832 protein-coding genes, 8 tRNA genes, 10 pseudogenes and 5 riboswitches (1 of these 855 cut by a window edge) are annotated in these 922,746 nt (G+C 66.4%); of the genes and pseudogenes, 394 read left to right on the top strand and 456 right to left on the bottom strand.

The window, feature by feature from the left end; genetic code table 11:
- Positions 1-9 precede the first annotated feature (9 nt).
- On the bottom strand, positions 10-501 hold the full coding sequence (locus FB548_RS06900) for a DUF2938 domain-containing protein (protein WP_142123962.1): 492 nt from the start codon (positions 499-501) through the stop codon (positions 10-12).
- 42 nt (positions 502-543) lie between these two features.
- On the opposite strand from FB548_RS06900, the gene FB548_RS06895 reads away from it, so the two are divergent.
- The 5 genes from FB548_RS06895 (at position 544) to FB548_RS06875 (ending at position 3,555) form a co-directional block, all read left to right on the top strand.
- The gene (locus tag FB548_RS06895; protein WP_255470341.1) at positions 544-1,014 is read left to right on the top strand and encodes a helix-turn-helix domain-containing protein; all 471 of its coding nucleotides are present in this window, start codon (positions 544-546) and stop codon (positions 1,012-1,014) included.
- A 94-nt stretch (positions 1,015-1,108) separates the two neighbouring features.
- The gene (locus FB548_RS06890; protein ID WP_142123961.1) at positions 1,109-2,254 is read left to right on the top strand and encodes a glycosyltransferase family 1 protein; all 1,146 of its coding nucleotides are present in this window, start codon (positions 1,109-1,111) and stop codon (positions 2,252-2,254) included.
- A complete protein-coding gene (locus FB548_RS06885) occupies positions 2,232-2,783 on the top strand; it encodes a phosphatase PAP2 family protein (RefSeq protein ID WP_142123960.1) in 552 nt (183 codons plus the stop codon). Before FB548_RS06890 ends, FB548_RS06885 begins: the two co-directional genes overlap by 23 nt.
- 135 nt (positions 2,784-2,918) lie before the next feature.
- Positions 2,919-3,350, top strand: a complete 432-nt coding sequence (locus FB548_RS06880) for a hypothetical protein (RefSeq protein ID WP_142123959.1) — start codon at positions 2,919-2,921, stop codon at positions 3,348-3,350.
- Positions 3,343-3,555, top strand: coding sequence for a helix-turn-helix transcriptional regulator (locus tag FB548_RS06875; protein WP_142123958.1), 213 nt, complete (start codon positions 3,343-3,345; stop codon positions 3,553-3,555). Before FB548_RS06880 ends, FB548_RS06875 begins: the two co-directional genes overlap by 8 nt.
- A gap of 34 nt (positions 3,556-3,589) precedes the next feature.
- Here the strand turns inward: FB548_RS06875 and FB548_RS06870 are convergent, their stop codons facing one another.
- The 6 genes from FB548_RS06870 to creB form a co-directional block, all read right to left on the bottom strand.
- On the bottom strand, positions 3,590-4,480 hold the full coding sequence (locus tag FB548_RS06870) for a carbon-nitrogen hydrolase family protein (RefSeq protein WP_142123957.1): 891 nt from the start codon (positions 4,478-4,480) through the stop codon (positions 3,590-3,592).
- The gene (locus tag FB548_RS06865) at positions 4,477-5,082 is read right to left on the bottom strand and encodes a GNAT family N-acetyltransferase (RefSeq protein ID WP_142123956.1); all 606 of its coding nucleotides are present in this window, start codon (positions 5,080-5,082) and stop codon (positions 4,477-4,479) included. Before FB548_RS06865 ends, FB548_RS06870 begins: the two co-directional genes overlap by 4 nt.
- Positions 5,083-5,140: 58 nt before the next feature.
- Complete coding sequence (locus FB548_RS06860; protein WP_142123955.1) at positions 5,141-5,566, bottom strand: hypothetical protein; 426 nt, start codon at positions 5,564-5,566, stop codon at positions 5,141-5,143.
- A gap of 7 nt (positions 5,567-5,573) precedes the next feature.
- Positions 5,574-6,947: a cell envelope integrity protein CreD gene (gene creD / locus FB548_RS06855; protein WP_142123954.1), complete on the bottom strand. Its 1,374-nt coding sequence runs from the start codon at positions 6,945-6,947 to the stop codon at positions 5,574-5,576.
- An 89-nt stretch (positions 6,948-7,036) separates the two neighbouring features.
- A complete protein-coding gene (gene creC / locus FB548_RS06850) occupies positions 7,037-8,476 on the bottom strand; it encodes a two-component system sensor histidine kinase CreC (RefSeq protein WP_142123953.1) in 1,440 nt (479 codons plus the stop codon).
- Between the two features lies 1 nt (position 8,477).
- Positions 8,478-9,188: a two-component system response regulator CreB gene (gene creB / locus FB548_RS06845; protein ID WP_185742001.1), complete on the bottom strand. Its 711-nt coding sequence runs from the start codon at positions 9,186-9,188 to the stop codon at positions 8,478-8,480.
- On the opposite strand from creB, the gene rlmJ reads away from it, so the two are divergent.
- The 7 genes and pseudogenes from rlmJ to mfd form a co-directional block, all read left to right on the top strand.
- A complete protein-coding gene (gene rlmJ, locus FB548_RS06840; RefSeq protein ID WP_142124131.1) occupies positions 9,187-10,044 on the top strand; it encodes a 23S rRNA (adenine(2030)-N(6))-methyltransferase RlmJ in 858 nt (285 codons plus the stop codon). The genes creB and rlmJ overlap by 2 nt on opposite strands.
- Positions 10,045-10,123: 79 nt before the next feature.
- Positions 10,124-11,077, top strand: a complete 954-nt coding sequence (locus FB548_RS06835; RefSeq protein WP_142123951.1) for a DUF808 domain-containing protein — start codon at positions 10,124-10,126, stop codon at positions 11,075-11,077.
- Positions 11,078-11,132: 55 nt separating this feature from the next.
- The gene (locus tag FB548_RS06830) at positions 11,133-11,681 is read left to right on the top strand and encodes a GNAT family N-acetyltransferase (protein ID WP_142123950.1); all 549 of its coding nucleotides are present in this window, start codon (positions 11,133-11,135) and stop codon (positions 11,679-11,681) included.
- Between the two features lie 114 nt (positions 11,682-11,795).
- On the top strand, positions 11,796-12,845 hold the full coding sequence (locus FB548_RS06825) for a class I SAM-dependent methyltransferase (RefSeq protein ID WP_142123949.1): 1,050 nt from the start codon (positions 11,796-11,798) through the stop codon (positions 12,843-12,845).
- Positions 12,846-12,864: 19 nt separating this feature from the next.
- On the top strand, positions 12,865-13,137 hold the full coding sequence (locus FB548_RS06820) for a DUF4242 domain-containing protein (RefSeq protein WP_142123948.1): 273 nt from the start codon (positions 12,865-12,867) through the stop codon (positions 13,135-13,137).
- A gap of 104 nt (positions 13,138-13,241) precedes the next feature.
- Positions 13,242-14,525 (top strand): annotated as a pseudogene (locus FB548_RS19125) (transcription-repair coupling factor); the annotation flags it as partial.
- A 198-nt stretch (positions 14,526-14,723) separates the two neighbouring features.
- A pseudogene (mfd, locus tag FB548_RS19120) lies at positions 14,724-16,907 on the top strand (transcription-repair coupling factor); the annotation flags it as partial.
- Positions 16,908-16,991: 84 nt separating this feature from the next.
- Here the strand turns inward: mfd and FB548_RS06810 are convergent.
- On the bottom strand, positions 16,992-18,542 hold the full coding sequence (locus tag FB548_RS06810) for a phospholipase D family protein (RefSeq protein ID WP_142123946.1): 1,551 nt from the start codon (positions 18,540-18,542) through the stop codon (positions 16,992-16,994).
- A 102-nt stretch (positions 18,543-18,644) separates the two neighbouring features.
- Between FB548_RS06810 and FB548_RS06805 the strand changes: the two genes are divergently transcribed.
- The 5 genes from FB548_RS06805 to FB548_RS06785 all read left to right on the top strand — a co-directional run bounded on the left by FB548_RS06805 (position 18,645) and on the right by FB548_RS06785 (position 22,431).
- Positions 18,645-19,208, top strand: a complete 564-nt coding sequence (locus tag FB548_RS06805) for a phosphoglycerate mutase family protein (RefSeq protein WP_142123945.1) — start codon at positions 18,645-18,647, stop codon at positions 19,206-19,208.
- A complete protein-coding gene (nfi, locus tag FB548_RS06800; protein WP_142123944.1) occupies positions 19,205-19,870 on the top strand; it encodes a deoxyribonuclease V in 666 nt (221 codons plus the stop codon). Before FB548_RS06805 ends, nfi begins: the two co-directional genes overlap by 4 nt.
- A 123-nt stretch (positions 19,871-19,993) precedes the next feature.
- Positions 19,994-20,857, top strand: coding sequence for a pirin family protein (locus FB548_RS06795; RefSeq protein ID WP_142123943.1), 864 nt, complete (start codon positions 19,994-19,996; stop codon positions 20,855-20,857).
- Between the two features lie 148 nt (positions 20,858-21,005).
- A complete protein-coding gene (gene aqpZ / locus FB548_RS06790; RefSeq protein ID WP_142123942.1) occupies positions 21,006-21,728 on the top strand; it encodes an aquaporin Z in 723 nt (240 codons plus the stop codon).
- A 244-nt stretch (positions 21,729-21,972) separates the two neighbouring features.
- Positions 21,973-22,431, top strand: coding sequence for a hypothetical protein (locus FB548_RS06785; protein ID WP_142123941.1), 459 nt, complete (start codon positions 21,973-21,975; stop codon positions 22,429-22,431).
- Positions 22,432-22,480: 49 nt separating this feature from the next.
- On the opposite strand, the gene FB548_RS06780 is transcribed toward FB548_RS06785, so the two are convergent.
- The 10 genes from FB548_RS06780 to FB548_RS06735 form a co-directional block, all read right to left on the bottom strand.
- A complete protein-coding gene (locus FB548_RS06780) occupies positions 22,481-23,341 on the bottom strand; it encodes a pirin family protein (RefSeq protein ID WP_142123940.1) in 861 nt (286 codons plus the stop codon).
- 188 nt (positions 23,342-23,529) lie between these two features.
- Positions 23,530-24,891 carry an NAD-dependent succinate-semialdehyde dehydrogenase gene (locus FB548_RS06775; RefSeq protein ID WP_142123939.1) on the bottom strand — a complete coding sequence of 454 codons (1,362 nt, stop codon included), beginning with the start codon at positions 24,889-24,891 and terminating at the stop codon, positions 23,530-23,532.
- 251 nt (positions 24,892-25,142) lie between these two features.
- Positions 25,143-25,985: an ABC transporter permease subunit gene (locus FB548_RS06770; RefSeq protein ID WP_142123938.1), complete on the bottom strand. Its 843-nt coding sequence runs from the start codon at positions 25,983-25,985 to the stop codon at positions 25,143-25,145.
- Positions 25,982-26,896 carry an ABC transporter permease subunit gene (locus FB548_RS06765; protein ID WP_185742000.1) on the bottom strand — a complete coding sequence of 305 codons (915 nt, stop codon included), beginning with the start codon at positions 26,894-26,896 and terminating at the stop codon, positions 25,982-25,984. Before FB548_RS06765 ends, FB548_RS06770 begins: the two co-directional genes overlap by 4 nt.
- The gene (potA, locus tag FB548_RS06760; RefSeq protein ID WP_142123937.1) at positions 26,893-28,038 is read right to left on the bottom strand and encodes a polyamine ABC transporter ATP-binding protein; all 1,146 of its coding nucleotides are present in this window, start codon (positions 28,036-28,038) and stop codon (positions 26,893-26,895) included. Before potA ends, FB548_RS06765 begins: the two co-directional genes overlap by 4 nt.
- A 101-nt stretch (positions 28,039-28,139) precedes the next feature.
- Positions 28,140-29,261: a polyamine ABC transporter substrate-binding protein gene (locus FB548_RS06755; RefSeq protein WP_142123936.1), complete on the bottom strand. Its 1,122-nt coding sequence runs from the start codon at positions 29,259-29,261 to the stop codon at positions 28,140-28,142.
- A 204-nt stretch (positions 29,262-29,465) separates the two neighbouring features.
- Entirely contained in the window at positions 29,466-30,581 is a 1,116-nt protein-coding gene (locus tag FB548_RS06750) for a polyamine ABC transporter substrate-binding protein (protein WP_142123935.1), read from the bottom strand.
- 91 nt (positions 30,582-30,672) lie between these two features.
- Positions 30,673-32,037 (bottom strand): aspartate aminotransferase family protein, encoded by a 1,365-nt coding sequence (locus FB548_RS06745; protein WP_142123934.1) that lies wholly within the window; start codon positions 32,035-32,037, stop codon positions 30,673-30,675.
- Positions 32,038-32,187: 150 nt separating this feature from the next.
- The gene (locus tag FB548_RS06740) at positions 32,188-33,579 is read right to left on the bottom strand and encodes a glutamine synthetase family protein (RefSeq protein ID WP_142123933.1); all 1,392 of its coding nucleotides are present in this window, start codon (positions 33,577-33,579) and stop codon (positions 32,188-32,190) included.
- 102 nt (positions 33,580-33,681) lie between these two features.
- Complete coding sequence (locus FB548_RS06735; protein WP_142123932.1) at positions 33,682-34,443, bottom strand: gamma-glutamyl-gamma-aminobutyrate hydrolase family protein; 762 nt, start codon at positions 34,441-34,443, stop codon at positions 33,682-33,684.
- A gap of 208 nt (positions 34,444-34,651) precedes the next feature.
- Here FB548_RS06735 and FB548_RS06730 point away from each other — a divergent pair, with 208 nt between their 5' ends.
- The 4 genes from FB548_RS06730 (at position 34,652) to FB548_RS06715 (ending at position 39,620) form a co-directional block, all read left to right on the top strand.
- Entirely contained in the window at positions 34,652-36,031 is a 1,380-nt protein-coding gene (locus FB548_RS06730) for a glutamine synthetase family protein (protein WP_142123931.1), read from the top strand.
- Between the two features lie 154 nt (positions 36,032-36,185).
- Positions 36,186-37,475 (top strand): FAD-binding oxidoreductase, encoded by a 1,290-nt coding sequence (locus tag FB548_RS06725; RefSeq protein WP_142123930.1) that lies wholly within the window; start codon positions 36,186-36,188, stop codon positions 37,473-37,475.
- Between the two features lie 96 nt (positions 37,476-37,571).
- The gene (locus FB548_RS06720) at positions 37,572-38,876 is read left to right on the top strand and encodes a diguanylate cyclase (protein ID WP_142123929.1); all 1,305 of its coding nucleotides are present in this window, start codon (positions 37,572-37,574) and stop codon (positions 38,874-38,876) included.
- A gap of 282 nt (positions 38,877-39,158) precedes the next feature.
- On the top strand, positions 39,159-39,620 hold the full coding sequence (locus FB548_RS06715) for a bacteriohemerythrin (protein WP_142123928.1): 462 nt from the start codon (positions 39,159-39,161) through the stop codon (positions 39,618-39,620).
- Here FB548_RS06715 and FB548_RS06710 read toward each other — a convergent pair.
- The 3 genes from FB548_RS06710 to FB548_RS06700 all read right to left on the bottom strand — a co-directional run bounded on the left by FB548_RS06710 (position 39,617) and on the right by FB548_RS06700 (position 43,368).
- The gene (locus FB548_RS06710; RefSeq protein WP_142123927.1) at positions 39,617-40,903 is read right to left on the bottom strand and encodes an MFS transporter; all 1,287 of its coding nucleotides are present in this window, start codon (positions 40,901-40,903) and stop codon (positions 39,617-39,619) included. The genes FB548_RS06715 and FB548_RS06710 overlap by 4 nt on opposite strands.
- A 210-nt stretch (positions 40,904-41,113) precedes the next feature.
- Positions 41,114-42,616: an aldehyde dehydrogenase gene (locus FB548_RS06705; protein ID WP_142123926.1), complete on the bottom strand. Its 1,503-nt coding sequence runs from the start codon at positions 42,614-42,616 to the stop codon at positions 41,114-41,116.
- 203 nt (positions 42,617-42,819) lie between these two features.
- Positions 42,820-43,368, bottom strand: coding sequence for a cupin domain-containing protein (locus FB548_RS06700; RefSeq protein ID WP_142123925.1), 549 nt, complete (start codon positions 43,366-43,368; stop codon positions 42,820-42,822).
- 235 nt (positions 43,369-43,603) lie between these two features.
- Between FB548_RS06700 and FB548_RS06695 the strand changes: the two genes are divergently transcribed.
- The 6 genes from FB548_RS06695 to FB548_RS06670 all read left to right on the top strand — a co-directional run bounded on the left by FB548_RS06695 (position 43,604) and on the right by FB548_RS06670 (position 50,480).
- Positions 43,604-44,974, top strand: a complete 1,371-nt coding sequence (locus tag FB548_RS06695) for an aspartate aminotransferase family protein (RefSeq protein WP_142123924.1) — start codon at positions 43,604-43,606, stop codon at positions 44,972-44,974.
- Between the two features lie 66 nt (positions 44,975-45,040).
- Positions 45,041-46,156 carry an alanine dehydrogenase gene (ald, locus tag FB548_RS06690; protein ID WP_142123923.1) on the top strand — a complete coding sequence of 372 codons (1,116 nt, stop codon included), beginning with the start codon at positions 45,041-45,043 and terminating at the stop codon, positions 46,154-46,156.
- 228 nt (positions 46,157-46,384) lie between these two features.
- On the top strand, positions 46,385-47,875 hold the full coding sequence (locus FB548_RS06685; protein ID WP_142123922.1) for a CoA-acylating methylmalonate-semialdehyde dehydrogenase: 1,491 nt from the start codon (positions 46,385-46,387) through the stop codon (positions 47,873-47,875).
- A 32-nt stretch (positions 47,876-47,907) separates the two neighbouring features.
- On the top strand, positions 47,908-49,119 hold the full coding sequence (locus tag FB548_RS06680; protein ID WP_142123921.1) for a serine hydrolase domain-containing protein: 1,212 nt from the start codon (positions 47,908-47,910) through the stop codon (positions 49,117-49,119).
- Between the two features lie 103 nt (positions 49,120-49,222).
- Positions 49,223-49,591 (top strand): response regulator, encoded by a 369-nt coding sequence (locus FB548_RS06675; RefSeq protein ID WP_142123920.1) that lies wholly within the window; start codon positions 49,223-49,225, stop codon positions 49,589-49,591.
- A gap of 43 nt (positions 49,592-49,634) precedes the next feature.
- Positions 49,635-50,480: a chemotaxis protein CheX gene (locus FB548_RS06670; protein ID WP_142123919.1), complete on the top strand. Its 846-nt coding sequence runs from the start codon at positions 49,635-49,637 to the stop codon at positions 50,478-50,480.
- Positions 50,481-50,486: 6 nt separating this feature from the next.
- Here the strand turns inward: FB548_RS06670 and rlmKL are convergent, their stop codons facing one another.
- The 3 genes from rlmKL to FB548_RS06655 all read right to left on the bottom strand — a co-directional run bounded on the left by rlmKL (position 50,487) and on the right by FB548_RS06655 (position 53,795).
- On the bottom strand, positions 50,487-52,622 hold the full coding sequence (gene rlmKL / locus FB548_RS06665) for a bifunctional 23S rRNA (guanine(2069)-N(7))-methyltransferase RlmK/23S rRNA (guanine(2445)-N(2))-methyltransferase RlmL (protein ID WP_142123918.1): 2,136 nt from the start codon (positions 52,620-52,622) through the stop codon (positions 50,487-50,489).
- 157 nt (positions 52,623-52,779) lie between these two features.
- Positions 52,780-53,307, bottom strand: coding sequence for a hypothetical protein (locus FB548_RS06660; RefSeq protein WP_142123917.1), 528 nt, complete (start codon positions 53,305-53,307; stop codon positions 52,780-52,782).
- Complete coding sequence (locus tag FB548_RS06655; protein ID WP_142123916.1) at positions 53,304-53,795, bottom strand: MOSC domain-containing protein; 492 nt, start codon at positions 53,793-53,795, stop codon at positions 53,304-53,306. The genes FB548_RS06660 and FB548_RS06655 overlap by 4 nt, the downstream gene beginning before the upstream one ends.
- A 76-nt stretch (positions 53,796-53,871) precedes the next feature.
- On the opposite strand from FB548_RS06655, the gene FB548_RS06650 reads away from it, so the two are divergent.
- The 5 genes from FB548_RS06650 (at position 53,872) to FB548_RS18755 (ending at position 58,030) form a co-directional block, all read left to right on the top strand.
- Positions 53,872-54,462 (top strand): N-acetylmuramoyl-L-alanine amidase, encoded by a 591-nt coding sequence (locus FB548_RS06650; protein WP_142123915.1) that lies wholly within the window; start codon positions 53,872-53,874, stop codon positions 54,460-54,462.
- Positions 54,463-54,684: 222 nt separating this feature from the next.
- Entirely contained in the window at positions 54,685-55,599 is a 915-nt protein-coding gene (gene tesB, locus FB548_RS06645) for an acyl-CoA thioesterase II (RefSeq protein ID WP_255470333.1), read from the top strand.
- A gap of 10 nt (positions 55,600-55,609) precedes the next feature.
- A complete protein-coding gene (locus FB548_RS06640; protein ID WP_142123913.1) occupies positions 55,610-56,107 on the top strand; it encodes a DUF2007 domain-containing protein in 498 nt (165 codons plus the stop codon).
- Between the two features lie 84 nt (positions 56,108-56,191).
- The gene (locus tag FB548_RS06635) at positions 56,192-57,406 is read left to right on the top strand and encodes a sigma-70 family RNA polymerase sigma factor (RefSeq protein WP_142123912.1); all 1,215 of its coding nucleotides are present in this window, start codon (positions 56,192-56,194) and stop codon (positions 57,404-57,406) included.
- Positions 57,407-57,820: 414 nt separating this feature from the next.
- Positions 57,821-58,030, top strand: a complete 210-nt coding sequence (locus tag FB548_RS18755; RefSeq protein WP_185741999.1) for a hypothetical protein — start codon at positions 57,821-57,823, stop codon at positions 58,028-58,030.
- Positions 58,031-58,076: 46 nt separating this feature from the next.
- Here the strand turns inward: FB548_RS18755 and FB548_RS19115 are convergent.
- Positions 58,077-58,236, bottom strand: a pseudogene (locus FB548_RS19115) (hypothetical protein); the annotation flags it as partial.
- Positions 58,237-58,289: 53 nt separating this feature from the next.
- Positions 58,290-58,802: pseudogene (locus FB548_RS06620) on the bottom strand (calcium-binding protein); the annotation flags it as partial.
- 140 nt (positions 58,803-58,942) lie between these two features.
- Here FB548_RS06620 and FB548_RS06615 point away from each other — a divergent pair.
- Genes FB548_RS06615 through FB548_RS06605 form a run of 3 tightly spaced genes read left to right on the top strand, consistent with a single transcriptional unit; the run spans position 58,943 to position 61,506 of the window.
- A complete protein-coding gene (locus tag FB548_RS06615; RefSeq protein WP_142123910.1) occupies positions 58,943-59,527 on the top strand; it encodes a hypothetical protein in 585 nt (194 codons plus the stop codon).
- Between the two features lies 1 nt (position 59,528).
- Positions 59,529-60,251 (top strand): arginyltransferase, encoded by a 723-nt coding sequence (locus tag FB548_RS06610; protein WP_142123909.1) that lies wholly within the window; start codon positions 59,529-59,531, stop codon positions 60,249-60,251.
- 49 nt (positions 60,252-60,300) lie between these two features.
- A complete protein-coding gene (locus tag FB548_RS06605) occupies positions 60,301-61,506 on the top strand; it encodes an endonuclease/exonuclease/phosphatase family protein (protein WP_142123908.1) in 1,206 nt (401 codons plus the stop codon).
- Here the strand turns inward: FB548_RS06605 and FB548_RS06600 are convergent.
- Both FB548_RS06600 and purT read right to left on the bottom strand, forming a co-directional pair.
- Positions 61,496-61,801 (bottom strand): hypothetical protein, encoded by a 306-nt coding sequence (locus tag FB548_RS06600; protein ID WP_142123907.1) that lies wholly within the window; start codon positions 61,799-61,801, stop codon positions 61,496-61,498. The genes FB548_RS06605 and FB548_RS06600 overlap by 11 nt on opposite strands.
- Before the next feature lie 10 nt (positions 61,802-61,811).
- Positions 61,812-62,996: a formate-dependent phosphoribosylglycinamide formyltransferase gene (gene purT / locus FB548_RS06595; protein WP_142123906.1), complete on the bottom strand. Its 1,185-nt coding sequence runs from the start codon at positions 62,994-62,996 to the stop codon at positions 61,812-61,814.
- 120 nt (positions 62,997-63,116) lie between these two features.
- On the opposite strand from purT, the gene FB548_RS06590 reads away from it, so the two are divergent.
- Genes FB548_RS06590 through FB548_RS06560 form a run of 8 tightly spaced genes read left to right on the top strand, consistent with a single transcriptional unit; the run spans position 63,117 to position 67,685 of the window.
- The gene (locus tag FB548_RS06590) at positions 63,117-63,980 is read left to right on the top strand and encodes an SPFH domain-containing protein (RefSeq protein WP_142123905.1); all 864 of its coding nucleotides are present in this window, start codon (positions 63,117-63,119) and stop codon (positions 63,978-63,980) included.
- A 15-nt stretch (positions 63,981-63,995) separates the two neighbouring features.
- Positions 63,996-64,271 (top strand): hypothetical protein, encoded by a 276-nt coding sequence (locus FB548_RS06585; protein WP_142123904.1) that lies wholly within the window; start codon positions 63,996-63,998, stop codon positions 64,269-64,271.
- Positions 64,268-64,465: an Arc family DNA binding domain-containing protein gene (locus FB548_RS06580; RefSeq protein ID WP_142123903.1), complete on the top strand. Its 198-nt coding sequence runs from the start codon at positions 64,268-64,270 to the stop codon at positions 64,463-64,465. Before FB548_RS06585 ends, FB548_RS06580 begins: the two co-directional genes overlap by 4 nt.
- Complete coding sequence (locus FB548_RS06575) at positions 64,462-64,641, top strand: DUF4177 domain-containing protein (RefSeq protein ID WP_142123902.1); 180 nt, start codon at positions 64,462-64,464, stop codon at positions 64,639-64,641. Before FB548_RS06580 ends, FB548_RS06575 begins: the two co-directional genes overlap by 4 nt.
- 11 nt (positions 64,642-64,652) lie before the next feature.
- The gene (locus tag FB548_RS18750) at positions 64,653-64,835 is read left to right on the top strand and encodes a hypothetical protein (RefSeq protein WP_185741997.1); all 183 of its coding nucleotides are present in this window, start codon (positions 64,653-64,655) and stop codon (positions 64,833-64,835) included.
- 52 nt (positions 64,836-64,887) lie between these two features.
- Positions 64,888-65,433, top strand: a complete 546-nt coding sequence (locus tag FB548_RS06570) for a PH domain-containing protein (protein ID WP_185741996.1) — start codon at positions 64,888-64,890, stop codon at positions 65,431-65,433.
- Positions 65,434-65,442: 9 nt separating this feature from the next.
- Positions 65,443-66,264, top strand: a complete 822-nt coding sequence (locus tag FB548_RS06565) for a M15 family metallopeptidase (protein WP_142123900.1) — start codon at positions 65,443-65,445, stop codon at positions 66,262-66,264.
- Positions 66,265-66,269: 5 nt separating this feature from the next.
- Positions 66,270-67,685: an FAD-binding oxidoreductase gene (locus FB548_RS06560; protein WP_142123899.1), complete on the top strand. Its 1,416-nt coding sequence runs from the start codon at positions 66,270-66,272 to the stop codon at positions 67,683-67,685.
- A 7-nt stretch (positions 67,686-67,692) separates the two neighbouring features.
- Here the strand turns inward: FB548_RS06560 and FB548_RS06555 are convergent, their stop codons facing one another.
- The 5 genes from FB548_RS06555 to FB548_RS06535 all read right to left on the bottom strand — a co-directional run bounded on the left by FB548_RS06555 (position 67,693) and on the right by FB548_RS06535 (position 72,109).
- Complete coding sequence (locus tag FB548_RS06555; protein WP_142123898.1) at positions 67,693-68,367, bottom strand: DNA-3-methyladenine glycosylase; 675 nt, start codon at positions 68,365-68,367, stop codon at positions 67,693-67,695.
- Between the two features lie 4 nt (positions 68,368-68,371).
- Entirely contained in the window at positions 68,372-68,740 is a 369-nt protein-coding gene (locus FB548_RS06550) for a DUF423 domain-containing protein (protein WP_142123897.1), read from the bottom strand.
- 145 nt (positions 68,741-68,885) lie between these two features.
- Positions 68,886-70,046, bottom strand: coding sequence for a polyketide cyclase (locus FB548_RS06545; RefSeq protein WP_142123896.1), 1,161 nt, complete (start codon positions 70,044-70,046; stop codon positions 68,886-68,888).
- A gap of 183 nt (positions 70,047-70,229) precedes the next feature.
- Positions 70,230-70,871: a response regulator transcription factor gene (locus FB548_RS06540; protein ID WP_142123895.1), complete on the bottom strand. Its 642-nt coding sequence runs from the start codon at positions 70,869-70,871 to the stop codon at positions 70,230-70,232.
- The gene (locus tag FB548_RS06535; RefSeq protein ID WP_142123894.1) at positions 70,868-72,109 is read right to left on the bottom strand and encodes a sensor histidine kinase; all 1,242 of its coding nucleotides are present in this window, start codon (positions 72,107-72,109) and stop codon (positions 70,868-70,870) included. The genes FB548_RS06540 and FB548_RS06535 overlap by 4 nt, the downstream gene beginning before the upstream one ends.
- Positions 72,110-72,289: 180 nt before the next feature.
- On the opposite strand from FB548_RS06535, the gene FB548_RS06530 reads away from it, so the two are divergent.
- The 8 genes from FB548_RS06530 to FB548_RS06495 all read left to right on the top strand — a co-directional run bounded on the left by FB548_RS06530 (position 72,290) and on the right by FB548_RS06495 (position 79,854).
- Positions 72,290-72,886, top strand: coding sequence for a GNAT family N-acetyltransferase (locus FB548_RS06530; RefSeq protein WP_142123893.1), 597 nt, complete (start codon positions 72,290-72,292; stop codon positions 72,884-72,886).
- A complete protein-coding gene (gene minC / locus FB548_RS06525; protein ID WP_255470329.1) occupies positions 72,883-73,671 on the top strand; it encodes a septum site-determining protein MinC in 789 nt (262 codons plus the stop codon). Before FB548_RS06530 ends, minC begins: the two co-directional genes overlap by 4 nt.
- A 45-nt stretch (positions 73,672-73,716) precedes the next feature.
- The gene (gene minD, locus FB548_RS06520) at positions 73,717-74,526 is read left to right on the top strand and encodes a septum site-determining protein MinD (protein WP_142123892.1); all 810 of its coding nucleotides are present in this window, start codon (positions 73,717-73,719) and stop codon (positions 74,524-74,526) included.
- A 2-nt stretch (positions 74,527-74,528) separates the two neighbouring features.
- Positions 74,529-74,783, top strand: coding sequence for a cell division topological specificity factor MinE (minE, locus tag FB548_RS06515; protein ID WP_142123891.1), 255 nt, complete (start codon positions 74,529-74,531; stop codon positions 74,781-74,783).
- 92 nt (positions 74,784-74,875) lie between these two features.
- Complete coding sequence (locus FB548_RS06510; RefSeq protein WP_142123890.1) at positions 74,876-75,370, top strand: hypothetical protein; 495 nt, start codon at positions 74,876-74,878, stop codon at positions 75,368-75,370.
- 217 nt (positions 75,371-75,587) lie between these two features.
- Positions 75,588-77,570: a M2 family metallopeptidase gene (locus FB548_RS06505; RefSeq protein ID WP_142123889.1), complete on the top strand. Its 1,983-nt coding sequence runs from the start codon at positions 75,588-75,590 to the stop codon at positions 77,568-77,570.
- Positions 77,571-77,642: 72 nt separating this feature from the next.
- On the top strand, positions 77,643-79,193 hold the full coding sequence (locus FB548_RS06500) for a trypsin-like peptidase domain-containing protein (protein WP_185741995.1): 1,551 nt from the start codon (positions 77,643-77,645) through the stop codon (positions 79,191-79,193).
- 130 nt (positions 79,194-79,323) lie between these two features.
- A complete protein-coding gene (locus FB548_RS06495) occupies positions 79,324-79,854 on the top strand; it encodes a metal-dependent hydrolase (protein ID WP_142123887.1) in 531 nt (176 codons plus the stop codon).
- 158 nt (positions 79,855-80,012) lie between these two features.
- Here FB548_RS06495 and FB548_RS06490 read toward each other — a convergent pair whose 3' ends face one another.
- Both FB548_RS06490 and FB548_RS06485 read right to left on the bottom strand, forming a co-directional pair.
- On the bottom strand, positions 80,013-80,423 hold the full coding sequence (locus FB548_RS06490; protein WP_142123886.1) for a hypothetical protein: 411 nt from the start codon (positions 80,421-80,423) through the stop codon (positions 80,013-80,015).
- 18 nt (positions 80,424-80,441) lie between these two features.
- Positions 80,442-81,695 carry a multidrug effflux MFS transporter gene (locus tag FB548_RS06485; protein ID WP_142123885.1) on the bottom strand — a complete coding sequence of 418 codons (1,254 nt, stop codon included), beginning with the start codon at positions 81,693-81,695 and terminating at the stop codon, positions 80,442-80,444.
- A gap of 202 nt (positions 81,696-81,897) precedes the next feature.
- Positions 81,898-82,019: riboswitch (glycine riboswitch) on the top strand.
- Positions 82,020-82,059: 40 nt separating this feature from the next.
- Between FB548_RS06485 and gcvP the strand changes: the two genes are divergently transcribed.
- Both gcvP and FB548_RS06475 read left to right on the top strand, forming a co-directional pair.
- Positions 82,060-84,963: an aminomethyl-transferring glycine dehydrogenase gene (gene gcvP, locus FB548_RS06480; RefSeq protein WP_185741994.1), complete on the top strand. Its 2,904-nt coding sequence runs from the start codon at positions 82,060-82,062 to the stop codon at positions 84,961-84,963.
- A 220-nt stretch (positions 84,964-85,183) separates the two neighbouring features.
- Positions 85,184-86,428, top strand: coding sequence for a cation:proton antiporter (locus tag FB548_RS06475; RefSeq protein WP_142123883.1), 1,245 nt, complete (start codon positions 85,184-85,186; stop codon positions 86,426-86,428).
- 27 nt (positions 86,429-86,455) lie between these two features.
- Here the strand turns inward: FB548_RS06475 and FB548_RS06470 are convergent, their stop codons facing one another.
- On the bottom strand, positions 86,456-87,358 hold the full coding sequence (locus tag FB548_RS06470) for a LysR family transcriptional regulator (protein WP_142123882.1): 903 nt from the start codon (positions 87,356-87,358) through the stop codon (positions 86,456-86,458).
- A 127-nt stretch (positions 87,359-87,485) separates the two neighbouring features.
- On the opposite strand from FB548_RS06470, the gene FB548_RS06465 reads away from it, so the two are divergent.
- Positions 87,486-88,259, top strand: a complete 774-nt coding sequence (locus FB548_RS06465; RefSeq protein WP_142123881.1) for an SDR family oxidoreductase — start codon at positions 87,486-87,488, stop codon at positions 88,257-88,259.
- Between the two features lie 176 nt (positions 88,260-88,435).
- On the opposite strand, the gene FB548_RS06460 is transcribed toward FB548_RS06465, so the two are convergent.
- Positions 88,436-88,864, bottom strand: a complete 429-nt coding sequence (locus FB548_RS06460; RefSeq protein ID WP_142123880.1) for a VOC family protein — start codon at positions 88,862-88,864, stop codon at positions 88,436-88,438.
- Between the two features lie 179 nt (positions 88,865-89,043).
- On the opposite strand from FB548_RS06460, the gene FB548_RS06455 reads away from it, so the two are divergent.
- From FB548_RS06455 to FB548_RS06395, 13 genes are all read left to right on the top strand, one after another.
- On the top strand, positions 89,044-91,137 hold the full coding sequence (locus FB548_RS06455) for a catalase (protein WP_142123879.1): 2,094 nt from the start codon (positions 89,044-89,046) through the stop codon (positions 91,135-91,137).
- 38 nt (positions 91,138-91,175) lie between these two features.
- Complete coding sequence (locus tag FB548_RS06450) at positions 91,176-91,634, top strand: hemerythrin domain-containing protein (protein ID WP_142123878.1); 459 nt, start codon at positions 91,176-91,178, stop codon at positions 91,632-91,634.
- Positions 91,635-91,673: 39 nt separating this feature from the next.
- Positions 91,674-92,894: a helix-turn-helix domain-containing protein gene (locus tag FB548_RS06445; RefSeq protein WP_142123877.1), complete on the top strand. Its 1,221-nt coding sequence runs from the start codon at positions 91,674-91,676 to the stop codon at positions 92,892-92,894.
- A 34-nt stretch (positions 92,895-92,928) separates the two neighbouring features.
- Positions 92,929-93,603, top strand: a complete 675-nt coding sequence (locus FB548_RS06440) for a PQQ-binding-like beta-propeller repeat protein (protein ID WP_142123876.1) — start codon at positions 92,929-92,931, stop codon at positions 93,601-93,603.
- A 119-nt stretch (positions 93,604-93,722) separates the two neighbouring features.
- Positions 93,723-94,487 (top strand): thioredoxin family protein, encoded by a 765-nt coding sequence (locus tag FB548_RS06435; RefSeq protein ID WP_255470325.1) that lies wholly within the window; start codon positions 93,723-93,725, stop codon positions 94,485-94,487.
- A gap of 12 nt (positions 94,488-94,499) precedes the next feature.
- Positions 94,500-95,135 carry a hypothetical protein gene (locus FB548_RS06430; protein WP_142123875.1) on the top strand — a complete coding sequence of 212 codons (636 nt, stop codon included), beginning with the start codon at positions 94,500-94,502 and terminating at the stop codon, positions 95,133-95,135.
- Positions 95,136-95,241: 106 nt separating this feature from the next.
- Positions 95,242-95,682, top strand: coding sequence for a hypothetical protein (locus FB548_RS06425; RefSeq protein ID WP_142123874.1), 441 nt, complete (start codon positions 95,242-95,244; stop codon positions 95,680-95,682).
- A gap of 13 nt (positions 95,683-95,695) precedes the next feature.
- Positions 95,696-96,136: a 3-dehydroquinate dehydratase gene (locus FB548_RS06420; RefSeq protein ID WP_142123873.1), complete on the top strand. Its 441-nt coding sequence runs from the start codon at positions 95,696-95,698 to the stop codon at positions 96,134-96,136.
- Complete coding sequence (locus FB548_RS06415) at positions 96,117-96,335, top strand: hypothetical protein (RefSeq protein WP_142123872.1); 219 nt, start codon at positions 96,117-96,119, stop codon at positions 96,333-96,335. Before FB548_RS06420 ends, FB548_RS06415 begins: the two co-directional genes overlap by 20 nt.
- A gap of 75 nt (positions 96,336-96,410) precedes the next feature.
- Entirely contained in the window at positions 96,411-96,923 is a 513-nt protein-coding gene (locus FB548_RS06410) for a sigma-70 family RNA polymerase sigma factor (RefSeq protein WP_142123871.1), read from the top strand.
- Positions 96,923-97,954, top strand: coding sequence for a FecR domain-containing protein (locus tag FB548_RS06405; protein ID WP_142123870.1), 1,032 nt, complete (start codon positions 96,923-96,925; stop codon positions 97,952-97,954). The genes FB548_RS06410 and FB548_RS06405 overlap by 1 nt, the downstream gene beginning before the upstream one ends.
- Before the next feature lie 121 nt (positions 97,955-98,075).
- Positions 98,076-101,120 carry a TonB-dependent receptor gene (locus FB548_RS06400; RefSeq protein WP_142123869.1) on the top strand — a complete coding sequence of 1,015 codons (3,045 nt, stop codon included), beginning with the start codon at positions 98,076-98,078 and terminating at the stop codon, positions 101,118-101,120.
- Positions 101,121-101,215: 95 nt separating this feature from the next.
- Entirely contained in the window at positions 101,216-102,616 is a 1,401-nt protein-coding gene (locus FB548_RS06395) for a hypothetical protein (RefSeq protein ID WP_142123868.1), read from the top strand.
- 804 nt (positions 102,617-103,420) lie between these two features.
- On the opposite strand, the gene FB548_RS06390 is transcribed toward FB548_RS06395, so the two are convergent.
- Positions 103,421-103,726, bottom strand: a complete 306-nt coding sequence (locus tag FB548_RS06390; protein WP_221625915.1) for a hypothetical protein — start codon at positions 103,724-103,726, stop codon at positions 103,421-103,423.
- Between the two features lie 163 nt (positions 103,727-103,889).
- A complete protein-coding gene (locus FB548_RS06385) occupies positions 103,890-104,390 on the bottom strand; it encodes a pyridoxamine 5'-phosphate oxidase family protein (protein ID WP_142123866.1) in 501 nt (166 codons plus the stop codon).
- Between the two features lie 213 nt (positions 104,391-104,603).
- Between FB548_RS06385 and FB548_RS06380 the strand changes: the two genes are divergently transcribed.
- Entirely contained in the window at positions 104,604-104,963 is a 360-nt protein-coding gene (locus tag FB548_RS06380; RefSeq protein ID WP_142123865.1) for a glycine zipper 2TM domain-containing protein, read from the top strand.
- A 181-nt stretch (positions 104,964-105,144) separates the two neighbouring features.
- On the opposite strand, the gene ispH is transcribed toward FB548_RS06380, so the two are convergent.
- The 5 genes from ispH to murJ form a co-directional block, all read right to left on the bottom strand.
- Entirely contained in the window at positions 105,145-106,095 is a 951-nt protein-coding gene (gene ispH / locus FB548_RS06375) for a 4-hydroxy-3-methylbut-2-enyl diphosphate reductase (RefSeq protein WP_142123864.1), read from the bottom strand.
- 195 nt (positions 106,096-106,290) lie between these two features.
- Positions 106,291-106,788, bottom strand: coding sequence for a signal peptidase II (lspA, locus tag FB548_RS06370; protein WP_142123863.1), 498 nt, complete (start codon positions 106,786-106,788; stop codon positions 106,291-106,293).
- On the bottom strand, positions 106,788-109,619 hold the full coding sequence (gene ileS / locus FB548_RS06365) for an isoleucine--tRNA ligase (protein ID WP_142123862.1): 2,832 nt from the start codon (positions 109,617-109,619) through the stop codon (positions 106,788-106,790). Before ileS ends, lspA begins: the two co-directional genes overlap by 1 nt.
- Entirely contained in the window at positions 109,616-110,566 is a 951-nt protein-coding gene (locus FB548_RS06360; protein ID WP_142123861.1) for a bifunctional riboflavin kinase/FAD synthetase, read from the bottom strand. The genes ileS and FB548_RS06360 overlap by 4 nt, the downstream gene beginning before the upstream one ends.
- Before the next feature lie 80 nt (positions 110,567-110,646).
- On the bottom strand, positions 110,647-112,266 hold the full coding sequence (murJ, locus tag FB548_RS06355) for a murein biosynthesis integral membrane protein MurJ (protein ID WP_142123860.1): 1,620 nt from the start codon (positions 112,264-112,266) through the stop codon (positions 110,647-110,649).
- A gap of 127 nt (positions 112,267-112,393) precedes the next feature.
- Here murJ and rpsT point away from each other — a divergent pair, with 127 nt between their 5' ends.
- Complete coding sequence (gene rpsT / locus FB548_RS06350; RefSeq protein WP_062355047.1) at positions 112,394-112,663, top strand: 30S ribosomal protein S20; 270 nt, start codon at positions 112,394-112,396, stop codon at positions 112,661-112,663.
- A 142-nt stretch (positions 112,664-112,805) separates the two neighbouring features.
- On the opposite strand, the gene cgtA is transcribed toward rpsT, so the two are convergent.
- The 3 genes from cgtA to rplU form a co-directional block, all read right to left on the bottom strand.
- Positions 112,806-113,858 (bottom strand): Obg family GTPase CgtA, encoded by a 1,053-nt coding sequence (gene cgtA, locus FB548_RS06345; protein ID WP_142123859.1) that lies wholly within the window; start codon positions 113,856-113,858, stop codon positions 112,806-112,808.
- 202 nt (positions 113,859-114,060) lie between these two features.
- Positions 114,061-114,321 carry a 50S ribosomal protein L27 gene (gene rpmA, locus FB548_RS06340; RefSeq protein ID WP_142123858.1) on the bottom strand — a complete coding sequence of 87 codons (261 nt, stop codon included), beginning with the start codon at positions 114,319-114,321 and terminating at the stop codon, positions 114,061-114,063.
- A gap of 12 nt (positions 114,322-114,333) precedes the next feature.
- Positions 114,334-114,642, bottom strand: a complete 309-nt coding sequence (gene rplU, locus FB548_RS06335) for a 50S ribosomal protein L21 (protein ID WP_055935657.1) — start codon at positions 114,640-114,642, stop codon at positions 114,334-114,336.
- A 440-nt stretch (positions 114,643-115,082) separates the two neighbouring features.
- Here rplU and uvrA point away from each other — a divergent pair, with 440 nt between their 5' ends.
- Together uvrA and FB548_RS06325 are read left to right on the top strand one after the other, a co-directional pair.
- Complete coding sequence (gene uvrA, locus FB548_RS06330) at positions 115,083-118,028, top strand: excinuclease ABC subunit UvrA (protein WP_142123857.1); 2,946 nt, start codon at positions 115,083-115,085, stop codon at positions 118,026-118,028.
- On the top strand, positions 118,025-118,453 hold the full coding sequence (locus tag FB548_RS06325; RefSeq protein ID WP_142123856.1) for a thioesterase family protein: 429 nt from the start codon (positions 118,025-118,027) through the stop codon (positions 118,451-118,453). Before uvrA ends, FB548_RS06325 begins: the two co-directional genes overlap by 4 nt.
- A gap of 176 nt (positions 118,454-118,629) precedes the next feature.
- On the opposite strand, the gene FB548_RS06320 is transcribed toward FB548_RS06325, so the two are convergent.
- Complete coding sequence (locus FB548_RS06320; protein ID WP_142123855.1) at positions 118,630-119,073, bottom strand: copper chaperone PCu(A)C; 444 nt, start codon at positions 119,071-119,073, stop codon at positions 118,630-118,632.
- 38 nt (positions 119,074-119,111) lie between these two features.
- Between FB548_RS06320 and FB548_RS06315 the strand changes: the two genes are divergently transcribed.
- Entirely contained in the window at positions 119,112-119,888 is a 777-nt protein-coding gene (locus tag FB548_RS06315; protein WP_142123854.1) for an enoyl-CoA hydratase/isomerase family protein, read from the top strand.
- Positions 119,889-119,900: 12 nt separating this feature from the next.
- Here the strand turns inward: FB548_RS06315 and FB548_RS06310 are convergent, their stop codons facing one another.
- The 3 genes from FB548_RS06310 to FB548_RS06300 all read right to left on the bottom strand — a co-directional run bounded on the left by FB548_RS06310 (position 119,901) and on the right by FB548_RS06300 (position 122,440).
- Positions 119,901-120,764 carry a sulfurtransferase gene (locus FB548_RS06310; RefSeq protein ID WP_142123853.1) on the bottom strand — a complete coding sequence of 288 codons (864 nt, stop codon included), beginning with the start codon at positions 120,762-120,764 and terminating at the stop codon, positions 119,901-119,903.
- On the bottom strand, positions 120,761-121,564 hold the full coding sequence (locus tag FB548_RS06305) for a CoA pyrophosphatase (RefSeq protein ID WP_142123852.1): 804 nt from the start codon (positions 121,562-121,564) through the stop codon (positions 120,761-120,763). Before FB548_RS06305 ends, FB548_RS06310 begins: the two co-directional genes overlap by 4 nt.
- A gap of 174 nt (positions 121,565-121,738) precedes the next feature.
- Positions 121,739-122,440, bottom strand: a complete 702-nt coding sequence (locus FB548_RS06300) for an FKBP-type peptidyl-prolyl cis-trans isomerase N-terminal domain-containing protein (protein ID WP_142123851.1) — start codon at positions 122,438-122,440, stop codon at positions 121,739-121,741.
- Between the two features lie 162 nt (positions 122,441-122,602).
- Between FB548_RS06300 and FB548_RS06295 the strand changes: the two genes are divergently transcribed.
- From FB548_RS06295 to nth, 3 genes are read left to right on the top strand one after another with little or no spacing between them, the layout of a single operon-like run.
- Positions 122,603-123,385, top strand: coding sequence for an enoyl-CoA hydratase-related protein (locus tag FB548_RS06295; RefSeq protein ID WP_142123850.1), 783 nt, complete (start codon positions 122,603-122,605; stop codon positions 123,383-123,385).
- Between the two features lie 16 nt (positions 123,386-123,401).
- The gene (locus FB548_RS06290) at positions 123,402-123,785 is read left to right on the top strand and encodes a hypothetical protein (RefSeq protein ID WP_142124126.1); all 384 of its coding nucleotides are present in this window, start codon (positions 123,402-123,404) and stop codon (positions 123,783-123,785) included.
- Positions 123,782-124,444 (top strand): endonuclease III, encoded by a 663-nt coding sequence (gene nth, locus FB548_RS06285; protein ID WP_142123849.1) that lies wholly within the window; start codon positions 123,782-123,784, stop codon positions 124,442-124,444. The genes FB548_RS06290 and nth overlap by 4 nt, the downstream gene beginning before the upstream one ends.
- Before the next feature lie 239 nt (positions 124,445-124,683).
- Here the strand turns inward: nth and FB548_RS06280 are convergent, their stop codons facing one another.
- Positions 124,684-125,982, bottom strand: coding sequence for a porin (locus FB548_RS06280; RefSeq protein WP_142123848.1), 1,299 nt, complete (start codon positions 125,980-125,982; stop codon positions 124,684-124,686).
- 448 nt (positions 125,983-126,430) lie between these two features.
- Between FB548_RS06280 and pstS (FB548_RS06275) the strand changes: the two genes are divergently transcribed.
- From pstS (FB548_RS06275) to FB548_RS06225, 11 genes are all read left to right on the top strand, one after another.
- Positions 126,431-127,438, top strand: a complete 1,008-nt coding sequence (gene pstS, locus FB548_RS06275; RefSeq protein WP_255470404.1) for a phosphate ABC transporter substrate-binding protein PstS — start codon at positions 126,431-126,433, stop codon at positions 127,436-127,438.
- Positions 127,439-127,651: 213 nt separating this feature from the next.
- Positions 127,652-128,746: a phosphate ABC transporter substrate-binding protein PstS gene (gene pstS / locus FB548_RS06270; protein WP_142123846.1), complete on the top strand. Its 1,095-nt coding sequence runs from the start codon at positions 127,652-127,654 to the stop codon at positions 128,744-128,746.
- A gap of 82 nt (positions 128,747-128,828) precedes the next feature.
- Positions 128,829-129,800 (top strand): phosphate ABC transporter permease subunit PstC, encoded by a 972-nt coding sequence (pstC, locus tag FB548_RS06265; protein ID WP_142123845.1) that lies wholly within the window; start codon positions 128,829-128,831, stop codon positions 129,798-129,800.
- A complete protein-coding gene (gene pstA / locus FB548_RS06260; RefSeq protein ID WP_142123844.1) occupies positions 129,800-130,654 on the top strand; it encodes a phosphate ABC transporter permease PstA in 855 nt (284 codons plus the stop codon). Before pstC ends, pstA begins: the two co-directional genes overlap by 1 nt.
- Before the next feature lie 61 nt (positions 130,655-130,715).
- Entirely contained in the window at positions 130,716-131,501 is a 786-nt protein-coding gene (pstB, locus tag FB548_RS06255) for a phosphate ABC transporter ATP-binding protein PstB (RefSeq protein WP_255470403.1), read from the top strand.
- Positions 131,502-131,509: 8 nt separating this feature from the next.
- The gene (phoU, locus tag FB548_RS06250) at positions 131,510-132,220 is read left to right on the top strand and encodes a phosphate signaling complex protein PhoU (protein WP_142123842.1); all 711 of its coding nucleotides are present in this window, start codon (positions 131,510-131,512) and stop codon (positions 132,218-132,220) included.
- 149 nt (positions 132,221-132,369) lie between these two features.
- Positions 132,370-132,780 carry an EF-hand domain-containing protein gene (locus FB548_RS06245; RefSeq protein WP_142123841.1) on the top strand — a complete coding sequence of 137 codons (411 nt, stop codon included), beginning with the start codon at positions 132,370-132,372 and terminating at the stop codon, positions 132,778-132,780.
- 60 nt (positions 132,781-132,840) lie between these two features.
- Entirely contained in the window at positions 132,841-133,692 is an 852-nt protein-coding gene (locus FB548_RS06240) for a DUF692 domain-containing protein (protein WP_142123840.1), read from the top strand.
- Positions 133,685-134,434: a putative DNA-binding domain-containing protein gene (locus tag FB548_RS06235; protein WP_142123839.1), complete on the top strand. Its 750-nt coding sequence runs from the start codon at positions 133,685-133,687 to the stop codon at positions 134,432-134,434. The genes FB548_RS06240 and FB548_RS06235 overlap by 8 nt, the downstream gene beginning before the upstream one ends.
- Before the next feature lie 212 nt (positions 134,435-134,646).
- Positions 134,647-135,276 carry a ribonuclease T gene (rnt, locus tag FB548_RS06230; protein WP_142123838.1) on the top strand — a complete coding sequence of 210 codons (630 nt, stop codon included), beginning with the start codon at positions 134,647-134,649 and terminating at the stop codon, positions 135,274-135,276.
- A gap of 23 nt (positions 135,277-135,299) precedes the next feature.
- A complete protein-coding gene (locus FB548_RS06225) occupies positions 135,300-135,800 on the top strand; it encodes an O-acetyl-ADP-ribose deacetylase (protein ID WP_142123837.1) in 501 nt (166 codons plus the stop codon).
- 1 nt (position 135,801) lies between these two features.
- On the opposite strand, the gene rhtA is transcribed toward FB548_RS06225, so the two are convergent.
- Positions 135,802-136,686 (bottom strand): threonine/homoserine exporter RhtA, encoded by an 885-nt coding sequence (rhtA, locus tag FB548_RS06220; protein WP_142123836.1) that lies wholly within the window; start codon positions 136,684-136,686, stop codon positions 135,802-135,804.
- A gap of 115 nt (positions 136,687-136,801) precedes the next feature.
- On the opposite strand from rhtA, the gene FB548_RS06215 reads away from it, so the two are divergent.
- Entirely contained in the window at positions 136,802-137,341 is a 540-nt protein-coding gene (locus FB548_RS06215; protein WP_142123835.1) for an XRE family transcriptional regulator, read from the top strand.
- A gap of 12 nt (positions 137,342-137,353) precedes the next feature.
- Here the strand turns inward: FB548_RS06215 and FB548_RS06210 are convergent, their stop codons facing one another.
- The 4 genes from FB548_RS06210 to rnr form a co-directional block, all read right to left on the bottom strand.
- A complete protein-coding gene (locus FB548_RS06210) occupies positions 137,354-138,544 on the bottom strand; it encodes a P1 family peptidase (RefSeq protein ID WP_142123834.1) in 1,191 nt (396 codons plus the stop codon).
- 10 nt (positions 138,545-138,554) lie between these two features.
- Entirely contained in the window at positions 138,555-139,298 is a 744-nt protein-coding gene (gene rlmB / locus FB548_RS06205; protein WP_142123833.1) for a 23S rRNA (guanosine(2251)-2'-O)-methyltransferase RlmB, read from the bottom strand.
- A 51-nt stretch (positions 139,299-139,349) separates the two neighbouring features.
- Positions 139,350-139,823 carry a GFA family protein gene (locus tag FB548_RS06200; protein WP_142123832.1) on the bottom strand — a complete coding sequence of 158 codons (474 nt, stop codon included), beginning with the start codon at positions 139,821-139,823 and terminating at the stop codon, positions 139,350-139,352.
- Between the two features lie 166 nt (positions 139,824-139,989).
- On the bottom strand, positions 139,990-142,485 hold the full coding sequence (gene rnr / locus FB548_RS06195) for a ribonuclease R (RefSeq protein ID WP_142123831.1): 2,496 nt from the start codon (positions 142,483-142,485) through the stop codon (positions 139,990-139,992).
- Positions 142,486-142,578: 93 nt separating this feature from the next.
- Here rnr and FB548_RS06190 point away from each other — a divergent pair.
- The 4 genes from FB548_RS06190 (at position 142,579) to FB548_RS06175 (ending at position 147,724) form a co-directional block, all read left to right on the top strand.
- Positions 142,579-142,663: transfer RNA gene (locus FB548_RS06190), tRNA-Leu, on the top strand.
- A gap of 161 nt (positions 142,664-142,824) precedes the next feature.
- Positions 142,825-144,645 carry an SLC13 family permease gene (locus FB548_RS06185; protein ID WP_142123830.1) on the top strand — a complete coding sequence of 607 codons (1,821 nt, stop codon included), beginning with the start codon at positions 142,825-142,827 and terminating at the stop codon, positions 144,643-144,645.
- A 58-nt stretch (positions 144,646-144,703) separates the two neighbouring features.
- Complete coding sequence (gene parC, locus FB548_RS06180) at positions 144,704-146,947, top strand: DNA topoisomerase IV subunit A (RefSeq protein ID WP_142123829.1); 2,244 nt, start codon at positions 144,704-144,706, stop codon at positions 146,945-146,947.
- Between the two features lie 120 nt (positions 146,948-147,067).
- Positions 147,068-147,724 carry a thiopurine S-methyltransferase gene (locus FB548_RS06175; RefSeq protein WP_142123828.1) on the top strand — a complete coding sequence of 219 codons (657 nt, stop codon included), beginning with the start codon at positions 147,068-147,070 and terminating at the stop codon, positions 147,722-147,724.
- 81 nt (positions 147,725-147,805) lie between these two features.
- Here the strand turns inward: FB548_RS06175 and bfr are convergent, their stop codons facing one another.
- Positions 147,806-148,291 carry a bacterioferritin gene (gene bfr, locus FB548_RS06170; RefSeq protein ID WP_142123827.1) on the bottom strand — a complete coding sequence of 162 codons (486 nt, stop codon included), beginning with the start codon at positions 148,289-148,291 and terminating at the stop codon, positions 147,806-147,808.
- A 162-nt stretch (positions 148,292-148,453) separates the two neighbouring features.
- On the opposite strand from bfr, the gene FB548_RS06165 reads away from it, so the two are divergent.
- Positions 148,454-150,868 (top strand): penicillin acylase family protein, encoded by a 2,415-nt coding sequence (locus tag FB548_RS06165; protein ID WP_142123826.1) that lies wholly within the window; start codon positions 148,454-148,456, stop codon positions 150,866-150,868.
- Here the strand turns inward: FB548_RS06165 and FB548_RS06160 are convergent.
- From FB548_RS06160 to map, 7 genes are all read right to left on the bottom strand, one after another.
- A complete protein-coding gene (locus tag FB548_RS06160) occupies positions 150,856-151,224 on the bottom strand; it encodes a nuclear transport factor 2 family protein (RefSeq protein ID WP_142123825.1) in 369 nt (122 codons plus the stop codon). The genes FB548_RS06165 and FB548_RS06160 overlap by 13 nt on opposite strands.
- Positions 151,225-151,226: 2 nt before the next feature.
- Entirely contained in the window at positions 151,227-152,924 is a 1,698-nt protein-coding gene (asnB, locus tag FB548_RS06155) for an asparagine synthase B (protein WP_142123824.1), read from the bottom strand.
- A gap of 255 nt (positions 152,925-153,179) precedes the next feature.
- Entirely contained in the window at positions 153,180-154,322 is a 1,143-nt protein-coding gene (gene dapE, locus FB548_RS06150; RefSeq protein ID WP_142123823.1) for a succinyl-diaminopimelate desuccinylase, read from the bottom strand.
- A complete protein-coding gene (locus tag FB548_RS06145; RefSeq protein ID WP_142123822.1) occupies positions 154,319-154,678 on the bottom strand; it encodes an arsenate reductase in 360 nt (119 codons plus the stop codon). Before FB548_RS06145 ends, dapE begins: the two co-directional genes overlap by 4 nt.
- Positions 154,679-154,685: 7 nt before the next feature.
- The gene (gene dapD, locus FB548_RS06140; protein ID WP_142123821.1) at positions 154,686-155,537 is read right to left on the bottom strand and encodes a 2,3,4,5-tetrahydropyridine-2,6-dicarboxylate N-succinyltransferase; all 852 of its coding nucleotides are present in this window, start codon (positions 155,535-155,537) and stop codon (positions 154,686-154,688) included.
- Positions 155,538-155,563: 26 nt separating this feature from the next.
- On the bottom strand, positions 155,564-158,206 hold the full coding sequence (gene glnD / locus FB548_RS06135) for a [protein-PII] uridylyltransferase (protein ID WP_142123820.1): 2,643 nt from the start codon (positions 158,204-158,206) through the stop codon (positions 155,564-155,566).
- Entirely contained in the window at positions 158,203-158,979 is a 777-nt protein-coding gene (gene map / locus FB548_RS06130) for a type I methionyl aminopeptidase (RefSeq protein ID WP_142123819.1), read from the bottom strand. Before map ends, glnD begins: the two co-directional genes overlap by 4 nt.
- Positions 158,980-159,299: 320 nt before the next feature.
- On the opposite strand from map, the gene rpsB reads away from it, so the two are divergent.
- From rpsB to FB548_RS06115, 3 genes are all read left to right on the top strand, one after another.
- A complete protein-coding gene (gene rpsB, locus FB548_RS06125; protein ID WP_142123818.1) occupies positions 159,300-160,103 on the top strand; it encodes a 30S ribosomal protein S2 in 804 nt (267 codons plus the stop codon).
- Between the two features lie 129 nt (positions 160,104-160,232).
- On the top strand, positions 160,233-161,111 hold the full coding sequence (gene tsf, locus FB548_RS06120; protein ID WP_142123817.1) for a translation elongation factor Ts: 879 nt from the start codon (positions 160,233-160,235) through the stop codon (positions 161,109-161,111).
- A 218-nt stretch (positions 161,112-161,329) separates the two neighbouring features.
- Positions 161,330-162,823, top strand: a complete 1,494-nt coding sequence (locus FB548_RS06115) for a GGDEF domain-containing protein (protein ID WP_142123816.1) — start codon at positions 161,330-161,332, stop codon at positions 162,821-162,823.
- Between the two features lie 12 nt (positions 162,824-162,835).
- On the opposite strand, the gene FB548_RS06110 is transcribed toward FB548_RS06115, so the two are convergent.
- On the bottom strand, positions 162,836-163,531 hold the full coding sequence (locus FB548_RS06110; protein WP_142123815.1) for an AIM24 family protein: 696 nt from the start codon (positions 163,529-163,531) through the stop codon (positions 162,836-162,838).
- Between the two features lie 65 nt (positions 163,532-163,596).
- On the opposite strand from FB548_RS06110, the gene FB548_RS06105 reads away from it, so the two are divergent.
- The 17 genes and pseudogenes from FB548_RS06105 (at position 163,597) to FB548_RS06025 (ending at position 182,990) form a co-directional block, all read left to right on the top strand.
- The gene (locus FB548_RS06105; RefSeq protein ID WP_142123814.1) at positions 163,597-163,953 is read left to right on the top strand and encodes a cupin domain-containing protein; all 357 of its coding nucleotides are present in this window, start codon (positions 163,597-163,599) and stop codon (positions 163,951-163,953) included.
- Positions 163,954-164,006: 53 nt separating this feature from the next.
- A complete protein-coding gene (gene pyrH / locus FB548_RS06100) occupies positions 164,007-164,732 on the top strand; it encodes a UMP kinase (RefSeq protein WP_142123813.1) in 726 nt (241 codons plus the stop codon).
- 230 nt (positions 164,733-164,962) lie between these two features.
- Positions 164,963-165,892: a cation diffusion facilitator family transporter gene (locus FB548_RS06095; RefSeq protein WP_142123812.1), complete on the top strand. Its 930-nt coding sequence runs from the start codon at positions 164,963-164,965 to the stop codon at positions 165,890-165,892.
- Between the two features lie 77 nt (positions 165,893-165,969).
- Positions 165,970-166,527 (top strand): ribosome recycling factor, encoded by a 558-nt coding sequence (frr, locus tag FB548_RS06090; protein WP_142123811.1) that lies wholly within the window; start codon positions 165,970-165,972, stop codon positions 166,525-166,527.
- Between the two features lie 8 nt (positions 166,528-166,535).
- A complete protein-coding gene (gene uppS, locus FB548_RS06085) occupies positions 166,536-167,294 on the top strand; it encodes a polyprenyl diphosphate synthase (protein ID WP_142123810.1) in 759 nt (252 codons plus the stop codon).
- Positions 167,291-168,151, top strand: a complete 861-nt coding sequence (locus FB548_RS06080; protein ID WP_142123809.1) for a phosphatidate cytidylyltransferase — start codon at positions 167,291-167,293, stop codon at positions 168,149-168,151. Before uppS ends, FB548_RS06080 begins: the two co-directional genes overlap by 4 nt.
- 2 nt (positions 168,152-168,153) lie before the next feature.
- Positions 168,154-169,341, top strand: a complete 1,188-nt coding sequence (locus FB548_RS06075; protein ID WP_142123808.1) for a 1-deoxy-D-xylulose-5-phosphate reductoisomerase — start codon at positions 168,154-168,156, stop codon at positions 169,339-169,341.
- Between the two features lie 13 nt (positions 169,342-169,354).
- A complete protein-coding gene (gene rseP / locus FB548_RS06070) occupies positions 169,355-170,719 on the top strand; it encodes an RIP metalloprotease RseP (RefSeq protein WP_142123807.1) in 1,365 nt (454 codons plus the stop codon).
- A gap of 122 nt (positions 170,720-170,841) precedes the next feature.
- A complete protein-coding gene (gene bamA / locus FB548_RS06065; protein WP_142123806.1) occupies positions 170,842-173,322 on the top strand; it encodes an outer membrane protein assembly factor BamA in 2,481 nt (826 codons plus the stop codon).
- Between the two features lie 112 nt (positions 173,323-173,434).
- Complete coding sequence (gene lpxD / locus FB548_RS06060) at positions 173,435-174,454, top strand: UDP-3-O-(3-hydroxymyristoyl)glucosamine N-acyltransferase (RefSeq protein WP_142123805.1); 1,020 nt, start codon at positions 173,435-173,437, stop codon at positions 174,452-174,454.
- Positions 174,454-174,909, top strand: coding sequence for a 3-hydroxyacyl-ACP dehydratase FabZ (fabZ, locus tag FB548_RS06055; RefSeq protein ID WP_142123804.1), 456 nt, complete (start codon positions 174,454-174,456; stop codon positions 174,907-174,909). Before lpxD ends, fabZ begins: the two co-directional genes overlap by 1 nt.
- 1 nt (position 174,910) lies before the next feature.
- Positions 174,911-175,699 (top strand): acyl-ACP--UDP-N-acetylglucosamine O-acyltransferase, encoded by a 789-nt coding sequence (gene lpxA, locus FB548_RS06050; RefSeq protein WP_142123803.1) that lies wholly within the window; start codon positions 174,911-174,913, stop codon positions 175,697-175,699.
- A gap of 17 nt (positions 175,700-175,716) precedes the next feature.
- Positions 175,717-176,880: pseudogene (gene lpxB / locus FB548_RS06045) on the top strand (lipid-A-disaccharide synthase); the annotation flags it as partial.
- Positions 176,881-177,027: 147 nt separating this feature from the next.
- Entirely contained in the window at positions 177,028-177,633 is a 606-nt protein-coding gene (gene rnhB / locus FB548_RS06040) for a ribonuclease HII (protein WP_142123801.1), read from the top strand.
- 142 nt (positions 177,634-177,775) lie between these two features.
- Positions 177,776-178,192 carry a hypothetical protein gene (locus tag FB548_RS06035; protein ID WP_142123800.1) on the top strand — a complete coding sequence of 139 codons (417 nt, stop codon included), beginning with the start codon at positions 177,776-177,778 and terminating at the stop codon, positions 178,190-178,192.
- A gap of 184 nt (positions 178,193-178,376) precedes the next feature.
- On the top strand, positions 178,377-181,934 hold the full coding sequence (gene dnaE / locus FB548_RS06030) for a DNA polymerase III subunit alpha (RefSeq protein WP_142123799.1): 3,558 nt from the start codon (positions 178,377-178,379) through the stop codon (positions 181,932-181,934).
- A gap of 96 nt (positions 181,935-182,030) precedes the next feature.
- Positions 182,031-182,990, top strand: coding sequence for an acetyl-CoA carboxylase carboxyltransferase subunit alpha (locus tag FB548_RS06025; protein ID WP_142123798.1), 960 nt, complete (start codon positions 182,031-182,033; stop codon positions 182,988-182,990).
- A gap of 67 nt (positions 182,991-183,057) precedes the next feature.
- On the opposite strand, the gene FB548_RS06020 is transcribed toward FB548_RS06025, so the two are convergent.
- Positions 183,058-185,721 (bottom strand): di-heme oxidoredictase family protein, encoded by a 2,664-nt coding sequence (locus FB548_RS06020; RefSeq protein ID WP_185741992.1) that lies wholly within the window; start codon positions 185,719-185,721, stop codon positions 183,058-183,060.
- A gap of 429 nt (positions 185,722-186,150) precedes the next feature.
- On the opposite strand from FB548_RS06020, the gene FB548_RS06015 reads away from it, so the two are divergent.
- Together FB548_RS06015 and FB548_RS06010 are read left to right on the top strand one after the other, a co-directional pair.
- Positions 186,151-186,900 carry a tetratricopeptide repeat protein gene (locus FB548_RS06015; RefSeq protein WP_142123796.1) on the top strand — a complete coding sequence of 250 codons (750 nt, stop codon included), beginning with the start codon at positions 186,151-186,153 and terminating at the stop codon, positions 186,898-186,900.
- A gap of 115 nt (positions 186,901-187,015) precedes the next feature.
- A complete protein-coding gene (locus FB548_RS06010) occupies positions 187,016-187,204 on the top strand; it encodes a hypothetical protein (protein WP_142123795.1) in 189 nt (62 codons plus the stop codon).
- Positions 187,205-187,219: 15 nt separating this feature from the next.
- Here the strand turns inward: FB548_RS06010 and FB548_RS06005 are convergent, their stop codons facing one another.
- Positions 187,220-188,164: a GAF domain-containing protein gene (locus tag FB548_RS06005; RefSeq protein ID WP_255470318.1), complete on the bottom strand. Its 945-nt coding sequence runs from the start codon at positions 188,162-188,164 to the stop codon at positions 187,220-187,222.
- Between the two features lie 129 nt (positions 188,165-188,293).
- On the opposite strand from FB548_RS06005, the gene tilS reads away from it, so the two are divergent.
- Genes tilS through FB548_RS05990 form a run of 3 tightly spaced genes read left to right on the top strand, consistent with a single transcriptional unit; the run spans position 188,294 to position 190,768 of the window.
- Positions 188,294-189,592, top strand: coding sequence for a tRNA lysidine(34) synthetase TilS (tilS, locus tag FB548_RS06000; protein ID WP_142123793.1), 1,299 nt, complete (start codon positions 188,294-188,296; stop codon positions 189,590-189,592).
- Positions 189,593-189,639: 47 nt separating this feature from the next.
- A complete protein-coding gene (locus FB548_RS05995; RefSeq protein WP_142123792.1) occupies positions 189,640-189,900 on the top strand; it encodes an exodeoxyribonuclease VII small subunit in 261 nt (86 codons plus the stop codon).
- Positions 189,890-190,768 (top strand): farnesyl diphosphate synthase, encoded by an 879-nt coding sequence (locus FB548_RS05990; RefSeq protein ID WP_142123791.1) that lies wholly within the window; start codon positions 189,890-189,892, stop codon positions 190,766-190,768. Before FB548_RS05995 ends, FB548_RS05990 begins: the two co-directional genes overlap by 11 nt.
- Positions 190,769-190,841: 73 nt before the next feature.
- On the opposite strand, the gene FB548_RS05985 is transcribed toward FB548_RS05990, so the two are convergent.
- Both FB548_RS05985 and pmbA read right to left on the bottom strand, forming a co-directional pair.
- A complete protein-coding gene (locus FB548_RS05985; protein ID WP_142123790.1) occupies positions 190,842-191,222 on the bottom strand; it encodes a DUF4870 domain-containing protein in 381 nt (126 codons plus the stop codon).
- Between the two features lie 119 nt (positions 191,223-191,341).
- On the bottom strand, positions 191,342-192,715 hold the full coding sequence (gene pmbA / locus FB548_RS05980) for a metalloprotease PmbA (RefSeq protein ID WP_142123789.1): 1,374 nt from the start codon (positions 192,713-192,715) through the stop codon (positions 191,342-191,344).
- A 98-nt stretch (positions 192,716-192,813) separates the two neighbouring features.
- Here pmbA and yjgA point away from each other — a divergent pair, with 98 nt between their 5' ends.
- Positions 192,814-193,371 carry a ribosome biogenesis factor YjgA gene (yjgA, locus tag FB548_RS05975; protein WP_142123788.1) on the top strand — a complete coding sequence of 186 codons (558 nt, stop codon included), beginning with the start codon at positions 192,814-192,816 and terminating at the stop codon, positions 193,369-193,371.
- Between the two features lie 138 nt (positions 193,372-193,509).
- Here yjgA and tldD read toward each other — a convergent pair whose 3' ends face one another.
- The 4 genes from tldD to FB548_RS05955 form a co-directional block, all read right to left on the bottom strand.
- On the bottom strand, positions 193,510-194,958 hold the full coding sequence (tldD, locus tag FB548_RS05970; protein WP_142123787.1) for a metalloprotease TldD: 1,449 nt from the start codon (positions 194,956-194,958) through the stop codon (positions 193,510-193,512).
- Positions 194,959-195,012: 54 nt separating this feature from the next.
- Complete coding sequence (locus FB548_RS05965; RefSeq protein ID WP_142123786.1) at positions 195,013-198,846, bottom strand: YhdP family protein; 3,834 nt, start codon at positions 198,844-198,846, stop codon at positions 195,013-195,015.
- Positions 198,847-198,954: 108 nt separating this feature from the next.
- Positions 198,955-200,442 carry a ribonuclease G gene (gene rng / locus FB548_RS05960; protein ID WP_142123785.1) on the bottom strand — a complete coding sequence of 496 codons (1,488 nt, stop codon included), beginning with the start codon at positions 200,440-200,442 and terminating at the stop codon, positions 198,955-198,957.
- Between the two features lie 12 nt (positions 200,443-200,454).
- A complete protein-coding gene (locus FB548_RS05955) occupies positions 200,455-201,051 on the bottom strand; it encodes a Maf family protein (protein ID WP_142123784.1) in 597 nt (198 codons plus the stop codon).
- A gap of 161 nt (positions 201,052-201,212) precedes the next feature.
- Between FB548_RS05955 and FB548_RS05950 the strand changes: the two genes are divergently transcribed.
- Both FB548_RS05950 and FB548_RS05945 read left to right on the top strand, forming a co-directional pair.
- On the top strand, positions 201,213-201,959 hold the full coding sequence (locus FB548_RS05950) for an SIMPL domain-containing protein (protein WP_142123783.1): 747 nt from the start codon (positions 201,213-201,215) through the stop codon (positions 201,957-201,959).
- A gap of 209 nt (positions 201,960-202,168) precedes the next feature.
- On the top strand, positions 202,169-202,834 hold the full coding sequence (locus tag FB548_RS05945) for an energy transducer TonB (RefSeq protein ID WP_185741991.1): 666 nt from the start codon (positions 202,169-202,171) through the stop codon (positions 202,832-202,834).
- A 196-nt stretch (positions 202,835-203,030) separates the two neighbouring features.
- Here FB548_RS05945 and rlmH read toward each other — a convergent pair whose 3' ends face one another.
- The 7 genes from rlmH to leuS all read right to left on the bottom strand — a co-directional run bounded on the left by rlmH (position 203,031) and on the right by leuS (position 209,790).
- A complete protein-coding gene (gene rlmH / locus FB548_RS05940) occupies positions 203,031-203,501 on the bottom strand; it encodes a 23S rRNA (pseudouridine(1915)-N(3))-methyltransferase RlmH (protein WP_142123781.1) in 471 nt (156 codons plus the stop codon).
- 55 nt (positions 203,502-203,556) lie between these two features.
- Positions 203,557-204,318: a DUF695 domain-containing protein gene (locus tag FB548_RS05935; RefSeq protein ID WP_185741990.1), complete on the bottom strand. Its 762-nt coding sequence runs from the start codon at positions 204,316-204,318 to the stop codon at positions 203,557-203,559.
- A gap of 10 nt (positions 204,319-204,328) precedes the next feature.
- Positions 204,329-204,745, bottom strand: coding sequence for a ribosome silencing factor (gene rsfS / locus FB548_RS05930; protein WP_056878289.1), 417 nt, complete (start codon positions 204,743-204,745; stop codon positions 204,329-204,331).
- Positions 204,746-204,776: 31 nt separating this feature from the next.
- Positions 204,777-205,454, bottom strand: coding sequence for a nicotinate-nucleotide adenylyltransferase (gene nadD, locus FB548_RS05925; protein ID WP_142123779.1), 678 nt, complete (start codon positions 205,452-205,454; stop codon positions 204,777-204,779).
- Between the two features lie 7 nt (positions 205,455-205,461).
- Positions 205,462-206,496, bottom strand: a complete 1,035-nt coding sequence (gene holA, locus FB548_RS05920; protein WP_142123778.1) for a DNA polymerase III subunit delta — start codon at positions 206,494-206,496, stop codon at positions 205,462-205,464.
- Positions 206,496-207,041: an LPS assembly lipoprotein LptE gene (gene lptE, locus FB548_RS05915; protein ID WP_142123777.1), complete on the bottom strand. Its 546-nt coding sequence runs from the start codon at positions 207,039-207,041 to the stop codon at positions 206,496-206,498. The genes holA and lptE overlap by 1 nt, the downstream gene beginning before the upstream one ends.
- A 112-nt stretch (positions 207,042-207,153) precedes the next feature.
- Positions 207,154-209,790, bottom strand: a complete 2,637-nt coding sequence (gene leuS, locus FB548_RS05910; protein WP_142123776.1) for a leucine--tRNA ligase — start codon at positions 209,788-209,790, stop codon at positions 207,154-207,156.
- A gap of 106 nt (positions 209,791-209,896) precedes the next feature.
- Between leuS and FB548_RS05905 the strand changes: the two genes are divergently transcribed.
- On the top strand, positions 209,897-211,195 hold the full coding sequence (locus FB548_RS05905; RefSeq protein ID WP_142123775.1) for an amidohydrolase family protein: 1,299 nt from the start codon (positions 209,897-209,899) through the stop codon (positions 211,193-211,195).
- A 24-nt stretch (positions 211,196-211,219) separates the two neighbouring features.
- Here the strand turns inward: FB548_RS05905 and FB548_RS05900 are convergent, their stop codons facing one another.
- From FB548_RS05900 to FB548_RS05885, 4 genes are all read right to left on the bottom strand, one after another.
- Positions 211,220-211,816, bottom strand: coding sequence for a DUF998 domain-containing protein (locus FB548_RS05900; RefSeq protein WP_142123774.1), 597 nt, complete (start codon positions 211,814-211,816; stop codon positions 211,220-211,222).
- An 80-nt stretch (positions 211,817-211,896) separates the two neighbouring features.
- Positions 211,897-212,487, bottom strand: coding sequence for a DUF4410 domain-containing protein (locus FB548_RS05895; RefSeq protein ID WP_142123773.1), 591 nt, complete (start codon positions 212,485-212,487; stop codon positions 211,897-211,899).
- Between the two features lie 73 nt (positions 212,488-212,560).
- On the bottom strand, positions 212,561-212,779 hold the full coding sequence (locus FB548_RS05890; RefSeq protein WP_142123772.1) for a helix-turn-helix transcriptional regulator: 219 nt from the start codon (positions 212,777-212,779) through the stop codon (positions 212,561-212,563).
- Between the two features lie 52 nt (positions 212,780-212,831).
- Complete coding sequence (locus FB548_RS05885; RefSeq protein WP_142123771.1) at positions 212,832-213,473, bottom strand: hypothetical protein; 642 nt, start codon at positions 213,471-213,473, stop codon at positions 212,832-212,834.
- 141 nt (positions 213,474-213,614) lie between these two features.
- Between FB548_RS05885 and trxA the strand changes: the two genes are divergently transcribed.
- The 7 genes from trxA (at position 213,615) to FB548_RS05850 (ending at position 221,106) form a co-directional block, all read left to right on the top strand.
- Positions 213,615-214,469 (top strand): thioredoxin, encoded by an 855-nt coding sequence (trxA, locus tag FB548_RS05880; protein WP_142123770.1) that lies wholly within the window; start codon positions 213,615-213,617, stop codon positions 214,467-214,469.
- 45 nt (positions 214,470-214,514) lie between these two features.
- Positions 214,515-214,979, top strand: coding sequence for a DUF4442 domain-containing protein (locus tag FB548_RS05875; protein ID WP_142123769.1), 465 nt, complete (start codon positions 214,515-214,517; stop codon positions 214,977-214,979).
- A 72-nt stretch (positions 214,980-215,051) separates the two neighbouring features.
- Entirely contained in the window at positions 215,052-215,723 is a 672-nt protein-coding gene (locus FB548_RS05870; protein ID WP_142123768.1) for a DUF502 domain-containing protein, read from the top strand.
- Between the two features lie 3 nt (positions 215,724-215,726).
- A complete protein-coding gene (locus tag FB548_RS05865) occupies positions 215,727-216,503 on the top strand; it encodes a queuosine precursor transporter (RefSeq protein ID WP_142123767.1) in 777 nt (258 codons plus the stop codon).
- Positions 216,504-216,586: 83 nt separating this feature from the next.
- Positions 216,587-217,603 carry a serine hydrolase domain-containing protein gene (locus FB548_RS05860; protein WP_255470402.1) on the top strand — a complete coding sequence of 339 codons (1,017 nt, stop codon included), beginning with the start codon at positions 216,587-216,589 and terminating at the stop codon, positions 217,601-217,603.
- Positions 217,604-217,741: 138 nt separating this feature from the next.
- Positions 217,742-219,400, top strand: coding sequence for a FecR domain-containing protein (locus FB548_RS05855; RefSeq protein WP_142123765.1), 1,659 nt, complete (start codon positions 217,742-217,744; stop codon positions 219,398-219,400).
- Complete coding sequence (locus FB548_RS05850) at positions 219,397-221,106, top strand: CHASE2 domain-containing protein (protein ID WP_185741989.1); 1,710 nt, start codon at positions 219,397-219,399, stop codon at positions 221,104-221,106. The genes FB548_RS05855 and FB548_RS05850 overlap by 4 nt, the downstream gene beginning before the upstream one ends.
- Positions 221,107-221,146: 40 nt before the next feature.
- Here FB548_RS05850 and FB548_RS05845 read toward each other — a convergent pair whose 3' ends face one another.
- Positions 221,147-222,520, bottom strand: a complete 1,374-nt coding sequence (locus tag FB548_RS05845) for an MBL fold metallo-hydrolase (RefSeq protein ID WP_142123763.1) — start codon at positions 222,518-222,520, stop codon at positions 221,147-221,149.
- 185 nt (positions 222,521-222,705) lie between these two features.
- Between FB548_RS05845 and FB548_RS05840 the strand changes: the two genes are divergently transcribed.
- The 3 genes from FB548_RS05840 to FB548_RS05830 all read left to right on the top strand — a co-directional run bounded on the left by FB548_RS05840 (position 222,706) and on the right by FB548_RS05830 (position 228,417).
- On the top strand, positions 222,706-224,787 hold the full coding sequence (locus tag FB548_RS05840) for a M13-type metalloendopeptidase (RefSeq protein WP_185742019.1): 2,082 nt from the start codon (positions 222,706-222,708) through the stop codon (positions 224,785-224,787).
- A gap of 185 nt (positions 224,788-224,972) precedes the next feature.
- Positions 224,973-226,229, top strand: coding sequence for an aminopeptidase (locus FB548_RS05835; RefSeq protein WP_142123762.1), 1,257 nt, complete (start codon positions 224,973-224,975; stop codon positions 226,227-226,229).
- 169 nt (positions 226,230-226,398) lie between these two features.
- A complete protein-coding gene (locus FB548_RS05830) occupies positions 226,399-228,417 on the top strand; it encodes a M13 family metallopeptidase (RefSeq protein ID WP_142123761.1) in 2,019 nt (672 codons plus the stop codon).
- Between the two features lie 73 nt (positions 228,418-228,490).
- On the opposite strand, the gene FB548_RS05825 is transcribed toward FB548_RS05830, so the two are convergent.
- Together FB548_RS05825 and FB548_RS05820 are read right to left on the bottom strand one after the other, a co-directional pair.
- On the bottom strand, positions 228,491-229,141 hold the full coding sequence (locus FB548_RS05825) for a rhomboid family intramembrane serine protease (RefSeq protein WP_142123760.1): 651 nt from the start codon (positions 229,139-229,141) through the stop codon (positions 228,491-228,493).
- Between the two features lie 44 nt (positions 229,142-229,185).
- Complete coding sequence (locus FB548_RS05820; protein ID WP_142123759.1) at positions 229,186-229,524, bottom strand: MGMT family protein; 339 nt, start codon at positions 229,522-229,524, stop codon at positions 229,186-229,188.
- A gap of 41 nt (positions 229,525-229,565) precedes the next feature.
- Here FB548_RS05820 and FB548_RS05815 point away from each other — a divergent pair, with 41 nt between their 5' ends.
- Complete coding sequence (locus FB548_RS05815; protein ID WP_142123758.1) at positions 229,566-229,976, top strand: hypothetical protein; 411 nt, start codon at positions 229,566-229,568, stop codon at positions 229,974-229,976.
- A 158-nt stretch (positions 229,977-230,134) separates the two neighbouring features.
- On the opposite strand, the gene FB548_RS05810 is transcribed toward FB548_RS05815, so the two are convergent.
- Both FB548_RS05810 and FB548_RS05805 read right to left on the bottom strand, forming a co-directional pair.
- Positions 230,135-231,256 carry an inorganic phosphate transporter gene (locus tag FB548_RS05810; RefSeq protein ID WP_142123757.1) on the bottom strand — a complete coding sequence of 374 codons (1,122 nt, stop codon included), beginning with the start codon at positions 231,254-231,256 and terminating at the stop codon, positions 230,135-230,137.
- Positions 231,257-231,268: 12 nt separating this feature from the next.
- The gene (locus FB548_RS05805) at positions 231,269-231,895 is read right to left on the bottom strand and encodes a DUF47 family protein (protein ID WP_142123756.1); all 627 of its coding nucleotides are present in this window, start codon (positions 231,893-231,895) and stop codon (positions 231,269-231,271) included.
- 279 nt (positions 231,896-232,174) lie between these two features.
- Between FB548_RS05805 and FB548_RS05800 the strand changes: the two genes are divergently transcribed.
- On the top strand, positions 232,175-233,512 hold the full coding sequence (locus FB548_RS05800; protein WP_142123755.1) for a hemolysin family protein: 1,338 nt from the start codon (positions 232,175-232,177) through the stop codon (positions 233,510-233,512).
- Position 233,513: 1 nt separating this feature from the next.
- Positions 233,514-234,137, top strand: a complete 624-nt coding sequence (locus FB548_RS05795) for an exopolysaccharide biosynthesis protein (protein ID WP_142123754.1) — start codon at positions 233,514-233,516, stop codon at positions 234,135-234,137.
- Positions 234,138-234,292: 155 nt separating this feature from the next.
- On the opposite strand, the gene FB548_RS05790 is transcribed toward FB548_RS05795, so the two are convergent.
- The 3 genes from FB548_RS05790 to FB548_RS05780 all read right to left on the bottom strand — a co-directional run bounded on the left by FB548_RS05790 (position 234,293) and on the right by FB548_RS05780 (position 238,196).
- A complete protein-coding gene (locus FB548_RS05790; RefSeq protein WP_142123753.1) occupies positions 234,293-236,413 on the bottom strand; it encodes a GGDEF domain-containing phosphodiesterase in 2,121 nt (706 codons plus the stop codon).
- Positions 236,410-237,303, bottom strand: coding sequence for a phosphate/phosphite/phosphonate ABC transporter substrate-binding protein (locus FB548_RS05785; protein ID WP_255470401.1), 894 nt, complete (start codon positions 237,301-237,303; stop codon positions 236,410-236,412). Before FB548_RS05785 ends, FB548_RS05790 begins: the two co-directional genes overlap by 4 nt.
- 86 nt (positions 237,304-237,389) lie before the next feature.
- A complete protein-coding gene (locus tag FB548_RS05780) occupies positions 237,390-238,196 on the bottom strand; it encodes an RNA methyltransferase (protein WP_142123752.1) in 807 nt (268 codons plus the stop codon).
- Positions 238,197-238,291: 95 nt separating this feature from the next.
- Between FB548_RS05780 and FB548_RS05775 the strand changes: the two genes are divergently transcribed.
- On the top strand, positions 238,292-239,113 hold the full coding sequence (locus FB548_RS05775; RefSeq protein ID WP_142123751.1) for an inositol monophosphatase family protein: 822 nt from the start codon (positions 238,292-238,294) through the stop codon (positions 239,111-239,113).
- Between the two features lie 217 nt (positions 239,114-239,330).
- Here FB548_RS05775 and secF read toward each other — a convergent pair whose 3' ends face one another.
- The 6 genes from secF to FB548_RS05745 all read right to left on the bottom strand — a co-directional run bounded on the left by secF (position 239,331) and on the right by FB548_RS05745 (position 245,710).
- Positions 239,331-240,305: a protein translocase subunit SecF gene (gene secF, locus FB548_RS05770; RefSeq protein WP_142123750.1), complete on the bottom strand. Its 975-nt coding sequence runs from the start codon at positions 240,303-240,305 to the stop codon at positions 239,331-239,333.
- 13 nt (positions 240,306-240,318) lie between these two features.
- The gene (gene secD, locus FB548_RS05765; protein ID WP_142123749.1) at positions 240,319-242,202 is read right to left on the bottom strand and encodes a protein translocase subunit SecD; all 1,884 of its coding nucleotides are present in this window, start codon (positions 242,200-242,202) and stop codon (positions 240,319-240,321) included.
- Between the two features lie 102 nt (positions 242,203-242,304).
- The gene (gene yajC / locus FB548_RS05760) at positions 242,305-242,643 is read right to left on the bottom strand and encodes a preprotein translocase subunit YajC (RefSeq protein WP_142123748.1); all 339 of its coding nucleotides are present in this window, start codon (positions 242,641-242,643) and stop codon (positions 242,305-242,307) included.
- A 247-nt stretch (positions 242,644-242,890) separates the two neighbouring features.
- On the bottom strand, positions 242,891-244,030 hold the full coding sequence (tgt, locus tag FB548_RS05755; protein ID WP_142123747.1) for a tRNA guanosine(34) transglycosylase Tgt: 1,140 nt from the start codon (positions 244,028-244,030) through the stop codon (positions 242,891-242,893).
- 142 nt (positions 244,031-244,172) lie between these two features.
- The gene (queA, locus tag FB548_RS05750) at positions 244,173-245,222 is read right to left on the bottom strand and encodes a tRNA preQ1(34) S-adenosylmethionine ribosyltransferase-isomerase QueA (RefSeq protein ID WP_142123746.1); all 1,050 of its coding nucleotides are present in this window, start codon (positions 245,220-245,222) and stop codon (positions 244,173-244,175) included.
- Positions 245,223-245,278: 56 nt separating this feature from the next.
- Complete coding sequence (locus FB548_RS05745; protein WP_142123745.1) at positions 245,279-245,710, bottom strand: Lrp/AsnC family transcriptional regulator; 432 nt, start codon at positions 245,708-245,710, stop codon at positions 245,279-245,281.
- 119 nt (positions 245,711-245,829) lie between these two features.
- Here FB548_RS05745 and FB548_RS05740 point away from each other — a divergent pair, with 119 nt between their 5' ends.
- Entirely contained in the window at positions 245,830-247,326 is a 1,497-nt protein-coding gene (locus FB548_RS05740; RefSeq protein WP_142123744.1) for an aminotransferase class III-fold pyridoxal phosphate-dependent enzyme, read from the top strand.
- Between the two features lie 102 nt (positions 247,327-247,428).
- On the opposite strand, the gene FB548_RS05735 is transcribed toward FB548_RS05740, so the two are convergent.
- The 3 genes from FB548_RS05735 to FB548_RS05725 form a co-directional block, all read right to left on the bottom strand.
- Positions 247,429-248,013, bottom strand: a complete 585-nt coding sequence (locus FB548_RS05735; RefSeq protein WP_255470400.1) for an inorganic diphosphatase — start codon at positions 248,011-248,013, stop codon at positions 247,429-247,431.
- A 135-nt stretch (positions 248,014-248,148) separates the two neighbouring features.
- Positions 248,149-249,537: a metallophosphoesterase family protein gene (locus tag FB548_RS05730; protein ID WP_345775913.1), complete on the bottom strand. Its 1,389-nt coding sequence runs from the start codon at positions 249,535-249,537 to the stop codon at positions 248,149-248,151.
- Positions 249,534-250,667: a phytase gene (locus FB548_RS05725; RefSeq protein ID WP_255470316.1), complete on the bottom strand. Its 1,134-nt coding sequence runs from the start codon at positions 250,665-250,667 to the stop codon at positions 249,534-249,536. The genes FB548_RS05730 and FB548_RS05725 overlap by 4 nt, the downstream gene beginning before the upstream one ends.
- Before the next feature lie 199 nt (positions 250,668-250,866).
- Here FB548_RS05725 and FB548_RS05720 point away from each other — a divergent pair, with 199 nt between their 5' ends.
- A complete protein-coding gene (locus tag FB548_RS05720; RefSeq protein WP_142123742.1) occupies positions 250,867-253,242 on the top strand; it encodes a TonB-dependent receptor in 2,376 nt (791 codons plus the stop codon).
- A gap of 112 nt (positions 253,243-253,354) precedes the next feature.
- Positions 253,355-253,987, top strand: a complete 633-nt coding sequence (upp, locus tag FB548_RS05715) for a uracil phosphoribosyltransferase (RefSeq protein WP_142123741.1) — start codon at positions 253,355-253,357, stop codon at positions 253,985-253,987.
- Between the two features lie 85 nt (positions 253,988-254,072).
- Here the strand turns inward: upp and FB548_RS05710 are convergent, their stop codons facing one another.
- From FB548_RS05710 to rsmD, 6 genes are all read right to left on the bottom strand, one after another.
- Positions 254,073-254,963, bottom strand: coding sequence for an MBL fold metallo-hydrolase (locus tag FB548_RS05710; RefSeq protein ID WP_142123740.1), 891 nt, complete (start codon positions 254,961-254,963; stop codon positions 254,073-254,075).
- A gap of 177 nt (positions 254,964-255,140) precedes the next feature.
- A complete protein-coding gene (gene ggt / locus FB548_RS05705; RefSeq protein WP_255470315.1) occupies positions 255,141-256,883 on the bottom strand; it encodes a gamma-glutamyltransferase in 1,743 nt (580 codons plus the stop codon).
- Between the two features lie 49 nt (positions 256,884-256,932).
- Positions 256,933-257,181 carry a YfhL family 4Fe-4S dicluster ferredoxin gene (locus FB548_RS05700; protein ID WP_055940809.1) on the bottom strand — a complete coding sequence of 83 codons (249 nt, stop codon included), beginning with the start codon at positions 257,179-257,181 and terminating at the stop codon, positions 256,933-256,935.
- Positions 257,182-257,373: 192 nt separating this feature from the next.
- Positions 257,374-257,868 carry a hypothetical protein gene (locus FB548_RS05695; protein WP_142123738.1) on the bottom strand — a complete coding sequence of 165 codons (495 nt, stop codon included), beginning with the start codon at positions 257,866-257,868 and terminating at the stop codon, positions 257,374-257,376.
- Between the two features lie 44 nt (positions 257,869-257,912).
- Positions 257,913-258,419: a pantetheine-phosphate adenylyltransferase gene (coaD, locus tag FB548_RS05690; RefSeq protein ID WP_142123737.1), complete on the bottom strand. Its 507-nt coding sequence runs from the start codon at positions 258,417-258,419 to the stop codon at positions 257,913-257,915.
- The gene (gene rsmD, locus FB548_RS05685; RefSeq protein ID WP_142123736.1) at positions 258,416-259,060 is read right to left on the bottom strand and encodes a 16S rRNA (guanine(966)-N(2))-methyltransferase RsmD; all 645 of its coding nucleotides are present in this window, start codon (positions 259,058-259,060) and stop codon (positions 258,416-258,418) included. The genes coaD and rsmD overlap by 4 nt, the downstream gene beginning before the upstream one ends.
- A 144-nt stretch (positions 259,061-259,204) precedes the next feature.
- Between rsmD and htpG the strand changes: the two genes are divergently transcribed.
- Positions 259,205-261,103: a molecular chaperone HtpG gene (htpG, locus tag FB548_RS05680; RefSeq protein WP_142123735.1), complete on the top strand. Its 1,899-nt coding sequence runs from the start codon at positions 259,205-259,207 to the stop codon at positions 261,101-261,103.
- A 211-nt stretch (positions 261,104-261,314) separates the two neighbouring features.
- On the opposite strand, the gene FB548_RS05675 is transcribed toward htpG, so the two are convergent.
- Complete coding sequence (locus FB548_RS05675) at positions 261,315-261,614, bottom strand: hypothetical protein (protein ID WP_142123734.1); 300 nt, start codon at positions 261,612-261,614, stop codon at positions 261,315-261,317.
- 16 nt (positions 261,615-261,630) lie between these two features.
- On the opposite strand from FB548_RS05675, the pseudogene ftsY reads away from it, so the two are divergent.
- The 3 genes and pseudogenes from ftsY to FB548_RS05660 form a co-directional block, all read left to right on the top strand.
- Positions 261,631-262,929 (top strand): annotated as a pseudogene (gene ftsY / locus FB548_RS05670) (signal recognition particle-docking protein FtsY); the annotation flags it as partial.
- 96 nt (positions 262,930-263,025) lie between these two features.
- The gene (gene mutY, locus FB548_RS05665; protein ID WP_142123732.1) at positions 263,026-264,081 is read left to right on the top strand and encodes an A/G-specific adenine glycosylase; all 1,056 of its coding nucleotides are present in this window, start codon (positions 263,026-263,028) and stop codon (positions 264,079-264,081) included.
- Between the two features lie 3 nt (positions 264,082-264,084).
- Positions 264,085-264,354: an oxidative damage protection protein gene (locus FB548_RS05660; RefSeq protein ID WP_142123731.1), complete on the top strand. Its 270-nt coding sequence runs from the start codon at positions 264,085-264,087 to the stop codon at positions 264,352-264,354.
- 90 nt (positions 264,355-264,444) lie between these two features.
- On the opposite strand, the gene FB548_RS05655 is transcribed toward FB548_RS05660, so the two are convergent.
- Positions 264,445-264,900: a DUF6491 family protein gene (locus FB548_RS05655; RefSeq protein ID WP_142123730.1), complete on the bottom strand. Its 456-nt coding sequence runs from the start codon at positions 264,898-264,900 to the stop codon at positions 264,445-264,447.
- 180 nt (positions 264,901-265,080) lie between these two features.
- On the opposite strand from FB548_RS05655, the gene FB548_RS05650 reads away from it, so the two are divergent.
- A tRNA-Phe gene (locus tag FB548_RS05650) sits at positions 265,081-265,156 on the top strand.
- 91 nt (positions 265,157-265,247) lie between these two features.
- Here the strand turns inward: FB548_RS05650 and FB548_RS05645 are convergent.
- Entirely contained in the window at positions 265,248-266,102 is an 855-nt protein-coding gene (locus FB548_RS05645; RefSeq protein WP_142123729.1) for a PA4780 family RIO1-like protein kinase, read from the bottom strand.
- 96 nt (positions 266,103-266,198) lie between these two features.
- Between FB548_RS05645 and FB548_RS05640 the strand changes: the two genes are divergently transcribed.
- Both FB548_RS05640 and FB548_RS05635 read left to right on the top strand, forming a co-directional pair.
- On the top strand, positions 266,199-266,909 hold the full coding sequence (locus FB548_RS05640; RefSeq protein ID WP_142123728.1) for an rRNA pseudouridine synthase: 711 nt from the start codon (positions 266,199-266,201) through the stop codon (positions 266,907-266,909).
- Between the two features lie 608 nt (positions 266,910-267,517).
- Complete coding sequence (locus FB548_RS05635; RefSeq protein ID WP_142123727.1) at positions 267,518-267,928, top strand: hypothetical protein; 411 nt, start codon at positions 267,518-267,520, stop codon at positions 267,926-267,928.
- Between the two features lie 13 nt (positions 267,929-267,941).
- Here the strand turns inward: FB548_RS05635 and FB548_RS05630 are convergent, their stop codons facing one another.
- The 4 genes from FB548_RS05630 to FB548_RS05615 all read right to left on the bottom strand — a co-directional run bounded on the left by FB548_RS05630 (position 267,942) and on the right by FB548_RS05615 (position 275,803).
- Positions 267,942-268,457: a Rid family hydrolase gene (locus tag FB548_RS05630; RefSeq protein WP_185741988.1), complete on the bottom strand. Its 516-nt coding sequence runs from the start codon at positions 268,455-268,457 to the stop codon at positions 267,942-267,944.
- A 323-nt stretch (positions 268,458-268,780) separates the two neighbouring features.
- Positions 268,781-270,235 carry an MFS transporter gene (locus FB548_RS05625; RefSeq protein ID WP_142123725.1) on the bottom strand — a complete coding sequence of 485 codons (1,455 nt, stop codon included), beginning with the start codon at positions 270,233-270,235 and terminating at the stop codon, positions 268,781-268,783.
- Between the two features lie 118 nt (positions 270,236-270,353).
- Positions 270,354-272,897 (bottom strand): glycoside hydrolase family 3 protein, encoded by a 2,544-nt coding sequence (locus FB548_RS05620; RefSeq protein ID WP_255470314.1) that lies wholly within the window; start codon positions 272,895-272,897, stop codon positions 270,354-270,356.
- A gap of 131 nt (positions 272,898-273,028) precedes the next feature.
- The gene (locus FB548_RS05615) at positions 273,029-275,803 is read right to left on the bottom strand and encodes a TonB-dependent receptor (RefSeq protein ID WP_142123724.1); all 2,775 of its coding nucleotides are present in this window, start codon (positions 275,801-275,803) and stop codon (positions 273,029-273,031) included.
- 212 nt (positions 275,804-276,015) lie between these two features.
- Between FB548_RS05615 and FB548_RS05610 the strand changes: the two genes are divergently transcribed.
- The 5 genes from FB548_RS05610 (at position 276,016) to dxs (ending at position 282,644) form a co-directional block, all read left to right on the top strand.
- Positions 276,016-277,467 (top strand): glycoside hydrolase family 30 beta sandwich domain-containing protein, encoded by a 1,452-nt coding sequence (locus FB548_RS05610; RefSeq protein ID WP_142123723.1) that lies wholly within the window; start codon positions 276,016-276,018, stop codon positions 277,465-277,467.
- A gap of 82 nt (positions 277,468-277,549) precedes the next feature.
- The gene (locus tag FB548_RS05605) at positions 277,550-278,023 is read left to right on the top strand and encodes an LEA type 2 family protein (protein WP_142124120.1); all 474 of its coding nucleotides are present in this window, start codon (positions 277,550-277,552) and stop codon (positions 278,021-278,023) included.
- A gap of 42 nt (positions 278,024-278,065) precedes the next feature.
- On the top strand, positions 278,066-279,862 hold the full coding sequence (locus FB548_RS05600) for an acyl-CoA dehydrogenase C-terminal domain-containing protein (RefSeq protein WP_142123722.1): 1,797 nt from the start codon (positions 278,066-278,068) through the stop codon (positions 279,860-279,862).
- A gap of 94 nt (positions 279,863-279,956) precedes the next feature.
- Positions 279,957-280,610: an HNH endonuclease gene (locus FB548_RS05595; protein ID WP_142123721.1), complete on the top strand. Its 654-nt coding sequence runs from the start codon at positions 279,957-279,959 to the stop codon at positions 280,608-280,610.
- Positions 280,611-280,736: 126 nt separating this feature from the next.
- On the top strand, positions 280,737-282,644 hold the full coding sequence (dxs, locus tag FB548_RS05590) for a 1-deoxy-D-xylulose-5-phosphate synthase (protein ID WP_142123720.1): 1,908 nt from the start codon (positions 280,737-280,739) through the stop codon (positions 282,642-282,644).
- Positions 282,645-282,665: 21 nt separating this feature from the next.
- Here the strand turns inward: dxs and FB548_RS05585 are convergent, their stop codons facing one another.
- From FB548_RS05585 to uvrB, 13 genes are all read right to left on the bottom strand, one after another.
- The gene (locus FB548_RS05585) at positions 282,666-283,688 is read right to left on the bottom strand and encodes a TraB/GumN family protein (protein WP_142123719.1); all 1,023 of its coding nucleotides are present in this window, start codon (positions 283,686-283,688) and stop codon (positions 282,666-282,668) included.
- Between the two features lie 89 nt (positions 283,689-283,777).
- Positions 283,778-284,248 (bottom strand): cupin domain-containing protein, encoded by a 471-nt coding sequence (locus FB548_RS05580; RefSeq protein ID WP_142123718.1) that lies wholly within the window; start codon positions 284,246-284,248, stop codon positions 283,778-283,780.
- Between the two features lie 102 nt (positions 284,249-284,350).
- Positions 284,351-284,427, bottom strand: a tRNA-Pro gene (locus FB548_RS05575).
- Positions 284,428-284,513: 86 nt separating this feature from the next.
- On the bottom strand, positions 284,514-284,870 hold the full coding sequence (locus tag FB548_RS05570) for a MerR family transcriptional regulator (protein ID WP_055936060.1): 357 nt from the start codon (positions 284,868-284,870) through the stop codon (positions 284,514-284,516).
- Entirely contained in the window at positions 284,851-285,150 is a 300-nt protein-coding gene (locus FB548_RS05565; protein WP_055936063.1) for an integration host factor subunit alpha, read from the bottom strand. Before FB548_RS05565 ends, FB548_RS05570 begins: the two co-directional genes overlap by 20 nt.
- 58 nt (positions 285,151-285,208) lie before the next feature.
- Entirely contained in the window at positions 285,209-287,602 is a 2,394-nt protein-coding gene (pheT, locus tag FB548_RS05560) for a phenylalanine--tRNA ligase subunit beta (protein ID WP_142123717.1), read from the bottom strand.
- 128 nt (positions 287,603-287,730) lie between these two features.
- Positions 287,731-288,726 (bottom strand): phenylalanine--tRNA ligase subunit alpha, encoded by a 996-nt coding sequence (gene pheS, locus FB548_RS05555; RefSeq protein ID WP_142123716.1) that lies wholly within the window; start codon positions 288,724-288,726, stop codon positions 287,731-287,733.
- A gap of 189 nt (positions 288,727-288,915) precedes the next feature.
- Positions 288,916-289,275, bottom strand: a complete 360-nt coding sequence (gene rplT / locus FB548_RS05550; protein ID WP_142123715.1) for a 50S ribosomal protein L20 — start codon at positions 289,273-289,275, stop codon at positions 288,916-288,918.
- Between the two features lie 10 nt (positions 289,276-289,285).
- On the bottom strand, positions 289,286-289,483 hold the full coding sequence (rpmI, locus tag FB548_RS05545) for a 50S ribosomal protein L35 (RefSeq protein WP_014160066.1): 198 nt from the start codon (positions 289,481-289,483) through the stop codon (positions 289,286-289,288).
- A gap of 340 nt (positions 289,484-289,823) precedes the next feature.
- The gene (gene infC / locus FB548_RS05540) at positions 289,824-290,348 is read right to left on the bottom strand and encodes a translation initiation factor IF-3 (protein WP_255470399.1); all 525 of its coding nucleotides are present in this window, start codon (positions 290,346-290,348) and stop codon (positions 289,824-289,826) included.
- Between the two features lie 48 nt (positions 290,349-290,396).
- Positions 290,397-292,304 carry a threonine--tRNA ligase gene (thrS, locus tag FB548_RS05535; RefSeq protein WP_142123714.1) on the bottom strand — a complete coding sequence of 636 codons (1,908 nt, stop codon included), beginning with the start codon at positions 292,302-292,304 and terminating at the stop codon, positions 290,397-290,399.
- A 225-nt stretch (positions 292,305-292,529) separates the two neighbouring features.
- A tRNA-Val gene (locus FB548_RS05530) sits at positions 292,530-292,604 on the bottom strand.
- A 75-nt stretch (positions 292,605-292,679) separates the two neighbouring features.
- A complete protein-coding gene (gene uvrB, locus FB548_RS05525; protein ID WP_142123713.1) occupies positions 292,680-294,701 on the bottom strand; it encodes an excinuclease ABC subunit UvrB in 2,022 nt (673 codons plus the stop codon).
- 153 nt (positions 294,702-294,854) lie between these two features.
- Here uvrB and FB548_RS05520 point away from each other — a divergent pair, with 153 nt between their 5' ends.
- Positions 294,855-295,421 (top strand): GspH/FimT family pseudopilin, encoded by a 567-nt coding sequence (locus tag FB548_RS05520; protein ID WP_185741987.1) that lies wholly within the window; start codon positions 294,855-294,857, stop codon positions 295,419-295,421.
- 81 nt (positions 295,422-295,502) lie between these two features.
- Positions 295,503-295,579: transfer RNA gene (locus FB548_RS05515), tRNA-Asn, on the top strand.
- A 161-nt stretch (positions 295,580-295,740) separates the two neighbouring features.
- On the opposite strand, the gene FB548_RS05510 is transcribed toward FB548_RS05515, so the two are convergent.
- The 6 genes from FB548_RS05510 to FB548_RS05485 are packed head-to-tail and all read right to left on the bottom strand — an operon-like array spanning position 295,741 to position 302,188.
- On the bottom strand, positions 295,741-296,154 hold the full coding sequence (locus FB548_RS05510; protein ID WP_142123711.1) for a type IV pilin protein: 414 nt from the start codon (positions 296,152-296,154) through the stop codon (positions 295,741-295,743).
- Between the two features lie 4 nt (positions 296,155-296,158).
- Positions 296,159-299,800: a PilC/PilY family type IV pilus protein gene (locus tag FB548_RS18965; protein ID WP_142123710.1), complete on the bottom strand. Its 3,642-nt coding sequence runs from the start codon at positions 299,798-299,800 to the stop codon at positions 296,159-296,161.
- Positions 299,801-299,803: 3 nt separating this feature from the next.
- Positions 299,804-300,340 (bottom strand): PilX N-terminal domain-containing pilus assembly protein, encoded by a 537-nt coding sequence (locus FB548_RS18745; protein WP_255470313.1) that lies wholly within the window; start codon positions 300,338-300,340, stop codon positions 299,804-299,806.
- 5 nt (positions 300,341-300,345) lie between these two features.
- Positions 300,346-301,212 carry a prepilin-type N-terminal cleavage/methylation domain-containing protein gene (locus tag FB548_RS05495; RefSeq protein ID WP_142123709.1) on the bottom strand — a complete coding sequence of 289 codons (867 nt, stop codon included), beginning with the start codon at positions 301,210-301,212 and terminating at the stop codon, positions 300,346-300,348.
- The gene (gene pilV / locus FB548_RS05490) at positions 301,209-301,703 is read right to left on the bottom strand and encodes a type IV pilus modification protein PilV (RefSeq protein ID WP_255470312.1); all 495 of its coding nucleotides are present in this window, start codon (positions 301,701-301,703) and stop codon (positions 301,209-301,211) included. Before pilV ends, FB548_RS05495 begins: the two co-directional genes overlap by 4 nt.
- Positions 301,694-302,188 (bottom strand): GspH/FimT family pseudopilin, encoded by a 495-nt coding sequence (locus FB548_RS05485; RefSeq protein WP_255470311.1) that lies wholly within the window; start codon positions 302,186-302,188, stop codon positions 301,694-301,696. The genes pilV and FB548_RS05485 overlap by 10 nt, the downstream gene beginning before the upstream one ends.
- A gap of 220 nt (positions 302,189-302,408) precedes the next feature.
- Here FB548_RS05485 and FB548_RS05480 point away from each other — a divergent pair, with 220 nt between their 5' ends.
- The gene (locus tag FB548_RS05480) at positions 302,409-303,476 is read left to right on the top strand and encodes a histidine kinase (protein WP_142123707.1); all 1,068 of its coding nucleotides are present in this window, start codon (positions 302,409-302,411) and stop codon (positions 303,474-303,476) included.
- Here the strand turns inward: FB548_RS05480 and ppnN are convergent.
- From ppnN to grxD, 5 genes are all read right to left on the bottom strand, one after another.
- Positions 303,458-304,840 (bottom strand): nucleotide 5'-monophosphate nucleosidase PpnN, encoded by a 1,383-nt coding sequence (ppnN, locus tag FB548_RS05475; protein ID WP_142123706.1) that lies wholly within the window; start codon positions 304,838-304,840, stop codon positions 303,458-303,460. The genes FB548_RS05480 and ppnN overlap by 19 nt on opposite strands.
- Positions 304,841-304,964: 124 nt before the next feature.
- Complete coding sequence (locus FB548_RS05470; RefSeq protein ID WP_142123705.1) at positions 304,965-308,237, bottom strand: carboxypeptidase regulatory-like domain-containing protein; 3,273 nt, start codon at positions 308,235-308,237, stop codon at positions 304,965-304,967.
- 260 nt (positions 308,238-308,497) lie between these two features.
- Positions 308,498-309,100: a YhgN family NAAT transporter gene (locus tag FB548_RS05465; RefSeq protein ID WP_142123704.1), complete on the bottom strand. Its 603-nt coding sequence runs from the start codon at positions 309,098-309,100 to the stop codon at positions 308,498-308,500.
- Positions 309,097-309,843 (bottom strand): SDR family NAD(P)-dependent oxidoreductase, encoded by a 747-nt coding sequence (locus FB548_RS05460; protein WP_142123703.1) that lies wholly within the window; start codon positions 309,841-309,843, stop codon positions 309,097-309,099. Before FB548_RS05460 ends, FB548_RS05465 begins: the two co-directional genes overlap by 4 nt.
- Positions 309,840-310,160, bottom strand: a complete 321-nt coding sequence (grxD, locus tag FB548_RS05455; RefSeq protein ID WP_142123702.1) for a Grx4 family monothiol glutaredoxin — start codon at positions 310,158-310,160, stop codon at positions 309,840-309,842. Before grxD ends, FB548_RS05460 begins: the two co-directional genes overlap by 4 nt.
- A 157-nt stretch (positions 310,161-310,317) precedes the next feature.
- Here grxD and sodB point away from each other — a divergent pair, with 157 nt between their 5' ends.
- A complete protein-coding gene (sodB, locus tag FB548_RS05450; RefSeq protein ID WP_142123701.1) occupies positions 310,318-310,896 on the top strand; it encodes a superoxide dismutase [Fe] in 579 nt (192 codons plus the stop codon).
- A 74-nt stretch (positions 310,897-310,970) separates the two neighbouring features.
- On the opposite strand, the gene FB548_RS05445 is transcribed toward sodB, so the two are convergent.
- Together FB548_RS05445 and purE are read right to left on the bottom strand one after the other, a co-directional pair.
- Complete coding sequence (locus FB548_RS05445; protein WP_142123700.1) at positions 310,971-312,113, bottom strand: 5-(carboxyamino)imidazole ribonucleotide synthase; 1,143 nt, start codon at positions 312,111-312,113, stop codon at positions 310,971-310,973.
- Complete coding sequence (purE, locus tag FB548_RS05440; RefSeq protein ID WP_142123699.1) at positions 312,110-312,619, bottom strand: 5-(carboxyamino)imidazole ribonucleotide mutase; 510 nt, start codon at positions 312,617-312,619, stop codon at positions 312,110-312,112. The genes FB548_RS05445 and purE overlap by 4 nt, the downstream gene beginning before the upstream one ends.
- A gap of 62 nt (positions 312,620-312,681) precedes the next feature.
- Here purE and FB548_RS05435 point away from each other — a divergent pair, with 62 nt between their 5' ends.
- From FB548_RS05435 to FB548_RS05425, 3 genes are read left to right on the top strand one after another with little or no spacing between them, the layout of a single operon-like run.
- Positions 312,682-312,951, top strand: a complete 270-nt coding sequence (locus FB548_RS05435; RefSeq protein ID WP_142123698.1) for a Trm112 family protein — start codon at positions 312,682-312,684, stop codon at positions 312,949-312,951.
- Positions 312,948-313,814 (top strand): carboxylating nicotinate-nucleotide diphosphorylase, encoded by an 867-nt coding sequence (gene nadC / locus FB548_RS05430; RefSeq protein WP_142123697.1) that lies wholly within the window; start codon positions 312,948-312,950, stop codon positions 313,812-313,814. Before FB548_RS05435 ends, nadC begins: the two co-directional genes overlap by 4 nt.
- Positions 313,815-313,821: 7 nt before the next feature.
- On the top strand, positions 313,822-314,157 hold the full coding sequence (locus tag FB548_RS05425) for a DUF3301 domain-containing protein (RefSeq protein WP_142123696.1): 336 nt from the start codon (positions 313,822-313,824) through the stop codon (positions 314,155-314,157).
- A gap of 43 nt (positions 314,158-314,200) precedes the next feature.
- Here the strand turns inward: FB548_RS05425 and FB548_RS05420 are convergent, their stop codons facing one another.
- From FB548_RS05420 to FB548_RS05395, 6 genes are all read right to left on the bottom strand, one after another.
- The gene (locus FB548_RS05420) at positions 314,201-314,653 is read right to left on the bottom strand and encodes a ClpXP protease specificity-enhancing factor (RefSeq protein ID WP_142123695.1); all 453 of its coding nucleotides are present in this window, start codon (positions 314,651-314,653) and stop codon (positions 314,201-314,203) included.
- A gap of 70 nt (positions 314,654-314,723) precedes the next feature.
- A complete protein-coding gene (locus tag FB548_RS05415; RefSeq protein ID WP_142123694.1) occupies positions 314,724-315,359 on the bottom strand; it encodes a glutathione S-transferase N-terminal domain-containing protein in 636 nt (211 codons plus the stop codon).
- A gap of 185 nt (positions 315,360-315,544) precedes the next feature.
- The gene (locus FB548_RS05410; RefSeq protein WP_142123693.1) at positions 315,545-316,291 is read right to left on the bottom strand and encodes a cytochrome c1; all 747 of its coding nucleotides are present in this window, start codon (positions 316,289-316,291) and stop codon (positions 315,545-315,547) included.
- Positions 316,284-317,543 (bottom strand): cytochrome bc complex cytochrome b subunit, encoded by a 1,260-nt coding sequence (locus FB548_RS05405; protein ID WP_142123692.1) that lies wholly within the window; start codon positions 317,541-317,543, stop codon positions 316,284-316,286. Before FB548_RS05405 ends, FB548_RS05410 begins: the two co-directional genes overlap by 8 nt.
- A gap of 3 nt (positions 317,544-317,546) precedes the next feature.
- Positions 317,547-318,158 (bottom strand): ubiquinol-cytochrome c reductase iron-sulfur subunit, encoded by a 612-nt coding sequence (gene petA / locus FB548_RS05400; protein WP_142123691.1) that lies wholly within the window; start codon positions 318,156-318,158, stop codon positions 317,547-317,549.
- A 167-nt stretch (positions 318,159-318,325) separates the two neighbouring features.
- Positions 318,326-319,237, bottom strand: coding sequence for a lytic transglycosylase domain-containing protein (locus tag FB548_RS05395; protein WP_142123690.1), 912 nt, complete (start codon positions 319,235-319,237; stop codon positions 318,326-318,328).
- Positions 319,238-319,454: 217 nt separating this feature from the next.
- Here FB548_RS05395 and miaB point away from each other — a divergent pair, with 217 nt between their 5' ends.
- Positions 319,455-320,891, top strand: coding sequence for a tRNA (N6-isopentenyl adenosine(37)-C2)-methylthiotransferase MiaB (gene miaB / locus FB548_RS05390; protein ID WP_142123689.1), 1,437 nt, complete (start codon positions 319,455-319,457; stop codon positions 320,889-320,891).
- A gap of 6 nt (positions 320,892-320,897) precedes the next feature.
- Here the strand turns inward: miaB and FB548_RS05385 are convergent, their stop codons facing one another.
- The 5 genes from FB548_RS05385 to FB548_RS05365 all read right to left on the bottom strand — a co-directional run bounded on the left by FB548_RS05385 (position 320,898) and on the right by FB548_RS05365 (position 325,164).
- Positions 320,898-321,329 (bottom strand): hypothetical protein, encoded by a 432-nt coding sequence (locus tag FB548_RS05385; protein WP_142123688.1) that lies wholly within the window; start codon positions 321,327-321,329, stop codon positions 320,898-320,900.
- 36 nt (positions 321,330-321,365) lie between these two features.
- The gene (locus FB548_RS05380) at positions 321,366-322,451 is read right to left on the bottom strand and encodes an ABC transporter permease (RefSeq protein ID WP_142123687.1); all 1,086 of its coding nucleotides are present in this window, start codon (positions 322,449-322,451) and stop codon (positions 321,366-321,368) included.
- Entirely contained in the window at positions 322,448-323,374 is a 927-nt protein-coding gene (locus tag FB548_RS05375) for an ABC transporter ATP-binding protein (protein WP_142124117.1), read from the bottom strand. The genes FB548_RS05380 and FB548_RS05375 overlap by 4 nt, the downstream gene beginning before the upstream one ends.
- Positions 323,375-323,480: 106 nt before the next feature.
- Positions 323,481-324,446: an HlyD family efflux transporter periplasmic adaptor subunit gene (locus tag FB548_RS05370; protein WP_185741984.1), complete on the bottom strand. Its 966-nt coding sequence runs from the start codon at positions 324,444-324,446 to the stop codon at positions 323,481-323,483.
- Complete coding sequence (locus FB548_RS05365) at positions 324,430-325,164, bottom strand: TetR/AcrR family transcriptional regulator (protein ID WP_142123686.1); 735 nt, start codon at positions 325,162-325,164, stop codon at positions 324,430-324,432. Before FB548_RS05365 ends, FB548_RS05370 begins: the two co-directional genes overlap by 17 nt.
- Positions 325,165-325,267: 103 nt before the next feature.
- On the opposite strand from FB548_RS05365, the gene FB548_RS05360 reads away from it, so the two are divergent.
- The 10 genes from FB548_RS05360 to FB548_RS05315 all read left to right on the top strand — a co-directional run bounded on the left by FB548_RS05360 (position 325,268) and on the right by FB548_RS05315 (position 335,679).
- Positions 325,268-325,609 (top strand): hypothetical protein, encoded by a 342-nt coding sequence (locus tag FB548_RS05360; protein WP_142123685.1) that lies wholly within the window; start codon positions 325,268-325,270, stop codon positions 325,607-325,609.
- A 30-nt stretch (positions 325,610-325,639) separates the two neighbouring features.
- A complete protein-coding gene (locus FB548_RS05355) occupies positions 325,640-326,626 on the top strand; it encodes a PhoH family protein (RefSeq protein ID WP_142123684.1) in 987 nt (328 codons plus the stop codon).
- A 150-nt stretch (positions 326,627-326,776) separates the two neighbouring features.
- Positions 326,777-327,265 carry an rRNA maturation RNase YbeY gene (gene ybeY, locus FB548_RS05350; protein WP_142123683.1) on the top strand — a complete coding sequence of 163 codons (489 nt, stop codon included), beginning with the start codon at positions 326,777-326,779 and terminating at the stop codon, positions 327,263-327,265.
- Positions 327,266-327,269: 4 nt separating this feature from the next.
- Positions 327,270-327,860, top strand: a complete 591-nt coding sequence (locus tag FB548_RS05345; RefSeq protein WP_142123682.1) for a hypothetical protein — start codon at positions 327,270-327,272, stop codon at positions 327,858-327,860.
- A gap of 39 nt (positions 327,861-327,899) precedes the next feature.
- Positions 327,900-328,775, top strand: a complete 876-nt coding sequence (locus tag FB548_RS05340) for a transporter associated domain-containing protein (RefSeq protein ID WP_142123681.1) — start codon at positions 327,900-327,902, stop codon at positions 328,773-328,775.
- The gene (locus FB548_RS05335; RefSeq protein WP_142123680.1) at positions 328,768-329,946 is read left to right on the top strand and encodes a DUF4105 domain-containing protein; all 1,179 of its coding nucleotides are present in this window, start codon (positions 328,768-328,770) and stop codon (positions 329,944-329,946) included. The genes FB548_RS05340 and FB548_RS05335 overlap by 8 nt, the downstream gene beginning before the upstream one ends.
- Positions 329,947-329,991: 45 nt before the next feature.
- The gene (locus FB548_RS05330; RefSeq protein WP_142123679.1) at positions 329,992-332,019 is read left to right on the top strand and encodes a glycoside hydrolase family 97 protein; all 2,028 of its coding nucleotides are present in this window, start codon (positions 329,992-329,994) and stop codon (positions 332,017-332,019) included.
- 218 nt (positions 332,020-332,237) lie between these two features.
- The gene (locus FB548_RS05325) at positions 332,238-333,251 is read left to right on the top strand and encodes a magnesium and cobalt transport protein CorA (RefSeq protein WP_142123678.1); all 1,014 of its coding nucleotides are present in this window, start codon (positions 332,238-332,240) and stop codon (positions 333,249-333,251) included.
- A gap of 112 nt (positions 333,252-333,363) precedes the next feature.
- Complete coding sequence (locus FB548_RS05320) at positions 333,364-335,451, top strand: carbon starvation CstA family protein (protein ID WP_142123677.1); 2,088 nt, start codon at positions 333,364-333,366, stop codon at positions 335,449-335,451.
- 3 nt (positions 335,452-335,454) lie between these two features.
- Complete coding sequence (locus FB548_RS05315) at positions 335,455-335,679, top strand: CstA-like transporter-associated (seleno)protein (RefSeq protein WP_142123676.1); 225 nt, start codon at positions 335,455-335,457, stop codon at positions 335,677-335,679.
- A 156-nt stretch (positions 335,680-335,835) separates the two neighbouring features.
- Here the strand turns inward: FB548_RS05315 and FB548_RS05310 are convergent, their stop codons facing one another.
- The 3 genes from FB548_RS05310 to FB548_RS05300 form a co-directional block, all read right to left on the bottom strand.
- On the bottom strand, positions 335,836-337,095 hold the full coding sequence (locus FB548_RS05310) for a DUF819 family protein (protein ID WP_142123675.1): 1,260 nt from the start codon (positions 337,093-337,095) through the stop codon (positions 335,836-335,838).
- A 68-nt stretch (positions 337,096-337,163) separates the two neighbouring features.
- Positions 337,164-339,230, bottom strand: a complete 2,067-nt coding sequence (locus FB548_RS05305; RefSeq protein ID WP_142123674.1) for a S9 family peptidase — start codon at positions 339,228-339,230, stop codon at positions 337,164-337,166.
- Positions 339,231-339,323: 93 nt separating this feature from the next.
- A complete protein-coding gene (locus FB548_RS05300; RefSeq protein ID WP_142123673.1) occupies positions 339,324-341,312 on the bottom strand; it encodes an oligopeptide transporter, OPT family in 1,989 nt (662 codons plus the stop codon).
- A gap of 117 nt (positions 341,313-341,429) precedes the next feature.
- On the opposite strand from FB548_RS05300, the gene FB548_RS05295 reads away from it, so the two are divergent.
- The gene (locus FB548_RS05295; RefSeq protein WP_255470310.1) at positions 341,430-343,238 is read left to right on the top strand and encodes a peptide MFS transporter; all 1,809 of its coding nucleotides are present in this window, start codon (positions 341,430-341,432) and stop codon (positions 343,236-343,238) included.
- A 49-nt stretch (positions 343,239-343,287) separates the two neighbouring features.
- On the opposite strand, the gene FB548_RS05290 is transcribed toward FB548_RS05295, so the two are convergent.
- The 6 genes from FB548_RS05290 to FB548_RS05265 all read right to left on the bottom strand — a co-directional run bounded on the left by FB548_RS05290 (position 343,288) and on the right by FB548_RS05265 (position 349,334).
- The gene (locus tag FB548_RS05290; RefSeq protein ID WP_142123671.1) at positions 343,288-345,291 is read right to left on the bottom strand and encodes a S9 family peptidase; all 2,004 of its coding nucleotides are present in this window, start codon (positions 345,289-345,291) and stop codon (positions 343,288-343,290) included.
- A 102-nt stretch (positions 345,292-345,393) separates the two neighbouring features.
- Entirely contained in the window at positions 345,394-346,281 is an 888-nt protein-coding gene (gene rfbD, locus FB548_RS05285; protein ID WP_142123670.1) for a dTDP-4-dehydrorhamnose reductase, read from the bottom strand.
- Positions 346,278-346,835: a dTDP-4-dehydrorhamnose 3,5-epimerase gene (gene rfbC, locus FB548_RS05280; protein ID WP_142123669.1), complete on the bottom strand. Its 558-nt coding sequence runs from the start codon at positions 346,833-346,835 to the stop codon at positions 346,278-346,280. The genes rfbD and rfbC overlap by 4 nt, the downstream gene beginning before the upstream one ends.
- Entirely contained in the window at positions 346,832-347,719 is an 888-nt protein-coding gene (gene rfbA / locus FB548_RS05275) for a glucose-1-phosphate thymidylyltransferase RfbA (protein ID WP_142123668.1), read from the bottom strand. The genes rfbC and rfbA overlap by 4 nt, the downstream gene beginning before the upstream one ends.
- Positions 347,720-347,733: 14 nt before the next feature.
- Positions 347,734-348,789, bottom strand: coding sequence for a dTDP-glucose 4,6-dehydratase (gene rfbB, locus FB548_RS05270; protein WP_142123667.1), 1,056 nt, complete (start codon positions 348,787-348,789; stop codon positions 347,734-347,736).
- A gap of 53 nt (positions 348,790-348,842) precedes the next feature.
- Positions 348,843-349,334, bottom strand: a complete 492-nt coding sequence (locus FB548_RS05265) for a single-stranded DNA-binding protein (RefSeq protein WP_142123666.1) — start codon at positions 349,332-349,334, stop codon at positions 348,843-348,845.
- A 153-nt stretch (positions 349,335-349,487) separates the two neighbouring features.
- Here FB548_RS05265 and FB548_RS05260 point away from each other — a divergent pair, with 153 nt between their 5' ends.
- Positions 349,488-350,486 (top strand): polyprenyl synthetase family protein, encoded by a 999-nt coding sequence (locus FB548_RS05260; protein ID WP_142123665.1) that lies wholly within the window; start codon positions 349,488-349,490, stop codon positions 350,484-350,486.
- A 13-nt stretch (positions 350,487-350,499) separates the two neighbouring features.
- Here the strand turns inward: FB548_RS05260 and FB548_RS05255 are convergent, their stop codons facing one another.
- The 5 genes from FB548_RS05255 to FB548_RS05235 form a co-directional block, all read right to left on the bottom strand.
- Positions 350,500-351,282, bottom strand: coding sequence for a dienelactone hydrolase family protein (locus tag FB548_RS05255; RefSeq protein ID WP_142123664.1), 783 nt, complete (start codon positions 351,280-351,282; stop codon positions 350,500-350,502).
- 74 nt (positions 351,283-351,356) lie between these two features.
- Positions 351,357-352,760 (bottom strand): UDP-N-acetylmuramoyl-L-alanine--D-glutamate ligase, encoded by a 1,404-nt coding sequence (gene murD, locus FB548_RS05250; RefSeq protein ID WP_142123663.1) that lies wholly within the window; start codon positions 352,758-352,760, stop codon positions 351,357-351,359.
- Entirely contained in the window at positions 352,741-354,096 is a 1,356-nt protein-coding gene (murL, locus tag FB548_RS05245; RefSeq protein WP_142123662.1) for a UDP-N-acetyl-alpha-D-muramoyl-L-alanyl-L-glutamate epimerase, read from the bottom strand. Before murL ends, murD begins: the two co-directional genes overlap by 20 nt.
- The gene (locus FB548_RS05240) at positions 354,093-354,575 is read right to left on the bottom strand and encodes a hypothetical protein (protein ID WP_142123661.1); all 483 of its coding nucleotides are present in this window, start codon (positions 354,573-354,575) and stop codon (positions 354,093-354,095) included. The genes murL and FB548_RS05240 overlap by 4 nt, the downstream gene beginning before the upstream one ends.
- Entirely contained in the window at positions 354,559-357,189 is a 2,631-nt protein-coding gene (locus FB548_RS05235; RefSeq protein ID WP_142123660.1) for a bifunctional aspartate kinase/diaminopimelate decarboxylase, read from the bottom strand. Before FB548_RS05235 ends, FB548_RS05240 begins: the two co-directional genes overlap by 17 nt.
- A gap of 87 nt (positions 357,190-357,276) precedes the next feature.
- On the opposite strand from FB548_RS05235, the gene FB548_RS05230 reads away from it, so the two are divergent.
- Together FB548_RS05230 and FB548_RS05225 are read left to right on the top strand one after the other, a co-directional pair.
- On the top strand, positions 357,277-358,152 hold the full coding sequence (locus FB548_RS05230; protein WP_142123659.1) for a PhzF family phenazine biosynthesis protein: 876 nt from the start codon (positions 357,277-357,279) through the stop codon (positions 358,150-358,152).
- A gap of 29 nt (positions 358,153-358,181) precedes the next feature.
- A complete protein-coding gene (locus FB548_RS05225) occupies positions 358,182-359,060 on the top strand; it encodes a PhzF family phenazine biosynthesis protein (RefSeq protein WP_142123658.1) in 879 nt (292 codons plus the stop codon).
- Positions 359,061-359,214: 154 nt separating this feature from the next.
- Here FB548_RS05225 and FB548_RS05220 read toward each other — a convergent pair whose 3' ends face one another.
- From FB548_RS05220 to FB548_RS05205, 4 genes are all read right to left on the bottom strand, one after another.
- Positions 359,215-360,879 carry an amidohydrolase gene (locus FB548_RS05220; RefSeq protein WP_142123657.1) on the bottom strand — a complete coding sequence of 555 codons (1,665 nt, stop codon included), beginning with the start codon at positions 360,877-360,879 and terminating at the stop codon, positions 359,215-359,217.
- A gap of 152 nt (positions 360,880-361,031) precedes the next feature.
- Positions 361,032-361,715 (bottom strand): glycine zipper 2TM domain-containing protein, encoded by a 684-nt coding sequence (locus FB548_RS05215; RefSeq protein ID WP_142123656.1) that lies wholly within the window; start codon positions 361,713-361,715, stop codon positions 361,032-361,034.
- A gap of 70 nt (positions 361,716-361,785) precedes the next feature.
- Entirely contained in the window at positions 361,786-362,472 is a 687-nt protein-coding gene (locus FB548_RS05210; RefSeq protein ID WP_255470398.1) for an alpha/beta fold hydrolase, read from the bottom strand.
- Positions 362,473-362,477: 5 nt separating this feature from the next.
- Positions 362,478-362,912 carry an OsmC family protein gene (locus FB548_RS05205; protein ID WP_185741982.1) on the bottom strand — a complete coding sequence of 145 codons (435 nt, stop codon included), beginning with the start codon at positions 362,910-362,912 and terminating at the stop codon, positions 362,478-362,480.
- A 205-nt stretch (positions 362,913-363,117) separates the two neighbouring features.
- Here FB548_RS05205 and fusA point away from each other — a divergent pair, with 205 nt between their 5' ends.
- From fusA to FB548_RS05165, 8 genes are all read left to right on the top strand, one after another.
- Positions 363,118-365,163 (top strand): elongation factor G, encoded by a 2,046-nt coding sequence (gene fusA, locus FB548_RS05200; protein ID WP_142123654.1) that lies wholly within the window; start codon positions 363,118-363,120, stop codon positions 365,161-365,163.
- Positions 365,164-365,425: 262 nt separating this feature from the next.
- Positions 365,426-365,824, top strand: a complete 399-nt coding sequence (locus FB548_RS05195; RefSeq protein WP_142123653.1) for an HU family DNA-binding protein — start codon at positions 365,426-365,428, stop codon at positions 365,822-365,824.
- Positions 365,825-366,040: 216 nt separating this feature from the next.
- Complete coding sequence (locus tag FB548_RS05190) at positions 366,041-366,682, top strand: tellurite resistance TerB family protein (protein WP_142123652.1); 642 nt, start codon at positions 366,041-366,043, stop codon at positions 366,680-366,682.
- An 8-nt stretch (positions 366,683-366,690) separates the two neighbouring features.
- Positions 366,691-367,260: a M23 family metallopeptidase gene (locus FB548_RS05185; RefSeq protein ID WP_142123651.1), complete on the top strand. Its 570-nt coding sequence runs from the start codon at positions 366,691-366,693 to the stop codon at positions 367,258-367,260.
- A gap of 106 nt (positions 367,261-367,366) precedes the next feature.
- Positions 367,367-367,678, top strand: a complete 312-nt coding sequence (locus FB548_RS05180; RefSeq protein WP_142123650.1) for a DUF3861 domain-containing protein — start codon at positions 367,367-367,369, stop codon at positions 367,676-367,678.
- A gap of 1 nt (position 367,679) precedes the next feature.
- A complete protein-coding gene (locus FB548_RS05175) occupies positions 367,680-368,009 on the top strand; it encodes a helix-hairpin-helix domain-containing protein (protein ID WP_142123649.1) in 330 nt (109 codons plus the stop codon).
- A 53-nt stretch (positions 368,010-368,062) separates the two neighbouring features.
- Positions 368,063-368,632, top strand: a complete 570-nt coding sequence (locus FB548_RS05170) for a DUF1439 domain-containing protein (RefSeq protein ID WP_142123648.1) — start codon at positions 368,063-368,065, stop codon at positions 368,630-368,632.
- Between the two features lie 9 nt (positions 368,633-368,641).
- On the top strand, positions 368,642-369,199 hold the full coding sequence (locus tag FB548_RS05165) for a DUF1439 domain-containing protein (protein WP_142123647.1): 558 nt from the start codon (positions 368,642-368,644) through the stop codon (positions 369,197-369,199).
- A 273-nt stretch (positions 369,200-369,472) separates the two neighbouring features.
- Here FB548_RS05165 and FB548_RS05160 read toward each other — a convergent pair whose 3' ends face one another.
- Positions 369,473-371,683, bottom strand: coding sequence for a DUF5916 domain-containing protein (locus FB548_RS05160; protein WP_142123646.1), 2,211 nt, complete (start codon positions 371,681-371,683; stop codon positions 369,473-369,475).
- 113 nt (positions 371,684-371,796) lie between these two features.
- Positions 371,797-372,270: an SET domain-containing protein-lysine N-methyltransferase gene (locus tag FB548_RS05155; protein ID WP_142123645.1), complete on the bottom strand. Its 474-nt coding sequence runs from the start codon at positions 372,268-372,270 to the stop codon at positions 371,797-371,799.
- Positions 372,271-372,427: 157 nt separating this feature from the next.
- Between FB548_RS05155 and FB548_RS05150 the strand changes: the two genes are divergently transcribed.
- Complete coding sequence (locus FB548_RS05150) at positions 372,428-372,970, top strand: cytochrome C (RefSeq protein WP_142123644.1); 543 nt, start codon at positions 372,428-372,430, stop codon at positions 372,968-372,970.
- A 45-nt stretch (positions 372,971-373,015) separates the two neighbouring features.
- Here FB548_RS05150 and FB548_RS05145 read toward each other — a convergent pair whose 3' ends face one another.
- On the bottom strand, positions 373,016-373,219 hold the full coding sequence (locus tag FB548_RS05145; protein WP_142123643.1) for a hypothetical protein: 204 nt from the start codon (positions 373,217-373,219) through the stop codon (positions 373,016-373,018).
- A gap of 208 nt (positions 373,220-373,427) precedes the next feature.
- On the opposite strand from FB548_RS05145, the gene FB548_RS05140 reads away from it, so the two are divergent.
- The 17 genes from FB548_RS05140 to FB548_RS05060 all read left to right on the top strand — a co-directional run bounded on the left by FB548_RS05140 (position 373,428) and on the right by FB548_RS05060 (position 391,218).
- Positions 373,428-373,889 (top strand): SUF system Fe-S cluster assembly regulator, encoded by a 462-nt coding sequence (locus FB548_RS05140; protein ID WP_142123642.1) that lies wholly within the window; start codon positions 373,428-373,430, stop codon positions 373,887-373,889.
- A 15-nt stretch (positions 373,890-373,904) separates the two neighbouring features.
- Positions 373,905-375,344, top strand: a complete 1,440-nt coding sequence (gene sufB, locus FB548_RS05135) for a Fe-S cluster assembly protein SufB (protein ID WP_142123641.1) — start codon at positions 373,905-373,907, stop codon at positions 375,342-375,344.
- Positions 375,345-375,498: 154 nt separating this feature from the next.
- Positions 375,499-376,263, top strand: coding sequence for a Fe-S cluster assembly ATPase SufC (sufC, locus tag FB548_RS05130; RefSeq protein ID WP_142123640.1), 765 nt, complete (start codon positions 375,499-375,501; stop codon positions 376,261-376,263).
- Positions 376,263-377,525 carry a Fe-S cluster assembly protein SufD gene (gene sufD, locus FB548_RS05125; RefSeq protein ID WP_142123639.1) on the top strand — a complete coding sequence of 421 codons (1,263 nt, stop codon included), beginning with the start codon at positions 376,263-376,265 and terminating at the stop codon, positions 377,523-377,525. The genes sufC and sufD overlap by 1 nt, the downstream gene beginning before the upstream one ends.
- Positions 377,522-378,775 (top strand): cysteine desulfurase, encoded by a 1,254-nt coding sequence (locus tag FB548_RS05120; RefSeq protein WP_142123638.1) that lies wholly within the window; start codon positions 377,522-377,524, stop codon positions 378,773-378,775. The genes sufD and FB548_RS05120 overlap by 4 nt, the downstream gene beginning before the upstream one ends.
- A gap of 133 nt (positions 378,776-378,908) precedes the next feature.
- Positions 378,909-379,448: a GNAT family N-acetyltransferase gene (locus FB548_RS05115; protein WP_142123637.1), complete on the top strand. Its 540-nt coding sequence runs from the start codon at positions 378,909-378,911 to the stop codon at positions 379,446-379,448.
- Complete coding sequence (locus tag FB548_RS05110; RefSeq protein WP_142123636.1) at positions 379,445-379,777, top strand: non-heme iron oxygenase ferredoxin subunit; 333 nt, start codon at positions 379,445-379,447, stop codon at positions 379,775-379,777. The genes FB548_RS05115 and FB548_RS05110 overlap by 4 nt, the downstream gene beginning before the upstream one ends.
- Positions 379,778-379,875: 98 nt before the next feature.
- A complete protein-coding gene (locus tag FB548_RS05105) occupies positions 379,876-380,247 on the top strand; it encodes a hypothetical protein (protein ID WP_142123635.1) in 372 nt (123 codons plus the stop codon).
- 134 nt (positions 380,248-380,381) lie between these two features.
- A complete protein-coding gene (locus FB548_RS05100) occupies positions 380,382-382,613 on the top strand; it encodes a TonB-dependent siderophore receptor (RefSeq protein WP_142123634.1) in 2,232 nt (743 codons plus the stop codon).
- A gap of 76 nt (positions 382,614-382,689) precedes the next feature.
- The gene (locus FB548_RS05095) at positions 382,690-383,376 is read left to right on the top strand and encodes a Fe2+-dependent dioxygenase (RefSeq protein ID WP_142123633.1); all 687 of its coding nucleotides are present in this window, start codon (positions 382,690-382,692) and stop codon (positions 383,374-383,376) included.
- Between the two features lie 150 nt (positions 383,377-383,526).
- On the top strand, positions 383,527-383,943 hold the full coding sequence (locus FB548_RS05090) for a hypothetical protein (RefSeq protein ID WP_142123632.1): 417 nt from the start codon (positions 383,527-383,529) through the stop codon (positions 383,941-383,943).
- 89 nt (positions 383,944-384,032) lie between these two features.
- Positions 384,033-386,396 (top strand): TonB-dependent receptor, encoded by a 2,364-nt coding sequence (locus FB548_RS05085; RefSeq protein ID WP_221625913.1) that lies wholly within the window; start codon positions 384,033-384,035, stop codon positions 386,394-386,396.
- Positions 386,397-386,504: 108 nt separating this feature from the next.
- The gene (locus tag FB548_RS05080; protein ID WP_142123631.1) at positions 386,505-387,140 is read left to right on the top strand and encodes a PepSY-associated TM helix domain-containing protein; all 636 of its coding nucleotides are present in this window, start codon (positions 386,505-386,507) and stop codon (positions 387,138-387,140) included.
- Between the two features lie 25 nt (positions 387,141-387,165).
- Positions 387,166-387,696 (top strand): DUF2271 domain-containing protein, encoded by a 531-nt coding sequence (locus FB548_RS05075; protein WP_142123630.1) that lies wholly within the window; start codon positions 387,166-387,168, stop codon positions 387,694-387,696.
- 31 nt (positions 387,697-387,727) lie between these two features.
- Positions 387,728-388,540, top strand: a complete 813-nt coding sequence (locus tag FB548_RS05070) for a DUF4198 domain-containing protein (RefSeq protein ID WP_142123629.1) — start codon at positions 387,728-387,730, stop codon at positions 388,538-388,540.
- 45 nt (positions 388,541-388,585) lie between these two features.
- Positions 388,586-389,578 carry an FAD:protein FMN transferase gene (locus FB548_RS05065; RefSeq protein ID WP_142123628.1) on the top strand — a complete coding sequence of 331 codons (993 nt, stop codon included), beginning with the start codon at positions 388,586-388,588 and terminating at the stop codon, positions 389,576-389,578.
- Complete coding sequence (locus FB548_RS05060; protein ID WP_142123627.1) at positions 389,575-391,218, top strand: sulfite reductase flavoprotein subunit alpha; 1,644 nt, start codon at positions 389,575-389,577, stop codon at positions 391,216-391,218. The genes FB548_RS05065 and FB548_RS05060 overlap by 4 nt, the downstream gene beginning before the upstream one ends.
- Before the next feature lie 10 nt (positions 391,219-391,228).
- On the opposite strand, the gene FB548_RS05055 is transcribed toward FB548_RS05060, so the two are convergent.
- Both FB548_RS05055 and FB548_RS05050 read right to left on the bottom strand, forming a co-directional pair.
- Entirely contained in the window at positions 391,229-391,831 is a 603-nt protein-coding gene (locus tag FB548_RS05055; RefSeq protein ID WP_142123626.1) for a HutD family protein, read from the bottom strand.
- Positions 391,832-392,118: 287 nt separating this feature from the next.
- Positions 392,119-392,457, bottom strand: coding sequence for a helix-hairpin-helix domain-containing protein (locus tag FB548_RS05050; protein ID WP_142123625.1), 339 nt, complete (start codon positions 392,455-392,457; stop codon positions 392,119-392,121).
- A gap of 241 nt (positions 392,458-392,698) precedes the next feature.
- Between FB548_RS05050 and FB548_RS05045 the strand changes: the two genes are divergently transcribed.
- The 3 genes from FB548_RS05045 to FB548_RS05035 all read left to right on the top strand — a co-directional run bounded on the left by FB548_RS05045 (position 392,699) and on the right by FB548_RS05035 (position 395,929).
- Positions 392,699-394,189, top strand: coding sequence for a M20 family metallopeptidase (locus FB548_RS05045; protein ID WP_142123624.1), 1,491 nt, complete (start codon positions 392,699-392,701; stop codon positions 394,187-394,189).
- Between the two features lie 162 nt (positions 394,190-394,351).
- Entirely contained in the window at positions 394,352-394,618 is a 267-nt protein-coding gene (locus tag FB548_RS05040) for a GlsB/YeaQ/YmgE family stress response membrane protein (protein ID WP_142123623.1), read from the top strand.
- A gap of 168 nt (positions 394,619-394,786) precedes the next feature.
- Positions 394,787-395,929 carry a serine hydrolase gene (locus FB548_RS05035; RefSeq protein ID WP_142123622.1) on the top strand — a complete coding sequence of 381 codons (1,143 nt, stop codon included), beginning with the start codon at positions 394,787-394,789 and terminating at the stop codon, positions 395,927-395,929.
- Here the strand turns inward: FB548_RS05035 and FB548_RS05030 are convergent.
- Both FB548_RS05030 and FB548_RS05025 read right to left on the bottom strand, forming a co-directional pair.
- Positions 395,913-397,502 (bottom strand): winged helix-turn-helix domain-containing protein, encoded by a 1,590-nt coding sequence (locus FB548_RS05030; protein WP_255470309.1) that lies wholly within the window; start codon positions 397,500-397,502, stop codon positions 395,913-395,915. The genes FB548_RS05035 and FB548_RS05030 overlap by 17 nt on opposite strands.
- A 4-nt stretch (positions 397,503-397,506) precedes the next feature.
- Positions 397,507-398,913 carry a mannose-1-phosphate guanylyltransferase/mannose-6-phosphate isomerase gene (locus tag FB548_RS05025; protein ID WP_142123620.1) on the bottom strand — a complete coding sequence of 469 codons (1,407 nt, stop codon included), beginning with the start codon at positions 398,911-398,913 and terminating at the stop codon, positions 397,507-397,509.
- Between the two features lie 71 nt (positions 398,914-398,984).
- Here FB548_RS05025 and FB548_RS05020 point away from each other — a divergent pair, with 71 nt between their 5' ends.
- Together FB548_RS05020 and murU are read left to right on the top strand one after the other, a co-directional pair.
- Positions 398,985-400,001 (top strand): phosphotransferase, encoded by a 1,017-nt coding sequence (locus FB548_RS05020; RefSeq protein ID WP_142123619.1) that lies wholly within the window; start codon positions 398,985-398,987, stop codon positions 399,999-400,001.
- The gene (gene murU / locus FB548_RS05015; RefSeq protein ID WP_142123618.1) at positions 399,998-400,702 is read left to right on the top strand and encodes an N-acetylmuramate alpha-1-phosphate uridylyltransferase MurU; all 705 of its coding nucleotides are present in this window, start codon (positions 399,998-400,000) and stop codon (positions 400,700-400,702) included. Before FB548_RS05020 ends, murU begins: the two co-directional genes overlap by 4 nt.
- A gap of 51 nt (positions 400,703-400,753) precedes the next feature.
- Here murU and hda read toward each other — a convergent pair whose 3' ends face one another.
- From hda to FB548_RS05000, 3 genes are read right to left on the bottom strand one after another with little or no spacing between them, the layout of a single operon-like run.
- On the bottom strand, positions 400,754-401,452 hold the full coding sequence (gene hda / locus FB548_RS05010; RefSeq protein ID WP_142123617.1) for a DnaA regulatory inactivator Hda: 699 nt from the start codon (positions 401,450-401,452) through the stop codon (positions 400,754-400,756).
- Between the two features lie 8 nt (positions 401,453-401,460).
- Entirely contained in the window at positions 401,461-402,624 is a 1,164-nt protein-coding gene (locus FB548_RS05005) for an AI-2E family transporter (RefSeq protein WP_142123616.1), read from the bottom strand.
- Between the two features lie 15 nt (positions 402,625-402,639).
- On the bottom strand, positions 402,640-403,722 hold the full coding sequence (locus FB548_RS05000; protein WP_142123615.1) for a DUF2066 domain-containing protein: 1,083 nt from the start codon (positions 403,720-403,722) through the stop codon (positions 402,640-402,642).
- A gap of 170 nt (positions 403,723-403,892) precedes the next feature.
- On the opposite strand from FB548_RS05000, the gene purM reads away from it, so the two are divergent.
- The 5 genes from purM to FB548_RS04975 are packed head-to-tail and all read left to right on the top strand — an operon-like array spanning position 403,893 to position 407,608.
- Positions 403,893-404,909, top strand: coding sequence for a phosphoribosylformylglycinamidine cyclo-ligase (gene purM, locus FB548_RS04995; RefSeq protein WP_185741981.1), 1,017 nt, complete (start codon positions 403,893-403,895; stop codon positions 404,907-404,909).
- A gap of 7 nt (positions 404,910-404,916) precedes the next feature.
- The gene (locus FB548_RS04990) at positions 404,917-405,537 is read left to right on the top strand and encodes a DUF2238 domain-containing protein (RefSeq protein WP_142123613.1); all 621 of its coding nucleotides are present in this window, start codon (positions 404,917-404,919) and stop codon (positions 405,535-405,537) included.
- Positions 405,534-406,187 (top strand): phosphoribosylglycinamide formyltransferase, encoded by a 654-nt coding sequence (purN, locus tag FB548_RS04985; protein ID WP_142123612.1) that lies wholly within the window; start codon positions 405,534-405,536, stop codon positions 406,185-406,187. The genes FB548_RS04990 and purN overlap by 4 nt, the downstream gene beginning before the upstream one ends.
- 12 nt (positions 406,188-406,199) lie before the next feature.
- Positions 406,200-406,916 carry a DUF3108 domain-containing protein gene (locus FB548_RS04980; protein ID WP_142123611.1) on the top strand — a complete coding sequence of 239 codons (717 nt, stop codon included), beginning with the start codon at positions 406,200-406,202 and terminating at the stop codon, positions 406,914-406,916.
- Between the two features lie 2 nt (positions 406,917-406,918).
- A complete protein-coding gene (locus tag FB548_RS04975) occupies positions 406,919-407,608 on the top strand; it encodes a DUF3108 domain-containing protein (RefSeq protein ID WP_142124113.1) in 690 nt (229 codons plus the stop codon).
- A 51-nt stretch (positions 407,609-407,659) separates the two neighbouring features.
- Here the strand turns inward: FB548_RS04975 and FB548_RS04970 are convergent, their stop codons facing one another.
- The 4 genes from FB548_RS04970 to FB548_RS04955 are packed head-to-tail and all read right to left on the bottom strand — an operon-like array spanning position 407,660 to position 411,156.
- Positions 407,660-407,989 (bottom strand): EF-hand domain-containing protein, encoded by a 330-nt coding sequence (locus FB548_RS04970; protein WP_142123610.1) that lies wholly within the window; start codon positions 407,987-407,989, stop codon positions 407,660-407,662.
- The gene (gene murA, locus FB548_RS04965; RefSeq protein WP_142123609.1) at positions 407,986-409,257 is read right to left on the bottom strand and encodes a UDP-N-acetylglucosamine 1-carboxyvinyltransferase; all 1,272 of its coding nucleotides are present in this window, start codon (positions 409,255-409,257) and stop codon (positions 407,986-407,988) included. Before murA ends, FB548_RS04970 begins: the two co-directional genes overlap by 4 nt.
- A gap of 44 nt (positions 409,258-409,301) precedes the next feature.
- Complete coding sequence (locus tag FB548_RS04960; protein WP_185741980.1) at positions 409,302-410,882, bottom strand: DUF4034 domain-containing protein; 1,581 nt, start codon at positions 410,880-410,882, stop codon at positions 409,302-409,304.
- A gap of 40 nt (positions 410,883-410,922) precedes the next feature.
- Positions 410,923-411,156 (bottom strand): BolA family protein, encoded by a 234-nt coding sequence (locus FB548_RS04955; protein WP_142123607.1) that lies wholly within the window; start codon positions 411,154-411,156, stop codon positions 410,923-410,925.
- Positions 411,157-411,209: 53 nt separating this feature from the next.
- On the opposite strand from FB548_RS04955, the gene FB548_RS04950 reads away from it, so the two are divergent.
- The 19 genes from FB548_RS04950 (at position 411,210) to FB548_RS04860 (ending at position 427,492) form a co-directional block, all read left to right on the top strand.
- On the top strand, positions 411,210-412,214 hold the full coding sequence (locus tag FB548_RS04950; RefSeq protein ID WP_142123606.1) for a KpsF/GutQ family sugar-phosphate isomerase: 1,005 nt from the start codon (positions 411,210-411,212) through the stop codon (positions 412,212-412,214).
- Positions 412,215-412,276: 62 nt separating this feature from the next.
- Positions 412,277-412,822, top strand: a complete 546-nt coding sequence (locus FB548_RS04945) for an HAD hydrolase family protein (RefSeq protein ID WP_142123605.1) — start codon at positions 412,277-412,279, stop codon at positions 412,820-412,822.
- A complete protein-coding gene (lptC, locus tag FB548_RS04940) occupies positions 412,819-413,382 on the top strand; it encodes an LPS export ABC transporter periplasmic protein LptC (protein WP_142123604.1) in 564 nt (187 codons plus the stop codon). Before FB548_RS04945 ends, lptC begins: the two co-directional genes overlap by 4 nt.
- Positions 413,360-413,869, top strand: a complete 510-nt coding sequence (gene lptA, locus FB548_RS04935) for a lipopolysaccharide transport periplasmic protein LptA (RefSeq protein WP_142123603.1) — start codon at positions 413,360-413,362, stop codon at positions 413,867-413,869. Before lptC ends, lptA begins: the two co-directional genes overlap by 23 nt.
- Positions 413,869-414,588 carry an LPS export ABC transporter ATP-binding protein gene (lptB, locus tag FB548_RS04930; protein ID WP_142123602.1) on the top strand — a complete coding sequence of 240 codons (720 nt, stop codon included), beginning with the start codon at positions 413,869-413,871 and terminating at the stop codon, positions 414,586-414,588. The genes lptA and lptB overlap by 1 nt, the downstream gene beginning before the upstream one ends.
- 45 nt (positions 414,589-414,633) lie before the next feature.
- On the top strand, positions 414,634-416,067 hold the full coding sequence (locus tag FB548_RS04925; RefSeq protein WP_142123601.1) for an RNA polymerase factor sigma-54: 1,434 nt from the start codon (positions 414,634-414,636) through the stop codon (positions 416,065-416,067).
- 261 nt (positions 416,068-416,328) lie between these two features.
- Positions 416,329-416,649 carry a ribosome-associated translation inhibitor RaiA gene (gene raiA / locus FB548_RS04920; RefSeq protein ID WP_142123600.1) on the top strand — a complete coding sequence of 107 codons (321 nt, stop codon included), beginning with the start codon at positions 416,329-416,331 and terminating at the stop codon, positions 416,647-416,649.
- Positions 416,650-416,884: 235 nt separating this feature from the next.
- Positions 416,885-417,835 (top strand): HPr(Ser) kinase/phosphatase, encoded by a 951-nt coding sequence (hprK, locus tag FB548_RS04915; RefSeq protein ID WP_142123599.1) that lies wholly within the window; start codon positions 416,885-416,887, stop codon positions 417,833-417,835.
- A complete protein-coding gene (gene rapZ / locus FB548_RS04910) occupies positions 417,832-418,755 on the top strand; it encodes an RNase adapter RapZ (RefSeq protein WP_142123598.1) in 924 nt (307 codons plus the stop codon). The genes hprK and rapZ overlap by 4 nt, the downstream gene beginning before the upstream one ends.
- Before the next feature lie 171 nt (positions 418,756-418,926).
- The gene (locus FB548_RS04905) at positions 418,927-419,319 is read left to right on the top strand and encodes a PTS fructose IIA subunit family protein (protein WP_142123597.1); all 393 of its coding nucleotides are present in this window, start codon (positions 418,927-418,929) and stop codon (positions 419,317-419,319) included.
- Positions 419,312-419,581 carry an HPr family phosphocarrier protein gene (locus tag FB548_RS04900; protein WP_142123596.1) on the top strand — a complete coding sequence of 90 codons (270 nt, stop codon included), beginning with the start codon at positions 419,312-419,314 and terminating at the stop codon, positions 419,579-419,581. Before FB548_RS04905 ends, FB548_RS04900 begins: the two co-directional genes overlap by 8 nt.
- Positions 419,581-421,302, top strand: coding sequence for a phosphoenolpyruvate--protein phosphotransferase (gene ptsP / locus FB548_RS04895; RefSeq protein WP_142123595.1), 1,722 nt, complete (start codon positions 419,581-419,583; stop codon positions 421,300-421,302). Before FB548_RS04900 ends, ptsP begins: the two co-directional genes overlap by 1 nt.
- A gap of 202 nt (positions 421,303-421,504) precedes the next feature.
- Complete coding sequence (gene mgtE, locus FB548_RS04890) at positions 421,505-422,866, top strand: magnesium transporter (RefSeq protein ID WP_142123594.1); 1,362 nt, start codon at positions 421,505-421,507, stop codon at positions 422,864-422,866.
- A gap of 48 nt (positions 422,867-422,914) precedes the next feature.
- Positions 422,915-423,193 (top strand): hypothetical protein, encoded by a 279-nt coding sequence (locus FB548_RS04885; RefSeq protein WP_142123593.1) that lies wholly within the window; start codon positions 422,915-422,917, stop codon positions 423,191-423,193.
- Positions 423,190-423,564, top strand: a complete 375-nt coding sequence (locus FB548_RS04880; RefSeq protein ID WP_221625912.1) for a DUF1294 domain-containing protein — start codon at positions 423,190-423,192, stop codon at positions 423,562-423,564. The genes FB548_RS04885 and FB548_RS04880 overlap by 4 nt, the downstream gene beginning before the upstream one ends.
- Before the next feature lie 174 nt (positions 423,565-423,738).
- The gene (locus FB548_RS04875; protein WP_142123592.1) at positions 423,739-424,590 is read left to right on the top strand and encodes a DNA ligase; all 852 of its coding nucleotides are present in this window, start codon (positions 423,739-423,741) and stop codon (positions 424,588-424,590) included.
- Between the two features lie 108 nt (positions 424,591-424,698).
- Positions 424,699-425,502 carry a prolyl oligopeptidase family serine peptidase gene (locus tag FB548_RS04870; protein ID WP_255470396.1) on the top strand — a complete coding sequence of 268 codons (804 nt, stop codon included), beginning with the start codon at positions 424,699-424,701 and terminating at the stop codon, positions 425,500-425,502.
- Positions 425,503-425,505: 3 nt separating this feature from the next.
- Positions 425,506-425,784 carry a hypothetical protein gene (locus FB548_RS04865; protein ID WP_142123591.1) on the top strand — a complete coding sequence of 93 codons (279 nt, stop codon included), beginning with the start codon at positions 425,506-425,508 and terminating at the stop codon, positions 425,782-425,784.
- A 148-nt stretch (positions 425,785-425,932) separates the two neighbouring features.
- Positions 425,933-427,492, top strand: a complete 1,560-nt coding sequence (locus tag FB548_RS04860) for a GGDEF domain-containing protein (RefSeq protein WP_142123590.1) — start codon at positions 425,933-425,935, stop codon at positions 427,490-427,492.
- A gap of 88 nt (positions 427,493-427,580) precedes the next feature.
- Here the strand turns inward: FB548_RS04860 and FB548_RS04855 are convergent, their stop codons facing one another.
- The 3 genes from FB548_RS04855 to FB548_RS04845 all read right to left on the bottom strand — a co-directional run bounded on the left by FB548_RS04855 (position 427,581) and on the right by FB548_RS04845 (position 429,644).
- Entirely contained in the window at positions 427,581-428,525 is a 945-nt protein-coding gene (locus FB548_RS04855; RefSeq protein WP_142123589.1) for an aspartate carbamoyltransferase catalytic subunit, read from the bottom strand.
- A gap of 20 nt (positions 428,526-428,545) precedes the next feature.
- Positions 428,546-428,995 (bottom strand): Holliday junction resolvase RuvX, encoded by a 450-nt coding sequence (gene ruvX, locus FB548_RS04850; protein ID WP_142123588.1) that lies wholly within the window; start codon positions 428,993-428,995, stop codon positions 428,546-428,548.
- Positions 428,996-429,077: 82 nt separating this feature from the next.
- Positions 429,078-429,644: a YqgE/AlgH family protein gene (locus tag FB548_RS04845; RefSeq protein ID WP_142123587.1), complete on the bottom strand. Its 567-nt coding sequence runs from the start codon at positions 429,642-429,644 to the stop codon at positions 429,078-429,080.
- A gap of 87 nt (positions 429,645-429,731) precedes the next feature.
- Between FB548_RS04845 and FB548_RS04840 the strand changes: the two genes are divergently transcribed.
- A complete protein-coding gene (locus tag FB548_RS04840; protein WP_142123586.1) occupies positions 429,732-430,277 on the top strand; it encodes a DNA-3-methyladenine glycosylase I in 546 nt (181 codons plus the stop codon).
- Positions 430,278-430,358: 81 nt separating this feature from the next.
- The gene (locus FB548_RS04835; RefSeq protein ID WP_142123585.1) at positions 430,359-431,873 is read left to right on the top strand and encodes an acetyl-CoA hydrolase/transferase family protein; all 1,515 of its coding nucleotides are present in this window, start codon (positions 430,359-430,361) and stop codon (positions 431,871-431,873) included.
- Positions 431,874-431,927: 54 nt separating this feature from the next.
- Here the strand turns inward: FB548_RS04835 and FB548_RS18960 are convergent, their stop codons facing one another.
- The 3 genes from FB548_RS18960 to FB548_RS04825 form a co-directional block, all read right to left on the bottom strand.
- Entirely contained in the window at positions 431,928-432,059 is a 132-nt protein-coding gene (locus FB548_RS18960; RefSeq protein ID WP_255470308.1) for a hypothetical protein, read from the bottom strand.
- Positions 432,060-432,172: 113 nt separating this feature from the next.
- Positions 432,173-433,303: a PilT/PilU family type 4a pilus ATPase gene (locus FB548_RS04830; RefSeq protein ID WP_142123584.1), complete on the bottom strand. Its 1,131-nt coding sequence runs from the start codon at positions 433,301-433,303 to the stop codon at positions 432,173-432,175.
- A 142-nt stretch (positions 433,304-433,445) separates the two neighbouring features.
- Complete coding sequence (locus FB548_RS04825; protein ID WP_142123583.1) at positions 433,446-434,483, bottom strand: type IV pilus twitching motility protein PilT; 1,038 nt, start codon at positions 434,481-434,483, stop codon at positions 433,446-433,448.
- A 93-nt stretch (positions 434,484-434,576) separates the two neighbouring features.
- Here FB548_RS04825 and FB548_RS04820 point away from each other — a divergent pair, with 93 nt between their 5' ends.
- From FB548_RS04820 to FB548_RS04810, 3 genes are read left to right on the top strand one after another with little or no spacing between them, the layout of a single operon-like run.
- Positions 434,577-435,260, top strand: a complete 684-nt coding sequence (locus FB548_RS04820) for a YggS family pyridoxal phosphate-dependent enzyme (RefSeq protein WP_142124110.1) — start codon at positions 434,577-434,579, stop codon at positions 435,258-435,260.
- A 40-nt stretch (positions 435,261-435,300) separates the two neighbouring features.
- Positions 435,301-436,146 (top strand): pyrroline-5-carboxylate reductase, encoded by an 846-nt coding sequence (gene proC, locus FB548_RS04815; RefSeq protein ID WP_142123582.1) that lies wholly within the window; start codon positions 435,301-435,303, stop codon positions 436,144-436,146.
- Positions 436,147-436,204: 58 nt separating this feature from the next.
- Complete coding sequence (locus FB548_RS04810; RefSeq protein WP_142123581.1) at positions 436,205-436,657, top strand: DUF4426 domain-containing protein; 453 nt, start codon at positions 436,205-436,207, stop codon at positions 436,655-436,657.
- Positions 436,658-436,816: 159 nt separating this feature from the next.
- On the opposite strand, the gene FB548_RS04805 is transcribed toward FB548_RS04810, so the two are convergent.
- From FB548_RS04805 to pdxH, 3 genes are read right to left on the bottom strand one after another with little or no spacing between them, the layout of a single operon-like run.
- A complete protein-coding gene (locus tag FB548_RS04805) occupies positions 436,817-437,611 on the bottom strand; it encodes a cobalamin-binding protein (RefSeq protein ID WP_142123580.1) in 795 nt (264 codons plus the stop codon).
- 3 nt (positions 437,612-437,614) lie between these two features.
- Positions 437,615-438,067: an aminoglycoside 6'-N-acetyltransferase gene (gene aac(6') / locus FB548_RS04800; RefSeq protein ID WP_255470307.1), complete on the bottom strand. Its 453-nt coding sequence runs from the start codon at positions 438,065-438,067 to the stop codon at positions 437,615-437,617.
- The gene (gene pdxH, locus FB548_RS04795) at positions 438,064-438,666 is read right to left on the bottom strand and encodes a pyridoxamine 5'-phosphate oxidase (RefSeq protein ID WP_142123578.1); all 603 of its coding nucleotides are present in this window, start codon (positions 438,664-438,666) and stop codon (positions 438,064-438,066) included. The genes aac(6') and pdxH overlap by 4 nt, the downstream gene beginning before the upstream one ends.
- Positions 438,667-438,698: 32 nt before the next feature.
- On the opposite strand from pdxH, the gene FB548_RS04790 reads away from it, so the two are divergent.
- Positions 438,699-439,541 carry a kinase gene (locus FB548_RS04790; protein ID WP_255470306.1) on the top strand — a complete coding sequence of 281 codons (843 nt, stop codon included), beginning with the start codon at positions 438,699-438,701 and terminating at the stop codon, positions 439,539-439,541.
- 127 nt (positions 439,542-439,668) lie between these two features.
- Here the strand turns inward: FB548_RS04790 and FB548_RS04785 are convergent, their stop codons facing one another.
- Positions 439,669-439,872 carry a dodecin family protein gene (locus FB548_RS04785; RefSeq protein WP_142123577.1) on the bottom strand — a complete coding sequence of 68 codons (204 nt, stop codon included), beginning with the start codon at positions 439,870-439,872 and terminating at the stop codon, positions 439,669-439,671.
- A 105-nt stretch (positions 439,873-439,977) separates the two neighbouring features.
- Between FB548_RS04785 and FB548_RS04780 the strand changes: the two genes are divergently transcribed.
- The 6 genes from FB548_RS04780 to FB548_RS04755 are packed head-to-tail and all read left to right on the top strand — an operon-like array spanning position 439,978 to position 444,135.
- A complete protein-coding gene (locus FB548_RS04780; protein WP_142123576.1) occupies positions 439,978-440,520 on the top strand; it encodes a shikimate kinase in 543 nt (180 codons plus the stop codon).
- On the top strand, positions 440,517-441,620 hold the full coding sequence (aroB, locus tag FB548_RS04775) for a 3-dehydroquinate synthase (protein WP_142123575.1): 1,104 nt from the start codon (positions 440,517-440,519) through the stop codon (positions 441,618-441,620). The genes FB548_RS04780 and aroB overlap by 4 nt, the downstream gene beginning before the upstream one ends.
- Before the next feature lie 9 nt (positions 441,621-441,629).
- On the top strand, positions 441,630-441,884 hold the full coding sequence (locus tag FB548_RS04770; RefSeq protein ID WP_055936474.1) for a WGR domain-containing protein: 255 nt from the start codon (positions 441,630-441,632) through the stop codon (positions 441,882-441,884).
- 24 nt (positions 441,885-441,908) lie between these two features.
- Positions 441,909-442,979, top strand: coding sequence for a uroporphyrinogen decarboxylase (gene hemE / locus FB548_RS04765; RefSeq protein ID WP_142123574.1), 1,071 nt, complete (start codon positions 441,909-441,911; stop codon positions 442,977-442,979).
- Positions 442,980-443,008: 29 nt separating this feature from the next.
- Positions 443,009-443,644 (top strand): hypothetical protein, encoded by a 636-nt coding sequence (locus FB548_RS04760; RefSeq protein WP_142123573.1) that lies wholly within the window; start codon positions 443,009-443,011, stop codon positions 443,642-443,644.
- Positions 443,645-443,649: 5 nt separating this feature from the next.
- Positions 443,650-444,135, top strand: a complete 486-nt coding sequence (locus FB548_RS04755; protein ID WP_142123572.1) for a hypothetical protein — start codon at positions 443,650-443,652, stop codon at positions 444,133-444,135.
- 10 nt (positions 444,136-444,145) lie between these two features.
- On the opposite strand, the gene FB548_RS04750 is transcribed toward FB548_RS04755, so the two are convergent.
- Positions 444,146-445,114, bottom strand: a complete 969-nt coding sequence (locus FB548_RS04750; protein WP_142123571.1) for a hypothetical protein — start codon at positions 445,112-445,114, stop codon at positions 444,146-444,148.
- Positions 445,111-448,677: a hybrid sensor histidine kinase/response regulator gene (locus FB548_RS04745; protein WP_142123570.1), complete on the bottom strand. Its 3,567-nt coding sequence runs from the start codon at positions 448,675-448,677 to the stop codon at positions 445,111-445,113. Before FB548_RS04745 ends, FB548_RS04750 begins: the two co-directional genes overlap by 4 nt.
- Before the next feature lie 111 nt (positions 448,678-448,788).
- Between FB548_RS04745 and FB548_RS04740 the strand changes: the two genes are divergently transcribed.
- Genes FB548_RS04740 through FB548_RS04730 form a run of 3 tightly spaced genes read left to right on the top strand, consistent with a single transcriptional unit; the run spans position 448,789 to position 450,609 of the window.
- Positions 448,789-449,451: a YceI family protein gene (locus tag FB548_RS04740; protein WP_142123569.1), complete on the top strand. Its 663-nt coding sequence runs from the start codon at positions 448,789-448,791 to the stop codon at positions 449,449-449,451.
- Entirely contained in the window at positions 449,448-450,062 is a 615-nt protein-coding gene (locus FB548_RS04735) for a cytochrome b (RefSeq protein ID WP_142123568.1), read from the top strand. Before FB548_RS04740 ends, FB548_RS04735 begins: the two co-directional genes overlap by 4 nt.
- Positions 450,049-450,609 carry a YceI family protein gene (locus FB548_RS04730; protein ID WP_142123567.1) on the top strand — a complete coding sequence of 187 codons (561 nt, stop codon included), beginning with the start codon at positions 450,049-450,051 and terminating at the stop codon, positions 450,607-450,609. Before FB548_RS04735 ends, FB548_RS04730 begins: the two co-directional genes overlap by 14 nt.
- Positions 450,610-450,758: 149 nt before the next feature.
- Here the strand turns inward: FB548_RS04730 and FB548_RS04725 are convergent, their stop codons facing one another.
- On the bottom strand, positions 450,759-451,094 hold the full coding sequence (locus FB548_RS04725) for a hypothetical protein (protein WP_142123566.1): 336 nt from the start codon (positions 451,092-451,094) through the stop codon (positions 450,759-450,761).
- Complete coding sequence (locus FB548_RS04720) at positions 451,082-451,306, bottom strand: glutaredoxin family protein (protein ID WP_142123565.1); 225 nt, start codon at positions 451,304-451,306, stop codon at positions 451,082-451,084. The genes FB548_RS04725 and FB548_RS04720 overlap by 13 nt, the downstream gene beginning before the upstream one ends.
- A 72-nt stretch (positions 451,307-451,378) precedes the next feature.
- Here FB548_RS04720 and FB548_RS04715 point away from each other — a divergent pair, with 72 nt between their 5' ends.
- The 4 genes from FB548_RS04715 (at position 451,379) to FB548_RS04700 (ending at position 457,761) form a co-directional block, all read left to right on the top strand.
- Positions 451,379-452,761, top strand: a complete 1,383-nt coding sequence (locus tag FB548_RS04715) for an L-serine ammonia-lyase (RefSeq protein ID WP_142123564.1) — start codon at positions 451,379-451,381, stop codon at positions 452,759-452,761.
- Between the two features lie 10 nt (positions 452,762-452,771).
- Entirely contained in the window at positions 452,772-453,113 is a 342-nt protein-coding gene (locus tag FB548_RS04710; RefSeq protein ID WP_142123563.1) for a nucleotide pyrophosphohydrolase, read from the top strand.
- Between the two features lie 477 nt (positions 453,114-453,590).
- On the top strand, positions 453,591-456,698 hold the full coding sequence (locus tag FB548_RS04705; RefSeq protein ID WP_142123562.1) for a ligand-binding sensor domain-containing diguanylate cyclase: 3,108 nt from the start codon (positions 453,591-453,593) through the stop codon (positions 456,696-456,698).
- A gap of 55 nt (positions 456,699-456,753) precedes the next feature.
- The gene (locus FB548_RS04700) at positions 456,754-457,761 is read left to right on the top strand and encodes an alpha/beta hydrolase (protein WP_142123561.1); all 1,008 of its coding nucleotides are present in this window, start codon (positions 456,754-456,756) and stop codon (positions 457,759-457,761) included.
- A gap of 15 nt (positions 457,762-457,776) precedes the next feature.
- On the opposite strand, the gene FB548_RS04695 is transcribed toward FB548_RS04700, so the two are convergent.
- The 3 genes from FB548_RS04695 to FB548_RS04685 are packed head-to-tail and all read right to left on the bottom strand — an operon-like array spanning position 457,777 to position 461,116.
- Positions 457,777-458,853 carry a homoserine dehydrogenase gene (locus FB548_RS04695; RefSeq protein WP_142123560.1) on the bottom strand — a complete coding sequence of 359 codons (1,077 nt, stop codon included), beginning with the start codon at positions 458,851-458,853 and terminating at the stop codon, positions 457,777-457,779.
- Entirely contained in the window at positions 458,850-460,073 is a 1,224-nt protein-coding gene (locus FB548_RS04690) for an O-succinylhomoserine (thiol)-lyase (protein ID WP_142123559.1), read from the bottom strand. Before FB548_RS04690 ends, FB548_RS04695 begins: the two co-directional genes overlap by 4 nt.
- The gene (locus FB548_RS04685; RefSeq protein ID WP_142123558.1) at positions 460,070-461,116 is read right to left on the bottom strand and encodes a homoserine O-succinyltransferase; all 1,047 of its coding nucleotides are present in this window, start codon (positions 461,114-461,116) and stop codon (positions 460,070-460,072) included. Before FB548_RS04685 ends, FB548_RS04690 begins: the two co-directional genes overlap by 4 nt.
- 91 nt (positions 461,117-461,207) lie before the next feature.
- A riboswitch (SAM riboswitch) is annotated at positions 461,208-461,324 on the bottom strand.
- A 113-nt stretch (positions 461,325-461,437) separates the two neighbouring features.
- Between FB548_RS04685 and FB548_RS04680 the strand changes: the two genes are divergently transcribed.
- The 5 genes from FB548_RS04680 to FB548_RS04660 all read left to right on the top strand — a co-directional run bounded on the left by FB548_RS04680 (position 461,438) and on the right by FB548_RS04660 (position 468,017).
- Positions 461,438-462,529, top strand: coding sequence for a phytase (locus FB548_RS04680; protein ID WP_142123557.1), 1,092 nt, complete (start codon positions 461,438-461,440; stop codon positions 462,527-462,529).
- Positions 462,526-463,452, top strand: coding sequence for a M23 family metallopeptidase (locus tag FB548_RS04675; protein ID WP_304654039.1), 927 nt, complete (start codon positions 462,526-462,528; stop codon positions 463,450-463,452). The genes FB548_RS04680 and FB548_RS04675 overlap by 4 nt, the downstream gene beginning before the upstream one ends.
- Before the next feature lie 84 nt (positions 463,453-463,536).
- Positions 463,537-465,153, top strand: a complete 1,617-nt coding sequence (locus FB548_RS04670; RefSeq protein ID WP_142123555.1) for a peptide chain release factor 3 — start codon at positions 463,537-463,539, stop codon at positions 465,151-465,153.
- Positions 465,154-465,284: 131 nt separating this feature from the next.
- Positions 465,285-465,980: a hemolysin III family protein gene (locus FB548_RS04665; RefSeq protein WP_142123554.1), complete on the top strand. Its 696-nt coding sequence runs from the start codon at positions 465,285-465,287 to the stop codon at positions 465,978-465,980.
- 87 nt (positions 465,981-466,067) lie between these two features.
- On the top strand, positions 466,068-468,017 hold the full coding sequence (locus tag FB548_RS04660) for an AsmA family protein (RefSeq protein ID WP_142123553.1): 1,950 nt from the start codon (positions 466,068-466,070) through the stop codon (positions 468,015-468,017).
- 11 nt (positions 468,018-468,028) lie between these two features.
- On the opposite strand, the gene FB548_RS04655 is transcribed toward FB548_RS04660, so the two are convergent.
- From FB548_RS04655 to mtgA, 3 genes are read right to left on the bottom strand one after another with little or no spacing between them, the layout of a single operon-like run.
- Positions 468,029-468,457 (bottom strand): CBS domain-containing protein, encoded by a 429-nt coding sequence (locus tag FB548_RS04655; protein WP_142123552.1) that lies wholly within the window; start codon positions 468,455-468,457, stop codon positions 468,029-468,031.
- Entirely contained in the window at positions 468,417-469,448 is a 1,032-nt protein-coding gene (locus FB548_RS04650) for a glycosyltransferase family 2 protein (RefSeq protein WP_142124108.1), read from the bottom strand. Before FB548_RS04650 ends, FB548_RS04655 begins: the two co-directional genes overlap by 41 nt.
- 5 nt (positions 469,449-469,453) lie before the next feature.
- Positions 469,454-470,227, bottom strand: a complete 774-nt coding sequence (mtgA, locus tag FB548_RS04645; RefSeq protein WP_142123551.1) for a monofunctional biosynthetic peptidoglycan transglycosylase — start codon at positions 470,225-470,227, stop codon at positions 469,454-469,456.
- Positions 470,228-470,336: 109 nt separating this feature from the next.
- On the opposite strand from mtgA, the gene FB548_RS04640 reads away from it, so the two are divergent.
- The 10 genes from FB548_RS04640 to FB548_RS04595 all read left to right on the top strand — a co-directional run bounded on the left by FB548_RS04640 (position 470,337) and on the right by FB548_RS04595 (position 485,987).
- Positions 470,337-471,248 (top strand): Hsp33 family molecular chaperone HslO, encoded by a 912-nt coding sequence (locus FB548_RS04640; protein ID WP_142123550.1) that lies wholly within the window; start codon positions 470,337-470,339, stop codon positions 471,246-471,248.
- A gap of 118 nt (positions 471,249-471,366) precedes the next feature.
- Positions 471,367-472,230, top strand: a complete 864-nt coding sequence (locus FB548_RS04635) for a hypothetical protein (protein WP_142124107.1) — start codon at positions 471,367-471,369, stop codon at positions 472,228-472,230.
- A 293-nt stretch (positions 472,231-472,523) separates the two neighbouring features.
- Positions 472,524-475,196 (top strand): TonB-dependent receptor, encoded by a 2,673-nt coding sequence (locus FB548_RS04630; protein WP_142123549.1) that lies wholly within the window; start codon positions 472,524-472,526, stop codon positions 475,194-475,196.
- A 141-nt stretch (positions 475,197-475,337) separates the two neighbouring features.
- Positions 475,338-476,012: a TIGR02466 family protein gene (locus FB548_RS04625; protein WP_185741979.1), complete on the top strand. Its 675-nt coding sequence runs from the start codon at positions 475,338-475,340 to the stop codon at positions 476,010-476,012.
- Positions 475,982-476,992: a class I SAM-dependent methyltransferase gene (locus FB548_RS04620; RefSeq protein WP_142123547.1), complete on the top strand. Its 1,011-nt coding sequence runs from the start codon at positions 475,982-475,984 to the stop codon at positions 476,990-476,992. Before FB548_RS04625 ends, FB548_RS04620 begins: the two co-directional genes overlap by 31 nt.
- Entirely contained in the window at positions 476,989-478,935 is a 1,947-nt protein-coding gene (locus FB548_RS04615) for a tetratricopeptide repeat protein (protein ID WP_142123546.1), read from the top strand. The genes FB548_RS04620 and FB548_RS04615 overlap by 4 nt, the downstream gene beginning before the upstream one ends.
- Before the next feature lie 45 nt (positions 478,936-478,980).
- Entirely contained in the window at positions 478,981-480,369 is a 1,389-nt protein-coding gene (locus FB548_RS04610) for a putative 2OG-Fe(II) oxygenase (protein ID WP_142123545.1), read from the top strand.
- A 213-nt stretch (positions 480,370-480,582) separates the two neighbouring features.
- Complete coding sequence (locus FB548_RS04605; RefSeq protein WP_142123544.1) at positions 480,583-483,480, top strand: TonB-dependent receptor; 2,898 nt, start codon at positions 480,583-480,585, stop codon at positions 483,478-483,480.
- Between the two features lie 79 nt (positions 483,481-483,559).
- On the top strand, positions 483,560-485,389 hold the full coding sequence (locus FB548_RS04600; RefSeq protein WP_142123543.1) for a tetratricopeptide repeat-containing sulfotransferase family protein: 1,830 nt from the start codon (positions 483,560-483,562) through the stop codon (positions 485,387-485,389).
- A 4-nt stretch (positions 485,390-485,393) separates the two neighbouring features.
- The gene (locus FB548_RS04595) at positions 485,394-485,987 is read left to right on the top strand and encodes a 2OG-Fe(II) oxygenase (protein WP_142123542.1); all 594 of its coding nucleotides are present in this window, start codon (positions 485,394-485,396) and stop codon (positions 485,985-485,987) included.
- An 8-nt stretch (positions 485,988-485,995) separates the two neighbouring features.
- Here FB548_RS04595 and FB548_RS04590 read toward each other — a convergent pair whose 3' ends face one another.
- The 6 genes from FB548_RS04590 to FB548_RS04565 all read right to left on the bottom strand — a co-directional run bounded on the left by FB548_RS04590 (position 485,996) and on the right by FB548_RS04565 (position 492,569).
- Complete coding sequence (locus FB548_RS04590; RefSeq protein WP_142123541.1) at positions 485,996-487,291, bottom strand: aspartyl/asparaginyl beta-hydroxylase domain-containing protein; 1,296 nt, start codon at positions 487,289-487,291, stop codon at positions 485,996-485,998.
- Positions 487,292-487,361: 70 nt separating this feature from the next.
- Positions 487,362-488,261, bottom strand: coding sequence for a DUF4097 family beta strand repeat-containing protein (locus tag FB548_RS04585; protein WP_142123540.1), 900 nt, complete (start codon positions 488,259-488,261; stop codon positions 487,362-487,364).
- A 10-nt stretch (positions 488,262-488,271) separates the two neighbouring features.
- On the bottom strand, positions 488,272-488,751 hold the full coding sequence (locus tag FB548_RS04580; protein ID WP_142123539.1) for a hypothetical protein: 480 nt from the start codon (positions 488,749-488,751) through the stop codon (positions 488,272-488,274).
- Positions 488,748-489,326 (bottom strand): sigma-70 family RNA polymerase sigma factor, encoded by a 579-nt coding sequence (locus FB548_RS04575; RefSeq protein WP_255470305.1) that lies wholly within the window; start codon positions 489,324-489,326, stop codon positions 488,748-488,750. Before FB548_RS04575 ends, FB548_RS04580 begins: the two co-directional genes overlap by 4 nt.
- Positions 489,327-489,556: 230 nt before the next feature.
- On the bottom strand, positions 489,557-491,362 hold the full coding sequence (locus FB548_RS04570; RefSeq protein ID WP_142123537.1) for a phosphoenolpyruvate carboxykinase (GTP): 1,806 nt from the start codon (positions 491,360-491,362) through the stop codon (positions 489,557-489,559).
- Positions 491,363-491,825: 463 nt separating this feature from the next.
- On the bottom strand, positions 491,826-492,569 hold the full coding sequence (locus FB548_RS04565; RefSeq protein WP_185741978.1) for a helix-turn-helix transcriptional regulator: 744 nt from the start codon (positions 492,567-492,569) through the stop codon (positions 491,826-491,828).
- A gap of 109 nt (positions 492,570-492,678) precedes the next feature.
- Here FB548_RS04565 and FB548_RS04560 point away from each other — a divergent pair, with 109 nt between their 5' ends.
- From FB548_RS04560 to FB548_RS04550, 3 genes are read left to right on the top strand one after another with little or no spacing between them, the layout of a single operon-like run.
- A complete protein-coding gene (locus FB548_RS04560) occupies positions 492,679-493,125 on the top strand; it encodes a hypothetical protein (protein WP_185741977.1) in 447 nt (148 codons plus the stop codon).
- A gap of 4 nt (positions 493,126-493,129) precedes the next feature.
- Complete coding sequence (locus FB548_RS04555; RefSeq protein WP_142123534.1) at positions 493,130-493,948, top strand: DUF2145 domain-containing protein; 819 nt, start codon at positions 493,130-493,132, stop codon at positions 493,946-493,948.
- Between the two features lie 22 nt (positions 493,949-493,970).
- A complete protein-coding gene (locus FB548_RS04550; RefSeq protein ID WP_142123533.1) occupies positions 493,971-494,384 on the top strand; it encodes a hypothetical protein in 414 nt (137 codons plus the stop codon).
- A gap of 64 nt (positions 494,385-494,448) precedes the next feature.
- Here the strand turns inward: FB548_RS04550 and FB548_RS04545 are convergent, their stop codons facing one another.
- The gene (locus FB548_RS04545) at positions 494,449-495,048 is read right to left on the bottom strand and encodes a TetR/AcrR family transcriptional regulator (protein ID WP_185741976.1); all 600 of its coding nucleotides are present in this window, start codon (positions 495,046-495,048) and stop codon (positions 494,449-494,451) included.
- A 290-nt stretch (positions 495,049-495,338) separates the two neighbouring features.
- Here FB548_RS04545 and FB548_RS04540 point away from each other — a divergent pair.
- From FB548_RS04540 to FB548_RS04525, 4 genes and pseudogenes are all read left to right on the top strand, one after another.
- A pseudogene (locus FB548_RS04540) lies at positions 495,339-496,154 on the top strand (alpha/beta hydrolase); the annotation flags it as partial.
- Positions 496,151-498,628 carry an acyl-CoA dehydrogenase gene (locus tag FB548_RS04535; protein WP_142123530.1) on the top strand — a complete coding sequence of 826 codons (2,478 nt, stop codon included), beginning with the start codon at positions 496,151-496,153 and terminating at the stop codon, positions 498,626-498,628. The pseudogene FB548_RS04540 and the gene FB548_RS04535, both read left to right, overlap by 4 nt.
- A gap of 64 nt (positions 498,629-498,692) precedes the next feature.
- Positions 498,693-499,172, top strand: a complete 480-nt coding sequence (locus tag FB548_RS04530; protein WP_142123529.1) for a hotdog fold domain-containing protein — start codon at positions 498,693-498,695, stop codon at positions 499,170-499,172.
- Positions 499,173-499,176: 4 nt separating this feature from the next.
- The gene (locus FB548_RS04525; protein WP_221625911.1) at positions 499,177-499,542 is read left to right on the top strand and encodes a hypothetical protein; all 366 of its coding nucleotides are present in this window, start codon (positions 499,177-499,179) and stop codon (positions 499,540-499,542) included.
- An 18-nt stretch (positions 499,543-499,560) separates the two neighbouring features.
- Here FB548_RS04525 and FB548_RS04520 read toward each other — a convergent pair whose 3' ends face one another.
- Both FB548_RS04520 and FB548_RS04515 read right to left on the bottom strand, forming a co-directional pair.
- On the bottom strand, positions 499,561-499,935 hold the full coding sequence (locus FB548_RS04520) for a DUF1304 domain-containing protein (protein ID WP_142123527.1): 375 nt from the start codon (positions 499,933-499,935) through the stop codon (positions 499,561-499,563).
- 65 nt (positions 499,936-500,000) lie between these two features.
- Positions 500,001-501,368: an MFS transporter gene (locus FB548_RS04515; protein WP_142123526.1), complete on the bottom strand. Its 1,368-nt coding sequence runs from the start codon at positions 501,366-501,368 to the stop codon at positions 500,001-500,003.
- A 214-nt stretch (positions 501,369-501,582) separates the two neighbouring features.
- On the opposite strand from FB548_RS04515, the gene FB548_RS04510 reads away from it, so the two are divergent.
- Complete coding sequence (locus tag FB548_RS04510; protein WP_142123525.1) at positions 501,583-503,229, top strand: choline dehydrogenase; 1,647 nt, start codon at positions 501,583-501,585, stop codon at positions 503,227-503,229.
- 435 nt (positions 503,230-503,664) lie between these two features.
- Positions 503,665-505,092 carry a serine hydrolase domain-containing protein gene (locus FB548_RS04505; RefSeq protein ID WP_142123524.1) on the top strand — a complete coding sequence of 476 codons (1,428 nt, stop codon included), beginning with the start codon at positions 503,665-503,667 and terminating at the stop codon, positions 505,090-505,092.
- Between the two features lie 43 nt (positions 505,093-505,135).
- Here FB548_RS04505 and FB548_RS04500 read toward each other — a convergent pair whose 3' ends face one another.
- Together FB548_RS04500 and FB548_RS04495 are read right to left on the bottom strand one after the other, a co-directional pair.
- A complete protein-coding gene (locus FB548_RS04500) occupies positions 505,136-505,669 on the bottom strand; it encodes an SRPBCC family protein (protein WP_185741974.1) in 534 nt (177 codons plus the stop codon).
- A 114-nt stretch (positions 505,670-505,783) separates the two neighbouring features.
- Positions 505,784-506,230: a histone gene (locus FB548_RS04495; protein ID WP_142123522.1), complete on the bottom strand. Its 447-nt coding sequence runs from the start codon at positions 506,228-506,230 to the stop codon at positions 505,784-505,786.
- 385 nt (positions 506,231-506,615) lie between these two features.
- Between FB548_RS04495 and FB548_RS04490 the strand changes: the two genes are divergently transcribed.
- The gene (locus FB548_RS04490; RefSeq protein WP_142123521.1) at positions 506,616-506,801 is read left to right on the top strand and encodes a hypothetical protein; all 186 of its coding nucleotides are present in this window, start codon (positions 506,616-506,618) and stop codon (positions 506,799-506,801) included.
- A 477-nt stretch (positions 506,802-507,278) separates the two neighbouring features.
- Here FB548_RS04490 and gcvH read toward each other — a convergent pair whose 3' ends face one another.
- The 5 genes from gcvH to FB548_RS04465 form a co-directional block, all read right to left on the bottom strand.
- On the bottom strand, positions 507,279-507,674 hold the full coding sequence (gcvH, locus tag FB548_RS04485; protein ID WP_142123520.1) for a glycine cleavage system protein GcvH: 396 nt from the start codon (positions 507,672-507,674) through the stop codon (positions 507,279-507,281).
- Positions 507,675-507,758: 84 nt separating this feature from the next.
- Positions 507,759-508,880: a glycine cleavage system aminomethyltransferase GcvT gene (gene gcvT / locus FB548_RS04480; RefSeq protein ID WP_142123519.1), complete on the bottom strand. Its 1,122-nt coding sequence runs from the start codon at positions 508,878-508,880 to the stop codon at positions 507,759-507,761.
- Between the two features lie 63 nt (positions 508,881-508,943).
- A complete protein-coding gene (locus FB548_RS04475; RefSeq protein ID WP_142123518.1) occupies positions 508,944-509,459 on the bottom strand; it encodes a hypothetical protein in 516 nt (171 codons plus the stop codon).
- Complete coding sequence (locus tag FB548_RS04470; protein WP_142123517.1) at positions 509,460-509,891, bottom strand: NfeD family protein; 432 nt, start codon at positions 509,889-509,891, stop codon at positions 509,460-509,462.
- Between the two features lie 3 nt (positions 509,892-509,894).
- Complete coding sequence (locus tag FB548_RS04465; protein ID WP_142123516.1) at positions 509,895-510,839, bottom strand: SPFH domain-containing protein; 945 nt, start codon at positions 510,837-510,839, stop codon at positions 509,895-509,897.
- Between the two features lie 159 nt (positions 510,840-510,998).
- On the opposite strand from FB548_RS04465, the gene FB548_RS04460 reads away from it, so the two are divergent.
- The 3 genes from FB548_RS04460 to FB548_RS04450 are packed head-to-tail and all read left to right on the top strand — an operon-like array spanning position 510,999 to position 513,503.
- The gene (locus FB548_RS04460; RefSeq protein ID WP_255470304.1) at positions 510,999-511,562 is read left to right on the top strand and encodes a sigma-70 family RNA polymerase sigma factor; all 564 of its coding nucleotides are present in this window, start codon (positions 510,999-511,001) and stop codon (positions 511,560-511,562) included.
- Entirely contained in the window at positions 511,555-512,310 is a 756-nt protein-coding gene (locus FB548_RS04455; RefSeq protein WP_142123514.1) for a hypothetical protein, read from the top strand. Before FB548_RS04460 ends, FB548_RS04455 begins: the two co-directional genes overlap by 8 nt.
- Before the next feature lie 29 nt (positions 512,311-512,339).
- A complete protein-coding gene (locus FB548_RS04450) occupies positions 512,340-513,503 on the top strand; it encodes a PDZ domain-containing protein (RefSeq protein ID WP_185741973.1) in 1,164 nt (387 codons plus the stop codon).
- A 98-nt stretch (positions 513,504-513,601) separates the two neighbouring features.
- Here FB548_RS04450 and FB548_RS04445 read toward each other — a convergent pair whose 3' ends face one another.
- The 5 genes from FB548_RS04445 to FB548_RS04425 all read right to left on the bottom strand — a co-directional run bounded on the left by FB548_RS04445 (position 513,602) and on the right by FB548_RS04425 (position 518,905).
- Positions 513,602-514,558 (bottom strand): DUF6607 family protein, encoded by a 957-nt coding sequence (locus FB548_RS04445; RefSeq protein WP_142123512.1) that lies wholly within the window; start codon positions 514,556-514,558, stop codon positions 513,602-513,604.
- Between the two features lie 11 nt (positions 514,559-514,569).
- Positions 514,570-515,196 carry a Hemin transport protein gene (locus tag FB548_RS04440; protein ID WP_142123511.1) on the bottom strand — a complete coding sequence of 209 codons (627 nt, stop codon included), beginning with the start codon at positions 515,194-515,196 and terminating at the stop codon, positions 514,570-514,572.
- Positions 515,197-515,201: 5 nt separating this feature from the next.
- On the bottom strand, positions 515,202-517,496 hold the full coding sequence (locus tag FB548_RS04435) for a TonB-dependent hemoglobin/transferrin/lactoferrin family receptor (RefSeq protein ID WP_142123510.1): 2,295 nt from the start codon (positions 517,494-517,496) through the stop codon (positions 515,202-515,204).
- 148 nt (positions 517,497-517,644) lie between these two features.
- Positions 517,645-517,851 carry a hemin uptake protein HemP gene (locus FB548_RS04430; protein ID WP_142123509.1) on the bottom strand — a complete coding sequence of 69 codons (207 nt, stop codon included), beginning with the start codon at positions 517,849-517,851 and terminating at the stop codon, positions 517,645-517,647.
- Positions 517,852-517,933: 82 nt separating this feature from the next.
- Positions 517,934-518,905, bottom strand: a complete 972-nt coding sequence (locus FB548_RS04425; protein WP_142123508.1) for an aldo/keto reductase — start codon at positions 518,903-518,905, stop codon at positions 517,934-517,936.
- Positions 518,906-519,220: 315 nt separating this feature from the next.
- Here FB548_RS04425 and FB548_RS04420 point away from each other — a divergent pair, with 315 nt between their 5' ends.
- The 8 genes from FB548_RS04420 to FB548_RS04385 all read left to right on the top strand — a co-directional run bounded on the left by FB548_RS04420 (position 519,221) and on the right by FB548_RS04385 (position 528,010).
- Positions 519,221-519,793 (top strand): TMEM165/GDT1 family protein, encoded by a 573-nt coding sequence (locus tag FB548_RS04420; RefSeq protein WP_221625910.1) that lies wholly within the window; start codon positions 519,221-519,223, stop codon positions 519,791-519,793.
- Positions 519,794-519,862: 69 nt separating this feature from the next.
- Entirely contained in the window at positions 519,863-521,161 is a 1,299-nt protein-coding gene (locus FB548_RS04415; protein WP_142123507.1) for a nucleoside transporter C-terminal domain-containing protein, read from the top strand.
- 97 nt (positions 521,162-521,258) lie between these two features.
- Positions 521,259-522,254, top strand: a complete 996-nt coding sequence (locus FB548_RS04410; RefSeq protein WP_142123506.1) for a ribokinase — start codon at positions 521,259-521,261, stop codon at positions 522,252-522,254.
- 110 nt (positions 522,255-522,364) lie between these two features.
- Entirely contained in the window at positions 522,365-524,518 is a 2,154-nt protein-coding gene (locus tag FB548_RS04405; protein ID WP_185741972.1) for a TonB-dependent receptor, read from the top strand.
- A 39-nt stretch (positions 524,519-524,557) separates the two neighbouring features.
- Positions 524,558-525,640, top strand: a complete 1,083-nt coding sequence (locus FB548_RS04400) for a PepSY-associated TM helix domain-containing protein (protein ID WP_255470303.1) — start codon at positions 524,558-524,560, stop codon at positions 525,638-525,640.
- 29 nt (positions 525,641-525,669) lie between these two features.
- Positions 525,670-526,668 (top strand): tRNA dihydrouridine synthase DusB, encoded by a 999-nt coding sequence (dusB, locus tag FB548_RS04395; protein ID WP_142123503.1) that lies wholly within the window; start codon positions 525,670-525,672, stop codon positions 526,666-526,668.
- A gap of 11 nt (positions 526,669-526,679) precedes the next feature.
- Positions 526,680-527,507, top strand: a complete 828-nt coding sequence (locus FB548_RS04390; RefSeq protein WP_142123502.1) for a class I SAM-dependent methyltransferase — start codon at positions 526,680-526,682, stop codon at positions 527,505-527,507.
- Between the two features lie 155 nt (positions 527,508-527,662).
- Positions 527,663-528,010, top strand: a complete 348-nt coding sequence (locus tag FB548_RS04385; protein WP_142123501.1) for a hypothetical protein — start codon at positions 527,663-527,665, stop codon at positions 528,008-528,010.
- 45 nt (positions 528,011-528,055) lie between these two features.
- Here the strand turns inward: FB548_RS04385 and FB548_RS04380 are convergent, their stop codons facing one another.
- From FB548_RS04380 to FB548_RS04370, 3 genes are read right to left on the bottom strand one after another with little or no spacing between them, the layout of a single operon-like run.
- Positions 528,056-529,108 carry a metal-dependent hydrolase gene (locus FB548_RS04380; RefSeq protein ID WP_142123500.1) on the bottom strand — a complete coding sequence of 351 codons (1,053 nt, stop codon included), beginning with the start codon at positions 529,106-529,108 and terminating at the stop codon, positions 528,056-528,058.
- 32 nt (positions 529,109-529,140) lie between these two features.
- The gene (locus FB548_RS04375; RefSeq protein ID WP_142123499.1) at positions 529,141-529,959 is read right to left on the bottom strand and encodes a UDP-2,3-diacylglucosamine diphosphatase; all 819 of its coding nucleotides are present in this window, start codon (positions 529,957-529,959) and stop codon (positions 529,141-529,143) included.
- Positions 529,956-531,680, bottom strand: coding sequence for a lysophospholipid acyltransferase family protein (locus FB548_RS04370; RefSeq protein WP_142123498.1), 1,725 nt, complete (start codon positions 531,678-531,680; stop codon positions 529,956-529,958). Before FB548_RS04370 ends, FB548_RS04375 begins: the two co-directional genes overlap by 4 nt.
- A 212-nt stretch (positions 531,681-531,892) precedes the next feature.
- Here FB548_RS04370 and metK point away from each other — a divergent pair, with 212 nt between their 5' ends.
- The 3 genes from metK (at position 531,893) to FB548_RS04355 (ending at position 535,700) form a co-directional block, all read left to right on the top strand.
- On the top strand, positions 531,893-533,104 hold the full coding sequence (gene metK / locus FB548_RS04365) for a methionine adenosyltransferase (protein WP_142123497.1): 1,212 nt from the start codon (positions 531,893-531,895) through the stop codon (positions 533,102-533,104).
- Positions 533,105-533,302: 198 nt separating this feature from the next.
- Complete coding sequence (locus FB548_RS04360) at positions 533,303-533,800, top strand: acyl-CoA thioesterase (RefSeq protein ID WP_142123496.1); 498 nt, start codon at positions 533,303-533,305, stop codon at positions 533,798-533,800.
- A gap of 40 nt (positions 533,801-533,840) precedes the next feature.
- A complete protein-coding gene (locus tag FB548_RS04355) occupies positions 533,841-535,700 on the top strand; it encodes an ATP-binding cassette domain-containing protein (protein ID WP_142123495.1) in 1,860 nt (619 codons plus the stop codon).
- A gap of 174 nt (positions 535,701-535,874) precedes the next feature.
- Here FB548_RS04355 and ppc read toward each other — a convergent pair whose 3' ends face one another.
- Positions 535,875-538,598: a phosphoenolpyruvate carboxylase gene (ppc, locus tag FB548_RS04350; protein WP_142123494.1), complete on the bottom strand. Its 2,724-nt coding sequence runs from the start codon at positions 538,596-538,598 to the stop codon at positions 535,875-535,877.
- 152 nt (positions 538,599-538,750) lie between these two features.
- A riboswitch (S-adenosyl-L-homocysteine riboswitch) is annotated at positions 538,751-538,831 on the top strand.
- Positions 538,832-538,865: 34 nt separating this feature from the next.
- Between ppc and ahcY the strand changes: the two genes are divergently transcribed.
- From ahcY to FB548_RS04330, 4 genes are all read left to right on the top strand, one after another.
- A complete protein-coding gene (gene ahcY, locus FB548_RS04345; protein WP_142123493.1) occupies positions 538,866-540,305 on the top strand; it encodes an adenosylhomocysteinase in 1,440 nt (479 codons plus the stop codon).
- A 210-nt stretch (positions 540,306-540,515) separates the two neighbouring features.
- Positions 540,516-541,916, top strand: a complete 1,401-nt coding sequence (locus FB548_RS04340) for an MFS transporter (RefSeq protein WP_142123492.1) — start codon at positions 540,516-540,518, stop codon at positions 541,914-541,916.
- Entirely contained in the window at positions 541,913-544,285 is a 2,373-nt protein-coding gene (locus tag FB548_RS04335; RefSeq protein WP_142123491.1) for an NdvB protein, read from the top strand. Before FB548_RS04340 ends, FB548_RS04335 begins: the two co-directional genes overlap by 4 nt.
- Positions 544,282-544,794, top strand: a complete 513-nt coding sequence (locus FB548_RS04330; RefSeq protein WP_142123490.1) for a gluconokinase, GntK/IdnK-type — start codon at positions 544,282-544,284, stop codon at positions 544,792-544,794. Before FB548_RS04335 ends, FB548_RS04330 begins: the two co-directional genes overlap by 4 nt.
- Before the next feature lie 18 nt (positions 544,795-544,812).
- Here FB548_RS04330 and FB548_RS04325 read toward each other — a convergent pair whose 3' ends face one another.
- Entirely contained in the window at positions 544,813-545,370 is a 558-nt protein-coding gene (locus tag FB548_RS04325; RefSeq protein ID WP_142123489.1) for a DUF3228 family protein, read from the bottom strand.
- A 131-nt stretch (positions 545,371-545,501) separates the two neighbouring features.
- Between FB548_RS04325 and metF the strand changes: the two genes are divergently transcribed.
- Both metF and FB548_RS04315 read left to right on the top strand, forming a co-directional pair.
- Positions 545,502-546,335, top strand: a complete 834-nt coding sequence (gene metF, locus FB548_RS04320) for a methylenetetrahydrofolate reductase [NAD(P)H] (protein WP_142123488.1) — start codon at positions 545,502-545,504, stop codon at positions 546,333-546,335.
- A 99-nt stretch (positions 546,336-546,434) separates the two neighbouring features.
- A complete protein-coding gene (locus tag FB548_RS04315) occupies positions 546,435-547,028 on the top strand; it encodes a hypothetical protein (RefSeq protein ID WP_142123487.1) in 594 nt (197 codons plus the stop codon).
- A 13-nt stretch (positions 547,029-547,041) separates the two neighbouring features.
- Here the strand turns inward: FB548_RS04315 and FB548_RS04310 are convergent, their stop codons facing one another.
- From FB548_RS04310 to FB548_RS04280, 7 genes are all read right to left on the bottom strand, one after another.
- Positions 547,042-548,415, bottom strand: a complete 1,374-nt coding sequence (locus FB548_RS04310; RefSeq protein ID WP_142123486.1) for a HAMP domain-containing sensor histidine kinase — start codon at positions 548,413-548,415, stop codon at positions 547,042-547,044.
- Entirely contained in the window at positions 548,402-549,085 is a 684-nt protein-coding gene (locus tag FB548_RS04305; RefSeq protein WP_055936695.1) for a response regulator transcription factor, read from the bottom strand. The genes FB548_RS04310 and FB548_RS04305 overlap by 14 nt, the downstream gene beginning before the upstream one ends.
- A 12-nt stretch (positions 549,086-549,097) precedes the next feature.
- Entirely contained in the window at positions 549,098-549,580 is a 483-nt protein-coding gene (locus FB548_RS04300; protein WP_142123485.1) for a hypothetical protein, read from the bottom strand.
- 116 nt (positions 549,581-549,696) lie between these two features.
- Positions 549,697-550,173, bottom strand: a complete 477-nt coding sequence (locus FB548_RS04295; RefSeq protein WP_255470302.1) for a hypothetical protein — start codon at positions 550,171-550,173, stop codon at positions 549,697-549,699.
- 289 nt (positions 550,174-550,462) lie between these two features.
- Positions 550,463-551,338 (bottom strand): 30S ribosomal protein S6--L-glutamate ligase, encoded by an 876-nt coding sequence (gene rimK, locus FB548_RS04290; protein WP_142123484.1) that lies wholly within the window; start codon positions 551,336-551,338, stop codon positions 550,463-550,465.
- A gap of 85 nt (positions 551,339-551,423) precedes the next feature.
- Positions 551,424-551,497, bottom strand: a tRNA-Gly gene (locus tag FB548_RS04285).
- Between the two features lie 79 nt (positions 551,498-551,576).
- The gene (locus FB548_RS04280; protein ID WP_185742015.1) at positions 551,577-553,376 is read right to left on the bottom strand and encodes an autotransporter domain-containing protein; all 1,800 of its coding nucleotides are present in this window, start codon (positions 553,374-553,376) and stop codon (positions 551,577-551,579) included.
- Positions 553,377-553,549: 173 nt separating this feature from the next.
- Between FB548_RS04280 and thiS the strand changes: the two genes are divergently transcribed.
- The 5 genes from thiS to FB548_RS04255 are packed head-to-tail and all read left to right on the top strand — an operon-like array spanning position 553,550 to position 557,621.
- On the top strand, positions 553,550-553,750 hold the full coding sequence (thiS, locus tag FB548_RS04275; protein WP_142123482.1) for a sulfur carrier protein ThiS: 201 nt from the start codon (positions 553,550-553,552) through the stop codon (positions 553,748-553,750).
- Between the two features lie 60 nt (positions 553,751-553,810).
- Positions 553,811-554,605: a thiazole synthase gene (locus FB548_RS04270; RefSeq protein WP_142123481.1), complete on the top strand. Its 795-nt coding sequence runs from the start codon at positions 553,811-553,813 to the stop codon at positions 554,603-554,605.
- Positions 554,605-555,339 carry a tRNA (guanosine(46)-N7)-methyltransferase TrmB gene (gene trmB, locus FB548_RS04265; protein ID WP_142123480.1) on the top strand — a complete coding sequence of 245 codons (735 nt, stop codon included), beginning with the start codon at positions 554,605-554,607 and terminating at the stop codon, positions 555,337-555,339. The genes FB548_RS04270 and trmB overlap by 1 nt, the downstream gene beginning before the upstream one ends.
- A gap of 33 nt (positions 555,340-555,372) precedes the next feature.
- A complete protein-coding gene (locus tag FB548_RS04260; protein ID WP_142123479.1) occupies positions 555,373-557,241 on the top strand; it encodes an SLC13 family permease in 1,869 nt (622 codons plus the stop codon).
- Positions 557,238-557,621, top strand: coding sequence for an ACT domain-containing protein (locus FB548_RS04255; RefSeq protein ID WP_142123478.1), 384 nt, complete (start codon positions 557,238-557,240; stop codon positions 557,619-557,621). Before FB548_RS04260 ends, FB548_RS04255 begins: the two co-directional genes overlap by 4 nt.
- 15 nt (positions 557,622-557,636) lie before the next feature.
- On the opposite strand, the gene FB548_RS04250 is transcribed toward FB548_RS04255, so the two are convergent.
- The 13 genes from FB548_RS04250 to FB548_RS04190 form a co-directional block, all read right to left on the bottom strand.
- Positions 557,637-558,494: a glycosyltransferase family 2 protein gene (locus FB548_RS04250; RefSeq protein WP_255470301.1), complete on the bottom strand. Its 858-nt coding sequence runs from the start codon at positions 558,492-558,494 to the stop codon at positions 557,637-557,639.
- The gene (locus FB548_RS04245) at positions 558,478-559,326 is read right to left on the bottom strand and encodes a glycosyltransferase (protein WP_221625909.1); all 849 of its coding nucleotides are present in this window, start codon (positions 559,324-559,326) and stop codon (positions 558,478-558,480) included. The genes FB548_RS04250 and FB548_RS04245 overlap by 17 nt, the downstream gene beginning before the upstream one ends.
- The gene (gene gspD / locus FB548_RS04240; protein ID WP_142123477.1) at positions 559,323-561,536 is read right to left on the bottom strand and encodes a type II secretion system secretin GspD; all 2,214 of its coding nucleotides are present in this window, start codon (positions 561,534-561,536) and stop codon (positions 559,323-559,325) included. The genes FB548_RS04245 and gspD overlap by 4 nt, the downstream gene beginning before the upstream one ends.
- Positions 561,537-561,545: 9 nt before the next feature.
- On the bottom strand, positions 561,546-562,388 hold the full coding sequence (locus FB548_RS04235) for a general secretion pathway protein GspN (RefSeq protein ID WP_142123476.1): 843 nt from the start codon (positions 562,386-562,388) through the stop codon (positions 561,546-561,548).
- The gene (gene gspM, locus FB548_RS04230) at positions 562,378-562,998 is read right to left on the bottom strand and encodes a type II secretion system protein GspM (RefSeq protein WP_142123475.1); all 621 of its coding nucleotides are present in this window, start codon (positions 562,996-562,998) and stop codon (positions 562,378-562,380) included. Before gspM ends, FB548_RS04235 begins: the two co-directional genes overlap by 11 nt.
- Positions 562,979-564,121 (bottom strand): PilN domain-containing protein, encoded by a 1,143-nt coding sequence (locus FB548_RS04225; RefSeq protein WP_142123474.1) that lies wholly within the window; start codon positions 564,119-564,121, stop codon positions 562,979-562,981. The genes gspM and FB548_RS04225 overlap by 20 nt, the downstream gene beginning before the upstream one ends.
- Complete coding sequence (locus FB548_RS04220; protein ID WP_142123473.1) at positions 564,118-564,969, bottom strand: type II secretion system protein GspK; 852 nt, start codon at positions 564,967-564,969, stop codon at positions 564,118-564,120. Before FB548_RS04220 ends, FB548_RS04225 begins: the two co-directional genes overlap by 4 nt.
- Entirely contained in the window at positions 564,966-565,634 is a 669-nt protein-coding gene (locus tag FB548_RS04215; protein ID WP_142123472.1) for a prepilin-type N-terminal cleavage/methylation domain-containing protein, read from the bottom strand. The genes FB548_RS04220 and FB548_RS04215 overlap by 4 nt, the downstream gene beginning before the upstream one ends.
- On the bottom strand, positions 565,631-566,062 hold the full coding sequence (locus tag FB548_RS04210; RefSeq protein ID WP_142123471.1) for a prepilin-type N-terminal cleavage/methylation domain-containing protein: 432 nt from the start codon (positions 566,060-566,062) through the stop codon (positions 565,631-565,633). Before FB548_RS04210 ends, FB548_RS04215 begins: the two co-directional genes overlap by 4 nt.
- The gene (locus FB548_RS04205) at positions 566,059-566,469 is read right to left on the bottom strand and encodes a GspH/FimT family pseudopilin (RefSeq protein WP_142124102.1); all 411 of its coding nucleotides are present in this window, start codon (positions 566,467-566,469) and stop codon (positions 566,059-566,061) included. The genes FB548_RS04210 and FB548_RS04205 overlap by 4 nt, the downstream gene beginning before the upstream one ends.
- A gap of 117 nt (positions 566,470-566,586) precedes the next feature.
- Entirely contained in the window at positions 566,587-567,012 is a 426-nt protein-coding gene (gspG, locus tag FB548_RS04200) for a type II secretion system major pseudopilin GspG (protein ID WP_142123470.1), read from the bottom strand.
- A gap of 31 nt (positions 567,013-567,043) precedes the next feature.
- On the bottom strand, positions 567,044-568,258 hold the full coding sequence (locus FB548_RS04195) for a type II secretion system F family protein (RefSeq protein ID WP_142123469.1): 1,215 nt from the start codon (positions 568,256-568,258) through the stop codon (positions 567,044-567,046).
- 127 nt (positions 568,259-568,385) lie between these two features.
- Entirely contained in the window at positions 568,386-570,185 is a 1,800-nt protein-coding gene (locus FB548_RS04190) for a S8 family peptidase (RefSeq protein ID WP_255470300.1), read from the bottom strand.
- 599 nt (positions 570,186-570,784) lie between these two features.
- Between FB548_RS04190 and FB548_RS04185 the strand changes: the two genes are divergently transcribed.
- Complete coding sequence (locus FB548_RS04185; RefSeq protein ID WP_142123468.1) at positions 570,785-577,561, top strand: ESPR-type extended signal peptide-containing protein; 6,777 nt, start codon at positions 570,785-570,787, stop codon at positions 577,559-577,561.
- Positions 577,562-577,628: 67 nt separating this feature from the next.
- Here FB548_RS04185 and FB548_RS04180 read toward each other — a convergent pair whose 3' ends face one another.
- Both FB548_RS04180 and gspE read right to left on the bottom strand, forming a co-directional pair.
- Positions 577,629-578,078, bottom strand: a complete 450-nt coding sequence (locus tag FB548_RS04180) for a hypothetical protein (RefSeq protein WP_142123467.1) — start codon at positions 578,076-578,078, stop codon at positions 577,629-577,631.
- A 4-nt stretch (positions 578,079-578,082) separates the two neighbouring features.
- Positions 578,083-579,795 carry a type II secretion system ATPase GspE gene (gene gspE, locus FB548_RS04175; RefSeq protein WP_142123466.1) on the bottom strand — a complete coding sequence of 571 codons (1,713 nt, stop codon included), beginning with the start codon at positions 579,793-579,795 and terminating at the stop codon, positions 578,083-578,085.
- A 382-nt stretch (positions 579,796-580,177) separates the two neighbouring features.
- Here gspE and FB548_RS04170 point away from each other — a divergent pair, with 382 nt between their 5' ends.
- Genes FB548_RS04170 through FB548_RS04150 form a run of 5 tightly spaced genes read left to right on the top strand, consistent with a single transcriptional unit; the run spans position 580,178 to position 583,870 of the window.
- Positions 580,178-580,765 (top strand): hypothetical protein, encoded by a 588-nt coding sequence (locus FB548_RS04170; RefSeq protein ID WP_142123465.1) that lies wholly within the window; start codon positions 580,178-580,180, stop codon positions 580,763-580,765.
- A 1-nt stretch (position 580,766) separates the two neighbouring features.
- On the top strand, positions 580,767-581,258 hold the full coding sequence (locus FB548_RS04165) for a hypothetical protein (protein WP_142123464.1): 492 nt from the start codon (positions 580,767-580,769) through the stop codon (positions 581,256-581,258).
- Positions 581,259-581,288: 30 nt separating this feature from the next.
- The gene (locus tag FB548_RS04160) at positions 581,289-581,879 is read left to right on the top strand and encodes a hypothetical protein (protein ID WP_142123463.1); all 591 of its coding nucleotides are present in this window, start codon (positions 581,289-581,291) and stop codon (positions 581,877-581,879) included.
- 1 nt (position 581,880) lies between these two features.
- Entirely contained in the window at positions 581,881-583,272 is a 1,392-nt protein-coding gene (locus tag FB548_RS04155; protein ID WP_142123462.1) for a hypothetical protein, read from the top strand.
- Positions 583,273-583,297: 25 nt separating this feature from the next.
- Positions 583,298-583,870 carry a relaxation protein gene (locus FB548_RS04150; protein WP_142123461.1) on the top strand — a complete coding sequence of 191 codons (573 nt, stop codon included), beginning with the start codon at positions 583,298-583,300 and terminating at the stop codon, positions 583,868-583,870.
- A gap of 30 nt (positions 583,871-583,900) precedes the next feature.
- Here the strand turns inward: FB548_RS04150 and purL are convergent, their stop codons facing one another.
- The 3 genes from purL to xerD all read right to left on the bottom strand — a co-directional run bounded on the left by purL (position 583,901) and on the right by xerD (position 589,874).
- A complete protein-coding gene (gene purL / locus FB548_RS04145) occupies positions 583,901-587,893 on the bottom strand; it encodes a phosphoribosylformylglycinamidine synthase (protein ID WP_142123460.1) in 3,993 nt (1,330 codons plus the stop codon).
- A gap of 79 nt (positions 587,894-587,972) precedes the next feature.
- Positions 587,973-588,812 carry a DsbC family protein gene (locus FB548_RS04140; RefSeq protein WP_142123459.1) on the bottom strand — a complete coding sequence of 280 codons (840 nt, stop codon included), beginning with the start codon at positions 588,810-588,812 and terminating at the stop codon, positions 587,973-587,975.
- Positions 588,813-588,920: 108 nt separating this feature from the next.
- Positions 588,921-589,874 (bottom strand): site-specific tyrosine recombinase XerD, encoded by a 954-nt coding sequence (gene xerD, locus FB548_RS04135; RefSeq protein WP_142123458.1) that lies wholly within the window; start codon positions 589,872-589,874, stop codon positions 588,921-588,923.
- Between the two features lie 335 nt (positions 589,875-590,209).
- On the opposite strand from xerD, the gene FB548_RS04130 reads away from it, so the two are divergent.
- Positions 590,210-590,680, top strand: coding sequence for an RDD family protein (locus FB548_RS04130; protein ID WP_142123457.1), 471 nt, complete (start codon positions 590,210-590,212; stop codon positions 590,678-590,680).
- Between the two features lie 7 nt (positions 590,681-590,687).
- Here FB548_RS04130 and lptG read toward each other — a convergent pair whose 3' ends face one another.
- Together lptG and lptF are read right to left on the bottom strand one after the other, a co-directional pair.
- Complete coding sequence (lptG, locus tag FB548_RS04125; protein ID WP_142123456.1) at positions 590,688-591,791, bottom strand: LPS export ABC transporter permease LptG; 1,104 nt, start codon at positions 591,789-591,791, stop codon at positions 590,688-590,690.
- Positions 591,788-592,867, bottom strand: coding sequence for an LPS export ABC transporter permease LptF (gene lptF / locus FB548_RS04120; protein WP_142123455.1), 1,080 nt, complete (start codon positions 592,865-592,867; stop codon positions 591,788-591,790). Before lptF ends, lptG begins: the two co-directional genes overlap by 4 nt.
- 129 nt (positions 592,868-592,996) lie before the next feature.
- Here lptF and FB548_RS04115 point away from each other — a divergent pair, with 129 nt between their 5' ends.
- The 4 genes from FB548_RS04115 to FB548_RS04100 all read left to right on the top strand — a co-directional run bounded on the left by FB548_RS04115 (position 592,997) and on the right by FB548_RS04100 (position 598,375).
- Positions 592,997-594,472: a leucyl aminopeptidase gene (locus FB548_RS04115; RefSeq protein ID WP_142123454.1), complete on the top strand. Its 1,476-nt coding sequence runs from the start codon at positions 592,997-592,999 to the stop codon at positions 594,470-594,472.
- Between the two features lie 115 nt (positions 594,473-594,587).
- The gene (locus tag FB548_RS04110) at positions 594,588-595,007 is read left to right on the top strand and encodes a DNA polymerase III subunit chi (protein WP_142123453.1); all 420 of its coding nucleotides are present in this window, start codon (positions 594,588-594,590) and stop codon (positions 595,005-595,007) included.
- A gap of 132 nt (positions 595,008-595,139) precedes the next feature.
- Positions 595,140-597,911 carry a valine--tRNA ligase gene (locus FB548_RS04105; RefSeq protein ID WP_142123452.1) on the top strand — a complete coding sequence of 924 codons (2,772 nt, stop codon included), beginning with the start codon at positions 595,140-595,142 and terminating at the stop codon, positions 597,909-597,911.
- 35 nt (positions 597,912-597,946) lie between these two features.
- Positions 597,947-598,375 carry an isoprenylcysteine carboxylmethyltransferase family protein gene (locus FB548_RS04100; RefSeq protein ID WP_185742014.1) on the top strand — a complete coding sequence of 143 codons (429 nt, stop codon included), beginning with the start codon at positions 597,947-597,949 and terminating at the stop codon, positions 598,373-598,375.
- A gap of 152 nt (positions 598,376-598,527) precedes the next feature.
- Here the strand turns inward: FB548_RS04100 and rimI are convergent, their stop codons facing one another.
- From rimI to pssA, 3 genes are read right to left on the bottom strand one after another with little or no spacing between them, the layout of a single operon-like run.
- Positions 598,528-598,983, bottom strand: coding sequence for a ribosomal protein S18-alanine N-acetyltransferase (gene rimI / locus FB548_RS04095; protein ID WP_142124100.1), 456 nt, complete (start codon positions 598,981-598,983; stop codon positions 598,528-598,530).
- A 50-nt stretch (positions 598,984-599,033) separates the two neighbouring features.
- Positions 599,034-599,471, bottom strand: coding sequence for an alanine acetyltransferase (locus tag FB548_RS04090; RefSeq protein WP_142123450.1), 438 nt, complete (start codon positions 599,469-599,471; stop codon positions 599,034-599,036).
- Complete coding sequence (gene pssA / locus FB548_RS04085) at positions 599,468-600,247, bottom strand: CDP-diacylglycerol--serine O-phosphatidyltransferase (protein ID WP_142123449.1); 780 nt, start codon at positions 600,245-600,247, stop codon at positions 599,468-599,470. Before pssA ends, FB548_RS04090 begins: the two co-directional genes overlap by 4 nt.
- Positions 600,248-600,338: 91 nt before the next feature.
- Here pssA and FB548_RS04080 point away from each other — a divergent pair, with 91 nt between their 5' ends.
- The 4 genes and pseudogenes from FB548_RS04080 to FB548_RS04065 form a co-directional block, all read left to right on the top strand.
- Positions 600,339-600,734, top strand: coding sequence for a DUF4124 domain-containing protein (locus tag FB548_RS04080; RefSeq protein ID WP_142123448.1), 396 nt, complete (start codon positions 600,339-600,341; stop codon positions 600,732-600,734).
- Positions 600,735-600,742: 8 nt separating this feature from the next.
- Positions 600,743-601,030 carry a DUF4124 domain-containing protein gene (locus FB548_RS04075; RefSeq protein ID WP_185741971.1) on the top strand — a complete coding sequence of 96 codons (288 nt, stop codon included), beginning with the start codon at positions 600,743-600,745 and terminating at the stop codon, positions 601,028-601,030.
- A 71-nt stretch (positions 601,031-601,101) separates the two neighbouring features.
- Positions 601,102-602,796: a proline--tRNA ligase gene (locus FB548_RS04070; protein ID WP_142124099.1), complete on the top strand. Its 1,695-nt coding sequence runs from the start codon at positions 601,102-601,104 to the stop codon at positions 602,794-602,796.
- A gap of 131 nt (positions 602,797-602,927) precedes the next feature.
- A pseudogene (locus FB548_RS04065) lies at positions 602,928-603,290 on the top strand (H-NS histone family protein); the annotation flags it as partial.
- A 66-nt stretch (positions 603,291-603,356) separates the two neighbouring features.
- Here FB548_RS04065 and FB548_RS04060 read toward each other — a convergent pair.
- Positions 603,357-604,604: a threonine/serine exporter family protein gene (locus FB548_RS04060; RefSeq protein ID WP_255470388.1), complete on the bottom strand. Its 1,248-nt coding sequence runs from the start codon at positions 604,602-604,604 to the stop codon at positions 603,357-603,359.
- Between the two features lie 66 nt (positions 604,605-604,670).
- Between FB548_RS04060 and FB548_RS04055 the strand changes: the two genes are divergently transcribed.
- The 5 genes from FB548_RS04055 to FB548_RS04035 are packed head-to-tail and all read left to right on the top strand — an operon-like array spanning position 604,671 to position 609,063.
- The gene (locus FB548_RS04055) at positions 604,671-605,579 is read left to right on the top strand and encodes a DMT family transporter (RefSeq protein WP_142123444.1); all 909 of its coding nucleotides are present in this window, start codon (positions 604,671-604,673) and stop codon (positions 605,577-605,579) included.
- The gene (locus tag FB548_RS04050) at positions 605,576-606,691 is read left to right on the top strand and encodes an MlaE family lipid ABC transporter permease subunit (RefSeq protein ID WP_142123443.1); all 1,116 of its coding nucleotides are present in this window, start codon (positions 605,576-605,578) and stop codon (positions 606,689-606,691) included. Before FB548_RS04055 ends, FB548_RS04050 begins: the two co-directional genes overlap by 4 nt.
- A gap of 6 nt (positions 606,692-606,697) precedes the next feature.
- Entirely contained in the window at positions 606,698-607,507 is an 810-nt protein-coding gene (locus FB548_RS04045; RefSeq protein WP_142123442.1) for an ABC transporter ATP-binding protein, read from the top strand.
- 3 nt (positions 607,508-607,510) lie between these two features.
- Entirely contained in the window at positions 607,511-608,437 is a 927-nt protein-coding gene (locus tag FB548_RS04040) for an MlaD family protein (RefSeq protein ID WP_142123441.1), read from the top strand.
- Positions 608,434-609,063, top strand: a complete 630-nt coding sequence (locus FB548_RS04035; RefSeq protein WP_142123440.1) for an ABC-type transport auxiliary lipoprotein family protein — start codon at positions 608,434-608,436, stop codon at positions 609,061-609,063. Before FB548_RS04040 ends, FB548_RS04035 begins: the two co-directional genes overlap by 4 nt.
- Before the next feature lie 13 nt (positions 609,064-609,076).
- On the opposite strand, the gene FB548_RS04030 is transcribed toward FB548_RS04035, so the two are convergent.
- On the bottom strand, positions 609,077-609,700 hold the full coding sequence (locus FB548_RS04030) for an alpha-ketoglutarate-dependent dioxygenase AlkB (protein ID WP_142123439.1): 624 nt from the start codon (positions 609,698-609,700) through the stop codon (positions 609,077-609,079).
- Positions 609,701-609,765: 65 nt separating this feature from the next.
- On the opposite strand from FB548_RS04030, the gene FB548_RS04025 reads away from it, so the two are divergent.
- Entirely contained in the window at positions 609,766-611,394 is a 1,629-nt protein-coding gene (locus FB548_RS04025; RefSeq protein ID WP_142123438.1) for an electron transfer flavoprotein-ubiquinone oxidoreductase, read from the top strand.
- Positions 611,395-611,561: 167 nt separating this feature from the next.
- Here the strand turns inward: FB548_RS04025 and FB548_RS04020 are convergent, their stop codons facing one another.
- The 3 genes from FB548_RS04020 to FB548_RS04010 all read right to left on the bottom strand — a co-directional run bounded on the left by FB548_RS04020 (position 611,562) and on the right by FB548_RS04010 (position 615,459).
- On the bottom strand, positions 611,562-613,913 hold the full coding sequence (locus tag FB548_RS04020) for a reprolysin-like metallopeptidase (protein WP_142123437.1): 2,352 nt from the start codon (positions 613,911-613,913) through the stop codon (positions 611,562-611,564).
- Between the two features lie 179 nt (positions 613,914-614,092).
- On the bottom strand, positions 614,093-614,728 hold the full coding sequence (locus FB548_RS04015; RefSeq protein WP_142123436.1) for a CoA transferase subunit B: 636 nt from the start codon (positions 614,726-614,728) through the stop codon (positions 614,093-614,095).
- Positions 614,728-615,459 (bottom strand): CoA transferase subunit A, encoded by a 732-nt coding sequence (locus FB548_RS04010; RefSeq protein WP_142123435.1) that lies wholly within the window; start codon positions 615,457-615,459, stop codon positions 614,728-614,730. The genes FB548_RS04015 and FB548_RS04010 overlap by 1 nt, the downstream gene beginning before the upstream one ends.
- Positions 615,460-615,575: 116 nt before the next feature.
- Between FB548_RS04010 and FB548_RS04005 the strand changes: the two genes are divergently transcribed.
- From FB548_RS04005 to FB548_RS03965, 9 genes are all read left to right on the top strand, one after another.
- Positions 615,576-616,505: a hypothetical protein gene (locus FB548_RS04005; RefSeq protein WP_221625908.1), complete on the top strand. Its 930-nt coding sequence runs from the start codon at positions 615,576-615,578 to the stop codon at positions 616,503-616,505.
- A gap of 76 nt (positions 616,506-616,581) precedes the next feature.
- A complete protein-coding gene (locus tag FB548_RS04000; protein ID WP_093487882.1) occupies positions 616,582-617,328 on the top strand; it encodes an electron transfer flavoprotein subunit beta/FixA family protein in 747 nt (248 codons plus the stop codon).
- Entirely contained in the window at positions 617,328-618,272 is a 945-nt protein-coding gene (locus tag FB548_RS03995; protein ID WP_142123433.1) for an electron transfer flavoprotein subunit alpha/FixB family protein, read from the top strand. The genes FB548_RS04000 and FB548_RS03995 overlap by 1 nt, the downstream gene beginning before the upstream one ends.
- Before the next feature lie 9 nt (positions 618,273-618,281).
- On the top strand, positions 618,282-619,415 hold the full coding sequence (gene wecB / locus FB548_RS03990; RefSeq protein ID WP_142123432.1) for a UDP-N-acetylglucosamine 2-epimerase (non-hydrolyzing): 1,134 nt from the start codon (positions 618,282-618,284) through the stop codon (positions 619,413-619,415).
- Positions 619,399-620,364, top strand: a complete 966-nt coding sequence (locus FB548_RS03985; protein WP_142123431.1) for a glycosyltransferase family 2 protein — start codon at positions 619,399-619,401, stop codon at positions 620,362-620,364. The genes wecB and FB548_RS03985 overlap by 17 nt, the downstream gene beginning before the upstream one ends.
- A complete protein-coding gene (locus FB548_RS03980; RefSeq protein ID WP_142123430.1) occupies positions 620,361-621,104 on the top strand; it encodes a class I SAM-dependent methyltransferase in 744 nt (247 codons plus the stop codon). Before FB548_RS03985 ends, FB548_RS03980 begins: the two co-directional genes overlap by 4 nt.
- A gap of 107 nt (positions 621,105-621,211) precedes the next feature.
- The gene (locus tag FB548_RS03975; RefSeq protein WP_185741970.1) at positions 621,212-621,655 is read left to right on the top strand and encodes an acyltransferase; all 444 of its coding nucleotides are present in this window, start codon (positions 621,212-621,214) and stop codon (positions 621,653-621,655) included.
- Positions 621,639-622,076, top strand: a complete 438-nt coding sequence (locus FB548_RS03970; RefSeq protein ID WP_142123428.1) for a GtrA family protein — start codon at positions 621,639-621,641, stop codon at positions 622,074-622,076. The genes FB548_RS03975 and FB548_RS03970 overlap by 17 nt, the downstream gene beginning before the upstream one ends.
- 77 nt (positions 622,077-622,153) lie before the next feature.
- On the top strand, positions 622,154-623,524 hold the full coding sequence (locus FB548_RS03965) for a hypothetical protein (protein ID WP_142123427.1): 1,371 nt from the start codon (positions 622,154-622,156) through the stop codon (positions 623,522-623,524).
- 31 nt (positions 623,525-623,555) lie between these two features.
- Here the strand turns inward: FB548_RS03965 and FB548_RS03960 are convergent, their stop codons facing one another.
- A complete protein-coding gene (locus tag FB548_RS03960; RefSeq protein ID WP_142123426.1) occupies positions 623,556-624,041 on the bottom strand; it encodes a hypothetical protein in 486 nt (161 codons plus the stop codon).
- A gap of 2 nt (positions 624,042-624,043) precedes the next feature.
- Between FB548_RS03960 and FB548_RS03955 the strand changes: the two genes are divergently transcribed.
- On the top strand, positions 624,044-625,246 hold the full coding sequence (locus tag FB548_RS03955; RefSeq protein WP_221625907.1) for a polysaccharide pyruvyl transferase family protein: 1,203 nt from the start codon (positions 624,044-624,046) through the stop codon (positions 625,244-625,246).
- A gap of 144 nt (positions 625,247-625,390) precedes the next feature.
- Here FB548_RS03955 and FB548_RS03950 read toward each other — a convergent pair whose 3' ends face one another.
- The 16 genes from FB548_RS03950 to FB548_RS03875 all read right to left on the bottom strand — a co-directional run bounded on the left by FB548_RS03950 (position 625,391) and on the right by FB548_RS03875 (position 651,025).
- Entirely contained in the window at positions 625,391-627,223 is a 1,833-nt protein-coding gene (locus FB548_RS03950) for an alginate lyase family protein (protein ID WP_185741969.1), read from the bottom strand.
- 14 nt (positions 627,224-627,237) lie between these two features.
- Positions 627,238-628,224, bottom strand: a complete 987-nt coding sequence (locus tag FB548_RS03945; RefSeq protein ID WP_142123423.1) for a sulfotransferase — start codon at positions 628,222-628,224, stop codon at positions 627,238-627,240.
- Between the two features lie 2 nt (positions 628,225-628,226).
- Positions 628,227-631,361 (bottom strand): glycosyltransferase family 4 protein, encoded by a 3,135-nt coding sequence (locus FB548_RS03940; RefSeq protein WP_142123422.1) that lies wholly within the window; start codon positions 631,359-631,361, stop codon positions 628,227-628,229.
- Complete coding sequence (locus FB548_RS03935) at positions 631,358-632,320, bottom strand: glycosyltransferase (protein ID WP_185741968.1); 963 nt, start codon at positions 632,318-632,320, stop codon at positions 631,358-631,360. Before FB548_RS03935 ends, FB548_RS03940 begins: the two co-directional genes overlap by 4 nt.
- A 299-nt stretch (positions 632,321-632,619) precedes the next feature.
- The gene (locus tag FB548_RS03930) at positions 632,620-635,157 is read right to left on the bottom strand and encodes a heparinase II/III family protein (RefSeq protein ID WP_185741967.1); all 2,538 of its coding nucleotides are present in this window, start codon (positions 635,155-635,157) and stop codon (positions 632,620-632,622) included.
- 67 nt (positions 635,158-635,224) lie between these two features.
- Positions 635,225-635,701 carry a hypothetical protein gene (locus FB548_RS03925; RefSeq protein WP_142123419.1) on the bottom strand — a complete coding sequence of 159 codons (477 nt, stop codon included), beginning with the start codon at positions 635,699-635,701 and terminating at the stop codon, positions 635,225-635,227.
- The gene (locus FB548_RS03920) at positions 635,698-641,997 is read right to left on the bottom strand and encodes a glycosyltransferase (protein ID WP_185741966.1); all 6,300 of its coding nucleotides are present in this window, start codon (positions 641,995-641,997) and stop codon (positions 635,698-635,700) included. Before FB548_RS03920 ends, FB548_RS03925 begins: the two co-directional genes overlap by 4 nt.
- 31 nt (positions 641,998-642,028) lie before the next feature.
- On the bottom strand, positions 642,029-643,303 hold the full coding sequence (gene wecC, locus FB548_RS03915) for a UDP-N-acetyl-D-mannosamine dehydrogenase (protein WP_142123417.1): 1,275 nt from the start codon (positions 643,301-643,303) through the stop codon (positions 642,029-642,031).
- Complete coding sequence (locus FB548_RS03910; protein ID WP_142123416.1) at positions 643,300-644,724, bottom strand: glycosyltransferase; 1,425 nt, start codon at positions 644,722-644,724, stop codon at positions 643,300-643,302. The genes wecC and FB548_RS03910 overlap by 4 nt, the downstream gene beginning before the upstream one ends.
- Entirely contained in the window at positions 644,708-645,565 is an 858-nt protein-coding gene (locus FB548_RS03905) for an ATP-binding cassette domain-containing protein (protein WP_142123415.1), read from the bottom strand. Before FB548_RS03905 ends, FB548_RS03910 begins: the two co-directional genes overlap by 17 nt.
- 3 nt (positions 645,566-645,568) lie before the next feature.
- Entirely contained in the window at positions 645,569-646,384 is an 816-nt protein-coding gene (locus FB548_RS03900; protein WP_142123414.1) for an ABC transporter permease, read from the bottom strand.
- A gap of 4 nt (positions 646,385-646,388) precedes the next feature.
- Entirely contained in the window at positions 646,389-647,573 is a 1,185-nt protein-coding gene (locus FB548_RS03895; RefSeq protein ID WP_142123413.1) for a cystathionine gamma-synthase, read from the bottom strand.
- 99 nt (positions 647,574-647,672) lie between these two features.
- Complete coding sequence (locus FB548_RS03890; protein WP_142123412.1) at positions 647,673-649,043, bottom strand: pyridoxal-phosphate dependent enzyme; 1,371 nt, start codon at positions 649,041-649,043, stop codon at positions 647,673-647,675.
- A gap of 115 nt (positions 649,044-649,158) precedes the next feature.
- The gene (locus tag FB548_RS03885; protein ID WP_142123411.1) at positions 649,159-649,377 is read right to left on the bottom strand and encodes a YdcH family protein; all 219 of its coding nucleotides are present in this window, start codon (positions 649,375-649,377) and stop codon (positions 649,159-649,161) included.
- Positions 649,378-649,733: 356 nt separating this feature from the next.
- Positions 649,734-650,585, bottom strand: coding sequence for an OmpA family protein (locus FB548_RS03880; protein WP_142124098.1), 852 nt, complete (start codon positions 650,583-650,585; stop codon positions 649,734-649,736).
- 44 nt (positions 650,586-650,629) lie between these two features.
- Entirely contained in the window at positions 650,630-651,025 is a 396-nt protein-coding gene (locus FB548_RS03875) for a DUF4398 domain-containing protein (RefSeq protein ID WP_142124097.1), read from the bottom strand.
- Between the two features lie 94 nt (positions 651,026-651,119).
- On the opposite strand from FB548_RS03875, the gene FB548_RS03870 reads away from it, so the two are divergent.
- Positions 651,120-652,259, top strand: a complete 1,140-nt coding sequence (locus FB548_RS03870; protein ID WP_142123410.1) for a PilT/PilU family type 4a pilus ATPase — start codon at positions 651,120-651,122, stop codon at positions 652,257-652,259.
- Between the two features lie 57 nt (positions 652,260-652,316).
- Here FB548_RS03870 and maiA read toward each other — a convergent pair whose 3' ends face one another.
- The 6 genes from maiA to rplM form a co-directional block, all read right to left on the bottom strand.
- Positions 652,317-652,976, bottom strand: a complete 660-nt coding sequence (gene maiA, locus FB548_RS03865; protein WP_142123409.1) for a maleylacetoacetate isomerase — start codon at positions 652,974-652,976, stop codon at positions 652,317-652,319.
- Between the two features lie 98 nt (positions 652,977-653,074).
- Complete coding sequence (locus FB548_RS03860; protein WP_142123408.1) at positions 653,075-654,064, bottom strand: fumarylacetoacetate hydrolase family protein; 990 nt, start codon at positions 654,062-654,064, stop codon at positions 653,075-653,077.
- Between the two features lie 63 nt (positions 654,065-654,127).
- Complete coding sequence (locus FB548_RS03855) at positions 654,128-654,874, bottom strand: 2OG-Fe dioxygenase family protein (RefSeq protein ID WP_221625906.1); 747 nt, start codon at positions 654,872-654,874, stop codon at positions 654,128-654,130.
- 68 nt (positions 654,875-654,942) lie between these two features.
- Positions 654,943-655,017 (bottom strand) — tRNA-Gln (locus FB548_RS03850).
- Positions 655,018-655,050: 33 nt separating this feature from the next.
- The gene (gene rpsI, locus FB548_RS03845; RefSeq protein WP_142123406.1) at positions 655,051-655,443 is read right to left on the bottom strand and encodes a 30S ribosomal protein S9; all 393 of its coding nucleotides are present in this window, start codon (positions 655,441-655,443) and stop codon (positions 655,051-655,053) included.
- A gap of 2 nt (positions 655,444-655,445) precedes the next feature.
- The gene (gene rplM, locus FB548_RS03840) at positions 655,446-655,874 is read right to left on the bottom strand and encodes a 50S ribosomal protein L13 (RefSeq protein ID WP_055936916.1); all 429 of its coding nucleotides are present in this window, start codon (positions 655,872-655,874) and stop codon (positions 655,446-655,448) included.
- A 190-nt stretch (positions 655,875-656,064) separates the two neighbouring features.
- Here rplM and coq7 point away from each other — a divergent pair, with 190 nt between their 5' ends.
- The gene (gene coq7 / locus FB548_RS03835; RefSeq protein WP_142123405.1) at positions 656,065-656,706 is read left to right on the top strand and encodes a 2-polyprenyl-3-methyl-6-methoxy-1,4-benzoquinone monooxygenase; all 642 of its coding nucleotides are present in this window, start codon (positions 656,065-656,067) and stop codon (positions 656,704-656,706) included.
- Between the two features lie 122 nt (positions 656,707-656,828).
- On the opposite strand, the gene sugE is transcribed toward coq7, so the two are convergent.
- Together sugE and speD are read right to left on the bottom strand one after the other, a co-directional pair.
- On the bottom strand, positions 656,829-657,143 hold the full coding sequence (gene sugE / locus FB548_RS03830) for a quaternary ammonium compound efflux SMR transporter SugE (RefSeq protein WP_142123404.1): 315 nt from the start codon (positions 657,141-657,143) through the stop codon (positions 656,829-656,831).
- A 180-nt stretch (positions 657,144-657,323) separates the two neighbouring features.
- Complete coding sequence (speD, locus tag FB548_RS03825) at positions 657,324-658,118, bottom strand: adenosylmethionine decarboxylase (protein WP_055936923.1); 795 nt, start codon at positions 658,116-658,118, stop codon at positions 657,324-657,326.
- A 186-nt stretch (positions 658,119-658,304) separates the two neighbouring features.
- On the opposite strand from speD, the gene crp reads away from it, so the two are divergent.
- Positions 658,305-658,991 (top strand): cAMP-activated global transcriptional regulator CRP, encoded by a 687-nt coding sequence (gene crp / locus FB548_RS03820; protein ID WP_225590783.1) that lies wholly within the window; start codon positions 658,305-658,307, stop codon positions 658,989-658,991.
- Positions 658,992-659,206: 215 nt separating this feature from the next.
- On the top strand, positions 659,207-659,350 hold the full coding sequence (locus FB548_RS18735) for a hypothetical protein (RefSeq protein ID WP_185741964.1): 144 nt from the start codon (positions 659,207-659,209) through the stop codon (positions 659,348-659,350).
- Between the two features lie 243 nt (positions 659,351-659,593).
- Here the strand turns inward: FB548_RS18735 and FB548_RS03815 are convergent, their stop codons facing one another.
- The 19 genes from FB548_RS03815 to FB548_RS03715 all read right to left on the bottom strand — a co-directional run bounded on the left by FB548_RS03815 (position 659,594) and on the right by FB548_RS03715 (position 679,701).
- Positions 659,594-661,435, bottom strand: coding sequence for a peptidoglycan-binding protein (locus FB548_RS03815; protein WP_142123403.1), 1,842 nt, complete (start codon positions 661,433-661,435; stop codon positions 659,594-659,596).
- A 96-nt stretch (positions 661,436-661,531) separates the two neighbouring features.
- Positions 661,532-662,416, bottom strand: a complete 885-nt coding sequence (locus FB548_RS03810; protein WP_142123402.1) for a hypothetical protein — start codon at positions 662,414-662,416, stop codon at positions 661,532-661,534.
- A 49-nt stretch (positions 662,417-662,465) separates the two neighbouring features.
- Positions 662,466-662,822 carry a hypothetical protein gene (locus FB548_RS03805; protein WP_142123401.1) on the bottom strand — a complete coding sequence of 119 codons (357 nt, stop codon included), beginning with the start codon at positions 662,820-662,822 and terminating at the stop codon, positions 662,466-662,468.
- A gap of 50 nt (positions 662,823-662,872) precedes the next feature.
- Positions 662,873-664,105, bottom strand: coding sequence for a hypothetical protein (locus tag FB548_RS03800; protein WP_142123400.1), 1,233 nt, complete (start codon positions 664,103-664,105; stop codon positions 662,873-662,875).
- 1 nt (position 664,106) lies between these two features.
- On the bottom strand, positions 664,107-664,667 hold the full coding sequence (locus tag FB548_RS03795; RefSeq protein WP_142123399.1) for a hypothetical protein: 561 nt from the start codon (positions 664,665-664,667) through the stop codon (positions 664,107-664,109).
- Positions 664,668-664,871: 204 nt separating this feature from the next.
- Complete coding sequence (locus FB548_RS03790; protein ID WP_142123398.1) at positions 664,872-666,083, bottom strand: hypothetical protein; 1,212 nt, start codon at positions 666,081-666,083, stop codon at positions 664,872-664,874.
- A 59-nt stretch (positions 666,084-666,142) separates the two neighbouring features.
- Positions 666,143-666,787 (bottom strand): hypothetical protein, encoded by a 645-nt coding sequence (locus FB548_RS03785; RefSeq protein ID WP_142123397.1) that lies wholly within the window; start codon positions 666,785-666,787, stop codon positions 666,143-666,145.
- A 1,185-nt stretch (positions 666,788-667,972) separates the two neighbouring features.
- The gene (locus FB548_RS03775; protein ID WP_221625905.1) at positions 667,973-668,314 is read right to left on the bottom strand and encodes a hypothetical protein; all 342 of its coding nucleotides are present in this window, start codon (positions 668,312-668,314) and stop codon (positions 667,973-667,975) included.
- Positions 668,315-669,195: 881 nt separating this feature from the next.
- On the bottom strand, positions 669,196-670,206 hold the full coding sequence (locus tag FB548_RS03765) for a type IV secretion system protein (RefSeq protein ID WP_255470299.1): 1,011 nt from the start codon (positions 670,204-670,206) through the stop codon (positions 669,196-669,198).
- A 113-nt stretch (positions 670,207-670,319) separates the two neighbouring features.
- Positions 670,320-671,087, bottom strand: a complete 768-nt coding sequence (locus tag FB548_RS03760; protein WP_142123393.1) for a type IV secretion system protein — start codon at positions 671,085-671,087, stop codon at positions 670,320-670,322.
- An 80-nt stretch (positions 671,088-671,167) separates the two neighbouring features.
- On the bottom strand, positions 671,168-673,621 hold the full coding sequence (locus tag FB548_RS03755; RefSeq protein ID WP_142123392.1) for a VirB4 family type IV secretion/conjugal transfer ATPase: 2,454 nt from the start codon (positions 673,619-673,621) through the stop codon (positions 671,168-671,170).
- A gap of 3 nt (positions 673,622-673,624) precedes the next feature.
- Positions 673,625-673,939 carry a VirB3 family type IV secretion system protein gene (locus FB548_RS03750; RefSeq protein ID WP_142123391.1) on the bottom strand — a complete coding sequence of 105 codons (315 nt, stop codon included), beginning with the start codon at positions 673,937-673,939 and terminating at the stop codon, positions 673,625-673,627.
- A complete protein-coding gene (locus FB548_RS03745; RefSeq protein ID WP_255470298.1) occupies positions 673,932-674,297 on the bottom strand; it encodes a TrbC/VirB2 family protein in 366 nt (121 codons plus the stop codon). The genes FB548_RS03750 and FB548_RS03745 overlap by 8 nt, the downstream gene beginning before the upstream one ends.
- An 83-nt stretch (positions 674,298-674,380) precedes the next feature.
- The gene (locus FB548_RS03740) at positions 674,381-675,160 is read right to left on the bottom strand and encodes a lytic transglycosylase domain-containing protein (RefSeq protein ID WP_142124094.1); all 780 of its coding nucleotides are present in this window, start codon (positions 675,158-675,160) and stop codon (positions 674,381-674,383) included.
- Between the two features lie 166 nt (positions 675,161-675,326).
- The gene (gene virB11, locus FB548_RS03735) at positions 675,327-676,364 is read right to left on the bottom strand and encodes a P-type DNA transfer ATPase VirB11 (protein ID WP_142123389.1); all 1,038 of its coding nucleotides are present in this window, start codon (positions 676,362-676,364) and stop codon (positions 675,327-675,329) included.
- Between the two features lie 11 nt (positions 676,365-676,375).
- Positions 676,376-677,425 (bottom strand): TrbI/VirB10 family protein, encoded by a 1,050-nt coding sequence (locus tag FB548_RS03730; protein ID WP_142123388.1) that lies wholly within the window; start codon positions 677,423-677,425, stop codon positions 676,376-676,378.
- 152 nt (positions 677,426-677,577) lie between these two features.
- Positions 677,578-678,339 carry a TrbG/VirB9 family P-type conjugative transfer protein gene (locus FB548_RS03725; RefSeq protein WP_142123387.1) on the bottom strand — a complete coding sequence of 254 codons (762 nt, stop codon included), beginning with the start codon at positions 678,337-678,339 and terminating at the stop codon, positions 677,578-677,580.
- The gene (locus tag FB548_RS03720) at positions 678,336-679,265 is read right to left on the bottom strand and encodes a type IV secretion system protein (protein ID WP_142123386.1); all 930 of its coding nucleotides are present in this window, start codon (positions 679,263-679,265) and stop codon (positions 678,336-678,338) included. The genes FB548_RS03725 and FB548_RS03720 overlap by 4 nt, the downstream gene beginning before the upstream one ends.
- Positions 679,266-679,281: 16 nt before the next feature.
- Entirely contained in the window at positions 679,282-679,701 is a 420-nt protein-coding gene (locus FB548_RS03715; RefSeq protein WP_142124093.1) for a TcpQ domain-containing protein, read from the bottom strand.
- Between the two features lie 527 nt (positions 679,702-680,228).
- On the opposite strand from FB548_RS03715, the gene FB548_RS03710 reads away from it, so the two are divergent.
- The 3 genes from FB548_RS03710 (at position 680,229) to FB548_RS03700 (ending at position 683,140) form a co-directional block, all read left to right on the top strand.
- Positions 680,229-680,960: a hypothetical protein gene (locus FB548_RS03710; protein ID WP_142123385.1), complete on the top strand. Its 732-nt coding sequence runs from the start codon at positions 680,229-680,231 to the stop codon at positions 680,958-680,960.
- A gap of 79 nt (positions 680,961-681,039) precedes the next feature.
- Positions 681,040-682,692, top strand: a complete 1,653-nt coding sequence (locus FB548_RS03705) for a type IV secretory system conjugative DNA transfer family protein (RefSeq protein WP_255470386.1) — start codon at positions 681,040-681,042, stop codon at positions 682,690-682,692.
- Between the two features lie 64 nt (positions 682,693-682,756).
- Complete coding sequence (locus FB548_RS03700; protein ID WP_345775912.1) at positions 682,757-683,140, top strand: zf-TFIIB domain-containing protein; 384 nt, start codon at positions 682,757-682,759, stop codon at positions 683,138-683,140.
- A gap of 15 nt (positions 683,141-683,155) precedes the next feature.
- Here FB548_RS03700 and FB548_RS03695 read toward each other — a convergent pair whose 3' ends face one another.
- The 10 genes from FB548_RS03695 to FB548_RS03650 form a co-directional block, all read right to left on the bottom strand.
- Positions 683,156-683,878, bottom strand: coding sequence for a haloacid dehalogenase-like hydrolase (locus tag FB548_RS03695; RefSeq protein ID WP_142123383.1), 723 nt, complete (start codon positions 683,876-683,878; stop codon positions 683,156-683,158).
- Positions 683,875-684,669: an indole-3-glycerol phosphate synthase TrpC gene (gene trpC / locus FB548_RS03690; protein ID WP_142123382.1), complete on the bottom strand. Its 795-nt coding sequence runs from the start codon at positions 684,667-684,669 to the stop codon at positions 683,875-683,877. The genes FB548_RS03695 and trpC overlap by 4 nt, the downstream gene beginning before the upstream one ends.
- Before the next feature lie 217 nt (positions 684,670-684,886).
- Entirely contained in the window at positions 684,887-685,237 is a 351-nt protein-coding gene (locus tag FB548_RS03685; RefSeq protein WP_142123381.1) for an antibiotic biosynthesis monooxygenase, read from the bottom strand.
- A 1-nt stretch (position 685,238) separates the two neighbouring features.
- Positions 685,239-686,285 (bottom strand): anthranilate phosphoribosyltransferase, encoded by a 1,047-nt coding sequence (gene trpD, locus FB548_RS03680; RefSeq protein ID WP_142123380.1) that lies wholly within the window; start codon positions 686,283-686,285, stop codon positions 685,239-685,241.
- A 65-nt stretch (positions 686,286-686,350) separates the two neighbouring features.
- Entirely contained in the window at positions 686,351-686,929 is a 579-nt protein-coding gene (locus FB548_RS03675; RefSeq protein WP_142123379.1) for an aminodeoxychorismate/anthranilate synthase component II, read from the bottom strand.
- 3 nt (positions 686,930-686,932) lie between these two features.
- Positions 686,933-687,700, bottom strand: a complete 768-nt coding sequence (locus tag FB548_RS03670) for an SIMPL domain-containing protein (protein ID WP_142123378.1) — start codon at positions 687,698-687,700, stop codon at positions 686,933-686,935.
- Positions 687,701-687,792: 92 nt separating this feature from the next.
- A complete protein-coding gene (gene trpE, locus FB548_RS03665; RefSeq protein WP_142123377.1) occupies positions 687,793-689,265 on the bottom strand; it encodes an anthranilate synthase component I in 1,473 nt (490 codons plus the stop codon).
- Between the two features lie 145 nt (positions 689,266-689,410).
- Positions 689,411-690,349: a lipid kinase YegS gene (yegS, locus tag FB548_RS03660; protein ID WP_142123376.1), complete on the bottom strand. Its 939-nt coding sequence runs from the start codon at positions 690,347-690,349 to the stop codon at positions 689,411-689,413.
- Between the two features lie 366 nt (positions 690,350-690,715).
- Complete coding sequence (gene rpe / locus FB548_RS03655; RefSeq protein ID WP_142123375.1) at positions 690,716-691,390, bottom strand: ribulose-phosphate 3-epimerase; 675 nt, start codon at positions 691,388-691,390, stop codon at positions 690,716-690,718.
- 8 nt (positions 691,391-691,398) lie between these two features.
- Positions 691,399-691,758 carry a DnaJ domain-containing protein gene (locus FB548_RS03650; protein ID WP_255470295.1) on the bottom strand — a complete coding sequence of 120 codons (360 nt, stop codon included), beginning with the start codon at positions 691,756-691,758 and terminating at the stop codon, positions 691,399-691,401.
- 167 nt (positions 691,759-691,925) lie between these two features.
- Here FB548_RS03650 and FB548_RS03645 point away from each other — a divergent pair, with 167 nt between their 5' ends.
- The 3 genes from FB548_RS03645 (at position 691,926) to FB548_RS03635 (ending at position 693,874) form a co-directional block, all read left to right on the top strand.
- Positions 691,926-692,852 carry a phosphoribosylaminoimidazolesuccinocarboxamide synthase gene (locus FB548_RS03645; RefSeq protein ID WP_185741960.1) on the top strand — a complete coding sequence of 309 codons (927 nt, stop codon included), beginning with the start codon at positions 691,926-691,928 and terminating at the stop codon, positions 692,850-692,852.
- A gap of 116 nt (positions 692,853-692,968) precedes the next feature.
- A complete protein-coding gene (locus FB548_RS03640; RefSeq protein WP_142123373.1) occupies positions 692,969-693,304 on the top strand; it encodes a multidrug efflux SMR transporter in 336 nt (111 codons plus the stop codon).
- Between the two features lie 90 nt (positions 693,305-693,394).
- Entirely contained in the window at positions 693,395-693,874 is a 480-nt protein-coding gene (locus FB548_RS03635; RefSeq protein ID WP_142123372.1) for an Mpo1-like protein, read from the top strand.
- Positions 693,875-693,951: 77 nt separating this feature from the next.
- Here the strand turns inward: FB548_RS03635 and FB548_RS03630 are convergent, their stop codons facing one another.
- The 9 genes from FB548_RS03630 to FB548_RS03590 form a co-directional block, all read right to left on the bottom strand.
- Positions 693,952-694,809, bottom strand: coding sequence for an NAD-dependent epimerase/dehydratase family protein (locus tag FB548_RS03630; RefSeq protein ID WP_142123371.1), 858 nt, complete (start codon positions 694,807-694,809; stop codon positions 693,952-693,954).
- Positions 694,810-694,815: 6 nt separating this feature from the next.
- Complete coding sequence (locus FB548_RS03625; RefSeq protein WP_142123370.1) at positions 694,816-695,187, bottom strand: Na+/H+ antiporter subunit G; 372 nt, start codon at positions 695,185-695,187, stop codon at positions 694,816-694,818.
- Complete coding sequence (locus FB548_RS03620; RefSeq protein ID WP_142123369.1) at positions 695,184-695,468, bottom strand: K+/H+ antiporter subunit F; 285 nt, start codon at positions 695,466-695,468, stop codon at positions 695,184-695,186. Before FB548_RS03620 ends, FB548_RS03625 begins: the two co-directional genes overlap by 4 nt.
- Positions 695,465-695,965, bottom strand: coding sequence for a Na+/H+ antiporter subunit E (locus FB548_RS03615; RefSeq protein WP_142123368.1), 501 nt, complete (start codon positions 695,963-695,965; stop codon positions 695,465-695,467). The genes FB548_RS03620 and FB548_RS03615 overlap by 4 nt, the downstream gene beginning before the upstream one ends.
- Positions 695,966-695,967: 2 nt before the next feature.
- Positions 695,968-697,533 carry a monovalent cation/H+ antiporter subunit D gene (locus FB548_RS03610; protein ID WP_142123367.1) on the bottom strand — a complete coding sequence of 522 codons (1,566 nt, stop codon included), beginning with the start codon at positions 697,531-697,533 and terminating at the stop codon, positions 695,968-695,970.
- Positions 697,530-697,952, bottom strand: a complete 423-nt coding sequence (locus FB548_RS03605) for a Na+/H+ antiporter subunit C (RefSeq protein ID WP_142123366.1) — start codon at positions 697,950-697,952, stop codon at positions 697,530-697,532. Before FB548_RS03605 ends, FB548_RS03610 begins: the two co-directional genes overlap by 4 nt.
- 16 nt (positions 697,953-697,968) lie before the next feature.
- Entirely contained in the window at positions 697,969-700,800 is a 2,832-nt protein-coding gene (locus tag FB548_RS03600; protein ID WP_142123365.1) for a monovalent cation/H+ antiporter subunit A, read from the bottom strand.
- Between the two features lie 91 nt (positions 700,801-700,891).
- Positions 700,892-701,842 carry a calcium/sodium antiporter gene (locus FB548_RS03595; protein ID WP_142123364.1) on the bottom strand — a complete coding sequence of 317 codons (951 nt, stop codon included), beginning with the start codon at positions 701,840-701,842 and terminating at the stop codon, positions 700,892-700,894.
- Positions 701,843-701,933: 91 nt separating this feature from the next.
- Complete coding sequence (locus FB548_RS03590; protein WP_255470294.1) at positions 701,934-702,554, bottom strand: lectin; 621 nt, start codon at positions 702,552-702,554, stop codon at positions 701,934-701,936.
- Between the two features lie 125 nt (positions 702,555-702,679).
- Between FB548_RS03590 and FB548_RS03585 the strand changes: the two genes are divergently transcribed.
- Positions 702,680-703,219 carry a hypothetical protein gene (locus FB548_RS03585; RefSeq protein WP_255470293.1) on the top strand — a complete coding sequence of 180 codons (540 nt, stop codon included), beginning with the start codon at positions 702,680-702,682 and terminating at the stop codon, positions 703,217-703,219.
- A gap of 7 nt (positions 703,220-703,226) precedes the next feature.
- On the opposite strand, the gene hmgA is transcribed toward FB548_RS03585, so the two are convergent.
- Genes hmgA through hppD form a run of 3 tightly spaced genes read right to left on the bottom strand, consistent with a single transcriptional unit; the run spans position 703,227 to position 706,097 of the window.
- On the bottom strand, positions 703,227-704,531 hold the full coding sequence (gene hmgA, locus FB548_RS03580; protein WP_142123363.1) for a homogentisate 1,2-dioxygenase: 1,305 nt from the start codon (positions 704,529-704,531) through the stop codon (positions 703,227-703,229).
- A 2-nt stretch (positions 704,532-704,533) separates the two neighbouring features.
- Entirely contained in the window at positions 704,534-704,941 is a 408-nt protein-coding gene (locus FB548_RS03575) for a DUF559 domain-containing protein (RefSeq protein ID WP_142123362.1), read from the bottom strand.
- A gap of 58 nt (positions 704,942-704,999) precedes the next feature.
- Complete coding sequence (hppD, locus tag FB548_RS03570) at positions 705,000-706,097, bottom strand: 4-hydroxyphenylpyruvate dioxygenase (RefSeq protein ID WP_142123361.1); 1,098 nt, start codon at positions 706,095-706,097, stop codon at positions 705,000-705,002.
- 78 nt (positions 706,098-706,175) lie between these two features.
- On the opposite strand from hppD, the gene FB548_RS03565 reads away from it, so the two are divergent.
- Positions 706,176-706,649: a MarR family transcriptional regulator gene (locus FB548_RS03565; RefSeq protein ID WP_142123360.1), complete on the top strand. Its 474-nt coding sequence runs from the start codon at positions 706,176-706,178 to the stop codon at positions 706,647-706,649.
- A 172-nt stretch (positions 706,650-706,821) separates the two neighbouring features.
- On the opposite strand, the gene FB548_RS03560 is transcribed toward FB548_RS03565, so the two are convergent.
- Both FB548_RS03560 and FB548_RS03555 read right to left on the bottom strand, forming a co-directional pair.
- Positions 706,822-708,354, bottom strand: coding sequence for an oligopeptide:H+ symporter (locus tag FB548_RS03560; protein WP_142123359.1), 1,533 nt, complete (start codon positions 708,352-708,354; stop codon positions 706,822-706,824).
- 197 nt (positions 708,355-708,551) lie between these two features.
- Complete coding sequence (locus FB548_RS03555) at positions 708,552-709,412, bottom strand: tryptophan 2,3-dioxygenase family protein (RefSeq protein WP_142123358.1); 861 nt, start codon at positions 709,410-709,412, stop codon at positions 708,552-708,554.
- A 211-nt stretch (positions 709,413-709,623) separates the two neighbouring features.
- Between FB548_RS03555 and FB548_RS03550 the strand changes: the two genes are divergently transcribed.
- From FB548_RS03550 to FB548_RS03520, 7 genes are all read left to right on the top strand, one after another.
- Positions 709,624-712,869: a lamin tail domain-containing protein gene (locus tag FB548_RS03550; protein ID WP_142123357.1), complete on the top strand. Its 3,246-nt coding sequence runs from the start codon at positions 709,624-709,626 to the stop codon at positions 712,867-712,869.
- Positions 712,870-713,142: 273 nt separating this feature from the next.
- Complete coding sequence (pdhA, locus tag FB548_RS03545; RefSeq protein ID WP_142123356.1) at positions 713,143-714,228, top strand: pyruvate dehydrogenase (acetyl-transferring) E1 component subunit alpha; 1,086 nt, start codon at positions 713,143-713,145, stop codon at positions 714,226-714,228.
- A gap of 8 nt (positions 714,229-714,236) precedes the next feature.
- Positions 714,237-715,280: an alpha-ketoacid dehydrogenase subunit beta gene (locus FB548_RS03540; protein ID WP_255470292.1), complete on the top strand. Its 1,044-nt coding sequence runs from the start codon at positions 714,237-714,239 to the stop codon at positions 715,278-715,280.
- A complete protein-coding gene (locus FB548_RS03535; protein ID WP_142123355.1) occupies positions 715,280-715,648 on the top strand; it encodes an SH3 domain-containing protein in 369 nt (122 codons plus the stop codon). Before FB548_RS03540 ends, FB548_RS03535 begins: the two co-directional genes overlap by 1 nt.
- Complete coding sequence (locus FB548_RS03530) at positions 715,645-717,018, top strand: dihydrolipoamide acetyltransferase family protein (protein WP_142123354.1); 1,374 nt, start codon at positions 715,645-715,647, stop codon at positions 717,016-717,018. Before FB548_RS03535 ends, FB548_RS03530 begins: the two co-directional genes overlap by 4 nt.
- A 146-nt stretch (positions 717,019-717,164) precedes the next feature.
- Positions 717,165-717,548 (top strand): VOC family protein, encoded by a 384-nt coding sequence (locus FB548_RS03525; RefSeq protein ID WP_142123353.1) that lies wholly within the window; start codon positions 717,165-717,167, stop codon positions 717,546-717,548.
- A 14-nt stretch (positions 717,549-717,562) separates the two neighbouring features.
- On the top strand, positions 717,563-717,949 hold the full coding sequence (locus FB548_RS03520; protein ID WP_142123352.1) for a VOC family protein: 387 nt from the start codon (positions 717,563-717,565) through the stop codon (positions 717,947-717,949).
- Between the two features lie 10 nt (positions 717,950-717,959).
- Here the strand turns inward: FB548_RS03520 and FB548_RS03515 are convergent, their stop codons facing one another.
- The 5 genes from FB548_RS03515 to FB548_RS03495 form a co-directional block, all read right to left on the bottom strand.
- On the bottom strand, positions 717,960-718,394 hold the full coding sequence (locus tag FB548_RS03515) for a BLUF domain-containing protein (protein ID WP_142123351.1): 435 nt from the start codon (positions 718,392-718,394) through the stop codon (positions 717,960-717,962).
- A gap of 75 nt (positions 718,395-718,469) precedes the next feature.
- Positions 718,470-720,116, bottom strand: a complete 1,647-nt coding sequence (locus FB548_RS03510) for a M28 family metallopeptidase (RefSeq protein ID WP_142123350.1) — start codon at positions 720,114-720,116, stop codon at positions 718,470-718,472.
- Between the two features lie 187 nt (positions 720,117-720,303).
- Positions 720,304-721,233: an MBL fold metallo-hydrolase gene (locus FB548_RS03505; protein WP_142123349.1), complete on the bottom strand. Its 930-nt coding sequence runs from the start codon at positions 721,231-721,233 to the stop codon at positions 720,304-720,306.
- A gap of 94 nt (positions 721,234-721,327) precedes the next feature.
- Positions 721,328-721,627: a hypothetical protein gene (locus FB548_RS03500; RefSeq protein ID WP_142123348.1), complete on the bottom strand. Its 300-nt coding sequence runs from the start codon at positions 721,625-721,627 to the stop codon at positions 721,328-721,330.
- 4 nt (positions 721,628-721,631) lie between these two features.
- The gene (locus tag FB548_RS03495) at positions 721,632-722,927 is read right to left on the bottom strand and encodes a tryptophan--tRNA ligase (protein ID WP_142123347.1); all 1,296 of its coding nucleotides are present in this window, start codon (positions 722,925-722,927) and stop codon (positions 721,632-721,634) included.
- 193 nt (positions 722,928-723,120) lie between these two features.
- On the opposite strand from FB548_RS03495, the gene FB548_RS03490 reads away from it, so the two are divergent.
- A complete protein-coding gene (locus tag FB548_RS03490; protein ID WP_255470291.1) occupies positions 723,121-723,924 on the top strand; it encodes a hypothetical protein in 804 nt (267 codons plus the stop codon).
- A gap of 66 nt (positions 723,925-723,990) precedes the next feature.
- On the opposite strand, the gene FB548_RS03485 is transcribed toward FB548_RS03490, so the two are convergent.
- From FB548_RS03485 to FB548_RS03440, 10 genes are all read right to left on the bottom strand, one after another.
- Positions 723,991-724,212: a CsbD family protein gene (locus tag FB548_RS03485; RefSeq protein ID WP_055937072.1), complete on the bottom strand. Its 222-nt coding sequence runs from the start codon at positions 724,210-724,212 to the stop codon at positions 723,991-723,993.
- 273 nt (positions 724,213-724,485) lie between these two features.
- On the bottom strand, positions 724,486-724,620 hold the full coding sequence (locus FB548_RS03480) for an entericidin A/B family lipoprotein (protein WP_142123346.1): 135 nt from the start codon (positions 724,618-724,620) through the stop codon (positions 724,486-724,488).
- A 201-nt stretch (positions 724,621-724,821) separates the two neighbouring features.
- Positions 724,822-724,974 (bottom strand): entericidin A/B family lipoprotein, encoded by a 153-nt coding sequence (locus FB548_RS03475; protein WP_142123345.1) that lies wholly within the window; start codon positions 724,972-724,974, stop codon positions 724,822-724,824.
- Positions 724,975-725,122: 148 nt separating this feature from the next.
- Positions 725,123-726,046: an arginase gene (gene rocF / locus FB548_RS03470; RefSeq protein WP_142123344.1), complete on the bottom strand. Its 924-nt coding sequence runs from the start codon at positions 726,044-726,046 to the stop codon at positions 725,123-725,125.
- Between the two features lie 98 nt (positions 726,047-726,144).
- Positions 726,145-726,220, bottom strand: a tRNA-Thr gene (locus tag FB548_RS03465).
- A gap of 13 nt (positions 726,221-726,233) precedes the next feature.
- On the bottom strand, positions 726,234-726,896 hold the full coding sequence (locus tag FB548_RS03460) for an SPOR domain-containing protein (protein WP_142123343.1): 663 nt from the start codon (positions 726,894-726,896) through the stop codon (positions 726,234-726,236).
- A gap of 19 nt (positions 726,897-726,915) precedes the next feature.
- Positions 726,916-727,662, bottom strand: coding sequence for a type III pantothenate kinase (locus tag FB548_RS03455; protein ID WP_142123342.1), 747 nt, complete (start codon positions 727,660-727,662; stop codon positions 726,916-726,918).
- Complete coding sequence (gene birA / locus FB548_RS03450; RefSeq protein WP_142123341.1) at positions 727,659-728,627, bottom strand: bifunctional biotin--[acetyl-CoA-carboxylase] ligase/biotin operon repressor BirA; 969 nt, start codon at positions 728,625-728,627, stop codon at positions 727,659-727,661. Before birA ends, FB548_RS03455 begins: the two co-directional genes overlap by 4 nt.
- Positions 728,624-729,250 (bottom strand): glycerol-3-phosphate 1-O-acyltransferase PlsY, encoded by a 627-nt coding sequence (plsY, locus tag FB548_RS03445; RefSeq protein WP_142123340.1) that lies wholly within the window; start codon positions 729,248-729,250, stop codon positions 728,624-728,626. The genes birA and plsY overlap by 4 nt, the downstream gene beginning before the upstream one ends.
- A 32-nt stretch (positions 729,251-729,282) precedes the next feature.
- The gene (locus FB548_RS03440; protein WP_185741958.1) at positions 729,283-731,100 is read right to left on the bottom strand and encodes a DegV family protein; all 1,818 of its coding nucleotides are present in this window, start codon (positions 731,098-731,100) and stop codon (positions 729,283-729,285) included.
- A gap of 192 nt (positions 731,101-731,292) precedes the next feature.
- On the opposite strand from FB548_RS03440, the gene FB548_RS03435 reads away from it, so the two are divergent.
- Positions 731,293-731,610: a hypothetical protein gene (locus tag FB548_RS03435; RefSeq protein WP_142123338.1), complete on the top strand. Its 318-nt coding sequence runs from the start codon at positions 731,293-731,295 to the stop codon at positions 731,608-731,610.
- A pseudogene (locus tag FB548_RS03430) lies at positions 731,577-732,384 on the top strand (M90 family metallopeptidase). Before FB548_RS03435 ends, FB548_RS03430 begins: the two are co-directional and overlap by 34 nt.
- Positions 732,385-732,387: 3 nt before the next feature.
- Here FB548_RS03430 and FB548_RS03425 read toward each other — a convergent pair.
- The 14 genes from FB548_RS03425 to FB548_RS03360 form a co-directional block, all read right to left on the bottom strand.
- Positions 732,388-733,839, bottom strand: a complete 1,452-nt coding sequence (locus tag FB548_RS03425; protein ID WP_142123337.1) for a sensor histidine kinase — start codon at positions 733,837-733,839, stop codon at positions 732,388-732,390.
- Positions 733,840-733,867: 28 nt separating this feature from the next.
- A complete protein-coding gene (locus FB548_RS03420; RefSeq protein ID WP_142123336.1) occupies positions 733,868-734,554 on the bottom strand; it encodes a response regulator transcription factor in 687 nt (228 codons plus the stop codon).
- A gap of 76 nt (positions 734,555-734,630) precedes the next feature.
- Positions 734,631-735,026, bottom strand: a complete 396-nt coding sequence (locus tag FB548_RS03415; RefSeq protein ID WP_142123335.1) for a hypothetical protein — start codon at positions 735,024-735,026, stop codon at positions 734,631-734,633.
- 147 nt (positions 735,027-735,173) lie between these two features.
- On the bottom strand, positions 735,174-736,097 hold the full coding sequence (locus tag FB548_RS03410) for an arginine deiminase-related protein (RefSeq protein ID WP_142123334.1): 924 nt from the start codon (positions 736,095-736,097) through the stop codon (positions 735,174-735,176).
- A gap of 3 nt (positions 736,098-736,100) precedes the next feature.
- Complete coding sequence (dusA, locus tag FB548_RS03405) at positions 736,101-737,093, bottom strand: tRNA dihydrouridine(20/20a) synthase DusA (RefSeq protein WP_142123333.1); 993 nt, start codon at positions 737,091-737,093, stop codon at positions 736,101-736,103.
- A gap of 72 nt (positions 737,094-737,165) precedes the next feature.
- Positions 737,166-738,566 (bottom strand): ATP-binding protein, encoded by a 1,401-nt coding sequence (locus tag FB548_RS03400; RefSeq protein ID WP_142123332.1) that lies wholly within the window; start codon positions 738,564-738,566, stop codon positions 737,166-737,168.
- 86 nt (positions 738,567-738,652) lie between these two features.
- On the bottom strand, positions 738,653-739,672 hold the full coding sequence (locus FB548_RS03395) for an OmpA family protein (protein ID WP_142123331.1): 1,020 nt from the start codon (positions 739,670-739,672) through the stop codon (positions 738,653-738,655).
- Positions 739,673-739,683: 11 nt separating this feature from the next.
- Entirely contained in the window at positions 739,684-743,094 is a 3,411-nt protein-coding gene (locus FB548_RS03390) for an Ig-like domain-containing protein (RefSeq protein WP_142123330.1), read from the bottom strand.
- Positions 743,091-752,507, bottom strand: coding sequence for an SdrD B-like domain-containing protein (locus FB548_RS03385; protein WP_221625903.1), 9,417 nt, complete (start codon positions 752,505-752,507; stop codon positions 743,091-743,093). Before FB548_RS03385 ends, FB548_RS03390 begins: the two co-directional genes overlap by 4 nt.
- Positions 752,508-752,854: 347 nt before the next feature.
- On the bottom strand, positions 752,855-753,586 hold the full coding sequence (locus tag FB548_RS03380; RefSeq protein ID WP_221625902.1) for a response regulator transcription factor: 732 nt from the start codon (positions 753,584-753,586) through the stop codon (positions 752,855-752,857).
- A 411-nt stretch (positions 753,587-753,997) separates the two neighbouring features.
- Positions 753,998-754,768: an SDR family oxidoreductase gene (locus FB548_RS03375; RefSeq protein WP_142123327.1), complete on the bottom strand. Its 771-nt coding sequence runs from the start codon at positions 754,766-754,768 to the stop codon at positions 753,998-754,000.
- 220 nt (positions 754,769-754,988) lie between these two features.
- Entirely contained in the window at positions 754,989-756,614 is a 1,626-nt protein-coding gene (locus FB548_RS03370) for an ABC-F family ATP-binding cassette domain-containing protein (RefSeq protein ID WP_142123326.1), read from the bottom strand.
- Positions 756,615-756,752: 138 nt separating this feature from the next.
- The gene (locus FB548_RS03365; protein WP_142123325.1) at positions 756,753-758,048 is read right to left on the bottom strand and encodes a HAMP domain-containing sensor histidine kinase; all 1,296 of its coding nucleotides are present in this window, start codon (positions 758,046-758,048) and stop codon (positions 756,753-756,755) included.
- A gap of 59 nt (positions 758,049-758,107) precedes the next feature.
- Positions 758,108-758,851, bottom strand: a complete 744-nt coding sequence (locus FB548_RS03360; protein WP_142123324.1) for a response regulator transcription factor — start codon at positions 758,849-758,851, stop codon at positions 758,108-758,110.
- A gap of 246 nt (positions 758,852-759,097) precedes the next feature.
- Between FB548_RS03360 and FB548_RS03355 the strand changes: the two genes are divergently transcribed.
- The 7 genes from FB548_RS03355 (at position 759,098) to FB548_RS03325 (ending at position 764,286) form a co-directional block, all read left to right on the top strand.
- A complete protein-coding gene (locus FB548_RS03355) occupies positions 759,098-759,838 on the top strand; it encodes an SDR family oxidoreductase (protein WP_185741957.1) in 741 nt (246 codons plus the stop codon).
- Positions 759,839-759,916: 78 nt separating this feature from the next.
- On the top strand, positions 759,917-760,957 hold the full coding sequence (locus FB548_RS03350) for an alpha/beta hydrolase (protein ID WP_142123323.1): 1,041 nt from the start codon (positions 759,917-759,919) through the stop codon (positions 760,955-760,957).
- A gap of 18 nt (positions 760,958-760,975) precedes the next feature.
- Positions 760,976-761,485, top strand: a complete 510-nt coding sequence (locus FB548_RS03345; RefSeq protein WP_142123322.1) for a cytochrome P460 family protein — start codon at positions 760,976-760,978, stop codon at positions 761,483-761,485.
- Positions 761,486-761,524: 39 nt separating this feature from the next.
- Positions 761,525-761,941 carry an organic hydroperoxide resistance protein gene (locus tag FB548_RS03340; RefSeq protein WP_142123321.1) on the top strand — a complete coding sequence of 139 codons (417 nt, stop codon included), beginning with the start codon at positions 761,525-761,527 and terminating at the stop codon, positions 761,939-761,941.
- Between the two features lie 129 nt (positions 761,942-762,070).
- Positions 762,071-762,775 carry a cytochrome c biogenesis CcdA family protein gene (locus FB548_RS03335; RefSeq protein ID WP_142123320.1) on the top strand — a complete coding sequence of 235 codons (705 nt, stop codon included), beginning with the start codon at positions 762,071-762,073 and terminating at the stop codon, positions 762,773-762,775.
- 4 nt (positions 762,776-762,779) lie between these two features.
- Positions 762,780-763,355: a thioredoxin family protein gene (locus FB548_RS03330; RefSeq protein WP_142123319.1), complete on the top strand. Its 576-nt coding sequence runs from the start codon at positions 762,780-762,782 to the stop codon at positions 763,353-763,355.
- Between the two features lie 103 nt (positions 763,356-763,458).
- Complete coding sequence (locus FB548_RS03325) at positions 763,459-764,286, top strand: oxidoreductase (RefSeq protein WP_142123318.1); 828 nt, start codon at positions 763,459-763,461, stop codon at positions 764,284-764,286.
- Positions 764,287-764,383: 97 nt separating this feature from the next.
- Here FB548_RS03325 and FB548_RS03320 read toward each other — a convergent pair whose 3' ends face one another.
- From FB548_RS03320 to FB548_RS03245, 17 genes are all read right to left on the bottom strand, one after another.
- Positions 764,384-765,109: a response regulator gene (locus FB548_RS03320; protein WP_142123317.1), complete on the bottom strand. Its 726-nt coding sequence runs from the start codon at positions 765,107-765,109 to the stop codon at positions 764,384-764,386.
- Positions 765,106-767,751, bottom strand: a complete 2,646-nt coding sequence (locus FB548_RS03315) for a sensor histidine kinase KdpD (protein ID WP_142123316.1) — start codon at positions 767,749-767,751, stop codon at positions 765,106-765,108. Before FB548_RS03315 ends, FB548_RS03320 begins: the two co-directional genes overlap by 4 nt.
- A 57-nt stretch (positions 767,752-767,808) precedes the next feature.
- Positions 767,809-767,964 carry a hypothetical protein gene (locus tag FB548_RS18720; protein WP_185741956.1) on the bottom strand — a complete coding sequence of 52 codons (156 nt, stop codon included), beginning with the start codon at positions 767,962-767,964 and terminating at the stop codon, positions 767,809-767,811.
- A 6-nt stretch (positions 767,965-767,970) separates the two neighbouring features.
- Positions 767,971-768,573 (bottom strand): potassium-transporting ATPase subunit KdpC, encoded by a 603-nt coding sequence (gene kdpC, locus FB548_RS03310; protein WP_142123315.1) that lies wholly within the window; start codon positions 768,571-768,573, stop codon positions 767,971-767,973.
- A 9-nt stretch (positions 768,574-768,582) separates the two neighbouring features.
- Complete coding sequence (kdpB, locus tag FB548_RS03305; RefSeq protein WP_142123314.1) at positions 768,583-770,649, bottom strand: potassium-transporting ATPase subunit KdpB; 2,067 nt, start codon at positions 770,647-770,649, stop codon at positions 768,583-768,585.
- Between the two features lie 10 nt (positions 770,650-770,659).
- Positions 770,660-772,360: a potassium-transporting ATPase subunit KdpA gene (kdpA, locus tag FB548_RS03300; RefSeq protein WP_142123313.1), complete on the bottom strand. Its 1,701-nt coding sequence runs from the start codon at positions 772,358-772,360 to the stop codon at positions 770,660-770,662.
- Positions 772,361-772,480: 120 nt separating this feature from the next.
- Complete coding sequence (locus FB548_RS03295) at positions 772,481-773,203, bottom strand: TorF family putative porin (protein WP_142123312.1); 723 nt, start codon at positions 773,201-773,203, stop codon at positions 772,481-772,483.
- A gap of 130 nt (positions 773,204-773,333) precedes the next feature.
- Positions 773,334-774,521, bottom strand: a complete 1,188-nt coding sequence (locus FB548_RS03290; RefSeq protein WP_142123311.1) for a CoA transferase — start codon at positions 774,519-774,521, stop codon at positions 773,334-773,336.
- Positions 774,522-774,642: 121 nt separating this feature from the next.
- On the bottom strand, positions 774,643-776,487 hold the full coding sequence (locus FB548_RS03285) for a beta-L-arabinofuranosidase domain-containing protein (protein WP_142123310.1): 1,845 nt from the start codon (positions 776,485-776,487) through the stop codon (positions 774,643-774,645).
- Entirely contained in the window at positions 776,484-778,676 is a 2,193-nt protein-coding gene (locus FB548_RS03280; RefSeq protein WP_142123309.1) for an SUMF1/EgtB/PvdO family nonheme iron enzyme, read from the bottom strand. Before FB548_RS03280 ends, FB548_RS03285 begins: the two co-directional genes overlap by 4 nt.
- A gap of 12 nt (positions 778,677-778,688) precedes the next feature.
- Positions 778,689-779,633: a ribokinase gene (locus FB548_RS03275; RefSeq protein ID WP_142123308.1), complete on the bottom strand. Its 945-nt coding sequence runs from the start codon at positions 779,631-779,633 to the stop codon at positions 778,689-778,691.
- Entirely contained in the window at positions 779,630-780,934 is a 1,305-nt protein-coding gene (locus tag FB548_RS03270; protein WP_221625900.1) for a serine hydrolase domain-containing protein, read from the bottom strand. Before FB548_RS03270 ends, FB548_RS03275 begins: the two co-directional genes overlap by 4 nt.
- A 2-nt stretch (positions 780,935-780,936) precedes the next feature.
- Positions 780,937-783,180 carry a TonB-dependent receptor gene (locus tag FB548_RS03265; RefSeq protein WP_142123306.1) on the bottom strand — a complete coding sequence of 748 codons (2,244 nt, stop codon included), beginning with the start codon at positions 783,178-783,180 and terminating at the stop codon, positions 780,937-780,939.
- 236 nt (positions 783,181-783,416) lie between these two features.
- Positions 783,417-784,292, bottom strand: a complete 876-nt coding sequence (locus tag FB548_RS03260) for a LysR substrate-binding domain-containing protein (RefSeq protein WP_142123305.1) — start codon at positions 784,290-784,292, stop codon at positions 783,417-783,419.
- A gap of 73 nt (positions 784,293-784,365) precedes the next feature.
- Positions 784,366-786,804, bottom strand: a complete 2,439-nt coding sequence (locus tag FB548_RS03255) for a sodium:solute symporter (protein ID WP_255470290.1) — start codon at positions 786,802-786,804, stop codon at positions 784,366-784,368.
- Between the two features lie 5 nt (positions 786,805-786,809).
- A complete protein-coding gene (locus FB548_RS03250; RefSeq protein ID WP_142123304.1) occupies positions 786,810-787,661 on the bottom strand; it encodes a CoA ester lyase in 852 nt (283 codons plus the stop codon).
- A gap of 133 nt (positions 787,662-787,794) precedes the next feature.
- Complete coding sequence (locus FB548_RS03245; RefSeq protein WP_142123303.1) at positions 787,795-788,811, bottom strand: sugar kinase; 1,017 nt, start codon at positions 788,809-788,811, stop codon at positions 787,795-787,797.
- Between the two features lie 240 nt (positions 788,812-789,051).
- Here FB548_RS03245 and FB548_RS03240 point away from each other — a divergent pair, with 240 nt between their 5' ends.
- Entirely contained in the window at positions 789,052-791,832 is a 2,781-nt protein-coding gene (locus tag FB548_RS03240) for a TonB-dependent receptor (protein WP_185741955.1), read from the top strand.
- Between the two features lie 492 nt (positions 791,833-792,324).
- Here FB548_RS03240 and FB548_RS03235 read toward each other — a convergent pair whose 3' ends face one another.
- Positions 792,325-793,671 (bottom strand): pectate lyase, encoded by a 1,347-nt coding sequence (locus tag FB548_RS03235; protein ID WP_142123302.1) that lies wholly within the window; start codon positions 793,669-793,671, stop codon positions 792,325-792,327.
- 187 nt (positions 793,672-793,858) lie between these two features.
- On the opposite strand from FB548_RS03235, the gene FB548_RS03230 reads away from it, so the two are divergent.
- From FB548_RS03230 to FB548_RS03185, 10 genes are all read left to right on the top strand, one after another.
- Positions 793,859-794,680 carry a 2-keto-4-pentenoate hydratase gene (locus FB548_RS03230; RefSeq protein WP_142124083.1) on the top strand — a complete coding sequence of 274 codons (822 nt, stop codon included), beginning with the start codon at positions 793,859-793,861 and terminating at the stop codon, positions 794,678-794,680.
- Entirely contained in the window at positions 794,677-795,672 is a 996-nt protein-coding gene (locus tag FB548_RS03225) for a TRAP transporter substrate-binding protein (RefSeq protein ID WP_142123301.1), read from the top strand. Before FB548_RS03230 ends, FB548_RS03225 begins: the two co-directional genes overlap by 4 nt.
- Positions 795,673-795,681: 9 nt before the next feature.
- Positions 795,682-796,200, top strand: coding sequence for a TRAP transporter small permease (locus FB548_RS03220; protein ID WP_142123300.1), 519 nt, complete (start codon positions 795,682-795,684; stop codon positions 796,198-796,200).
- A gap of 3 nt (positions 796,201-796,203) precedes the next feature.
- A complete protein-coding gene (locus FB548_RS03215; protein WP_142123299.1) occupies positions 796,204-797,484 on the top strand; it encodes a TRAP transporter large permease in 1,281 nt (426 codons plus the stop codon).
- A complete protein-coding gene (gene pelA / locus FB548_RS03210; protein WP_142123298.1) occupies positions 797,484-798,626 on the top strand; it encodes a pectate lyase in 1,143 nt (380 codons plus the stop codon). The genes FB548_RS03215 and pelA overlap by 1 nt, the downstream gene beginning before the upstream one ends.
- 10 nt (positions 798,627-798,636) lie before the next feature.
- Positions 798,637-800,226, top strand: a complete 1,590-nt coding sequence (locus tag FB548_RS03205) for a family 43 glycosylhydrolase (protein ID WP_142123297.1) — start codon at positions 798,637-798,639, stop codon at positions 800,224-800,226.
- A gap of 51 nt (positions 800,227-800,277) precedes the next feature.
- Positions 800,278-801,333 carry a LacI family DNA-binding transcriptional regulator gene (locus tag FB548_RS03200; protein WP_142123296.1) on the top strand — a complete coding sequence of 352 codons (1,056 nt, stop codon included), beginning with the start codon at positions 800,278-800,280 and terminating at the stop codon, positions 801,331-801,333.
- A gap of 129 nt (positions 801,334-801,462) precedes the next feature.
- The gene (gene kduI, locus FB548_RS03195; RefSeq protein ID WP_142123295.1) at positions 801,463-802,311 is read left to right on the top strand and encodes a 5-dehydro-4-deoxy-D-glucuronate isomerase; all 849 of its coding nucleotides are present in this window, start codon (positions 801,463-801,465) and stop codon (positions 802,309-802,311) included.
- A 116-nt stretch (positions 802,312-802,427) separates the two neighbouring features.
- The gene (kduD, locus tag FB548_RS03190; RefSeq protein ID WP_142123294.1) at positions 802,428-803,186 is read left to right on the top strand and encodes a 2-dehydro-3-deoxy-D-gluconate 5-dehydrogenase KduD; all 759 of its coding nucleotides are present in this window, start codon (positions 802,428-802,430) and stop codon (positions 803,184-803,186) included.
- 234 nt (positions 803,187-803,420) lie between these two features.
- On the top strand, positions 803,421-804,527 hold the full coding sequence (locus FB548_RS03185) for a cupin domain-containing protein (RefSeq protein WP_142124082.1): 1,107 nt from the start codon (positions 803,421-803,423) through the stop codon (positions 804,525-804,527).
- Positions 804,528-804,579: 52 nt separating this feature from the next.
- On the opposite strand, the gene FB548_RS03180 is transcribed toward FB548_RS03185, so the two are convergent.
- The 6 genes from FB548_RS03180 to FB548_RS03155 all read right to left on the bottom strand — a co-directional run bounded on the left by FB548_RS03180 (position 804,580) and on the right by FB548_RS03155 (position 807,693).
- Complete coding sequence (locus FB548_RS03180) at positions 804,580-805,089, bottom strand: hypothetical protein (RefSeq protein WP_221625899.1); 510 nt, start codon at positions 805,087-805,089, stop codon at positions 804,580-804,582.
- The gene (locus FB548_RS03175) at positions 805,090-805,812 is read right to left on the bottom strand and encodes an HAD family hydrolase (RefSeq protein ID WP_142123292.1); all 723 of its coding nucleotides are present in this window, start codon (positions 805,810-805,812) and stop codon (positions 805,090-805,092) included.
- A 127-nt stretch (positions 805,813-805,939) separates the two neighbouring features.
- Entirely contained in the window at positions 805,940-806,230 is a 291-nt protein-coding gene (locus FB548_RS19100; RefSeq protein WP_142123291.1) for a hypothetical protein, read from the bottom strand.
- Positions 806,231-806,279: 49 nt separating this feature from the next.
- Positions 806,280-806,597 carry a hypothetical protein gene (locus tag FB548_RS03165; protein ID WP_142123290.1) on the bottom strand — a complete coding sequence of 106 codons (318 nt, stop codon included), beginning with the start codon at positions 806,595-806,597 and terminating at the stop codon, positions 806,280-806,282.
- A 121-nt stretch (positions 806,598-806,718) separates the two neighbouring features.
- Entirely contained in the window at positions 806,719-807,093 is a 375-nt protein-coding gene (locus tag FB548_RS03160) for an EF-hand domain-containing protein (protein WP_142123289.1), read from the bottom strand.
- A gap of 240 nt (positions 807,094-807,333) precedes the next feature.
- Entirely contained in the window at positions 807,334-807,693 is a 360-nt protein-coding gene (locus FB548_RS03155; protein WP_142123288.1) for a hypothetical protein, read from the bottom strand.
- Between the two features lie 168 nt (positions 807,694-807,861).
- On the opposite strand from FB548_RS03155, the gene FB548_RS03150 reads away from it, so the two are divergent.
- Positions 807,862-808,497 (top strand): NAD-dependent dehydratase, encoded by a 636-nt coding sequence (locus FB548_RS03150; protein WP_142123287.1) that lies wholly within the window; start codon positions 807,862-807,864, stop codon positions 808,495-808,497.
- A 10-nt stretch (positions 808,498-808,507) separates the two neighbouring features.
- Here FB548_RS03150 and FB548_RS03145 read toward each other — a convergent pair whose 3' ends face one another.
- From FB548_RS03145 to FB548_RS03135, 3 genes are all read right to left on the bottom strand, one after another.
- The gene (locus FB548_RS03145) at positions 808,508-808,957 is read right to left on the bottom strand and encodes a DUF4920 domain-containing protein (protein WP_185741953.1); all 450 of its coding nucleotides are present in this window, start codon (positions 808,955-808,957) and stop codon (positions 808,508-808,510) included.
- Between the two features lie 52 nt (positions 808,958-809,009).
- Complete coding sequence (locus FB548_RS03140; RefSeq protein ID WP_142123285.1) at positions 809,010-809,513, bottom strand: hypothetical protein; 504 nt, start codon at positions 809,511-809,513, stop codon at positions 809,010-809,012.
- Positions 809,514-809,638: 125 nt separating this feature from the next.
- Complete coding sequence (locus FB548_RS03135) at positions 809,639-810,424, bottom strand: lytic transglycosylase domain-containing protein (RefSeq protein WP_142123284.1); 786 nt, start codon at positions 810,422-810,424, stop codon at positions 809,639-809,641.
- A gap of 153 nt (positions 810,425-810,577) precedes the next feature.
- Between FB548_RS03135 and ppa the strand changes: the two genes are divergently transcribed.
- A complete protein-coding gene (ppa, locus tag FB548_RS03130) occupies positions 810,578-811,132 on the top strand; it encodes an inorganic diphosphatase (RefSeq protein ID WP_055937232.1) in 555 nt (184 codons plus the stop codon).
- A 61-nt stretch (positions 811,133-811,193) separates the two neighbouring features.
- Here the strand turns inward: ppa and FB548_RS03125 are convergent, their stop codons facing one another.
- The 10 genes from FB548_RS03125 to ilvD form a co-directional block, all read right to left on the bottom strand.
- Entirely contained in the window at positions 811,194-813,044 is a 1,851-nt protein-coding gene (locus FB548_RS03125; RefSeq protein ID WP_142123283.1) for a sulfotransferase, read from the bottom strand.
- A gap of 147 nt (positions 813,045-813,191) precedes the next feature.
- Positions 813,192-816,050: a TonB-dependent receptor gene (locus FB548_RS03120; RefSeq protein ID WP_142123282.1), complete on the bottom strand. Its 2,859-nt coding sequence runs from the start codon at positions 816,048-816,050 to the stop codon at positions 813,192-813,194.
- A 58-nt stretch (positions 816,051-816,108) separates the two neighbouring features.
- A complete protein-coding gene (locus FB548_RS03115; RefSeq protein ID WP_142123281.1) occupies positions 816,109-817,017 on the bottom strand; it encodes a helix-turn-helix domain-containing protein in 909 nt (302 codons plus the stop codon).
- A 147-nt stretch (positions 817,018-817,164) separates the two neighbouring features.
- Complete coding sequence (locus FB548_RS03110; protein ID WP_142123280.1) at positions 817,165-819,510, bottom strand: winged helix-turn-helix domain-containing protein; 2,346 nt, start codon at positions 819,508-819,510, stop codon at positions 817,165-817,167.
- Positions 819,511-819,775: 265 nt separating this feature from the next.
- Positions 819,776-820,462 carry an ion channel gene (locus FB548_RS03105; protein WP_142124081.1) on the bottom strand — a complete coding sequence of 229 codons (687 nt, stop codon included), beginning with the start codon at positions 820,460-820,462 and terminating at the stop codon, positions 819,776-819,778.
- 16 nt (positions 820,463-820,478) lie between these two features.
- Positions 820,479-820,646, bottom strand: coding sequence for a hypothetical protein (locus FB548_RS18715; RefSeq protein ID WP_185741952.1), 168 nt, complete (start codon positions 820,644-820,646; stop codon positions 820,479-820,481).
- Positions 820,643-821,242: a DUF4136 domain-containing protein gene (locus tag FB548_RS03100; RefSeq protein ID WP_142123279.1), complete on the bottom strand. Its 600-nt coding sequence runs from the start codon at positions 821,240-821,242 to the stop codon at positions 820,643-820,645. Before FB548_RS03100 ends, FB548_RS18715 begins: the two co-directional genes overlap by 4 nt.
- 94 nt (positions 821,243-821,336) lie before the next feature.
- On the bottom strand, positions 821,337-823,223 hold the full coding sequence (gene thiC / locus FB548_RS03095) for a phosphomethylpyrimidine synthase ThiC (protein ID WP_142123278.1): 1,887 nt from the start codon (positions 823,221-823,223) through the stop codon (positions 821,337-821,339).
- A gap of 150 nt (positions 823,224-823,373) precedes the next feature.
- Positions 823,374-823,474: riboswitch (TPP riboswitch) on the bottom strand.
- Positions 823,475-823,506: 32 nt separating this feature from the next.
- A complete protein-coding gene (locus FB548_RS03090; RefSeq protein ID WP_185741951.1) occupies positions 823,507-824,349 on the bottom strand; it encodes a PhnD/SsuA/transferrin family substrate-binding protein in 843 nt (280 codons plus the stop codon).
- A 7-nt stretch (positions 824,350-824,356) separates the two neighbouring features.
- The gene (gene ilvD, locus FB548_RS03085; protein WP_142124080.1) at positions 824,357-826,198 is read right to left on the bottom strand and encodes a dihydroxy-acid dehydratase; all 1,842 of its coding nucleotides are present in this window, start codon (positions 826,196-826,198) and stop codon (positions 824,357-824,359) included.
- Between the two features lie 367 nt (positions 826,199-826,565).
- Between ilvD and ilvC the strand changes: the two genes are divergently transcribed.
- The 8 genes from ilvC (at position 826,566) to leuB (ending at position 835,511) form a co-directional block, all read left to right on the top strand.
- Positions 826,566-827,573 carry a ketol-acid reductoisomerase gene (gene ilvC, locus FB548_RS03080; RefSeq protein ID WP_142123276.1) on the top strand — a complete coding sequence of 336 codons (1,008 nt, stop codon included), beginning with the start codon at positions 826,566-826,568 and terminating at the stop codon, positions 827,571-827,573.
- Entirely contained in the window at positions 827,570-829,318 is a 1,749-nt protein-coding gene (gene ilvG, locus FB548_RS03075; protein ID WP_142123275.1) for an acetolactate synthase 2 catalytic subunit, read from the top strand. The genes ilvC and ilvG overlap by 4 nt, the downstream gene beginning before the upstream one ends.
- On the top strand, positions 829,302-829,574 hold the full coding sequence (locus tag FB548_RS03070; RefSeq protein WP_142123274.1) for an ACT domain-containing protein: 273 nt from the start codon (positions 829,302-829,304) through the stop codon (positions 829,572-829,574). The genes ilvG and FB548_RS03070 overlap by 17 nt, the downstream gene beginning before the upstream one ends.
- A 72-nt stretch (positions 829,575-829,646) precedes the next feature.
- A complete protein-coding gene (locus tag FB548_RS03065) occupies positions 829,647-830,783 on the top strand; it encodes a threonine dehydratase (protein ID WP_142123273.1) in 1,137 nt (378 codons plus the stop codon).
- Positions 830,780-832,330 (top strand): 2-isopropylmalate synthase, encoded by a 1,551-nt coding sequence (locus FB548_RS03060; RefSeq protein WP_142123272.1) that lies wholly within the window; start codon positions 830,780-830,782, stop codon positions 832,328-832,330. Before FB548_RS03065 ends, FB548_RS03060 begins: the two co-directional genes overlap by 4 nt.
- Positions 832,331-832,430: 100 nt before the next feature.
- Entirely contained in the window at positions 832,431-833,852 is a 1,422-nt protein-coding gene (leuC, locus tag FB548_RS03055) for a 3-isopropylmalate dehydratase large subunit (RefSeq protein ID WP_142123271.1), read from the top strand.
- Positions 833,852-834,433 (top strand): 3-isopropylmalate dehydratase small subunit, encoded by a 582-nt coding sequence (gene leuD, locus FB548_RS03050; RefSeq protein ID WP_142123270.1) that lies wholly within the window; start codon positions 833,852-833,854, stop codon positions 834,431-834,433. Before leuC ends, leuD begins: the two co-directional genes overlap by 1 nt.
- Positions 834,423-835,511 carry a 3-isopropylmalate dehydrogenase gene (leuB, locus tag FB548_RS03045; protein WP_142123269.1) on the top strand — a complete coding sequence of 363 codons (1,089 nt, stop codon included), beginning with the start codon at positions 834,423-834,425 and terminating at the stop codon, positions 835,509-835,511. Before leuD ends, leuB begins: the two co-directional genes overlap by 11 nt.
- Before the next feature lie 20 nt (positions 835,512-835,531).
- Here leuB and FB548_RS03040 read toward each other — a convergent pair whose 3' ends face one another.
- The 3 genes from FB548_RS03040 to FB548_RS03030 all read right to left on the bottom strand — a co-directional run bounded on the left by FB548_RS03040 (position 835,532) and on the right by FB548_RS03030 (position 842,894).
- Positions 835,532-838,498 (bottom strand): ligand-binding sensor domain-containing diguanylate cyclase, encoded by a 2,967-nt coding sequence (locus FB548_RS03040; protein ID WP_142123268.1) that lies wholly within the window; start codon positions 838,496-838,498, stop codon positions 835,532-835,534.
- An 81-nt stretch (positions 838,499-838,579) separates the two neighbouring features.
- The gene (locus FB548_RS03035) at positions 838,580-841,750 is read right to left on the bottom strand and encodes an efflux RND transporter permease subunit (protein ID WP_142123267.1); all 3,171 of its coding nucleotides are present in this window, start codon (positions 841,748-841,750) and stop codon (positions 838,580-838,582) included.
- A gap of 4 nt (positions 841,751-841,754) precedes the next feature.
- Positions 841,755-842,894 carry an efflux RND transporter periplasmic adaptor subunit gene (locus FB548_RS03030; RefSeq protein ID WP_142123266.1) on the bottom strand — a complete coding sequence of 380 codons (1,140 nt, stop codon included), beginning with the start codon at positions 842,892-842,894 and terminating at the stop codon, positions 841,755-841,757.
- A 79-nt stretch (positions 842,895-842,973) separates the two neighbouring features.
- Between FB548_RS03030 and FB548_RS03025 the strand changes: the two genes are divergently transcribed.
- The 3 genes from FB548_RS03025 to FB548_RS03015 all read left to right on the top strand — a co-directional run bounded on the left by FB548_RS03025 (position 842,974) and on the right by FB548_RS03015 (position 845,816).
- Positions 842,974-843,645 (top strand): TetR/AcrR family transcriptional regulator, encoded by a 672-nt coding sequence (locus tag FB548_RS03025; RefSeq protein WP_142123265.1) that lies wholly within the window; start codon positions 842,974-842,976, stop codon positions 843,643-843,645.
- Positions 843,646-843,792: 147 nt separating this feature from the next.
- On the top strand, positions 843,793-844,449 hold the full coding sequence (locus FB548_RS03020) for a protein-L-isoaspartate O-methyltransferase (RefSeq protein WP_142124079.1): 657 nt from the start codon (positions 843,793-843,795) through the stop codon (positions 844,447-844,449).
- A 20-nt stretch (positions 844,450-844,469) separates the two neighbouring features.
- Complete coding sequence (locus FB548_RS03015) at positions 844,470-845,816, top strand: TolC family outer membrane protein (protein ID WP_142123264.1); 1,347 nt, start codon at positions 844,470-844,472, stop codon at positions 845,814-845,816.
- Between the two features lie 176 nt (positions 845,817-845,992).
- On the opposite strand, the gene FB548_RS03010 is transcribed toward FB548_RS03015, so the two are convergent.
- Both FB548_RS03010 and waaA read right to left on the bottom strand, forming a co-directional pair.
- On the bottom strand, positions 845,993-847,213 hold the full coding sequence (locus FB548_RS03010) for a CaiB/BaiF CoA-transferase family protein (RefSeq protein ID WP_142123263.1): 1,221 nt from the start codon (positions 847,211-847,213) through the stop codon (positions 845,993-845,995).
- Positions 847,210-848,511, bottom strand: a complete 1,302-nt coding sequence (gene waaA, locus FB548_RS03005; RefSeq protein WP_142123262.1) for a lipid IV(A) 3-deoxy-D-manno-octulosonic acid transferase — start codon at positions 848,509-848,511, stop codon at positions 847,210-847,212. Before waaA ends, FB548_RS03010 begins: the two co-directional genes overlap by 4 nt.
- A gap of 87 nt (positions 848,512-848,598) precedes the next feature.
- On the opposite strand from waaA, the gene lpxL reads away from it, so the two are divergent.
- The gene (gene lpxL, locus FB548_RS03000; RefSeq protein WP_185742009.1) at positions 848,599-849,483 is read left to right on the top strand and encodes an LpxL/LpxP family Kdo(2)-lipid IV(A) lauroyl/palmitoleoyl acyltransferase; all 885 of its coding nucleotides are present in this window, start codon (positions 848,599-848,601) and stop codon (positions 849,481-849,483) included.
- Here lpxL and FB548_RS02995 read toward each other — a convergent pair.
- From FB548_RS02995 to FB548_RS02970, 6 genes are all read right to left on the bottom strand, one after another.
- Complete coding sequence (locus FB548_RS02995; protein ID WP_185741950.1) at positions 849,474-850,379, bottom strand: lysophospholipid acyltransferase family protein; 906 nt, start codon at positions 850,377-850,379, stop codon at positions 849,474-849,476. The two genes, lpxL and FB548_RS02995, sit on opposite strands and share 10 nt — an antisense overlap.
- Positions 850,369-851,691, bottom strand: coding sequence for an O-antigen ligase (locus FB548_RS02990; protein WP_142123259.1), 1,323 nt, complete (start codon positions 851,689-851,691; stop codon positions 850,369-850,371). The genes FB548_RS02995 and FB548_RS02990 overlap by 11 nt, the downstream gene beginning before the upstream one ends.
- Entirely contained in the window at positions 851,663-852,802 is a 1,140-nt protein-coding gene (locus FB548_RS02985) for a glycosyltransferase (protein ID WP_142123258.1), read from the bottom strand. The genes FB548_RS02990 and FB548_RS02985 overlap by 29 nt, the downstream gene beginning before the upstream one ends.
- 36 nt (positions 852,803-852,838) lie before the next feature.
- Positions 852,839-853,036: a zinc-finger domain-containing protein gene (locus FB548_RS02980; RefSeq protein WP_142123257.1), complete on the bottom strand. Its 198-nt coding sequence runs from the start codon at positions 853,034-853,036 to the stop codon at positions 852,839-852,841.
- A 158-nt stretch (positions 853,037-853,194) separates the two neighbouring features.
- Positions 853,195-853,773 carry a YceI family protein gene (locus tag FB548_RS02975; RefSeq protein WP_142123256.1) on the bottom strand — a complete coding sequence of 193 codons (579 nt, stop codon included), beginning with the start codon at positions 853,771-853,773 and terminating at the stop codon, positions 853,195-853,197.
- Positions 853,774-853,798: 25 nt separating this feature from the next.
- Positions 853,799-854,386: a malonic semialdehyde reductase gene (locus FB548_RS02970; RefSeq protein WP_142123255.1), complete on the bottom strand. Its 588-nt coding sequence runs from the start codon at positions 854,384-854,386 to the stop codon at positions 853,799-853,801.
- 128 nt (positions 854,387-854,514) lie between these two features.
- Between FB548_RS02970 and FB548_RS02965 the strand changes: the two genes are divergently transcribed.
- Positions 854,515-855,489, top strand: coding sequence for a mitochondrial fission ELM1 family protein (locus FB548_RS02965; RefSeq protein WP_255470289.1), 975 nt, complete (start codon positions 854,515-854,517; stop codon positions 855,487-855,489).
- A gap of 2 nt (positions 855,490-855,491) precedes the next feature.
- Here the strand turns inward: FB548_RS02965 and FB548_RS02960 are convergent, their stop codons facing one another.
- From FB548_RS02960 to FB548_RS02940, 5 genes are all read right to left on the bottom strand, one after another.
- A complete protein-coding gene (locus FB548_RS02960; protein WP_142123253.1) occupies positions 855,492-856,124 on the bottom strand; it encodes a LysE family translocator in 633 nt (210 codons plus the stop codon).
- Positions 856,125-856,144: 20 nt separating this feature from the next.
- Positions 856,145-856,223, bottom strand: a riboswitch (ZMP/ZTP riboswitch).
- 37 nt (positions 856,224-856,260) lie between these two features.
- Positions 856,261-859,071, bottom strand: coding sequence for a bifunctional [glutamate--ammonia ligase]-adenylyl-L-tyrosine phosphorylase/[glutamate--ammonia-ligase] adenylyltransferase (glnE, locus tag FB548_RS02955; RefSeq protein ID WP_255470288.1), 2,811 nt, complete (start codon positions 859,069-859,071; stop codon positions 856,261-856,263).
- 188 nt (positions 859,072-859,259) lie between these two features.
- Entirely contained in the window at positions 859,260-859,919 is a 660-nt protein-coding gene (gene lipB / locus FB548_RS02950; RefSeq protein WP_255470287.1) for a lipoyl(octanoyl) transferase LipB, read from the bottom strand.
- The gene (locus FB548_RS02945; protein ID WP_142123250.1) at positions 859,916-860,194 is read right to left on the bottom strand and encodes a DUF493 family protein; all 279 of its coding nucleotides are present in this window, start codon (positions 860,192-860,194) and stop codon (positions 859,916-859,918) included. Before FB548_RS02945 ends, lipB begins: the two co-directional genes overlap by 4 nt.
- 101 nt (positions 860,195-860,295) lie before the next feature.
- Positions 860,296-861,219, bottom strand: a complete 924-nt coding sequence (locus FB548_RS02940; protein WP_255470384.1) for a CsgG/HfaB family protein — start codon at positions 861,217-861,219, stop codon at positions 860,296-860,298.
- 250 nt (positions 861,220-861,469) lie between these two features.
- Between FB548_RS02940 and FB548_RS02935 the strand changes: the two genes are divergently transcribed.
- Complete coding sequence (locus FB548_RS02935) at positions 861,470-862,342, top strand: DMT family transporter (protein WP_142123248.1); 873 nt, start codon at positions 861,470-861,472, stop codon at positions 862,340-862,342.
- Positions 862,343-862,397: 55 nt separating this feature from the next.
- On the opposite strand, the gene FB548_RS02930 is transcribed toward FB548_RS02935, so the two are convergent.
- The 8 genes and pseudogenes from FB548_RS02930 to FB548_RS02895 form a co-directional block, all read right to left on the bottom strand.
- Positions 862,398-863,600, bottom strand: a complete 1,203-nt coding sequence (locus tag FB548_RS02930; protein WP_142123247.1) for a D-alanyl-D-alanine carboxypeptidase family protein — start codon at positions 863,598-863,600, stop codon at positions 862,398-862,400.
- A 113-nt stretch (positions 863,601-863,713) separates the two neighbouring features.
- Positions 863,714-864,907: a septal ring lytic transglycosylase RlpA family protein gene (locus FB548_RS02925; RefSeq protein ID WP_142123246.1), complete on the bottom strand. Its 1,194-nt coding sequence runs from the start codon at positions 864,905-864,907 to the stop codon at positions 863,714-863,716.
- Positions 864,904-866,043 (bottom strand): lytic murein transglycosylase B, encoded by a 1,140-nt coding sequence (gene mltB / locus FB548_RS02920; RefSeq protein WP_142123245.1) that lies wholly within the window; start codon positions 866,041-866,043, stop codon positions 864,904-864,906. The genes FB548_RS02925 and mltB overlap by 4 nt, the downstream gene beginning before the upstream one ends.
- A gap of 61 nt (positions 866,044-866,104) precedes the next feature.
- The gene (gene rodA / locus FB548_RS02915; protein ID WP_142123244.1) at positions 866,105-867,241 is read right to left on the bottom strand and encodes a rod shape-determining protein RodA; all 1,137 of its coding nucleotides are present in this window, start codon (positions 867,239-867,241) and stop codon (positions 866,105-866,107) included.
- Positions 867,238-869,406, bottom strand: coding sequence for a penicillin-binding protein 2 (gene mrdA, locus FB548_RS02910; protein WP_142123243.1), 2,169 nt, complete (start codon positions 869,404-869,406; stop codon positions 867,238-867,240). The genes rodA and mrdA overlap by 4 nt, the downstream gene beginning before the upstream one ends.
- A 3-nt stretch (positions 869,407-869,409) precedes the next feature.
- Positions 869,410-869,895: a rod shape-determining protein MreD gene (mreD, locus tag FB548_RS02905; RefSeq protein ID WP_142123242.1), complete on the bottom strand. Its 486-nt coding sequence runs from the start codon at positions 869,893-869,895 to the stop codon at positions 869,410-869,412.
- Positions 869,896-870,005: 110 nt separating this feature from the next.
- Positions 870,006-871,058 (bottom strand): annotated as a pseudogene (mreC, locus tag FB548_RS02900) (rod shape-determining protein MreC); the annotation flags it as partial.
- A 124-nt stretch (positions 871,059-871,182) separates the two neighbouring features.
- Positions 871,183-872,229, bottom strand: a complete 1,047-nt coding sequence (locus FB548_RS02895; RefSeq protein ID WP_055937350.1) for a rod shape-determining protein — start codon at positions 872,227-872,229, stop codon at positions 871,183-871,185.
- Between the two features lie 315 nt (positions 872,230-872,544).
- On the opposite strand from FB548_RS02895, the gene FB548_RS02890 reads away from it, so the two are divergent.
- Together FB548_RS02890 and FB548_RS02885 are read left to right on the top strand one after the other, a co-directional pair.
- Positions 872,545-873,477, top strand: coding sequence for a carbohydrate kinase family protein (locus FB548_RS02890; RefSeq protein ID WP_142123240.1), 933 nt, complete (start codon positions 872,545-872,547; stop codon positions 873,475-873,477).
- A 241-nt stretch (positions 873,478-873,718) separates the two neighbouring features.
- A complete protein-coding gene (locus FB548_RS02885; RefSeq protein ID WP_221625898.1) occupies positions 873,719-875,080 on the top strand; it encodes a GGDEF domain-containing protein in 1,362 nt (453 codons plus the stop codon).
- Positions 875,081-875,091: 11 nt separating this feature from the next.
- Here FB548_RS02885 and FB548_RS02880 read toward each other — a convergent pair whose 3' ends face one another.
- The 6 genes from FB548_RS02880 to FB548_RS02855 form a co-directional block, all read right to left on the bottom strand.
- Positions 875,092-875,814: a hypothetical protein gene (locus tag FB548_RS02880; RefSeq protein ID WP_142123238.1), complete on the bottom strand. Its 723-nt coding sequence runs from the start codon at positions 875,812-875,814 to the stop codon at positions 875,092-875,094.
- An 11-nt stretch (positions 875,815-875,825) separates the two neighbouring features.
- On the bottom strand, positions 875,826-876,803 hold the full coding sequence (locus tag FB548_RS02875; protein WP_142123237.1) for an alpha/beta hydrolase: 978 nt from the start codon (positions 876,801-876,803) through the stop codon (positions 875,826-875,828).
- Between the two features lie 3 nt (positions 876,804-876,806).
- Positions 876,807-878,720, bottom strand: coding sequence for a M1 family metallopeptidase (locus FB548_RS02870; RefSeq protein WP_142123236.1), 1,914 nt, complete (start codon positions 878,718-878,720; stop codon positions 876,807-876,809).
- Positions 878,721-878,808: 88 nt separating this feature from the next.
- Entirely contained in the window at positions 878,809-879,570 is a 762-nt protein-coding gene (ubiE, locus tag FB548_RS02865; protein ID WP_142123235.1) for a bifunctional demethylmenaquinone methyltransferase/2-methoxy-6-polyprenyl-1,4-benzoquinol methylase UbiE, read from the bottom strand.
- A gap of 91 nt (positions 879,571-879,661) precedes the next feature.
- The gene (locus tag FB548_RS02860) at positions 879,662-881,209 is read right to left on the bottom strand and encodes a hypothetical protein (protein ID WP_185741948.1); all 1,548 of its coding nucleotides are present in this window, start codon (positions 881,207-881,209) and stop codon (positions 879,662-879,664) included.
- A 351-nt stretch (positions 881,210-881,560) separates the two neighbouring features.
- Positions 881,561-883,273 (bottom strand): hypothetical protein, encoded by a 1,713-nt coding sequence (locus FB548_RS02855; protein ID WP_142123233.1) that lies wholly within the window; start codon positions 883,271-883,273, stop codon positions 881,561-881,563.
- Positions 883,274-883,341: 68 nt separating this feature from the next.
- Here FB548_RS02855 and FB548_RS02850 point away from each other — a divergent pair, with 68 nt between their 5' ends.
- The gene (locus FB548_RS02850) at positions 883,342-883,797 is read left to right on the top strand and encodes a nucleoside deaminase (protein WP_142124078.1); all 456 of its coding nucleotides are present in this window, start codon (positions 883,342-883,344) and stop codon (positions 883,795-883,797) included.
- Between the two features lie 15 nt (positions 883,798-883,812).
- Here the strand turns inward: FB548_RS02850 and FB548_RS02845 are convergent, their stop codons facing one another.
- The 13 genes from FB548_RS02845 to FB548_RS02785 form a co-directional block, all read right to left on the bottom strand.
- Complete coding sequence (locus tag FB548_RS02845; RefSeq protein WP_142123232.1) at positions 883,813-884,277, bottom strand: DUF2269 domain-containing protein; 465 nt, start codon at positions 884,275-884,277, stop codon at positions 883,813-883,815.
- Between the two features lies 1 nt (position 884,278).
- Positions 884,279-885,595 (bottom strand): DoxX-like family protein, encoded by a 1,317-nt coding sequence (locus FB548_RS02840; protein WP_142123231.1) that lies wholly within the window; start codon positions 885,593-885,595, stop codon positions 884,279-884,281.
- A gap of 44 nt (positions 885,596-885,639) precedes the next feature.
- Entirely contained in the window at positions 885,640-885,978 is a 339-nt protein-coding gene (locus FB548_RS02835; protein ID WP_142123230.1) for a zinc ribbon domain-containing protein YjdM, read from the bottom strand.
- Positions 885,979-886,073: 95 nt separating this feature from the next.
- Complete coding sequence (hslU, locus tag FB548_RS02830) at positions 886,074-887,462, bottom strand: ATP-dependent protease ATPase subunit HslU (protein WP_142123229.1); 1,389 nt, start codon at positions 887,460-887,462, stop codon at positions 886,074-886,076.
- Between the two features lie 68 nt (positions 887,463-887,530).
- Positions 887,531-888,082 (bottom strand): ATP-dependent protease subunit HslV, encoded by a 552-nt coding sequence (gene hslV, locus FB548_RS02825; RefSeq protein ID WP_142123228.1) that lies wholly within the window; start codon positions 888,080-888,082, stop codon positions 887,531-887,533.
- 206 nt (positions 888,083-888,288) lie between these two features.
- Entirely contained in the window at positions 888,289-889,164 is an 876-nt protein-coding gene (gene xerC / locus FB548_RS02820) for a tyrosine recombinase XerC (RefSeq protein WP_255470286.1), read from the bottom strand.
- 140 nt (positions 889,165-889,304) lie between these two features.
- Positions 889,305-889,979, bottom strand: coding sequence for a DUF484 family protein (locus FB548_RS02815; RefSeq protein ID WP_185741947.1), 675 nt, complete (start codon positions 889,977-889,979; stop codon positions 889,305-889,307).
- The gene (gene dapF / locus FB548_RS02810) at positions 889,976-890,806 is read right to left on the bottom strand and encodes a diaminopimelate epimerase (RefSeq protein WP_255470285.1); all 831 of its coding nucleotides are present in this window, start codon (positions 890,804-890,806) and stop codon (positions 889,976-889,978) included. Before dapF ends, FB548_RS02815 begins: the two co-directional genes overlap by 4 nt.
- 25 nt (positions 890,807-890,831) lie before the next feature.
- Entirely contained in the window at positions 890,832-891,041 is a 210-nt protein-coding gene (locus FB548_RS02805; protein WP_142123224.1) for a lipoprotein, read from the bottom strand.
- A 40-nt stretch (positions 891,042-891,081) separates the two neighbouring features.
- Positions 891,082-891,513, bottom strand: coding sequence for a YbaN family protein (locus tag FB548_RS02800; RefSeq protein WP_255470383.1), 432 nt, complete (start codon positions 891,511-891,513; stop codon positions 891,082-891,084).
- Positions 891,514-891,729: 216 nt separating this feature from the next.
- The gene (locus FB548_RS02795) at positions 891,730-893,901 is read right to left on the bottom strand and encodes a S9 family peptidase (protein WP_142123222.1); all 2,172 of its coding nucleotides are present in this window, start codon (positions 893,899-893,901) and stop codon (positions 891,730-891,732) included.
- Positions 893,902-893,963: 62 nt separating this feature from the next.
- On the bottom strand, positions 893,964-896,069 hold the full coding sequence (locus tag FB548_RS02790) for a prolyl oligopeptidase family serine peptidase (protein WP_142123221.1): 2,106 nt from the start codon (positions 896,067-896,069) through the stop codon (positions 893,964-893,966).
- Between the two features lie 76 nt (positions 896,070-896,145).
- A complete protein-coding gene (locus FB548_RS02785; protein WP_142124077.1) occupies positions 896,146-896,457 on the bottom strand; it encodes a hypothetical protein in 312 nt (103 codons plus the stop codon).
- A 147-nt stretch (positions 896,458-896,604) separates the two neighbouring features.
- Between FB548_RS02785 and FB548_RS02780 the strand changes: the two genes are divergently transcribed.
- Positions 896,605-897,189, top strand: a complete 585-nt coding sequence (locus FB548_RS02780; protein ID WP_255470284.1) for a lipocalin family protein — start codon at positions 896,605-896,607, stop codon at positions 897,187-897,189.
- Positions 897,190-897,375: 186 nt separating this feature from the next.
- Here the strand turns inward: FB548_RS02780 and FB548_RS02775 are convergent, their stop codons facing one another.
- Positions 897,376-898,347, bottom strand: a complete 972-nt coding sequence (locus FB548_RS02775) for a YafY family protein (protein WP_142123220.1) — start codon at positions 898,345-898,347, stop codon at positions 897,376-897,378.
- Between the two features lie 356 nt (positions 898,348-898,703).
- On the opposite strand from FB548_RS02775, the gene FB548_RS02770 reads away from it, so the two are divergent.
- Complete coding sequence (locus FB548_RS02770; RefSeq protein ID WP_142123219.1) at positions 898,704-899,183, top strand: hypothetical protein; 480 nt, start codon at positions 898,704-898,706, stop codon at positions 899,181-899,183.
- 207 nt (positions 899,184-899,390) lie between these two features.
- Positions 899,391-900,296, top strand: a complete 906-nt coding sequence (locus FB548_RS02765; protein ID WP_255470283.1) for a DUF481 domain-containing protein — start codon at positions 899,391-899,393, stop codon at positions 900,294-900,296.
- A gap of 13 nt (positions 900,297-900,309) precedes the next feature.
- On the opposite strand, the gene hemC is transcribed toward FB548_RS02765, so the two are convergent.
- The 4 genes from hemC to FB548_RS02745 form a co-directional block, all read right to left on the bottom strand.
- On the bottom strand, positions 900,310-901,218 hold the full coding sequence (gene hemC, locus FB548_RS02760) for a hydroxymethylbilane synthase (RefSeq protein ID WP_142123218.1): 909 nt from the start codon (positions 901,216-901,218) through the stop codon (positions 900,310-900,312).
- A 38-nt stretch (positions 901,219-901,256) separates the two neighbouring features.
- On the bottom strand, positions 901,257-901,988 hold the full coding sequence (locus FB548_RS02755; protein WP_142123217.1) for a LytTR family DNA-binding domain-containing protein: 732 nt from the start codon (positions 901,986-901,988) through the stop codon (positions 901,257-901,259).
- A 95-nt stretch (positions 901,989-902,083) separates the two neighbouring features.
- The gene (locus tag FB548_RS02750; protein ID WP_185741946.1) at positions 902,084-902,770 is read right to left on the bottom strand and encodes a carboxylesterase; all 687 of its coding nucleotides are present in this window, start codon (positions 902,768-902,770) and stop codon (positions 902,084-902,086) included.
- 36 nt (positions 902,771-902,806) lie between these two features.
- Positions 902,807-903,562, bottom strand: coding sequence for an energy transducer TonB (locus tag FB548_RS02745; protein ID WP_185741945.1), 756 nt, complete (start codon positions 903,560-903,562; stop codon positions 902,807-902,809).
- A 531-nt stretch (positions 903,563-904,093) separates the two neighbouring features.
- On the opposite strand from FB548_RS02745, the gene FB548_RS02740 reads away from it, so the two are divergent.
- Positions 904,094-906,298: an EAL domain-containing protein gene (locus FB548_RS02740; RefSeq protein ID WP_255470282.1), complete on the top strand. Its 2,205-nt coding sequence runs from the start codon at positions 904,094-904,096 to the stop codon at positions 906,296-906,298.
- Here FB548_RS02740 and FB548_RS02735 read toward each other — a convergent pair.
- The 6 genes from FB548_RS02735 to FB548_RS02710 all read right to left on the bottom strand — a co-directional run bounded on the left by FB548_RS02735 (position 906,273) and on the right by FB548_RS02710 (position 914,867).
- On the bottom strand, positions 906,273-907,124 hold the full coding sequence (locus FB548_RS02735) for an NAD-dependent protein deacetylase (protein WP_142123215.1): 852 nt from the start codon (positions 907,122-907,124) through the stop codon (positions 906,273-906,275). The two genes, FB548_RS02740 and FB548_RS02735, sit on opposite strands and share 26 nt — an antisense overlap.
- Positions 907,125-907,159: 35 nt before the next feature.
- Positions 907,160-908,665 (bottom strand): tryptophan halogenase family protein, encoded by a 1,506-nt coding sequence (locus FB548_RS02730; RefSeq protein ID WP_185741944.1) that lies wholly within the window; start codon positions 908,663-908,665, stop codon positions 907,160-907,162.
- A 10-nt stretch (positions 908,666-908,675) separates the two neighbouring features.
- Positions 908,676-909,698: a cupin-like domain-containing protein gene (locus FB548_RS02725; protein ID WP_142124071.1), complete on the bottom strand. Its 1,023-nt coding sequence runs from the start codon at positions 909,696-909,698 to the stop codon at positions 908,676-908,678.
- On the bottom strand, positions 909,685-910,392 hold the full coding sequence (locus tag FB548_RS02720; protein WP_142123214.1) for a SapC family protein: 708 nt from the start codon (positions 910,390-910,392) through the stop codon (positions 909,685-909,687). The genes FB548_RS02725 and FB548_RS02720 overlap by 14 nt, the downstream gene beginning before the upstream one ends.
- Before the next feature lie 124 nt (positions 910,393-910,516).
- Positions 910,517-913,504 carry a TonB-dependent receptor gene (locus FB548_RS02715; protein ID WP_142123213.1) on the bottom strand — a complete coding sequence of 996 codons (2,988 nt, stop codon included), beginning with the start codon at positions 913,502-913,504 and terminating at the stop codon, positions 910,517-910,519.
- 352 nt (positions 913,505-913,856) lie between these two features.
- Positions 913,857-914,867, bottom strand: coding sequence for a LacI family DNA-binding transcriptional regulator (locus tag FB548_RS02710; RefSeq protein ID WP_142123212.1), 1,011 nt, complete (start codon positions 914,865-914,867; stop codon positions 913,857-913,859).
- A gap of 422 nt (positions 914,868-915,289) precedes the next feature.
- Between FB548_RS02710 and FB548_RS02705 the strand changes: the two genes are divergently transcribed.
- Together FB548_RS02705 and FB548_RS02700 are read left to right on the top strand one after the other, a co-directional pair.
- Complete coding sequence (locus FB548_RS02705) at positions 915,290-916,699, top strand: glycoside hydrolase family 30 protein (protein WP_142124070.1); 1,410 nt, start codon at positions 915,290-915,292, stop codon at positions 916,697-916,699.
- Between the two features lie 24 nt (positions 916,700-916,723).
- Positions 916,724-917,560 carry a polysaccharide deacetylase family protein gene (locus FB548_RS02700; RefSeq protein ID WP_142123211.1) on the top strand — a complete coding sequence of 279 codons (837 nt, stop codon included), beginning with the start codon at positions 916,724-916,726 and terminating at the stop codon, positions 917,558-917,560.
- Positions 917,561-917,598: 38 nt separating this feature from the next.
- On the opposite strand, the gene FB548_RS02695 is transcribed toward FB548_RS02700, so the two are convergent.
- Both FB548_RS02695 and FB548_RS02690 read right to left on the bottom strand, forming a co-directional pair.
- A complete protein-coding gene (locus FB548_RS02695) occupies positions 917,599-918,558 on the bottom strand; it encodes a hypothetical protein (protein WP_221625897.1) in 960 nt (319 codons plus the stop codon).
- Between the two features lie 115 nt (positions 918,559-918,673).
- Positions 918,674-919,024 carry a hypothetical protein gene (locus FB548_RS02690; protein ID WP_142123209.1) on the bottom strand — a complete coding sequence of 117 codons (351 nt, stop codon included), beginning with the start codon at positions 919,022-919,024 and terminating at the stop codon, positions 918,674-918,676.
- Positions 919,025-919,435: 411 nt separating this feature from the next.
- Between FB548_RS02690 and FB548_RS02685 the strand changes: the two genes are divergently transcribed.
- Together FB548_RS02685 and FB548_RS02680 are read left to right on the top strand one after the other, a co-directional pair.
- Positions 919,436-920,155: a response regulator gene (locus FB548_RS02685; protein ID WP_142123208.1), complete on the top strand. Its 720-nt coding sequence runs from the start codon at positions 919,436-919,438 to the stop codon at positions 920,153-920,155.
- Positions 920,152-921,564, top strand: a complete 1,413-nt coding sequence (locus FB548_RS02680) for an ATP-binding protein (protein WP_142123207.1) — start codon at positions 920,152-920,154, stop codon at positions 921,562-921,564. Before FB548_RS02685 ends, FB548_RS02680 begins: the two co-directional genes overlap by 4 nt.
- 24 nt (positions 921,565-921,588) lie before the next feature.
- Here FB548_RS02680 and FB548_RS02675 read toward each other — a convergent pair whose 3' ends face one another.
- A protein-coding gene (locus tag FB548_RS02675; RefSeq protein ID WP_255470281.1) for a TonB-dependent receptor crosses the window boundary here: on the bottom strand, positions 921,589-922,746 show its 3' portion. Its footprint extends 969 nt past the window's final position; only the last 1,158 of its 2,127 coding nucleotides appear in the window; its start codon lies off the right edge, out of view; it ends in the stop codon at positions 921,589-921,591.

Genomic DNA, 922,746 nt, shown 5'->3' with positions numbered 1-922,746 from the left:
AGAACGGGATCAGAAGGAAAAAAACGGACGTACGAGCAGGGCCGACAGATAGAGTCCCGCACCGAACATCAGGTGGTTCAACACGCTGTGCATGCGCGCATTGGCCGGACGCGGCGTCCTGGACGCCGCGACGCCGGCGCCCATGCCCGGCTGCATCAGCAGGAACGGAGCGGCGACAGTGACCAGGCCCACCAGGAGTGCCGGCCCCGGCGCAGGGTCACGCAGCCACGCAACGCCCCAGACAATGGGGAGCACACCGGCAAAGGCGATCCCGGTCAGGTAGTGCGCGCACCACCCCAGCGTCCGTTCGCCGCGGACGGCTGCGCTCCGGGCGATGGAGGCATGGCAGAATCGCCCCGCCGGCATGTGGCCGAGCCAACGTCCCACCAGGGCGTAGTCGGCGGCCGGCACGCCGAAGAGGCCGCGCCGCAACAGGCCCCAGGCATCCATCGTGAGCGTGGCGCCGATGCCGATGAGCAGCGTGCAGGTCAAGTAATCCATGACGATCTCCCAGGCTGAGGGTCCGGCGCACGCTTGCGCCGCATGACCATGGCGCGCACGATGCCACTTCAAGTCAACTTCAAGTCAAGCGGGGTCGTGATGGATATCGGCGAGGTTGCGAAACGATCCGGCCTGCCTGCGTCGACACTGCGCTATTACGAACAGAAAGGGCTGATCGCATCGATCGGACGCCATGGCCTGCGCCGCACTTTCGATCCGGACGTACTGGAACGCCTGGCGCTGATCGCCTTGGGGCAGACGGCTGGGTTTTCGCTCGACGAAATCGCGGCGATGTTCAGCGCCGATGGCCGGCCCGACATCGACCGCCGCAGCCTGCGCGCGAAGGCGCGGGAACTGGACGTGATGATCCTGCGCCTGACCGCGATGCGCGACGGACTGCGCCACGCTGCGGCCTGCTCCGCGCCCAGCCACCTCGAATGCCCGCGGTTCCGGCACCTTCTGCGCGAGGCGGCCACGGGCGGGCGCCGCTCGGACAAACCGAAGATGCGCTGAGTGGCGTTCTTCCTGCCGCGTCATGTAGCGGTAACCGCACTGCAATGCACGCTACATCTCCCACCCCCAGCATGCGCAAAACGTGGAGCTGCGCATGCGCTTTGCCATTGTCACCGAGACCTATCCGCCGGAGGTCAACGGCGTCGCCCTCACCGTGCAGGGACTGGAATCCGGCCTGCGCCAGCGTGGGCACGCAGTGTCGCTGGTCCGCCCACGGCAGGCGACCGATGCCGGTGCGGCCGATGACACGCTGCTCGTGCGCAGCGCCAGCCTGCCGCGCTATCCCGGACTGAGATTCGGCCTGCCCGCCACCCGGCGCCTGTTGGCGCAGTGGAAGCAGTCTCCGCCAGACGCGATCTACGTGGCCACGGAAGGCCCCTTGGGGTGGTCTGCCGTGCGCGCCGCGCGTCGGCTGGGCATTCCGGTGGCCACCGGCTTCCATACGCGTTTCGACGAATACATGCGCGACTACGGCGCGCGCTTCCTCGAACACACTGCGCTGCGCTGGATGCGCCGCTTCCACAATGACGCGGATGCCACGCTGGTCCCGACGCGCGAACTGGCCGACTTCCTGCAGTCGCAGGGCTTCCGGCATGTGGTGCGATTGGCGCGGGCGGTGGACGCGCAGCATTTCAGCCCGGCGCGGCGCGATGACCGCTTGCGTGCGCAGTGGGGCCTGCAGCCGGACGACCTGGCGGTGATCTACGTGGGCCGCATCGCAGCGGAGAAGAACCTGGACCTGTCGATCCGGGCTTTCGATGCGATCCGGCAGCAGCATCCGGCCGCGAAGTTCGTTTGGGTGGGCGATGGCCCGATCCGCGCGCGGCTCGCGCAGGAGCATCCGGACTTCATCTTCTGCGGCGTGCAGCGTGGCGACGCGCTGGCGCGGCACTTCGCCAGCGGCGACCTGTTCCTGTTTTCCAGCCACAGCGAAACCTTTGGCAACGTGACGCTGGAGGCGATGGCCAGCGGCGTGCCCACGGTGGCCTTCAATTATGGGGCCGCGCGCGAGCACCTGATCGACGGCGTGCACGGCGCCGCCGTCGACAGCGACGACGATTTCGTCAGCGCGGCCTTGCGGTTGGCGGGCGATGCCCCTGCGCGCCGCGCCATGGGGGATGCCGCCAGCGACGCGATGCGCGCGCTGCACCCTGACCAGGTGTCGGCCGATTTCGATGCCCTGCTGACCGACCTCGCCCTGACACGGAGAAGCCGCCATGCGTCCGTTGCTGCCGCGTAATCCCCTCATCGGCCGCGACACCGGCTGGTGCCTGCTGGCCAATCGCTGGGGCGAATGGAATGGCGTGCGTCGTTTCTTCGCCCTTGTCAGCCGGCTGGGCGATGGCGTGTTCTGGTACGTGCTGATGGCGGCGCTGGTCGTCGCCGATGGCCTGGACGGGCTGGCGGCTTCGGCGCACCTGGCGGCGACCGGCGTGATCGCACTGACGCTGTACAAGGCGTTGAAGCGCTGGACGAAGCGGCCACGCCCGTTCGCGTCGGATGTGCGCATCCGCGCATGGATCGCGCCGCTGGACGAGTTCAGCTTCCCGTCCGGGCATACGCTGCACGCGGTCGCATTCACCATCGTGGCGCTGGCGCACTACCCGGTGCTGGCCCCTTTGCTGATCCCGTTCGCGGCCTGCGTGGCGGTCTCGCGCGTGGTGCTGGGCCTGCACTACCCCAGCGACGTGCTGGCAGCGACGGTGATCGGCAGTGCACTGGCGACGCTTTCGATCTGGCTGGTACCGGGCGTAAGCCTGCTGGGCTGAGCCGGGCACCGCCCAGAGCGACAAGAAAATCGAACTCCGAGTTACCTTTCGTCAACTCAATGTTAGATTTTATTGATATTGAGTAAACTATTAATTACCTTGCTCCCCGTCCATCCACCAACGGGGAGCACCACCATGCTGTCGAAAGAACGTTTCGCCTGGGTCTGGCTGACGGCGCTGGCCGTCGTGTTCGCGCTGTACTTCACCTATATCTCGGTCAATGCCGACGCTGTCGCCGGCATGCACATGGGGCAGCGGATCGGCCTGCTTGCGATCGCGCTGGGCTCGCTGGGGGTGATTGCCCTGCTGACGACCCTGTTCGGACGCCATCGCGAAGAAGACGGCACGCCCACGCCCATCGACGAGCGCGACCGCCGCATCGAAGCCCGCGCCTCGGTCTACGCCTACTACGTGCTCATGGCCGGCATCATCCTCGTCGGCTGCGTGATGCCCTTCACCACCGGCGGCTGGACCATCGTGCACGCCACCCTGCTTGCGATCGCCGCCGCCGAATGCGTCCACGCCACGCTGGTCATCCATGGCTATCGTCGAGGCGGACATGTCTGAGGCCCGGGTCACCAACCAGATCCGCACGCTGCGCTTCCTGGCCGGCGAAATGACCCAGGCCGACCTTGGCAAGCGCGTGGGCGTGACGCGGCAGACGATTGCCGCGATCGAGGCCGGCAAGTATTCGCCCACGCTGGAATGCGCGTTCCGCATCGCAGAGGTGTTCGACAAGCCGCTGGTCGAAGTGTTCGGCTGGGAGCGCTGAACACCGGAACAAGCAGGAGCGCCAAAGGGTGCGCCTACAAGGGATCGAACCCGACCGCTCTCGCCCGCACCAGCGACGGCTGCCATTGGCCCGACCAGTCGCGGTCGTTGGCAACCTGGGCATTGGCCCGGCTGCGCTCCAGCGCTTCAACGTCGAGATCCGCGATGGCCCACACCTGGTCGTCGCGGGTCTGCACCACCACCCCGTCATCGGGCAGGCCGCGATCCATGGGCGCGAAGATCGCCGCCTCGCCGGTGTTGACGTCGAGGGCGGGACTCCACGCAGCTTCGCCCGCGGTGACCGACTGCGCCACGAACATCCGGTTCTCCAGCGCACGCGCCAGGCAGCCGACACGCACACGCGTAGCGCCGGCATCCGTATCCGTGCAGCTGGGCACCAGCAACAGGCGCGCACCGGCCTCGGCCTGCGCACGCACCGGCAGCGGGAATTCGCAGTCGTAGCAGATGGACACGCCGGCACGCACGCCGTCGATGTCGAAGACCTTCAGCGCATCGCCGCCCTCGATGACGCCCAATGCTTTCTCGAAACCGGTCAGCTGCAGCTTGTCCTGCCATGCGTGCGCGCCCTGCGGCGCGAACACATCGCTGCGGTTGACGTAGCGGCCATCGCCCTGCGCCAGCAGGAAGCTGCCGGCCACGATGTGCAGGTCCAGTTCCACAGCCAGCCGCCGGTACAGTGCCAGCCAATCATCGCGATAGCGCTGGATCGCCGCCAGCGAGGCGTGCAGGTCGGCCCGCGTGGCACTGTCGAAGGTCGCGGCCAATTCCAGCGACAGGTACTCCGGCAGGACGGCGACGCGTGCGCCGAGCGTAGCGGCCTCACCGAGCACAACGGCCTGTCGCTCGGCGAAGTCACCGAAATCCGCGGGCGCCTCGACGACGTACTTGGCGACGGCGACCTTCATCGCAACGGTCCCAGTCCGCGCAACCAGAACGTCAGCGCATGATCCACCTCGCCGCGGCCGATCTCGTTCCACGCCAGCCGCATCGTCATGCCCGGTTGCCGCGTATAGCCGCGTCTGTCCCAGAACGCCTCATGGGTGCGATGCCCGACCGGCCTGCGAGGATCGTCCGCATCACGATCGACGGCGCAGAAAGCCGTCCACCCAAACCGTCCCAGTGCGCGCGCATGCGCTTCGCGGTGATCGAAGAACGCGTGACCAATGCCATGACCGCGGTAGGCCGGCAGCAACACGGATTCGCCGAAGTAGAAGACGTCCTCCGGATCCATCCCGCTATCCAGGAACGGCTGGCGGAAGGCTTCGGTGTCATCCGCCAACGGCACGCCGGTGGAGGCACCGACCACCTCCCCGCCCTGCATCGCCAGCACGAACACACTTTCCGCCGAGCGCGCATATGCGGCCAGGTAGTCGCGCTCGAAGTCCGGATCGCCCTCGTAAAGATAGGGCCAGTCGCGGAACACGGTCACGCGAAGGCGCGCGACGTCATCAAGCCAAGGCGTGATTTCCGGCCCGCGGAAGAGGCCGATGGTGTGCGCAGAGTTCATCCCTGAACTCTAGCGCACGCCACCGGCCGGGGCGAGGCAGCCGCACGGCGTCCCGCCGCTAGCGGCGTGTGGAGAATGCGTCGATGTGTTGCAGTCCGCGATCGTCCCAGATGTACACCGCGCAGGCCGCGGCAGGCAGCAGGCACAACGCCGCGCGGCCGTCGTCGCTGCGCGTGTCGAACCGCTGCGACGCGCCCTGGCCCTGGTCGCGCCACGCGGTGTACGTAAGGGGATGCGTCCAGCGCCCCAGGCCTTCCCTGGCCTGGCGTGCATCCTGCAGATAACCGGCCGCGCGCGATACCAGGGCGGCGATCGTCTGCGACGAAAGCCTGAAAAGCAGGCACCCCCTGCGCCGATGCACGAGCGGGAACAACAGCGTGGCCAGCGTGGCATCGTCCATGGCATCGACGATGACCGCGTCGGTCCCGATCTTCTCTGGGAGTACGCGCCGGGCACGCCGATGCAGGGTGGCGGGATCGATCATGGCCGCCTCAGCGCAGTTCCGTGCCCAGCGCATACCAGTCCACCTTGCGGGTGACCCACATGATCACGGCCAGGATGCCGAACAGCAGCAACGAGCCCATCAGCAGTGCGTTGTTCTCGGACTTCAGCAGGATGTACAGCACGCCGTACAGCGCGGTCAGCATGGTCGCGAAGCCTGCCGCGCGCAGCCAGCTCTGCAGTACGCCCGACAGGTAGAAGAACTGCAGGCCGATGCAGGCCGCGGCGGAGACGAGGTAGGCCTGCCAGAACGCGATGTGCTCGGACAGGCTGAGCAGCAGCAGGAAGAAGATCGCCAGCGCCAGGCCCACCAGCAGGTATTGCAGCGGATGGATCGGCAGGCGCTTGATCAGTTCGAACAGCGCGAAGCCGACGAAGGTCAGTACCACGAACAGGATGCCGTACTTGCTGGCACGGTCGACCTGCGTGTAGACGTCGACGGTATCCGCCAGGCTGACCACCGCGCTGTCGATGGCGGTATCGCTGCTGCTGTCGGCACCGTAGCCGGATGGCGTGGCGCTCACCGATGGTGGCTGGGTCAGCTTGCCCGATGCGGATTCCAGCTGGCTCTGCGCGGCGCTCGCCAGTGAGGAGACCTGCCAGCGCGCGGTGAAGCCCGCATCGCCCAACGTCTTGCTGTTGGGCAGGAAGCGGCCGCCGAACAGCGGCTGGCGCCAGGGCGAACTCATCGCAATGTCGTTGCTGTCCGCGATCGGCGCGATACCGATCGTCTGGGTGCCGGCCAGTGCCATGTCCAGGTGCACCTCGCTCGCCGGCAGCGAGCTGCCCTGCACCTCCAGCAGCGCGTGAATGCCTTCCATCCGCGACGACAGCGCGCCGGTGCCGGCGGCCAGCGTCCGTGGCACGCCATCGACCTTCAGCGACGGCGTGCCGACCAGGCCGCGCACATCGGCCATGCCGACCACCATGTAGGGCTGCCCGTAGATGCGCCCGTCGGTACCCGGCACCTGCAGCGGTGCGAAGCTCGCCTTCATCGCCGCCTTCCATTCGTACACGTTGACCGTGTACAGCCCGATGCGTCGCTCGCCTGGCTGCAGACGGCCGTCCACGGTCAGGGTTGCCGGGGTCTGAAGCAGGTAGCCTTCCTTCACATCCCGGCGCACCTCGGGCTTGCCGTCTTCGTTCAACGCGTTGACGAGGCGCTCTTCGCGCCACGGGACGACGCGCAAGGGGCCGACCACCTGCTGTGGCCCGGCCATACTCTGCGAGACGCGTGTTTCGGCCAGCGTGCGGTAACGCTCGCGGTCCTGGATGACCCCGCGGATCATCACCAGCGGAATGAGCAGCAGCAGGACCAGCCCGCCGACGGTGAGGAAACGCAACAGCAACTTCAATGACTTCATGTCGATGCCCCGGTTGGATACGGGATGCATCGTCCGGTGCCGGTGTGCAACCGGCAGGAAGCGTGTTTGAAGGCTGTGTGAAGTGCGGACTAGAGCCTGGGCAGCGACAGCACCGCTTCGGCACCACCGTCGTGGCGGTTGTCCAGCGTGGCTTCGCCCCCGTGCAGGCGCATCACTTCGCGCACGAACGGCAAGCCCAGGCCGGAACTGCGTTGACCTCCATCGGGCCTGGGCAGCGAGTAGAAGCGTTCGAACACGCGCTCGCGCGCATAGTCGGGCACGCCCGGCCCGCGGTCGCGGACGATGAAGCGCACAAGTCCGTCCGTGGCCTCGACCGCGAGCTCCACCGTGCCGCCCGGCGGCGAAAAGGCGATGGCGTTGTCCAGCAGGTTGCCCAGTGCGCGCCGCAGCAGGAAGGCGTCGCCTTCCACCGCCCAGACCCCCGCCTGCGGCACGCGCACCACCTCCACGCCATGCGGGGTGAGCTTGGCATCCAGGCCCTGCACCACCTCGTCGGCCAGCGCCCCGGTGTCCACGCGCTCCCGGCGCTGCAGCCAGCCGTGCTGTTCCACTTCGGCCAACGCCAGCAGCTTGTCGATGGTCTCGGTGAGCCGGTGTTCCTGGGTCTGGATGTTGCGCACGAAACGCTGGTGGTCGGCTTCGGGCAGGGGTTCCTGCAGCAACTCGGCGGCGCCGCGGATCGCCGCGAGCGGGCTCTTCATCTCGTGCGTGAGCGACTGCACGTACTGCTCCACGTACGCCTTGCCCTGCAGCTTGCGGCGCATGGTTTCCAGTGCGCGGCCAAGGTCGCCGATCTCGTCGGCGCGCGGGCGCGGCGGCGGCACGGGCTCACCGGCGCTGACCGCCTGCGCGTAGCGGTTCAACCCGCCGATGCCGCGAACCAGCCACCACGTCATCAGCACGCCGATCAGGGCGGAGATGCCGATCAGCCAGGCGCCGCGCAACAGGATGCTGCGCTGGCTGGCAACGATGAAGGGCTCGATGCTGCGGTTGGGCTGCGACAGCGTCAGCACGCCCAGCAGCGTGGCGCGATCGGCCGGATCGTAGATCGGCGCGGCCACGTGCATCACCGTATTGGTCTCGTCACCCGGCGATTCTGGACTCGAACGGGCTCCGTACTCGCCTCGCAGGGTGCGGTAGACATCGTTCCAGCGCGAGTTGTCGCGGCCGACATCGCGCCCCTCCGAGTCGAAGACCACCATACCGCGCGCGTCGGTCACGGTTACACGGTAGTCCACGGAGCGCTTCTGGAAGCGCCACACCCAGGCCTTGGGGTCGCGCTGCTGCGCAGCGGCCACGTTGCCGGCGAAGGCACCGTCGGTGATGCGGCCCGCCTTCAGGTCGTCGGCGGCCATTTCGGCCAGCACGTTGGCCGCGTCGACCAGCGTCGATTCCATCGCCTGGCGCACGCCCGGCTTCACTTCGTTGACGAACACCCGCATCACGAAGAATGCGGCGATGCCGACGATCAGGAAGAAGCCGAGGACGAGCTTCAGCCCCAGCCGCATCTCAGGCCTCGATCGCGTAGCCCAGCCCGCGGTGCGTGCGGATCGGGTCGGGGTCGGCGCCAGCCGCGCGCAGCTTGGCGCGCAGCGTCTTGATGTGGGTGTCGACGGTGCGGTCGGCGCTGTCGGCGTCGCTGTCCCATACGCGGTCCATCAGCTGCGCACGGGTGAGGATCGCGCCCGGCCGCTGCAGCAGCGCATCCAGCAGCGCGTACTCGTAGCGGGTCAGGTCCAGCACCTGCTGCCGGTAACGGATGCGGTGGCCGTCGCGGTCGATGGCGAAGTCGCCGCGCGCGGTCCATTCCCCCTCCGTGGCCTTGACGGTACCGCCTGCACGCCGCAGGCGGGCACGCACGCGCGCCACCAGTTCGCGTGGCGAGAACGGCTTGGTGACATAGTCGTCCGCGCCCAGTTCCAGGCCCAGCACCCGGTCGATCTCGTCGTTGCGCGCGGTCAGGAAGATCACCGGCACGTCGCTGAAACCGCGCAGTTCGCGGCAGACATCGAAGCCGCTGGCATCGGGCAGGCCGACATCGAGCACCACCACGTCCACGCCACCGGCGCGCACACGCGGCGCGACCTCGCGCGCCAGCAGGCAGTGGTCGGCTTCGATCCCTTCGCTGCGCAGGGCATACAGCACGGCATCGGCGATGGCGGCTTCGTCTTCGGCAATCAATACACGGGGCATGGCGCAAGCATATATGCTGCGCGCCATGAATTACCGCCATGCCTTCCACGCCGGCAACCATGCAGACGTCCTCAAGCACGTCGTGCTGCTGGCCATGATCGATGCACTGAAACGCAAGGACGCGCCGTTCTTCGTGCTGGACACGCATGCCGGGCGCGGTCGTTACCTGCTCGGCGGCTCGGAAAGCCGCAAGACCTCCGAGGCCGACGAAGGGGTGTTCAAGCTGCTCGACGCGCCTCGCATGCCGGAACTCGTCGAGGCCTATCTTCGCGCGGTGCAGGCGAGCAATCCGGTCGGGGCGCTGATCGCCTACCCCGGTTCGCCGCTGCTGACCGCGCAGGCGCTGCGCGAGCACGACCGGCTGGCGGCCTGCGAACTGCAACCGGACGAGGCGCAGGCGCTGAAGGACCTGTTCGCCGGCGACGACCGCGTCGCCGTCCACGCACGCGACGGCTACGCTGCGATGAAGGCGTTGCTGCCACCCCGCGCGGGTTCGCAGCGCATTGCACGCGGCCTGGTACTGATCGATCCACCCTACGAAGCCCAGGATGCGGAGTACCCGCAGATCATCGCGTCGCTGCGGGACGCGCTGGAGCGTTGGCCGGCCGCGACCTATGCGGTCTGGTACCCCATCAAGCAGCGGCGCACGCTGTCGCCGTTCTTCCGCAAGGCGACCTCGCTGCCCTCCAAGGGGGCGTTCGTCGCCGAGTTGCAGGTCCGGCCGGATGACTCGCCGCTGCGCCTCACCGGCAGCGGCATGCTGGTGCTCAATCCGCCCTGGCAACTGGACAAGGCGCTGGCACCCGTGCTGCCGGCGCTCGCCGCCGCCCTGGGCGAGGCCGGCGCAAGCCACCGGCTGGAGTGGCTGCGCGCACCGGACTGACCCCGGCGTCGGGATCACGCGGCCCGGTCAGGGGGCTGTGCGAGAATCGCCCCTTTCCCTTTCACGACGACCCTCATCCATGGCCGGATCCAGCCTCTTCGCCCTGATCGACGACATCGCCACGTTGCTGGACGATGTGTCCGTGATGACCAAGGTGGCCGCGAAGAAGACGGCTGGCGTGCTGGGCGACGACCTCGCGCTGAATGCCCAGCAGGTCACCGGCGTGAAGGCGGACCGCGAGTTGCCCGTGGTATGGGCGGTGGCGAAGGGATCGGTGGTCAACAAGGCCATCCTGGTGCCGGCCGCACTGGCGATCAGCGCGCTGGAAACCTGGCTGCACGGCAAGGGCTACAACATCCCGCTGGTGACACCGCTGATGATGCTGGGCGGCGCCTTCCTGTGCTTCGAGGGCGTGGAGAAGCTGGCGCACAAGTTCCTGCATGGCAAGGACAAGGACAGCCAGCACCACGCCGAACTGGTCAAGGCGGTGCAGGACACGAACGTGGACATGGTCGCGTTCGAGAAGGACAAGATCCGCGGCGCCATCCGCACCGACTTCATCCTGTCGGCGGAGATCATCGTCATTTCGCTGGGCACGCTGACGGGACGCACCTTCATGGAGCAGGTGCTCACGCTGGTGGCGATCTCCGCGATCATGACCGTGGGCGTCTACGGCCTGGTGGGCGGCATCGTGAAGCTGGACGATGCCGGCCTGGCGTTGACCTCGGATGTCCGCGAGAACGGCTGGGCGCGGTTCAAGCGCGCCTTCGGCCGCGGCATCCTCTACAGCGCGCCCTACCTGATGAAATTCCTTTCGATCGCCGGCACCGCCGCGATGTTCCTCGTCGGTGGCGGCATCCTCGTCCACAGCATCCCGGCGCTGCACCACTTCATCCAGCCTTACGCAGAAGGCAGCGTGGGCTGGTTGTGGGAAGGCCTGTTCAATGCAGGTGTCGGCGTGGTCGCCGGCGCGATCATCGTGGCCGTGGTCACCGCCATCTCGCGCCTGCGCGGCAAACGCCACGGCGCCTGAACCAGCGACGCCACGGCCCTCGCCCCGTCTCCGGATTTCATGCGAGCATCACATCATGACCGCACCGAAACGCCTCCCGCCCTGGCATGAACACTTCCGCCTACCCAATGGGCGCGAATTGTTGATCCGGCCGATCCGGCCTGAAGACGCCGGCCCCATCCAGGGCGCGTTCGGACTGCTGGGTCCGGAGGAAATACGTCACCGCTTCCTCTACGCGCTGAAGGAACTCACGCCCGAGATGGCGCAGCGGCTGGCGCACCCCGACCCCAACACCGAATTCGCGCTGGTCGCCGCCGAAACGCTGCCCCCGGGCGAAGCGCTGGTGGGTGCGGTAGCCCGCGCGGCCATGGTTTCGCGCACGCGCGATGCCGAGTTCGCCATCCTGGTCAGCCACTTCATCGCCGGCCAGGGTCTGGGCCGCCACCTGATGCGCAAGCTCGCCAAGTGGGCGCGTTCCAAGAAGCTCGACCGCCTGTATGGCGATGTGCTGGATTCCAACCAGCCGATGCTCGCGCTGGCGCAGTCGCTGGGGTTCAAGCGCGTGCGCGAGAACGACGGCTCCGGTCTGGTCCGTGTGGTACTGGACCTCAACGAAGAAGCCTGAGCCGCGCAGCGCTGACGTTCCGATCAACGGCCGCCCCGGCATCGGCGCGCAGGCGTAGGCTGCCGTGCAGGGGGCTGGCGGCAAGCCCTGCCGTGTTCGCCCAGGTCACGGCCCATGGCTATCGACAATGATCGCCTGAACACCTTCCTCAGCCGCGCGGTCGGCGATCTCGGTGCAGCGATCAGCGCCACGCTGATGCTGGTCGGCGACCGCCTGGGCTTGTACCGCGCGCTGGCGGTCTCCCCGGCCACGCCTGCCGACCTCGCCCAGCGCACGCACACGCATGAGCGCTACATCCGCGAATGGCTGGCCAACCAGGCCGCCGGCGGGTACGTCACCTACGACGCCGAAAGCGGCCGTTATTCGCTTGACGACGCGCAGGCGCTCTGCCTGGCGAGTCCCGACAGTCCTGTCGATCTGGCCGGCGCCTACTACATCGTCGAAGCCGCCTTCCATGCACTGGAACGCACCACCGAGAACTTCCGCAGCGGCCAGGGCATGGAATGGGGCGAGCACCACGCCTGCCTGTTCCATGGTACCGAGCGTTTCTTCCGCGCCGGCTATCACGCCCACCTGCTGACCGAATGGCTGCCCGCGCTGGACGGCGTGGTGGACAAGCTCACGCACGGTGCGCTGGTAGCGGACGTGGGCTGTGGCCATGGCGCCAGCACGGTACTGATGGCCCGGGCTTTCCCGCATTCGCAGTTCGTCGGCTACGACTACCATGCGGATTCGATCCGCACCGCCAACGAACGCGCGCAGGCAAGCGGCGTGCGCAATGCGCGCTTCGAGGTGGCCGACGCGGTCAGCTACGGCGAAGAGGGCCTGGACCTGGTGACGTTCTTCGACTGCCTGCACGACATGGGCGATCCGATCGGCGCGGCACGACACGCCCACGACGCCCTCAAACCGGATGGCCACTGCCTGCTGGTGGAGCCCTTCGCTGGCGACCACGTGCAAGACAATCTCAATGCGGTGGGGCGCGTGTACTACGGCGCGTCGTCGCAGATCTGTGTGCCGGTATCGCTGGCCCGCCATGGGCCTGCGCTCGGCGCCCAGGCCGGTCAGGCCCGCCTGCACCAGGTCATGGCGGAGGGCGGGTTCCGGCGTTTCCGGCGCGCGGCACAAACGCCGTTCAACCTGGTACTGGAAGCCCGCCCCTGAGCCCGCCGAGGAGATCGCCATGCCCCGTTACCTCATCGAACGCGACATCGAAGGGGCTGGCCTGATGACGCCGGCCGAACTGAAGGCCGTCTCGCAGAAGTCCTGCAGTGTGCTGTCCGAACTCGGCCCGCTGGTGCAGTGGGAACACAGCTACATCACCGACGACAAGGTCTATTGCGTTTACCGCGCACCCAGCGAAGCCCTGGTCCGCGAACACGCGCGCCTTGGTGGCTTCCCGGCCAACCGCATTTCCACGGTAACGCAGGTGATCGATCCCCTTACCGCGGAGTGACCCGTCCCGGGCGTGACGGCCCGTCGGCGCACACTTGGTAAACTCCACCTCCCTTTGCGCTGGGCACCCCATGGTGTCCGGCGCTGCCGCTGTTTTGTGTACCCATGACCGATACCAAGAAACCTGCCCCGCCCGCTCCGCCCCTGCCTCGTGGCGGCCAATCCCGCGCCTGGTGGCGCGCGCCCGCGTCGCCCACCGCGCTGGCCTGGTCCATCGCCTCCGCCGCCCGCGCGCATGACGGGCCATTACTGGTTGTCGCGCGCGACAACCACGAAGCGCACCAGTTGGAAGCGGACCTGCACACCTTGCTGGGCACGGTGGCCGACGTGCCGGTGGTGCCGTTCCCGGATTGGGAGACGCTGCCCTACGACCAGTTCAGCCCGCACCCGGACATCGTGTCGCAACGCCTGGCCGCGCTGCACCGCCTGCCCACGCTGGCGCGCGGCATCGTGATCGTTCCGGTGCAGACACTGATGCAGCGCCTGTCGCCGCTGCGCCACATCGTCGGCGGCAGCTTCGACTATCGCGTCGGCCAGCGCCTGGACTTCGATGCCGAGAAGCGCCGGCTCGAAGCGGCCAGCTACCGGCACGTGCCGCAAGTACTGGACCCGGGCGACTTCGCCGTGCGTGGCGGCCTGCTGGATGTCTATCCGATGGGCGCGGAGGCGCCGCTGCGGATCGAACTGCTCGACGACAGCATCGACTCGCTCCGCCATTTCGATCCGGAAAGCCAGCGCTCGCTCGACCGGACCGATACCGTTCAATTGCTGCCAGGGCGCGAAGTGCCACTGGACGAACGGTCGGTGGAACGCGCGATGACGCTGCTGCGTGACCGCTTCGACGTGGACACGCGCCGTAGTGCGCTCTATCAGGACCTCAAGTCCGGTTTGGCACCGGCCGGCGTGGAGTACTACCTCCCGCTGTTCTTCGACCAGACCTCCACGCTGTTCGACTATCTGCAGGAAAACACGCTGCCCGTGCTCACCGACGGCTTCGGTGAAGCCGCCGAGGCCTTCTGGGCGCAGACACGCAATCGTTACGAGCAGCGCCGCCACGACATCGAACGCCCGCTGTTGCCACCGGAAGAGCTGTACTTGCCACCGGATGGCCTGCGCGAGCAACTCAACCAGCGCGCTCGCATCGAGGTCTGCGGCGCGCAACACAGCCGATACGCCGATGCGCAGCCGCTGGGCGACCAACCGTTGCCGCCGCTCCCGGTCGCGGCGAAGGACGCACCCGCCGGCGAGGCCCTGAAGTCGTTCCTCGGCCACTACCCGGGCCGGGTGCTGATCGCCGCCGATTCGGCAGGTCGTCGCGAGGCACTGCTGGAAGTGCTGCAGGCGGCGGAACTGAAGCCGGAAGTGGTCCCCGATTTCAGCGCCTTTCTCCCTTCTCCCCCCGGGAGAAGGTGGCGCGAAGCGCCGGATGAGGGTGCGGCGGAGACCTCGACAACTGAACCATCGCGCACGTCCCGCACCCTCACCCCAACCCCCGCTGCGCGCCCCGGCCCCCGCGTCGACGCGGGCGCGCTCAGCGATCCGCGAACCGATGGTTCGCAAGCAGATCGCTTCGCCCCGAAGGGAGAGGGGCTCCTACGCTTCGCCATCGCCGTCGCCCCACTGGCCGACGGCTTCGCCCTCGACGATCCGCGCATCGCGGTGCTCACCGAGCGTCAGCTGTTCCCCGAACGCGCCACCCAGGCGCATCGCCGCAAGCGCACCGGCCGCGAGCCCGAAGCGATCATCCGCGACCTTGGCGAACTGACCGAAGGCGCGCCCATCGTCCATGAAGACCACGGCGTGGGCCGCTATCGCGGACTGATCGCGATGGACGTGGGCGGCATGCCGGGCGAGTTCCTCGAGATCGAATACGCCAAGGGCGATCGCCTGTACGTGCCGGTGGCGCAGCTGCACCTGATAAGCCGTTACTCGGGCGCGTCGGTGGAAACGGCGCCGCTGCATTCGCTCGGTGGCGAGGCATGGGCCAAGGCGAAGAAAAAGGCCGCAGAGAAGGTCCGCGACGTCGCCGCAGAACTGCTGGAGATCCAGGCGCGCCGGCAGGCCCGCGCCGGCCTGGCGCTGCACCTGGACCGTGCGATGTACGAGCCGTTCGCGGCAGGCTTCCCGTTCGAGGAGACGCCCGACCAGCACCACGCCATCGAAGCGGTCATCCGCGACCTGGCCAGCAGCCAGCCGATGGACCGCGTGGTCTGCGGCGACGTCGGCTTCGGCAAGACCGAGGTGGCCGTGCGGGCCGCCTTCGCTGCGGCCAGCGCCGGCAAGCAGGTGGCGGTGCTGGTGCCCACCACGCTGCTGGCCGAGCAGCACTACCGCAACTTCCGCGACCGCTTCGCCGACTGGCCGCTGAAGGTGGAGGTGCTGTCGCGCTTCAAGACCACCAAGGAGATCAAGGCCGAGCTCGATCGCCTGGCGGAGGGCAAGCTGGACGTGATCGTCGGCACGCATCGCCTGCTGCAGCCGGACGTGAAGTTCAAGGATCTCGGCCTGGTGATTGTCGACGAAGAACAGCGCTTCGGTGTGCGCCAGAAGGAAGCGCTGAAGGCACTGCGCGCCAACGTGCACCTGCTGACGCTGACCGCCACGCCCATCCCGCGCACGCTCAACATGGCGATGGCCGGCCTGCGCGACCTGTCCATCATCGCTACCCCACCGGCGAACCGCATGGCAGTGCAGACCTTCGTCACGCCGTGGGACGCGGCCATGCTGAAGGAGGCGTTCCAGCGCGAACTCGCGCGTGGTGGTCAGGTGTACTTCCTGCACAACGACGTCGAAAGCATCGGCCGCATGCAGCGCGACCTGCAGGAGCTGGTGCCCGAAGCACGCATCGGCGTCGCGCACGGGCAGATGCCGGAACGCGAGCTTGAACAGGTGATGCTGGATTTCCAGAAGCAGCGCTTCAACGTGCTGCTGTGCACGACCATCATCGAGTCCGGCATCGACATTCCGAACGCCAATACCATCATCATGAACCGCGCCGACAAGTTCGGCCTGGCGCAGCTGCACCAGCTGCGTGGCCGCGTGGGCCGTTCGCACCATCGCAGCTACGCCTACCTGGTGGTGCCGGACAAGCGCAGCATCACCGCCGACGCGCAACGCCGGCTGGAAGCGATCGCATCGATGGACGAGCTGGGCGCCGGCTTCACCCTCGCCACGCACGATCTCGAAATCCGTGGTGCCGGTGAACTGCTGGGCGAGGACCAGAGCGGCCAGATGGCCGAGGTGGGCTTCAGCCTGTACACCGAACTGCTCGAGCGCGCGGTGCGCTCGATCAAGGCCGGGCACCTGCCCGACGTGGACCTGGGCCAGGAACGCCGCGGCGCCGAGGTTGAGTTGAACGTGCCGTCGCTGATCCCGGACGACTACCTGCCCGACGTGCACACGCGCCTGACGCTGTACAAGCGCATCAGCAGTGCGCGCGACAAGGACGAACTGCGCGACCTGCAGGTCGAGATGATCGACCGGTTCGGCCTGCTGCCGGATCCGGCCAAGTACCTGTTCGCCACGGCAGAACTGAAACTCGCCGCGAACGAGATGGGCATACGCAAGCTGGAACTGGGTGAACAGGGTGGACGCATCGTGTTCGAAGCCAAGCCGAAGATCGACCCGATGGCCGTGATCCAGCTGATCCAGAAACAGCCCAAGCTCTACGCGATGGATGGCCCGGACAAGCTGCGCATCAAGGTGCCGCTGCCGGAAGCGCCCGACCGCTTCAATGCAGCCAAGGCATTGCTGACCACGCTGGCGGTGTGATGCAAATTGGCCCCTGCTGGAGGCGCTTCAGCCCCTCCAGGGGTGAGGCGATGCGATCCGTCGCGACCGCGTACGACCCTGGCGCTACAGCTGCGATTCGATCGGCAGCCAGCCGACGGCACGCGCCACCCATCGGCGCCATGCGCTGGCTTCAGGTTCACGTTTCCACACCTTCGGCGGCTGCGCAGAGGCATCTTCCCAGCGCAGCGCGCCATCCTGCAGGTACACGCGATAGCTCATGTCGGGCGCGATCTTGGCCTGGTAGCTGCGCAGCAGCGCGGCGGCGGCACCGCGATCGCGGAACAGCACGCCCATCTCGGTGTTGAGGTTGACTGAACGCGGGTCGAGGTTGAAAGAGCCGATGAAGCCGGCGTTATCGTCCACGGCGAAGGCCTTCGTATGCAGGCTGGCGCCGCTGGAACCGAACAGGCTGCTGTCCTGGTCGCCATGCGGCATCAGCTCGAACAGCGTCACGCCGCCTTCCAGCAAAGGTACCCGGTAGGGTGCGTATCCCCCGTGCACGGCCATGACGTCGTTGGCGGCAAGCGAGTTCGTCAGGACGCTGACATCCACGCCCTGTGCACGCCTGGCCACCAGCCAGCGCGCGCCCTCGTCGCCCGGCACGAAGTACGGCGAGATCACCCGGAGCTGGCGCTTGGCCTCGCCCATCGCCCTGCCCAGCCGATGGACCAGCCACTGGCCCTGCCCTTCCCCCTGGCCCTTGGAGGCGGGATCGGAATACACGCCCACGTCATCCAGCCAGTGCAGCGTATTGCCTCCCACCAGCGCGCGGACACCGGGGGAACGCCGCAACCTCGCCACGTAGTCGCCCGCCTGTGCGGACGCATAACCGGCATCGCCGTTCTCGCGCAACCGTTCCAGCGCGCCCTCCTCCGCGGTCGTCAGCGCTGCAAGTGGAATGACCGAGGCGCTGTTCCAGAAGTCGTCGAAGATCGCCGCTGTCTGGGCGACCGCAGGTCCGATGAGTGCCGCATCCAGATCGAGGAAATTGGTCTGCGCGGCGGCGTCGAAATACTCGTCGCCCACGTTGCGGCCACCCACGACCGCCACGCGCCCATCGGCAATCCAGGCCTTGTTGTGCATGCGGCGGTTCATGCTGACCGGGCGCAGCAACATCTCGCTGGCACGGCCCAGCACGCCGGCACGGCTGCGCGAAGGGTTGAACAGGCGCACCTCGATGTTGGCATGCGCATCCAGCGCGGCGAGCTGGGAATCCTTGCCATGCGCGGTCATGTCGTCCAGCAGCAGGCGCACCCGCACGCCGCGATCGGCCGCGCGCAGTGCCTCATAGCTCAGCAGGTTGCCGGTGAAGTCCTGGTTCCAGATGTAGTACTGCAGGTCCAGGCTGCGGCCTGCCGCGCGCGCCGTGGCGGCACGCACGGTGAAGGCGTCGAGGTTGTCCTGCAACAGGGCCATCCCGCTCCGCCCCGGATGCTCGCGCAGCAAGGGCGCGATGGCGCGGTCGAGCGGCGTGGCATCGGCGGCGATCGGCAGCGACATCGAGGCAGGCCCGCGCGCGGCCTCCGCGAACCTTCCGTAGCTGTACAGCGCCGTGCACGACGCCACCACCAGGATCAGCAGCAGGATACCCAGCCGACGCAACCACTTGCGCATGGTGCCCCCTTTCTTCACGCATGTAACCTTATCGTAGCCGCAGCCGTGTGAGGACACCGCTTGCGCGGTTCCGCCCACCGTTGCACGCTCGATGCCTCCGCCATGTCCGGGATCGCCATGCGCCTGCCGCACCTGCTCCGCTTTTTCGCCCTGTCGCTCATGCTGTCGCTGGTGGCTGCATGCGTGACCACACCGCCGCGTGATGCCGCTTCAGCACCGCTTACTTTCATCGTGGTGCGGCACGCCGAGAAGGCGACCGACGACAAGGAGAATCCGAGCCTCTCCACTGAAGGCCTGGCCCGTGCCGAGGCGCTGGCCCAGCGCCTGCGCGGTGTCCCGCTCGCCGCGGCATTTGCCACCGAGTTCCGCCGCACCCAGCAGACCGCGCAGCCTGCCGCCACCGCCCATGGATTGGTGGTGGAGGCGTATTACGCGCGCGGCCCGGCTGCCGACATCGCCGCGCAATGGAAGCAGAAGCATCGCGCTGGCACCGTGCTGGTGGTGGGCCACAGCAACACCGTGCCCGACCTTGTGGCTGCCTTGTGCGGATGCGTCGCGGCGCCGATGGACGAGACCGAATACGACCGCGTCTCCATCGTCCGTGTGCATGCCGATCGGCCGGCAACCCTCGAGGTGCAGCGCTACGGCGCACCGACCGCGCGATGAAGGCCCTGTTCGGCGAATGGGATGGCAGCATCGCGCACGCGCGCCGGCTGCAGGAGGTGCTGGCGGCGGAGGTCGTGCTGCGCGACGACAGGCCCGAGGTACCGCGCTGGCTGGCAGGATTCGATGTCGGTTTCGAAGACGAAGGCGCCATCACGCGTGCCGCTGCCGTGCTGCTGACTGCCGACACGCTGCAACCCGTCGCATCGGAGGTGGTGCGCGTCCCCACCTCCATGCCCTACGTCCCCGGCCTGCTGAGCTTCCGCGAGTTGCCCGCGCTGGTGGCGGCGCTGGAACGCCTGCCGCACGCGCCGGATCTCGCCTTCATCGATGGCCAGGGCATCGCGCATCCGCGCCGGCTGGGCATCGCCGCACATTTCGGCGTGGTGACCGGACTGCCCAGCATCGGCGTGGCGAAAAACGTGCTGTGCGGCAAACACGATGCGCTCGGCGCCGCACCCGGAGAGCGCACGCCCCTCATCCATCGGGGCGAGCAGATCGGCTGGGCGCTGCGAAGCAAGGTGCGCTGCAATCCGCTGATCGTGTCGCCCGGCCACCGGGTGTCGATGCAGGGTGCACTCGACGGCGTTCTGCGGACCTTGCGGGGCTATCGCCTGCCCGAACCCACTCGGCTGGCCGACCGGTTGGCATCGCGACGGGACTGAAAGCGACACACCTCGGCTCATGCCCTTGATGGGGGATGCGCTGCAACGGATCGTTTCCGTATCGTCTGCCAGCGCCACGGCCCCGCGTGCGATGCTTCCGCCCACCCCGATCAGGACGCCCCCATGACCACGATCATCGCTCCCCGCGTGCACGACCTCGGCGGCGGCTTCAATGTGCGCCGCGCGGTACCCAGCCTGCAGGCCCGCAGCGTGGGGCCGTTCGTATTCGTCGACCACATGGGGCCGGCGGTGTTCGAGCCCGGGCGCGGCATCGATGTCCGCCCGCATCCGCACATCGGCCTGGCCACGGTGACGTTCCTCTGGTCCGGCGCGATCAACCACAAGGACACGCTGGGTTCGGAACAGGTGATCACGCCCGGCGACGTCAACTGGATGACCGCCGGTCGCGGCATCGCCCACTCCGAACGCACGCCGGTGGATGTCCGCACCGGCCAGCACGCGGTGCACGGCATGCAGACCTGGGTGGCGCTGCCGACGTCGTACGAAGAGGTCGCGCCCGAGTTCCACCACCACACGGCGGCCACGTTGCCGGTACTGGAGCGCCCGGGTGTCCGGTTGCGCGTCATCGCCGGCCAGGCATACGGCCAGGAATCGCCGGTGAAAGTATTCAGCGGCACGTTCAACGTCGCCGTCGACCTGCAGCCGGACGCGGAACTGGAGATCGACAACGGACACGCCGAACGCGCGCTCTACATCCTTGAGGGCGACGCCCAGGTGGACGGCGCCGACATCCCGGAGAAGCATCTGGTGGTGTTCGACCGTGGCACCCGACCGGTACTGCGCGCGAAGACGCCGCTCAAGGGCCTGCTGATGGGCGGCGAGCCGCTCGACGCGCCGCGTCATATCTGGTGGAACTTCGTTTCCAGTTCGAAGGAGCGCATCGAACAGGCCAAGCAGGACTGGCTGGACGGTCGCTTCGGCCATGTACCGGGCGAAACCGAGTTCATTCCCCTGCCCGAACGCTGAAGGACCCCCGCGTCCGCGCAAATGTGACACTTCCTTCATTGCCGTTTGAATGCGCGCGGCATAACGCAAAGCAAACACTTGCGGCGAGCGGCTTCCGCTATCGTGCGCGCACCGTCATGTGACGGGACGCACACCGATGGGGGTTGGCATGAGTCTGGCAAAGAAGCTCGCGGCGGAGTTCCTGGGGACATTCTGGTTGGTGCTGGGCGGCTGCGGCAGCGCGGTGTTGGCAGCCCATTTCGGCGGTGACGGCAACCCGCTCGGCATCGGTTTTCTCGGCGTGGCACTGGCTTTCGGCCTGACCGTGCTTACGGGTGCGTACGCGTTCGGCCACATTTCGGGCGGGCACTTCAATCCGGCGGTGAGTTTCGGCCTGTGGGCGGGCGGCCGGTTCCCCGTCAAGGACCTGGTGCCGTACATCGTGGCGCAGGTGCTGGGCGGCCTCGCGGCCGGCTTCATCCTGTGGCAGATCGCCAGCGGCAACCCGGCCTTCGCGGTCGATCCGAACGCGGCGGGGGCCTTCGCCAGCAATGGCTATGGCGCGATGTCGCCCGGCGGGTACTCGGTGGCGGCGGCATTCCTGACCGAAGTGGTGCTCACGGCGTTCTTCCTGATCGTCATCATGGGTTCGACCCATGGACGCGCACCCGCCGGGTTCGCACCGATCGCGATCGGTCTGGCGCTGACCCTGATCCACCTGATCAGCATCCCGGTCACCAATACGTCGGTGAACCCCGCACGCTCCACCGCAGTGGCGTTGTTCGCCGGCCCGGCGGCCATCGGGCAGCTGTGGCTGTTCTGGCTGGCTCCGATCCTGGGCGGCCTGATCGGCGGCATGCTCTACGGCTGGATGGGACGGGATCGCGACTGAGCCCCGCAACCTGTGCCCGGAAACACCGGGCACAGGCCCGACCCGTGGCGTGACGGATGTCGCCCTTCGGCCGCCCCTTGCGTTGTTTTGCGACGCAGCATGGGCTATGGTCGGGTCAACTGCCGGGGGAAAACGGCAGCCGACGTCGTGGAATGCCAGTGGACTACGCAGCGGCCGCACGCGGCCTGCCACGACGCGGACGAATTGGCTCCGCCTGCCGGGGCGATCCACCCAGGGGATTTCCATGAAGACCGTGATTGCTGCTTGCCTTTGCCTCTTTTCCGCCTCCGCGTGGGCACAGGCTGCCCCAGCGTGCCCCACCCTGCCCGCCAACGCCGGCCTGCAATGGGAACAGCGCGCCGATGCCAGCTTCATCGCCTGCAAGGCGGTCACCGCCGATGGGCGCCAGGTGCTGAACGTGATGCTGACCTCGCGCGACCCGAAGATCCGCCTGGAACGGCGCCTGCGCGAAGAAGAAAGCACGTTCTCCGGCGAGGAGATCTACTGGTACAAGCTGGACCTGGGCGGACGCGACATGCCTGGCATGGAGTCCCGTCGCATCACCGTGGTCGAACTCGACGACGACCAGTACGCGCAGGTCTGGATCAACGCGGACTCGGCGGAAGAACTGGGCTCGATGATCTCGTTGGCCCAGCAACTCGATGTGCGCGCCGCCAGCGCGCAGCTGTCCGCCGGCAACTGACGACGCCAGCGGACGCATCACCGGCGGGAATGTGTCCCGCCTCTCCGGGTCAGAACCGGCCTTCCTGGAAATCGACGAAGGCCTGCATCAGTTCCTGCCGCGTGTTCATCACGAAGGGGCCATGCCGCATGACCGGTTCGCGCAGCGGACGGCCCGCCACCAGGATCAACCGCGCAGCCTGACTGCCTGCACGCACCTGCAACGTGTCGCCACCGCCCAGCACCCCCATCTCGTGAGTGTCCAGCGGGCGGGCTTCGTCGCCTTCGCCCACCGTCACCGCACCCTCGAACACATAGGCGAACGCGTTGTGGCCGACCGGCAGCGTGTACTCCCATGCATGTCCAGGCTGCAGCGCGATGTCGAGGTAGACAGGGTCGGTGGCCGGTTGCGAGATCGGTCCCTGCGTGTCACCGACGTTGCCGGCGATCACCTTCACCGCGATGCCCTTGGCCGGGTGCGCAACCGGGATCTTCTCGGGCGCGAATTCCTGGTATTTCGGCGCCGTCATCTTGTCGCGCGCCGGCAGGTTCACCCACAACTGGAAGCCGCGCATGCGCCCGGATTCCTGTTCGGGCATCTCCGAATGCACGAGGCCGCGCCCGGCGGTCATCCACTGCACCGCGCCCGGTGTCAGCAGGCCTTCGTTGCCATGGTTGTCGCGATGGCGCATGCGGCCGTCCAGCATGTAAGTGACGGTCTCGAAGCCACGGTGCGGATGCTCGGGGAAACCGGCGAGGTAGTCCTCGGCCTTGTCCGTGCCGAACTCGTCCAGCAGCAGGAACGGATCGAGGTCCGGCAGATCGGGGCCGCCGATCACGCGCGTCAGCTTGACGCCCGCGCCATCGGACGTTGGTCGGCCGCGGATCGTGCGGATCACCCGGGCGGGCGTGGTATCGGTCAGGGTGCTCATGGTGCCTCCAGTTCAACTGCCGACAAGATGGCACCGGCATGACCGCTTAGGAACGGCAACCTACGTAACCATCCGTTCCACGCATGGATCATCACGCGACGTGGGAGCGACGTCAGTCGCGAAACCAGGATGCCGCCAAAACCTCGCGACTGACGTCGCTCCCACATTCCCCACATCGCCGACGAACCTCAGGCCACGTAGACCGACTTGATGTTCATGAACTCGTGGATGCCATGCCCGGCCAACTCGCGGCCGAAACCGGAGCGCTTGGTGCCGCCGAATGGCAGCCGCACGTCGCTGCGGACGATGGCGTTGACGAAGGCAGCACCCACCTGCAGCTGCCGCGCAATGCGGTCGCCCCGCTCCACGCCCTTCGTCCACACGCTGCCACCCAGGCCGAACGTGGTGTCGTTGGCCACGCGGACGGCTTCGGCATCGTCCTTCACCCGCAGGATGCTGGCCACCGGGCCGAAGAGTTCTTCCTCGTAGGCCGGCATGCCGGGCACGACCGCGTCGAGGATCGACGCCGGATAACCGGCATGGGATGCATCGGGCTGGCCGCCCAACAGCACCTTCGCGCCCTTCGACACGCTGGCCTGCACCTGCTTGTGCAGTTCATCGCGCAGGTCCTGGCGCGCCATCGGTGCGAGCGTGGTGGCCTCGTCCTGGGGATCGCCGAGTTGCAGCTTCGATGCCGCCTCGACGAAGCGCCTCACGAACTCGTCCGCAATCGCGTCCTGCACGATGAAGCGCTTGGCCGCAATGCAGGTCTGGCCCGCGTTGCCAAAGCGCGACGCGACAGCGCCGGCCACCGTTTTCTCCAGGTCGGCATCGTCCAGCACGATGAAGGCATCACTGCCACCCAGTTCCATCACGCTCTTTTTCAACTGGCTGCCGGCATTCGCGGCGACGGAACGCCCCGCACGCTCGCTGCCGGTCAGCGTCACGGCGACGACACGCGCATCGCGGATCACCTCGGCCGCCTGGTCGTTGTCGATATGCAGCACGCCGAACACCCCGTCCGGCAAGCCGGCGGCCGACAGCACCTCGCCGATGATGTCGGCGCAGCGCGGCACGTTGCTCGCGTGCTTGAGCACGGCCACGTTGCCGGCCATCAAGGCAGGCGCGAGGAAGCGGAAGACCTGCCAGATCGGGAAATTCCACGGCATCACCGCCAGTACGCAGCCGAGGGGCTCGTAGCGCACGTAACTGCGCTGGCCATCGGTGGCGACAGACTGATCCTGCAGGTAATCGGCCGCGTGGTCGGCGTAGTAGTCGCAGGCCCCGGCACACTTGTCGACTTCGGCCAGGGCTTCCTTGCGCAGCTTGCCCATCTCCGCGGTCATGATGCGCTGGATGTCGTCGCGGCGACGGCGCAGTTCGGCGCCGACGGCGCGCAGGACCTTGCCGCGCTCGGCCAGCGACAGCGCCGCCCACGCGGGAAATGCCTGCTGCGCGGCCGCGAGCGTGGCATCGACCTGCGCGGCCGTCATCAGTTCGTGACGATACTCGACCTTGCCGGTCGCGGGATTGATGGTTTCGACGGTCATGGGTATTCGAGTCTTCGTGCGTCGGAAAGTGAAGGGAATTCTGGAGGCTGCAACGTGATGGCGCCGTGGCGACCCGGATCATGTCGTTGCGCAGGATGCGGGCGTCATCCCAGCGGGAACGGGGATCCATTTTGCTCTTCGCTCATCCGTCGGGTAATCGAAAGGCAAGATCAAGATGGATCCCGGCTTTCGCCGGGATGACGGACGAGTGCGACGACGGCTTCATACCGGGTGCGCCGCACGCCGTCGCTCTACCCGTTCTCCTGCAACGCCAGTTGCACGTCGCGCTGGCGACGCTTTTCCTCGCGATACATGAACCACCAGCCCAGAAATGCGGCCGCACTGACCACCAGGATCATCAGCGTGGCCAGCGCATTGATCTTCGGGCTCAGGCCTCGTCGCACCGACGAGAACACCTCGATCGGCAACGTGGTGGAACTGGGGCCGGCGACGAAGCTGGCGATCACCACATCGTCCAGCGACAGCGTGAAGGCAAGCAGCCAGCCCGACACCAGCGCCGGCGCGATGATGGGCAGCGTGATCAGGAAGAACACCTTGATGCGGTTGGCACCCAGGTCCATCGCCGCTTCCTCCAGCGATTTGTCCAGTTCGGACAGGCGTGAGGACACGACCACCGTGACGAACGCCAGGGTGAAGGTGACGTGTGCGATCCAGATGGACAGGATGCCGCCCGGCTTGAAACCTATGAACTGCCCCAGCGACACGAACATCAGCAGGATCGACAGGCCGATGATCACCTCCGGCATCACCAGCGGCGCGGTGATCAGCGCACCGAACAGCGTCTTGCCGGGGAAGCGGCGCATGCGGGTCATCACCAGCGCCGCCATGGTGCCCAGTACCACCGCGGCGCTGGCAGTCCAGAACGCGACCTTGATGCTGATCCATGCTGCACGCAGCATCTTTTCGTCGCGGAACAGCTCGCCGTACCACTTGAACGAGAAACCCGACCACACTGTGGCGAGGCGCGATTCGTTGAAGGAGTACACCATCAGGATGAAGACCGGCACGTACAGGAAAGCGAAACCCAGTCCGAGCACCATCCAGTTGACCGTGCGTTGTCCGACGCGGCTCATGTCAGTCTCCCTTCCAGCTCGCGTTGCTGTACGCGGTTGAAGATCAGGATCGGGATCAGCAGCAGGATCAGCATGACGATGGCCACGGCGGATGCGGCGGGCCAGTCGCGGTTGTTGAAGAACTCGCCCCACAGCACACGGCCGATCATCAGCGTATCCGGCCCGCCGAGCAGTTCGGGAATGACGAACTCACCCACCGCCGGGATCATCACCAGCATGCAGCCGGCGATGATGCCGGCCTTGGACAGCGGCAGGGTGATGGTGAAGAACGCTTTCCACGGCTTGGCACCCAGGTCGTAGGCCGCTTCCAGCAACCGGTTGTCGTGCTTCACCAGGTTGGTGTACAGCGGCAGCACCATGAACGGCAGATAGCAGTAGACGATGCCGATGTACGCGGCCATCGGCGTGTACAGGATCTGCAGCGGCTCGTCGATGATGCCGATCTTCATCAGCAGGTTGTTGAGCAGGCCGTTGTTCTTGAGGATGCCGATCCACGCGTAGACCCGGATCAGGAACGATGTCCACGACGGCAGGACCACCAGCATCATCGCGATGTTGCGCGACGAAGGCGGCAGGCGTGCGATGACGTAGGCGATGGGGTACGCCACCAGCAAGGCCAGGAACGTTGAAATGGCCGCGATCTTGATCGAGCTGAGATACGCCTGGATGTACTGCGAGTCGGTGAAGAGCGCGGTGTAGTTGCCCAGGTTCAGCTTGAGCGTCAATGCCTCGTCGATGTACTCGAGGATGGGCGTGTACGGCGGCATCGCGATCGCCAGCTTGGCGAATGAGATCTTCAGCACGATCAGGAACGGGATGGCGAAGAACAGCAGCAGCCACACGTAGGGCACCGAGATCACGCCCCAGCGTGGCCCCGGCAGGCGCTTGCCCAGGGAGCGGAGGATGTTCATGAGGTCAGCACCACGCCGTCGTTGTCGCCCCACCACACCCACACTTCGTCATTCCATGTGAGTCCCTCGCTGGCCCAGCGCTGCACGTTGGCGAAGTTGGCCATGAACTTGTAACCGCTCGGCAGGCGCACGTGGTAGACCGAGTGGCTGCCGAAGTAGGCGATGTCCTCGATCACGCCCTTCGCCTTGTTGTGTGGCTGTTCGGGTTCCTGCTTGCCGATGCCCAGCTTTTCCGGCCGCACCGCGAAGCCGACCTCCTGCCCTTCGAAGCCCGAGATGCCATGACCGATGTAGATCGGGTCCGGAAGCTGCGGCGATCGGATGGTGACGTAGTCGGCTTCGTCTTCCTCCACCACGCCCTCGATCAGGTTGACCGAGCCGATGAACTCGGCAGCGAAGCGGCTGGTGGGTTGTTCGTAGATTTCGTCGGGCGTACCGACCTGGCGGATCCAGCCCTGATCCATCAGCGCGATGCGCGTGGCCATGGTCATGGCCTCTTCCTGGTCGTGGGTGACCATCACGCAGGTCACGCCGGACTTCTCGATGATGCTCACCAGTTCCAGCTGCATCTGCGAGCGCAGCTTCTTGTCCAGCGCGCCCATCGGCTCATCGAGCAGCAACAGCTTCGGGCCCTTGGCCAGGGAGCGCGCCAGCGCCACGCGCTGCTGCTGCCCACCGGAAAGCTGGTGCGGCTTGCGCTTGGCCAGCTTGCCCAGCTGCACCAGCGCCAGCATCTCTTCCACGCGCTTCCTGATCGCGTCCTTCGACAGGCCATCCTGCTTCAGGCCGAAGGCGATGTTCTGCTCGACCGTCATGTGCGGGAACAGCGCGTAGGACTGGAACATCATGTTGAGCGGCCGTTCGTACGGCGGCAGGTCGTTGAGCAGCTGACCGTCCAGATAGATCTTGCCGGACGAAGGCTTCTCGAAACCGGCCAGGCATCGCAGCAGCGTCGACTTGCCACTGCCCGATCCACCCAGCAGGGCGAAGATCTCGCCCTTGCGGATGGTCAGGTTGGTGTCGTCCACGGCGACGAAGCCGTCGAACTCCTTGCGCACATCGACGATGCGCAGGTACTCCTGCGGGTTCGCCTTGCCGCCCTGTCCCGCGTCCTTGCTACCGTTGCCCTGTTCTGCCGCCATGGAATTCCCCTGGTCGCCGGACCGCGTGGGCGCCGGCCATCGATATATCGCGTGGGTCCGCCGGACACCGGCACGGGCATCGCCCGTACCGGTCGCGGCGCTTACTTGCCGGTCTTCAGTTCCGTCCAGATACGGGTGTACTGGCGGTCCACTTCCGGCGGGATGATGGCGAAGGTGAACAGCTTGGCTTCCACCTCGGGCGTGGGATAGATCGTCGGATCCTCGGTGATCGTCTTATCCATCAGATCCTTCGCCTTGGGGATCGCGTTCGGATAGCTGATGAAGTTCGAATTGTTCGCCATCACCTGCGGGTCGAGCAGGTAGTTGATGAAGGCATAGGCCTCATCGACGTGCTTGGCGCCCTTCGGGATGGCCAGCATGTCGAACCATTGCGGCGCGCCTTCCTTCGGGATGGCATAGGCGATGTTGACGCCGTTGCCCGCTTCGGCGGCGCGGTCGCGCGCCTGGATGATGTCGCCCGACCAGCCCACGACCAGGCAGGTATCGCCATTGGCCATCGCATCGATGTACTGCGAGGAATGGAAATTGGTGATGTACGGGCGGATCGTCTTCAGCAGCGCGGCGGCTTTGTCGATCACCGCCGCGTCCTGGCTGTTGGGATCCTCGCCCAGGTAGTTGAGCGCGATCGGGATGATCTCCGAGGGCGTATCCAGGAAGGTCACGCCGCAGTCCTTCAGCTTGGCGATGTTCTCCGGCTTGAACACGATGTCCAGGCTGTTGGCGATGTCGGTGTTGCCGAACGCGGCCTTCACCTTGTCCACGTTGTAGCCGATGCCGGTGGTCCCCCACATGTATGGGATCGCATGCTGGTTGCCGGGGTCCTGGTTCTCCAGCCGCTTCATGATGGCCGGGTCGAGGTTGGCGTAGTTGGGGATCTTGCTCTTGTCCAGCGGCAGGAAAACGCCGGCCTGGATCTGCCGGCCGAGGAAGTTCATCGTCGGCACCACCACGTCGTAACCGCTGCTGCCCGCCAGCAGCTTGGTTTCCAGCACCTCGTTGCTGTCGAACACGTCGTAGGTCACCTTGATGCCGGTGCTCTTCTCGAAGTTCGGGATGGTGTCTTCGGCGATGTAGTCGGACCAGTTGTAGACGTTGACCTGCTTGGCGCCGCCAGTATCGGTGCCGCCTTCTCCGGCGGATTTTCCGCCGCATGCGGTGAGGGTACACAGGGCCAGGGTGGTTGCCAGTACGCGCAGTTTCATCAATCTCTCTCCGTTCGGCCCGCGAGGGCGGCTTGATGTGGTCCCGTGCCGGCCAGTGGCCGCCGCGGGCATGCTGTCATTGCAATGGCCTGTTCCGTGCCGGCGTTGCTCCCCTTCTCCCCTCCCCTGTGCCGCCACCCGCTCCCGTGGGTAACGCCACGATGACGAAGGGCGCGTCCGTCACGGCCCGCGCCCTCGTGTGTTTCAGCGTCCGGTCTTCAGCTCCGTCCAGATGCGTGTGTACTGGCGATCCACTTCCGGCGGCAGTACTGCGAAAGTGAACAATTTCGCGTCCACGTCCGCCGGCGGATAGATGGTCGGATCGTCCGCGATGCTCTTCTCGACCAGTGGCCGGGACGCAGGCACCGGGTTCGGATAGGTGACGTAGTTGGTGTTCGCTGCCGCCACCTTCGGGTCGAGCAGGTAGTTGATGAAGGCGTAGGCGTTGTCGACATTCTTAGCATCCTTCGGGATGGCCAGCATGTCGAACCACTGCGGCGCCCCTTCCTTCGGGATCGAGTACGCCACGTTGACGCCGTTGCCCGCTTCGGCGGCGCGGTCGCGCGCCTGGATGATGTCGCCCGACCAGCCCACCACCAGGCAGACATCGCCGTTGGCGAGGTCATTGATGTAAGAAGACGAGTGGAAGTTGCGGATATACGGCCGGATCGACTTCAGCAGCGCCGCCGCCTTGTCGATGGTGGCCGGATCGAAACTGTGCGGGTCTTCGCCCAGATAGTTGAGCGCGATCGGGATCAGCTCCGACGGCGTGTCCAGCACGGTGATGCCGCAGTCCTTCAGTTTGGCCGCGTTTTCCGGCTTGAACACCACATCCCAGCTGCCGGTCACGGCGGTGTCGCCGAAGATGGCCTTGATCTTGTCGACGTTGTAACCGATGCCGCTGGTGCCCCAGAGATACGGCACGGCGTACTGGTTGCCCGGATCCTGCAGCGCGATGCGCTCGAGCATCTTCGGGTCGAGGTTCTTCAGGTTCGGGAGCTTGCTCTTGTCCAGCGGCAGGAACACGCCGGCCTGGATCTGCCGCCCCAGGAAGCTCAGCGACGGCACCACCACGTCGTAACCACTGCTGCCGGCCAGCAGCTTGGTCTCGACCATCTCGTCGCTGTCGAACACGTCGTAGGTGACCTTGACGCCCGACTGCTGCTCGAAGTTAGGGATCGTGTCCTCGGCGATGTAGTCCGACCAGTTGTAGACGTTGAGGGTCTTCGAGGGCGCGCCTGTGGCGGCCGTCTCGTCCTTGCCGCCACAGGCAGCCAGCACGGCGGCGGCCAGCATGACGGTGAGGGTCTTGAGCTTCATCGGGGTCTCCATGGAATCAGCATCGGGGGAAGGAAACATCATACGCCCGGGCCGCGGCGCTGTGACGCAGCGCACGGACCGTTCGGTGAGGTCACATCCCGAGATCCACCGCCGTGTCGTTGAGAGCCTTCCATGTCTTGTCGAACAGCTCGTCCACCTGCGCGCGCGTGATCACCAGCGGGGGCGAAAGCAGCATCGCATCCCAGGTCGCGCGCAGGATCAGTCCATGCTTCAGCGCGTGGTCGCGGCAGCGAGGACCGACGGTGCCGCGCTCGGGGAAGAACGCGCGTTTGCCCTTGTCCGGCACCAGTTCCAGCGCACCGACCATGCCGGCGATTCGCGCCTGCCCGACCAGGCGGTGCTCGCCCAGCTCGGCCCAGCGCTGCGCCAGGTAAGGCGCAATCTCGGTCTTCGCACGCTCGACGATCTTCTCGTCCTGCAGGATACGGATATTCTCGAGTGCCACCGCCGCACAGACCGGGTGACCGGAATACGTGGCGCCGTGCGCCAGTTCGCCTCCCTGCTCCTTCAGCACCTTGGCCACGCGGTCGTTGAACATCGCCGCGCCCAGCGGGATGTAACCGGACGTGATGCCCTTGGCCACCGGCATAATGTCCGGCTGGAACCCGAAGTATTGTGAGCCGAACCACTCGCCGGTGCGGCCGAAACCGCAGATCACTTCGTCGGCCACCAGCAGCACGTCGTACTTCCGGCAGATGCGCTCGATCTCGGGCCAGTAGGTCTTCGGTGGAATGTAGACACCGATGGCGCCCATGATGGGTTCGCCGATGAAAGCGGCCACGCGATCCGGGCCGAGTTCGAGGATCTTGTCCTCCAGCCGGCGCGCGGCGACCAGGCCGTACTCGTCCTCGTCCATGTCGCCGCCGTCGGCGAACCAGAACGGGGGATCGATGTGGTGGATGTCGGGGATCGGCAGCCCGCCCTGCTTGTGCATGCCCTTCATGCCACCCAGGCTGGCACCGGCCATGGTGGTGCCGTGGTAGCCATCATGGCGACCGATGAAGATGTTCTTCCGAGGCTGGTCCTGCACCGCCCAGAAGTGCCGGACCATGCGCAGGATGGTGTCGTTGGCTTCCGAACCGGAATTGACGAAGAAGGAATGGTTGAGGTCGCCCGGCGCCAGTTCCGCCAGCTTCGCCGCCAACGCGATGGTCGGCTCGGTGGTGCACTGGAAGAAGCTGTTGTAGTAGGCGAGCTGCGTCATCTGCTTCGACGCCACCTCGCCCAGTTCCCTGCGGCCGTAACCGATGTTGACGCACCACAAACCGGCGAAGGCGTCCAGCAACTTGTTGCCGTCGGCATCCCAGACATAGCAGCCCTCCCCTTTGGTGAGGATGCGCGTGCCCTTCTTCGCCAGTGCAGCGTTGTCGTTAAACGGATGCAGGTGGTGCTCGGCATCGAGCTTCTGCAGGGTGCGGGTGTCGAGTTGGTTCATACACGCTCCAATGATTGAGCCCCTCTCCCATTGGGAGAGGGGTTGGGGTGAGGGTCCGGCAGAACCATCGGCGGTGAACCATCCCGATGCAGCCGTACCCTCATCCGGCGCTTCGCGCCACCTTCTCCCGGCGGGAGAAGGGAACAGCATTCAGACGTTCAACAACAGGAACTCCCGCTCCCACGAACTGATCACGCGGAAGAAGGTCTCGTATTCCTTGCGCTTCACCGATACATAGGCACGCACGAAACGCGCGCCCATCAATTCCTGCAGTGGTTTGCAGTCCTCCAGCGCATCCAGCGCCTCGCCCAGCGAGCGGGGCAGCTCGAAGCCGAGATCCTGCGCGCTGCTGGCCAGCGGTTCGGTCGGCTTGAGCTGTTCGCGGATGCCCAGCAGGCCGCACGCCAGCGTGCCTGCCATGGCGAGATAAGGGTTGGCATCGGAACCGGCGAACCGGCTTTCCACCCGCATGTTTTCCGGCGTATCCATCGGCACGCGCAGGCCGCAGGTACGGTTGTCGTAGCCCCACTGCACGTTGATCGGCGCCACCTGCCCCAGCGCCAGCCGGCGATAGGAATTGACGTTGGGACCGAAGAACGCCATCGCCATCGGCACGTATTTCTGCAGGCCACCCAGGTAATGGCCGAACAGCTTGCTGCCCTTGCCTTCGGTCTTGCCGGTGAAGACATTGCGGCCGGTCTTCACGTCGAGCAAGCTCTGGTGGATATGCATGGCGCTGCCGGGTTCGTTCTCCATCGGCTTGGCCAGGAAGGTGGCATACACGCCATGGCGCATCGCCGCCTCGCGCATCGTGCGCTTGAACAAGAACACCTGGTCGGCGCGCGACAGCGCATCGTCGTGGGTGAAGTTGACTTCCAACTGCGCGGCGCCGGATTCGTGGATCAGCGTGTCCACGTCCAGCTCCATCGCATCGCAGTAGTCGTACATCAGGTCGAGGATGGGATCGAATTCGTTGACCGCATCGATGGAGTACGACTGGCGCGCGGTCTCCGGACGGCCGGATCGGCCCGCGGGTGGCAGCAGCGGGAAATCCGGATCGGTGTTCTTCTGCACCAGGAAGAACTCCAGTTCCGGCGCGACCACCGGCCGCAACCCTTCCTTTTCATAGGCCGCCAGCACGCGCCGCAGCACGTTGCGCGGCGCAAGATCATGCGGTTTGCCGTCCTTGGTGTGGCAATCGTGGATGACCTGCGCGGTGGGATCGGTGGCCCACGGCACCATGCGGACGGTGTCCGGGTCGGGCCGCAGGAACATGTCCGAGTCCGACGGCGAAGTAAGCTCGTAGTAGTCATCCGGATAATCGCCGGTGACGGTGGTGGCGAAGATGCCCTCGGGCAGGCGCGTGCCGTAGTCGTGGCTGAACTTGTCGGCGGGAATGATCTTGCCGCGCGCGATGCCGGTGATGTCGGGCACCAGGCATTCGACTTCGGTGATGCTGCGCTCTTTCAGCCACCGGCGCAGTGAACTCTCGGAAGGCTCGGCGGCCGCGACGGTCTTTCGTTGTGTCTGTTTCTGGCTCATGGGGAACACGGTCCTGGGAAGGGAGGTGCCGGCGCGAGGGCCAGCCACATCGGACACGGGCGCTTCAGCGCCCGCCCTCCCATGGCGGTGGATGCCGCCGCTTCATGCCACGGCTCCGCGGTGTGCCGCACGGGCACGGCAGGCTTTGCCGAAAGCCTGGAAAATCGCGAGGTAGAACGGGTTCTCCGCGACCTTCCATTCGGGATGCCACTGCACCGCCAGCATGAACGCTGGTCCGTCGTGGCGGAAGGCCTCGATCAGGCCGTCTGGCGCCTGCGCCTCGACCACCAGTCCTTCGCCCAGTCGGCGCACGCCCTGCCCATGCAGGGAATTGACGGTCGCCTGCGTATCGCCGACCAGCGTCGCCAGCATGCCGCCCGGCACCAGCGCGATGCTGTGCGCCGGCCCGTACTGCACGTCGAGTGGATCGTCCTTGTTCTCGCGGTGATCCATGAAGCCGGGCTGCTCATGGACCTTCTGGTACAGCGTTCCACCGAAGGCGACGTTCACTTCCTGGAAGCCGCGGCAAACGGCGAGTACCGGCACGCCCATCTCGATGGCGAGCGGAATCAACGGCAGGTTGGTGGCGTCACGACGTGGATCCAGCAGGTTGCCCTCGTAACTGGACTCGTCGCTGTAATGGTGCGGCTCGATGTTGCTCACCGCCCCGGTCAGCAGCAGACCATCCAGACCCTCGAGGACCTGCCGCAACGGCAACACCGGATCCAGCGTGGGCACCAGCATTGGCAGGCAGCCCGCCCCGTCGACCACCGCGCGCACGTACTTCTCGCCAACGGCAAGGAAGGGATGCGCACCGATTTGCTTGTGGTCGGTCGGCAGACCGACCCGCGGCAGCGGGGTCATGCAGGAAGCCCGAAGTGGCTTGCAGGCAAGTTAACCCGGCCGTTTTATTTTTACAACACGAGACGCCAGAATGGCGTTTTGGGCGCCTATATGGTGCGCTGCGGCACCAATTTCGGGCATTTCATCGACCTGCCGGATTCTTCGCGTTGAGTATTCTTGACGCACCGACCGCTCTGCTAAGCTGCCTGCAGCCTCCTGGATGACCACCATGCGCCCCGATTCCGCTGCGCCTCTCCTGCCTGCCGACGATGCCGCCACGCTGGCCTCGATCCCCGATTGCGAGCAGATCGACCTGCTGCTGCCGGACATGAACGGCCTGCTGCGCGGCAAGCGCATCACGCGCGATGCACTGGAGAAGGTCTACCGCGACGGCGTGTGCCTGCCGATGTCGTTGATCGCTACCGACATCACCGGCAATACCGTCGAGGAAACCGGCCTGGGCTACGACATCGGCGACGAGGACCGCGTGTGCCGCCCCGTGCCGGGCTCGCTGCGGCCGGTGCCGTGGTCGCCGCGCCCGGCCGCACAACTCCTGCTGAGCATGGAGGACGCACAGGGTGGCATGTTCGAAGCCAATCCGCGCGAAGTCCTCAAGCGTGTGCTGGCGCGTTACGCCGCGCGCGGCTTGAAGCCGGTGGTGGCGGTGGAACTGGAGTTCTACCTGTTCGACCAGCGCATGGACGATGCCGGTCGCCCACGCACGTCGATCAACCCGGCCACCGGCCAGCGCAACACCAGCACGCAGGTCTACTACATGGAAGACCTCAACGACTATCGGGGCTTCACCGATGCGGTGGCCGCCATCTGCCGGGCGCAGCGCATTCCCGCTGACACCGCGGTGGCGGAATACGCGCCGGGCCAGTTCGAGATCAACCTGAAACACCGCGACGACGCCCTGCTCGCCTGCGACGACGCCATCTACCTGAAGCGCGCGATCAAGGCCGCCGCGCAGCAGCAGGGGCTGATGGCCAGCTTCATGGCCAAGCCGTTCGCCGAGCAGGCCGGCAGCGGCATGCACATCCATGCCAGCGTGCTGGATGCCGCAGGCCACAACATCTTCGCCTCGCCGCCTTCCGCACCGGCCGATGCCCTGAAACACGCCATCGGCGGCCTGCAGCGCAGCGACCAGGACTGCCTGCTGCTGTTCGCACCGCATGCCAACAGCTACCGCCGCTTCGTGCTGAATGCCTTCGTGCCGCTCAACGACGTGTGGGGCTACAACAACCGCACCGTCGCCATGCGCATCCCGCACAGCGACGAAGCCAACACGCGAATCGAGCACCGCATCGCCGGTGCCGATGCCAACATCTACCTGGTCACCGCCGCGGTGCTGGCCGGGATGCTGCACGGCATGGAGCAGGGCTTCGATCCCGGCCCGCCGATCACTGGCAACGCCTACGAGCAGACCGAGGTCCGCACGCCGTTCTGGCGCGAGGCGATCGGATCATTCATGGGCAGCGAGTTCATACGCGAGCAGTTCGGCACTTCCTTCCAGCACATCTACGGCCAACAGAAGCTCAAGGAGATGCACAGCTTCTATACCGAGGTGACGGATCTGGAATATGCGTGGTACCTGCGGTCGGTGTGAGACGAATGTCGCGCGCTCTTCCAGTCGTCATTCCGGCGTACGCCGGGCTCTCAACCGCCGAACGGCGGGTCATCCATCTTGCCCTTGCTGCTGCCGGACAGCGAAACAGCAACGTGGATTCCGGTGTACGCCGGAATGACGGCAAGGGAACGTCATGACCGTCTCCCCCGGCACGTCCTATCCCGACAGCTGGTACGCAGCCAGCGCGACGCCTCTGCCCGCACAGCCCACACTGCAGGGCCGGATCGATGCGGATGTCTGCATCCTCGGCGCTGGCTATACCGGCCTGTCGGCGGCACTGGAGTTGACCGAAGCCGGCTACAAGGTGGTCCTGCTGGAAGCCGAACGCATCGGCTGGGGTGCCTCGGGGCGCAATGGTGGCCAAGCGATCGCCGGCTTCAGCTGCGGCGAGGCCAAGCTGGAAGCGCTGGTCGGCTTCGACGATGCGAAGAAGATGTTCGATCTGTCGCTGGATGGCCTGCTCTGGCTACGTGGCCGCATCGAACGGCATGGCATCGACTGCGACTGGCGCGACGGCCACGCCACAGTACCGATCAAGCCGCGCCAGCAGCGCGAGGTCGAACACGCAGTCGAGGACTTCAACACCCGCTACCAGCACCCGGTGCAATGGTGGGGCCGCGAGCGCCTGCGCAGCGAACTGGCCAGCGACCGCTACCTCGGCGCGATGTACGACCCGGTCAGCGGTCACCTTCACCCGCTGGCATACGCACTGGGCCTGGGCCGCGCCGCACTGGATGCCGGCGTGCAGATCTTCGAGGGGTCGCGGGTGACGCAGCTGGTGCGCGGCGCACGCCCCATGCTGAAGACGGCACAGGGCGAAGTCGTCTGCGACACCGCGATCCTCGCCGGCAACGCACTGCTGCGCGGGATCGCGCCGGAACTCGAGTCGCGGATGATGCCGGTCGGCACCTACATCGCCGCCACGCCGCCGCTCGGCGAGGCGCGTGCACGCGACCTGATCCGCAATGACATGGCGGTCGCCGACACCAACTGGGCGCTGGACTACTTCCGCCTCGGCCGCGACCACCGCCTGCTGTTCGGCGGCCGCGCGAGCTACTCGACGATGACGCCACCCAACCTGCGCGGCGTAATGACCCGGCGCATGCATCGCGTGTTCCCGCAACTGCGCGACGTGGGCATCGAGTACCTGTGGGGCGGGATGATCGACATTTCGCTCAACCGCGCACCGCACTGGGGCCGGCTGGCGCCGAACCTGTACTTCGCCCAAGGCTTTTCCGGCCATGGCTTGATTGCCGCGGGACTGGCCGGCACCACGCTGGCCCAGGCCATCCGCGGCCAGTCCGAGCGGCTGGACCTGTTCGCGAAGATCGACCACCGCACGTTCCCGGGCGGACGCGCCCTGCGCACACCCCTGCTGGTGGCGGCGATGGCTTGGTACAAACTGCGCGACGCGCTCTGGTAAACGCCGCGCGAGCGATCCGATTCCGTGACGGCGCTCTCAAGTACGCCCCGGGCCGGTCGATAACGGGTTCATGGATACCCCGTAGCGCCGATGACGATGCCGACACCCCTGCGTGTTCCGCCCACCCCCGCCACGCCTGCCCCCTTGCCCCAGCGGATCATGGTGGTGGAGAACTCGCGCACGCACGCGCGACTCATCGGCGAGGCCATCGAGCAGAAACTCAACCTGCCGGTGGTCTACGCGTCCACGTTGGCCGAAGCGCGCACGATGCTGGAAAAGCATCCGGACTGGTTCATGGTGGTCACCAGCCTGGTGCTCGCCGATGGCAGCCACGACGAAGTCGTGGAGTTCTTCCTGTCCCGCCAACTGCCGACGGTCGTGGTCAGCGGCGTCTACGACGACACCCTGCGCGAGCAGGTGCTGCGTCGGCAGGTGGTGGACTATGTGCTGAAGAACACGCCCGGCAGCATCGACTACCTGGTGTGGCTGGTGCAGCGGCTGGAACGCAACCGCCGCATCGCCGCGCTGATCGTCGATGACTCGCGCTCGGCCCGCCAGCATGCGGCCGCGCTGCTGTCGATGTACGGTTTCCGCGTGGTGGAAGCCGCCGATGGCGAGGCCGGCCTGGCGGTGCTGGACGCCAACCCGGACATCCGCCTGGCCATCGTCGACCAGGAAATGCCCGGCATGAAGGGGCATGAGTTCACCCGCCGCCTGCGCGCACGCCATGCGCGCGACCACCTGGCGATCATCGGCATCTCGGGCACCAGCGATGGCAGCCTGGTGCCGCGCTTCCTCAAGAGCGGCGCCAATGACTTCCTGCACAAGCCGTTCTCGCGCGAAGAATTCTTCTGCCGCGTCTCGCAGAACATCGACCAGCTGGAACTGATCGGCACGCTGCAGGACCTGGCCACGCGCGACTTCCTGACCGGCCTGCCCAACCGGCGCCACTTCCTGGCCGAGTGCCACGCGCTGCTGCCGAACACGCTGGGCAGGCAGCAGGCGGTCACCTCCGCCATCATCGACATCGACCACTTCAAGCACATCAACGACACCCATGGCCACGAGGCCGGCGATGTCGCGCTGAAGGCCGTCGCGCAGGCGATCGCGCGACATGCCGGCACGCAGGACCTGATCGCCCGTTTCGGCGGCGAGGAGTTCTGTGCACTGGTGCCCTACCTGGGTGAAAGCGAAGCGGTGGAGTACTTCGAATCGCTGCGCACCGCGATAGAAGCGCTGGAGGTCGACATCGGCAGCCACAAGCTGCGCATGACGGTCAGCATCGGCGTGTTCCGAACCCGCTTCCCGGGCCAGACACTCAATCATCTGCTCAGCGAAGCCGACCGACGCCTCTACCTGGCAAAGGCAGGTGGGCGGAACCGGGTGGTATCCAACGGCTGAGGGGCGCTGCTTTTGTGTAGGAGCGACGTGAGTCGCGACCGCAAGATCGATACAACCGCGTCGGGTCGACGCTGCAAAAGCCGGCACAACATCGGGAATGGTGTCGGCTGAACCCGAGGCTGCCGAATCCGTTGGGTCTATGGTCGCGACTCACGTCGCTCCTACAACGGCCAACCTCTGCTGCGACCACCTGTCGCGGCATTGATCCCGATCAATGCCGCGACACAGGCGCACACCTAGATTGCCCCTGCATTCCGGCATCCGCCGGCAGGGGACACACTCATGACACTGCTGATCTGGCAGGACGACATGGATACGGGCATCGACATCATCGATGGCCAGCACCGCCGCATCGTGGAGATGATCAACCACCTGCACATCACCCAGAAGTCGATGGAACGCTTCGCCGTGGCCGAGGTGATCGATGAATTGGTCGACTACACGCTGTCGCACTTCGCGTTCGAGGAGGAACTGATGGAGGAAGCCGGCTACCCGTTCAGCGCCGCGCACAAGCGCGTGCACGAGGTGTTCACCAAGCGGGTCTCCGAGTACCGGCTGCGCTTCGAAGCCGGCGAGGACATCGTGGACGAACTGCGCAGCATGCTGTCACGCTGGCTGTTCAACCATATCCGCAACGACGACAAGGCCTACGCGGACTCGGTGAAGCGCCATCTCAACCAGTTCGTGCGGGACCACCAGCAGGGCGGCTGGCTCAGCCGCACGGTGAAGCGCCTGTTCGGCTAGCGCGCTGGCCTGCCCCGCGGCATCACCAGCAGCGCCAACAATGTCATTACCGCCATCGCGGCCAGATACCAGCCCACCGATGCCAGGCCATAGCGTTCGCCGAGGCGCGTGGCGATGTAGGGCGCGGGCGACGCGCCAAGGATGCCCGCAAGGTTGAATGCCAACGACGCGCCGGTATAGCGCACCGCCGTGGGAAACATCTCTGCCAGAATCGTGCCGCAGGGACCATAGGTCAGCCCCATCGCACCCAGCCCCAGCGCGAGGAACGCGAGCACGCCGAGATCACTGCCGGATTCCAGCAGTGGGGCGAAGATGAACCCGAAACCGATGATCAGCAGCGTGGCCACGGTCATTGCGTTCCGGCGCCCGAAACGGTCCGCATACAGCGCCGACACCGGGATGGTGAGGGCGAAGAACAACACGCCCGCCATCTGCAGCAGCAGGAAATGCTCGCGCGTGTAGCCCAGCTTCGACGTACCCCAGCTCAGCGCGAACACGGTCATCAGATAGAACAGCACGAACGTCGCCACCAGCGCGAACGTGCCGGTCAGCAGCGCGAAGGGATGTTCGCGCACCGTGGTCAGCATCGGCACCTTGACGCGTTCGTCGCGGTCCAGTGCCTTCTGGAAATCCGGCGTCTCGGTGATGCTCAGCCGCACCCACAGGCCGACGAACACCAGCACCGCGCTGGCGACGAACGGGATGCGCCAGCCCCAGGCGAGGAACTGCGCGTCCGTCATCACCTCGGTCAGCAGCAGGAAGATGCCGGTCGAACACAGGAATCCGAGCGGCGCCCCCAACTGCGGAAACATGCCGTACCACGCGCGCTTGCCGGGTGGTGCATTCTCCGTCGCCAGCAGCACCGCACCGCCCCATTCACCGCCCAGGCCGATGCCCTGCCCCAGCCGGCACAGCGCCAACAGCACCGGCGCCACGATGCCGACCTGCGCATAGGTCGGCAGCAGCCCGATCAGCACGGTGGAAATGCCCATCGTCAACAGCGCCGCCACCAGCGTCGCCTTGCGCCCCACGCGGTCGCCGAAATGCCCGAACAACGCCGACCCGACCGGCCGCGCGATGAACGCCAGTGCGAAGGTGGCGAACGATTGCAACGTCGCAGTGGTGGGATCGCCCTGCGGGAAGAACAGATGCGGGAACACCAGCACCGCCGCCGTCGCGTAGATGTAGAAATCAAAGAACTCGATGGTGGTACCGATCAGGCTGGCGAACAGCACGCGGCCGGGCGAGTTGGTGGGCGGGGACGCAACGGCGGTGGCGGTCATGGGCGAGCCGGTCGGTGGGACGGGGCGATTCTGGCAGAAGCCACGGCATGCGCGCTGGATCCCCTCTCTCCCCTTGCGGGGAGAGGGTGCCGAAGGCGGGTGAAGGGCGAACGAAGAAGCGATGCGCGAGCACCGATCCATTGCCGCGCTCGCCCCTCATCCGCCCTCCGGGCACCTTCTCCCCGCCTGGCGGGGAGAAGGAGAGAAGACTCAGCTCCCCAGATTGATCCAGGTCGCCTTGATCTCGGTGTACTTGTCGAAGGCATGCAGCGACTTGTCGCGCCCGTTGCCTGACTGTTTGTAGCCGCCGAACGGCGCGGTCATGTCGCCGCCGTCCCAGTAGTTCACCCAGACGCTGCCCGCACGCAGCTTGCGGGCGACGCGGTGGGCACGGCTGATGTCGCGCGTCCACACGCCGGCCGCCAACCCGTACTCGCTGTCGTTGGCCATCCGCAGCGCTTCTTCCTCGCTGTCGAAGGCGATCACCGACAGCACCGGTCCGAAGATCTCCTCGCGGCTGATCGTGTGCTCGTGCGCCACGTCATCGAAGACGGTCGGCTCGATGTAGCACCCGCCGCTCACCACGTCGGCGCGCTGGCCGCCCAGCGCCAGCCGGGCTCCCTCGGCCTTGCCCTTCCCGATGTAGTCGAGCACGCGCTGCGTCTGGCCTTCATCAACCATCGCGCCCATCGGCGCGCCGGGGTCGAGCGGATGGCGCGGGCGCATGGCCTTGCCGGCCTCGACCACGCGGGCGACGAATTCATCCTTGATCGATCGCTCCACCAGCAGACGCGAGGCCGCGGTGCAGACTTCGCCCTGGTTGTAGAAGATGCCGCCGGCCGCGGCCTTCGCGGCCACGTCCAGGTCGTGCGCGTCGGCAAAGACAATGTTCGGGCTCTTGCCGCCGCATTCCATGTACGCACGCTTCATGTTCGACAGGCCCGCGCACTGCAGCAGGCGCTTGCCGACCGCGGTGGAACCGGTGAACACCAGTCCGTCCACGTCCATGTGCAGCGCCAGCGGCTCGCCCGCCGTCTTGCCGAAACCGGGCACCACGTTCAGCACGCCGGCCGGGATACCGGCTTCGACGGCCAGTTCGGCCAGGCGGATCGCGGTGAGCGGCGATTTCTCGGACGGCTTCAGCACGATGGAGTTGCCCATCGCCAGTGCAGGCGCCAATTTCCACGACGCCATCAGCAGCGGGAAATTCCACGGCACGATCGCACCGACCACGCCCAGCGGCTCGCGCGTCACCAGGCCGAGCTCGTCCTGGCCGGTGGCGGCGACTTCGCCGTAGATCTTGTCCAGCGCCTCGGCAGTCCAGCCCATGCAGCGGATGGTCGCTGCCAGATCGACACTGCGTGCGTCACTGACCGGTTTGCCCATGTCCAGCGATTCCAGCAGCGCCAGTTCGTCGGCATGCTGTTCGATCAACTGGGTGAGCTTCAGCAGCACCTTCTTGCGGTGGGTCGGCCGCGCATTGGACCACGCGCCGGCGTCGAAACTGCGGCGCGCGGCGGCGACCGCGCGGTTGATGTCCTCCTCCTGTCCATCAGCCACCTGGCCAAGCACCCGCCCGTCGATCGGACTGATGCAGTCGAAGGTCTTGCCACTGGCGGCGTCGACGTACTGGCCGTCGATGAAGGCCTGGGTACGGATCGACAGCGCACCGGCCATCGCCTGCCAGTCCTGTTGCGTGCGGGGGTTGCTCATGGGGACTCCTGATGTTCTGCCCCTCCCCCGTTCACGGGGGAGGGTTGGGGTGGGGGCAAGCAGGCGCAAAGAACGCTTGCCCTTCGTAATGGCGCGAGTGCGGCGACAGGTCAGTCGCACTGGAACTTTCGCTTGTTCGGATGGAACGCGGCACCTTCGCCCCCATCCCAACCTTCCCCCGCATGCGGGGGAAGGGGCTTTCCTCAAAACGTCGCCGGCGTGTTCGCGCTGACGATCACCGCATCGACCTCGCCGACGTTGCGGAAGCGATGCGGCGTGCGGCTTTCGAAGTAATAGCCCTCGCCAGCCTTCAGTACGCGCACCTGCTCGCCGACGGTGACCTCCACCTCGCCGGCGATCACCACACCGCCTTCTTCGCCGTCGTGCGCAAGCATGCTGTCGCCGGTATCGCTGCCCGCCGGCATGACTTCGCGCAGGATGCACATCTGGCGCTGCGGGCGGTGCTGGCCGACGAGGAAATAGTGGATGCCGTTGCTGCCCACGTCAGGCAACTCATCGGCGACATAGAACGGGTTGTCGGGCAGCCCCTTTTCGAGGTCGAGAGTGAAGAAGTCGGCCAGCGAAATGGGAATGCCGTCCAGCACCTTCTTGAGCGAACTGACCGACGGGCTGACCTTGTTCTGCTCGATCAGCGAGATAGTGCTGTTGGTGACGCCCACGCGCTTGGCCAGCTCGCGCTGGCTGAGGCCTTTGGATTTGCGGACCAGTTGCAGGCGTGCGCCGATGTCCATCACCACCCTTGCCGGATGACCGAAGCGTTGCGGGATACTTTACACCCCGTGACAGCCCCGTTGGGAACCCCCGGACCGGCTTCTGTACGAGGGGCTTAAGCTCCGACGCCTGGTTGCAGAAAAGCGCCGGGGCTGAAGCCCCTCCTGCAGGGCAGACCGCGCCCTTCGTCAGTTGTAAAGTTTTTTCAACGCGCTAAGCTGCGCCCATCCGCCCCGCCCCCCCCTTGGAGCCGCGATGAGCGCCAACGACACCTCCGCCGCCCTGGCCGACCACTACGCCCGACAGAACCTGGAAGCGCCCGGTTCGCTGGACCACTTCTGGATGCCGTTTACCGCCAACAAGCAGTTCAAGGCCAAGCCGCGCCTGCTCGCCAGTGCCTCCGGCATGTACTACCGCGACGTCGACGGCAACGAGGTGCTGGATGCCACGGCCGGCCTGTGGTGCTGCAACGCCGGCCATTCCCGGCCGCGCATCGTCGAGGCGGTGAAACAGCAGATTGGCACACTCGACTTCGCTCCGAATTTCTCGATGAGCTCGCCACTGCCGTTCAAACTGGCAGAACGCCTGGCTGCGCTGGCGCCGGGCGACCTCAACAAGGTGTTCTTCAGCAACTCCGGTTCCGAAGCGGTGGACAGCGCGCTGAAGATCGCGCTCGCCTATCACCGCGTGCGCGGCGAGGGCCAGCGCACGCGCTTCATCGGCCGTGAGAAGGGCTACCACGGCGTCGGCTTCGGCGGCATGTCGGTAGGCGGGCTGCCGAACAACCGCAAGTGGTTCGGCCCCGGCCTGCCCGCGGTCTCGCACATCCGCCACACGCTGGATGTGTCGCGCAATGCGTTCTCGAAAGGCCTGCCGGCGCACGGCATCGAACTGGCCGAAGACCTGGAGCGGCAGATCGCGCTGTACGACGCCTCCACGATCGCGGCCGTCATCGTCGAGCCGATCTCCGGTTCCGCCGGCGTGGTCATCCCCCCGCAGGGCTACCTGCAGCGGCTGCGCGAGATCTGCGACAAACACGGCATCCTGCTGATCTTCGACGAAGTGATCACCGGTTTCGGCCGCGTAGGCCACGCCTTCGGTGCTCAGCGCTTCGGCGTCACGCCGGACATGATCACCGCCGCCAAGGGCATCACCAACGGCTGCGTGCCGATGGGCGCCACCTTCGTGTCGGACCGCATGTTCGACGCTTTCATGAGCGGGCCGGACCATGCCATCGACATGTTCCATGGTTACACCTACTCCGGCCATCCGCTGGCGTGCGCCGCCGCGCTGGCCACACTGGATACGTACGAAGAGGAAAACCTGTTCGACAAGGCACTCACCCTGGGCGACTACTGGCAGGACGCGCTGCATTCGCTGAAGGGGTTGCCGAACGTGATCGACATCCGCAACGTCGGCCTGGTCGGTGCCATCGAACTGGCCTCGCGTGCGGGCGCGCCCGGCACCCGGGCCTACGACGTGTTCGCCCGTGCCTTCCACGAAGGCCACCTGCTGACCCGGGTGACCGGCGACGTCATCGCCCTGTCGCCGCCACTGATCGTGGAAAAAGACCACATCGACCGGATCGTGAATGTCCTGGCGGACACCATACGGGCAACCGCGTAAAATTACGGACCAACGGCCCCAGCGCTCCCCCGCGCGCGAAGCCCCTTCCCGCTACTGGAGAGCAACATGCTGATTGGCGTCCCCAAGGAAATAAAGAACCACGAATATCGCATCGGCCTTACCCCGGCCGGCGCACGCGAGCTGGTCTCGAATGGCCACCAGGTCCTCGTCCAGCGCGACGGCGGCAAGGCCATCGGCCTGACCGACGAGCAGTACGTCAAGGCCGGCGCGCAGATCGTCGATACCGCGGAGGAGATCTTTTCGCGCGCCGACATGATCATCAAGGTCAAGGAGCCGCAGCCGAACGAGTGCGCCATGCTGCGCCCCGGCCAGGTGCTCTACACCTACCTGCACCTTGCGCCCGATCCGGAGCAGACCAAGGCACTGGTCGCTTCCGGCGCCACCTGCATCGCCTATGAGACCGTCACCGACCGCAAGGGCGGCCTGCCGCTGCTGGCGCCGATGTCGGAAGTGGCTGGCCGCATGTCGATCCAGGCCGGCGCGCACGCGCTGGAGAAGGCGCAGGGCGGTTCCGGCGTGCTGCTCGGCGGCGTGCCGGGCGTGAAGCCGGCCGAAGTGCTGGTGATCGGCGGTGGCGTGGTGGGCATCAACGCCGCGCGCATGGCGATGGGCATGAACGCGCACGTCACCATCCTGGACCGCTCGCTCGACCGCCTGAAGTACCTGGACGAGCTGTACGGCCACCAGCTGACCACGATCTACTCGACCCGCGACGCCATCGAAGAGCGCCTGCCCGACACCGACCTGGTGATCGGCGCGGTGCTGATCCCCGGTGCCGCCGCACCCAAGCTCGTCTCGCGCGACCAGCTGAAGCTCATGCGCCCCGGCTCGGTGCTGGTGGACGTGGCGATCGACCAGGGCGGCTGCTTCGAGACCTCGAAGGCCACCACGCATCAGAACCCGACCTACGAAGTGGACGGCATCATCCACTACTGCGTGGCCAACATGCCGGGCGGCGTCGCCCGCACGTCCACCTTCGCCCTGACCAACGCCACCCTGCCTTTCGCCGTGCAGCTGGCGAACAAGGGCGCGAAGCAGGCGCTGCTGGACGACGAGCACCTGCTCGCCGGCCTGAACGTGCACGCCGGCAAGATCACCTACAAGGCCGTCGCCGACGATCTGGGCTACGCGTACGTGCCGGCACGCGAAGCGCTCGCCTGATCCTGCTGTTCCCTTCTCCCCGCTTGCGGGGAGAAGGTGCCGAAGGCGGATGAGGGGCACGCCGGAGCCATTACCGCCTCGGCGATGACGACCCTATCGAGCGACTGGAAAAAGCAACACTCGAAACACCGCGCCACGACTGAAGACAAGGGCTCCGTCGCCCCTCACCCGCCCTTCGGGCAGCCTCTCCCCGCACGCGGGGCGAGGGATTCCACCAGGTGGTCCGCCATGACTGAATCGCTGCATCATTTCTTCAACGGACAGCAGGTGGAGGGCAGCAGCGGCCGCTTTAGCGACGTCTTCGATCCCGCCACCGGCACCGTCACCGCGCGCGTTCCCCTGGCATCGGCCGATGACGTGAAGCAGGCGGTGGACGCCGCATCCGCCGCCTTCCCCGCCTGGGCCGCCACCACGCCGTTGAACCGCGCGCGCGTGATGTTCCGCTTCAAGGAACTGCTGGAAGCGCATGCCGGCGATCTGGCGAAGATCATCACGTCCGAACACGGCAAGGTGCTGTCCGATGCGCGCGGCGAAGTGACGCGCGGGCTGGAAGTGGTGGAGTTCGCCTGCGGCATCCCGCACCTGCTCAAGGGCGAGCACTCGATGAACGTCGGCCGCGATGTCGATTCGTGGACCGAATACGCACCGCTCGGCGTGGTCGCCGGCATCACGCCGTTCAATTTCCCCGCGATGGTTCCACTGTGGATGTTCCCGGTGGCACTGGCCTGCGGCAATACCTTCGTACTGAAACCCTCGGAGCGCGATCCGTCCGCGGCGCTGTTCATGGCCGACCTGCTGAAGAAGGCCGGCTTGCCCGATGGCGTGTTCAACGTCGTGCACGGCGACAAGGCCGCGGTGGACGCGCTGCTCGACGAGCCGCGCGTGCAGGCGCTGAGCTTCGTCGGCTCCACCCCGATCGCCGAATACATCTATGCGCGCGGCTCCGCCAACGGCAAGCGCGTGCAGGCGCTGGGCGGCGCGAAGAACCACATGGTCGTGCTGCCCGACGCCGACCTGGACGGCGCCGTCTCCGCGCTGCTGGGTGCCGGTTACGGCTCGGCCGGCGAGCGCTGCATGGCCATCTCGGTCGCGGTCTGCGTGGGTGATGCCACCGCGGACGCACTGGTGGCGAAGCTGGCGCCCAAGGTCGCCGCGTTGAAGATCGGCCCCGGCTGCCTCGATCCCGAGATGGGCCCGCTGGTTACCGGCGCGCACCGCGACAAGGTGCGGGCTTATGTCGATACCGGTGTTGCTGAAGGTGCGGTGCTGGTCGTCGATGGCCGCGGCTATGTGGTCGATGGCCACGCCGATGGCTTCTTCCTCGGCGGCTGCCTGTTCGACCGCGTGACGCCCGACATGACGATCTACCGCGAGGAGATCTTCGGCCCGGTGCTGTGCGTCATGCGCGTGCCCGACCTGGATGCCGCGCTGCAACTGGTCAACGAACACGAGTACGGCAACGGCACCGCCATCTTCACCCGCGACGGCGGCGCCGCACGCGAGTTCGCCCATCGCGTGCAGGCCGGCATGGTCGGCATCAACGTGCCCATTCCCGTGCCAATGGCCTTCCACAGTTTCGGCGGCTGGAAGCGCTCCATCTTCGGCCCGCTGCACGTGCACGGCCCCGACGGCGTGCGGTTCTACTCGCGACTGAAGACCATCACCGCCCGCTGGCCGGACACGCATGCGGCCGAGTTCGCGATGCCGACGATGAAGTAAAGTCGGGACCGGTCCCAACACGGTACTGGCCCATGTTGCTACGTCGCCTCACCCTGTCGCTGTCCTGCCTCGGCGCAGCCCTGGCTGCCTCGGCTGCGGAACCCGTCGCGCAGGTCCGCGTCGCCTTCGACCGCGATGGCGTCGTCGCCACCCACGCCGAAGGCAAGGCGGATCTCGCCACGAGCCGCAACGTCACCGCCGACGATCCCGTGCGGGTGGCTTCCATCTCCAAGCTGGTGACCGCGATCGGCGTGATGCGACTGGTCGAGGCCGGCACGCTGGATCTCGACGCCGACATGTCGCGCTACCTCGGCTGGACCTTGCGTCATCCGCGGTACCCCGACACGCCGATCACGCTGCGCCTGCTGCTTTCGCATCGCTCCAGCCTGACCGATGCCGCCGGCTACTACGCCACGCCGTTGGGCGAACCGCTGAAGACGATCCTCGATGACCCCAAGGCCTGGGACGACGCGCACGCCCCGGGCACGCACTTCCGCTACACCAACCTCAACTTCCCGCTGGTGGCGATGGCGATGGAGAACGCCACCGGCGAACGCTTCGACCGGTTGATGCAGCGTCTTGTTCTGGACCCGCTGAAACTCGATGCCTGCTACAACTGGGCGACCTGCGACGACGCCACCGCCGTGCGCGCTGTGGTGCTGTACCGCGAGGGCCAGGTGGTCCGCGACGACAACCATGCAGGCAAGCCCCCCTGCGCCGTTGTCACCGTCGAGGGCGACGACTGCGACCTGGCGCGCTGGAAGCCGGGCGAGAACGGTGCGTTGTTCTCGCCGCAAGGCGGCCTGCGAATCTCCGCGAACGGACTGGCGAAGATCGGCCGCCTGCTGCTGAACCATGGGGAGATCGACGGTGTGCGCCTGCTCGAGCCCGCCAGCGTCGATGCCATGGTGGTGCCGCAATGGACCTTCGACGGCGGCAACGGCGTGACACACGAAGAAGATACCGGCGACGGACGGAACCAAGCGTTCTTCTGCCGCTACGGCCTTGCCGTGCAGACGCTGGCCACCCCCGTGGACGGCTGCGGCGACGATCCATTCGGCGACGAGGTTGCCCGCGTAGGTCATTCCGGCGACGCCTATGGCCTGCGGTCCGGACTGTGGCTGGATCTGCGCGCGGGCACCGGCGTGGTGTACTTCGCGACGGATGCCGGTGCTTCGCCGGCCGGCGCGCATTCCGCGTTCAGCCGCATCGAGGAAACGCTGGCGGCCGGCACGGCGCACTGAGGCCCGCTCGCTCAAGAACTCCCCGGATCGGCCGATATGGCCTACATGTCGCCCCGCGTCGCATCCGCGCGCGGCCTACACGATCCACAGGGGGATCCTTGAAATGACGTCACGTCCGACGGTTCTGCTTTGCGATGATTCGCGCGCACTGCGCATGCTGGCGGCGCGCCAGCTCGACGACTGCGGCTTCCATGTGGTGGGCGAAGCCGGCAACGGCCTTGAAGCCGTCAGCCAGTACCTGGCACTGAAGCCAGACGTGGTGTTGATGGACCTGGTAATGCCCGAATGCGACGGCAAGCAGGCACTGGGCCGGATCCTGGCGCAGGACCCGGGTGCGCGCGTGGTGATCCTCAGCTCGCTCGGCGCACAGAGCGACATCGAGGAATGTCTGATGCTGGGCGCCAAGTCGTACCTGCAGAAGCCCATCGATCCCGAAGTGATGGATCGCGTGTTGCACGAAGCGGTCGCCTGACCGCCACGCACGTCCTTCCTTCACCTCCGCACGAGACGACACCATGGCAGCGAAATTCCTGGGCCAGTTCCTGCTGGAACGCGGCACCATCACCTCCGCACAACTCCTCGCCGCGCTCGATGCGCAGCGTGCCTCCAATCCCCTTCTCGGCGAGCTTGCCGTCCACCATCGCATGCTGGATGCCGCGCAGGCCCGCCGCATCAACGAGCGCCAGCGCGCCGAAGACCGTCGCTTCGGCGACATCGCGCTGGAAATGGGGCTGCTGGATGCCGGGCAGCTCGATGTGCTGCTGACCGCGCAGAAGAAGGGCCGCAAGCTGTTCGGCCAGATCCTGGTCGAACAGGGCGCAGTGAGCGCGGAAGTGCTCGACGCAGAACTGGTCGCGCATCGTCGCGACCTCGACGAGGCCAACCATGCGCTGGCGCTGGGCATTGCCGGCCACACGCTGGCCAACATGGCCACCAGCACGATCCGGGTCTGCAATCGCCTGTTCCCGCGCCTGGCCGGCAGCCAGTGCCAGGCATCGGGCATCGCGGACGATGCCGCGCTGGAGGCCTGCGACGTCACCGCGCACGTGCGCATCGACGCCGGCTCCGAATCCCTGCTCGTGGGCGTGGGCTGCAGTCGCGCAACCGCCCGGGCCATGGCCTGCTCGCTGCTGTCGATCCCGCCGGAGGAATGCGACGAAGAACTCGCCATCGATGCACTCGGCGAACTGGTCAACGTGCTGATGGGCTACGTGGTCCGCGACACCCTCGCCGAGGACGCCAGCTACCGCGCACACCCCCCGAGCACGGCGCTCTCCGCCGCCGACCTGGCCTCCAGCCGGAGCACGCTGGCCATGTCGATGGCGTCCCAGCGCGGCGACTTCGTCCTCATCGTAGGTTGAGGCCGCTTACGCCCGTGTCAGCCGCCACGCGCGATGGATGCGGGCGTTGCGCTCGAAATCCGGCGGGATGGTTTTCGCGCTGATGTCCTCGCAGCGCGCGAACTCGGCCACCGCGTCCTCGTCCAGCTTGAACCGGCGGAAGTTGTTGCTGAAATACAGTACCCCGCCCGGTGCCAGGCGAGCGACTGCCGCACGCAGCAAACGGACGTGCTCCTTCTGCACGTCGAAATCGTCGGCGCGCGCGGAGTTCGAGAACGTCGGCGGATCGCAGAAGACCAGGTCGTACTCGGCCTGCTCGGCTTCCAGCCAGCGCACGGCATCGGCCTGCACCAGGCGGTGCTTCGCGCCACCCAGGCCATTCTCCGCCAGGTTGTCCGCGCACCACTGCAGGTAGGTGGCCGACAGGTCCACGCTGGTCGTACTCGTCGCGCCGGCCACCGCCGCCTGCACGCTGGCCACGCCCGTGTAGCAGAACAGGTTGAGGAAGCGCTTGCCGCGCGCTTCCTGCGCCATGCGCCATCGCAGTGGGCGATGGTCGAGGAACAGGCCGGTGTCGAGGTAATCGAACAGGTTGACCCGCAGCAGCGCACCGGACTCGCGCACGACGATGAACTCGTCCCGCTGCTGCATGCGGCCGTACTTGGCGCCGCCCTTGCCGCGTTCGCGCGACTTCACCGCGATCTGCTCCTGCGGCACGCCGAACACTTCGCGCGTGGCCGCCAGCAACTCGCTGAAGCGGCGGCGCACGTCATGCTCGGGGATGGTGGCAGGTGCGGCGTATTCCTGCACGTGCAGGAAGGTGCGACCCAGTCCTCCTTCCTCCACGTAGACATCGATGGCCGCTGCGTACTCGGGCAGGTCGGCGTCGTAGGCGCGGTAGCAGGTGACATCTTCGCGGGCGCGCCAGCTCTTGAACTTCTTCAGGTTCTTGCGCAGGCGGTTGGCGACCATCTGTGCGCCCTCAGACAGCGGCTTCGCTTCACGCGGCTCGCGCGCGGGCACCGCGACCGGGTCGCAGACGATCAGCGCGCACTCGATGGCGCCGTTGAAAAGTTGGTACTTCTTCGCTGCGCGCAGGCCAGTGGCGTAGCCGAGGTCGGCGTTGCCGCACAGCAGGCTGGCCCGCCACTGTGGTACCGCCCTCTGCAGGGCATCGCCCAGCGCACGGTAAAGGTCGGCATCCGCAGCGAGGCGTTCGTCGTAGGGCGGATTGCAGACCACCAGGCCACGCGGCTCTTCGCTTGCGGGCAGTTGTACTACGTCACGCGCGTCGAAATGCAGCTGCCCCGCCAGACCGGCCAGCACCGCGTTGTCGCGCGCGGCGCGGATTGCGCCACCGTCGATATCGCTGCCGAAGAACACCGGACGCAGCGCCTTGCGTCCTTCCGTTTCGCGCTGTACCGCCTCGGCGAACAATGCTCGCCATGACGCTACGTCGAAGCCGAGCCAGCGCGACGGCAACGCGTTGCCGTGCCGTTGCAGGCCGGGTGCGACGTCGGCGGCCATCAGCGCGCCCTCGATCAGCAGGGTGCCGCTGCCGCACATCGGGTCCAGCAGTGCGCCGCCTTCGTGGTACAGCGCCGGCCAGCCGCCGCGCACCAGTACGGCGGCCGCGAGATTTTCCTTCAACGGCGCCTCGTTCTGCGCCTGCCGCCAGCCGCGACGATGCATCGGCCCACCACCCAGATCGATGGAGATGGTCGCGCGCCCCTTGCGCAGCGACAGGTTGATGCGCACGTCGGGCTGCTCCACGTCCACCGAGGGCCGTTCCAGCCCCTGCTGGCGCAGCCGGTCGACCACGGCATCCTTGACGCGCTGCGCGGCATAGCGCGCATGGGTGATGGCCTCGCCAGAGACATGCGCATCCACCGCCAGCGTCAGCTCAGGCCGCGTGTGCTGCTCCCACGCGATCGCCATCACGCCGTCATACAGCGCCTGCTCGTCGAGGCACTCGAACTCGGCGATCGGCCACAGCACGCGGCTGGCCAGGCGCGACCACAGCACGACGCGCTGCGCATCCACGGGCTCGCCGTCTGCATTGACGCCGGCCACGGTGGCAGTGGCCTTGGGCACGCCGAGTGCAAGCAACTCATCGGTGAGCAGGTATTCCAGGCCCTTGGCGCAGGAGATGAAGAATTTCACAACGGAACCTCGGATATTGAACGTCGTCATCCCCGCGAAAGCGGGGATCCATCTTTATTTTGCTTCTGATCTTGGCAGTGACAGCGCGAAGCAACATGGATGACCCGTCGTTCGGCGGTTGAAATCCCGGCCTGCGCCGGAATGACGGCAAAGGAAGTCAAAGACCCGCGAGCAACTGCCCGAACGCCTCCGCCGCAGCGTCGACATGGTCGGAGAGTCGATGCCCGTCATTGACCAGCAGCAGGCGTGCGCGGCGCGCATGCGCCCAGTCGGTCACGGCTTGCGCGGGAATCAGTTCGTCATCCCATCCGTGGACGATGGAAACCGGCACCACCGCGGCGTCAAGTTCCGGCAGCGGGCCCATGTTGATCGGCGGCGCCATCAGGAACAAGCCGCGCACCGGCACCTCCAACGAGATGCGGCCAGCGATGTAGGCGCCCAGGCTGGAACCGGCCAGCACCACGGGGCCGCGCGCTGCCGCCGCCTGTGCCAAGCCGCGCAGGCGATACAGCCGTGCGACCACATCGCCCAGCGAACTGACATCGCGCCGCGCGTCCAGATCGGTGTAATCGGGACGCTCGTGGCTCCATCCCAGGCGTTCGGCGACATCCGCCAGCGCGGTGACCTTGGTGGCGTCGGGGCCGCTTTCGAACCCGTGCGACAGGATGCAGTGGCCGCGCATCAGAGCGCTTCCACCGCGTCACCGATGCGGAACGTGCCGCCTTCGACGATGCGCGCGCACAGGCCACCATGGGAGCGCATCGCGTTGTAGCCACCGGGACCCAGCGCGTCCTCCATCCGCGAGCACGGATCGCACTCCTCGGTGCCCTCGAACACGGCGGTGCCGATGCGGAAGCGGCGTTCCTTCAATGCGATCAGCGGAATGCCCGACACCACCACGTTGCGGCGAAGCAGCGCCGCCTGCAGGTCCGTACGCTGCGCCAGCGCCGCGATCACCGGCAGGTGCTCGGCCTGGATCAGGGTGATGCCGCGCTTGCCGCTGCCCCCTTTGTAGCGGTCACCGACCAGCCCGCCGCCGGTGACGGCTTCGACGGCCTCGGTGGCGACCATGACCTCATCGCGTGCCGGCCGCAGGCCGATCCATTCCACCTTGCCGGCACGCGGCAGGGTGGCCATCAGTTTGGCCAGCGGGGATTCGGGATTGAGCGGCATGGGGAACCCGCGCGGCGGAAAGGTCGCCAGTTTACCGGACCGGCCTGTTCCCCGCCCCGCCTGATAGCATCGAGGCATGAGCGCCGACCTGCCCGTCTTCGCCCCCCGACTGGACCCGCTGCCGTACGAGGTCAAGCTGGAGGCCCGCCCACTGCAGCAGATCGACCTGGTCGTCATCCACTGCACGGAATTGCCCGACCTGACGATGGCACGGCACTACGGTGAGCGCATCCTGCATGCCTCCGGTACCGGCAACAGCGGCCATTACTACATCGACCGGGACGGCAGCGTGCACGTCTACGTACGGCCGGAACGCGTCGCCCACCATGTGCGCGGCTACAACCCGCGCTCGGTCGGCATCGAGCTGGTGAACACCGGCCGCTACCCGGATTGGCTGACCGTCGGCAGCCAGAAGATGGAAGAGCCCTACACCACCGCACAGATCGATGCGCTGACCATGCTGCTGGACCACCTGCGGCAGGAGTTGCCTTCGCTGCGTTATATCGCCGGCCATGAGGACCTGGACACCGCGCACGAGCCCGCCAGCGACGATCCCACCGTCACCGTGCCGCGCAAGATGGATCCGGGTCCGCTGTTCCCATGGAATGCCGTGCTGCGCGCCACCCCGCTGGAGCGCCTGGTGCCCCAGAGCTCCGGATCCCTGTAGGAGCGACGTCAGTCGCGACCGCGCGTCCGAAGCGTCTGTCAGCCACGGCTTGACGCGGATCAGCGCCGACAAGCGGTTCGATGCGAAAACTCCATCCCCTTCGATCAATGTTCCATGCCGCATTCGAGCGTGCGGTCGCGACTGACGTCGCTCCTACAAGGGGCAGGCCGATCACGGACGGCCCGGTATAATCCGCCGCCACTGCATCGAACAGGCCCTGCCGTGCCCGCCCCCGAACCCGTCGTCTCCGAACTGATCGAACTGCTGTCGCTGGAGCGGCTGGAAGACAACCTGTTCCGCGGCCAGAGCCGCGACATCGGCACCAAGTACGTCTTCGGTGGCCAGGTGCTGGGCCAGGCGCTGTCGGCCGCACAGGCCACTGTGGATGGCAGCAGCGGCGAACGCCGCGCGCATTCGCTGCATGCCTACTTCCTGCGTGCCGGCAACATCGAGGCACCGATCGTCTACGAAGTTGACCGCACGCGCGACGGCGGCAGCTTCTCCGTGCGCCGCGTCACCGCGATCCAGCACGGCCGTGTGATCTTCTTCTGCGCAGCCTCGTTCCAGGCCGAGGAAGACGGCGCGGAACATCAACTGTCGATGCCGGAAGTCCCGCAACCGGAAGACATCGCCACCGCCCCGCCGGTGCCCGCGGAAGTGATGGCCACCCTGCCGCCGAAAGTGCAGCGCTGGATGTCGCGGCGCGGTCCGTTCGAGTTCCGCCACGTCTATCCCCGCGATGAACTGAACCCGCCCAAGCGCCCGCCGTTCCAGCAGGTCTGGTTCCGCCTGAGCGAACCGGTCGGCGACTCGCCCGAGTTGCATCGCGCCCTGCTCGCCTACGCCTCCGATTTCCAGCTGCTGGGTACTGCAACGTATCCGCATGGCATCAGCTACTACCAGCCGAACGTGCAGATGGCGTCGCTGGATCATGCGCTTTGGTTCCACCGCCCGTTCCGCGCCGACGATTGGCTGCTGTATTCCATCGACAGCCCCAGCGCGAGTGGTTCGCGCGGACTCGCGCGCGGGCAGATCTTCGACCGCCAGGGCCGGCTGGTCGCAAGTTCCGCGCAGGAAGGCCTGATCCGCGTGGTGCCGGACGCTGAAGCGGCCTCGGCCGTGCCGGCAAAGGACTGAGGACACCTGCATGCGGCAAGTCTTTTCCAGCCAGCGCATCGAAACCGTCGAAGGCGTGGCCAAGATGCTGGCCGAGGCGGGCATTCCCGTCTTCATCAGCAACGGCCGCTCCTACCACAGCAAGCGCGGCGGACAGTTCAGCTATACCGAACCGGTGAAGGCACAACTTCAACCCGCGCTTTGGGTACGCCACGCCGAGGACCAGCCACGCGCCCGGGCCCTGCTGCGCGAAGCGGGCCTGCTGGAAACCACGCGCCCGGGCCAAGGGCCCACGCTGACGTTCCGCACCGATCAGGAAACGGACGCCGCGCCGCAGCGGTCGTGGGCCTGGCGCATACGTCTGATCCTGCTGGCGCTGATCGCCCTGGCTGCGGCCGTGATGTGGATGCGGCGCCCCGTGCCTGCGTCCGCACCTGTGCCGCAACCGCAGGAGACGCCCGCGCCAGCACCGGCGGATGACGTCCCGGAAGAAGACCGCATCCGCATCCAGCCCGCCTCCGGCGGTTGAGCCTGCCACCTCGAGTGCCGGTTGCGGTCACATCTGCCTCACCGGCCCGTCAGGGTCATCAGGCCCCCAGATGACCCTGACCCGATGAACGCCCTTGCCCTCGACCTGATGCTGCAGACCGAACTGCCCGCCGCCGCGCGCGGCAGCCACGACGCCTATGGCCGTATCGTCAACGCGTGCCAGAACACCGTTACCGCGATTGCCTTGGCGATTACCCGCGACGTGCAGGCGAGTGAAGACATCGCACAGGAAGCCTTCCTCAGGGCCTGGCAGCAGCTCGACAAGCTCAAGAACAGCGCCAGTTTCCTGCCTTGGCTGCGCCAGATCACCCGCAACCTGGCCCGCGACTGGCTGCGTGCGCAGCATGGTCGCCCCATGTCGGGCGAAGTGGCCGAGATCGCGATCGGCATGGCGGCCGATCCCGACCCCACGCCGGCCGAACGGTTGCTGCAGACCGAAGAAGAAGTCGTCGCGACCGACATCATTTCGTCCCTACCCGAAGACAGCCGCGAGGCGCTGCTGCTGTTCTATCGCGAAGGCCAGAGTTCGCAGCAGGTCGCCGAGTTGCTGGGACTCAGCGACGCCGCCGTGCGCAAGCGCCTGTCGCGCGCCCGCGCCTGCGTACGCGAAGAATTGCTGAAGCGCTTCAGCGACTTCGCGCGCACCACGGCGCCCGGCGCAGCCTTCACCATGATCGTGCTGGGCGGCCTGGTCGGCGCAATGCCAGCGGCAAGCGCAGCGACAGTCATCGGCTCCGGCGTGCTCGGCACCGGCCTGGTGGGCAAGCTGGGCACGGGCGGCCTGACCACCGGCGGCGTCACCGGCGGCGTGGCCGGTGGCTCGCTGGGCGTGATCTTCGAACAGATCACCCAGCATCCGGCCGCCCTCGGCGGTGCCCTGGGCGGCGTGATCGGTGGCCTGGTCGGTTACGCCTTCACCTGGTGGTATCTCGCGCGCTTCTGCCAGACCGCGCAGGAACGCCAGCAGGTGCGTCGCTTCATGGCCCTCAATACCGTGACCGGCTCTGCGTGGCTGTTCTGCCTGATGCTGGCGACCGTGTTCTTCACCGGATCACAGGCCATTCTTGCGGTAACGCTGGTCGGCATGTGCGTGATCAACTACCAGTACCTGGTCACGCTGCCCCGGATCATGGACCCGATCCTCGCCCATCCCGCCAACACGCAAAGGCGGCGCGGTTACGACTACGTGATCGGCAGGAAGGCCGTGGCACTGACCAGCGCGCTCGCTATCGGCGCCATCCTGTATGCGCTCACCAACAGCGGGCGACTGACGCTGTAGCATCCAGCCCGGTCAGGGTGGGTCACACTTCGGGACGCCCGTCGTCGTGCCTGCATGGCCCGGAAGAATGGAGACACGATGGACACCCTGGCGATCGAACTTTCCCAGCGTGACGCATTGCCAGCGGCCGCGTGGTGGCGATGTGCCAGAACGCCATCACCGGCATCGCGCTGGCGATCACGCGCGATGTACGGGCCGGCCACGCGTGGCCGCACTGGGAACGCTCATCGGCATCAGTGCGGTGTGATTCGGCATCCGCAAGCCATTGAAGGACCCGCCGGACGCGCGCGAACGGCGTGATCTGGTGCGTTACGGCGTGTTCCGCACCGTACTGATCATCGCGTTCGTCGTGGGCATCGTCGCGCTGATACAGGTGCGCGGATGGATACCGCACCTGGGGCTGGCGCTGGTTGCATGGGCGGCATCTGCTGGGACAGCGCCCTCTGGTTGCCGCGTATCCTGAAGCGACGGCAGGCGCGCGACGCGATGCGCGACCCGGAAGGCATGCGCCGGCAAATGGAACGCCAGCGCTTCTGGCGGGTCTGGGGTCTGGTGCTTGCCGTCGGACTCGCGAGCGCGTGCGTGCTCGCGGGATTGGTGATGTCGGGCCGCCTCTCTTTCTGACGACCCGGTACGCACGCACCCGGAAACCCGGGTGCGTGCGTGTTGCTCAGCGTCGGGAGGGCTTGCCGGCAGCCAGTTCTTCCCGCGACAGGACGCCATCCTTGTTGCTGTCCAGCGCATCGAAGCGGCCGGCCAGGCGACTGTTGTCCTTCACTTCATCGCGCGACAGGCGACCATCCTTGTTCTTGTCCGCAGTGGCGAAACGCTCATCCATGCGGGCTTGCATGCGCTGCTGGAACTCGGCGCGGCGTTGCACGTCCGCCTGGTCGATCTCAACGCGGGTCAGCTTGCCGTCCTTGTCGGCATCGGCCTTGGCGAACCATTCGTCGCGACGTTGCTTGCCGCGCGCCTCACGGTCGGCGCGATCGATCACACCATCCCTGTTCGCATCCATCGTGTCGAACCGTTCGGCGAAACGCGGCTGTGCCGCGGCTTCAGCACGGCTGACCTTCCCGTCGCCATCGGTATCCAGCTTCCTGAAGCCATCGCCGTGACGCGATCCGCCGTGACGACCATGTCCACGCATGCCCTTGTGCTGCGGGCGTTCGTCGGCGGTCAACCTGCCATCGCCGTTCTTGTCCAGATCGGCGAAACGCTCGGCCAGGCGTGGATGCGCTGCCGCTTCAGCCTTGTCGATGGCACCATCGGCATTCTTGTCCAGACTCGCACGCGCCGGCTTCTGCGCGTCGCCGGCCTGTGTGGCGGCCAGCGCGGAGCCGGCGCCAAGGGCGGCCAGCACGGCCACGAAAAGCAGGGTCTTGCGGTTCATCATGTTCTCCTGGAGACGCGGCGCGGTTGCGCCACTGACACCGAAAACGCGCCGATGCCGCCCCCGTTGACGCGCCGACGGCCGTGTTCAGCCGGCGGACGGTCGCGGTCCACGCGACACCGGCACCGCAGTATGCTGGCCGCATGCCTGCCCCACTCGCCCGCGCCCTCTCCATCTTCGGCCACCCGATGCTGGTGTTGCCGATGGCGGTGCTCGCCATCGCGCTGGCGCGGGGAGACCGCCGTACCGCCGTGTGGTCGGCACTGGGCTTCGGCGCATTTGCCGCGCTGGTGATGGGCTTCTCCTGGTGGCAAGTCCGTCGTGGGCGCTGGGGGCACGTGGACGCCAGCGCGCGGCATGAGCGCAGCACCTTGAATCGCTTCCTGCTGGCCGCGCTGACGGCCGGCGCCCTGCTGGTCGCATGGCGCGGCACACTGCCGCTACTTGCGCTCGGGCTGGCGTTGTCGGCCTTCATGATCCTGGGGGCCATGCTCATGGCGCGCTGGTGCAAGCTGTCCCTGCACCTCGCGTTCGTCGTGTTCGCCGCGCTCCTGCTGCACAGGGTGGGAACGCTGTGGATGGTCGTCGCGCTGGTGTTCGCGATCGCTATCGCATGGTCGCGCCTTGCGCTGGAACGCCACACGCATCGCGATCTCCTCGCGGGCGCGCTGGTGGGTGCGGTGGCGGGCTTTGCGTTCTGGCCCATCGCGGCACGCTGGGGAGGATGACGTGGGCGAGAACAACCAGCCTATCGATGACCTGCGCCTGTTCCATACCGGCGAGCATCCCTGCGGCTACTGGCCCGAACGCGTCGCGCGCGACCTGGTGCTGGACCCGCGCGACCCGCGCCTGCCGCAGCTGTACCCCGATGCGCTGGGCTGGGGCTTCCGTCGCTCGGGCGATATCGTCTACCGCCCGCATTGCCGGCAATGCCGTGCATGCGTGGCGGTGCGGATCCCGGTGGACGACTTCGCCCCGGACCGCAGCCAGCGCCGCTGCGCGAGACGCAACGCGCGCGTGGAAACGCGGATCGTCGCCGCACTGCGTGGCGAAGAACACCTGGCGCTCTACCGGCGTTATCTTGCCGCCCGCCATCCCCTGGGTGGCATGGACGACCACGGGGCGACGGAGTTCGACCAGTTCCTGGTGGGCAGTTGGTCGCGTGGCCGCTTCGTGGAGTTGCGCGAGGACGGCCAGTTGCTGGCGGTGGCGGTGACCGATGTCATTCCGGGCGCGCTTTCAGCGGTCTACACCTTCTACGACCCTGCGCTGGAAGACCGCAGCCTGGGCACGCTCGCCATCCTGCGGCAGATCGAATGGGCGCGCCGCGATGGTTACAAGCACCTCTACCTGGGTTACTGGATCGATGGCCATCGCAAGATGGACTACAAGCGGCGTTTCCGGCCACTGGAGCATTTCGACGGTCGCCACTGGCACCGCAGCGCGGAATGACGACACTGTGGTGCATACGGGTGTCATGCCTGCATGGCATCATGCCGGGATGCGAAAATCCACCGTCCTGCTTCCGATGATCCTCGCCCTGGCCGCATGCAGCGGCTTCATCCCGCACAGCGACAACCACGGCACAACGGGGCCGGCGTTGCGCGTGGCGACCTACAACACATCGCTCTTTTCCGACGAAGCGGGCGGCGTCATCCGGCAGCTTGAAGGCAACAGCGCGCATGCGCGCAAGATCGCGGCGGTACTGCAGAAGGTGCGCCCGGACCTGGTGCTGCTCAACGAGTTCGACTACGACGACGCGCATCGCGCCGCCGACCTGTTCCAGCAGCGCTACCTCGAGGTCGCCCAGCCCGGCGGCGGCGAACCGCTTCGATATCCTTACCGATACCTCGCGCCGGTCAATACCGGCGTGCCCAGTGGACTGGACCTGGACCGCAACGGCAGCGTTGGTGGCGCGGGACGCGAGCGCGGCAACGATGCCTGGGGCTACGGACTGCACCCCGGCCAGTACGGCATGCTGGTGCTGTCGCGCTTCCCGATCGACGAATACCAGGTGCGTACGTTCCAGTTGCTGCGCTGGAGCGCGCTGCCTGGCGCCGTCAATCCGGTGGATCCGACCACGGCCACGGCGTTCTATACGGACGCGGCCTGGAAGCAGTTGCGCCTGTCATCGAAATCGCACTGGGACGTGCCGGTGCGCACGCCGGGCGGCGTGATGCATTTCCTCGTCTCCCACCCCACGCCGCCGGTGTTCGACGGACCGGAAAACCGCAACGGCATCCGCAATGCGGACGAGATCCGGCTATGGCGCGAATACCTGACGCCGGGCGATGCGCCCTGGCTCTGCGACGACAAGGGCTACTGCGGCGGTCTGGCGGCCGACGCCCGCTTCGTCATCGCGGGTGACCTCAACAACGATCCGGCCGACGGCGACGGCCAACACGAAGCGATCATCGAGCTTTTGGAACACCCGCGCGTGATGCGCATGGCCACGCCCCGCAGCGAAGGCGGCGAAGAGACAGCGCTCGCCTACGCGGCAAAGGGCTTGCAGCGCCGCGGCGCACCCGCGCATGTCACCGGTGATTTCGGGCGTCGCAACGGCGCGCTGCGTCTGGACTACGTACTGCCGTCCACCGGCTTCGCGCTGACCGGCAGTGGCGTGTTCTGGCCGAAGAAGGACCACCCGGATGCCGCCATCGCCGATGGCAGCGACCATCACCTGGTGTGGGTGGATCTCACGCTGTAGGCGTGGACGACGCGACCGCTGCCGCGCGCGGCCCGAAGCCGAATATCGATTCGTTCTGCGCTGACACGATCATCCGGATCATGCTGCCCGGCACCATCAGTTCCACCTGCACGTCATGGCCTTCGGCGTCCTTGCCCACCAGCGTCATTTCGGTGAAGGCGCCGCCGGTATCGATTTCCCTGCAGAAGATGTGCGGGCCTTCGGGCTGATTGGTCAGATAGGGCTTGATCGCTTCACCCAATGCTTCCAGCGCCTGCGGGAAGAAGAACACGGCGTAGCCGGTATTTCCGTTCATGGCGCGCGCCTCATTCCAGTTCGATAGTGATGGCGGCGGCGGCATCGCGTGCGAAGCTCCGCGCGGCGTCGATGCTGTCCGCACGCGCCAACGTCACGCCCACGCGACGATGCCCTTCCACACGCGGCTTGCCGAACAGGCGAAGTGAGGTATCCGGCGTGGCCAGCGACGCTTCCACGTTGCCGAACACCGGCACGCCGTGGCCATGCGCCAACATCGCACATGATGCGGACGGTCCGCTCTGGCGGATGACCGGAATCGGCAGGCCGAGGATGGCCCGCGCATGCAGCGCGAACTCCGACAGCTCCTGCGACACCAGCGTGACCAGTCCGGTGTCGTGTGGGCGCGGCGAGACCTCGCTGAACCACACCTCATCGCCTTTCACGAACAGCTCCACGCCGAACAAACCCCACCCACCCAGGTCATCCGTCACCGCGCGGGCGATCCGCTGCGCGCGTTCCAACGCTTGCGCCGACATGGGCTGCGGCTGCCAGCTCTCGCGATAATCGCCGTCTTTCTGCCAGTGTCCGATGGGGTCGCAGAACGACGTGCCGCCGGCGTGGCGCACGGTCAGCAGGGTGATCTCGTAGTCGAAGTCGATGAAGCCTTCGACGATGCAGCGACCGGCACCGGCGCGGCCACCGGTCTGGGCATAGTCCCAGGCCGTGTCGATGTCCGCCTCGCTGCGCAGCGTGCTCTGGCCCTTGCCGGAGGACGACATCACCGGCTTCACCACGCACGGCAGGCCGATCGTCTTCACCGCGTCGCGATACTCTTCGCGCGTGTCGACGAACCGGTACGGCGACGTCGGCAAGCCCAGCGTTTCAGCCGCGAGCCGGCGGATGCCTTCGCGGTCCATCGTCAGCCGCGCGGCCCGCGCGGTGGGAATGACGCGTGCAGCCCCGTCGGCTTCCAGGGCCACCAGGGTTTCGGTGTGGATGGCTTCGATCTCCGGGACCACCAGGTGCGGCTTCTCGCGCGCGATGAGCGCGCGGATCGCGGCGGGGTCCAGCATGTCCAGCACGTGCGAGCGGTGGGCCACCTGCATGGCAGGTGCGTCGGCGTAACGGTCGGCGGCGATGACTTCCACGCCCATTCGCTGCAGCTCGATGGCCACTTCCTTGCCCAGTTCGCCGGAACCCAGCAGCAAGACGCGGGTGGCGTGGGGCGTAAGCGGGGTGCCGAGGGTCGTCATGCGCGATGGTCCGTGGAGAGAGGGCGCCAGTTTACCGGGCGCGCCGACGGACGGCGGATGCATCCCGTTGACATTTGATATCAAATTGATATCTTTCAGCCTCTACCAAGGGGATGTGCCATGAGAGAGAACGCCAAGTCGTCGCTGCCCGGAATTCCGGTCCTGTTGGGAGTCCTGCTGCTGGCCCTGGGGGCCGCCGCCATCTTCATCGCGGCCGCCGCCAACAAGCAGCCTGCCGGCCTGCTGCTGGGCGCCCTGCTCGGCGCCACCGCCATCTTCATCATGGCCGGGCTGTACAAGCTGGAACCCAACCAGTCCGCCGTGCTCAGCCTGTTCGGCAAGTACGTGGGCACGGTGAAGGACAACGGCCTGCGCTGGAACAACGTCTTCTTCACCAAGAAGAAGATCTCGTTGCGCATCCGCAATTTCGAAAGCAGCCGCCTGAAGGTCAACGAGCTGGATGGCAGCCCCATCGAGATCGCGGCGGTGATCGTGTGGCAGGTGGTGGATTCGGCCGAAGCCGTGTTCAACGTAGACGACTACGAGAGCTTCGTGCACATCCAGTCCGAATCCGCGCTGCGCGCAATGGCCTCCAGCTATCCCTACGACCAGCACGAAGATGGCCAGATCGCGCTGCGCAGCCATCCGCAGGAGATCTCGCAGCACCTGCAGGAACAGATCGCCGAACGCCTCGGCAAGGCGGGCGTGGACGTGATCGAGGCCCGCATCAGCCACCTCGCCTACGCGCCGGAAATCGCCCAGGCCATGCTGCAGCGTCAGCAGGCCAACGCGGTGATCGCCGCACGCACCCGCATCGTCGCCGGCGCGGTAGGCATGGTGGAGATGGCGCTGGCCGAACTGCAGAAGAATGACGTTGTGAAGCTGGACGAGGAGCGCAAGGCGCAGATGGTCAGCAACCTGCTGGTCGTACTGTGCGGCGAGCGCGGCACTCAGCCCATCGTCAACGCCGGCTCCATCTACTGACGCGGGCGCACGCGTATGCACGCCCTGGTCCCGCTGATCCTCGCCGCCTCCGGACTGCCCGCCCTGCTGATCGGCGCGTGGATGAGCCGCGAACCGGATGCCCGCTCGCGCGGCATGGCCGTGCACTGGGTGCTGGTGGGACTGGCGATCCAGGCCGGCGCCGTGGGCGTGTACTGGGCCGGCGACGACGACGGACGGGTGCACGCCATCGTGATCGCGATGGTCGTGCTGGTGAATGCGCTGATCGTGTCGATGCTGCTGCAGCTGCGCCGCAACAGGAACAACCCGTGAGCGAGAAGCAGGACAAGAAGGCCTATCCGCTGCGCATCAATGCCGAGGTCCTGGCCGCGGCGCAGCGCTGGGCGGACGACGAACTGCGCTCGCTCAATGCCCAGATCGAATACGTACTGCGCGATGCGTTGCGCAAGTCCGGACGGTTGCCGAAGGGCGATGCGTCCGCCAACACTAGGGAGGAATCGCCATGAACCACCGTTGGAGCCACAAGGTCGTCGAAGTGCCCTACAAGATGTTCGCCGGCAAGCTCACCGACCGCATCCAGCAGGAGCTGGACAAGATGAGCACGCAGGGATGGGAACTGGTCAGCACCCTCTTCATCGAACACGAAGTATCGGTGCGCCTGTTCTTCAAGAAGCCGGCCTGAGCGCCGACGCATTGGCCGGGCTCGTTCGACGGATCAAGCGCATCTGGGTCACGCTGGGACTGGCGGCCACAAGCGATGAAGGCGTCTCGATCGTGCATGCCGGTGGTCGCTGGGAGCTCCGGCCGCGCACCGCGGTGGCGCAAGCGACCGGCCTGCTGTTCTCCTGCCGTGCACTGGTCGACCCGCGCGCCTAAGCCGACATCCTCCAGACATGTACTCCTTCCGCCGACGCGCACCAGGAACCCCATGCAACAGAAGCAGGAATTCGACGTCGCCCCACTACCCTCCCACGTCGCCTGGTGGCTGTGGCTGCCGGTGCTTGCCGCGATCGGCGCGATGATCGTGGCGATGACGATGGAATCCCGCACCCCGCCGCCCTCGGCGGCATGGCTGGCGGTGCCGTTCGTGCTGGCCGTCGGCGTGGTGCTCACCTTCGCCCTGCGGCGTCGCCGGATCGTGTTGGACAACCGCGAACTGCAGGTGCTGGCGACGTTCTATACCAGGAGGCTCGCCGTGGAAGCCTTCGACCTCGACAAGGCGCGTGTACTGAGCCTGGAAGAACACACCGACCTGGCACCGATGCTTAAGACGAACGGCTTCAGTCTGCCGGGATTCAAGGCCGGCCATTTCCGCTTGCGCAACCTCACCAAGGCGTTCTGCCTGGTCACTGACCGTACCCGTGTCCTGCTGCTGCCACAACGGGATGGCGGCCTCCTGATGCTCAGCCCGACACGCCCTGCCGAGATGCTGGCGCGCCTGCGCGAACTGGCGGCCCCCACGCCGCGCCGCTAAGCTGCGGGCATGCATCGCCTGCCCGCCCGACCGCTGAAATCCATCCTGCTCAACACGGCCCAGATCGAACTATGGCCTGCCGATCTGCTGCGCGTGCGCAGCAACGCTGACGCGCGTGCTGTCGCGGCCGCGCATACCGTATTGCGCCGCAAGCACGACGGCCGCTACCTGGCCGCGATTTCCCACCGTGCCGTGCAACCGCTGGTGCCATGCCTTCGTCGGGAACCGGGGCTGGACGACGCGTGGGATGCACTGGACAGGCTTGAAGCAGGCACGCGCGGTTTTGATGCCGGCGCGCCGGACGCGTTGCCACTGCATGCCTTGCAGGATCGTCTCGACGCGCTGGGACTGGATGAGGCTTACGGCGAACGAACGGGGTTGCCGCTGGTTGCGGAACCCGCTGCCCTCGCCTTCGCCGGATTCGACCGCTACCGCCGACCGCTGTGGCTGACCGCCGGTGCAGCCCGGGCCTGGCGCGCAATGCAGGCGGCCGCCGCACGCGAGGGCATAGCGCTGGAAGCGATCTCCGGTTATCGCAGCCACGATTACCAACTCGGCATCTTCGCGCGGAAGCGCGTGCGCGGGCAGACGGTGGACCAGATCCTCACCGTGAACGCCGCACCCGGCTACAGCGAACACCACAGCGGCAATGCGCTCGACATCGGCACGCCCGGTGAACCGCCTGCCGAAGAGTCGTTCGAGGGTACGCACGCATTTGCGTGGCTGACCCGTTGCGCGGGCGACTTCGGTTTCACGATGAGCTACCCCCGCAACAACCCACACGGCATCATCTACGAACCGTGGCATTGGCGTCACCGGCAGGACCTCTGAGCGGCATGCATCGTCGCGAGGCGCTAGGACGTGCGCTTGCTGCCGGCACCATCGGGCTGCTCTCCGCGTGCGGCCGCCATGCCGACTCGGCCGCGCGGGCGGCGCGCGATATTTCGGGCCTCGACAGCAGCCGCATCGCCGGCGTGGTCAGGCCGGCAACCACTGCCGGCGTTGCAGCCGCACTGCGTGCCTGGCGCGGTGCCGTGTGCATTGCCGGCGCGCGCTTCAGCATGGGAGGGCAAACACGCGAACCGGACGCGCTCCAGTTCGATCTCTCCGGCATGGACCGGATGCTCCGGCTGGACACGGCCGCACGCACCGTGCGCGTGCAGGCTGGCATGCACTGGCGCCGCCTGCAGGCGTTGCTTGATCCGCATGACCTGGCTATCAAGGTCATGCAGAGCTACAGCAATTTCAGTGTGGGTGGCTCGGTATCGGTGAACTGCCATGGTCGTTACGTCGGCGAAGGCGCCATCGCCGGTACGGTCCGCGCCCTGCAACTCGTTACGGCGGAAGGCCGTGTGCTTGAGCTCTCCCGGGATCGCGACCCCGACCTCTTCGGCGCGGCACTTGGGGGCTACGGTGGCTTGGGCGTGATCACTGAGGTGGAACTCGACCTGGCGCACAACGCGCGCATAGGGCGTCAGGTCGCGGCGGTACCGCTCTCCGAGTATCCGGCCTGGTTTCGAGCAAATGTGTTGGGAGGGCGCGATGTCGTCATGCACAACGCCGACCTGGTTCCCCCGGATTTCGATGCCCCGCTGGCCATCACCTGGTCGCGAACGGATGCGCCTTTGACGGATGCGCGCCGGTTGGTGCCGGAGGGGCTGGACTACAGCCGCGAACAGAACCTCATCTGGTCGGCAACCGAATTACCCGGCGGCGATGCACTTCGCGATCGCTACATGACGCGCCGCCTGCTGACCGAGCCGCGCGTGATCATGCGCAACTGCGAGGCCAGTCTGGACGTCGCCTCGATCGAACCCCGAACGCGCCGGGTTTCGACCTATCTTTTGCAGGAGTACTTCATCCCGATGGCGGCGTTCGACCGCTTCACCGCCAGGATGCGCGCCATCCTCCGTGCTGCGGACGCTGACATCCTCAACGTTTCCATACGGCATGCCATCGCGGATACCACCTCACTCATGCGCTGGGCGGACTGCGATATGTTCTGCTTCGTTCTCTACCATAAACAGCGCACATGGCAGGACGCGCGTGCAGCCAGCTGGACGCGAGCGCTGATCGACGCCGCGCTGGACCATGGTGGCCGCTACTACCTGCCCTACAGGCTGCATGCCACGCGACAGCAGTTCGCGCGCGCCTACCCACAGGCGAACATCTTCGCCGCCATCAAGCGCGAGATCGACCCTGCCAACCGGTTCCGCAACTTGCTCTGGGACCGCTACCTGTCCGTTGCGTAGCGCAGCATCAATCCTGCGAACGCTTCGTCGGCGTCTTCGCCTCGACACCGAAGTCCGCGATGCGCCACAGGTACTGCGCTGCGTAGGTCCGGTAAGGGCCCCATTTCTCACCGCGAGCCAGCAATTCCTTCGGCGTCGGCATGGCGTCGAGCTTGTCGACGAACTGCGCACCCTTGCGTACGCCAAGGTCGTCGATGGGCAGCACGTCGGGCCGTCCCAGGCGGAACATCAGCATCATCTCCACCGTCCAGCGACCGATGCCACGGATCGGCACCAGCGCGGCGACGATGTCGTCCTCATGCATGGTGGACATCTGCCGCAGCGTGGGGATTTCGCCCCGTTGCTCACGCGCTGCGAGATCGCGCAACGCCAGCGCCTTGTTGCCGGAAACCCCGCAGGCCCTCAGCGCGAGGTCGTCGATGCGGCCCAACGTATCGAAGTGCAGGCGGGTGCTGCCGATAGCGGCCTCCACGCGTCCCACGATGGTGGCGGCGGCCTTGCCGCTGAGCTGCTGATAGAGGATCGCTCTTGCCAGCGCATCGACCGGATCGAAACTCTTCTTCCAGGTGGGTTGCGGTTCGATATAGCCGATCCGCTTCATCCACGCACCCAGCCTGCGGTCACGCCGGGTCAGGTGATCCCAGGCATGCTCCGTATCAAAGCCGCGCGCGTGACGGGGCATGCCGTCAGCGCCGGACCGCGTCCAATGCCCACAGCAACCAGCCCAGCATCAGGGTGATGCCCCCGACCGGAGCGAGGCGCGTGCTGAGACCCCCCAGCGCACCGGCCACCAGACTGCCCGAAAAAAGCAGCGTGCCCATCAGCAGCAGGCACAACGCCACTTTGCCCATGCGCCGCGTGGTGCCGGGCGCCAGCGCCGCCAGGGCAAGCCCATGCCCGAAACCGAACAACGCGGCGGTCTGCAGGTGCGACTGCGCGATACCGGTACCCACGCCGTGCGAGGCATACGCCGACAGACCGACAGCCGCAGCGGCGAATACGGCCCCGGAAAACGCGAGGAAAGAAGGCTTGCGCTGGCGACGGTCGTAGTTCATGGGTGCTGGAGACCTCGTGGAGGGGCCGGCATCCTGCCAGGGGCGGAAAGAAACGCGGGGATCCGCATTCCCACAAACGCAACGCGCCGCATGAAGCGGCGCGTTGGCGTGGTACTCGTCATTGCGGACGATGGTTCGGGCAGGTTTACTGCTTGACCGCCCAGTAGATGTCGAACTTGCCGCCGGCATCGAAGGAGCCATCGACACCCGACTTCCAGGACTCGTACGGACGATCGACGACTTCGTGGCCGGCGGTGACGGCCCAGGCGCGCAGCGCATTGCGCTGGTTGTCGAGTTCGGCCATGTAGCCGGTGTAGCTGGCGAACGCCGACTTGCGGGCTTCGGTACGGACGTACTCGACCGGTGCGCCCGAGGGGATGGTGACCTTCAACTCGCCCGCGGAAGCGACCGGCGCAGGCGCATCGACAGGCGCCGCGCCACCTTCGGCGGCGGCATCGGCCTTCGGCGCCGCACTGCCCTTGCGGACCGGCTGCGCCACGTCGAACGCGTACTTCTCGGTGCCGAAGTCGGTGGTGATGATGCGCAGCGGACCGGCGGCGACCAGGCCGTTGGCATCCATCACGCGCTTGATCCACTCCTGGTTCTGCTTGATCGACGCCTTGATGGCGTCGTTGGTGCGGTCGATGTTGCCGGCGTTGACGACCAGCAGATCTTCGGCCGGCACCTCGACGACCTTCAGGTCGGTCAGCGGGCTGCCTTCGGTGCGGTAATCGAAATTCGGCACGGTGGCCAGCATGTTGGTCAGCTTCGACAGGCCGGCCTTGACGGCGTCACCGACGTGGCGGCTCACGTACATGCCGGCGTAGCGGCCAAGCAGGTTGAAGCCGTACTTCACCTCGTAACTCTGGGTGATCTTCACGTTGCGGTTGTTCTTGCCGCTCGGCTCCAGCATGAAGACGCTGCGCTTGTCGCTGCCCATGCGCTTGTCGGTGATCGCGTACACGATCTTGCCGGTGCCACCGCTCGGCGCCGGACGCTCGCTCTCGACGATTTCCCAGCTGCCCTGGCCCCAGCCCGCATTGGCGGAGTTGAAGTCCACCTTCGCGCCGACGCCGGCGTTGTCTTCCCCGCCCGAGTAGCTCAGTTCGTTGGCCGCGCTCGGGATCAGCGGGTTCCAGTCCTTCAGTCGACGCACGTTGTTCAGCGTGTCGAACACGATGGTCATGCGACGGTTGGTCTCGACACTTTCCTGCAACTCGCGCGAGGACGGCAGGACCAGGCCGATCACCAGAAACAGCGCCAGAACCAGCGCCAACGCAATCACGAACTCGATCAAACGGGTCATTCAGGAGTCTCCGGGGGCCGGTGCCTCGGCCGTGAAAAAATGCAACGCGCATCCTAGCAGGGTTGGCAGCCTTCGGGCAGCCCACCTGACACCGGTTGGCCGCCCTATTCCGGGGCGTATGGAAAGGGGCCTCGGCAGCCATGGCGCACCTGTGCGCTGCAGCAACAGACCCTGCCGCGGGCTTCAGACCAACTGCAGTTCGAACGCCTTGAGCACCGCCCGCGTGCGGTCGCGCACACCCAGCTTGGAGAGGATGTTGGAGACATGGTTCTTGATGGTCCCCTCGGCCACGCCCAGCGAGTTGGCGATCTCCTTGTTTGAGAAGCCGCTGGCCATCAGCCGGAGGATCTCGGTCTCGCGGTCCGTCAACGGGTCCGGGCGGTCCAGGCTGACGAACTCGTTGCGCATGTGCTCCAGGCCGGACAGCAGGCGCTGGGTGACGGCCGGCTGCACCAGCGAGCCGCCGCCGGCCACCGTGCGGATGGCGCCGACCAGCTGCTCCAGCGACACATCCTTCAGCAGGTAGCCCTTGGCGCCCGCCTTCAACCCGGCAAGGACGAGCTGGTCGTCGTCGAACGTGGTCAGGATGATGGTGGGGGGAAGCTGGCCCGTCCTGGCCAGTGCCTGCAGCGCCTCCAGGCCCGACATCACCGGCATGCGCATGTCCATCAGCACCACGTCGGGGTTGACCTGCGGGACCAGGTCGACGGCCTGCTTGCCGTCCGCGGCCTCGGCCACCACTTCGATGCCGTCGTCCAGCGCCAGCAGGGAACGGATGCCCTGGCGCACCAGGGTTTGGTCGTCGACCAGACAGACACGGATCACGGGGTTCCTCCGGAGCTGAGCTCGGGTGTGGGTTCGGGTTGGGGAAGTGGGCGGGGCGCGAGGCCGGGAATGGCCTCGTTGACGGGCAACGCGATGTGCAGGCAGAAGCCGCGCCCGGGCTGTGTCTCGATGCGCAGGTCGCCACCGTACTGGGAAAGGCGCTCGCGCATGCCGGTCAGACCGTTGCCGGCGATCACCTGCCCACTGCCGGCACCGTCGTCGCGGGCGTCGATCAGTATCCTGGCCCCATCGCGCCGACAATGCAGCCAAAGGTTGCGGGCGTCGGCGTGGCGCACGGCATTGGTGATGATCTCCTGGGTGCACCGCAGCAATACATGAGCGCGGTGCGGATCTTCGAGGGTCAGTGGCTCTTCGATGTCCATGTGGATGGCCAGTGAAGGGACCTTTTCGGCCAGCGGGACCAGCGCCGCCCCCAGGTCGATGGCGCCACTGTCGCGCAGCTGGCTGACCGCCTCGCGCACATCCGTCAACAGCAGGCGTGCCAGCGTGTGCGCCTGACGCACATGCTCCTGCGCCCGGCCCTCGGTCATGTGGCCGGCCACCTCCAGATTCAGGCTCAGCGCGGTCAGGTGGTGCCCGAGCAGGTCATGCAATTCGCGGGAAATGCGGGTGCGCTCATTCACGCGGGCGCTTTCCGCGAGCAGCACGCGGGTGGCACGCAGCTCCGCGTTGAGTCGACGCTGCTCTTCACGCGCCTGGGCCTGCTGGCGCGCCACGTAGGTGGTGATCAGCACGAAGGCCGAAAACCCCACGTAGAACATCGACTGGAACAGGGCCTCCCAGAAATTGAAGTCGTCGCGGGCCATGAACGACGGCACCAGCAGGACGTGCGCGGCCAGCAGCCAGGCCACCGCGAAGCGCAGTTCCAGCAGCCAGGGCAGCACGCCGGCCATGATCAGCAGCAGCACGGCGCCCAGCCCGGTCTGGGTGTAGAACCCCACCCCGATCGCGGTTGCCGTCAGCACCATGGCCAACGGCACGTTCCATGCCACCGGCACGCCATCCCGGTGGCCATCTAGCGCGCGCGTCGCCAGCCAGTACACGACGCCAAAGGTGAAGTAGCACAACGCGGTCAGCGGCAGGTTCACGCCCTGCTCGTCCGTTCCACTGGACGGAGGCAGCACCCACACATTCAGGATGATGGGGATCCCCACCAGGGCCCACGTGTAGAGCCCGGCGGCGCGCAGCAGGCGGGTATGGCTGAGTCGTCCCAACATCCGGGCATCTTAGGCGGAATCGTATGCGGCCATGTCCCAACTAAAGTCATGCCCGCGTTGGAACGGGGGAAGGCCGGGTTCATCCCCCGCTCACCCACCGCCTCGCCCGTCGCCGCGGCACCATGCGATAATCCCCGCTTGGCCGTGCGCCACCCTGCAAGACCCGTTCGGAGTCAGGTAATGTCGATTGTCATCCGCGACGTGCGTGAGCACGAGCTGGATTCCGTCCTAGCCCTCAACAACAATGCCGGACTGGCGATCCTGCCGCTGGATTCGGCCAAGGTCCGCCGCTTTTACGAACAGGCCGAGTACTTCCGCGTCGCAGAGCGCGACGGCAACCTCGCCGGTTTCCTGGTCGGCTTCGGCTCGGACGCCGGCCATGACAGCAGCAATTTCGCCTGGTTCCGCGAGCGCTACCCGCAGTTCTTCTATATCGACCGCATCGTGGTGGCCAGCCGCCGCCGCGGCGGCGGCGTGGGCCGTGCGTTCTACGCCGACGTGCAGAGCTTCGCCGAGCTGCGCTATCCACAGCTGGCCTGCGAAGTCTTCCTCGACCACGGTGCCGACCCGGCCCTGCTCTTCCACGGCAGCTTCGGTTTCCGCGAAGTGGGCCAGAACGTCATGGCCGAGGCTGACGTTCGCGCCAGCATGCTGATGAAGGAGCTCTGCAGCTACCCGTGGGTGCGCGACACGTACGGCGACGCCCTCCCCGATGTCCCGTGGGCCCGCACCCGCTTGCTGGCCGACGCCAGCGCGCAACGGCCGACGGGTACATGAGCGTGACGCGAGCCTCCATGGACTACGAACAGGCCGGCGAACTGAAGATCGGCCAGGTCGGCATCGCCAACCTCCGCATCCGCACCCTCGATGTCGACCAGTTGATCCGCGAGATGCGCGAGCGGGTGGAGCGCGCACCCAAGCTGTTCGGCCGTGCGGCCGTGATCGTCGACTTCGGCGGGCTGACCCGCCTGCCGGACGAAGCCACCGCGCGCGCATTGATCGACGGCCTGCGCGGCGCCGGCGTGCTCCCGGTCGCGCTGGCCTACGGCACGCGCGAAACCGAAACCCTCTCCGAACAGCTCGGCCTGCCCCTGCTGGCCAAGTTCCGCGCCCAATACGAACCTGTAGCAGGCGCTCCAGCCCCGGCCGCTCCCGCCGCCCGCTCGGCCGCGGTTGAGGCCGCTCCTGCCAGAGCGGCAGCGGCGCCCGCCGCTTCCAAGGCGGTGGACACCAAGCCCGGCCTGGTCCAGAAGACCCCCGTGCGTTCCGGTCAGCAGTTGTATGCCGAGAACCGCGACCTGACCGTGCTCAGCACCGTGGGTGCCGGTGCCGAAGTCATCTCCGACGGCTCCATCCACATCTACGGCGCGCTCCGCGGCCGCGCCCTCGCCGGCGCACGCGGCAATGCCGATGCGCGCATTTTCTGTCGCGAGTTCCATGCCGAACTGGTCGCCGTCGCCGGTCACTACAAAGTGATGGAGGAAGTACCCAAGGAACTGCGCGGCAAGGCCGTGCAGATCTGGCTGGACCAGGACCAACTCAAAATCGTCGCGCAGGAATGATGCGCGGCGTTACCCCGAATAGAAGAACGACCAAGGAGAACACCGTTGGCTGAAATCATCGTAGTCACGTCCGGCAAGGGCGGCGTGGGCAAGACCACCACCAGCGCCAGCATCGCCTGCGGCCTCGCGCGTCGCGGCAAGAAGGTCGCGGTCATCGACTTCGACGTCGGCCTGCGCAACCTCGACCTCATCATGGGCTGCGAACGCCGCGTCGTGTACGACTTCGTCAACGTCACCCAGGGCGAAGCCACCCTGAAGCAGGCCCTCATCAAGGACAAGCGCTTCGACACGCTGTACGTGCTGGCCGCCTCGCAGACCCGCGACAAGGATGCGCTGACCAAGGAAGGCGTGGAGAAGGTGCTGAAGGATCTGTCCGACGATGGCTTCGACTACGTCGTGTGCGACTCGCCGGCCGGCATCGAGAAGGGCGCGTTCCTGGCGATGTATTTCGCCGACCAGGCCATCGTGGTGGTCAACCCGGAAGTGTCCTCCGTGCGCGACTCCGACCGCATCCTCGGCCTGCTGGACTCCAAGACCCGCAAGGCCGAGAACGGCGAGACGCTGAAGGCCAACCTGCTGCTGACACGCTACAACCCGGCGCGCGTGGAAGGCGGCGAGATGCTCAGCATCAAGGACGTGGAAGACGTACTGGGCCTGAAGACCCTGGGCGTGATCCCGGAGTCCGGCGACGTGCTCAACGCCTCCAACAAGGGCGAACCGGTCATCCTCGACCTGGAGTCGCCGGCCGGCCAGGCCTACGACGACACCGTGGGCCGCCTGCTGGGCGAAGACCGCCCGATGCGCTTCATCACCCTTGAAAAGAAGGGTTTCTTCACCAAGTTGTTCGGAGGTTGAACATGGGCCTGTTCGATTTCCTCAAGGCGAAGAAGAACACCGCCGAAACCGCGAAGAACCGCCTGCAGATCATCATCGCGCAGGAACGCAATTCGCGTGGCGCTCCCGACTACCTGCCGCTGCTGCGCCGCGAGTTGCTGGAAGTCATCAAGAAGTACGTCAACGTCGACGTCGATGCGGTGAAGGTCGACCTGATCAAGGACGGCGACCACGACGTGCTGGACATCTCGGTCGCGCTGCCGGAAGGCAATCCCTGACGCAGCCGACCTCGTAGAGCGGAGCTCGCTCCGCTCAAACGGCATCCGGTTGTTACCAAAAAGCAGCGGAGCAAGCTCCGCTCTACCCGTCCATGACGCCTGCCTCCGCTCCCGTCGCCATCGAAGCTGTTGACGTGCTGCGGGTACGCGACCTGCCGGTCGACGCCGCCGATAGACTGCTGTCGTCCTACGGGCTGCGGCTGCACCGCGTGGCCGATGATGCACCGATCCCCGGCAGCTTCTGGGGCGAGCCCGAGGCCGGCGTCATCGCCCACAACGTCTATGCGCGCGGCGACACGCCCGTGCATTCGATGCTGCACGAAGCCTGCCACCTGATCGTGCTTCCGCCCGAGCGGCGGGCGCAGGTGCATACCGATGCCACCGACTCGGTGATCGAGGAAGACGCCACCTGCTGCCTGCAGATCATCCTGGCCGACCAGTTGCCGGGCGTGGGGCGTGGACGGCTGATGGCCGACATGGATGCCTGGGGCTACACCTATAGGCTCGGATCGACACAAGCGTGGTTCGAGCAGGATGCCGAGGATGCCCGGGCGTTCCTGCGAGAACGTGGTCTGCCGCACCGCTGAGGCTGGGTGTCTATGTAGGAGCGACGTAAGTCGCGACCGTCCACCTTCCGGCGACGTGCAAGCCGATGCATCCGGCTACAGAGGGAGATGGGCGCCGACGCCTTGCGGTCGCGACTTACGTCGCTCCTACAGGGGAAATGGGCGCCGCACTTGCACCCCCTCCCCCACCCTCACTACCCTTCCGGTTCCTGCGCCCGCGCACCCTGAAGGACGTCCCGTGAAGCATCGCCACCTCCTGCTCGCCCTCGCCGTCGGCGCGAGCATCGCCACGCTCGCTGCCTGCAAGAAGGATGAGCCTGCCACCGAAACGGCCACGCCCGCTGCGCCGAAAGGCGAGACCGCCGACCAGTTCATCGCGCGGGTCAACGACGAACTCAAGAAGATGTACCCGGAACTGACCGCCGCGCAGTGGCTGTCCAGCACCTACATCAACGACGACAGCCAGCTGCTGGCCGCGAAAGGCAACGAGCGCTACCTGACCCAGCTCAACAGCTGGATCGAACAGGCGAAGAAATTCGAAGGCCAGAAGATGTCGCCCGAGACCGCGCGCGCCATTCAGCTGCTGAAGCTGGCCACCGCGATGCCTGCACCGAAGGACCCGGCCAAGCTGGCCGAGCTGACCCAGATCGCCACCAAGATGGAAGGCACCTACGGTGCCGGCACCTACTGCACCGGCGAAGGCGACGACAAGAAGTGCCGCCAGCTGGGCGAACTCGAGGATGTGCTGCGCAGCAGTCGCGACTATGACGCCCAGCTCGACGCCTGGCAGGGCTGGCACACCATCGCGCAGCCGATGCGCACCGATTACACGCGCTTCGTCGAACTGGTGAACGAGGGCTCGAAGGAAATGGGCTTCGCCGATGCCGGCGAGATGTGGCGCAGCGGGTACGACATGACGCCCGCCGAAATCGCCGCCGAGACCGACCGCCTGTGGGGCCAGGTCAAGCCGCTTTACGAGCAGCTGCACTGCTACACCCGCACCAAGCTGCAGGCCACCTACGGCGTGGAAAAGGGCCAGGTCAACGGCCTGCTGCCCGCGCACCTGATGGGCAACATGTGGCAGCAGGACTGGGGCAACCTCTGGGATGTGCTGGAACCCTACAAGGGCGCAGGCAGCCTGGACATCACCGGCGCACTGGAGAAGCAGTATCAGGCCGACTACCAGGCCGCGCTCGGCAAGGCCGGCCCTGGCCCGGGCACCGACAAGCTGTTCCAGGCCGAGCGTGAGGCGCAACTGCAGGTAGCCAAGCAGATGACAGAGCGCGCGCAGGAGTTCTACACCAGCCTCGGCATGCCCAAGCTGCCGGAGAGCTACTGGACCAAGACCCAGTTCATCAAGCCGATGGACCGCGACGTGGTCTGCCACGCCAGCGCGTGGGACATGAACATGAGCGGCGACGTGCGCACCAAGATGTGCATCAAGCCGAACGAGGAAGACTTCACCACCATCTACCACGAGCTGGGCCACGTCTATTACTACCTGGCCTACAACAAGCTGCCGCCGCTGTTCCAGACCGGCGCGCACGACGGCTTCCACGAAGCGATCGGCGACACCATGGTGCTGGCGATGACGCCGGACTACCTGAAGTCGATCGGCATGGTCGATGCGCCGCAGCAGAGCAACGAGGCGCTGATCAATGCTCAGATGCGCATGGCACTGGCGAAGGTGTCGTTCATGCCGTTCGGTCTGATGATCGACCGCTGGCGCTGGGGCGTGTTCGACGGCAGCATCAAGCCGACCGATTACAACAAGGCGTGGTGGGAACTGAAGGCGAAGTACCAGGGCGTTGCACCCGCCACCGCACGCGGCGAGGATTTCTTCGATCCGGGCGCGAAGTACCACGTGCCGGGCAACACGCCGTACACGCGCTACTTCCTTTCGCACGTGCTGCAGTTCCAGTTCTACAAAGGTCTGTGCGACGCGGCCGGCTACAAGGGTCCGCTGTACAACTGCAGCTTCTACGGCAACAAGGCGGCGGGCCAGAAGTTCTGGGCGATGCTGGAAAAGGGCGCAAGCCAGCCGTGGCAGTCCACGCTGAAGGAACTCACCGGCGGCGAAAAGATGGACGCCGGCGCGGTGCTGGAATACTTCGCCCCGCTGCAGGATTGGCTGAAGCAGCAGAACGAAGGGCAGACCTGCGGCTGGCAGGTGCCTGCGGCGGCAGCAACGCCGGCGCCCTCGACACCCGCGAAGTCGTAAGCTCCGGCAACGGGACGGGCCGGTGACGGCCCGTCTTTCCATTCAGAACACACGGCCATAAGGATGTCATTGATGAAAGCGCGCTACCCCCTCCTGCTGCTTGTCTTGCTGGCCTCGCCTCACTGCGCCGTCGCACAGACCAGTCCGCAGGTCGGCAGCGAAACCAGCCGCACGCCAACATTGGCGCCATCGCAATGGAAGCTCGGCGCCTTCCCGTCACGCAGCGTCACCCCACTGGACTACCGGGAACTACACATCAACCGGTTGCTCGACGTGCAACGGTACAACACGATCCAGCGTATCAAGGCCACCCAGATAGGCGTGGGCCGTGGGCTCGCGGGTGAAGGCGTCGACCGCACGACGCCGGTGCTGCGCTGGATTCCCCTGAAGACGGGCGGCGCGGTCGCACGCTTGCAGGTCACTTCGCCGGATGCCCTCGGCCTGCGCGTGGGACTGAAACTGCAGGGACTGCATCCGCATGTCGAACTGCGCTTCGGCGGCTCCGACGCACCTTCACAGGTGATTGCAGCAGTGAACGCATCCGAGGCACAGCGACTGGTGGATGCGCAAGGCATCTACTGGACACCCGGCACCGACGGCGCCACCCAGATCATCGAGATCTATCGTCCCGCACACGTCAAGGCATTGCAGGCACGCCTGCAGGCACCGAAGCTGTCGCACTTGCTGACCAACAGCCGCAACGATTTCAAGCTACTCAAGTCGCTGGGCGACGCTGGCAGCTGCAACATCGACGTGGTCTGCAAGGTTGCCGAGTACGGCCCTGCCTTCGTGCAGGCGAAGAACGCCGTGGCCCACATGACCTTCGTCGAGAGCGACGGCAAGGGCTATGTCTGCACCGGCACACTGCTCAACGACACCGTCCCCTCGACGCAGGTGCCCTACTTCTATACCGCGGCACATTGCATTTCCAGCCAGTCGGTAGCCAATACGCTCAACACCTATTGGGCATACGAGAACTCCACCTGTGGCGGCGCGGATGGCGCGAGGCGTAACCCGGTCGTCGGCGGCGCGGACCTGCTGTATGCGGACGAAGACCTGGACGCGCTGCTGTTGCGCCTGAAGAATCCTGCTCCCGCCAATGCCACGTTCGCAGGCTGGGATGCCAGCACCCTGGCCAGCAGCGCGGACGTCATCGCCATCCATCATCCCCAAGGCGACGCCAAGAAAGTATCCCGGGGCCAGCATGTCACCGATACCTACGCCGAGCTCTATACCGTGGCCTGGCTCGAAGGCACCACGGAAGGCGGCAGCAGCGGCTCGGGCCTGTTCACGCGCTACCGCGACAACAGCCTGCGCCTGCGGGGTGGCCTGCTGGGTGGCGATGCCCTGTGCTCCAACACCGGTTCCACCGGAAATGCCCTCAACCGCGACCACTACTCGCGGCTCGACCTGGTCTTTCCGCACATCAAACAGTGGATAGCCTCGGAGCCGGTACGCGAGAACAGCTCGCAGCCGCTGGTACGTTCTGCCGGCGCCGTCGCGCAGGGCCAGGGCTCACGCACCCTCACCCCAACGGAAACCATGACAAGGCCGACAGCGCGGCCCGCCATCGAACGTCCCCGCGTGATGACTCCCACGCGACACACGCTGCGCGAGCGCTGATCGCAGCGAGCAGGTGACGAAGAGGCCGGCGTATGCCGGCCTCTTCCTTTGCGGACCCTCACAGGCTTCATCGCCAGCACACATCGCGCACGCAGGCTGGATGCTAACCGACCGAAGAGCATCCACTGACATGCCGACCATCTTCACCCACGCCTTGATTCCCCTGGCCGCCGGCGTTGCCCTGGGGCGGACACGTCTTCCTCCGAAACTGGTCGTCGCCGGCATGGCAGCCGCGATGCTGCCGGATGCCGACGTGGCGATGTTCAAGCTGGGGATCGAATACGCTCATGATTTCGGCCATCGGGGCGCAAGCCACTCGCTCGCATTCGCCGTTTTCTGCGGAGTATTCACGGCGGGCTTCGCGCGATGGTTGAGGGTGCGCGCCGTCACCGCATTCCTGTTCATCGCCCTGTGCGTGGCCTCCCACCCGCTGCTGGACATGCTGACCGATGGTGGCCTGGGCGTCGCGCTGTTCTGGCCGTGGTCCGACGCACGCCACTTCGCTCCATGGCGGGTGATCGAAGTCTCGCCATTCGTGAATCGTTTCTTCAGCGCGCGTGGCGCCGAGGTGCTGGCCTCGGAACTGCGCTGGGTCTGGGTGCCGGTGGGCGTCACGGCGGGTCTGACAGTGTGGCTGCGCCGACCGCATGCGACCTTGTAGGAGCGACGTCAGTCGCGACCGCACGGCTGGAGGAGTCGAGTGCGACCAAGATAAGCACAGAGCGCGGCAGCAGAATCACCGCCGCCTCGTGACTCGTCGATGGCCAATCCCAGGCCGCGGTCGCGACTGACGTCGCTCCTACAGGGATACAACGCGCCTCAGTTCACGTCCGGCGCCGGATCCGGCTTGCCCGTCTTCATCTGTTCGGCGAGCTGCGCTTCGAACTGTTCCAGCGTCAGCCCCTGCGTGGCGGCTTCGATCACGGCGGTGTCGCGCAGTTCGTCGGAATACACCAGGCGCACCACGTTGCCCTGTGCTTCGTGCAGCACCGCCGCCTGCTTGATCATCGCCAGTACTTCGGCGGCGCTGTCGGAAGTGCCCGCGATCCGGCCGTCCATGCCCAGCACCCAGACGCCAGCCTGGCGCACGACGCCGGCCAGCAGCTCGCCTTCGGGATTGCGCAACTCGGCATGCGGCTCGATGGCGGGCGCATTCGCCCGTGCCTGGTTGTGCGCCTTGGTCGCCTTGCGCTTCTTCGCCTCGCGGCGCGCCTTGGACTGGATGGACATGGACGGTCTCGCAGGAAGTCAGAGTTGATCGGTGGGTTCGAGCGCAGCGGGCTCGCGCGGGCACGCGGGCAGGCGCCGGCTGGCGTTCGCTTCCCATTGCCACATCAGCCAGCCTGCCAGGACGAAGCCGGCCATGCCCAGCGCCAGGTGGAGGCCATGCTGGCTCAGCAGCGGCGAAAGCAGGCCGGCGATGATCGCGTTGATCACCAGGTTGCTGAAGGCCTGCAGCGACGACGCGGCGCCACGCTGGCGCGGATACATGTCCAGGATGGCCAAGGTCAGGATCGGGAACACCAGCGCCACGCCCAACGCCGCCAGCATCATGGGCAGCACCGCCCAGGGCACGCGGATGTCGTCGCCCGCCCACGCGTTGTAGGCCACGTTCGCCACCATCGCCACCGCCATGCACGCATAACCGATCTTCACCAGCCGTGCGCCCTCGACACGCCCCGCCGCACGCCCGGACAGGAACGCGCCCAGCACCATGCCGCCGATGGTCGGCAGGAACAGCCACGCGAACTGCTGCTCGTTCAGATGCAGCAGATCCATTACGAACGCCGGCGCAGAAGCGATGTACAGGAACAGGCCGCCGAAACTCAGTGAACCGGCCAGCGCCAGCCGCACGAAGCGCCGGTTGCGCACGATGCCCACGTAATCACGCAGCAGGCGCCGGGGCGAGACTTTCAGGCGCGCTTCCGCAGGATGCGTTTCCGGCAGCCAGCCAACCACCGCCACCAGCAACAGCAGCGAGAAGGCGGCGAGGAACCAGAAGATCATCGGCCACGCACTCCAGCCCAGGATCCAGCCGCCCACGATCGGCGCGATGGCCGGCGCGATGCCGAAGATCATGGAGACTTGGCTCATCAGCCGCTGCGCATCGTCGCCGTTGCGCGCGTCGCGGATCACCGCGCGCCCGACGATGAAGCCCACGCCCGCCGACAGGCCCTGCACGGCGCGAAAGAACAGCAAGGTGGCCATGTCGGTGGACAGTGCGCAGCCCACCGACGCCAGCAGGAACACGATCAGCCCCCCCAGGATCACCCGTTTGCGGCCGAACGTGTCCGACAACGGGCCATGCACCAGGCTCATCAGCGCATACGTCAGCAGGTACACGCTGATCGTCTGCTGCATGGCCACCTTGTCCGCGCCCAGGTGCACGCCCATGGCGGGGAACGCCGGGAAGATCGTATCGATGGAGAACGGACCGAACATCGCCAGCCCACCCAGCAGGAGGGCCAGGCGGCGGTTGGAGATGGCGCGGGGGGCCGTCATTGCGGGGAAAAACTCCAGGCGGGCGCGGCCGGCATGCATGAACAGGCGACGCGGGGCTGCACATGGTACGCCGAAACCGCCGGCGGCCCGCCGCGGCGGGCTATAATCCGCCGGCAAGACCAGGTGGGAGAAGCCCGTCGCCCGCGACGTGCTGCCGAAGGCGCAAACGCCCGTAATCGCTCAGGCCCGATACCACCGCTGCTGCAAACACTCTGGAGAGACCGGCCGCCCATGCGGCAGCGCCGGCGCCGAAGGGGCACGAAGCACGCGACTTCCTCGTCGGCGCGCTTCCAAACTCTCAGGCAAAAGGACAGAGGGGCACCCCACGTGCGGCTTCCGCACGCTGGCCCTATTGCCCTTCCGGATGCCTGCCATGTCGAACACCCCCTCCCTGCGCGAGCTGGAACACCACGGCGCGTTCCTCGAACGCCACATCGGCCCCAACGACGCCGAGATCGCGCACATGCTGCGCGTGGTCGGTCACGACTCGCTGGATGCGATGACCGACGCCATCGTGCCGGGCAGCATCAAGTCGGCGCAGCCGCTGGCCCTGCCCGCACCGATCAACGAGGAAGAGGCGCTGGCCAAGATTCGCGCCGTGGCGGACCGCAACCAGGTGTTCCGCAGCTTCATCGGCCAAGGCTATTACGGCACCCACACGCCCAAGGTCATCCTGCGCAACATCCTCGAGAACCCGGCCTGGTACACCGCCTACACGCCGTACCAGGCGGAGATCTCGCAGGGCCGCATGGAAGCGCTGATCAACTTCCAGACCATGGTCACCGATCTGACCGGCATGGAGATCGCCAGCGCCTCGCTGCTGGACGAAGCCACCGCCGCCGCCGAGGCGATGACGCTGGCCAAGCGCTCGGCCAAGTCGAAGTCCAACACCTTCCTGGTCGCCGGCGACACCCATCCGCAGACGCTGGAAGTGCTCGCCACGCGCGCCGAACCGCTGGGCATCACCGTCGACGTCGTCCGTTCCACCGACGCCTTCCACGAGAAGCTCGCCGCCGGCGACTACTTCGGTGTGCTGGTCCAGTACCCCGCCTCCAGCGGCTGGGTCGAGGAATGGTCGAAGGACGCCGACACCATCCATGCGAACCAGGCGCTGTTCGTCGTCGCCACCGACCTGCTTGCACTGACCTTGCTGAAGCCGCCGGGCGAGATGGGCGCCGACATCGTCATCGGCAACTCGCAGCGCTTCGGCGTGCCGTTCGGCTTCGGCGGTCCGCACGCAGCCTTCATGGCCTGCCGCGACGCCTACAAGCGCAGCATGCCCGGCCGTCTGATCGGCGTGTCGGTCGATGCCGAAGGCAAGCCCGCCTACCGCCTGACGCTGCAGACGCGCGAGCAGCACATCCGCCGCGAGAAGGCCACGTCCAACATCTGCACCGCACAGGTGCTGCTGGCGGTGATGGCCAGCATGTATGCCGTCTACCACGGCCCCGAGGGCCTGGCGCGCATCGCCGGTCGCGTCGCCCGCCTCACCGCCATCCTCGCCGAGGGCCTGCGTACGCTCGGCTACCCGACCGTGCATGCCAGCGCGTTCGACACCCTGTGCGTCGAACCGGGTGATGCGGGTGACGCCATCCTCGCCCGTGCCCGTGCCGCCCGCCTCAACCTGCGCGTGCGCGGCAACGGCTCACTGTGCATCTCGCTGGACGAAACCACCACCCGCGCCGACATCGACGCGCTGTGGGGCGTGTTCGCCGGCGAAGGCGCCGCACTGCCGTCGGTCGACGCGCTGGACGCCAGCGCGCCGTCGCTGATCCCGGCCGCCCTGCGCCGCACCAGCGACTTCCTGACCCACCCGGTGTTCAACACGCACCACAGCGAACACGAACTGCTGCGCTACATGCGCGCGCTTTCCGACAAGGACCTGGCGCTGGACCGCACCATGATCCCGCTGGGCAGCTGCACCATGAAGCTCAACGCCACCGCCGAGATGATCCCGGTGACGTGGCCGGAATTCGGCAACATCCATCCGCTGGCGCCGGCCGAACAGGCCGCCGGCTACACGCAGCTGATCGACGAACTGGAAGCGATGCTGGTGGAGTGCACCGGTTACGACGCGGTCAGCCTGCAGCCGAACTCCGGCGCACAGGGCGAATACGCCGGCCTGCTCGCCATCCGCGCCTACCATCGCGCGCGCGGTGAAGCACACCGCGACATCTGCCTGATCCCCGAGTCCGCGCACGGCACCAACCCGGCCAGCGCACAGATGTGCGGCATGACCGTGGTGGTCACCAAGTGCGATGCCAACGGCAACGTCGACGTGGAGGACATCCGCCGCGCCGCCGAGAAGTACAGCGACCGCCTGGCCGCGATCATGATCACCTACCCGTCCACGCATGGCGTGTTCGAGGAAGACGTGGTCGCCATCTGCGACATCGTCCACCAGCACGGCGGGCAGGTGTATACCGACGGCGCCAACATGAATGCCCTCGTCGGCGTCGCCAAGCCCGGCAAGTGGGGCTCGGACGTCTCGCACCTCAACCTGCACAAGACGTTCTGCATCCCACACGGCGGCGGCGGCCCCGGCGTCGGTCCGTGCGCGGTGAAGGCACACCTGGCGCCGTACCTGCCCAAGAAGCTGGGCGACGAAGGCGATGTCGGCATGGTCAGTGCGGCCAGCTTCGGCAGCGCCAGCATCCTGCCGATCAGCTGGATGTACATCACGCTGATGGGCGCGGCCGGCCTGCGCAAGGCCACCCAGGTTGCGTTGCTCAACGCCAACTACATCGCCAAGCGTCTGGAACCGCACTTCGAGACGCTCTACACCGGCCGCAACGGGCTGGTGGCGCACGAGTGCATCCTCGACCTGCGCCCGATCAAGGACGCCACCGGCATCAGCGCCGAGGACGTCGCCAAGCGCCTGATCGACTTCGGCTTCCATGCGCCCACGCTGAGCTTCCCGGTCGCCGGCACGCTGATGGTCGAGCCGACCGAGAGCGAATCGCAGCACGAACTGGACCGCTTCATCAACGCGATGATCGAGATCCGCGAGGAGATGCGTGCTGTCGAGGACGGCCGACTGGACCGCGAGGACAACCCGCTGAAGAACGCGCCGCACACCGCCACGATGGTGATGGCCAGCGAGTGGACCCACGCCTATCCGCGCGAACTGGCCGCGTTCCCGCTGGCCACGCTGAAGCTGCAGAAGTACTGGCCGCCGGTCGCCCGCGTGGACAACGTCTACGGCGACAAGAACGTCATGTGCGCGTGCATTCCTGTGGATGCGTACAAGGACGACGTGGAGGCGTAATCCGCCAGGGTTCCATCCACGAGAGAAGGCCCCGCAGTGCGGGGCCTTCTACTGTCCGGACCGGATCTTCCAGCTTGCGGGAGCGACGTCTGTCGCGATGCCTTTCAGCGATACCTCGGGCTCTCTTCGCACCTGACGTCGCTCCCACAGGGCAGAGGGACAGCACACCGCTGCCGACAGGCGGCGACGCCATGTGCGCGGCACGGTTAACATCGCCGCCATGACCGGCCTGACTGCGCTCGCCCTCGACGCCCTGATCTTCATCGGCCTCGCCTGGACGGCGTGGCGCTTGCTGGGGCGTTCCATTCCCATCGCCGTCATCCCCATCATCATCGGCTTGCTGCTGGCCGCCACCGGCGTGCTGCCTGCCAGCTGGGGCGTACCGTCGAAGATCGGCGACCAGATAGGCTTCATCGGCGTGCTGCTGCTTGCGTTCACCGCCGGCCTGGAAACGCGCCAGTCCGCGCACCTTCCCACCACCGCCGATGCCAAGCCACTGCCTCCCACGCAAGCGCTGCGCTTCGTCGCCAGCGCGGGAATGGCGCTGCTGCTTCCGTTCACGCTCGGCACGCTTGCAGCGCATGCCTACTTCACCGGTTTGCCGGGTTGGGACGCGCCGGAGGGCGGCGCCTGGATGGGGACGCTTGCGATCGGCCTGTGCATCGCCGTCAGCGCGCTACCGGTGTTGATCGGTATCGTGCGCGAACTCGGCCCACTGCACCGGCCGCTGACCCAGCTCGCGCTGCGCATCGCCGTGATCGACGACGCCGTACTGTGGATCGGCTTGGCACTGCTGTTGTTGGTGGCCGAAGGCGGTTCGCTGCTGGCCGGCGTCTCCGCCCTGCACCTGCTCGCGGTGGGAACGCTCGTCATGCTGGCCGCCACCGGCGCTCTGGCGCAGCGCATGCCCGGACAGCTGCCCCTTTGGCTGGTGTGGCTGTCATTACCGGTGTTCCTCGTGGCCGGCGCCTGGGCGAGTTCGCAGCTGGGCCTGCATGCGTTGCTCGGCGCCTACTTCGGTGGCGCGATGGTGCCGCCGGCATGGTCCAGGCGACTGCCGGTGGAACGCCTGGGCCAGTTCGCCCTGATCGGGCTGGCGCCGCTGTTCTTCGGCCACAGCGGCCTGAAGATCGATGGCGGGGTGCTGGGCTGGGCCTCGCTGCAGGCGTCGCTGGTGCTGCTCGTCCTGGCGGTCGTCGCCAAGCTGGTCGCGGTGCTGCTGTGTCCGCCGGCCCCCTCGCTGTCGCGCCGTGAAGCGCTGGCCGTGGGTGCGCTGCTGCAATGCAAGGGGCTGATGGAAATCGTCGCGGCCACCATCCTGCGTGACCATGGCCTGCTGTCCGAACACGCCTTCGCCGCACTGGTCACCCTGGCCGTGCTGTCGACCCTGCTGACCGGCCCATTCTTCCGCCTCCTCGTGCGACGCCGCGCGCAAGTCGATACCGGCGGACGGCAGACCGCATGAGGTGCGCCGTGCACGCCACGTCGTGGATCAGGCGTCCAGGGAGGGCCGCACCGTCTCTGCCAGCCACGCCATGAATGCCTGCACGCGCTGTGGCAGGTGGCGGCGGTGCGCGTACAGCAGCGTCACCGGCATCGGCTCCGCGGCGTACTGCGGCAGTACTTCCACCAGCAGTCCCTGCTCCAGCAGCGCGCGCAGGCCGGCGACCGGTGCCTGGATCAACCCCAGTCCGGCGATGCAGGCAGCTTCGTAGGCGTCGGAACTGTTCACCGTCAGCGCACCTTCCACCGGCACGCTGGCGTAGCGCGCGCCGTCCCAGTACTCCCAGCCATCGGGTTTGCCGCCGAACTGGCTGGCGTAGTGGATCAGCCGATGCGTGTGCAGCTCATCCGGCGACCGCGGCACCCCATGCCGTTGCAGGTAGTCCGGGCTGGCGCAGGTCACCACGCGCAGCTGGCCCAACGGCCGTGCGATCAGGCTGGTGTCGGCCAGCGTACCCACGCGCAGCACGCAGTCGAAGCCCTCGCGCACCACGTCCACGCGACGGTCGGTGCAGCTCAGTTCCAACGCCAGTTGCGGATGGTCCTGCAGGAACGCCGGCAGGTGCGGCAGCACGAAGTGCCGTGCGAAGCGCGCCGGCATGTCTACGCGCAACCGGCCGCGCAGCGCCTGCGGCGAACGCGCGAACAGATGCTGCACCTCGTCCATGTCCGCCAGCAGGTCCTGGCAGCGCTCGTAGAACGCCTGCCCGTCCTGGGTCAGCTGCACGCGCCGCGTGGTCCGGTGCAGCAGCTGCGTGCCCAGCCAGGCTTCCAGCTGCTGCACGGCGGTGGAGACGCTCGCCTTGGGCATGCCCAGGCTGTCGGCGGCGCGGGTGAAGCTGGCCATCTCCGCGACCCGGACGAAGGCCTGCATGGCGTCGAGACGATTCATGGCAGCCTTGGCGATTGTTCGTACTGGACGAATGATCCAATCATTCTATGCCGATTTATCCGTCGAATCTCACCCAATACAGTGCCTCTACGGTGAATCCACCGCATTCCCCGACTGGAGACCTGCCATGACCGCGACTGCTTCTTCCCCCTCCCCCCTCACCCTGATCTCCGGCGGCAGCCGCGGCCTGGGCCGCAACATGGCCCTGGCCGTGGCTCGCCAGGGTCACGATATCCTCATCACTTACCGCAGCCAGCAGGCCGAAGCGGCGGCGGTCGTCGCCGAGATCGAAGCCTTCGGTCAGCGCGCTGCAGCGCTGCCGCTGGACGTGGGCCAAAGCGACACGTTCGACGCTTTCGTTGACGCGGTGCGCGCCCAGCTCACCACTTGGGGTCACGATCGCTTCGATCACCTCGTCAACAACGCCGGCATGGGCGTGCACGCCGCTTTCACCGAGACCACGCGCGCGCAGTTCGATGCGCTGGTAGACGTGCACCTGAAGGGGCCGTTCTTCCTGACCCAGGCGCTGCTGCCGCTGCTCGCCGATGGCGGTCGCATCATCAACATCTCCTCGGGCCTGACCCGTTTCGCCCTGCCCGGCTACGCCGCGTATGCGGCGATGAAGGGCGCGGTGGAAGTGCTGACCCGCTACCAGGCCAAGGAACTGGGCGCGCGCGGCATCGCCGTCAACATCGTGGCGCCCGGCGCGATCGAAACCGACTTCGGCGGCGGCGCCGTGCGCGACAACGCGCAGCTCAATGCCTTCGTCGCCTCACAGACCGCACTGGGCCGCGTCGGCCTGCCGGACGACATCGGCGGCGTGGTCGCCTCGCTGCTGTCGCCGGCCAACCGCTGGGTGAATGCGCAGCGCATCGAGGCGTCGGGCGGGATGTTTCTGTAAGCCAGCGCGCACAATCGCCGTTCCCTCTCCCTGCGAAGCGGGGAGAGGGTGCCCGAAGGGCGGGTGAGGGGCGAACGGAGCCGAGGCAATCGACGTAACGCGGTGCCTCCACGTTCGGCGCTCGCCCCTCATCCGCCTTCGGCACCTTCTCCCCGCCACGCGGGGAGAAGGATGTTTCAGAACTCCACCTTGACCGACTGCGCACTGCGCTTGGCTTCGCCGTGGTAGACCGCTTCGATGTTGTTGCCATCCGGGTCGAGCACAAACGCGCCGTAGTAGCCGGGATGGTAGTCGCGCAGGCCCGGCGCGCCGTTGTCCTTGCCGCCGTGCGCGAGCGCGACCTCATGGAAACGGTCCACCATCGCGCGGTCCTGCGCCTGGAACGCGAGGTGGTGGCGACCGGTGAGCTCGCCGTGCGCGGCTTCGCTGTCCGCGGTGGAGACGAACAGTTCGTCCGCCCAGAAATACCCCGCGTCTTCGCCGCCCATCGGCACGCCCAGCACGTCGAACACCGCGCTGTAGAAGGCCTTGCTGGCCTGCAGGTCGCGCACGACCAGCTGGATGTGGTCGATCAGGCGGCCGCGATGCAGTTCGTTCGTTTCCATTGCGTCATCTCCAAGGGGAAAGGCGACAGTGATGCCACCGGATGCGGACAGCCAGTGTCCGCGACCGCGCGTCGGCCCGCCGTCAACGCCTCCTAACGCGGTCTCCACGCGGCCACGCCGATGATGAAGCGTGCCAAGGCCCTCCACCACGGAGTGCCCACGCCGTCCAGGAGCCCCCCATGGCAGCGCGCAAATCCCCCGCGAAATCCTCCCCTCGTCCCACCGCCGACAACGCGACGCGCGGCGCGGGCGGCGAACTCCACTTCAGCGCCGGCGGCAAGCATCCACCGCTGACCACCAACCAGGGCATCCCGGTCAGCGACAACCAGAACTCGCTGCGCGCGCACGACCGCGGACCGACGCTGCTGGAAGACTTCATCCTGCGCGAGAAGATCACCCACTTCGACCATGAGCGCATCCCCGAGCGCATCGTGCATGCGCGCGGTTCCGGCGCGCACGGCTACTTCGAGTTGACGAAGTCGCTGAAGAAGTACACCACCGCGTGCGTGTTGAACGAGACCGGCGTGCGTACGCCGGTGTTCTGCCGCTTCTCCACCGTCGCCGGCGGCGCGGGCTCGGTGGACACGCCGCGCGACGTGCGCGGCTTCGCGGTGAAGTTCTACACGCAGGAGGGCAACTGGGACTTGGTGGGCAACAACATCCCGGTGTTCTTCATCCAGGATGCGATGAAGTTCCCGGACCTGGTGCACTCGGTGAAGATGGAACCGGACCGTGCCTATCCGCAGGCCGGCAGCGCGCACGACACGTTCTGGGATTTCATCTCGCTGACGCCGGAAGCCTTCCACATGATCATGTGGGCGATGAGCGACCGCACGATTCCGCGCTCGCTGCGCATGATGGAAGGGTTCGGCGTGCACAGCTTCCGGCTGCTCGACGCCAAGGGCAACAGCACCTTCGTCAAGTTCCACTGGCGGCCGAAGCTCGGCATCCAGTCGACCGTGTGGGACGAAGCCGTGAAACTGCAGGCGGCCGACAACGACTTCCATCGTCGCGACCTGTTCGAGGCCATCCAGAAGGGCGACTTCCCGGAATGGGAGCTGGCCGTGCAACTGTTCACCGAAGAACAGGCCGATGCCTTCCCGTTCGATCATCTGGATCCCACCAAGCTGATCCCCGAAGAGCTCGTGCCGCTGACGGTGATCGGCCGCATGGTGCTGGACCGCTGGCCGGACAACTTCTTCGCCGAAACCGAACAGGTCGCCTACTGCCCCGCCAACATCGTGCCCGGCATCGACTTCAGCAACGATCCACTGCTGCAGGGCCGGCTGTTCTCGTACCTGGACACGCAGCTCTCGCGGCTCGGCGGGCCCAACTTCCACCAGATCCCGGTCAACGCGCCGAAGTGCCCGTTCGCCAACCTGCAACGTGACGGCCACATGCAGGTGCAGGTGCCGAAGGGCCGCGTGAACTACGAGCCCAGCAGCCTGCAGGGGGACACGCCACGCGAGACGCCCGCCGGCTTCCGCAGCCACGCGAGCATGGCCGACGGCCACAAGGGACGCGTGCGGCCGGAGAGCTTCGCCGATCACTACAGCCAGGCACGGCTGTTCTTCCGCAGCCAGACCGCACTCGAGCAGGCGCACATGGCGGGTGCGCTGGTGTTCGAACTGTCGAAAGTGGAAACCCTGCACGTGCGCGAGGCCATCGTCGGGCACCTGCGCCACATCGATGCGGACTTGGCCAAGCGCGTCGCCGATGGCCTGGGCCTGGAGGCGCTGCCGCCCGCACCGCCGACCACGGTGAAGCCCCAGGACATGCCGCCATCGCCCGCGCTGCAGATCATCGGCAAGATGAAGCCGACCCTGCAGGGCCGCTGCGTGGGCATCCTGGTCGACGATGGCTCGGATGCGGCAACGATCGCTGCCCTGCGCAAAGCGGCGGAAGCCGACGGCGCGCAGGTCAAAATCGTCGCGCCGAAGATCGGGGGCGCCAAGCTCGGCAACGGCAAGCGATTGCCGGCGGACGGACAGCTCGCCGGCACGCCATCGATGGTGTTCGATGCCGTGGCACTGGTGCTGTCCGAAGCCGCCGGCAAAGCTATGTCGACGGAGTCCGCCGCGGTCGACTGGGTGCGCGATGCGTTCGGTCACCTGAAGGCGATCGCCCATGACGATGGCGCGTCCGCCGTCATCAAGGCCGCCGGTATCGGCAAGGATGCGGGCGTGGTGAAGGCGTCGGAGACGGCAGCGTTCATCAAGTCCGCGCGTACCCGCCAGTACGCGCGCGAACCCAAGGTACGCACCCTGCCCTGATCGTTTGCCGTTCCACGCCGCTCGCCAGGACATTGCCCATGCCCGAAACCATCTACGACGCCCTGCACGAAAGCCATGAAACGCAGCGCTCGCTGTGCCGCCGCCTGCTGCGTTCGAAGCCCGGCACGCGCGAGCGGCTGGACCTGTTCACCGCGCTGCGCATCGAACTGGCGGCGCACGCAGCCGCCGAAGAGCGGTTCCTCTACGTCCCGATCCTGATGGACGACCGCGGCCTGAATTCCTCGCGCCACGCCCTGCACGAGCACCACGAGATCGATGAACTGGTCGAAGACATCCAGTCGCTGGATCCCCGCTACGCCGCCTGGCTGAAGAAAGTCCGCGAACTGTCGGAGAAGGTGCACCACCATCTGCGCGAGGAGGAGAAGAAGTTCTTCCAGGTCTCCGGCAAGATTCTCAGCGCCACGAAGAAGGCGCAGCTCGCGCGCCAGTACCGCCGCGACCATGCGCGCATGCGACAGGAACTGGCGGCGGACTGAATCCGCGACGGCGGACCGGCGGCGCGGTAGGCTGCCGGCATGGATTCCCTGATCTCCGCCGCCGGGCGCGCCCTCTCGTCCGGCGATGTCCTGGGCGCACTGAACCATGTCGGCTGGCGGGACGATCCGCCCGCCCTGGCCCTGCGCGGCATCGCGATGGCGCAGCTCGGCGACTACCCGCGCGCACGCGATCTGCTGCGGCGTGCCGCACGCGGTTTCGGCATGCGCGAACCGGTGTCGCGCGCACGCTGCGTGGTCGCCGAAGCAGAGGTCGCACTGGCCCTGCGCGACTTCGGCAATGCGCCACGCGCGCTCGATGACGCCGCCCGCACGCTCGCCGCCCGCGGCGACCATGCCAATGCCACGCACGCGAGCCTGATCGCCGTCCGCCGCCACCTGCTGCTGGGCCGTCTCGACGCGGCTGCCACCTCGCTCGCAACACTTGGCGTGGACGTGGGTGCGCCCGCGCACCAGGCGCTGGCTGCGCTTGCGCGTGCGGAGATCGCACTGCGTTCGTTGCGCCTGCGCGACGCCCGCCAAGCGTTGGCGCGGGCAGGCGCCGCCGCCGCGCAGGCCGGCATTCCCGCGCTGGCCGCCGAAATCGCGGGCGTTTCCAACATCCTGCACCGGCCCGCCGCCCGCCTCCTGCAGGGCGGCCACGAGCAACCGGTGACGCTGGACGACGTGGACGCGTTGCTGGCCAGCGGCACGCTGGTCGTCGACGCCGTGCGCCATGGCCTGCGGGAGGCCGATGCGACGCTGCCGCTCGCACGACGCCCTGTGCTGTTCGCCCTGTTGCGCGCGCTCGCGCTCGGCTGGCCTGGCGACGTGGACCGCAATGCACTGATCGCGCGCGTGTTCCGGACACGCGATCCGGACGAGACGCACCGCGTGCGCCTGCGTGTGGAAATCGGACGCCTGCGTCGCCTCATCGCACCGCTGGCCGACATCACCGCCAGCGACCGCGGCTTCCTGCTGGTGCCGCACCGCGCAGGCGCCGTCGCCGTACTGGCGCCTCCGCTGGATGGCGAACAGGCGTCCCTGCAGGGCCTGCTGGCAGACGGCATGGCGTGGTCCACCTCGGCACTGGCGCTCGCCACCGGCATGGGTCAGCGCTCGGTGCAGCGCGCGCTCGTTGCACTGGAAAGCGCCGGCCACGCGCGTTCGGTGGGCCGTGCCCGCGCACAACGCTGGCTGGCGCCGCCGCTGTCTGGATTCACGACCATCTTGTTACTCCCTGCCGTGTTGCCGGCTGCGTAGAGTGGCCACACACCCAGCGCATCCGGAGTTCCGCATGAACGACACTGCATCCACCCCCCACCATGCCGCCCCGGCACGCACGGCGGAAATCGTGCGCGAATACGGACCGTTCGAGGGTGCGCCCAGCATCCATGGCGTGACCCACGACGGCCACCATGTCTGGGCCGCTACCAGCGAACGCATCCTGGCCATCGAACCCGCCAGCGGCGACGTCGTCCGCAGCATCGACCGCCCCGGCGACGCCGGTACCGCCTTCGACGGCACGCACCTCTATCAGCTCGCAGAAGCCCGCATCGACAAGATCGACCCGGCCACCGGCGCCGTGGTGGCGTCGATTCCCGCGCCGGGCGCGGGCCGCGACTCGGGCATGGCCTGGGCCGAAGGCAGCCTGTGGGTGGGCCAGTACCGCGATCGCTGCATCCACCAGATCGATCCGGAGACCGGCACCATCCTTCGCACCCTCGCCTCCGATCGCTTCGTCACCGGCGTTTCCTGGGTCGACGGCGACCTGTGGCACGCCACCTGGGATGGCGACGACAGCGACCTGCGCCGCATCGACCCGCGCGACGGGCGCGTGCTGGAACGCCTCGACATGCCGGCGGGCGCGCACATCAGCGGCCTGGAATCGGACGGCGCCGACCTGTTCTATTGCGGCGGCGGCCCCAGCGGAAAGCTCCGCGCCGTACGCCGACCCTCGCGCACCGCCTGACACACCCGCCGCATCGCGCGGCACCGCCCGCACCCTCTTCCTCGATGCTCCCGCGGCATCGGCAAGGCCGACGCACGCCTGCGCCTCCCACCGCCAGCCGCCACGACCGGAATCCCGCCATGGACATGCTTGCCCACGACACGCCCACCATCGTCACCCGCGACGCATGGCGCACCGCCCGCCTCGCGCTTCTGGCACACGAGAAGGAACTCACCCGCCTGCATGATCAGATCGCACGCGAACGCCGCGCCCTGCCATGGGTGCGCGTTGAAACACCCTACACGTTCGACACGCCGCAAGGCGCGCGCACGCTGGCCGACCTGTTCGATGGCCGCCGCCAGCTGATGGTGCAGCACTTCATGTTCGCCCCCGGCTGGGAACAGGGTTGCAAGAGCTGCTCCTTCATGGCCGACCATCATGCAGGCGCCCTCGTGCACCTCGCCCAGCGCGACCTGACGCTGGTCGCCGTCTCGCGCGCGCCGCTGGCCGATATCGACGCATTCCGCCAGCGCATGGGCTGGAATTTTCCGTGGGTGTCTTCGTACGGCACCTCGTTCAACCACGACTTCGGCGTCAACTTCAGCCACGATGAAATGTCGCGCGGCGCGGTGGACTACAACTACACGCGGCAACCATTTCCGCATGAGGAAGCCCCCGGCATCAGTGTGTTCGTGCGCGACGATGCCGGCCAGGTCTTCCACACCTATTCGCGCTACGGCCGCGGCGTGGAAGCGATGATGCACACCTACGCGCTGCTGGACTTCACTCCGCACGGGCGCAATGAAGACGCCGAGGCCTATCCGATGGCCTGGGTGCGCCATCACGACCGCTACGATGCGGCTCCGGTCGTCGCGGCCGACGGATGCTGCGCGGCGAAGCCCTGAAGCCACGCCATCATGTCGCTGCCCGACGCCTGGTGGCCGTGGCTCGTCGTCGCTGGTCTCGGCGCGCTGCACGGCTTGAGCCCGGCGAACGGCTGGCTGTTTGCTGCGGCACAAGCAACCCGCAGCGGCGATGCGCGCGACGTGCGGCGCGCCTTGTTGCCCATCGGCGCCGGACATGCGCTGTCGGTGGCGCTCGTCGTGGTGCTGGTGATGGAGGGCGTGTGGCTGGCGCCGCAGCGTATGCAGATCGTGGCAGGCGGATGTCTGCTCGCGCTCGCGGCGTGGCGACTGGTACGGCGTGCACGCATCACAACCTCCCCCACATCGCAGGTCGTCCGCCGATCACACGTGGACCTGGCCGTCTGGTCCTGCCTGACGGGCACAGCACACGGCAGCGGCTTCATGCTGGTGCCCGCACTGGTCCCGCTGTGCATGGCGGAAGCGCCTGCGCGCGCGATCACCGCCACCGGGTCGCTGTTGCTGATGTTGGTGGCTGTCAGCCTGCACCTGCTGGCCATGCTCGCGACCATCCAGCTCTTCGCCGCCGGCGTCTGCCGCGGCGCGTGGTGGCATCGCGCATGCGCGTCCGACACGGCGTGGGCCGGGGCCTTGGCACTGACCGGCGCGATAATGATCGCGCAGCGCTGAAACGCTACGCGTTCTTTACGCACCCGGCGCCGAAACGCATGGAGCCGTTACGCGGCACGGACCTATCGTGGTCCCACCGCACGCGATGTGCGCCACGACCCGCTCCATGTCCATCCTGATCCTGCGCGGCCCCCATGCCGCTCGCCCCGATACTTCCTCCCTCGACCGTCCGCTGCGCGAGCGCGCGCACGCGGCTGGCCAGGCACTGCACTGCCGCGTCTTCGCGACCCTGCGTGGCCTCCTCGCCGGCCTGCGCCGCGCGCGCGCCGAGCGTGCCGACATGCTGCTGCTTGATGTCGGCGACCTGACACTGCCGGATGCAGCGCAGACGCGAGCCCTGCGCGATGCGTTGGATACGCTGCCCTCGCCCTATATCGAGTTGCACGACGATGCCGCGCACGCGCTGGAACCGCGCCTACAGCCCCGGCACGCACCGCTGGTCACCGTGATCCTGCGCAACGATCTTCCGCGCGCGTACGCAATGGCGCTGGACATCGCGCTGCGCCGCACTGGCCGCACCTACGTGGCGGGGCCCCTCCATGCCTGAGCCGGAGCCTCTCATGTCCATCCTCGTAATCCGTGGCCCCGAGCGCCACGACAACCTCGCCTTGCCAGCGCGTCCTCTGCCGCCGTCGGTACTCGGCGCGCTGGCGCAGCGGGCCGGCTGTGCCGGCCAGACGCTGGCCGTGCGCAGTTGCGGCTCCATCACGGACGTGCTGACCGCGCTGCGCCTGGCCAACGAATGGAGTGTGCGCGCCACGCTGCTCGACCCCGGTGCGCTCACCGACCATCCGCTGCTGCAGCGTGCCGTGCAGGGCCTCGCCCATCCGTACGTGGAAGTGCATGACGACCTCGACGAAGGCACCCTGCCCGCCGCCACCGGCCGTCGTCTAGCGGTGGTCGACGGCTACGGCGCGCGCAGCTACGCCCTGGCGTTGGAGATCGCGCTGGAACAGCTTGGCTACGCGGAATGCGAGTGCGATGTGCACGTCGGCACCTGACGCGGACGACGCCACGAAGACCAACCATTATTTCGCCGACTACGAGGTCTACGACGCCGGCCAATGCATCGCCTGGGGCCAGGTGACGCTCGCATCCACGACACCGGGCACGGTCGTGCAGGCACTGCGCATGCTTGCGGCTGCACAGCAGGGGGTGGCCGTCGGCGCGATCCGTCTGCGCGGCGTCAGCCGCCTCTGATGGCAGGCGCATGTCACTGAACCGTCATCCTCATCGCGTACCTTGCCGCCCTTTCCGACGGGGCGAAACGGGACCTTGGCCGAACACGCTCTCCGCGCACTCACCCGCGTGTTCACCGACCAGGCACCGGCGCTGCGTGGGTTCTTCGCCCGGCGCGGCGCCAACGACGAAGCCGAAGACCTGGTGCAGGAAACCTACCTGCGCCTGTTGCGTGCGCACCAGGGCCAGGGCGAGCAGATCGCCAACCCCGAGGCCTACCTGTTCACCGTCGCGCTCAACCTGGCGCGCGAACAGGCCGCGCGCCGGCAGCGCACGCCCGTGCCGATGGAAGATGTCGAGCAGGTGGCGGCCCTGGTCACCCACGCGGAAGGCGTGGAAGACGCGACCGAGCGCGCCCAGCGCCGGCAGCACATGCAGGCCCTGCTCGCGACCCTGCCCGCGCGCACGCGCGCCGTCCTCGTCATGCAGTACCGCGACGGTCTGACCTACCGCCAGATCGGTGAGCGTCTGGGCGTGTCGCCGCACATGGTCAAGAAACACGTGGTGCGCGGACTGGCCGTCTGCCGCCGCGCGATGGGGACCACGTGATGGCCACGCCCCTGTTCCCGCCCGGCGCGTCCGCCGCCACCCGCGACGCCGCGCACTGGCACGTGATGCAGCGCGAGGGCGCGCTGAGCCCGGACGACCAGCAGCGTTTCATGGCATGGCTGGTGGCCTCGCCCGTGCACCTGCGCGAGTACCTGGCCATCGCCCGCGTCGCCGCCGAGATCGGCGATGCCGTGCGCGGGCTGCCGGCGGACTCCGCTCTGCCGGACGAGCGCGACAATGTCGTGCCGCTGCCCCTGCGCCCGGCGCGCCCCCTCGTCGCGCGCACACCGCCGCGGCGTCTACCGCGCATCGCGACCGCGGCGGCCCTGCTGCTCGGCATCGGCATCGCAGTGCACGTGGCACTGCCGTCGACGCGCCACTACGTCGCCGGGCAGGGCGCGCCGCGCGTGGTCACGCTGGAAGACGGCACGGTGATGCACCTCAATGCGGAAAGCGACGTCACCGTGACGGTCGGCCTGTTGCGTCGGCGCATCGAACTGGCGCGCGGCCAGGCGAGTTTCGTGGTCGCCGCGGATCGCCGCCCGTTCACCGTGCGGACGGTCGGGCTGGAGGTGCGCGACATCGGCACCACCTTCGACGTGTCGCTGCAGCGCGACCAGGCGCGCTTCGGCGTGGCCGAGGGGCGCATCCACGTGGTCGACCGCGCGGGCAAGGGGCGCCTGCTCGCCGATCTCGCCGCCGGGCAGTCCGCGCGCGTGGCCTATGCCGACCACCACGTCAGTGTGGTGCAGGAAGATGTCGCGGCCATGACGGCATGGTGGCAACGGCGCGTCGTGTTCCGTGACGAACCGCTGCGCGACATCGCCGACCGCTTCAATCGCATGAACACCGTGCGGCTGCACGTGGACGACAGCGAAGCCGGCGCGCTGCGCCTGACCGGCAACCTGCGCGCCGACGATCTCGCCTCGCTGCGCGCCTTCCTCGACGAACAACCCACGCTCGCGGTGAGCGCAGATGCGCGCGAAATCCGCGTGCGTTCGCGCCGCGCGCCCGTGCACGGACCGTGGTGATCCCGGCGCTGTAAGAAAAAATTCACGGAGAAAACGGTGCCCGATCGCCGCCGTGCACCCTCGTAGTGGAGGTGCGTGCGAGGGATCGCGCGCCACCACCCCACTCCACCCGGACACCACGATGCGCCGAATCCTCGCCCTTTCCATCGCCCTTGCCCTGCAGGCTGCGACCGCCAACGTCGCTGCCCAGCAGGCGACCGTCGCGACCGACGCCATTCCGCCGCAATCGCTCGACAGTGCGCTCAATGCGCTCTCGCGCCAGACCGGCCTGCAGTTCGTCTACACCGCGCAGGCTGGCAATCCACGCACGCGCGCCGTTCCCGCCGGCCTGTCTTCGGACCAGGCACTGGCGCAGTTGCTGCAGGGCACCGGCCTGCGCTACCGCTACCTCAACACCAGCACCGTCACCATCGAAGCTGACACCCCCGCGACGCCCGTCCCGTCGTCCACGCCCACGCCATCGCCGGCCGACGCGGCCACCGCGCCGACGCCGCGCGCGCAGACGGTGGATGCGCAGGACCTGGAAAGCGTCACCGTGGTCGGCAGCTACAGCCGAAGCCTGGAACAGGCCGTCGACATCAAGCGTTACAACGTGGGCTTCTCCGATTCCATCGTCGCCACCGACGTGGCGGACTTTCCCGAGCAGAACCTGGCCGAAGCGCTGCAACGCATGCCCGGCGTGACCATCGAGCGCAACAAGGGCATGGGCAGCAAGGTCAACGTGCGCGGCCTGCCTTCCGAATACACCCACGTCTCCATCAACGACCTGGCCACCGCCTCCGGCAGCGGCGGGCGCGATGTCGAATTCGACCTGTTCGCCTCTGAGATCATCCAGCAGGTCACCGTGCAGAAGTCGCCGACCGCCGCCGACGAGGAAGGTGGCATCGCCGGTTCGGTGAAGATCTCCACCGCGCGGCCGTTCGACTACAGCGACCGCAAGCTGGTGTTCTCCGCCGAAGGCGCGCACAACTCGATCTCCGAAGAGACCGATCCCAAGTTCGCCTTCCTGGCCAGCGACACCTGGGGCGACTGGGGCGCGCTGGTCTCCTTCGCGCATGCGCAGCGCACCAACCGCACTGACTCCACTTCGGGCATCAATTTCCGCCCGCTGTCGCGCTTCCTCGGCGCCTCCGGTACCCGTGGTTCGCAGGCCGAAGCCGTGGTCGAGCGCGACACCGGCTGGACCATCGACAACCGCGCCGATACCACAGAAAGCAACCTGATCATCTTCCAGGACAAGGTCGGCGACCGCCTCTACCTCAACGATCAGGAGAAGTGGGGCGCCACCGCCTCGTTGCAGTACCGGCCCAGCAGCACCTTCAGCCTGACGTTCGACGCGATGGTGGGTGGCTACGACACGACCGAAGACGAATACGACGCCGCCGCCTACTCCGCCTCCAGCCGCAGCACACTGGAGACCATCCACGAGTACGACGACACCACCCTGTCCGAGTACGGCATGCTGGTGCTGCGCGACGTGTCCTATACCGCCACCCAGCATGAGTTCCTCAGCAAGGAGCGCATCAACAAGACCGACTACGGCCAGTACAGCCTGGCGCTGGACTGGAACAACGAGCTCTGGGACGTGGAAGCGATGACCGGCTACTCCGGTGCGGAGAAGATGCTGGACTATTCCAACCTGAAGCACGTCGCCTATGCGCCGTCGCGCACGCGCTGGACCGGCCGCGGCGGCGAGACCATCCCCAGCGCCAGTTCCGCCGGCTTCGACATGTACGCCTCGCCCGAGCGCTACCTGTTCGAGGCGTATGAAACCACGCTGGAGAAGATCGACGACGACAAGTACGCCGCCAAGCTCGACGTCACCCGCAAGCTCGACCTGCCGTTCCTGCCTGCGCTGCGCAGCGTGCAGTTCGGCGGCCGCTACACCGACCGCAGCAAGGAGCGCCAGTACGGCGAACTCAAGATCACCGGTCCGGGCCCCGGCGACACGTCGTGGGTCAACACACGCACGCTCGCCGACAGCCCGCTGCAGTGGATCGGCGACATCGTCCCCGGCGGTGCCTACAGCGTGAAGGACCTCGACTGGCAGCAGGTGTCCAACGACTTCGCCCGCGGCTATTTCCGCTACCCCGGTTTCTCTACGCCGTTCGACGACGCACAGTACTACCGCGTGGACGAAGAGGTCGCCGCGCTGTACGCGATGACCAACTTCGACTTCACCCTCGGTCGTGTGCCGGTCACGGTGAACGCGGGCGCGCGCTACGTCGACACCTCGGTGGTGTCGTTCGGCTACCATCCTGTGCAGAATCCGGACGGCAGCACCGGCTATACCGACACGCCGGTGTCGAGCGACGGCGGCTACACCGACGTACTGCCCAGCTTCAACCTGACCGCCGAACTCGCCGACGGCCTGCTGCTGCGCGCCGCCGGCTCCGAGACGCTGATCCGTCCGGCACTGACCGACGTGGCCTACAAACGCACCGCCAGCTGGAGCTCGTTCCGCTTCACCGACGGCAACCCGGACCTGAAGCCCACCTACGCCAAACAGTGGGAAATCGGCCTGGAGAAGTACCTGGACAACGGCGGCCTGCTGGCGGCGTCGTACTTCCGCAAGAAGATCGACGGCGTGGTGGTGAACGCGCTGACCGGCGTGGTCGAGGACGTGGCCGTCTACAACGCCAACGGCACGCTCAACGGCTACTACGACTTCGACGTGTACCAGCCGGTGAACGCCAACGGCTCGTACGACGTGGACGGCATCGAGCTGATCGCCAACCTCCCGCTGTCCGCGCTGCACGCATCCCTCGACGGCTTCGGCATCAACGCGAACTACACGATGCTGGACAGCTCGCTGGCCGGCGAATCCGACCTGGGCATCCGCACGCCGATGCCGGGCCTGGCAGAGAAGACCTGGAACCTGACCGCCTACTACGAGAACCAGCATTTCGATGCGCGCGTGTCGTACAACCACAAGGACGAGTACGTGGAGTCGATCGGCTACAACATGTACCCGATCTGGCGCGACGCCTATGGCCAGCTGGACGTATCGATCGGCTACCGCATCAGCGACCACCTGAAGCTGAGCCTGAAGGGCATCAACCTGACGGACGAAGTAACCAGCGGCTACACCATGGACCCGTCGTTCCCGACGATGTACGAGAAGTCGGGCCGCCGCATCAGCCTGGGCCTGCGCGCGGACTTCTGAGTACCTGCGCGCCGCCGGCGGATGCCCGCGGCGCGCTTCTTCTTCCCGCGATACCGTCGTGCACCGCGGCGGCATCCTGCTTCGCGAGGACTTCGATGCGCTTCCTCTTCCTGCCGGCCTTGTCGGCCCTCCTCCTTTCCGCCTGCGCCACCGATCCCCACGCCGGTCGCAGTTGGCAAGCCGGTGACCACCACGTGCACAGCGAATGGAGCGTGGACTGGGATCGCAGCACCTCCCCACCCACACCCATCCGCGGTGGCGATTCGCCGTACACGCGCAGCCGCAACGCCCGGCAGGGGCAGACGTTCGGCCTCACCTGGATGGTGCACACCGACCATGGCGGCCCCGGCCACTCTGCTGTAACCCGCGACCACGCCTGGCCCGCGCTGGAACAGGCGCGCCGCGACGTGCCCGCGCTGATCCAGTTCAACGGCATGGAGTTCGACGTGCCGGCCGCGGAACACGCCTCGCTGATCATCGCTCCAGGCCCGCGCGAGCGCGATGAACTGGTCGAGATCGAACGCCGCTTCAGCCGCAACGAACCGGTGGACGGCGTGCAGCGCGACGACACGCAGACCATGCTCGATGCGCTGGCGCACATGCGCACCCTGCCCGCACCGCCGCTGCTGTTCGTCAACCACCCTTCGCGCACCGCCACCGGCGTGGGCCAGTGGGGCGAGGTGGAACCGGCCGAACTGCGCGCCTGGCACGACACTGCGCCGCAGGTCCTGGTGGGCATGGAAGGCGCGCCCGGCCACCAGGCCACGCGCACCGAGCGCGGCCTGTACCGCAACGCCGCCGCGCCGACGTTCGGCGGCTTCGACCAGATGACCACGCAGGTGGGCGGCGTGTGGGACACCTTGCTCGCGGAGGGCCGCCGCTTCTGGATCACCGCCACGTCCGATTCGCACCACAACCTGCGCGACGGCGGACGCGATTACGATCCGGGCGAATACAGCAAGACCTACGTATGGGCACGGCGCGATGCCGGCGACATCCTCGACGGCCTGCGCCAGGGCCGTATGTTCGCCGTCACCGGCGACCTGATCGATGCACTGGAACTGACGGTGCGCGGCACCGACGGCACTGCACACGTCGCAACCCTGGGCGACACGCTCGCGCTCCCGGCGGGCACCACGATGCACATCGAGCTGCGCGTGCGGCAACCGGCAGTCCCGAATGCCCATGGCAAACGCCCCCTGCTGGCGCAGATGGAGCTGATCGTCGGCACGCCCGGCGACGACGGCATCCCGGTGATGCAGACGCGTCGTTGGGGCGCGGACACGTGGCGTTGCGACGGCGACTGGCTCATCGTCACCTGGGAGGTGCCGGTGCCTGCTCGCGGCGCATTCCTGCGCGCGCGTGGCAGCAGCACGCACGAGGCGACGCCGCAGGCGGATGTGCCCGGCGAGGATCCATGGCAGGACCTGTGGTTCTATTCCAACCCTGTCTTCATCGACGTCACTGGCACCTCGTCGCAGACAGCCACGCACTGATGCGCAAGACAGCACGCGTTCACGCCGCGGTGTGAACCGGCCCGCACTTCAGGCCGGTTCGGCCCTGCGCGTTGACATGGTCTTTGCGAACCGCGCGCGACACTGCACGCGTGGTCGATGCCGCAGCAGCGGTCTGCCGGATCCGGTGAAACAGCCACGGCGACCACGCGGGTACCGTTGTGCGAAGCCCTAGCTTCGCCCAGCTTGGCTGCAAGTGCGTCCCCGTCAAAGGATCGCTGGCGCGGTGCCCTCTTCCTGATGCAGGACATTCGCACTCACCGCCGAAGTTTCCTTCTCCCCGCAAAGCAGGGAGAAGGTGGCCGAAGGCTGGATGAGGGGCAAGCGCGATGCGTGACTCCTGCCTACTCGCATCTTCGATGTCGGTGGCACCGTGCACAGCTCACTGCTACCGGCTTCGTCGCCCCTCACCCGCCTTCGGCACCCTCTCCCCGCGCTGCAGGGAGAGGGATGCAGGTCGGCAGTGCACGAACGTCCGTTGGTGCTGCGCTTGAGTCGTGCCGTGCCTCAATCGTGCTGTGCTCGGCATACCCGGCAACGCGGAGCCGGCGCAGCCATGCGCACTGCATCGCGAAGTCCCTTCTCCCCCGCATTGCGGGGAGAAGGTGGCCGAAGGCCGGATGAGGGGCGAGCGCGATGCGTCCGGCACAGCCACCGCGCCCATCGCCACCACCGTCACAGCCAGCAGGCCTGCGGCGCGCAGGGGTGTCAGCGCGGGGGCACTGCCTTCGCAATGGCGGCGCGCGCGCAGTACGCGACGGCGGCCGGCATCAGGTGAGGCGCGCCTCATACGTTGGGCGGCAACGGCATGCGCACGCGCGGCGTGACATCGGTGGGCGCGGCCAGCGATTGCAGTTGACAGAACGTGGCGTCGTAGGCAGCCACCTCCTCCTGGTACTGGCACAGCGCACGGAATGGGCTGCGTGCGGACAATGCCTGTGCGGTCGCACGCAGGCGTTCGCCGTCGGGATGGGTCTGTACCAGCGCCGCCACCCACACGGTGAGCGCTTCGAGTTGGCCGGTGGTACGGGCGTCGCTGGTTTCCAGGCGGTCCAGCAGGTTGTGCAGATGGGTTTGCGAATACAACAACATGAGGCATGACATCCGGTGAGTGATCACCGCAGCCTGGCCCCTGTTCCAGCGCGTTGGTTTTCCCTGTTCACGGGCGTCACAACGCGCGCCGGCCAAACCGGTGCGGCCGGAGTCAGGCGCCGTTGGGGAAGGCGTGACTTCCGGCCTATCGATGCCCCCCGGATCAAGCAGGATGGGTACGCAGGTCCACGTCGGCCACCTTGTCCTGGTAGTCCTCTTTCGGGTCCACGCCGAACAGCAGCTTCACGCCAGCCAGCAGGCTCTGCTCGTTGAGCCATATCTCCGCATGCTCGGCATCGAAGCGCAGCAGCGCCAGCTTGGGATCATCCTTGCCGCCCTCGTACCATGCGGCGACGAAGGGATTCCACAAACGATCGATCACCGCTCGATCATCGTCGCGAACCACCATGCCTTGCAGGCTGGCGAACACATCGTGTCCCATCGACGCGAACGTGGCCAATGCCCGCTGCGAGGATCGCGTGCGCTGGGCAAGCTGGTTGTCGGTGGCGGTGAAGATCCACAGCGGACCACGGCCTTCATGTTCCAGCAGCGCGGTCATCGGCCGCGTATGGCCCGCCTCCGCGCCATCGAGCCCCAGCATCAAGGTGCGATCGGATTTGATTGCTTTCCAGAGCTTCTTTTCCAGTTCTTCAGGGGTATGCATGTCGCGACTCCTCTTGTCTCGTTGCCCGCAACGTAAGACCGCCTGTGTGGTGCGCCCGTCAAGATCACACCCCATCCGTCAGCCCGCCGTCATGTTTGTGGCGGGGGCGTCACGCACAGCGCACTGGGGGATGAACGCGCAACCTGGATTTCACATGTCGTTCGCCACGGGCCGCGCAGGCTCGCATGGCGATACCCACCAAGGAGATTCGCCATGAACACCCCTCGCCTCCTGCTGTCGCTGGGCCTGATGTCGGTGATATCGGCCGCTGCGGCGCAGACGTATGGTCCGGAAGACGAAGGCCGCCGTTTCAGCGACGGCAGCAAGGTCGTCTGCAAGAACGTGGAAGTGCAAAAGAACGGCAAAGACCCCAATCGCGTGGCGGGCACCGCCATCGGCGCGGTCGTGGGCGGTCTGCTGGGTAATCAGGTCGGCAGCGGCAGCGGCAAGAAAGTCGCCACTGTCGGCGGCGCAGTGGCCGGCGGCGCCATCGGTCGCAAGGTGCAGGGCAACAGCCAGGAAGACAAGGGCGACCGCATCGTCGAGCGCCGCTGCGAGCGCGTATACCGCTGAGCGCACCTGCTTCCGGAAAGGTGCCGACCGGCGCCCGCGGTGACGAGGCCGCGGGCGCTTTTCTGTCTCTCATCCGGGCACGGGCGTGCGGAGAGTACGTCTCGCCGCATGGTGGGTTTGAAGCAGCTGCTTTCTTCGCGGCGCCATTCCCCGGCCAGTGCGAGGCTGGCGCCAGGAGCCGTCAGGACACCAGTTGCAAGCGCAGTTCCTTGGGCAGGGCGAAGACCATGTTCTCAGGCTCGCCTGCGAGTTCGCTGATGCCGCCCGCGCCCAGGTCGCGCAGGCGCTGGATGACGCCTTCGATCAGCACATCGGGCGCGGACGCACCGGCGGTCACGCCGACGCGCTGCTTGCCCTCGACCCAGCGCGGATCGATCTCATGCGCGCCATCGATCAGGTATGACTCCACGCCATCACGTTCGGCCAACTCGCGCAGGCGGTTGGAGTTGGAGCTGTTGGGCGAACCCACGACCAGCACAAGGTCGCATTCCTTGGCCAAGTCGCGCACGGCGTCCTGGCGGTTCTGGGTGGCGTAGCAGATGTCGTCGTTCTTCGGGCCCTGGATGGCCGGGAACCGCGCCTGCAGCGCCTGGATGATGCCGACCGTGTCGTCCACCGACAGCGTGGTCTGGGTGGTGTAGAACAGGTTTTCAGGTTGGCTCACGTCCAGCGTGGCCACCTGCTCGATGTCTTCAACCAGGTAGATGTGGCCATCGCCGCCCTCGCGGCTCCACTGGCCCATCGTGCCTTCCACCTCGGGGTGGCCGGCGTGGCCGATCAGCACCACGTCGCGACCGCCACGGCAATGACGCGCCACTTCAAGGTGCACCTTGGTGACCAGCGGGCAGGTAGCGTCGAATACCTTCAGGCCACGGTTTTCAGCCTCGTTGCGCACGGCCTTGGACACGCCATGCGCACTGAAGATGACAGTGGCGCCGTCGGGCACTTCGTCGAGCTCTTCCACGAAGATCGCGCCGCGCTGCTTGAGGTCATCGACGACGAAGCGGTTGTGCACCACTTCATGCCGCACGTAGATAGGCGCGCCCAGCGTTTCGATGGCGCGCTTGACGATCTCGATGGCGCGGTCGACACCGGCACAGAAACCACGGGGATTGGCGAGCAGGACGTCCATAAGACCGATATTACCGAGGGCTGGGAAATGAAAAGGTAAATCTGTTGCCGGCACCGATCCCGCATGGCACCTGCGCCCCTCGCCCGCCTGCGGGAGAGGGGAACGAGGTGAGAGCAGACCACCGCGACGCGTTTCGTAGGGTGGGCCTTGGCCCACCGTGTTAATGCATCATCGCGCGGCGGGCCAGGGCCCGCCCTACGCGGTCTTCTTCTTGCCGTCGAACAGGCCGAACAGCGCAATGCCGATGGCCCCGCCCACCACCGCGCAATCGGCGATGTTGAACGCCGGCCAGTAATGCTCACGCCAGTGCCACTGTATGAAGTCGATCACGTGGCCGTGGATCTGGCGGTCGATGACATTGCCCAGCGCGCCACCGATGACCAGCGCGTACGGCAACGCCTGGCGCCAGTCGCCGCGCGCGGTACGCGACAGCCAGAAGCCCAGCAGGCTGCTGATGCCCACCGCCAGCACGGTGAAGAACCACAGCTGCCAGCCGCCGGCATCGGCCAGGAAGCTGAAGGCCGCGCCGGTGTTGTAGGTGCGGTACCAGTTCCAGAACCCATCGATCACCGGGATGGCGGTGTACTCCGGCAGCGAGGCCAGCACCCAGGCCTTGGACCACTGGTCGAGTGCGATGACGATGACCGACAGCAGCAGCCAGATGAGTGCGTTGGGTTTCGGCTTGGCGACCATCAGAACCACACCCTGTTCTCGCCGGCACCGTCGATGTTGTCGACGCAACGGCCACACAGTTCCGGATGCGCGGCGTGCTGGCCCACATCGGCACGGTAGTGCCAGCAGCGCACGCACTTGCTCTTGGTGGTCGGCGTGGCCAGCACGAAGACCTCATCGGCACTGACCTCGGAAATGGTGACGTCGCCGCTGATGAACAGGAAGCGCAGTTCATCGGCCAGCGGCTGCCACTTCGCTGCCTTGATCGCGCTCACCGACACCGTGATCTCGGCTTCCAGCGCGGCGCCGATCAGGCCGTTGGCGCGCATCGGCTCCAGCACCTTGGCGACCTGCTCGCGCAGCGCCAGCAGTTCGTCGAAGTCGACGGCATTCAATGCGGCGTCTTCCGGCAGCGGTACCAGGCCTTCGTACCAGGTGGCGAACAGTACGTTCCCCGTGCGCTCACCAGGCAAATAGCCCCACATCTCATCGGCGGTGAAGCTGAGCACCGGTGCCACCCAGCGCACGAAGGCCTCGGCGATGTGGAACATCGCGCTCTGCGCGCTACGCCGGCCGCGCGAGTCCTCGCGCATGGTGTACAGGCGGTCCTTGGTGACGTCCAGGTACAGCGAGCCCAGGTCGACGCTGCAGAAGTTCAGCAACGCCTGCACGATTTCGGCGAAGTCGTAACGGTCGTAGGCGGCTTTGATCTTCTCCTGCACCTCGAAGGCGCGGTGCACGATCCAGCGATCCAGCGCGACCATGTCGGCCGGGGTCACCAGATCGCGGGCGGGATCGAAGCCATTGAGGTTGCTGAGCAGGAAGCGCGCGGTGTTGCGCAGGCGCCGGTAGGCGTCGGCATTGCGCTTCAGGATCTCCTGCGACAGCGACATCTCATTGCTGTAGTCGGCGCTGGCGATCCACAGGCGCAGGATGTCCGCGCCGAGGGTCTTCATGATGTCCTGCGGCTCGATGCCGTTGCCCAGCGACTTGGACATCTTGCGGCCGTGCTCGTCCACGGTGAAGCCGTGGGTGAGGCACTGCTTGTACGGGGCTGCCTTGTCGATCGCCACGCCTGTGAGCAGCGAGGACTGGAACCAGCCGCGGTGCTGGTCGGAGCCTTCCAGGTAGAGGTCGGCCGGCTTGCCGATGCCGCGCTCCAGCAAGACCGCTTCGTGGGTGACGCCGGAGTCGAACCAGACATCGAGGATGTCGGTGATCCTGTCGTAGTCCTTCGCCTCGTCGCCCAGCAGTTCGGCGGCGTCCAGCGTGTACCAGACATCGACGCCACCCTGTTCGACCCTGTCGGCGACCGCGCGCATCAGCTCGACGCTGCGCGGGTGCGGCTCGCCGGTCTCGCGGTGCACGAACAGCGCGATCGGCACACCCCAGGTGCGCTGGCGCGAGATGGTCCAGTCCGGACGGCCGTCGATCATGCCGGCGATGCGGGCTTCGCCCCACTGCGGGAACCAGCCGACCTGCTTGATCGCCTCCAGCGCATCGGCTCGCAGATGGGCCTGTTCCATCGAGATGAACCACTGCGGCGTGGCACGGAACGCGATGGGCGTCTTGTGGCGCCAGCAGTGCGGATAGCTGTGTTCCATCTTGCTGAAGGCAAGCAGCGTGCCGTCCTGCTTCAGCACGTCGATGATGACGTCGTTGGCCTTCCAGATATGCAGTCCGGCCAGCTCCACGCCATGCGCGGCCGGCGTGGACGGCAGGTACACGCCGCGACCATCGACCGGGTTGAGCTGGGCGGCGGTGTACTTGTCCAGCAGGCCGTACTGCTTGCTGACCACATAGTCTTCCTGGCCGTGGCCAGGGGCGGTATGCACGGCGCCGGTACCGTCTTCGGCCGACACGTGGTCGCCCACCAGCACGGGAATGTCGCGCGTGTCGTAGAACGGGTGCGCGAACAGCAACCCTTCCAGCGCACTGCCTTTCACCCGCGCGTGCACGACCACGTCGTTGACGCCGTAGCGCTGCAGCGCGCGCGCGGCCAGCGCATCGGCCAGCACCAGCCAACGACGCTTGCCGTCGTGTGTGGGGCCTTCGACCAGGGCGTACTCCAGCTCGCCGCCGACGGAGATCGCCAGCGAGGCCGGCAGCGTCCACGGCGTGGTGGTCCAGATCGGCAAAGCGACCTCGACATCGGCCGGCACGTCGGCCCCGAACGCCTGCGCCACCGCCTGCGCATCGCGCGCGGCGTAGGCGACATCGACGGCGGGCGACACCTTGTCGGCGTATTCAATCTCCGCCTCGGCCAGCGCCGAGCCGCAATCGAAGCACCAGTGCACGGGCTTCACGCCGCGGGTCAGGTGGCCGTTGGCGACGATCTTCGCCAGCGCGCGGATCTCGTTGGCTTCGAAGCGAAAATCGAGCGTCTTGTACGGATTGTCCCAGTCGCCGATCACGCCCAGGCGCTTGAAGTCCTTGCGCTGGATGTCGATCTGGGACTCGGCGTATTCGCGGCACTTCTGCCGGAACTCGACCGCATCGAGCTTCACGCCGACCTTGCCGTACTTCTTCTCGATGGCGATCTCGATCGGCAGGCCGTGGCAGTCCCAGCCGGGGATGTACGGCGCATCGAAGCCGGCGAGGTAGCGCGACTTGACGATGATGTCCTTCAGGATCTTGTTGACGGCATGGCCCAGGTGGATCGCGCCGTTGGCGTACGGCGGGCCGTCGTGCAGCACGAACAGCGGGCGGCCCTTGGCGTTGTCGCGCAACTGCGCGTACAGGCCCTGGCTTTCCCAGCGGGCCAGCGTGTCGGGCTCGCGCTTGGGCAGGTCGCCGCGCATCGGGAAATCCGTGGCAGGCAGATGGAGGGTCGCTTTGTAGTCCTGGCTCACGCCGTCGCTCGTCGTTGATGTTCGGAAAGGATCCCGCGCGCGTCGTCCGCATCGCGATGCATCTGCACGGTGAGGCTGGGCAGATCGGGGAATTTGAGTTCGTCGCGCAGCTTGGCGACGAATTCGACTTCGATATGGCGCCCGTAGAGGTCGCCGGTGAAATCGAACAGGTGGGCTTCCAGCAACGGCTCCACGCCGTCCACTGTCGGCCGCGTGCCGAAGCTGGACACCGACGGCCAGGGCTTGTCGCCAACGCCGTGTACCCAGGTGGCGTAAATGCCGGACAAGGCCGGCGTCTTCGGAAAGCGCAGGTTGGCGGTGGGAAACCCGAGCGTGCGGCCTAGCTGCTTGCCGCGCACGACACGGCCGCCGATCGCGTACGCCCGGCCCAGCAAGCGGGTGGCGGTGGTGAAGTCGCCGCTCTTCAGCGCTTCACGGATGCGAGTGCTGGAGACGCGGTCGCCCTGGGCGTGAACGGGCTCGATCTCGCCGGCGCTGAAACCCAGTTCACTACCCATCGCCTGCAGGAGGGCGAGATCGCCACCGCGACGGTGGCCGAAACGGAACTCCGGGCCGATCCATACTTCGCGTGCCGCCAGGCGACCGACCAGCAGCGTGCGGACGAAGTCTTCGGCCGACATGGCCGAGAGTTTCGCGTCGAAACGCAGCAGGCCGACGTGGTCGGCGCCCAGATCCAGCAGGCCCTCCACCTTGGCCCGGGCCAGGGTCAGCCGCGGCGGCGGCGGGTTGTCCCGGGCAAAGAACTCGCGTGGCAGCGGCTCGAAAGTGACCACCACGGCCGGCACACCCAGGGTGCGGGCACGCGCAACGGCATGCCGCACCAGCGCGCGATGGCCCGAGTGCAGGCCATCGAAGGCGCCGATGCAGACCACGCTACCGTGCGGGCACAGAGACCCGCCATCGACGTCACGGAACAGCCTGCTCATGGATTCCTGTCAGAACGGATGCGCCCGATGGCGGATCCGGGATATTGCAAGACCTTGAAGTATAGCCGCCTGCGTCAACCTCAATGCCCACGCAGGTCACGCGGGCGGATGCCCTGCAGCCAAAGCAGGCCGCCGTAAAGTGCGCCGCCTACGCCGACCGTCACCGCCAATCGCCACCCACGCTCCCACCAGGCCCAGGCCGACCAGTCCGGCCAGGCCAGTCGGAAGGCCAACACCACGAGCGTCATGGCGAGCGTCGCCACGCCGATCTGACGCAGGAAGCGCCCCCACCCCGGCTGGCGGCGATAGACACCGGCCTTCCGTAGCAGCCAGGCCAGCTGCAGGGCATTGACCCAGCCGGCGATGGCGATGGCCAGTGCCAGCAGAGCATGGGCACCCGGGATCGTGGCCAGCGCCTGCGTCCAGCTGCCACCTGCCGCCTGCAGCGCGGCCTGGCCCGTCGGCGTGGCGTACAGCAGCCCCGCAAACAGGCCGATCGTGCACAGGGCGTTCGTCAATACGGCCACGACGGCCGCCTTCACCGGCGTGCGGGTGTCCTGGCGTGAGTAGAACGCCGGCGCCAGCACCTTCACCAGCAGGAATGCAGGCACGGCCGTGGACTGCGCGATCAGGCTCCAGCTGCTCATGCGCGCGTCTTCCACGGTAAAGCTGCGGTACTGGAACAAGGTCGACATCAGCGGCTCAGCGCACAGGATCAGGCCCGCGCAAGCCGGCAGACCGATCATCAGGCAGAGTCTGAAACCCCAGTCGAGACCCTTCGAGTAACCGTCGGGGTCGGTGGCGGCGTGCCGGCTGGACAGGTGCGGCAGGATCACGGTGCCGATGGCGACCCCGAACATGCCCAGCGGGAACTCCAGCAGACGGTCGCTGTAGTAAAGCCAGGTGATGCTGCTGCCGATCAGGTACGACGCCGCCATGGTGTTGAAGAGCAGGTTGAACTGCACCACGGACGAGCCGAAGAGCGTGGGCACCATCAGGGTCAGGATCTTGCGGACCCCGGCATGGGCGACATCCAGCCTGGGGCGTGGCAGCAGGCCCAGCTTCGCCAATGCCGGCAACTGGAAACAGAGTTGCAGAATGCCGGCGACGAACACGCCCCACGCCAGCGCCTTGACGGAATTCCCCATCAGCGGTGCCAGTCCCAGCGCCGCGGCGATCATCGCCAGGTTCAGCAGCACCGGAGACAGCGCCGGAATGGCGAACTTCTGGTAGCTGTTGAGGATGCTGCCCACCAGCGAGGCCAGCGAGATGAAGAGGGCATACGGGAAGGTGATGCGCAGCATTTCGATGAACAGCGCATGTTTCTCGCTGCCCACCTCGAAGCCGGGCGCGATGACTCGTGCCAGCCAAGGCGCGGTCAGCAACACCACCGCCGTGACGACCAGCAGGGCCGCCAGCAGGGCGCCGGTCACGCGGTCGACCAGGCCCTTGACCGCGTCCTGCCCGTGTTTTTCCTTGTACTCGGCCAGCACCGGCACGAAGGCCATCGAGAACGAGCCCTCGGCCGACAGGCGCCGCATGAAATTAGGGATGCGGAACGCGGCGATGAACACGTCCATGGCCGGGTTCGCGCCGAAGACAATGGCATAGATCTGGTCCCGGACCAGCCCGGACACCCTGGACAGGAAGGTCATTGAGCTGAAGATGGCGGTGGAACGCAGGAGCCGGTTGCCGCTCATTGCCCCCCCTTTTCCCGGGGACGACCCAGGTTGACGCAACCCATTGAATGCCCCATAATTTCCGGCTCAATTACCCGTCTTCCGTTCACCCCCTGAATTCTCTCAGGTATTCATCAGGAATCCCACCGTGGCCAATATCAAGTCCGCCAAGAAGCGCGCCAAGCAGACCGTCGTGCGCAATGCGCGCAACGCCGGTCAGCGTTCGATGCTGCGCACCGCCGTCAAGAAAGTCCTGAAGGCGCTCGACGCCAACGACGCCGCCGGCGCCCAGGCCGCGTTCGTCTCGGCCCAGCCGATCCTCGACCGCCTGAGCTCGCGCGGCCTGATCCACAAGAACAAGGCTGCCCGCCACAAGAGCCGCCTGAACGCCCGCATCAAGGCCCTGCAAGCGGCCTGATTCACGGCGGTACGCAACGCGAAGACACGGGAACCCGCCGCAAGGCGGGTTTCTTTTTGCCTACGCGTCGATGCCGGGATGCCGGAACCGGACGGTCGCCCGACCACACAGAAAAAGCCCGCCTTCCGGCGGGCTCTTTTTCTCAGCCCTCGCGGGCGGCCTCGTCGGCCTCTTCCTTCTGGCGATCGAAGAACGCCATCACGTCCTTCATGATCGGCCAGGTGCCTTCGCGGGAAATGGCCGAGACCTGATACCACGGCTGCGTCCAGCCCAGGCTGGCGATGATCTCATCGGCGCGCTCCTTGGCCTCGTCCTCGAACATCAGGTCGGCCTTGTTGAGTACCAGCCAGCGCGGCTTCTGCAGCAGCTCGGGATCGTGCTTCTCCAGTTCGCGCTCGATGGCGCGCACCTGCTCGACCGGATCGACACCTTCCACGCCCCCCTCCATCGGCGCCATGTCCACCAGATGCAGCAGGATGCGCGTGCGCTGCAGGTGACGGAGGAACGTCGCACCCAGTCCGGCACCATCTGCCGCGCCTTCGATCAAACCCGGGATGTCCGCGATCACGAAGCTGCGGTGGGCTTCCACGCTGACCACGCCCAGGTTCGGATACAGCGTGGTGAACGGATAGTCGGCCACCTTCGGCGTCGCCGCCGACACCGCGCGGATGAAGGTGCTCTTGCCGGCGTTGGGGAAGCCGAGCAAGCCGACATCGGCCAGCAGCTTCAGTTCCAGCTTCAACAGGCGCTCCTCGCCCTCTTCCCCCGGCGTCGCCTTGCGCGGGGCACGGGTGATCGAGCTCTTGAAATGCATGTTGCCCAGGCCACCCTTGCCGCCCTTGGCCACCAGCAGGCGGTCGCCGTGCTGCGTGAGGTCGCCGATCACTTCATCGGTACTGACATTGGTCACCACTGTGCCGACGGGCACCGTGATGGTCAGGTCTTCGCCGGCCTTGCCGTACATCTGCCGGCCCATGCCGTTCTCGCCACGCTGGGCGCGGAACTGGGTCTGGTGGCGAAAGTCGACCAGGGTATTGAGATTCTCGTCGGCCTGCAGCCAGACGCTGCCGCCGTTGCCGCCATCACCTCCGTCCGGCCCGCCAAGCGGAATGAACTTCTCGCGGCGGAACCCCACGCAACCGTTGCCGCCGTTGCCGGCGCCGACCTGGATTTCTGCTTCGTCTACGAGTTTCATGGGGGTGTGATTCGTGATAGGTGATTCGTGATTGGGAATGCCGTGACGACCATATGGCTGCGTGCTGCGATCGGTGATGCGGCGCCGAAAGGCGAGGAGCCGAACGCGCTCGCGAATCACTCACCACGAATCACCAATCACGGCTCCACCAACGAAAAGCCCCGCACGCGGCGGGGCCCTTCGCTCAGCGTGCGCGAAAGCCTCAGGCTTCCGTCACTACGCTCACGGTACGACGCTTCTTGGCGCCCTTGATCGAGAACTCGACCTTGCCGTCGACCAGCGCGAACAGCGTGTGGTCGCGGCCCAGGCCGACGCCCGGACCCGGATGGAACTGGGTGCCGCGCTGGCGGATGATGATGTTGCCTGCATCGATCGCCTGACCACCAAAGACCTTGACGCCCAGCATCTTCGGGTTGGAGTCGCGGCCGTTGCGCGATGAGCCTACGCCCTTTTTATGTGCCATGACTGCTTCTCCTTACTTGTTGATGCCGGTGATTTCGATTTCGGTGTAATGCTGCCGGTGACCCTGGCGCTTCATGTGGTGCTTGCGGCGGCGGAACTTGATGATGCGCACCTTGTCGGCGCGGCCATGGCCGACGACCTTCGCGGTGACGGTGGCGCCCTTCAGGGCGTCGCCCAGGCTGATGGTCTCGCCATCGCCCAGCATCAGGATGTTGTCGAAGGTGAGTTCGTTGCCGGCTTCGGCTTCGAGCTTCTCGACGCGGAGCGTCTCGCCCTTCATCACGCGGTACTGCTTACCGCCCGTGACTACGACTGCGTACATGTGGATTCCTTGGTTTCTGTAGTTATTTTCTGGAGCCTGCCTGCCATCGAGGGCGGACAGAAGCGGAATTTTAGTGGATTCAGCGAGTTACGGTCAACCCGTTCCCCGCCCCGACCAGCCTCCGGGTCCCCAGGGATCTCCTTCACGGACAGAGAATGTCCGCATTGGCGCGCAGACTGGCGCCTGATGGCGGCAACAGGTCCCGCCGGCCACGGGGCAGACCATTGTAGATCAATGACTTGGATGGATCGCTCCCCGCAGCCCTGCTTGCGGACTGCGGACTGCGGTCGCGGGCACGGCGGTGGCCTGGCCCACCCAACCGGCTGCCCGGCTGACTGAGCGCCCACCCGAACCCGCTGCTTCGCTGGCAATGACGCCATTTGCCCCCACCTAGGCAGATCGCTACGCTTCCTTGTTCGCTTTCCGGATCCCCCCACCCGATGGCCATGGACTTCATCCGCATCCGCGGAGCCCGTACCCACAACCTCAAGAACATCGATCTCGACCTGCCGCGCGACAAGCTGATCGTGATCACCGGCCTGTCCGGTTCCGGCAAGTCGTCGCTGGCGTTCGACACCATCTACGCCGAGGGTCAGCGCCGCTACGTGGAATCGCTGTCCGCGTACGCGCGGCAGTTCCTGTCGGTGATGGAAAAGCCCGACGTCGACCACATCGAGGGCCTGTCGCCGGCGATCTCGATCGAACAAAAGTCGACCAGCCACAACCCGCGCTCGACGGTCGGCACGATCACCGAGATCTACGACTACCTGCGTCTGCTGTACGCGCGCGTCGGACTGCCGCGCTGCCCGGACCACGGCTACCCGCTGGAAGCGCAGACCGTCAGCCAGATGGTCGACCAGGTGCTGGCCCTCGACGGCGAGCAGCGTTACATGCTGCTGGCACCGGTGATCCGCGAGCGCAAGGGCGAACACGCCCAGGTATTCGATCAGCTGCGCGCGCAGGGCTTCGTGCGTGTTCGCGTCGATGGTGAGTTGCACGAGATCGATGCCGTGCCGCCGCTGGCATTGCGCCAGAAGCACACCATCGAAGCGGTGATTGACCGCTTCCGCCCGCGCGAGGACCTCAAGCAGCGCCTGGCGGAAAGTTTCGAGACCGCGCTGAAGCTGGGCGACGGCATGGCGCAGGTGATGTCGCTCGACCAGCCCGATGCGGCCCCGCTGCTGTTCTCGTCGAAGTATTCCTGCCCGGTCTGCGATTACTCGCTACCGGAACTGGAACCGCGCCTGTTCTCGTTCAACTCGCCGGTCGGCGCCTGCCCAACCTGCGACGGCCTGGGCGTGGCGCAGTTCTTCGACCCCTCGCGCGTGGTCGTGCATCCAGAGCTGTCGCTGGCCGCCGGTGCCGTACGCGGCTGGGATCGTCGCAACGCGTATTACTTCCAGCTGATCGCCTCGCTGGCCAAGCACTACCAGTTCGACACCGACGCGCCGTGGCAATCTCTGCCGGAGAAGGTGCAGCAAGCCGTGCTGTACGGCAGTGGCGAAGAAACCATCACCTTCACCTATCTCACCGAATCGGGCGGACGCACGCAGCGCAAGCATCGCTTCGAGGGCATCGTGCCGAACCTGGAGCGCCGCTACCGCGAGACGGAATCGCCCGCGGTACGCGAGGAACTGGCGAAGTACATCAGCGATCGCCCCTGCCCAGATTGCCAAGGCGCACGTCTCAACAAGTCCGCGCGCAACGTGTTCGTCGCCGACCGTCCACTGCCATCGCTGGTGGTACTGCCGGTGGACGAAGCGCTGGCGTTCTTCCGCAGCCTCGATCTGCCCGGCTGGCGCGGTGAGATCGCCACCAAGATCGTCAAGGAAATTGCCGAACGCCTGGGCTTCCTGGTCGACGTGGGCCTGGATTACCTGACGCTGGAGCGCAAGGCCGACACGCTGTCCGGCGGTGAAGCACAGCGCATCCGCCTGGCCTCCCAGATCGGCGCCGGCCTGGTCGGCGTGATGTACGTGCTGGACGAGCCGAGCATCGGCCTGCACCAGCGCGACAACGAGCGTTTGCTGGGCACGCTCACGCGCTTGCGCGATCTCGGCAACACCGTGATCGTAGTGGAACACGATGAGGACGCCATCCGCATGGCCGACTACGTGCTCGACATCGGCCCGGGCGCCGGCGTGCATGGCGGCGAGATCGTCGGCCAGGGCACACTTGACGACCTGCTGAAGTCGCCACGCTCGCTGACCGGACAGTACCTGTCCGGCAAGCGCCAGATCGAAGTGCCGAAAGCGCGCCACAAGGCGAACCCCAAGATGACGCTGCACCTGCGCGGCGCCACCGGCAACAACCTGAAGGACGTGGACCTGGACATCCCGTCAGGACTGTTCACCTGCATCACCGGCGTATCGGGCTCGGGCAAGTCCACGCTGATCAACGACACGCTGTACTCGCTGGCCGCCAACGAGATCAACGGCGCCTCGCACAAGCCGGCACCGTATCGCGAAGTGACCGGGCTGGACCTGTTCGACAAGGTCGTCGACATCGACCAGTCGCCGATCGGCCGCACGCCACGCTCCAATCCGGCCACCTACACCGGGCTGTTCACGCCGCTGCGCGAACTGTATGCGCAGGTGCCCGAGTCGCGCGCGCGCGGCTACTCGCCGGGGCGTTTCAGCTTCAACGTGCGTGGCGGCCGCTGCGAGGCCTGCCAGGGCGACGGCATGATCAAGGTGGAGATGCACTTCCTGCCTGACGTGTACGTGCCCTGCGACGTGTGCCACGGCAAGCGCTACAACCGCGAGACGCTGGAGATCCTCTACAAGGGGTACAACATCAACGACGTGCTGGAGATGACGGTCGAGGATGCGCTGACCCTGTTCGAGCCGGTGCCGTCGATCTCGCGCAAGCTGGAAACGCTGATGGACGTGGGCCTGAGCTACATCAAGCTGGGCCAGAGCGCGACCACGTTGTCCGGCGGCGAAGCGCAACGCGTGAAGCTGTCGAAGGAGCTCTCGCGCCGCGATACCGGCCGCACTCTGTACATCCTGGACGAGCCGACCACCGGCCTGCATTTCCACGACATCGAGCACCTGCTCGCCGTGCTGCACAAGCTGCGCGACGACGGCAACACCATCGTGGTGATCGAGCACAACCTCGACGTCATCAAGACGGCGGACTGGGTGGTGGACCTGGGGCCTGAAGGCGGCCATCGCGGTGGCCGGATCCTCGCCACCGGCACGCCGGAGGACATCGCCGCGCATCCGGATTCGCACACCGGACGTTTCCTCGCCAAGCTGCTGCCGGAATCGAAGACGCCCAAGGCCAGCAAGCCTGCCGCCGTCGCCAAGCCCGACGTGCTGCCCCCGCGCAAGTCCGCCACCAAGAAAACCACCAAGTCCACGACGAAGAAGGCCGCCCGATGAGTTCCACGCACGACGCCAACGCCGCAGGACGCAAGCTGCTGGCGAAGATCCCGATCAGCGTGCGCTGGCGCGACATGGACAGCATGGGCCACGTGAACAACGCCAAGTACATTTCGTACCTGGAAGAGGCGCGCGTGCGCTGGATGCTTACCGTGCCCGAGGTATCGATGACCGACCGCATCGCACCGGTCGTGGCGGCCAACAACATCAACTACAAACGCCCGCTGACCTGGCCGAACGACGTGGTGGTGGAGCTTTATGTCGACCGTCTCGGCACCAGCAGCGTCACCATCGGCCACCGCATCGTGTCGGCAAAGGACGACAGCGTGCTGTATTCGGACGGCAATGTGGTGGTGGTCTGGATGGACACGCAGACCGGCCACAGCGCGCCGCTGCCGGCGGCGATCAGGGCGGTGTCGGAGTAACGGCGCCCTTGGCCCCCTGTAGGAGCGACGTGAGTCGCGACCGGAATCTTCCGGAGACAGTGGATGCAAAAGGCTATCCAATTGCTTCCGTCTACGCTGGTCCATGCTTCCGGTTCTGCCGTGTCGCTTCAGGTCCGCGGTCGCGACTCACGTCGCTCCTACAGGAATCGACGCGTTCAGGGCAGGCTCTTGCGCACCTCGAACTGCACCGGCAACGAGCGGCCGTCGGCGAGCCTCAGCGTGATCACCACTTTCTCACCAGCCGCTATCGGCGCGTAGGGGCCATGCAGCATCAAATGCAGCCCGCCGGGCTTCAGTTCGGCGGCCTTGCCGGGCGCGATGGGCAGCGCGGCCACTTCGCGCATGCGGCTGACGCCGTTCGCTTCGCGCGTTTCGTGCAGGGACACGTCCTCGAAGGCGAGGCTCTCCGCGCCGACGATGCTGACCGGGGTCTTGCATGGATTCTCGATGCGGGCAAAGCCAGCCATCATCGGCATCGCAACCGGTGGCATGCGCACCCACGCCGCCTTGGCGACGGGCAGGCATTCGGCCGCGTGGGCGGTGCCCAGGCCCGACATCAGCAGGGCCGACAGGCCGATCATTCCGGTGCGACGGTTCATGCGCCTATGATACCGGCCTGACTTCAGGGAGCGAATGAATGACCGGACTCATCGACACCATCGACCATGGCGACATCCGCGAGATCCGGCTTGCGCGCCCGCCCGTCAACGCTTTGAACACCGAGCTGTGTCGCGCCCTGATCGACGCGCTCAACGCCGCGCTGGACCAGGGGGTGCGCGGCATCGTGCTGGCCGGCAACCCGAAGATCTTCTCTGCCGGCATGGACGTTCCCTATCTGCTCTCCCTGGGCGACGACCGCAAGGCACTCCTCGACGCCTGGCAGGCATTCTTCGGCGCGGCGCGCACGCTGGCCGAATCACGCGTACCGGTGGTGGCGGCCATTACCGGCCACGCGCCGGCAGGTGGCTGCGTCCTGGCGCTGTGCTGCGATTACCGCGTCATGGCGCGCAGCGCGGATCCCGCCCGTCCCTTCGCTCTGGGCCTCAACGAGACCCAGGTGGGGCTGGTCGTACCGGAGGGCATCCAGCGCCTGATGCGTCGCGTCGTGGGCAATTACCGCGCGGAACGCCTGCTGGTGGCGGGCGAAATGGTGCCCGCCGAACGCGCCCTGGAGATCGGGCTGGTCGATGAACTCGTGGGTCAGGACGATGTCGCCGCACGTGCCGTCGCATGGCTGCAGCAGCTGCTGCGCCTGCCGCACCACCCGATGCTGCAGACACGCGCCCTCGCCCGTCGCGACCTGGTCGAGGCCCTGGATCCTTCCCTGATCCAATTGGAACGCTTCGTCGATGCGTGGCACGCGCCCGACACGCAGCAAGCGTTGCGGGCGCTGGTGGACAAGCTGAAGAAGTGAAGCGTCGCGCCGTCAGTCGCCGCGGGCGACAGGACGCGATGGATCGCTGATCCAGCCGCTCCACGAGCCGGGATACACCCGCGCACCATGCAGGCCGGCGTGTTCGAAGGCGAGCAGCAGGTGGCAAGCCGTCACGCCGGATCCGCACATCAATACAGTGTCGCCGGGAGCGCGCGCGCCCAACAGCGAAGACAGCTCGCGGCCGAGCTCCTCGGCCGGTTTGAAACGGCCCTCGCGCAGGTTCTGTGCGAACGGACGGTTGAGCGCGCCCGGCACATGCCCGGCGACCGGATCGATGGGCTCGACATCGCCACGGAAGCGCTCGGCCGCCCGCGCATCGACAAGCCAACCGCTGTCTTCGTCCAGCCGGTCCAGGACTTCGTCCGCACTGACGAGCTGACGGGCATCCATACGAGATGGATACGCCGCGACGGGTGCCGGTGTAGCAACCTCGGCGGTTTCCTCTCCACCCATGGCACGCCATGCGGCCAATCCTCCATCCAGCACCGCCACGCGCGGATGCCCCATCAGCCACAACAACCACCACAGGCGCGCTGCCGCCATGCTGCCGTCGCCAGCGTCGTAGACCACCACCTGGTGTGCCGGCCCGATCCCCCATTCGCCCAACCTGCGTGCGAGCACGTCGCTGTCGGGCAACGGATGGCGACCCTCACCGACCTTCGACAGATCCGACAAGTCGAGATTCAGGTCGGCGTACACCGCACCGGGCAGGTGCGACTCGGCATAGGCCTGGCGGCCCGCATCCGGTGCCGGGTTGAGCATCACGAAACGCGCATCCACCAGCCGCAACCCCGGATCGCCGAGAGCGGCGGACAACGCAGGTGCATCGACCAGGGTGGTCCAGTTCGTGTTCATGCAAGCTGCTCCAGCCGTTGCCGCAGGTTGAACAGGATGGCGGCCGTCGCACCCCAGATGCGCTGCCCCGGCCACGCGTACTCAAGCACGACGCGCCGGCGTCCGCGATAGTCGACTTCGACGCGGCGGAGGTTGTCCGGCGACAGCAGGTAGTCGAGTGGTACTTCGAACACATCGGCCACTTCATTCGGTTCGGGCACCGGCACGAAGGCCGGATCGACCAACGCGACCACTGGCAACACGCGGAACCCACTGATCGTCGTGAACGGATCGAGGAAGCCCAGTGGCGTCACCTGCGACGCCGGCAACGCGATTTCCTCGTGGCTTTCGCGCAAGGCCGCCGCGACGGCATCGGCATCGGTCGGCTCGATGCGTCCGCCCGGGAAGCTCACCTGCCCGCCGTGGTGGCGCAGGCCATCGGTGCGGCGGGTCAGCAGCACCTGAGTACCTTCTTGGCGGGGAACCAGTCCGGCCAGCACGGCCGCTTCGGCCAATGGTCCCGGCGGCAGCAGGTCGACCAGGTCATTGTGGTTCCAGCCCGCATCGGCCGGCATGGCACCCAGCGGATGCAGTGCACGACGCAGTGCGCCGCCTTCGCGCAAGCGCTGCTCCAGCGGCGAGCGCACGCGTTCGCGCGCAGGCAGCACGTACTCCATCAGACGCAGGCGTTCGTCATCGTTCATCTGCGACCAGCGCGCTATCTCGGAGGTGGTACGGAGGCAGCCTTCACACAACCCGTTGTCGTTCAGCGTACAGACGCCGATGCATGGGCTGAGCACGGCGCGGAATGCGGTATTCATTTCATCTGACACCTGCGGAGGGTAGCGCGGAAACGCTGCCCGACGCTGGAAAGCACTGCGCCGGCACGGGGCCGGCGCAGATGGAACGTTGCTTCTACAGCCCCTGGACCCCCGCCTGCGCGGGGATGACGCAGTGACCCAGGCGCCCGCGCGATGCGCGGACGCGTCATTGCGTCACTTGACGCTGACCAGCTTGATCTCGAAGACCACCGCCACGTTGGGCGGGAAGCCGGTGCGCGGATCGGCGCCATAGGCCTTGTCCGGCGGCAGTGCGACTTCCCACTTGGCGCCTGCGGGCATCTGCAGCAGGGCTTCACGCATGGCCGGCATCTCGACCGCGCTGACCTTCAAGTCCTTCATCTGCTGCGCCGGGCGTGCCTCGGCCGGACGCTGGCCGAACGGATACGGGCCGGATACCAGCAGTTCCACCGTGCTGGCCTGGGTCGGCTTTGCACCGTTGCCGTTCTCCAGCACCTTGTAGGGGACGCCACTGGCCAGCGACTTCACGCCCGGCTGACCCTTGAAGGTACCGATGAACTGGTCGCTCTTGGTCTTGTTCTCGGCCGCCACCTTGTCGTATTCGGCCTTGGCCTGCTGCGCGCGGGTCTGCTCGCGCTTCTGGAAGGCTTCCAGGGCGGGCTTGAGCTGCTCGGACGTCAGCGCCGGCTTCTGCTTGGCGTAGGCGTCCTGCAGGCCCTTCACCACCGAATTGATGTCCAGCTGTTCGCCACGTGCGGTCAGCTCGGCCAGATTGTTGCCATAGTCGTAACCGAAGTAGTAGCTCAACTTGCCCTTCTCGGACGAGACGTCCTGGGCCAGGGCGCTACCGGCCATGGCGAATGCCGCAACTGCGACCACTAACGAACGCACCTTCATCAACACACTCTCCGGATTGGGCGGCGGCATACCGCCTGGAAATGGACGCGCTAGGATAGCCGCCGGGGCGCTTAACCGCCACTGACGACAGGCTGGTCTGACCGGGCCTTCATGGCAGAGTTCCCGCTTCACTCAAATTTTACAATTCACCGCAGAAAACCCATGCCCGACAGTCTCGTCCTTGTTACCGATGCGGAAGGTGTCCGCCGCATCACCGTGAACCGCCCCGACAAGCTGAATGCCCTCAATGCCGCCACGCTCGATGCGCTGCAGGCGGCGTTCGACGCAGCAGCTGCCGATGCGGCCGTCAGAGTCGTCGTGCTGACCGGCGCCGGCCCCAAGGCATTCGTCGCCGGCGCCGACATCGCCGAAATGGCAGACCTGCGCGCCACGGAGGGTCGCGATTTCTCCCTGCGCGGCCAGAAACTGATGCGCAGCATCGAGAAGCTGCCCAAGCCGGTCATCGCGATGGTGAACGGCTTTGCCCTGGGCGGCGGGCTGGAACTGGCCATGGCCTGCCATCTCCGCATTGCGGCGGATACGGCCAAGGTAGGCCAACCCGAGATCAACCTTGGGCTCATCCCGGGCTTCGGCGGAAGCCAGCGGTTGCTGCGCCTGGCCGGGCGTTCGGCCACGCTGGAGCTCTGCCTGCTCGGCGCCCCGGTTACGGCCGAGCGTGCACTGAAGCTGGGTATCGTCACCCGTGTGGTGCCGGTGGCGGAGCTGGAGGTCGAGACGGCGAAGATCGCGGCCCAGCTGGCAGCGTCCGCGCCTCTGGCGTTGCGCGCCACGCTCGACGCCGTGAATGTCGGTGGCGAGTGCAGCATCGAAGAAGGGTTGCAGTACGAGACCGCCCAGTTCGGCCTGATGTTCGCCACCGATGACATGCGCGAAGGCACACGTGCCTTCATCGAACGCCGCAAGCCGGCCTTCACCGGCCGCTGAGTGAAAGGGCATGGCGATGACCCCATGTCGTTGCCCGACGTGCGACCTCGCGCAGTCTCTGCACGCCCTGCTCATGGCAGACGATGTGGATGGCGCCATCGAGGCGGGCCTGATGTCATTCGCTGCCTGCGATTGCACTACTGACGATGTCGTCATCATCACGTCAGTGATGCAGGCACAGGCGCGACTGCGTACCGCCTGGGAGGCCCGCCGCCGCTACCGGTTGCGCCAGGCGCGCCTGGCGCGACGCGCCCAGGAACGCGAAGCCCGACGCCTGGCGGCGGCGCCGGCCACCACGGACACCGCATCTTCCGCACCGGAACGTCCTGCACTGCCCGCCAGCGCCGCAGCGATCCTGGCGCGTGCCAAGGCCAAGGCAGCCGACAGGATGAAGCGATGACGCGTGCACCCCGGCGCAGCGCCACGTTGACGCGCGCGGAAATCGTGGAACTCTTCTCGCGCTTGCGCGAGCTCAACCCGAAGCCCACCACCGAGCTGGAATACAGCACGCCATTTGAATTGCTGGTCGCGGTGACCTTGTCGGCGCAGGCGACCGACGTGGGTGTCAACAAGGCGACCCGGCGCCTGTTTCCCGTGGCCAATACGCCTGCGGCCATCCTGGCGCTGGGCGAGGACGGGCTGAAGCAGTACATCTCGACCATCGGCCTGTTCAACGCGAAAGCGAAGAACGTCATCACCGCCTGCCGCATCCTGCTCGACGAACACGGCGGCGAAGTGCCACGTTCGCGCGAGGCACTCGAAGCCTTGCCCGGCGTGGGCCGCAAGACCGCCAACGTGGTGCTGAATACAGCGTTCGGCGAGCCCACCATGGCGGTGGACACGCACATCTTCCGCGTCGCCAACCGGACCGGGCTTGCACCGGGCAAGGATGTGCGGGCGGTGGAGGACAGACTGGTGAAGGTAGTGCCGGCAGAGTTCATGCAGGATGCGCATCACTGGCTGATCCTGCATGGCCGCTACGTCTGCAAGGCGCGCAAGCCGGATTGTCCGCAATGCGTGATCCGGGACCTCTGCCGGTTCAAGGACAAGACGCCTTGAATGGGATTGGCTTACCAACGAACCCCAGCTCCCATGTAGGAGCGACGCAAGTCGCGACCGTGCATGCGGGCCGCTACAGAACCATGCGATGCATGCAATGTGGCAGCCATCACCGGAACGCTGCCTGTTCCCCTCCGGTCACGGTCGGCGGTCGTGACTGATGTCACTCCTACAGAAAAGCCACATAAAAAAGCCCCGGGACATGCCCGGGGCTCTTTGTTACTGGTGCCGCGTGACGCTTACCAGCTGAACTGCGTGCGCAGTGCGTACTGGGCAGTCTCGTCGCCGGTGACTTCGTTGTCGCCCTGCGTGTAGTTGAACATGAAGCGCAGGTTCGGGTTGACGTAGTAGTTCATGCCGAGGATCCAACTGGTGACTTCGCGGTTCAGCGTTTCGTTCTCCGCGTAGTCGTAGCGACCGGTCAGCTCCCACAGGCCCTTGTCGGCGACCTTGGGCGAACCGAACACGCCGGTACCGCCCTTGTACGGCTTGTGGCCGCCATTGAGCATGAAGCTGCCCTGCACGTAGTACGTCTTCACGTCCTGGTCGGCGCCGAGCGGCTGACCGAAGGAAGCGTCGGCATACTCGGCCTGGAAGAACGCCGGGCCGAACGAGCCCGCGGCTTCGACGGCGTACACGGTGACTTCGTTCCGGCTGGCGCCCGTCGTGGTGGCGATGTTCTGCGACGGACCGCGACGGCCGGCGTAGTTGAAGGAGGCCGACAGGTTGTCCGAACCCTGGTTGGCGTTCTCGTAGCTGTACCACGCGCCCAGGTGCAGGGTGTTGTTGTCGTTGTTGATCGGCGCGAAGGTCACGCGGCCGGAAGCGCCCATGCCTTCGTTACGCGAGTTTGCCGCGCCGCGCAGGTTGAACACGGTGGCGCCGGCGGTGTAGTTGTCGCCGGCACGCAGGTAACCCACGCCCTGCTGGAACTGGCGACCACCGAACAGACCCGTGGCCGAAGCGAACGGACGCTCCATCACAAGCAGTTCGTTGGAGCTGGTCAGTTCTTCCATCGCGCGGTAGGGCTTGAAATGACCGATGGTGAACTTGCCGCCCAGCGCCGACTTGGCGATGTAGGCATCACGCAGGCCGTCCAGGTTGGTGCCGGCGCCGAAGTCCTGCTCCAGCTTGTATTCCCAGCCATAGGCCTTGCCGCCCAGGGTCAGGCGGGCGCGACGGAACTCGGTGGTGCCCGTGGTGCTGGCGAGATCGCGATCGAACGCGTAGGTGTCGAAGTGGATGCGGCCGCCCATCGACGCTTCGAACTTGCCGTCGGCCGACGTCACCTTGATGCCGCCCTTGGTATCGATCTTCGGCGAGCCGGTGTTGAGCTTGTCCAGCTGAGCCGCCGTATCCAGATTCACGTCCGACTGCGCGTCGGTGCGTTCTTCCAGTTCCAGCAGTTTGGTCTGCATGGCTTCCAGCTGCGCCTTCAGTTCGGCGATCTGCTGGTCACGGTTGTCGGCAGCGGCGGCCGAAAAGCTGGTGCTGCCCATGGCAACGGCAAGCGCGGCAGCCAGGAGGGAATAACGCATGGTGACTCTCCGAGTGGAAGTAGAAGTAGGAGCACAAGCTTCGTGGGCGCCCTGCTTCGCTTCCGAGATCACCTTCGGAAATCATTAAGCGCCCGTCAAAGATGCGCTAAAGGATGGGAGTGAAATCTTGCAGTCACATGTGAGTTTCATGACCGTAGTGTTACAGCGAGACTGCCGCCGCGCCCACCAGCGGCTCCTCCTTGGTCAGCCACATGTAGAGAAGGAAGTGGATGGCGGATCGAGTCGAGGGACCGATTCCTCACCGAGCTCTGCTCGCCCTCAGTCACAAGGGGGCATAGGGCGACCGCACATGGGCTGCCCGGATTCCGTCACGCGACTGTCGCAATCACGACACGGCGCTGTCACACAAACGTCGTGGAATGGCCACCAACGGGCACGCCCGTGCCTTCCACCCTGCCAAACCCAGGAGACTTCAGTGCTCAAATCCATCAAAGCCCGCGCGGCGGCCGTGGCGTTCGCCGCCACGCTTTCGACCGGCGTGCTTGCCGCCGATATCACCGGCGCCGGCGCGACGTTCATTTATCCGCTGCTGTCCAAGTGGTCGGCCGACTACAACACCGCTACCGGCACGAAGATCAACTACCAGTCCATCGGTTCGGGTGGAGGTATTGCCCAGATCAAGGCCGCGACGGTGGACTTCGGTTCGTCGGACGCCCCGATGAAGCCGGAAGAACTGGCGAAGTACGGCCTGGGCCAGTTCCCGTCCGCTATCGGCGGCGTGGTGCCGGTGGTCAACGTGGTCGGCGTCAAGGCCGGCGCGATGAAGTTCGACGGTCCACTGCTGGCCGACATTTTCCTGGGCAAGGTCAAGATGTGGAACGATCCGCGCATCGTGGCGCTGAACGGCGGCGTCCAGTTGCCGGAACAGAAGATCACCGTGGTGCACCGCTCGGACGGTTCGGGTACGACCTTCAACTGGGTCAACTACCTGTCCAAGGTCAGCCCGGAGTGGCAGTCCACCGTGGGTGAGGGTACCAGCGTGAAGTGGCCGGCCGGCGTGGGCGGCAAGGGCAACGAAGGCGTCGCCGCCTACGTGAAGCAGATCAAGGGCGGCATCGGCTACGTCGAGCTGTCGTACGCGCTGCAGAACAAGATGGCCTATGCCCGCATGAAGAATGCCGCCGGCAACTTCGTGCTGCCGAGCGACGAAACCTTCCAGGCCGCCGCTGCCAGCGCCGACTGGGCTAAGGCGAAGGATTTCTACCTGATCATGACCAATGCCCCGGGCGAGAACGCCTGGCCGGTGGCGGCGACGAACTTCATCATCATGTACAAGAAGCCGAAGAACGTGGAGCGAGCCAAGGCCACCAAGGAGTTCTTCCGCTGGGCCTACGCCAACGGTGACGCCCAGGCCAAGTCGCTCGACTACGTGCCGCTGCCGGACCCGCTGGTCAAGCAGATCGAGGCGTACTGGGCGCAGAACTACAAGTTCTGATGCTGGCAAGGCCAGTGCTCGCTCCGAGCACTGGCGGGCATGCAGCACCCCTCCCTCAGCTGCATGTGCAAGGCGGGCCTTCGGGCCCGCCTTTTTTTCGCCCATCGAACAGGTTCGACCTGTCGCATGACAGCGCGAGACCAGCATGTCATCACGCTGTAACAAAAACATCATTTCATAGCGTGGATCACAAACGACACGCCCGGAGATCCCATGCACGCCCTTAACGCCCGTTTGGCCACGCTGGCCCTCGCCACCGCCCTGTTCGTCGCCGGTTGCGGCGGCAAGACCGACGCGCCCGCCGCGACGGCAGGCAGCGACTCCGCATCCGCACCCGCCGGAGGCGTGCAGCAGATTTCCGCCGAGATCACCGGTGCCGGCGCAACCTTCATCTACCCGCTGCTGTCCCGCTGGTCCGCCGACTACAACAAAAGCACCGGGGCCAAGATCAACTACCAGTCCATCGGCTCGGGTGGCGGCATCGCCCAGATCAAGGCAGGCACGGTGGACTTCGGATCGTCGGACAAGCCGCTTCCGCCGGAGGAACTCGCACAGGCAGGCCTGGGGCAGTTCCCCTCCGCGATCGGCGGCGTGGTCCCGGTCGTCAACATCGAAGGCATCGAGAGCGGCAAGCTGCGCCTGACCGGCACGACGCTGGCGGACATCTACCTGGGCAAGATCACGACCTGGAACGACCCGGCGGTCGTCGCGCTGAATCCCGGCCTGGCCCTGCCCGCCACCAAGATCAACGTGGTCAAGCGTTCCGATGGCTCGGGCACCACCTTCAATTTCGTCAACTATCTGTCCAAGGTCAGCCCCGAGTGGAAGGACAAGGTCGGTGAAGGCACCTCGGTCAACTGGCCGGTCGGCATCGGCGGCAAGGGCAATGAAGGCGTCGCTGCTTACGTCAAGCAGATCAAGGGCTCCATCGGTTACGTCGAACTGGCCTATGCCACGCAGAACGGCATGGCGTACACCGCCATGCAGAATGCCGCCGGCTCGTTCGTGCAGCCCAGCGCCGCCAGCTTCCAGGCGGCCGCCGCCACCGCCGACTGGACCAATGCCAAGGACTTCAGCCTGGTCATCACCAACGCACCCGGCGCCGATGCCTGGCCGATCGCGGCCACCAACTTCATCCTGATGTACAAGCAGCCCAAGGATGCCAAGCGTTCCAAGGACGCGTTCGACTTCTTCAAGTGGGCGCTCGAGAACGGGCAGCCGCAAGCGGACGAGTTGCACTTCGTCCCGCTGCCGAAGCCGCTGGTGGAGCAGGTGGAAGCCTACTGGGCATCCGAGTTCAAGCTGTAACAGGAACGACATCGTGCACGGGCCACCATGGGGCCCGTGCACGCTTACCCCAGCACACCACTCTTCCGGTTGAACTCCCACGATGAATGCTGCTGCCTTGCCCGCTGCGAAAGTCAGTGACCGCGACGTGAAAGACACCCGTGCCGACCGCGGATTCCGCTGGCTGGTGACGGGTGCCGGTCTTCTCGTCCTGCTGTCCCTGACCTCGGCAGCGCTTTCGATGCTGTGGGGCGGACGCGCCGCCTTCGCCAAATTCGGCCTGGAGTTCTTCTGGCGTGATGCCTGGAACCCGGTTTTGCAGGACTTCGGTGCGCTGGTACCGATCTACGGCACGCTGGTCACCGCGCTCATCGCCATGCTCATCGCCGTGCCGGTAAGTTTCGGCATCGCCATGTTCCTGACCGAAATCGCGCCCAAGTGGCTCCGCACGCCCATCGGTGCGGCCATCGAACTGCTCGCCGGCATTCCCTCCATCATCTACGGCATGTGGGGCCTGTTCGTACTGGTGCCCTTCCTGGCGGAGCACATCTATCCGTGGATGGATGAAAACATGGGTCAGATTCCGTTGATCGGCGCGCTCTTCTCCGGACCGCCGCTCGGTCTGGGCATGGGCACGGCCGGCCTGGTATTGGCCATCATGGTGATCCCCTTCGTCTCATCGGTGATGCGCGAGGTCTTCCTGACCGTGCCCGGTCGCCTGAAGGAATCGGCGTATGCGCTCGGTTCGACACGCTGGGAAGTCGTGTGGGACATCGTGCTTCCGTACACGCGCTCCGCTGTGATCGGTGGTGTGTTCCTTGGGCTGGGCCGCGCATTGGGCGAGACGATGGCTGTGACCTTCGTGCTCGGCAATGCCCACAGCCTGACCCTGTCGCTGCTCGAGCCCGGCAACTCGATCGCCGCCACCATCGCCAACGAGTTCGCCGAAGCCGATTCGCCGATGTACCTGTCCTCGCTGATCGCACTCGGCTTCGTGCTGTTCATGGTGACGTTCGTGGTACTGACCATCGCGCGATTGATGCTGCGCCAACTCAGCAAGCGGGAGGGCAACTGATGAGTGCTTCCCTCTATGGTGTCCGCCGGTTCAAGAACATCGCGGCGCAGACACTCGCCATCGCGGCCACTGTGTTCGGTCTGTTCTGGCTGGTGTGGATCCTGTGGACCACGTTCACCAAGGGCCTGAGCAGCCTGAACATGGACCTGTTCACGCACATGACGCCGCCGCCGGGCGATGAAGGCGGCGGCATGCTCAACGCCTTCTTCGGCAGTGCGGCCATGAGCCTGCTGGGCATCGCGATTGGCGCACCGGTGGGCGTGCTCGCCGGTACCTTCCTGGCCGAATACTCGCAGAAGAGCTGGATCGGCGAATCCGTGCGTTTCGTCAACGACATCCTGCTGTCGGCGCCGTCCATCGTGCTTGGCCTGTTCGTGTACACGCTGGTGGTGGCACAGATGGGCCACTTCTCGGCACTGGCGGGCGGCATCGCGCTGGCCTTCATCGTGCTGCCGGTGGTCGTCCGTACCACCGACGAGATGCTGCGGCTGGTGCCTTCGCAGATGCGCGAAGCCGCGTTGTCACTGGGTGTCCCGCAGTGGAAGGTGATCGTACAGGTGCTCTACCGCTCGTCGCTGCCGGGCATCGTGACCGGCATCCTGCTGGCACTGGCTCGCATCAGTGGCGAAACCGCACCGCTGCTGTTCACCGCGCTCAACAACCAGTACTGGACCACGGACCTCACCTCGCCAATGGCCAATGTGCCTGTGGTGATCTTCCAGTTCGCCATGAGCCCCTACGAGAACTGGCACACGCTGGCCTGGGCGGGCGCGTTCGTCCTGACCATGTTCGTGCTGTTGATCAGCCTGCTGGCCCGCGCCATCGTCCTGCGGAACAAGATCACCCATGAATGACATGACTTCCCCTACCGTTGCCCGGACCCCGGCCATGAACGACGCACGACTCAACCTCGCGATGCCAGACCGCGCCGTCTCCGACGAGCACGCCAGCGTCAAGCTTGCCGCCAAGGACCTGGACTTCTACTACGGCGACTACCACGCGCTGAAGAACATCAACCTGGAAATTCCGGAGAAGCGCGTGACCGCGCTGATCGGCCCGTCCGGTTGCGGCAAGTCCACGCTGCTGCGCGTGTTCAACCGCATCTACTCGCTCTATCCGAAACTGCGCGCGACCGGTGTCGTGTCGCTGGATGGCGAGAACATCCTGGACGCCAAGTACCCGATGAACCGCCTGCGCAGCAAGGTGGGCATGGTGTTCCAGAAGCCCGTTCCGTTCCCGATGACCATCTACGAGAACGTCGCCTACGGCATCCGCCACCACGAGCGCCTGGGCAAGGCCGACATGGACAACCGCGTCGAGCAGGCCCTGCGCCAGGCCGCCCTGTGGGACGAAGCCAAGGACAAGCTGAAGCAGAGTGCACTGGGCCTATCCGGCGGCCAGCAGCAGCGCCTGTGCATCGCGCGAGCGGTGGCGCTGCGCCCGGACGTAATCCTGCTGGACGAACCGACCTCGGCACTGGACCCCATCTCGACCAGCAAGATCGAACAGCTGATCGAGGAACTGAAGCACCAGTACACCATCGCCATCGTCACCCACAACATGCAGCAGGCCGCGCGCGTCTCGGACTACACCGCCTTCATGTACCTGGGCGAGCTGGTGGAGCACGACGTCACCTCGACGATCTTCTCCAACCCCGGCAAGCAGCAGACGGAAGACTACATCACCGGCCGTTTCGGCTGAGGACGCCCATGAACATCCAACCGAACGACCATATCGTGAAGAGCTACGACGAAGAACAGCGCCGCATCGTGGCCGAGATCGTGCGCATGGGCGAGACTGCCGTCGCCCAGCTGGAAGCCGCGCTGGACGTGGTCGAACGCCGCGACGACAAGGCCGCCCAGCGCATCATCGCCAACGATGAGGCCATCGACGCCATCGAGCACCAGGTCAGCCACGACGTGATGCACCTCGCCCTGCGCGGCCCGATGGCGCGCGACCTGCGCGAGATCCTCGCCGGCCTGCGCATCCCGGCCGACATCGAACGCATCGGCGACTACGCGGCCAACGTGGCCAAGCGCTCGATCGCCCTCAACGTGTCGCCGCCGATGCCGCAGATCACCGGCCTGCGCGCGCTCGGCAAGCTGGCGGCCCGCCAGGTGCGCGACGTGATGGTGGCCTACCAGAACGGCGACGCCGAACAGGCCGTCCAGGTGCGCGCACGCGACGCCGAACTGGACGCGCACTACACCGCGCTGTTCCGCGAGCTGCTGACCTACATGATGGAAGACCCGCGCAACATCACCCCATGCACGCACCTGCTGTTCATGGCCAAGAACCTGGAACGGATCGGCGACCATGCCACCAACATCGCCGAGAACGTCTGGTTCCTGGTGCACGGCGAACAGCCCCTGCCGCCACGCGACAAGCGCGACGAGACCAGCACCACCGGCGTCATCTGAGGCTTTCGCCGCACCGCAGCACCTGGAACGCCCCGCCATTGCGGGGCGTTTCCGTTCCAGCCCCCTGCCCACACGAACCGCTAACGTCCCGCGGCTACAATCCCGCCACGTTGGTGCGGATACCCCGCCCATTCCCGGGAGAGACCACGATGTCCAAGAACACCACCAAGCCCGCCGCCGTCGCCGTTGCCCTGGCGGGCGGCATCCTGCTGGCCGGTTCGAGCTTCGCGATGGAACCACTGGCGCAGGGTTACCTGCTGGCCGCACCCGAGGCCGCCAAGGCGGGCGAAGGCAAGTGCGGTGAGGGCAAATGCGGCGAAGGCAAGTGCGGCATGGCCAAGGCCGACACCGACAAGGACGGCAAGGTCTCGCAGGCCGAGTTCGCCGCCGCCCATCCGGACAAGACGACCACGTTCGCCAGCATCGACACCAACAAGGACGGCTTCATCGACGCGACCGAGCACAAGGCTCATGCGGGCACCAAGGGCGCCGAGGGCAAATGCGGTGAAGGCAAGTGTGGCGAAGGCAAGTGCGGGGCCGACAAGAAGAAGGAAGGCTGATCCGGCCTCATTGAACGACCATCCCGCCTTCCTTCGAAGGCGGGACGTCACCGCAACCCGATGACAGCTTCCCTGCTTGCCGCCTCTGCCGGCCTCGGCCTGCGCCGCGCGCTGCTGGATGAACTGCTGGCAGCGCCGGCTGGAGCATTCGACTTCCTCGAATGCGCGCCCGACAACTGGATCGGGGTGGGCGGCCGCTACGGTGAAGCGCTGCAGGCGCTTTCCTCGCGCCATGCACTGACCTGCCACGGCCTGTCGCTGTCGCTCGGCGGCGTGGCGCCGCTGGACGATACCTTCCTCGCCCGCACGCGCCGGTTCCTCGACCAACACGGCGTGGCGCTGTACAGCGAACACCTGAGTTACTGCACCGACGACGGCCACCTCTACGACCTGATGCCGATTCCCTTCACCGAGGAAGCGGTGCGGCATGTCGCGACGCACATCCGCCAGGCGCAGGACGCCCTCGGCCGGCGCATCGCGGTGGAGAACGTCTCCTACTACGCCGCGCCCTACCAGGCGATGGACGAAGCCGACTTCATCATCGCGGTGCTGTCCGAGGCGGACTGCGACCTGCTGCTGGACGTCAACAACATCTACGTCAACGCGATCAACCATGGCTACGACGCGCGTGGTTTCCTGGCCCGCATGCCGTCGGCGCGGATCGCCTCGTACCACATCGCCGGCCATTACGACGAAGCGGACGACCTCAAGGTGGACACGCATGGCGCGCCGGTAAAGGACGATGTGTGGTCGTTGCTGTCGCTGGCCTATGCGACGCATGGCGTGCGCCCCACCCTGCTGGAACGCGATTTCAATTTCCCGCCGTTTGGCGAACTCGCGGCGGAAATCCAGCGCATCCGCGAGCTTCAATCGGCGCACGCGACCTCCGACGGACGCGCGCTGCATGGCTGACGCGCTGCACGACCAGCAGTTCGCCCTGTCGCGCCACCTGCGCGATCCCTCCGTGCATCCGCCACCACCGGGCATCGAGGCACGCCGGCTGGCGGTCTATCGCGACCTGTTCTTCAACAACATCAAAAACCTGCTGGCCGGCAACTTCCCGGTGATCCGCAAGACCTTGGGTGACGATGCCTGGCGCATGCTGGTACGGCAGTTCTATGCCGAACACCGCAGCAGGACGCCCCTGTTCCCGGAAGTGGCGCGCGAGTTCATCCGCTACCTGGAATCACGTGCCGGACGCGACGACTCACTGCCCGCCTGGCTGCGCGAACTAGCGCATTACGAATGGGTCGAACTGGCGCTGCAGATCGCCGACGACACCGTGCCCCCCCACGTGCCGGACGGCGACCTTGTCGCGGGTGAACCGGTGGTATCGCCTTTCGCATGGGCACTCGCCTATCAATGGCCCGTGCACCGCATCGGACCGGACTACCTGCCCGAGGCAGCGCCCTCCGAACCGACCTTCCTGCTCGTCCGACGCGATGCTGGCCACCAGGTGAGATTTGCGGCCATCTCGCCGCTGGTGTACCGGCTGATGGCGCTGCTGGGCGAAGGCGGTCGCAGCGGTGGCGATGCGCTGCGGCAACTCGCGGTCGAAGCGGGCGTGGAAGACCTGCCCGCCTTCGTCGACCAGGGGGGCGCCATGCTTTCCCGTATGCGTGAAGAAGGCACGCTGCTGGGTACGCGTCCCTGACTTCTGTAGGAGCGACGTGAGTCGCGACCGCAGACCCGGGGCGCACGCGTGCCCGTCCGACAGGCGGGTGTCGCATGACCGCTACGCGAAGATCCGGGAGAACCGGAACGCCGATCGCGTGCGGTCGCGACTCACGTCGCTCCTACAACTGCGAGCTCGCGGCTGGGCATCCAGCCGAGGAAGCGCCCTCGCCCTCTGCTACCCTTTCCCACATGGAAAACGCCACCGAACCCACCCGCATCACCCCGATGGCCCAGCGCTTCCGTGGCTACCTGCCGGTGGTGGTGGACGTAGAGACTGGCGGCTTTGACTGGAACCGGCATGCGCTGCTGGAAATGGCTGCGGTGCCGCTGGACCTGGACGAAAACGGATTGCTCGTCTGCGGCGAGACCGCCAGCGTGCACCTGCATCCCGCACCCGGCACCGAAATCGATCCGAAGTCGCTGGAGGTCACCGGCATCGACCTCGACCACCCGTTCCGTTTCGCCAAGCACGAGAAGGACGCGTTGGACCACGTCTTCGCGCCCGTGCGTGCGGCGGTGAAGAAGCATGGGTGCCAGCGCGCGATCCTGGTGGGCCACAACGCCCACTTCGACCTGAACTTCCTCAACGCCGCCGTTACGCGCGTGGCGCACAAGCGCAATCCCTTCCATCCCTTCAGCGTATTCGACACGGTGACGCTCGCCGGCGTGGCCTATGGCCAGACCGTGCTGGCGCGTGCGGTGCAGGCTGCCGGCTTCGACTGGAATGCCGAGGACGCACACTCCGCCGTCTACGATGCCGAGCAGACGGCGCGCCTGTTCTGCAAGATCGCCAACGCCTGGCCTAAGCCGCTGGGCTGACTGCGCAGATCGGGCACTCCGCGATGCCATTGGCAGCGATCCAGGCCAACATCACTACGCTGCAGTTCGACGCCATCGTCAATGCGGCGAACAGTTCGCTGCTCGGCGGTGGTGGCGTGGATGGTGCCATCCACCGCGCAGCCGGTCCGGACCTGGTGGCCGAGTGCCGACTGCTGGGGGGCTGCAAGACCGGCGAAGCGAAGATCACGAAGGGGTATCGCCTGCCGGCACGTCATGTGATCCACACGGTCGGTCCGGTATGGCGCGGCGGCGAACACGGCGAAGCCGGGCTGCTGGCGGCCTGCTACCGCAACAGCCTGGCGCTCGCGGCGAAGCACGACCTGCGCAGCATCGCCTTCCCCTGCATCAGCACCGGCATCTACGGCTATCCCGCTGGCGCCGCCGCACGTGTCGCCGTCGATACCATCCGCGCCGCGCTGGCGTCGTCACCCAGCCCACCCGACGTGATCTTCTGCTGCTTCTCCACCAGCGACCTGGCGTACTACCAGGCGCTGCTGGCCTGACCTAGGCGCTGCTGCCGGCGGTCTCCACCGGTGCACGCGAGCTCAAGGCTGCGCCGGCGGACGCCACGATGATCGCGGCGATCGCCAGCCACTGCAGCAGCGACAGGTGTTCGTGCAGGAACAACAGGCCGCACAGCGCGGCGATGGCCGGCTCCAGGCTCATCAGCATGCCGAAGGTGCGCGTGGGCATCTTCGTCAGCGCGACCATCTCCAGGCTGTAGGGTATCGCGGTGGACAGCAGCGCCACCGCCAGCGCGACGGGCAGCAACGCGGGCGCCAGCAACGCTGCCCCGGCGTGCGCGACACCGAACGGCACCGCGATGGCCGCGGCGATGCAACTGCCGATCGCGACCGTCTGCGGGCCGTGCGCATTGCCGGCCTTCTGGCCGAACACGATGTACATCGCCCAGCACGCCCCCGCGCCAAGCGCATACGCTACGCCCATGAGGTCCACTGCCCGGGCGCCCTGCTCCGGCACCAGCAGCACCAGTCCGACGACGGCCAACGCCACCCAGACGACGTCGCGCAGATGGCGCGAACCGAACAGCGCCACAGCGAGCGGGCCGGTGAATTCCAGCGCGACGGCGATACCCAGCGGCACCGTTTCCAGCGACTTGTAGAACAGCAGGTTCATCAGCCCCAGCGAGGCGCCGTAGAACAGCAGCAGCGGCCATTGCGCCCGCGTGATGCGTGCCCGCCACGGGCGGAACACCATCACCAGGATCAATGTCGCCAACGCCAGCCGCAATGCGGTGGCGCCGGTGGCACCCACCGCCGGGAACAGGCTCTTCGCCATCGACGCACCGGCCTGGATGGACAGCATGGCGATGAGCAGCAACGCGATCGGCTGCCAGTGGACGGGCGCGGGGGAATTCGGGGACGGCATCGCGACACTACCTGCGGACACCGGAAGCGCCGCGCTTGAAGGATGAACGAATTGCGCACTATATTGCGCACATCGAAGCTTACCGGATGCGCAATATAATGCGCAACCCCTGCCCATGAGCGTACTTGAACACGTTGCCGAGAACATCCGCCGCCTGCGGACCGCAGCCGGCCTCAGCCAACAGGCGCTGGCGGATGCCTCGGATGTCAGCCGCCGCATGCTGGTCGGGATCGAATCCGGGGATGCCAATGTCAGCCTCAATACCCTCGACCGGATCGCCGAGACCTTGGAGGTGACGTTCGCCGACCTGGTGAAGGCGCCGGGCAATCCGAGCCGGGACCGCATCGAAGCCCTGGTCTGGAGCGGGCGCACGCCGGGCTCGCAGGGCGTGCTGCTGGCCAGCGCACCGGCAACCCACGACGTGGAGCTGTGGGCTTGGACGTTGATGCCCGGGGACCGTTACACCTCGGCGGCCGACCCGAGCGGATGGCACGAAATGTTCTTCGTCATCGAAGGCACGCTGGTGGTGGAACTGCCCGACGGAGAGCATGCCATCGATGCGGGCGACTTCTTCGTGTTCCCCAGCGACCGCGACTACGCCTATCGCAACGACGGCGACACACCGCTGCGCTTCATCCGCAACGTGGCGCACTGAGCTCGCACTGGACTATCGCGTGGGCGCAATGCCATGGTGGCGCAGCACGTCACGCACGCGGTCCAGCGGAATCGCCTCGACCGTCTCGCCATTGCCAGTGACGGTGGTGGCCATGAACAGCGAGTTGTAGATCGCCTCTTCCACCGCTTCCACGCTGGCCTGGAATACCGCGCTCATCTGCTCGTTGGCGAGTTCGGAGGTCTCCAGCCGTGGCGCATCGAAGGCGCGCCGCACCGATTCCGCGGTCGAAAACGCCAGAACGTAGTCGCCACTGCCGTTGGACGCGGAACTGCCGGTGCGGCCTAGGCCCATCATCGCGCGCGAGGCGACGCGCCGCAGGTTGCGGTCATCCAGCGGTGCATCGGTGGCGATGACGATGATGATCGATCCATCGCCATGGTCGTCCGCGAGGCCGCGGCGCCCATCGGCCTGCACGGCGACGGCGTTCTGGAAGGCGTAACGATCCAGTTCACGTCCCACCGGCGCACCCGAGACCTGCAGCACGCCGCCGAAATTGCTCTGTACCAGCACGCCCACCGTCCAGCCGCCCAGTGATGCGGGCAGCTTGCGCGACGAGGTGCCGATACCCCCCTTCCAGCCGAACGCCACCGTCCCGGTGCCGGCGCCGATGCTGCCTTCCTGCACCGGACCATCGGTCGCCGTATCGAGTGCACGCCGCACCGCGTCCGCCGTGACCGGCCGCGCCCGGATGTCGTTGAGTCCACCATCATTGGTTTCGCCAACGACCACGTTGAGCGAGCGCACCTGCTGCATGTCGGGGCGCTCCAGCATCCACGCCGCCATCGCATCGGCGGCCTTCCACACGCATAGCGTGCAGGTCAGCAGGATCGGCGTTTCCAGCTCGCCCAGTTCGTTGACCTGCGTGCTGCCGATGAACTTGCCGAACCCGTTACCGACATGCACCGCGGCCGGCACGCGCGAGCGATAGACGTTGCCCGCGTGCGGCAGGATCGCAGTGACGCCGGTGCGCACGGTGTCGCCTTCCTTCAACGTCACCTGCCCGACGCGCACGCCGGCGACATCAGTGATCGCGTTGTGCGTGCCGGGGGCGAAGATGCCCGGGGCGACACCGAGGTCCCGGGCCCTTGCGCGCGGCGCTTCCTGCGCGACGGCCGTGAGCGAGGACAGCCCCAGCAGCAGCGCCGCCAGTCGAAGGAACGAAGGATGCGGCGTGCGGGACATGGGGACTCCTTTACTGGCGCTGGCGGACAGCCTCGAACAGGGTGACGCCGGCCGCGACCGACACGTTGAGGCTTTCGATGTCACCGGGCATGGGAATCTTCACCAGCCCGTCGCAATGCTCGCGGGTCAGGCGACGCAGGCCGTCGGCTTCGCCGCCCAGCACCAGTGCCACGTTGCCGCGCAGGTCAATGGAATACAGCGAGGTGTCCGCCTCACCGGCCAGGCCATAGATCCACACCCCGAGTTGCTGCAGATCGCGCAGGCACCGCGACAGATTGGTGACCTGCACGACCGGGATGCGGTCCGCCGCGCCCGCCGATGTCTTGCGCACGGTCGCATTGACCCCGACCGACTTGTCCTTGGGGATGATCACGGCGGTGACGCCTGCCGCTGCCGCGCTGCGCAGGCAGGCGCCAAGATTGTGCGGATCCTGCACACCATCCAGCACCAACAGCAGTGCCTTGCCTTCGGCGGCTTCCACCAGGCCCTGCAGTTCGTTCTCGTCCCAGGTCCTGGCAGCGGCGTAGCGTGCGACCACGCCCTGGTGGCGCAACGCACCCGCCACGCCGTCCAGCGCCTGCCCTGTGACGCGGCGCACATCGATGCCCTTGCGGCGGGCGTTCTCCTCGATCTCGGTCAGGCGCGCGTTCTTGCTGCCTCCTTCGAGCAGGATCTCGCGCACGTTGTCGGCATCGTTCTCGACGGCCGAAGCGACCGCGTTGACGCCGACAATCCACTGGTTCTGCTTGCTCATGCGCTGTACGGTTGCGTTGGAAAGGCGGGCATTATCGCACCGACCGGTCGCTCAGCGCGGCGGCCACGCAGTCGTGTCGTGGTCCGGATGCTGGAACGACACCACCCCGGCCAGGAAGGCCGCAGCCGCCTCGTCCTCTTCGGTGCGCCGCTGTGGCAATGCCGGCAGGGTATCCACGTACGGCAGCTTGGCTTCCACCCCGTACTGGACCCAGGGCGATAATCCCGAGGGGTCATCGAATGCGCCCGCCGCCAGCGCTACGCCATCCGGGGCCTCGTAGGTCAGTGGCGTACCACAGTCGCCGCAGAAACCGCGCCGGACGACGTTGGACGAGTGGAAGCGCTTCGGTTCACCACGCGTCCACTCCAGCGCCGCGCCACGCGTCGACACCAACGGCGCGTAGTAAGCACCGAACGCCTTCTGGCACATGCGGCAATGGCAGATCGACGCGTCACTCAGTTCGCCCGTGATGCGAAAGCGGATGGCGCCACATTGGCAGCCGCCGGTATGGATCTGGGTGGACATAGCGGCTCCTCATCAAACAGGGGAAACGCGAGAACCGACACCGTCATCCCGGCGAAGGCCGGGACCCAGCGACTTTCGTTCGTCGCGGTGATGTCTGGACAAAACTTCGCAGCGCTGCAGGCAAAAGGCACTGGGTCCCGGCTTGCGCCGGGATGACGAGAAGACCTCAGTATTTCTGCTTCTTCCGCTTGGCCGGCTGGCCGCGCGGCGAGGAAGGCGGCGGCCCAGTGTCCTTGCCCTTTTCGTCGACCAGGCGGAAGTCGATCTTGCGCTCTTCCAGGCTGGCCTTCAGCACGATGATGCGGACGCGGTCGCCCAGGCGGAACGACATGCCGCGGCGCTCGCCCGACAAGGTCTTGCGCAGTGGATCGAAGTGGTAATAGTCCTGCGGCAACTGGGTCACATGGACCAGGCCGTTGACCTTGGACTGGTCCAGTTCCACGAACAGGCCGAAGCTGGTCACGCCGCTGATCACGCCGTCGAACTGGCCGCCGACATGCTGCTCCATCCACGCCGCGCGATAGCGTTCGTCGACCTCGCGCTCGGCTTCGTCGGCGCGGCGCGCACGTTCCGAACACTGCAGCGAAAGCGCCGCCATCTCGTGCCCGGAATACTGGAATTTCTCCGGCTTGCCCTTGCTCAGCGCGTACTTGATGGCGCGGTGCACGAGCAGGTCGGGATACCGGCGGATCGGCGAAGTGAAGTGCGCATACGCTTCCAGCGCCAGGCCGAAATGACCCGCATTGTCCGGCGAGTAGACCGCCAGGCTCTGGCTGCGCAGCACCACCGATTCCAGCAGGGCCACGTCGGGACGTTCGCGGATCTTCTTCAGCAACTGGGTGAAATCCCGTGGCTGCACCTTGCCCCAGGCCGGCAGGCTCAACTTGAATTCCTTCAGGAACTCGAGCAGGTCCGCGTACTTGGATTCCGGCGGCCGGTCGTGCACGCGGTACGGCGCGGGAATGCGCGCGCCCAGCAGGAACCGGGCGGCCTCCACGTTGGCCGCGATCATGCATTCCTCGATCAGCTTGTGCGCATCGTTCCGCTGCAGCATGCCGGCCTGGGTGACTTCCCCGCGATTGTCCAGTTCGAAGCGGACTTCGGACGTCTCGAACTCGATCGCCCCACGCTTCTCGCGCGCCTTGGCCAGCAAGCCATACAGTTCGTGCAGGCGCTCGACCTGCGGCAGCAGCGCGCCGATGGACTGGCGCGCCTCGGCGTCGCCCTCGCCCACTGCCTTCCACACCTGGTCGTAGGTCAGGCGTGCGTGCGAACGCATCACCGCCTCGTAGAACTTCGACTGGGTGACTTCGCCCTCGCTGTTGACCTGCATGTCGCAGACGAAGCACATGCGGTCCACTTTCGGATTCAGCGAACAGATGCCGTTGGACAAGGTCTCCGGCAGCATGGGCACCACGAAACCCGGGAAATACACCGACGTCGCGCGCTTCTGCGCTTCGTCATCCAGCGGGGTGCCGGGGCGCACGTAGTGCGAGACATCGGCGATGGCGACGACCAGGCGGTAGCCGCTGCGGTTCTTCATGCGCAGGCCCTGGCGATTGCTTTCGCAATACACCGCATCGTCGAAGTCCTTCGCATCGGCGCCGTCGATGGTCACCAGCGGCATGTCGCGCAGGTCCACGCGGCCACCGATCATCGAGGGCTCGATCACCAGCGGTACGGCGGTGGCTTCGTCCAGCACCTCCTGCGGGAACTCGTGCGGCAGGTTGTGCCCGTGGATCGCGGCTTCCACCACCAGCGATGGCGTCAGGCTGTCGCCGAGCACGGCGATGACCTTGCCGATGGGCGGGCGCCGCGTGTCCGGCGCCTGAGTCAGTTCGACTACGACGAGCTGGCCGTCGCGCGCACCGCCCGTGGCATCCTGCGGGATCTGGACGTTGCGCTGGATGCGCTTGTCGTCCGGCGCCACGTAGGCGATGCCCACTTCGAAACCGAACCGCCCGATCAGGCGGGTGACGCCACGCTCCAGCACGCGCGCGATGCTGCCTTCGCGACGACCGCGGCGATCGATCCCGGTGACATTGGCCAGCGCGCGGTCGCCATGCATGACCTTGCGCATTTCGTAAGGTGGCAGGAACAGATCGTCGCCGCCCGCATCAGGACGCAGGAAACCGAAGCCATCCGGATTGGCGATCACCGTGCCGGAGATGAGGTCGGTCTGCTGCACCGGCGCGAAACCTCCGCGCCGGTTCTGCACGAGTTGGCCATCGCGGACCATCGCGCCCAGCCGCTTGGACAGTGCATCGAAACGCTCGGGTGAGTCCAGGCCCAGCGGACCGGCGATTTCCTCCGCGGTCTGCGGACCTTCGGCGGCCTCCAGGAAACCGAGGATGGCCTCGCGACTGGCGATGGGTTGTTCATAACGTTGCGCTTCGCGTTGCGCATGCGGATCGACGAAACGACCGCCCGTACGTGATCCGGAGCCCGGGTTGCGGCGGGCGGGCGGTGCGCCGGCATGCGTGCGGGAAGGCGCTCGCGCGGGCACATCGGGCATCCAGGGGGGGAGGCTCTTCTTGGCCGGCTTGCCGGACTTGCCAGAGGGGGCCGGCTTGCCGGCGTTGCGGGAACCCGGCGTGCCGCCCGGCTTGCTTCCTTTCCCGGCGGGCGTCTTGCCGCCGCTGCGTGGTGTCTTCTTGGTCATGGGGGGATGGTACACCCCGCCTGAACAACGCCATGCGAAGGGAACCGTTGACAATCCCCTGCACTCCCCACAAAATGCGCGCCTCGCTTACCTGCCCAGGTGGCGGAATTGGTAGACGCACTAGTTTCAGGTACTAGCGGGTAAAACCGTGGAGGTTCGAGTCCTCTCCTGGGCACCATGCATCATGAAACCCTCGCGCAAGCGGGGGTTTCTTGTTTTGCGGCGCTGTACATCCCGCCATGGCGCGAGCGCCGGCCAACGCAACGCCGGGCGCACGCGCCACCACACGCGTTAGGCTGGGCACCTGAGACCCGACCCGACATCGAACAGGGGGCGCGAATGGAGTTCCAGCAGATCCTCTTTCTTGCCATCCTGGCAATCACGTTGGGTCTGTTCGTCAGCGAAAAACTCCGCGTCGACCTGGTTGCGCTGCTCGCGCTGCTCGCGCTCACGCTGACGGGCATCCTCGGCCCGAAAGAAGCGCTGTCGGGCTTCGCGAGCGAACCGGCGATCATCGTGGCTGCCGTGTTCGTACTGTCGGCCGGCTTGTCCGCCACCGGCATCACCGATCGCATCGGAGCCGGCATCGGCAGGGCGGCCGGCGGCAGCGAATGGCGAACCATCGCCGTGGTGATGCCCGCCACTGCCGCGCTGGCGGCGTTCTCGCACCACGTGATGGTCACCGCGATGATGCTGCCCATCCTGATGCGGATTGCCCGCGAGCAGAAACTGGCCGCATCGCGCCTGCTGATGCCGATGTCGCTGGCGGCGTCGCTCGGCACCACGCTGACCTTGTTCAGCGCGCCCGCCTTCCTGCTGTCCAACGACTTGATCAAGCGCGCGGGATTGCCGGGGCTGGACATCTTCGCCATCACGCCCATCGGTGCCGCCCTGGTGGTGCTGGGGACCGCCTACATGCTGCTGGGGCGCTGGCTGGTGCCCAAGCGCGAGGGTGAAACGCCGCAGGGCGACTATCTGAAGCTGGACCGCTACTACACCGAACTGCTGGTGGAAGAAGCCTCGCCGTGGGTGGGCAAGACGCGTGGCGAATTCGCCGAAGCGTTCGACAAGCGGCTCCAGGTGGTGGACTGGCTGCGCCAAGGCATGCGTCGCCGCAACCAGCGGATGGACGGCAAGCTCGATGCCGGTGACGTGCTGCTGGTGCGCGCCTCGCCGGACGAGATCGCCTCCATCCGCAACGAGCCGGGCCTGGCCCTGCACGCAGTGGCCAAGTACGGCGAAAAACCGAGCGAGCAACCGAAGACCGAAGCCTTGGGCGAAGAGCAGCTGGTGCAGGCCGTGGTCGCGCCGCACTCGGAGTTCGTCGGCCGCAGCGTCGCCGACATCGATTTCCTGCGGAACCTCGGCGTGGTGGTGGTCGGCCTGTGGCGCCGCGAGGGCTGGCTGCATGGCGAGCTCTCGGAAATGGTGCTGCAGGAGGGTGACCTGCTCGTGCTGTGGGGCCAGCAGCAGAACCTCGAACCGTTGGCGGCCCATCACGGCTTCCTGATGCTGATGCCGTTCGGTGGCAGGGCGAAGCCGCGTCGTCGTGCGCCCATCGCCCTGCTGATCATGGCGGCGGCGGTGGCGGCCGCGGCCACCGAGGTGCTCGCGCCGCACATCGCCTTCCTTGCCGGCGCGGTCGCCATGGTGCTGACGCGCTGCGTGGACATCGAGCGCGCCTACCAGGAAATCGACGTGCGTATCTTCGTGATGATCGGCGGCGTCATCCCGCTGGGCATCGCCATGGAGAAGACCGGCACTGCGGCGCTGGTGGCGGACCTGCTGCTCAACCACACCGCACACTGGTCGCCACTGGTGCTGTTGCTGGTGATGTTCGGTACCGCCGCGCTGCTCACGCAGATCCTGTCCGACGCCGCGACGACGGTACTGCTCGCCCCCATCGCGCTGGCGCTGGCGGGAGGGCTGGAGCTGAACCCGGTGCCCTTCGTCGTGTGCACGGCGATGGGAGCGGTGGCCTCGTTCCTCACCCCGATCGGCCACCACGGCAACCTGCTGATCCTCAACCCCGGCCGCTACACCTTCGGCGATTTCCTGCGCGTCGGCGTTCCGCTCACGCTGGGCATCGCCTTCACCACGGCGTGGCTGGCGCGCTGGCTGTGGCTGGACGGTCCGCTGCTGCCGGGTAGCATCGGGTGAGACGGGGTGGCGGGTAGAATGGCGGGGTCGACCACGACCCGCAGACTGCAAGCCCGCAATGACCGAAACGATCCGCCCCACCTTCCACGGCTTCGAGCAGATCCCGCTGCGCGAATACGCCGAGCGCGCCTACCTCGATTACTCCATGTACGTGGTACTGGACCGCGCCCTGCCCTTCATCGGCGACGGTCTGAAGCCCGTGCAGCGGCGCATCGTCTATGCGATGAGCGAGCTGGGCCTGAATGCCGGCGCCAAGCCGAAGAAGTCCGCGCGTACCGTCGGCGACGTCATCGGCAAATACCACCCCCACGGCGACAGCGCGTGCTACGAGGCGCTGGTGCTGATGGCGCAGCCGTTCTCCTACCGCTACCCGCTGATCGAAGGCCAGGGCAACTTCGGCTCGCCCGACGATCCCAAGTCGTTCGCGGCCATGCGCTACACGGAATCCAAGCTCACGCCGATCGCCGAAGTGCTGCTGGGCGAGCTGGGCCAGGGTACCGCGGACTGGACGCCCAATTTCGACGGCACGCTGGAGGAGCCCACCTGGTTGCCGGCACGCCTGCCGCACCTGTTGCTCAACGGTACCACCGGCATCGCGGTCGGCATGGCCACCGACGTGCCGCCGCACAACCTCAACGAGATCGTCAGCGCCTGCATCCGGCTGATCGATGACCCGGATGCCACCGTCGCCGACCTGTGCGAGCACGTGCGGGGCCCCGACTATCCCACCCGGGCCGAGATCATCACTGCGCCGTCGGACCTGCGCGCAATGTACGAAAACGGCACCGGCAGCGTCCGCGCGCGCGCCGTCTGGCGCAAGGACAACGCCAACATCGTCATCGATGCCCTGCCCTACCAGGTATCGCCGTCGAAGGTGATCGAACAGATCGCCGCCCAGATGCGTGCGAAAAAGCTGCCCTGGCTGGAAGACATCCGCGACGAATCCGACCACGCCAACCCCGTGCGCGTAGTGCTGATCCCGCGCTCCAACCGCGTGGATGCCGAACAACTGATGGGCCACCTGTTCGCCACCACCGACCTGGAGAAGAGCTACCGGGTCAACCTCAACATCATCGGGCTGGATGGCCGGCCGCAGGTCAAGAACCTGAAGATGCTGCTGACGGAGTGGCTGGCCTTCCGCAGCGACACCGTCACCCGCCGCCTGAAGCACCGGCTGGAAAAGGTGGAGCGTCGCCTGCACCTGCTGGAAGGCCTGCTGGTGGCCTTCCTCAACCTGGATGAAGTCATCCGCATCATCCGCACCGAGGACGAGCCCAGGGCTGCGCTTATCGCACGCTTCGCACTGAGCGAGGAACAGGCGGACTACATCCTCGACACCAGGCTGAAGCAGCTCGCCCGCCTTGAGGAAATGAAGATCCGCGGTGAACAGGACGAACTCGCCCGCGAGCGCGAGAAGCTGATCGCCACGCTGGACTCCAAGAGCAAGCTGAAAAAGCTGATCAAGGATGAACTCACCGCCGATGCGAAGAAGTTCGGCGACGCCCGCATGTCACCGCTGGTGCAGCGCGATGCCGCACAGGCGCTGGATGAAACCGAGCTGGTCGCCAGCGAGCCGATGACGGTCGTGATGTCGGCGAAGGGCTGGATCCGCGCAGCCAAGGGGCACGACATGGACGCGGCTGCGCTTTCCTACCGTGACGGCGACAGCCTGCTCGCAGCGGTGCGTTCGCGCAGTACGCAGCAGGTGGCGTTCCTCGATTCGGAGGGCCGCAGCTATTCCACCGCCGTGCACACGCTGCCATCGGCGCGCGGCAACGGCGAGCCCCTCACGGGCCGGTTCTCTCCTACCGCGGGCGCATCGTTCCAGGCCCTGGCCAGCGGCGACAACGACACGCGCTTCATCGTGGCCTCTTCGCACGGCTACGGCTTCGTGACCCGCTTCGAGAACCTCATCGGTCGCCAGAAGGCGGGCAAGGCCATGCTCAACCTGACCGCCGGCGCCCATGTGTTGCAACCTGCGGCGGTGCCGAACACGGAAGCCGACCGCATCGTCGCGGTCACCAGCGCCGGCCACCTGCTCGCGTTCCCCGTCAACGAACTGCCGGAACTCGACAAAGGCAAGGGCAACAAGATCATCGAGATCCCCAAAGCCAAGCTGGGTACCGAACATGTCGTCGCCATCGCCGCGGTGTCGCCCGGCGGCACGCTGCAGGTGAAAAGCGGCCAGCGCACCATGAGCCTGTCGTTCAAGGACCTGGATGCCTACGTCGGCGCGCGCGCGACGAGGGGTGGGTTGTTGCCGAGAGGTTGGCAGAAGGTCGATGGACTGGATGTCCAGTAATTCACTACGTTGACGCGCTGCGGCGCGTTCGTGATCGCAACGACCTGCATGCAATAGGGCGCCATTGCTGTAGGGGCCGCGCAAGTTCGAATCCAGGGATTTCCAACGAGGGCCGCACGAATGGATGCCGATTTCTGGTTGCAGCGCTGGCAGGAAGGCCAGATCGGTTTCCATCGTAGCGACGTGATGCCGCTGCTGGAAAAACACTGGCCATCGCTGCAGGTGCGCGCGGATGCCCGTGTCCTGGTGCCACTGTGCGGCAAATCGCTGGACATGCACTGGCTGGCCGCGCAGGGATACCGCGTGCTGGGCGTGGAACTGTCGCCCCTGGCCGTGGCGCAGTTCTTCCAGGAGGCGGGCGTGGAGCCGATCAGGACGATCAGCCGGTACGGCGAGCACTTCACTGCCGGCCCCATCGAGATCATCCTGGGTGACGCCTTCGGCCTGGATCCTGCCCTGCTCGCGGACGTGTCCTGCGTCTACGATCGCGCCGCCCTGATCGCATTGCCCCCGGACCTGCGCCTGCACTACCGCGATACGGTCTATGCGTCCTTGCCCGCCGGGTGCCAGGGATTGCTGATCACCCTGGAATATCCGCAGACCGAGAAAGCCGGCCCGCCGTTCTCGGTGGAAGCAGCGGAAGTCGAGACGCTGTTCGCCGCACCGTGGCGGCACGCGCTGCTGGAACGTCGCGACATCCTGGACCAGGAGCCGCGCTTCCGCGAAGAAGGCCTTAGCGCACTGGAGACAGCGGTCTACCGTCTTCAGCGGTCGTAGAGCGGAGCTTGCTCCGCTGCTTTTCCGACGCAGCGTCCGTGTCTCGCCCAGCCGGGCAAGCCCCGGCTCCATGCCGGTCGGTTACGCGGCGCTTGCCTCGCCATCCAGCTTCGAGGTGAGGTACAGCTCGATGCCCAGGCGCTTGATCAGGCCCAACTGCTGCTCCAGCCAGTGCGCGTGGTCTTCCTCGGTGTCCTTCAGCTGGGCCAGCAGGATCTCGCGGCTGACATAGTCGCCATGCTGTTCGCACAGTGCCACGCCCTTGGCAAGATGCGCACGCACGGCGTACTCGACGTCCAGGTCGCGCTGGAGCATCTCTTCGACCGTGGTGCCGGCCACGAAGGGCTCCGGGCGCATGTCCGGGTCGCCTTCCAAGAACAGGATGCGGCGCAGCAGGGCGTCGGCGTGCTGGGTTTCTTCCTGCATCTCATGATCGAGCCGGTGGAACAGGGCCTTCAACCCCTGGTCTTCGTAACGACGGGAATGGATGAAGTACTGGTCACGCGCGGCAAGTTCGCCACGCAGCAGGAACTTGAGGTAATCGACGACGTCGGGATGGCCTTTCATGGCGCTTGGCTCCGGTAGCGAGGCGCACAGGATGCCCGATCGGGCACCATGATGACCGAATCGGAATCACTCTCGTTCGTCGTTGCGCTGCGGCAGTGACGGTCATGGCTTCCGTGGAATAATCGGCCGCGACCCTCACGCCCCTACCGCAAGGATTCCGCAATGCTGAAGTGGACCCGGCGCATCGCGCTGTTGCTGTTGGCCCTCGTTGTCGTGGCATTGCTTGTGGTGTGGTGGTTGATGCGGGGCAGTCTGGCCCGGCTGGAAGGCGAGTCCGGCCTGGCCGGACTGTCGGCACCGGTCTCGATCCAGCGCGATGCGCTGGGCGTGGTGACCATCGACGCCGCCAGCGAGGCCGACGCCACCCGCGCACTGGGATACGTGCACGCCCAGGAGCGCTACTTCGAGATGGACCTGATGCGGCGCAGTTCCGCCGGCGAACTCTCGGAACTGTTCGGCCCCATTGCGGTGGACATGGACAAGGAGCGCCGCACCCACCGCATCCGCGCACGGGTATCCGCGCATCTGGACGAATTCGCGGGCGACCGCATGCCGCAGCTCGAAGCCTATACCGCGGGCGTCAACGCCGGACTTGGCGACCTGCGCGCGCGTCCCTGGCCCTACCTGTTGCTGCGGCAATCGCCACGCGTCTGGGAAGTGACCGACTCGGCGCTGGCCGGATACGCGATGTACTTCGACCTGCAGGATTCCGGGAACCTGCGCGAGCTCGGCCTGTGGAAGATCCGCCAGCACGTGCCGCCGGCCTTGTTCGAGCTGCTGACCCACGATGGCACCGAATGGGACGCACCGCTTTACGGGCAGGCACGAGGCAATGCCGCGCTTCCGACGGCGACGGGCGTCGACCTGCGCACGCTGCCGATGCCGAAGACCGACTCGCACCAGCGCCTGGCCGACAAGGGCACACCCGGCAGCAACAACTGGGCGGTGGCCGGCGCACTGACCGCCGACGGCCGCGCCATCGTTGCCGACGATATGCATCTTGGCCTGCGCGCACCCAACATCTGGTTCCGCGTACGCCTGCGCTATCCAAACCCACGCGCGCCCGGCGGGAGGGTCGATGTGTCCGGCTTCAGCCTGCCCGGCCTGCCCGCCATCATCGTCGGCAGCAACGGGCATGTGGCATGGGGCTTCACCAACAGCTATGCGGACACTGCGGACTGGTATCCGGTGAAGCCATGCAACAAGGGCGATGATCCGGCCACCTGCGATGCGACCGAGCACCATGCCGAAACCATCCGCGTGGCCGGTGCCGATGCCGTCACGCTGGACGTTGTCGACACGCGCTACGGCCCCATCGTGCATCCCGCCACGCCCGGCGAGCCAGCACTGGCCCTGCGCTGGGTCGCACACCAGCCCGGCGCGCTGAACTTCGGCCTGGTGGATTTCGCCACGGCCGGTGATCTTCCCTCCGTGCTGTCGGTCGCGCAGCGCACCGCCACGCCGGCACAGAATCTTGTCATCGCCGACCACAAGGGGCGTGTCGCCTGGCGCATCCTGGGCCCGCTGGCGTCGCGCGCGGGCGCATGCACGCACTCACTGGAATTCACGCGCGGCAGTGCGGAGGCATCCGCAGCCACCCCCGCACCACCGAGCCGTTGCACGCCGTGGCTCATCTCCAGCCAACTCACGCCGATACTGACCTCGCCGCCCAACCATCGTTTGTGGACCGCGAACGCGCGTGTCCTGGAGGGAGACGCGTTGGCACGGGTCGGCGATGGCGGCTATGCGCTGGGCGCGCGTGCCAGGCAGATCCGCGACGGCCTGCTGGCGAAGGAACGCTTCACCGAAAAGGATCTGCTGGCCATCCAGCTCGACGATCGCGCCGTATTCCTGCAGCGCTGGTGGCAACTGCTTCAGGATGAAGCCGGACGATCGCCCGCGGATTCCTCCGTGAAGGCACTCGCGGATGCGGGCAGGACCTGGGAAGGCGTCGCCAGCGTCGACTCCGTCAGCTATCGACTCGTACGCGCCTGGCGCCTCGCCGTGCATGCGCGCATCGCCGATGGCCTGACCGCACCCGCACAGGCAGCCCTGGGCAACGGCTTCATCATGCCCGACCTGCCGCAGTTGGAAGGCGTCGTCTGGCCACTGCTCGAACAGCGCCCCGCGCACCTGCTTTCGCGCCGCTACGAGAGCTGGGACGCGCTGATGGAAGATGCGGCGAAGGAAGTGCGCGACGATCTCGCCGGACAGGGGCCGCTGGCCGAACGCCGCTGGGGCGAACGCAACGTCGCGAAGATCTGCCATCCGCTGGCCAACGCCCTGCCCAGCTTCCTCAAACCCAAGCTGTGCATGCCCGGACAAGCGCTCGCCGGCGATGGCGCCATGCCGCGCGTGCAGGGTCCGGCGTTCGGCGCGTCCGAACGCATGGTGGTGTCGCCGGGGCATGAGGCCGACGGCATCATCCACATGCCGGGCGGCCAGAGCGGTCATCCGATGTCGTCGTTCTGGGGCGCGGGCCATGACGATTGGGTGCACGGCAGGCCGACGCCTTTCCTGCCGGGCGAAGCGACCCACACGCTCACGCTGCGGCCCGCCAACGCTCAACCCAAATAGTGATCCGGCACCGCCAGCCCCTGTTGGCGGAAGAAGCTGAGCTGGTCGAAATAGCCGCGCTGGAACACGATGCGGCCGTCGCGCACCTGGAAAAAGCCGCAGCCGCGCAGTCCGAGCGGGTCGCGCCATTCCATGACGGCCCACTCGCCGTCCTCGAGGATCTGCTCCACCTCGCACACCATCGTCGCGCGCGTGAATTCGGTACGGAACAGGTTCGCGATCGCCTCGCGTCCGTGCAACGGATCGGCCACCACCTGGTGATTCACCGCGTCTTCCGCATACAGCGCGGCCAGGCCGTCCACGTCCGCCGCGTTGAAGCGGCGGACCCATTCGCGCACCACGTCGGCGGGTGACATCGTCAACCCGTCTGCAAGGCCGCCGCGTGCACGCCGGCCACGGCACGACCGGACGGATCGGCCATCTTCGCGAAGCTGGCGTCCCACGCGATGGCGGCCGGCGAGGAGCATGCGATCGACTTGCCGCCGGGCACCGTCTCGGCGCAGGCCTGGCCCGGATAGTGCTGTTCGAACAGCGTGCGGTAGAAGTAGGCTTCCTTGGTCTGCGGCGGGTTCACCGGAAAGCGCTTGTCGGCCGCCGCCAGTTCGCGATCGCTGACGTGCGCTTCGGCATGTGCCTTCAAACCGTCGATCCAGCCGTAGCCGACGCCATCGCTGAACTGCTCCTTCTGCCGCCACAGGATCGATTCCGGCAGGTAGCCCTCGAACGCCTCGCGCAGCACGCCCTTCTCCATCCGCTGCGCACCTGCACTGCCCTTGTCGATCATCTTGTGGAGGGCATCCATCTTCATCGCTACATCGAGAAACTCGACGTCGAGGAACGGCACGCGCGGCTCCACGCCCCAGGCCATCATCGACTTGTTGGCGCGCAGGCAGTCGTAGTTGTGCAGCGCGTCCAGCTTGCGCACCAGTTCTTCGTGGAATTCGCGCGCGTTCGGCGCCTTGTGGAAGTACAGGTAGCCGCCGAAGATCTCGTCGCTGCCCTCGCCCGACAGCACCATCTTCACGCCCATCGCCTTGATGCGACGCGCCAGCAGGTACATCGGCGTGGAGGCGCGGATGGTGGTGACGTCGTAGGTCTCGATGTGGCGGATCACTTCGGGAATCGCATCCAGGCCTTCCTGGAACGTGTAGGTGAAGCCGTGGTGCACTGTGCCCAGTGCCTTTGCCGCCACCTCCGCCGCCGCCAGGTCGGGCGACCCCTCCAGCCCGATGGCGAACGAGTGCAACCGCGGCCACCAGGCTTCCGTCGTATCGTTGTCCTCGATGCGGTGCCGCGCATAACGCGCGGCGACGGCTGCGACCAGCGAGGAATCCAGACCACCGGACAGCAGCACGCCGTAGGGCACGTCGGTCATCAGCTGGCGATGCACGGCGCGCTCGAATGCTTCGCGGAGCTCCTGCCTGGCGACGTCCACATGCTTCACCGCGGCGTAGTCACGCCACGGCTTTTCGTAGTACTTGACCAGCGTCCGCGTCGCCGTCTCGTAGTAGTGGCCCGGCGGAAACTGGGCAACATCCGCACAGATCGGCGACAGCGCCTTCATCTCCGATGCCACGCACAGCCGGCCCTCTCGATCGTGGCCCCAGTACAGTGGGCACACGCCGATGGGGTCGCGCGCGATCAGCGCCCGGCCTGTCGCCTTGTCCCACAGCGCGAACGCGAAGATGCCGTTGAGGCGGTTGAGGAACGACGCCGGTTGATCTTCACGGTAGAGCGCATTGATGACTTCGCAGTCCGACCCGGTCTGGAACGCGTAGTCCTGCGCAAGTTCCGCTTTCAGTTCGCGATGGTTGTAGATCTCTCCGTTGACCGCCAGCACCAGGTCCCCATCGGCCGAACGCAGCGGCTGCGAGCCGCCGGCCGGGTCGACGATGGCCAGCCGCTCGTGCACCAGGATGGCGCCGTCGTCATGGTAGACACCGCTCCAGTCGGGTCCGCGATGGCGCTGCTTCTGCGAAAGTTCCAGCGCCTGTCGCCGGAGGGCCTGGATGTCGTCGCCGGGCTGCAGCCCGAAGATGCCGAAGATGGAACACATGGGAGGAAGCTCCTGGTGGGGTTCGAAGATGAAAGCCGGAAACGAAAAAACCCGCATCTCGCGATGCGGGTTTCTGGTATCCGGCAGGTCTTTCGTTGCCTAGTCGCAGAGCCGCATCGCCCGCGTCCCGTTGTTCGGGCGCAGGTTATTGCGGTTGTTGTTGATGGCGGTGCGGCAGGGCATGGCGCGACCGTAACCGGTCCCGCCGGCGCTTGGCAACTGTTTCATCCGAAAACGAACGGCGACGCGCATACCTCAGGGCACGCGCGTCGGCAGCATCAGCCGCTCGACCAGCGCCTGGTACAGGCCCGGCAGTGCCTCCAGGTCCGGGACGCGCACGTGCTCGTCGACCTTGTGGATGCTGGCGTTGACCGGCCCGACCTCGATGCATTCTGCGCCCAGCGGCGCGATGAAGCGCGCATCGGACGTGCCGCCCGCCGTGCTTTCCTCCGGCGGCGCACCGGCGAACTCGCCCAGCACCGCGCGCGCGGTGGCGCGCAGGTGGCCTTCGGGCGTGTAGAACGGCTCGCCACCGCGATGCCACTGCACGCGGTAGTCGAGGCCGTGCCGCTGGAAGATGGCTTCGATCTCCTGCTCCAGCTTCTCCGCCGTCCAACTGGGATTGAAGCGCAGGTTGAACACCACCTGCAGTTCGCCCGGGATGACATTGCTGGCACCGGTACCGGAATGGATGTTGGAAATCTGCAGGCTGGTCGGCGGGAACGTCTCGTACCCCTCGTCCCACTGCCGCGCGGCCAGCTCGGCCAGCGCCGGCAAGGCCTTGTGGATGGGATTCAGCGCCTTGTGCGGATAGGCCACGTGACCCTGCACGCCCCGCACGCTGAGCGTGCCGGTCAGGGTGCCGCGGCGCCCCACGCGCAGCAGATCGCCCAGCGTCTCCTTCGAGGATGGCTCGCCGGTGATGCACCAGTCGATCTTCTGGCCGCGCTCGCGGAACAGCGCGGCCACTTTCTTCACGCCGTCATGCGCATCGCCTTCCTCATCCGACGTGACCAGCAGCGCCACGGTGCCGGGATGACCGGGATGCGCATCGACGAAACGCTCCAGCGCGATGGTGCATGCCGCCACGCTGCATTTCATGTCGGCGGTCCCACGCCCATACAGCACGCCGTCGCGCACGGTGGGAATGAACGGATCGCTGGTCCATGCATCAAGCGGGCCGGGCGGCACCACGTCGGTGTGTCCCAGCAGCACCAGCACCGGCGACCCCGTGCCATGCGTCGCCCACAGGTTGTCGGTGTCGCCGAAGCGCAGCGACTCGCAGTGGAACCCGGCCTGGGTCAGCCGCGTCGCCAGCACCTGCTGGCATCCCGCGTCATCCGGCGTCACCGAGTGGCGGCGGATCAGTTCACTGGACAGTTCGACCACATCGCTCACGCGCCGACTCCGAAGATCTTCTTGAAGCCATTGTCGCTGAAGCCCTGTGAAAAGCCGCCTTCACCCGTCACCACCACCGGACGGCGGATCAGCTGCGGGTACTCCTTCAGCAGCAGCTTCCACTCCGCGTCCGAGCCCGGCGCCTTGCGGTTCTCCGGCAACTGCCGCCAGGTCGTCGACGACTTGTTGATCAGGGCATCCCATCCGCCCGCTTTCTCTGCCCAGTCCTTCAGCGTTTCAGGTGACTGGCGGTTGTCGCGGTAGTCGACGAAGGTGTAAGCCACGCCGAAGCGGTCCAGCCACTTGGTCGCCTTCCTGCAGGTGTCGCAGTTCTTGAGGCCGTAGATCGTCGTCATCGCGCGCTCAGTCCGCCAGCCCGCGCAGCAGTTCGTTGACGCTGGTCTTGCTGCGCGTCTTCTCGTCGACCTGCTTGACGATCACCGCGCAGTACAGCGAGTGCGAACCGTCCGCGGCCGGCAGCGAGCCGGAGACCACCACGCTGCCTGGGGGCACGTAGCCGTAGGTGATTTCCTTGGTCGCACGGTTGTAGATGCGCGTGGACTGGCCGATGAACACGCCCATGCCGATCACGCTGTGGTGACCGACCACCACGCCTTCCACCACTTCCGAACGCGCGCCGATGAAGCAATGGTCTTCGATGATCGTCGGGCTGGCCTGCAGCGGCTCCAGCACGCCGCCGATGCCGGCACCGCCGGACAGGTGGCAATGCTTGCCGATCTGCGCGCACGAGCCGACCGTGGCCCACGTATCGACCATCGTGCCCTCGCCCACGTACGCGCCGATGTTGACGAAGCTGGGCATCAGCACGACATCCTTGCCGAAGTACGTGCCACGGCGGGCGATGGCGCCCGGTACCACGCGCACGCCCAGCTTGCGAAAATCGTTCTCGTCGAAGGCGCCGAAGCGCGCCTCCACCTTGTCCCAGAACGGCGCGGGATAGGCTTCCACCAGTTCCATCTCGTTGACGCGGAAGTACAGCAGCACCGCTTTCTTCAGCCACTCGTTGACCTTCCAGCCGCCTTTGCCATCGGGCTCGGCAACGCGCAGCTTGCCGGCTTCCAGGCCTTCGATGGCCAGTTCGACGGCGGTGCGGGTGGAGCCTTCGATCTCGGCGGGCGTCAGCTCGGCACGGCGCTCGAACGCGCTCTCGATGGTGGACTTCAGTTCTTCGGTCTTGGTGGCTTTGCGGGTCATCTAAAGGTCTGCCGGATGATCGTGTTTCAGGTGGGGGTGTCCATGCCGGCGCGCAGCGCGTCGCGCAGCGCATCCTGCAAGGAAATGTCGGTAAGTGGCTGGTCGTGCTCGTCGGTGATCTGGAAAACGTCTTCCGCGCGCTCGCCGAACGTGGCGATGCGTGCGTCGTGCACGCGCAGGCCCTGCCGGCGCAGCACCTGGGCCACGTCCGACAGCAGCCCCGGGCGGTCGGGCGCGACCAGACCAAGGATGGTACGGCGCCCGTCGGGCGTGGTGCCGAATTCTATGCGAGGCGCGAAACGGAAGTGCCTGAGCTGGCGCGGTACCGCGCGCCGCGATGTGCGCACGCGGTCGAGCGGTCGCGCCAGCGCCTCACCGAGCGTGCGCTCGATGTCGCCGGGATCGCGTGGCGCATATGCATCGGCGGGCAGCACTTCGAAGGTGTCAAAGACCGCGCCCTGCGGCCCCACCAGCACGCGCGCCTGATGGATGGCGAACCCCATGCGGTCCAGGGTGGCGAGGATGGCGGCAAACAGGCCGTCGCGGTCGGGCGAATGCACGAATACTTCCATCGCATCCGCGTCATCGGCGATGCGGCGTGCGCGCACCCGCGTCTCGCCAGGCATCGCGCCACGGATGGCCTGTGCCTGCCAGGCCAGTTGCTCCGGACGGAAGCGCAGGAAACTCTCTTCAGGCATGGTCGCGAACAGGGCATCCGCCTGGGCGGCCGCCATGCCCCGCACTTCCAGCAGCGCACGCACGCTTCCGCGCGCTTCGTCGAGACGCTCGTCCACGGCGACCGGATTCTCCAGCCCCTCCCGCAACACGCGCCGCGCCGCGAAGTACAGATCGGCGAGCAGGCGGTCCTTCCATGCATTCCAGAGCTTGGGGCTGGTGCCAGCGATGTCCGCGCAGGTCAGCAGGTAGAGATAGTCCAGCCGCTCGCGATCTCCGACCAGCGTGGCGAAGGCATGGATGACGTCCGGGTCGGAAATATCCTGCTTCTGCGCCGTCACCGACATGCGCAGGTGCTGTTCCACCAGCCACTCGACCAGCGCGGTATCCGCCTCGCTGAGCCCGTGCGCCGCGCAGAACTCGCGTGCATCCACGGCGCCCAGCTCCGAATGATCGCCACCGCGACCCTTGGCGATGTCATGGAACAGCCCGGCCAGCAGGAGCAGTTCGGGCTTGCGCAGGCGTGGCCAGACTTCGTGCGCGATGGAGAAGCGATCGTCGGCGCGGCCGGCGGCGAATGCGGCGATGTTCCGCAGCACCATCAAGGTGTGCTGGTCCACCGTGTAGACATGGAACAGGTCGAACTGCATGCGCCCCGACACGCGGGCGAACGCAGGGATCCATTGCCCCAGCACGCCCAGGCGCGCCATGCGTGTCAGCGTTTCCACCGCGCGCGGGCCACGCAACAGGGCCATGAACGCATCGCGCTGCTCTCGCGTCGCAGCGGGATATGCGGACAGCTTCGGCAGCGACTCGGCCAGCGCACGCGCGGTGCGCGAATGCAGCCCGCGCACCTGAGGATGGGCGGCCCAGACCGCGAACAGAGCGAACACCGGGCCAACGTCCTCCGCTGGCCAGTCGCCAGCGCGCGCGGCCAGGTAGCCGCGACGCAGGGCGAAGTGTCCGTCCAGCGGCTCGGGCAGTGCTTCGCCGTCGAACTGCTCTTCGAAGCGTTGCAGCAGGCGGTCGCTGATGCGCCGCACGATGGCCGCGCTGCGATAGAAGCCCTGCATCATCTTCTCGACGCCGAGGCTACCGGCGTCGTCTGCGAAGCCCAGCCGCTGCGCCAGCGTTTTCTGGTAGTCGAAGCGCAGGCGTTCTTCCGGCCGGTTCGCCACGCGATGCAGGCCGTAGCGCAGCCGGCCCAGTGCGCGCCGTTCGCGCGCCAGCGCGGCGGCTTCGTCGGACCCCAGGTGGCCCAGCCCTACCAGTGCCTCCAGGTCCCGCACGCCGAAAGTACGCAGCGCCATCCAGCCCAGCGTGTGCAGGTCGCGCAGGCCGCCAGGGCCCTCTTTGATGTTGGGTTCCAGGTTGTCCGAGGTGTCGCCGAAGCGCGCGTGGCGGATGCGCAGCTCCTCGCGCTTGGCGACGAAGAAGTCGCGCGCGGGCCACACCCGCGCCGGGCCGATGGCATCGATCAGCAAGCCTTCGTCGACCGGCTCGCCGACGATCAGCCGCTCTTCGATCAGGGCGGTCAGCACGCTCTGGTCGGCAGCGGCGGCCACCGTGCACTGCCCCGCCGAACGTACGCTGTGGCTGATCGGCAGGCCAGCGTCCCAAAGCAAGGCGAACAGGCGCGCCACGGCGCCATGGTGGGCCTGCTGCACGTCGGAGGCGGCCAGCACCAGCACGTCGACATCGGAGTGCGGGAACAGTTCGCCACGGCCGTACCCGCCGACCGCGAACAGCGCCATCGGCGCCTCCGCCGGAATGCACCGCAGCCAGGCGTCCTTCAGCAGGTGGTCGACCGCCCGTGCACGCAGCGCGAGGATGCGGTCCATGCCGTCGTCCTGGTCGAAGCGCTTGTCCAGCCGTGCATCGGTGTGGCCCAGCGACGTCCGCGCCGCGGCCGCCCAGGCCGGGTCATCGGCGACGTCCGGGCCGATGTCCGGAAGCCGCGTTGCATGTCCGTTCGCGGCTGGCGGGCTGCTCACAGGTCGTTGTCGTCGCCCGGCACGCGGGTCAGGATCTCGACGCCGTCCTCGGTCACCGCCACGGTGTGCTCCCACTGCGCGGACAGCTTGCGGTCCTTGGTGACCACGGTCCAGCCGTCGGGCAGCACGCGGGTGTGGCGCGCGCCTTCATTGATCATCGGCTCGATGGTGAAGGTCATGCCGGGCTTCAGCACCACGCCCTCGCCCGGGCGGCCGTAGTGCAGTACCTGGGGTTCATCGTGGTAGACCTTGCCGATGCCGTGGCCGCAGTACTCGCGCACCACGCTGAAGCGCTCGCTTTCGGCGTACTGCTGGATCGCGTGGCCGACATCGCCCAGGGTCGCCCCCGGCTTCACCGCGCGGATGCCGCGGAACATGGCCTCGCGGGTGACGTCCACCAGCCGCTTCGCCATCACCGAGGGCGTGCCGACGATGTACATGCGGCTGGTGTCGCCGTGCCAGCCGTCCTTGATGACGGTGACGTCGATGTTGAGGATGTCGCCGTCCTTGAGCACCTTCCCCTCGCTGGGGATGCCATGGCAGATGACGTTGTTGACCGAGGTGCAGACGGTCGCCGGGAAGCCCTTGTAGCCCACGTTGGCCGGAATGGCTTTCTGCACGTTGACGATGTGATCGTGGCAGATGCGGTCCAGTTCGGCGGTGGTGACGCCCGGCTTCACGTGCGGGGCGACCACCTGCAGCACCTCGGCGGCAAGGCGGCCGGCGATGCGCATCTGGGCGAGGTCTTCGGGGGTTTTCAGCTGGATGGCCATTGGCCGATTATCCCCCATTTGGCCGCCGGGCTGAACGTCCAGGCCACCGTGCGCCGGTTCAGGCAGGCCTTGATTTGCCGCGACCCGCCCTGCCCCGCTATACTCCCGCGGCTTCGCGCCCGGGTCTGCCCGGCCGGACCGCCCACGTCGGGCGAAACCGACGAATCCACACCTGCTGCCCCAACCCGTGCCGGGGTGCCCTTCGCTGAAGGGTTCGGACACGGAAGCCGCAGGGAGGCCCAACCCCGGAACCCCGCCCTCACCGGCGCCGTCCTCCCTATGAACCGGACGGTGGGTTCCCCTTCGATGGAGTTACTGCAATGCCCCAAGTCACCATGCGCCAGATGCTGGAAGCCGGCGTCCATTTCGGCCACCAGACCCGCTACTGGAACCCCAAGATGGCGCCGTACATCTTCGGTGCCCGCGGCAAGATCCACATCATCAACCTCGAGAAGACCGTTCCGCTGTTCAACGACGCGATGAACTTCATCTCGGGCGTCGCGCAGAAGCGCGGCACCATCCTGTTCCTGGGCACCAAGCGCAGCGCGCGTGAGGCCGTGAAGGAAGAAGCCGAGCGTTGCGGCATGCCGTTCATGACCCAGCGCTGGCTGGGCGGCACGCTGACCAACTTCGCCACCGTGAAGAAGTCGGTCGCCCGCCTGAAGGAACTGGAAGCCGCCGAAACCGACGGCACGTTCGAGAAGCTGGTCAAGCACGAAGTGCTGGGCCTGCGCCGCGAGCGCGAAAAGCTGCTGGCCTCGCTGGGCGGCATCAAGGAAATGAACCGCCTGCCGGACGCGCTGTTCGTCATCGACATCGGCCATGAAGATATCGCCATCAAGGAAGCCAAGAAGCTCGGCATCCCGGTGATCGCGGTGGTCGACTCCAACTACGACCCGGCCCTGGTCGATTACGCCATCCCCGGCAACGACGACGCCATCCGCGCCGTGCAGCTGTACGCCCGTGCCGCCGCCGACGCCGTGCTGGAAGGCAAGGCCGCCCAGCCGAACGCCGCCAGCGTGCGCGAGGAAGAGTTCGCCGAAGGTGGCGACGACAAGGGTGCCCGTCGCGCCCCGGCCAAGAAGGCCGCCGGCAAGAAGTCCGACGAAGCCGCCGCCGAGTAATCCGGCTGCAACGCCGCCGCGCCATGCTGCGCGGCGGCTCCCTTCCCTACCGCGCGACCGTGTCGCCGGCCGGGAAACGATACGACGGACTCCATTCCGTCCACCGAATTCGCTAACCGAGGTAATCCCGTGGAAATCACCGCTTCCCTGGTCAAGGAACTGCGCGAGCGCACCGGCGCCGGCATGATGGAGTGCAAGAAGGCGCTCACCGAGAACAACGCCGACATCGACGCCGCGGCCGAGTGGCTGCGCAAGTCGGGCCTGGCCAAGGCCGACAAGAAGGCCGACCGCGTCACCGCCGAAGGCCGCGTGGCCGTGGCCCAGGACGGCGGCAAGGCCGTGCTGGTCGAGATCAACTCCGAGACCGACTTCGTTGCCAAGGATGCCAACTTCATCGCCTTCACCGACGCCATCGCGCAGGCCGCGCTGACCTCGGGTGCCGCCGATGTCGAAGCGCTGAAGAGCGCCAAGCTGGCCTCGGGCGAGACCGTCGAGGAAGCCCGCGCCGCCGCCATCGCCAAGCTGGGCGAGAACATGCAGATCCGTCGCCTGGTGGCCATCGACAGCGCCAACAACGTCGCGGCCTACGTGCACGGCGGCAAGATCGGCGTACTGGTCGAGGTCAAGGGCGGCGATGCTGAACTGGCCCGCGGCCTGGCGATGCACATCGCCGCGATGAACCCGCCGCACAACAAGGCCGCCGACGTGCCGGCCGAGTTCGTGGCGAAGGAAAAGGAAATCGAACTGGCGAAGATGTCGGACAAGGACAAGGCCAAGCCGGCCGACATCCTGGAGAAGATCATCTCCGGCAAGATCAACAAGATCGTCAACGAAGTGACCCTGTACGGTCAGCCGTACGTGCTGGACAGCGACAAGTCGGTCGAGCAGGTCGTGAAGGCCGCCGGTGCCGACGTGGTCGGCTTCCAGCGCCTGGTGGTCGGCGAAGGCATCGAGAAGGTGGTGGAAGACTACGCCGCCGAAGTCATGAAGCAGGCCGGGCTGGCGTAAGCCTTTCCCTCAGCTTCGACGGAAAAGCCGCGGGGAACCGCGGCTTTTTTGTTGCCCGCGTGGCTGTCGGGAGCGAATGCCGCTGCGCACGCCGTGACCGTTGGTCGACCACGACTCAAGTTTGCACGTTTCGTGCCGAAACTGGTTTCAAACGCGACACTTCGTCGCGCGTTGCCGGCATCCTGCCGGCAATCCCCACCTGCGTGGCCCGCACCCGGATGCGTCCCGAACTCGAAGCCCTGCTGCTGAATTGCCGCAACCTGCCCAGCCCGCCCGGCGTTGCATTGCGGATCATCGAGCTCGCGCAGGATCCCGACGTGGTGATGGCGACGGCCGCCGATGCGATCGGTCTGGATGCGGCATTGAGCGCGCGCATGCTGCGCATCGCCAACTCCCCGCTCTACGCCAGTCGCCGCAGGGTGGAGAACCTGTCTCAGGCGCTGACGGTGCTGGGCCTCAATGCCACGCTGACCTTGGCATTGGGGTTCTCGCTTGCCCACTGCCGCAGCGGCAACCACCCGGCCGCGCAGGAGCGCGTCTGGCGTCGCAGCGTCATCGCCGCATTGGCCAGCCGGGTGCTGGGCCAGCATTCCGGCATCAGCAAGGTGGAAGAGCTGATGCTGGCCGGGCTGCTGCAGGACATCGGGGTGCTGGCCCTGCTGGAGGTCCTGGGCGATGACTATGCGCGGCTGGCCGAACGCGCCGTGGGCAATGCCGAACTGCTGGCAGCCGAGCGCGACTGGCTGGGGTGCGACCACGCCATGGTGGGCGGCTGGTTGGCACGGCAGTGGAACCTGCCTGCGCTATTGAGGGAAGCGATCATCGAGAGCGAGATGCCCGCGTCGGACACCCCGTTCAATGCGTGCGTGGCCGTGTCCGGCCACATTGCCGACATCTGGCTGGCTGGAATGGATCAAGCGCGAACGGAGGAAGCGCATCGCCACGCGGCGATGCAGGCCGCCACGCGGCTCGGGATCGATTACCCGGGGTTTCTCGCCCTGACCGAGGAGATGCTCGTGGCGCTGCCCGAGATCTACGCATTGTTCGACGTACCCCCCGCCCCACCCGCCCGCATCCAGGCTTTGCTGGACCAGGCACGCGAACTGCTGGTCGTGCGCAACCTGCGCGAAATCCAGGACGCAGCGCGTGCCCGCAAGGAAGCCAACGAGCACGAAGACCGTGCGCGTCGGTTGGCGGAGGAAGTGCGGCGCGACCCGCTGACGGGGGCATACAACCGCAGCCAGCTGGAAGAAGTACTCGAGAAGGAGTTCGACGCCGCCACGCGGCACGGCTGGCCGCTGTCGATCGCCTTCATCGACCTGGACGACTTCAAGCAGGTCAATGATCGCTGGGGGCACCTGGTTGGCGATGAAGTGCTGCGCAATTTCGCCAAGGCGCTGATGCGCCAGGTGCGTAGCAGCGACATCGTCGCCCGCTACGGCGGCGAGGAGTTCCTGGTGGTATTGCCGGGCATCGGCGAAGAGGCCGCCGCCCAGGTCGTGCGGCGCATCCTGTCGGAAGTGGCCGACGTGGCAATGGCCGATGTCGACGGCCAGCCACTGCACATCACCTTCTCGGCGGGGCTGGCCACGCAGGGCGCACTGGAACAGTTCCGCCACGTCGATGACCTGCTTCGCGCGGCGGATGAAGCGCTGTATGGCGCCAAGCGCGAAGGCCGCAACCGGGTATCAGTGGGCGCCATCGGTCCCTGACGGGCGTCGTGGCTACGGCCTCGGCTGCAGCGCCACTTCCTCGTAAGGCTGTACCACCACCCAGCCGTCGCCCGCGAAACGCAACTGGATGCTCTCGCCCGACCCGCGCCCCAGCAGGGTGCCGAGCGAAATATCGGTGATGATTTCCGGCGTCAATCCGCCCGACCATGCCACGGTGGCATTCGGGTCCGTGAACACGGGCCCGGTCTGCGCATTCACCGGCAGCGTGAGGGGCTCGTAGTGCGACGTGATGGCGACGATGCCATGTCCGCTCAGGCGCACGTTGAACAAGCCGCCCGAGAGCATGCCCGCCACCTTGCGCATCATCGTGATGCGGCTTTCGATGCCGGATTCGACCGCCAGCACGTCGTTGCCATTGACGAAGATGGCTTCGCCCGCCAGCCGCAGCAGCGTGATCCGCTTGCCGGCATCGGCCAGGTAGACGCGCCCCTGCCCCTCGATCTTCATCAGCTGCATGCCTTCGCCGCTGACGGCCTTCTTCAGCAGGTTGCCCAGCCCCTGCTCCAGCACGCCCTGCCGGGTGAACTTCACTGCACCCTTGCGCGCGACCATCGCGCCGGCCTTGGCCCAGACCAGGCCGTCCAACCGTACCTCCAGCAGGTGCGGACTCTCCAGTTCGAAGGCTTCCGGACTGGCGTCCTTCTCCCGTGACGAGGCGAGGAATTCCTGCAGAGTGCGCACGCTCATGGTCGTTTCTTGATGGCTGCCGAAAGGGAGGGTCATCATAGCGGCCCCACTCCCAGGTGCCGCCCATGCCCCGCATCGTTGCCGTATCGCACACGCCGGATGACGCCACACGCGCACCGGTCGCCGCCGAACGCCTGGTCGAAGGCACGCCGCTCCAGGCCGTCGCCAATGCGTATTCCACGCAGGACGCGCGGTTCCACTGCGGGGTATGGGAGGGTGGCGTGGGCACTTGGCGCGTGCACTACACCGAGCATGAGTTCTGCCACCTGCTCAGCGGGCGCGTGCGCCTGCGCGGCGACGATGGCAGCGAGGTGCTGCTGGAGGCAGGCCAGAGTTTCGTCGTGCCGGCGGGCTTCACGGGCACGTGGGAAGTGCTGGAAACCGCGCGAAAACTCTACGCCATCTACGAACCCGGCGACTGAGGGATGGCCACTCGGCTAGAATTGCCGCGTTTGCCCCCTCGCCGAGAAACCCCATGCCCGCTCCCCTCGTCTATCGCCGCATCCTGCTCAAACTGTCCGGCGAAGCGCTGATGGGGGCCGAAGACTACGGCATCGACCCGGCGGTCATCACCCGCATCGCCCGCGAGATCATCGAGGCACGCGACGCCGGGGCCGAAGTGGGCCTGGTGATCGGCGGTGGCAACATCTTCCGCGGCGCCGGCCTGGCCGCAGGCGGCATGGACCGCGTCACCGGCGACCAGATGGGCATGCTGGCCACGGTCATCAACGCGCTGGCCATGCAGGACGCACTGGAAAAGCTTGGCGCCAAATGCCGCGTCATGAGCGCCATCAAGATCAACGACGTATGCGAGGACTACATCCGACGCCGCGCCATCCGCCATCTGGAAAAAGGCCGCATCGCGATCTTCGCGGCCGGCACCGGAAACCCGTTCTTCACCACCGACTCCGGCGCCGCGTTGCGTGCGATCGAGATCGGTGCGGACCTGCTGTTGAAGGCCACCAAGGTCGACGGCGTCTACGACAAGGACCCCAGCAAGCACACGGACGCGGTTCGCTACGACCAGCTGACATACGACGAGGTGATCGCACGCGACCTGCAGGTGATGGACACCGCCGCCTTCGCCCTGTGCCGCGACAGCGATGTGCCGCTGCGCATCTACGATCTGTCCGTGCCCGGCAACCTGATGCGCATCCTGCGCGGTGAGCATGTAGGCACGCTGGTGAAAGGCCGCGGCTGAGATTCCGGTGGGAGGGGCTTCTGCCCCGACGACGGAAAGAACGTGTGGCCAGGCTCGAATGGGCATGCGGCGGCGCGTTTCACCCCCCATCCGATCGACGTACCGCGCACCTTTTCGCACATGCTGGATCGCGGGCGAAATAGAGTCTGGGGCTGAAGCCCCTCCTGCAAGCACATCCTCTCTTCCGCTGTAATAGTGTCCGGCCACGCCTGCCGGCACCCTGTGGTCGCATGGGACACGGACACCACCACGGCCACGGGGCGCATGCCCATCCGCAGGCATCGACCACGCGCACCTTCGCGTGGGTCACCCTGATCAACCTTGCCTACACCGCCATCGAGGCAGGCTACGGCTTCCATACGAACTCGCTGGCACTGCTGTCGGACGCACTGCACAACCTCGGCGACGTGCTGGGCCTCGCCTTGGCCTGGGGCGCCGCCGCCCTGGCCGGACGCCCGCCGCGCGGACGCCATACTTATGGCTGGCGACGCGCCACGCTGCTGTCGCCACTGGCCAACGCGGTCCTGCTGGTGGTCTTTTCCGGCGCGCTGGGCTGGGAGGCCGTCCGGCGATTCAGCGCCCCACCCGAAATTCCCGCCACGCCTGTCATCCTGGTCGCCTCGCTGGGCATCCTGGTCAACCTGGGTGCCGCCTGGCTGGTGAAGGATGGCCATGCGCACGACCTCAACAAGCGGGGGGCCTTCCTGCACCTGATGGCCGACGCCGCCGTGTCGCTCGCTGCGGTGCTGGCTGGTGTCGGCATGGCCACGCTGGGTTGGGCCTGGCTGGATCCGGCCACGGCGCTGCTGATCGCGGTCGTGGTGGCGGTCGGGTCGTGGGGACTGCTCCGTGCCAGCTTCGATGCGGCCATGGACGCCGTGCCGGCCAGCGTGGACCCCGATGACGTCCGCCGCTTCCTGCAGGAACAGCCCGGCGTCTCGGCCGTGCACCACCTGCACATCTGGTCGCTGGGCGCCAACGAGATCGCCCTGACCGCGCACTTGGTGCGTGCGCAGGAGGACGACCACGATGCCTTCATCGACGCCACCGTGCACACGCTGGACCATCGCTTCGGCATCAACCACGCCACCCTGCAGATCGAACGCGGTGGGGCATGCGGCCATGACCTGCACGATGCGGCGCCGCATCATTCCCACTGATCCGTGCGCGGCAGGTCGGCAACGGCACCGAATCGCCCTATAATCGGCCGTTTACAGGCTTTGCAACGGAAAGGGCGATGCTCAACGACATCAAGAAAGACGCGCAGGCGCGCATGACCAAGAGCATCGAGGCGCTCCGCCATACGCTGGTGAAGGTCCGCACGGGACGCGCTTCCACGGCCCTGGTCGAGCACTTGAAGGTCAACTACTACGGGTCGGACATGCCGCTGAGCCAGGTCGCCACCGTGACCGTCTCCGACTCCCGCTCGCTCACGATCACGCCGTGGGAAAAGCAGATGGTCAGCGCGGTCGAGAAGGCCATCCTGGCATCCGACTTGGGCCTGACCCCGAATACCGCCGGCACCACCATCCGCCTGAACCTGCCGGCGCTGACCGAAGAACGCCGCAAGGAGCTCTCCAAGGTCGTCCATGGCGAAGGCGAGGACGCGAAGGTGGCGATCCGCAACATCCGCCGCGATGCCAACCAGCAGGTCAAGGACCTGTTGAAGGACAAACAGATCACCGAGGACGAGGAACGTCGTACCGAGGACGAGATCCAGAAGCTGACCGACAAGTCCATCAAGGACGTCGACGACGTGGTCAAGGCCAAGGAACAGGAACTGATGGCGGTCTGAGGACTGCCATGTCCCCTGCCGTCCCCGCGTCCGTGCCCCGCCATCTCGCCGTCATCATGGACGGCAATGGCCGGTGGGCCGAACGCCGCCGCCGCCCGCGCGTGATCGGCCATCGCGCCGGCGCGCGCGCGGTCAATACCTGCATCGATTTCTGCCTGGAACGCGGTATCGGCGCGCTGACCCTGTTCGCGTTCTCCAGCGAAAACTGGGGGCGCCCCGAGGAAGAAGTCGGTGCGCTGATGAAGCTGTTCCTCAATGCGCTGGACCGCGAGGTCGACGAACTGCACCGGCGCGAGGTGCGTGTGCGCTTCATCGGCGACCGCACGCGATTCTCACCCGACATCCGTGCCCGCATGGATGCCGCCGAGGCATTGACCCGCGGCAACACGCGACTGCACCTGATCATCGCGGCCAGCTACGGCGGGCGCCAGGACATCGCCCACGCGGCGCGTGCACTGGCCACCGAAGTCGCGGCCGGACGCCTGAGGCCCGAGGACATCGACGAAGCAACGCTCGGCGCCCACGTCGCACTGGCCGACCTGCCCCCGCCCGACCTGTTCATCCGCACCGGCGGCGACCATCGCATCAGCAATTTCCTGCTGTGGCAGTTGGCCTACACCGAACTCTGGTTCACCGACGTGCTGTGGCCCGACCTGGACGCGACGCTGCTGCAGCGCGCCCTGGACGACTTCGCGCAGCGCGAGCGCCGCTTCGGCCTGACCAGTGCGCAGATCGCCAGCGGCACCCACGAGGACACAACCGCATGAGCACGCCCAGCGCCACCCGCACCCGCGTCATCGCAGCGCTGGTGATGGCGCCCTTCGCCATCGGCGCGATCCTGCTGCTGCCCACGTCGTGGCTGGTGATGCTGGCGGCGCTGGTGTTCCTGGTGGGGCTGTGGGAGTGGTTCAAGCTCGCCGAGATAGACGACACCCTGCAGCGCACCGTGCTGCTGACCGCCAACCTGCTGCTGATGGTGCTGCTGGTGTGGGCATCGCGCGGATCGACCGATCTGGTCCCCTTGCGCCTGATGGCTCTCGTGGGCGCGGTGTGGTGGCTGCTGGCCCTGCTGTGGCTGCGCTTCTTCCATTTCGCGTCCGATCACGAGACATGGGCGCGCGTGTTCAAGCTGGCCGCCGGCACGCTGGCCGTGGTGCCCGCCTGGTGCGCGCTGGGCCTGATCCACTCCTCCGAGCCGAACGGACACATCTGGTTGTTCGTCGCGCTGGCCATCGTCTGGGCGGCCGACAGTGGCGCGTATTTCGCAGGGCGCCATTTCGGCGGCCGCTGGTTCCGCGGCAGGAAGCTCGCTCCGCGCATCAGCCCCAACAAGACGCTGGAAGGGCTGCTCGGTGGCCTGGCAGCGGGCATGCTGGTGGCGGGCGTCGGTGCACTCGTCGCCGGTGTGGGCGTGGCGCAGGTGCCCGGCGTGCTGCTGGTGGCGGTGTTCACCGTGCTGTTCTCGGTGGTCGGCGACCTGTTCGAAAGCCTTCTCAAGCGGCATGTCGGCGCCAAGGATTCGGGCGACGTGATCCCCGGCCATGGCGGCGTGCTGGACCGCATCGACGGGGTGCTGGCGGCACTGCCCATCTTCGTGCTGGGCAAGGAAGTCTTCGGGTTCTGAACATGGCCGCGCACGCACAACGCAACGTGGCGGTCCTCGGCGCGACCGGCTCCATCGGCGCATCGGCGCTGGATGTCGTCGCACGCCACCCCGAGCGTTATCGCGCCAGTGTGCTTGCCGCCGGCAGCAGTGTGGATGCGTTGCTTGCGCTGTGCATCCTGCACCGCCCGGACCATGCCGTCGTCGCCGACGAAAGCCAGTTCGCACGCCTGCGTGACGGCCTGTCCGACGCCGGACTGGCGACTCGCGCACATGCCGGCGCTGCCGCCCTGGATGCCCTGGTGTCCGACCGGGGCTGCGACATCGTCGTGGCTGCCATCGTCGGTGCTGCCGGGCTGTCATCCACCCTGGCAGCGGCCCGCGCAGGAAAACGCCTGCTGCTGGCCAACAAGGAATCGCTCGTCCTCGCCGGCGAGCTGATGACCGCCGCCGCGGACGCCGCTGGTGCCGAGATCATCCCGATCGACAGCGAGCACAACGCGATCTTCCAATGCCTGCGTTCACGACAGGCTCAGGGCGAGGTCGCCCGCATCGTACTGACGGCGTCGGGTGGCCCGTTCCGCGGGTGGAGCCGAGAGGATCTCGCCCACGTCTCGCGAGAACAGGCCGTCGCCCACCCCAAATGGTCGATGGGCCCTAAGATTTCGGTCGACTCGGCGACCCTGATGAACAAGGGGCTGGAACTGATCGAGGCCCATCACCTGTTCGGCGTGGAGCGCGAACGGCTGGACGTACTGGTGCATCCTCAGAGTCTGGTGCACTCCCTTGTGGAATTCGTCGATGGTTCCACGCTGGCGCAGCTCGGGTTGCCCGACATGCGTACGTCGCTGGCCGTGGGATTGGGCTGGCCGGACAGGATCGCATCGGGCGTGCCCGGCCTGGACCTGTTGCGGCATCCACGGCTGGACTTCGAGGCGCCCGACCTGGATGCCTTTCCCTGCCTGCGGCTGGCCTGGCACGCAATGAAGGCCGGCGGCACGGCGCCAGCGGTCCTGAACGCTGCGAACGAAGTCGCAGTTTCAGCCTTTCTTCAGGGCCGGATCGGTTTCCTATCCATTCCTGCGCTGGTCGAGGATGCCCTCGCCGCGTTGCCCGCAACGCCGGCCGATTCGCTGGATGCGCTGCTGGAAGCGGACGCGCAGGCACGCCGACTGACCGAACGCAACCTCGCAGGCCACCTCTCCCCATGAGCGCCGACATCCGATGAGTGACGTGCTGGGCTCAATCTGGTGGATGATCGTGGCCCTGGGCGTGCTGGTCACGTTCCACGAATTCGGCCACTACTGGGTGGCGCGCCGCTGCGGCGTGAAGGTGCTGCGCTTCTCCGTGGGATTCGGCAAGCCGCTGTGGTCGCGGCGCGACCGCCATGGCACCGAGTTCGCCCTTGCCGCCATCCCGCTGGGCGGCTACGTCAAGATGCTGGACGAAGCCGAGGGCGACGTTCCCGCCGCGCAACAGGACCAGGCGTTCAACCGCAAGTCGGTCTGGCAGCGCATCGCCGTGGTCGCCGCCGGCCCGTTGGCGAACGTCCTGCTCTGCGTCGTCCTGCTGTGGGCCATGTTCGTGCTGGGCAAGCAGGACTACTCGGCCACGCTGGGCAGCGTGAGCGGCATCGCTGCCGACGCGGGCTTCATGCGCGGCGACAGGATCGTCCGGATCGGCGACCGCAAGATCGATACCTGGACCGACGCCTCCATCGTGCTCACCAAGGCCGCCATCGATGGCGATGACGTTCCGGTCGAAGTGGAAACCGTCTCCGGCAGCCAGCTGACCCGTACGCTGCCGCTGTCCCGCTTGGCGGTCGGGTTCGACCAGGAGAACGCCATCGGCCTGAGCGGGCTGGTCTGGCGACACTGGATGACGCCGGCGGTCATCGGCAAGGTCACCCCGGGCTCGGCCGCCGATGGCGTGCTGCAGGTCGGCGACGTGGTGACGGCCGTGGATGGCCAGCCGGTACACGGCTTCAACGACATCGCCACCCAGGTCGATGCCTTGGGCAAGCGCGGAGGGGCGGCCATGATCGAAGTCGATCGTGCCGGTGAGCGCCTGGCCTTCGAGCTGGCGCCGCGCCGGACCCGGCATCCCGAGGCAGGCCAGGGCGACTACTGGGCCCTGGGCCTGGCGCCCCCCACGAAGGTGCAGATGCCCGGCTACGACGCCACGCTCCACTACGGCCCGGTCGCCGCCATCCCGGCCGCCCTGCGCGAAACCGGCAAGCTGACCGCGGACTCGCTGGGCATGATCCGCCGGATGCTCACCGGGGACGCCTCGCTGAAGAACGTTTCGGGCCCCATCACCATCGCCCAGGTCGCCAACGTATCCGCCAAACGCGGGCCGGATTGGTTCCTCTGGTTCCTGGCGGCCATGTCCCTGAGCCTGGCTATCATCAACCTGCTGCCGATTCCCGTCTTGGACGGCGGCCACCTGCTGTATTACCTTATTGAATTGGTCAAGGGCAGCCCCTTGAGCGAGCGCCACATGGTGGCTGGACAATATGTGGGCCTGGCCGCGCTGGCGGGCCTGATGGGACTGGCGTTCTACAACGACATCCTGCGTCTGGTGACCTGATGCCCCTGAACTTTTCCGGGCTGGCCCGCTCCAAGTCGGCCTGCCCCTTCCTGGCGACACCCCGGACCGCGGCCCTGCGATCCACCCCTGCCCTGCAGGAATCACCCCAACCGGATGTAATGATGACGCGACTGCCTTCCCGCCGCCTGATTGCCCTCGCCCTGGCTTCGGCCATCGCCATGCCGGCACTGGCCCAGACGACGGAACCCGCCGCCGCACCTGCAATGGCCGAACCGCTGGGCAGCGCGTCCTTCACCGCCACGGACATCCGCATCGATGGCCTTCAGCGCATTTCCACCGGCACCGTCCTGACCTACCTGCCGATCGAGCGGGGCGACCAGGTCACTTCGGCCGGCGTGTCAGAGTCGATCCGCGCGCTGTACAAGACCGGCTTCTTCGAGGACGTGAAGCTGGACCGCCAGGGCGATATCCTGGTGGTGACCGTCACCGAGCGCCCGGCGATCAACAAGCTGACCCTCACCGGCAACAAGGACATCAAGACCGAAGACCTGCTGACGGGCCTGAAGGACATCGGGCTGGCCGAAGGCGAGACCTTCGACCGCCTGAGCCTGGACCGCGTCACCCAGGAACTGGTGCGCCAGTACAACAACCGCGGCAAGTACAACGTCGAGATCACGCCCACGGTCAGCCCGCTCGACCGCAATCGCGTGGACGTGACCATTGCCGTCAAGGAAGGCAAGGCGGCCAAGATCAAGCACGTCAACGTGATCGGTGCCGAGAAGTTCCCCGCCGAGGACCTGCTGGAGAGCTGGGAATCCAAGGAAAGCACCTGGCTGTCCTGGTACCGCCGTGACGACCAGTACTCGAAGGAGAAACTGTCGGGCGACATGGAGCGCCTGAACTCCTGGTACCTGGACCGTGGCTACGTGGACTTCAGCATCGACTCCACCCAGGTTTCGATCAGCCCCGACAAGCGCGACATGTTCATCTCCGCCGGCATCACCGAAGGCGAGCAGTACAAGATCTCCGACGTGAAGGTCACCGGCGACACGGTGCTCCCGAAGGAAGAAATCGAAAAGCTGGTGATCGTGAAGCCGGAGCAGACCTTCTCGCGCATCCTGCTCGAGATGACATCCGACACCATCACATCGACACTGGGCAACATCGGTTATGCGTTCGCGCAGGTGAATCCGATCCCCACCATCGATCGCGAGAACCGTACCGTCGCGATCAACCTGCAGGTGGTGCCCGGGCCGCGCGTCAACGTGCGCCGCATCACCTTCAAGGGCAACACGCGCACGGCGGATGAAGTGCTGCGCCGCGAGATGCGCCAGTTCGAAGGCAGCTGGTTCTCGCAGGTGGCCGTGGACCGCTCACGCGTGCGCCTGCGCCGCCTGGGCTACTTCGAGACCGTGGAAGCGGAAACCACGCCCGTACCGGGCACGACGGACCAGGTCGACGTGGTGTTCAACGTGAAGGAAACCACCTCGGGCAGCTTCGTGTTCGGCCTCGGGTATTCGCAGCTGTCCGGTCTGACCACCTCGATCCAGTTGTCGCAGAACAACTTCCTCGGCGGCGGCAACCGCGTGTCGGTGGAAGCGCAGCGCAGCGACTACCTGCAGCGCTACTCGTTCTCCTACACCAACCCGTTCTTCACCGACGAAGGCATGTCGCTGGGCTACAACCTGTGGTGGCGCGAGTTTGATTACTCGGACTTCAACACCGCCCAGTACTCCACCACCAGCGCTGCGGCACAGGGCATCCTGGGCCTGCCAATCTCCGAAAACGACACCGTCTCGCTGCTGTTCGGCGTCGACAGCAACGAGATCCTGACCTTCGGCGGCTCCACGCCGCAGGCGATCATCGACTACATCGATGCCGTAGGCCAGCGCACCTTCCATGCCTGGCGTGCCGAGCTGGGCTGGGCGCGCGACACGCGCAACGACTACTTCATGCCCACGGGGGGCACCTACCAGCGCATTTCGGCCGAAGTCGCGCTCCCGGGCTCCACCGTCGAGTACTACAAGCTCAACTACGAGTTCTCGAAGTACTGGTCGCTCAGCCCCGCTTTCGTGCTGAACACCCGCGCCGAGATCGGCTACGGCGACAGTTACGGCTCGGACATCTACCGATACATCTGCCGCGTCAACGGTTCCGACCCGCAGATCCCGGGCCAGGGGACCACGACCCCGCCGACGGCGGACGGCACTTGCGCCGATGGCGGCACGCTGGACAGGACGCTGGTGGCGACCGGCCTGCCGTTCTTCGAGAATTTCTACGCGGGCGGCACGCGGTCCGTGCGCGGTTTCCGCGACAACACGCTGGGCCCACGCTCGGAGGTGATTTCCGGCTACCGCGGCCAGCCGTTGGGTGGTTCGCTGAAGACCACCGGCTCGGTCGAATTGATCTTCCCGAAGCTGTTCGACTCTAACGCCGCGCGCGTTGCGGCGTTCTTCGACTTCGGCAACGTGTTCGACGGCGTGGACAACTTCGATGCCGGCGAGCTGCGCGCATCCACCGGTATTTCGCTGCTGTGGCGTGCGCCGGTCGGCCCGATCTCGATCAGCTACGCCTTCCCGATCAAGAAGGAAGACGGCGACGAGCTGGAACGCCTGCAGTTCACCTTCGGCGGCGCGTTCTGATCCCAGCGTCCATGCGGGCGATGCGACGGGGGGCGCAAGCCCCCCGTCTGCTGTCCACCATACGCCACCGTGAAAGCGGTTCGCGGGCCGCAGGGGCTAAACTACGCGCCCTATGACCTCCCCATCCTTTACCGCTGGCGAGCTGGCCGAGCGCTTCGGGCTCGAACTGCGCGGCGATACGGACCTCCGCATCCACGGCGTGGCCACGCTGGCGAGGGCCGACGCCGGACAGCTCGCCTTCCTCGCCAATACCCGCTATCGCGCCCAACTGGCGGACAGCCGGGCCAGCCTGGTCGTATTGCGGGCGGACGATGCCGATGCCGCAACCGGCGCCGTCCTGATCGCCAAGGACCCCTACGCCGCCTTCGCCCGCATGGCCGCGCTGTTCGAGAGCAAACCGGACCGTGCACCGGGGGTGCACACCAGCGCCGTGGTCGATCCGACCGCACGCATCGCACCGGGCGCCCATGTGGGTCCGTTCGTCACGGTGGGCGCGCGCAGCGTCATCGGCGAAGGCAGCGTGCTCGGGCCCGGCTGCATCATCGGTGAGGACTGCGTGGTCGGCGACGGTTGCGAACTGATCGCGCGCGTCACCTTGGTCACGCGCGTACGCCTGGGCCAGCGCGTGCTGATCCATCCCGGCGCGGTGATCGGCGCTGACGGCTTCGGGCTGGCGATGGACGGCGGCCACTGGATCAAGGTGCCGCAGCTCGGCGGCGTGGTGATCGGCGACGACTGCGAGATCGGCGCCAACACCACCATCGACCGTGGCGCGCTGGACGACACGGTGCTGGAAGAGGACGTGCGCCTGGACAACCAGATCCAGATCGGCCACAACGTCCGCATCGGCGCGCATACCGCGATGGCGGGCTGCAGCGCCGCCGCCGGCAGTGCGCGCATCGGCCGCTACTGCCTGATCGGTGGTGCCGCCGGCGTGCTGGGCCATCTGGAGATCTGCGACCGCGTGGTGATCACCGCGATGTCGCTGGTGACCAGTTCGATTACCGAACCCGGCGAGTACTCCAGCGGCACGCCGCTCACCGACAACCGTACCTGGCGCAAGAACGCCGCCCGCTTCAAGCAACTGGACGCCTTGGCACGACGCGTGCTGGCGGCCGACAAGGAAACCTGATGACCCTGGACCTGCAACTGCCCGTCGACGCGGCCACCATCCGCCAACTGCTGCCGCACCGCTACCCGTTCCTGCTGGTGGACCGGGTGGTGGAGTTCGAGAAGGACAAGCGCGTCCTGGCCTACAAGAACATCACCCAGAACGAACCCTTCTTCACCGGCCATTTCCCGGACCGTCCGATCATGCCGGGTGTACTGATCATCGAAGCGCTGGCGCAGGCCGGTGGCTTGCTGACGCAGCTCTCGCACCAGGGCGATACCGCCGGCCGCATGTTCTACATGGTGAAGGTGGAGAACGCGCGCTTCACCCGCATGGTGGTGCCGGGCGACCGCCTGGACCTGGACGTCACCCTGAAGCGACTGATCCGCAACATGGCCTTCTACACCGGCGTGGCCTCGGTCAACGGCGAACAGGTCGCCTGCGCCGACGTGCTGTGCGCCGAGGACACCCGCTGAGATGAGCGCCCCCACGGCCATCCATCCCAGCGCGGTCGTCGACCCCGGCGCGACGCTGGGCGAAGGCGTGCGCGTCGGCCCGTTCGCCTACATCGGCCCGGAAGTCGAGATCGGCGACGGCACGGTGATCGGTCCGCATTGCTCCATCACCGGTCCCACCCGCATCGGCCACGAGAACCATTTCGTCGGCCATGCCGCGATCGGTGGCGACCCGCAGGACAAGAAGTTCAAAGGCGAGCGGGTGGAACTCGTCATGGGCGATCGCAACCAGGTGCGCGAGTTCGTCACCGTGAACCGTGGGACCGGCACCGGCGGCGGGATCACCCGTGTCGGCAGCGACAACATGCTGCTCGCCTATACGCACGTGGCGCACGACTGCATCGTCGGTAACCACTGCGTGTTCTCCAACAACTCCACGCTGGCCGGCCACGTCACCATCGAGGACTGGGTGATCATGAGCGGCTTCGCGGGCGTGCACCAGTTCTGCCGGGTCGGCGCCCACGCATTCATCGGCATGGGCGTGCTGCTGAGCGGCGATGTGCCGCCGTTCACCATGGTCGCCGGCGACGCCGCCGGCCGGCCGCGCGGTATCAACAGCGAGGGCCTCAAGCGGCGCGGCTTCGATGCCGGGCGCATCGCGGCCATCAAGCGCGCCTATCGCACGCTTTACGTCGCCGGCCTGCCGCTGGCAGAGGCCAGGCAGCAATTGGCAGAACAGGCCCAGGCCAGCGATGACGTGAAGGCGCTGCTGCACTTCATCGACAGCGGCGGCCGGCCGTTGCAGCGGTGATGGAAGCGACACCCGCGGCGCAGCCGCTGCGCATCGCGCTGTGCGCGGGCGAGGCGTCCGGCGACGGTCTGGGTGCGGGGCTCGTCGAAGCGCTGAAGCAACGCTTTCCGCATGCCGAGTTCGCGGGCATCGGGGGCGATGCGATGCGCGCCGCCGGCTGCGACACCTGGTTCGACGCGAACGAACTCGCCGTGATGGGCTTGGCCGAGGTGTTGCGCCACCTGCCGCGCCTGCTGCGCCTGCGCAAGGCCTTCCGCCAGCGCGTGCTGAACTGGAAGCCGGACGTCTATATCGGCATCGACGCACCCGACTTCAACCTCGGTATCGAACGCTGGCTCAAGGCCCGTGGCGTGCGCACCGTGCACTACGTCAGTCCCTCGGTATGGGCGTGGCGCGAGAAGCGCGCCGAGAAGATCGGCCGCAGCGCGGACCGCGTGCTCTGCCTGTTCCCGATGGAGCCGCCGATCTATGCGCGTCACGCCGTGGACGCGCGCTTCGTCGGCCATCCGATGGCGGACGAGATCCCGCTGGATCCCGATCGCGTGTCCGCGCGCACCGCACTCGGCCTCGCGCCCGACGCCCTCGTGCTGGCGGTGTTGCCCGGCAGCCGCCTTGGCGAGATCGCAAGGCTTGCGCCGGACTTCTTCGACGCGGCACGCCGGGTGGCCGCGCATATCCCGGACCTGCAGATCGTCGTGCCAGCGGCCAATGCGGCTTGCCGCCAGGCGCTGGAAGCACAGTTCGCCGCGCACGGTGCCGACGCCGCGTGGCACCTGCTCGACGGACGTGCGCGCGAGGCGATGATCGCCAGCGATGTGGTCCTGCTCGCCTCCGGCACGGCGACTCTGGAGGCCATGCTGTGCAAGCGGCCGATGGTGGTGGGCTACCGCATCGCGCCGTTGACCTACCGCATCGTCAAGTGCCTCGGGATGCTGAAGGTGGAGCGGTATGCGCTGCCCAACGTGCTGGCGGGGGAAGACATCGCGCCGGAACTGATGCAGGACGATTGCACGCCGGAGCAGCTGTCGGACGCTGTCCTGCGCTGGTTCCGCGAGCCGAAGGCCGTCGCGGCCCTGCAGCCGACCTACCAGCGGTTGCACGAAAAACTCCGTCAGGATGCATCCGCAAGCGCTGCTGCGGCAGTCGCGGAATTGATCGCCCCCTCTGTAGGAGCGACGTGAGTCGCGACCGCAAACCATGACTGCCCCGACGCCTTCATCGCTCGCCGCAGAAGCCACCGCTTCATTCCTGCTGGCCAGGAGAAGGGTTTGCGTGAATGTCGTTCCCACGGTCGCGACTTACGTCGCTCCTACAGGGGGCGTCGCGCGATGACCGCGGCCTCGCTGTTCCCGATGCCCGACGTCCGCCTTGTCGCAGGCGTCGATGAAGCCGGCCGCGGACCGCTGGCGGGCCCGGTCGCCGTCGCCGCGGTGATCCTGGACGCGTCACGCCCTATTCCCGGCCTCAACGACTCCAAACAACTCAGCGAAGCGAAACGCGAGGCTCTGTTTCCCCTGATCCAGGAGCGCGCGCTGGCGTGGCACGTGACCTTCGTCGAGCCCGCCGAGATCGATCATCTCAATATCCTGCAGGCCACCCTGGAAGGCATGCGCCGTGCCATAGCCGCGCTCCGGCCACTGCCGGAACTGGTCCGCATCGACGGCAACCGCGCCCCGAAGGGTCTCGACTGCATGGCCGAGACACTGGTCGGCGGCGACGCGATCGAACCCGCCATCATGGCAGCGTCGATCCTGGCGAAGGTGTCGCGCGACCGCCTGATGGTGCAGATGCACGCGGACTTCCCGCAGTACGGATTTGCCGTGCACAAGGGCTATCCGACGCCAGCGCACCTGCGCGCGCTGGCGGAATACGGGCCGTGTCCCCACCACCGTCACAGCTTCGCCCCGGTGCGGGCCGTTCTCGCGCCACGATAGTCGCGGGTGCGCCCGGCGGCGCATGACCCACGGCACCCTGTCCATGGTCACGATGGCTTCCTGCAGACGCGCGCGCATGTGCGGGCAGGCAGCATGGTCACGCGGTCCCGCCCCCGCCGGGACCGGCCCCACGAGGCTTGTCATGACCCAGTCCACCACATCCCTGTCTTCCCCTTCCCCGCCTTCCACCGCACATGCCATCGACGACGAACGCCTGCAGCTGCTGCGCTGCATGCTGGCCGACCGCGACTGGACGCATGACCCCGTCCTACGCTCCCGCCTGCAGCAGGCCATCGCCGCGCTGGGCGCGCCCACCGCGATCCCGATGGATGAAGCCACCTGGACCCTGATCGCCGACGAGACCGCCGGCTACCTGGATTTCCGCCGGCTGCGCAATCTCGAAGCCCAACTGCGCGGCTGCCCGCGGGATGCGCTGCATTTCACCCGCGCCGACTGGGAAGTCCTGCGCGTGACCGAAGCAGCGCTGGAGCACCAGCTGCGCCACGTGCGCGACCGCAGCTATGCGCCGGAACCGGTGCCGCTGTTCCGCATCCACTGATCCGGTAGTCGTCCGCGCATCCGTACGCGAGCCATCCCACCCGAGCCCTCGGGTTTTCCCCTGAGCCGTCCCCCCGGACGGCTTCTTTTTTCACTGTCGCGGACATTCCGTCGACCCGGGAAAGTCAAGCCTTGCCCCTCCCCACCGGCGCCGGTACGCTGCCCCGACAGCCTTCCGAGCCGGCATGTCCTCCCGTTTCGTCCACCTGCGCCTGCACACCGAGTTTTCGCTCGCGGATTCGATCATCCGCGTGCCCGAGAAACCGGACCACGCCGATCCGAAGAAAGCCAAGCAGCCCAATCTGCTGAGCCGCGCGGTCGAACTGGGCATGCCCGCGCTGGCGGTCACCGACCGCAACAACCTGTTCGCGCTGGTTAAGTTCTACAAGGCCGCCGAAGGCGTCGGCATCAAGCCCATTGCGGGCGCCGACGTGATGGTGGCCGATGGCAGCGATGCGCCGTGGACGGTGACGCTGCTGTGCCGCGACCGCGAGGGCTACCTCTCGTTGTCGCGCCTGTTGTCCCGCGCATGGATGGAAGGCCACCGCACCGACGGCGTCGCCATCCATCCGGATTGGCTGCGCGCCGACCATGAGGGCCTGTTCGCAATCATGGGCCGGCAGAGCATGGCCGGCCGCTTGGCCCACGGCGGGCGCCATGACCTGGCCGAGCAGCACCTGGCCGACTGGCAGCGCAGCTTCCGCGACGACCTGCATCTGGAACTGACCCGTACGCAGCGCGACGGCGAAGAAGCCTTCAATGCGTTCGCCCTGCATGCCGCCGCTGCACGCGGCCTGCCGGTGATCGCGAGCAATGACGTGCGTTTCCTGTCACCGGACGGGTTCGAGGCGCACGAGGCGCGCGTATGCATTTCCTCCGGCCGCGTGCTGGACGACCCCAAGCGTCCGCGGGACTACAGCGCCGAGCAGTACATGAAGTCGGGCGAGCAGATGGCCGCGCTGTTCGCCGACGTGCCGGACGCCATCGACAACACGCTGGCGCTTGCGCAGCGCTGCAACATCGAGATGCGGCTGGGAACCTACTTCCTCCCGGCCTATCCGGTGCCGGACGACGAGACGCTGGACAGCTGGATCCGCAGCCAGTCGCACGCCGGACTGAAGGCGCGCCTGGAGAAGAGTCCGCTGGCACCCGGCCACACGCGCGCGGACTACGAGCAGCGGCTGGATTTCGAGCTCGACACCATCTGCAAGATGGGGTTCCCCGGCTACTTCCTGATCGTGGCCGACTTCATCCAGTGGGGAAAGAACAACGGCATCCCGATCGGCCCGGGCCGCGGCTCCGGCGCAGGTTCGCTGGTGGCGTGGGCACTGCAGATCACCGATCTTGACCCGTTACCTTACGGCCTGCTGTTCGAGCGTTTCCTCAACCCGGAACGCGTGTCGATGCCCGACTTCGACATCGACTTCTGCATGGACCGGCGCGACGAGGTAATCGACTACGTCGCGCGCAAGTACGGTCGCGACCGCGTCAGCCAGATCATCACCTACGGCACGATGGCGGCCAAGGCGGTGGTGCGCGATGCCGGCCGCGTGCTCGGCTACCCGTACGGCCTGGTCGACGGCGTGGCCAAGCTCATCCCCAACATCCTGGGCGTATCGCTGAAGGACGCGATGGGCGAAGGCAGCAGCGAGATGGCCTCGCAGGAGCTGATCGACCGCTACCGCGACGAGGATGATGTCCGCGACCTGATCGACCTCGCGCGCCAGCTGGAAGACCTCACCCGCAACGCCGGCAAGCACGCCGGCGGCGTGGTGATCGCACCGTCGCCGCTGTCCGACTTCTGCCCGCTGTTCGCCGAACACGACGAAGACGGCCGCGGCAAGAATCCGGTCACGCAGTTCGACAAGGACGACGTGGAAGCGGTCGGCCTGGTGAAGTTCGACTTCCTGGGCCTGCGCACGCTGACGATCATCGATTGGGCGGTGAAGGCGATCAACCAGCGCCACGCACGCGCGGGCCTGCCGCCGGTGGACATCACCACCATCCCGCTGGACGACGCCAGCGTGTATCGCGACGTGTTCGCCAATGGCAACACGGGCTCGGTTTTCCAGTTCGAATCCTCGGGCATGCGGCGCGCGCTGAAGGAAGCCAAGCCCGATCGCTTCGAGGACCTGATCGCGCTGAATGCGCTGTACCGCCCCGGCCCGATGGACATGATCCCGTCGTTCGTCGAGCGCAAGCATGGACGCGAGGAGTTCGATTACCCCGACCCACGCACCAAGACCATGCTGGAAGAGACCTACGGCATCATGGTCTACCAGGAGCAGGTCATGCAGATGGCGCAGATCGTCGGCGGCTACTCGCTGGGTGGCGCCGACCTGCTGCGCCGGGCAATGGGCAAGAAGGTGCCAGCCGAAATGGCCAAGCACCGCGAGATCTTCCGCGAGGGTGCCGCGAAGGGCGGCGTGGACGAGCGCAAGGCCGACGAAATCTTCGACCTGATGGAGAAGTTCGCCGGTTACGGCTTCAACAAGTCGCACGCCGCCGCGTACTCGCTGGTCGCCTACCAGACCGCGTGGCTGAAAAAGCACTATCCCGCCGAATTCATGGCGGCCACGCTGTCGTCCGACATGGACAAGACCGACAAGGTGGTCGGCTTCCTCGACGAGGCGCGCGGACTCCGCCTGACCATGCTGCCGCCGGACGTCAACCATTCCGATTTCATGTTCGTCGCCACCGACGCCCGCACGGTCCGCTACGGCCTGGGCGCGGTGAAGGGCGTCGGACAGGGCGTATGCGAGAGCATTGCCGAGGCGCGCCGCGACGGAGGGACATTCCGCGACCTGCTGGATTTCTGCAAACGCGTCGATTCCTCGAAGCTCAACAAGCGGGCTCTGGAAGCGCTGATCAACGCCGGCGCGCTGGACGCGCTGGGCCGCAATCGCGCGTCGCTGGCGCTGCAGTTGCCGGAAGTCCTGAAGGCCATCGACCAGATCAGCAAGAACCGCAGTGCGGGCATCGTCGACATGTTCGGTTCCAGCAGTGGCGGGGACGATATCCACGTCGATCTGCCCGAAACCGACGAATGGCCCCTCACCCAGCTGCTGCACGGTGAGCGCGAGACGCTGGGACACTACCTCAGCGGCCATCCGATGGATCCTTATCGCGAGGACCTGCGATCGCTGGTCGGCAACGACCTGGGCAATCTGGACGCGATCTGGGCCAACCAGTCGCCCGGCGAGAAAAAAGGCTGGCGGCCCGAAGTGTCCTGCGTGATCGCGGGTCAGGTAGTCGGGGTGCGACGCAAGGGGGACAGCCAAGTCTTCGTGCAGGTGGAGGACGGGTGCGGTCGCATCGAATGCAGCGCGTTCTCCGACGCGCTGGCCGAGTTCGGTCCGCTGTTGACGCGCGATCGCGTGCTGGTCATCAAGGGCGGCCTGCGCGAGGACGAGTTCAGTGGCGGCTACAGCCTGCGCATCCGCCAGGTATGGGACTACACCCAGCTCTGCCAGCAACACGCGCAACGCCTGCAACTTCGCCTGGACCTGCGCGTGCCCGGTCTGTGGCAGCGCGTCGATGCCCTGCTTTCGCGGCACCGGCCCGGCGGTACGCCGTTGCGGCTCGACCTGTTGATGGCTGCGGGCACGACCGCCATCGCCGGCATGCTGGACCTCAATGGGCAGAAGGCCGTGCGCGTGGACACGGAGCTGCTGGACGCGTTGCGCGCCCTGCCCGGCGTACGCACGGCCAAGCCCGCGTTCCATCGGCCCTGGACCCACTGACACAGCGCGTGCGCCGCATCACGGCCCTACACCCCCGTACGTGACCGTCCGGACGCTTCGGCTACACTTTCCCCCTTTCCGGCCCCTGGCCCGCAGATGAATCCGAACTACCTCGATTTCGAACAGCCCATCGCCGACCTGGAAGCCAAGATCCAGGACCTGCGTACCGCCAGCACCGGCCCGGCGGTGAATGTCGATGCCGAGGTGCACGCGCTGCAGGACAAGCTGCGCATCCGCACCGCGCAGATCTTCCGCGACCTGTCTCCGTGGCAGGTCTCGCAGCTGGCCCGCCACCCGGCGCGCCCGTACACGCTGGACTACATCAAGGTGTTCTGCGACGAGTTCCAGGAACTCGCTGGCGATCGTGCCTTCGCCGACGACAGTGCCATCGTCGGCGGCCTGGGCCGCATCGACGGCCGCAGTGTGATGATCATCGGCCACCAGAAGGGCCGCGACACCAAGAGCAAGATCGCCCGCAATTTCGGCATGCCCCGCCCCGAGGGCTACCGCAAGGCGCTGCGGCTGATGAAGATGGCCGAGCGCTTCAAGCTGCCGCTGCTGACCTTCATCGATACGCCCGGCGCCTACCCCGGCGTGGGTGCGGAAGAGCGCGGCCAGTCCGAAGCCATCGCGCGCAACCTGATGGAGATGGCCGAACTGAAGATCCCGATCATCTGCACGGTGATCGGCGAAGGCGGCAGCGGCGGCGCGCTCGCGATCGGCGTCGGCGACCGCACGCTGATGCTGGAGTACGGCACCTATTCGGTGATCTCGCCGGAAGGCTGCGCGTCGATCCTGTGGAAGGACGCCGCCAAGGCCAAGGACGCCGCCGAACAGCTCGGCCTGACCGCCAAGCGCCTGCACGGACTCGGCCTGGTCGACAAGGTCGTGCGCGAGCCCATCGGCGGCGCGCACCGCAATCCCCGCCAGATGGCGGTGCGCCTGAAAGCAGTGCTGCTCAACGAACTGGATGCGCTGGAGCAGTTGCCGGTTGAACAGCTCCTGCAGAAACGTTACGAGCGCCTGCGCGGCTACGGCGCGTACGAAGCCGCCTGAGCGGTCCGCCCTGCGTTCCACTGAAGCGCCGGCAGACCCGGCGCTTTCTTATTTCGTTCGCTCGCGTTCAGAGCGACCTGAGGAAATCCACCAGCGCGCGACGGTCCTCGGCACTCATCGCCTCGAAGCGCTGCTTCGCAGACGTGCCCTGGCCGCCGTGCCAGAGCACCGCTTCCTCGAGCGTGGCGGCGCGACCGTCATGCAGGTAGCGCACGTTCGGATCTATTGCCGCTGCCAGGCCCAGACCCCATAACGGCGCGGTGCGCCATTCGCGAGCGGTGGCGCGGCCTTCGACATAGGTATCGGCCAGGTCGGGTCCCATGTCGTGCAGCAGCAGGTCGGTGTACGGCCGGATGGTCTGGTAGCGCAGTTCGACGAACCGGTGATGGCCCGTGCGCAACTCCGGCGCGTGGCAGGTACTGCAACGGGCGGCTTCGAACAGTTGTGCGCCGCGCTTGACGCGCAGTTGCCGGGCGCGCGCCTGCGCATCCTGCTCCAGCGGGTTCTCGAAGTCCCGTTTCGGCGGCACGCCCAGCAGGCTCAGGTAGAGCGTGGTCTGGTGGATGTCGGCAGCGGTCAGCTTTGCGCTGCCACTGTTGACCTGCGCGCAGGCCGTGCCCTGGCTGCCACGTGCACATTCCAGCGACAACATCAGCGGCGAAGTGACGCCCATGTCGATGTTGAACGCCAGCGAGGTCTGCTGTTCCAGCGTGGCGGCGGCGGCCTTCCAGCCGAAGCGCCCCACGCGACTGATACCGGCGTCGCGCGGATCGGCCACGATCTGCAGCCGGCCGGCCACGCCGTCCGGATCGCCCTGTTGCGCCAGCACAAGGCGTTCGAGCTGTTGTTCGGGCACTGCTTCCAGCAGGCCCAGCCCTGTCAGCGATGGCGCCACGCGTACCGACAAGGCGCTGGGCAACGCCAGCGGCTGGCCGGCACGGTCGCGCAGGGTGTAGTTCGGCCGGCGCAGCACGAAGCCGGTGCCATCGGCGTAGCGACCCGGCAGTTCCGTGTAACCGGTGAGCACCAGCTCGGCTTCACGCCCGTCCACGTTGGCCCCGGCCTCGCGATAGACGCCCTGCTGCAGGCGCAGGCCGAAGCGCGCATCCGGTGCCTGCGTGCCTGCGCCGGCTACGCCGACGAACACGCCCAGCCGGTCCAGGGGCGCACCGACGCCGGGTGAACTGCGTCCATTGCCCGCATGACAGTCCACGCAGCGCGTCTGCGAGAACCGGGGCGCGGTCTTGCCCGCATGCGCGGCGAACACCGTGTTGCTTTCTTCCGAATGGCGGCCGCTCGCGAACGAGGTATGGATCAGCCGGCGCCCTTCCGCCCATGGCTGCATGTTGTAGCCGGCGATGTTGTGCGACGCCTGCTGCAGCATGCGGAACGGCTCGCTGGAGGTGTCCTCGTGCAGCGTCATCCACGGCCCGGCGCTGAGCGCTTCTGCCGGCATGGCCAGCGAGTCCAGCGGACGTTGCACGCCGTAGCCTGGCCCACGGAACCAGGACACGATGCCCTGCGACCCCGCACGGTAGACGAGTGCCTCGGCGTAGTAGTTGAAGCGGCCGATGAGATCCGGATTGCCCGCCAGGAAGATGCCCAGTTCGAACTCCACCAGGTCGCCCTTGCGCAAAGGCCGATGGGCGTCGTTGGCGGCCGTGCGGATCTCCTTCACCAATACGAAGGCATTGCCCGGCGTGCCGGCCGGCGGGGTGTAGTTGGCGTTGGGATCCTGCCCGAGTTGCGCGTAGTTCGCGATCGGCGTCTGCGCCGCGACGCCACCGGGCAACAGCTTCATGCCGCCGTTGTCGGCATACAGCGCGACCGAAGTGGGTTCCAGCGGATCCTCGCTGCGGCGCCCGATGTATCCATGGCGGAAATTGGTGCCGTACCAGTAGTGCTGCGGCTTGACGAGGATGGTCAGGATGCGCTGCTCACCGGACGTGCCGGGCACCGCATCGTCGTGGATCACGATCTCGTGCGTGCGCCGCTCGAAGTACTGGGGCGGAAAAACCTGGTAGCTGTCGTCGACGATGGGCTCGCGCGCGTGACGGTCGCGCACGCGGCCGCCCACATGGGTGACCAGCGTGCCGTCGTCCTGGGTGTACTGGATGGGGTCGGCATCGTCGGACCATAGCAACGGCTGGTAGCTCGCGGAAGGCGGCACCTGTGGAGGCGGCGGAATCAACGGATGCGATCCGTTCTGGTGCACCGGCTGCGGTTCGCCAACGGCCAGGTGGAACTGCTGCGCGGGCACCGCAGCGCACGCGATCTGCTCGATGGAGGCCCCGGCGGTCGTCGAAGCGCCCACGATGCCGATGCACTTGCCGCTGTTGACGTTGACGATCCGGTAGCGGTCGCCGGTGTCGACGCGCTGCAGGCGGAAGCGTTGCGCGCCGCTGCCGTTGTCGTCCCATTGCTGCACGATGACGTGGTCGGCGCCCGAGCCCGCGGGAATGTCGGCCGACTTCTGCGTGTGCAGGTTGCGCAGGCGGTACTGGCCGGCCGCCGTCTCGGCGATGTCGAAGAACTGCCGGTGCAGCGTGCCCTCACAGGCGGCCTGCACCAGCGGCGTGCCGTTGGCGGTGCTGCCGTCGCGGACCTCGATGCACAACCCGCTCAGCACGCTGGCGATGCGGTAGCGGCCCGGCGGTACCGGATCGACGTTGATGTTCTGGGGTGGCGCGGCCTGCGCCTTGGCGGCAACGACCGCAGCTCTCTGGTTCATCGCCTGACTGTACGGGGATCCCGAAGTGGATCGCGCGGTGCTCCAGAAAGGGGTATCACGCGCTTCATCGGGCTGCGCGGAGCAAGCCGCCAGCGACATCGAGGCCAACACAATGAGCGACGCCAGCACTCGGCGATGCAGGAAGACTGCAGGACAGGGGCGATGCATCGGGATACCGATTCCTTGGGGACGCGTGGGGAACGTCGGCGGCGCCACGGCGTCTCTCCCCGAGACGCGGCGGCACGCCATCCAATGGCAGGACGCGGCATCGTCGCAGAGGCATAGCCATGCCGCTGTGACCGATGCCGCACAACCCGCCGGCCCGCACGCGGGTGGCCGCGGTCGTTTCAACGTTCCCTGCCACCGGCTGGCGCAGGCCACGTGGATGACGGATGCTTGGCGTTCCGCCGACGGCGCCGCGCTACCCGCATGAGTCCACTCCTCCTGCTCTCCTTCGCTCTCCAGATCGCCTGCTGCGTGCACGTGGTGCGCACCGGAAGACCGCTCTACTGGGTCTTCATCCTGCTGGTGTTCTCCTTTATCGCGGTGATCGTGTACTTCATCGCCGAGATCCTGCCGGACCTGCGGCACAACCCCTCGGCGCGGCGCACGGTGCGCAACGTGCGGAACCGGATCGATCCCGAGCGCGACCGCCGCGACGCAGCCAAGTTGCTGAAGGCCGCGGATACCCCGGAGAACCGTCGCCGACTGGCGGAAGAAAGCCTGCGCAGCGGCGATTACACGCACGCCGCAGAACTGTACGAGCAGGCGCTCAAAGGCCTGTATGCCACCGATCCGGACCTGATGCTGGGACTGGCGAAGGCGCAGTTCGGCATGGGCGACGCGCATAAGGCGCGCGATACGCTGGATGCACTGATCACCGCCAACCCGGGTTTCCGATCCGCCGACGGCCACCTGCTGTACGCGCGTGCCGTGGAGGACACAGCCGATGCGGCCGCCGCCATCCACGAGTACGAAGCCGTGGTACAGGGCTATCCCGGTGAGGAAGCCCGCGCCCGCTTCGGCCTGCTGCTGAAGCGGCATGGAGATCAGGCGCGCGCACGCGCGGTGTTCCAGGAGATCCTCGATCGGTCCGACGCGGCGCCACGCTACTACCGTCGCGAGCAGCAAGACTGGATCGCCGTGGCGAAGCGCGAACTCGCGACGCTCCAGGATTAGCCTGGCCCGCGCGATGCGACGGACGGTTGATCGCGATCAATGCCGGGGGACGATGGACACGCGATGATGCAGGCAGTGATCGGCGCATCGCCGGTCCGCGCGCAGGAGGGTGGCCATGGACCTGCTTTCGTTGCCCTGGTGGCTGCTGCCCACCGTACTCTTCGTGCTGCCCGTGCTGGTGGCGCTGGCGGTGAACCGCTGGCGCTTCCACCGCACCGGCGTCAGCCAGCATCTCGTGCTGGGCCTGTTCGTGGGTGCCTGCTGGATCGCCGCGCTCATCGTCATCCTGCAGCAACTCCGATGAGCATCCGGCGCCCTCTCATGCCGCCTCGCGACGATCCGCAAGCGCGTCCTTCCGCAGGCTGAGGTCTTCCTCCGCGCGCAGGTAAACGTGCAACAACGCCTCGTCGGCCGGAGAAGCCGACGCCGTGCCCGCCAGCAATTCGATCCCGTGCCGCTGCCGCGCGGCCTGTGCGGCGTTGCGCAGCGCTTCGATCCTCGTCTCCGTGCCGGCCCCCTTCAGCAGGACGACGAACTCGGCGCTGTCGGTGACGCGACTGACATGGTCGCCAAGGTCGTGGCGCACGCAGGCGTCGAAGAGGGATGCAAGTTCCTGCAGGGTCTTTTCCAGCGTGCGTTCGCCCAGCCGGCGAGCCGCCTCGGCCATGCCCTGTGCTTCCACGATCACCACGCACCATGGCTCACTCGGCGCCACGGACGCCTCGCCATGACCCTGCAGCGCCACCACCACCTGGGTTTCGTGATGCATGCGATGGGAGTCCAGCAGCGCGACGGTGATCCGTGCGAGCGCCCGCAACGAAGCCTTCTGCTGGTTGCTCAGGCGGCGCGGGTGGGTGTCCACCACGCATACCGTGCCCAATGCCTCGCCCGTGCCGGCCACCAGCGGCATACCAGCATAGAACCTCGCCTTGACATCGCCTGTGACGATGGGGAAATCGGCGAAGCGCTGGTCTTCGCTCAGGTCGGATATCTCGAGCAGTTCATCCGGTTGCCGGATGGCGTGGTCGCACACCGCAGTGTCGCGGGTGGTTTCATGGTCATCCAGGCCGATGCGCGCCTTGAACCACTGGCGGTCGCGGTCGATCAGCGACACGACAGCGATGGGCGTGCCGCAGATCGCGGCAGCCAGCCCCACCAGATCGTCATAGGCCGTGCCGGGGAGGGTATCGACGGCATGGTAGCGATCCAGCGCATGTTGGCGCCGACGTTCGTTGTCGCGGGTGTCGGTGGAAGATGGATTCACGGCGGGTCCTCGTGTGGATGCGTGGACATGGTCGACGCGCACCGGTTCAGATCCCGTCAACGGCAGCGGAAATCGCAACATCCATCACATTGTGCTGCAAGCCGCACGCATCGTCGCTAGCATGCGTGCATGGATCCCGCGCCATCGCCCCTGCCCCTGTTGCCCGCACGCGCCGAGAGCCGCGTATGGGTCGCATTGAGTGGTGGACTGGATTCGACGGCATTGCTGCACCGGCTGGCCCACGACGCATGGCATCGTCGCCACGGGCTTGCGGCGATCCACGTGCACCATGGCCTGCAGCTCGACGCCGACGCGTGGGCAGCGCATTGTTCGGCGCTGTGCGCCGCGCTGGACGTCCCGCTGCAGGTACGGCATGTTCGGGTGGACACCACGCGCGGCGAGGGAACCGAAGCCGCCGCGCGGCGCGCGCGACAGCAGGTGTTCGCCTCTGTCATGGGTGCCGGCGATATCCTCGCCACGGCGCATCACCGCCAGGACCAGGCGGAAACCTTCCTGTTGCGCGCACTGCGTGCCTCCGGTCCCGATGGACTGGCGGCCATGCGGCCGTGGCGCGCCTTTGGTCCGGGTTGGCAATGGCGTCCGCTGCTGGAAACGCAGCGCGAGGCGCTGCTGGCATACGCCGACAGGTTCGCGCTGGAATGGATCGAGGATCCCAGCAACGCGCACACCGACTTCGACCGCAACTTCCTGCGCCACGAGATCCTTCCTCTGTTGCGGCAGCGCTGGCCGCACGCGGACGCGGCCTTCGCACGCAGCGCGGTGCTCAGCGCTGAAACCGTCGAACTGCTGGAGCCACTGGACGGGCAGCTCCTGGCGGCCGCCGCTACGGCGGATCCCGCCGCCTTGAACGTCGCGCCGCTGCGCGCAGCCGGCCCCACACAGCGTGCACGCGCGCTTCGACGCTGGATCGACAGGCTTTCCCTGCCGCCACTCCCGGCCGAAGGCGTGGCGCAGATCGAGGCGCACCTGCTGGACTCTCGGGCGGACGCGCAGGCGGAGTTCGCCTGGCAAGGCGCGATCGTGCGGCGCTGGCGTGGCCTGCTTCACGCCGAACGACAGCGCCCCACCTTGCCCGTGAACTGGCAGACCCCGTGGGATGGAATGGCACCGATCCTGTTGCCCGATGGCGGCACGCTGTCGCTGGAGGGCACACGCGACGGCTTCGGGGCCCCACTGCGGCTGACGGCCCGCCAGGGCGGCGAACGCATCGCGCTGCCGGGCCGTTCGCACCGGCATGCGCTGAAGGACGTGCTGCAATCGCTCGGCATTCCGCCGTGGGAACGCCGGCAGCTTCCGCTCGCGTGGCTGGGCGACCGCCTGTGGGCGGCAGGCGACGTGGCGCTGTCGGCCGAATGCGATGCCTGGCTGCGTGCGCACAGCGCCCGCCTCGTCTGGCAACGCGGCTGAATCGACGTCGCGTTGACCTGACCGCCACCGATCCCCACACTTGCGACATGGCAAAGAAAACTTCCCCTGACGCCTCGCCCGTCGCCCACTTCGAGCAGTCGCTGGACGAACTCGAACAACTGGTCGAGAAGATGGAACACGGCGACCTGAGCCTGGAAGCATCGCTCGCAGCTTACGAGCGCGGCGTGGGCCTGTACCGGCAATGCCAGGCGGCGCTTGAGCAGGCCGAACTGCGCGTGCGGTTGTTGAGTGATCCGGAACAGCCCGGAGACGGCGAACCATTCGCTCCCGCGCCCGATGGCCGCTGATCCCCGCTTCGCCGCCTGGGCGGCGGGCCTGGAAACCCATCTCGACCACGTACTGCCGGCGGCCGCTGCGGCGCCGCAGCGCCTGCACGCCGCCATGCGCCATGCCGTGCTCGGGGGCGGCAAGCGCATGCGGGCCTTGCTCGTTTACGCCAGCGGCACGCTGCTGCGGGCGGATGAAGCCACGCTGCAGGCGCCCGCCGCCGCGGTCGAACTGATCCACGCCTATTCACTGGTGCATGACGACCTGCCGGCGATGGACGACGACGACCTGCGTCGCGGCAAACCCACCGTGCACATCGCGTTCGACGAAGCCACCGCCATCCTCGCTGGCGATGCCCTGCAGACACTGGCGTTCGAACTCCTGGCATGCGCCGATGCACCCGCCCTGCTGCGCGTGGACTGGCTGGCCACGCTCTCGCGTGCTTCCGGCGCCGCCGGCATGTGCGGTGGGCAGGCGCTGGACATCGACGCCACCGGTACGCAGCAGACGCTGCACGCGCTCCAGCGCATGCACGCACTGAAGACCGGCGCGCTGATCCGCGCTTCAGTGCGGATGGGCGCGCAGGCCGGCGCCGCCGACACGGGAACGCTCGCGCGCCTGGATGATTTCGCCACCGCGCTGGGCCTCGCATTCCAGGTGCGCGACGACATCCTCGACATCGAAGCCAGTTCCGAACAGCTGGGCAAGACCGCCGGCAAGGATGTGGCCCAAGCCAAGTCGACCTATCCCGCACTGCTGGGCATGGACGGTGCGAAAGCCAAGCTGGAGGAACTGGCTGCCGCGATGCGCGATGCGCTGGTGGGCTATGACGCGCGTGCCGATGCGCTGCACGCACTCGGCGAACTGGCGGTCCGTCGCGCGCATTGACCTGCTCGGCCTGCCGGCGCGAAAAGAAAAAGCCCGGCATTGCCGGGCTTTTTCATGCGACGTTGAGCGCGCTTTACTTGATCAGGCGCAGCGCGAACGGGTAGCGATACGCTTCGCCGTTGTTGGCCTTCACGCCAGCGATGATCGACAGCACCAGCGCGGCGATGCCGATCAGCGGCATCAGCAGCAGGCCGATCAGGACGAACGCCAGGATCCACGAGATCACGAACGCGATGAACACCGTGATCTGGAAGTTCAACGCTTCCTTGGACTGGTCGGTGACGAAGCCCTTGGAGGCGTCATCCTTGCTGATCAGCCAGATGATCAGCGCGCCGATCGGCCCGGTGACGATGCCCAGCAGGTGGGACAGCAGCGCCATGGTGCGCTGGTCCTGCGGTGCGTCGCCCGCGGTCGGCGGCGGAGGCGGTGCGGTGACGTTGTCGAATTCGCTCATCTGGTGGATCCCCGAAATGGTGAGGTGGGCGGTCGAGCGCTGCGATCCCCCGCAGCACTCCGCGTGTCAAGCATAACGGGTAACGGCGTCACCGTCGGCCACGTGGTGGCCGATGAGCGTCATTCGCCCGCCACGGTCATCCGGCCGACCAGGATCGACCCGACGCCGACATGGGACCGGCGGTCCACATCGCGACCCACGGCCTCGATGCCGGCGAAGATGGCCTTGAGGTTGCCGGCGATGGTGATGCCGTCGACCGGGTACGCGAGTGCGCCATTTTCCACCCAGAAGCCTGCCGCGCCGCGCGAATAGTCGCCCGTCACAGCGTTCACGCCCTGCCCCATCAGCTCGGTGACCAGCAGGCCGGTGCGCATGCCGGCGAGCAGGTCGTCGAAACCTCCCGCGTTCGCCTTCACCTGCAGGTTGTGCACGCCGCCGGCATTGCCGGTGGTCTGCAGGCCGAGCTTGCGCGCCGAATAGCTGCCCAGCACGTAACGCTCGAGCACGCCATTGCGGATCAGGTGCGAACGCTTCGTCGCCACGCCTTCTGCATCGAAGGCCGAAGAGCGCAGGCCATGCGGCAGCAAGGGAAGCTCCTCGATGTCGAACCAGTCGGGAAAGATCCGCTGGCCCGCATGGTCGAGGAGGAAACTCGCGCGCCGGTACAGCGCACCACCGGAAACGGCACCCAGCAGGTGGCCGATCAGCGAACGCGCCACCTCAGCAGAGAAGAGCACGGGGTGCTCGCCGGTCGCCAGCGAGCGCGGCTGCAGGCGCGCCACCGTCCTCTCAGCGGCCTTGCGGCCGATGGCCGCAGGGTCCTCGAGTTCCAGGTGCGACAGCGCCGTGCTGTACCAGCCATCCCGCTGCATGCCATCGCCCTGCCCCGCGATCAGCGCGCAGCCGATGGTGTGCTGGGTATCGCGCTCGCGGCCGATGAAGCCGTGCGAATTCGCGTAGACGGACAGGCTTTCGCCGCTTCCGATGGATGCGCCGTCAGAGTTCTCGATGCGCGCGTCCGCCTCGCGCCCGGCCGCCTCGCAGGCCAACGCCAGATCCACGGCACGGTCCATGTCGAGCGCCCAGGGATGCCAGACGTCGAGATCGGGGAACGCGCCATCCGCCTGCGGGCGCGCCATCAGCACGGCATCGGCAAGGCCGGCCGCTTCGTCGTCCTCGGTGTAGCGGGCGATGGCGCAGGCCTGCGCGACCGTGGCTTCCAGGCTCTCCTCGCGCAGGTCGGCCGTACTGGCACTGCCCTTGCGCTGTCCGAAGTAGACCGTCACGCCGATGCCGCGGTCGCGGGTGGATTCTACGGTTTCCACATCGCCCAGGCGTACGCTGACGTTGAGTCCGGTTTCTTCGCTGCAGCTCACCTCGGCCTGGGTGGCGCCCAGCGCCTTGGCGCGTTCGAGAAGACGCTGCGACAGCAGCTCCAGGCGTTCCAGTCGGGCCAGGCTGTCGTCGGCGGAAGTCAGGGCGATGGCGTTCAATGCTTTATCCTTGTGTCCTGTGATCCGCGCCCGGGCGCCGGATCGGTATTGGATCAGGCTTCCACGCGATGCGGCGGAAGCGAAAGAGAGGCTCCACGATGCGCGGACGCGACCCCGAAACCGGCGAATTCCTCGGCCCCAGCCGCACCCAGCAACGGGGCGAGGCGCTGGAGATCCGCAGCCTTGCCGAGAAACTGGTGGCGCTGCCGTCCGCGCAACTGGCGCGCCTGCCGATTCCCGAAGACCTGATGCCGCACATCGTCGAGACGCAGCGCATCACCTCGCACATCGCCCACAAGCGCCAGCTGCAGTTCCTGGCCAAGCAGATGCGGCGCGAGGACGACGAGGTACTGGAAGCGATCCGCGACGCGATGGACGAAGGCGGCGATGCCGCGCGCCGCGAAACCGCCCTGCTGCACCGCGCGGAACAGTGGCGCGACCGCCTGCTGGCCGGTGGTGACGAGGCGCTGGCGGACCTGCTGGAAGAGTTCCCCACGGCCGACCGGCAGAAGCTTCGGCAACTTGTGCGCAACGCCGTGGACGAAAAGACCAAGAACAAACCGCCACGCGCGTTCCGCGAACTGTTCCGCGAAGTGCGTGAGCTGCTGGCCGAAGCCGGCAGTGCGCAGGACGACGAGGAAGACGAAGCGACGTAGCCCCTCTCCCATCGGGAGAGGGGTTGGGGTGAGGGGCGACGAAAGTCGAGACGCATCAAACATCGTGACTCCGCTCGCCCCTCATCCGGCGCTTCGCGCCACCTTCTCCCGAAGGGAGAAGGACATGCGCGCACTGACTCACGCCTTCGTCCCACCCACCGTCAATCCTTCGATCAGCAGCGACGGCTGGCCCACGCCCACCGGCACGCTCTGGCCGTCCTTGCCGCAGACGCCGACACCTTGGTCCAGCGCCAGGTCGTGGCCGACCATCTTCACCTTCTGCATGGTTTCCGGGCCGTTGCCGATCAGGGTGGCCCCCTTTACCGGGGCCGTGATGCGGCCGTCCTCGATCAGGTAGGCCTCGGTGGCGGAGAACACGTATTTGCCGCTGGTGATGTCGACCTGGCCGCCGCCGAAGTTGACCGCGTACAGGCCCTTCTTCACCGATCGGATCATGTCCTCCGGGTCGTCCTGCCCGGCCAGCATGTAGGTGTTGGTCATGCGCGGCATCGGCAGGTGCGCGAACGATTCGCGCCGGCCGTTTCCGGTGGGCGCCACGCCCATCAGGCGTGCGTTGTGGGTGTCCTGCATGTAACCCACCAGCACACCGTCCTCGATCAGTGTGGTGCAGTTTGTCGGCGTGCCTTCGTCATCGATGTTCAGCGAGCCGCGACGGCCCGGCAGCGTGCCGTCGTCGACGATGGTGACGCCCTTCGATGCGACCTGCTGGCCGATCCTGCCCGCATAGACGCTGGTGCCCTTGCGGTTGAAGTCGCCTTCCAGTCCATGCCCGACCGCTTCGTGCAGCAGCACGCCCGGCCAGCCGCTCCCCAGCACCACCGGCATCACGCCGGCGGGCGCGTCGATGGCGTCAAGATTCACCAGTGCCTGACGCAATGCCTCGCGCGCGAGATCTTCCGGTTTGCCGTCGGCAAACAGTTCCGCATAACCGTAACGTCCGCCCATGCCGGCATAACCGGACTCGCGGCGGCCGTTATGTTCGACGATCACCTGCACGTTCAAGCGCACCAGCGGACGCACGTCGGACGCCAGCACGCCGTCGCTGCGTGCGACCAGCACGGTGTCGATGCCGCCGGCCAGGCTGACGGTGACCTGTTGCACGCGCGAATCGGCGGCGCGCAGGAAACGGTCCACCGCACGCAATGCCTCGACCTTGGCATCGTTGCCCATCGCATCGATGGGATCATCGCCGGCATACAGCGCGCGGCCGCCACTGCGCACCAGCGTGCGTGGTGAATGCGCGGCGCCGTCGCGGGCGATGGCGCGCGCAGATTTCGACGCATCGAGCAATGCCTGTGCATTGATGTCATCGGAGTAGGCAAAACCGGTCTTTTCGCCCGAGATCGCGCGCACCCCGACACCCTGTTCGATGGAATGCGCGCCGTCCTTGACGATGCCGTCCTCGACCGTCCAGCTCTCGCGGCGGGCATGCTGGAAATACAGGTCGCCGAAATCGATGCCCGGCCCCAGCAAGGTACTGAAGGCGCGATCCAAGCCGGACGGGTCCAGGCCAGCGGGAAGAAGGAGACGGGTTTCGGCGAGCGTGATCGGCAGGGTCATGGTCATCACAATGGGGGCGAAAATCGCTGCCGGCAAGGACGCCCTCGCCGACCGGCGGATTCAGGGGGCGCCGGCGCTGTCGGTGCGATCGTCGCTTCGGACGCGCGACTGCTCGCGCCCCACCACTTCGACCTTGGGCGACTTCCACGGACCGGTGACGCGGTAGGTCTTGGCGCCCATTTCCGCCAGCGGCTTCTTCAGCACGGCGTTGGCCACCGCACCCACTGCGGCGCCGATGGGCCCGCCCGCTACCGCGCCCACGGCGGTGAGGACGTTGGCGGATTTCGGCTTCACGTCCACGGTCTGGTCGAACCGTTCGGCCCGCAGGTCGGTGTCACCGCGGATCAGGATCTCGGCGGCGGGGCCGTCGATCAGCAGGTTGTCGCTGCGCGCCATGCCGCCGGTGAGGCGGATGTCGCCGTCGACGCGGTTGAACGCAAAGCCCTTGGAGAAGAAATCGCTGAAATCGAGCATCAGGCGGCGTCGTACTTCCGCCACGCTCAAAAGGCCCAGCACACGGCCCGCGCCCGGCTCGACTTCAAGCAGGTGCCCGTCGCGCGCGGCAAGCTTCACGCTGCCTTCCAATGCGGCCAATTGGAAGCCCGCGGGACTGCCCGACCAGCCGGCCTCCGCGGTGATCTGCCCGTGACCACCCCGCACACGGTCGCCCAGGCCCAGGTCGTCGAGTAGTTCGCCGAAGTTCTCGCTCTTCACGTCCACGGCAAAGTGCGTCCGCGCCGCGACACCGGAGCCGGTCCACTGGCCACGCACATCGATCTGCTGCCCCGGTGAGCGCAACTGCAACGGGTCGACATGCATGCCGTCCGCCCGTTGCTGCGTCCGCAGCTTGGCGGCCCCCAGTTGCGCATCGCCAAAGCGCAGATCGTCGATATCGAGCGACAGTGGAGGAATGGCGGCAGGATCGATGTCGTCCGTGGCTGCGCGCACGTTCGGATCGGCGCGCGCTGCGCTGCCCGCACCCGCCTTGCGCCAATGGACGCGCGCGAGCTTGCCGGCAATCGGCGCGCCCTTGGCATCCGGCACCAGCAGCGCGCCGGACAAAGCCTCGCCATCCAGCGAAACCGCGAGTGCCTGTTGCGCCGGGGCGAGCTGCAGCCGCGTATCGGGGAAGGAAGCGCCAATCATGAGCAGCTGGTCCGCGGTCACGTCGATATGGCGCAGTGGCAGGCTGTCGCTTCCACCACTGCCGCCACGCGCCACCGTCACCCACTCCATCGCGTCCAGCGTACCGGTATGTCCGGTGGCCACCAGCCCGGACGGCGGAGGCGCATCCTTCACCTCGTTGCTGCCCAGCACCACGCGCACACCGGTCTGGCCATTACTGGCGCGCGCGCGCAGCGCGAGCACCTTGCCGAAGGCCACGTCGATCTGTCCGCTGCCCATCGGCAACGGCGCACGCACGGTTGTCGCCAAGGACGTGGCGGCAGACTTGCGCAGCGGCGCCGGCAGGCTCATCGCGGTACCCACCAGATCCGATGTCAGGTTGAGCTGCGTCGGCGCTGCCGTCTTGCCCGCCGCCACGCGCGGGATGTTCACGCCCACCGTCCATTGCGAACGTCCGTCCATGTAGGGCTTCAGCCACGCCATCTCGGTGGCGCGGTCCAGCAAGCGGTCGGCTTCGACCATCGCGGACAGGTCGGCTTCGAACGCCTGCGTGCGATCGCGCGTGCCACTGCCTGCGCGCAGGCCCAGTATCCCCGCCTGCCCGTCGTGAACGACCTGCAGCGGACCCGAGGCGAACCCGCCATCGTCGTAGCGCGCCTTGCCACGCACATCGTCGAACACGAGGTCCCAGCGTTTCTCGGCCAGCTGCGCACCTTTCAGGTCCACCGTGCCGGCCAGCTTCTTGCGCGCCTGCTCACCCGCGTGCAGCGGTTGGAGCAGATCGAACGTCGCCGCCACCGGACCCTTGGCCTGCAGATGGTCGAGCGTGTCGCCGTAGGTCTTGTGCAGCGGACTCTGCCGCAGCAGCGCGAGCAGCTTGCCCGCATCGGTCTCGGTGCGCGCGATGATCTTCAGGTCGGCATCGCGGAAATCGGCGATGCCGGCCTGGAACGCCGGAATCGTCACGCCCGCCAGCGCCCCTCGTCCCTGCAACTGGAACCCGTTGCCGATGAAGACGATCTCGGCGTCGACCTGATCCAGCTGCGGCCACTCGGGCTGGAACTTGAACTGGCCATCGGCGATGCGGGCGACCGCTTCAAACCTGCCGTTCTGGTGAAGGAACGGCCAGTCGTCGAGGTCGCCGCTGACGATCGCGCGCCCTTCCCGCACGGTGCCGCCCACCAGCGCGGCATTGAGCCAGTCCACTGCGGTCTTGGGCATCTTGTGGTGGATCCAGAATCCCTTCGCCACCGGCACCGGCGCATCGGCCAGGTCCGCCGCGATGTCGATCCACGGTCGCGTGCCATCGCCCTGGAACCACATGCCGCCACGCACGTCGGCAGCGTAGTCGGTTCCCTGCACGTGCAACGCCGATGTCCCCACGCGCCAGCCCGTGCCTTCACGCCAACCCACCACGTCGCCTTCCAGACGCACGTCGTGCACCACTTCGAACCCGCTCGGCCAGTCGAAGCGCATGGTCGCTTCCGGATCCAGTTGCAGACGGAACCCCGCAGCGTCGCCATCGAAATCCCCCGCCAATCCGCGGATGCCGGGGGTATCGCCCACCGGGCGGAACGCGATGTCGCGCAACTGCCCTTCCACCCGCATCGGGCCGTTCATGCGCCCAGCCAGCGCCAGCCGCGCGAGGCGTGCGCCGGGCCGGGCCTGGAACAGCCAACGGCGCATGCCGGGATCGACCTTGTCGCTCAGCCCGAGCACCGCGAACAAGGGCCCCGCATCCACCTGGTCCGCCAGCAATGCATAACGCTCGCCGCCGGCCAGCACCAGGCCATCCAGCGTCTGCACCACGGGCGCCGTGCCCACCCGCAGGCGCGGAGCGTCAAATCGCCAGCCACCGGGCACCAGGCGCCAGCGCATGCGCCCTTCCATCTGTTCGAAATCGATGCGCGTCGGTGCGGCCGATGCAGGCAGCGGCGCGCCACGCAGACCAACCTGGCGCAGGTCGGCGTCCGCCGTCACCATCACCACGCGATGCCGGCGCAGTTCCGTCCAGGCCCGCACGCGACCCTTGCCGCGCTCGGCCACCACGCCGGCGTAACGCAGCAACGGCGACCAGGCGCCGATATCTTCCGCGGCCACATCGAGATAGGCACGGCCATCGCCGGCCTTGCGATCGAAGTCCACCGCCACGTTAAGTGGCGCCGCGTCCTTGCGTATCCAGGCCCGCGTGCCTGCGCGCACGCGATCGCCCTGGACGCGCAGGCGCAGGTCGATCTCGGGCAAGCGGATATCCCACCCCAGCGACGGCGCGATGATCGCAAGCCGTCCGTCGATGACCTGCAGCTCGCCCAGACCTTCAAGGCTGTCCAGCGGGTCCTCGGTGGATTGCTGCTGTCCGGGCAGCCCCTGTACCGACCAACGTCCGTCGTTCTCACGTTGCAGCGTCAGCGCCAGGCCACGCAAGCGCAACTCGGTGAAGGAACGGCCGGGCAACAATCCACCGTACATCGACACCAGCACCTCAGCCTGGCCGATACGCACACCGGCATCGCCTTCACCCAGGCGCAGGCCTTCGAGCTGCAACAGCGGTCCGCGGCGCGTCCATTGGGTCTTCACCGCATCGAAGGCGACGGGCCGGCCAGCGCGCTCGCTGAGCCATGCCGCGATACGATCGGGATGTCGCTCCGCCAGCGGCAGCACTTGGCTGGCGATGCCGAGCACCACGGCCATGCACACCAGCACCACCGCGATGCCATAGACGGCACTGCGACGAGCGAGGCGCAGGCGGCGGCGCAACGGGGTGGGCATCAGCTCGCTGCGCTCGCGGTGATTTGTGATTCGCGATGGGTGATTCGCACAAGCGAAGCGCGACTCGTGCCTTCGCGAATCACCCATTCCGAATCACAAATCACGGCTTCACAGCAACACGACATCGAACTGCTCCTGCAGATACTGCTCGTCCGCCTGGAAACGGATCGACTTGCCGAGGAACTCCTCCAGTTCCGCCACCGCCGACGATTCCTCGTCGGTGATGCGGGCGACGACCTTCGGCGAGGCGATCACCAGCAGGCGTGCGGCCTCGAACTGGCGCACCGCGCGGGTGATCTCGCGGAAGATCTCGTAGGTGACGGTCTCGGCCGTCTTGATGGCGCCACGCCCGCTGCATTCCGGGCAAGGCTCCGACAGCTGGCGCGCCAGACTTTCCACCGTGCGCTTGCGCGTCATCTCAACCAGCCCCAACGGCGAGAATTCGTACACCGTGGTCCTGGCGTGGTCCTTGGCCAGCGACTTCTCGAGCGTGCGCAACACCTGGCGGCGATGCTCGGGATCATCCATGTCGATGAAATCGATGATGATGATGCCGCCCAGGTTGCGCAGGCGCAGTTGGCGCGCGACGGCCTGCGCGGCTTCGAGATTCGTGCGATAGACGGTCTCTTCCAGATTGCGCTGGCCGAGGAACGAACCGGTGTTGACGTCGACCGTGGTCATCGCCTCGGTCTGGTCTATCACCAGGTAGCCGCCGGACTTCAGCGGCACCTGCTTGTCCAGCGCGCGGCCGATTTCATCTTCGACGCCGTACAGGTCGAAGATCGGGCGCTCGCCGGTGTACAGCTCGATGCGCTCCGCCAGCACCGGCATGTACTTGGCGACGAACGCCTGCAGGCGCTCGTAGGTTTCGCGCGAATCCACCTTCACCTTCTCCACGTCCTTGCGGATCAGGTCGCGCACGGCGCGCAGCGGCAGGCTCAGGTCTTCGTACAGGATGCTGCACGGCGGCAGCTCGCGGCCGCGCTTCTCGACGATGTTCCAGACGCGCGACAGGTAGGCCAGGTCCTCGGCCAGGGCTTCCGCCGGCTGGCCTTCGGCATTGGTGCGGATGATGTAGCCGTGTCCGCCATGCTGGGCGGCGAGATCGGTCACCACCTGCTTCAGTCGATGGCGCTCGGCATCGTCCTCGATGCGCGCGGAGACGCCGATCACCTTGGATTGTGGCAGCAGCACCAGGTAACGCGACGGTATGCTGATCTGCGTGGTGAGCCGCGCGCCCTTGCTGCCGATGGGATCCTTCACCACCTGCACGACGATGTCCTGCCCGTCGCGCAGCAGATCCATGATCGGTGCCGGCGGCGGCGCGGGCATCGGGGCGTCCTCGCCATTCACCACTGCGCCAGGCGAGGAGCGCACGATGTCGTTGGCATGCAGGAACGCCGCACGGTCCAGTCCGACCTCGACGAAGGCCGCCTGCATGCCGGGCATCACACGCTGCACTTTGCCTTTGTAGATATTGCCGACCACGCCACGGCGCCAGCCGCGCTCGATGTGCAGCTCCTGCAGCATGCCGTTTTCGATCACCGCGACGCGCGTTTCGCGCGGTGTGACGTTGACCAGGATTTCTTCCGACATGCTTTCCTTCCCTCAGGCTGACGCGGTGGCGACAGGCGCCGATGGATGGATGTCGAACTCGCGCAACAGTCTCGCGGTTTCGTGGAGAGGCAGGCCCATCACCGCCGAGTAGCTGCCGGCCAGGCGGGTGACGAATTGCTCGGCGAGTCCCTGGATCCCGTAGGCACCCGCCTTGCCCATGGCTTCGCCGCTGGCCACGTAGGCCGCGATGTCATCTTCGTCCAGTTCGGCGAAACTCACGTCGGTGACGACGAACGCCTGTGCTTCGCGCGCGGCACTGACCACCGAGACCGCGGACACGGCCTGGTGCGTGCGGCCCGACAACCGGCGCAGCATGGCGGCGGCATCGGCGGCGTCCACGGGCTTGCCGAAGACCTCGTCGTCCAGGATCACCTCGGTGTCGGCGCCCAGGACCACGGCACCGGGCGAGCCGATCACCTTCAGCAAACCGGCACCCGCCTTCTCGCGGGCGACCCGGCGCACGTACTCCGTGGCGGGTTCGCCGGGCTGGCGGTGTTCGGGGATGTCGAGGTCGATGCGGCCGAACGAGAGCCCCAGGCGGGTCAGCAGTTCGGCGCGACGGGGGGATTGGGAAGCCAGGTAGAGCATCCCGGAAGAATAACCCGCGGCGCCTGACTGAATGACCGCTGATGATGGCCGGGACGGCGCAACCCTGCAGCGCATCACGGCCCGTTCATGTCATCGTGAACACCCTTGCGCGTCGACGACGACCGGGTGCTCGCAAGCCCGAACCACGAAAAGGAGATCCCATGCGTCTGCCCCTGCTTCGCCCGCTGCTGCTCGCCATCACCCTGTCTCTGGGAACCACTGCCGCCATGACCACTTCCGCCCAGACTGCGCCGGCCTATGCCATCCCGGCCGACGGCACGTTGCTCAATGTTTCGGCGCAGGCCGAAGCCTCCCGCGTTCCCGATATCGCCACCCTTTCCGCCGGCGTGGTCACCCAGGCCGTCGACGGCAACACCGCCATGCGCCAGAACAGCGAGCAGATGGCCAAGGTCGTGGCCGCGATCAAGGCCGCCGGGATCGCCGACAAGGATGTGCAGACCAGTGGCATCAGCCTCAATCCGCAGTACCGCTACGCCGAGAACGAAGCACCGAAGATCACCGGCTACCAGGCCAACAACACCGTAAGCATCAAGGTCCGCGACATCGCCAAGCTGGGCAAGGTGCTGGACGCCCTGGCCGGCGTGGGCGCGAACCAGATCAACGGTCCCAGCTTCGAGATCGACAATCCGGAGCCGGTCTACGACGAGGCGCGCCTGGCCGCGCTGAAGAAGGCCCAGGCCCGTGCCGAGACCTACGCGAAGTCGCTGGGCCTGAAGGTGCGCCGCATCGTCAGCATCTCGGAGGGCAACGGCGGCTTCCGCCCGATGCCGATGATGGCGATGGCCAAGGCGGAGTCCTTCGATCGCGCCGGCGCAGCGCCCCCGGTCTCGCCGGGCGAAACCACCGTGTCGATTAACCTGGACGTAGTATTCGAGCTGGGCAAGTAAGCCCTGCCTTCACGCTTCCGACGACGGCGCCCTGCGGGGCGCCGTTTTTTTGGATGTGCGGATGGCCGGACTACGCCGAAGGTCGAACCCCCACCCCCTTGCGCACGCCATCCGCCGGAGTACAGTCTGGACGTGCGGCGCCGGGACGTTGCAACCCCACTCCCCGCGACCGAGCGTTGTTCCGTTCACAGCCCTCAAGGAGGTGGATCATGGTTCGCGCACTACCCCACGGTTCCGATACCCGCATCGACATCGGCCGCATCGCCGCCATCGCGGCCGCCATCGCGGTCCACGCCGCCGCCCTGCTCATGCTGCTGATGCCGATGGCGGCGCCGCCCATCGCGGTGGTCATCAAGCCAAAGCCCATTGTCCGCTGGATCGAAAAGGAAGAGACCACGCCCGTGGTCGTCCCGATCGTGGAGGAGAAGCGGATCACGAAGCCGGTTGAACCGCGACCGGTCACTACCCCGAGGCCTGCCACCGTCACTCCGTCGATCGAGACGCCTGTCATCGTCGAAGGCGGCAGTGAAGCCGTGATCGAAGTCTCCGTGCCCGACAGCACCGAGATCACCGGCCCGACGGTCGACCAGGGTCCTCTCGCCTCGGCCACACTGGAGTACGTCCGCGCGTCCTCTCCACGCTATCCGATCAGCGAGCTGCGCAGCGGCGTGCAGGGCACGGTGATCCTGCGCGTGCTGGTGGATATGGATGGCACGCCCCTTGACGTGACCATCGAGAGTAGCAGCGGCAACCGCAATCTGGACAGGTCCGCCCTCCAGCACGTGCTGAAGACCTGGCGCTTCAAGCCCGCTATGCGGAACGGGCAGCCAGTGCAGGCTTACGGCCTGGTGCCGATCGCTTTCAGCCTGCAGTGATCTTCCTGGAAGGAAAGCAGAAGCCCGCCTGCCGGCGGGCTTCTGCTTTCTGTAGGCCCGACGTGAGTCGTGACCGCGCGTCGTGCATGCACGGGAATCGGCATCCGCCACGGAAAGCGAGCCGATGTGGTGACAGATCAAGATCGGACGGTCTGCGGTCGCGACTCACGTCGTTCCTACAGGAAGCGCCAATCGCTCACGCGCGGTGGTAGGGATGGTTCGCCAGCATCGCCGCTGCGCGGTAGACCTGCTCGGCCACCAGCAGTCGCACCAGCATGTGCGGCAACGTCAGCGGGCTGAGCGACCACTTCTCGTGTGCAGCAGCCACGACATCCGGTGCATGGCCTTCAGGCCCCCCGATCAGCAGCGCGATATCGCGGCCCAGCGTCCGCCACTGTTCCAGCCGCTGGGCGAGTTGTTCCGACGAGTACGGCTTGCCGGTCACTTCCAGGGCGACCACATGGGCATTCTTCGGCAAGGCCGCGAGCACGCGCTTGCCCTCGTCCTCGATCGCACGCTGCGGATCGCGGCCCTTGCCACGCATGCCCGGCTCGATCTCGACCAGTTCGAACGGCAACCAGTGCGAGAGGCGCTTCTGGTATTCGGCAAAGCCCTGCGCGACCCAACTGGGCGCACGCTCGCCGGTGGCGATGAGACGGCATTTCATCGCGCCATGATAGCGGCGAGGGACGCCGCGCGGCATGAGAACCCGTTGGAGCGGACTAAGAAGTCCGGGGGACCACTTCGCATTCCCAGCCGCCATAGCGGCCGCCACATTCGCACGCAAGGTCGTACAGCGGCAGGCAGATGTCGTCGATGGCGCCATAGGCAGGCACATCGCGACGGAACACCTGTGCGCCCCACTCTTGCTCCCCGTCATCGTCGCGATTCGGTGTACGGTTTTCGAAGCCCATGACGGCGGCTTGTTGCAAGAACTCGTCACGTGCGCTGGCGCTGGGAAAGTAAGCCCAGTGATCGATGTCGCGCGGCTGTTGCAGCGCATCGCCCCGATCTTCGAGTGCGGCGCAGACATCGCGGTTCTCAATCGACTCCCGCTCGCGCGGGCCGGGATAGAGGAACTCGTGGTATGCGCTCCACGTCGAATCGGGGCGATGTCCTGACTGGTAGCGATATTCGGGCACCGCGCGCATCACCCACCCGACCTGCGCGTCCCAGGAATCGCCCTGCGCCAGGTAGAAATAGAAATCGCGGCAGCCCGACGAGGTGTTGCGGCCGGCATAGACGCCCTGGCCGTCAGGTACCAGCAAAGGGATCACCCGGTCTTCCAGTGCCACCAGCGCATCGAATTCCTGCTGACTGGACAGTCCGTCATCACGGGGTTCGCGCATCTCCACGCGTAACCACGCCATGACCGGATAGTCGTCCGCCGAGACTTCATCCGCCAGGCTCAGGTCGAGGTAGATCGACGCGGGCTGGTCGTCTACCCGGAGTGCATAGAAATTCCAGCGACCTTCCCTGGCCAACGGCGATCTCCTAGAGCCGCGATTCGTCCGCCGTCTCGACATCTTCCGGCGGCTGGTCGCCGACGGTCCACAGACGTTCGAGCGCATAGAACTCCCGCACGCGCGGCAGCATGACGTGGACGATGACATCGCCCAGGTCCACGAGCACCCACTCCGCCTCGCGCTCGCCTTCCACGCCGAGCGGCATCACGTCGAGCTTCTTGGCGAACTTCACCACTTCGTCGGCGATCGACTTCACGTGGCGGGTCGACGTACCGGACGCGATCACGAGATAGTCGGCAACGCTGGACTTGCCGCGCACGTCGATCTCGACGACATCCTTGGCTTTCAGTTCCTGCACGGCGGCATGCACCGTGGCGAGCAGGTCCGGCAGGGCCGGCGGCGGACTGGGGAGACGGGTCTTGATGACGTGGGCTTGGCTGGACAAAGGCTTGGTGGCTCTGGGAATACGGGAACGATTATAGCGAACCGGCGCCGGCAGCCCGTGATGCGTAAAGCCTTTCGTCGGCAATCGCGTCCGCCACCGCCGCAGGCACGAAATGGCGCCAGGCCTCGCCAGCGGCAATGCGGCGGCGGATCTCGGTGGCCGATTCCTGCTGGAGCGGCTGGCTCAGCCGGAATACGCGACCGGCGGGGGCACGATGCAGGTCTTCTGGCCGGTCGGTCCAGCGCCCTTCCAGCCGGGCAGCCAGCACCGGAGCGAGGCCGGCATCGAGCCCGCTGCCAGGGCGATCGGCGACGACGAAGTGCGCCAGGTCGAAGAGCGCGGACCATGTCCGCCAGGTGGGCAGGCCCAGCAGGCTGTCGGCCCCGATCAGCAAGGCGATGGAGGCCGCCTGACCGAGCTCTCCACGCAGCTCATGCAGCGTATCGATCGTGTATGAACGTCCGGCCGGATCGCGTTGTGCACGCTGCAGCTCGCGTCGATCCACGCGAAAACCGGGCACGTCCCGGACCGCGAGATCGAGCAGGTGCGCGCGCTGCGCCGCAGTGGCGCCAGGTGGTGCGCGATGTGGCGGGTCCGCAGCGGGCATCAGATCGATCGGCACGCCGAACTCATCACGCGCGGCACGCGCAATGGCCAAATGTCCGTTGTGGACGGGGTCGAACGTGCCGCCGTAGAAGACTCGCAGCATCGCCCCGTCAGGCCACCAGCAAGCGCACGGCCTTCGCCTCGGCGATCGCCAGCAGCAGGCGCTCCAGACCCACCCAGGCATCGCCATCGCCCCGCCCTTTCGCAGTGCGGTCGATCTTCGAGGCTTCGGCGACGAAACGGTCCCAGCGCGCAGGGGTTGCATGCCGCTGCAGCGCGCGCTTGAACGGCGCCTGCTTGGCTTCCCAGATGCCCTGCGACTTCATTTCGGCAGCGAGGTTGCCGCCGCTGGCCTGCACCCGCGCCAGCGCCGCGGTGCGCAATAATTCCTTGACGATCATCGGCATCAGGCCGGCGACCATGTCGCCTTCTGCGCGCAGGCCGGCGAGGATGCGCGACACCTGTGCGCCCTGCCCGGCCAGCACCGCGTCGGTCAGCCGGAAAACGTCGTAGCGGGCGGCGTTCGCAACCAGCGATTCCATGCGCTCGACATCCAGCACCTCGCCCGCGCTCAGCAACGCAAGCTTGTCGATTTCCTGCGCGGCCGCCAGCAGGTTGCCCTCGACGCGATCGGCCAGCAGTTGCACGGCATCGCGGTCTGCACGCACGCCCTTGCTGCGCAGGCGGCTTTCGATCCAGCCTGGAAGCTCATGCGGCTTGATCGCCCACGCCACTGCGACCACGCCGACGCGCGCGATAGCATCGCTCCATTTGCCTTGATAGGCCTTGCCCCATTCGCCGGCGGTGATCAGCAGCACCACGTCCGGCGGCGGGTTGGCGCAGAACGCGCTGATGATCTCGGCGCCCTCCTTGCCCGGTTTGCCACCCGGCAACCGAACCTCGACCAGGCGACGCGCACTGAACAGGCTGGGCGCATTGAAGCTCGCTTCGAGCCGGTCCCAGTCGAAATCACGCCCGTCAGCATCGAAGACTTCACGCTCGCCGATGCCCTGCGCGCGCGCTTGCGCACGCACCGCATCCGCCGCCTCCAGCACGCGCAGCGTTTCGGGGCCCGCGATCAGGTAGACCGGATGCAGCGTCTCGGACGCGCCGCGCGCGGCCAGCTGTTCCGGCTTGAGTTCCATCAGGGCGCTACGTTCGCCGGGCCGGAGCGCACCACGCCGTCGATGCGGCGGAGGATGGAGGCCGCCATGTCGCGGCGCAGCTCATCCGCGAGCACTTCGCGCTCGGTGGTGGTACCTGTGGCGTTGTCGGGTTGTGAAACATAGTCGCGCGACAGCTCCACCACCTGCTGTGGAACCAGATCGGTCCCGTCGGCCCGCCTGAATGCGAAGACCACCGCGTAGCGAAGACTGAACTCCTGGGATCGACCGAACTGGTCGACCGCGATGGGGAGATCGCCCCAGCGTTCGGACAGAATGCGCAACGTTGCAACCTGGTCTTCGCGCGCGGTTGTTGTGTCTTCGCCTGCGGGCGCGGCCAGCGTCGCACCCGCGCCCTGCAGGCCGCGCGAAAGGCTGGTGACCAGCGCGCTGTAGGACGTGGACGGTCCCATGACCCTGACAGGCCCGAGGTCGGACGGCAACGCAATCCTGTTGCGCAGGTGGAAACCACAACCGGCCAGGAAGACCAGGGCGACGACGAGCAGAGGCAGGCGGAATCGGGTCATGGGCGAAGTCTGGACGAGGCCGTCATGGGCGGCAATAGCGTAGCCGGACCGCAGGTGAACACCGGGGCAAGGCATCCTCCGCCGGTTTCCATCCGCAGCACGGCTTCGCCGCTCAACCCGCCACAATGTTGACGATCTTGCCCGGGACCACGATCACCTTGCGGATCGCCATGCCTTCAAGGAACTTCGCGGTATTCGGCTCCGCCCTGGCCAGCGACTCGACCTGGTCGCGCGGCGCATCGGCGCCCACCTCGATCGTGCCGCGCAGCTTGCCGTTTACCTGGACCGCCAAGGTGACCGAATCGCGCACCAGTGCGTCCTGGTCCACCTGCGGGAACGCCACATCCTCGATCAGCGTCTCGTCGTGGCCCAGCGCCTGCCACAGTGCGTGGCTGGCATGCGGTGTGATCGGGTTGAGCAGCAGCACCGCGGCCTCCAGTGCTTCCTGGCGCACCGCACGGCCCTGCGGACTGTGGTCGTCGAACTTGCCCAGCGTATTGGACAGTTCCATCACTGCGGCGATGGCGGTGTTGAAGCTGTGCCGCTTGCCGTAGTCGTTGCCGACCTTGTCGATGGTCTCGTGGGTCTTGCGCCGCAGCGCCTTCTGATCGGCCGTCAGCGCAGCGACGTCCAGCGCTTCGATGCCGGTGCCGTCCGCGACATGCTTCTGCACCTGCGTCCACAAGCGACGCAGGAAGCGCGCCATGCCTTCCACCCCGGCCTCGTTCCATTCCAGCGACTGCTCCGGCGGCGCGGCGAACATCGAGAACAGGCGCACGGTGTCCGCGCCGAACTTGTCGACCATCGATTGCGGATCGACGCCGTTGTTCTTCGACTTCGACATCTTCTCGACCGGGCCGATCTTCACCGACTGGCCATCCGCCTTCAGCGTGGCGCCGACGACGCGGGCCTTGTCATCGCGCTGGATCTCGACATCGACCGGATTGATCCAGTCCTTCGAGCCATCGGCGTTGTCGCGGTAGAACGTCTCGGCGATCACCATGCCCTGAGTCAGCAGGTTGGTGGCCGGTTCGTCGCTGTCCACCAGGCGCGCGTCGCGTAGCAGCTTGTGATAGAAGCGGAAGTACATCAGGTGCAGGATCGCGTGCTCGATGCCGCCGATGTACTGGTCTACCGACAGCCAGTAGTTGCCGCGCTTGTCGACCATGTCCTTGGCGCCCGGCGAGGTGTAGCGCGCGTAGTACCAGCTCGACTCCATGAAGGTGTCGAAGGTGTCGGTTTCGCGCTCGGCGGCGCCGCCACATTGCGGGCACGTGGTCTTGCGCCATTCGGGATCGGCCTTGATCGGCGATTTCACGCCGTCCAGGGTGACGTTCTCAGGCAGCACGACCGGCAGGTCCGAATCCGGCACCGGCACCGCGCCGCAGCCTTGGCAATAGATGACCGGAATCGGGCAACCCCAGTAGCGCTGGCGGCTGACACCCCAGTCGCGCAGGCGGTAGTTCACCCGGCGCTGTCCCTGGCCCTTGCGCTCGAAGCGTTCGGCCAGCGCCTCGAAGGCGCCGCGGTAATCCAGTCCGTCGAATTCCCCGGAGTTGACCAGTTCCAGGTCGTCGCGGGTCTTGTCGCCGTACCAGTCGCGCCAGGTGGTCGGGTCGTAGGTCTTTTCGTCGTCGTTCTTCGGTGCCTTCAGTGCGATGACCTGCTGGATCGGCAGCGCGTACTTGGTGGCGAACTCGAAGTCGCGCGGGTCGTGGCCCGGCACCGCCATCACCGCGCCGGTGCCGTAGCCCATCAGCACGAAGTTGGCGACCCACACCGGGACCTTGTCCCCGGTGACCGGATGGACGGCCCTCAGCCCGGTGTCCATGCCGCGCTTTTCCTGCGTCTCCAGCTCGGCTTCGGACACGCCGCCGTGCTTCAGTTCTTCCAGAAACGCGGCCAGCGCCGGATTGGACGCGGCCGCCTTCAGCGCCAGGGGATGCTCACCGGCGATCGACACGAAGGTCACGCCCATCAGCGTGTCCGGGCGGGTGGTGAATACCGTCAATGGCTCCTGGCCTTCGACGACGAACTGGATTTCCAGGCCCTCGGAGCGGCCGATCCAGTTGCGCTGCATGGTCTTGACTGCATCAGGCCAGCCGGGCAACTCGTCCAGGCCGTCCAGCAGTTCCTGTGCGTAGTCGGTGATGCGCAGGAACCATTGCGGGATTTCGCGCTTCTCCACCACTGCGCCGCTGCGCCAGCCGCGGCCGTCGATGACCTGCTCGTTGGCCAGCACGGTCTGGTCGACCGGGTCCCAGTTCACCACCGAGTTCTTGCGGTAGGCCAGGCCCTTGCGCAACAGCCGCGTGAACATGCGCTGCTCGTGCACGTAGTACTCGGGGCGGCAGGTGGCGAACTCGCGCGACCAGTCAATCGCGTAACCCAGCGACTTCAGCTGGGTGCGCATGTGCTCGATGTTGGCGTAGGTCCACTTGGCAGGCGCGGTCTTGTTCTTGATCGCGGCGTTCTCTGCCGGCAGGCCGAACGCGTCCCATCCCATCGGCTGCAGCACGTTGTGGCCGGTCATGCGCTTGTAGCGGCTGATCACGTCACCGATGGTGTAGTTGCGCACATGACCCATGTGCAGCGCACCGGACGGATACGGCAGCATCGACAGGCAGTAGTACTTCGGCTTGTCCGACTGCTCGTCGACCTCGAAGGCGCGCCGGGCCTCCCAGAAGGCCTGGGCCTGGGACTCGACGGTTTTCGGATCGTAGGAAGCGGGTTCGGCAACAGTGGACATGGCGGTGTGCGGCTAAGGCGACGGCAAAGCGGCCAAGGGTACCGCAGCGCACCATGGCCCGCCACGCCAACGGTTAGCATGGGCGCGTCGAAACCGGGGATCCAAGATGACCAAGCGCCTGTTTGCCCTAGCCCTGGCAGCCGCCAGCCTGCCCGCTGCGGCCGCCGAGCCCGCCCCTCCCGCCACGCTGGCCCTGCATTGCGGCCGGTTGTTCGATGCCCGCAGCGGCAAGGTGCTGGGCGAACACACGGTACTGGTCCGCGACGGCAGGATCGCCGAAGTCATTCCCGGCCGCGCCAAGCTGGCCGACGCCGAATCGATCGTCCTGAGCGACCACACCTGCACGCCCGGCTGGACCGACCTGCATGTCCATCTCGGCAGCGAATCCAGCCCGCAGAGCTACTCCGAAGGTTTCCGGCTGGACCCGGTGGACTACGCCTTCCGCTCCGTGGGCTTCGCCGAAAAGACCCTGATGGCCGGCTTCACCAGCGTGCGGGACCTGGGCGGCGACGTGGCGCCGCACCTGCGCGACGCCGTCAGCCAGGGCCTGGTGAAGGGTCCGCGCATATTCGCCGCCGGCAAATCCATCGCCACCACCGGCGGCCATGCCGACCCCACCAACGGCTACAACGACCGCCTCTCTCACCTGCTCGGCCCGCCCGGCCCGACCGAAGGCGTGATCAATTCGCCCGACGAGGCGCGCCAGGCGGTGCGCCAGCGCTACAAGGACGGCAGCGATGTCATCAAGATCACCGCGACCGGCGGGGTGCTGAGTTACGCCAAGTCGGGCGATGCGCCGCAGTTCGTGGTGGACGAGATCAAGGCCATCGTGGATACCGCGCGGGATTACGGCTTCCGCGTGGCCGCCCACGCGCACGGCAAGGAGGGCATGAAGCGCGCCATTCTCGGCGGCGTCACCAGCATCGAACATGGCACCTACATGGACGACGAGATCATGCGGCTGATGAAGCAGCATGGCACCTGGTACGTACCGACGATCTACGCGGGCCGCTTCGTGGCCGACAAGGCAAAGATCGACGGCTACTTCCCGCCCGTGGTCCGGCCGAAAGCGCAGCGCATCGGCGCGCTGATCCAGCAGACCGCGAGCAATGCGTACCGCAACGGGGTGAAGATCGCCTTCGGCACCGACATGGGGGTAGGCCCGCACGGCGACAACGCGCGCGAGTTCCTCTACATGGTGGAAGCCGGCATTCCCGCCAACGTCGCCCTGCAGGCCGCCACGATCCGTGCGGCGGAAGTGCTGGGCGTGGACGACCAGGGCGTGATCGAGACCGGCAAGCGTGCCGACATCGTGGCCGTCCCAGGCGATCCAGTGGCCGACATCAATGCGGTACTGAAGGTCGACTTCGTGATGAAGGACGGCAAGGTGTATCGCCAGCCGTGACCCTTGCCGTTCCCTGGCGGCGGACTACCGTCGCCAGGCCACCACGCACAGCCAGAGCAGCCACGCGGCATAGCCGAGTCGCTGCGCCACGCCCGCCGGCATCCATTCGACCGCCAGCAGCGCGCTGAACAGCACGATCGCGGCCGCCGCAACGCTCGCCACCACCGCCGGGCGCCACCCGCCCCGCCCCCGCATGCCGAGGGCGAACAGCGCTGCACCCGGCACGAATGCCACCCACCACAACAGCCATGCCGTCGCGTGCAGGCTGCTCGCGTCATTGTGCAGGTCATCGGGGTCCAGCGGCATCACGCCCAGCCCGGCGAAACCCAGCGCGGACAACAGCAGCAACTGCGCGCCGACGCGGGAGGGCCATCCTGCATCGGCCGGCAACCGGTGCCTCAGGTCCAGCGCAGTGCCTGCGGCCAGTATCCCCGTCAGCATGAAGCCCAGCAGGTTGAAGCCCAGCGCATGCGGAACGCCCTTCGCTCCAAGTACCGCCACCGGATGCCCGATCTGCGAGTACCCCGACAGCGCCAAGCCGAAGCCCAGCACGGCGCAGGTGAAGACAATCGCGGCGGCCACGCCGGTCAGGGGCAACAGGCGGGACGAGGGGATCAGCATGGCGTTCGCGGCGGGAGGAGACGATGTGTGCCGACGAACCAAGCCTGCACGCCGGGGACGCGCATCTTAGCGCCGGGGCCCTATTCCTTTTCCCAGCCGGTGCGGCCGCCCTGCGCGGTAGCCTGGTTTTCCTTGAGGTAATCCAGTGCCAGCGAGGCGCTGCGGACCAGCATGCTGTTGTCGGCGGCACCAAACGTCCAGGCACCCGCCATCCCCTTCGCATGCTGGTAGAACTCGGGCTCGGCGATCAATGCGCCAGTCGCCTGGTCGGTGAGCTTCACCTTCACCAGGATGCGCGAACTGCCCGCAAAGGCGCCCGCCCAGAACCGCGCGCCCCCGCTGATGAAGCGGATCTTCTCGATGCGCGGCTCGATCACCAGCGTCCGCACGGGTGCATGCGTGGCAGGTGCCGCGTTGCGCTCTGCAACCCACGCGCCCACGCGCTCGTCGAGGTTGCGCTGGAACGACGCCAGCGCCTCCTGGTTGGCCTTGTGCCCGGCATAGTCGGAGGCGAGCGTGGCGGGCTTGAGGTCGTAGCGGTCGAACTGTCCGAGTGCCTCGACCGGCGGCGGGTTCAACTCGGCCGACGCCTGGATCTCGTCCTTCGCCAGCACCTGGCCGACGAAAGCCCAACCCAGCAACATGCCCACGACGACGCGACGCACATCCATCACAGCCTCCGAACCGATCATCGACGCGGCCGATGCCGCGGCGGGGACCTTAGCAGAGCGCCGCCGTGAGGCCCTATGCCAAAGGTTGCCAATGGAAAACGTCCTCCACGCCCACCCCGAAGGCCCGTGCGATGCGGAAGGCCAGCTCCAGCGAGGGCGCGTAGCGCCCGGCTTCCAGTGCAATGATGGTCTGCCGCGTCACCCCGCAAGCATCGGCCAGGCCCTGCTGGGTCATCTCGCCACGCTCGAAGCGAAGCCTCCGGATATCGTTGGCGATCGGCGTGCCGGTCATCGGCAGTCGCCCCCATGTGGCGGTGAAACCCGTGCTGACTCTTCACCACCGTTCACGCCTGCGTCCCCCGCCTGTCCTTCCAGTACATCAGCGCGGTGGCCGCGTACTCGCAGAGCCACCCCCACATCAGCGCGAACACCAGCAGGTTGGCGATCATGAAGTGGGTCGCCCACGCCAGCCGATCCGCCGGCGAGAACGCCAGCATCACCGCCAAGCCAACCAGGCAGAACGTCAGCGCACTGCGTCCCAAGCCGGCAGCCTGCTTCTCGATCTCGCGGTCGCGTTCGTCCTCCTGCACCCGCCCCTTCCAGCGTGCGCCCAGCACACTGGTCAGCACGCTCCAGGCCACCAGCAGCAATACCAGGTTGCGCCCGACCGCGCGCGCATCCGGGTTGTCCCAGGCCGGGCCGGCGACGAATACCTGTGACTTGGCGAGGAAATAGCCCGTCGCCACCAGCATGAACGCCGTGCCCACCCAGGCCTTCCACTCGCCCGGTGACAGGCCGCGCTCGGCCTCGCCCATGGGCATGCGCGAAACCGCATACATCGACACCCAGGCCACGGTCACCAGTAGCGCGGTGCCCCATTTGCCCAGGTCGACGCCCAGCAGGATTCCCGGGCCGGCCAGCAGGGCCCAGAACGCCAGCAGGGCCCCGACAAGCAGCAACAGCCAACCACCGCGTCGCATATCCATTGACGTAACTCCTGCCGGACAAAATGTAAGCTGTACTTTACATTCGCATTGAGTAATGTCAAATCCTTTTTACATCACCTTGTATCCTGCCCGCCGCGGCACCATGTGAACGCGACTTCCCCACCCGCCACGAGCGACCCGATGAGCGAGCTGCCCCACGTTTTCGACGCCACCACCGAAACCTTCGAGGCCGACGTCCTGCGCAAGTCGCTGGAAGTCCCGGTGCTGGTCGACTTCTGGGCGACCTGGTGCGGGCCCTGCAAGACGCTGGGACCGATCCTCGAGAAGCTGGCCGGCGAGTACAACGGCGCCTTCCTGCTCGCAAAGGTCGACGTCGACAAGGAGCAGCAGATCGCGGCGGCCTTCCAGATCCGCTCGGTCCCCACCGTGTTCCTGGTCAAGGACGGACAACTGGTGGACGGCTTCCCCGGTGCGCTGCCGGAAGGCCAGCTGCGCGAGTTCCTGGCTTCGCACGGCGTCCAGCCAGCGGAAGCTGCCGCGGAGGTTGCCGACGCCGCGCCGCTCGACCCGCAGTCGCAGGTGGCCGCACTGCGCGAGGCCGTGGCCGCCGAGCCGGACAAGGACGAACTGAAGCTCGATCTGGTCCTCGCTCTGCTGAAGACCGGCGAGGCCACCGAAGCCGAGCGCCTGCTCGACGCGTTGCCTGCCAACCTCGCCACCGACGACCGTGCGGTCAAGGCACGCGCACGGCTGGGCTTCGCGTCGGCACTCAAGGACGCCCCGTCGCCCGACGCGCTGCGCGCTGCCGTGGCGGCGAACGCGGACGACCTGCGTGCGCGCCACCTGCTGGGCGTGCACGCACTGGTCGCCGGCGATTCGGAAGGCGCGCTGGAACAGTTCCTCGAAATGCTCAAGCGCGACCGCGCCTTCGAGGACGGCCTGGCACGCAAGAGCCTGATCGACGCCTTCCGCGTGATCGAAGATGAGGTCCTGGTCAGCCAGTACCGCCGGAAGATGTCCTCCCTGCTGTTCTGATTCCCGAATTGCCACGTACCTGTCCCTTTTGCACGCGCAGTACCCATGAAGCCCACTACCCTGCGACACATCTTCAATGTCTGGCCGCCGTTCCTGTTCAGTGGCGTCCACGTCACCGAGATGGCCGAGGACTGGAGCTTCGCGCGCGTCGAACTGCGCATGCGCCCGTGGAACCGCAACTACGTGGGCACCCATTTCGGCGGCAACCTGTTCGCGATGACCGATCCGTTCTGGATGATCCTGGCCAAGGAGCGGCTGGGCAGCGACTATTACGTCTGGGACAAGGCGGCCGAGATCGAATTCGTGAAGCCCGGCAAGGGCACGCTGCATGCGGAATTCCGCCTGGACCAACGCGTACTGGACGAGATCCACGCCGAGGCCGCCAACGGTCAGAAGCACCTGCGCTGGATGCCCGCTGACGTCTTCAATGCCCAGAACGAAGTCGTCGCCCGCGTGCGCAAGCAGATCTACGTGCGGCTGAAGCCCGAGGCTCGGCAGACCGGCGGCTGATCCACCCGCCGCTGCACAGCGTCCCGGCGATGGCGTTACGGAAAGGCCTGCGCGCCGGCCTACAATATCGCCATGCCCCCCGACCATCCCCCGCACCGCGTTTCGGTGCAGAAGCTCTTCATCACCGGTCTACTGACCCTGTTGCCTATCTGGCTGACGTGGGTGGTCGTCAAATTCGTGTTCGTGCTGCTGTCGGACATCAGCAAGCCGTGGGTCGAGCCGATGTCGCACCAGATCGCGGCAACCTTCCCGCAGTCGCTGGGCTGGTTCAACGGCCTGTGGGTGCAGAACACGATAGCCATGATCGCCACGCTGTTCGTGATCCTCGCCGTGGGCGCTTTGACGCGGCGCGTGGTCGGGCAGCGGCTGCTGCGCTGGTTCGAGGCCCTGATCGCGCGCGTGCCGCTGGCGAACGTCATCTACACCAGCGCGCGCAAGCTGCTGGACATGCTGGAGACCAAGCCGGGCAGCACGCAGCGCGTGGTGCTGATCGATTTCCCGCACCGGGACATGAAGTCGGTCGGCCTGGTGACCCGCGTGATCCGCGAGGAGGGCAGTGGCCGCGAGCTGGCTGCCGTCTACGTGCCGACCACGCCGAATCCGACCTCCGGCTATCTGGAGATCGTGCCAGTCGAGCTGCTGACGCCGACCGACTGGACCGTGGACCAGGCAATGAGCTTCATCATCTCCGGCGGCGCCGTCGCGCCGGAGACCATGCCGTTCACTCGCGCCGGGGACCGCTGAACCATGCACGCGCCGCGCACCCTGGATGATCGTGCGGTCCGCCTTTTCATCGTACTGGCGGCGGTGTTCTGCGCCAACGCGGTGCTGGCCGAATTCATCGGCGTCAAGATTTTCGCACTTGAAGACACGCTGGGCATCGCACCGCTGGAGTGGAACCTGTTCGGCCAGACCGGCTCGCTCAGCTTCACTGCCGGCACCTTGCTGTGGCCGTTCGTGTTCATCCTGACCGACACCATCAACGAGTTCTTCGGCAAGCGCGGCGTGCGCTTCATCTCATGGCTGGCCGTCGCATTGATCGTGTACGGCTTCCTGTTCGCCTTCGCGGCGATCGCACTGGCACCGGCCGGCTGGTGGGTGGAAGCGGCGCAGGCGCAGGGTGTGCCCGACTACCAGAAGGCCTTCGCAGCCATCTTCGGCCAGGGCATGTGGACCATCGCCGGCTCGGTGGTCGCCTTCCTGGTGGGCCAGCTGATCGATGTGTCGGTGTTCCACCGCATCCGCAACGCCACCGGCGAGCGCTGGGTATGGCTGCGCGCGACCGGTTCGACCGCGATCTCGCAGCTGGTGGACAGCTTCGTGGTGATTTACATCGCCTTCGTGCTGGGCCCGCAGAAGTGGCCGACTTCCCTGTTCCTCGCCGTCAGCACGGTCAACTACGCCTACAAGATGCTCGCCGCGATCGCGCTGATCCCGCTGCTGTACGTCATGCGCTACGGTATCCGCCATTACCTGGGGCACGAACGCGAACGACAGCTGCGCGTGGAAGCCGCCACGGACTGACGCCGGGCACATGCGCTAGGCTTGCACCGTTTCATCGAGGGGAGACGGCGATGAAGGCCATCTGGATACTCGGAGTGCTGCTGATGACCGCAGGCGATACCGGCACCTCGACGCGCGATGCCACGATCGACGCGTGGATGCGGGACTACACGGGCACGGTGCCCGGCGCATCCGTCCTCGTGCTCCACGAAGGCGAAGCGGTGTTCCAGCGCAGCTATGGGCTGGCCGATCTCGAGGCCGGTGTCGCCGCGACGCCGCAGACCAACTTCCGGCTGGCGTCGATCAGCAAGCAGTTCACGGCCGCGTGCATCCTGTTGTTGGCGGAAGAAGGCGCGCTGACCCTGGATGACCCCGTGCGCCGCTGGCTGCCGTCGTTGCCCGCGGTGACCGATGCAGTGACGCTCCGCCACCTGCTCAGCCATACCTCCGGCCTGATCGACTACGAAGACCTGGTGCCCGGCGATCAGGCCACCCAGGTGCATGACGCAGACGTGCTGCGACTGCTCGAACGTGAGGAACGCCTCTATTTCGCGCCCGGCGGCGACTATCGCTACAGCAACAGCGGCTACGCCCTGCTGGCGCTGGTGGTGGAACGCGCCTCGCGGCAGCCGTTCGCTGCATTCCTGCATGCACGCATCTTCGCGCCACTGGGCATGGATGGAACAGTCGCCCGCGAAGACGATGGCCCCAGCGTGGCGCACTGCGCATACGGCTACAGCCTGGTGAACGGCACATGGCAACGCACCGACCAGAGCACGACCAGTGCGGTGCTGGGCGATGGCGGCATCTATTCCTCCATCACCGACCTCGCGCACTGGGACGCCGCGTTGTACGACAACCGCCTGCTCAATGCCGCTTCACGCGCGCAGGCGTTCCAGCCAGCTACCGTTACCCGTGAGCCCGATGTGGCGCACTACGGATTCGGCTGGCGCCTGCAGGGTGGGATGCAGTGGCACTCCGGCGAGAGCATCGGCTTCCGCAATGTGCTGGTCCGCTTCCCCAAGCAGCGCTTGACCGTGGTCGTGCTGACCAATCGCGACACACCGGAACCGTATCCCCTGGCACGCCGCATTGCGGGCCTGTGGGGCGCCTCGCCCTGATCCACAGGCAAGCGAATAGGCTGGGCAAACGGAGCTAATGTGACGTGAAAACCGGCGAGAGCCGGCCAGCCGTTCAACTGGAAGCGCCTATAATTGTGACCGATTCAACATTTCGCAGACGCTTACGCGGGAGTGACGATGCACAAGTGGGCGATCCAAGGGAAAGGATGGCTGGGTTGCGGACTGGCGATCCTGTTACTGGTTTCGTGGTCGGCCCAGGCGCAGGAATGGGCCTACCGCGTGCGTCCCGGTGACACGCTCTGGGATGTGACGGGAGCGTACCTCAAACCCACTATTCCCTGGCAGCGGCTGCAGGACCACAACGGCATCGCCAATCCCTATGCGCTCACACCGGGCTCCACCCTTCGCATTCCGCTGCAATGGCTGGACAGCCAACCCGCCCGCGCCAAGGTCGTGGCCGTGCAGGGCAGCGCGGTCACCCGGACCACCGCGGCCGGAGCCGATGCCCCCGTCACCGCCGGCATGTCACTGGGCAGCGGCGCCATGCTGAAGACCTCGCCGGACGCATCGCTCAGCCTACAGTTCGCCGATGGTTCGCGCCTGTTGTTGCTGGGCGGCAGTGAACTGCTGTTGGACCGCCTCACGCGTTTCGGCCGCTCCGGCATGGCCGACACGCGCCTGCGCCTGCAGCGCGGACGCATTGGCAACGAAGTCCGCCGCCTGCGCGGACCTGCAGCGAACTTCATCGTCGACACGCCCAGTGCATCCTCCGCGGTGCGAGGCACCCAGTTCCGCGTCGAAGCGGGTGACGACCACACGCATGCCGAAGTCCTCGAAGGCCGCGTCGCGGTGAGCGCACGCAACCAGCGCGGCGCGCTGCTCCGTCCGGGTTTCGGCACCGTAGTGGCCATGGGCCAGTCCACCGTGACGCCCGTGAAACTGCTGCCGGCACCCGACCTGTCGCGGACTCCATCGCTGTCGCAAAGCGCACGCCCCGAACTGAGTTGGCCCGCGGTGCCGGGCGCGCAACGCTACCGCGTGCAGGTCAGCGAGCGCGCTGCTTTCGACAGCCTGCGGGTGGATGCGGAAAGCGATGCGCCGGCCTTCACTTTGCCCGCGCTCGGTGCCGGTCGCTACTTCGTCCGCGTACGGTCGATCGATGCCGTCGGCCTGGAAGGCCGCGATGCCGTCGTCCAGCTCCGGATCGACGACCAGCCCGTGCCGCCGTATTCCGTCGCCCCGGCTGCCGCAAGCGTCGTGCGCACACCGGAGGTCGCCCTGGCATGGACCGGCGCACCCGGCGCAGTCGCCTATGAGTACGAAGTGGCCGGCACCGCCGGATACGCTCGGCCGGTCGCACGGGCCCGGGTGAACGACACCACCTCCACCCGCCTGCCCGACGCCCTCCCGCCGGGCGAATATGCCTGGCGCATCCGCAGCGTGGACAGCCAGGGGAAAACCGGCCCCTTCGGTGACAGCCTCGCCTTCACGGTGCGCCCCCTGGTCGAAGTGACCGCCATCGATGGCGCCGAAGCCGAAGCCGGCAACACGCGCGAGGTGACCTTCCGCTGGCCCGCCGGCCAGCCCGGCCAGCGCTACCGCTTCCAGATGTCACGCACCCCGGACTTCAGCGAGGCAAAGGTGGACACGCTGGTCGACCAGCCTGAAATCACCCTGCCGCGCCTGCGCAGCGGCACGTGGTACCTGCGCGCCCAAACGATCGATGTCGACGGGTTCGAGGGTCCGTTCCCGGCGCCGCAGGTGATCGACGTACCCTGCCGGCTGTGCCGCATTGGCGTTGGAGCAGGGGCATTGCTCATACTGCTCGCCCTGTGAGTACCGCCGCGCCCGCGCCCAAATGGAAACCCCGCCTGCTGACGGCGGTGGGCGCGGCTGCGCTGGCGATTCTGGTCACCCTGTCCGGCCTGACCCTGGCGCCGGACGCCGCGATCTACGACACGCTGGCGCTCGGCGCGGCTCCGGACGCCGACCCTCGCATCGTGGTGGTCGACATCGACCAGAAGAGCCTGGCCGAACTGGGCCGCTGGCCCTGGTCGCGCCGCACGCATGCCCAACTGGTCGACCGGCTGACGCTGGCCGACGCGAAGGGCATCGCGTTCAACATCCTGTTGTCCGAGCCGGCCCTCTTCGACCCCGAAGGCGATGCGCTGCTTGCGCGTGCGATCAGTCGCAGCGGCCGCGTGGTACTGCCGGTGTTCGCCGAGCCCGTCCAGCTCAACGGCGCGACCGTCGAACTGATGCCGATCCCGGAATTCGCCGCCTCGGCCGCTTCTCTGGGCCACGCCGAGATGGTGCTGGATGAAGATGGCGTGGCACGCAGCGTCTACCTGCGTGCCGGCCTGGGCTCACCCCACTGGCCGGCACTTGCGCTGGCTTTGCTCCAGTTGGAACAGTCAACCGGCGCCAATGCGGAGCTGCCGGGACGCAGGCTGGTGACCACCGACCTGGCGCCGGCATCGCCTTACGAGTGGGTGCGCGACCACGAAGTGCGCGTGCCGTTCGCTTCGCCGCCCAACGCTTTCCGCCACGTGTCGTATACGGACGTCCTCAATCAGCGCATCCCCGCCTCGCTCCTGCGCGGCAACTGGATCATCGTGGGCGTCAGCGCAACCGGCATGGGGCCGATCACCCGTGCGCCCGGCCAGCCGGCAACCGCCAGCATGAGTGGCGCGGACTACCAAGCCAATCTGTTGAACATGCTGATCAAGGACGCCGCCATCACCCCGCTGGGAGAAGGATGGCAGGCAGGCTTGTCCGCGGCGCTGGCCGCACTGCCGTTGTTGCTGTCCCTGCTGCCGGGGCTGCGCCGTATCTGGCTTCCCACGGTACTGACCATGGCAGGCACCGTGGTGATTTCGGTACTGCTGCTGCGCTACGGACACGTCTGGTTTTCTCCTGTGCCGGCATTGCTGGTGCTCGCCCTGGGCGCATCGCTGTGGATCTACCGGCTGCTGCGCAGGACCCACAAGCAGGCGCAGTCGGATGCATTGACGGGGCTCGCCAACCGCACCCGTTTCGATCACGCGCTGGACCAGGAGTTGCGCGTCGCACGTCGCAGTGACCAGCCGCTGTCGCTGCTGGTGATGGACATCGACCACTTCAAGCAATTGAACGACACCCAGGGACACGCCGCAGGCGATGCCGCATTGAAGGCGCTGGGCCGCATCCTGCGCAGCCGCGCGCGGCGACCGCGCGATCTGGTGGCGCGCCTGGGTGGCGATGAGTTCGCACTGCTGCTGCCGGAAACCTCGGCGCAGGCAGCGGCCACCATTGCCACCACCATCCACGTGGATCTGGCCAACCAGGGCCGGAAGCCCCACGGCACCAGCGCGGGCACATCACCGCCGTTCACCGCCAGTATCGGCATCCACACCCACATGAGTGGCGACGACGCCGGGCCGGAAGACGTGTTCGACCGAGCCGACGCCGCGCTCTACCGGGCCAAGCAGGCCGGCCGCAACCGCAGCGTCAGCCATACCGGCGAGCCCGACGCTATCGGAACGTCCGCCACGCGGGTGTGAGGTCCGGTACCGGCTCCGGCACGGGCCATGCGTGCAACCCTCAGACGTCCAACACCATTCCCGGCCTCGCCAGTTCCACCGGCGCGCCGTGGCGCTCCCCGATCTCGCCCGCAAGCGCTTCACGCGCCTTGTCTTCGCCATGCACGAGCACTAGTGGCGGCGACGGCTGGAAGTTGTCGTACCACGCCAGCAGGCCGCGCTGATCGGTATGCGCGGACAGGCCGCCGACCGTGTGGCGCTGGGCGTTCACGCGATAGTCGCGGCCGTGGATGCGGACCCACGAAGCGCCATCCACCAGCCGCCGGCCCAGCGTGCCTTGTGCCTGATAGCCGACGAACACGATGTGGGCGTTGCGGCGCCCCAGGTTGTAGCGCAGGTGATGCTGGATGCGTCCACCATTGGCCATGCCGGAACCGGCGATGATGATGGCGCCGTTCTCGATCTGGTTGATGGCCATCGACTGCTGCGTGGTCTCCGACACGTGCAGGTTGGGCAGGCGGAACGGATTGGGCGCCTGCGACCACACCCGCCGCGCATCCTCATCGAACAGTCCGTGGTGGCGCGCGTAGACATTCACCACCTTGGCCGCCATCGGGCTGTCCAGGAAGATGCGCCAGCGCGACAGCTTCCACGCCTCCCAGTGCCGGGCGAACCAGTACAGCAGTTCCTGCGTGCGCCCGACCGCGAAAGCGGGTATCAGCACGTTGCCGCGGTCGCGCCACGCATGGTCGAAGATCTCGCCGAGTTCGCGGATCGTCTCCGGGCGGTCGCGGTGATTGCGGTCGCCGTAAGTCGATTCCATCAACAGCAGGTCGGCCTGCGTGACCACGGCGGGGTCGCGCAGGATCGGCGTACCCTTCGGTCCCAGGTCGCCGGAGAACACCAGCTTGCGCCCTTCGGCCCACAGCTCGACGATCGCCGAACCGAGGATATGGCCCGCATCTCGCAGGGTGATGTCCACGCCCGGCAGGATGGTCGTGCGTTCGTCGTAGGGCAGCGGCTGAACCTGGCGCAGGGTCGCGTGCACGTCCTGCGCGGAAAACAGAGGCTGTGCTTCCGGCTCGCCACGGCGACGGTCGCGGTTGGCGCGCTCAGCCTCGGATTCGGACAGCGATGCCGTGTCCAGCAGCATGATCGGCAGCAGTTCCGCGCTGGCGCCCTGGGTATGGATGGGGCCCCGGAACCCGCGCTTGACCAGCAGCGGCAACCGGCCGACGTGGTCGATATGGGCGTGGCTCAACACCACCGCGTCCAGCGTGGCCGGGTCGAACGGGAATGGCTCGGCATTGCGCGCCTCGGCCTCGCGACTCCCCTGGATCAGGCCGCAGTCCAGCAGGATGCGCTTGCCGGCCGCCTCGACCAGGTGCATGGAGCCGGTGACTTCGCCGGCGGCGCCGTGGAAATGGACCTGCATGCAAATGCCCTCCTCGAACGTGCACCCAGTATGGGCCCTGCGGGGCGGGGAGGCATGACCTTCGACACACCTGCCCTCCCCGGGACAGGCGTAGAGTCGCGGCACGCCCCCACCCAGGGGGTTCCTTTTTTCCATTGCCCTGCCCGGGGCCGGAGTAGAACGTGATTGCCCGCAAACCCCAGATCCTGATGCTGTCGCTCGCCGTGGCCACCGTGCTGGCCGCCTGCGCCAAGAAGGAAGACGCCGCGCCCGCCGCCGATACCGCCGCCAAGGCGCCGGCCGCGCTGGAGCTGAAGCTGGACGAGAGCACCCTGCCGGGCGTGAACCGTTTCCAGATCGGCGACCTGGATACCACCAAGAACGCCTGCACCGACTTCGCCGGCTACGCGAACGGCACCTGGCTGGCCGCCAATGCGATTCCCAGCGACCGCACCAGCTGGGGCGCGTTCGAGATGCTGGCCGAGCGCTCCACCGCCATCCAGAAGCAACTGGCCGAGCAGGCCGCCGCGCACCCGGGCGCGACCGGCGTGGAGAAGATCGTCGGCGACCTGTGGGCGACCGGCATGGATGAGGCCAAGGTCAACGCCCAAGGCATCGAGCCGATCAAACCCATGCTGACGGCCATCGACGGCCTGCAGGACAAGGACGCCATCGTGGCGTACCTCAACGAGTCTGCCGCCAAGGGCCAGGCCTTCCTGTTCGGTTTCGGTGCCGAAGCCGACTTCAACAAGCCCGACACCAACATCGCCTACGCGTTCCAGGGCGGCCTGGGCCTGCCGGACAAGAATTTCTACTTCGACGCCGACAAGAAGACCATCCGCGACGAATACGTGAAGCACATCGCCAAAGTCCTGGAGCTGTCCGGGGTGGCCGCGACCGATGCGCAGAAGCAGGCCACCGACATCATGGCCTTCGAGACGCGCCTGGCGAAGGTGTCCAAATCGAACGAGGAAATGTCGCGCGACGTGTCGCTGTACTACAACCCGGTGACGTTGGCCGATGCGGACAAGCTGACGCCGAACTTCTCGTGGACGAAGTTCTTCGCTTCGCAGGGCGTGGCGCCGCAGGAGAAGTTCTCGCTGGCCGTGCCCGCCTTCCACCAGGAAGTCAGCACGATGCTGGGCGAAACCGACCCCGCCGCGTGGCGCGCCTACCTGCGCTTCCACACCATCGACGGTGCATCTCCCTACCTGAGCGACGCCTTCGCCAACGAGAACTTCAATTTCTACGCCAAGACGCTGCGCGGCCAGAAGGAGATCGAGCCACGCTGGAAGCGCGTGCTGGGCACCATCGAGAACCAGAGCGGCGAGGCGCTGGGCCAGATGTACGTGAAAGTCGCCTTCTCGCCGGAGTCGAAGGCGAAGATGGAGACGCTGGTGGCCAACTTGGGCACCGCGCTGAAAGCCCGCATCCAGAACCTGGAATGGATGAGCGACGAGACCAAGGCCAAGGCGATGGAAAAGCAGGCCGCGTTCACCACCAAGATCGGCTACCCCGACAAGTGGCGCGACTGGACCGGCCTGTCGACCGGCCGCGACAGCTACATCGGCAACGTGATCTCGGCCATGGAATTCAACTACAAGTGGAACCTGGGCAAGATCGGCAAGCCGGTGGACCGTACCGAATGGGGCATGCCGCCGCAGATGGTCAATGCTTACTACAACCCGCTGCAGAACGAGATCGTGTTCCCGGCCGCCATCCTGCAGCCGCCGTTCTTCGACCCCAACGCGTCGGATGAAATGAACTACGGCGGCATCGGCGCGGTGATCGGCCACGAGATGACCCACGGCTACGACGACCAGGGCAGCCGCTTCGGACCGAGCGGCAAGTTCGAGAACTGGTGGACCCCGGCCGACGCCAAGGGCTTCTCGTCCCGCACCGACAAGCTGATCGCGCAGTTCAATGATTACCGCACCAGCGACGGCCAGAAGATCAACGGCAAGCACACGCTGGGCGAGAACATCGCCGATCTCGGTGGCCTGGCCACGGCCTACGACGCGATGAAGGCGGCAGCCGGCGACACGCCTGACCCGAAGACCGACGGCCTGACGCGCGACCAGCGCTTCTTCCTCAACTGGGCCACCGTGTGGCGCCGCAACTTCACTCCGGAGGAACTCAAGAACCGCATCGCCACCGACGAACACGCCCCGGCGCAGTTCCGCGCGATCGGTGCACCGTCGAACCTGCCGGCGTTCGCGGCGGCGTTCTCCTGCAAGGCGGGTGACGCCATGGTGCGCAGCGGCAACCAGCATGTCGTGATCTGGTAAGTCCCGCGCAAGCGTGCGATGCAGGAAAGGCCCGGCGATGTCCGGGCCTTTCCTTTTGCGCATCCGCGGTTACGGTCCGCCCGACGGTCGGCCGTTCGAGAGTGTTCCGGGCGTCACCCCTGTGCTGGCCACGCATCGAGGGGGCGTTGTACGGCTGTGCTTCCATCCATCGAAGGAGGACTGCCATGACCCGTCTCACCGTGTCGATACTGGGCGCCGCGATCGCCTGCGTCGTGCTGGCCGCGTGCCAGAAACAGGAAACACCGCCCCCTGCGGACGCGCAGGCCACGGCTGAATCCACCGCCGCCGAGCCCTCCGAACCCGCCGCGCCGCCCGTTGACCTGGAGCAGCTTGCCCAGCGTCTGGTTGCCAGCGCAGCGGTCAAGGAGGGTGATGCCGTCATCATCGTCGGCAGGACCCACGATGCCGAACTGCTGGAAGACATCGCGCTGCAGGTGCGACGCGTAGGCGCTTTCCCGATGATCGAATACACCAGCGACCGGCTCGCCAAGCGGATGTTCTTTGATGTACCGGCGCAGTTCGACAGCCAGGCGCCGGCGCTGGACCTGGCGCTGTCGAAGGTCTTCGACGTGGTCATCTCGTTGAGCAACGGCACCTCGGAAAACCTGTTCGAGGGTGCGGACCCGCAGCGCGTGGCGGCGCGCGGCAAGGCCGGGGAAGCCATCGGCCAGGCGTTCATGAAGGAGAACGTGCGCCAGGTGGAGATCGGCAACGGCCTGTATCCCACGCCATGGCGCGCGCAACGACTGGGCATGTCCGAAACCGAGCTGGCCAGGACGTTCTGGGAGGGTGTCAACGTGGATCATGCCGCGCTGCAGACCCGGGGACAGGCGGTGAAAGGCGCGCTGGCCGCCGGCAACGAGCTGCACATCAGCCACCCCAACGGCACCGATTACCGGATGCGGATCCAGGGACGCCCGGTGCTGGTCAGCGACGGTGTCATTTCACCTGAGGACATCCGCAGCGGCGGACCTGCACTGCAGGTCTTCCTGCCTGCCGGCGAGGTCTACACCACGCCCGTCGCAGGCACCGGCGAAGGCCGCATCGTCGCCACCCGCGACTACTTCCGCGGGCAGGCCATCGACGACCTCGCCGTGACCGTCGCCGGCGGCAAGATCACCGCACTCACCGGGACAGGGCCTGGCTTCGCAGCACTGAAAGCCGAATTCGATGCGGTGGGCGATGCCCGCAAGAACGAAGTCTCGTTCTTCGACATGGGCATCAATCCGAACGTCAAATTGCCTTCCGGCAGCCAGGTGAGCAACTGGGTGCCGGCCGGCACGGTGACCCTGGGTCTGGGCAACAACCTGTGGGCAGGCGGCGACAACGCCCTCGCCTACGGCATGAATTTCTTCCTGCCCGGCAGCACGGTGACGCTGGACGGCAAGGTCATCGTGGACAAGGGGCAGTTGGCGTTGTGACGTCCTGGGTGGGCGGGCGCACGGACGCCTGCCCACCACGGCATGTGCGCTCTGTGACACAGCGCATGAATGCGTCGCCAAGACCGCTGGCAGATGTGGGGAAACGTGACCGGGCAGATGGGGCACGCTTGCTAGAATCGCCCGACCCCTGAACCCCTGGATTCTCCTGATGCCCAGCCCGCGCCCCGCTCTCGGCCGCCCCACCCTGATCGCCTTCGCCCTCGTCATCGCACTGGGCGCTCCCCAAGCCGAAGCGCAGCGCAAGAAGCGCGCGACCGCACCTGCCGTGAGCGCGCAGTGCACCGACTTCTATACCGCCACCAATGCGGACTGGCTGAAGAACAACAGCCTGCCTGCCGGTATCGGCAGCGTCAGCGTGCTGGGTGCCTTCCGCGAACGCACCCTGGAGCAGCAGCGCGCCCTGCTGGATGGCGCCATGAAGGCCCCGCAGGGCAACGTCCAGAAGCTGCTCGGGGACTTCTGGGCCAGCGGCCTGGACGAAGCCGCCGTGGAAGCGGATGGTTCCAGACCCATTGCGCCATTGCTGGACCGCATCAACGCCATCAAGAAGCCCAAGGATGTGGCGCCGGCCATCGCCGCGCTGCATCAGGTCGGCGTGCCGGTAACCTTCAACTTCAGTCCTGACGTGGACCTGCAGGCGTTGGACCGCCACATCGGCTACTTCATGCAGGGTGGCCTGGGCCTGCCCGACCCGGCCTACTACACCCGCACCGATGCCGACACCCGCGAACTGCTGGGCCGCTACCGCACCTACGTGAAGCAGGTGCTGGCCCTGACCGGCACGCCGGCCAACAAACTGGATGCCGAATCCGCACTGGTCATCGACCTGGAAACCAAGCTGGCTCAGGTGTCCAAGCCGTTGGTGGACTTGCGCAGCCCGTTCGCCAACTACGCACCCGTGCCCACGAAAGATCTGGGCAAGCAGTACCGCAATCTGCAACTGGATGCCTTCCTCAAGGTGCAGGGCGTCACCGACGACACCGTGTCGATGGCCGACCCTGCACTGTTCACGCGCCTCGATAGCCTCGTCGGCAGCCTGAAGCCGGACCAGTGGAAGGCCTATCTGCGCTGGCGCGTGGGTGACGCCATGGCACCGTACCTGGCAAAGCCCTTCCGCGATGCCGAATTCGAATTCCGCGGCCGCGTGCTGCGTGGCGAAGCGGCCCCGGCACCACGCTGGCGCCAAGTGCTGGATGCCATCAACCTCGCTGCCGGCCCGATGCTCGGCAAGGAGTACGCCGAGCGCTACGTGCCCAGCGAGCACAAGCGCCGGGCCGAGCAGATCGCCGGCCAGGTGCGCGACGCACTGGGTCGCGGCATCGAACGCAACACCTGGCTGAGCGAGGCCGCAAAGGCCGAAGCCAAAGCCAAGCTCGACAAGTTGAAGATCGAGGTCGGCACGCCCAGGCGCGACCTGGACTACAGCGTGCAGCCGATGGGACGCGGGAGCTTCGGCGGCAACATGCTGATCGCCTCCACCTGGCGCCATCGTGAGGAAATGAAGCGTATCGGCAAGGGCAACGCCGATCGCCGCTGGGACGTGCTGCCGCAGCAGCCTGCGCTGGCGTACGACCTGGCCCAGAACCGCTTGATCGTGACCGCCGCAGTGCTGCAGGAAGAGATCTTCGACGCAAAGCAACCGGCTGCCGTGCAGTACGGCGCGTTCGGCGCACTGGTCGGCCACGAGCTGAGTCGTGGTTTCGATGGGAAGGGGCGGATGGTCGATGCCAAGGGCCAGTTGCGCGACTGGTGGAGCGCAGCCGATGTGGCCGCATGGAATACATTGGGCAGCAGGGTGGCGACGCAGTATGGCGCTTACGCCTATCCGGGCCTGAAGAACATCAAGGTCAACGGCACGCTGACCCAGGACGAGAACCTGGCCGACCTGGCCGGTGTGGAACTGGCGTGGGATGCCTTCACCACCGCCGAGCCGCAAGCCAATGCCGCCGCCAGGCAGTCCTTCTACAAGGCATGGGCCACGCTGTGGGCGCAGAACCTGTCGGAAACCGAGGCCGCCCAGCGCGCCGCCGTGGACGTGCATGCACCTGGCCAGTGGCGCGCCAACGGCCCGCTGACCCAGCAGCCGGCCTTCGCCCAGGCCTTCACCTGCAAGGCAGGCCAACCGATGCAGGCGAAGGAAGCGGACCAGGTCCGGATCTGGCGCTGAGCCTCACGCGGGCATGATGGGAAAACGGCGCGGAATTCCGCGCCGTTTTTTCTTCATCCCCTTCCGGTATGGCCTATTTGACGGCGCGCAGGTGCGGCGGCTTGGGCTTGCGCGGTCCTTTGCGGAACGGTGGCTGGCCGCGCCAGTAGCGGATCATCAGCCATCCGAACAGCATGCCGCCGAGATGCGCGAAATGCGCCACGCCAGGCTGCAGGCCGGTGAAGCCGAGCACCAAGGCGAGGACCGCGTAGAAGATCACCAACGTGCGTGCCTTGATCTCCATCGGCAAGGGAAACACGATCATCCGCTGGTTGGGGAACAACATGCCGTAACCCAGCAGCAGGCCGAACACGCCACCGGATGCACCGACCGTGGCGTACGGCAGCGCGCCGGCGGACACCATCCACCATCCCACGATCAGCTGCAGCAGGCCTGCGCCCACGATGCACACCAGGAAGTAGGTCAGGAACCGCTTCGGGCCCCATGTCTGCTCCAGCGACGAGCCGAACATGTACAGCGCCAGCATGTTGAACAGCAGGTGCGTCAGACCACTGGTGTCGTGAAGGAAGCCGTACGTCAGCAATTGCCAGGGCATGAAGCCGTGGCCCACCGGCCACAATGCGAACCATGTCTGGAACGCATTGCCCAGCATGAGCTGCAGGAGGTAGACGCCGACATTGGCGATCAGCAGGTTCCGGGTGACAGGAAGCAAACGGGGAAACATGGGAAACCTCGTGACGGTCAGCTCACATCATAAGGGGCAGCGTGTCACCGCGCGCCTGGCCCCCACAGGGCGGCATCGAGGTCATCTTCCCTGCGCGGGCGTTTCACTCGTCCGTTCTCCACCTTCACGCCTTCCGCACGCAAGCGCTGGCTCTGTTCGCGGAACGCCTTCGAGCCGTCCGGGAACGCGATGCGACCATCCGACCGCAGCACGCGGTGCCACGGCAGCGTGGCGTCGTCGTTCTGGCTGAGGATGCGCGCGGTCAGCCGCGCACGGCCGGGCAATCCGGCGAGGTGCGCCACTTCGCCATAACCCGCCACCTGCCCGCGCGGAATGGCGCGGATGGCGGCCAGGATGCGATCTTCGGGAGACTTGGCGCTCATGGCGGATTAGCATAGCGGCATCGGCAACACGGGAGTACACCATGCAGAACTTCGAACAGGTGCGCGGCCACCTGCATTCCTCCGGCTACAAGGTGGCGATGCACGACGCCTACGTGGCCTGCGTGGAACTGTCGCTGGACAACGGAAAGCGCCACCAGTCCATCTTTCTTTCGGAACTGGGCAACGACGACGAGCGCGGCTACCTGCGCGTGAGCACGGTGATCGCACCGATGACCGGCATCGACGCCAAGCGCGCGCTGAAGTTCAACTGGCAGAGCAGCGTCGGCTATCTGGCCATCGGCGAACTCGACGGCGTGCCCTACCTGCAGCTGTGCGAGAACCGCCCCTACGAAAGCCTCAGCCCCGCGGAAGTGGATCGACTGGTGCTGGAGATCGGCGGCCTGGGCGACAGCATGGAACGCGCACTCTCAGCAGAAGGCGATCTGCTTTGAAGCCGTGATTGGTGATTGGTGATTGGTAATTAGCAAAAGCAAAGGGCGGGTCATTGACCCGCCCTTCTTGCATCTGGAATTGGGATATCTGCGGGTGATGACAGTTCCGCTCGTGCGAATCACCAATCACGAATCACGCATCACGAATCACCGCCCCATCACGCCCAGCCGATCGCTTCCAGCAGGCGCAGCAGGCCGTAGGCGATACCGCCGGCCGCCGGGATAGTCAGCACCCACGCCCACAGGATGCGTTCGATCACGCTGAATTTCAGCGCGCGCGGATTCTTGGCGAAGCCCACGCCCATGATGGCGGTGGAGATGCTGTGCGTGGTGGACACCGGCATGCCGAAGTGCGCGGCCACGGTGAGGATGGTGGCCGAACTGGTTTCCGCAGCGAAGCCGTTGATCGGGTGTAGCTTCACCATCTTGTGACCGAGGGTCTTGATGATCTTCCAGCCGCCCGACGCGGTACCCAATGCCATCACGATGGCGCAGGTGATGACGATCCACATTGCGATGTCCTGCTCGCCCGCCGCACCGGGATGCAGGAAGGCCAGCCAGCCCGGCAAGTCGTCCAGCGCCCCACTGGCCTCGGCACCGAACAGCGTCAACGCAATGATGCCCATGGTCTTCTGTGCATCGTTGTGGCCGTGCGCGTAGCCCATGTAGGCGGCGGACAGGATCTGCGCCTTGCCGAAGAACCTGTTGACGAAGTGCGGACGCGCCAGTCGTCCCAGCCAGCCGCCGGCCCGCGACAGCAGCGCGATCAGTCCCCACAGCGCCACCATCACCAGGATGCCGAGCAGGAAGCCTGCCACCGGCGAAGTGACCATCGGCAGCACCACCTTCCACAAGATGCCCTTGTTCTTGGTCCAGTCGCCCACCGTCTCGGACCAGATCAGCGCCGCCCAGTCATTGTGGGCGGCGGCAAGCGCGGCACCGCACAGGCCACCGATCAGGGCATGCGACGACGACGATGGAAGGCCCTTCCACCACGTGATCAGGTTCCACACGATGCCGCCGAGCAATGCACACAGGATCACCTGCGAGGTCACCTGCACCACGTCGGTGTTCACCAGGCCGGACGCAATCGTCTTGGCCACCGCCGTACCCATCAGCGCACCGACCAGGTTCATGCCCGCCGCCAGCATCACCGCCTGGCCCGGCGACAGCACCTTGGTGGCGACCACGGTGGCGATGGAATTGGCGGTGTCGTGGAAACCGTTGATGAACTCGAAGACGAGCGCGGCGAAGATCACCACCAGCACAAGGGTAAGCATGATGGAGACCCGTCAGCTGTTCTTGAGGACGATCTGGTACGCCACCACGCCGGCCTCGCGGCAGCGGTCGATGGCCTTCTCCAGGATCTCGAAGAACTCCTTCAACAGGAACATCTGCAGATGGTCCAGGCGACCGGAATAGATGTCGCGGTACAACTCCAGCATCAGCCGGTCGGCTTCGTTCTCGATCGCGCGCAGCTTCTCGTTGAGCGAGGTCATGCGATCGATGTTCATCTTCTTGATCTCATGCACCATCTCCACCACCACGCTGGACGCCTGCTCCAGCATTGCCGCGCGCGGCGCGAAGTCGATGCCGTCCAGGTGCTGGATGGCCAGCGAGTAGCGGTCGGCGAACTTCTCGACCTGCTTCGGGATCTTGTACAACGCCGAGCCCAGGGCCTCGATGTCCTCGCGCTCGATCGGCGTGATGAAGCTGTCCACCAGCGCCTTGCCGATCTTGTCCGAGGCCGCACGCTCTCGCAGGCGCGCCAGTTTGAAGGCATCGAGCGCCGGCTGGCGGTCGGTGGCCTTCATCATGATGTGCAGGGCCTGGGTGCTGTCGTGGGCGGCTTGGGCGGCCTCGTCCAACAGCGTGTAGAACTGCTGGCCGGAGCCGAAGATCGTCTGGAGGGAGAACATCGGGCGGTCCCACCGTCACGGGATGGACGGCTTCAAGGGACGGAATTATGACCGTTTCATGACTTTCCGCGACAGCCCGGCGACGCAAAGGCCGGGACACCGGGCCGGCATTGGCCGAATGCCTCGTTCAGGTTCACGTCTCGGCCCCCCGGCCGTTTGCTAAACTCGCCCCGCGCCTCCGGGTGCACCCTATGGACGACGACCCTACTTCCCCCCACTGTCCCCCGCGACAGATCCCGCCCGCCCTGCCGGCCCTCCTCGCCCTGAACGGAGGTTGCCGTGCTTGAGCTGCTTATCGTATTCGCCCTGGTCCTGCTGAACGGCTTCTTCGCCATGTCCGAGATGTCGGTCATGACCTCGCGCAAGAGTCGCCTCAAGCAGATGGCACAGACCAGCCACCGTGCCCAGCGCGCGCTGGACCTGTCAGAAAAGCCCGAGAACTTCCTGTCCACGGTGCAGATCGGCATCACGCTGATCGGTGTGCTGACGGGCCTGTTCGGTGGCGAAGCCATCGGCATGGCCATCGCCGACCGACTGCAGGGCATGTTTCCGTCACTCGCGGCCAGTTTCACCCTTGTGGGTGAGCCACAGCCCTGGTCGGAGCTGATCGGCAAGACGCTTGCCGTCGCCTTGATCACGTTCCTCACGTTGATCTTCGGCGAACTGGTACCCAAGCGTCTTGCGATCACGGCGCCGGAAACGATTGCCGGTGTCGTCGCGGTGCCCATGGGCTGGCTGGCGAAAGCCGCCTTCCCCTTTGTCTGGCTGCTCTCCCACAGCACCCGCCTGGTACTGCGCCTGCTGGGTCTGGGCAAGGACCAGGTCTCCACCATCAGCGAGGAAGAAATCCGCATGCTGGTGTCCGAAGGACACGAGGCCGGCGTGATCGACGTCGACGAGCGCAACATGATGAATCGCGTACTGCGCCTCGGCGACCGCACCGCCGACAGCCTGATGACGCCGCGCAAGAAGATCACCTGGCTGGATGCGTCAGCATCGTACGAGGAGAACCTGCAGACGATGCACGAGTCCGCGTTCTCGCGTTTCCCCGTGTATCGCAGCAACGACCAGGACGTCATCGGCGTACTGGAAGTGAAGTCGCTGCTGGACCGTTTCGGCATCGACAAGCCCGATCTTTTCATCAAGCTGCGCGAGCCGCTGTTCGTCTCCGAATCGACCCATGCGATGAAGCTGCTGGAGATCTTTCGCGAAGAGCAGCAATCGCTGGCGCTGGTCGTGGACGAATACGGCGAGATCCAGGGCCTGGTCACCCAGAGCGACCTGATGGGTGCCGTGGTCGGCCGCCTGCAAGCCAGCGAGAACACCGAGGATGCGCCGCTGGTGGTGGTGCGCGACGATGGTTCGCTGCTGGTGGACGGCTCGCTGCCGAACGATGACCTGCGTGAGTTGCTCGGCGGCGTGGCGCTGCCGGACGATGATGAGTACAACACTCTGGCCGGCATGATGATCGAACGCTTCGGCCGCATCCCGCATGTCGGCGAGCGGCTGGATTGGGCGGGCTGGCGTTTCGAGGTGGTGGACCTGGATGGCGCACGCATCGACAAGCTGCTGCTGCAGAAGCTGCCGGAAACCGACGGCGAAGACCTGGCCGTCTGACATGGCTCCCGATGCGACACCCCATACCAGCACAGTCGCCCTGCTGGACGGCTTCGCCACCGGCGATCCAGACGATGTACTGCGCCTGGGCGACCTGCTGAAGGACTTCGGTCCCGCCGCCTTCGGCATGCTGCTGTTCCTCGGCGTACTCCCCGCCTTCATCCCGGTCCCTGGCGTGGGCGGCGCCATCGGCGGCCCGATGGTGATCCTGGTGGGCGCGCAACTGCTGCTGGGCATGCGCAAGTTGTGGCTGCCGCAGTTCCTGGCCCGCCGTGGTCCTCATCGCAGCGCGATGATGCGCTTCCGTCAGCGCATGGCACCGTGGCTGCGCCGTCTGGAGAAGCTGGTGCGCCCGCGCATGGCCGCGTTCCTGGACAACCGCATCGCGCTCAGCTTCACCGGCCTGCTGCTGATCCTGCTGGGCCTGTTGCTTGCGCTGCCCATTCCGTTCACCAACTACGTGTTCGGCATCCTGCTGCTGTTGTTCGCTTTCGCATTGCTCGAACGCGACGGCGCGCTGCTGCTGGTGGCCTGGGTGGCAGGCGGCATCGCCATCGTGGTCTTCGGCTTCCTCTCCGGCAACCTGGTCGAATCGCTGACACAGCTGTTCGCGCGCTGGTTCTGACGCTTCCTGCTTTTGTAGGAGCGACGTGAGTCGCGACCGGAGCAATCAAACTGTCCTAGAAAAAAGAGCGCGCAGGGAAGGTCGGGCGATGCATCATCGCGTCATGTCGTGGCGCACGGTCGCGAACCACGTCGCTCCTACAACAGCGCCCTCTTTCAAGCCACGAGCTGCGCGAATTCGGCGGCGGTGACGGGATACCCCAGCCAGTAGCCCTGCGCAAGGTCGCAGCCGCGCTCGCGCAGCAGGTTGAACTGGCCTTCCTTCTCCACGCCCTCCGCCACCACGGTGATGCCGAGCGAATGCGCCATCGCGATGATGGCCGTGGTCAGCGCGAGGTCGTCAGGGTCGCGCAACATGTCGGCGATGAAGCTGCGGTCGATCTTCACGCCGTCCACCGGCACGCGGCGCAAATGGCTCAGGCCTGAGAAACCGGTGCCGAAATCGTCCAGCCAGACCTTCACGCCGGTGCGATGCAGCGTGGCCAGCAGCGCGCTGGCGTGCGCCTCGTCGCTGATGACGGCGGTCTCGGTGAGCTCCAGGTGCAGGCGCGACGCCGCCAGACCGGTGTCGCGCAAGCACTCCGCAACCACCTCGGGCAGATCACCGCTACGCAACTGGCGCGGCGACACGTTGACCGAAACGAACAGCGGATCCAGCGCGTCACGATCGGTACCCCAGCGCGCGGCTGCTGTGCAGGCAGCACGCAGCACGCGGGGGCCGATGTTCTCGATCAGTCCGCTCTGTTCGGCCACGTCGATGAAGACGGACGGCGCCACCATGCCCAGCTCCGGATGCTGCCAACGCAGCAGCGCCTCGGCACCCACGATGCGGCTGTCCGCCATACGGAACACCGGCTGGTACATCAGGCTCAGTTCGCCACGTTCCCACGCGCCACGCAGCTCCTGCTCCATGCGCACGCGCCGCTCCACGGCCTGGTCCATCGCACGGCTGTAGAAGCGATAACAGTTCTTGCCGGCCACCTTGGCCTGGTACATCGCGATGTCGCCGTTCTTCATCAGCGCGGTCGCACCGGAGGCGTCTTCCGGGAACAAGGTGATGCCGATGGAGGTCCCCAGGAAGACCTGACGTTCCTGCACCACGATGGGACGGCCCAGCTCGGCGACGAGCTTCTCCGCCAGGCGCGTGGCGCTGCCGCGCACGTCGCCGTCCTGGATCAGGATCACGAACTCGTCACCGCCGAAGCGGGCGAGCAAGGCATCATCGCCCCCCATCTGCTCCACGGCATCGCGGATGCGGTGCGCGAACAGCTGCAGCACTTCATCGCCCGCCTCATGACCCAGGGTGTCGTTGACGCGCTTGAAATCATCGATATCGGCGAACAGCAGGGCCAGCTGCCGCCCCGCGCCACGCAGCATCATTAGTCGGTGATCGAGGCTTTCGCGGAACGCCAGCCGATTGGTCAACCCGGTCAACGAGTCGGTGTAGGCCATGCGGCGCACATCGCGGTCGTGCCGCGCGATGCTGTCGCTCATGGTGCCGAATGCACGTACAAGTTCGCCCACTTCGTCCTGGCGTTCGCTGGTCATGCGCTCGCCGTTGTAGTTGCCTACCTCGATGTCATGCGCTGCGCGCGCGAGTTGCCGGACCGGACGGATCAGCGTGCGCTGCACGTACAGCATGGTCGCCACGCAGGCTGCGACCAGCGCGGCCAGCAGCAAGGCGATCCAGCCGAGGTGGCGCGCGCCGAGTTCGTTGAGGCGCGCCCGCGCGGCCGCGATGGCCTTCTCCTCGTACGCCCGCACGGAGGCCACCGAGTACCCGACGCGTACCCCGCCGATGCGTTCGCTGCCGATCATGATGGGTTCGGACACGTCCACGATCTGCGCCGACCACTGCGTGTGCATGCTGCGCGCGTTGACCGCCTCGTAGGCCAACGGGTCGGTCATCGTCTGTCCATAGACGGCGATGTCCGCCGTGCCGTCATGGATGATCCTGCCCTGGTTGTCGTACACCAGCACGTAACTGACGTCAGGCTCCTTCTGCGCCGAACGCACGATGCTGCCGATGGCGTCCAGATCGAAGTAGTACAGCGGGTTGGCCAGCGCATCCCCCAACTGGTCCACCGTGGCCTCGCCGTGCCGACGCAGGCTGTCCTCGACCATGCCATGCATGGCGTCGCGCCCGAGATCAGCGACCTCCTGCTGCATCATCTTCTGGCGCTGCAGCAGTGTCGCGAGCAGCGCGATGACCACGACCAGCATGATCGCCATCGCCACCAGGAAGCGCGCCTGAAGGCCGAAGCGTAGCGCTCTCACTCGACCTGCTCCCTGACGCGGGCGATGCCACGGCGCAGGTTGTCCAGCGCCTGCTGCGATGCCGGATCCACCGGCAGGAAGCGGGTGGTACGGAAAAAGACGTTGAGCGCGTCGCGGGCAGCCGGGTCGTTTGCGGCTTCCAGCAACACCTCGCGCAGGCGCGCTTCCACCGCGGGGTCGAGGTCGTCGCGCACCATCTCGAGTGCGCGCGGGAAATCCTGGGTTTCGTGGATCACACGGAAGTCGCGCCTGAAGCCCGGCGGCATGCGGCGCACATCGTCCCAGTCGAGGTTGCTGACCACGCCGGCATCGACCAGACGCTTGTGCACCCACGCCGCGATGTTGAGCTCGGACCTCGCGAAGACATAGCCCACCGAATCGGCAGAGGGGCGGTCCATGGGGGAGAGCAGGATCTCCATCCGCTGGCCCGCTTCCATCAAGGCCACGGAGGGCGCGAAATAGGCGCTGGTCGATGCGGTGTTCTGGAAGGCCACCGTGCGGCCCTTGAGATCGGCCAGCCGCTCCAGCCCGCTGTCGCGGCGGACGAAGAACACACCGTGGTAACGGCTCACGCCCCCGCGCTCCGTCAGCAGCATCGGGCGTGCGCCCGCGCGCTCCTGCAGCCGCATGCCGGTGCCCGCCGTCTCGGTGACCCAGTCCACCCGGCCGCGGCGCAGGTAGCTGGTCATCTGCTGGGCATCACGCGCCATGAGGATGCGGCCTTCAGTGATGCCCACGTCGCGCATCCGCGGCACCACGTAATCGAGCAGCGGCTTGAGTTGCTCGTAGTGAGCCTTCGGATCGTCGCTGATGCGCCCCAGGACCAGGACGCGCTCGTCTCCGGCAGCGCTGGCCGGCGCGATGCTTGCGGGTAGCAATGCTGCGCCGATCGCGGCCAGCGCCAGGCTGAACCAGGTTGTACGCAACGATAGACGCCCGCCAGAACGATGGCGGCAGCCTATCGGAAAACGTGAGCTTAAGACAGTGATCCGGATCCGCCAGCGCCCGCCAACCGCGCCATGCGCTGTGCATCGGCGAGGATGCCGCGCAGCAGACGGACCTCCTGTTCGTTAAGGTCGGCCTTGGCGAACAGGCGACGCAGCTTGCGCATCGCGGAGTCGGGCGTGCGCCCTTTGTGGAAGTCGATCGCATCCAGCGTGTCGGCCAACTGGGCGAAGAACCCTTCCATGTGTGCGTGGCTCGCGGGGACATCGTCCGGGTGTGCCGGGGAAGCCGCTGTCGCCGGCGCCCCGTCCAGCAACGCCATCCTCAGCTCGTAGGCCAGCACTTGTACGGCGGCCGCCAGGTTCAATGAGCTGTATTCGGGGTTCGCGGGGATGTGCACGGCGGCATGGCAGAGCTGCAGTTCCTCGTTGCTCAGCCCGGTGCGCTCGCGGCCGAACACCAGCGCCACCTCGCCCCCTGCCGCGGCTCGGCCGACCGCGAGTGCAGCTGCCTGTCGTGGCGCATGTTCTTCCAACTGCACGCGACGGCTGCGGGCGGTACAGCCCAGGACCAGCTGGCAGTCGGCCACGGCCTCGGCCAGCGTGGCGACCACGGCGGCATCAGCCAGCAGGTCGTCGGCCCCGGCCGCGCGCCGGTACGCCTCTTCCGCGGGGTAGTTCTCGGGCGCCACCAGCACCAGCCGCGCCAGACCCATGGTTTTCAGCGCGCGGGCGGCCGCACCGATGTTGCCGGGGTGCTGGGTGCCCACCAGCACCACGCGCAGGCGGGCGGAGGCGGCCAGGGAAACGGGATCGATGAAGGAAACGGGCGTGTTCATGGGGGCAAATGGTAAACTGCGCGGGCCGGTCTACGCGCCGTGCTGCTCTTTTCCACTTGTTCGCCCCACCCCACGCCTGTCCGAGGTTCGTTCGCATGCAGAAGCCCGTCGTCACCGTCATGACCAAGGCAGCCCGCCTGGCAGGCAACGTGCTGTTGCGCAGCATCAACAAGCTGGATGCACTCAACGTGGTGCAGAAGGAGCGGATGGATTACGCGAGCGAAGTGGACGCCGACGCCGAAAAGGTGATCATCAAGGAACTGCGCCGCGCCTATCCGGATTACGGGTTCGTGGGCGAGGAGAGCGGCGCCCAGATCAACGGCCGTTACACCTTCGTCATCGACCCGCTGGACGGTACCAGCAACTACCTGCGCGGCTTCCCGCACTACTGCGTGTCCATCGCCCTGGTGGACAACGGCGAACCGACCGACGCGGTGATCTTCGACCCCCTGCGCAACGACCTGTTCACCGCCAGCCGCGGTGCCGGTGCGCAGCTCAACGAGCGCCGCATCCGCGTGGCCGACCGCAAGGAACTGGCCGGCACCGTCATCACCACCGGCTTCCCGCCGCGCGAACGCGCCCGCGCCGGTGCGCAGCTGGAATGCGTGCGTGAGCTACTGGTGCACGCCGAGGACATCCGTCGCACCGGATCGGCCGCGCTCGACCTGGCCTACGTGGCCTGCGGGCGGGCGGACGCCTACTTCGAAGCTGGCGTGAAGGACTGGGACATCGCCGCAGGCGTGCTGCTGGTACGCGAAGCTGGCGGCAAGGTCTGCGACTTCCGCGGCGCCGCGCTCGGCAAGATCGATGGCCGCACCGCGCTGCCCCGCCAGATCGTGGCCGGCAACCTCAAGGTCGCCGAAGCGCTGCAGAAGACCATCGTCGGCTCGGGTTACGCGGCGGCGTTCAACGCGTGACGCCCGATGGGCGGGCTTTTGTAGGAGCGACGTCAGTCGCGACCGCGCATCCAGCGCGCCAGGGACACCCGCTGCACGCGCCGATCCCAGCCGGTCGTGTCTCGCCGATCCATCCGATGGTCCAGCCGTGCGGTCGCGACTGACGTCGCTCCTACACAAGACAACGCCACGAAAAAGGCCGCGCAATGCGCGGCCTTTTTCTTTCGGAAACCGCTGCTTAGGGACGACGCGCCAGCAGCGCCTCGTCCTTGGCCTTCGGCATCAGGTCCTGCTTGGTGACGGTCAGGAAGCCGATGGTCAGCAGCGGGCAGGCCACGAAGATCGAGGAGATCGTACCCAGCACGATGCCGATCATCTGCGACAGCGCCATGCCTTCCAGCGAACCGCCGCCATACAGATACAGCGCGAACACGGTCAGGAACGCCACGAACGAGGTGATGATCGTGCGCGACAGCGTCTGGTTGATCGAGCGATTCAGGATCTCCATCGGCTCGGCGCGCAGGTTGCGGAAGTTCTCTCGAACGCGGTCGAACACCACGATCTTGTCGTTGATCGAGAAGCCCATCACCGACAGCAGGCCCGCCAGGATGGTCAGGTCGAACTCGATACCGCTGAAGGCGAAGAAGCCAGCCACGATCAGCACGTCCGCCAGGGTGGTGACGATCGCCGAGACCGCGAACTTCCACTCGAAGCGCACGGCGATGTAGATCAGGAAACCCACCACCACGAACAGCAGCGTGTACAGGCCGTTGAGCGCGAGTTCCTTGCCGACCTGCGGGCCGACGAACTCGCTGCGCATCACCGTCGCCGTGTTGCCTTCACTGGACGCCAGGCGCAGCACATCCTGGGCGGTGCGGTCGCTGGCCTCGGCACCGGCCGCCGTACCGGCGTCCTCGCGCGGCTGCAGGCGCACCAGCAGGTCGCTGCCGGTACCGAAGGTCTGTACCTGGGCACTGCCGTAACCGCCGGCTTCCAGGCGCTCACGCACGCTGTCCACCTTCGGCGGGGTCTGGAAGCGCAGTTCGACCACCGTGCCGCCGGTGAAATCCAGTGCGAAGTTGAAGCTCTTGAACGCGATGGCGCCGATCGCGGCGATCGCCAGCAGCGCGGCGATGCCGATGGACACCCAGCGCACGCGCATGAAGTTGAAGTTGGTGGTGTGCGGAATCAGCCGCAACGGGAAAAGGCTCATCTTCTGTCTCCCGTCAGATGGCGATGGACTTGATCTTGCGGCGACCGCCGTAGATCAGGGTGGCGATGCCGCGCGACACGGTGACCGCGGTGAACACAGACGTCAGGATGCCGATGACCATCGTCACCGCGAAGCCCTTCAGCGGGCCGGTGCCGAAGGCGTACAGCGCCACGCCTGCCAGCAGCGCGGTCATGTTGGAGTCGAAGATCGTGCCGGACGCCTTGTCGTAACCGGTCGCGATGGCGGCCTGGGGTGGTACCCCCGCCCGCAACTCCTCGCGTATGCGTTCGTTGATCAGTACGTTGGCGTCCACCGACATGCCGATGGTCAGCGCCAGGCCGGCGAAGCCGGGCAGCGTCATGGTGGCGCCGAACAGCGACATCACCGCCACCACCATCACCAGGTTGAGCAGCAGCGCGATGCAGGTGATCAGGCCGAACATGCGGTAGTACACCAGGAAGAACGCCAGCGCGAACACGAAGGAGAACACCACGGCCTTGGTGCCGCGCGCGACGTTCTCGGCGCCCAGGCTGGGGCCGACCACGCGCTCCTCGATGAAGTCCATCGGCGCGGCCAGCGAGCCGGCGCGCAGCAGCTTGGCCAGGTTGTCGGCCTCGGTCTTCTCCAGACCGGTGGTCTGGAAATTCTTGCCGAACACGCCGGCGATGCGGGTCGGCGCCAGCGCTTCCTCGCGCACGCGCACGCTGCGCACTTCCTTGCCGTCGACCATGGTCACGGTCGGCACGCGTTCGATGTACACCACCGACATCAGCTTGCCCACGTTGGCGCTGGTGTAGTCGAACATGCGCTGGCCGGCGATATTGTTGAGGGTCACGTCTACGGCCGGCAGGCCGTTGTTGTCAACGCCCACGCGGGCGTTGACCATTTCGTCGCCGGACGCCAGCACGCGCTTGTTCAACAGCACCGGACCGGCGTTGTCGCGCAGCTGGTAGACCTTGGCCTCCGGCGGGATGCGGCCGCTGGCCACAGCGTCGGCGGCATTGCCTTCCACCACGGCGCGGAATTCCAGCGTCGCGGTCGCGCCGATCAGGCGCTTGGCCTCGGCCGTATCCTGCACGCCGGGCAGCTGCACGACCACGCGGTCGTTGCCCTGGCGCTGGATGATGGGTTCGGACACCCCGATCTCGTTGATGCGGTTGCGCAGCGTGGTCAGGTTCTGCTCGATCGCTTCGCTGGCGATCTGCTCCAGCTCCGCCTGCGGCAGGCCGATGGTGATCTGGTTGCCCGCCGCCTGGTAGGTCAGGCCCGAACCCGTGGCCAGCGTGCCGCCCGTGTTGCCGCGTGAGCTCAGGGTCTGCGCCAGCGCCTGCTGCGCGGCGGCAACGTCTTCGCCATCTGCCAGCGTCACGACGATGCTGTTGTCGGGGCGACGCTCGACCGCCGTGTAGCGGACGCGCTTGTCGCGCAGGGTGACGCGGGTGTCTTCCAGATAGCCGTCGACGCGCTTGTCCAGCGCCGCCTTCTGGTCGACCTGCAACACGAAGTGCACGCCGCCTTGCAGGTCCAGGCCCTGCACCATCGGACGCGCACCGACATTGCCCAGCCAGTCCGGCACGGTGGAAGCCAGGCTCAGCGCGACCAGGTAATCCTGGCCCAGCGCCTCGCGCAACGCGTCGTTGGCCGTGGTCTGTGCCTCCAGGCTGGGCAGGCGCACGAGCATGCTGGCGGCCTCGGTATCGACCTCCTTGGCCTGCACGCCCGCATCCTTCAACGCGGCATCCACGCGGCTGCGCAGCGCGGCGTCGATGGCGAAACCGCGATTGGCGGTGATCTGCACGGAGGGATCCTGCGGATACAGGTTGGGCAGCGCATACAGTGCGCTCGCCAACACGACGATCAGGATCAGGACGTATTTCCAGCGAGGGAATTCAAGCATCGTGGCGACCCGCGCAGGCCCTTCCCGGGCACGCGCTCAGCAATGGTTCGGAAACAGCGGGAATCCGTCCCGCCGCAGGCGCGGCGGAACGGAAGAAGCGGATCAGGCGGACTTCAGCGTGCCCTTGGGCAGCACGTTGCCCACCGCGGCCTTCTGCACGCGCACGCGCACGTTGTCGGCCACTTCCAGGGTGACGAAGTTGTCGCCGATATCGGTGACGGTACCGGCGATGCCGCCGGAGGTGATGACCTCGTCGCCCTTGGACAGCTTGTCCAGCATCGAGCGATGTTCCTTCGCGCGCTTCATCTGCGGGCGGATCATCAGGAAGTACATGACGGCGATCAGGGCGATCGGCATCAGCAGACCGAAGCCACCCATGCCCTGCGGGGCCGGCGCGGCCTGCGCGATCACGGGGGCGACGAAGAAATCAAACAGATTCATGGACTTGTCCATTGGGTATGAAAAGCAGCCGGGGATTATGCCATGCGGCGGGAGACCCCGCCCGGGCCACCCCGCTGGCCCGGACCGGAAAAGACCGCCCCGGAGCGGTTTTGGTTCCCGCAGCGGGCAAATCGGCACCCAAGCGCAGGAAAAACCTAGAGCGGACCTTGCTCCGCTGCCTTTCAGCCCGCAGCCGGACGTCAGCCGTGCGGAGCCGAGCAAGCTCGACTCTGCGGCATGAAGGAGGTCAGCCGCCCGGCGTGTCCACACCTCGGGCCGCATAGAAGGCGGCCCGGAAATCCGAAAACCGGCCTTCCGCAATGGCTGCGCGCATCTGCGCCATCACCTGCTGGTAGTACCAGAGGTTGTGCAGGGTTCCCAGCATCGGGGCCAGCATCTCGTTGCAGCGGTCCAGGTGGCGCAGGTAACTGCGGGTGAAGCCATTGCGGCAGGCGTAGCAACCGCACCCCGGCTCAATCGGCTGCAGATCGTGCTCGTACTTGGCGTTGCGGATGCGGACCGTGCCGAACGAGGTGAAGTAGTGGCCATTGCGTGCGTTGCGGGTCGGCATGACGCAGTCGAACATGTCCACGCCGCGCGCCACCGCCTCCACCAGGTCTTCGGGACGGCCGACGCCCATCAGGTAGCGCGGCTGGTCCGCCGGCAACTGCGGGCATGTGTGTTCAAGCGTCGTGTTGCGTTCCTGCTCGGTCTCGCCGACCGCCAGACCACCGATCGCGTAACCGCCGAAGCCGATCGCCTTCAGTCCGTCCGCCGAGCGCGAGCGGAGGTCGTGGTGCACGCCGCCCTGCACGATGCCGAACAGTGCCGCGTCATTGCCCTCGTGTGCGCGCTTCGAACGCTCCGCCCAGCGCAGCGACAGCTCCATCGAGCGCTCGATTACGCGCGGATCCACCGGCTTGCCGCCCACGTTCACCGGCGGGCACTCGTCGAAGATCATCACGATGTCCGAACCCAGCACGCGCTGGATGTTCATGCTCTCCTCGGGGCCCAGGAACACCTTGCTGCCATCCACCGGCGAGGCGAACGTCACGCCCTGCTCGGTGATCTTGCGCCGGTGCGCCAGCGAGAACACCTGGAAACCGCCGGAGTCGGTGAGAATCGGCTTATCCCAGCGCGCGAACCCGTGCAGGCCGCCATGCGCGCCGATCACGTCGAGGCCCGGCCGCAGGTACAGATGGAAGGTGTTGCCGAGGATGATCTCGGCGCCCAGATCTTCGACGTGCTCGGGCAGTATGCCCTTCACCGAACCGTAGGTGCCCACCGGCATGAAGGCCGGCGTCTCGATCGTGCCTCGCGGGAAAGTCACGCGGCCGCGGCGGGCGGCGCCATCGGTGGTGAGCAGGTCGAAGGACATGCGGCTCATGCGGACCGCTCCATCTCATCGGAGCCATGCTTTTCCCCGTCATCCCGGCGCAGGCCCGGACCCAGTGCCTCTGGCACGGGAAGAGCGGAAGTCGCTGGGTCCCGGCCTGCGCCGGGATGACAGTAGAAGGGAAGTCGCAACGTCATTGCCCGTGCTCCGGGAACAACAGCATTGCGTCCCCATACGAAAAGAACCGGTACTGTTCGCGCACGGCATGGGCGTAGGCAGCCATGATCCGGTCCTTGCCGGCGAACGCGCTGACCAGCATCAGCAGCGTGCTTTCCGGCAGGTGGAAGTTGGTGACCATCGCATCGACGCTGCGGATGCGGTAGCCGGGGAAGATGAAGATCTGCGTCTCGCCCGCGAACGGCTGCAGTTCGACGTCGCCGGCTTCTGTACGGCGTGTCGCCGACTCCAGCGCGCGCACGACGGTGGTGCCGACCGCGATGACGCGGCCGCCGCGGGCGTGCGTCGCCCGCACCTGCTCGACCAGCGCCGGCCCGACGTTAAGCCACTCGCTGTGCATGTGGTGCTCGTGGATGTTGTCCACGCGCATCGGCTGGAAGGTGCCGGCGCCCACGTGCAGCGTCACGTGGCCGAATTCCACGCCGCGTTCGCGCAATGCCGACAGCAGTACATCATCGAAATGCAGACCGGCGGTGGGCGCGGCGACCGCGCCCAGCTCGCGAGCGAAGACCGTCTGGTAGCGCTCGTCGTCGTCCCTGCCGGGATCGCGCTGGATGTAGGGCGGCAGCGGCAGGCGCCCGGCTGACAGCAGCCAGCTTTCCAGCGAATCCGGCACGTGGAAGCGCAACTGGTAGAACTCGCCGTCACGCCCTATCACTTCAGCCTCGCCGCCGGCGTCCAGCTGGATGCGGCTGCCGGGCCTGGGCGACTTGCTGGCACCGATCTGCGCCCGCGCGGCGTTCTCCGGCAACAGGCGCTCGATCAGGATCTCGACGCGCCCGCCACTTTCCTTCTGGCCGAACAGGCGCGCGGGAATCACGCGGGTGTCGTTGAACACCAGCAGATCACCGGGCTGCACCCATTCCGGCAGGTCGCGTACATGGCGGTCCGCGAACGGCACATCGCCTGGCGGCACCACGAGCAGCCGGCTCGCGGAACGCTCGGGCAGCGGCGCCTGGGCGATCAGAGCCTCGGGCAGGTCGAAATGGAAATCGGACTTCTTCACGGTCGGGGCCTTGCGGGGGCGTGCATTGTACGGGAGCCCGCCGGGACGCCCCGTCGTCAGCGTTCGAACTTGGTCGACAGCACGATCGACGAGGTGGTGCGCTCCACGCCGTCCAGCGCACCGATACGATCGGTCAGCACATCCATGTCGCCAACCGTCGGCACCGCGCCGATGGCGATCAGGTCGTGGCTGCCGCTGACCGAATGCAGTACCCGCAGCTCCGGCATCGCACGCAAGGCAGCGACCACCGAGGTCATCTGCTTGGGATGCACGGCGATCATGATGTGCGCACGCAGGTGGCTGCGGTCATACTCGTCGTGCACCCGCACCGTGTAACCGCTGATCACGCCTTCGCGTTCCAGCCGCTCGATCCGGCTCTGCACCGTGGTCCGGGACAGGTTCAACCGCCGCGCGATCTGGGCCGTGGACGCCCGCGCGTTCTCACGGAGCATTGAGAGCAACTGCTGGTCAGCGTCGGTGAGCTTCATTACGCGGGTCACGATTCGTCGAATCGACGAAATATCCACGAATTTCGCGCAGTTCACAACTGTCAAATGACGAGTTTATCCAGATAATAGGGGTTTGCCCTTCCTGCCGGAGCTGTCCCATGGCCCTGATCGACGCCCTCGCCCCCCTGCGCGCCCACGCGGGCCAGCGCCTGACCCGCGGACTGGACGATGCCACCATCGAACGACTGGCGAAGGGTCATCCGGACCTGGCGGCCGTCATCGAGGCCGCCATTGCAGAACATGCGCGCCTGAAGGACGAGTTCGCCGAACTGTTCGACCTGGACGAAGCCGAGCAGCTGCGCGCCGTGCAGGCCGGCTACGTCAACTTCTACGCCGATGACGCGATCAACCCCTACATCGCACTGGCCGCACGGGGCCCGTGGGTGGTCACGCTCAACGGCGCGGTGCTGTACGACGCTGGCGGCTACGGCATGCTCGGCTTCGGCCACACCCCCGCCGCCGTGCTGGACGCGATGGCGCGGCCGCAGGCGATGGCGAACATCATGACGCCCAGCCTGTCGCAGCTGCGCTTCGACCGCGCCCTGCGCAAGGAAATCGGCCACACCCGCGGCGGTTGTCCGTTCGCGAAGTTCCTGTGCCTGAATTCCGGCTCCGAGTCCGTCGGCCTGGCCGCGCGCATCGCCGACATCAACAGCAAGCTGATGACCGACCCGGACGGCCGCCACGCCGGCCGCACCATCAAGCGCATCGTGGTGAAGGGCAGCTTCCACGGCCGCACCGAACGCCCGGCGCTGTATTCGGATTCCTCGCGCAAGTCTTACCAGCAGCACCTGGCCAGCTACCGCGGCGAAGATTCGGTCATCGCCATCCCGCCGTACGACGTGGATGCACTGAAGCAGGCCTTCGCCGATGCGGAAACCAAGGGCTGGTTCGTCGAAGCCGTGTTCCTGGAACCGGTGATGGGCGAAGGCGACCCGGGCCGCTCGGTGCCGCCGGCGTTCTACGCCGCCGCCCGCGAACTGACCCGTAGCCACGGCAGCCTGTTCCTGGTGGATTCGATACAGGCTGGCCTGCGCGCGCACGGCGTGCTGTCGATCGTCGATTACCCCGGCTTCGAAGGCCTGGATGCGCCGGACATGGAAACCTACTCCAAGGCGCTGAACGCCGCGCAGTACCCGCTGTCGGTGCTCGCCGTGAACGAGCGCGCCGCCGGCCTGTACCGCAAGGGCGTGTACGGCAACACCATGACCACCAACCCGCGTGCGCTGGACGTGGCCTGCGCCACCCTGGCCCAGCTGACCCCGCAGGTGCGCGAGAACATCCGCAAGCGCGGCGTCGAAGCGGTGCAGAAACTGCAGAAACTGCAGGCGGAGCTCGGTGGCCTGATCACCAACGTGCAGGGCACCGGCTTGTTGTTCTCGTGCGAACTGTCGCCGGCCTTCAAGTGCTACGGCGGCGGCTCCACCGAGGAGTGGCTGCGCCAGCAAGGACTGAACGTCATCCACGGCGGCGCCAACTCGCTGCGCTTCACCCCGCATTTCGCCATCGACGGCGAGGAACTCGACCTGCTGGTCGGCATGGTGGGCAAGGCACTGCGCGAAGGCCCGCGCATCAGCCAGGCCGCGGCGGCCTGATCTCCGCGGACGCTTCACGAAAAAGGCGAGCTTCGGCTCGCCTTTTTTGCAGGGCGGGCCTTGGCCCGCCGTCTGGATCCGGCCGGTGGGCCAAGGCCCACCCTACGGTTGTGCGGTGAAGCGCTCCAGCGATTCGCGGATCAGCGCCTTCGCTTCCTTCGCATCGCCGTAGCCGTTGAGCTGCACCGGATTGCGACCCTTCGGCAGGTCTTTGTAGACCCGGAAGAACGCCTCCATGCGATCCCGTTCGATCTGCGGCAGGTCGGCCAGGTCGCGGATGCCCGCGTAGGTCGGATCGACCTTGTCGGTCGGCACGCCGATGATCTTCTCGTCGTGCTTGCCGTCATCGAGCATGCGCAGCACGCCGATCGGCCGGAACTTCACCAGCACGCCGGGATGCAGCGGCTCGCGCGTCAGCACCAGCGCGTCCAGTGGATCGCCGTCGCCGGCCAGCGTGCGCGGCATCGAACCGTAGTTGGCGGGATACGCCACGGGCATCGACTGGAACCGATCGACGAAGACCAGCCCTTCGTCGTTGATCTCGTACTTGGTGAAGCTGCCCGCGGGAATCTCCACGGCCAGCAACACTTCCTCCGGCACGGCCTTGGGCTGCTGGGCGAGGAAAGGGTGGCGGATGTGTGCTTCGCGGGCGAGGGCGTTCCCCGCGCAGAAGACAAGCAGGACCATCAGGCAGACGAAGCGCATGGAAGACCTCATGTAGGAGGGGCTTCAGCCCCGACAGAATAGGTTGGGGAAAACTCGGCAGTCGGGGCTGGCTTTCAACAACCGAACGGCTGGTCAGCCCTTCCTACAGGAACCGGACTATTCCCAGCACCGGTCGGCGCGTCCTTTCAGGGTTTCGGCGCGGGTGCAGGTGCGCTCTTCGATGCGGCCCTCCGCATCCTCGACGAGTTGCTTGCCTGCCACACCGCCATCGACGAGGTCGAATGCATCGTAGAGACGACCGGTCGCCGTGCGTGCTTCGTAGCGCAGGCGCGGACCGTCGAAGCGCAGCACCTGGAACAGCTGGGTATCTTCCGCGACCGGACGCATCGTCTTGCGCGCCTCGTCGGAGAGCCGGTACTGCTTGGCACCGGTGACGGACACGACGAACACCGGCGTCGGCGCTTCGTTCTTCAGGCGACCGTAGACATGGTCGTGCCCCTGCAGCACCAGGTCGACCTTGCGTTTGCGGATCACCGGCAACAGCTGCCGCCGCAACAGCACGTTGTCGCGTCCCTCGCGCGGAGAAAAGAACGGCTGATGGGTCAGCACGATGCTCCAACGCTTCGGATTGTTGGCAAGGACGCCATCCAGCCATGTCGCCTGCGCCTTTGCCGTACCCAGGTCGAGCGCGGACGTACCGTCGATCACCACCACGCGCACGTCCTGATAGTCGAACCAGTACGTCGTGCGCTTCGCCTGCGCCACGCCGTTGCCGGGCAGCGCGAACGTCACCGGCCAGTGTGCGCCGAGCACGCGGCGTTCCTGCGGCGTGTCCTCGAACTCCTCGAAATATTCGTGGTTGCCAGGTGCCGGCGCGACCACCAGCGAGGTCGGCAGCACTTCATTCGCTTCGAACCACTCGCCCCACTCGTTGTCGTCTTCGCCATCGCCACCGCTGACCAGGTCGCCGGCGAACAACGCCAGACGCGCATCCGGCGCGGCCCGCATCGCTTCGCGCACGACGCGCGTGGTCAGGCTGACGTTCTTGTTCTGGGTGTCGCCGAAGTACAGCAGCGCCAGCGGCGCACTTGCCGCGGCCGCCGTTCGGGTGTGGTGCCAAGCGCTCCAGGTGCGGTCGCCCTGCACGCGCCAGGCGTACAGCGTGTCCGGTTGCAGGCCGTCGATATCCGCTCGGTGGTGGTGGGCTTCGCCGTTCTCGGTCTTCAGCGGGGTGCTGATCGCCTTGACGCGACGCGGCTCGCCCATGTCGGGCGAGTCACCCGCGACGACGATCTCGAGCGAAGGCGCGTGGACCCTCGCATCCGTGCGCCACGCGACCGAAAAACCGTTGGCGGCGTCCTGCGCCGGCGAGGCCACGATCCGGTCCGGAAAGCCGCTCGGTGCGTAGCGCGCGACGCCTTTCGGCACCCGCGTGTTCGGTTCGGGCTGGCGCGTCGTCGCTTCCTGCGCGAGCGTCGTCGCACAAGTCCCCAGCAACAGCAGGGCCAGCACCCACTTCATTCCCGCATCCGCTGCACGCTTCATTCGGCTCGACACTCCGGCAACGACAGCGCCTTGGCGATATCGCGCCAGTCGAACGCGGCCACGGCCTGGTCGTCATCCACCGCATAGAAAGCACCCTGCGGGAAGCGCGCGTCCGCGCTCTGGTCCAGCCACACGCCGTCGGTATTCGCGGTCCTGTTGCCGGCGAATGCACCCTTGTACGTCAGCGTGATGCGATCGAAGACATGGAACACGCTGCGGTCCTTGAACTGGTCGGTCGCGATCCAGTAACCGGTACCGCCCGCGCACTGCGCCAGCGCCATGCCCTCGGCCTGCGCATTGAACAGGTCCGCGCCGATGTCGCGGCCGCGATAGGTGCCATCCAGGGCGTATTCGCGCAGACGCGTGCCCACGGCCACGTCCTCTTCGGCCAGCAGCAGGCGGTCGTTCGCCGCGTCGCCGAACACGGACTCCGCAATGCGGATCGCGCCCGCCTCGCCGGTATCGCCGAACGTGCCGGCCAGATTCGCCTTCCAGCCGCCCTCGGCGCGCTGCAGGTGGTAGCGCTTGAAGCGCTGGCCCAGCTCGGCCAGCGGCGGTGGGACGTCTTCGTTCTGCGGCGACATGTAATTGTCGCTGACGATGATCTCGTACGCGTCCTTCTGCGGGCGCACCCACAAGCCGTACGGCTGCTTCAGATCGTCCGCGCCGAACACGATCAGCGGCTTGAAGTCGGGCAACTGGAACACCTGCACGCGCCGGTTGTCTCGCTCGACCACCAGCACCAGGTCGTCGATCACCGTGATCCCGTTCGGCCGCTGCATCTGGCCCAGCTCGCTGCCCGGACCCGAGACCGTGCGCAGTTGCTTGCCGGTGCCGCCGTCGTAGACAACCAGGCGGTGCGTGTCCTTGGCGGTGGCGATCAGCCAGCGCGTGCCGTCGGCCGCGCGCCAGCTTGCGGGCGAATCGACATTCTCCGCGGGCGTCGCCGGTGTGATGAAAGCTTCCGGCACCACGACGTGCGCGATCTTCGCTTCACTCAGCAGGGGATCCTTCTCGACGTTCTCGTCGGGCTCCTTCTCGCGTACCTGCGCACCGGTTTCCGCCACAGGTGCGGCCGGCGGGGCGGGTTTCCCACCGCATGCGGCGATCAGGAGCGGGACTGCAAGCAAGGCAAGGCGTGGTTTCACTGGTTTCCCCATGACATGACGGCGTCAACAAACGGTCATGTTCTACGCAGGCTTCGTGACGCTTTCGTGTCAGCGTACGACACGCGGATACCTGTCATGCGGCGGGAACCTGCCTGTCATGTTGCCGCCATGTGACGTGCTTACAAAGTGCCGTTTACTTTCGTCACGGGGACGACACACGATGAAACGCAATGCCTTGGCCGCCTCGCTCTCGCAGGTGCTGTTCTGCGCTGCACTGCTGCCGGCCAGCTTCGCCGCCACCGCCCAGAACCAGGCGCCGGACGCCGGTGCCGCGGGTGATCCCAAACAACTTGACACCGTGGTGGTGCAAGGCGAGATCGCTTACCGCGACCGCACCGACGACATCGCGCCGACCCTGGTCTACGACCTGGAGTACTTCCAGCGCTTCGAGCCCAACACCGTGGGCGACATGCTCAAGCGCGTGCCGGGCGTGGGCTTCGTCGGCTCGGACATCATGGAATACGACGGCGTGCAGCTGCGCGGCCTGGGCGGCGGCTACACGCAGGTGCTGATCAACGGCAAGAAGGTGCCGGGTGCCGGCGACGACCGTTCGTTCTATGTCGACCGCATCCCCGCGGAGATGGTGGACCACATCGAGATCAAGCGCAGCGCCAGCGCCAACCGCAGCGGCGATGCGATGGCCGGCGCGATCAACATCGTGCTGCGCGACGCGTACGAATTCACCGGCAGCTACATCCGCGTCGGCGTGAATCGCTGGGATGATGGCGAGGTCAACCCGACTTTCGGCGCCGTGACGTCGTTCGAGGCGCTCGGGGGCCGCCTGTTGGCCGGCATCAACGTGCAGGATCGGTACCGCGCCAAGACCAAGCGCTCCGACCGCTTCACCGACAACACCCAGGAAGAGAAAGTCAGCTGGGAAGACCAGACCGAAGTGAAGGACGGCCGCGACTATTCGGCCAACCTGTCCTACACTGCGGACGTGGGCGACACCGGCCGTTTCAGCATCGACGGCTTCTACGTCAAGACCGATCGCGACGTCACCGAAGTGTCGTTCGAAGAAGAACTGGACGACGACGAGACCATCAACCTGCGTGTACCCGGCCGTGACCCGTACGACCAGAAGAACTACGGCATCGGTGCCGAGTACAGGTTCGACATGGCCGGCGGCACCACCGCCGTGAGCGTCGACTACGCCCGTTTCGAGAATTCGCAGGCGACCACCGAAGGCGAACACGTCTACGTGAGCGGCGCGGAGAACTGGGACGATACCTGGAGCATCCCGGCGGACGCGGAGTGGGACGAAACCGTCTACGAAGCCGAATCCGTGACCGCCAAGGATGCCGAAACCGGCTTCCGACTGACGCATGCCCGGCCGGTAGGCAACGCCGAACTGGAGTTCGGCGTGGACTATCGCACCAAGAAGCGGGAAGGCCTGCTCGTGAGCTACGAGTGGGAAGCCGAAGAGGAAGACGAGACACCGGCGTCCCTGGCCGATTACGAGCTGGATGGCAGCGTGGCCTCGGTGATCGAAGAAAAGCGGCTGGATCCGTACATCATGCTCAGCGGCAAGGGCGACGCTTTCTCGTGGGAGGCCGGCCTGCGTTACGAGACTACCAAGTCAGAAGTGGAGTACCTCGAGGACGAAGAGAGCGAAGGTCGCGTCAGCAAGGATTACAACGAGCTGCTGCCGTCGGTGAACCTGCGCTGGAATCTGGGCGAGGCGGACCGCGTCAGCCTGTCGCTGGCCAGGACCATCAAGCGTCCGAACTTCAACGAGCTGCTGCCGGCCCTGCTGGACGGCGAGTTCGGCGACAACGACTACATCGGCAACCCTGAGCTGGATCCGGAGACCGCGAACGGCCTGGACCTCGGTTTCGAACACCGCCTTGGCCGCAAGGGCGTCGTCGGCCTGAATTTCTTCTATCGCGACGTCAAGGACCTCATCGAAGTCGTCAACACCGGCGAGCCCAGCGAAGAGATGCAGGACACCTGGGAAGAGATGATCGAGGACGGCGACGCTGTCGACCTGGCCGACGCAATGGCGCAGGAACCGGCGTCGAGCTGGCTCTACACCTCGTCCAATGTCGGCGACGGCAAGGTCTACGGCTTCGAGTTCGACGTGTCCACGCCGCTCTCCGCCATCGGCCTGGAGAACACCGGCATCTTCGCCAACTACTCATGGGTGAAGTCCAAGGTCGATGACTTCCTGGGCGAACGCCGCTTCAACGACCAGGCCAAGTCGGTCTACAACATCGGTTTCATCCACGACATCCCGACCTGGGGCGCAAGCTTCGGCGCAACTTACCGCAAGCAGGGCGATGCCTACGCGCGCGTGCTGGGCGAGGAAGCCATCATCCGCTACGGCGGCGAACTGGACGTCTTCGTCGAGAAGCGCTTCGGCACGAACGTGTCGGTGCGCCTGAGCGCCAACAACCTGCTGGATGCCAGCAAGGACGAGTTCTTCGACAAGTTCGACACCCTGCAGGACCAGATCGACCGCGACTACGACGAGTACGAACTGGAGACCGAAGAGGCCGGCCCCAGCTACCAGTTGGTCATGCGCTGGGCGTTCTGACCGGCGGCACCGCCACGCTCAAAGCAGAAAGCCGGCGCATGCCGGCTTTCTGCTTTGTGGGAGCACCGGGTTTGATGCAGACTTCCCGCATCTCCTGCTGCCCTGCCCCGCCATGAAGACCGTCGAAGTCCGCCACCCCCTCGTCCAGCACAAGATCGGCCTGCTGCGTAACACCGGTCTCAACACCAAGGATTTCCGCGAGCTGGTGACCGAACTGGGTACGCTGCTGGCCTACGAGGCGACGGCCGATCTGGAATTGACCACCGAGACCATGGCGGGCTGGGCAGGCCCGGTGCAGGTGAAGAAGATCGCCGGCGCCAAGATCACCCTGGTGCCGATCCTGCGCGCCGGCCTGGGCATGCTGCCCGGCGTACTGGCGCTGATCCCCGCCGCGCGCGTCAGCGTGGTCGGCCTGCAGCGCGACGAGGAGACGCTGCAGCCGGTTCCGTACTTCGAAAAGCTTACCGGACGCCTGGAGGAACGCGATGCGCTGATCCTGGACCCCATGCTGGCCACCGGCGGCACCCTCATCGCTACCATCGACATGCTCAAGCGCGCCGGCGCGAAGCGGATCAAGGGCATCTTCCTGGTCGCCGCACCGGAGGGCCTGAAGGCGCTGGAAGCCGTGCATCCCGATGTCGAGGTCTACACTGCGGCCATCGACGAACGCCTCAACGACAAGGGCTACATCCTGCCGGGCTTGGGCGACGCAGGTGACCGCATCTTCGGTACGCGGATCGGTTGAAGCCCTCTGCTGGTGTGGGAGCGACGTCAGTCGCGACGGCAAGCCACCGCGTCGCGACTGACGTCGCTCCCACTTTCCTGCCGCTTCACGCCGCCAGCGTACGCGCGTGCAGCTCAGCGGCCTCGTGGGCGACGCCAAACTTGCCCTTCTCGTCGCGCGTGACCTGCGCCAGCGCGCAGCCGGGATCGTGGGTGAAGAACAGGTGGACGTTGCGCGCCAGCTTGTCTTCCAGGAACGCGCGCTTCTCGTCGATCAGCAGTTCGGCGTTGCGGTCGTAGCCCATGGTGATGGGCACATGAACCCACGAACGGCCCGGGATCAGGTCGGCGCAGAACACCACGCCGCCATGCGGCTGGCCGTCGACGCGTTCGGGCCCAACGATTTCGGCCAGCATCAGACCCGGCGTATGGCCATCGCTGAAGCTGAAGCGCACGGACTGGCCCAGTGCCTGCGAGTGTTCACCGGAAACGAGTTCGAGCCGCCCACTGGCTTCCAGCAACGGCTGCAGTTCCGGGATGAAACTGGCGCGATCACGCGGATGCGGTTTCAGCGCGCGCTGCCAATGATCGGCGCCGACGACGTAGGTCGCATTGGGGAACAACAGTTCCGGCGCCTTGCCCTCCTGCCAAGATGCCAGCAAGCCCCCGGCATGATCGAAATGCAGGTGGCTGAGGACCACGACGTCGATCTCCTGGTGCGAGAAGCCGGCCGCGTGCAGCGAATCGAGCAACACGTGGCGCTCTTCCTGTACACCGAAGCGGGCACGCATCTTGGGATCGAAGAATGCGCCGATGCCGGTTTCGAACAGCACCGTCCTGCCGCTGAGCGGCTGCACCAGCAACGCGCGGCAGGCCAGCTCGATGCGGTTCTCCGCATCGGGCGGCGACCACTTCTCCCACATGGCGCGCGGCGCGTTGCCAAACATCGCGCCCCCATCGAGTTTCTGGGAATTGCCCAGCAGCGACCAGAGTTTCATGGGGCGATTCTACGCCCCGATTTGCTCCCTGTAGGAGCGACGCAAGTCGCGACTGCACGGCCTGCAGACACGTGACGAGTCGCGCGTGCCGTTCAGACAGTCGCCCGACGCGCCGGTGCCGGGGCCGCGAAGTAGCGGTCGCGACTCACGTCGCTCCTACAGAGGGGCCAAGCCCTTTCAGGGCTTCGCGGCGGATTCCACCACCTTCGCCGCGCCCACCGGATTGCGCGGGTCGCTGCCGCCGTGCAGCGTATTGGTCACCTTGTCCCACTCCACCGTTTGCAGGTTGCCCCAGACATGGCTGGAGCCTCGGCCACCCTGGGCACTGTTGCCTGGCACCTTGAACCTGTGACCCATCGCTTCCAGCGCCTGCTGCGACGCGGGACTCAATGCGTCGGTCTCCATCTCGATCAAATCCGGCATCCACTGGTGATGGAAGCGTGGAAGGGCGGCAACTGCCTGCGGATCCAGACCGGCGTCGTAACCCAGGATGCCCAGCAGCACCATGGTGATGATGCGGCTACCCCCCGGCGTGCCCAGCACCGCGACTTTGTCCGGCGACTCCAGGAAGGTCGGCGTCATCGAACTGAGCATGCGCTTGCCGGGCTTGGGCGCATTGGCGTCGTAGCCCATCACACCGAACGCATTCGGCGTCCCGGGCTTCAGCGCGAAGTCGTCCATCTCATTGTTCAGCAGCACGCCCGTGCCCGGCGGCATCAGGCCCGAGCCGTACAGCAGGTTGACGGTCTGCGTACCGGCGACGCGGTTGCCTTCGGCATCGATGATGGAGAAATGCGTGGTTTCCTCGTCTTCCAGCGGCGTCTGCTGGCCCGACAACTGATCGCTGGGCGTCGCTTTCTGCGGGTTGATCGTCGCGCGCAGGCCGGCCGCGTAGTACGGGCTGGTCAGCGTCTTCATCGGGATCTCGACGAAATCGGGATCGCCGAGATAGAAGGTACGATCGCGGAACGCGCGGCGCATCGATTCGACGATCAGGTGCGTGCGCTGCGCCTGGTCCAGCTTCGACAGGTCGTACGCATCGAGGATCTGCAACATCTGCGTCAGCGCCACGCCGCCGGACGACGGTGGCGGCGCGGTCGTCACCTGCCAGTCGTTGTACTTGAACGTGAGCGGCTCCCGCTCGCGTACCGTGTAGCCGGCCAGTTCCTTCTCAGTCCACTCCCCACCTTCGGCCTTCACGCCGGCCAGCAGCAGCTTCGCGGTCTCCCCGCGATAGAAACCGTCGAAGCCCTGCGCGGCGAGACGCTCCAGCGTGCGTGCGAGGTCGGGCTGCCTGAAGAGATCGCCTTCCTTGATCGGCTGACCGCTGGCCAGGAATACCGCGCGCGTGCCTTTGTACCGCTCCATCACGTTACGACGGGCCTGGTAGCCGCGCGCCATGCGTGCATAGACCGGAAACCCCTCGCGCGCCGTGCGGATGGCCGGCGCCAGCGAGGCCTTCAATGGCAGCTTGCCGTAGTTCGCCGCCAGGTGGACGAAGGCGGCAGGCAGGCCGGGAATGCCCGCGGCCCACGGGCCGTTCTCGGCGCGATCGCGGTTGAAGTCGCCATTCGGCAACAGGTACTTGTCCGGCGTAGCCGCTGCGGGTGCGGTCTCGCGCGCATCGATGAAGACGTCCTTGCCGGTCTTGCCATCGTGCAGCAGGAAGAAGCCGCCGCCGCCCAGTCCGGAACTGATCGGCTCGACCACGGACAGCGTCGACGAGACCGCGATGGCGGCGTCGAAGGCGTTGCCGCCCTGAGCGATGACATCAAGACCAGCCTGCGTGGCAAGCGCGTGCGCGCTGGCGATGGCCACGCCCGGGGGATGCGGCGCGGAAGTGCGGGAAGCATCGGCCGCCCACGCGGCAGGCGCGAAGGCGACGACGAACAGCAATGCGAAAAGACGGCGTTGGATCACGATCGCTCCTGTTGCGGAAACCGGCACGAAGCGATGACGCGCGAGCGGATCAGCCGGCCTGCAGCCGCAGCATCTTCGCCAGCAGTGCTTCGTGGGTCTCAGGATACGCCGGATCGGGATCGATGCACTCGACCGGGCACACGACGACACATTGCGGTTCGTCATGATGGCCGACGCATTCGGTGCAGCGCGCCGGATCGATCACATAGATCGTCTCGCCCATCGAGATGGCCTGGTTGGGGCAGGCCGGCTCGCAGACATCACAGTTGACGCAGAGTTCGTTGATCTTGAGGGACATCTTCTTTCGTCATTCCCGCGTCAGCAGGAATCCAGTGACCTTGACCGGACATGCGTCGGATGCGCCGGGACCTTACATCCGGTCGTCGCAGGCTGGCTGCGGACGAAAGGCTGGAAGGCACTGGACCCCCGCCTGCGCGGGGATGGCCTTTCCGCCAAGGCGTGGCCGCCGGAGCGGCCACGCGCGGAAAGGTCACTTGGCTTCAACGAACACGTATTCGGCGCTGCTCGGGGTGACGGCAGCCTTCACGCGCTCGCTGTCTTCCGCCTTGCCGATGAAGAGGATGCGCACGCCCTTGAACGTGTCGGCTTCCACGCCTTCGAACGCAGCCACGGCCAGGTCGGCGATCTTGACGCTGGATGGCGAGCCGAACGCGATCAGGTTGCCACTGGTCACGCCACGCGCCACGGCGCCCTTGGCCTGTTCCAGCTGGCGGCCGTACTTGGCCTCGAACTCCGGATCGGTCTCGGCCGGCAGGTAGTACACGTAAGGCGTGTTGGTGATCGTGCCCATGTTGGCGTCGACCACCTTGCTCAGGTACTCCTTCCACGCGCCATCTTCGGTCGTGGTCGGCGCGACGAGCGCGACTTCGGCCGGTTCGGCCGGGGCTTCGTCCTGCTTCTTGCACGCCGCGAACGGCAGCACGAGGCAGGCGGTGAGCAGCATGCGGGTTGCGATGTTCTTCATGGGTGTTCCCCCTCCTGTTGGATCTGTTGTCGGAATGCGGGCGCTCAAGCGCCCTTCTGTGACTGCCATTGTGCCTTGAGCGCGGCGACCACCGCCGGGGGCACGAAGCCGGACACGTCGCCGCCCAGGCGCGCGATCTCGCGCACCAGCGACGAGGAAATGAAGCCGTACTGCTCGGCCGGCGTCAGGAACAGCGTCTCGACCTCGGGGATCAGATGCCGGTTCATGCTGGCCAGCTGGAACTCGTACTCGAAGTCGGACACCGCGCGCAGGCCACGCAACAGCACGCCGCCGCCCACGTCCTTCACGAAGTGCGCGAGTAGGCCGTCGAAGCCCTGCACTTCCACGTGCGCATGCTTGGCCACGGCCTCGCGGGTCAGCGCGACGCGCTGCGCCAGCGGCAGGGCGGGCCCTTTGCCCGGGCTTTCGGCCACGCCGATGATCACGCGCTCGAACAGCGGCGCGGCGCGGTCGATCAGGTCGATATGGCCATTGGTGATGGGGTCGAACGTGCCGGGGTATACGGCCGTCCGGGTGCGCGCCACAGTCATTCAGTCGTCGCCGGCGGATCGTCGGGGCGCAGTGTAGCAGTGGGCTGCGCGGCCGGGGTCCGGTAAAGCGCGTAGCGGACCTCGCGCGTCCGACCCTCGCGGTGCAGCGCCCAGGCCGGCGGGACCCCCGGCTGGAGGTCCGCCGGCGATTCCACGTAGACCCAGGCCCCGGGCGCCAGCCTCGGCGCCAACCCGTCCAGCGCGCGCGCCCACAGGCCATCGGCGAAGGGCGGGTCCAGGAATACCAAGTCGAAAGCGTCCCCACGGCCGCCCAGCCACGCCAGTGCGTCAGCCGCATGTACCTCGGCGGGCGCGGACAGTTTCGCCGTTGCCTCGCGCAGCGCCTCGGCCAGCCCGGGGTCGCGCTCCACCAACACGGCGTGCGCCGCGCCGCGCGACAGCGCCTCCAGCCCCAGCACACCAGTACCGGCGAACAGGTCCAGCACGCGCGCGCCAGGCAATGCCGGCATCAACCAGTTGAACAGGGTCTCGCGCACGCGGTCGCTGCTGGGCCGCAGGCCGGGACGGTCCGGCACCGCCAGCTTCGTGCCGCGCCATCGCCCGCCGATGATCCGCACCTGGCCGGTGCCGCGCGGCGAAGAGGCAGGTGCTGGGGAGGGACGGCGGGGGCTTCGGGACATCGGGACGACGGCGACGGCAGGCCCCGCATGATACGTCCCCTTGTTGCAGGAGGGGCACGGTTGAGAAAGCCGGACCCGGCCCATACACCGGGATGCATCGGCCGCGCCTGCGGCCCGCACACCGATCCAAGGAGCACGTCCACGATGACCACCGAAACCCGCAAGGAAACACTGGGCTTCCAGGCCGAAGTGAAGCAGCTGCTGCAGCTGATGATCCACTCGCTGTACTCGAACAAGGAGATCTTCCTGCGCGAGCTGGTGTCCAACGCCGCCGACGCCGCCGACAAACTGCGCTTCGAGGCGCTGAAGGAACCCGGCCTGATCGAGGAAGATCCCACCCTGCGCATCCGCATCGGCTTCGATGCCGAAGCACGCACGGTGACCATCGACGACAACGGCATCGGCATGAGTCGCGATGAAGCCGTCGCCCATCTCGGGACGATCGCGAAGTCCGGCACCAGCGACTTCCTCAAGGCGCTGTCCGGCGACCAGAAGAAGGACGCCAACCTCATCGGCCAGTTCGGCGTGGGGTTCTACAGCGCCTTCATCGTGGCCGACCGCGTGGACGTGTTCAGCCGTCGCGCCGGCCTGTCCGCCAGCGAGGGCGTGCACTGGTCAAGCGCCGGTGAAGGCGATTTCGAGGTGGCCACGGTCGACAAACCCGAACGCGGCACCCGCATCGTGCTGCACCTGAAGGAGGGCGAGGAAGGCTTCGCCGACGGCTGGAAGCTGCGCGGCATCGTCAAGAAGTATTCGGACCATGTCGGCCTGCCGATCGAGATGGCAAAGGAACATCACGGCGACGACGCGCCGGCCACGCCCGAATGGGAAGCGGTCAACAAGGCCAGCGCGCTGTGGACGCGCCCCAAGTCCGAGATCAAGGACGAGGAATACACCGAGTTCTACAAGCACATCGCCCACGACTTCACCGATCCGGTGGCGTGGAGCCACAACAAGGTCGAGGGCAAGCTGGAGTACACCTCGCTCCTCTACGTGCCCGGCCGCGCGCCGTTCGACCTGTACCACCGCGACGGCGCCAAGGGCCTGAAGCTGTACGTGCAGCGCGTCTTCATCATGGACCAGGCCGAACAGTTCCTGCCGCTGTACCTGCGTTTCCTGCGCGGCGTGGTGGATTCCTCGGACCTGTCGCTCAACGTCTCGCGCGAGATCCTGCAGTCCGGCCCGGTGGTCGATTCGATGCGCTCGGCGCTGACCAAACGCGCGCTCGACATGCTGGAGAAGCTGGCCAAGGACAAACCCGAGGACTACAAGGCGTTCTGGACCAACTTCGGCCAGGTGCTGAAGGAAGGCCCGGCCGAGGACTACGCCAACCGCGAGAAGATCGCCGGTCTGCTGCGCTTCGCATCCACCCACGACACCTCCGGCGCGCCCAGCGTGTCGTTGGTAGACTACGTGGATCGCCTGCAGGAAGGCCAGGACAAGCTGTACTACCTGACCGGCGAATCGCATGCGCAGATCAAGGACAGCCCGCACCTGGAGATCTTCCGCAAGAAGGGCATCGAGGTACTGCTGCTCACCGACCGCATCGACGAGTGGCTGATGGGCTATCTGACCGAGTTCGACGGCAAGTCTTTCGTCGATGTCGCCCGCGGTGATCTGGACCTGGGTGCGCTGGACAGCGAGGACGAGAAGAAGGCTCAGGAGGAAAGCGCGAAAGCGAAGGAAGCCCTCACCGGCCGCATCAAGACCGTACTTGGCCTGGACGTGGCCGACGTGCGCGTCTCGCACCGCCTGACCGACTCACCCGCCATCCTCGCGATGGGCCAGGGCGACCTGGGTGTGCAGATGCGCCAGTTGCTGGAAGCCAGTGGTCAGCAGGCACCCGAGAGCAAGCCGGTATTCGAGTTCAACCCGGAGCATCCGCTCATCGCAAAACTCGATGCCGAGAACGATGCGAATCGCTTCAACAACCTGACCCGCGTGCTGTTCGACCAGGCCGCGCTGGCCGCGGGCGAGAGCCTCAAGGACCCGGCCGGCTACGTGAAGCGGCTGAATGCATTGCTGTTGGAACTGTCGGCCTGAAAGATCCCTTCTCCCCGCATGCGGGGAGAAGGTGCCCGAAGGGCGGATGAGGAGCGAACGAAGTCATGAGACGTGGACTGAAGAGCGCACTGATATCACTCGACGGGGCGTCGCATCATTGAAGCGCTGCGGCTCCGTCTGCCCCTCACCCACCTTCGGCACCCTCTCCCCGTGAACGGGGAGAGGGGATGGACTGACGAGCTATGAGGCTCTACGCACTGATATCCAGCAGGCCGCCCAGCGCTTGGTCCGCGACCTTCAGCACGAACAGGTTCGCGCCGGCCATCGCCTCGTAGGTCAGCATCGCCGCCACATCCTCCACCGGAGCGGCCGGATCAACGGGCACCTCGACAACCGTCGCCGACACTCCGCCCATCACCTGGGAGGACAGCGCAACGCCCTGTCGCGCAGCATCCGGCGTGGCCAGGTTGGCGATGTTGTGCACTGCGGCCTGCATGCCGAGCGAGGCCGCGCGCAGGCCGGAAGCAGCGATGCCGGCGATGGGGGTCATGCGATGACTCCACAGGGTTCCAGCCTCGATATCGGCCGCCGCCGGCCCCACTTTAGCCCAGCGTCCACGGCCGCCCGACAGCCGGGTGGTAGCATGTCGCCCTCTTCGAGAACCCCCTGCAATGATCGGTTTTTTCCGCCGCAAGAAGCCCCAGGACGGCCCGGACGCCGCCCAGACCCGCCCCAGCACCGAAGAACTCGCCGCCGCCTTCCCGCGCGCGCCGGGCGAGATGCTGCCGACGGACGCAATCCCCGCCGCCGCTTCCGTGGTGGATGAAGCGGGGCCGAAGACGGACGAGCGCCATGATGATGCCGGCGCCCTCTCCGAACCCGCCGCTGCTGCGTCACGAGCAGACGAGCCAGAACCCGCCGATGCCGCGCCCGCCGCGCCGGCCGGCAAGCCCGGCTGGCGTGACCGCCTGCGCCGCACCAGCGCCGCACTGGGCCTGGCCGGCCTGTTCACGCGCAATCCGCGCCTGGACGACGACCTGCTGGATGAGATCGAAACCGCCCTGCTGACCGCCGACGTGGGCGTGCCCGCCACCACCGCCATCATCGACGACCTGCGCAAGCGGATGAAGGAACGCGAGTTCGCAGACGCACAGGCCTTGCTGAAGTCACTGCGTGCCGACCTCATCGCACTGATCGCGCCGGTCGCCAGACCGTTGGTAATCGACGCCAGCCGCAAGCCGTTCGTCGTGCTGACCATTGGCGTCAACGGCGTGGGAAAGACCACCACCATCGGCAAGCTGGCGCGCCGCTTCAAGCAGGACGGCCACAGCCTGATGCTGGCCGCCGGCGACACCTTCCGCGCCGCCGCCGTCGCGCAGCTCCAGACCTGGGGCGAACGCAACGGCGTGCCCGTGGTCGCACAGGGCCAGGATGCGGATCCGGCGTCGGTTGCCTTCGACGCGCTCCAGTCGGCCAGGTCGCGCGGCTTCGACGTGCTGATCGCCGACACTGCAGGCCGCCTGCATACGCAGACCGGCCTGATGAGCGAACTGGGCAAGATACGCCGCGTCCTCGGCAAGATCGACGAGAGCGCGCCACACGAAGTGCTGATGGTCATCGATGGCACCACCGGCCAGAACGCGCTCTCGCAGCTGCGCCAGTTCCATGCCGCCGTCGGCGTTACCGGCCTGGTGGTCACCAAGCTGGATGGCACCGCGAAGGGCGGCGTGGTGTTCGCGCTGGCGCGCGAGTTCGGCATCCCGATCCGCTACGCCGGTATCGGCGAGCGCGTGGAAGACCTGCGCGTGTTCGATGCAGAAGCCTTCGTCGATGCGCTGTTGCCGGAAGCGCTGGGTGCCGGCTGACACAAGCCTCGCTCCTGTGGAGGAAACGACGTCGGTCGCGATGACGCCATCGCGGTGGCCGATCGCGACTAACGTCGCTTCCACAGGCCGTCTTGCATGAGCACCCTTTCCGAAACCTTTGCCCATCGCCTGTTGGCCTGGTTCGACCGGCACGGCCGCCACGACCTGCCGTGGCAACACCCGCGCACGCCGTATCGCGTGTGGTTATCGGAAATCATGTTGCAGCAGACGCAGGTGGCCACGGTCATCCCGTACTTCCTGCGCTTCGTCGATCGCTTTCCCACCCTGCCCGACCTGGCCGCGGCTTCCACCGATGACGTGATGGCGCACTGGGCGGGACTGGGCTACTACGCCCGCGCCCGCAACCTGCATGCGGCGGCGAAAGCGTGTGTCGCGCAGCATGGCGGCGACCTGCCACGCGATTTCGACGTACTGCATGCACTGCCCGGCATCGGGCGCAGCACGGCGGGCGCGATCCTGGCACAGGCGTGGAACGACCGTTTCCCCATCCTCGATGGCAACGTCAAGCGCGTGCTGGCGCGCTTCCACGGCATCTCCGGCTGGCCCGGCCTGCCGGCAGTGGAAAAGCCATTGTGGGCGCTGGCGGAAACGCACCTGCACGACGTGCCCGACGGCCGCCTGGCCGACTACACGCAGGCGCAGATGGATTTCGGTGCCACGCTGTGCACGCGCGCCAGGCCAATCTGCGTGGTGTGCCCGCAGCAGGACGACTGCGTGGCGCGCCGCGATGGCTTGGTCGACGTGCTTCCCACGCCCAAGCCCTCGAAGACGCTGCCGGAGCGGGAAGCCATGGCGTTGTGGCTCGAGAACACCGACGGCGAAATCCTGCTGCAACGGCGTCCGGAAGCCGGCATCTGGGCGTCGCTATGGACGCTGCCGCAGGCGGATACCGACACAGGCATGCGCGACTGGTTCGCGCACGAAGTGCAAGGGCATTACGACAGCGCCGAAGAACTGCCGGTGGTGGTGCACACCTTCAGCCACTACCGCCTGCATCTGCAGCCGCTGCGGGTACGCGGGGTCGCCCTGCGCGGCAGGGTGCGCGACAATGACGATCTGCGATGGGTCGCGCGCGGCGAACTCGCGAAGCTGGGCCTGCCCGCGCCGATCCGCAAACTGTTGGGAAATTGACCGATGTCGCGCACCGTCTTCTGCCAGTACGAACAACGCGAAACGGAAGGGCTCGACTTCGTCCCCTACCCCGGCGACCTGGGCAAGCGCATCTACGCGAACATCGGCAAGCCGGCGTGGGCCGCATGGTTGGCTCACCAGACCATGCTGATCAACGAGAACCGGCTGTCCCCGCGCGATCCCAAGCATCGCGCTTTCCTTGAAGTGGAACTGGAGAAGTTCCTCTTCGGCGGCGGCGCGGACAAACCGACCGGGTACGTGCCGGAGTCCTGAACTGCGCGCCCCCCGCTGCCCTCCCCGGACAGCAGGGTCCAGCATCGGGTCACGGGACGAGGTCAGGAAAGCGACAGCTTTCCTGCGCTATCAACGCTTTCCAGCTTCCCGCTCCACGGCCGCGGCTTCGCGCAACTCTTTCTGGCTGGCGCGCAGGGCCTTCACGTCCAATGGCCTGATGGTCTCGATGCGGCAGGGAATATTGATGCTGGAGGTGCCCGCCCCCAAGGGGATCACGTCATCGAACTTTGCCGACACCCGACCGCCGAACTGGGTCACGGAGATGGCGGTGGCGTAGTCCAGGTCCTGGCAGGGGCCGGACAGCTCCAACAGATACCCTTCGCTGGGCTTGGTCCATACGGCGAGCGCGCCATCGCCCAGCGGCGTCCAGCCATTGAGCGTGCCGAAATACTTGAAGTCCTTGACCGGCTCCCCGGCATGACCGCGGTAGAAGACGAGTTTTTCGGCATCGGTCTGCCGGCCGTCGGTCGCGCAGGCGGCCAGTCCGGTCGCGATCAGCAGGGCGAAGGGAATCATGCGTTTCATGGTCGTCCTCTGTCGGTGCGTTGAGGAACGCACTCCCGAGGATGCATGATGCCCCCGCCCGGTGCAGCCTGCGGCGGCCAAGAGGCCGGCCATTCAGGGGCGGTCCGGCTTGCCATCGCCTCGACCGGTCCGTATCATTGCCGCTCTTCGCGCCGGCACCGCCGTACCGCGACAGATCCTGGCCTGGTAGCTCAGTTGGTAGAGCAGCGGATTGAAAATCCGCGTGTCGGTGGTTCGAATCCGCCCCGGGCCACCATTCATTCCGAAGGGCTTGCCGCAAGGCAGGCCCTTTTGTTTTGCCTGCGCCCAAGGGGCGCCGGTGCGCCCGATCCCGCACCCTCATCGGCTTACTCCGCAGCGGCCGCTTCCCTGCCCTGCTGGCGGATGATCGCTTCCTGTCGCGCGTCCTCGATGGCGTGCCGCACGCTGTCCACATCCACGCGCGACGCGTCGTGGGCGAACAGGCCGGTCAACTCCGTATCCGGGCGCAAAGCGCCAGCTTCGTACAGCGCCCACATCTCCTCGCCATACCAGGTATCCAGCAGCTCCGGTGCGTAGCGCCCCAGGCGTGCCGTCAGGGCATTGACGTCGCGCAACAGCAGGCGCCGACTGGCGTTGTTGCCGGCGGCGCTGACCACCTGCGGGAAATCGATGATCACCGGGCCTTCCCCGCCCACCAGCACGTTGTATTCCGACAGGTCCCCGTGGATCAGGCCAGCACACAGCATCTTGACCACCTCGCGCACCAGGAAACGGTGGAAGTCGCGCGCCTGCTCCGGTGTCAGGTCCACTTCGCCCAGACGGGGCGCGGAGTGGCCGCTGGCATCGGCGACAAGCTCCATCACCAGCACGCCGTGCACATAACCAAACGGTTCTGGCACGCGCACGCCGGCGTCGCGCAACTGGTACAGGGCGTCGACCTCGGCGTTCTTCCACGCCACTTCCTGCTGCTTGCGCCCGTAGCGTGTGGCCTTGCCCATCGCGCGCGCCTCGCGGCTGCCGCGGACCTTGCGCCCTTCCTGGTACAGCGTGCGCTGCTGGAAACTGCGCTGCGCCATGTCCTTGTAGACCTTGGCGCAGCGGACTTCGCCCCCCGCATCCACCACGTAGACGGAGGCTTCCTTGCCGCTTTTCAGCGGCCGCAGCACGCGGTCGATCACACCGTCATCGATCAGCGCTTGCAATCCTGGGGGCGTTTTCATGCGGTCCTGGCGAGAAAATGAAGATTAAGAACGAAGATTCGACGCGGGGCGTCCCCGCTATCTTTACACTAGCCGCCCTGAAACGCCGGTGTTCCCATGCCTGAACCCATCCGCCTGGCCAAGCGTGTCGCTGAACTCACCGGCTGTTCGCGCACGGAGGCCGAGCAGTACATCGAAGGGGGCTGGGTCACCGTGGATGGTGAGACGGTGGAAGCGCCACAACACCCCGTCACCACCGAACGCGTGGAAATCGACCCGGCTGCCGAACTCACGGCCACCGAGCCAGCCACCCTGCTGCTGCACAAGCCCGAAGGCACTGCCTGGCAGGATACGGCGGCCTTGGCCACCCCGACCACGCATCTGCTCGAAGACGACAGCGGCGTGCGTCCACTGAAGCGCCATTTCCATCGATTGACCCCACTGATGCCGCTGGACACCGAGGCCAGCGGACTCATGGTGCTGAGCCAGGATGGCCGCGTGTGGCGCCGCCTGACCGAGGACTACGCGGAGATCGAGCAGGAGTTCGTGGTGGAGATCCGCGGCGACACCGACCCTTACACCCTCAGCAGAATCGGCCACGTGGCCACCTACCAGGACCGTGGACTGGCGCCCTGCAAGGTCAGTTGGCAGAACGAGGTGCGGCTTCGCTTCGCGATCAAGGATGTACAGCCGGGCGAGCTCAGCCATCGCTGCCGCGCAGGCGGGCTCGAGGTCGTGTCGATCCGGCGGCTCAGGATTGGCCGCATCGCGCTGTCGAAGATGCCGGTGGGCCAATGGCGCTATCTGCCGGTGGGTGCGCGCTTCTAGACGTGCATCAAGAGCCCGGCGGCACACCGCGACACCGGGCGCCCTGCCAACTGCCACCCGCACATGCAATGCGCCGTCCCGAGTCGGCGGCTATCCCGCTCGGCGCACCACGTCGGGCCTTATCGCTGGCAAGGGATTACGAGCGCGGAGTAGCGTTGCGCGTGCGCAGCACGTGGCTCGGCGCATCGCAATCCACCCGCAGTGCGTCTGCGTGCGACGCCTCATCGCGCTCGCAGGGGGTGCAGTCGCACAACTGCTGCGCCCGCACCCCGCTCGCCCCGCAATGCGACAGGACCCCGTCCAGATTCCTGCCATTGCCGTGGAACCAGGTCGCCAGCAGGATGACGGCCGCACTGACACGCCGGCGATGAGACGGGAGTTCGCGTCGAGGGGCATGGAGGGAAAGTCCTTGGGAAGTTCGGATGCGCAAGGCGGGTCGTACCCGATCAACACGGCTCAACGCGCCCATCGTGGAGTTCCAGCTCCACCCTCCGATATCGCCCCCACTTTGCCGCATCGGGTCATTCAAGCCTTCATGCCACCGCGCCACGCACAACCCGCCATGCCCTGCTTATCCTGAGCAGCTCCTTCCGCCGTTTCCGATCTCCATGACGACCGCCCTTGCCTCTGCCCCCTATGCCGTCGGCCAACGCTGGCGCTGTCGTGGCCGCGGCACCAGGGAGACGCCGGTACTGACGATCAATCGCATCGATCCGCACCCGCTCGGTGGCGAGATCCTGCACGTCAGCGTGAGCGAAGCGCGCATCCGACATCCGGGGCTGCCTGCAGGCGTCATCACCACCTTCGCCCATCTGCCGATCATCGGCCAGGTACTGGAACGCAGTGGCGCCGAACTGGTCGGCCAGGGCGCCACCGACCCGGCCTACCTGGAGGGCTACGGCGAGTGGAAGCAAGCCTTCGACGCCGGCCAGGCTGGCTCCTACGGCATCAGCGTTGCGGAGATCCTGGATCTGATCGAGGACATGCTGGCCAAGCGCAGCGGCACGGCGGCGCGCTGACGCCAGCGCGTGCTCAGGGCGTAGCCGGGCGCGGCTTCGGCTTCGGAATGTCCGCCTTCGGCGCACGCCCGGATCCGATCATCGCCACCGCGCGCATTTCCACCACCGCGCCGGGTGCGAGCAGCGCGCTCGTGCCGACCGCACTCCACGCGGGGTAGTTCGCGGGGAAGAACTCGTGGTGGATCGGGGCGAAGCGGTCGAACTCGGCCTGGAAGCTCTGTGGATCAGTCGGGCCGGTGTGGAAGGTCGTCAGTTCCACGACGTCGGCATAGGTCGCCCCGGCCTGTGCCAGTTGCTTGCCCAGCCCAACGAACATGCGGCGCACCTTTTCTTCGTAAGTCCCTGGGCCGGCGGCGGGAATGCCGGACACGATCACCATGTCGCCCACTTTCACTACTGGCGTGTAGTGCCAGTCGTGGTACGCCGCTTCGTGGCCGGGAGTGGCGAAGTGTTCGCGCGTCGGGGCTTCCTGCGCCGTGGCGTGGAAGGCAACAAGCGAAAGCAGCAGGCATGACAGGCGCGGCAACATGGGCGTGACTCCGGCGGAAGTTTCGCAGTCTTGCCCCCGCCGGGACCTGCGCCATGTCCCATCCGTCACGCCGCCGCCCCGTCCATCCACGACGGCCGGCGCGCAGCGATCGCACTTCATGGAGCCCCCCACGATCTCCGTCGACGCAGCTGTCTGCGTCCTTCGTTGCCATGCCAGCCCCGGAAGCCAGATCCGGGAGGGCGATGTTGCTCCTCTGCGCGCGAGGGCAAAGGAACGGCAACCCAAAAGAAAAGCCACCGGGCTGGAGAGTGGCCCGGTGGCTTGGGGGATGCGCGCCGGCCTCTCTCCGGCGCGCACCGCACTCAATGGCCGTTGCCGGCGGCCAGCTTGTCCAGGTCGATGCCCTGGTTGCGCAACGTACGGGTGGCAGCGATCGCATAGAAAACAAGGTAAGCGAAGCACGCCACGCCGACGATGAAGCTGAAATGGACGCCGACCTTGTCGGCCAGCGCCCCCTGGGCAAGGCTGACGAAACCGCCACCCATGATCATCATGATCAGCAGGCTGCTGCCCTGGTTGGTGTTGTTGCCCAGCCCGGTGATGGCCAACGCGAAGATGCACGGCCACATGGTGCTGCAGAACAGGCCGACGCTGATGAAGGCCACCACGCTGGTCCAGCCGGTGGTGAACATGCCGATCAGCAGCGCCGCAATGCCGCAGATGGAGAAGTACAGCAGCATGCGTGCCGGATTGCCCTTGCTGGCCAGGGTCGCGAGGATCATCAGCACGATGACGGCGGCGTAGCCCAGGAACTGCGAGACGTCGTGCTTCATGATGGCGTTGACCGCCAGGAACACAGCGAACGCCACGTACGGCAGCAGCAGCGTCAGCCAGCGCTTCGCGCCCGCTCCCACATTGAACGCACCGGCCGCGCCGCCCCAGCGGCCGATCATCAGGCTGGCCCAGTAGAGCGACACGAACGGCGCGATTTGCGACGTATCCAGGCCCAGGCCTTCGGGCGACTCGAGATAGGCCGGCAGGTTGCTGATGGTGGACACCTCCACGCCGACGTAGACGAAGATCGCCAGCATGCCCAGTACCAGCTGCGGGTAACCCAGCGCCGACTTCTTGTGGATCAGCTTGCTGCTGTCCTGGGCTTCGGTCTCGGACAGCTTCTCCAGGTCGATGTGGTTGGGCACCGAGGAGAACTTCAGGAAGATCGCCACCAGGATGAAGGCGACGCCCAGCACCAGGTACGGCGTCTTCACGCTCTCGATGCTGGCTTCGGTGTTGCCGGTCAGCACGCTGCCGAAGATCGCCACACTCACCAGCAGCGGCCCGATGGTGGTGCCGAAGTTGTTGATGCCGCCCGCCAGGGTCAATCGCTGCGCACCGGTCTTGGGATCACCGATGACGATGGCCAGCGGATTGGCCGCGATCTGCTGCAGCGAGAATCCCAGGCCGACGATGAAGAGGCCCGACAGCATCAGGCTGAACGAACCAGTGTTGGCCGCGGGGTAGAACAGCAGCGTGCCCAACGCGGATATCACCAGCCCCAGGCAGATGCCGTTCTTGTAGCCGATCCTGTTGAGCAGGTCGAGCCCGATGACCTTGGAAATCGCCACGTAAATCAGCGAGCCGACGGTATACGCCACGTAGAACGCAACGGCGACGTACTGGCTCTGCGCCTGCGTCAGGTCGAAGGCCTTCTTGAACACCGGGATCAGGATATCGTTGCTCGCCGCAACGAAGCCCCAGAAGAAGAACACGGTGATCAGCACGCCGAACTGCGACCATCGGGTGGTTTGTGTGGTCATGGATTGGTATGCCTGCTGGTATGGGATCCGGACGGAACGGCCAGCCTACGGGGCCGCCGCGCGATTGCAACTTGCACTGCGTCAGCGCCCTGCGGTTTCGCCGCAAGGCGCAGGATACTCACTGCGCGCACTTCACCACATCGGCGCCATCCGCCGCACCGGCGACCACCTGGATATTGGTGAATGCGGCAGCGAACGGAGCATCGGCGGCGATGCTGAAGGGCGTATCCACGCCGGTCAGGTCCGCACCGAGCTTGCCGAAACAGGCCAGCGGCACCTTGACGGTCTGCTTCCTGCCGACTGCATCACCAGAGAACGTCGCCGTCAGGTCGAGGCTGGCACCGCAGTTGGTGCCGCATCCCAGCGTGAACTGCACCGGCTTGACCGGCGCCTGTTTCACCACCACGTCGAACTGCACCACGCCACGCGCGGTGGCCATCGCCGCGAGGTTGTTCTTCGACGGATTGCGGGCGAAGAAGCGAGCCGGTGCCAGCCAGGTCACCTCCTTGGCGTCCTGCTGCGTGTTGACCTGCACCGTTGCAATCTGCAGCGCAGGCTTCGCCTGTGGCCAGCGCTGCGTGGCATTCATGTCGGAACCCACCGCCTTCTCTTCGCTGCCTGCAGCCATCTGCAGGGTGAAGGGTGCGATGTCGGACTGCTTGAAGATGCCCAGCGTGGTCGCATCACCGCAGCTGGCCGCGCTGTCTTCCGGCAGCTTGCCAACCGTGCTGTTGTCGCCATAGCGCAGGCCGGTGTCCAGCGCGAACTGTGGCGTACTGTCGGCCTTCGGACAGGCCACGGCCGGCCAGGGGAACGTCAGCTTGCCGCGGAAATCATGCGCCGGCTTGCCATCCGCACTCGCAACCAGCACATCGGTGACGCCCTTGCCTTCCGTACCCGGCAGCCACGCGGCGACGAAGCTGTTGGACAGGTTGATCAGGTCGTTGGCGTACAACGCGCGGCCGGACAGGAACACGGTGACGACGGGCTTGCCGCTGGCGGCAGCCGCCTTCAGCGCGGCCAAGTCTTCCGGATGGCGACGGCTGTGCGCCATCGTGTCGGAAGGCACGATGTCGCCATTCGTCTCGGCATACGGCGTCTCGCCGATCGCGGCCACAATGACGTCGTAGCTCGCCGGATCCACGCCCTCGACACTGTCGCGCAGCAGCACGTTCGCCTCGCCCAATTGCTCGCGCAGGCCGGCCGCGATGCTGTCCGCATTCGGGAAGTCAGCGTTGGTGTTGTCTGTGCCCTGCCACGTCAGCGACCAGCCACCGGTCTGGTTGGAAATGCTATCGGCGCTCTTGCCGACCAGCAGCACGCGCTGGCCCTTCTTCAACGGCAGCGTGCCGCCGTCGTTCTTCAGCAGCACCAGCGACTCGCGCGCGGCGCGACGGGCCAGGTCGCGGTGCACCAACGCCTCCGGTTTCCCAGCGTACTGGCTGGCCGATGGTTTGTGGTCCCACAGCCCGGCGCGCAGCTTGACGCGCAGGATGCGGGTGACGGCGTCGTCGATGCGCGCCTGCGGGATCTCGCCCGACTTCACCTGCGCGATCGTGTTGGTGATGAAGGACTTCCACTTGTCCGGCACCATCACCATGTCGATGCCGGCATTGATCGCCTGCGGGCAACTGTCGTCGCTGCAGCCGGTGACCTGGCCGATGCCGTTCCAGTCGGAGACGACGAAGCCATCGAAGCCCATCTTCTCCTTCAGCGCCACCGTCAGCAGATCGCGCGTGCCGTGCATCTTGCCGTAGTCCTTGCCCTCTGCGACGTCGTTCCAGCTGTTGAACGACGCCATCACGGTCTGCACGCCCGCTTCAATGGCGCCGTAATAACCCTGGCCGTGGACGTTGATCATCGTGGACCGGGTGACGGTAGCGTTGCCCTGGTCCTTGCCACCGTCGGTGGCACCGTCGCCGATGAAGTGCTTGGCGGTGGCGACGACATTGCCGTCCTTGTCCAGCACGCCCTGCATGCCCTTGACGTAGGCGGCGGCATATTCGCGGATCAGCGCCGGCTGCGATGAGTAGCTTTCGTAGGTGCGCCCCCAGCGGGCGTCCTGCGCCACGGCGACAGTCGGCGCGAACGTCCAAGCTACGCCGGTGGCGCGGGTGGACTGGCCGGTGGCTTCGGCGATGCGCTCGATCAGTTCGACATCGTGCGCGGCGCCCAGGCCGATGTTGTGCGGGAAGATGGTCGCGCCGTGCACGTTGCTGTGGCCATGCACAGCGTCGGTGCCCCAGATCACCGGCACCGGGATCTTCGCATCAGTGGACATCGACGCGTCGTAGTAGGCGTCCGCCAGCTTGACCCAGTCCTCGGCCCTGGCATGCTTGTTCATCGCTGGCCAGGAACCGCCGCCGTTGAGCACCGAGCCGATGTAGTACGTACGCACCTCGGCCGGCGTGATCGATTTGATCTCCGGCTGCACCATCTGGCCGATCTTCTGCTCCAGCGTCATGCTAGCGAGGATTTCCGCCGCACGCGCTTCCACGGCAGGATCCTTGGCGAAGCTGCTCTTCAGCGCCGGCCAGTCCTTCAGTTCCGCGGCATCGCTCACGGTCGCATCGGCGGGCTTCTGTTCTGGCTCCTTCTTGGCCGTACACGACAGGCAGGCCAGCAAACTGGCCCCCAGCAGGGTCATTCGGATCGGATTCACTCGCTTCTCCCTTGGATGAAGGCGCGCACGACATCCCCGACAGGATCCGCGCCTTGACGAAAAGTCCGACGGGACGCAGGGCCAGGCCCCGCATCCCGTCAGGTACTGCGGTTATCGACGGACAGGTGCGGTCACAGCTTGTAGCGGAAGCCCAGCAGATACTGACGACCGTACTCGGTGTACTCCTCCGGGAAGAACAGGTCCGGATGCGTGCCGGAACTTACTTCGGTGCGGAACGGCTCGTTGTTGACGTTGTTCACCTGGAACAGGATCGACAGGCCCGACAGGCGACTGGATTCCGGGAAGTCGTAGCCCAGTTGCAGGTCGATCGTGCGCTCGTTCAACGTGTAGCGATACGTGCGCTGGTTGAAGATCGAGCCGTACTCGCCGCGGTACGGGTCGCGAAAGCGTTGGCTGACACGCGCCGAGAAGCCATGCTTCTCGTAGTACACCGTCGCGTTGGCGACAATCTTGGACAACCCAGGGAACGTGTCGGTGCCCGACCCGATGCCCGGGCCGTCAGGATCGATCGACGACTCCGTGTACGACGCATTGAGCAGCAGGCCGAATCCGTCGAGCGCATCGTGGATCAGCTCGCCGCCCAGTGCGGTGGAGAACTCATAGCCGCGCATGTAGCCGCCGGTGCCATTGGCCGGCGTCGAGAACAGACCCATGTTGGACGCCGGCGGCTCATCACCCTCGTAGTCGTAACCGGAGAAGTCCCATGGGATCTCGCGCGTATAGATGTACGAATCCATGTCCTTGTAGAACGCCGCCAGCGCGACATAACTCGCTTCGCCGAAGTACTTCTCGATCGAAAGGTCGTAGGCGTTGGCGCGGTACGGCTCGAGCGCCGGGTTGCCGCCGCTGCCACGCCATTCGGACGGACCGCCCTGCGACGTCTGCACATAGACACTGGCGCGGGCACCCATGTCGTTGATACGCGCGCGCATCATCTCCCGGGCAGCACCGAAGCGCAGGTTCCATCCGTTGCCGAAGTCGGCCACCAGGTTGAGGCTGGGCAGGATGTCGCCATACGACGCACCCGCCGTGCCGGCCACGAGCGCCTGGCCACTTTCGTTCTGCTGGATGACGACGCCTTCGGACGTCTGCTCGGTGCGGATGTACTGCACGCCGGCATTGCCGCGCAGGCGGACCGTATCGGTCAGGTCCATGTCGAGGTTGGCCTTGAAGTAGAACGTCTTCACGTCCTCTTCGGTGATCGCATCCTTCTGCAGGTCATCGTTGGACTCGCTGAGGTAGACGTCGTAGTAGCGTGACAGCAATGCGCGCGGATCGTAGGTGATGACGCGGCCCATGCCGGCGAATCCGAGATCCGTCGGAGTGGACAGCAACGACGGATCGACCAGTGTCGGCGTGCGACCGGGAAGGTCGGCGAAATAGACCTCGGCACTCTTCTCCTTGGTGCGCTTGCTGTAGTGCACGCCGGCATCCCAGCTGCGCAGGAAGTCGGACGACTCGATGACGTGGTTCACGGCCACGCGGAATGCCTTCATCTCATCCTTCTGGTGGCTGTCCTCCAGGCGGCCGTCATGGCCCCAGTTCTGCGGGTCGCGCAGGTAAACAGCGGCGGGATCCGCCATGTCCGGCAGCGCGTAGTAGCCATAGCCGGGCGAGAGGCGCGCACGGAAGTCGGCAGACACGCCGCCCAAGCGGCCCGCATACGTCTCGAGCTTCGAATCCTCGACCTTGGCGCGCGAGTAGCTGAGGTCGGTGGCCAGCGTCCAGGTCTCATTGAGCTTGAACTCGTTGTTCCAACCCGCCGAGAACAGACGCGACTCACGGGTGTTGTTGTCGTTGCGGATCGCCGGCTGGATGCCGTTCAACGTGCCGCCGGTGACCACCGGCGTGCCGTGGTAGTCCGTCGTGCTCACGTCGCTGTAGCTGACCGCGCCGCCGTTGAACCAGGGGTCGTTGCTCCACATCGCACCGCGCATCCACTCTTCCTGGTCGAAGCGCGACGCGTACATGTCCAACACGCTGTGCCAGCGGTCGTTCGGCTTGAATTCCAGGACGGCCATGACACCATCACGCGTAGTGTCGCGCGACTTCACCCAGGCTTCGGCGCCCTGCAAGGCGATCGCGTCAGCGGGCTTGCCCGGCTGCGGCGCGCCCCACATGTCGGTGTTGGCCCACCACCACGACTTGTAGTGCTTCTCCTGGAACGGCGCATCCATGCGCGCCACGCCAATCGCGAAGCCCACGGTGTCGTTTGCGAACTGGTCGACATACGAGGCCGATACGCGGTAGCCCTTGTTGTTGCCGCCTTCGGTCAGTTCGTCGAACGAGTTCACCTCGCCCTGGCCGGTGAACACGATGCGTTGCTCGCCGAACGACAGCGGGCGGATCGACTGCAGGTCGACCGTGCCGGAAATGCCCTGGCCGATCAGCGATGAATCCGGGGTCTTGTACACCGTGACGCCATTGATCAGCTCGGCGGGATACTGGTCGAGCTCCACACCACGGTTGTCACCGGTGGTGACCTGCTCGCGGCCATTGAGCAGCGTACCGGCGAACTGTTCGGACATGCCACGGATGTGGATCACCTGGCCGCGGCCATCGAGGCGCTGCATGGTCAGGCCGGGCAGGCGCGAGATCGAGTCCGCGATGCTGATGTCGGGCAGCTTGCCGATGTCTTCGGCAGAGATCGCTTCAACGATCGAGGTGGACTCGTTCTTGGTCTCCACCGCGTTGGCGATGGCGGCGCGGATGCCGGTGACCTTCACGGTATCCAGGGTTTCGACGGTCTGTTCGGCAGAGGAAGCTGCCTGCTGCGCGCTCGCGAGACCCGGGAATGCCAGCGCAAGACAGCAAGCAGCGGCCAGATGATGTTGGTGCAGCGTGCGACGCGAGGATGGATATGCGGTGTGTTTCAAGTGCTTCATCTGGTCCCTCTCCGACCAATGTTGACAGCGCTGTCATATAGAAGCTCCAATGCGCTGTCAACAAATTCCTAACGAACGCGACATATGGGCGCATGCAGGATCGGTTTTCCTTGTCGCGCGGCCATACGTCGAGAAAATTGCGCTGCGCTGCAGCACCCGCTTTGCGTGGACTCCGGGAGGGGTTCGCGTATCCCCACCGAGAGGATTCCGCCATGACACGACAACGCATCCGACGACTCCCCCACGCCTGCCTGGCGTCCGCGCTTGCGCTCATGTTCGGCCCGTTGGCCCACGCGCAGGAGGTCTCGGTGTGGATCACGACGGCAGACCACGAGGTCACGTTGTCGCCGTCGACGCCTGCCCGGTTCCGTGACGCCGCTTTGGCGGAAAATTCAGGCATCCTCATCGACGAGGCACAGCGATTCCAGGAGATGGTCGGTTTCGGCGCCTCGCTGACCGATTCATCCGCTTGGCTGATCCAGCACAGGCTGGACCAGCAGCAGCGCGATACTCTGCTGAAGGAACTGTTCGGCCGCGACGGCAACGGCCTGGGCTTGAGCTTCTCCCGGTTGACCATCGGCGCATCGGATTTCTCGCGACACCACTACAGCCTGGCGGATACACCCGACGGAAAACCGGACCCCGGACTCAGGCATTTCAGTATTAACGAGAACCGGCGCGATGTGATCCCGGTGGCGCGCGCGATGCTCGCCATCAACCCGCAGCTGAAGGTCATGGCGTCGCCGTGGAGTGCGCCCGGATGGATGAAGGACACCAACAGCCTGATCCAGGGGAGACTGCTGCCGCAGTACTACGATGCGTTCTCGCGCTACCTGCTGAAATATGTCGATGCTTACGCAGCGGAAGGTATTCCGATCTTCGCACTGACCGTGCAGAACGAACCAGACTACGAACCGAAGGACTATCCCGGTATGCGGCTCAACGCGCCGGCGCGGGCGCGCCTGATCGGCGACCACCTGGGTCCAATGATCGCGACGCGCGGCAAGGGCCCGCTGATCTTCGACTGGGACCACAACTGGGACAAGCCGCAGGAACCGCTGGGCGTGCTGGCCGACGCGAAGGCCAATCCGCATGTCGCGGCCGTGGCATGGCATTGCTATGGCGGCGACGTGGCCGCTCAGTCGCCGGTGCATGACGCGTTCCCCGACAAGGACGCCTACATGACCGAATGCTCCGGCGGCGACTGGGAACCGGTGCGCAGTGGCGGCCTGCCTCTTCAGATGAAGAACATCATCATCCGCAGTGCACGCCATTGGGCACGCGGCGCGCTGTTCTGGAACCTGGCGCTGGACGAGAACAACGGACCCTATGCGGGGGGCTGCCATACCTGCCGCGGCGTGGTCACCATCGACTCACGCACGGGTGCGATCACCCGCACCGACGAGTACTACGCGCTGGCACACGCCAGCCGCTTCGTGCGTCCGGGCGCGCACCGGATCGCCTCCAGCGAGGCGGCCAACGACCTCGACAACGTCGCCTTCCGGAACGCCGACGACGGTTCGCTGGTCTTGCTGGTCGCCAATTCCGCGGAGCAGGCACGCCGATTCAGCGTCGGACAGGAAGAACGGGTGTTCGACTACATCTTGCCCGCACGCAGCGTCGCCACGTTCGTCTGGAAGCCTGACGCAGTGCAGCACGACTGATCCGCCTCCAGCCTGGGGACTGTCATCCCCGCCGCCATACGCCGTAGTATCCTGCCGCATTCCCTCACGGAGCGGCGGCATGATGCGACGTACTTCCCTGCTGGCACTTCTGGCAGCCATGGCCCTGTTGGGCGGTTGCGGCGATGGCATGGTGCGGCGCGTTTCCGATCCCGCGGTCAGCGTGCAGCAGCTCACGGTGAAGGCTGACGGCCAATGGTCTGTCGACCTGCGCCTGCAGAACTACAGCAGTATTCCGATGCGGTTCGACACCGTCGACATGGACGTGCAGGTCGGCGATCAGAACGCAGGCAATCTGCGCGCCACGCCCGGCCTTTCCGTTGGCCCCGAATCGGCCGACGTGGTCACGGTGGCATTCGCACCAAGCAGCGCCGGCCGCATCGTGGTGGCCGACGCCCTCGCCGGTCGTCGCGCCCTGCCCTACACATTGAAGGGCAGCGCCAGCGCGACGCCGGAAGAAGCGAAACCCCGCACGTTCGACATCGAAACCCGCAACACCCTCAACCCGGTCCCCGGCCTGGATGGCGTGCTGCGCTGAGCGCCGCCCCACCCGCCCCTACACGCCTTTTCGAGAACCTGCATGCCTGCGTCCTACACAGCTCCCCTGACCGATCTCCGCTTCGCCCTGTACGACGTGCTGGGCGTGGAGCCGCTGTTCCAGCGGCTTGGCTATACCGAGGCGACCCGCGACATCCTGGATGCCGTCCTCGACGAGGCCGCGCGTTTCACGGAAACCGTCCTTGCGCCGCTGAACAGCGTCGGCGACGAGATCGGCAGCCAGCTCGACAAGGCCACGGGCGAGGTCACTACGCCACCAGGCTTCAAGGCCGCGTACACGCAATTCGTCGAGGGTGGCTGGACCGGCCTCACCTCTTCGCCCGAGTTCGGCGGCCAGGGCCTGCCACACACGATGGGCGTGCCCCTCAACGAACTGGTCAACGCGAGCAACCTGGCCTGGGGCAACTTCCCCCTGCTGTCGCACGGCGCGGTGGAAGCGCTCAAGCATCACGGCGAGGCGTGGCAGCAGGAGGTCTTCCTGAAGCCGCTCGTGGAGGGCCGCTGGACCGGCACCATGTGCCTGACCGAGCCGCATTGCGGCACCGACCTCGGCCTGCTGAAGACCAAGGCCGAACCGAACGCCGATGGCAGCTACGCCATCACCGGCACCAAGATCTTCATCACCGCCGGCGAGCACGACCTGACCGACAACATCGTGCACCTGGTGCTGGCGAAACTGCCGGATGCACCGGCGGGCGCGAAAGGCATCTCCTTGTTCGTCACGCCCAAGTTCAAGGTCGCACGCGATGGCACGGTCGGCGAACGCAACGCGGTGGCCTGCGGCTCGATCGAACACAAGATGGGAATCAAGGCCTCGGTCACCTGCGTGATGAATTTCGACGGCGCGCAAGGCTACCTGGTGGGCCAGCCCCACAAGGGCCTGCAGGCGATGTTCACCATGATGAATACCGCACGCCTCGGCGTGGGCCTGCAAGGCATCGGGCTGAGCGAACGCGCCTACCAGAATGCATTGCGCTACGCGCGCGAACGCTTGCAGACGCGCTCGCTCAGCGGCCCCAAGTCCCCAGACAAACCGGCCGATCCGATCATCGTCCACCCTGACGTTCGCCGCATGCTGTTGACGATCAAGTCGCTGATCGAAGGCAGCCGCCTGCTGGCGCTGCACGCCGGTACGCTGATCGACATCGCCAACCACGCCGAAGACCCTGCCGAACGCGAGCGCGCCGATACGCTGGTGAGTTTCCTCACGCCCATCTCGAAGGCCTGCCAGACCGAATGGGGCATCGAGAACACCTACCACGCGCTGCAGTGCTTCGGTGGCCACGGCTACATCCACGAACACGGCATGGAACAGCTGGCACGCGATGCGCGCATCACCACGCTGTACGAAGGCACCACCGGCATCCAGGCGCTCGACCTGATGGGGCGCAAGACCGCGTCCACGCAGGCCGCCGGCCTGAAGTTGTTCCTGGCGGACGTGCACGCCTTCGTCCAGCAACACAAGGATGATGCGTCGCTCACCGAGTTCATCGACCCCCTGCAGCAGAAGGCCGCCGAATGGGCAGGCCTGACGAAGAACGTCCTGCAGCGAGCCGCCGCGAACCCTGAGGAGATCGGCGCGGCCAGCACCGACTACCTGTTCTATTCCGGCTACGTGGTGCTGGCCTACTGGTGGGCGCGCAGCGTGGCCGCTGCCGATGCCTCGACGCACGGCGATGCGTTCAAACAGGCCAAGCGCGAAACCGCGCGGTTCTACTTCGCCCGCATCCTGCCGCGCACCCTGGCCCACGCCGCCGCCATCGAGTCCGGCGCAGACACGCTGATGGCAATGGACGAGGCTCGTTTCGGCGAGGCGTAATCCTGCACCGGAGGAGCGCGGACAACGCGCTCCTCCGGTGAAAAGCAACACCCGATACACATTTCGTCAACATTTGGGTATAACCTGCTTCTCCATGGAAGCAGACAGAGCTCAGCTTCACCTGGTCAAGACCGGTTCCCTCCCAACACCGGTCCCGTCTCCGTCGTCGCCCCGCCCCCATCCCGCCGCCCTGCGACTGCTGTCGCTGGATGCGCATGGCCGCGTGCTGGACTGGATCAACTGGCAGGATGCGACCTGCCTGTACGCACGCGGCGCGGTTGCATGGACACTGGGCGACCCCTGCCTGCATGTGCATGGCGGCGTCTCGCGGCTGACCGGCGAACAGAGTCTGATCGAATTGCATCCCATCGTGGCCTCGCGCGGCCACGCCCGTGCGCATGCCCTGTCGCCCACGCCAACGCTCACCAACACCGCCCTGTTCGCCCGCGACGCGCACCTGTGCCTGTACTGCGGCCACGAATATTCGCGCCCGCACTTGACCCGTGATCACGTGCTGCCGCTGTCCAAGGGCGGCCGGGACATCTGGGAAAACGTGGTGACCGCCTGCTTCCACTGCAACTCGCGCAAGAGCAACCGCACGCCGCAGCAGGCGCACATGCCGCTGCTCGCCGTGCCTTACCGGCCCAGCTGGATCGAACACCTGATCCTGTCGAACCGCAACATCCTGGCCGACCAGATGGCGTTCCTGAAAGCCCAGTTGCCGAAGAAGTCCAAGCTGTCCGCCTGAGCGGGGCCAAGGCCCGCCTCGACCTTCCTGAACCGCCCCGGCCGGCCCCACGCCTGCTTCACACGCTTGCTTGCCCCACTTCACTTCGGGGGGGGACAATGACGGCTCAGAAGAAGCCTGCTGCCGATGATCGCCCCCGACCGCTACCCCCGCCTGTCACGCATCCATGTCCCGGCCGACCTGCGCCAGTTCGACGAATCCGAACTGCCCGCGATCGCCGAGGAACTGCGCGGTTACCTGATCGAGTCGGTTGGCAAGAGCGGCGGGCATTTCGGGGCGGGCTTGGGTGTGATCGAACTGACGGTCGCCCTGCACTACCTGTTCGATACGCCGCGCGACCGCCTGGTGTGGGACGTCGGCCACCAGACCTATCCGCACAAGATCCTCACCGGCCGCCGCGACACCATCCACACGGTGAAGCAAAAGGACGGCGTGGCGCCGTTCCCGAAGCGCGAGGAAAGCGAGTACGACACCTTCGGCGTGGGCCACTCGTCCACCTCGATCTCGGCCGCGCTCGGCATGGCGATCGCATTGCAGCAGCAGGGCGACGACCGCAAGGTGGTCGCGGTGATCGGCGATGGCGCGATGACGGCAGGGATGGCCTTCGAGGCGCTGAACCATGCCGGTGGCATGGAGCCGGAACCCAACCTACTGGTGATCCTCAACGACAACCAGATGTCGATCTCGGAGAACGTCGGCGGCCTGACCAAGATGCTGGGCCGGCTGAGCAGCAGCCGCACGCTCAACGCGCTCCGTGAAGGCGGCAAGAAGCTGCTCGGCGACAAGAAGAAGCCGCCGGCCCGCTTCATGCGCCGCTGGGAAGAACACTGGAAGGGTATGTTCGTGCCGTCGACGCTGTTCGAGCAGATGGGGTTCCACTACACCGGTCCGATCGACGGCCACGATGTCGAGGCGCTGGTCGGTGCATTGAAGACGCTCCAGACCCTCAAAGGCCCGCAGCTGCTCCACATCCTGACCACCAAGGGCAAGGGCTACGAGCTGGCGGAAGGCGACCAGATCGGTTACCACGCCGTCGGCCCGTTCGATCCGGAGAAAGGCCTGGTCAGCAAGGGGGGGGCGAAGAAGCCGACCTACACCGACATCTTCAGCGACTGGCTGTGCGACATGGCCGCCGCCGAACCGAAGCTGCTGGGCATCACACCGGCGATGCGCGAGGGTTCCGGCCTCGTGCGCTTCAGCAAGGAGTACCCCGACCGCTACTTCGACGTCGCCATCGCCGAACAGCATGCGGTGACGCTGGCCGCCGGCATGGCCTGCGAGGGCAGCAAGCCGGTGGTGGCGATCTATTCGACGTTCCTGCAACGCGGTTACGACCAGTTGGTGCACGACGTGGCGATCCAGCAGCTCGACGTACTGTTCGCCATCGACCGCGGTGGCGTGGTCGGTCCGGATGGCGCCACGCATGCAGGCAATCTGGACCTGAGCTACCTGCGCTGCGTGCCGCACATGGTGGTGATGGCGCCTGCCGACGAGAACGAATGCCGACGGATGCTCAGCACCGGCTATCACTTCAATGGGCCGGCGGCAGTGCGTTATCCACGCGGCACCGGTCCAGGCGTGGCGCTCGAATCGAACCTCGACAAGCTGCCGATCGGCAAGGCCGACCTGCGTGCACGCGGCAGCCGCGTGGCACTGCTCGCCTTCGGCTCCACCGTCGCCGCCGCCGAGCAGGTCGGTCGCGAGCTGGGCCTTACCGTGGTGAACATGCGCTTCGTGAAGCCGCTGGACCGCGAACTGGTGCTCGAACTGGCGAAAACCCACCAGGGGTTCGTCACCATCGAGGACAACGTGGTGATGGGCGGCGCGGGCTCCGGCGTCGCCGAACTGCTCAACGCGGAAGACGTGTCGCTGCCGGTGCTGCACCTCGGCCTGCCGGACGAGTTCCAGCACCATGCCAGCCGCGAAGATCTGCTGGCAGAAGCCGGCATCGATGTCCCCGGCATCCGTGCCGGCGTGCTGAAGCGCTGGCCGGCGCTGGCCGCCACGCAGCCGCCGAAGACCGCCGCGGGCTGACCGCCGCGGCCAGGCGCCGCATCATTCCGGCGCTTCCACCTCGTAACCCTTGGCTTGCAGCGCGGCCAGGTAGCCGTCGGGTTTGACCAGCTGCCAGACGGGCAACGTGGCGAACGTGATCCGGTTCTTCGCCAGTGCGCCTTCGGCCACCTCCATCCAGCGCGCCTGCATGCGGGCCTCGACATCGGAGATGCCGCGCTTGCGCGCCGTTTCGGTGCTGAACCAGGCGGTGGCGCACGCCTGCTGCCAATCCTGGCGCGAACTCGAGCGCAGCGCGGGCCAGTCGCCGACAGCCCACGCATTGGCGCGCGCCGCCACCTGCGGCAGATCGCGCTCGATGACGTCCAGTGTCTTGCCGAAGCAGACCAGATCTTCGGGCTTGAGCGTTTCCTTGCGGAAATCCGCCAGCGCCGCGCGCGGATCATCCAGCTTGAGCTTTAATAAAGTGGGAGTGCGCTTCATCTTGCGCTGTTTCAGCGCCGCGTCGATGACCGGATCAATGACGCCGCCTTCGCGCAGTCCGGAATCCGACAGCGCTTCGCTGTAGAGCTGGTAGGCGGCAATCAATGGGCGCTTCTTCTCAACCCCCCCATCCCGCCCCATGTAGCGCTGCTTGAGCGAACTCCAGCGCGCATAGAGATCCGCAGGCAGGACTTCCTGCAGTTTCCGACCATCCGGATTCCTGGAAGCCTTCATGGCCGATGGCACCAGCGTCAGCCCCCGGAAGAACCCGACATCGGCATCGACGGTGATTCCGGGCGAAGCCAGGACTTCATCGGCGATCTGCAGGACCTGGTCGACCTCGTCCGACCGCCAGGTGATGCGCTTCGGCAGCGGTGACTGCGTGCCCAGCACGTACAACAGATGGTCGCCACGGCGCACCTTCCACAGCCCCGGCCCGGGTTGCACGCCGGCCACGACCACGGCATCCATTTCGATCACGCCATCCTCTGCTGCGGTCGATGCCTCCCCGGCTTCCTGCGCACCTGCGCGCGGCACGAGCAGCAACAACGCGCACAGCACCCCATAAAGCGACAGACGCATCCGAGAGACTCCATGCAGAAGGATCCGCCGGAGTGTGCCCGCTGCAAGCCGGCATGGCGCGCGACGGCACGCAGCCGTGCGGAGTTTGTTCAGGCGACCTTGCCGCCGGCCTCGCGCAGCGTGCGCGCGACATCGCTGCCGCTCTGCATCAGCTCGAACCCTTTCCAGCTGAAGCCCGGCGACACGGAGCAGTCGACCAGGGTGAAATCGCCAAGCGAGCGGGCGCTCTGCCAGACACCGGCGGGCACCACCTGGCTAGCCTGCCCACCCCTGGCCGACGTATCCAGTTGCACGCGGGTCAATGTGCGCTGCTCAGGGTCGAACATCGACAGTTCCATTGCACTCCCTTCATGCCAGTCCCAGACCTCGGTCGCGTCGACGCGGTGCCAGCGTGTCACTACACCGTGCGGCAGCAGGAACTTGATGGCGGTGAGCGTGGGGCGCTCGATCCCGTTCACCTCGGTGCGTTTGGTCGATTCGTAGACACGACGAAAGTGCCCGCCCTCGGGATGCGGCACCAACTGCAACGTACGGATCAGCTCTTCGCTGCGTGGATGCATGGGCTGTCCTGTACAGGGCGTCCGGGAGTTGCCGTCGCCAGCGGCGCTCGACAGGCACAAAAAAGCCCACGCGACAGCGCAGGCTTGATGTCGAACCGCGATTGGTCGGGACGGCCGGATTTGAACCGACGACCCTCTGCCCCCCAGGCAGATGCGCTACCAGGCTGCGCTACGCCCCGAATCTCGCGGATCGGCCCGCCTTGCGACGGGCCACGCATTATAGCCGGAATTCCTCGGCGACTCCCAGCAGGAGCGCCGTGATGCCTCAACGGCGGAGCAACTGGAGGATTTCCTCCAGTTCCATTCGCACCTGGCGCACGATCTGCGCGCTCATCGCGGATTCCTGCTTCGCACCTTCACCCTCAAGACGCAGGCGTGCACCACCGATGGTGTAGCCCTGCTCGTAGAGCAGGCCACGGATCTGGCGCACCATCAGCACGTCATGGCGCTGGTAATAGCGGCGGTTGCCGCGGCGCTTGGCAGGCTCCAGGCTGGGGAACTCGGTCTCCCAGTAGCGCAGCACGTGAGGCTTCACGTCGCACAGTTCGCTCACCTCACCGATGGTGAAGTAGCGCTTGGCCGGGATCGGCGGAAGCTCGCGATTACTGCCCGGATCCAGCATAGGTCTCCACCCGCTCCTTGAGTTTCTGGCCCGGCCGGAAGGTCACCACCGTCCGCGCCGAGATCGGGATCTCTTCGCCGGTCTTCGGGTTCCGCCCCGGGCGCTGGTTCTTGCGGCGCAGGTCGAAATTGCCGAACCCCGACAGCTTCACCTGCCGGCCCTGTTCCAGGGCCTCGCGCAGCACATCGAAGTAGGCGTCGACGAATTCCTTCGCCTCGCGCTTGTTCAGGCCGACCTCGTCGAACAGACGTTCGGCCATCTCCGCCTTCGTCAATGCCATGGATACTGCTTCCCCATTGCGGCCGTCGCCAGCCCCGCCACTGTCTTCTTCATCCGGTTCAACCGCGGATCCTCGCGCCGTGCGCGCTGTCGATAGCGGCCACGACAGTCGCCACTACCTGCGCCACGTCGGCTTCCGTGAGAGTGCGTGAGTTGTCCTGCAAAATCAAGCCCATAGCGAGACTCTTTTGACCTGATTCGACCCCCTGCCCGACGTACCGGTCGAACAGCTGCACATCGCGCAGCAGCGGGCCTGCGGCGCTCCTGACTGTCGCGGCCAGGGCCGCCCATGAGACCTCCTCGGCCACGACGAACGCGAGGTCCCGGCGGACGGACGGATAGCGCGACAACTCCGCCGCGCGCGGCACCGCCCGTGCGGTCAATGACGCCAGATCCAGTTCGAAGGCGACCACGTCGGCATCCAGGTCCAGCTGGCGCTGCAGGCGCGGATGCAGCTGCCCGATCCAGCCGATATGGGCTCCGTCGCGGTAGACGTCAGCCGACCGGCCGGGGTGGCCATGGGCTGCGCGCGAGGGCCGGAAATCGAGGAGCGCGCCCGCCAGCGCCGCGACGCTTTCCAGGTCGCCCTTGAGGTCGTGGAAGTCGGCCCTGCGTGCCGGCACGCCCCACTGCTCCGCCACCGCATCACCGGTGATGGCGGCCGCGATACGCAGCGCCTCGACGGGCGCATCACCGGGCTGCGCGGGCGCATGGAAGACGTTGCCGATCTCGAACAGGCGCACGCGCCCGGCTTGCCGCGCGGCATTGCGCTGCACGGCCGCCACGACGCCAGGCAGCAGCTGCGTGCGCATGATCGCCAGTTCCGCGCTCAGCGGATTGGCCAACGGTACGGCGCCGTCCGCCGCCCCCCAGCATGACAGCCACTGTGCGTCGACAAAGGCGAAGTTGACCGTTTCAAAATAGTCGCGCGCGACCAACTGGCGACGCACCATGCCGGGCTCGACCCGGGTCTCGCTGGGCGCCGCGACACGGGTCGCGCCGCCCGGGAGCGTGGTCGGTATGCGGTCGTAGCCGTGGATGCGCGCCAGTTCCTCGATCAGGTCCTCCTCAATGGCGAGGTCGAAGCGTCGGCTGGGCGGCACCACGCTCCAGCCCTCCGCGACGGCGGCCGCCTGCAGGCCCAGGGCACGCAGGATGCGCTCGATTTCCGCATCGGGAATCTCGACGCCCAGCACGCGCGCCACTCGCGCGCGGCGCAGCAGTATCGCGGTCGGCCGGGGCAGATGCTCAGGCAGCACGGCCTCGGTCGTCGGTCCGGGAACGCCCCCGGCGATGTCGAGGATCAGGCGAGTGGCGTACTCCACCGCGATACGCGGCAGCTCCGGATCGACGCCACGCTCGAAGCGATGGCCGGCGTCGGTGTGCAGGCCCAGCTTGCGGCTGCGGCCGATGATCGCGGACGGAATCCAGTGCGCGGCTTCCAGGAACACGTTGCGCGTGGCGTCGGTGACGCGGGTATCGAGCCCGCCCATGATCCCGCCGAGCGCGACGGCGCGGGCGCCATGGCCACCCCGGCCATCCGACACGACCAGGAAGTCGTCGTCGAGCGACACGGTGCGCCCGTCCAGCAGCGCGACCGTCTCGTCCGCGCGCGCGGCACGCACGACGATGCCGCCTTCCAGCGTGTCCTTGTCGAACGCGTGCATCGGCTGGCCGAGTTCCAGCATCACGTACTGGGTCACGTCGACCAGGAAGCTGATCGGGCGCACACCGCTACGGCGCAGTCGTTCCGCCATCCATACAGGTGAAGGTGCGGTAGCGTCCACACCTTCGATCACGCGGCCGACGAACCGGGGCACGCGCGCGCCGGCCTCCAGTTCGACGCTTAGTTCGGACAGGCTTTGCGCCGGAACGGGGGCGACGTCGAACGGTTTCACTTCGCTGCCCAGCGAGGCTGCGACGTCGTACGCAATGCCGCGCACGCTGAAGCAGTCGGCACGGTTCGGCGTCAGCTTGATCTCGATGCTGGCGTCGGGCAGCTGCAGGTAGTCGGCGATGGGCGTGCCCACCGGTGCGTTGGCCGGCAGTTCCAGCAGGCCGGACGCGTCGGCATCGATGCCCAGCTCCTTCGCCGAGCAGAGCATGCCGTTGGACTCCACGCCGCGCAGCTTTGCCGCCTTGATGGCGATGCCGCCCACATTGGCACCCACCATGGCGAGCGGCGCGATCAGGCCGGGACGCGCATTGGGCGCGCCGCAGACGATCTGCAGCAGCTCACCCTGTCCCGCATCCACCTGGCAAACCTGCAGGCGGTCGGCCTCGGGATGCCTGGCGCACTCGACGATGCGCGCCACCACCACATTGGCCAAGCCATCGCCCAAGGCCGTGACCTCTTCAACCTCCAGGCCGATCGCGGTCAGCGTCGCGGACAGTTCATCGCGGGTGGCCTGGGTGGGGACGTGGCTGCGCAGCCAGTTTTCGGAGAATTTCATGAGAAGCCGTGATTCGTGATGGGTGATGGGTGATTCGATAAAGCAAAATCACACAGCGGCTGGAATCGCGTCAGTGATGAGAGACTCGCTGTTGCGAATCACGAATCACTGATCACGAATCACAGCCGTCAAGCAAACTGCCTGAGGAACCGCACATCGTTCTCGAAGAACGCGCGCAGGTCGTTGACGCCGTAGCGCAGCATCGCGAAGCGCTCCACGCCCAGGCCGAACGCGAAGCCGGTGTAGCGCTCCGGATCGATGCCACAGTTGCGCAACACGTTCGGGTGCACCATGCCGCAACCCAGCACTTCCAGCCAGCGCGTGCTGTCGTCCGGCTGCTGCCAAGCGATGTCGACTTCCGCGCCCGGCTCGACGAACGGGAAGTAGCTCGGGCGGAAACGCATCTCGAAGTCGCGCTCGAAGAACGCGCGCACGAACTCGGCCAGCGTGCCCTTGAGGTCGGCGAACGTGGAATGCTCGTCCACAAGCAAGCCTTCGACCTGGTGGAACATCGGCGAATGCGTCTGGTCGCTGTCACTGCGGTAGACCTTGCCTGCCGCGATCATGCGCAGCGGCGGCGTGTGGGCATCCATGTAGCGCACTTGGACGCCCGAGGTGTGCGTGCGCAGCAGGCGACCATCGCCGAAGTAGAACGTGTCGTGCATGGCGCGCGCCGGGTGGTGCGGCGGGAAGTTCAGCGCCTCGAAGTTGTGCTGGTCGTCCTCGATTTCAGGGCCGTCGGCCAGCTCGTAGCCCAAGCGGCCGAAGATGTCGGCGATGCGCTCGAGGGTTCGACTGATCGGGTGCAGCCCGCCGCGCGTGCCGTTGCGGCCGGGCAGCGTGACATCGACGGTCTCACCGGCCAGACGCGCGTCGAGCGCGGCGTCTTCCAGGACCGCCTTGCGGGCCGACAATGCGTCGCCGATGGCATCGCGTGCACGATTGATCGCTTCGCCGGCCGCCTTGCGCTGGTCGGCGGGCAATGCGCCCAGCTGCTTCAGCTGCGTGGTGATGCTGCCGCTCTTGCCCAGGAGGGCGACGCGCAACTGCTCCACCACGTCGGGCGTCTGCGCGGCGGCGATTTCAGCCAGCGCTTGCGTGGACAGGGATTCGATATCGCTCATTGGAGGTCCATGAGAGGTGCCATCTTGTGGGAGCGACGTCAGTCGCGATGGGGCACCCGGACGCCTTCATCGCGACTGACGTCGCTCCCACAGAACAGAAACCACAAAAAACAATGGGGAAGGACTCGCGCCCTTCCCCACGTGTTCCCGGCGCTGGACTGCCGGAGTGCTGTACGGTGGAGACGCGGCTTACGCCGCGAGTGCGCCCTTCGCCTTTTCCGCCAGGGCCGCAAAACCCACCGCGTCATGCACGGCGATGTCTGCCAGCACCTTGCGGTCCAGGGTGATGCCGGCCTTCAGCAGGCCGTTCATGAAACGGCTGTAGCTGAGGCCATTCATGCGGGCAGCCGCATTGATGCGGGTGATCCACAGCGAACGGAAGTTGCGCTTCTTCTGCTTGCGGCCGATGTAGGCGTACTGACCCGCCTTGATGACCGCCTGCTTGGCGACGCGGAACACCTTGCGACGGGCGTTGTAGTAACCCTTGGCCAGGTGGAGGACCTTCTTGTGACGGCGACGCGCCGTCACGCCACGCTTAACTCGTGCCATGTCTCAATCCTCAGAGGTAGGGAAGCATGCGGTTCAAACGGCCGCTGTCCTCGGCGCGAATGATATTCGTCGCACGCAGGCCGCGCTTACGCTTGGTCGCCTTCTTGGTGAGGATGTGGCTACGGTTGGCGTGGCCAGCCTTGAACTTGCCGGATGCGGTCTTGCGAAAACGCTTCGCCGCCGCCCGGTGGGTCTTGATCTTGGGCATTGCTTATGTCCTTGACGGGTTTATGTCACTGATCCGGGCGCCACCCTTTCGATGCTTTGCGGCGTTGCCGCGAAGGTCGAAAGGCCAGTCTTTCCATCCATGCCCATATCGGCTTGTAAGTCGTTGATTCCAGAACGGAACCCCCGACGGGTCCATCGGCTGCGAGCAGCCTCCCGGCGTACCGGGCCGCGTATTATGCCCGCTGCCGTTTTTTCTTGCAAATCCGGCTACTTAGCGGAAAAGCGAAAGGCGCCTTGCGGCGCCTTCCCCTCACCCTTTGCCCTCTCCCCGCACGCGGGGCGAGGGGGAACGGCAGGCGTCGGCGGCAAGGCCGCTGACGTCATTTTTTCTTGGGGGCGATCATCATGACCATCTGGCGGCCTTCCAGGCGCGGGCGGGACTCGATCACGATCTCGTCGCCCAGCTCGGCCTCGATGCGCGCGGCCATCTCGCGACCCAATTCCTGGTGGCTCATTTCACGGCCACGGAAGCGGATGTTGACCTTGACCTTGTCGCCCTCTTCCAGGAAGCGGCGGATGTTGCGCATCTTGATCTGGTAGTCGCCCTCGTCGGTGACGGGACGGAACTTCAGTTCCTTGATCTCGACCTGCTTGGTCTTCTTCTTGGCCTCGTTGGCCTTCTTCTGCATCTCGAACTTGAACTTGCCGAAGTCCATGATCTTGCAGACGGGCGGCTCGGCGTTGGGCTGGATCTCGACCAGATCCAGGCCCTCGTCTTCCGCCTTGGCCAACGCCTCGTCGCGCGTGAGCACGCCGATCATTTCGCCATCCGAACCGATCACGCGCACGCGCGGCACGCGGATTTCGAGATTCTTGCGGTTTTGCTTGTTGTCAGGGGTGCTGATGTTGCAGTCTCCAGGGAGGGGTGCGCCGGCCCACAGGACCGGAACCAATTATTGCGCGGCGTGCTCGTTCCGCAAACGTTCGGCGAAGGCGTCGACGGACATGCTGCCCAGGTCCTCGCCGGAACGCGTGCGCACGGCGATGGCGCCATTTTCCTTCTCGCGGTCTCCGACCACCAGCAGGTACGGCACCCGCTGCAGCGTGTGCTCGCGAATCTTATAGCCGATCTTCTCGTTCCGCAAATCCGCCGCGACCCGGAAGCCTTGATTTGCAAGGGTTTTCCGAACCTCGTCCACATAACCGGCCTGGGCATCGGTGATATTCATCACCACGGCCTGCCGGGGAGCCAGCCAGGACGGGAATGCACCAGCATGGTGCTCGATCAGGATGCCAATGAACCGCTCCATCGAACCCACGATGGCCCGGTGCAGCATGACCGGGTGCTGGCGCTGGCTGTTTTCGTCCACGTACTCGGCGCCCAGGCGGCCCGGCATCATGAAGTCGACCTGCATCGTGCCCAGCTGCCAGGTCCGGCCGATGGCGTCCTTCAGGTGGTACTCGATCTTGGGGCCGTAGAAGGCGCCCTCGCCCGGCAGCTCCTGCCATTCCACCCCGCAGCTGCGCAGGGCGGCGCGGAGGGCGGCCTCGGCCTTGTCCCAGGTGGCGTCGTCGCCCAGGCGCGACTCGGGGCGCAGGGCGATCTTGATCTGGATGTCCTCGAAACCGAAGTCGGCATAGACCTTCAGCGCCTGCTGGTGGAACGCTGTCACCTCAGCCTCGATCTGGTCTTCCGTGCAGAAGATGTGGCCGTCGTCCTGGGTGAAGCCGCGCACGCGCAGGATGCCGTGCAGCGCGCCCGAGGGCTCGTTGCGGTGGCAGGCGCCGAATTCGCCGTAGCGGATCGGCAGGTCGCGATAGCTGTGCAGGCCCTGGTTGAACACTTGCACGTGGCCCGGGCAATTCATCGGCTTGACCGCGTAGGTGCGGTTCTCCGACTCGCTGAAGAACATGTTTTCCTTGTAGTTGTCCCAGTGGCCGGATTTCTTCCACAGGGCAACATCGAGGATCTGCGGGCAGCGCACTTCCTGGTACCCGCTGTCGCGGTAGACCTTGCGCATGTACTGCTCGACCACCTGCCAGATGGCCCAGCCCTTGGGGTGCCAGAACACCAGGCCCGGCGCCTCTTCCTGCAGGTGGAACAGCTCCTGCTGCTTGCCGATCTTGCGATGGTCGCGCTTCTCGGCTTCCTCGATGCGCTGGATGTAAGCCTCCAACTGCTTCTTGTCGGCCCAGGCCGTGCCGTAGATGCGCTGCAGTTGCTCGTTCTTCGCATCGCCGCGCCAGTAGGCGCCGGAGATGCGCGTCAGCTTGAACGCCTTCAGGAAGCGCGTGTTGGGTACGTGCGGGCCGCGGCACATGTCCACGTATTCCTGGTGGTAGTACAGGCCCATGGCCGTCACTTCCGGGCCCATGTCGTCGATCAGGCGCAGCTTGTAGTCCTCGCCACGGGCCTTGAAGACCTCCACCACTTCGGCGCGGGGCGTCATCTTCTTGATGACGTCATAGTCCTGCGCGATCAGCTCCTGCATGCGCTGCTCGACCGCGGCAAGGTCTTCCGGCGTGAAGGGACGCTCGCTGTAGATGTCGTAGTAGAAGCCTTCGGCGATCACCGGGCCGATGACCATCTTCACGTCCGGGTACAACTGCTTCACAGCGTGGCCGACCAGGTGCGCGCTGGAATGCCGGATGATCTCCACGCCCTCCTCGTCCTTCGGCGTGATGATGCGCAGCGAGGCGTCGCGGTCGATGACATCGCTGGCGTCGACCAGCACGCCATCGACGGCACCGGCCACGGTGGCCTTGGCCAGGCCGGCGCCGATGGACTTCGCCACCTCCATGACAGAGACGGGATTTTCGAACTCGCGGCGGCTGCCGTCGGGGAGCGTGATGGTGATCATCGGGTGCGGACTCGATCTGGAAGGGCGCCGGCGCACGGGGCGGCCTGGCAAGGAAACGGACATGAAAAAAGCGCCACGAGGGCGCCTACGGGATGCAGAGCCTCGGGCAGTACCAGATTCAGGCGGTGGTAGTGCTCATGTCGCACGCTCGGCCGGCGTTTCCGCGGGCCACCTCGTGATGCTGCGGATGGCGTCAAAGGGAAACGATGCCACGCTGTGGAAGCGTGGTGGGCGGTACAGGGTTCGAACCTGTGACCCCTACCATGTCAAGGTAGTGCTCTACCGCTGAGCTAACCGCCCGGTCTGCCCTTTGCAGGGGCGCGAATTCTATCCCGGATGCGGGGTCGCCGACAACCGGGCCACGATTTCCGTTGCTCAGCCGCCCAGGCTGGCTTCCTTCAGCCGCTGGATCTGGTCACGCAGGCGCGCGGCATCCTCGAATTCCAGGTCACGGGCGTGCTGGTACATCTGCTGCTCCAACACCTTGATGCGGGCAACCGCCTTGGCCGGATCCATCACCCCGTATTCGGCGGGCTCTTCGGCCACCCGGCGCGATTTGCCTCGCCCCGCCTTGCCCTCGTTGGCCGCTTCGCTGCGCGCGCCCTCCAGGATGTCCACGATGGGTCGCGCCACCGACTTGGGCGTGATGCCGTGTTCCAGGTTGTACTCCACCTGTTTCTCGCGGCGGCGGCCCGTTTCGTCGATGGCCGCCTGCATCGACCGGGTCATGCGGTCGGCATACAGGATGGCCTTGCCGCGCAGGTTGCGGGCGGCGCGGCCGATGGTCTGGATCAGTGAGCCCGTGGAGCGCAGGAAGCCCTCCTTGTCCGCATCAAGGATCGCTACCAGCGACACCTCGGGCATGTCCAAGCCCTCGCGCAGCAGGTTGATGCCGACCAGCACATCGAACTTGCCCAGGCGCAGGTCGCGGATGATCTCCACCCGCTCCACGGTATCCACGTCCGAGTGCAGGTAGCGCACCTTCACACCGTGCTCGCCCAGGTACTCGGTCAGGTTCTCCGCCATGCGCTTGGTCAGCGTGGTCACCAGCACGCGATCGCCCCAGGACACGCGCTCGTTGATCTGCGACAACAGGTCGTCCACCTGGGTGCCGACCGGACGGATCTCGACCTCAGGATCGATCAGGCCGGTGGGGCGAACCACCAGTTCCACGATCTCGCCGTTGGACTCACGCAGCTCGTAAGGTCCCGGCGTGGCCGACACATAGATGCTGCGGGGCGAACGAGCCTCCCATTCCTCGAAACGCAGCGGCCGGTTGTCCAGCGCCGACGGCAGGCGGAACCCGAACTCCACCAGCGTTTCCTTGCGTGAACGATCGCCCTTGTACATGGCGCCGATCTGCGGAATGGTCACGTGCGACTCGTCGATCACCAGCAGCGCGTCGGCCGGCAGGTAATCGAACAGCGTGGGCGGCGGTTCGCCAGGCGCCTTCCCGGTCAGGTGGCGCGAGTAGTTCTCGATGCCGGAACAGAAGCCGACCTCCGCCATCATCTCCACGTCGAACTGCGTACGCTGGGCAAGCCGCTGCGCTTCGACCAGTTTGTTCTGCGCGTAAAGCTGCTCCAGCCGGTCCTTCAGCTCGACCTTGATGGTGTCGATGGCGGCCAGTACGCGCTCGCGCGTGGTGGCGTAGTGCGTCTTCGGGTAGACCGTATAGCGCTGCAACTTGCGAAGCGATTCACCCGTGAGCGGGTCGAAGAGGCTCAGCCCCTCCACCTCGCCATCGAACAGTTCGATGCGCACCGCCTCGGCATCGCTTTCCGCCGGATGCACGTCGATGATCTCGCCGCGCACGCGGAACGTACCGCGCTGCAGTTCGTACTCGTTGCGGGTGTACTGCAGCTGGGTCAGGTGGCGGATCAACTCGCGCTGGTCGATGCGTTCGCCCAGCGACAGGATCAGGCGCAGCGACAGGTAGTCCTCGGGCGCACCCAGGCCGTAGATCGCGGACACCGTCGCCACCACAAGCGCATCTGGCCGGGAGAGCAGGGTCTTGGTCGCCGCCAACCGCATCTGTTCGATGTGCTCGTTGATCGAGCTGTCCTTCTCGATGAAGGTATCGCTGGACGGCACGTAGGCTTCGGGCTGGTAGTAGTCGTAATAGCTGACGAAATATTCCACCGCGTTGTGCGGGAAAAATGCCTTGAATTCGCCATACAGCTGCGCGGCCAAGGTCTTGTTCGGCGCCATCACCAGGGTCGGCTTCTGCACCTGCTGGACCACGTTTGCGATGGTGTACGTCTTGCCGGACCCCGTCACGCCCAGCAGGGTCTGCTTCGCCAATCCCGCTTCGAAGTTCTGCACGAGCCTCTCGATGGCCCGCGGTTGGTCACCGGCGGGGGAATACGGAGAAACAAGATGGAAACGATCAGTCATTGCACGTTGCCGGGAAGTCGACTGTTGAGTATAGCCGCGCAGGCGTGACGGCCCTTGCGGCGATTTCCTACACGCGGACAGGCACCGCCCTTATAGAGCGTGGCCGCTTGGCGGATGACTGTGGTAGCCGTCAATTGGGACAAGGAGTCGTTGATGGCATGGATGCCCTCTTCTCCCCAATACGGGGTCCGCTCGGGCAAGAGAACCGGCAAGACAGGATTCACCCTGGTCGAGCTGTCGGTCTGCCTCGCAGTTCTCACGATGCTGGTCGCCGTCGGCTTGCCGTCGTTCCAGCGATTCCGGGTGCGCCAGCAGGCGACCGCGACCATGCACCTGCTGACTTCGCATTTCGCATCGGCGCGGATGGCCGCGATTGTCCAAGGGGTGCCGGTCGTGGTCTGCCCCAGTGCCGGCAATGGTCGATGCCGCCAGGACAGCAACTGGAGCGATCACTGGCTGGCCTTTCGCGATCCGGACGGCAACCGCCAACCCGACGAGGAAATCGACATCTACCGGAACGACGCCGCGCCTTCGGACCCGAAAATAAGGATCGTGTCCAGCAACGGCCGCCGATTCCTGCGCTACCAGTCCTCGGGGCTGAGCTACGGCACCAATCTCACCGTCCGCATTTGCCATGACGGCGTAGTGGCCGGGAGCGTGGTCGTGAACAGCACCGGTCGAGCCCGCACGGTCCGCGGGGATATGAGCACCCCATGCTGAAGCCCCGATACAGGCTGGCTCGACCACGCGATTCGCGGGAGGCTTGTTCCCGCCTCGGCGGCTGGCTACAATACGCGCCCCGCCCGAATAGCTCAGCCGGTTAGAGCACTTGACTGTTAATCAGGGGGTCGTTGGTTCGAGTCCAACTTCGGGCGCCAGATTGAAGAAAAAAGCCGCATCAAAAATGCGGCTTTTTTTTACGCTTGATCTGAACAAACATCCCTTCTTTTCGAGCCCCGGGATTACGAGGCCGGCAAGGCCATCAAGCGGTACCTCCTAAGCTCCGCTTGGAATGCTAGCCGTCGCCTCTGCCCACGCGTTACCAGCAGCCAGCGTCTCCCGGCAACCTGTTTCCTGCTTGGTCGATTGTCAGCGTGCCGCATCGGTCACCATCCTGCCTTCCGGTAGGCGTAGCTGACAGGGTGTATGTCTTGGCGCCGAGATCCACCTCTACCGATTCGACGTTATAGAACTCTTCGGTATCGCCGTCGCAATTGAATTCGTCCGGCGCATCCTCGTAGGACAACTCGGTGGTGTAGAGGCGTTCCATCTGCTGCGCAGCCTGCAGCAGGCACGCAGTACCCGCTGCGCGCCGGCTCTTGCGAAGATGTTCGTTGTAGCTTGGCAGCGCGATCGAGGCGATGATCGCCATGATCGCGACCACGATCATCAATTCGATCAGGGAGAAACCCTGGGCGCTGCCACGCGATGCGCCACTCTTGAAAGTAATCATTACGTCAGTCTCTCCTGATTTCTCGCCAAGATGCACGGTCCCAGCGCGGAGTGCTGGTCCGCGGAGACCGCAGATCACCACCACCCGTGCCGCCCACCACAACCAGTCCACGCAACAGGTTGGGCAATGTCGGCATGCCGATGCCCACGTTCACCGAACCCACGGGCAGGTTGTCTCCGCCCACGGCGGCGTCGTCCGTATGGCCGTCTCCGTCCAGGTCGAAGTAGGACCCACCCGCACTGGTGCCAGTGAAGGCGTCCAGTGCATTGATGAAGCCGGTGCCGTCCGCATCGCACGCGTTGCCTGTCGGCACCATGCTGGCGGTGACCAGGAACGTCGAGACCACCTGGGCGTCCTGCACGATGCGCTCGCCTGCCACCGGCAGATCGATGAACCAGCCCTTGGACGTCGCAGGCAAGCCTGTCCTCTCTTCGAACGCGCGTACGGGATAGCCGTTGACGGTGTCGCCCGTCACGGCGATGGTGCGCTGGGTCAGGCTGGATCGGTTGTATGCCGCATCCTCATCCATCACCCCATACATGCTCTGCACAGACGTGCTGGTCGAGTCCGCGTCACTGGCCGTGAGATAACGACCCGTCCCGAAGAATACCCAGCGCTTGTTGGTCCTGGGGTTCGTTGCAATAGCAACGCCAGCGGTGATCGGTTGGGCGTTGCCATCCGGATCCTGGGCACTGAACAGGCGAGTCACGCTCCACGAGCCGGGCGTACTGTCGCTCAGGTTGAACTTCCATACGTTACCGAGCATGTCACCCGCGTAGACATAGGCCAGCGTCCTGCCATCTGCACCGTACACACCGGTGGGCGCGAAGAGGCCATTCGGCGCGAGCGCCGAGCCGACGCCCGTGTCGATCTCCCGAATCACGGCGCCCGTTTCGGCATTGAGCACCACCAGCACCGCACGCTCGTTGGTGCTGTTTATGCCATTGCCGATGATGGCCGCAGTGCTGCCGCCCTGCACCCGGGCAAGAATCGGCTTGCCCAACACCAGCCCCATGTTGGACTCCGGCGTCTCCGCGAGTTCCCACTTGTGGATGCTGGCGGCCGTGGCGTCCGCCGGCGCTGACACGTCGAGTGCGTAAACGCCTTTGCCACCCTTGCCCAGCGTGCCGACCAGGATATTCCTGCCAGGCGTCAATGAGCGGCTGGTGACGCTGATGGGGCCGTCCACGAAGAACTTGTGGGTGTAGTCGCCGCGACTGAGGGTCGACAGGTTGCCCATGTTCACGATGCGCGGCACATAGGCGAACTGCTCGACGCCCGTGCGTGCGTCGAAGGCATGCAGCATGCCGTCGTTGGCGCCCACGTACAGCGTGTTGGTGTCCTTCACGTAGGCTGGCGACGAGCCGACGATGTCGCCAAGGACGGACGTGCGGTTGCGCAACAGCCCGCCATTGCGTTCTTCCCGCGTCGCGTCGCCCTTGATGTAGTTGGCGTTGTCCGCACCGGTCACCGGATAGTTGACCGGGCCACCGGTGCGGGCAAGCAGCGCCGACTGGGTGCCACTGGGGAATGCCGTGCCGGCCGTGCCCGTGCTCGTGAACACCTTGCGCGTGGACCAGGCGGGGATGGAAGAGGTCCAGCTGATCGTGCTGGATACACCGCTGGTGGTCACCGGGCGCGCCGTCAGCTGGCCGGTCCATACGCCGGAGACATAGCTCGCATTGAACACCTGCGAACCGGTATCCAGCGACACCGAGTTGGACGCAACGTTGGAGAAGGAACTCGTGCGCTGGGCGATCGCGGCCAGAGCCTCACCGAGGCCCATGGTGAACTCGGACGGATTCGACGCCGAGACAAACGTGCCCCGCCCGTTCACGGCAGCATGCAACAGATCGTCGATGCGATCGGCATCTTCCGTATCCGTCGGATCATTCCAAGTCGCATTCGCGGGCACTGCGGCCACACTCGACCAGCCCTTGCGTCCACTGAGGCCAATGGAAATGCCGAACGTGACCATGTGCTGCCAGAACGCCGGGTTTGCGGCGGTGGGCGGCACGTTGTTGGTCATGTGCGACTCTGTTCGCAGGTCAGTCTTCCAGTACCTCATCGCCACGTCGGCCAGGGTGTTCGAATAGCCATCCTGGTACGGCGCACCAGGCGAGTACTGGAAGCTCTGATTGTTCGGACCGGTAATTGCAGCGCCGGCATCGTTGTCCTGGTTTCCGGCATCGATGTCGACATTGTTCCAGTAGCCGTCGGTCGTCAGGATGGCGAAGTTCTGGCGGCAGGAATACTGGTTCACGCCGGATTGCGGCCCATAGGGGCCCGACTGCGAGTTGCTGCTGAAGTACTGGCCCGCGCCGTCCAAGGCGCCATGCAGGGGCGTACCGTTGTAGCCGATGACGTTCTGCAAGCGGCTGTACCACGTCGAACGCGAGGTGGTCACCACGTCCCCGGTGCTGTCGACAAACCGACCATCGTTGCCGTCATTGACGGGAATGTCGAAGCGGCTTCCGCTCCGGTCCCAGATGGTCCTGAAGCCGGCGCGCACCTTGCTGTCCAGGGAAGAGAACGCCTCGCTGGCACCCGCCTTCGCAGCCTTCATGCGGCTCCGGTGATAGGAAAACCAGGTGGCGTAGTTGGTGTGCTCAGCCGTGACCGTACGCCCCGTTGGCGTCGTGTTCGACTGGCAGTTGATCCAGCCCGAACCGCTGGTGGCGCCATCGCAACTGTTGGTGGTGTAACGGATCGCGCTGAGCCGGTAGGCCGTGCTGCGGTCGTTGTTACGTTGCACCCGCACGCGGTACTGGCCCGACGCGGTCGGATTGACGGTACACAGCGCATTGTTGCCCTTGCCCACCGTGCCGGTGCATACCTGCACGCCACCGGGACTGTAGACCCAGTAAGTCAGATTCCGCGTGTTGTTGCCCGTTTCCGTGTTCTGGACGGTGACCTCGAGCACCACATTTGCCGTCACCGTGGCCAGCGTATGATCCACCGCAGTGTTGTTGCCCAGCGTAGCGGAATACGGCGTAGCCCCATTGATGGCAACGTTCTGCTGGTTGGACCGGACAACATTGCCGTATTCCGAGCGAATGACGTCTCCGCCCGTAACGTGATACCGATAGTAGTTGATGCCCACATCAAGATAGGCGGCATCCGTGCGCGACGTGTCCTTGGGGGCATAGAACACCTGATCGCCACCGCACACCTGGCTGCCACCGCTACTCAACTCATCCGTGGTGGCATTGCTGTTGTAGTTGTATCGACGGCAACTGGAGGCATCGCCAAGATTGATGGTGCCGCCGCCCACCAGATTGAAACTGCCGTACGCAGCCGTGAAGCTGGTGCCGCCCGTCATGCGCGTGCCGTCCGCCCTCATCCACGGCAGATAGGTCACCGTCGGGTTGTAGTACAGCGTATTCCGTGTGTAAGCGCGACTGGCCACGTTCGGTGTGCCCGTGCTCGGCGGGTTTTCCGGCATGCTCGTGAACGCCATCGACCCCGAGTCGTCGAGGATGAAGAGGACGTTCGGCGCCACACGGCTGGCCGTGGTCAGCGGATCCTCCGGGATCGCGATGCCGGCATTGACCGGCAGCGCCAGAAGGGTTGCGATGAAAGCCGCCGGAGCCGCCCACCATTGGCGCGTGGCGCCGGACGACTTCTTGATTCGAATGTTCTTCATGGCTCAGGTCCCCGGTTCCGGGATGCGGCTTACGATATTGGCTTGGACCACCACATCCGCACGGCCTACACCTCGGCTGCGGGCAGTGACGCGATACATCGGACTTTGACAATCGACCGACGGCGGAAGGGTGTCGCAGGCGCCCTTGTAACCCGGGCCCACACCGAGATACTCGATCCAGTACTCGGGGACCGCACCGGCAAGCCGATCTTCGTCGTACGTCCCGGGAAGCACCTCCACCCAGACCGGATCCGACCCCGTGGGACAGATACCGTCGTTGGCGCAGTCAGCGGGGGTGGGGATCTGTGTATCCCAGTTGCCCGCTCCCAGCACCTGATCCTGCGCAAAGCGGAGCGCCCCTTCGGCCGCCTGGAAACCGAGGCTGCGGTCGCGCAGATTGGCGCTCATCCGTTCCTGCATGGCCGAACTGCGCATGATCACGATGCCCAGGATCGACATCACGATCAGCAGGATCAGCACGACGATCAGGGCGACACCCTGTTGATCCCGCGCCGCGGACACCGTCGGGATTCGGCTCACGGAACTCATAGGGTACGCCCTCTCAGGCTGACGACATTCGACGACTGACGCGTAAGTGCCCTGCCCTCCACGTCCTGCCCCGTGAGCGTCATGGTGACGCGCACGGCCACCACATCCACCCAGTTGCCGGGCGCGTCGGTGTAGGCATTCGCACCGGATTCCAGGTACTCGAAGGCGAGGTCCTGGATGCCTTCGGCCACCTCTTCTGCTGGGCCGTCGGAACGGCTCACGAAAAGAGAGCTGCCTCCGCGGGGATTGGCGGCAACGAACCAGTGGACATCACGCATGCGCGACAGCACCACGGCGGCCGGCGGCGCGAACTCGTCTTCGCTGGGGTTGTAATTGTCGGGCAGGGCCGCGAACCCAACCGTCATTCCCGCCACGCTGTCGGCGCGCACCAGGTGGGTCTTGCGCGCATTGCACAGCAGCAGGATGTCGTCGACATCGAAGGCCTCGTCAGCCGCATCCAGTTCATCCGGATCCAGGCTGACGGAGGTGCTGGTGGACGCCAGCACCCGGTACGCGGTGTCGTCGCCCGACATCACTTCGAGCTCCGTGGCGCTGCCTGCGACCGGCGCGTCGCGGAAGCTGTTCGCTTCGGCGCTGCCGCCTTCGACGACGGAGAAATTCGAGCACGCGGTACCCCCGGCTGCGCGGATGTCGCGCGACATCAGTTCGAAGGCGATGCGGGCGTTCTCCTGGATGCGGTTGAGGCCCTCGTTGGAGCGATAGGTCGTCTGGTTGGACTGCAGGATAGCCAGCGCAGCACCTGCCACCAGCAGACCCAGCACCATGGCCACCATCAGTTCGATGAGACTGAAGCCCGCTTCCCGTTGCCGCACTGCCCCCATCCTGTCGAGAACCGGCTTCATATCGTAGTCCTCGTCACAACCTGCCGCGTATTCTCGCCGCCAGCGCGCGAGTCGTCCCACTGCACGGTGATGACACAGGCCGCAGGGCAACCCGTGATCTGGCCACAGACCGTAGGATCATCGGCGTCCGCACCGATGGTTGTCTTCATCGAGGTGATCCAGTCACCTACATCCTCCTGCGCGAGGCTGCCGCCGCCCGGCGCCGCACAGACCATGCCGGCCGTGTTATAGGCTGCGGCGTTGATCCGGTTGGCCCGCATGGCTTCCAGGATCGCCGAGGTCTGGATAACGGCCTGGCTGCTTTCAAACGAACTCTGGCCACCGCGCAACGCGATGGATTGCATGGCCGCGACGCCCAGCAGCCCGATGCTGAGGACCACCACGGATACCAGCACCTCGATCAGGCTCACGCCGCGCGCGTTACGCCGCGCGCCACGTGGCGCGCGCAGGCGTCGGTCAGCTTTGCAGGAATCACCACGCTTCATGGACATGCACCTCCACCATTGTTCCGTCCTCCCAGCACTGCGCCGCTGACAAGCACCGTGATGACGCGCTGATTGTCTGCAGGCTCGTCGGTGGGGATGCACACCGTCAGGTTCTGCTGCGCGGCGATGAGGCCGGCGGAGTTGAAGCGGATCCCCGCGGCAGGCCCGCTGATCTGCAACCCATTCGGCAGCGTCCCGCTGCGCACGACTTCAATGGCTGCGTCCTGGTTGTTCTGTCCCGCGATGATCCAATTAGCCCAGTTCGCGCCATTGGTGCAGGCAAGGCCGTCGGCGCTGCCACACACGGTCACCGGCGCGCTGCGCCGGACGGCCTCGGCACGCGCGAGTTGCAGCGCGGCCGTCAGCTCTCCCGCCGTACTGCTGAGCCGGTTGGAGTTCATCAGCGTCACCATGGCCGGAGCTGCCACGGCCGCGAGCAGGGCGACCACCGCGATGGTGACCATGAGCTCTATCAGGGTGAAGCCCCGCATGCGCCGGGGCGCGCAAGGCTTGCACCGACTGCGGTCGGATGGACACGGGACAGGCATATCACTCCCCTTGTAGTCGGGCCAAGCTAGCCCGCGCGCCCCTGCCCACACCAGCGTTTCCAGAATGAACGGCGGAATCCGGGTCCCGAAAGGCAAGGGATGCGCGAACCGCACGGTACCTTGCGGCATCATGGGCCGGACACACCGCCGCCCGAGCGAGCCAATGCCGCCCCGTTCCCCCACCCTCCTCAGTCCCCTCGACACCCTGTGGCAGGCCAGGACGCTGATCTGGATTCTGTTGACTGGAGAGACGTTGGCGGCGGTGCTGGCGGTGGCACCGGGGCTGGAGGCGGACCGCCTGACCTATTTCGGCGTGGCGTCGCTCGTCATCCAGTGGGTCGCGCTCGCGTCGTTGGGCCTGCTGTATGTGCTTCGCCACAGACTCGCCGGGATGCGGCCACCCGTGGTGGCCCAGATCGGACTCGGTGCGCTACTGCTGAGTACATGGTTCGTGCTGGGAGCCGGCTGGCTGGCGATGCGAGGGCTCGCGCTGGCGCCAGACGAAGGCTGGATGCGCTTTTCGCTTCAGATCACGGCGATCTCCCTGATCGTCGGTCTGCTTGGCCTGGGCGCCTTCCAGGCCCAGTGGCGGGCAAGGCAACTCGCGGTCAACGCCGAACACGCCAAGCTCCAGGCCCTGCAAGCCCGCATTCGGCCGCATTTCCTGTTCAACACCCTCAACACCGGCATCTCGCTTCTGCACGCAAAGCCAGACACGGCCGAACGGCTGCTGCTGGACCTTTCCGATCTGTTCCGCGCCGCGCTTTCGACACGGGACACCATCCTCCTATCCGAGGAGCTTTCCCTCGCGCGCCGCTATCTGGAGATCGAACATCTCCGGCTGGGTGATCGCCTGCACCTGACCTGGGAGCTGCCCGAGACGCTGCCCGATATCAGAGTTCCGACGCTGTCGATCCAGCCGCTCGCGGAAAACGCCATCCGGCATGGCATCGAGCCTTCCACGGACGGCGGAGAGGTGAGCATCCGGGTCGAGGTAGGGCCAACAGAGCTGCTGGTATCGGTGGCCAACACCCTGCCCTCCGACTCCGTGCGGGTCGCGACGGGCCACCAGGTGGGACTCAGCTCGGTGCGTGCGCGCATCCATGCCCTGACCCAGGGCCTGGGCGGCGTCAGCATCAAGACAGCGGATGGCCGTTACCTGGCGACCATCCGCATGCCTTACGACGCATCAGCCGCGGGTAGTCCCGGGCCTCAGGTCACAACGCGATAGCAGGGCTTGTACTCACCGGCGATCTTCATCCGCCGCTGTTCGACGAACGCCCGCAGCAGCGCATCCAGTGCCTGCATCATCGCCGCGTCGCCGTGGATCTCGAACGGGCCGAATTCTTCGATCCGGCGCATGCCATCTTCCTTCACGTTGCCGGCCACGATGCCGGAGAAGGCGCGGCGGAGGTCGGCGGCCAGGTCGTGCACGGCGCGTCCCGGCCGCAGTTGCAGCGCCGCCATCGCTTCATGCGACGGAACGAACGGCTGCTGGTAGTCCTCGGGAATCTCGATGGCCCAGTTGAAGAAGAACGAATCCTTGTGCTCGATACGGTACTCGCGCACGCGCCGGACGCCCGCGATCATCTTCTTCGCGACGGCCACGGGGTCGCCGATGATGATTTCGTAGCGTTCGGCGGCCTCATCGCCCAACGTCAGGCGGATGAAGCGGTCGATCTGCTCGAAGTACGGCGCGGCGATGGTCGGGCCGGTCAGGATCAGCGGGAACGGCAGGTGCGCGTTGTCCGGGTGCAGCAGGATGCCGAGCAGGTACAGGATCTCTTCGGCCGTACCCACGCCGCCCGGGAACACGATGATGCCGTGGCCGATGCGGACGAACGCCTCCAGGCGCTTCTCGATGTCCGGCATGATGACCAGGTGGTTGACGATCGGGTTGGGCGATTCAGCGGCGATGATGCCCGGCTCGGTCACGCCGATGTAGCGGGTCTTGGCGCGGCGCTGCTTCGCGTGCGCGATCGTCGCGCCCTTCATCGGCCCCTTCATCGCGCCGGGGCCGCAGCCGGTACATATGTCCAGCCCGCGCAGGCCCAGCTCGTAGCCGACCTGCTTGGTGTAGAGGTACTCGTCGCGCGAGATCGAATGGCCACCCCAGCAGACCACCAGGTTGGGGTCGCTTGGCTTCAGGATGCGCGCATTGCGCAGCAGGCCGAATACCGCGTTGGTGATGCCCGCGGAAGACTCCAGGTCGGTCGCGTACTCCGGGCCCAGTTCGATGGCGGTGTACGCCAGATCACGTACCACCGCGAACAGCAGTTCGGCCACGCCGCGGATGATTTCGCCGTCAACGAAGGCCATCGAAGGCGCGTTGATCAGGTCGATGCGCACGCCACGATCCTGCTGCAGTACCTGGATGTCGAAATCCGGATACAGATCGCGCGCAGCGCGCGGATCGTCGGACGCGCTGCCACTGGTCAGCACGGCCAGCGCGCAGCGGCGCAGCAGTTCGTGCATGCCGCCGGAGGAGGCGTCACGCAGGCGCGCCACTTCGGCGCGGGAAAGCACGTCCAGGCCACCGCGCGGGTAGATCCGCGCGTCCTGAACCGGCAGCGCCCTCGATGCCGTTTCACTCATGGGTTGTTCCTGTCTTCGTTCGTCAGAGGCGGGACTTTAGCGCAGTCGCGGAGACAAGAGGAGCCCGCCCAAAAGAAAACGGCCGGGTTGCCCCGGCCGTTTTCGGTACTGCGGTTAAGCACTATCAGAACTTGTAGCGGTAACCCAGCTGCAGCGACCAGCGCGACTCGACATCGGTCAGGAAGCGCTTGTACACGGCGCTCTCATCGAAGTTGTACACGTACTTGCCGGTGGCCTGGTCCAGACCAACGAAGCGGACGGCACGCATGTCGCTGTACGGCGACTGGTACTCGATGTGGCCCCAATCCTTATTGATCAGGTTGCCGACATTCATGATGTCCAGCCAGATCTCGGACTTGTGGCCCTTGAAGAAGCCGGGCAGCTCCTGGCTGATGCGGATGTCGATGTTGTTTACCCACGGATTGCGGCTGCCGTTGCGCTCGGCCACCTGGCCACGGTAGCGGGCCAGGTCCGGGTTGCGCTCCAACCAGTCGAAGAACGCGGTTTCCATCGTCGCGCCGCCGCTGAACAGCACGTCACCCGGGCCGTTCGGCACGTACAGCAGGTCGTTGGTGTAACCGTCGCCATTCATGTCGTTGAGGTAGCGCCACGAGTGCGGCGAGCCCGAACGACCTTCATAGAAAGCCGAGACCGTGGTGTTGTAGTCGCCGAAGAACGCCTTGCGGAACTGCAGCGAGGCGATGATGCGGTCCTTGATCTCGTAGTTCGAGGTGGCGGCTTCATCGGAGTTGGGATCGAACACGCCGATGTTGGACCAGTTCGAGATAGCACGCGAGGACGTCAGCGGATTCACTTCCGTCGCGTCGGTGTAGGTGTAGCCGACCGACCAACCCCACGTATCTTCCAGCGGCTTGCTCAGGCTGACCGTCAACTGGCCGCTGCGACCCTTGTCGGTGTTCTTCATCAGGATCACGCCGTCGCCGTGCCAACCGGTGACGTTCTCGTAGCCCGGGATGGTGTCGGCGATGGCACCGATACCCGTGTTGCCGTTGGAACGCGTGCCGCTGGCGGTACCGTACAGGTTGCGCCAGTACAGGTTGCGGCCGTCCGCGCCGGCGGTGTAGGTCGGCGCGCCAAGATCAAGGCGCTCGAAATAGATCGCATTGTTGACCTTGGTGTACAGCAGTTCGGCCGACGCCACCAGGCCGTGCCAGGGCAGCTCGGTGTCGAACGCCAGGTTGGCCTTCCAGACCGACGGCTGCTCGATGCCGTCTTCCATCAGGTTGACCATCATCGTGTAACCGGACGCCGGCGACGGACGGGTCGGGTTGTCCGGGTCCAGATTGACCGGCAGGCTCGTCCAGATCGCCTCACGCTCGGCATCGCTCAGGCCGGCGATGCCGCTGGGGAATGCGTTGTAACCGATCAGGCCGAAGCCCGAGTTCTGGTAGGAGTTGCCGACCCACACGTTGGCGGCCGCACCCTGGAACAAGCCCACGCCACCGCGCAGCTGGGTGGGACGGTCGCTGTCGAAGGTGTAGTTGAAGCCGAAGCGCGGCTGGATCAGCACGTCATCCAGCTTGTTGCGGTTGTCCAGGCCATAGACCTCCTGCACCAGCAGGTTGTGCACCGGAACGTCGTCCATGCTCGGCAGGTCGGCGCGCAGGCCGAACAGCAAGGTCAGGTTGTAGTTGACCGCCCAGCTGTCCTGCACGAACAGGCCGGTGTTGCGGTGCTTGTAGCGCATCGCCACCGAGTTCAGGTCGTTGCCCGGCACCGGCGCATTCAGACGGTACTCGCCGTACTCGCCGTTGCGGAAGTGCTCCAGGCTGGCGAAGGTGTAGGAGCCCCAGATGTTCTGGGCATACAGGTTGTAGACGTCGTTCTCTTCCAGGTCGAAACCGAACTTCAGCGTGTGGTCGCCCACGTACCAGGTCGCGGCACCGAACGCGGTGTCGGTCGTGGTGTTAATCTGGTTGCCGTGGCGGAACTCGTCAGCACCGAAGTTCAGGTACGGCGAAGCCGCCTGGTCCGGATCGTTGGCGGTGCCGAAGCCGATGCTGATCTGCGGCAGGCGCGAATTGACGCTGCTCAGCGAGTCATAGGTGCGGCGGCCGACCTTGAACTCGGTGGAGAAGTTGTCGGACCAGTCGCTGAACAACTGCACGACCGAGGTCTCGACGTTCTTGGAGATGTCGTACCAGCGGCTGTCCAGGCCGAGCGACGAGCTGCTCGAACCGGCGAGGTTCGGCTCGATCTGCTCCAGCTTGGAGTAACGCGCCGAAAGGCGGTGGTTGTCGCTGATGTTCCAGTCGATCTTGGCCGCGTACTCTTCGACTTCCTGCTTGATGCTGCTGGGCGCATTGAAGCCACCGATATCGACACCGTAACGGGTGCGCGCGATTTCCTGCGCTTCAGCGATCTGCTCCTGCGTGATGTTGACGGTGTTAGTCGCGCCCGAGCCAACTGGACCGAACGAGGCAGCCGCACGGTCGCGCTCGAACTTCTCATAGTTGACGAAGAAGAACAGCTTGTCCTTGACGATCGGGCCGCCGAAGGTCATGCCGTAGGTGCGCTCGTCGTTGAAACCGGTGAACGGAGCGTCATTGGTGGGGTTGTCGCCTACCATGTCCTTGTCGCGGTACACGCCGTAGACCGAGCCATGGAACTCGTTGGTACCCGACTTGGTCACCGCATCGATCACCGCGCCGGTCGCGCCGGTGATGGTGGTGTCGTAGTTGGAGATATCGACGTTGATCGCTTCAATAGCGTCCATGGACACCGGCTGGCGGATCGTCGGGAAGTTGTTGGACTCCAAGCCGAACGTGTCGCTGGTGTTCACACCATCGATGCGGATCGCGTTGTAGCGCGGGTTCTGGCCGCCCACCGTCAGCTCGCCGCGCGCTTTGTCGCTCTGCGAGATGCGGGGATCCATGCGGACGTAGTCCTGGATGTTGCGGTTGATCGACGGCAGGGCCTCGATCTGCTCGCGATTCAGGTTCGTGCCCGCGCCCATCTTACTTGAGCTGAACACTTCAGAGCCACCAGCGAAGCCCACGGCGGTCACCGTTTCCAACGTCGCCACGTCGCCAGTCAAGGCGGCGTTGACGGTGTTCACCTGGTTCAGACCCAGGAACACGTTGTCTTCGGTCTTGGTGCCTTCACCCGACTTGGTGATCGTCACCTGATAAGGACCGCCCACACGCAGGCCGCGCGCGTTGTAGCGACCGCTGGCATCGGTGGTGGCGCGGCTGACCGTACCGGATTCGACGTGGGTGATGGTCACCTCGGCGCCGACGACGGGCTGGCCGCCATTGTCGGTGACCAGGCCGCCCACACCGGCCGAGGTGCTCTGCGCGAAGGCAGGCGCGGCGGCGAGGGCGACGACGAGGCCAAGGCTGAGCTTGGACAGGCGAAGACGACGGGATTGGTTCATCGGATAAACCTCGGTACGGGAGTGATGTGGCGAAGCTGGCTGACGAGACGTGCGGAACCACCCGGTGGGGTCGGTTCTGAAGGGCGTGCTAGGGGTTCCCATGGCCCACGCGGCGTCCGCGGAGGTTAATAACAGGTTAACACGATAGGACCATTTTGTGACCGCGGCATGACAATGTTTCGCACTGCAGCAGAGCGTGCAGCCCACGGGCGGGCGGTCGTCGGCGGGCCCTGCGATGGGCGGGCCGGAACGCCGGAATGTCAGATGTTGGGCGGGGTCAACTTGAGGTAAGTGCCGATGCCATCCAAGACCATTTGCACGGAAATGGCGACCAGAAGCATACCCATTAGCCGCTCGATCGCGGTCAAGACGCTTCTTCCCAGCCACTTGTAAAGCACTGTCGCCGAGAACAGGATCGCCGCGGTGGCACCCCAGGCCAGCAGGAGCGCCAGGCTCCAGTCGCCGAGGCGCGAAGGATCGTTGCTGCCCATCAGCATGACGGCGGCCATGCCGGAGGGTCCGGCGACCAGCGGGATGGCCAGCGGCACGATGAAAGGTTCGCCGCCGGGCAGTTCGCCCATCAGGCCCTCGGGCCGGGGGAAGATCATCCGTACGCCGATCAGGAACAGGACGATGCCGCCGGCAATGGCGACCGACTCCTGGCGCAGGTGCATCATTTCCAGCGCGTACTTGCCACCCCACAGGAACAGCATCAGTACGACCAGCGCAATCAGCAACTCGCGCACCACCACGATACGCTGGCGACGCGGTGGCAACGGCTTGAGCACGCTGAGGAACACCGGAATGTTGCCCAGCGGGTCCAGGATCAGGAACAGCAGCAGGGCCGCCGACAGGACGGTCATGCCCGTACCTTCCATATCTGCCCCCTGTGTGCTGCGCCGGCGGATGACAGCAGGGTGACGCAGGCCGCTGCGTAATCGGTGGCGTCCCGGGCCTGCGCATCGTTGTCGTCGGCATACGCACGCGAGCGCAATGCGGTCCGCATCGGTCCCGGCTGCAGTGCGGCGACACGCACGCTGCTGCTGGCAAGTTCGGCGTGCAGCATGCCCACGAGCGATGTAAGCCCATGCTGGGCCACGCCATACGCACCCCAGTACGCCTGCCCCACCCGCGCAAGATCGTCGACGCTGAAGACCAGCGCCGCGTCGTCCGACTGCTTCAGCAGGGGCAGGCAGGCCTGCGACAACCACCAGGGTGCGGTGAGGTTGACGTGCACGACGCGCGCGAACGCGGCGGGGTCGGTATGTTCCAGCGGCGTCAGCCCCTTGAACTCGGCGGCGCAATGCAGCACGCCGTCCAGACGGCCCAACTCGGCGTGCAAGCGGTCAGCGAGTTCGGCGTAATCGTCGGGCGTCGCGCCTTCCAGATCGAGCGGATACAGCAGGGGTTCCGCGCCCACCTGCGACACGGCGTCGTAGATCCGGTTCAACTTCGGCACTTTGCGGCCCAGCAACACCACCGTGGCGCCCGCTTCGGCACAGGCGACCGCCGCCGCACTGCCCAGCCCACCATGCGCGCCACTGACCAGCACCACTCGCTGGTCCAGCGCGCGCGGCGCACGCTTGGGCAACCCGATCAGGCTCACTGCGACAGCGCCTCGGCCACGATCCGCTGCAGTTCGCCGGACTCATGCAGCTCCAGCGTGATGTCGCAACCGCCGATCAGTTCGCCATTGATGAAGAGCTGGGGGAACGTCGGCCAGTTGGAGAAGCGCGGCAGGTTGGCGCGGATCTCGGGCTCTTCCAGCACGTTGATGGTGTAGACATGCTCCGCGCCCGCTTCGCGCAACGCGTGTACCGCACGGCTGGAGAACCCGCACATCGGGAACTGCGGCGTGCCCTTCATGAAAAGGACGATCGGGTGGCCATCCACTTCGGCCTGGATGCGTTCCATCACCGGCATGCTGATTTCTCCTTCCTTGACGGTTTGGCAACCACCGTCGGGTACACTTTCGGTCCGTTCCGCCGGCTTCGCCCGCGGATTGCATAGTGTAAGCCCTCGCATCGCGCCGACGGTGCCCGCACACCCTTTTTACCCGCCTAGCGTAAGGAACCGAGCCATGGCCATCGAACTCCCCCCCCTGCCCTACGACCGCACCGCGCTGGAACCGCACATCTCCGGCGAGACGATCGACTTCCACTACGGCAAGCACCACAAGACCTATGTGGACAACCTCAACAAGCTGATCGAAGGCACCGAGTTCGCCGACGCATCGCTGGAAGAGATCGTGCGCAAGTCGCAGGGCGGCATGTTCAACAACGCCGCGCAGGTGTGGAACCACACGTTCTACTGGAACTGCCTGAAGCCCAACGGTGGCGGCGAACCGACCGGCAAGCTGGCCGAACTGATCAACAAGGCCTTCGGTGATTTCGCGAAGTTCAAGGAAGAGTTCACCAAGACCGCCATCGGCACCTTCGGTTCAGGCTGGGGCTGGCTGGTGCAGCGTCCGGACGGTTCGCTGGCCTTGGCCAGCACGTCCAACGCCGCCACCCCGCTGACCGGTGAGGACAAGCCGCTGCTGACCATCGATGTGTGGGAGCACGCCTATTACATCGACTACCGCAACGCACGACCGAAGTATGTCGAGTCGTTCTGGGCGCTGGTCAACTGGGATTTCGTGGCCGGCAACCTGCGCTGAGCCCAAGTCCACGCACCAAGGGAAACGGCCTGGGAAACCCGGCCGTTTTCTTTTGCGTACGTGCGCGAGCCGGGTTACGCGGACAGGCGCGCCACGACCGGCGCCACCTGCGCGTCGCGTCCCAGGCCCGCACCTGCGCGCGCCAGCGCCTGGGCCAACGAAGACGCGTCCTCGGCTCTCAGCGTGGCGTGGCCGACCTTGCGACCGGCGCGCGATTCTTTGCCGTAGTCGTGCCAGTGCCCGCCCGCTTCCTGCAGTACGACCCCGGCAGCCGGCATCTCGCCGATCCAGTTGAGCATGCAGGCGTGGCCGAGCACGCGCGTCTCGCCCAGCGGCAGGCCAAGCACCGCGCGCAGGTGGTTCTGGAACTGCGACGTTTCCGCGCCTTCGATCGTCCAGTGGCCGGAATTGTGCACGCGCGGCGCCATCTCGTTGGCGAGCAACTCACCCTCGCGGTAAAACAGCTCCAGCGCGAACACGCCGACGTAGTCCAGCGCCTCGGCCAATCGACGCGCATGCGCGCGCGCCGCCTCGGCCAAGGCGTCGTCGACGCGCGCCGGGGCCAGGCTCGCCGACAGCACGCCATCGACATGCCAGTTCTCGGTCAGCGGCCAGGTGCGGAATTCGCCATCGCGACCCCGCACCGCGATCACCGACAACTCCCGCTCGAACGGAATGAACGCTTCAACGATCAGGCCGACCGTCGCGGCCTGCGCGCCAAGCGCCTGCCAGGCGGCATCGACGTCCGCCGGTGACTTGATACGGAACTGGCCCTTGCCGTCGTAGCCCAGCCTGCGCGTCTTGAGGATGCAGGCACCGCCCAGTTGCGCGACCTCCGCCTGCAACTGCGCGCGCGTTTCGATGTTCGCGAAGGCGCCGACCGGGATCCCGAGTTCGCGGAACAGCGTCTTTTCCACCAGCCGATCCTGCGCGACGGCGAGCGCGCGCGGATTCGGGAACACCGGGACGCGACGTGCGAGCCACTCGGCACTCTCGGCCGGCACGTTCTCGAAATCGAACGTGGCCACGTCGACTTTCGACGCGAACTCGGCCAGCGCGGCTTCATCGCGGTAGTCGCCGACGAGCAGCGGAGCGAACTGGCCGGCGCACGCATCGGCCGCCGTATCCATCACGAGGAAGCGCAAGCCCAACGGCGCACCCGACAGTGCCAACATGCGCGCGAGTTGCCCGCCGCCCAGGATGCCGACCGTGGTCATAGCGGCTGACGGGGATCGTCGTGCGCCATCACATCCTCGGTCTGGCCTGCACGGAAAGCGGCAAGCGCAGCACCGATGGCCGGATACTCGGGCGCCAGCAGGGCGGCAGCGAAGAGGCCTGCATTGGCGGCGCCTGCGTTGCCGATCGCGAATGTCGCCACCGGAATACCTGCCGGCATCTGCACGATGGAAAGCAGTGAATCCATTCCGTTGAGCGCCTTCGACTGCACGGGCACGCCAAGCACCGGCACCGCCGTCTTCGCCGCCAGCATGCCCGGCAGGTGCGCAGCACCACCCGCCCCGGCGATGATCGCGCGCAGCCCGCGTGACGCGGCCGCGTCCGCATACGAGAAGAGGACGTCCGGCGTGCGGTGCGCCGATACCACCTTCACTTCGTAGGGAACGCCCAGCGCATCCAGTTTCTGCGCGGCATGCTGCATGGTCTCCCAGTCCGAGCGGGAGCCCATCACGATACCCACCACGGGGCTGGAAACGCTGGCGGTCATGGCCGTCCTCAGTCGCAAAGACGTATTCTACCCTCCTGACCGAACCGCTGATCGAGTGCCCCATGGATCGCAAACTGCTCGACCTCCTCTGCTGTCCCGCCACCCGCCAGCCATTGGCCATGCTCGACGCCCGCAGCCTGGAGACACTCAACCATGCGATCAGTGCGGGACAGGTCAGGCGTGCCGACGACACCGCCCAGACCGAACCCCTGCGCGAGGCACTGGTCACGCATGACCGCAAGATCGTCTACCGCGTCGAGGACGGCATCCCCGTGCTGCTGGCGGAAGAAGCGATCGCCACCGCACAGGCCAGCGACTTCGCCAGCCGATGAGCATGCGTCCGACGCCACCCGACGCGGGCGTGATTGCCGATGACGTGGCGCGTGCGCTGACCGAGGACATCGGCAGCGGCGATGCCACCGCAGCCCTGCTGCCAGACGTCGCCGACATCGCCTACCTGCTGTGCAAGGAAGAGGCCGTCATCGCCGGCCAGCCCTGGTTCGATGCCTGCCACCGCGCGCTCGATCCGCAGGTACGCATCGACTGGCGCTTCCAGGACGGTGATCGTGTGCCGGCCGGCACGGTGCTGGCCACACTGGAGGGCCGCGCGCGCGCACTGGTCACTGCGGAGCGTTCGGCGCTCAACTTCATGCAGACGCTGACGGGAACGGCCACGATGACGGCCGCTTACGTCGACCTCGTGCGCGGCACCGGCTGCACGATCCTGGATACGCGCAAGACCCTGCCAGGCCTGCGCCTGGCGCAGAAGTACGCGGTCCGCTGCGGAGGCGGGCAGAATCACCGCATGGGTCTGTACGACGCCGTGATGCTGAAGGAGAACCATGTCCGCGCGGCGGGGTCGCTCACCGCTGCGATCCGCGCGGCATGCCATCTGCACCCTTCGTTGCCGCTCATCGTCGAGGTGGAAACACTGCTGCAGCTCGATGAAGCGCTGGCTGAAGGCTGCGACCGCATCCTCATCGATGACTTCGATGCAGGCACGCGGCGCGAAGCGGTTCGTCGCGCCAGATCCGCACCGTATTCGGGCCGCATCCCGCTGGAGGTCTCCGGCGGGGTCGATCTGGGAACGCTGCGGGGCATTGCCGCAGATGGCGTGGATTTCGTTTCCATCGGCGGGCTGACCAAGCATGTGCGCGCCATCGACCTCTCGATGAAACTCGGCCCCGTGCCATGAGGCCCGCATGTCTCCGCTGAGCGCCTTGTTGTGGTTGATCGCCGCAGCGGCGGCGTTCGCCTACTGGAATGCGGCGCGCGCCGCCGCCGAGCGCGCCGGCGCACTCGGCCGGAACGCCTGCCAGGCCGCCGGAGTCATCTGGCTGGACCAGAGCGTCCACGCGAACGGGCTCCGCCTGCGCCGTGGCGAAGATGGCTGGCTTGGATTCGAGCGCAGCTTCCGCTTCGAGTATTCCCACGACGGCGTCGATCGCCACGTGGGCCGCCTGGTGCTGCGCAAGGGCCAGCTGGTCTCGTTCGTCGGGCCGGTGGCGCGCTCGGTCGCGCCACCCGACCTACACTGATTTCGCCGCGCGGGTTTGTCGGCAGATCCGCGCTGACGCCGTACTACTTGACCACGCGCAGGAACGGCGGGCGCTTGCCCGCAGGCGGCGGTGCATCGTCATCGGGCGGCGTGTCCGGAGAGGGCGGCTGATCATCGTCACCCCCACCGGCATCGGGATCGTGCGCTACGTCATCCGGCAACGCCATGCCCTGCCCGGTTTCGCGCGAGTAGATCGCCAGCACGGCACTGACCGGCACGTACACGGCCTGGCTGACCCCACCGAACCGCGCGGTGAAGCTGACGGCCTCGTTGTCGATCAACAGCCGCACCACCGCACGTTCCGCGATGTTCAACACCACCTTGCCTTCCTTCACCGCGCTGACAGGCACCTGGACACCCGCCTGCGTGGCGTCCACCAGCAGATGGGGCGTCATGCCGTTGTCGGCGATCCACTCATTCAGGGCCCGCAACAGGTACGGGCGATGGCTGGTCATGCGGGGCGTGGCGTCAGTCATTTTGCGTCTCGGCTGCCGGTCGCTGGGCTGTCCTGCAATGCCTGCGAACCAAGCCTTGCTCGGATGCCGGCTAGGCCGGGATCTCGCGCAGCTTCCTCTCCGCATCCGTCAGGCTGCGCAGGAAACCGGGGTGGCGGAAGATCCGGTTGCCATAGTCCTCGATCGCTTTGCCGTCCTTCGGCAGCGGCACATCGAGCGAAGGCAGGCGCCAGATGATCGGGGCCATCGCACAGTCGGCCAGGCTCATTTCGGGGTTGAGGAAGAACTTGCTCGCCTTGAACAGCGGCACCGAGGCGGTCAGCAATTCCTTCAGGCGCTTGCGGCCCGCTTCGACCTGCTGCTTGTTGCCCAGTTGGATGGCCTGGACCTGGGGCACCCAGTCGTGCTCGATACGCAGCATGGCCAGCCGCAGGCGTGCGCGTGACAGCGGATCCACCGGCATCAGCGGCGGATGGGGATAGCGTTCGTCGAGGTATTCGCTGACGACGGAGGCGGCGTACAGGACCAGGTCGCGCTCCACCAGGGTGGGCACGGAATGGTAGGGATTCAGATCGATGAGGTCTTCAGGCGGATTCTGCGGATCCACAGGCACGAGGTCGTAACTGACGCCCTTGGCGGCGAGCACCAGCCGCACGCGGTGGCAGAGCACGTCATCGGTGGAAGAAAACAGCGTCAGTGTATTGCGCATACGTGGACTCGCAGCCATTCACGGCTCTCCGACGATCGGAATCCGCCGATCGCACCGACGCCGCCAGCCCCTTGCTGACGGTCGCCACGGTCCCTGAGTGTGCAATCCCTGCCGAAAAAAGCCAAGCAACCCCAGGCCCGGCCAATTTCGCCTTGCGGTGCGGGCATCGACCCTGCACCGCTGCAGTGGATGCGCGACGGTCCTTAGTGGACGTCCTTCCAGTACTCCTGCTTCAGCAGGTAGGCCAGGAACGTCAACGCCGCCAGGAACAGGATCACCCACACGCCGATGCTCTGGCGCTTCAGGGCCGCCGGCTCACCGACATACTCCAGGAAGTTGGTGATGTCGCGCGCGGTCTGGTCGAACTGCTGCGCGTTCTGGCGACCCGCCTGGGCCACCTTGAGACCCTCGACGTGGCGCTCGCCGGTGGCAGGATCGACGGGGCCGAACTCGGCATGCTGCAGGCCCTGCAGTTCCCACAGCGGGTTGGGCATGGAGGCGTTCGGGAACAGCTTGTTGTTCCAGCCCAGCGGGCGGGACTCGTCCAGGTAGAACGACTTGAGGTACGTGTAGATCCAGTCGCTGCCGCGCACACGGGAAATGACGCTCAGGTCAGGCGGCATCTTGCCGAACCACTTCTCGCCACCTGCGGCAGGCATGGACACCTGCACCTGCTCGCCGAACTTGGCGCCGGTGAAGTTGAGGTTCTTCATCACCTCGTCTTCGGTCAGGCCCAGGTCTTCGGCCATGCGCGAGTAGCGCATGTACTTCAGCGAGTGACAGCCTGCGCAGTAGTTCATGTACAGCTGCGCGCCGCGCTGCAGGGAGGCGCGATCGCTCAGGTCGTTGCCGGCCTGGAGCGTGTCGCCGCCGCCGGCAGCGAAGGCAGTGAACGAGATCAGCAACCCGCTGGCGAAGACAGCTAGGCGAGAGGCGAAAGTCTTAGTCATGCGTCGTCACCCGCTCGGGCACTGGCTTGGTCTTGTCGATCTTGGTCCAGATCGGCATGGTCAGGAAGAACAGGAAGTAGAAAGCGGTCAGGAAACGGCCGACGATGGTTTCCACCGGGTCCGTACCCGGGCCGGCACCGATCTTGCCCAGCCACACAAAGCAGATCGCGAACACGCCCAGCAGCACCTTCGACAGCAGGCCGCGGTAGCGGTAGGACTTGACCTTGGCGCGATCCAGCCACGGCACCAGGAACAGGATCGCGATGGCGCCGAACATCACCAGCACGCCGCCGAGCTTGTCCGGCACTACGCGCAACATCGCGTAATACGGGGTGTAGTACCACACCGGCTTGATGTGCGCCGGGGTCACCAGCTTGTTGGCCTCGGAGAAGTTGTCGTGCTCCAGGAACCAGCCGCCCATCGCGGGCGCGAAGAACACGATGAACGCCGCGATGATCAGGAAGCCGCCGACGTAGAAGCCATCCTTCACCGTGTAGTACGGGTGGAACGGCACGCCATCGGCCGGTGCCGTGGGCGACCAGCGGTTGCCCTTCGGGCCCTTCTTGATCTCGACGCCATCGGGGTTGTTCGAGCCGACTTCATGCAGCGCGAAGATGTGCAGCACCACCAGCAGCAGCAGCACCAGCGGCAGCGCGATGACATGCAGCGCGAAGAAGCGGTTCAGTGTGGCGTCGCTGGGCAGGTAGTCGCCCATGATCCACTCGGTCAGGCCGTTGCCGATCACCGGAATCGCGCCGAACAGCGAGATGATGACCTTCGCACCCCAGAACGACATCTGGCCCCACGGCAGCACGTAACCCAGGAAGGCTTCCGCCATCAGCACCAGGTAGATCAGCATGCCGAGGATCCACACCAGTTCGCGCGGCTTCTGGTACGAGCCGTACATCAGGCCGCGGAACATGTGGATGTAGACGACGATGAAGAACAGCGAGGCGCCGGTGCTGTGCATGTAGCGGATCAGCCAGCCCCACTCCACGTCGCGCATGATGTATTCGACCGAGGCGAAGGCTTCCGCCGCGCTCGGCTTGAAGTGCATCGTCAGGAAGATGCCGGTCAGGATCTGGTTGACCAGCACCACGATCGACAGCACGCCGAAGATGTACCAGATGTTGAAGTTCTTGGGCGCGTAGTACTCGCTCATGTGCTTGCGGTACACGGGCATGAAGCCCGGCGCGCGCGCGTTGAACCAGTCCATCACGCCATCGGCGGTACGGGTAATGATGTTCGCCATGGCTTATGCGCCCCCCTGCGGGTCGAGACCGACGACGATGGTCGTGTCGTTCTCGTAGTAATGCGGCGGCACCACCAGGTTGGTGGGGGCCGGCACGCCCTGGAACACGCGGCCCGCCATGTCGAAGCGCGACTTGTGGCAAGGGCAGAAATAGCCGCCCTTCCAGTCAGGGTCGTACGGCTCGGGCTTGATCTCGGCCGCCATTTCCGGCGAGCAGCCCAGATGCGTGCACAGGCCGACCAGCACGGAGATCTCCGGCTTCAGCGAGCGCGTCTCACCCTTGATGTACGACGGCTGCTGGTCGAGGTTCTGCGACTGCGGGTCGCGCAGGTTCGCGTCTAGGGTCGGCAGCGCATCCAGGATCGCCTTGGAGCGCTTGACGATCCAGATCGGCTGGCCGCGCCACTCCAGGATCAGGCGCTGGCCTTCCTGCAGACCGGTCAGGTCGGCGGTCACCGGGGCACCGGCCAGCTTGGCCCGGGCGCTCGGATTCCACGACTTGATAAAAGGTACAGCTGCAATACCGGCACCCACTGCACCCACCACAGCGGTGGTCGCAGTCAGGAACCGGCGTCGGCCCGTATTCACAGGCCCATTGACCCCATCGATGGCCATCCGGCACTCCGCAAAACAATCAGGTAGCTAAAAAGGCTGCCAAGGCCGCACCCGAAACGCCGGTGCGGGCCGCATAAAGACGGCAAAGTGTAACGGATGGCTTAATGAGCCGACAACGGCTGCCGTGGAATCAATGGCTTGCATGCGCCCAAAGCGCCCGCCGCGGCTCAACGCGCGGCGACCGCCTGCCGGTAGCGATCGGCCAGCACGGCCACGCGCTGCACGTAGCGCTGGGTTTCCTTGTACGGCGGAACGCCCCCGTGGCGGTCAACCGCACCCTCACCGGCGTTGTAGCCGGCAGCGGCCAGGGTCAGGTTGCCGTTGAAGCGCTTCAGCAGCCAGGACAGGTACTGTGCGCCGCCACGGATGTTCTGCGCGGCGTTGTAGGAGTCGGTGACGCCGAACCGGCGCGCCGTGGCCGGCATCAGCTGCATCAGGCCTTGCGCGCCGGCATGCGACAGCGCCATCGGGTTGTAGGACGATTCCGCGTGCATGATCGCGCGCAGGATGGATTCCTCCACACCGAATTCGCGCGACGCCGCGGCGATCTCGGCCTGGTAAGCGGAGGTGTTCAATCGCAGTCGCCCGAAGTCGACGCTCGGATTCCCGCAGGCGAAGCAGGTCTCGATGTAGCTGTACTTGATGGTGCGCAGGCTGGCGACCTGGGTGCCGCCGCGCGGCCGCGTACTGGTGTAGTGACGTACGCCGTCCTTGATGTAGGAGTAGACCTGCCCGCTGACCACGCGGCGCGGACCGGTGGCGGGCGCGGGGACGGACGCGGCTGGCACAACTGCCGGGACGATGGCGCTGGCCGAATCGGACAGGGCGGGCGAGCTGGCCGCCCCCACCGCTGGTGTAGCGACGGCAGGCCGTGACACGGCGGAGACCTGCGTCGGCCGGTTGCGGTCGGGCGTGTAGCGGCTGACCACTTCGCAGCTTGCGCCACTGACGCGCTTGCTGACGTAGTTCGGCACACCGTCATTGCCGGTGCACTTGTACAGCGTGCCCGCGCTGGCCGGCAGTGCGGTCAACGCGGCCAGTGCGGCCAGTGCGGCCAGAAGCGTCAGAGTCCCCCTCATGCCGCGCAGTGTCCCGAATTCCCGGGGGATTGCCAAGTCCTTGTCCAACAAAGGTTTCCTCCAATCTGTGCGGCCGGTCGGAGTTCCGACTGCCGGACGCCGGCCCCTTCATGCCGGGCTGTTACCCGCTATCAACGCCAGCGGGGACGGGGACCGGCCGTCGCGCAGCGCGTAAACTAAGCGCCCCCTGCCCGCCCACCCGACTGGATTAAGCGCCATGACCGGGACGCAAGCCCCCGCACTGCCGACCACGGCCGGCCCCGCCGTGACCGACCCCGCCCTCGTTCCGCTGCCGCTGGCCAAGCCGCGCAGCCCGGACATCGTGCGCGGAAAACTCTTCATCAAGACCCACGGGTGCCAGATGAACGAGTACGACTCGGCCAAGATGGCCGACGTGCTCGCCGCGTCCGACGGTCTGGAGCTGACCGACAATCCCGAGGAAGCCGATGTGGTGCTGGTCAACACCTGCTCCATCCGTGAGAAGGCGCAGGAGAAGGTCTTCAGTCAGCTCGGCCGGTGGAAGGCACTGAAGGCCGGCGGCCGCGACGTCATCATCGGCGTCGGGGGCTGCGTGGCTTCCCAGGAAGGCGAAGCCATCGTCAAGCGCGCGCCCTACGTGGACCTGGTGTTCGGCCCGCAGACCCTGCACCGCCTGCCGGAGCTCATCCGCGCGCGCCGCGAGCAGAACAGGCCGCAGGTCGACATCAGCTTCCCCGAGATCGAGAAGTTCGACCGCATGCCCGAGCCGCGCGCGGAGGGGCCCTCAGCGTTCGTGTCGATCATGGAAGGCTGCTCGAAATACTGTTCGTTCTGCGTGGTGCCCTACACCCGTGGTACCGAAGTCAGCCGGCCGTTCGAGGACGTGCTTGTGGAGGTGGCGCAGCTCGCCGCGCAGGGCGTGCGCGAGATCAACCTGCTCGGCCAGAATGTCAACGCCTACCGCGGCCCCTACGGCGACGGCGAAGTCGCCGACCTCGGCCTGCTGATCCGCACCATCGCCGAGATCGACGGCATCGGCCGCATCCGCTTCACCACCTCGCACCCGCTGGAATTCAGCGATTCGCTGGTGGACGCCTACCGCGACGTGCCGCAGCTGGCCAACTTCCTGCACCTGCCGGTGCAGGCCGGCAGCGACCGCGTCCTCTCCGCAATGAAGCGCGGCTACACCGCGCTCGAGTTCAAGCAGAAGATCCGCAAGTTGCGTGCGGTGCGGCCGGACATCTCGGTCAGCTCGGACTTCATCGTCGGCTTCCCCGGCGAGACCGACGCGGACTTCGAGAAAACCATGAAACTGATCGAGGACGTGGGCTTCGACCAGAGTTTCTCCTTCATCTATTCGCGTCGCCCGGGCACGCCGGCCGCCGACCTGGAAGACGACACGCCGGATGCCGTCAAGCATGCGCGGCTGGAACGGCTGCAGGCGCACATCAACGCCCACGCCGCGTCGATCTCGCAGGCGATGGTGGGCTCGGTGCAGTCGGTACTGGTGGAAGGGCCGTCGAAGAAGAATCCGAACGAACTGACGGGCAAGACCGAGAACATGCGCCCGGTGAACTTTCCCGGCCATCCGCGCTTGGTCGGTCAGTTCGTCGACGTGTTGATCACCGAGGCGCTGACCAACTCCCTGCGCGGGCGCGTGGCCGGCACCGACTGACGCCGGTCAGCCGACGGCAGGCAAGGGCACGCCGTCGCGCTCGTTGTCCCAGATCATGTGGATGATCTTCCAGCCATCCTCGCCCTTGTAGAGCTGGATGCTGTTGATGCCACGACGCTCCGGCACGGGATCGTCGGGCGACGTGCGGGCTTCGTACGCGCTCCACACGTGGGCGATGTTGCCGAATACGCGCACTTCCCGCCCGGTCTCGACCTCGAAGAAATCCATCTCCGCCAGCAACGTATCGGCGTTGACACGGTACTCCGCCAGCGAGAAGGACAGCCGCCACGGCGCACCCTGCGCATCGACGCCCGTGCGGATCTGCCGGCAGTCGGGATGGAAGACCTCGTCCTGCGTGGACCAGTCGCGCGGGCCCGCCGGGCCCGAGATCATCGCGTACATGCCATCCACCACCGCACCGATCGCTGCTTCGTCCATCGCTCGCTCCATCCCTGCCGGAAGAGCGCCAGCCTATCAGTCCAGGCGCTTGCGGAACCGCAGGATCGCCGCCGTCATCATCACCGTCGTGAAAGCCAGCAATGCCAGCACATCCGGCCACAGCTCCCACAGGCTGGCGCCACGCAGCATCACGCCACGTATCAGTCGCAGGAAGTGCGTGAGTGGCAGTGCCTCGGCGATCCACTGCACCACCTTCGGCATGCCGGCGAACGGAAACATGAAGCCGGACAACAGGATCGACGGCAGGAAGATGAAGAACGTCATCTGCATGGCCTGGAACTGCGACTGCGCGCGGGTGGAGATCAGCAGGCCCAGCGTCAGGTTGGCCACGATCAGCAGGCAGGCGGCGATGTAGACATGCAGCAGGCTGCCACCCAGCGGAACCTGGAACAGCCACATGCCCAGCGCCAGCACCACTGTAGTCTGCACCAGGCCGATGGCCACGTAGGGCAGCACCTTGCCGATCATCAGCTCGGCGCTGCTTACCGGCGTGGCGATCAGCAGTTCCATGTTGCCGCGCTCGCGCTCGCGCACGATGGCCACGCCGGTGAACAGCACCATGGTCATCGTCAGGATCACGCCGATCAGCCCGGGCACGATGTTCACCGCCGAGCGCCGTTGCGGGTTGTAGAAGCCGACCACGCTGATGGTGCGTGTCGCCAGCGGGCCGCTGCCGCCGTCCAATGGCATCTGCGCGAGCTGGGCGGCTGCGCTCTGCACGGCGTTGTCGCTGCCGTCGACGAAGATCTGCACCGCCTCGCGACCTTCCGCGCGGCGGCGCTCGTAGTCCGGCGGAATGACCACGCCGATGCTGATCTCGCCGCGCCGCATGGCCTGGACGAGCTCCTGCGGGGTGGCGGCTTCCCGCGTCGGCGTGACCACCCCGGTGGCGACGATATCCATCACCAGCGCGCGCGAGGCAGCCGTGCGCGACTGGTCGGCGATACCGGCGGACAGGTCGCGCAGATTGGTATTGATCGCATAGCCGAACAGCAGCAACTGCATCACCGGGATGCCGACGATCATCGCCAGGGTGATGCGGTCGCGCCGCATCTGACGCAGCTCCTTCACCATCACGGCCATCAGGCGGCGGAACTTCATGCGGCCTCCTCACGGGCCGGCTGGCCGCGCGTGGCGGAGACGAAGACGTCCTCCAGGTTGGCCGATGCGGCAGACACGTCCGCGCCGATGCCGGCCGCGCGCAGGCCCTGCGCGATACGGTCCGCGGCTTGTCCGTTCTCCGACAGCAGCACGCGCAGCACGTTGCCGATCTGCGCCACGCTGATGACGCCCGGCATGGCGACCAGCGCCTTCTGCGCCTGCCGCGGCTGCGCGGCTTCGACCACCAGCGTGCGGCCGGCGAGTTCGCCGGTCAGCGCATCGGGCGTACCGTCCGCCACCAGTACGCCGCGGTCGAGGATGGCGATGCGGTGGCAACGCTCGGCTTCGTCCATGTAGTGCGTGGACACCAGCAGCGTGGTGCCCGCGTCTGCGAGTTCGAACAGCTTCTCCCAGAAGTCGCGGCGCGACTCAGGGTCCACCGCACTGGTCGGCTCATCGAGGAACAGCAGTTCCGGTTCGTGGATCACCGCGCCCGCCAGTGCAAGGCGCTGCTTCTGTCCGCCGCTCATCGTGCCTGCGAGCTGCTTCTGCCGGTCCTGGAAGTGGTACTGCTCGACCAGCGCGTCGATCCGCCGCCGCGCCTGCGCGCGCGGGATGTCCTGCACTGCGGCGAGGAACTCGAGGTTCTCGCGCACCGTCAGGTCCTCGAACAGCGAGAACTTCTGGGTCATGTAGCCGATGCGCGTGCGCAGTTGCTCGGCCTGCTCGGGAATGCGCAGGCCCAGCACTTCGATGTCGCCGGCGGCCGGGGTCAGCAGCCCGCACAGCATGCGGATGGTCGTCGACTTGCCCGATCCGTTCGGACCAAGGAAGCCGTAGACGTTGCGTCGCGGCACATCGAGATCGACATCGTTCACCGCCACCAGCGCGCCGAAGCGCTTGGTCAGTCCGCGGACGCGGATCGCAAGATCGTCCCGGCCCTGCAGGAGGGGCTTCTGCCCCGACCGCACGTCATCAGGATCAAGCATCGGGGCTGAAGCCCCTTCTGCAGGGGGCGCCGGCGGCGGCTCACTGCGCTTCATCTGACACCACATGCAGCGGCGCACCCACCGGCAGACCTGCAGCGTCCGTGCCCAGGCTGATCTCCGCCAGATAGCTCAGGCGCTCCGCGTCCTGGCCGGTCAGCGCGAAGTACGGAGTAAAGCTGGGCTCACTGCGGATCATGCGCACGCGCCCTTCGTAGGTCGTGTCCTCGCCATCCAGGCGCACCCTCGCAGTGTCACCGACCTTCAGCCGGTTGCGCATGGCCTGCGGCAGGTAAACGCGCGCATAGGGGGCCTCGCCCACCAGCATCACCGCGAGCGGCGCGCCCACCGGTGCCTGGTCACCTAGCTTGTACGGGAGGCTGTCGATGCGTCCTGCGCGCGGCGCGGTGATGTTGAGCTTCTCCAGCGTCACCGCCTGCACACGCGCCTGTGCGTCCGCCGAGGCGACGGCGGCTTCACCCTGCGCGACCTGTTCGACGCGCGTGCCGTGCTCCAGTTCCAGCAGCGCGGCCTGCGCCTGCCGGACCTGGGCCTGCGCGCTCTGCGACGCGGCGCGTGCGCGATCCACTTCGGAAGCCGCGACCAGCCGCTGCCTACCCAGCGGCTGCAAGCGCGCGTAGTAGGCGTCCGCATCACGGGCCTGCGCTTGCGCGGCGGCCAGGCTGGCGCGGGCCTGCGCGATGGCCTCGCGGCGCGGACCGGCGCGCAGCTCCGCCAGGGCTTCGCGGCTCTGCACGGCCTGCGCCTGTGCGACCGCGAGCTGCGACTGAGTGCGGGTAAGTTCCAGTTGCAGCAGCGGGGCGCCGGCCGGTACCTGCTGTCCTTCGCGCACATCGACCCGCACGATCTTCTCCGCCACCGGCGACGGCAGCGTCACGCGGTCCCATTCCAGCGTGCCCAAGGCTTCGGGCGCATCGGCGGCGCAGCCCGCCAGCATCAGGATGGCGGCCGCGAGGAGGCCGCGTGGCAGTTCATTTCGCACGGTCAAGCTCCAGTCCACGGTCCAGCAGCACCAGCGTGTGCCGGCGCAGGTCGTTGAAATCGATGTCGTCGGCACCGAACAACTGGCGCCAGATCGGCGCACTGGCCATCGGAAACATGGTCAGCCCGATCAGCGACACCATCAGCAGGCGCGGGTCGAGATCCGGATTGAGTTCTCCCGCCTGCTGCGCGGCGGCGAAGCGGCCCGCCATCATCTTGGGCAGCATCGGCCCGACCTGGCTGATCATCATCTCGCGCAACGCGCCGCCTTCGCACAAGATCTCGCGCACCCACAACGTCGGCAGCCAGGGGTGCTGCGCGACCACGCCGCCGATCCCGTGCACGAAGCCGGCGACCAGTCCGGCCACGTCACCCTCGCCCGCTTCCACGACGGGCGCGCGCATCTGCGCCACGACCGGCAGCAGCCGCTCGGCCACCACGGCCTGCTGCAGTTGCGTCTTGTCGCCGAAGTAGTAGTGCACCAGTGCCGGCGTGACGCTGGCTTCCGCCGCAATGTCGCGCAGCGAACTCGCTGCGATGCCCTTCCTGACGAAGCAGGTCAGCGCGGCGTCGAGCAGCGTGGCGCGCAGATCGGCCGATTCGGAGGTCGGGCGCCGTCCGGGAGTGCGCTTGCGTGCAGGCCTCTTCAACGTCACGCCGGACGTGGCGCCGTGCGCGGATCGTGGTGTACGGATGGTTCCGGCGGGTGGTTTGGGGGTCGTCATGCGGCTTATTTAATTTTATGATTAATTAAATCTCAAGGCTAATCCGACGAACGGCATTGGCTGGCCGGTTCCGGGGCGCCGGGTTACGCTGCCGACCCGCCTTGTGTTTGCAGGAACAGCCGCCATTTCCACCGATAACGTCCAGTTGTGGGTGTTCACGCTGGAAGCCCGTCCCCTGCCCGACAGTCCCGACTTCGCGGAGGCCGGTGGTGCTTTCATCACCTGTTACCTGCGCCCCGCTTTTACGCCAGACCCCATGCGCCGCGCGGTGGAATTCGTCCGCGAGCAAGGCTGGGAAGTCATCGCGGTGGAAGACGAGCCTCTGCAGATCGAGCGCCACGACGCACCGGAAGCCGAACACTTCGACCAGGCACTCGTCGATGACGAGGTCTATGTCTTCCACCAATGGCCGGTGGACGACGCGGGCGACGAGACGCGCCACTAACCGCTATTGCCACGAGTATTCCCCCGCCCCATGACTGTCCCCAGCAAACACGAATTCACCCTGGAACCCGAGAACATCGAGCGCCTGGCCAACCTGGCTGGCCCGTTCGACGCCCACCTGCGCCAGATCGAACTGCGCCTGGGCGTGGAAATCGCCAATCGCGGCGCCATCTTCCGCGTCACCGGGCCGGAGAAATCCGTCGCCGCCACGGAAAAGCTACTGCACGCGCTGTACGAAGAAACGGCGGGCGAGACCTTCGACAGCGAAGCGATCCACCTGCGCCTCAACGCGGCCAACGTCGACCGCATCGCCGACGATGACTACCAGCCACAGGACGTAGCCATCAAGGTCAAGCGCGGCACCGTGCGCGGCCGCGGTGCGAACCAGGCCAAGTACCTGCACGCCATCGCCACCCACGATATCAACTTCGGCATCGGGCCGGCCGGCACCGGCAAGACCTTCCTTGCCGTCGCCAGTGCGGTGGAAGCGCTGAACGAATCGCGCGTGCAGCGGCTGATCCTGGTGCGTCCTGCGGTGGAGGCCGGCGAGAAGCTCGGCTTCCTCCCCGGCGACCTGACCCAGAAGGTCGACCCCTACCTGCGCCCGCTGTACGACGCGCTGTACGAGATGCTGGGCGTGGAGAAGGTGGTCAAACTGCTGGAGAAGAACGTCATCGAGATCGCGCCGCTGGCCTACATGCGCGGTCGTACGCTCAACGATGCCTTTGTCATCCTCGACGAGGCGCAGAACACCACCATCGAGCAGATGAAGATGTTCCTGACCCGCATCGGTTACGGCAGCACCGCCGTGGTCACCGGCGACCTGACCCAGATCGACCTGCCCAAGCACCAGAAGTCCGGTCTGAAGGATGCGCTGGACGTCCTGCACGGCGTGGACGGCATTTCGTTCAACTTCTTCACGAGCCGCGACGTGGTGCGTCATCCGCTGGTGGCGAAGATCGTACGGGCCTACGATGCGCGGGACGGCAAGGATGCGGAAACAGGACCGGTCGCGTAGGCTTCCGGTCTGCCGTCGTCCCAGCGCATGCTGGGCTTTCAACCGCCGCACGGCGAGCCAGCCATGTTGATTCTGCCTGCCGTGCGTCACCTCATCATCAAGCAACAGCCACATGGGTTCCGGCGTTCGCCGGAATGACGAGCGAAGAAGATGACCCAAGGCCCCGTCCGTCTCGAAGTCGCCGTCAGCTACGCGCTGCCACGCGCCGGCATTCCGTCCGCGATAAGTTTCCGCAAGTGGGTGGCAGCGGCGTTGAAAGGCCGCATCCGCGAAGCCGACCTCGCCATCCGCATCGTCGACAGCAAGGAAGGCCGCGCGCTCAACCGGCATTACCGGGGACGGGACTACGCGACCAACGTGCTGAGCTTCCCGGCCGAGATGGCCGAGGGCGTCAAACTGCCCAAGGGCGTGAAGATGCCGCTGCTGGGCGACCTGGTGATCTGTGCGCCGGTCGTGGCACGCGAGGCGAAGGAACAGAAGAAACCGTTGGCCGCGCACTACGCGCACATGACCGTGCACGGCGCATTGCACCTGCTGGGCTGGGACCACGAGGACGACCAGGAAGCCGAGTGCATGGAACAGCTGGAACGCGAGATCCTGGCCGAACTTGGCATCGCCGATCCCTACGCGGAAGACTGACGGCATGCTGCGCACCCTGCTGTTCGTACCGACACTGGTATTGATCCTCCCCTTGTCTGCTGCCGCGCAGGATGCGCGACCGGACCTGCCCGCCCTGATCGAGTGCCGGAGCGACATCGCCCGGTTGACCGCGCTTGCACCCGCGTTGGAGGACCCGCTGAAGGCGGTCGCACTGGGCTGGCAGCCGCTGCCGCAGGCGAACATGTTCATGACCGAATACCGGTTGGCCAGACCGATCCGCGTCTTCGGGCACGACACTGACCACATCGCATTCTCCGGCGGCAGCGTGATCGCGCTGCTCGACCTGCCCGATCCCCGGCCGCTGGCGAAGCAGTTGGCGCTCGAAACCGCCATCGACACACCGGCCAAGGCGATGTTCGGCAAGGAGCTGCGCAGCGAGGAAATCCGCGACACCGCGACCGGCAAGCTGCTGATCGAATCGGCCGTATTGAACGTCAGCAACGTCGCCTCGCACCCCGGCAAGACACTGGTGGGCTGCAGTTACAGCCTGGACCTTCCGGAGGAAGCGCCTGCGGACGAAGCGGCACCGCCTGCCGGGACCGCGCCGCCTGCGTCCGGCGCCCAACCGGGTTAGACTGACCGCCACGCCCCGTGGGCGACCACATCCCCCGAGATGTCAGAAGACGACAGTACCTTTGCGCCGGACGGCTCCGACAAACCTGCGGAGAAACGGCGCTCCTGGCTGGACCGCCTCAGTTCGGCGTTCTCCGGCGAACCCAGCACACGCGATGACCTGGTGGCCATCCTGCGCGATGCGCAGTCCGACGGCCTGATCGGCGGCGACACCCTGAAGATGATGGAAGGCGCCATCGCCGTCGCCGACCTCACCGTGGGCGATGTCATGGTGCCGCGCGCGCAGATGGTCTCGCTGCCGGTGGAGGCGCGCTTCCTCGACCTGATGAAGGATGTGGTGGAATCCGGCCACTCGCGCTTCCCTGTGCATGGCGAGAACAAGGACGAGATCCTCGGCATCCTGCTGGCCAAGGACCTGCTGCGCGGCGTGGTGGCCGACAATGGGCCCGGCAGCGTGCGCGAACTGCTGCGCCCCGCCGTGCTGATCCCCGAGTCGAAAAAGCTCAACCTGCTGTTGAAGGAATTCCGGCTATCGCGCAACCACATGGCGATCGTCGTCGACGAGTACGGCGGCGTGGCCGGCCTGGTCACCATCGAGGACGTGCTGGAACAGATCGTCGGCGAGATCGACGACGAACACGACGAAGCCGAGGATGGTGCCGCGCTGATCGCCGCGCAGGCCGACGGCCAGTTCGTGGTCGATGCACTGACGCCTATCTCCGATTTCAACGAGCGTTTTGGCGCCGACTTCCTCGACGACGAGTACGACACCGTCGGCGGACTCATCACCGCCGCGATAGGCCACCTGCCGGAGACCGGCGAAGAACTCACGCTCGGGCGCTTCATGTTCCGTGTCGCCCGTGCCGATGCGCGCCGCGTACACGCCTTCCATGTCGGAGTGCTCGCCGATGCGTAGCGTGGCTGCACGCCTGGCGCTGCTGGGCGTGCTGTGCCTGCTGGCCGCGACGGCATGGGCCGCCCCGCGGATCGGCGTGGCGACGATGCAGCCGGGCGAGGTGTTCTTCGAGCGCTTCGGCCACAACGCGATTGTCGTCGTCGATCCGGCCAGCGGCGACGCGATCTCGTACAACTTCGGCTTCTTCGATCCGGGCGAGTCCGACTTCGTCGGCAATTTCGCCCGCGGCCACATGATGTACTACCTCATGGCGCTGCCGTTCGAGCAGGATCTGCTGCAGTACCGGGACAGCGGCCGCGGCGTCTCGCTGCAATGGCTGGACCTGGCGCCGGCGCAGGCGCAGGCACTGGCGGATGCGCTGGTTGAACGGGCCAGGCCGGAGAATGCGCGCTACCGCTACGACTACTTCACCTCCAATTGCTCGACTCAGGTGCGGGACGCACTCGATGCCGCGCTCGGCGGCACGCTGAAGTCGCAGCTCGCCGGCCGCTCGCGCGGCAACACCTTCCGCAGCGAAGCCGTGCGACTGGCCTCGCCCGCGACATGGATGTGGCTGGGCTTCGACGTGGGGCTGGGACCGTCAGCCGACAAGCCGATGTCGCGCTGGGAAGAGGCTTACGTCCCCATGCGGCTGGCCGACAGCCTGCGCGAAGCGAAGAACAATGAAGGCCGCCCGCTGGTGCAGTCGGAAATGCAGCTGCTGCCGCACCGCATCGCGGCCGAGCCGGCGGAAACGCCGCGTCGATGGCTGCCCTGGCTCGGCGCGGGCGCCGTGGCGGCCCTGCTGATCGGTTTCACAGGTCGCCGCTGGCCGCGTGCCATCGCTACTGCTGCGGTGCCGTTCTGGCTGCTGTGCTTCGCCGCCGGCGGCCTACTGGTCTACCTGTGGGGCTTCACCGACCACTGGGCCGCATGGGCGAACCGCAACCTGTTGCTGCTGAACCCGCTCTGCGTGCTGCTGATTCCCGGCGCAATTTCCGTGCTGCGCCGCCGCACGCCGCCCGCCTGGTTCGGCTGGCTGGTCTGCGCCATCGCGGGCGGCGCGCTGATCGCCTGGTTCCTTCACTGGCTGCCGCTGCGCCTGCAATACAACCAGCCATGGATCGCGTTGCTGCTGCCGGTGCACCTCGCGCTTGCATACGTATTCATGCCGCGACGCTTGTCGCGCTGAGTCCCGCCACGCACGATGCGGCCCTCTGCATACCGCGAGGGTCGCATGCTCCGTTATCTCTTCCCGCTCATCGTCCTGCTCACCGTTGGCGCGGACGTCGCGCATGCAGCCCCGGGACCGCGCGTCGCGTCGCCCGACGGCTCCATCGTGGTGGAACTGTCCACCGACAACGACGGGCGCCCCGCCTACGCCGTGTCGCGCAAGGGCCAGCCGGTCATCGCCTCGTCGCGGCTCGGCTTCCTGCTGCTGGACGCGCCGAAGTTCGAGCGCAATATCGAGATCGTGCAGCCGCGCACGCGCACGTTCGACGAGACCTGGGAACAGCCCTGGGGCGAGCGCCGCTTCGTCCGCAACCACTACAACGAACTGATGGTCACGCTGAAGGAGAAGGCCAAGCCCTTCCGCAGCTTCGACGTGGTGTTCCGCGTGTTCGACGATGGAGTGGGCTTCCGTTACCGCTTCCCGAAGCAACCCGGCCTCGAGCAGGTCAAGATCGGCGAGGAACTGACCGAATTCTCGCTGGCCCGTGATGCGACCGCGTGGTGGATACCCGCCGGCGAATGGAATCGCGAGGAATACCTGTACCACCGCACGCCGGTGCAGCAGGTCGGCGACGCGCAGACGCCGATCACCTTCAAGTTCGACGACGGCTCCCACCTGTCCATCCACGAGGCTGCGCTGGTCGACTACAGCGGCATGAACCTGACCCGGGTGGAAGACCGCAAACTCAAGGCGGACCTGACCCCAGGCATCGGCGAAGGCAAGGTGGTGCGTGCGGCGCCGTTCGACACCCCCTGGCGCGCGCTGCTGCTGAGCGACGATGCCGCCGGGCTGGCGATGTCCAGCCTGACCCTCAACCTCAACGAGCCCAACGCGCTCGGCGATGTGTCGTGGGTGAAGCCGATGAAATACGTCGGCGTGTGGTGGGAAATGCACTTGGATCTGAAGAGCTGGGCCTCCGGGCCAAAGCACGGCGCCACCAACGAGAACGTCCGCAAGCACATCGACTTCGCCGCGAAGCATGGCCTGGGCGGCGTGCTGGTCGAGGGCTGGAACGTGGGCTGGGACGGGGACTGGTTCGGCAACGGCGAGGACTTCAGCTTCACGAAGTCGTATCCGGATTTCGACCTGGAAGCACTGAGCGCCTATGCGCGCTCCAAGAATGTCGTGCTGATCGGCCACCACGAGACCTCCGGCAACGCGGCGCACTACGAGTCGCAGCTCGACGCCGCGTTCGACCTGTACCAGCGCGTCGGCGTGCCAGCGGTGAAGACCGGCTACGTGGCCGATGCCAGCCAGGCCAAGGTCGCCGGCAGCGACGGCAAGCGTCACTACGCTTGGCACGAAGGCCAGGACATGGCCCGCCATCATCTGAAGGTGGTAACCGAAGCGGCCAAGCGCCGCATCTCGGTCAACCCGCACGAGCCGATCAAGGACAGCGGCCTGCGCCGCACGTATCCCAACTGGATCACCCGCGAGGGTGCGCGCGGCATGGAATTCAGCGCGTGGGGCCAACCCGGCAATCCGCCCGAGCACGAAGCCAACCTGGTGTTCACCCGCCTGCTGGCCGGGCCGATGGACTACACGCCCGGCATCTTCGGCATGAAGACGCGCTCCACCGACGGCATCGCCACCACCTGGGCCAAGCAACTCTCGCTGTACGTGGTGATCTACAGCCCGCTGCAGATGGCGGCCGATCTGCTGGAGAACTACGAGAAGAACCCGGCGCCGTTCCAGTTCATCAAGGATGTCCCGGTCGATTGGGACGACACGCGCGTACTGAACGGCGAGGTCGGCGACTACGTGACCATCGCGCGCAAGGAACGCGGCGGCGACAACTGGTACCTGGGTGCGCTGACCGATGAAGACGCCCGCACGCTGAGCGTGCCGCTGTCGTTCCTCGACGATGGCCGCCGCTACACCGCGCAGATCTACCGCGATGGCGACAAGGCGAACTGGAAGACCGCGCCGCAGGACATCGTGATCGAGGAACGCAGCGTGATGCGTGGCGACACGCTGACGCTCGAGCTGGCGCCGGGCGGCGGGCAGGCGATCCGGTTCGTCGCGCAGTAATGCATGCGTCCCTGTAGGAGCGACGTGGGTCGCGACCGCAGAGACAAAACCACCCAGACCTTTCGAAAGACGGATCCTGCGGACGAGACATCACCTCGCGCCGTAGGATCCGTGTCAGCCGCCCGTCCATGGAGCGTCGTCGCGACGGTCGCGACTCGCGTCGCTCCTACAGGGAGCCAGGGTTGCCGCAACCGCGCGCATGGCGCACGATTCCCGCCATGAACGACCTCGCCGCCGTCGACACGAAACCCGCCCTGCCCCAGTGCGTCATCAACTGCGTGGTATACGACCGGGGCGGCAAGCGGCGCGATATCGGCTTGGACGAGATCAGCGACGTGCTCGCGATCGACGACGGCAGCTTCATCTGGGTGGGCCTGTACGAACCGGCCGATGCGATCCTGGAGAAGCTGCAGGAAGAGTTCTGCCTGCACGACCTGGCCGTGGAGGACGCGCAGAACGCGCATCAGCGCCCGAAGCTGGAGGCCTACGGCAACTCGCTGTTCGTGGCCGTGCACACCGCGCAGGTCGTCGACGACCGCATCCGCTTCGGCGAGACGCATGCCTTCCTCGGCCCCCGCTACCTGGTGACTGTGCGCCACGGCGCGTCGCTGTCGTACGCGCCGGTGCGCGAACGCGTGCAGCGCGAAGCCGACCTGCTGGCGCTGGGTCCTTCGTACGGGCTGTACGCGGTACTGGACTATGTCGTCGACAACTACCGCCCCATCATCGACCAGTTCAAGCAGACCCTGGACGCGCTGGAGAAGGACATCTTCGCCGACACCTACCGGCGCGGCACGGTGGTGAAGCTGTACGACCTGAAGCGCGAACTGACCCAGATGCGGCTGGCGGTGGCACCGCTGCAGGACGTGCTGGCACAGCTGACCCGCTCGCAGAGCGCGCTGATCCCGGAAGAAGTGCGCCTCTACTTCCGCGACGTGCAGGACCACGTGCTGCGCGTGAACGAGTACACCGACACGCTGCGCGAGATGCTGACCGCCGCACTGAGCGTCAACCTGTCGCTGGTGACGCTGGCGCAGGGCGAGACGGTCAAGCGCCTCGGTGCATGGGCGGCCCTGCTCGCGGCGCCCACGTTGATCACCAGCTGGTACGGCATGAACTTCGAGCACATGCCCGAACTGGGCGGACGCTTCGCTTATCCGATCCTGATCGCGGGCGTGGCGCTGGCCTGCTTCGGCCTGTACCGGCTGTTCAAGCGCTCACGCTGGCTCTGACGGCAGTACGCCGTCGCACTGCGACCAAAGTCGAAGGCTGAATCCGGGATTACGGATTGACCGGTCTCCCGCATGGGGCGACCCTTGTGCGGACTTGTCGGAGGGTTGCCGAATGAACGGTTTTTCCAAGATCGGCTGGGCGGCGCTCGCGCTGCTCGGCGCGGTGTGCCTGGGTGTGGTGGCGCTGCGCCAGGGTGAGCAGATAAGCGCGCTGTGGATCGTCGTGGCGGCGGTGTCCATCTACCTGGTCGCCTACCGCTACTACAGCCTGTACATCGCGAAGAACGTGATGGGGCTGGACCCGCGCCGGGCGACCCCCGCGCATCTGAACAATGACGGGCTGGACTACGTCCCCACCAACAAACACGTGCTGTTCGGCCACCACTTCGCCGCCATCGCCGGCGCCGGCCCGCTGGTGGGCCCGGTGCTAGCCGCGCAGATGGGCTACCTGCCCGGCATGCTGTGGCTGATCGCGGGCGTGGTGCTGGCCGGCGCGGTGCAGGACTTCATGGTCCTGTTCATCTCCAGCCGCCGCAACGGCCGCTCGCTGGGTGATCTGGTCCGCGAGGAAATGGGTCAGGTGGCCGGCACCATCGCGCTGTTCGGCGCGTTCCTGATCATGATCATCATCCTGGCGGTGCTGGCGATGATCGTGGTGAAGGCGCTGGCCGAGAGCCCGTGGGGCATGTTCACGGTGATCGCCACGATGCCCATCGCGATCCTCATGGGCGTCTACATGCGCTACATCCGGCCCGGCAAGATCGGCGAGATCTCGGTGGTCGGCATCATCCTGCTGCTGCTGGCCATCTGGTTCGGCGGCAAGGTCGGTGCGCACCCCACCTGGGGCCCGGCGTTCACCTTCACCGGCACCCAGATCACCTGGATGCTGATCGGCTACGGCTTCGTGGCCGCGGTGCTGCCGGTGTGGCTGCTGCTGGCGCCGCGCGACTACCTGTCGACCTTCCTGAAGATCGGCGTGATCGTGGCGCTGGCCATCGGCATCGTCATCGCCAGCCCGGAAGTGACCTCGCTGAAGATGCCGGCGTTCACGCAATTCGCCAGCACTGGCGACGGCCCGGTGTGGAAGGGCGGACTGTTCCCGTTCCTGTTCATCACCATCGCCTGCGGCGCGGTCTCCGGCTTCCACGCGCTGATCGCTTCGGGCACCACGCCCAAGCTGCTCGCCAATGAAACGCATGCGCGCTACATCGGTTACGGCGGCATGCTGATGGAATCGTTCGTCGCCATCATGGCGCTGGTCGCAGCCTCCATCATCGAGCCCGGCGTGTACTTCGCCATGAACAGCCCCGCCGCCGCCATCGGCACCACGGCGGTGGACGTGGCCGCGAAGGTCAGCAGCTGGGGCTTCCTGGTGACGCCCGAAATGCTGGAACAGACGGCGCACAATATCGGCGAGGGCACCATCATCTCGCGTGCGGGCGGCGCACCGACGCTGGCGGTCGGCATCGCGGTGATCCTGCACGATGCCCTGCCTGGCGGCGACGCGATGATGGCGTTCTGGTACCACTTCGCCATCCTGTTCGAAGCGTTGTTCATCCTGACCGCGGTGGATGCGGGCACTCGCGCGGGCCGCTTCATGCTGCAGGACCTGCTGGGCAACTTCATCCCGCCGTTGCGCAGGACGGATTCATGGAGTGCCAACGTCATCGGTACGGCCGGCTGCGTCGCACTGTGGGGGTACTTCCTCTACCAGGGCGTGGTGGATCCGCTCGGCGGCATCAACACACTGTGGCCACTGTTCGGCATCGCCAACCAGATGCTGGCCGGCATCGCGCTGATGCTGTGCACGGTGGTGCTGTTCAAGATGAAGCGCGACCGCTATGCGTGGGTGACGGTCATCCCCACCATCTGGCTGCTGATCTGCACCACGTACGCGGGCCTGATCAAGATCTTCGACAGCAATCCGGCGGTCGGCTTCGTGGCGCAGGCCAAGAAGTACCAGGCCGCCATCGCCGACGGCCAACTGCTCGGCGCGGCGAAGAGCATGGGCCAGATGCACCAGGTGGTGGTCAACAGCTACGTCAACACGGGTTTGACCGTGCTGTTCCTGTTCGTGGTGCTCAGCGTGCTGGTATATGCGCTGCGGGCGATTGCCAAGGCCCGTCGCAGCAGCGAGCGCAGCGACCGCGAGACGCCGTTCGTCGCGCTGAGCGAAGAACAGCAGAAGGCCTGGCTGTAAGCCATGGGCACGGAACTCGTTCCGCTCTCGCACTTCGCCACGCACAAACGTGTGTGGCGAAGGCTCGTGCAGACGGCGCGGCTGTGCTGCGGCGTGCCGGATTACGACAACTATGTCCGGCATGTGCTGGAGAAGCATCCGGACCGCGAGCCGATGGACTACAAGACGTTCTTCCGCGAACGGCAGGAAGCGCGGTTCGGCGGCAGGAGTGGGTTTCGCTGCTGCTGATCGGACAGAAATGAGGAAAGAAGAAGGGCGAAGCCAATGGCTTCGCCCTTTTTTGCTTCTGTAGGAGTGGTGCCGGCACGCCGGCACCGGTGAGTCGCAACCGGAAATATCAACGTCGCGACTTACGTCGCTCCTACAGGAGACCCTGATCTTGCCCTACCCCGCCATGCCGCGCAGCACGATGCCGGTGATGTACGCGCAGTACGTACCCAGCGCATAGCCGAACACCGCGAGCAGCACCGCAACGGGAGCGAGAGACGGATGGAATGCGCTGGCCACGACCGGCGCGGACGCCGCCGCGCCGATGTTCGCCTGCGAACCCACGGCAGCGAAAAACAGCGGCGCCTTGATCAGCTTGGCGACGATGAAGAGCAGCAGGCCGTGCGTCAGGATCCAGATCGCGCCCAGCAGGAACAGCCACGGTTTGTCGACCAGCGCCTTCAGGTCCATGTGCATACCGATGGTGGCGATCAGCACGTACAGCATCGCGGTGCCGACTTTCGATGCACCGGCGCCCTCCATCTGGCGGGCGCGCGTGAAACTGAGCAGCAGGCCGACCGTGGTGGCGATCACCACCATCCAGAAGAACGTGGAGGTCAGACTGAAGTCCTCGAGCCTCCATTCTGTCGGCAAGGTCTTGATCCACTCGACCAGGGGGGTGGCAAGGAAGTGCGCCAGGCCCGTCGTGCCCAAGCCGATGCCCAGGATGATCATCAGGTCGGTGAGCGTGGGATTGCGGGCATGCTGCGCGTGGTAACTCTCCATGCGCTCGCGCAGGTCGTCGATCACGCGGGTGTCGGCCCCCATCCAGCGGTCGATCCTGGCGGCGCGCGGAATCAGGAACAGCAGGAACGCCATCCACACGTTGGCGACCAGGATATCGACCGCGACGAACTGCCCGAACAGGGTGGAATCGACGGCGAATACTTCCTTCATCGCGGCCTGGTTGGCACCACCGCCGATCCAGCTGCCGGCGAGCGTGGCCATGCCACTCCAGGTATCACCGCCCACGGTTTCCGGATGGATGATGCCCAGTGCGAGGAACGACACGACGGCACCCAGCATCACGCCCGCTGTGCCGGTCAGGAACATGATGATCGCCTTGGGCCCCAGCCGCAGGATCGCGACGAGGTCGATGGCGATGCAGAACAGCGCCAGTGAGCTGGGCAGCATGTAGTCGCGCGCCATCGCGTACAGGCCCGACGCGCTGCCATCGATCAGCCCGACGCTGTTGTAGATCGCCGGGAGCAAATAGCACATCAACAGCGCGGGTACGACGGCGTAGAACTTCTTCCATGCGCCGGCCGGACGCGAGGCGCCCCAGAAGACGAACGCCAGCGTGGCGGCGAGCAGGCCCATCACGACGGCGTCGTTCTGGATCAGTGCAGTGGATGGTGCGGTGGCTTCGATCGCCATCGATCAGGACTCCCCTACGGACTTCGGAAAAGACGATGGCCGGCACCCGGCCGGCCATCGCATGACGCTCAACGGCCGATGTGCTGCTTCAGCCAGGCATTGACGGTGTCGTGCCACAGGATGCTGTTCTGCGGCTTGAGCACCCAGTGGTTCTCGTCGGGGAAGTAAAGCAGCTTCGAGTCGATGCCCTTGCGCTGCAGCGCTGTGAACGTGGACAGGCCCTGGTCGACCGGCACGCGGTAGTCCTTCTCGCCCTGTACCACCAGCATCGGTACTCGCCACTTGGCGACGTGGTTGACCGGATTGAACTTCTCGACGTTCTTCGGCACGTCGTACGGCGTGCCGCCGTTCTCCCACTCGGTGAACCACAGCTCCTCGGTCACGTAGCCCATCGAACGGATGTCGAACACACCGTCGTGGTTGACCAGGCACTTCCACGGCTCGTTCCAGTTGCCCGCGATCCAGTTGATCATGTAGCCGCCGTAGCTGGCGCCCAGGGCGCACGCGTTCTTCCCATCGAGGAAGGTGTACTTCTCCTGCGCGGCGGCCCAACCCTTCTGCAGGTCCTCCAGCGGACGGTCGCCCCAGTGCTGGCTGATCGCATCGGTGAAGGCCTGGCCGTAACCGGTGGAACCATGGAAGTCGATCATCACCACCGCATAGCCCTGCCCCGCGTACGTCTGCGGATTCCAGCGGTAGCTCCAGCCGTCGCCGAAGCTGCCCTGCGGGCCGCCATGGATCAGGAACGCGACCGGATACGTCCGGCCTTCCACGTAGTCGTGCGGCTTGACCACGTAACCGTGCACGGTCTCGTTGTTCCAGCCCTTGAAGGTGAACTGCTCGTAATCGCCGAACTGGACGTCCTTCAGCATGTCGCCGGCGCTGGGGGTGATGGCGCGCAGTGGTGCGCCGGACAGATCCGTCGTGAACAGCTGATCGCCACTCTTCAGCGTGTTGCGGGTGAGCGCCAGCGTGTCGCCGGCGATGTCGAAGGCCGAGATGCTGCCGTCGCCGATGACCTTCTTCACGTCGCCACTCGAGGCATCCACGGCGAACAGGGGATGCTGGCCCACGTCCTGCGCGGTTGTGTAGATCGTCGCGCCATCCTTCGACAGCACGATGCCATCGGCGGAACGATCCCACGTCGGTGCGATCTCGCGCACCTGCTTCGTGGCGAGGTCCATCGCCATCAGGCCGAAGCGGTCGGCTTCGAAGCCTGCGCGCTTCATGGCGCGGTAGTAGAGGGTCTTGCCGTCGGCACTGAAGACCGGGCCGGTATCCCACGCGGGATTAGCGGCGGTAAGGTTGACGGGCGCTGTGCCGCCATCAGCGGCGAACTGGTACAGGTCGAAGTTGGTGGACCAGGCTTCGCCCTTGCCGGCGACGCGGATAGCGGCGACGACGGCGCTACCGTCGGGTGACCAGGTGTACTCTTCAGCACCGCCAAACGGCTTGGACGGCGCATCGCCATCGATCGCGTCCGTGAGCGAGGTGGCGTTGGCGACCGGCTTGGCCTTGCCTTCCGGCAATGCGGCCACGAACAGGCGGCTGCGACGGCCGTCGACCCAGGTATCCCAGTGGCGGACGAACAGGCCGTCGTAGATCACGCCGGTGCTCTTCTTGGCGGCGGTGTCGTCGAGCTTCTTCTTCGTGCAGGCGAAATCGGCCTTGCACTCGGCGAAGGTGTCGGTGCTGAAGAGCACGCGCGCTCCATCCGGCGAGAGTTTGTAGCCGGCCACGTCGAGTGCGAATGCCGTCAGCTGGCGCGGCGTACCACCGGCAACCGGCAGCGCATACAGCTGCTGCGTGCCGGACTTGGCGCTGAGGAAATAGACCGTCCTGCCGTCTGGTGAGAACGAGGGCGAATTGACGCTCCAGCCTTCCGGTGTCAACCGCTTGGGCGGCGCCATGTCACGGGTCAGCAGGTTGCGGACCCACAGGCTGCTGCTGGCCTTGACCACCTCGGCATCGACAATGCGCTTGGCAAATACGACGGTGCCGCCGTCAGGCGAAAGGACCGGCGAGGACACGCGGTCCAGCTTCTGCAGGTCACGCACGTCCAGGCCACGCGCGTGGGCCAACGACGGCAGCGCCGCCAGCAGGCAGAGGGGCAACAGGGCGGATTTCAGCTTCATCCGGGGCTCCGGCAACAGGGAAACCCCGATGGTAGGCGCTAAGCGCGCCGCGGCGCAAAGGCGTGAGGTCACGCCTTCGCGCCATGTGTCCGGTCAGCGGGGACCAGGCTCCACGTCGCCCAGCGCCTTCGACTTGGCGCCGGTGCGGTACAGCAGCCAGCCGACGATGGCCAGGATCACCAGGCCGACGATCTCACCCTGCTGGAACGCCTCGGGCAGCACCAGCACGTCGCGATCCTTGGTGGCGTAGATGGCCACGCCGACGGCTATGCCCATCAGCGCCTCACCCGTGATCAGGCCCGCCGCGAACAGGGTGCCGGGACGATGCAGGCGGTCGCGCGCCTCCTCGTCCTTCGTGCCGACCATGCCATGGCGCTTCTCGACCAAGTACGCCAACAGGCCACCGAGGAAGATCGGCACCATCAGCTCCAGCGGCAGGTAGATGCCGATGGCCGCCGCCAGCACCGGCACGCGGAAGCTGCTTTTCCGGGCCTTCAGCATCTCGTCGATGGCGATGATGACCGCACCGATGACGGCGCCGATGGCGATGATGCCCCACGGCAGCTCGCCACCGAACAGGCCCTTGGCGACCGACGCCATCAGCGTGGCCTGCGGTGCGGAGAGCGGATTCGGATGTTCGGCCGTCGGCGCGCCGATGCCGTAGGCCTCGGACAGGATGTTAAGCACCGGCGCCATGATCAGCGCGCAGGAGAACGCACCGATGCCCAGCATCAGCTGCTGCTTCCACGGCGTGGCACCGACGATGTAGCCGGCCTTGAGATCCTGCAGGTTGTCGCCGCCCACGGCCGCCGCGCAGCACACCACCGCGCCGATCATGATCGCGGCGACCGCACCCAGCGGCGCGCCGCCGACACCGACCGCCATGCGTCCGCTCTCGCCCAGCAGCAACAGCAGCACGACCGAGGCGAACAGGATGGTGGCGATGGTGATGCCCGACACCGGGTTGTTCGACGAACCCACCAGGCCGGCCAGGTAGGCCGACACCGACACGAACAGGAAGCCCGCCACGATCATGATGATCGCCATCGGGATGCTGACGTGCCACATGCCCACGATGGCCTGGTACAGCAGCAGCAGAGGCAGCACGAACACCACCAGCGCCACCAGCATCCACTTCATCGGCAGGTCGCGCTCGGTCTCCGCGACTTCGGCACCACCCGATCCGGCGCGCGCGGCCGCGATGCCGCTTTTCACGCCCGACAGCAGCGACTTGCGCAGGGAGAACAGCGTCCAGACACCGCCGATCAACATGGCGCCGACACCCAGGTAGCGGATCTTGGCCGACCAGATCGCACCCGCGATGTCCTCCGGCCCCGCTCCCGCGATGCTCTGCGCCAGCGCAGGATCGGTGCCCATGAACGCCATGTGGTACAGCGGAATGGCGATATGCCACGACAGGATGCTGCCGGACAGCACCACGATGCCGATGTTCAGACCGACGATGTAGCCCACGCCCAGCAGCGCCGGCGACAGGTTGGTGCCCATGTAACCGAGGTACTTGCCGAAGAAGCCCGCACCGGCGGCAGTATCCGGGATCAGGCGCATGCCGCTGTGGGCGGCGACTTTCAGCACGGCGCCGATGGCGGCGGAGAAGGCCAGGATCTTCAGGCCGGGGCCCGGGTTCTCGCCAGCCTTGAGCACTTCGGCCGCGGCCTTGCCCTCGGGGAAGGGCAGCGGTTCTTCGACGATCATCGAACGCCGCAGGGGCACTGAGAACAGCACGCCCAGCAGGCCGCCGAGACCGGCGATGGCCAGCACCCAGGAGTACTGGAAGTCCTGCCAGTAGCCCAGGATGATCAGCGCCGGGATGGTGAAGATGACGCCCGCCGCGATCGATGAGCCGGCGGAAGCACCGGTCTGCACGATGTTGTTCTCCAGGATCGTGCCGCCGCCCAGCAGGCGCAGCACGCCCATCGAGACAACGGCCGCCGGGATGGCGGTGGCCACGGTCAGGCCGGCGAACAAGCCCAGGTAGGCGTTGGCGGCCGACAGCACGACGGCCAGCACGATGGCCAGCACGACGGCACGGAAGGTAAGTTGCGGGGTCCCCGGCGAGCTCATGATGCGTTCCCGAATGGCGGAAAGCGGACACGCTAGCGTTCGCTGCGCGGCAAGTCCAGCTGCGTCCTCCTGCGCGCCACCTATACTCGGCTGGTTTTCCCGATGCCGGAGCGATCCTTGAGCCACTCTGCCCCCTGGGTCGCCGGTCGCGACGACTTCCTGGGCCACCCCAAGGGCGTCTATGTCTGCTTCTTCACCGAGATGTGGGAGCGCTTCTCCTTCTACGGCATGAAGGCGTTGCTGCTGCTGTACCTGACCAAGTACCACCTGTTCGCCGACGGTGCCGGCTACGACCTGATCGGCGCGTACGGCGGCCTGGTCTATTGCATCCCCGTGATCGGCGGTCTGCTGGCCGACCGCTGGCTGGGCATGCGCAAGGCGGTGGTCTTCGGCGGGCTGCTGCTGGTCGCCGGGCATGCCGGCATGGCGCTGGAAGGTACGGCCGCAGTCTCGGATAGCGGTGTGGTGACGCGCGACGAAGGGGCGCTGCGCACCATGTACCTGTCGCTGGCGTTGATCGTGATGGGCGCTGGCTTCCTGAAGCCCAACATCACCGGCATCGTCGGACGGTTGTATCCGCCGGGCGATCCGCGCCGCGATGGCGGTTTCAGTCTGTTCTACGCGGGCATCAACCTGGGTGCGCTGCTGGCCTCGCTGGTGTGCGGCTACCTCGGCGAGACGCTCGGATGGAAGTACGGTTTTGGCGCGGCGGGCATCGGGATGCTGCTCGGTCTGGCGATGTTCCTGTGGGGCCAGCGTTACCTGCAGGGCCACGCGGAGCCACCCTCGCCGGGCGCCCTGCGCGTACCCGTGCTCGGCGTTCCGCGCGAGGCGGCGATCTATCTCGGTGCCTTGCTCGGCGTGCTGCCGCTGGCCTGGCTGATGTGGGCGGCGGCGAACGGCGCCTTCGCACTGGGCGGCGAGCTGTCGCTGGCACTGGTCCTGATGCTGGTGGTGCTGATGCTGGTGCTGGGATGGTTCACCTGGTTCGTCACCACGCAATGCACCCCGCCGCAGCGGCGCCAGATGATCGCGCTGATGGCGATGATCTCCATGTGCCTGGCGTTCTTCACCCTGTACGAGCAGACCTACGGCTCATGGGTGATGTTCACCGACCGACTGCTGACCAAGGATCTGTTCCCGTCGCTGGTGCAGGCACGAAGCGTGGTGGTGTGGTCGGACAGCCTGGCCGAGAACCTGGGCTTGTTCGTGGCGACGGTGCCTTGGTCGATGTGGGGCTTGCTGGCGATGCCGGTGGCGTTCGTCATCGCCGCGCGATCCAGTGAACGCGACGCACGCCGCCCACTCCCGCGCGTGCTGTTCCTCGTCGCGGTCGCGACCCTGGTGGTGCTTGTACTGCGCGATTCCGTGGTCCTGCCGCAGACCGCAGGCTCGCTGACGTATCTCGGCGCGCTGTTCCTGGTAGTCCTGGCGCCGGCCTTCGCATGGCTGTGGGCAGCCCTGGGCCGGCGCGGGCGCGACCTTTCCAAGCCAGTGAAGGGTGCGCTGGGTCTGCTGTTCGGCGGGATTTCGTTCGTGCCGCTCGCCATCGCCGCGCAACAGGTCGGCGACACGGGCGTGATGGCCAGCGTGTGGTGGCTGGTGCTCGCCTACCTGCTGCTGGAAGTCGGCGAGATGTGCCTGGCCCCCGTCAGCCTCGCGGCCGTCACCGAGTTGTCCGTGCCACGCGTGGTGGGGCTGATGATGGGCATGTGGCTGCTCGCCACCGCCTTCTCTGAAACCCTGGCGGCACAGTTCGGCAAGCTGGCAGCCGTGGATATCCCGAAGGATCAGACATGGGACATCGCGCAGGCAGCCGCGGGCTACGCGGACCTTTTCTGGCTGATGATGTGGATCGGCCTGGGGTGCGCGGCCCTGGCACTGGTGGCGGCACCCGCATTGAAACGGATGATGCGCAAGGCATGAACGACAACGGCGCCCGCAGGCGCCGTTGTGGCTCGATCGAACAGGCGACCTACTTGGCCTTCGCACCACCGAGATGGCGGTGGAAGAAGTCCAGCAGCTTCGTGTAGTACTCGCGTTGGTTGGCTTCCATGTAAAAGCCATGCCCTTCCGTCTTGTAGTACAGCGACTCGACCGGCACGCCTGCAGCCTTCAGCCGACGCTCCATGATTTCAGTGTGTTGAACCGGGGCGCGTTCGTCCTCGCCACCTGCAGCAAGGAACACGGGCACCTTGATCCTGTCGGCCATGTTGACCGGCGAAACCGCAGCCAGTTCATTGCGCGGCCCGATCCACTGATTCAGATAGGTATCACCCGAGCCCCGTCGCTGGACGTCGCCACGCGTATGCATCATCGGAAGGTCGTAGACACCCACGTATCCCGCGGCACAGCGATAGAGCCCGGGTTCCTTGGCTGCCCCCGTGACAGCCGCATATGCACCATAGCTCGCACCATAAATGCAGATGCGGAGAGGATCGGCGATGCCCTGCTGGATGGCCCACTTGGTCGCATCGGTGACATCGTCCTGCATGGCCAAGCCCCACTGACGGGCACCCGCCTCCCGGAACGTGCGGCCGTAGCCGCCGGATCCGCGGAAGTTCGGCTGGAGGACCGCGTAGCCAGCGCCGGCAAGCATCTGCGCTTCGTCATCGAAGTGCCACATATCGCGCACGCCGAAAGGTCCGCCATGCGGAAGCACGACCAAGGGGAGGTTGCGTGGCTCTACGCCCCTGGGCAAGGTCAGGTAGCCATGCAGTGGCGAGCCATCACGCGCGACCAACTGCACCGGCTTGGACTCGGCCATCGCCTCGGGATCGAACCAGTCCCGACGGCTGAGCAGATAATCCGCCTTCCTCTCGTTGATGCGGAACAGGTAGAAATCGCCCGGGTTGCGGTCACTGGACATCTCGACCAGCGCAGTGCCGCCATCGGCTGTGATGGAGGTGATACCGACAGTGTGCCCGGCGAAGGCCTGCTCGAGCTCACGCTGCAGGATCGCCTCCTTGGCTTCCTTGTCGAAGAACGCCGTGCGGGGACGCCCATCCAAATAGAGCGCGCCCACCGGTACGCGGCCACCAGTTGCGTCGGTGTCCAGACCCACGACACCATCGCTGTAGATGATGGCATGCGGATCGACAGTGGCATCCTGCAGCACGGTCTTGCGCTGACCCGAATCCACGTCGTAAGCAACGATGATGTCGGGACCCTTGCGCTGCTCGCTCAGCAGATAGGCGATTCGGTCATCTGCGGAAAATCCAATCGCATACTCGCCGATCCCGGTCGCGGACTCGTCGTTGATGAGCATCCATTCGGCGCCTTCACCCGGCCGGTAGTAGAGCTTTCGGATATTGTCGGAACCGGCGCCGCTGGCGAACCTCACGGTGCCGGCGTTGTCGGTCACGAAGCTGGCACGCCGGATCGGCGCGCGCGCCACCTGTGTCCGTCGACCGGAGTACACGTCCATGCGCTCCGCACGCGTGTAGGGGTCTTCGCTGAAGGGCCACACCGAAATGATGACGTTCTTGTCGTCACCCGGAAGTGTGTCGACCAGGAACGCGGCCACGTCCTCGACCTTCTTGGGCTGGATGCGAGTCCCTGCGCCGCGACTCTGCACCCGATAGCCGACCAGCATTTCCAGCTTGGTGCCGTCGGCATTGATCCCGTACAACTCACCGGTCGGCTGCGGTTCGTCCAGCGCGCCGTACTTCTCGGAAATGGAAATCAGAACGCGCTCGGGGTTGACCCACCAGAAACCGGATACATGCGTGTTCTTCCCCAGCACGAAATGCGCGGTGAGCTTGTTGCCGCTCCTCAACATGATCGCGAGTGCGGTCCTGTCCTCTAGCCTGACGGTCGCAGCATAGTAGTCGCCACCCGGCGAGAGCTTGATGTCATCGAACTTGTCCTTGCGGACGAACGCACCCACGTCGACGTCATTGGCCGCGTCCGCAGACGCGGCGGCAAAGCACACGCACAACAAGATGGCCTTGACGGCCACATGGATCCACTTCGTCATACTGCCTCCCCAGGCGATGCAGGCGACCATCGTTCCACACCCACGAGCCGGGTTCAACGGTCGCGGATGCATGGATGGCGGGGCGTGGCTGCGTGCCGGCCGTCAGCCGCCGAGCACCTGTTGCAAGCCAGTCCGCCAGTCCGCCAACGGATGCCCCAGTTGTTGCTCGAGCTTGCCTATGTCAAGCGGCGAGTAGGAGGGGCGTTGTGCCCGCGTGGGGTAATCCGCCGTTGTGATGGCCAGAACGCGGGGGGCACGCGCCAGCAAACCCCGCGCGACTGCCTCATCGAAGATGGCTTCCGCGAAGCCATGCCAACTCGTCTCACCGCGCGGCGTCAGGTGGAAGGTGCCGGAAACCGGGACCTGCTTGCGCAACAACTCGGCCGTCACATCCGCGATCAGGCTCGCGGGGGTCGGTGTACCGATCTGGTCGGCCACCATGCGCAGTTCGTCCCGCTCGGCCCCTACCCTCAGCATGGTTCTCAAGAAATTGTGGCCATGCTGGCCATAGACCCACGCGGTTCGCAGGATCAGGTGATGGCCACCGGCCTCGCGCACCGCCTCTTCGCCGGCCAGTTTGCTGGCGCCGTACACACCGAGCGGCGAGGTCGCATCATCCTCGCGGTAAGGACGTATGCCCCATCCGTCGAAGACATAGTCCGTCGAGTAGTGCACGAAGGGAATGCCGCGGTCCTTACATGCCCGTGCCAGCACACCCGGCGCCTCCGCGTTGGCGCGAAACGCGGCCTCGATGTCGTCTTCCGCTTTGTCCACCGCCGTGTAGGCGGCTGCGTTGATGACGACTGTCGGCCGGATGCGCTCGACCAGCTCAACCAGGGTGTCCGGCCGGTCGAAGTCGGCGATCTCACAGCGGCCACCATCGGGCAGCTCACCGCACCGCGTCGTAGGCACGACCTCGCCCATAGCCGCCAGGCTGCGCCTCAACTCATTGCCGACCTGTCCATTGGCCCCCAGCAGCAGGAACGTCACGGCGCGTATACCGGCAGCCGCTCGGGCGCGATGTCGGCCAGCAGCGGTGCGGTTTCATCCTTGGCGGACAGCAACGGCGAGGACACGGGCCAGTCGATGCCAATCGCAGGGTCATTCCAGCGTATGCCTGCATCTGCCGCCTTGTCGTACTGGGCCGTACAGAGATAGCTGAAGATCGCTTGCTCTGACAGCACCGCGAAGCCGTGCGCGAACCCTTCCGGAATCCAGAACTGGCGCTTGTTCTCCGCGCTCAGGATCACCGCCGCCCATTGGCCGAAGGTCGATGATCCGCGACGGATGTCGACGACGACATCATAGACTTCGCCCTCCAGCACACTGACAAGTTTCCCTTGTGGATTCGGCCATTGGTAGTGCAAACCGCGCAGCACCCCACGCGAGGAGAACGACACGTTGCTCTGCACGAACTTCGTTGGAAGACTGTGCTGGCCGTACCGCTCCGCGTTCCAGGTCTCGAAGAAGAAACCGCGGCCGTCGCCGAAGACCGTCGGCTCGACAATCACACAACCGGGCAGACTGGTTTCAACGACCTTCATCTGACGACTCCACGTGCGGCCAGCGAAAGCAGATACTGCCCATACCCATTCTTGGCCAGCGGTACCGCCAACTTCTCCAGCTGATCCGCATCTATCCAGCCATTGCCATAGGCAATCTCTTCGGGGCAGCACACGCGCAGCCCTTGGCGCGCCTCAATGGTCTCGATGAAAGTCGACGCTTCGAGCAGCGACTGATGCGTGCCGGTGTCGAGCCAAGCGTGCCCGCGACCAAGCTGCTCGAGGTGCAGGTTGCCGGCATCGAGATAGCAGCGATTGAGATCCGTGATCTCCAACTCACCACGGGGCGATGGCTTCAGGGATGCCGCATATTCGCTCGCCTGCCCATCGTAGAAATAAAGACCGGTAACGGCGTAGTTGGATCGCGGCGTCAACGGCTTTTCTTCTATACCGATCACGCGTCCGTCCTTGTCGAACTCCGCGACACCGTATCGTTCAGGGTCATTGACCCAATACCCGAAGATCGTCGCACAGTTCTCGCGGGCATCCGCACGACGCAACTGGTCAGTGAACCCATGTCCGTAGAAGATGTTGTCACCCAGAATCAGGCAGCTCGGCTTCCCATCGACGAAATCGCGACCGATGAGGTAAGCCTGCGCCAGGCCATCAGGACTTGGCTGGACCGCGTACTGGATGTTCATGCCCCACTGGGATCCGTCACCGAGCAGAGTCTTGAACAAGACCTGCTCGTGCGGCATGTTGATCACCAGGACGTCACGGATGCCCGCCAGCATCAGCACGCTGAGCGGGTAATAGATCATCGGTTTATCGTAGACCGGTAGCAGCTGCTTGCTGATGGCTTGGGTCAGAGGATAAAGGCGGGTGCCGGAGCCGCCCGCCAGGATGATGCCCTTGCGTGTCGTCATCTGATGCCCTTTTGTCAGACAGTGGTACCCACGCGTTCCAGACGATAGCTGCCGTCCAGTACACGCCGCACCCAATCCTGATTGCAAAGATACCAATCAATGGTCTCCGCAATGCCCTGCTCGAACGTGTACTCCGGACCCCAGCCCAGTTCGTTGCGCAGCTTGGAGGCATCGATGGCATAACGGCGGTCATGTCCCGGTCGATCGGCGACGAAGGTGATCTGGCTGCTGCGCGACCGACCATCGTCCCGGGGCGCACGGGCATCCAGCAACGCGCAGATCGTGTGCACGACTTCGATGTTCTGCTTCTCGGCATTGCCCCCGATATTGTACGTTTCGCCGACCCGCCCCTTCGCGAGCACAGTACGGATGGCGCTGCAATGGTCGCCGACGAACAACCAGTCGCGGACATTCTTGCCGTCGCCGTACACCGGCAAGGGCTCTCCCGCCAAGGCGCGCGCGATGACCAAGGGAATCAGTTTCTCGGGGAAGTGGTACGGTCCGTAATTGTTGGAGCAGTTGGTCGTGAGGACCGGCAGCCCGTACGTGTGATGGAACGCGCGCACCAGGTGGTCGGAGGCCGCCTTGGAAGCCGAATACGGTGAATTCGGCGCATAGGGCGTAGTTTCCGTGAACTTGCCGGTATCGCCCAGCGAGCCGTAGACCTCGTCCGTGGACACATGCAGGAAACGGAAGTGTTCGCGGCGCTCGCCGTCCAGCGCCTTCCAGTAATCGCGCGTCGCTTCCAGCAGGCCCAGCGCGCCCACGACGTTGGTCTGGATGAAGGCGCGCGGGCCATCGATGGAACGATCGACGTGGCTCTCTGCGGCGAAGTTGAGCACCGCGTCGGGCCGGTGCTCGGCCAGCAGGCGTGAAACCAGGTTCCGGTCACCGATATCGCCTTCGGCGAAAACGTGCAGCGGATTGCCCTGCAGGGATGCCAGGGTATCCAGGTTGCCGGCGTAGGTCAGTGCATCGAGATTGATCACCTTGACGCCGCTGGCGACCGCGCGCAGCACGAAATTCCCGCCAATGAACCCGGCACCACCGGTGACCAGCCATGTCGTCACGCCACTACTCCTGAATTCGCACTATCGGACTGGCGGCGAGCGGCACGAGCGCCTCAGAACGGAATGTCGTCATCCGCGAAGTCATCCATCGGCGCCGGTTGCGATGCAGGCGCGGGCGCGGAACGACGCTGGCCACCACCGCCCTGGTTGCCGTACTCCTGGCGCGGCGCACGGGCCGGCCGGTCGCCACCAGCCGCTCCACCACCACCTTCGCGGCCGCCGAGCATCTGCATCTCGTCGGCGATGATGTCGGTGGAATACTTCTCCTGCCCGTCCTGACCGGTGTATTTGTCGTAGCGAATCGAACCTTCGACGTACACCGAGCTGCCCTTGCGCAGGTATTCGCCGGCGATCTCGCCGAGCTTGCCGAAGAACACCACGCGGTGCCATTCGGTGCGCTCCTGCTGGTTGCCGTCCTTGTCCTTGCGCACGCTGGTGGTGGCCAGGCTGATCCGGGTGATCGCCATGCCGCCCTGCGTGTAGCGGGTTTCGGGGTCGTTGCCGAGATTGCCGACCAGGATGACTTTGTTGATGCCGCGGGCCATATCGATATCCGTTCAGGGATGCCCGCCAAGCGCGGGCAAAGACCAGTGGAGTATACCTGCCCGACCCTCACCATCGGCCGCCGACCCACCCGCCTGTAGGGCATTGCCGCACCCAAGACCCTATAATTACGTGACTTTCCGGCCCGTCGCCCCATGTCCGTCGTCGAATCCATCCGCACCGCCCTCGCCCTCCCCGGCATCCAGTCACTGGCCCAGGCCGACATGTCCGCCGTGGATGCCCTGATCCGGGCGCGGCTGGCATCGGACGTGGTCCTGATCAACCAGATCGCCGACCACATCATTTCCGCCGGCGGCAAGCGCCTGCGACCCATGCTGGTGGTCCTGGCGGGCCAGGCCTGCGGCCCGACCACGCCGGACCACCACCAGCTGGCGGCGATCATCGAGTTCATTCATACGTCCACCCTGCTGCACGACGACGTGGTGGACGAATCCGACCTGCGCCGTGGCCGCAGCACGGCCAATGCCCTATGGGGCAACGCGCCCAGCGTGCTGGTGGGCGACTTCCTGTATTCGCGCAGCTTCCAGTTGATGGTGGAACTGGACCACATGGACGTGATGCGCCTGCTGGCCGACACCACCAACCGGATCGCCGAGGGCGAGGTACTGCAGCTGCTGCACGTCCACAACCCGGATACGGACGAAGCCGCCTACCTGCGTGTGATCGAACGCAAGACCGCCGTGCTGTTTGCAGCGGGCACGCAACTGGGCGCAATGGCATCCGGTGCGGAACCGGGCACGCAACGGAAGCTCTACGACTACGGCATGGCGCTGGGTTATGCCTTCCAGATCGCCGATGACGTACTCGACTACACGGCCGATGCCGAAGCCCTCGGCAAGAATCTCGGCGACGACCTGGCCGAAGGCAAGGCCACGCTACCTCTGATCCACGCAATCCGCCATTCCGATGCTGCCAGGGCGGAGCGCCTGCGCACCATCGTGCGGGAGGGAGACGCGGACGCCATGCCCGAAGTCCTGGCCGCCATCCGTGCGACCGGCGGACTGGACTACAGCCGCGGGCTCGCGCACCACTACGCGACGATGGCCGAACAGGCACTCGATGGCCTGCCCGAATCCGATGCCCTGGCGGCCTTGCGGGGTCTGGCGCGCTACGCCGTCGAGCGCGGGCACTGACCCGCGCGGCGCGTTACTTGACGAACGCCTCCGCGAAGAAGTCCGCCATCATCCGGTAGGCGCGCTTTGCCGAGCGCTCGTGATACACGCAACCGGGTGGATTCTGCGCATCCGCCTCAGCGAAGCAGTGCACCGCGCCGCTGAAGTTCACGAACTGCCAGTCGGCGCCGGCCTCGCGCATCTCGTCCTGGAAAGCGGTGATCTCCGCGGCGGACACATAGGTATCGTCGCCGCCGTTGAGCACCAGCACCGGCGACTTCACCGGACCGGTTGCAGGCAGATCGGTGGCGAGTCCGCCGTGCAGGCTGACCACGCCGGCCAACGCATCGCCCGCGCGGACGAGTTCCAGCACCGTGCTTCCGCCGAAGCAATAACCGAACGCGCCGATGCGCGTGGCATCGACCAAGGTGCCGGGTTGCTGCTTCAGCACCTCGACCGCCTTCTGCACGCGGGCGCGCAATTTCGGCCGGTCCGCGCGCATCGCGGTGGCGACCGGTCCGGCCTCGGCATCGGTCTTCGGGCGGATACCCTTGCCGTAGACGTCGGCTATCAGCACCACGTAGTCGTCGCTGGCAACCAGGCGCGCCTTCTCGATCGCGGACTCGTTCACTCCCTTCCAGTTCGGCACCATCACCAGGCCTGGACGCGGCTGCTTCACTGCGTCGTCGTAGACGAGCACGCCGGCGAATGTGTCGCCGCCGATCTTCCATTCCACGGGCTTGGCCACCGGCGCCGCCAACAGCGCGGGCGACCACAACAGCGACAGCAGACAGGGCAAGAGCAGCATGCGGCGCATCACGCGTCCTCCTTGGGGGATGGCCTGCGAGTGTACGCCCGCGGCATGCAGGCAAATTGACCGACCGTGCGAGCTCAGCCCGATCCGAGGCCGGGGATGGCGGTGATGGCGTCCGGATCGAATCCGGCGAGTTCCGCGAAGTGGCGGCCGCGTGCCACGTAGTCCCGGTATTGTCCGAAGCTCGGTGCGCCGGGCGACAGCAGCACCACGCCGTCGTCGCCCAACGCCTCGCGTGCGGCCGACATCGCTTCCGGCAGCGTCTCGACGCCAATCAGCCTGAATCCCGCCTCGCACGCCACAGGAGCGAGCAACGCGTGGATGCGCGGGCCGTTGGCGCCCATCGTGATGATGGTGGCCGGCGCTTCGTGGCGCATGTGCGCCGCGAAATCGGACCAATCCACTCCCCGGTCATGTCCGCCGACCAGTAGCGCGATGTGGCGTCCCGCGAAGCACTCCAGCGCGGCCAGTGTGGCGTGCGGCGTGGTGCTGATGGAATCGTTGACCCAGGTGATGCCGTCGCGCGTTCCCATCGTCTGCAGGCGGTTGGGTAGCGGACGGAACGACTGCGCCTGCGCGGCCAGCGGCAGCGCATCGATGCCCCGCGCCTCCAGCGCCGTCAGCACGGCGCACAGGTTGCTCCGGTTGTGGCGTCCCGGCAGGGGCAGCGGCCGGGTATCCATCACGAACACGTCGTCGCGGTACAGATCGTCCTCGCGCAGGTGCCAGCCATCGGCATGGTTGAACCAGCGCACTTCGCTGCGCGGCAGATCGAGCGCGGCCAGGCGCGGATCGACCGCATTGAGCACGGCGATGCGGGGATGCGCAGCGGTGACGAGCTTCAGCTTGTCCTCGATGTAACGCGCCTCGCTGCCATGCCAGTCCAGGTGCTCGGGGAACAGGTTCAGTACGATCGCCACGTCCGGGCGCGCACCGCTGGCCGCGACATCGCCGGTCTGGTAACTGGACAGTTCGATGGCCCACTCGTCCGGCGCCGGCTGCGGATCCAGCACCTCCAGCATCGGCAGGCCGATGTTGCCCGCCAGCACTGTGCGCCGCCCCGCTGCGCGCAACAGGTGCGCCAGCAACGAGGTGGTTGTGCTCTTGCCCTTGGTACCGGTAACGCAGAACGTATGCGCGACCACGCCGTCGTCGCCAGCGTGTTCGCCGAACCACAGGCCGGTGCCGCCGATGAAGCGCGTCCCCGATGCCGACGCCGACAGCGCCGTGGAGGTGTTGGGGCTGATGCCCGGCGACTTGATGACGACCCCGAAGGCCGACAGCCGCTCCGCCGTCGCCTGCGTTTCGATGGAGAGATACGCATCGCCCAGCGCGGCGGCCTCGACTGCTTCCGCGTCGCTGCAGAACAGCGTCAATGGCAGCGACGGCAGCCGCGACCGTACGGCAAGATGGGCAGCGCGACCTTCGCGCCCCCAGCCCCACAGCGCAACACGTCGACCCTCAAGCTGCGAAATTCGCACGCAGGCGCTCCCACAGCGCAGCCGGGATGCGGTGCTCGCCGCCGATCTCCAGCAACGGCGCCACCGCCAGTTCCCCAGCATCGAGCTGCGGGCGGATTTCATGATTGAAGCGCGCCACGATCGCGTCCTCCCGCCATTCCGGCCGGTCGCCCAGCGCGGCCATCGCCGCGCGCGATTCCTGGCCTTCGCCGACGCATTCGAACGGCTTGTGGTCCTGGTACTCGAGCAGCGCGTCGAAGCCTGCGGTCTGGTTCATGTCGTCGAGCAGGTTGCGGCCGAAGATGCCGACCAGCCGAGGCTTGGGCATGAAGGGCGCCAGCGCGAGGAACACGAAGTGGCACTTCGGGCAGACGCCGCACCAGCGGTTGGTGGGGCGCTCGCCGAGCAGGTGGAAGTTGCGATTGCAGCTGGAAAAGTGCGCGTCGTAGTGGTCGGTACGCGCGAACTGCCGTGCCACCGCCAGTTCCGACATGGGCCGCAGCAGCGAGTAGTAGTGCAGGTCCGCCGCGACATGCGACTGCACATAGGCGCCGAATGCCTGCTCGAACGCCCACCCCTTCGACCACTGGTGGTTCACTTCGCCAGTGCCGGGGATCATGCTGCCGTAGCTGGCGGAGCGCTCGTTGGAGAACACCACCTGGTCCACGCCGTGCAGCAGCGCGGCCAGTACCATGATGGAGGAATTGATCGCCGTGACCGGAATATGTCCGTTCCACGCGCCCTGGCGGTTGTAGTCGAACAGCTCCGGCGCCAGCGCACGCCCGATATTGAGCGTCGGCAGACCGGTGCGTGCGGCGCAGGCCGCGATCAACTGCGAGCCGCCGATCCAGGTGACGGTCTGGCCGATGCCGGCGCCACGCAGCGCCTCGATGCTGACCAGCGAGTCCTTGCCGCCGCCGATGGCGACCAGCGCATGTTCGCGCAGCGCCGCCACCGGCGCAGGTGCCGGCGCTTGCGCCGCAACCGGGAAACGGACCCGCCCATGCAGGCTAAGGCCGTTGCGGTAGGCGAACTCGCCCAGGCCGTGGACATACACCTGCTCCATCAGCACCGCAGTGGCGGCGTCGATGGCATAGCCTTCGATGCGGATCTCGTTCGGCACAGCCGCCTTGTAGTAGCTGACGCCAGTGACCAGGTGCAGCAGCCGAACCGCCTGCTCGACTGCCTGTGCGCGTGTCGCATCCAGCGCGAACGGCGCGCCCGGGATCGTCACCGTCTCGGTCAGCTCCGGGCCTTCGTCGAAGGCGTACACCAGCCGCGCGATGCCGCTCTCCGCCTCGAAGGAACAACGGACGAAACGGAACGTGCGGATGCTGGATTTGTCGAAAGTCGTCATGCGTGACCTGTGATGGCAGCCATGCGTCGCAGATAGCGACGGCAAGCGAAGTATTCAAGAATAAACGTAGGTATCACGCCGGCGGCAGTGGCGAAAAAACCCAAAAAGAAGCCGATCATGAGCACGTAACCAACGTCGTTTATGGATGAGGCATGTGTCTCAGACGTCAGTTGCAGGATCGCCCACCCCATGCCGACAGCGAGCGGATAGATCGCGAGAGTCGCGAGCACGGCATGCATATTTAGACGGGCTGGCGTCCAGCGCATGCGCAACTTCCGGGTATGTGAATGCGACGCCGCGGCATAGAAAGCACCGAGCGCTGCCGACGCGGCCGCCGGCAGGATGAAGCTCAGAGCAAACCGGAAACTCTCCTCCGAAAATCCGGAGCCCGCGTCGCCGGGCGAACACAGGTAACCCAACGTCGCCAGCACGGACGCTAGCAAGCTACTGAGCAAGACGAACTCAATGCGCGGCGACATCGCCTGCCACCCCATCGATTACATCCTCCGCCGGCAAGCCCCGCAGGTTGTAGTGACTCGCCATCACGAACCCGTAAGCGCCCGCATCTGAGAACAGCAGCACGTCGCCTTCGGCCGTCGCCGATGACAGCTTGCGGCGCTTGCCGAAGATGTCGCTCGACTCGCAGATCGGTCCAACCACGTCGAACGGCTCCTGCTCCGGGTCGTCCAGGCGCGACAAGTTGGCCACGTCGTGCCAGGCGTCGTACAGCGCAGGGCGTATCAACGTGTGCATGCCGGCATCACTGCCGACGCGCCGGATACCGAGCTTTTCGACGACCTGCGTCACCTGCGCAAGCAGCACACCCGCCTCGGCCACGAGGTAGCGCCCCGGTTCGATCACCAGCTGGTAGGCCGGATACGCCGCCTTGATCGCCGAGAGACCCTCGCCCCACGCAGCCAGATCGAACGGCTCGTCGCCTTCGGCATAGGGAATCGGCAGGCCACCGCCGATGTCGATGGTCTCGATGGTGCCTATCTGATCCGCCAGGCCTCCGAGTTCGTCGGCGATCTGGTTCCAGTGCTGGGGGCTTTCCACGCCACTGCCGAGGTGCGCATGTAGGCCGGTGATGCGCACATCCAACGTACGCGCTGCCATGAGGAACGCTTCCAGCTTGGCCAGTGGCAGGCCGAACTTGGAGGTCTTGCCGCCGGTCTTCACCTTGTCGTGGTGGCCGTCGCCGCGGCCCAGGTCCACGCGCAACCACAGGCGGCGGCCGCGGAACACCTCCGGCCATTGCTCCAGCGCCTCGACGTTGTCCAAGGTGACGTTGATGCCGCGCTCCAGCGCGAACGCGTACTCGGCTCGCGGCGCGAAGCTCGGGGTGAACAGCACGCGATCCATCGGCAGCGATGGCGCCACATCGAACACGCGTTCCAGTTCGCCGCGCGACACGCACTCCAGGCCGAAGCCTTCCTCCACCAGCGTGCGCAGGATGGCCGGATGCGAGTTCGCCTTGATCGCGAAGAAGCGACGATCGACCGCCGCGATGCCAGCCAGTGCACGGGCGCGGGCGCGCACGATGTCGAGGTTGTAGGCGTAACGCGGCGTGCTGGCCTGCGCCAGCGACAGCAAGTGCTCACGCATGGCCGGCGCGCTCCACCAGCGCACGCCGCGGTGGCGAACGGCACCGTTGATCTCGCGCCAGCTCGGCCCGAATACGCTGGCTTCATCGACGGGCATCGCGCCACTGTCGATCAGCGCCTCGTGCAGTACGGGCAACAGGCCCTCCGCGTCCGCTTCATCGATCACGAACGTCAGGTTGAGATCGTTGGACGATTGCGATATCAGGTGCACGCGCTCGCGGCCGAACATCGCCCACACATCCGACAGCTTGTGCAGCAGCGACCGCATGCCACGGCCCACCAGGGTGATCGCCGTGCAGGGTGCGATCACCTTCACCCGGCAGATCTCGGCCAGGTCGGCGGAAAGCGCGGCCAGCACGTCGGTGTTGACCAGGTTCTCGCTCGGATCCAGCGACACGGTGACGTTGGTTTCCGACGAACCGATCAGGTCCACCGAAAGGCCATGCTTCTTGAAGCGCGCGAACACGTCCGCCAGGAAGCCCACCTGCTGCCACATGCCGATGCCTTCCATCGACACCAGCACGATGCCGTTGCGGCGGCTGACCGCTTTCACACCGGGCACCGTGATCGCGCTTCCGTCGATGGTGGTGCCGGGAAGATCAGGGCGCTCGGTATCCAGGATCGCCATCGCCACGCCAGCATCGCGGCATGGCTTGATGGAGCGTGGATGCAGCACCTTGGCGCCGGTGGTCGCGATTTCCTGCGCTTCGTAGTAGTCCAGCCGCGTCAGCAGGCGCGCATCCGGCACTTCGCGCGGATTGGCACTGAACATGCCCGGCACATCGGTCCAGATCTCAACGCGCTGCGCGCCGAGCAGCGCACCGAAGTACGCCGCCGAAGTATCCGATCCGCCGCGACCGAGGATGGCGGTGCCGCCATCGACATGCCGCGAGATGAAGCCTTGCGTCAGCAGCATGCGGCTGGTCTGGCCCGCGAACGCGCGACGCCAGTCCTGGTCGGGCGCGGTATTGCACGACACCGACAACCGCTGCGCCCACGGGCTCTGGTTGGGCAGGAAGTTCGCCTGCAGCCAGTGCCGCGCATCGACCCAGCCGAAGTCCAGGCCTTGCGCGCGCAGATAGGCCACGCCCAGCGTGGAGGACAGCAGCTCACCCTGGCCCAGTACCTCGGCTTGCCAGTCCAGCGTGCGGCTGGCCGCGCGCGGATCGGCCAGCAGGTTGCGCAACGCCCCGAGGCGCTCACCCAGCACGGCGTCCGCATCGAGTTCCAGTTCGGCGACGAATTCGCGATGACGCTGTTCCAGCTTTGCCACGCGCTCCGCGCTGTCCGTCGCACCATCGGCAATCGCGGTCAGTTCGTTGGTGACGCCGGACAGGGCCGACACCACCACCAGGATGCGGGCATCACTTTCTTCCGCGCGTTTTTTCGCCAGCGTGCCAATCGTGTTCCAACGGTGGCGACGCGACACCGAGGTGCCGCCAAACTTGAGGACAATCCAACGATCAGACGCGGGGGTGGCAGAGGGCATGGATAGAATGGGGACGAATGCCCGAACCCTTCGGGCGTGAGCCCGCGATTCTAGCCGAACCCCACGCGGCCGACCGGACCGTACCGCATGCAACGAACCTCACATCGCTACCTGCAGGTCGACGTGTTCGCCGACCGGCCGGGTGCAGGCAACCCGCTGGGCGTGGTGCTGGATGCGGCCGGCTGGGATACCTCCCGCATGCAGGCGTTCGCGGCCTGGACGAATCTGTCCGAGACCATCTTCTTCCTGCCCCCGACGACGCCCGACGCCAGTTACCGCATCCGCATCTTCACACCCCGGCAGGAACTCCCGTTCGCCGGGCATCCCAGTGTGGGTGCAGCCTGGGTCGCGCTGCAGGCTGGCCTGGTCTCCGCATCCGAGCGTCTGGTGCAGGAATGCGCTGCCGGGCTGTTGCCTGTCCGGATCGACGACAGCGGACCGCAACTCACGATTCAGTTGAGGACGCCGCAGGCGCATCTGGTAGAGATGCCGCCGCTGCCGGCCCTGGATGCCGTCCTTGCATCACTCCCGATTGCGGGCCTCCGCCCCGGGTTGTGGAACAACGGACCTTCCTGGTGGCTCGTGGAGCTGGAGGACGCCGCAGCCGTGCGACACCTGGTGCCCGATCTCGCCACCATCGCTGCGTTGACCACGGCCACGGGCGCGGTGGGCCTGTCCGTGTTCGGCCGGACGCCACGGGGCAGCGACCACCACCTCGCCGTGCGCGCGTTCTGCCCTGCCGACAACATTCCGGAAGACCCGGTGACCGGCAGTGTCAACGCTTGCATCGCCGCCGCGCTGCACGCCGCGGGCGCGTTGCCAGGCGACTCGGGATGCTATCTGGCCAGCCAAGGCCGCGAACTGGGTCGAGACGGCCGCGTCCGGGTGCAGGTGGATGACGGGAGCCAGGTCTGGATCGGTGGTCAGGTGCAGTTGGTCATCGACGGCCGGGTGACTTGGTAAGCTGCGCGGCCCCCACGCGAAACCCCGACATGACTTCTCGCCGTTACGTCCAGCTGGACGTGTTCGCCGACCGCCCTGGCGCCGGCAATCCCTTGGCCGTCGTTCTCGATGCCGCCGGCCTGGACGATGCGGCCATGCAGGCCATCGCCCGCTGGACACGCCTGCCGGAAACAACCTTCGTGTTCGCGCCCACGCAGCCCGGTGCGAGCTACGCCGTACGCATGTTCAGCCCGCGCCGCGAGGTGCCATTCGCCGGCCACCCGAGCGTGGGCACGGCGCATGTCGTGCTCGATGCCGGACTGGCGACGCCCATCGATGGCCTGCTGGTGCAGGAGGGCGTGGCCGGCCTGCTGCCGTTGCGTGTCGAAGACGATGCTGCCGGCCGCACCATCGCCGTACGCACGCCCCGTGCCCACGTGGTGAAGACAGGCGACACGTACAGCGACGAGGTACTGCGCGCGGCCATCGCGAACCTGCCTGCGGGCCGGTTGCCTCCCGCCTTGATCGATGGTGGACGCCGCTGGTGGCTTGCCGAAGTCCGTGACGAGGCGGCGCTGCGTGCCGCCGCACCGGACTGGACGGCGATCAGCGCGCTGGCAACCGCCACCGACAGCATGGGTGTGTGCGCCTATGCGCGCGCGCAGGGCCAGGGCTACGATCTCGCCGTGCGTGCCTTCGTCGGCGCGCCCGCCGCGTTCGAGGATGCGGCCTCGGGCGCCGCCAACGCGACCCTGGCCGCCTGGCTGGCATCATGCGACGCATTGCCGGGTCGCAACGGACAATACATCGTCAGCCAGGGCCGCGAAGTCGGCTACGACGCCCGCCTGCAATTGCGCGTGGATGAGGCCGGTGACGTCTGGTCCGGTGGCCACGTGCGCACCATCGTGACGGGTCGCATCGACTGGTAGCGATCACTGCCTCTGCAGGAGCGACGTCAGTCGCGACCGCGTGGCCTTAGGCATGCAGGAAATCCCGGGAATGGAGTAACGCGCCCGACCCGCGCATCTGTAACCACTCTGGCCGTGCGGTCGCGACTGACGTCGCTCCTACAGGAAAGCCGGCCTACTCCACTTCGTAGACTGGCTTGCCGTCGACCCACGTCGAACGCACATGCAGGTCATCCAGCTGCTCACCCGGCACCGCGAGCGGATCTTCGTCCAGCACCACGAAGTCCGCGCGGAATCCCGGCGCGAGCCGCCCGACGTCGCGCTCGTCATGCGCGGCCCAGGCGGCATCGGCGGTGAAACCCCGCAGCGCTTCCGCAGCACTCAGGCGTTCGGCCGCCCTCCAGCCGCCCGCAGGATGATCGTGCACATCCTGCCGCGTCACCGCCGCGTGCAGGCCGCGCCGCGGGTCGACCGATTCCACCGGAAAATCCGAACCCAGCGCCAGCTTCACGCCGTTGGCCTGCATGCGCTGCCACGCATACGCGCCCTTGATGCGTACCGGACCCAGACGGTCCTGTGCCCATGGCATGTCGGATGTGGCGTGCGTGGGCTGCATCGAAGCGATCACGCCAAGCTCGGCGAAGCGCGGGAACTCCTCCGGCGCAACGACCTGCGCATGCTCGATGCGCCAGCGATGGTCCATCTTCGCCGTGCCACCCAGTACGCGCTGGTAGGCATCCAGCACCAGGCGATTGCCACGATCACCGATCGCATGCGTGGCCACCTGCACGCCACAGCCGTGCGCCTTGCGCATCGCGGCTTCCAGCGCGCCGGGTTCGGTCACCAGCAGGCCCCGATTGCCGGGGTCGTCACTGTAGTCCTCCAGCAACGCAGCGCCGCGGCTGCCCAGCGCGCCATCGGCATACAGTTTCACGCCGCGCATCTGCAGTCGGCCACCCGCATGGCCGTACAGACCGCGCGCGCAAAGGTCTGCAAGCGCGGCACCGTCCCCATCCGCATACGCGTCGATGCGCAGCGGCAGGCGTTGTTCATCGGCGAACTGCACCATCAGCGCCAGGTCCTCGCGCGACACGCCCATATCGTGCACACCGGTCAGGCCATTGCGCACTGCGGCCTGCAACGCCTTCTCCAATGCCTGGCGGCGGTAGGCGGTATCGGGCGCGGGAACGACGGCGTGGACCAGCGACATCGCGGCATCCACGAACACCCCGCTCGGCTTGCCCTCGATGCGCTCGATGCGCCCACCGTCCGGCTGCCAGTCGCCTTCCAGCGGACGCACCGCCTTGGCTGCCGCCGCGCGCAGCGCCGCGCTGTTCGCCCAGCCGGCATGGCCATCCACGCGCTCGAGCCAGACAGGACGCTCGGGGAAGGCCGCATCCAGGTCGGCGGCTGTCGGGAATGCCTTCTCCGGCCAGTCGTTCTGGTCCCAGCCGCTGCCAAGCAGCCATGCGTTGGGTGGAAGCTGTTTCTCGTACGCGCGCAGGCGCACGATCACCTCGGCCTTGTCGCGCGCATCGACCAGATCGACACGCATCAGCGCATAGCCCAGCCCCATCACATGGCCGTGCGCGTCGATCAGGCCGGGGATGACGGTCTTGCCGGTCGCATCGATGCGCTTCGCATCGGGATACCGCGCGAGCAACGCCTTGGCATCGCCCACCGCCAGGACGCGGCCCGTGGCGTCCCATGCCAGCGCCTCAACAACAGGGCGGTCCGGATCGGAGGTATGCACGCGCGTCGCCGTCAATACCCGCACCTGCGCCTGCGCGGCACCTGCCAGCGCCAGGGCACATCCGATTCCCAATGCCAGACGCCGCATGCCCCGCTCCCCGTTTGGTGACCGGCCGGACTATGCGGTCTCGCGCGCACTGCGGCAACCCGGATACGGAAGAGAGGCCTTGCGGCCCCTCCGGTTTTCGACTGATTTGCGTTGCCGGGCGAGACATCCGCTGAGCGGACGCGCCTGCAGGCTCATTCGGGGCGGACATCCACGCGGATGCGGATGCGGTCGCCGGGATGATGGTCCGTGCGCGTCCGGTACGTGCGGTTGGCGTACTCGTAGGTCACGTCGTAACCGTTGACGCGTCCGTCGCCGTAGTAATCGTCACCGTAGCGCCCGTCGCTCACCGGTACGGGATCGCAGACCCGTACCCGGCCGCGCCGCACCTGACGATCGCGCTGGGCGCTGTCGTAGATGGAACGGCCCGCCATGCCACCGACCATCGAACCGACGGCGGTACCGACGTAGCGACCACTGCCGTCCCCCACCTTGCTGCCGAGCACCGCGCCGGCAATGCCGCCGATCACCGTGGCCACGGTGCGGCCCGAGCCGTTGTCGCCGGCAGGGTAGCGACGGTCGTCGCCGTAGCGGTCCTGTCCATAGACGTCACGGTAGTCGCCGTTGTCGTATACATCGTCGCGACGGACATCGCGCGCGTACACGTCATCGGCGTCGCGGTAATAGCATCGCTCACCACCGCCGGTGCTTCGGTACCCGCTGTCGATGACCGGATCCACCCGGACTACGCGGGCATAGTCGTAATAGGGCTGGTCGCCGTCACGATCTTCGGTACCGTAGTAACGCGAGGATTGTGCGGACGCCACGCCCGTGGTCAGCAAGCCGATGGCCAGCACGGCCGCGGATAGACGCTTCATGTCGGGTACTCCCCTACGCCGGGTTGGCGTGCCGGCATGCTCGGGGGCGCCGGGTGAAACATGGCTGAACTCAGGCGGCCGGCAATGCCCGGTTTAGCCATTCGACAGCTTGCGCGGCGATGCCGGCAGCCTCACGCCCGAGCAGCGGCCCGACGTGCGAATCCGAAAGCGTTTGCAATGTTTCCGCGCCCCAGGCATCGGCCATGGCGCGGGTCGTCTCCGGCGGTACGTCTTCGTCATATCGCGACACCACGCACAATGTCGGGCACGCGGGACGCCCCCGTGCGACGCCGCCCTGCGCCTCGCGCAGAACCGCGCCGGATTCGTCGCGCCAATGCCGGAAGGCGAACAGCGCGGTGGCCTCGTCCGTCCCGGGCAACGCCCTGCGCGTGCCGGCAAGCCGGGCATCGCGTCGCCACGACACCACGTGGGGCCAGGCGCGCACAGGCAGTCCGGCGTGCCACGGCGCAGGCGGCAACGGATTGACCAGCACCACGGCATCCGCGTCCGTGGCTGCACCCAGGGCCAGCAGGCCGCCAAGGCTCGCACCCACCAGCACGCGTGGCCGGGGCAGGTCTGCGAGCGCAGCGCAGACCTGGGCCTGGTAGTCCTCGAGGCGCGTCGCCGCCAGTCCGTCGCGCACGGGCTCGAGGTCGGGCGCTTCCACCCGGATGCGCGCGGCCTCGAACACGCCCCGCCATACGTTCCATTCCCAGCCACCGCCACCGGCGCCATGCACCAGCAGCGCGGCACGCACGGCCGTCAAAGCAGCGTGGCCTCCAGCGACACCGGCACCGACAGCGCGCGCGAGATCACGCAGCCCGCTTTCGCCTGCTGGGCGATCTCCTCGAACTGTGCAGCGCTGATGCCCGGCACGCTGGCCGATACGGTCAGCTTGATGCCGGTGACGGTGGGGCCCGGGTCCATGCCCGGCTCCATCGTCGCCTCGGCACGGGTCTGGATCTTGTCCGGCGTGAAGCCCGCCTTTCCCAGCACCGCAGACAACGCCATGCTGAAGCAGCCCGCATGCGCGACCGCCAGCAGTTCCTCCGGGTTGGTGCCCTTCTCGTCGCCGAAGCGTGTCTTGAAGGAGTAGTTCTGCGCTTCGAACAGGCCGCTCTGCGGCGTGCTCAGGCTGCCTTTGCCGGACTGCAGGTCACCGTTCCACACCGCATCCGCATAACGCTTCAAAGCCATGTTCGTACTCCTCGGGTAAGGGACGCGCAGCGTACACCCGCCAATGTTCACGCCGCGTTCCGCAGTGCGACTTGACCCCTCCGGCAGCCGCGCCGATGCTGACCGCCCGCCATGACCGCCCGCCGAGCGACACCGCTCACGGGATGCGCTCAGCCCGGACAGCCATGACGGCCCTTCGACCCCAACCCTCGGGAGGAACGGCCTCATGTCGTACAGCACACAACAGATCCGCAACGTGGCCCTGGCGGGCCACCCCGGCGCCGGCAAAACAACACTGTTCGAAGCCCTGCTGCATGCCGGCGGCGCCCTCCAGGTGGCAGGCACCATCGAGCGCGGCACCACCGTGTCCGACCATGACCCGATCGAGAAGGCGCGCGGGCATTCCATCGACACCGCCATCGCCAGCACCGATCACGGCGGCATGCACGTCAACCTGATCGACACGCCCGGCTACCCGGAGTTCCGCGGGCCCGCCCTGTCGGCATTTTCCGCCGTGGAAACCGTACTGGTCGTGGTGGATGCCGATACCGGCATTGCGCACGGCACGCGCCGGTTGATGGAGCGCGCACGCGAACGCAACCTCTGCCGCGCCATCGTCATCAACAAGATCGACCACGAAGGCGCCGACTGTGCCGGCGTGCTGGCGGCGTTGCGCGAGGAATTCGGCCCCGAACTGCTGCCGCTCAACCTGCCGACGGATGGTGGCAAGACGGTGATCGACTGTTACGGCCAGGCCCAGGGCGACTCCGACCTCGGGCCCGCCGCCGACTGGCACCAGAAGATCATCGACCAGGTGGTGGAGATCAACGAGACGGTGATGGAGCACTACCTGGACCTGGGCGAAAGCGGACTGTCGGGCGAGGAACTGCACGATGCCTTCGAGCAGTGCCTGCGCGAAGGACATCTGGTGCCGGTGTGCTTCGCCTCCGCGCGCACCGGCGTGGGCGTGAGGGAACTGCTGGACGTGGCCGAGCGCCTGTTTCCGAATCCGGCTGAAGCCAACCCGCCCCCGTTCGTGAAGCTCAACGGCAGCGGCCCGCGACCCATCGAGGCCGTGCCCGATGCGCGCGCTCATGTCATCGCCGATGTCTTCAAGATCGTCAACGACCCCTTCGTAGGCAAGCTGGGCGTCTTCCGCGTCTACCAGGGCACACTGAAGAAGGACACCCAGTTGTTCGTCGACGACGGCAAGAAGCCGTTCAAGGTCGGGCACCTGTTCAAGTTGAAGGGCAAGGACCACGTGGAAGTCGACCAGGCCATTCCCGGCGACATCGCCGCAGTGGCGAAAGTGGACGATCTGCACTTCGACGCCGTGCTGCACGACAGCCACGACGAGGACCACATCCACCTGGCGCCGATCGATTTCCCCAGGCCGATGTTCGGCCTGGCCATCGAGGCCGCCAGCAAGGGCCAGGAGCAGAAGCTGTCGGTGGCGCTGCAGAAACTGGCCGAGGAAGATCCCGCGTTCGTTGTCGACCACCAGCCTGAGTTGAACGAGACCGTCATCCGCGGCCTGTCCGACCTGCACCTGCGGGTGATGCTGGAACGCCTGAAGGAACGCCACGGCGTGGAAGTGAAGACACGCCCACCGCGCATCGCCTACCGCGAAACGGTCAGCGCGAAAGCCGAAGGCCACCATCGCCACAAGAAGCAGACCGGCGGCGCCGGGCAGTTCGGCGAAGTCTTCCTGCGCATCGAACCTTTGCCGCGCGGCGGCGGCTTCGAGTTCGTCGACGAGGTCAAGGGCGGCACCATTCCCGGACAGTTCCTGCCGGCCGTGGAGAAAGGCGTGCGCCAGGTGCTGGGCAGCGGCGCGCTGGCCGGCTATCCGCTGCAGGACATCCGCGTGATCGTCCACGACGGCAAGCACCACGCGGTGGACAGCAAGGAGGTCGCCTTCGTGGCCGCCGGCAAGAAAGCCTTCCTCGACGCCATCGCCAAGGCGCGGCCACAGGTCCTCGAGCCGGTCGTCGATCTGGAGGTCGCCGTGCCGGAAGCACAGGTGGGCGACATCACCGGTGGCCTGGCAGGCAAGCGGGCGCGCATCAACGGCACGGATGCGCTGCGCGGCGAGATCGTGGTGAAAGCGCAGGTGCCGCTTGCGGAACTGGAAGGGTACGCGGCCGAACTCAAGTCGATGACCGCAGGCCAGGGCCGCTATAGCCTGGATTTCAGCCACTACGAGCCCGTGCCGCCCAGCGTGCAGCAGAAGCTGGTGGAGGCTTACAGGCCCAGGCACGAGGAAGAGTGAGTGTGCATTGCGGTGCGGCATCCGGTCGCGGCGGCACGCGATGGATGCCGCTTCCGGTGCGCGCAGGCGGTCCGGTTTGCTCGTCATATCCGGCCATTTCCGACGTGCGGCGAGCGTCAGACCAAAGAAAATCGAAAAAAACCGAAGAAAAAGGCGTTTTGGGGCCTTCCTGCCCTTGGCGGCGCGATTCCTTTGCCCTACATTTCGCTTGCCGATGCGATCGGCCCGATTACCCAACCACTCGACAGTAGAGACAGGACACATGGCAAAGAGCACCAAGAAGGCCGCGCCGAAGAAGGCCGCCAAGAAAGCTGCACCGAAGGCCGCCGCCAAGCCGGCCGCGCCGAAGCCGATCAAGGAAGCGCTGAGCAAGTCGGGCCTCGTCGCCCACATCGCCGAAGCGACCGCCATCGCCGCCAAGGACGTCCGCGCCGTGCTGGCCTCGCTGGAAAGCGCCGTGCACGCTTCCGTCAACAAGAAGGGCGCCGGCTCCTTCACCCTGCCGGGCCTGCTGAAGATCAGCGCCGTCAACGTGCCGGCCAAGCCGAAGCGCAAGGGCATCAACCCGTTCACCAAGGAAGAGCAGTGGTTTGCTGCCAAGCCCGCCTCGGTGAAGGTCAAGGTCCGTCCGCTGAAGAAGCTGAAGGACGCCGCAGCCTGATCGCTGCGCACCTCGTGCCACCAGAACGGGACGGCCATGCCGTCCCGTTTTTTTTGCGGCACATCATCTCGCCCGCACAGCATTCCCCCGACGCGCATCAGTGCGATGCCCGCCCGCGCGTGCTTCGCCGAGCGGCGTGCCATCGGTCACCCTTGTGATCGCCCGGCCTCGCCCGCAACTCTGTTGCTGTCCTTCTTCCAACCAGGTACGCAACGCATGAAGATCCAGGGCTTCCTCGACCATCTGCTGAAATCCTCCCAGGGCGGCGGCAGCCTGCTCAACGCCGACTTCGGCAAGGGCGCGGTCACCGGCGGCGCGCTGGGCCTGTTGCTGGGCAAGAACAAGACCACGCGCAAGCTGGCTACCTATGGCGGCCTGGCGGCGATCGGCGTGATGGCGTATCGCGCATACGGCGACTACAAGCAACAGCAGGGTGGATTCGCCGCCGGTGCCGGTCCGCAGACCGTGGATCGCCTGCCCCCGCCGCAGGCCGAACTGCACAGCCAGGCCATCCTGAAAGCGCTGGTGGCCGCGGCGAAGGCGGATGGCCACATCGATGCGCGCGAACGCCAGGTGATCGAGGGGGAGTTCGCCCGCATCAGCAACGATGGCGAACTGCAGCAGTGGCTGCATGCTGAACTGGAGAAGCCACTGGACCCGGTCGAGGTGGCGCGTTCGGCCAGCACGCCGGAAATCGCCTCCGAAATGTATCTCGCCAGCCTGATGGTCGCCGACGATCAGAGCTTCATGGAACGCGCCTATCTGGATGAACTGGCGAAACAGCTGAAGCTCGACCCGTCACTGAAGGCCCAGCTCGAACGCCAGCTCTCGCAGCCGCAGCCGCCCCCGCTGCCCTGACCGGCGCCATGCGACCGACCGCGCGCCGTTTTCGACGCCTCGCATGGTCGCTGCTGTGGCTGGTGGCGCTGGCCGTGCTGCTTGCCTGGGCGTGGGGCCGGCCGTTCATGGCGTCGGCGCGCATGCTGTGGGAGGTCTCGCGTGCAACGCCGCCGAGCGAACTCCCGGTGCCCGTGCAGGGCGTGCGTGCTCGGCAGATAGCGGACACGTTCGGCGCTGCGCGCGGCACCGACCGTACCCACCAGGGCGTGGACATCTTCGCTAAGCGTGGCACGCCCGTCGTCAGCGCCACGCGCGGCGTGGTGGTGTCGGTGCGCGACGGCGGACTCGGCGGAAAGCAGGTGTGGGTGCTCGGCCCCGGCCGCGAACGCCACTACTACGCCCACCTTGACGGCTGGGCCGACGATCTGTCCACCGGGCAAGTCGTCCAGCCCGGCGATGTGCTGGGCTACGTCGGCACCACCGGCAACGCGCAGGGCACGCCGCCGCACCTGCACTATGGCATCTATGGCGAACAGGGGGCCTACGATCCGCTGCCGCTGTTCAAAGCCTCCGTGGACACGCCCCGCATTGACTGAACGACGCCGTCCGGCAGAACAGTCCATCGCGACAGCAGCCCTCGTTCCACTGCACGCACGGGCCTATCTTGGCTTTGGTCCCCACCGCGCTCCTGCGCCTGCCGCCATGCCCAACAACACCCACCGCTATCGCATCACCGTCACGCCCATCGAGGACGATGGCCTGCAATGCAACGGCCGTTGCACCATCGAGTTCGAACACGCCTGCCACGACGACTGGATGCGCATCCTGGAAAAGCTCCAGCGCCAGCGCGGCCTCAGCGGCGACGAGCGCGCCGCGCTGGTCGTCGGCACCAAGCTGCTCAGCGGCCTGATGCTGGATCATCGCAAGGACGCCGACGACCTGTTCGCGCCATTGCGCCCGCACATGGGCGAATTCATCGCATCGCTGAAGGAACGCGGTCGCGACGCAGGCTGACATGCCGCCCATCCCGCGCCAGCCTGCGTCGAGGAAAGCACGCCATGCCGACGACGCGCGGGTACTTGAGGACATCCCCAACATCGGGCCGTCCATCGCCGCCGACCTGCGCGGCATCGGCATCGCCCGACCGCAGGAGCTTGTCGGCCAGGATCCCTTCGCACTCTACCGACGCGTAAACGAAACCACCGGCCAGCGTCACGATCCCTGCCTCTGCGACTGCTTCATCGCCGCCGTGCGATTCATGGAAGGCAGCGGACCGGTGCCGTGGTGGCACTACACGGCCGAACGCAAGCAACGACTCCAGCAGGATCCCGCGCTCGCCGGTTAGCCTTCGGACAGGCGGCGCCGGCTAAGGTGCGGCGACCCGTCACGGAGCTTCCCATGCGTACCCGCCGCCGCTTCCTGGTCGCCGCCCTCGCCGGTACCACCGCGCTTGCCCTCGCCGGCTGCGAGACTCTCAACACGGTCACCGGCCTGTTGGGCAACCAGATCAATTTCACCCAGCCGCAGCTGCAGCGCTACCTCAACCACAGCTTCCCGCGCGAGTTCGACAAGCTGGGCGGGCTGGTATCGGCCACGCTCACCAATCCGCGCCTCAGCATTCCGTCGGGCGATGATCGCCTGCGTCTGGATTTCGACATCGGGGTGAGCGCACTGGGCGCACGCGATGTCAGCCGCGGCCATTTCGCGCTGGCCAGCCGCCTGCGCTACGACCCAGCCACCCAGGGCCTGCATCTGGACAACCCTGAAATCCTGTCGGTCGACGTGCCGGGCTCCGGCTCGCTGATGTCCGGCGGCACGCGCCAGCTGGTCAACACGGTGCTGGCCGAGTACGCCCGCTCCGAACCGGTATACCGGATCGACAGCGACACCTTGCGGCGCCTGCCGGCCAGCAAGCGGATCGGCAGCACGCTGATCGAAGACGGCCGCGTGGTCATCCACCTGCAATAAGGGACTGCAATGAAGAACCTGCTCTTGCGCGTCGCGCCGCTCGCCCTGCTCGCCCTGTTCGCCATCGCCCTGGCCGATACCGGCAATGTGCTGCGCTTCAACGCCGCCCAGCTGCAGACGGCGGCGCGCGCCGGTTTCCCGATGGAACAATCGCTATTGGAGGGCTTTGCATCGCTCACGCTGAGCGATCCGGATGTGCGCATTCCCTCGCCCGGTGAACGGCTGACGCTGCAGATGGACTACGACATCGCGCTGGCCACGGGCGAACGCCTGGAGAACGGCAGCGTGGTGGTCAGCAGCGGACTGCGCTACGACCCAGGCACCCGCGGCCTGCACCTGGTGGATCCGCGGATCGAACACCTGGGCACCGGCGCCGCCGGTCGCGGCCTGCCCGGCGGGTCGCGCGAGGTCCTGCAGGAGCTGATCGGCGAGTACGCCCGCACCCGGCCGCTCTACACGCTCACCGAAGAGGATCTGGCCCAGGCACCCGGCGCGTTGGGCGCTGACTCGCTGCGGATCAACGACGGCCACGTGGAGTTGCGGTTGGTGCTCGCCGCGACGCCGTGACGTCCGCCTGACGTAGGTCCGCAGGGTCCGGAGACTCGCCTGCGAACCCTCGAAGCTTGCGCGCGACCTTCTGAGTCTCATCCGCAAGCAGCAGACACTTGCGTGCAAGGCGCCGATACCGAGCCATGGGTCGCGAAGACGCGCGCGCAAGCTGCCGGGACCGGGGCGCAAGGCCGCGCCTGCCCAAACGCGAGTCGCGGAACCTTGCGCGCAAGGCTCCCGATACTCGCCGCCCGGAATCCAGGCCTTGCGCGTCACCTGAAGACGACGCCTTCAGATCTCGAAGCGGTAACTCAGCTTCACCACCAACTGCTCGTCGTCGCGCAGGCGGAAGCTGTCCTGCAGCAGGTCCTCCACCCCTTCGGTGCCGGTGCGCTGCTCGTAGCCACCGCGGGCATAGACCACGTACAGGTACGACAGCGGCGCCAGCTCGTAGCGGTAGCGCACCTGGAACCCCAGGTTGCGCACGCTGAAATCCTCCACCGTGTCGGTCGCCGCCAGCGCGTAGCCCTGCGGATCGAAACGCCAGGCATCCTGCACGCGCGCGTCCAGCGCGATGGCCTGCATCTTCACCCGCAGTTCGTGGCGGTCGTCGACCACCCAGTCCAGGCCGGCACTGACGTCGAACTGCCGCCGAGTAAAGCCACCCACCAGATCCTCGCGCTGCCACACCAGCCAGTCGGGGGTGTACAGCGCATAGCCGCCGGCGTAGACGCTGAAGGCATCACTGATGAAGTAGGTGGCGGTATATCCGGCGCCCGCTCCCAGCTTCCGGTTGCCCGCCAGGCCGCCGGTGGAGGTTTCCAGTTCCGTCTCATGCGCCCAGTCGCCCTTGCGCGGCCGCTCGAACTCGAAGTAGGTGTTGAAGTTCGCCGGCATGCGCACCACCCCGTTGCCACGCAGCAGCATGTCGCTCAGGCCCGCGCTGTTGACGTTGATCTGGGCGTATTCGTAACTGCCGTTGCGCAGCTGACCCTCGCGGCTCATCCGGAACTGGTCGTTGAGCTTGTCGCCGTGGTTGTTGTGGCTGCTGCTCACGCGCCAGCGCCAGTCCTTGGAGGAATAGCGCGAGGCGTCCGGCAGTCCGGTGAACCGCTTGCGGACTTCCCAGTGCAGGTAGTTGGTGCTGTTGCGCGAGAGATAGCCGAAGTCGTTGATCTGCAGATCGTTGCCGAAGTGCATGGCGATCCATTGCTGGCGCCAGCCATCATCCATTTCGTAGTCGGCCCACACCGTCGCACCCAGGTCCTGCACGCGATCCCCAGCCTGGTCGATGCGGCTGCCCAGCACGCGGCTGCGGATGTTCACGCGCGCCGTCGGCCGCCAGTTGTGGTCCACGCCCAGCACAGTGGCCTCGCGGTCGGTGGCGTCCTGCTCCACGCGGGTCAGCATCGCGCCGAGGTTCTGCTTTTCGAAATCGCGCACCACGCGCAGCGCATGGAAGCTCCTTCCGTACTCACCATCCTCGTCGGCCGAGAACAGGCCGTAGTTCGCCTTGCCCAGGCTGCCGTTCAACTTCAGCGCCGCAGTGATGTCGCCCGTGCTGCCCACGCGACGCGTGTACAGCTGCTGGCTGTCGTCCGACGGCGTGGTCAGCTCGAAGATGCCCTGGTTCTCGGTGAAGAATGGCCGCTTGTCGCTGATGAAGGTCTCGGTGGCGCTGAAATTCACCACCAGGTCGTCCGCCTCCACCTGACCGAAGTCCGGGTTCACCGTGGCGGTGAGCTGGAAGCGACCGTTGGGCTTCCAGAACACGTCCGCACCACCGTTGAAGTCGCTGCGCCTGCCCACGTTGTCGTACAGGCCCGACACATACGGCGTCAGCGCCAGCAGGGACTGGTCGTAACGCGGCACGGTGACGGACGCGAAATCGGACATGAAGCGCGGGCGCTCGAAGCTGGCGCTCGGCCAGGCCATGCGCTCGCCGGTCACGCCGATCACGCGCGCCAGGAACACTTTCAGCGTGCGTTGTCCGTCGGTGCCATCGCGCATCGGCGCGGTATGCCACGGGATCAGCAGTTCGACGCTCCAGCCCTGCTCGTCTTCGCCCACGGCATGCCGCCACTGGCCGTCCCAGTCGCTGTTGAACTGGTTTTCGTTGGTGATGACCTCGTCGGCAATGCCACCGGTGGAGCTGACGGTGAACGCATAGCCGGTGCGCCCATCCCCATCGAAATCGATGAACGCGTTGACGCGGTCGACCTGTTCGTCGAAATCGCGCTGCACTCTCTGCCGCGTGCGTGGCACGCCGGCAGGGTGCGTGTTGCGGAACGCGATGGCCAGGCCGTCCGGCGTGGCCAGTATCCAGGCCTCGGTGGGCAACGAACCCGGTTCGCCGGTCAGCGGCTGGGTCTTGCGGAAGTCGGTGACGTGGCGTGCGCCCTGCCATTCGGCAGGATCGACCCGGCCGTCGATCTCGACGGCATGGACGGAGGCGCAGGGCAGGGCCAGGGCAAGCAGGCCGATCAGTCGTGGCAGGGTCATGGAGGCTGGGTGGTGGTCCGGTGCGCGCACGTTAGCGGCGGGACACGCGCGCGACACCTGCCTTCGGTCATTTCAACCGTTCGGCCTTCCGCGGCATCCGTGCCTGATGGGGATCAGCGACCCTTCTTGGGTTGCAGCATCGTGCCAGTGCACTTCTTGCTGCCGCAACGGCAGGCCCAGATCTTCTTCAGGCGCGCGGTGTGCGGTTCGGACAGGGTGATGCCGTAGTTGTACGTCAGCTCCTCGCCGGGCTTGATCGCGCGGATCGCCTCGATGAAGACCTTGTCCTTCTTGCGGTTCTTGCCGTCGTGCTCTTCGATCACGGCTTCGCAGTTGGGGTCGCAACTGTGGTTGATCCAGCGCGCCTTGTTGCCCTTGTGGTTCGCGTCGATGACGTAGTCGTCGTTGAGCGTGAACAGGAACGTGTGGCCCGAATCCACGTCGCCGGTGTCGTCGGCGTCCACTTCGTCATGCGTGCGGCGCTTGCCCTTGTATTCCACCACGCGCTCGCCCTTCTCGATCGGGGCGATGGCGAACACGCCGTTGCCATGGATGTCGGATTGACGGGCTTCGATCTTGCGGGGCATGCGGTATCCAGGGAGGCAGTGGAGTGCGGAGGGGGGATTCTCGCCCAATGCCGCCGCGTTTCCCACCTTCCATGCCGCTGAACGGCATCGCGCGGCACATGGCCGGTCCCCACGGGGCGGTGCGTTCCTTGCCCGGTCCCCTTCAATTCTCCTCGCCATGCCCCCTGTCCGTGCCCTGCTGATGCCTGCCTCGCTATTGTTCCTGGCCGCGTGCCAGCCCGCCGGGCCACGCGCCGTCGCGAGCCTGCCGCCGGCGTCCACGTCAGCGACGGGAGGCGACCTTCTCGCGCGCGGCGAATACCTGGTCCGCATCGCCGGCTGCAACGATTGCCACACGCCGGGTTATGCCGAATCGGGCGGCAAGGTCGACAAGGCGGGATGGCTGGTGGGTTCGCCGATGGGTTTCCACGGCCCCTGGGGCACGACATACGCCAGCAACCTGCGCCTGCGCATGCAGCAGCTGACCGAGGCGCAATGGCTGGAATACAGCGCCAACCTGCGTACCCGCCCGATCATGCCGGACTTCGCCGTGCGCGACATGAGCGAAGAGGACCGCCGCGCGATCTACCGTTTCGTGCACGCGCTCGGCGCCGCAGGACAGCCGGCGCCGGAGGCGTTGCCGCCGGGCAGGACGCCACCACCGCCCTACTTCGGCATGGTGCTGCCGGCACCGCCCTCGCCGCCCGCCGCCGCCCAGTGAGCGGTGCTGGCGGGCTCCACTATGAAAACTCCACCATGGACACATTCACCAGGGAAACACGCGGCCACTGACCATCCAGAACAGGCCGAACGCCAAGCCGAACAGCGTCCAGAACAGCTGGCCCAGCCCGCGGAACAGCTTCACCGCCAGATAGACGCCGCCGATGGCGAGCAGCACGCGCCACAGGAAGCCCTGGTCCAGGCCGTGACGGGAGGAAGCGGATTCGGGGTGACGGTGGATCGTGTTCATGGCGACTGTCCTTGAAGAGAGGCTGTCCGCGAGTGGACGCTGCCCATCTTCCTGACCGGACCCACCCGGCATCAGTCGCAGCCGTCAGCTATCGCGGGTGACATTCGTCAGCCCGCGTCCGCACGCCTGAACGGGGAATCCGTCGGGATTTGAGCCCCGGGGGACAAAAGCGTACAATTTCGGTACGTTTTTAAGACCCACCTCTCCCATGCTCCGTGTCACCAAGCTCACCGACTACGCCACCGTGGTCCTGACCGTGCTCGCCGCGCGTCCGGGCGAGGTTCTCAGTGCGTCCGACCTGGCGGAACATTCCGGCCTGGAGACGCCCACGGTCAGCAAGGTGCTGAAGCCTCTGGCGCAGGCCGGGCTGGTGGAAGGCCTGCGCGGCGTGCACGGCGGTTACCGCCTGAGCCGCGACGCGGCCGACATCAGCCTGATCCAGATCGTCGAGGCCATGGAAGGGCCCCTGGCGATGACCGAATGCAGCCAGAGCGAAAGCCACTGCGGCATCGCCCACCAGTGCGGGGCGCGCGCCAACTGGCGCCTGATCAACGACGTGGTGGCCGACGCCCTGAGCGGCTTCACCCTGGCCCAGATGATCGCCCCTCCCCTCTCCTCTTCCGACGACGTGCGCAGGCGACCCATCGCCGTGCATGTCGCCACTCGTTGAACCGCAGGCAGCCCCATGGCCACCGAAAACGCTGAAATCCTGGAACAGTTGGGACGTCGCTACGACGCCGGCTTCATCACCGACATCGAATCCGATTCGCTGCCGCCCGGCCTCGGCGAGGACGTGGTGCGCGCACTCTCGGCGAAGAAGGAAGAGCCCGAGTGGATGACCGAGTGGCGCCTGGCCGCCTATCGCCACTGGCTGACCATGCCGGTGCCGCACTGGGCCAAGCTGAAGATCGCGCCGATCGACTTCCAGGCCATCAGCTACTACTCCGCGCCGAAGGCCAAGTACGCCTCGCTGGATGAGGTGCCGCAGGAGCTGCTGGACACCTACGACAAGCTCGGCGTGCCACTGCACGAGCGCGCCAGGCTGGCCGGCGTGGCGGTGGACGCGGTGTTCGACTCCGTCTCCGTCGGCACCACGTTCCGCAAGGAGCTGGCCGAGAAGGGCGTGATCTTCTGCTCGATGAGCGAAGCCATCAAGGAACACCCGGCGCTGGTGAAGCAGTACCTGGGCAGCGTGGTGCCGGTGGGCGACAACTACTTCGCCGCGCTCAACTCAGCGGTGTTCTCCGATGGCAGCTTCGTGTTCATTCCCAGGGGCGTGCGCTGCCCGATGGAGCTCAGCACCTACTTCCGCATCAATGCCGGCCATACCGGCCAGTTCGAACGCACGCTGATCATCTGCGAGGACAAGGCGTCCGTGTCCTACCTGGAAGGCTGCACCGCGCCGATGCGCGACGAGAACCAGCTGCATGCCGCGGTGGTGGAACTGGTGGCGCTGGAAGACGCAGACATCAAGTACAGCACCGTGCAGAACTGGTACCCCGGCGACGAAGAAGGCCGTGGCGGCATCTACAACTTCGTCACCAAGCGCGCCGAATGCCGCGGCGCCCGCAGCAAGGTGGTGTGGACGCAGGTGGAGACCGGTTCGGCGATCACCTGGAAGTACCCCTCCTGCGTGCTGCTGGGCGACGACTCGGTGGGCGAATTCCACTCGGTCGCCCTGACCCACCATCGCCAACAGGCCGATACCGGCACCAAGATGATCCACGTCGGCAAGCGCACCAAGTCGAAGATCGTCAGCAAGGGCATCAGCGCCGGCCGTGGCCAGAACACCTACCGTGGCCTGGTGAAAGTGGACCGCAACGCCGACGGCGCGCGCAACCACACCCAGTGCGACAGCCTGCTGATCGGCAAGAAGTGCGGCGCCCACACCTTCCCCTATATCGAGGTGAAGAACCCGACGGCGACGCTGGAGCACGAGGCCACCACGTCCAAGATCAGCGACGACCAGATGTTCTACTGCCGCGCCCGCGGCATCAGCCAGGAAGACGCGGTGTCGATGATCGTCGACGGTTTCTGCAAGCAGGTCTTCCGCGAACTGCCTATGGAGTTCGCAGTGGAAGCAAAGAAGCTGCTGGAAGTCTCGCTGGAAGGCAGCGTGGGCTGACGGCTTTTCCCTTCTCCCTTGCGGGAGAAGGTGCCCGTAAGGCGGATGAGGGGCAACGAAGTCCGGTGGCATCAAACATATGGACTCCATCGTCCCTCACCCCAACCCCTCTCCCGTTGGGAGAGGGGCTCGAAAGAATCAAACGGAAACAAACATGCTCAAGATCGACAACCTCCACGCCAGCGTCGCCGGCAAGGAAATCCTGAAAGGCCTCTCGCTCGACGTGAAGCCGGGTCAGGTGCACGCCATCATGGGCCCAAACGGCGCCGGCAAGTCCACGCTGGGCAATATCCTGGCCGGCCGCGAGGGCTATGAGGTCACCGCGGGCACGGTGGAATTCGAAGGCAAGCCGCTGCTGGAACTGGAACCGGAAGAGCGCGCCGCCGCCGGCGTATTCCTGGCGTTCCAGTACCCGGTCGAAATCCCGGGCGTGAACAACACCTACTTCCTGCGCGCCGCGCTCAACGCCCAGCGCAAGGCGCGTGGCGAGACGGAACTGGATTCCATGCAGTTCCTCAAGCTGGTTCGCGAGAAGCTGGCCGTGCTGCACCTGAAGGACGAGCTGCTGCATCGCGGCGTCAACGAAGGTTTCAGCGGTGGCGAGAAGAAGCGCAACGAGATCTTCCAGCTCGCCGTGCTGGAACCGAAGCTGGCCATCCTGGACGAAACCGACAGCGGCCTGGACATCGACGCGCTGAAGAACGTCGCCGAGGGCGTCAATGCCTTGCGTTCGCCCGATCGCGCCTTCCTGGTCATCACGCATTACCAGCGCCTGCTCGACTACATCAAGCCGGACGTGGTGCATGTGCTCGCCAATGGCCGCATCGTGGAAACCGGTGGCCCCGAGTTGGCGCTGGAACTCGAACAGCACGGCTACGCGTGGATCAAGGACCGCGTGGCGCCGGAGAAGGTCGCCTGATGAGCGCGCTGCTGGATTCCCTGTCCGCCGGTTTCAATGGCGACGCGGCGCGGCGCGCCCTACTGGATGAAGCCCTGCGCGACGGCCTGCCCGGCCCGCGCACGGAAGCATGGAAATACACCTCGCTGCGCCAACTGGAGCGTCGCAGCTTCGCCGGCGTGGACGCCGCGCCCGCCGTGGACCCGATGGTCTTGGCCCACATCCCGGCACCACGTGCGGTGTTCGTCAACGGCCGCTATTCCGTCGCACTGTCGCTGACGACCGACCTGCCCGACGGGGTCAGCCTGCAGTTGCTGTCCGAAGCCCTTGCCGAGGGCGGCGATGCGGCGCGCTTCCTGCAGCGCCGCTTCGAGCGTGGCGACGAAGTATTCGCCCGCCTCAACGCCGCGCTCGCCACCGAAGGCGTTCTGCTGCGCGCCGGGGAAGGGACGCGCAGCGAACAGCCCTTGCACCTGGTCTTCATCGGCGCCGAAGACGGCATCGACCGTGCCTGGCACCTGCGTAACCTGATCGAACTCCGCGCGGGCGCCGCACTGACCGTGGTGGAGCACCATGTCGCCATCGGCGCGCACGCGCACCTCATCAACGCCCTGAGCCATGTGCACCTGGCGCAGGGCGCCCGCCTGACGCATGCGCGCGTCGAAGCCGACAGCGCACGCGCCACCACGCTGCTGCGCACCGACGCGGTACTGGCCCGTGACACCGTGTACCGTCGCGTGGACCTGGAGCTCGATGGCGGCCTGTCCCGCCATGAACTGAATGTCCGCCTGGAAGGCAATGGCGCGCGCCTGATCGCCAATGGCGTGCTGCTGGCGCACGGTCGCCGCCATGTGGACACGCGCCTGGGTATCGACCACATCGCCCGCGATACCGCCTGCGAGCTGACCTGGCGCGGCCTGGGTGCCGGCCGCGGTCGCGTGGTCTTCCATGGCGGCATCCTGATCCGCGAGGGCGCGGACGGTACCGACGCGGCGCTGTCGAACAAGAACCTGCTGCTCTCCGACAACGCAGAGATCGACACCCAGCCGGTGCTCGAGATCCACGCCGACGAAGTGAAGGCGGCTCATGGCGCCACCGTCGGCCAACTGGAAGCCAACGCGCTGTTCTACCTGCGCTCCCGCGGCCTGTCGGCGCCGGAAGCCCAGCAGCTGCTGACGGCCGCATTCTGCCGCGAACCGCTGTCGGTCATCGAGAATGCGGGGCTGCGCGACCTGCTGGTGGCGCGCGTCGATGCGGCGCTGGCGACCTTGGGCGCGGCATGAACCACGAGACCTATCATGCGCCTGCGGCGGAAACCGGCGTCGACTGGGACCGGGTCCGCGCCGATTTCCCCTTGCTGACGCGCCAGGTCAACGGCAAGCCGCTGATTTATCTTGACAGCGCCAACACCGGCCAGAAGCCGTCATCGGTCATCGAGACCGTCGACGCGTTCTACCGGCAGCACAACGCCAACGTCAGCCGTGCCGTGCACACGCTCGGCACCGAGGCGACCGAGGCCTACGAAGGCGCGCGCAGAAAGCTGGCACGCTTCCTCAATGTGCGCCCGGACGAACTGGTGCTGTGCAGCGGCACCACGTTCGCAATCAATCTGGTCGCCTACTCGTGGGCACTGCCGCGCCTGAAGGCCGGCGACACGATCCTGGTGTCGCGCATGGAGCACCACGCCAACATCGTGCCGTGGCAGCTGGTCGCCCAGCGCACCGGCGCGACGGTGAAGGTCGCGGAGATCCATGCCGACGGCACGCTCGACCTCGATGCGTTGTATGCCGCGATGACCGGCGACGTGAAACTGCTGGCCATCACCCACACCTCCAATGTGCTGGGGACCGTGAACCCGGTGCGCGAAATCTGCCGCGAGGCCCGCAAGCGCGGCATCGTCACTGTCGTCGACGGCTCGCAGGCCGTGCCGCACCGCGCGGTCGACATCGCCGCCATCGGGTGCGACTTCTACGCGTTCACCGGCCACAAGATGTGCGGCCCCACCGGCACCGGCGCGCTGTGGGCACGCAAGGAACACCTGCAGGCCATGCCGCCCTTCATCGGTGGCGGCGAGATGATCAAGGAAGTCAGCTTCGACGGCACCGTCTTCAACGACGCGCCGCACAAGTTCGAAGCCGGCACGCCCAACATCGCCGGCTTCATCGGCCTGGGCGCCGCGGTCGACTACCTGGATGCGCTGGGGATGGAGAAGGTCGAGGCACGCGAAGCGGAACTGCTGGCGCATGCCACCGAGGAACTGGACAGGATCGAGGGGCTGCGCATCTTCGGCCGGGCGCAGGAAAAGGCGGCCGTGATCTCGTTCCTGATCGAAGGCGCCCATGCCCACGACCTGGCCACGCTGCTGGACCTGGAGGGCGTTGCGGTGCGCTCAGGCCAGCATTGCGCCCATCCGCTACTGCAGTTCTACGGCGTGGCGGCCACGCTGCGGGCGTCGTTCGCGTTCTACAACACGCACGAGGAAGTGGAGCGCTTCATTGCCGCACTGAAGAAGGTGCGTACCCTGCTGGCGTAACACGTTCTTCTGCGGGAGCGATGTCAGTCGCGACCGCGACTTCTCTGGCTGCAGGAACTGCCGGGGCCTGGTGGGATCGCGGTCGCGACTGACGTCGCTCCTACAGGTTGTCGGATTTCCGTAGAATCCGGCCATGGACACCCTGATATTCCGCACGGCCACCTTGGCCGACATTCCCGACCTCGTCACCCTGGTAACGTCCGCCTATCGCGGTGACGTAAGCAAGCGGGGCTGGACCACCGAAGCCGACCTTCTGGACGGCCAGCGCATCGATGCCGACGCGCTTCGCCGCGACATCGAACGGCCGCGCAGCAGGATCGTCATCGCCGAACGAGATGGTGCGCTACTCGCTTGTGCACACGTAGCGGACGACGACGGCACCGGCTACTTCGGCATGTTCTCGGTGCGTCCGGACCTGCAGGGTGCTGGCGTTGGGAAAGCCATGCTGGCGGAGGCAGAGCGTATCGCGCGCGCCGAGTGGCGACTGCCTGCCATGCGCATGACCGTGATCGACCTCCGTGATGAATTGATTGCCTTCTATGAGCGGCGCGGCTATGCGCGTACCGGGATCAAGAAGCCGTTCCCCTATGGCGATGCGCGCTACGGCATTCCCAAGCGCGACGACCTGCGTTTCGAGGTCCTGGAGAAGCCGCTATCGGGGGACACGGCATGAGCGGGACATGGACCTTCGTCTGTGCCACCGGCGAGTTGCTGCCCGGGGAAATGAAGACCGTCTTCGACGAAGTCACCGGCACACCGATCGTGGTCGTCAACCAGGACGGGGCGCTGTATGCGCTCGAGGATAAGTGCAGTCATGAGGATTTCGAGCTGTCGTCGGGCAGTTTCGACCCGGCCGAGGGCAGCATCGAGTGCGTGCTGCATGGTGCGCGGTTCGATGTCAGGGACGGGCGCGCCCTCTGCGCACCGGCTTATTCGCCGGTGGTGAAGTTTCCGACCCGGATCGAACACGGTGGCGTCTGGACCCGGGACGACCGGGACTGAGTCCGGAATGTGAAGCTTTTGTTGTAATCGCAAATAATTCTCATTATCCTGTCGCACCGCTGCGACAGGCTGTCGCAGCCGACCCGTCCGAGGCCTTGGTGCTGCGCGAGACCCGCCCTTTCCCGACCATGTTCGCCAGCTTGCTGCTGGCGTGCCTGCTCGTGCTGGCAGGCGGTTCGCCCCGGATCTTCTCTGACATGGTCGCCCAGACCGGAAGCGCATCGGCAGCGTCATCCCAGCACGATGATCTGTCCGATCTACGGGACGACATGCACGCTGCGTCCGCCGCTCTGGTGGACAAGGCAACGGAAAGCCCACCGGTGCCGGCGGAGTGCGAAGGCGATGACGCTGTCGTCTCGCCCCCCTGCGGGCCGGTGTTGTCCCGGACACGCGCTGACGTTGGTGGTCACACCGACATGGCACCGCCGCGCGACATCCGTCACCCGGGCCGCGGACCGCCCTACGCCTGACCGCGTGCGCCGCATCCGTCGGCGCCGCCGGCTGCTGCCTCCCGATCCTTGCGCCGACCGGGGTCGACCCGTCTCCATTACCTTCCCGCCAGCCTTCGCCACCGGGTGTTCCTTCACCGCACCTGAGGATGCTCATGAACCTGCGCCACTCTCCCCTCGCCACTGCCCTGCTGCTGGCCATCACCACGCCTGCCTTCGCCGCTCCGGCCGGCGACGCCCCCGCCGACGCGGCCATGCAGGCCAAGGAACTCGACGCCATCGAAGTGCACGGTGAACGCGTGCAGAAAGCGAGTTCACCGAAGTACACCGAAGAACTGCTCGACACGCCGCAGACCATCACCGTGGTCACCAGCGAAGTGATGGCGCAGCAGAACCTGCTCGGGCTGCGGGACGTGCTCAGCACGCTGCCCGGCATCACCTTCGGCGCCGGTGAAGGCGGCGGCGGCTACGGCGACAGCATCAATCTGCGCGGCTTCAACGCCACCACCGACATCACCGTGGACGGTGTGCGCGACAGTGCCCAGTACACCCGCACGGATAACTTCAATCTCGAATCGATCGAACTGATCAACGGCGCCAATTCGGCCATGTCGGGTGCGGGCTCGGTGGGCGGCAACATCAACCTGGTCAGCAAGATGGCAAGGGAGGGCAGCTTCAATACCTTCACGCTGGGTGCCGGCAAGGACAGCTTCGGTCGGGCAACCGTGGACAGCAATACCGACCTGGGCAAGGGCCAGGCGCTGCGCGTGAATGCGATGATCCATCGCAACGACGTGCCCGATCGCGATGTCGAGGAATACAAGCGCTGGGGCATAGCGCCTTCGTTCGCGATCGGTCTCGGTACGGATACCCGCTTCACACTCAGCTACGTGCACCAGCACGACGAGAACATTCCGGAGTACGGACTGCCTTACTTCGCGGCCTATGGCGGATTGCTGCCCGGCGTCAGCCGTGAAGCCTACTTCGGCTACCGCAACATGGACACGCAGGAGATCGATGTCGACGTACTGACGGGCGTGTTCGAGCATGATCTCAGCGATACAGCCTCGCTGCGCAGCCTGGCCCGCTATCAGAAGGTGGACCAGTACACGGTGGTCAATCCGACCCAGGGCACCTGGTGCCTCGACAGCGGCGTCAACCCCGCCAACGGTCAGTCCTGTGCTGCGCCGGGAACCTACCAGCCCAGCGGCCCGCGTGGAACCACCCGCGACACGACGAACGGCCTGGCCCTCAGCCAGACCGATCTGACCACTCGGTTCAGCACCGGCAGCGTTGAGCATGCACTGGTCGCCGGCGTCTCGTTCATGCACGAAACCTACGAACTGGACAACGGCAACACGCAGCGCAACGCCGACGGAACGTCACCGGTCTATCCAGTGATGGACATCCACAATCCCAATAACGTGTACACGGGGCCGGTCAACTACATTCGCGCAGGGCACACGGACGGCACGCTGGACAACCAGGCGCTCTACGCGTTCGACACGCTGAAGTTCAATCCGAGATGGGAACTCGCGCTGGGCGCGCGATACGAACACAACGAGGGCGACACCCGGACCATCAACTTCAGTACCGGAGCGATCAGCAAGTTCGAGAATGAAGACGACTTGTTCTCGTACCGCGCCGGCCTCCTGTTCAAGCCGGCGGAGAATGGCAGTGTCTACCTGTCCTACGCCAACTCGAAGACGCCATCGAAGGCATCCGTGAACGGAGCCTGCAATGCAGCGACTTGCGAGGTCGATCCGGAAACCGCAGTCAACATCGAACTGGGTACCAAGTGGAATCTGCTGGAGGACAGGCTGGCAGTGACAGCAGCCCTGTTCCGCAACGAACGCCAGAACTACAAGGTGGCCGACCCCAACAACCCGGACAATCCCTCCGGCACGCAGCAGCTGGATGGCAAGGCGCGCGTGGACGGTATCGCACTGGGCATGGCCGGCAACATCACCCGCGCGTGGTCGATCTTCGCCAACTACACCTACCTGGACAGCGAAGTCCTGCAGAGCGTGTCGGACCATGTGCGCGAGACCACCGGCGTCGACGCCCAGGCAGGCAATCCGCTGCCGAATACGCCGGAGCATTCGGCCAGTGTTTGGACCGCCTACGCGCTGCAGGGCTGGACGTTCGGTTACGGCGTCACCTACCAGGGCGATTTCTATACCGCGAGCACGGCGAATGCCCCGCGCGTGAAGAGCTACACCATGCACCGTGCGATGGCGGGTTACCAGTTCAATGCGCGCTTCGGACTGCAGCTGAACATCGACAACCTGTTCGACAAGGCGTATTTCACCCGCGTGCGCAACAACGGCTGGGCGACGCCGGGCGCGGCCCGCTCCGCAGTGCTGACAGCCACCTTCAAGTTCTGATCCGCAGGATGCGCTAGGCCCCACTTGCCCCGCCCATGCAGAATGGGCGGGGTTCTCCGTTCAAAGGCGACCGACGATGCTGCTGCCCATTCCTGATGTGCTGACACCGACCCAGGTCGCTCGGGCCCGCACAGTGCTCGACGCCGCCGACTGGGCCGACGGCCGCATCACCGCCGGCTATCAGTCAGCGAAGGCCAAGGACAACGCGCAACTGCCGGAGGACTCGCCTGCTGCGCGTGATGTCGGCGCCATGGTGCTCGACGCGTTGGCGCGCAACAGCACGTTCTTTTCCGCAGCGCTGCCGAAGCGCATCTATCCGCCCCTGTTCAATCGCTACGGCGGCGGCCAGTCGTTCGGTTACCACGTCGACAACGCCATCCGCTACGACCGCAGCCGCGGTGGCGTGGAGCCGGTTCGGACCGACCTGTCGGCCACGCTCTTCCTCAGCGCGCCGGACGAGTACGACGGCGGCGAACTGATCATCGAAGACACTTTCGGCACCCAGAGCGTGAAGCTGCCGGCCGGACACATGGTGCTGTATCCCGGCACCAGCCTGCACAAGGTCACCCCGGTGACGCGGGGCGCGCGCGTGGCGTCCTTCTTCTGGATGCAGAGCATGGTGCGCGACGATGGGCACCGGCGACTGATGTTCGACTTGGACGTCTCGATCCGCCGCCTGAGCGCCGATGTGCCCGACCATCCCGCACTGGTCCAGTTGACCGGCGTGTATCACAACCTGCTCAGGCAGTGGGCCGAGACCTGATCCCCCGCCCGGGACGCGGCCAAGATTCGTTCTTGTTTGCACTTGATAAGTATTCTCATTTAAAATGACCCTGTTCGACGTGCCGCTCTTGGCACGTCGCCGGGGAGCCGCTTGATCCACGTCCGTCCCACCGCTGTCAGCCCAATCCGCGTGTCCCGTCGACACGCGTCGTCTTGGCATGCGGGCTTGGTGGCCGCCGTGTTGTGGGGCGTGCTGGCCCTGTTGGGCCTCGCCGCTGCCGGTCTGCTGCACCCCGATGCCTCCAGCGTCCATGCCGTCTCCTACACCGGGCATGTGTCGGCGCATGTCCAGGATGGCGACCCACCGTACGACGTTCGACACCGCGCGCATCACCTGAAGAAACCGCGTCTCAGCGCACTGCAGGTCTTCACGCTCGTGTCGCCGGTCACTACGCCGACCGTGTTTTCTTCCCGCGATTCCGACGCCCCAGGAAGTTGCGACCTGCATTCACAGCGCCGTGTCTCCCACGACGCGTTGCCTCCTGGCCGTATCTGTCCCGCCCTCCGACTGCATCCGGGCCAAGCGCCGCCGCCGCACGCAGCCTGACGGCCTCTTCGCCCGTACCGCGGGGGCCTGCATGACCGCACGCCGCCAGGCGCGTGCCTCCCTACCCTGTCCCCACTTCGATGAACCTCATGAAGAACTCTTGCAGCTCCCTGCAGGCGCCGCTGCGCCGCACCCGTCTTGCCATCGCACTTATCGCCGTCGTGTCCGCGCCGGCACTCGCCCAGCCGATGCCGGATGGCGCCACCGATGCCACCGATCTCGACACCGTCGTGGTCACCGCCGCCGGCTTCGAACAGAAGATCACCGATGCGCCGGCCAGCATCAGTGTGATCACGGCGGAAGAGCTGCGCCAGCGCCCCTATATCACGCTGATCGACGCCGTGCGCGACCTGGAAGGCGTGGACGTCGGCGAGACGTCGGACAAGACCGGCCAGAAGACGATCAGCATTCGAGGCATGGGGCCGGACTACACGTTGATCCTCATCGACGGCAAGCGCCAGAACAACCACGGCGACATCTATCCGAACGCGTTCGGCGGAAACCAGTTCAACCACATCCCGCCGCTGGACATGATCCAGCGCATCGAAGTGATCCGGGGCCCGGCCTCCACGCTGTACGGCGCGGATGCGCTGGGCGGCGTCATCAACATCATCACGCGCAAGGTCTCGGACCGCTGGCAGGGCTCGGCCACGCTGGGCCACGGGATCCAGGAGAACAACGATTTCGGCAGCGACAGCACCTTCGACTTCATGCTGATGGGGCCACTGGTGAAGGACCGCCTGGGCATGGGGGTACGCGGCTCCTGGTACGAGCGCAATGCATCCACGCCGGAATATGAAGCCATCACGGCGCCTGACGGCACGGTGTTCGAGCGGGCACTGGGCTTCGGTGGCGGCGGCAAGACGGTGGACAACACCAACAAGAGCGCTGGCGTCACGCTGAGCTGGACGCCGACGGACAACCAGAGCTTCGTCTTCGACTACGACACGTCGAAGCAGGTGTATGACAACACGCCGTACATCAACAATCTCGGTACCGAAACCTACCCGCTGGGCACGGTGGACGGGCTGGCCGGCATCTGGCGCGCGGCGCCCCAGGTGGGATACGCGGCCGACCAGGAATTCACCCGGGACCAGTGGTCGGTCACGCACAACGGCCAGTGGGCGCTCGGCGACAGTTTCATCTCGCTGGCCCACATCGATACCGGCAACCATGGCCGCACCCTGCCGTTCACCGTCGCCGAGCGCCTGCTGCACCGGCAGATCTTCCAGGGCACGGGAGCGTACGCAGGATTGAGCGTCGCCGAGCGCCAGGGCATCGCGGTCTCCACCTTTCTGCCGCGTCCGAAACGCACCATGGACAGCAGCCAGTACACACTGGATGCGAAGCTCGACTTCGCGCTCGGCCAGGCTCACCGCGTCGTGGTCGGCGGACAGCTCATCGATGGCGAACTGGAAGACGGCGTCTTCGGCATGGAAGGCGGCGGCGATGGTGGCGGCACCGTGCAGGAGCACAAGATGTGGTCGCTGTTCGCCGAGGACAACTGGAACCCGCTCGATGCACTGACCATCACGCTGGGTGTGCGCCATGACGACCACAGCGTGTTCGGCAGCCAGCTGAGTCCGCGCGCCTATGCCGTGTGGGATATCAGTGAAGCATGGACACTGAAGGGCGGCGTCAGCACCGGCTTCAAGACGCCCAAGACCACGGACCTGTACGACGGCGTCACCGGCTTCGGCGGCCAGGGCACCACGCCCTTCGTCGGCAACCCGGACCTGCAGCCCGAGACCAGCGTCAACAGCGAGATCGCGCTGTACTGGACATCGCCGGACAACGCGCACAACTTCAACGTCACCGTGTTCCGCAACGACTTCGACGACAAGATCGCGCGCGGCGAGACCAGCCTGAGCTGCGAGCAGACGGGTGGCGTACGCCCGTGCGCCAATCTGGGCGACTACGCGCTGCTGGGTTACACCACCTACGCGCAGAACATCAACATCGACGAAGTCCGCATCCAGGGTGCAGAGATCGCGGGCCGTTGGGGCATCACCGAAACCCTCTCACTGCGCGCCAACTACACCTTCACCGACAGCGAACAGCTCAGTGGTGCGCAGAAGGGCCTTCCGCTGACCAATACAGCCCGGCACATGGCGAACACCAGCCTCAACTGGCAGGCCACCGAGAATTTCAGCCTGCAGCTGCTGGCGGAAGCCCGTTCCAAGCGCTATCGCGACACCATCAATGGCGTGCGCCGCGACTACCAGGACTACACGGTGCTGCACTTGGGCGCGCAATACCGCTTCAACGAGCATGTCTCGGTATCGGGCCGCATCAACAACCTGCTCGACGAGGACTTCACCACCTTCCAGACGGTCTTCAGCGACCTCAACAACGACGGCATCTATACCTCCAACGAAGTGTCGTACCTGGACGACTACAACAACAAGGACAAGTCGCGGAACCTGTGGCTGAGCCTCAACGTCAACTTCTGACGCTGAAGTGCCTTCCCCTCTCCACGTGGGAGGGGCGCACTCTTAATTGAGAGCCATTCTCATCTGTGATGTAATGACTACCCGCCTCAACCTGCGCCGAGACTGCCGTTGTCCCCTCCCGCTTCCCCTGCCCTCCAGCAACAACGCCGTGGCTTCTGGCTGCGCACGTTGCACCAGTGGCACTGGATCAGTTCGGCGGTATGCCTGATCGGCATGCTGCTGTTCGCGATCACGGGGATCACGCTGAACCACGCCGCCAAGATCGAAGCCACGCCCGAGGTCACCCACCTTACCGCCACCCTTCCTGCACCCGTCGTCGCCACGCTGGGCGATCGGCAGGAAGGTAATGCACCCCTGCCTGCGGCCGTTGGCGACTGGCTGGCGCAGGAACTGTCGATATCGATCGGCACGCGACCCGCAGAGTGGTCCGACACGGAGTTGTACCTCTCGATGCCCGGGCCCGGCGCCGATGCGTGGCTGAGCATCGACCGCGAAACCGGCGCCGTCGAGTACGAGCGAACCAGCCGAGGCTGGATCTCCTACTTCAACGACCTGCACAAGGGCCGCAATGCCGGGCCGGCGTGGGGATGGTTCCTGGACATCTTCGCCGTGGCCTGCCTGGTGTTCTGCATCACCGGCCTGTTCCTGCTCTACCTGCACGGCCGGCAGCGCCGCATGACCTGGCCGATGGTGGGCCTGGGCCTGCTGGTACCGCTGCTGATCGCGCTGCTCTTCATCCATTGACCCTTTCCCCTACCCGGAACCTCGCATGTCGAAGATCGCTGTCCACACCACGCTGACCATCGCGCTCAGCGGCCTGCTGGCCGCGCCGGCCTACGCCGCGACGCTCGAGGTCAATGTCGAGATCCCCAAACTCAACGTGGCCGAATACCACCGTCCTTATGTCGCCGTATGGATCGAAGGTGCGGACCAGAAGGTCGCCGCCAACCTCTCCGTCTGGTACCAGCAGACCAGCAACTCCGAAGGCCATGGCACCAAGTGGCTGCCTGACATGCGCCAGTGGTGGCGCAAGTCCGGCCGCGCGCTGAAGGTGCCGGTGGATGGCGTGACGGGGCCCACCAAACCGGTCGGCAAGCACGCGTTGAGCTTCAGCGACAAGCAGCACCTGGCCAAGCTGGCGCCCGGTCAGTACACGCTGGTCGTCGAAGCAGCGCGCGAAGTCGGTGGTCGTGAACTGCTGAAGATCCCTTTCACCTGGCCCGCCAAGGGCGCTCCTCAGTCGGGCAAGGCGCAGGGCGCCACCGAACTGGGCGCCGTCACGCTGACGGTCAAGCCTTGATCCTCATCCACCTGCCCCGCTGGAGATTCCGATGAAGCGTTCCCTCGCCGTTGCCATTGTCCTGGCCTCCACCATCCCCGCCACCGCGCTGGCGCACAAGGCGTGGCTGCAGCCCTCGCAGACCGTCATCGCCGGGACCAATCCGTGGATCACGGTGGATGCTGCGGTGTCCAACGACCTGTTCTACTTCAACCACGTGCCGCTGCGCACCGAAGGCTTAGTCATCACCGCGCCGGATGGCACCTCCGCCGAGGCGCAGAACCTCGCCACGGGCAAGTACCGAACGGTGTTCGATGTCGAGCTGAAACAGCAGGGCACCTACCGCATCGCCACGGTCAACAAGAACCTGATGGTTCGCTGGGAAGGCGCCGACGGCAAGCCGGGTGGCCTGCGGGGCGCGAAGCCTGAAGATCTGGCGACCAAGGTACCGAAGGACGCCAAGAACCTGCAGGTGTCGCAGTCGATCGGCCGCATCGAAACGTTCGTGACCAATGGGGCGCCGAACGACACCGCGCTGAAGAGCACGGGGGAAGGCATCGAACTGGTGCCGGTGACGCACCCGAACGACCTCTTCGCAGGTGAAGCGGCCACCTTCCGGATGCTGGTCGACGGCAAGCCCGCGGCCGGCCTGGAATTCGAGATCACGCGCGGTGGCACGCGCTATCGCAACGCGCAGGAAGAGATCAAGGTCACCACCGACGCAAGCGGCGAGTTCAGCGTGACCTGGCCGGAAGCCGGCATGTACTGGCTTGAAACCGGGACACAGGATGACAAGACGTCGATCCCGCAGGCCAAGCAGCGTCGCTTGAGCTACGTGGCCACGCTCGAAGTGCTGCCGCAGTAATCCCACATGGCGCCGCCGGACAGGCATCCGGCGGCGCCCATTCGAATGAACGTCTCCCTCTCCCCGCCCTCCGCACCTCCATCGCCCGTGCAAGCAATCCACGGGCAGACCATGGGCACTACCTGGTCGGTGCAATGCTCGAGCATGACGCGCCTTGATCTCCACACACTGCATGACGCGGTCCAGGCGCGCCTGGACCAGGTCGTGGCACAGATGAGTACGTGGCATGCGGACACGGACATCATGCGCTTCAGCCGTGGCAGGGCGGGAGAATGGTTCGCGTTGCAGGACGACTTCCTGCACGTGCTGACAGCAGCGCTCGAGATCGCGGCCGCCAGCGAGGGCGCCTTCGATCCGACCGTATCGCCCCTGGTGGCCGCGTGGGGTTTCGGCGCGCATGCGGGCGGGCGCGGACGTCCCACGCCGGCCAATCTCGTCGCGGCGCGCGCGCGCGTTGGCTGGCAGCACCTCTGCTTCGATGCAAACCAACGCCGCGTCAGGCAGCCCGGCGGCCTCATGCTCGATCTGTCGGCCATCGCCAAGGGCTACGGCGTGGATGTCATCGCGACGCTGCTGCGCCATCGTGGCATCGACAGCGCGCTGGTCGAAGTCGGCGGCGAGCTGTACGGCTATGGACACAAGTTCGACGACCAGCCCTGGCGCGTGCTGGTGGAGTCATCGCCGGATGAAGAAGTGGACAGCGAGGGCTTGGAGCCGCGCGTGCTCATCCTCGATGGTGTGGCGGTCGCGACCTCAGGTGATCGCTGGCATGCCTATGCGCATGAAGGTCGTCGCTACTCGCACACCATCGACCCGCGCAGTGGCGAACCGGTGACCGATGCCGCAGCGGCGGTCACCGTGGTGGCGGCCGATGCCATGCGAGCCGATGCGTGGGCGACCGCGTTGACCGTGATGGGGGCAACTGCTGGACAGGCATTCGCAGCGCGCCACGGATTGGCTGCGCGCTTCCTGCAACGCTCTGCACAAGGTCTACAGGAAACGATGACGCCCGCGTTCGAGCGACACCTCGCGGCATGAGGGCGTCCCCGGCTCCCTCGCGCGGAATCGCTCCGCTGCTGGGCAACACGTTCGCAATCCTGCTGCTGGCAGCATGCGCGTGGCTGTTCGCACGCCTGCACGAGGGCGACTGGTGGTTGGCCACTCCATCGGCGGCACGCGGATATGCCGCTGCGGCAGCGCTGCTTGCGTACGCAGGATTGACGGGCTTGTTCCTGCAACGCGCCCGCGTGCGCCAGCGCACCGCCCAGCCCAGCACGCAGGCCGCGCACGATGCAGTGTGGGTAGTGCATGCCAGCCAGACAGGCTTCGCGCTGGAACTGGCCGACCTGACCGCCGCCTCGCTCCGCCACAGCGGCGTGGCCGTGCAACGCGCGGGACTCGAGCACCTGGATGCGGTCAAGCTGAAGAGCATGACCCGCGCAGTCTTCGTGGTCAGTACGACCGGCGAGGGCGATCCCCCGGACCCCGCCCTGGGCTTCGTGCGCCGGGTGATGCCGCAACCGCTTCCGCTGGCGGGATTGCAGTACGCCGTGCTCGCTCTGGGCGACCGCGAGTACGCGCACTTCTGTGCTTTCGGTCATCAGCTTGACGACTGGCTGCGCCGCCACGGTGCGCAACCGCTGTTCGACCTGGTCGAAGTAGACAACGCCGACGACAGCGCGCTGCGCCATTGGCAGCACCACATCGGCCAGCTCGGCAACGGCGCCGACATGCCCGACTGGTCGACGCCACGCTACGAATCCTGGCGGTTGCGCGAACGCATCGAACTGAATCCCGGAAGCCTCGGCGGCCCCGCGTTCCATCTTTCGCTGGAGCCCGTTGAAGGCACGATGCCGGCATGGACTGCCGGCGACATTGCCGAGATCGGTCCACGACACGCCGTGGCCGATGTCGAGGCTCTCCTGCTTGCCTGTGGCCTGCAGGGCGATGCGGTCGTGGACTGGCAGGGCGAACGGGTGGCGCTGGCCGACGCGCTCGCACGCAGTCAGTGGCCCTCCACGACCCGAGGGGCCCTGCTTACGGACGCGCAAGTGCTCATTGACGCCTGCGCGCCGCTGCCTCATCGCGAGTACTCCGTTGCGTCGATACCCGAAGATGGCGCTCTGCACCTGCTGGTCCGCCTGATGCAGCGCGCAGACGGTGCGCCCGGACTCGGTAGCGGATGGTTGTGCCGTCACGCCCGACCTGGAGAAACGATTGCCCTGCGCATCCGGAGCAATCCGAACTTCCACCCCCCTGCTGCCCACGTGCCGATGGTGCTGATCGGCAACGGTACGGGGCTGGCGGGATTGCGCGCGCACTTGAAGGCACGGTTGCAGGCGGGAGCGACCCGAAACTGGCTGCTGTTCGGCGAACGCCAGCGTACCCGCGACTTCTTCCATGCCGACGAACTGATGGCATGGCACTCACAGGGTGCACTCGAATACCTTGACCTGGCGTTCTCCCGCGACGACGGCGAACACCGGTATGTCCAGCACGCCCTGCTGGCGCAAGCCGAGCGTCTTCGCCAGTGGGTCGACGAAGGGGCCGCTCTGTACGTCTGCGGCAGCCTGGCGGGCATGGCGCCGGACGTGGACGCCACGCTGCGCCAGATACTCGGAGATGACAGGGCCGAGCTACTGCGTGGCGACGGGCGCTACCGCCGCGACGTGTACTGACGCCATCCGCTCAGGCGTTCTTGCCAGCGCCCTCGTCCTCGATGCGGATGGCCAACAGTTCGCCACCACCGTGAAGCGCGTAGCGGGTACGCGCCGGCCCGGCGGCCAGAATGGCAGTGTCACCGCTCCAGAGATTCCCGAGCCCGCAATCGGCATCGAACGCCGCCTGCCCTGCAAGCAGGTGAACCACCCAATGCACGCCAGGCTCGGTGAAGAATAGCATCGGTCCAACCAAGGGGCGATGCAGCAGTTCGGTGCGGACGACATCGCGTCGCCACATCAGATTGAAGTCATGCGTGGGGCCGTCTACCAGTTCGCCAGTCACTGCGTCTTCGCCCCCGAAACGATGGCGACCATGCGGGGGTGCAAGTTCCACGACGCGTCCCTCGTTAAAGCGGAGGCGCAAGCCATTGCCGCGCAGCAGGACCAGTTCGCGATCAATGCCGGGAAACCCGGAGAAAGCAGCATCTTGTTCGATCTCGGCGATCGAGAGACGCCAGTCCCATGCCTCGGTGTCGGGCACGCGCAGGATTTCACGGGTCCAGCCCAAGCCATTCCTCCATCGCTCCCGCCGGTACTCGTTGGCAGGAATGATGCGCGACACGTCCGGCATGGTATTTCCCCGTCAGGATGCGGCGCGATTCTAGCCCCTTCGCACTTCTTGGGCAGCCATGCGGCGACCCGAAAACGACATCGCCCGGATGCGCTTCCTGCGCACCCGGGCGATGTCCACATCCATGTCGGCGTCCTGACAGTGACAGGCCAATGCCTGCTCCTGCCCTTGCGCATCCTGCGCGTTGTAGTTACGTCCTTGTCGGCCTCCTGCCTGTTTCCCCCTTGGCATCCAGCCCCTGTGTCCGGCGTTCCACATCCTGTGGAAGTGCCGGACACGGGAATCCATCAGCGTCGCGCTACCGGCTTTGCGGGTGTTGCGGCGGCCGCACCCGGCTTGCGCACCGGGGTCGTACCAGCCCGCAGTTCGATGCGGTCGCGGTTCTGTTCCACGGTGCTCAGGCCGATGCCCTTCACCATCGCCAGTTCCTCAGCGCTCTTGAACGGCCCATTGACCTTGCGGTATTCGACGATGGCGACAGCCTTCGCCGGACCCACGCCCACCAGCACGCGATCAAGTGCGGCCGCATCCGCCGTGTTGATGTTGACCTTCTCTGCGGCCATCGCCTGCATGGCGAGCAGCAGCGAAAGAGCAGCGGCAGATACGATGTGGATGAATGACTTCATGACAACTCTCCTTGTGACGTTGGACTCTCCATGGATGGCGGATGCGTCGACGCATCCGTCATGTCCGTCGGTCGCCTCAGGCCCGCGACGGTAGGGAGAGTGTCCAGCGCCCATGGGTGTCAAGGTATCGCCACTGCGCGTGTGAATCTGCCCGTAAACACCCCGGCCATGCGTAGGAAAAGTCCTACCCCAGGCAAGAGCGTAGAATGGCGCACTACGTCTCAAGTACTCCGGAGTTGCCATGGATACCGCCAAAGTCGACCGCTACGTAGCCGAGAAATGGGATGACGACATCGTCCCGCAGCTGGTCGAGTACATCCGCATCCCCAACAAATCGCCGATGTTCGACAAGGACTGGGTGGCCAACGGGTACATGGAACAGGCGGTCCAGCTGATGGAGCGCTGGGCGAAGGCGCAGTCCGTCCCCGGCATGCAGGTCGAAGTGGTCCGCCTGGAAGGCCGCACGCCGCTGATCTTCATCGAGATTCCCGCCAGCGGCCCGGAAACCGGCGCCGATACCGTGCTGCTGTATGGCCATCTGGACAAGCAGCCGGAAATGACCGGCTGGGACGACGACCTGGGCCCGTGGGTGCCGGTGATCAAGGGCGACAAACTCTACGGTCGCGGCGGCGCCGATGACGGCTATGCGATCTTCGGCTCGCTGGCGGCCATCCAGGCGCTGCAGCAGCAGGGCGTGCCGCACGCGCGCTGCGTCATCCTGATCGAAGCCTGCGAGGAATCCGGCAGCTACGATCTGCCAGCCTACGTCGATCACCTGGCGGGCCGCATCGGCATGCCGTCGCTGGTGGTGTGCCTGGATTCGGGCTGTGGCAACTACGATCAGCTCTGGTGCACCACCTCGCTGCGCGGCCTGGCCGGTGGCAACTTCACCGTCAAGGTGCTTGAGGAAGGCGTGCACTCCGGCGACGCATCCGGCGTGGTGCCGTCCAGCTTCCGCCTGCTGCGCCAGTTGCTGTCGCGGGTGGAAGACGAGCAGACCGGCCGCATCCTGCCGGACGGCCTGCAGGTCGAGATTCCGGCGGACCGCCTCGCGCAGGCGCAGGAAGCTGCGCGCGTACTGGATACGGCCGTGTTCGACAAGTTCCCGTTCCTGCCCGGCATGACCCCGATGACGGACGACCTTGCCCAACTGGTGCTCAACCGCACCTGGCGCCCGGCGCTGTCGGTGACCGGCGTGGACGGCATGCCGCCGCTGTCGTCGGCGGGCAACGTGCTGCGACCACATACCTCGGTGAAGCTGTCGCTGCGCCTGCCGCCCACGCTGGATGGCAAGCACGCCGGACAGTTGCTGAAGAACTTGCTGGAAAAGGATGCGCCCAACGGCGCGCAGGTCAGCCTGGACTTGGAGAAGGCGAGCACCGGGTGGAACGCCCCGGCGATGTCGCCATGGCTGGAGAAAGCCATCGACGCCTCCAGCCGCGAGTTCTTCGGCGCCCCGGCGATGTACATGGGCGAAGGCGGCACCATTCCCTTCATGGGCATGCTGGGCGAGAAGTTCCCCGGTGCGCAGTTCATGATCACCGGTGTGCTGGGCCCGCATTCCAACGCGCACGGTCCGAACGAATTCCTGCACATCCCGATGGGCAAGAAGGTCACCGCCTGCGTGGCGCGCGTGATCGCCGAGCACCATGCGGCCAGCGTGCGTGGCGAAACCACGGGCGTGGGCGTGGCGGCCGGCGGCGAGCAGCACGGCGACCACGGCTGCTGCTGATCGTCCCTCTGCATCGCGGCAGCAGAAGGCCGGGGCAACCCGGCCTTCTGCGTTTTCAAGCCGGGTGGGTTGACCGATCTGCCTTCGAACGCCAATGCCCCCTCTCGGGGCGTCTGGGTTACGCTGCGCATCGCCCCACACCTTCCCAACTGGAGTGACTCGATGGAACAGATCTTTGGCGGCGGCATCCTCTGGACGTTGTTGATCGGCTTCCTCGCCGGCTTGCTGGCACGGGCCCTCAAGCCGGGCAACGACAAGCTGGGCTTCTTCATGACCATCCTGCTGGGCATCGCCGGCGCGTTGCTGGCCCGTTTCATCGGCGGTGCACTGGGTTGGTACGGCCCGGGCGACCCGGCCGGCTTCATCGCCTCGGTGGTTGGCGCCATCGTGCTGCTCTTCATCTACGCCATGGTGAAGAAGAAGGCCTGAGGCCCCGGGAACATCCGGACGGCCCAACGCCATCAAAAGCCCCGCCATGCGGGGCTTTTTCTTGCGCCCGCACGGCGCGGGCGATCGCTTTCATAATTCTTCATTCGGCTGTCAGGCCCTTCATCGAGACCCGCGATGCAATGACGCTCCCTACCAAGGAGTCATGCCATGCGTCGTTCCCTGCTGTTGCTCTTCCTCGCCATGTCCACCGTTGCACACGCGGCGGAGCCATCTGCCAGCGCCCCAGTCCTGCCGGAAGCCTATCGCCCACCCGTGCCGACACAGGATGGCTGGCAGACCGCTGACGCCCGTCGCGGCGGCTGGCAGGTTGATCGTCTGCAGGCGCTGGAGGTGGCCATCGCCAAGGGGGATTACCCGGGGGTCACCAGCATCGTCATCGCCCACCAGGGCAAGCTGGTGTACGAGCGCTACTTCAACGGCGGTGGCCCGGACGTGCTCAACGACACGCGTTCGGCCACCAAGAGCGTCACCGCTCTGCTGCTGGGGGCGGCGATCGATCAAGGGCATATCCCGGATGCGCAGGCGTCCGTGTACACCTACTTCGCCGACCAGCAACCGTGGCAGAACCCCAGTCCGCGCAAGCAGCGGATGACGCTGGAAGACCTGCTCACGATGAGCTCGGCATGGGAGTGCGACGACGAAAACCCGTTCTCCGCCGGCAACGAAGAGCGCATGTACGTGAGCGAGGACTGGACCCGGTTCGCGCTGGACCTGCCGATGCGTGGCTTCGCGCCGTGGATGACGCACCCCGAGGACAGCCCGCATGGTCGGGCCTTTTCGTACTGCACGGCGGGCAGCTTCCTGCTGGGTGCGGTGATTGAACGGGCAACAGGCAAGCCGCTGGCGACCTTTGCTGCCGATGCACTGGAGCGCCCCCTGGGCATCCAACAGGTGCAGTGGAACAGGTCGTCGGAGGGTGTGGGCATGGGCGGGGGTGGCACGCGCTATCGCAGTCGCGACCTGGCCAAGCTCGGGCAACTGGTGGCCGATGGTGGCCGCTGGCAGGGCCGGCAGATCATCTCCACGTCCTGGATCAACGCGGCACTGACGGTACATGCGCAGGCGCGCGAGGACGCGGACTACGGCTACCAGTTCTGGCGGTTCCGTTTCCCGCGTGCGGAAGGAGAGCAGGCAGCGTGGGCGATGTCGGGCAACGGCGGCAACTACGTCTTCATCGTGCCCGAACGGCAGCTGGTAGTGGTGATCACGCGTGCCTCGTTCAACCAGCGCAACGTACACCCGCAGTCGCAGCAGATGTTTGGCGACTACGTGCTCAAGGCGATGCCGTAAGGCTTTCCAGCAACGCGCCGGGCACCTTGCGGTGCTCGAGCGCGACGCGACGGTTCAGCGCATCCACACTACGGGCGAAGGCCGGCTCGGCCGCCATCGTCCGGAACAACGGCGACACCCGCAAGTACGCCGCATCGCTGTAACCCGCATCCACTGCGCGTTGCAGCGATGCGAGCGCCGCCGCGCGATCGCCGGCGGCCTCACGCAGCACCACGACTTCAAGCCAGTCGGAGGGGTAGCCAGCGCCGCCTTCCAACTCGCGGGCAAGGCTGTCGGCACGCGCACTGGCCCACGCCGGGTCGACGGCGCCGGCATGGAGGCGGGCCAGCGTCGTCGGCAGGCTGGCACCGGGACGCAAGGCTTCCGCTTGCCGGTAGGCGGTCAGGGCAGCGGCGTGATCGCCCCGCAGTTGCGCCAGTTCGGCCGCCAGCTGGAACAGGTCGGCATGTTCCGTGCCGCGCCGCATGGCCTGGTCCAGCGCGGCCTGCGCTTCCGTCGTGCGACCGTGGCGGAACAGGAAACGCGGCCAGGCGATGTTGGAGAACACGTTGTCGGGATACAGTGCGAAGCTCTGGCGATAACGCGCTTCCGCCGCCTGCGGATAGCCCAGCAGATCCAGGATGCCGGCGATCTGTACCTGCAGGTAGCGCACACGCGCCGGGTCGCCGCGCAAGGATGTGTTCGCGAGCAGCGCCTGGGCGAGCAGCCCCTTGCGGTCATAGAGGTAGGCCGCGGACGCGCGGCTGTTGTCGGCGGCGGGGTCCAGTGCGACGGCACGTTCGTATCCGGCAAGCGCATCGTCGATACGGCCGCGACAGTCATGCGAATAGCCCAGCGCGGCGTGGGCAGCCGCGCGCCTGGGCTCGGCGCGGATGGCCAGCTCGGCCAGCGCCTGCGCGCGCGCTGCCCATTGCGGGGGAAAATTGAACAGACAGACACGGGCACTGTAGGCGCGGCTCAGTCCGACCAGCGCATCCACGTTGCCGGGCTCTTCCTTGAAGGCCTGGCCAAAGAGTTCGATGGCGCGTTCGTTGTCGTCGCGTTGACCGATGCTGGCGTAGTAGGCGGCACGCTGCAGCAACGAAGGCTGGACCGGTGCGGGGGCCGCAACATGGGGATCGGTGCGGCTGGCATGCTGCGTCCACGCCCACAGCCCCACGCACGCTGCAAGCACCACGACCCCTGCCACGGCCATCATCACGGCGCGAGATCGATGCCGGGGAAGCACCGGCATTCCGGCGGACGCGATGGCAGGCATCGGTTCTGGCGGAACGCACAACTGGTACCCCTGCCCGCGCACCGACCGCAGGTAGCGCGGACGGCGTCCGTCATCCCCCAGCGCTTGGCGCAGCAGTTTTACTCGTTGGGTAACGGTCTCCTCGTTGACGACTGCGGGTGCCCATACGCGCTGTATGAGCTCGTCGAAACCCACGACGCGGTCGCCCTGTTTCAGCAGGTGGCGCAGCAGCTGGAAGCTGAGGCCTGCCACATTGAGGAGTTCGCCGTCGCGCTCGACGCGCTGCCGCTCCAGATCGATCACCAGATCGTCCAGGCGGTAGCGCACGGAGCTCACGCCATTACTCACTGCGACCGTAGACATCCTCGAATCGGACGATGTCGTCTTCACCCAGATAACTGCCGGACTGCACTTCTATCAGCTCCAGCGGCACCTTGCCGGGATTCTCGAGGCGATGCTTCACGCCCAGCGGGATGTAGGTGCTCTCGTTCTCGGACAGCAGCAATGTCTCGTCGCCCCGCGTCACCTTGGCCGTGCCGCTGACCACGATCCAGTGTTCGGCGCGGTGGTGATGCATCTGCAGGCTGAGCGCGGCGCCCGGCTTGACCTTGATCCGCTTCACCTGGTGGCGGTCGCCATTGTCGACGGAATCGTAGCTGCCCCACGGACGATGCACCTCGCGATGCAGGACCGCCTGACTGCGCTGTTCTTTCTTCAGCTGGGCAACGACCAGCTTGACGTCCTGCACACGGTCCTTGCGTGCGACCAGCACCGCGTCGTCCGTTTCGACCACCACGATGTCGTCCACGCCCACCAGCGCGACCAGGCGCTGCGCGTAGGCATAGCTGTTGCGACTGTCAACGGCGATCACGTCGCCGTGGTGCGCGTTGCCATCGGCGTCGCGCTCGGCGACCTCCCACAGCGCGGACCAGCTGCCAACGTCGCTCCAGCCGATATCCACCGGCAGCACCATCGCGTGATCCGTCTTCTCGAACACCGCGTAGTCGATGGAGTCCGACGGGCACGCCGCGAAGGCCTGCTTGTCGAGCCGGACGAAATCGCCGTCGTGGCGCGCGGCTGCATGCGCCGCGCGCGCAGCGTCGACGATGTCAGGACGGAACCGTGCGAGTTCCTCAAGATAGCGGCTGGCGCGGAACAGGAACATGCCGCTGTTCCAGTAGTAGCCGCCGGCATCAAGGTAAGACTGGGCCGTGGCGGCGTCGGGCTTTTCGACGAAGCGCGACACCTTGCGAATCCCGTCGCCGGCTTCGGCCTGGATGTAGCCGAAGCCGGTCTCCGGGGCGGCAGGAACGATCCCGAACGTCACCAGCGCGCCCGCATCCGCGGCAGCCGAGGCTTCGCGCACGGCGCGCTGGAAGCCGGCCACATCGCGGACCACATGGTCAGACGGCAGCACGAGCAGCAGCGGATCGGCACCGCCCGCCATCGCCTGCAGCGCCGCCGCCGCAATCGCAGGAGCCGTATTGCGGCCGACGGGCTCCAGCAGGATCGCCGGCGCGGGCGCGCCAACCTGTCGCAGCTGCTCGGCGACCAGGAAGCGGTGCTCTTCATTCGCAACCACGATGGGCGCAAGTTCGGCGATGGCCTCCACGCGGCGCCATGTCGCCTGCACCATCGTGTCGTCACCCGCCAGCGGCAGGAACTGCTTGGGATAGGCCTCGCGCGATAGCGGCCACAGGCGCGTGCCGGAGCCGCCGGACAGCAGCACGGGTTGGAGGTGGGCCATGCAAGCCTCGCAAGTCGGTGGGGCGCCAGTTTACCCTGTACGCCTTATCGCCTTTGCGTGGCCGCGACTGCATGAACCCAACGATTCAGGACCCTTCCGGACGCGGCGCCCAGCGCCTGGAGTGGGCGCGCGGCGCGCTTGGCGACCCGTACGCACAGCTCGAACGCGCATCGATGGACGCGGGCTACCGCAGCTACTGGCGCAGCCTGGGCGATGGACCGGGACGGATCGTGATGGATTCCCCACCAGGTCTGGAGGATGTGCGGCCCTGGCTGGCGATGCGCGAACTGCTGGCTGGTGGCGACGTACGCGTGCCGGACGTGCTCGCCATCGACACGGAACTGGGCTTCCTGCTGCTGGAGGACCTGGGTGGCCCGACGCTGGCGCACGTGATCAGCGAAGACAATGCCGACACCTGGTTCGACGCCGCCATCGAACAACTGCTGCGCCTGCAGGCCATTGCGCCGCCGGAGGGCATGGGGGAGTTCGGCGAGGCGCTGCTGCAGCGTGATGCCGGCCTGTTCGACGAATGGTTCCTGCGCCGTCACCTGGGCCTGACACTGGACTGCGGCGAGGCCGAGAGTCTGGAGCTGTCCCAGCGCCGGCTGATGGACAACGCGCTGTCGCAGGCGCGCGTACTGACCCATCGCGACTTCATGCCGCGCAACCTGATGCCGGTGACCCCCGGCCCGGCAGTGATCGATTTCCAGGACTGCGTGCGCGGCCCCGTCGCGTACGACGCGATGAGCCTGTTCAAGGATGCGTTCCTGAGCTGGCCGATCGAACGCGTCGACGGCTGGCTGGCGCGCTACCACGCGCGCGCCACCCGTGCCGGGCTGCCGGTGCCGGAGCTGAAGGTCTTCCTGCGCGACGCGGACTGGATGGGCATCCAGCGGCACCTGAAGATCCTCGGCATTTTCTCGCGCCTGCATTACCGCGATGGCAAGACCCGCTATCTGCCCGACGTGCCGCGCTTCATCCGCTACCTCGACGAGGTGCTGCCACGCTACCCCGAACTCGCGGGCCTCCACACCCTGCTCGACAAGCGCATCAAGCCGGTGTTGCATGCGCGCGGTGAGATCGCATGAAGGCACTGATCTTCGCGGCGGGGCTTGGCGAGCGCATGCGCCCGCTGACCGACCACACACCCAAGCCACTGATCGAAGCCGGAGGCAAGCCGCTGATCGTCTGGCATCTCGAAAAGCTGGCAGCGCTCGGCGTGCGCGATGTTGTCATCAACACCAGCTGGCTGGCTGACCGGTTCCCGGAGGCGCTGGGTGATGGCGAACGCTGGGGAATGCGCATCCATTACCTGTACGAAGGCGACACGCCACTCGAAACCGGCGGCGGCATGCTCAACGCGCGCCCGCTGCTGGGCGAAGCGCCCTTCCTGCTGGTCAATGGCGATATCTGGACCGATTTCGATTTCGCGCGGCTGCCGCGCGAACCGCAGGGCCTGGCACACCTGGTGATGGTGGAGCCTCCGGTCTTTGCGCCGCGCGGGGACTTCGCACTCGACGCTGCCGGCCAGCTGCACCGCGAAGGCGAACAGCGACTGACGTACGCTGGCCTGGGGCTTTACCGCCCCACACTGCTGGATCACTGGCAGGAGCACATCACCGGCGAGCTCCGTGTCACGCCCGGTGGCAAGCCGCGTTTCCCGTTGCTGCCCCTCCTGCATGCCGGCATGGCCGCAGGACGCGTGACGGGCGAGCGTCTGCAGGGGCGCTGGACCGATGTCGGCACGCCGCAACGGTTGGACGAACTGGAAGCCACGCTGCGCGCGTAGCCAGTCTTCTTCCCTGCACTGCGCGAACAACATCGCAGGCAGAGCGCGCCCCTACAGCACGCTGCGCAGGAACGGGACCGTGACGCGCCGCTGTGCCGCGAGGGATGCGCGGTCGAGGCGGTCCAGCAGTGCCACCAACGTACCCAGGTCGCGATCGGTCCGCGTAAGCAGCCATTCCAGCGCGGCATCTTCCAGCACCAGACCGCGCCGCTGCGCACGCTCACGCAGCACATCGCGGCGCCCCGCCTCGTCGAGCGGATCGAGCATCACACGCAGGCACTGCTGCAGACGTGAACGCAAGTCGGGGAGCTCAAGGCCGATGTCGTCCGGGATACCGCGCGCGGTGTACAGCACGTTCAATCCGGAGGCGCGCGCGCGGTTGTGGAAATCGAACAGCGCCACTTCATCCTCACGGGTACCTGCGATCACTTCGATGCCGTCCAGCGCGACCACATCGTTGCCCTCCAGTGCGTCGAGTGCATCGCGCAAACGGCCCGCGGCGGCGGCCATCGGCAGGTAGGCCGCGCGACGATGCTGCTGTTCGGTGGCGGCACACAGTGCCAGCGCCAGATGGGTCTTGCCCGTCCTTGACGGGCCGGCCAGATAGACCCAGTCCGCGCCCGGCGTGGTTGCCAGTGCCCCTAACGCCGCCAACGCACCCTGCGGAGGACCGATGAAACTCTCGAAGCGCTGATCCGGCGGATAGCGCAGCGCCAACGGCAATTGCGGACCGAGATCGGTACCCTGCATGCCCCTGCTCACGGCGTATCGATGTCGCGCGCCGGCGCCTGTTCCACGCTGCCCTTGTCGATGTACGAATCCAGCACGATGGACGGCCGGTCGCCGGCATACAGCCGGCTCTGCGTGTAGCGCTCGTGGGCGAAGCGAAGCAGCACGTTCGCAATCGCCGCCACCGGCAGCGCCAGCAGCATGCCGAGGAAGCCGAACAACTGGCCGCCGGCCATGATGGCGAAGATCACCGCCACCGGATGCAGCCCGATGCGATCACCCACGATGCGCGGCGTCAGCACGTAACCTTCCAGCATCTGGCCGACCACGAACACCCCCAGCACCATCGCCACCAGTGACCAGTCGCCACCGGACTGCACCAGCGCGGCGATCACGCCCAGCACGATGCCGGTGGCGGTACCGAGGTAAGGTACGAAACTGATCAGGCCGGCGATGATGCCGATCAGCAGACCCACCTTCAGGCCCACCACCGACAGGCCGGCCGCATAGATCGCGCCCAGTGCCAGCATGACCAGGAACTGGCCGCGCAGGAACGCGCCCAGCACTTCATTCGATTCCAGCGCCAGTCGGGTGACGGTCGCGATGTGGTCGCGTGGCACCAGTGCGGCGATGCGCTCGACCAGCAGATCCCAATCGCGCAGGAAATAGAACGTCAGGATCGGTAACAGCACCAGATTGGCCACCCATGCCATCACCGCGAAGCCGGAGCGCGAGAAATAGCCGAACATCGTGGCAGCCACCCCACCGGCCTGCTGCCAGTGCCCGCGCACCCATTCCGTCAGCCGGTCCGGATCCAGCCAGGCGACCAGTTCGAGCCCGGTGCGACGCTCCACCCACGGCAGCGCCGTCTGAACGAACCAGTCCCGGTACGCCGGTAGCGATTCGATCACCGTGACCACCTGACGTTCGATCATCGGCACCAGGATGACCAATGCCAACACCAGCAGCAGCAGCATCAGCGTGAACACCAGCACCACCGCCACGGTACGCGAGCGTCCTGAGCGTTCGAGCCGGTCGACCCATGGGTCACCGAGCCAGCCCAACAGGGCCGCGCAGACGAACGGCGTCAGCACCGGCGCCAGCAGCCAGATCAGCCAGCCGACGATCACTGCGATCAGCAGCCATTGCCAGCGGCGGGCCAGCGTTCCGACCGGCGTGGGGGAAAGATCCATGGGCATCCTTGTGTATCAGCGCATCTGGTAGGCCGGTGGCTCGCCTTCGCCCCCGGTGAAGGGGGCTTCCTCGCCCATGGTGCGACGGAATCCTGCAAGGCCCGAGACAAGCTCCAGATCGAACTCGACCACGTCGCCACTGGCGCGCACGGGGGTGATGCCCCGGACCACCGCCATCTTCTGCAGATGCCCGGTCAGGCGCAGGTAATCGTCCGTGCTGCGGATGCCCGTGAAGAGCACACGATAAGTGCCCGCGGGGCCCGCACTGCCGCGCTTGCCGTATCGCTTCACCAGCGCATCGGCCGTGCCGTCGGCACCGGATGCCATCGCACGACGCGCATCGGCATCGGTCACCGACCATTTGGCCAGCACCTTGCCGGCGTCGACGAACACCCAGTCGGCTGTCCAACCACCCTTGTTGCGATACAGCTTGCCCACCAGTTGCATCGGCGGGCTGTAACGCGCGGATGCGCGTGCGACCGCAGCCGTATCCTGACGCCAGATCGCACCGACCAGCGCCTGCTCCGCAGCGCCGCCGGCAGGCAGGCCGAGGCCGTAGCCGCGCTCGATGGCGCGATTGAGCAGCGGCCGCGCGGCATTGGCGTGCTGCAAGCCCATCAGGCGCGGACCGCTGCCATCGTTGATCGCCAGCCAGACTACCGGTTTCGGGCGCGGCTGCGGCCACACGGGCAGGCCAAGCGCGCCCGCCAGGCCGTTGACCTGGTCTTCGTCGAAACGCACCACGAGTGTCGTGCGGAAGGTCGGCGCGCCGGTGGGCGACGTACCCTGGTCCTGCCGGTAGTCGTAGCCGTCCACGTAGTCCTTGGCATTGCGCAGCTCGGCGCCGACGCCAGGACGTGACATCGCCGACCGGTCGCCCGACAGTTTTCCCAGCACCGTCCCCAACGCGCGTGCGAAACCGCCCTGTCGCTCTTCCTCGCCCTGCCCGTTGACCGGCACCTCGGCCTGATACAGCCCGCGCGCGGAGACCGCGTCGCCTTCGGTGCGCAAGCCCGATTGGGCGTATGCGACGGGCGTCGTGGTAATGGCCGCCAACAGCACGGCGGTGGCGAGGGCGAAACCTGGGATCCAGCGCATCGAGCGTCCTTGGGCTCAGCAGACCCGGTGAATTGTTGCCCGAATGGCACGCCATCGCCAACGCCACCCGTTCAGGACGGCCGCGAGGCGCGTCGATTCCATTAAAATCACGCCTCTTGCCCCATCGACGACCGCCCGTGACCCAGCCGACGCCTTCCGCCCCCACCCCGATGACCTATCGCGACGCGGGTGTCGATATCGACGCCGGCAATGAACTGGTCGAACGCATCAAGCCGCTGGTCAAGCGCAGCTTCCGGCCAGAGGTGATGGGCGGCCTGGGCGGCTTCGGCGCGCTGTTCGACCTGTCCGGCAAGTATCGCGAGCCGGTGCTGGTCTCCGGCACCGATGGCGTGGGCACCAAGCTGAAACTGGCCCAGCAGCTGGGCCGCCACGACACCATCGGCATCGACCTGGTGGCGATGTGCGTGAACGACGTGCTGGTGCAGGGTGCCGAGCCGCTGTTCTTCCTGGATTACTTCGCCACCGGCAAGCTGGACGTGGACACTACGGTTGCGGTGGTCGGCGGCATCGCCCGTGGTTGCGAGCTGTCCGGCTGCGCGCTGATCGGCGGCGAGACCGCCGAGATGCCGGACATGTACGGTCCGGGCGAATACGATCTGGCCGGCTTCTGCGTGGCGGCGGTGGAGAAGTCGAAGCTGCTCGACGGCGCCAAGATACGCGCGGGCGACGTACTGGTCGGTATCGCCTCCAGCGGCCCGCATTCCAATGGTTACTCGCTGGTCCGCCGCATTTACGACCGGGCCGGCCGGCCGGCGGACGTCGACGTCGGTGGCGTGAAGCTCGCCGACGCATTGATGATGCCGACGACTCTGTACGTGAAGCCGATCCTGGAACTGCTGCAGGCGCACGACCTGCATGGCATGGCGCACATCACCGGCGGAGGACTGACCGAGAACATCATCCGCGTCATCCCCGACGGCCTGGGCCTGCAGATCGATGCCAGCGCGTGGACGCTACCGCCGGTGTTCGACTGGCTGCAGCGCGAAGGCGCCGTGGAAAATACCGAGATGTGGCGCACCTTCAATTGCGGCATCGGCTTCGTGCTGGTGGTCGCGCCGGACCAGCTTGCCGCCGTCCAGTCGGACCTGGCCCGCCTGCATCTGACGCACTGGCAGATCGGTGAAGTCGTCACCGCCCACGGCGGCGAACGCGTCCGCATCGGCTGAGCGCGGCATGCCGCGCAGCAAGGGGGTCGTCTTCGGACTGACGCTGGCGGTGTTCGCCGCCAGCTGGATCGCGCCGCGGTGGCCGGTCGAACAGGCCATGCACAGCAGCCTGACCGTGCTCGGACTTGCGTGGCTGTGGTGGCATGACCGCCGCTGGCCGCTGCGGCCGGTGCATTTCGCCCTGATCTGCGCCTTCATCGTGGCGCACTGCATCGGCGCGCGCTGGCTGTATTCCTATGTGCCGTACGACGCGTGGCTGCAGGCCGCGACGGGCTGGTCGCCGGCGGAAGCATTCGGCTGGCAGCGCAACCACTTCGACCGTTTCATCCACCTGATGTATGGGGTCTGCTTCACGCCCGCCGTCTGGCATTGGCTGCGCCAGCGCTGGCCACGGCTATCGGTGGCCCAGGCGTTCACGCTGGCGGTGATGCTGATCATGTGCACGAGCCTGGTGTACGAATGGCTGGAGTGGGGTATTGCGCTGACCATGTCGCCCGAGGCGGCCGAGTCCTACAACGGCCAGCAGGGTGATGGGTGGGACGCGCATGCCGACATGCTGCTGGCCACGGTCGGTGCGTTGCTGGCCTGGCCACTGGCGCGCGCCGAGCGTCACGGCGTGACGGCATGACCGCGCGCATCGCGGTACTGGCCTCCGGCCGCGGCAGCAACCTGCAGGCCATCCTGCAGGCCATTGCTGACGGCACCCTCGACGCCGAAGTGGTGGGCGTGTTCTCCGACAAGCCGACCGCCCCTGCCCTGCGTCTGGTCCCGGCAGCACTGCGCTGGAGCGCGCGACCCGCGGCATTCCCGGATCGTGCCGCATACGAGGCCGCCCTGGCGGACGCTGTCGCCGCCACCGGTCCGGACTGGGTGGTCTGCGCAGGCTACATGCGCATCCTGGGCGATGCCTTCATCGCCCGCTTCCGCGGCCGGCTGATGAACATCCATCCGTCGCTGCTGCCCAAGTACCGCGGCTTGCACACGCACGCCCGCGCGCTTGAGGCCGGCGACACCGAGCATGGCGCCAGTGTCCACTTCGTCATTCCTGAACTGGATGCCGGCGCTGTGATCGCCCAAGCGAGGGTACCCGTCATGCCCGGCGACACCCCGGAAGCACTGGCCGCACGACTGCTCCCGCGCGAGCACGCCCTGTTGCTGGCCGTGCTGCGCCTGGCCGCCAGCGGCGACCTGGCTGAACAGGGCGACATCACGCTCTGTCACGGTCAGCCGCTATTAAATGCCCTGTCCCTAGATTCAGCCGACCGTCTGCTGCCCTGACCTGCTCCTCCAATGCTTCTCACTCTTCGCTCCCTGCTGCTCGGCCTGTCGCTGGCCGGTGCCACCGCGCCCGCGCTGGCGCTGGAGCCGTTCGTGGCCAGTTACCAGGCTTACAACGAAGGCAAGCTGGCCGGCAGTGCGAGCATGAAGGTCGTGCCGAAGGCGGGCAGCCAGTGGCAGATCGACCTGAACGTGAAGGGCACGCGCGGTTTCGCGCGGCTGGCTGGGCTGAACATCGAGCAGAGCACCGTCTTCGATACCCCCGACGGGCAGTTCCGCCCCCTCAGCCAGGCCACGGTCCGCCGCGCTCTGCTGATGGGCAAGAAGATGGTGGGCACCTACAACTGGACCACCCGCACGGCACAGTGGCAGGGCGACATCAAGAAGAACCGGCGCGCACCCCTGCCCCTTCAGGCGGGTGACATGAGTGCGCTGCTGATGAACCTGGCGGTGATCCGCGATGCCGCCCCCGGGAAACAGCTCGACTACCGGGTGGTGGACAATGGACGTATCCGCGAATATCAGTATCTCGTATCGCCCGAACCGGAAAACGTGACCGTCGAAGACCTGAGCTACAGCGCGCTGCGCGTGAGTCGGGCCAATGGCGGCAACGACGAAACCATCTTCTGGGTCGCCGATGGCGTGCCCACCCCCGTGCGCATCCTGCAGCGGGAAAACGGGCAGGACGGCGTGGACCTCCGCCTGGTCGAATACCAAGGAGCACCATGAACATGATGAAGACCGCATTCCCCATGTCGCGTACGTTGCTGGCTGCCGCGCTGCTCGCCGGCGTCAGTGCGCCCGCCCTGGCCGTCGAGGCCTTCACCGCGCAGTACAGCGCCAGTGCGCTGGGCATGGTGGGCGAAGGCCAGATGTCGGTCTCGCCACAGCCCGGCAACCGCTGGCAGTACTCGCTGAGCGTGCGCAATCAGGCCGTGGACCTCAGCCAGAAGACCGTGTTCGACGTGCAGGATGGCCGCATGCGGCCGCTCAGCAGCAGCGATAGCTCGCGCCTGCTGATCAAGAAGAAGAACGTCAACACGGTCTATGACTGGTCGAAGGCCCAGGCCACCTGGAGCGGCGACGTGAAACCCGACCGCGCCGGCCCGGTGAAGCTGGCCGCAGGCGACATGGATGCCCTGCTGGTCAACCTGGCCATTGTCCGCGACGTGGCAGCGGGCAAGCCGTTGACCTACCGCATGGTGGAGAACGGCCGCGCCAAGCCGATGACCTACCAGGTTGCCGGCAAGGAGCGCATCACCATCGGCGGCAAGCCGCAGGACGCCACCAAGGTGGTACGCACCGACGGAGACAAGCAGACCATCGTCTGGGTCGTGGCCGACGCGCCGGTGCCGGCGCGCATCCTGCAGCGTGAAAACGGACAGGACACCATCGACCTGACGCTCAAGTCCTGGCGCTGACGCGCCACAGGCCTTCCTGCATTGAAAATGCCCGGCAACGCCGGGCTTTTTTTATTCCGCGTCGGGCTGGAATACCGTCTTGCAGTCCATACGGATGGTCCCGCTGCCGTTACGCCACGCATAAGCATTGCACTGCCGGTTTCCGTCTTGCGTCTGCTCGACCACCACCGAGAACACCGCCTGCGCGATCTCGCCCTGGGTCACCGTGCCGTCACCGTTCCAGTCCATGTCGCGGGTGGTGATGCCATGCGTGGCTGCCGAGCCGGTGTAGTGCAGCCACGCGACCAGCGCCAGCAGCGCAATGACGATGCCCAGCAGGATCTTGCGGCGCAACGGGAAGCGCGTGCGGATCCCGGAAAGCGTGGGGGCGCGCTTACTCACGACACACGCCTGATCTTCGCGCCCAGGCCGCCCAGCTTCTCTTCGATGTTCTCGTAGCCGCGGTCCAGGTGGTAGATGCGGTCGATGGTGGTTTCACCGTCGGCGACCAGGCCGGCGAGGATCAGCGATGCCGACGCACGCAGGTCGGTCGCCATCACCGGTGCACCGCCCAGCCGCTCAACGCCGCGCACGATGGCGGTGTGGCCTTCGACGCGGATGTCCGCGCCCAGCCGCAGCAGTTCGTTGACGTGCATGAAGCGGTTTTCGAAGATCGTCTCGTTGATCACGCCCACGCCGTCGGCCACGCAGTTGAGCGCCATGAACTGCGCCTGCATGTCGGTGGGGAACGCGGGGTACGGTGCGGTGGTCAGGCTGACCGCCTTCGGACGCTTGCCCTGCATGTCCAGGGTGATGCTGTCGGCCGTGGTCTCGATCTTCGCGCCGGCTTCGGTGAGCTTGTCGAGCACGGCTTCCAGCGTGTCGGGGCGCGCATTGCGCGCGGTGACCTTGCCGCCGGTCATCGCTGCAGCGACGAGGAAAGTGCCTGTTTCGATGCGGTCAGGCACCACCGAATGGCGACCGCCACCCAGACGCTCGACGCCATGGATGACGATGCGCGAGGTGCCCGCGCCTTCGATCTTCGCGCCCAGCGCGTTGAGGCATTCGGCCAGGTCGGTGACCTCCGGCTCCATCGCGGCGTTTTCCAGCACCGTGGTGCCTTCGGCCAGCGTGGCCGCGGCCATGACGTTCTCGGTACCGGTGACGGTGACCATGTCGAACACGAAACGGGTGCCCTTCAATCGCGCCGCGCGTGCCTTGATGTACCCGTTCTCGACGGTGATCTCGGCGCCCAGCGCCTGCAGGCCCTTGATGTGCTGATCGACCGGACGCGAACCGATCGCACAGCCGCCCGGCAACGACACCACGGCCGCACCGTGGCGTGCGACCAGCGGGCCGAGCACGAGGATCGAGGCACGCATCGTCTTCACCAGTTCGTACGGCGCGACAAAACGGCTCACCGTGGTGGGGTCGACGGTGATGCCGCGCCCTTTCGCCAACGTGCCTTCGTCGATGGTGATTCCCGCGCCCAGCTCGCCCAGCAGCTTCACCGTGGTCACCACGTCGTGCAGGTGCGGCACGTTGGTGATCTCCACCGGCGCATCCGCCAGCAGGGTCGCGCACAGGATGGGGAGCACGGCGTTCTTGGCGCCCGAGATGGTGACTTCGCCGTTGAGCGTGTTGCCACCGGTGACGATGATCTTCTGCATGTGTGGTTCGGTTCTGGGAAAGGGAGGGAGAATTGCAGGCCGCGCTACGGCCGTTTGCCGGGGGCCGTAGGTGACTCGAGCATTCTGTCGAGCCGTTCGGCGTGCTGCGCCTGCCATGGATCGGTCCGATCCAGCTTGGCGAGCAACACCCGGACGTCCGCCTCGTCGATCATCGATTCGGCCATGACGTCGTGGTAGAACAAAAAGACGGGGACGCGCCCGTCACCCGGGTACTCGGCGTTGATCCGGTCGATGTAAGGCTTGGCGCGCTCAGCATTGGCCTTGCGTGCACGGACGCCGGGGTCGCGGAACAGATGGATCTCCGCCAACGCACGCAACGATTGCTGTCTCAGCCCCTGGTCCTTCGCCGAGGCCTCGAACTCGCGCACGGCGTCGTCGTATCGTGCCATGTTCTGGTAAGCGGCACCCGCGTAGAAACGCGCGCTGGCGTTGTCGGGCTCCAGCGCGAGCGACTGCAGCGAATACCTGAGGCTCCATTCGGGTTCCGTCGACAGCAGCAACGAGCTGATGACCCTCGCTGTCCATGCGTCGACCTTGCGGAACCGGCTCACCTGCAGGAAGTAGGCAAGCTGGCGGGCGCCACCCGCCGGTTCGCTCAGCACATTCCGCGCGGCCGTGCCGGCATTCTTCAGGGCATCCTCGTCGCTGCCCATCGCGATCGCTGCTTCCAGCACCTCCAGCGCCGCCTCCGGTACCGGCTCTTCCGCCAACAGCAAATTGCCCTGGTCGGCCAATGGCTGCGCCAGGTGGATCGCAAGGTGCGGGCGTTGCGCTACCAGTTCGGACAGCTTGCCGGCATGGACCAGCATGTCCCGGTAGCTCCCGCCCCACCGCGGCCTCAACGACCGCATGGTCACGTTCGCCAGTTCCGGGCACGCGGGATCCAGCGCCTCGGCGGCACGGCGCGCGCGCGCCTCCAATGCCGGCCGGGAGTCCATCATGCCGATGTCGATCATGCCGGTGTAGGCAGCGATCAGGCGTGGCTTGATGGCGATCGCCTTCTCTAAGTGCGGAATGGCCTGCTCGGCAAACGCACTCATGCGACGCATGTTCTCGCGCGGGGTTTCGGAGGCATACTTGCCGCCCCGCGCCTTCCAGGCGGCGCCGTTGAAATACGCCGCACGCGCAAGGTGCGCGTACGCGCTTTCCGGCGCCTGCTGCAGCCACGCCTCGCTCAGGACGTCGACACGTTCCGAGCTCGACTTGGCCGTCAGCAGGTAGTTGAACGTGTCATGGATGTCGTCGCTGAAGTGCTCGCCCGCGTAATGGCGGCCCAGGCTGGCATCGAACAGAGCCTCCAGCTTCGCCATCTCGCCGCGCTGGACCATGCTCTCGATGTCGTCCAGCGTGGGGCGCTCGATCAAAAAGTGATGTCGGCAATGCGCCGCCGCATGACCTTCCGGCCAATGGTTGACTGGTAGATCGGGGAAAGCCAGGCAACGCTGCAACGGGTCCGCGATGCGCTCCGCCGCACGCACCTGGCCCAGGTAAGCGCGCCAAGGTTCGGGCACGCCCACAAACATCGCGCCGTCGTCCTTGTCCGGAATCGCTGGCAATGCGGCCGCGTCTGCACATGCCAGCCAGACCCACAAGAGGACAAACACCCGCTTCATTCCCATGAACGCGCCCCCGATGACAGAAGAATCAGGCGCCGGTCTCTTCTGGCGTCTGCGTACGCAGCTGCAGCGCATGGATCGCACCGCCCATCAGTTCGCCCAGGGTGGCGTAGACCATGCGGTGCCGGGCCAGCGGCAACTTGCCCCGGAAGGCCTCTGACACCACGGTCGCCTCGAAATGGACGCCATCATCGCCCTGGACGTCGACATGGGCGCCCGGCAGGCCGGATTCGATCAGTTTACGGATGGTTTCGGCGTCCAACGGGCTTTCCTAATAAAATACCCGGCCATTCTACCCGTCGGCGCCCCGTCCGCATGTCCCAGCCGTCCCCCCTGCCCTCCGCCGTCTCGCCCGCCAGTCTGGCGGCCAGCGGCCGTCGGGTCATCGAGATCGAGGCGCGCGCACTGGATGCTCTGGCGGCCCGTATCGACGGTTCGTTCTCGGCGGCCTGCCACGCGATCCTCGCCGGCCCGGGCCGCGTGGTGTGCACCGGCATGGGCAAGTCCGGCCATGTGGCCCGCAAGATCGCGGCGACGCTGGCCTCCACCGGGACGCCGGCGTTCTACGTGCACCCGGGCGAAGCCGGGCACGGCGACCTCGGCATGATCACCGATGCCGACATCGTGCTGGCGCTGTCGTATTCGGGCGAGTCGGATGAAGTCCTGATGCTGCTGCCGGTGCTGAAGCGCCAAGGCAACCTCGTCATCGGCATGACCGGCCGGCCGCAGTCCACGCTGGCGCGCGAGAGCGACCTGCATCTGGACGTCAGCGTTCCCGCCGAAGCCTGCCCACTGGACTTGGCCCCCACCAGCAGCACCACTGCCTCGCTGGCGATGGGTGATGCGCTGGCCGTTGCGCTGCTGGATGCGCGCGGCTTCACCGCCGATGACTTCGCCCGCTCCCACCCCGCCGGCAGCCTCGGTCGCCGCCTGCTGTTGCACATCACCGACGTGATGCATGCCGGTGAGGAAGTGCCGCGCGTGGACGTGGACGCAACTCTGAGCCAAGCGCTGGTGGAAATGAGCCGCAAGCGCCTGGGCATGACCGCGGTCGTCGATGCCGACGGCCGCCTGGCCGGGCTGTTCACCGACGGCGACCTGCGCCGCACGCTCGACAACCCCACGCTGGATGTCCGCAGCGCGCGCATCGCCGAGGTGATGACGCGCGCGCCCAAGACCATCGGCGCGGACCAGTTGGCCGTGGAGGCCGCGCGCCTGATGGAAACCCACAAGATCAGCGGTCTGGTCGTGGTGGACGATGAACAGCGCCCCGTCGGCGCTCTCAACATTCACGACCTGTTGCGCGCCCGCGTGGTGTAACCCGCAGGGTTGTCCGTCTCTGAACCCTTGCGTTGCCACCATCCCCACCCGATCCTGTCCCCATGCCCCTTCACCATCTCCATGACCTGACCGATGACGTGCTGGCCCGTGCCGCGCGCATTCGGCTGGCGTGTTTCGACGTTGACGGGACGCTGACCGACGGCCGCCTGTATCTGGACGGCGAAGGGCGGGAACAGAAGGCGTTCCACGTCCAGGATGGCCAGGGGGTGGTGTTGCTGAAGCGCGCCGGCATCGAAGTGGCCTTCATCACCGCCCGCGGCGGCACGGTTGCCGTCGCCCGGGGCCGCGAGCTGGGCGTGCAGGTCTTCACCGGGATCAAGGACAAGCTGGCCAAGGTGCATGAGCTGTGCCATTCGGCCGGCATCGGCCTGGAGCACGTCGCCTTCATGGGCGATGACCTGCCCGACGTACCGCCGTTCTCCGCCGTAGGCCTGGCCATCGCACCCGCGGACGCGCACCCATGGACAGCCAGACACGCGCATTGGCGGACTCGCCGGACGGGAGGCCAAGGCGCGGCGCGCGAGGCTTGCGACCTGCTGCTGGGCGTACAGGGCCATGCACCCACCTTCGAAGGCGGCACCGCATGAGCTGGCGCACCACGCTGGGCCTGGTCCTGCTGCTGGCCGCCATCGTGAGTGGCTGGTCGGCCTGGAAGAACCGCGACATTCCCGCAGCCAACCGCGTGGTGGTCGACCGATCGGACTACGTGATGCGCGACTTCGAGATGATCGCACTGAACGGCGAGGGCCAGGAGGCTGTGGCGGTGCGTGCCCCCGAGATGGCGCGCAATCCGCACGACCAGACCTACACCATCACCACGCCGCTGTTCCTGCTTCCGGAAGAAGAAGGCCGGTCGTGGGAGTTGCGCTCGAAGACGGGCTGGCTCAGCGCGAAGGGCGAGGAATTGCGCCTGAAGGGCGATGTGCATGGCACGTCACCGAAGGGCGGTACCCGCCAGGCGGAATTCCGCACGGACACGTTGAAGGTGTTCCCGGACCGGGACGTGGCGCAGACCGATGACGTGGTGACGGTTACCCAGCCCGGCTCTAGACTGAGCGGGCGCGGTTTTGAGACCAACCTCAAGACCAAGGACTACACATTCAAATCCGAGGTGAGATCCATCTATGAACCGCGCTCTGCTCGCTAGTGCCGCACTGTTGCTCCTGCTGCCCGTCGCAGGTGCCATGGCCAAGTCCACGGACCGCAACCAGGCCATGACCATCGATTCCGGCAGCCAGTCCGGCAACATGGAAGGCAATGGCAAGACCGTGCTGGGCGGTGGCGTGGTCGTCACCCAGGGGTCGCTGGAAATCCGCTCCAACGCTGCCGAGATCCACATGGCCGACGGCGAAATCTCACGCTCCATCTTCACCGGCAAGCAGGTGAAGATGAAGCAGCAGATGGACGACGGCAGCTGGATGGATGCCCAGGCCGATCGCGTCGAGTACGACATGAAGTCGGAGACCATCACCTTCATCGGCAACTACACCGTGAAGTCCGACCGCGGCTCCAACAGCGGACAGCGCATGGTCTACAACACCAAGTCCGGCAACATGGAAAGCGGCGGCGACGGCACCCGCGTACGGACCGTGATCCAGCCCAAGGCGGCGGCACCCTCACAGGGCAAGAACTGATGTTGACCGCGAAGGGACTGCGCAAGCGCTACAAGCAGCGCGAGGTCGTCGCCGATTTCGGGCTGACCCTGCAGCCGGGCGAAGTGGTGGGCCTGCTGGGTCCGAATGGTGCCGGCAAGACCACCTGCTTCTACATGATCGTCGGCCTGGTGGCTGCGGACGCAGGCACCATCGAACTGGACGGCAAGGACATCACCGCGCAGCCGATGTACCAGCGCGCCAAGCTGGGCGTGGGCTACCTGCCGCAGGAACCTTCGGTGTTCCGCAAGCTCAGCGTCGCCGACAACATCCGCCTGGTGCTGGAACTGCGCGAGGACCTGGACAGCGCGGGCATCGAACGCGAACTGGCCTCGCTGCTGGACGAACTGCAGATCACCCATGTCTCCGACCAGCTGGGCGCCAGCCTGTCCGGCGGTGAGCGCCGGCGCGTGGAAATCGCCCGTGCCCTCGCCGCCCGCCCGCGCCTGATGCTGCTGGACGAACCCTTCGCCGGCGTCGACCCCATCTCGGTCGGCGAGATCCAGCGCATCGTGAAACACCTCAAGGACCGCGGCATCGGCGTGCTGATCACCGACCACAACGTGCGCGAAACCTTGGGAATCTGCGACCGGGCGTATATCCTCAATGCCGGTAGCGTTCTGGCGCAGGGGGCCCCGGACGCATTGCTGGCCAATCCGGACGTACGCAGGGTCTATCTGGGCGAAACCTTCCGCCTGTGATCCCGTCGGCGGCTCTTGGCCGCCTTTCGGGTTCCTGGGTCGGACATGAAGCCACGCCTGCAGACATCGCTGGGACAACACCTGGTCATGACGCCACAGTTGCGTCAGGCGATTCGGCTGTTGCAGATGTCCACCGCCGAACTCGAGATCGAGCTGACCGAGGCCGTGGAGACCAATCCCCTGCTCGACTGGACCGAGGCCGACGAAGAACCCGCGCCCGCGCATGGCACCGAGGATGATCGTCCACCCGAAGAAAGCCCCAGGGAAGCCGAACGCGACGCGCCCGATGATCGCGACGACTGGTCGCCGGATGAAGGCCCATGGACCTCCTCGGGCGGTGGCTCGTTCGACGACGAAGACGGCGGCAGCCCGGCCGAACGCGTGGCCGAAGCCGATACGCTGCACGGGCACCTGCTGTGGCAACTCCACCTGTCCCACCTCTCCCCGCGCGACCGCCGCATCGGCGCCACGCTGATCGATGCCCTGGAAGAAGATGGTTACCTGCGCGAACCACTGTCCGGCATCGTGCAGGCGCTGCGTCCGGATATCGAAGCGGACGAAGAGGACGTCCTCGTCGTCCTGCACCAGGTGCAGCGTTTCGACCCGGTGGGCGTCGCAGCCCGGACGCTGGGCGAATGCCTGCATCTGCAATTGGCCGTGCTGAGCGACGACACGCCGGGCAAGGCGTTGGCCCTGCAGATCGCGGACACGGCCCTGGAGCGCCTGCCGCGCAGCGGCGTGGCCGGCATCGCCCAGGAGATGAAGCGACCGGTCGCCGAGGTGGACGAGGCCGTGCACCTGCTGCGTACGCTCGATCCCAAGCCAGGGGCGCAGATCGGCGACCTCTCGCACGACACCTACGTGGTGCCCGACTGCGTGGTCTGGCGCCAGCGGGGCGTGTGGCGCGCCGCGCTCGCAGGCAGCACGCTGCCGCGGATCGCGATCCATCGCGGTTACGAACAGATGATCCGGCAATGCGGCGACAGCGATGCCGGCTACCTGAAGGCGCAACTGCAGGAAGCCCGCTGGCTGCTGAAAAGCGTCGAAGCGCGCGGCGAGACCCTGCTCAAGGTCATGCGCTGCCTGCTGCACCAGCAAGCCGGCTTCCTGGAATTCGGCGAGCAGGCGCTGCGACCGCTGACACTGCGCGACGTGGCCGAAGAAGTGGGCCTGCATGAATCCACCGTGTCGCGCGCCATCGCCCGCAAGTATGTCCGTACACCGCGCGGCACCCTTCCCATGCGCGCCTTCTTCGCCTCCGGCATCGACACCGAGGGCGGCGGTGAAGCGTCCAGCACCGCCATCCAGGCGATGATCCGCCGGCTGGTCGACGCCGAGAATCCCCGCAAGCCGCTATCCGACGCGAAGCTCGCGGACCTGCTCAAGGCGTCCGGCATTCCGGTGGCACGGCGCACCGTGGCCAAGTACCGCGAAGCACTGAACATCCTCTCTTCGCACGAACGCGTGCGCATCGCCTGAATCCTGCTTGGCGCGCACCGGTTCCGTGACCGCGTTCCAAGGCGGCGCAACGCATTTTTCACACCTGCTCGTAGTGCGCGAAAAAGAACGCGCCAGAGGTTGATAGTTGCCGCCGACGGGTCCATCTTTGATCCTGGAAGCACCGCTTCCCATCACAACTGCCAGAGGAGGATTGCCGGAACCCAGACCCTGTCCGCGTTGTCATTCCATGACACGCCATCCGCGCCCCGCGCGCGGTTCTACCGACCCGAAGGAGGCAACATGCGTATCGAGACTTACGGCCATGAAATCGAAGTCACTCCCGCCTTGCGCGAATACGTCGAAACCAAACTGAAGCGGCTCGAACGCCACTTCGAGCAACCCTTCGAGGTCCGTACGCAGCTGGGAACCCGCAAGCCCGATTACCTGGCCGAGGCCACGATCATCGTGGCGGGTCGCACCCTGCACGCCGACGCCGGTGCGCAGACCATGTACGCCGCCATCGACATCCTGGCCGACAAGCTCGACCGCCTGCTGGTCAAGCACAAGGAAAAGCGCAATGACGTCCATCGCACGGCGGCGCGCGGCGAGCTGATCGGCTGACGCCGGCCGCACGTGATGCCACGCAAGGTCGCTCCGCCCTGCGGAGCGGCCTTCACTGATCGCGGCGCGCACTACACGCACGTAGCGCGCCGCCAAGCGCCCACGCGGTCGCGAACCTGCGGATGGGCCATTACACTGGCAGACGCCGCCTCCCGGCATGCGAACGTGACGACGGTGTCGATGCGCGCGTTGCTGCCCGGGCCCGGCACCCCCTCCTGCCGGCCGCATCCGCATGATGAATACCAGCATCACCGCCCGTGAACTGTTCGATCAGCAGAAGGACAAGCTGGCCCTGCGCTGGCTGGCCGGCCAGAAAGGCGAGAAGCGGATACTCGAATCCGGCGATACCGTGTCGCGGCGCCCCTCGCTCGCCGGTTATCTCAACGCGGTGTATCCCAACAAGGTGCAGATCCTGGGCACCGAGGAACTAACCTGGCTGGATTCGCTGGATTCCCGCCAACGCTGGGAGACCATCGAGAAGATCGTGCAGGCCAAGCCGCTGGCGCTGGTGATCAGCAAGAACCAGTCCTGCCCCGAGGACCTGCGGGAGGCGGCAAACGAGAACGACACGCCGCTGTGGCTCTCCCCCAAGCGCGGCCATGAACTGCTCAATCATCTGTCCTACCATCTGGCACGCACGCTGGCGCCGCGCGTCACGCTGCATGGCGTGTTCATGGAGATCTATTCCATCGGCGTGCTCATTACCGGCGAAGCAGGATCCGGCAAGAGCGAGCTCGCCCTGGAACTGCTGAGCCGCGGCCACCGGCTGGTGGCCGACGACGCACCCGAGTTCACCCAGATCGCACCGGACGTGCTGGACGGCACCTGCCCCGAGCTGCTGCAAGACCTGCTGGAAGTGCGCGGCCTGGGCGTGCTCAACGTCCGCGAGATGTTCGGCGACACCGCCGTGAAGAAGAACAAGTACCTGCGCCTGATCGTGCACCTCACGCGGCCGATGACCGAGCCCAACCCGCATGGCTACGAGCGCCTGACCGGCGATTCCGGCACCCGCCACGTGCTGGACCTGGACGTGCCGCTGATCACCCTGCCGGTGATGCCCGGCCGCAACCTGGCCGTGCTCACCGAAGCGGCGACGCGCCTGCACATCCTGCGCACCAAGGGCATCGACCCTGCCGCAATGTTCATCGCGCGCCACAGCAACCTGCTGGAGCGCAGCACGCCATGACGCAGGCCGGCAACAACCCCGTGGACGCGCACGAAGAGAACGGCACCACACCGCCACTTCCACCGACCGTGGTGATCGTCAGCGGCCTGTCCGGCTCGGGCAAGTCGGTGGCGCTGAAGACCTTCGAGGACCTCGACTACTACTGCATCGACAATCTGCCGGTGGACCTGTTGCCATCTTTCGTCCGCAGCCTGATGCGCGAGGACGAACTGCCGCCCAGAATCGCCATCGGCATCGATGTGCGCAGCCGCCAGAGCGACCTGTCCAAACTGGCCCAGTGGCGCGCCGCACTGGCGCAGTTGGGGCTGGAAGGCAGACTGATCTTCTTCGATGCCGATGACGAGGTGCTGCTGCGGCGTTACTCGGACACCCGCCGCCGCCATCCGCTGGGCCACGGTGGACTGTCCCTGCAGGAAGCCATCCACCAGGAGCGCGCGATCATCCAGCCCCTGCGGGACGAGGCCGACGTCGTCATCGACACCAGCCAACTCAACGTCCACCAGCTGCGCCGCCGGATCATCGCCGAGTTCGCCTTCAACAAGGGCACGCAGCTCTCGCTGCTGTTCGAGTCCTTCGCCTACAAGCGGGGCGTGCCCGCCGACGCCGACTTCGTGTTCGACGCGCGGGTGCTGCCCAATCCGCACTGGAATCCCGAACTGCGCCCGTATGCCGGCCGGGATCCCAAGGTGCGGGCGTTCCTCGACGCCCAACCGGAGGTCGCGGAGTACGTCGGCCAAGTCAGCGGTTTCCTGGATACCTGGCTGCCCCGCCTGCGCGGCGAGACCCGCAGCTACGTGACCATCGCCTTCGGTTGCACCGGCGGCAAGCACCGTTCGGTCTACCTGGCCGAAACCATGGCGCGGCATGCGCGCGAGCAGGGCTGGGAAGAGGTCGCCACCTTCCACCGCGAACTGGATTGATCCCCGGTTTCGTGGAGCCGAGTTTGCCCGGCTGACACCTTCCGGCGCTTCGTACAGCAAAGCAGCGGAGCAAGCCCCGCTCTACGAGGTCAAGGAGCGGACACCCCGGAACCCTTACCGTTCCATCCGCACCGCTTCCAGCCCGTCATGCCCGTCTGTTAACGTTCCGGCATGGCCTGTGGCATTCTTCTTGTAACTCATCCTGGCGTGGGCGCGGCGATCCTGGCGGTCGCCACCGCGCTGCTGCGGCAACTTCCCTTGAAGGCGGAGGCCTTCGAGGTGGCGTTCGACGCCGACCTGGACGCGCTGCTTCCGCAGGCATCCGCGGCGCTGCGGCGCGTGGACAGCGGCGATGGCGTGCTGGTGCTCACCGATCTGTACGGTGCCAGCCCCAGCAACCTGGCCGGCAAGCTCGCGCGCCTGGGCACGCCCGTGCGCCGCGTCTCGGCGCTCAGCCTGCCCATGTTGTTGCGCGTGATGAATTATTCGGAACAGGGACTGGACGAACTGCCGGCCACCGCTGCGGCCGGCGCACGCAATGGAGTCATTCACGACGATGCTTGAACGCGAACTCACAATATCCAACCGCCTCGGGCTGCACGCGCGTGCCACCGCCAAGCTGGTACAGACGCTGTCCGGCTTCCGCTGCAACGCCACGCTGGCGGCCAAGGGCCGCGAAGTGAACGCCAAGAGCATCATGGGCGTCATGCTGCTGGCCGCCGGCCAGGGCACGCCGGTCATCGTCCGCATCGAGGGTGAGGACGAGGCCACCGCCATGCAGGAAGTGGTTTCGCTGTTCGAACGACGGTTCGACGAGGACGCCTGATGCGGGCGCTGCTGCCGGGCCATGGAGCGTCGCGCGGCAGCGCGCTGGGACGCGCCCGGGTCCGGCTGCCGCATGTCCTGGATGTCGCCGAGCAGCACATCCGCCCGGACCAGGTCGATGACGAACTGGCCCGCCTGCACGACGCCGTCGACGCCACCCGCCGCGAGATGCACAGCCTGCGCGCGCGCCTGCATGGCGCGCTGGCGAAGGAGGTGGGCGAGTTCCTCGACCTGCATGCCCTGCTGCTGGACGACCCCGAACTGCTGCATGGCCTGGACGAACTGATCCGCACCGGCCGCTATTCGGCGGACTACGCGCTGCGCCTGCAACGCGACCGCCTGGCCGCCGTCTTCGACGGCATGGACGACGCCTACCTCAAGAGCCGCATGGACGACCTCGATCATGTGATCGGGCGCATCCACGCACACCTGCACCAGCGCGCGGACGATACCCCCGGCGCGGCAGGCGAGATCCTGGTCAGCGACAACGTGGCGCCGTCGGAGCTGGCGGAACTGCAGCAGCAAGGTGTCGTCGCCGTCATCACCGCCGCCGGCAGCACGCTGTCGCACAGCGCCATCCTCGCGCGCAGCCTGCACCTGCCGCTGGTGGTCAACAACGCGCAGGCCCTGCAGAAAATCAACGATGGCGACGTGCTGTTGGTGGACGGCAGCACGGGCGAGGTCGTGGTCAATCCCGATCCGGAGGACCTGCGTCGCTACCGTGAGCGCCTGCGTGATGCGGCACGTGAGGCGCGCGAACTCGGCCGGCTGCGTTCCAAGCCCAGCCGCACGCGCGACGGCGTCGACATCGCCTTGTGGGCCAACGCCGAGTCACTGGAAGATGTGGCGAATGCCCATGCACTGGGTGCATCCGGCGTGGGCCTGTACCGCACCGAATTCCTGTTCCTGCAGCGCCGCGAGTTGCCCGGCGAGGACGAACAGTTCCAGGTCTACCGCGACCTCGTGCTTGGCATGAATGGCCGCCCCGTCACCATCCGCACGCTCGACCTGGGGGCGGACAAGGCCGACCGCACCGGGCTCGTCGTCGGCGACGAAGAAAATCCGGCGCTCGGCTTGCGCGGCGTGCGCCTGTCGCTGGCGCATGCCGGCGTCTTCGACACACAACTGCGCGCCATCCTGCGCGCATCGGGCTACGGGCCGGTGCGCATCCTCGTGCCGATGGTCAGCAGCCGCGAAGAGATGATGGAAGTGCGCCGCCGCGTGCGTCGCTTGACTCTGCAACTACGCAAGCAGGGGCACGAGATCGCCGGGCAGGTCGAGCTCGGCGCGATGATTGAAGTGCCCGCGGCCGCGATCGCGTTCCATGGCTTCGTGGACGTGGTGGATTTCGTCTCGATCGGCACCAACGACCTGGTGCAGTACCTGCTGGCGGCCGACCGCAACAACGAGGCCTTGGGCGAACTCTATTCCCCCCTGCATCCCGGCGTGCTGCGCCTGCTCCGCCATGTCATCAGCATCGGCGCGGAGCACAAGGTGCCGGTGGCGATGTGCGGCGAGATCGCCGGCGACCCCGCGCTCACCCCGATGTTGCTGGCACTGGGCCTGAGGGAGTTCAGCCTGCACCCGGCCACGCTGCTGGAACTGCGCAAGGCGATCCGAGACAGCGACCTGTCGGACCTGCAGGCACGCGCGGCCAAACTGCTGCAGGCGCGCGATCGCGCCGGCATCGAGCGCTGGCTCAAAGCCGCCACTGCGGCCTGAGGTACCTGTTGTGGGAGCGACGTAAGTCGCGATGGGGCATTCCCGGTGGTCCATCGCGACTTACGTCGCTCCCACATCTGGCCCCACTTCTCCTCCTTCTCCAGGGTGTCCATAAATCGCAGCCCGGGCGATAATGGCGGAATGAACGCTTGATGCCCCGGTCGCATCCGCCTGACGGATCGGCCCCATTCCGGAGTACCGAATGGTCGAGACCATCCGCCACGACAAGACCGCACGCCAGTTGCGCCTGCTCTCCGACGCGCTCGACAGCGGTCGGCTGGGGCCCGTGCGCCGGCTGGTCAACACCTTGTCGCCCGCGGAGATCGGCAACCTGCTGGAATCGCTGCCGCCCGGCAAGCGCGAAGTCGTCTGGGGCCTGGTCGATCCCGAGGACGACGGCGAAGTGCTGGTGCACGTCGGCGATGAAGTGCGCGAAAGCCTGCTGGCGGACATGGACACCGACGAGATCGTCGCCGCGGTCGAGGACCTCGACATCGACGACCTCGCCGACCTGGTCGAGGACCTGCCTGACACCGTCATCGACGAAGTGCTCAAGTCGATGGACCGCGAGAACCGCGAGCGCCTGGAGCAGGTGCTGTCGTACCCGGAAGACACCGCCGGCCGCCTGATGAACCCGGACGTGGTCACCGTGCGCGCCGACGTCAACGTCGACGTAGTGCTGCGCTACCTGCGCCTGCGCGGCGAACTGCCCGACCACACCGACCACCTGTACGTGGTCAGCCGCCGTCACCAGTACCTGGGCCGCGTGCCGCTGGCCGCGCTGGTCACGCACGAGGACACCACGCCCATCAACCGGCTGATCGACGACGAGCAGCCGGCCATCGACGTGGGCGAGAGCGCGCAGGAAGTCGCGCGCCAGTTCTCCGACCACGACTGGGTGTCCGCGCCCGTGGTGGACGACAACAACATCCTGCTCGGCCGCATCACCATCGACGACGTGGTGGACATCATCCGCGAGCAGGCCGAGCACCAGGCGCTGGGCGCCGCCGGCCTGGACGAGGACGAGGACCTGTTCTCGCCGGTCAAGCGCGCCGTGCGCGGCCGCGTGGTGTGGCTGGGCATCAACCTGTTCACTGCGTTCATGGCGGCCAGCGTGATCGGCCAGTTCGAGGTGACATTGGAGAAGATCGTCGCGCTCGCCGTACTGATGCCGATCGTGGCGGGCATCGGTGGCAATGCGGCGGTGCAGGTGCTGACACTGATGGTACGCGGCCTGGCGCTGGGCCAGGTGGGTTCCAGCAATGCGCGGATCCTCTTGTGGAAGGAAATCCGCGTCGCCCTCATCAACGGGCTGCTGATAGGCAGCATCGTCGGCGTGATCGCCTTCGTGTGGTTCCGCAGTCCGCTGCTGTCGCTGGTCATCGCACTGGCACTGATCATCAATTTCTGCGCCGCCGCCACCGCTGGCGTGCTGCTGCCGCTGCTGCTCAAGCGCATGAACATCGACCCCGCCGTCGCCGGCACCGTAGTCGTCACCGCGGTGACCGACGTGATGGGCTTCTTCTGCTTCCTGGGTCTGGCGACGCTGATCCTGCTGCACTGACCGCTGCACTTCACCTCTGTCCACCGCGATTCAAGGAAGGCTTCGCCCATGCAACTGAACCTGCACCTGATCCTGATCTGCAGCGCCATCTTCCTGCTGCTCACCGGCTGGGTCTGGCTGCTTCGCAACGCATTCCGTACTCATGTGTTGTGGGGCTTCGCCGGACTTTTCATGCCACCCACCCTGATCCTGTTCGGATTGCTCCATCTGCGGGGAAGCAGGACCGCCCTGCTGACCTATGTGGCCGGGATGATCGTGTTGGGGGTCGGATTGGCGCGACCAATCACGGTCTACCTCCCGACTGAGCCCTACTCACTTTCGTCTTGAAACACGGGCGCGCGCGCAATTTCGCATCTCCAGTGGCGGGCGCAGCGGCGATGATCGCCTATGGGTTGTTCCTCTCCTGGGCCTTCCGCACTGACCGACTCCCGCTGCAAGCGGTGTTCGTGCCGCTGGTCCTGTCGGCGATCACCTTCGTCGCCTACGCCCTCGACAAGCATGCAGCGCAGACCGGCCGCTGGCGCACCCCCGAATCCACCCTGCACCTGCTCGAACTCGCCGGCGGCTGGCCCGGTGCATGGATCGCGCAACAGACGCTGCGGCACAAATCGCGCAAGCCCGGCTACCGCGTAGCGTTCTGGACGATGGCGGTCCTGCATGGCATCGCGCTGGTCGCCTGGTGCTGGACGAGGTCGTGAATCCAGCGCCGCACGCTTCCTCCTTTCCTCGGCATGACCACGCTGATCCTGCTGATCCTGCCGGTCTGAGCGATCACCTCACGGGGCACTTTCCTACACACCACCGCGATGTGCGCTGATCCCGACGATCAACCCTGCGCGCGACGCTGGCCTTGCTCCCCTCGGCCTGCCGCCATGCGCCTGCTCCTCACTGCCCTGCTGTACCTGCTGGTCTGGCCCGCCCTTTCGGCCCCGCCTCCCGAGCCGATGCTGGCGACCCCCTATCGCGAAGGGGTGCCGGTCAGCGCCTTCCTTGTCAGCGAGAAACTGGACGGCGTGCGCGCCCGCTGGGACGGTCGGATGCTGTGGACGCGCGGTGGCATGCGGGTCGCGGCGCCCGCCGTTTTCACGCTCGGCTGGCCGGCCGAGCCTATGGATGGCGAGCTGTGGATTGCGCGCGGCCGCTTCGACGACGTCAGCGCCGTAGTCCGGCGCATCGAGGCCGATCCGCAGGCGTGGCAACACGTGCGCTTCATGGTGTTCGACCTGCCGGCGCACCGGGGGTCGTTCGCCGACCGGGTCGTGCGCATGCACTCCCTGGTCGCGGCTGCCGGCAGCGCGAGCCTGGCGATGATCCCGCAGCGTCGCTTCAACGCTGCCGCCGATCTGGATGCGGAACTGGCCCGTGTGGTCGCCGCCGGGGGCGAGGGGCTGATGCTGCATCGACGCAACGCCCTCTACCGTTCCGGGCGCAGCGAGGACCTGCTCAAGTACAAACCCCACCAGGACGCAGAGGCGCAGGTGGTCGCGCACCTACCCGGCAAGGGCAAGTACGAGGGCATGATGGGGGCGTTGCAGGTACGCACGCCGGAGGGACGCAGCTTCCGGATCGGCACCGGCTTCACCGACGCGCAGCGTGCCGCGCCTCCGCCGCTGGGCGCGTGGCTGACCTACCGCTACACCGGCCTCACCTCGACCGGGTTGCCGCGTTTCGCCCGCTTCGTCCGCCTGCGTGACGACATGCCTCCGCCTGATCCGAAACGCTGACGCGGCCGGGCCAACACTTGCTTGCCGTGTGGACTTCGAAGCCGGCTCGGCTCCGCGCCGTGCCCATCGGGTTATGCTGCCGATCGTTATCCTTTGACCGCCACCGCCATGCGCTTTCTCGCCACCGCCTGCCTGGGCTTGTTGCTCATCCTGATGACCGCCTGCACCACGACGCCCCCGATGAACCCGACCGGCGAATTCGTCTCGCGCGAGGTCTTACTCGAAGGAAAGACCCACCGCTACCAGGTGTTCGTGCCCGCGGCGCGCTTCCGCAGTGGCAAGCCGCCGGTGGTGCTGTTCCTCAATGGCTCAGGCGAACGAGGCAGCGATGGCGTGAAGCAGACGATGGCGGGGCTGGGGCCGTACCTGCGCGAGCACGCCGATACGTTCCCGGCACTGGTGGTGTTCCCGCAGGCACCGGATGGCACGGAGTGGACCGAGGTCGCCGGCCCCATCGCCTTCGCCACGCTGGATGCCGCACTGCGCGAATTCGATGGCGATCCGGACCGCGTTTCGCTGACCGGCATGTCGATGGGCGGCTATGGCACATGGGAACTGGCGCTGCAGCAGCCGACTCGCTTCGCTGCGCTGGTGCCGGTGTGCGGCGGCATCACCGTGGACTGGGGGCGGGACCGTTCAAGCATGAACGTGCACAGCGTCGCGGGTGCCGCCGATCCCTTCGCCGCCGCCGCGCAACGCCTGAAGGACGTGCCGGTGTGGATCTTCCACGGCGGCAAGGACGACGTGGTGCCGCCGTCCCAGTCGCGCCGCATGGACGTCGCGCTGAAAGCGGCCGGAGCACGCGACGCGCGCTACACCGAATTCCCGGACGCCAACCACAACAGCTGGGATGCCACCTACGCTTACGCCCCGATGTGGGAATGGCTGTTCGAACAACGTCGCGGACGTTGAGCCGTGGCCGAACTCGTCACCGATTACTTCAGCGCCGGCTGGCGTGAGCGCGAGCTGCCTTGCCCCTGCAACTGGCAGGGCGACAGCCGTGCGATGGCCATGGAACTGCACGACGCGGTCACCGACTACGCCTGCCCGCAGTGCGGCAACCTGCTGATGATCGTCTCCCACCCGACCCTGGACCAGGTGCGTGCCGCGGCGGCGATGGGCCACGGCGAGGCCATGGCCCAACTGACCATCATCGAGGAAGCCCGGGTCCGCTACCCCCCGGATGCCGGCTGATGCCGCACTGGCGCCTCCTGCGTCACGCTTCGCACCGCCCCGCCTCCTGCGGATACCACCGGCCCTCAACCGCAGCCCATTACAGCCGATAACCCGGCATCCCCTGGTGGCCGACGGGCATCCGCCCATGGCCGTGCGAGCGACTTGAATGGCTGACGTGGCCGACGAAAACTCCGGTATTGCGGGCGGCTTCCGCCGGCTGTGGCCACGCCGCCGCGAGGCAGCCACACCGACGTCGCGTGAACTTGCCACCACCCCGCCGGCCCGTCCGGGGGCCGCCATCAGCAGCGCGCAGTTGCAGGCGCTGTTCGCCCATGCGGAAGAGCCCGGCGCCCTGCTGTCCGCGTTCGCCGACGGCGTCGCCGGTCTGCCGGGCGAACTGCACGGCATGGGCGAGCGCCTGCAATCCGCGCATGCCGACGCTGACTGGCCGCGCTACGGGCGCGCCATGCGGCAACTGATCGACAAGTACATCCGCACGATCCAGGACGAGCCGCTGTCCGGCGAAGCCGAACAGCTTCGCGACCTGCTGCACCACCTGTTGGTGGGCGGCATGGAACACCTGCTGCGTGACGACACCACACTGCTGCCGCAGGCGCACGCCCTGGCCGACCGCGTGCGCCAATGGCAGCCCGCCCAGCCGCTGGCCGAGCTCGGCAACGACATGAAGGAACTCTGCCTCCAGGTCGGCCTGCGCACGCACGAAGTGAACGATGCGCAGGAGCTGATGCGCAGCTTGTTCGACCTGCTGCTGGAGAACGTCGGCGAACTGATCGAGGACGGCAGCTGGCTGCAGGACCAGATCGGCGCGGTACGCCAGTTGCTCTCCGGCCCGCTGGACCGCACCGCGCTGGAACAGACCCGGGCCGGTCTGCGCGAAGTCATCTACAAGCAGGGCCTGCTGAAACAGGGACTGGCCGATTCCAAAGCCTCGATGAAGGACATGATGGTGACCTTCGTCGAGCGGCTGGACGGCATGGCCAGCAGCACCGGCGAGTACCACGACCGCATCAGCTTCCACGCGCAGGCCATCCGCGACAGCCGCAGCATCGCCGAGCTGGGCAAGCGAATGGAGGACATCCTGGAAGACACCGCACAGGTGCAGGCACAGGCCCTGCGCGCGCGCGACAGCCTGATGGAAGCGCGCCGCGAGGTGGAGGAAGCCGAGCGTAGGGTCATGAGCCTTGAACAGGAACTGCAATCGGTCTCCGAACTGGTGCGGGTCGACCAGCTGACCGACGCGCTGAACCGGCGCGGCTTCGACGAACTGTTCAAGCGCGAGTCGGTGCGCGCACTGCGCAGCGGCCAGACGCTGAGTCTGGCACTGCTGGATCTCGACGACTTCCGCCACATCAACGCCGCCCATGGCCACCTCGGTGGCGACGCGGCGCTGTGCCACGTCGTGGCTTTGGCGCGCGCCACCCTTCGCGCGAGTGATGCCGTGGCGCGCTTCGGCGGCGAAGAGTTCGTGCTGCTGTTGCCGGACACCAGCTTCCTGGAAGCGATGGGCACACTGGAACGCCTGCGCGACCGGCTGGCGCACAAGCCGCTGGTCTACGAAGGCCGCGGCATCGTGGCGACGTTCAGCGCCGGCGTCGCGCGCTGGCTGCCTGGCGAATCGCAGGACGAACTGCTCGCCCGCGCGGACCGCGCCATGTACCAGGCCAAGCAGGCAGGCAAGAACCGGGTGGTCGCGGCGACGGAGTAGGCCTTACTACCTGCAGGAGGCCCTTCAGGCCCGAGGCATTCCGGTCGACCCTGAAGGGCCTCCTGTAAAAAGGCGCGGAGGCGCCGCCTTACGCCAGCAGCATTTCCAGCACCGCCATGCGGATGGCGACGCCATTGCTGACCTGGCGCAGCACCAACGACTGCGGGCCGTCGGCGACCTCGTCGGTGATCTCCACGCCGCGGTTGATCGGGCCGGGATGCAGCACCACGGCATCCTTCGCTGCGCGCGCAAGACGCGTCGTGGTCAGGCCGTAACCACGATGGTAGTCCTCAAGCGAGGCCACCAACCCTTCTTCCATGCGTTCGCGTTGCAGGCGCAGCATCATCACCACGTCCACGCCTTCGAGCATGGCGTCGACATCCTGCCCCACCTCGCAGCCCGCCAAGGTGCCATCGTCGGGCAGCAGCGACTGCGGTCCGCACACGCGGATCTCGCCCGCCCCGAGCGTGCGCAACGCATGCAGGTCCGAGCGCGCCACGCGCGAATGCTTCACGTCGCCCACCATCAGCACCTTCAGGCGCGAGAAATCGGCACCTTTGGCCTGGCGGATCGTCAGTACATCCAGCAAGCCCTGGGTGGGGTGCGCGCTGCGGCCATCGCCCGCGTTGATCAACGCAGTGCCCTCGCCCGCCTCGCCGGCCAGCGCGGCAACCGCGCCATCGTCGGCGTGACGGACAATGAAGCCGCGCACCCCCATCGCCTCCAGATTGCGCAGGGTGTCGCGCGCGGTCTCGCCCTTGCGCGTGGACGAGGTGGATGCGTCGAAGTTCAGCACGTCCGCACCCAGTCGCTGCGCGGCGATGTGGAACGAACTGCGCGTGCGGGTGGACGGTTCGAAGAACAGCGTGCAGACCGTCGTGCCGTCCAGGACCTGCCGGCGCGGCGTGCGACCGAGCGCGGCATCGCGGATCTGGCCGGCACGGTCGATCAGGCGGCAGAGGGTCTCGCGGGGCAAGCCCTCGAGGGTCAGCAGGTGCCGCAGGCGTCCATCCGGATCAAGTTGGGAAGTCATGGAGTTTCGTCAGGGAAGAATCAGGTCAACTGGGTCGCATCCTGGGGAGCGGCCAGCCAGCGTTCGATGATCACGGCCGCTGCGACGGCATCCAGCGCCACCGCATCGCGACGGCGCTTGCGGCCTTCGGCGCGGTCCAGCGCGAAGCGTTGCGAGGCTTCGACGGAACTGGTGCGTTCGTCCACCAGCACCACCGGCAGGTTATAGCGCGCACGCAGTTCGCGGGCGAAGGCATGCGCGCGCTTGCGGATCGGCTGGTCGCCGCCGTCCAGCGTCATCGGATCGCCGACCACCAGGCCATCGGGCTTCCACTCCGCATGCAGTTTGTCGATCGCCGGCCAGTCCGGCCCGTGGCCATGCACGTCGATCACCGCCAGCGCACGCGCGCCGGTACCGAACGCGCTGCCGACCGCCACGCCGATGCGGCGGGCGCCCACGTCGAATCCCAGGACGGTGCCATCCAGCTTCATGCCATCTGCCTCCGTTCGATCACGCGTGCACCATCCTGCACTGGCCGCTGTGGAGACGACGTCTGCGGGCGCAGGTACGGGCTCATGCGTGGCCGCTGTAATCCGTCAGGCGCGTCATGTCTACGCCGATCCGCTGGCCTGCCGCCTGCCAACGCTGCTCCAGCGGCAGCGCGAACAGCAGCTCGACATCCGCAGGTGCCGTCAGCCAGCTGTTCTCGCCCAATTCGTATTCCAGCTGGCCCGCCCCCCAGCCGGCACAGCCGAGCGCCATGACGGCATTGGCCGGACCATCCCCCACCGCCATCGCTTCGAGGATGTCGCGCGAGGTGGTCAGGTACAGACCGTCCGCCACTTCCAGCGTGGACTCCCATGCGCGCGCATCGTCATGCAGCACGAAGCCGCGCTCCGGATGCACCGGCCCGCCCGCCAGCACGACCTGGTCGTCCAACTGTGGATCGTGCGAAGCGAGGTTCATCTGCCGCAGCACTTCACCCAGCGTGTACTCCGACGGGCGATTGACGACCACGCCCATGGCGCCTTCGTCATCGTGCTGGCAGATCAGCGTGACGCTGCGCGCGAAATTGGGATCGGCCAGCGCCGGCAGGGCGATCAGCAACTGGTTGGCCAAAGGTGTGGCGACATCGTGCATGGTCGCCATTCTAGCCCGGACGCGCGCGGGCGGTTCCTGTCCGCAAGACCGCCTAGAATCGGGAATCCCCGCTCGACCCCCTTCACCATGTCTGGATACTGCGACATCGCCCCCGGCCACCCGCTGCACGGCCCCTACCACGATCGCGAGTACGGCTTCCCGCAGCGCGACGAAGCGGTCCTGTTCGAGCGCCTGCTGCTGGAAATCAACCAGGCCGGCCTGAGCTGGGAGACGATGCTGAAGAAGCGCGAGGGCTTCCGCGCCGCCTACAGCGGCTTCGACGTGGATACGGTGGCCCTTTATGGCGAGGAGGACCGCGCCCGGCTGATGGCGGACGCCGGCATCATCCGCAACCGGCTGAAGGTCGAGGCCGCGATCCACAACGCACAGGTCATCCGGCGGCTGCGGACGACCCACGGCGGATTCGCCGCGTGGCTGGACGCCCACCATCCTTTGCCGAAAGCCGACTGGATCAAGCTGTTCAAGAAGACCTTCCGCTTCACCGGCGGCGAGATCACCAACGAGTTCCTGATGAGCCTGGGCTATCTGCCCGGTGCGCACCGCGAGGATTGCCCGGCCTTCCGCCGCGCTTCGAAGCAACGGCCGCCATGGATGATCGCGGCGGGACATTGATCCGGCGCAATCCGTGCGTGAGCCGACGCCCGTATCCTGTGGGGCGATAATTCCCATTTCGCCTCGTTGATGCCCATCCCGATGCATGAAGACCGTATCCGCCACGCCGGCCTGCGCGACCGCGTGATCAGCGCCGAACACGCCGCAAGCCTCATCCAGCCTGGAGAGACCGTCGCCATGAGCGGCTTCACCGGCTCCGGCTACCCCAAGGCCGTGCCGCTGGCACTGGCCTCGCGCATCGAACAGGCGCACGCCGCCGGCCTCCCCTTCCAGATCAAGCTGATGACTGGCGCTTCTACCGCGCCGGAACTGGATGGCGCGCTCGCCAAGGCCGATGCCATCGCCCTGCGCATGCCGTTCCAGAGCGATCCGGACGCACGCAAGCGCATCAACGACGGCACGCTGGACTACATCGACATCCACCTGAGCCACGTCGCCCAGCATGTGTGGTTCGGCTTCTACGGCCCCATCGATACGGCGGTGATCGAGGTGTCGTCGATCCGCGAGGACGGAACACTGGTGCCGTCCACCTCGGTCGGCAACAACAAGACCTGGCTGGACCTGGCGAAGAAGGTCATCGTGGAGGTCAACGACTGGCAGCCCGCCGACCTCGAAGGCATGCACGACATCTACTACGGCACGGCGCTGCCGCCGCACCGCAAACCGATTCCGCTGGAACACGTGCGCGACCGCATCGGCGACACCGCGCTGCACTGCGACCCGGCCAAGATCGTTGCGGTGGTGCGCACGAACGGCCCGGACCGCAACAGCCCGTTCACGCCCATCGACACCACCAGCGAGCGCATCGCCGGATACCTGATCGACTTCCTCAAGCACGAGGTCAAGCTCGGCCGCCTGCCGCCGAACCTGCTGCCGTTGCAGTCCGGCGTGGGCAACATCCCCAACGCGGTGCTGGCCGGCCTGGCGAAGAGCGGTTTCCGTGGCCTAACCGCGTTCACCGAGGTCATCCAGGACGGCATGCTCGACCTGTTGCGCGAAGGCGTGCTGGAGGTCGCCTCGTGCACCGGCTTCGCCCTCAGCCCGGAGGCGAACGAGGCGTTCAAGCGCGACATCGCCTTCTACCGCGAGCGCATCATCATGCGCACGCAGGAGATGTCCAACCATCCCGAACTCGTGCGACGCCTGGGTTGTATCGGCATGAACGGCATGATCGAGGCCGACCTCTACGGCAACGTCAATTCCACCCACGTGATGGGCAGCCGCATCCAAAACGGCATCGGTGGCTCGGGCGATTTCGCCCGCAACGGGTTCATGTCGGTGTTCCTCAGCCCGAGCACCGCCAAGGGCGGCAGCATCTCCGCGCTGGTGCCCATGGTCAGCCACGTGGACCACACCGAGCACGACGTCTCCGTCATCGTGACCGAACAGGGCCTTGCCGACCTGCGCGGCCTCACGCCCAAACAACGCGCCCGTCTGCTGATCGACAACTGCGCGCATCCCGACTACCGCGACGCTTTGCAGGATTACTTCGACCGCGCCCTGCACCACAGCTACGGCAAGCACACCCCGCATCTGCTGCCGGAAGCGCTGTCGTGGCACCAGCGGTGGCTGGATACGGGGAGCATGAAGGGCTGAAGCCCTCTGTAGGATGGGTATCGCCTTCGGCTCAACCCATCCTGCGTATTGCCTTCACCATTGCGCGCTCCGGTACTTGACCAGCTGCTCGACGACGGCCGAATCGATCCGCGAGGTCCAGGCGCCGTTCAACAGCATTCGGAACGACGGACTGCGTCGCGCCAGAACATCGACCTCTTCGATCATGACCGGATTCAGCCGTCGTGCAATGAGGTGCCAGAGGTCCTTCGAGGGCAAGCGATCGCCCACGAAAAAGGGGCGGTCGCTCGCCCCTTTCCCTATGACGCGTCGGGCGGAGGTCAGCGGACTTCCGCAATCTCCACGCCATCCAGCCCCTGCGCCAGCGTGCGGGCGTCGCCGCCCTGGGCCAGCTTGATGCGCAGGCGTACTTCGTTCTGCGAATCGGCGAAGCGCAGCGCGTCCTCGTAGCTGATTTCGCCGGCCTGGTACAACTCGAACAGGGCCTGGTCGAAGGTCTTCATGCCGAGGTTGGTGGATTCCTTCATCACTTCCTTCAGCTTGTGCACCTCGCCCTCGCGGATGTAGTCCTGCACCAGCGGCGTGCCGAGCAGGATCTCCATCGCCACGCGGCGCGCCTTGCCGTCGGGGGTGGGAATCAGCTGCTGCGCCACCACGCCCTTCAGGTTCAGCGACAGGTCCATCAGCAACTGGGTGCGACGGTCTTCCGGGAAGAAGTTGATGATGCGGTCCATCGCCTGGTTGGCGTTGTTGGCGTGCAGCGTGCACAGCACCAGGTGGCCGGTTTCGGCGAAGGCGATGGCGTGGTCCATGCCCTCGCGGGTGCGCACTTCGCCGATCATGATCACGTCCGGCGCCTGGCGCAGCGTGTTCTTCAGCGCCGCGTCCCAGCTGTCGGTGTCGATGCCCACTTCGCGCTGCGTGATGATGCAGCCCTCGTGCTTGTGCACGAACTCGATGGGGTCTTCGATGGTGATGATGTGGCCGGTGGAATTCTGGTTGCGGTAGCCGATCATCGCCGCCAGCGAGGTGGACTTACCCGTGCCCGTGGCGCCGACGAAGATGATGATGCCGCGCTTGGTCATGGCCAGCGTCTTGATGACAGGCGGCAGGTTCAGTTCTTCGATGGTCGGGATGCGCGTCTCGATCCGGCGCAGCACCATGCCCACCTGGTTGCGCTGGTAGAAGCAGCTGACACGGAAGCGGCCCACGCCGGCTACGCCGATGGCGAAGTTGCACTCGTGGGTCTTTTCGAACTCCTCGCGCTGCGACGGCGTCATCACGTTCAGCACCAGGTCGCGCGACTGCTGCGATGTCAGCGGCGTCTGCGTGATCGGCGAGATCTTGCCGTTCACCTTGATGGACGGCGGCATGCCGGACGTGATGAACAGGTCCGACGCCTTCTGGTGCGCCATCAGCTTGAGGAACGAGGTGAAATCGATGGTGCTCATGGGTGGCTCCTTTCGGAGCCGTGGTTCGTGAGACGTGAGACGTGATTCGCAAGAGCCATTGCCTTGACGATCCACTGTGCATCACCGCATCAGAACCCCGGCTATTGACGAATCACAAATCACGAATCACGAATTACTGGCCTTACTCGAACAGACGCTTTTCCTTGGCGTATTCCTTGGCCTGCTGCCGGGTGATGAGGCTGCGCTTCACCAGGTCCTGCAGATGCTGGTCCAGGGTCATCATTCCGTAGTTCTGGCCGGTCTGGATGGACGAGTACATCTGCGCCACTTTGTCCTCACGGATCAGGTTGCGGATGGCCGGCGTGCCCACCATGATTTCCCACGCTGCAGTACGGCCGCCGCCGATCTTCTTCAGCAGCGCCTGCGAAATGACCGCACGCAACGATTCGGACAGCATCGAACGCACCATCGGCTTCTCGCCGGCGGGAAACACGTCGATGACGCGGTCGATGGTCTTTGCCGCCGAGCTGGTGTGCAGGGTGGCGAAGACCAGGTGACCCGTTTCCGCGGCGGTCAGCGCCAGGCGGATGGTTTCCAGGTCGCGCAACTCGCCGACCAGGATGTAGTCGGGGTCTTCACGCAGGGCGGAACGCAGCGCCTCGTTGAAGCCATGCGTATCGCGGTGCACTTCGCGCTGGTTGATCAGGCACTTCTGCGAGGTGTGCACGAACTCGATGGGGTCCTCGACGCTGAGGATGTGCCCGTACTCGTTCTTGTTGATGTGGTCGATCATCGCCGCCAGCGTGGTCGACTTGCCCGAGCCGGTCGGGCCGGTGACCAGGATCAGGCCCTGCGGCTGCTGGATCAGCTCGCGGAACAGCGGCGGGCAGCCCAGGTCCTCCAGGGTCAGCACTTCCGACGGAATGGTACGGAAGACGGCGCCGGCGCCGCGGTTCTGGTTGAACGCGTTGACGCGGAAGCGCGCCAGCGACGGGATTTCGAACGAGAAGTCGACTTCCAGGAATTCCTCGAAGTCGCGCCGCTGCTTGTCCGACATGATGTCGTAGACCAGCGCGTGCACCTGCTTGTGGTCGAGTGCCGGGATGTTGATGCGGCGCACGTCGCCATCCACGCGGATCATCGGCGGCAAGCCGGCTGACAGGTGGAGGTCCGATGCCTTGTTCTTTACCGAGAACGCCAAGAGTTCGGCGATATCCATGACGCTGCTTCCCCAAGTTGCTGCGAACTGGAACGTTACTTCCCCGAAGGGCAGTATAGCGCCCTTGCCGTTCCCGCCAATGGTTGGATGAACATGCTCGCCGACGCTCTCAGCGAGACCCTGCAACGTCTTGAAAACGCAGCAGATGCCGCCCATCGGCCAGTCCCCGATCTGTTGGCCGTGTCCAAGCTGCACCCTGCCGCCGCCGTGGCCGCACTGGCCCGTGCCGGGCAGCGCGCCTTCGGCGAGAACTACGTGCAGGAGGCACAGGCGAAGATCGGCGAACTGGCCGGCATGGGGCTGGAATGGCATCTCATCGGCCACCTGCAATCCAACAAGGCGGAGATCGCCGCGCGCATCTTCGACTGGGTGCAAACGGTAGACCGTCACACATTGATCGGCGCCCTGTCACGCTATCGACCCACGGATCGCCCACCGCTGAACGTGCTCATCCAGGTGAACATCGACGACGAAGCGAGCAAGCACGGCTGCCGTCCCGACGACGTTATGGCCCTGGCCGATGCCATTGCCGCCGCGCCTGGCTTGAGACTGCGTGGACTGATGGCGATTCCCGCACCGCATCCGGACCCGACCGCACGCGCCGCTGCATTCAGCCGCATGAAGTCGCTGCAGGACGCGCTGGCATCGCGATACCCCGGCATCGATACCCTGTCGATGGGCATGAGCGACGACTTCGCACAGGCCATCGCGCATGGCGCCACGATGGTCCGCATCGGCACCGCACTGTTCGGCGCGCGACCGGCGCGAACCGCCTGATGCCGCGCCCCAACCCGCCACTTCCACGAGGCTCCACCCCATGACCCGCTCGAACACTTCCCCTCTGCTGACGCATCCGCTCGCCTTCGTCGGCGGCGGCAACATGGCGCGCAGCCTGATCGGCGGCCTGCTCAAGCGTGGCGCGGATCCCTCGCGCATCCGCGTGGCGGAACCCGCGGAACCCCTGCGTGCCGCGCTGGCGGCGGATTTCGGCGTGCAGGTCTTCGCCGAGGCGGCGGAGGCGGCATACGGCGCCGATACCTGGTTGTTCGCGGTGAAGCCGCAGGTGATGCGCGCGGTATGCGAAGGCCTCGCACCGCTGGCTCAGTCGCAGCGCCCGCTCGCCGTGTCCATCGCGGCCGGCATCACGACCACGCAGATGCAACGCTGGCTGGGCGGAGGCCTGCCGGTGGTCCGCAGCATGCCCAACACGCCTGCCCTGCTGGGTGCCGGTGTCACCGGGCTGCATGCCAGCAGCGAAGTCGATGCGGCGGGTCGGCAGCGCGCCGAGCTGCTGCTGTCCGCCGCAGGTCCGACCGTGTGGATCGAGACAGAGGCCACGATGGATGCGGTCACAGGCGTATCGGGCAGCGGACCCGCGTATGTCTTCCTGCTCGCCGAAGCGATGGAAGCGGCGGCGAAGGCGGAAGGCCTGTCCGACGAAGCGGCACGCACGCTGGTACTGCAGACCATGCTGGGCGCGGCGCGCATGCTGACCGAGAGCGGTGAAACACCGGCCGAACTGCGCCGTCGCGTCACCTCGCCCAATGGCACCACGCAGGCGGCCATCGAGACCTTCCAGGCAGGCGGCTTCGAGGCGCTGGTGGCCCAGGCCGTGCACGCCGCCACCGTGCGTGGCGGCGAGTTGTCTGCAGCGAACGACTGAGCCTGCATCCGCCTTCTTTCCGACGTCGTACGCTACCCAGGCCCACATCCCCATGCACATGAAACGATTCGCCGCCCCGCTCGCCCTGGTCCTGCTGTCCGCCTGCTCCGGCGGCGAGGCTCCGCGCACCGCGGAGTTCGTGCAAGCCACGCCGGCCGAGGCCGACTTCGGTTCCCTGCGCGTGCGCTACAACGCGCTGCCGACGCTGGCGTTGAGCGAGGCGGTCGCCAGGCAGTACGGCGTGCCACGCGACGACGGCACGGCGCTGGTGCTGGTCGCGCTGCGCACCGTGGACGGTGGGGAAGAGGTCGATGCGGAGGGCGACGTCAGCGTCACCGCGCACGACCTGTCCGGCGCGCGGCAGGCCATCACGCTACGCAAGGTCGACGCCGGCGGCTACGCGGACCATATAGGCACGGCGCGCATCTCGCCGCGCAATTCCTACCGTTTCGAAATCGTGGTGACGGCCGGCGGGCGAACCGAGACGGTGAAGTTCCAGCGGAATTTCTGACGGCCAGCTTGTCCCCATGCAGGAACGACGTAAGTCGCGACCGTACGCCATCCGTGACATCGACCCATGGCAAGCGTGAGGATCGCGAACGTCCCATTCTGCCTCGCGACGTCCAGTCCGCGGTCGCGACTTACGTCGCTCCTACCACGGACACCAGCCTCACGCCCACCGCGCCGCCCACGCCTGCACGATCGCCGCGATCGCCCGTACACCATCCGTCAGCGCCGCCGGCCCAGGCTGCAGGATAAGCGGCGACTTGATCTCGTGCAGCTCGCCGTCGCGCACGGCGGGAATGGCATCCCAACCCGGCCGTTGCGCGACCTTGTCGGGGCGGAACTTCTTGCCACACCACGAGCCGAGGATGATGTCCGGCGCGCGTCGTACGACCTCGCTTCCATCGGCGAGGATGCGGTGCTTCGCCAGCGACTCCTTGGCCAGTTCCGGAAACACGTCGTCACCGCCTGCGATGCCGATCAGTTCCGACACCCAGCGGATGCCGGTGATCTGCGGTTCGTCCCACTCCTCGAAGTAGACCGCCGGCCGGCGCGGCAGGCGCGCCGCCTGTGCACGCACGTCATCCAGCCCGCGCTGCAGCGCATCGGCGTACTCGTTGGCGCGCGCGGCGGCACCGACCAGTGCGCCGAGCCGCCGCACGTAGTCGACGATGCCGTCCACGCTGCGGTGATTGCTGATCCAGACCTCCACGCCCTGCCGCACGAGTTCGGCGGCGATATCAGCCTGGATGTCGGAGAAACCGATCGCGAGATCCGGCTGCAGCTTCAGGATCTCGCCGATCTTCGCGCTGGTGAACGCGCTGACCTTCGGCTTCTCCTTGCGCGCCTGCGGCGGCCGCACGGTGAACCCGCTGATGCCGACGATGCGATCCTGCTCGACCAGCGCATACAGTGTCTCGGTGGGCTCCTCGGTGAGGCAGACGATGCGTTGCGGGCCCATGGCTCAGTCGACCAGCCGCTTGCGGAAATACACCACGCGCTCGGTCTCCTCGAAACCGCAGGCCGCGTGCGCGGCATGGCTGGCGGTATTGTCGAGCAGCGCATCGGACGCCAGTTCCGCACAGCCCCGTGCCCGCGTCCAGGCTTCGACTTCTGCAGCCAGCGCGCGTCCCACGCCATGGCCGCGCCATGCAGGATCGACATACCAGCCTTCCAGGAAGCCCACCGGCGAGCCGTCGGTGCCATTGACGTAGTCGTGCCGCAGACTGGCTTCGGCCAGGCCGATCGCGCAGCCGCGGGCATCGAACGCCAGCAGGGCGACGGCCGAGGCGGCATCCCAGGCAAGCGCTTCCTCACGCAGTTCCGCAAGGTCGGCATCGGGCCACAGCGCCAGGCGCAGGGCGGCCCATGCCGCGATGTCCTCCGGCGTGGCCGCGGCGATGCGGATAGCGCTCAAGGAAACAACATCCGCTTGCTCCACGCACCGGCGGCATCGCATTCATAACGCCAGCGCTCGTGCAGCCGGAACTGGGCGCCGTACCAGAACTCGATCGCTTCCGGCGCCACGCGGTAACCACTCCATCCGTCCGGGCGCGGCACATCGGTACCGGCGAAGCGTGCTTCCACCTCCGCCATGCGCGTCTCGAAGGCCTCGCGCGAATCCAGCGTCTCGGACTGGATCGACGCCCAGGCACCCAATTGGCTCTGGCGCGGGCGCGAGGCGAAGTAGCCATCGGCTTCCGCATCACTGACGGGCGTCACGGTGCCTTCCACGCGTACCTGGATGCCGGCGTCGCGCAGGCTGCGCCACAGGAACAGCAGGGCGGCCCACGGATTGTCGTGCAACTCGCGCCCCTTCTGGCTATGGGTATGGGTGTAGAAGACGAAGCCGAGTTCGTCGAACGCCTTCAGCAATACGGTGCGTGCGGAAGGACGACCGTCCGGCGTGGCGGTGGCCAGCGTCATCGCGTTGGGCTCGACTTCGGTGCCCGACGACTTGGCCTCGCCGAAGAGCGTGGCGAACGTGGCGAGGGCTTCGGCGTACAGATCGGTCATGGCGTCGTCAGGGCAGCGCCCGCGTGCCGGGCATGCGCTATTGTCGCGCGATGACGCAGGCAACGCACCCCGAGGGCTTTCCCGACGTTCTCGTCGGCGAGGCGCTGGCCGCCGCGCGTGCATTGCCGACCCGTACGCCGGTCTTCGCCATCACCGGCCTGCAGGGAAGTGGCAAATCGACGCTGGCCCATCAGATCGCCATGCAGGCGGAAGCCTCCGGCCTGCGCGTGGCCGTACTGTCGCTGGACGACCTCTATCTGACCCGCGCCCAGCGCATGCGCCTTGCCGCAGAGGTGCATCCCTTGCTCGCCACGCGCGGGCCGCCGGGGACGCACGACGTGGCGCTTGGCTGCCACGTGCTGGATGCGTTGCGTGCCGGTGAGAGCATCGCACTGCCGCGGTTCGACAAGCTGGCCGATGACCGCCTGCCAACGACTGGATGGCCACGCATATCGGAACGCGCGGATCTGGTGCTGTTCGAAGGCTGGTGCCTGAATGCCATGCCCGAGGACGACGTTGCCCTGTCCGCGCCGGTCAATGCGCTCGAACGCGACGAAGATCCCGACGGGGTGTGGCGCCGGCATTGCAATGATGCGCTGCGCCGGGACTATCCCGCGCTGTGGTCGCGCATCGACGCGCTGTGGTTCCTGCAGCCGCCGGGCTTCGAGATCGTGCGGACATGGCGATGGCAGCAGGAACAGGCGATGCTTGCCCGCGATTCCGCCCGCACCGGCATGGATCGCGCGCAGTTGGACCGCTTCATCCAGCACTACGAACGGACCAGCCGACACCTGCTGGCGACGCTGCCGGGAATGGCGGACAGGACGATTCAGCTGGATGAGGCGCGGCGGCCGCTCCTTGTAGGAGCGACGTAAGTCGCGAGCGTACGCCAACCACTCCGACGGCGCATGAAGCGCTGGCATTTGTTCCTGGTCCAGGCGATTTCCGTGCGCATCCTATCCGCGGTCGCGACTTACATCGCTCCTACAACGGCACTGCTCCTTACGCCACCACGAAGCTGATCCGCAGGTTGACGCGCCACTCGGTGACGTTGCCGCCGTCGTCGGTGACGACCTTGATCTCGTTGACCCAGGCGCCCTTGATGTTCTTCACGGTCTCGGACGTCTTCTTCAGGCCGACCTTTACTGCGTCTTCCATGCTGGTCTTCGACGACGCATTGACCTCGATGATCTTGGCGACGGACATGGTGCTTCCCTCTTCGGTTGCCCCGGCACGGCGCCGGACAGCCACCGTAGACCCGTGGGTGTTAAGGCCACGCCATGCGTTCGCAGTGCTAGCATCTGGCGCATCATGAATCCGGCCCCCAACCTGATCCTGGTCGGCCCCACCGGGGCCGGCAAGACCTCCATCGGCAAGCGCGTGGCCGAGCGCTTCGGGCTGGTCTTCGTCGATGCGGACCAGGCCATCGTGGACCGCACCGGCGCCAGCATCGCCACCCTGTTCGAGCATGTCGGCGAAGCGGGATTCCGCGAGCGCGAGAAGGCGGTCCTGCGCGAACTGCTGGCCGGCGGCGGCCGCCTGGTCTCGACCGGCGGCGGCGCCGTGCTGGATGCCGACAATCGGATACAGATGAAACAACGCGGCTACGTGGTCTATCTGCAGGTCAGCGTGGAAGCGCAGCTGAAGCGCCTCGGCCGCTGCACCAACCGTCCGCTGCTGCAGCGCCCGGATCGCGAGCAGGTGCTGCAGGACATGGCCACGCTGCGCGAACCGCTGTACCGCGACGTCGCCGACCTGGCCCTGGATACCGACGGCCTGACGCCGCCGGAAGCGACGGCCCGCCTGACCCAGTTGCTGGCGCACCGCTGGCAGCCCATCGAAGAGAACGCATGAACCACGCACGCACCGTCGATGTCGGCGGCGAGATTCCCTACACCATCGCCATCGGGCCGGGCCTGCTGGGCGACGGTGCCGCGCTGGCGCGGCATGTCCGCGGCCGCCACGTGCTGCTGGTCAGCGACTCGGTCGTCGCGCCGTTGTACGCCGGCACGGTACGCGAAGCGCTGCACACCGCACGTCCGGACCTGGCCATCGGCACGTTCATCCTGCCTGCGGGCGAGGAATCGAAGACGCTGGCCCACTTCGGCCATGCCATCGAGGCCCTGGCCACGCTGGGCGCCACCCGCGACGCCTGTGTGGTCGCACTGGGAGGCGGCGTGGTCGGCGACCTGGCCGGATTCGCGGCCGCGTGCTGGATGCGCGGCGTGGACTGCGTGCAGGTGCCCACCACGCTGCTGTCGATGGTGGACTCGTCGGTGGGCGGCAAGACCGCGGTCGACATCCCGCAGGGCAAGAATCTGGTCGGCGCCTTCCATCCGCCGCGTGCCGTGTTCGCCGACACCGATGCGCTGGCGACGCTCCCCCCGCGCGAACTGCGCGCCGGGCTGGCCGAAGTGATCAAGTACGGCGCCATCCGCGATGCGCGCTTCTTCCAGTGGCTGGAACAGGAACGCGAAGCGCTGCTGGCGATGGATGGCGAAGCGCTGGCGCTGGCCATCGCCGCCAGCTGCGAGCACAAGGCCGAGATCGTGGCCCGCGATCCGCTGGAAAAGGGCGAGCGCGCGCTGCTGAACTTCGGCCACACCTTCGGCCACGCCATCGAGACCGAGCAGGGTTACGGCGGCCTGGGGAACGACAACCTCAACCATGGCGAAGCCGTGGCGGTGGGCATGGTGCTGGCGGCGCGGCTGTCCGCCGACCTGGGCTTGGCGCCGGCAACCGACACCGTCCGCCTGGAAGCCCTGCTCTCGGCCTGTGGGCTTCCGGTCCGGATACCGGCCGGCCTGCCACCCGAGGCACTGCTGGCGCGCATGCGCTTGGACAAGAAGAACCTGGCCGGTCGCCTGCGGCTGGTGCTGTGGCGCGGCCTGGGCCAGGCCGAGGTGGTGCCCGACGTGGACGAAAGCCGCGTGCTGGCCGTGCTCTCCGGCTAAAATGCCGGCATGCGCGTCTTCCTCCAGCAACGCCCCGACGCGGGCGAAGCGCCCCGCTACGTCCAGCTGACCTTGCAGCCCGATCTGTTCGGGGGCTGGGAGCTGTTGCGCGAAACCGGCCAGATCGGCGGTCGTGCCGCGCTCAAGCGTGAGCAATACCTGCTGCAGGACGAGGCCAATGCGGCCTTCGAGAAAGCCCGCGACAGCCACCTCAAACGCGGCTTCCAGCTGATGTTCGCCCGCGGTGCCGACGCGCCCAAGTAACAACCCTTCCCCCCCGGACACCCGATGACTGCCTTGAAGAACGATCGCTTCCTGCGCGCCCTGCGCCGCGAATCCGTGGACCGCACGCCCGTGTGGCTGATGCGCCAGGCCGGCCGTTACCTGCCGGAGTACCGCGCCACCCGCAAGGAGGCCGGCAGCTTCCTCGGCATGGCGAAGAACCCCGATATCGCCTGCGAAGTCACCCTGCAGCCCCTGCGCCGCTTCGACCTGGACGCGGCCATCCTGTTTTCCGACATCCTGACCATTCCCGATGCGATGGGGCTGGGCCTGTACTTCGTCGAAGGGGAAGGCCCGAAGTTCGAGCGCACCGTGCGCAGCGCCGCCGACGCCGCGAAGCTGGGCGTGCCGGACATGGAAACCGAACTGCGCTACGTGATGGACGCGGTGCGGGTGATCCGCCGCGAACTGGACGGCCAGGTGCCGCTGATCGGCTTTTCCGGCAGCCCGTGGACGCTGGCCTGCTACATGGTGGAAGGCGGCGGCAGCAAGGACTTCGCGCGCATCAAGGCGATGGCGCTGAACGAGCCTGCCGCCCTGCACCGGTTGCTGTCGGTCAACACCGATGCCGTGATCGCGTACCTGTCCGCCCAACGTGCAGCCGGCGCGCAGGCGCTGCAGGTGTTCGACACCTGGGGCGGCGTACTGAGTCCGGCGATGTATCGCGAATTCTCCCTGCCCTACCTGCAGCGCATCGCGCAGGAACTGCAACGCGGTGACGGCGCCGAGCGTACCCCGCTGATCCTGTTCGGCAAGGGCACCGCCGCCTATCTCGAAGACCTGGCCGCCACTGGCGCCGAGGGTGTGGGCGTGGACTGGCTGGTCGAACTGGGCGAGGCCGCACGCCGCACCGGCGGTCAGGTCGCGCTGCAGGGCAACCTGGACCCGGCCACGCTGTACGGTTCGCCCGAGGCGATCCGCCGCGAGGTCCGCCGCGCCCTGGACAGCTATCGCGACGGCAATGGCGGTTCGCGCGAGGGCCATGTGTTCAATCTGGGCCACGGCATGTCGCCGGACATGAACCCCGACCATGTGGCCGTGCTGGTGGACGAAGTGCACGCCTACAGCGCACGCTGATCCACGCCGTTTTCCGCCGGAGTGACGCAATGGAATGCCGCCCCCTGCTTGCACCCGCCGCTGCCGGTCTGTTGCTGGTGGCGGGCACACACGCCCACGCAGCGGACAAGGTCGCGTCACCCTTCCTGCATGTCGCGGGGGGTGACTTTCCTGCATTGGTGATGGTGGTGCCGGGCGACCACGCGACGCATGCCTTGGGTGCCGCGCCCGGCTGCGAGCGCATCCGCGCGCGTCGCCTGGATGAACTCGCGCCCGGATGGCGGCAGCGCGTGGCCCGCGTGGAACTGGACTGCGATGACGCCGTGGCCGATGACCAGAGTGAGCCGCTCACGGCGGTGAATGCACGCGCGCTGCTGCATCCGGAACGCGTGTGGTTGGCGGGTCTGCCGGTCATGGAGGTACGCCTGATGGATTCCCAGCGCTGGGGCGACCATCAATACGTGCTGGCGACGCCTTACGTCGCTGCCGCGCCCGCGCTGCGACGGTTCGTCGAAGACGCCTGCCGCGAACAGGCCACAGCGCAGGAAACGGTCAACACGGCGTGCACCATGCTCGAAGCCGAAGACGGCCTTTACCTCCCGGCTGGCGATGCCGGCGGCATCTGGATCCATGCCGACCCGGAGGATGACACCCGTACGCTGTACGTCGAAGCCTGGGCAGACTGATCCCCATGCGCCGCTTCGCCTTGCTGCTCCTGTTCTGCATTCCGTGCCCGTTCGCCGATGCTGGCGAACCACCGGCCTTCGTCGGCAAGTATGGCCACGGCGCGACCGCGCTCCCCGATGACGTGGTGTGGATCGTGCAGCAGGCAGACGACCACTGGCGCGTCGTGCAGGTGGCCGATGGCGCTGCGTCCGACGCGTATCGATTGCAACGGCGTGGCCGCGACGCATTCTGGGCCCGCATGGATTGGCCCGAGGGCACCGACGCCGAAGCGGACTGCCTCAGCTGGGGCGAAAAACCCGGATCGCTCGAAGACCTGCTGTCGGATGTTCCGCCCGCGCCTTCCGCCCCTGGCGAAGACTATGGTCATGCCCTGCTCTGCCACGTGCCGCAGCCGTCACGCGCGCGGATCGCGTGGCTGGCGGACCATGCCAGCGACTGGTTCTACTACGATCCTGTTTTCGGGGTGATCGAAGTGCGCGCATTGCGCTGAGGGCGCAGGATCATCCCACGCCCGTGCGGCGTCCGCGCAACCGTGGCGTGGTACCGTCCGAGCGCTCCGGCGGCAAACGGTATTCGAAGCGGATTTCGCGCATGCCGTCCGGCACGGCGATCTCCATCATCTCGGGCGACACGCACCGGCCGCGCAGCACGTCGCGGATCGATTGGGCCTCGCTTCGCAGCCGCACCACGTCCTGCTCCCGTGCGATCACCGACGGGCGGAGATAAACGGTGTCATCGGCGATCCACATTTCGTCTTCGCGTCCGTCGTTCGTGCTGGCCATCACCGCTTCCGGTTGCACACCGTCCGCCGGCAGCGGACTGACCTGCAGGATCTGCCGGCAGCGCCCGGTGTTCAGCACGCGCACTTGCGTGGCGAAGCCGGCAAGGAAGGCCTCCGCCTGCCCCTGCACATCCTCGTCGGAAGCATTGTCGGCCTCCACGCTGTAGCGGATCTTGATGAAGTACATGTCGCGCACGGTCATCGCGAGCGCGGACCGGTACCGCTTCTCGCGCATCGGGATCTCCATCGCGAACGAACGAGCCTTGACGGCCAAGTCGCCCAGCATGCCCTCGCCTGCCACCGGCTGCGTGGGGAGCGTCCGCGCGCCGCCCAGGCGTACGTCGCCGGCGCCGCGTTCACGCGCGATCTGTACGATTTCGTCGACGCTCTGGTTGAACACGCGCTCGAATGCGGGATCGAACGTCACGCCGGCCGGGTACAGGTACAGGTCCATCCAGCGGTCCGGCTTGCGGGTGTCCTGATAGCGCACCGACACGCCCAGTTCCTGCTGTTCGTAGCGTTTTTCCCCAAGCGCCTCCCAATCCCCCACGCGCAGTGGATACAGCGCACGACTGTCCGTGATGTAGTCGCCCAGCAACGGGGGCTGCGGTGTCTCGGCCGCCGCAGCACCGGCCAGTGCCAGTGCAAGTACCAGCAGCACGCCGATCACGGATTTCAGGGTCTTCAAGACGCTTCTCCCTTCTCCGGACCGTCGCTGCGTTCGAGGAGCAATGCGATCGCCGTGGCCAGCATGTCGCCCGTCACGGGCTTGCGGATGAAGTCGTCGAAACCGGCCTGCCGCGCGAGCGGCTCTGCCTCCGCATCGGTGCGCGCGGTCAGCGCGACCAACGGCATGGTCACACCCCGCAACCGCAACTGCTGCGCCAGTGCCATGCCATCCAGCCCGGGCAAGTCCAGGTCGAGGAACGCCAGGTCGAAGACGGTACCTGCGACCTCGGTCAACGCCGCCAGTCCGTGGGGAGCGTGCAGCACGCGATGGCCGCGTGCGCGCAGCAATCCGGCCACGACGTCCGCCACTGTCGTGTCGTCCTCGACCAGCAGGATGTCCAGCGGCCTCACCTGCGCCTGCGCCCCCACGGGCGGCGCAGGCGCCTGCACGGGTTCGCCCGCGCTTGCATTCAATGCGGGCAGATCGACGAAGAAGCGCGTGCCCTTGCCGGGTGCGCTCTCCAGCTCGATGCGCCCTCCCATCGCCACCGCCAGTTCCTGGCAGATCGCCAGGCCCAGCCCGCTGCCGCCGTAGCGCGATGTGGTCTGCGCACCCTCTGCCTGCTCGAAGCGACGGAAAAGCCGCATCTGCTGCTCGGCGTTGATGCCCGGCCCGGTATCGCCCACTGTCAGGCGCACGCCCTGCGGCGCCAGCGGCAGCGCGTGCAGCGATACATGGCCCGCCTCGGTGAACTTGATGGCGTTCCCCAGCAGGTTCAACAGGATCTGCCGCAATCGCAGCGGATCCCCGCGCACCACGCGCGGGACACCCGCTGCGATGCCGTGATGGAAGGCGAGTCCGCGCTTGCCCGCCACCGGGCCCATCAGCGCACCGACGTCGCCGATCAGTGCATGCAGGTCGAATTCGATCTGTTGCAGCTCCAGCTTGCCTGCCTCGATCTTGGCCAGGTCCAGTGCATCGTTGACCAGCCGCAGGAGATGCGTGCCCGCACGCTGGATCGCATTCGTGTAGCCCTGCTGGCGCTCATCCAGTGGTGTGGCCTGCAACAGCTCGGTCATGCCCAGTACGCCGGTCATGGGCGTGCGGATCTCGTGACCCAGCGTGGCCAGGAAACGCGTCTTCGCCAGCGAGGCCTGCTCGGCCACTTCGCGCTTGTGCTCGGCCAGCTGCCACGCGCTCCGGCGGCGCACCCGCCTGCGATATGCCGCGCCGGCCGCCAGCAGCAACAGCAGGCCGATGATGGCGAACAGCACCAGCCCCCAGGTACTGCGCCACCACGGTGGCAGCACATGCACCGGCAGCACGAGTTCCTCCGATGCATTGCCCGCGGCGTCGAACGCCTGCACCCGCAGGCGGTAACGGCCCGGCGTCAGCGTCGAGAACACGCGCTCCCCGCTGGAGCCCTGGTCCGTCCAGCCGCTGTCGAATCCCTCCAGCAGGGAGCGATATCGGTTACCCAGCGGATTCTCGTAGCTCAGCAGGCGGGTGCCTACCAGCAGTTCGTGGTCCTCCGGGCGCAGTTCCAGCGATGCCATCGGTGGCAAATGCAATACCGTGTCGCCTCGACTCACCTGCAGGCTGTCCAGCACCAGGTTGGGCGTTATCGGCCGCGGGTCGGGCAGATGCGTGTCGAGCAATGCCACCGAGCCATCCGCGGCGGTCGTGGCGAGCAGACCGTCGGTGGTCATCAATATGCCGCGGTCGTTCAACTCCTGGCTCAACAGACCTTCGCGCACACCGAAGTTGCGCAGCAATGCGCGTGAACCACGCAGGTTGGGGTCGATACGGAACAGGCCACGACGCGTCCCCAACCACACGCGACGCTGCGGATCCACGGCGAGGCCCGTGGACTCGACGGCCGGCAGCCCTTCCGCCGCGCCGATCCGCCGTTCGCGCACCCAGCCATCCGCATCGCGACGCCATGCCTCCACCCCCGACATGCGATGCAGCCAGAGACGGTCACCGTGCTCGAACGCGAAGGCGTACACGCGCTCGCTGCCCAGCGCAGGCACGGCGACGAAACGGGCAGCGGCGGCATCCCAGTGGAGCATGCCTTCCGCACCTCCCAGCCACACACGGCCACTCGGAGCGACCGCGATACCCTCGATGTCGGGAAGACTGCCACTGCCACCATCTTCCTTGCGTATCGTCCTCAGTACCCGCCCGCTGGCGGCGTCGCGCTGCTGCACGCTGCCCATCTGCGTGACCAGCCACACCGTGTCGTCCTTTGCCTCGACCAGCCAGTCGATGGACGTCTTGTCAGGTACGGCGTCGATACCTTCGTGCGCCCACTGCATCATCACGCCGGTATGCGGATCGGTACGGATCAGGCCATTGCGGTGGCCGATCCACACCTGCCCACGCCGGTCCTCCAACACCGAGGTAAGTCGCAGTTCGGCCAGCAGAGCTGCATGGTGCGGCATCGGCGTGACATGACCACGACGCGTATCCAGACGTTCCAGCTTGCCCGTGCTGCTGGCGATCCAGAGGCCGTCGGCGCCCGCCTGCGACAAGCCGCGATAAAGCCCGCCGCCGAGCCCCTGCGCCGGAGAGAACGCGGCGATGCGCCTCCAGTCCGAACGGAGGTAGGCCAGGCCGCGTGTCGGTACCGGCACCCACAGGCCGCCGTCCGGCAACGCGATCACCGCCTGCAGCACGCGACCGATGCCCACGCTCTGCGCGTCATAGTTCACCGGTGCCGGCGCGCGGTCGCCCTCGGTCCGCCACAGGCCGCCCTGGCTGGCCAGCCAGTATTCGCCCTGACCATCACTGGCCATCGCAATCAGCGCATTGGGGCGCGCGAACATCGGCGACCAAGGCGGCGACACCCAGCGGCCCTCCGGCAACCAGCGATGCACGCCATCGGACGCGCCCACCCATACCGAGCCCGCGTCGGCGCTCACCGAATAGATGATCAGCGCGTCGCCGCCGGGCAGTGCCAGCCGCTGCACACGCTGGCCGTCATAACGTGCCAGGCCACCCATGGTGCCGATCCACAACACGCCCTTGGCGTCGAAGGCCAGCGACAGCACGCTGTCCGATGGCAGGCCGTCGGCACCTCCCGCTTCCGCGGTGAACCGGGTGATGCCACCGTCGGCCGACAGCCTGTGCAGTCCTCCGCCGAATGTGCCGAACCAGATGTCGCTGCCACGGCTGGTGATCGCGAACACATCGTCGCTGCCCATCTGCCGATGGGTGGCCCGTCGATAGTGCCGGAAACCCTTGCGGTCGTTCCCCATCACGCTCAGGCCGCCGTTCTCCGTCGCCACCCAGACCCGGTCGGCGCCATCTATATGCAGCGCCTGCACTACGTTGCCGGGCAGCGACGCCGGGTCGGCAGGATCGTGGCGCCACACCTTGAACCCGACGCCGTCGTAGCGGGCCAGGCCATCCCACGTAGCCACCCACAGATAACCGGCACCATCACGCGCGAGCGCAGGAATGGTCGTGGAAGGCAGGCCGTCACCCGCCCCGAGCAGGCGGAAGCGCGGAATCTCGGGCACGGTCGCCGGCGCGGATGCGCACAACAGAGACAGCAGCAACAGCCACCACGCACGCATCACCATTCCTGCCCGCCCTCGTTCCCTGATTGCTCCTCGGGCATCGTCGCAACGGACCGTTGCACGCGCAAGCGGGTTATCTTCATGGGCCGGCCCCTAGAATCCGTTCCCATGCCCGGATCGTCCTACCGCTGCCTGCTGTTGCGCGCCCTCTGCCTGGCCGCCTTGTTGCCCGCGACCGCGTCCGCCCGGGACGCACTGGCCGAATACCGGTTGGACCCGGTGCACACGCGAGTGATGTTCGCCATCAGCCACGCGGGTTTCTCCAATGCCATCGGGACCGTCTCGGGCAGCACCGGCACGCTCGCTTTCGATCCCGATGACTGGACCCGCGCGCGCGTCGACGTACGCGTGCCGCTGGCGCGCGTGGACCTGGGCGACGCGGACTGGAACAAGGCCACGCTGGCGAAATCACTGCTGGATGCCGAAGGCCATCCCGAAGCGCACTTCGTGTCGACGCGCGTGGAACCCATCGATGCGACACATGCGCGGGCGCACGGGGAGCTGACCTTGCGCGGCATCACGCGCGACATCGTCCTCGATGTCGTGCTGAACGCCGCCAAGCGTCATCCGATGCCACCGTTCCGCCGTACGGTGGGATTTTCGGCCACCACGACGATCAGCCGCGCCGATTTCGGCATCACGGCCTGGAAGTCGGTGATCGGCGACCAGGTGGACCTTCGCATCGAAGCCGAAGCCATGCATGACGGCAAGGCTGACGACCGCAACCCCGCTACCCTGCCTCCCCCGCCACCGCCGGAGCCGACGCCATGACCCTCAAGAACACCGACGAGCGCTGGGGCGCGATCAGCCAACTGCTCCACTGGCTCATCGTGCTGCTGATCCTGGTGATGGCCTACCTCGGCCTGACCATGGGCGACCTGCCCAACGGGCCGCGCAAGATCGACATCTACGCACTGCACAAGTCCGTCGGACTGACCATCCTCGCCCTGGTCGCACTGCGCGTGCTGTGGCGGCTCTACGCGGGCGCGCCCGCACCGGTGGCGGGCACGCCCACATGGCAGCAGCGCATCGCCTCCATCACCCACGTCCTGCTGTATGCGTTGCTGTTCGCGATTCCCCTGTCGGGCTGGGTGCTGAACTCGTCCGCCGGCTATCCGCTGCAGTGGTTCAAGCTGTTCAACCTGCCGGCCATCACCGGCCGCGATGATGGCGTGCACGAGGCCGCTGAAGGCGCACACGAACTGCTGTTCTGGGTGCTCGTGGTACTGGTGCTCGCACATGCCGCCGCCGCGCTCTACCACCACCTGTTCCAGGGCGATGCCACGCTGACGCGCATGCTGCCGGGACGCCGCAAGGCCGTTGCTTCCGCTTCCGCTTCCCCCTCCCCCACACCGCAGGATTCTCCCGATGAAACCGTCTGACCGCGCGCGCCTGGCGCTCGCTTCCCTGTTGCTGGCCACTGCGCCGGCCATGGCCGCCGATTACGTGCAGGCTCCCGGCTCCACGCTGGTCTTCGCCAGCAACTACCAGGGCGAAACCTTCACCGGCAAGTTCGGCGGCTTCACCACCACGATGAGTTTCGATCCTGCGCAGCTCGCGGCCAGCAAGCTCGATGTCGCCATCCAGCTTGCCGGCACGCAGACCGGCAACAAGGACCGCGACGACACGCTGGTGTCATCCGACTTCTTCAATGTGGGCAAGTTCGCGCAGGCGCGCTACACGGCGACCAGGTTCCGTTCACTGGGCGGCAACCAGTACGCCGCCGACGGCACGCTGTCGCTGCGTGGCGTCAGCAAACCGGTCACGCTGACCTTCAGCTGGACGCCCGGCGCACAGCCGGTGCTGACCGGCAGGGCCAGCGTGAAGCGCCTGGACTTCGGCATCGGCGGCGGCGAATGGGCAGATACCTCGACCATCCCGAACGACGTGGCCATCAGCACGAAGGTGGTGTTGAAACCCAAGCCCTGAGGCCCGGCATCGTCAGCCGGCCGGTACCGGAGGAATCCCGAAACACCCGCGCCTGCCCGCTTCGTCCGTGAGGCAGGCGCGTTGCGCACCCTCCCCGGCCGCGTCAGCGCCGGGACGGATGACGAGACCGAATACGTCGCCTGCCCGCGTCAGCAGGACGGCTTCCCAGATGGTGTCGTTGCCACCCAGTTGCAGAAACGCGCGCTCGTCATCGTTGGCCGCCTGCAAGGAAGCGCCGGCAGCATGCGGCGCAGATTGCGCAGGTCGAGGTCCGCGGGCGCGCTGGTCACTGCCTTCAGCAGCACGATGCGGTCGATGGCATCCACCGGCAGCACTTGCGAGAGCGTCCGGCCTTGCCACGCAACAGCCTCGGCACGGCCCGGGCCCGTCTTTGCCAGGTCTACATCCGTCGCCGCGGCGCTGCCGGACGCGATGCCCAGCAAGGCAAGCCAACGCGACCAGATGCGCATGTTCACGGCAGCCATGCCTTGACGCGGTCCGCATTGAACGGCCAATCCAGCTCCGCGCCGGTCGCGTCATCGCGCAACACCGGCACTCGTGCGCCGTAACGCGCTTCCAGCACATCGTCATGATCGATGAACACGCTTTCGAATGCCGGCGCCCGTGAAGCGGCCAACACGTCCAGCGCCAGATCGCAAAGGTGGCAATCGTCACGCTGGTAAAGGATCAGGGGCATCGGCGTCCTCGTTCCGGCAATCTGTTGCGACGCGGGAAGGGTTGTCCGCGCCGGCGGCATAGAATACGCGGCATGGCAGTCAGCACGTTCGACCTCTTCAAGATCGGCATCGGTCCCAGCTCCTCCCACACGGTCGGCCCCATGCGGGCCGCCGCGCGGTTTGTCGCCCGCTGGCTGGAAGACCCCGGCCGCCTGCACGACGTGGCACGGATACGTGCGGAAGTGTACGGCTCACTGGCCCTGACCGGCCGTGGCCACGGCACCGACAAGGCCGTGCTGATGGGGCTGGAAGGCCACTATCCGAACGAGATCGACCCGGACATCATCCCGCCGGCCCTGGAGCGCATCCGCAAGGAAAAGCGCTTGCTGCTGGGCGGCACCCACGCGGTCGCCTTCGACGAGAAACGCGACCTGCTGATGAATAAGCGGCAGAAGCTGCCCTACCACACCAACGGCATGCGCTTTACCGCCTATGACACGCAGGACGAGGTGATCGCCACGCGCGACTACTACTCCGTAGGTGGCGGGTTCGTCGTCAATCAGGATGACGCCGCAGTGGACCGCATCGTCGCTGACGAGACCCCGCTGCCGTACCCGTTCAAGAGCGGCGACGAGCTGCTGGCGCAGTGCCAGCGCAGCGGATTGAGCATCGCCGCAATGATGTTCGAGAACGAGAAGGCGTGGCGCAGCGAAGACGAGATCCGCGACGGCCTGCGCGCGATCTGGAACGCCATGCAGTCGTGCATGGCGCGCGGTATCCGCGAGGAAGGTACCCTGCCCGGCGGCCTGCACGTCTCGCGGCGCGCACCCGCGCTGCACCGCGAACTGTCCAGCAAGCCCGAAGCCGCCATGCGCGATCCACTGACCGTGCTGGACTGGGTCAACCTGTACGCGCTGGCGGTGAACGAGGAGAACGCCGCCGGTGGCCGCGTGGTCACCGCGCCCACGAACGGCGCGGCCGGCATCATTCCGGCGGTGCTGCACTACTTCGACCGCTTCTGCCCGGGGAACAGCGAGCAACGCGTGTTCGATTTCATGCTCACTGCCGCGGCCATCGGCATCCTCTATAAGGAAAACGCCAGCATCAGCGGCGCCGAGGTCGGCTGCCAGGGTGAGGTGGGCGTGGCGTGCTCGATGGCGGCCGGCGGGCTGGTTGCGGCGCTGGGCGGCACGCCGAGCCAGATCGAGAATGCGGCCGAGATCGGCATGGAACACAACCTGGGCCTCACCTGCGACCCGATCGGCGGACTGGTGCAGATCCCGTGCATCGAGCGCAACGCGATGGGCGCGGTGAAGGCCATCAACGCCAGCCGCATGGCCATGCGCGGCGACGGCAAGCATAAGGTCAGCCTGGACAAGGTCATCAAGACCATGCGCGACACCGGCCGCGACATGCAGGACAAGTACAAGGAAACCAGCCGCGGTGGGTTGGCGGTTAACGTGATCGAGTGTTAGGCGGCATAACGTGAATCTTCACGACCTTGAAAAACTGGCATTGCGTCTGAACGAGCTTTACGAGCAGCTCGAGATCAAACGTTATGGCCGCGTCTGGACCACTGAGGAACTCGCACTCGGGTTCGTCGGAGATGTAGGGGATCTGGCCAAGCTGATCCAGGCAAATGCCGGCATCAGGCATATCGATGACTGCAAAGCCAAGCTTGGCCATGAACTGTCTGACTGCCTGTGGTCAATCATTGTTCTGGCGCACAAGTGCGGCATCGACTTGCAGGCCGAGTTCGTCAGGAACACCACCGGACTAATCGAGCATGTCTCCAGCGAGTTGGGCGCAAATGCAGATGCCACCTGACAATGTGAACCAGCCTGATCCGCTTTGTCGGCAGGCTTGATTCTGGTTTGGACCTCGATGATCGCCAAACCCGAGTAATGGATTGACATCGTCTCTCATGGCAACGGCTACCTGATCCCCAGCCTGCGTGCGCGGGATAGGCGACGCCCATCCAACTGCAGCGCCGACACACTGCGCGGATAGGGCCCTGGGCCATGGAAGCCATCTGGTACGGTTCCTGGACTGACTCCAGACGCCAAAGCTGCGCAGCCTGGGTACGCGAAGCGCACCCGGGTTCCGGCCTGCCGATATCTCCCGAGTCCTGACATCCGCCTTGCCCGGGCGATGCTGGCCATCGCACATCTTCACCTGCGTTCTTTTCATGGGCGGACGATGGCCTACCGGTTCAGCCTGCCGCCCTTTAGACGCGCGGAACCGCGCCGATAGGATGGAGGTAAATAGACTTACCGGAGACGTGTCCTGTCCAGTCCCACGGACATGGCCCGCCGCGTCCGTCCTTCCTGGCGGTGCCGGCTGGCCGCCTGGTGCCTGCCCCTGCTCGGCGGGATGGCGGCGTTTTGTCCGCCGGCACAGGCGCTCGACCCGTCCAAGTCGTTCCACCACTACGTGCGCAATCACTGGGCGCTGGAACAGGGCCTGCCCCAGCTGAGCGTCCTGGCCATCGCCCAGGACCGGCCGGGCTACCTCTGGTTCGGCACCCAGGCCGGGCTCAGCCGCTTCGATGGGGTGCGTTTCACCAACTTCGACCTGGACAACACGCCCGGCCTGCCCAGCACATGGATCGAGGCGTTGCACACCGATGACGAAGGACGCCTGTGGATCGGCACGCCACAGGGGTTGGCGGTACGCGAAGGCAACCAGGTTACGTCGCTGTCCCTGGCCGATGGCGAAGCTCCGGGCGTGCTGGACGTGAACGCGCTGGCGCGCGATGTCCGCGGCAGGCTGCTGGTGGCGTCGAACCGGGGCGTGATGGTGGTCGTTGGTCACCGCCTGCAGACCCTCCACCGGATCGAGGACGGCGGTGCGCTGGCCCTCCATGTCGATGCTGACGGGACGCTATGGGCCGGTAGCCGCGGGCGGGTGCATGTCTTCGACGATGCAGGCGAACGCACGCTGACGCTCCCCGGCAACGTCTCGGCGGACGCGGTCACCTCGCTGGCGCGCCACGACGGGCGGCTCTGGGCCGGATGCGGTACTGGCCTGTTCGTGTTCGATGGCCGTCACTGGCAGCGGCACGGCGAAGTCGCGCCGGTGAGCGGGGGCGTGCAGGCGCTGCACGAAGACCGCGACGGCATCCTGTGGGCGAGTACGCGCGACACGCTCTATCGCTTTCGCCAGGGCCGACGCCTGGAACGGATCCGCGCCGAAGGTCCGCTGGCGGAGATCCGCGCGCTGTACGAAGACCGTGAATCGAACCTGTGGCTGGGCAGCAACAACGAAGGCGTCAGCCGCGCCTGGAATGGCTGGACACGCCGATACAGCCGCTCTGAAGGGCTCGTCCAGCCACTGCTGTGGTCGGCCGCACGCGCACCTGATGGCCGGACATGGGTCGGCAGCGACGATGGCGTGAGCGTGCTGGAAGAGGGCCGCTTCCGCACGCTGATACCGGGACGCGCACTGCCGCATCCCGCCGCCTACAGTCTGTTGCCCGAGAACGGGCAGACGTGGATCGGCACGCGCAACGGGGCCGCGCTCTATCGCGACGGACGCGTGCAGCGCCCGCGCATGCTGGCGGCGATGGATACCGCGCAGGTGAATGGCATCGTGCGGGACCGGAGCGGACGGTTGTGGTTTGCCACCAGCACCGGGCTGTACCGCTGGGATGGCGGAGACCGCCTGCGTCGCTACGCCGAACAGGCCGGCCTGCGCGACATCCGCGTCCGCGTATTGCTGGAAACCCGTGATGGCCGCCTGCTGGTCGGCACGCAGAGTGGCCTGTACGAATTCGTCGACGAACATCTCGTCGCGATTCCGTTCGGCGGCACCGGCCTGGATGCGCCGCACGTCGTCGCGCTGCACGAACTCGCCGGCGGCCAATGGCTGGCGGGCACGCTGTCGGAGGAAATGCTGCTGCTGTTCGACGGCCAGCGCTGGACGCGCCTGGACAAGCAGCGTGGCATCCCGGCGAATGCCCCGTTCTTCTTTGGCGAAGATGCCAGCGGATTCCTCTGGGTCGGTGGCCTGCGCGGGATCTACCGGGTCGCCGTCGCCGACCTGCTGGCCGCCACCGAAGATCCCGGCGTGCGCCTCAACGCCAGGACGCTGCTCAACGAGCGCGGCGACCGCCACGGCGGCCAGAAGGGCGACTGCTGCAATGGCGCCGGCAACAGCCGCGGGTTCCTGGTCGACAACGCACTGTGGCTGCCCACGCGCGACGGCGTGGTGGTGATGGCGACGGACCAGGACCTGGCCAACGCCTACGTGCCCGAATCGGTGGTCGAACGCGTGCAGGTCCAGGGCAAGTGGCGCCCGGCGGATCCCGCCGCCGACTGGTCGCTGCCCAGCGCGGCGCGCGATCTGCGCTTCGAGTTCACCACCCTGAGCTTCCAGGCCTCGGACCACATCGACATCCGTTATCGCCTGAGAGGTTATGACGAAGACTGGCGACTGCTGGAAGATACGCACCAGCGCAGCGCCACCTACACCAACCTGCCTGCAGGCCGATACGTGTTCGAGGTCATCGGCACCAACAACAGCGGCGTCTCCGGTCGTGCTGCGGCCACGCAGTCGTTCTCCATCGCCCCGTACTTCTACGAAAGCGCGTGGTTCTATCTGCTGGCCATCATCGGCCTGGCGATCCTGGTGGTACTGTCCAACCGCTGGGTGCTGCGACGCCACCACAACAAGCGCGTCGCGCTTGAGCGGCTGGTGCAGCAGCGCACACGCGACCTTCAGCAGGCCAACCGGCAACTGGAAGCCATCAGCCTCACCGATCCGCTGACCGGCCTGCACAACCGCCGCTACCTGACCAGGCAACTGCCCGCCGACATCGCCTACTACCAGCGCATGCCCGGATTCGCCGCCGGTGTCGACGTGCTCGCTTTCGCACTGCTGGACATCGACCACTTCAAGTCGATCAACGACGGCCATGGCCACCAGGCCGGTGACCACGTGCTGCAGACCGTCGCGCATCGGCTGCGCACGCTGTCACGCGACGGCGACTACGTGATCCGTTGGGGCGGCGAGGAATTCCTGATGGTATTCAGGCCGATGCCTCGCCACGAGCTGCACGCGCTGGGTCGTCGCATCTGCACCGCCATCGCCGCACAACCGATGGAAGTGGCCGACACGCGACTGCAGGTGACGGCCTCGTTGGGTCTGATTGGCTATCCGCCGTTCGCGGCCGTGCCCGACCTGCTGGGCTGGGAACAGCTTGTATCGCTGGCGGATCGCGCGCTGTACGAGGTCAAGGGGAACGGCCGCAACGGCTGGGCACTCTACGAAGCCACGGCGCTACCGTTGCCACCGCTCGATCCCGACCTGCTGCGCCGCGATCCCGGCGAACTGGTCCGTTGCGGCAACCTGGCATTGCGCGGTCCGCATCATCCGATCACGACGCCTCCTGCGCCTGCGCCCGACGATTGACGTCGTCCGGAGGGCATCCGCGATACGCTGTCACGCCACGTTGCGGAACCCTTGCATGAAGACTGCTCGCTGGAAGCTGGCCACGCTGGCGATGGCCCTCGCCTCGCTCTCGTCCGCGCATGCCGGAACACTGCCCCACCACGGCGCACGGCTTGAGGGGTTCGACTACCCGCATCCGGTGCGGACCTTCGCACTCGTGTCGCAGGCACAGTCGCTTGAGATGGCCTATCTCGATGTCGCGCCCGCCACGCCGAATGGCCACACCGTCGTGTTGATGCACGGCAAGAACTTCTGCGCCGCCACGTGGGAGTCGGCGATCACCGCACTGGCGCAAGCGGGCTATCGCGTCGTCGCGCCGGACCAGATCGGTTTCTGCAAGTCGGACAAGCCGCAACGCTACCAGTACTCGTTCGACCAGTTGGCTGCCAACACGCATGCGCTGCTGGAGCATCTCGGCATCGACCGTGCGGTGATCGTGGGCCATTCGATGGGCGGCATGCTGGCCACCCGCTATGCGCTGCAGTATCCGCAGGCCACGCAGCAGCTGGTGCTGATCAATCCGATCGGGCTGGAAGACTGGAAGGCCAATGGCGTGCCATGGCGGAGCATCGACGCCTGGTACGCGCGCGAGCTGAAGACCTCGTTCGACAGCATCCGCGACTACCAGCGCACCGTGTATTACGGCGACAAGTGGAAGCCTGAGTATGAGCGCTGGGTACAGATGCTCGGCGGCATGTACGCGGGCGAAGGCAAGGCGGCAGTGGCCTGGAGCCAGGCGCTGACCTCTGACATGGTGTTCAACCAGCCTGTCGTCCACGAATTTCCGCGGATCGCCGTACCCACAACTCTCTTCATCGGTCAGAAGGACCGCACCGCCATCGGCAAGGATCTGGCCTCGCCCGAACTGGCGAAACGGCTGGGTGACTATCCAGCGCTAGGCAAGCGGGCAGCCGCTGCGATCCCCGGCGCGAAGCTGGTCGAGTTCGACGACCTGGGGCACTCACCCCAGGTGGAAGCCCCAGCGCGCTTCAACGCCGCGTTACTGGCCGCTTTGAAACCCTGACGCGCCCCGAAGCGACTACGCCGCCTGCGAGATCGCCAGCACGTCATCCAGCAACGCCGCCGCGGTGACGTCCGCGCCAGCGCCCGGACCCTGCACCACCAGCGGTTGCTCGGCGTAGCGGTCGCTATAGATCGCCACGCGGTTGTCGGTGCCGCCACCGCCGCACAGCGGATGATCGACCGGCAGGGCCTGCAGGCCGACGCTGGCACGCTCGGCATCGAAGCGACCCAGGAAGCGCAAGCGCGCGCCATTCCGGTAGGCGTCCTTGAAACGCGTCGCCAGCGACGCATCCAGCTGGACCAGTGCGGCGTCCAGGTCGGCCAGCGGCAACGCCGCGAGCTCTGCCGGCACCAGCGAATCCACCCGCACGTCTTCGGCGTGCAGCGGGAACCCCGCCGCACGCGCCAGGATCAGTAGCTTGCGGCGCACGTCCTCGCCGGACAGGTCCAGGCGCGGATCGGGCTCGGTGAAGCCGGCCTGTCGCGCCTGGCGGACGAAGCCGGAGAATGCGCGCATGCCGTCGTACTGGTTGAACAGCCACGCCAGCGAACCGGACAACACGCCTTCGACGCGATGGATGCGGTCGCCACCGGCCACCAGTGCGCGCAGGCTGCGCAGCAGCGGCAGTCCCGCGCCGACGGTGGCGGCATCGCCGTACTGCGCGCCGGAATCCGCTCGTGCACGTGCGATGGCCTGCGCGCGCGGCAGCGAGCTGCCGCTTCCCAGCTTGTTGGCCGTCACCACGTGCACTCCGCGCGACAGCCATTCCGCATGCCAGTCGGCGACCGTTTCGCTGGCGGTGGCATCCACCACGATATCGCCGGCACGCAACGCTTCACCTTCGGCCCAGGGAGGCAGCTCGTTCGTGCGGGCGACGGCCTGGTTGGCGTCGTCCAGCGCCTGACGTGCAGACACGTCGCAGGGCTGCAGGGCACGCGAATTGGCCAGCCACGCCAATGTCGGCACCGGCAATGCATGCGCCTGCAGGCGCTGGTAGCGCGCGACGAACGCACTGCCCACCACGCCCGTGCCCAGCAGCGCCAGTTTCGGTGCGGCACGCGGCGCGGTCGCCAGCCGGACGACGGTGCTCATGCGTCGGCGAGCTTGCGTTTGGACTCGGCGACCACGGCTTCGGCCCGCGCCAGGGCGGCACCGATGTCGGCCAGCAGGTCGTCGGTGGATTCGATGCCCACCGACAGGCGCAGCAGGCCGTCGGAGATGCCCGCCTTGGCGCGCGCTTCCGGCGTCATCGCCGCGTGCGTCATCGTCGCCGGATGCGCGACCAGGCTTTCCACACCGCCCAGCGATTCGGCCAGGGTGAAGTAGCGCAGGCCTTCGACGAACGCGCGCACGGCTTCTTCGCCGCCCTCGAGCTCGACGCTCAGCATGGCGCCGAAACCCTTCTGCTGCCGCGCGGCGACCGCATGCCCCGGATGCGTCGCCAAGCCCGGGAAGTACACCTTCGACACCACCGAATGCCCATCCAGCAGGGCGGCGATGGCATCGGCATTCTCCTGGTGCACGCGCAGGCGGGCATCCAGCGTGCGCAGGCCGCGCAGGGTCAGGAAGCTGTCGAACGGCGAGCCGGTCAGGCCCAGCGCATTCGCCCACCACACCAGTTGCTGGTGGGTGTCCGCATCGCGCGCCACCACCGCGCCACCGACCACGTCGCTGTGACCGTTGATGTACTTGGTGGTGGAATGCAGCACGACGTCGGCGCCGAACGCGATCGGCGTCTGCAGCGCCGGCGACAGGAAGGTGTTGTCCACCACCGTGCGCGCGCCGGCCTTGTGCGCGGCGTCGATGACGAAGCGCAGATCGGTGATGCGCAACAGCGGGTTGGACGGCGTCTCGATCAGCACCAGCTTTGGCGACTGCGCCAACGCATCGGCCAGCGAGCGCGGATCGGTCAGGTCCGCGGTGATCAGCTCGAAGTGGCCCTTCTTCGCCAGCGCGTTGAACAGGCGCCAGCTGCCACCGTAGGCATCATGCGGCACCACCAGGCGATCGCCCGGCTCCAGCAGCGCATTCAGCACCAGCGTGATCGCACCCATGCCGGTCGCGGTGATCACGGCGCCCGCGCCACCCTCGAGTTCAGCAAGCGCTTCGGCCAGCAGGTCGCGGGTTGGATTGCCGCTGCGGGTGTAGTCGTACTCGCGCTTCTGGGCGAAGCCGGCAAAGCTGAAGTTGGACGACAGCACGATGGGCGGCGTGACGGCGCCGTAGGCGGTATCTCGGTCGATGCCGGCGCGCACGGCGGCGGTGGCGGGACGACAGGTGGCGTCGGCGTCGGTGGGGATGAAGCTGCTCATGCGAGGTCTCCGGCGGCGCGCAGGGCCGAGGTGAGGATGGAATCGATGCGATCGGTTTCTTTCAGGAAGGCGTCGTGGCCATAAGGCGAGCGCAGCACGCGCAGCTGGCCCAGCGTGCCGAGCCCTTCCACCAGCGCCACGGAATCGGACAGCGGCACCAGGCGGTCGCCTTCCACCGCGACCACCAGTGTGGGCACGCGCACGTCGGCGGGATCGACGCGGTGCAGGTCGATGGATTCGGACAGGCGCACGTAAGCGGTCACCGGCGTGCGCGCGACGTATTGCGCGCCGGCGGCATCCAGATAGTCCTCGGCGGCCACGCGCACGCGGCCGTTGACGATCTCGGGCGCGCTGTCGAAGCGCTCGCCGAATTCCTCCGGCGTGCGGTAGCTGAGCATGGCGAACTGGCGTGCCAGCGACAGGCCCTGCGCGTCGGCGCATTGCAGCTGCCCCAGCGTGACGGCCCGCCGCTGCAGGGCGCGCCAGGCGGCCGCATACGGATGCGCGCGATGGGCACCACTGACGGCGACCAGCTTATTCAAGCGTTCGGGATGGCGGGTGGCGAACTGCAGGCCGACCAGTGCGCCGTATGAGTAACCGACCAAGGCTTCCAGGCGCGCGATGCCGAGCGCCGCCAGCAGCTTGGCGATGGCGTCGGCCTGGTCAGCGGTATCGATGGGGGCGTCGAGGCGGCCATCGGCACCGACGAAATCGAAAGCAAGCAACTGACGCTGCGCCGGATCCAGCGCTCGGCCGGCGCCGACCAGGTCGTTCAACCAGCCGCTTTCGGGGAACACGTGGCTGGCGGTCAGGTGCCGGTGCGCGGAAATACCGCCGGCGACGAACACCACCGGTGCGCCCACCGTTCCCTGCAGTTCGTAGCGCAGCGTCACCGCGCGCGTGCCGGCGTGGCGCATGGCCAGTTCCACCACCACTTCGCCGCGAACGGCGCGAGGCACGTCATCCTGCGTGGACGACAGCGGGAGGCCATCGATCGACGAAGGTTCGGCAAGACGATGAAGTGAAGGACTGACGAAACTCATGGCGGCATCCGGTGGGCGTGATCCCTTGCGGGACGGGACTGCACCACCGAGCTTCGCGGAGCTCGCGTTCGCCGTGCTGAGGACACGGTACGAACCATCTTCCGGCAGACGCTGAGGTCCCCGCAGGATTTGGCACCTACACGGCGCTTGCGCGTCGCTGGCTGCCCCGGCTTCTTCGGGCCTGTCCCTCTGCCGGTCTCGATGGTGGCGCCACTCTGCCGCCGGTTTCCGTCGATGTCAATCGCTTTATTCGGATGAAGCGATGAAATTTGACGCTCGTCTCTCTGCCAGCCGTCACAGCGATAACGCATAATTCACAACATGACCCGGAATTGCCTCCTGGGCGGTCTCTGTGCGGTGCTGCTGGCCGCCTGCTCCACCGCCCCCCTGCACACCTCCACCCCACCTGCACCGCCGCCCAAGACCGCCGCGGACGCCATCATTCCCGAGGCCTGGGTGTCCGAGCCCGTGGCCGGCAACGAGTTGGATTCGCTCGTGGCGTGGCCGACCGAGGACGGCCAGGTCTGGCTGATCGCCACGGCCAAGGCCACCCACCACCTCGCCATCTACGACGCGGACACCGGCCAGCGCCTGCGTACGGTCGGCGCGTCCGGCGACGCGGTGGGCCAGTTCAACCGTCCCAACGGCATCGCGGTGTTCGGCGACCTGCTGTTCGTGGCCGAACGCGACAACCACCGCGTGCAGGCGTTCCGGCTGCCCGAATTCGCACCGCTGGGCGCCTTCGGTGCTGATGTGCTGCGTGCACCGTACGGTCTATGGGTGCACGAAACCGCACCGGGCGAACTGGAGCTGTTCGTCACCGACAGTTTCATGGCCGATTTCCGCACCATGAAACTGCCTCCGATGGAGGAACTGGTGGGTCGCGTGAAGCGATTCCAGGTGCGCGTCGAGGAAGGGGGCAAGCTGGAGACCCGGCTGCTGGGCCAGTTCGGTGATACGGGCGCAGCGGGCGCGCTGCGCATGGTCGAATCGATCGCCGGCGACCCGGCACACGGGCGCCTGCTGATCGCCGAGGAAGACCGGCGTGTCGGCTCCACGCTGCGCGACTACACGCTGGCCGGCCACTACAACGGCCGCAGCCTGGCCACCTTCGACGCCGATGCCGAAGGCATCACGCTGTGGGCATGCAGCGCGGACGCCGGTTACTGGGTGGCGGTGGACCAGCTGACCCCGACCCGCTTCCGCGTGTTCGACCGCGCCACGCTGGCCCCCGCCGGCGTGTTCTCCGGCAAGGTCACGTCCAACACCGATGGCGAGACCGTGTACGCGATGCCCACGGCGCGTTTCCCGGCCGGCGCCCTGTTCGCCTTGCATAACGACGTGTCGCTGGCCGCGTTCGACCTGCGCGACATCGCCCGCGCACTCGACCTGCAGGGCGACTGCCCACGGTGAGCGCACGCCTACTGGCCCTGGCCTGCGGCGTCGCCGTGCTGGTTGCCAGCGCCGGCGACGTCCACGCGGCCCGCCTGTACCGCTGGAAGGACAAGCAGGGCTATACGCAGTACGGCGACCAGCCCCCGCCGCCCGACCAGTTGGCGGACAGCAGCCTGGACGTCATGCGGTTCCGGAATCCGCCCAGTGCACTGGTGCGCCTGCGGCTGGAAAAGCAGGGCCTGCGCTACCAGGCCTGGGCCGACAACCTGATGCATGGGCCGGTGGAAGTGCAGCTCGGCTTCCGTCGCCAGCGTGACGTACGCAGCGTGCCGGCGTTGCCCGCCCGCGCCGTGGTCCCGGCGCGCAGCAGCGTGCTGGTGGCCGACATCGGGGTGACGGACCCGCTGCGGGGCGGCGATTTCGAACTGACCCTCGACGGCATGCCCGGCGACCCGACCAGCCTTCCGCAGGACTACGAGTACCGCCTGCCGTTCGACTACGGACGCGTGCGCGTGGACCAGGGGCCCGGTGGCCGGTTCAGCCACAGCGACGTACAGAACCTGCACGCGGTGGATTTCGCCGTTCCCGAGGGCACGCGGATCGTGGCGGCCCGCGAAGGGCTGGTGATGCAGGTGGAATCCGACTTCAACAAGGCCGGGCTGAACCGCGAGAAATACGGCGGGCGCGCCAATTTCATCCGCATCCTGCACTCGGACGGCAGCATGGCGCTGTACGCACACCTCAAGGCGGAGGGCGCACAGGTGCGCGTGGGCCAGTACGTGCGCAAGGGCCAGTACATCGGACTGTCGGGCAATACGGGGTTCTCCACCGCACCGCACCTGCATTTCGTGGTGCAGGCCAACCGCGGCATGCGGCTGGAATCGGTGCCGTTCCGGATGTTCGGCCCCTTGGGTCGGTTGCAGTTCCCGGTCAGCCGTTGAGCCGGCGCCGACGATCCATCCCCCGCGCCCCGCTATAATCGCGCCCCTCCCCGCTTCCTCCGTGCCCGTCCGGGCACCCGCCCCATGTCCGATCCGAAAAGCGCAGTGGCCCCCGAAGCGGCGCGCCGCCGCACCTTCGCCATCATCTCCCACCCCGACGCCGGCAAGACCACGCTGACCGAAAAGTTGCTGCTGTTCGGCGGCGCGATCCAGATGGCAGGCTCGGTCAAGGGTCGCAAGGCCGCGCGCCATGCGACGTCCGACTGGATGGCGCTGGAGAAGGAGCGCGGCATCTCGGTGACTTCGTCGGTGATGCAGTTCCCGTACGACGGCAAGATCGTCAACCTGCTCGATACGCCCGGCCACGCCGACTTCGGCGAGGACACCTATCGCGTGCTCACCGCGGTGGACAGCGCGCTGATGGTCATCGACGTGGCCAAGGGCGTGGAGGAACGGACGATCAAGCTTATGGAAGTCTGCCGCCTGCGCGACACGCCCATCATGACCTTCATCAACAAGCTGGACCGCGAGGGCAAGGACCCGATCGACCTGCTGGATGAAGTGGAAAGCGTGCTGGGCATCCAGTGCGCACCGGTGACCTGGCCGATCGGCATGGGCCAGCGCCTGAAGGGCGTGGTGCACCTGCTGACCGGCGAAGTGCACCTGTACGAACCGGGCCGCAATTTCACCCGCCAGGATTCCACCATCTTCGCCTCGCTGGACGACCCGCAGCTGGAAGCGCGTATCGGCAGCGAGATGCTGGCCTCGCTGCGCGATGAACTGGAACTGGTGCAGGGTGCCAGCCATCCGTTCGACAAGCAGGCCTACCTGGACGGCAAGCAGACGCCGGTGTTCTTCGGCTCGGGCGTCAACAACTTCGGTGTGCAGCCGCTGCTGGATTTCTTCGTCGAGCATGCGCCGTCGCCGCAGCCGCGCGAAACCACGGGGCGCGAAGTGCAGCCGGACGAGAACAAGCTGACCGGGTTCGTGTTCAAGATCCAGGCCAACATGGACCCGCAGCACCGCGATCGCGTGGCGTTCATGCGCGTGTGTTCGGGACGCTTCGAGGCCGGCATGAAGACCTTCCACGTGCGCAGCGGCAAGGAGATGAAACTGGCGAACGCGCTGACCTTAATGGCCAGCGACCGCGAGATTGCCGCCGAGGCATACCCTGGCGACGTGATCGGCATCCACAACCACGGCACCATCTCCATCGGCGATACCTTCACCGAAGGCGAGGCGCTGTCGTTCACCGGCATCCCGAACTTCGCGCCGGAACTGTTCCGCCGCGCGCGCCTGCGCGACCCGCTCAAGCTCAAGCAGCTGCAGAAGGGCCTGGCGCAGCTGTCGGAGGAAGGCGCCACCCAGTTCTTCCGCCCGCTGATGAGCAACGACCTGATCCTGGGCGCGGTGGGCGTGCTGCAGTTCGACGTGGTCGCCTACCGCCTGAAGGACGAGTACGGCGTGGACGCGTCATTCGAGAACGTCAGCGTGGCCACGGCCCGCTGGATCCGCTGCGACAACGCGAAGAAGCTGGAAGAGTTCCGCGACAAGAACGCCATGAACCTGTCGCTGGATGCCGCGGGCCAGCTGGTCTACCTGGCGCCGACGCGGGTGAACCTGCAATTGGCGCAGGAGCGCGCGCCGGACGTGCAGTTCCTCGCCACCCGCGAGCATGCGCACAGCGTGGACCTGGGATGATCGACGTCGATGGACGTGCAGGTTCATCGATGTCGCCCGCATTGCCCACCCCACCCCCGGAAGCCTTTCCCTGCGCTGACCGCCCGCGGCAACGCCATGCACCGCGTGCTGCGTTGCGGTAACGTTGCATCATGTCCGATTCCTCCCCCCTCAAGTCCCTGCGCGCCCGCAAGCGGGCGGATCACCTGATCGACATCCGCGATGAGATCGCGAGCGCGCTGACGCACGGCCTGGGTGCCGTCGCCGCACTCGCGGGCGGCGCGGTGCTGATCACGCTGGCGGCCATCCATGGCGACGGCTGGCAGCTGGGCGCCTCCATCGTGTTCGGCGTGACACTGCTCCTGCTCTACACGGCCTCCACGCTGTATCACGCCATACAGCACCCGGTAGCGAAGGGACGGCTGAAGGTCTTCGACCACTGCGCGATCTACCTGCTGATCGCAGGCACCTACACCCCATTCACCCTGATCGGACTGCGCGGCCCATGGGGCTGGGGACTGTTCACGGCCATCTGGACGCTCGCCCTTGCCGGGGTGATCTTCAAGCTCTTCTACACCGGCCGCTTCAAGCTGCTCTCCACCATCATCTACATCGCGATGGGCTGGCTGGTGGTCGTGGCGGTCAAGCCGCTGCTGACCTCCGTCGACCCATGGACGCTGGGATGGATGCTGGCCGGTGGCCTGTTCTATACCTTGGGCACTTTCTTCTATCACCGCGAATCGATCCGCTATTCGCATGCCATCTGGCATCTTTTCGTGATCGCGGGCAGCGTCTGCCACTTCGTGGCGGTCACCCAGCAGGTGCTGCAGCCGCGCCTGGCGCCCTGAACCGGATCTCGACGTTCGTGTCCCGCACATGAACCGGCGGGCACGCACTTCGCAACACATGAACACGCGGCGCGGGACGATGGGGCCATGGACGAAGCGCCATCCCCACGCAGCCGTTTCGCTCTACGCACGTTGACGCGCACCCGCACGCTGGTGCTGGGCACGCTGGCTGCGTGTTTGGTGGTGCTGGTGCTGCTCTTCCAGTGGAACTGGCTTCGCGGCCCCATCGAACGCATCGTCACGTGGCAGACCGGGCGCAGTTTCGAGATTGCGGGCGATCTGGACGTCGACCTCGGGCGCGTGACGACGCTCCGCGCGGACACCCTGAGCTTCGGCAATGCACCCTGGTCGAAGGTCCCAGTGATGGCCTCCGCAGAGCGCGCAGAACTGAGCGTGGAAATCTGGCCGCTCCTGTTCAAGCGGGAAACACGCATCACGAACATCCGGCTGACGAAGCCGCACCTCCGGCTCGAAACCGGGCCCGACCGCGAGGGCAACTGGGTGTTCGGTGACCGCGATGGCGAAAGCCGCATCATCTATCGGGCGCTCTGGATCGACGACGGACGCCTGCTGTTCCTCGACCCGGCACGCAGGACGGACGTGGATATCCGGCTGGCAAGCACTACGGGGGCGACGCCTTCGGATTCGCCCCCTGTCGATATCGAAGGCAAGGGCCGATGGTCCGGAAACCGGTTCACTCTCTCCGGCCAAGTGGCCTCGCCTCTGGCACTGCGGGAGACCGACAATCCTTACCGTATCGATCTCCGCGCCACTGCCGGCGCTACCCGGGCGCACGCACGCGGGACACTGCTGGATCCGTTCCGCCTGCGCGACTTCGACCTCAAGCTCATGCTCGCGGGGCAGAACCTGGAAGACCTGTTCCCGCTGATCGGCGTGGCCACGCCACCCACACCACCCTACCGCCTTGATGGCCGCTTCACCCGCGACGGCAACACCTGGAACTACGATGGATTCACCGGCGTCGTCGGCGACAGCGACCTGGGTGGCTCCGCCAGCGTGACGGTCGGCCGCGAACGTCCTTTCCTGAAGGCAAACCTCGCATCGAAGCGGCTCGACTTCGACGATCTGGCGGGTTTCGTGGGTGCACCACCACAGACCGGGGGCAGCGAAGCCGCCAACGCCCAACAACGTGCCGCGGCCACCGCACTGGCCGCCGACGCCCGGATGCTCCCCGACACGCCCTACAACCTCGCGAAGCTGCGCGCGATGGACGCCGACGTGCGCTGGAAGGCCCACCGCATCAATGCCCCGGGCCTGCCCCTCGATGACATGGATGCACATCTGCTGCTCGAAGGCGGTCTGTTGCGCCTGGAGCCGCTGAACTTCGGTGTCGCGCAGGGCGACATCCGCTCGCAGATCCGCATGGATGCGCGCAGAAGCCCGATTCGCACCCAGGCCCGCATCGCGGCGCGCGGACTCGACCTGGGAGAACTTTTCCCCCGGGCCGAACTGACAAAGTCCGCCATCGGGCGCATTGGCGGCGATATCTCGCTGACAGGCTCCGGCAATTCCATCGCCGCCATCCTGGGCAGCTCCAGCGGCGACGTCGCCATCGGCATGGGCCGTGGCCAGATCAGCAACCTGCTGATGGAATTGGCGGGCCTCGATATCGCCGAGGCATTGAAGTTCCTGTTGACGAAAGACCGCACCGTGCCCGTCCGCTGCGCATTCGGCGACTTCGCCGTCAAGGGCGGCGTGATGCAGACACGTGCACTCGCGTTCGACACCACCGATACGCTCATCGTCGGCAAAGGCGAGATCAGCCTGAAAGACGAGACGTTGGACCTGGAGCTGCGTCCAAGACCGAAGGACCGCAGCATCCTGGCGCTTCGCTCACCCCTGGTGGTGGGTGGCACGTTCAAGGACCCGTCGTTCCGTCCCGACTTCAAGCGACTCGGGCTGCGCGGCGCCACCGCGCTCGCATTGGGCAGCATCGCACCGCCCGCCGCGCTGCTGGCGACGATCGAAGTGGGTCCCGGTGAAGACAGTGGCTGTGGCGGGCAGTACGCGAAGTAGTGATGTCAGGCTCAGCTGGCGATGTAGCGCTGCAACTGGTCCAGCTCGACCTGCTGGTCCTCGATCACGGCCTTGACCAGATCGCCGATGGAAATCACGCCGACGATCGCCTCGCCTTCCACCACCGGCAGATGACGGATGCGATGTTCGGTGACGATCTGCATGCAGTGGTCGACACTGTCGTCCGGACGTACCGTCACCACCTTGGCCGTCATGATGTCGCGCACCGGCGTGTTGGATGAAGACCGTCCCTGTAGCACCACCTTGCGCGCATAGTCGCGCTCGGACACGATGCCGCAGAGTCGCTCGCCCTGCATGGCGAGCACCGCGCCCACGCCCTTCTCCGCCATCAGCTTGATGGCATCGAGGACGGAGGCATCGGGAGAAACCGAAAAGACCTCAGGGGTCTTCGACCCCAGCAACTGACGAACCGTGCGCATGGCGATCTCCGGAATGGGGAGCGGGTCGATCTGGCACGGGCAAGGATACTCCTGCCGCCGCCGGTTGCCACGCGTCGACGAGGTATAGCGGACGCTGCTTGGATTCCTCGTACAGACGGCCCAGGTATTCGCCGATCAGTCCCAGCGCTACCAGCTGCGTGCCGCCGAGGAACAGGATGACCACCATCATGGTCGGCCAGCCCGCGACCGGATCCCCGAACAGGAACGCCTTGGTCACGATGTAGATGGCGAATGCGAACGCCAACAGTGCCGTGAGCACGCCGATGTAGGTCGCGACCCTCAACGGCGCGGTGGTGAAACTGGTGATGCCCTCCAGCGCGAAGTTCCACAGCTTCCAGAAACCGAAGCTGCTGCTGCCTGCCACCCGTGCTTCGCGATGGTAGGGCACTGCCACCTGGTTGAATCCGACCCAGCCGAACAACCCCTTCATGAAACGGTGCCGCTCCCGCAGTTCGCGCAATGCGGCAAGCGCACGCGGCGAGAGCAGCCGGAAGTCGCCGGTGTCGGCGGGGATGGGTGTCTTCGACAAACGGCCGATCACGCGGTAGAACGCATGCGCAGTGGCGCGCTTCAGCCAGCCCTCGCCGTCGCGCGCGATCCGCGTGCCGTGCACGTTGTCGTAACCGGCCTGCCACTGGCGCACGAATTCCCCAATCAGCTCCGGAGGGTCCTGGCCATCGGCATCCAGGATCAGGGCCGCACCGGTTTCCACCCGATCCAGTCCCGCCGTCAGCGCCGCTTCCTTGCCGAAGTTGCGTGAAAGCCGCAGCACCGAGACCCGGGAATCCGCTGCGGCCAGGGCGCGCAGCACCGGCCACGTGTCATCCCGGCTGCCATCATCCACATACAGGACGCGACCCTGCACCTCCGGGATCGCGTCCAGTGCAGCCATGATGCGCGGATGCAGCAGTGGCAGCGATTGCGCTTCGTTGTAAGCGGCCACCACCACGGTGACCTGCCACATGCCCACAGCGCTCATCGCAACGTCTCCAGATAGGCCGTACCGCCGATCTGGCCGACCTGCCGCTGGATGCGTCGTGCCTGGCGCTGCACATAGGGACCGGGCTTCTGCGCGCTGTAGCGGCGCGGTGCTGGCAGCACCGCGGCCAGACGTGCGCTTTCGGCCGGCGTCAGGCGCGCCGCATCCTTGCCCCAGTAACGCCGTGCCGCCGCCTGGCCTCCGTATACCCCGTCACCGAATTCCGCGACGTTGGCGTACACCTCCAGGATGCGATGTTTCGGCCACAGGATTTCAATCAACACCGTGTACCAAGCCTCCAGCCCCTTCCGCGCCCAGCGCGTGACGGCATGGCGGCCTTGCCACAGGAACACGTTCTTGGCGACCTGCTGGCTGATGGTGCTGGCGCCACGCAGCCGCGTTACCGGCCGGCCGCGCTTTTCGGCACGCTCGACCATCTTGCGGTTATGCACGCGGGCCTTCTCGATGGCAGCCAGGTCGAACCCGTGGTGGCTTGCGAAGTTCTGGTCTTCCGCCGCCACCATCGATACGGGCAGGCTGGGGGCGATGCGTTCCATGTCACGCCAGTCGTAGGCAATGCGGAAGCCCCATTCCCCCTGCCCCCAGGCTTCGAACATCCGGGCCGCCATGAACGCGGTGAACGGCGGATCGACGAACCTCAGCACGGCGACCTGCAGGATGCTGGCGGCCGCGAACAGCAACGGTAACGCGAGCAGCCAGCGGAACCAGCGACGCGGTCGCCGCGCCTTGGCGGCCGTCGGAACATTCATCGGGCCATCCCGAGCTTGAGGATGGTCATGGTTGCCCCCATCGTGGCGTTTCCCTTGGCGGATTCGTACGGCGCATTATGCCGAGACGCTCCGCCCGACCGCACTTCCCATGTATGGATCTCCCGTGACCGCCGACGCCACCGCCGATACCCTGACCCGATTCCTGCTCCCCGCTGCCGGCGTCCGTGGCGTGGCCGTGCGCCTGGACGATACATGGCAGGCCGTGGCCGGACAGGACGCATATCCGCCGGCCGCCCGCGAACTGCTGGGTGAAGCCAGCGCTGCAGCGGTGCTGTTCACCGGTCACACCAAGGTGGATGGGCGATTGTCCATCCAGCTCCGCAGCAGCGGCGCCCTGCGTACCCTGTTCGCGGAGTGCACGGCGGCTGGCACCGTACGCGGCATCGTCCAGATGCCGGAAGAACAGGATGCCCCCCGCGATCTGCGCGATCTGGGCGACGACGCCTTGCTCGCCATCACCATCGAAAATCCCGGACTGGACCCCCGCGAGCCCCAGCGCTACCAGAGCCTGGTCGGACTTCGAGCCAGCCGTCTGGCCGAGGCCTTCGAGGACTACTTCCGCCAGTCCGAACAGTTGCCCACACGACTGCTGCTGGCCGCTGACGGCGACCGGGCCTGCGGCCTGATGCTGCAGAAGCTGCCTGGCGACGAAGGCGACGTCGACGGCTGGAACCGGGCGGGCGCCCTGTTCGACACTCTGGGCGAAACCGAACTGCTGGGGGTGCCCACCCGGGACCTGCTGCATCGCTTGTTCCACGAGGAAGCACCGCAAATACTGACCGAACGCCCAGTTCGGTTCGGATGCTCTTGTTCGCGCGAGCGGGTTGAGAGCATGCTGCAGTCGTTGGGGGAGGAAGAGGCGACGGCCGCACTGGCCGACGGGGTGGCTGAAGTCCGTTGCGAGTTCTGTGGGCAGCAGTATCGGTTCACGCCTTCGGAGATCGCGGAACTTTTCAGCCCGCACCCGGTCGAAGCCGAAGCGCCGCACCGCCTGCAGTAGTCCGGTCATCAGCCGGACGCCCCGGGGACTTGTTAAAGAAACATAAAAGGCATAGCATCGGTTCCCCTTCGGGAGGGGAACTCCAGGTTGTCTTAGGAGTCTCAAGCGAGCCATGAATCTGCGTAGCCTGTCACTGTCGCTTGCCCTGCTGCTCGCCTCCGGCGTGGCGGTGGATGCGCATGCGCAGAAGAGCACGCGCAAGCCGGCCGCCGATACCCAGGCCACCGCCCTGCCCATCTGGAACAACGATGGCAAGGTCGAGGCCGTCCTGTTGCTGGAACCGACCGGACAGGCCGAGGCCGGCGCCCGCTGGCGCATGGGCCGCAATTCACTGACCACGGCATTCGGCCTGGAAAGTGGTGATGCGCTGGGGCTGGTCTGCAACCGCAAGGCCGGTGTGGTCGGCAACATCGGCAATCTCGCGAGCCACTGCATGCTGGCGACGCTGGATGACGAGGACGAAGCGACCTCCAGCCAGCGTATCAGCGCGTCCGCAGTTCTCAGCCGCCCGGGCGGCAAGCTCGGCCTCTCGGCCGGCACTGGCCGTGACACGCTGCCGGCATGGCTGTCGTCCGGCCGCAGCACGGGCCGCGTCGAACAGAACGATCTGGCCGTGTTCGGACAGAAGAACATCGGTCGCGAGGGCTTCGTATCCATCGGCGGCGCAGTCGCCAAGGCCACGCTGGTACCTGCCTCCGACGTGCCCGCGTTCGCCGAACGGTGGAACAGCCGCAGCCTCACCGTTGGCGGCGGCTACGGTCCCTTCAGCGCAAACATCATCGGCCGCGTCATCGACGTGCCTGGCCAACCCGGCAAGTTCGAGGGCTTGGGACTGGGACTGACCTGGCGTACTCCGTGGAGCGGGCAGCTCACCGTAGGCGCCGAAAACGTCATCACCCGCGGCAAGAATCCGTTCTCGCTGACCAACGACAACGCCGACGAAGGCACCGTGCCTTACGTCCGGTACGAGCAGGATCTCTAAGCCGTCACCGCCTTCCGTGGCTCGCCTCAAGCCGAGGCGGAATAGCCGTGCTCCCGTGAATGGACCACCCTGACTTGCCTCTCCCGCCCCCATCCGGGCACGCGTGGAAGCTGAATTGTGTGCGTCATCTCACAAATACGTAACAAAACTTACGTCTCCCCCTACTCAATCTTCACGCGGGTTTAATTCCCGTTAAAAGCCGACTAGTATCCGGTCACCCCCTCGTTTCGTGGTCACCCTTTTGACCGCCTCGAGGGACACCTTGGGATACCCCTTACGGGAGAGAGAGACAAATGAACTGCAAAACCACGAAGCTTCGTGACGCGATTTCGTTCGCGCTCGCGGTCGGTACTGTGTCGGCCACGGGCGTGGGCGCTGCCTTCGCTCAGGAAGCCAGCAGCGATCAAACCACCACCCTCAATCGCATCGAAGTGACGGGTTCGCGCATCAAGCGCACCGATATCGAGACAGCGGCCCCGATCACCACGATCACCCGTGCGGACATCGAAGCGGCGGGCGAACTGTCGGTCTCCGACTTCCTGCGCAACAACGTCTACAACTCGTTCGGCTCCACGCGCGAATCTTCGGGCTCGGCCACGGGTTCGCAGGCCACCATCAACCTGCGCGGCCTGGGCTCGGCCTACACGCTGGTCCTGATCGACGGCCGTCGCATGACCAACTCCGGCGCCCTGGCCGGCGGTGCGGCCAACATCAACATGATCCCGACCTCGGCGGTCGAGCGCATCGAGATCCTGCGCGAAGGCGCCGGCGCCGTGTACGGTTCCGACGCGATCGGCGGCGTGGTCAACATCATCCTGCGCAAGGATTATGAGGGCATGAACGTCACCGCCAGCTACGAGACCTCGTCCGAAGCCGGCCCCGATGGCAATACCCTCAGCGTCTCGGGTGGCATCTCGTCCGACCGCGGCAACGTCACCTTCGTGCTGGACCACCAGCAGCGCGACATGATGTTCAACCGGGACGTCCGCGACAAGATTCCCGCCGCGCTGTGGACCGCGGGCCTGAGCCCGTACAACTCCTCGGCCACCTTCCTGGGCGGCGCCGGCCTGCAGAGCGTTGCCAACTGCGACCAGTTTGAGAACAGCATCCGCATCAGCGCGACCCGCTGCGCCTTCGACCACGGTGCCACCTCTGCGAACGAATCCTCGCTGCGTCGCAATGCCCTGTTCGTCAACGGCAACTACAACCTGACCGAGTCCACGCAGTTCTTCTTCCGCGCATTGAACTCGGAAACCCGAAGCCTCGGTGTCTACGCCTCGGCGCCGGTCGACAATGGCGGCCGCGGTCCCGGCCTGCTGCCCACCATCTCGGCCACCAACCCGTTCAACCCATTCGGCGAAGCCGGCACCCTGTACTACCGCTTCACCCCGCTGGGTACGCGCGACTCGATCCGCCAGGACAAGCAGCGCGAGTACATGGTCGGCCTGAATGGCAGCAATGAGTGGTTCGGCGGCGCCGACTGGGAAGTCAGCCTGGGCCACGGCCTCAACTCGCAGAACAGTGTCAACTACAACTACGGCATCGGCAGCACACTGCAGCAGTTGATCGACTCGGGTTCCTTCAACCCCTTCGATCCGACCCATGCAAGCGTGGCCGCCAACGCCGGCCGTATCGGCCACACCGTGTTCGTGGAATCGCAGATGCGCTCGGTCACGGGCGATGGCCATATCAGCTTCGACCTGTTCGAGATGCCGGCCGGTGCGGTGGGCTTCGTGACCGGCTTCGAGTACCGCGATGACCGCTTCACCCAGACCTACGATGCCCAGAGCGCCGCACGCAACGTGTTCGGCTCCGCGGGCGCTGGCGGCGAAGGCGAGCGTTCCTACTACGCGGCCTATTTCGAAGCGCTGTTCCCGATCTTCGAGTCCCTGGACGTGACCCTGGCCGGCCGTTACGACAGCTACAACGACCTGGGCAGCAAGTTCTCGCCGCGTGTGTCGCTGGAGTTCCGTCCGCTGGATGAACTGCTGTTCCGTGGCACCTGGGGCAAGGGCTTCCGTGCACCGACCCTGGTCGACATGTACGGTGACAGCTCCAGCACCAACCTGAACAGCCCGCCGGTCAACACGCTCAGCCCGCCGCATGCCGGTGGTGACGAACTGGCGTGCGCGGCGCTGACGGCCGTCCGTACCGCGACCGGCGATGCCGCGTACCAGCCTTACCCGGTGAATCCCTGCACCTCGTCGGGTCAGTACACTTGGCTGGTTTCGTCCAACCCGAACCTGACCCCTGAAGAATCCACCAACTGGGGTCTGGGCGTAGTGTGGAGCCCCACCGCCGACCTGTCGTTCGCGCTGGACTACTACGACGTCGAACTGGAGAACGTGATCGGCACCGTGCCGCGCGCACTGGCCTTCCGCAACGGCGATGCCGGTGTGCCGGGCTACGGCGTCACCCGTGGCGCTCCGATCACTGCCCCCAATGGCACCGTATTGCCGGGCGCTCCGAACCTGATCCTGCTGCCGACCGACAATGGTGCGTTGCAGACGGCACGGGGTCTGGACTTCGAGGCCAGCTGGCGCTTCCAGACCGACAGCCTGGGTACGTTCAATACCAAGCTGGCGTGGTCGCATCAGCTCGAGTACGACTTCACCCCGATCGCGGCTGGCACCATCGAACGCGCCGGCACGGCAACGTTCCCGGAAGATCGTGGACAACTGGCCCTCAACTGGACCGGCGGCATCTACAACTTCGGCGTGATCACCAACTACATCGGATCGAGCTCCAACGGCACCGCAGCAACGACGCTGCCGTCGTGGACCACGTTCGATGTCCAGGCAGGTGTGAGCCTGCCGTGGAAGGCGAAGATCTCGGTCGGTGCGCGTAACGTCACCAACAAGGATGCGCCCATCAACAATGCGTTGTTCGGCTTCCCGTTCTACAGCAACACCCTGTACAACATGTACGGCCGCATGATGTACATGAAGTACGAGCAGAACTTCTGATCTGATCAGAGACTGTGCACCGGACCCGGTCCATCGGGCCCACACGATGCCCCCGGAAGGGGGCATCGTGCTTTCAGGGCCACGCCTTCCGACATGATGGTGGCGTGGCATCATTCGCGGATCGCACGATGGGATGCCCGCATGGCAAGCAACGAGATTCAGGCGCAGGTCTTCCCGCTTTACGCAGTGCCGATGCTGCAATGCCAGATCGCCGACGCTTCACGGCTCAACGCTGAACTGGCGTCGTTGTTCCTGCGACTGGAAAGCCAGGGCGACAAACATCGCGACCCGATACGCCGGGACACCCAGTACGGCATCTTCGAGAGCCACTTTTTCCTGCATCAACGCCCGGAGAGACCCATCCGGGAACTTTTCGGTTTCCTGCGTGCGTCACTGCAGACCTTCATCCAGGGCATCAACCAGCTGTCTGACGAAGACATGGCCAACATCAACCTGGACATGCACTCCTGGTTCCATGTCACCAGGAAGGGCGGGTTCCAGAGCCTGCACAACCATCCCAACGCCAGCTGGTCCGCCATCTACTGCGTCGACCCTGGCGATGCGGATGCACCGGAAAGCGGTGCCGTGCGATTCCATGATCCCCGGACCGGTTGCGACATGTATCGCGACCCGTCCATCGAACGCATGCAGACCCCCTATCGGATCGGCCCGTGGCAGCTGAACCACAAGCCCGGCCAGATGATCGCCTTCCCTTCCTACCTGCTGCACGAAGTGTTCCCCTACACCGGTGAGCGTCCCCGGATCGTCGTTGCACTGAATTCCTGGTGCCGCTGGAAGAACGTGCCCGCACCGTGAACCACGAACAGGCCATGCCCACTGGACCCGCACCTCTTGAAAGCGATGCATGGAGCAGGCTCTGGCGCGCCGGCGTGCTGCACTCCTGTTCCACCGCCATCGAAGGCAACTACGATGGCGAAATCGCGGCATTCTGGAATGCCCGCTTCAACGGCCTCCAAGCAGGGCAGCGGGTGGTGGACATCGGCACCGGCAACGGCGCGTTGGCCCTTCTCGCCAAGGGGCATGCCGCGCAGCGTGGCATCGACTTCGACATCCATGGCGTGGATGCGGCGGATATCGACCCTCCGCACTGGGCATCCGGCGCGACGTCATTCGACGGGATCACCTTCCATGCCCGTACGCGCATGGAGGAGCTGCCTTTCGAAGCAGGCAGTGTCGCGCTCGTCACGTCCCAATACGCCTTTGAATATTCGCGCACGCGAGAACCTGCGCTGCAGGAGATTTTCCGGATCATCGGGCACGCGGGCACGGCGGCGTTCCTGCTGCACAGCTCGGATTCGCTGATTTCCATGACGCTGCGCCAGCAGCATGAAGCGTGCGCGCTCTTGTTCGACGAAACCAAGATCCTCGACCTGGCGCACCAGTGGGTGTCGAGCTTGGCTGGGTCGCCGGCTTCTAGCCAAGGCACTGCGCACATCCAGCACGCCTTCCAATCGGGGTCCACCCGGCTTGTAGCCGCCGCTTCGGCGCTTCCCGAGGCGGCGATCCTGCGCAAGGCATTCCATTACCTGCACGCCACGCTGGAACAGGCGCAAGGTTCGCCATGGCAGGCGCTGCAGTATCTTGCGAATGCACGCGACGACCTGGAAAACGAACGCACGCGACTGCAACACCTGGCCGGCGCCATCATGGACCTGCGGGAACTCGAGGTCCTGCACCAACATTGCATTGAGGCAGGTTACGCATCATCCATCCTGCGTCCCCTCGACCAGGTCGCTGGCAGCCGCATGGGCTGGACCCTCGTCGTCTCGCCATGACGGACGCCGAGCAAGCGCGCCGTTCGCTCGCGGCCGGGGATACCGTCACCGCAGGCATCCATTACGAACGCGCCCTCGCGGCGGATCCGGCAAATGCCGCGCTCATGTTCGACTACGCGCTCCTGCTCATGCATACGGGGCATGCCCGGGATGCGGCGAAGATGCTGACGGATGTCCGTCGCCTCGCGCCCGGCGACGCCCAGGTGCTGCTCGCGCTGGCCGCATGCCTGCGAGCGGGCGGCGCCATCGAAGACGCGTTACAGGCGGCGGACGAAGCCACCCGTCGTTTACCGCATGACGCGATGGCCTGGATGCTGAAGGGGAGCATCGACGTCCGGGCGGGCGAGTATCCGCGTGCGGAGACGTCGCTGCGGCGCGCGCTTTCGCTTGCGCCGGGATTCGGTGAAGCCTGGCATTACCTGGGCGAAAGCCTTCATCAGCAGCAACGCTGGGAAGAGGCTATACACGCCTACACGAGGGCCTCGGCGGAACAGCCGGGAGAGATCTACAACATCGCGATGTGCGCCGAGCAGGCAGGGAACCTGGAACTCGCACGCAGTGGCTACAAGCAGGCATGCCACATCTATCCCGACCGTCCGGACATCCTTCTTCGCCTGGCGCAGACCGAAGCACGACTCTGCGAGTTCTCGAGCGAACATGAAACGCTTGAGCGGTTCCGGCGCGTGGTCGCCGATGGCATTCCACGCGAGCCCGTTCTTGAGGCGTTCCCGCTCACTTATCTCCCGCTGGAGAGCGCGTTGGTCCGGGCCGCCCTGGACCACTACATGGAGGCTGTTTCCGCGCGCACGACTGCAGTGGTCCGACTCGCGCCTGCAACCCCGCAACCCATTCCAGCCGGCGGCAGGATCCGGATCGGCTATCTCTCCGCGGACCTGGGCATGCACGCCGTGGGGCAGCTGGTAGGCGATGTGTTCCGCTTCCATGAGCGGGAACGATTCGAGGTCTTCGTCTATTCCCTCCGCCGGCACGATGATGCAGTGGCGTCGCGGATCCGCGAGAGCAGCGATGTGTACGTGGAGTGCGAGGATCTGGGTGTCGCCGGCGTCGTCGAGCGCATCCGGCAGGACGGCATCCATGTACTGATCGATCTGAACGGACCTACCACGGGCGCACGCCTGGAAATCCTGGCGTCCCGGCCCGCAGCGCTGCAACTCGGCTGGCTTGGCTTTCTTCATGCTCAGCAGGCGCCTTGGCTGGACGCCATCCTGCTCGATGAGCATGTGCAACCGTCAACGCACGCTTGGCCCTTCGATGACCGTGTCGTCCACCTTCCGGTAAGCGTCTTCCCTCCTCCCCCGCGGGTTGGCGGTCGCAGACAGCGTGAGCGTTTCGGCATGCCGGCGGAGGGAAGCGCGGTTCTTGCGAGCTTCAACAACAGCTACAAGCTGGACGCAGCGCTGGCGGCGGCATGGGTCGAGATCCTCCGGCTCGCGCCCCGGGCCACACTGATGGTGTATCTGCCTCCTGCGGCCCGCCCGGGCTTTCTCACGCATTGGAGCTCCATCGGTGGTGATCCATCCCGGCTCATGTTGGTCGACGCACTGGCGCCGGAAGACCAGGCCGATCGCGCGGCGAGCTGCGACCTGATGCTCGACGCCTTCCGCTATCAAGGTGGCGCCACCACACTCGATGCGGTTGTCAATGGACTGCCGGTGCTCTGCCGCGCCGGGCAGACCCCTCCGTCACGCCTTGGTGTCAGTATCAACCGGGCCCTTGGGCTGGAAGAACTCGTGGTGGCGGATACCACCGAATATGTGGAGCGGGCCGCGTGGCTCGCGAACCATCCCGGCGAACTGGAAGCGCTGCGCGATCGCGTCGCGACCATCGTGCGGGAAGGCGTCTTGTTCGACGCGAAGCGTTCGGCAGCAGGAATAGAAGCGACCTGCGAGCAGATGCTCCGGGAGAAAGGCATTCTCTCCTGACGGACCATTCCCTCCGTACGGCAGGGTCCAACCGGTGTCCACGAGATGACGAACGAACATTCCTCCATCGCAGAACTGATTTCCCAAGCGCGCGCAGCATTGCAACAGGGCCAGACCGGTGACGCGATCCGGCTTTACCGCGTATGCCTGGAAGCGGGGGCTCCCGTCGCCAGCGAACTGGCCGGCGTGCATTACCAGGCGGGCAACCTTGCCGCCGCGCGGGAGGTGCTGGATCGCGCCATCGCGCAAGCACCGGGACACGATGACTGGTACTTCCAGCGCGGTCTGGTCCTCATGGGATTGACCGAGCCGGCACTGGCGTGTGCGGATTTCGACTACTTCATTTCGGCTTCGCCCGGCTTCGCACCGGCCTACTTCCAGCGCGCGCTGGCCCACCTCAGCCTGCACCGGCTCGGCGAGGCCCTGGACGATTTCCGGCACGCCACGCAGCTGCAACCCGATATGGTGGACGCCTGGGTCAACATGGGCATCCTGCTGCTGCGGAAGGGCGATGCGACCGGCGCCGTCCACGCATTGCGCGCTGCGGAACTGCGTTCGCCCGCGCAGCCTGCGATCCTGCATGCGCTGGCGAGCGCCTACGATGGCGCGGGAGATGTTCCATCTGCGCTGCAGCTTTATTCCCGGCTCGAACCCGCAACGTCGTCCAATCCCGAGTTCCTGACCAACCACGCCCTGTGTCTTCTGCGGGGACGTCAGCCCGACGCTGCCTACCGGCGATTCGAGCGCGCGCTCGCACTGGCGCCGGGAGACCAGACCGCCCTGGCAGGCCTGTACATCGCAGCCAACGAGCTTGGCCGCCACGACGAGGTGGATGCGCTGATGGACTTCGCCGCATTGCTCGGCGTGACGACACTCGACTTCCTTCCGAAGACCGCTCTGGACGGATTGCGCGTGGCCGTCGAATCCCATCCCGAGCTCAACTGGGAGCCGGCCGGCCGTTCAACGGTACGCGGCCAGCAGAGCATCATGCTGGACCTCACGGAAGGGTCCCCCTTCCATGCGCTTGGCGATGCGGTGTCCGAAGGGGTTACCCGCCAGATGGCGGCACTGGCCGCCAATCCCGGGCTGGCAACGCATCCCTGGCGGCTTGCCATGCCCCGGCGCTGGCGATTGCAGATGTGGGCCACCGTCCTGCATGAAGGAGGCCACCAGACGCCCCACATCCATCCGGCGGGCTGGTTGAGCGGCGTCTTCTATCTGGACGCCGGCCAACCTACGACTGCGGACAGCGGGGCCATCGTGTTCGGGCAGCCGCAGCCCGAGTTTGCCCAGAGCGCCCCCCCCCGCCGCCTGCAGCATCTGCCCCGCAGTGGTGAAGTGCTGCTTTTCCCTTCGTATTTCTTTCACCACACCATCCCGTACAGCGGCGCTAGCGCCCGCATCAGCCTGGCGTTCGACGTGATCCCTGCCTGATCCCGTCCGGATGTACTGCCTTCATCTATTCATCACAAATATGAATAGAGAGAAATGGCAATTTCCCATGCCCGCGGCCCCCAAAGCATCTTAACGACTCTTTAATTCTCGCCACGGCGCGTCTATGATCGGGTCACCCCAGCATTTTGGTAGCCGTATTTGGCTTGCCAGCCGGGTATCCCTAGGGCGTAACAGACCTCATCTGGAGAGAGAATGAACTTCAAGACCACCAAGCTGCGCGAAGCCATCGGCTTCGTCCTCGCAGTGGGTGCGACCAGCGCTGCCGGCACCGGCCTCGCGTTCGCGCAGGAATCCACCACCGAAGGCGCCAAGACCCTGGACGCCATCCAGGTCACCGGTTCGCGCGTTGCCCGCGTTGAAACCGAGACCGCCAGCCCGGTCGTTGTCATCGATCGCGCCGCCATCGAACAGACCGGCAAGCTGACCCTGGGCGATCTGATCCAGGAAATGCCGGCCATGTCGGGCGCCCCGACCAATCCCCAGGTCAACAACGGTGGCGGTGACGGTTCGTCCACCATCGACCTGCGCGGCCTGGGTTCGGCCCGCACGCTGCTTCTGGTCAATGGCCGTCGCGTAGTCAACAGCGACGTCAACTCGATCCCGGCCTCGGCCGTGGAGCGCATCGAAATCCTGACCAGCGGCGCGTCCGCCGTGTACGGTTCCGATGCCGTTGCCGGCGTCGTGAACTTCATCCTGCGCCGCGACTTCGACGGCCTGACCGCGTCGATCGACTTCGGCATCACGCCCAGCCACCAGGACGGACAGCGCAGCGGCGGTTCGATCACCTTTGGCCAGGTGGGCGACAAGGGCAACATCATCGCCGGCCTGAACTACAACAAGTTCGACGGCATCTCGTCCAACGATCGCGACTATTCGAAGGACGCCACGTACCTGTACAGCGGTTACGTCACCGTCTTCGGCTCCAGCCGCAACCCGAATGGCCGCATCTTCTTCCCGGAAGGCAGCCCCCTGGTTGACCAGTATGGTTGCGGTTCGGTCACCCTGACCCCCGGCACCAGCGGCACATCGCAGGGCGACTTCCGTTGCTACAACGGCGCACGCGACTCCTACAACTACCAGGCGACCAACCTGATCATGACGCCGCAGGAACGCACCAATGCGTTCTTCCTGGCCAACTACCAGATCACGGACAACCTGAACGCGTTCGCCGAGGTCTACCACAACAAGACCTCGTCCAACTTCGCGATCGCCGCGCTGCCGTTCGATGCCAACAGCGACGGCGTCGTCATCTCGGCCGACAACTACTACAACCCGTTCGACCAGAACTTCGGTCCGGCGGCCGACGGCAGCCAGAACCAGTTTATGACCCGCTGGACCTCGCTGGGCCAGCGCCGCTCGTACTACGACACCACCACCTCGCAGGTCGTCGCCGGCCTGGAAGGCTTCGTGGGCGAGACCTGGAAGTGGGATGCCGCGTTCAACTACGGCCACTACTTCAGCGAGAACACCAGCTACGGCTACGTGGACTACGCCAGCCTGACCGATGCGCTGGGTCCGTCGTTCATGGATACCGACGGCGTGGTCAAGTGCGGTGCACCGGGCGCCATCATCGCCGGCTGCACGCCGCTGAACATCTTCAACATCTTCGACCCGCAGTCGGTCGCCACGATGCAGGCGGCGGAAGCGCGTCCGGTCTACTCGACCATGTACCAGACCCGCAGCTTCGAGGCCAACGCCTCGGGCGAACTGTTCAGCCTGCCGGCCGGTGCCGTGCAGCTGGCGTTCGGCGGCGCATGGCGTGAAGAGTACCAGCGCAGCGAAGTCGACTACATCGCGATCGCCGATGAAACCGGCCGCTGCATGATCTCTCAGGAAGCCTGCTCGTCGCCGGTGGGCGGCAAGTACGACGTGACCGAGGTCTACGGCGAACTGTACGTGCCGATCCTGTCCGACATGCCGTTCGCGCACCTGCTGTCGGTCACGCTGGGCAGCCGCTACTCCGACTACAGCACCTTCGGTGACACCACCAACAGCAAGCTGCAGGTGGAATGGCGTCCGATCGAGAACCTGCTGTTCCGCGGCACGGTGGCGGAAGTCTTCCGCGCCCCGACCATCGGCAACCTGTACGACGGCCCGCAGGGCAATGCTCCGCAGCTGAACGACAAGTGCGAAGGCTATGGCGCCACCGGCGCACCGCGTGACCACGAGAACGCGTGCGGTGCGGGCGCAGGCGCCACCAACATCCCGACGACCGGCATCGGCCCGGCGCCGACCAGCCAGTCCAACGGCGTATGGTCGGGTGCCGTCGCCGCAGGCTTCGACCTGCAGCCGGAAGAAGGCAAGTCGTTCTCCTACGGCGTGGTCTATGACCCGCAGTGGGCCCCCGGCCTGTCGGTCAGCCTCGACTACTGGCGCCTGTACCTGAACGACACGATCACCCGCGCCGACGCACAGATCGTGGTCGACACCTGCTACGCCGATGACAGCCACCCGTTCTGCGAATTCATCAACCGTCGTGCCGACGGCCAAGTGGACTTCATCCGCGAGCCGATCGTCAACCTGGGCCGCCTGGACACCAACGGCTGGGATCTGGCCGTGCGTTACCGTCTCCCCGACACCGCGTGGGGCAGCTGGCTGTTCGGTCTGGACGCTACGTACATCGACCGCTACGACAACGACACCAACCCCCTCAGCGAAGACGATGCCGTCAAGCACATCGCCGGCACGTACAACAGCTCGTACGGCATGTACGCCCGTACCCGCGGCCGCCTGTTCGTCAACTGGAACAAGGGCGACCTGGGCCTGAGCTGGCGCGCCCGTTATGTCAGCGGCTTCGACATCGGCAGCAACGACCTGCGTCAGAGCGTCAGCGCGGATGCCGGCTGCAACCCGCAGTTCGCTCCCGAGTACTGCTATGCACGCCGCTTCGACGACTACCTGGTGCACAGCTTCAGCGCCGCGTACTCGCTGCCGTGGTTCAACTCGAAGATCGAGGTGGGCCTGGACAACGCGTTCGACAAGCAGCCGCAGACCATGTTCCAGAACAACGTGCTCAACTCCAACACGGACGTGCAGACCTTTGATACGGTCGGCCGTTACCTGTGGGCTCGCTACACGATGAACTTCTAAGCAGCACGCGGTAAACGTTGCACCCTGGCCGCGCGGCGCAAGCCGCGCGGCCTTTTTGTTGCCACGCTAGAATCCGACCATGAATCAACCGCTCATCCAGCAAGCCGTCGCGCTGTTCCAGAACGGCCGTTTCCAGGACGCCGCGCAGTTCTGCCAGCAGGCCCTGGCGCGCGTGCCCGGGGACGAGAGCCTCGCCACGCTGTGGGCGATGAGCCTGCAGAACCTCGGGCGTGACCAGGACGCCGCGCCTGTGTACCGGCAGTTGGCCCAGGGCCGCCCGGAGATTCCGGCGTACTGGGCGAACCTCGGGCTGGTACTGCGACGCCTGGGCGAATACGCCGAAGCCGAGGCTGCCTACCGGCATGCGCTCGAACGTGATCCCCGCAACACCGGCTTCCTGGTCGACTATGGGCTGCTGCTCTTGGACATGGGTCGCATCGCCGATGCGCGGCATCGCTTCCTCGATGCCGTCGACCTGCACCCCGGCCTCGCCGAAGCGCACATCTATGCCTCTCTCGCCTGCTTCGAATGCGGTGATGCCCAACGTGCCGCCGCGCTAATCCCGCCCCCCGAACAATGGCGCGGCCTGCCCGACCACCTGCGCGAAGAACTCGCGACCGCGTTGATGCAGGTCGGCCGCACCAGCGAAGCCGAATCCCTGCTGATGGCCCCGGGCATGCGGCAGTCGCTGTCGGGCATCATCCGCCTCGCGCAGCTCAACGAGCGCACCAACCAGATCCCCCAGGCCCGCGCACTGATGGATCAGGCGCGCGCGCAGGCCGCTACGGCAGGACGCCAGGAGCAGATCGACCTGCTGCATCTGGAAGCCTCACTGGCCATGCGCGACAAGGACCATGCCAAGGCACGCGCTGCGGCGGAATCGATCATCGCGCTGCGACCCCACGTGCAGGCGGAAGCCAACGCACACTTCACTCTCGCCAACATCGCCGACAAGCAGAAAGACCCGGCAACGGCGATGTCGCACCTCGAACACGCGCATGCCATCCACTTCCAGCTGGCCGCCGATGTCGTGCCCGAAATCGCCCATTCCGACGCCGAGCCGCTGAAGGTCTCAGGCAAATGGTTGACTACGGACGAAGGCGCGTTCCGCCACGACCCCCGCGCGCCGTCAGCGGCTGATTCCCCCGTCTTCATCGTCGGCTTTCCCCGCTCCGGCACCACCATGCTGGAACAGATGCTGGACGCCCACCCGCATTACGCCTCGATGGACGAACGCGCCACGCTGCAGCGCTGCATCGAACGGATGGAAGCGCGCGGCTTCGAGTATCCGCATGCCCTGGACATGCTTGATGGCACGGCCGCCGACGAGCTGCGCGCCGTGTACTGGTCCGAAGTAGCCAAGGTCATCACGCTCCAGCCCGGGGAGCAGTTGGTCGACAAGAACCCGCTCAACATGCTCCGCCTGCCGATGATCCTGCGCCTGTTCCCCAATGCGAAGATCATCCTGGCGCTGCGACACCCCTGCGACGTGCTGCTCAGCTGCTACATGCAGAATTTCAGGTCGCCCGCCTTCATGGTGTTGTGCTCCAGCCTTGAGCGGCTGGCGAAAAGCTACGTCAATGCGATGAAGTTCTGGATCCATCACCAGGCATTGCTGGCGCCCGACACGCTGGTGCTGCGCTACGAGGACACCGTCGGCGATTTCCCCGCACAGGTGGAACGCATCGGCAGCTTCCTGGGTATCCAGGACCGCGACTTCCTCGCGCAGTTCAGCCAGCATGCCGCGCGCAAAGGTTACATCAGCACGCCCAGCTATTCGCAGGTGGTCGAGCCTGTGAACGCGCGTGCCGTCGGCCGCTGGCAGCCATATTCGCGCTGGCTGCTCCCCGCGCTGCCCATCCTGCAACCCGTGGCAGACCACTGGGGCTACGACCTCACCGTACGATGACCCCATGAAAGCGCTGGCCGACTACATCCGCATCTACGACGACGCACTGCCGGCGGCGTTCTGCCAGCAGCTGATCGACGGCTTCGAGTCTTCGGCGCAATTCCAGGCGCCCAACGGGCGTGGCTACCGGCCGGCGTTGGACGACAGCCGCTGGACTGAATTGAATCTCACCCGCCTGGCCGATCCCGCCTTCGTGGGGTTCTTCATGACCCGCATCGAAGAAGCGCTGGCACGCTACAACGCAGACCTGTCGCTGACCCTGCCCGTGCCGCTGCGCCCGCGCATCGACCGCCTGACGATGAAGAAGTACCGCGCCAATGCAGGCGAAGGCTTCCAGCCGCATTTCGATTCTGTCGACGAGGTCGCGGGGCGCTACATGGTGTTCCTGTGGTACCTCAACGACGTGCAGGAAGGCGGCAGCACCCGCTTCATGGACCTGGAGGTCGACGTGCAGCCACGCGCGGGGCGGCTACTGGTGTTCCCGCCGTACTGGATGTTCCAGCACGTGGGCAACGCACCGGTTTCGAACGACAAGTACATCCTTTCGACCTACCTGCTGTTCGACAAGCCGGGCAGTCCCGAGCACACGCACGAGTAAGGCAGCGATCAGTTCAGGCCCGCCTGCCTGTTGAATCCGCCTATGACCTCCACCAGCTGTTTCAGCGCTTGGGTTTCCTCGGGCCTGAGGCGCGGATGCCAGGTGTCCAGGATCATCACCACGCGCAATTGGCTGCTGTGGTTCCAGGCCTGGTGCAGGTAGGAGTCGTCGAAGGTCACGCAGCGTCCTTCCTGCCAGTCGTGTTGCACCCCGCCCACCTCCAGCGCGCAGTCCACAGGCACGATCAGCGGCAGGTGGGTGACCACGCGGCTGTTGGTCACCCCATGGTGTGACTTGATAAGGGTCCCCGGTGACAACAGTGAGAACAGCACCTCTGGCGCGTGCGCGTCGATGCGCGTCAGCGGCACCTGCGCCAGCGCCCGGGCGGTGGCGGGACACGCAGCCAGGTGTTCGGGGTAGGCCTGCCCATGGCGATGGAAGAAGTACGCATCCCACGCGGCCGCGTCGATGTCCTGCCGACTCGCCAGGAAATCGTCCTTGCGCGCAGGGCCACTGAAATCGAGGAAGGGCTGCAATCCGTCACGCGCCTGCAACACCCGCTGCAGTTCGGCACGGATCGCATCCGTTGCCTGCTCCAGCGCTTCGTACCACGGGAACAATGCGCGCTCGAAGTACGGCTCGGGCTGCAGGTCGGGGATGTACAGGAACGTGGGGCGTTGGCGCGGGTCCGGGCTGCCGCCCGGTGCGATGCCCAGATAGGCCTCCAGCGCGCGCGTGACCCGCGACAGCGCCTGTGCGCCGTGCTGTTGCTGCAGAGGCGCAATGGCCGAGAAGAACAGGCGGTGCCGGCCTTCATCGATCAGCCGCATGGCAGTCTTCACCCGCTCCCGCAGCTCCGGCGCGGTGGTCGCATCATTCAGCCATCGCCCCTGTGCCTGCGCCGTGGTCACGGCCCGGAAGTACTCCACCAGCGCCGCATCCGGGTCGCCCGGCAGCAGGCATTCAGCCAGTTGCAGCCGTGCTGGCGCCGCCTCCGGCATGAGCGCCAGGCCCCGCCGCAACGCCGCTGCGGCGGCCAGCGGATCGTCCAGCCGTTTCAGGCAGGCTCCCAGCTTCAGCCAGGCATCGCCATGGTCGGGTTGGGCGTGCACCAGCGCTTCAAGTTGGCGGGCTGCAGCGGCAGGTTGCTGCAGTGCCACCAGGCTGAGCGCGGCCACCCATTGCAAGTCCGGGTCATGCGGATGTACTTCCAGCCCCTGCCCGGCCGCGGACAACGCGTGCGCGGCATTGCCGGTTGCCAGGTGGCGTCGCGCCTGCTGGACGTGGAATGCCGCACTCGTCATGCCTGCCTCTGTATCACCGGAAACCCGCCCCGATGATACGGGAGATGCGGCGCGCGCCCGTGCGGCCGACTTACTCCACGCGGACTTCCGCGCTACCCGAGAACGTCTCCACCGTGACGCGCGCACTGCCGCTGCCGTAGCGCGTGGAGAAACTGGAACCCGGGCCGCGGCGCTTCTCGATCTCCACGCCTGTCGCCTTCAGGCCGCCGCTGAAGCTCTCGCCGCTGACCTGCGCAGACACATCCTTCGGCAGGCGCAGCAGCAGGTCGCCACTGACCGATTCCATGCTTATCTCGCCGCCGGGCGCCAGGGCCGTGGTGACATGCGCCGTGCCACTGACGGTGCTCGTGTTGAGATCACGGATCTGTTCGCCGGTGACGGCGACTTCGATACGGCCGGATACCGTCTCGGTGCTGATGTCGCCGTTCAAGCGACCGCGCAACACGATGTTGCCGCTGACGGTCTGCACGTCCACGTCTGCGCTGTTGAGGGTCAGGTGGGCGCTGCCACTGACGGTTTCAATGTCCGCTTTCTGCGGCGCGGCGGCGGCCGCCACACTGCCGCTCACGCTGCTGATGGAAAGTTCGCCTGATGCAACGCCGGTGACGTGGACGTCGGCCGCCACGGACTCGATGTCCAGGTCGGCGCGCAACGGCACCATCAGCACCAGCTCGGTCGGGCCGGTCTGGTTGCCACCCCAGCCGCTGTTCTTCGGGTAGCGGACTTCCACGCTTAGGTGCGGGCCGCCGCCGTCCACCTCCAGGCGCTCCACGCCCTTGCCCAGCGTGCCGGTGATCTTCACCTCGTCGCGCTCCCAGCCGCGCACTTCGATGCGGCCCTTGAGGTTGCTGATGTCCACCCGGCCGCGCGCATCCAATGGCCGTGTTTCGTTGATGGCGGTCTGCGCCAGCGCCGCGGGCGCCAGCAGTGCGCTGCCCAGCAGCAGCGAGAAAGCAAGGGTCGTACGCATGGAAAACTCCTCAGGTCATGGCCGCGCGCTGGGTCAGCGCGAGGCGTCGTGCATAGGTGCGGCGCAGCTGGTTCAACAGGAAGTGCGCGTTGGGTTCGGTGGCGATGGCGTGGCGGATCTGGGCGGCGCTTTCGTCCAGCGCATGCAGCGCCGGGGCGATCTCGGGTGCGGTCTGCACCTGCGTGTCCAGTTGCGCCAGCGCACCGGTGTAGTCGCGGGTCAGCGCGGCGGCTTCGCGCTGGATCAGCGCATCGCCTTCCGGCGCCTTCTGCAGTTGCCAGGTCACGGTGACCGCGAGCAGCACGGAGGCGGCCAGGGCGAAGGGCGTCACGCGGCGGCGTGGCGGTGCCATGGCCTGCTGCGGCGTGACGGCCAGGCGCGCAGCTAGGTCCGGCCACAAGTCGCGCGACGGCGGCGTGTCCTGCCGCAGCGCGCGCAACTGCCAGCGCAGCACGTCGTCGGAAAGCGGGGCGGGATCATGGGGGGTCATGCGTGTCCTCCTAAACGCTCGCGCAGCAGGTGCCGCGCGCGGTGCAACTGTGCTTTTGAACTTCCGACCGCCATGCCCAGCTCGGTGGCGATCTCCTCGTGCTTCCAGCCTTCCACGTCGTACAGCACCAGCACGGCGCGCGCGCGCGGCGGCAGGGTGGCGACGGCGCGCTCCAGGTCCAGCGACAGCGCCGTGCCATGGCCGGCGCTGTCCGCCATGCCCAGGTCGTCCAGCGCGTCCTCGTCGTCGTCGAAGCGGGGACCGTTGCGGCGGCTGCGCAGCTCCATCAGCGCGGTGGTCACCGCCAGGCGGTGCAGCCAAGTGGAGAAGGCGCTCTCGAAGCGGAACGCCGGCAACGCCTGCCAGGCCCGTACGAACGCCTCCTGCGTCAGGTCTTCCGCCCGCACGCCCTGCGCGCCCACCAATCGCTGGATGACGCCATGCACACGGCCCGCATGGCGGCGGTACAGCGCTTCGAAAGCCCGCATGTCGCCCCCCGCAGCCGAACGGGCCAGTGCGGTGTCCTGGGCGGCGGTGGCCTCCGGGGAGAGGCTGTCAGCGAAAGGTTCGATCACGGCATTCAGCATACTGACTGGGATGCAGCAAGGAACGCAGGGGTTTAGAGGTGCGCGGCATTTTTTGCCAGCGATTGTTCAGCCGGAAACGCGTTGCTCTCTCCCCGTGCGCAGATCCCGTCGCCCCGTGGAGCGGGGAGAAGAAAAGCCGATGCAAGAAAAAGCCCCGCGGCGTCCGGTGTGGACGCGCACGGGGCGTGCGCAGGAAACAGGATGCGCGAGGCGGGGAATCAGTGCGCCAGACGGGCGGCGATGCGTTGCTGTTCGTCCTTCAGCGCCTGCGGGGTGCGGGCGCCGAACTCCTCCAGGTACGCGCCGATGCCGGCCAGTTCGGCCTGCCAGCCCGCACGGTCGAAGCCGAACAGCAGCTCATGGGCCTCGTCGCTCAGCGCCACGCCGTCCAGGTTGAGGTCCTCGGCGCGCGGCAGGTGGCCGATGGGCGTTTCCACCGCGTCGGCCTTGCCCTCGACGCGCCGGATCATCCACTCCAGCACGCGCAGGTTCTCGCCGAAGCCCGGCCACAGGAACTTGCCGTCGCCACCCTTGCGGAACCAGTTCACGTGGAAGATCTTGGGAAGCGCCGTCTTCGGCAGCGTCGCATCGGCCTGGCCGAACGACAGCCAGTGGGCGAAGTAGTCGGCGAAGTTGTAGCCGCAGAACGGCTTCATCGCCATCGGGTCGCGGCGCATCACGCCGACCGCGCCGGTCGCGGCCGCGGTGGTTTCGGACCCCATCGCCGCGCCGACCAGCACGCCATGCGTCCAGTCGCGTGCCTCGAACACCAGCGGCACCAGCGAGGCGCGGCGTCCGCCGAAAACAATCGCGCTGATCGGCACGCCCTGCGGATCCTCGGCCTTGGCCGAATAGCTGGGGCACTGCCGCGCGGAGACGGTGAAGCGGGAGTTCGGGTGTGCGGCCGGGCCATTGGCCGGGTCGTACTTGCGACCCTGCCAGTCCAGCGCGGGCGTGCGCGAGTCCAGCCCTTCCCACCACGGCTCCTGGTCGTCGGTGACGGCGACGTTGGTGAAGATGGTGTGGTGGCTGATGGTGGCCAGCGCATTCGGATTGGAACTGTCCGAGGTGCCGGGCGCCACGCCGAAGAAGCCGGCTTCCGGGTTGATCGCATACAGGCGCCCATCGGCGCCGGGACGCATCCAGCAGATGTCGTCGCCGATCGTCCACACCTTCCAGCCAGCCTGGCGGTAGCCCTCCGGCGGGATCAGCATGGCCAGGTTGGTCTTGCCGCAGGCGGACGGGAACGCCGCGGCGATGTAGTGCGTTTCGCCCTGCGGGTTCTCGATGCCGACGATCAGCATGTGTTCGGCCAGCCAGCCTTCCTGCCGCGCCTGGTGCGAGGCGATGCGCAGGGCGTGGCACTTCTTGCCCAGCAGCGCATTGCCGCCGTAGCCAGAGCCGAAGCTCTTGATGGTCAGCTCGTCGGGGAAGTGCATGATGAAGCGGCGGTCCGGGTCCAGCTCGCCGGTGGAGTGCAGACCCTTCACGAAGGTCCCTTCCCGCTCGATGCGCGCCAGCGCGGCCGCGCCCATGCGGGTCATGATGCGCATGTTCGCCACCACGTACGGCGAATCGGTGATCTCCACGCCGCAGCGCGAGAGCGGCGAATTGATCGGCCCCATGCAGTACGGGATCACGTACAGCGTGCGCCCGCGCATGCAGCCGGCGAACAGCGCATCCATCTTCGCGTGCGCCTCGGCCGGGGCCATCCAGTGGTTGTTGGGGCCGGCGTCTTCCTGCTGCGGCGTGCAGACGAAGGTCAGGTGCTCCACCCGCGCCACGTCGCTGGGGCTGGAGCGGTGCAGCCAACTGTGGGGGTGGGTTTCCGGGTTCAGCGGCAGCAGGGTGCCGTCGGCCAGCATCTGCTTCGTCAGCAGCGCGTTCTCGGCATCGCTGCCGTCGCACCAGTGGATATGGTCGGGTTGGGTGAGCGCGGCAACCTCGGCAACCCAGGCATTCAACGCGGCAAGCGAACTGCCTGGAAAATCGTTGCGTTTGAAAACATCGACCGCTGCGTTCATGCCACGCCCTCGAAAAGTGAGACCAAAATGATACCAATGTCTTGTCCTCTAGACGAGGAGAACGACGACGGGCGGTCATCACTGACGCTGGCGCAGGGACGCTTCTTTCTCAGCGCGGCCAGAGAACGACCGCCCTACAAGGCTTTGCGAGGCGTGGACGGGGTTCCGGGCGCGAAGGATGGAGCTCTGAGGGTGATCGCTCAGGCTCGGAGCGCGATCGATGCGGCGCGACGGGCGGTCGATGGAGCACAAAGCGCCATCGATGGGGCGCCGAAAGCCATTGATCGCCCTTGGAGCTCCATCGATCACTGTGGGAGCCCCATTGATCGGGCTCGGAAGGCGATCGATGGAGCTCCCACAGTGATCGATGGGGCTCACCGGGCGATCGCTGGAGCACACAGGGCCATCAATGGCCTTCCGAGCCCGATCCACGGCATTCCGGGCTCGATCTCCGCCACAGCGCTTACCCGTCGCGCGAGCGCCGGTACGGATTGAACAGCTGCAGCAGCCAGGGCTTCTGCGCCAGCACCAGGCTGACGCCGACGCGGTCTTCCGCCGGCAGTGTGGCATCGCGGGCCAGCAGCGCATCGAACTCGCGCGCGACTTCCTCCAGTCGCTGGCGCACCTGCTTCACCCCGTCGATGCTCAGGCTGCCGCTGAGCAGCAGCAGTGCGTCTTGCTCGCCATCGAAGGGATCGGCGAAGTAGTCGGTCAGCAGGGTCAGCCGGAAGTAGCGCTCCATGGGCCCATCGGCGCGCCAGCGGAAATTGCGTGCAGTCAGCGCGCGGCCACGGTTGCCGGGCATGAGTTCGATGATGCCCAGCCGGTCCAGCTTCACCAGCAGGCCGGTCCACTGCGCAGGCGTAAAGCCGAAATGGCCCATCACGTCGTCCTCGCGCCAGCGGTTGAGGGTGAGGAACAGCGCCATCAGCAACGGCGGATCGTCCACCAGCGCCTGTTCCTGCGCTTCGCTCAACTGCGCCATCGCCTTGCGCCCGCGCGAGGCTTCGGCGCTCAGCTCGGCCAGGCCCACGTCCAGCACGTCGCAGACCTGCTCCAGCCGCTGCAGGCTCATCGCGCGGCGGGAGAACATGCGCTTCACCGCCGCCTCGCTCATGCGGATGCGCGCGGCCAGGTCGCGGTAGGTCATGTCCTGCGCGCGCAGGCAACGCTTCAGTGCATCAACCAGGTCCACCGAGACGGCCATGGGTAGCGGATTCCTATACCTGTCGTTCCGCCAGAGCTTACCTTGTCGATGATCCTTGAATCCCTGCGAAGCCTGCGCCCACCCTCCGGCGTCCCTGGAGGAACCCCGCATGCGCCGCCTGATCGCCCGCTCACTGACCCTGGCCCTGGCCACCGCGCTCTCTGGCGGCATCACGCTGCCCACCCGGGCCGCGCCGCAATCCGATGGCGCCAGCCGGATGTCGCAGGCCAGCCTGGAGGCGTCCATCGAAGTGCCGGTGGCGGTGATCCACGCGCTGGGCCACGGCGCGTCCGCGGTGGTCACCGGGGTGGCGGTGGTCGTCGGCAGTGTGGCGGTGACGGTCTCCGTGGCTGCGGCCGGCGTGTTGGCGGGCGCGTCGTTCGTCGTCTATCTGAGTGCGGAGGCAATCCGGCGTCTGGGTATCGCGGTGGGTACGGCGATCAGCGTCACCGTGGTGGCGACCGGTTGGATCCTGAGCGCCGCGGGCGAAGCGCTGTGCTTCATCGCCAACGACGCCGCGCGCCCGCACATCCACAGCCATCGCTACGGCGGGTGAGCGCATGCGCCTGCACGCATTGATGGCCGTGTTCGTGTTCGCCCTCGCGCTGCCAGGGACGGCACGCGCGGGCGATGCCTGCAGGCAACTGGAAATGCCACCGCATAAGGTGGCCGACGCCGCGCGCACCGCCCTGCTGGCCGCGGAACAACTCGACGAGGTGGACGCGCCGGTGGCGATGCTGGCGCGCGTGGGCACTGACCTGTCGAAGCAGGGCCTGGTCTACAGCCACGCAGGCTTCGCGGTGCGCGACCACGCGCAGGGACGCTGGACCGTCGTGCACCTGCTCAACGAATGCGGCAGCGACCGCTCCGGCCTGTACGCGCAGGGACTTGTGAACTTCTTCGCCGACGACCTGGTGAACCAGGACCTGCGCATCGTGTGGTTCGCGCCGGACGTCGCCGACCGGCTGGCCGCGCGTCTGCAGCAGATGCCACGGCACAGCCTGCACCACGCGCGCTACAACCTGATCGCGCGGCCCGGCAGTGAGGACTACCAGAACTCCACCGCGTGGATCGTGGAAGTGATGGCCGCAGCGCTGGCCGACCGTGGCATCTACGACCGCCGTAGCGCGTACGCGTTCGCGCGGGGCGACGGCTTCGTGCCCGACACGGTGCACGTCGCCTATTCCAAGCGCGTGCTGGGCGGGCTGTTCTCCGCCAATACGGATTTCTCCGATCACTCCGTTGCCACGCGCCTGTCCGGCGACTACCCCGTCGTCACGGTGCGTTCGATCTTCCGCTGGCTGGAACGCGCCGGGTATGTGCGCGAGCAACGGGAATGGCGGGGTGGTGTGCGGCAGGCGGCGATGGGGCCGGCGTGAACACTTCCATGAGGAGATCGACATGTTCCTGACCCTGCTCGCCGTCACCCTTCTATTGTCCGCCGCTGTCGCATGGGGCGTGACGTGGATGTTCTCGAAGCCTATCGAGCGCATCCTCACCCGCATCATCGCTGACGACATCAGTCACGCATGGCTGCGCTACATGAAGTTCGCCATCCTCGTCGTCGGCGTGTCGTCCGGCGTACGGATCCATGCCCTGGAACGCTATATCACCGCCCCGCAGTGGATGGAGAAGGACAAGACGGAGATCATCGCCCTGACCGCCGAGCGCTGGGTGCTGGAGGTTTATCGCACCGTGATCGAAACGCTGCAGGGCATCGCCTGGATGCTGCTGGCGTTCTTCGCGGTGGCGTTGCTGGCGTATGTGGTGGTGCGCTTGTCGGAGCTGAAGCGGGCGGCCCCGAGCACGCCGTAGGGCAGGCCTTGGCCCGCCATCGCCACGAGGATCATGCGCGGTGGGCCAGGGCCCACCCTACGTATCAGGTTGGGATCAACGTCGAGATGACGTGTTCGAGATAGGTCTCGAATTCTTCCGAGGTCATGCGCGGCTGCTGCAGCTGCAGCGACAGCTGCAGGAAACCCACGTAGGCCGCATAAGTCAGGCGCGCACGGTGGGTGGCGTCGGTCCGCTGCAGGCCGGCTTGGCGGAACATGGCGACCAGATAGTCCAGGCGACGCTGTGAGATGCGGTCGATCACCGGCTGCACGGCCGGATGATCCAGTGCCTTCAGCAACTCGCTGTAGATGATGTGCGGCTTCACCTCGTGGCCGACCAGTTGGAACAACGTGCGCAGCCGCTCGCGCGGATCGACGACCTTTTCCAGGCTGCCGAAGATGTTCTCCTGCTCACCTGCTTCCCAGCGCTCCAGCGCGGCCTGCAGCAGCGCGTCGCGCGACGGGAAATGCCAATAGAAGCTGCCCTTCGTGACACCCAGCCGGCGCGCAAGCGGCTCCACCGCGACTGCCGAGACGCCCTGCTCCGCGATCAGGTCGAGCGCCGCCTGTGCCCAGTCGTCCGCGCTCAGGCGGGCGTTGCGGGTCGGAGCGCTGGGGGGTGTTTCCGGACTGGGTGTGCTCATGTGCCGCATTTAACCATACGCCGGGGTGTGTAGCGGTACGTTTGCTGCGCCGCACAACAAATAAAGGCAAATCAATCGGTTGCATGTGAAACCCGCAAGACCGAACCGATTGACTGCTCTAAATGCGACAACCCATACTAGGCCGTATGGTAACCCGTGCTTCCCCTGCCTCCATGACTCCCTCCAGCGTCGACCACGCCGGATCGGATCGCGTGGTGAACGGGCAAGGCGATGTCGCCCTCGCGATCCGCCGCTTCCCGTCGCCTCGCGCACTGCAGTCGCACCCCGCGCTCATTTACGCGCATGGCTTCGGCCAGACACGGGGCGCGTGGAGCCGCACCGGCGAACGGATGGCGGCGCAGGGTTATGCCGGCCTCGCTTACGACGCGCGGGGCCATGGCGAATCCGACCGCAATGCCGCCGAGCTTCCCTACGCGGGCGACCAGTTCGCCGACGACCTGATCGTGCTGGCCGGCGAGCAGCCGGAACCGCCGGTGCTGGTCGGCGCCTCGATGGGCGGGCTGTTCGGCCTGATCGCCGAGTCACGCTGGCCTGGCCTGTTCCGCGCGATGGTGCTGGTGGACATCACCCCACGCTGGGAACACGCCGGCCTGCAGCGCATCCTCGCCTTCATGACGGCGTTCCCCGACGGTTTCGCATCGCTCGAGCACGCGGCCGACATCATCGCCGCCTACCAGCCGCAGCGGCGCACGCGTAAATCCGCGGACGACCTGCGCGAGCTGTTGCGCGAGGGCGCCGACGGTCGCTGGCGCTGGCACTGGGATCCGCGCCTGGTGGACGAACTGGCCCGCGACAGCCCACAGCACCAGGACGCCATCGCCGAAGCGGCGCGCCAGGTACAGTGCCCCGTGCTGCTGATCAGCGGCGGCCGCAGCGATCTGGTCTCGGAGCAGACCGTCGAAGAGTTCAAGACACTGGTGCCGCATGCGCGCCACGTGCACCTGCCGCTGGCCACGCACATGGTGGCCGGCGACGACAACGACGCATTTACCGCCACTGTGCTGGAATACCTGGCAAGCCTGTCGGCCGTGCCGGGTAATGCCGAATCCGATGTAACCGAATCCGTGTCCGGAGCAACCCCATGAGCATCGTCATCCCCTTCCTCGCCTTCCTGCTGGCGGGCGCATTCGCCGCCTACCACCGGATCCGGCTCGCCTACTGGGCGGCGATCACGGCCAGCCTGCTGGTCGCGTGCTGGCTGCTGGGCGCCCATCCCACCGCCACCATCGTCGCAGCCCTGGTCGTGGTGGCGATCGCGCTGCCGCTGCTGATCCCGGCGATCCGCAAGCCGCTGATCACCACACCGGCGCTGGGCTTCCTGCGCCGCGCATTGCCGCCGCTGTCGCAGACCGAGCGCATCGCACTGGAGACCGGCTCGGTCGGCTTCGAGGGCGACCTCTTCACCGGCGATCCGGACTGGAACAAGCTGCTGGCGTATCCGAAGCCGCAGCTCACCGCTGAAGAACAGGCCTTCCTCGACGGCCCGGTGGAAGAGCTGTGCAAGATGACCAACGACTGGGAGATCACCCACGTCCATGCCGACCTGCCACCGGAGCTGTGGGACTTCATCAAGAAGAACAAGTTCTTCGGCATGATAATCCCGAAGCAATACGGCGGCCTGGGCTTCTCCGCGCTGGCGCACCACAAGGTGATCCAGAAGATCGCCTCGGTCAGCAGCGTGGTCAGCTCCACCGTCGGCGTGCCGAACTCGCTCGGCCCGGGTGAATTGCTCAACCACTACGGCACGCAGGAACAGAAGGACTACTACCTGCCGCGCCTGGCCATCGGCCAGGAGGTGCCCTGCTTCGGCCTGACCGGTCCGTTCGCCGGTTCCGACGCGACCTCGATTCCCGACTACGGCATCGTCTGCAAGGGCGAGTGGAATGGCGCCAACGTGCTGGGCCTGCGCCTGACCTTCGACAAGCGCTACATCACTCTGGCGCCGGTCGCCACGATCATCGGACTGGCGTTCCGCATGTACGATCCGGACGGCCTGATCGGCGATACACGCGACATCGGCATCACTCTGGCGCTGCTGCCGCGCGATACCCCTGGCGTGGACGTCGGCCGTCGCCACTTCCCGCTGAACTCGCCGTTCCAGAACGGCCCGATCCACGGCAAGGACGTGTTCATTCCGCTGAGCCAGCTGATCGGTGGCGTGGAGATGGCCGGCAAGGGCTGGAACATGCTCAACGAATGCTTGGCCGTGGGCCGTTCGATCACCCTGCCGTCCACCGCCAGCGGCGGTGCGAAGGCCGGCGCGCGCGTCACCGGTGCGTATGCGCGCATCCGCAAGCAGTTCGGCCTGTCGGTCGGCCGCTTCGAAGGCGTGGAAGAAGCCCTCGCCCGCATCGGCGGCAAGGCGTATGCGATCAGCGCGCTGTCGCAGGCCACCGCCGCCGCCGTGGACCGCGGCGACGTGCCGTCGGTGCCGTCGGCCATCGCCAAGTACCACTGCACCAACATGGGCCGCGACGTCGCCAAGGACGTGATGGACATCGTCGGCGGCAAGGGCATCATCCTGGGCCCGCGCAACTTCGCCGGCCGCGCATGGCAGGCCTCGCCGATCGCCATTACGGTGGAAGGCGCGAACATCATGACGCGCAGCCTGCTGATCTTCGGCCAGGGCTCGATCCTGTGCCATCCGTACATCATCAAGGAGATGCGCGCCGCGCAGGACCCGGACACCCGCGCCGGCATCCAGCAACTCGATGCCGTGCTGTACCCGCATATCGGCGGCGCGATCTCCAACGCGGTGCGCTCGTTCTGGTTCGGCATCACCGGCTCGAAGATCGGCAGTGTGCCGGGCGACGCGTACACCAAGAAGTTCTTCCGCAAGCTGGACCGCTACGCGGCCAACCTGGCGCTGCTCACCGACATCTCGCTGGGCGCGCTGGGCGGCAAGCTGAAGTTCAAGGAATCGCTGTCCGGCCGGCTGGGCGACGTGCTGAGCCACCTGTACATGATGGGCGCGGTGCTGAAGCGCCACCATGACGAAGGTGCGCCGGAAGCCGACAAGCCGCTACTGGCCTGGGCCTTCCACAACAGCGCGTACGAGATCGAACTGGCGCTGTCGCAGGCGCTGCGCAACTTCCCGATCAAACCGCTGGGCTGGCTGCTGTGGCCGGTGGTGTTTCCGTTCGGCCGCCGCGCCGTGGCCCCGGGTGACCGCCTGAGCCATCGCGTCGCCATGCTGCTGATGGCGCCGAACGAAGCGCGCGACCGCCTGGGCCAGGGCGTGTTCCTGACCCCGTGCGAGAACAACCCCGGCGGCCGCATCGACAGCTACCTGGCCACGGCCGTCGCCGCCGAGCCGGTCGAGCGCAAGTTCCTGAAGGCGCTGAAGACCAAGGACATCGAGGCACTGGATTACAGTGCGCAGCTGGACGAAGGCGTGCGTGAGGGCTGGATCACGGCCGACGAGCGCAAGCTGCTGGAGGAACTGCGCTCGATCACGCTGGACACGATCACCGTGGACGACTTCGAGACCCACGAACTGCGCGCGGCCAGCTTCTACGACCTGCCGCAGAACAAGCGCCAGCCCCGCGAAGCGGCCTGACGCCCACACCAGCTGACACGACGACGGCGGGCATGTCCCGCCGTCGTCGCGAGAGGAGCCCACGATGAGCGCGGATGTCCTGAAGATCTACCGCAACCTGAGCAAAAAGCCGCTGGGCAACTGGCTGTTCTCGCGCCTGATCTGCTTCAAGGCGCCCTACTTCGGCAGCATCGGCCCGCGCATGACGCGACTGGAACCCGGCCGCGGCGAAGCGACGATCCGGCATCGCCGTTCGGTCACCAATCATCTGGGCACGGTGCACGCCATCGCGCTGTGCAACCTGGCCGAATTCGTCGGCGGTCTGACCACCGACGTCAGCATTCCGCGGTCGATGCGCTGGATTCCCAAGGGCATGACGGTGGAATACCTGAAGAAGGCCGTGGGCACGATGCATGCCGTGGCTACCCCGGCCTTCGGGCCCCGCGAATCGGCGGAAGGTTACGACCTGCCGATGGACGTGGTGGTCAGCGATCCGCAAGGAGAGGCGGTGTTCCGTGCCCGCATCAGCATGTGGGTGTCGCCACGTCCGCAGACGGCCGGCTGAGGTGTTGACCGCCGCGGCCGTGCTGATGATCCTGCTCGGCTTGGCGCATTCGGTGCTCGGCGAGCACTACCTGCTCATTCGCCTATTCCGCCGTCCTGATCTACCCAAGCTGTTCGGCGGCACCGCGTTCACCACGCAGACCCTGCGCTTCGCCTGGCATCTGACCACGGTGATCGCCTGGGGGCTCTCAGCCGTGGTGCTGCAGCTAGACGAGCTGCCGGATGCCGACGGACGCCGCATCGCCACCACCTTGGCCGTCACCCTGGGAATCTCCGGGTTGCTGCCGCTGATCGTCACCCGCGGGCGCCATCTTTCATGGCTGGTGCTGTTTACCTCGGGCGGACTGCTGCTGGCGTGGTCGCTGCGCTGAGCGTCGCGCGCCACCCGTTCAGCGCGAGATGTCGCCCATCATCACCACGAACAGCACCGCCGCCATCGCCGCGATCGCCGGCACACCCTGCACGAAGAAGATGCGCTTGTTGACGCTCCACGCGCCGTAGAGCGCCGCCACGATCACGCACAGCAGGAAGAAGACGACCACGTTCCACTGTGCGGTCACCAGGCCCCACAGCAGGCCGGCCGCGAGGAAACCGTTGTAGAGCCCCTGGTTCGCGGCCAGCACACGGGTGGTCTCCGCCTTCTCGGGCGTATTGCGGAAGGTCTTCAGGCCCAGCGGCCGGGTCCAGAGGAACATCTCCAGCACCAGGAAGTAGACGTGCAACGCCGCCACCAGCACCACCAGCAATGTCGCGATCAGGTCCATCCCCTACCTCCCGTCATGTGAGGGGCAGCATATCGGTTGCGCCGGGCGGCGTCTGCCGCTGGGTTTCAGGCCTTCACCGGATCGGTCGACGCAGTGGACGCGGCACGCTCAGCAGGCAGCTTCGACTCTTCGCGCAGCAGGCGCCAGGCACTGAACGTCATCGCGCCGGCGACCAGCAGCCCGGCGCCGAAAACGACGTTCGACCCGAAGGCGGACAGGAGCTTGTGCAGCCAGACGAAGCTCAGGTCGCCGCCGCGGTAGATCACCGTGTCGATGGCGGCACCCGCCTTGTAGCGCCACTCACGGCCGACGCGCGTGTAGATCGTCTCGCGCGCGGGCTTGGCGAGCGAGAACTCGCTCGCCCGGGTGACCACCTGCACGATGGCGATCATCAGCGGCAACGGCGAGGCGGACAGGATGGAAAAACCGATGATGATCGCGCAGCCGGGGATCAACAGCGCCGGCGCAATGCCGAAGCGCGACAGCAGGACGCGCGTGAGCAGCAATTGCACCACCAGCGTCAGCGAATTGACCGCCAGGTCAAGCGTGGCGAAATAGTCGGCGCGGGCCTCGGCAGAGGAGAACATCGTGCGCGCGATGGCGTTCTGTTCGTTGTAGAGCAGCGTGCCCACGCCGACCCCCATCACGACCATGGCGGCCAGCCAGCGCAACAGCGGCTCGCGCGCGATCAGCTTCAGGCCCGCGAGCACGTCGCCCCCCATCGGGATCTCGCCACTGACCTGCCTGCGTGCCGCCTCGCGCACCACGGCCCAGGTCCTGAGCTTGAAGATACACAGCACGCAGACCGAGAACAGGAAGGCCGACACCAGCATCATGTTCGGGATGCCTACCCGGACGACGAGGGCCTTGGTCAGCGCCGGACCAACGAAGGCGCCGATGGTGCCGGCGGCGCCGATGTAGCCGTAGTACTTGCGCGCTTCGACGTTGCTGAAGACGTCGGCCATGAAGCTCCAGAACACGGCGACCGCGAACAGGTTGAACACCGTGATCCACAGGATGAAGGCCAAGCCCCGACCGGCGATGCCGCTGTCGAACATGGCGTAGAACACCAACAGCGTTGCGATGAAGAAACCATAGATCACCGGCAGGAACACCCGCCGCGGGAAACGGCTCACCAGCCAGCCGTACACCGGCTGCAGCACCAGCATGATCAGGAAGACGGCGCTGAAGATGAACTGCAGCGTGAACTCGCCCAGCGCGATGCCGCGGCCTGCGAAGAACGCGATCAGCGCCGGCGGGAACACCGCCTCGATATCGCTCGATGCCGCCATCGCCTCACGCACCGGTCGCAGCACGTAATAGCCGCTCAACAGGCAAAAGAAGTAGACGAAGGCCCACAGCAGCGGCGGCGATTCGGTCATCGCGGAGCGGAACCGGCCGAACCGGGTGGTCGCTGGGGAGGACGGGTCCATGCTGTGCGGCCTGCCAATCGCATCATCGGGAGCGGACAAGGTCCGCCTGTGGCGCGCAAGGTATCCGATGCACTGCAACATCGCCAGCCTTTCCCGGACTCACCCCCATCGCGAATCCGCGTTTACGCCCACCCGCAGTGGTGACCGTACCGGCCCGAGCATTTGCTCTACCCCTCGCCGCTAGGTTCGGTCGGACTTTGCAGCAGGGCAGCATGTGTACGACTACATCATCGTGGGCGCCGGTTCGGCCGGCTGTGTCCTGGCCCACCGCCTGAGCGAAGACCCTGCCTGTCGCGTACTGCTGTTGGAAGCCGGTCCGCGCGACTGGCATCCCTTCATCCACATGCCCGCCGGCCTGGCCAAGCTGGTAGGGCAGAAGGGCGTGAACTGGAACTACGACACCGCGCCCGAACCGAACCTCGACAACCGCCGGCTGTGGTGGCCGCGCGGCAAGGTGCTTGGCGGTTCCAGTTCGATCAACGCCATGTGCTATATCCGCGGCGTTCCCCAGGACTACGACGATTGGGCGAATGCCGGCGCGGACGGCTGGAACTGGGATAACGCACTGCCCTACTTCCGCCGCTCGGAGCGCAACGCGCGTGGCGCGGACGCACTCCATGGCGGCGACGGCCCCCTGTCCGTGTCCGATCTGCGCTACACCAATCCGCTCTCCGCCGCCTTCATCGAGGCCGGGGCGCAGGCCGGCTACACCCGCAACGACGATTTCAACGGCGCGACGCAGGCGGGCTTCGGGCTTTACCAGGTCACGCAGAAGGACGGCGCGCGCTGCTCGTCGGCGGTGGCGTACCTCGACCCCGCGCGCGACCGGCAGAACCTGGACATCGTCACCGGCGCACTGGTCCGCCGCGTCCTGCTGGAGAAGGGGCGTGCCATCGGCGTGGCCTACGCCCGTGGCGGCCATGAAGTCGTCGTACGTTGCCGGAGCGAAGTCCTGCTGAGCGGCGGCACGATCAACTCGCCGCAACTGCTGATGCTGTCCGGGATCGGGCCGTCGGAGCATCTGGAGGAGACGGGCATCAGCGTGCGCCACGCGCTGCCGGGCGTCGGCCGCAACCTCCAGGACCACCTCGACATCTGCACCCTGCAGCACAGCACTCAGCGCATCACCTACGACCGCGCCAGCGAGCTCAAGACCGCCTTCGACTATTTCCTGCGCGGTCACAGCGGCCCGGGCAGCAGCAACATCGCAGAAGCCGGCGCCTTCGTGCGTTCGTCGCTGGCCCCGGACGACCGCCCCGACATCCAGATGCACTTCGTGCCGGCGATGCTGGACGACCATGGCCGCAATCGGCTGGCGGGCGACGGCTATACCGCACATGCCTGCTTCCTGCGCCCGCGCAGCCGTGGCCGCATCCTGCTCGCCAGCGCGGACCCGCGCGCCGACGCACGCATCGAAGCGAACTACCTGAGCGACCCTGAGGGCTTCGACCTGAAGATGATGGTCGAATGCGCCAAGCTGTCGCGCGACTTGTTCGCGCAGCCGGCCTTCGATGCCTACCGTGGCGCGCCCATCCATCCCGCGCGCAACGACCTGTCGGACGCCGAACTGGTCGCCTTCATCCGCGCCAAGGCCGAAACCGTCTACCACCCCGTGGGCACCTGCCGCATGGGTGAAGACGAAGACGCGGTGGTGGATTCCGAGTTGCGTGTGCATGGCATCGCGGGGCTGCGCGTGATCGACGCCTCGGTGATGCCTTCGCTGATCGGCGGCAACACCAACGCGCCGACGATCATGATCGCGGAGCGCGCATCGGACCTGATCCGCGGACTGCCGGTGTTGTCCGGCCACCATGCGCGCGCGGCGGCCACGGCACCTGCCGAATTCTCCGCCGCCGACTAGGACGGGATGGGCAGCGCGCGCCATTCGCGCATCACGCACCTCCAGGCTGCCACTTGCCACGGTTACGGCCAGACCCCGCATTCAGCCTGGCCGACTCCCGCCGCGGCGCATGGCGCATGCTGAATGCGTCGTCGGAAGCGCTTCGACTGTGGACCTTCGAGCCTCCACGACGATCCACATGCCCCGCACCACAACGGATCTCATCGAAGCGGCGCAGAAGTTGCATGCAAAGGGAGGCAGGCATTCCTGAACGTGTCGCACGTGTTCAGCTGCCTGTTGCAGGCGCCCGCGCCCGACTGAACTGGGACGACCGCCACACCTGTAATCAGCAGCAGGATGAACAACATGGACATGGAATCTCTCCCTGTTTGTGCAATCGAAAAAAGCGGCGTTATGATCCCGGGAGGCAAGGGTCTTACGCAGGCGTCACGCACGATGAAATACAAGACAAGCCGGCGCTCGCTGCACGTCTTCCGTATCGGCCTGATCGGGTTGATGCTTCCGCTGACGCTGTCGTCCACGGCGCAGACGCCGTTGCGCTGGACGTCCACCAACCACGGTGTTGAAACCGCCGCACTCTCCGCCAACACCGCGGCCAGTACGGGCGCCTACAACTCGCCGACTCAACCGCTCCCGTACCGAACGGCGTTGGCGGGACAGAACATCCAGCCCCTCGCGGCGGGCTTCGACGTGCGTGCGTTCGAGGCCATGGCCGAGCACCTGACCGTGGGGCATCGCGTTCCCGGCCTCGCCATGGCCATCGTCCACAACGGCCGCGTGATGAGTGCGCGTGGCTACGGCGTCACCGACGTGGTCAACCCGCAGCAGGTCGACGCGCATACCGTGTTCCGGCTGGCGTCGCTGTCCAAGGCCTTCGCCAGCACGCTGACCGGCCTGATGGTGCAGGACGGTTCGCTGCGCTGGGACAGCAAGGTCAACCAGTACGTGCCGGGCTTCCAGTTGAGCGATGCGAACGCGACCTCCCACGTGACCGTCGCGGACGTCCTGAGCCACAGCGTCGGCCTGCAGGCACACAACGCCTTCGATCGCGACATCGAAGCCAATGCGGAGTACTACGACGTGGCCCGCAAGCTGGCGTACGCGCCATTGAAGTGCGCGCCCGGCGAGTGCTATGCCTATCAGAACGTCGCCTTCAGCCTGATCGGCGATGTGGTGTTCGCCGCCACCGGCACCTTCTACGACCAGGCAGTGGACCGGCGCATCTTCAAGCCGCTGGGCATGAACGATGCAAGCATGGGCCTGGCCGGCATCGAAGGCAGCACGCGCTGGGCGCGACCGCACGTGCGCAGCCGCAACGGCTGGGTCTCGCTGACGCCCAAGCCCACCTACTACCGCCTGCCGCCTGCCGCCGGCGTCAATGCCAGCGCCAGCGACCTGGCACAGTGGCTGATTGCCCAGACAGGCCATCGCCCCGACGTGCTGCCGGCACCCTTGCTGGCGACGCTGCATGCCCCCGTGGTCACCACGCCGGGTGAAATGCGTGGCGGCTGGCGTCGCGAACGCATCCATTCGGCCAGCTATGCGCTGGGCTGGCGCGTGTTCGACTACGCGGGTCAGCAGGTCGTCTTCCATGCGGGCGCCGTCCAGGGATATCGCGGTCTGGTCGCACTGGTTCCCGGCCAGGATCTTGGCGTGGCGATGGTGTGGAACAGCGACAGCTCACTTCCTTCCGGCCTGTTGCCGACCATCCTTGATCGCGCGATGGGCCTGCCCGGTGAACCGTGGGTCGAGACACCGGCGGATTACGACCTGCTGTTGGCCGAGTCGCCCGAGGCGACGCCTGCAGACAACAAGAAGGACAGCGGCACGTCTTCGCACCGCAGCACCGCATCTCCGCGCTGAGATGCCGATGCACGGCGGACTGCCCGCCGCCGTGCCCATCGGGTCAGGCCTGCGTGCCTTCCAGCAGTGACTTGAGCTTGTCCAGTCCCTTCTCGTAGTCCGCGCCAATCATCCGGTCGAACAACAGGCCCAGCCAGCGCTTGAACGGATTCATTCCGTGCTGGGTATCGAACGCCCACGTCAGGCGCGTGCCATTTCCTTCCGGCTCCAGCAGGTAGGCTGCCTGCGCCTGGCTGCCGTCGAAGTCGAGCGCCACCACGACGCGCCGGTGCGGCTCGCTGGCGGTGATCTCCTGGCTACCGCTGCCCACGGAACGATTGCCAGACCATCGCATGCGTGCACCGACGCCGCTGGCCGGTCCCTCGAAGGTGTACTTCGCCTGCGGGTCGTACTCTGCCCATGGCGACCAGGCACTGAAGCGTTCGAAGGAGTTGAGCGTTGCGAACACCTGCTCGGGACTGCGGTCGATCACCACGCTGCGCTCGACGTGGGTCGTCGCCGGCAGCAGCAGGCCTCCCAGCGCCAGTACCAATCCGATGGCGGCAATCGCTGCCAGTACCCACTTGAAGAACCTCATCCGCGCCCTCCTCCATTTCCGAAGGATGCAGCCTAGCCGTTCGCCCATAAAAAAACTCTCCCCCCGCTGGGCACAGGGAGAGAGTCCATGGTGTTACGGCTAATCGGGGTTGGCTTAGATCAGCGGAGCCGGGGTTGCCGGCAGCGCGACCGGGGCCGCTTTCTTCTTGGACTTCTTGGCAGGCTTCTTGGCGGCCTTCTTCGCGGCCTTCTTGGCCGGCTTCTTGGCTACTTTCTTGGCAGCCTTCTTCGCGGTCTTCTTGGCAGCCTTCTTCGCCGTCTTCTTGGCGGGCTTCTTGGCTACTTTCTTGGCCGACTTCTTGGTGGCCTTCTTCGCGGTCTTCTTGGCAGCCTTCTTCGCCGGCTTCTTGGCTACCTTCTTCGCAGCCTTCTTGGCGACCTTCTTCACTGCCTTCTTGGCCTTGGCGACCTTCTTGGCGACCTTCTTGGCAGCCTTCTTCACTGCCTTCTTCACGGTCTTCTTAGCAGCCGCCTTCTTGGTGGCCTTCTTGGCAGCCTTCTTGGCGGCCGGTTTCTTTTTCGCAGCTTTCTTCGTTGCCATGTGATGGCTCCTCGTCAATGAACTATGGATTTTTACGTCTGGTTACAGCACATCTGCCCGGAGGCAGGCCCAGCTGCAAGAAACGCCGCGGGAGTCGGACCCGTCGGCAGCCGTCGTCGCGACACGCGCGACGATGCGGATTCCCCAGGGGGCCAGGCGTGCGAAACCCGGCTCCCTACAAATACGAAAACACCCGTGTCGCCAAGCGACACGGGTGCGATGAAAGAGGTGCTTTGCGTTTTTCCGGGGGAAGCGAGGCCTGCGTCCACCGTGATCCCGGTGCGGACGATGGGCTGTGTTGTCTTTCGCGCTGTCGTGTTGATTCGACTCACTCGCTTCCGCAGGACGCTCTGCTTGGGGCGAAACCTAATCACGGTTTTTCAAGGTGTCAACACCTTCGCTCAACTTTTTTTCTCTGGTCGTCACGGCCGGACGGCGCCGGCAAGCGTGGATGGCGGCAACGACGCGCCGCCGATCGGCGCACCCGATTCGACTGATCGACATGCGCCTGAAAAAAAACATCGGTAAAACGCGCTTTTTTTTCTCCAAGGTCCTGCAACCCAAAGGTTGAAGCGACGATGCGATGCGTCCTCGACAGCTGCGCGCCACTGCCCGGGCGGGTTGAACACCGGCTAAAAAAAACTTTCGTCGAGGGCGGCCGATTTCGCGTCGCACAAGTCGGATTGCGCCGATTTGCGCAAACTTTTTTCCTTCCACCTGCGACTTCGCCGTCATCGCCGGCGCCGGAAAGTCGACGCGCCGAGGCAGCGCATCGCAGCCTCGGCGCGTCACTGCGCGTGCGCGCATCAGGCAGGTGTACCTGTCATTCCGCTTCGCCGCTCGTCGGCAACGACCTTCGGCGCGTGTCGCCCTCCACGCAACGCGACGGCGGACGCGACCCGCCTGGCGGCCGATGATCCGTCCTGGGTGGTGGTGGGGAATCCGTGGCGCCACGCAGGCGCGGGAAACGAAACGGGGAACCGGCAACGGGGAACGAAAGGTCCCATCGTTCCCGGTTCCCCGTCGGGGGACAGCCTGTACGGATGCCTCAGTTGTCGTCGTCTTCGATCAGTTCGGCATAGTCGTCGGGCGACAGCAGGTCATTGAGCTGGTCCGGCTCCTCGGCCTCGATCACGAAGATCCAGCCGTCGCCGTAGGCGTCCTCGTTGATGGTCTCCGGCTTGTCGGCCAGCGCGGCATTGACCTCCACGATCTTGCCGGTGACCGGGCTGTAGACATCGGACGCCGCCTTCACCGATTCGACCACCGCGCTGGCGTTGCCCGCTTCGATGCGGTCGCCGACGTTGGGCAGCTCGACGTAGACCAGGTCGCCGAGCAGGCCTTGCGCGTGGTCGGAGATGCCGACGGTGATGCGACCGTCACCTTCGAGGCGGGCCCATTCATGGGACTTGAGGAATTTCAGATCGCCAGGAATTTCACTCATTGGGGGCTCCGGATTGCTGCTGGGGTCGGGTAGGGAAAGATAGTTTAGCGGAGGAATGCGCGGGTGAAGAATGCCGGGGTGCGATCATTCCAGCACGCCGGGCTGGGCCTGGCCGTCGCGCACGAACGGGAACTTCACCACACGCACTGGCACCTCCTTGCCACGGATGTCCACGCGCACGCCGCCCTCGGTACCGAGCGGGATATCGCCGGCCGGCACGCGCGCGAAGGCGATGGCCTTGCCCAGCGTCGGCGAGAACGTACCGGACAGGATCTCGCCGTCGCCATGCGCGGTGAGCACCTTCTGGCCGTGGCGCAGCACACCCTTCTCGTCCATGACCAGGCCAATCATCTGCCGCGGCGCGCCGCCGGCCTTCTGTGCTTCCAGCGTGGCGCGGCCGGTGAAGGCGCGACCTTCGTCCAGCGCGACCGTCCAAGCCAGCGCCGCCTCGTACGGCGAGACCGTGTCGTCCATGTCCTGCCCGTACAGATTCATGCCCGCCTCCAGCCGCAACGTGTCGCGCGCACCCAGGCCGGCGGGCTTGACGCCCGCCTCGAGCAGCGCGTTCCAGAACGCCACGGCCTGCGCCTGCGGCAGCACGATCTCGTAGCCGTCCTCGCCGGTGTAGCCGGTGCGCGCGACGAACAGCGGCACGCCTGCGGTGCTGGTGGCGTCGGCGGCGGCGAACCGGGCCAGCTTGCCGACCTTCGCGCGATCCTCCTCGCGCAGCAGGCCGTGAACGCGCTCGCGCGCCGTCGGACCCTGCACCGCGACCATGGCGAAATCGGGACGCTCGGTCACCTGCACGTCGAAGGCGGCGGCCTGCGCGGTGATCCATGCCAGGTCTTTCTCGCGTGTTGCGGCATTCACTACCAGGCGGAAGAACGCCTCATCCAGGAAATAGATGATCAGGTCATCGATCACTCCACCTTCATCGTTCAGCATGGCGGTGTACAGCGCCTTGCCCGGCTTCTGCAGCTTGTCCACCGAGTTGGCGACCAGCTGACGCAGGAACTCCCGCGTGCGCTCGCCGCGCAGGTCGACCACGGTCATGTGGCTGACGTCGAACATGCCCGCGTCACGGCGCACCTGGTGGTGCTCTTCGATCTGGGAACCATAGTGGATCGGCATGTCCCAGCCGCCGAAGTCGACCATCTTGGCGCCGAGCGCGCGATGGGTGTCGTTGAGGATGGTCTTCTGGGTCATGGCGGCGTCCGGGCGGGCAAAGAAGCGCATTATCCCAGAACGCACCAGCAGGGTGCGCCGTCGCTACAGCCCGTAGTACGCCTCGTTGATGCAATCGACGGTGCGCGCATCCAGCACCTCGAAACGGGCATCGGGCAGGCGCAGGCGACCCGCCCAGGCGACATCCTTCAACCATTCCGTCGCCGTGTCGTGCTGGCGCACGATGGCCGCGACGCGGGCATCGTCCTGCCCCTTCACGCGACAGGTACCGAACTGTAGGTAATAGCCCGGCCGCCCACCCGCGTAGGGCACGGCATCAGTGATGCGCCATTGCGCGCGAGGCCCGTCGCGTCCCGCCAACCGGCCGGCCACCACGAAGCGCGGCACCGGCTCATCACTCTCGTCGGCGGCGGGCGAGGCCAGCACGCCGACCGAGTACTCGCACACACGGTCAGGATCCCGGGACAGGGAAACGCAACTCCCGCCCAGTTCGTCGAGCCCGTCGGGATACGGCGGCATCACCCGGCCGACGAGGTCCGCCGCCGTGACGGACAGCGTCGCCAGCACGGATATCGATCGCGCCAGCCCCGTCGCACCCATCTAGGCCTCCTGCACCTTAAGCGTCATGCCATTCACCGCGATCACCCTCACGCGCGTGCCGACCGGCAGATCGGGGCCTTCCACTGCCCAGAACGCGTCGTCGATCCTGACCCGGCCGCGTTCTCCCACGATGGCCTGGTCCAGCACGGTCACCGTGCCGACCAGCTGCTCCGCGCGGCGGTTGAGCAGTGGCTTGTCGCTCTGGCGACCCTTGCCACGGAACCACGTGCGGTAGATCTGGATGGATACGAAACTCAGCACGACGAAGGCCGCCACCTGGGCCAGCAGCGGGATGTCCGGCACCACCAGTACGCCGATGAACACCACCACGGCGGCAAAGCCCATCCACAGCATGAAGGCGCCTGGTGCCATGGTCTCAGCGGCGAACAGCAACAGTGCCACCGCCGCCCAACCCGCAACGTCCCAGCGCATGGCTCAGCCCCCCACCCGCGGCGGCGCAGCCTGCTGCTTGCCCAGGGCCTCCTTGGCCAGCTCGGCAATGCCGGCGATGGAGCCGATGATGCCGCTGCTCTCCATCGGCATCAGCACGAACTTCTGGTTGGGCGCCGTGGCCAGCTCCTTGAAGGCTTCCACGTACTTCTGCGCGATGAAGTAGTTGATCGCCTGCACGTCACCCTTCGCGATGGCGTCGCTGACCATCTGGGTGGCCTTGGCTTCCGCTTCGGCCAGGCGCTCGCGTGCCTCGGCGTCGCGGAACGCGGCTTCCTTGCGGCCCTCGGCCTCCAGCACGGCGGCCTGCTTCTCGCCCTCGGCACGCAGGATCTCGGACTGGCGCGAGCCCTCCGCTTCGAGGATCTGGGCACGCTTCTCACGTTCGGCCTTCATCTGCCGCGCCATCGAGTCGATGAGGTCGCGCGGCGGCTGGATGTCGCGGATCTCGATGCGGTTGACCTTGATGCCCCACGGATTGGTGGCCTGGTCGACCACGCTGAGCAACTGCGCGTTGATGGTTTCGCGCTGGCTCAGCGATTCATCCAGGTCCATCGAGCCGATCACCGTGCGGATGTTGGTCTGCACCAGGGCGATGGTTGCGACCTCGAGGTTGGACACCTCGTATGCCGCCTTGGCCGCGTCCAGCACCTGGAAGAACACCACCCCGTCGACCTTCACCACGGCGTTGTCCTTGGTGATCACGTCCTGGCTGGGCACATCGAGCACCTGTTCCATGACGTTCACCTTGCGGCCCACGCCATAGATGATGGGCACCAGGAAGTGCAGGCCCGGATCCAGCGTGTGGGTGTACTTGCCGAAGCGCTCCACCGTCCACTCGTAACCCTGCGGCACCATCCGCACGGTCTTGAACAGGATGATGACGCCGGCCACCAGCAGGATGATGGCCACGAAACTGGTCTCGAACATCGATGTTCCCCTCTTGGTCCCTGATGCGACCCAGTATAGACCCGTGCGCACGGCCGTCCGGGGCAGCGGCATGCCGGTGATCGATGAACTTTCCGCACGCTGCGACGGTATTGCCCTCTGCCGCATCCCTGTATGGGACGACCCGACGAATCCCCCCGCTTGAGCCGATCGCAGTTCGCCATCGACGTCCCCGACAGCCTGGTCGCCCGTGCGCGCACAGGATGCAGGGAGGCGTTCGAACAGATCTATCGACGGTTCGAGCGCCCGGTGTTCACGCTGGCGCTGCGCATCTGCGGCGACCGGGAGCAGGCGGGCGATGTGCTGCAGGACACCATGCTGAAACTGTTCCACCACCTGCCCGACTATCGCGCCGATTGCCCGTTCTGGGGTTGGCTGCGCCAGATCGCGGTGAATGAAGCGCTGCTCCGACTGCGCCGGCAGAAGCGGCTGGTGGCCGAGATCGCGGTCGACGAAGACGACCTGCCCGAAGACCAGGGCCTGCCACCCACTGCGGCAGCCGACGCCTTCCTGTTGCAGCGCGCGCTCGATGCCTTGCCGGCCGCCACCCGCAGCGTGCTGTGGCTGTACCACGCGGAGGGCTACACCCACGACGAGATCGCTGTACTGATGCAGCGCACGCCCAGCTTCTCCAAATCGCAACTTTCGCGCGGCACTCGTCGCCTGCGCGCATTGCTGCAGATCGAGGAACCCGTCCATGCCTGATGTCCGCACCCGCGATGCCGTGCCGCGTGACTGGGGAGACGCCTTTGCAGGCCTGCCGCTGGAAGCAGCACCCGCTGACAGCTGGGCGATGCTGGCTGCCCGCCTGCCTCGGCCGGTGGTGGTACAGCCCCATCGCTGGCCGCGGCGCGCGGCCATGGCCGCCGCGCTTGCGCTCGCCGTGGTGCTGCCCCTGCGATGGACGAACCCAACCACGCCTTCACCCGCGCGCCCAACCACTTCGACACATCAACCCGCCCCGCCGGCGGACAAGGATTCGCCACCTTTATATGCGGAGGCCGCGAAAGGCCTGCCCATCCCTATCGGCACGCGCGCCACGGACGCCGCAACCACGTCGTCCAAGCTCCAGCGCGGCACCCTTCCGGTCGCCCGGCAACGCGCGGCACGTCCCACCGGTGACGTCGACCCTGCGAAGGCCGCCGCGCCCCCCGCCACTGATCCGCTGGATGCGCTGTATGCCGAATCGGCACAACTGGAAGCCGTGCTGGCACGGCTGCCCGAATCGCGCATGGCCAACGCCGCCACGGAAGCGCTGTCCGCCGGACTGCAGGAGCGGGTGGCCAGCATCGACATGGCGCTGTCGCAGGCCGCCTTGCCCAACGACGCGCAGGCGCAACTGTGGCAGGCGCGCGTGGACACGCTCCGGCAGTTGACCGGCGTGGAAACCACCCAGCGCTGGCAGGTGGCACGCGGCGAACCCTATCCGCACCCCGACACCGCAATTTACTGACCCGACACCGACCCATGCCGGAGGCACGCATGAAACCCGCCCTGCTCACCGCTTCGTTGCTGATCATCGCAACGGCATCACCCCTCGACAGCCTCGCCCGCCAGGACGCGGGCTCCATGCAACAGAAGGAACTGGAAGCGGCGCGTGCCGACTTGCAACGGGCGGCCAGGCGCGTGGCCGAACTATCGCGGGGCACCGCGGCACATCCACACGCCATTCCCAGGGACAGTCCGCTGCAGCGCAAGCCACGCCTGGGCGTCCTGCTGACCGGCGATGACGACACCGGCGTGCGTATCACCGGCATCACGCCCGACAGCGGCGCGGCGAAGGCTGGCCTGCAGGCCGGCGATCGGCTGGTCGGCATCGGCGGCAAGCCGATTGCCGGCGCCAATCCTGACGAGCGCCTGGCCAACGCACGCGCGGCCCTTGCGGACTTGAAGATCGACGTGCCCGTTTCGATTTCCTACCAGCGTGACGGTCGGGACCACGAGGCCAAAGCCATTCCCATACCCCTCCGTCCCCAGTTCGCCTTCTCCACCTACCGGATGGCCGGGTCGGACGCGCTCAGTGGTCTGGATGAAGACATCACCATCACGCTCGATGATCTGCCGGTGGGCATCGCACCGGAAGTGCAGCGCGAGCTCCGGCAACTCGGCAGACTCGGGGATTGCAAGGAGCAGGAATGCAGGCTGCCGGTCCTGGCCGAAGCTTTCCGCTGGAGCGACCTGAATCTCGCCCGCGTCGACCCATCGCTGGGGCGCTACTTCGGAACCGATACCGGCGTGTTGGTGCTCTCGGTGGGGGAAGAGCTGAAGGGACTGCAGGCAGGCGACGTCATTCGCAGGATCGAAGGCAAGCCGGTGACCACGCCGCGCGACGTCATGCAGGCACTGCGTGGCAGGCCCGAACAAGCCAAGGTGTCGATCGAATACCTGCGCGACCGCCGGACGCAGACCACGACGCTGACGGTCCCCGAAGCCAGGTCGTTCCGTTTCCCCGCCATGTCGCGGATGGAAGCAAGGCCGCGCGTTGGCGCGACACCTGGCACGGCGCCGAAGGTCCTCGAAAGCCGGCGCGTGATGATCATCGACCAGGACGGCAACGTGCGCCCGTTCGAGGACGGGAAAGCCGCCCCGTTGCCGCCGCCCGCACCCCCTGTTCCACCCGCCGGAAAAACCGGCACTCTGCTCTGACCTGCACTACAACAAGAGACTCGTTGAATCCCCTGCCCTCGCATCTGCGGGGGTCTTTTTTCCAGGAAGAAAGGCACGTCCCTGTGCCGGAGAGAACGTCAGCGGACCGTGTCCGCGGTGCCGGCGTGTTCGGACGGCGCGGACTCCACCCAGTCGGTGAACACCTTGGCGATGTCCGCGTCCGGCACCGGCTTGCCGGCTTGCACATCGCCGGCCTGGGTGAACAGCGGGATGATCATGGCCATGCCATCGACCTTGGTTTTCAGGCGCAGGCCCGGCGCCTTGGACAGGAAACCGTTCCAGTGCGCCCGCACCTTGGCCCAATACCCGGCCGTGGCCTGCCAGTAGTCGCGCGCCGGTTTGAAGTCGACCTCGGTGGTCTTCACGTAGTCGTTGAAACCGAACTCGCGTGCCAACTCCACCTGTGTACCATCCGGCGTGCGCAGCACCTTGGTGTTGAACTGTTCGTGCGTCCAGCCATTCGGTGTCAACGTGTGGCGGTTGACGACCGAAAGCGCGTTGTAATCGCTGCGCTTGGTGTACTCGCGTCGCGGCAGCGGTCGCCAGCTGATATCGCTCGTCCAGGTGGCCACGCCGTGGGCGTAGTCCCAGCGGCCGGTGCCGCAGTACCGCGGCGCATCGCTGACTTCGTAGACGCACTGGGTCCAGGCACCGTGGGTCGCCTCGACCGGGACCGGACGCACGCTCCAGGTCTGGTCGGCACTGAACTCGAAGCGCGTCGGCGCCTGGTAGACCCAGTCCTGGCGCCAGTGCTTGGTGACATGGCCGCTCTTGGCGTCGACCAGGATGTGCTGCAGGACGATCTTGGTCGGCGTGTCCTCGACGACGATCACCGTCTCGTCGCCACCACTGCGCATGGCCGCCTGGCGTTCGTAGCCGGGTTGCAGCAGCACGGTTTCGTCGAAAGCGAAATCAACGATGTAGTCACCCTGCATCGCCAGGATGGACTGGCGGTCACGGGCGGGATCGGCCGCGGCAGAGGCGGCGTGGCACAGGGCAGCAATCGACAGGATGACGGCGACCGGCTTCTTCATGGTGGCTTCTCTCATTTCAATCTGACCAGCGGAACGACGTTGTCGTCCGCCTCCTTTTCATTCCGTGGATATGCGCCCACAGCGCGCACGGCTGGCGCGCAACAGCCATCGTGCAGTCCGCTTTCAAGCTCGGCGCCTTCGGCATGCGCGATGCGGCGTGCGGTGGTCACGCCGAGGGCGGACATCAACGACAGGCTCGCCGCCAGCACCGGCAGCGAGGCAGGCTGCGGCACCGCGTGCAGTTGCAGGGCGCAGGCGCGCCACTGGCCGCCCAGAAGGCGGCCGGCCAGGCGCTGCCACAGGCGATCGGCCAGTCCGGCCGTGTGCTCGTCGCGCCCTTTCGGCAACGAGGCCACCAGACGGTCCCAGGCAACGAAGTCGCTGTCCGGCAGGAGGCAAAGACGCCAGCAGCAACGTCCCTGTGCATCGAAGAACAGCAGCCGCTCATCCAGGCCATCGCTGTCGAGTCCGGCATGCGCCTGAACGCGCACCGCCTGCTGCCAGCCCGCGAGTTCGCTGCCCTGCTGCGTTGGGTACAGGCACAGCACCGGACCCAGCGCCGCCACCTGGACGACGGTAGGGAACGTATCCCGTGACGCTCCGGTGATGGAGCCCTGTAGCGCGCGCAGTGTCGCCATGGCGGCTACCAACTCACCGCCACGCTGGCCGACAGCGAGCGCCCGGACGCGGTGTAGCGGTCCAGCGTGGTGCTGTCGGCTGCGACCAGCGCGATGTCGCCCGCCTCGATGTAGGTGCGATCAGCAAGATTGAAAACACCGACATTGAACTTGGCCCCGGGCGCGAAGTCCCAGTGCGCGTACAGGTCCAGCACGCCATAGCCCGGCTGTCGGTAGTAGCGGGCATCGGACACGCGCTGCTTGCGTTCGACGAACCGGCCCGCCAGCTCCAGGCCCCAGGCATCGGCGTCGTAAGCCAGCCCGAGCGTCGCCGTGAGCGGATCCACGCTGTCCAGGTCACGGGTGACGACCTGTTCGACGGTGTTGCCGTTGCCGAGATCCACAGACTCCGGCCCCCTGCCCTTGCCCCGCGACCATGCCACCGCGCCACGCAGCGACCATCCCTGCCAGCGCTCGGACAGGGCGCCGAAATCCACGCCCGCCTTCATCTCGACGCCATGGATGCGCGCCTCGGCGATGTTCTGCGACTGGTACACGGACAATCCCGCCGGCCCCAATGTCGGGTCGAACCCGATATTGCGCATGGAGGCGATGAAATCTTCGTACTCGTTGTAGTACCCGCTCAGTTCGGCATACATCGCGTCACCCGAGTAACGCACGCCAAGCTCGAGCCCATCGCTGGTTTCCGGCTTCAGATCCGGGTTGGCGATGGCCGTATAGCCGAACTGCACGTTGGTGAAGCCGATGTTGACGTCGTTGTAGGGCGGCGAACGGAAGCCATGCGCATAGCCGCCGAACAGCGACCAGCCCGGCGCGAATTTCCACACCATGCCCAGCTTGGGCGACACGCTGGTCTCGCGGATGTCGGCCAGCGCCACGTCGGGGTTGTCGGCATCGAAGATCGCGTCATGCCGTGGATCCAGGCGGTAGTGGTCCACGCGCAGGCCCGGCACCAGGCGGAGAGCGCCCTCGGCGAAGCCGATTTCGTCCTGCACGTACAGCGCCGCCGTCGTGGTCCTGCTGACCGGGAAATCGCGCACGGGAAACACGTCCGGCGACATCACCGGCGTGCTGGCGCCTGTCAGCGGAAAGGTCCTCAGACCGTCGCGCTTCTGCCGTGTCTCGCCGCGGGCCACGTCCACGCCGTAGACGAGGTCATGCCGCACGGCATCACCGAACGCCTTGCGGAAGTTCGCCTGCAGGCCATACGTCCGCTGGTCGAAATTGAACTCGCGCTCACGGATGTCGCGCAGCGCCGGCGCCGCCAATGTGCGCTCCTCTCGCGTGTACTGGGTGGTCTCACTGTCCTGGCGATACACCTGCCAATCCAGGCTGTCGGCGAAGCCCGCCGACAGGTCGTCCCATTCATGCGCAAATGCCACCCGCGCGCGGGTCTGGTGATCGCGCGCGATGACGCGATCGTTGATGGCGCGCGTCAGCGACTGGTACCCCTGCTGGTTCAGCAGGTCGGTGTCGGCGCTGTCTTCGTTGCCTTCCACCGTCAGCTTGAAACGCTGACCTTCACCAGGCGCGAACACCAGTTTGGCCAGCAGGCTGCGGCCGTCACGCTCCTGCGGGTTCGGCAACGTGCGCGCCGCCCCCGTGCCACCGGCATCGGCCTGGTTCTCGGTCTCCTGGCCCTGGCGATGACTGACGTTGACCAGTCCGCTCCAGCGTTCGCCGCCGAACGCGGCGGTGGCATTGCCGAACAGGCCATTCCAACTGCTGTCATGACCGAGGCGGAAACCGAAGTAGGCGTCCTTGCCTTCATCCAGGTAGTCGGACGGATCCTTGGTGATGAAGGACACCACGCCGCCGAGCGCATCCGAACCGTACAGCGAACTGGACGGGCCGCGCACGATCTCGACCTGCTTCAGCATATCGAGATCCACGAAATCGCGGTTGGCATTCGAGAAGCTGCCGATGGAGAACGCATCGGACACGGCGATGCCGTCGGTCTGGATACGCACGCGATTGCCTTCCAGTCCGCGGATGCGGAAGCCCCCCAAGCCGAAACGGCCGAAGCTCGACGTGACGGTCACGCCGGGTTCGTAGCGCACCAGATCCTTGATGTCGCGGACGAGGTGATCATCCAGTTCCTCGCGATCGATGACGCTGACGGCATTCGGCACATCGGCGACCGCGCGTTCGCTGCGCGTGGCGGTGACCTGGATGCGCTCCAGTTCATGCGTGCCGGCATCGGCGGAAGCGGGCGAGGCCGCGGTGGCGTCGGGTGCGGCGTAGGCGGGCCCGGCAAAGGCCAGCCACACGGCCGCGGTGAGCAGCGTGGGGCGCATCATGGCGTACAGCATTCCTGTGGGTGGTGGAAAACCCGGAAGGCTGGCGGCCGGAGAATCCTTGGCTGGCGCCCGGTGGAGAGAGGGAGGTGATCGCAGGACGACGGCCTACGACGGGCATCGCCTGGAACGGCGACGCCGGATTGCGCAGCTACTTGGTAAGGATCAGCTTGTCGTTGCTGGTGTGGCGCAGGCGATAGAGGCGATCACCATGGCGGATCAGCACTTCGCGCTGGCCTTTGAGCAGTGCATCGCTATCCAGCGCTTCCTCGCCGCGAGGCGCAGCCTGCGGCAGGGACAGGCGCTCGCGCAGCGCCGGCGTGTCGATCGTGGGCAAGGCAGTGACGTTCGAGATCATCGGGAAGCTCCGTGGCGGAACGGAACTTGATGATAATGATTCTTATTACTGAGTCAACGGGTCCGTGCCGACTTTCATGCGTTCAATCGGCCGCCGCGGTCAGCCGGGCCCACACGGCATCGTCGTAGCGCGCCGCCAGTTCGAGCGCCGTGAGGTTTTCGCGCAGTTGCTCCGGGCGGCTGGCGCCCAGGATGACGCTGGAAACGTGCGGGTTGCGCAGGCACCAGGCGATGGCCAGCGGCGCGGGCTTTTCGCCCAGGTCGCCGGCGACCTGGGCGTACCGCCGGGCGCGCTCCCGCCTGCGTGCGCCCGCGGCGCCGAAGACCATGCGCTGGAGTTCCTCGTGCCCGGGCTGGCCGAGTCGCGTGTCCGCGGCTACGCCAGCGTCGTACTTGCCGGTCAGCAGACCGGACGCCAGGGGCGACCAGGTGGTGGTTCCCAGTCCGAGTTCTGCGTACAGCGGCGCATATTCCAGTTCCACCCGCTGCCGATGAAGCAGGTTGTACTGGGGCTGTTCCATGGTCGGCCCGTGCAGATGATGCCGGCGCGCAATCGTGGCGGCCTCGCGGATGCGCGCGGCCGGCCATTCCGACGTGCCCCAGTACAACACCTTGCCCTGTCGCACCAACGTATCCATCGCCCACACCGTTTCCTCGACCGGCGTGTCCGGGTCGGGACGGTGGCAGTAGTACAGGTCCAGGTAGTCGACCTGCAGCCGTCGCAGGGCGGCGTGACAGCCTTCGACCACATGTTTGCGCGACAGTCCGCGCTGGGTCGGGCGCGGATTATCCACGGCACCGAAGCAGACCTTGCTCGATACGCAGTAACCGTCACGTGGCAGGTCCAAGTCGTGCAACACCTCGCCCATGACGCGCTCGGCTTCGCCATGGCCGTACACCTCGGCGTTGTCGAAGAAGTTGATCCCCTGGTCCCAGGCCAGCGCGATCAGTTCGCGCGCCTCTGCGCGTCCGACCTGTTGCCCGAAGGTCAACCAGGCACCAAAGGACAGTGCTGAGATCTGCAGGCCAGAATTGCCCAAGCGTCGGTAGTGCATGGCGTGCTCCGGTGACAACGCCCCATCCTAGCGCCGTTCGGCCGGGTGACCACGCGATGCCCCGGACAAATGAGAATGACTCCGCCGCGGCGGGCGGCGCCTCCGTACAATGCGCGCACTTTCCTCCTCCGGGGAGTAGCCCACCCGTCCTGACGGGGTCCGCGCGTCAACACACTTGGTCGCCGACCATGGTGCGCGGGACGAAGCGATCCGCTTCGCCGGGCAAGACCGAAGGCAGGCGTCGCGCTTACCCGGGCCGGGCAGTGCGTCGTTTGCCTTCGCGCTCGACGCGAATGCCTGGCCCCGGAGTCGTAGATGCTGTCCCTGCATGCCCTGCTGGTCTCCACCGGCACCGTCACCTTGGCCGAAATCGGCGACAAGACCCAGTTGCTCGCCCTGTTGCTGGCAGCGCGTTACCGCAAGCCATGGCCGATAGCGCTGGGCATCCTCGTCGCCACGCTGGTCAACCATGCGATCTCGGCGTGGCTGGGCGCGGAACTGACCGAATGGCTGTCGCCCGAGGTGCTGCGCTGGGTCGTTGCGGCGAGCTTCCTGGCCGTGGCCCTGTGGACGCTCAAACCCGACACGTTGGAAGACGAAGCCGACAACCTCCCGGCCCGCGGCGCCTTCGTGGCAACCACTGTAGCCTTCTTCCTGGCCGAGATCGGCGACAAGACCCAGGTGGCCACCGTCCTGCTGGCCACCCGGTACGACCCGATGTGGCAGGTCATCGCCGGCACCACGATCGGCATGTTGCTGGCCAACCTGCCGGTGGTATGGCTGGGCCACCGCTTTGCTGACCGGCTGCCGCTGAAGCTGGCCCGCAGCCTGGCGGCGGCGGTATTCCTCGCCTTGGCCGTGTGGGTCGCCGTGCGGGGCGTTGGCTGAACAACCGGGGCCGGGCCGGGCGCTGCTAGACTCCGCGGTCAGAACAATATGCAAGGTCTGGGGGAATACATGCTGGAAGTCTTGGGGCGGATCGGCTTCGGCCTGTTCGGTCTGGCGGTGCTGATCGGCATCGTCTGGCTGTTTTCCAACAACCGGAAGGCCATCGACTGGAAACTGGTCGCCACCGGCATCACCCTGCAGATCGCCTTCGCCGCCGTGGTGCTGCTGGTACCGGGTGGGCGCGAAGTGTTCGATGCGCTGGGCCACGGCTTCGTGAAGATCCTGAGCTTCGTCAATGCCGGTTCCAGCTTCATCTTCGGCAGCCTGATGAACACCGAAACCTACGGTTTCATCTTCGCCTTCCAGGTGCTTCCCACCATCATCTTCTTCGCCGCGCTGATGGGCGTGCTGTACCACCTCGGCGTGATGCAGTTCATCGTGCGGATCATGGCGCTGGCGATCACCAAGGTGATGAAGGTGTCGGGCGCGGAAACCACCAGCGTCTGCGCCAGCGTCTTCATCGGCCAGACCGAGGCGCCGCTGACGGTGCGCCCGTATATCCCGAAGATGACCGAGTCCGAGCTGATCACGATGATGATCGGCGGCATGGCCCACATCGCCGGCGGTGTGCTGGCGGCCTACGTGGGGATGCTGGGCGGGGGTGACGCCGAGCAGCAGGCGTTCTACGCCAAGCATCTGCTCGCCGCCAGCATCATGGCCGCCCCGGCCACACTGGTCGTCGCCAAATTGCTGATCCCGGAAACCGGCACGCCGCTGACCCGCGGCACGGTGAAGATGGAAGTGGAGAAGACCTCCAGCAACATCATCGATGCAGCCGCCGCCGGCGCAGGCGATGGCCTGCGGCTGGCGTTGAACATCGGCGCGATGCTGCTCGCCTTCATCGCCCTGATCGCGCTGCTCAACTGGCCGCTGACATGGTTCGGTGAAGCCACCGGCTTGGCTGCGGCGATCGGCAAGCCGACCGACCTGGCCACGATCTTCGGCTACCTGCTGGCCCCCATCGCGTGGGTGATCGGTGTGCCGTGGCAGGATGCGACCACGGTCGCCTCGCTGATCGGCCAGAAGGTCGTCATCAACGAGTTCGTCGCTTACCTGCAGCTGGCCGACATCGTCAACGGCAAGGTCCCGGGCGTGACGCTGTCGGAAGAAGGCAAGCTGATCGCCACCTATGCGCTGTGCGGCTTCGCCAACTTCAGCTCGATCGCCATCCAGATCGGCGGCATCGGCGGGCTTGCACCCGAGCGGCGCTCGGACCTGGCGCGCTTCGGCCTGCGCGCCGTGCTGGGCGGCACCATTGCCACGCTGATGACGGCCACCATCGCCGGCGTGCTTTCGAACTTCGGCTGATCCGGCCCGGGCGGCCGACGGCCGCCCCGCTCCTTCCGTTTACGTTTCCCTCCCGTGACCGTGGCGCTGCTGCGGTCCGGACTGCAGGTACCGCACCATGAACACGCCATCATCCTCCGCTTCCCGCGTCGTCGTCGTGGGCTCCTTCAATGTCGACCACGTATGGCGCTGCGATACCCTGCCGAATGCCGGCGCAACCATCGCCGGGCGCTATGCCAGCGGTCCGGGCGGAAAAGGCTTCAATCAGGCCATGGCGGCGGCCCGCGCGGGCGCCTCCACCACCTTCGTCTGTGCCTTGGGCAACGATGCAGGCGGCACGCTCGCGCGTGAACTGGCGGCACACAACGGTATGGACCTGCGCGCGCAGGCCACCGACGAACCCACCGGTACGGCCGGCATCTATGTGGATGGGCACGGCCGCAACATGATCGTCATCGGTGCCGGCGCCAACGCGGCGCTCGATACCGCATTCGTGGCGCAACAGGATTCAGCGTTTGCGAACTCCGCCGTCGTGCTCGTGCAGCTGGAATCACCCACGGACGCCGTGCTGTCGGCCCTGCAGGCCGCACGCCAACATGGTGCGATGACGGTACTGAATCCCGCGCCCGCGAATGCCGCCACCACGACCGATCTGCTGTCGCATGCGGACATCGTCACGCCCAACGAAACCGAATTCGCCGCCCTGCTGGCGCGCCACCTGGGCGAGCGCATCAGTGCCGACGATGTCGCCACGCTGGATGGCGTGACCCTGCACCAGCATTGCCGCCTGCTGTTGCCGCACGGCATCGTCATCGTCACGCTGGGCGCCACCGGCGTCTACGTATCGCACCCCGACGAGCAACTGCGCGGCGATGCGCGTGCGCACTACCGGGTGGCGGCGGAGAACGCCAATGCCATCGACACCACCGGCGCCGGTGATGCCTTCAACGGCGCGCTCGCCGCATCGCTCGCGGCGGGCGGGTCGCCGGTATTCGCTGACCACGTTCGCTTCGCAAACCGCTACGCGGCCCTTTCGACTGAAAGGAACGGAGCGGCACTGGCCATGCCGTTGTTGAGCGAGATGCAGGCACGCTTCGACACGGTGTCTGGTTGAACAAGGGTTCCGGTCGGGAGTTGCGCCGGATGGCCGCCGTGGACACCCCTAGCTACTGATAACCATTCTCATTTAAAATGGACGGGTCCGATATCCCAGACCTGTCCCCCATGCCCCTTCCGCTTCGTCTGAGCCTGCTTTCGCTCGCCCTCTCATCTGTCCTGAGCCCCATCGCCGTTGCGCAGTCGAATGACGCTGTCAAACTCGACCGCGTGACGGTCTCGGCCAGTACCAGCCGCATTCCGGATTCGGCCGCGGCACTGCCGAATACCATCACCATCATCGATCGCCAGCAGTTGGATCAGCAGCTGGCGCTCACGCAGGACCTGTCCCAGGTCCTCGCCAACTTGATTCCGGCATTCACGCCTTCACGCCAGAAGCTGACCAACGCCGGTGAGAACCTGCGCGGCCGCAAGCCGCTGTATCTGGTCGACGGCGTACCGCAGTCGACGCCATTGCGCGAAGGCGGACGCGACGGTCACACCATCGACCCGGCGATGATCGAGCGGATCGAAGTGATCCACGGCGCCAATGCGTTGCAGGGCCTGGGCGCCTCCGGCGGCATCATCAACATCATCACCAAGCGCGCGCCCCGCAAGGACGGCGAGACGTTCCACGATGTCAGCGTCAGCGCAAGCGTGGCGGTCCCCCGCGAAGACGACAGCGCGGGCTACAAGGCGTCCTACGTCTTCGGCACGCGCAACGGCGACGTCGACTTCGTCGGCGGCGCATCCCTGGCCAGCGAAGGACTCTATTACGACGGCGATGGCCGGGCGATCGCCGTCAACGACGTCCAGGGCGACCTGATGGACGCGCGCAGCCACAACCTGTTCGCCAAGGTCGGCTGGAACCTCGACGACCGGCGCCGGCTGCAGGTCAGCGCCAACCACTACGAACTGCAGGGCAACAACGACTACCGCACCGTGCCGGGCAACATCGCCACCGGCCAGCTGGCCACGTCCGCGCCCGGCGGCAGCGAAGGCGAAGGCGCCCGCAACCGCTCGACATCGGTGGTGCTGGATTACACCGATCATGACCTGGCCGGCGGCTTCCTGCAGACGCAGCTGTACTGGGTGGATTTCAAGGCCCTCTACGGCGGCAGCTACTGGGGCGACTTCTGGGGCGACGGGCGCGACCCGGACTGGTACGACCAGTCGCAGAATGCGTCGGAGAAACTCGGCGGCAAGTTCAGCTGGTCGCGCGGCGACCTGTTCGGAATGGACCTGCGGGCCACGTTCGGGCTCGACCTGGCCCGCGACAGCACCTACCAGGAGCTGGTCTACGCGCAGATCGACTGGGTGCCTGAAACGACCTACGAATTAGTCTCGCCCTTCGTGCAGGCGGAATGGCGGTTCGCCGACGCCTGGCTGCTGACGGGCGGCCTTCGGCATGAGCGCGGCGAACTGCAAGTGGACGACTACCTGACCATCCCCGACCAGCGCACCGTGCCGGCCGGCGTGAAGGGCACGCGCTATCTGGTCACCGGCGGCACCACCAAAACCACCGAGACCCTGCCGAACCTGGGTCTGGTGTGGGAAGCCACCGACGCGCTCAAGCTGTACGCGTCCTACGCCGAAGGCTACACCGTGGCCGACATCGGTCGCGTGCTGCGTGGCATCACCGCGGCCGGCCAGCGGGTGGACAACCTGGTCGACCTGCAGCCGGTCATCGCCGACAACCAGGAGATCGGCCTGGATTACGACGACGGCCGCTGGCTGGTGCACCTGGCCCTGTACCGCTCCGACTCCGACCTGGGCTCGCGCCTGGCCTTCGATACCGCGACGCAGACGTATGCGGTGGTCCGCGAACGGACCGAGATCAAGGGCTTCGATGGCAGCCTGTCGTATCGCTTCAGCGACGGCATGCGCGCGGGCCTGGCCTACGCGCGCAGCGAAGGGCGCTACGACAGCAATGCCGATGGCCGCGTCGACAGCGATCTCCCGGGCATCAATATCAGTCCGGACCGGGTCACCGCGTTCTGGGAGGCATCGTTCACGCCCTCGGTGGACGTACGCCTGCAGGCGAGCAAGGCGCTGGATCGCGAATTCGACCTGCGCGGCACCCCGGTGGCCGACTTCGACGGTTACACCACGGTGGATCTGCTCACCCGCATCAAGCTGCCCGTCGGCACGCTGAGCGTGGGCGTGGAGAACCTCTTCTCGGAGCAGTACGTCACCTACTACTCGCAGAGCACGCCACGCAACGACACCTACACCGCCGGACGCGGGCGCGTGCTCACGGTGGGCTGGTCCCACCGCTTCTGACGCGCCTCGCCAACGCCCCGCATGCTCCGCCGCCAGGCCATGTCCACCTCCTCCGCATGGCGCTTCCGCCCCGTGCTGAAGTGGCTGCACCTGTGGCTGGGACTGTCCGTGGGCCTGGTGTTCGCTATTGTGTCGTTGACCGGCACGGTACTGGCGTTCCAATCCGAACTGCTGCTGGCTGCGCATCCCGAACTGGATCGCGAACGGCTCCCGCCGCTCGCGCTCCAGGGTCACGCGTTGGCGCGGATCGTGGCAGGGGCGGAGGACAGCGGCATCCGTTCCGTCGATCTGCCCTCGCCGCGGCTGCCTGCCTGGCAGGCGTTCGCCGCCAAGGGTGAACGCCACTACTTCGATCCCGCCAATGGCGAGCCGTTGCTGGTGCGCAACACCGGCAACGACGCGGTGATGTGGCTGCGCGACCTACACACGCACCTGCTCGCCGGCGAGGCTGGCGAGCAGGTGCTGGGCGCGTCCGGCGTCGTGGCGCTGTTCCTGCTGTTGTCCGGACTTTACCTGTGGTGGCCGCGCCTGGCCGCGCTGGCGGCGAGCCTGCGCTGGCATGCGGCGCCGCCTGCCCGGCGCTGGCTCAGCTGGCACCGCAGCCTGGGGGTTTTGCTGCTGCCATTGCTGTTGGTGGTGACCTTCACCGGCGTGGCGATGGTGTACAGCCAGCCGTTGCGAAGTGCGCTTCGCTGGACGTTCGGCGACGGGCCCGAGGTCGTGCCGCCATTGCCGATCGAACGGGAGACCACCTCCATCGATTGGCAGGCCGTGCTGCTCACCGCAGCGGATGCGGCCCCGCGTGGCAGCGAACTCCGCCGCATCAGCCTACCCAAGGGCGATGACGCCATGGTGTCGATCCGTTTCCGCGCTCCCGGCGAGTGGCATCCCAACGGCCGCAGCGTTGTCTGGATGGATCCATACCGCGCAAGCGCGGTGCAGGTGCACGATGCGACAGCGCAGGACGCCGGTGCCCGCATCAGCGAGGCGATGTATCCGTTGCATGGCGGCTTCGTGGGCGGGCGTGCATGGCAATGGGCCATCGCCGCCGCAGGCCTGTTGCCCGCGTTCCTCCTGGCGACCGGCTTCCTGTTCTGGCGCGCGCGAAGCCGCAGGCGCTGACCCTCCGGGGCCGGCGGTACAATGCCGCCATGCAAATCGGCCCTTACCGCATCGACCCGCCGGTGATGCTGGCCCCCATGGCCGGCGTCACCGACAAGCCGTTCCGGCTGCTGTGCAAACGGCTGGGTGCGGGCCTGGCGGTGTCGGAAATGACCATCAGCGACCCGCGCTTCTGGAACACGAACAAGTCGCTGCGCCGGATGGACCACGAGGGAGAACCCAGCCCCGTCAGCGTCCAGATCGCCGGCACCGAGCCGCAACAACTGGCCCATGCCGCGCGCTACAACGCCGACCACGGCGCGCAGATCATCGACATCAACATGGGCTGTCCGGCCAAGAAGGTGTGCCATGCCTGGGCAGGCTCGGCGCTGATGCGCGACGAGGCGCTGGTAGGCCGCATCCTGGAGGCCGTGGTGAAAGCCGTGGACGTGCCGGTCACGCTGAAGATCCGCACGGGCTGGGACTGCGACCACCGCAACGGGCCGACCATCGCGCGCATCGCACAGGAGAGCGGCATCGCCTCGCTGGCCGTGCACGGCCGCACGCGCGACCAGCACTACACCGGCATGGCCGAGTACGAGACCATCGCCGCGATCAAGGCCGCGCTGCGTATTCCCGTCGTCGCCAACGGCGACATCGATTCGCCGGCCAAGGCCGCGCAGGTGTTGGCGAAGACCGGCGCCGACGCGGTGATGGTCGGCCGCGCCGCGCAGGGGCGTCCGTGGATCTTCCGCGAGATCGCGCACTTCCTCGCCACCGGCGAACACCTTCCCCCACCGACGCTGCATGAAGTGCGCGACATCCTGCTGGGCCACCTGCAGGCATTGCACGGGTTCTACGGCGAACCACAGGGCGTGCGCATCGCGCGCAAGCACCTGGGCTGGTACGCCAGGGACCGCCCCGAGAACCTCGCATTCCGCGCGGTGGTCAATCGCGCCGAGAGCGCGGACGAGCAGGTTCGGCTGACACGCGACTACTTCGATGCCCTGATCGCCGGCGTCGCGCCGGTGTTGCCTGCCGCCGCCTGAGGAGAGAGTCCATGTCCGAGAACGATGAACGTCCTGCCTACCTTCATGGATTCTCGTCGGTTGAACAGGCGCGCCTGATGAAGCAGGCGCGCCTGCTGGAAAGCACGCTGTTCAACCATGTCGACTACACCGGGGCACGCCGGTTGTTGGAGGTCGGCAGCGGCGTGGGGGCTCAGACCGAGATCCTGTTGCGTCGCTTCCCCGACGTGCACGTGACCTGCGTCGACCTAAACGACGTGCAACTGCAGGCCGCGCGACAGAACCTGGCCACCATGCCCTGGTGTCGCGACCGCTATACCCTGCTGCAGGCGGATGCCAGCCGGCTGCCTTACGGCGCGCGTGAATTCGACGCCGCCTTCCTGTGCTGGATCCTGGAGCACGTGCCGAATCCCGCGCGCGTGCTGAGCGAAGTCCGCCGCGTACTGGCGCCCGGCTCGCCGATCTACATCACCGAAGTGATGAACTCGTCGTTCCTGCTGCATCCGTATTCGCCGAACACGTGGCGCTACTGGATGGCGTTCAACGATTTCCAGTACGACAGCGGCGGCGATCCGTTCATCGGTGCGAAGCTGGGCAACCTGCTGCTCGCCGGCGGCTACCGCGACGTCGCCACCGAGATCAAGACGGTGCACTTCGACAACCGCGAGCCCGCACGGCGCAAGGACATGATCGCGTTCTGGGAAGAACTGCTGTTGTCTGCCGCTGATTCCCTGGTGCAGGCCGACCGGGTGACACAGGATGTGGTGGACGGCATGCGGCGCGAGATGCACGACGTGCAAAATGACCCGGACGCCGTCTTTTTCTATGCCTTCGTGCAGGCGCGCGCAACGGTTTACTGATGAAGATATACGTGCGCTAAACATGACCTGAGTCACGGTGCTTTCCGGCACTGGGGCGCACGGCCACGCAGCGTGAGGATGGGCATGCCGGTTCCCCCGCCGGCCTGCGGAGTACCGCAGCCAACAAGCGGTAATCACCTCCCCTGGAGGCTGTCATGAACGCAAGAACCCCGCTCCTCGTCGCCTTGCTCGCCCTGCCCTTCTCCGTGCAGGCCGGCGACAGCATCAAACAACTTGCCGAGTACACCGGCATGAGCGAACGCAAGGTACAGATGGTGATCGGTCCGCGCACCGCTTTCCCGGAGTATCGCGCCTCCTACCAACGCGCCGCCACCCAGTTCCGCGCAGCCGTGGGCGAAGACAATTTCCGGCGTGCGTTGAACGGCGAGTCATTCGTCCTGGAACGCCGCACCGAAGCCGGCGAACAGCAACGCGTCGCCGTGGACGCGGCGGCGGCGCAACCCGCAGACCCCGTCCGCAAGGAAAGGCACACCGGCTCCTGACAATCTCCTGCCGCAAGGGGCTGACGCGCCGGCTTCCGCGACGCGTCAGCCGATGGCGGACCGCAATGGCTCCGTTGATGGGTGACGGATGCGATGCCACATGGCGGAGACCAACTTCAGCAGCCCTTCCGTGCCCGAGACCGGCGCGGCCCAGGGCTGCTGCACCGGCGTCACCGGAGACCACGCTCCGTCGCGTCGTTCGGCCACTTCGAAGCTGAAGCTGTAGTCCGGCTCCAACCCCATCCGCAGATCCGACAGCACCAAGCGATCCTGCTGCACTCGCGCACGCATGAAGCCGCGGTTGAACCAGGACAGCCGCTGGACCGCCGGAACAGCGTGCGCCTCCGCCAGCGCCTGCACGTTGGACGGATAGCCGCGGAACTGCAGCGGACCATCATCGGCCAGGACGGATCGCTCCGCCTCCACGTAACCCGACGGCGTCATCGCCACCACGCGCCAGAGCAGCGTATTGAACGGCATCGGCACCGAGAAATACGGCGCCCCACCCAGCCCCATGGAAGCGAGCGTCCGCTCAGCCTCGCGATCCACCATGGTCTTGGCCAGCAGCGACCATCCCAGGTACGCACTGCTCAACATCAGGCCGACGGCGAGCGCGCGTTGCGCCGCAGCGCGTTCGCGCAGGAACCACGCCGCGATGCAGGCCACCAGCAACCACACCGTATACAGCGGATCGATGATGAACATGCTGGACCACATCGTCGGCGGCGGCATCAGCGGCCACCACAGTTGCGTGCCGTAGACGGTGAAGGCATCCAGCAACGGATGCGTGATCAGTGCCAGCTGGATCGCCCAGAACCAGCTCACGGGCGCCGCCGCAACGCGTCCGTTGCCGAACCGCTTGAACAGCCACCAGACCAGCCAGCCGAGCAGAGGCAACACGAACAACGAATGGCTGAAGCTGCGATGCACGGTCATCAGCGAAACCGGGTTGTCCGAGAACAACGCGATGGGCAGGCTGTCGAGGTCCGGCAGCGTGCCGAGGGCGGCACCGGCGAGAAGTGCGGCACGGCGTTGGCTGGCGGGGGCGATGGCGGCGGCTACGGCAGCGCCAAGAACGATCTGACTGAGGGAATCCATGCGGCGATCCTAGCAGCCGCCGAAGGGAGTCCTCACGCCGCGCGCGGCACGTCCTGCGGGACCAGGCGCAGTCGCGGCGCGACCTCGGCCAGGACTTTGCCGGTATGCGAGAGCAGGCACAGGGTGCCGTCGGCTTCCTCGCTGAGCGCGGTAAGGCTTTCGACCCAGTCGCCGTCATTCGCGTACAGCAAGCCATCGCGCTGGAACAACGAAGCCCGGTGGATGTGCCCGCAGACGATGCCGTCCAGGCCGCGCCGGCGCGCATCGTCCAATCCTGCCTGCACGAAGCGGGCGATGTAGCGCTCGGCCGCATCGCTCTGTCGCTTCAGGTATTCCGCCAGCGACCAGTAGCGCAGGCCGAATCGGCGACGCACCTGGTTGATCAGCCGGTTGCCGGTCAGGATGCGGTAGTACAGCCAGTCGCCAAACTTTTCCTGCAGGCCACCGAAGTGGGTAATGCCGTCATAGTCGTCACCGTGCGTGACCAGCAAACGGCGGCCGTCAAGCGTGGTGTGGATGGCGCGTCGACGCACCTGCATGATGGGCAGCATCAGGCCGCAGAAGCGGCGGATCGGGCGATCGTGGTTGCCGGGCACGTAGATGAGCTCCGTGCCGTTGCGTGCCAGCGCGTGCAACGCCTCCACCACCCGGTTGTGCGCGGCATCCCAGGAGGCGCGGCGCTGGGCCATCCACCACAGATCGACGATGTCGCCCACCAGATACAGGCGTTTGCAGCGCAGGCCGGCGAGGAAGTCGGCGAACTCCGCAGCATGGCAATGCTTGGAACCGAGGTGCACGTCGGAAACGAAGACCGCGCGCCGCATCGGCGGTGGCGCGGCCAGCGGGCTCATGCCGCCGTCCCCATGGGACGCCACGCGTCGCCGAGGTAACGCTCCCGCTTCTTCGGCCGGATGCGGTGCAGGTCCACTTCTATCAAGCCGTCGATGGAATCGCTGAAGTCGGGATCCACCCCGAACGCGAGGAAGCGCGCACCACCGGGTTCGCACAGTTCGGTGTACTGCTTGTAGAGCATCGGCACGGTCGCTCCCAGCGTGTCGAGGTTGGTCTTCAGCACGCGGAACGCCGTGTCGGCGTCCAGCGCATCGAAGCGGGGGGGCGTGGCGGTGTAGCGGAACGGATGGCGCGAGCGCGCTTCGCCGTTGGGGTCGCCGTAGTAGTGCGCGTAGTACGCGACAATCTGTTCACGCGCGTGCAAAGGCAGCGCCGCGCTCATCGACACCGCGCCGAACAGGTAGCGCACACGCGGATGCCGGCGCAGGTAGGCGCCGATGCCCTGCCACAGGTAGTCGATGCTGCGGCTGCCCCAATATTCTGGCACCACGAAGCTGCGCCCCAGCTCCATGCCGGCGGCCAGGCGCGGCAGCGCGTCGTCGGCGTAGTCGAACAGCGAGGCCGTGTAGAGGCCCTTCAATCCCTGCGCCGCCAGTACCGGCGCACCGCGCGCAATCCGGTAGGCGCCAGCGATCTTCCGCTGCGCTCCATCCCACAGCACGATGTGCTCGTACCACGCATCGAACGCATCCACGTCCATCCGCTTGCCGGTGCCCTCGCCCACGACCCGGAACGTCAGCTCGCGCAAGCGACCGATCTCCCGCAGCAGCGGTGAGCCGCCGGCCAGGCGCCCTACGCAGATGCGTTTTCCGTCGGTCGTTTCGCCCAGCACGTCGAGCGCATCGATGCAGGCTTCCAGCATGTCGGGCGCCAGCGCCTCCGCCAGTGGCTCCGGTGAGTCGCCGGCTTCCGGCGCAGGCAGTGCCATCCCGCCCAGCGCATAGAGCGCTTTGCGGACCCGCAGGATCTGGGAAGCGGCGTCCTCGTCCGCATCCATGCGCAGGAGGTGCCCCACATGCAATTGCAAGCGTCGCTGGTGGCGACGGAACATCTCGCGTGCGAGCAACGCCGTACCCGCCGGTTTGAACAACGCCGATGCGCCGTAAAACAGCGCAGAATTGCGCGCTTCAACCCGGATGGGCAGTACCGGTGCGGCCGTCGTACGGGCGAAGCGGAGGAAGCCCCGGCGCCAGCGGGTATCGCGCACGCCCCGCGGACCCAGTCGCGACACCTCGCCGGCGGGGAATACAATCACGCACTGTTCGGCCTCCAGCGCCTGCTCGACCGCGCGCACGCTGTCCGCGCCCGGCTTGCCCCCAAGGATGCGGACCGGCAGCAGCAGACTGGCCAGCGGCGCGATACCCGTCAGGAAATCGTTGGCGACGATCTTCACGTCGCGCCGCACGCGGCCGACGAGTTGCAGGAGCGCCAATGCGTCCAGCGCACCGGAAGGATGGTTGGCCACGATCAGCAACCGGCCCTGTGCCGGGATGCGCCGCTCTGCGGCGGGATCGACCGTCGGCCTAAGGTTGAGATGGTCGATGGCGGCATCGACGAAGTCGAGTCCGTGCAGGTGACCGTGGTCGGCCAGGAAGGCATAGGCCTGGTCCAGCCGGGACCAGCGGCCCAGGGTGCGCAGCAGTGGCCGGGTCAGCCCGGCGCGACGGCCGCGGAACCAGTGCGGATAGCGTTCGACGATCTGCTGTTCCAGGGGGCGCATGGTCGTGGGCAAAGCCTGGCGGCGGGGTTTCGCCGCGCAGCCTGCGCCTGGCCGGCGACAGCCCGGTTTCCGTTTTCTGGCAGTCCGGTGACAGCGGAGCCGTGATCCCCGCTTAACCCGCGGCAACCCTGAACGACGCAGAATGCACACACCGCCCCCGGCGTGTATCATGCGCGCCCATCTTTTCATCCGAATCAAAGGATATAAGCCTGATGTCCAGCTACCTGTTCACCTCCGAATCGGTCTCCGAAGGCCATCCGGACAAGATCGCCGACCAGATCTCCGACGCCGTGCTGGACGCGATCCTGGCCCAGGACAAGCGCGCGCGCGTGGCCTGCGAGACCCTGGTGAAGACGGGCGCCGCCATCGTGGCCGGCGAAGTCACCACCACTGCGTGGGTCGACATCGAGTCGCTGGCGCGCAAGGTCATCAACGACATCGGCTACGACAATTCGGACGTCGGCTTCGACGGCCACACCTGCGCCATCATCAACATGCTGGGCAAGCAGTCCCCCGACATCAACCAGGGCGTGGACCGCAAGAAGCCGGAAGAACAGGGCGCAGGCGACCAGGGCCTGATGTTCGGCTATGCCTGCAACGAGGCGCCGGAATTCATGCCCGCCCCGCTGTATTACAGCCACCGCCTGGTGGAACAGCAGGCCAAGGTGCGCAAGAACGGCAAGCTGAAGTGGCTGCGCCCGGACGCCAAGTCGCAGGTCACCCTGCGCTACGACGGCAATAGCATCCTCGGCCTGGACGCCGTCGTGCTCTCCACCCAGCATGACCCGGACATCAAGCAGAAGGACCTGATCGAGGCCGTGCGCGAGAGCATCCTCAAGCCCGTGCTGCCGAAGAAGTGGCTGGACGCGTTGCCGAAGAACAAGGTGCACATCAACCCGACCGGCAAGTTCGTCATCGGTGGCCCGGTGGGCGACTGCGGCCTGACCGGCCGCAAGATCATCGTCGACAGCTACGGCGGCATGGCCCGTCATGGTGGCGGCGCGTTCTCGGGCAAGGATCCGTCGAAGGTCGACCGTTCGGCCGCCTACGCCGCGCGTTACGTGGCCAAGAACATCGTGGCTGCCGGCTTGGCCGACAAGTGCGAAGTGCAGGTCTCCTACGCCATCGGCGTGGCCGAGCCGACCTCCATCTCGGTGACCACCTTCGGCACCGGCAAGGTCGGCGACGACGTCATCGAGAAGCTGATCCGCAAGCACTTCGACCTGCGCCCGTACGGCATCACCCGCATGCTGGACCTGGAGCATCCGATCTACCAGCCGACCGCCAGCTACGGCCACTTCGGCCGCAAGCCTAAGGAAATCAGCTACGTGGACGGCGCCGGCAAGAAGCACACCGCGACCGCCTTCTCCTGGGAGAAGACCGACCGCGCCGACGCGCTGCGCAAGGATGCCAAGCTCAAGTGACGGTCTGGCGCGCCTGCGCACGCAGGCGCCTTTGCCAGACCGTCATCCCCGCGCAGGCGGGGATGCAGTGCCTTGGCTTTTCGCTCTAGTTTCAAGAACGGGCCGCTCATGCGGCCCGTTTTCTTTTCCGGCGACGGGCCCCGCACGCCCTACGCCGGGATCGGTTAGCCTGCGCGCCACACCTTGCGGAGGCCTGCCATGGAATCACTGAAGAGCCACCAGCTCACGATGACCGTGCTGATGACGCCCGACATGGCCAATTTCTCCGGCAAGGTCCACGGCGGCGCGATCCTCAAGCTGCTGGACCAGGTGGCCTACGCTTGCGGCAGCCGGTACGCCGGCAAGTACGTGGTTACCCTGTCGGTCGACCAGGTGATGTTCCGCCAGGCCATCAACGTGGGCGAGCTGGTGACCTTCCTCGCTTCGGTCAACCACACCGGCACCTCGTCGATGGAGATCGGCATCAAGGTGGTAGCCGAGGACATACGCAAGCAGAGCGTGCGCCACGCCAACAGCTGCTTCTTCACCATGGTCGCGGTGGACGAAGAGGGCCGTACCACGCCGGTGCCCCCGCTGGAGCCGACCACGCCGGACGAGATCCGCCGCTTCGCCGCCGCGCGCCTGCGCCGCCAGTTGCGCGAGGAAATGGAACGGCGGCACGCCGAACTGGGCAGCCGGGCGGCGGAAAACGCCTGAACCGCCGTTTCGGCCAGCGCGCGCCGGCTACAATACGCACATGTCCTTGATGCAATTCCAGCGGGTCGACTTCAGTGTCGGCGGGCCGCTTCTCCTCGAACACGTAGACCTTTCCATCGAACCCGGCGAGCGCGTCTGCATCGTCGGCCGCAACGGCATGGGCAAATCCACGCTGATGCGGCTGATGGCCGGCGAACTGAAGCCCGACGATGGTGAGATCCGCGTGCAGAACGGCGTAATCGTCGCGCGCATGGCGCAGGAAGTGCCGCAGGACACGCAGGGCACGGTGTTCGATGTGGTCGCCGAAGGGCTGGGCGACCTGGGCCAGTTGCTGGCGCGCTACCACCATGCGCTCCACGACGGCGACATGGACGCGATGGGCGAGGCGCAGGCACAGATCGAGGCGCAGCACGGGTGGGACCTGGACCTGCGCGTGCAACAGGTGCTGACGCGCCTCGAGTTGCCCGAGGAGACCGACTTTGCCGCCCTTTCCGGCGGCATGAAGCGGCGTGTACTGCTGGCGCAGGCCTTGGTGCGCAACCCCAACATCCTGCTGCTGGACGAACCGACGAACCACCTGGACATCGAGGCGATCGCCTGGCTGGAGGGCTTCCTGAAGTCCTTCGGCGGCAGCATCGTGTTCGTCACCCACGACCGCAGCTTCCTGCGCTCGCTGGCTACCCGCATTATCGAGATCGATCGCGGCCAGCTGACCAGTTGGCCCGGCGACTACGACAACTACCTGCGCCGCCGTGAAGAAAGGCTGCATGCCGAGGCGCAGGAGAACGCACGCTTCGACAAGCTGCTGGCGCAGGAAGAAGTGTGGATCCGGCAGGGCATCAAGGCGCGCCGCACCCGCAACGAAGGCCGCGTCACCGCACTGAAGGCGATGCGCCGCGAGCGCGCGCAACGGCGCGATTTGTCCGGCAACGTCAGGATGGAAGCCGCGGCGGCGCAGTCGTCGGGCAAGAAGGTCATCGAGGCGAAGGGCATCACCCAGGCCTACGACGGACGCGTGCTGCTGGACGACGTGTCGGCGACGATCATGCGCGGCGACCGTGTCGGCATCGTCGGTCCCAATGGCGCCGGCAAGTCGACGCTGTTGAAGATCCTGCTGGGCGAACTCGCGCCGCAGCACGGCGAGGTGAAGCTCGGCACCGGCCTGCAGATCGCCTACTTCGACCAGCACCGCAGCCAGTTGGACGACACGCGCACCACGCTGGAGAACGTGGCCGAGGGCAGCGATTTCGTCGAGATAAACGGCAGCCGCAAGCACGTCATCGGCTACCTGCAGGACTTCCTGTTCTCGCCCGAGCGCGCCCGCGCGCCGATCACCCGGCTGTCCGGCGGCGAGCGCAACCGCCTGCTGCTGGCCAAGCTGTTCGCGCAGCCCTCCAACCTGCTGGTGATGGACGAACCGACCAACGACCTGGACGTGGAAACGCTGGAACTGCTGGAAGAGCTGCTACTGGACTACAAGGGCACGCTGCTGCTGGTAAGCCACGACCGCGACTTCCTCGACAACGTGGTCACCAGCACGCTGGTGCTGGAGGGCGAAGGCCAATTGGGCGACTATGTCGGCGGCTATTCGGATTGGCTGAGACAGCGCCGCACGCCTGCCGCGACCTCCGCCTCGCCCGCCAAACCGACGCTCTCGCATCAACCCGAGCCGGTCGCCGCCAAGCGCAAGCTCGGTTTCAAGGAAGCCCGCGAACTCGAACAGTTGCCCGCGCGCATCGAAATCCTGGAGGCCGAAGTGGCCATGCGCACCCAGGCGATGAACGACCCTGCGTACTACCTGCAATCCCCTGCCGACCTGCAGCGCGCGAACGACGAGCTCGCCGCGAAACAGGCGGACCTGGACCACGCCTACCAGCGCTGGTCGGAGCTGGATGGGTGAGCAGTGGCATCACTGTAGGAGCGACGTCAGTCGCGACCGCATGCGTTGACTGCCGACATACATCAATACACGCGCCGAACCAAGCGCCATAGCTCTTCTGCGCTTCAATCCATTGCAACCGGATAGCGTGCGGTCGCGACTCACGTCGCTCCTACAGAAGACGGCAGCCGCACCTCATCCCGTATTCTGCACACCCTGCGAGACGCCGTTGATGCTGGCCACCAGTGCATGCAGCAGCGCCTCGTCCTCGCGATCACTGGCGCGCCAGCGCTTCAGCAAGTCGGCCTGCATCACGCTGATCGGGTCGATGTAGGGATTGCGCAAGCGGATCGACAGCGCGAGCCGCTGATCGTGCTGCAGCAACCATTCATTGCCGTTGAGCGTCAGCACCCAGTGCAGCACCGATGCGTGCTCGCGCTGTATCTGCGGGAAGAATGCATCGTGCAACTCGCCGGCCATCTTCGAGTACATCTCGGCGATGCTCAGGTCGCCCTTCGCCAGCACCATCGAAACGTCGTCCAGGAAGGTCTTGAAGAACGGCCAGTCGCGCGCCATCTCGCGCAGCGCGTCTTCGCCGTAGGCATCCGCGGCCGCCTGCAGACCGGCGCCCACGCCGTACCATCCGGGGATCACCGCGCGCGCCTGGCTCCAGGCGAACACCCACGGAATCGCGCGCAGGTTACCGAGTGCCGCGTCCTGCCCCAGGCGTCGCGAGGGACGCGAGCCCAGCGTCATCCGCTCGATCACGTCGATCGGCGTGGCGCTGCGGAAATAGTCCATGAAGCGCGGCGACTGCACGAACGCGCGGTAGGCCTGCGTGCTCTCGCTCGCGACCAGCGCCATGATCTCGCGCCAGTGCGCTTCGCGCGGCTCCGGCGGACGCGGGCGCAGGCTGGACAGCAACACGGCGCCGACGGACTGTTCAAGCGAACGCAATGCCAGCGCACGGATGCCGTACTTGCGATGGATCACTTCGCCCTGCTCGGTCACGCGCAGGCGACCATCGACACTGCCGCGCGGCGCCGCTTCCAGCGCGCGCGAGGTCTTGCCGCCCCCGCGGATGATGGAGCCGCCGCGACCATGGAAGAAGGTCAGCTTGATGCCGAGTTCCTGCGCAGCGTCGACAAGGTCCACTTGCGCCCGCTGCAATCCCCAGCGCGAGGCGGCGATGCCGCCGTCCTTGCCGCTGTCGGAGTAGCCCAGCATCACCATCTGCACGTTGTCGCGCGCGGCGAGGTGGGCGCGGTAGACGGGGTCGGCGAGCAGGTCGCGCAGCACGTCGGTGCCGTGCCCGAGGTCGTCGATGGTTTCGAACAACGGCGCGATATCGAGCGGCACCTGACCTGCATCGTCGACCAGCCCGCCCCGTCGCGCCAGCGCCAGCACGGTCAGCACGTCGGCACGGCTGTGCGCCATGCTGATGATGTAGGTGCCTAGCGCGTCGGTGCCATGGCGCGTGCGCGCATCGGCCAGTGCACGAAAAACTGCATCGAGGCGCTCGTTGCCCTCTTCGCTGCTGGCCGGCAGTTCCGCGTCGCCGTTGGCGTAGGGACCCAGCAAGGCCGCGCGATCGACGCTGTCGCGGTTCTCCCAGTCCGCGTCGCCCAGGGCCGCAGCCACGGCACCTGCATGCACGCTGGACTCCTGGCGCACATCCAACCGTGCGAGATGGAAGCCGAACGTGCGCACACGCCACGCCAACCGGCGCACGGCGAACCAGCCGGCATGGATGCCGCGATTGGCCTCCAGGCTGTGCAGGATCAGGTCGATGTCATGCGCCAGCTCCTCAGGCGAGACATAGCCTTCCGGCCGACCTTCCAGCGTCGCCTGCAGGCGCGCGCGCATCAGGTCGTTGAGCAGGCGGTAGGGCATGTCGCCATGGCGCGGGCGCGACTTCTTCACTGCCTCCGGCATCAGCGCGCGATAGGCCTCCACGCGCTCGGTCACATCGCGCGATACTCCGATCACGGAGCTGGACTGGCTGAGCAGCGTGGTGAGCTGACGCAGCTCCTTCAGATAGCGCGTCAGAATGGCGCGTCGTTGCGCATCCAGCGTCGCGGTAATCGTGCTGGCATCGACGTTGGGGTTGCCGTCCATGTCACCGCCGACCCAGGTACCGAAACGCAACACCCGAGGCAGGTGCGCGGTGATCTGCGGCGCAGCGCCGTAGACTTCGGTGATCGCGTTTTCCAGCGTTTCATACAGTACCGGGATGACACGGTAGAGCACTTCGATCAAGTAGAAGCCGACATGCTCGCGCTCGTCCTCGACTCCCGGCCGGACAGGCGAAGAATCAGCTGTCTGCCAGGCCGAGGTCAGCGCCATGCGGAAACGCGCGGTGTCGGTAGCCAGTTCGCCCGGCGTACGCGTACCGTCCAGCCCGTTGATCAGGCTGGCCACCATCAACTGCTCCTTTTCCAGCAGCGCCCGACGCACGGCTTCGGTCGGGTGCGCGGTGAACACCGGCTCCACGTCGATGCGCGGCAGCCAGTCGGCCAGCTCTTCCAGCGTCACCCCCTGCGCCTTCAGCTTGGACAGCGTGTCATGCAGACCATCGGGCTGCGGCCGCGCACTGCCTGCGCGCTGATAGTCACGGCGACGGCGGATGCGATGGACGCGCTCTGCGATGTTCACCACCTGGAAATAGGTGCTGAAGGCGCGGATCAACGATTCCGCCTGCTCGGGCGGCTGGCCATCCAGGAGCCCGGCCAGTGATTGCGGCGGCTCGCCGGCCTGTCGGCGCGCGATGGCGGTGGTGCGCACGCGTTCCACATCGGCCAGGAAATCGGACGACACCTGTTCGGCCAGCATGTCGCCGACCAGCGCGCCCAGTCGGCGCACGTCTTCACGCAAGGGGACATCGGGTGGAGCGAATTCGAGACTGCGGGGGCTGTTCATGCGTGGCGCGTGGATCCCGTCGTTCGTTTGGCTTGTATTGGTATTGCCAGGAAGGGCAATTGGTCTGCTGCAAGGCAACAATCCAAGCCTACCCGATCAGGCAAATCCGTGCGCCATCGTTTCATCCGGAACAAGCGATATAATGGCCGCCCTTCGCCGAGGGGCGCTGCGACCGTGACCAAGGGAGTCCGGCCAGGCTCGGCGGAATGAACCTGCAACGGCGCCCGGATAACCTGCGACCCTGATCGCACAGACCGGAGCAATGCCATGAACGCAGTACGCAAGTTTTCGACCGAGGGCGACTACAAGGTCGCCGACATTTCCCTGGCCGATTGGGGCCGCAAGGAACTCGACATCGCCGAGCACGAGATGCCCGGCCTGATGTCGATCCGCCGCAAGCACGCCGCCACCAAGCCGCTGAACGGCGTGCGCGTGACCGGCTCGCTGCACATGACGATCCAGACCGCCGTGCTGATCGAGACACTGAAGGACATCGGCGCCGACGTGCGTTGGGCCTCGTGCAACATCTTCTCGACGCAGGACCACGCCGCCGCAGCGATCGCCGCCACCGGCACGCCGGTGTTCGCCTGGAAGGGCGAGACGCTGGAGGAATATTGGGACTGCACGCTCGACGCGCTGACCTTCACCCTGCCCGACGGCACCCAGACCGGTCCGGAACTGGTGGTGGACGACGGCGGCGACGTTACCCTGCTGATCCACAAGGGCTATGAACTCGAAAACGGCAGCGACTGGGTCAACACCGCCTCGGGCAACCACGAAGAGCAGGTGATCAAGGACCTGCTGAAGCGCGTCGCCAAGGAGCGTCCGGGTTACTGGACCCGCGTGGTCAAGGACTGGAAGGGCGTTTCCGAAGAGACCACCACCGGCGTGCACCGCCTCTACCAGATCGCCGAACAAGGCAAGCTGCTGGTGCCGGCGATCAACGTCAACGACTCGGTCACCAAGTCCAAGTTCGACAACCTGTACGGCTGCCGCGAGTCGCTGGCCGATGGCCTGAAGCGCGCGATGGACGTGATGCTGGCCGGCAAGCTCGCCGTGGTCTGCGGCTATGGCGACGTGGGCAAGGGCTCGGCGCACTCGCTGCGCGCCTACGGCGCCCGCGTCATCGTCACCGAGATCGACCCGATCTGCGCGCTGCAGGCGGCGATGGAAGGCTTCGAGGTCAACACCGTCGAAGACAGCCTGGGCCTGGCCGACATCTATGTCACCACGACCGGCAACAAGGACATCATCACCCTCGAGCACATGAAGGCGATGAAGGACCAGGCCATCGTCTGCAACATCGGCCACTTCGACAACGAGATCCAGGTCGACGCGCTGTACGCCTCGGACGCCAAGCGCATCAACATCAAGCCGCAGGTGGACAAGTTCGTGTTTCCGAACGGCAACGCGATCTTCCTGCTGGCCGAAGGCCGCCTGGTGAACCTGGGCTGCGCCACCGGCCACCCGAGCTTCGTCATGTCGAACTCCTTCGCCAACCAGACGCTGGCGCAGATCGACCTGTGGGCGAACAAGGACGTGTACGAAAAGACCGTCTATCGCCTGCCGAAGCAGCTCGACGAGGAAGTCGCGCGCCTGCACCTGGAGAAGATCGGCGTGAAGCTGACCACGCTCACCAAGGACCAGGCCGACTACCTCGGCGTGGCGGTCGAAGGCCCGTACAAGCCGGACCACTACCGCTACTGATCGCGGCGGCGGTTTCGCTGCACTACCGGAACGGGCGCCCCAGGGCGCCCGTTCTGCATTGCGTGACGGAATGCGCTTTACCGTCACCGTCACCACATCCCGGCGCTTGCCTCCCCGGCGCGATCATCGCAAGCTTGGCCGCCGTTTCGGTTCGCGCCGGGCACTGTCCTTCGTGACCCGTCGCGCAACGACGTCAATCCGGGAGTGGACATGCAACGCGACCAGGGGAGCGGCGACACCGCGCACCCCACAAGCAAGGCAACACCAGCAACGGAACCCCGCCTGGGCGAAAAGGTCGGCTACGGCGTTGGCGATTTCGGCTTCAACCTCTATTGGGCCAACATCTCGGCGTTCCTGCTCATCTTCTACACAGACGTGATGGGGCTGGCGGCCGCTGCGGTCGGCACGATGATGCTCGTCACCAAGGTGGTGGACGCCGTCACCGATCCGCTGATGGGCGCACTCGCGGATCGCACGCGCAGCCGGTTTGGCCGCTTCAGGCCCTATCTGCTCTATGGGGCATTGCCGATGGCGTTCGCGGGCGTGCTGACCTGGACCGTGCCCGACCTGGGCGAAGGCGGACGGCTCGCGTGGGCCTATGCGACCTTCACCCTGATGATGCTCGCCTATACGGTGCTGAGCATTCCCTACTCCGCGCTCTCCGGGGTGATCACCGCCGACAGCCAGCAGCGCACCCAGCTGATCAGTTTCCGTTTCATCGCCGCCTTCGCCGGCACGATGGCGGTGAACTGGCTCACCCTGGACCTGGTGCGGTGGCTGGGACGTGGCGATGAGGCGCTGGGCTGGCAGCTGACGCTGTCGCTGTACGGCGTGATCGCCACGGCAGCATTCGTCACCGTGTTCCTGACCACGCGCGAGCGTGTCGCACCGCTGCCGCAACAACGCAGCGCCGTGCGCCAGGACGTGACCGACCTGCTGCACAACCGGCCGTGGATGGTGCTGTTCGCGCTGGCGTTGATCATCATGGTGACCATCGTGATGCGGGGCGGCTCGCTGGCGTATTACCTCAAGTACCACCTCGAGCGGCCGGAGTTGAGCGGTCTGTTCCTGGGCACCTATGCGCTGGCCCTGGCCGTGGGTGCCGGACTGACGCCACTGATGACCCGCTACGTGGACAAGCGGCGATTGATGGCCTGGCTGATGGCCGGCGTCGGCGTGGTGAGCTGTGCGATGTTCTTCATCCCCCCTGAAGCGGTCTGGCTCATGTTCACGCTCAACCTGCTGGTCGGCCTGATGCTGGGGCCCAAGTCACCCCTGGCCTTCTCGATGTACGCCGACTGCGCCGACTACACCGAATGGAAAACCGGTCGGCGCGCCACCGCGATGACCTTCGCCGCGGCGACGTTCTCGCAGAAACTCGGCGGCGCGCTGGCGTCGGCGACGATCGCCTGGATCCTGGCCGGGATGGGCTACGTGGCCAACGCAGCGCAGTCGGACGCTTCCCGGCTCGGCATCGTGCTGCTGCTGACCGTGATCCCCGGCGCCGTCGCCCTGGTGGCGGCGTGGGTGATGCGGTTCTACCCGCTCGATGCGACCACTCTGTCGCAGGTGCAGAGCGACCTGCAATCCCGTCGGGAAGCTGCTGCATGACCAAGGTGCCTTACGGTTTCCAAGAGCAGGGGCGCCGCTTCGTCCTGACAAGTCCCACCGCGATGCCCGCGGCATCCACCTTCCTGTGGAACCGGCGGATGCTGCTGCAGCTCAACTGCCGCGGGTTCGCCACGGCGCAGTTCATGCAGCCGGAGCCCGCCAAATACGCGCATGCGCCGACGCTGGAGGCCAAGACCTTCATGCAGCCGGAGCAGCCCTACTACGCGCATCACCCGGGTCGCTTCTGCTACGTCAAGGACGAGGAGGACGGCGGACTTTTCTCCGTGCCGCACGAACCGGTGCGACGGACGCCGGAGGCGTTCGCGTTTTCCGTCGGCCTGGCCGATGTGGCGTGGCGCGTGCGATGCGGGAGCATCGAGGTCGAGATGGGCGTGGTGTTGCCTGTCGACGAGGTGGCGGAGTTGTGGACGGTGCGCGTGCGCAACCGGTCGGGCCGTCGACGACGCCTCAGCCTGTATCCCTACTTCCCGGTCGGCTACATGTCGTGGATGAACCAGTCGGGCAGCCATCGCGCCGATCTGGGCGGCATCGTCTGCGCCAGCGTCACGCCTTACCAGAAGGTCGAGGATTACTTCCGCAACCGCGACTTCAAGGACCGCACCGTCCTGCTCTACGAGCGGACGCCGGATGCATGGGAAGCCCACCAGGCGAACTTCGAGGGCGAAGGCGGATTGCATGCGCCGCAGGCCATCGTCGGCCAGAATCTGCTGAGTGGTGGTGATGCTGCGTACGAAATGCCCACCGCCGTGCTGCAGTACCGGATGGAACTCGCCGAGGATGAAGTACAGGAGTACCGCTTCCTGTTCGCGCCGGCGCGCGATGACGACGAGATCCGGCGCCTGCGCGAAGGACACCTATCGAAGGAAGCGTTCGCGGGAGCGGCAGTAGGCAGCGCGGCCTACGTCGACGCAGGCAAGGGATGCCTGCGCGTCGAGACGCCGGACCCGTGGCTGGATGCGTTCGCCAACCACTGGTTGCCGCGCCAGGTCTACTACCACGGCGACGTCAACCGCCTGACCACGGACCCGCAGACGCGCAACTACCTGCAGGACCACATGGGGATGGGCTTCCTGCGTCCGGAAGCCGCACGGGCGGCGTTCCTGCACGCCCTGTCGCAGCAGGAGCCTTCCGGGGCGATGCCGGACGGCATCCTGCTGGTGGAAGGTGCCGAGCTGAAGTACATCAACCAGATCCCGCACACCGACCACTGCGTGTGGCTGCCGATCTGCCTGCGGGCCTATCTGGACGAGACCGGCGACGACGCCATCCTCGACGCCATGGTGACCGACGGCCACGGACAGGCGGCCAGCGTGTCGGAACGCATCACGCGCGCCATGCGCTGGCTGCTGCAGGCACGCGATGCGCGCGGCCTCAGCTACATCGCACAGGGCGACTGGTGCGACCCGATGAACATGGTCGGCTGGCGCGGACGCGGCGTGTCCGGCTGGCTGACGCTGGCCAGCGCCTATGCATTGAAGCAGTGGGCGGAGATCTGCGCGCGCCGCGGCGACGACACGCTCGCCGATGAGTTCCGCGTGGGCACGGAGGCGTGCAACGCCGCCATGAACGCACACCTGTGGGACGGCGACTGGTACGGGCGCGGCATCACCGACGATGATGTCGCGTTCGGCGTCAGCGGGGATGGCGAAGGCCGCATCTTCCTAAACCCGCAGAGCTGGGCCATCCTCAGTGGCGCGGCCGACGCCGAGAAGCGCGCGCGCATGCTGGCCGCCGTCGACACGTACCTAGTGTCGCCCTACGGCGTGACCATGTATGACCCACCGTACACCCGCATGCGCGAGGATGTCGGACGGGTGACGCAGAAGTTCCCCGGCACCGCCGAGAATGGCGCGGTCTACAACCATGCGGCGGCGTTCTATCTGTACAGCCTGTACCAGGCCGGCGAAGCCGACCGTGGATGGCAGGTACTGCGCGCGATGCTGCCGACGCCGGAAGCTGACGACTGCCTGCAGCGCGGCCAGCTGCCGGTGTTCGTGCCCAACTACTACCGGGGCGCCTGGCGGCTGCACCCGCGCACCGCCGGCCGTTCCAGCCAGCTGTTCAATACGGGCACGGCCGCGTGGCTGTACCGCTGCCTGGTGGAGGAGCTGTTCGGTATGCGCGGCGATGGCGATGCGTTGCGGATTGAACCGCACCTGCCATCGCACTGGCCATTGGCGCGCGCGTCGCGCCGCTTCCGGGGCGCCACGTTCGAGGTCACCATCGAACGCGTCGCCGGGCTCACGCAGGTACGTGTGGCGCTGGATGGCGTGTGGCAGGACGACGACGCCATCCGTGGCTTCGCAGCGGGGCGCACCTACCAGGTGCGGGTGGAAGTGCCGGCATGAGCGAGCGCGTGCGCATCGTCGTAGTGATGGGCGTGTCGGGCAGCGGCAAGACCACCCTGGCGCGCGCCTTGGCCGTTGCCTGGCCGGCAACGTTCCTGGATGCCGATGATTTCCACAGCGCGCCGGCGAAAGCGCGCATGGCCAGTGGTCAACCGCTCACCGACCGCATGCGCGCCCCCTGGGTACGTCGCATCGCCCTGGACCTGCAACAGCGTGTGGCGGCAGGCGAGCGCGTGGTGCTGGCGTTCTCCGGCCTGCGCCGGCGCCACCGTGACCGGCTGCGTGCCACCGGGCTGCCGTTGCGGTTCCTGTTCCTGCAGGGCGACAAGGCACTGGTGGCCGCTCGATTGCACGCACGCCATGATCACTACATGCCGGCCTCGCTGCTGGACAGCCAGTTCGCCGCGCTGGAAGCGCCGCGGGAGGAAGCCGATGTCGCGAGGATCGAGGTCGCCGATCCGCCGGCCGTGCAGCTGCGCGATGCGCTGGCGGCGCTGGCGTTGCCCTGAGCAGTAACGAAGCGTCTTCTACGGGCGCCAGTTGGCGTTGCGTTCCCAGAACGCCACACTCCGCCGGTAGGCCTCGGCATCCAACGGCACGCCCGAGCCACCCTCCTCCACGCCCAGCGCATTGCGCATCATCGTGATGGGCGCCATCGGGATTTCATGCGGCGTGGCGGTGTAGAGGCAGCCCACCACGCCCCAGTCGCCGTCGATCGGCGCCTCCTCCTTCGCCAGCTGCGCGGCGCTGTACAGGATGACGATCAGGTAGTCGGCCACCGGCGGTTCGACCCCTTCGAACCAGCGCACCAGCACGGGCAGTTCCGCCGACGAGCGCGCTTCGTAGCCCGACCGCAGCAGATGCCGGTTGTCGTCGGTGATGGGCACGGTCAGGCAGCGGGTCGCCGTCCAGTTCCGGTGCACGTGCAGGCGACAGAACGGCGCATAGCCCTCGAGTACGTCGAATGGCTTCTCTTCGTTCAGGCGTTGCTCGAATGCCTCCGGGGTGCAGTCCTGGATGGCATTTCGGCGCTTGTCGGTGGGGAACAGGCGGGTACGGGCGAAGGGCGTGAGGACGATGGTCATGCGGCAGCCGGCGGGGGATGGCGACAGGGTAGCCGCGCCACCCGCCGCGGGATACGGCCCGGCGCTATAAGGATGCATCATTCATCCGGATGAAGAGATATACTTCGCCCACGATCCGACGGGCGCCCGCCATGCCATCCATCAGCTTCGAGTTCTATCCTCCCAAGACCGATGAGCAGCGCACGCAGTTGGACCGCACCGCGGACAAGCTGAAGACGCATGCGCCCGACTACGTGTCCTGCACGTTCGGCGCCGGCGGCTCCACGCTCAGCTACACATCGGAAACGGTCCGGCACCTCAACCAGCACCACGGCTTCGACGCCGCGCCGCACCTCTCGTGCGTGGGGGGCAGCCGCGAAGAGATCCGCGAACTGCTGCGCCTGTACCGCGCGCTCGGCTGCAAGCGCATCGTCGCCCTGCGCGGCGACCTGCCTTCCGGCATGGGCCATCCCGGCGACCTGCGGTACGCCTCGGAACTGATCGAATTCATCCGCGCCGAGCACGGCGACACCTTCCATATCGAAGTCGGCGCATATCCCGAGACCCACCCTCAGGCGGCAGATGCGCTGATGGACCTGCGCCACTTCAAGGCCAAGGTCGATGCCGGCGCCGATGGCGCGATCACCCAGTACTTCTACAACCCGGATGCGTATTTCCACTTCGTCGATGCGGTGCGCAGGCTCGGGGTGGAGATTCCGATCATCCCGGGCATCATGCCGATCTCCAACTTCACCCAGCTGCGTCGCTTCTCCGAAGCATGCGGCGCGGAGATCCCGCGCTGGATCGGCAAGCGCATGCAGGCGCTGGGCGACGATGCGGATGCCGTCCGCGACTTCGGCGCCGACGTGGTCGCCGGCCTGTGCGAACGCCTGATCGCAGGCGGCGCGCCGTCGCTTCATTTCTACACGCTCAACTTGGCCAAGCCCACACAGACCGTGCTGGCGCGGCTGGGCTGGACACGCTGAGCAGCGGCGACCCGGTCCATCCTGCCGGCATGTGAATGGCCATCCCATTCCGTGCGTTTGCGCCATGACCTGGACGCAGGCGCGGATTAGGCTGTTCGCATGCGCCCCTTGTCGTGCCTTGCCCTGCTTTGCCTGGCCCCGTGGACCTGCCTGAAGGTGCATGACGCACGCGCCCAGCAGCAGGGCGTGCAGCGCTGCAGCACGATGTCCGGCCAGACCGTCTACACCGACAAGCGCTGCGAGGACATCGGCGCCATGGACCGGCTGCCGTCGGGCGACACGCCCACCGCCGCGACGGGCTCCCTCTACCGCGGAGGTTGCTCCCTCACGCTCAGCGACCTGGTGATGCAGGTCTCTTCCGCCATCCAGGCGAAGGACGTGAACCGCCTGGCCGGCGTTTACCACTGGACCGGCACATCAGACGCCACCGCACTGCGCATCCTCGACCGGCTCGATGCGGTCGCCCAGCGCCCGCTGGTCGACATCGTCCCGGTCCGCCCCACCCCTGCACCGGTGCTGGATGCCGCCGGACAGGTGGTCGACGCCAACCAGGATGGCTATTACCCGCACACCGCGCGGCGGCAGCGTCCCATCGGCCTGCGCGTGGTGCAGACGCTGAAGAACAGCGCCACACCCGCCGACACCACGTTCGGCCTGCGCAGGGCCTACAACTGTTTCTGGATCACGCTGTAAGGAAACCCAGGACTCACGCGCCTTGCGGCGCAGCGCCCGGCGAGTCCGGCGGCGTGTCCCGCGCTGGCGAGAAACGCAACGTGGCCACGACGCCTTTCGAGTCCCCCGGACGCACGCCGACCTGCCAGCCATAGAGCGCGCACAGGCGACTGACAATGGACAGGCCGATGCCGCCGCCTTGCGAATGGCCGGCATGCGTGCCGCGATAACCGCGCTCGAACAGCCGCGCGGCGTCTTCCTTGCTCAGCCCGGGCCCGGAATCGACGACTTCGACGGCGTCCGGCAACAGGCGGACGACCACTTCGCCATCCTTGGTGTACTTGACCGCGTTGCCGATCAGGTTGCCCAACGCCACCGACAGTGCGGCCTCGGGCGAGTCCACGGTGACACCACCTTCGCCTTCGACCCTGAGGATCAGCGGCTTTCCTCCCAGCGTGGCGCGATGGGCATCGAGCAGCTGGTCGACCACGCGCGCGACATCGGTATTGCCATGGCCACGCTCATTGCGCGACAGCAGCAGCAACGCACTGATCAGGTCCGTGCATTGCTGCTCGGCGCGCTGGATGCGCTGGATACGCGTGCGCGTCTTCTCGTCCATATCAGGGCGCGACAGCATCAACTCGACCGAGCCGCGGATGATGGCGAGTGGCGTGCGCAGTTCGTGGCTCACGTCGGCGTTGAACTCGCGGTCGCGCTGGACCACTTCGGTCAGGCGTCCGGAATAGTCGTCCAGTGCCTTGGCGAGTTCACCGACCTCATCCTCGGGAAAGTGTGACGCCAGCGCGCGAGGGTTGCTGCTGCCGCGATAGGAACGGAGACGTGCGGCGAGTTCGGATACAGGGCTCATCACGCGCGAAGCGGACCACCAGCCGATCAACAACGATATGCCAGTAAACACCACCACTACGCCGATCAGTGCACGATTGAACTTGTCCTTGCCTTTGGCGGACTCTGTCATGTCGTAAGCAAGGAAAAACCACGCGTCCGGCGTCTTCTGCACGGCAAGCCAATAGGAAAATGGCGACCCATCTTCGTCCGTGCCGGACAACGCATGTATTCCGTTCGCCAGTTCGTACCAGTCGGGCTGCTCGTTCTTGAGCTGATCGAACTTGTCAGGTGCAAACGCGTAGGCACGCATCGTCTGGACACGCAGGTCGCGCTGGCGTCCTCCGCTCTCGACATAGCGGCGCTGGTACTCGCTGATGTTCTGGCTCATCGCGTCGACCACGAGGTCTTCCTCGACGCGATTCCGCACCCAGTTCGCCGAGAACGCGAGGAGCAGCGTCAGGCAGAAGCCCAACAGCACGAACGACAGGATGATGCGGGTGCGCAGCCGCCGCCGGAAGCGGCGGTGGCGGCGGGGTTTCGACGACTCAGCTGCTGGCATCGGGTGCGGCGATGCGGTATCCGATGCCGTGGCGGGTCTGGATGTACGGGCTGTCGAACGGCTTGTCGACCACCGCACGCAAGCCGTGGATGTGCACGCGCAGGGAATCGGAGTCGGGCAACTCCTCGCCCCAGACGCGCGTTTCCAGCTCCTGGCGCGTCACCACGGCGGGCGACGCCTCCATCAAGGCCTGCAGGATCTTCAGCGCGGTCGGATTGAGCTGCAGCAGCTTGCCCTGGCGGCGCACTTCAAGCGTGTCCAGGTTGTACTCCAGCTCGCCGACTTCAAGTACGCGTGTCTGCACGCCCTTGCCGCGCCGCGAAAGCGCATTCAGACGCACCTCGACTTCCTGCAGCGCGAACGGCTTGATCAGATAGTCGTCGGCACCGGAATCGAAGCCGGCCAGCTTGTTGTCCAGCGAGTCCCGCGCCGTCAGCATCAGCACCGGCGTCTGCTTGCGGGCCTCGTTGCGCAGCTTGCGGCAGACCTCCAGCCCATCCATCCCGGGCAGGTTGAGGTCGAGCACGATCGCATCGAACTCGTGGACTACCGCCAAGTGCAGACCAGTCACACCGTCGGCCGCAAAGTCCACCGTATGACCCCGCTCCTCAAGGTAGTCGCCAAGGTTGGCGGCGATGTCGCTGTTGTCTTCGATAACCAGAATGCGCATGTCAGGCTTCAGTCAATTGATAGGCGAGCGGAAGTTCTTGTCCATCTCGTTCTGCGCCTCGTCACGATGCCGTCGACGCTCCGCGACCGTGATGCAGTGGGTGATGGCACGCCTCGTACCGACGGGGGCCTCCCTCTTGCAGATGAGCCGACTCTCTTCACCTGCATGGGTCAAAATGGCGTTGATCAACTCCTGGTCGTTCAACACTGCAATCTTCTGTTCGGCGGAAAGTCCCTCTACCGAGCCGTTTGCGCGAGCCAACTGGCTGGACATGCGACTCAGCGCTTCCTTCACCTTGGCCGAATCCTGGGGGCTGATCTCGCCATACTTCTTGCCTCCGGCAAGATCATTGAGAATCTGCTGCTGCTGCGTCTCGAAGGGCGACTTGATGTCCAGTGCACTGTCCGAGCCTTCTCGTGAAGACAGGGAATCAATCTTGGCGTGCGCTACGGAGGACGTGGTCAGCAATAAGCCCAGAACAATCGCCTTGTGCATGCTTTGAATCTCCTGTTGTGTGGCTGGGGAGCACGATCAAACAATTCTTGGACAGACCCTCCGGACGACCGACTCGAACAGCGATCATTCGAGCGACCACCCGACTACCAGGCGCTTCAACTACCCTTGTTGTAGGTACCCGATGGGTTACGCCGCATCATGTCCTGCGCCTCCTGAGCATCGCGACGACGCTCTGCAACGGTCTTGCACTGGGTCGTCGTACGCAGCGAACCGATCTGCGCTTCACGGCGGCAGATGAGACGGCTGTCGGCGGCGGCCTGGGACAGGATCTGGTTGATTTCGTTCCGTTCGTTGGCGAGCTGGGTCTTCTGCTCGGGGTTCAATGACCCGCCGCTCTCATTGATGATCGAGGCAAACCTGGCAAGGGATTCCTTGACCTTGGCACGGTCGGCAGCCGCGATCTCGGCATAGGTTTCGCCGTCGTCCAGTTGTTTCTGGATCAGCTCCACCTGCTCGGGCAACGGCTTGTCGAGGTCCAGTGCTTGCGGTTTGGCCGACTTGTCGCGGGAAGCACCGTGGGCGGTCGCTGCAAACAGCAGCAGCATCAATGCCATGAAGGGAGGACGACGCATGCTGCTTCCTTACGTGATGGGGATTACCGAATTTAGCCAACGGGACCCATGCCAGCAAGTATCGAAAGGGCTGGCCGAGAAAAACAAAGGCCCAAGCGGGTGGAAGCCCGCTTGGGCCAAACTGATGCCCCGATTACCGTAAACCTGTGCTTTCCAGATGCAAACACCGGGAGGAACGCAGAGCTGCGGTCCGAACAAGGCTACGCGGGTTTCGATTAAACCACCGTTAAAAGGCGCGTTAACTTCACGTGAAAATTCAATAACCTGCGGCGGAGTGTGTCCTGTCGCCCTATTCAGAATGGGCGGCCAGGTGCTCGACGATCCGTCCGGCGACGTCCACACCGCAGACCGCCTCGATGCCTTCCAGTCCCGGGGTCGAGTTGACCTCCAGGACCAGCGGACCACGCGCGGCGCGGATCAGGTCCACGCCAGCCACGCCCAGCCCCAACACGCGCGCCGCCCGTATGGCGACGGCGCATTCCTCTTCCGTCGCCACCGCGTGCTGGGCCGTGCCGCCCCGGTGCAGGTTGGACCGGAAGTCCCCCTCAGGGGCCTGGCGGCGCATCGATGCCACCACGTGGTCACCGACCACGAAGCAGCGCAGGTCTGCACCCTCCGCCTCCGCGATGAATTCCTGCACCACGAAGCTGGCATACAGGCCGCGCAGGGCCTCGACGACGCTGCGTGATGCAGACGGCTTCTCCGTCAGCATCACGCCGGCCCCCTGAGCACCTTCGTTCAACTTGATGACATGCGGTGGCGGGCCCAGCATCGAAAGCAGGTCGTGGGTGTCGTCCGGGTTGTCGCCGAATACCGTCACCGGCAGATCGATTCCCTGCGCCGCCAGCAACTGGTGCGCGCGCAGCTTGTCGCGTGCACGCAGGATGGCATCCGACGGGTTGGGACTGTACGTCCCCATGAGCTCGAACTGGCGCAACACGGCCGTGCCATAGCGCGTGATGGAGGCGCCAATGCGCGGGATGACCGCGTCGTAGTCGGCCAGCGATCTGCCCTTGTAGTGCAACTGGAAGCCGGTGGATGCGATGCGCATGTAGCACCGCAACGGATCCAGCACCCGCGCCGTATGGCCACGCTGGCGCGCGGCTTCGACGAGACGTCGTGTCGAGTACAGCTTGCCGTTGCGCGACAGGATGGCGAGCTTCATGGATATGCAATCACGGGGGCCAGGCACAGCATGCCACGCACCGGATACCGGGCGATGACAGGACGCGGGAAGGGGAATGCGAAGATGGAGCGGGTGATGGGAATCGAACCCACGCTAGCAGCTTGGGAAGCTGCAGTTCTACCATTGAACTACACCCGCACGATGCGGCGAGTCTATGCCGCAGGACGCGGCAAGGCAATGCGGCGCCGTCACCCGGCGCCGCATCGCGGGTCGTGCATCAGAAGTTGCCGCTCAGGGTCATGAATGCCGTGGTGTTGGTGCCACCGCCCTGGTTGACCGTCGTGTTGACGCCCAGGTTGGCGTCGAACCCGAACAGCCGCGTGCGTGCACCCAGCAGCAGGGTCCCGTAGCTGTCATCGGTATCCAGGCCCGGCACCGCATAGGGCGTCGTGCCCGGCAGCGACAGGACCTGCGCGAAGACTTCCTCCGCCGGGTCTTCGAATTCGCGATCCACCGTCAGCCGGGCATAGGGCGCCAGGTGATCATGGATGGCGTAGCTGACCTGCCAGCCCGCGCTGCCGATCAACGAATCGAAGTCCTGGTCCGGGTAGGCCAGCGCACTGGAATTGAGGTTGCTCTCGCTGTAGCCGTCCATCTCGATGGTCTGCGAAAGCACGCTGGCTACCGGACCATGGCGGAACGCGCCCTCGCCGAACTCGTAACCCACGCTGGCGCCCACGCTGAGGTTGGTGCCGTCCGGCGAGCCGGAATGGCGACGGGTCATGTCGCCCAGCTGCACCTCGCGGTCCACCTCGTAGGAGATCCAACTGTAGCTGATCTGTGCATTCGCCCAGAGATGATCGCCATACCACCCGGCGAAACCGCCCAGGGTGGCGTCGGACTCGTCGAAACTGCCACCACGGCGGCCGAAGTCGTATTGCGCACGACCATAGCCCGCGAAGCCGCCATAGACCCATGAGCCACGCGACCAGTCCACACCGAATGTACCGGTCGGGCCGACGCCGTCGTACACGTCACCGTCTCCGTAACGCAGGAAGTCGCCGCGCAGGTCGCCCCACCAGCGCATGCCATCGGCTTCGGGCTTGCCCGCCACGTGCGAGGCCACGCGGTCCGCGCGCGCGCGGCCATGCACGGACGCGGTATACGGCAGCAGCGCGATCTGGCGCGGCCCCTCCAGCATCGAGACCGCGTACTGCGACAGGATGCCGTGAGCGCGCGAGGTCGGATGCACGCCATCCGCGAACGCGTAGGTGTCGGGTGCATTCGGGGTGACGTACGAGGTGGGGTTGCAGGTCAGCGAGTTCGCGGTGATCTGCGGCTGGCAGGCAGTGCCGGTGACATTGGCGAAGCCGTATGCGGCCGGGCTGGCCACGATCTCCTGCAACAACGTGAACGTATTCAGCGGAATCACGCGCAGGCCAGCCGTGCTGATGGCGCCGTACAGCGCATTGTTGTACGTCGTCGCCAGTTGGGTGCCGCCCGCCATGGCCGCCGGGCCCTGTGCGCGGAAGCCCGGGGTGACGCCGAGGTCGGGCACCGTGGGCACCAGGATGTAGCGGGCGCCTGCGTTCTGCAGCGTGGCGATGATGCCGACCTGCGCGGTTACCGCAGAACCTATCGTCGTTGCAGGGTCCGCGCCGCCATTGGTGATCGCGAACAGGTCGTTGGCTCCGCCCCACACCGTATACAGCGCATCGGGGTCGGCGCGTCCGCCCGTGGAAGCCAGATAGGTGTTCACCTGACTGGCCAGCGACGGGATCGGCCCCAGCGCACCGGTGGTGTTCGTGCCCACGCGCGCGCCGCCGGCCGCGTAGTTGGTACCGACCTGGCCGTTGCCATTGGCGTAGGCGCTGGTGCCGTAGTACTCCGCCAGGTACTGCGACCAGACAAAGCCGGGGTTGGTGGTGAACTGGCCGGTCACCGGCCGCACCGAAGCCGGCAGCAGCGGCCGGAAGTAGCCTGCGTCGGTCAGGCTGTCGCCGAAGAAGATGGTCTGCGAATAGGGGCCGTCCTGCGCAAGGGCGGGGGTCGCCGCCGCAGCCAGCGCCAGGGCCAGCAACGAACGGACGGGCGAGATGGAACGCTTCATGGAATCTCCCGGGGCAATGGATGATGGGCTGCGCGCCGGCTCTGCCGTACGGCTGCGCATGGCGCGCATCGTTCCACCAAGCCCGTCGGCGCACACGCTGCAATGCGGCAAGTATGCGGGCCATCGGCGACAATGGCGGCATGGATATCCAGTTGAACGGGCAGCCTCTGGCGCTGCCGGACCGCAGCACCGTCGCCACCCTCCTCCACCTGCAAGGCTTGGCCGAGCGCCGCGTGGCCATCGAGGTCAATGGAGAGATCATCCCGCGCGGGCAGCACGCACAGCACATGCTGCAGGCGGGTGACCGTGTCGAGATCGTGCACGCACTGGGCGGCGGCTGAAACCGCGGATCGATCCGGATCGGCGGGACGCACCGGCATGACATGGGCGATAATCGCCGCATGTCCAACACCGCCCCCCATGACCCGCTGGTGATCGCGGGCAAGACCTATCGTTCCCGCCTGCTGACCGGCACCGGCAAGTTCAAGGATTTCGAGGAAACCCGCCTGGCCACCGAGGCCGCGGGCGCCGAAATCGTCACCGTCGCCATCCGCCGCACCAACCTGGGCCAGTCGCCCAACGAGCCCAACCTGCTCGACGTGCTGCCGCCGGACCGCTACACCATTCTTCCGAACACCGCCGGCTGCTACACCGCCGACGATGCCGTGCGCACCTGCCGGCTGGCCCGCGAACTGCTCGACGGCCACACCTTGGTGAAGCTGGAGGTCCTCGGCGACCAGAAGACCCTGTACCCCGACGTTGTGCAGACCCTCGCCGCCGCCGAGAAGCTGGTGGCCGATGGCTTTCAAGTGATGGTCTACACCAGCGACGACCCAATCCTCGCGCGACGTCTCGAAGAGATCGGCTGCGTGGCGGTGATGCCCTTGGCCGCCCCGATCGGCTCCGGCCTGGGTGTCCAGAACAAGTACAACCTGTTGGAAATCATCGAGAACGCCAAGGTACCCGTGCTGGTCGATGCCGGCGTCGGCACCGCGTCCGACGCCGCCATCGCCATGGAGCTCGGCTGCGATGGCGTGTTGATGAACACCGCCATCGCCGGTGCGAAGCACCCCGTTTTGATGGCCAGCGCGATGAGGAAGGCCGTGGAAGCCGGTCGTGAGGCCTTCCTCGCCGGCCGCATCCCGCGCAAGCGCAACGCCTCGGCATCGAGTCCGATCGACGGACTGATCGGCTGATGACGGACCCGTTTTCCAGCCCGGGCGCCAAGACACCGCCCAAGCCCTTCACGATCAGCGAAGGCCGGCGCGAAATCCGCAGCTTCGTGTTGCGCCAGGGCCGCTTCACCGAGGCCCAGCAACGCGCGTTCGACACGCAATGGCCGCGCTTCGGGCTGGACTACACGGGCACACGACGCGACTACGACGCGGTGTTCGGCCGCACGGCGCCGCGTGTGCTGGAAATCGGCTTCGGCAATGGCGAAGCACTGCGCTTCGCGGCCGCCCACGACAAGGAACGCGACTACTTGGGCCTGGAAGTGCATGCGCCCGGCGTGGGCCGGCTGTTGAACGCATTGGCCGATGACGGCAGCGACCACGTGCGCGTCTACCATCACGATGCGGTGGAAGTGCTGCAGCATGAGGTCGCGGATGGATCGCTGGACGAAGTCCGCATCTACTTCCCCGATCCGTGGCACAAGAAGCGCCACAACAAGCGCCGGCTGGTGCAGCCCGAGTTCGCTGCGCTCATCGCGCGCAAGCTGCGCCTGGGCGGCCGGTTGCACTGCGCCACCGACTGGGAAGCCTATGCCGAGCACATGTGGGATGTGCTGGATGCGACACCGGGGCTGGTGAACCGCGCCGGCGCGCGCGGCAGCGTGCCCCGCCCGGCATGGCGCCCGCAGACGCATTTCGAGACCCGCGGCCAGAAGCTAGGCCATGGGGTGTGGGACCTTCTGTACGACCGCGAGTAATACCGCAGCACGCACCAGGAAACCGACCGCGACATGGAAAACGCGCTGACGCTGACCAACGACATGAAGCTCGTCCTCGGGCTGGTCGGCTTCACGATGGCGATGTTCCTGTTCGAGCGCATCCGCGCCGATCTGGTGGCGCTGGTCGTGCTGGTGGTGCTGGGGATCACCGGGCTGATCGCGCCCGAGGAGATCTTCGGCGGCTTCTCGGGCAACGCGGTGATGAGCATCATCGCCACCATGATCCTCGGAGCCGGGCTGGACCGCACCGGCGCGCTGAACCGGTTGGCGTCATGGCTGCTGCGACGTGGGCACGGCATCGAGCAGCGGCTGCTGCTGATGACCACCGCCATCGCCAGCCTCAACTCCTCCTTCATGCAGAACCCATCGGTGATGGCGCTGTTCATGCCGGTCGCCTCCCGCCTGTCGTCGCGCACGGGGCTGTCGCTGCAGCGGTTGCTGCTGCCTATCGCGGCCGCGATCGTGATGGGCGGCGCGTTCACCATGGTGGGCAACTCGCCGCTGATCCTGTTGAACGACCTGCTGGTGTCGGCCAACAACAACCTGCCCTCGGGCATGGCCACGCTGGAGCCGCTGCGCATGTTCGCGCCGTTGCCGATCGGACTGGCACTGGTCGCCGCCTCGCTGCTGTACTTCCGCTTCCATGGTGATCGGAAGCTGAAGGAGGAAACCCCTGACGCTGACGGTGCCGTCACCCCGGCACGCACCGAGAGCTATTTCGCCAACACCTACGGCATCGAAGGCGACGTGTTCGAACTGGTGGTCACCGCCGAAAGTCCGCTGGTAGGCATGTCGCTGGGCGAGGCCGAGGCGCTGCACGATGCCCCGCTGATGCTGGCCCTGCAGACCGGCAATGACACGCGGCTGGCGCCGCCGGCCGACATGCGCATCTGGGTGGGCAGCGTGCTGGGCGTGATGGGTACGCGGCAGGAGGTCGGCGACTTCGCCCAGAACCAGTTCCTGCGCATGTCCTCGCGGCTTCGCCACTTCGGTGACCTGTTCAATCCAAGCCGTGCCGGCATTTCGGAAGCCGTGGTGCCGCCCACATCCAAGTTCATCGGCAAGACCGCGCGCGAACTGCGCCTGCGCAAGCAGAACGGCATCAGCCTGCTGGCGATCAACCGCGACAAGAAAGTCATCCGCGACAACGTGCGCGAAGAGAAGCTGCGCGCCGGCGACATGCTGGTGTTCCACAGCATCTGGCAGGACCTGGGCCAGGCGGCGGAGAGCCGGGACTTCGTGGTGGTGACCGACTATCCCAAGGGCGAGCAGCGTCCGCACAAGTTCAAGATCGCGATGACCATCTTCGCCATCACCATCATCATCGCGCTGACATCCAAGCTGCCAGTGGCGCTGACGCTGATGACCGGCGTGGCGGGCATGTTGCTGACCGGCGTGTTGCGCATGGACGAAGCCTACGGCGCGATCAACTGGAAGACCGTGTTCCTCATGGCCGGCCTGATCCCGCTCGGCTGGGCGATGGACAGCAGTGGCGCAGCGGCCTGGGTGGCCGGGCATACGGTGGAACGCTTGCCGGAAGGCATTCCCGTGTGGGCGCTGGAGATCGCCGTCGCGTTGCTGACCACGGCCTTCTCGCTGGTCATCAGCCACGTCGGCGCGACCATCGTGATGGTGCCCATGGCGATCAATCTGGCCCTCGCGGCGGGTGGCAACCCCACCGCATTCGCGCTGATCGTGGCGCTGTCCGCGTCCAACAACCTGATGACGGCCTCGAATCCGGTGATCTCGATGATCGTCGGCCCGGCCAACTACACCTCGCGCCAGCTGTGGCGCGTCGGCGGCCCGCTGTCGCTGATCTACACCATGGTGGTGGTGCTGGCGGTCAACGCGTTGTTCTGGTGGAACGGACGCGCAGGATGACGTCGTTGACGCTGGCCCTGCTGCCGGGTCGCTACGCGGTCGCGCAACTGCCTGCGGGTTCCGCACTGCCCGAGTGGTGGCCCAACACCGGCATGCGACACGCCGGCTGGACCGACGACGAACTGTCGCTGGTTTGCAAGGAAGCGCATGTTCCCCGGGACGTGCGCTGCCAGCGTGACTGGTGCATGTTCAAGCTGCAGGGTCCGTTCGATTTCGCTCTGACCGGCATCCTGAAGGCGGTGCTGGACCCGCTGGCGGCAGCGGGCATCGGGATCTTCGCACTGTCGACCTACGACACGGATTACGTGCTGGTGCAGGCACTTCGGCTGGACGAGGCGCTGTCGGCATTGCGCGACGCGGGTCACCGCATCGGCGCTTGAAAGATTGCGGCTACGTTACCGGCGCCGCAGCAGGATGCGCGCGGCCACGGCGCCGAAGTGCAGCCAGATCGCACCGAACACGCCCGTGCGGGTGACCACCCCGCATCTTGCGGCTTCGAACTTGCGGAAGTAGCGCCACAGGCCACGGTGCTTGTGCCACTCCACGAACATCGGCCGCGCGCGGCTCGATACGCCACGGATATGCAGCACGCGGATGTCGTTGGCGACGGCGATCTTTGCCCCTGCCGCGCGTGCACGACGGCAGAGGTCCATGTCCTCGGCATGCAGGCGATAGCCTTCGTCGAACCCGTCGATTCTGTCGAACAGCGCGCGCGGCATCAGCATCAACGCGCCCGACACGATGTCCACCGGCTGCAGCACCTGCCCGTCGTCGACCGGCACCGCCAGCCTGGACGCCGCACCCGGCGAGCGCAGCATCGCGGCGAACAGAGGATCGCGCCGACGCGCTGCCGCATCGCGCACGCCGCTCTCGTCCACCAGGTCCACGCCGAGCAACACTTCGCCCGCCGCATGGCGTGCGTGCGCGCGCAATCGCGACAGCGTGTCGGCCTCCACCATCAGGTCGGGATTCACGAACGCCAGCAAGGATCCACGCGTATCACGTGCGCCCTGGTTGCAGCCGACTGCGAAGCCGGGATTGTCGGGATTGGCGATGAAGCGCAAGCGCGCATCATGCAGCGCGTGGCGCTGCACGATCTCCATCGTGTCGTCGGTGGAGGCATTGTCCACCACACGGATCTCGTCCACGCCGTGCGCCGTGCGTAGACGCATCAGGCAGTCGTCGATGCTGGTGGCGCTCTCATGCGTGACCACCACCACGGCGATGCCGGCGATCTCAACCGAAGAGGTCACGCTGGCGCTCCGGTGATCCCGCTTCGGCGTACAGCGCACCCAAGCGGTCGCGCGGCTCGTGCAGGGGATCCTCCATCAGGAACGTTGCCAGCCGTGGCGTGAAGGCGGGCCAGCGTGCGTTCAATGCGTCCATGTCGCCATCGGCAGGCCCGCCCTCGCCTCCGCGTGCGACGAAGGCGGTCTCGCACAGGGCGTTGCGCCACCCCAAACCGGCCAGGCGCAGCGACAGGTCGACCAGCGCGGCGTACCACGAGCCGTAGCTCGCGGCATCCAGGCCACCGACGCGCTTGCGGGCGCTGCCACGCAACGCCACCGCGTGCGCGACGGCCGCCGGAAGCTCCGGGTGCAGTGGCGCCATCGCCGCGCAGGCGTGCGCCGTGCGCTCGAAATCAGCGGGGGGCGGGCTCACTTCGCCGAGCCGCGGCCAGGCAGCGGCTTCGCCCGCATTGCACCAGGGCGTGGCGGTGGCGATGGCGGCATCACGGGCGAAACAGGCGGCCAGTTGCTGCAGCCAACCCGGCAAGGGCTGCGCATCCGGTGCCAGCACCACCACGTCGGCATCACCGCAGGCCGCGAGCATCTGGTCCACATGCGCGACTTCGCCCAGCATGCGCGGCCGTCGCGTGTAGTCGGCCTGCAGGCGCGTACGCGTCAGCCAGCGCTCGATGATGGCCAGGCCGCGAGGACCGGCCTGCGCGTCGTCGGCCAGCCACAGGCGCGTGCCGGCCGGAGTCCCGGCCTCCAGTGCACCCAGGCAGGCGTCGAGTGCGTCGTCATCGGTGCCGATGGGCAACAGGACGATGGGCAGGGACGATGCGGCGGATGGCGTCACTTGTCGCGCGGCGTGTTCAAGGGTTCCAGCGCGCGGAAGCGCTTACCGTACTCGTCTGTCAGGTCGTTGGCTTCCTGCGGGTTGCTGACGATGGTCGGCGTCAGCAGCACGATGACTTCGCTGCGTTCGGTGCCGGTGGTCTTCTTGCCGAACAGCCCGCCGATGATCGGCAGGCGGCTCAGGCCCGGAATGCCGGACGATCCCTGGGTCGCCGTGTCGCTGATCAGGCCCGCCAGCATCACCGTATTGCCGGCCTGCACGGCGCCCTCGGTCTTGAAGCGACGCGTGTTGATCCGCACGTTGCCGTTGGCATCCGGCTCGCTGCCGGGCGAGCTGACTTCCTGCACGATATCGAGGAACACCATGCCGTCCCGGGTCACGCGCGGGCGCACCTTGAGGATCACGCCCGTGTCCAGGTACTGCACCTGGCTGTAGGTGTTGTCGGTGCCCAGCCCCGGATTGACGGTGACGGACGATATCGGAATGCGGCTGCCGACATTGAGCGTGGCTTCGGCGTTGTTGCGCACGAAGATGGAGGGCGTCTGCAGCAGGCGCACGTCGGACACCTCGTCCAGCGCGGTGATGACGGCGGCCGCGTCATTCTTGACCAACGTCCACACGGCCCCCGCGCCACCCACGCCGCCTATGCTGCCGGCGAGGGTGCTCCACTTGCTGGGTCCACCTGCAGCCGGCGAAGCGAAGGGCCCCAGGCCGTTGTCGGTCATCGCGCGTTCCAGGTACCAGTTCACGCCGTAGCTCAGGTCCCCGGTCAGCGACACTTCGGCGATCTGCGCTTCGATGTGGACCTGCAACGGCATCACGTCGAGCTTCTCGACCACCTCGCGGATCGATTGCCAGGCGCTGGCGCTTGAACGCACCAGCAGGGTGTTGGTTTCTTCCACGGCGGCGACGCCCACGCGACTGCCATCCACGTCCAACGTGACCGCGCCATTGCCGTTGTCGCGCTGATTGAGCGAGAGCGAGCCGCCGCCCAGTCCGCCGCCGGAGCCGCTGCTGCCCGAGCCACCGAAATCCACCGAGCCGCCGGTACCGCTCATGCCGCCGTCGTTGATCTGCACGGGATCGGTGCCCGGCATCAGCGACACATTGCCGGCGCCACCGGTGGAGCGATCATCGCCGCCGCTACCGCCACCCGACGCGCCGAACACTTCCGCCAGCCGCTGCGCGAGTTCGCGCGCCTTGACGTACTTCAGCTCGTACGAAAACAGCCGGCTGCCTTCGCCCGCACCGTCGATGCGCTCCAGCCACTGCTGGATCTGGTCGAGATAGGCCGGCTGCGGGGTGATCACCAGCACCGCGTTCGCGCCTTCCAGTGGCATGAAGCGGAACATGCCCGCACTGGGCGTCTTGCTGTCGTTGCCGAACACCTTCTCCAGGTCGGCGACCACGCGCGTGGCGCGGCCGGACTGCAGCGGGAACACGCCCACCGACATACCCGACAGCCAGTCGACGTCGAAGATCTCCACGGTGCGGAGGTAGTTCTCCAGCTCGGAGCGGGTGCCGGCGAGCGTGATGACGTTGCGGGTGGCGTCGGTGTTGACGATGGCGTTGGGCCGCGCATAGGGCTCCAGCACCTTTTTCATCTCGCTGGCGGAGATGAAACGCAGCGGCACCACGCGCACCTCGAAGCCACGCGCACTGGCGGGACTGCCGGTACCGGGCGCCACGCTGCCGGCCAAGGCCTGGTCGGCGGGCACGATGTTGTAGCGGCCACCGCTGTAGACCAGCCGGGCGTTGTTCCAGCCCAGCACCATTTCCAGCAGGTTCAACGCCTCGGCAGGCGACACCGGCTTGGGCGTGCCCAGCGTAACGGTGCCCTGCACGCCCGGGGCGATCACGTAGTTCTGCCCCAGCATGTCGCCCAGGATCGCCTTGACCACGGCGTGCACGGATTCGCCTTCGAAATTGAAGGTGGCCGATCCGCTGCTTGCGCTGCCAAGCGACGGCATCGGGGCAGCCGCCGCACTGCGGTTGATCATCTGGCCGCTGCCGCGGCGGATCTGCGCCTGCGGACCCCCGACCGGCGCCTCGGCATCCTTCAATGGCGCGGTCTGCGCGCTGCCGGGCACGACCTCGCCGGGCGGCGTGGGCGGCGTGGGCGACGTACGGCGCACATCCGGCACCGGCGCACTGGCACAGCCGGCCAACAGTCCGAGGCAAAGGGAAAACAGGATCACACGTGGCGTCATGCCGGCACTCTACTGTGTCTTGCCGGGCGTTGCCGGCGGCGTGGTGGGTTGCGCCTGCTGTTGGCGCAGTTGCGCACGGCGCTGCTCGATGCGCTGGCGGATGGCTTCCATCTGCTGGTCGGTGGTCGTGGCCGGTGCGGCCGTCGCGTCGTTGGCGCGTGGCGGCGAGGGGGCAGGCACCGGCGCCGGCCCCTGTGCAGCCGGCGACGGCACGGTCGGCATGACGGCAGGGGCATTGTTGCCGCCGGTCGTGCGGCTGCCCGGCGGCGCGGGCATGGGCACACCGGCCGGCGGGACGGCCGTCAGTGGAGGTCCGCCTGGCGCCCCGCCCACGAAGGGGGTGGGCGGCTGGCCGCCCACGCCGTCGAAGACACGCAGTTCCAGCTCGCGCCGACCGTCCGGGCCATCGAACACGGCCCGGCGCGGTGCCAGTTCGCTCAATCGCCAACCCGGGAAGCCCGCCGGGGATTCGCCCACCTTCACCCGCAGCCCCTCGCCGCCCTGAGCAGGCTGGACGATGGCCAGTTCCAGCGCAGGCGTGATCAGCACGCTGCTCAGCACCAGATCGAAGGCCGGCGCAGCAGCTTCCTCGCCGGACAGGAAGAACGGCTTGGGCCGGCGGTCCTCCGAGAACAACGGCCGTTCGCCGACCTCCGCGTACCGGGTCAACGCACCCAGGCGTTCCGGCGGGCCAGGAGGCAGGCGGGGCAATGCCTGCACGAGGGCCGGATCGGCAGGCAACGGCGTGATGCGGCCGCCCAGGCCGAACAGCGCCAGCAGCGCGACCAGCACCGCCCATCCCGCCGTGACGGCGAGGATCCAGGTGCGCGCGGTCCAGGTCTCAAGGCGCACGGGGCGGCTCCTGCACGGCAGCGGGCGTGGGCTTGAGATAACCGTACAGGTCGAAGTTCACGTCCAGCCCGCCTGCACCGCTTTCGCTGGCCTGGAATGCATACCGCTGCGCGAGGATGTTGAGATTCTCGACGAACAACCGCGGGCTGCCGGACTCGATCTGGTGCAGCACCGACGCGAGTTCCGGCGCACCACAGCGCAGGCGTACCTGCACCACCACGCGCGGATAGACCTCGCGGCCGGCGATCGCCAGCGGCGACTGGTTGGCGATGGCGCAACTGCGATTGCCGGGACTGGCCTGCCTGACGATGGTTTCCAGTCGCTGCACCAGCCCGGCGGTTGCGAGTTCCACCGTCGCCTCAGGCAGGAACCCCGGGCGCTGCGCCTGCTGCGCCAGGGCCGCGGCCAGTTCGCGCTGCACCTGCGGTGCCTGCTGGAGCTGGGTGCGGATGCGCAGTTCGCGGTCGCGCAGTTCCGCCACGCGAGCGTTCACGTCCTGCATCGGCACCGTCCACCAGGGATGGACCAGCACCAGATAGCCGAGCAGCAGCGCCACCAGCAGCAGCGCCAGGGCCAGCCAGCGGTCACGCTCAGTCACGACCAGCGGCATCGGCGCCTCCCTGCGTGCCCGCGTTGGCGGGATCCCGCTTGCCCAGCAATTCGGCGGTGAGGGTGAAGCGGTCCATCCGCGTGCGCGGGTCGGGCTGCAGCGCGCCGCTCAAGGCGGGATTGCGCCACAGCGGCGATTCCTGCAGGCGCGCGACCAACCCGGAGGCCTCCGGGCTGAAACCGATCAGCGTCAGCCGATCACCCTCGATGGCCAGCTTCTCGAGATAGGTGTTGTCAGGCAGACGCCGGGTCACATCGTCCATCACTTCCAGCGCGGTGGGGCGTTGTGCGCTGGTCTGGTTCAACGTGGCCGTACCGGCAACGAGATCGACGAGTTGCTGCCGTCGCGATGCCACCTGGCGCGCTTCGTCGGCACGGCTTTCCACCTGTGCGGCGAAGACGTCTGCGGCCGCGCGCCGATTGTCGAGCACCGCCCAGGCACCGAACACCAGTGCGATCACCGCGACCGCTGCCAGCGTCAGGTGCAACCCCCTCTGCGGTGCCTGGCGGGCGACGCGCGCATCCTCGGGCAACAGGTTCACGCCCAGCGGCGCGCCGTCGGCATCTTCAACGTCGGCCCCCGCCAGTCCGCCCGCCAACGCACCCAGGCGGCCCAGGCCCCCGGCGAATGCGGATTTCGGCACCGCCGCCAGTTCGACATCGAGTTGGCCGTCTTCACGGACGCCCAGCACGCGCGCATCGAAGCAGGCCTCGTTCGCGGTGAAAGGCGTCTGCCGGTCGAGTTCGAACCGCAGTACATCGCGCAGGCGATCCGCTGCTGCCGCCGGCAGCAGCATGCGTCGACGCAGCACCATGCCAGGCGGCACCAACCACCAGCGCGGCAGGTTCGCAAGGCGGCTGCCGAGCAGCGCGCGCAGATCATCGGGCGTGGTCGTGGCAGGCAGGCGCGCCAGCACATGGCGTTGCGTGCCCTCCCCCCATGTCATCTCGAGTTCATCGCCCTGGTGCTGGAAGAACAGCCGGTCGCGGGTCAGGCCGAGCAGCACGCGCCAGCGCGCCGGCAACCAGGTCGCCAGCGCCTGTCCCCACCACGCCAGGAAACTGCGTGGCCCAGGGCCCAGTCGCGCCCGGAACTGCTGCAAGGTGTCGCGTACGCCGCTCATTGTGGTGCCGCTCCCTCCTCCCAGCGCAACAAGGTATAAGCCGAACCCGGTACCGGGCTGGCTCCCGCGCGCACCACTGTCCATAACGACGCCTCGCGGCCATCGGCCAGCCGCGCACGGCTCTCGATACTATACGTGCCGCTGCCGGCACCGACGAGTTGGTTGCTTCCCGTGACACCGGTCGCGTTGCGCTGCGCCAGCCATGCCGTTGCATCCACCCCCATCGCGACCAGCACCGGCCCCTGCGCGTAGGTCGCATCGGGCTGGCCGCGCCCCGAATACAGGGTGAGGAACGGTGCCAACCGTGCGTACAACTCAGGTGTCATGCCCAGGACCTGTTCGACTTCCGCGAGGGTTTCGAACGGCGCGTCCTTGGCGCCGTAGTCGCGCCCCGCCGCTGCATAGTCGCCGTCCTCCGCGCCACCGACGGGCTGGCTGAGGTTGTCGGCATCACGCCAGTCCACGATCGCCGCGGCCATCACGTCGCTCGCATCGGCCGGTTGCCCGAGCGCCTGCATCAGGCGCGACAGCAGCGACATGTCGGCCTGGTTGAGGTCCACCTTGCCCGTCTCGTCGATGATGCGCACCTGCACGTCATGGCCATCGAACCTCCAGGCGTACGCGCGGCCATTGGGTTGCCAGTGCGTCTCCGGGTTGCGGTCCGCCACGCGTACCAGCGCGTATTCCATGCCGGAGCGCGCGATCTCCTGCGCCACCGTGCCGCGACTGCCCACCTTTCCCTGCAACGCCTCCATACGTGCGGTCAATGCGAACGCCCCCACCAGCGCGGTGAGCAGCGCCACCAGCCACAACACGATCAACAACGCGGCGCCGTGCTGATGTCTCATGGCAGTACCGGATTCCCGCCACCGGGAAGCAGCCCGCCACCCGCGCCGCCTTCGCTGCGCACCAGCGTGACCACCAGGTCCGGCCAGCGCCCGCCGCGCACGGCGTCCATTTCGACTTTCACCTGCAAAGGCAGCATTTCCGAGGTTTCCCAGCGGTCCTGCCATGGGCCCAGCCGGTTGTCGGCATCCAGTCCGCGATAACGGAAACGCACCGCGCGTAGACCGTCTGCCAGGCGCTCGGCGCGCAGTCCGCGTGCCCGCAGATCGACATCCTCCAGCGAGGCATCCGGTTGCGCGACGGCGAACAGCACCTGCAAACGACCCGCGTCATCGACCCCCACGTCGTGCAGATAGGGCCCGCCGTATCCCAGGTAGTCCGGCAGGTCGGCCACGAACCGCATGCGTTGCGGCGTGCCGATGAAGCGGGCTTCGCGAAGGGTGCCGCGATCGGTCGCGAACACGATGGGTTGCGCCGACGCCAGCCGTGCGCGCAGGTAACCGTGAACGGCGCGCATGCGCTCGCTGGTCTGCGCCATGTCCTCGCCGCGCGTGACGACCGCGGTGGACGAGCGCAGGGTGGCGAACGCCAGCGCCAGCCCGGCGGCCAGCAACACCAGCGCCACCAGCACTTCGATCAGGGTGAAGCCGCGCTGCGATGATCTCATGGCAGCGTCGCCTGGTTGATGTCGCGCGGCGCCAGCCGCAATGTCCGCCACTGCAGGGACTGGTCGCGCGCATCGCCCCAGCTCACCAGCAGACGCACATCCAGCAATTGCGGTGCGCCTGCGTCGCGTTGCGCACGCGCGGCCAGCGGGTCGGCGAAGGGCGACACCTCCAGTTGCCAGCGGTAGCGGTTGCCATCGAAGCTGCCTTCCTGCCGACCGGGTTGCAGGATTTCGCCGGTGCCCAGCTGGGCGAGCAGCGACTGCGCATGCAGCGTGGCGCGGCTGCTGTCGGCCGATGTCCGCACCTGCCGGCTCGCGCCCGAGAGCGCGCCGAGCAGCAACGTCAACGCCAGCGCCAGCAGCGCGAACGCCACGATGACTTCGAGCAGGGTGAAGCCGCGTTGCTGCCGTCGCGCGGGAATGCTCATCGCGCAGCGACCGCATCGCGCATCAGGCGCACTTCACCGGTCAGCCATGCCACGTCGGCACTCCACGCCGCCTGTCCGGCCACGAGGGTGACGCGTCCCCCGGTCGAGCCACCATCGGGAAAGAACAGGATCGCGCCTTCGCCCGCGCGCTCCTGCGCCTGCCGTGCGCCCGTGAAACGCACCGACAACGAAGTATCGATGTCGCCATGGCGATCACCGGCGGCCTCCCATCGATGCGCGCGCGGATCCACGAGAAAACGCTGCGGCTGTCCCGTGGCGATGGCACGTGCACGCGTGTAGCGCAGCTGCGCCGCGATCTCCTTGGATTCGGAGCGCAGGCGCATGCCCTCCATGCCGCCGGTGAACATCATCGCCGCCAGCAAGGTGGCGGCGGCCATCAAGGTCATGACGAGCAATGTTTCCAGCAGGGTGAAGCCGTCCGTCCGCGCCCTGGAGCCCAAGGGCCTGGTGGCGGTCACCGGTGAAGTGGCGCAGCGGAATGCCACGGTCGCGGGCGCAGGCGCTTATTCGTTCTTGATGTCCGCATTGACGCTGTCGCCGCCCGCCTTGCCATCGGCGCCGAGGCTGATCAGGTCGAAGCGCTGTGTTTCGCCGGGGATGCGGTATTCAATGGGATTCTTCCATGGATCCTGCAGTTCGCTTTCCTTCGCGTACGGGCCCAGCCAGCCGGCCGCGTTGCCCGGCTGTGTCACCAGGTCCGACAGCTGCGTGGGGTAATGGCCGGTATCCAGTTGGAAGGTCTCGACCTTGCCGGACAGCGTCTGCAATTGCGACTGCGCCAGCTTCACCTTGCCGCTGTCGGCGCCGCCCATCACGCGGCTGCCCACCAGCACCAGGATGCCACCGATCAGCACCAGCACGATGATGATTTCCAGCAGGCTGAAGCCCTGCTGCGACCTGGGGGAATGGAACGCGTTCATGGTGCGCATGCGGGACATGGTGGCGGGCTCTCCAGTGTTCTCAATTGATGGCGCCGGTCAGATCGTACAGCGGGACCAGCACGGCGACGATGACGATGCCCACGACGCCCGCCAGGACCAGCGTGATGGCGGGCACCAGGGCGGCCAGCATACGGTCCAGCACCTGAGCGGTTTCCTGCTCGAAGGTTTCGGCCGTCTTCAGCAGCATGCTGTCCAGGGCACCGGACTCCTCGCCCACCTGGATCATCTGCAGGGCGAGCCGCGGAAAGCGCTTGCCCTTGGCCAGCGACGCGGACAGGCCGTGGCCGTTCTTCACATCCTCGGCGGCGGCATCGACATCGGTCGCCAAGGCACGATTGCCCAGTACGTTGCGGGCGATGCCCAGCGCCGTCAGCAGCGGCACCCCGTTTTTCAGCAACGTACCCAGCGTGCGCGCCAGGCGCGCCGTTTCCAGCCGGGCCAGCAACGGTCCCGCCAGCGGCCTGTCCAGCAACCATGCATCCAGCCGGCCACGGAATACGGGATCGCGGCGGCGACGGTCGAACCAGAGCACCGCCAGCAATGGCAACGCGACCAGCACGAACCAGAAATCGCGCACGAAGCTGCCAACCCACAGCACGCCGCGCGTGAACCACGGCAGCGCGACATCCAGGCTTTCGTACATCACCGCGAACTGCGGGACCACGTAACCCAGCAGGAACAACAGCGCCAGGCCGACCACCACCAGCAGGATGGCCGGATAAACCAGCGCATTGACCACGCGCCCCTTCAGCGCGCGGCTGCGCTCGAGGTAATCGCCCAGCCGCTGGAGCGTATCGTGCAGGCTGCCACCCGCTTCGCCCGCGCGCACCATATTGATGTAGAGGCGGGAAAAGAGGCCATGCTGGCGGTCCAGTGCGGTGGACAGCGGCGCACCGCCACGCACGGCGTCGCGAACGTCGCTGATGACCCGCCGCGCCTTGTCGTCTTCGGGCAGGTCCAGCAGGATGCCCAGCGCACGATCCAGCGGCTGGCCTGCGCCCAGCAACGTCGCCAGTTGCTGGGTGAACTGCACCAGCCGGCCACCCGCAAACGCGTTCGGCCGCCACAACTGGCCCCAGCTGCGCCCACCTCCGGCAACGGCCAGCGCGGCCTCGACCGGCAGATGGCCCTGCTCCTGCAGGCGCGCCACCACCTCGGCGTCGCTGGCGGCCTCCATCTGGCCTTCCAGCATCTCGCCGTGTGAATCAAGTGCCTTGTAGCGGAACAGCGGCATGCGGGACGTTGGTCGGAGAATGCGCAAAGTTACCGCATTCCGCCGGGCAACGTCATGCAGGGATACGCGAGTGCGACATGAAACGGCCCCGGCATGCCGAGGCCGTCGCATCGCACCCGCACTTGCCTCACGGCGCGGTGAAGCTTCCCCTCAGACTGACGTTGGCGAACTTCGTCTTGCCCACCAGCGACACGTAATACGTGCCCGCCTGCGGCGCAGCGATGTTGATCACCTCATTGTTGCCGGGGCGTGCCGACCGCAGATCGTAGTTGGTCGCCGTGGCCGCGCTGCCGAACTTCACGTAGACATCGGCATTGCCGCTGCCCCCATAGCTGATGAACGACAGACTGGTGGCGCCGGCAGGCACGACGAGGGCGTACTGGATGACGGCGTCCTTCGCGCCCGTGTTGCCGCCGACGGCCACGTTGTTGGTCAGCAAGGTCGCCGCCGGAGGCTCGCCGCCATTGATGACGGCCTGTACCGCAGCGGCCGCATTGACGATGCCCGCACCGATCGGCCGATTGGCAGGTGGCGCGACCGGGAACGGACGCGCCGTCGACTTCAACGTGGCCAGCACCTGCGCAGGCGTCAGCGGCGTATCGGCGACGCTCTGCATCAACGCGACGACCGCCGCCACGTGCGGCGCGGACATGGAGGTACCACCCAGGCCGAAGTAGGTCTCGGTGGTGGGCACCGTTGCGCCCTCGTTGCCGGTGGACCAGACGTAGCCACCCGGATTGCCGTCCACGCCGCCGCCACCGCCCGGCGCCGAAATGTCGACACGCGTGCCATAGTTGGAATACGAGGCGATGCCGCCGGTGATGCGCGTCGCGGCCACGGTGATGACGCCGGCGCAGTTGCCGGGCGAGTATCCGCTCACGTTGCCGGCATCGTTGCCCGCCGCCACGACGACCGTGCTGCCGTTCGCGATGGCCAGGTTGAACGCATTCTGTTCAACGGTGCTGCAGGCACCCGATCCGCCCAGGCTCAGGTTGATCACTTCCGCGGGATTCGCGTTGGCCGGCACCCCGGCGACGGTGCCGCCGGACGCCCAGATCACCGCATCGGAAATGTCCGAGGTGTAGCCGCCGCACCGGCCCAGCACGCGCGCCGGCACCACCTTCGCATCGAACGCGCCGCCCGCCATGCCCTTGGCGTTGTTGGTCACTTCCGCAACCGTTCCCGCGACATGGGTACCGTGCCAGCTGCTGTCCTGCACCGGCGAGCCGGCATAGCATTCGCCCGCCACCGGATTCCAGTCGCCCTCGTCGCGCGGATCGGCATCGCGGAGGTCGCCATCGCGGGACACGAACGTGTCGCTGATGAAATCGTAGCCGGGCAGGATGTTCGCATCGAGATCGCTGTGCGCGGTGATGCCGGTGTCCAGCACCGCGACCACGACGCCCGCACCGGTCGCGTTGTCCCACGCAGCCGGCAGATTGATGCCGCCGACCGGATCCTTGAAGTGCCACTGATACTGGTTGTAATAGGTGTCGTTGGGGACGAGGCGCGCATAGCGACGCGCGTCCACCTCGGCGAACTCGACGTCCGGGTCGGTTGCCAACTGACGCAACAGGCTCTCCGCCTCAACGCGGTCCAGCCTGCGCGAGGTCTGCACCAGTTCCGCACCGATGCCTAGACGGCGCAACTTCGCGGCGCTTACCGCCTTGCCGTTCGCGGGACCCAGCGCGGCACGCGATACCGCGCCCACCAGTGAGCGCTGCAGCGTCGCGTTGCTGGCGCGTGCGCTGCTGCCATCGCGGTATTTCACGATGAACCGGTCGTAGGTTTCGCCATCGCGGAGACCGGCGGTACTGACATCGCCCGCGGATGCCGCGCCTGCGAAGGCACCGAAGGTGAAGATTGCGGCAAGTGCAGCAACGAGGGGACGACGACGCGAACGGTTGAATGAGGAATATGAATTCACTTGACCTGCTCCATGTCTGCAAGGAAGAACGAACTGGGTAACCCGTTTACTACGTGCTTACTCAACGACTTGCGGTTTCCATTTCAAGCGGATCGTGCAGGTACCCCTGTTTACCTGCCACGACACTCTTCACGCGACGGGAACACGTTGTGCACACCGCCTACACATGGCGTTAACGCCTTGTTTTCAGCCGTTTCGTCGCGTTCCGCCGAACGTAGCAAATCTCTCGCAAATTGCACAACGCAGATGTAGTGTTCGATCACACGGAGTTTTTTTGCATCATCTCGGGATGAGGGGATGGGGAATGCGGGAATCTTTATTCGACGCGACATCTAGCTTCGCAGATTCGCTTGCACGTCTTTTCCGCGACGTGCCCGTTTCGTGTTCGTTGCGCCAACGGCGGCACACCCCGGTGCCGACGTTGGATGTCCGCAGTTCTTTCCTCCTCGTTTCCGCTGCTTCGTGCGACCCGGCCATGCGTCTCCCCTGTCGCGTGCCGCGCTGTCTGTTTCCCTGACGTTATCCGCCTCGAAACCCCGTGCCGCGAGGCCCGGGTGCTGTCGTATTCCCCCGAAAACACAGAATGAAGGACGTGATCCATGAACAGGATTTACAGCAAGGTGTGGAACCCTTCCCTTGGCATGCTGGTGGTGGCCTCGGAGTTCGCGCGGCGCGCGCACGGCGTGATGTCGTCCGGTGCGCGCGTGCGTGCGCGCCTTGGCGTGACGCTGCTGATCTCGGCCCTGCTTGCCGGTGCTCCGTTCGGCGCGGCATTGGCGCATGACAAACAGAAGGGCCAGCCGCAGAACGACAAGCCTCAGATCGGAACGGGACCCGCCTACTGCGTGGATGCACGCGGCAATCCGATCAAGGACGGACGACCCGGCGAGAATGCGGTCTCGTGCGGCGACGGCGTGGATGCGTCCGGTCGCCATGCGGTCGCGGTCGGCTACAAGAGCATTGCCAACAAGGCGGGAGCGACCGCCGTAGGCGGTTACGCCGAAGCCACGGGCGTGAATGCCACCGCCGTCGGTTACGACAGCAGCGCGACCGCGCAAGGCGCGACGGCGCTGGGCAGCCAGAGCAACGCCGCCGGTGCGAATGCGACCGCCGTCGGCACCCAGGCGAACGCGGCGGGCGCGGGTGCCAGCGCGATCGGCACGGGAAGCCAGGCGACCGGTGCCTATGCCGGCGCCTTCGGCAGTTCCTCCACCGCATCGGGCACGCAGGCCTTGGCGGCCGGCCACACCAGCACCGCCACTGGCATTGCGACCGTCGCGATCGGCGGCTTCGCCAACGCATCGGGCGATTTCGACACAGCGGTCGGCTACGGCGCCGATGCCAGCGGCGGCGACAGTACGGCTCTGGGTTCCGGCTCCATCGCGACGGGCTACAACAGCGTGGCGGTCGGCGGTTCGCTGCTGGGCTTCCTGCCGACGGAAGCGTCGGGCGATTTCTCCACTGCGGTCGGTGGCGGCGCGTGGTCACCGGGCACCAATGCCACCGCCATCGGCAACCTCGCATCGGCGACGGCCGACAACAGCGTGGCGCTGGGTGGCGACTCGGTTGCCGATCGCGAAGACACGGTATCCGTCGGCAGCGCAGGTAGCGAGCGTCAGATCACCAACGTCGCCGCCGGTACTGAAGGTACCGACGCGGTGAACGTCGATCAGCTCAACGCCGTCGCCGACGCCGCTGAAAATGCCACGCGTTACTTCAAGGCGAACGGTGCCAACGATGGCACTGATGACGCCACGGCCAGCGGCGACTACGCCACGGCGTCCGGCTCGGCGGCACTGGCCGAAGGCGTCGGTGCGACTGCGACGGGCTCAGGCGCGTTCGCACTGGCCAACGGGGCGACGGCGACCGGCTTCAATGCCACCGCGACCGGCGAGAACAGCATCGCCAGCGGTGCGGGTGCGCAGGCATCGGGATCCGGCGCGGTCGCGGTCGGCGGACAGCGTCAGTTGTTCGACGAGAACGGCGATCCGCTGCTCGATGAAGACGGCAATCCGGTCTACGCAAGCACGGAGGCTACGGCAGACGATGCTACGGCCTTGGGTGCCGGCGCAGTCGCCAGCGACATCGGGGCGACGGCGACGGGCGCAGGCGCGAATGCGTCCGGTGCGTATTCCTCCGCGCTCGGTACTGAGGCCGCTGCATCGGGCATCCAGGCGACGGCCGTCGGCTTCCGCAGCGATGCTTCGGATGATGCCGCCTCTGCCATCGGCAGCTACAGCAGTGCCTCCAACTTCGGCGCCTCGGCGTTCGGCTACGGGGCCGAGGCCAGCGGCAACAGTGCAACTGCGCTGGGCTTCGGGGCGGTCGCCAGCAACTTCGATTCCACCGCACTGGGTTCCAACTCGATCGCCAGCGGCGACAACAGCGTGGCCGTCGGTGGTGCGTTCTTCGGCTTCATCCCGACCGAAGCCTCGGGCGACTACTCCGTCGCGGTCGGCGGCGGCGCATACACGCCCGGTTTCAATTCGGTCGCGCTGGGCAACCTTGCGACTGCCGAAGCGGACAACAGCGTCGCCATCGGTGGCGATTCCGTGGCGGACCGTGAAGACACGGTCTCCGTCGGCAATGCCGGCGGTGAGCGACAGATCACCAACGTGGCGGCCGGCACCGAGGGCACCGATGCCGTCAATCTCGATCAATTGACCGCCGTCGCCGACGCCTCCGAAGACGCCACCCGCTACTTCAAGGCGAACGGTGAAGGCGATGGCACCGACGACGCCACCGCCAACGGCGACTACGCCACGGCGTCCGGCTCGGCGGCTTTCGCCGACGGCATCGGCGCAACGGCGACGGGCTCCGGTGCGTTTGCGCTGGCCGACGGTGCAACGGCCACCGGCTTCAACGCAACGGCGACCGGCAGCAACAGCGTCGCCAACGGCAGCAGCGCCGAAGCCAGCGGCGAATCCAGCATCGCGATCGGCGGACAGGTGGATGCCTTCGATGCCGATGGCAATCCGATCACCGTCAACACGGTGGCCTCTGGCCTGGGCGCCACGGCGGTCGGCTCCGGCAGTCTGGCGTCGGCCCTCGGCAGTTCGTCGTTCGGCGTACTCAGCGAAGCGAGTGGCGAAGCGAGTTCCGCCTTCGGTTACGGCAGCACGGCGACCGGCTCGTATGCGTCCAGCTTCGGTCATGCGAGCGGCGCCACCGGCGACTACAGCGTGGCCGTCGGCGGCCCGGCGGACCTGATCCCCGGCTTCGGTTTGTTCGTCTACACGCAGGCAAGCGGTTTCAGCGCGGCGGCCTTCGGGTCCGGCGCGATCGCGGCGGGCGACTACAGCCTGGCAGCCGGCAGCCTGGCCGAAGCGTCGGGACTGGAGAGCACGGCGGCTGGTTTCTTCTCCTATGCGCCCGGCGATTACGCGACGGCGCTGGGTGCGGAATCGTGGGCCAGCGGCGACAACAGCACAGCGGTCGGCTTCTACAGCACGGCGCTGGGCGACAACAGCGTGGCGCTGGGCGCCAACTCGACGGCGGACCGCGACAACACCGTGTCCGTCGGTGACGTGGGCAGCGAACGCCAGATCACCAACGTCGCCGCCGGTACCGAAGGCACCGATGCGGTGAACGTCGATCAGCTCAACGCCGTCGCCGACGCCTCCGAAAATGCCACGCGTTACTTCAAGGCAAACGGCGCCAATGATGGCACCGACGACGCTACCGCTACCGGCGACTACGCCACGGCCTCCGGCTCGGCGGCATTCGCCGAGGGTGTCGGTGCGACCGCGACGGGCTCCGGCGCGTTTGCACTGGCCAACGGGGCGACGGCGACGGGTTTCAATGCCACCGCGACCGGTGAGAACAGCGTCGCCAGCGGTGCGGGTGCGCAGGCATCGGGATCCGGCGCGGTTGCGCTCGGCGGACAGCGTCAGTTGTTCGACGAGAACGGCGATCCGCTGCTCGATGAAGACGGCAATCCGGTCTATGCCAGCACGGAGGCGACGGCGGACGATGCGACGGCCTTGGGTGCCGGCGCGGTCGCCAGCGACATCGGGGCGACGGCGACGGGCGCGGGCGCGAATGCATCCGGCGCGTATGCCTCCGCGCTCGGCACCGAGGCTTCTGCATCGGGGATCCAGGCAACGGCCGTCGGCTTCCGCAGTGATGCATCCGACGACGCCGCTACCGCCATCGGTGGCTACAGCAGCGCCTCCAACTTCGGCGCCTCGGCCTTCGGCTACGGGGCCGAGGCCAGTGGCAACAGCGCCACGGCGCTGGGCTTCGGGGCGGTCGCCAGCAACTTCGATTCCACCGCGCTGGGTTCCAACTCGATCGCCAGCGGCGACAACAGCGTGGCCGTCGGTGGTGCGTTCTTCGGCTTCATCCCGACCGAAGCCTCGGGCGACTACTCCGTCGCGGTCGGTGGTGGAGCCTACACGCCCGGCTTCAATTCGGTGGCACTGGGCAACCTTGCGACTGCCGAAGCCGACAACAGCGTCGCCATCGGCGGGGATTCCGTCGCGGATCGCGAAGACACCGTCTCGGTCGGCAGCGCAGGCAGAGAGCGCCAGATCACCAACGTCGCTGCAGGCACCGAGGGAACCGATGCGGTGAACCTGGACCAGTTGAACGAAGTTGCCGACGCCTCCGAAAACGCGACGCGCTACTTCAAGGCGAACGGTGCCAACGACGGTACGGACGACGCCGTGGCCAACGGTGACTACGCCACGGCCTCAGGCTCGGCGGCACTCGCCGAGGGCGTCGGTGCGACCGCGACGGGCTCCGGCGCGTTTGCACTGGCCAACGGGGCGACGGCGACGGGTTTCAATGCCACCGCGACCGGTGAGAACAGCGTCGCCAATGGTGCTGGCGCGCAAGCCTCGGGCGCAGGTTCCATTGCCCTGGGCGGACAGCGTCAGCTGTTCGACGAGAACGGCGATCCGCTGCTCGATGAGGACGGCAACCCTGTCTATGCCAGCACCGAAGCGATGGCGGATGACGCCACTGCGGTGGGTGCCGGTGCTGTCGCGGCCGAGAGCGGGGCAAGCGCCGTCGGCGCGGGCGCGAATGCCTCCGGCGCCTACTCCACCGCACTGGGCACGGAAGCTTCCGCGGCGGAGACGCAGTCCACGGCGGTCGGCTTCCGCAGCAGCGCGGATGGACTGGCCTCCACCACGGTCGGCGGCTACAGCAACGCGGGCGGCGACTTCGCCTCGGCGTTCGGCTATGGCGCCGACGCGGCGGGCAGCGGCGCGACCGCGGTGGGCGAAGGCGCGAGTGCCGGGGGCGAGGAGAGCACGGCGGTCGGTGGCACCACGTTCTTCGGCCTGATCAACACGCGTGCAAGCGGCACGGGCGGTTCCGCCTTCGGCAACGGCGCCTGGGCCACCGGCGAGTACAGCACGGCCATCGGCCACAACAGCTACGCCGACGGTGACGACAGCGTGGCGCTGGGCGTGAACTCGGTGGCGGGCGCGACCAACAGCGTGGCGATCGGCGCCAATTCGTGGAACGACCGCGACGATACGGTGTCGGTGGGCGACATCGGCAGCGAACGCCAGATCACCAACGTCGCGGCCGGCACCGAAGGCACCGATGCGGTGAACCTCGATCAGCTCAACGCGCTGGCCGAGGCATCGGAGAACGCCACGCGCTACTTCAAGGCCAATGGCGCGGGGGACGGCAGCGATGATGCGACCGCGACTGGCGACTACGCGACGGCATCCGGTTCGGCCGCGCTGGCCGAGGGCGTCGGTGCGACGGCCACTGGCTCGGGCGCCTTCGCCCTTGCCAATGGCGCAACGGCCAGCGGCTTCAATGCCACCGCAACCGGCGAGAGCAGCGTAGCGAACGGCGCAGGTGCGCAGGCGACCGGCGCGGGATCGGTCGCGATCGGCGGACAGCGGCCGCTGCTCGACGAGAACGGCGATCCGCTGCTCGATGAAGACGGCAATCCGGTCTACGCCAGCACGGAAGCGACGGCGGACGATGCGACGGCCTTGGGCGCGGGTGCCGTGGCCAGCGACACCGGCGCGACCGCGACCGGTGCGGGCGCGACCGCGTCCGGTGCCTACGCCACGGCGTCCGGCACGGAAAGCGCCGCATCGGGCCTGCAGGCCACCGCGAACGGCTTCCGCAGCGATGCCTCGGGGGATGGTTCGGCTGCCATCGGTAGTTACAGCAGCGCCTCCGCTTTCGCCGCATCGGCCTTCGGCTATGGCGCAGAGGCGTCGCAGGAGAGTGCGACCGCGCTGGGCTTCGGCGCAGTGGCAAGCAACTACGACGCCACGGCGCTGGGCTCGAACGCGATCGCCAGCGGCGACAACAGCGTGGCCGTCGGTGGTGCGTTCTTCGGCTTCCTGCCGACCGAAGCCTCCGGCGACTACTCGGTGGCCGTGGGTGGTGGCGCCTACACGCCGGGCGTCAATGCGGTGGCCGTGGGCAACCTGGCCACGGCCGAAGCCGACAACAGCGTTGCCATCGGTGGCGATTCCGTTGCCGATCGCGAGGACACCGTATCGGTCGGCAGCGCCGGCAGCGAGCGGCAGATCACCAACGTCGCGGCCGGCACCCAGGCCACCGATGCCGTGAACCTGTCGCAGCTGAGTTTCGTCGCCAGTGCATTGGGCGGCGGCGCCGGCTTCTCCGGCGGCGTGTTCATCGCGCCGAGCTATACGATCCAGGGCACGTCGTACAACAACGTGGGCGCGGCATTCACCGCCGTCGACGCCAAGCTCAACGAGTTGTACGGGATGTACAGCGGATCGAGTAGCGGCACCACGGCATCCACCAGTGCGGCGCCGCCGACGCAGGCCAGCCAGGGCCATGTCGCCGGCGAAACGGCGTCCGCGCCGAGCACCGGCGGGACCGCGTCGACGCCGACACGCGGCACGGCGACGACCACGGATGCCGCCGGCAGCGGCGCCGTGGCCAGTGGCCAACCTGCGGTCGCGGCACCGACCGACGCCACCGCGGCAGCGGACGTGCCGGCAGCGGCCGCGTCCTACGCCGATGCGGGCGACGCCAACACGCTCAGCAGCGCACAGTCCTATACGGATCAATCCTCGGCGAGCACGCTGGCCAGTGCGAAGGCGTACGCGGACTTCCAGGTCAAGGCGCTGGAGGACGACTTCAATGCCTTCCGCGGTGACGTGGACCGCCGCTTCTCCGAGCAGGACCGCAGGCTCGACAGGATGGGCGCGATGAGTTCGGCGATGTTGAACATGGCGATCAATGCCGCGGGCAGCCGCAGCCCGCGTGGCCGCGTGGCCGTGGGTGCGGGCTGGCAGAACGGCGAGAACGCGCTGTCGGTGGGCTACTCCAAGCCGATCGGCGAGCGCGCGTCGTTCAGCATCGGCGGCGCGTTCAGCGGTGACGAGAAGTCGGCCGGCGTGGGCTTCGGCATCGACCTTTAAGTTCCATCAGTGCGACAGACAAGGGCCCGGCATTGCCGGGCCCTTGTTTTCTGCCGTGAGCCAGGACTCAGTCGCAGGCCATGCGGCCGGCAGGCAGCACACGAGGATTGCCCAGCGCGAAATGCTTCACGGGCTGTTCCCACATCTCGAACGAAGAAATGCCCGGCGTGACGCCGCAGCTGCTCGCGTAGGTGAACTGCTCACCATCCGTCGAGATGTAGAGGTCGAACTTGATCGCCACCGGCAAGGTGCTGCTGACCATCAGGGTGGTCTGTGCAGCGTCGCTACTGCGTGCGGCGCGCAGGTTGCCGGGTTCATCGCTGGCCGGCGCTGACGCCGTAACCTTGCCGTCGACGATCTCGACCTGCAGCGCCAGCGATGGCGATGCCGTGCCGACCGCGAAGCCGGCCGGGAGTTCGCCACGCGCCAGCGTCTTCGGCGCGGCCTTGCCGGCCGACGCGACGGCCGGTATCGCGCACATCGCCACCATCAGGCAGCCCGCAAGCATCCTGTTCATCGCCTCAGCCCTCCTCGGTCACGCGCAGCACTTCCTCGATGGTCGTCTCGCCGGCAAGCGCCTTGACGATCCCGTCCTCGTACATGGTGCGCATGCCCGAGTCGCGCGCGAGCTGTTCCAGTTCGCCCATCCCGGCGTGGCGCATGATGGCGCGGCGGATTTCGTCGTTCATCACCAGGAACTCGATGATGGTCGTGCGTCCAAGGTAACCGGTCGGCGCGATGGCGGAACCGCACGGTCGGTACAGGAATATCTCGCCCTGTGGCTGGAAGCGACGCAGGGCGAACTTCTCGATCTCTTCCGGCGATGCGGGGTATCGCTCCGCATGCGTGGGCTCCAGCCGCCGCACCAGTCGCTGGGCCAGGATACCGTTGACCGTGGAGGTCATCAGGTAGTCCTCCACGCCCATGTCCAGCATACGGGTGATGCCGCCGGCCGCATTGTTGGTATGCAGCGTGCTGAGCACCAGATGGCCGGTCAGCGCGGACTGGATGGCGATGCGCGCGGTTTCCAGGTCGCGCATTTCGCCGATCATGATGATGTCCGGGTCCTGGCGCACGATGCTGCGCAGCGCGTGGGCGAAGTCCAGCCCGATCTGCGGCTTGGCCTGGATCTGGTTGATGCCCTCGATCTGGTATTCGACCGGATCCTCGACGGTGATGATCTTGACGTCCGGCGTGTTGAGCTTGCTCAGCGCGGTGTACAGCGTGGTGGTTTTGCCCGAGCCGGTCGGGCCGGTGACCAGCAGGATGCCGTGCGGCTGCTCAAGCACTTTCTGGAACTGCGGCAGGAACGCATCGGTGAAGCCCAGCTTCTTGAAGTCGAACACCACCGTCTCGCGATCCAGCAGGCGCATCACCACGCTTTCGCCATGCGCGGTGGGCATGGTGCTGACGCGAAGGTCCAGTTCCTTGCCCTGCACGCGCAGCATGATGCGTCCATCCTGCGGCAGGCGGCGCTCCGCGATGTTGAGCTTGGCCATGATCTTGACGCGGCTGATGACCGCCGCGGTCAGGTTGGCGGGCGGACTCTCGCCCTCCTCCAGCACGCCGTCGATGCGGTAGCGCACCTTCAGGCGGTTCTCGAACGGCTCGATGTGGATGTCCGATGCACGCAGTTCGACCGCACGCTGGATCACCAGGTTGACCAGTCGGATGACCGGCGCCTCCGATGCCAGGTCGCGCAAGTGTTCGACATCGTCCAGGTCGGCGGTGGCTTCGCCGTCCGCGTTCTCGACGATGGCGCCCATCGCGCTGCGGCCCTGGCCGTAATATCGCTCGACCAGGTCGCTGATCTCCGAACGCAGCGCCACCCTGACACGCACGTCGCGACCGGTGGCCAGGCGCACGGCTTCCCGCGCGTAGGCGTCCTGCGGGTCCGCCATCAGCAGGTCGACGTGCGTTTCGTCCTCACCGACCGGGCAGACATGGAACTGCTTGAGGAAACGGAGCGAAAGCGCCACCGACTCGGGCGGCACGTCGGGCATGTCCTTCGCCGTCACCAGCGGCAGCCCGAGCACCTCCGCGGCCGTCTCCGCATGGTCGCGCTCGGACACCAGCCCCAAGCGCGACAGCAGCGACAGCAGGTCGCCCCCGGTCTCGTCCTGCAGGCGCCGCGCCCGCCCCAGGTCAGCTTCCTTCAGCCGCCCGCGGGCCAACAGGGCCGCGACGATGCGTTCGTCGTCGGAAAGCGGTGTGTCGAGCGCGGCAGCGTTCACGGGAGCCTCCTTCAGATTTCCGACTTTATCAGGTCGGCGTGCGTCGGCAGCCTGCGAACCGTCGTTCCGGGGAATTTTCCTGCGGCGCCGCAGCGACCGGGCGCTGGCGGCAATGGCCGCCGTCGGCTGTCAACCGGATGCCAACTGATGGGTGGGAGCCGGTGAACCACACCCTCGCGAAGACCCCATGGGGTCACCCCGAGAGAAAGCTTGTCAGTGAGATGGATGGAACCCGCATTATCGACACCGGCCATTTACTTGGCGAACGACAGAGGATCGCCCCTCATCACGACGACCTCGGAACTACTCTCGCTTCAAATGTTAATTGCATGAACTTCCGTGAACCGCTAGAAATCGAAACACGAGGCAGGGATCGAAACACATGAAAGGACGCGTAAATAAATCGCTGTGCTATTGCGCGTTGGCGGCCCTTCTTCTTGGCGCCTGCTCCAAGACCCCCGAGTCACCCGTCGCGAAGACCAACCCGAACCCCACGCAGCGTTACGAGATCACGGTGGGACTGGTCGATCCGCCCGCTGACATCAAGCGTATTTCTGGAGAAGCTCACTTCAGCATTCCGGATGTCGCCTGCATGCCCACGCCCGATCGCATTGCGGGATACACCCCAGGCTCCAGCTACATCAAGAATTTTTCCTTGACCTACGCCGGCGGCAATACCTACAAGGGCCACATTTTCCTCGACTGGCCCGTCGATGAGGATTACTACGGGCTTGGGGTATGCAAGTGGGAAATAAACACTGTCGGAGCAGTCATCGACTTTGGCGGGTACATGCAAAAACCCGTACTTTGGGGCGGAACCGACTTTCCCAGTGCTGGCCGCAAATGGTGGTGTCGCCGTCCCGACAGCCAGCGCATCATCGAAAATTGCACCTCACCCTCGGATCCGGAAAAAATCGAGCTGGAGAGCCGAGACTCCTGGCTTGTGATCCTCTCTGCCCACAGGAAGTGACATGCCCACCTTCACGGAAACCCACGCACGTCAGGCCGACGATGTGTACCGGCTGGACGGCTTCAAGCCACCCCGTCCCTATGAGGTCCGGACAGTCTACGAATCACCTTCCGGTTATCGTGGCGTCGTTTACAGAAACATGGAAAGTGGCGACTACGTGGTCGCCCACACCGGCACCGAGTTCGACACCGACAAGATTCGCGATGGACTGCTCACGGATGCCCAGATGATCCTGGTGGATGTGAACCAGCAACTGGATGATGCGCGCGATCTGGTGGAACTGGCCGTCAAAATGGCCAAGCGTGACGGTACTCGCGTCACCTCGACCGGGCATTCTCTGGGCGGATTCCTCACGCAGGCGACCTCGCATGAGTACGGAATCCCCGGTGAGACTTTCAATTTCCATCCACGACAAAGCACTGAGCATCATCACTGGAGCCACAAGATCATTCCCCTCCAAATGTTAGCTGCATGGCATACGGCGAATCGCTAAAAACGGCACAGGAAGCAGGGACCGAAACGCATGAACGGACGTGAAGGCCAATCGCTGCGCTACCCCACACTGCTAGCCCTTCTTCTCGGCGCCTGCGCGAAGACTCCGGAGTCGCCCGTCGCGAAGACCAACCCTAATCCTACCCAGCGCTACGAGATCACGGTGGAACTGATCGATCCGCCCCGTGACATCCAGAAGATTACCGGTGTTGCGCATTTTGGCGTCGGCACCCGGGCCTGCCTTCCCTACAGAGAGAAGATTGCCCGCGTCACGATTGGCGCCAACTACAAAAAGGAATTCGCCCTCATTCGCACGAGCGAGAGCACCTATAAGGGCCACATCTTCCTCGACTGGCCAATAGATGAGGACTACTACGGGCTTGGTGTGTGCAAGTGGGAGATAACCGGCGTGAATGCGATTCTCGCCCGGGGCAATGAGCTTACACAGACCCCCCGCCTCACCCGGACAGAAGTGACATCCCAATCCCGGAAGATTTCCTATTGCCGGAGAGACATGCGCGACAAATACGATTTCTCGTGCTTCACACCCATTGATGAAGCACTCATCAAGGAACTTGATTCCGTTTCCTACAAGGTAAGGATGTCATCGATAAAGGATTGAAATGACCACATTCACTGAGTCCCATGCCAGGCTATCCTATAAATCCTATGATCCTGGCAACACAGGTATAGATACGGATGCCTTTGAGCTTGTTATCGAGTCCAATCGAGCCTCCGGCTACCGAGGTTTCATCTTCAGAAACAACATAACCAAGGATTATGTAGTAGCCAACACAGGCACCGAATTCGACACCGACAAGATCCGCGATGGACTGCTCACCGATGGCCAGATGGTCTTGGCGGATGTGAACCAGCAACTGGACGACGCCCGAGACCTGGTGGAGCTTGCCATCGAGATGGCCAAACGAGACGGTACCCGCGTCACCGTCACCGGACATTCGTTGGGAGGATTCCATACCCAAGTCACGTGCCACGAGTACGGACTCAAGGGCGAGACGTTCAACGCTTATGGCGCAGCCGGACTCTATGACGTGCCCGTGGGCGGAAGCCAAGTGATCAACCACGTCCGTGCCACTGACATGGTTGGCGCGGCGAACCGACACTTCGGCGAGGTCCGCGTATACGCCACGCAGCAGGATGTAGACACCCTGCTCAGGCATGGCCCCTTGCCCAGCCAGCAGAACCGGTGGGGCCTGATCCAGGATCTGCGCGAACTGGGTCCGGATACGACACACGGTGCGGTCCAGTTCCACAGCGGACAGCGCAAGCCGGAAGAGCTCGCCATCTATGGTCCCAACACGATCATCAACAGTGAGAACCGCGCGCTCTACGAGCAACACAAGCCCGAGTTCGATGCCTACCGGGAGAGCATCCGCTCGGCTGCGGAGGACGTGGCGCTGGCGACGAAGCTCACCGGCGCGGGCATCGCCTACACGTCCGCGATCGGCTCCCAGTACGTGATGCACAAGGTCCGGCACGGCCTGATGGGCAACGAAGTTCACGACGAGCTGAGGGAGCTTCGACTGGCGGCGCAACGCGTGACGGACGAGAGAAATCGCGACTTCGTGCCGCCCGATCGACCACTGATCTATCGGGACGGTGCCGGCAGCCCCCTGGAGCAGATCGACGGGCGGATACAGGATCTTCGCCGCGCACCCACGGGGGAAGACAGCCAGTGCAAGCCGGAGCGCGGAAGTGGCTGGCCCTCGCGGTCCGCCAGCGATTCCACACCGTCGCCGGTCTCGCTACGCGATGACCCCCTCGCCTACATCCACCGCATGGTGGCCGCCTACGACGCCGGCGACCTGGGCGGCTTCCGCCGGATGACTCAGGTTGCAGCCAACGATCCTTATGCGAGGCGGGTAAGTGCGACTGCGGCGGGTCAGGTGGATGCCGAAGAACGACAGCAAGCGCTGCTGGCACAGGTCGCCGAGCAACAAAGTGCGGAGCAGAGGCAGGTCGCGGTGTCGGCCGGCATCGCACGCACGATCTGACGCTAACGTTGCCAAGGAAAGCAGGATGGACACCGACCGGATCACCGACCTCGTCGCCAGTGTGTCAGCCCTCATGGAGCGGTTCGAACGCCGTACGCAGCAGATCGAGGGCAGCTTGCAGGCTGCGCATCGGCAGCTCCACGATCTCTCGCAACAGTTGCCTGAAACGCTCCGTCGGGCGGCCGATACGGAAATGCAGCATCTGCAGGACAGTGTCGTGAGCGCCGTGGATGCAGGCATCGGACAATCCGTCTCGATCTACCAGACACGTCTGGAAACGTCGGGACAGGATGTACGGCAAGCCTCGCATGCACTGGCGGCGCAGATCCACGCCGCGCGCACCCTCCATCGGCATCTGCTATGGAAGGTCGTCGGCGTCTGTCTCGCCAGTCTCGCCCTGATCGTTCTGGGCGGCGGCTGGCTTTCCAGCCACTACTACGACGAGATCCGCCGCCACCAGCTATCGGCGCAACTGCTGAAAGCCTATGACGCCGCCGATGTGACCCTGTGCGATGGCAGGCTGTGCGCCAACATCGACCCGAAAGGCGAAGCGTTTGGCGATGAGGACCAATATCGTCCGGTCCGGGATCGCCCGTGAGCGCCCGGATCGGAAACCCTCAGCGCCTGCTCACCCCACCCACACCCGCGCGTTGCGGAACATGCGCAGCCACGGCGAGTCCTCCGGCCAGCCGGCCGGATGCCAGCTGTGGTTGGCGGTGCGCGGCGTGCGCTCGGGGTGCGGCATCAGGATGGTGGCGCGGCCGTCGTCGCTGGTCAGGCCGGTGATGCCGTCGGGCGAGCCGTTGGGATTGAGCGGATACGCCGTCGCGACCACGCCATCGCCGTCCACGTAGCGCAGTGCGACGCGCGCCGCGGCCTGGTCCACCGCGCTGGCGAACGAGGCGCGGCCTTCGCCGTGCGCCACCGCCACCGGGATGCGCGAGCCGGCCATGCCGCGGAAGAACACCGACGGCGACTCCTGCACTTCCAGCAGCGCCGTGCGCGCTTCGAACTGTTCGCTCTGGTTGCGCAGGAACACCGGCCAGTGCTGCGCGCCCGGGATGATGTCCTTCAGCTGGCTCATCATCTGACAGCCGTTGCAGACACCCAGCGAGAACGTGTCGGTCCGCGCGAAGAACGTCGCGAAGACATCGCGCAGCGCATTGCGCTCCAGGATGGAGGTCGCCCAGCCACGCCCCGCGCCCAGCACGTCGCCGTAGCTGAAACCGCCGCAGGCAGCCAGGCCGCTGAAGTCCGCCAGTGACACACGGCCCGCGATCAGGTCGCTCATGTGCACGTCGAACGCGTCGAAACCGGCGCGGGTGAAGGCCGACGCCATTTCGATCTGGCCATTGACGCCCTGCTCGCGCAGGATCGCGACCTTCGGGCGTTTGCCCGTGGCGATGAACGGCGCAGCGACATCGTCACCCGCATCGAACGACAGCTTCGGTTTCAGCCCGGTGCGGCCGAACTGGCGCGTGGTCTCGCGCTCCTCATCGGCCGTCTCCGGGTTGTCGCGCAGCTTCTGCATCGCATGCGTCACCGACCACCAGGCATCGAACAGCTCTTCCCAGCGCCACTCGGCCAGCACGTCACCCTCCTGCTGCACGCGCACCACGGCGGCGGTCGTCGGGCGCGCGATGCGCTGCGCGCACTCCGTCAGCGCATGGTGTTCGATCAGGTCGGCGAAGGCGGCACGATCCTCGTCGGCCACCTGCACCACCGCGCCCAGTTCCTCGGCGAACAGCGTGCGGAAGGCATCGTCGCCCCAGCCGTCCAGGTTGATGTCCAGGCCCCGATGCGAGGCGAATGCCATCTCGCACAACGCGGCGAACGCGCCGCCGTCGCTGCGGTCGTGGTACGCCAGCAGCAGGCCAGCTTCGCGTGCGTCGGCGATCAGGTGGAAGAAATCGCGCAGACGCTGCGGATCATCGAGATCGGGCACGCTTTCGTCACGACCATCGCCAGCGAACGCCGGCCACGCGCCCTCGCCGCCCGACTGCGGATACACCTGCGCCAGCACGGAACCGCCGAGGCGCTTCTTGCCCGCACCCAGGCCGATCAGCCACAGCTCGCTGTCGTCTTCGCGCGACAGCAGCGGCGTCAGTTGCTGGCGCACGTCGGTGACGGGCGCAAACGCGCTGATGATCAGCGAGACCGGCGAGACGGAGCGGTGATTCGTGATTCGTGATTCGTGATTCGAAGAAGCAGGGGCGCGTGCGACCGCCGGCTCCTGCTGTTCACGAATCACCAATTCCGAATCACCAATTACGCTCCACTGCGCCTGCATCGACAGCGAGTCCTTGCCCACCGGGATGCTGATGTCCAGGTCCGGGCACAGTTCCATGCCCACGGCCTTCACCGCGTCGAACAACAGCGCGTCTTCGCCCGGATGCCCGGCAGCCGCCATCCAGTTGGCGGAAAGCTTCACGCGATGCAGCGATTCCACCGGTGCGGCGCACAGGTTGGTGATCGCCTCGCCGACCGCCATGCGGGCAGCGGCCGCGGTATCGAGCAGCGCCAGTGGCGTGCGCTCGCCGATGGCCATGGCTTCGCCGACGTAGCCTTCATAGCCGCTCAGCGTGATGGCGCAGTCGGCCACCGGCATCTGCCACGGGCCGACCAGCTGGTCGCGTGCGGTGAGTCCGCCGACGCTGCGGTCGCCGATGGTGATCAGGAACTGCTTGGAGGCGACCGTGGGATGCGCGAGCACGCGCAGGCCGGCTTCATGCAGGTCCAGCCCTGCGGTCTGCAGGGCGGGCCATTTCGGTGCATCCGGGTATCCGGTGTCGCGGTGCATCTTCGGCGCCTTGCCGAACAGCACGTCCATCGGCAGGTCGATGGGGGCATCGGCAGGCGTGTTGCCCGGCGTCGCCCCATAGGCCACGACGAGATGCTCTTCCTTCGTCGCCACGCCCACGGCGGCAAACGGACAACGCTCGCGTTCGCACAGTGCCGCGAACTCGGCCAGCCGCGCCTGCGGCACGCCGAGCACGTAACGTTCCTGCGATTCGTTGCACCACAGCTGCATCGGCGACAGCGAGGGATCGTCGCTGGGCACCTTGGCCAGGTCGATCACGCCGCCGACGCCGGAATCGTGCAGGAGTTCGGGGATCGCGTTGGACAGACCGCCCGCGCCGACGTCATGGAACCACAGGATCGGATTGTCCTCGCCCATCGCCACGCAGCGATCGATGACCTCCTGGCAGCGACGCTCCATCTCGGGGTTGTCGCGCTGCACGCTGGCGAAATCCAGCTCTTCGGCGCTCTCGCCGGAGGCCACCGAGCTGGCAGCACCGCCGCCCAGGCCGATCAGCATGGCCGGACCGCCGAGCACGATGACGGCATCACCGGCCGACAGCGTCTTCTTCTCCACCTGGATGCGGTCGATGGCGCCCAGGCCACCGGCCAGCATGATCGGCTTGTCATAGGCACGGGTCAGACCTGCGCCTTCGGGCAGCTCGAAACTGCGGAAGTAGCCCAGCAGGTTCGGGCGGCCGAATTCGTTGTTGAACGCGGCACCGCCCAGCGGGCCGTCCAGCATGATCTCCAGCGCGGGCGCCATGCGCGGGTTCAGCGCGCGGGGCGCCTCCCACGGCTGCGGCAGCGTGGGGATGCGCAGGTGCGAGACCGAGAAGCCGGTCAGGCCGGCCTTCGGCTTGCCGCCGCGGCCGGTCGCGCCCTCGTCGCGGATCTCACCACCGGCACCGGTGCTGGCACCGGGGAACGGCGCGATCGCGGTCGGGTGATTGTGTGTTTCGACCTTGATACAGAAGGCCGAATCCAGCGTCGCCTCGAGGCGGTACTGGCCGCTTCCGTCCGGACGGAAGCGCGCCGCCGGGTAGCCTTCGACCACCGCGGCGTTGTCGCTGTAGGCGCTGAGCGTGTGCTCCGGCGTCTGCGCGTGGGTGTGCTTGATCATCCGGAACAGCGAGCGGTCCTGGTCCTTGCCGTCGATGGTCCAGCTCGCGTTGAAGATCTTGTGGCGGCAATGCTCGGAATTGGCCTGCGCGAACATCATCAGTTCAACGTCGGACGGATCGCGGCCCAGCTCGGCGTAGCGCGTGCGCAGGTACTCGATCTCGTCATCCGCCAGCGCCAGGCCGAGGCGGGCGTTGGCCGCTTCAAGCTGCGCCAGCGGGATGCGCTCCAGTTCGCCGCGGGCGGGTGCGGTGAACAACGCCTGCGCCTGGTCGCGGCCGGCGAGCAGGGACTGCGTCATCGGGTCGTGCAGCGCCTTGGCCAGCGCCGGCTGGCCGTCGTCCCAGCCTTCAAGATCGATGCGCAGGCCGCGCTCGACGCGCTTCACCGGCTGGCCGGCGCCGCGCAGCAGCTCGGTGGCCTTGCTCGCCCACGGTGACAGGGTGCCCAGGCGCGGGGTGACGAAGCGCGAAACTGCCCCATCAGCCAACACCGCATCCGTCTCACCCGCCTGCAGGATGCGGCGCAGTGTGGCCAGGTCCGGAGTCGCACCGGCCTCGGGTTCGATGAAATAGACATGCCAGGCGCCGCGAACACGCACCTTTGGAGCGTGGACATCGGATGCAATCGACTGGAGCTTGGATTCGAGCCGCGCGCGGCGGAAGTGCGACAAGGCCGATTGGCCTTCGAGGACGATCATGTCCGGAACCGTGGGGCGTAGCCGTCAGGACGGGGCCCGCTATTGTAGCGAAGCCGGCGCAGGGCCGGCTTCGTCGGGATCACGGGGCGGCGCCTGCTGCTGCGGCCGGGGCCTTTTTCGCGGCCAGTTCGTCCAGCTTGGCCCTAAGTGCGGCCGGCGGCAGGTAGCCCCCCAGCTGGACGCCCTCGGCCGAATAGATGGCCGGAGTGCCGCTGACGCCGATGCGCTGGCCCACGTCGAACTCCATGGTCACGGGGTTCTTGCAGTCGCGCGGAGGGATCGACTTGCCGGCCTTGGCGTCGGTCAGCGCGCGCTTCCGGTCCGGCGCACACCAGACCGAGATCATGTCCTTGTGGTCCTGGCTGCCCAGGCCCATGCGCGGGAACGCCAGGTATTCCACCGCGATGCCGAGACGGTTGAGCTCGCCCACTTCGCCGTGCAGCTTGCGGCAATAGCCGCATTCGATGTCGGTGAACACGGTGACGGTGTACTTGGCATTCGGGGGCGCGAACACGATGCGTTCGGCATGCGGAATGGTCGCGATCAGCTTGCTGCGGTAGCCGGCAAGCGCCGGGCTGGTCTGCATCAGATCCTGCTGCTGGTCCAGGTCCAGAACGGTGCCCTGCATCAGGTAGCGCCCATCGTCACTGATATAAAGCAGCTGGCCGCCCGCGATCACCTCGCGGAAACCCGGCAACGGTGCGGCGCCGACGTACTCCACCTTCGCCTGCGGATTGAGTTGGGCGATCGCGGAACGGGCACGCTCATCGGGGGTGGCGCCCACGCCGGCCTTGATCTGGCGCACCGCCGCCTGCGGCGTGGCGGCCGCGGCATCGCCCTGGGCGGGCGGCTGGGGGGCCTGCGCGCAGGCGGTCAGGCTCAGGGCACCCAGAAGGGCGGCAGTCATCAGGCGGGGCATCAAGGGCATCCGGGGTACGCCGCAGCGCGGCTGGGTGGCAGGAACAGACGGCGATTCTGGCACAAGGCGCCGCGCAAGCGGCTTAATCGCCTGCAAGCGTGACTCGCGTCATGCGCGCGGGTGGTGCCGGCCGTGCAATTGCTTGAGGTGCTCACGCGCGACCAGGGTGTAGATCTGCGTGGTGGACAGCGAACTGTGGCCCAGCAGCATCTGCAGCGCGCGGAGGTCGGCGCCACGGTTGAGCAGGTGGGTGGCGAAACTGTGCCGCAGCCCGTGGGGACTGATCCGGACCGGATCGATGCCGGCCAGCGCCGCGTAACGCTTCACCAGCACCCAGAACTGCTGTCGGGTCGGCGGTTCGGCGCTCGCGCCCATGAACAGGAACGGAGTGCTGCGCTTGCCCGCCAGAGCCGGGCGCGCCCGAGCCAGATAGGTTTCCAGCCAGTGCTGCGACTCCTCGCCCAGCGGCACCAGCCGGTCCTTGCTGCCCTTGCCGGTAACCCGCAGCACGCCCTGCCGCAGGTTGATCGCGGTCGCCGGCAGCGTGACCAGCTCGCTGACGCGCAGGCCGGCGGCGTACATCAGTTCCAGCATCGCGCGATCACGCAGGCCCAGCGGCGTGGTGGTGTCGGGCGCAGCCAGCAGCGCGTCGATCTCGGTCTCGGCCAGCGCCTTCGGCAACGAGCGCGGCAGGCGGGGCGGATCGAGCAGCGCGGTGGGGTCGTCCGCACGTTCGCCCCGGCGCAGCCGATGCGCATAGAACGCACGCAGGGCCGACAGCAGCCGTGCGTTGCTGCGCGGGGAATAGCCCTCGCGCGTGCGCCAGGCGAGATAGTCGAACAGGGCCGCGCGATCGGCCACCGCCAGCCCGCCGTCACGGCCGTTGCGCCAGCGCGCGAAACCCTCCAGGTCGCGCCGGTAGCTGTCCAGCGACGGCTTCGCCAGGCCGCTCTCGGCCCAGATCACGTCAAGGAATGCTGTGATGGCATCGGCGTCGGCATCGGGGACGGGCGGCAGGGCGTTCGCCTGCTGGCGGCGTTCGGCGGGCGTGCGGGCAGTCATGCGGCAAGCTTAGGCCATGCATATCCCTCTTGTGGGAGCGACGTCAGTCGCGAGAGACCACACGATCAGGAATGAACGAAGACAGCATGTCCCAGCGTAGCCAGGGAGCTCCGTCAAGCAGGCGCCCCCGGATATCGTTCGTGGTGAGCCTGTCGAACCACGCTTTTCACGGGAAAGCAGGCCTGTTGCGATCTGTCATGCAGCGCAAAGTGCATGGTTCGACAGGCTCACCACGAACGGGGTCAGTTGTCCGGAACTGCCTGAAGGAACCTGGCCATCGCGACTCGCTTCGCTCCCACAATGGGCGGCTGGGCCTTAGCCGGTATCCTGTCGCAATGACGAAATCTGCCCCCGCCATCGAAAAGCCCCGCGCCCTGATCGGCTGGCGCCTGCTCGCGCTGCTGTACGACTTCTGGCCCGTGCTGGCGCTGTGGATCGCCGTCGCGGTCCCGTTCGTACTGATCGACGTGGTGGCCAGCGGCAATGTCCGCCACAACATCCAACCCTTCAGCCCGTTGTGGTGGCTGCTCTGGATCTGCTGCTGGGCCGTCACCGGCGTATACGCCACGTGGAGCTGGCAACGCGGCGGGCAGACGCTCGGCATGCGGCCCTGGCGGCTGAAAGTGGTCACGCCCGCAGGGGATGCGCCGACACGCGCGGCATTGTGGCGCCGTTACACGCTGGCGACGGTCTCGACGCTGGCGGCGGGATTGGGGTTCTGGTGGGCGTGGCTGGATCGCGAACACCTGACCTTCCACGACCGCTACAGCGGCACGCGGATGGTGCGGCTGCCGAAGCGCGCCTGACGGCGCGTCAGCGGCTTCTCTGCCGGAACATCAGCCAGGAGATACCGAGCAGGGCGAAGGGTGGAATCGCATAGGCGATGCGGTAATCCAGCCGGAACGCACCGGCCAGTCGCACGAACATCGTCTGCAGCACATAGAAGCCCACGGCGAACACGATGCCGAGGAACAGCCGCTTCCCCATGCCGCCGCTGCGCAGGCTGCCGAAGGCGAAGGGGATGGCCGCCAGGCACAGCGCCAGTACGTTGAGCGGATAGAACCAGCGCGCCCAGTACTGGTCTTCGTAATCGCGCGCATCGAGCCCATTGCGCTTGCGGTAGTCGATGTTCTGGCTCAGCTCGTGGCTAGGCATGTTGCGCGCGCGGACTAGGCTGGACGACAGCACCGAGGCGTCCAGTTCCGATTCCCAGCGTTCGCCCAGCACAGTCACTTGGGTGGCGGAACGCTCGTTGAAGGTCGTACGGCGCACGTTCTTCAGCAGCCAGTAGCCGTCCAGGTGCTCGGCAATGGCCGCATGCGCGATGGAGGCGAGCCGCCCGTCGTCCGCCAGTTCGTACATGCGTACGTCGCGCAGTTGCAGCGACACCTTGCCGCCGCCCTGCTCCTTCTCTTCACCACTCTGCGCGTAGAGGAAGGTATTGCCTTCGCGCGCCCACAGTCCCGAGTAGCGATCCATCGCGACGTTGCCGGTGCGCGCAGCCATCTTCAACACGTCGGCCTGGCGCTGGCCCCATGGGCCCAGCGTTTCGCCACTGAAGATCATCAGCACGGTCAGGATGCCCAATGCCGCGGCGACCGAGACGCTCAGGCGCAGACGCGACAGGCCGACCGCGCGTAGTGCGGTCAGCTCCGAACTGGCCGCCAGCTGCCCCAGTCCCATCAGCGAACCGATCACGGCCGCCGTGGGGAACATCGTGTAGGCCCGCCGCGGCACGGTGTACAGCACCCACGCAACCGCATGGCCGAAGGTGTAGTTGCCGGTGCCCAGGTCGCCGATCTCGCCGGACAGCGCCATCACCACGTCCAGTCCCACCAGCACCGCCCAGGTCAGCAGCACGGTGACCAGGACGACCTGGCCCACGTAGGTGTCATGCAGGCGCGGCAACAGCCTCATGCGCGCCTCCGCGGCCGCGACAACTGACCGTCACGCAGGTAGAACCATAGACCTGCCGCGAGCAGGGGCAGCGTCAACCACCACAGGCCGACGACGCCGGGCAGCTTGCCATCGGCCAGCAGTTGGGTGCCGTTGAACATGAGACTGACGCCGACGAGATAGGCAAGGAAGCCCAGCATCACCCGCCCGTAGCGCGTCTGCCGGGGCGAGCTGCGCGACAGCGGCAGGGTCAGCAAGGCGAACGCCAGCGCCAGCAGCGGCGGCGTCAGGCGTGCGTGGACCTGGGCATTCGCCTGCGGCCGGCCGTCGCCCAGCAGTTGGGGCGTCGGCAGCAGCGCGGGGTCGTCCTTGTCCAGCGTATCGGCCCGGTCCGGCAGCGCGACCTCGTTGGCCTTGTAGCGGATCAGCCGATAATCGAGGCCGGCGCCATCAGGGCCTTCGACCCGGAACCCGTCGTCCAGCCTCAGGTAGCGGTTGCGTTCGCCCTCGAAGAACATCTGCCCGGATTTTGCCGTCACCACGTCGATGCGGCCCTCGTTGGCGCGGTGCATGAACACTTTGCTCAGCCCCGTGCCATCCGGCGACAGCGCACTGACGTAGACCACCGCGCCGCTGGACAGCACGGTGAACTTGCCGGCGTCCAGACCCGATACCACCAGGCTGCGGTTGGCGTGTTCCAGCATGTCCTGCGCGGTGCGCAGCGCCCACGGACCCAGCCACAGCGAGCACAGGCCCACCACCACCACCACCGGGACCACCAGCATCAGCAGCGGTCGCAGCAGGCGGCGCGGACCGATGCCTGTCGCCGTCAGCACCGCCATTTCCGAATCCCGATACAGGCGCGAGAACGCCAGCAGCAGGCCCAGCATCAGCGCCAGCGGGATGATGTAGGGCATGTAGTTGAGGAACTGAAGGCCCAATTGGGACAGCAGCAGGCGCGCCGGCACCTTGCCGTCGGCCACGTCGCCCAGCAGGTCCGCCATCACGCCGCCCACACTGACCATCAACAGGATGATCAGGGTAGCCAGGAAGCTCTGGGTGAATTCCCGGAAGAGATAGCGGTCCAGCTTCGGCATCAGGGGGGCTTGATTTACAATCTCGGGCTTGTGCGCCGCATCGATGGCGGCAGTCTCTGCGGTCCGGGATGGCGTCTGCCACCTTCATCCGGCCTGCGATTGTACGTAACTGAACCGGGAATCTGATCAATGACGCTGGAATTCACCCTGAACCACGAAGCCCCCGCCCAGGCCGGCGTCGATTGCATCGTGGTAGGCGCCTACGCCGACAAAAGCCTGACCGCCGCCGCGCAGGCCGTGGACGCGGCCAGTGGCGGCAAGCTGTCGGCGCTGGTCCAGCGGGGGGACATCGGCGGCAAGACCGGCAAGACCACCTTGCTGCATGACCTGCCCGGCGTGAGCGCACCGCGCGTGCTGGTGGTGGGCCTGGGCGAGACGGCCAAGTTCGGCGTGGCGCAGTACCTGAAGGCCGTCGGCGACGCCGCCCGTGCGCTGAAGACCGGCCCGGTCCGCAGCGCCCTGTTCACCCTGTCCGAGGTGGACGTGAAGGACCGCGATGCCGCGTGGAAGATCCGCCAGGCCGTGATCGCGGCCGACCACGCCTGCTACCGCTACACCGCCACGCTCGGCAAGAAGAAAAACGACGACCCCGGCCTGACCCACTTCGCCGTCAACGGCGAGGATGCGCAGGCACTTGCACAGGGCGTCGCCATCGCCGCCGGCGTGCAAGTCACCCGCGAGCTGGGCAACCTGCCGCCGAACATCTGCAATCCGGCCTACCTGGCCGAGCAGGCGCAGAAGTACGCATCCGAGAACGGCGCCGAGGCTGAAATCCTCGACGAAGCGCAGATGGAAGCGCTCGGCATGGGCTCGCTGCTGGCCGTGGCCCGCGGCTCGGCCAACCGCCCGCACCTGATCGTGCTGAAGTGGAACGGCGCCACCGACGCCGACGCCAAACCCTACGTGCTGGTCGGCAAGGGCATCACCTTCGACACCGGTGGCGTCAACCTGAAGACGCAGGGCGGCATCGAGGAAATGAAGTACGACATGCTGGGCGCAGGCAGCGTGTTGGGCACCTTCGTGGCCGCCGTGAAGATGAAGCTGCCGCTGAACCTGGTGGTGATCGTGCCCGCGGTGGAGAACGCCATCGACGGCAACGCCTATCGTCCGTCCGACGTCATCACCAGCATGTCCGGCAAGACGATCGAAGTCGGCAACACCGACGCCGAGGGTCGCCTGATCCTGTGCGACGCCCTGACCTACGCCGAGCGCTTCAAGCCCGCCGCGCTGGTCGACGTGGCCACGCTGACGGGTGCGTGCATCGTGGCGCTGGGCCGCTACGCCAGCGGCCTGATGAGCAAGCACGACGACCTCAGCAACGAACTGCTGGGTGCCGGCGAAACCGTGTTCGACCGCGCCTGGCGCCTGCCGCTGTGGGACGAGTACCAGACCCAGCTGGAATCCAGCTTCGCCGACGTCTACAACATCGGCGGCCGCTGGGCCGGTGCGATCACCGCCGGCTGCTTCCTGGCCCGCTTCACCGAAGGCCAGCGCTGGGCGCACCTGGACATCGCCGGCGTGTCCAACGACGAAGGCAAGCGCGGCATGGCGACAGGCCGTCCGGTCGGCCTGCTGAGCCAGTGGCTGCTGGATCGCGCTGGATGAGGCGGAAAGCGGGAACGGGGAACCGGGAACGGGAAATGAAGGTTTCCCGTGACCCGATCCTCTCCGCCGCGATCCATCGTCATTCCCCGTTCCCTGCTCCCGGTTCCCTGCTCTCATGCGCGCCGACTTCTACCTGATCGCCAAGCCGCGCTTCCTCGAGGAGCCGCTCAAGCTGGTCTGCGAACTGGTCCGCAAGGCCTACGACAGCAACCAGTGGACGCTGGTGCTGGCGCGTGACGCGGCCCAGGCCGAGGCACTGGACGAGCTGTTGTGGGAGTTCGATCCCGACGCCTACATCCCGCACCAGATCGCCGGTGACGAAGAGGACGAACTGACGCCCGTGCTGATCGCCACGCCGGAGTTCGACGCACCGGCCCGCGCGCTGGTGATCAACCTGCGCGATGCCGCCTACACCGGTGAGTGCGAGCGCGTGCTGGAGGTGGTGCCGGCCGACCCGTCCGCGCGCGAGCCGCTGCGCGAGCGCTGGAAGCAGTACAAGGCGCGCGGCTTTGAAGTGAACAAGCACGACATGTAAGCCCCCGTCATTCCAGCGAACGCTGGAATCCACTTTGCCGATGCTGTGGCCTCACCCCCAGACAACGCAAAGGCAAGATCAAGATGGATCCCGGCGTTCACCGGGATGACGACTCAAACATCCCGGAACCCCATGACCGACCTCGCCTCCAGCTACGACCCGAAATCCTTCGAATCCCGCCTGTACGCGCAGTGGGAAGCCGCCGGCTACTTCAAGCCCAGCGGCACGGGCCAGCCCTACACCGTGCTGCTACCGCCGCCGAACGTCACCGGCACGCTGCACATGGGCCATGCGTTCCAGCACACGCTGATGGACGCACTGGTGCGCTACCACCGCATGCGCGGTTACGACACGCTGTGGCAGATGGGGACCGACCACGCCGGCATCGCCACCGAGATGGTGGTCAGCCGCAACCTGGCGCTGGAAGGCAAGGGCGAGACGCGCGATTCGCTGGGCCGCGACGGCTTCATCGCCAAGGTCTGGGAGTGGAAGGCGCAGTCCGGCGACACCATCGAACGGCAGATGCGGCGCATGGGCGCGTCGGGCGACTGGTCGCGCAGTACCTTCACCATGGACGAGCAGGCCTCGAAGGCAGTCATCGAAGCCTTCGTGCGCTGGCACGAGCAGGGCCTGATCTACCGCGGCCAGCGCCTGGTCAACTGGGACCCGGTGCTGAAGACCGCGATCTCCGACCTGGAAGTGGAGAACGTCGAGGAAGACGGCTTCCTTTGGTCGATCGAATATCCGCTCGCCGACGGCAGCGGCTCGCTAGTGGTCGCGACGACGCGGCCGGAAACCATGCTCGGCGACACCGCGGTGATGGTTCATCCGGAAGACGAGCGCTATGCGCACCTGATCGGCAAGACGGTGAAGCTGCCGCTGACCGACCGCGAGATCCCCGTCATCGCCGACGACTACGTCGACCGCGAGTTCGGCACGGGCGTGGTCAAAGTCACGCCGGCACACGACTTCAACGACTATCAGGTGGGCCTGCGCCACGACCTGCCGCTGATCAACCTGCTGACGCCGACTGCGGCGATCAACGAGAACGCACCGGAAAAATATCGCGGCCTGGACCGCTACGAAGCACGCAAGGTCGTGCTCGCGGATCTGGAAGACCTCGGCCTGCTGGTCGAAACCAAGCCGCACAAGCTGCAGGTACCGCGCGGCGACCGCACCGGCCAGGTCATCGAGCCCTACCTGACCGACCAGTGGTTCGTGAAGATGGACGGCCTGGCCAAGCGTGGCCTGGAACTCGTCGAGTCGGGCGAGGTGAAGTTCGTCCCGCCGAACTGGATCAACACCTACCGCCACTGGATGGAAAATATCCAGGACTGGTGCATCAGCCGCCAGCTCTGGTGGGGTCACCGCATTCCCGCGTGGTTCGATGCCGACGGCACCTGCTACGTCGGTCGCGACGAAGCCGAGGCGCGCGCGAAGGCCGGCCTGTCCGCCGACGTCGAGCTGACGCAGGACGGCGACGTGCTGGAAACCTGGTTCTCATCGCAGCTGTGGCCCTTCAGCACGATGGGCTGGCCTGACGAACAGGCGATGGCCGAACGCGGCTTCGACCGCTACCTGCCGTCGTCGGTGCTGGTCACCGGCTTCGACATCATCTTCTTCTGGGTGGCGCGCATGGTCATGGCCACCGACAGCTTCGTCGGCCAGGTGCCGTTCCGCGACGTCTACATGACCGGCCTGATCCGCGACAAGGACGGCCAGAAGATGTCCAAGTCGAAGGGCAACGTGCTGGACCCGCTGGACATCATCGACGGCATCTCGCTGGAAGACCTGGTGGCCAAGCGCACCGGCGGCCTGATGCAGCCGAAGATGGCCGAGAAGATCGAGAAAGCCACGCGCAAGGAATTCCCGGACGGCATCGTGCCGCACGGCGCCGACGCACTGCGCTTCACCATTGCCGCGCTGGCGACGCACGGCCGCGACATCAAGTTCGACATGGGCCGCGCCGAGGGTTACAAGAATTTCTGCAACAAGCTGTGGAACGCCACGCGCTTCGTGCTGATGAATACCGAAGGCTTCGCCGCCACCGGCGCACCGCAGCCGAAGACTGATGCCGAAAAGTGGATTCTTTCCAGGCTGGCCAAGGTCACCGCCGAAGTCCAAACCCAGTTCGCCGCCTACCGCTTCGACCTGCTGTCGCAGGCGCTGTACGAGTTCGCCTGGAACGAGTTCTGCGATTGGTTCGTCGAACTCGCCAAGCCAGCCCTCAATGGCAATGACAAGGAAGCGGCCGACAGCACGCGCCACACGCTGCTGTACGTGCTGGAATCGCTGCTGCGCCTGTTGCACCCGCTGACCCCGTTCGTTACCGAAGAACTGTGGCAGCAGGTCGCTCCGAAGCTGGGCATCGACGGTGGCACGGTCTCGCTGCGCCCCTACTCGGTCGCAGCCGACTTCGCCGGCCAGGACTATGTGCAGGCCGATGCGGACGTGGAATGGCTGAAGACGATGGTGTCCACGCTGCGCCGCGTGCGCAGCGAACTCAACGTCTCCCCCGCGAAGACCATCCGCCTGCTCTTGCAGGATGGTGGCGACAACGACCGCACGCGCATCGCGCGCTTCGCCTCGTCGTTGTCGTTCCTGCTGAAGCTGGACGACATCGTCTGGCTCGACGTCGGCACCGATGCGCCCGCCTCCGCTGCCGCGATGGTGGGTGAACTGAAACTGCTGGTGCCGCTGGAAGGTCTGGTCGACCTTGACGCCGAGCGTACCCGCCTGGACAAGGAAATCGCCCGCGTCGCGGGCGAGAAGGACAAGAGCGAGGCCAAGCTGGCCAAGTTCACCGACAAGGTGCCGGCGGCAGTGGTCGAGCAGGAGCGTCAGCGCCTGGTGGACTGGAGCAACCAGCTGGCTGCCCTGCACGGACAGCGCGCGAAGCTCTGAGCCGACTGGAGACCCGCGTTCCACCCCCGGTGGTGATGGTGCTGAGTGGCGCCATCGCCTGGGGGATCGCGTACGCGGTGCCTGCGGGGATCATTGCCCTGCCGTCATCGCTGCGCCTGATGCTGGTCTCGTCGCTCGCAGGACTCAGCCTGCTGTTCAACCTGGGGCCGAAGCTCGCTTTCGGCCGGGCCGGCACGACGGTGAATCCACTTCGCCCGGCATCGTCTCGGGTACTCGTAGTCACCGGACTGCATCGCCTCTCGCGCAATCCGATGTACCTGGGACACGCGCTGCTGCTGGTCGCCTGGGCCTGCTGGCTGCGACAACCCGCCGCGTTGGTTGGCGCACCGTTGTACATGGCGTACGTCACCCGATACCAGATTCGGCCGGAGGAGCGCGCGCTTTCAGCGACATTCGGGACCGCGTACGAGGCGTATCGGGCCCGCGTGCGGCGCTGGCTCTAGCGCCCAACAGCCAGAAGCGAGATGGATTTCCGCATTCGCGGGAATGACGGACACAGACTGCGTCCACTGCATTTCATCATCCCGCCGACTTTCGCCGGGATGACGGTCGGGTTGTTTTGCGGTGGCGGCACGGCGGCGGGCCGGGGCCCGCCCTACAGCGGCGGCATCGTGGTGATGTCGCCCGCGACCAACTCGATTGCCATCACCAGGGCATCCTCGCGGCCGTCGCGGGCGGGGTAGTAGCGCGGGCGGCGGCCGATCTCGTTGAAGCCTTCGCTGTGATACAGCGTGATGGCGCCGGGATTGGACGGGCGCACTTCCAGGAACACGCGCTGCACGCGCAGGTCGCGGGCGATCTTCACCAGCGCCCGCAGCAGATGGCGACCCAGGCCGCGGCCCTGCCGCTCCGGCGCGATGCAGATATTCAGTACATGCGCCTCATCGGCGGCGATGCTCAGCAATCCGTAGCCGATCACCATGCCGTGTTCCGTCATCACCCACGAGGGATAACCCGCCTTCAGGCAGTCACGGAAGATGCCGCGCGTCCACGGAAAGGGATAGGCGCGCTGCTCGATCGCCATCACGGCATCAAGGTCGCCCTCGCGCATCGGGCGCAGGCTGGAAGCGGACGCCGGTGGTGCTTCGGCGCCCCGCGCACTCACGCGGATGCCCCGCGTCGCAGCCGCCTCAGCACGGGCCACAGCGCGCGCTTGGCGGCAGGGTTGCCACGCAGCTCCGCGGAACTGGGCCACTGGGCGAACAGCTCGGCAGCGCCGGGCGCATTGGGGTTGCAGCCCGAGGCGCGGATCAGCGCGAAGTGGAGGCGGTCCGGCAGCCGCGATCCGGGCGCTCGCGGCGCTGGTGCCTGGCGCACCGGCGGGGGTGCGTCGACAGCCTCACGCGCAGGCGGACGCGCACGCACGGCAGCGGGCGGAGGAGCATCGGGCGCGACACGGGCACGCGGCGTTTCCACGGCCTGCGCGACAGCGGCACCGGCTTCCGTCGGCCAATCCGCTGGCAGGTACACCGTATGGCCCAGCGCGCGCAGCCACCCTTGCTGTTCGGCCGACCACAGACGGTCAGACGCGAATGTCATGCCACGCCGTCCTTGTTGCGGCGCATCCGCTGCCATAGCCAGAAACCCGGGCCGGACAAGGCGTAGACGACGCCCACGGCCAGCAACGTGCGCGGCAGGTCGATGAACAGGATCGCCAGCACCAGCGGCACCAGCGCCAGCACCACGAACGGAATGCGGTCGGCCTTCGCGCCGCCTTCGCCCGTGCCCTTGAAGCTCCAGAAGCGGATACGGCTGACCATCAACAGCGCGGCAACCAGCGTGACCGCAAGCGCGACATAGCGCAGCTCCTCCCCGGTCCAGCCCAGCTCGCCGTCCGCGAACGCCCACACGAAAGACATCATCAACCCCGCCGCGGCCGGACTGGCCAGGCCGACGAACCAGCGCTTGTCCACAGTACCGACCTGCGTATTGAAGCGGGCCAGCCGCAGCGCCGCGCAAGCCGCATAGAGGAATGCCACCACCCAGCCCACGCGCCCCATCACGCCGCCGTCGAACTTCAGCGCCGACAGCGACCAGTGGTACATCACCAGCGACGGCGCCAGACCGAAGCTGACCAGGTCGGCCAGCGAGTCGTACTGCACGCCGAACTCGCTGCTGGTGCCGGTCAGGCGCGCCACGCGCCCGTCGATGCCGTCCATCAGGCCCGCGACGAACACCGCGATGGCGGCGTTGACGAACTGTCCGTTGGCCGCGGCGATGATCGCGAAGAACCCGGCAAACAGGCCCGCAGTGGTGAACAGGTTGGGCAGCAGGTAAATCCCGCGGGAGCGCGGGGGCGGCGTGATTTCGTTCATGGGTCGCAGTTTAGCCCAGCACCCCGCCAACCGGCTTGCCTGCGCGGCCCGGGGGTGCTGCAATCAGGGTTCCCGTGATCCGGAGCTTCCCATGCGCCTCCTGCCCTGCCTGTCCGTGCTGGCGCTCTGCCTGGCAACCGCCTCCACCGCGCAGGCCCAGCAGGTCTACCAGTGGAAGGACAAGAACGGCGTGACCCACTACGCGGACAGCCCACCGCCGAACCAGACCGTGCAGAACCGGCGCATCAATCAGTACGGCGCCCCGGCGGCAGAGGTGCAGCCCGCCGGCAAGTCGGTCGAGAACCCGCAATGCATCACCGCGCGCATGAACCTGCAGATCCTGGCCACCAACAAGGGCGCCGTGCAGCAGGACACCGATGGCGACGGCAAGCCGGATACCACGCTTGACGACGCCGGGCGTGCCAGCCAGCAGAGCTTGGCCGAAGCCGCCGTGAAGGCGTACTGCAAGCCTGCAGCCGGCGCCTGACCCTTCCCGTGCGCGCCTGGCTGGCCATCGTGGCGGGCGTGGCACTGGGCGCTGGCGTGGCCTGGTGGCTGGCCCGCGAATCACCGGATGCCGGGGCACGCAAGCAGGCCCGCGCGGACCAGGCGGCCGCTGCCCAGGCTCGCGACGCCCGCCCCTCGCTGTATCGCTGGCGCGACGATGCCGGTGTACTGCAGATCACCGAGCAGCCTCCAAAGGACCGTCGCTTCGAGCGCATCGACCGCGAAGCCCCGGCCAGCATCCGCGTAAGTGGGGACGTGGCGACCGACGCGGATTGACCCGTCACCGCCCCGGGGTGCGTCCAACGCTGGCAAAATAGGCGGTTCGTCCCTCCCGGATCCCCATGCCGATGCGCCTGTCGCAGTTCCACCTCCGCACCACCAAGGAAACCCCGGCCGACGCCGAACTGGTCAGCCACCAGCTGATGCTGCGCGCCGGCATGATCCGCAAGCTGGCCGCCGGCCTGTACACCTGGTCGCCGCTGGGCCTGCGCGTGCTGCGCAAGGTGGAGACCGTGGTGCGCGAGGAAATGAACCATGCCGGCGCGATCGAGATGATCATGCCGACCATCCAGCCGCGCGAGCTGTGGGAAGAGACGGGCCGGTGGGAGAAGTTCGGCGGCCAGTTGTTGAAGATCACCGACCGCAAGGAACAGCACTTCTGCTACAGCCCCACGGCCGAGGAAGCCGTCACCGACTTCGCGCGCCAGGAGCTGTCGAGCTACAAGCAGCTGCCGGTCAACTTCTACCAGATCCAGACCAAGTTCCGTGACGAGATCCGCCCGCGTTTCGGCGTGATGCGCGCGCGCGAGTTCGTGATGAAGGATGCCTACTCGTTCCACATCACCGACGAGGACCTGGTGCGCGAATACCGCAACATGCATGCGGCGTACACACGCATCTTCACCCGCCTGGGGCTGGACTTCCGCGCGGTGCAGGCCGACAGCGGCGCCATCGGCGGCGATGCCTCGCAGGAGTTCCACGTGCTGGCGGATTCTGGCGAGGACGCCATCGCGTTCTCCACCGGGTCCGACTACGCCGCGAATGTCGAAGCCGCGCAGGCGGCCGCGCCGGGCCCGCGCGCGGCCGCGTCGGAAGCGATGAACAAGGTCGCCACGCCCACGCAGAAAACCTGCGAGGACGTCGCCGCGCTGCTCGGCATTCCTCTGCAGCGGACGGTGAAGTCCGTGGCCGTCATGACCGACGCCGGCTTCGTGCTGGCGCTGGTGCGTGGCGACCACGCCGTCAACGAGATCAAGCTGGGCAAGGTCGCCGGCATGGCCGACTACCGCCTGGCGACGGAGGCCGAGATCCTCGCCCACCTGGGCAGCGAGCCGGGCTTCCTCGGCCCGATCGGCGCGAAGCAGGCGATCCGCGTAGTGGCCGACCGCGACGTGGCGGCGATGGCGGATTTCGTCGTCGGCGCCAACGAGGCTGGCTTCCACCTCGCCGGCGTCAACTGGGGCCGCGACCTGCCCGAACCGGAGACCGTGGCCGACATCCGCGACGTGGTGGAAGGCGACAGGGCCGCCGATGGTGGCGAAATCCGCATCGTCCGCGGCATCGAGGTGGGCCATGTGTTCCAGCTCGGCCGCAAGTACAGCGAAGCGATGAAGTTCACCGTGCTGGACGAGACCGGCAAGGCCGCCACGCCCGCGATGGGCTGCTATGGCATCGGCGTGTCGCGCATCGTGGCTGCAGCGATCGAACAGAACCACGATGCCAACGGCATCATCTGGCCCGTGCCGATGGCGCCGTGGACGGTGGCCGTGTGCATGATCAATCCGAAGAACGACGCCACAGTGAACAGTGCTGCCGAAGCGCTGCTCGACGAGTTGCAGGCCGCCGGCATCGAAGCGGTGCTGGACGACCGTGGCCTGCGTCCCGGCGCGATGTTCGCCGACATCGAACTGATCGGCATTCCACACCGCGTGGTGGTGTCCGAACGCGGGCTGGCGGCGGGCACGTTCGAATATCGCGCGCGCCGGGCGGCGGAGGCCGAGAACATCGGTCGCGACGAACTGTTGGCGCGCCTGCGGGGTTGATCGTGCGCTGCAAGCGTGGGCGCTGACGAGCGGCGCCCACGCTCGGTGTGATTTGTGCCGCCATTAACTCGTCCATTATCATCGGGACACCGCCAAGGATGGGCTTTCCCCTTCCTGACTGGAGATAGTTGATGTCGATCGACCTGCGTAACCTGTCCGCCAAGGAACTTGGCGCCCTGATCGCCAAGGCCAAGGAACAGCAGACCAAGCTGGCCAAGCGCACACCCATTGCCACCATCCGCAGCAAGATCACCAAGTTCGCCAAGGCCGAGGGCTATACGCTTGAGGAGCTGTTCGGCATGGGGGGCACGCGTCCCGCCAAGGCGGCTGCGAAACCCGGCCCACGCGCAGGCAAGAAGCTGGGCAAGGTCGCGCCGAAGTACCGCAACCCGGCCAACCCGAAGGAAACGTGGACCGGCCGCGGCAAGCACCCGCGCTGGATGGCCGCGCTGATCGCCAAGGGCAAGAAGGCGGACGACTTCCTGATCAAGAAGAAGTAATTGCCATCGTCGCAATCGAGAAAACGGGAGGCAATGGCCTCCCGTTTTCTTTTGCGCGCTTCAGAGATTCTTGCGCGAGGAGATCAGCAGGTTGCCGAACAGCAGGCCGGCGATCAGCGCCATCACCACGTTGGTGACCGCCAGCAAGGCGGACTGGCCCACGCCCACGTCCTGCTGCTGCACCAGCGTCAGCAGCCCGCGCAGGCTGGTGCTGCCCGGCACCAGCATGAGGATGCCGGGTACGCGAATCAGCGCGCCCGGCCGGTTGGCCCAGCGCGCGAAGGCGTTGCCTGCCGCCGTCAGCGTCAGCGCCGAAAGGAAGATGCCGACCGGTACGCCCCACGCCTGGCCCGCGTAACGCGAGATGCTGTAACCGGCAATGGCGGCGGCCATCACCCAGAAATAGTCGCGACGGTGCGCCTTGAACAACACGGCGAAGGCATAGGCGGCCACCACCATCGCGCCCCACTCCACCCATTCCGGTTGCGGTCGCGAGGCGCGCACGTCCGGATACAGGCCCAGCAACTGCGCCAGCGTCACCGCGATCATGCTGCCCACGGTCAGCTTGAGCACCGTCGCCAGTGCGCCCGCGAACCGCGCCACGCCGGATACCAGGTGCTGGCTGGTCAGTTCGTTTACCGCATTGGTCAGCGCCATGCCGGGCAGCAGCACGATCAGCGAGGCGATGATCACCGTGTTGAGGTTCAGCGGCGCGATGAAGTTGGCCACCAGGATCGCCACGAAGCCGGCGACCAGCGCCGAAATCGCATCGCTGGCCTCCTTCATTTGCGGGCGCCGCGCGATCCATTCGCCCAGCAATCCGATGATCAGGCCGATCAGCCCCGCGGTGGCGATATCCAGCCACGGCAGCCGCCACAGGCCGGCCACGGCAGCTGCCGCTAGCCCGGAGGCGAAGATCTGCATCGCCCGCCACCGCACGCTCGGTTTGCGGTCCAGCGCGCGCAGCGCGGTGTGGCCCTGGGCGATGCTCATCTGGCCGGACGACACCGCATCGGCGATGCGGTCGGCTTCGCTGAGCTTGTGCAGGTCTGTTTCACCCGGCGCCAGACGGATGACGCGGGTACTGTCACTGGCCCCCAGTGGGCGCGCGGGATCGCTGAAACTCAGGATCAGGCCCGTCGGATTCGACCACGGCTCGCAATCCAGGCCGAGGCGCTGGGACAAGCCTACTACCGTACCCTCCAGCCGCTGCGCTGTGGTGCCGTAGCTGTGCAGGCGCCCGGCGATCTCGCACACGAAGGCGATGCGTTGGGCGTAGGTGGCAGTAATAAGCATGTCGTCGGCCATCGGCACAGTATCGCCCAAGTCCCATCCGGTGACTTCACGCATCCCTGCTTACACTACGCATCGACGATGTGGCCAGGGGGCAAGGTGGGAATCGGCGAAGCGATGGCGCTGGGCAGTGCCGCCGCGTGGGCGGTGGGCGTGATCCTGGCGAGGCAACTGGGCGCGCACCTGCCTCCGCTCACCCTCAACCTGCTCAAGAACGGACTGGTGCTGTGCCTGCTGGCGCCGGTGGCGCTGCCGCTGTACGCGGGTGCCTGGCCCTCGATGCCGGTGCGCGAGCTGCTCCTCGTCCTGGCGAGCGGCGTGATCGGCATCGCGCTGGCGGACACGCTGTATTTCCGCGCGCTCAACGAACTCGGTGCCGGCCGCATGGGCGTCATCGGCAATCTCTACAGCCCGCTGGTGTTGCTGCTGGGGTTCGTGTTCCTGGACGAACGCCTCGGCGGCTTGCAATGGCTGGGCTTCCTGTTGGTGGCGGGAGGCGTGCTGCTGGTCAGCATGCCGGCACGCATGCGGGCGGTACGCCCCGCACACACGCTTCGCGGCATCCTGCTGGGCGTGCTAGCGATCGCACTGATGGCGATCGCCATCGTGATGGTGAAACGCACTCTGGAGACGCAGCCCTTGTTGTGGGTGACGCTGCTGCGCCTGTGCGGCGCGATGGTCGGACTGCTGTTCCTTGCATCGCTGCCCTCCATGCGCCAGCGCATGCACTTCGTGCCAGGCGATGTCGCCTGGCATCGGCTGGTGCTGGCGGCCCTGGTGGGCCAGGGCCTGTCGATGGTGCTGTGGCTGGGCGGCTACAAGTTCACCTCGGCCTCCGTGGCCGCCATTCTCAATGAATCCGCCTCGGTCTTCCTCGTCGTGCTCGCCGCCCTGTGGCTACGTGAACCCATGGGCCGTCGCGCGTTCGCAGGCGTGCTGCTCACGTTCAGTGGGATAGCCTGTATGCTCCTTGGCCGAGCGACGCCATGACCCCCACCCTTGCCCGCCCGCAGTACGAAGCCGACCCCGGTGACCCCCAGCGCGTGAAGCTGGCGGGTGACTGGACGCTGGCCAGCGCGCTGACGGTGGCGGAACAGCTCAAGACGCTGCCCGACGCCATCAACCGGCTCGATGCGACCGCGATCAACCGCATCGATTCGGCCGGCGTGCTGCAACTGTTGCGCTTCGCCAAGCGTCGCGGCATGGACCCGTCGGATATCGAATTCCGCCAGGATCACCAGGCGCTGGTCAGCACCATCGAAGACGTGGCCGACGACCGGCCGCCCCGCAAGCGCGACTACGGTTTCCTCGCCGCGCTGTCCCGCCTCGGCTACCGCGTGCACGAAAACAAGCAGGAGATCGTCGCCCTGCTCAGTTTCACCGGCGAAAACCTGGTCAAGCTGGTGCGCATGGTGAAGGAACCGCGCCGCTTCCGCCCCACCGCCACCGTGGCGCACATGGAAGCCGTTGGCCTGGATGCGGTGCCGCTGGTGATCCTGTTGTCCTACATGGTGGGCGCGGTGATCGCGTTCCTCGGCTCCACTGTGCTGCGCGATTTCGGCGCGGAGATCTACGTGGTGGAACTGGTCAGCATCGCGTTCCTGCGTGAGTTCGCCGTGCTGATGACTGCCATCGTGCTCGCCGGCCGCACCGCGTCGGCGTTCACCGCGCAGATCGGCGCGATGAAGAGCCGCGAGGAGATCGATGCGATCCGCACGCTCGGCCTGGACCCGATCGACCTGTTGGTGATCCCGCGCCTGATCGCCCTGCTGGTGATGCTGCCGCTGCTGACCTTCATCTCGATGATGGCCGGCTTGGCCGGCGGCGTCACTGTCGGCGCGTTCGACCTCGGCATTCCCCCGCAGATGTACATCGCGCGCATGCACGACACCATCGAGGTGAAGCATTTCCTGGTGGGCCTGTCGAAGGCGCCGGTGTTCGCGCTGGTGATCGGCCTGATCGGCTGTCTGGAGGGCCTGCGCGTGGAAGGCACCGCGCAGTCGGTAGGCGAGCGCACCACGACCAGCGTGGTGCAGACGATCTCGCTGGTCATCATCATCGACGCGCTGGCCGCGTTGTGGTTCATGCACATGGACTGGTGACGGCGCATGACCGACGAATCCCCCATCATCCAGGTGCGCGGGCTGGTCAACCGCTTCGGCGAACAGACCGTGCACGAAGGCCTCGATCTGGAAGTGCGCCGTGGCGAAATCCTTGGCGTGGTCGGCGGTTCCGGCACCGGCAAGTCGGTACTGATGCGCTCGATCCTGGGACTGCGCCAACCCGACGAAGGGCAGATCACCGTGCTCGGTGAGGATGCACGCTCGGAAGATCCCGTCGCGCGCCAGCACATCGAGCGCAACACCGGCGTGCTGTTCCAGGACGGTGCCCTGTTCTCGTCGCTGACCGTGGGCGAGAACGTGCAGGTGCCGCTCAAGGAACATCATCCCGAACTCCCGGACAGCTGGCGCTACGAACTGGCACTGCTGAAGGTCAAGCTGGCCGGCCTGCCTGCGGATGCGCTCAACAAGCTGCCATCACAGCTGTCAGGCGGCATGCGCAAGCGCGCGGGCCTGGCGCGTGCGCTCGCGCTGGATCCGCCGCTGCTTTTCCTCGACGAACCCACCGCCGGCCTGGACCCCATCGGCGCCGCCGCATTCGATCGACTGATCAAGACGCTGCAGGAAGCGCTCGGCCTGACCGTCTTCCTCATCACCCACGACCTGGACACGCTGTACGCGATCTGCGACCGCGTGGCGGTGCTGGCCGACCAGCGGGTGATCACGGTGGCGCCACTGCCAGAGGTCGAGCGCTTCGACCACCCCTGGGTGCAGGAATACTTCCACGGTCCCCGCGCGCGCGCCGCGCGCGACGGACAGCAGGCCTCCGGGCCCCTTCAATCGCAAACGGCGGTCTGATCCATGGAAACACGCGCCAACTACGTCCTCATCGGGGCCTTCACCCTCATCATCGCCGCCGCGCTGCTGCTGTTCGGCCTGTGGGCGGCAAAGTACTCGTCCGAGCGCACCTGGCAGGAATACCAGGTGGTGTTCCGCGAAGCAGTGACCGGCCTCACCGTCGGCAGCCCGGTGCAGTACAACGGCATCGCGGTCGGTTCCATCACCAAACTCTCGCTCGCCCCGAACGATCCGCGGCAGGTGATCGCGCGCATCCGTGTGGAGTCGTACACCCCCGTGAAGACCGACACCCGCGCCAAGCTGGCGATCACCAGCCTGACCGGCCCGACCATCATCCAGCTCAGCGGCGGCACCCCGCAGGCGCCGACGCTGACCAGCGTGGACACGCGCGAAGCCCCAGTGATCCAGACCGCACCTTCGGCGCTGCAGAACATCACCGACACCGCCAACCGCATCGTCGAGCGCCTGGACCAGGCACTGAGCGACAAGAACGTCGCCAGCATCACCACCACGCTGGCCAACCTGGAAACGATGAGCAATTCGCTGGCCAGCCGCGAGGATGGACTGGAGTCGCTGATCACCAGCGCCCGCGATGCGGCTCAGAACCTGGACAAGACGCTCGTCACCACCAATGGCGCCATCGAGCGGCTGGACAAGAACCTGGTGCAGGAATTGCCCGGCATCCTGGACAAGCTGGAAACCACACTGGCCAAGCTCGATTCGGCCGCCGGCAATGCGGACGCGATCCTCGGCGAGAACCGCGCCGCCATCAACAGCTTCGCCAGCGACGGCCTCGGCCAGCTCGGCCCCACCCTCACCGAACTGCGGGGCCTGGTGCGCGACCTGCGTCGCGTCAGCGACCGCCTCGAAGGCAATCCCGCGCGCTACCTGCTCGGCCGCGATGCACCCAAGGAGTTCGACCCGAAATGAAGCCGCTGCGACTCTTCTTCGCCCTTCCTTTCTCCCTCGCCCTCGCGGGCTGCTCGATCCTCGGCAGCGAACAGCGCGACCCGGTCACCATCTACGCGCCGGATGTCAGGGTCGCACCGGACCCCGGCTGGCCGCAGGTGGCCTGGACCCTCATCGTCGCGAAGCCCACGGCCGCGCGCGTGATCGACAGTCCGCGCATCAGCGTGCGGCCCACGCCCGGTGAACTGCAGGTCTATCGCGGCGTGTCTTGGGCATTGCCGGCGACCGATATGCTGCAGGACGCCGTGCAGCGCACGCTGGAGGATTCGGGGAAGATTCCCGCCGTGGCCAGCGCCGACGCCGGCATCCTCGGCGACTACAAGCTGGTGATGGACCTGCGCCGCTTCGAGGCCGACTATGCGGGCGGCGCGTTGCCGTCCGCCGTGGTCGAAGTGAACGCCAAGCTGGTCAACAACCGTGGCCAAAGCGTGGTCGCCTCACGCACGTTCCTGCAGCAGAAGCCCGCAGGAAGCGTGGATGTCGCGCAGGTGACCAGGGCCTTCGAAGACGCGCTGGAAGCCGCCACCGCCGACATCGTCGCGTGGGTACTGGTCTCCGGAAACGGCGACCCGAACGCCAATCGCTGATCCGCGCGGCGTGTCAGCGACGGCGCAACGGATCGATCAGGCGGAACGTCAGGTTGATGCGTTGCGCCACCGGTTTCACCGTGCGAGGCAGGGCGTGCCGGTAGTGGCGCTGCGTCTCGCCCGCCATCACCAGCAGGCTGCCATGGGGCAGTTCGAACGCCGCCCGAAGCGCGGGATCCTGCTTGTGCTTGAGCAGGAACCGGCGCACACCGCCGAGGCTGACGGAGGCGATGACAGGCTGCGGGCCCAGTTCGGGCTCGTCGTCGCTGTGCCATCCCATCGCATCGCGGCCATCGCGGTAGAGATTGGCCAGCACGCTGTTGAACGGCGTGCCCAGTTCGTCCTGCAGACGCTGCCGTAGCCCAATCAAGGCGGGAATCCACGGATGCGGCTCGAAATCGCTGCCGGAATAGCGGTAGACGGCATCCTCATCACCGATCCACGCGCTCAACCTCGGCGAATCGACGCTGCGTCCGAACAGACGGATACGATGCACGCTCCAGGGTAGCAATCGCTGCAAATCATCGAAAAGCGCATCCGCCTCCGCCAGGGGCAGCCAGGCTGGCTGGTAGGCGAGACGCGCGCCCGGCAGCGTCGCTTCGCCTCCATGCGCATTGAGCGGCAGGGGTATGGTCATGCCGACCATGCTCGCGGATTTGCCCCGCCCCTCGCAAACCCCGAAAATACCGGGAGCCTAACGCCATGCTGGAGCCGAGCCCGATGTCCGATGTCGAACGCGATGTGATGGAGTACGACGTCGTCACCGTCGGCGCGGGGCCGTCAGGCCTGGCGTTCGCCATCCGGCTCAAGCAGCTCAACCCCGAGATCTCGGTCTGCGTGATCGAGAAGGCCAGCACCATCGGCGCGCATATCCTGTCCGGCGCAGTGATCGAGCCCCAACCGCTCGATGCGCTGCTGCCAGGTTGGCGCGACAACCCGCCACCGGTGTGCGTGCCTGCCAAGGACGATGAGTTCTGGTTCTTCAGCAAGGACGGTGGCCACAAGTTCCCGATCGTTCCGCCGGGCATGCGCAACCACGGCAACTTCATCGTGTCGCTCGGCGCGATGTGCGCATGGCTCGCACCCCAGGCCGAAGCGCTGGGCGTGGAAATCTATCCGGGTTTCGCCGCCTCCGAGACGCTGCACGATGACGACGGCAAGGTTGTCGGCGTGCGCATCGGCGACATGGGCATTGCGAAGGACGGCAGCCACAAGCCCGGCTACACGCAGGGCATCGACATCCGCGCCAAGGTCACCGTGCTGGCCGAGGGCGCACGCGGCCACCTGACCAAGCGGCTGGTGAAGCGTTTCGCCCTGGACAAGGACAGCGATCCGCAGGCGTACTCGATCGGCATCAAGGAGCTGTGGCAAGTGCCGGAAGGCCGCGTCACGCCGGGCAAGATCGTGCATACCCTCGGCTGGCCCGCCAGCAACGACATCTACGGCGGCAGCTTCCTGTATCACTTGGAAAACAACCAGATCGCGCTGGGCTACGTCAGTGGCCTGGACTACAAGGATCCGGAGTACAAGCCGTGGGAAGCCTTCCAGCAGTGGAAGAACCACCCGCTGATCAAGCCGATCCTCGAAGGCGGCAACATCCTGTCCGCCGGCGCACGCGCCATCGTCACCGGCGGCTGGCAGTCTTTGCCGAAGGTCGAGATGCCCGGCGCGTTGTTGATCGGCGATACCGCCGGCCTGCTAAACGTGCCGAAGATCAAGGGCACGCACCAGGCGATCCGCAGCGGCATGCTGGCGGCCGAGCACCTGGTGTCGTCGCAACTCGCGCCAGAAGGTTTCGACACGAAACTGCGCGCGTCCGACGCGATGGCGGAGCTGAAATCGGTCCGCAACATCAAGCCCGGCTTCAAGAAAGGTCTGTGGTTCGGCATGGCGAACGCTGCGTGGGAAACCGCCGTGGGCGGCCTCTCGCCGTGGACCCTGAAAGTGAAGCCCGACTGGTCGTCGCTCGACAAGGTCGGCGAATACGAAGAGCCCAAGCGCGACTACGTGGACCGCATCCTCGCTCCGCGCGACCGCCTGCAAGGCGTCTACTACGCCGCTACCGAACACGACGAAGACCAGCCCGTGCACCTGCGCGTGCACGACACGTCCGTATGCGTCACCCGCTGCACCGCCGAATACGACAACCCCTGCACCCGCTTCTGCCCGGCCGGGGTCTACGAAATCGTCGACGATGGCGACGGCAAGCGCCTGCAGATCAACGCCGCCAACTGCGTGCACTGCAAGACCTGCGACATCAAGGATCCCTACCAGATCATCGACTGGGTGACGCCGGAAGGCGGCTCGGGGCCGAATTATCAGAATTTGTGATGCAAGCTAGCGGCTGACATTGCTCGCACATGTCTGCCCCCCCCGCCTGATCTTTAGCTCCAACTCCAACACGCCGCAACTTACTTAGGCTGAGCGCAGGACAAGGGAATAAGGGGCCGGCATCTCGGCCGACCCCTCGGTTGTCCAAGGCTACTAAGAAGTCAGTTTTAACGAACGACCACCCAAGCCTGACTAGTCACCGAAACCACCGCCTGCTGGGACGCATTGCTAGCGGCCTTCCAAATCACGTTGGCGCCTGTAACTGTGTTACGCCAAAGTATGTCGTCACGGCCGTCTCCATCAAAGTCAGCGATGCTGGCCACGCGCCAGCGCGTATCAGTGACGTTGGCAATAGCAATGCGCTGGCTGGAGACAGCGCCCTTCCAGATGGTATTCAAGCCCGTGGAACGATTGCGCCAAAGCACGTCATCCACGCTGTCGCCGTCAAAATCCCCCACTCCCACAACCTGCCAAGCTAGACCCGGAACGGAGTCGACCACCTGATAGTCTGAGTATTGACCAGAGCGCCAAATGGCATTGCTGCCATCCGTGTTTCTCCAGAAAATATCATCTTCACCATCACCATCGAAGTCGCCCACGCCCACAATGCTCCAGTTTCCACCGACGGTAGTTACGTATCGCTGTGTGCCGGAGTTACCGGATAGCCAAATCGCATTGGCCCCGCTTGAAACATTGCGCCAAAGAATGTCCGAACGCCCATCCCCGTTAAAGTCTCCGACCCCTCCTGCCTGCCAAGAAAGATTGGAAACGGAAGTAACTGCGGTCTGTGTCGCGTAGTTACCAGCTCGCCAGATCGTATTCGCACCGGTTGTTACATTACGGAACAAGATATCGTACTTCCCATCCCCGTCGAAATCACCGACACCAACCTTCTTCCAATTGAGGTCAGCGACCTGCCTTACCGCCTGCTGGCTACCGTAGTCGCCCGCTTTCCAGATTGCACTCGCGCCCGTGGAGGCATTGTTCCAGAGGATGTCAGATCGGCCATCACCATCAAAATCATTCCGCGCGTTGGTGAACGGGACTACGGTCGCGCGGAATGTCGCCACCACTGGAATCGTCTGGTTCAAACTGCGCGCATTGTCCTCGCTGTTTGCAATGCCACAAGGCAGGTTGCCGCCACTGCCGCAGGTGCTCTTCAACGGGGTGGAGAAGATGCGGTGCGATATCTGTCCGGTATCGCCGTAAGCCATCACGGTATAGAAGTTGCCATTGGCGGCGGAAGTCTTCAAACCGAAGGAGTAATCGAAGCGCCCATACTGCAAATTGTTGCCATCGCGGGAGTTGGCGCGGTCATGCGCCGACCCCATAAGATGCGCGGCTTCATGGACCAGGGTTTCATCAGCACAATAATAGGTCTTGCCATCGGTGCCCTGATCGTAACCGTCACTGATGACGGCATAGCCCCAAGAAGCATCTGCCGCCGTGATAGCCGTACGGTTGGCGCCATTCAACCAGGCAATGCCGCAGCCCTCGTTTTCAGGTGTACTGAATTTGCGCACCAGCACGGCAATATCCGCGCCGTACTGATCTCGTGCTGTGCGCAACGGGGCGAGGCTGGCGGGTACAGTGACGGGCGCCTGACCCGTGCTGCCGGTCAGTTCCTGAAGAGCCGCTTGGTTCGTATTGGTGTTGGTGTAGCTAACCTGCACCGCATTGACGATGCGCAGATAACCGTTCACATCGCTATTTGCAAAGGCTTGGTTGCCGACCTGGATCAGATAGACCAAACGCGTCGCGGCACCTGACGCACCATTATTGGCCGTCGCAAATTCAGGTGTGTAGCCGATGGCCACATCGATCGTATTCGCAGCGGTAGGAGGTGCCCCTTGGGCAACAGCGGTCGCAGTCTGGGTCACCTGGGCTGACTGACTGACCGCAGCGCCCATCGAAGAGCGCAGCGTCGAAGCCTCGGGCACCATGATATCCACATGACCCTTGGTTGCAGACACCACCTTCGACGGATCGGTCTGCACCGCAAACACAGAACCATTGCGCGTCTGCAGACTCAGCGCCGGCTTGCCGTTGGCTTGGGGAATCGAGCCGAACACGGCCTTTTCACCGAACGTGATGATGGCTTCCTGCATCGGATCGCCGCCGACGACGCGACCGATCCATGTCCAGTTGCCGTCGATCTCTTCGACGTGGCGCTCGTAGCGCAGCTTGACCTGGCTGCCATCAGGCGAAGGCACGGTCATTTCACCCGTGGCGATACCCTTGAAGGCATGCGCTTCGCTGATCGCGGTCGGGAACCAGGTGTAGGCACCTTCCTGCTTGGCGGGCGTCGCCTTGTTGGGGAAGGACAGCAACGCGCCGCGATCGGGCGCGTTGGCGATGGACGCGCCGATTGCGCGTGCCAGCGGGAGCGCCGTCGGCAGGCTGCCGGCCGTCTTGCTCGCGGCCACACCACGCATCCCTGCGATGCCCGATTCGGGGCTTTCTCCACTGCACCCGGCCAAGACCAACATCATGGCGCAAGCGCCGACCCGGAGTTTCATACGTACGCCTCTGAGAAAAACGGATAGAGCCCCTGAACCGACACTATAGCCCAGCTCCCGGGCCACAAAACAGCCAACAGGTTCGCCTCTCCGCGTTATCGGCCGGAAAACGTACAGCTGAAAGTCAGGCGTGCGCCATCGCGCACGACAACCGGACTTGCATCACGACTTAAAGTGATTCATGCGGCGGATCGGAAGGGCACGCCGGTCTTCGTCGCCAGTTCCGCTTCGGTAACGCCCTCGGCCTTTTCCACCAGCACCAGTCCCTCGGGCGTCACGTCAAAAACCGCCAGGTCCGTGATGATCCTGTCCACCACGCCCACGCCCGTCAGGGGCAGGTCGCACTGCGGCAGGATCTTGTGGCTCCCGTCCTTCGCCACGTGCTCCATCAGCACGACGATGCGCTTGACCCCGGCCACCAGGTCCATGGCGCCGCCCATACCCTTGACCATCTTGCCAGGGACCATCCAGTTCGCCAGGTCGCCTTTGTCGGTGACCTGCATGGCGCCCAGCACCGCCAGGTCGATGTGGCCGCCACGGATCATCGCGAAGGAGTCGTGGCTGCCGAAGTAGCTGGCGCCCGCACGGGCGGTGACCGTCTGCTTGCCGGCATTGATCAGGTCGGCGTCGACCTCGTCCTCGGTCGGGAACGGGCCGATGCCGAGCAGGCCGTTCTCGGACTGCAGCCAGACGTCCATGCCGGCGGGGATGTGGTTGGCGACCAAGGTCGGCAGGCCGATGCCGAGGTTGACGTAGGCACCGTCCGTCAGTTCGCGGGCGGCGCGCTGTGCCATTTCATCGCGGGTCCAGGGCATCACTTGTCTCCTTGGCGGACGGTGCGCTGCTCGATGCGCTTCTCGGGGGTCGGGTTGTGGACGATGCGATCCACGTAGATGCCCGGCAGGTGGACGTGTTCGGGGTCGATCGCGCCTACCTCGACCACCTCCTCGACCTCGGCAATGCAGACCTTTCCGGCCATGGCGCAGGCCGGGTTGAAATTGCGCGCGGTCTTGCGGAACACGAGGTTGCCCGCCTTGTCGGCCTTCCACGCCTTGACCAGCGCGACGTCGGCCATCAGGGCGGTCTCCATCACGTACCAGTGCTCGCCGAACTGGCGGGTTTCCTTGCCCTCTGCGACGACCGTGCCGTAGCCCGTCCGGGTGAAGAAGGCCGGGATGCCCGCGCCGCCAGCACGCAGGCGCTCGGCCAGCGTGCCCTGCGGGTTGAACTCCAGTTCCAGCTCGCCCGACAGGAATTGCCGTTCGAATTCCTTGTTCTCGCCCACGTAGGACGAAATCATCTTGCTGATCTGGCGGGTCTCAAGCAGCAGGCCTAGGCCGAAGCCGTCCACGCCTGCGTTGTTGGAGATCGCGGTAAGACCCTTCACCCCGCTGTCGCGCAGGGCGCCGATCAGCGCCTCGGGGATGCCGCACAGGCCGAAGCCGCCGACCGCCAGCGTTTGGCCATCAGCCACCACGCCCTTCAGCGCGTCCGCCGCACTGGGATAGACCTTCTGCTTGCCTCCGGAGCCGGGGTTACCCGTCATGGCGTGATCCATTCGATGAGGAAAGCCCGCATTCTACCCAGCCCCCCATCCCGGACACAGGTACTTTCGGGCAATGGGAATCCCGTGCGGGGCGTGCGCGTACACTGGTGTGCATGATGACCCTCGCCCTCGTCACGGCCGTGGCCGCCAGCGGCCACGACGACGATCTGCTGCCATTGCTTGATGCCTGCGCCGACGCCGGCCTGCATGCCCATGCCGTGGCCTGGGACGATCCGACGGTCAGCTGGGCGCGCTTCGACGCAGTGCTGCTGCGTTCGCCCTGGGACTACACCGAGCGCCTGCCCGAATTCCTGGCGTGGTGTATGCATGTCGACGGCGTGAGCGCGTTGCTCAACCCACTCAACGTGGTGCGCTGGAACACCGACAAGCACTACCTGGCGGATCTGGCCACGATCGGCATCCCGGTCGTGCCCACGCGCTTCGTTGAGCCGGATGCCGAGCCGATGGACGCGCTGGCGGCATTCCTGGGCGAGTTCGACGCAGAGGAATTCGTCGTCAAGCCCACGGTCAGCGCCGGGGCTCGCGACACCCAGCGCTACGCCCGCGACCAGCAGTTCGTAGCCGGCAACCATATCGGCCGACTGCTGGAGCAGGAGCGCAGCGTGATGCTGCAGCCCTATCTGGCTTCGGTCGACCAACATGGCGAAACCGCGCTGCTGTACTTCGATGGCCGGTTCAGCCACGCCGCCCGGAAAAGCGCCCAGCTGCCTCCCGGCGAAGCGGCGAGGCAAGCGCCGATGGCTCTCGGCGAGATCGTGGCGACCACCGCCACCCCCGCCGAGCAGGCACTGGCCGAGCGGGTCCTCAGCGCCACCGCGCGCCTGAGGCAGCTCGAGACGCCCCTTCCCTACGCGCGCATCGACCTGTTGACCGGCACCGACGGGCAACCGCAGCTGCTGGAACTGGAGCTCACGGAACCATCTCTGTTTTTCGCCCAAGCCCCCGGTAGCGCGGCACGTTTTGCAGGTGTTCTGGCGGAACAGCTGGCGGATGGCACCGTACGGGCTCGCATGGCCCCCGCCTGACCGCTAAAATCCCACGTCTGCCCTCGGCCAGCCGCCGCGGCCGGGCCTCACCGTCGCATACAGGAATTCTCGCAGGATGAAGATTCTCGTCGCTTACAAGCGCGTGGTGGACTACAACGTCCGCATCCAGGTCAAGCCGGACGGTTCCGGCGTGGTCACCGACGGCGTCAAGCTGTCCCCCAACCCCTTCGACGAAATCGCGCTGGAAGAAGCCCTGCGCTTGCGCGACAAGGGCATCGCCACGGAAGTCGTGGTCGCCACCATCGCCCCCGCCGACGCCCAGGCCCACTTGCGCAACGGCCTGGCCATGGGCGCCAACCGCGCCATCCACGTGGTCACCGACCAGGCCATCCAGCCGCTGACCGCCGCCCGCACCCTGCTGAAGCTGGTCGAGAAGGAATCGCCGGACCTGGTGATCCTCGGCAAGCAGGCCATCGACGACGACGCCAACCAGACCGGCCAGATGCTGGCCACGCTGTGGGGCCGTCCGCAGGCGACGTTCGCCGGCAAGCTCGACATCGCCGACGGCAAGGCCACGGTGGTCCGCGAGGTCGATGCCGGCCTGGAAACGCTCGAGGTCGACCTGCCCGCCGTCGTCACCACCGACCTGCGCCTCAATGAGCCGCGCTTCATCAAGCTGCCGGACATCATGAAGGCCAAGAGCAAGCCGCTGGAAACGCTGCAGCTGACCGATCTGGGCGTCGAATCCGCCGATACGCACAAGACCACGCACTACGCCCCGCCGGCCAAGCGCAGCAAGGGCGTCATGGTGAAGGACGCGGCCGAACTGGTCGCCGCACTCAAGCAGAAGGGGTTGCTGTAATGGCCAAGGTTCTCGTCATCGCCGAACACCTGGACGGCAAGCTCAACGCCTCCACCGCCAAGACCGTCAGCGCCGCCGCCGCGGTGAAGGCCGATGCCATCGACGTGGTCGTGTTGGCCGCCGACCCGACGGCCGTCGCCGCTGAAGCCGCGCAGATCGCCGGCGTCGCCAAGGTGCTGGCCGTCGCCAACGCGGCCCATGCGAACGCCATCGCCCAGGTACTGGCCCCGCAGATCGCCAAGCTCGCGACGGACTACACGCACGTGTTCGCCCCGTCCACTACCTTCGGCAAGGACCTGCTGCCCTGCGTGGCCGCCCTGCTCGGCGTCAACCAGGTCTCCGACCTGATGGCCGTGGAAGGCCCGCACACCTTCAAGCGCCCGATCTACGCCGGCAACGCCATCATCACCGTCGAAACGCCGGCCGACCAGATCGTCGTCGCCACCGTACGCACGGCGTCGTGGCCGGAAGCCGCCAAGGGCGGCAGCGCGACTGTTGAAGCCACCAGCGTAGAAGCCGCCCTGCCGACGCATACGCGTTACCTGGGCCTGGCCGCCGGCAAGTCCGACCGTCCCGACCTGCAGAGCGCCAAGCGCGTCGTTTCCGGTGGCCGCGGCGTGGGTTCGGCCGAGAACTTCAAGGTCATCTACGCCCTGGCCGACAAACTGGGGGCCGCCGTCGGCGCCTCCCGCGCCGCCGTCGACGCCGGCTACGTGCCGAACGAACTTCAGGTCGGCCAGACCGGCAAGATCATCGCCCCCGAGCTTTACGTGGCTGTCGGTATCTCCGGCGCCATCCAGCACCTGACCGGCATCAAGGACGCAGGCACCATCGTGGCGATCAACAAGGACGGCGAAGCGCCGATCTTCGAGATTGCTGATATTGGGTTGGTGGGGGATTTGTTTACGTTGCTGCCTGAACTGGAAGCAGTGATTCAAAGCTAAGGAAGCACGATGAAGAAGGTTATGGTGGTCTTCGGCACGCGGCCGGAAGCGATCAAGATGGCTCCCGTCGTGGCTGCGCTGAAGCAGCATCCCGGGGTGACGACGCTCGTTGCGGTGACCGCGCAGCATCGCCAGATGCTGGACCAAGTGCTGGACCTGTTCGGTATCGTGCCAGATGATGACCTTGACGTAATGCAGCCCGGCCAGAGCTTGGCCGCGCTTACATCACGGATTCTCCAAGGCATGACGGAACTCATTGATTCGAGGAAGCCGGACCTTGTCCTGGTGCATGGCGACACCAGTACGACGCTAGCCACGTCACTAGCCGCCTTCTACAACCGCGTCCCCGTGGGTCACGTCGAAGCCGGGCTCCGCACAGGGGACATGTATTCACCTTGGCCCGAGGAAGCGAACCGCAGGCTGACCGCTCCGTTGGCGAGTCTGCACTTTGCCCCCACCGAGCGCTCACGGCAAAACCTGCTGGCAGAGAATACGCAGGCCGGCGCCGTGCACGTCACTGGCAATACCGTCATCGATGCCCTGCTCGCGATCGTGACGCGAATCGACGCCGACCCGACACTCGAAGCATCACTGGCAAACCGATTTCCTTTCCTGGACCCGTCCAAACGACTCATTCTTATCACAGGCCACCGCCGCGAGAACTTCGGCAAGGGGTTCGAGGACATCTGCACCGCGATCCGCGAAATCGCCCGACGCGGCGACACCCAGGTGATTTATCCCGTCCATCTGAACCCAAATGTCCAGGAACCCGTCAAACGCATCCTTTCGGGCACGGACAACATCCACCTCATCGAGCCGCTGGACTATCTTCCGTTTGTCTACCTGATGTCCCGCTCGCACCTGATCATCACAGACTCGGGTGGTGTGCAGGAGGAAGCCCCTTCCCTTGGCAAGCCCGTACTGGTGATGCGCAATACCACGGAGCGACCGGAAGCCGTGGATGCGGGCACGGTCAAGCTGGTGGGCACCGATCCGGCGCGCATCGTCGCGGAAACCGTCGCACTGCTCGATAACGAAAACGCGTACTTGGCCATGGCGCGCGCGCACAATCCCTATGGCGACGGACTCGCTAGTCGCCGCATCGCCGAGATCGTGGTGACGGGCGATGCATCCCAAGCCTGAGGCGCCTGCGATGACACTCGGTTCCCCTGCCCGGCCTGGGCGCGATCCGCATTTCGAGAACAACGTGAACCTCAAATCCACACCCGCAGTCAGTGTCCTTGTTCCCTGCTACAACGAGGAGAATGCGATCGATGAAACCATCCAGAAGCTGGCTGGAGCGCTTGCGACGCTGGAAAGCTACGAGATCGTCGCGATCGAAGATGGATCGGTGGACCGTACCCTGGCCAGACTGCAAATGCTGAAGGAGGCTTTCCCGCAATTGCGCGTGGTACCGCATGACCGCAATCGCGGGTATGGCGCCGCATTGAAGACGGGCATGCGGCACGCAGAATCGGAGATGATTGCCATCATCGATGCCGACGGCACCTACCCGATCCACGATCTTCCCAGGCTGGTGAAGATGGCGGCCGATTACGACATGGTTGTGGGTGCGCGCACTGGCAACAATGTCACCTACTCCACGCTACGCAAGATCCCCAAGTTCTTCCTGCACCGCTGGATCAACTGGATCGTCAACATGAAGGTGCCGGACATCAACTCCGGGATGCGGGTTTTCCGCAAGAACATGGCGCAGAAGTTCGTTCGCATACTCCCCAATGGCTTCAGCTTCACCATCACCATCACCATATCGTCCCTGCGCAACAACTATCGCGTCCACTTCGAGCCCATCGACTATTATCAGCGCAAGGGGAACTCGAAGATCCACCCGATCAAGGACACATTGCGATTCGTGCAGATCATCGGGCGGACCGGCATGTACTTTGCGCCGCTCCGGATCCTCGCACCGCTGATCGTGGCGCTGCTGCTGGCCAGCGTCGCCAGCCTCGCTTACGACACCTTCATCCTGCGCGACCTTACGGAGAAGTCCTTGGTACTGCTGACGATGAGCCTGAACGTTGGGATCTTCGCGGTACTGGCCGACATGATCGACAAGCGGAGCAACGTATGAGCGGGGCCGGCGGGTTCGACTGGAGAAGCAATCCAGAGCACCACGCCGCGCAATCCATGCTGTCGCACATGACGGCTTACTACGCTTGGACGCTTGCGCTGTTCGGGCACGAATTTCAAGGGCCTGCGGCAGACGCTGGGGCAGGCTCTGGCCATTTTTCGGAACTCCTTTCCCATCGCGTCGAGCCCTTGGTGCTTTTAGAAGGCGGGCAAGAGAATCTCGACTTGCTCCGGCAGCGCTTCGCCGGACGGCCAGGCGTTCTGGTGGAAGATTGCGACCTAGCCCAGTGCGGCGGGACACTGGCTCGCCACGGGGTCAAGAGCATCTTCACCCTCGACGTACTCGAGCATCTTCCCGACGATCTTGCCGTGCTCAAGCAGTTCCATGAAGCGCTCGCCCCGGGCGGAGGGCTTTACATCAAGGTGCCCGCCCTGCAGTTCCTCTACGGCCCCGTGGACGAAGCTTCCGGTCACTACCGGCGCTACAGCCGCTCGCGCCTGCGCAAGGTGGTGGAAGCGGCAGGGTTCTCGGTGGAGAAATGCCACTACATGAACATCGCCGGCGTCGCTCCCTACTTCCTCAAGTCCCGCATCCTGAAGCGGCAGGAGAATTTCTCCCGCACATTCACGGTCTCCCAGATCCGCCGCATCCAACATGCGATGCCTTATCTGAGGGTCCTTGATCGTCTGACGGGACCGTTCATCGGGTTGTCCGTGATCTGCGTGGCCCGTCGCCAGTGAGCACGAAGTACTCGCTCGCCGCTTACGCGCGCGCAGCTGCCTTCTTCACGCTCTACGGGACCGTGAAATATCTTCCGCCTCCACTCGGCGATGCACTCCGGTTCGCCGTGCTCAAGCTGTTCGTCGCGGAGATTCGCAGCTGGAAGATCAAGGATGGCGTCACGATCTGGTTTCCGGAAGGCGTGCGTATCGGTCGCCACGTCACGATCAACGAGGGCGTGTTTCTCGATGGCTTCGGTGGCCTGTCGATCGGAAACCATTGCCGCATCGCCCATGGCTGCTCGTTCATCAGCGAGGACCATGTGTTCGATGACCCTGATACGCCCATCTGGCAGCAGGGCAAACGCGCGTCGCCGATCACGCTGGAGGATGACGTCTGGTGCGGTTGCGGCGTCAAGGTCATGCGCGGCGTCACCATAGGCCGCGGCTCGGTCATCGCGGCGGGGAGCGTGGTCACCCGGAGCATCCCCCCCAATTCCATCGCGATGGGCGTCCCCGCGCGGGTGGTCCGAACGCGCGGTACCGGCGGCGATCGTGGTCCGGCAGCCTGAACCCACCCCTGGCGGGGACGCCGCACGACGCCGACTGGGCGCGCTGGCGGGCGAAGGTTTCCGCATGGGCGTGCTGTCGGTAGTCAGCCTCGTGCTGGGATACGTGCTGACGATCCTGTTCCACAACATCGCCGGAATGGCCGTCGAAGCGGCGTATTCCTGCGCGGTCGTCACCTGCTCGGTACTCAATTTCTTCGGCTGCAGGCACTACGTGTTCCGTGGCGGGAAAGGGCCGTTGCTCGTGGAAGCAGCCAAGTTCTTCCCTTCCATCCTGATGTTCCGGGCAGTGGAGGTCGCGCTGTTCGCGGCAATCAACCGCCTGCTGCAGAACTACCACCTCGCCTACATCGCGACGGCGGTGGTCAGCATGGTGTTCAAGCTGCTGATCTCCCGCCTTTTCATCTTCAAACGCACCCGCTGACCGGCGCCGGCAACGCACACGAACTTTCCATGACCGACACACGCATTGCTCCGCCTGTCCCGCCGCGGCCCCGCACCATGACCTCCTGGGCCTGGCTTGCGGTAGCCGCCTTCATCGTGCTGATGTTCTATCCGGGCATCATGTCGAACGACAGCATCGCGTCGCTGCGGCAGGCCCGTTCGTTCGAGTTCAACGATTGGCACCCGCCGGTGATGGCGATGATATGGAGCGTGTTCGACCGCATCGTCGAAGGCCCCGCCGGCATGTTGTTGGCACAGGCGGCGCTGTATGCGTATGGATGTTCAGCCCTATGTGCGCAGGCGTTTCCGAAGCTGTCCGCCCGATTCCCGCGCTGGCTCGTGGTCGTTGTGTTCAGCCTGTTCCCGCCGGTGATGACGCTCTCCGGGATGATCTGGAAGGACATCTGGATGTCGGCCTTCCTGCTGCTGGCGCTGGTGCACCTGTTCCGCATGCGGGATGCCGGCAGCACCGACCGACGCTACGCGCACGGCGCCGCCGTCGTCCTGTTCTGCCTGGCCGCCACCGCATTCCGGCACAATGCGCTCGCCGCCACTGCGGGACTTCTGGCTGGCGCGGCCTATCTGGCCCTGCCGATGCAAGGCAAGTGGTGGCGACTGTTCATCGCCTCGGCCACGGGCGTCGCGACCGCCGTCGTCCTGTATTTCGGCGTGTCGATGGTCAACCGCCTGATCGCCAAGCCGGCGAATCCCACGACCGCGATCTACCTGTACGACATGGCCGGCATCATCGTGTATTCGGGTGATGCAGAGGCTGCTGCCCAAAGGCTGCTGAGTCATCCGATCGAGTTCACGGACAACAGACCGCAGTTCCTCCGGCGCATCTATCAGCGCTACTCACCCGCGGTGGCCGGCAACGTCATCCGCACCACGACCCGCCCGAATTCGCCGTTCTCGCTCAACGTCTATCGCCATCATGATGCGGAAGGTGTCAAGAAGGCGCACCGGGACATGGTCCGCGCCTATCCGATGGCCTACTTCAAGCATCGGACGACAGCCTTCTCCTGCCTCATGCAGTTGTGCGACAGGCAGGAATGGGTCAATCACAGCTACGTGCTGAATCCGCAATACGCACTGCCGAAGACACTGAATCCGGATTCACTGCAATACACGCTTCGCAGCATCGTGCTGAGCGGCAGTCTGGCGCTGCTTTACCACCCGGGCTTCTGGCTGCTCGTTACCGTGGCCGCCGGAATCATCGGTTTCGTCCGGATTGTCCGCGAGCCGCCGACCGCACCCCCCAGTCTGCTGCTCTTCATGGGGCTGAGTGGCGTCGGTCTTGCGTTCTCGCTCTACTTCACATCACCCATCGAAAGCTTTCGCTACATGCACTGGGTGATGCTGCTTGGCTGGACGACTCTCATGATGGTCGCCGAGCATTTCGTCGCTTCGCGTCGATCCGACCCCTGAGCAGCTGCGCCGCTCAGGGATCGATGCGCCTTCAGGCAGAACGCCACGTCAGATGGATCGTTCCGGTAGCGTTCGGCGCCTTCTTCTTGTTGAGGCGCTCGTCCAACTTCACAATGACCTGGGCCCCGTCCGCGCGGGAGTAGGTGAACTCGGTCACGCCTTTAACCTGCTGCGACACTGGTTCAACGAACCCTTTTCCCTTCAACGCTTGATCCAGTGCATCCCTTGCCTGCTGTGGTGCAGTGCCGAGGATTTCAACGAAGACCCGACGCTCTTTGTCCGCTTCCGCTGTCTTCACATTGTCATTCAACCGGTGATACGAAAAGGGGAACTCAAGTCCCTCGGGCAGCGGCGTGCGCAACGTGGAGGTCTTGAACTCGTCCGAGGGTACGACGGCGGCGGGTTCCGCGCTGACCTCCGGAGCCGGTTCGGGCGTCGTGGTCTGCGCGGGTGCAGAGGCGCCATTGCCACCGCAGGCCGCCAACAGGAACAACGAAACAAACAGCAGGTTACGCATAGGTGGCCTTCAATTGGTTCGAGGGTCTGGGGAAGGATTCGCCACGGCTCACGGCAACGACCGCTCGCATCAGGTGGCCGTGCTTGTGCTCGTGTTCATGGACACGCCGTGCGATTATTTCATACTCGTCCCCCCTGGGGCGCCTAATCCCCCGGCCCTGGAGCAAATCCGGGCAGCACCCCGGCCAAGGCCGGCAGCGAGACATCCATATGACGCAAAAAAAGAGAATCGGACTCATCGGCTTCTTCGGCTGGGGTAACTTCGGCGACGAGCTGTTCGTGGACGTCTACCGGCAGTGGCTGGAGCCGGAATTCGAACTGAAGGTCCTCAATGACCTCACCAAGAAGCCGTACTTCTCGCGCCCGGTGCCAGAGGTCTTGGAGGAGGTCGACGCGCTGGTTATCGGCGGCGGTGATCTGGTCATGCCCTGGACCGTTTCGGACCTGTACTGGAAGAAGGAATACTTGGAGAAGCCGGTCCATATCTGCGGCGTGGGCGTACCGACCTGGAAGGGGACGGCGGCTCCAGCCGTGCAGTACATGCATGAGTTCCTGTCGCACCCCAACATCCGCTACTTCAATGCGCGCGACAAGGAAAGCGCGGCATGGATCAGCAAGCATTTGAAACCGCGCATCGAGCCGACGAATACCGCCGACATCGTGTTCGCGCTCGACCTTCCGCCCGCCCCCAAGCCCAAGGGGGCGCCGATCCTCGGCGTGGTCACTCGTGACAGGGCAGACAAACCCGACGACCTGACCAATGTCATCGCGCTGTGCAACAAGGCGCAAGCGCTGGGATACCGCATCCGGCACATCATCCTCGGCAGCGGTGCCGTGGGCGAACGCGACGTGGCGCGCGCCAAGGATCTCGACATCCCCGGCAAGGAGGTCATCTACAGCGACTCCACGATGGACCTGTGCAAGGCCATCGGCGAATGCACGGCACTGACTAGCATGAAGTTCCATGGCACCGTGGTGGCCGCCGCCTACGGCGTGCCATCCTTCGTCCTTTCCGCCACCGACAAGAGCCGCAACCTGATGCGGATGATGGAGCGACCGGACCTCCTGAGCTCGATCGCGGACAAGCATCTGCCCGACCGGTTCTCCCAATACACTCCCGTCATCCCGTGGGCCACGCGGAACCTACTTCGCAGACGCGCGGAGAGCACCCTCAACTCGCTGATTGACGCCCTTCGCTTAGTGTAAAGCGATATTGGATTCTGACGTCCAGTCGCCCGCTGGAATCGTGCTAATGGCCCTGCCGCGATTCTGGGATAGTGCTGCACCGGTAATCCCCGCAGCAAGCTGCAACTGAAGCTGCATGGGATTCACTGCTTCCTGGCGAGCGCATCAACGCAGAGCGTTCTCGCCCCTTAGCGTGGAGAGCCTTTTGTTCAACTCCTCTGCTGCCCCAGAGGAAAATGTCAGGGCCACCTCAAGGGCGCCGGCTTTCTGGCAAACAAAGCCCAGCGCGTAGTTTGGAACAGCTACCCCTTGCGTGGGACTGTACCAACCCTGCAGCGCCGGGCTCTTGGTGCCGCGGTCCAGGCGCAGAGCGCAACCAGAGATACTTCGAATCGAAAACTCCGCTCCGTTCAAAGAGAACGAAGCAGAATCTCGCGATTGACGAAGAAGAATCACATCCGGGTTGAGGTGGAACCACTGAACCACCTCTCGATCCTGTTTCCCTCCAATCCAGTCCCTGACCAGAAGCCAGTCCCCGGGCCGATAAAGGAGCTGGCGCGTGTGAACGGCCCCCAGCTTTTTGTGTTCTACACGGCCTTGCACCTTTAAGTAGCCATCCGACCATTCCGCCTTCCTCAACGCACTTCCGTAGGCATCGGAATCGGCTCGACTGAAGTCCTTCCCTCCAATTTCCACGGTGTTGTGCGCGCGGGTGGAGAGCATGTAGCGCCGCATCGGGTGTGCCATATATCCATAGTAGCCACTATCCACTACAAGACGATCACCCAGCTCGAAGAGCTCGAATGATTGATCATCGAGGTGTTTGTGTACGCTGGAATGGAAGCCACCTTGGAAAAAAAGGCCGGAAGCGCGCTTCACCGCCACGCTCGGGAGCGTTTTGATCGAAACATACCCCGATTCAAATCTCCGCATGACTACACAAGCTGACGGAACGTGAACATCAGAATCAAGACTGACGGGGCACTCGTTGCTGGGAAGATCCAGATTCTCACGCCCCGGCTGTTCTGAAGGTATGGAATCCCCCACCCCCCAAAATCTACCGGCCGGGTCGATCAGCCAGAACAGATTGGAGCGCGCCTTGCGACTGACGGACACGATACTGGGAAAATCCGCGTACCAGCCCGTCGCCGCGAGCGCCTCTAGCTTGTTCAGCGTAAAACGATGGTACGCCGGCGAATGTTCGAGATGCATTCCCTCCTCATCAAACTGGGCCGCAATGATGCGATCGAGATTGTGCTCTACGAACTTCCCGCTCTCACGACAACCAGGCGCTCGAAGGAACTCTCTACATATCGCCACCACACCATGTATCTGAAAGAGCCCATGATTGGTCATGCGAAGTGGAATGTCGCCCTTAATGACCGGGGTCACATGGGCCTCTGCAAGCCTGGCGAACATCCTCTCTGTCTGAGTATCCAATAGCCTCGGATATTCGGTCCGTAACCGACTGTGCAAGTAGGCGATCTTCGCAGACCTCATGCCCACCGCCATGTTGTACCAAGAATACTTGGCACTACGGCCTTGCGGAACATGGAAAGCATCCCAATCCGAAACAATCCTGAGCGCGCCCCTAATGTAACGCTCATCCTTCTTCCGACTCTCTGCGATCAGCAATGGATCCAGCATATAGAGCGAGTGCAGCAGGAACTGCCAATTGTCCTCCTTATAGGGATCGGCAGACCAGTCAATGGGATACGAGAACTCCCAGTAGTCGACATCACGCCGCGGCTTGAATCTTCCAGCCATCACCTCTTCTGCGTAGCCTACGGTCCTGTCAACCCCCTCATCTGAGCGGAACCACATTCCATAGGACATAACGTCCGAGAGGTTTACACGAGAAGCCTCTGTCTGGCGGGCGACGACAGCGGCGCCCGGAAGCAACAGTGAACAACTCAGGACGAATGCCAAGGTGCGCGACTTCTTCAGCAAGCCTGAAGCTATTCGCACGACGCTTTGAATGCAGCCATCTAAAGTCATATCAGGACTCGAGCTCATGGCCGGACATAAGGCGGCACGTTGATGTCATGTAGCGTGCAGAGAGTTTCAAGTGAAGTGACTTCCGCAAACTGATCATTGGGGAAACAAGAAAGGTAGTTAAGGAAGTTTTCGTCGTCACTCAATGTTGCGCAAGCTCGCATATCAGCCTGGAAGTAGTCGCGCGCCAAGCGAGCAGACTCCTGACCAAGTAGTTCGAGCGTCCAGCGATCACGGGCACGAAGGACCAACTGAAGACGGTCATGATCTCCATCTTCGTATCGTACGTACTCCCCGGGCTGGGAACCAAAAGCATGGAGTACACCCTCTGAGATCAGGTAGTTCGGGACTGGACGCCGCACAAAAACGGCGCCTACCCTTTCGGCAATCGGCGCGACTTCATCAGACACCTGCTGACCTATATGCCGCCGCGACCAGTCTCCTAGCCGCTTCCCATCTTCTTCCAGAAAGAATAGCGCCACGCTCTCCCGCCCCATCACTTCGTAGGCAAGACGCAGCGTCGTCGCGTAATTGACCTGCAGCCTGGACGTGCCCGCCAAGGCTTCCTCGAAGCTAATCCTGCAAGGCTTGCGGAGCAAGTCGGCCCGGGGCGAAAACACGCCCTCTCCATACAGTGCGAATGTGTGCAGGTTATGGATGTAGTGCGAATAGGCCCGCAGGACCGGGTGCCTGAAGCAGATAACGATCCTGGCGTGCGGCAGTGTGCGTTTGATGTTCTCCAGCACTGCACGAAGGATCTCCTCCGGCTGGTGGCTGTACTGCGGCGAGGCTTCGAAGGTGGCCGCGGCGGGACGTTGGCCGTCCGCCGTTACGAACTTTTCCAGATAACGTTCGTGGGCCGCCTCCTGTGGAAAGAAGCGCGGCAGGAAGAACTTGATTTCCTTGGTCTCCGCAGGCGTCCCCATGAGGCGTGACTGACGGAACACGCTGTCCAGCAGCGTGGTGCCGCATTTGGCGTGCCCGATGCAGACGAAATGCTGCATCCTCAGCCCTGTGCCCCGACATCCCGCCGGCGTGCGGCCGCCCGCTGGCGGGCGAACGCATAGACGTTCTCGTAGGTCTTGATGGTACCGGCCCACGAGCGGGAAGTCTCAATCCACTCCCTAGCCGCCTTCACGATGGCCTCGGCGCGCACCGGCTCACAGACGAGTTCCACCAACCTTTGAGCAAGCGCGACGTGATCGCCAGCCGGGAAGATCAGTCCGCGCTCTTCGTTCTCTCCCACGATCTCGATCAGGGCCGGGCGATCGCTCACCACCAGCGGCCGTCGCATGGCCATAGCCTCGAAGGGTTTCATCGGCGTGACGTAGTCGCTGGCGAAGTCGGTGACCCGAGGAACCACGAAGATGTCGATGAGGCTGTAGTAGGCGGAAATCTGCTCGTGAGGGACCTCACCTGTAAAGAAAACGGACGATTGAATGCCCAGTTCCTGGGCCAGGCGACGCAGTTGGACCAGCTCCCGGCCCTTGCCCACAACGAGGCACTGGATGGCAACGCCTTGCGCGTGCGCCTGCGCCACCGCGCGCAGTAGCACATGATGTCCCTCGCGCATGGATACATTGGAGATGTAACCCACAACTGGGCCCTGCCCCAGGCCCAGACTCCCGCGCAGCGCATCCACGGACTCCTGCGCTGGTGTGGCGAAGTGCTCGAGATCGACACTATTGGGCACCACGAAAACCTTTTCCGGCGGAATGCCCCGCTCCACGAGCCCTGCCTTCATGGTCTCGCAGATCGTCACCACGGCATCCGCTTCCCGCATGCAGCGGTTCTCCTGCTCGATACGCCGGCGAGTGTGTGGCGCATCCAGCACCCAATCCGAAAGCGCGCGCCAGGTGTGCTCGTGGTACGACCGGACTTCATAGACGAAGGGCACGCCCAACGCCCTGGATACCGACAGACCGACCAATGCCTGTTCATAGCCGCGGTAGCCGGAACTGGCCTGTATGACGTCGACGCCTTCCTGCACGAGCAGACGCGTGGTCAGCATGGCGGTGAAGTCGAGCTGCACGGGAGTGGGAACCACACGGAGCTCATCGTTCCCGACGCAGTTCAAGCGGAAGTACGGCACCTGATCGATCAGTTCCTTCTCCCAGGGCGTACCGGAACCTCCGCGGGCGGGATAGCCCAGAGGCGTGACCACAAGCGGCAGCATGCCTGCTTTCCGCTGGAAGTTGACGATGTTCAGGCAACGGATGGCCCCACCCGTGTTCTCGACCGGGACCGTGGTCTTGAACAGGTGGGCCACGCGCAGCGCGCCCTCTTGGGGCAGTGCCGACAAGGCATTCCTCGGCGGCGCCATGCCCACCATAGGCAGCCAACCGGTGTCCAGTTCTTGGATGGACCCTAAGGCCACGCGGGCCTTCAGCCGCAGCTTGGCCGTGGCCGTACCGCTGGTGGCGAGTGCCTGGCGCGCCACGCGCTCGATGTCATCGATCTCGCCCAGTCGCCGAAAAGCATCCAGCAAATGAGTTTGGACCCTAAGCTCTTGCGGGTATCGGCCCTGCAGTTGGCGTGCGAGCAAGCGAGCACTCTCGACGGACTGCTCTTCCAGTGGCAGGAGATCGGCCACAGCGTCCGGAGACATGCGGTCTTCGTGCATCGCATCAAAGCCGCGCATCCGCAGGGCGGCGACCAGAACCCGCGACTCCGGGCCGGACATCCTGACCGTCAGCGTCGCCGTGCCCGGCGGTGGCAGCAACCGGAGCGTGGCGTTGGCATGCACAAGTCCAGGGCTGCCCGTAGGGAGATCCGGCAGCGTTACGAAAACGCTGCTGTCCGAGTAAATGACAGTCGTACCGTCGGTATTCGTCATCGTACCCTTGGGATTCAGTGCTTTTCCTGTCGCATCCTGGAAGGCGATCTGCAGCGACAACGCGCGACGCACTGCCTGAACGGACATGAACGCATCCACCGTGACCCCGGCCGACCAGCGCGGGGAAGCATTGCATCGTGCCTCCGTGTGCTCGCCGGGGAGCAGCACGGTATAGCCGGCGTGCAACATCGGTTGGTCGATCACATTGCGCGCGCGCAGATCGTTCCGGACGAGCACATAACGCGTGGTGGCGCCTGCAGTACCCAGCCTGATCGAGACCGCCGCCTCCGGACGCCATAGAAAGGCGTGGCTCCTTCCCTCGTGATCGGGTGCCGACAACGGCAACGTCTGCCGCTCCACGCCGTCCAGATCGTTCAGCAGCACGGGAATCGGAATACCGGCCGCATCGAGGAACTGCGCCGCCATCGCAGGGATGGCTTCGTCGGACGACAGGTTGGCGCCACGCACCAGCGAGAGGTCCATCAGGCCTGCCCCCTCTTCAGGCAGCGGATAGGGTGCGCTCCAACCCGAGGTCGGCAGCATGTCCCACTCCGGCGCGACCATTGTGGCCGGCACGTCGAGTTCGATGATGGGCGGCGCCGTCAGTTCGAGGGCATCGTTCTGGCTGCGCCAGCGCCGTACCGTAAGGCGCAGGGTGGCTGCATCCGCCGGCACGCCCAACAGGATCCTGGTCAGTGCACCCCGCGTATTGGCGCTCAGGTAGCGGTAGTGCCCGAACTGGTCCGATACCAGACAGCCCGGGTACGGACCGGGGACTGCCGCCCCGGCCGCGGTGAGGTACTGCACGATCACGAGCGCGGCACGATCCACCTTGGCTGCATCGCTGAGTACGAGATCCAGCCGGTAGGGCACGCCGCCCCTGACGGGGAACGTGTCAGAGAAGAGCTCGGGCACCGATTCGTGCCTCATCTCGAGCGCGCCGGCAATGACGACCTGGGGAGAGCACTTCCAGTTCCTGACGGTCACGCGCACCTGAACCGATTCCGCTGGCGCGGTCACCCGGTTCTCCGACCACGGAGCCGCATCGTCGCCGGCGTGGGTAGGTAGGTATACCACCGTGCCGTGCCGGTCCGTCCTGATGCTGCCGTCGGCAGGTGCCGCCAGCGTCCTGCCATCGGCCGCCAGGAACTCCAGCTTGCCGACCAGGCCGCGCGCGTTCGCGGCATCCGCCTGGTCAACCGCATCGATGCGGAACCTGTAATGCTCGAACGCCTTTACATCGAAGGTGGCGACGCGCGCATGCGCTCCAGGTGCGGAAACCGCCTCGTTTGCCTGCTGGCTCATCCCTCACCTCCCTCCATGCCCGCGAAGAATCTGTTGCGTACTTCGTCGAAGAACTTCCTTGATATCCGCTCCGGGCGATGCTCCTCCAGGATCCGGTCGAAGACGTCCTGCCTGGGCACGTAGGTCATGGCGCGCTCCATCGCATCCACCAGCCGGTCTCCCTCCCCGCCGCCGTAGAGCAGATGCGGATCGGCGGCGAACAGCTCTGCCAGGCCGCCCGCGCGCGGTGCGACCAGCGGGCAACGGAACGTGCTCGAGAGCAATGCGACACCGGAGTTGAGCGTCCTCCGGTAGGGGGCAACGGAAACATCCGCCCCCCGCATCAATGTCTGGACCTGGCGTTCTTCCATCGCGCTGGCGATCACCCGCGTCCCGGAGACCGGTTCGCACTTGGCGATGATTTCGGCATGGAATTCCTTGTCCACCACCTTGCCCGCGAGGATCAGCTGGAAACGGCGGTGCGGGTGGCGGCACTTGAGTTCCACAAATGCGTCGACCAGATCGTTCAACCCCTTGTAGCGCTGCATCGATCCGAACGCGACGAAGACGAACTCGTCCGCCGCGAGCCCGAGATCCATGCGCGCCGTCATCCTGTCGCCGACGTCGGCATACCATCCTTCATAGGAAGGATGGGGCAGATGGAAGGTCTTCTCGTCCGGCAGGGTGAAATACTGGCGGGCCTCATCGCCGGATGCCTTGGACAGGATATGCACAGCATCGGCCTGCCCCACGATCACTTCCCGCAGCTGGACTTCGGCCTCTGGCATCGCGCAGTCGTGCGGCAGCACGTTGTGCATGCTCCAGACGATGCGATGGCCGGCCGCCCGCCACATCCCCAGACGGGCGCGGAACGCCGCAATGCGATCACGCGCCTCCTCCATGGTCTGCGCCCCGGACAGGACCGAAGCCAGCCAATGCAGGTGCACGACGGAACGACCCGCCCAGCTGACCGGCGCCACCTGATCGAAGCTGGTCGCCGGAACCAGGGCGAATCCCTCGTCCGATGCACGGCAGTACAACAGCCGCTGGAATGGATTCATCTCCGCGACGGGCGCGTAGTTCAACAGGAACGGAAGGTCCGTGGTACGGCTGGCCTGCGCGGTCAACGCCGCGAGCGCGGACTCCGCCGGCGTGATCACGCCGTCAGCGAGTGATCTGATTCGCATCTCTATTCAACTCCTAGATGGGCCGCCGCGCGACGCATCGTGGTGCTTGCCGGGACACGCGGTCGTCGCCTGCGACCGCCGCTTGAAAAAAACTATGCATAGCTGAGCGACGCTGTGACAGTGGCCAGACGTTCGCGCAGCATCTCACGCACGGGAACGCCGTGCAGGGCGGCCAACTCCGCGTCGGACTGCGCTGCCGGACCATGCTGCATCCGGGGAAGCGACGCCAGCTTCCGGAGATCGACCGGCGAGTGGCTCAGTCTCCCGATTTCCTCAAGTACAGGCGCTGGCTCGCTGATGAAGTCCTCGATACGGAATATCAGCGCGAAGTTCTGTTTCGCCGTCCACGCGGCGAATCTCTCCAGCCGCTCGACCTGGCGAACGACTGCCGCCGCGGCGTCCGCATGATCGCGCCAGCCCTCAGCGGGACGGGTGCTCGCCATCGCGCTTAACGCCGCATCCACTGGATCCCGCAACACGAGGAGGCGTATGGCGTTCTCGTCGCCCCGCCAGAATACGTCCTGGAGATGGCCCTGACTGCTGTTGACCAAGCTGTTGAACATGTCGGCTCCCGGTTTCACCCGCGCGTGAAGCAGGTGTACGGCATCGACGAACAGCTGCCGCTCGGTCTCCGACCAGTCTCGGATCACGCGCTGCACCGGCGCTGGCAGGTAGACCTCGCCCGCCGGAAACATGCGCATCGTCGCCCGCAGTCTCGGCTCGATCAAGCCGGCATCCGGATAACCCATGTTGGACAGGTGCAGGGTCGGTTTGTGGCGGCCTTGCCTGACCAGCGCCATGGCAAGCAGTTCCTCCACCAAAGCGGGGCCTGTCACGCCTTCCTTGCCCGCCTGCGCGAACCTTGCACTGATCTTGCGCGCATGATGCGTGCCCTGCGGGGGCCACCAAGCAGCGGGGGCGAGAGCATAGCCACGCAGCAAGCCCCGCGCCCTCGAATGGAGGTTGCCGACGTCGCGATGCTCAGGCCTCTTGTCCCGGAGCTGGAACTCCAGCCGGCTTTCGAATCGCGCGCAGGATCGCTCAAACACGATGAGCTTGCACCGTTCGAACTTGTTGAGCTCCTTAGAGTAGACCGGAGCCTCGTCGTTGGGGAACGCCTCCAGGACATGGATGCGGTCGAAATCGATGCCGAGGTTACGAATATGCAACTCACGCATGAAGGCGGAATCGGAGATCCGCACTGACTGTCCCTCAATGCTGATCGTCTTGCCGGCCGGAACGTGCCACAGGCTGGCGAACTTCCGGACAGCACTGTCGCCTTCCGTTGCGAACAACTGGTCCGTCACCTCGAAGCGCATCCCGTCACTTTCGACGGCGATCTCACGGGAGGCGCTGAGGCCTGGATACGATCGGGTCTCCCCCTTGACGACGGGTCTGGCGGGATTGCGGTCAATCTGGGCAAGACTGCCGGATGCACCTGCGCCCGGTCGTGCCCATGCATAGTCGCCATCGTCGACCACGACGACATTGTGTCCCCATTTCGAGCGCAGGTACCGCCGGACCGGGTGCTCCTCGACATAGGCGTACGCTCCTCCATCCAGGAGCCAGTCGGAGCCCCACCAGAGCGTCACAGAGAGGTCGTCGTCATGCCGGTGGTATCCCGACACCCGGCCGCACCGGAACACCAGGTGACGGGCGTCCGCCGGCAACCCCGCTTCGTCCTGCCAATCGCTGCGAGCGATGAAGTAGCCAGCATCCGGAAACGTCCTGCTCCAGCCTTCCGGCCTGAGCCCCTCACGTCCCCGCGTGCACACCCATTGCACATTCGCGTGCTCGGTGGTGCCTGCAAGGGTGTGATAGACATTGATCGCGGGTTTGCACTCGGTGTCGCCGATCGGCGGCAGCCATCCGTCGGGGCGTACGATCCACGCCATGAAACCGGCCGCTTGGACGAGCTTCGCCTGCATCCGTTCGCGGAATTCGGATTCGAGCGCGTCGCCGAACGTGGCAAGGACGTCGGTGAACAGGTTGCTGACGAACTGGTGGTAGCCAGGGCTGTTCTCGACGTGTCCACCGTCCGCCGCAAACGCGTGGCCCAGTTCGTCCTCGAGCCTCGCAATCGCGACGTCGCGCCAGCGGTCGGCATGCTCCAGCCACGGCGCGCACGTTGCCAAAAGCAACAGGGCACGCGACTGATCAATGCCATGGTTCGTATGCCGGGAATACATCTCCTCCATGCATAACCTGTCGCCATGCGCGCGCAGAAAATCCGGCAGCAGGAAACCGAGGTCGAACGGGGCGGGAAACATTTCCAGATGGCAGAGCAACGACAGCACGCCCATCAGCCGGTTGGCGGTGGCATGGTCATGCCACGCGAACTCGTAGTTGCTATCGACCGCGACGAAGCGCTGATGCCAGGATTCGATGCCGCGCGATGCATGGTCGATCGCCCGCTGGTCTCCGGTGCTCGCGTGCAGCGCAAGCAGCCAGGGCATGAAGTTGAACGAGGCCGAGTGCCACTGCCAGCTCCGGTTCGATACCGGGTTGTCGGTCCAGTTTTCGAACAGATCGATGGCTACCGGAGGGAAAGCACGGAAGCGATACGTGCCCTCCTCGATGAGCTCCCGACCCGCCCGCAACGCCACGTTGCTCGACTGGAACGCCTGCACGCGCAACCGGAAACCTTCCGGCCACCGGAATGCCTGCAGGGAGGCGGCTGGTCCACCAGGCTGCACGTCAGTTGGTTTCCTGTCCTGCGGCGGGCACTCCACGCGGCTCGCTATAGCCGAACTCGATGTTGCCGGTCGATGCATCGTTCTGCAGCGCGACCGCACCGCGCGGCCGCACGAGGATGGTCACGCGTACGCCCGGATCGCCGCGGAAGTTGAACCGTTCGCCGCCGCGGACTTCGGACGTGCCCGTCAGTCGATAGCGCGCCTTGATCATGCTTTCAGTGATCTCGCGCCCGATCGAAGCCGCATCGGCGCGCTCGAACTCGATCACGGTCTTCCGCTTGCGGCTCTCGGCGTCATCGGTCCAGTCGTCGCTGATAACCGCGTAGGGAACGCTGAGCGCGATGCCTTTCGGCAGCGCCGCCCGTTGGCCGGCGGGCTCGGTGGACGCGACCGGATTGGTCACGGCAGCCGGGGGTTCCGGTTGCTTGCACGCCGAGAAGAGGAGCGGCAGTGCCGCGACGAGCAGTAGCTTCTTCATGTTGACATCCTTGAGTCGTGTGGTTGGAAAGCGTCCCCGCTGCCATCCGTTGGAAGGAGGCCTTGGGAACGAAGGAAGTCGCGGACGGATGCGAAATCGAACCGCTTGGATGCGGCAGCGGCCGCTTCGACTGCGATGGCCCGCAGGGCGGGATCCTCGGCAAGCCGTGCGAGAAGCACCACGGCCTCGTGGGGGGTATTGGCGTACAGCGGATATGCCTCGCCAAAAACGGACATATTCACGGCATTGCGCGCCATGATCGGTGGAACGCGCGCACTGGCGTACTCAAGGAGTTTGGTAGACAGCTCGTGCGTGGTGCCCTCGAGCGCGTCGTGACGCCAGGCCCACCCAACGTCCATGCTGGAGAGCTCACCCAGCAGGCGGTTGCGCTCCACGGCACCGTGCCAGATGACGCCGTCGTCACCTGCGAGGCGACGGGCGATCTCCGGCCGGAAATCCGTGTCATCCGCGGGATTGTGGATCTTGTCTCCGTAGACATGCAGCGTGACCACATGGCCGCTGGCGCGGAGCGTCCCGACGGCGTCCAGCATTTCGCGTATTCCCCAAAGCGGCGCGAATTTTCCTGCGTAGACTACGTCGAGTCCGTGGCTTTCGCGTGCCGCCGTCGTGGTCGGTGCGGGTGGAACCATAGGCGGAAGGATGCGCGTCTTTCCCTGTGTCGCGGGAATCCACTCCTCCATGTACTCCTGGAACTGGGGCGTCTGGCACAACACTGCACCCGCGGCATCCGCAATGCGCGACACACGGCCTTCCGCTTCCGGTGTTACCTCTTCCGGCGTCTGCGGTACATCCGTCAGGTAGACCCACAACCTGCCGCGCAATGCGTTTCGTTGCGCCGCGGCATCGCACAGTTCCAGGCCGCGCAGCACGATCGAATCGTATGCCTGCACGTCATCGTCGGCCTGGATGGCATCCAGCGCGGCCGATGGTGTTAGTGCCTTGACCATGGACGGCTCCACGATACGCAACCCACGCAGCGACAGCAGCGGTGCTATCACATGCGTCTGGACGATCTTGGCCTTGAGATACAACGTGACCTCGACCCCATGTGCCCCTGCAAGGACTTCCGCCAGCGAAGCCGCCCATATGGCGGATCCGTCCGTGATGTTGAGATTGACGTCGCCGTAGACCGCGATGCGCATGGAAGGTGCCGGGCTCGATGCATGGAACAGCGCGCGTTGCGGCGCCTTGCCCCGGATCAGCTGAAGCTCCTTCTCGATGGTGGCTTCCCGTCCCGAGATGCGCCGAGCCCGCTCGCTGGCGGCCAGCGACATGCGCCCGAAAAGCTCTGGATCGCGATGAAGCAACGCGATTCCTTCAGCCAGTCCGGCCGCATCCTCGGGCTCCGCCAGAATCGCACAGCTGGCATCGACGAACTCAGGAATGGCAGCCACCCGTGACGTGACGGGCACCAGGCCGGAGGACATCGCCTCGTCGCGGGACACACCCTGGCTGTCCATGCGCGAGGGCACGAGGAAAATGCCGTGCGTGCGATGCAGTTCGGCGATTTGCGTCTGCGACAGAAAGCGGCGTTCGAGCCGGACGTTCGGGTACTCGCGCAAGGGAGCTACGGTCTCATCGAACAAAGGCCCGTCCCCGATGATCGTGAACTCAAGCTCCCCGAAGAAAGGTTCGGATGACAGCCGCTGGATGGCCTTCACCGACAGGTCATTCGCATAGACCGCGGATGCGAAGGGTCTTATCGACAGGATACGGTTACGGAGGGCCGCGGGCTTGGGTTCATGGCGAAAGAGGTTTCCGTCAACGAAGTTGGGAATGACCGACCTCTGCTGCTCCGGAACCCGCACGCCAAGGTCCATCAGCGCCTCTTCTTCCAGGTGCCGGGAAACGAATACCACGCGGAGGTTGGGGTGCGGGCAAGTGAGCACCTCCTTCCACATGGCCGTCCGCTTCTCGCTCGCACGCCGCGCCATCTCGCGCGCGGCCTCTCCGTCGCCCAGGTTGGATATCCGCCTGTACCACGGCTGCATTTCTGCGCCGTGAACCCACACCACCACCCTGCGCGTCTCAAGCAGCGGCTTGATGGCCTGCCACATCAGGGGATCCATGGCGTGCACGAGCACCGATTCGTAACGGTTGCCTTGCAGCAACAGCCGCAGGTGCTCCACCTGGCCCGCGACGACGTCCACACCCTCGAATTCGTCGAACGAGAGTGGCGCGTTGCTGAAACGGAACACGTCCACTTTGTAGCCGCTCTCCGCATACCCGAGCACGCGGCGATGCACGAAACCGTAGCGGTAGAGATCGTCGTAGCGCGGGTAGTCCTTGGACACCAGCAAGGCATGTCCACGCCCCATGAGATGGTCCATCGCCGGCGAGACGGCACCCCTCACCAGCGCTTTCACGGTGGTCTCACCGGAGCCGAGCACGCGCAGGGCGAAGCGGATCCATGTCGTTGCCGGAGGCACCGGTAACGACTGGTTCGTGTCCGACGATACGATCGCATGGGACAGCTTGTTCTTGGCCGCATCCAGGTAGACCACCACCGCATTCACATACAGGCCCGACTCCGTGACCAGATGGAAGTCCACGAACCCGTCTCGCACCAGTTCCGACGCCCGGAACATGCGACTGGCATAGGCATAGGCATGCTGCTTCGGCGGCAGCCGCGACTCAAGCAGGATGCCCCGCAACGAATGCGTCAACTTCAGCATGCCTTCGGCATGCGCGGCAGGCGCGAACAGGGCCTGCAGGGCAGCGCCATGGAAGCCGGGAAGATCTTCCGTCCGCTCCTCCGTGCTTTCACCCGCCGTGGCTTCCGCCACGGCGAGCAGGTCCGGCAGCGGGATTCCTTCATCCAGGGCGAGACTGGAATCCACGTATGTGGCAGAGTCCAGACCCGCTCCGCCCTCGCAATAGTCGAACTCAGCGATCGCCAAGCCAGGCAAGGGCATCGTGCTGAAGCCAGCCCTCGTCACGTCATGCAGCGACATGCCCTCGAGTACCCGGGAGCCAAGAACCGCGCGACGCAGCGGCCACTGTATGTCGTGCTGGCGGTACTGGCTGCCATCGTCCTGCAGCCGCGGCCCATCGCCCGTGGCCACGTAATGCGCCGCCTTCCCAAGGACCGGCCTGTCGGAGTAACGCGCCGCCAGTTGCAGGTCCCGGAGATAGTGCGGACCATAGTGGTCGCGGGCGTCGAAGGTCCCGATCAAGGTGTCCGGCCAGCGTACGGATGGATCGATTTCCCTAGCCTCCTGCTCCGTGATCAACGCGATGTCCGAGCCCGGCGCTAGCGTGGGAAGGAACCCTTGGGCCACCACCAGCAGCAACTTCTTCGAACCCGCGACCTGCACCCCGAAGGCACGGACTGCCGCATCAACATGATCCTGCGAAGCCACCGCACAGACGATCAGTATCGACGCGTCCTGCGTGACGAGCGGCCTGCCGAGAACCTTGTGCGCCATGTAGGCTAGACGGTGTGCATAGGTATGCTCCCCCATGACCTTGCGGAGTCCGATAAGCCTGAAACGCCGCTCGTCATTCTCGGTGGCGATACGCCGCTCGAGCGCGCCACGCAGGCTGCCCGCACTACCGCCTGACACCACTAGGTCCCCCAGCATGAGCTTCTGGCCGCGGGAGAAATTGCTGATGGTCAGCGTGTTGCTGGCCAAAAGCTCGAACGCCCGCCTGGCGAACATGCTCTGGGACTGCTTCACGGTGTTGACCGTGATCGCGTAGCGATAGCCCTTGTAAGCGCGATCGATCTCGGCAACGGGCAGCGTGCCCTGGATGAGCGAGCGGTACCGCTCCGGGAACTGTAGGCCCGGGTCCTGCTTGCCATGGTTGCGATCGTAGATCTCGACCGGCCTCAGGGCCTCGGCCGCTTCGACCAACTGCTCGAAGTCGCGCCGCCGCTCCGGATATTTCTCGTAGTACGAGCCGGCGAAGCAGAAGGCATCCTTGCGCGCATAACGTTCGATGGGATTGTGGACGCGAGGCTGGCATGCGAACGGAAGCAGATAGACCCGGTCATGCCCCAACTCACGCTTGTAGGCCTTGATCCGGTCGATATCGGTCGTGAACACGACATCGAACAACGATGCGGCACGGAGGAACAGGGAGAAGTGGACGGGATCCTCCTTGTTCCAGAACACCGTCCGCACACCCTCCCGACGGCAATGCGCCAGCAGCTTCCTGAGCTCGCTGCCGGCTTGGGCGACGCGCTTCTCCCACTGGCCTTCGAATCCCTGCCAGGCGGATTCGACCAGCAGGAAATCGGGCCTGCTTTCAGCCAACTGGGCCTGCCAATCGTCAATGGTCAGCTGGACGAGATCGCACTCCATGCTGAAGCAGCTGTGGGTGAACTCGTCCATGATGGCCGCCACGCGCAGGCGCTCCCCGTGCACCAGCGCGGCAGACCGTGCCGTGTCCAGCCGCGATCCGACTTCGAACTTCTCGCCTGCGGCCTTGTAGGCGTCGTGAATGCGACGGACATACTCGGGCCAGGCGTGCTCGCGAGCGACCATATCGGCGGCCGCCGCACCCAGTCGGGCAGCCATGGCAGGATCATCGAGGATGTCCGACATGCACCGTGCCAGCGACTCGACGTTGCCCGCCGAGAACACGCGCGCGGTGGTGCCGTCCCGCGCAAGGTCTCCAAAGGCATAGCAGCTAGAGGCGAGGACCGGTACGCCATGGGCCATTGCAAATGGCAAGTAGGCACTGACCTGCAGGTCGGCCTGTGCCGTCGCGCGCCAAGCGAACGCAAGTGCGCTGCAGGCCTGCATGTGCGTCGCGATGGCGACGAGGTCCATGTGCCCTAGCAATTCCACTTGCGACACCGGCAAAACGCTGACCGCCTGTCGGGCATGGTCCGAGATTTCGCCGTCGGATAGGATGATCAGGCGATCGACATGCAGCAGGCCGCGCTCTATCGCAGCAGCGATATCGCTTAGCCCGTCGAACGGACTGCCCGCGTCGACGTGACCGATGATCCGTCCATCCACGGGAAGTCCCAGCGCCATCCTCGCTTCGGCTTGCCCCACGTTCCCGCACGATTCGACAGACGTCGGCAGCTGCTCCACATTGACGGTCTCGCCCGCCATGCGGCGGCGTACTTCATCCACCTGCCTCTGCGTGCCCACCATCACCGTGCTTGCATGCTGGTATGCCAAGGCTTCGAGAGACTGCTCAAGGTGGAACAGCTCGCTCGACCTCCAGTCTGCCACACGGGTCTCGCCAGAGAACTCGGCGAAACCCGTCCTTTCGTAGACAAAGCCAGCGCCCCTGCGCCGCGCCATCGAGACCGCCGGTATGGCCACACGATAGTTGCCTATCGCATGCACGACGCTCGGCCGTTCTGCTTCGGTAAGCGCGATCAACCGCTGCTCGAGGCGCTGCATATAAGCATCGATGGGCGCCGACGCATCGAGCGTGTCCAGACGCACGATCGAGAGCGCGGTAAGATCGCCCCCCTCGCCGGAGGGGTGTTCAAGGAACTCCAGCACCGGGAAGCCTGCGGGCACGGCACAGGTAACGCGCCGCCCTCCTTCGACGATCGTGCGTGCCAACCTGAGGGCACGATGCACCACATTCGGTGCGGTCGCCTCCTCTACGTCGAACACCAGCAATACCCCACCGTCCTCTGGACTGCCCGGGTTCTCCTGTACCAGCTTGGGTATCGAAGGCCGTCGCGACAACAGCCTGGCAAATCCACGAAGCGACGTGATCCTCGCCGTACCCTCCGCGTGGACAGGAAAATCCGCTGGCAGGCGCGATAACACTTCAAGCGCGGGTCCCACTTGGCCGGCGTCGTACTTGAGCATGCCGAGCCAGAGCGTCAGCGAGGGATCATGGTCGAAGGACACCGCAATGTCACCGAAACGACATGCGTCTGTCCCGGACAAAGGAAGGACCCTGTCCGCGAGCTCCACGTAGACCCGTGCCCGCTCCTGCATCGTGAGGAACTGCGCGCTCACGGTGGCATCGGCTTCGACGAAGCCGTGCGACTCGTACTTGGCGAACGCGTCCGCCGCATGCCTTGTGATCTGACCGGTAGTCAACGCCGCGCGCGCATGTCCCCGACGGATCCTCCCTAGGAGACGCCAGAGGCGTCCGGGAAGCGCGAATGCGCCCCGGGCCGAGCGCAGCGCCTCGACCTGCGCGGCTCCTAGCTCGCGGACGATGCTCGTCTCATGCAGGCCAAGATGGAACGCGATCTGCGCCATGCGCGACCGGAACACCGACAGGTCGGCGTCGTGTGCCGCGCTACGGCCACGTTCCTGTGCTTCGTTTTGACGCAGCTCGTCCACGTACTTTCCTTGCCGTTGCTCGACTGCTCGATCAGGCGCCTCGAGACCGCAGGAAGCCGACCGTATCCAGGACGATCTTCTCCGGAGCGATCTGCAGGGCGCGGAACCTTTCGTGTCCGACCAGGACAAGCACGACATCGGCTTGCTCGACCGCATGCTCGGCAGGCACCATGGTCAGCTCGAGATCGCCGTGACCGGCGTGCTGCAGTGCATGTTCGTAGGGATCACTGCACAACACCCTGCCCGGCAGCCGGCGGGTGAGGCGGACCGCGATATCCAGCGCGGGGCTCTCCCGGAAATCATCGACATCCGGCTTGTACGTCAACCCGAGGCATGCCACCTTGGCGCCAGGATGCGTCCGCAGCAGCTGCTCGACCTTGGAGATGACGTGGGCCGGCTTATGGTCGTTGACGACGCGCGCCTGACGGATAAGCCGCGCGTCCTCGGGCGCACTGGCGACGATGAACCAGGGGTCCACGGCAATGCAGTGCCCGCCAACGCCGGGCCCCGGATTCAGGATCGACACCCGGGGGTGGCGGTTCGCGAAGCCGATGACATCCCATGCGTCGATGCCGAACCGGTCACACAGCACCGAGAGCTCATTCGCGAAAGCGATGTTGACGTCGCGATACGCGTTCTCGGTCAGCTTTACCATTTCCGCGGTACGGTCGTTCGTCAACAGGCATTCGCCCTGCACAAAGCGCTTGTACAGCGCTGCGGCAAGTCTCGCGCACGTGGGCGTCATGCCTCCGATGATCCGGTCGTTCTCGACCAGTTCCCGCAGCATCCGTCCCGGGATGATCCGCTCGGGACAATATGCAAGGTGCACGTCCGGGCCCTTTGCGCCATCCCCCGGGAACACTAGGTCAGGTCGCATTTCCTTCAGCACGGCAGCCATCTGTTCCGTGGTTCCCACCGGCGAGGTGGATTCCAGGATGACCAGATTCCCCTTCTTCAGGTGCGGCGCGATGGACCGTGCCGCCGTCATGACGTAGGAAACGTCGGGGCGATGCGTTTCATCATGCGAAACGGGGGTGGGAACGGCAATGATGAAAGCGTCCGCAGGCACGGGCTTCAGGTGGGCACTCAGCATCCCGGCGTCGACACATCGTGCGACGAGGGCATCCAGGTCGCCTTCCTCGATGTGCGCACGGCCCTGGTTGATGGTGTCCACCGCGCGTTCGCTGATATCCACGCCGTGTACGCGCACCCCGGAAGAGGCGAACATCGCCGCCGTCGGCAATCCGATGTAGCCGAGGCCGACCACCGCCAGCGTGCCGAAATTTGAATCATCGTGATGGTTCATGTCGTGTACTTCGTCCTAGTCTCGTTTGCCAGTCTCGTTCCAACGACCGCCCGGATTGCACTATCCAGGCGGGCGCCGATCTCGCGCCAATCGTAGTGGCGCACGGGATCCCTCGAAAGATCCATGGATTGGGTCAGCCCTCCCCTGCGGAACGAGGCCCGAAGGGTGTTGAGGAGGGCCGCCAGCGCGTCCACATCTCCCGCACACACCCAGCCCCTGCCCGTCTTCCCGAGGAGTTCGGCGGCCGCGTCCTGTCCGGAGCCGATGTGCAGTATCGGCCGCCCTGCACCCAGATACTCATAGAACTTGCCCGGAATCTGGCAAGGGTCGTCGTTCGCGATGTTGACCAGCACGTCATGCCGCCTCTGCAAGCAGACGATCTGGTCGTGCGGCAGGAAACCCAGGAGCCGGATCGCATCGCCTTCCCTGCTGGCGGCCACGATTTCCTCGGGCACGTTGATCGATGCGATATTCAACCGCACCCCCGGCGTGGCTTTCACGGCCTCCAGCAACGCCGAGCTGCGACGGAACGCGTAGAAACTCCCGGTATACAGCAACTCCAGCACGTCACCGCCGTTGTGGAACTGCTCCTCGGGCGCGCTCCCGTCAAAGCCCTGGGTGAAGACCTGGAAGCGATCTGCCGGCACAGCATGCCGCTCGCGCAGGATGGACACTGCGTCGGTGGCCGTTGTGGTGATCAGTGCGGCGCCGGCGCACACCTCACGCTCCAGTGCCATCGCCCTGCTTCGCCATCGGAAGGGGGTGTAGGGTGCGAGCACCGGATCCCCCAGATCGGCGATCCAGGGCACCCCAGCACGCTGCGCGATAAGCCCCAGCGACAGGGTCGTCGCCGGCTCGTGCGAGCTGATGACCAGATCGGGCTGGAGAACGGGCAGCAGATGCTGCAAGCGTCGCCTTGCCCATGGATACCACTCGGCGCGCCCATCGGGGAAGAACCAACCCGAAATCAGTCGCTGGAAGCTGTGGAATGCCGCAACCTTGAGCCGGTTGACGCCGTTGTGTACTTGCCCCTTCCAGTTGAGGGCCTGCTGGAGCGGAGCGGGCGCACCCTCGTGGTCGGGTGCCGCGCGCATCTCGGACTGCAATGCGTCGTTACGCGGGACAGTCGGGGCGCGGCGCCGGCCCCGACGCGCTAGCACGTTCAGCAGCCCCATGCCTGGTCCGGCGAACGTCCTGTGCACTACAACCGACGCGGGGATCACCGGCAGCCCTAAGCCGGAGCCCGGATGCTCAGGCGCCAGTACGTGCACCTGATGCCCATTCGACACCAGCTCGCGCACCAGGTAAGCCCAGCGCAACGACTGTGGCGACGGGCTCGGCGGGAATTCGTAGGCGATCAGCAACACTTTCAGGCCCTGCCCCGGACGTTCCCGGCGCTCCCCGTCACGCGGCATCATCATCGCCAGCGTCCGAACTTGCGCGCGCCACGATACGCTGCGTCACCAGCGCTTCGTTCTCCGCTTCGAACTTCCGCCTCGCGAGATACTCCGGCGTCGCCTGGTAGATCTTCTTGTACTCGTCGATGGCGTCGTTGACGGGGCCGAAGTAGACCATTTCTCCTGCATCGAGGACCATGCCGAGATTGCATATACGTCGCAGCATCTGGAAGCTGTGGCTCGCTAGGATGACGATGCTGCTGCCTGCGACGCGATCGACCATCCGGTCCCTCGCCTTTTCCACGAACTCCGCGTCGCCGGCACCGAACCACTCGTCCATCAACATGATGTCGTGCTGCACGCTCGTCGAGATCGCAAAACCGAGACGCATGCGCTGACCCGAAGAGAGCGTGGAGAGCCTGTGGTTCACTGCGTGTCCAAGTCCGGAGAAGTCCAGGATGGCATCCAGCTGGGAGGCCACGGGGCCAGCTCCCATGCCCATGGCGGCGGCACGCACGAAGATGTTCTCCCGGACGGTCGCGTCCTGGTGAAAACCGAGGCCCAGGTTGAGCAGCGCCTGCACGCTTCCCCGGACTTCGACATGGCCGCTGGTAGGCTTGAAAGCACCGGAAAGGACCCGGAGCAGGGTCGTCTTTCCTGCACCATTACGCCCCATCAGCGCAACGCGATCGCCTTCGCGGGCCTCGAAAGTGACGCCGGACAGTATCTCGCGATACTCGCGGCGCGGACGCGCCATCGCGGCCGCCAGCAGCGTCGACGCGAAGCTGCTCGCGCGCTGCTCTCCCTGGACAAAATGGGGAACCCGCAGGGTAACGCCATGCGCAATTGCGTGGACTTCTTCCATCAGTCAGACCCAGAGTGGCACGAATCGCGCGTATCGACGGAACAGGATCGACGCCAGTACCCACCCGATGATGCCCATGGCCACTACAGCGACGATCGAGACCGTCTCGGGCATCCTGCCCAGCAGTGGCGCGCGCACGACATCGATCAGGTGGAAGGCCGGATTGAATCGCACGACGATTCCGCGCACGGAATCAGCCGGAAACTTCTCGATCGGCCACAGGATCGGGGTGAGCAACAATCCCAGTATCAGCACCGTGCCGATGACCTCCTGGATATCCGGAAACCGCGCACCCAGCATTGCGATGCAAACCGCGACCCACGCCATGTTGATCACAAGCAACGGAAGCGTCAGCAGTAAGGTCCACAATGCCGATACGTGCAAGATCGGCGACCACAGGAACACGCAAAGGACGATGGCGCCGCCGAAGAAGAGGTAGAAGCCTGCCTTCGCGAACGAACTCAGCACGAAATCGGTCAGCCGGATGCGGCCTTCCATGATGAAGGCCTTGTGCAGATGGAACGTCGTCACCGCGTCATTGATGACGTGGATCATGAAGCGCCACAACACATAGCCGACCCCGAGGTACGGCAGGTACTGTTCGATCGGATATCCCATCAAATGCGAATAGATGTTACCCAACACCACCACGAACACTGCGGTAGGCACCATCGCCCACAACAAGCCCAGGCTCGTTCGTCGATACTTCGTGGCGATGGCAAGCCAACTGGAGTACGCCCAGTAGTCCGGATGGGTCAGGCTCTGCCAGAACTGCGGAATCAGATATTCGTTGTGAGTTGAACGATACGTTGGCTTCATGGCGTTACGTCAACGCTTCGGCCAACGAAGCCTGCAAGTCGCCGCAGTCCTCCACGCCCACGCTCAGCCGCACCAGCCCATCGCTGATCCCCAGCTTCTCCCGCCGCTCTACCGGCACCGACGCATGCGTCATCACAGCCGGGTGGTTCACCAGGCTCTCCACGCCACCGAGCGACTCCGCGAGCGTAAACAACTTCGTGTTCTCGCAGAATTTCTTCGCGGCCTCGAATCCACCCTTGAGCACGATGGAAATGATGCCGCCATAACCCTGCATCTGCTTCGTGGCGAGTTCATGCTGCGGATGCGAAGCAAGCCCGGGATAGATGACCTTCTCGATCGCCGGATGCGTCTCCAGCCATTGCGCCAGTGCCAGTGCGTTCTCGCAATGCGCCTTCATTCGCAGATGCAGGGTCTTCAATCCACGCAAGGCGAGGAAACTGTCGAACGGCCCCTGCACCGCACCAATGGAGTTCTGCAGGAAGGCCATCTGCTCGGCCAGTTCCGCATCGTCGCCCACCACCACCATGCCGCCAACCATGTCGGAGTGGCCGTTGAGGTACTTGGTAGCAGAGTGCATGACGATGTCGGCACCCAGCGCGAGCGGGCGCTGCAGGATCGGCGAGGCAAAGGTGTTGTCGACGACCACGCGCAGGCCGCGCTTGTGTGCGATGTCGCAGATGGCGGCGATGTCGACGATCTTCAGCATGGGATTGGTCGGGGTTTCCACCCAGACCATTCGCGTTTCCGGCGTGATGGCGGACTCGAAGGCCACCAGATCGGTCAGGTCCACGAAGCTGAAGTCCAGCGCCGCCGAGCGTTTGCGCACGCGCTCGAACAGCCGGTAGCTGCCGCCGTAGAGATCGTCCATCGCCACGACGTGGCTGCCGCTGTCCAGCAGCTCCAGGATCGTCGAGGTTGCCGCCATGCCGGACGCAAAGGCGAAACCACGGCTGCCGCCCTCCAGCGCCGCCACGCAGCGCTCGTAGGCGAAGCGCGTGGGATTGTGCGTGCGGGAGTACTCGAAGCCCTGGTGCACGCCCGGACTGCTCTGGGCGTACGTGGACGTGGCGTAGATCGGGGGCATGACCGCGCCGGTGGTGGGGTCGGGCGCCTGGCCACCATGGATGGCCAGCGTGCCCAGTGCGAGATCGCCAGCGTCCCCACCGGAAGGGGATGAATGTTTCGCCATGTTCGGGTTCCTTGAATCAGCCGGCCATTCTACCGGCCGAGTCTTAACATATCGTCCATGTCCGGCGGCCCTCCCCTGTGGGCGGCCGGGGTATGCGGGCTACTGTGCGCGGCGTCGCAGATAATTCAGCAGGTCGATGCGGGTGATCAGGCCCAGGAAGGCGTCGCCGTCGGTAATGATGGCCACCTGGCCCCGGTCGAAGACCGGCAGCAGGGCCTCGATCGGGGAGCGCACGTCCAGCCGGTCCAGCTTGCTGACCATGGCCGTGGCGACCGGGTCGCGGAAGCGGGCCTCGTCGCCGTAGACGTGCAGCAGCACGTCGCTTTCATCGACGATGCCGACCAGCCGGTCGCCTTCCATCACCGGCAACTGCGAGACGTCGTACAGCTTCATGCGCTGGTAGGCCGTGGTCAGCAGGTCGGTCGGACTGACCACGACGGTGTCGCGCTGGCTGTACGGACGCAGGATCAGGTCGCGCAGGTCGCCGTACTGGGGCCGGTCGATGAACCCGTTGTCCAGCATCCAGTAGTCGTTGTACATCTTGGACAGGTACTTGTTGCCGGTATCGCAGACGAATACCAGCACCTTCTTCGGCGTGGTCTGCTCCCGGCAGTACTTCAGCGCCGCGGCCAACAGGGTTCCGGTGGACGAACCACCGAGGATGCCCTCCTTCGCCAGCAGCTCGCGTGCGGTCAGGAAGCTCTCGCGGTCGCTGATCGCATAGGCCTTCTTGACCCGGCTGAAGTCCGAGATCTGCGGCAGGAAGTCCTCGCCGATGCCCTCCACCAGCCAGCTGCCGGACTTGGTGCTCAGCGTGCCTTCGTTGATGTACTGGGTGAGGATGGAACCGACGGGGTCGGCCAGCACCATCTCCGTCTGCGGCGAATGCTCGGCGAAGCAGCGCGACAGGCCGGTCATGGTGCCGGAGCTGCCGCAGCCGAACACGATGGCGTCCAGTTGGCCGTCCATCTGACGGAGGATCTCGGGCCCGGTGCCGAATTCGTGCGCCGCCGGATTGTCCGGATTGCCGAACTGGTTAACGAAATAGGCGCCCGGCGTTTCGCGCGCGATCCGCTCGGCCAAGTCCTGGTAGTACTCCGGGTGCCCCTTGGCCACATCGGAGCGGGTCAGGATGACCTCCGCGCCCATGGCCTTCAGGTTGAAGATCTTCTCCCGGCTCATCTTGTCCGGGACCACCAGCATCAGTTTGTAGCCCTTCTGCTGGGCCACCAGGGCCAGGCCGATGCCGGTATTGCCGGCCGTGCCTTCCACCAGGGTTGCACCGGGCTTCAGGTCGCCGCGCTTCTCTGCGGCCTCGATCATCGACATGCCGATGCGGTCCTTGATGGAGCCGCCGGGGTTGGCGCTTTCGAGCTTCAGGTAGAGGGTGCAGAGCCCGGTGTCGAGGCGCCTGGCCTGGACGATCGGCGTGTCGCCGATCAGTTCGAGTACGGAAGAGTGGATCGCCATGCGGCCGTGCATCCGGTGCGGTACAGGCCGGGATTATCGCATTTGGGTGGCGCGGACGGCGACGGCCGACGAGGAGGCCGTCGCCGCCCGCGACAAGAAAGTGGCGGGGCAGGCGTCAGTGCGGCTTGGCGTCGTAGATCCGGAGCAATCGCTCCTTGGCGTGCAGCTTCTCGCGCTTCATCTGTCCGAGGCGGTTGTCGTCGATGGGCAGCACACCCAGTTCGGCGTCGGTCACCTTCTTGTCCAGCTCGCGATGGCGCTGGTAAAGCTGCTTGAACTCCGGATCGGCCTTGATGAGTGCATCGATTTCGGCCTGCGGTTGACCTTCGAACATGATCGTTACCTCCTTCAGCGGAAATACGAACGCCCCGGCCTCTGCAGGCACGGGGCGTTGGCTTGGGAGCGGAGCATCTGGCCGGTAGCGCGGGCACGTCCCACCGGAATGCCCGCTGCGGTCTGGCTGCCGGCGGCGGTCTCCTGCGGGATCGGTACGGGCGTCATCGGGTCGATTCTCCGGTGAGCCAAGCGACAAGGATCGCTTGGGTATACGACCCTACTCCTCACTGCCGGGCCCGACAAGACCCGCCGCAAGTGACTGATTCGAAAGAATTTCACCTGTAAGCGAAGCATTCAGGCCGGCCTCGCAGCCGCCTTGCGAACTCGTACAACCCCATGATTTACATGGGGATATCAATGCGTGATGACGACCTCCAGCGCGCGCGCCTTGCTGCCGGTGCCCTTGCCCGCGCTCTGCAGGCGCGACTTGGGTACACCTGCCGCCATCAAGGCATCGCGCAGCGCATCGGCGCGGCGCTGTCCCGGGGTCTGCTTGTCCCCGAAACCGTCGATACGGGCACGGGCCTTGGGGTTGGCTTGCAGGTAGGCAGCGAGTGCGCTGGCACTGGACGCGCCTCCGGCGGACAGCTTCGCCGAACTGGCGGTGAAAACGTCCGCGCCCAAGGTGAAAACCTCACCACGAGTCTCAAACTTCGAAGCCGGCAGCTTGGCGCCCGAAATCAGTTCCGCCTCCTCGCGCGCCAACTTCAGCTCGCGCTGACGGGCCGCACTCAACCGGTTAGCCTGCTGGCCCGCGACGGTATCCAGCGTGGTTTCCGCTTCCTGGCGCGCCAAGGCCTCGGCTTCGGCGGCCATGCGGAGACGTTCGGCTTCCTCGGCCTGGATCTGCGCCTGCACACGCAGACGTTCCACCTCGCGGCGCGCGCGCTCGGCTTCGCGACGGCTCGCCTCCACCAGCAATTCGCTGCGGGTGCGGTCCAGCCTGTCAACTTCGCGGCGGGCGGCCTGCGTACGTGCGGCGATCTCCGCGATCTCCACCCGACGTTCCGCCACGTACTGGGCGGTCTCGCGCTGGCTGCGACGCGCCTTGTCGAAGGCCGTGATGGCTTGTTGCGCCCGCAACTTTTCGTAGGCCGCCAGTTCCCCCAGCGCCGGATCGGCATGCAGGGCCGACAACCGCTGGTTGAGCTGCAGGACCACCGGATTGTCGGCCGCTGACACAGTGAAGGAGCCTAGCGACAGCATCAGCCCCAGCGCGCCGGTCCGGATCACCTTCTTGCTGGACGCCCTCATCGCTTGCCCTCCCCGCCGATCTGGCGTTGCAGGTCGGCAATCTCCGCCTTCCGCTGCGCCACTTCGGCCGTCGCCACCGCCTCCAGGCTGCGGGCGCGCGCGAGATCCGCGTCCACCGTGGCCCGCAGGGCAAGATCCAGCGCGTCCTTCTTGTCCCGTGCAGCGTGTGCGGCCTGCGCTTGCGCCAAAGCCTGCCTCGCTGCCTCCAGCGGCTGCGGGGCGTACTGGTCCGCATCGGCCTGGTCCGCGCGCTGCACCGCCTGCACGGCGGCTTCCAGTTCCGGGGGCAATGCGCTTTGGGCGTGCGCAGGTTCGCCGGCCAAGGCCAGTGTTGCTACTGCGGCCGCCATCACATGCAGGGGCCGGCGGAAGTATGAGAAGCTAACTGTCATTGGGGTGCCGTGACGTTGAGGGGTGCGCGCGGCCATTGTCGGAAGCCTTTGGCGCCGTTGCAACGTCGCGCCGCGCATCTTGGGAGCTTTGCACATGGACATCGGCTATTTCCTGAAGCTGATGACCGAGAAGAACGCCTCGGACATGTTTCTCACCACCGGGGCGCCGGTGTACATCAAGATCGAGGGCAAACTCTATCCCTTGGGCAATACCGGGCTGCCGCCGGGCATGGTGAAGAAGATTGCCTATTCGCTGATGGACGAGGGCCAGGTGCCTGTGTTCGAGCGCGAACTGGAGCTCAACATGGCCATCGCGCTACAGGATGCCGGGCGCTTCCGCGTCAACGTCTTCAAGCAGCGCGGCGAGGTGGGCATGGTGATCCGCGCAATCCGCAGCGTGATCCCCAGCATCGAAGAGCTCAACCTGCCTCCGGTGCTGAAGGACATCATCATGACCCCACGCGGGCTGGTGCTGATTGTCGGCTCCACCGGTTCGGGCAAGTCGACCTCGCTCGCCTCGATGATCGACTATCGCAACACCACCAGCACCGGCCATATCCTCACCATCGAGGATCCGATCGAGTACCTGCACCGGCACAAGCAGTCGATCGTCAACCAGCGCGAAGTGGGCCTGGACACGCACGCGTTCCACAATGCGCTGAAGAATGCGATGCGCGAGGCGCCGGACGTCATCCTGATCGGCGAGATCCTGGACGCCACCACGATGGAGGCCGCCATCGCCTTCGCCGAGACCGGCCACCTGTGCCTGGCGACGCTGCACTCGAACAACGCCGACCAGACCATCGAACGTATCCTCAACTTCTTCCCGGAAAGCGCGCACAAGAACGTATTGATGAACCTGGCGCTCAACCTGCGCGCCGTCGTATCACAGCGCCTGGTGAAGGGTACCGATGGGCGTCGCATGCCGGCGGCGGAAGTGCTGATCAACACGCCAATGATCCGCGACCTGCTGCGCCGCGGACAGGTACACGAGATCAAGGCCGCCATGGAGGAGTCACTTGAGGAAGGCATGGAGACCTTCGACCAATGCCTGTTCCGCATGGTCAAGGAGGGCCAGATCGAGCAGGAGGAAGCGCTGCGCGCAGCGGACTCGCGCGACGGCTTGGCACTGAAGTTCCGCCTTTCCGAAGGCAGCAAGGGCGAGCACGACCCTTACGCCGACTACGACACCGGCAACAGCAGCTCGCCGCGCATCACGCACGGCTTCGGCTGACCGCACCAGGGCGGCGGCGAAGCACCGAAAAGGGCGGAGAACTCCGCCCTTTTTCATTCAGGCATTTGCGTCAGGCTGGTTTTCCGGGCGCGCCTGATCGAAGGCCGGCAGCGCCAGACAGGCCTGCTCGATGCGGACGATAGCCGGGAATGCCGCCAAGTCCACGCCAAAGCGACGCGCATTGAACACCTGCGGCACCAGGCAGCAATCCGCCAGACCCGGCGTCTGCCCGTGGCAGAACGCGCCGGTTGCGGCGTCTTCGGCGAGCAGCGACTCGACCGCCGCGAATCCTTCGACGATCCAGTGTTTGACCCACTCGTCGCGCTCGGACTGCGGCACGTTCCAGGTGCCGTCGAAATACTGCAGTACGCGCAGGTTGTTGAGCGGATGGATGTCGCAGGCGACCATCTGCGCCAGCGCGCGCACGCGTGCACGATCGCGCGCCGTCATCGGCAGCAACCTGGGGGAAGGCCAGGCTTCGTCCAGGTATTCAAGGATCGCCAGCGACTGTCGGATCACACGCTCGCCATGCTGCAGCGTAGGCACCATGTGCTGGGGATTCTTCGCGACGTAGTCGGGATGGTGCTGCTGCCCGCCTTCACGGACCAGATGCACGGGCACCGTTTCGTATGGCAGCCCTTTCAGGTTCAGGCCGATGCGCACGCGATAGGCGGCGCTGGAGCGCCAATAGGAATACAGCCGCAGTTGCTCAGCCATGCAAGCCGCCTCCCGCGGTTTGCCCCTTCGATTGCCTGGAATACGCTTCCATGTCCGCCTCGAGCCTTCCTTTGTTCACACTGGCCCCGCGCGCGCCATCAAGGCAAGGGCTGTGGCTCCATCCTTTGCTCGATCACACCAAAAATGGAATGGCCGTCACGATCCTTCATTTCGATGTGGACGACATCGCCGAACTTCATGAACGGCGTCGAAGGCTTGCCGTCACGCAGGGTTTCCACTGTGCGCTGCTCAGCAAAACACGAGGCGCCCTTGGACGTGTCCTCGTTGGCAATGGTGCCGGAACCCACAATCGTGCCCGCCGACAGCGGCCGGGTCTTGGCCGCATGCGCGACCAATTGGGCGAAATCGAACTGCATGTCCACACCGGCCTCGGGTGCACCGAACCAGTTGCCATTGATGTGCGTCACCAGCGGCAGGTGCACCTTGTTGTCGCGCCAGGCATCGTCCAACTCGTCCGGGGTCACGAATACCGGTGACAGTGCCGAGCGCGGTTTGGATTGCAGGAAGCCGAAACCTTTCGCCAGTTCGCCCGGGATCAGGTTGCGCAAGGACACATCATTCACCAGACCGATCAGCTGGATGTGGCCGGCTGCCTGTGCGGGCGTGACCGCCATCGGTACGTCGTCGGTGATGACCACGATCTCCGCTTCCAGATCGATGCCATAGTCTTCGCTGACCACTTTCACCGGATCACGCGGGCCATGGAAGGCGGCGCTGGTGGCCTGGTACATCAGAGGATCCGTGTAGAAGCTCGCTGGCACTTCCGCATTGCGGGCGCGGCGGACGCGTTCGACGTGCGGCAGGTAGGCGCTGCCATCGACGAACTCGTAGGCCCGCGGTAGCGGCGCGGCCAGCGCCAGCATGTCGATGTCGAACGCGCCATCGGCGTCGCCGGAATTCAACGATTCGTACAGCGCGTTGAGACGCGGCGCGGTATTGCTCCAATCCTCCAGCGCGCGCTGCAACGTCGGCGCGATGCCGGTGGCGCGCACGCCGCGGGCCAGATCACGCGACACCACGATGAGCGTACCGTCGCGACCACCTTCTTTAAGGGAACCCAGCTTCATCGGAACTCCAGATGCCGGCGCCCACGCGCCATGGTTTCAATTGTAACGAAATGCGCGCGCCGGTCAGCCGGCGGCAGGATCGCCCTGGAACCCATCCTTGCGGAAGGTCAGCACAAGCGTATCGCGATGCCCCTGCTCGCCCAGGGGCTGGATGGGGGTGGATTCGTGGATGACGCGCTCGTCGTCGAGGAACAGCAACGACCAGGGCGCCTCGAGCGTAAAGCGTTGCCCGTCGGGCCCGGCGGCAGCGAACACCCGGGTTTCACCGCCTTTTATGCCCTGTCGATCCAGCAGCAGCACGGCGACGAAATCCACGCCATCGCGATGCGCGCCTTCCGGGGTCGGCCGGCCGATGCCGTCGGTGGTATCGATGCGGAACTGGTGCGCTTCGACGTACCACGGGCGTTCGCCCTTCAGTGCGGAGCACCAGCGGCCCAGTCCCAGCAGCAATTGCCTCCAGGCCGGATCCGAAGCGACCACCGTTTCGATCGGCTCGAACCAGCGCTGCATGCCGCCATGCAGTGCGTTGTAGTCCAGCGACTGCCAGTGCGCCCGGTGCGTTGCCTGCTGCACGCCGCCGCCATCGACAACGAAGCAGGAGTGGCGACGACGCCGATAGCGGCCGCCATCCTTGAGGTAACCATCCACCTCGAGCCGATCCCAGCTGGGTAGCAGGGCATCGAGCGATTGGAGGTCAGCCGCGACGGCGTCGGCCATGACCCTCGGCTCGAGCACGGCGTAGCCTCGCTCCTGCACGCGGCGCACGGCCTCGTCGGCGGGGCAGAACGGAGGTTGGAACATCGCGACCATCGGCATGACCCCTAAACGCAAAAACCCGCCGGAGGCGGGCTTTTGCGGATGTCCAGTGGACTTCGAGTTGGCAGCCCCGGATGGATTCGAACCACCGAATGCCTGAGTCAGAGTCAGGTGCCTTACCGCTTGGCGACGGGGCTGTATAACCAGTGACGCGTAGTGTAACGCGTCTGTTAGCGCTTGGAGAACTGCGTGGCGCGACGCGCCTTGTGCAGGCCAACCTTCTTGCGCTCGACTTCGCGCGCATCACGGGTCATGAAGCCCGCCTTGCGCAGCTCGTTCTTCAGGGTTTCGTCGTACTCGACCAGAGCGCGGGCGATGCCCAGGCGGATGGCGCCGGCTTGGCCGGTGGTGCCGCCGCCGGTCGTGGTGACCTTGATGTCGAAGCTCTCGGTGTTCTTGGTCAGCTCCAGCGGCTGGCGCACGATCATGCGCGCGGTTTCACGGCCGAAGAACTCGTCCAGCGGACGGTCGTTGACGGTGATGGTGCCGGTGCCCTTGCGCAGGAACACGCGGGCGGTGGAGGACTTGCGACGGCCGGTGCCGTAGTTCTGAGTGATAGCCATGATTAGATGTCCAGGACCTGCGGCTGCTGAGCGGCGTGCGGATGATTCGGGCCGGCGTAGACCTTGAGCTTGCGATACATGTCGCGGCCCAGTGGACCCTTCGGCAGCATGCCCTTCACGGCGGTTTCGATGACGCGCTCCGGGTGGCGCTCCAGCGCCTGCGCCAGCGTCTCGGTCTTCAGGTTGCCGATATAGCCCGTGAAGCGGTGGTACTTCTTGTCGGCCAGCTTGTTGCCGGTGACGTGGATCTTCTCGGCGTTGATGACGACAAGATAGTCGCCGGTATCAACGTGAGGGGTATAGACGGGCTTGTGCTTGCCGCGGAGGCGGCGGGCCAGCTCGGTGGACAGGCGACCAAGGGTCTTGCCTGCTGCGTCGACGACGTACCAGTCACGCTGGACGGTCTCGGACTTGGCGGTAAAGGTGCTCATGTGGATCTCATGTGTCTGGTCGGGCGGATTCCGCGGTTGCACCGGCGGAACTTTGCCACGCGTTGTGAAGGGTGAAACGGAAGACGCGGGATTGTACGGCCCCTTGGCGCAGTGCGCAACCCTGGGCATCCTCGCTCCGTGGGATCTCCCGGGGCAGACGCGGGGTCCGCCGAGACGGCACAATGGCCGCATGAACATGCGGACCTTCTCGCCCCTCGATCATTGGCTGGTGGAGGCCCAGCGCGGCCTGGATACCGTCTTCGGCAACCCACCTGCCCATCGCGCCAATCCCGCTGGCGATACGCCCGAGGTCGCCCTGGAACCGACCGAACAACGCCATGCCGCCGGCCTGATGCGCATCAACCATGTCGGCGAGGTGTGCGCCCAGGGCCTGTACTTCGGCCAAGCCGCGGTGGCCCGCGACGCCACCACCCGCGCCCACCTGCTGGAGGCTGCCCAGGAAGAAACCGATCATCTCGCCTGGTGCGCGGACCGCCTGCGCGAGTTGGACAGCCGACCCAGCCTGTTCAATCCGCTGTGGTATGCGGGCAGCTACGCACTTGGCGCCCTCGCCGGCCTGCGCGGGGATGGCTGGAGCCTGGGATTCGTGGTCGAGACCGAGCGCCAGGTCGAGGCGCACCTCGACGAACATCTGGAAGCCCTGCCACCGGCCGACCTGCGCAGCCGCGAGATCCTGCAGGTCATGAAGGCCGACGAAGCCCGTCACGCCGAACACGCCGAAGAAGCCGGCGCCCGCCTCTTACCGGCGCCGATCCCGACCCTAATGGCCGGGGCCTCCAAACTGATGAAAGCGGTCGCCTACCGGGTGTGATCCTTAGAGCGGAGCTTGCTCCGCTGCTTCACGGTGAGGGCGTCGTGCGCTGCTCCAAGCGAAACGGGGCAAGTACGACGCGACCTGTCCTTGCGCGACGCTGGTTCAGCGCGCAGCGCACGCTACGACGCGAGCTTCAGGCCGATGATGCCCGCCACGATCAGACCTATGCAGACGAGCCGCGCCGCCGTGGCAGGTTCCTGGAACAGCCACATGCCGACGAACGCCGTACCCACGGCACCGATTCCCACCCAGATGACATAGCCCGTGCCCAGCGGGATGTGCTTCAGCGCCACCGCGAGCAGCCAGAAGCTGGCGGCGGCAGCCACAGCGGTGATCACACTGGGCACCAGGCGAGTGAAGCCCTCGGAATACTTCAGACCCACCGCCCACACCACTTCCAGCAATCCCGCCAGCACCAGATAGACCCACGCCATGCGTCACCTCCTCAGGTTGGTTGCCCGGGCCATAACGCGAAACGGCCCGGAACTCGCGTTCCGGACCGCCGTCGGTCCTGATGCGCGGCCTGCGCCGCGGGCGGGTCGTCCCGCCAAGTACGTGGACAGACTAGCGCTGGCCATCCGAACCGGATGTAACCCGCACCCGTCGCCAACCCGTCATTCCGGCAGGTTGCGCCCGTGATACAGCTCTTCGATCTCCCGCTTCAGGCGCGCTTCGATCTTCATGCGCTCCTTGAACGACAGGTTCTTGGCCTTCTCCTCGAACAGGTAGTTGTCGAGGTCGAACTCCTTCAGGTGCATCTTCGTGTGGAAGATGTTTTCCTGGTAGACGTTCACGTCGAGCATCTCGTAGCGCGACTTGATGTTCTTGGCCAGGAAGTCCTGGATCGAATTGATCTTGTGGTCGATGTAGTGCTTCTTGCCCTTCACGTCGCGAGTGAAGCCGCGCACGCGGTAATCCATGATGACGATGTCGGATTCCAGGCTTTCGATCAGGTAGTTCAGGGCTTTCAGCGGCGAGATCACGCCGCAGGTCGCCACGTCGATGTCGGCACGGAAGGTCGCGATGCCGTTGTCCGGATGGGTTTCCGGATACGTGTGCACCGTGATGTGGGACTTGTCCATGTGGGCGACCACCGCGTCGGAGATGATCTCCTTGCCCGCATCCTTCTTGTCGATCACCGGCTCCTCGGAGATGAGGATCGTCACCGACGCACCTTGCGGGTCGTAGTCCTGGCGGGCCACGTTCAGGATGTTGGCGCCGATGATCTCCGCCACATCCGTCAGGATCTGGGTCAGACGATCGGCGTTGTATTCCTCGTCGATGTACTCGATGTACCGGCGACGCTCGTCCTCGGACGAGGCATAGCACACGTCGTAGATGTTGAAGCTCAGCGCCTTGGTGAGGTTGTTGAAGCCTTGCAGCCGCAGGCGAGGCAGGGGTTTTACCACGGCGGTGATCCCTCTTCGGGGGTGTCGGATGAGGGGGCGGATTATGCGCCATATGGGGTGACAGCGAAATGTCCGCGGCCGCGCGTCGGCGGGCCGCCGCAGGACTGGCCCAGCCCTTGCATGGCCTGCGTTTGCCGTGGGCCACGTATTCGGACTAAGCTTCCTGAATTACAAGCCGTGACCACCATGAGCCCAGGCATCCCCCTTTCAGCCCCTGCTCGCCCCGCCGCCAGCCCCCTGACGCCGGACAACGCCACGCTTGAGCGCTTCCTGGCCCACAGCCATCGGCGCCGCTACCCGGCCCGCGCCGACGTCTTCCGCCCCGGCGACCCGGCGGGCACGCTGTACTACGTGGTCAGCGGCTCGGTCAGCATCATCACCGAGGAAGACGACGACCGTGAGCTGGTGCTCGGCTACTTCGGTTCCGGTGAATTCGTCGGCGAGATGGGGCTATTCATCGAGTCGGACCGCCGGGAAGTGATCCTGCGCACCCGCACCCAGTGCGAACTGGCCGAAATCAGCTACGAACGCCTGCACCAGCTGTTCATGGGCACGCTGTCGGCCGATGCCCCCAAGCTGCTGTACGCGATCGGCGCGCAGCTCTCGCGGCGCCTGCTGGACACCAGCCGCAAGGCCAGCCGCCTCGCGTTCCTCGATGTGACCGACCGTATCGTACGCACCCTGCATGATCTCGCCCGCGAACCGGAAGCGATGAGTCACCCCCAAGGCACCCAGCTGCGCGTCTCGCGCCAGGAACTCGCCCGCCTGGTGGGCTGTTCGCGCGAGATGGCGGGCCGTGTACTGAAGAAGCTGCAGGCCGATGGCTCCCTGCATGCGCGCGGCAAGACCGTCGTGCTGTACGGCACCCGCTGACCCCGCCAGGTGTGCGGCCGGCCCGACGAGGCCTGCCGCCTTCAGGACTGCAGCCGCAGATCTGCTCGATATCCGCAATGCATTGCTTGGCCAGGCAGATGATGTCGCCACGCCGATGATCCGTCAGGGCTATTCCTGCCCTTCGCTCGAAGCCGTTCTGCGCATCCACGCCATCGCGGCCGATGCCTCCCAGGTCCTGCTGCTGGTCCGCCGACATGACCGTCCCGTGGTTGCCGGGACTGCACTTCATCTACGCCCTGCCGCTCGGCTCACCCATCTGCTGGATCACCACGCTGGTGATGTACCCGGACTGCCCAGGCTGCAGCCTGGGCTGGCGCCTGCGGCGCGACGCACCGTAAACGCCACGCTGGTTGCGTGCAGCGTGAACCGGCCATCCCCCTTGTACCGCTCCGATGCCCAAGCGCTCGACCGCGCCTTCCGGCCTGGCTGACATCTCGCTGCGTTTTAGCAGAGTGCTGGGCGCGGGTGAACAGGGGCGCCAAGTGGCCGCGTTCGGGTGCCCTGAGCCGTCCACGACGCCGGTGCGTTCCAAGAGAGGGCGGACCGGGCCACGCTACCCGATCCGCCATCCTGCTTCGCCGTCAGCGGGAAGGGCCGGTCTGGTCGCGTGGCTGCACGGTCTGCTGATCGGTCACGGCCTGTTCTTTCTGCCACCCCTGGCCTGCGGGCGTCTTCAGGTAGTCGTCCAAGGCCTGGCGCATGGCACGATCGTCTCCACCGTGCATGGCGGAGAACATGCGGTCGACGAACGAGCGTTGCGCATCTTCATTGCGCGCGCCTTGGGGCGAGACACCCATCTCCGCCGGACTGCGAGCCGCATCACGCGTCGCGGCAGCGATGGCCTCGCGGGAGCGGTCGCCGTAAACGCCATCCACCTTCAATCCCTGATCGGCCTGGAACGCGCGCAGTGCGTGCTCGGTCTGGGGACCGAATTTGCCGGACGTGGTCTCCAGTGGCTTGCCATCGGCGCCCCGATAGCCGAGCTGATTGAGCTGCTGCTGCAGTTCGCGTACCGATGCCCCCGATGCTCCATCTCGCAACGCCTCGGGTGCGGTCGATCGTGCGGGTACCGCCGCGTCGCGCTCGGCGCCGCGCAGGTGCGGCATAGGATCGACCTGCCGGCCGTCCCGCCACATCTCGAAGTGCAGGTGTGTGTCGCCCTGGGCAGGCGTATTGCCAGTCCTGCCCATGGTGCCGATCTGCTGCCCAACATCCACGCGCTGACCGTTTCGCACGCTGAACTCATCCAAATGGAAGTACTTGGTCAGCGTGCCGTCGTCATGCCGAACGTGCACGGTATTACCCGCCGCACCGTTGTTCGGCCGCACCACCACCGTTCCGCTCGCGACGGCCACCACGGGGTCGCCGACATCGCCCTGGATGTCGATGCCGCCATGGCGCCGGCCGCCACTGCGTGGCGTGCCGAACTCGCCGCGCCCCTCGCGTGCCTTGTCGGCTTCATTGATGTCGCGATTGCCCGGCGTCGGCCAGGCCAACCCGCCATCGCGCTGTTGCGTTTCCCCCGACTGGGCGCGGTTGCGCTCCTGTTCTGGCAACGCGAGTTGCTGCGTGATGGCTTCGCGCGTGCGAGTGTCGGCGTTGCCGGTGGCTTCCAGCTGATTCGCTGTCTGGAAAGCGCGGACGGCCTCCTGCGTCCTGCCGCCGTAGATGCCCGAGCGCGTCTCCAGCTCTGCGCCTTGGCCATCGCGAAATCCAAGCTGGTTCAGCGACGTCTGCAAGGCGCGCACCTCTTCGCCCCGCTCGCCGTTCTGCAGCACGCCATCGGCCAGCGGTGAAGTGCGCTCGCGCACGGCCGCATCGGGCTGGCTGGCCTGGATGCCGCGATCGGGAATGCTGATGGCGGCGTACTTGGTGTTCCAATACTGCGAGAACGTGGTCGCCAGTTCGCGGTCATCGAGTCCGCGAAGTTCTGCAGGCTTGCGCCCTGTCAGTCTCTCGACATCACTGGCGCTGATGTTCCCCAATATGTTCCGCCGGGTACTTGTGAGCGAGAACTCTCCCGTCACGATGGCGCTTTGCACAGACTCATAGCCAGCAGCGCCCTGCTGGTGAGCAAGATAAAGATCGAGCCCGCTTGGCGTCTCGTTTCCTGACAGAAAATCGTGACCGCTACGCTGCTGCCTGCGGCTGATGTCCGCGAGATTGTCCTGGTACAGCGCTGCAGCCGCACGCGTACTCTGCACGGGATCGAATTCTTGCCCCGTGATGCCGTAATCCTCCGCCGTGCGCGGCATGAACTGAAACAACCCCTTCGCACCACTGGGGTTGCTCGCATCCGGGTTGAAGCGGCCGCCCGTCTCGATGTAGGCGAACCGCAGGAAGTCCTCGCGGGGAATGCCGCTCGCCTGTGCTTGGCGTTCGACGATATCGAGGATCTGTTCACGGGTGTAGTCATTGGCCATCACTGGCTCCTCTTGCTGATGTTCGCGACCGTAGGTCGCAGGACGTCAACCGGGCTCGATCCGTGAGCCTTGTACAGGACGGTCAACTCGAAAGGTTCAGGGCGTGTAGCGCTCTGCATTCGCGTCGAAGCGGTAGGTTACCGCATCCGCGGGCCCGAGCGTACGTACCTTGCCGGGACCGGCATTCGTGTTTCCCGAGGGGGTGACTTTCAACGCCGGCAGTCCGCCGTCCGACGCCCGCTCGAAGGCCAGGTCGCCGGTGCTGGCCGTGCAGGGCATCACATGACCGTCACTGCAGGCCGCCTGATTGTCCCCGCCAACGCGCACACTGCCAACGTAGCCCCACTGGCGGAACGACAACGCGTCCTTGCCATCGGGATCGAAGAGGAACATGGCGAACGACTGCACCTCCTCGCCATTCATGAAATCGCGCGTGGGAACGGCCAGCACGTAGCGACCATCGTCAGTTGCGTACCCGTGCGCCTTGCGCGACGTATCGACCTCGTCCGCGCGCCCCAGTCGTCCGAACTCCCCGACATAGCCATCTGTATCCGGCTTCGACCATGCCTGCTTGCCGTCCTTCTCGACGCGCGTGAAAGTCGCCTGCGAAATGGCGACGTGTTCCGGATCCATCATGCCGTCATCGCCGTCCGGGCCCTCGCCCTGGGTCTTGGCACCGAAGCCGGTGAAGTAATGCTTGCCATCGAGATCGAACTCGTGGCCGTACCAGTAGCTGACGGTGGCGCCACCATCGATCTTGTAACTGACCGCACCGTCGCCGTCGCGCTGGTAGATGAAATACAACACGCTGTCCGCGGAGGGCGGCTTCAGCTCTGACATGTCTTCTTCCTTATTCTCGGGGGACGTCGCCTGCTCCGTGGTATCCGCACCTCGCTGAGCCGGTGCATCGCAACCGCCAAGGATGACCGCCATCGCGATCAGGAGCAGGGGGGAAATGACCTTCATGCGCTGCAACCTCATGTGGACGACTCCATGACAAGGGCGTTCATTCGCGAACAACCCGGACGCATCAATGGCGGATGGGCGTGTTTTCCGGCCGGCCGCCGCCTTCCCATCGACCCGAATCAATCGCTTTCGGACAGACCGACTTGTATTGGGCGAACGAGAGCGTGTCGTCCTGCGTCCAATCCTTGCCGTAGGGATTCGGCGGCCGACAATAGGGCATCAGCATGAAAGCGCCGGTGAAAGGTGGCATGGGCTTCCAGCACGGCATCGGATTCTTCCTGACATCCTGACCCTGTGTGCAGAACACGAACGGGTCGTCCATGCGGTAGTACAGGCGCTGGTAGTAGCCGTCGGACTGGGCGCTGAGATCGAACAGAACCAGCAGGCCCAGCGGGATGAGAAGTTTGATGCTCCGTTTCATGGCTGCATTCCTCTTGATACGGGGATACGGTTGTCAGCGTGCCGCTTGGCTCAGCGAGCGACGTCCATCTGCGACGGCATCCGTTGTTCCACCTGGAAGTTAGGCGTGCGCTCGGGGGCTACCAGATCTCGCTGGTGCGCCTCGACCCGTTCACGCCAAGCCTGCCCCGCAGGCGAGGCCTGCAGATCGTGCTGTGCGCGTTCCAGCGCCACGGGATCGCGCTCGCGCGCCGCCGCTAGCAATCGCTCCACTTCGGGGCTCGGGCGCCCCGACATCTGTGGCGCCTCGAGCGCCACGTCGATGCGATGCGGCGTCTCGGCTTGCGACGTGCGATCCTGGCGTTCGCGCTCATCGCCTGCCGCCGGCTCGCCTGCCGGCACGGGGCCGCGGATGCGATCGATTCCATCCAGCACCAGACCGAAGGGGCCGCGGGCCGTCACGGTGACGCCACGACGCAGGTCACCGACATCGTCCCGGTAGTCGGCGATGATGTCGCGGTGCTCATCCGCAAGGCGTCGCGCGGCCGGATCGTCCAGCGCGGAACGATCGGGCCGGCCGTCGCCGTCCACGGGGAGGAAGTTGTGCATGCTGTGCGAGCCACCGGACAGGACGGACGCAGTCAGCGGCATGTCCCGCTGCAGCAGGTCGCGCACGATGTTGTCGTGGTACCCGGTGCGATGCAGCGTCTCGATCTCCGTCTGGGTAGCGTAGATGCGCAACTGCCCGTAATGCGGACTGGCGGAGCTGACCGCATCGACCGCCATCACGTGGTTGGTCACGCGATCGCCCCCTTCCGGGATGCGCCGGTCCAGGCTGGCGGCACCGTAGGCGTTGAATGTCTCGCCACGCAGGTCGAAATGGTGCGCCGACACCTGCGCCAGCGTGCCGCCCAGCGAATGTCCCGTGACCGTGACCTCCGGCGCGGTCCTGCCTGGCTCGCGCCCCTGGCGTTCCGCATACTCGACCGCTCGACGGGTCAGTTCGACCGCGTCCGCCGCCTGGCTGTTGGTGCGCGTGAACACCATGCCGGCATCGGCGATCACCCCGTCACGGAAGGCCTCGCGGCCGAACTCGGTGCCGCGATGCGCAGCCACCACGGCGCCGGTGGCCTCGTGCTGGTAGATGGTGCCCTGGTAACCGGTACGGGGATTGTCGACATAGTCGATCACCCGGTAGCGCTCTCCGCCGATCACCACATCCTTGTTGAGCAGATCCTGCATCTGCCCGCCACGGTCGTAGCTGTGGTCGGCCAGATGCGCATACTGCTGCGACGTCAGGCCCATATCACGCCTCCTTCGCCGTCAGCGACACTTCGAAGAAGTCGTCGCGCTTGTCGGCAGGCAGCTGTCGCAGGTCGCCCTGGCCATAGTCCGGATAGTCGTCATAGCCGGCATCCTTCGGATACCGCGCCTTCCAGTAGTGGAACGCCTTCGTCTTCGACGGGGCCTGCCCCAGTTCATCGCCACCGATTTTCGCGATGAAGCGGGTCTCCCCCGGCGCGCCGGTAGCTTTCAGCTGCACCTGCGCCTGGATCAGCGCCCAGTGGCAAACACCGCGGCCGTGCAGTTCCTGGTCGAGCATGCCATCGGCATAGAACGTCCCGCGATACTCGTTGTCGGAGATCCGCTGCAGCGTGATCGGCAGGTCCTGTGTAGGCACTGGCGCTGTGCGGCCCTCGGGGTTGTCCTTTGGCGGCGGCAGGCACTCGGTGTTCCTTACGTCGTACTGGGCAGCACTGGCCACGACTTCCAGCGGTCCCGGTGCTCCCTGGATGCGCACGGTAAGCGTGTACGCCTGGCGGGGTTCGGGATTCGGGACAAACGAAGGAGAAGGTTGGCTATTCATGGCACCACTGCATGCGGTAGGGAAAAGAAGGGACATGGCGACCAGGCAGATCAGCCGGCCATCCCGGCGTGGAAGACGACGCGTCATGATCGGTCGTGTCCCCCAGCGTTCGGCGTACGGAGCGCCGTATACACGGACGGCATACGGGCGGGCGTGCCGTCGCATGCTGGCTCTCGAAGATCATGGGTCGTCATGCACTGCTCCTCATCGCGCCAGCTCCACAGGTGTCTGCGATTCGATACGCGGCGCAGGCTCGGCGAGCCGCTGCCGGTGAGCTTCCAACTGCTTCTGCCAGTCCTGCCCAAAGGGCGACGCTTTCAGGTCGTGCAGGGCGCCGCGCAAACCGTCGGTATCGCCGGCCTTGGCGCTGGACAGCAGGCGGTCAACCTCGACGGCCGCAGAACGTGGGTCGAAACTGAGGGGCGGATGGAACGAGCCGGAGGGCTCCACGTCACTGTCTTTTCCCTCACGGCTGCGATCGTTGCCGTGCGCGGTCGCGGCGAAGCTACCCCACTCCGGTAGCGCCCCTGACGAGCGCCTGCGATCTTCGCGCGCACCGAGTTCGCCGGGCGGGATCGGACCACGCAACGCATCGAGCCCATCCGTCATTGCGCCATACGGACCACGCGCACCGCTCGTGACAGCGCCGCGCATCCCCTCCACATCGGCACGGTACTTGCCGATCATAGGCGCGTATTCCCGTGCGAGGGACTGCGCCTGCGGGTCGCCCAGCACCGAGCGGTCCGGACGCTTCTCGCCGTCCACGTTGAGGAAGCGGTGCATGTCGTGGGAACCGAATCCCTTGACACCCGCCAACAGGCTCGCGCGTGGGTCCAGCAGCTTGGCGTCGTTGTTGGCATAACCCGCATCCCGCAACATGCCGATCTCACCGGACTGCGCGTAGATGCGCACCTGCCCGTAGTGCGGACTGGCGGAACTGACCGTGTCGGCCGCCATCACATGATTCAAGATGCGATCGCCACCCTCGGGGATCCGCCGGTCCAGGCTGACCGCGCCATAGGCATTGAACGTCTCGCCGCGCAGGTCGTAGTAGTGGGCGCTGATCTGCGCCAGGGTTCCCCCTAGCGAGTGGCCGGTGACAGTGACCTGTGAAGGGTGGCCGTACTGCGCCACATTCGTAGGACTACTTGCATAGTCGCGAGCGAGTCCTGTCAACGCGATTGCGTCATCAGCTTGCAGATTGGCGCGCGTGAGCACCATGGCACCATCAGTCTTTATAAGATCACGCCAGCGCTGCCGTTCGAACTCGGTACCGCGGTGGGCCACCACAACTTCACCGCTCTCGACATGCTGATAGATCGTCCCTTGGTATCCGGTGCGAGGGTTGTCGGCGAAATGGAGAACCTTGTAGCTCTGGCCTTCGAGGACAACCTCCTTGTCCACCAGCTTATGCATGGTGCTATTTCGATCATAACTGTGCTCAGTGAGATTGGCATACTGCTGAGACCCAAGCGTCACGGCGCACCTCCATCATCCTGCAGGGTGACGGAGAACACGTCCTCATCCTTCACCCATGCCGCCATGCGAGAGCGATCAGTCTGACCAAAGTTCGGCAGGTCATTGATACTGGAAGCGGGGTCGCCGGGATACGCACCCTTCCAGAAGTAGATCGTCTTGGAGCGTCCCGGACTAATCTCGTCTCGACTGAGACTCGCGACGAAGGGTGTTTCTCCTTCAGCGCCCGTCGCCTTGAGCTGTACCTGCACCTGGATCAGTTCCCAACGACAGACGCCATGGCCATGGTAGTCCTCGTCGATCATCCCATCCGTATAAAAGACGCCGGTGTATTCGGTGTCCGAGACCAGCTCCAGTTCGAATGGAATATCGTTGGTCGGTATTGGGGAAAGATGCCCTCCCGGATTGTCGTTCGGCGCCGGCAGGCATTCCGGGGTGACCACATCGTGCTGCGTCGCACTGACCACCACCTTTAGGGGTCCCGGTGCATCCTGGATGCGCATGCGCAGCCGATGCGCCTGCACCGGGTTCGGATTTCTCTTGTATTCCGGTCGCGGCTTCTTATCCATCTCTCTACTACAGGAGTTCGTTGTTAGAAGCGAAATTCCGATGAGCATCACAAGCCACGGCAGATGCGCCTTCATGACGGCGTTACCGTGCAGCACGCGGCGTCGCATTCGAACCCATCTGCGACACGCATTGCGCGTGTAACGGCTTCGGCATATTTGGCGTATCCACCGAAGTTCACTGCCACGCGAACCACCCCTTGATTCGTCGGGTCATACTCATAGCCCTCTTTGGGCACAACCTCCCGCCAATAGCGGCCCCATGCCGGCGATCGGCCTGACCTTGGCGGAGACGATCCGGCCACCCTCGCTCACCAGTGTTACCTCGCATGCATACCGGTTTTGTCTCATCTCATGTACCGGATGAAGCACGGGTCTTCCACCAGCATCACGCCCCATCACGTTTCCGACGGGCCTGAGTTCCTCCATATAGCGCTCGAGGTGCCAGATGCCGACCGTTCGTCCCCCGTCCTGCTCCCTCAAATGGACGGGCTCACCGAAAACTGAACTGGCCTCACCCATACTCCGTCCAACCCACTTCTTAGCTGCCACGTTCGCCGGAATGGAGGCGCATCCAGATATCAGGATGACAACTGAAACGGAAAGCACTCTAAGCATCTGTCAATATCCTTCTGATCATCTTGCAATCGGTCTTTTCACCCGAGAGATCAACTAATTCACGCCTTAACATTGACCACAGAATGGGAGCAGCGTCATTGAATCAACACAGGCTCTGAGCAGGCAGGGTGAACAATCCGGCACTCATCACCCCCACGTGATTTTGAACATGCTGTAATTGCCAAGCTGGTCGCCTCACCGGTGGTTGCAGCACTCTGGACTATCGCACCACCGCCAGTTGACTTGCCAGACTCCGATGTCCACGCCACGACTGCACATTGATTCTCGTATGCGATCGAGAACACACATTCCGTACCACCGAGTCGTTTGCACTTATCCATCGCTTCCCGGCGCGCCTCTCTCTTGGAAAAGCGACCTACAGATGTGCCGACCTCTCCCGTCTTGCTACTCATCGCAATAGCGCCCCAAGTGAGCTTCCATCTTGGCGTTGGAACACAATTTGCCCTTGTTGTACGCCACTAGTCGGAAAGCATTGGGAGCTACCAGGCGTGACGCCTTGCGGACAGGCCATCTGCGCCAAGGCCGATACGGCCGTGACGGTGAGCGTGAATATTCCGACAAGTATTTGAGATAGGGTACGCAATTGAAATTTAGATGAGCTGTTCGTAGCCATACCGACTTCCCTTAAGCCACGCGGGGACAGGAAACAGGAGCATTCATCGGGTTATGCGTTTGCGTTGCTGCATTTGCCGCTGGAGCAGGCGCCGGCACATACCCTCCGCCCGGACCAGTCGGCTGCATTGCCTCCCCCTGTCCGAACGCGTTGTAAGCCATGAACTCTCCGACGGTGCTCTGGAAGAACGTCGCGGCCAAAGGCGGCACGGTGAGCAGGCACATGGGCATCAGCAGTCCCTGGCCGCCCTGCTGCAGGGTCATGCTGTTGACGCCCTGAGGTAACGCGTTGGCTGCGTTGGCATTTGACCAATCTCTCATAGAGTTCCGTCCCATCCGGTATTCAGTACTCAAGCACCGGAATCGTACGGTCCGAGTACAACAGCGCACAGTGGAGCCCGGCGTTCTCGGCCGCGCGTTCCGGCAACGCCTGTTCCTGTGCACTCTCGACCGTGGGTCTGCTGCGGCACACGATACGCATCGACCCGCCTCCAACTTCGGGCTCTTCGATCACCACGCACTGATTCTCGTAGTCAAGCGCACTCCGCGCGTATGACCACCTTTGGTCCCGCATTTTTGACAGTTTCCTTCGCCGCAGCACACCGGCTGGGATGGCCGGTAGCGCGAACGAAATGTCATCGGCCGGTATGGGGGGCAGGTATCCTCCCGAGTTATAGCTCGGCGCCGTCCAGCACTTCGATGTGACCACCCCATCATTACTCGCGAATCAAGACTGGGGCTGTGCAGTTCGAGTAATACACTTGACAGGCACGCCCTCCGTTTCGAACTGAGCAGCCGGCTATGGCGAGCTTTGATGCAGCCTCCACCGTCTCTCCGTTCTGATAGGCAGAGACCGAATTCTTTAGCACCTCAATCGGCTCGGCAACGACCGCGCAGCTGTTCGTGTAGGTGTAGATGTATTTGCATTCCAGCCCTGCCCCCATGGCCTTGCATTTTGCAAGCGCTTCGCGGACCGCTTTCCGGCGACTCGATTGACCGGTCGACGTGCCCACATTCCCGGTGGCAGTGTCCTCCACCATCGCACCCCAAGTTGACTTCCATCGGGTGTATACCTTCCCGGCAGGTAGATCCCATCCGCCGCCCCCACCCCCACCGGGGCCACAACGCGGATCACCCGGCGCTACACCTTGAGGGCATGCTGTCTGTGCATAGGACTCCAAGGGGAAGATAAGCAAGAAGAGAAGAATTGTTTTGCGCGACATGAACGATCAACCTCAGCTGTAAGCCTTGCGTGTTGACTGGGCCGGATAGTCCGCCATCGATGATGAACGTGCCGACGACTGCGTATCTCCACTCACACCCGAGTATCCGGGCTGCCCTGGAGCACCTGGTTGTTGCGATGGCGAGAAGGCGCTGTAGGGTGTGAACTGGCCGAGCGTGCCTTGGAACAGCATCGCGGCCATCGGCGGCGCGCTTACGATGAGGGCGGTCAAGATCAACCCGAGCCCACCTTGCTGCATGGCCATATTGGTGACGTTCTCCCCCCCCATGCCCACCGCACTCGTAATCCAGAATGCGGTTCCCACGGCAATTACCATATCCAAGGCAAGCGTGACCATCACAGTCAATAGCGCCATTGAGAATAGCGTCCCTATTCCATACATGAGCCACTTCTGGAAAAGAGACTTGGTTTGCTCGAACAGCAGACAGAGAATGAACACAGGCCCCATTGCGACGATCAAACCAATCGCTACCTTGTTCAACATCATCGCAACAGCCGCCATGATGGCGGGCGCTCCGAGCCCTACGCCCGTGAAAAGCAGAGCCCTGTCCTTTTGTTTCTCCGTGACCATGTCGTGATTGCTGTCGACGGTATCGATGGCCGATAGCGCTGCCTGCATGATGGCCAACGTACGATCGATATCCCCGTATGCCCCACCATCATCCTCTTCGCCCGTCATCGTCTCGCTGACGGTCCTCATCAGACCATCCGTCAATGTCTGATAGATCGGCCCCCAGGAGACTGCCGTTCCGAGCGCGATCCCTATGATGAACGTAGCGCGTAGCGAACTGACTACCAGCGCCATCATGGATTCTCGTGATTGGCCCGTAACGATCCTGTACCCCTGAATCATGATCCATAAGGTAAGCAGCACGGTTCCCAGCCCGCCCACCACACGCATGACCCGTCGCCCCAGATTCGGCAAATACTCGTTGATCAACTCATCATCGATGAAATCATTGATCTCATGGAAGAAAACCATGTTTGGCAGAGAGGCATTCAAGGGAACCCACTCCCGTACCGAGTCCATGACTGAGAGCAATGCGCCGTCCATTTATATATTGGCCTGTTTCAAAGTTTGAGCCATGAGTCCATCCCGATATGGCACGCCTAGCACTAACGCTCGCGACTACGAGCTACCTGCAAGGCACCCTTCAGCGCACCGTACTGAACGACTTCATCAAGGAGACCCCGGCCTTTTCCATTGAATGCCGCCTGCCCGAGCCAAACCTGCTCCGTGTTCAGTGCCTTGAGACTTGCGTCATAGGCATTTAGAAGCGTGTTCGCGTTTTGGATATCAAGAGCAACATACGCTTCCAACTGCGCTATGTTCGCCTTCACTCGTTCGAGCGCACCAGGCTGGTCCGCCGGCACACCTGCGGCCTGCCGCTTGAGCTCCTCCATTTGCCTGTCCCGCACGTCAAGATTCTTGAGAATCCTGACCATCACGTTGTAACGTGTGTTCTCTGTCTGGATGATGGCCACACAGTTCCGGAACTGACGCTCAGCGATGTCCTTGATCTGGGCCGGACCAGTGCGCAAACCACTGCCGCTACCACAGCGTTCGGCGACATAGTCATTGAGACTCCGTTCTGACAACGTCTCCCGGTATCCCAACCCGCCATTGAACGATGGCCCATTGACGTACTTCTGCTCCAGTTCGCGGATCTGCGTCCGGTACTGCTCCATCTGGCGCTGCAACTCCTGATACATCTGCCGGTACTGAGCAACCCATGCGAACTTGTTGATCCCGATATGGGCCCCATCAACGACGGGCACTCCAGATGCCTTGCAGTCCGTCATCGGCAACAGGAAGCCAGCAATCAACAGCGGCATAAGTGCACGCTTGAGACCAACCCTGCTTGTCGTGTAATTCCATGACATATGAGTATCCTTCTAATCCTCTGAGGGTATTGCTTGTCGTTTGGTCCGCACACAAATCGAAATTGCAAGGAACATTGACGCTATGCTCGTTCACTCCGTCGCACCTGACTCGTTGTTGATCGACCCGACCCCTTCCGTTCCTGCTGGAACCGCGACAACCATTGCTCGGGAAGCAGATCTGCCCTGTCGATCTCGAGACGCTGAGCCTCTTCGTCGACGATCCGATGCATGATCTCGATGTTGTCGGTGCTGGCCGAGATCACTGCCAGCGCGTCATCCATTCCGCGCAGGTTGAGCTGGCAGACCGTTGATGCGTGCCCCTGCTTGACGAGGAAGCAGCGCGAGCGCTCATCCAGACTCTTGATCACCTGGAACTCGGCATCGGTCAGCTTCAGTCCATTAATGTAGTCATCGCGGGAGGCATTCGGGTTCGGCAACAGGATCAGCGTGGCGGTCTGCTCGATCAGCGCGGCTGAAATGTCGCTCGCCAGCGCATCCTCCGGGCTCTGGGTGGCGAAAATCCCCAGGCCATTCTGCTTGCGGATCGTCTTCTGCTTGTTCTTGGCGAAGTCCTTGAGCGCACCGCCGCCGTCGAGGATCTTCCAGAACTCATCCATCACGTAGATGAGCGGGCGCCCGTCGATCAGTTCCTCCAGGCGATGGAGCAAGTAGTTGATCACCGGTACGCGTATCTCGGCATTCTCGATGACATCGGTGTAATCGAAACCGATGATGCTGGCCCGGCCAAGGTCGATGGTGTCCATGGGATTGTCGAAGACCCAGCCCAGCGCGTTCCCGGCCGTCCATTTTCGCAGCCGCGCGTAGAGACCGTCGTCGCCCATGTTGGGCAGGCTCTTCTGGAAATTGGTCATCGAGCGCAGGTGGAACGGCATGTCGAGCATGGCCTCTACCGCGCGGAAGACATCCTCGTCCTCTCGGGCGGTGTAGTGCGTCTTGCCCGCCAGCACCTTGATCAATCCCGCCAGGAACTGCACGTTGGCATCCGTGCGTTCGCACTGGAACGGATTGAAGCCGGTCGGCTGGCCATTCTCCAGCGCCAGGTAGTTGCCGCCGCAGGCGCGCACGAAGATCTCGGCGCCGCGGTCCTTGTCGAAGAAGAAGATGGTCGGCACCGGGTCGAACTTCTGCACCTGGCTGAGCAGGAAGTTGATCAGTGCCGTCTTGCCGGTACCCGACTTGCCGATGACCATGGTGTTGGCGATGGCCTTCTCGCCCAGCGAGTTCTCGGCGGGATGGGTGGCGTGGAAGTTGAAATAGTAGGGCTGGCCGTTGGTGGTCTGCAGTACGGTGACGCATTCGCCCCAGGGATTGTTGTCCCGCTTTCCGGTGGCGAAGTTGTGCAACGGCGACAGCCCCAGGAAGTTCAACGAACTGACGTTCGCCAACCGCGTCCGGTAGCGCCAGTTGCCAGGCAGCTGCGAGTAGAAGGACGAGCACACCGCCAGGTCCTCCTTGGTGGAAACAAAACCGGCGTTGGACAGCTCCGCCCGGGCCACCGCGACGTTCTGCGAAAGGCGGGACTGGTCCTCCGCATACAAGGTCATGATGAAGTGGTATTCACCCAGCACGAAGTTGCCGGACGCGACCTGATCCATCGCGCCATCCAGTTCCGCGATCTGGCTGACCGCCTTGTCCCCGGACGAGATCATCATCCCCTTGGTACGGTCCAAGACCTTCAATGCGTCTTGCCGCCCCATCGGACTGAACGAATGGGTGATGACGTACTCGAAGTCGAGGTACTTCAGGCCGTTGAGAATGCCGGGCCAGGTACCGTCGGTGTATTCCTTGATGTTCAGGATCGCGCCGAAATGGTTCTGTCCGTCCGGTGTGCTGACCACGAAGTCGCCGGTCTTGGACGAGAACATGTGCCGGCTGACGGCGAGGTAGTCGTAGAGTGGCGCCCGCAGCACCGGCACCGGCTCCGAGATGCGATTGAGCAAGAAGCCGAAGAATTCCAGCGTCTCGGAGAACACGCCGCCCGCGTCGGACTCGTACATGCCCAGCCGCATCGGCGCGTAGTCCTTCAGGACAGCTTCCACGTTGCCAACCAGCTCCATCAGCTTCGACACGGACTGCTCCTGCTCAGCCTGCAGGCGCGGGATGTTCGCGGATTTCTCGACGAACTTCTTGCCCATCACGATGGGCCGGTAGATCATCGTGAGGTACAGCTCGTTCTGCATGATCTTCTGTGCGGACAGCCCGTCGAAGTAGCCGTCGGACAGCGCCTGGTTGAATGCCTGCCCAAAACGCGCGCCCGAGCGGACCCGCCCGCGACGGCGCAGGTCGTGCACCCAGAACGCCACGTTGACGAAGTCCGGTGCGCGCAACGTCTGCAGCATTCGGTTGAACGTGTTGTGGCGATGCTCCAGTTCCCATTCCTCGCGCCCGACGAAGGGCAGCCCGTCCAGCCGCCAGGTCAGCAGGAAATCGCCCCCCGTGGTCTTGACCACGTGCGGCGACACGTGGGCGGACAGAGGGATGAACTCGGCGATGGACAGGTCGGGCGCGAGCATGGGTCAGTCCGGAATCGATTCGTCGAAACGCGTGCGGTACGCGTTGGGCGTGAACACCCACATGCCTTCGTGATGGCGTAGGTTCCGGACCTTGGTCCGGAACTGCCACCGCAGCCCCAGCAGCCGGAAGATCATCTCGTCGCGGCGCGCCATCTGCCGCATGATGAAGATGACCACCGGCAGCAGGGCCAGGAAGAACATGTTGAAGTAGAACGTGAGCAGCAGGCAGCCCCCCGCCCCGATCGTGAACGGTACGTAAGGAACCCCCATGAACATGGGCGGGCGTGTGCAGCCCCTGAACAGCACGTTCTTATGCATACTGCGTCAGCATCTGACCGACGGCCATCGCCGTGGAGGTGACGTCGGACGGCAGTAGCATCTTCGCGATCTGGGCGGCGGCACCGATGAGGAACCCGCCGATCAGCACCGGCGCCACGTCACCAACGCGCTTGTGGTTGAACGCGATCTGATAGCCCGCGAAGATCACGGCGATGGTGACGATGGCGATGGACGCCACGTTCAACAACGCATTGATGTTGGTGAAGAACGTGGTGACCCGTCCCTGCGCGCCCGTCACACTCTGGGCGAACGCGAGATCTGGGACTGCCAACATGGTGGCCGCGACGATCATCGCGATCAGGGCGGTGGATGCCTGCTTGGCTTGAGTGGCGTGCATGTTGCTCATAGTCGACCCCAAATGGTGGTTGCAATGGTGGGTGGCACTTTCGCGTGCCGTTAAGCCATCCCTGGCGGGTACTGCTAGAAGACGAAAGCGTCGTCCCTCCCGGATGCCTGCACGACCTGCGGCGCCGATGGCGTCGCGGCTGTGTTCTGGTGATAGGCCTGCACCAGCACGGGTGCGTCGGCCACCGGCTGCGCGACCGCGGGCGCAACGTGGGTGGTGGGTGCGGGCGCGGCTGCAGGCAGTGGCATCGGCGCGCTCGCCACGGACACGGTGGGAGCGGGCATGGCGCTCCGATCGGAGCGTGCCTCCTCGATGCGGCGCGCCACGCGGGGCGATGGCAAGCTCGCTGCGCGCGCACGCGGAGCAGTGCTCCGCTGCGCCGTGGTCTTGCGGTCGATCACCGGGATGGCGGGTGCGGCATCGTCGCCAGCCTGGCGTTGCCAGGACGCGAACACTTTCTGTACGTATCCATGCCGATAGCCGGTGGTGAAGTTGCCGGAGTAGTAGCAGCTGAACGCCTTGCCCCAGTCCTTCCCGGAGCGGGAGTAGCACTCCGCCAGGATGCGCGAGCCCGCCTGCAGGTTGGGACAGACGTCGAACGCTTTTTCATAGCTGTCCAGGCCCTGCCGCGCCAGGTTGTAGCGGTTGACCTGGGCCAGCCCGAGGGAGAAGTTGTAGCCCCGGTCCTCCAGCATGCGGGCAGTCGACAACGCTTCCGGGAGATTCCGTGGCTGCCGCGCCAGCCGCCCGCCCACTACGCCGATGGCGTAGCGATTGAAGGAAGATTCGACCTTCACCACATGCTGCATGATCGTGGCGGGGACCGCCAGGTCGGTGCATCCCATCAGCTCCATGCCAGGCAACATCGCCTCACCCTCCATCCTGTATGCAGACATGGCCACCGCATCGCCGGACACAGCCCGCGCCTCCTTGCGACGACGCTTGCCATTTTCCTCGCATGGGCGGCTCCAATACGGACATCAGCGGGTTCGGGCACCTAGGCTTCATGCAGGGCTCCAGTCAGGACAGCGCGCGGGCGGGATCAAAATCGATGCCGGTGATGTAGCGGCGCCCGGCGTGGGCCTTGATGTGCACGACGATGTCGATCGTCATCTTCAGCAGGCGCTTGATCACGTCGAACTCCAGGCCGGCACCTTCGGAAGACGCTTTCACCATCAGCGCCAACTGATCCCACGTCTGCGCCGTGCTGCCCGCGTGACAGCTGGTAATGGACCCGGGATGGCCCGAGGCGCAGTTGCGGATGAAGTAGAACGACTCGTCGCCACGCAGCTCCGCCAGGATGATGCGATCCGGCTTCATGCGCAGGCACGCCTCCATGCAGTTCTTCGCGGTGACATTGCTGGCGCTCTGACCGCCCTTGGAATAGAGCAGGTGCACGACATTTGGCTGTCGGATGAACAGTTCGCGCGCATCCTCGATCGTCACCAGCCGTTCCTGGTCGGGGATGTGGTTCACCAGCGACTTCATGAAGGTCGTCTTGCCGCTGCCGGTCGCGCCGGCCACCACGATGTTCTTGTGGTAGTGCACCGCTTTCCGAAAGAACTCCGCGTAGTTCCGGCTGCGGCGCAGTTCCAGCAGTTCCTGGTCATGGTCACCGAGCGACTGCTGCTGCTCGAGGATCTCGTCGAAGAAGCCATCCTGCTCATACTGCTCCAGGGTCTTGCTGAACTTCGCCGGCAGGCGGATGGTGATCGACACCTTGCCGGCATCACAGGCGGGAGGGATCACGAACTGGGCGCGCTGGCCGGTCGGGAAGGTCAGCGACACCATCGGATCGATGTCGGTGATGCGCTGGCCCGTGTTGCTCTCGTTGACGACCGACGTGCAGAACTGCCGCGCGCGCTCGAACGTCAGCGTCGGGACGTCGGCCTTCAGCCAGCCGGCGCGCGCCGTTTCGAGGTAGAGCTCGCCCGGTCGATTGATGCAGATCTCGGTGACATCCGAGGAATGCATGTGCTCGCCGATCCCGAGCACCTGGTACTGGTAGTCCAGGAACTCGTTGGAAACGCGGGCGAGGGGTTCGTTATGCGTGTCCATCGGTCCGCCTGTCAGCGCATCACCGCTGAGAAGTCGACATCCCGAGCCACGTAGACGTTGACGATGGTGCCCTGGTTGATCGTCACCGTCGGCGGGCGCGCCATGTTCCGATCCAGCGCCATGTTGGCCAGGCGCTCCATGGTCCTGGCGGTATTGCTCTCGTAGGGATTCTGGACAATGGCACCGTTGACGATCGAGGTTTCCTGGGGACCATGCTTGGCGCCGGCGTACTTGAAGGCATCGCTCAGCATGCTGATCAGCAGCGCGGAAGAGATGCGCTGCGCCCAGTGCGCGGAATAATGGCCGGGATTTCCGGCGGCGCCCAGCATGTCGGTGCCCGGGCTGCGCATGTTGACGTCCATGCCCGTGGGCGTGGTGATGCGGTCCCACACGATTGCCGCGCGCTCGCCGATGATGGCATCGGAGTTGTAGCTGCCCATCACCTTCGAGCCACGCGGCAGCAACAGGCGCTTGCCGTTGACGGAGTACACCGGCTCGGTCACCACGCAGGACGTGTAGCCCGGGACATCGGTGATGACGCGCGATTCGAGCACGCAGCGGATGTACGTGCCACGGATCAGCAGCGTGTTGGGGTTGTAGAGCGGCTTGGCGCTGGTCATGTCTTCAGCCTTGGCGGCCGGAGTCGCCTCGGGTGCCGCACCCGCCTGCATCATCAGACGTGCGTACTCGTCCGGTGTCATCACGCCAGCCATGGCCCCGGATTGGCCAGACGCTCCACCGCTCATCCCCGAACCATCCATGATGCGCCGATCACGCAGCGTCAACTCATTTGATTTCGTGTTTCCTATATCTGGAAGCCCGAGGCCGCTGGGCGGTGGCGGCGCATCGTCAATGACAGGCAATGGTGGTAGGTCCGGCTCGGCGACCATAACCGGCTGCTCAGGTGGAAGTTCTGGCAGGTCCTTGGGAGCTGCCGGGATCACGACTTGTTCGCCCGGTGGTTTCCTAGCCGCGTCATTCTCCGGATCCGCCACGACGCTATTGAATATCCAGAGCGCAGCTAGCAGCAACAGCAAAACGATGCCGGCCAGGAACAGCAACGCCTTGCGGTTGAGCCGCTGAACGTCAGCGGAGCGCAGGTAGGGTGCGTTTGCATCCAGGTCGGGGTCTGCTGCGGGACGCGCGGTCTGATAGGGACTCTGCGGCGCCGCGCGTTCGGGGCCCGTGTCCAGATGGTCGTACGGTGTCTGGTTCATCGTTCCGGGCTCCTGCGCAGGCCCACCACGTTATCGCCGTGGCGGATGACCAAGTAGGGGTACGTGCCATGCACGACGATGGTGTCTTCCTGCACCGTGGAGTTGACGACGAACTCTTCGCCCTCCTCGCTGTCCCGCGCGAACACCACGGGGAAATTGCCGCTGGGGAAACGCGTCCGGTCCCCCATCCTGATGTAGGTGAAACGGCGATCGTCATAGACCGTTGTCGGCACCAGCCATGTGGGCCCGCGCTTGCGTTGGGCGTAGTCGTAGTTGAAGTGATAGGCGCGACCCGGCTCGACATCGGTGTTGAGCTCGGATGCGACGTCCTGAGGCTTGTTGACCGTACCGGCAAAGCTGGTGTCGCCGGGATAGGCGAACTTGATGCGGTATTGCACGCCTGCCGCGCGCGCTTGGTCCAGCACGCGCCAGTCCGTAGCGACCACCTTGAGCTCGAAGATGTAGGCGTGGGCCGCCGTGCGCACCAGCAGGTTGGTATCCACGTCGACGTTCTTCGGTTTCAGATAGAACACATTGCCGCGGCGGCTGATGTCCCATCCGCCACTGAAGCCGGTGCTGAAGTCCAGGATCTCCTCGTGCGGAGAAAGCTCGATCTGGGTCGTGATGCCGAGCCCCGTGCGCACCGGATAGACCTTGTCCGGCGCATAGGTGTACTCCTCGATCACCTGTGCCATGGCCGGCAATGTCGTGAGCAGCAGGCCAATGACGGCCAAACGCAGCGCGTCCTTCCACCTCATCGTTGGGGCACTCCGGGTCCAGTCTGGGTTTCCGACTGCTCCGCGGGCTGCGGCGCCGTCGATACGTCGTTCTCGTTGGCGGGGGCAACGGCTCCGTCGAGCGCGGTGGCGGCAGGCTCTGTGGCCGGTGCTGGCACTGACTGCGCGGGCGGAACCGGCACGGCGGGCGGTGCAGGGAACTCCCGCTCCGGCACGTTGGCGGCAGCGAAGTCGTCATCCACGCGATAGTTGGTAACGCGGAATCCCAGTGGATTCAGCAGGCGGTCCTCTTCGCTCAAGCGGAGATCGGGGTTGTATGTGAACTCCAGCGTCGCAATCCGGCTGTCCAGCGGCTGTACATAGCCACGCCCCTTGTCGTACAGGCTGCGCTGGAAGCGCACCGTCGCACCGGTGGGCCGAGTGCCTGCGCCGCCGCCGATCAGGACGATGCTGAGGATCCGCGCGCGCACGGAACTGGACGCGCCATACAGGCGGAACGGCCGCTCGGGGTTGCTCTCCGAATGCAACGCGATGTACGCAGGCGAGACGGCAGGTCCGGCCATCGACAGGGTCGTGCGCCAGTTGCGCTGGCCGATCAGGCCTGAATCGTAGGATTCGCGGGCGAGGACGAACTGCGCCACATTGCTCTTGTTGATCGCTTCCTCGGTGGTGACATCACGATCCTGGAAATTGCCCGACAGCCGCGCCACGCTGGCCGTACCGGTGTACGGGTCGGCCATCACCAGGTACGGCACCTTTTCCTTGAGCGGCAGGAACAGGAAGTAGCCGCCCGCCAGGATCAGCGACATCACGATAGCCGACCACGCCACGAGCCATGCGCGACGCTCGCTCTTGCGTGCACGCTCCGCGAGGGTCAGCTCGAAACTGACACCCTGCGCCACAGCGCGGTCGATGTCAGGGGACGATGTTTTCTTTCTTGAGAACATGCGCGGCCCGATACCCCTACTCGCCCATCGCCGCGGCGGGCGCGGAATCGGTGTCGGCCTGCGAGGCCTGGCTGACGATGATCCGCGGGCGCTCGACCACCACCCGGACGCCCTGCGACGCGTAGGCTGCCGATAGCTGGGCCGCCGCATCCTCGAGACTGCCAGTGCTGATCTGCGCCACCGGCGCATGCAAGGTGTAGTCGTTCGGATGCAAGTACGCCAGTGTCAGGCGTGCATCCTTCGCCCAGCGACCAAGCATGTTCTTCAATGTGCCGTCGACAGGCGACGCCTGGTAAACGTAGCCCCGCTGCAGCGGAATGGCCTGCGGCGCCTCTGCGAACCGATTGACGGGCCGCCACCGGCCACCGACATCCGCCGCCCTGGGTGCGGCGCATCCGGCCACCGCCAGCGGCACCATCACCATCAACGACAACATCACACCGCGAATAACGACGTTCCGGCTCACGCATCCACCATCCTGCAATCGTCGGCAACACACACCCGATGCGCGCTCCCAAGGGAGTGCGTCACGGCACTGATGATTGTCTCCGGGTGGCAAAGCGCGCCACAACGCGCCCGGGGCCGCAGATATTCCGCGGTCGCCGCCGTGCACGGAACATGCGCCCGTGCATTACCCCCTGTAATGGCATCCATGCTTTCCCGCTCCTTTGGTCTTCATGCACGCGTTGATGCGCGTTGCACATCAGATCCGGTACTGCATCACGACCTTCGCGCCGAACATAGCCACGAGATTTTGTGTCGTCAACCAACATTGGAAGTAAATCTGTTTACAGAAATCATGAAAGTCATGAGTCGATAAACGGAAAGCCCATAAAACAAGCCATTTATTGCAGGAAAATGAAGGCGAAGAGATTTGCTCGATCACGAATGTGAAGATGCAGGTTAAAAGTTCGATCTCGTCACAGAGTCACGTGAAGCGAATCTTCACTGCGATGAACGACTGTGACTTTCACATTTCCAACTGCCCTCATGTCCAGATGTCACACGGACCTCGGGAGCCACAACGTCCCGCTTGAAACACGGACGGGTATCGCGTCATTCTTCTGCCGGGATACGCGACGGGATGCAGGGAGCGATATGGAATCGGCGAAGATGGAAGAGTTCATTGCCAACTCGGCACTGCTGGCAGCGCATCTCACGCAGCAATGCGAGAAAGCCGCTGCCGCACAGCAGGCGTCCGCTCATGAGCTGCAAGGTTCCGCCATCGTCGTGAGGAAGACCATCGAGGAAGGCAAACGCGAGATGTCGGAGCAGGCGCGCATTGCGGTACGCGATGCCTTGTCGCAGGAGATTCCCCGCGCCACGCAGGATATCGGCGACACCGCTACCCGCCTGAAGCAGGTCGCCGACCATCTGCAGCGCGAACAGGCGGCGCTATCCCGGCGCGCAGGCCTCCTGGGATGGAAATCGTTGGGGATCCTGTCTGCGGGCTGCCTTGTGCTCATCGCCGGCACCGGTTACGCAGCCTGGCACAACATCGGCCGCGCCGAGCGCGCACACGTGGATGCCGAGGTGCTCGAAGCGCTGCAGCAGGTGACCATCACGTCTTGCGGCGGCACGCCCTGTCTGAAGCTTCAGGAAGGACTGCCACGCTGGGAGAAGAACGATCAGTACGTGCTGATCGACACCGGGGAAAGCCGGTTAGATGGCAAGCATAAGGACGGCAGCCGCTGAGGCACGCCACGAAGCAGGTAATCGCGTCCGACTGTCATGACGCGGTTTCAAAGGGGGATGTTTGGGCAATGTTCGCGTTCTGACCGCACTGGTCCTGGCGGTACTGGCCGCCACGGCGGCAATCTATCTTTCCGGCTACCTCGCGCTGCTGTTCCTCGGCATGGACGGCGACCTGCTCGGCTTCGGTACCTATTTCGATTATCTGAAGCATCTCGACCATCCCCGCGTGCAGCCTTACGCATGGCGGATCAAGGCAGCGGGCGCTACGGGCGGCGGATTGATGCTGCTGGCGTGGGCAGCGCTGGTGGTGATGCTGTTCAAGCTGCGCAGCCATCGCAACCTGCATGGCCGCGCCCGCTTCGCGGGCATGGTCGACGTGGCAAGGAAAGGCTTCCTCGGAAGCCGGGACGACGGCATCGTCGTCGGCCAGTTGAACGGCAAGCTGCTGAGACTTCCGGGACAGCAGTTCGTGATCCTCGCAGCGCCCACCCGCTCGGGCAAGGGTGTCGGCGTGGTGATCCCCAACTTGCTGGACTATCGGGAGTCGGCGGTGGTGCTGGACATCAAGCAGGAGAACTTCGACCTGACCTCCGGCTGGCGACAGTCCATCGGTCATGAAGTGTACCTGTTCAATCCGTTCGCGGAGGACAGGCGCACGCATCGCTGGAATCCGATGACTTATGTCTCGCCCGACCCCGCGTTCCGGGTGTCGGACCTGCAGAGCATCGCAGCGATGCTCTACCCCGACGCTGACGACAAGGACAAGTTCTGGGTCAGCCAGGCGCGCAACGCGTTCCTCGCCTTCTCGCTGTATCTGTTCGAGCGGTACGACCGCGACCCCAGTGCGGAGCCGCCCACCTTGGGCGCCGTGCTGCGCCTGGCCTCGGGCGACGGCGGCGAACTCAAGCCCTACCTGCAGAAGCTGGTGCAGGCGCCCTTCCTCAGCAGCCACGCGCAAACCGCGTTCGCTGGATTGCTCTCACAGGCCGACGTCACCTTCGCTTCCATCATCGGCTCGTTCCGCGAGCCGTTGAATCCCTGGCTCAACCCGGTGCTCGATGCCGCCACCAGCGCCGATGATTTCCGTCTCGACGACGTGCGCAAGCGCCGGATGACGATCTATGTCGGCATCCAGCCCAACAAGCTGGCGGAGAGCCGGCTCATCGTGAACCTGTTCTTCAGCCAACTGATCAACGTCAACACGAAGGTATTGCCCCAGAACGATTCGTCGCTCAAGCACCAGTGCCTTCTGCTGATGGATGAGTTCACCGCGATCGGCAAGGTGGACATCATCGCGAAAGCAGTCGCGTACATGGCGGGCTACAACCTGCGCCTGCTGCCTATCATCCAGTCGATGGCGCAGCTGGATGCCGTCTACGGCAAAGAGGTCTCGCGCACCATTATTACCAATCACGCACTGCAGATCATCTATGCGCCGCGCGAACAACAGGACGCGAACGACTACTCGGAGATGCTCGGCTACACCACCATCCGGCGGCGTGCTCGCACGCGCTCGCATGGCCAGGGGCGCAACGTATCCGACAACGAAGTGCTGGAGAAGCGCGCCCTGATGCTGCCGCAGGAACTCAAAGCGATGGGGCCGGAAAAGGAGATCGTTCTGTACGAAGGCCTCGCCCACCCCATCCTGTGCCGCAAAGTCCGCTACTACCAGGACAGCTATTTCACCAAGCGACTGATGTCGAAAGTCGACATCCAGCCTCTACGGCTCTAAGTGTCCGCAGGCGGTGGCAGGCCAGGAAGGCCGAGGTAGAATCCCGCGACCCGACCCGGCCGAGATGACGCCTATGCAATGCCCCAAGTGCCAAGGCACGATGGAACTGATCACCATTCCCCAAGCCAACGTCCATCGCTGCACGCAGTGCAAGGGCCTGTGGTTCGAAATGGTGGATCACGAGACCCTGAAGGACCGCGCGGATGAGATCGACATCGGCGATCCGGCGCAGGGCGAGCAGTACAACAGGATCGACCGGATCGCCTGCCCGGCCTGCATCGGCGAACGCCCATTGATCCGCATGGTCGATCCGTTGCAACCGCATATCTGGTTCGAAAGCTGCAAGGGCTGCTACGGCCGCTTCTACGATGCGGGCGAATACCAGGATTTCGCCGAGATCGAGTTCGCCGACCTGATCAAGGACTGGAAGGCACCCGAACGGATCTGACCCGCCAGTCGCCGGTCAGGTTGTTGCGATGCCGCCGCGATCCTTGCATCCCCAGTTGAGGATGGGTGTGCCTGGCGGCAGCACGCGGCGGAACATCTCCACCCGCGCCACCTTCGGATTGACGACCACGGGCGCGCGTGCCGCCTTCAGCAATGGCAAGTCGGCGCTGCTGTCCGAATAGGCGACAGCGACTTCGCCATAGCCGCGTTCGCGCAGCATGCGCATCTTTTCTTCGTTGTGGCAGTGGCGCGTGGCCACGACCGCCCCGAAGCGCGGGCCGACGGCCGTGCCGATGACGGGCACGTCCTCATGCGCTACGAAACTCAGGATGGCGCGCGCCAGCTCTGGTGGTGCGCCGGTGGCGACGACCACGCTGTCGCCACTCGCGCGATGCTCCCGGAACACCTCCAGCGCGATCGGCAACAGACGCTGCTGCACCTCCTGCTGGTGGGTGGCAACGTACTTGTCGATCAACGCATCGAAGCTGCGCCGACCGTGCAGGCCGAATGTTCCTATCCAGATATAGCCGGAAATCCCACGCCGCCGCGTGGGCAGGAAAGCCACCATCGGGCCCAGCACCACCGTGGCAGCCAATGCCACGAGCACGCGCAGCGGATTGCGCTGGATCAGCCACCTGACCAGGTGTCCGCCGGAGTCACCGTCGTACAGCGTGTGATCGAAATCGAAAACGACGACCGGAGCATCCGGGCGTGGCAGCGGATAGGAAGTGTCGGTCATGCCGCGAAGAATAGCTGACGCAGCGCCTCACCCGGCTCCTCGGCGCGCATGAACGTCTCGCCCACCAGGAACGCATTGACGCCGGCTGCACGCATTGTGGCCACATCCTCCGGCACCAGGATGCCGCTTTCGGTAACCAGTAGCCGGTCCTTCGGCACCGCATCCTTCATCGCCAGCGTGGTCTGCAGCGACACTTCGAACGTGCGCAGGTTCCGGTTGTTGATGCCGACCAGCGGCACCGGCACCTGCAGGGCACGCTCCAGTTCGTCGATGTCGTGCACTTCCACCAGCACGTCCATGCCCAGTTGCATGGCCAGGCCAGCCAGGTCGACCAGTTGCCCGTCGTCCAGCGCCGCCACGATCAGCAGGATGCAGTCGGCACCCAGCACGCGCGCTTCGTACACCTGATAGGGGTCGACCGTGAAGTCCTTGCGCAGCACGGGCAGCGTGCACGCCTCGCGAGCCTGCTTCAGGTAGTCGTCTGCGCCCTGGAAGAAATCCACGTCCGTCAACACCGACAGGCAGGCCGCACCGCCGAACTCGTAACTGACCGCAATGTCGGCCGGGCGGAAGTCTGGACGGATCACGCCCTTGGAGGGACTCGCCTTCTTCACCTCGGCGATCACCGCCGGATCGCCCTGCGCAACCATGGCATTGAGCGCATCGGCGAAGCCGCGCGTCGGCGATGCATCGCCCGCGCGTGCGCGCAGATCCGCCAGCGGCTCGCGGGCGCTGCGCTCTGCGATCTCGTCCGCCTTGCGGGCGAGGATGGTGGTGAGGATGTCGCTCATTGATTCTCTGGTCCGGTCCCGTGCCAGCGCACGGCAAGCTGCATTGTCGCATCCATGCCGCATCCTGTAGGAGGGGCTTCAGCTCGCGCCGCGACAGCCCTTCCACCCCAAGATGCCGAGCGCGCCACAGCGCGACCCTATGGGAACGGCCGGCTGCTGGGCGAGTGTCGTCGTCGTGAATCCGGTCGGGGCTGAAGCCCCTCCTCCCCCGCGCCTCCTACGCCCCTTCTGCCCGGTCCCACCCGTAGGCCCGCTCGACCTTGGCCACGCGCAATTCGAAGTGGTCATACCAGTCGCGTCGTCCCTGCTCGCGCGCCGCCGTGTGCTCGGCGTGCTGCCGCCAGGCGCGGATGGCGGCTTCGCTTTCCCAGTAAGCCACCGTGATGCCGAAACCATCGGCTCCGCGCGTGGACTCGACGCCGAGGAAGCCGGGCTGCTGCTGCGCCAGCTCAACCATGCGCTCGGCCATGGCGCCGTAGCCGGCATCATCCTGATCGTTGCGCAGCGAAGAAAAGATCACTGCGTAATACGGCGGTTTTGGCAAGCTGGCGAATCCGCTGGCGGCCATCTCATGCCTCCCTGTGGGGCAGACCCAGGGCCTGCGTGGTCGTGACGAACTGCTGCAGGCGCTCCAGGGCCCGGCCGCTGGCGATGGCATCGCGCGAACGGGCGATGCCATCCTCGATGCTCTCCGCCACGCCGGCCACGTACAGCGCCGCACCCGCGTTCAGCACCACGATCTCGCGGGCGGGGCCGGGCTTGTTGTCCAGCACGCCCAGCAGCATCGCCTTCGACTCGGCCGCGTCGGCCACGCGCAGGTTGCGGCTGGCGGCCATCGCGATGCCGAAGTCTTCCGGGTGCAGTTCGTATTCCCGCACTTCGCCGTCGCGCAGTTCGCCGACCAGCGTACCTGCGCCCAGCGACAGTTCGTCCATGCCGTCGCGACCCCAGACCACCAGCGCGCGCTCGGCACCCAGCTCCTGCAGCACGCGGGCCTGGATGCCGACGAGGTCCGGATGGAACACGCCCATCAGGATGCTGGGCGCGCCCGCGGGATTGGTCAGCGGACCGAGGATGTTGAAGATGGTGCGCACGCCCATTTCGCGCCGCACCGGTGCGACCACCTTCATCGCGGGGTGATGGATGGGCGCGAACATGAAGCCAATTCCTGTCTGCGCGATGGATTGCGCCACCTGCTCCGGCTGCAGTTCGATACTGACGCCCAGCGCTTCCAGCACGTCGGCGCTGCCGGACTTCGACGACACGCTGCGATTGCCATGCTTGGCGATGCGTGCGCCGGCCGCGGCCGCGACGAACATCGAGCACGTGGAGATGTTGAAGGTGTGGGAACCGTCGCCGCCGGTGCCGACGATGTCGACCAGGTGCGTGCGGTCGGCGACTTCGACGGTGCGCGAGAACTCGCGCATCACCGTGGCCGCGCCGGCGATCTCGCCCACGGTCTCCTTCTTCACGCGCAACCCGGTCAGGATGGCGGCCGTCATGGTCGGCGAGACGTCGCCGCGCATGATCTGGCGCATCAGGTCGACCATCTCGTCGTGGAAGATCTCGCGGTGCTCGATGGTGCGCTGGAGGGCTTCTTGTGGGGTCAGTGGCATGTCGGCTCCGTAGGGTGGGCCCTGGCCCACCGGCATGGCGATGGCGGGCCGAGGCCCGCCCTGCGTCATCGTTCGAGGAAGTTCTTCAGCAGCGCGTGCCCGTGCTCGGTCAGGATCGACTCGGGGTGGAACTGCACGCCTTCCACGGGATATTCGCGATGGCGCAGACCCATGATTTCCTCGAAGCTGCCGTCCTCGTTCTCGGTCCAGGCGGTGACTTCCAGTGCATCCGGCAGGCTGCTGCGCTCCACCACCAGCGAGTGGTAGCGCGTGGCCTCGTAGGCATCCGGCAGGCCGGCGAACACGCCCTTGCCTTCGTGACGGATACGCGAGGTCTTGCCATGCATGATGCGGCCCGCGCGGATGACGTTGCCGCCATAAGCCTGGCCGATGCTCTGGTGACCGAGGCAGACACCGAGGATGGGCGTGTTCGCGCCCAGCCGTTCGATGATCTCCAGCGAGACCCCGGCTTCGTTCGGCGTGCACGGACCGGGCGAAATGACGATGCGCTCGGGCGCGAGCTTCGCGATCTCGTCCACGGTCATCGCATCGTTGCGCACCACCTTCACCTCGGCACCCAGCGACTGCAGGTACTGCACGAGGTTGTAGGTGAAGCTGTCGTAGTTGTCGATCATCAACAGCATGGGTCAGTCCGCCAGCAGGAACACGGTGTAGATCTTGTCGGTATAAGTGACGTAACCGGATTGCAGCGAAGTGTCGACGCCGGCACGTTCGAGCCTGCTTCCGGTGACCTCGATGCGGTCCAGCCCACCACTCCTCCATTCATAGCGAACGGGCCACTCGCCCTCGCGGATGCCGTACTCGAACTGCGGCGCCACGTCCGACACGCTGTATACCGGACCTAGGCGTGCGCCATAGGCGCGCGCCATGTCGTCGGCCTTCGTTTTCGCCGACGCAATGGTCTTGTCCCGAAGCGCCCTGCGCAGTTCTGCCTCGCTGCTCAGCTCAGTGGTGACGTCGGAGATGCGCAAGCTCTGGGAGGTTTCCACAGTCGCCAGGAAACGCTCCAGGTCGGCCTGCCGCGAGAACCGGGCCGTCAGCGAGCGCGACACCTGCGTCCCCACGAACACCTGCTCCTGGAGCTTCTGGTCGTAGCGGTGCCGGGGTCCGATCTGCAAGGACGTCGCCACGATCTCGTCCGAAGGAACACGGGCGGCCTTGAGTTTGGCCAGCGTGCTGGTCACGTGGTGCTCCACCGCGCGACGGGCCGTATCGGGGTTGATGTCCGTTGCTTCGAACTGGATGGCGATCTTGAAGCGGTCCGGAATCGCACGCGCCTGAGCATCGCCATAGACCAGGATGTGCCGGGTCGGAGGGAGTGCATTGACCTGCGCCTGCACATGGCCCGATGCCAATGCGACGACAGCAAGCAGCACGCGATGGATGGCTTTCATGGATGGCCTGCCTTCATGGGGTGGTAGGGATGTCGGGATGCGACGCTTCCTACAACGCGCTGAGGATGCGGATGGGGTTTCCGGCGTCACGTTCACAACCCCTTCGCCGCTTCCGCCACCGCGCGGAACAGCGCGCGACCCTTGTTCATCGTCTCGTCCCACTCCTTCTCGGGATCGGAGTCGTAGACAATGCCAGCGCCAGCCTGCACGTGCAGGCGGCCGTCCTTGATGACGGCGGTGCGGATCGCGATGGCGGTGTCGGCATCGCCGTGCCAGCCGATGTAACCGATGCTGCCCGCGTAGACGTTGCGCTTGATCGGCTCCAGTTCGCGGATCACTTCCAGCGCGCGGATCTTCGGCGCGCCACTGACCGTGCCGGCCGGGAACGTCGCGCGCAACACGTCCGCATAACTGAGGCCCGGCAACAACTTGCCGGTGACCTCGCTGACGATGTGCATGACGTGGCTGTAGCGTTCGATGACGAACTGCTCGCCCACCTGCACGGTGCCGGCTTCCGACACACGACCGGTGTCGTTGCGGCCCAGGTCGATCAGCATCAGGTGCTCGGCACGCTCCTTCGGATCGGCCAGCAGCTCGGCTTCCAGCGCGACGTCCTCGTCGTGCGTCTTCCCGCGCGGACGCGTGCCGGCGATGGGCCGCACGGTGACTTCGCCCTGTTCCAGCCGCACCAGGATTTCCGGCGAGGAACCCACCACCTGCACGTCGCCGACATCGAGGAAGTACATGTACGGCGACGGATTCAGCGCGCGCAGGGCGCGATAGACATCTACCGGGCGTGCGTTGAACGGTACGCTGAGGCGCTGGCTCAGCACGACCTGGAAGATGTCGCCGGCACGGATGTATTCCTTGGATTTCTCCACCGCGGCGATGAAGCCGTCATGCGTGAAGCCGGACACGAAGTGGCTTTCGTCCAGTACGTCGCGGGTGATCGGCGTGGGATACGAACCCGGCTGGCGCAGCTTGGCCACCAGTTCGTCGAGGCGTGCCTGCGCCTTGTCCCACGCACCTTCCGCGCGCGGATCGGCATGCACGATCAGGTACAGGCGGCCCTTGAGGTTGTCGAAGACGGCGACCTCTTCGGACTGCATCAGCAGGATGTCGGGCGTGTCGAGTTCGTCGGGCTTCCCGCCGGTCGCCAGGCGCGGTTCGATGTAGCCGATGCACTCGAAGCCGAACCAGCCGACCAGCCCCCCGGTGAAGCCCGGCAGGCCTTCCAGTCGTGGCACGGAATAGGCGGCCCGCAACGCTTCGACTTCGGCGAAAGGATCCTGCACGTCACGCGTTTCGATCAGGCGGCCGTGGTCATGGATCTGCAGCGTATGGCCACGGAACGTTGCCACGCGCCGCACCGGCAGGCCGATGATGGAATAGCGACCGAAACGTTCGCCGCCTTCCACCGACTCGAAGAGATAGGTGTGCGGCGCGTCTGCGAGTTTCAGGTAGACCGAAAGCGGCGTGTCCAGGTCGGACAGCACTTCACGGACAACGGGGATGCGGTTGAAACCTTCAGCAGCGAACTGCTGGAACTGGTCGTGCGAGATCAAGCGGGCTTTCCTTCCGGGACGCGGTGGCGGTATGGGCGACGGCTACGGGCCACCATCGCCAGCCAGGGCGTGCGGAATCTTTGGAAAGCGGGAGCGCGGGATGGGACACCGCCCTACTTTACCCGACGCGCGGACCCGCGGGCCACTATGCGGGTGGTTGCATGCGCAACGGACAGTCCGCCGGCAGGTGCATGCGGACTCGGCCGGGCACGCATTCGATCCGGAACCGTCGCGAAAGGACGGGCTCGCCATCGAGATTGAGGGTCAGGGGCTGGTCGGCCTCCAGTTCGACCCATGGCAGCCGTGCGCGGGTCGCCACGCGGTCCAGCGCGGCGTGCTTCCCGTCCTTCAGCAGGGCGCCGACGGTCGCGGCGACTTCGCCCGACAGCTCGGGGACGATGGTCAGGTCCAATGCGCCGTCATCGATCAGCGCATCGGGGCAGAGCGCTTGCCCTCCCCCCGCCTGTCGCCCGTTGCCGACACCAAGGGCGATGAAGTCGCCGCACCAGTCGAAGTCCGGCCCGTGCGCGCGTGCGCGGATCGGCTCGATGCGACCCAGCTTGGCGATGCCGGTGATCAGGTAGGCCAGGCCACCGAGCATTTTCTTGAGGCCTTCGTCAGTCTCCACGGTGACCTCGGTGCCGAAGCCGCCGCTGGCGAGATTGGCGCACCAGTGGCCGCCGTCTTCCGCTTCGATGCGCAGCAGGTCCATGGAAACCGGCCTGGCGCCCTGCACGAGACGCAATGCTTCCAGGGGCGCATCGGGAATGCCGGCGGCGGTGGCGAAATCATTGGCCGTCCCCATCGGCACCAGCCCCAGCGAGGGCAGCAGATCAGCCGTTTCATCTCGACAGGCCAGCGTGGTGGACACTTCGCTCAGCGTGCCATCGCCGCCCGCGGCGATGACCGTGTCCACGCCATCGGCGATGGCCTCGCCGACATAGCGTTCGGCATCGCCGTCCTCCCAGGTCACCCGTACATCCAGTGCCACGCCGTCCTCGCGCAGGGCCTGCACGGCCTCGCGCAGCTCTTCGTCGCCGGCGGATTTTCCGTTGAGGATCAGGCGCCAGCGCGAAGCGGTCATGGGAGCTTCCTTGGGGGGAGGCGCGAGCATAGCCGCTCCTCTGTAGGAGCGACGTGAGTCGCGACCGCATGCTGTGGCGGCCGGCGAACCTGTCGACCCGAGAGCCCTGGAACTGATGATCTGCGGTCGCGACTCACGTCGCTCCTACAACAGCCCAGCCATCGTCATCTGCCCGTCACAGATCCCGCGTAGCGTAGAAGGCCATAGCAGGGACGACGGGCGGAGGCAGGATCAGCCTCCAATTCTTCCAGGGCGGTGGCGCAGGCCATCGCCCTTTCTTGTGTGCGTAGAGCGGGGCTTGCTCCGCTTGCCACACCACAGAGGACCGCGGGATGAGCCGAGCAAGCCCGACTCTACGGCACACGATCAGCTGCGTGCTTCGGCCACGGCCTGGCGCATGCGCGCAATGACATCCGCATAGTCCGGGGCATTGAAGATCGCCGAACCGGCCACGAAGGCGTCCGCACCCGCCGCCGCGATCTGGCCGATGTTGTCGGCCTTCACGCCGCCGTCGATCTCCAGCCGGATGTCCTTGCCGGTCTTGTCGATCATCGCGCGCACCGCGCGCAGCTTGTCCAGCGCCGACGGGATGAAGGCCTGGCCCCCGAAGCCCGGGTTCACCGACATCAGCAGCACCAGGTCGAGTTCCGGGAGCACCCAGTCCAGTACTTCCACCGGCGTGCCGGGGTTGAGCACCAGGCCGGCCTTGCAGCCCAGCGACTTGATCAGCTGGATCGTGCGGTGCACGTGCTTCGAAGCTTCGGGGTGGAAGCTGATGATGCTGGCGCCGGCCTCGGCGAAGTCCGGCACGATGCGGTCCACTGGCTCCACCATCAGGTGCACGTCGATAGGCGCGGTGACGCCATGCTTGCGCAGCGCGCTGCACACCATCGGCCCGATGGTCAGGTTGGGTACGTAATGGTTGTCCATCACGTCGAAGTGCACCCAGTCGGCGCCGGCCTTCAGTACGTTGTCGACTTCCTCACCCAGGCGGGCGAAGTCGGCGGACAGGATGGACGGAGCGATGATGCAGTTCGACATGAAAGGGCTCACTTGCGCTTGCGCAGGGTCTTGATGCGGTCGTAGGCGGCGTTGATCTCGCCAGCCTTCTGTTCGGCCTGGCGGCGCAGGTCTTCCGCTGCGCCGGCCATCTTGTCGGGGTGGTACTGGGAGATGAGTCGCCGGTAGGCCTGGTCGATCTCTGCATCGTCCGCGTCGCTGGTCAGGCCGAGCACGCGGTACGGGTTGTCGCGGCTGAGCTTGAACCAGTCCTCGTCGAACGCATGGCCGATGATCAGGCCCACCAGGCCGCCCAGCGGGTGGCGCATCAGCAGCCAGCCGGCCACGAATCCCAGCAGTTTCCCGTACCAGCGCTTCATCCAGCCCGCCTTCTTCAGCAAGTGGGTCATTTTACGGCACACACGGCCCCCAAGCGCCGTACACTACGCGGCCCGGTCCGGTACCTGGCCCCGCAGCAGCGGGTGATGGGCCACCCCGGGGCACGGGCGCACGGCCTGCCGCACGCCCCACGACGCTGTACGCCTCGCTGGTTTCCGGAACTCCCCAAGGAGTGTTTGTGCCCACGACGTTGCTTCAATCCGATCTGCCCGGCCTCACCCTGCGCCACCGCGGCAAGGTCCGCGACGTGTTCGACCTGCCCCGCGACCGCCTGCCGGCCGATGCACCGGCCGGCGACTGCCTGTTGATGGTGGCCACCGACCGTCTTTCCGCGTTCGACGTGGTGCTGCCCGACCCGATTCCCGGCAAGGGCGAGATGCTCTGCCAGATCTCCAACTTCTGGTTCGCGAAGACCGCGCACCTGATGCCGAACCACCTGACCGGCATCGACGTGGCCAGCGTGCTGCCGGCCGGCGTGGACGCCTCGCTGTACGCCAAGCGCGCGGTGGTGACGAAGAAACTCAAGCCGGTGCCGGTGGAAGCCATCGCGCGCGGCTACCTGATCGGCAGTGGTTGGAAGGATTATCAGCGCACCGGCAAGGTCAGCGGCATCGAACTGCCCGACGGCCTGCGGCAGGCCGAGAAGCTAGCCGAACCCATCTTCACCCCATCGACCAAGGCCGCCGTCGGCGACCACGACGAGAACATCGACTTCGACGCCATGGTGAAGACCGTGGGCGCGGAACTGGCAGAGCGCGTGCGCGATGCCACCCTGCGTATCTACCGCTTCGCCGCCGATTTCGCGGCTGAGCGCGGCATCCTGTTGGCCGATACCAAGTTCGAATTCGGCACCGATGAAGACGGCCGCCTGTACATCATGGATGAGATGCTGACGCCGGATTCCTCGCGCTACTGGCCTGCGGACCAGTACGAAGTCGGCACCAGCCCGCCGAGCTACGACAAGCAGTTCGTGCGCGACTACCTGGAGACGCTGGACTGGAACAAGACGGCCCCCGGCCCGTCGTTGCCGTCCGAGGTCATCGAGCGCACGCGCGCCAAGTACGCCGAGGCGTTGCAGCAACTCGCCGGAATCGTGGTCGAGTAGGCAATTCGCGCTCTGTGGGAGCGACATCAGTCGCGATGAGGCATCACCTATAACCGCCATCGCGACTGACGTCGCTCCCACAAGTCAGAATGGCGGCTCCCGCATAGGAGACCACCATGAATGCCGGCCACCTGTACCTGAGCATCGCCATCGCCGCCGAGGTCATTGCCACCAGTGCACTGAAAGCCTCCGAAGGCTTCACCCGGCCCGGTCCCTCGCTGCTGGTCGCTGCGGGTTACGGCATCGCGTTCTACTTCCTGTCGCTCACGTTGAAGACGGTGCCGGTCGGCGTGGCCTACGCGATCTGGTCCGGCGCCGGCATCGTGTTGATTGCCCTGATCGGATGGGTGGTACTGAAGCAGCCGCTGGACCTGCCCGCCATACTGGGCATGGGCCTGATCGTGGCCGGCGTGGCGGTGATCCAGCTGTTTTCGAAGGCGGCCGCGCACTGATCGGCCAGGACCTGACCACCGGCGCGGCAGCCCCGGCCGGGCTGGGGTATGCTCCATACCCTGCCGCATTGCCATCCTCGGGAGGGATGAATGAACGCAACCGCGCAACGCCCGGTGGACCGCTGGTTCGCCAGCTATTCCGGCGACCACCAGAACGACACCAACCAGCTGATCCACGTCTTCGCCGTGCCCATGATCCTGTGGACCGTGGTCGCGCTGCTGTGGTGCATCCCGGTGTTCGGCACCTGGGTGAAGTCCGGCATGTGGGCGGCGCTGGCCATGTTCGGCGCGTGGATGTACTACTACAAGCTCTCGCGCCCGCTGGGCTTCGGCATGCTGGCGATCTTCATCGCCATGGCCTGGCTGACGCGCTGGCTGGAAAGCCTGCTGGGACTGCAGAACCTGTTCTTCCTCGCGCTCGGCGTGTTCGTGGTCGCGTGGATCGCGCAGTTCGTCGGCCACAAGATCGAAGGCAAGAAGCCAAGCTTCCTGACCGACCTCACCTACCTGCTGATCGGCCCGGTGTGGGTGCTCAGCAAGTTCTACCGGAAGATGGGCTGGAAGTACTGAGCGTGGAGCCGGGCTTGCCCGGCTGATGCCGAGACTGGCATCTCATCGACTTCAAGAGCAGCGGAGCAAGCTCCGCTCTACGGCCCGACGGCCCGCACGTCCATGATGAAAGAACGCGGCGCATAGCCGAAATCGCGCTGTGCCGGCGAAGCATCGAACACCAGGTCATCGCGCATGCGCGAGACCGCATCGTCGGTAAGCGCTCGCATCATGCCGGCACTGCGCGCCAGCGCCAGCGCCACCTTGAACATCGGTACCGGCACTTCCCACAGTTTCGCCGGTGGATCCAGCGCCGCCAGCGTGCGCGCGATCATCTCGCGGTACGCCAGCGTCTCGCCCCCCGGCAAGGCATACGCCCGCCCATGCGTGGCGCAAGCATCCACGACCGCGAGCGCCGCGGCCGCGAGGTCGTCGACATGCACGGGCTGGCGCTTCCCAGTGGCGCCACGCGGCAACACGAAGCATCCCATGCGCCGCGCCATCGCTGCGATCCGCGCCAGCGTCTGGTCGCGGCCCGCGCCGTAGACCAGGGTTGGACGCAGCATGGTCGCCCCCGCGCCGTTCGTTCCAGCCGTGTCGAAGACGAGCCGTTCCGCGGCCTGCAGACGCGCGACGATGTCGCGCTCGTAGGCATCGCCCGATGCCTGCTTGGTATCCAGGCTGGTGGATCCGAACGCGACCACGCGCGGCGCAGCGACGAGGCCGCGTGCATACCATTGCGCGAATCCGTCCAACGGGCCCGTGCTGAAGATCACGTCGACCGTCGCCGGCAATCCAGCGACGGCGGCGAACTCCCCCGTCAACCAGCGGATATTCGACGAAGCCGCCCTGGGCGTCCGCGATACCGCGAACACCTGCCACCCCGCGCCATCGAGGCGCGCCAGCAACGCTTCGCCGATCTGCCCGCTGGCGCCGAAGACGAGGGCCGTGCGCATCCGGGGTCAGGCGTCCCGGCCGGCCGCATCGTCGACGGCCTCGACAGGCTGCGGCGGTTCGCCGCTCGGCATCGGCGGACGCTCGGCCATGTGCAGCGACAGCGCCGCCTTCGCCATCAGGTGTGCGCTGATCGGCGCAGTGATGAACAGGAACGCGGTGATCAACAGTTCGCGCGGCTGCGGATCGGTGCCACCCAGGGCGTGGTACCCGACCGAGGCGATCAGCACGCAGCCGACGCCCAGCGTGCTCGCCTTCGTCGGTCCATGCAGGCGCTTGAAAAAGTCAGACAGCTTCACCAGGCTGAAGGAGCCGACGAGGATGAAAAAGCTGCCGATCGCCAGCAGCATCACCAGCAGGATGGCGAAGACCCAGCTCATTCGACGACATCCCGGCGCAGCACGTATTTGCTCAACACCACCGTACCCACGAAGCCCAGCATGGCGATGATCAGCGCGGCCTCGAAATAGACCGCCGTGCCGAGGTACATGCCGAACAGCATGAGCTGCGCGATCGCGCAGACGTACAAGGTATCGAGTGCGAGGATGCGGTCCGGCACGCTCGGCCCACGGACCAGCCGATACAGCGCCAGCAGCATGGCGACACCGACAACATGCATCGAGCCGATCACGGCGTATACCACCAGTGTCTGCGGCGTCATGGGAATATCTCCATCAGCGGCGCCTCGTAGCGCGTCTTGATCTGCCGGATAACTTGGTCGGTATCGTCCAGGTTCAGCACGTGCACCAGCAGGTGGCGGCGATCATCCGACAGCGCAGACGACACCGTACCCGGCGTCAGCGTGATGATGCTGGTCAACGCCGCGATACCGTGGATGTTGTCGATATCCAGCGGCACCCAGATGAAGCCGGGATGGATCTTCCGCTCCGGACCCAGCACCTGCAATGCCACGGTGATGTTGGCCTGCACGATATCCAGCAACAGCACACCGAGCATGCGCGGCACGCTGCGCAGCCGGCCGATACGCGCGAACTCGCGGTCCAGCCGTGCCGCGAATGGCGGGATCAGCAGTGCCAGCACCAGCGCCATCACCACTTGGCCCGCGCTGATCTCGTCGTTCATCAGCAGCCAGAAGCAGAATACCGTCACGCTCAGCGGCAACGACGGCAACCAGCGCTTGCGCCATGTAGCGACCATGCTCAGGGCTCCCTCAGGGTTGGGGTGGCGGCGCGCATGTGTTCGACGTAATCGGCCGGCGCCTGCAGTTGGGTCGCCGTGGCGCGCGTGTAGTCCAGCAGCGGGGCGGCGGCCAGCACCAGCACCAGGCCATAGGCCAGCAGCAGCACGATGGCCGCCGTTTCCAGTGGACGCGAAGGCGCGTGCACCGCCTCGTGTGCGGGCGTGTAGGCCTCCAGTGTGTGCTGCCCGGCATCGGGCCAGGGCTCGACACGCCAGAACAACCGCGTGCCCGCACGTGCCAGTCCGACCAGCATCATGAAACTGGTGCTCAGCACCAGTGTCCAGATCCAGAACGTATGCGGCCCCGACGGTACGGCTTCCAGCAACAGCAGCTTGCCGATGAAGCCCGACAACGGCGGCAGGCCGGCCAGCGACACCGCCGCCACCAGGAAAAGCAGACCCGGCACGGTCTTGTCCGGCAGCGCGGCGATCACGTCCTTGCGGTCGCTGGCGCGGCCGCGGCGACGGCGGATCAGGTCGGCGAGCAGGAACAGCGCCGCACCGGCGAAACTGCTGTGCACCAGGTAGTACAGCCCCGCGCCGACCGTGCCTGCGGAATGCAGCGAGAACGCGACGAACAGGGTCGCCGCCGAACCGAGCACCAGGTACGCCGCCAGCGCGCGAAGACGCTGCGCGGCCAGCACGCCCAGCGACGCCAATACCAGCGTGGCCGCCCCCAGCGCCAGCAGCGCCGGCCATGCGAACCCGTCCAGCGGCCCCGCTGCACCGAAGCTGAGCGTGCCCAGCCGCAGCACCGCGTAAAGCCCCACTTTGGTCATGATGGCGAACAGGCTGGCGACCGCAGCAGGCGCATGCGTGTAAGTATCGGGCAGCCAGAAGTACATCGGCAGCAGCGCGGCTTTCGCGCAGAACACCACGAACAACAGGCCCGCCGCCGCCTGCACCAGGGCAACGTCGCCTGGTGGCAGCTGCGCCACGCGCACTGATATCTCGGCCATGTTCAACGAGCCGAGCAGGCCGTACAGCAGGCCGAGCGCTATCAGGAACAGCGTCGATGCCGCGATGTTGAAGCTGACGTAATGCAGGCCCGCACGCATGCGCTCGCCACGCCCGCCGCTGAGCATCAGGCCATAGGACGAGATCAGCAGCACTTCGAAGAACACGAACAGGTTGAAGATGTCGCCGGTCAGGAAGGCGCCGTTCAACCCCATCAGCTGGAACTGGAAGAACGCATGGAAATGCGGCGCGCGCCGGTCCCAGCCGGCGCAGGCGTGCAACAGGCAGGCGGCCGCGAGCAGCAGCCCGACCAGCAGCATCAGCGCCGACAGGCGATCCACCATCAGCACGATGCCCAGGCGTGCGGGCCAGTCGCCGAGCAGGTAGACCGAGACGTCGCCGGACGCCGCCGAACCCACCAGCAGACATGCCACGACCAGCATCGCGGCGACCGACATCCACGCGACGATGCGCTGCGGCACCATGCCGAAGCGACGGTACTCGAAGAACAGCGCGATCGAGGCGGCGAACAGCGGGATCAGGATCGGCAGCACGGGCAGATGGTTCATGCGTTGCCCCCGGCATCATCCGCCTTCGCGGCTTCGCGCGCTTCTTCCAGGCGGCGCAGTTCGCTGGCCAGGAAATCACGCTCCGCACGGGGGCCATCCACGTGGTCGCTGTCATTGTCGCCGCGGCTGCGGATGGCCAGCACCACGGTCACCGCCGTCATCGCGAAGGCGATCACGATGGCCGTCAACACCAGCGCCTGCGGCAGCGGATCGGTGTAGTTCGCCAGCGTCGGCGCCACGCCGTCGCGCAACACCGCCGGCTTGCCGGGTACCAGCCGCCCGCCAGAGAAGATCAACAGGTTGGTCGCGTACGACAGCAGCGTCAGCCCGAGGATGACGTCGAAACTGCGCGCCCGCAGCAGCAGGTACACGCCCGCGGCGGTGAGGATGCCGATCGCGCTCGCCATGGCCAGCTCCATTACCGTGCACCTCCCATCAGCGCAGCTCCCCCGTGCGATTGGAGCGCTCACCCGGTTCCATGATGCCCAGGTGCGACACGCGCGTGCGCGACGGCTTGATGGTGCCCATCATCGACAGGATGAGCATCGCGCCGCCGAACACCACCAGATAGACGCCGGTATCGAAACCGATCGCGCTGGCCAGCGGCACCTTGCCGATGACCGGCAAGTCGAGGTCCAGGTGGCCACTGGTCAGGAACGGCACGCCGAAGCCCATCGACGCCACGCCGCTCACGCCGGCGACGAGCAAGCCCACGCCGATGCAACGGACATAGTCGAAGCCGAAGCGCGACTCCACCGAGGCCGCACCCTGGATGACGTACTGCACCAGCAGCGGTACCGCCAGCACCAGGCCAGCGATGAAGCCGCCACCCGGCGCGTTATGTCCGCGCAGGAACAGGAAGACAGACACCGTCAACGTCAGCGGGAACATGATCTGCGCCAGGTCGGCAGGCACCGGCAACGTGATCGGCGGTCCCGACATGATCTTCTCCGGCGCCATCCGCGCGCGGCGCAGCAGCGCATGCACGATCAACGCCGCGATGCCGAACACCGTGATCTCGCCGAAGGTATCGAAGCCGCGGAAGTCCACCAGGATCACATTCACCACATTACTGCCATAGGCCTCGGGCAACGAACGCGCCAGCAGTTCGCCGCTGATCGTGTCGCCCGGCCGGGTCATCACGAGATAGGCCAGCGTGCCGGTGCCGAGGCCCGCCGCCAGTGCCACGGCAATGTCGCGCAAGCGGCGGCGTGGTGTACGTTCCGGCGGCGAGCGCGGCGGCAGGTAGTGCAGGCCCAGCAACAGCAGGACCAGGCTGACCATTTCCACCATCAGCTGGGTCAACGCCAGATCTGGCGCGGACAGGAACACGAACGCCAGGCTGACCATCAGGCCCGCGCCGCCCAGCACAATGACCGCCAGCAGCCGTTGCCGGTACAGCCGGATCGTCCACACCGCACAGGCCACCAGCACCAGCCACAACAGCCAGCCCAGCAGCGGCATGGGCTGTGAACCGTGCCACTGCAGGGGTGCCGCGTCGCCGCCCACGAACGGCGCCGCGCCCGCCGCGATGGCGGCCAGAAGCAGGAACAACAGGCTGCGCTGCAGGCTGCCGTTGGCAATCCGGTCGGTGAAGCGACCGGCCAGGCCGTACAGGGCTTCCATGTTCCAGCGGAACACACTGCGCCCCAGTGACCGCCGCACGATGGCGTGCAGGTCGAACAGGCGCCGCAACCCGAAGTACAGGGCGATGCCGCCGGCGATGCCGGCCAGGCTCATCAGCAACGGCCTGTTGATGCCGTGCCAGACCGCCAGGCTGTACTCGGGCATCGTGTCGCCTAGGATGGCGCCGGCACCGGCGTGCAGCACGGGCGCGATGGTCCAGGCCGGGACCACGCCCACCGCCACGCACAGCACCACCAGCACTTCCACCGGGATCTTCATCCAGCGCGGGGGCTCGTGCGGGGTGACATCCAGCGCGCGCGGGCCTTCCCCGAAGAACGTCTCGTAGACAAAGCGCAGGCTGTAGGCCACACCGAACACGCCATACAGCAGTGCCGCCACGGTGATGACGTCGCGCATCGCGCGATGGCCGCCGATATCCAGCGCTTCGGCGAAGAACATCTCTTTGGACAGGAATCCGTTGAGCAGCGGGATGCCCGCCATGGCCAGCGAGGCGGTGATCGCCAAGGCACTGGTCCACGGCAGGTAGCGCCTCAGGTTGCCCAGCCGGCGCATGTCGCGCGTGCCGGTCTCGTGGTCGATGATGCCTGCCGCCATGAACAGCGAGGCCTTAAACGTGGCGTGGTTGAGGATGTGGAACACGCCGGCCACCACCGCCATCGGCGTGGAGATGCCGAACAGCAGCGTGATCAGGCCGAGGTGCGAGATGGTGGAGTACGCCAGCAGGCCCTTCAGATCGTGCTGGAAGATGGCGTACCACGCGCCGATCAGCAGCGTCAGCGCGCCGACGCTGGTCACCACGTAGAAGAACAGGTCGGTGCCCGCAAGCGCGGGATGCAGGCGCGCCAGCAGGAACACGCCGGCCTTCACCATCGTCGCCGAATGCAGGTAGGCCGACACCGGCGTGGGCGCCGCCATCGCATGCGGCAACCAGAAATGCAGGGGGAACTGCGCGCTCTTGGTGAAAACGCCGGCCAGGACCAGCGCCAGCGCCCACGGATAGAGCCCGCTGGCGCGGATCAGGTCGCCCGAGGCGAGCACCACGTCCAGGTCGTGGCTGCCGACGATGCGCCCGATCAGCAGCACGCCGCCGAGCAGCGCGAGTCCGCCGGCACCGGTGATCGCCAGCGCCATGCGCGCGCCTTCCCGCGCATCCTGGCGATGCGACCAGAACCCGATCAGCAGGAACGAACTGATGCTGGTCAGCTCCCAGAACACCACCAGCAGCAACAGGTTGCCTGCCAGCACCACCCCCAGCATCGAGCCCATGAACAGCAGCAGGCACGCGAAGAAGCGCGGCGCGCTGTCCTTCGCGCTGAGGTAATAGTGCGCGTACATCACCACCAGCGCACCGATCGCCAGCACCAGGCCCGCGAACATCCACGCCAGACCGTCCAGGCGCAGGGTGAAGGACATGCCGATCTGTGGAATCCATGCGTAGTCGGCGCGCACGTTCCAGCCCTGCAGGACGCTCGGCGTCATCCACGCCAGCAGCACCAGGCCCAGCAGCGGCGCCAGCCCGGCCAACCATGCCGTCGCGCCGCGCGGGAGGCCGCGCGCCAGCGCCACCACCAGCGCCAGCACGAAGGGCAGCGCCAGCAGGATTTCGAGGAAAGGGATCATCAACCGCCTTGCGTTGCAGGGAATGCGTCATTCGCGAGCAATCGCCCGAGTTTAACAAACCCGTTCACGTCTGCCTGAGCCAGCGTTCAGATCAGGCGAGCAGCGCGACCTCCAGCACCACCCAGCCCACGAACGCGGCGAGCAGCAGCCCGCCCTCCAGGCGGTTGATGCGCAGGTCTCCGCGCAACATCGGGTACAGCACCAGCACGAACGCGATGGCCGCCGGCAGTTCAAGCCGCACGAAGGACGCGGGCAGGGGCATCGGACGGAACGCCGCCATGCCGCCGACCACGACCAGAAGATTGAACAGGCTGGAGCCGATGACGTGGCCGGCCACCATGTCGCCCTGGCCTCGCCTGGCGGCCATCACAGCGGCGGCGACTTCCGGCAGCGCCGTGCCGATCGCCACGGGCAGCAGGCCCGTCAGCAACGGTGAAAGACCCCACTGCGCACCGATCATCGGTGCTCCCTGCAGCACGAAACGGGCCCCGTAGTACAGCAGCGCGGTGGCCACCGCGAAGCGCAGCAGATTCATCCACAGCACGGTGTGCGTGACGGCGAACGTCTCCACGTCGGTACGTACCCGCGCATCCTCGCGCGACGCACGCGCCAGCAGGAACGCCAGTACGGCGGCGAAGCCCAGCAGCAGCACCATGCCCTCCACCCGGCTGACCACGCCATCCAGGCCGAACACGATCAGCGCCAGCGAAGCCAGTCCCAGCAGCACCAGCAGCGGAGAGAGCATGCGCATCCGGATCACGACCGGCGCGACCAGCGCCGCGACGCCCAGCGTCAGGCCCAGGTTGACGATATTGCTGCCCACCGCGTTGCCGAGCGCGAGTTCCTGCGCACCCACCCACACGGCACGCGCGTTGACCGCCAGTTCCGGCAGCGACGTGCCGAAGGCGATCAGCAACAGACCGGCAACGAAGGGGGATGCGCCGAAGCGCTGCGCCAGACCCGATGCGCCCTTGACGATCGAATCGCCGCCGAGCGCAAGCAACACCAGCCCCAGCGCGAAGTATCCCCAGGCTTCCATCATCGCCGTCCCCTTCCCGTGTGGTGTCCGGCGATTCTATGCCTGCCCGCGACGGCAGGGCCAGCGACGGCCTGCCGCCGGTGGACGCGCTGACTCAGGAGCAGCCTTCCACGTAATCGACCTGCGGCGACAGGCCCACGCGCCAGGCGGTGACCTTGCCCGCGGCATCCGCCTCGAACACCAGCCGGGTCGGCGCCACGTCACCGGCGTCCATCGCCAGGTACTGGCCGCCTTGCGTGTACTTGTGCGGCGACGCCTTCAGCGCACCACCGTACAGCTTCTGCAGTTCGTCGACGCCCATGCCGACCTTGCCACCACCGGGCGCAGTTTCCTTGTCGGTGCCAACGTCGTATCGCACGAATTTGCCTTCTTCCATCATGAAGGCGAAGTCGGCGGGCCGCGTGATCCACTTCGGCCACAGGTAGTGACAGGTGGTGCCCTCCATCGGCGCCCCGTTCAATTCGCCGCCCCATGCCGCGCGCGCCTCTTCCACCGTGCTGCCCAGCTTCATGTCGCCGTAGCCGAGGAAGCTGGCCTGACTCACGGGACCGGCGGGAGCTGCCGTGTCGTCCACCGCGGGAGCAGGTGCTGGCGCATCCGCCATCGGCGTGCTGGTCGCCGTCGTGGTCGGTTCCGCCTCCGCCGTCGGCGCCTCCTGGCGCTGGCACGCGGACAACAGGGTGACCACCATCACGATCGGCAACATCGACTTCATCAGCTCTCTCCAGTGCGCAAACCTGCAGACTAGCGTCATCGCGTTAAGTCACTGCGAACACGCGGCTGTCATCGGCACTTCATCGCACGCGGCTAGCCTGCGCGCGGGTTCCCCTTCCACTCGCCATGCGCCCGTCCAAGACCGACCTCGCCCGCCAGACGTTGCAGGCCCACACGGGTACGCTCGGCATGCGCGAGCGGCGGGCGCTGATCCTCTGCGATGGACAGCGCGACCTGGGCGAACTCGTGCGCCTGCTGGGCCAGGATGCGCCGCTGCTGGTACAGCGCCTGGTGCAGACGGGCTACCTGACGGCCGCGGACACGCCAACGACGCCATTGCCCGCGGCAAGTACGACCCGCGTGCCAACCACCAACGCGCCGGCCGGGCCGCGACGATCGCTGGTCGCGGCCAAGGTCTACCTGTCCGGCATGCTGGAGCTGCAGCGCGACGACGGCGCACGTCGCCACCGCGAACGCCTGCTGGCGAGATTGGACGATGACGCGATGCTGGAAGCACTGGCCGATGCATTGCGGTTCCTCGAAGCGCGCATGGCGTCGACACTCGCCGGCCGCATCCGCGAACGCTTGCTTGAGGCCCTGCCGCCCGAGGCCGCGCGGCGCCTGCAGCACCTGTCCGACGCGCAGGCGGAAACCGCAGCGACCTGAGCGTGCCTCAATCCTTCAAAGCGAAGTGCTTGCGCAGACCGGCCCAGCACGCCTGGTAGTCGCGCTGGCGGTGCGCGGCCTCGATCGCCTGCCGCGTCGGCCGGATCACGGCACGCGTCTCGAACATGAAGGCCATCGTGCCGGTGATGACATCCGGCTTCGACAGGTCGGCGCTCGACGCCTTCTCGAACGTCGCCGCATCCGGCCCGTGCCCGGTCATGCAGTTGTGCAGCGAGGCACCGCCCGGCGCGAAGCCTTCGGCCTTGGCGTCGTACACGCCGTGGATCAGGCCCATGAACTCGCTGGCGATGTTGCGGTGGAACCACGGCGGACGGAACGTGTCCTGCGCCACCAGCCAGCGCGGCGGGAAGATCACGAAGTCCATGTTGCCCACGCCCGGCGTATCGCTCGGCGAGGTCAGCACCAGGAAGATCGACGGATCCGGATGGTCGTAGCTGATCGAACCGATGGTGTTGAAGCGGCGCAGGTCGTAGCGGTACGGCACGTAGTTACCATGCCAGCCGACCACGTCCAGCGGCGAGTGCCCGATGTCCGCGCGCCACAGGTGGCCCTGGAACTTGGCGATCAGCTCGAACCCGCCTTCCACGTCCTCGTATGCCGCCACCGGCGTCTCGAAATCGCGCGGATTGGCCAGGCCGTTGGAGCCGATCGGGCCGAGATCCGGCAATCGCAGCGCCGCACCGAAGTTCTCGCAGACATAGCCGCGCGCCTCGCCATCGGGCAATTCAACGAGAAAGCGCACGCCGCGCGGGATCACCGCGATCTGCTGCGGTTCGACCTCGATCACGCCGAACTCGGTGGCGATGCGCAGGCTGCCCTGCTGCGGGACGATCAGCAGCTCCCCGTCCGCATCGTAGAAATAGCGGCCCTGCATCGACCGGTTGGCGACGTACAGGTGGATACCGACGCCATGCATCGCGTCAGGCGACCCGTTGCCTGCCATCGTGTACAGGCCATCTACGAAATCGGTAGGCACCTCCGGCATCGGCAGCGGCGACCAGCGCATCTGGTCGGGCGACACCGGGCCGGCGCTGAAGTCGCTGTGCAGGCGGTGCTGCGCATACGGCGCGAACGGCCCGTGCATCGCCGCCGGGCGGACGCGGTACAGCCAGCTGCGCCGATTCTCGGCACGCGGCGCGGTGAACGCCGTACCGCTCAACTGTTCCGCATACAGGCCATGCGCCACCTGCTGCGGCGAGTTGCGGCCTTCCGGCAGCGTGCCGGGCATCGCCTCGGTGGCGAAATGGTTGCCGAAGCCGGGCTGGTAGTTGTTGGTGCTGTTCGCATTCATGCTCATCGTGTCCCGATCAAAGCCCCTCTCCCGGCGGGAGAGGGGTTGGGGTGAGGGTCCGGTCCACACGCAGCGTTCCAGATCGCCTCGGCAACGGCCTCTGTTGCCAGCAGTACATCATGATCCCAGAAGCGGATGATTTTCCAACCTTGTGACTGGAGTGCACGGGTTCGTGTTGCGTCCACCAATGCCGTGTGCTGCGATCCGTCCAGTTCGATGATCAACTTTTTCTTGATACAACAGAAATCGGCGATGTAGGGCGGGATCGGATGCTGGCGACGGAACTTAAGTCCACCCAACCTGCTTCCACGCAGGACCTTCCAAAGCCTCAGTTCCGCGTCGTTCATTTGCTTGCGCAGGAGACGCGAATTCCCGAGCGTAGTGGTGGGCAGCGGCGGCTTGATGTCCATGACGCCACCGTACCCTCACCCCAACCCCTCTCCCGTCGGGAGAGGGGCTCTTGCAACGTCAGAGAACCCCGCGCTTCATCTGGTCCCGCTCGATGCTCTCGAACAGCGCCTGGAAGTTGCCTTCGCCGAAGCCTTCGTTGCCCTTGCGCTGGATGATCTCGAAGAAGATCGGGCCCAACGCGTTCTGGGTGAAGATCTGCAGCAGCTTGCGCTGCTTGGTCTCCACGTCGGCGTCGATCAGGATGCCGTTCTTGGCCAGCCGCGCGACGTCCTCGCCGTGGTCGGGGATACGCTGGTCGATCACCTCGAAGTACGTGTCGGGCGTGTCCAGGAACGCAATGCCGGCTTCGCGCATCTTTTCCACTGTGGTGTAGATATCGTCGGTGAAGCAGGCGATGTGCTGGATGCCCTCGCCCTTGTAGGCGTCCAGGTACTCGTTGATCTGCGACTTCGGGTCGCTGGACTCGTTCAACGGGATGCGCACCATGCCATCCGGCGCGGTCATCGCCTTCGACAACAGGCCCGTCTTCGCGCCCTTGATGTCGAAGTAGCGGATCTCGCGGAAGTTGAACAAGCGCTCGTAGTAGTCCGCCCACTTGGCCATGTTGCCGTGGTACAGGTTGTGGGTCAGGTGGTCGATGAAGGTCAGGCCGAAGCCCCTCGGCAGCAGGTCCACGCCCGGCAGGTACTCGTAGTCCGGGTCGTGGATGGTGCCCTTGTCGTCATAGCGGTCGACGATGTACAGCATGCAGTCGCCGATGCCCTTGATGACGGGCGCGGCGACCGCCTTGGTGAGTTCGTCGGCGGCGTCGAACGATTCGGCACCGTTCTTCAGCGCCTGCACGCGGGCCCATTCGGCGAGCTTCCTGACCCGGATCGCGAAGCCGCAGGCGCTGGGTCCGTGTTCGGCGGCGAAGCGTGCGGCGAAGGAGTCCGGATCCTCGTTGATCAGGAAGGTGCAGTCGCCCTGGCGATAGGTGCTGATGGCGCGGGTCTTGTGGCGCGCGACCTGCACGAAGCCCAGCTTGCGGAAGTAGTCGTGCAGGTGGTGGGCCTGGCCCTGCGGCGCGGCGAACTCGACGAACTCGAAGCCATCGATGCCCATCGGGTTGTCGAACGTCGTGGGCTGGATACCCAGGTTGGGTTGTGCGTTCATGGGGCGCCTCGCTAGGCTTGCCGGGTCAGGCCCCATTTTATAGTTTCAGCTGAAACCAACCACAAGTAGCAGCGCAACATGAGCCAGCCCGCCAACCCCGTCGTCCACGCCGATTTCGACCTCGACCGCCTGTTTTCCTACCGGTTGAGCGTGCTGTCCAACCGGATCAGCAGCGCGATTTCCCGGGAATACCACCGCCGTTTCGGCCTGGCGATCACCGAATGGCGGGTCATGGCGGTCCTAGGCCGGTTCCCGGGCCTGTCGGCGGGTGAAGTCGCCAGCCGCACCGCCATGGACAAGGTGGCCGTCAGCCGGGCCGTGGCCCGCCTGCTGGAACGGGCGCTGATCCAGCGCGAGATCCACGGCGACGACCGCCGTCGCTCGGTGCTCGCGCTGACCGACGAAGGCTTCCGGGTCTACGACGAAGTCGCGCCGATGGTCATCGAATACCACCAGCGCATGCTGGAACCGCTGAGTGACGAAGAGCGCGCGATGCTGGACCAGTTGATCGACAAGCTGGCCGGGGAAGGCGTCAAGCGCATCGAGGGTTGAGGGGCGTGCTCCCGTAGCGCCGAGCTTGCTCGGCTCGTCGGATGTGTCCTCAGCGGAGCAAGCTCCGCTCTACGGAAAACGGCGGCCGATGGCCGCCGTTTTCTTTTGGATCCCCACCTGCGCCGGGATGACGCATTGGCAAAGGCGCGCCCGTGGGGCGCGCGCCAAAGCATCACTTCACGCCATGCATCAGCTTCTGGATCAGCGGCGCGATCACGAACAGCAGCACGCCAGAACCCACCAGCGCCCAGAAGCCGAACGTGTACCCCGCGTGCGCGGACTGCACGGTCATGCCGCCTTCGCCGCTGACCTTGCCGGCGAAGATGCCCGCCATGTTGTTGCCGATGGCGATGGACAGGAACCAGCAACCCATCGCCATGCCGGCCAGGCGCGACGGTGCCAGCTTGGTCGTCATCGACAGACCGATGGGCGACAGGCAGAGCTCGCCGACCGACTGGATCACGTAGACCATGAAGAGCGTCCAGAACGGGATCTTGCCGTTGGCATCCACCATCCCCGACAGCGCCATCATCAGCAGCAGGAACGCCAGACCGTTGAAGATCAGGCCCAGGCCGAATTTGCGCGGGATGATGGGGTTGTTCTTGCCCATCTTCACCCACAGCCAGGCCAGTACGGGCGCCAGCGCGATGATCGCCACCGAATTGACCGACTGGAACCAGGAGACCGGGAAATCGCTGGTGCCCGCGAACATCTGGAAGAAGCCTTCCATGCCGATGTTGCGGTCCACGATGCGGTCTGCCAGGAAGTTGAACGAACTGCCCGCCTGCTCGAAGAACATCCAGAACAGCACGTTGAACACGAAGATCACCAGCATCGCGACGACCTTGTCGCGCGCGACCTTGCCCTCACGCAGGCCCTCGACCACCAGCATCACCGCCGGGATCACAAACAGTGCCATCAGGATGGCCTGCAGGAGGTTGGCGTTGATCGTCAGCAGTGCATAGAACATCGGGATACCGATCACCGCGCCGAACAGGACGACGAGGCTGACATTGCGCAGGCCGGTCTGGTGCTCTGCCGGCATACCGATGCCTTCCAGCTGCCTGCGGCCGAACCAGAACCACACCAGGCTCAGCAGCATGCCGACGCCGGCGGCGATGAAGACCACCTTGTACGCGGGCATGTCCTCGATGCCGAACACCTTCTTCGCCAGGTACTGGGTGACGATCGGCGCCAACAGCGCACCGATGTTGATGCCCATGTAGAAGATGGTGAAACCCGAGTCGCGGCGCGCGTCGCCCTGGGCATACAGCTTGCCCACCATCGTGGAGATGATCGGCTTGAACAGGCCGTTGCCCACGATGATCGTGGCCAGGCCGAGCTTGAACATCGCCTCACTCGGCAGCGCCAGCAGGAACAGGCCCGCCGACATGAAGACCGCGCCGAGCAGGATGGAGCGCTGGAAGCCGATCAGCTTGTCGGCTACGTAGCCGCCGAAGATGGCGCCCGCGTAGACCAGTGCCAGGTAAGCACCGTACAACTCGCTGGCCGGCTTTTCACCGGAGGCGTCGCCACCATGGAACTGGGCCACGATGTACAGCACCATCGCCCAGCGGATGCCGTAGAACGCGAAGCGCTCCCAGAATTCGGACATGAACAGCATCCACAACGGACGCGGATGTCCCAGGACTTGCTTGAATTCCGGTATCCGTTCCGGTGTTGATGACTCGACGGCTCCGCTCATGCGGGCTCCCCCTAGAAAAAGTGGTTCAGGATTTCGGTTTCCCGTGCAACGAGCACGGGACGGGCGAGGATTACCGACGTGGCCGGGGGCCGTCAAATCGCTGAAATACAGGCACCGCGACGGCCATTCGGCCTATTCAGCCATTCAATTCGCTGATTTCCAAGGGATTTTTTGCGGAACCCGGGCCAATCCCGGCTTCAACGACCGGGACCGATCGAGGTCCGCACGTCGAACAGTTCCGGGAAGAACGTCAGTTCCAGCGCCTGGCGCAGGAAGCCCACGCCGCTGGAACCGCCGGTACCACGCTTGAAGCCGATGATGCGCATGACCGTGCGCATGTGGCGGAAGCGCCACAGCTGGAACTGGCTCTCCAGATCCACCAGGTCCTCGCACAGCGCATACTCGCGCCAGTAGCGGTCGGTGTCTTCGTAGATGGCCTCGAACACCGGCAACAGCGCGGCGTCGGCGGCGTGCGACTGGCGCCAGTCGCGCTGCAGGTGCTGGGCTGGGATGACATGGTTCCAGCGCGCGAGGTACATCAGGAACTCGTCGTACAGGCTGGGCGCACCCAACACGGCCTCCAGGCCGGCATGGCCCTCGGGATCATGCGCGAACACCTTCAGCATCGCCGCGTTCTTGTTGCCCAGCAGGAACTCGATGGTGCGGTACTGCAGCGATTGGAAGCCCGACGAAGGGCCCAGCAGATCGCGGAAGCCCATGTATTCCGACGGCGTCAACGTCTCCAGCACCGACCACTGCTCGGTCAGCTGGCGCAGCACCTGCTTGGCGCGCGCCATCACTTTGCGGCACTGCCAGACCTGGTCGCGCTGGAGGAAACCGATAGCCGCCTGCAGCTCGTGGATCATCAGCTTCATCCACAGCTCCGAGACCTGGTGCTGCACGATGAACAGCATCTCGTCATGGTGCTGCGGGTCGGAGACCGGGTGTTGCGCAGAGAGCAGGCGGTCCAGCTGCAGGTAGCCGCCGTAGCTCATGCGGCCTGCAAGGTCGGTGTGGATGCCTGCTTCCAGCGGGCGCTCGTTCTTTTCTACGGCCATCCGTCGATCAACCGGGGCGCCACCCGGGCGGCGGCAGGGGCGCCAGCGTAACCGATGACGGCAGGCAGCCCGGGCAAGGTGATGGAAAACCGGCACTTATGTCATGCCCATGCAATGCGCGTACCACAGGCTTGGGCTACATTGCGTCGGCCGGGGGCCGATCCGCCTCCGACGGGGGCGGCGTCCAATCCACTGAGGGAGATTCCGTAACATGGAAATGCCACGGGGCCGCCTTGCGGCTGTGTTCGCGTCTTTCGCCTTGCTGTTCGCCGCGTCGTCGGTGCAGGCACAGGTGGTCATCAGCCAGGTCTACGGCGGCGGCGGCAACAGCGGCGCCACGCTGAAGAACGACTTCATCGAGCTGCGCAACAACGGCCCCACCGCGGTCGACCTGACCGGCTGGAGCGTCCAGTACGCCTCCTCCACCGGCACCACCTGGAATGGCCGCACCAACCTCAGCGGCAGCATCCCGGCCGGTGGTTTCTACCTGATCCAGCAGGCGCAGGGCGCCGGTGGCACGGTGGACCTGCCCACCCCGGACGCCGTCGGCACCATCGCCATGGCAGGTACCGCCGGCAAGGTGGCGCTGAGCCGCACCACCACGGCCCTGACCGGCGCCTGCCCGACCGCCGATGCCAACGTGGCCGACTTCGTCGGCTTCGGCAGCGCGGCCAACTGCTTCGAAGGCAGCGCGCCGACCGGCACGCTCAGCAACACCACGGCCGCGCTGCGTGGCGGCGACGGCAGCATCGACACCAACAACAACGGCGCCGACTTCGCCGTCGGTGCGCCGAATCCGCGCAACAGCGGCGCCGAGCCGCCGGAACCGCCGGATCCGCCGCTGGCGCTGACCATCGCCCAGATCCAGGGCATCGGCCTGCTGTCGCCGCACGACGGCAAGCGCGTGGTGACCGAAGGCATCGTCACCGCGCTGAAGTTCAACAACGGCTTCTTCCTGCAGGCCGCCAACGACGATGGCGACCCGGCCACTTCGGACGCCGTGTTCGTATTCACCAGCAGCGCGCCGCCGGCCACCGCCGCGGTCGGCAACCGCGTGCGGGTGACCGGCACGGTCGAGGAATACACCCCGTCGTCCAACCCGCACCAGCTGGCGATCACCGAGATCGTCACCCCGACGGTCGAAGTGCTGGAGACCGGCGTCGCCCTGCCCGCCGCGATCGAACTGACCGCCGCCGAACTGAGCCCCGACGCCCTGCCCGGCACGCTGGAACGCCTGGAAGGCATGCGCGTCAGCGTGGCGCAGGCGGTGGCGATCGCACCGTCGGGCGGCAGCATCGACGAGAACGACGCGCTGTCCTTCAGCGACGGCGTGTTCCACGTCGCCCTGCCCGGCGTGGCGCGTCCGTTCCGCGAAGCCGGCATCGGCGTGATGGATGCCATCACCCTGCCGGCCGGCAAGAACCCGCCGCGCTTCGACACCAACCAGGAACGCCTGATGGTGCGCAGTCGCGGCCAGGTCGGCGCGCAGCCGCTGTCGGTCGACACCGGGGCGGAAGTCGCCGGCCTGCTGGGCGTGCTCGACTACTTCGCCGGCACCTGGGCGCTGCTGCCCGACGTCGCCACGCCCCCGACCGTCAGCGGTGGCCGCCTGCCGGAAGCCGTCAACGATCCCAGCTACGACGAAGTCACCGTCGGCAGCTTCAACCTACTGCGCCTGTTCGACGAGGTCAACGACAGCAACGGCGCGGTGACGCTGACGCCGGAAGCGCTGGACAAGCGTCTGGCCAAGGCCGCGCTGGCGATCTGCGACTATCTGAAGACCCCGGACATCCTGGGCGCGGTGGAAGTGGAGAACGTCCGCGTGCTGCAGCTGCTGTCCGAGCGCATCGACGCCACCTGTGCCGCGCGCCCGGGCTACGTGCCGTACCTGCAGCCGGGCAACGACGTGGGCGGCATCAACGTCGGCTTCCTGGTCAGCTCGCGCCTGACCGCCGACGGCGTGGCCCGCGTCGAGGTGCTGGACGTGGCGCAGTTCGGCAAGGAGACCACCATCGCCAACCCGAATGGCACCACCAGCCTGCTCAACGACCGTCCGCCGCTGCGCCTGCGCGCCCGCGTGCACCAGGACGCCGCGTCGAGCTATCCGCTGACGGTGATCGTCAACCACCTGCGTTCGCTCAACGACATCAACGACACCCTGCCCGGCAGCAGCGGCTGGGCCACCGGCGGCGAACGCGTGCGTGTGAAGCGCGGCGCGCAGGCGGTCTACCTGGCCCAGCTGGTGCAGGAGATGCAGCAGGCGAACCCGGACGAGAAGATCGTGCTGGTCGGCGACTTCAACGCCTTTGAGTTCAACGATGGCTACGTCGACGTGATGGGCATCCTCAAGGGCGAAGCCGCACCGGAAGACCAGGTGCTGACGTACATGCCCAGCCCGCTGAGCGTGCCACTGGTGGACGGATCGCAGCTGATCGCCGATCCGGCCCATCGCTACTCGTACGTGTTCGAGGGCAATGCGCAGACGCTGGACCACGTGCTGGTCAACGAATCGCTAGTGATGGATGCCGCGCTGCGCGTGGACCACGCGCGCATCAACGCGGACTTCGGCACGGACAACTTCGGCGATGCCACGCTGGCCGTGCGCTCATCCGATCACGACCCCGTGCGCTTGAGCATCCGCGTGCCGACCTTCGCCCGCGCCGACCTGTTGGCCACGGTGTCGGCCGACCGTGCCACTGCCAACGTCGGCGAGACCGTGCGCTACACCGCCACCGTCCGCAACGCCGGTCCGGGCGCGGCATTGCCGGCGGCATTCGCCTTCGTGTTCTCGGCCGAACTGTCGCCGTCGCTCACCACGCTGCCGGCTGGTTGGAGTTGCGACGCGGCAGACGTCACCACCGGCACCACCCGCGTGGCCTGCACCACGTCTTCTCTGGCCGTGGACGGTGAAGCGACGTTCGCGATCGACGCCATCGTCCCGGCCAGCGCCGCGGGCACCACGCTCGGCCTGGGCGTGTCGGCCAACTCGACCGTGCTCGACCCGGCCAACGGCGACAACACCGCCGCCGTCTCGGTGGCCGTGGCCGCGCTGCCGCAGACCCGCGCCGACCTGTCGGTGCGGCTGCTGGGCGCTGCCCTGCCGCTGCGCCGCGGCACCATCGCCACGCTGCTGGTCCCGGTGCGCAATGCGGGTCCGGACCAGGCGGAGCAGGTGACGGTGCGGCTTACCAGCAACGTCGAGGCCCGGTACGCCGCCGTGGCCGCGCCCAGCGGCTGGTCCTGCACCCGCGTGCAGGACACCACGGACGGTGCCGCCGCCGACTGCACACGTCGTGGCGCCATGGCGCGCGGCGTGCAGACGCTGGCGTTCGCGCTGGTGGTGCCGGGCAAGCCGAAGCGCGGTACTCAACTGGAGTTCGACGCCACCGTCAGCAGCACGACGACGGATCCGAACCCCGCCAACAACCACGATCGCCTGGTCCAGCGCATCCGCTGAACTTCCGCGCCATCGTGGGGTCGACAGGGGCGCGGGCAACCGCGCCCCTTGTCGTTTGCGCAGCCCGCCACGCGCACCCCCTCCGACCCACGCCGACCGCAGGCGGACTGACACCGAACGACAGCCCGGCAAGCGTCTGTTTCCGCACCGTTTTCCACGCCGGGTCGCTCGCCATCCACCCCCGTCTTGTTGCATTGCACGACGGCTGCACAGCGCTCAGCTCCTAAAATTACATTTGAAACCAATTCCGCCACTGACGAGAACACCGTCCAGATGAGCATTGCCGCAAGCTTCGAGATCGAATACCTCCAGTACCTGGGTCCCGACGGCACCCTGGTACGCAACGACCTGCCCGAGGCCGGGCGCGACATCGCCCGCCTGCGCGAGCTGTTCAAACAGATGCTGTTCGTGCGCACCTTCGACACCAAGGCCATCGCCCTGCAGCGCACCGGCAAGCTGGGCACGTACGCGAGCTGCCTGGGCCACGAGGCGACCCATGTGGGGATCGGCGCCTCGATGCGCACCGGCGACGTCTATGCACCGAGCTATCGCGAGTACGGCGCCATGTTCATGCGCGGGGTGAAGCCGCGCGACGTGCTGATGTACTGGGGCGGCGACGAGCGCGGCAGCGACTACGACCGCGACAGCGACGCACGCAACGACTTCCCCTTCTGCGTGCCGATCTCCACGCAGTGCCTGCATGCCGCCGGCGCGGCGCTGTCGTTCAAACTGCGCAAGCAGCCGCATATCGCGGTGAGCACGTGCGGTGATGGTGGTTCGTCGAAAACCGACTTCTACGCCGCACTGAACTCCGCGGGTGCTTACGAACTGCCGCTGGTACTGGGTGTGATCAACAACGGCTGGGCGATCTCGGTGCCGCGTAGCGCGCAGACCGGCGCGCAGACGCTGGCGCAGAAGGGCTTGGCCGGCGGCCTGCACTGCCTGCAGGTGGACGGCAACGATCTGATCGCCGTGCTCGAAGGCATGCGCCGCGCCAGCGAGCGCGCCCGCAAGGGCCAGGGCGGCACGGTGATCGAGTTCGTCACCTACCGCCTGTCCGACCACACCACCGCCGACGATGCGCGCCGCTACCGTGACGATGCCGAAGTGAAGGCCGGCTGGGAACGCGAACCGATGACGCGCCTGCGCACCTGGCTGACCGCGCAGGGCTCCTGGAGCGAAGCCGACGAAGCCGCGTGGAAAGAGGAGTGCGGCGCGCGCGTGGACGAGGAGGTCAACGCCTACCTCAACACGCCGGTGCAGCCAGTCGAGGCGATGTTCGACTACCTGTATGCCGACCCGCCGCCGGACCTGCTGCAGCAACGCGCCGCCGCGATCGCTGCGGAGGGACGCCCGTGAGCACCGTGATGAAGCCTGAAAACAAGACTGTGGGAGCGACTTCAGTCGCGAAACCGGACGCCGTGGCGACACCGACGGCGATCACCCTGATCGAAGCCATCACCCAGGCGCTGGCCTGGGAGATCGCCCACGACGAGTCCGTGCTGGTGCTGGGCGAGGACGTGGGTGTGAATGGCGGCGTGTTCCGCGCCACCGCGGGCCTGCAGCAGAAGTTCGGCCCCGAGCGCGTGCTCGACACGCCGCTGGACGAGACCACCATCGCCGGCCTCACCGTCGGCCTGGCCGCGCAGGGCATGAAACCGGTCGCCGAAGCGCAGTTCGATGGCTTCGTCTACCCGATGGTCGACCATCTGATCTGCCACGCTGCTCGCCTGCGCACCCGTACGCGCGGCCGCCTGCACTGCCCGATGGTGCTGCGCGTACCGTGGGGCGGCGGCATCCGCGCGCCGGAGCACCACAGCGAAGCCAACGAGGCCATCTTCACCAACGTCCCCGGGCTGCGCGTGGTGATGCCGTCCTCGCCGCAGCGCGCCTACGGCCTGCTGCTGGCCGCGATCCGCGACCCGGATCCGGTCATCTACATGGAGCCCAAGCGCATCTATCGCCAGTACAAGGAAGTGGTCGCCGACGACGGCGAAGCGCTGCCGCTGGACGTGTGCTTCGTGCTGCGCGACGGCACCGACGTGACCCTGGTGACCTGGGGCGCGCAGGTGAAGGAAGCGCTGGAAGCCGCCGACAAACTCGCCGACGAAGGCATCAGCGCCGAAGTGATCGACGTAGCTACGCTGCGTCCGCTCGACTTCGACACCATCGCCGAGTCGGTGGCCAAGACCGGCCGCTGCGTGATCGTGCACGAAGCGCCGCGCACCGCCGGCTTCGGCGCCGAGATCGCCGCGCGTCTGGCCGAATACTCCATGTACGACCTGCTGGCGCCGGTCGAACGCGTCACCGGCTACGACACCCACATTCCGCTGTTCCGCCTGGAAATGAAGTACCTGCCCAGCGTCGACAAGATCGTCGCCGCGGCCAAACGGGCGATGGCGAACGGCTGATGCACGCCCGCGCCGTCCGCGACTACCGCACGCAGTACGCGAACCCGATCCGGTTCGCGCGCGGCGACGTGGTCGCGCTCGGCGCACGCGACACCGAGTGGCCGGCCTTCGCCTGGACCACCACCGCCGACGGCAATGCCGGCTGGGCGCCGGTGGACTGGCTGCAGCCGCGCGACGACGGTCACGCTGTCGCATTGCACGACTATTCCGCGCAGGAACTCGACGTGCGGGCCGGCGACACCGTCGCCCTGCTGCACGAACTGGGTGACTGGTGGTGGTGCACGCACACGGACGGCCGCAGCGGCTGGGTGCCGGCGCGCGATCTGCAACCGATCAACGAAACGACTTCCAACGAGATATCCGCATGAGCGAGAGCAAGACCTTCCACCTTCCCGACCTGGGCGAAGGCCTCCCGGACGCGACCATCGTCGAGTGGTTCGTCAAGGAAGGCGACGTGATCCGCCTGGACGAACCGCTGGTGTCGATGGAGACCGCGAAGGCCGTGGTCGAAGTACCGTCCCCGGTATCCGGCAAGGTGGTGAAGCTGGCCGGTGCCGCGGGTGATGTCGTCGTCACCGGCAGCATGCTGGCCGTGTTCGAGCCCGACGTCAGCCTGCCGCAGCGCGCGGAAGGCCAGGACACCGGCCATCACCACGGTCCGCCGAAATCCGTTGCCGTGGGAGCGACGTCAGTCGCGAACCCAACACCCGATTCAGCCTCTATCGCGACTGACGTCGCTCCCACGGAGGCCGATGCCGACGCCGGCACCGTGGTCGGTGCCATGCAGTCGTCCAATGCGGTGCACACCGAACAGGCGATCGCCGTCGGCGGCGTCAAGGCCATGCCGGCCGTGCGCGCGATGGCGAAGAAGCTGGGCGTGGATCTGTCGCGCGTGCGCGCCAGCGGCGCCGATGGCGCAGTGACGATGCAGGACGTGAAACAGGCCGCTGCAGACGGGTCCGCGCGCGGCACCACGACCGCCGCACCCGCACGCACCACCGCGCCGGTCGCCGCGGCGGCACCGGTCGCGAACCCGCAGCGTACCGCACTGTCCGCCACCGGCAAGCCGATGCGCACCCAGCCGCCGGGCGTGTCCGTCAGCGGCCAGCCCGAACAGCTCAAGGGCGTGCGCCGGAACATGGCACGCGTGATGGCCGATGCACATGCCAAGGTCGTGCCGACCACGCTGAGCGACGACGCCGACATTCACGCCTGGACACCCGGCAACGATATGACCGGCCGCCTCGTCCGCGCCATCGTGCACGCCTGCAAGACGGTGCCGGCGATGAACGCGTGGTTCGATGGCGACAAGCTTACCCGCACGCTGCATCCGCACGTGGACATCGGCATCGCCGTGGACACCGATGACGGCCTGTTCGTCCCCGCGCTGCGCAATGCGGACCTGCTGGAGGCCGGCGGCGTGCGCGAGAGCATCAACCGCCTGCGCGCGCAGGTGGAAGACCGCAGCATCCCGCCGTCGGAACTCACCGGTTACACGATCTCGCTGAGCAACTTCGGCATGTTCGCCGGCCGCTACGCCACGCCGGTGGTGGTGCCGCCGTGCGTTGCCATCGTCGCCGCGGGCCGCGCTCGCCACCAGGTCACCCCCGTGATGGGCGGTTTCGAATCGCACAAGGTCATCCCGCTGTCGGTGACGTTCGACCATCGCGCCTGCACCGGTGGCGAAGCGGCACGCTTTCTGAAGGCGCTGATCGACGACCTGGCCCTGCCGCACTGAAGGCAGGAATGAGGGCGGAGGACCGACCGGCAGGAAGGCTCGCACTTCCTCCCTCACATCTCTACGCTCCGGTTCCAGCGCCTGCGGACGACCCCTGACCGCGGAGTCTGGCAGGATGCCGCCGTCATACCACCGCAGGAGTCGCCATGACCCATCGCAGTCGCCTCGCCGGTTTCATCATCGATTGCCAGGGTGGCGACCATGATGCTGCCACCACGTTCTGGAGCTGCGCGCTCGGGCTCCCGGTCACGGAAACCTACGAAGAGGGCCAGGCGCGCTACGCCGAACTCGGCGAGGCGCCCGGTGGCCTGCACGTGGAAGTGCAGCGCGTGGATCACGCGTCGCGTGTGCACCTGGACATCGAGAGCGACGACATCGATGCCGAAGCGGACCGTCTCGAAGCACTCGGCGCCAAACGCATCGGCTTCGTCAAACGCTGGTGGGTGATGGAAGCACCGACCGGGCACCGCTTCTGCGTCGTCCGCCTGCGCGACCGCGCCGGCGCTTCCGAACCGAACACCTGGGACTGAAGGAGCGCACCACCATGGCACACCGCAGCCGTCTCGCCGGTTTCATCATCGACAGCCAGGTCGACGACCTGCACGCCGCATCCGCATTCTGGAGTTCGGCGCTGGGACTGGAAGTCACCCATCCCGATGATGGCGACCTGGGCATCTACGACAAGTTCGAACCCGGTCCCGGTGGCCTGCACATCGAAGTGCAGAAGGTGAAACACCAAGCCCGTGTGCACCTGGATATCGAGACCGACGACATCGACGCCGAAGTCGCGCGACTGGAAACGCTGGGTGCGAAACGCGTGCAGCACGTGCGCAACCGCTGGTGGGTGATGGAAGCACCCACCGGCCACCGCTTCTGCGTGGTGCCGATGGACGAAGGCAGCACGCGCGGCGCGCCGAACCGCTGGCCATGAGGGCAGCAGGTCACCGCACCAGGGCAACCTGGTCGTTCCAGAAGGACAGCAGGTGCTTCAGGCCGGGAGACGATGCAATCTCGTCTTCCAGCCATGGCAGGTCGCGCTGCCATTGCGCTTGGCTGAGCTGCTGGACCAGGCTCTGTGGCGCTTCCGCAAACCCCATGTGCCAGCGCTGCAGGCGACGCGCATCAAGGCTGCCCTGCTCGAGGATCTCCAGTTCGCGATGCTGCCGCGCACGGCTAATCCGCGCGTAGATCTGCTCGACATCGGCGCGGGCGCCTTCCAGGTACTGCACAAAGCGTTGCCCGCCGTAGATCAGGGTGCCGGTGACGTTGGCCAACTGGTTGTTGACGCGCGCATCGAGCAGCAAGGCATCGAGATCGGTGGTCTCCAACGGGCGCGTGGCCTGGCTCCGGTAGACCAGCGCATGCAGTGAGACCATCGGGTGCTCGGGGCGGCGCGGAAAGGACACGGAGCATACCGCGCCACCCGCCCCGTGCAACGTGCGCGGGCGCCGCTATTTGCGTTCAGTCTCCGAACGTTCGCGCGTGGCCTTGAACTCTGAACCCTCCCGCCAGTGGGGCCACCCTTCGCCGTCGGCGATCCCGCGCCCCATCGCGTACAGCAGCTCGACATCCTGCGCCTGCCCCACCGCATCCCAGTTCGAGGTCCATGCATCGCAGGGCTGGTGGTAGCACTTGGCGAAATACGCATCGCGCAGCGCCTTGCCACGGGGAACACCACCCTCCACGCGATCCAGTCCGGCGCCGATGGTGATCGCCGGCACGCCCGCGCGGGCGAAAGCGAAGTGGTCGGCGCGGTAGAAGAAGCCCGCTTCGAGGCTCGGGTCCGGCGAGTAGCTGCGCCCGTGCGCCTCGGCCACACGTTTCAGATCGTCTTCCAGTGAAACGCGCCCGTTGCCCCAGGAGGCGATGTCGCGATTCGGACCGTCGGGGCTGAGCATTTCGATATTGAGCACGGCGGCGGTCTTCTCCAGCGACGCCACCGGGTTGGCCGCATAGAACATCGCGCCTTGCAGGCCCTTTTCCTCCGCCGTCAACGCCATGAACAGCAGGCTGCGCTGCGGACGCGGGCCGGCGGCGAACACGCGCGCCAGTTCGATCACGGCCGCCACCCCCGTGGCATTGTCGATGGCGCCGTGGCGGATCGCATCGCCTGACGCGTCGGGCTCGCCGACGCCGAAGGCATCCCAATGCGCTGAGTAGATGACAGTCTCGTCCGGACGCTGCGCGCCCTGCAGTCTGCCGATGACGTTGCGGGTCACCACCTGGTCCCGCTTCACCCCGAACGCCGCGGACAACGTGGCGTCACCGAGCGCGACGGGCGCGAACGCGGCCGTCTGCGCGCGCCGCTTCTCTGCATCGAAATCCAGCCCCGCGCGCTTGAACAGCGACACGGCCAGGTCACGCTGCATCCAGCCCCGCAGCAGCGTGTGGTACGTCGCCGCGTCGGGGCGCGGGATGTCGAACACCGGCGACAGCCCCGAGGCGCGCACCGTCGCCCACCCGTAGGCGGCCGGCGCGGTCTCGTGGACGATCAGCACGCCCGCGGCACCCTGGCGCGCGAGCTCCTCGTACTTGTAGGTCCAGCGTCCGTAGTAGGTCACGGCACGCCCGTCGAACGCGCCTGGCGCTTCGGTCTCGAAATCCGGATCGTTGACCAGCACCACGGCGACCTTGCCTTTCAGGTCGGCGCCCTTGTAATCGTTCCAACCGCGTTCGGGCGCAGTGATGCCATAGCCGACGAAGACCAGGGGCGCGTCCACCAGCGCGACACGATCGACCGGGCTCAGGCTCTGCAGCACCACGTCATCGCCGTTGGTCAGCGTTTGAGTCTCGCCACCGATGCGCAGCGATGCGGTCACCGCGCCCTCCACCTGCGCACGCACCAGCGGCACGTCCTGGGTCCAGGTGCCCCGTTCGCCACCGGGCTGAGCGCCGGCCTTCTTCAGCTCGTCCACCACGTAGGCGATCGTCTTCTCTTCACCGGCAGTCGCCGGTGCCCGGCCCTCGAATTCGTCCGATGCCAGCACGCGCACATGCCGCGACAGATTGTCGGGGTTGATGCCTCCGCCGGGGATGTCGGCGGCGAAGGCGGGAAGGAAGCCCAGCGGCAGGAGCAGAAAAGGAACGGCGCGTTTCATGGAACTCCACCTCATTCGATCAGCGCCCCGAGTCTAAAGGATCGCTGTAGGAGCGACGTAAGTCGCGACCGCACGCCCTGCGAACACGGTTGGCAAGATGCGCAAGACGCGGCGCCTTTCGTAAAGGCCAAGGCCACCTTTCCTTCCGGTCGCGACTTACGTCGCTTCTCCAGGTAGACGCAGCACCTCACGGCCGCCCACGATCCAGCCACACGCCCAAGCCCTGCGCATTGAGTTCGATGTCCATCGCAAGCAGGCGCAGTACGTCCTCGTCTGCCAGCGGCACCTGTTGGGCATGGGCGCGCTCGAGGTACAACGCCGACAATGCGGCGGCGATGCAGCGATGACGATCCGCACGCCCGTCACAGGCGTCGGCGATGGCCACCATCGCATCGATCTGTTCGTACAGCGACTGCGCCAGGCGCGGTACGTCGGACACGGGCCCGTAATGGGTCAGGTACATGACTTCGGGCGCACGATCGACCATGCGCGCAATGCTGGCCTTCAGCGCCGCGGGTTCGAACTGCACCGGTGTGGTCGTGGGCAGGATGAAGGCACCCTGCGGCCCGTCCAGCTCGCGATACGAAAGCCCGAACGTGTCCCCGGTGAACCAGCTGCGGCTGCGCGCGTCCCAAATGCAGTGATGGTGGCGCGCGTGGCCCGGCGTATCGATGAACTCCAGCGTGCGACCCGCCAGCATCACCATCTCGCCGTCCTCCACCACTCGCACGCGCGCCTCCGGCACGGGTTGGAGGGTGCCGTAGCTGCGCTGCATTTCCTCTTCGCCATAGACGGCGGTGGCGCCGGCGATGAGCTTTTCCGGATCGATGAGGTGCGGCGCGGCGCGCGGATGCGCGACCAGGGTGGCGTTCGGCAGCTGCTGCATCAGCAAGCCGGCCCCGCCCGCATGGTCCAGGTGCACGTGGGTGACGATGAGCAGGTCGATGTCCGCGGGCGTGATGCCCGCCTGCTGCACAGCCGCCAGCAGGTGCGGAACGGAGTGGTTGGTGCCGCAGTCGATGAAGGCGCCACGCCCTTCCTCGACGATCAGGTAGGCGGCGTCGAAGTGGTCGCGCTGGAACGCGGTGTCGATGGTGTGGATGCCGTGGAGGCTCATCCGCGGGCCTGTTTGGGAACGGATGATCCGATTCTAGTCCCCGCCTCGTGTCTGCACGACCCGCCTTTGGTGGAACGACCCGTCCGCGGACGGCTCAGCCGCGCGACAACCACCAGCCGCGCAGCGGTACCGCCAGCGTCAGCACGAACAGGAATGCGCCGTAGGCCACCAGCGTGGCCAGCACCTGCTTCCAGATAGCGCCGGTGCCGACATCAGCGGCACCCAACGCGTATCCCCATTGCATGCCGATGAAGCTCAACACGAACGCCACCGCCAATACCGCGAGATCGAAGCCCTTGCGGCGCGCATTTCGCGGCTGGCGCGGAAACAACCAGTACAGCGAGCCCAGCAGCAGGAACCAGGGCAGGAACAGGATCACCGCAAGATACGGCATGGACTCAGGCCTCCGCCGCGCGCAGCGCGGCAAGCGCCGCCAGCACGTCCGCTGCCGGCACCTGCAGCACGATCTCCGGCGTCTCCATCGCGTCGGCCTGCTCGGCCCGCTTCAGCACACCGATCAGCTTGCCGGCATCCTTCGGCGAATCGAAGCCGTTGCTCTGCACCAGCACGTTGCCGTCGGCATCGGCCAGCTTGAAGTAAAAGCGGCCATCGGTGTCGCGATACTGCTTGAACGCCGGCAATGCTGCCTTCGATGCCACGGCTTTGGTCTCCACCAACGGCTGTTGCGACAGGTCGCGCAGGCCCACCGCATGGCGCAGCTCGGCCAGCAGCGGCGTCGCATACCGCTCGCGCAGGCGACGGGCACCATCGCGCAGGATCGCTTCGATTTCACCGGGCCGTGCCATCAGCGCCTCGTACTTCTCGCGCAGCGGGGCGATCTCCGCGTCGATACGCTCGAACAGCTGTTGCTTCGCATCACCCCAGCCGATGCCGTCGGCGAACCGCTGCGCAAACGCGCGCGCTTCCTCGCCGGTGCCAAAGGCCTGGTACAGCTGGAACAGCGCCGAGCCTTCGGTGTCCTTCGGCTCGCCGGGGCCCCGCGAGTCGGTGAGGATGGAGAACACCAGCTTCTTCAGCTCCTCGCGCGGCGCGAACAGCGGGATGGTGTTGTTGTAGCTCTTGCTCATCTTGCGGCCATCGAGACCGGGCAGCGTGGCCACGTTGTCGTCGATCAACGCTTCCGGCAGGGTGAAGTACTCTTTGCCGTACACATGATTGAAGCGCTGGCCGAAGTCGCGTGCCATCTCGATATGCTGGATCTGGTCGCGGCCCACCGGCACCTGATGTGCATTGAAGATCAGGATGTCGGCTGCCATCAGCACCGGATACATGAAAAGGCCCGCGCTGACCCCGGCATCCGGGTCTTCGCCCTCGGCGTTGTTCTTGTCCACGGCCGCCTTGTAGGCATGCGCACGGTTGAGGATGCCCTTGCCTGCAACGCAAGTCAGGAACCACGTGAGCTCGGTGATCTCCGGCACGTCGCTCTGCCGGTAGAACCACACCTTGTCCGGATCCAGCCCGCAGGCCAGCCACGTCGCCGCGATCTCCAGCGTGGACCGCTGGGTGCGCGCCGGGTCCTGTGCCTTGATCAGGCTGTGCAGGTCGGCCAGGAAGTAGAAGCTCTCCGTATCCGCGGCACGGCTGGCGGCCACGGCGGGGCGCACGGCGCCGACGTAGTTGCCCAGATGGGGCGTGCCCGAGGTGGTGATGCCGGTGAGGACGCGGGTGGTCATAAGCGAAGCGGGGAGTGCGGGAAAGCAGCCAGTTTACCGGCTGGGGCTGGATACTGCCGGCAGCGCGCCTGCGACACAGGGTCGCAGTGGTTCAGCCTGCCCGTGGCTTAACCGGGCGGCACACCGCATCTACCGGCAACCCCACTGCCGGTGGCGGTCCGTTTCCAGCATCGTCCCCACCTGGAGAACGGACATGCTGCATCGGATCCTTGTTTCCCTGACAACCCTGGCCCTGCTGGTTGCCTGTGTACCCGCCCACGCCCGCCCGTTGGTCGATGTCGGCGTGATCGATCGCGACACCGGCGAATGGCTTGCCCAGCATCCCCACCGGGGCGATACGTGGGTCGCCGGCACCCCTGGCCACCGCTACAGCGTGCGCCTCACCAACACCACGGGCGAACGCGTTCTGGTCGTGCTGTCCGTGGATGGCATCAATGCGATCACCGGCCAGACCGCGCATCCTTCCCAAGCCGGCTATGTGCTGGAACCCTGGCAAACCACCGAGATCAACGGCTGGCGCAAGTCGATGGACGACGTGGCGCAGTTCGTGTTCACCGATCTGGGTGACAGTTACGCCGCACGCACAGGGCGGCCCCGGAATGTGGGCGTGATCGGAGTGGCTGCATTCCGGGAAGCCCGCAGTTACCGGTATCCGCAGTACGCCCCGCCCCCCATTGCCCGGTCCCCGCTGGAGAAGCGAGGTGGAGCAGAGGCTGCGGCACCGGCATCGTCATCGCGTGCGATCGCGGCGGACAGCGTCGCCCGGGAGCAGAGCATCGGCACCGGCCATGGCGGACGCGAGTGGGCGCCGACCTCGCGCACCGGGTTCGACCGCGCAACCCGCCAACCCGAACAGGTGAGCCAAGTGCGTTACGACGAGCATCGCCGCCTGGTTGCGATGGGCGTCCTGCCGCGTCGCCACGGCCCCATCTGGCGCAATGAGGCTCCGCGAGCGTTCCCGGACGGCTTCGTGGCCGACCCGCCACGCCACCGTTGAACACGCACAAGAAAACGGGCCGCATGAAGCGGCCCGTCCTGTCCTGGTCCTGCAGACGCGATCACGTCAGTGCTTGAAGGTCTTGTCGGAACGCAGCGTGCGCTGGAAATCCTCGACTTCCGTATGGGCCCGATCCCGGTCGTAGCCATAGCGCTCCTGCAGCCTGCCTTCGAGGTATTCCGCATTGCCCTGCGCGACCTTGAAATCGTCATCGGTCAGATCGCCCCACTTTGCCTGGATCTTGCCCTTCAGCTGCTTCCAGTTGCCGGCGATGATGTCCTGATTCATGGTGTTTCCTCACTTTATTGAGCGGCAGGGGGCGCCGCGAAAACAGCATCGCAGACCGCGTGTTCCCATCCGATCAACTGCGCGTCAACGCACCATTAGGATTGACTGAACAGTTCAGTCGCATGAGGACGCGTTCGCACGGATGAATGCGTGCGGCGACGCTCGAGCCTCCGATTTTCTTGCCCCATCATTGCGGCCTGACGCACTGCAGACACCGGCAAAGAAAACGGGCCGCGATACGCGGCCCGTTTCGAGTCTTCAAAACCCAGAGGCTTACTTGCCCGAGGAATCTTCGACCTTTTCGCCCACCTTCTGCACGTCCTTGCCGAACCCCTTGACGGTGTTGCAGCCGGACAGCACGGCGATGGAGAACAGGGACAACAGCAACAACGAGACGATACGCTTCATAAGCGACTCCTGTGGACGGTATTCACGGCCTGGGGACGCGCATCGTCCGGTACACGCCGGCCATGCCGCCCCACCCGTGCAGTCTGATTCAAGCACGCTGGCTGGCGGCTGACCAAACCCTGGCCGGCAACGCGGAAGGGCCGGTTTCCCGGCCCTTCCTTCGGTTCGCATCCGGCGGATGCGGTCAGCCGACAGCGCGCATCAGCACTTGCCGTCCTTGCAGTCCTGGGCCTTGTCCTCGACCTTCTCGCCAACCTTCTGCACGTCCTTGCCGGCGCCGGCCATGGTATTGCAGCCCGACAGGACCGCCATCGAGAACATCGCCGTCAGCACCAGCATCATTGCACGCTTCATGTGTCATCTCCTGAGTGGATAAGGGTGCCATTGCGGGTGCGTCCCGCGCCGCAGCGGCGTGTGGTGCACCTTCGACGGCGCGGCGTATAGGCCGCGTGAAACCATAGACCGCCCATTCAGTCTAAGTTTCCCCCGATGCCCCGCGCTCCTAGTCGCGCATCAGCGTGGACTTGCCGAACAGGCTCTCCACCAGGTCCACCGTGAGCTTGGCGGTGCGGTTGCGACGGTCCAGCACCGGGTTCAGCTCCACGATGTCCAGCGAACCCATCAGGCGCGTGTCGGCGATCATCTCCATCACCAGCTGCGCTTCACGATAGTTGGGACCGCCTGGCACGGTGGTGCCCACGCCGGGCGCGATGCTCGGGTCCAGGAAGTCCACGTCGAAGCTGACGTGCAGGTGGGTGTCGGCATCCAGGCCCTCCAGCGCAGCTTCCACCGTGCGCTTCATGCCCACCTCGTCGATGTAGCGCATGTCGTACACGTCGACCTTGTGGTCCTTGATCAGCCGCTTCTCCTCCGGATCGACTGAACGGATGCCGATCTGCCGGACCATCGACGGTGTGATCGCGGGCGCATCACCACCCAGCCTGGTCAGCGCATCCGGGCCGATGCCGCACAGGCACGCCACTGGCATGCCATGGATGTTGCCGGAAGGCGTGACCTCGCTGGTGTTGAAGTCCGAATGCGCGTCCAGCCACAGCACCCGCAGTTTCTTGCCGACCTTGCGGCAGTGTTGCGCGACCGCGGTGATGGAACCCATGGCCAGACAATGGTCGCCCCCCAGCATGATGGGCAACCTCTGCTGGGCCAGCTCGGTAGCAGTGGCATCCATCACCGCGCGGTTCCATGCCACCACTTCATCGAGATGCCGGTAGCCATGGACGGGGCCGGTCCAAGGATTGGCGGGGCCCTGCACGTTGCCGGTGTCGATCACGTCCACGCCCCGTGCCGCCAGCGCTTCGGCGAGACCCGCGATGCGCAGCGCATCGGGCCCCATTCGCGCGCCACGATGGCCGGCGCCGACATCGGTGGGCACGCCGATCAGGGACACGGGAGGAAAAGCTCGACTCATGGGTACGTCCTGCGGAAAACAGACGCACAGTCTATGCCGTCGGCGATGACGGGCCTGTGGCATCGCAGCACGCGAGGGGGCAATGCGCCGACAGGAAATGGTGCCGCTTATCCGAATCGAACGGATGACCTACCGCTTACAAGGCGGTTGCTCTACCAGCTGAGCTAAAGCGGCGCGGGCGGCAATTCTAGCGCAGTGCCGTGCATTCGAGGGGTTGCGGCGTACCGCTGGACGCGGCACGGGCAAGCCCGCCGGGGTCGACACCCTCCACGACGCCGGCATCCAGCCACCACAGGCTGGGTCCAGCGCGGCCGACGGGCTGCATCTGTGCGGTGAACCCCGCAGCCTGCAACTGCGATACGCGGCGTTCGGCGGCCTCCCGGCTGCGATACCTGCCCAGTGCGATCCCGTTCGCTTGTTCGCCCTGGCGCACGACGAGGAAGTCGTTGAATCCCGCCGCCCCGATGCGGCCGGCGATTGCCTGCGCTTCTTCCAGCGACGGCGCGGGCGGCATGACCACCTGGTAACCACTGGCGCTGAGGCCGGGCACTTCCCGCAGTTGCGCCCGCAGGAGTTGGCCCTTGACGGCATCCTGCGCCAGGGTCGCGGCAGCCTGGCTGGTGAAGGGCCCGAGGCTGAAACAGGCCGCCGGGATTTCCGGCGCCGCACGGGCGTCCACGGCCGACGGAGCAGGGGTGGGCGCAGGCATCTCGTCGACGAGTTGCAGGCGCGCCACACCGGCTGGCAACGGAGGCGGTGACGGCGGTTCGACGGCGGGACGGGTGAGCCACCACGCGGCGGCGCCCAGGTTCAGGACGATCAACAGGACGATCAGGGCACGGATCAGCATGCAGGGATTCTAGCGGTGCTCAGGCGGCGGTACCGAGCCGTGCCCATACAGCCAGTCCTTCGAGCACCAGCGCTGGCGCCAGTTCGCCATCGCGCAGCGCGGGCGCCAGCTCGGCCGCACCGCCGCCATGCAGCAGCAAGGCGGGGCGCTCGCCCAAGAGGTCATGCGCGTGTTGCAGGCTGCGCTCGATCAATCCCAGGGCAGCGCCGCCACAGCCGGATGCCAGCGCATCAAGGGTGTCGGTGGCGAACTCGACGTACCCGCCGCCTTGCGACGGCAACTGCGCGGCCGCTTGCTGGAGTGCTTCACGCATCAGGCGGGGCGAGGGCGCTATGCGTCCGCCGCGATGCCGCCCGTCCGCGTCCAGCAGATCGACGATCACCGCCGTGCCTACGCCCACCAGCAGCCACGGCTGCAAGGCGCGCGCGCGCGCCGCCAGCAAGGCCAGGAAGCGATCCACGCCAAGCCGTCCGGGGTCGGCATAGGCGATGTGCACACCAGCCAGCGCCGGCTGCGTACGCGCGATCGAGATGCACCCGAAACGGGTGGTCAACCAGTCCACCACCGCAGCGGTACGTGCAGGTGATGCAACGCTGGCGAGCACGGCGGATGATCCCTGCATGTCGATCGCCGGAACGGCAGCCTCCAGGGCGGCGATGAACTCACCGTCGTATCCGGTCGCCAGCACCTCACCCAGCGTCCCGTCCGCCCTCAACGGTGCGCCTTTCACGCGCGAATTGCCCAGATCGAATACCCACTGCGTCATGTCGCCCTCACGCTGACGTCCCCGGCATGCACCTGTCGTTGTACTTCGCCCACGCGTACCCGCAACGCACCGTCATCGCCGATGCCTTCGGCCACGCCATGCTCGTCACCCTGCGGACCATGCACGATGACCTCGCGGCCCATCAGCACGTCCAGCGCAGCGTATCTCGCAAGGAACGGCGACAAGCCTTCACGATCGAACTGTTCGAGCGCGGGCAACAAGGTATCCAGCAGGTGGGACGCGATCTTGTTCCGCGAGGGTTGACCACCGCCCAGCGTGGCCAGGTCCGTCCACGCCTGGCTGATCGCCGTCGCAGCAGTCGCCGGCATGTGGACGTTCACACCGATCCCGATCACCGCGCGCACCGGGCCACCATGCTCGCCGCCGCCCTCCACCAGGATGCCGCCCAGCTTGCGCCCGTGCGCCAGCAGATCGTTGGGCCACTTCACGCCGACCGTGGCGTAACCGGCCTGCCGCAGGGCTTCCGCGGCAGCCACGCCGACCACCAGGCTCAGGCCGCCGAGGCGCGCGAGTCCGCCGGAGAACTGGCGCGACAGCGACAGATACAGGTTCGCCGCAATCGGGGACGCCCACTGCCGTCCGCGCCGGCCACGCCCGCCGGTCTGCTGTTCCGCCAGCAACACCGCAGCCCCATGCTCGGGCGCCTTGCGGCGGAGCAGCTCGCTGTTCGTCGAATCCAGCGACCATGCCACCTCCAGCGACGCCAGCTGCGCGGAGGCCGCGTCCCGCAACGGGGCGCGGATCAAGTCCGCATCCAGCAATTCGACCGGCTCTTCCAACGAATACCCGCGGCCGGGCTGAGCGTCGATCCGCAGGCCGCCCGCACGCAGTGCTTCGATCCGCTTCCACATGGCGGCGCGGGTGACCTTGGCGTCTCGGGCGAGCACGTCGCCGGAGACGGGGCCTTCAATCAGGCGCAGCAGCAGTTCGCGTTCGCCGGTCATGCGCGGCGACGCCAGACGCGCACGCGTTCAAAGCGCGACTCCGTGCCTGCGCGCAATCGCTGCACGTTGGCGCGATGGGTGAAAAGCACCAGCACCGCGGCGGCGGCGGCGAACACCTGCGTGGGACGGTCCGTGTGCATCCACCATGCCAGTGGCACCAGGCAGGCGGTGGCGATGATCGACGCCAGGCCCACGTACCCGGTCGCGACCAGCACACCCAGCCAGACCAGGAACAACGGCAGCAATGCCAACGGCCAGAGCACTGCGACGCCGCCCAGCAGGGTGCCCACACCCTTGCCGCCGCGGAACCCGTGCCAGATCGGCCACACGTGTCCCGCCGTCGCTGCCAGCGTCGCCAGGAAACCCAGCGCGCGTGGCGACAGCGGGCCCTCCATCGGCGCGAAACGCAGTGCCAGCCATGCGGCCAGCGCACCCTTGCCGATGTCCACCAGCACTACACCGAGTGCGAACTTCGCCCCCTGCGTGCGGAAGGCGTTGGTGCCGCCCGCGTTTCCACTGCCCTGCGTGCGGATGTCCACGCCCCGCAGCCGGCCCAGCGTGAGACTGCCCGACACGGAACCGAGCAGGTAGGCCAGCAGCAACAAGGTGAAGACCATCAGCATGGCGCCATTATGGGCCACGCCCCTCCCCTCGCTCAGGCATCAGGTGCTGGCTGTACGGCCACGATCAGGGCGCCCTGGCCGGCATGCGCGCCGATGGCCGCCCCGGTTTCGACCAGCCGGTCCTCGCTGATCGGCAGCCGCGCGCGCAACGCAGCGAGCAATCGCTCGCCCTGCGGACGCGCATCGCAGTGCCCCACGATCAGCCGCCAGCGCTGCCCGGATTCCAGCTGGCGTGCTACCCGCCGCGCGAAGGCTTCCGGCGCATGCGCGCGCGTCAGCAGGATGCCGGCGACCGTCATGCGGCCATCCGCACTCATCCTCGCTATCGGGGTCAACGCGCTCAATCGCGCAATGGGCGCGGCCCAGCGAGGAATACGACCACCACGCACGGCATGGGAGATATCGGGTGCGATGGCCCACATCCGTGTCAGCGGACGAAGGCGCTCCAGCTCGGCCACCACGTCCGCTTCACTGCGGCCTTCCGCTGCAAGTTCGGCGGCACGCCACACAAGCAGCGCCTGGCCGCAGGCGGCATTGACCGTATCGAACACCCTTACGCGTCCGGACGGATCACGCGCGGCGGCATGCTCGCCCGACTGCAGCGTGCCCGACAGCGCGCGCGACAGGCCGACATAGAGCACCCGCGCATGGTGGGCCAGCGACAGCTCGAACTGCCGGCGGAAGTCGCCCGGCGGCGGCTGGCTGGTGCGCGGCAACTGGCGCGAGACCGCCATGCGCAGGTAGAACTCGCCCGTCGACAGGCCCACCTTGTCCAGGTAGTCGCGGCCATCCAGGTCCACCCGCGCGGGCACCACGCCGATGGCATGGCGCTCGGCAATGTCTTCCGGCAAATCGGCAGCGCTGTCGGTGACCACCACCAGCGATTGCGTGGCGGCGGCGACCGCCTGCTGTCGGACCATGTCGTCCGCCTTCATTCCTTCGACGTGGCCCTGCGCCGCGCACGCGTCGAAGAGTACCTGCGGCGATCCGATGTGCGCGTGTACGCGAAGACGGGAGGCGCCACCCGCGATGACGATGGAGTCCGCGCCGCCGGCCTCCAGCGCGGCACGCAGGCGATCGCGGTCCAGCGCCTCGCCCAGCAGCAGGCATTCGGTGCACCAGCGGCGCGTCGGATCGATGGCATGGTCGTGGACCGTCGGCCCGGCCGCATCGTTGGCCGCGCCCGGTGCGCTGGCGCGCACGCGCACCGCACGTGGTCCGCCCTCGACGAACTCGGCGATGCCTTCCAGCAAGTCGACAAACCCCTGCGCACCGGCATCGACCACGCCGGCACGCTGCAGCAAGGCCATCTGGCGCGGCGTGTCGGCAAGCGCGCGACGCGCACGGACAAGCGCACGGACGAAGCCGCTGCGCGCGTCGGCCTGGTTGTCCTCCCCCGCCGCGGCATCCAGTTCTTCGGCGAATGCGGCAATCACGCTCAGGATCGTCCCCTCGACCGGCTGCGCCAGTGCCTGGCGTGCACTCTGCGCGCCCTGACGGACGGCTGCGGCCAGCGAACGGGCATCCAGTTCCGGCAGGTTGCGCACGCGCTCGGCCACGCCATGCAGGAACTGCGCGAGGATGGCGCCGGAATTTCCGCGCGCACCATCGATCGCGTCGTTGCCCACACGGCTCAGCAGATCGCCGACATGCTGGCTGGGCTGGCTGAGCGCACCATGCAGCACGCTGCCGAGCGTCGATGCGAGGTTGTTGCCCGTATCGCCGTCGGCGACCGGGAACACATTGATGCGGTTCAACGCGTCACGCGCGGCAATCACCCGGCGGGCCCCCGCAATCAGCGCCAGGCGCAGGGCGGGCGCGGTCAGCGGGCGGTAGTCGGGTGCGGGCATCGCGGCAGTCTGCCGCAACTGCTTTCGCACCCCTGTTGCGACGCAGCAGGCCGTGGCCTGTTTTCCTCGATCCATCGCCGCGCAGGGGCATTTCGTCGCAGGGCCGGACGCATTCATGCCGGCCGGAGCCATTCCCGCTATAGTCGGCGGCGTCATCTGGCCGCTGTACCCCGACCGACAGGAGTCCCTCCGATGTTACGCGCCAGCCTTGCCCTGCTGCTTCTCGGCGCCTCTGCGGCGGTATTCGCCCAGAACGGGCGCAGCATCGCCAATGGCAATGCCACCACCTGCCAGGATGTCGCCGATCGTGCCGTCGCCGACCGCCCGGGTGATGCCGTGCCGACCACTCCGGACGCACGTCGTGCGCGCGCCACCGCCGTGCGAAGCAAGTACGCCGCCCCCGCTGCATTGACGTCCTCCACTTCGCGGGGTGGCGGCGACGACGACGCCCCGTTGCCCCGCAGCCGCGGCTCCAAGTGGCACAGCTTCCTGCCGGGCATGTTCCGCTGACGCGGACGGCATCACCCGGTGATTGGACTGTTGCGCCGCCTGCGGCGCCCCTCCCCGTCCATCCAGGACGAACTCTGGCGGACCGTAACCACTGACACCCCTTGGGTGTCGGCTCTGGATGACGTGCGTTCGGACAGGCTGCGCGGGTTGGCGGCTCGCTTCCTGCACCAGAAAACCATCACGCCGCTCGCCGGCCTGAGCCTGGACGATGCGCAACGCGTGCAACTGGCGGCGCTGTGCTGCCTGCCACTCCTGGAGTTCGGCGAAAGCGGCTTGCGCGGTTGGTCGCAGCTGATCGTCTATCCGGACGCGTTCCGCGTGCAGCGCACGCATACCGATGCGGCCGGCGTATTGCACGAGTGGGAAGACGACCTGGCCGGCGAAGCCTGGGACCAGGGTCCGCTGATCCTGTCATGGGCCGACGTGCAAGCCGACCTGGCCGAACCCGATGCCGGCTTCTGCGTCGCCGTGCACGAGATGGCGCACAAGCTGGATGCGCTGGATGGGGAACTCGATGGCACCCCGCCACTGCCGGGCGAGTGGCATGGCCGCTGGGCGCGCGACTTCCAGCGCGCGTACGACGACTTCTGCATGCAGGTCGACCTGGGCCGCGAAACCACGATCGACCCCTATGCCGCCGAGGCACCGGAAGAATTCTTCGCCGTCGCCACCGAATACCACTTCTCGGCGCCGGGCGTGCTGGCCGACGCGATGCCGGAGGTGGCCGGGCACCTGCGACGATTCTACGGTCCGTCGCCGTTGGCGACGACGTAACGGTTACAGGCCCGGCGGCAACCGCACCTCGAAGCGTGCCCCGCCCAGTTCCTCCGAGCGCAGTACCTGCAGTTCGCCGCGATAGTCGCGGATCAGGTCCTGCACGATCGACAGTCCGATGCCATGACCCTGCACGCGCTCATCGCCGCGCACGCCCCGCTGCAGCACCTTGGACACGTCCTCCTCGGCGATGCCCGGGCCATCGTCATCCACGGCCAGGAACAGTCCGGGCCTGCGCTGCGGTGCCGTCGCACCCACCTTCACCGTCAGCAGCACGCGCGAACGCGCCCACTTGAAGGCGTTCTCCAGCAGATTGCCCATCAACTCCTGCAGATCGCCCATCTCACCATGGAAGCGTGCGCGCGGATCGATCTCGAATTCGCAGATGACGCCCTTCGACGCATAGACCTTTTCCAGCCCCCGCACGATCTCTTCGGCGTTCGGCTCGATGGCGATGGCGGCCGAAAAAAGCTTGTGGCCGCTCGAAGCCGCACGCGCAAGCTGGTAGGAAACGAGGTTGTTCATGCGCTTGAGCTGCACGTCCAGTTCCTCACGCAGCGACTGCGGATCGCCGTTGTCGTCCAGCTGCGTACGCAATACTGCGATGGGCGTTTTCAGGCTGTGCGCCAGATCGGCCAGCGTATTGCGCTGACGCTCCAGGTTCTCGCGCTCGCTTTCGATGAAGGCATTGATGCTGTCGGTCAGCGGCTCGAGTTCGCGAGGATGGCTCTCCGTCATGCCCGACAGCTCACCACGCTGCACCCTGCTGAGTTCGAAGATCACCCGCCGCAATGGACGCAGGCTCCAGCGCAGCACCAGCATCTGCAGCAGCAGCAGGATCACGCCGGCACCGCCGAGATAGACCCACAGCGAGCCCCGGAACACGCGGATCTGCGTGCTCAGCGCCTGCGCGTCCTCCAGGATGTAGATGCTGTAGGGAATCTCGGCGTGCTGGTGGGTTGCCGGCCAGGCATAGCCCACGCCGTAGCGATAAGCCTCGCCTTCACTCCCGTCCGCGCGGCGTATCGGCAGCGGTCCCTCGAATGTCTCTTCCAGCGCGCCCAGCCGCCTAGGCACCGGCAGTTCAGGGCCCAGCGTCGAGTTGGAGCCCCAAGGCGGCACGTTCTGCAGCACCACCTGCGCATACATGCCGCTGTCGGGCATGTCGAAGCGCGGATCAGGCGTGTTGTAAGGCGGAATCAGCGTACCGTTGCGACCGAACTCCACCTTGTCGGTGTAGTACAGGGCATAACTCTTCAACCGCTGCCGAAGGTTGTCCTCGGCCGTGTCGACGAACGCGCGATCCAGCGCGTAGCCGGCCAGCGCCAGGAAGGCGAGCAGCGCAAGGCTGGCCGCCAGCAACTGGCGCGCGCGCAGCGAGCGCGGCCGCCAACCCTCGAACCGGTCGCGGCCGACGTGGACGGGCGGCACGGCGCCGGAAGGTGGCGCAGGCATCAAATGCGGGCGATGCCGGCGCAGTCCATCAGCCTTCGCCGGTGCGCGGAATGGCGAAGCGGTAGCCGCGCCCGCGCACGGTCTCGATCGGCTTCAGCTCGCCTTCGGGGTCCAGCTTCTTGCGCAGGCGACCGATGAAAACTTCCAGTACGTTGGAGTCGCGGTCGAAGTCCTGTTGGTAGATGTGCTCGGTCAGGTCGGCCTTCGAAACCAGTTCGCCCGCGTGCATCATCAGGTACTCGAGCACCTTGTACTCATAACTGGTGAGATCGACGTTGCTGCCATTGACGCTGACCGTCTGCGCGGCCAGATCCAGTGCGACCGGACCACATTCCAGCGTAGGCTTGCTCCAGCCGGCAGCGCGGCGCAGCAGCGCATTGACGCGGGCCAGCAACTCTTCCACGTGGAAAGGCTTGACCAGGTAGTCGTCGGCGCCCTGCTTCAGGCCTTCCACCTTGTCCTGCCAGCTTGAACGCGCGGTCAGGATCAGTACCGGGAACTTCTTGCCCTCGTCGCGCAGCGCCTTGATCAGCTCCATGCCGGACATCTTGGGCAGGCCGAGATCGATGATGCCGACGTCGAACGGCACCTCACGCCCCATGTACAAGCCTTCTTCGCCGTCCTGGGCCGCGTCCACAGCAAAGCCTTCGCGCTTCAGGCGCGCGGCAAGGGTTTCACGCAGGGGGGCTTCGTCTTCGACCAGCAGGATACGCATGGACTCTCCTTGGGAATGCGGCGCGGCTGAGGGACCGCGCGGGCGTGCTCGTGATGAGCCGTGATTCTACGTAAGACTACGGGCGGGAGGGGTTATCGCTGCGTGGAGGCTGCGTCATTTCGCGCCGAGGCCGCACCGGCGCATCGATGCCGCGACGTGAGCTGCCTGCATCATCCATGGTGCGCACCCGGCCGCGGTCGTCCACGTACTTCACGCGATTGATCTCGCGTCCTTCGTACTGCATGCGCTCGACGCTCAGCACCTGTCCGCCGGTCTCATTGCGCACGCGGCGCACCGCGTCGGACATCGAAGACCGGTGCCTCGTGCTCTCCGCGCGCGATAGGCCACGCTCACGCGCAGGCGGTGCTTCGCCACGGCCACGCTCGTCCTGCGCGTGCACGACGTGGGTACCCGTGAGGGTGGCGAGCAGCGCCACGGTGATGGCAGCCAGAATGGAGGTACGAAAGCGCATAACGGAATCGTAACGGAACTGGGGTCGCGAAACTGAACGGAACCCGAAACCGCCTCGGGGGAATGGAAACGAAGTCTTGGCCCGCAGCGGTGAATCCGTTCTGAATTTATCCACAGGGCAATGCCCCGCATTCAGCCTGCTGAACGGTCAGAAAACCTCGGCCACACAACATCTTAGCGAGCCGCCACCGGCTTCGATGGCATCCAGCGATACGCTGTGCACGGCAAAGCCGGCGGCTTCAAGCTTCGCCACCACGATTGGCCGCAGGGCCGCGTGGGCGCGCTGGCTCATCCAGACCGACGCCAGCGACAGTGAGATGGCATTGCCGGCGAAGGCCGCCTGCTCGGATGCGGTCAGTTCGATCACACCCGCGGGATACAGTGCCTCCAGCGCAGGCACCAGGTCTGCTGCCCCCAGCCCGTCCGGATATACCACCGCAGCACGTCCGGCCAGCACCGCCAGCAGCACATTGGTGTGGTACTCGCCCGGGGCGAGATCGAACATCAGCGTCGCGCGCAGGCCGAACGCTTCGTGCATCCGCGCCGCGCCGGTCTCGTCGCAGCGCTCGGACAACCCACAGAAGCCGACGCCGCGCGCCCGATCGATGACCAGCGCCCCGGTGAGTTCGCAGGGATGCGGCTGGGTCGACAGGTCAACTTCCGCGTATCCCAGCGTGTCGCGGAAAAAACCCCGGATATCGGACCGTTCCGCCTCACGCTGGCGTACCGGGTGGCGCATGCGGCCGATGACCAGCCGCGGCTCGCCATCGACCCGCGCGGTGGCGAAGACGTTGTTGGGAAACACCGCATCCGGTGTAGCCTCGCGGCCCGGGAAGCAGAACACCGGCACCTCTTCCGACAGCGCGCGATGCAGCGCGTGGTGTTCGCGCACCGCCGCGCCGGTGTCGAAAGCGCCAGCATCGGCCATGTAGCGGTTGTCCTGCGCCGACTGCTCCGCGCGCATGAATCCATCCGGCGAGACCAGGAACGCCGCGCGTGCGGTCGCCGGGCCAAAGTCGGATGCCAGCGTCAGCGCATGGGCGATGAAGGCATCGATGTCGCGCGTGATCACGGCTCAGGCCGCCGGCCGCAGTTCGCGCGTGGTCGCCGCCAACGCATGTTCCACCAGCAACCAATCAGCGCCGGGCTTGTGCGCGCCTTCGCTGAGGATCTGCCGGAACGCGCGCCCACCCGGCTGCGCATGGAACAGCCCCAGCACGTGGCGGGTAAGGTGCTTCAGCGCCACACCTTTCGCCAGCTGCGTTTCGACATAGGGACGCCATGCGCGCAGCAGTTCCGCGCGCGGCACGATCCCCCCACCGAACAGTGCCGCCTGCATTTCGTGCAGCACGTAGGGCTCGTGGTACGCCGCGCGGCCGATCATCACGCCATCGCTGTGCTGCAGGTGCTCGTGCACCTGCGCCGTCGTAGTGATACCGCCATTGATCGCCACGGTCAGTTCGGGCCGCTCGCGCTTGAGCCGGTAGGCCCAGTCGTAGCGCAGCGGCGGGATCTCGCGGTTCTCCTTTGGCGACAGGCCCTGCAGCCACGCCTTGCGCGCATGCACGAAGAAGACATTGCAGCCGGTCGCCGCCACGGTATCGATGAAGGTGCGGAACAGGCCGTAGTCCTCCTGCTCGTCCACGCCCAGCCGGCATTTCACCGTAACGGGAACATCTACCGCATCGATCATCGCCGCCACGCAGTCGGCGACCAACGCAGGCTCCTTCATCAGACAGGCGCCGAAGCGCCCCGCCTGCACGCGGTCCGATGGGCAACCGACGTTGAGGTTCACCTCGTCATAGCCCCAGTCCTGCGCGATGCGCGCGGCCTGCGCCAGGTGCGCCGGCTCGCTGCCGCCGAGCTGCACCGCCACCGGATGCTCGACGGCATCGAATCCCAACAAGCGATCGCGGTCGCCATGGATCACCGCCTGCGCATGCACCATCTCGGTGTACAGGCGCGCGCCGGGCGCGAGCAATCGGTGGAACACGCGGCAGTGCGTATCCGTCCAGTCCATCATGGGCGCCGTCGACAGGCGGAACCGGTTCTGATCGGTGGTGAGCATGGGCGCATTTTACCCAGGGCCCAGCAGCACGTCGCGCCTGACCCCGGGTGACCCGAGGCCTAGCGCGCCGGTTCACACAGGTGCGGCCGGAAGCACGAGCGTGAACGTGGTCCCGACGCCCAACTGGCTCTGTGCCGATATCGCACCGCCTGCCCGTGTGACCAGGTCGCGGATGACGGAAAGGCCAAGGCCGGTGCCCTCCCCCGCCGGCTTGGTGGTGAAGAAGGGGTCGAAGACACGCGCCAGCACCTCTTCCCCCATGCCGGCGCCGGTATCGGCGAACTCCAGCACGCTGCCACCGTCGTCGCCTTGCGCGACGCCGATGGAGAAGATGCCGCCATGGGGCATCGCATGATCCGCGTTGGCCGCGATGTTGAGGACCATGAGCTCGAACCGGTCCCTGTCCATCCTGATCGGTGATGGGGCATCACCCAGGACGAACCGCAGTTCCACCTCGGGCTTGAGCAACTGGCGCAGCATGGACTGGACATCCGCCAGGGCGCTGGCCGCATCGAAGGTCTCTTCCGCGTAGTCGTCCTGGCGCGCGAACGTCATCAGCTTGTGGGTCAGCAGCGTCGCCCGGCGCGCCGCCGCCTCGATGCCTTCGAATGATGTCCTGCCGTCCTCGACCTGGCCCGCCCTGAGGCCCTTGCGCGCATAACCGCTGATCACGGCCATGATGTTGCCGAAATCGTGCGCCACACCTCCCGCCAGTCGACCCACCGCCTCGACCTTGCGGGCGTGGATGAGTTGCTCCTGTGCAAGCTCGCGTTCGTTGATCTCCTGCAGCAGGCGCTGGTTCGCCGCCGCGAGCTGGTTCCCGCGCTCCGTGGCTTCGCCCAGGCTCTGGCGCAACGCGGCCGAACTGCGGTCGAGCACGATGGCGATCATCAGGAACATGGCGGCACTGAACGCGGCGTCGCCGTACAGTGCGACAGCATCGCCTTGGCGGGACACATCCACCGAGATGCCCAGGAAGAACGCGCCCACGATGCAGGCGAACATCAGCCAGAGCGCCGCCCTGCCCACGACAAGCCCCGCTATCGCCATCCAGATGACCAGCACGGGCTGCTCGAAGCGTTGGGCACCGAACCCGGTGGCCAGGTAGGCAGGCACCACGGAGGCGGCGAACACCACAAGCAACAGCCGCGAAGCCCACGCGAAACGTCCATGCCGGATCAGCGCGAAGCTGATGGCGGCGGCGGCGCACACCGACAGGCTCAGCGCCATGCTGGTCAACTCGCCCGGCCGCCACGGGACATCGACCGCAAAGGCACGATACGCCCACGCAAGCGCGGGGAGCACCGCCAGCAGCAACGAGATCAGTTGCAGCATCGGCGCATTGCGCCTGTCGACCGGGTCGGCGATGGGTACATCGCGCCACCACGCCATCGGCGCGCGCCACAGGCGGGCCAGACGCGACGCCGGAATACCCTGGCGGCCACGGGCGACGAGGATGTCGCCCTCACTCATGAATCCGCTCTCCGGACGACCGGACGACGCGCAGGTTCCCCATCACTCCACTCCATCCATCCACGAAGACAGGTGAAGTATAGGCGTTACTGTGAGTCGACCCGGGCGGACTGGACGAGCAGCCGTACTTCGACGCGGCGATTGGGGATCAGGCATTCGCGCAGGGCCGCCTGGGGCTTCACACCGTCGCACTGCTGGACCTGCTCCACGTCACCCTTGAAGGTGTACGCGATCATGGCCGGATCGACGCCGCGCTCCATGAGCAACGCCTGCACGGTCTGGGCACGCCGTTCGGAGAGCGCCTGGTTGTAGTCGAATCCGCGCCCCTGCAGACGGTCGGCGTGGCCAACCAGCTCTACGCCCGTCAGCATCAGTCCTTCCTTGGGAAGGCGGGCCAGTTCGCGATCGAGGCTCCACAGCGAGTAGACCCGGATGTCGTCGCGACCGGAGCGGTCGAACTCGAACAGCACGTTGACGGTCAGCGCGGTGCCGGCGGGCACTGCGGCGGGTGCGTCGGGAGCGGCGCCGCATTGGCGCGCCATGGCTTCGGCGTCGCTGATCCAGTCCTCGGCGATCTGGATGTAGGGCTTGGCGTGGCGCCACTGCTGCTGGTTGAACTCGTTGCCCGCGTGCACCAGTTCCACTTCGCCACAGGCCACGGCCTGTTGCGCGCAGCTGAAGCCCGGCGTGCCGTGGATGGCACGCAGGCGTTGCCACAGATCCTCGCGCACGCGTGCGGCACCGTTCACCAGCGGGGTGTCGGTCGGCAGCGGTGACACGCCCTGCTCCATGCCGACGATGAGCTTCTCCGATTCGGTCAGCGCTTCCTGCGGGAAGTCGCTGCGGTCGTTGCGGCTGTACTCGTGGAAGGACACGTCCAGCCAGCACTGGGCCTTGGACAAGTGGTAGTCGCGCACGGGGCGGCCAGCATCGTTGAGCGCCTTGATGCGCCCCTGCGTGTGCTCGTAGCCGGAGAGGTCGGCGTGGATGGCTTCGTCGGTGATCCGGTCGCGTTGCGGGGTGAGCACGGTCTGCTGCGCGCTGGCACCGATGGCCAGGGTGGCGAGGACGGCGGCGGCGAGCAGGGTGGGCTTGGTGATGGTCATGTCGTGTTTCCTCAGCGCACCGGGTCGCGGTAGCGGACGTCGTCTCTACGGAAAAGGTCTTCGTCGAACTTGAAGCGCAGGCGGATGAACGCGCCCTGCTGCGTGTACTCGTAACCGGTCAGGTCCTCGTCGCCGCGGAAGCCCGTGGCGTTGTAGCCCGCCGACAGCCAGAGGTTCTGCCGCAGCAGCCGCCCCACTTCCACGCCGAACGCATACTGGTTGGCGCCGTCCTGGCCGCGGAATGCGGAACCCAGCACGCCGATGTCCCAGTTCTCGGTGATGTCGTAGACCACGCGGCCGGAGACCAGCACCGCGTTGAAATCGTCATCGACGCGGCCGGTGTCGGCGTAGAAGAAGCTGTCCTGCTGCCACTTCGCGGCCACGCGGCCGGTCAGCCACCACGGCCGCGACGGATGCCAGTCGGCATGCGCCGAGACGATGTGCGCGCTGGTGCGGATGTCCTGGCCCGTGTCCGAACCGAAGCCCGAGCCGTCCATGCCGCTCTCGTCCTTCTCCAGCTTGTACTCGTAGCGGGCCAGCGCGTTGACGCGGTTGGTGTCCGTGTCGCGGTACGCCGCACCGATCTGGAAGCGGTCCTGCAATACGTCGCCGCGCGCGTCGTACTCGGTCCGCAGCAGGTAGTTGCGTGCCAGCAGCGTCCAGTCGCGGCTCAGCTTGCGGGCCGCCAGGAACTGCAGCAACGTGGTGTTGTAGCCCTCGTTGGTCGGCGTGCCGGCCACGTCGTCGGAGATGCGGTGCTCCACGCGCATGCTGCCGCGCCACATCGGATTGGCCGTGTAGTCCAGTGCGACGCCGATGCCGGTCGAATCGCCGACGTTGCCGGAGATCACGTTGGTATGTTCCAACGACGTATCCAGGCGCAGTCCCTCGCGCAGGTCCCAGCGGTTGCGGATGCCCGACGCGGCCTGGATGTCGCGGCCTGCGATGGCGTCACGCAGCCGGTACTCCGAGAACAGCTGCGTATCCTTGATGAAGCTGGTATCCACGCCCAGCGCGAGCGTGTCGGCTTCGCGGCCATCCTGGGTCAGGCCGTTGACGCCGCTGATGCCGGTCTGCTTTTCGTAACGGCCATACACGCGACTGCGTTCGCGCAGCTGGTAGTCCATGCCGAGCGCCACGCGGTTGCGGTCCTCCCCATGGATGTCCTGCTCCACTTCGCCGCCCAGGCTGAAGCGGTCGCTGGCGCGATAGCCCACGCCGATGCGCAGCATGTCCGAGGACAGTTCGGTGCCCACCGGCAGGCCGCTGGCCACGTCGTTCGGATTGCCGCTGCTGATGATCGGCAGGCCGGTCAACGGATCGAGCGGTTGCTGGCCATAGCCCAGCGCACCACCGCCGGCGCCGGTGGCATAGCCACCGGACAATCCGCCGATGTTGCCGTAGCCGCTGTTGGTGGCCCAGGTGTAGTAGGCGCCCACGGTCTCGCGGATGGCGCGGTAGCCGACATCCAGCGTCAGCTTGTCGGTCAGCTTCACCCGCGTGCCGGCGCTGGCGGCGTTGCGTTCGCCACCGTCGGGATTGCGGTCTTCGCTGCGCAACCCTTCGGCATACAGCTCGAACCGGTCGTTGAGACGCCAGCGCGTGGTCAGGCTGTACTCGCCGCGGCCGCCGTACAGCGGCGAAGCGGGATTGTTGAACTCCGGATCGGACTGGCCGGCGAACAGCTTCAGGTCCACGTCCTCGCTGGCGTGTCCCAGCTCCACCCGCCACGCGTTGCCTTCCACCAGCCCGCTGAGGCCCTGCAGCGCGGGCGTGCCGTACTGGTTGACCGAGTTGGTGTTCACTTCGCTGCGCGTGCGCGCGGCTTCGGCCACCAGCCACGTATTCGCGCCCAAGCGGTAGCCGATGTTCGCGCTGCCCATCTCGAAGGCGGCGAACGGATTGCGGTCGTCCACGTACGAGCCGCCGATCTCGCCGTGCTCGCCCACGCGCAGCTGCGCATCCGCGCCCAGTACCAGGAACTTCTCGGTTCCCTGGTCCAGTTCGTAGGTGATGCGCAGCGAAACGGGATTGAGGTCGCTGTCGAACGACGGCAGGAAGCTGTTGAGCAGGATGCGGCCGGAGAACGGCTCGAAGCTGTAGTCCACCAGCCGCCCCAGCGGACGCACCGAGACGATGCGCGAAGGCTGGTTGCGGTCGCGGACGACCACCTCCACGCGCTCGCTGCCTTCCAGCACCGCGTTGTTGCGCAGGCCGTAAGGACCGCTGCCGGAAGCGGGAAGCTCTTCGATCACCTGGCGCAGCGAATCCTCAATGGCGAAGACATTGCCGCGCACGCGTGCATTCTCGAAGTGCCAGCCCAGGCCGGTGGCGGTACGGTTATAGGTACCCAGCACGCGCGGCGCGGCGCGGGTGCCTGCATCCACGCCGGTCTGCGTCGCGAGGTTGTCGCCGGTCTGGAAATCGCCGTACAGCAGGTAGCTGCGGCCCTTGTCCACGCGCACGTACAGGCGTTCGGCCGAACGCGCATCGAAGCCGCGCAGCGACGCGTCGCCGTATACGGGGTAGAACTCTTCCGGCTGGATGTCGCGCAACAGGCGGGCACGCACCTCCTTGTCGGAATCGTAGGCCGCGGTGAGAAGGTATTCACCCTTGATGGTGCCCTTGGCGAAGAACGCCGCACGCGCCGCACCGTTGGCCTTGCCGCTGTTGAACTGCTTCTCCCAGCGACGGATCTCGCGCTCGAAGCCATCGCCGCGCTGGGTACCGTTGATCAGCCCGTCGCCATTGCGGCGGAAATTGATCACGCCTTCGATCAGGCCGGTGGCGATCATGTCGCGCATTTCCGGCACGAAGCCGACCACGCCTTCGGCACTGTGCGCGCCCGACGTCACCCGCAGCAGCACGTCCTGCGGATCGTGCGGCGCGAGCAGTTCGAATTCGGCCCTGCCGTCGCGCACGGGAAGCTGCACGCCGGGCGTGGCCTTGTCGGCATCCAGCCGACCGGGACCGAGTTCGTCGGTGCGTCCGTCCGGCAGCTTGATACGCCCACCGGTGTGCTCGATGGTTGCGAACGCGTCGCCCGCCATCGGCTTGCCGTCTGCATCGAACAGCTGCACCACCACACGCACCGGCGACTGGCCGTCGGCCGGGACGCCGTCGCGGTCGACATCGACCACCACGCGGTCGACACCCACGTTGACGCGGTAGTCCACGTTGCCCGGTTGCGCGTACAGCGGTTGCGACGCGGTGTCCTGCAGCTGCGGGGATTGCGGGAACAGTGGGGTGCCCTGCCCCAGCACGGGCGTGAAGCGCTGGTCGCCGGATACGGTCTGTGCCGTCGCCAGCGTGGGCACGATGGCCAGCGCGAGAGCGAGCGCCAGCGGATGATGGGAGTGACGCGTGACACGCATGGGCTTGGCTTCCGACAGAGATGAGGGGCGGGAGGGAATGCGGCTCATGGCTGCACCTCCTTGCCTTCTTCCCCATTCGTGGCGGTCGGCCTCGGCGCGACGATCGGCTGCTGGTTGGCCGAATCGGTGGCCTGCTGCGGCGCGCGCGCCGGCTTGCTGTCGAAGCGCAACGGTTGCTGGTTGCGTTCGGTCTCCGGCGCGCGGATCTCGCCCTGTGTGCGGCGCGCCTTCACCTGTTCCATCACCGGGTTGGAGCAGCTGCCCTCGATGAAGTCCGCGCGGTGCAGCTCGCCGTTCTTCAGGTCGATGAAGAGGCTATCCGCATCGCCCAGGTTGCGGTTGCTGCTGGTGGTCAGGCGCGAGCCGACCGGCAGCGTGGACGCATCGACCTTCAGCGTGTGGCTCTTCGGCGGCAGGCCGCAATAGCTGTACTTGCCTTCCGAGTCGCTGACCATCCAGGTGCCGTCCTCGAAGTACATGCGTACGCCGGGGATGCCGATCTCTTCGCGGTCCTGCACGTGGTTGACGTTGCAGTCCACGAAGATCTTGCCCAGCACGCAACCTTCGTCGGTGAACACGCCACCGCTGACGATCACGCGGTACTCGGCCGGATTGGACGGCACCACGCCTCCGTTCGGGTACGGCGCCAGCGTGGTCGGATCCACGCAACCGCCGTCGATCGAGCAGCCGTGGGCACGCGCCCGGTTGATGCCATCGCCCTGCATGCTGCCCACGCCAACGCGGACGCGATAGCTGAGCGTCTTCTGCGCGCCGACGGCGAGCGGACCGACATCGAACACCAGCGTCGGGCCGGGCTTGCCCAGCGGATTGGCGATGCCTGCACCATCGACACGCGCGGTGCCGTCGATGAAGGTGAACCCGTGCGGCAGTCGGTCGACCACGTTGACCGTGCCCATCGACGCACCTGCCGTCTGGCGGATGGTGATGGTGTAGACCAGGCTGTCGCCCACTTCCACCGTCTTGCGGTCGCCGGTCTTGGTGATGACCAGGCCCGGTGCGACCTGCGGGTCGAGCGGGATGTGGTTGTGCACCGGCACCGCCACGCCCGAACCCAGCGTCAGCTCCAGGTAGTAGCGGGTTTCCGTGCCCACCGGCGCCGTCGGCGCGGTGGCATTGGTCTGCACCGGATGCCCCACGCCCGGCGTGGACGGCGGCGACAGCGGTGCGGTTTCCGCCGGGATCATGCCGGACTCGAACGTGTAGCCGGCCGGCGGCGTTACTTCCAGCTGGAAGCGGCACGAGGCAGGCGCATCCGGACCCAGCAGGAACTGGTAGAAGCCTTCCGCACCGACCGTCATCGACACCGACGTGCCCTGCACGGTGTAACCGCCCAGCGCGGCATTCAGCACGTGCTGCTCGGGCGCGTAGCCCGCGCAGGTACCCACCGGCGTGAGCGTGACGCGTGAGCCGGGCACCGGCGTGCGCGTGGTCGCGTCGTACACCACGCCACCGGGATTCAGCGGCAGGCTCTGCTGCGGCAGGTTGGCGCCCGGCGCCAGTACCACCGCCAGATGCGTGAAGCCGTTGTCGCTGCTGCGGCACGAACTGGCCGTGCCGTTGGCGACGGCACCGCCCGCATCGCACGGCACTGGCGGACCGGTGACGGTTTCGCCACTGACCGGCAGGCCCCAGACCACGCCCGTCGCCGGGTCGCGGAAACGGATGGCCAGCGGGATGCCCGGCACCTGGTCGGCGATCGAGTACGTACCGTCCGCGCCCGTGGTCGCCGTGCCGACGACCTGGCCGCTGCCGTTCACCACTTCCACCACCCAGCCGGACAGGCGACGGTCGCCGCCATCGATCAGGCCGAACTCGCTGCCCTGGTCGAACCACACCGTGCCCGACACCGAAGCAGACAACTGCACGGCGGTGGGCAGGCGGCACGCGTTCTGCGTGATCGCCGGATCGCACACCGGCAGGTCGGCCGGATTGCCTTCGAAGTCGGCGCGCTCGTCGGTGGTCGGCGTGCGGAACTCGTTCTCGCCGCCGCCTTCCACCAGCACGGCGTTGTTGACCGGCGAACCGGTCGCCGCCGACGCATCCACGCGAACCTGCGCGACGATGGCATCGGCCAGCGTGGCACCCGCCGCGATCACCGCGCCGCTGCTGCAGCGGAAGCGGTTGTCGCCGGAAGCGCCGGTGCAGGTCCAGCCGTTGCCGGTCGGCGTGGCCGCCAGCGTGAGGCCGGCAGGCAGGCGGTCTTCCACCACGTACTCACCCGCGCTCGGCTGCTGGCCGATGTTGCGTACGCGGATGGTGTAACTGCCCGGGTTGTTGACGGTGAACGTGGTGGGCGTGGCGGTCTTGCTGACCACCAGGTCCGGCGAATCGCCGATCTCGCCGAAGTTGTTGTCGATGGAATCGCCGCCCGGCGGCAACACGATGCCGCTGATGGCCGACGGCGTGGTGCTCACCGGCGTGGCGACGCCCACCGACGTGCCATCGAGGGTGCCCGGCGTAGTGATGCCGTTGAGGGTCTCCGCCGGCTGGTTGGGCTCGGTCACCGTGTAGGTACCCGGGCGCAGGTCGTCGAAGCGGTAGCGGCCTTCGCTGTCGGTGGTGACGGTGACGTCGACCGTTTCGCCCAGCTCATTGGTGCCGGTCAGCACGACCTGCACGTTGGGGAAGCCGCCTTCGCCGGCATCGATCACGCCGTTGTTGTTGCCGTCGTTGTAGACGCGGCCGGCGATGCTGCCGGAAGGCACTTCACCGAAGTTGTTGCCGCTGGCTTCCTCGCCCACGCCCAACACGACATCACTGATCACCGACGGTGTGCTGGTCGGCGGCGTGGCCGTGCCGCCACCCGTGCCGGGCACCGTGGTGCCGTTGAGCGTGCCGGCCGGTTGGTCGGGCTCGGTGATGGTGTAAGTGCCAGGCGGCAGCTCGGTGAAGGCATAGCTGCCATCCGGCTGAGTGGTCACCTCGCGGGTGATGGTGTTGCCGGCAAGGTCGGTGCCGGTCAGGCGCACGACCACATTGCCGATGCCCTGCTCGGACGGGTCGATGACGCCGTCGTTGTCGGTGTCTTCCCACACGCGCCCGCTGATCGCGCTGTTCAACGGAATCTCGCCGAACAGATTGTCGACCGATGCGCTGCCCGGCGTGGTCAGGTCGATGGTGCTGATCGCGCTGGGCACGGTGGTGATCGGCGTGGCGGTGCCGGTCGACGTGCCGCCGACGGTGCCGGCGATGGTCTGGCCGTTGCTGGTGCCGGTGGGCTGCTGCGGCTCGGTCACCGTGTAGGTGCCGGGACGCAGGCCGTCGAAGGCGTAGTCGCCGTTCGCATCGGTGGTCGTGGACACCGACACCGACGCGCCGGTGTCATCGGTGCCGGTCAGGGTGAGGGTCACGCCTTCGATGCCGGTTTCGGCCGCGCCCGACTGCACGCCGTCGTTGTTGGCGTCGAAGAACACGCGCCCGGACAGCGACACGCCCAGCGTTTCACCGAAGTTGTTCTGTACCGAATCGCCGCCCGCGGGCAGGACGATGCCTGCGATGGCGCTGGGCACGGTCGTCACGGGGGTGGCGGTGCCGCTGCTGGTGCCACCGACAGTGCCGGCCACCGTGATGCCATTGAGCGTGGTGACACCACCCACGACGGGCTGCGCAACCTGCTCGGTCACCGCATAGGTGCCGGCCAGCAGATCGCCGAAGCGGTACTCGCCATTGGCGTCGGTCACAGCCGCGGCGACGGCATTGCCCAGCGCATCCAGCGTGCCGGCAGGCAGGCTGACGCTGACACCGGCGATGCCGTTCTCACCCGCTTCACGCACGCCGTTGTTGTTGGCATCCAGCCACACACTGCCGGACAGCGATGCCGCCAGTTCGCCGAAGTCGTTGCCGCTGGAACCGGCGGCCGGGAGGTTGGTCAGCGTGATGCGGTTGGAGGTGTTCTCCTGCCCATCGGCCAGGCCGGTGGACTGTGTCTCGACGATGCGGTAGTTCTGGCCCGTGATCGCACCGCCATAGCTGTAGCCGCCGTTCGCATCGGTGGTCAACGTGACCGGCGGCAGATCGTCGCCGGTGCCGAACACGCCATCCGGGCCAGCGCCTTCGATGACCACGGTGACGCCGGGGATGCCGGGTTCGCCACCGTCCTGGTCGCCGTTGTCGTTGCGGTCCAGATAGACCGTGCCGCTGATGACGGCATTGGCGAGTTCGCCGAACAGGTAGCCGGTGGCCGCCTGGCCCGCATTGATCGCGATGCCGTCGATGACGTTCGACGTGGTGGCGCTGCCAGGCGTGGCGGCATTGCCCGGTGTGTGCCGGCCATCGATGTAGCCGGTGGGCTGCGTCTCGGTGATCGTGTACGTGGTGCCGGCCTGCGGTGGCAGCAGGTCGCGGAACACGTACGCACCGGCCGCATCGGTCTGCGCGGTGACATTGACCGCATTGCCCAGCACATCGGTACCGGTCAGCGTCACGGTGACGTTGGCGATCGGATTCTCGCCACCGTCGAAGGTGCCGTTGTTGTTGTTGGCGGCCGTGGCCGAGAAATCCTCGAACACCAGGCCCGCCAGTGAACCCAGCGTTTCGCCGAAGTCGTTGCCGGCGGAGCCGGCCGGCGGCAGGTTGGCGATGTCGATGGCGTTGGTGGGATTTTCGGTGCCGTCGGCATAGCCCTCGGGCTGCGTTTCGCTGACGCGGTAGTCCTGCCCGACCACCAGGTCGGTGAACTGGTAGGCGCCGGAGGCATCGGTCTGCACCGTCACCGGCGCCGGATCATCGCCATTGCCGAAAATGCCGTCGGCGCCTGCACCGGTCAGGGTGACGCTGACGCCCTGCAGCCCGCCGTTGGGACGCGAATTGACCGTGCCGGCGTCACCGCCGTCGAAGTTGCCGTTGCCATTGCGGTCCACGTAGACGCTGCCGGAAATACCGGCCACGGCGTCTTCGCCGAAGTTGAACACGGTGCCGTCGGCACCCGCGCCCAGGTCGATACCGCTGATGCGGTCGGTGGTGGCGGCATCACCCGCCACACCGGTGCCCGGCGTACAGCCCGTGGCGCACGGTGCGCCGCCGACCTGGCCGGGATTCACCGCCGTCGGACGGTTCTGGTAGCTGCCGGTCGGCAGCACTTCGCGCAGTGTGTAGACGATCAGCGGATCCAGATTGCTGAAGCTGTAGGCACCGCTGCCGTCCGTCGTCGTCGTCGCGACGACGGCACCACTGCCGGCGTCGAGCAGTTCGACCGTGGCGCCGCTGATGGGCGCATCGCCCGCGTCGCGGATGTCGTTGAAGTTGCCGTCGATGTAGACGAAGCCCGACAGCGCCGGGCGGCGCACTTCAGGGAAGTCGTAGCGCACGCCGGCCTGGTCGGCGCCGACCGGGATGGCGGCGATGACCGAGTTGGGCGAACCAGCGCTGTAGGTGCCACCCAGTGAAGGCTCCGCGCCACCGCTTGTGGGCAGGGCCACGGGACTGTTGACGAAGCCGGCAGGCTGCGTCTGCGTCAGTGTGTAGCCGGCGGCATCGGCCGGCGACAGATCGGTGAAGCTGTAACTGCCGTCGGCAGCGGTGACGGCGCTGCGATTGACGGCGTTGCCGTACGCATCGGTGCCGGTCAGGGTGATGGTCACGCCCGCGATGGCCGGCTCGGTGGCTGCACCCTGGTGGGTGCCTCCGTTCGCGCCGGCGCGGTCACGGTCTTCAAACACCACGCCCGCCAGGCTGGAGCGCGTGACGCCCAGCGGCACGGTGGTCGTGTTGTTGCCCGGGACCGGATCGACCTGTTCGGTCGCGATGGTCGCGGTGTTATTGCTGGTGCCGCCCGCGGGATACGCATCCCAGCGCGCGGGCACGATGATGCGTGCGCGACCGGTGACCGTCATGTCGCCCAGGGTGCAGGTGACGGTGTTGCCCGCCTGGCTGCAGGTGCCTGTACCGACGGGTTGCTCGTCGCCACCCGGATCGGGGCCGTCTTTCCGCCAGGTGATCGGGCCGGTGACGATGAGGTTCGCGGGCAGCGTGTCGGTCACCACCGTGCCGGTGCCGTTGAGCGGACTGGTGCCCGTACGGTCGCGCGAGAGACTCGCGCCCGGACCGTTGTTGACCCCGCCGATCACGTAATAGAACGGCTGTCGCAGCGACACCGAGCCGATGGTGGGCGGCAACGCCACGGCGGGATCCGGATCCGGTGCCAGCGCGACCATGGTCTTGGTGACGGCCAGGTCGGCGCGCGAACGGATCGTTGTGTCCTGGTCCGCGGTGTTGTTGGCGAGGTTGGTGTCGGTCTCCGCCGAGCTGGCGGTGGCCGAGTTCAGCAGCGTGTCGCCGGAGGCGCCGGGCGGCGTTTCGTAGGCATAACGCAGGTAGAGGGTGCTGGTCTGGCCGGACGCCACCACACCCGGCAGGTTGGTGGAAAAGCCAATGCCCGGCATCACGCAATCCAGCACCAGCGGCGCACCCACCGTGGGGTTGCTGCCCGCGGTCACGCTGCAATCCGTGTCGACGAACGGCCCCGTCGTCGACGCGGACACGCCCAGGAAGCGCACGGTACGGCCCGCGAGCGGCGTCAACGTATCGCTGATGCGTACGTTCGTCGCCACCGACGGTCCGTTGTTGCGCACGGTGACGCGATACGTGATGGCGTTGTTGGCCGGGGTGACAGCGTCGTAGCCCAACGGATCCACGCCGCCGGCGAAGCCGGTATCCACCTTGTTGGTGATCAGGTCCACGCTGCCGCTGTTGAACGGCAGGCTGGCGCTGCGCTGGTCGTCGCCGGCGCTGTCGTCGGTATTGAAATCGAAGCTGCCATTGGCATCCGAACCGCTGGCCGGATCGGGCGTGCCGTCGTTGTTGCGGTCGAAGAAGAAGTCCGCCACGTTGGTGAACACGCGTCCGGTGTTGCCGACGTTGACGTTCGGACGGATCACCACCGTCAGGCTTTCGGTCTGGCCATTGGCCAGCGCCAGCGGCGCGCAGGTCAGCGTGACCTGTGCGGTGCCCGCCGTCGGATTGGCATACGACACGCCACCTGCGGCAGGCGCCGTGGTGATGCCGGGACCGGGCGTGGCCGTGCAAGCGGCGGTGCCGCCACCGGTGCGCGTGGCCGACATCAGCACGAAGCCGGCATCGTCGGCGGGCAGCGTGAACACATCGCGGAACACCACGCCCGGCGCCGTCGACGGCCCCTGGTTGCGGAACGACATCACGTAGGTCGTGTTGACGCCAGCCTGGCCGGTCGCGCCCGAGGTGATGCTCTTCGTCGTGGTCTGCACATTGGCGACGCGATCGATCCGCAGCCAGTCCGACGCGTTGTTGTTGCCCGCGTTGATCTCGCCGACCGACCCCGCCACGGCGGCATCGATGCCGACCCCGGCGGTATTGCAGAACGCATTGGTCGTAGGCACGCCACCACAGGTTCCAGCCCCAAGGCCGGCACTGTCGAAGAGCGCGCGCTGCACCGTCAGTACGATGCTGGCACTGGCGCCATTCGCCAGGGCCGTGGTGCCGGAACGGCACACGACCGACCCGCCGGTCGTGCAGTTCCAGCCCGCGGGTGCGTTCGCGCTGACGGTGGTGCGGCCGGCCACGAAACCCGGGATCGCATCGTTCACCACGATGCCGGTGGTGCTGTCCGGGCCGTCGTTGGTGATGGTGAGCGTGTAGGTCACCGTGTCCTGCGCGGCGGTCAGCACGTTGTCCGCATCGCCCGGGCCATTGGTCTGCTTGGCGATGCGCAGGTCGGCGCGCTCGTCGGTGGTGCGGGTGCCCGCGCCACTGCAGTCGTTGCCGGCTTCTGGATCCTGGTCGATGCCGCCGGCCGTCAGCGGTTCGACCGAACCGTTGGAGCCGCCGGTGCACGCGGTGTTGGTCAGCGCACCTGCGGCACGCGCGCGGCTGATGATCTGCAGCTGCGGCGAGTTGGTGTTCACCGCCAGCGGAAGCGAACCGGCATTCAGGTCGCAGGTCACGCGCTGCCGCGCGGGCGGCACCGCGTACGGATTGTCGACCGCGCAGGTCCACGGACCGGACGCGGACACGAACTCTTCACCCGCCGCGAGTTCGTCGACCACCTGCACCTGCCCGCTGGCGGCGCGCGGCCCCAGGTTGCGCACGCGGATCAGCGACGTCATTCGGCTGTCGGTGTCGGGGCCGATGCCATCCCACACCGCGACCAGCGCCGGCGACTTGCTCTTGGTCATCGACAGGTCGGCACCGTCGGCCAGCACGGTGAAGGTGACGCTGCCATCGTTGTTGTTCACGCCCAGAACGGGACCGTTCGGATCCGGCGTGGTGGAGGTGATCGTCGCCGTGTTGGTGACGTCGCCGCTGCTGTTGGCGCCCGTGGAGGGCACGGTGGCGACGATGGTCAGTGTTTCCACCGCACCGACCGGCATGGCCGCCGCGCGCGTGCACGTCCGCGTGCCGTTGGCGCCATCGTTGCTGCAGGTCCAGCCACCCGGCTGGGTGCCGCCGGTGATCACGAAGCCCGCCGGCAGCGCGTCGGTGAGGCTGACGTTCTGCGCCACGCTCGGGCCGAGGTTGCGCGCGGTCAGGGTGAAGGTGACGGACTGGCCCGCGATCGCGGGCGCGGGTGCCGCGGCCTTGCTCAGTGCCAGGTCGGCACCCGGCGTGATGCTGGTGGTGACGTCGGCATTGTTGTTGCTCGGATCCGCATCCGGCGTGCCGATGGCTTCCACCGTCGCCGCGTTGATGATGTTGCCGCTGCCGGCATTCACGCGGGCACGGAAGGTGAAGCTGCTGCTCGACCCCACCGCCAGCGTGCCGGCGTGAGTCGCGGTCATGGTGCCGCTGTTGAACGTCCAGCCAGGGCCATTGAAGCTGCTGGCCACGTACGTCGCCGCCGCCGGCAGCGTGTCCACGACACGGAAGTTGGTGGATGCGCTCGGGCCGTCGTTGAAGACAGTCAGCGTATAGGTGACTTCGGCACCACCCACAACGGGATCCGGCGTGGCGCTCTTGATCAGGCGCAGGTCGCCGGCGGTCGTCAGCGTGGTGGCTTCGTTGCGCTGGTTGTTGGCGGTGTTGGTGTCGCTGGCGAAGAACGCATCGCCTGGCGTGAGCGCCGTGATCGGCGTGCCGGCAGGCGGTACCGCGGTACCGAATCCGATGGCGCCACGCATCGTCACCGTGCCCGGCGCCTGGCCGCCCGTATCGACGCCGAGCTGGAAACTGACCGGCGCGCCCTGCGCCGTCTGCGTGCCCACCAATTCGCCCACCGCGCACACCACGCGCGCGGGCACGCCGGCGTCGGCGCTGCAGAACGCCGGCAGCGTGCCGGCCGTGGTGCCTGCAGGCAGGTCGAAGATGACCACGGCGTTGGGCACCGTGTCGGCCGCGCCGTTCTCGACCGTGACGTTGTAGACCACCTCACCGCCGGCCGGGGTCGGATCGTAGCCCGTGTCGGACAGGTCCGTGATCTGCAGATCGGCAGCCAGTGCGACAGGTGCCAGCAGCCATGTCGCCAGGGTCATCCAGCGCCACGTCCGGCTGCGATTCCGCAGCGACCACCCTGTCGAACCCACGCGCGCGCGCGCGCATCCGCCGATCAACGTCGGCTCACCCTGCTCTTTCACTGACTTTCCCCTGTTCCACCTGGCCGGATCGAACCCGGCAAGCCATCAGGACGGCCTTGCCCGCGTCACGGCGGAAACCGTGGCGGGGGGGCGACCCTCGGGATGGCGAGAAGACATCACCGCTTTCGCGGTGCGGCTCCGGTACCGATGTCGGCCCCGGATGTGGGAAAAGTCTCTATTGCGCGGGGATGCGCATCAATGACGGTGGCTCACTAAAACTCACCATTTCTCACGGCAAGGAGGTGTCAGGGTGCGAATACGTAGCCGATTCCACGCACGGCGCGCAGCGGCAGCGGCTGCGAAAAACGGCTGTTGACCTTGCCGCGGAGACGATGGACCAGAACGTCCAGTCGATGGGGATCGAAATCCCAGGGCTGATCGGTCAGCACCTCGATCAGGGCCGTTCTGGATACGGGCATGCCAGGCTGCTCCAGAAGCCGTGCAAGGATCGTGCGTTCTGCCTCGCTGAGCGCCAGCGTCCTGGCATCGGGTCCATGCAACGTCCAGCCCGCGTCGGACAACGACCAGGTGGGCGCTGCCTCGTCATCCAATGCCGCGCCATTCATCGCGGGTGCCAGCCGGCGATGGAGATTGGCGACAGCCACGGCCAGCACGTCGTAATCGACGGGCTTGGCGAGGAAAAGATCGGCCCCCACCGCAAAGCTCTGCGCCATGAGCTTTTTGCCGCCGCGGCCGGTCAGCAGGATGATGCCCACCGAGGCAAGCTGCCGCAGGTGCGACGCTACCCCCAGCCCGCTCTCGCCGGGCAGGCCGATGTCCAGGACGACGATGTCGAGCGCCTGGACACTCATGTGGCGGTACAGGGCTTCCGCACTCGGCAGGCCCACGACGTTGCAGCCGCGCTCGCTCAACTCCTCAACGATCAGGCCTCGCAGTTCGTCTTCATCCTCGACAACGGCAACGCGTGGAGACGGCAGATCGTGTTGGCTCATGGAAAGAGGAAGTCGACGGTGCAAATGTAGCGTAACTCACATTTCACGTCTTATGTCCACGCGCGCGCGGAAAAATATCGCACCCGGCAGCTTCCCACGCATTGCGGATCGGCTGAACCAAGCGCCCAGCCACCCTGGTTTTCCAGATGCTGACTGCCATGCCCGGGGGCAAATGCGTCAATGTTGCGTACGTCTACCGCAATGTCCGCAGACTGAGGGAATCGTCTTGGTGACCATTTCGCGGCATCGCCATCTCCACGCCCTGGAAGGCAAGCGCCCTGAGCAACGCTGTCAAATCGGTCGGGACAAAGTACCCGTGGTCTGCCACGGGACGGGAAACAGCTGTTCAACCGACACGGGCCTGAAAGCTGGGCTCGTTCGTCGGGCACGTTGAGTTCCCAGACAGCCTCGACCCGAAGAGGAGATCATTCCACGTCAGGTTCGAGTAATGGACACGCCGCCGTCGACGAAAAAAGCGGTACCCGTGATGAAACTGGACGCATCCGATGCGAGATGCAGGACGGAGCGTGCGATCTCTTCTGGCGAGGCCATGCGCTTCAACGCGTGGATACGCTCCACGAAGGCCTGCACCTCCGGCGTGGCGTCCGGCGCGTTGGTGATGCTGGCAGGCGTGTCGGTGCCTCCGGGGAGTACAGCGTTCACCCGGATCCCGCTCGCGCCGTACTCGGCCGCCAAGGCCTTGACCAGACCGATCTGGCCCGCCTTGCTGGCGGCATACGCCGCCATGCCGGGAAAGCCGGCCGTGTAGCCCACGAAGGAGGATGTGAAGATGAGCGAGCCGCCGCCGCGCGCCAGCATGGCCGGCACCTGGTACTTGGCGCCAAGGAACGCACTGGCAAGATTGGTGTCGAGCGTCTCGTGCCATTCGTCAAGCGACATTTCCGTGATGGGCTTGGTCTCTCCCAACACCCCTGCATTGTTGAATGCGACATCAAGGCCACCGAATTGGTCGATGGCCGTGTCGACCAGGGCCTTTGCAATTTCTTCGCCCTTGATGTCGCCCGCAACCGCGGTTGCATACCCACCCTCTGCTTCGATTTCACTGACGAGCGCGTCGAGTTCGGCCTGACGACGCCCGCTCACTACCACGCACGCCCCTTCTCTCGCGAACAGCTTGGCCGTCGCACGTCCGATGCCGGAACTGGCTCCCGTGATGATGGCCACCTTCCCTGCAAGTACATCCATCTGCAACTCCCGTCTCGTTGTGTAGGGAGAATCTATCGGCCTGTGTCGCCAGCCGATATCCGTTTCTTGCTTTCGCGCCCAGGACGGCGGTGCGCATATTGGTATGGCACGCCAGCTCGATGAATGGCCACGCAAGACGCTGGGCCACGAAACACGGGCAGAACGGTATCGATAAACCGTTGCGTCGATCGGTTGAATCCAAGGCAGGAGCGGACACGTATCAACTGGGCAACTCAACGAGACCTTTTCCCGTCAGACTCAAACATCGGGTGGGACTGACGGATTTCACGAAGTCGGTGTCATGGCTTACAACGACCATTGCGCCTTCGTAGTTCTGCAGCAACTGTTCAAGTTGCAGAATGGCTTGCAGGTCGAGGTTATTCGTAGGCTCGTCCAGCAACAGCAGCTGGGGGGCATCGTCTGCATGCAGCACACAGGTCAGCGTTGCCCGGAGGCGTTCTCCTCCTGACAGCGCGCTGACCGGCAATTTCATGCGATCGCCGCGGAATCCAAGCCGTGCCAGTACGTCAGCGCGCTCCTGGGGTGGAAGGCGGGCGGCTGTGTCCGCAAGATTCTCGGCTAGCGACTTCGCGGGCACCAACTGGTCCAGGCGTTGACTGAGATAGGCTGCACGGGTGGCGCCGATGCGACGCCCTCCCCCCGCGGGGGTCATGTCCCCCGCCAGAATTCGCAGGAACGTGGTTTTACCCACGCCGTTGTCCCCCATCAGTGCAATTCGCTCCGGTCCGCGGATCGTCAGCGTCATGCCGCGCGCATCCCACAGGGGCCCGTCTTGGCCGAGAGCTTGCACGTTCTCCACGGTCAGCACGTGTTGTGTGGGGCCTACACGCGTGGCAGGCAATGAGAAGCGGGGCATGGCAGATGAAGATGCGTCCTGCTCGGCGCTTTGCAGTGCATTTCGCATCTGGTCCACACGTTCGCCATGCACGCCGGCGGCCCTACCGGCGGACACTTCGGCTCGGCGTGCCAGCGTACCTGCGACGATCCTGGGCAACCCTGCGTTGGGAGCCTTGCGCGCGGCATTGGATGCGCGCCGGTCCGCACGCTCGCGAGCCTGTTGCATCTCGTGCTTCTCGCGTCGCAGTTCCTTGCGTAGATGTTGCACCTGCTGCTCGGCAGCGGACTGCTCGCGATCTGCTACAGACCGGTAGGCACTGTAGCCGCCTCCGACCATGCGAAGGCGCGTGGGTTGTAGTTCCGCGATTTCCTGCATGCCTTCCAGCAAACCTCGATCATGGCTCGCCACCAGGAGGCATCCACGGAACGACTCCAGCACGGTGCGCAGGCGCTGGCGTGCTTTCCGGTCCAGGTGATTGGTGGGTTCATCCAACAGCAGGACATCGGGCGCTCGCAGCAGCTGGGCCGCCAGCGCCATTGCCATCGCCTCGCCCCCGCTGAAACTGGAGATGTCCCGCTGCAGGCAGACGTCATGCAGACCGAATGCCGCCAGCTGCGAGGCGATGCGCTCGCGCAGGTCCCAGTGGCCGTCCGCCCGCTCCAGCTGTATGGCATCGGCTGTGCCAGCGAGCACCGCATCCACCGCTTTCAGCGCGTCGGTGACACCCAGCAGCTCAGCGACAGTGGCGTTGCAGGCGCTGTTCCAGCGCTGCGGCAGATAGCCCGGTCGACCGGCGATGTCGACTGCACCGGCCTGCGTTGCAAGCTCGCCTGCCAACAGGCGTAGCAACGTTGTCTTGCCCGCGCCATTGGGCGCGACAAGACCGATCCGCGACGGGCCAAGGACGAATGACAAATCGGCGAAGACAGGCGTGCCGTCTGGCCATGAAAACGAGAGGTGGGAAACGCGAACACGTGCGCCGGACATAGGTTCCTCCTTTAGTCGCCCGACATGGGGCGATCACAGCTGAAGCTCCCCCCAGTGCGGGGTGCTCGTGCGTCTCAGGGGAACGGGGCTATCACACGTCCAGCGGACTCCGGGATCACTTCGGTGGCGGGTATTGTGTCAGCGGGAGGCGCCTTGGTGGTGAACGGTTGACGAAGGCGTGGAGCGCAACTCGATCGTCGCCTGGAGACCGCCACCTTCCCGATTCGACAGTCGTAGTGCGCCGCCGAGCGCCTGGGTGAGTTGCTGGGCGATGGCCAACCCAAGGCCTGTGCCGCCCGTGCCGCGGCACCGCGATGGTTCGAGCCGCTGAAAGGGTTTCAATACATGCTCCAACTGCTCGGGCGGAATACCGGGTCCACGATCAAGCACATCGATACATATCCGCCCCGCTTCATCCATGCGGAGTCTGGCCTCGACGTCACCGGCGTGGTTGAGCGCGTTGTCGACCAGGTTCTGCAGGATTCGACGCAACACCTGGGGATGGGTGTCATGAGACGCAGAGTCGCCGATAGAGAGCGCCACCGCGCGTCCGGCGTCCTGATAGTCGGCCACTACACTTTCCAGGAAGGCCGTCATATCCAGGCGAACCGCCGGGCCCAACGTGACTGACGCGCTGCGGGCGTAGTTCAGGCCTTCGCGCACCAACAGGCTGATGTGGTCGATATCGCCCAGCAGCTTCTCTTGCTCAGCGCTGGCGTCCATCGCCTCGACCCGCAGCCTCAAGCGAGTAATCGGAGTCTGCAGATCATGTGAGATTGCTGCGAGGATCTGCGTGCGCTCGGAGACATGGGTCGCCACGCGTGCCTGCAGAGCATTGAGCGCGCTCGCGGCCTGGGCGACCTCCCACGGGCCATCCTGTGGCAGCTGCGCACCGCCGCCAGCAGGATCCATGCGCTCGGCCGCTCTCGCGAGGTGGGCAAGAGGCCGGGTTGCCAGCCGTACGGCAACCGCTACACACAGCAACAGCAAGATGACCTGGGCCGCAAGAACCCAAGGCAGCCATCGTGCGACCGGCATCAGTGACGGCGTCACTTCAATGGTCAGAAGCTGCCCGTCGCGGAGCGTCAGCTCTACCTCATAGCGTTCCGGTGTGGCGGACACTGCACGGGGCCGCAAGGCATATTGATGCCCCAACGCATCATCGATCAACCCCGTCACCTCATGCGATCGCGCAGTGGACAATGGCTCGCCAGGCAGTGCTGGACGCAGGAGATAGCGGTAGGTCCTGCGCTCGAGGCGCGGAATCCAGGCGTCACGTTGATCGTCGGGCAGTTTCTCCAGCAGCGCGACGCTGACGGGAATGTCCTCATAGAGATTCCTGAGCATCATCGAGCGCGTGGCATCGGCACGCTCTTCGAATAGCAGGGCAAACGACAGGGCGTGTGCGAGCAGCAAGCCCGCACCCAGGATCATGACAAGGCGCGATCGAAGCGTTCTCGGCATCCATCGCGTGGCGATACTGCGCCGACCACTCATGGTTCTCCACCCTCCAGTACGACAGTCTGGCTGAATACGTAGCCTTCGCTCCGCACCGTCTTTATGTACGTCTGCTCACGTGCCCCGTCGCCCAGGCGCTGTCGCAATCGACTGACGAGAAGATCAATGGAGCGGTCAAAGACCTCCGCGTCCCTGCCCTGGGTAAGGTTCAACAGTTGGTCGCGGCTCAGTACGCGCTGCGGATGATCGATGAATACACGCAGGAGCCGGAACTCGGCGCCGCTCAATGGATATGCCGTCCCATCCGTGTCCAACAAGTGGCGTGCGGTTGTATCCAATCGCCAGTCACCGAACCCGATCCATCTACTGGCCTCGGAGACCTGGAGATTCGGGGGCAGCATGCGCGCGCGCCGGATGACGGCATTGATGCGTGCCAGAAGTTCACGCGAGGAAAAAGGCTTGGTGACGTAGTCGTCGGCTCCCATCTCAAGGCCGATGATCCGGTCGGTCTCGTCGTCACGGGCCGTGAGCAATACCACGGGAACAGCGCGGTGCTTTCCCGCGCGAAGGTTCCTGCAGAGCGCCAGGCCATCTTCACCCGGCATCATCACGTCAAGCACGACCAGATCCACGTCACTGGTATCCAGGACACCCCGCATCTCGCGTCCGTCCGCTGCCAGACTGACGCGCAGGCCATTTCGCTTCAGGTAGTCGCCCACCATCTGCCGGATGTCGCGGTCATCGTCGACGACAAGGATGTGATCGGTGTGTGGCGACATGCGTCTGGGCTCCGGAGGTTCGACCACGAGTGGCCGTGGATCTGTCGCAGCGGATGGTAGCGCCAGCGGACCGCCGGGCAGCGGACTGGAGTCCGCTTGTTTGTATCGGAATGTATCCATGGGTCGTTTTCAGGAAGAGGCCGACAAATCTCCCTGTATTCGGACACGTCTCGGATACCGGGTGGGCGCGGAATGCGTCCATCGCCAGCGGGACCACCCGCAGGCACCTATCCGAAGGAAACGACCATGAGCAGGACCGAACTCACTTCTCCCAAGGCTGCCCTGGTCTTTGGTGGCTCCCGCGGCATCGGTGCTGCCATTGCACGCCGTCTAGCCCGTGAGGGCTACGCCGTTGCCCTGACCTATGCGTCACGTGCCGACAAGGCCGCCGAAGTCGTCGCGGCGATCCAAGCGGACGGCGGCCAGGCCATCGCGCTGCAGGCCGACGCGGCAGATCAGCACGCGATCACTGCCGCAGTCGCCGATGCCACGGCGAGGCTGGGCACGCTGCATGTGGCTGTCGTCAATGCGGGCATCTATCAGGGCGCTCCGCTCGACCGGTTCCCGGTCGACACGCTCGACCAGATGCTTTCGATCAACGTCCGCGGTGTCTTTCTCGCCATCCAGGCTGCCGCAGCCAGGATGGTCGATGGTGGCCGCATCGTCACCATCGGCAGCAACACGGCACAACGCAGCGGCGCCCTGGGTGGCAGCGTCTACAGCATGACCAAGGCTGCCGTGGCCACGCTGGTGCGGGAGCTGGCGCTGGACCTCGCACCGCGCCGTATCACCATCAACAACATCCAACCTGGCCCCATCGAGACCGATATCACGGCCGCCTTCCTGGACCATCTGATCCAGCGCAATCCGCTCAAGCGCGTCGGCCGCCCGGAAGAGGTTGCGTCGCTCGCCGCATACCTGGTCAGTGCCGACGCGAGCTACATGACCGGTGCCAGTCTCACGATGGACGGCGGCTACTCCATCTGAATCTCCTTGCGGCGCACGCACTCACGCGCGCCGCACTCCCGTCCTGCTCCCTGCAACCACCCTGCTGGAGGAATCACCATGTCCACGATCACCCCATCGCCCACCTCCCCCTTCCGCCGCAGCCTGCGCGGCCTGTCCTTGCTGATGGCTTCCTGGCTGATGCTCAGCGCCACCGCTCTGGCAGAGCCGGCAGCCCGGACCGCCTCACCGGCACTGCCGCCAGCGCTGATCGCCAACAAGCACGTCAATGCCGGCGACCTGCGTATCGGCTACGCAGACCTGGGTCCTGCCGATGCCGAGGTCATCATCCTGCTGCACGGTTGGCCGTATGACATCAACAGTTACGCCGAAGTCGCGCCGCAGTTGGCGGCGCGTGGCTACCGCGTGATCGTCCCGCACCTGCGGGGATACGGCACCACTGCATTCCTCTCGGCGGACACACCACGCAATGGGCAGCCTGCGGCCCTCGCATCGGATGTCATCGCGCTGATGGACGCCCTGAAGATCCGTCGGGCGACGCTGGCGGGCTACGACTGGGGTGCACGCTCTGCCGACATCGTGGCGGCCATATGGCCGGAGCGGGTCAAGGCCCTGGTCTCGGTCAGCGGTTACCTGATCGGTAGCCAGGAAGCGGCTCGCACGCCGTTGCCTCCGTCAGGCGAACTGCAATGGTGGTACCAGTTCTACTTCGCCACCGACCGCGGCCAGGCGGGGTACACGCAGTACACCCATGACTTCGCGAAGAAGATCTGGGAGTTGGCGTCCCCGCAATGGAAGTTCGATGACGCCACGTTCAAGCGCAGTGCCAGTGCGCTGGACAATCCGGACCATGTGGCCATCGTCATCCACAACTACCGCTGGCGTTTGAGCCTGGCCGAAGGCGAGCCGAAGTACGCAGCGTTGGAACAGCGCCTGGCACAGGCGCCGGCCATCACGGTGCCCACGATCACTATCGAAGGCGATGCCAACGGCGCGCCGCACCCGAAGCCCGAAGCGTACGCGACCAAGTTTGTCGGCAAGTACGAGCATCGCACCTTCACCGGTGGCGTTGGCCACAACCCTCCACAGGAGTCGCCCACCGAGTTCGTCCAGGCGGTCGTCGACGCCAAACACCTGTGAGCAGAAGGGATAGCCGACATGAAACCGTTCCAGACCCTCGTACTTGCATCGCTGGTCGCCGTCACCGTCTTCGGTCTGGTGGGCGCGGTACAGGCGTACGACAGTTCGCGTCCCGCCTCACCCATCTACGGCGTACAGCTTCCCGATGGCTACCGCGACTGGCCGGTGATCGCTCCCGCACAGGAAGCCGCGCCGCTGGATGAGTTGCGCGTCGTAGTCGGCAACCCCACGGCGATGCGTGCGTACCGCGAGAACCTGCGTCCGTCCCCCGACGGCACGGTGCTGGTGAAGCTGGCCTGGAAGCACGAACAGTCGCCGGACTTCGCACCGGCCTCTGTTCCCGGTGCCGCCACCACGGTGCAAGTGATGGTCAAAGACGCGCGCAAGTACGCAAGTACCGGTGGGTGGGGCTATGGACGCTTCATCGATGGAAAGCCTGTGGATGAAGCCCAGCACACGACCTGCCATGCATGTCACGCGGCCCGTGTGAAGGATCGCGACTACGTCTTCACCCGGTACGCCCGCTAGACAAGACCTCTCTCAACTTCTTTCGACTGGAGATATCCCATGAACGCACTCGATACCGTGTTGTACACAGCAAAGACTCACACCATTGGCGGCCGTGAAGGCCATGCCCGCAGCGACGATGGTCAGCTTGACGTTGCCCTCTCGCCTCCCGGTAGCCGACGTCCTGGTACCAATCCCGAGCAGTTGTTCGCGGCGGGCTGGTCGGCCTGCTTCGAGGGCGCAATGGGTATTGCTGCCCGCAAGCTCGGCGTTGCCTTGCCACCCGAAACCGCCATCGATGCGGAAGTGGACCTCGGCAAGGTTGGCGAGGAATACCAACTCCAGGCGCGCCTGGCCATCTCGCTGCCTGGAGTTCCGCCGGGGCAGGCCCAGGCCATCGTCGATGAAGCGCACCGCACCTGCCCGTATTCCAAGCTTTCACGCGGCAACATCGACGTCTGGATCCGACTGGTCTGATGACGTTGTAACCGAGCTTGTCCAAAGAGGTATCAGGGCGATCCGGATACGAAAGGCCGGGTCGCCGGACACAACTCGCTGACACACACGCGATGGAATGAGCACCTCCATCGCGCTGCGGAACTTCCCATGATCGAATATGCATTGGCCGCCCTGGCGGGCATGGCCACCATCCTCTCTCCCTGCATCCTTCCGATCCTTCCGATCATCCTGGCAACAGGGGCCGGTCGCGACCGTGGGACACCCTTGTGGATCATCGCTGGCTTCGTCGGCAGCTTTGCCGCCAGTGGCATCCTGCTTGGCGTTCTGGCCGCCTCATCGGGCGAACTGCAGGCGAGCATTCGTACCAGCTCGATCGTCGTGCTGATGTTGGCGGGCCTGGCATGCTTCTGGCCGGTGCCGTTCGAGCGCTCGATGGCATGGGCGCAGTCGCAATGGAATCGGGTGAAGCCCGTGGCCCCGACCCTGGCACACGCCAGCGGTCGGCCGAGCGCACTGCTGATAGGTGCCTCACTCGGATTGGCATGGACACCTTGCGCCGGACCGGTCCTGGCTTCGGTGCTGGCACTGGCCGCCAGCTCACAGGCGCCGGCCAAAGCCAGTGCATTGCTCGGCCTGTACGCGCTGGGCGCAGGCATCCCCATGTTGTTGATTGCCTATGGAGGCCGCTGGATCAATTCACGCCTCTGGTTCCTGCAGAGACATGCCGGTCTGTTGCGAAAGAGTTTTGGCCTCATCGCCTTCGGTGTCGCCGTCCTCCAGTTGCTGCAGTACGACGTCTTTGTATCCGCTTGGGCCACCCAGTGGCTTCCTCCCCTCTCCCAAGGACTCTGAAACCATGAAGAACCTCGCATCTCTCGCGACCATGCTCGCTGCATGCGTCTTTGCCGCCGCCTGCTCGCCGAATGTGCAGGCCGACCCCGTCCAACCCACACACACCGCGCCCGCACCCATGGCGCCCGACTTCAAAGGCATCAACGCCTGGATCAACTCGTCGCCCAAGAGCATGCATGACCTGCGTGGGAAGGTGGTGCTGGTCGAGTTCTGGACGTACTCCTGCATCAACTGCGTCCGGGTGATGCCGTACGTCAAGCAATGGCATGCGAAGTACAAGGACCAAGGACTGGTCGTGATCGGCGTGCATACGCCGGAATACGGCCACGAGAAGAGGCTGGGCAATCTGCGCGCCGCGACCCAGCGTTTCGGCATCACATACCCCGTTGCCCAGGACAACGAATATGAGACCTGGAACGCCTACGGCAACCGGTACTGGCCCGCGATGTACCTGATCGACCAGCAGGGTCGCATCGTGTATCAGCACTTCGGGGAGGGCCAATACGAGGAGACTGAGGCGAAGATTCGTGCGCTGTTGAGCGCTGGAGCCGATCCACCGCGTTCGACTGGCGCGAGATAGGGCCTCCGGCCATGAGCGTCCTGCATCTTTCCCCTCTGCGGGCTTGTTGGCGTCACGTTCCAAAGGTGCGGACGCTCGAATTCCGGAATCCTGTGAGAAGAATATGAAAAAGCGCTGGCTTGTAACCGGAGGTTCGCGTGGTCTTGGCTTGGCACTCGCTGAGGCTGTCTTGGCAGCGGGTGATCGCGCCGTGGTGACGGCTCGCGATCCATCACGACTCCAACACCTGGTCGACCGGCATGGCACTGCGATCCGCACGGCCAAGCTGGACGTGACCGACTCCGTGGCCGCGGCGTGTGCCGTGCAGGTTGCCAAGGATGCTTTCGGCGGTCTCGATGTGCTGGTGAACAATGCCGGCTACGGGGGCGTCGCTTCGGTCGAAGACGCAACGCTGGATGAGTTCCGGCGTCAGATCGAGACCAATCTTTTCGGCACGATCATCATGACGAAGGCCGCAATACCGGCCATGAGAGCACAACGGAGCGGCCATATCATCCAGCTCTCATCCGTGGGAGGGCGCATCGGCGCGCCGGGTCGCGCGGCTTACTCCGCGGCAAAGTGGGGCGTGGAGGGCTTCTCCGAGTCGCTCGCTCTCGAGATGGCACTCGTGGGGGTCAAGGTCACCATCGTGGAGCCAGGTGGGTTCCGGACGGACTTCGCCGGCGCTTCGACATCGCTGGAAGAGGGCCGTCCGGAGTACGACCAGATCGTGGGCGCCACCGTCAGGAAGCAGCGTGCCTACGATGGCAACCAGCCTGGAGACCCGGCGCGTGCGGCGCAGGCGATCATCCGCATCGCCAGCCTGGCGTCGCCACCGTTGAGGATCGCGCTTGGCACTGATGCGCTTTCCGCAATCGAGCATGCCGACAAAACCCGTCTCGAAGAACGCACAAGATGGCGGTCGCTAAGCACGTCGACCGACCACCGTTGAGACCGGCTTCCGGTCAATCGCGACCGTCATTGGATGTCGAGGCACAGGGCTTCGTGCCGACGTCATGCCGACATTGCAGCGTGCGCTTCCGGACGGCTCAGGGCACAGGCACGAAGCGCAGGCCCACCCCAGGCTCCGTCGCGATGTACCGCGGTGCGGTGGCGTCGTCGTGCAGCTTCTGCCGCAGTTTGCCCACCAGGATGCGCAGGTAGTGGGTGTCGTGCTGATGGCTGGGACCCCACAGCTCGCGCAGGATCTGCGGTTGCGTCACCACGCGGCCGGCATGCTGCAGCAGCAGCGCCAGCAGGGCGAACTCCTTGCGGCTCAGCACCACCGGTTCGCCCTCCAGCGTCACTTCGCGGCGGCCGAGGTCCACGTGCAGGTGGCCGTCGTCGAACAATGGCATCGCAGCATCCGTCGGGGCGATGCGTGCGCGCAGCAGGCCGCGGATGCGGGCCATCAGTTCCTGCACGCCGAACGGTTTGGTGACGTAGTCGTTCGCGCCGCCATCCAGCGCGGCGACCTTCTCGCCTTCGCCGCTGCGCACGGTCAGCATGATCACCGGTACCTGCGACCACTGCCGCAGCTCGCGCAGCACCTCATGCCCATCCAGGTCGGGCAGGCCGATGTCCAGCACCACCAGGTCGGCACCGTGCGCGGCCAGTTCCGCCAGCCCGGCATGCCCGCTGTCGGCCAGCGCCACCCGGTAACCCTGCGCGCGCAGGCTGATGTCGAGGAACCGGCGGATCTGCGGTTCGTCGTCGATGACCAGCACGCGCGCCGGCGGCGCGGAGGCAGTGGACGGGGGTGCGGTGTAGGTCAAGCCGGTTCCTGCGGCGTGGGTGTCAGCAGCGGCAGGGTAATCCGGATGACCGTGCCGCGGCCATCCGACCCCGGCAGCGCCTGCACGCTGCCACCATGCGCGCCCACCATACCCTGGCAGATCGCCAGGCCAAGCCCCGTGCCTTGGCGGCCACGGTCGCCGCGCTCCACGCTGTAGAACATGTCGAAGATGCGCGCGCGTTCGTCTTCCGGAATGCCCGGGCCGCGATCCCGCACATCGATGCGCAGCGCACCGTCTACGAGCTTCGCATCGAGCTGCACCGGTTCTTCCGGCGGCGAGAACTTCGCCGCGTTCTCCAGCACGTTGAACACCGCCTGCTCGATCAGCGCCGGGTGCACCCAGATCGCCGGCACGTCCGCGGCGACCGTGGTCTGCACGTGTACGTCCGGTTGGTAACGCTGCAGGCGCGACACCGCCGACCCCAGCAGTTCGTCCACGCCGATCCAGTCGCGGTTGAGGGTGAGGCCGCTGTGGCCGAGCCGCGTCATGTCGAGCAGGTTCTGGATATAGCGGTCCAGCCGCTCGCCTTCCTGCTGGATGGTCTCCAATAGGGCGCGCCGGTCGTCTCCGCCCATCGCGTCCCAATAACTGGCCAGGCTGCTGGCCGAGCCGATCATCGAGGCCAATGGCGAACGCAGGTCGTGCGAGACCGACGACAGCAGCGCCGAACGTAGGCGTTCGGTCTCGCCACCGACGCGCGCGTCTTCCAGTTCGGCCACCAGGCGCGTGCGCACGACCGCCTGCGCGATGTCCTCTGCCATCGCCTCGGCCAGACGGCGCTGCTCCGGCAACAGGCGCACCTCGTCGTCGAAGCGCAGGCCCAGCACCCCCAGGCTGCCACGATCACTGCGCAGCGGCAGGAACCAGCGTCCCGCGCCGGCCAGCGTGTCGGTATGCCGCCCGGTAGGCTGGCCATGCTGCTGCGCCCAGTCGGCAGCGGCGCGATCGATCTCGCTCAACGCGATGCCGTCCGGCTCCTCACGTCCCTGCACGCGCAGCCACGCCTCGGCGGACAACGCGCGCGCCAGCGCCTTGCGGCCAGCGACCAGCACCTGACCCAGGTCCGCCGCGCCGGCCAGGTCGCGGGCCAGCGCCTGCAGCGCGGTGGCCTGCGCATTCGCCGCGCGCAACGCTACTACCTGCATGCGCAGGCGCGAGGCCAGGCGTCCGGCGACCAGTGCGGCCACCAGGAACAGGAACACCGTGGTTACGCCCTGTCGCGCGCCGATGTTGAAGGTGAAGCGCGGCTCGATGAAGAAGAAGTTGTAGGCCAGGAAGCTCAGCAGTGCGGCTACCACCGCGGCCGTCATGCGCGTGCGCGCCGCCACCAGCACCACCGCGACGATGAAGACCATCGACAGGTCGTCAAGTCCCACCCAGCGTTCGGCTACCGCCGCCACGCCGACCGCCAGCGCCGAGGCCATCGCGGCGAAGCCCAGGTCGTGCCGGCCCAAGAGCTCCGACAGGCGCGTCCCGCCACGGCGCGAACGCGCACGCGCCTCCGGCGTGCTGATGATGACCAGTTCGTAGTGCGCGCCGCGCTGCAGCAGCTGCTGGGTCAGCGTGCGGTTGAACATGCGCGCCACCGGTCGCTCGCGCGTGCGCCCCAGCACCAGCGTGGAAGCGCCATTCTGGGTGGCGTGGTCGAGCAGCGCATCGGCGATGCGCGCGCCGCGCAGCACGTCGGTCTCCGCACCCAGCCGGCGCGCGAGTGCGAACGCTTGGTCGATCTCGCGCTGGCGCGCATCGTCCACGGCATCGGATACCTGCACCGTCACCACGCTCCACGGCGCGTCGCGGCGTTCGGCGATGCGGCGCGCAGCGCGTACCAGGTACTCGGACTGGCCCAGCCCGTCGATCGCCACCAGCACGCGCCGGCGCAGCGGCATGCCCGGCAGGCCACGGGCGGCCTGGTCCTCGCGCAGGTCGGCGTCGACGCGGTCGGCGGCGGTCTGCATGGCCAGTTCGCGCAACGCGATCAGGTTGGACGGCGAGAAGAACGCCTGCAGCGCCTGCGATGCCTGTTCCGGCAGGTAGACCTTGCCCTGGTGCAGGCGTTCGATCAGCTCACGCGGCGGCAGATCGACCAGCACGATGTCGCGCAGGCGGTCGAACACGGCATCCGGCACGGTCTCGCTGACGCGCACGCCGGTGATCCGGTGCACGACATCGTTGAGGCTTTCCAGGTGCTGGATGTTGATGGTGGTGTGCACGTCGATGCCGGCGTCGAGCAGTTCGATCACGTCCTGCCAGCGGCGCTCGTGGCGGCTGCCGGGCGCATTGCGGTGGGCCAGCTCGTCCACCAGCGCGATTTGCGGGCGCCGTGCCAGCAGCGCGTCCAGGTCCATCTCCTCCAGCCAACGGCCCTGATAGGCCACGCGCTTGCGCGGCAGGATGTCCAGCCCCTCGGTCAACGCCGCGGTTTCGCCACGGCCGTGCGTCTCCACGATGCCGACCACCACGTCCCTGCCCTGGCGACGCAGTTCGCGGGCGCGCGACAGCATGGTGTAGGTCTTGCCCACGCCCGGCGCCGCGCCCAGGAAGATCGTCAGCCGCCCGCCCTGCTCGCGCTGCAGGTGGTCGATCAGGGCATCGGCCTGGCGTTCGCGGGCGTCGGTCATGTGCCTATTCTGCCTGTTGTCGTTATGCGTCCATCGCGCGCCGCATCCGGAATGCGGTCAGCGCAGTGGCACATGGTGAGCCAGCACCACGACCACCGCGGCATAGCCGATGGCGGCCATCAAGAGGACGGTCCGGAACGCCACCTCGCGGCGCCAGGCGCCGAGGCGTCGTTTATGACCGGCCAGGCCCTTGGGACATCGGTCGTGGTCCATGGTGCATTACTCCGGTTTTCCGGCCCCATCCAGGGCCAGGTTGAGTTCCAGCACGTTGACGCGCGGCGCGCCGAGCAGGCCGAACTGAGGCGCCGTGGTGTGCTCGGCGACAAGGCGCTCGACCTCGCTCACCGGCAACCCGCGGACGCGAGCGACGCGGGCGACCTGGATCCGCACGGCGGCCGGGGAGAGATGCGGATCGATGCCCCCGCCGGACTGGGTCACCAGGTCGCTGGGCACCGCATCGGGCGCCACACCTTCGCGCGCGGCGACCGTGGCCCGGGCTTCATCGATGCGGCTGCGCAGGTCGGGGTTGGTGCGTGCCTGGTTGCTGCCGGCCAGCGCCATCACGTCGTACTTCGCGGCGGACGGACGCGACTGGAAGTAGCGGTCATCGGCGAACGGCTGGGCGACCAGCGACGAGCCGATCACCTTGCCGTCGCGCTCGATCAGGCTGCCGCTGGCCTGGTGCGGGAACAGCAACGAACCCAGGCCGGTGCCGGCCAGTGAGTACAGCAGGCCGAAACCGAGCAACGACACGCCGGCCAGCACGAGGGCCGGGCGCCAGACCGGCGCAGCGTCAGTGGGATAAACGGATGGGGTGTTCATGGGAAGTCCTCAGGCGCCGGTGATGGCGGCCAGCAACAGGTCGATGAGCTTGATGGCGGCGAACGGCAGCAGAACGCCACCGACGCCGTAGACCAGCATGTTCCGGCGCAGCAGCGCCGTGGCGCCGGCCGGACGGAAGCGCACGCCGCGCAGCGCCAACGGGATCAGCAGCGGGATGATGACGGCGTTGAAGATCAGCGCCGCCAGCACGGCATTGGTCGGGCTCGACAGCTGCATGACGTTCAACGCAGCCATCGACGGGATCGCCCCGGCGAACAGCGCCGGCAGGATGGCGAAGTACTTCGACACGTCGTTGGCCAGCGAGAACGTGGTCAGCGCGCCGCGGGTGATCAGCTGCTGCTTGCCGACCTCGACGACTTCCAGCAGCTTGGCCGGGTCGGAGTCCAGATCGACCATGTTGCCGGCCTCCTTCGCCGCCTGCGTGCCGGAGTTCATCGCCAAGCCCACGTCGGCCTGGGCCAGCGCAGGCGCGTCGTTGGTGCCGTCGCCGACCATCGCGACCAGGCGGCCACCGGCCTGTTCCTGGCGGATGCGCGCCAGCTTGTCTTCCGGACGCGCCTCGGCGATGTAGTCGTCCACGCCGGCTTCGGCCGCAATGGCGGCGGCGGTCAACGGGTTGTCACCGGTGATCATCACGGTACGGATACCCATCGCCCGCATGTGGGCGAACTTCTCCTTGATGCCGTGCTTGACCACGTCGGAGAGTTCGACCACGCCCAACACGTGGTTGCCGTCGCTGACGACCAGCGGGGTGGCCCCGTTGCGTGCGACCTGTTCGACACGCGCGGTGAGTTCGGCCGGCGCACTGCCGCCCAATGCCTTCACGTGCTGCAGGATGGCGTCGGCCGCGCCCTTGCGGATGCGGCGTGCGCGGCCGGGGCCGTCACCGGCCAGGTCCACGCCGGACATGCGGGTCTGCGCGGTGAAGGCGACGAAGTGCGCCTGCGCCGGATCCACGAGCGTGGCACCCTGCTCGCGCGCCAGACGCACGATGGACTTGCCCTCCGGCGTGGGGTCGGCCAGCGATGACAGCATGGCGGCATCGCGCAGCTGTTCGTGATCGATGCCGGCCAGCGGATGGAACAGCGTGGCCTGGCGGTCGCCATGGGTGATGGTGCCGGTCTTGTCGAGCAGCAGTACATCGACGTCACCCGCGACTTCGACCGCCTTGCCCGACTTGGCCAGCACGTTGGCGGCCAGCGCACGGTTCATGCCGGCGATGCCGATGGCGGGCAGCAGGCCACCGATGGTGGTGGGAATCAGGCACACCAGCAGCGCGACCAGCAGCAGCGGATCGAGCTTCGCGCCGACGAAGCCGGCGATGAACGGCAGCGTGACCACGACGATCAGGAAGGTCAGCGTCATCGTCATCAACAACAGACCGAGGGCGATCTCGTTCGGCGTCTTCTGCCGGTTGGCGCCTTCGACCAGCGAGATCATGCGGTCTAGAAAACTATGGCCGGGTTCGGCAGTGATCTTCACCACGATCTCGTCGGACAGCACCTGGGTGCCGCCGATGACGCCGCTGCGGTCGGTGCCGGCTTCGCGCAGCACGGGTGCCGATTCGCCGGTGACGGCGGATTCGTTGATGGTGGCCAGACCCTTGACGATTTCGCCGTCGGCCGGGATCTGTTCGCCCGCGGACACGATGACGTAGTCGCCGGGCTTCAGCTCGGCCGCGGGAAGGCGGCGTTCGGCGCCACCCAGCGGCGTATCGATGCGGCGCGCCACCAGGTCCTTGCGGGCGCGGCGCAGCGACGCCGCCTGGCCGCGGCCGCGCGCTTCGGCGACGGCTTCGGCGAAGTTGGCGAACAGTACGGTGACGAACAGCAGCACGGTCACCGACCAGCCGATGCCTGGCGTGGTGGTGCCGGCCAGCGTAAGACCGGCGGTCAACAGTGTGCCCAGCCAGACCACGGCCATGACCGGGTTCTGGAAGGCGTGTTGCGGGGCCAGCTTGGTGAAGGAGCCGATGACGGCAGCGCGGAAGCCCGCGCTGTCGAGCAGGGCCGGCGCGCGGCCGGCGTGGCGTGAGGGAGCAGAGGAGTGGGTCATGTCGGTGTTCTCAGAGCGCGCTCAGGGCCAGGTGGTCGGCAACGGGGCCGAGGACCAGTACGGGCATGAACTGCAGCAGGGTCAGGATGACGACCACGGCGATCAGGGTGAGCGCGAAGGTCGGGGTTTCCACCTTGAGGGTGCCGGGGCCTTCGGGCGTGGCGCGCTTGCGCGCCAGCGAACCGGCGATGGCCAGCGGGATGATCAGCGCGGGGTAGCGGCCCAGCGCCAGCATCAGCGAGGCGCTGAGGTTCCACCAGTACGTCGCGTCGCCCAGGCCCTCGAAACCGGAGCCGTTGTTGGCGAACGCCGAAACGTACTCGTAGAACACCTGACTGATGCCGTGGAACTCCGGATTGGAATTGCCGGTGATCGAGGGCACGGCCAGCGTGATGGCGGTGAAGCCCAGCAGCGCGAGCGGCTGCAGCAGCACCAGCGCGGCCAACAGCTTCACTTCATGCGCTTCGATCTTGCGGCCGAACAGCTCCGGCGTGCGGCCGGTCATCAGGCCGGCCAGGAACACGCTGAGCAGCAGGTAGACGAGGAACTGCTGCAGGCCGCACCCGATGCCGCCCCAGATCGAGTTCACCAGCATGTTGCTGATGGGGACCAGGCCGGTCAGCGGCGCCAGCGAGTCGTGCATCGCATTGACCGAGCCGTTCGAGGTCTGCGTCGTGAAGGCCGCCCACAGCGCGGACGGCGCGGCGCCGAAGCGCACTTCCTTGCCCTCCATCAGCGCGATGTCGCTGGACGTGCCGGACAGGCTTTCGGACCACACGGCCGTGCCGGCGGAGACCAGCGACATCGTCAGCATGGTGCCGAACACCAGCGCGGTGAATTTCCTGCGCCCGGTGAAGCTGCCCACCATGAAGGCGATGCTGACGGGGATCAGGATCAGGGCCAGCGTTTCCAGCAGGTTGGAGAACGGCGTGGGGTTTTCCAGCGGCACGGCGCTGTTGGGGCCGTACCAGCCGCCGCCGTTGGTGCCGAGTTGCTTCACCGCGACCATCGGCGAGACGGGCCCCAGGGCGATCTTCTGCTCGGCCATCTCCGCGCTCGCGTCGATCGGCGTGGCGACCGGACCGCCGTCCAGCGTGGCGGGCACGCCCTGGCTCGTCAGCGCCAGCGACCACACCAGGCATAGCGGCAGCAGGAAGCGCACGGTGGGACGGATGACATCGGCCCAGTAGTTGCCGACATCGGCATCGCTGTTCGTGTTCGTCGCAGCATCCTTCTCTCGCCCACCGAACAGGCCGCGCAAGGTGGCGGCGACCAGCGCCAGGCCCATCATCGGCGTGATCACCTGCAGGCCCACGATCGCGCTGGCGTGCGCCAGGTACGACAGCTGTGCCTGGCCGGAATAGTGCTGCTGGTTGGTGTTGGTCAGGAACGACACCATGGTGTGCAGCGCCAGGTCCCAGCGCATGTTGGGGATGTCGTTGGGATTGAGCGGCAGCCAGGCCTGGGTCATCAGGACGACCCACACCACCACGCCCAGCACCAGGTTGCTGAGCAGGAAGGCCTTGGCATAGCCCTTCCAGCCCATGCCCTGCGCAGGATCGACGCCGAGCAGGCGGTACAGGGGGCGTTCGATCAGGCCGAACAGCCGGTCGCCACGCATGGGCGCGCCGCGCATCACCGCGGCCAGGTAGCGGCCCAGCGGCCAGCCCAGCGCGATCGCGAGCGCGAAAACAAGGAGGAATTCAGTCATGGGAGTCGTCCATCGGCGTGCGTGCACGCCGGGTGATCAGCAGGAACAGAAGACCGGCGCCGGCGAGCAGGCTCGCCAGCCCCAGGAACAGGTAGAGGAAGGACGCGAGCACGGCCGCCGTCAGAACGAGGCCTGCAGCGCCGCTTCCACGCGCGAGCCGGCCAGCCCCGGGAACAGCGTCTTCGCGCTGCTGTCGGTGGCGTGCGCAGTAACGCGCAGCTCGAACGGCGCCTTGAACGCCCACACGGCGCCCAGCTGTGCGTGTGCGTAGCTGTCGTCATAGGCGTCGTCCAGCCAGTAGTAACCGGCGGCAGCTTCCAGGCGGACCTGTTCGCTCAGCGGAAACTTGGCGCCCAGCTGCGCATAGGCGCCCGCTTCGTCGGTCGCGAGCGCTTCGGTGGAGTAGCCCAGCTGCGCCCAGTAGTTCTGCTTCCAGGTCAGCGTGCCGATGGCCTCGGTCCAGTTGAGGTCGACCGTCGTGGACGGATACCGGTAGTGGGTGAGGTTGACGTCGAGCGCCCAGTCCTCGGACAGCGTCCCGCCCCAGCCGACGGTGACGTCGATCTCACTGCTGGCCTTCGTTTCCGGGGCGAACTCGACGTTCGAGCCCCAGATCGCGCCGTACAGACCGTTGTCGGCCGTGGCCTTGAAGCCCGCCTGCACCGCAGGATCGCCCTGCGTCTGCGTGGTGCCACGCCACACGTAGTCGGTGGTGATGGCGCCGGAACCGGTGAAGTTGGCAGCCGTGGCGGACGAGGCGACGGCCAACAGCAGACCGGCGGCGAGGGAAGAAACGACGAACGCAGGCACTCGCCTGCGTGAAACGGAGGAAATGAAAGACATGAGTGCGATCCAGGCGGAAGACGTTCCGCCGACCGCGAAAGTCTGGTCCCGCACCGCGTAAAGCCGCCATGTGCTTCCCGCGAACCGCCGTAAATTCGGCGTAAAGCCGCCCCGCGCCCCGCGCCCTGCCTCAGCCGGTCGTGCGCGCCTGCGGTGACGGCGTGCCGAGCACGTGCTCGGCATCCTGGTCGAACACGGGTGCGGCGAACGGCGCCGGGCCCGGCGTGCGCCCGAACGCGATGGGCCGGGTGACGCCACGGTAGCTGCCGACGACGGGATGCGCGATCTCGGCCACCATGTCCTCGGCCAGCACCTGCGGGTGCTCGAACATGTCCTCGACGCGGCGCGCGGCTGCACAGGGCACCTCGTCGCCGAAGTGGGCTTCCCACTCCATCGCGCTGCGCGCCTGCAGCGCCGCATGCAGCTGCGGCACGATCCCGGCGGCGTGCTGGGCCCGCTTCCGCACGGTGTCGTAGCGTGGATCGTCCGCCAGTGCATCCAGCCCGGTCAGCCGGCACAGCGCCTTCCAGAAACGTTGCGTGTTCGCGGACAGGTACAGGTAGCCCTCGCGCGCGGGATGGATACCGGTGACGCCACCCGACCGCATGTCGCGGCCGATGTCCAGCGCCTCGCCTTCGGCCCAGATCATGCGCGCGGATTGCATGGTCAACGCACTGCGCAGCAGCGACACGCCGACGAACTGGCCAAGCCCGCTGCGTTCACGCTCGTACAGCGCCGACGACACGCCGGCCGCGAGCAGTGCGGCCGCGTAGTAGTCCACCACCGAGCCGTAGATGATTTCGGGTGCACCGCCGCGCTTGCCCTGCAGCGTGCACATTCCGGTCATGGTCTGCAGCACCTGGTCGTAGCCGGCCTTGTCCTTCATGGGCCCGTGCTCGCCATAGCCGGTGACCGCGCAGTAGATCAGGCGCGGATTGATCACCGACAGGCGGTCGAAGTCGATCCCGAGACGCTTCGGCACGCTGGGACGGAAGTTGTGCACCAGCACGTCGGCTTCGCGCACGAGTCGCAGCAGCGCGGCGTGCCCGGCCGGCTGCTTCAGGTCCAGTACCACGCCCTGCTTGCTGCGGTTCACGCCGAGGAATGCCCGGCTCTCCTTCTCCAGGGTGGACGGGTACTGGCGCAGGTTGTCGCCGTCCGGCGGCTCCACTTTGATGACGTCGGCGCCCTGGTCGGCCAGCAGCGTGCAACCGTAGGGGCCGGCGATATAGGCGCTCAGGTCGAGCACTTTCACGCCGCTGAGCGGCCCCGCCGGACCCTGGCGAAGACGCGAACGGAAGGGAGACGCGTTGTCCATGGAAGAAGCCTCCTTCAGCCGCCGCCGCGACGGCAACGACAAGTCTGTGCCACGCGGCGGGCCGGATACAGCCAGCCGCCGTACTTTCTTCTGCCACAAATTCTTGCGAGCGCCGGTGTCTTCATGCCGGCGGCAATGACAGCCAGGTGAGGCGCCAGGCGCCATCCACGCGGCCACCCGCGCGGTAGTACGGCCAGAACAGCAGGGGCGCGCGATAGCCCAGTTGCATGGCGATGCCCGCGCCTTCTTCGCCGTCGCTGACGGGCAGCACCTGCAGCCAATCGTCCTGGGGACCATCCGGCAGCCGGATGGTCTCCTCGGTCTTGAAGCCGTCGATCAGTTCGGTGGCGTAAACCAGCGCGCCGCGCGTCAGGCCGACATAGCGCAGGTCCAGCACCTGCTGCCTGACCTCCCCCCCGTCCGGCGCGCGCGACTCCTGCACGTTGCGCAGCGCGTGATGGTGCAGGACCGGTCGCAGCGGGAACACGATGGTCAGCAGGTCGCCCGCGCTCCAGCGCCGTGTCACGCTGGCGAAGGTGCCGGGCACCACGTCCGCGTCCACCGCCTCACCATTTACGCTGATGGTGGCGCCCTGTGCCCATGAGGGCACGCGCAGGCGCACTTCGAAGCTGGCGTCATGCTCTGGCTCGACTTGCAGCGACACAGTACCGTCGAATGGATACGTGGTGTGCTGGCGCAGCCGCAATGCGCCCGCACGCGGATGTACCAGACGCGCTTCGCCTGGCCCGTACAGATTGAGGCTCACCGCGTTGCCGGCCTGCGTATACGCGATGGACGGCAGCTCTTCCAACGCCATCGCGCCGCTGGACTTGCAGCAACGCCAGTAAGTGGTATGCACGCGCCGCCCATTCGGGAACGAGTAGTAGCACCAGTCCTCGCCGTTGGGCGCGTGGGCACCGAGAAGATCGTTGTAGGCGGTGCGCTCGATCTCTTCGGCGAAGCGCGCCTCGCCGGTCAGCCGCAGCAGTTCGCGGTTGAACTGGATCCACGACAGCAGCGAGCAGGTTTCCACGTAGGCATTCGGGCTGAAGCTGCCGCGCGCGTTGAACACTTCGCGTGAACGATGGGCGACGCCGCCCCAGGGTCCGCCGCCCAGGGTCAGGTGGTGCTCGCGGATGTTCTGCCAGATATGCTCCAGCACGTCGCGCAAGCCGGCATCGTCGGTGGCGCGGCACAGCTTCACCAGCGCGACCAGGTTCCACAGCAACTGGTAGGCCTTGCCGGTGGCGATCTCGGAGGCGTCGGCGCCGGTGTCGAGCGCAGGCAGCAGGCGCAACGCCGGGTGCGCGTTCGCCTGCTCCAGTACGCGCTGCGCGAGCGCGAGGAAGCGCGGCTCCGCGGTTTCCGCATGCAGCTCCAGCGCAGCGTCCATCAACACCGTGGCCGACATGCCGTGGTGGTTGCCGAGCGTGGTGATGTCGATGCCGGAAGCCAGTGCCTGCGCGCACAGATCGGCGATACGCGCGGCGGCCTGCGTGTAGCGTGGATCCTGCAGGGCGCGTGCGGTTTCGACCAGACCGAGGATCAGGTAGGCATGCACCCAGATGTCCCAGGTGCGCAATGCCGGCGCGCCATCCCAGCTCGGCGGCTTCGGCGGCTGCGGATGAATGAAGCGGCGTTCTTCCGCGTAGGTGCCCAGGTAACCGTCGGCTTCCTGCACGGAAAGCAGATAGTCGGCGACGCCGCGCAGGTTTTCCCCCAAGGCCGCATCGCCGCTGCGAGCGTAGGCGCGGGCCGCGGCCGACAGCCACTTGCCGGCGTGTTCGCCGTACCAGTCGCCTTCGGTGTTGCGCGCGCGATGCTCCGGCGAGAACAGCACGATGGCCGGACTGTCCGGCGCGGTGATGAAGTGCGAGAGGCGGCCCCGCAGGTTGGCATCGAGCGCCGCGCCCAGGATGCCGCCAAGCACGACGGACGGCGACACACCGGAGGCGGTCGCGCTCATGCAGCGTCCACCACGCAGCGGAAACCGATGCGGCCGGAGCGATCCTTGCCCGGTGCCATCAGCAGCAGCTTGCCGTGCTGGTCCAGCCGCTTGGCCTGGGGGAAGTACCAGTGCGAGGTGCGCGGCTCGTAATCGCTGCCTCCGCGCACGATGGCGGCGCGCGTGTGCTCGTCGTGGAACTCGTCGGTCCACTGCCAGACATGACCCACCAGATCCATCACGCCATACGGACTGGCGCTTGCAGGATACGCACCGACATCGGCCGGCGGCGGCAACGTGCGGCCGCGGAACACCGGCGGTGCGGCATCGTCACGCCACGCATCGCCCCATGGATACAGGCGGCCGTCCGTGCCCTGCGCGGCGTACTGCCATTCCCAGCCGTGCGGGAGTCGCTTGCCCGCCCACGCGGCGTACGCGCGCGCATCTTCCAGCGACACCCAGGTGACAGGCTTGTTCTCCCAGCCGGCCTGCGGCGCGCCGTTGCGCCAGTCGCGCAGGAAGTGCTGTGCGTCGCGCGGCACATAACCGGTGGCGTCGATGAACACTTTGAACTGCGCATTCGTCACCAGGTGACGATCGATGTGGAACGCCGCGACCTGCATGCGGTGGCGATGGTGGCGACGCGCGGTCGGTTCCCACGGGAACTGCACGTCCACGCCTTCCCACACCTGCCCTTCGATCTCGATGCCCTGCACGGCGAACAGGAACTCGCCCGCCGGAACCGTCACCATGCCGTCCGGCGCAGCGGTCTGTGGCTGGGTCGTTGCGATCGGCTGCAAGGTCTGCGGCAGTGCGGTCCATCGTGCGGACAGCGACGCCAGCGGTGTCGCCGCGTGGCCCGCCATCTGCGCGAGGAACACCTCCAGGCCTTCTTCTTCCACGCCCGCCCGCAACGCCAGCAGCGCGCCGAAGCCGCGACCTTCCAGCGACGTCTCCAGGATCGCCTGGCCGTCGATGATGCGTGGCTGCAGCACCGTGCCGTTCCACAGGTCGAAATAGCGCGTGCCGTCGACATGCGGCACAGCCAGCTGCTCACCGGCGATCACGTACTCGTGACGATTGACCAGCGTCCACAGCGTGCGCCCCTCGCCCGGGAAGCGGCTGGCGAAGATGCCGGCCTGCAGCGTGCGATCGTACGGTCGCCAGTCCAGGCTGACCAGCAACGATGGGAAGCGGCGGTAGATCGCAGCAATGCGGCGCAGCGATTCGGCGTCGCGCGGGGTCAACTGGTTCCACAAGCCCCACACGTTTTCCCAGGCGTTGTAGCCCACGCCATTGAAGAAGATGTACTGCAGATCGTGGTTGCGGTCGCGGCCCCAGCGGTTCTCGTAGTTGATCATGTGGCGCGGTTCCAGCCACTTGAACTTCGCCACCGGCGGCACGACTTCGTTCGGCGCCTTCTTGCCCCAGCTCTGCACGTTCCAGATCAGATGCTCCTCGGCGCTGATCGTGGATTCCGGTTGCACCACCACGGGATGGCCGAGCGCATCGCAGGCGTCGAAGAACGCGCGCGGCACGCCGTTGTAGGTGTCGCCGTTGATGCCGTCCGCGCCGACCGCCTTGACGATCTTCGCGATGGCCTGCCAGTCCGGCTCGCCTTCGTCGCGGGTGCCGTTGTCCCACGGCATGGTGGTGAGGAACACGCGCACGCCGCGGCGATGGAAGTCGTCGACCGCGCCGCGCAGCGCTTCCAGCCCGCCAGGCAGGCTGCGCGCGAAATCGAACTGGTTGCGGTCGTCCACGCCGATGTTGGGGTACACGCACCACAGCAGCACGCTGTCCAGGCCGCCGAAGCGGGCGTCCAGGTCATCGAGGTAGCGATCGACCGTGTAGCGGCCGGCGGCGGGATCGTAGAGGTAGCGGTCCTCGACCATCACCTGCGCATGCACGAAGTTGCGCTGCGCCCACTGCAGTTCCGGCCGGCGGTAGTTGGCGTCGTCGTAGCCGATGCGGGTCAGGTGTTCGCGACGCCAGTCCTTCAGCTCGGCGACCCAGTCGTCGGCGGACGCGTTCGCGTCGATCTTCCATTGGCCGATGTCGGCGAACGGCCAGCCTGGCGCCTTGCCCGGCGTGGGCAGGTAGCGCTGGGTGGTGACGTGGGAAAACTTGTACTCGGTCTTCACTGGCGATGGCAGCGCGTCGGTGGTGTCCGGTACGTCGGAAGGATCGGGGGACGTGGGGGAATTCATGGGATGGGTCTTTCAATCGGAAGCGGGGATACCGCAATACGCGGCGAGGGCAGCCTTGTGCTCGGGCGCATCGACCTGCGTGGCCAGCCATGCAGCGACCTCGTCGCACGTCGGGATGCTGGCCTGCGCACCCAGGCGCGTGCATGCCAGGGCCGATGCCGCGCTGGCGAAGCGTAGCGCGTCCGCCAGCGATGCATGCTGCGCCAGCCGGGCGGCGAGCGCACCGCAGAACGTATCGCCCGCGGCCGTGGTGTCCACGGCATCGATGCGGAACGCCGGCTGCAGGAACAGTTCGCCCCCGCGCCTGGCGACACAGCCGCGGGCACCCAGCGTGGCGACCACGCACGGCACCGGCAGGCGCGACATCTGCGCGACCAGTGTGCCGGGACCGGCAAGCGCAGCGAGCTCGCCTTCGTTGACCACCAGCAGGTCGACGTCCTGCAGCAACAAGGGAGGAAGCGTGGTGGCGGGCGCGGCGTTCAGCAGCACGTGCACGCCGGCAGCGTGCGCCACGTGCGCGAAGCTCGCCACGGCATCCAGTGGTGTTTCAAGTTGCAGCAACAGGTGGGTGACGCCAAAGAGGGACGGCAGATGGTGCGGACGCAGGGCCGCGTTCGCGCCCGGGGCCACCGTGATCGCATTTTCCGCATCGTCAGACAGGCAGATGAAGGCGGTACCGCTGGCCACAGCGGGCACGCGGACGATGTGCGTTGCCACGCCCGCGTCCGTCAGTGCGGCTTCCAGCACCGTGGCGTAGGGATCATCGCCAAGCGCCAGCAGCATGCGCGTCGCCACGCCACCCGCACGCGCACAGGCCACGGCCTGGTTGGCGCCCTTGCCCCCGGGGAAGGTGGCGAAGTCGCGACCGAGTACGGTTTCGCCCGGCGCGGGCACATGCGGCGCGCGGACAACGAAATCCAGGTTGGCCGAACCGGCCACCAGTACCGGCGCCTTCATGGCGACACCGCTGAATAGACCTGCCGGTAGAACGGTGCCGCGATCTTCGGCAGCGCGGGGGCGCCGTCCGTCGGCAGGTGCTGCGACATGAGCACGATCACCAGCTTGCGGCTACGGTCGATGGTGAACCACGTGGACGCTGCGCCGGACCAGCCGAACTGCCCGTGCGAGCCGGGTCGCGTGGTCTTCGCGGTATCGGTGACGACGTAGCCGCCCAGGCCGAAGCCCTCGCCCGCTTCCGGGTAGGCGACAGGCGGATCGAAGCGCGCGAGCTGGTCCTGCATCATCTGGTCCACGGTCGATGCCTGGAGCAGGCGGATGCCATCCAGTTCCCCGCCGTTGGCGAGCATGCGCGCAAAACGCAGGTAATCGGCAGCGGTCGAGTACAGGCCGCCCGCACCGCTGCGGTAGGCACGCAACGGAATGCCCGGCTCGCGCGCGGAAGGCGTATCCGCCAGCACGCGATGGCCCTCGGCATTGCGCGTGGTCAGCGCCATGATGCGTCCTCGCTGCGATGCCGGCACCCGGAAGCCGGTGTCGCGCATACCGAGGGGCGCGAAGATCCGTGTCTGCAGGAACACATCGAACGGCGTTCCACTGGCCACCTCGACGACCCGCGCCAGTACCTCGCTGTTGACGCCGTCGTACCGGAACCGGGTGCCGGGTTCAGCGGCCAGCGGCGCGCGCGAGACACGGCGTGCGTAGTCCGCCAGATCTTCCGCGTCTTCCGGCGCCTGTTGCTGAAGCAATGCCGACGCCACCCGGATGTCGTCGCCGCCAGTGGCGAAGCCCGCCGTATGGATCAACAGATGGCGCACGGTCAAGGGGCGATGCACCGCCATGCGGTGTGGCTTCGCTTCGTCGCCACCCGACACGCGCTGCAGATCGGCGAACTCGGGCAAATGACGTGCGACCGGATCATCCAGCCGCATTCTGCCCTCTTCCACCAGCATCAACACCGCCACCGAGGTGATGGGCTTGGTCATGGAATAGATGCGGAAGATCGCGTCTTCGCGCAGGGGCGTGCCCTGCAGATCGGCCTGCCCCATGACGCGGTGATAGACCCGCGCATCCTTGTGCCAGACATCGGCCACGACACCCAGGTATCCCCCCTCGCCTGTCGCCTGCCGGAGCTGCTCATCCAGCCCATCGGGCGACGCTGCCGGCTGTGCCGCGGCGAGCCAGGGCAGAACAAGCAGTGCCAGGCCGAACCAGAGCCGCCCACGGCCACCTGTGTGCACAGGTGGCGTGGGGGCGACAAGCTTGGCCGGCATCCGGCGTGGGGACAGCGAAGGATCCAAGATCAGAACGTGATGGTGTGGGTGATGGACACCATCCTGCCACGGCCCGCCCAGTAGTTCTGGAAGCCTTCCAACTGAGACCAGCTGAGGATGTACTGCTTGTCGGTCAGGTTCTCGATGCCGAGCGAGAACTTGCCGAAACGTTCGGTCTCGTAGTTCACGCCGAGGTCGAACAGGGTGTAGCCGTAGGTGTTCTCTTCATACTCGAACTCGCGGCCGTCGAAGTCCCGCACATCGCTGCCCGAAAGATGACGGTCCGCCAGTCGCGTTGCGCCCAGCGTCACGTTGCCATTGGGCAGGAAATTCCAAGTCACCGACGCCGAGATCTTGTCCGGGTTGATGTCCAGCACGCCCATCGGCTTGTTGAGCCCACCAGCGTCGTAGTCGCCATTGGGCGCGGCAGCCCAGAACGCGGTCTTGCCGCGGATGCGCGAGTACAGCGCGCTGACTTTCCACTGCTCGTTGAAGCGCCAGTCGCTGCTCAGTTCGACACCCTTGATGCGCGTGGGTGCACGACTGAGGATGAAGTCGTTGTTGTTCGGATCGATCGCCAGCGACGTGCCGAACGGCGTTTCGGAATCGTAGTGCGAGGCACTCAATGAACCGCGCTCTCCGCGCCAGTTGATGCCGAACTCGGTGTTGTCCACCACGATGGCCGCGATGTCGGCGATACGGTCAACCGACTGGCCTTCCACGCTGATGTTGCGCAGTGGGATGCCGATGTTCGGCAGACCGAAGCCCTCGCCGTACGACGCGAATGCCGACCACTCGTCGGTGATGCGCCAGATGGCACCGTAGTTGACCAGGTTCTCCTTGTACTGCACACCGCCGCCCTGCACGAACACGCTGTTGCGGTATGGCGTGGTGGTGTAGCTGTCGACGTGCAGGTCGCCATCCTCGCGACGGTAGCCGCCGCTCAGCGTCACCGGGCCGATATCCCAGGTCAGCTGGGCGTAGGGCGCCTTGCTCTCGTACTCCATCGGCGGTACCCACAGGCGGTTGGTCAGCGCGAGGCGTTGCTGCGCGGTGTCCTTCACCAGGTCGATGCCGGTCCGCAGTTCAAGCCCGGACACGTTGAACAGTTCCGAACGCGTCCAGCCGATGCGGAAACCCTTCTTCTCGGTGACGATCTCGGACTGGTCGAAGATGCGGTCGGCTTCGTCGAAGTCGTCGTCCACCTTCACGAGCTGCTTGTCGTCTCCGTTCTCGGGCAGGTAACGCATCGCCTGGTCGGCATAGTAGGCGTCCACGCCCAGCGTGCCGCCGAGGAAGTTCCCGTGCGTGTACTTCACCGCATACTGCTTGAAGTCGTTGAATTCGGCCTTCTGGCCGAAAATCTGCCCGCGCTCGGACGTATTGGTGACCGGCACCGGGCAATCTTCGTCGACATAGCGGCAACCCTCGACCTGGACGTAGTTGCCCTTGCCTTCGATCTTGAAGTGGCTCAGGGTCGCCTGCAGGCGCTGCTCGCCGCTTTCGCCGAAGTTGATGCCTCCCTTCAGGAACAGGTTCTTGGCCTCCGAGTCGGATACCGAACCGCTGGTGTTCATGCCGATGCGGCGACCATTGCCGTCGTAGGAAATGCCACGGTCGATGATGGAAGCCCCGCCCAGGAAGTCCACGTTGTCCTGCTTGTAGGCGTGGTTGACACCCAGTTTCCAGCCGGCGCTGTCGTCGCCGAACTGGCTGGAGTATCGCGAAACCACGGTGGTCTCGTGACCTTCCTTCTCCGGCACCTTGGAGAGGTAGTTGATGATGCCGCCGGCGGCGCCGATGCCTTCGGACGCAGACGGCCCGTTGATTACTTCGATGCGCCCCACCATGCCCATGTCGGTGAACGTCGCATTGCGTCCGCCTTCGCGCAGCGGTGAACCCTGCGGCACGCCATCGAACAGGCGCAGCGCGATGCGGCCGCGCAGCGTCTCGCCAGTGTTGCTCATCGCCTGCGACGATTCCGCGTATCCGGGAACGGTACGCGCCAGCACCGCGGTCGCATCTTCGGTCACCAGCAGGGTGTGCTGGATTTCTTCGCGCGATACCAGGGTGATGGCGCCGGGAATCTTGTCCACGGCTTTCGGCGTGCGCACGCCGGTCACGATCACCTGGTCCAGGTCGACGGCATCCTTCGCCCGCTCTTCTTCGGCTGGCGCGTCCTGCGGCAGCGGGGTGTTCTGTTGGGCCTGGACGCTGGCGCTGACCGCGGCGGCCAGCAGGAAAACGCCGAACGCGGCGGGTACCTGTTTCATGGTCTGTTCTCGGAATGCTTCGGTGGACGGCACGGCGGCACAGCAGGCGACCGCTCCGTGACAGGGATGTGCGTGCAAGAAAGGCCGCAAGGGACGGCCGGCGTGCCCAGCGTTCCTCCCAGACGCTTGAACCCGACGATGTTCGAAGCGTAGGCGGACGCCCGTCACGGAAGAATCGCCCGCGGATATGTTCACAGGCTAGTTTTTGTAGCGTGCACTGCAACATCGCGCGGCGATCAGGCCTGCCCGGTGGCGACGCGGCTCTCCTGCAGCAGCACGGTGACCAGGCGGATACGCACCGTGGAACGCGACCACACCATGCCGATCCGCCTGGGTTCACTCGCCAGCGGCAGCGCGATGCGTACCAGATCCAGGCCCTCCGGCCACGGACGCGCCCAGTCCGGCACCAGCGATACGCCCAGACCGCGGTCCACCATCACGGCGATGGCATTCAGGCCATTGAGTTCGAAACGCTCGCGCGGCACGATGCCGGCGCGGCGGAGGTAGTCGTCTGCGACCCGTCCCCCCCATTGATTCCGGTCATACCGGATCAGCGGCTCCTCGCGCAGCAGGTCGTGCGGGTCCCGGCCCGCCATGCGCGCCGGTGCGATCATCACCAGCGGTTCTTCGCGCAGCAGTTGCCAATCACAGGTCTTGGGCAGGTTGTACGGCGCCTGCAATACCAGCGCCGCATCGAGTTCGCCGGTTTCCACCGCGCGGTACAGCTCGGCCGAATAGCCCGGACGGATGTAGACGTTGATCTGCGGGAACTTGTCGACCATCCGCGCCAGGATGTCCGGCAACATGCCGGCGAGTGCCGTGGGGCACGCACCCAGGCGCAATTCGCCGGACACTTCGCTGTCGTTGGCGACGCTGCGCATGTCGGCCACGTCACGCAGCAGGTCGCGTGCGCGCTGCAGGATGCGCGAACCCTCTTCGGTCAGGCTGACGGTGCGGCCGGCACGCGCGATGAGCGGCGCGCCGAGCTCCCGCTCGAGCGTGCGGATCTGCTGCGCCACGGCCGCCGGCGTGATGTTGAGCACGCGTGCCGCCGCGGCCATCGAACCGCGGTCGGCCACCACCACGAACGTATTCAGGAACTGGGTGTCCACGCGCCTCCCCTTGTCGCCCTCAGGCTACACGAGGGCAGGCCACGCGACGATGGGACATATGGCCCATGCGCCATCAGCGCGTCGCGCCCACCGCATCCTGGCGGTGGATGGTCAGTCCGCTCAGCGACTGCGCCGGCGGGGGGAACAGCCAACTGGCGGCATAGCCAATGACGATGCAGAGCAGGATCGAAATGCCGAGGTAGAAGTAGGGATGCACCAGGTCCATCGACCAGATCAGCAGCGTCAGTACGATGGCGCCGGCGATGCCGATCGCCACGCCCTGCGCATTGGCGCGCCGGGTGAACATGCCCAGCGTGTAGGCGCCCGCGAAGCCACCGCCCAGCAGGCCCGCCAGTTCGATCGACACGTCGAACAGGGAATGGATGTCGTAGCGCGACAGCAGCAGTGCGATGCCGATGCCGAGCAGGCCGACCAGTACGCCCATGATTTCCGCGAACAGCACGCTCTTCTTCGGCGTGGGGTTCTTGGCCAACTTTTCGTAAAAATCGACCGATGCCAGGGTGGAGACGCTGTTGATGATGCTGGACAGCGTGGACATCGCGGCGGCGAAGATGCCGGCGATGATCAGGCCGGTCACGCCCATCGGGAGCTCGGCAGCGATGAACAGGGGAAAGGTGGCATCGAGCGGGAGCAGCGGGTTCATCCGCTCCGGATGCGACTGGTAGTACACATACAGCGCCGTGCCGATGGCATAGAAGAAGAATCCGCCGGGCACCATGATCGCCGCGAAGGTCCAGATGGAACGCCCCGCTTCCTTGTCCGACTTGGTCGACAACACGCGCTGCATCAGCACCTGGTCTTTCGGGAAGGTGAGCACCACGTCGAACAGGACCAGGAAGATGAAGCCCCAGACCGTGGCCTTGGTGAGGTCGAAGCTGAAATCGAACAGGCGTGTCTTGTCTTCCGCCATGGCGACCTGCACGAGCTCCGGCACGCCTCCATTGAGGTGGTAGATGATGAACCCGATGGCGAAGATCGCGCCGCCGAACATCACGAAGACCTGCACGAAGTCGGTCCAGATGACCGCCTTCATGCCGCCCAGCGTGGTGTACAGGATGGTGAACACCCCCATGATCAGGATGCTCCACACCACGTCCACGCCCGTGATGGTCGCGATGGCCAGCGCTGGCAGGAACAGGATCACGCTCATGCGGCTGCCGATCTGCATGGCGATGCAGAGCGCGCTGGCCAGCATGCGGATGGCGGGGTGGAAACGCTTCTCCAGATAGGAGAACACCGACATCAGATCCAGCCGGCGCAGCAGCGGCACGATCCAGACCGCGACGAACATCAGGCCGAGCACGGCGATCAGATTGTTGGTGAGGTACTGCCAGTTCGTCTCGAATGCCTTGGCCGGAATGGCGATGAAGCTGATCGAGCTGGTATTGGTGGCGTACAGGCTCACCCCTGCCGCCCAGAATGGAATGCTGCGGCCACCCACGAAGAAGTCCGCGGTGGAGGCGCGCTTCTCCTGCAGGTAGAAGTACATGCCGATGCCGACCATCGCCGCCAGATAGACCACGATCACCAGCCAGTCCAGCCACGTCAACAGATGGCTGCGCGCAGAGACCTCCACCATGCGGATCGTGCCAACCGATGCATCGGCACCGGCAAAGCCGTCACCCCACGCGGTGACCGGCGCCGGCATCGCGTCGGTCGGCGCAGGCAGGTCCGCCCACGCGCGCGTGACCGTGTGGAAGGTCGCGAGGCGTGGCGCCCGTCCACCGGCCGCATCGGGCTGCAGCAGATACAGCACGTGCGCCTGGCCGACGGCGCGCGCGCCGTCGGCCGTCAGCACCCTGCCTGGCACCGACGGCAATGCCTGCCAGCCGTGGTCCGGCGACCACCGCCACAAGGCGTCGCCGCTCTCGCCAGCAATGGTGGCCACGAGTTCACCGCGTTGCGCGACCAGCGTGTCCGCGGCGCCGTCGCCATCCAAGGCCGGCATGGATTGCCAGGCCGTGCCCGCTGCAGCGTCCAGCCTGCGTCGGAACACGTGGTTGATACCCTGCGCGTCCTGCCCCGCCACGTACAGCACGGCTGCACCTTCCGCCAAGCGCAGCCGTGCCAAGGGAAACGGTAACTGCGGCAGATCACGCAATACGAGCCGCCCCTCCGCGAAGGTCGCTTCCGCGACCACACGCACGGCGGATTCGCCCGATGACGGGCGTACGTTGTAGAGCCGCCCGATGGCCGCGTTCTTCCAGCCATCGGCATCGACATTCGACGGCAACGCCACGGCGCGCCACTGCTTTTCGGCAGGTATCCACCGCCACGCGCCGGCATCCGCGAATGCGACAAGATGCGATCCCACCGTATGCAGCGCGCGCACCTCGACCGGCGGTGCCGGCACCGAAGACTGATTCACGCCGGCCAGGCTTTCCGCTTGCGCTGGCAACAGCGCGGTGCTGAAGAGGAACAGCGGAAGCAGAACCACGAGCCTGCCCATGCGACGTACCAGCGCAGCCATGCCGGTCCCAGTGCCCGTCATGTACGTCACGCCCGCCCCCGTTCTGCCAGGGCAAGAACCGCGCGCGCGCGCGCCAGGAACGGTGCATCGACCATGCGCCCGTCGACCGCGAAGGCGCCTTCGCCTGCACGCTCCGCAGCATCGACCGTCCGTCGGGCGGCTTCGATTTCGCCTATGGACGGCGCGAACACGGCATTGGCCCACGCCACCTGGCGCGGATGCACGCAGCTCTTTCCCAGATAGCCGAGCGCCCGCGCGGCCTCCGCTTCGGCCCGGAAACCCGCCTCGTCGTCCAGCCCCGGAAAGGCAGCGTCATAGGCGAATACACCTGCTTCCGCTGCGGCGAGGCGCAGTGCGTACTGGCTCGTGTGCACGTTGCGCAGATCATCGCGGCGGATGCCATGGGGCTCGAACAGGTCGCCCAGCCCCAGTTGCAGACCGCGCACGCGGGGATGCGCCTTCGCGATGGCCGCCGCATGCCGGAGCGCGCGCGGCGTCTCGATGTTGACCAGCAACCCGATCGCCCTGCGCGAAGGCAGGCGCACCTCGATCGCTTCGATCTCGGCCACGGCCTGCCTGAGCTGCTCCGCCGATTCGATCTTCGGAAGATTGAGCAGATCGATGTCCAGCGGGAGGATCGCGCGCAGGTCGGCTTCCCACGCTGCGGTGTTCCACGCATTCACGCGGACGACCATCTGCTTGTCCGCGGCGCGATGCGGCGCATCGCGGAGCAGCGCCGCCACCTGCATGCGCGCTGCCTGCTTGTCGGCCTCGGCCACTGCGTCCTCGAGGTCGAGCGACAGCATGTCGGCATCACTGGCCAGTGCCTTGGCGAACAAGGCGGGGCGGCTTCCGGGGACGAACAGTTTGCTACGCATGGACGGCGCTCATCATGGCGCGCAGTCTGCGGCAAACAGACGAGGGGCAAACCCCGCGCCGGCATCTTCAAACGATAGTTTTTCCTGCGTCCGGGAATGTCGCAACGCAACATTCCCTGATATTGCCGGACACTCAGCGTTTCACGTCCAGGCTGTTCTCGCCAAGGAACGCCTGCACGTCGGCGGCGCCCACAAGATTGAAGTCGCCCGGCAGCGAGTGCTTCAGACAGGCCGCCGCCACACCGAAATGCAACGCCTCCGCGTTCGCCATGCCGGCCAGGCCACCATGCAGCACACCGGCAGCGAATGCGTCGCCGGTCCCGATGCGATCGACGATGGACGAGACCTCATAGGCCGGGGTGACATGCAGCGCGCCATCGCGCAACGCGGTGACGGCCGACAACGCGTGATGGTCGACGCTGCGCTGCACCCGGACCGTCGCGGCCATCTGGCTCAGACGAGGGAATGCCTTGAACGCGGCGGCGGCACCCGCCGCGAAACGCTCCTGTGGCGTCGCCTGCGGGAAATCCAGGCCCAGCACGACCTGCAGGTCGCGATGGCTGGCGAACAGGATATCCGCCTCGGCCATCAGGCCACGCAGGATCGTCGGCGCATCACCGCCCCACGCGTCCCACAGTTTCGGCCTGAAGTTGCCGTCGAACGAGACCTTCACGCCCGCTGCGCGCGCCGCCCTCACTGCATCGAGGACCCCATCCGCGGCCTGCTGGCCGAGGGCCGGCGTCACGCCCGACACATGCAGCCAGTCCGCACCATCGAGCAACGCAGCCCAATCATGCCGACCGCCGCCGGCGCGCGCGAACGCCGAATCGGCACGGTCATAGAGCACCTCGCTCGGCCGATGGATGGCGCCGGAGGTCAGGAAGTACAACCCCATCCGTCCCGGCACCTGCTGCACGGCGGCGGTATCGACGCGATGCCTGCGCAGTTCGCCCAGTGCCGCCTCGCCGAGCGCGTTGTCGGCGACCAGCCCCACCATCCTTGCCTCATGGCCGAACCTCGCCAGCGACACGGCCACGTTCGCCTCGGCGCCACCGACATGCACGTCCAGCACAGGCGATTGCAGCAACACCTGCCGACCCGGCGCGCCTAGACGCAACAGCAGTTCTCCGAAACAGACGATCTTCCCCATCACCTTTCCTCCCGTTGCGGCGGCGCGCGCAACCTCATCGACAGCCCGTTCCGGCTTGTCCTCGGGACAAGATAATCCGGGTACGTCGCCAGTTGTTGTTGCAGCGCACACTCTGTTAGCGTTCGTTTTGACCAGCGGTGTCATTTTACCAGCTGGCAGGATCTGTAAGGGAATAAACCGCTTTATTTTCGATCAAAACAGTCGCTACACGCGGCCATGGTCCCTTGAGGAGGGGAGAACATGCCAGTCAGTCATCACAGCCGGAAGACACCGGTTACCTTGCTTGCTGTCTCGATCGGTCTGGCGCTGCAGATGAGCGCAGCCGCACATGCCCAGGAAGCAGCGCAATCCACCGAATCGAGTGAAGCCGCCCCGGCGCAGGCTGATGTTTCCACCCTGGATACCGTCAGCGTCACCGGCTATCGCGCCAGTGTCGAAAAGGCCCTCGACATCAAGCGCGGCGAAGCCGGCGTGGTCGATGCGATCGTGGCCGAGGACATCGGCAAGTTCCCCGATCTCAACCTGGCCGAATCCCTGCAGCGCATTCCTGGCGTAGTCATCACCCGCGACGCTGGCGAAGGCCGCAACATCTCGGTGCGCGGCCTGGGCCCGGATTTCACCCGCGTACGCATCAACGGCATGGAGGCGCTGACCACCGTCGGATCCACCGACCAGAACGGCGGTTCCAACCGTGGACGTGGCTTCGACTTCAACGTGTTCGCCTCGGATCTGTTCTCGCAGCTGATCGTGCGCAAGACGGCGCAGGCGGATGTCGAAGAAGGCTCGCTCGGCGCCACCGTCGACCTGCGCACCGCGCGTCCGTTCGACTATGACGGCTTCACGCTGGTGGCCAGCGGCCAGGCCAGCTATGCCGACATGGGCAGCACGACCGACCCGCGCGTGGCCGGCCTGATCGCCAATACGTGGGCCGATGGCAAGTTCGGTGCGCTGCTGTCGGTCGCCTATTCCGAGCGGCAGGCACTGGAAGAAGGCAGCGGCAGTGGGCGCTGGGCCCGCGGCACCAGCAACAACGGCTTCAATCCCGCTTCACCGTACGCGCCGGCCCTGTCTGCCGACACGTTCCACCCGCGCTTCCCGCGCTACACCCTGATGGAACACGACCAGAAGCGCACGGGCGTGACGGCGTCGCTCCAGTTCAAACCGACCGACCGCACCCAGTTCGCCTTCGATGCGCTGTACTCGAAGATCGATGCCGTGCGCGACGAGAAGTACATCGAGGCGATCTCGTTCAGTCGCGGCACGTCGCAGAACGGCAAGCCGGAGACCATCGTGCGCGATGGCGCGGTGGAGAACGGCGCGCTGGTCTATGGCCTGTTCGATGACGTGGACATCCGCTCCGAGAGCCGCCACGACGAATGGAACACGGTCTTCACCCAGCTGGGGCTGGAAGGCGAGCACGAGTTCACCGACAACTTCAAGATCTCCGGCAAGCTCGGCACGTCGAAATCGGAGCATGAGAATCCGATCCAGACGACGATCATCATGGACAAGCTGAACGTCGACAACTACAGCTACGATTACCGCGGCGACCCCTACAAGCCGGTGATCGACTACGGCATCAGCCCGACCGATCCCTCCGGCTGGACGCTGGCGGAGATCCGCATCCGCCCGCAGTACGTCGAGAATGACTTCGACGTCGCCCAGTTGGACTTCAACTGGAACATCAGCCCGGGCTTCCGCCTGAAGGGCGGCGTGCAGGCGAAGGACTACAGCTTCTCCACGCGCGAGCTGCGCCGCTCGACCGAGGGAATGACCGACGTGCCGATGTTCACCGACGGCACCCGCATCGTGCCGACGGACCTGACCGAACAGGCCAGCCTGGATGGCGTGAGCGGCTCGCCGGGTACGTGGGTGATCCCCGACTACCAGGGCATTGCCGACTTCTACGACATCTACAGCAACACCGGTCCGTTCGCTCTCGGCGAGCGCGCGGTGAACACGCGCCGCGTCGAGGAGGAAGACCGCGGCGTCTACCTGATGGGCGAGTTCTCGGCCGATCTTGGTGCGATCCCGGTATCCGGCAACTTCGGCGTTCGGTATGTGCGCACCAAGCAGTCCTCAACTGGTACCGCAACAGCCAGCGGCACACCAGTCGCCACGACGGTCTCCCGCGAGTACAGCGATACCCTGCCTTCGATGAATCTTGTGGCAGAAGTCACGCCAGACTTTCTGATCCGCTTGGGTGCCGCCAAGGTGATGACGCGTCCCGGCCTGGGCAGCCTGACCCCGGGCGTTACCGTCAATGTCAGTGGCGGTGCGCGCACCGTCAGCGGCGGCAACCCGAACCTGAATCCGATCCGCGCCAAGACGGTCGACCTGGGTTTCGAGTGGTACTTCAATGAAGGCGCGATGCTGGGTCTCGGCCTGTTCTACAAGGACATCGAGAGCTTCATCCAGACCACGCGCGTCGTGCAGCCCTACTCGTCGAGCGGCCTGCCCGCCAGCCTGCTGGACGGCACGGGCGCTGGCGTGAACGACGACTTCGTCTTCAGCGTTCCGCTCAACACCCCGGGCGGCGAACTGACCGGTTTCGAAGCCAACTACACGCAGCCCTTCACCTTCCTGCCGGGCAAGTTCGGCAATCTCGGCGTGCAGTTGAACTACACCTACGTCGATTCGCAGATCCAGTACCTGACCTCCACCGGCGCCAACTCGTTCAAGACCGACCTGACCGGCCTGTCGAAGCACTCCTGGAACGCAACGCTCTACTACGAAGGCGAACGCTTCTCCGGCCGTGTCTCGGCGACCAATCGCGACGACTTCCTGTTGCAGGTACCGGCCACGGAAGCGGGGTTCGACGTGCATGGCCAGACCGGCACCACCACGGTCGATGCCTCGGTGCGCTGGAAGATCAACGACAAGCTCGAGCTCAGCCTGGAAGGCATCAACCTGACCGACGAGCCGCAGGAGTCGTGGGTATCGAACCCGAGCGTCACCCTGCCGCTGGACTACAGCGAGACCGGCCGCCAGTACCTGCTGGGCCTGCGCTACAAGTTCTGATGCATTGACTGCCCCGCACCTCGCCTCGAGGTGCACCCGAAGCCCGGCCGCCTCTCCCGGCCGGGCTTTTTTTATCCGTATGCCGCCTGAGGATCCGCGAAGTGATGTATCCGATCCCCCAACCGCCCCGCATGCCCACGCCGGTTGTCGCGCATGCCCGCTCTGAGCGAAGGCCGCGCCACCGGCTCGACCGGGCCACATCCACCAGTCTTGCTGCACTCGCCGATCCAATCCACGTGCGGATGGCCGATCAGCCTGCCCTGCCAGCGTGGCGCGCACGCGCGGCAGACCTCGTCGGCACCCGCCGCATGCCCCGGGCACCTTTCCTTGACCACCAGCTCCAAGCCGCACGAACGCTCCATGATGCGCGGTCCCGTTTGCGAACCATCACCCGTCGCTCCCGAGTCCAGGCGGGCGGAAAAACGAAAGGCCCGCCTCCCGGCGGGCCTTGGTTGTCACGCATGGCCGGCGGTGATGCCGGTCCGCGCGGACTCAGCGCAAGGGTTCGCCGCGCGGATAGCCGGCGATGGGCTCCATCACGTCGAGGTTCCATTCGCTCTCGACGAACGGCTTGCGGGCTTCCTTGTAGTGCGGATAACCGCCAACCTGTTCCTGGCTGTCGATGATCTCGCCACGCCCCTCGATGACGTCGGCGACGATGCGGCGGTCGATCAGGTCGCGGTTCCAGGGCGTGGCGCCCGCAGTTTCTATGACGGCATCCTGGACTTCACCGGAACCCCGGGGGGTGACGCCGAAGGGCAACGCGGGCGCCTGCTTGACGCGGTTGAGCTTCACCGGCGCGGTCGTGTAGCTGCCGGTCTCCTGGATGCTCTTGTTGCCCACGCGATCGACGATGAGGTTGTCCTGCGCGTACAGGTCGAGATCGCCGGAGCCGCCGATCATCAGGAACGCCAGCGGCTCGGTAGACTTGCCGGCGCGCATCACGTTGCCACGCACCACCATCTCGCCCTTCGAGTACGGATGGCCCAGCCATTCTTCCGCGATCAGGTTGTAGTGGATGGCGCGCTGGCCGGGGTTGTAGATCAGGTTGTTGATCACCTGTCCGCGTGCTCCTCCCTTGAACAGCGGGCTGCGCTCGTAGTTGTGCGCGTACAGGTTGCCGACGATCAGGACCTCGTTGACGTGGTCGTGGATCAGCGAGCCCTTGGAGTGTTCGCCCTTGGCGTGGATCGAATTGGCCAGTCCCTCGCCGACGATGTTGTTGCTGTAGGTGATCCGGCGCGATGCATTGGCCATCCACTCGGCTTCGTTCTCGCCATGGAAGCGCGTGCTGGATGCACTGAGGTTTTCATCCGTGGCCCAGGTGAGCGAGCAGTGGTCGACGATCACGTCGTGCGCGCCACGCACCGTGGTGATCGCATCGATGTCGCCCGAGCGCTTGGGCAACCCACCGTCGCCGGGCCGGATGCGCAGGTGGCGGATGACAACGTCGTGGGTGGCGATGGTCAGGCCGCCCTTGATGATCGTCACGCCGGGGTGAGGCGCGGTCTGGCCGGCGATGGTCAGGAACGGCTCGCTGATGCGCAGCTCCTTCATGCCCAGGTCGATCACGCCGCCCACTTCGAACACCACGATGCGCGGCCCCTTGGCGGTGACCGCTTCCTTGAACGAGCCGGGACCTTCCGCGGCCAAAGTGGTGACGCGGACGATCTTGCCTCCGCGCCCCCCCGGCGTGTGCGCCGCAGCGCCCTGGGCGCCGGGGAATGCAAGTGCAGGCGCGTCCGCGGCGAGGGCCGGCGTCATCGCGGACGCCATCAGCAGTGCGGCCAGGCCGCAGGTCAGCCCGAAGGCCCGCGCGGGAAAACAGATATGAAGCATTGGCTCCCTCCCAGGAGTGGATCGACGCATCGTGGCATCGGGATGGGTTTTGCGGCAGTGCACATTGTCAATGACACCGGTTTACCATATACAGGCCATCAACCTGCGCTGTCACTCGGCGGTGCAACAAAACATTGCGGGGAGAGCCCTCTTGAGTACTGACCACAGCGCGCCGTCCGACGCACGCATGGAAGCCCCGGAACTGGCCGCCATCGCGGACAGCTTCGTCAGCGCGAGGCGCCAGGGCCGTGCATTGCCGGGATTCCCGGGCACGATTCCCTATGATCTGGTGACCGCGTATCAGGTGCAGGACCACGCGATAGCGCAGTGGCCCGACCGCGTGGTCGGCTGGAAGGTCGGCTTCATCGCACCGGAACGACGGGATGCATCCGGTGATGAGCGCCTGCTCGGCCCCATTTTCGCCCGCCAGCTGCAGATGACCACCGGTAGCCAATCTACGTTCGAGGTGTTCGAGCACGGCTTCGGCGCCGTGGAAGCGGAGTACGTGCTGCGTCTGGACGCCGATGCCCCGGCCGACAAGACACTCTGGACCCCGGAAGAGGCCGCCGCCGTACCGTCGACGCTGTTCACCGGCATGGAAGTGGCCAGCAGTCCGCTGGCGACGATCAACCAGCTCGGCCCGCGCGTCGTCGTTTCGGACTTCGGCAACAACAATGGCCTGGTGATGGGTGCCGAGATTCCCGGCTGGGCCGAACGCAGCGATGCTTCGCTGATCTGCACGACCTCGATCGACGGCCGGCCGGTTGGCAAAGGCGGCGCCACCACGCTGCCCGGCGGCCTGCGCGCGGCGTTCGCGTTCGCGCTGTCGCGCTCAGCGCGCCGCGGTCGCCCGTTGAAGGCGGGCGACCTGATCGCCACCGGCAACGCCACGGGCATCCACGACATCCTGCCGGGCCAGCAGGCCCTCATCGAGTTCGATGGCCATGGCAGCATTGCGTGCGTCGCGGCAGCCGCGACGCCGAAGGACGAAGGGGATTGGCGCGCATGATGAACCGTCGTCGTTTCCTGGGCACCAGCCTCGGCGCCGCGGTCGCGCTTCCGCTGGCGGGGAGTCGCGCCCTTGCCGACGATGGGCGGCACGTGCTGACCGCCACCGATGTGCACGTGAAGGACTATCCCACCGTCGAAGCCGTGCGCTGGATCGGCGAGACCATGGCGCGCGAGACCGGCGGCCGCGTGACGCTGCGCCAATACCACTCGGGCCAGCTGGGCCGCGAATCCGAAGCCATCGACATGGCGCGCTTCGGCGCCATCGACATGACCCGCGTGTATGCCGGCGCGCTGAACAATGCCTTTCCGCTGACCCAGGCGCTGTGTCTGCCGTACGTATTCGATTCGGTGGCGCACATGCGACGCGCGATGGACGAAGGCGTGGGCAATGCGGTACTGGACGGCTTTTCCCGCCGCGGGCTGGTCGGCCTGGCGATCTACGATTCCGGGGCGCGCTGCTTCTACAACACCAAGCACGCGATCCGCACGCCGGAAGACCTGCATGGCTTGAAGGTCCGCGTGCCGGTGTCAGACATCTTCATCCGCATGCTGCGCCTGTTCGGCGCCAATCCCACCCCCCTGTCGCTGGGCGAAGTGTTCTCCGGACTGGAGACGCGGATGATCGACGGAGCGGAGAACAACATCCGTAGCTTCCACTCCAGCCGCCACTTCGAAGCGGCGCGCTACTGGTCGCAGACCAACCATTCCTACGCACCCGACGTGCTGCTGGTGTCGCAACGTACGCTGGATGACCTGCAACCGCGCGACCGCGAACTTCTGGTCGAAACCGCCCGCCAGTCGGTGGATGTGATGCGCTCGCTCTGGGATGCGTCCGAAGCGAAGGCCCGCGAGGCGGTCTTCGCCGCGGGCGTGCAGCACAACGAAGCGGACCTTGCCGCCTTCGCGCGCGCCTCGCAGCCGCTGTTGTCCGAGTACCGCAGCGACCCGGCGATCGACGCGCTGTACCGCCGCATCCGCGACCTGGCCTGAGGACCGACGATGTCAGAAGAAACCACGCCGTCTCCCGCCACGCCCGTGCAACGTGGCATGGACCTGCTGTCCAACGCCGCCATCGCGATCGCCGTCGCCGCCCTGCTCGGGCTGGTGGTCGTGCAGGGCTGGCAGGTGATCGCCCGCTACATCATCAACGACTCGCCCAGCTGGACCGAGCCGGTCACCGTATTGCTGCTGACCACCGCCATGAGCCTGGGGGCTGCGGCGGGCGTGCACACGAACCGCCACTTCGGCTTCTTCCTGCTGGCCGATGCGGTGGGCCCTCGCCTGAAGAAACTGCTGCACGCGGTATCCCCGCTGGTGATCGCCGCAATCGGCGCGGTGATGGCCTACTGGGGCGCGGTGCTGCTGTTCGACGGGCTGGACATCCGCATCGCCGGTGCGCCGATGCCGCAGAGCATCGGCTACCTGCCGTTGTCGCTGGGTGGCGTGTTGATGGTGGTGTTCGCCCTGTACCGACTGCTCCTGGTGCTGCGCGCGCCGCTGACCGACAAGGCCCGCTGACCCATGGCGATCACCCTGCTGTTCTCGATCTTCGCGATCCTGCTGCTGATCGGCGTGCCGGTGGCCTATGCGTTGGCTGCCGCATCGCTGGCGACGCTGCTCTACCTCGACCTGCCCAGCATCGTGCTGGTGCAGCAGATTTCTTCGGGCACCGGCTCGGCCTCGCTGATCGCGATTCCGCTCTTCATCTTCGCTGGCGAGATCATGCTGCGCGGCGGCATCTCCGAGCGCCTGATCAGCCTGGCGGCGTCGCTCGTCGGCCGCCTGCGTGGCGGCCTGGGCCAGGTCAGCATCCTGTCGTCGCTGTTCTTCGGCGGCGTGTCGGGCTCGGCCATCGCCGACGTCTCGGCCGTCGGCGGCACGATGATCCCGCAGATGGTCAAACGCGGGTACGACCGTGATTTCGCCGTCAACGTCAGCATCACCGCCGCGCTGGTGGCGCTGCTGGTGCCGCCCTCGCACAACCTGATCCTGTTCTCCGCAGCGGCTGGCGGCGGCCTGTCCATCGCCGATCTTTTCGCCGCCGGCATCGTGCCCGCGCTGCTGATGACGGTCGTGCTGATGTTCACGGGTTGGGCAGTGGCGTGCAAGCGGGGTTATGGCACGGAACCGTTCCCGGGCATGCGGGCGGTTCTGCTGCGACTGGTTTCCGCGCTGCCGGGGCTGGGCCTGGTGGGCCTGATCTTCTTCGGCATCCGCGCGGGCATCTTCACTGCGGTGGAGAGCGCCGCCATCGCGGTCGTGTACGCACTGCTGGTGACCAGTGTGCTGTACCGCCAGCTGTCGCTGAAGGAGTTCTTCGCCACGGTGACTCATGCGGCGCGCACCACCGGCGTGATCCTGTTCGTGATCGCCACGGCGGCGGTGTTCGGCTGGCTGCTGGCCTACCTGCAGGTGCCTGCCGCTGCGGTCGACGCGCTGCAGTCGATCGCGCACAGCAAGTACACGGTGTTGCTGCTGATCGTGCTGGTGCTGCTGGTGCTGGGCACGTTCATGGACCTGGCGCCGATGATCCTGATCTGCACGCCGATCTTCCTGCCGGTAGCGAAGGCCTACGGCATCGACCCGATCCACTTCGGGCTGGTGCTGGTGCTGACCGGTGGTATTGGCCTGGTGACGCCGCCCGTGGGCTCGGTGCTCTTCATCGGGACCGCCATCGGCAAGATCACCATCGCGCAGAGCATGCGCACGATCTGGCCGTTCTGGCTGGCTGGCCTGGCCGTGCTGCTGATCGTGGCGCTGTTCCCGGAGCTTTCGCTGTGGCTGCCGCGGGCGATCAAGTGATGCCACGCCTGCGCGCGCGCCTGCTCTGCGCCATCGTGTTGGCGGTGGCCGGATCAGCAGGCGCACCGGCATTGGCGGAGACGCCCTCGCTGGCCGGGTTCGAGGACGCCATCCACCACTGGCGCAACGTGCACGGCAACCAATACCCCCGTCATGCACCGGATGAGGTCGCGAAGATCGCCGACAACATCCTGCGCTATCAACGACTGGACGGCGGCTGGATCGAGAACCAGGATCCTGCCCGCATCCTGGATGATGCGGAGAAGGCACGCTTCGATGCCGAGGCGCGCAAGTCCGGCGGCAGTTTCGACAACCGCAATATCTACACGCAACTGGACTACCTGGCCACGGCGTATGCGATCACCGGCGATGCGCGCTATCGCGACGGCAGCCTGAAAGGAATCGCGTTCACGCTGGCGCAGCAGATTCCCGCGTGCGGCGGCTGGCCGCATACGGTGCCGGCCACGCAGTCCTACCACCCGCATATCACCATCGCCGACGATGTGACGGCTGGCGTGCTGGGCACGTTGCGCAAGGTCGTGTCGGACACGCGCCGCTATGCCTTCGTTGATGCCGCCTTGCGCGCCCGCGTGCAGGCGGCCATCGATGCCGCCGATGCCTGCCTGCTGCGCCTGCAGGTACGCCAGGGCGACACGCTTGCCGGCTGGGCGGGCCAGTACGACGCCAAGACCCTGCAACCCGTGCAGGGACGCAAGTTCGAGCTTCCGTCGATCACCGGCCAGGAAACCGTCGGCGTGGTCCGCTACCTGATGTCGATCCCCGACCCGTCGCCCGCCGTCGTCGCGGCCGTGGACGGCGCGGTGGACTGGCTGCGCCGCGTGGAGATCACCGGCTGGCGCATCGAGACCTTCGACGCGCCGGCGGAACAGTTCCGGTACCACAGCAGCGCCGAGGACCGTCGCCTGGTCGTCGATCCGTCCGCCACCGGACTGTGGGCGCGCTTCTACGACGTGAAGGACAACAGCGTGGTGCTAGCGACGCGGGACAGCCAGCGCGTCGCGCGCTACGAAGATATCCCTCGCGAGCGCCGCACCGGCTACGAGTGGTACGGCAACTGGCCGGAGCGGCTGCTGTCGACCGAATACCCGCAATGGACATCGCAGCACACGTCGTCGAAGTAGAGGACTCCTGATGGCAATGAAGTCGTGGATGATCGCCCTGTGCCTGTTCGCACCGCTGGCAGCGCTGGCGGAGGATGGCCACCGCGAACCGGCGTGGAAGCGCGGCATCGAGCACCAGCGCCAGGCGGACCTGGGTGACGGAACGTTCCTCAACCCCGTGCTGGCGGGTGACCGGCCCGATCCTTCGGTGCTGAAGGACGGTGACGACTACTACCTCACCCTGTCGTCCTTCACGGCTTATCCCGGCCTGCCGCTGTGGCATTCGCGCGACCTGATCAACTGGCAGCCGGTCGGCCATGCCATCACGAAGAATGTCGGCTCGATCTGGGCGCCAGACCTGGTCAAGCACAAGGGCCGCTACTACATCTATTTCCCCGCACGTGTCGGCGGCACCGAATCGCCGCGACGCAGCAACTTCGTCGTATGGGCGGACGACATCCGCGGCCCCTGGAGCGAGCCCATCGACATCGGGCTGCCGGGCCATATCGATCCCGGCCATGCGGTCGGCGAAGACGGCAAGCGCTACCTGTTCCTCAGTGCGGGCGACTACGTGCAGCTGGCCGACGATGGCCTGAGCACGGTCGGCGAGGTGAAGCACGTCTACGACGGCTGGCGCTATCCGGAATCGTGGGACGTGGAGGGCTATGCCCAGGAAGGCCCGAAGATCACCTTCCGCAACGGCTGGTACTACATGATCACCGCCGTTGGCGGCACGGCCGGTCCGCCGACCGGGCACATGGTGATCGTCGCGCGCTCTCGCTCCATCCATGGGCCGTGGCAGAACGCGCCCAACAATCCGGTGGTGCGTACCACCTCGCGAGAGCAGTACTGGTGGTCGCGCGGGCACGCCACGCTGGTGGAAGATGCCGCCGGCCAGTGGTGGATGATCTACCACGGTTACGAGCGCGACTTCTGGACGCTGGGCCGGCAAGCACTGCTCGACCCCATCGAGTGGACGGACGACGGCTGGTTCGTCGCCAAGGGCGGCGACCTGGGCCAGCCGCTGCGCAAGCCGGCAGGCAAGGCGCTGTCGCCGCACGGGATGGCGCTGTCGGACGATTTCCGGGGCGGAAAGCTGGGACCGCAATGGGCGTTCTACGACCCTGCGCCGGACGAGTTCGCCCGCCTCGGCTTCGGCGACGGCGTGATGTCACTGCAGGGAAAGGGCACCTCGCCGCGCGACAGCTCGCCGCTGGGCATCATCGCCGGCGATCTGGCCTACCAGTTCGAAGTAGAAATGGACATCGAGCCCGGCGCCCAGGGCGGCGCGGTACTGTTCTACAACGACCGCCTGTATGCGGGCGTGGGCAGCAATGGCGAGCAGTTCGTCATGCACCGCTACGGCCTGGAGCGCCCCGGCAAGCTGGGCCCCAGCGCCAGGGGCGGAAAGCTCTGGCTGCGGGTCACGCACAACCGCCACATCGTCACGATCCACACCAGTGCCGACGGCAAGGCCTGGACCAAGTACCCGGTGCAGATGGAAGTCTCCGGCTACCACCACAACGTGGCGGGCGGCTTCCTGGCCCTCAAGCCGTCGCTGTACGCCGCCGGCCAGGGCAAGGTGCACTTCCGTAATTTCCGCTACCGCGCACTGGACTGACCCCCAGCCGCTAGAATCCCTCCGACAGACGAACGGACCCGTACCCACTCCATGCCCGCGCGCAAGAAGCCCGAAAGCCCCGCCTCCCTGCCCATCGGTGGCAAGGCGGCGACCATCAACGACATCGCACGGCTTTCCGGCGTCTCGAAGAAGACCGTTTCGCGCATCATCAACCACTCCCCGCTGGTCCGTAAGGACACCCGCGAGAAGGTGGAGACCTTGATGCGGGAAGTCGGTTACGTGCCCGATCCGATGGCGCGCGGCCTGGCGTTCCGCCGCTCGTTCCTGATCGGCATGGTCTACGACAACCCGACCGCGCAGTACATCGTGAACATGCAGTACGGCGCACTGGACGCGTTGCGTGATTCTGGGTTCGAACTGGTCGTGCATCCGTGCGACAGCCGCAGCCCCGGCTACATCGACGGCGTGCGCCGCTTCGTGCAGCAGCAGAAGCTGCACGGCGTGATGCTGGTGCCGCGCGCCTCGGAAGACCAGGCGCTGGCCGACATGCTGGCCGAGATCGGCTGCCGCTATTCGCGCATCGCGTCCGTTTCGATGGACGAGCCCTCGCGCATGGTGGTCACCCACGACCGCGACGGCGCCGCCGAGGCCGCCGAGTACCTGCAGTCGCTCGGCCATACCGATATCGCACTGATCACCGGCCCCAGCGCCTATCGCTCCTCGATCGAGCGCACGGACGGTTTCGTGCAGGCGCTCGCCAAACGCGGCCTGGAGATTCCGAAGTCGCGCATCATCGAAGCCGGCTACACCTTCGAATCCGGCGTAGTCGCCGCCGAGAAGCTGTTATCCGGCAAGAACCGCCCCACCGCCATCTTCACCGGCAACGACGAGATGGCCGCCGGCGTGTACAAGGTGGCCATGCGTGCGGGCATCAACATCCCGCGCCAGCTGTCGGTGGTCGGGTTCGACGACAGCCCGCTGGCCTCGCGCCTGTGGCCCTCGCTGACCTCCGTCCGCCGCAACACCCGCGACACGGGCCGCACCGCCGCCGCCATGCTGATCCAGCCCGAGGGCACGCCGATGCTCGCCGCCGCCAGCATCCGGCCGCACCTGATCATCCGCGACTCCTCGCAGCCGCCGGAGTAAGCCGCCCGTGCGGCCTCCACCGCGCTGCCGCACCGCAAAATGACACCGGTTACCAAAGACCGTAGAATCGCCCCACGACCTATCCCGACGCCCCGCTCCACGGGCGTCCGCACCCACGGAGCGCCGCCCATGTTCTGCAAGACCTACCACGCCACCCACCCGGACATGATGGATGGCGCGAGCAACGACCAGCTGCGCGACCGCTACCTGATCGGCAACCTTTTCGTCGCCGACACGGTGCAGCTGAACTACTCGCACAATGAGCGCTTCGTGATCGGCGGCGCCGCGCCGGTGTCGAAGAAGGTCGACCTGCCGCGCCAGACCGAGCCCGCCTCGGCCGCGGGCAAGCCGTTCCTGGAGCGGCGCGAACTGGGTGTCATCAACGTGGGCATTGGCGCGGGCAAGGTCACGGTGGACGGCGCCACGTATGCCCTGGGGCCGAAGGACGGCCTGTACGTGGCGATGGGCAGCGCCGACGTGGCATTCGAGTCCGACGATGCGGCCAACCCCGCCAAGTTCTATCTGACCTCGACCCCGGCGCATGCGCGCTTCGAGACCAAGCAGCTCTCGATCAAGGACGCCGTCGCACTGGAGCGCGGCGCGCTGGAAACCAGCAACGAGCGCACCATCTACCAGTTCATCGTGCCGGCCACCTGCCAGTCCTCGCAGCTGCTGCTCGGCCTGACCGTGCTGAAGACCGGCAGCGTGTGGAACACCATGCCGCCGCACCTGCACGACCGCCGCAGCGAGGTCTATTTCTACTTCGACCTGGCCGAGAACGACCGCGTCTACCACTTCATGGGCGAACCGGAAGCACAGCGCCACATCGTCGTGCAGAACGACGAAGCCGTGGTGTCGCCGCCGTGGTCGATCCACATGGGTTCGGGCACCAGCAACTACGCCTTCATCTGGGCGATGGGTGGCGAGAACCTGGACTACACCGACATGCACGTGCTGGACATCTGCCAGCTGAAGTAATCGACGTCATGCAGAGCCGGGCTCGCTCGGCTGAACCACCATTCGAAACCGATGCACCAAGCGCAGCGGAGCAAGCTCCGCTCCACCCAAAGCGCACCACACCGAGGGAATCCACGATGGCAAGCAATCCGTTCAGTCTCGAAGGCAAGATCGCGCTGGTCACCGGCGCCAATACCGGCCTCGGCCAGGGCATCGCCGTGGCGCTGGCCGAAGCGGGTGCCGATATCGCCGCCGCCGGCATCGTCGAAGCCGCCGAAACCGGTGAGAAGGTGCGCGCACTCGGCCGTCGCTTCCTCAACCTCGAAGCGAACCTCATCAGCATCGACCCGGTCGAGCGCCTGGTGAAGGAAACCGTCGACGGCCTGGGCGGGCTGGACATCCTGGTCAACAACGCCGGCCTGATCCGTCGTGCGGATGCGGTCGATTTCAGCGAGAAGGACTGGGACGACGTGATGAACGTCAACATCAAGTCCGCGTTCTTCATGTCGCAGGCCGCCGGACGCCACTTCATCGCGCAGGGCAGCGGCAAGATCATCAACATCGCCTCGATGCTGTCGTTCCAGGGCGGCATCCGCGTGCCGTCGTACACGGCCAGCAAGTCGGGCATCGCCGGCATCACCCGCCTGCTCGCCAACGAGTGGGGCGCCAAGGGCATCAACATCAACGCCATCGCGCCCGGTTACATGGCCACCGACAACACCGCGCAACTGCGTGCGGACGAAGACCGCAACAAGGCGATCCTGGACCGCATCCCGGCCGGTCGCTGGGGTGAGCCGTCGGACCTGGGCGGAGCTGCCGTATTCCTGTCCTCGCGCGCGTCGGACTACATCAACGGCGCCATCATCCCCGTCGATGGTGGCTGGCTGGCACGCTGACGCGTGCAGTTGCTGTGCCTCTCTGTAGGAGCGACGCAAGTCGCGACCACAGAACCAGGAAGGCAGTGGACACGGATCTATACGGAAAAAGTGGACGGCGCTTTCGCCTGGAGCGGCTTCGATCCTTGCCGGAACGTCTTCTGGCTTGGCGATCGCGACTTACGTCGCTCCTACAGTGGCTTTTGCACGCGTGCTGGCGAATACCGGAGACTGGCAATGCTTCGCTCTTTTCTGATGATTGCGCTCTGTACCTGCGCTGTGCAGGCCAGCGCGCAGGTGCAGCCCCCCCGCCAAGTCTTCATCGCCGGCGATTCCACCGCAAGCCACTATGGCCCAGAGCGCGCGCCGCGCGAGGGTTGGGGCCAGCAACTGCAGGGGTTCCTGGATGACACCTATGTGGTCCGCAACCACGCGCAGAGCGGGCGGAGTTCGCGCAGCTTCATCGCCGAAGGCTGGTTCGATGGCATGGCGAAAGACATGCGTGCAGGCGACGTACTGCTGATCCAGTTCGGCCACAACGACGAGAAGATCGAAGACCCCACGCGCTACAACGAACCACGGCAGGCGTTCCCCGAATGGCTGGGGCGCTACCTGGCATTGGCGCGACAGAAAGGCGCCACGCCGATCCTGGTGACGCCGGTCGCGCGCCGCAAGTTCGACCATGGACAGCTGCTCGACACGCACGGGCTGTACGCGCAGGCCGTGCGTGATCTTGCTTCGCGGGAGAATGTGGGCCTCATCGACCTGTCGGCCGCCAGCATGGACTGGCTGCGCGCGGCGGGCGACGAGCCCAGCAAAGCGTACTTCATGCATGTGCCGGAACAGGGCCAGCAGGACGACACCCATTTTCAGCAGCGTGGCGCGGTGATGGTGGCCTGCCTGGTGGTGGCGGGCTGGAAACAGCTCGACCCCTCGCTTGCGGCCCACGTGAAACGCGACACCGACTGCGGCGCACCCGCGACCGCGCTCGCGGATCGCAAGGCGCAGCAGAATCCATCCCTGATCGTGCACGAACACGACATCGCGGTGGAGCAGCCGGGGCCGCATGGTGGCGCGGGAACCACTACGGCATATCCGTTCTTCCGCGACGCGCCCGCGCTCGGCTTCGAATTCCGCAAGCGCGTGCTGCACAAGGGCGCGGGCATCGGCCTGCACCAGCACCACAAGGACGAGATCTACTACGTGCTGAGTGGCAGGGGCAGCTACGAACTGGACGGGCAGGTCCAGCAGGTCCGTGCGGGCCACGCGATGCTGACGCGCCCCGGCAGTACGCACGCCATCCGCCAGGACGGCGAAGAAGACCTGGTGCTGCTGATCATGTACGGGAAGAAGAAGGAGTGAGTGGAAAGGAGTGAGTAAAGGCGTGCCTCGCTCAAGCCTCACTCCTCCTCCCTTACTTCTCGCCTACAGGTGCCGGTCGATCCCAGCGGCGATAGGTGGCTTGCAGCGCGCTGCGCAGGCGCCGGTACTGCGCGGTGCCGGGTTCGGCCTGCAGGCGGCCCGCGACCGCCTTCCATCCGCCTTCGTGGTCGCGCGACCATTCGCGCACGACGGCGCGGCACGGCTGTCCCACGATCTGCGCCAGCGCACAGGCCATGAAGATGTCGCCGGCGGTCCAGTCCGGTTGCTGCTGCATCGCTTCCACGTAGGCGCGCGGCACGGTGTAGTAGCGCGCCATCTCGTCGGCGAAGGACGCGGGGTAGCGGCTTGCGTAGTCGTTGATGTCCGCCAGGTGGCGATCCACCGAGGCGTCGCCGGTGGCGGGCGCATACGCCGCCGTGGCGTCCTGCGCGGCGACAGGCGCGCACAGCGGGGCCGACAGGCAGACCAGCAAGGCAAAGGTGGGCAGCGCGCGCTTCACGGCGCCATTGTGCCCCACGGCTATCGCCTTCGCTGGGCGCATTCAGGCATCCGGTACGGATTCGATCATCGCAAGCGCATCCGACAGCTGCCCTGCGTTCTCCACCACCCGCAGGCGTGGCGCATCGTGGGCCACGCCATGCTCGGTCTCGAGCGCCCACGTCACGTGGTACGGCATGTGGATGCCCCAGCCGCCAAGCGCCAGGACGGGCTCGATGTCCGATCGCAGCGAGTTGCCGACCATCGCGAAGCGCGCCGGCTCGACCTCGAGTTCGCGCAGCACGCGCGCATAGGTCGGCTCGTCCTTCTCGGACACCACCTCGATGCGGTGGAAGAGATCGGCCAGGCCGGATTGCGCGATCTTGGCTTCCTGGTGGAACAGGTCGCCCTTGGTGATCAGCACGATCTCATGGTCGGCGGCGATGCGCTCGACGGCCTCGCGGATGCCCGGCAGCAGATCCACCGGATGCAGCAGCGTGGCGCGCCCGATCTCGATCACCCGGTGCAGGTCGTGCGCGCTGATGCGTTCGTCGGTCAGCTGGATGGCGGTCTCCAGCATCGACAGCGTCATGCCCTTCACGCCGTAGCCGAAGATCTTCAGGTTACGACGCTCGACATCCAGCAGGTGCTGGTGCGTGCGCGCGTCGGCGAGGTCCACGTAGGTGCCGAGAATGGCCTCGAAATCGGCCTCGGCCTGGCGGTAGTAATCCTCGCTCTTCCAGAGCGTGTCGTCACCGTCGAAGCCGACCCATCGGATGCGCGCCATTTGAACCCTGCCCTGCATTCTTCACGAAGGCCGCGAAGGATAGCAGTCAGTCCAGCCATCAATGAATACGGCCGCCATGCGACATGGCGGCCGTGGTGGCATTGCGGGATGCCTCTACGTCCGTGCGCTAGCCCCCGCTGCTGGGCGGCGGTGCGCTGCCGTCGGTGGCTGGCGGCGTGGTTTCCGGCGCGTTGGGATTGGCCGGCGGTGGCAGGTTCGGATCGGTCGGCGGTACGGCCTGATCGGTCGGAGTGGGGGATGGCGGCGCCACGTTGTCGGTGGGCGGCGTGGTTTCCATCGGCTCCGGCGCGCTGGGCGGCGGCATCTCTTCGGGCTTGGGGCCGCAGGCCGTCATGAGACCCGCGCTGAGCAGCGCAAGGCCAAGTCCCAGCGTCAATGTATGGGTGGGATTCTTCATCGGTTCCTCCATGCAGCATGGTTCGTGGGAATGGATGTGTGCGGTGACTTCAGGGGTTGTCCGGCCGCGCATGCACCGCGTACTCCTCCGATGTCAGGCGACCGTCGGCATCCTGGTCGAGCGTGCCGAATACCTGCGCCAGCGGCGGGTCGACAGCCGCTTCGTCCTTGCTGATCGCACCATCTGCATTCCGGTCCAGGTCCTGGAACGAGCGCGGTACGGGTGTCGTGGGGGGTGTCGGGCTCGTCTGCGGCGACGGTCGTTCCTCACCGCGCTGCGGCACCTCCTGCGCATGTGCCCTCGGCGCAGTGGTGAGTGCGATGACAGTGGCCAGCACACCCAGGCAGGACAGCGTCTTCGTGTTCATGGATCCCTCCTCGTCATGGAGTTCCCTCCGGAAGAGAAAGGGCGGCACGACAGGCCGCCCTTTCCGGCGGGTCACGCGCTGGCGTCATGGCGCCGCGACCGACCCGGTGCGACGGGCAGGATTACTTCTGCTGGTCACCGTAGTTCTTGCTGACGAACGCCTTGTATTCGTCGGCGGTAAGCTTGCCATCCGCGTCGGCGTCGGCCTGGTCGAAGACCTGGCTGAGGCCGGCGTTGGCGGAGGCTTCCTGCTTGCTGATGGCGCCGTCGCCGTCGGTATCCACGTCAGCCCAACCCTGCTTGGCCTGCGTCGCGGACTGCGTGCTCTGGGTGGGATCCTGGGTCGCCGCGCCGGTCGCCTGTTCGGCCGTCGGCTCGGTCTGGCCCTGCTGCATCGCCGCGTCTTCGGTCTTTTCCTGGGCGAACGCCAGCGGCATGGCCAGCGCGGCGCTCAGGGCGACCAGGGCGATCAGTGGCTTGCGGTTGTTCTTCGTCATGTCAGTGCTCCGTTCTGTGGGAGTGCGTCCGATTGCGCACGGCCCCACCTTGCAACGTCGCTTCTGAACGAAAATGGCGCGCTGAAATGAACGTGCACGCACGCTTAACCACAAGCGGAATCGCATCGGCTAGCCCCGTGTTAGGGCGTCGTGAGCATGTCGTCAGGCGCGCGTGGAATGCGTGACGTCGCGCATCGTTTGCCGTTAGGTATTCGTTTCTTGCTCGCTTTTTGACGGCACTCAATCCGGCGTTTTCTTGCTGAACCATTGCCAACCAAGGGCGACACCACTCAAGGCGCCGGCGATTTCCAGCACCACGCGCGAGCCGAGCGAATCGGGATCGTGGATACCCTGCAATGCCAGCCGCGCATACAACGGCGACTCCAATTTCGAAATACCGAGGTAGAACATGTTCCAGGTGTCCACCCCAGCACCGATGATCACGGCCGAGACGCAGGCCCAACCGACGGCATGCCCCATCGACCAGCGCATCCTGGCGCTCAGCCAGTTCCAGAACAGGAAGCAGAGCACACCGAGGACGAACGCGATCAGGCCCGCTTCGATGGCGCCGAGCACACCGTAGTGCAGGGGCAGGTTCATCGCGCGCACCCTTCCCGGACGCGCGTTGCGGTGAGTGGATTCTTGTAGCGGCGCATGGACAGGCATTCCCCGGCGCGGGTCCGCGCCTGACACCACAGGTTAACCGATGCGATCCTGCTCCCGTGCGGTGCTGGCATGATGGCGCCATTGCCGCAACGGGAGCATCGCATGAGTCGTCTTTTGCTGGCCGGTGCGACCGGTCTGGTCGGACAGGCGACGCTGCGGCGGGCACTGGCATCCGCGCGGGTGCGCCAAGTGGTCGCACCCACGCGCAAACCTCTCGCCCCCCACCCCAAACTGCTGAACCCGGTCTTGGATTTCGAGGCACTGCCCCCTGATGTCGAGTGGTGGCGCGTGGATGCCGTGGCCTGTGCACTGGGCACGACGATCCGCGATGCAGGCTCGCAGGACGCATTCCGGCGCGTGGACCACGACTATCCGCTTGCGATCGCACGCCACGCCCATGCACACGGTGCGCAGGCCTTCGCGCTGGTGTCGGCGATGGGCGCCGATGCAGGCTCGCGGATCTTCTACTCGCGCACGAAGGGCGAGGTCGAGAACGCACTAGGCGCGATCGGCTTCACATCACTCACCTTGCTGCGCCCGGGCCTGCTGGGCGGCGAACGCGTGCAGCACCGGGGCGGCGAACGTTGGGCGCTCCGCGTGCTGGGCGCACTGGATCCGGTCCTGCCGAAGCGCTACAGGATCGTGCCTGCGGAACGCGTGGCGCAAGCCTTGCTGGATGCGGCCATGGATGCGGTGCCGGGGCAGCACGTCATTCCATCGGAGCACTTATTGGGCTGATGCCCGCAAGTCATGCGTCGGGTTCGTCCACGCGTACCTGCACGCCGTCGGCGACGATGCGGTACTCGACCTCGGCTACCGCGGCTCCCGCACTGGTTTCTTCAGCGGTGTGGTCGCGCGCCGCCGGCGACAATGTCACCCGCGACAGCACACCGTGCACCTGCGCATCGCCCCGCACGTCCTTGGGCACGTAGAAATCATGATCGCCCAGCAGCACGCGCGCGCCATGTCCGTCATCCTCGAGCATCACCCAGCAGCCCTTCTTCTGGCAGACGTCGACGACGCGTCCGCTGAAGACGCGCGCCTGGCCTTCATACGCTGCCGGTTGCGCGAGCGCCTGTGCCAACGGCACCACCGCACCGGCGGGGATGTCGGCACCGTACTTGTCCCAGGCAGTGTCGGACGCCATCACGGGCGCTGCGACCACCACAGAACAGATCATCGCCAACCAACGTTGCATGGCCTTGCCTCCGGGGGAATGAAGGCATCTTACCTGCGCCCCGGTCCACAGTTCAGTGCAGGAGGCCGTGGTGCACGAGCTGCAGGCGTTGTGTACCCGTCGCGGTGATGGCCTGGCTGGCGCGTTCGAGCAGGCGCTCGTCCTCCTCATCGATCACCACCAGCACCTTGCCTGCGGCGATCTCGGTGCGATAGTCGCGGCGCACTTCGCTGGGCACGGAGGAACCGGCCAGCGCCGCCGCCCAGCCGCCGACCGTCGCACCAACCACCGTGCAAAGCAGCACCGCAGCCCACGGGATGCCCACCGCAGGGATGGCCATCGCGAGCAAGCCGATGACCAGGCCCACGACACCGCCGCCCACCAACCCCCGCGCCGCCGCCGGCATGAAGTCGGTGGGGGAGCCTTCCTTGTCGGCATCGGGCATCTGCGTCATCTCGATGTCCGGACGTCCGACTAGGGATGCGTGATCGGGACGGATGCCCAGATGCAGGGCCACATGCAGGGCCGCCTCGGCGGTGTCGATGTCGGGGGCGCTGAACACGCGTCGCGTCTTCATGGCGATCTCCTGGCCGGCGCGGGAGGGTCGGCCGTGAGGACCACGCTAGACCGCGATGGGGAAGCGGCGAGTGAAGAATCGCAACCGTGGCTGACGCGCCGACGCGCGGCGCGCACGGGGCGGACTCAGAGCGCCGGACGCTCCGGTGCCTGCTTGCGTCCCAGCGCGCGCAGATAGAGTTCGTACAAGGCGGTGACCTTGGACACGTATTCCTGCGTCTCCGCGTAGGGCGGCACGCCGCCGTAGCGCGACACGGTGCCGATGCCGGCGTTGTAGGCGGCCGCGACCAGCGTCAGGTCGCCCTTGTAACGGCGCATCAGGCCACGCAGATGACGCGCGCCCGCGTTGATCGATTCGGTGGAGGAATACGGATCGGCGACGCCGTATTCCTTGGCCACATCCGGCATCAGCTGCATCACGCCCATCGCGCCCTTTGGCGACAGTGCCTTCGCATCGAAATCGCTCTCGGCATGCGCCACGGCACGCAGCCAGGCATCGTCGACTCCGGTCTGGCGCGCAGCCGCCTTGAACTCGGAGGGATAGCGGTCCAGCCGCGGCGTGCCGACCTTGCCCAGGCCCGGGTGGGCGGGCTCGCCCGGCGGCGTCTGCACCGTGAATTTCAGATAGGCCGTGGAACCCGGCAGGTTGCGGGTGGAATACACCTTCTGCCCGTCCTGCTCGCGCTCGTAGAGCGTGCCGCTGAAGACGCCCATCGAGCCCCACAGGTTGGGCGTGCTGACAGCGTTGTCGTCGATCTCCTTGGCCGTGCACTTCGATCCCGGCTCCGGCGCGGTGGCCAGGCTGACCGTCCCGCCCTGCACGCAGCGATACACCGTGCGTGCGTCCGCCCCGGTGCTGGCCAAGGCCAGCACCGTCAGCAGGAAGCCGGCGGCGCGTCTGAAAGGGTGCATGGGCGGCGGATTCTAGGCCCGGCAAGCTGAAGGACAGCCTGAATCACGCTTTCCGCGCCGACGGCCGGCCCGCCCGGCCCGATTCCTGCTGCGCCGCAGCAGCCAAGCGCGTAAAATGCCGGCCTCTTTCACCGCACCCCCTCGGAGCACGCAATGGGCCTGGATCTGGTCAGCGCCGGCAAGAACCCGCCGGACGAAATCAACGTCATCATCGAGATCCCCAAGGACGCCGAGCCGGTGAAGTACGAGGTAGACAAGGCCAGCGGCGCGATCTTCGTCGACCGCATCCTCTCCACGCCCATGCGCTACCCCTGCAACTACGGCTACGTCCCGCACACCCTGTGCGGCGACGGCGACCCGGCCGACGTGCTGGTGGTCCTGCCGCTGCCGCTGATCCCCGGCTCGGTGATCCGCTGCCGTCCGGTCGGCGTGCTGCGCATGAGCGACGAAGCCGGCAGCGACGAAAAGCTGCTGGCGGTGCCGGTGGACAAGGTCTTCGCCGGCTACAGCCACATCAGCGACATCGACCAGGTCAGCCCGCACTGGCTGGAGCGCATCGGCCACTTCTTCGAGCACTACAAGGACCTGGAGAAGGGCAAGTGGGTCAAGCTGGATGGCTGGGGCAACGCCGCCGAAGCCAAGGCCGTGCTGGTGGACGCCATCGCCCGCCAGGCCGCGCAGCCGGAAGACGAGAAGCACAAGTTCTGATTGCTCCCGCGCGCATCAACAAGAAAGGCCGCCTCAAGGGCGGCCTTTTTTCTTCCTGCGATCAGAGACCCGCGGCGCGTGCCGCGCGTTCGATCGTGGCTTTCCACTGCACGAGACGCGGCTCGATCTCGGCCGCATGCCGCCGCCACTTGTCCGGGTCGGGTTTCGTCAGCGTGTAGCGCGACAGGGGAAGCTGCCCGCCGAGTTCGCGATCCCACGACCAGCCGGCCCATTCGCTCAGGCGCAGCACCTCCCGCTGCGGGTCCTGCACGAAGCGTCCGTAGTCGACCGACACCCAGTCGGCAGGCGACAGCGCATCCAGATCGTCCAGCATGAGGCGCGTCGCGGTTTCCCACTGGCTCGCCACGATCTCCCCGAGCTCCTTTCCGTTCAACGCCTGCCAGCCGGGCGTCAGCAGGAACGACCAGGTCGGCCCCTGCCAGCCGGGCAGGTTGTACATGCGGAACCTGCCGGACTGCCATCCGTCGATCATGCTGCCCCAGACCTGCCGCGGATCGCGATGCAGGTAGATGAACTTCGCGTCGGGGAACACCGCCTTCAGGAACGGAATGCGCAGCGCGTTCTTCGGCGTCTTCTCCAGCATCCGGATCGTCGCGCCTGCATCCGGCACGTTGCCCTCACGATCGCGCAGCGCGTCGAGGAACCGGGTGCGCAACACTTGCACGACCGTCGGCGTGGCATCGACACGACCCAACTGGTTGGAGTGGAAGCCGCGTTGCGCCGGTGCCAGGCCCTCGACATCCTCGATCAGCTGATGGCTTTCATCGCCGATCGTGTACACGCCGCGCGCACCCGACAGCGTCTCGAACAGCAGCGTGGAACCGGAACGCGGCGGGCTGACGATGAAAACCGGCTGATCGAGCTCCCGTGCGTTCATTCGAGTACCGCTGCTCGCTTGCCTGTCCGTTGCCGCAGGCCTGGCACCGTGCGGATCGCGTCGCGCCGACTCATCGACATCGGCAGCCAGGGCCATACTGAAAATGTGAGCCTTCAACGCCGCCAGCAGTCCCAGTCCGTTCTGCAGCCGGACCTGTGCAACACCCGCCTGCACGAGTTTTTCCTGGATGTCCTTCAGCAGCGCCCTGAAATGCGGCAGTCCCGATGCCTGGTTGCCATGGCAGGCCCAAACACCGTGCCAGTGGCGCGCGAAACGCATCAGCAACGCATTGACAGCGGGCAGTTGCGGAGTCCGCTCGGTGTCGTTGATCAGGAAGCCGATGCATTCGCGCAGCTCCCACGGTGTCATCACGTCGGAAGCGTTGAAAGATTCGTAGTCCAGCGTCGCCCGGTGGCCCTGCATCGGCGCGATCCGTCGTGGCGCCCAACCCGGCTCGCGCCGCTCCGGGGTCCTGCCCTGCTCCAGCAGGTCCCAGAACGCGACGCCGCCCACCGTATCGGCCACCAGGTGGATGCGCGTTTCGCTGCTTTCGTTCAGGACCCGGTGGTGACGCCACGTGTCGAAGATCCAGCACTCGCCCGCCGCCATGTTCACTTCGCTGTCACCGCACTGGAAGCGCACCGAAGGCGTGGTGATGATCGGCACGTGTACACGCATGTGTTCACGCCAGTAGTAATTGATGTCGACATGCCCGGTGACCTCGGACTGTCCCGAGAGACGCATGAGCCGGGAACGCCCCCACGTGGCGCCGAGCGATTCCAGCACCTGCATGAGGTACGGCAACCGCGCCAGCGAAGGCGTGGGCCGCATCCGTCCCGTCACCTGGTCGCTGTCCGGATCGCCTTCCGTGGTGATCAGCGCGAGCGCGCTGTTGCCGGGGATCCCGCCCGGATGGGACCGCCAGCATGCCTCGTCGATCGTCAGCACCTCGCGCGCCAACGCCTCGGCGTCGAAGGCAACGGGCAGCTGGATGAAGGGGGCAGGCAGCTTCATGGGTCGCGGGAATCTCGGCTACGCCCGGGGGTCGGGACGGTCTGTCAGTTCGCCGGATGATACCAACCGTCGCCACCCGTCATGCCCGCAAAGAACGACGGCCCCTTGCGGGGCCGTCGTGGTGCAGCAGACGCGTCGATCCGGAGATCAGAAGCGCTGGGTGTACTTGACGTACAGGTAACGATCGAAGTCGAAGCCACCGTAGTACGCGAAGTCGCTGTGGCGGTACGCCGAGTTCGAGAACATCAGCGGACCCTTGTGGTCGAACACGTTGTTGGCGCCGATGGCGATCGTGGCATCCCACGGCGCCTTGTAGCTGACCTGCAGGTCATGGAACGTGTTGGAACCCACGCGGCGGATCGCATCCTCTTCGCCATTGGCGATGTGGTCGGGATCCGTGCAAGGACGGGCCGGCACGCAGCTTTCCTTCATGCCCGAGTAGTAACGGGCCGTCCAGTTGACCGCGAAGTCACCCAGCGACCAGTCCACGCCCAGGTTCGAGCGCAGGCGGAAGATGCCGGAGTTGCCCACGTTGCCCACGATGATCTTCTCGCCGGCCGAGTTCTCGCTTTCCTCGTCGTAGACGCTCGTGTACGACGAGGTCCAGTCGAACGCGATCTTGCCGAACGACTGCTCCGGCAGGGCGTACTTCACACCCAGGTCGAAGCCTTCGGTTTCCATCGAGCCCAGGTTGGCCAAGCCATAGAACAGGCTGGTGATATGGCCATCGTCCGCACGCACGATGCCTTCGCAACGGGCGCTGTTGCCCAGCACGTAGCAGTCACGCAGGATGCGATCCACGCTGTCCGAGATGATCATGTCCGTCAGCTCGTAGCGGTACCAGTCCAGCGAGATGTCCAGACCTTCCACCCAGCGCGGCGACCACACCAGACCCATGGTCTTGCTCTTGGACGTTTCCGGCACGAGCGAAGGATTGGAGCCCGTGATGAACTGGTCCGGCGTGGCACACGGATACGTCGTGCAGGGCACCAGACCCTGGCCCAGCTGCACGTAGCCGAGCGGAACGCCCGCGCCGGTGCAGGCCGCGTTGCCGTTGACGCTGTTCACCGCGCCGACGCCGCAAGGGTCGGTGTAGTTCTCGAAGCTGGTGCCGATGCCGCCGTACAGGTTGTCGATCGTCGGCGCGCGGAAGCCCTCGGCGTAGGTGCCGCGGACCAGCAGTTCGTCGATCGGGCGCCAGGTGAAGCCGAACTTGCTGTTGATCGTGTCGCCGAAGTTGCTGTAGTCGGAGTAGCGGCTGGCGACGTTGAAGGTCAGTTCCTTCGCGAACGCCATGTCGGCCAGCACCGGGATGTTCAGCTCGACGTAGAACTCGTCGACCGAATAGTCGCCCTCGGTGGTGGTCGCACCCAGACCGGTGCTCTGGCCCGACTGCGCGAACGCATCCGGCACGAAGCGGCCCTGCTCCTTGCGGTGCTCAACGCCCACCGCGATGCCCAGATCGCCGGCCGGCAACTCGAACAACGTCCCCGCCAGGTTGGCGGTGTAGCTGGTGGTGCGGGTCAGGCCGGTATCGGTGAACCACGGGAACAGGAACTTCTGCAGTTCCGGATCGGACAGCGAGCCCGGGCCAGCGACGCCGTTAGGCAGCAGCGGGTTCCACGGACGGCAATCGGAGAGCGGGGTCGGATCGGCCGCGCTCCCGCACTGGGCGACGCCGTCAGCGTTGATGAACGACGGACCCAGCGCCTGGCGCGACGCGATCAGGCTCATGTCGCCGCGCGCGCGCTTGGTCGACTGGTTGCGGTTGATCAGCGCACCGACATCCCAATCCCAGGTCTTGCCACCCAGGTCGAAGAAGCCGGCGAAGCCGCCAGCGAAGCGATAGGTTTCCAGCTCGCTGTCGGTCGTGCGCGGCATCTCCCACAGGCGACGACGGAACGTGGTGTCGCCCGCCATCGGGTTGAACGCGCTGTCGGCGTCCAACGGCGTCCCGAACGCAGCCGACTGATACGGATAGCCGGCGATCTGCTGCTGCGTGGAGCGGTGGTTGTACAACACGTCGGCGTTGAACGTGATGTTGTCGGTCACGTCGTAGTTCGCGTTGACGAACACCGAACGGCGCTCGATGCCCGTGGACAGGAACATCTGCTGGTTGGCATTCGCGTTGTCGTCCGCCGTGTGCACACGGTAGTCGGCACGGTTGGCCGGATCGCCACCCTCGCTCAGCGTCCACCACACGGCGGATGCCGCGGGCGAGCAGGGATCGCAGAACGAGCCGTTCTGGCTGATCGGGCTCCAGCCCGAACCCGGATAGTCCGGACCGGCGTTGCCGTCCTTGGAGAACCAGCGGTCGGCGGCGGAGATCGGGTCTTCCTTCGAGTACTCGACCGACAGGGTGACACCGCCACGGTCGCTGGCCGAGCCCACGGTGAAGGAGTACTGCTTGGTATCGCCGTCGCCTTCACCGGTCTGGCCGATGTACGCCGACGCCTCGGCGCCTTCGAAGCGCTTGCGCGTGATGACATTGACCACGCCGGCGATCGCGTCGGAACCGTAGATGGCGGACGCGCCGTCCTTCAGCACTTCGATGCGGTCGATGGCCGACATCGGGATCTGGCTCAGATCCTGGTAACCACCGGTGGTGGCGCCCAGGCGACGGCCGTTGACCAGCACCAGGGTACGGGTCGCGCCCAGGTTGCGGATGTCGACGTAGTAACCGCCCACGTTCTCACCCGAGGCCAGCGCTTCGGAACGCGCGATCGCGGGGGAACCGGCGGAGGTCAGGTTCTGCAGCACGTCGGCAACCGAGGTGAAGCCCTGCTTCTCGATGTCCTCACGCGCGATGGTGATGATCGGCTGCTGCGTTTCCATGTCGGCGCCGCGGATGCGGGAGCCGGTGACTTCGAGGCGATCGAGCGTGGTGGTGCTCGAGGGCGCATCGGTGGTTTCCTGCGCCATGGCGAACGCCGGGACCAGTGCGATGGCAATGCCGGCCGGCAGCAAGCCGACCCGCATCGCGCGACGCGGACTACGATGGTTCATTGAATCTCTCCTCAGGGGAACGTGTTGCGTTATGGGCGTGTTAAAACGCCTTGCAAACTTACGTTCCAGTCTTCACGGCCGCTTTGCGCACGAGGGCCGATGACTTTGCCGAGTCTGTCCTCGACGCGGTCGATGCCACGCGATACCGGCTGGCGGAGGTTCCGAAGCGCGCACGGAAAGCACGCGCAAAGCTGCAGCAATTGTCGAAACCCGATGCCGCGGCGACTTCGCCCACCATCATCGAGGTGTTGCGCAGCAGTTCGGCCGCATGCTCCAGCCGCATCCGTGCCGCCGCCGCCTGCGGGCTTTCGTCATACAGACTGTAGAAGGTGCGCGAGAAGTACCAGCTGGAGAAGCTGGTCAGTTCGGCCAGCTCGCTGATCCGCACCACGCGGTCGCAATTGCCTTCCAGATAGAGACGGGCGCGCTGCAGGCGACCGAACACCTGGCGCTTGCGGCTGCGTGAACGTCCGGGGCAACGCTGGATGTAGTCGGAGAACTCCTGCTGGATGGCCACCACATGCAGCAGCAAGGGGCGCAGTGCCAGGAAGTCCGGGCCTTGCGGTGCGTGCCGGGACACTGCGCGCCACAGGCGCAGCAGTGTCAGCGCATCGCGCCGGGACAACCGCCCACGGCCGGCATACAAGGGGCTGTCGGCGAATCGTGCCATCGCGCGCAGGGCATCCGCGCTCAGCGCCACCCCCAGGCACAGGCCGTAGCGGTCGCTCTGCACCAGCGGCTTGGAGTCACGCTCCAGCGCGATCCAGTGGCCCCGGCGCAGCCGGAAGCGCCCTTCCTTGGCCTCCACCCATGAGGTGCCACGCAACTGCACCCACACGCTGAATACGTCAGCGCCCGCCTGCACGGCGCCCAGCCGCGAGACCGCGATGCAGCCGTTCGGATCCTGGCCATCGGCCGCATCGGCGCGGACCACTTGTCCGCGATCCCCCCACAAGGTTTGCTCCATCGGTCGTTCCACTTTGCACAACAGGAGCAGTGGATGTGCCGGAACACGACCGATGCGGCAGGAAATTGCGCGGAAAACCCCCCGAAATCTCCACGAATCCGCTTCCGAAGAATTTGCGAAAGTGTTTTCTTTTTCTTTATCAGCGACTTACCAGAACCGGACCGGGGGCGTCGCCGCCGTGCGCCGCAATGACAGCAGGCCAATGTCGGAGCCGTCGTTGATCGCCATTGAGACGTACGCCACACGCGTGCGCGCATGTGCGCTGAAGCCATTTATCGTGGAGAGATGGTTCGGCTCCAGGCATCGGGGGGAGGGATGCGAACGTCCCGCCCCGATATGGCGCAGGCTGACATAGCACCCGGCCCGCTGTTCGAGGTACTCCACCTGGCCGTCCTCGGTGACCGTCCAGGTGCGGTAACGCTGGCTCACCGGGTGATTGCCATCGATCTGGCGAATGCTGCCGGGCGACAACGACAGGTCTGCCTGCCACAACCCGTCCCGACCCAGCCGGGTGAACAGCATCCGTCCCTGTGCTCCATCGGGACGCGCGAACGATACACCCTCGATGGTGGCGACCTGCCGCCACGGCGTGCTGCTCCGGTCGAACAGCACCAGTTGCTGGCTGTCCCCGCGTCCGGCGACCACGAAGATCCGCGCCGGGTCCGGCGAATAGGCCGCAAACAACAGGTCCTCCAGCGCCACCGGCACCGCCAGCGACTGCAGTTGCCCGCTGGCGGGGACCAGTTCGTGCAGACCATAGCGCCCGGTGCCATCGGTCCCGACGACGAGCACCCGCTTGCCGTCCGGCGACCATGCAGGCAGGTGGCGGGACTCGGGATGGATGCCCTCGATCAGGCGCAACGACGCGGGGCGCTCCATGTCGGCCCACCACAGGGCGTAGTCGCCGGAGCGATCGGAGGTGAACACGATCTGGCGGCCATCCGGCGCCACCGACGGCAGCGTGTCGCGACCGGTGGAAGGGAACAGCCTTTCCGGCACAGGCAGCTTCCCATCCATCGCCGGCGCACTGCTGATGCGGTACACGCCGAACTGCGGCTTGCGCTGCACGAACGCCAGCTGGTCCGCGCGCGCTGCGATGGCCGGGGTCTGCGCATCCTCGATGCCGAGATCCTCGATGCGGCCATCCTGCAACGTCAGGCGATACAGGCGCGTGTGACTGTCGACACGGCGCCCGAACACGATGGCCTCGCCGTCCGGGGTCCAGTCCCAGCCGCGCAGTTCCGCGCGCTGATGGGTGAGGCGCTCCGCCCGTCCCCCTTCTGCGGGAATGCGCCACAGGTCGCCCAGCGGCGTGTTGCGGACAAAGGCGATCCATTTGCCGTCCGGCGAATAGCGCGGCGCGGTATCGACATCCTCGTCGTTCGCGCCGTAATCCAGCGCACGCCAACGCCCCGAGGCGAGGTCCAGCAAGCGCAGGCCCGGTTCCCCCGCACCCGTCAGCGGACTGCTGAACACCAGCCCGTCCCCGCCGGGCATCCAGTCGAAACTGGGGCGGTTGTTCGGATCGCAGACCCCGAGCGTGCGCGGCTCTCCGCCACTCGCCTGGACGGCCATGATCCGGCAGTCCTTGCCGGGGAAGCGACGCAGGAAGGCGACCTCACGGCCGCTGGGCGACCACTCCGGATTGCTGTCCCACGCACCTTCCGGCGGCGATGTCAGGGTCCGCGGCTGGGCCGGCTCCGTGGTCTGCACCTTGATCGCGGTGCCTGCGAGTTCCTCCGTCAGACTGGAGAGATAAGCGACCTGCGAACCGTCCGGCGACAGCGCCGGTGACAGTTCGAACCCGGGCGCCGAGGTGATCAGGCGATACGGACGCGGTGCAGGTACAAGTGTCTGCACGCCGGACTCCGCTGGAACCGGACCGCTGCGCGTCACCATCATCCACACTCCCCACGCTGAGACACCCAACGCCAGTACGCCCAGCCCGATACCCCATGCCCAGCGACGGAACAAGCGGGCGTCCGGCGCCTGCCCTGCGTTGGCCGTCACCGGAAGCGGCGCGGCCGCGTGTCGGGATACATCGTCGCCCTGCACGAAGACGGGTGCGGCAGCTGGCGTGGACGAAGCAGAAACAGTTTCATCGGCCGCAGGCGGCGAAGCATTGTCGCCCGCTGTCGGCAACCACTCCACCGAAGCCAGCAGGCGATACCCGCTCTTGGCGATGGTCTCTATATATCGCGTGCCATCGCCACGCTCACCGAATGCCTTGCGCAACTGGGTGATGGCCTGGGTGACCACATCGTTGGTTGGCAGCGTGTCGGGCCAGACCACGGCCAGCAGCGTGTCGCGTGTGACGACCCTTCCAGGCGCGTCGGCCAGCGCCAGCAGCACACCCATCGATTTGGGCGTGATGCGTGCGGGCTTGCGGGCACCCGGCGCGCGGATCTCGCGCAGGGCGATATCGACGAAGCACTCGCCCACCTTGAGGTGTTCGGCAGGGGGCACGATGGGGGGCTCGGCAGGTAGGGGCATGTTGGGGGCGGATGCTGCGCCGGCACCCTCGTCCCGTCATGTGCCTGAATACCTGTCTCCGACCGGATCGTTCAATCCGGCAAATTCGGCAAAGTGCAGGAACAGCATGGGGAAAGCGCACCGTCGCGGTGCATTTTACAGTGGCCGCCGTGTTCCCCCTGAACGGGAACATCACAGGCAACCTCTCTCTCTCGCCGACGTCCTATTACAACCTGTTCCAGCATTCGCGCCCCCGGGCGCGAATTTTTTTGCCTGCCTGAAACACTCAGCCTTCCCTGCGCGCCGGCTGCTTGAGGATCGTCAGGCCGATCAGCCGCGAGACCACCACGGCGATGTACATCACGCCCGCGAACTGCTCCAGCATCACCAGCGCGCGCGCCTGTGGCTGGATCGGCACCACGTCGCTCAGGCCGACGCCGGAGAGCAAGCTGAAGCTCAGGAAGAGCAGCTCCATCCAGCTGCGGGCCGACGTGGGATCCACCGCCGCCGTGAAACTGCCCGGATACCATTGCTGGCAGACCGAGAACGCGAACGCGAACGCCCAAGCCAGTAGCGTGAACGTGGCCCCCGCGGCGAACAGTTCGTCGCTGGTGACCTTGTGGTCCTGCAGCATGTAGGCGATCAGGCTGCCGGCGGTGTAGAAATACAGTCCGCTTTCCAACAGGTGTGCGTAGATGCCGAGCGTGGGCTGGTCGAAAACGGCCGACGACACCGACAGCAACACTGCAGGCACCGCGAGCGACCAGGCGATCCAGTTCACCGCCGCGCTGCGGTTGACCACCCACAACGCAAGCGCGAGCACCAGGATGCCAAAGGCACCGAACAGCGCGCGGCCCGCCTGCGTGTCCTCCATCACGGGATACAGCAGTATCCCCGCCAGTTGCACGATCAACAGGAACGCCGAAGGATGGCGACGCAGGGTCACCATCCAGCGCAGCCACGCCCAAGGCATCGTCATACCGCGACCGTCACTTGAAGTGATGGACCAGCGCGTAATAGACCACGTAGATCCATGACAGCAGCCCATGGATCACCGCCCACAACAGCGACTTGTTCGCGCTCCACGAGATGGTGATGGCCAGCGCGGTACCGAAGCCTATGCCCGCCCTTGCGATGCCTGCACCATTCCCCTTCACGGCGACACCGCAGGCGTGCCACTGCCCGCGCGGTACGGGTAGCGCAGGAAGATGTCGGCCACGGCGGCATCGATCTTCGCAGCCCGCTCTTCCGGCGTGGCACGGCCCACGCGGCCGACCGCCACACCCGTCCATACCAGCCGGTTCTGCGCCGCATCCACCAGATCCACGTTCATCGTGCCCTCGGTGTACTGGTAGACCTCGGTGCGGTCGCGCCAATAGGGCACCGATACATAACGACGGGCGCGGTAGCTGTAGTAGTAGTCGTAGTCGACTTCCGGCATCGACACGACATCGGTCTTTTCCTGCATGTAGGCATTGAGGTTCACCCACAGGTCGGGCGAGGCCTCATCGTAGACATAGCCGCGCGCTTCCATCTGTGCCCGCGCCGCATTCTTGATACGCCCGCTGGTCAGGGTCGCGTAGCCCTGCGCCTCGATCGCCAGCGGCGAATAGAAGGCAAAGCTGCGGTACTGCGCGAAGTTCGCGGACGGGTCCACGTCGCTGGTGACGCGTGGGCCGGTGGCGCAGGCCGCAAGCAGCAGGACGCACGCTGCCATCATCAAGCGGCCGGCATTACGGGCGAAACGGGCCATGATCGTTCTCCTGTCGGGACGCCGCCAGGATGGGGGACGCCCTGTGAACATTACGCATGAGTGCGCCGGATGGATGCTTGGCACCCGGACCTGGTCAGCCCTGACGATACACCTGCGCGCCTTGGGCCAGGAACTCCGCCGACTTTTCCGCCATGCCGGCCTCCAGCGCCGCCCGTTCCTCCACACCGTGTTCTGCCGCGTAGTCGCGCACGTCCTGGGTGATCTTCATCGAACAGAAGTGCGGTCCGCACATGGAACAGAAGTGCGCCAGCTTGTGCGCGTCCTTGGGCAGGGTCTCGTCGTGGAATTCCTTGGCCTTCTCAGGGTCCAGACCGAGGTGGAACTGGTCCTCCCAGCGGAACTCGAAGCGCGCCTTGCTCAGCGCGTTGTCGCGCACTTGGGCACCCGGATGGCCCTTGGCCAGGTCGGCCGCATGGGCGGCGATCTTGTACGCCATGATGCCGTCGCGCACGTCCTGCCGGTTGGGCAGGCCCAGGTGCTCCTTCGGTGTGACGTAGCAGAGCATCGCGGTACCGAACCAGCCGATCATCGCGGCGCCGATCGCGCTGGTGATGTGGTCGTAGCCTGGCGCGATGTCGGTGGTCAGCGGCCCCAGCGTGTAGAACGGCGCCTCACCGCACTCGCGCAGCTGCTTGTCCATGTTCTCCTTGATCAGCTGCATCGGCACGTGGCCGGGACCTTCGATCATGCACTGCACGTCGTGCTTCCACGCGATCTTGGTCAGCTCGCCCAGCGCTTCCAGCTCACCGAACTGGGCGGCGTCGTTGGCATCGGCGATGCAGCCCGGGCGCAGGCCATCGCCGAGGCTGAAAGCCACGTCGTAGGCTTTCATGATCTCGCAGATGTCCTCGAAGTGCGTGTAGAGGAAGTTCTCCTTGTGGTGCGCCAGGCACCACTTGGCCATGATCGAGCCACCACGCGAGACGATGCCGGTCACGCGCTTGGCGGTCAGCGGCACGTGGCGCAGCAGGACGCCGGCATGGATGGTGAAGTAGTCCACGCCCTGCTCGGCCTGTTCGATCAGCGTGTCGCGGAAGATCTCCCACGTCAGCGCCTCGGCGCGGCCATCGACCTTCTCCAGCGCCTGGTAGATCGGCACGGTGCCGATCGGCACCGGCGAGTTGCGGATGATCCACTCGCGCGTTTCGTGGATGTGCTTGCCGGTGGACAGGTCCATCACCGTGTCGCCGCCCCAGCGGATCGACCACACCAGCTTCTCGACTTCCTCGGAGATGCCCGAGGACACGGCGGAGTTGCCGATGTTGGCGTTGATCTTGGTCAGGAAGTTGCGGCCGATGATCATCGGCTCGCTTTCCGGGTGGTTGATGTTGTTGGGCAGGATGGCGCGGCCGCGGGCGATCTCGTCGCGCACGAACTCCGGGGTGATGAACTTCTGGATGCTGGCACCGAACGATTCGCCGGGATGCTGCTTCAGCAGCATCGCATCGCGCACCGCATCCAGCCGCTGGTTCTCGCGGATGGCGACGTATTCCATCTCGGGCGTGATGATGCCGCGCCTGGCGTAGTGCATCTGGCTGACATTGGCGCCCGCCTTCGCGCGGCGCGGCAGGATGCGGCCGGGGAAGCGCACGCTGTCGAGCTTGGCGTTGGTTTCGCGCGAACGTCCGAACTCCGAGCTGAGCGCCGGCAGCTGTTCCGTATCCCCGCGTTCCTCGATCCACTTCTCGCGCAGCGCGAGCAGGCCGGCGGCCAGGTCGATGGTCGCATTGGGGTCGGTATAGGGACCGGAGGTGTCGTAGACGGTGACCGGCGGATTGTCTTCGCCGCCGAAGATGGTTGGCGTCTGCGTCAGCCCGATCTCGCGCATCGGCACCTGGATATCCGGGCGCGAGCCTTCGATGAAGATCTTCCGCGAACCGGGGATCGGGCGCGTCACGGATTCGGAAAGTTGCCCGGTCTGCTGCAGCAGATCGGTGGCGGGCTTGGGAATGGCATTCATCGGCGTTCGTCCTTTTTGAATCCCCGCACATGGATGTGCGGGCTCTTGCGAGGGATTCGCATAATGAGATGCGAGGGACTCGCATCACGGACGAAGCGGCGGCGCATGGATGGGCGGATTGCGGGCCCGCGACGGGCAACACGGCAATGCGGTTCATCCTGCGAAGCTTCCCTACGCCGGTCTCAACCGGATCAGGTTCGAAGGGTCTGTCTCAATCACCGGCCAGGCCGGCGATACCCCCGCTTCGGCGCGAATTAGACCACAACACCGCAGCCGGGCGTATTCAGTCGAGCGGTGCAGGCGTCAGCAACGCGGTCGGTGCGGGAACGAAAACCGTCGCATCCCCGAACTCCGGCCAGCCCGCACGCAACGCGGCCATCACCGACGGCGCTTCGTCATGGGCCTCGAGCAGCCAGGCCGCGAACTGCTGGCACGGCACATCGGCCGCGGGACGGCACAGGAGCGGACCCGGCGGGATGGGCTCCGAGCGCCACAGTTCGACCACGCCGGTCGGGCGTTCGGCGTCGTAGACATCGGCGGCGAGTGCGGCGACGTCGGCCTTGCCGGACGCGACCGCTTGCAGTGCGGCCGCATGCGAGCCGGCATAGGCAAGGTGGGCGAAGGCCGTTGTCGGTTCCAGGCCGCGTCGGCGCAGTTCGCGCACCGGGACGAACCCACCCGAGGCCGAATCGCGGCCGACGAGCACCAAGCGGAGGCTCCTCGCCACCCGCTCCAGTTCGCCCGCCTGCTCAAGGCCCGCGCGCGCGACCAGCACCGCGCGGTAGCGGTCCGCCTGCAACGCCGGCACCTGCGGAACAGGCAGTGTCGTCAGCGGCTCGCTGGCGCGACGCGCCTGCAGGTAGCTGTGCAGGTTGGGCACGACCACGTCGGCCTCCCCACGACGCAGTGCGTCGACCAGGGCAGTGGGCGAATCGAACAGGCGCACCTGCACCGGATGCCGCGCCCGCAGCCCCAGGTAATCGGCAAGCGGCTGGATGGCCGCGGCCCGGTCGCGTTGCGGATAGGCGTAGGTGGCGATCACCCAGGGCCGTGGCAGTGTCTGCTGGGCCCACACGGGCGCGAACGACAGCAGCGAGAGGACGACGACAAGAAGGGCGCGGGTCATCCCGCTATCAGACACCATCCAGCAACTGCTTGTCGCGTACCGCGCCCTTGTCGGCGCTGGTCGCGAGCAACGCGTAAGCCTTCAATGCCGTGGTGACCTTGCGCGTCCGCGGCTGTGCGGGCTTCCAGCCTTTCGCGTCCTGCGCGGCGCGGCGCGCCGTGAGTTCATCGTCGGAGACCAGCAGCGCGATGGCACGCTGTGGAATATCGATGCGGATGCGGTCCCCGTCGCGCACCAGGCCGATCGCGCCGCCCGCGGCCGCTTCCGGCGACGCATGCCCGATCGACAGCCCGGAGGTGCCGCCGGAGAAACGCCCGTCGGTCAGCAGCGCGCACCGCTTCCCGAGTCCTTTCGATTTCAGGTAGCTGGTCGGGTACAGCATTTCCTGCATGCCCGGCCCGCCCTTGGGGCCTTCGTAGCGGATCACGACGACGTCGCCGGACTTCACCTCATCGCCGAGGATGCCGGCCACCGCCGCATCCTGGCTCTCGAACACCCGCGCCGTCCCTTCGAACACGTGGATCGATTCGTCCACGCCCGCCGTCTTCACCACGCAGCCGTCCACCGCAATGTTGCCGTACAGCACCGCCAATCCGCCCTCCTGCGAGAACGCGTGCTCGACGCTGCGGATGCAGCCTTCCGCGCGATCGGTGTCCAGCGACGGCCAACGGGTTTCCTGGCTGAAGGCGACCTGGGTGGGGATGCCGGCCGGCCCGGCCTTGTAGAACGTGGCGACGGATTCGTCCTGGTTGGTTGCGACATCCCACTTCGCGATCGCGTCGCCCAGCGTCTTCGCGTGCACGGTCGGGACATCGGTATGCAGCAATCCACCGCGTGCGAGTTCGCCGAGGATCGCCATGATGCCCCCGGCGCGGTGCACGTCCTCGATGTGGTACTTCTGCGTGTTCGGCGCCACCTTGCACAGCTGAGGCACGCGTCGTGACAGGCGGTCGATGTCACGCATGTCGAACGGCACTTCGCCTTCCTGCGCCGCAGCCAGCAGATGCAGGATGGTGTTGGTGGAACCGCCCATCGCGATGTCCAGCGTCATCGCGTTCTCGAACGCCTCGAACGTCGCGATGCCACGCGGCAGCGCCGTTGCGTCTTCACCGCCGTACCAGCGGTGGCACAGTTCCACCGCCACCACGCCGGCACGCTTGAACAGTTTTTCGCGATCCGCATGGGTTGCGACCACGGTGCCGTTGCCCGGCAGCGACATGCCAAGCGCTTCGGTCAGGCAGTTCATCGAGTTCGCGGTGAACATGCCGCTGCACGAGCCGCAGGTCGGGCAGGCGCTGCGCTCCACGGCCGCGACTTCTTCGTCGGACACGTTGGGGTCCGCCGCCATCACCATCGCATCGACGAGGTCGAGTTTGTGGTCGGCCAGGCGCGTCTTGCCGGCCTCCATCGGCCCGCCCGACACGAACACGGTGGGGATGTTCAGCCGCAGCGCGGCCATCAGCATCCCGGGCGTGATCTTGTCGCAGTTGGAGATGCAGACCAGCGCGTCGGCGCAATGCGCGTTGACCATGTACTCGACGGAGTCGGCGATGACCTCGCGCGATGGCAGCGAGTACAGCATGCCGTCGTGGCCCATCGCGATGCCGTCATCCACCGCGATGGTGTCGAACTCCTTGGCCACGCCGCCGACGCGCTCGATCTCGCGCGCCACCAACTGGCCCAGGTCCTTGAGGTGCACATGGCCCGGGACGAACTGGGTGAAGGAGTTGGCGATGGCGACGATGGGCTTGTGGAAGTCGGCATCCTTCATGCCGGTGGCGCGCCACAGCGCACGGGCACCGGCCATGTTGCGGCCGTGGGTGGAGGTTTTGGAGCGGTACTCGGGCATGAAATCCAGCAGTGCGGCGATGACGTGGGAAGCCTTGATTCTGCTGCGTTTCCACGGTTTCAGTTGCAACCATATCTACTGAAATCATCCGATCGTCGCAAAGGCGGGAAAACCGCTTGACACGCTTCGGAGCGGCATGTTTCCCTTGCCGCATGTTGCAGCGCCACACGCCCACGACGACCGACCTCACCGCACCCGCTGCGGCGTCCTTCCTCGTACTCGTCCTTATTACCTCGCCCACAACTGCGGGACGGACCGGCGCGTAAGCAACAGACAACGCCAGATTCGCAAAACCCCGCACTGAGAAGTGCGGGGTTTTTTGTTTAAGAGCCTTTCCCTTCACCTCAACCTCCAGGAATCCCGCTCCATGACCACCGCCAACGCTCTCCCGCAACCCAAGATCGCCGTCGTCGGCTACGGCAGCCAGGGCCGCGCGCACGCGCTGAACCTGCGCGATTCGGGCTTCGACGTCACCGTCGGCCTGCGCCCGGGCGGCCCGACCGAAGCCAAGGCGCAGGCCGACGGCTTCGTGGTGAAAGCGGTCGCCGACGCGGTGAAGGACGCCGACCTGGTCGCGGTGCTGACCCCGGACATGGTGCAGAAGAAGCTCTACACCGACGTGCTGGCGCCGAACATGAAGCAGGGCGCGGTGCTGCTGTTCGCGCACGGCCTCAACGTCCACTTCGGCATGATCGAGCCGCGCTCCGACCTGGACGTGGTGCTGGTGGCGCCGAAGGGCCCGGGCGCGCTGGTGCGCCGCGAGTATGAGATCGGCCGCGGCGTGCCCTGCATCTACGCCGTGCACCAGGACAAGAGCGGCAAGGCCGAGCAGTTCGCGCTGGCTTACGCAGGCGGCCTGGGCGGCGCGCGCGCCAACATCATCAAGACCACCTTCAAGGAAGAGACCGAGACCGACCTGTTCGGCGAGCAGGCCGTACTGTGCGGCGGTGCGTCGTCGCTGGTGCAGGCCGGCTTCGAGACGCTGGTGGAAGCCGGCTACCAGCCGGAGATCGCCTACTACGAAGTGCTGCACGAGCTGAAGCTGATCGTCGACCTGTTCTACGAAGGCGGCATCACCCGCATGCTGGAGTTCATCTCCGAGACCGCGCAGTACGGCGACTTCGTCAGCGGCCCGCGCGTCATCGACGCGTCGGTGAAGGCGCGCATGAAGGACGTGCTGACCGACATCCAGAACGGCACCTTCACCCGCAACTGGCAGGCCGAGTACGACGCCGGCCTGCCGAATTACAAGAAGTTCCAGCAGGCGGACAAGGACCATCCGATCGAGAAGGTCGGCAAGGAGCTGCGCGCGAAGATGGTGTGGCTGCAGGCCAACGCCGCGCAACCCGATACAGACGAGCAGGCCGCCGCATGAACGCCGCCGCGGCCACTGCCCCACGCAATGGCGCCCGCTGGCTGGCCCACGCCCTGGAAGCCGAGGGCGTGGACACGCTGTTCGGCTACCCGGGCGGCACCATCATGCCGTTCTACGACGCGCTGGTGGATTCCAACCTGAAGCACATCCTGGTGCGCCATGAGCAGGGCGCGGCGCTGGCCGCCAACGGGTACGCGCGCGCCAGCGGCAAGGTCGGCGTGTGCGTGGCCACCTCCGGCCCAGGCGCGTCGAACCTGGTGACCGGCATCGCCGATGCGATGCTGGACTCGGTGCCGATGGTCTGTCTGACCGGCCAGGTCGCTACCACGCTGATGGGCACGGACGCGTTCCAGGAGCTGGACGTGTTCGGCCTGACCCTGCCGATCGTGAAGCACAGCTTCGTCGCCCGGCGCGTGGACGACCTGCCGGAGATGGTGCGCGAAGCCTTCCGCATTGCGCGCGAAGGCCGTCCCGGGCCGGTGTTGATCGACCTGCCGAAGGACGTGCAGATGAGCGATGCGTCGCACTTGCCCGACCATGTGCCAGCCAGTGTCGATCCACTGCCGGCGCCCGACGACGCCAGGCTGGCCGAAGCGCTGGCGGCCATCGCCGGTGCCGAGAAGCCGCTGATCTACGGCGGTGGCGGCATCGGGATCGCCGACGCGGTGGATGCCTTCCGCCAGTTCGTCGACGCCACGAAGATCCCCACCGTGCTGACCCTGCGCGGTCTGGGCGCCCTGCCCGCCAGCCATCCGTACTACCTGGGCATGCTGGGCATGCACGGCACGCGGGCGGCCAACATGGCCACGCAGGAATGCGATCTGCTGATCGTGGTCGGCGCGCGCTTCGACGACCGCGCCACCGGCAAGCTGGCCGAGTTCGCCCCGTTCGCCCGCGTGCTGCACGTGGACGCCGATGCCTACGAGATCGGCAAGCTGCGCACGGCGGACATCGCAGTGCCCGGCGACATCGCCACCAGCCTGAAAGCGCTGACGGCGGCACGCAGCACCTGCGACGAATGGCGGAAGCACTGCCTGGGCAACCGCGAGCGCTTCGGCTTCCGCTACGACGCACCCGGCACCGACATCTACGCGCCTGGCCTGCTGAAGCGACTGAGCGAGGTGGCACCAGCGGACGCAATCGTCGCGTGCGACGTGGGCCAGCACCAGATGTGGGTGGCGCAGCACTGCAAGTTCACCCATCCGCGCAACCACCTGACCAGCGGCGCTCTCGGCACGATGGGCTTCGGCCTGCCGGCGGCGATGGGCGCGCAGTTCGCCTGTCCCGACCGCACCGTCATCCTGGTCAATGGCGACGGCGGCTTCATGATGAACGTGCAGGAGCTGGCCACCATTGCCCGCTGCAAGCTGCCGGTGAAGATCGTGCTGATCGACAACAGCGCGCTGGGCATGGTGCGGCAGTGGCAGGAACTGTTCTTCGCCGAACGCTACAGCGAGATCGACCTGTCCGACAACCCGGATTTCGCCGCGCTGGCGCGCGTGTTCGGCATCCCCGCGCACCACATCAGCCTACGCGACGAAGTCGAAGGCGCGCTGGCCGACCTGCTGGCCACGCCAGGCCCGGCGCTGCTGCACGTCACCATCGACATCAAGGCGAACGTCTGGCCGCTGGTGCCGCCGAACCACGCCAACAGCTCGATGCTGGATGCCAATCCCGCAAAACAATCCGCCGAGGCTGCCGTCACGGCCGACGGCCCGGAGAAGAAGAATGCGTTACCGGCTTGAACTCAAGCTCAAACCCGCCGAGGGCGCGTTGCTGCGCGTCCTGGGCATGATCGAGCGCCGTGGTTTTCCACCCCACGCGGTCCATGCCACCCACGACAGCGAGGGCTATTGGGCACTGGCGCTGGTGATCGACAGTACCCGCGCGCCGGAGACCCTGCGCCAGCAACTGCTGAAGATCTACGATGTCGAGGAACTGTCCTTCAGTGCCGTGCAGGAACTGAGCAGGGATCGTCGCCACCAGGACCGCGCCGCATGAAGGCCACGCCCGCCAACGCGGACGTCGTGGTCCGGAGGCGTCTTCTTCGACATCAGCCGCACACGTGCCGCGATGCCTGATGCCGGCCGCGCCACCGCCAGCAACGACCCCGACGTAGGCGACGTCGTCGTCACCGTGGCCGACGTGCTGGCGGCGCAGGCGCGGCTGCGCCGTTACCTGCCGCTGACCCCGATGCATCACGCCGAACGCTTCGGCGTGATGCTGAAACTGGAAAACCTGCAGCGCACCGGATCGTACAAAGTCCGTGGCGCGCTGAATGCGCTGCTGGCAGCGCGCGAGCGTGGCGACCAGCGTCCGGTCATCGCCGCGTCCGCCGGCAATCATGCGCAAGGCCTGGCCTGGGCCGCTTACCGCCTGGGCGTGCAGGCCATCACGGTCATGCCACATGGCGCGCCGGCCACCAAGATCGCCGGCGTCGCCCACTGGGGCGCCACCGTGCGCCAGCACGGCAACAGTTACGACGAAGCGTTCGCCTTCGCCAGGGAACTAGCCGAACAGAACGGCTACCGCTTCCTGTCCGCCTTCGACGACCCCGACGTGATCGCCGGCCAGGGCACGGTCGGCATCGAGATCGCCCCCTTCACGCCCGACGTCGTCATCGTGCCGATCGGCGGCGGCGGCCTGGCATCGGGCGTCGCGCTTGCGCTGAAGTCGCAAGGCGTACGCGTGGTCGGCGCGCAGGTCGAGGGCGTGGATTCGATGATCCGCGCGATGAAAGGCGATGTCTCGCCGGTCGATCCGGTGGCATCGCTCGCAGATGGCGTGCGCGTGAAGGTACCCGGCTTCATCACCCGACGCCTGTGCACGCAGTTGCTTGACGACGTGGTGATCGTGCGCGAAGCCGAACTGCGCGAAACGCTGGTGCGGTTGGCGCTGGAAGAGCACCTGATCGCCGAGGGCGCCGGTGCGCTGGCGCTGGCCGCTGGTCGCCGCGTGGCTGGAAAACGCAAGTGCGCCGTCGTATCGGGCGGTAACATCGACGCCACGGTACTCGCGCAACTGCTGTCCGACGTGCGCCCCCGTCCGCCGCGCAAGCCGCGCCGGCGTACCGTAGAGGGCGAACCCTCGCTTGCCCACGGCCGCGCCACGCCGCGCGCGGCCACGCCCCGCCCCGCCATCAAGACCGGCGCGCGCCGTACTCCGGCCGCCGCCCTGGAAACAGAAGTACACGAGGAAACCATCTGGTGAATACGACCATTCCCACACCCGCACAGATCCGAATTTTCGACACGACGCTGCGCGACGGCGAGCAGTCCCCCGGCTGCAGCATGACGCCGCAGCAGAAGGTGGTGATGGCCCGCGGCCTGGCCGACCTTGGCGTCGACGCCATCGAAACCGGCTTCCCCGCCAGTTCGCAGTCCGACCGCGAGGCGCATGCGCTGATCGCGCGCGAACTGCGCGAGACCACGCTGGTCGTGCTGTCGCGCTGCCTGCCGGGCGACATCGAAACGTCGCTGCGCACGCTGTCGGCCTCCGCCAAGCCGCGCCTGCACCTGTTCCTGTCCACCAGCCCGCTGCATCGCGAGCACAAGCTGCGCATGAGCCGCGAGCAGGTGCTGCAGTCCATCGACTCGCACGTGCGCCTGGCGCGCGGCCACGTCGATGAGATCGAGTTCTCGGCCGAGGACGCGACGCGCACCGAGGAAGACTTCCTGCACGAGGCCATCGCGGCCGCCATTGCTGCCGGCGCGACCACCATCAACCTGCCGGACACGGTGGGCTTCACCACGCCGGAGGAAATCCGCGGCATGTTCGAACGCGCGATTGCCAACGTGCCGGGTGCCGACAGGGTCGTGTTCAGCGCCCACTGTCACAACGACCTGGGCCTGGCCGTGGCCAACTCGCTGGCGGCCATCGAAGGCGGCGCGCGCCAGGTGGAAGGCTCGATCAACGGCATCGGCGAACGCGCGGGCAACTGCGCGATCGAGGAGCTGGTGATGGCGCTGAAGGTTCGTAACGCCTTCTACAACCTGGACACGCGCATCGATACGCGCCGCATCGTGCCGACCTCGCAGCTGCTGTCGCGCCTGGTGGGCATGCCCGTCCAGCGCAACAAGGCCATCGTCGGCGCCAATGCGTTCGCACACGAATCCGGCATCCACCAGCACGGCATGCTGCGCCACCGTGGCACCTACGAAATCATGCAGCCGCAGGACGTGGGCTGGCCGTCGTCGCAGATGGTGCTGGGCCGCCACAGCGGCCGCGCTGCGGTCGAGCAGCGCCTGCGCGCGCTCGGCTACTGGCTGGAGGAGGACGAACTGAAGCTGGTGTTCGAACAGTTCAAGGCGCTGTGCGAGAAGCAGCGCGTGGTGGGCGATGCCGACCTGCAGGCGCTGATGCAGGACGCCGCGGTCAGCGATGGCTACCGGCTGTCTTCGATGACGATCAGCGACGTCGGCAGCCGCGCCAACGCGCTCGTCGAGCTGTCGGATCCGGACGGCAACCGCATCTCCGAAACCGCACAGGGCAATGGCCCGGTCGATGCATTGTTCAGCGCACTCGCCGCCGCGACCGGCGTGCAGCTGCAACTGGAGAGCTATCAGGTGCACAGCGTCGGCATCGGTGCCGATGCGCGCGGCGAAGCCAGCCTGTCGGTACGCTGCGATGGCGAAGAATACGAAGGCACGGGCACCAGCAAGGACATCATCGAGGCCAGCGCGCTGGCCTGGCTTGACGTCGCGAACCGGCTGCTGCGCCAGCGTCGCGTCGAGAAGCAGGAAGCGGCCGCCGCCTGAGAACCTTCTGTCGTCATTCCGATGAAAGCCGGAATGACGGCGGGAGAGGAAAGCACCGCCCTGATCGACACACCATGAAAAGCATCACTGGAACCCCCGCATGACCGCACCACGCACCCTGTTCGACAAGCTGTGGGACGCCCACGTCGTCGTCCCCGAGACCGACGCGGCACCCGCCGTGCTGTACATCGACCTGCACCTGATTCACGAGGTCACCTCGCCGCAGGCCTTCACGGAGCTGGCTACTCGCGGCCTCTCGCCGCGCCGCCCGGACCGCACCAAGGCGACGATGGACCACTCCACGCCGACCCTGCCGGCTGGCCCGGACGGGAAGCTGCCTTACTACACGCAGGCCGCCGAAACGCAGGTGGACACGCTGGCGCGCAACTGCGCGCAGCACGGCATCGAGCTGTTCGACATGGCGTCGCCGAACCGTGGCATCGTCCACGTCATCGCGCCCGAGCAGGGCTTCACCCTGCCCGGCATGACCATCGTCTGCGGCGACAGCCACACCAGCACGCATGGCGCGTTCGGCTCGCTGGCCTTCGGCATCGGCACCAGCGAAGTCGGCCACGTGCTGGCCACGCAATGCCTGCTGCAGCGCAAGCCGAAGACGATGGCCATCACCGTCGACGGCGCGCTGGCGCCGGGTGTCGGTGCGAAGGACATCGTGTTGCACGTCATCGGCGTGATCGGCGTCAACGGCGGCACCGGCCATGTCATCGAGTTCCGCGGCAGCGCCATCGAGGCGCTGGACATGGAACAGCGCATGACCCTGTGCAACATGTCGATCGAAGCCGGCGCCCGCGCCGGCATGGTGGCGCCGGACCAGACCACGTTCGACTGGGTCGCACGCACGCCGCGTGGTCCGAAGGGCGATGCGTTCGACGCGGCCGTGGCGTACTGGACCACGCTGCGCAGCGAGGACGGCGCCACGTTCGACGCCGAGGTGCGCATCGACGCCGCCGACATCCGCCCGACGTTGACCTGGGGTACGCATCCGGGCACCGCGATCGCGGTGGATGCGTTGATTCCAGCGCCCGCGGATGCGGCCGCGCAGAAAGGCCTGGATTACATGCACCTGAGCGCCGGCCATAGTCTGGAAGGCACGCCGGTCGACGTGGTGTTCGTCGGTTCTTGCACCAACGGCCGCCTGCGCGACATGCGCGAAGTGGCGCAGGTACTGCGTGGCCGCAAGGTCGCGACGGGCGTGCGCATGCTGGTCGTGCCCGGTTCGGAGATCGTCAAGCGCGAGGCCGAAGCCGAAGGCATCGACCGGATCGTGCGCGACGCGGGGGCCGAATGGCGTGAGCCCGGCTGCTCGATGTGCATCGCAATGAACGGTGACCTGGTCGCGCCCGGCCAGTTGGCCGTCAGCACCAGCAACCGCAACTTCGAGGGCCGCCAAGGGCCGGGTGCGCGCACGCTGCTGGCATCGCCATTGACGGCTGCATGGGCGGCGGTGAATGGGCGCGTCAGCGATCCGCGCCAGCTGTTCGGTGCGCAGAAGGAGGTGGCGTGATGCCCGGCTTCCGCGAACTGCGCTCGAAGAGCGCGGTGTTGGCGCAGACCAACATCGATACCGACCAGATCATCCCGGCACGCTTCCTGTCCACGACCGAGCGTGCCGGTCTGGGCAAGAACGCCTTCCACGACTGGCGCTGGCAGGCGGATGGTTCGCCGAACCCGGCGTTCCCGTTCAACCAACCGGAGAACCTCGGGCGCAGCATCCTGCTGGCGGGCCGCAACTTCGGCTGCGGTTCGTCGCGCGAACATGCCCCCTGGGCACTGACCGACCTCGGCCTGCGCGCCATCGTCAGCAGCGAGATCGCCGACATCTTCCGCAACAACAGCCTGAAGAACGGCCTCGTACCGGTCGTGCTGCCGGAAGAGATCGTGCAGTCGCTGATGCAGAGACCTGACGATGAGCTGGTGGTCGACATCGCGAGCAAGGAGTTGCGCGCGCCCGACGGCTCGGTCTTCACGTTCCCGCTGGATGCCTTCGCGCAGACCTGCCTGCTGGAAGGCGTGGACGAACTGGGCTACCTGCTGGCCCGCCACCCCGACATCGAACACTACGAGGCCACCCGCCATGCACGCTGACATCGCTCTCCTGCCGGGTGACGGCATCGGCCCGGAAGTCACCGCAGCTGCCGTCACCGTGCTGCGCGCACTGGCGCGACGCCACGGCCACACGTTCGACTTCCACGAATACGACATCGGCGGCATCGCCATCGACCGCCACGGCGAGCCGCTGCCGCAGACCACGCTGCAGGGCTGCCAGCAGGCGAACGCCGTACTGCTGGGCGCCGTCGGCGGCCCGAAGTGGTCGGATCCGAACGCGAAGGTCCGCCCTGAGCAGGGCCTGCTGGCGCTGCGCAAGGGCCTGGGCCTGTTCGCCAACCTGCGTCCGGTCAGGCCGCATCCGGCCGCGCTCAATGCATCGCCGATCAAGCCACACCTGCTGACGGGCGTGGACATCGTGGTCGTGCGCGAGCTGACGGGCGGCATCTACTTCGGCGAAAAGACCCGCGATGCGCGCGGTGCAAGCGACCTGTGCAGCTACAGTGTGACCGAGATCGAGCGCGTGGTGCGCAGCGCGTTCAAGCTGGCCCGCCAGCGCCGCAGCTACCTGGTGTCGGTGGACAAGGCCAACGTGCTGGAAACCTCGCGCCTGTGGCGCGACGTGGCCACGCGGATCGGCCGGGAGGAATTCCCGGACGTGAAGCTGGAGCACCAGCTGGTCGACTCGATGGCGATGCACCTGCTGGCCAAGCCGCGCGAATACGACGTGATTGTCACCGAGAACATGTTCGGCGACATCCTGACGGATGAGGCCTCAATGCTGGCCGGTTCGCTGGGTCTGCTGCCCTCCGCCTCGCTGGGCGATGGCAAGGTCGGCCTGTACGAACCCATCCACGGGTCCGCGCCCGACATCGCCGGCAAGGGCGTCGCCAATCCCTACGCGACCATCCTGAGCTGCGCGCTGCTGTTGCGGCATTCCTTGGGCCTGCACGAGGAAGCCGACTGCATCGAGCGGGCCGTGGATGGCGCGCTCAACGCGCAGGTCTTCACCAACGACCTGGCCACGGGTGGCCGTGGTGTGTCCACGCAGGCGGCGACGCAGGCCGTGCTCGAACAGATGCAGGCGCATTGCTACGTGGCGGAACTGCGCGACTGAGCCTTGCGGCGCGACGCCCGTCAGTTCGACACCAGGCGGTCGCGCCCCCGTTCCTTGGCGCGATAGAGGCGCTCGTCGGCTTCGCGCAGCAGATCGCGCAGGTCCTGGCCGGGCTGCAGTTCGGCCATTCCGATACTGACGGTGCAGCGCAGCGCGCTGCCGTCCGGCGCATCGATGCTGGCCTGCGCGATGCCCTCGCGCAGCGTCTCCAGTCGCGCGCGCGCAACGGTCCACGGCAGTTGCTGGCACACCAGGAATTCCTCGCCGCCGTAGCGCGCGATCAGCACGCCTTCCTGGGCGCCGGCCAGTCGCTGGGCCTGCGCCGCCACCTGTGAAAGCACGTCGTCACCGAACGCGTGCCCGTAGCGGTCGTTGACCGACTTGAAGTGGTCGATGTCCAACAGGGCGACGCAGAGCGGACGGCCTTCGCGACGGCTGGCCTCCAGCGCCTCGGCCAGGAACGCATCACCCGCGCGCCGATTGGCAAGGCGGGTCAACGGGTCATGCCCGGCCTGGTAGGCCAGTTGTTCCAGCAGGTGGGCATGGGCCTCGCTTGCCCGCTCCAGCTGCGCGTTCTTGTCGCTCAGCTCCGAGGTGCGCGCCTCCACCAGCGCTTCAAGCCGGCGCTGCCGGCGCCGCTGGCGCCGCATCGCCAGCAGCAGGATGGCCCAGCCCGCAAGTGCCAGCAGCAGCGCGTAGGCCACCATCGCCCATGCTCGCAGCCACCAGGGCGCCGCCTTGTCGAACGCCACCGCCTGGGTCACCACCGTGTCCTGTTTGCTCCAATCCGCGGGCGCATTCATCACCTGGACCTCGAAGCGCAGCTGTCCTGGGGGCAGGTTGGTGTAGACGGCAGCGTGGGTGATGCCGTTGTCAGTCTCGATCCAGTCGCGATCGAAGCCCACCATGCGGTAGCGATACCGCAGGCGCTCCGGCGCGCGTTGGTTGAGGCCGGTGAAGCGGATCACCACGCGTCGCGTGTCTGCCGCCAGCTCATGGCGCGGTTGCAGCGGCAGCACGCGACCGTCGGCTTCCACCGATTCCATCACCAACGTCACGCCCTGTGCGCGCTGGCGCCTTGCATCGTCGGGGTCGATAACGCCAATGCCGTTCGCCGTCGCGAACCACAACTTTCCGTCACGCATCCGCCATCCCGCCGGTGCGCTCGCGCCGTTGGCCTGGCTGCTGGGCAAGCCGTCGGCGTGGGTGAATGCCTCCACCGGCAAGCGGGCGAGATGATGGTTCTCCACCGCCGTCAGCGCCGGTCGGGAGATCCGGAATACGCCCCGGTTGCTCGACGCCCAGAAATCGCCATTGTCATCTTCAAGCAACCGGAACAGGCGGTTGTTGGGCAGGCCCTGACGATGATCGAATTGCATGAATCGCCCATCCCGCCAGTGCAGCAGGCCGCGATCGGTCGCGATCCACAGGCTACCGTCGGGATCGGCCAGGAAGTCGAATGCGGCCACGGCGGGAAAGCCCGAGTCCGGCGTCCATGCCCGCAGCGATCCGTCGCGTTGCATCATCGCCATGCCATTGCTGGTGCCGATCCACAACCGGCCTTCGCCGGTCTCGTAAAGGACGTAGACATTGCCGTCGGGCAGGCCATCGGCGGCGCTGTAATGCCGCACGATGCGCCCCTCCCGATATACGCTGAGGCCCTCGTTGCCGCCGATCCACAGCGAACCGTCAGCACGCTCCAGCAGGGCGCGCACGTGGTTGGACGGCAGGCCACGTGCTTCGTCGATGCGCCAGGGCAGTGCCTGCGGGTTGTCCGCGGCGGCGGGCAGGTGGATCACGCCCTGATCGTAGGTGCCCACCCAGAGGCCACCGTCGCGCGCGTTGGCCATCGACAGGACAGAGGGGTCGGGCTTGCCATCGAATGCCAGCGACACCGCGCGGCTGCGGCCGTTCTCCCACGCATCCACGCCCATCGGATGCCCGATCCAGATGCCCTGGTCCGGCCGTTCGATGATCGCGCGCACATAGATGTCGCGCAGGCCGTTGCTGCGGCCCAGTCCAAAGACGGGCCCGTCCGAAATGCGGAACAACCCGTTCGTGGTGCCCACCCACAGCAGGCCGTCGCGATCTTCGAACAGGGCTGGGGCCAGGCGTCCCATCAACCCGTGGCGCTCGCCCAACGTCTCGTATCGTCCCTGGCCATATCGGCGCAGCCCATCCAAGGTGGAGATCCAGAGGTTGCCGTTGCGGTCTTCCAGCATGGCCTCGGCGCGTGTCCCGGTGATCTGCTGCGCGCGGCCCTGCTCGATCCGCCATGCCCCCCCGCTTCCACCCACCAGGATGCCGCCCCAGCGCGAACGCTGGATGGCCAGCACGGATGTCCCGGGCAGGCCCACCCCGCGCCCCCAGTCGATGGCACGGCCCTGGGTGATCCGGAACAGGCCGTGCCGGTTCCCCACCAGTACCTGCCCGTCGGACAACGGCAGGATCGCGAGCACACGCTCGTTGGCCAGGCGCGCGTGCGCACTGCCGACGTCGTGCAGGCGACCGTCGCGGTCGAGGCGGAACAACGAATGATCGGTGCCGATCCAGAGCATGCCGTCCGGCCCGAACCGCAGCACCGAGACGTCCGGCAGGGTACCGGCCGGCCCGGGCAAGCGTTGCCAGCGGCCCTGGTGGAACCGCACCAAGCCGGGACCGACACGCCCCAGGCTGAGCACCATGCCGCCTTGCGGATGCGGCGTGATGGCTCGCACGCCCTCGATCTCCATGCCCTGCACAGTGCCTGCGTCGTACTGCGTGAAGCGGCGGCCATCGAACCGCGCGGCGCCTTCCCACGTGCCCGCCCACAGGTAGCCATCGGCATCTTGGCTGAGGGCATGCACCAGGTTGTGCGGCAGACCGTCCTCCATGGTCCAGCGCGCCAGCGTGTACTCCTCCACCTTGCGCGCAGGGTCGAGCGCCCATGAGGGCGTGCTGGCTAGCAGGGCCAACAGGCAGAGGCCAGAGGTCAACAGGCAGCGCACGGCACGAGGTCCGGAGGGTCTTCGACCTGTGCAGTATCGGCTGCGGCGGGGGTCTTCTTGAAGCCCGCCGCGTGCCGGATGTTACGAATCGGCGCCCTGCTCCGGTTTGACCTTGAACCAGGCGGCATACAACGCCGGCAGGAAGAACAGCGTCAGCACGGTCGCCACCGTCAGGCCGCCCATGATGGCGACGGCCATCGGGCCGAAGAAGGCGCTGCGCGACAACGGGATCATCGCCAGCACCGCGGCCAGCGCGGTCAGCACGATGGGACGGAAGCGGCGCACGGTGGCGTCGATGATCGCGTGCCAGCGGTCATGGCCGGCCTGGATGTCCTGGTCGATCTGATCCACCAGGATCACCGAGTTGCGCATGATCATGCCGGCCAGCGCGATCGTGCCCAGCATGGCGACAAAGCCGAACGGCACCCGGAACACCAGTAGCGCCAGCGTCACACCGATCAGGCCCAGCGGTGCCGTCAGCAGCACCAGCGCCACGCGCGAGAAGCTGCGCAACTGCAGCATCAGCAGCGTGGTCACCGCCAGCAGGAACAGCGGCATGCCGGCCGCGATCGACTTCTGGCCACGCCCGGAATCCTCCACCGTACCGCCGGTCTCCAGCAGGTAGCCCTGCGGCAACTGCGCGCGTATCCCGTCCAGCGTCGGCAGGATCTGCTGCACCACCGTGGGCGGCGTAACGTCGTCGTTGCGGATGTCGGCCCGAACCGTGACCGTCGGCAGACGGTCGCGGTGCCAGATGATGCCGTCCTCGAACGCGTATTCGAGGTTGGCGATCTGCGACAGCGGCACGCTGCCGCCGTTGCTGGTCGGCACGGCCAGGCTGCCCAGCAGGTCCAGGCGGGCACGCTCTTCGTCAGGTCCCCGCAACAGAATCTCGACCAGTTCGTTGCCTTCACGATAGGTGCTCACGCTCAGGCCCGACAGCGAACCCGACAGGAAGTGCGAGACCTGCGCCGTGCTGACACCCAGCGCGCGTGCGCGATCCTGGTCGATCTCCAGCCGCACGACCTTGCTGGGCTCGCTCCAGTCCAGGTTGACGTTGGTGACATGCGGGTTGGCGCGCACCTTCTCCGCCACCTGCCGCGCGATCGCCTGCGCGCGGTCGACGTGCTCGCCGGAGATGCGGAACTGCACCGGATAACCTACCGGCGGCCCGTTCTCCAGCCGGGTCACGCGGAACTGCAGCTCGGGGAACTGCGGGCCGACCTCGTCGATCAGCCAGCGGCGCACGTCCTCGCGCGCTTCCGCATCATCCGTCAACACGACGAACTGCGAGAAATTCGCCTGCGGCAACTGCTGGTCCAGCGGCAGGTAGAAGCGCGGCGAACCGGTGCCGATGTAGGCAACGTAGTTCTGGATGCCCTCGCGCGTGGCCAGCAGTTTTTCCAGCTTGCGCGCCTGCGCATCGGTGGACTTCAGTGAACTACCCTCGGCCAGCTCGAGGTCCACCATCAGTTCGGGGCGCACCGAATCCGGGAAGAACTGCTGCGGCACGAAGCGGAACAGCGCGATCGACGCCACGAACGCGGCGACGGTGACGCCGATCACCAGCCAGCGACGACGCAGGCAGAACGCCAGCCAGCCGCGGAACCGCTGGTAGAACGGCGTCTGGTACGGATTGTGGTCGTGCGCGTCGTGCGGCTTGGGCGCCAGCATCGCAGCGTACTGCGGCCAGCGGTCGGCCAGTCGCACGCGGAACCCACGCCAACGCGCCGCGAAGGAACCCGGTTTCGGCGGCTGCGGATTGCCAAGGTCGGGCAGCATCTTGTCGCCCAGATAGGGGATGAACAGCACGGCGGCGATCCACGACACCACCAGTGCGATGGTCACCACCTGGAACAGCGAACGCGTGTATTCGCCCGTGCTCGATGCCGCCGTGGCGATCGGCAGGAAGCCTGCCGCGGTCACCAGCGTGCCGGTCAGCATCGGGAAGGCGGTGGATTCGTAGGCGAAGCTGGCCGCTTTCAGGCGATCGAAGCCCTGCTCCATCTTGATGGCCATCATCTCCACCGCGATGATCGCGTCGTCGACGAGCAGCCCAAGCGCCAGTACCAATGCGCCCAGCGAGATCTTGTGCAGGCCGATGCCGAAGTAATGCATCACCGCGAACGTCATCGCCAACACCAGCGGGATGGACACCGCCACCACCAGGCCGGTGCGCAGGCCCAGCGAGAAGAAGCTGACCAGCAGCACGATGATCACCGCTTCGGCGAGCACGCGCACGAATTCGCCGACGGACTCCTCCACTGCGGCCGGCTGGTCAGACACCTTGCGCAGCTCCATGCCCAGCGGCAGGGTCTTCTGCAGGCGCTGGAATTCGGTCTCGAGCGTTTCCCCGAGCTTGAGGATGTCGCCACCGTCCTTCATCGCCACCGCGATGCCGATACCGGGTTGGCCCATGAAACGCATGCGCGGCGCGGCGGGATCGGCGAAGCCGCGCTTGATCTCGGCGATGTCGCCCAGCTTCACCGTGCGGCCACCGGCGCGGATCGGGAATTCCCGGATCTCGTCCACCGAACTGAATTCGCCGCTCACGCGCAACTGCACGCGGTCGCTCGCCGTTTCGAAGAAGCCGGCCGGCGTCATTGCATTCTGTTCTTCCAGCGCCTGCTGGACCGCGCTCAATGGAATACCGAGCGTGGCCAGCTTGGTGTTGGACAGTTCGATCCAGATCTTCTCGTCCTGCAGCCCGACGAGTTCGACCTTGCCGACGTCGTCCACCCGCTGCAGTTCCAGCTGGATACGGTCGGCATAGTCCTTCATCACCGCGTAGTCGAAACCATCGCCGGTGAGCGCATAGATGTTGCCGAACGTGTCGCCGAATTCGTCGTTGAAGAACGGGCCGATCACGCCGCTCGGCAGCGTGGCACGGACGTCGCCGACCTTCTTGCGCACCTGGTACCAGAGGTCCGGGATTTCCTTCGACTTCATGGAGTCGCGCGCCATGAAGATCACCTGCGATTCACCGGGACGCGAGTAAGAGCGGATGAACTCGTAGTTGCCGGTGGTCATCAGCGCCTTCTCGATGCGCTCGGTCACCTGCCGCGAGACTTCCTCGGCGGTCGCGCCCGGCCATACCGTTCGCACGACCATCGCCTTGAAGGTGAACGGCGGATCCTCGGACTGGCCCAGGTGCTTGTACGACCACGCACCGATGATGCCCAGCAAGATCATCAGGAACAGCACCAGGCTGCGGTTGGTCAGTGCCCACTCGGAAAGGTTGAAGCGGCGCATGCCGTTACTCCGGGCGCGATGCGATGTTGGCCGCATCGCCACCCGCGGCGACCCGGAGCGGGCGGTTGTTGCGGTCCACCGGCACCACGGTCTGCCCGTCGCGCAGGAGATGTCCGCCGGCCGCGACGACCCAGTCGCTGGCCTTCACCCCACCCAGTACCGGCACCGAGGCTTCGCCATACCGCCCCAGTTGCACCGCCTGCGCCCGCACCTTGCCGGTCGCGGGATCGACGATCCACACCGTGGTCCTGCCCTCATCCCCTCGCTGGATGGCCGACAGCGGCAGCTTCAATGCGGCCTTGCTGCCGTTTTCCTGCACATAGACGCGCGCGCTCTGGCCCAGTTCGACCTGCTGCTGCGCGTCGCCCACCAGGCTGACGCGCGCGGCATAGGTGCGCGTCTGCGCGTCGGCCGCGGGCGCGATCTCACGGATGGTGCCGGGCAGGCGCTGCCCGGGCGCATTCCACAACTCGACCATCACCGGCTGGCCCACGCTGAAATCACGGATGCGGTTCTCCGGCAGGCCGATGGCCACTTCGCGGCCCCCGTCGGCGGCCAGGATGAAGACAGTCTGGCCTGCGGCGACCACCTGCCCGGCTTCGGCCTGACGACTTGCGATCACGCCGTCGCGCGGCGCGCGCAATTGCGAATAGCCTTCCTGATTGCGCATCACGTCCATCTGCGCACGTGCGGCACGCGCCTGGCCTTCGGCCGCCTTGTATGCGGCAACCTGCGCGTCGTACGCCGACTGGCTGATCAACTTGTCGCCGACCAGCTTCGCGTAACGGTCGCGGTCGCCACGCGCACGGACAAGATCGGCGTCGGCCGCGGCAAGTTGCGCCTGCGCAGCCTGCGCCTGCAGCGCGAAGTCGCCCGGGTCCAGCAGCGCGAGCACTTCGCCCTTCTGCACGCGGGCGCCGGCATCGACATTGCGACGCACCAGGTTGCCGCCGACACGGAACGACAGCGGACTCTCCTCGCGTGCGCGCACTTCGCCGGCGTACGCCGACAGCGCGGCCTCGGCGCCACCGCCGGGGTGGACCACCAGCGCGGGACGCGGCGATTCCACAGGCTGTTCCGCGCTGCACGCGGCAAGGGCGAGCAGCACGACTCCGAACACTCCGTTCCAGCGCATATGGCGCATACACCGCTCCATGACGACTTCAATTAATAGACTTGGCGGTATAGTATAAATATCGAACCGAGTAGTCTAGTATTACGACATGGTCAGCCCGCCCACTTCCGCCAGCCGTCGCAAGTCCCCCGCCAAAGCCGTCACCAGCGGTCCCGGCCGCCCGAAGGATCTCGGCAAGCGCGCCGCGATCCTGGAGGCCGCCAAGCAATTGTTCGCGCGCGAGGGTTTCAACGGCGTCAGCATGGACCAGATTGCCGCCGAGGCGGGGGTCTCCAAACTGACGGTCTACAGCCATTTCGGCGACAAGGACGCCCTGTTCGCCGCGGCGGTGCAGGCCAAATGCGAGGAAATGCTCCCCGACACGCTGTTTCAGATCGAGCTGAAGGGCTCGCTGCGCGACCAGCTGAAGGCCATCGCGCAGGCTTTCTTCGCGCTGATCACCAGCGAAGAGGCCATCAGCACGCACCGCATGATGATGGTCCCCGGCAACATCGACGACAAGCTCAAGCAGACGTTCTGGGAAGCCGGCCCACAGCGCACCCATGACGCCTTTGCGGCGCTGCTGCAGGCGCAGGTGGCCAAGGGCGAGTTGGACATCCCCGATGTGGCGACGGCGTCCATCCAGTTCTTCACCCTGATCAAGGGCGAAGTACATGCCCGCATGACATGTGGCCTGTGCAGCCAGCCCGGCCAGTCCGACACCCGGCGGCACATCGATGCCACCGTGGACATGTTCCTGAGGGCGTATGGCCGGCGCTGAAGCTGAAGGCCAGCCCTGCGCGTCGGAGGTCGCGATGACTTCCGGCACTGCGTCCGCCATGGCGGCTGCCCCGATCCTTGCCCAGCGCGGACCGAGCCAGCCCGGTAAAATGCCGGGCCCAGCCCCCTGCGTCGGATGACCACCCCCATGACGATCAACTACACCCAGGCCCGCGAAAACATGGTCGAGCAGCAGGTACGTCCTTGGGACGTGCTGGACGCGCGCGTGCTGGAAACGCTGGCCACGTTGCCGCGCGAGGCCTTCGTGGCGGACTCGCACCGCGCGCTGGCGTATGCGGACCTGGAGCTGCCGCTGGGCCACGGCCAGTCGATGATGAAGCCCGTCGTCGAGGGCCGCACCCTGCAGGCGTTGAAGCCGCAGGCCGATGAGGACGTGCTGGAAATCGGTACCGGCAGCGGCTACCTGACCGCCTGCCTGGGCCACCTGGCGCGAGAAGTGGTCAGTCTGGAAATCCACCCCGAATTCGCCGAAGCCGCGCGTGCGCGCCTCGATGCCGCTGGCCTGGGCAGCAACGTCCGCATCGATACCGTCGACGCGCTGGCGTGGGACACCGACCGCCGTTTCGACGTGATCTGCGTGACCGGTGCCATGGCCAGCGTGCCTGCCCGCTTTCTGCAATGGCTGCGCCCGGGTGGCCGCCTGTTCGTCGTGCACGGTACGTCGCCGGTGATGGAAGCCGTGCTGCACGTCAACGATGTCAACGGCCCACGCATCGAATCGTTGTTCGAAACCGACCTCCCCTACCTGGTCGGCGCCGCACCGGCGCCCCAGTTCGTCTTCTGAAGATTAAAAAAGGAACCCGCATGAGCCGTCGCCCCCTCGCACTAGCGCTCGCCCTGGCCCTGCCGTCCGCGGCCGGCGCCACCGACCTGATGCAGACCTATGAGCTGGCGCGCACAGGCGACCCTCAGCTGTCCATCGCCGAATCCACCCGCCTGTTCGACAAGGAAGGCGCGGTGCAGGCACGTGCAGCGCTGCTGCCTCTGATCACCGGCAGTGCGGGCTATGAGCTTACCCATAGCAGCCGTCCGGGCAGCCCGACGGGCGACGGCAAGAGCCGCAGCTACGGTGCCTCGGTCAGCCAGACGATCTTCGACTGGAGCCGCATCGCCAACCTGCGTGGCCAGCGCGCCATCAGCCAGGCCGCCGACTACGACCTGGCCTCGGCGAACAACGAGCTGATCACCCGCACCTCGGCCGCGTATTTCAACGTGCTGATCGGCATCGAGTCGCTGGCGGCCGCCGAAACCAACGAGGCCGCATCGAAGAAGCAGTTCGATTACGCGCAGAAGCGCCTGGACGTTGGCCTGGCGCCGATCACCGACGTGCATGAAGCCCGCGCCCAGTACGACAGCGCGCGTGCCAATACCATCCTGGCCCGCAACTCCCTGGATGACAGCTACCGTGCACTGGCCGAGATCACCGGCCAGCCGATCAGCGGGCTGAAGGGCCTGCCGGATGACTTCCGCCCGGAACTGCCGGCGGAGCAGAACGCCCAGTCCTGGGTCGATCGCGCGCTGGAGCAGAACCCCGATCTCAAGTCGGCGGAATACTCGCTGGAGTCCGCACAGCATGGTGTCTCCAGCGCCCGCGCGGGCCACTATCCCACGTTGAACTTCCGCGGTGCCTACAACAACGGCACCGACTGGGACAGCGTGCCGGGCACATTGTCGCAGGACGGGGAAGGCTATAGCTGGGGCGTAACCCTGACCGTACCGATCTTCTCGGGTGGCGCCACCCAGTCCGGCGTGCGCCAGGCGCTGGCCCAGCGTGACCGCGCGTCGGACGGTCTGGAGCAGACCCGCCGCGCACTGATCCGCAACACCAGCAATGCCTACCAGGCGCTGGTCGCCGGCGTCAGCGAAGTGGAAGCCCGCCGCTTGGCGGTGGTCTCCGCACAGAGCGCGCTGGATGCATCGCAGGTCGGCCTGGAAGTCGGCACCCGCACCGTGCTGGACGTGCTGCAGAACCAGCGCACGCTGTTCCAGGCGCAGGTGGAGTACGCGCAGGCGCGCTACAACTTCCTGCAGAACCGCCTGCTGCTGGAGCAGGCCGCCGGCACGCTGGATGGCGCCGACGTGCAGGACGTCAACCGCCTGCTGACCGCCGACGCCGAAGCGCGCCTCTCGTCGCAGCCCCTTTCGCAGTAATCCCCGCGCCCCTGGCGCAACGGCAACGGCGGGCTTCGGCCCGCCGTTGCCGTTTCAGGCTTCGGGTTTCCTGTAGGAGCGACGTAAGTCGCGATCGGGAACCTTCCGTCTCCAGCCAAATATCCGATGTCGTTCGGGCGTGTGATCGCGACTTACGTCGCTCCTACAGTCAGGACTCAGATCGCGCCGCCAGACCGCAGCGCCGCGATCTCATCGTCGCCGTAACCCGCCTCGCGCAACACGTTGTCGGTGTGCTGCCCCAGCATCGGCGGCGCACGCGACGGCTGCACCGGTGTCACCGACAACTTGATCGGACTGCCCACCAGCGGCAACGTGCCGGCATGCGAATGCGGCACCTCGACGACCATGCCACGCGCCCGAACCTGCGGATCGGCGAACACGTCGGCAAGGTCATTGACCGGGCCACAGGGGATGCCCGCGGCTTCGAGCAACGACAGCCATGCGCGCCGGTCGCGTTGCAGAAAGTGCGCCTGGAGCATCGGCACGAGCACGTCACGACATCGCACGCGCTCCGCGTTCGTGGTGAACCGCGCGTCGGCGGCGAGTGCAGGCTCATCCAGCAGGTCGCAGAGACGCGCGAACTGCCGGTCGTTGCCGACGGCGACGATGATGTGGCCGTCGGCAACCGCGAATACCTGGTACGGCACGATGTTGGCGTGCGCATTGCCCTGCCTTGGCGGCACTTCGCCCCCGACCAGATAGTGACTGCCCAGATTGGCCAGCATCGCGACCTGCGCGTCGAGCAGCGCCATGTCGATCACCTGTCCTTCGCCCGTGGTGTCGCGATGGCGCAGCGCGGCGAGGATGGCGACGGTGGCGTACAGGCCGGTGAACAGATCCGCGACCGCCACCCCGACCTTCTGGGGCTCGCCCTCCGCGGCGCCGGTGACACTCATCAGGCCGCCAAGCCCCTGCACGGCAAAGTCGTAACCCGCGCGCTGCGCATACGGACCGTCCTGGCCGAAGCCGGTGATCGAGCAGTACACCAGCCGCGGATTGGCGGCGCGCAGGGTCGCGGCATCCAGCCCGTACCGCGCCATGTCGCCGACCTTGAAGTTCTCCACCAGCACATCGCTTTGCATGGCAAGCCGCCGGATGATGGCTTGGCCATCGTCGGTGGAGATGTCCACTGTCAGCGAGCGCTTGTTGCGGTTCGCGCACAGGAAATACGCGGACTCTGCGGTTTCATTCCCCGCTGCGTCGCGCAGGAAGGGCGGCCCCCATCCACGCGTATCGTCGCCACGGCCCGGCCGTTCAACCTTGATGACATCTGCGCCGAGGTCCGCGAGCACCTGTGTGCTCCATGGCCCGGCAAGCACGCGCGTCAGATCCAGTACGCGCACGCCGGCCAGTGCGCGCGGCGCAATGCCGTTCACGCCGCCGGGGCCGGCAGGTGCGGCGCGATCATCGCCAGCGTACGCGCCAGTGCGCCGCGACCATGTTCGACGAGCGCACGACCACGGCCCGCCATGTCGTGACGCCGTGCGTCATCGGCGAGCAGATCTTCGACGGCGGCCGCTACCCCCGCAGCGTCCGGCGCGATCACCAGGGCTTCGGCTTCCCTCAGGCGGCGGGAGATCTCGCTGAAGTTGTGCAGGTGCGGGCCGGTGACGGCAGGTGTGCCGACCGCGGCCGGCTCCAGCATGTTGTGTCCCCCGATGGCTTGCAGGCTGCCGCCGACGAAGGCCACGTCGGCGCAAGCGTAGAACGCCATCAGTTCGCCCAACGTGTCGAGTACGAAGACATCGTCGCCGGCAGCCGGCCAGCGGTCCGCGCGACGCGTTCCCACCTTCCAGCCCGCGTCGCGCGCGGCGTCCACCACGCGCGGGAAGCGTTCCGGATGGCGTGGCGCCCACAGCAGCAGCAGGTCGGGCCAGCGCGTGCGCAGACGCGCATGGATGGCGAGCACCGGCGCCTCTTCGTCTTCGTGGGTGCTCGCGGCGATCCAGACCAGACGCTGCGCGGACAGGTGTCCGCGGAAACCGGCGACGACATCGGCCACGGTGTCCGGCACGGGGATGTCGAACTTCAGGTTGCCGACGTCGCGTACCTGTTCCGGCGCGGCGCCCAGCTGCACGAAGCGGGCGGCATCGTCACCGGACTGCGCGGCCACGCGACGCACCGTGCGCAGCATGCGTGCGATCAGCGGACGCAACACGCTGTAGCCACGCAGGGATCGCGCTGAAAGACGCGCATTGAGGATGTACACCGGCACCTTCCGGTCATGGCAGCCGAACAACAGGCTGGGCCACAGCTCGGTCTCCATGATCAGCGCTAGGCGCGGCGGGAAATGGCCCAGGAAGCGCGCGACCGCGCCGGGAAGATCATAGGGCGAGTACACGTGCAACACGCGATCACCCCACAGCGCCCGCACGCGCTCGGAACCGGTGGGGGTGATGGTGGTGATCAGCAGGCGCAGCCCACGATGGCGCCCGAGCAACGCATTCACCACGGGTGCGGCCGCGTTCACCTCACCCACCGATACCGCGTGCAGCCAGACATCCACCGGGCTGCCGGGCGTGTCGTAGCTGCCATAGCGTTCGTTCCAGCGCTGGAAGTACTCCGGGTAGCGGAAGCCACGCCAGATCAGGTGGTACAGGGTGACCGGCGTCAACACGTACAGCACCGCCGAATAGAGGGCGCGCAGCAAGCGTTCGGCGGTTCGGTTCGGCATTGCCGACAAGGATACCCGGGGCCGCCGTTACAATGGGCCATGGCCGAAACCGAGAAGCGATCCGCCGACGCCCGCGAGCGTCCACCCATGGGGCCCGCGCAGTGGCCGGCCTGGATCGGCATCGGGCTGGCGTGGCTGGTGGCACGCCTGCCGTGGGCGCTGCAGCGCGTGCTGGGACGCCTCATCGGCGCGCTGCTTTTTGCGGCGATGCGCGAGCGCAGGAACATCGCCCGCCGCAACATCGCGCTGTGTTTTCCGGAACTGGACGCCGATGCCCGGGACGCGATGGCGCGCGCCAGTTTCGGCGAGCTTGGCATCGGGCTGTTCGAATTCGCGCGCGCCTGGTGGGGCAGCGTGGCGCCGATGCGGCGGGGACTGCGGGTCGAAGGCCTGGAGCACCTGGCGGCGGCGCGTGCCGGTGGCCGCGGGGTGATCGTGGTGTCCGGACACTTCACTACTCTGGAGATCTCGGCGCGGCTGATGTGCGACCACGCACCGCTGGCCGGCATGTACCGCCCGCACAACCAGGGCGCGATGGAGTGGGCGGTCAAGCGCGGCCGCCTGCGTTACGCCACCGCGATGTTCACCCGTGAAGAGTTGCGCCCTGCGCTGAAGCACCTCAAGCAGGGCGGACTGCTCTGGTTCGCGCCCGACCAGGACACGCGGCGCGGCGAAAGCGTGTTCGTTCCGTTCTTCGGCCACCCCGCCTACAGCCTCACGTCCACCCATCAATTGGCGCGGCTGTCGGGCGCGGCGGTGATCGCGTTCTCGCACGTCCGCCGCGAAGACGGTGGCTATACGCTGACGCTGTCGCCCGCGCTGGAGGATTTCCCGTCGCCGGACGCCACGGCGGACACTGCGCGCGTGATCGCCGCGATCGAGTCCATGGTGCGCGAGGCGCCCACCCAGTACCTGTGGATCCATCGCCGCTTCAAGCGTCAGCCCGAAGGCCGCGGCGAACTCTACCGGTAGAGACCGGGTTCGCCCGGCGGGCGGGTCTTGAATCGCCTGTGCACCCACAGGTACTGCTCGGGATTCCGGCGCACCACGGCTTCCAGTTCCGCCATGTAGCGTGCCGCATCCTGCGCAGGATCGCCGGTCGGCCATCCTTCCCACGTCGGCTCGACGCGCAGCTGGTAGCGACCCGCCACGTCGCGATGGAACCAGAACGGCAGCACGACGGCATTGCTCCGGCGCGCGAGATCGGGCGTGGCGGTCAGGGTCGCGGCCTGCACGCCGAAGAACGGCACGAAGGCATTCTGGTAGTTGAAATCCTGGTCCGCGGAATACGCGACGATGCCGCCGCGCGACAGCGTGCGCAGCAGGCCGCGCACGTCCTTCTTGCCGATGACATCGGCGAAGACGCGGCGACGGGCAGTGTCGAGCAGATGCTCGATGCAGGGATCGTTGTTGCGCCGCGCGACGATGGTCACCCGTTCGCCCAGCGCGTCGCCCAGCAGGCGCGCGCACAGTTCAGAGTGTGGGATATGGCCGCCGAACAGCAGGATGCCGCGCCCCTGCGCGCGCGCGGCGCGCACGTGCTCCAGCCCCTGCACGTCGGCCAGCCCGCGCAGTGCCTGTGCAGGTGCGTACCAGCCCCGCACGAGTTCGAACATGCCGGTCACCGTGGCGCGCAGGGTGTCGCGCAGCAGGCGGGCGCGGGCACGGTCATCCAGTGCGGGGAAACACAGTGCGATGTTGGTCGCCGCGTAACGGCGGCGCTTGCCGAGCAGCGGCCACAGCAACCATGTCGTGAAGCTCCCGAACAGCAGCAAAGCCCGCTGCGGCAACCGCGCGACCGCCGATGCGATCAGGTTGGCGGGCGCCACGAACCAGCAGCGCGCGCCCGCCGCGCGCTCAATCGTCATCGCGCGCCAGCAGGCTGCCGGCATACAAGGCCGCCAGCATCAGCGTCAGGCCGCCCCAGAACGTGGAGTAGAACGCAAGGTGCGTATTGAACGGGAAGACCGTCACCGCCAGCGCCAGCATCGCCGGCCGCGCGCGCTCCTTCGCCTGCGGTGCGGCATAACGCCAGGCACGCCATGCCAGCGCTGCACCCGCCAGCCACAGCAACAGGCCGATGACGCCGGTTTCGCTGAGTACTTCCAGCACGATCTGATGGGCATGGAACGCCGGACCCTGGCCCCATGCAGGCCGCTCGCCGGCCCCTGCATCGCACCCGGGGAATGCTTCGCGGAAGCCCCGCGCACCCACGCCGTTGATGGGGTGCTCGGCGATCATGCAGCCGGCGGCGGACCAGATCTGCCCACGGCCTGACAGCGCCGTATCCACGCCGGACTCGTCGGCGGTCAATGCATGCGTGGTGAGCCGGATGCGTTCGCGCACCTGCGGCGATACAACGGCCAGTCCTGCCAGCAATACTACGCCGAAGGCGAAAACACCCAGCAGCCGCTTCCACCCCAACAATTTCCAGCCGGAGAACACCAGCACCAGGGCGTAGGTGATCCATGCGGCACGCGCGCCAGCCAGCAACACGACGACGCCTATCGCGGCCGATGCCAGCAGCCAGCCCGTTGCCTTCAAGCGCCGCGCCGCTGCGAACAGCAGGAACGGCGACAGGCTCGCCATCACCACGCCCAGCTTCCGGTTGCACGGGCCCAGGAACCCGCTGAGCCTGTCGATGCCGGCCATCTGTTCCGCAGTGCACATCGGGCGCCCGCTGACCAGTTGCTTGAGCTGGTCCAGGCCCCAGAACAATGGACTGGTGCCGAACACGACCTGCGCCAGCGCGTCCAGCGTCCACACCGCGACGATGATGGCGAGACCGTTGAAGGTGGTGCGCCCCGCTTCCCTGTTCGCCACGGCGGCCGCCACCAGCCACAGGAACGGCAGGTAGCGCAGGTCCACCGCGGCCTCCCGAAATGCCCGCGGTGCGTCTACGGCGTCCATGGCCGAGATGACTTCGGGCAGCCAATAGGCGGCGAACAAGGCGCTGGTCAGCGCCCATGCCGCGCCGCTCAGCAGGCGCGTGCCGCCACGGAACCTGTCGAGCAGCAACCGGATGACGGCCGCCAATGCACCCAGCACCATCACGGCTTCGGCATAGCCCGGTGCCGGCCAGAGGGCGACGAACGTCAGCACCCACGCGGGTGCCCAGCGCCAGCCGTGGGGACGGCCACGGACAGGCATGTCAGGGATCGATGGCGAGTCGGCGGTCATCGGCAAGATCGTGGTAAAGGGCGAGCGTGGCGTCCTGCATCGCGCGCAGGGTGTAGGCGTCCATCGTAGCCAATGGCGGCGGCGGATGGGCGAGCATCGAGCGCACCGCATCGAACAGGCGGTCTTCATCGAATGCCGGAACCGCGCCCGCGGGCTGCAGTTCGCGCAGCAACTCGCCGACACCGCCATGCGCCCAGCCGGCGACGGGACGTCCCACGGACAGCGCTTCGACCACGGTCCGGCCGAACGCTTCGGGCTTGCGCGACAGCTGCAAAACCAGGTCGCTGCCGGCGTAGGCGCGTGCGATGGCGGTTGTCGGTGGCGTGATCGCGAGCGCATCGGCGCATCCGCCACGTCGCGCTTCTGCTTCCAGGTCGAGGACGTAGTGCTCGCGCCCCGACTCGCGCGTGCCCGGCATCCAGAGGCGCGCATCGATGCCGCCGCCACGCAGGCGGGCCAGCAGCGCGATGGCATCCTGGTGGCCCTTGAGGCGAGTGCCACGCCCCGGCAGCAGCAGCAGCGGGCCTTCGCCCACCAGCGCAGGATGCTGCATGGCAGCCCACGCACGCGCGTCAGGATCGCGCGAGGAGGCGCGCGGGAACTGCGCCGGATCGATGCCGCGCGGAATCACCACCAGCCTGCCGGCATCGGTCTGCGGATAGTGCTGCCGCAGATACGCGCGCACCGTGTCGGACACGCAGATCACGCGCTCGCCGTACGTCATCACCGCGCTGTAGCGCCCGGGCGAATTGAGACCGTGCATGGTGGTGACGAATCGTGGCCGCGCGGCCGCGGGCATCGCACGGATCGCCCACAGGCCAAGCCACGCAGGAAGCCGCGAGCGCGCGTGCACGATGTCGGCGCCGACATCGGCGAACAACCGGCGCAAGGTGACCACGTGGCGCAACGTGAGCAGTGATTTGCGACCGATGTCGAGCGTGATGTGCTCCGCGCCCGTCGCCCGCAACGCCGGCTCCAGCCGCCCGCCCGCCGACACCACCACGGCACGGTGGCCTGCGCGCACCAGTGCATCCGCGATCTCGAGGGTGGAGCGTTCGACGCCGCCGGATTCCAGCGCCGGCAGCAGCTGGACGACGGTCAGGCGGCGCATGGGCGATGGGCCGCGCGCTTCGGCCGCATCAGGCGATCAGTCGGCCAGGACGAAATGCGAACCACAGTACGGGCACTGCACATCCCCACCCGGCGCGTCTTCGATGGGCAGGTAGACGCGCGGATGCGAATTCCACAGCGCCATCGACGGCAGCGGGCAGCTCAGCGGCAGGTCGGCGCGCGAGACGGTGTAGCGCTTCTCGGCGTTGGCGGGCGCGGTGGCGGTGTGGGTCATGGCGGTGCGGGACGTGCTGGAACGAGGCGGCCAGTCTACCAGCCGGTACCGTGACGGCCCAAGGAAGGGGTTCCCCTGACGGAAAACGCCGCCCGGCGCGAGCGGGGCGGCGTTTCCGGCAGCATCCGGCCGGCGCGCGGACGCCGGGGAAGGCGTGTTTACTTCTTGGCGTCGGCCGTGGCTTCGGTGGTGATCTTCAGCGTCACTTCGTCGCTGACCATCGGGGCGTATGCGCCCACGCCGAAGTCGCTGCGCTTCACGGTGGCGGTGGCATCGAAGCCGATCGCCGGCACTTTCTTCATCGGGTGCTCGCCCGCCTTGTTGAGGGTCACGTCCAGCACCACCGGCTTGGTGATGCCCTTGATGGTCAGGTCACCGGTGACCTTGAGCTTGCCTTCGCCGGCCGCTTCCACCTGGGTGCTCTTGAAGGTGGCGGACGGGTACTTGGCGGCGTCGAACCACTTGTCGCTGGTCAGGTGCTCGTAGAACTGGTCGGCCAGCGCGCTCAGGCCGCTCAGCGGCAGGGTGACCTGGACGCTGGACGCGGAGACCTTGTCGGCGTCGTACACCAGGGTGCCGTCGGCTTGGCCGAAGTTGGCGCTCGGGTTGGAGAAACCGAAATGGCTCCAGGTCGCCAGCACGTTGGTGTGGCCGGGGTCGATCTTGTAAGTGACCGGCGCGGCGAAGGCGGAGCCGGCGAAGGCGAGCAGGGCGGCAACGAGCAGGGTCTTGCGCATGGGATATCTCCGGGGTGGTGGGGTGTCAGAGGATGCGCGCGGCTTCGTCGAAGCCCAGGCGCGGGGAACGCGGGAAAATGCTGGCCGGGTCGCCATGGCCCAGGTTGACCAGGATGTCGGACTTGATCGCGGTGCCGGCGAAGAAGGCCTCGTCGACCTTCGCGGCGTTGAAGCCGGTCATCGGACCAGCATCCAGGCCGAGGGCGCGCGCGGCGACGATCAGGTAGCCCGCCTGCAGGCTGGCGTTGCGCAGCGCGGGCTTGAAGCGATTCTCGCGCGGGCCGTCGAACCAGGCCTTGGCATCGGTATGCGGGAACAGGAACGGCAGCTTCTCGTGGAAGTCTTCGTCGCGGCCGATGATGACGGTCACCGGTGCGGCCATGGTCTTGGCGTAGTTGCCCTCATCCAGCGCCGGGCCCAGCTTGGCCTTGGCTTCGGCCGACTTCACGAACACGAAGCGTGCCGGCGTGGTGTTGGCCTGGGTGGGACCGAACTTCAGCAGGTCGTAAAGCTGGCGCAGCGTGTCGTCGCTGACGTCACCGCTGAACGCGTTGTAGGTGCGGGCGGTGCGGAACAACTGGTCGAGCGAAGTGGCGTCGAGAACGTGGGGCATGGCATACCTGTCGCGAAGAGGGAAGCAGCATCCGCAGCGGCCGGCCTGGGCCGGCGGATCGGACGGGCAGTGTAGGGTGTCCTGACTATGGCAACATCCAACCGACCCGGAACGGATTGTTTTAACCAGTGGAACGAACAAGCCCTCCCACGACCGATTCGGCGCGCCCCTGGACCCTGACCGATGGCCACGCCGGCAATGTGCGGCAGGCCCGGGCGCTGATGAATGAGCTGGACGCCGGTGAAGCGCGCGAGTGGGTGCTGCAACCGCGTGCGCCGTGGCGCTGGGCGGCCCCTCGCCTCTGGCCCGGATCCGCGCAGGCCTTCGGAAGCGCTTTCGCCGCTGCCCTGCGCACGCCCCCTCCGCTGGCCGTCGGCTGTGGCCGGCAGGCTGCGCTGGCGACGCGGCTGCTACGCGGGCGCGGCAGCAAGGCGGTGCAGATCCTGGCCCCTCGCATCGACCCCATGCACTGGGACGTGGTCATCGCGCCGGCGCATGACGGCCTGCGTGGCCGCAACGTCATCACCCTGACAGGCAGCCTGAACCCGGTCGACGACGCTTGGCTGGCGAACGCGCGCCTGCAGTTCGCGACCTTCGCCCAGCTGCCGTCGCCGCGCACCGCCGTATTGCTGGGCGGCGACAGCGCGCATGCGCGCTTCGACCCTGCGGCCTTCCTGGCGTTGGCGGCGGACCTGGACGCGGTGCTGGCGCGCGAGGGCGGCAGCGTGCTGGTGACCACCTCGCGGCGCACACCGCACCAGGTGATCGACGCGGTGCGCCAACGCTACGCAGCCACGCCCGGCATTGTCTGGTGCGGCGAACACGACGGCCCGAACCCCTACCCCGGCCTGCTCGCCTGGGCCGACCGCATCGTCTGCACGCCGGACTCGGTCAACATGCTGTCCGAAGCGTGTGCGACCAGGGTGCCCGTGCACGTCTTCGATCCCCACCGCGTGAGTGGCCGGCCGCGCCGGTTCCTGGACGCCCTGTTGCAGCGCGGGCGCATCCGCGTGATGGACAGCGCAATGCAGGACTTCGATGTCGAACCGCTGCGGGAAACAGCGCGCGTGGCCGCGGCACTCCGCGACCGCCTCGCGTCCTGACGTCAACGGCGCGCTTCCGTCGCCATCCGCACCGCCAGCGCCGCCAGCACCGTGCCCATCAGCCAGCGCTGGGCCGTGGCCCAGAACGGCCGCTGCGCCAGGAAGGCGGCAACACTGCCCGCGAATACCGCGATCAGCGCATTGACGCCCAGGCTGACGAGGATCTGCACCGAACCCAGCGCGAGCGATTGCGCCAGCACGTCACCGCGCACAGGGTCGATGAACTGCGGCAGCAGCGACAGGTAGAGCACGGCGATCTTGGGGTTCAGCAGATTGGTAAGCAGTCCCATCAGGAACAGCTTGCGTGGGCCATCGGCCGGCAGTTCGCGCACCTGCAGTGGCGAACGGCCACCGGGTCGCACTGCCTGCCAGGCCAGGTAGAGCAGATAGGCTGCGCCGGTGATGCGCAGCGCGTCGTACGCATAGGGCACCGTCATCAGCAGCGCTGTGATGCCGAAGGCGGCGCACAGCATGTAGACCACGAATCCGGCGGCAACACCGCCCAGCGATATCAGTCCGGCACGCGTGCCCTGGCTGATCGAGCGCGACACCAGATAGATCATGTTCGGCCCCGGTGTCAGGACCATGCCTAGCGCAATCAGTGCGAATGCGAGTAGCGGGGAAGTGGCGGGCACGGAGCATCTCCTGATGGAGGAAAGGATGCCCAGGCGCGCGGCGGCGATGCCCGCGCTTCCCGAGGGTGCTCCCTCCAGGCGCCAGTCACGCGGTGGTGCAGGTTAGCGGCGGACGCGCGCGACTGGCAAGCGCCCCTCACGGGGCGAACACCAGTCCATGCGCCTCTGCCGTGCGTACGACGAGCGCGCGGGCGGTCGCCAGCGCGGCATTCTCGGTCACCAGTCGCGGCCGTCGGTCCAGAGTGCAGGCCAGTCCTTCGGCCACGAAGGTGGCATGCACCTGGCAGAGTGCCTCGGCTTCGTCGCGCGGCAGCACGCCGGCCTCCGCCATCGCGACGATCAATCCGCTGCTGTCGCGCGGTGCGAGCAACGCCGGGTGCGTGGCGGAGTCGCGCAGCACCAGGTACTGCAGCAGGAATTCCATATCCACCAGCCCGCCCGCGCCCTGCTTCAGGTCGAAGCGCGCGGCGTCGCTGCGGTCCAGTTCGCCGCGCATGCGTGCACGCATGTGGATCACATCGTCCCGGAGTTTCTCGGCATCGCGCCGAGAGGACAGCGTTTGCGCACGGATACGTTCGAACGCCTCCAGCAGGCTGGCATCACCGGCAACGCCCCGGGCACGCACCAGGGCCTGATGCTCCCAGGTCCAGGCGCGCTCGCGCTGGTATTCGGTGAAGCTGGCCAGCGACGAGACCAGCAGACCCTTGGCGCCATCAGGGCGGAGGCGTACGTCCACGTCGTAAAGCCGGCCCGCCGCGGTTACCGCGCCGAGCAGCGCGACGATTTTCTGCGCCAGCCGCGCATACCAGCGACCTGCTTCCAGCGCGCGCGCGCCATCGGATTCGGCATCGGCGGGCGCATCGAACAGGAACACCAGGTCCAGGTCCGAACCGAAACCGAGTTCCTCGCCACCCAGGCTGCCGTAACCGATCACCGCGAACCGGCCGCCTGCGACAACGCCATGTGCCGACCCGACATCGCGCGTGGCGACCTGAACGACGACCCGGACGACCTCGTCGGCCAGCCATGCCAACTGTCGCACGCTGTCGCGCGCGGCCTGGCGACCGTCGAGCGCGGCCAGCGCAACGCGGAAACTCAGCGCGAGTCTGCGCTCGTTCACTACGCGCAGGCAGGTTTCCGGGTCGTCCTCAACCAGCGCCGCTTCGCATTCCATGCGCAGTTCGTCGCGATCGGGCATCGGGCCGGAGACGCGGGTGTCGAGCAGTTCGTCGAGCAGCAGGGGGTACTGCGCCAGCCGCTCGGACAGCAGCGCACTGCGCGCCAGCACGTTGACCAACCGCGCCAGTGCGCTGGGCTGTTCGTCGAGCAGCGCGAGATAGCTGGCGCGGCGCAGGATCGCTTGCAACAGCGACAACACGCGCCGCAATGCCGCATCCGGTTGCGACGAGCGTGCGCAGGCGTCGAGCAAGGCAGGCAGCACCCGGTCAAGCCGCGCACGCGAACCATCGGACAGCGCACGCACACCACTGAACTGGGCGAATTCGCGCAGCGCACCGTCGGCGCTACCCGCGTCGGCGAATCCGGATGCCGCCAGCACCTCGACATCGCCCCCATCGGGCAGCGCCCGCCAGTACAGCGCCAGCGCATCCGGCGCGGCATCGCGCTGGCGCGGTGCGAGCAGTTCGGCGAACTCGGCCGACACACGCGCACGCTGAAGGTCCAGCGCGGCGCGCAATGCATCCCAGTCGGGATAGTCCAGACCACGCGCGATGCGATGGCGGTCTATCGCGTCCTCCGGCAGTGCATGCGTCTGCGCATCGCGCAACATCTGCAGGCGATTCTCCAGCCGGCGCAGGAAACGGTAGGCCTGCGCCAGCGCATCGCCCTCCTCTTCGGACATCTGCCGCGTGGCGACCAGCGCGGGCAAGGCCATGCGCAGCCTCCGCTCGCGCAGCGCGGCTTCGCGCCCACCGCGGATCAGTTGCAAGGCCTGCACCAGGAACTCGATCTCGCGGATGCCGCCGGGCCCGCGCTTGATGTCGTCAGCCAGCTCGCGGCGCGCGACTTCGGCGGCGATCGCCGCCTTCATCTCACGCAGGCCATCGAGCGCCGTGTAGTCGAGATAGCGGCGATAGACGAATGGTCGCAACGACTCCAGCCAGCGCTCACCTTCCACGATATCGCCTGCCACCGCGCGCGCCTTCAGCCACGCGTAGCGTTCCCAGTCGCGGCCTTCGCGCTGGAAGTACTGGTCCATGCCGGCGAACGACAGCGCAAGGCGACCGGCGTTGCCGAAAGGCCGCAGGCGCAGGTCGACGCGATGGCAGAAGCCGTCGACGGTAGGCTCGTCCAGCAGCTTCGCCAACCGCTGGCCCAGCCGCATGAAGTAGTCCTCGGCCGCGAGCGGTCGTGCGCCATCGGACTCCCCGCCTTGCGGGTACGCGTAGACCAGGTCGATGTCCGACGAGAAGTTCAGTTCGCCACCGCCCAGCTTGCCCAGCCCGAACACGACCAGCCGCTGCACGCTGCCGTCGGGCGCGCGCACAACGCCATGGCGCTGCGCGAACTCCGCTTCCAACGCGTCCAGCGCGGTCTGCAGGCAGACTTCGGCCAATCGCGTGGTGCCCGCGAGCGTGTCGTCCACCGTGTCGAGGCCATGCACATCGCGCCACACCAGACGCGTGGATTCGGCGGTGCGGTAGCGACGCAGCAACTCGGGCCATTGCGCGGTGTTGTCGGTCGTCAGCGTGGGCAACGGCCAGGGCGCAGCGCAATCGTCGTGCAGCAAGGCGGCCAACAGGTCGGGCTGTCGGCGCAATGTTTCCAGGGAGAAGTCGCTGGTCGCGATCACGCGCGACACACGATCGACATTGCGCGCACCGCCGAGCAAGGCATCCAGGTCCGGCGACGCGCTGCGCAAGCGCGCCAAGCCGCGTTCCGTCAGTGCATCAAGCTCGGTGTCGAGGGAGAGGGTCGCGTCGTTCATGCCGGCCGATTGTGGCATGGGCCAACGACTGTTGTAGGAGCGACGTGAGTCGCGACCGCGGACCACGACGCGGGGTTGAACCCTGGTCAGGAAGCTTCATGTCAGGGGGCATGCTTTTGCACTCCCTCCACGTTCGCTGGCAGGCCGGCCGTGCGGTCGCGACTGACGTCGCTCCTACAACAAGCGGATTACGCCGCCTGCGACAGGTCTGGCAACGCCGCTTCGTGCTGCAGCGACAGGCCGAACTGGTCCGCCATGTGCTTCAGCAATACCGGCTTCACCTGGTCCATGCCGGTTGGACCGCCGAGGTCGGCAAGCGAAACCACCTGCAGGCCCTGGTAGCCGCAGGGATTGATGCGGTGGAACGGCTCCAGGTCCATCGCGATGTTGAACGCCAGGCCATGGAACGTGCAGCCGCGCCGCACGCGGATGCCGAGCGCGCCGATCTTGGCACCGGCCACGTACACGCCGGGGGCGCCATCCTTGCGTTCGGCTTGGATGTTCCATTCGGCCAGCGTGTCGATCATCGCCTGCTCGATCTTGCAGACGTAGTCGCGCACGCCGACTTTCAACCGCTTCAGGTCGAACAGCGGATACGCGACGATCTGCCCGGGGCCGTGGTAGGTCACCTGCCCGCCACGATCGACATGGATCACCGGGATGTTGCCCGGCGCCAGCACGTGTTCGTCCTTGCCGGCCTGGCCGAGGGTGAACACCGGATCGTGTTCGACCAGCCACAGCTCGTCGCCAGTGGCCTCGGTGCGCGCGTCGGTGAACCGCTGCATGGCACGCCACACCGGTTCGTATGGCTGGCGGCCCAGTTCGCGAACGACGCAGGGTGCGGTCACAGCGTCCACTTCACTTCGGGATGCTCGCGCAACGCATTGTGCGCGGCGTCGTACTGCGCGCGGTCATCGGCGCGGAAGCGGATGCGCACCGAGACGTACTTGCCGTTGCTGGAGTGCTTCCAGTTGATGTCTTCGTGCAGGACTTCCACACCGGCCGATTCCAGCAGGCGCGGCAATTCGGATTCCAGTCCGGTGCCGGCCGTGCCCATCGCGCTGAGCTCGAAGGTGCCGGGGAACTGGAAGCCGTGATCGGGGTTGTCGGATTTGATTTCCATGCGGGAATTATTGGGATGCCGGGCGTGAAAGCCAAGCCGGGGGCCTCCCGGAACGAAGAAGGGCCGCTTTCGCGGCCCTTCGTATGCATGCGGCGGCTGGTTCAGCGCGCCAGCTGCACCAGGCTGGACGACACCCACCCCTTGTTGCCCAGCTCGTCCTCGACTTCCCACATCATCCCGTCCTTGTTGCCGGTGGGATACAGCAGCATGCCGGGGTCGAGGTCGCGCACCGCCTTGCCGGTGCCCTTGGGATTGGCGAACAGGCGACCCGGCTTGGTCATTTCCACCGCCTGCTGGGCGTTGGACGCGGACGCGTTGCCGGACAGGCCGCCCAGCTCGGTCACCAGGTTGGTGTACGCCTGCAGGTAGGCCAGCGTGATGACCTGGCCGATCTCGGTGTTGGCGTAGCCGCTGGCGCCGCCTCCGCCCCAGTGGCTGCCCGTGAACAGGCTGCCACCGGCACCCCAGCCGATGTCGGTCTTCTTCGCGCTGCCCTCGGCCATGGCGACCTGCTCGGACGAACGCACGTCGGTGACCGTCAGCACCACGTCGGCGGTCTTCTTCTTGAAATCCAGCCCACCGACGGCGCGGCCGAGATTGCCGCCCACCAGGCCCCCGAGCAGGCCGCTGATCGCATTGCCACCCGCATTGCTGTTCTGCGAGATCAGGTCCGGCACCAGCACGTAGTCGGCGGCGCGGATCTGGCCCTTGCCGATGTTGGAGCGGTTGCGCAACTCGCCGCTGGCCGCCAGGTCGCGCTCGGCCATCGCCGCGCCCATGCCCACGCCGCGATCGACGAGGGTGAAGCAGCGCGACTTGTTGACGAAGACCTTGATCAGTTTCGATGGCGCCGGCAGCTGCTGACCGCTCCACCAGTTCACGCCGTCCTCCGGTTCGATCACCGAGATCGAACCCAGCGGCTTGCTGCAGGTCGGGATCTCGGCCATCTGCTGCTTGCGCTGGTCCTGCGCGCTCTGCCGCTGCGCGAAGGCAGGCAGCGTGGCGGCGATCGCCAGCATGCCCATTGCGATGCGGAGCGTGTTGTTCATTCCCCTGTTCACTTGTATATCTCCTTGAAAGGTTGTCGCCCATGTGGGGCATTCCATCAATGCGGGGGCACGGCACATGTGCCGACGTCCCCGGCCTCGATGATAGGCCATGGCAGCCGTATACCCCGCTAGGCACGATAAATGTGACTGGCTCCGGCCAGCAGAGCGGCGTGATGGCCTACCCGCGCCTTGCGCGATAATCCGCTCCCCTCCCGTGAGTCCAGCCGTGTCCTACCTGCTCATCAGCGTCGTCTGCAGCGTCCTGGTCTCGGTGCTGCTCAAGCTGATGCAGCGGCGCGGCATCGATATCGCCCAGGGCATCACCTGGAACTACCTGGCCGCGTCGTTGCTGTGCCTCGCACTGCTGGACCCGCCGCTGGCAGCCCTGTCGCGCGCCGACGCGCCGCACGTGGAGCTGGCCCTGCTGGCCTTGTTGCTGCCCGGCATCTTCCTGGCGCTGTCAGCGTCCGTGCGGGCAGCGGGCATCGTGCGCACCGACGTGGCGCAACGGATGTCGCTGGTGCTGTCGCTGCTGGCGGCGTTCCTGTGGTTCGGCGAACGCGTGGACAGCCTGAGGATTATCGGCCTGATCCTCGGCGTGGTGGCCATCGTCATGCTGGTGCTGCGCCCGCGATCCGGGCCGGCCCGCGATCCGGGCGCGGACTGGACCGGCTGGGCGCTGCCGCTGCTCGTGCTGGTGGGCTATGCGAGCGTCGACGTGCTGCTGAAGCGACTGTCCGCGGCAGGCACGCCGTTCGCCGCGTCATTGCAGGTCGCCTTCGTCTCGGCCTTCGTGGTGATGCTGGTCGTACAGATGCTGCGTGCCTGGCGTGCGCGGATCGCGTTGACCGGCGCCGCGCTTGCCAGCGGCCTGCTGCTGGGCACGCTGAACTTCGCCAACATCCTGTTCTACGTGAAGGCCCACCGCGCACTGCCGGAGAATCCGGCGGTGGTCTTCTCGATGATGAACATCGGCGTGGTGCTGCTGGGCACGCTGGTGGGCGTGTTCGGTTTCGGCGAACGTCTGAGCCGGCTCAATCTGCTGGCCATCCCTCTGGCGATCCTGGCGATCGGCTTGATTGCCGCGGGCATGCGCTGAGAGGGAAATGAAGAAGCCGGCTTTCGCCGGCTTCTTCATCATGGAGCGGGGCGGATCACTCCGACTCCCACCACATCCAGAATGCGTCCCACAGGCGTTTGAAGAAGCCGGCCTCCTCGATGGCGGTGATCGCCACCAGCGGCGATTCGGCCACCACCTTGCCGTCCAGCGTGACCTTCACTGTGCCGATGGCCTGGCCTGCGGTGATCGGCGCGACCAGCGTCTTCGGCACGTCCATGGTCGGCTTCAGGTCCTCGTAGCGGCCACGCGGGACGCTGACCAGCATCGGCTGCGCGACACCCAGCTGCACGTCCTTGGTCTTGCCCTTCCACACGCGCTGGGTGGCGATGGCCTTGCCAGGCTCGTACAGGCGGTGCGTCTCGTAGAAGCGGAAGCCCCAGTTCAGCAGCGCCAGGCTGTCGTCGGCGCGCTGCTTCTCGGACGTGGACCCCATCACCACGGCGATCAGGCGCTGGTCGCCGCGCTTGGCCGAACTCATCAGGCAGTAGCCTGCCGCGGAATGGTGGCCCGTCTTGATGCCGTCGACGCTGGGGTCGCGCCACAACAGCAGGTTGCGGTTCGGCTGGGTGATGGCGCCGACCGTGAATTCCTTGATCTTGTTGAAGGCGTACTGCTCGGGATGTTCGCGGATCATCGCGCGCCCCAGAAGGGCCAGGTCGTAGGCAGTGGAGTAGTGCTCCGGTGCCGACAGACCATGCGCGTTGGCGAAATGCGAACCCTTCATGCCGATCTGCGCGGCGTAGTTGTTCATCAGCGCCGCGAAGGCTTCCTGGCTGCCGGCGGCATGTTCGGCCAGCGCGATGGCGGCGTCGTTGCCGGACTGGACGGCCATGCCGGTCTCCATGTCCAGCAACGATGCGGTCTTGTTGACGGCGAATCCGCTGTAACTGCCATCGGTGCCGGCGCCACCCTCGCGCCACGCGCGCTCGCTCATCATCACCTGGTCGGTGGGTTTGATCTTGCCGTTCTTCTGTTCGGCCGCCAGCACGTACGAGGTCATGACCTTGGTGATGCTGGCCGGTTCGACGCGCTCGTTGTAGTTCTCGCCCGCCAATACCTGGCCGGTGATGTAGTCCATCAGCACCCAGGCAGTAGCGGTGGGCGTGGGCGCAGGCGGGATGGCCACGGCGGCGGACGTCGGTGCGGCGGCGGGTTGCGGAGTCGGCGCCGGGGTCTGGGCGATGGCCAGGCCCATGGCGGTGGTCGCGAGCGCGGCGAGAACGAAACGGAACTTCATCGGCGAAAAACTCCTGGCAAGGCCCTGGGCCTGACGGTTCAAGACGAATATTGTAGGGAGGCCGGCCGTGGCACGGGTTGGAAAGGCGAAAAAAACGGCGGACGGTGTCGGGCCTAGTCGCGGACGATCTGCGGACGACCGAAGCCCAGGCCGGCGATGCGGCCCGCCAGCGCCTCCGCCGAGGCGGCGTCCGTCGCGCCCACACGCAGCCGCCACAGCGGGCGTTCCGCACCGGGCACGTCGCTGAGCCGGGCATCGGCGATGCCCGCAGCGATCAGGCGCGCAAGCGCGCGATCGGCATTGTCGCGGCTGGAGAAGCTGGCGACCTGCAGTTGCAGGACTGGCGAGAGGGGCGCCATGGGCGACACGGCCGCCGTCTGCGGAACCGCGGGCGTCGAAGCCACCGGCGTGGCCGCCACCGGCACACCGGGCTTGCCGGACGCCACGCGCACGCCATTGGCCTTCATCCATGCCTCGAAACCGGCCGCACTCGGCGCATCACCCGGCTTGGCGGGCACGTGGTAGCGCGCCGCGTCCTTCGGCAATTGACCGACCAACTGGTCCATCGCCGAAGGCGACGGTGCGGCTGCGGCTGCGGCTGCGGCTGCGGCTGCGGCTGCGGGCGAGGCGGCAAGCGTGCTGCGGTCCGGCGTCAGCGCGCGCACTTCGACGCGCCCGGTGCCGCGCTGGGTGATGCCCAGGCGCACGGCAGCGGCATAGCTCAGGTCGATCACGCGGCCTTCGTGGAATGGCCCGCGATCGTTCACTCGCACCACTACCGACTTGCCGTTGTCCAGGTTGGTGACGCGGGCGAAGCTGGGCAGCGGCAGCGACTTGTGCGCCGCGCTGTAGGCGTACATGTCGTACACCTCCTGATTGGAGGTGCGGCGGCCGTGGAACTTGTTGCCGTAGTACGACGCCGTGCCCTGCTCCACGTAGCCATCGACGCGGTCGAGCACCCGGTACTGCTTGCCGAGCACCGAGTAGGGCGACTTGTTGCCTACGCGCGAGCGCGCCTCGGCGGTGACGACCGGTTCACGGATGCAGTCCAGGTCGGGCACATGGTCCGGCGTGGTATCCGACACGCCCGGCTTGTAGAGACCGCCTGCGGTGTAGTCGCCGCGCGTGGCCAGGTCTTCCTGGGCCGCGGCGTAACGCGAGCAGTCCTTGCCGGCGATGGTGGGCGACGGCGCCGTTGGCGAGGGCCGGACCGCACCGCCGGTTGCGGAAGGCGACGGGGACTTCTTCGGCGCCGTGCCGCATGCGGCCAGGGCCACTGCCAGCACGGGCAATGCCAGCCACTTCATGCCGGCGGGATCTCGCGGCCCGCGATGGCCTGCGACAGCTGATGCACCGCCATCGCGTACATCTTCGAATTGTTGTAACGGGTGATGGCGTAGTAGTTCTGGAAGCCCAGCCAGTACTGCTTGCCGTCGGCGCCATCCAGCTGTACCAGCGTGGCGGTCGCATCGGGCGCCACCGGTTCCAGTGGGCGATAGCCCTTCTCGGCGAGCTGCGCCAGCGTGTAGTCGGGTGTCCACGTTTCCGGATTGAACTCGGCGAAGCCGTCCTGCAGCTGCGCGCGGGCGACCACCGCGCCGCCTGGCACCCAGCCACCGCGCTCGCCGCCTTTCTTGCGGAAGTAGTTGGCGATGGACGCGAAAATGTCCGGATAGGTGGTGAACAGGTCGCGACGACCGTCGCCGTTGCCGTCCACCGCGAACTCGCGGTAGCTGGACGGCATGAACTGGCCCAGCCCCATCGCGCCGGCGTAGCTGCCGGTCAGCGAGGCGATGTCGAGCTTCTCCTCGCGACCCAGCGCGAACAGCTGCGCCAGTTCGTCGCGGAAGAACTGCTCGCGACGGTGTTCGTAAGCGGCACGCTCCGGATTGCCCGTGCGCGGGTAGCGGAACGCCAGCGTGTACAGGGCGTCCAGCACCTTGTGGCGACCCGTGAAGCCGCCGTAGTTGGTCTCCACGCCGATGATCGAGACGATCACCTCGGCGGGCACGCCGTATTGCTGCTCGACGCGGGTGAGTTCATCGCGGTGTTCCGCGATGAACTTGCGGCCGCCATCGATGCGCGCCTGCGTAAGGAAGCCGACGCGGTACTCGCTCCACGGCTTCACCCGCTCGGCGGGACGCGACATGGCCGCGACCACGCTGTCGAGGAACTGCGCCTTGGCCAGTGTGGCCTCGATCTCGGCCGGGGCGATGCCGTACTTCGCCGCCGTGTCCTGCACGAACTGCGCGCGCGCGGCAGGGAAATCGACCGGCTTCAGCGCTTCCGGCGGCACCTCGGCCACGCGCTCGACCGACGTCTCGGCCGGGGTCGCCGGGGCAGGAGCAGGGGGAGTCGCCGAAGCAGCTGGCGGCGGCGGTTGCGGTGTGGCGCAGGACGCCAGGCCCAGCACCAGCAGACAGGAAAGTGCGTGTCGCATCATCGGCGCGAGGGTAGCACGCGACTTTGCGTGCAGGGTGAACAGAGCGCGTCGTGATGCGGCATCAATATCCATGCACGGGCCGGTGCGCACGCACCGCCATCACCAGGCCCAGGCCCGCGAGCAGCGAGACTGCGGACGTGCCGCCGTAACTCAGTAGTGGCATCGGCACGCCGACCACCGGAAGCAGGCCGGACACCATGCCGCCATTGACGATGACGTAAACGAACAACGCCATGCCCAGCGTGCCGGCAAGCAGGCGCGAATAGGTGTCGCGCGCATCCATCGCGATCCACAGGCAGCGCCCCACGACGAACAGATAGAGCGCCAGCACCGTGGCCACGCCGACCCAACCGAACTCCTCCGACAGCACCGAGAAGATGAAATCGGTGGTGTGTTCCGGCAGGTAATCCAGGTGCGACTGCGACCCCTGCCCCCAACCCTTGCCGGTCCAGCCGCCGCCGCCGATCGCGATCTTCGACTGCAGGATGTTCCAGCCGGCACCGAGCGGGTCGTTCTCGGGGTCGCGGAAGGTCAGGATGCGGTTCTGCTGGTATTCGCGCAGGAACGAGAACCACGAGATCGGCGCGAACATCACCAGGCCCACCGCCGTGCCGCCCAGCACGCCCGCCGTCATGAACCACCACCACGACAGCCCCGCGAGGTACAGGCCGAACACACCGCTCGCAGCGACCAGCATCGCCGTGCCGAAATCCGGCTGCATCAGGATCAGGCCGGTCGGCAACCCGATCAGCAGCGCCGACACGAAGGTCGTACGCCAGCCCGGTGGCAGCGGCTCGCGATGCAGGTACCACGCCAGCATCATCGGCAGCGCGATCTTCAGCAGTTCCGACGGCTGCAGGTAGAAGAACTTCAGGTCGATCCAGTGCGCACCGTGCTTGCCGGTGCCGATGAACAGCACCAGCACCAGCGGCACCAGCGCCACCGCGAACACGCCCGGTGTCCACGCGCGCAGCCGCACCGGCGAGACGCGCGACAGCGCCCACATCGCCACCAGGCCCACGCCGAAACGCACGCCCTGCGCGACCATCAGGCGCGAACCCAGCGCTTCGCCACCGGCGCTGTACAGCACCGCCAGACCGACCGCCATCAAGGCGACCAGCGCACCCAGCAATGGCCAGTCCAGCGTGCGCAACAGGTGGCGCAGCAGGTCGAAGCCCCAGCGCAGCAGGTCGGTCATGCCGATGTCCTCAACGCGCGCGCGCCTGCAAGCCCCTCTCCCCTCGGGAGAGGGGTTGGGGTGAGGGTCGGGACAGGCGCGATGGTCGGCATATTCGAGCGCAAAGGCGCGCGCGCGGCCACGCCATGAACGCCTCCACCCATCCGATCTCCGCCGACCCTCACCCCAACCCCTCTCCCGGCGGGAGAGGGGCTTTGAGCGGGCGCTCCCGACGGCGGCGACACCGGTGAAGTGGGCACCGCTGGCGTGTCCTGCGGCACGAGTGGGCTCGGTGAAACATTGCCGTTCCCCGTTCCCGGTTCCCCTCCCTCCGCCGCTTCCTTCTCCGGCATCTTCCCAAGCAGATACGCATCGAAAATCTTGCGCGCCATCGGTCCCGCCGTGCTGCCGCCGTAACCGCCACCTTCCACCGCGATGGCGATGGCGATCGTGGGGTTGTCGGCCGGCGCGAAACCGACGAAGAGCGAGCGATGGCGCAGATGCATCGGCAGGCTGCGCGGATCGACGGCAGCCGTGCCCCGGCGGCTGATCACCTGTGCGGTACCGGTCTTGCCGGCCATCAGGTAGGGCGCGCCCAGGGCGACGCGCCAGCCGGTGCCGCCCGGCTGCATGGTGTCCTGCATGCCCAGCCGCACCACCGCCACGTTCGCGGGGTTGGGACTGATCGCAATGGGCGCAGGCTGCGGCATCGGCTCCCACGGCCGATCGAAGCCCACGCGGGTCTGGCTGACCAGGTGCGGACGCCGCATCTGCCCGTTGGCGATCCCGGCCGTCGCCCGCACGAGTTGCAGCGGCGTGACCTTCCAGTCGCCCTGCCCGATGGCGACGTTGACCGTGTCGCCGGGGTACCAGCGCTCCTTGCGCGCCTTCAGCTTGGCCTGCGGCGACGGCAGGATGCCGCCGATTTCGCCACGCAGGTCGACGCCGGTCGGTTGGCCGAAGCCGTAATGCTCCATGTAGTCGTCGAACTGGGTGATGCCCAGGTCCAGCGCGAGCCGGTAGTAATAGGTGTTGACCGACTGCGAGATCGACTTGCGCAGGTCGGTGACGCCATGCCCGCGCCGGCTGGCATCGCCCCAGCCGCGGCTGGTGCCCGGCAGGTAGAACATGCCGGTCGAGACGACGGTGTCCTCGGGCTTGCGCTTGCCGCTGTCCAGGCCGGCCAGCGCGATCAACGGCTTCAGCGTCGAGCCCGGCGCCACGCCACCCAGTACCAGGCGGTTGAACTGCGGCCGCGACGGATTCTCGTTGAGCGCCCTGAAGTCCTTGCTGGAGATGCCGTTGACGAACAGGTTGGGGTCATAACTGGGCAGGCTGACCATGGCCAGGATCTCCCCGGTGCGGGGATCGACCGCGATCGCCGAGCCTTCCAGTTCACCGAACGAATCGACGATGGCCTGTTGCAGTTTCGCGTCCACGCTCAGCCGCAGGTCGGTACCCGCCTGTGCCGGCACGCGCCCGACCACGCGCAGCGCGCGCCCCTCCACGTTGGTCTCGACCTTCTCGTAGCCGATCTTCCCGCGCAGCTGTTCGTCGTAGTAGCGCTCCAGCCCGGTCTTGCCGATGTGGGTCAGGGCGGAATTGATCTCGCCCAGTTGCTCGAGGTCCTTCTCGTCCACGCGGCCCACGTAGCCGACGATGTGCGCGAACAGGTCGCCGTAGGGATAGCGCCGGGTCAGGTAGGGCACCAGCTCGACGCCCGGATAACGCCAACGGTCCACCGCGAAGCGCGCCATTTCCTCCTCGCCCACGCGCAGCTTGAGCGTGATCGGGCGGAACCCGCGCGTGGCCTTGCGCGTGGCCTCGAAGCGCTCGATGTCTTCGGGCGAGAGTTCGATGATCCGGCCGAGCTCGGCCACCAGCCTTGCCGGTTCCTTCACCTTGTCCGGGGTGACGTCGAGCCGGAACGCCGGCACGTTCTCCGCCAGCAGCAGTCCGTTGCGGTCGTAGATGGTGCCGCGGCCGGGCACGACGGGGCGCGGACGGATGCGATTGGCTTCCGAGCGCGTGGCGTAGTCGTCATGGTCGATCACCTGCAGCTTGAAGTACCAGGCGCCCAGGCCGATCAGGCACAGCGCCACGACCACGAAGCCCGTCACCGCGCGCCGACGGAACTGGTCGGCTTCGGCATGCGGGTTCTTGCTGCGCCGGCGCGGCCCGATCATCGCTCAGCCCCGCTTGCGGCGACCCAGCCGCAGCGCGTCCATCAGCACGAACAGCGGCGGCCACAGCAACATGCCCAGCAGGGGCGCCCACCAGTATTCCCACGGGAGCGTCGGTTCGCCCAGCGCCAGGTGCACCACGGTGGTCACGATACGGTCGTTGAGCAGCAGGCCACCGACCGCCAGCGCCTGCTGCGACATCGGGAAGAAGCGCAGCCGCGCGCGGAAGCGCTGCAGGATGAACGCCATGATGAGCAGCCGCAGCGCCTGTTCGCCCAGCAGGGTCCCGAACATCAGGTCGGCGACCAGGCCGATGGCGACGGCAAAACCGAGGCCTGCGCTGTCCGGCGCCTCGATCACCCAGTACGCCACGATCAGCGCCAGCCAGTACGGGCGCAGTGGCTGCAGCAGGTCCGGCAACGGCAACAGGCCCAGCAGCAAGGCGACGATGATGCTCAACGGCATCAGCCAACCGGCGCGCGCGCGACTCATCGCTGCGGCTCCTGCGGGCGCGTCGAGGCCGGGGTGGTCGACGCCGGTTCATTGCGCCCCTCTCCCGCCGGGAGAGGGGTTGGGGTGAGGGTCGGGACGTTCGCAGTGCGCGGGGCTTGCGGGGAAACCGTCGCGGGCGCGGTGGCCGCTTGTTCGGCGGCGACCACACTACCTTCGTTGCCCCTCACCCCAACCCCTCTCCCGGGGGGAGAGGGGCTTTGGGTCGCGGGCGCGGACACGTCTTCCGGCTGGGTCGCGCCTTCCGCTGGCGACGGCGCTTCGGGCAGGAATCGCGCCGGATCGGCCGGCGGCAATGGCTGTGGCGGTGCGGACTTCAGCAACAGCACGTCGCGGCCGCGGTCCAGGCGCGCGGCCGGCGTGACGTCACCCACCAGGAAGGCATGGCTGTCATCCGTACGCAGGGCAGAGATCGTGCCGACCGGAAACCCGGCCGGGAAGCGGCCACCCAGGCCGGAGGTCACCAGCAGGTCGCCCACCTGCACGCCACTGTTGAGCGGCACATCGGCCAGCTCCAGCAGATCGTTGCGGCCCCGCCCATAGACGATCAGCCGCACGCCGTTGCGCGCGACCACCACCGGCACCGCGTGGTCGGGGTCGGTCAGCAGCAGCACGGTGGCATGGGCGGGGGTGGTCTCGATGATCTGCCCCATCAGGCCGCCCGCGTCGATTACCGACTGCCCGACAGTAGCCCCTGCGCGGCTGCCCGCATCCAGCACCAGCCGCTGGCGACCGGGTGCCAGGTCGATGTCCAGGATAGGGGCCAGTTGCACGTCCAGCCCGCGGGAGGTCTTCACGCCCAGCAGCGCGCGCAATTGGGCGTTGTCGGCCGCCGCCGTCTGCAGGCGGGCGAGCCGGGCGTTGGCGACCAGCGCATCGTTGCGCAGGCGCGCGTTCTCTTCCTGCAACCCGCTGCGCGTCACGGCATCGTCCTGTACGCGGGTGGTCACACGGCCGGGCAGGCCGGCCACCCACCACAACGGCTGCGTGACCACGTTGGCCTGCGCACGCACCTGCGACAGCCAGCCACCGCGATGGTCCAGGATCACCAGCGCAATAGTCAGCGCCAGATAGCCCAGCAGTCGAAGCGTGCTGGCGACTTCACCGGGGCGGGAGGCAACGGGGGGACCGGCGTAGGAAGGCATCTCTTGATTGGGGATTCGTGATGGGTGATTCGCAACGGCCAGGCTGCGATCCGTACGTGACCCGGGGCGGCGGTCGCTGCCGCATGCGAATCACGAACCACGAATCACACATCACGGCTTCACATCATTCCGGCGCGAAGAACTCGTTGCCGTGCATGTCGACCAGTTCCAGCGCACGGCCACCACCACGCGCCACGCAGGTCAGCGGATCGTCAGCGACCTGCACGTGCAGGCCGGTCTCCTCGCTGATCAGGCGGTCCAGGTCGCGCAGCAGCGCGCCGCCACCGGTCAGCACGATGCCGCGCTCGGCGACGTCGGCGCACAGTTCCGGCGGGGTCTGTTCCAGGGCCAGCTTGACCGCGCTGACGATGCCGGACAGCGGTTCGTGCAGGGCTTCCAGCACTTCGTTGGAGTTGATCTTGATCATCTTCGGCACACCCTCGGCGAGGTTGCGGCCGGAGATCTCCATCTCCTGCACCTCGGCCTGCGGGTAGGCGCAGCCGATCTCCAGCTTGATGCGCTCGGCGGTGGCTTCACCGATCAGCATGCCGTGGTTGCGGCGCACGTAGTTGGTGATGAACTCGTCGAAGCGGTCGCCGCCGATGCGGACCGACTGCGAGTAGACGATGCCGTTCAGCGAGATCACCGCCACCTCGGTGGTGCCGCCGCCGATATCGATGACCATCGAACCGCGCGCCTCGGTCACCGGCATGCCGGCGCCGATGGCAGCCGCCATGGGCTCCTCGATCAGGTAGACGTCGCGGGCGCCGGCCTCTTCGGCCGATTCCTTGATCGCGCGGCGCTCCACCTGGGTGGAGCCGGCCGGCACGCACACCAGCACGCGCGGGCTGGGGCGCAGGAAGCGTGACTTGTGCACCTTCTTGATGAAGTACTTCAGCATCGCCTCGGTGTAGGTGAAGTCGGCGATCACGCCGTCCTTCATCGGGCGGATGGTGGTGATGTGGCCGGGCGTGCGGCCGAGCATCTGCTTGGCCTCCGCGCCGACCGCCGCGACCGAGCGCGAGCCGCCGATGGCACGGTCCTGGCGCACCGCCACGACCGAGGGTTCGTTCAGCACGATGCCCTGTCCGCGCACGTAGATCAGGGTATTGGCCGTGCCCAGATCGATGGACAGGTCGTTGGAGAACATGCCGCGGAGCTTCTTGAACATCGGGGGACGGGTTCCTGCTGGGGGCGGATCGCCTTGAAATGGCGATTTTTTGGGCAAAAAACGAAGTCAGCTAGCCTAACAATCCGGCATGGTGCGGGCAAGGAAAAATCTCGTGAATACAAGGGGAAAACCGCTGTCCGCGTCGCTTGCACGCTCGCTTCGCCCCGGCCATCGCGCGGCCGGCATCGCCGGATCAAGGCTGGTCGGCACCGGCCCCAGCCGGTAACCTTCGCACCGGCGCGCCGGGAATGGGGCGCACGTCCCGTTTTTCCTGCGGCCCGGGACGGCCGCATCCGCCTCCAACCGAGTCTGCCGATGTCCGCACTGATCTGTGGTTCCCTTGCCTACGACACCATCATGGTGTTCCCGGACCAGTTCAAGAACCACATCCTGCCGGACAAGGTGCACATCCTGAATGTGTCGTTCCTGGTGCCGCGCATGCGCCGCGAGTTCGGTGGCTGCGCGGGCAACATCGCCTACAACCTGAAGCTGCTGGGCGGCGACCCGATCCCGATGGCCACGGTGGGGCAGGATTTCGGCCCTTATCGCGAGCACTTCACCGAGCAGGGCATCCGCCTGGAGAAAGTGAAGGTGATCGACGAGCTGTTCACCCCGCAGGCGTTCATCACCACCGACCACGACAACAACCAGATCACCGCCTTCCATCCGGGCGCGATGATGCGCAGCTACGAGAACCACGTGAAGGACGTGGCCGGGGTGACGTTCGGCATCGTCAGCCCCGACGGGCGCGAGGGCATGATCCAGAACGCAGCCGAGTTCGCGGAGGGCGGCATCCCCTTCATCTTCGACCCCGGCCAGGCCATGCCACTGTTCAACGGCGAGGAACTGCGCCACTTCATCGAACTGGCGGACTACGTGACCGTCAACGACTACGAATCCAACCTGCTGCAGGAGCGCACCGGCTGGAGCGAGGCCGACATCGTCAAGCGCGTGAAGGCGTACATCACTACCCGTGGCCCGCACGGTTCGCAGATCCACACGCCGGACAAGACCTACGACATCCCGCCGGCGCACGAGCGCCGCGTGACCGACCCCACCGGCTGCGGCGACGCCTTCCGCGCCGGCCTGATCTTCGGCATCGAGAAGGGGTACGACTGGCTGACCATCGGCCGCATGGGCAACCTGATGGGGGCCTTGAAAGTCGAGCATCCAGGAACTCAGAACCAGCGCTTCGACTACGACGAGTTCAACGAGCAGTTCAAGCAGCAGTTCGGCTATTCGCTGTAACCGGAACCGACACATTCCCACTTCCCGCCTTGGCGCTGGCCGCGGCAAGGTGGCCGGCGCACTCGCGCTGCCGATGCGCAATGCGTAAGGTAAGGCCGGGGAGTGGCGCTGGTGCCCGTCCCCGCGCCGTAAGCAATCAGGCAGGGGCAGTATGGTCGGGCAGCAACGCCAACCCACTCCACGGGATCCGAGCGTTCCCGTATCCACCCTCGTCCTGCTCCGTCAGTTGTCGCTCCAGGCCATGCTGGTCGCCGTGGTGGTCTTCCTCGCCAGCGGCCTCGGCATCCTGACCCGTCCCGAAAAGCAGCTGGCCGCGTTCTGGCTGACCAATGCACTGCTGTTGGGGCTGTTCGCGCGCCGTCCGGCGCTGGCGTCACCCGCCGGCTGGGCGGCGGCTGCGCTGGGCTATGTCGCGGCGGACCTGCTCACCGACACGTCGCTGCCCACCACCCTGCGCCTGACGGCGGCAAACCTGGCGGGCGTACTGGCCGGCTATCTCGTGTTCCGCCACATCCGCGAGGAAGACCGCCGCCTGCAGCATCCGCTGTCCATGCTGGGGGTGCTGGCGGTATCGGCAACCGCGGCAGTGGGCGCGAGCCTGGTGGGCAGCGTGACCTCGCACGCGATGATGCGGATGGGTTTCCTGACGGCCAGCGGTTTCTGGTTTTCCGCCGAACTGGTCAGTTACGTGGCCATCCTGCCGGTCGTCCTGCTGGCTCCCGCGCCCGCGGAAGCGCTTCGCGAACTCCGCGACGGACTGGACCGCGCACGCCAGCGGCCCCTCCTGCTGCTGCCGCTGGTCGCGCTGGCGCTGACGATCCTGCTGGGCGTGACCATCGGTGGGCCTGGCGCCATCGCGTTCCCGGTACCGGCGTTGCTGTGGTGCGCGTTGGCGTATCGCCTGTTCACCACGGCGGTGATCACGGCATTGCTGTGCATGTGGACGCTGATCGCGATCGCGACGGGCCTAATCGATCTGCACTTGCAGGAGACCAGCGTGCAGCCGGTCATTTCGCTGCGCATGGGCATGGCGCTGCTCGCGGTGGCGCCCCTCACGGTTGCCAGCGTCAATGCAATGCGCAACCGCCTGCTCGCCACCCTCAACCACACCGCCGATCACGATGCGCTGACCAGCGCATTGAACCGCCGCGCCTTCCTTCGCCGCGGAGGCGACCTGATGGCGCAGTCCCATCGCCGCAGCGAACCTGTCGTCGCGATGATGCTGGACATCGACCACTTCAAGTCGGTCAACGACCGCCATGGGCATGCTGCGGGCGACGCCGTCCTGGCCACCTTCGCGCAACGGATGCGCACGCACCTGCGCGAAGACGGCCTGTTCGGCCGGCTGGGCGGCGAGGAGTTCGCGGTGCTGCTGCCGGGCGTCGACGCGGTGTCGGCCATCGCCGTGGCCGAGCGCCTGCGCGAACTTGCGGGCGAGCCCATGCCGCTGGACGACGGGCGCATCCTCGACATCACGGTAAGCGTCGGCGTGTCCGCGCCCTCCAGTCCGGAGAGCGCCGATGCGCTGGAACGGCTACTCAGCCAGGCCGACGTGGCGCTCTATCGCGCCAAGGCGATGGGGCGGGACCGGGTCGTGGCCTAGGGCGGACCGACTCAATCCCATCCCGGCATCTGGCTGCCATCCAGACCACCGGTCTCGAACAGGGCCCTGTGCGTGCTGCCATCCTTCACCGTGAACTCGATTTCCAGCACCTTCGTCTTGCGCGCGAGACGCCACAAGGCCTTTTCGTCGTCGATGAACATTGCGGTGGCTTCGTCGGTATCCGGCCGGTTTGCCGACATGCGCTTCGGTGCGGCGCCGTCTGCGACCACGGTCACCTGGCAGCGGCTGTAGCACGCCTTGGCGAAGTCGCTGGCCTGCAGCACCAGGTAGCTGCTGCGCTTCCAGGTGGGATGGTCGCGGAACACCAGTTGCACCGGCTTGGCGCCGCTGCCGTCCACGTCCACCGGCTCCTTGCTCAGCAATGCGGCCGAACGCTGCGTGCCGCCGTCGACAGCGACCTGCGAGTAATCCCACAGGGTTTCCATCCGGCGCTGCTCGCGCGCGGCTTCAGCCTTTCCCTTCACGTCGTCCAGGCCCGGGCCGATGCGGGCAGCCGCCTCGCTCTGCGGATACTGGTCGAGCAGGGCCACGCCGTGGATACGCGCCATGTCCCAGTCGCTGGAGGCCACGGCGCTGTCGTATTTCTTCGCCAGGTCGGCCGCCTGCTGCTCGACGGCGGCGGCCTGCGCCGCTGCAGCGGCTGCGCGTTCGGCTTCGCGGTCACCGCAAGCCGAGACGGCCACGCAGGCGATCGCGAGCAGGAGGGACTTCATTGCGTGTTGCTTCATCGGGGTACGCCTCGCTGGATCAACAGGGCGACTGCGGCCGCCACTTCGTCGGGTTTTTCCATGATGGACATGTGGCCGCAACCATCGAGTGAAACCTGTCTGGCCTGCGGCATCTTCGCGGCATACAGCGCCATCGCGCTGGGATCGATCACGCGGTCCTGCCGGCACCACAGCAGCAGAACCGGCTGGCGGATCGAAGCAGCCGCCTCGCCTGGCAGGAAGCGTTCGTCGCTGCGGCCTATGCGGTCCAGCACCTGCTGCTCGAATGGCGCCTGCGCGGCGCGCCAGTCGATCACCGCCCGCGATGCCGGCCACGGGATGGACGGCTGCACGCCGCGATCGTGGAAGACGGTATCGAGGTAGCGCTGCAGCGTCGCGGCATCGTGGACGGCGAATGGATTCTGCCCGGCCAGCACTTCGACGCCGAAGCGGTTGTCAGCGAACCGCACGCCCGCCGCATCGATGAGGCCCACGCGTGCGACGAGTTCCGGATGCCGGGCCGACGTGATCGCCACGATGCCGCCGCCCATCGAATGACCAAGCAGCACGATCGGGCTGCCCTCGCGCCGGACCTGCGCAAGGAACGCCGCCAGCCTCCCGGCCTGTGCAGAGAATCCGTAGTCCGACCCGGCGACACGCTGGCTCTCGCCCCAGCCAGGCAGGTCCGGGATGACGAGCCGATACCGGCCACGCAGCCGCGCCGCGAGCGGGTACCAGTTCTCCTTGCTGCCGGTGAAGCCATGCACCATGACCACCGTCGGGGCATCGTCCGACGCTGCTTCGCGCTCGTCGTAGGCCCAGCGGTGGTCGCCGATGACGATGCGTTTCTCGGACAGCCCTACCCACGCTCCCTGCAAGGCCATGGTGGCACGCAGCGGCGCCATCGGGTCCCGCCCTGCCCACACCACCAGTGCACAGACAAGAACGGCCGCCCCCAGGGCGACCGTCCGTGCGCGGGTCAGGCGGAGCGGCATGCCTTACGGGCCCGCCGGTGCCTTCGCCAGCGTCGCCTCGACCGAACCCGTCGTGATCGGGTGGTAGCCCGGCCTGGCGCGCGCGAAGCTCTCGCGTGCGAAGGCCAGGCCATCCGGCGTCTTCGCCAGTTCTTCGTAGATCGGCATGATCAGCTTGCGGCGGCCGACACGCTCGATGAACTTGGCGATCTCCGGACGCGCGTCCACGTAGCCGCTGCGGATCGTCAGCGGATACCAGCGCATCGCGATCTCGCCATTGGCGGTGCCCGTGAAGTGATACGCGTCGTCGAGCTGCTTGAGCTGCTCCACGGTCAGCTTGTCGCCCATGCCCTCGATGAAGTGCACCCACTGCTGGGTGATCCAGGTGTCGGTGACCTGCGGGTTCGGCAACTGGCCGCTTCCCTGCCAGGCGATGCGCGCGGTGTCGGTGCTGGAGAAGCCACGCGACTGCACCTGCGGAGCGCGTGCGGGGATGCCCGGCGCATAGACCCATTCCTGGATCTCGGCATCGCTGACCAGGTTCGGATGCTTGTCGAACAGGTTCTTCTTCGCATAGTCCAGGAACTGTTCGGTGGTGATGCTCTGGAAAGCGAAGTGGTCGAAGTAGCCGCGCAGGAAGGCGTCGAATTCCTGCCGGCCGAAACGCTCCTCCAGCATCTGCAGGAACCAGGCGCCCTTGTCGTAGGACACGGCGCTGAGCGCGTCGTCGGCATCCAGCTTCGTGCCCGGCTTCACCGCCAGCGCCTGGGTGGCCTCCGGCATCGTGCCGATTTCCTTCTTCAGGCTGTTGCGCGCGATCGCGTATTCCATGCTGGCCTGTTCCTTGCCATACAGGGATTCGACGATGCGGTTCTCCACGTAACTGGTGAAACCCTCGTTGAGCCAGCCGTGCTTGGCGCTGGAGAACGTCACCAGGTTGCCCGACCAACTGTGCGCCAGCTCGTGCGCGATCAGCGAGACCAGCGTCTTGTCGCCGACGATCACGGTGGGCGTGATGAAGCTCAGGCGCGGGTTCTCCATGCCGCCGTACGGGAACGAGGGCGGCAGCACCAGCATGTCGTAGCGGTCCCAGCGGTAGGGGCCGTACAGCTGCTCGGTGGTGGCGATCATCTTCTCGGTGTCTTCGAACTCCTTGGTAGCCTTGTCGACCATCGCCGGTTCGGCCCATACGCCACTGCGGGCGGAGATCGGCTTGAAGACCAGGTCGCCCGCGGCGATCGCCATCAGGTACGACGGGATCTTCTGCGGCATCTTGAAGGTGTAGTCGCCGTCGCGCGCAGCGGCTGGATCGTTGTCGGCGCTCATCAGCACCATCACGTCCGGACGCGAGGTCACGTGCGCACTGTAGGTGTAGCGCACCTGCGGCGTGTCCTGCAGTGGCACCCAGCTGCGCGCGTGGATCTGCTGCGACTGGCTGAACATGAAGGGCAGCTGCTTGCCTTCGGTCATTTCCGGCGTCAGCCATTGCAGGCCCGACGCCTCCGGCGAGCTCTTGTAGGTGACCTTGACCTTGGCGTTGCGCGCCGGCGTCTCGATGGTCAGCTTGCTGCCCAGTACCGGATCCTTGGCGGCCAACGCGTACTGCAGCGGCGCCCAGGCGTTGTTCGCCTCGCCCTCGACCTTCTCGATGGTCAGGTCGCGCGTATCCAGCACCAGCTGGGTGGCCGCCTTGTCCTTCCAGTCCAGGGTATAGGTGGCGGTGCCGCCGATGGTCCTGGTGTCGAAGTCGACGGCGATGTCCAGCGCCAGGTCGGCGATGGCGACCTTCTGCGGTTCGGCATAGGAATGCTCGTCGCGGTCGACGACCTTCTCGATAGCGGGCTTGGGCGTGGCGGCCACGGGGGCGGATTCAGGTTCCTTGGAGCAACCGGCCACCAGCACGGCGGCGCAGGACATCAGCAAAGCCAGTGAACGCATCAGGGGACTTCCAGCGATCGGGGGAAGTCCCAAGTTTACCGCGCCGCGCGGCGGACCGGCCCGTCCTGCCGGGATGCGGTGCGCCTGCTCAGACCTTGTAGCCGGTATGGATGGCCACGATGCCGGCGGAAAGGTTCTTGTAGCTCGTCCTCGCGAAGCCCGCAGCATCCATCATGCCCTGCAGCTCGGCCTGCGGCGGGTGCTTGCGGATACTCTCGGCCAGGTACTGGTAGCTGTCCGCGTCCTGCGCGAACAGCTTGCCCAGCTTCGGCAACACCTTGAACGAGTGGAAGTCGTATACCGGCTTGAACCAGTCCACGGTGACTTCGGAAAACTCCAGCACGCGCGCCTGCCCGCCGACCTTCAGCACGCGGTGCATGTCGCGCAGCGCGGCGTCCTTGTCGGTGACGTTGCGAAGGCCGAAGGCAATGGTGACCAGGTCGAAGCTGGCGTCGGGAAACGGCAATGCCTCGGCATTGCACTGCACGTACTCCAGGCCTTGCACCAGGCCGCGGTCGGTCATGCGGTCACGGCCCACCGACAGCATGCCGGCATTGATGTCGCCCAGCACGATCTGCCCGGTGTCGCCCACGCGATCCTTCAGCAAGGCGGCGATGTCGCCCGTGCCGCCCGCGAGGTCCAGCACGCGGTCGCCGCGCTTCACCTGGCAGGTCCCCACGAAGTAGCGCTTCCACACCCGATGGATGCCGAGGCTCATCAGGTCGTTCATCAGGTCGTAATTGCCGGCGACCGACGTGAAGACCTCGCCCACCAGCTTCTGCTTGTCCTTGGCGGCGACATCGCGGAAGCCGAAATGGGTGGTGCCGCGTTCGTAGGGGGATTCGCTCATGGCCGGATTATCGCACTACCGGCCGGGCCAGCCCACGGCCTGGGTATCCACCCCGTATTCGAGCAGGCCGGGCGACCCCGGCCCGGGGTAGTCAGCGCTCCATCAGTGCACACACGGCCTGGAGGCGCAGCGCCCTGGGCAGTACGTCGCAGCCGCGCCTGCGGGTCCTGTCGGCCGGCGCGGCCACCGGCGTCACCCGTGGCGGCTGGCTGACCGGCGGCGATGAAGAAGCCGCGACCGTGGCCGGCCTCACGAGCACGGGCGCAGGCGAACTCATCGAGCGCGGCCGCGGCCCGACACGCACCACGAAGCCATTCGCCGTCGCCGACACCACCTCGACCCAATGCAGATCGTCGGGCGTGTTCCAGCGACCGCCCACCTTCAGCATCGAGCCTTCATTGCTCGAAAGGGTGGCGGCGGGAACATCACGGTCGATACTGTAGGCGATGCCGTAATCCTCCAGCTTGTGGATGATTACCGCGTCACCGGCCAGCTTGGCTTCATAGGTCCCGGTGCGGCGCCGCGCTTCCAGCGTGTAAATCACGGTCTTGTACGGGTCCGGTTGAGACGGCATGGCCAGCACGACCAGTTGCGCATTGGTCGTCTGCACCAGACTGGCCGCATCCAGCACGAACTCCTGCATATCGCGGTTATCGGCAGCAATGGTGCGCTTGCGCGACGACGGCAACCAGCCCAGCCGTTCGCGCTGATACATGTTGATGTGCTTGGGCAGCAGACCATAGGTCGTGTCGCTGGTGGCATTGCGCCAGGCATCGCTCATCAGGTCCCACGGATTGTCGTAGGTGTCGCTGTCACCGTCGGAATTGTTCGAATGCGGCAAGCCGTAGCCATGCCCCATCTCGTGGGCAAGCGGCGCGAGATTGGCGAACGACCAGGGCGGGCTCCACGTTACCCGCGTGCAGGTGTACACACCGTCGAGCGTCGCACAGGCGCCGCCGCCCCACGCGTTGCCATCCAGTTCACCGTTGAACATCAGGTTGACGCCCTGGATGTTGCTGAAGTCCACCTCGGCATCCGCCGCCGCCGCACAGTCGGCGAATAGCGTGGATAACTGCGCCTTCTGCTTGCCGTTGGTGGTGGTCAGGTACGCGGCGCGTGGTTGCGGCAACGTGTACCAGCCGTGCGCGGTGCTTCCCGCAAGGTTGACCTGGCCGTAGGACACCTCCGACCAGTAGTGGCCCAGCTGGCCCGGCGCGTTGCCGTACTGCTCCTGGAAATAGGCGCGCGGCTTCTGCTCGCTTTCGATGTCGGCGAACTTGCACATCAGCGTCACCCAGCGCGTCGCGCCGAGCACGGGCGCCGCGGCCATCACGCGCCCATCCGCGCCTACCGATTTCGCCCTTTGCGGAACCCGTCCGGTGGGCACGATGGTGTCGATCACGGAGCGCGCCGATGAGGATGACATCACCTTCGTGACCGGTGCCTGGTACGACACCGCGACATGGCGGTTCGCCAGCGCATACAGGTCGCCCGCCGCGCGCCGCGATTGCGCGACATCCAGCGGTACGCGCCGGCCAGGACCGGTTTCCAACCACACGTCCAGTTGGGGCGCTGCCTGCACGCGGCCGGGCAGCGCTCGCGGGGGATCCGCCCACTGCAGTTGCAGGATGCCCTGCACAACGGTTTCCGCCCGCAACGGAAAGGCCGGGAGAATGCCTGCAAACGCCAATACACAGCCGGCGATGAGCGCCCGAATGCGCGCCTGCCGTGCATCGGCCGATCGGTGTTTGAACACGCGCGACCCCGCTCACGATGGGCGGGCCGACATGACACCGCCATGAGGGGGTGTCGGCTGGCCTGGGCGGGTCTTGAGCGGGTTTCGTCGCGAACATGCGTATTCGCGATGCGGATGCGCCGAACTGCGATGCAGTGCAGGAATCGAACGCGAACCCCATCGTGTTCGCTATCGACATCGCGCATGCGCGCGACGTCAGGGAATACCGGAATGTGTCGGGGGATTCCCTACGGATCAGCGCTCGCGTTGTGCGCACACCGCCGCACGCACGTTACCCAAATGCACTGCACCGCATCGCGCGGGCGGCTTCGCACGGATGGCATTGCGATTCGCCGGCGCGACTGCCTGGATTGGCGTGGAGGGGGACGATACGGAAGCCGGCCTCACCAGCGCAGGCAACGGGCTGCTCATGATCCGCAGGGGGCCCACCGTCAACACGAAGCCTGTCGCCGTCTGCGTCTTTACGGTAACCACATGCGACCCCTCAGGCGTGACCCAGCGCTCGCCCACCTTGAACATGGAGCCTTCATTGTTCGCGCGGTTGGCCGCCGGCACGTCGGCATCCACGCTGTACGCCGTACCCGAGCGCTCGACCTTGTGGATGATCACCGCGTCGCCCGCGAGCGCGTTCTCGTAGGTACCCTGGCGCTTCCGTGCCTCCAATATGTAGACGATGGTCGCGTACGGATCCGCCTGGGGCGACAGCGAAAGCACGAGCATCTGCACGTTGCCCGAAGCCGGCAGGTGCGCATAGTCCAGCGCGATGTCGCGCGTCGACAGGTCGCCCAGTGCGATCACCTGCTGGCGCGGCGCATCCACCCAGTTCAAGCGGTGCCGCTGGAAGATGTTGATGTGCTTGGGGCGCGTACCGTACGTGGCGTCGCTCACCGCATTCGCCCAGCCGTCGCTCATCACGTCCCATGGATTGTCGTAGGTATCGTCGTCGCCATCGGAGTTGTTCGAATGCGGCAAACCGTAGCCATGGCCCATCTCGTGCGCAAGCGGCGCCAGGTTGCTGAAGGACCAGGGCGGATTCCAGGTAACGCGTGTGCAGAGGTTTGTCTTGCCTTCCAGCGGCGCACAACTCCCACCACCCCACGCGTAGCCATCCAGGTCGCCGTTGAACATCATGTTCACGCCCTGCACGCTGTTGAAGTCCACCGTCGCATCCGCTGCCGCGCCGCAATCGGCGAACAGCTTCCTGAGGTCGGCCTTGTCCTCGCCGTTTTCTTTGGTCACGTAGTGGCTGCGCGGTTGCGGCAGCGCGAACCAGCCGTAGGCACTGCTGCCGGACAGGTTGATCTTGTCGTAGGACACCTCGCGCCAGTAGTGGCCGAGCTGCCCGACCGCGTCACCGTACTGGGAGTCGAAGAAGGCCTTGGTCTTCTGCTCGGTCCCGATATCGCTGAACTTGCACATCAGCGTGACCCAGCGCGTGTTGCCACCCACGGGCGCCGCCGCCATCACGCGGGCGTTGGCGGGATGTGCGGGCGCCGATTGCGTGACCCGATCCGCCGGCACGATGGCCTGGATCATGGGCGCGGACGACATCACCCTTCCCTGCAGCGCGAAAGACACCGCCACGCGGCGATTGGCCAGCACGTACAGATCGCCCGCCGCCAGCCGCGCCTGGGCCGCATCGAGCGCGATGCGACTCCCATCGTCTTTCACCAGGTGTGCATTGAAACGGGGCGCCAGGCGCGCCTTCCCGGGTGCCGGCCGTGCGGGGTCGCCCCACTCCAGTTGCAGCAACCCCTGTTCGATGGTCTGCGCGCGGACATCACCGATCCCCGCAAGACCCAGCATCGTCCATGCGATGGTCGCCAGCACGCGACCCTTCTTTGCCCCCGTCTCCATGTCCACCCCCGCTCCATCGCGATGCAGATGCGCGTCACGCGCGCCAGAGGCGTTGTAGTGCGCGCGCGCGCGACGCACCGTGAGTGGCATCACACTCGGTGATGTGTGATGCTGGATTCTTGAGCAGCGTCACGCTGCATGCCAACGACGAATCCTTCATGAGCCCCACGCCCGATTACCACGCCCTCCTCGAAACCGCCATCGCCGAAGCGCGCCAGGGTCTGGCCGAAGGTGGCATTCCGATCGGGGCCGCGCTGTACCACAACGACGGGCGACTGCTGGGCTGCGGCCACAACCGCCGCGTGCAGGAAGGCGACCCCTCTGTGCACGGCGAGACCGACGCCTTCCGCAAGGCCGGCCGCCAGCGCCGCTACCGCGACACCATCATGGTCACCACCCTCGCCCCATGCTGGTACTGCAGCGGGCTGGTGCGCCAGTTCAACATCGGCACGGTGGTGGTGGGCGAATCGGTGACGTTCCAGGGCGGCATCGACTGGCTGCGCGAGTCCGGCGTCAACGTCATCGACCTGCAGAGCCAGGAATGCATCGACCTGCTCGGCGACTACATCCGGGCCAATCCCGAGGTGTGGAACGAGGATATCGGCGAGGATTGATGGGCGGCGCCGACGTCAGGCCGGCTTCATTACCATCAGCCAGAAGATCCCGATCACGCTGATGAAGGCAGGCCATCCGAGCCAGAACCACCAGCGCATGGCCTGGTAGTACGCCGGCGGTAGCGGCTGCGATGCCGCCACGGCCTGCACGGCAAGGTCGCGCGCACGGACCTGCAACCACAGCACCGGCAGCCAGCACGCGCCGATCACGAAGAACAGCACCAGCGCCGACTTCACCCAGAAGACATCCAGCGGCAGGCCCAGCAGTCGGGTCAGCCACCATCCCGTCGCCAGTTGCACGACAACGGCGGGCGCCGTGAAGCAGGTATCGGCGATGACCACGGTGCGCGCGGTCGACGCGATCACGCGTGCATCACCGCGCAGGTGCGCCAGCCACATGAAGAACGCGATGCCGAGTCCCGTGCCGAAGAGCAGCGTGGATGCCAGGATGTGGATCCACTTCACCCACAGATAGATCATCTCAGCGTCGCTCCGTCACGACCCACAGCACCGCCAGCGCTGGCAGCAACACCACATTCTTCGCCAGCCCGCCCAACGGGTCCCACCACAGCGCCGGCACCATGCCGCCGAGTACCAGCGTGTACACGAGCAGCAGGAGCAGCATTGCGCCGATGGCCGCGCGCGGCCGCCAGCCACTGGCCAGCCAGGCGCCCAGCAGGAAGTCGGCCGCACCGCCGACGCGCGCAAGCATGACCGGATCCCAAGTTGCCAGCGGCGTACCGGCGGACAAGCGCAGGATGTCGTCGGCCGGCGTAAGGAAGCCAGCCAGCGCCGACAGTAGCCACAACGCCACCACGGACCAACGCAAGGCAGGCGCGAGGAAATAGAGCTGCGCCTGCCAACGGTCCTGCACCTGGCTGGGCGCCTGCTGCAATGCTTCCGCGAGCGTGCGCGGCCGCACGCCGAAGGCGGCATGCAGGCGATCGGCCGCATCCGGCGCGGTCGTGTTGCCACGTCGCAGCATGCGCCACATCGTTCGCCCCACGGGTCCACGGCCCAGCGCTTCCATCACCGAGACCGCCAGCGAGACGAAGGCCGGCGGTACCGTCACCACGTGATCACCGGGGACGCGCAGCCAGCGCCGCCATTGGCGCTGGTAGTCGCGCAGCGTCATCGGGGTTGGGCCACCGACCTCGTAGATACCTGTCGCGATGTTGCCTGCGGCACGCGCCACCAGTTCGCCGAGATCTTCCGCCGCGACGGGCTGCACCTGCCATCGGCCATCGCCGGGCAGCCATTGCGCGCCGGGGAAACCCGCCAACGCCCGCAGCAGCGAGGTGCCGCCATAGGAACCGCTGACGGAATAGACGACCGAAGGCCGCAGCACGACGGAGGACATCGCGAGACCGCAGAGTTGTTCGTCGAAGCGATGCTTGGATGCGATGAAGGGCCCGTCCTTGGGGAGGCCGAGCGCGGAGATCTGCACGAAACGCCTCACGCCGTTCGCCACGCAGGCCTCTGCCAGCGCCAGCGGTGCGACCACATGCACGACCTCGAAGGTCTGTCCCGCCTGTTCACGGAGGATGCCCGCAACATTCACCACTACATCGACGCTGTCCAGCAGCGGCATCCAATCCTCCGGCAGCCGCATCGCCTGCAGGTCGCAGGCGCGTTCGTCATCCGCCAACGGACGTCCCTTCGGCCGCACGGCAAGCAGCACGCGCCAGCCATGGCGACGGAGCGCCGCGACCAGGTAGCCGCCGATGAATCCCCCTCCACCTACCACCAGCACGTTACACCTCTGCCCGTCCGGTGAAGCCTGTGCAGGGGTTTCCATGCGGTCGTTCCGTGTCCGTCGAGCGTGGTGGGAGAAACGCCGGATCAGGCCTTGCGGACGAACTCCGACTTCAGCTTCATCGCGCCGATGCCGTCGATCTTGCAATCGATGTCGTGGTCGCCATCGACCAGGCGGATGTTCTTGACCTTGGTACCCACCTTCACCACCAGCGAAGAACCCTTCACTTTCAGGTCCTTGATGACGGTGACGGTGTCGCCGTCCTGCAGCAGGTTGCCATTGGCGTCCTTGATGACACGCGCTTCATCGCCAGCGACGACGGCATCGGCAGACCACTCGTGGCCGCACTCCGGACACACCAGCTGCGCGCCGTCCTCGTACGTGTAGGCGGAGGCGCATTGCGGACAGGGAGGTAGCGTGCTCATGGGAATGGAGATGGTGTTCGGGGATGCGTCGATTGTAACCGACGCACCCACGTGCTCCGGAAACGAAGAACCCGCCTTGCGGCGGGTTCCAGGTGTCACAGGATGTAGCGGCTGAGATCCGGATCCTGCACCAGTTCGCCCAAGTGCGCATCGACGTAGGCGCGGTCGATGACCACACTCTGGCCGTCGCGATCGGGGGCTTCGTAGCTCAGCGTGTCCAGCAACCGCTCCAGCACCGTATGCAGACGGCGCGCGCCGATGTTCTCCTGCCGCTCGTTGACCAGCGCAGCGATCTCGGCGACGCGGTCGATGGCATCGTCGCTGAAGCGCAACGCAACGCCTTCGGTCTTCATCAGCTCGACATACTGCTTGCTGAGCGCGGCCTTGGGCTCGGTGAGGATGCGGATGAAATCCTCCTTGCTGAGCGCGGACAGCTCCACGCGGATCGGGAAGCGACCCTGCAGTTCCGGGATCAGGTCGCTGGGCTTGGCCAGATGGAACGCGCCCGAGGCGATGAACAGGATGTGGTCGGTCTTCACCGTGCCGTACTTGGTCGACACGTTGCTGCCTTCCACCAGCGGAAGCAGGTCGCGCTGGACGCCCTCGCGGCTGACGTCGCCACCGCTCATCGTGCCGCCGCGCTTGGCGACCTTGTCGATCTCGTCGATGAAGACGATGCCGTGCTGCTCGCAGGCCTCGATGGCGGCGGCGCGGATGTCGTCCTCGTTTACAAGCTTGGCGGCCTCTTCTTCGATCAGCTGCGGGCGCGCGGCCTTGATCGTCACCGTGCGCTTGTGGGTCTTGTTGCCGCCCAGGTTGGAAAACATCTGCCGGAGCTGCTGGCCCATCTCCTCCATGCCAGGGGGCGTCATGATGTCGACACCGACATTGGCGGCCAGCTCCAGTTCGATCTCACGCTCGTCCAGATCGCCGCTGCGCAGCTGGCGGCGCAGCTTCTGCCGGGTCTCGGATTCCTTCGACGATGGCTCTGCGCCGATGTCGACCGTGGTGGTGGTGTTCGCACCGAACCCGAACCCGCCGCCTGCGCCCTCGCGTCGCGGCAGCAGCGCATCCAGGATGCGGTCCTCGGCGCGGTCCTCGGCCTGGGTACGCATGCGCGCCTTGGCCTGTTCGCGGTACATCTTGACGGCGGTATCGGCCAGGTCGCGGACGATCTGTTCGACATCCTTGCCCACGTAGCCGACCTCGGTGAAACGCGTGGCCTCGACCTTCACGAACGGCGCGTTGGCCAGCGTCGCCAGGCGGCGCGCGATCTCGGTCTTGCCGACGCCGGTCGGGCCGATCAGCAGGATGTTCTTCGGCATCACCTCGTTGCGCAGGCCGTCGTCGAGCTGCATGCGGCGCCAGCGGTTGCGCAACGCGATGGCCACCGCGCGCTTGGCGGCCTGCTGGCCGACGATATGGCGGTCGAGTTCCTGCACGATCTCGCGCGGGGTCATGGTGGAAGACGTGTTCTCGGTCATGGCGATGGTTCTGTAGGAGGGGCTTCAGCCCCGACCGCATGGGTCGGGGCACATGGACGGCCGAAGCATCAAAGCTCTTCGACCACCACGTTGCGATTGGTGTAGATGCAGATGTCGCCAGCGATGTTCAGCGATTCGACGGCGATGGACTTCGCGTCCAGTTCGGTGTGTGCGAGCAGCGCGCGCGCCGCGGACAGGGCGTAGGACCCCCCGGACCCGATGGCAATGATGCCGTCCTCCGGCTCGATCACGTCGCCGGTGCCGCTGATGATCAGCGACGTCTCCTTGTCGGCGACAGCGAGCAACGCTTCGAGCTTGCCCAGGCGGCGCTCGGTGCGCCAGTCCTTCGCCAGTTCCACGGCGGCACGCGTCAGCTGCCCGTGCTTTTCCAGCTTGGCCTCGAACAGCTCGAACAGCGTGAAGGCATCGGCGGCGGCGCCCGCAAAACCGGCCAGCACCTGGCCATCGCGACCGAGCCGGCGCACCTTGCGCGCATTGCCTTTCATCACGGTGTGGCCCAGCGTCACCTGCCCGTCGCCGGCGACGGCGACGCGGCCATTGCGACGTACGCAAAGGATGGTGGTGGCGTGGAAGACGTTCGGGTTCTGGCTGGGGTCCATGGAGGCCTCCGGGGTGTTCCCCCAGAGGTGGGGACGCCGCCTCCCGGTTCAAGCATGACCTTCGGGTTGGTTGATCTCCTGTAGGAGCGACGTGAGTCGCGACCGCGATCCCCGAGCCACCAGGCACCATCCGCGAGGTCACGCCTGATGCAGCGGCCCCGCTCGTGCGGACGTGCGGTCGCGACTCACGTCGCTCCTACAGGGACTCAGCGTTTCCGCTTCGCCCGCGGGTGCGCCGCGTCGTACACCTTGGCCAGATGCTGGAAGTCCAGGTGCGTGTAGATCTGGGTGGTGGCGATGTCGGCGTGGCCCAGCAGTTCCTGCACGCCGCGCAGATCGCCGGAGGATTCCAGGATGTGGCTGGCGAAACTGTGCCGCAGCATGTGCGGATGCACGTGCTTGAACAGGCCTTGCCGCTGCGCGAGCTGCTTGATGCGGATCTGCACCGCACGCTGCGAGATAGGACCGTCGCCACGGCCCGGAAACACGAAGCCTTCGTTGCCTGATGGCCGTTCCTGCCGCCATTCGACCAGCGCGTTGCGCGCGTGCGAGCCCACCGGCACCTTGCGCTCCTTGTTGCCCTTGCCGAGCACCGTCACCATGCCGCCCGCCATGTCCAGGTCGCGCCAGCGCAGCGCACACAGTTCGCTCAGCCGCAGGCCGGAGGAATAGAACAGCTCCAGCAGCGCGCGATCACGCTTGCCCAGCGGCGCATCGACCGGTACTTCGACCAACCTGACGGCTTCATCCGCATCCAGCACCTGTGGCAGCTTGCGTGGCGCCTTGGGGGCGCGCAGTGCCGCGGCGGGGCTGGCCGCGATGCGACCATGTTTCAGCAACCACCGGTAAAAGCTGCGACACGCCGACAGGCGACGCTGCAGGCTCTTCGGCGACAGGCCGCGCCGGTGCTCGCTGGCGACAAAGCCGCGCAGCTGCTCGGCCTGCACCTCCGCCAGGCCTGCTATGTCCTGGGCCTGCATCCACTCCGTCAGCGCTGCGAGATCGCGACGATACGCATCCAGCGTGTGCGCGGAGACGCGGCGCTCGACTTCGAGATAAGCGAGGAAGTCGGTGACGGACATGGTCCCTCCCTCCCCGTCATTCCGGCGAAAGCCGGAATCCATGTTGCCCGTGTGTTTGCCTCACGCGGCCCGCCGCAAGAGCAGGAACGGAATGGATTCCGGCTTTCGCCGGAATGACGGCATGAGGCGATCGCCTCGCCTCAACCATCGAACCGCTTCAACGCCGTCACCAGCGTATCGCCCATCATGCGCAGGAACAGCGTGCCCATGCCGGGATAGAAGCGGTTGCCGTCACGACTGCCCACGGCCACCAGGCCGATGCCGGGCAGCGGCAGCAAGGCCGAGGAAGCGACTTCCTCCGCGCGCGCACCATACAGCAGCACGTGCTTCTCCGGTTGCAGGCGGCCGCAGATCGGCTCACCGTCGCGCAGGCAGTCACGGAAGGGCGCCATGTGCGGATTGTCCGCGGGCACCACCTGCAACCAGTCGCCTTCCTCCAGCCCGGCCACCGGTTGCAGCATCACGATGCTGACGCGGTCGCCATTGAAGTCCTCGGCCAGCGAGGCGGCCATCGCACGCAAGGTATCGGCAGCGGTGCCCTGCTTCATCAGTGTCAAAGCAAGCTGGTGGGTGCGCACGGCCAGGCGTTCGTTTTCCTGCGCATTGGCGAACAGGTCACCGAGGCGCTTGGACAACTCGCGGTTCTTGTCGCGCAGCACTTCCAACTGGTAGCTGGCCAGGGATGCCGTCGGGCCTTCGTCACGCGGCACCACCATGCTCAGCGCCAGGTCCGGGAACTGCTTCAGGAAGGTCGGGTGGCGACGCAGCCACGCCGCGACGTCGTGTGCACCCAGTTTTTCCGCTGTCTCGCTCATGCTTTCCATTCCCCTTCGAATACGAATGCCGCCGGCCCGGACATGATGACCGGCGCGTCGTCTGACGGCCAGCGGATGCGGAGCTCCCCGCCCGGCAGCGCGATGGCCACGTCGCGATCGACACGCGCCCGCCGTATCAGCACGGCCGCCGCCGCGCAGGCGCCGCTGCCGCAGGCCAGCGTCTCGCCTACGCCACGCTCGTACACGCGCAGGCGCACGCGGTCGCGCGCGACGACTTCGGCGAAGCCGACGTTGACCGACTCCGGAAAATGCCGCGACCGCTGCAGCAAAGGCCCGTAGTGCAGCACCGGGGCCGCATCCACGGACGGAACTTCGATGACGGCGTGGGGATTACCCATCGACACCGCGCCGAACCGCAGCTTCACGCCCTCGTCCACGTCAGCGTCGTACTCCGCGCGCGGCCGGTCGAAGCCCTGCAACGGGATGCGTGCCGGCGCGAACTCCGGCACGCCCATGGCGATGGAATAGCGGTCATCGCCGATACGCTCGACGGCATGCGTCGCCAAGGGGCTGTCGACCTCGAACGTGTTTCCGGTCGCCGCACCGTCCCTCACCAGCCAGGCCGCCACGCAACGTGCGCCGTTGCCGCATTGTTGCGAGGGCGAGCCGTCGGAGTTCCAGATGCGGTAGGCCGCTACCGCGTCGTTGCTTCGGGGGGGTTCGATGGTCAGGATCTGGTCGCAGCCGACACCACGATGCCGATCCGCCAACGCCGCAGCCAAGGCGGCATCCGGCGGCAGCCGGCCGTCGCGCAGATCCAGCACGACGAAATCGTTGCCGGCACCATGCATCTTGGTGAAACGCATCGCCGCGGTCCGCGCGTGCGAGGACTCAGCCATTCCCGTCGGTGGCAGGCACCGTGGCGGGATCGATCGGCGGTTCGGCGGGCACGTCGTCGTTTGCGGGTGGCGCGGCGTCGACGGGCGTCACGGGCGCCTCCTCGACCGGCTTCTCCGGCATGAACAGCGGGCCCTTGGCACCGCAAGCGGACAAGACCGCCATCAGGGCGGCAGCGAAGAAAAGACGGGCGTTCCGGTTCATGCCGAGAGTATAGCCACAGCCCGATGAACGCGGCTGCCGCTCAGCCTTTGCGCGGCGGCTCCGGTCGCCTCCACAGCCACGCGCCGACCGTGGCCATGCAGGCGATCGGCAAGGCAACCATCCACCAGAGGTGCGATCCGGTCCACAGCATCAGCGTCACCAGGATCAGCGCGCTGACCAGCATCGTCCCTGTGGCGACCCACTTGGCGCGCCGGGAGACGGCACGATGCAGATGCCAATCGTGGATCATCGGGCCGAAGCGCGGATGCGTGACCAGGTAGCGATGCAGGCGCTCCGAACCGCGCGACGCTGCGTACGCTGCGATCAGGATGAAGACCGTGGTCGGCAGCCCCGGAACGAACACGCCCAGGATGCCCATGCCCAGACTGGCGTAGGCCAGCAGCCACCACGCCCAGCGGAAGCGGGCTGGCCTCGGTTCGGGAAGATCGCGCGGTGGCGGCGTATCGTGCACGGCGACCTTGTACCCCAAATCGACGGCCGATGGCGCGAATACGAGATGACCGACGCGGATCACCGCACCCCACCCTGCCATGCCCTGCCTCCGTCAACGAACTCGTCCCCACGGTTATCGGCGGCGGCCAGCAGCACTGGAGTACCCCCCGTCGGAGGGCACCGGAAACGAAGAAAGCCGGGTTTCCCCGGCCTTCTTCCTGTCTTGCGACATCTCCTACTTCGAGGCGACGCCCAGCTGGTCCAGCATGAAGGCGAACATCTCGGCACGCTCGCGGTACTGGCGGAATCGGCCGGACTTGCCGCCGTGGCCGGCTTCCATGTTGGTGCGGAACACCACCGGACCGGTGCCGGTGTTGAGGTCGCGCAGGCGGGCGACGTACTTGGCCGGCTCCCAGTACTGCACCTGCGAATCCCACAGGCCCGTGCCCACGAACATCGCCGGATAGGCCTTCGCCTGCAGGTTGTCGTAGGGCGAGTACGTGAGGATGTAGTCGTAGTAGCCCTTCTCTTCCGGGTTGCCCCACTCGTCGTACTCGTTGGTGGTCAGCGGGATGCTGGGGTCCAGCATCGTGGTCGCCACGTCGACGAACGGCACCAGCGTCAGGATGACCTTGTACTTCTCCGGCGCCATGTTCGACACCGCGCCCATCAGCAAGCCGCCGGCACTGCCACCCATAGCGGCCACGCGATCCTTCGCCGCATAGCCCTCCTTGACCAGGTAGTCGGTGACGTCGATGAAGTCGGTGAAGGTGTTGATCTTGTTGTAGAGCTTGCCGTCGTCGTACCACGCACGGCCCATTTCCTGGCCGCCGCGGATGTGGGCCAGCGCGTAGACCACGCCACGGTCCAGCAGGCTGACGTTGGTAATGCTGAAGTTCGGGTCCATCGACGCGCCATAGCTGCCGTAGGCGTACTGCAGCATCGGCGCCTTGCCGTCGCGCGCGACGTCCTTGCGGTACACCAGGGTCACCGGGATCTTCGTCTTGCCGTCGCGGGCCGGTGCCCACACACGCTCGGTCACGTACTTCGACGCGTCGTAGCCCGGCACGGGCTGCTGCTTCAACTGGCGGCGCTCGCCGGTCTTGGTGTTGATCTCGTAGGTCGTGGCCGGCGTGGTCATCGAGGTATAGCTGTAGCGCAGCCAGTCGGTACCGGTTTCCGGATTGGCGGACAGGCCCATCGAGTACGCCGGCTCGTCGGCCTTGACGTAGTCGCTGCTGCCATCGGCCTTGATCACGCGCAGGCTTTCCAGCGCGTTGGCGCGTTCGGCCACCACACTGAAACCGTCGAACAGCTCGAAGCCCTCGACGAACACGTCGGCGCGGTGCCCGATCCAGTCCTTCCAGTCCTTGCGTGAGACCGAGTCGGTCGGCGCGGTCACGATCTTGAAGTTGGTGGCGCCATCGGCGTTGGTGCGGATCACCCAGCGGTCGCCCAAGTGATCGGCCTGGTACTCGACGTCGCGTTCGCGCGGGGCCAGCACGGTGAACACGCCGGGACTGGCGGCCGGCGTGCAGCGCATTTCGGAGGACACGGTGCTCTCTACGCTGATGCAGATGAATTTGTCGTCGCGGGTGCGGCCGATACCCATGTAGAAGCTGTCGTCTTCCTCTTCGTAGACCAGCGTGTCCTGGCTGGACGGCGTGCCCAGCACGTGCGCCTTCACGCGCTTGCTGAGCAGGGTCTCCGGATCCTTGTCGACGTAGAACAGCGTGCGGCCATCGTCGGACCAGACCAGGTTCGGTTCGGCATTGGTGACCGTATCTGGCAGGATTTCGCCGGTCTCCAGGTTCTTGAATCGGATGGTGTACTGGCGGCGGCCGTTGGTGTCGTCGGCGTACGCCAGCAGCGTGTTGTCCTGGCTGACTTCGTAGTCGCCGACGTTGTAGTAGTCCTTGCCTTCGCCCAGCGCGTTGACATCCAGCAGCACCTGTTCGCCGTTGAAGTCGCCGGCGGCATTGGCGGCCTGGATCGACACCGCATCCACGCCCGGGCCGTCCTTGCGCCGCGCATGCACCGGATAGTCCTTGCCGGTGACGAAGCGGGCGTAATACCACCAGCCGCGCTCGCGGTAGGGCACGCTGGCGTCGTCCTGCTTGATGCGCGCGACGACTTCGTCGTACAGCTTGTCCTCCAGCGGCTTCAGCGGCGCCATCACCGCATCGGTGTAGGCGTTCTCGGCGTTGAGGTACGCCAGCATCTCCTTGTTCTCGCGCTTGTCGTCGCGCAGCCAGTAGTACTCGTCGTTGCGTTCGGCGCCATGTGGCGCCTTCACCACGTGCGGCTTTTTCGCCACGTCGGGCGGGGTAGCGCTGGCGGCCAGCGCGGAGGTGATCGGGGTGCTCATCAGGACGGTGGCGGCAAGCAGAAAGGAGGTCGGCTTCATGGATGGGGTCCGGGGACGCGGGATGCAATGGCGACGCCCCTCCGGAGAGGGGCGTCGGACGCTTATTTGGTCAGTTGCTGCCAGAGGAAGGTGTAGGCCAGCGCGCTCATGTGCGCGGCCTGGGCGTTGTTGGCCGCACCGCCGTGGCCACCTTCGATGTTCTCGTAGTAGCGCACGTCCTTGCCCGCCTCCAGCATCTTCGCGGCCATCTTGCGGGCATGGCCCGGATGGACGCGGTCGTCGCGGGTGGAGGTCATGAACAGGGTCGGCGGGTAGTCCTTCTTCGCATCGAACAGGTGGTACGGCGAGAAGGTCTGGATGAATTCCCAGTCGGCGGTATCAGGGTTGCCGTACTCGGCCATCCACGAAGCACCCGCCAGCAGGTGGCTGTAGCGCTTCATGTCCAGCAGCGGCACCTGCACGACGACGGCGCCGAACAGCTCCGGGTACTGCGTCAGCATGTTGCCCGTCAGCAGGCCGCCATTGCTGCCGCCCTGGATGCCCAGGTGCTTCGACGAGGTGATCTTGCGGGCGATCAGGTCCTGCGCGACCGCGGCGAAGTCCTCGTACGCCTTGTGGCGGTTGGCCTTCAGCGCCGCCTGGTGCCAGCGCGGGCCGTACTCGCCGCCACCGCGGATGTTGGCGACGGCATAGACGCCGCCTTTCTCCAGCCAGCCCTTGCCCACGCCGCCGGAATAGCCGGGGGTCAACGAGATCTCGAAGCCGCCGTAGCCGTAGAGCAAGGTCGGCGTGCTGCCGTCGTACTTCAAGCCTTCAGGGCGCACAAGGAAGTACGGCACCTTGGTGCCGTCCTTGGAGGTGGCGAAGTGCTGTTCGATCTTCTTGCCCGAAGCGTCGAAGAACGCCGGCATCGACTTCAGCTGCTCGGGCGGCTGGCCGATCTCGGCCAGCGACAGCGTCGTCGGGGTCAGGTAGTCGGTGACGGTCAGCCACACCGCATCGCTGTCGTCGCTGTCCACGTCGCCGACCCCGACGGTGCCGAAGGACGGTGCGCCGACGAAGGCGCTGGTGGTCCAGCCCGAGGCCGACGGCGTCAGCACGCTCAGGCGGTTCTTCACGTCTTCCAGCACGTTGAGGACGAGGTGGCTCTTCGTCCAGGTGAAGCCGGCCAGCGAAGTCTTGTCGGTCGGCGCGAACAGCACGTCGAAGTCGCGCTTGCCGGCCATGAAGTCGTCGAACTTGGCCGCCAGCAGGCTGCCGGCCGCATAGGTCTTGCCGCCGACCGTCCACGGCTCGCGCAGCTCCAGGGTCAGCCACTCCTTGTGCACGCCCTTGTTGGCCGAGTTGGGCGCATCGATCTTGGCCAGCGTGCCGTCGGCGCGGCGCAGGTACAGCTCGTCGTTGTAGAAGGCCAGCGTGCGGCTGACGAAATCGCGCTGGAAGCCCGGCGTGTCGTCGTGGAACGCGGCGATATACATGTCGTCCGGCTTGCCTTCGTAGACGACGGCAGCGCTCTCCAGCGGCGTGCCGCGCTTCCACTCCTTGGCGATGCGCGGATAACCCGAGCTGGTCATGCTGCCGTCGCCGAAGTCGGTGTACACGTAGACGGTATCGGCGTCCTTCCAGCCCAGGCCGCCCTTCGCTTCCGGGCGGTAGAAACCGTCGGCGAGGAACTTCTTGTTGACCAGGTCGAACTCGCGGGTCTCGTCGGCGTCGGCGCCGCCGCGCGACAGCGCGATCAGGCAGCGGGTGTAGTCGGGCTTGCGGCAGTCGGCGCCGTGCCAGACCCAGTTCTTGCCCTCGGCCTTGTTCAGCGCGTCCAGGTCCAGCACGGTCTCCCACTGCGGCTGCGCCTTGCGGTACTCGGCCAGCGTGGTGCGGCGCCAGACGCCGCGTTCGTGCTGCTTGTCCTTCCAGAAGTTGTAGTAGTAGTCGCCGATCTTCTGCACGCCCGGGATCTTGGCGTCTGAATCGAGGATGGCGCGGATATCCGACTCCAGTTGCTTGAACGCCGGCGTCGAGGCGATCTCGGCCTCGGCCCTGGCGTTCACGCCCTTCACCCAATCCAACTGCTTCTGCCCTTCGACGTCCTCCAGCCAGGCATACGGATCGTTCGTCACGTCAGCCTCCTTGGCATGGGCAGGGGCTGACAGCGCGCCAGCAACAGCGAGGCCTGCGGCCAGGCAAGCATGGGTGAGTCTGGGCATCGGGTACGGCTCCGGAGGTGCGTTTCATGAACATGGCACGCTAGCACAAGGCCCGGAGGGCACCCCCTGCCGAAGGTCAGGCCGCCCGGGGCAGGGCGACGCCCCTGTCGCGGATGCGGCGCGCCTGCGGGCTGCGACGACGGTGCGCCGTCCGATGCGACCTGGCCCCACGGACCGGAAGCCGGAAACGGTGCAGGGCCCACCAGGCCACGGCAGGCATCCCGACCAGCCACAGGGGCAGCCAACCCAACCAGTCGGTGCTGGCGCGGGCCAGCGGCAGCAGCAACACCAGCGCAACACCTGACAGCACCACGCGGCGCAGGACACGATCCAGATGGACATCGGGGCGGTCCTGGCGGACCGCATGCGAAACCTGGAACAAGGACATGGACATGGCGGCGGATTCCTTTGTGTGATGTCAGTACGACGTCACACTCGCGCAACGACATCTCACGGGTTGCGACATCACCGGTTAACATCTCCGTCGCATCCTGATGACTAGCGTGTTCGTATGACAGGGAGAACGGAGTCCCACATGCCCATGGCGTTGCCAATCCGCGTGGTCCGCATTGCACTGCTCGCCCTGCTGCTGGCACTGGCGGGCGGCTGTGCCAGCCGCGGCCCGGCGCGCGCAGCACCCGACGCGGTGGACCTGCCCCGCTTCATGGGCACCTGGCATGTCGTCGCGCACATCCCCTACTTCGCAGAGCGCGGGCACGTGGCAGCGCGTTACGAATACGCACTGCGCGACATCGACAAGGTGGGCGTGGCGTACCACTACCGCGAAGGCTTCGGCGAACCCGAGCAACTGCGCGAGGCGCGCGCCTCGGTCAAGGGAGATTCCGGCAACCGCGAGTGGACGCTTTGGTTCGTTGGCGTGGTGCCCGCCAAGTGGCGCATCGTCGAAGTGGCACCCGACTACTCATGGGCACTGGCGGATTACCCCGGCCGCGACATGGGCTGGATCATGGCCCGCGATCCGCTCATGGACGACGTGCGCTACGAGGAACTGGTGAAGAAGGCGCGCGACCACGGCATCAACGCCCGCCAGCTGGTCCGCGTGCCCCAGGTGCCGGCGCAGGTCGGGAAGCCGGGCTTCGGCGAGCCGAAGGAGCTTTAGGGAGGTCCGCCGCGGGAATCCCTGCGCGCGATGTCAGTCACGATGGAAATCAGAGGGCCGGGCGTGTCGCCTCGTGCGAGCAATCGAGGCTCCCTTGCTCCATCCCCTGCTTGCCCGGGATCCGGGACCCGTTCCTCCACAGTCGCGACTCGCGTCGCTCCCACAACCCGGTGCCCTGCCGCGAAACTACTTCTTCCCGTAGTTCGACAGCGCCAGTTCCAGCAGTGCCTTCGCCTGTTCGCGCAGCACGGCCGGTTCGACGATCTCCGCATCGGCGCCGTAATGCAGGATGTCCATCAACAGCTCGCGCGAGACGCTGTAGGGAATCTTCAGCTCGTAACGGCCGTCCGGCAGGTGGCGGCCCTGCTGCTTGGAATGCCACTGTTCGTCGGCGACCCAGCGCGCGGCCTTGGCGCTGAAGAGGATGGTGGCCCAGCCCTTCGGTTCGCCCGAGAAGATGCCGTAGCTCGACGCCAGATGCTGGTTCAGCTCCTCGTTCGGCAGGTCGCGTGCCGGCTCATCGCCCAGTCGTGCGTTGCCGATGCGATCCACCGCGAAGCTGCGCAGCGCGTTGCGTTCGTGGTCCCACGCATCGAGATACCAGTTGTCGCGGTAGTGGGTGATGCGCTGCGGCGATACCGCGCGCCGCGTACGCTCGTCGGTGGAACGCGCGCGATATTCGAACTGCAATTGCTTGCGCTCGAGTACGGCCGACGCCACGGTGCGGAAGCTGGCTTCATCCAGCGTACGTCCGCGGTGCGGGATCACCCGCACGCGGTCCACGGGCCAGTGGTCCACGCCCGCATGATCGGCAAGCAGCCCTTCGATGCGCTTCTGCAGCGGCGCCAACGCGCCCGAGAGCACGCCGCCGCCGGTGCGGACCAGCAACTGTTGCGCGGCGAGCAACGCATACAGTTCTTCCGAACTCAGCCACAACCCCGGCAGTTCGAAGCGATCGCTCTCGGCCGCGTGGTAGCGGAAGCCCGCTTCGCCATCGCCTTCGATCGGCGCCATCAACGCATCGCGCAGGTAAGCCAGGTCGCGATAGACGGTGGCGCGCGAACAACCCAACTCCTCCTGCAGCCGCTTCACCGTGACCGGATAGCGCGCCGCCTTCAGGATTCGGTGCAGGGCGGTGATGCGTTCGATCTTGTCCATGGGCAGCGTGGCAGCGGGGGGTGTGGCCGGATTATCGCCGACAGGTGGCCGTTTTCGTCGCCTGCCTGCGGTTGAAGTACGCACAGGGGACAAGCGCCAGCGGCGCTTTGGGCCCGTGCGGTGCCTGGTGCCGTGGCGTGTCTTTGCCGCCGCGGCGCCCTCAACGCACGGACCCAAGGCGCTGCCCTCTTCCCGGGAGCCTGCCGACCATGTCGCCGCGCGCCTTACTGCCCCTGTTGTTCGCATTGGCCGCCTGCCGACCCTCCCCTCACGAAGGCGCCGGGGTACCCGCCGCCATTCCGCCAACGCCACCCGCAGTCCCTGCGCGCGATGCGGTGCGGGACGTGAAGGCGTCAATGCACCGCTTCCTGGCCACCCGCCGCTTCCATGCGCATATGCAGGTGGAAGGCGCCCAGCCGATGACCGGCGAGATGGACTATGTAGCGCCTGACCGCTACCGGATCACGTTGCCTGGCGGCACGCAGACGGTCATCGGACACGTGCTGCACATGCAGGTGGACGGCCGACACATACGGGTACCACTCCCTCCGGAAACGCTCGCCCCGTGGCGCGACCCACTCAAACTCCAGCAGGCCCAGCAGGCTCTGTCCGCCGAACACATCGGCGATGACACCGTCGCCGGTCGCCCTGCCTGGCGCTACCGCGTTCGCCACGCCACTCCGGAGGCGGTCGCGTTCGACTACTGGATCGGTCCGGATGGCCTGCCACTGCAACTGCGCCACACCGGCCGCGATGACAAAGGCCGCCCCTACACGGTGCTGCTGACCTATTCGCGCTACGACGACCCGGCGATCAGCATCGATGCCCCGCCTTGAGTGGAGGTGGACGGCCGCTACGGGAAGACGATGCGCCACGGCGCAGGAATGCTGGCGACCGTGACAGGCATCCTGAATCGGGCGCGTTCCCGTGGCAGAATGCATGTCGCAAACCTGAATCGGAACAAGCACTTGGGTTGTGGTGCTGTCGGCTCACATCTACCATGTAAGCGGTTACATCTCCCCTTCGTTTTCTCGAGATCTGCCATGTCGCGCCCGACGCCTCCCTCCTTGCTGGCACTCGCCCTGATCGCCGGCAACATTGCGCCTGCCCTGGCTGACGAAGGGGTGCTGCCGCGCAATGAGAAGGTGGAAGCCGTCCATGCCGGCAAGGGTTTCGGCAAACAGGGCAGTGCGGCGCTGCCGGTCATCGCCATGGCGGTGCGCCCCATCCCCGAGACGCCCCCCGAGCCGGCACCGCCGACGCCCAAGCTCACCGGTGGCGGCGAGCTTGGCGTGGCTGCCAGTAGCGGCAACAGCAACACCGAGAGTTTCAACGGCCGACTGGACCTGACCTATACCGACGGCGGCGCATGGCGCCACAGCGCCAGTCTGTTCGGCCTGCATTCGCGTTCCGAATACACCAAGACCCAGGACGACGGCAGCATCGTCCGCGACAGCCGCACCACCGCCAACCGCTATACGGTCACCGCCAACAGTGCATATCTCATGGACCAGCGTGGCACGCTCAACACCGCCGTGCGCCACGAAGAAGACGACTTCGGCACCTACAGCCGGCAGCAGTCGGTCAGCCTGAGCTACGGCAACCGGGTCCTCGAGGGTGAGCGCGGCCATCTCGACCTGCAGGTCGGCCCCGGTTATCGCCGCGCCTACGACACCCTTGAGGAGCGCAACGAATCCAGCCTGATCGGGCGTGGCCTGATCGACCTGCGCTACGCGCTGAGCGAGAACACCGAGATCGTCAACAAGCTGCTGGTCGAGGCGGGCGATTACAACACCTTCGCGCAGAACGACCTGGGCGTGTCGGTCACGATGAACTCGCACCTCGCGCTGAAAGCCGGCTGGCAGGCGCGACACAACAGTGACGTGGCACCGGAGAAGAAGCGTACGGACACGCTGACCACGATGAACGTGGTCTACCGCTTCAAGTAAGCACGCGCGCCGCTCATGCGAGGAACGCGCCAGCGCCTTGCGCCAGCAGCTGGGCGGCGACGCGTTGCCCCAGCGCCTCGGGATCGCCGGCCGCACCGGTACCTTCCGCACGGATCACCCGCCCCTCCGCCGCCGAACCCACCAGCCCCGACAGCGACAGCACATCGCCCGTGCGCTGCGCAAACGCCGCCACCGGAACATGGCAACTGCCATGCAACGCCCGGTTCATGGCCCGCTCCGCCTCCACGCAGACGCGCGTGCCCGCATCATCCAGCGCCGCGAACAGCGCATGCGTGGCGGGATCTTCGGCCCGGCATTCCACCGCGATGGCACCCTGCGCGGGAGCCGGCAGCCATTGCGGCGCATCCAGCCGCACGCGGATGCGCGACGCAAACCCCAGGCGCTGCAACCCGGCGCACGCCAGCACGATCGCGTCGTAGTCGCCGGCATCCAGCTTGGCCAGGCGCGTATTGACGTTGCCGCGAAGGTCCAGCAACTGCAGGTCCAGGCGCAACGCGCGCAGCTGTGCCTGCCGACGCAGCGACGAGGTCCCCACGCGTGCGCCATGGGGCAGCGCAGCGATGCCCTCGTACCGGTGGGAGATGAAGGCGTCGGCCGGATCCGCGCGCGGCAGGATGGCAGGCAGCGCGAATGGACCTTCGAGCTCCATCGGCACGTCCTTCAGTGAATGCACGGCGCAGTCCGCCTCGCCACGCAGCATGGCCAGCTCCAGCTCCTTCAGGAACAGGCCCTTGCCCCCGATGGCGGCCAGCGAGCGGTCCAGCACCTCGTCGCCACGCGTGCTCATCGGCACCAGCTCGACCGCCAGCCCGGGATGGGCGGCGCGCAGCCGGTCGGCGACGTGTTCGCTCTGCCAGAGGGCGAGCGGGCTTTTGCGGGTGGCGATGCGCAGCAGGGTCATGCGGGCATTATCCCGCATGGCGCGGCGTCCGCGTGCGCTCAGAGCGTCTTGACGGTCTCGCGCAGGCCTGCCACGCAACGGCGGCTCACTTCCAGCGGCTCCTTGCCATGGCGCAGGATGGCCTGGACATGGCCATCACCGATGCGCTTGATCTCGACCAGTTCGTGGCGCGCGACCAGGCAGTTGCGATGGATCCGCACGAAGCGGCCACCGAATTCCTCTTCCAGCGATTTCAGCGATTCCTCGATCAGGTCCTCGCCGCGCGCGTGGTGCACCACCACGTACTTCTCCTCCGCCTGCAGGTAGTGCACTTCATCCACGGGAATCAGCCGCAGGCTGCCCCGCAGGCGTGCACACAGGTGGGTCCGCGGCTGGCTGCTCGATGACGCCGGGGCCTGGGTCTCGCGCCCGGCGATGAAGGTGCGCGCGCGTTCGAGCGCGGCAGCCAATCGCTCGGCGCGGATCGGCTTCATCAGGTAATCGATGGCGGCGGCCTCGAAAGCCGACAGCGCGTGTTCGTCGTAGGCCGTGCAGAACACCACGGCGGGGCGCGGGTCGAAGGCCGCCAGATGGCGGGCAGCCTCGAGTCCGTCCACGCCCGGCATGGCGATGTCCAGCAGGACCATGTCGGGGCGATGCTGCGAACAGGCCTGCAACGCGTCCAGGCCGTTCTCGGCCTCGGCGACCACCTCGATACCGGGATGCTCGGCCAGCAACGCGCGCAGGCGCTCGCGGGCAAGGGGTTCGTCGTCGGCAATGACCACTTTCACGGCAAAGGCGTCCTCGGTGAACGTTGGCGTGATCCCCCGCGTCCTAGGTTACCCATGGCAGCGCCATGCGTCATCCTTCGGGGGTCGCGTGGGGATTACAACGCAAACCGCTGGCCCATCCAGTCACCCAGGTCACGGATTTCCTCCGCGCATACCTGGTGTGCCATCGGATAGCGGTGCCATTGCACGTCGAAACCCAGCTCCCCGAGCACACGGGCACTCTGTTCGGCGTGGATGAGCGGGATCACCGGATCACCGGTGCCGTGCGCCATGAAGACCGGTTGCGTGGTGGCCGCAGCCGCCAGGTGCGTAGCAGCCTGCGCCGCGCCCGGCAGGTAGGTGGACAGCGCGATCAGCCCCGCCAGTGGCACCTGCCTGCGCAGGCCGGCCGCCAGGGTGATGGCGCCGCCCTGCGAGAAGCCCGCCAGCAGCAACCGCTCCGGCGCGATGCCCCGCGCCTGCTCGCGCGCGATCAGCGACTCCACCTGTACCAGCGACTCCTCGATGCCGATGCTATCCGCTCGAGTGGGGAAGTCCATGCCCACGATGTCGTACCACGCACGCATGCGGACGCCGTTGTTGATCGTCACAGCACGCACGGGCGCATGCGGGAAGACAAAGCGCAGCGCCGGCCAGCCAGGTCGCACCAGTTCGGGCACGATCGGGGCGAAGTCGTGGCCATCCGCACCCAGGCCGTGCAGCCACAGTACGGACCACTGCGGCGCCGGACCGGTTTCCTGTTCGACGGTATCGAGAATCGGGGAGGCGGAGGCGGTAGTCATGCCGCCATTCTCACCGCAGACGCGTACGGACACCAATCAGCCGTCGCTCGACCCCGGGGCTGGCAGCTGGAACCGCACGGTGCGTCGCGATGCATGGGCCTGTCCGGTCGCCTCGAAACGCCAGCGTTGCGCGACCGCGAGCGCGGGCGCATCGAACATGCCCGCAGGCGTCGATGAGAGCAGGCGCACGTCGCGCACACTGCCGTCGGGCTGGATGGTGAAAGCGACTTCTGCCTGCCCTTCCACGCGCGCGCGCAGCGCAGGCAGTGGATATCGCGGCTGTGCGTCCTGGAGCAGGCGCGGCGTCCGGATCTCCTGTACGACACGCGACGGCACAACGGAAGGGCTGGTGGCCGGCGCTTCTTGCTGTCGCGCAGGGAGCGGCGCAGGTGAAGGAGCGACGACAACCGGCGCAGCAGCGAGTGTGGATGCTGGGGCAGGTGCGCGCATGGCTTGCGCCGGCGATGCCTCGCCGGTCGAGGACAGGCCGGATGCGGCCGGCCGGACTGCTTCCTCATCAGGAGCGGCAGCCTGCAACGCCTGTTCGCGCAGCAATGCCGCCACGCCGGCTTTCAGCCGCGGCAGCGCAGGCGCTTGTCCATCGATGTGTTCGATCAGGCCCTGCAGGCGCTTCGCCTCCCCTGCATCGCCACGCGCAATCGCCTGCTCGGCGGCGATCAGCACATAGGGCTGCAGTTCCGACAGTGCGGCCTGCGCACGGGTGCGCTCTCCCGCTTCGACGCGTGCGGCCAAGTAGTGTTCGACCGCATTGTCTCCCGAGGGAGCGAGCATCCGGTTCTCCGCCAACGCTTGCGCCGCACGTGCGTAAGCCGTGGCGGGCACCGCTTCATCCCGCTGGATGTCCGCCGTGACCGGTGACACTGTCCCGCCCTGCTTCGCGTCGGGCGAAGATGCGCCCTGGCACCCTGTCAGGCATAGCAGCAACCCGACCCCCGACCATATCCGTTTCGCTTTCATGGCCACCCCTGTCATGCGGGCGGCAAGCCTAGGCGGCGATCATGACGACGGTGCGTCAGGCAATGTCTGGCCCTCCACACAGTGGCTTCACGCCCCGCGTCTCCACTCGGGAGCTGCCCCGCGAAGGTGCGCACGGGCGGCATCGACCGTGGCCTGCGGCCTGGCCATCCGACTGTAAGCGCTTGCAGAGGCGTAGACACCCGCGCCACCTGAAACTTCAGGTAAAGTGCGGCGATCAGGGGCCGATACCGCATCGTATCTCCCCGTTTCGGGGACGGCTTAGCAGGGAGTGCCGTGGCGAACCCGGTCCATCAGGCGGAAACCGTTCTTGGGGAAGAACTGACCGTGAGGCCCACTGCCATCGCCATGCCGCCGCACTTCGCCGATGGTGCTCCCGACGTGTCCTGGGTCATCGACCACAGCGACAACGCGGTCGTCGTCTGCGACGACGCAGCGCACATCACCTGGATCAACCAGGGCTTCACGCGCATGCTCGGCTATACGCTGGAGGAAGCCGCCGGCCGCCGCCCCAGCGATTTCCTGGCCGGCCCGCACACCGATCCGGAAACGGTCGAATGGGTGCGCGGCCAGTTGAATGTCCAGCAGGGCTACCGCACCGAATTGCTGGTCTACGCCAAGAGTGGCGTGCCGCTGTGGATCTCCGCGGTCGTCAATCCCGTCTTCGACCCCGAGCGCAACGTCCGCTACCTGCTCGGCGTCTATACCGACATCACCCACAGCAAGCTGCACGAGGAGCTGCACCGCAAGGTGCTGGGCGCCATCGTCCGGGAGCAGCCGCTGCAGGAGGTGCTGACGCTGGTCTGCCGCGAAGTCGAAAAGGTCATGCCGGAAGCCGTGGCGTCGATCATCGCACTGGACGACTACGGCCGCCTTCGCCCGCTCGCGGCTCCCAGCCTGCCCGAGACCATCGGCGCCCTGATCGACGGCGAGCTCGCGGGTCCGATGGTCGGCGCCTGCGGCTCGGCCGCCTGGAGCGGGCAGCCCGTCGAATGCAGCGACATCGAACGCGACCCGCGTTGGCAGGCGTACAACGCCCCGTTCCTCGCCCTGGGCATCCGTGCATGCTGGTCGAGTCCGATCAAGGCCCATGATGGGCGCGTGCTGGGCACGTTCGCGCTGTACTACTGGGAAAACAGGGCGCCCGACGATTTCCACCAGCGCGTGGTCGATGTCTGCCTGCACCTGTGCGCGCTGGCGATGGAACGCGAGCGCGCGCGTGCTCGCATGCACCAGCTCTCGTTCTTCGACACCCTGACCGGGCTGCCGAACCGGGCGCTGTTCAACAGCAAGGTCGAGCAGATGCTGCTGGGCGCCGCGCGACGCGAAAGCGCTGTGGCGTTGCTGTTCATCGACATCGACCGCTTCAAGATCGTGAACGACACCCAGGGCCACACGGCCGGCGATGCGCTGCTGCGCGAGCTGGCCAAACGCCTGGGCGGCGAACTGCGCGAAGGCGACGTGGTGGCGCGACTGGCCGGTGACGAGTTCGTGCTGGCCATTCCCGACCGCAGTGCGGAGGAGGCCGCCAACCTGGCCGATCGCCTGATGGCCCGGCTGTCCGAACCCCTGAGCGCAGGCCGGATGATGCTGACGCCGCAGGCCAGCGTGGGGGTGGCGATGTTCCCCGCCGATGGCTGGGATGTGGATTCGCTGGTGCGCCATGCCGACATCGCGATGTACCGCGCCAAGTCCGAGGGCGGCGCGCGCATCGTGTTCTACAGCCTCGAGATGAACCAGGCGATGCAGGAGCGCCTCGCACTGGAGAATGCGCTGCGCGAGGCGGTGCGCAGCGGCCAGTTGCGCCTGCATTACCAGCCCCAGGTCGCCCTGGATGACGATGCCCGGCTGCACGGCGTTGAAGCGCTGTTGCGCTGGCGCCATCCGGAGATCGGGGAAATCTCGCCCGCCACCTTCGTGCCGATGGCCGAGGAATGTGGCCTGATCGACGAACTGGGCCGTTGGACGCTGGAAGAAGCCTGCACCCAGATGGCGGACTGGCGGCGTCGCGGGGTGCCGGTACCTCGCGTCTCGGTCAACCTGTCGGCGATCAACTTCGAACAGCAGGATCTGCCGACCTTCATCGGCAATGTACTGGGCAAATGCGGGCTTTCCCCGTCCGAGCTGATGGTGGAAGTGACCGAGAGCGTCATGCTTGCGCAGAAACCCGAGGTACTGGCCAACATCGATGCGATCCACCGCATGGGCGTGAGCCTGTCGATCGACGATTTCGGCACCGGCTACTCCAGCCTGAGCCATCTCCACCGCCTGCCCATCAGCGAACTGAAGCTCGACATGAGCTTCGTGCGCGACCTCGAGCACAGCGAGTCCGCCCGTGCACTCACCACGTCCATCCTGCGCATCGGCGAAAGCCTGGCGTTGAAGGTGGTCGCCGAGGGTGTCGAGAATGCGGCACAACGCGCCGTGCTGGCCTCGCTCAACTGCGATCTGTTGCAGGGCTATTACGTCTCGCGTCCCCTGTCCCCGCACTCGCTGGAACGCTGGATCAGCCTGCAACCACCGGTGGAGTGAGCGAAAGGCGCGCCTGGTCTTCCAGCAGGAAGCCCAGTGCGTCACCACAAGGGGCCGCCACGCGGAACCGCAGCAACTCATCGGCGCGCGTCCGCCCCAGATTGACGGCGACCACCGGGATGTCCGCACGCACGGCGGCATGCACGAAGCGCAACCCGGAGTAGACCATCAAGGACGAGCCGACCACCAGCATCGCATCCGCGCGCCGGAGATGCGCCATGGCATGGTCGACGCGCGCACGCGGCACGCTCTCGCCGAAGAACACCACGTCGGGCTTGAGCAGTCCGCCGCACGCTTCGCAGGCGGGTACGTGGAACGCGCTGAAGTCGCGCCCGTCCAGGTCGGCATCGCCGTCGGGCGCCGCGACAGCATCGAGCGCCACCCAGTCGGGATTCGCGGACGCCAGGCGGGTCTGCATCTCCGCACGCGCAGAACCCGCGCCACATCCCATGCACACCACCTGGTCGAGCCGGCCGTGCAGGTCGACCACCGACAGGCTGCCGGCGGCCTGGTGCAGGCCGTCCACATTCTGTGTCAGCAGCATTTCCGATTGCCCGCGCGCTTCAAGCGATGCCAGTGCGCGATGCGCGACGTTCGGCCGGGCGCGTGCGATGCGCGGCCAACCAAGCAGACTGCGTGCCCAGTAGCGCTGGCGCGTGGCGTGCTCGCCCATGAACGCCTGATAGGTCACCGGTGGCGTGCGCTTCCAGGCGCCGTGTTCATCACGGTAGTCGGGAATGCCGGAGCCGGTGCTGCAACCTGCACCGGTCAGGACGAACAAGCGCCGGTGTCCGGTCAGGAAGGCTTCGAGTCGTGGATCGCCCATGCCGGCAGCTTAGGCCATGCCGCCGGCTCCGTGTTTCATGGCTTGGGCGCAGGGCAATAGCTGCGCAGGTAATCCATGTGGGCGGGCATCTGGCGTGCCGTACCCAGCACGTTGCTGCGGATGTCGTCGAGGAAGCGCTGGAGATCCTCTTTCGACATCACATCGGCGGTCGGGTGATAGCCCTTCGGGACGACGCCCTGCCCCAGCATGACCTGTATCCAGGAATTCTCGCCGAACAGCTCGCCGGGCACGTGGAAGACCGTGCCCGTCTCGCGGAAGAGTTCGATCCTGTGCCGGAGCGTCGCGGGGATTTCCATCTCCGCAATGTCGCGCCAGTAGGGCGTGTCGCGACGGTCGCTGATCGCATAGTGCATCACCACGAAATCGCGGACGTGCTGCAGCTCTTCGTCCAGGCGCGCGTTGTACTCGTCGATCGCTGGCTGCGTGATCGTATGCGGGAAGGTCTGCAGCAGGCGCACGATACCGCGCTGGATCAGGTGGATGGTCGTGGATTCCAGAGGCTCGATGAAACTGCCGGCGAGCCCCAGGGCCACGCAGTTCTTCGCCCAGCATTGCTGCCGTTGCCCCGGCTTGAACCGGATCGGCCATGGCTGCTTGATGACCTCGCCCTCGACGCTGGACAGGAAATGCTCGCGTGCCTCGTCGTCGCTGATGTGGCGGCTGGAGTACACGATGCCGTTGCCGACCCGGTGCTGCAGCGGGATGCGCCATTGCCACCCTGCCGTCCCGGCGATGGCGCGCGTGTAAGGCACGGCATCGCGCACCGCGGTGGTCTGGGTGGCCAGTGCGCTGTCGTTGAACAGCCACCGGGACCAGTCGGTGTAACCCACGCCCAGCGTCTTGCCGATCAGCAGCGCACGGAAGCCGGTGCAGTCGATGAACAGGTCGCCCTCGATCACCTCGCCACGCTCCAGCTTGATCGAAGAGATCCCGCCATCGGCATCGGTGGCGACATCGACGATCTTGCCCTCGACGCGCTTGCACCCGTGGCGTTCACTGAATCCGCGCAGGAAGCGGGCGTAGAGCGCCGCGTCCATGTGGTACGCGTAATTCACGTGGTAGCGCGGCAGATGGGAGAAACGGTCCTGCAGCGCGGCCTGCAGTTCGATGCAGTAGTCGCTGTATTCGCTCGCCAGGCCTTCCGCCCGACCGCGCAGCCAGAAGTGCTGGAAGCCTGCCGACCAGTGGTCCTTGCCGCTGGTGCCGAACGAGTGGATGTAGCGATGGCCGACATCCTTCCAGTTCTCGAAGGAGATGCCCAGCTTCACGGTGCCCTGCACCGCGGCCATGAAATCCTGCTCCTTGATGTCGAGCAGGCGATGGAAAACCACCAACGTTGGGATCGTCGCCTCGCCCACGCCGACCGTCCCGATCTCCTCCGACTCCACCAGGGTGATGTCCAGGGTCTTGCCCAGCGTTTTGGACAGTGCGGCAGCGGCCATCCAGCCAGCGGTGCCGCCACCGGCGATGACGACACGCTTGACGGTGCGGGGATGGGCCATCGGTTGCGACGTCTGCATGCAGGTTCACTCAACGGTTGAGGCGCTGCAGCAGCAGCGCGCGCAGGTGGCGGACACGGGCTTCATCGAGCGGCGCGAGCACGCGCCGTGCCGCTTCGGGCACGTGGCCGGCGTCCCGTTCCTCGTCGTAGTCGAAAACATAGTGGTCGAACACATCCTTCCATACGACGCGCTCGTGCAAGGGAAGGTCACGCACGCTCATGATCGCGAGCATCAGTGCATTCATCGGCGTATCCATCCACGCAGGCGACTCACGCCACCAGTAATTCACCAGCACGTTGAACGCGTCCAGGCCCTCCATGTGGTGCCACCACATACTGGGGATGAGCACCGCATCACCCGGCTCCAACACGGCGATCCGGGCCTGCTCCATGGCCTTGGCGAACCTCGGGAACCGCTCAAGATCAGGCGCGGCGAAATCGACCAGGCTCACGGCCTGCCCCGCAGGCGTGTGATCCAGCGGACCGATGTAGAGATTCTCCAATTGGTCCGACGGGAACAGCGTTACCCGGCGGCGCCCCGCGACCACGCAGGCGAGGTTATCCGGTACATCCTGGTGCGCGGCGATCCGGCTGCGGTTGCCGATCCAGATGCTGGCCAGTGGATCGCGCGGACGGAGATCGACGTCATTCTCGGCACGGAAGCCCGGCAGGAAGGTGTCGAGCGTAGTGGAGGCCACGTAGATGGAGGGAGGCGCTGCGGCATCGAGATACTTGCGCAGCGTGTCGAGCGCAACGGACAGCGGCACCTGTTCGCGACGGAAGTTGAAGCCGCTCAGGTCTTCGTTGTAGAACACGCGCCCCTTCGCTTCGGGTGGAGCAACGGTGGCCACGACAGGCATGCCGCCATGATCGAACCGCTTGAGGTAGTCGATGCCCGCTGCCGCCGATGCCCGAGCCGCCTGCACCACGGGCCAGGCCGAGACCAGCCCCCGCAGGACCACCGGCCGTGCCCCCCGCAGCACAGCCTCCGGCAGCGACTGCGGACCGCAGCCAGCGATCTCGTCGATGGGGATGGGCTCAGCGACCGGCAGCACGGCGTTGGTTGGTCCGTTCGATCAGATCGCGGAAGCGCGACATCGATGCCAGCACCATGTAGACGGGCAACAGATGGCCATCGCGCGCCAGTCGCTCCAGTGCATCTCCCGACAATGCCTGCAGCCGTGCCTCGTCGATGGTATGGAAGCCCGCGAGCCGATTGTGCGAGCCGTCATCCAGCTTTACGTCGAGCACGAACGATTCCAGCAGATCGTGCTCCAGCAAGGCCTCGATGAAGGCGGGCGTGGCGACAACGCCATCATGCAGCGCCAGCAGCACGGACTTCACGCGCTCCAGGAACTCCGTGGCACCGCCATGGTCATGGAACAGCGCCTCGCCACCCCCCTCGCGGACACGCGGATGACCGAGATCGACATGCAGCAGCCGCTCTTCGCCGGATATCCCGACCAGGAAGGGCTGCCGCCTGACGGACAGCGGGACATACGTGGCGTCCCAGCGCTCCCCTTCGAGGAACAGGTTCTCGCCCTCCTGCAGGCCGAACAGCGCCAGCGGAACGAAGCGCCCTTCGCCGTCGCGCGCGAACACGATCGGGTAGTGCGCCTGCAGCTCGCGGAACTCGGCAGGGAATGTCAGTGCCCGCATCACGGCATCGCCGAGTGCGGCGCCATGACCGGCCCGCACGCGGAGCGTCCGGTGCTCGACATTGTTCAACAGGACGTGCTGGCTCATCGGCTCTCGCAGGCTACCGGGCGGAACAGCGCAACCCGTGGCATCGTGCCCGATCACATGGGGCAAAGAAAGACGGAGCCGCCGGACCTGCCGACGACTCCGTCCCTGGATCGCACCGCTGCGGTCAGAACTTGTACCGCAGGCCGAACATGTAGCGGGGGCCGGTCTGGGTGGCGAACCGCACCATGTTCTCGTGACGAGCGTGGGTGCGCATCGTCTCGTCCGTGAGGTTGATGCCTTCCAGGCTGATCGTCAGCTGTGGCGTCACCTGGTAGCTCACGTTCATGTCGAACTGGCCGTACTCCTCGACGTAGTTGGGGTTGTTGCCCTGCCCGCCGACGCCGTTGAAGAACTCATCGCGCCAGTTGTACGCCGCGCGGACCTGCCACGGCCCCTTGTCGTAGAACGCCACCACGTTGGCCGAATCGCTCAGGCCCACCAGCGGGTACTGGTCACCCAGGTCAGTGTCGTCGAACGTCAACCCCGAATCGACCTTGGTGTAGTTGGCCGCAATACCGAAACCGCTGTCGCCGAACAGGTGCTGGACATTGATCTCGAAGCCATCGAGCGTATCCGACCGCTGGTTGGCCGGAACAGTGATGTTGAACCCGGCGATCGGGTCGCCCGGTTGGCCCGTGATCGTACCGGCGACCGCATCGACACCCGGATCCCCGGCATGGTTGGCGAAGATGTAATTGCGGATGCAGTCGCCGTCCGTCGCCAGGCAGCCTGCTGCGAGCGCATTGTTCCAGTAGGTGCCGCCCACCGGGGTATGCAGGGCGAACGGCTCTTCGCGCACGATGGTGTCGCTGATGAAGTTCTTGATGTCCTTGCGGAAGTAGCCAACCGAGAAGTAGCTGCCGGGGCTGTAGTACCACTCGAACGACAGATCGAAGTTGTCCGAAAGCAGGGGCTCCAGCGACGGGTCGCCGCGACTGCCGTCGCCGCCGGTGATACGGACGACATTCGCCAGTTGCTGGCCGCCACGGATGGCGCCCCAGCCGGGACGACCGATGGTCTGGCTGTAGCTGCCGCGCAGCACCATGCTGTCGCTGATATCCAGCTTCAGGTCCAGGTTCGGCAGGAAATAATCGTAGTCGCCCTCGCGCCGGCCAAACGTCTGCTCGGCCGCGTAGTTCACGTACAGCTCGTTCGCCGCCACCCAGCTGATGGTTTCGCCGACACGTTCGAGCGCCGTGGAAACGACTTCCGTCTTCTCGTAACGGACACCCAGGGCCACGTGCAGCGGCATGGACCAATCGAACATCGTCGTCCACTGCACATAGGCGCTCTTCGACTTCTCCGACGTACGCATGTCGTCGGTGAACTCGGTCGGCATCTGGTAGCAGCTAGCACAGCCTGATTCGTCGATCGCGGCCTGGCGCAGGCGCTCGAAGTCGAACACCAGGAACGCGTCGGTCCAGTTCGGGTTGTTGTGGTTGCCGAAGGCCTCGAAGTAACGCGACATGTGGTCGACGTACCAGATGCTGTCGTCATAGTCCGCCGGCGTGCCGACGCCACCCCAGGTATCGCGCTGCATCACGGACGACGCGGAGCGGTTCTGTACATCGATGGCCGACACACCGAAGTCCAGCCCAGAGTAGTCACCGAACTCGAAGCGGCCCTTGGCCTGCAGCTGTTCGACCTCGGACTTGTTGTAGCTGTTCTGGAAGACCGAACCGGTCACCAGCGCCTGCGATGCGAGCACCTCGGTCTGGCCGGGCGGCAGTTGGACGTTGACGATCGGAATCTCGCCGCTGTAATCGACGGTGGTGGTACCACGCACATACGCAGCCACGCCGAGCACGCCGGCCGACCCGAGCGGACTGTCCGGCTTCGATTCGGAGGTGGAATTGTGGTAATCGAACTCGAGATTGAGATTGTCGGTGACTTCCCACTCGACGTTGAAGCCCAGCGAATCACCGGTGGTCTTGGTCGCCAGCTGCATGCCGCCCATCGAAAGGTCGGCGTTGGTCATGTCTTCGGAATAGATGATCGGCGCCGCAACCGGGCCATCGGTCCATGAACTGTCGCCCGGGCCGTAGTTGAACCACACCGACAGCTCGCTGCGCTGCTGCTGAACCTTGTTCTCGATGTAGTTGTAGTCCAGCGTGGTCGTCACGTTGTCGGTCGGCGCCCACTGCAGCGTCACCTGGCCATTGGTGCGCTGGCGCTGCACGCCATTGACGCTGTAACCGGTGTTCTGTGGACGCGCATAGACATCGTCCAGGCCCGGACGGTTGTCGATGCGGTCATAGTACGTTTCGCCCGGCAGCGGCAGGCGCTGCCAGCTGTTCGAGTTGTCGCCGTAGAACGTCAGCCAGCCATCGGCCACCGACGCCTGGTTGAAACCGGAATCACGCTCCTGGTAGCTGCCGCTGAGCGCGATACCGAAACGGCCATCGGCATAGGTCTGGCTGAAGATGCCCGACATCTCGCCCGTGAAATCGCTGCCCTGCATGGTCTTGGGCAGGTTGCCATTGGAGCTGTCGTTGACCGCCTTCAACCCGAACGTCGCGACCGGCTCGGCCTGCAGCGGGCGCGCCGTCCGCACGTCGATGGTGGCGCCGATGCCGCCGGTCGGATTGTCGGCGCGACCGGTCTTGAAGACGCGGATCTCGGACACCGATTCGCTGGCCAGGTTGGCGAAGTCGAACGAGCGCGAGGTGGACGAGCCCGCACCACCGCTGCCCAGGTTGGACGCAGGCATCTGGCGACCGTTGAGCAGCACCAGGTTGTAGTCCGGGCCCATGCCGCGCACGGTGACCTTCGAACCTTCACCGCTGGGTGTGCGATCGATCGACACGCCGCTGATGCGCTGGAGCGATTCGGCCAGGTTGGTATCCGGGAACTTGCCGATGTCCTCGGCGACGATGCCATCGACGACACCCTGCGCATCGCGCTTGAGGTTCATCGACGACTCCAGGCTCGCGCGGATGCCCTTGACCACGACGGTATCCAGCGTAGCGGGATCAACCTCGCTGGCGCTCGCGGGCGCCGGATCGGCATTGCCCTGGGGCTCGACCTGCTGGGCCCATGCGGGTCCTGCGAGTGCGAGCAACAATGCGGATGTAAGCACCCGCTTCCTTGGAACGGATTGCACTTGCTTCATGGACTTTCCCCTCTCCGGAAATTCACGAATGGCGTTGGTGTGTGTGCCCGAGGCCTCTGTCCCCTTTCACATTGGGCCGAATTGGACGCGCGATTGACAGCGTTGTCAACTTTCTGTGATTCGACTCATGATTGCAAGAAAATGGCTTATTTCAAGCACTATTCTTCATGTTGCGTCGCAGCTGAAACCGTTTTCTTTCCCGCGTGGTGCTGCAAGGAAAATGAAAATAATTCCCGCGCAACCACACTGAAGGTTCTCTATTGGTATGGAATGCGCGCACGACTTCCACCCTCCCGGCCGCGCTTGGCGCCGCCGGGATCCAGGACCGATGCAAGTGAGGAATGCGACTGCTTCAGCGCCGCGCGGGTGGCTGTGTCGATTCGCGGAACAGCACTTCGTGTTCGACGTGCACCATGCTCCCCGCTTCCGTCGAGCGGATGCGCGCCAGCAGTTGCAACGTGGCCAGCCTGCCCATTTCTGACGTGGGCTGCCGCACGGTCGTCAGCGCAGGATAGATGTGGCGCGCGATGGGCGTGTCATCGAAGCCGCACACCGAAATGTCGCGCGGCACCGCCAGCCCGCGCTCGCACGCCGCGCGGATGACGCCGGCCGCCATGTCGTCGTTGGCCGCGAAGATGGCGGTCGGCGGCCGGTGCAGGTCGAGCAGCCGGTTGCCGGCCTCGATGCCGGACTCGAACGAGAAGGCGCCCTGCACCACCAGCTCTGCGTCGTACTCCAGCCCTGACGCACGCAATGCGTCCTTGTAGCCCTTGAACCGCCACTGGCACGCGCCATGCGCCGGCGGACCCTTGATGTGGCCGATGCGGCGATGGCCTTGCGCCACGAGTCCGGCGATAAGTTCGAGCACGGCAGCCGTCTCGTCCATCATCACCCCGATGCGATGATCGGGATGCTTCGGCGCGATGCAGGCGAACGGCACTTCCTGCTGTTCCAGGAACTCCAGCACCACCGGGTCGTCCGTCAGCGGAGGAATCAACACCACGCCGTCAGGCGCGAAGTGCTCGAAAACCACTTTCAGATCGTCGGCCTTGCGCTGTTTCGGCGCACCGACGGGCGCCAGCACCAGGTTGTAGTGGTTGTCGCGACAGGCATCCAGCATGCCGCTCTGGATCTCCATCAGGTAGTTGCGCGACGGGTTGTTGTAGACCAGCGCAATGACATACGAGCGCTGCCCGGCCAGGCTGCGTGCCGACAGATTGGGACGGTATTGCAGCTGGTCGACGGCCTTCATGACCCGCTGGCGCATTTCTTCACGGACGTTCGGCTCGTTGTTGAGCACGCGCGACACGGTCTTCATGGACACGCCTGCAGCCGCAGCCACGTCTTCGATCCGACTACGCATTGGGATGCTCCTGCTCCACTCGTCCACCCTCCCGGCACGACGCCGGATTCTGACAGCGATGCCCGCTGCTTGGATACCGCACGACCCGTCCCGTGATCGGTGCGACACGCGGCCAGTACGAGCTGCCGCGAACAGCAACGATGGAACCCAGCTGATACCCGTGACCACGCGCAAACTCTTGCTGCACGGCAACACACATCCGGTGCGCGCGCGCGATGGACGCTGCATGCGTCCCGTTTTCCGCCACCCGGCGCGCAATCGGTTGACAGCAAGGTGTAGCAACGCTATGACAGCGCTGTCAACTACCGCGCATCCGACGCGCTCCACGCTGCGCCCGGCTGCACACTTCCACAAGAGGCGCCAGCATGCATTCCACCCGTTTGTTCTCCGCCGTTACGCTTGGCGTGGCCCTGGCCGCCGGAATGACGGACGCAGGTGCCACCGGACCCCGGGAGACCTCGATGCGACTCGCCTCCACGGTGACCATCTACACGACCGCGCAGGGCTCCCCCCAGCGCCTCAGCGAAACAGGCACCGTCGTGCTCAAGCCGGGGCACACGCTGACGGAAGTCGAGACGTCGGTCTTCGTGGACCCCGCCGTGCAGTTCCAGTCATTGCTGGGCATTGGCGGCGCCATCACCGACTCGACCGCCGAGGTCTATGCCGCGCTCCCGCCTGCGAAACAGGCCGAGTTCATGCGTGCGTACTACGACAAGCGGGAAGGCATCGGCTACTCGTTGGCACGCACCACCATCCACAGCTCCGATTTCAGCTCGGCCAGTTACACCTACATCGAGGAAGGCGACAAGGCGCTGGAGACGTTCTCGATCGATCATGACCGCAAGGCTCGCCTGCCGATGATCAAGCAGGCCATCGCGGCCTCGGGCGGCAAGCTGCCCTTGTTCGCCAGCCCGTGGAGCGCGCCCGCCTTCATGAAGACGAACAACCACATGCTGCGTGGCGGCGCGCTGCTGCCCGAGTACCGGCAGGCGTGGGCGAACTATTTCGTCAGATTCATCCAGGCCTACGAGAAGGAAGGGGTGCCGATCTGGGGCATCACCGTGCAGAACGAGCCGATGGCCACGCAAACTTGGGAATCGATGCTATACACGGCCGAGGAAGAGCGGGATTTCCTCAAGCTGCACCTCGGCCCGACCATGCACGCGGCCGGTTACGCCGACAAGAAGATCATCGTGTGGGACCACAACCGCGACATGATGCTGTACCGCGCCCAGGTAATCCTCGGCGACCCGGAGGCGGCGAAGTATGCATGGGGCCTCGGCTTCCACTGGTACGAGACGTGGGCGGGCTTCGACGCGATGTACCGCAACGTGGCAGCGGTGACGCAGGCGTTTCCCGACAAGCCGGTGCTGCTGACCGAGGCAGCGGTCGAGAAGTTCGACCCGGCGCGCTACCAGCATTGGCCGAATGCCGAACGCTACGGGACCTCGATGATCCACGATCTCAACAACGGTGCGGTCGGCTGGACCGACTGGAACATGCTGCTGGACGAAAAGGGGGGCCCGAACCACGTGGGCAACTACTGCTTCGCGCCGCTCCACGCCGATACACGTACCGGCGAGCTGATCTACACGCCCAGCTACTATTACATCGGACACTTCTCGAAGTTCATCCGTCCCGAAGCACGTCGCGTCAGTACCGCCACCAGCCGCAGCACCCTGCTGGCGACGTCCTTCGCCAATCCCGACGGACGCTTGGCCACGGTCGTGATGAATCCGACCGACAAGGAGATCGCCTACAACTTCTATGTAGGCCAGGACTCGGCCGTGGTCACCATCCCGGCGCGCGCGATCCAGACCCTGGTGAACTGACCACACGGCTGAGGGGAGTCCGCCATGCGTCCGTTGCTTGTCCTGTTGCTGCTGCTGCCGGGCGCACCCACCTCCGCCGCAGATGCTTTCGCGTGGCCCGACGGACGTCGTGCCGCCGTGAGCCTGTCCTACGACGACGCGGTTCCGTCGCAACTGGACAATGCGATCCCCGCACTCGATCGCCACGGTCTGAAGGGCACTTTCTACCTGACGCTGTCCTCCGACACGCTGCGCACGCGGCAGCAGGAATGGGTGTCCGCCGCACGCAACGGCCACGAGCTGGGAAACCACAGCCTGTTCCACCAATGCTCGGGCTCCAGGCCCGATCGCGACTGGGTGGAGGCACACCGCGATCTAGACAGCGTCACCGTGGCGCAGATGCGCGACCAGGTGCTGCTGGCGAATGTCATGCTGACCGCACTGGATGGCAGGCACGAACGGACCATGACCGTGCCTTGCGGCGATACGGAGGCGCGCGACGGAAACTATGTCGACGCCGTCGCATCGGCATTCGTGGCGATCAAGCTGGGACAGGGCGGCGTGGTCGCGGACATGGCGACACTCGATCCGATGGCAGTGCCGGTCGACGTTCCTGTCGAGGTGACCGGCGAAGCGCTGATCGCACGCGTCGAAGAGGCGGCACGACGGGGCACGATGGTCAACTTCACCTTCCATGGCATCGGCGGCGACCACCTCGCCGTCTCCAACGACGCACACGAAGCTTTGCTGCGGCACCTGGCTGCCCATCCGGACGTGTACTGGGTGGCGCCCTTCATCGACATCATGCGTCACGTCGCATCGGAACGCCCATCGCCTGCGCATGCGTCGCGATCCGGCAGCACGCGCGCCGCCACGCCCTGAACTTCCGCCTGCGATAAACGCTCGACGAGGCATCCCGTTCAGCGCGGGCATGACGACAACGTCGCGCGCGCATGCCAAGCGGCGCGGCGCGCCAGGTTGTAAGCCATGTCGGCCTCCCGTGGCAGCAGGTGTTCCGCGCGTGTCGGATCGGCTCCGTTCGCGAATGCATGCTCCACGCGCTCCAACTGCGACAGGTGCTGCTGGATGGGCCGCAGCAGTTCTGCATACAGCGACTTCCGGCAATGCGGAAAATCCGCACCGAGCGCCGCCAATTGCTCCCTGATCGCGCGGCTGGCGGCCCCTTCCAGGCCAGGAGCCGGCTCGGACGCGATGGGTGCCGCCTTGTAGGCGTCCCCTGTTGCTTCGCTGCCGAGATCCGCCACTCGCTCGTGGTATGCGGGATTGAAGCGGACCTCCGGCGGTGGGCGCGCGCGTGCGGGCTGGTCGCGCGTCCCCAACGGAATGACCACCGTGCCGGTGACGGTTCCGTGCGCGTTCTCCAGCAGGCTGTCTCCGGCGGTGCCTTTCCCGAGCCAGGCCTTGTCGAACCGTGTCTCCCGGTAATCAACCGGATTACGACGGTCGAAGGGACCCGGTGCTTTGTTGCGCGCCACGCCTTCTCCCGTGCCGGGTGGCGGCCGTACCGGCACGGCGCGCCCTGCCGCATCTTCCAGCAGAAGCAGGCGTCCATCGCGGCCGTACAACACGAGCGGGACGCCTTGGTCCGCGTAGACCCGCACGGAGGCCGTGGCCGGTGACGCAGTCCTGCGCAGCGCCGGCGGCGGGCGCTGCTGGTCCTGGTCCGGGCGGAACGGACGCGCTGACGTATGCGGGGTCCGTATCACGGTCGCGCGTGCAATGAAGCGTATCTGCAGCGTGGATTCGGATGCCTCCGCACGCACGACAGGGCGGTGCAGCATCAGCACGCGTGCGGTCAGCGCCAGGACGATGACGCTCACCAGGCAGGCAATCAGGCGGTCCTTGGCATCTGCCGGCACCTGCCACACGTGGCCTGCGGCGCGCGGTCGCGGACCTGTCGCGGTTGCGCCAGTCAATGCAGGAGCTCAAGCGGTGATGTCCGGGGCATGCCGGGCAGCCTATGCGGCGGCAGGATCAAACCGGGTCGTCCCAGTGACTCTTTGCCGGCGAGGGTGGTGGATATCCTTGGTCTTCTAGGCATGCGTCCAGCAGGTCGTGCTGCTCCGGATCAAGCAGGGGCGGTTCATGCGAGGCATCCGCGGCGGGTAACGGCAGGTCGAGCTCCTCGGCGCAGCGCGCGATCGCGTCCCTGAGCTCCGGATCCGGCATCGGCGGCATGCCATATCCATCCGCATGCGGATGGGGCGGTCCGTCGTGACCGAAAGGTGCGGGCGGTGGACGATGCAGATGCGGCGGCGAGCAGCAGGCGGCGAGCCCGAAGGCCAGCAAGCCCAACAGGGCGGCGCGGAAGGGCGTGGCGTGCAACAAGGAACCTCCTTGAGAAGGATGGTTGGCGGGCATGGTGCCTGCAGGCTCCACAGCGGATGAATCCGTCGCATGCATGGAACAGCGGTCGCCGCCACAAGGCCCTGCAAGGCGGAAAGATGGCATGGGCGAACACCGGCGGCGGGGAGTGGTGAGGATGGACGCGCCGTGTCGCTTGCCTATGTCGTCGTGTGTCGCCCCGTGCCGGGGGCAGTGCCACGTCGCGACACACGACGACATACCGGCGCGAAGAACGCGCTGCACCCTGCGGTGGCGTTGGCGACAGACCAACCTTGTACTCTCCCCTGGAAATCCCCTGCCGCCATCCCTCATGGCGGCTCTTTTCCCGCGTGCCGGGAAGGACCGGGGAATGACGCATACTTCTCACGGACGCTGCACGCCCCCCGCGCCATGGACCTGAGCTCCCACATCCTGGTGGTCGACGACGACCCCGAACTGCGCACGCTGATCGGCGGCTTCCTGCGCGAGCACGGTTATCGCGTGGACGAGGTGGGCGATACGGCCGCGATGCGGGATGCCATCGCGCGGCGGCGACCCGACCTGATCGTGCTCGACGTGATGATGCCGGGCGAGGATGGCTTGGCCGCCGCACGCAGGTTGGCCAGCGAGTCCGGCCCTCCGGTGATCATGCTCAGCGCGCTCGGCACGGATACCGACCGCATCATCGGCCTGGAAGTCGGCGCCGACGATTACCTCGCCAAACCGTGCAATCCGCGCGAACTGCTGGCCCGCGTGCGCGCCCTTCTGCGCCGTCGCTCTCCCGCCGGCGATGGCGGTACCGGCCCGAACGGCGCTACCGTTTTCGGTTTCGATGGCTGGAGCCTGGATGTGGCCCGCCGTGAACTGCGCGATCCTGCGGGCACCTACATCAATCTTTCCGATGGCGAGTTCGCGCTGCTTCGCACCTTCATCGAACATCCGCAGCGCGTGCTCAGCCGTGACCAGTTGCTGGACTACGCGCGCGGCCACAACGTGGACGTATACGACCGGGCCATCGACAGTCAGGTCAGTCGGCTGCGCCGGAAGCTCAACGAGCGTGGCGGCACGGAAATGATCCGCACCGTGCGCAACGAGGGCTACATGCTGCTGCCTTCCGTCGTGCGCCGATGACGAACCGTCGGCGCCTGCCGCTTTTCGCAAGGACGTTCCTTCTCCTGCTTGTCGCGCTGGTGGTGGCGTATACCGTCGGCATGGCGGTACTGCTGTACCGGCCGCCCGTGGACGGCATCGCCTTGAGCGAACTGACGGCGTTGCTGTCTTCGCGCATGCCCGCAACCAGCCCCGACCTGCAGGTCTCCTACGCCGACCAGGCGCCGTCGCCCGACGCATCGCGCTACCGTGCCTCGCCGCTGTTCTCCGCACTGCTCGCCCAATGGCTGGGCAGCGAAGTGGAACGGGTACGCTTCTTCCACCTGCAGGGCCCCCGGCCACCCTTCTCGCTCGCGCCGTTTCCCGCGCCGCCTGCGTCAGCGCTCCCCGTTCCCCTGCCCGGAGGCATGCCAGGGGAAGGACAAGCACAGGCAGCAGTCGACTTGAAAGGCGGACCGCCGCCGTTCCCGCCCAACTGGCGTCCCGACGCTCCCCTTCGCGGCGATTTCGTGGCGGCCTACCGTCAGGCTGACGGACGCTGGCGGGTAGTCGAGAACACGCGCAATCGTGCTTCCTTCATCACGAGACTGGGCACCCTGTTCCTTGCGGGCGTGCTGGCGCTGACGCCGCTGGCATGGTGGTTCTCGCGTGCGCTGGCGTCACCGATCCACCAGTTCACACGTGCTGCCAACCGGATGGGCCGTGACGCCGATGCCCCTCCCCTCCCCCTCACGGGTCCCAGCGAGATCGCCAGCGCCGCCGCCGCTTTCAACGCCATGCAGGCGCGGCTGAACCGTCTGCTGCAGGAGCGCAGCGAGATGGCCGGCGCGATCGCGCACGACCTGCGCACGCCGCTCGCGCGGCTGGCTTTCCGGCTGGATGCGCTGCCGGCCGAGGGCCGCACCAAGGCCAGCGCCGACATCGCCGAGATGTCGCAGATGATCGATGCGACGCTGGAATTCATTCACGACCAGAATCGCCTGCGCGCGCACGAGTCACTCGATCTACGCCTGCTGGTGGAAAGCGTGGTCGACAACCTGCGCGATATCGGACACGACGTGCAGCTCGCTGATGGCTCGCCTGCACCGATGAAAGGCGACCCGTTGTCGCTGCGCCGCATGGTGGCCAATCTGGTCGACAACGCGCTCAAGTACGGACAACGGGCGCGGCTCGCGTTGACGGCGGAGCGGGAGGGTTACCGCCTGCAGGTGGACGACGACGGTCCCGGCATCGATCCCATGCAGGAAGCGCAATTGTTCATGCCCTTCGTGCGCGGGGATGCTTCGCGAAACCGGGCCACGGGCGGAATCGGCCTGGGCCTTGCATCCGTGAAATCCACGGCACTCGCACACGGTGGCGATGTATCGCTGTCGAACCGCAGCAACGGCGGACTGCGCGCCAGTGTCCATCTTCCCCATCGATTGACATAGGCCCGCCACGAGACCGGTGCGCCGTCAGCGGTCCGCCCAGTACCAGCGCAGTCCCACGGTGAACGTGCGCCCGGCACCGGGCTCGTAGAACCGGCCGTTGCCTTCGTTGACGATGACGGAACCGATATGGAACCGGTCCAGTGCATTGTCGATACGGGCGAAGCCCTGCAGGCGCCCGCTACGGGCCGGCCAATCGCGCACGAGTTCGAGGTTGAGCAGGCCATGGCCCGGGGCGCGTTCGCTGCCGGTATCGTTCACCGTGACCGCGCTGACGCCCAGCAATTGCGCCGCAGCGCTCCACTGCTCGCCCTGCCAGCCCAGGCGGACCGATGCTTGTTGCCGGGCAATCCCGGGAATGCGCGTGCCGGCCGCGACCTGCACACCCGGCGTGGTGCAACCGCTCGAGATGCAGATGGGAAAGCCGTCGCGGAACGTGGCGTCCAGCCACGTGTAGGCCAGCTGCAGCCGCCATGCGGCGTGCAGTTGCAGACCGGCCTGCAGTTCCACGCCCTGGCGTCGTGCGGCGCCGGCGTTGCGGTAACTGCTCCGGCCAGCCACGTTGCGTGCGACCGCGAGCTCGTCGTCGGTGTCGGCGCGGAACAGTGCCGCTTCGACGCGGGCGCCCCGCCCATCCCGCCACTTCACCCCCACCTCTGCATTCCGGCTGATCGCGGGTCGCAGATCGAATGCCAGCCCGGCGCCGCCATCGGCGCGATAGCCGATCTCGTTGAACGTCGGCGTCTCGAAGCCGCGCCCGGTGGACGCGTACAGCCGCAGCGTATCGGTTGGCGCGTACACCAGCCCCGCTACCGGCGTGGTGCGCTCGTACGTCACCTGGCCACTATCATCGGGATTGGTAGCCGTGACGTAGGCATCCCGCGAGCGGAATGCGATGCGGCTGTGGCGCGCGCCGGCCAGCAAGGACCAGCGGGGTGCGAACCGCCACCAAGCTTGTGCGTACTGGTCGACATTCCCTACCTGGTTGCGCTCGTCGCGCCGCAACGCGCCTCGCACGCCCTGCGCCGTGCCGACGAAATTCTCGTAGCCGCGACGATGCTGGCGCTGCCGATCGGCATTCGTGCCCGCACTGACCTCGAACGGACGCCCGGCAAGTTCGCCCGTCCATGACCAGCGCAGGTCCGCCCCGCCGTAGTCGTTGTCGAGATCGATCATGCCGCCGGC

It is taken from the genome of Pseudoxanthomonas sp. 3HH-4 (assembly GCF_006716465.1).
Classification (GTDB): domain Bacteria; phylum Pseudomonadota; class Gammaproteobacteria; order Xanthomonadales; family Xanthomonadaceae; genus Pseudoxanthomonas_A.
The sequence above is the reverse complement of the archived record's forward strand: the minus strand, read 5'-3'. Positions and strand labels throughout refer to the sequence as shown.

Bases quoted from the DNA above. Each gene is read 5' to 3' on its own strand.
- FB548_RS06900 (WP_142123962.1), bottom strand. From the start codon at position 501: ATGGATTACTTGACCTGCACGCTGCTCATCGGCATCGGCGCCACGCTC.
- FB548_RS06895 (WP_255470341.1), top strand. From the start codon at position 544: ATGACCATGGCGCGCACGATGCCACTTCAAGTCAACTTCAAGTCAAGC.
- FB548_RS06890 (WP_142123961.1), top strand. From the start codon at position 1,109: ATGCGCTTTGCCATTGTCACCGAGACCTATCCGCCGGAGGTCAACGGC.
- FB548_RS06885 (WP_142123960.1), top strand. From the start codon at position 2,232: ATGCGTCCGTTGCTGCCGCGTAATCCCCTCATCGGCCGCGACACCGGC.
- FB548_RS06880 (WP_142123959.1), top strand. From the start codon at position 2,919: ATGCTGTCGAAAGAACGTTTCGCCTGGGTCTGGCTGACGGCGCTGGCC.
- FB548_RS06875 (WP_142123958.1), top strand. From the start codon at position 3,343: ATGTCTGAGGCCCGGGTCACCAACCAGATCCGCACGCTGCGCTTCCTG.
- FB548_RS06870 (WP_142123957.1), bottom strand. From the start codon at position 4,480: ATGAAGGTCGCCGTCGCCAAGTACGTCGTCGAGGCGCCCGCGGATTTC.
- FB548_RS06865 (WP_142123956.1), bottom strand. From the start codon at position 5,082: ATGAACTCTGCGCACACCATCGGCCTCTTCCGCGGGCCGGAAATCACG.
- FB548_RS06860 (WP_142123955.1), bottom strand. From the start codon at position 5,566: ATGATCGATCCCGCCACCCTGCATCGGCGTGCCCGGCGCGTACTCCCA.
- creD (WP_142123954.1), bottom strand. From the start codon at position 6,947: ATGAAGTCATTGAAGTTGCTGTTGCGTTTCCTCACCGTCGGCGGGCTG.
- creC (WP_142123953.1), bottom strand. From the start codon at position 8,476: ATGCGGCTGGGGCTGAAGCTCGTCCTCGGCTTCTTCCTGATCGTCGGC.
- rlmJ (WP_142124131.1), top strand. From the start codon at position 9,187: ATGAATTACCGCCATGCCTTCCACGCCGGCAACCATGCAGACGTCCTC.
- creB (WP_185742001.1), bottom strand. From the start codon at position 9,188: ATGGCGCGCAGCATATATGCTTGCGCCATGCCCCGTGTATTGATTGCC.
- FB548_RS06835 (WP_142123951.1), top strand. From the start codon at position 10,124: ATGGCCGGATCCAGCCTCTTCGCCCTGATCGACGACATCGCCACGTTG.
- FB548_RS06830 (WP_142123950.1), top strand. From the start codon at position 11,133: ATGACCGCACCGAAACGCCTCCCGCCCTGGCATGAACACTTCCGCCTA.
- FB548_RS06825 (WP_142123949.1), top strand. From the start codon at position 11,796: ATGGCTATCGACAATGATCGCCTGAACACCTTCCTCAGCCGCGCGGTC.
- FB548_RS06820 (WP_142123948.1), top strand. From the start codon at position 12,865: ATGCCCCGTTACCTCATCGAACGCGACATCGAAGGGGCTGGCCTGATG.
- FB548_RS06810 (WP_142123946.1), bottom strand. From the start codon at position 18,542: ATGCGCAAGTGGTTGCGTCGGCTGGGTATCCTGCTGCTGATCCTGGTG.
- FB548_RS06805 (WP_142123945.1), top strand. From the start codon at position 18,645: ATGTCCGGGATCGCCATGCGCCTGCCGCACCTGCTCCGCTTTTTCGCC.
- nfi (WP_142123944.1), top strand. From the start codon at position 19,205: ATGAAGGCCCTGTTCGGCGAATGGGATGGCAGCATCGCGCACGCGCGC.
- FB548_RS06795 (WP_142123943.1), top strand. From the start codon at position 19,994: ATGACCACGATCATCGCTCCCCGCGTGCACGACCTCGGCGGCGGCTTC.
- aqpZ (WP_142123942.1), top strand. From the start codon at position 21,006: ATGAGTCTGGCAAAGAAGCTCGCGGCGGAGTTCCTGGGGACATTCTGG.
- FB548_RS06785 (WP_142123941.1), top strand. From the start codon at position 21,973: ATGAAGACCGTGATTGCTGCTTGCCTTTGCCTCTTTTCCGCCTCCGCG.
- FB548_RS06780 (WP_142123940.1), bottom strand. From the start codon at position 23,341: ATGAGCACCCTGACCGATACCACGCCCGCCCGGGTGATCCGCACGATC.
- FB548_RS06775 (WP_142123939.1), bottom strand. From the start codon at position 24,891: ATGACCGTCGAAACCATCAATCCCGCGACCGGCAAGGTCGAGTATCGT.
- FB548_RS06770 (WP_142123938.1), bottom strand. From the start codon at position 25,985: ATGAGCCGCGTCGGACAACGCACGGTCAACTGGATGGTGCTCGGACTG.
- FB548_RS06765 (WP_185742000.1), bottom strand. From the start codon at position 26,896: ATGAACATCCTCCGCTCCCTGGGCAAGCGCCTGCCGGGGCCACGCTGG.
- potA (WP_142123937.1), bottom strand. From the start codon at position 28,038: ATGGCGGCAGAACAGGGCAACGGTAGCAAGGACGCGGGACAGGGCGGC.
- FB548_RS06755 (WP_142123936.1), bottom strand. From the start codon at position 29,261: ATGAAACTGCGCGTACTGGCAACCACCCTGGCCCTGTGTACCCTCACC.
- FB548_RS06750 (WP_142123935.1), bottom strand. From the start codon at position 30,581: ATGAAGCTCAAGACCCTCACCGTCATGCTGGCCGCCGCCGTGCTGGCT.
- FB548_RS06745 (WP_142123934.1), bottom strand. From the start codon at position 32,037: ATGAACCAACTCGACACCCGCACCCTGCAGAAGCTCGATGCCGAGCAC.
- FB548_RS06740 (WP_142123933.1), bottom strand. From the start codon at position 33,579: ATGAGCCAGAAACAGACACAACGAAAGACCGTCGCGGCCGCCGAGCCT.
- FB548_RS06735 (WP_142123932.1), bottom strand. From the start codon at position 34,443: ATGACCCCGCTGCCGCGGGTCGGTCTGCCGACCGACCACAAGCAAATC.
- FB548_RS06730 (WP_142123931.1), top strand. From the start codon at position 34,652: ATGCGCCCCGATTCCGCTGCGCCTCTCCTGCCTGCCGACGATGCCGCC.
- FB548_RS06725 (WP_142123930.1), top strand. From the start codon at position 36,186: ATGACCGTCTCCCCCGGCACGTCCTATCCCGACAGCTGGTACGCAGCC.
- FB548_RS06720 (WP_142123929.1), top strand. From the start codon at position 37,572: ATGCCGACACCCCTGCGTGTTCCGCCCACCCCCGCCACGCCTGCCCCC.
- FB548_RS06715 (WP_142123928.1), top strand. From the start codon at position 39,159: ATGACACTGCTGATCTGGCAGGACGACATGGATACGGGCATCGACATC.
- FB548_RS06710 (WP_142123927.1), bottom strand. From the start codon at position 40,903: ATGACCGCCACCGCCGTTGCGTCCCCGCCCACCAACTCGCCCGGCCGC.
- FB548_RS06705 (WP_142123926.1), bottom strand. From the start codon at position 42,616: ATGAGCAACCCCCGCACGCAACAGGACTGGCAGGCGATGGCCGGTGCG.
- FB548_RS06700 (WP_142123925.1), bottom strand. From the start codon at position 43,368: ATGGACATCGGCGCACGCCTGCAACTGGTCCGCAAATCCAAAGGCCTC.
- FB548_RS06695 (WP_142123924.1), top strand. From the start codon at position 43,604: ATGAGCGCCAACGACACCTCCGCCGCCCTGGCCGACCACTACGCCCGA.
- ald (WP_142123923.1), top strand. From the start codon at position 45,041: ATGCTGATTGGCGTCCCCAAGGAAATAAAGAACCACGAATATCGCATC.
- FB548_RS06685 (WP_142123922.1), top strand. From the start codon at position 46,385: ATGACTGAATCGCTGCATCATTTCTTCAACGGACAGCAGGTGGAGGGC.
- FB548_RS06680 (WP_142123921.1), top strand. From the start codon at position 47,908: ATGTTGCTACGTCGCCTCACCCTGTCGCTGTCCTGCCTCGGCGCAGCC.
- FB548_RS06675 (WP_142123920.1), top strand. From the start codon at position 49,223: ATGACGTCACGTCCGACGGTTCTGCTTTGCGATGATTCGCGCGCACTG.
- FB548_RS06670 (WP_142123919.1), top strand. From the start codon at position 49,635: ATGGCAGCGAAATTCCTGGGCCAGTTCCTGCTGGAACGCGGCACCATC.
- FB548_RS06655 (WP_142123916.1), bottom strand. From the start codon at position 53,795: ATGCCGCTCAATCCCGAATCCCCGCTGGCCAAACTGATGGCCACCCTG.
- FB548_RS06650 (WP_142123915.1), top strand. From the start codon at position 53,872: ATGAGCGCCGACCTGCCCGTCTTCGCCCCCCGACTGGACCCGCTGCCG.
- FB548_RS06640 (WP_142123913.1), top strand. From the start codon at position 55,610: ATGCGGCAAGTCTTTTCCAGCCAGCGCATCGAAACCGTCGAAGGCGTG.
- FB548_RS06635 (WP_142123912.1), top strand. From the start codon at position 56,192: ATGAACGCCCTTGCCCTCGACCTGATGCTGCAGACCGAACTGCCCGCC.
- FB548_RS18755 (WP_185741999.1), top strand. From the start codon at position 57,821: ATGGGCGGCATCTGCTGGGACAGCGCCCTCTGGTTGCCGCGTATCCTG.
- FB548_RS06615 (WP_142123910.1), top strand. From the start codon at position 58,943: ATGCCTGCCCCACTCGCCCGCGCCCTCTCCATCTTCGGCCACCCGATG.
- FB548_RS06605 (WP_142123908.1), top strand. From the start codon at position 60,301: ATGCGAAAATCCACCGTCCTGCTTCCGATGATCCTCGCCCTGGCCGCA.
- FB548_RS06600 (WP_142123907.1), bottom strand. From the start codon at position 61,801: ATGAACGGAAATACCGGCTACGCCGTGTTCTTCTTCCCGCAGGCGCTG.
- purT (WP_142123906.1), bottom strand. From the start codon at position 62,996: ATGACGACCCTCGGCACCCCGCTTACGCCCCACGCCACCCGCGTCTTG.
- FB548_RS06590 (WP_142123905.1), top strand. From the start codon at position 63,117: ATGAGAGAGAACGCCAAGTCGTCGCTGCCCGGAATTCCGGTCCTGTTG.
- FB548_RS06585 (WP_142123904.1), top strand. From the start codon at position 63,996: ATGCACGCCCTGGTCCCGCTGATCCTCGCCGCCTCCGGACTGCCCGCC.
- FB548_RS06575 (WP_142123902.1), top strand. From the start codon at position 64,462: ATGAACCACCGTTGGAGCCACAAGGTCGTCGAAGTGCCCTACAAGATG.
- FB548_RS06570 (WP_185741996.1), top strand. From the start codon at position 64,888: ATGCAACAGAAGCAGGAATTCGACGTCGCCCCACTACCCTCCCACGTC.
- FB548_RS06565 (WP_142123900.1), top strand. From the start codon at position 65,443: ATGCATCGCCTGCCCGCCCGACCGCTGAAATCCATCCTGCTCAACACG.
- FB548_RS06560 (WP_142123899.1), top strand. From the start codon at position 66,270: ATGCATCGTCGCGAGGCGCTAGGACGTGCGCTTGCTGCCGGCACCATC.
- FB548_RS06555 (WP_142123898.1), bottom strand. From the start codon at position 68,367: ATGCCCCGTCACGCGCGCGGCTTTGATACGGAGCATGCCTGGGATCAC.
- FB548_RS06550 (WP_142123897.1), bottom strand. From the start codon at position 68,740: ATGAACTACGACCGTCGCCAGCGCAAGCCTTCTTTCCTCGCGTTTTCC.
- FB548_RS06545 (WP_142123896.1), bottom strand. From the start codon at position 70,046: ATGACCCGTTTGATCGAGTTCGTGATTGCGTTGGCGCTGGTTCTGGCG.
- FB548_RS06535 (WP_142123894.1), bottom strand. From the start codon at position 72,109: ATGTTGGGACGACTCAGCCATACCCGCCTGCTGCGCGCCGCCGGGCTC.
- FB548_RS06530 (WP_142123893.1), top strand. From the start codon at position 72,290: ATGTCGATTGTCATCCGCGACGTGCGTGAGCACGAGCTGGATTCCGTC.
- minC (WP_255470329.1), top strand. From the start codon at position 72,883: ATGAGCGTGACGCGAGCCTCCATGGACTACGAACAGGCCGGCGAACTG.
- minE (WP_142123891.1), top strand. From the start codon at position 74,529: ATGGGCCTGTTCGATTTCCTCAAGGCGAAGAAGAACACCGCCGAAACC.
- FB548_RS06510 (WP_142123890.1), top strand. From the start codon at position 74,876: ATGACGCCTGCCTCCGCTCCCGTCGCCATCGAAGCTGTTGACGTGCTG.
- FB548_RS06500 (WP_185741995.1), top strand. From the start codon at position 77,643: ATGAAAGCGCGCTACCCCCTCCTGCTGCTTGTCTTGCTGGCCTCGCCT.
- FB548_RS06495 (WP_142123887.1), top strand. From the start codon at position 79,324: ATGCCGACCATCTTCACCCACGCCTTGATTCCCCTGGCCGCCGGCGTT.
- FB548_RS06490 (WP_142123886.1), bottom strand. From the start codon at position 80,423: ATGTCCATCCAGTCCAAGGCGCGCCGCGAGGCGAAGAAGCGCAAGGCG.
- FB548_RS06485 (WP_142123885.1), bottom strand. From the start codon at position 81,695: ATGACGGCCCCCCGCGCCATCTCCAACCGCCGCCTGGCCCTCCTGCTG.
- gcvP (WP_185741994.1), top strand. From the start codon at position 82,060: ATGCCTGCCATGTCGAACACCCCCTCCCTGCGCGAGCTGGAACACCAC.
- FB548_RS06475 (WP_142123883.1), top strand. From the start codon at position 85,184: ATGACCGGCCTGACTGCGCTCGCCCTCGACGCCCTGATCTTCATCGGC.
- FB548_RS06470 (WP_142123882.1), bottom strand. From the start codon at position 87,358: ATGAATCGTCTCGACGCCATGCAGGCCTTCGTCCGGGTCGCGGAGATG.
- FB548_RS06465 (WP_142123881.1), top strand. From the start codon at position 87,486: ATGACCGCGACTGCTTCTTCCCCCTCCCCCCTCACCCTGATCTCCGGC.
- FB548_RS06460 (WP_142123880.1), bottom strand. From the start codon at position 88,864: ATGGAAACGAACGAACTGCATCGCGGCCGCCTGATCGACCACATCCAG.
- FB548_RS06455 (WP_142123879.1), top strand. From the start codon at position 89,044: ATGGCAGCGCGCAAATCCCCCGCGAAATCCTCCCCTCGTCCCACCGCC.
- FB548_RS06450 (WP_142123878.1), top strand. From the start codon at position 91,176: ATGCCCGAAACCATCTACGACGCCCTGCACGAAAGCCATGAAACGCAG.
- FB548_RS06445 (WP_142123877.1), top strand. From the start codon at position 91,674: ATGGATTCCCTGATCTCCGCCGCCGGGCGCGCCCTCTCGTCCGGCGAT.
- FB548_RS06440 (WP_142123876.1), top strand. From the start codon at position 92,929: ATGAACGACACTGCATCCACCCCCCACCATGCCGCCCCGGCACGCACG.
- FB548_RS06435 (WP_255470325.1), top strand. From the start codon at position 93,723: ATGGACATGCTTGCCCACGACACGCCCACCATCGTCACCCGCGACGCA.
- FB548_RS06430 (WP_142123875.1), top strand. From the start codon at position 94,500: ATGTCGCTGCCCGACGCCTGGTGGCCGTGGCTCGTCGTCGCTGGTCTC.
- FB548_RS06425 (WP_142123874.1), top strand. From the start codon at position 95,242: ATGTCCATCCTGATCCTGCGCGGCCCCCATGCCGCTCGCCCCGATACT.
- FB548_RS06420 (WP_142123873.1), top strand. From the start codon at position 95,696: ATGTCCATCCTCGTAATCCGTGGCCCCGAGCGCCACGACAACCTCGCC.
- FB548_RS06415 (WP_142123872.1), top strand. From the start codon at position 96,117: ATGTGCACGTCGGCACCTGACGCGGACGACGCCACGAAGACCAACCAT.
- FB548_RS06405 (WP_142123870.1), top strand. From the start codon at position 96,923: ATGGCCACGCCCCTGTTCCCGCCCGGCGCGTCCGCCGCCACCCGCGAC.
- FB548_RS06400 (WP_142123869.1), top strand. From the start codon at position 98,076: ATGCGCCGAATCCTCGCCCTTTCCATCGCCCTTGCCCTGCAGGCTGCG.
- FB548_RS06395 (WP_142123868.1), top strand. From the start codon at position 101,216: ATGCGCTTCCTCTTCCTGCCGGCCTTGTCGGCCCTCCTCCTTTCCGCC.
- FB548_RS06390 (WP_221625915.1), bottom strand. From the start codon at position 103,726: ATGTTGTTGTATTCGCAAACCCATCTGCACAACCTGCTGGACCGCCTG.
- FB548_RS06385 (WP_142123866.1), bottom strand. From the start codon at position 104,390: ATGCATACCCCTGAAGAACTGGAAAAGAAGCTCTGGAAAGCAATCAAA.
- FB548_RS06380 (WP_142123865.1), top strand. From the start codon at position 104,604: ATGAACACCCCTCGCCTCCTGCTGTCGCTGGGCCTGATGTCGGTGATA.
- ispH (WP_142123864.1), bottom strand. From the start codon at position 106,095: ATGGACGTCCTGCTCGCCAATCCCCGTGGTTTCTGTGCCGGTGTCGAC.
- lspA (WP_142123863.1), bottom strand. From the start codon at position 106,788: ATGGTCGCCAAGCCGAAACCCAACGCACTCATCTGGCTGCTGCTGTCG.
- FB548_RS06360 (WP_142123861.1), bottom strand. From the start codon at position 110,566: ATGAGCAGGCTGTTCCGTGACGTCGATGGCGGGTCTCTGTGCCCGCAC.
- murJ (WP_142123860.1), bottom strand. From the start codon at position 112,266: ATGAGCGGCAACCGGCTCCTGCGTTCCACCGCCATCTTCAGCTCAATG.
- cgtA (WP_142123859.1), bottom strand. From the start codon at position 113,858: ATGAAACTCGTAGACGAAGCAGAAATCCAGGTCGGCGCCGGCAACGGC.
- rpmA (WP_142123858.1), bottom strand. From the start codon at position 114,321: ATGGCACATAAAAAGGGCGTAGGCTCATCGCGCAACGGCCGCGACTCC.
- rplU (WP_055935657.1), bottom strand. From the start codon at position 114,642: ATGTACGCAGTCGTAGTCACGGGCGGTAAGCAGTACCGCGTGATGAAG.
- uvrA (WP_142123857.1), top strand. From the start codon at position 115,083: ATGGCCATGGACTTCATCCGCATCCGCGGAGCCCGTACCCACAACCTC.
- FB548_RS06325 (WP_142123856.1), top strand. From the start codon at position 118,025: ATGAGTTCCACGCACGACGCCAACGCCGCAGGACGCAAGCTGCTGGCG.
- FB548_RS06320 (WP_142123855.1), bottom strand. From the start codon at position 119,073: ATGAACCGTCGCACCGGAATGATCGGCCTGTCGGCCCTGCTGATGTCG.
- FB548_RS06315 (WP_142123854.1), top strand. From the start codon at position 119,112: ATGACCGGACTCATCGACACCATCGACCATGGCGACATCCGCGAGATC.
- FB548_RS06310 (WP_142123853.1), bottom strand. From the start codon at position 120,764: ATGAACACGAACTGGACCACCCTGGTCGATGCACCTGCGTTGTCCGCC.
- FB548_RS06305 (WP_142123852.1), bottom strand. From the start codon at position 121,564: ATGAATACCGCATTCCGCGCCGTGCTCAGCCCATGCATCGGCGTCTGT.
- FB548_RS06300 (WP_142123851.1), bottom strand. From the start codon at position 122,440: ATGAAGGTGCGTTCGTTAGTGGTCGCAGTTGCGGCATTCGCCATGGCC.
- FB548_RS06295 (WP_142123850.1), top strand. From the start codon at position 122,603: ATGCCCGACAGTCTCGTCCTTGTTACCGATGCGGAAGGTGTCCGCCGC.
- FB548_RS06290 (WP_142124126.1), top strand. From the start codon at position 123,402: ATGACCCCATGTCGTTGCCCGACGTGCGACCTCGCGCAGTCTCTGCAC.
- nth (WP_142123849.1), top strand. From the start codon at position 123,782: ATGACGCGTGCACCCCGGCGCAGCGCCACGTTGACGCGCGCGGAAATC.
- FB548_RS06280 (WP_142123848.1), bottom strand. From the start codon at position 125,982: ATGCGTTATTCCCTCCTGGCTGCCGCGCTTGCCGTTGCCATGGGCAGC.
- pstS (WP_142123846.1), top strand. From the start codon at position 127,652: ATGCACGCCCTTAACGCCCGTTTGGCCACGCTGGCCCTCGCCACCGCC.
- pstC (WP_142123845.1), top strand. From the start codon at position 128,829: ATGAATGCTGCTGCCTTGCCCGCTGCGAAAGTCAGTGACCGCGACGTG.
- pstA (WP_142123844.1), top strand. From the start codon at position 129,800: ATGAGTGCTTCCCTCTATGGTGTCCGCCGGTTCAAGAACATCGCGGCG.
- pstB (WP_255470403.1), top strand. From the start codon at position 130,716: ATGCCAGACCGCGCCGTCTCCGACGAGCACGCCAGCGTCAAGCTTGCC.
- phoU (WP_142123842.1), top strand. From the start codon at position 131,510: ATGAACATCCAACCGAACGACCATATCGTGAAGAGCTACGACGAAGAA.
- FB548_RS06245 (WP_142123841.1), top strand. From the start codon at position 132,370: ATGTCCAAGAACACCACCAAGCCCGCCGCCGTCGCCGTTGCCCTGGCG.
- FB548_RS06240 (WP_142123840.1), top strand. From the start codon at position 132,841: ATGACAGCTTCCCTGCTTGCCGCCTCTGCCGGCCTCGGCCTGCGCCGC.
- FB548_RS06235 (WP_142123839.1), top strand. From the start codon at position 133,685: ATGGCTGACGCGCTGCACGACCAGCAGTTCGCCCTGTCGCGCCACCTG.
- rnt (WP_142123838.1), top strand. From the start codon at position 134,647: ATGGAAAACGCCACCGAACCCACCCGCATCACCCCGATGGCCCAGCGC.
- FB548_RS06225 (WP_142123837.1), top strand. From the start codon at position 135,300: ATGCCATTGGCAGCGATCCAGGCCAACATCACTACGCTGCAGTTCGAC.
- rhtA (WP_142123836.1), bottom strand. From the start codon at position 136,686: ATGCCGTCCCCGAATTCCCCCGCGCCCGTCCACTGGCAGCCGATCGCG.
- FB548_RS06215 (WP_142123835.1), top strand. From the start codon at position 136,802: ATGAGCGTACTTGAACACGTTGCCGAGAACATCCGCCGCCTGCGGACC.
- FB548_RS06210 (WP_142123834.1), bottom strand. From the start codon at position 138,544: ATGTCCCGCACGCCGCATCCTTCGTTCCTTCGACTGGCGGCGCTGCTG.
- rlmB (WP_142123833.1), bottom strand. From the start codon at position 139,298: ATGAGCAAGCAGAACCAGTGGATTGTCGGCGTCAACGCGGTCGCTTCG.
- FB548_RS06200 (WP_142123832.1), bottom strand. From the start codon at position 139,823: ATGTCCACCCAGATCCATACCGGCGGCTGCCAATGTGGCGCCATCCGC.
- rnr (WP_142123831.1), bottom strand. From the start codon at position 142,485: ATGACCAAGAAGACACCACGCAGCGGCGGCAAGACGCCCGCCGGGAAA.
- FB548_RS06185 (WP_142123830.1), top strand. From the start codon at position 142,825: ATGGAGTTCCAGCAGATCCTCTTTCTTGCCATCCTGGCAATCACGTTG.
- parC (WP_142123829.1), top strand. From the start codon at position 144,704: ATGACCGAAACGATCCGCCCCACCTTCCACGGCTTCGAGCAGATCCCG.
- FB548_RS06175 (WP_142123828.1), top strand. From the start codon at position 147,068: ATGGATGCCGATTTCTGGTTGCAGCGCTGGCAGGAAGGCCAGATCGGT.
- bfr (WP_142123827.1), bottom strand. From the start codon at position 148,291: ATGAAAGGCCATCCCGACGTCGTCGATTACCTCAAGTTCCTGCTGCGT.
- FB548_RS06165 (WP_142123826.1), top strand. From the start codon at position 148,454: ATGCTGAAGTGGACCCGGCGCATCGCGCTGTTGCTGTTGGCCCTCGTT.
- FB548_RS06160 (WP_142123825.1), bottom strand. From the start codon at position 151,224: ATGTCACCCGCCGACGTGGTGCGCGAATGGGTCCGCCGCTTCAACGCG.
- asnB (WP_142123824.1), bottom strand. From the start codon at position 152,924: ATGTGTTCCATCTTCGGCATCTTCGGGCTGCAGCCCGGCGACGACATC.
- FB548_RS06145 (WP_142123822.1), bottom strand. From the start codon at position 154,678: ATGACGACGATCTACGGCCTCAAGAACTGCGACACCTGCAGGAAGGCG.
- dapD (WP_142123821.1), bottom strand. From the start codon at position 155,537: ATGACCCGCAAAGCCACCAAGACCGAAGAACTGAAGTCCACCATCGAG.
- map (WP_142123819.1), bottom strand. From the start codon at position 158,979: ATGGCCATCCAGCTGAAAACCCCCGAAGACCTCGCCCAGATGCGCATC.
- rpsB (WP_142123818.1), top strand. From the start codon at position 159,300: ATGCCCCAAGTCACCATGCGCCAGATGCTGGAAGCCGGCGTCCATTTC.
- FB548_RS06115 (WP_142123816.1), top strand. From the start codon at position 161,330: ATGCGTCCCGAACTCGAAGCCCTGCTGCTGAATTGCCGCAACCTGCCC.
- FB548_RS06110 (WP_142123815.1), bottom strand. From the start codon at position 163,531: ATGAGCGTGCGCACTCTGCAGGAATTCCTCGCCTCGTCACGGGAGAAG.
- FB548_RS06105 (WP_142123814.1), top strand. From the start codon at position 163,597: ATGCCCCGCATCGTTGCCGTATCGCACACGCCGGATGACGCCACACGC.
- pyrH (WP_142123813.1), top strand. From the start codon at position 164,007: ATGCCCGCTCCCCTCGTCTATCGCCGCATCCTGCTCAAACTGTCCGGC.
- FB548_RS06095 (WP_142123812.1), top strand. From the start codon at position 164,963: ATGGGACACGGACACCACCACGGCCACGGGGCGCATGCCCATCCGCAG.
- frr (WP_142123811.1), top strand. From the start codon at position 165,970: ATGCTCAACGACATCAAGAAAGACGCGCAGGCGCGCATGACCAAGAGC.
- uppS (WP_142123810.1), top strand. From the start codon at position 166,536: ATGTCCCCTGCCGTCCCCGCGTCCGTGCCCCGCCATCTCGCCGTCATC.
- FB548_RS06080 (WP_142123809.1), top strand. From the start codon at position 167,291: ATGAGCACGCCCAGCGCCACCCGCACCCGCGTCATCGCAGCGCTGGTG.
- FB548_RS06075 (WP_142123808.1), top strand. From the start codon at position 168,154: ATGGCCGCGCACGCACAACGCAACGTGGCGGTCCTCGGCGCGACCGGC.
- rseP (WP_142123807.1), top strand. From the start codon at position 169,355: ATGAGTGACGTGCTGGGCTCAATCTGGTGGATGATCGTGGCCCTGGGC.
- bamA (WP_142123806.1), top strand. From the start codon at position 170,842: ATGACGCGACTGCCTTCCCGCCGCCTGATTGCCCTCGCCCTGGCTTCG.
- lpxD (WP_142123805.1), top strand. From the start codon at position 173,435: ATGACCTCCCCATCCTTTACCGCTGGCGAGCTGGCCGAGCGCTTCGGG.
- fabZ (WP_142123804.1), top strand. From the start codon at position 174,454: ATGACCCTGGACCTGCAACTGCCCGTCGACGCGGCCACCATCCGCCAA.
- lpxA (WP_142123803.1), top strand. From the start codon at position 174,911: ATGAGCGCCCCCACGGCCATCCATCCCAGCGCGGTCGTCGACCCCGGC.
- rnhB (WP_142123801.1), top strand. From the start codon at position 177,028: ATGACCGCGGCCTCGCTGTTCCCGATGCCCGACGTCCGCCTTGTCGCA.
- FB548_RS06035 (WP_142123800.1), top strand. From the start codon at position 177,776: ATGACCCAGTCCACCACATCCCTGTCTTCCCCTTCCCCGCCTTCCACC.
- dnaE (WP_142123799.1), top strand. From the start codon at position 178,377: ATGTCCTCCCGTTTCGTCCACCTGCGCCTGCACACCGAGTTTTCGCTC.
- FB548_RS06025 (WP_142123798.1), top strand. From the start codon at position 182,031: ATGAATCCGAACTACCTCGATTTCGAACAGCCCATCGCCGACCTGGAA.
- FB548_RS06020 (WP_185741992.1), bottom strand. From the start codon at position 185,721: ATGAACCAGAGAGCTGCGGTCGTTGCCGCCAAGGCGCAGGCCGCGCCA.
- FB548_RS06015 (WP_142123796.1), top strand. From the start codon at position 186,151: ATGAGTCCACTCCTCCTGCTCTCCTTCGCTCTCCAGATCGCCTGCTGC.
- FB548_RS06010 (WP_142123795.1), top strand. From the start codon at position 187,016: ATGGACCTGCTTTCGTTGCCCTGGTGGCTGCTGCCCACCGTACTCTTC.
- tilS (WP_142123793.1), top strand. From the start codon at position 188,294: ATGGATCCCGCGCCATCGCCCCTGCCCCTGTTGCCCGCACGCGCCGAG.
- FB548_RS05995 (WP_142123792.1), top strand. From the start codon at position 189,640: ATGGCAAAGAAAACTTCCCCTGACGCCTCGCCCGTCGCCCACTTCGAG.
- FB548_RS05990 (WP_142123791.1), top strand. From the start codon at position 189,890: ATGGCCGCTGATCCCCGCTTCGCCGCCTGGGCGGCGGGCCTGGAAACC.
- FB548_RS05985 (WP_142123790.1), bottom strand. From the start codon at position 191,222: ATGAGCGAATTCGACAACGTCACCGCACCGCCTCCGCCGCCGACCGCG.
- yjgA (WP_142123788.1), top strand. From the start codon at position 192,814: ATGCGCGGACGCGACCCCGAAACCGGCGAATTCCTCGGCCCCAGCCGC.
- tldD (WP_142123787.1), bottom strand. From the start codon at position 194,958: ATGACCATGACCCTGCCGATCACGCTCGCCGAAACCCGTCTCCTTCTT.
- FB548_RS05965 (WP_142123786.1), bottom strand. From the start codon at position 198,846: ATGCCCACCCCGTTGCGCCGCCGCCTGCGCCTCGCTCGTCGCAGTGCC.
- rng (WP_142123785.1), bottom strand. From the start codon at position 200,442: ATGTCGGAAGAAATCCTGGTCAACGTCACACCGCGCGAAACGCGCGTC.
- FB548_RS05955 (WP_142123784.1), bottom strand. From the start codon at position 201,051: ATGCTCTACCTGGCTTCCCAATCCCCCCGTCGCGCCGAACTGCTGACC.
- FB548_RS05950 (WP_142123783.1), top strand. From the start codon at position 201,213: ATGCGTCTGCCCCTGCTTCGCCCGCTGCTGCTCGCCATCACCCTGTCT.
- FB548_RS05945 (WP_185741991.1), top strand. From the start codon at position 202,169: ATGGTTCGCGCACTACCCCACGGTTCCGATACCCGCATCGACATCGGC.
- rlmH (WP_142123781.1), bottom strand. From the start codon at position 203,501: ATGAAATGCCGTCTCATCGCCACCGGCGAGCGTGCGCCCAGTTGGGTC.
- nadD (WP_142123779.1), bottom strand. From the start codon at position 205,454: ATGCTGCGAGTCTTCTACGGCGGCACGTTCGACCCCGTCCACAACGGA.
- holA (WP_142123778.1), bottom strand. From the start codon at position 206,496: ATGGAACTCAAGCCGGAACAGCTGGCCGCGCGCGGCGCGTCCGAGACG.
- lptE (WP_142123777.1), bottom strand. From the start codon at position 207,041: ATGACCCGATTCCGCCTGCCTCTGCTCGTCGTCGCCCTGGTCTTCCTG.
- leuS (WP_142123776.1), bottom strand. From the start codon at position 209,790: ATGTCCACTGTTGCCGAACCCGCTTCCTACGATCCGAAAACCGTCGAG.
- FB548_RS05905 (WP_142123775.1), top strand. From the start codon at position 209,897: ATGACCAAGCGCCTGTTTGCCCTAGCCCTGGCAGCCGCCAGCCTGCCC.
- FB548_RS05900 (WP_142123774.1), bottom strand. From the start codon at position 211,816: ATGCTGATCCCCTCGTCCCGCCTGTTGCCCCTGACCGGCGTGGCCGCC.
- FB548_RS05895 (WP_142123773.1), bottom strand. From the start codon at position 212,487: ATGGATGTGCGTCGCGTCGTCGTGGGCATGTTGCTGGGTTGGGCTTTC.
- FB548_RS05890 (WP_142123772.1), bottom strand. From the start codon at position 212,779: ATGACCGGCACGCCGATCGCCAACGATATCCGGAGGCTTCGCTTCGAG.
- FB548_RS05885 (WP_142123771.1), bottom strand. From the start codon at position 213,473: ATGGATATGCGACGCGGTGGTTGGCTGTTGCTGCTTGTCGGGGCCCTG.
- trxA (WP_142123770.1), top strand. From the start codon at position 213,615: ATGAGCGAGCTGCCCCACGTTTTCGACGCCACCACCGAAACCTTCGAG.
- FB548_RS05875 (WP_142123769.1), top strand. From the start codon at position 214,515: ATGAAGCCCACTACCCTGCGACACATCTTCAATGTCTGGCCGCCGTTC.
- FB548_RS05870 (WP_142123768.1), top strand. From the start codon at position 215,052: ATGCCCCCCGACCATCCCCCGCACCGCGTTTCGGTGCAGAAGCTCTTC.
- FB548_RS05865 (WP_142123767.1), top strand. From the start codon at position 215,727: ATGCACGCGCCGCGCACCCTGGATGATCGTGCGGTCCGCCTTTTCATC.
- FB548_RS05860 (WP_255470402.1), top strand. From the start codon at position 216,587: ATGACCGCAGGCGATACCGGCACCTCGACGCGCGATGCCACGATCGAC.
- FB548_RS05855 (WP_142123765.1), top strand. From the start codon at position 217,742: ATGCACAAGTGGGCGATCCAAGGGAAAGGATGGCTGGGTTGCGGACTG.
- FB548_RS05845 (WP_142123763.1), bottom strand. From the start codon at position 222,520: ATGCAGGTCCATTTCCACGGCGCCGCCGGCGAAGTCACCGGCTCCATG.
- FB548_RS05835 (WP_142123762.1), top strand. From the start codon at position 224,973: ATGACCCGTCTCACCGTGTCGATACTGGGCGCCGCGATCGCCTGCGTC.
- FB548_RS05830 (WP_142123761.1), top strand. From the start codon at position 226,399: ATGCCCAGCCCGCGCCCCGCTCTCGGCCGCCCCACCCTGATCGCCTTC.
- FB548_RS05825 (WP_142123760.1), bottom strand. From the start codon at position 229,141: ATGTTTCCCCGTTTGCTTCCTGTCACCCGGAACCTGCTGATCGCCAAT.
- FB548_RS05820 (WP_142123759.1), bottom strand. From the start codon at position 229,524: ATGAGCGCCAAGTCTCCCGAAGATCGCATCCTGGCCGCCATCCGCGCC.
- FB548_RS05815 (WP_142123758.1), top strand. From the start codon at position 229,566: ATGCAGAACTTCGAACAGGTGCGCGGCCACCTGCATTCCTCCGGCTAC.
- FB548_RS05810 (WP_142123757.1), bottom strand. From the start codon at position 231,256: ATGCTTACCCTTGTGCTGGTGGTGATCTTCGCCGCGCTCGTCTTCGAG.
- FB548_RS05805 (WP_142123756.1), bottom strand. From the start codon at position 231,895: ATGTTCTCCCTCCAGACGATCTTCGGCTCCGGCCAGCAGTTCTACACG.
- FB548_RS05795 (WP_142123754.1), top strand. From the start codon at position 233,514: ATGGCTCCCGATGCGACACCCCATACCAGCACAGTCGCCCTGCTGGAC.
- FB548_RS05780 (WP_142123752.1), bottom strand. From the start codon at position 238,196: ATGAACACGCCCGTTTCCTTCATCGATCCCGTTTCCCTGGCCGCCTCC.
- FB548_RS05775 (WP_142123751.1), top strand. From the start codon at position 238,292: ATGCAGAAGCCCGTCGTCACCGTCATGACCAAGGCAGCCCGCCTGGCA.
- secF (WP_142123750.1), bottom strand. From the start codon at position 240,305: ATGAGCCTTTTCCCGTTGCGGCTGATTCCGCACACCACCAACTTCAAC.
- secD (WP_142123749.1), bottom strand. From the start codon at position 242,202: ATGCTTGAATTCCCTCGCTGGAAATACGTCCTGATCCTGATCGTCGTG.
- yajC (WP_142123748.1), bottom strand. From the start codon at position 242,643: ATGAATCTGTTTGATTTCTTCGTCGCCCCCGTGATCGCGCAGGCCGCG.
- tgt (WP_142123747.1), bottom strand. From the start codon at position 244,030: ATGAGCCGCATGTCCTTCGACCTGCTCACCACCGATGGCGCCGCCCGC.
- FB548_RS05745 (WP_142123745.1), bottom strand. From the start codon at position 245,710: ATGAAGCTCACCGACGCTGACCAGCAGTTGCTCTCAATGCTCCGTGAG.
- FB548_RS05740 (WP_142123744.1), top strand. From the start codon at position 245,830: ATGGCCCTGATCGACGCCCTCGCCCCCCTGCGCGCCCACGCGGGCCAG.
- FB548_RS05735 (WP_255470400.1), bottom strand. From the start codon at position 248,013: ATGGTCCTGCTTGTCTTCTGCGCGGGGAACGCCCTCGCCCGCGAAGCA.
- FB548_RS05730 (WP_345775913.1), bottom strand. From the start codon at position 249,537: ATGAAGCGTGCAGCGGATGCGGGAATGAAGTGGGTGCTGGCCCTGCTG.
- FB548_RS05720 (WP_142123742.1), top strand. From the start codon at position 250,867: ATGAAACGCAATGCCTTGGCCGCCTCGCTCTCGCAGGTGCTGTTCTGC.
- upp (WP_142123741.1), top strand. From the start codon at position 253,355: ATGAAGACCGTCGAAGTCCGCCACCCCCTCGTCCAGCACAAGATCGGC.
- FB548_RS05710 (WP_142123740.1), bottom strand. From the start codon at position 254,963: ATGAAACTCTGGTCGCTGCTGGGCAATTCCCAGAAACTCGATGGGGGC.
- FB548_RS05700 (WP_055940809.1), bottom strand. From the start codon at position 257,181: ATGTCCCTCAAGATCAACGAACTCTGCGTCAACTGTGATGTCTGCGAG.
- FB548_RS05695 (WP_142123738.1), bottom strand. From the start codon at position 257,868: ATGAAGAACATCGCAACCCGCATGCTGCTCACCGCCTGCCTCGTGCTG.
- coaD (WP_142123737.1), bottom strand. From the start codon at position 258,419: ATGACTGTGGCGCGCACCCGGACGGCCGTATACCCCGGCACGTTCGAC.
- rsmD (WP_142123736.1), bottom strand. From the start codon at position 259,060: ATGTCCCGAAGCCCCCGCCGTCCCTCCCCAGCACCTGCCTCTTCGCCG.
- htpG (WP_142123735.1), top strand. From the start codon at position 259,205: ATGACCACCGAAACCCGCAAGGAAACACTGGGCTTCCAGGCCGAAGTG.
- FB548_RS05675 (WP_142123734.1), bottom strand. From the start codon at position 261,614: ATGACCCCCATCGCCGGCATCGCTGCTTCCGGCCTGCGCGCGGCCTCG.
- mutY (WP_142123732.1), top strand. From the start codon at position 263,026: ATGAGCACCCTTTCCGAAACCTTTGCCCATCGCCTGTTGGCCTGGTTC.
- FB548_RS05660 (WP_142123731.1), top strand. From the start codon at position 264,085: ATGTCGCGCACCGTCTTCTGCCAGTACGAACAACGCGAAACGGAAGGG.
- FB548_RS05655 (WP_142123730.1), bottom strand. From the start codon at position 264,900: ATGAAACGCATGATTCCCTTCGCCCTGCTGATCGCGACCGGACTGGCC.
- FB548_RS05645 (WP_142123729.1), bottom strand. From the start codon at position 266,102: ATGAAAACGCCCCCAGGATTGCAAGCGCTGATCGATGACGGTGTGATC.
- FB548_RS05640 (WP_142123728.1), top strand. From the start codon at position 266,199: ATGCCTGAACCCATCCGCCTGGCCAAGCGTGTCGCTGAACTCACCGGC.
- FB548_RS05635 (WP_142123727.1), top strand. From the start codon at position 267,518: ATGACGACCGCCCTTGCCTCTGCCCCCTATGCCGTCGGCCAACGCTGG.
- FB548_RS05630 (WP_185741988.1), bottom strand. From the start codon at position 268,457: ATGTTGCCGCGCCTGTCATGCCTGCTGCTTTCGCTTGTTGCCTTCCAC.
- FB548_RS05625 (WP_142123725.1), bottom strand. From the start codon at position 270,235: ATGACCACACAAACCACCCGATGGTCGCAGTTCGGCGTGCTGATCACC.
- FB548_RS05615 (WP_142123724.1), bottom strand. From the start codon at position 275,803: ATGAAGCACTTGAAACACACCGCATATCCATCCTCGCGTCGCACGCTG.
- FB548_RS05610 (WP_142123723.1), top strand. From the start codon at position 276,016: ATGACACGACAACGCATCCGACGACTCCCCCACGCCTGCCTGGCGTCC.
- FB548_RS05605 (WP_142124120.1), top strand. From the start codon at position 277,550: ATGCGACGTACTTCCCTGCTGGCACTTCTGGCAGCCATGGCCCTGTTG.
- FB548_RS05600 (WP_142123722.1), top strand. From the start codon at position 278,066: ATGCCTGCGTCCTACACAGCTCCCCTGACCGATCTCCGCTTCGCCCTG.
- FB548_RS05595 (WP_142123721.1), top strand. From the start codon at position 279,957: ATGGAAGCAGACAGAGCTCAGCTTCACCTGGTCAAGACCGGTTCCCTC.
- dxs (WP_142123720.1), top strand. From the start codon at position 280,737: ATGATCGCCCCCGACCGCTACCCCCGCCTGTCACGCATCCATGTCCCG.
- FB548_RS05585 (WP_142123719.1), bottom strand. From the start codon at position 283,688: ATGCGTCTGTCGCTTTATGGGGTGCTGTGCGCGTTGTTGCTGCTCGTG.
- FB548_RS05580 (WP_142123718.1), bottom strand. From the start codon at position 284,248: ATGCATCCACGCAGCGAAGAGCTGATCCGTACGTTGCAGTTGGTGCCG.
- FB548_RS05570 (WP_055936060.1), bottom strand. From the start codon at position 284,870: ATGCTGGATCCGGGCAGTAATCGCGAGCTTCCGCCGATCCCGGCCAAG.
- FB548_RS05565 (WP_055936063.1), bottom strand. From the start codon at position 285,150: ATGGCATTGACGAAGGCGGAGATGGCCGAACGTCTGTTCGACGAGGTC.
- pheT (WP_142123717.1), bottom strand. From the start codon at position 287,602: ATGAAATTCTCCGAAAACTGGCTGCGCAGCCACGTCCCCACCCAGGCC.
- pheS (WP_142123716.1), bottom strand. From the start codon at position 288,726: ATGAGCGATATCGAATCCCTGTCCACGCAAGCGCTGGCTGAAATCGCC.
- rplT (WP_142123715.1), bottom strand. From the start codon at position 289,275: ATGGCACGAGTTAAGCGTGGCGTGACGGCGCGTCGCCGTCACAAGAAG.
- rpmI (WP_014160066.1), bottom strand. From the start codon at position 289,483: ATGCCCAAGATCAAGACCCACCGGGCGGCGGCGAAGCGTTTTCGCAAG.
- thrS (WP_142123714.1), bottom strand. From the start codon at position 292,304: ATGATCACCATCACGCTCCCCGACGGCAGCCGCCGCGAGTTCGAAAAT.
- uvrB (WP_142123713.1), bottom strand. From the start codon at position 294,701: ATGACTGATCGTTTCCATCTTGTTTCTCCGTATTCCCCCGCCGGTGAC.
- FB548_RS05520 (WP_185741987.1), top strand. From the start codon at position 294,855: ATGGCATGGATGCCCTCTTCTCCCCAATACGGGGTCCGCTCGGGCAAG.
- FB548_RS05510 (WP_142123711.1), bottom strand. From the start codon at position 296,154: ATGATTACTTTCAAGAGTGGCGCATCGCGTGGCAGCGCCCAGGGTTTC.
- FB548_RS18965 (WP_142123710.1), bottom strand. From the start codon at position 299,800: ATGAAGAACATTCGAATCAAGAAGTCGTCCGGCGCCACGCGCCAATGG.
- FB548_RS05495 (WP_142123709.1), bottom strand. From the start codon at position 301,212: ATGAAGCCGGTTCTCGACAGGATGGGGGCAGTGCGGCAACGGGAAGCG.
- pilV (WP_255470312.1), bottom strand. From the start codon at position 301,703: ATGTCCATGAAGCGTGGTGATTCCTGCAAAGCTGACCGACGCCTGCGC.
- FB548_RS05485 (WP_255470311.1), bottom strand. From the start codon at position 302,188: ATGCGGGGCTTCACCCTGATAGAGCTCATGGTCACCATCGCGGTGGTC.
- FB548_RS05480 (WP_142123707.1), top strand. From the start codon at position 302,409: ATGCCGCCCCGTTCCCCCACCCTCCTCAGTCCCCTCGACACCCTGTGG.
- ppnN (WP_142123706.1), bottom strand. From the start codon at position 304,840: ATGAGTGAAACGGCATCGAGGGCGCTGCCGGTTCAGGACGCGCGGATC.
- FB548_RS05470 (WP_142123705.1), bottom strand. From the start codon at position 308,237: ATGAACCAATCCCGTCGTCTTCGCCTGTCCAAGCTCAGCCTTGGCCTC.
- FB548_RS05465 (WP_142123704.1), bottom strand. From the start codon at position 309,100: ATGACCGTCCTGTCGGCGGCCCTGCTGCTGTTCCTGATCCTGGACCCG.
- grxD (WP_142123702.1), bottom strand. From the start codon at position 310,160: ATGCCGGTGATGGAACGCATCCAGGCCGAAGTGGATGGCCACCCGATC.
- sodB (WP_142123701.1), top strand. From the start codon at position 310,318: ATGGCCATCGAACTCCCCCCCCTGCCCTACGACCGCACCGCGCTGGAA.
- FB548_RS05445 (WP_142123700.1), bottom strand. From the start codon at position 312,113: ATGACCACGGTCGGCATCCTGGGCGGCGGGCAACTCGCGCGCATGTTG.
- purE (WP_142123699.1), bottom strand. From the start codon at position 312,619: ATGACCGCCAGCGTTTCCAGCCCCGTGGTGGGTATCGTGATGGGCTCC.
- FB548_RS05435 (WP_142123698.1), top strand. From the start codon at position 312,682: ATGGATCGCAAACTGCTCGACCTCCTCTGCTGTCCCGCCACCCGCCAG.
- nadC (WP_142123697.1), top strand. From the start codon at position 312,948: ATGAGCATGCGTCCGACGCCACCCGACGCGGGCGTGATTGCCGATGAC.
- FB548_RS05425 (WP_142123696.1), top strand. From the start codon at position 313,822: ATGTCTCCGCTGAGCGCCTTGTTGTGGTTGATCGCCGCAGCGGCGGCG.
- FB548_RS05420 (WP_142123695.1), bottom strand. From the start codon at position 314,653: ATGACTGACGCCACGCCCCGCATGACCAGCCATCGCCCGTACCTGTTG.
- FB548_RS05415 (WP_142123694.1), bottom strand. From the start codon at position 315,359: ATGGCTGCGAGTCCACGTATGCGCAATACACTGACGCTGTTTTCTTCC.
- FB548_RS05410 (WP_142123693.1), bottom strand. From the start codon at position 316,291: ATGACTAAGACTTTCGCCTCTCGCCTAGCTGTCTTCGCCAGCGGGTTG.
- FB548_RS05405 (WP_142123692.1), bottom strand. From the start codon at position 317,543: ATGGCGAACATCATTACCCGTACCGCCGATGGCGTGATGGACTGGTTC.
- petA (WP_142123691.1), bottom strand. From the start codon at position 318,158: ATGGCCATCGATGGGGTCAATGGGCCTGTGAATACGGGCCGACGCCGG.
- FB548_RS05395 (WP_142123690.1), bottom strand. From the start codon at position 319,237: ATGAGGGGGACTCTGACGCTTCTGGCCGCACTGGCCGCACTGGCCGCG.
- miaB (WP_142123689.1), top strand. From the start codon at position 319,455: ATGACCGGGACGCAAGCCCCCGCACTGCCGACCACGGCCGGCCCCGCC.
- FB548_RS05385 (WP_142123688.1), bottom strand. From the start codon at position 321,329: ATGGACGAAGCAGCGATCGGTGCGGTGGTGGATGGCATGTACGCGATG.
- FB548_RS05380 (WP_142123687.1), bottom strand. From the start codon at position 322,451: ATGAAGTTCCGCCGCCTGATGGCCGTGATGGTGAAGGAGCTGCGTCAG.
- FB548_RS05365 (WP_142123686.1), bottom strand. From the start codon at position 325,164: ATGACGACCCCCAAACCACCCGCCGGAACCATCCGTACACCACGATCC.
- FB548_RS05355 (WP_142123684.1), top strand. From the start codon at position 325,640: ATGACTGTCCCCAGCAAACACGAATTCACCCTGGAACCCGAGAACATC.
- ybeY (WP_142123683.1), top strand. From the start codon at position 326,777: ATGACCCAAGGCCCCGTCCGTCTCGAAGTCGCCGTCAGCTACGCGCTG.
- FB548_RS05345 (WP_142123682.1), top strand. From the start codon at position 327,270: ATGCTGCGCACCCTGCTGTTCGTACCGACACTGGTATTGATCCTCCCC.
- FB548_RS05340 (WP_142123681.1), top strand. From the start codon at position 327,900: ATGTCAGAAGACGACAGTACCTTTGCGCCGGACGGCTCCGACAAACCT.
- FB548_RS05335 (WP_142123680.1), top strand. From the start codon at position 328,768: ATGCGTAGCGTGGCTGCACGCCTGGCGCTGCTGGGCGTGCTGTGCCTG.
- FB548_RS05330 (WP_142123679.1), top strand. From the start codon at position 329,992: ATGCTCCGTTATCTCTTCCCGCTCATCGTCCTGCTCACCGTTGGCGCG.
- FB548_RS05325 (WP_142123678.1), top strand. From the start codon at position 332,238: ATGAACGACCTCGCCGCCGTCGACACGAAACCCGCCCTGCCCCAGTGC.
- FB548_RS05320 (WP_142123677.1), top strand. From the start codon at position 333,364: ATGAACGGTTTTTCCAAGATCGGCTGGGCGGCGCTCGCGCTGCTCGGC.
- FB548_RS05315 (WP_142123676.1), top strand. From the start codon at position 335,455: ATGGGCACGGAACTCGTTCCGCTCTCGCACTTCGCCACGCACAAACGT.
- FB548_RS05310 (WP_142123675.1), bottom strand. From the start codon at position 337,095: ATGGCGATCGAAGCCACCGCACCATCCACTGCACTGATCCAGAACGAC.
- FB548_RS05305 (WP_142123674.1), bottom strand. From the start codon at position 339,230: ATGAAGCTGAAATCCGCCCTGTTGCCCCTCTGCCTGCTGGCGGCGCTG.
- FB548_RS05300 (WP_142123673.1), bottom strand. From the start codon at position 341,312: ATGAGCTCGCCGGGGACCCCGCAACTTACCTTCCGTGCCGTCGTGCTG.
- FB548_RS05290 (WP_142123671.1), bottom strand. From the start codon at position 345,291: ATGACGAAGTGGATCCATGTGGCCGTCAAGGCCATCTTGTTGTGCGTG.
- rfbC (WP_142123669.1), bottom strand. From the start codon at position 346,835: ATGAAGGTCGTTGAAACCAGTCTGCCCGGTTGTGTGATTGTCGAGCCG.
- rfbA (WP_142123668.1), bottom strand. From the start codon at position 347,719: ATGACGACACGCAAGGGCATCATCCTGGCGGGCGGCTCCGGCACCCGC.
- FB548_RS05265 (WP_142123666.1), bottom strand. From the start codon at position 349,334: ATGGCCCGCGGCATCAACAAAGTCATCCTGGTCGGCAATCTCGGCAAC.
- FB548_RS05260 (WP_142123665.1), top strand. From the start codon at position 349,488: ATGTCCGTCGTCGAATCCATCCGCACCGCCCTCGCCCTCCCCGGCATC.
- FB548_RS05255 (WP_142123664.1), bottom strand. From the start codon at position 351,282: ATGCGCCGCATGCTGCTCTTGCCCTGTCTGCTGTCGCTGTTGTGGTCG.
- murL (WP_142123662.1), bottom strand. From the start codon at position 354,096: ATGACGACTTTCGACAAATCCAGCATCCGCACGTTCCGTTTCGTCCGT.
- FB548_RS05240 (WP_142123661.1), bottom strand. From the start codon at position 354,575: ATGTCGCCGCGCATTGAGTTCGTCTTGCTCAGTAGCTTGCTAGCGTCC.
- FB548_RS05235 (WP_142123660.1), bottom strand. From the start codon at position 357,189: ATGCCCTCTGCCACCCCCGCGTCTGATCGTTGGATTGTCCTCAAGTTT.
- FB548_RS05230 (WP_142123659.1), top strand. From the start codon at position 357,277: ATGCAACGAACCTCACATCGCTACCTGCAGGTCGACGTGTTCGCCGAC.
- FB548_RS05225 (WP_142123658.1), top strand. From the start codon at position 358,182: ATGACTTCTCGCCGTTACGTCCAGCTGGACGTGTTCGCCGACCGCCCT.
- FB548_RS05220 (WP_142123657.1), bottom strand. From the start codon at position 360,879: ATGCGGCGTCTGGCATTGGGAATCGGATGTGCCCTGGCGCTGGCAGGT.
- FB548_RS05215 (WP_142123656.1), bottom strand. From the start codon at position 361,715: ATGAAGCGTCTATCCGCGGCCGTGCTGGCCATCGGCTTGCTGACCACG.
- FB548_RS05205 (WP_185741982.1), bottom strand. From the start codon at position 362,912: ATGGCTTTGAAGCGTTATGCGGATGCGGTGTGGAACGGTGACCTGCAG.
- fusA (WP_142123654.1), top strand. From the start codon at position 363,118: ATGTCGTACAGCACACAACAGATCCGCAACGTGGCCCTGGCGGGCCAC.
- FB548_RS05195 (WP_142123653.1), top strand. From the start codon at position 365,426: ATGGCAAAGAGCACCAAGAAGGCCGCGCCGAAGAAGGCCGCCAAGAAA.
- FB548_RS05190 (WP_142123652.1), top strand. From the start codon at position 366,041: ATGAAGATCCAGGGCTTCCTCGACCATCTGCTGAAATCCTCCCAGGGC.
- FB548_RS05185 (WP_142123651.1), top strand. From the start codon at position 366,691: ATGCGACCGACCGCGCGCCGTTTTCGACGCCTCGCATGGTCGCTGCTG.
- FB548_RS05180 (WP_142123650.1), top strand. From the start codon at position 367,367: ATGCCCAACAACACCCACCGCTATCGCATCACCGTCACGCCCATCGAG.
- FB548_RS05175 (WP_142123649.1), top strand. From the start codon at position 367,680: ATGCCGCCCATCCCGCGCCAGCCTGCGTCGAGGAAAGCACGCCATGCC.
- FB548_RS05170 (WP_142123648.1), top strand. From the start codon at position 368,063: ATGCGTACCCGCCGCCGCTTCCTGGTCGCCGCCCTCGCCGGTACCACC.
- FB548_RS05165 (WP_142123647.1), top strand. From the start codon at position 368,642: ATGAAGAACCTGCTCTTGCGCGTCGCGCCGCTCGCCCTGCTCGCCCTG.
- FB548_RS05160 (WP_142123646.1), bottom strand. From the start codon at position 371,683: ATGACCCTGCCACGACTGATCGGCCTGCTTGCCCTGGCCCTGCCCTGC.
- FB548_RS05155 (WP_142123645.1), bottom strand. From the start codon at position 372,270: ATGCCCCGCAAGATCGAAGCCCGTCAATCCGACATCCATGGCAACGGC.
- FB548_RS05150 (WP_142123644.1), top strand. From the start codon at position 372,428: ATGCCCCCTGTCCGTGCCCTGCTGATGCCTGCCTCGCTATTGTTCCTG.
- FB548_RS05145 (WP_142123643.1), bottom strand. From the start codon at position 373,219: ATGAACACGATCCACCGTCACCCCGAATCCGCTTCCTCCCGTCACGGC.
- FB548_RS05140 (WP_142123642.1), top strand. From the start codon at position 373,428: ATGCTCCGTGTCACCAAGCTCACCGACTACGCCACCGTGGTCCTGACC.
- sufB (WP_142123641.1), top strand. From the start codon at position 373,905: ATGGCCACCGAAAACGCTGAAATCCTGGAACAGTTGGGACGTCGCTAC.
- sufC (WP_142123640.1), top strand. From the start codon at position 375,499: ATGCTCAAGATCGACAACCTCCACGCCAGCGTCGCCGGCAAGGAAATC.
- sufD (WP_142123639.1), top strand. From the start codon at position 376,263: ATGAGCGCGCTGCTGGATTCCCTGTCCGCCGGTTTCAATGGCGACGCG.
- FB548_RS05120 (WP_142123638.1), top strand. From the start codon at position 377,522: ATGAACCACGAGACCTATCATGCGCCTGCGGCGGAAACCGGCGTCGAC.
- FB548_RS05115 (WP_142123637.1), top strand. From the start codon at position 378,909: ATGGACACCCTGATATTCCGCACGGCCACCTTGGCCGACATTCCCGAC.
- FB548_RS05110 (WP_142123636.1), top strand. From the start codon at position 379,445: ATGAGCGGGACATGGACCTTCGTCTGTGCCACCGGCGAGTTGCTGCCC.
- FB548_RS05100 (WP_142123634.1), top strand. From the start codon at position 380,382: ATGAACCTGCGCCACTCTCCCCTCGCCACTGCCCTGCTGCTGGCCATC.
- FB548_RS05095 (WP_142123633.1), top strand. From the start codon at position 382,690: ATGCTGCTGCCCATTCCTGATGTGCTGACACCGACCCAGGTCGCTCGG.
- FB548_RS05085 (WP_221625913.1), top strand. From the start codon at position 384,033: ATGAAGAACTCTTGCAGCTCCCTGCAGGCGCCGCTGCGCCGCACCCGT.
- FB548_RS05075 (WP_142123630.1), top strand. From the start codon at position 387,166: ATGTCGAAGATCGCTGTCCACACCACGCTGACCATCGCGCTCAGCGGC.
- FB548_RS05070 (WP_142123629.1), top strand. From the start codon at position 387,728: ATGAAGCGTTCCCTCGCCGTTGCCATTGTCCTGGCCTCCACCATCCCC.
- FB548_RS05065 (WP_142123628.1), top strand. From the start codon at position 388,586: ATGAACGTCTCCCTCTCCCCGCCCTCCGCACCTCCATCGCCCGTGCAA.
- FB548_RS05060 (WP_142123627.1), top strand. From the start codon at position 389,575: ATGAGGGCGTCCCCGGCTCCCTCGCGCGGAATCGCTCCGCTGCTGGGC.
- FB548_RS05055 (WP_142123626.1), bottom strand. From the start codon at position 391,831: ATGCCGGACGTGTCGCGCATCATTCCTGCCAACGAGTACCGGCGGGAG.
- FB548_RS05050 (WP_142123625.1), bottom strand. From the start codon at position 392,457: ATGAAGTCATTCATCCACATCGTATCTGCCGCTGCTCTTTCGCTGCTG.
- FB548_RS05045 (WP_142123624.1), top strand. From the start codon at position 392,699: ATGGATACCGCCAAAGTCGACCGCTACGTAGCCGAGAAATGGGATGAC.
- FB548_RS05040 (WP_142123623.1), top strand. From the start codon at position 394,352: ATGGAACAGATCTTTGGCGGCGGCATCCTCTGGACGTTGTTGATCGGC.
- FB548_RS05035 (WP_142123622.1), top strand. From the start codon at position 394,787: ATGCGTCGTTCCCTGCTGTTGCTCTTCCTCGCCATGTCCACCGTTGCA.
- FB548_RS05025 (WP_142123620.1), bottom strand. From the start codon at position 398,913: ATGGCCCACCTCCAACCCGTGCTGCTGTCCGGCGGCTCCGGCACGCGC.
- FB548_RS05020 (WP_142123619.1), top strand. From the start codon at position 398,985: ATGAACCCAACGATTCAGGACCCTTCCGGACGCGGCGCCCAGCGCCTG.
- murU (WP_142123618.1), top strand. From the start codon at position 399,998: ATGAAGGCACTGATCTTCGCGGCGGGGCTTGGCGAGCGCATGCGCCCG.
- hda (WP_142123617.1), bottom strand. From the start codon at position 401,452: ATGCAGGGTACCGATCTCGGTCCGCAATTGCCGTTGGCGCTGCGCTAT.
- FB548_RS05005 (WP_142123616.1), bottom strand. From the start codon at position 402,624: ATGGATCTTTCCCCCACGCCGGTCGGAACGCTGGCCCGCCGCTGGCAA.
- FB548_RS05000 (WP_142123615.1), bottom strand. From the start codon at position 403,722: ATGCGCTGGATCCCAGGTTTCGCCCTCGCCACCGCCGTGCTGTTGGCG.
- purM (WP_185741981.1), top strand. From the start codon at position 403,893: ATGACCTATCGCGACGCGGGTGTCGATATCGACGCCGGCAATGAACTG.
- FB548_RS04990 (WP_142123613.1), top strand. From the start codon at position 404,917: ATGCCGCGCAGCAAGGGGGTCGTCTTCGGACTGACGCTGGCGGTGTTC.
- purN (WP_142123612.1), top strand. From the start codon at position 405,534: ATGACCGCGCGCATCGCGGTACTGGCCTCCGGCCGCGGCAGCAACCTG.
- FB548_RS04980 (WP_142123611.1), top strand. From the start codon at position 406,200: ATGCTTCTCACTCTTCGCTCCCTGCTGCTCGGCCTGTCGCTGGCCGGT.
- FB548_RS04975 (WP_142124113.1), top strand. From the start codon at position 406,919: ATGATGAAGACCGCATTCCCCATGTCGCGTACGTTGCTGGCTGCCGCG.
- murA (WP_142123609.1), bottom strand. From the start codon at position 409,257: ATGCAGAAGATCATCGTCACCGGTGGCAACACGCTCAACGGCGAAGTC.
- FB548_RS04950 (WP_142123606.1), top strand. From the start codon at position 411,210: ATGTCCCAGCCGTCCCCCCTGCCCTCCGCCGTCTCGCCCGCCAGTCTG.
- FB548_RS04945 (WP_142123605.1), top strand. From the start codon at position 412,277: ATGCCCCTTCACCATCTCCATGACCTGACCGATGACGTGCTGGCCCGT.
- lptC (WP_142123604.1), top strand. From the start codon at position 412,819: ATGAGCTGGCGCACCACGCTGGGCCTGGTCCTGCTGCTGGCCGCCATC.
- lptA (WP_142123603.1), top strand. From the start codon at position 413,360: ATGAACCGCGCTCTGCTCGCTAGTGCCGCACTGTTGCTCCTGCTGCCC.
- lptB (WP_142123602.1), top strand. From the start codon at position 413,869: ATGTTGACCGCGAAGGGACTGCGCAAGCGCTACAAGCAGCGCGAGGTC.
- FB548_RS04925 (WP_142123601.1), top strand. From the start codon at position 414,634: ATGAAGCCACGCCTGCAGACATCGCTGGGACAACACCTGGTCATGACG.
- raiA (WP_142123600.1), top strand. From the start codon at position 416,329: ATGCGTATCGAGACTTACGGCCATGAAATCGAAGTCACTCCCGCCTTG.
- hprK (WP_142123599.1), top strand. From the start codon at position 416,885: ATGAATACCAGCATCACCGCCCGTGAACTGTTCGATCAGCAGAAGGAC.
- rapZ (WP_142123598.1), top strand. From the start codon at position 417,832: ATGACGCAGGCCGGCAACAACCCCGTGGACGCGCACGAAGAGAACGGC.
- FB548_RS04905 (WP_142123597.1), top strand. From the start codon at position 418,927: ATGGCCTGTGGCATTCTTCTTGTAACTCATCCTGGCGTGGGCGCGGCG.
- FB548_RS04900 (WP_142123596.1), top strand. From the start codon at position 419,312: ATGCTTGAACGCGAACTCACAATATCCAACCGCCTCGGGCTGCACGCG.
- ptsP (WP_142123595.1), top strand. From the start codon at position 419,581: ATGCGGGCGCTGCTGCCGGGCCATGGAGCGTCGCGCGGCAGCGCGCTG.
- mgtE (WP_142123594.1), top strand. From the start codon at position 421,505: ATGGTCGAGACCATCCGCCACGACAAGACCGCACGCCAGTTGCGCCTG.
- FB548_RS04885 (WP_142123593.1), top strand. From the start codon at position 422,915: ATGCAACTGAACCTGCACCTGATCCTGATCTGCAGCGCCATCTTCCTG.
- FB548_RS04875 (WP_142123592.1), top strand. From the start codon at position 423,739: ATGCGCCTGCTCCTCACTGCCCTGCTGTACCTGCTGGTCTGGCCCGCC.
- FB548_RS04870 (WP_255470396.1), top strand. From the start codon at position 424,699: ATGCGCTTTCTCGCCACCGCCTGCCTGGGCTTGTTGCTCATCCTGATG.
- FB548_RS04860 (WP_142123590.1), top strand. From the start codon at position 425,933: ATGGCTGACGTGGCCGACGAAAACTCCGGTATTGCGGGCGGCTTCCGC.
- FB548_RS04855 (WP_142123589.1), bottom strand. From the start codon at position 428,525: ATGACTTCCCAACTTGATCCGGATGGACGCCTGCGGCACCTGCTGACC.
- ruvX (WP_142123588.1), bottom strand. From the start codon at position 428,995: ATGAAGCTGGATGGCACCGTCCTGGGATTCGACGTGGGCGCCCGCCGC.
- FB548_RS04845 (WP_142123587.1), bottom strand. From the start codon at position 429,644: ATGCACGATGTCGCCACACCTTTGGCCAACCAGTTGCTGATCGCCCTG.
- FB548_RS04840 (WP_142123586.1), top strand. From the start codon at position 429,732: ATGTCTGGATACTGCGACATCGCCCCCGGCCACCCGCTGCACGGCCCC.
- FB548_RS04835 (WP_142123585.1), top strand. From the start codon at position 430,359: ATGCATGAAGACCGTATCCGCCACGCCGGCCTGCGCGACCGCGTGATC.
- FB548_RS18960 (WP_255470308.1), bottom strand. From the start codon at position 432,059: ATGATCGAAGAGGTCGATGTTCTGGCGCGACGCAGTCCGTCGTTCCGA.
- FB548_RS04830 (WP_142123584.1), bottom strand. From the start codon at position 433,303: ATGAGCACCATCGATTTCACCTCGTTCCTCAAGCTGATGGCGCACCAG.
- FB548_RS04825 (WP_142123583.1), bottom strand. From the start codon at position 434,483: ATGGATATCGCCGAACTCTTGGCGTTCTCGGTAAAGAACAAGGCATCG.
- FB548_RS04820 (WP_142124110.1), top strand. From the start codon at position 434,577: ATGCTCGCCGACGCTCTCAGCGAGACCCTGCAACGTCTTGAAAACGCA.
- proC (WP_142123582.1), top strand. From the start codon at position 435,301: ATGACCCGCTCGAACACTTCCCCTCTGCTGACGCATCCGCTCGCCTTC.
- FB548_RS04810 (WP_142123581.1), top strand. From the start codon at position 436,205: ATGAAACGATTCGCCGCCCCGCTCGCCCTGGTCCTGCTGTCCGCCTGC.
- FB548_RS04805 (WP_142123580.1), bottom strand. From the start codon at position 437,611: ATGGGCCCGCAACGCATCGTCTGCCTCACCGAGGAGCCCACCGAGACA.
- pdxH (WP_142123578.1), bottom strand. From the start codon at position 438,666: ATGACCGATCTGTACGCCGAAGCCCTCGCCACGTTCGCCACGCTCTTC.
- FB548_RS04790 (WP_255470306.1), top strand. From the start codon at position 438,699: ATGCGCTATTGTCGCGCGATGACGCAGGCAACGCACCCCGAGGGCTTT.
- FB548_RS04785 (WP_142123577.1), bottom strand. From the start codon at position 439,872: ATGTCCGTCGCCAAGATCATCGAGGTCAATGCGTCGTCGAAGACCAGC.
- FB548_RS04780 (WP_142123576.1), top strand. From the start codon at position 439,978: ATGAATCCGGCCCCCAACCTGATCCTGGTCGGCCCCACCGGGGCCGGC.
- aroB (WP_142123575.1), top strand. From the start codon at position 440,517: ATGAACCACGCACGCACCGTCGATGTCGGCGGCGAGATTCCCTACACC.
- FB548_RS04770 (WP_055936474.1), top strand. From the start codon at position 441,630: ATGCGCGTCTTCCTCCAGCAACGCCCCGACGCGGGCGAAGCGCCCCGC.
- hemE (WP_142123574.1), top strand. From the start codon at position 441,909: ATGACTGCCTTGAAGAACGATCGCTTCCTGCGCGCCCTGCGCCGCGAA.
- FB548_RS04760 (WP_142123573.1), top strand. From the start codon at position 443,009: ATGGAATGCCGCCCCCTGCTTGCACCCGCCGCTGCCGGTCTGTTGCTG.
- FB548_RS04755 (WP_142123572.1), top strand. From the start codon at position 443,650: ATGCGCCGCTTCGCCTTGCTGCTCCTGTTCTGCATTCCGTGCCCGTTC.
- FB548_RS04745 (WP_142123570.1), bottom strand. From the start codon at position 448,677: ATGCGTGCGTGGTGGCTGTTGCTGCTGTCTCTGTTGTGCGCATCCGCG.
- FB548_RS04740 (WP_142123569.1), top strand. From the start codon at position 448,789: ATGCCCGGATCGTCCTACCGCTGCCTGCTGTTGCGCGCCCTCTGCCTG.
- FB548_RS04735 (WP_142123568.1), top strand. From the start codon at position 449,448: ATGACCCTCAAGAACACCGACGAGCGCTGGGGCGCGATCAGCCAACTG.
- FB548_RS04730 (WP_142123567.1), top strand. From the start codon at position 450,049: ATGAAACCGTCTGACCGCGCGCGCCTGGCGCTCGCTTCCCTGTTGCTG.
- FB548_RS04725 (WP_142123566.1), bottom strand. From the start codon at position 451,094: ATGGCTGCCGTGAACATGCGCATCTGGTCGCGTTGGCTTGCCTTGCTG.
- FB548_RS04720 (WP_142123565.1), bottom strand. From the start codon at position 451,306: ATGCCCCTGATCCTTTACCAGCGTGACGATTGCCACCTTTGCGATCTG.
- FB548_RS04715 (WP_142123564.1), top strand. From the start codon at position 451,379: ATGGCAGTCAGCACGTTCGACCTCTTCAAGATCGGCATCGGTCCCAGC.
- FB548_RS04705 (WP_142123562.1), top strand. From the start codon at position 453,591: ATGGCCCGCCGCGTCCGTCCTTCCTGGCGGTGCCGGCTGGCCGCCTGG.
- FB548_RS04700 (WP_142123561.1), top strand. From the start codon at position 456,754: ATGAAGACTGCTCGCTGGAAGCTGGCCACGCTGGCGATGGCCCTCGCC.
- FB548_RS04695 (WP_142123560.1), bottom strand. From the start codon at position 458,853: ATGAGCACCGTCGTCCGGCTGGCGACCGCGCCGCGTGCCGCACCGAAA.
- FB548_RS04690 (WP_142123559.1), bottom strand. From the start codon at position 460,073: ATGAGCAGCTTCATCCCCACCGACGCCGACGCCACCTGTCGTCCCGCC.
- FB548_RS04685 (WP_142123558.1), bottom strand. From the start codon at position 461,116: ATGAGTTTCGTCAGTCCTTCACTTCATCGTCTTGCCGAACCTTCGTCG.
- FB548_RS04680 (WP_142123557.1), top strand. From the start codon at position 461,438: ATGACCCGGAATTGCCTCCTGGGCGGTCTCTGTGCGGTGCTGCTGGCC.
- FB548_RS04670 (WP_142123555.1), top strand. From the start codon at position 463,537: ATGTCCGATCCGAAAAGCGCAGTGGCCCCCGAAGCGGCGCGCCGCCGC.
- FB548_RS04665 (WP_142123554.1), top strand. From the start codon at position 465,285: ATGTCCGATTCCTCCCCCCTCAAGTCCCTGCGCGCCCGCAAGCGGGCG.
- FB548_RS04660 (WP_142123553.1), top strand. From the start codon at position 466,068: ATGGACGAAGCGCCATCCCCACGCAGCCGTTTCGCTCTACGCACGTTG.
- FB548_RS04655 (WP_142123552.1), bottom strand. From the start codon at position 468,457: ATGCGCACGGTTCGTCAGTTGCTGGGGTCGAAGACCCCTGAGGTCTTT.
- mtgA (WP_142123551.1), bottom strand. From the start codon at position 470,227: ATGAATGTTCCGACGGCCGCCAAGGCGCGGCGACCGCGTCGCTGGTTC.
- FB548_RS04640 (WP_142123550.1), top strand. From the start codon at position 470,337: ATGTATGGATCTCCCGTGACCGCCGACGCCACCGCCGATACCCTGACC.
- FB548_RS04630 (WP_142123549.1), top strand. From the start codon at position 472,524: ATGAACTGCAAAACCACGAAGCTTCGTGACGCGATTTCGTTCGCGCTC.
- FB548_RS04625 (WP_185741979.1), top strand. From the start codon at position 475,338: ATGGCAAGCAACGAGATTCAGGCGCAGGTCTTCCCGCTTTACGCAGTG.
- FB548_RS04615 (WP_142123546.1), top strand. From the start codon at position 476,989: ATGACGGACGCCGAGCAAGCGCGCCGTTCGCTCGCGGCCGGGGATACC.
- FB548_RS04610 (WP_142123545.1), top strand. From the start codon at position 478,981: ATGACGAACGAACATTCCTCCATCGCAGAACTGATTTCCCAAGCGCGC.
- FB548_RS04605 (WP_142123544.1), top strand. From the start codon at position 480,583: ATGAACTTCAAGACCACCAAGCTGCGCGAAGCCATCGGCTTCGTCCTC.
- FB548_RS04600 (WP_142123543.1), top strand. From the start codon at position 483,560: ATGAATCAACCGCTCATCCAGCAAGCCGTCGCGCTGTTCCAGAACGGC.
- FB548_RS04595 (WP_142123542.1), top strand. From the start codon at position 485,394: ATGAAAGCGCTGGCCGACTACATCCGCATCTACGACGACGCACTGCCG.
- FB548_RS04590 (WP_142123541.1), bottom strand. From the start codon at position 487,291: ATGACGAGTGCGGCATTCCACGTCCAGCAGGCGCGACGCCACCTGGCA.
- FB548_RS04585 (WP_142123540.1), bottom strand. From the start codon at position 488,261: ATGCGTACGACCCTTGCTTTCTCGCTGCTGCTGGGCAGCGCACTGCTG.
- FB548_RS04580 (WP_142123539.1), bottom strand. From the start codon at position 488,751: ATGACCCCCCATGATCCCGCCCCGCTTTCCGACGACGTGCTGCGCTGG.
- FB548_RS04570 (WP_142123537.1), bottom strand. From the start codon at position 491,362: ATGAACGCAGCGGTCGATGTTTTCAAACGCAACGATTTTCCAGGCAGT.
- FB548_RS04565 (WP_185741978.1), bottom strand. From the start codon at position 492,569: ATGGCCGTCTCGGTGGACCTGGTTGATGCACTGAAGCGTTGCCTGCGC.
- FB548_RS04560 (WP_185741977.1), top strand. From the start codon at position 492,679: ATGCGCCGCCTGATCGCCCGCTCACTGACCCTGGCCCTGGCCACCGCG.
- FB548_RS04555 (WP_142123534.1), top strand. From the start codon at position 493,130: ATGCGCCTGCACGCATTGATGGCCGTGTTCGTGTTCGCCCTCGCGCTG.
- FB548_RS04550 (WP_142123533.1), top strand. From the start codon at position 493,971: ATGTTCCTGACCCTGCTCGCCGTCACCCTTCTATTGTCCGCCGCTGTC.
- FB548_RS04545 (WP_185741976.1), bottom strand. From the start codon at position 495,048: ATGAGCACACCCAGTCCGGAAACACCCCCCAGCGCTCCGACCCGCAAC.
- FB548_RS04535 (WP_142123530.1), top strand. From the start codon at position 496,151: ATGAGCATCGTCATCCCCTTCCTCGCCTTCCTGCTGGCGGGCGCATTC.
- FB548_RS04530 (WP_142123529.1), top strand. From the start codon at position 498,693: ATGAGCGCGGATGTCCTGAAGATCTACCGCAACCTGAGCAAAAAGCCG.
- FB548_RS04520 (WP_142123527.1), bottom strand. From the start codon at position 499,935: ATGGACCTGATCGCGACATTGCTGGTGGTGCTGGTGGCGGCGTTGCAC.
- FB548_RS04515 (WP_142123526.1), bottom strand. From the start codon at position 501,368: ATGGACCCGTCCTCCCCAGCGACCACCCGGTTCGGCCGGTTCCGCTCC.
- FB548_RS04505 (WP_142123524.1), top strand. From the start codon at position 503,665: ATGAAATACAAGACAAGCCGGCGCTCGCTGCACGTCTTCCGTATCGGC.
- FB548_RS04500 (WP_185741974.1), bottom strand. From the start codon at position 505,669: ATGAGGTTCTTCAAGTGGGTACTGGCAGCGATTGCCGCCATCGGATTG.
- FB548_RS04495 (WP_142123522.1), bottom strand. From the start codon at position 506,230: ATGGCAACGAAGAAAGCTGCGAAAAAGAAACCGGCCGCCAAGAAGGCT.
- gcvH (WP_142123520.1), bottom strand. From the start codon at position 507,674: ATGAGTGAAATTCCTGGCGATCTGAAATTCCTCAAGTCCCATGAATGG.
- gcvT (WP_142123519.1), bottom strand. From the start codon at position 508,880: ATGACCCAGAAGACCATCCTCAACGACACCCATCGCGCGCTCGGCGCC.
- FB548_RS04475 (WP_142123518.1), bottom strand. From the start codon at position 509,459: ATGGGTGCGACGGGGCTGGCGCGATCGATATCCGTGCTGGCGACGCTG.
- FB548_RS04470 (WP_142123517.1), bottom strand. From the start codon at position 509,891: ATGCGCTGGGACGTTGCGGGTTGGGCGGCGGTGGCACTGTTGCTGTTC.
- FB548_RS04465 (WP_142123516.1), bottom strand. From the start codon at position 510,839: ATGTTCGAGACCAGTTTCGTGGCCATCATCCTGCTGGTGGCCGGCGTC.
- FB548_RS04455 (WP_142123514.1), top strand. From the start codon at position 511,555: ATGCCTGATGTCCGCACCCGCGATGCCGTGCCGCGTGACTGGGGAGAC.
- FB548_RS04450 (WP_185741973.1), top strand. From the start codon at position 512,340: ATGAAACCCGCCCTGCTCACCGCTTCGTTGCTGATCATCGCAACGGCA.
- FB548_RS04445 (WP_142123512.1), bottom strand. From the start codon at position 514,558: ATGAAGAAGCCGGTCGCCGTCATCCTGTCGATTGCTGCCCTGTGCCAC.
- FB548_RS04440 (WP_142123511.1), bottom strand. From the start codon at position 515,196: ATGGCGACACTGCGCGCGCTACAGGGCTCCATCACCGGAGCGTCACGG.
- FB548_RS04435 (WP_142123510.1), bottom strand. From the start codon at position 517,496: ATGATGCGCCCCACGCTGCTCACCGCGGCCGTGTGGCTGGCCTTTGCC.
- FB548_RS04430 (WP_142123509.1), bottom strand. From the start codon at position 517,851: ATGATCTCGAACGTCACTGCCTTGCCCACGATCGACACGCCGGCGCTG.
- FB548_RS04425 (WP_142123508.1), bottom strand. From the start codon at position 518,905: ATGCACTACCGACGCTTGGGCAATTCTGGCCTGCAGATCTCAGCACTG.
- FB548_RS04420 (WP_221625910.1), top strand. From the start codon at position 519,221: ATGCTGTCCCTGCATGCCCTGCTGGTCTCCACCGGCACCGTCACCTTG.
- FB548_RS04415 (WP_142123507.1), top strand. From the start codon at position 519,863: ATGCTGGAAGTCTTGGGGCGGATCGGCTTCGGCCTGTTCGGTCTGGCG.
- FB548_RS04410 (WP_142123506.1), top strand. From the start codon at position 521,259: ATGAACACGCCATCATCCTCCGCTTCCCGCGTCGTCGTCGTGGGCTCC.
- FB548_RS04405 (WP_185741972.1), top strand. From the start codon at position 522,365: ATGCCCCTTCCGCTTCGTCTGAGCCTGCTTTCGCTCGCCCTCTCATCT.
- FB548_RS04400 (WP_255470303.1), top strand. From the start codon at position 524,558: ATGTCCACCTCCTCCGCATGGCGCTTCCGCCCCGTGCTGAAGTGGCTG.
- dusB (WP_142123503.1), top strand. From the start codon at position 525,670: ATGCAAATCGGCCCTTACCGCATCGACCCGCCGGTGATGCTGGCCCCC.
- FB548_RS04390 (WP_142123502.1), top strand. From the start codon at position 526,680: ATGTCCGAGAACGATGAACGTCCTGCCTACCTTCATGGATTCTCGTCG.
- FB548_RS04385 (WP_142123501.1), top strand. From the start codon at position 527,663: ATGAACGCAAGAACCCCGCTCCTCGTCGCCTTGCTCGCCCTGCCCTTC.
- FB548_RS04380 (WP_142123500.1), bottom strand. From the start codon at position 529,108: ATGGATTCCCTCAGTCAGATCGTTCTTGGCGCTGCCGTAGCCGCCGCC.
- FB548_RS04375 (WP_142123499.1), bottom strand. From the start codon at position 529,959: ATGAGCCCGCTGGCCGCGCCACCGCCGATGCGGCGCGCGGTCTTCGTT.
- FB548_RS04370 (WP_142123498.1), bottom strand. From the start codon at position 531,680: ATGCGCCCCCTGGAACAGCAGATCGTCGAACGCTATCCGCACTGGTTC.
- metK (WP_142123497.1), top strand. From the start codon at position 531,893: ATGTCCAGCTACCTGTTCACCTCCGAATCGGTCTCCGAAGGCCATCCG.
- FB548_RS04360 (WP_142123496.1), top strand. From the start codon at position 533,303: ATGGAATCACTGAAGAGCCACCAGCTCACGATGACCGTGCTGATGACG.
- FB548_RS04355 (WP_142123495.1), top strand. From the start codon at position 533,841: ATGTCCTTGATGCAATTCCAGCGGGTCGACTTCAGTGTCGGCGGGCCG.
- ppc (WP_142123494.1), bottom strand. From the start codon at position 538,598: ATGAACAGCCCCCGCAGTCTCGAATTCGCTCCACCCGATGTCCCCTTG.
- ahcY (WP_142123493.1), top strand. From the start codon at position 538,866: ATGAACGCAGTACGCAAGTTTTCGACCGAGGGCGACTACAAGGTCGCC.
- FB548_RS04340 (WP_142123492.1), top strand. From the start codon at position 540,516: ATGCAACGCGACCAGGGGAGCGGCGACACCGCGCACCCCACAAGCAAG.
- FB548_RS04335 (WP_142123491.1), top strand. From the start codon at position 541,913: ATGACCAAGGTGCCTTACGGTTTCCAAGAGCAGGGGCGCCGCTTCGTC.
- FB548_RS04330 (WP_142123490.1), top strand. From the start codon at position 544,282: ATGAGCGAGCGCGTGCGCATCGTCGTAGTGATGGGCGTGTCGGGCAGC.
- FB548_RS04325 (WP_142123489.1), bottom strand. From the start codon at position 545,370: ATGACCATCGTCCTCACGCCCTTCGCCCGTACCCGCCTGTTCCCCACC.
- metF (WP_142123488.1), top strand. From the start codon at position 545,502: ATGCCATCCATCAGCTTCGAGTTCTATCCTCCCAAGACCGATGAGCAG.
- FB548_RS04315 (WP_142123487.1), top strand. From the start codon at position 546,435: ATGCGCCCCTTGTCGTGCCTTGCCCTGCTTTGCCTGGCCCCGTGGACC.
- FB548_RS04310 (WP_142123486.1), bottom strand. From the start codon at position 548,415: ATGCCAGCAGCTGAGTCGTCGAAACCCCGCCGCCACCGCCGCTTCCGG.
- FB548_RS04305 (WP_055936695.1), bottom strand. From the start codon at position 549,085: ATGCGCATTCTGGTTATCGAAGACAACAGCGACATCGCCGCCAACCTT.
- FB548_RS04300 (WP_142123485.1), bottom strand. From the start codon at position 549,580: ATGCACAAGGCGATTGTTCTGGGCTTATTGCTGACCACGTCCTCCGTA.
- FB548_RS04295 (WP_255470302.1), bottom strand. From the start codon at position 550,173: ATGCGTCGTCCTCCCTTCATGGCATTGATGCTGCTGCTGTTTGCAGCG.
- rimK (WP_142123484.1), bottom strand. From the start codon at position 551,338: ATGAAGCTCGCCATCCTGTCGCGCAACGGCAAGCTGTACTCGACACGA.
- thiS (WP_142123482.1), top strand. From the start codon at position 553,550: ATGGATATCCAGTTGAACGGGCAGCCTCTGGCGCTGCCGGACCGCAGC.
- FB548_RS04270 (WP_142123481.1), top strand. From the start codon at position 553,811: ATGTCCAACACCGCCCCCCATGACCCGCTGGTGATCGCGGGCAAGACC.
- trmB (WP_142123480.1), top strand. From the start codon at position 554,605: ATGACGGACCCGTTTTCCAGCCCGGGCGCCAAGACACCGCCCAAGCCC.
- FB548_RS04260 (WP_142123479.1), top strand. From the start codon at position 555,373: ATGGAAAACGCGCTGACGCTGACCAACGACATGAAGCTCGTCCTCGGG.
- FB548_RS04255 (WP_142123478.1), top strand. From the start codon at position 557,238: ATGACGTCGTTGACGCTGGCCCTGCTGCCGGGTCGCTACGCGGTCGCG.
- gspD (WP_142123477.1), bottom strand. From the start codon at position 561,536: ATGACGCCACGTGTGATCCTGTTTTCCCTTTGCCTCGGACTGTTGGCC.
- gspM (WP_142123475.1), bottom strand. From the start codon at position 562,998: ATGCCGCTGGTCGTGACTGAGCGTGACCGCTGGCTGGCCCTGGCGCTG.
- FB548_RS04225 (WP_142123474.1), bottom strand. From the start codon at position 564,121: ATGAGCGGCGTACGCGACACCTTGCAGCAGTTCCGGGCGCGACTGGGC.
- FB548_RS04220 (WP_142123473.1), bottom strand. From the start codon at position 564,969: ATGAGACATCAGCACGGCGCCGCGTTGTTGATCGTGTTGTGGCTGGTG.
- FB548_RS04215 (WP_142123472.1), bottom strand. From the start codon at position 565,634: ATGAGATCATCGCAGCGCGGCTTCACCCTGATCGAAGTGCTGGTGGCG.
- FB548_RS04210 (WP_142123471.1), bottom strand. From the start codon at position 566,062: ATGAGCATTCCCGCGCGACGGCAGCAACGCGGCTTCACCCTGCTCGAA.
- FB548_RS04205 (WP_142124102.1), bottom strand. From the start codon at position 566,469: ATGACCTTGATGGCCGCCGCCACCTTGCTGGCGGCGATGATGTTCACC.
- gspG (WP_142123470.1), bottom strand. From the start codon at position 567,012: ATGCGCACCATGAACGCGTTCCATTCCCCCAGGTCGCAGCAGGGCTTC.
- FB548_RS04195 (WP_142123469.1), bottom strand. From the start codon at position 568,258: ATGCCGCTGTTCCGCTACAAGGCACTTGATTCACACGGCGAGATGCTG.
- FB548_RS04185 (WP_142123468.1), top strand. From the start codon at position 570,785: ATGAACAGGATTTACAGCAAGGTGTGGAACCCTTCCCTTGGCATGCTG.
- FB548_RS04180 (WP_142123467.1), bottom strand. From the start codon at position 578,078: ATGAACAGGATGCTTGCGGGCTGCCTGATGGTGGCGATGTGCGCGATA.
- FB548_RS04170 (WP_142123465.1), top strand. From the start codon at position 580,178: ATGAAAGGACGCGTAAATAAATCGCTGTGCTATTGCGCGTTGGCGGCC.
- FB548_RS04165 (WP_142123464.1), top strand. From the start codon at position 580,767: ATGCCCACCTTCACGGAAACCCACGCACGTCAGGCCGACGATGTGTAC.
- FB548_RS04160 (WP_142123463.1), top strand. From the start codon at position 581,289: ATGAACGGACGTGAAGGCCAATCGCTGCGCTACCCCACACTGCTAGCC.
- FB548_RS04155 (WP_142123462.1), top strand. From the start codon at position 581,881: ATGACCACATTCACTGAGTCCCATGCCAGGCTATCCTATAAATCCTAT.
- FB548_RS04150 (WP_142123461.1), top strand. From the start codon at position 583,298: ATGGACACCGACCGGATCACCGACCTCGTCGCCAGTGTGTCAGCCCTC.
- purL (WP_142123460.1), bottom strand. From the start codon at position 587,893: ATGATCGTCCTCGAAGGCCAATCGGCCTTGTCGCACTTCCGCCGCGCG.
- FB548_RS04140 (WP_142123459.1), bottom strand. From the start codon at position 588,812: ATGCCCCGCCTGATGACTGCCGCCCTTCTGGGTGCCCTGAGCCTGACC.
- xerD (WP_142123458.1), bottom strand. From the start codon at position 589,874: ATGACTGCCCGCACGCCCGCCGAACGCCGCCAGCAGGCGAACGCCCTG.
- FB548_RS04130 (WP_142123457.1), top strand. From the start codon at position 590,210: ATGACGAAATCTGCCCCCGCCATCGAAAAGCCCCGCGCCCTGATCGGC.
- lptG (WP_142123456.1), bottom strand. From the start codon at position 591,791: ATGAGGCTGTTGCCGCGCCTGCATGACACCTACGTGGGCCAGGTCGTC.
- lptF (WP_142123455.1), bottom strand. From the start codon at position 592,867: ATGCCGAAGCTGGACCGCTATCTCTTCCGGGAATTCACCCAGAGCTTC.
- FB548_RS04115 (WP_142123454.1), top strand. From the start codon at position 592,997: ATGACGCTGGAATTCACCCTGAACCACGAAGCCCCCGCCCAGGCCGGC.
- FB548_RS04110 (WP_142123453.1), top strand. From the start codon at position 594,588: ATGCGCGCCGACTTCTACCTGATCGCCAAGCCGCGCTTCCTCGAGGAG.
- FB548_RS04105 (WP_142123452.1), top strand. From the start codon at position 595,140: ATGACCGACCTCGCCTCCAGCTACGACCCGAAATCCTTCGAATCCCGC.
- FB548_RS04100 (WP_185742014.1), top strand. From the start codon at position 597,947: ATGGTGCTGAGTGGCGCCATCGCCTGGGGGATCGCGTACGCGGTGCCT.
- rimI (WP_142124100.1), bottom strand. From the start codon at position 598,983: ATGCGCGAGGGCGACCTTGATGCCGTGATGGCGATCGAGCAGCGCGCC.
- FB548_RS04090 (WP_142123450.1), bottom strand. From the start codon at position 599,471: ATGACATTCGCGTCTGACCGTCTGTGGTCGGCCGAACAGCAAGGGTGG.
- pssA (WP_142123449.1), bottom strand. From the start codon at position 600,247: ATGAACGAAATCACGCCGCCCCCGCGCTCCCGCGGGATTTACCTGCTG.
- FB548_RS04080 (WP_142123448.1), top strand. From the start codon at position 600,339: ATGCGCCTCCTGCCCTGCCTGTCCGTGCTGGCGCTCTGCCTGGCAACC.
- FB548_RS04070 (WP_142124099.1), top strand. From the start codon at position 601,102: ATGCGCCTGTCGCAGTTCCACCTCCGCACCACCAAGGAAACCCCGGCC.
- FB548_RS04060 (WP_255470388.1), bottom strand. From the start codon at position 604,604: ATGGCCGACGACATGCTTATTACTGCCACCTACGCCCAACGCATCGCC.
- FB548_RS04055 (WP_142123444.1), top strand. From the start codon at position 604,671: ATGTGGCCAGGGGGCAAGGTGGGAATCGGCGAAGCGATGGCGCTGGGC.
- FB548_RS04050 (WP_142123443.1), top strand. From the start codon at position 605,576: ATGACCCCCACCCTTGCCCGCCCGCAGTACGAAGCCGACCCCGGTGAC.
- FB548_RS04045 (WP_142123442.1), top strand. From the start codon at position 606,698: ATGACCGACGAATCCCCCATCATCCAGGTGCGCGGGCTGGTCAACCGC.
- FB548_RS04040 (WP_142123441.1), top strand. From the start codon at position 607,511: ATGGAAACACGCGCCAACTACGTCCTCATCGGGGCCTTCACCCTCATC.
- FB548_RS04035 (WP_142123440.1), top strand. From the start codon at position 608,434: ATGAAGCCGCTGCGACTCTTCTTCGCCCTTCCTTTCTCCCTCGCCCTC.
- FB548_RS04030 (WP_142123439.1), bottom strand. From the start codon at position 609,700: ATGACCATACCCCTGCCGCTCAATGCGCATGGAGGCGAAGCGACGCTG.
- FB548_RS04025 (WP_142123438.1), top strand. From the start codon at position 609,766: ATGCTGGAGCCGAGCCCGATGTCCGATGTCGAACGCGATGTGATGGAG.
- FB548_RS04020 (WP_142123437.1), bottom strand. From the start codon at position 613,913: ATGAAACTCCGGGTCGGCGCTTGCGCCATGATGTTGGTCTTGGCCGGG.
- FB548_RS04015 (WP_142123436.1), bottom strand. From the start codon at position 614,728: ATGCCCTGGACCCGCGATGAAATGGCACAGCGCGCCGCCCGCGAACTG.
- FB548_RS04010 (WP_142123435.1), bottom strand. From the start codon at position 615,459: ATGACGGGTAACCCCGGCTCCGGAGGCAAGCAGAAGGTCTATCCCAGT.
- FB548_RS04005 (WP_221625908.1), top strand. From the start codon at position 615,576: ATGACCCTCGCCCTCGTCACGGCCGTGGCCGCCAGCGGCCACGACGAC.
- FB548_RS04000 (WP_093487882.1), top strand. From the start codon at position 616,582: ATGAAGATTCTCGTCGCTTACAAGCGCGTGGTGGACTACAACGTCCGC.
- FB548_RS03995 (WP_142123433.1), top strand. From the start codon at position 617,328: ATGGCCAAGGTTCTCGTCATCGCCGAACACCTGGACGGCAAGCTCAAC.
- wecB (WP_142123432.1), top strand. From the start codon at position 618,282: ATGAAGAAGGTTATGGTGGTCTTCGGCACGCGGCCGGAAGCGATCAAG.
- FB548_RS03985 (WP_142123431.1), top strand. From the start codon at position 619,399: ATGCATCCCAAGCCTGAGGCGCCTGCGATGACACTCGGTTCCCCTGCC.
- FB548_RS03980 (WP_142123430.1), top strand. From the start codon at position 620,361: ATGAGCGGGGCCGGCGGGTTCGACTGGAGAAGCAATCCAGAGCACCAC.
- FB548_RS03965 (WP_142123427.1), top strand. From the start codon at position 622,154: ATGACCTCCTGGGCCTGGCTTGCGGTAGCCGCCTTCATCGTGCTGATG.
- FB548_RS03960 (WP_142123426.1), bottom strand. From the start codon at position 624,041: ATGCGTAACCTGCTGTTTGTTTCGTTGTTCCTGTTGGCGGCCTGCGGT.
- FB548_RS03950 (WP_185741969.1), bottom strand. From the start codon at position 627,223: ATGACTTTAGATGGCTGCATTCAAAGCGTCGTGCGAATAGCTTCAGGC.
- FB548_RS03945 (WP_142123423.1), bottom strand. From the start codon at position 628,224: ATGCAGCATTTCGTCTGCATCGGGCACGCCAAATGCGGCACCACGCTG.
- FB548_RS03940 (WP_142123422.1), bottom strand. From the start codon at position 631,361: ATGAGCCAGCAGGCAAACGAGGCGGTTTCCGCACCTGGAGCGCATGCG.
- FB548_RS03925 (WP_142123419.1), bottom strand. From the start codon at position 635,701: ATGAAGAAGCTACTGCTCGTCGCGGCACTGCCGCTCCTCTTCTCGGCG.
- wecC (WP_142123417.1), bottom strand. From the start codon at position 643,303: ATGAACCATCACGATGATTCAAATTTCGGCACGCTGGCGGTGGTCGGC.
- FB548_RS03910 (WP_142123416.1), bottom strand. From the start codon at position 644,724: ATGATGATGCCGCGTGACGGGGAGCGCCGGGAACGTCCGGGGCAGGGC.
- FB548_RS03905 (WP_142123415.1), bottom strand. From the start codon at position 645,565: ATGGAAGAAGTCCACGCAATTGCGCATGGCGTTACCCTGCGGGTTCCC.
- FB548_RS03900 (WP_142123414.1), bottom strand. From the start codon at position 646,384: ATGAAGCCAACGTATCGTTCAACTCACAACGAATATCTGATTCCGCAG.
- FB548_RS03895 (WP_142123413.1), bottom strand. From the start codon at position 647,573: ATGGCGAAACATTCATCCCCTTCCGGTGGGGACGCTGGCGATCTCGCA.
- FB548_RS03890 (WP_142123412.1), bottom strand. From the start codon at position 649,043: ATGGCGATCCACTCTTCCGTACTCGAACTGATCGGCGACACGCCGATC.
- FB548_RS03885 (WP_142123411.1), bottom strand. From the start codon at position 649,377: ATGTTCGAAGGTCAACCGCAGGCCGAAATCGATGCACTCATCAAGGCC.
- FB548_RS03880 (WP_142124098.1), bottom strand. From the start codon at position 650,585: ATGCTGTCGCTAGGCTCCTTCACTGTGTCAGCGGCCGACAATCCGGTG.
- FB548_RS03875 (WP_142124097.1), bottom strand. From the start codon at position 651,025: ATGACAGTTAGCTTCTCATACTTCCGCCGGCCCCTGCATGTGATGGCG.
- FB548_RS03870 (WP_142123410.1), top strand. From the start codon at position 651,120: ATGGACATCGGCTATTTCCTGAAGCTGATGACCGAGAAGAACGCCTCG.
- maiA (WP_142123409.1), bottom strand. From the start codon at position 652,976: ATGGCTGAGCAACTGCGGCTGTATTCCTATTGGCGCTCCAGCGCCGCC.
- FB548_RS03860 (WP_142123408.1), bottom strand. From the start codon at position 654,064: ATGAAGCTGGGTTCCCTTAAAGAAGGTGGTCGCGACGGTACGCTCATC.
- FB548_RS03855 (WP_221625906.1), bottom strand. From the start codon at position 654,874: ATGGTCGCGATGTTCCAACCTCCGTTCTGCCCCGCCGACGAGGCCGTG.
- rpsI (WP_142123406.1), bottom strand. From the start codon at position 655,443: ATGGCTATCACTCAGAACTACGGCACCGGCCGTCGCAAGTCCTCCACC.
- rplM (WP_055936916.1), bottom strand. From the start codon at position 655,874: ATGAGCACCTTTACCGCCAAGTCCGAGACCGTCCAGCGTGACTGGTAC.
- coq7 (WP_142123405.1), top strand. From the start codon at position 656,065: ATGAACATGCGGACCTTCTCGCCCCTCGATCATTGGCTGGTGGAGGCC.
- sugE (WP_142123404.1), bottom strand. From the start codon at position 657,143: ATGGCGTGGGTCTATCTGGTGCTGGCGGGATTGCTGGAAGTGGTGTGG.
- crp (WP_225590783.1), top strand. From the start codon at position 658,305: ATGAGCCCAGGCATCCCCCTTTCAGCCCCTGCTCGCCCCGCCGCCAGC.
- FB548_RS18735 (WP_185741964.1), top strand. From the start codon at position 659,207: ATGACCGTCCCGTGGTTGCCGGGACTGCACTTCATCTACGCCCTGCCG.
- FB548_RS03815 (WP_142123403.1), bottom strand. From the start codon at position 661,435: ATGGCCAATGACTACACCCGTGAACAGATCCTCGATATCGTCGAACGC.
- FB548_RS03810 (WP_142123402.1), bottom strand. From the start codon at position 662,416: ATGAGGTTGCAGCGCATGAAGGTCATTTCCCCCCTGCTCCTGATCGCG.
- FB548_RS03805 (WP_142123401.1), bottom strand. From the start codon at position 662,822: ATGAAACGGAGCATCAAACTTCTCATCCCGCTGGGCCTGCTGGTTCTG.
- FB548_RS03800 (WP_142123400.1), bottom strand. From the start codon at position 664,105: ATGGGCCTGACGTCGCAGCAGTATGCGCATCTGGCCGACCACAGCTAC.
- FB548_RS03795 (WP_142123399.1), bottom strand. From the start codon at position 664,667: ATGAATAGCCAACCTTCTCCTTCGTTTGTCCCGAATCCCGAACCCCGC.
- FB548_RS03790 (WP_142123398.1), bottom strand. From the start codon at position 666,083: ATGCATAAGCTGGTGGACAAGGAGGTTGTCCTCGAAGGCCAGAGCTAC.
- FB548_RS03785 (WP_142123397.1), bottom strand. From the start codon at position 666,787: ATGAAGGCGCATCTGCCGTGGCTTGTGATGCTCATCGGAATTTCGCTT.
- FB548_RS03760 (WP_142123393.1), bottom strand. From the start codon at position 671,087: ATGTCATGGAATTACACGACAAGCAGGGTTGGTCTCAAGCGTGCACTT.
- FB548_RS03755 (WP_142123392.1), bottom strand. From the start codon at position 673,621: ATGCTCGCGCCCGACCTGTCCATCGCCGAGTTCATCCCTCTGTCCGCC.
- FB548_RS03750 (WP_142123391.1), bottom strand. From the start codon at position 673,939: ATGCATAAGAACGTGCTGTTCAGGGGCTGCACACGCCCGCCCATGTTC.
- FB548_RS03745 (WP_255470298.1), bottom strand. From the start codon at position 674,297: ATGCACGCCACTCAAGCCAAGCAGGCATCCACCGCCCTGATCGCGATG.
- FB548_RS03740 (WP_142124094.1), bottom strand. From the start codon at position 675,160: ATGGAGCTGATGGGATGCACCGACCTGGCGGTCCCCGCCACGATCATG.
- virB11 (WP_142123389.1), bottom strand. From the start codon at position 676,364: ATGGACACGCATAACGAACCCCTCGCCCGCGTTTCCAACGAGTTCCTG.
- FB548_RS03725 (WP_142123387.1), bottom strand. From the start codon at position 678,339: ATGAGGTGGAAGGACGCGCTGCGTTTGGCCGTCATTGGCCTGCTGCTC.
- FB548_RS03720 (WP_142123386.1), bottom strand. From the start codon at position 679,265: ATGTTCTCAAGAAAGAAAACATCGTCCCCTGACATCGACCGCGCTGTG.
- FB548_RS03715 (WP_142124093.1), bottom strand. From the start codon at position 679,701: ATGTTGTCGTTGATGGTGATGGTGCCGCTGGCGGTGGCCGGATGCGCC.
- FB548_RS03700 (WP_345775912.1), top strand. From the start codon at position 682,757: ATGACGCCTATGCAATGCCCCAAGTGCCAAGGCACGATGGAACTGATC.
- FB548_RS03695 (WP_142123383.1), bottom strand. From the start codon at position 683,878: ATGACCGACACTTCCTATCCGCTGCCACGCCCGGATGCTCCGGTCGTC.
- trpC (WP_142123382.1), bottom strand. From the start codon at position 684,669: ATGAGCGACATCCTCACCACCATCCTCGCCCGCAAGGCGGACGAGATC.
- FB548_RS03685 (WP_142123381.1), bottom strand. From the start codon at position 685,237: ATGGCCGCCAGCGGATTCGCCAGCTTGCCAAAACCGCCGTATTACGCA.
- trpD (WP_142123380.1), bottom strand. From the start codon at position 686,285: ATGCCACTGACCCCACAAGAAGCCCTCCAGCGCACCATCGAGCACCGC.
- FB548_RS03675 (WP_142123379.1), bottom strand. From the start codon at position 686,929: ATGCTGTTGATGATCGACAACTACGACAGCTTCACCTACAACCTCGTG.
- FB548_RS03670 (WP_142123378.1), bottom strand. From the start codon at position 687,700: ATGAAAGCCATCCATCGCGTGCTGCTTGCTGTCGTCGCATTGGCATCG.
- yegS (WP_142123376.1), bottom strand. From the start codon at position 690,349: ATGACCGCTTCGCGCTGGCGCCTGATCCTCAACGGAAAATCCGCCGGC.
- rpe (WP_142123375.1), bottom strand. From the start codon at position 691,390: ATGTCGAACTGCATCATCGCTCCGTCCATCCTGTCCGCCGACTTCGCC.
- FB548_RS03650 (WP_255470295.1), bottom strand. From the start codon at position 691,758: ATGACCCACTTGCTGAAGAAGGCGGGCTGGATGAAGCGCTGGTACGGG.
- FB548_RS03640 (WP_142123373.1), top strand. From the start codon at position 692,969: ATGAATGCCGGCCACCTGTACCTGAGCATCGCCATCGCCGCCGAGGTC.
- FB548_RS03635 (WP_142123372.1), top strand. From the start codon at position 693,395: ATGAACGCAACCGCGCAACGCCCGGTGGACCGCTGGTTCGCCAGCTAT.
- FB548_RS03630 (WP_142123371.1), bottom strand. From the start codon at position 694,809: ATGCGCACGGCCCTCGTCTTCGGCGCCAGCGGGCAGATCGGCGAAGCG.
- FB548_RS03625 (WP_142123370.1), bottom strand. From the start codon at position 695,187: ATGAGCTGGGTCTTCGCCATCCTGCTGGTGATGCTGCTGGCGATCGGC.
- FB548_RS03620 (WP_142123369.1), bottom strand. From the start codon at position 695,468: ATGACGCCGCAGACACTGGTGGTATACGCCGTGATCGGCTCGATGCAT.
- FB548_RS03615 (WP_142123368.1), bottom strand. From the start codon at position 695,965: ATGGTCGCTACATGGCGCAAGCGCTGGTTGCCGTCGTTGCCGCTGAGC.
- FB548_RS03610 (WP_142123367.1), bottom strand. From the start codon at position 697,533: ATGAACCATCTGCCCGTGCTGCCGATCCTGATCCCGCTGTTCGCCGCC.
- FB548_RS03605 (WP_142123366.1), bottom strand. From the start codon at position 697,952: ATGGAGCTGGCCATGGCGAGCGCGATCGGCATCCTCACCGCCGCGGGC.
- FB548_RS03600 (WP_142123365.1), bottom strand. From the start codon at position 700,800: ATGATCCCTTTCCTCGAAATCCTGCTGGCGCTGCCCTTCGTGCTGGCG.
- FB548_RS03595 (WP_142123364.1), bottom strand. From the start codon at position 701,842: ATGATGGAAGCCTGGGGATACTTCGCGCTGGGGCTGGTGTTGCTTGCG.
- FB548_RS03590 (WP_255470294.1), bottom strand. From the start codon at position 702,554: ATGAAGTCGATGTTGCCGATCGTGATGGTGGTCACCCTGTTGTCCGCG.
- FB548_RS03585 (WP_255470293.1), top strand. From the start codon at position 702,680: ATGCGCCCGTCCAAGACCGACCTCGCCCGCCAGACGTTGCAGGCCCAC.
- hmgA (WP_142123363.1), bottom strand. From the start codon at position 704,531: ATGAATGCGAACAGCACCAACAACTACCAGCCCGGCTTCGGCAACCAT.
- FB548_RS03575 (WP_142123362.1), bottom strand. From the start codon at position 704,941: ATGGACATCAAGCCGCCGCTGCCCACCACTACGCTCGGGAATTCGCGT.
- hppD (WP_142123361.1), bottom strand. From the start codon at position 706,097: ATGAACGCACAACCCAACCTGGGTATCCAGCCCACGACGTTCGACAAC.
- FB548_RS03565 (WP_142123360.1), top strand. From the start codon at position 706,176: ATGAGCCAGCCCGCCAACCCCGTCGTCCACGCCGATTTCGACCTCGAC.
- FB548_RS03560 (WP_142123359.1), bottom strand. From the start codon at position 708,354: ATGAGCGGAGCCGTCGAGTCATCAACACCGGAACGGATACCGGAATTC.
- FB548_RS03555 (WP_142123358.1), bottom strand. From the start codon at position 709,412: ATGGCCGTAGAAAAGAACGAGCGCCCGCTGGAAGCAGGCATCCACACC.
- FB548_RS03550 (WP_142123357.1), top strand. From the start codon at position 709,624: ATGGAAATGCCACGGGGCCGCCTTGCGGCTGTGTTCGCGTCTTTCGCC.
- pdhA (WP_142123356.1), top strand. From the start codon at position 713,143: ATGAGCATTGCCGCAAGCTTCGAGATCGAATACCTCCAGTACCTGGGT.
- FB548_RS03540 (WP_255470292.1), top strand. From the start codon at position 714,237: ATGAAGCCTGAAAACAAGACTGTGGGAGCGACTTCAGTCGCGAAACCG.
- FB548_RS03535 (WP_142123355.1), top strand. From the start codon at position 715,280: ATGCACGCCCGCGCCGTCCGCGACTACCGCACGCAGTACGCGAACCCG.
- FB548_RS03530 (WP_142123354.1), top strand. From the start codon at position 715,645: ATGAGCGAGAGCAAGACCTTCCACCTTCCCGACCTGGGCGAAGGCCTC.
- FB548_RS03525 (WP_142123353.1), top strand. From the start codon at position 717,165: ATGACCCATCGCAGTCGCCTCGCCGGTTTCATCATCGATTGCCAGGGT.
- FB548_RS03520 (WP_142123352.1), top strand. From the start codon at position 717,563: ATGGCACACCGCAGCCGTCTCGCCGGTTTCATCATCGACAGCCAGGTC.
- FB548_RS03515 (WP_142123351.1), bottom strand. From the start codon at position 718,394: ATGGTCTCACTGCATGCGCTGGTCTACCGGAGCCAGGCCACGCGCCCG.
- FB548_RS03510 (WP_142123350.1), bottom strand. From the start codon at position 720,116: ATGAAACGCGCCGTTCCTTTTCTGCTCCTGCCGCTGGGCTTCCTTCCC.
- FB548_RS03505 (WP_142123349.1), bottom strand. From the start codon at position 721,233: ATGAGCCTCCACGGCATCCACACCATCGACACCGCGTTCCAGCGCGAC.
- FB548_RS03500 (WP_142123348.1), bottom strand. From the start codon at position 721,627: ATGCCGTATCTTGCGGTGATCCTGTTCCTGCCCTGGTTCCTGCTGCTG.
- FB548_RS03495 (WP_142123347.1), bottom strand. From the start codon at position 722,927: ATGACCACCCGCGTCCTCACCGGCATCACCACCTCGGGCACGCCCCAT.
- FB548_RS03490 (WP_255470291.1), top strand. From the start codon at position 723,121: ATGCTGCATCGGATCCTTGTTTCCCTGACAACCCTGGCCCTGCTGGTT.
- FB548_RS03485 (WP_055937072.1), bottom strand. From the start codon at position 724,212: ATGAATCAGGACATCATCGCCGGCAACTGGAAGCAGCTGAAGGGCAAG.
- FB548_RS03480 (WP_142123346.1), bottom strand. From the start codon at position 724,620: ATGAAGCGTATCGTCTCGTTGTTGCTGTTGTCCCTGTTCTCCATCGCC.
- FB548_RS03475 (WP_142123345.1), bottom strand. From the start codon at position 724,974: ATGAAGCGTGCAATGATGCTGGTGCTGACGGCGATGTTCTCGATGGCG.
- rocF (WP_142123344.1), bottom strand. From the start codon at position 726,046: ATGAGTCGAGCTTTTCCTCCCGTGTCCCTGATCGGCGTGCCCACCGAT.
- FB548_RS03460 (WP_142123343.1), bottom strand. From the start codon at position 726,896: ATGCTGATCCGTGCCCTGATCGTCCTGTTGATCGTCCTGAACCTGGGC.
- FB548_RS03455 (WP_142123342.1), bottom strand. From the start codon at position 727,662: ATGACGCAGTGGGTATTCGATCTGGGCAATTCGCGCGTGAAAGGCGCA.
- birA (WP_142123341.1), bottom strand. From the start codon at position 728,627: ATGACCGGCGAACGCGAACTGCTGCTGCGCCTGATTGAAGGCCCCGTC.
- plsY (WP_142123340.1), bottom strand. From the start codon at position 729,250: ATGCTGATGGTCTTCACCTTGTTGCTGCTGGCCTACCTGCTCGGTTCC.
- FB548_RS03440 (WP_185741958.1), bottom strand. From the start codon at position 731,100: ATGCCCGCACCCGACTACCGCCCGCTGACCGCGCCCGCCCTGCGCCTG.
- FB548_RS03435 (WP_142123338.1), top strand. From the start codon at position 731,293: ATGTTACGCGCCAGCCTTGCCCTGCTGCTTCTCGGCGCCTCTGCGGCG.
- FB548_RS03425 (WP_142123337.1), bottom strand. From the start codon at position 733,839: ATGCCTGCGCCACCTTCCGGCGCCGTGCCGCCCGTCCACGTCGGCCGC.
- FB548_RS03420 (WP_142123336.1), bottom strand. From the start codon at position 734,554: ATGCGTATCCTGCTGGTCGAAGACGAAGCCCCCCTGCGTGAAACCCTT.
- FB548_RS03415 (WP_142123335.1), bottom strand. From the start codon at position 735,026: ATGCGCTTTCGTACCTCCATTCTGGCTGCCATCACCGTGGCGCTGCTC.
- dusA (WP_142123333.1), bottom strand. From the start codon at position 737,093: ATGCTCACCACCGATCAGAACCGGTTCCGCCTGTCGACGGCGCCCATG.
- FB548_RS03400 (WP_142123332.1), bottom strand. From the start codon at position 738,566: ATGAGTGAGGGCGACATCCTCGTCGCCCGTGGCCGCCAGGGTATTCCG.
- FB548_RS03395 (WP_142123331.1), bottom strand. From the start codon at position 739,672: ATGACCATCACCAAGCCCACCCTGCTCGCCGCCGCCGTCCTCGCCACC.
- FB548_RS03390 (WP_142123330.1), bottom strand. From the start codon at position 743,094: ATGAGCCGCATTCCCTCCCGCCCCTCATCTCTGTCGGAAGCCAAGCCC.
- FB548_RS03385 (WP_221625903.1), bottom strand. From the start codon at position 752,507: ATGACCCTGGCGACATGGCTGCTGGCACCTGTCGCACTGGCTGCCGAT.
- FB548_RS03375 (WP_142123327.1), bottom strand. From the start codon at position 754,768: ATGGATGTACTTGCAGGGAAGGTGGCCATCATCACGGGAGCCAGTTCC.
- FB548_RS03370 (WP_142123326.1), bottom strand. From the start codon at position 756,614: ATGTCCGGCGCACGTGTTCGCGTTTCCCACCTCTCGTTTTCATGGCCA.
- FB548_RS03365 (WP_142123325.1), bottom strand. From the start codon at position 758,048: ATGATCCTGGGTGCGGGCTTGCTGCTCGCACACGCCCTGTCGTTTGCC.
- FB548_RS03360 (WP_142123324.1), bottom strand. From the start codon at position 758,851: ATGTCGCCACACACCGATCACATCCTTGTCGTCGACGATGACCGCGAC.
- FB548_RS03355 (WP_185741957.1), top strand. From the start codon at position 759,098: ATGAGCAGGACCGAACTCACTTCTCCCAAGGCTGCCCTGGTCTTTGGT.
- FB548_RS03350 (WP_142123323.1), top strand. From the start codon at position 759,917: ATGTCCACGATCACCCCATCGCCCACCTCCCCCTTCCGCCGCAGCCTG.
- FB548_RS03345 (WP_142123322.1), top strand. From the start codon at position 760,976: ATGAAACCGTTCCAGACCCTCGTACTTGCATCGCTGGTCGCCGTCACC.
- FB548_RS03340 (WP_142123321.1), top strand. From the start codon at position 761,525: ATGAACGCACTCGATACCGTGTTGTACACAGCAAAGACTCACACCATT.
- FB548_RS03335 (WP_142123320.1), top strand. From the start codon at position 762,071: ATGATCGAATATGCATTGGCCGCCCTGGCGGGCATGGCCACCATCCTC.
- FB548_RS03330 (WP_142123319.1), top strand. From the start codon at position 762,780: ATGAAGAACCTCGCATCTCTCGCGACCATGCTCGCTGCATGCGTCTTT.
- FB548_RS03325 (WP_142123318.1), top strand. From the start codon at position 763,459: ATGAAAAAGCGCTGGCTTGTAACCGGAGGTTCGCGTGGTCTTGGCTTG.
- FB548_RS03315 (WP_142123316.1), bottom strand. From the start codon at position 767,751: ATGACCGACGCCCGCGAACGCCAGGCCGATGCCCTGATCGACCACCTG.
- FB548_RS18720 (WP_185741956.1), bottom strand. From the start codon at position 767,964: ATGGACCACGACCGATGTCCCAAGGGCCTGGCCGGTCATAAACGACGC.
- kdpC (WP_142123315.1), bottom strand. From the start codon at position 768,573: ATGAACACCCCATCCGTTTATCCCACTGACGCTGCGCCGGTCTGGCGC.
- kdpB (WP_142123314.1), bottom strand. From the start codon at position 770,649: ATGACCCACTCCTCTGCTCCCTCACGCCACGCCGGCCGCGCGCCGGCC.
- kdpA (WP_142123313.1), bottom strand. From the start codon at position 772,360: ATGACTGAATTCCTCCTTGTTTTCGCGCTCGCGATCGCGCTGGGCTGG.
- FB548_RS03295 (WP_142123312.1), bottom strand. From the start codon at position 773,203: ATGTCTTTCATTTCCTCCGTTTCACGCAGGCGAGTGCCTGCGTTCGTC.
- FB548_RS03290 (WP_142123311.1), bottom strand. From the start codon at position 774,521: ATGGACAACGCGTCTCCCTTCCGTTCGCGTCTTCGCCAGGGTCCGGCG.
- FB548_RS03285 (WP_142123310.1), bottom strand. From the start codon at position 776,487: ATGAGCGCGACCGCCTCCGGTGTGTCGCCGTCCGTCGTGCTTGGCGGC.
- FB548_RS03280 (WP_142123309.1), bottom strand. From the start codon at position 778,676: ATGAATTCCCCCACGTCCCCCGATCCTTCCGACGTACCGGACACCACC.
- FB548_RS03275 (WP_142123308.1), bottom strand. From the start codon at position 779,633: ATGAAGGCGCCGGTACTGGTGGCCGGTTCGGCCAACCTGGATTTCGTT.
- FB548_RS03265 (WP_142123306.1), bottom strand. From the start codon at position 783,180: ATGAAACAGGTACCCGCCGCGTTCGGCGTTTTCCTGCTGGCCGCCGCG.
- FB548_RS03255 (WP_255470290.1), bottom strand. From the start codon at position 786,804: ATGACGGGCACTGGGACCGGCATGGCTGCGCTGGTACGTCGCATGGGC.
- FB548_RS03250 (WP_142123304.1), bottom strand. From the start codon at position 787,661: ATGCGTAGCAAACTGTTCGTCCCCGGAAGCCGCCCCGCCTTGTTCGCC.
- FB548_RS03245 (WP_142123303.1), bottom strand. From the start codon at position 788,811: ATGGGGAAGATCGTCTGTTTCGGAGAACTGCTGTTGCGTCTAGGCGCG.
- FB548_RS03240 (WP_185741955.1), top strand. From the start codon at position 789,052: ATGCCAGTCAGTCATCACAGCCGGAAGACACCGGTTACCTTGCTTGCT.
- FB548_RS03235 (WP_142123302.1), bottom strand. From the start codon at position 793,671: ATGCTTCATATCTGTTTTCCCGCGCGGGCCTTCGGGCTGACCTGCGGC.
- FB548_RS03230 (WP_142124083.1), top strand. From the start codon at position 793,859: ATGGAAGCCCCGGAACTGGCCGCCATCGCGGACAGCTTCGTCAGCGCG.
- FB548_RS03225 (WP_142123301.1), top strand. From the start codon at position 794,677: ATGATGAACCGTCGTCGTTTCCTGGGCACCAGCCTCGGCGCCGCGGTC.
- FB548_RS03220 (WP_142123300.1), top strand. From the start codon at position 795,682: ATGTCAGAAGAAACCACGCCGTCTCCCGCCACGCCCGTGCAACGTGGC.
- FB548_RS03215 (WP_142123299.1), top strand. From the start codon at position 796,204: ATGGCGATCACCCTGCTGTTCTCGATCTTCGCGATCCTGCTGCTGATC.
- pelA (WP_142123298.1), top strand. From the start codon at position 797,484: ATGCCACGCCTGCGCGCGCGCCTGCTCTGCGCCATCGTGTTGGCGGTG.
- FB548_RS03205 (WP_142123297.1), top strand. From the start codon at position 798,637: ATGGCAATGAAGTCGTGGATGATCGCCCTGTGCCTGTTCGCACCGCTG.
- FB548_RS03200 (WP_142123296.1), top strand. From the start codon at position 800,278: ATGCCCGCGCGCAAGAAGCCCGAAAGCCCCGCCTCCCTGCCCATCGGT.
- kduI (WP_142123295.1), top strand. From the start codon at position 801,463: ATGTTCTGCAAGACCTACCACGCCACCCACCCGGACATGATGGATGGC.
- kduD (WP_142123294.1), top strand. From the start codon at position 802,428: ATGGCAAGCAATCCGTTCAGTCTCGAAGGCAAGATCGCGCTGGTCACC.
- FB548_RS03185 (WP_142124082.1), top strand. From the start codon at position 803,421: ATGATTGCGCTCTGTACCTGCGCTGTGCAGGCCAGCGCGCAGGTGCAG.
- FB548_RS03180 (WP_221625899.1), bottom strand. From the start codon at position 805,089: ATGCGCCCAGCGAAGGCGATAGCCGTGGGGCACAATGGCGCCGTGAAG.
- FB548_RS03175 (WP_142123292.1), bottom strand. From the start codon at position 805,812: ATGGCGCGCATCCGATGGGTCGGCTTCGACGGTGACGACACGCTCTGG.
- FB548_RS19100 (WP_142123291.1), bottom strand. From the start codon at position 806,230: ATGAAGAATCCCACCCATACATTGACGCTGGGACTTGGCCTTGCGCTG.
- FB548_RS03165 (WP_142123290.1), bottom strand. From the start codon at position 806,597: ATGAACACGAAGACGCTGTCCTGCCTGGGTGTGCTGGCCACTGTCATC.
- FB548_RS03160 (WP_142123289.1), bottom strand. From the start codon at position 807,093: ATGACGAAGAACAACCGCAAGCCACTGATCGCCCTGGTCGCCCTGAGC.
- FB548_RS03155 (WP_142123288.1), bottom strand. From the start codon at position 807,693: ATGAACCTGCCCCTGCACTACGGTGTGCTCGGCGCCATCGAAGCGGGC.
- FB548_RS03150 (WP_142123287.1), top strand. From the start codon at position 807,862: ATGAGTCGTCTTTTGCTGGCCGGTGCGACCGGTCTGGTCGGACAGGCG.
- FB548_RS03145 (WP_185741953.1), bottom strand. From the start codon at position 808,957: ATGCAACGTTGGTTGGCGATGATCTGTTCTGTGGTGGTCGCAGCGCCC.
- FB548_RS03140 (WP_142123285.1), bottom strand. From the start codon at position 809,513: ATGAAGACGCGACGCGTGTTCAGCGCCCCCGACATCGACACCGCCGAG.
- FB548_RS03135 (WP_142123284.1), bottom strand. From the start codon at position 810,424: ATGCACCCTTTCAGACGCGCCGCCGGCTTCCTGCTGACGGTGCTGGCC.
- ppa (WP_055937232.1), top strand. From the start codon at position 810,578: ATGGGCCTGGATCTGGTCAGCGCCGGCAAGAACCCGCCGGACGAAATC.
- FB548_RS03125 (WP_142123283.1), bottom strand. From the start codon at position 813,044: ATGAAGCTGCCTGCCCCCTTCATCCAGCTGCCCGTTGCCTTCGACGCC.
- FB548_RS03120 (WP_142123282.1), bottom strand. From the start codon at position 816,050: ATGAACCATCGTAGTCCGCGTCGCGCGATGCGGGTCGGCTTGCTGCCG.
- FB548_RS03115 (WP_142123281.1), bottom strand. From the start codon at position 817,017: ATGGAGCAAACCTTGTGGGGGGATCGCGGACAAGTGGTCCGCGCCGAT.
- FB548_RS03110 (WP_142123280.1), bottom strand. From the start codon at position 819,510: ATGCCCCTACCTGCCGAGCCCCCCATCGTGCCCCCTGCCGAACACCTC.
- FB548_RS03105 (WP_142124081.1), bottom strand. From the start codon at position 820,462: ATGCCTTGGGCGTGGCTGCGCTGGATGGTGACCCTGCGTCGCCATCCT.
- FB548_RS03100 (WP_142123279.1), bottom strand. From the start codon at position 821,242: ATGGCCCGTTTCGCCCGTAATGCCGGCCGCTTGATGATGGCAGCGTGC.
- thiC (WP_142123278.1), bottom strand. From the start codon at position 823,223: ATGAATGCCATTCCCAAGCCCGCCACCGATCTGCTGCAGCAGACCGGG.
- FB548_RS03090 (WP_185741951.1), bottom strand. From the start codon at position 824,349: ATGACCCGCGCCCTTCTTGTCGTCGTCCTCTCGCTGCTGTCGTTCGCG.
- ilvD (WP_142124080.1), bottom strand. From the start codon at position 826,198: ATGCCCGAGTACCGCTCCAAAACCTCCACCCACGGCCGCAACATGGCC.
- ilvC (WP_142123276.1), top strand. From the start codon at position 826,566: ATGACCACCGCCAACGCTCTCCCGCAACCCAAGATCGCCGTCGTCGGC.
- ilvG (WP_142123275.1), top strand. From the start codon at position 827,570: ATGAACGCCGCCGCGGCCACTGCCCCACGCAATGGCGCCCGCTGGCTG.
- FB548_RS03070 (WP_142123274.1), top strand. From the start codon at position 829,302: ATGCGTTACCGGCTTGAACTCAAGCTCAAACCCGCCGAGGGCGCGTTG.
- FB548_RS03065 (WP_142123273.1), top strand. From the start codon at position 829,647: ATGCCTGATGCCGGCCGCGCCACCGCCAGCAACGACCCCGACGTAGGC.
- leuC (WP_142123271.1), top strand. From the start codon at position 832,431: ATGACCGCACCACGCACCCTGTTCGACAAGCTGTGGGACGCCCACGTC.
- leuD (WP_142123270.1), top strand. From the start codon at position 833,852: ATGCCCGGCTTCCGCGAACTGCGCTCGAAGAGCGCGGTGTTGGCGCAG.
- leuB (WP_142123269.1), top strand. From the start codon at position 834,423: ATGCACGCTGACATCGCTCTCCTGCCGGGTGACGGCATCGGCCCGGAA.
- FB548_RS03035 (WP_142123267.1), bottom strand. From the start codon at position 841,750: ATGCGCCGCTTCAACCTTTCCGAGTGGGCACTGACCAACCGCAGCCTG.
- FB548_RS03030 (WP_142123266.1), bottom strand. From the start codon at position 842,894: ATGCGCCATATGCGCTGGAACGGAGTGTTCGGAGTCGTGCTGCTCGCC.
- FB548_RS03025 (WP_142123265.1), top strand. From the start codon at position 842,974: ATGGTCAGCCCGCCCACTTCCGCCAGCCGTCGCAAGTCCCCCGCCAAA.
- FB548_RS03020 (WP_142124079.1), top strand. From the start codon at position 843,793: ATGACGATCAACTACACCCAGGCCCGCGAAAACATGGTCGAGCAGCAG.
- FB548_RS03015 (WP_142123264.1), top strand. From the start codon at position 844,470: ATGAGCCGTCGCCCCCTCGCACTAGCGCTCGCCCTGGCCCTGCCGTCC.
- waaA (WP_142123262.1), bottom strand. From the start codon at position 848,511: ATGCCGAACCGAACCGCCGAACGCTTGCTGCGCGCCCTCTATTCGGCG.
- lpxL (WP_185742009.1), top strand. From the start codon at position 848,599: ATGGGGCCCGCGCAGTGGCCGGCCTGGATCGGCATCGGGCTGGCGTGG.
- FB548_RS02995 (WP_185741950.1), bottom strand. From the start codon at position 850,379: ATGACGATTGAGCGCGCGGCGGGCGCGCGCTGCTGGTTCGTGGCGCCC.
- FB548_RS02990 (WP_142123259.1), bottom strand. From the start codon at position 851,691: ATGACCGCCGACTCGCCATCGATCCCTGACATGCCTGTCCGTGGCCGT.
- FB548_RS02985 (WP_142123258.1), bottom strand. From the start codon at position 852,802: ATGCGCCGCCTGACCGTCGTCCAGCTGCTGCCGGCGCTGGAATCCGGC.
- FB548_RS02980 (WP_142123257.1), bottom strand. From the start codon at position 853,036: ATGACCCACACCGCCACCGCGCCCGCCAACGCCGAGAAGCGCTACACC.
- FB548_RS02975 (WP_142123256.1), bottom strand. From the start codon at position 853,773: ATGCGCAAGACCCTGCTCGTTGCCGCCCTGCTCGCCTTCGCCGGCTCC.
- FB548_RS02970 (WP_142123255.1), bottom strand. From the start codon at position 854,386: ATGCCCCACGTTCTCGACGCCACTTCGCTCGACCAGTTGTTCCGCACC.
- glnE (WP_255470288.1), bottom strand. From the start codon at position 859,071: ATGAACGACGCGACCCTCTCCCTCGACACCGAGCTTGATGCACTGACG.
- FB548_RS02945 (WP_142123250.1), bottom strand. From the start codon at position 860,194: ATGGAAATCAAATCCGACAACCCCGATCACGGCTTCCAGTTCCCCGGC.
- FB548_RS02940 (WP_255470384.1), bottom strand. From the start codon at position 861,219: ATGGGCATGCTGGCGATCGCCGCCACGCTGCCTGCCTTCGCGCAGCGG.
- FB548_RS02930 (WP_142123247.1), bottom strand. From the start codon at position 863,600: ATGAAGTTCCGTTTCGTTCTCGCCGCGCTCGCGACCACCGCCATGGGC.
- FB548_RS02925 (WP_142123246.1), bottom strand. From the start codon at position 864,907: ATGAAGTGGCTGGCATTGCCCGTGCTGGCAGTGGCCCTGGCCGCATGC.
- mltB (WP_142123245.1), bottom strand. From the start codon at position 866,043: ATGATGCGACACGCACTTTCCTGTCTGCTGGTGCTGGGCCTGGCGTCC.
- rodA (WP_142123244.1), bottom strand. From the start codon at position 867,241: ATGACCGACCTGCTGCGCTGGGGCTTCGACCTGCTGCGCCACCTGTTG.
- mrdA (WP_142123243.1), bottom strand. From the start codon at position 869,406: ATGATCGGGCCGCGCCGGCGCAGCAAGAACCCGCATGCCGAAGCCGAC.
- mreD (WP_142123242.1), bottom strand. From the start codon at position 869,895: ATGAGTCGCGCGCGCGCCGGTTGGCTGATGCCGTTGAGCATCATCGTC.
- FB548_RS02895 (WP_055937350.1), bottom strand. From the start codon at position 872,229: ATGTTCAAGAAGCTCCGCGGCATGTTCTCCAACGACCTGTCCATCGAT.
- FB548_RS02890 (WP_142123240.1), top strand. From the start codon at position 872,545: ATGTCCGCACTGATCTGTGGTTCCCTTGCCTACGACACCATCATGGTG.
- FB548_RS02885 (WP_221625898.1), top strand. From the start codon at position 873,719: ATGCTGGTCGCCGTGGTGGTCTTCCTCGCCAGCGGCCTCGGCATCCTG.
- FB548_RS02880 (WP_142123238.1), bottom strand. From the start codon at position 875,814: ATGAAGTCCCTCCTGCTCGCGATCGCCTGCGTGGCCGTCTCGGCTTGC.
- FB548_RS02875 (WP_142123237.1), bottom strand. From the start codon at position 876,803: ATGCCGCTCCGCCTGACCCGCGCACGGACGGTCGCCCTGGGGGCGGCC.
- FB548_RS02870 (WP_142123236.1), bottom strand. From the start codon at position 878,720: ATGCGTTCACTGGCTTTGCTGATGTCCTGCGCCGCCGTGCTGGTGGCC.
- ubiE (WP_142123235.1), bottom strand. From the start codon at position 879,570: ATGAGCGAATCCCCCTACGAACGCGGCACCACCCATTTCGGCTTCCGC.
- FB548_RS02855 (WP_142123233.1), bottom strand. From the start codon at position 883,273: ATGCCACTCACGGTGCGTCGCGCGCGCGCGCACTACAACGCCTCTGGC.
- FB548_RS02850 (WP_142124078.1), top strand. From the start codon at position 883,342: ATGAGCCCCACGCCCGATTACCACGCCCTCCTCGAAACCGCCATCGCC.
- FB548_RS02845 (WP_142123232.1), bottom strand. From the start codon at position 884,277: ATGATCTATCTGTGGGTGAAGTGGATCCACATCCTGGCATCCACGCTG.
- FB548_RS02840 (WP_142123231.1), bottom strand. From the start codon at position 885,595: ATGGAAACCCCTGCACAGGCTTCACCGGACGGGCAGAGGTGTAACGTG.
- FB548_RS02835 (WP_142123230.1), bottom strand. From the start codon at position 885,978: ATGAGCACGCTACCTCCCTGTCCGCAATGCGCCTCCGCCTACACGTAC.
- hslU (WP_142123229.1), bottom strand. From the start codon at position 887,462: ATGACCGAGAACACGTCTTCCACCATGACCCCGCGCGAGATCGTGCAG.
- hslV (WP_142123228.1), bottom strand. From the start codon at position 888,082: ATGGACCCCAGCCAGAACCCGAACGTCTTCCACGCCACCACCATCCTT.
- xerC (WP_255470286.1), bottom strand. From the start codon at position 889,164: ATGTCCGTCACCGACTTCCTCGCTTATCTCGAAGTCGAGCGCCGCGTC.
- FB548_RS02815 (WP_185741947.1), bottom strand. From the start codon at position 889,979: ATGAGCGAGACAGCGGAAAAACTGGGTGCACACGACGTCGCGGCGTGG.
- dapF (WP_255470285.1), bottom strand. From the start codon at position 890,806: ATGCGTTTCACCAAGATGCATGGTGCCGGCAACGATTTCGTCGTGCTG.
- FB548_RS02805 (WP_142123224.1), bottom strand. From the start codon at position 891,041: ATGAACCGGAACGCCCGTCTTTTCTTCGCTGCCGCCCTGATGGCGGTC.
- FB548_RS02795 (WP_142123222.1), bottom strand. From the start codon at position 893,901: ATGAAGCCGACCTCCTTTCTGCTTGCCGCCACCGTCCTGATGAGCACC.
- FB548_RS02790 (WP_142123221.1), bottom strand. From the start codon at position 896,069: ATGCCCAGACTCACCCATGCTTGCCTGGCCGCAGGCCTCGCTGTTGCT.
- FB548_RS02785 (WP_142124077.1), bottom strand. From the start codon at position 896,457: ATGTCCTTGTTCCAGGTTTCGCATGCGGTCCGCCAGGACCGCCCCGAT.
- FB548_RS02780 (WP_255470284.1), top strand. From the start codon at position 896,605: ATGCCCATGGCGTTGCCAATCCGCGTGGTCCGCATTGCACTGCTCGCC.
- FB548_RS02775 (WP_142123220.1), bottom strand. From the start codon at position 898,347: ATGGACAAGATCGAACGCATCACCGCCCTGCACCGAATCCTGAAGGCG.
- FB548_RS02770 (WP_142123219.1), top strand. From the start codon at position 898,704: ATGCACCGCTTCCTGGCCACCCGCCGCTTCCATGCGCATATGCAGGTG.
- FB548_RS02765 (WP_255470283.1), top strand. From the start codon at position 899,391: ATGTCGCGCCCGACGCCTCCCTCCTTGCTGGCACTCGCCCTGATCGCC.
- hemC (WP_142123218.1), bottom strand. From the start codon at position 901,218: ATGACCCTGCTGCGCATCGCCACCCGCAAAAGCCCGCTCGCCCTCTGG.
- FB548_RS02750 (WP_185741946.1), bottom strand. From the start codon at position 902,770: ATGACTACCGCCTCCGCCTCCCCGATTCTCGATACCGTCGAACAGGAA.
- FB548_RS02745 (WP_185741945.1), bottom strand. From the start codon at position 903,562: ATGCTCGCTCCCTCGGGAGACAATGCGGTCGAACACTACTTGGCCGCA.
- FB548_RS02735 (WP_142123215.1), bottom strand. From the start codon at position 907,124: ATGGGCGATCCACGACTCGAAGCCTTCCTGACCGGACACCGGCGCTTG.
- FB548_RS02730 (WP_185741944.1), bottom strand. From the start codon at position 908,665: ATGCAGACGTCGCAACCGATGGCCCATCCCCGCACCGTCAAGCGTGTC.
- FB548_RS02720 (WP_142123214.1), bottom strand. From the start codon at position 910,392: ATGAGCCAGCACGTCCTGTTGAACAATGTCGAGCACCGGACGCTCCGC.
- FB548_RS02715 (WP_142123213.1), bottom strand. From the start codon at position 913,504: ATGAAGCAAGTGCAATCCGTTCCAAGGAAGCGGGTGCTTACATCCGCA.
- FB548_RS02710 (WP_142123212.1), bottom strand. From the start codon at position 914,867: ATGCGTAGTCGGATCGAAGACGTGGCTGCGGCTGCAGGCGTGTCCATG.
- FB548_RS02705 (WP_142124070.1), top strand. From the start codon at position 915,290: ATGACGGACGCAGGTGCCACCGGACCCCGGGAGACCTCGATGCGACTC.
- FB548_RS02700 (WP_142123211.1), top strand. From the start codon at position 916,724: ATGCGTCCGTTGCTTGTCCTGTTGCTGCTGCTGCCGGGCGCACCCACC.
- FB548_RS02685 (WP_142123208.1), top strand. From the start codon at position 919,436: ATGGACCTGAGCTCCCACATCCTGGTGGTCGACGACGACCCCGAACTG.
- FB548_RS02680 (WP_142123207.1), top strand. From the start codon at position 920,152: ATGACGAACCGTCGGCGCCTGCCGCTTTTCGCAAGGACGTTCCTTCTC.